This is a genomic window from Paenibacillus sp. FSL H8-0259 (assembly GCF_037963255.1).
In the GTDB taxonomy this organism is placed as follows: domain Bacteria; phylum Bacillota; class Bacilli; order Paenibacillales; family Paenibacillaceae; genus Paenibacillus_AQ; species Paenibacillus_AQ phytohabitans.
This window is the reverse complement of record NZ_CP150147.1, coordinates 1614802-2537547: the sequence shown is the minus strand read 5'-3', so window position 1 is coordinate 2537547 and position 922746 is coordinate 1614802. Positions and strand designations below refer to the sequence as shown.

The following is a 922746-nucleotide window of genomic DNA, read 5'->3' as shown; positions in this document are numbered from 1 at the left end:
CGCTCTCAGCTTCTTCAAGACGTAGGCAAAATTGGCGGACTGCAGCCGGTTCCATTCCTCACGCCGTTCCTGGCCGCTCAGACGCACCTGCTGGATCACTCCTACAATCTCTTCCCAGCTTTTGATTGGAACCAGGTCATTCCTGTACTCCGGATCACGGGTGTGCATGAATAGCTGCTTGTTCAGCCGGTTCAGATAACGGTAGGCCGTGTACGGATTCACCTCCCGCTGCTTCATCGCAGTCAGGGTGTACTCTCTTTGCCACTTGAGCGAAGTAACACCCAGCATCCGCTCCATTTCCTCTGCAGCTTCATTTTTCTTCAGCATGCGGATTCTTGAGGTGTAGGTGCTGATCAAGTGGCTCAGGGCCATTCTCGAATGATCCGTAGCCTGATCGTTTAGACCGGAAACTACGTTGCGCAGAATTTCGATTTTGGCCTCAACCTCTTCGGCATTATGCTCTGCTTCATTTTCTTTGCCGAGCAACAGCGGCAGCAGATAGTTGGAGGCCAGCAGGGTCCAGAGAATCACACCCGCCGCAAGGAAAATAATCAGATCCCTGGCCGGAAACCGGGTACCGTCATCCAGGAAAAACGGCAGTGACATCGTACTCGCGAGTGTGATTGTTCCCCGGACTCCTGACAGCGTGAGAATGAGGGCTTTCTTGAACTCCAGCTTCCAGTGTCCCCGCGGCTCCTCCCCTTCGGGAATATCCATGATCAGCATCCAGATCAGACGCAGGCCAAGAACGGCCGCTGTTAATAATAACGTGTACAGGATTACCTGGAAATTCCCGATATCCGGATTGTTCCAGACAGTCTGTATGATCTCCGGCAGCTGTGTACCCAGCAGCAGGAAGACCAGGCCGTTCAAGACAAAAATAATGACGGACCAGGTGCTTTTGGACACGATGCTCAGCTTAGCCACCTCGGGATTCATCTGCTTATATCCGAAGGAATGGGCAATACCTGCGCTGACAACGGCCAGGATTCCATTAACCCCCAGCTCCTCTGCCGCCATAAAAATCGCAAATGGAGTCAGAATCTCAATCAGCATATGTAACGTAACGTTCTCCATCCCGAGTCTGCGCAGCCATCGGACTATCCCGTATTTAATCAGCGTGAGCAGCAGCCCCAGCACGACACCGCCGAGTGAAATGGTAATGAAGCTAAGGCTGGCTGTTCTGAGGGAGAATGCCCCGGTGACCATAGCGGCCACGGCAAACTGAAAGGATACCAGACCCGAAGCATCGTTGATCAAGGACTCCCCTTCGAGAATCTGCATCGTCTGATGCGGGATTTTGACCTTCTGCTCCAACGCGCCTACAGCGATGGCATCCGTAGGGGCAAGTGCCGCCGCCAGAGCAAACGCCGCAGCTAACGGTAGAATAGGCAGCAGCCAATGCAGGAAGTAACCCAGGACGCCTACCGTCAGGAAGACCAGCCCCAGCGCGAGCAGCAATATGGGCTTCTTCAGCTTCCATAACGCCACTTTATCCGCAAGCCTGCCGTCATTAAACAATAAGGGGGCAATGAAGAGCAGCAGAAACAGCTCCGGATTCAACGTCAGTTCAAAATGCAAAGGCAGCCAGGTCAAAGCCATCCCCAGCACAATTTGAATGATGGGCACGGAAACCGAGGGGATAAACCGGTTCACCAGATTGGACAACGAGACCGCTGCCAGCATCAGCAAAATATATTCAAATAATTCCAAGCGATCAAACCTCCAAGTCTGCACTCACTAGCGCTGCTATTAAAATAAAATTTGTATGTAAACTCAGTATAAACGATCTTTAGGCAAATATCCGCCCCTGCACTATCCGGGCATGCAAGTCAGGCAGCTCAGTTCACAAGCCGGATTGTTGTAAATTTGGCGGTCTGGGGTTGTGATTACGCATTACGTACGCTGTTCCTCAGCAGTCCCTCCGGCAGTAAAGCGGGCTGCCAAAAGCTCAGCTCACAGTGTGCGGACAGCTACAAATTGTTGTATGTAATACAGCTTTGCTCCTGAATAAACCGGGTGCCCGGGAGGATTGTTGTATGAAATACAAGATTATTTCATATATCGGCTTGGTGGAGGAGGAAATCCTGCTTTTTATACAACAATTTTGAATAATAGCCGATTTAACGGGATAATTGTTGCATTTCGTGCAGGATTTTGCATCAAGTCTAAGCAAATTCGCATTCATTCCGTTTCCTGCAGCAGTCGCGTTGCTCAAACCAGTCTCTATCCACGTATGCAAAATAACCCCACAAAGTGGGGCTGTGGCTTCGATGATTACTCAGGCACTTTGCGGGGGCCGAAGGCGGTCTTTAACGTGTACGAAGTCCCCTCTTATTTCATAAGCGGGCCCACCTCAACCTCCATTTGTCCGAGCAGCCCGTCCACGGTAGAGCTTTGCGTGTAGAGCCCGTCCAGCAGCCTCTGGATCTTCGTATCAATCTGCTGCCAGTTCTTATGGCCCGGCGCGATCCGGGCGTCCGCGATCTGGTCGAGCACGGCCAGCTGGATGCTCTCCGGCGAAGGCTTGGAAGCCGCTCTTAGGAAGACATCCGATTCAAGCACGGATTTCCGGGACGGGACGAAATATTGCGCGGTAACGCTCATGGCTTCTGCGCTGGTGATGAACTTCAGGAATTCCGCGGCTTCCGCCGGATGCCTGGTCTCGAATACAGAGACTCCCGCATAGCCGAGTGAAGTTCCAGTCCCCTTCACACCTGCCGGCATTGGAGCGATATCCCAATCAAAGTCAGTAACCGCGCGGGCCTTCGAGGTATAGCTGTAACGGTCCGTATACATCCCGATCCGGCCGCTGTCGAAGGTTAGCTCATCGCCCGGAAGCGGATGCACCTTGTCCTTGAACATCATATCACTGTAGAGCTGCAGCGCCTCTCTCCCTGCCGGAGAATTCAGCGCAAAAGCCGTTGCACTGCTGTCAAACAGCTCGGCGCCATGCGACCAGAACAGCGGCAGCAGCGCATCCGACCAGTTGTTCCAGTCGCGGACCAGCTTCACGCCGTAAATGCCTTGCTGTGAATCAGTGAGGCTGCGCGCTGCCTTGAGAAATTCCTCGTAGTTCCATTTCCCTTCCTTATACAGCTCCGTTGGCGTCTTCAGGCCCTTCTCAAGGAACAGGTCCTTGTTGTAGTAGATCAGCACCGGAGGCGTAGAGAATGGGATTCCGTACAGCCGATCCTCCCGCTTGAAGATGTCGAGTGTAGACGGATAAATATCCGCGTAGTTATATCCGGGATCTTCTTTGACCTCTGCTGCAATGTCCACCAGCTGGCCGGATTCCAGCAGCTGGGGAATCATCCGCTCCGCCAGCCAGCCGGCATCAGGCGCGGTACGGGAGGCCAGCATGATCGACAGCTTCTGCTGATAATCGGCAAACGGAATCGTCATGATCTCTACCTCCATCCCGGGATGGAGCTGTTCATATTCATCCACCAGGCCCTCAACCATTGCCTTCTGCGCATCGTTGCCCCAAATGCTGAACTTCAGCTTCACAGGCTCCTGCACAGCAGCCGCCTCACTTCCTCCTGCTTCTTCACCTTCCACGGCTTTCCCGACAGACGCCCCGCTTCCTGCCCCTGAAGAGCAGCCCGCAGCCATTAATACCGCTATCATAAGGCTTAGCAGCCTTGTCCGCATCATTAATCCTCCTCCTGCCTGTCCCCGGCGGGACCGGCATTGTTCATGGCTTCCCAGTTCATCGGCAGCCGCAGTGAGACCGTTACCCCGCGCTCTGCCGTATGATCAAGAGTTAATCCGTAAGGCTCTCCATAGAGCAGCCGGAGCCGCTGATGGACATTGCGCAACGCAAATCCCTTTTGAATCCGGCCGAAGCCGCCCTGCTCCGTCTCTGTACCGGGCCGGGATTTATTCTGATACAGCTGTTCTTCAAGCTCCTGCATCCGTTCACCGGTTATGCCAAGACCATCATCCGTGACGGACAGCACCAAGTCTTCCTCTTCCACCGAAGCCGTCAGGGCAAGCTGCAGCTTATCCTGGCCCATGGCATGCTCAATAACATTCTCAATCAGCGGCTGCAGAATCAGCTTCGGCACCACGCAGTAATCGAAGGAAGAATCAATATGGATCATAGCCTGCAGCTTGTCTCCAAGACGCATACCCTGGATTCGCAGATACGCTTCTACGAATCTTACCTCATCCAGCACATACACCATCTGCTCCTGATGGCCGACCGTGTAGCGCAGCAGCTTCCCGAGACTGGTCACCACACCCGAGAGTTCCCGGGTATTGCCCTGAAGGGCCAGCATGTTCACCATTTCCAGGGTATTGTACAGAAAATGCGGATGAATCTGGCTCTGCAGCGCAAGCAGCTCGGCTTCCCGCTCCTTCAGCCGGGTCTCATAGACCTCTTTGACCAGACGGTCGATCTCGCCGATCATCGTATTGAAGCCTTCGGTCAGCTGCCCGATTTCATCGCTCGTAGTGACCGTCGCCCGCTCCAGGAACAGCCCCCGCTTCACCTGCCTCATCTTCGACTGCAGATGGGCAATCGGCTTAATCAGGCGGTTCGACAGCAGAATCGCCGCCGCATAAGCAGCCATCAGGGCTACGATGGAGACAATCAAGGTAGAATTCGTTAGCTCGCGTGCGTCTTCCCGGAGCTGCGTCCGCGGAATCAGTGAGGTCACCTTAAGTCCCGTATATGAAGAGTGGGCAGAGGCTGTAATATAGGATTCACTTGAATCGGGAAGCCCGTCTGGCCCTGAGTACAGCATAACCTGATCCTTGCCGGTAATCTGCAGCAGACCGCTCCCGCTCGAACGCACCGTGGATACAATCGAACCGAACCCCCGTGCCGTCAGATCCACCTTGACGATCCCCAGCATGTCATTCGTATAGGGCTCACGGATAACCCGGGCCACCGAGATAATCCCCTGCTTCGCCTCTGTATAGTAGGCCGCAGCATGCGGCGGCAGGATGGCAAGACCACCGTCTTCCTGCTCAACCGCCTCCATCCAGTCTGCCATGCTGCGGTCCCACCGCTTCCTGACGCTCTGGTCCAGATTACTGAAGATTCCTCCGTCATTGGTGAACACCAGAATGCTCTCAATCTCACCCCGGTCAAAAGCCAGCGAAGAAATAAACAGATTCATCTTCAGCGTCTCATCCGTAGTTAAATAAGTGTTCGCCGAGCCGCTGCCGCTGTGCTTGCGGAGAATCTGCATCATATCCTCATCGTACAGCGGCGTAAGTGTAAGCCGGTCCAGTTCCTTAATGTAATGCTCCAGGTTGATATTAATCTGGCTCACAACCTGATTGGATAGCTCCACAGTGCTGCGCTCCACACCGGCAGTATATTTCTTATAGCTGATGGTGCCGATCACGAGAAACGGAATCGTAATCAGCAGGCAGAACAATACGATAAACTTGGTGCGCAACGGCACGTATATTGATTTGTTTGACCCTTTTCTGAATGGCACGCGGACAGCCTCCCCAAACTCTGGTTACCCACTCCAACATAGCATAATTCGAGTCCGAAGTCAGAGACGTTCTCCCTGGCTGGCGCAATAGCTTCCTCTACAAAAATACAGCAGACAGCCCCCCCCTTAAGGTTGCTGTCTGCTTACGTGCACAAGGCTGCTGTCTGAAGAAGTCCGCTCAGCTATTCTCAAGCTCTCCGGACCAAACCTCCGTCTGCCTCCAGAATTCAGCAGCAGTCAGCGTACCGCTGTGAATCATATAAGCGTAATCCAGCAGATTCGGCAGGCAGGGCAGATCCAGAAGATAACGGCTGAACGCATGCGCGGCGATCTCCGAGGTCTTGGTCACGCTGGCCCGGATGCGCAGCGGACCCAGGGAGAGGCTGCTGATGTCGTCAAGCCGCTTGTTGGTGTATCCCAGCTCCGTGAACTCCAGATCGTGGAACAGCTCATGCGCGAGATGGATGTCTGTGATTTCCTTCAGCGTGAAGGAACGGCCGGGAAGCAGCACACCGGCACACTGCCGCAGTTCTTCCATGGACGATTTATACAGCGTAATGGCGCGCTCCTTGGCCGACAGCTCAATCTGGGCGCGGAAGCGGATCTGCCCGATGGTGCCCTGCCGTTCATTGAGATTGACGCTGATTCCGCGGTCCCGGCAGATGGCCCCGACATCCGTGCCGTAGCGGGCTTTGAATGAAGTGGCCTGCTCCCTGCCGATCGCCAGCGGGCGCTCTACATAATAACGCCGTTTGCTGTGCGGTATTCTGTGAAACAGCAGATCATTTGTGAGTTCGGCATATCCCAGCACACTATCGCTTGGTAGCGTCCGTTCAGCTGTCTTCATCATCCTGTACACCTCCTACTGATAGACGACAGCGAGTATTTCGCTGTTGTCCTCTAGCAGCTGGGTTTCCACTTCGAGAATGGAGAACAGCTGCTCCTTGGTCTGCATCCCGGTCAGATCGAGCATTTTTTCCTTATAGAAGACAAAGGTCTTCGGGATCGTCGCATTAGCGTCCGAATAGATTGTATTCTCCTCCAGGAACGAGGCAAACCGGTCGGCCATATTCTTCTTCAAAAAAGCCAGATGATACGCATTCGTCTTCTTAAATCGCACCACGCCCTCGCGGTCCAGCACGCCGACATGGCTGAGCTTCTTCTTCACCAGCCCAAACATGGACTTCTTGATTTCGCTGGACTCGAACAGGAACCATCTGCCGGAGGCCGCCTTCAGCTCCGTCTGGCCGGCCGGCTGGCCCAGTGCTTCCGCCGCCGTCAGCAGCAGCTCGTTCACGGGCACCTCGCGGCTGGCCAGATCCTTCGAGCGCAGCTCGGTCGAGCCGGTGGCGATGGCCCGCAGAATATTGCGCTGCGAATCGATCTCGATCGTCACGTCAACCGTGGCTTCATTCGCTCCGGACTGGACGATTTTCTCCATAATCTCCGCCCGGATCAGCTTGATATCCCGCTCTGTCGCACCGACCACAGTCTTCTCGATCTGCTCGCGGACCATTGCCATCCCAACGCCGATCGTGGAGATATACGGCGCATTATTGGCGATCTGGTGCTTGAAGCCTTCACTCGCCGCCATTGCCGGAACGAGCACTGCTCCGCTTCCGCCGCCGCCCACCAGCGTAACAAACCCGGTGTCCAGCTCATAATCGCTGATCATCTGGTTCACAACCGCCATCACCTTGCGGATGGCAATATCCATTGCTGCCCTTGCTGCGTCTTCCGCAGACATGCCGAGCCGGGAACCCAGCGCCTGCCAGGCTATTCTTGTGCTCTCCATATTCCCGCGGGCATAGTCCGTCTCCGGCACATGATTCAGCAGATTCGCCGCACCTGCCAGGGTCAGCGCATATTCATGTCCTCCCGCACCCCGGACGGTGACGTAATCCGGATCTCCCGGGCGCGGACTGACGAGACCGATGACAGGTTGCTCCAGATTCTCCTTACCGGTGAAGCATTCGTACTCCAGACCGGCGATATGCGCACTGCGCGGGCCGACATCCGTGATCTTGCCTCCGCCGATCTGGATCATGCTGCCCCCGGCAACGGCGAGCGTCCGTACATCCAGCGAACGCAGATAAGTCTTATGTCCGCCTACCTGGGCATTCTCAATCATCACCTTGCCGTTCTTGATCACGGAGATATCTACACTGGTTCCGCCGACTTCGAAGAAAATACCGTCCGATATCTTCTCATACATCAGGGCGCCGGCGACACCGGCCGCCAGCCCTGACAGCATGGTCAGGATCGGACGCTTGCGCACCTCGTCGATGCTCATGACACCGCCATCGCAGCGCATGATCATCAGCTGGGAGGTAATCCCCGCTTCTTTGACGGCCTGCTCAGTCATGTTGGCGGTCTCCATCATCTTCGGAATCAGGCTCGCATTGACGACCGCTGTTCGGGTCCGCGTCTTCAGCCCGTACAGCTGGGAGATTTCATGTCCGCCGGTGGCGTACACTCCCCGGCTGCGCGCCGCTTCCATCACTCTCAGCTCGTTGGCCGGATCATCGACACTGTAGGCTTCCGAGGCCACAATAACCTCTGCACCCTGGGCGAGCAGCTGATCAATCGCCGCATCGATGGTTTCCGGCGTCAGTTCCTTCGAATCAATGAACTTGTGATACGTGGTAAGATATTTGCCCGCAGCCAGCTCAATATTGGCCACATTGGTCTCGGAGCGGGCACTGCGGGCATCGAGGCCCGTGCCCATCCCCACGATGCCGACACGGGCAACATCTCCTTCGAGCAGAGCATTGGTGGCCTGAGTCGTCCCGTGGGCGATGAACTTGATGTCACCGGGAAGAATGCCGTTCTCGCTCATAATCCGCTGAATGATCTGGACAATCCCACTGGCGACTCCGCGTTCATCGTGATGTGTTGTGGGCATTTTGACCTTGGACAACACCTCAAAGGTCTCATTGTCTATCGCAACGGCATCCGTGAAGGTTCCCCCGACATCGATGCCGATCCTGATTTGTTTATTGTTCATAGCAGGTTCTCCTCTCCATGAAGCTTATGTCTCTAATCTGCAATCTGTATTCGCCTAACCAGAGCTTAATCTAGAAAACGGTCAGACCCGCGATAATCATCGAGATCATCACAGCCGCGAACATCCATGGCAGGGTTTTGCGCAGCGTTTCAATAATATCCGTCTTGGTGTAGTCGGCGATCCAGACATTGTGGGAGTTGGTCGGATCGCTGACAGCCTGCAGATTGCTCACGATACGCAGTGCCAGCATAGCCGCAACTGGTGCCATTCCTCCGGCAACAATCAGTGCCGCGATTCCGCTGCCGAGTCCCCAGACGTTAAGCGGTCCACGGTAAATCGCAAGCGGAGACAGCAAAGTGAAGACGAGAATGTACATCAGCGGACTGGTTGGAATAATGCCTTCGATCAGCGGCTGAATCAGCAACGCCACCGGAGGTGCAGTTACCGCGCTGAGCAGCATCCCGATCCCGATCATCAGCCCGAGCGCACCGGCCACATCCTGAATCCCTTCCACCAGCGCACTCGACAGCACATGGATCGGACGCTTCGGTGTGGCGAGCAGCAATGTGACAACCGCCCCCATGAAGACTGCAGAGACAATATCAACCTTCAGGAAAAATACCAGCAGCACCGGAACAAGCGGGCTGATAAGCGCAATGGCTCTTACGTTTTTGGTATCCTGAGCCTGGAATTCCGGCTTGAGCGGCATGGCCCAGGCACGGCGGACCTTGCCGTCTTTGCGGGTATAGTAGACGATCATTATCAAGGCAATGACAATCAGCGGAATAGCGCAGATCAGTGAATACGAAGCAATCGTGTTCGTGGGCACCTTAAGCACATCGGTATAAATCGCCCAGGTGGAGACGTTGAAGACCACGCCGACCGCATTGGCCAGCAGGACAACAAGGCCGCTGACGAACGGCTTCAGACCGGCGGTGAGCATAATGGGAATAGCGATCGTTCCGACGAGAATGACCATGCCCAGCCCGTTGGCAGCCGAGAAGATTACAGACGCGGCGAGGAAAAAGATAAGGGCAATCGCCAGCGGCTTGTCACCGGCCAGCTCCGCAGCCTTGCGGATAATGGTCTTCGTGATGCCGACCTTGCTGAGAATCTGGCCGAACCAGGCACCGAAGATCAGTCCGGCGATGGCGGTAGACAGCTTCATGGCCCCGCCTGCGAGCACACCCTTGGTGATGGTGAAGGTATCCGGGTTATCGGACAGGAGCGGGATACCCGCGATCGCCGCCAGCAGAATCGCCATCATCGGCAGGGCGAGCAGCGTGGTCAGCTTGCGGGTCATCATCAGGCCCACAAACACAATGAATACAAGTAAAATGCCGATAATCTGCACAGTTTCCAAACCAATTCCTCCTAAATTTTTGTGAAATATACGTTGTTATAAGAATTATTGTGCTTAATTACCATCGGAAACCAAGCAAGCTTGGAATCAAATGAACGGTATAGATTAATCTTGAAAATGACAACCTTCCGTATCACGTCCGCGCTTCCCAGTCTTTGAGAGCAACCAGCGTGGGGTGTAAGAAGCTAGTAACAGAGCTATAGCAATAGCAGCAGCAACAACAGAAACAGAAATAGCAACAGCAACAACAGCAGCAACAGCAGCAACAGCAACAGCAACAGTAACAGCAATAGCATTAGCAATAGCAATGGCAACTGCAACTGCAGCAACAGCATTTAATTGTATTTCATACAACTAAAAGCTGGCGAAAAGCCGGTTTTACCGGAATAATTGTATTCTGTACAACTAAAAATAACGATAAGTCCCCTTTTGAGGAATATGGGGATTATAACTGTATCAAATGCAATTAAAACCTTCGTAGCGCCATAAACGCTCACTTTAGTTGCACAAAATACAGTTAGAGCTTAGGCACGGTCCCGTCACAGCCACCAGCCTGCGGCTCTAGCAAGGAGCACGGCGTGCTAATCCGAAAGATTAACAGTTCAAGCTGTACATGACATTATTTTTGCGCACCATGCTCCGTCCGTTACACCTCCAGATAAGCACCATGCGCCACGAGTGTATGCTGCAGTTCCTTATAGTCCACCTGCTGCACGGGGACTCCTTCTTTCACGGCCAATGCCCCCGCAGTACCGCCTGCCTGACCAATTGCCCCCACCGTAGGTGTAGTTCGCACAGCCGCCTGGGCTTCAAAAGTAGCTGAGAGACATCTGCCGACCACAATCAGGTTGTCGATTTCCTTCGTGATCAGGCAGCGGTAAGGGATGCCGTACATCGCCCCCCATTCCAGATGATCCGTTGCGGTTCCCTCGCCGTCCGGGCTGTGAATATCAATCGGATAGCCGGAGTGGGCGATCACATCCGCAAAGGGCTTCACCGACAGAATATCCTGCGCGGTCAGCGTGTACACACCCTTGATCTGGCGGGAGCCGCGGACACCGATGGACGGACCTGTGGAGACTACCACGGACTCTTCAAAGCCGGGAATATACTTTTTCAAAAAGAGCTCCAGCTCCCTACACTGCCTGCGCCCTTCAATCTCCGCCTCGCTGAGGCTCCACGGATCTGTGCTGTCCTTGCCCAGAATACGTGTGGTGTTCATAATAATCTCGCCGGGATTGCTCGTCTCGAAGAACAGCACATCTTCTCTCGGAATACTGATCTCGCCGCGCGATTTGGCTTCCCGGAACTGCTTGTCGAAGCCGGCGACAGATAATCTGGCCGCCGAGTCCATCACGGTGATATCAAGGTTCATGCGCGGGAAGTCCTCGCGGTGCTCGCGGATGTACGCCTTGATCTTCTCCGTGTCCACCCCCCTCATCTTCATCTTCAGGGTCATCGGCTGCGACTGCTCATCGGATTCACGCCCTTTGGTGAACGGCACTCCGGACCAGGCAGCCAAGTCCCCGTCTCCGGTAGCATCAATGAACACATCCGCTGTAATGCGGCTGAGCCCCGCCTTGTTGCACAGGGTAAGCGACTCAATGCGTCTGCCCGATACTTCGGCCCCGGCCAGCATCGTATGATACAGCACCTCGCCTCCGCTCTCCTGCAGCATCAGATCCAGCTCGTATTTCATCGCTTCGGCATCGAATGGTGTCACCGAATAAGTGTAGTTAGTCGCATCCGGGATATGTCCCGGTGATTTGCCGAGCGCCTGAAGCCGCTGAATCAGCTCATCAGTGATCCCCTGGATGGCCTGCTTATGCCCGGCATGAAAAGTCATCATCGGCCCGACACCCGCAGCGGTTAGAGTTCCGCCGAGGAAACCTCCTGCCTCTATGATCAGTGTTACGGCGCCTGCTCTTGCTGCCGCGATGGCCGCGATCGAGCCTGAAACCCCGCCGCCTGCTACAACAACTTCATATTTCCGCATCATTGCTCCTCCTTGTCCCCTTTTAAGTTAACGGTTACATTACAGCTGTTCCCTGTACTGCGTGGGAGTGCTGCCGGTATAGTCCTTGAATACCGCCATGAAATGCTTGGAGCTTAGATAGCCTGATAATTTGGCTACCTCATAGATTTTGAGATTCGTTTCCTTCAGCAGCTGCTTGGCCCGGTTCATCCGGCACTGCGAGACATAATCCGTAAAGTTCTGCCCCGTTTCTGATTTGAACAGTACCGACAGGTACTGGTGATTCAGATGCACCTGCTCCGCCATATATTGCAGTGAAAATTCCTGATCCAGCCGCTGCGCAACCAGTTCTTTCACTTTACGGATCAATTGCCTGCCCTTCAGGTCTGCTCCGCCCTCTTCCGGCAGGTCCGCAAGGCCGCTCCGGGTTCCGTGCTTGCGCCTGAAATCCCCCAGTGCCTGGGCCAGCTCCGTGCGGTCAACCGGCTTCAGCAGATAATCGCTGATGCCGTATTTGATCGCCTGCTTCGCATATTCAAAGTCGGCATACCCGCTTAGAATTAGAATGTACAGGTCAGGGTACTGGTCACGGACCCGCCGGATCATCTCCAGACCGTTCATTTCATTCATCCGTATATCCGTAATCAGAACATCGGGCTTCACACTCTTGAGCGCCTCCAGCGCAAGTCTTCCGTTCTCTGCTTCACCCACCACCTGAAAGCCGCCGATAACCTCCTCAATCAAATGTTTGAGGCCCGAACGGATCAGAGCTTCGTCTTCAACCAGAAACAGCTTGTGCAAGCCTATCCCTCCTCATCCACATTGTCCGGGCCTCTGCGCCCGCCTTCGCCGGGCTCCTGAGGTTCACTTCTGGTGAAACGCTTACACTATCAGTATAAATTTTGCATACCTCCAAAGAAACGGTCCACATTCGAGAAAAGGTATGAAATTTCGAGATTTATCCGTACCCGTCCCCGCTGGATGCCAAAACGGATGTCCTTAACGCCGGTGATCCGGCAGTAAAGACATCCGTGTGTACTTGCTTTTGTACAAACTATTCCGGGATCTGCTTCCTTACAGGTCTTGCGCTGTGCTGTTGTCGTACAGCCCGATTAATTCATCGAAGGAAGAAATAATAACGTCGGAGCCCTTCAGCTCATCCTGCCGTCCGAATCCGGCGTAGCCGCAGCCAATTACCGTCTGCCCGTTGCCCTTGCCCGCTTCCACGTCAGAGGAACGGTCGCCCACCATCCAGGCACTGCTGATATTGTGGTTGTCCAGCAGGAGTCCAAGCAGCTCAGTCTTGGTTGCCGTTCCTTGTCCGCCTGCACTGTATAAGCCCTCGAACAGCTCCTTCAGCTCATGCACCACTACGATGCTGTGAATATAATCCTCCAGCCCGTTGCTGGCGACGAACAATTTCACTCCGCGCGCATGAAGCGCACGCAGCGTTTCCACTACCTTAGGATACAGAAGGGTCCCTCCGGCTTCCAGTCCTTCAATTTCCAGCTGCAGCAGCAGCTCATCCGCCCGGCGGTGCACCGCCGCGTCCGCTTCCGGCATTACATTCTTCCAGATTTGCGCCAGCAGCATGCCAAGGCTGCCCAGAATGCGCTCCTCCGGCGGAGTAGGCCCGGAATACAGCCCTTCCTCGCGCAGGATATCAAACATTTTATGATAGGCCGGCAATAGCAGGCTCTCCGTCTGGAACAGCGTACCATCCATATCGAATACGATAGCTTCCGGTTTGTTCAATTTCGGCAGCTGCCCGTGCTCTGCCTGTGTCTTTTCTTCATAACTCATAAGGTGACCCATCCCTTCCAAATTGTTCTGCCTCTGACTCTCTAGTTCATCTGGAGCTTCCATAACACGCTTTAATGATATAGGAAAGCAGCACGTATTGTCTACGAACCCAAGAATATGCATTGATTTTATTATTTCATAATGATATATTACATATTGCCATATAACACATTGGTATAAGGAGTGTTTACACAATGAAATTAATCATTCAGTTTCTCAAACAACCCGTAACCATCGTCGGGATTATTACTGCGCTGCTGTTCCAGGTCTTTTTCAGCCTCATCTGGATCACCGGCTACGATCATGTCACTGACCGGGTAGATCGGCTGCCGGTCGCTATTGTTAACGGAGACGGCAGTGCAGCCCAGTCCATCGCTGACAATATATCCACGTCCCTTAACTTCGAACAGGTGGAGGGCCTCTCTCTGGCAGAGGCGCAGGACCGGCTCGGGCATCGATCCCTCCGAATGATTATTGAGCTTCCCCAAGGCTTCACCGCTTCACTAAGCGAGCCTTCGTCCGGGGCCAAGATCCGCTATTATCTGAACGAATCCAATCCGCAAATGGTCTCTAATGTCATGCAGGGCGTAGCGGCCAAAGTCACTGCTGCCATGGATGCAAAGAGCAGTGCTGCGGGACTTGGCGACGTGCTCACTGCCATGAAGCTGCCGGAGGCAGAAGCCGCAATGATTCGAAGCAGCGCAGCAAGCCGGATCAGCTCCGATATCCAGATTGTGAATCCGGCTACCAACTTCGCTGAAACCATGGTTCCGCTAATGGTCGTTACAGCTTCCTTCACCGGCGCCATGCTGCTGGCCATGAACCTGAGCAAAGCCTCTGCCAGTCTGGCCGCTGCTGCCAGCAAATGGCAGAGGCTTAGCGCCCGGTATGTGCTGATGGCTGGTACTGCACTTGCCGGCTCACTCATCAGCGCTTCACTGCTGCATGTTCTCGGCATCCACTCTTCGCAAGGCTTCCTCAGCCTGTGGATGTTCGAATTAGTCGTCATCCTCTCCTGCATGACGGTCGCCAATCTCAGTCTTGTGCTGTTCGGCGATGCCGGAGCATGGCTGAACATTGCGCTGCTGTCCATACAGATGCTGAGCTCCGGGGCTACGATTCCCCGGGACGTACTGTCCCCCTTTTACCAGTCGGCCGGTCAATTCTTCCCTGCTTACTATGCTGTGGACGGCATGCTGGATCTCGTCATAGGCGGTGAGGGCATTCTGCACGACGTGACGGCGCTGCTCTATATCGCTGCTGTTGCTACCGCTGCCAGTGTGCTGCTTACCCTGCTCCGCCGGGAGAAACGCGCAGTCCGGACCGGAGCGGCAGCCAATGCCTGAGTACCTGTGAAGCTTCTCTGGCCCTGACACCTTCGCCAGTTCAAATTGAGTCCGGCAGGACAGATGTGATATGGTAGGAAGGAGAGAGAGGAGCGGCAGACGTTAATGAACATTCAAGATGTAATACTCGGGATTCTAAGTGAGAAGCCCCATTCCGGTTATGATATCAAGCGGCATTTCGAGGAGTATTTCTCCTTCTTCTTCGATGCCAGCTTCGGCACGATCTACCCCACCTTAAGCAAGATGGAGAAGCTGGGTCTGATCTCCAGGGAAGCGGTACGCCAGGAGGGCAAACCGGATAAGAACTTGTTTACAATTACACCTGACGGTGAACTGCACTTCCAGAAGTATTTGCGTCAGCCTGCGGAGAAGGATGTGCTCCGTTCCGACTTCCTGATGCATCTGTATTTCGGGGACATGGCAGATGAAGAGACGATGCACACCCTGCTCCGCGAAGCCCTCCGGGCCAAACAGGAGATGTACGAGGATCTGGAGCATAAGCTGCAGGAGCTGGACAAGATCGGCAAGCTGACGCCCTCCCAGAAGCTCTGTATTGAGCTGGGGCTGGTGCAATACGATGCTTTTATCCGAAGAGTGCAGAGTGCGCTGGAGAGCTGAACTATCAGCATAGCCGCGCATAGACCCGCAAACAACACAAGACGGCAGTCCTCCCTAAGCCTAAGCCCGGGAACTGCCGTCTTTGTTCATGCTATTTAAAAGGGACCGGAGTGCAAACACTGTTAAAGTGCCTGCGCTGCGGTCCCTGCTGTCATTATTTATGGTGCGGTTCAGAACAAAACTTATACGTGGTCGAAGCTTGCAATCAGTTCGTCAAGAACATCTTTGCTGACCATTTTGCCTTTGAAGTTGATCAGGTTCTCGGCACTTCCGGAGAAGATACAAGTAGGTTCATATTTTCTGAGAATGATCTTTTCGCCATCCACAAAAATTTCGAGCGGGTCTTTTATGTCAATTCCCATCGTTCTGCGTAGTTCAATCGGAATCACGATACGTCCCAGTTCATCTACTTTTCTTACAATACCTGTTGCTTTCATCATTATGCATCCTCCCTTGAAATAACGCTTGATTCATCATTCAGTGTTAAAAGCTATCAAAGCTTCTAAATAGTAGAAATGATTATGCTATATCTGCATTGTAAAGTGCTATTTCTTTCCTGTCAATTTTATTTCTACATCTTTTGATATATATCGACAAATTATTCGACAAAGTTTAGAGTATATTCGACAAAATAATAGCCTGAATCATATTTTATCCAATTTCCTCTCGGATTGACAGTTTTTTATTTAAATTTTAGAAAAAACCTTAATTTTAGTAGTTTTGAGCTTCAGGTTAGCCTAACCGCTGCGACTCCGTTCCTATGTCTGTTCATGTTCATGAACATGTTCATACTTGTTCCCGCTCCCGTTTCCCATCTGCCTTCTGCCCTTCTGCCTTTCTACTCTTCTGCTCTTCTGCCCCCACCTTTTATTGTTGTCCATGATCCGCTTCGAGAACAGTTGGATAAAAGGCACTTAATACTGGCTCAAGTCCCTCTGCCGGAACAAGAGTTGGAAAAATGACACTTAAATCATGCCGGGCAAAATAAGATACCTTTTTCCACTTCCTATATTTACCGGACCGTTACAACGTCTGCTTCGTCTATACACAAAATCGCGGGAAGTGAATCGAACAACGGGTTCGGCGGAATCAGACGGATGACTCAGACGGTTGATTTCCCTATCAATAAAAATACCCCCTCATATAGCTGGAGTACTATCCTCCAGCCCTTGAGGGGGCGTTTCTTATTACGGGTTAAACCAAAGACCGAAGCTCGAAGAGCCTCGCGGTCTTGCCCGGCGGCAGCGAGACGCTCAGGCTGCCTTCCGCCGGGTTCCAGCTCCATTCGGAGCGATGCGCCTGCGGATAGGCGCAGCGGGCCTCTGCGGCCTGTCCCTTCAGCTCAGGGACGGGCAGCGTAATTCCCGCTGCATCTCCGGCAATCCGCCATACGGCAATATAACGGATGTCGCCATGGCGCAGGCCGAAGCTGACCCATTCCCCGCGGCTGTCCGGCAGACCGAGCGGCCAGAAGGCGAACGCCTGCGGAATATGGGCACGGATGGATTTGTAATAATCCAGCGCCTCCTTCACCAGGGCTCTGCGCTGCGGCGCAAGCTCGGCCAGATGGCCGCTCTGGTGGACGCGGAGCAGCAGCGCATTAACCATGTTGAAGATGACCTCTTCATCATCGCCTTCGCGCAGCGGATACGACCACACGGCCGATTGCTCCGGCGTCAGCGCCGCCGGGGAGCCTGCGGCAATGGCCGCGTACTGCACATAATCCTCCTGGTCGCTGGTCGACTGGATGCTGTGGCGGCTGAGCATGGCATAGTCCATCCGCATACCGCCGCTGGAGCAGTTCTCGATCACCAGCTGCGGGTAACGGACGAAGATACTGTCCAGCCAGGCCAGATAGGCCCGGTTATGCTGCAAGAGGCCGTCCCCGAAGCTGTCGGCATCTGTCTCTGTGCCGATCCCTGCGTTGATGTTGTAGTCCATCTTAATATATCCGACACCGTATTCTTCCACCAGCCGGGCAATGACGCCATTGGCATGCTCTATGACCTTCGGGCTGCGGTAATCCAGCTGATACCGGCTGCGGTCCTTCACCCGTTTGCCGTGGCGCATGAAAAACCAGCTGTCGTCGGTCTCAGCCAGCTTCGGACTGTTGACCCCCATAACCTCCAGCTCCAGCCAGAGTCCGGGAATCATTCCTTTGCTGCGGATATAGTCCAGCACATATTTGATGCCTTCCGGGAAACGCTCGATTGACGGCTCCCACTGGCCGACGCCGTCCCACCACTCGCCTGGGGCATACCAGCCCGCATCAATACAGAAGTATTCACAGCCGACATCGGCGGCGGCATCAATCAGCGGCAGCAGCTTCTCCGTCGTCGGGCTTCCCCACAGGCAGTTCATATAGTCATTAAAAATAATCCGCAGCAGCTCATTGTCCTCATTCGGTCTGCGGATGATCCGCCGGTATGCGGTCAGCTGCTCTGCCGCGCCCTGGAAGCCGCCCTGCACAGCGCCTGCGGCCACCGGCACAGAGGTGAACTCTTCACCCGGGGCCAGCTTCAGCCACCAGTGGTTGTCATGCTCCGTAGGCCCGCTGACCAGCAGCGTGAGCTGGTCGTACTGATCCGTCAGCTCCCAGTGCCAGGAGCCGTTGTGCTCTATCTGCCAGAACAGGCTTGTCCCGCTCTCCTTGTTCTGCAGTACCGCCATCGGCAGCAGCTCAGCCGCCGACCAGGAGCCGGTATTGCTGGCGGCAATCCGCTTCGAGCCGCGGTCGGCCAGATGGGACATGCCCAGCTCCGGCAGGCTGTAGCTCTTCCACTGCAGCTCACTCTGCCAGCCGCTGTGAGCAAGGCTTACTTCGATTTTATCCCCCCGGTCTCCGCTGCCCTCTTTATCCACACCCGTAAGCGCAAACGAAGAAAGGTATTCTACCGCAGCATCCGCGTCCCCTTCATTGCGCAGTACTGTCCAGGAGCGCACAATCTGCACGCCTGTATAGAACTGATAATGCTGTACCGCCTTCACTCCTGTCAGCGGATCAACGAGTGTAATCTCCAGCTTGCGTCCCAGAGGATTTATCGTATCGCTGTGCCCGCCATACACCATACGCAGCCCCGGATACGACGCGCGGTGCGTCCGCCCGTGATACTCCGCCCGGTCTTCCCCTGATAGCTGCAGCTCCAGCAGCCGGAAGCCCTCCTTGCTCTTCTCTTCAATCCTTCCCGCTTCAAGCGGCGCCGCCCCGAAATGCAGCAGCCGCACATCCTGTTCTTCCGTTATTTCAATTGTAAGATAAAGTCCGTTCTCGGCAATATCGATCAGCTTGCTGCTCATGTGTAATTTGGCCTCCTGACAAATGTTGTTGTCTTTGATCTCTTTTGTCTCTTTAGTCTCTTTGGTTTCTTTGGTTTCTCTGCCTCCCTTGATTATGAGGCCTTCTCTTATATTCGTAACTCCTGATTTCTTGCGCTGCTGCATAAGTGGCGAAGTAACGGAGGGAGGTTTGGAATTGGAGGGCGGCAGCGTCCGCCTTTAGGTTTGGATTTCTACTGCGGCCAGCAGTTTAAATCGGGAAATCCAAACCTAACAGCGGCCGGAAATCCAAACATCCCGCAGTTACATATAGCCACTTCTGCCCGCCACCGCCACAAATCCGCGTTACATATAAAGAAGGCCCCCTCAGTAATAATTCTACTTCGGAGGCCCTCCCGGTACTAAAGCTTTTATTGAGCGGACCCGAATTGAATCCAGGCCTTTTGAATTTCATCAATCGCTTGATCCTTAGTCTTGCTGCCGCCGATATAAGCCTGCATCAATTCACCGAATTTCTGGTGGAACGTATCCAGCGAGTAGTTCACCGACAGGTCGCCGGATTTCTCGGTTTTGAGAATTTCTTCCATTTCCTTAGGCATTTGCAGGTCAGGCATCGGTGCATCCTTGATTGGAGGAATAACCTTAGCTACTGTGGAGAACCAGCTCTTACCGTATTCGGAAGTGTACAGCCAGTTGAAGAATTCAATCGTTTCAGCAGCTACAGCAGAATCCTTGTTGATGCGCAGCGCCTGGTCGGCACCGGTGATGATCTGGGACTGCTCAGCTTTGTCGCTGACAGGGTAGCCGGCGATGCCAAGATCAAAGTCAGGGGTGATTTTCTTGATCGCTTCTTCATCCCATGCGCCTTTACCTGTCATGAATGCTGTTTTGCCTAGGGCAAAGTCACTGACTTCAGCATTGCTGTCGCGTTCCAGCGGCTTGTCCGTTCCGTGTTTTACTGTTGTATCAATGAAAGTGAAGAAGTTGTCCTTCAGCACCGGATGATCTGCGAAGGTCGTTTTGCCGGCGATGAAATCAGCTACGAGTGTCTTAGCGTCAGTACCTGCATCAGTTGCTGCAGCGTCAACGAAGTGTTGGAAGATATGCTTCCATACCCACCACTCTTTGTAGGCGTTCGCAAATGGCGTGATGCCCTTAGCTTCGAGCTTGGTGATGGCGTCATCCATTTCAGCGGTAGTCTTGGGAACTTCAGTGATGCCGGCATCTGCCAGCAGCTTCTTGTTGTACATCAGAACGAACAGGTTGCCTTTGACCGGAAGTCCCAGTACTTTGCCGTCTGTGGAGCTCATGTTGGAGCGGACAGCATCTGTCATCGCTGCTGCCAGCGGTTCATTGGTGAGGTCGGCACTGTATTCAGCGAAAGTATCGATATCGCCGCCAGCGGTAGTCTGGAACACGTCAGGCGTGCTGCCTGCGGCAATTTTGGATTTTAACACCGTATTGTAGTCAGCCTGCATAATTTCCAGATTGATCGTTACATTTGGCTTAACCTTCTTGTATTCAGCGATGTAGGCGTTGAAAGCGTCTGTATACTCGGGAGATGCGGTAAACATATTAATCGTGACGGGCTTGGAAGAATCTGTAGCTGTATTCTCTGCTCCATTTGTTCCAGCCGTGTTGTTAGCGGCATTATTAGTGTTGTTCCCGCCGCAACCGGCCAGCAGTCCGCCGACGAGCAGCAGACTCGCAGATAGTGCCATAAATCGTTTTAACATGATGTTGCCCCCTTTTCCTTATGCATCTTGTGGTCTTGCTCATCATTCTAAATAAAAAGAAAAAGGATAAGAATGTACATAAGTGAACTTATGAGGGTAAAAAAGTGTGTTCATGTAACCGTTTCACTTTTCTACCCCAGGCAGCTGCAGCCGGAATTCAGAAGGTGAACAATCATAGTAATTGCGGAACGCCTTGCTGAAATAGTTCTTATCCTTGTACCCCAGCATTTCGGAAATATCCTGAATTTTGAGGCCGGGATCGGACAGCAGTGCTTTGGCTTTGTCCATTCTCACCTTTTGCACATACTCATGAATGCCGTATCCGTACTGCCCCTTGAACAGCTTCATCAAGTATTCTCTGCTCAGGAAATATTTATCCGTGAACATCGATATCTTAATATCCTCAAAATAATGGTTATCAATGTATGCTTTAATATTTTCCAGCACGCTGCTGCGGTCTCCGGATAATGTCCGGCTGATCTCTCCGGCATAAACGTCGAATATCTGGTTAAGTACACGCTCGAACTGTTCAAAGGAGGCAAAATCGCTGCGGATGCCCAGGGCATTCAGCCCCTTATCCTTGCTGCTGCGGATCTGCGGCGGCACTGCATCCAGCTGTGCAGCAATCTCATTGAGGAGAATAATGAATTCCTGCAGTGTTCTGTCCGCTTCACCAAGTGTGAAATGCTCCGCACTCTTCCACTTGGAGACAAACTCGCTGAAAATGTTTCGCGCATGGTTCACGTTCCCGCTCTCCAGGCTGCTGCGGATCTGCGGCATCCGCCCGGTCAGTGAGGGATTGTCCCTGGACGCCGGCTTCTCCATCATGCTGCCGCCGCTCTGCAGGATCATGCTGTCCTTCATGCTCAGCAGGTCAATCCGGTCCAATGCCTCTTTGGCCTGCTCATAAGAACCGGCAATACTCAGGAGATCGCTGTAGGGATCACCTATTCCACCGGCACAGACGATGCCGAACAGCTCCTTCAGCGTAGATGCGGCCTTCTTCATATGATGCAGAGACAGAAAAGCAGCGTCCGCCCCATATCCGCCTTTCATCGTAAAGATAGCGATAAACTCCCGCTCCCCCTTGGGACTGGCAAAGCTGAACGACTCAAACTGTCCGTCACTGTTCTCATTCATTACATTAGTTACGGCAAAATGCAGCAAATCCCGGTCCTCATGGAATCTTTCTTTACGCACCTGCTCCAGATTAAGCATCCGCAGAATACCTACAGCGAAATGGCTGGCCGCCCCGTCCGCACCGATCAGCGGCAGGAAGGCTTCATTGGACTGGGTTTTGAAGCTGCGGTCTATAATGGACAAATACATCTTCTCCTTCAGCTTCGGCAGAGACATATTGAGTGTAATATTGCGGTTGATGAACTCGCTCTCCCGCTTCCGCTTCGCTTCGAGTATATCCACCGCCTTGCGCAGTGCATGGTTAAGATCGGTACGGTTGACCGGCTTCAAAAGATAATCCACCACCTTGGAGCGGATCGCCTGGCGCGTATATTCAAAATCATTGTAGCCGCTGATCACAATCAGCAGCAGATCCGGGAACTCCTCCTCGGCGATCTGCAGCAGCTGGGCACCGCTCAGCTCCGGCATTTTCATATCCACCAGCACCAGATCGAATTTCTCCCGGCGCAGCATCTCCAGCCCCGCCTGGCCATTGGTCGCCTCCAGTACCTGTCCGACACCCAGCCCCTTCCAGTCCCCCAGAATATTGATCGCTTCGCGCAAAGGCTCCTCATCGTCTATAATCAGCACTTTATACATGTTGTCCTACTCCTCCCCGCGGCAGCCGCATATCCATTTGTGTCCCGTGTTCACTGCTGTGAATGGCCAATCCCGCGTCTTCTCCATATAAGAGCTTGAGCCGGGTGTTAAGGTTCTTAAGCCCAATGCTCTCGTTGCCATCCTCTTCCTCCGCATCCGAATCGCGGTCCTCCCACTGGATCTGCAGAGAGCTCATTACTTGCTCCAGCCGCTCCTCATTGATTCCCGGCCCGTCATCCCGTACAGAAATTACGCTGTGGGTAGCGGTAACATGCGCCTCAATACGGATGGTAACCGTAGTGGATACCTTTTCCAGCGCATGCTTGATGCAGTTCTCCACCAGCGTCTGAATCGACAGCTTGGGAATCCTCAGCTCCATCAGGCTTTCATCCCAGTCGTACACGACCTGCATCCGGCTGCCGAACCGCGCTTTCTGCAGCGCCAGATAACGCTCAATATGCCGCAGCTCTTCCCGGGCCTGCACAACATCCCGCCCGCTGATGCAATATCTCAGCGTCATGGCCAGATTGTCGACCATCTCGACGATATCATCATTGTTGTTCTTGAGCGCCTTGGTAGAGATGGCCTGCAGCGCATTGTACAGGAAATGGGGATTAATCTCGGCCTCCAGCGCTTTGAGGACCGCGTTTTTTTCAACGATTTTCATTTTATAGCGTTCATTAATCAGTTCATTGGTCTTCTCGACCATCTTATTGAAGTGGCGTGACAGATAGGCGATCTCATCCTTGCCCTCCACCGTGGCCTCGGCATCGAAGCTCCCCGTACTGAACCGCTTCATCTGCAGCGACAGATTCTTCAGCGGGTGCGTAATTCTGTTCGAAGTGACGCTGACCAGCACCACGGACAATACCAGGAACAGCAGGCCGATGAATACATTCAGCTTACGGGTCGTTGTCGCCGCAGCATAGATTTCTGTATACGGAATCGGCTTGACGAGCTTCCAGCCTTCTTTTTGACTGATGTCGTAGATCACCAGGTACTTCTGTTCTTCATCCGACCACGTCACACGCCCGTTCTTCTCCGGTATCAATTGGTCCAGCAGCCCAGCCTTCCTGCTCCCCTGATAGAATTCCTTATCGTCCACTGTAAAAGGCTCATTATCCGGGCTGATATACATCAGATGCTGGCCGGTGCTGAACGGAATATCCTTCATAATCTCATCGGTCACCGACGAGTTAAGGTATAGGGACAGTACAGCCTGTGGCTCCCTCGACACAATGGAACGCAGCAGCCGGTGATAGCCCATGAAGACCTTGTCCTTGTTAACGGGATAATCCACACTGCTCTCCGCAGCCGGGGCTTCTTCCACAAAAGACTGATAGGAGCGGTTAAACGGACTCGCCAGTGCCCGCTTATACCAGGACAGATTGTCGATCGGCGGATGTTCGGTCACCCGGACCGTAATATTATAGTTCTCCTTGGTGACATAATAATACTTGTGCTCCTTGATCACGTACAGGTATACCGCCTCCAGGTCATTGCGGGAGAAATACAGATTCTTCAGATAATCCTCCACATACATCTTGGAGCCATAGTCCTCTGATTCATGCAGGATGGCATAGGCAAACTCATCATATGAGATCTGCGGCAGGGACAATTGTTCAATTCCGCTCAGGTAACTCTCCAGATTGCGTCCGACCAGCAGCAGATTGTTGCTCGTGCTCGCAATGCTGTTGTTCACCGATTCCTTGCGCAGCATTCCATAGGAAATGTACGTCAATGAGCTTACCACCAGAATGATGATTATAGTGAACAAAAGAATCAGTTTGTTGGCCAGCCTGCGGGAAATGCGCTCCAGTAAAGGCTCAAACAGCTTGTACAGCGTTCGTTTAATCATGTTCTCCGTCTCCCCGCTGGTGTATCAGGCCTCAGTCCCAGACTCATTTTGGTCATCCGGACTCAGTTCACCTTTTTACCCCTAACTGTACTCTTAAATCCATTTTTGAGTATAGGGGTCTGATCTATAATACACAATATAGACTAACCGGAATGGTTATGTGTGGCAAGCCAGGCACAATACTCCCACCCTATAACTCAAGAAGAGGTGCATCCATGTTAAAAACACTCGGCAAAAGATGGCGCGAGAAATTCGAATTCGGAATCTTCACACTCCCGGTTCTGATCTGTATCGCAGTTGCATTCTACATTCCCTTTGCCATGACCATCCGTTATTCGATGACGAAGTGGAACGGGATTTCCAAGCATCCCAAATTCGTCGGACTGGACAACTTCAAACAGATCTTCTCGGGGGATACGAACTTCTCCGATGCGGCCTGGTTCACGATTAAATATGCAATCCTTTACATTGTGATCGTCAACGTGCTGGCGATTCTGCTGGCCGTGCTGCTGGACATGAAGCTGAAGAGCACCTCCTGGCTGAGAGCGGCATTCTTTATCCCTTATATCCTCAGTCTTGTTATTGTCGGCTTCATCTGGAAGTTCATCTTCATGCAGGGCTTCAACTCACTCGGTGAGAGCACCGGCTGGGCCATCTTCGACTTAAGCTGGCTCGGGACACCGGGACTGGCGTTCATCTCCATCTTAGGCGTGTCCATCTGGCAGTCGATCGGTTTCTATCTGGTCATCTACATCGCCGGTCTGCAGTCTGTGCCGGAGGATCTTAAGGAGGCTGCTACCGTAGACGGCGCAGGTCCGATGAGAAGATTCTTCAGCATTACGCTGCCGCTGCTTGCCCCATCGATTACGATATCCGTCTTCATGGCGCTGACCAACTCGATCAAGGTATTCGACGTCATTCTGTCGCTGACCGGCGGCGGTCCTGGCGGAACCACCTACAGCATCGCTTATGATATTTACCGGGATACGTTCCAGAACAATCTGTACGGCTACGGTACGGCGAAAGCTCTTATCCTGTTCCTGGCAGTACTTGTCGTGACGATCATCCAGCTGACAGTCTTCAAACGGAGAGAGGTTGAGGCATAATGAAAACAAACAACAACAAGGCCGGCAAGATCATACTGGAAGTTGTTTTGGTCATATTGTCTCTGCTGTTCCTGTATCCGCTGTTCCTGACGATTATTAACTCTTTGAAAAGCTTCAGCGAGGTCATGACCGACGTTATTGCGCTGCCGAAACACCTGACCTTCAGCAACTATTCCTATGTCTGGAAATTCATCAACTATCCGCGGCTGTTCCTGAACAACTTCGTGATTACCGGCGTCGGCCTGCTCGGCATTGTCTTCATCTCCTCCATCGCTGCCTATAAGCTGGCACGGACCAAAACCAGATGGAGCGGTGTGATCTACTTCCTGTGCATTATGCCGATGCTGATCCCGTTCCAGTCGATCATGCTGACTGTGCTGCAGACGGCCAAGAACCTGCATTTGTCCGAGAGCACCTGGGGACTGGGCCTCTTATACTGGGGCTTCGGCGCACCGCTGGCGGTATTCATCTACCACGGCTTCGTGAAGGGTATCCCGACTGAGATCGATGAAAGTGCGACCATCGACGGCGCATCCGGCTTCCGCCTGTTCTTCAGCGTCATCTTCCCGCTGCTGAAATCGGTAACCACCACCATCGTCATCATCGATGTGATGTGGATCTGGAATGACTTCCTGCTCCCGCTGCTGATGGTTAACGGCTCGCCGGATACGAAGACATTGACACTGGCCGCTTACACCTTCGTCGGTCAATATACCTCGGACTGGCAGTATGCAATGACCGCCATGGTAATGGCCGTATTGCCATCCATCGTTGTCTTCATCTTCCTGCAAAAGTACATCGTCAAAGGCGTAGTTGCCGGAGCTGTTAAGGGCTGATCCCTGATCCTGCTCCTCCCCCTCGCCGGAGACAAATAAGGCACGGCTAAGCGGATTTCGCTTGGGCCGTGCCTTTTGCTGTTGTGCAGGATCTACCTATGCGTTTTGTGAGGACGCTGCGTGAACGGACCGTTGTTCCCATCGCTCTTGTGTCCAGATTTTATTTATTCTTCTTAGTGGTGAAAATCTGGACACTGCTGCTGCTTCCGAAGTGAGCTTTCCTGCGGAAAGCTTACAGGCGGCCGCTGCCGCTTGTACACAATCGTTCCGTCCTCTCCGCTGTTTTCAAGCTGGAAAACATCTAAAAACCTCAAACAAAAAAGTCACCCTGACGGGTGAAACTAGCTGAACTTATGCGGCTTATGGAGCCTGTGCAGCTCATGTAAATTCAAGGGCACTAGTGCCCCTCATTTGCTCCTTTGGCTCTCATTCGGGGAGTTCAAGGGCACTAATGCCCCTCATTTGCTCCTTTGGCTCTCATTCGGGGAATTCAAGGGCACTAATGCCCCTCATTTGCTCCTTTGGCTCTCATTCGGGGAGTTCAAGGGCACTAATGCCCCTCATTCCTCCTTTGGCGCGTATTCAGGGAAATCAGAGGGATTTATCCCTTCGATTTCCCCATTCCGCCCACTTTCGGCGGAATTAGAGGTATTTATCCCTTCGATTTCCCCATTCCGCCCACTTTCGGCGGAATTAGAGGGATTTATCCCTTTAATTTCCCCATTCCGCCCACTTTCGGCGGAATTAGAGGTATTTATCCCTTTAATTTCCCCATTCCGCCTACTTTCGGCGGAATTAGAGGGATTTATCCCTTTAATTTCCCCATTCCGCCCACTTTCGGCGGAAATAGAGGGATTTATCCCTTTGATTTGCCCATGCTGCCGACTTCTGTGCCGGATCAGGCACACACTCGTCCTTCAAACTGTGCTGCTCGAAATTCCAAAGAATCCTATCCACAACAGACGAAGATCATAATTCCCTATACATAAAAAAGCCCGCCCGCCGGCAAGGCGTAACGGACTTTATTCTAGTCGCTCAGATGACTTTACTTTATTTCGCCAATAATGGCCTCTTTTTCTCGTTGCGGCTCAGATGCACTCATACTGCTGTTTCGGGTCCGAAACGGCGGGAATCAGGAACTTAACGGCTCTCTGTCCGCATGGGCGGATAATGCAGCTTTTCGAGTATAATAACGTCCCTACAGTCCGCACGACCTCCGCCACTCCCTCCCCTTTCAAGCACTCCCATCGTTTGCCTTCTAAGTAAGGACGTATAAAAGAATGGTGCGCCCCATCGTTGCTTCCCAATAGAAGCCATAGTTCGTATGTTACTCATAAATCTTTTACCGCCGTCCACATGCTTCGTCCACTCCAGACAACCAGCCGGATATTCCTGCTACTTTACATACCTTTGCTAATCCACCTCATATACAGTCTACAACCAACCGCTCTTTCTACTCCTCTACCTTCCTTACTCCGTCCAGCATTCTCTCTCTGTTGTGCAATACTTCACCGTTCATTTCTCTGTCCTGCTCTTATCCACATTTCTCTATATCGTATATCGGTTTTGGCCTTACCCCTTAGTTCTCCCGTCTGCCGACTACTGCAGCTTCAGCGCAACCCGGTACACCGGTGTAGCCGTAACACTGTGGAACACGGCAATGGCTTCACCCTCGAATACCTTCTCTACCGCCATGGCGGCATCGGCAGCCAAGGTTACAGCTCCTGTGCGGCGCGGTGTGGTTTCCAGGATGATCTCGCCTCTGCGGAGGACATTGCGGAACCGGGACAAGCCGATCTCCCAAGGCCGGCCGTTGTAGAAATGATCATGGAATAATTGCCCGCCAGCAAAGGCATAGCCCACATTCCCTGTATAGTCGATACTCAGCAGCACTTCCCCGGTTCCTTGAAGAACATCCTCCGGCAGCCCGAGCGCAAGCTTATGGTCATGAAGCCGCCGCGTGGTAAGCGCGATCTCCTTCAGAGGAACCTGCACATCATAGATCCGGAACCAGCCTTCCGTCCGTCCGCTGATAGCTGCTTCAGCCTGCACCGTGCTCCACTGCGCGGCTGGCACCACTGCTCCACCGGCATATTCACGGAACGTGAAGGCATTTTGCCCGCTGCTAAGGAATTCAATGCCCTCGGGGGTCTGAACAAGCGGAACCTCCGAGAACACAATCCGGCTCTGACCGCCGTCCTCCAGCTCCCACAGCTTTGCAGCATCCTTGGCACTCATCGCGTAAATCCGGACTTCCCGGGCTACGTCACGCTTGATTACGATCATCGAGGACACTTGATGGGGAATAAGCACGTTGTAGCTGCTCCCGCTTCCTTCAATCGTTCCGGCATCTGTAGATACACTGAGAATACCATCCTGCGCATCCAGCAGGAACTCCCCATCCACACCCTCCGGCATCGCGAAAAAATAGGTGACAGCTTCAGCAGATTCCACTGCGGTGACTGGCTGGGCCGTTGCATACTTAAGATTCAGCCCATCCAGTGCGAAGTTGAATGGCAGCAGGAATGCAGCCTTGGGCTTGATGGTCAGCGAACTCCGCTGCGGGAAGCTGATCATCTCCTCCCCAAGCTTAACTTCAAATACAACCTCCTCATGCCCATCCATCTCAACATGATCCTGATAATTGTTAACAAACAGGAAGCCGGACGTGCCATCCGTGCGGACGGCATAACGCAGCGTATGCGCATCATCAGGAGTAACAGCCTCTGCACCTTCCGGAAGCACGGTTGCCATAGGGGCAAGCCGGTCTGCGAATTGGCGGAGGAAATAATGCAGCGGGCGCAGCAGGCCGTTAGACTCACGGATCTGTCCGAACTCGCCAATCGGTGCCTGGAAATCGTACGTCAGCTTAGGCGTTGTGCTCTCGTTCAGGTAACCTGTTCTGCCCACCGGATTCGTGCCGCCATGGAACATATAATAACCGATGAAGTTGCAGCCGCCGGCAAGCTTCATCAGGGTCATGGCCAGTACACTTTCCGGTTCTACCTGGAACCGGGACAGATACCAGGTCTGCATGCCGCCGCCCATCTCGCAGCAGGCAAAGGGATATTTTGTCCGGGGATACGGCGGATTGAACTCTCCCCCCGGCGCCTGATCATCATGGAAATTCACAAATACATATTCAGGTGTCGGTGTCTGTGTTTGACCCGGGTCACTGATGCTCCATGGGGTATAGGCATATCCGCCATACAGCGGCAGGACTTCATCTTCCAGGAACGGCGCCTCGCCCCAGCCGGTGCTGGTATAGATCGGGGCAATCAGGCCCGAATCCACCGCATACTCCTTGAGCAGGCGCATATGTGCTGCACCTTCCTCGCCGCCTAATCCGCCGCTAAGATATTCGTCCCCCTGCTTCGCCGTCTGTTCCCAGAGCGCAGCGGCTGCATTGAATTCATTCTCCAGCTGAATGCCGATCACCGGCCCGCCATCCTTATACATCAGCGCATCAGCCTCCCGGCCAATCTCTGCAAACAATCGTCTTACATAACTCAGGTACCCTTCATCATTGGAGCGGACATCGAATTCCCGCCCGAACAGCCAGTCCGGGAGTCCCCCGTTACGGACCTCGCCATGACAGAACGGACCGACACGCAGGATAACATAGAGCCCGTTATCGTGGCACAGCTCCACAAACTTCCGGAGATTGCGGTTGCCGCTCCAATCGAATTCCCCTTCTATTTCTTCATGATGATTCCAGAAGATATAGGTGGCGATCACATTGATTCCTGACATCTTCATCTGCCGGAGTTCCGTCTCCCAGTCCGCTTCCGGATATCGCGAATAGTGGAACTCCCCGCAGATAGCGAAATAAGGCTTGCCGTTCAGCGCCATGTAGTAATTAGTGAAGCTGATCTGGTCACCCTCCGGGTTGCTTCCCCCGAGTCGCAGGGTCGACGGATAGATTTCCTTCGGGGCAATATGGGCTTGTATCGTATGCTTCATGTGATCGGCTCCTCTGCAATTAGCTTGTTCTCTTCGTTAATATTTATAAAAAAACCACCCCAAAGCTATGCTCTGGAGTGGCCCGGAAGCCGTTACATTAGCTTCACCTTATTAAGCTATTATTTCTGCGCTGCCAGGAAAGCGTCAATCTGGCTCTGCAGCTCTGTCTGCACCTTATCAATACCAGCGGATTTCAGCTGTTTGATCAGATCTGCCTGACCTTTATCCAGATCATCAATCAAGCCGTATTCCAGCGGAATGGCATAACGCAGCATCACGTTACCGATGTTGGCTACTTCGTTCTTCACCGGTGTGGAGTCGAAGACGAAGGTTTCAAGCGGGAAGTGATAGATGCTGGACTGCCAGCTGTTGAACATGTTGTCTGCTTCTACCGGATACGCCGAATCTTGACGGTTCAGCGGGGAGTTCCAGCCCCAGTTCGAGAAGCCCGTGTAGTTGGCAGCTGCGGGTCCTGCACTGTATTTCTTGTCGCCATCAGGAATATAGTTGGTTCCGGCAATGCCGTACATCGTCAAGTCATGAATTTCCTTGTCATTCTGCAGCAGGTCGATCAGCATCAGGGAACGTTCCACGTTCTTGGAAGTAGCATGGATCGCCATACCGTTCTGAGTCGAAATTGCTGCGATTTTCTTCTTACCCGGAGTAAGGTCGGCAATCGCCAGCTCCACATCCGGTTTGTCACGGCGCATTTCAGATACATTCGCTGCTACAGTACCCAGGTTCTGAGCGTAGGAGGAAACTTTTTCAGCTTTGATATCCTGCCATACGTCATTTTTGTTGCTGACTACGTTTTTGGACCATACGCCGTTGTCTGCAAGATCCTTGTAGTAGGTAAGCAGTTCTCTGAATTCAGGTGTGTCATAGATGTTGAAAATTTTGCCGGTTGCATCATCCAGCTTGTAAGCCAGCGGCAGCAGGTTAGCATCTACAAGGTTCCAGTCATTGTTCTGCTCCAGCGTAGCCTGGTCAAGCTCATGCCATTTCCAGCCGTCGGCAGGTTTGGCACCGTATGCAGTAATTCCAGTTTCTTCCTTGGCAACCGTTTTCAAGTAAGTGGCATAGGATTCAAGGCTGTTGATTTCAGGAAGATTGTATTTCTTGCGCAGATCCTCACGGTACAGAACCACTTTATCGGTAACCTCAACGTTGTTGTTCGGAACCATGAAGAGCTTGCCGTCCACTTTAGCTTGCTCCCAATTCACTTTAGGCATCGCTTCCCAAGTCTGCGGCATGTAAGTCGACAGCAGATCATCCGTCAGCTCCAGGAAACCGCCTTTGAGCGCCTGATCGTTATAGAGTGCCCAGTTGGCAGTATACACAAGGTCAAAATCTTCATTAGCCGCAAATTTCAGCGGGTACTTCTGTGTCCAATCCGACCAGTCGAGGAATTCTGTCTCCACGGTGGCATTGATTTTTTCTTTCAATTTCGTGTTCAGCTCTCCGAACACCTTATCGTAGTCCCCCGGCTGGCCGCCGATCAGCAGCATCTTCAGCTTCACTTCTTTGGAAGTGTCCGGAGCGCCGGGATTCGCAGCTGCCCCTTCTGTAGCCGTTGCCGGAGCCTTCGTAGCCTCCGCACCTGTATTGGCGTTGTTATTGCCGCCGCATGCACTGAGAATGGTACCCAGTGCCATCATTGTTGCCAGCGTAACTGTAAGTTTCTTTGTCTTATTTTTCATCATGACCGATGTTCCCCCTAATTCAAAATAGTATTGGGTTTATATTGATAACCAGGTTGCCCTGTGATCATCCTTTGACTGCACCAATTGTAAGTCCGGTTACAAAATATTTCTGGATGAACGGATAAGCAAGCAGGATCGGTCCTGTAGCCACAATGGTCATGGCCATCTTCAGACTCTCCGTAGGCAGATCCGTATTTACAACGGCGCCGGAGGCCATCATCGCCTTGCGCATGCCATCCATATTGCCGAGCATTTTGTAGAGATAATACTGCAGCGGCATCAGCTCTGATTTGGAGATGAACAAGAGTGCGTTGTACCAGTCATTCCAGTAAGCCAGAGCAATGAACAGGCCGATGGTAGCCAGGGCAGGCTTGGACAAAGGCACAATCAGCTGCATGAAAATCCGGAAATCTCCTGCGCCGTCAATCTTGGCGGATTCTGTAATGGCATCCGGGATGCTGCTCATGAACGATTTCATGACGATAATGTAGAACACGTTCATCAGCAAAGGCAGGATCAGCACCAGCAAGGTATCTTTAAGATGCAGATAGTTGACAATCATCAGGTACCAAGGGACCAGACCGCCGCTGAACAGTGTAGTGAAGAAGAAGAAGAAGGAGAAGCGGCCGCGCCATTTGAAATCTCTCCGGGACAGCACATAGGCCGTCATTGAAGTCAGGAACAGTCCGAACAATGTACCAATGGCGGTTACCGATATGGTTATGCCGTAAGCTCTGAGCATTTCCTCCGGGTACTTGAACAGCAGGCTGTAGGCCTCTGTTGAGAAAGCGGACGGGAAGATCTGGAACCCTTTTTCGATAATCGTGCTCTCCTCACTCAAAGAGGAGGACACGACCAGAATGAAGGGGAAGATACAGAATATAGCGAGCACAGTAAGCGTTACGTAGCCGATAATGGACAATATCATCTTGTCTTTATTGCCGCGCTTCCGGATAACCTCCGGAGTTTTCATGTTTGCAGTAGTTGAACTCATTTCGGTTGACCTCCTTTTCCTAGAATAGAGCACGATCCTTATCGTATTTACGTACGGCATAGTTAGCCAGCATGATGGTTACGAAACCAAGCAGGGACTGATAGAAGCCGGCCGCAGCGGACATTCCGATCTCATTGGAAGTGGTCAGTGAGCGGAACACGAAGGTGTCGATGACGTCGGTTGACGAGAACAGCAGGCCGTTGTTGCCGACCATATTGTAGAACATCCCGAAATCCCCGCGGAAGACGTTACCGATAGCCAGCAGCACCAGAATGATCACTGTAGGCATCAGGTTCGGAACCGTAATCTTCATAATCCGCTGGAAAATATTCGCCCCGTCAATCTCAGCCGCTTCATACATCTCGGTATCAATGCTGGTGATCGCCGCCAGATACATGATTGTACCATAGCCCAGCGTCTTCCACGCGGATACGACCACCAGGATTACCGGCCAGTAGGCAGCGGTATTATAGATGTCCACCGGCTGCATGCCGAGTCCCTTGAGCAATACGTTAATGGTACCAACGTCGAAGTTGAACAGGTTGTAGGCAATGGCACCAACCACAACCCAGGAAATGAAGTAAGGCAGGAACAATACCGTTTGAGTAATTTTCCGGAACCATTTGCCGGCAACCTCGAACAGCAGGATCGCCGCAAAGATCTGAACCACGTTATTCACAACGATAAAAGCAATATTGTACAGCGCCGTGTTTCGTGTTACGCGCCAGGCGTCACCGGAATTGAAGAAGAATTTGAAGTTATCCCATCCGTTCCATGGGCTGCCGAAGACCCCGCCGGTGTAGTCGTATTGCTTAAACGCCAGTATAATGCCTGACATGGGTATATAAGCAAAAAGCAGGAAGAACAATACCGCCGGTACAAGCATGAGGAGCAAGGATCTGTACTTCTTCACATCATCCCAGAATCCATGTTGTTTCTGTTTCATCTTGAATCCCCTTTCCATCAATCCCTTTTCTCTATAGCTTTATTATAAAGAAGCGCTTTCCTGGTGTGGATTAGGCCTAGCAACTAAAAGTAATACTTTTTCAACGATCGGTTAATATATACCATTCCCCAAAAACAAAAAAACGTTGCCCCCGGTTGTAATAACCGGACTGGCAACGTTTGGCAGGCTATATTTTCTGTTTCTTGCGGTATTCTCCCGGCGTCATGCCTGTGATCTGCTTAAACTGCCGGTTGAAATAGATAATGTTCTTGTAGCCCATGCGCTCGGCAATCTCATAGATTTTGAGTGTCGGATCTCCCAGCAGCTCGAAGACCCGGCCGGTCTTGCGCTCATTCACGAATTCACTGAAAGGAAGCCCGTACTCTTCCTTGAACAGATAACCCAGATAGTTCGGTGTGAAGTCGAAATGGGCGGCTACCTCCTTCAGGGTAATCTTCTTCTCCAGATTCTCCTCCACATAGTTCATAATCTCATCGATCAGCTTACGCTTCTGCCGCTGCCGCTTCACGTACAGCAGCTCCGACAGCTCGAAGAATCTGCGCCGCATCCAGGACAGGATATCGTGAATTGTCTCGAACTGGAACAGAATATCCGGCTGATGCGACTCCCACTGCAGCAGCTCATACAGATTCTCGTTCTGCTGCTGCAGATCCGCATGCAGCTTGGAGGTGATGCGGATGATCAGCTCATAGACATCCTTCTTGCCTGCACTCGTGAACAGCTCCAGCAGCTGGTCGTCAATGGCCACCAGATCATATTGAATGATTGCCTCCAGCAGCTTCACCACAGTCTGTTCCATCCGGGCTCCCGGCGTCCCGCGCGGCGAAGATTCCATGTTATCACGGATCAGCCGGTTCTTCCCGAGCAGCCACTTCGCGCTGAGGGCAGCCTGTGCCTGCTGGTAGGATTCGTGGAGTCCCGCTTCGTCCTGGGCATAACGTCCGACACCAACGGTTAGCGTACAGGGTGAAGACTCTGCCATCTTGCGGATTAGCTCGTCCAGCAGGTTCATGAAGCTGTCCTGCGGGAGGCTGCAGAGAATGACAAACCGGTGATGATGAACAGGAATCAGCGTGCCAAGCTTCCCATCCTCTACGAAGGATTTGATCAAGCCCGCCATTTGCCGCGTCTTCACGCGTGCATCCTCCTCGGACAGATCACGCATTTTCCATTCCAGATCATCGATCTCGACAAATGCAGCCGCCGCCCCTTTCACCAGAAGCGGGGTAAGGGCACTGCGCAGATGCGGCTCAGCGGGTTCAGGCGAAGGTTCTTCGAACCAGCGCAGGATAAGCTCCTTGTTCACAAGGGACAAGGCTTCGCTGAAGGAACGGTTCTGCTCCCTCTCCTGCTCCATAGCTGCGCACAAGGAGTCCAGCATGTCGTACAAATCCTTATCTTCAACAGGCTTCAGCAAGTAGCCGGAGGCATTGATCTCAATAGCCTCCTTCGCATAGCTGAAATCCTCATGGCCGCTGATGAAGACGATTTTGACCTTGGGATGGATGACCTTAGCCCTGCGTGCAAATTCCGTTCCGGTCATAATGGGCATCCGTATGTCTGACAGGATAATATCAACCCGTTCCTGCTCCATGATCTTAAGCGCGTTAAAGCCGCTGTTCGCCGTTCCTACTACTGCAATATCGAGCGGGCTTGCCAGCACCCTGCGCCGCAGCCACTCCAGATCGACAGCTTCATCGTCTACCAGCAATACATTGATACTCATCGCAATCATTTCCTCCTGTGTTTGTACAAGATGCTCTGCCCCGTAACCGGTCAGCGAAATTCCTCACAGGTCCTCGTGATCCTGAACCCCGGCAGGGAGAAGCAGCTGGACAGTTGTCCCTCCTCCATAGAAGCTGGCAATCGTCACACCGTATGCGTCACCGTATCTGAGCTTGATCCGCTCATTGACGTTCTTCACCCCGTAACCGCCGGACTGTCCCTTGCCCTGCATCATTTTCTTAACGACCTCCGGACGCATGCCGATTCCATTGTCGATAATCTTCAGCTCAATACTATTACCGACCCTCCGGCCTGTCAGACGGATGGCAATGGACTCGCCAAACCAGGCATGCTTGAATATATTCTCCACAAAAGGCTGCAGCAGCAGCTTAATGACCTGCATCTGCATAATCTCCTCGTCCACATCAACATACAGAGTGAAGGCATCCGCATATTTGACCCGCTGGATTTCCAGATAAGTCGCCACCTGCTCCAGTTCCTTCTCCAGTTCAATGTACACATTGCCCTGGTTCAGCGTCAGCCGGTAGAAACGTGACAGGCCCTGGACCATCTCCGTGACCTTGCCGATTTCGCCCAGATTGGCCAGGCTGCTTATCGTCGAGAGCGTATTGTAGAGAAAATGCGGATTGATCTGCGCCTGCAACGCCTCCAGCTCCGCCTGCTTCTTCTGAATCCCCTGCACATATACACTATTGATCAGCCCCTGAATATTGGCGGCCATATCATTGAAGGAGTCCGCAATCTGCACAAATTCATCATTGCCGGAGAATCGGATCCGCTTCTGGAAGTTACCCTCCTGGAAGGAACGGACCAAACCTACGATCCGGCTCATCTTGCGCCCGGAAATACGCGCCACCACGTAGCCGATCAGGGTCATGACCAGGAAGCTGAGCGAGCAGGCTGCAATAATGACTTTGCGCAGACGGCCGGCATCCTGGGTCAGATACTTTTGCGGGACGAGCGCCTCAATAACGAAATTACTGCCCGGAATCTGCTCATGCAGACTGAGGAAGTTCTGCCGGCCATCGTCATAATTGGCGGTTCCGCGCTGGAACAGAATCGAACCTGTAGTCTGTTCAACCAGCCGCAGGGTAATCCCCTCTTCCACAGGGAAGGTATCGAAGCCGCCGAACAGATCCTCCAGGGAGACTGTAATGCGCACATAGCCGATCACCGTTTTGTAATCACTGAAGTTGACCAGCCTGCGGACGTGGGAGAGATTACCCAGCTTCTGGTCGGTATCAATCTGCAGCCATAGATTATCGCGCTTCGAATCCTTAAGCGACAGGTACCATTCGCTGTCGGTGATATCCTCAAAGGGCAGAATATAATAATCGCTGTCATAGATCGGCTCATCCAGATTATCGCCCGATACAATATTAAGATCACTGTTCGGGGTATAGAGCATGAAGCGGATCTTGTTCCCGAACAGCTGCAGCGGTGCAGTGATCTGGGGAACAATCTCATCGATCATAGTCAGATAGATCTCAAACGGTGTCCCCTTCTGCTCAAGCGCACGCTGAAACGGCTGGCTGCCGAACAGGTTGTCCGACATCCGCTGAATTTCATCCATCTGATAGCGGATATTGTTCCTTGCCTGCTCCATTCCCGTCTTGATGTTGGACTCAGCCATTTCTGTTCTCGAATCAGTCAGCATGGAATAAGAAATGTAGCCGATGAACACATCGGTCAGCAGGACCAGCAGCAGGTAGGGTATCATCATTTTATAAGTGAAGGGCATGTATTTCTTCAGTTTAGGCATCATTCGCGGGACATCCTCTGCATGGAATTCGTTATTTATATATTATCGTTCCACCCGCCGGAAATAAATAGCCGCTCCACAAGTTCACTTCGCGCCTTATGATTATTCCGCAGTCACCTGCAGCACCACTTCCGCAGAGGCCAGTCCCATGGACACTGCCCGTACCTGGATGGAGCCCGCTTCCGGTGACGCCTGAATCAAGGCCAGGCACCAGCCGTTAAAAGCACGCCGCAGTCGAGACTTGTCCGGCTCATGGCTGCTTGGATTGCCGTTGCCGACGCCGAGCAGCCCTCCGGCTCCCGACACTTCAAACCGGATCTCGTTGTCGGCCGCAGGAACTACATAACCCTGCTTGTCCAGGACAGCCACGCGGACCGGGATCGTATCACAGCCATCCGCCCGGCCCTCCAGCCGGTCAGGGAACAACGCGATCTGGTACGGCTGGCCTGCTGTGACTACAGCCTTCTCGGCAATGGCCAGGCCGCCGCGTTTACCGGTAGCTTTTAACTCACCCGGCTCATAGATGACCTCCCACGATAAATACCCGGTTCTGTCTGCCTGCTGTTCGCCCAGACTTCTGCCGTTCAGACTCAGCTCCACCGTCTCGGTGTTGGAGAATACGCGCACCTCAACCGGCTTCCCCTCCGAGCCCGGCCAATTCCAGTGCGGCAGCACATGAACCATCGGCTCTTCCTTCCACACCGCCTGCATATAGTAATAGCTGTCTTTGGGGAACCCGCAGGTGTCCATCAGCCCGAAATGCGAGTTAATGCACGGCCACAGATAAGGGGTCGGCTCCCCCCGGTAATCGAATCCGGTCCACATGAAGACGCCGGTCAGAAAACGGTGATTCACCAGATCGCTCCACGCCTGCTGCGGAGTGCAGCCCCAGGAAGGAATGTTCGTGCCGTATTCGGAACAGTAGCCCTTGACCGGATCATCTTCGTAGATTCCCCGGGTTGCCGTGTAACTGGCACATTCACTGCCGATCATCAGCCGCTCCGGATATAGCCCGTGGTCACGGATGTCGATATTATGGGTGTCCCGGTGTCCATAATTGTAGCCGGTAATCTCTACCACATCGTTATATCCATTCTCGTTCCAGCCATGGTTCATCGCCGCAGAGGTCGGGCGGGTCGGATCGATCCGGCGGGTCCGATCCGCGAGTGTCTTCAGTATCCGCGCACCTGTCACGGTACCTTCCAGAACCTCCTCATTCTCCAGGTTCCAGATGATTACACAGGGGTGATTCCGGTCCCGGTAGAGCATCCGCTCCAGCTGGCTCAGGCCATCCGGGCTGCTGTCGAGCTTGCGGTTCTCATCCATCACCAGTATCCCCATCCGGTCACACATATCCAGCAGCTCGGGAGTCGGCGGATGATGGGCACTGCGGTAGGCGTTGGAGCCCATCTCCTGCAGCAGTCTAAGCTTGTATTCGATCAGGCTGTCCGGCAGCGCTACGCCGACCCCGGCGAAGTCCTGATGGTTGCATGTCCCTTTGATGAGCAGCGGCTCTCCGTTCAGGAAGAAGCCTTCCTCCGCATCGAAGCGGAGGCTGCGGACGCCGAACACCGTATCATACCGGTCTAGCTCTTTCCCTTCATATATAACAGTCGATTCCGCCTTATATAAATACGGCGATTCCGTATCCCAGAGCATGGGCTGCTTCACCTCAAAGCTCTGCTCAATCTCCGTCTCAGCATGCCAGTCCGCAAAGGCATCCGCCGAATGCGCGCAGATCTGCATTCCATCAGCATCATAAATCACCGTGCGCAGCGATACCGGCAGGCACTCAGTATAATCATTGCGGAGGCGTGTGCGGATGTTGACTACGGCCTGCTCTTTGGCCACTTCCGGTGTCGTTATATAGGTTCCATACTCGGCTACATGCAGGCGGTCCGTATTCTCCAGCCAGACATGACGGTAAATGCCGCAGCCCTCATACCACCAGCCTTCACATTCGCTAGCATCTACTTTGACCAGAATGACATTACTGCCTTCCCCGCCATAGCGGAGAACATCCGACAGATCGTAACTGAACCCTATATATCCGCCATGATGCGAGCCGATCAGATGCCCGTTAACCCATACCGTGCTGGTGCCCGATACTCCGTCAAAGCGTACCGTCCATTTACTGCCTGCAGCGTCTGCAGGAAGCTCGAAGGTTTTGCGGTAGAAGCCTGTACCGCCCGGCAGATAACCATGGCTGCCGTCCCTTGCGCCAAGCATCTCATCCGGAACATACTGCTGCTCCACACACCAGTCATGCGGCAGGCTGAGTGCGGTCCATTCCAGCTGCTGCTCACCCATTCCTTTATCATTAAAAGCAATATCCAGCCACTCCCCCTCCCGGAGAGCACCCGTATCTGTAATACCGCCTGTCATTCCACCCTTGACTGCATAAGGAATCTGGAGCTCCCCTTTATAAAAGCCCCAGTTCTCATCAAACTTGACTTTGGTTCTAACGGTTCCCGTTCTCACTTCTGCAAAAACCTCCTTGATGAACTAATATTCATATTGTAGAGTAGATTAGCTTTACGCCGTTAGTACAATGCTAATAATGAATAGCACAAAATGAATATGACTTGGCTCCAATGCAAATAGCCCGAAGAAGAGTCTGCTTCTCCGGGCTTTTGAAGTATATCCTCAGCTCTCCCTGTTGCTTCAGAGCTTCTCGCTGACCGCTCCGCCCGCTGTGATCTTCGCATTGAAGGAGAGCTCATTCAGCAGCTTGTAGGTCTCTTTGTTATAGGCTTCACCCATGAAATTGGGCTGTCCGCCAATGATTTTGACCGGAGTAATACTGCTCGTCACCCCGGAATTGCTGACCGTGAAGTTGACCAGCATCGAATGCAGCGTCTTGTCCCCGCCCCGTGTAGAGCGGTTGAACACGAAATTGCCCAGCGAATAGTAGATCGGCTTATGCTTGTAATATTCGATCCCCATCAGACAATGGCTGTGCGCTCCGAGGATAATATCTGCCCCGCTGTCGATCATCTGTTTCGCCAGAGTCCGGGCATACTGTTCAGGGTAGTCCTTGAACTCCTGATTCCAGTGAATATAGACAATGGTATAATCGTTGTCCTTGGCTGATTGCTTAATCGCACTCAGCAGAGGCTCCGCTGTATAGGCGGAAGCTGCACCCGGACTGTTCTTGCCTGCATACCAGGAAGGGTCAGACAATACCCGGCTTACGCCCAGCATGGCGATCCGCTTGCCTTTGACCGTCTTAATGTAAGGTTTAAAAGCCTCTTGTATATTCGCGCCTGCCCCGGTGTGTCCGATCTTATTTCTGTCCAGATGGATCAGCGTGTCGAGCATGGCGGTTTGTCCATAATCCAGAATATGATTATTCGCCAGCGATACTCCGTCAATTCCGGCGTAGCTCAGTCCGGCCAATGCTGCCGGCTTGGAGCGGAAGGCAAACATTTTCTCGGCGGCGTCTCCCCGCACCGAGACCGGTGTCTCCAGATTGGCAAAAGCCAGATCGGCCTTCTGCAGCACTGGCGCCACTTTGACGAACGGGAAATTGACCCCGTATTTGGCAATCTGCTCGCCGACAAAACCGTCCAGCAGAATATCTCCGGCAAAAGCAAGCTGAATCTTGTCCTGCGGAGCAGCCCCTTCGGCACTGAGACCCGCAGCCGGTACTAATAGGAGCAGAATCATAATTATAATGGCGTATCTGCGCAAGTTGTCTGGCTCCTTTTCCACAAATTCAAATGGGTTATGAGATATAGAATACTACATACGCTTGATCAGCGCTTGCGGTCCGGTAGAACTCTTTCATAGCCGTGAAATACGTATACATATAGTCAAAAAACTCTTCCGGTTCATCATCATCCACCAGCGGATAAACCCCTTCGTCCAGCATCTGCCGGAATTGATACCGTTCCCGCATATACGACTCTTCTATTCCCTCCAGGGCGGCAGCGGTTTCTTTCACCTGTTCCGGCTCCATCACAAATACCTCGGCATCGGAATAGTGGCCGGCATAATGCTGGCCATTCATTGGCACAACTGCTCCAAGGGCTGAATCTTCCTCTGTACCCCCGCCGCTTAGTGTATAGTGCAGCGCCTGCCAGGCCTTATCGATATCCAGCTTAGTTTCGATTCCGTGCAGACTGATCTCTTCATCCCGGATGGCCTGAAGCAGCTCCGCAGTTACAGTGATGTAGTTACCAATCATCCCCATGAAGTTGTCTCCTTCTCTCTTCCGTCTTGTGCCTATTCTACTATACCGGAAGGAAACAACCAAATGATGGGGATTATACCTCTACCGTTCTACGCTGGGACTAACCCTGCGCCTTCTTGAGCACCGCCCGGAAGCAGTTCAGGCCGCCCCACTGATCGGTATGCACCGCATCTGCAGGAAGATTGAAATCTGTCTCGCCCCAATACTGAAATCCGGCCTGGAGCAGAATCTCATTCATCCGCGGCAGGTTCACGGTCGGATAATCAAAGGTCAGCACGAGCAGACCTTCTCCATTAAGAGTCCTGTGAAATTCCCGCACCGCAAGCACAGAATCCTGCACGGACAGATGCTCCAGTACCGAGATGCAAAAAATCGTATCGAAGCTCTCATCCTCATACGGCAGTGCGGTAAGATCCGCCTGGGTCAGATGCAGCCGGTTCGTTCTTCTGGCCTGCACCTGCTGGGCTGCCAATTCTCCGATATCATCGGCAATATCCTGCATAATCGCTTCCCGTGACAGAATCCGGGCATCAATATCACAGGCGAAGACCTCTGCGCTATAGCCGGCAAGGTAGAATTTAAGCGGGTGGGATATTCCGCAGGCGGCATCCAGCACCACATCATGCGGTGAAATAAAGTTGGTGCACCATTCGTATTCATAGGGACGGCTCCACCAGGATTCCGGCAAATCATAAATCAGCTTCTCACGGCGTGCATCGGTATTCACAAAAAAACGGGAGACATATGGATGTGTCGGCATGACCAGGACTCCTTTTATGAGGGGATTTCGGTAGTGAGAGTATATTCACGAATCCGCATTTCATGCTATACCCGGAATAACGGACCCGCCGCTTCTGCACAAAAAAACAGGCACCCTCCCTTTAAGGACGGCACCTGTTTCTACTATTAAATCATAGCTGATACTATTCTTCTCATTAAACGTAATACGTGATCAGCTTCGCATCCACGCCGTGCCTCGCAATCAGTCCGTCCAGCATCTTGGACCAATCCTGATCCACCGTGCAACATTCAGGATGAGCTTCGAACCAGGCGACCGAGCGCTTCACCCCTCCGGCGAAGGGGACGGTTGCTTCGAAATCAGGAACAAGGCGTTTGATCTTGCTGTTGTCGAACACGCTGCTCACTGCCTGATCCCCAATCAGCCCATCCGCCGTCCCCGGCGGTGTGTTCGCGGCGATGAAGTCGGTAGAGATATGCACAACCTTCGGTTCTCTGCCTGCGGCCTCGCCGATAGCAGCATAGATCTGATTCCAGTTCAGCACTTCGTCAGAGGTAATATGAATCGCTTCCCCGATCGCCTCCGGGTGACCCAGCAGCCCGACGAACCCTTTGGCAAAATCGGAATTATGCGTCAGCGTCCATAGGGAGGTGCCGTCGCCGTGAATAACAAGCGGCTGGCCTTTGCGGATGCGTTCCACCAGCGACCATGGATTACTCCAGCTGGTCAGTGCCGCCGGAATGGCCGTGTCTCCATACGTATGGGATGGACGGACAATCGTAACCGGGAAGCCGCTGTTCTGATACGCCTCCAGCAGCAGCTGTTCAGAGGCAATCTTATCCCTGGAGTACTGCCAGTACGGATTCACCAGCGGCGTTTCCTCAGTAATGAGATAATTACGTTGCGGCTTCTGATAAGCGGAAGCGGAGCTGATATAGATGTACTGCTTTGTTTTTCCGGTAAATAAGGCAATATCCGTCTGTACATGCTCCGGTGTGAAGGCAATCCAGTCCACCACCACATCGAATTCGTAATCCTTCAGCGCCTCGGCCGACTTCTCCTTATCGCGGATATCACCCTGAATCACCTGCGCGCCTTGCGGCACGAAGCTGCTCCGCTCCCCTCGGTTGAACAGATAAAGTTCTATTCCCCGTTCCACTGCCAGCCGGGATACGGCCTGGCTGATGAGTCCTGTACCTCCGATAAATAGAACCTTCATCCTGCATCCTTCCTCTCTTAGCCGGTAATTTAGCCGATAATTTCTTCAATCCGTGTTAATACATCCCCGGTGAGCTCGATACCCGAAGCCTTCACGTTCTCTTCCACCTGCTCCGGACGGCTGGCGCCAACCAGGGCACTGGCTACATTAGGCTGACGCAGAATCCAGGCCAGCGCCAGATTACCTACAGAAATATCCAGCTCAGCGGCAATCGTGCCCAGCTCCTGAACCTTGGCGATTTTTTCCTCCGTGATTCCTTTACGCATCCAGTCGAGCTTAGCGGCCCGGCTATCCTCCGGAATATCGGAGACCGAGCTGTATTTGCCGGTCAGCAGCCCCTGGGCCAGCGGCGAGAATACGACTTGTCCGATCCCTTTGCGCAGGCCCAGCGGAATAATCTCTTTCTCGATATAACGTTCGAACATATTGTAGATCGGCTGGTTGACCACGATATGATCCAGCAGATACCGGTCGGCAACCGCAAGGGCCTCGGCCATCTGCGCCGCAGTCCATTCACTTACGCCTACATAGAGCACCTTGCCCTGCCGGACCAGATCATCCAGCGCCCGCAGCGTCTCTTCAATGGGCGTTTCCGGATCATACCGGTGGCAATACAGCAGATCCACATATTCAGCACCCAGCCGTTTCAGGCTGGCATGACATTGCTCGGTAATATGCTTACGGGACAGGCCGCGGTCATTGGGACCGTCACCCATTACGCCGTATACTTTGGTCGCCAGCACATAGGATTCGCGCGGATAGCTGCTCAAGGTAGCACCCAGCACTTTTTCCGCTGCCCCTTTCTCATACACATTAGCCGTATCAAAAAAATTAACACCCAGGGAGTAAGCGGTTTCAATGGCTCTAACGGCATTGTCCTGTTCTACATATCCTCCGTAGGTCAACCAGCTTCCCAGGCTGATCTCACTGACTTTAAGTCCGGTTCCACCTAATCTGCGGTATTTCATGAATCCTTGCTCCTCTCTGAATCCGGCCCTGTTAACCGGTTGCTCCATACACATGTTCATTCTAGAACAGATTGTATATAATAGAAAGAAGTGAAAAATAGTTTATTATATGTCATCCAGTATAGTTGCTATACTCTGGTATAGTGCCTTGGAACAGGAGGAAATCCCTTGAAAGCAGCCAATTCTGCCAGTAATTACATCCCTAAGAATCCCGTCTCTATTGAATGCAACATAGAAAAAACATTGGAGGTACTAGCCGGAAAATGGGCTTTCCTGGTGCTGAGAGAGCTGCAGGGCGGCACGAAACGCTTCGGCGAGCTGCAGCGCAATATCGAAGGCATCAGCCCGCGCGCGCTGACCAGCACCCTGAGACATCTTGAAGATCATGGTGTACTGGAACGCTGCGTCTACCCGACCGTTCCGGTTACTGTGGAATATACTCTGACCCCCAAAGGTGCGGATCTGCATCAGATCCTTCATGAAATGAAGCTGTGGTCCGCCAAATGGACCTGAGCCCAGCCCATAGCTATTGTTTAGAGAGCATTTCACTGTACAGCTGCCTTACCGATTCTTTCGGCTCAAGCCCCAGCTCATAGTTTAGCAGTTCCTTCATCGCATGATAATGCCGGATCAGGCTGATCCGGTCTTTTTGGCGGAAATAAATTCCCATCAGCAGCTCATGCGCCTCTTCATCAAGCGGTGATTTATCCAGCAGCAGATGAACCCGGTGCATAGCCTCCTCCAACCGTCCCTCCGCGATAAAGTATCTGCACAGCCTCTTCGACAGCATCACGTAGAATCCGAGCATCTCCGCTCTCTTCGAGCTGCTCCATAAATAATCATCATCCGCGAACAGCTCACCTTGATACAGCTCCAAGATATATTCATATTTGGGTACCCTAAGCGGGGTCAAGGGAGGATTCGACCTGGCAAAATCCTCAAATTCCCATAAATCCCCGGCAGCACCGGCAATCTCCATCCGGTAGCTCCCGCCCTTGAAATGAATTTCCACATGGATTCCCGCTTTTTTGAGTGCAGTCTTCATTTTGTAGATTGTGGTATGCAGATTGGAGTTAGCCTGCACGTCACTGCACTCCGGCCATAGCGCCTGAATAATCTGGCCTTTGGGAACGTAAGCCGGCCCTTTCAGAAACAGGAAGGACATCAGTTCCTTGGACTTATAGGTTCTCCATTTGACCGTATCCTCCCGGCCGCCCGCATTCAGCACATCGAACCCCCCGAAGCTGACAATCCTTGCCTGCTTAAGCGGCATCATCTGTTCTCCGTACAGCCGCCGTTTCTTCTGATAGCGTGTTACTGCCCGGTCAAGCTGCACAGGTGTCGGCGGCTTAAGCAAATAATCCAGGGCTTCAATCCGAAAGGCTTCCACGGCATACGAATCATGTGCAGTCACAAAAACAACCTCCAGATCCCTGAAGCTCTCCAGCAGTATTCCTGCGAGATCCACACCGTTCATCACCGGCATCTCCATATCCAGGAACACAATATCCGGCTGCAGCACCCGTATTTGCTCCAGTGCCTCCTTAGGCCTTTGAAATGCCCCGACTACATCTACCCGTCCATCCTTTTGCAGCAGGTAATGGAGCACATCCAGTGCCGGTTTTTCATCATCGATAATTACCGCTCTTATCATCCTAATCCTCCAGTGTGCTTCACGAATACGGATAGCCCAATGAAATGAGCTGTGATGTCTGGCAGACAGCTAAGAAATCCAAGAAAAAGGGTGCCCTCAGCAAACGGCACTTAGAGGACACCCGGTTAATGAACAGCCAATCTATATGATGTATTTCATTGCAAATTTGAATAATTTGTGATTTATAAACATTTTATCATGCGCAAATAAGGCTGTAAATCATTGATTTCATATCCTGTCTGAACAGAAAAAAACCGGCATTCCACTAAGAGAATGCCGGCAACAATGAACTGGAAAAAGTGGATTCAAAAACGAACAGCATCAGCAAGCGAAAATACTTAATACTTAAAACTTAATACTTAATACTTAATAGCCTGCACCAGTGCAGCGACTTCTTCAGCAGTACCCAGCTGCAGTGCCTTGGCAGCCAGCTCCTTCATCTCCGCCGCGGACAGCTTGGCAATCTGGCTGCGTGCCGGCAGGATGGAGGTTGCACTCATACTGAATTCATCGAGGCCCAGACCCAGCAGCAGCGGAATAGCTGTGGCATCTCCGGCCATTTCGCCGCACATTCCCGTCCATTTGCCCTCTGCATGAGCAGCATCAATTACATTCTTGATCAGACGCAGGATGGCCGGATTGTACGGCTGGTACAGGTAGGAGACCCGTTCATTCATCCGGTCAGCAGCCATAGTATATTGAATCAGATCGTTCGTCCCAATACTGAAGAAATCCACTTCCTTCGCGAACTGGTCTGCGAGTACCGCAGTAGAAGGAATCTCAACCATGATACCCAGCTGAATCTGATCCGATACTGCCTTGCCTTCTTCACGCAGCTTAGCCTTCTCTTCCAGCAGCAGATCACGGGCTGCACGGAATTCACCCAGAGTGGCAATCATCGGGAACATGATGCGCAGATCGCCATGCACACTGGCTCTCAGCAAAGCACGCAGCTGGGTACGGAAGATATCCTGGCGGTCCAGACAGAGCCGGATCGCGCGGAACCCGAGGAAGGGATTCATTTCCTTCGGAAGCTCCAGGTATGGCAGCTCCTTGTCGCCGCCGATATCCAGTGTACGGACAACAACCGGCTTGCCTTGCATATTCTCAAGCACGGTGCGGTAGGCATTATACTGAATTTCCTCGGAAGGCAGCTTGTCGCGGCCCATGTATAGGAACTCTGTGCGGTATAAGCCTACACCTTCGCCACCATTGTCAATGACGCCTGCAACATCATTCGGCGTACCGATATTGGCTGCCAGCTCTACATGCTTGCCGTCTGCGGATACCGTAGGCTCTTCGCGGAGCTTTTTCCATTCTGCGATCTGCAGGTCGTACTCCTTCTGCTTGGCTATGTACAAGGCTACTTCAGCTTCGCCGGGATTCACCAGCACATCTCCGCTTAACCCGTCTACAATGATAAGGTCTCCGGCTTTCACCTCAGACATTACATGCTTTGTTCCAACGACTGCCGGTATTTCCAAGGAACGGGCCATAATTGCCGAGTGCGAGGTACGTCCGCCGATATTGGTAGTGAAGCCTTTTACATATTTACGGTTAAGCTGTGCTGTATCTGAAGGCGTCAGATCCTCAGCAATTACAATAACCTCTTCGCTGATTTCCGCCGGGCTGACATAGGAAATTCCCAGCAGATGGTTCAGCACACGCTTGGTTACATCACGCATGTCGGCAGCACGTTCCTGCAGATAGGTGCTTTTCATATTCTCGAACATTTCGATGAACTGGTTAGCGACCTCCTGCAGCGCATAATCCGCGTTAACAGCTTCCTCACGGATTTTGTCCATCACCGGGCTGATCAGCTCCGGATCTTCCAGAATCAGCAGATGGGATTCGAAAATCTCTGCTTTCTTCTCTCCCAGCTCTGCCAGTGTACGCGACTTAATCCGCGCCAATTCACCCTTGGATATCTCCAGGGCGCTCTCCAGCCGGACAATCTCAAGCTCCACATCGCTTATGGCGGTCTTCGTGATCGTGTAGTCCGGATGCTTCAGGATAAACGCTTTAGCAACAGCAATACCTGCAGAAGCCGCGATGCCTGAAATCTTAATCATTGAGCTCGCCCAAGCCCTCTTTAATCATTACATCCTGAAGTGCGCCAAGGGCTTCTGCTTCCTGGCCGCCTTCAGTGATCAGGGTCAGGGTATCGCCGCTTTCCAGTCCGAGTGACAATACACCGAGAATGGATTTCAAAGTAACTTTCTTACCCTTTGCTTCAGCAAAGGCTTCAGTGTCCTTAAACTTGGTAGCTGTATTGACCAGCGCCGTGGCCGGACGCGCGTGAATTCCGTCTTCGTCGATAATTCTGAATGTTGTTTGCATGCTTCTCTCCAACTCTCTTTATAGTTTTTGGTTTCAGCTATTACTGCAGAATAAACAAGAAAAGGCAAAACCACACCTTTGATAAGGTAGCGGTTTTGCCTGATTTAACAGTAACAACCCGAAAAATATACACTACTTTTTATAACATAACTCTAGCAATATAGCAAATCACTGTGCCTCTCCGCTGTTACAAATAGAATCCAGATGAACGTTCAGCACCCGGATCATCCGCTGTGAATTCAGCCGTTCAGGCTCCAGCATGGCGTGCAGGGCCAGTCCGTCGACCACGGCATACAGCCGCTCAGCTTCACTGTCCTTATCCAGCTCCTGCCGGAGCAGCTCATGCTGGTCCAGATAATCAATCAGCTGGATGACCAGGGGATAGATAGCGTCATGACGCTCATCGTTATGTTCCCCGGCGGACTTGAGATGGAAGATAAACGCGAACCATACCTCCATTTCCGCCATGCTGCCGTCATCCGTAGGAAGCAGCTCCAGCAGCACCCTGGCAACCTGTTCCCTGGGTGGAAGGTCTGTCTGCATGATGTCCACGATCCGTGCAGTGACCCGTTCCTTCACCAGATTCATGGCAAACACCAGCAATTCATGCTGGGTGGAGAAATAATGGCGCAGCGCTCCCAGAGACACACCCGCCTCAGCAGCAATATTACGCACAGTTGCCCCTTTGATTCCCTGATGAATAATGACACGCCAGGTCGCTTCTGCAATATTAGATTTTCGCTCTGAATGATCTACTATTTTTGGCATGCCCATATTGTAGCATAAGCAGAATACGAAACACAATTTAAACAATACGGTTGTATTGTTTAAATTTCGCTGCTATACTTCCGTTATTACCACAAATAATCCTGACAAGAGGTGCTTTATGAATCTGGTAGCATGGGCAATTGTTACGTGCGAAGTATTATTCTGGGTGGTCATTCTTGCCGGTTTCACGGCACGTTATATTTTCAAGCGCAACACGCTGGGCCTGATTTTTCTGGCGCTGACTCCGGTGCTGGATATTATTCTGTTAATCATCTCCGGTGTTGATCTGGCCGGGGGAGCTTCCGCTACGACAGCGCATGCGCTTGCGGCTGTGTATATCTCAGTATCCATCGTGTTCGGCAAAAGCATGATCGCCTGGGCCGACGAACGCTTCCGCTACTATGTCACCAGGCAAGGGGCACAGCCGGTCAAACGGTACGGTATGGAGCATGCCCGCCATTATTTCAAAGGCTGGGTGAAGCATCTGCTCTCTTTTGCGCTCGCCGCAGGCATTCTATATGGACTCATCGTCTGGATTGACGATCCCGCCCGCACGGAAGCGCTGTTAAGCATTCTGACGGTATGGTCCGTTGTAGTCGGCATTGACTTGATCATCACCGTTACCTATTTCATCTGGCCCAGACAGATAAAGGGCAGCGCACGCTGAAACATTTTCCAGACCTTCGTTACAGCTTATTCACGGCTTATTCACCCGCTCTTATATTTTTGACCGTCCGGTTCTCCAGTGTGAAATTCCGGTAGATTCGCTCTCCGCCTTCGCCTGTAGGGGCTTGTGCCAATAATCCTACTTTGATCGTTTCTCCCACCGGTAGGTTAAAGAAGCGCATCATATCAAACCTTACACCATCTGTCGAATAATGAAAAGCGAAGGCATTACCGGATCTGGCAGCCTGCAGCCATACCTCATTGCCATTGATATTACAGCCATTCGCATCATCCGAGGTCTGGTTCGTCACTACACTGACTACAGCGTGGGTATCGAAATCTGTCAGCTCAAAGCAGGCTTTGGCCCAGACCGTCAGGTCCTGCATCACCATAATGGAAGAGGAATCGTAGGTATCCCGGAAGTCATGACTAACCTTCACCCGCAGCACGAAATCGCCGGACACTTCTGTATAGAAGAAGGGTGCATTCGTCAGACTCTCAGGGGTAAGCCCTTCTTCGGCAATAGCACCGTTGTTGCAGAAAAAGTCGCTGTTAGCAGTGGCTTCTAATATAATAGCATCATCCTCAAACCTGATGTTCCCCTCATTCATCCACTTGTAAGTATTGAAATCCGCTAATGTCATTCATTATTCCTCCCATTTTTGGATAATTCTTATTTATTGCAAACGCATTCTCTTACTATAGCAAAAATGGTAATTCATCTCAAAACTATATTTCGGCAGTATGAAAATAATTGTGTTGACTTAAACCATGGTTTAAGTCGTATCCTATTCCTGTCGACAAGTAAACAACCCCATGGAGGTCTCCAGATGAAATATGTTTCCATTAGCGAAGCTGCAGCCCAGTTAGGGATTCCGGAATCAACGATCCGTTATTATGAGAAAAAGGGTTTATTGCCACAGATGGAGCGTGATGAAGCCGGGAGGCGGATATTCTCGGAGAATCGTATTGCTTTCCTTAAGATCATTATTTATCTGAAAAATACGCATATGCCCATCAGCAGTATCAGGCAATATGTGGACTGGATATTAGAAGGGGAGAGCACGACTGAACTCCGGCTTAAAATGTTTCAGGAGCACAAGCAGGCTGTGCTGGCGGAAATTGCACTCATGACAGAATCCTTGCAGGGCATCGACAAGAAAATTGCCCGTTATACAAATTATTTATCAAAATAATGAGAAGAGGTTCTAAAATGAAACTTACAGGAAACACAATCCTTATTACTGGCGGAGGCTCGGGAATCGGTCTCGCTTTTGCCGAACGCTTCATCAGCGGCGGAAATACAGTCATCATTACTGGACGGCGTGAACAGGTCCTACAGGATGCCAAGGACAAGTTCCCCGGCCTGATTACCCGTGTAAGTGATTTGAATATAGAATCCGAGCGTACCGCCTTGTTCGACTGGGTAACTGCGAACTATCCCGAAGTGAATGTGTTAGTGAACAATGCCGGGACCCAGCAGCGCTTCAATGTACTCAAAGCAGATGCGAGAAACAACTGGGCTTATTTCAATCAAGAAATCACAACTAACCTTGAAGCCCCTCTTCATCTGGCTATGCTATTCGCTCCATTATTCGCAGCACGGGAAGCGGCGGCTATCCTCAACGTCACCTCCGGCCTGGCCTTCACACCGTTTGCCATTGGCCCGATCTATTCAGCGACGAAGGCGGCGCTCCATTCCTTCACGATGAGCCTGAGACTCCAGCTCTCTGATACCTCTGTAGAAGTGATCGAGATTGCACCTCCGGCAGTAAATACGGATCTCGGCGGAAGCGGGCTGCATGTGCACGGCGAACCGTTAGATGCGTTCACGGATGGAATCTTCCAGGGATTAGCGGAGGGACTGCAGGAAATCGGCTATGGCACTTCAGTGGACCGGCTGCGCATGTCGCGGGATAAGATCGATGAATACGCGGTCAATATGTATCAGGCAATGAAGAGTTATATTGAATAACATAATCATCGCGCTCATTACGCTTGGTATACAAACAACCCCGCCGCAAATGGACGGGGTTTATCTTTTTTTATTGAAACCTGCCGGGTACGGAGGCCGTAGTTAAGGGTAACTAACGATTAAAGCCGCACCGCAATGGCTACTACAACCTTAGAGGAGGAAACAAGATGTTTAAGAAAATTCTTGGTAAAGTCCTGCACTCCGTAGAGCAGTCCAAACATAGCGGATACCGCAGGCATTCGAGCAGCAACAAAGGGAGGCCAGTATCCAGAAGGCATTCAAGCAGCAGCCACGGATACAAGCGGCATTCCTCTTCAGATGCCCGCCGCGGAGGAACCGGACATAAATACTATAAGAACCGTTACGGCAGTTCAAGCTGATGTCAGCTTGATTACTTCCTACAGATTCATAAGGCGCCTCCCAGCATTTGGCTGAGGGCGCCTTTTTTTGAACAGATATCAACGCAGCAGACTCTTATACAATTCTCCGGCCTCACGGATAAACACAGCCGTGTCCGGATAGGTCTCCTGCTCTCCAAGCAGGCGGGACAGAATCTGCAGCATTCCAGACGACAGCTCCAGCTCTTCCCGCCAGCTCCGCTCCGCCCCTCCCCGTACAGGCTTATAACCGGAATACAGCATGAACAGCATCAGTTGTCCTACATCGTACAAATCCGAGGTGATCTCTGGTGGCCTATGTTCCGGCAGCCCTTTCTCCCTCGGCTTCAGCCGCCCAGGCACGGTATCCGCCTCTCCAATCTTTGCTGCCAATCCGAAATCAATTAAGTACAGGTCTTCATTCTGGAGAATCACATTGGGAATCCGCAGATCCAGGTGAACGTATCCGCGAGAATGGACATGGGCAACCCGCTCCATCAGCTTCAGTGTCGTGGCCAGACACTCCCGCTCACCGTAGACAATCCGCTCATCAAAGATCAGATCCTCCAGCGTCTTCCCCGCAATGTAATCGGTAACCAGCCAATTCGAGCCTTTATATTCAAAATAATCACGGCAAGCCGGAATGTTAGGATGCTCCATTACCCGTAGAATTGTACTCTCTCTGGCAAGCATCGCCCGGCCAACCGCTTTCTTACTGGGTCTGGACTGTTTGAGTGCCAGAGGCGTCCCGTCTTCAGGACTCCGGGTAAGGTACGTCAGCCCGTAGCTGCCTTCTCCCAGCAATGCCTCTATTGTATAATTCCCGCCAATTACAGCCCCTTCCGGGAAGGGATAATCCCGCCAGGCCCGGATGAACCCGCGCCACCGTTCAAATGCCATAACCATTACGCCCCCTCTCCGCTTCCTGCACCAGATAGATTATCAGTAGCAGTATTATCTCACAGATGACGGTATCTGGCACCGGAGTCGAGGCAAGGCAGCACTTAAGCAGGGAGTTAGCTACAGGAAAAAGAGGCTGTCCAACCAGCCCATTTCATGGCTTTGGGAACAGCCCCTTAGTTATGTATCAACAATGTTGTACGTTTTGCAGCTTTGACTCCAAGATACCTGAGGGTTCGCGAGGATTCATGTATGAAATACAACAATGATCCCGCATAGCCGCGTAGACAAGCAGAAATCCTGCCTTTTGTACAACAATTTCCGGTTAGGCTCGAATTCATGAGCTAAATGTTGTATTTAGGGCAGGATTAAGCTCCTCAGAACACCTTCTTCTTATCCCGTTCCTCAATCAGAATCTGCACAGACTCCTTAAATCTTAGCGCATGCACGATTTCCCGCTCCCGCAGGAACTTGAGGCTGTCCTGCAGATCCACGTCATCCGTCATATCGATCAGCCACTGGTATGTAGCCCGGGCCTTTTCTTCGGCGGCAATGTCCTCGTAGAGGTCAGCCAGCGGATCACCTTTGGCCTGGATATACGCAGCTGTCCAGGGGACCCCTGCTGAATTCTGGTAGAACAGCGCGTGGTCACGCTGTGCATAGTTCGGGCCAAGCCCGGCAGCTTCGAGTTCACTGATCGATGCATCTTTTGTCAATTTATATATCATTGTAGCAATCATTTCCAGGTGCGCGAATTCCTCGGTCGAAATATCGGTCAACACACCGATAACCTTATCCGGTATTGCATAGCGCTGATTCATGTAACGTAGGGCCGCCGCCAGTTCCCCGTCCGCACCGCCGTATTGCTCCATCAGGTAACGCGCCATCCGCACATCGCATTTGCCTACACGCACCGGGTATTGTAGCTTCTTCTCGTAGATCCACATTCGTGTGCTTCCCCCTCCTCAGACTTTTATGTTCTCCGTCCTACGGTTCAGACTTGCCACGGCCAAGGGCTCTGGCTCCATTCCCATGGACACTTTGAGTAGGCGCGCCCGAAATTCTGCAGGGGTCCGTAAAGCTCCTGAAACTGGTTCGCCAGCTTGGTGCGTTCGAAGGTCAACTGATTGAACTGCTCTATGGCCTTCAGATCCTCCGTGTGGGTGTCCAGGTACAGGTTCAGCTCAACAAGTGCGAAATCGAGCACCTGCAGTTGTTCCAGCATTTCATAATAACGGGGTTCGCAAGGATTAGCTTCCATCGCCTACTTCCCTCCTTTGGACTTGGACTCATACGGGCTGAACAGCGCGGGCCACAGCGTTCCGTACTTCAGCGCTTCCGGCAGGGAGAACTGCGGCAGATTCGGGGGCTGAAAATTAATGAATTGGTTCGGCGGTACTACATACGTCTTGAACGGCACCGGCGGACAAGGATCAAACGGTCCCCTGTACGGCGTCCATACACGCTCCTGGGAGTTCAATGATCATTCCTCCTTATAGATTAATGGTATACCTTTATTATTCCAGATCTCACCTTCCTAACTAATTTATGACGGCTCCAGAGAGGAATAGAACCCCTTCGCAAAAAAGGGAACATCAAGCAGCCCTGTTATGGCTTCTTTATGTTCCCGTTAAAATATAGCCGCTATTTCGACGATTCTCTCGCTTATCTTTATTTTCCTCTGCGTCTGTTTTAGTCATGGACAGAGCTCGGTAAAAGAATACGGATAATATGTAGTTATGTGAATCCCTCAACTCAAAGCCCCGTCTGACGGCATAACAAAATTGTCTTGTTCATTTTCGATAAATCTGACCTTACGCTTTCTGCAGCCGCCGACAAGAACTTTTCACTGTCCAGAATTTCCTAAAAGACAAAAAATTTAGGTCCAAATCCTTTTCCCGCACTTTGGGCAGACCGGAGCCCGTGATCGGAAAGGCTGTCTAACACAACAACATTCTCTGGGTATATTTTCCCGAGCAAGGCCCACAGCACAAGCGGATTTCCTCCGGCGGAGATCACATGGATGCCTTCCTTATCCGTGACCAGCCCCGGCAAGCCGAGAATATCTGCTGGACGGTGTCCGGTAATATCCGCATATTCTGCGGGGCTTGCTGGCAGCCCGGGTTCAACCTGACCGTTCGGCCGGTACATAAAGCGATGCCCTCTGAAGATTTGACCCAGGTCCACCCGATAGGTAACCCCATCCAGCTCCAAATCATAGTTAAGGAGTACACGATCTTGAACCGTAACCGGGACGATACGTGCTTCGGTAACATGCTGCAATTGCTGTGGATCAGGCTGAGCCAGATTCCATGCTTCCCCCTCAAGGACCTGGCTTCGCGGTGCCGCAAAATACTCCTCTTCCCCGTAGCGGAAAGCAACAGGCACAGCTGCACCTGCAGCATCCGCCAAAACCGTCCATACGGGATACCACTGAAGAAGATAGCCCGGGGCAGTTCCCGGATGTCCGTTCAGACTCGCCGGAAGAATCGTCCCCAGCCGGTATTGGAACCCGTATCCCACAGCGGATAATTCTGGGCTTAACCAGCCTTGTGCGTATTCAACCAACGCTTTGTGCGTGATTTTCTTGCTCATAATTGCCGTGAGGAACTTGGCACGCGGTTGTTCAATAAATCTTACTCCTCTGTCGCTGCCTGCCCCCTGCCTGATCTCAATCGGAACCTCTTCCCAATTCTCGAAAGGAAGCAGCGCATCTCTTAGGAGAATGAACTGGTGCAAATATTCATTGAACATCTGCATAACAACAGGTCCTCCAGCCGGACCCATCAATAAATCCGCTACTCTGTGCGTCCAAAGATGGTTCTCGCAATGGCTTCGGAAATACACATTTCCCAGCGTTTGAGGGTCATGCTGTCTGGCAGCTGACTTCTCCACATTATATTCGCGGGCCCAAAGGGACAGCTTTTCCCCAATCTGTCTGGCTTGGCGGGTCACTTCAACTCCGGCTTTTCCTGTAAGTTCCAGCTGACCCAGCGGCAAATCCGCTTCTCTGCCCTCAATCGCCAGATTAGCCTGCAGATTATCCAGCAGCAGCCTGTGATCCGCCGCTTCACCAAGTCTAAGCAGCACAGCTTCCAATAAAATATCCAGTTCTCTTACAATATCCTTGGCTACATATACTCCCTCGGCAAGACGCCAATCTACGCTCCCATCCTCCTGCACTGTAAGAATAGAAGGTTTGGCACGGAGTAACGGAGCAATCTCAACAGAAGTTCCCCACGTAATTTTCTTATTGTCTGCTGTTAAGGTATAGCTTGACATATTTGAACACCTCCAAAGTGATATAAGATGAAGCGGACGGTTACTCGGATATCCCTCCTTTAATACATTTAAATATATCGATCTATTGAGCAAAAAAAATTACATTTCAAACTCTGCTGAAATATAATTTTTAAGTGTTGCTTGGTTTAGCTTATAGATATGATAGGTTCCTTCTTTTCTTACCAGTTCAAGCAGGCCGCACTCCTGCAGTTGCTTCAAATGATGGGAAAGAGTTGAACCCGGAAAGTTCAAATGCTCCCCGATCCCGGAACAGCTGAGTTCCTCATGCTTGCTGAGCAGAGCAACTATTTTCAATCGCGTAGGCTCCCCGAGGGCTTTATATATTTTTACCGCATTTTTTAGCGTGTTGTCGTCAAGCTTCATAGCAGGCCCCCCTTTCCATATATTAATACATTTATATATATCGATATATTAACGATGCATGTAACAAATGTCAAGGTCTCTATATTTATCCCCTTCCAGAAACGCCTATAAAACCAATTATTCTGCTGATGGTCCTGTTAATTACATAAGTTATTTATGCGGGATCGATCGAAGGGATTGTCCGCTGCAGCGAATTCCTAGGACCGATTATTATGATCATGGTCCTGCTTGTCCTGCTCGCCAACGCTAACATTATTCACTTAAAACAGATCCTTCCTGTCTATGTGGATAGCGGTGCGTAAGGTGAAGGGCACTCTCTAGAAAATGTAGCCAGCCCTGATGTACTAATTTTTTGAAATTGAAGTTCTTTACCGGTCACGCCAAAAAGCAGCCCGTCCTTAGACTGGCTGCCAAATGTATTCGTTAACGTATGCAATATAATCCAGCTGCTCTATTCGTTCCAAATAAGCACTTGGACCGGCGTAGGATTATAGGCGTTGCATGGATTGTTCAATTGAGGGCAATTGCTGATCAGCACCATGGAATGGCAGCTGGATTGGAGCTCCACATAACATCCTGGTCCCGATACGCCATCCTCAAACGTTAACCCGCCCTCAGGCGTTACAGGTACATTCATGAAAAAGTTAATGTTCGGAGACAGGTCTCTTTTTGCATAACGGTGGCCTTCCGGATGTTTGGCAAGCTCCAGCATTTCGTAATAGCGGGGTTCGCAAGTGTACCCTGTTACATTTTAACTGCTTCATTTCAGCAATTGCCCTGCTTACTCTTTATCTTCTTCCGTATCTTCTGCATCCTCTGCGGACTCCGGCGGATTCGCCCGGTGAATATTAATCCGGGTAATCCGCAGCCGGGTGGACTCCTCTACCTCAAAGGTGACGTCGCCGACCACCACCTGTTTGCCTTTGGACGGATTCCCCTCCAGCTCCTTGAACAGCCAGCCGCCAATCGAATCCACTTCTTCATCCTCGATGATGACGCCAGTAAGATCATTCACGTCTTCGATCAGCATGCGGCCTTCAACGGAAATATATTCTCCGCTATACTCCACACTCGGGCGTTCATCCTCGAATTCGTCATGCAGATCGCCGACGATCTCTTCCAGAATCTCTTCGGCGGTCAGCAGCCCCGCCGTCCCGCCATATTCGTCTACGACCAGGGTCAGCTGGGCTTTGTTCTTCTGCATCAGACGGAGCGCATGGCTGATCTCCATCGATTCCGGAACATTCAGAATCGGCCGGACCAGTGAAGCCAGGTCATTCTGCTGCTCTAGCGGTGCGAAGAGAAGATCTGTAATATGGATGAAGCCGATAATCCGGTCCTTATCCTCGAAGGCTACCGGATACCGGGAATGCTTCGTTTCCGTAATGATCCGCATATTCTCCTCCAGCGGGAGATTGCTGTACAGTACATCCATATCCGTACGCGGGAGCATCACTTCACGGGCCAGCAGATCGGAGAATTCGAAGATGTTGTCCATCAGCTTCATCTCATCCTTGTCGATAACCCCGCTTTTCGCACTCTGATTCATCAGGATACGGATCTCCTCTTCAGAGTGGGCAGCTTCGGCTTCACTGGCCGGTTCAACACCAACCAGCCTCAGCAGCGCATTAGCTGACGCATTCAGCACCCAGATGAAGGGCAGGAACACATTATAGAAGAACATCAGCGGAGCGGACAGCAGCAGCGCTGAGCCTTCAGTTTTTTGAATCGCCAGGGACTTCGGTGCAAGCTCACCCAGCACAATATGTAAGAAGGTAATAATCGAGAACCCGATAATCACAGATACCGTAGAGATCAGGGTCTGATCCGATACGCCAAGCTGATACATCAGCGGTTCCACCAGCAGCTCAGAGATCGCCGGTTCTCCGACCCAGCCGAGTCCCAACGAGGCGAGCGTAATCCCGAACTGGGTGGCAGACAGATACGAATCCAGTCTTTTATTGACCTTCAGCGCATACCCGGCCATTTTGTTGCCTTCGCTGACCAGCTGGGTCAGACGTGACTGTCTGACCTTTACCAGCGAGAACTCCGCCGCAACGAAGATCCCATTCAATAATACGAGCACCAGAACGAGCAAAAGATTAAGCACTAAGCTTCCTATGTCAAATTCCGTATGCACTATAATAACGCCCCATTTCTACAGAGTGATCGCTTTTCTTGTCTTGAAATCAACCTCAGGATAATACATATCGGCTACCAGAAGGTTGGGCCCGCAGCAGCCGGCGGCATCGCAGTAGCAATTCACTTTCTGATTCAGCGGATGCTTAGTCTGCCACTCGGTGAAAATGTCATCCAGCCTGGTGCTGCTGATATTGCCAAATGCGGAAATATCGGCGAAATCTGTTACGAATACATCGCCCGTAAATAAATTTACGTTCACCCGGTTTCTTCCGTCCGGGTCATTGCGCAGAGTAACATTCTTCTCACTGCGCAGTCTGCGCAGCAGCTGCTGGTCTTCCTCGAGGAAGCTGCAGGCGAAGAACGGCAGCGTGCCGAACAGCATCCACATCTCAGGGTCCCGGGCATCCAGCAGGGAATGAATGGCTGCATTCATCTCTTGGAGTGACAATACGGGCAGCTTCGAAGCGAAGCTGGAGGCATACATCGGATGCACCTCATGGCGTCTTGCCCCCATCTCCCCGATCAGCTTGTGGATCTGCGGGAGCTTGGTATGCGTACGGTAATTAATCATCGACTCCGCCGAGATAAGCATACCGTCATTGCTAAGCCGGCGGGAATTCTCCAGCATGGTGTCATACAGACGGTAGGCGGCTTCCTTCGAGACCGGATGCCCGCTGTTCGCGAAGCCCACCTCATGGAAGTCATCCCCGTTAACATAGTTGAAAGAGATATGCATGACATCCAGGTATGGAAGCAGCTGCTCATAACGGGAATACGGCATGGTAAGATTCGAGTTGATCTGAGAACGGATCCCCCGCTCACGTGCATATTTCAGCAGCGGCACGATGGTATTCTCCACCGTTCCGGCACGGAACATCGGCTCCCCGCCGGTGATGCTGATGGTCTGCAGATGCTCAACCTCTTCCAGACGGCGCAGCATATTGGTGAGCGGCAGCAGCTCCCCTTCTTTCATAGTCAGGCTGTCTCCAACTGCGCAGTGCTCACAGCGCATGTTGCACAGATTGGTCACCGTCATCTCTACGCTGGTCAGCACATGCCGCCCGTGCTGGCGAAGAGAGGTAATCGGATCCCAGGGATCGTACTCCGGCGACAGCTCTTGTACAGGTATTGATGATGATGATGGCTCTAATATACTCATTTCTTAATGCTCCTTTAATGCTTATTCCTTATTATTAACCCAAAACAATTGAAAAAGAACGATAACTTACGCTATATCATACCACGACAAGCGAAAAACTGCGCATCTGCCGCCTATTTGCTTTAATTTCAAAAAAACAGCAAGGCTGAGAATACAGCTCCGCAGCCAAGCGGACACCTGTATTCTTTCCTCGCTGCTAACAACGCTAATCAAGTGCTCTTCACTATAAGCTCTCCCCCGTCAGTCACATCAACAATGACCACAGAGAGGGCTTTGCCAAGATCATGCTCATAAGGGGTGACCGGTTCCCCTTCCGGGCCGTTAAGCACACGTACAACGGGTCTGTGCGGTATGCTGGGATCAATCTTGACCACAACACCGCTCTCGCCGGTGCTAAGCTTGACGGTAAGCCCCAGAGGATAGATCGCCACACGGTCTCTGAAAATCTCCAGCTGCTTCTGCTCATACAGCGTGCCGGAGCCGACGTACAGCGCCTCGACCGCCTGATGCGGCAGCATGGCTTTTTTGTATATCCGGTTGGAGGTCATCGCATCATAGGAATCCGCCACACCCAGCCACTTCGCATATTCATGAATCTGCGGACCAGTCAGACCGCGCGGATAGCCGGAACCGTCGATCCGCTCATGATGCTGCAGTGCACAATGGGCCGCGAGCAGCGGGATATTCGGCTCTTCCTTAAGAATCCGGTAACCGATCTCGGTATGCGCCTGCATATGCTTGAATTCATCTTCACTAAGCATCCCGGGCTTCTGAACAATTTTGACCGGAATCTGTGTCTTGCCGATGTCATGCAGCAGCGAACCGAGTCCGATGACCCGCAGTTCTTCCTTGCTGTAGCCATGGGCAATGCCAAGCACCAGTGTGTAGAGGCATACGTTCAGGGAATGCACATACAGATAGTTGTCTGCGGTGTGCATATCCAGCAGCATAATCATCGGATCTTCCTGAGCCGACATATCGTCCAGTATGGAATCCATCACTTTGGAGAATTTCTTATCCAGGTGGTAGAAGCCCTTGGTAATTCCCGAAGCGCCGGACATTTGCTGAAATTGATTTCTGATTACCTTGAGCGCCTGATTTCGCGTCTCATCCTGCAGCATTCCGGGAATCACGACATCTTCCGTGACGGAATCCTCTATATAGATATAGCCGATATCGATCCTAGCGAGCCGCTTGATCAGGGCATCAGTAAGCTCTACTCCATCAGCGAGCAGAACCAGTCCTTCATCATTATAAATTTTTTTACCCAGCTTCATTCCCGCCTGAAGCCGATTCACGGATACTAAACGCACCTTGGCTCACTCCTGCCTTTAACGGTAAATTGCTATTCTGTTTCGGAATCCTTGGGTCAAACGCTGTGCCTATACCGTTACCTTGAGCGACCGGACAAGCGGATGTATGTAAGACTGCCTCTCTTGCCCGGTGATGCTAAGCCGGGTGAGCTTAACGCATAATGAACAGCCAGAAGACAGCCGCAAGTATGAACCGGTAAATCGCGAAATGGGTCGGTCTGATCTTCTGGATCATCCTCATGAACAGAACAACTACCACATAGGACACCACGAAAGAAATCACGAAGCCAATAGCGAAATACCAGATCGTATCATTCGTGAAATTGCGGTAGGAATCCAGCAGTTCATAGCCCGAGGCTGCACACATAATCGGAATCGCGATGAGGAAGGAGAAATCCGCCGAAGCCTTGTAGCTGACCCCGCTGAGCATCCCCCCGGAGATGGTCGAACCGGAACGGGAGAACCCTGGCCAGAGTACGGAAATGATCTGATAGAGCCCGATCGCCAGCGCCTGCCCGTAGGACAGATCATCCAGCTCATGCGCGGTCACGCGAATCTTGCGTTTGTTGACCCATTCCGCGATGATCATCAGAATCCCGCCGGCCACCAGTGCCCAGAGAACCGTAGATGCGCCGAACAGGCTTTTGATGAAATCACGGGCGAAAAAAGCTACGGCGAGCGCAGGCACTATACCCAGCAGCACATGAATCAGGTTCAGGCGTGATGCCGGCATGACTCCGCCTCTGCTTCTGCCGCTGCGGCCGATCCCCAGGAGATTCAGAATCCGCTGGCGGTAGACAATGGCAATGGCCAGAATGGCCCCAAGCTGAATGACAATCTCATACGTCTTCATAATGGAATCCTGCTCGTCAAACCCCAGCAGCTTCGTGGTAAGAATCATGTGTCCCGTTGATGATACCGGAATAAACTCGGTTATTCCTTCTACAATTGCCAGAATTATTGCTGTAATTGTATCCATATAATCCTCCTGATCTAGTCAATGAAACCTGGTGCAGCTATGACTTCTAATGTTTGAATGAATTACGGGATGTATCAGGTGGCCAGGCTCACCCAGCGGGCAACTTCGCTCTCATCGAGACTCCCCGGGCGCTGGAGCTCCATCCGCAGCAGATCGCGCAGAAAATGGGGCAGCAAATATACAGGCTCCCGGCCATTCGCTATACTCTCATACCCTGTGCGGAATGTAAACATATCCAGCGTGCCGACGCTATACTCCCGTTCGTCTTCCAGCTTCTCTCCGCCGACAAAAATCGCAATACCGTTATCATACGGCATGACCCTTGGATCGTACAAGATTTTTAATCCGTCGACAGCCAGACTGCCCAGCATATTCCCCCGGAATCCGTAGCCGTAGATTACCTTGTTGCGGTATTCCTCCATTAGACTCTGTTCCAGCGCAGTGCGGATATCCTTGCCGGTGAGCTGTACAATGCACGGATTAATCGGGGAAGGGCATAGGGCATGCAGCATGCCTGCCGTAATATTGCCCTCCGGCAGGGAGCCGAGCAGCTGCCCGGAATTGACAAGCGAGAAGGAGCTGCCCGTGAAGCGGCGGACAGCCTGTGCCAGCAGGTTGCCAAACGGTGATTCGCCCTGCAGGTCGAGCGGCAGCCCGCGGTCGCTGATGGCAACGGTCTCCAGCAGCACCTCACGGCCGCGCTGCAGGTGAATTGCTGCAGCCGGAGCGATGATCTCTTCAGTCAGCGCGCCATTGACTGCGGTACATTCCCCTTCAGCCAGCCGGAAGGCTCCGTCAGGCTGATCCCGCTCAAATACCAGCCGTCCGAGGTACCGGCCGAATTTGCCGGCGCCGCATACAGCCGTGCCGCCTATCATCTGCGGCTTCTCAAGCATGTGGTGGGTATGTCCGCCCAGAATGGCATGTACACCTTCCAGATTCTCTGCCAGCTTCTGGTCTGCGGGCAGCCCCAGATGAGACAGAATAATTAGGATATCCACTTGCGGTGCCAGCAGTTCACACTGCTCACGCAGCGCTTCTTCAGGGTCCAGCACATCCCAGCCCAGCAGGGAGTAGAAAGAAGTGAACGCTGCCGTGGCACCAGTCAGCCCGATCTTGATCCCGTCCTTCTCCAGGATGGCATGGCGCTGCATCCAATGCGGAGGCTCTCCGGTTGCAGACTCCAGGAAGTTGCAGCACACCACAGGACACTGGATGCCGGTAAATATAGCCGAGAGCATCTCCTGTGAGAAGGTAAGGCCTTCGTTGTTGCCGATAGTTACGGCATCATATCCGGTCAGATTAATAATATCGATGTTAGCCTGCCCCATCGTGCCTTCCGTCTCTACGGCAGCCCTGTCCATATGGTCGCCGATATCCAGCAGCAGCACCGGACCTTCGCCTGCAGCAGCCTTCATTGCAGAAATCTCTGCCGCGACAGGACTCATCATTTCAAAATGGCTATGTATGTCATTGGTATGAAGAATGGTTAATCTTTGCGGCTCAGGCTTCATAAACTTGCTTCCCTCCCACTTGTACAGCCGTTTATAGTGTAAGCGGCAGGCTTGTGCTCTTCTAGAGTTAGCATAACATTTTCAGGCTCATTATGGTATATTGTAATCATTATAAGCTGTCCTAACTTATGTAATTACGAGGTGATTTAATCATGCATGTGTCCATTCGACTGTTTGCGGGTCTGGCCGAAGTCATCGGCTCCTCTACTCTGACATTTCATGCCCATGAGTCGCCTTTGACAGCCGGCAAACTGAAAGAACTGCTCTCCGCTTCGTATCCCGATGCTGCTCCGCAGATCAATGTATCCCTGGTTGCCGTTGACCGGGAATATGCCCCAGATGATACAGAGATTGCCGAAAGCTCCGAGGTGGCATTGATCCCGCCCGTATCCGGCGGAGAACCTGAAGCTGCCGCTGATGAGACAGCAGACGGCCTGTTCAGCATTACGGATCAGCCCTTGAAGGCTGAGCTGCTCCTGGAGAAGGTACAGGATGTTAACCACGGAGCCTCACTCCTCTTTGTCGGCACGACCAGGGAGATGACTGGAGATCAGCAGACAAACGCCCTTCATTATGAAGCTTACGTGCCGATGGCACTGAAGAAGCTGCAGGAGATAGGCCTCGAGATTCAAGAACGCTGGCAGGCTCACTGCGCAATTGCACACCGGATCGGGCTCGTAGGGATCAAAGAAGCCAGTGTTGTCATTGCAGTGTCCGCACCGCATCGCGATACCTGTTATAAGGCCAGCCGTTACGCCATTGAGGCGCTTAAAGCCTCAGTCCCCGTATGGAAAAAGGATATCCGGGATTCAGGCTCACAGTGGCTCGGGAAAGATCCCCAGGCTGAAGAATCCTCCAGCTATAAACAGTACTCCTAAACCATTGAATATTCCCGACTTTGTTGCTATGCTGGAAAAAATCGCTATAGTAAGGTGGCATATTCATTGAGAGTACACGTCATGGATCTAAAACCGGGTGATCATCTGCGGATGGATACCTTCAGCTCACGCGGGCTGCATGTACTCCCCAAAGGATCACGGCTCCAGTTGGAGGAGATCGCCAAGCTGATACAGCATGGCGTAGATTATGTAGATATTGAAACGGTGCAGGAAGAACCCGCACCCTCAAGCAGATCCTCAATCATCCAGGCTGCTTCCGGCAGCTTCGACATCATGATCGATGGTTTTGAATCTCTATATATGGAAGCACTCACTAAGGGAAGCTTCAATCAGTCCGTTGTAGACGATATTCTCCAGCCGACGTTATCCACGCTCGACAAACACAAAGATGTCGTCTCACTCCTTCTGCTGCTTGACCGGGAAGACAATTATACCTACAACCATTCCCTGCAGGTAGGGATGCTATCTTATTATATTGCCTCCTGGCTGGGATATTCCAAGGCGGAGTGTTATGAGATCGGCCGTGCAGGATACCTGATCGATATCGGCAAATGCCGGATCTCCCCTGATATTCTGAACAAACCCGGCAAGCTGACCGCTGCCGAATTCGACGAAATCAAACTACATACAGTTTACGGGCACGAAATCATTCAGAATTCCATGAATGATCCTTTCACAGCTTTAGTCGCCTTGCAGCATCATGAACGTGAAGACGGCTCCGGGTATCCGCACCAGCTTACCAAGAACGATATTCATCCTTATGCCCAGATTGCAGCGGTCGCCGATATATACAGCGCCATGACCTCCCACCGGGTCTACCAGTCCAAGCAGGAGCTGATTTCCGTACTGCGCGAGATCAACTCGCTCAGCTTCGGCAAGCTGAACGGCAAACCGGTACAAGCCTTCATTCAGCATCTAATGCCTAATTTTATCGGCAAACGCGTATTGCTCAGCACCGGAGATATGGGGGTAATTATTATGAACAACCCGCTGGATGTCTTCCGGCCGCTCGTGCAGAGCGAAGGCAAATTCCTTGATCTGTCGCGCGAACGCAAAATTGCGGTCATAGAGATCTATATGGAATAGGCCGGCTACATATACATTCATGCAAAAAGGAGATTCCTGAACCCGGATACGGGTCAGCGAATCTCCTTTTCTTTTAACGCAGGCTATAGCTCTTCACCATTGCTGGCGATGACCTTTTTGTACCAATAGAAAGAGTCTTTCTTCGAACGGTCCAACGTCCCGTTACCGTCATCGTCCAGATCCACGTAGATGAAGCCATAGCGCTTCGACATTTCCGAAGTAGACATACTCACCAGGTCAATCGGTCCCCAGCTTGTATAGCCGATCAGTTCCACACCGTCCATAATGGCTTCCTTCATCTGGGCAATATGCTGTCTTAGATAATCGATGCGGTAGCTGTCATGGATGGAGCCGTCCGGCTCAACCTTGTCATACGCCCCAAGCCCATTTTCAACGATAAACAGCGGTTTCTGGTAACGGTCATACATCGTGTTCAGCATAATCCGCAGCCCGGTCGGGTCGATCTGCCAGCCCCATTCCGAGGCTTTGAGATAAGGATTTCTTATCCCGCCGAACAGATTACCCTGCGCCCGCTCTCCTTCAGGACTAACTGACAGCGTGAGGGTCATATAGTAGCTGAATGCCACATAATCCACCGTGTACTGCTTCAGAAGCTCATCATCGCCCGGCTCTTTGTGAAGTTCAATATTGTGCTCTGCAAAATAACGGTCCATATATTTCGGATATTCGCCGCGTGCATGGACATCGGTAAAGTACAGGTTCAGCTGATTCTCATGCTGGTTCAGCCGCACATCCTCGGGATTACAGGTAGCCGCATAGCTCTCCATCCGCGCCAGCATACAGCCCATCCGGGAACCGGGGATAATCTCATGCACCAGCTTGGTAGCCAGCGAGCTCGCAATGAACTGGTGATGCAGGGCCTGGTATATCGTCTGCAGCTTATTCCCGGCACGGTCAATGACAACACCGCCGCCGGTGAACGGGCTAAGGGTCATCATGTTGATCTCATTGAAGGTGATCCAGTATTTCACTTTATCCTTATAACGCCGGAACACCGTTTCGGCATAGCGGGTGAAGCAGCCCACAAGTTCGCGGGAGGCCCAGCCGTTGTATTTCTGCGTCAGACCGAGCGGGGTTTCGTAATGCGCCAGGGTAACCAGCGGCTCTATCCCGTATTTATGCAGCTCATCGAATACATCGTCGTAGAATTTAAGACCGGCCTCATTCGGCTGGGCATCATCGCCATTCGGATAGATTCGGGCCCAGTTGATCGACAGACGGAACACCTTGAAGCCCATTTCCGCAAATAAAGCGATGTCCTCTTTGTAGCGGTGGTAGAAGTCGACCCCTTCTCGTTTCGGGAAACGTGCGTTGAATTCGCCGGACAGAATTTGCGCGATCCGCTCGGAGCTGATTTCGATGGCATGATCATTGCTACGCTCTGCTTTGGGCACGTAGGCTACCATATCCGCACTGGACAGGCCTTTGCCGCCCTGATCAAAAGCGCCTTCCAGCTGGTTCGCGGCCGTAGCCCCGCCCCACAGGAAGTTATCCGGAAATTTCTGTTTGAAATTAGTCATGTGTATCTCCTTTTTATAAGTCGTAAGTACCTGCTCATTGGAGCACGGGCTCTAGTGTATTAGGGTTAGCAAAGCTTCGCCGTTTGTTACTTCGCTTCCGGTATTCTTCAGAACATCGAGGTATTCTGCCGAGTTGGTGACAATGACCGGAGTCGCTGTTACAAAGCCTGCCGCACGGATAGCTTCCAGGTCAAATTCCAGTAATAGCTGACCCTGCACGACCTTATCTCCCTCTTGTACCTTTTTGTCAAAATGTTTCCCTTTCAACTTCACCGTGTTGACTCCTACATGGATCAACAGCTCTGCGCCGCCATCCGAAGTAATGCCAATCGCATGCCCTGTCGGGAATACCGTGGTTACCGTTCCGTTCACCGGGGAAGTCAGCTTTCCGGAGGACGGCTCGATGACAATGCCTTTACCCATTGCGCCGGAAGCAAAAGCTTCATCGGGCAGACTTTCGAGCGGCTGCAGCGCTCCTGCCAGAGGACTTACCACCATTTCTTTGTCAATCATAGTTGGCGTAGTTGGGTTAACCGGTCCGCTTGAGTTAACAGAAGCTGCTGTATCGGCTGCCGGGTCATCAAACCCAAGCACAAATACCAGAATAGCAGCGAGTACGAAGGCTACAAGTATGCCGATGATTACCCAGATGAATCCGGTTCCGAAATAAGTCGGCAAGGCCAGCAGTCCCGGCAAGGAGAAGGACAGTGCTCTTGCGCCGCCTTGTGCAATAATCGCCCCGCCGATCGCACCGGAGATACAGGCATAGATGAACGGTTTCTTGAGCTTCAGGGTAACCCCGTAGATTGTCGGTTCAGTAATCCCGAAGATGGCTGCCAGTGTGGAAGAACCGGCCAGAGCTTTGAGCTGCGGGTTCCTGGATTTCAGGAATACGCCGAATACTGCACCGGCCTGAGACAGAACTGCTGCGCAGAGTATTGGCAGCATCGTATCATACCCCAGCGTAGCAATGTTGCTGAGCATGATCGGCACAAAGCCCCAATGCACGCCGAAGATCACGAATACCTGCCAGAATGCCCCGGCAATAGCTCCGGCAACCAAAGGACTAAGATTGTACAACCAGGTATAACCGGAAGCCAAACCGTCACTGATCAGTGAGCCTACAGGTCCGAAGGCCAGGAACGTAAGCGGAATTACAATTAGGAGCGCGAACATGGGAACCAGAATATTTCGGACCGATTCATGAATGAACGAACGGAACCATTTCTCCACATAGGATTGTACCCATACCGCCAGAATGATCGGAATTACACTGGAGGAATAGTTAATCAGCACAATCTTGATCCCCAGGAAGTTCAGCGGGTCCGGCGAACCCACAGCAGCAATTACCGAAGGGTATATCAGCGCCCCGGCTACAGCTATGGAGACAAATTGATTGGCTTTGAATTTACGCGCCGCTGTAACTGCCAGGAACACAGGCAGGAAGTAGAACACGCTGTCCGACGCTGCATTGAGAATCAGATACGTACCGCTGGTACCGCTGATCCATTCCAGCGAGAGAATCAGAGCCAGCAGGCCCTTGAGAATCCCTGCGCCGGCGAGCGCCCCGAGAATCGGAGAGAAGATGCTTGAAATAATATCAACCGCTTTGCCGAGTACACTGGTACTTTCGGAGCTGTCGTCATTACCGCTTTTCTCTGCATCCTGCAAAGAGGTTTCCTTCATAATCTGTTCAAACACCTGGCTGACATTATTGCCGATGACGACCTGGAACTGGCCGCTGTTCTCCACCACGGTAATGACTCCCGGCGTTTTTTCAAGCGCTGCTTTATTGGCCTTGCTGTTATCCTTCAATTTGAATCTCAGGCGCGTTGCACAATGGAATACGGAATTCACATTACCTTCTCCGCCAACGAGTGTAATAATCTGTTTGGATAAGTCTTTATTGCTCACTTGGGTATGCTCCTTTATATTTCTCGATTGATTAAACATCGCTGCAGAGGCGGGTTGTGCCAGCAAGTTCTATTATCCCCCCCTGCAAACAAGAAAAACCTGAACTCAGGGCAAAAGGGCGTCAAAAAACGCTAGTTTTGCCATCAGTTCAGGTTTTGCCTGCATTACCAGTTACACCCTGTAAGATGGAAAATATGAAGTTAGAGGGTTCGCTTAGGGAATGTGTTATTCCAGACTGTTACGGTCCGTCACCCGCTGGATGTGAATGGTCAGATAGACATATTCATCCTTGCTTAAGCTCTGGCCATGGGATTTCTCCAGATACTCATTGATCTTGCTTGCACATTCGAAGGCCTTGACATAAGTCTGCCTCACCTGGTTATACAGAAACTCCTCGCCGCTGTTATTGGTCTCCTTCTTCAGGATCCGCATGGAGAAATACTGCAGATGCGTCAGGAACCGCGAGTAATTCAGCGAAGTCTCATCAAGCACCAGCTTGTAGTGATAGGTAACAATATTCAGAATATTCTGCACGATTTCCGTCATCTTGACGGTTGATCTCATCTCATTGCCGCCATCCATTCTGGCATTCACCAGATGCAAGGCAATAAAACCGGCTTCATCTTCACCAAGCGCTAGGCCCGTTGCCTGCTCGATAATCTTAAGGGCATCCAGCCCGATCTCATATTCCTTCTTATAAAAGCGTTTGATTTCGAACAGCATCGCGTTCTTCAGCATGATTCCCTTATCGAAACGCTGCAGCGCAAAATGAATGTGGTCCGTCAGCGTCAGGTACAGGTTATCACTCAGCTCTGTGCCCAGCACCCCGTTCGCATACATCACGATCTCATTGGCCAGCTCCAGATGCACCACTGGAATATCATTCAGCAGCTCCGTCAGCCGTGCCGTGAATTCGTTCTCATTGAGCAGGAAAATCTTGTCCACCTTAGCCGGATCCACATAATCCCCTGCCACCTTGTTGAAGGAAATCCCTCTGCCCATGACAATGACTTCCTTGCCTTTCTGATTCTTGGTCAGAAGTACATTGTTGTTCAGTACCTTCTCGATAATCATCTCTATCTCACCTCCCGCCATATAGTTTGTACAAAAAAAGCCTAAGTTGATCCCAATATCATTAAGAAAATGATACTCGCATCAGCTTAGGCATTGCCCGCGTTACCGGTCACAATCCTGTATTACTGTTATTGTAGCATAAAAAAAAGCGATTTCAAGAACTTTATTTTCCCCGGTTTGAATCCCGGCCTCCAAGGCTAGGCTGATAGCAAAAGATCATTTGGAGGAGATAACCTATGCTTGCAGTTCATCAGCGCCTTGCGGAGCTGTATACTCTTAGTCTGAAGCGGCCGCTGGCCGCAGCGGAACGTGACGAGCAGCAGCACTGCCTTCATGTCAACACGGTGTACTGCTGGGAAATGGCCCGGCTGAATAATGAAGCCATGCTGGCGGCACATACGAAAGACTCTCAGTGGCAGCAGGAGATCAGTGCACAGATGCTGGAGGTCCGGGTAACCGGCAGAGCCGCCAAGCGGCAAGGGTGAATTTCTATAAAAATAACAGCAGCCCTCCCTGCTAATTAAAGTGTGCCGGGGAGGGCTGCTGTCTGTCATTCTGCTATAAGAAGCGGAACTGCGCTTCAATTAAACCGTTATAAATGCCGTCACGCTCGGTAAGCTCGGCGTGATTGCCTTCTTCCTTGATCTCGCCATGATCCAGCACCACAATCTTATCCGCATGGCGGATGGTGGAGAGCCGGTGGGCTACGATGAAGGAGGTCCGGCCCTGAAGCAGCAGCTTCAGCGCTTCCTGGATCTTGATCTCCGTCTCCGTATCGATACTGGCTGTCGCTTCATCCAGAATCAGAATCCGCGGATCGGCGAGCAGCGCCCGGGCGAAGGACAGCAGCTGGCGCTGGCCCATGGACAGTGCGCTGCCGCGCTCTTCAACTTCGGTCTCATAGCCGCCCGGCAGCTTCATAATGAAGTCATGCGCGTCCACTGCCTTGGCAACTTCTTCAATCTCCTCATTTGTAGCATCCAGCCGTCCAAACCGGATATTGTCCCTTATCGTTCCTGAGAAGATGAAGGTATCCTGGAGCACGATCCCGATCTGTTCCCGCAGACTCTGCAGGGTTACATCACGGATATCTCTGCCGTCGATCGTGATGTCGCCACTCTTGATATCATAGAACCGGCCGATGAGGTTGATGATCGTGCTTTTACCGGAGCCGGTATGGCCGACGAGGGCAATCGATTGGCCGGCTTTCACATCGAGATCAATGCCTTTGAGCGCGGCGCGGCCTTTTTCATATTCAAATACGACCTTGTTAAAGTGAATGTCTCCCTGAATCTTGGACAGCGGCGTTGCACCCGGCTTATCCTGAACCGCAGGCTGCTCATCGAGATACTCGAAGATCCGCTCCGAGGAAGCCATGGCTACCAGCAGCTGATTGTACATCTGGCCGAGGCGGTTGATCGGGTCCCAGAAGTTACTGACATACGTACTGAAGGCCACCAGGAAACCAACGGTAAGCTCACCGGACTGGATCAGATAAGCCCCGAACCAGAAGAGGATCATCGTTCCGAAGCCGCCGGTGACTTCAATAATCGGACCGAACGCCTGGTTCATTGCCGAAGCCTTGTTCCAGGATTTCCGGCTGTCCATGTTCATGGCATCGAAATAATGCATATTTTCTTCTTCCTGAGTGTAGGCCTGGGTCACGCGAATCCCCTGAATCGACTCATTCAGATGGGAGTTGATCCGGGAATTCTTCATCCGCACATCCTGCCAGGCGATCCGGATCCGCTGCCGCAGCTTGGTGGAGATCAGGAACATAACCGGTACAGTAATCATTACCGCAAGTCCCAGCTTCCAGTTGATCAGCAGCAGAATGACCATAATGCCGACCAGCTGGACGCAGTCGATCATCAGGTTGACGACCCCGTTCGTGAACAAATCCTGCAGCGAGTTGATATCATTCGTCACCCGAACCAGTACTGATCCGGCCGGTCTTTTGTCGAAGAAGTTGAAGGAGAGCTTCTGAATATGGCGGAACAGATCCGAACGCAGATCATAAATGACCCGTTGCCCGATCACATTCGTATACTTAATCCGGTACACACCGGCGATCCATTGAATCAGATATAGCACAATAACACTGGCTGTCAGCGTGTATAGCAGCGTAAGACTTGAGTTGCCGTCCTCGGGAGCAATCGCCTTATCGATTGCCATACTTGTCAGGAACGGAACCGTCAGCTTCGTCACTGTACCCAGAATCATCATTACCGCGACGAGCGGCAGCATCTGCCTGGCATACGGCTTCATATAGCCGAACAGGCGGGTGAACTGCTTCCAGTCAAAAGCCTTGTCAATCACGTCATCATCCTTGTAGACGAAACGCTCCTCCAAAGTCTGTTCCTCTGCCTTGCTGTTATCCTTCTCTAATGCCGCACTTGCGGTCTGTTTGGATGTCTCAAGATTCATGCCGGATCACCTGCCCCTAGTTCATTATCCCTGGCCAAATAATCGGCATATTGAATCCGGTATACATCCTGGTAAGGTCCCGGAACCTCAATCAGTTCCTTATGCGTACCTTGCTGCACCATCTTCCCTTCATTCATAACTATAATCTGGTCGGCATGGCGCAGAGAGGATATCCGGTGGGCAATGATCAAGGTTGTACGTCCGCGCATAACCTCCTGGAATCCTGCCTGAATCTCATGCTCCGTCTCCATGTCGACCGCGCTGGTCGCATCATCCAGAATGAGAATCCGCGGGTTCTTCAGCAGCGCGCGGGCAATGGCAATCCGCTGCTTTTGTCCGCCGGAGAGGCCCATCCCGCGTTCACCTACCACGGTATCATAGCCCTCCGGCATCTCCATAATGAACTCATGCGCCTTCGCCAGCTCGGCGGCACGGATGATTTCATCCATGCTGACATTTTTGAGTCCATAGGAGATATTATTGCGGATCGAGGAGGAGAACAGGAACGTCTCCTGGAACACCGTCGAGATCTGTGCCCGCAGACTGCGGACCTGGAATTCACGGATATCCACCCCATCGAGCTTGATACTTCCTTGATTCACATCATAAGCGCGCATCATCAATTGGGTAATGGTGGATTTCCCGGAGCCGGTTCCTCCCAGGAATCCGATGACCGCACCTGGCTCAGCATGGAAGTGAATATCCTTGACTGCCGGCATCTTGTTCCCGTAAGCAAAAGTAACATGATCGAAATCCACTTCGCCTTTCACTTCGGACGGTACAAGCTCACTTGCGTTCTCTTTATCCTTCACATCAATCTGCTGATTAAGGACTTGAAGCACGCGTTCTCCCGATGCCTTGGACTGGGTATAGTTGTTGATTTGGAAGCCAAGGCCCCATACCGGGCCGATAATATACCAGATCAGGCTGAAGAAAGCGACGAGTTCTCCGAGCGACATATGCTTGTTAATGACCAGTGTACCGCCAACCCCCAGCAATATCGCTACACTGACCGAAGCGAGCAGCTCCATCACAGGGAAGAATTTACTCCATAGTTCGGCGGCAAAAATCTGATTATCCTTATAACGTTCATTACGGTGTGAGAACTTCTCAACTTCGTAAGCCTCTCTGGCAAACGATTTGACTGTTCTCACCCCGGTGACATTCTCCTGTACAGCCGTTGTCAGGGAGCTTAACGCCAGACGCATCTCCTGAAAGGCCGGGTGAATCTTGGATTCGAATCTGAGTGCAACTACAGCCAGGAACGGCATAGTGATCAGAGTAACCAGCGTAAGCTGCCAGTTGATTGTGAACATCATGATGGAACCGAACAAAACCATGAAAAACACATTCAGCAATTGGGCAAATCCGAAGCCGATGAACATCCGGATCGCTTCCAAATCCCCGGTCAGCCGGGACATCAGGTCACCTGTCTTCGCCGTATCATAGTAACGGAAGGACAGGAATTGCAGCTTCTCATAGCAGGCATTGCGCAGCCGGTAGGCCAGAAAATTCCCCAGCCGTCCACCGAAGAAGCCATGGGCAAATTGCAGGCAGGCCTTAACAATAATTACAGCAAGCACACTAAGAGCGAGTACGGGCACCTCAGTAAACTTTAGGGGAACAATAACATCATCAATCAATCTCCTTAACAAATTGGGGGTAATAAGCCCCACTGCAGTTGCGGCCGCCAAACATATAATCGACAGAATCAAATAGTGCAGTTTCTCCCGATAAAAGCCCCGCAGTTGCCTGAGAACATCCATATCTCTCCTCCTTAAAGCTTTACGAAGTAAAGCTACTTCGTAAGCATGGTCTTAGCTTTACGAAGTATAACCCGCTTCGTAAGCATGGTCTTAGCCCCAAACCTCACATCTTAAGCCACCTTTTTATGCGCTTTCAATTTAGGGACTTTAAGCAGTTTATCACCCATGATTTAATGCGGCAAAGGGGAGAAATGAGCATTTTCCTTGTTTTTTCGGAAAAAACTAGGCTTAAGCAGGTAGTAAAGCCCTCCCATAGCTTTAATTCCTCCTATTTCCTCGTAAATACTGCTCAATTAAGATATAGCAAGATTCAACCCTGCGAAACTGCTTTTTGGCCGTCCGTTAAAAGGAATATTATGTATTAATATTACAAAAGCGTCGCTGTAAGCCTTTAACGGCCCCCTTCCTGCCTGAGGCGGACTGACATTCCGCTAATCGTGCAAATCAGGAGAATTCGCCTGTCACCCGGACTCACATTCCTTTATTTGATCGCGCGCCCCTCCTTTCAGGCGCGAAAATACAATATAACGGAATCTCAGTCCGTTTCAGCGACAATATGGGTCATTTTGAACAAATAAGCGCTTCTCAGTCCACTTCATCGTGACTACACACACAATCATCGTGTCTACACACAAAAAAACACAAGCAGCAGAGCATAACAGCTATGCTCCGGTGCTTGCGCTAATTCGCTAAGTCTATCCGCTAACCCTATTAGTAAAACTTATTCAAAATCTCTTTACGCCATTTGCCTGAACATTAATCCTAATCCTTAACCGGCTTGTAGCTGGCAACAACCACACCCGGGGAGAATCTCAGGGTATCTGTCAAGTGCAGTCCCTGCTCCTTAAGTCCTTCACCGAATAGCCGTTTGCCGCTGCCAAGCAGCACCGGGAATACCATCAGGCGGAATTCATCCACAAGACCCAGGCTGATCAGGCTCTGGACCAGCGTACAGCTGCCGAATACCAGAATATCTCGGCCCGGCTGCTGCTTAAGCTTATTAATCTCCTCCAGCAGGTTGTCCTTAATGAGACTTGAATTGTTCCAGGTGACTTCGGAGAGCGTTGTGGAGACGACATGTTTGGCATAACCGTTCATCATCTCGCCGTATTCCCCGGTCTGCTCCAGCATATTGGGCCAGGCAGCAGCAAATGCCTCATACGTCACACGGCCCAGCAGCAGAGCATCGGCATCCTTCAATTCACCGAACTTGTATTTCTCCTGTTCTTCACTACCATAGGCGAAAGTCCACTGCGGATTCTCCATTACTCCATCCAGCGTCATAAACTCTGATACGACCAATTTTCTCATCGGGGCCTCCTTAAGACCGGAAAGATATAACTTACACGGTTGCTCCTGTGTCCACTACATTATTTCACATTGTATAATTCCCCATACCACATAAAAATGCCCACAGATCTTAGACAATATTGCGTCAAGAATCTGTGGGCACGTACTGGATATTGCGTGTTTATAATCGAAGATCGAAGCTCCTGTTAACCGATGGAGCCTTCCATCTCGAATTTAATCAATCTGTTCATCTCTACCGCGTATTCCATCGGCAGCTCTTTGGTGAACGGTTCGATGAAGCCCATAACGATCATTTGCGTAGCTTCAGCTTCAGTCAGGCCGCGGCTCTGGAGATAGAACAGCTGCTCTTCAGAGACCTTGGATACTGTAGCTTCATGCTCAAGCACAATGTTATCATTCATGATCTCATTGTAAGGAATCGTGTCCGAGGTGGACTCGTTATCCAGAATAAGCGTATCACATTTGATATTGGATTTCGCGCCTTCTGCCTGACGGCCGAAGGAAGCGAGTCCGCGGTAAGTCACCTTGCCGCCGTGCTTGCTGATCGACTTGGAGACGATCGTGGACGTGGTATCAGGTGCCAGATGAATCATCTTGGCGCCGGCATCCTGATGCTGGTTCTTACCCGCAACCGCAATGGACAATACGGAACCTTTGGCTCCACGGCCCTTAAGCACGACTGCCGGATATTTCATCGTCAGCTTGGAACCGATGTTGCCGTCAACCCATTCCATTGTCGCATTCTCTTCAGCAACCGCACGTTTGGTTACCAGGTTGTAGATATTCGGTGCCCAGTTCTGAATGGTTGTGTAACGCACACGCGCATTCTTCATGCACAGGATTTCAACGACTGCACTATGCAGGGAGTTGGTGCTATAGATCGGAGCCGTACAGCCCTCAACATAATGCACGAAGCTGTCTTCATCTGCGAGAATCAGGGTCCGCTCGAATTGTCCCATGTTCTCGGAGTTGATACGGAAGTACGCCTGCAAAGGCACTTCACATTTCACACCCTTCGGAACATAGATGAAGCTGCCGCCGGACCACACTGCACTGTTAAGTGCGGCGAACTTGTTATCTGCCGGAGGAATGATGGTACCGAAGAACTTCTTGAACAGCTCAGGGTGATCACGAAGTGCAGAATCCGTATCTGTGAAGATTACACCTTGATCCTCAAGGTTCTTCTGCATGCTGTGGTATACAACCTCAGATTCATACTGTGCCGAGACACCGGCAAGGAATTTCTGCTCCGCTTCGGGAATACCCAGCTTATCGAAGGTTTCCTTGATCTCGGAAGGCACTTCTTCCCACGTCTTACCCTGCTTCTCCGAAGGTCTTACATAATATTGAATGTCCTCGAAATCCAGATCGTCCAGATTGCCGCCCCACTTAGGCATCGGCATCTTGCGGAACTGCTCCAGGGATTTCAGACGGAAATTAAGCATCCATTCCGGTTCATTCTTAATTGCGGAGATTTCCCGGACAATTTCTTCCGTGAGTCCTTTACCAGACTGAAATATCGATTTGTGCTCATCACGGAATCCATACTGGTACTCTTCCATATCAGGCGCTTTCTTAGCCATGGTGTCAGCCTCCTTGTTTCTAATGTTGTGGGTGATTCTCTTCCGTATCTATGCCTTTGCGTAGCGCGTTCCAGGCCAGTGTGGCACATTTGATCCGCGCCGGAAATTTATTAACACCGGACAGGGCTTCAATATCTTCGTAGTCTCCGAAATCTGCTTCTTCACCCTTCATCAGAGAGGAGAAGCTGTCCGCCAGTTCAAGCGCATGCGCTACAGTCTGACCTTTGACCGCTTCCGTCATCATCGAAGCCGACGACATGCTGATTGAACAGCCTTCGCCGCTATAACGGGCGTCCTTGACGACGCCGTCCTCTACCTTAAGCTGAAGCGTAATGCGGTCGCCGCAGGTAGGGTTGTTCAGCTCAATCTTGAGTGCATCATCTTCGAATGAACCACGGTTCCGGGGATTTTTGTAATGATCCATAATTACGCGTCTATATAAGTCATCCAAGTTCATAGGCGAAATACTCCTTTGCCTTGATTAAGCCTTGAACCAGCGAATCTACATCCTGTTCCGTATTATACAGGTAGAAGCTGGCCCGGGCTGTAGAGCTGACCTCCAGCCAGCGCATCAGCGGCTGGCAGCAATGATGTCCGGCGCGGACAGCAATGCCCTCCGCATCCAGCACCGTAGCTACGTCATGCGGATGGACATCGCCAAGATTGAAGGTTACTACTCCTACCTGGCGGTTCCGTGGGCCGTAGATCGTCAGATCACTGATCTCTGACAGCCGCTCCTCCGCATACGCCGCAAGCTGCATCTCATGGCGGTGAATATTATCCAGTCCAACCTCCTGCAGGAAATCAATTGCTGCTCCCAGTCCAACGGCACCCGCAATAATCGGTGTCCCGCCTTCGAACTTCCAGGGCAGCTCTTTCCAGGTCGATTCGTACAGGCCTACATCATCAATCATCTCGCCGCCGAACTCGACAGGCTCCATGGCCTCCAGCAGTGCCTTCTTACCGTACAAAGCGCCGATTCCGGTAGGGGCGAGCATCTTGTGACCGGACAGTGCATAGAAGTCACAGTCCAGATCCTGCACATCCACCTTCATATGCGGTGTGCTCTGTGCTCCGTCCACCACGATTACAGCACCGTTGCGGTGAGCAATTGCTGCAAGCTCTTTGATAGGATGGGTAATCCCCATAACATTGGATACATACGCGATAGCTACGATCTTGGTCTGAGCCGTAATCGTCTTCTCGGCATCCTCCAGTGTCACTGTACCATCCTTCTGCAAAGGAAGGAATTTCAGGGTTGCCCCTGTCTTCTTGGCCAGCTGCTGCCAGGGAATGAAATTGCTGTGATGCTCCATCTGGGTAATTACGATCTCATCGCCCTCTTGCAGGACGGAAGGTCCATAAGATGAAGCTACAATATTAAGTGCACTTGTAGTACCGCGTGTGAAAATAATTTCCTTGGTGCTGCGGGCATTAATGAACTTAGCCAGCTTCTCGCGGGCGCCTTCGTAAGCATCGGTTGCCCGGCTGCCCAGTGTGTGCACCCCGCGGTGAACATTGGCGTTATCCCATTCATAATAAGACTTGACCGCCTCAATGACCTGGCGCGGCTTCTGTGAAGTTGCCGCGCTGTCCAGATACACCAGCGGGTGTCCGTTAATATTCTGATTTAAGATGGGAAATTGCTCCCGAACTCCGCTGCTAATCATTGGCCTAACTTCCTTTCCACAAGAGATTGGAGCTGATTGCGCAGTCCCTCCAGTGGAATTTGCGACACAACAGGAGCCAGGAAGCCGTATATGATCAGTGTTTCTGCGTCATGCCGCGTAATTCCCCGGGACATCAGGTAATAGACTTGCTCGTAATTGACCTGTCCTACGGAAGCGGCATGGCCTGCAGTTACATCATCTTCATCTATAAGGAGGATCGGGTTGGCGTCGCCGCGTGCTTTGGGACTCAGCATCAGAACCTTCTCAGTCTGCTGTCCGTCCGCTCTTGTCGCACCTTTCTCGATTTTCGTAATTCCGTTAATAATGGAAGTGGCCGAATCCCGCATCACTGCGCGGGTAATCATATCACTCGGAGTGTTTCTGCCAAAATGCTGAGCCTGCGTAGTGTAGCTCAGCTTCTGCGAACCGGTACCTACAGCAATTACTTTGGCATCCGAGCTTGAGCCGTTACCCTTCAGCACAGACTTGGTGTCGCTGGCGGTATCGCCATAGTTCATCTCACCGATGATCCATTCGATCGTTCCGTCATTCTCCACTACCGCACGGCGGTAGGTAACATCCGTGGTGTCTTGCCCAAGCTGATGCACCGTGGCATAGCGTACTGTGGCACCTGCGCCTACAAATACCTCAACGGCCCCATTATGCAGACCCGCTTCGGACTTATCTGATACATAGTTATCCACGTAGGTTAATGAACTATTACTATCGGCAACAATCAGAATATGCGGAACAAATGCAGCCTCGGCATCATCCGTTAACAGCACCGCCTGCAGCGGGGTTTCGATGATGACATTCTTCGGAACATAGAGGAATACCCCGCCGTTCCACAGCGCTGCATGCAGTGCGGCGATGGAATGCTCTTCAGGCAATACTGCCTTATGCAGATAACGCTGCACCAGATCTCCATGCTCTCTGACTGCTGTCTGCAGATCGGTGAATATCACGCCTTGCGCAGCCAGCTCAGGAGCCAGACGGGCATATACGGCTCCCGAATTGCGCTGAATGATCAGGCTGCCTTCCTCCTGATCCTTAATCAGATCGGCAATTGAAGCAGGTGCTTCGCCAAGAGATGTGAAAGTTTGGCTTGCCTTGTACTCTCCGTAGTTGTTAATGTTCCAGCGGTCAATCCGTGTCTTCTCCAGCTTCGGCAGGGCAAGCTCAGCGGCAAGCTCCAGTGCCTTCAAGCGGCTGTCCTTCAGCCAGCCCGGTTCGCCGCTGCTCTGCGATAATTCGCCGAGCTTCAGGGCATCCACGGGAAGAATGGTTTGCGTCGTCATAAGTGGTTTCCTCCTTCCAGCGTTTCTAAGCTTCTTGTCCTACAGTTTCATCTTCAATGCCGAGCTCTTCCTTAACCCATTCATAACCTTCTGCTTCCAGACGTTCTGCAAGCTCAGGGCCGCCGGATTTCACAATCCGTCCCTGCATCATGACATGTACATAATCAGGTTTGATGTAGTTAAGCAAACGCTGATAGTGAGTGATAACCAGGAATCCGCGTTCCGGACTGCGCATGGAGTTCACACCATCGGCAACAATTTTGAGTGCATCAATATCAAGGCCGGAGTCGATTTCGTCAAGAATGACGATCTTAGGGTCCAGCATCATCATTTGGAGAATTTCATTACGTTTCTTCTCACCGCCGGAGAAGCCTTCGTTCAGGTAGCGGTGCAGGAATTCAGGATTCATATCCAGTTCCTTCATCTTAGCTTCCATCAGCCGGATGAAACGGATCAGGGAAATCTCACTGCCCTCTTCACGACGGGAATTAATTGCACTGCGCAGGAAGTCGGAATTGGTTACCCCGCTGATCTCGCTCGGATACTGCATAGCCAGGAACAGGCCGGCACGGGCGCGTTCATCAACCGCCATCTCCAGCAGATCTTCACCTTCAAGCACAGCTGTGCCTTCTGTAACCACATACTTCGGATGACCCATCAGGGCTGAGGCCAAAGTACTTTTACCAGTACCGTTCGGTCCCATGATGGCGTGAATTTCTCCGCCTTTCATTTGAAGGTTGATCCCCTTCAGAATTTCTTTTCCTTCAATCGTCGCTTTCAGTCCCTCAATGACAAAATCTGCTGCCATAATTATTATTCCCTCCATTGATCGATTTGCGAAATCAGAAAGTTGTATTGTCACAGGATTTCCCTGATTACAAGCAATTAGATTTTATATCACATTGTAATTATTATAAATTGAATCAGGTTGATTATCAATGATTCTCACTAATTTTATTACAAAGGTCCGATTTTTACAAATACCGACTTATAATTTTATTACTCTGTCGCCTGTATCTACAGCTAATAATAGTGATTATTGCCCGGGACCGCTCCCCCTGCTGTACTGTTCGACAACCACTGGAGCAGACACGGCATTAGAGACTCTCTTGTCTCCCCCCAGTTCAAGCACAGCAACGATCCGTTCCCGGGGGCGAATTCCAAACGAACTGCACTGCTCCGTGTCATAAATCCATTCCGGAATCAGGCGGCGCAGGTTCCATGGCTCGGACTTGGCCAGCAGCTGAAAGTTCTGGATCAGACAGCACACCGCCGCATAATCCTCTTCCTGCCGGTGAAGATCCGATTCCTCCGTGGCCACGACCATAAGGAATGGTGTTGAAGCTTCCTCTCCAGAGGATCGCAGTTTCCGGGCAGCTTGACCACCCGTTACATAGATAAAACGCCAGGGTTCTCTCATTCCGTCATTAGGCGCCCATACGGCCTCGTTGAGCAGTTTCAGGACGCTTTGCGCAGGAACAGTGTTGAGATCCGGATGTAATCTGTCGTCCTCACCTATTATACTCCAACTCTCCTCTGCAGGCGTTCTTTTCCGGGCCCTCGGCGTCTTCTCAAAGTATCCGATTTCCAGCATCCCGGCGAACCGTTCTCCTTCTTTCAAGCCCATTTTCTCAAAAAATGACCCGCTGCAAAACATGGAATCCGTGTACCACAGCATTCCTAGCCCTTGTTCCCAGCCCAGCAGTTGAACATTCTGCATAATGCTGCAGACGGCGGCGTAATTTTCGTCGCACTGCCGCTGCGTTTCGGCGGATTCAGCGATGAAAATGATGTGGGCGGGAGTAGCAGTGATTTGTTTTTTTAGAAATCCGGTCATCCTGGCAGGAAGGAGTTTTCCCAGATGACTATCCTTCACCTTGGCAATCATGCTCTCAGCCAGCTCTTCACGTGACTCCGGTGTGCCGAAATAAAGACAGCGCCAATGCGGCGTCCCCTCAGCTTCGTACAGGCTTGCCGCCTCATTCAGCAAAGCAACGATCACTTCTTGTTCGACCGGCCTTGCGCTGAATTTCCGGATCGTCCGCCGTTCTCTTATCGCTTGAGACACATTCTCCATCCTTATCCTCCCCGGAAAATTGTTAACATTCAACAATTTTAAATTGTTTACCAGTAAACTATATTTCGCAATATTAGAGCTGTCAATCTAATTATTAGAAAATAGACTGAGCTTTAATAGCTAAACAGTGAAATCGCACGTTAGTTTACAAGTGAATAATTTCGGGGTAGGATAAAGATAATTTTGCATAACAGGGAGATGCCCAGCCTTATGAACTCATCCGAAGGACTTAAGCGGCTGCTGTATGGCCGATTACTCCACTTAACGCATCTAAACGAACAGCTTTTTGCATCCGAGCTCGATGCTTTCGCTGATCTTACCCGCCAGTACGGGCTGACTTTCACTTCAAACTCTTTGACGAGCATTCATGTCATTGATTGCATCGGCAACCACGAGCCCATAAACAGCACCTCGATTGCGGAAAAAATGAAATTGTCCAAGGCAAGCATTACAAAAATCAGCGGCAAGCTTCTACAGGAAGGCTGTATTAAGCGCAGCCGGATGAATGACAACAAGAAAGAAGTCTATTTCAGCCTTACGCCCAAAGGCAGGCAGCTCTTCGTCGTTCATGCCGAGATGCATGAAAGCCTTGAGCAGAGCTTTATTCAGGGTTTGAACACCTTCTCGGAGGCGGAACTGCAGGCTTCACTGAAATTTATCCAAACGGTGATTAGTCATAGTGACACAATGATTAATAATGACGAGAGCTCCTAGTCAGTATAAGGCTTACTTAAGATTTGAACTTGAAGCTTAACCGTCACTGCGGTGAACATTTGGAGCTCCTTAAACAGCATCTGATCTAAACTAATAATAACTAATTTTGTAAATCGCTTGCTGATGGTTTGCTTGCAGTGACCCTATTCCGGTATATGCGTATGCTTAGTTGTACTTTGTACAACTAAAACGTCTGATTTCCAGCCAATTATCCGTTTAGTTGTATTTCGTACAATTAAACTGCCTTTGGACCTTGGTTCTCACCCATTCGGGCAGATTTAGTTGTACAGAATACAGTTATAAGATGCGGGCAGCCCTTTTCGCTGTTTTTAAATGCACAATATACAACTATTACTGAATTTCCACTTGGAACTGAATTGAATACATTCATTGCAGCAATATTAAATGAACTCTCTTCTTTAGTTCGTAGCATAAACAAAGCCTCCCGCATGGTATTATCCCAGGGGAGGCTTTGTTTATACTTTTGTCTCAAACTTACACAGCAAGGATTAACCAGCTATCACTCAGCCCAGGAAAGAGCGCAGCATCCATTGGTTCTTCTCAAGATCAGTGCGGATCTTGATGAACAGGTCGGCAGTCGGCTGATCGCTGACTTCTTCCGCCAGTTCGATGCCTTCAGTCAATTCTTCCGCTACTGTAGCGAAATCTTCGATGAGTGCCTGTACCATTCCCCGTGCATCTTCCTTGCCGGTTGCTTCCTGAATAGTGGCAATTTCCAAATATTCTTTCATCGTCGCTGCAGGACTGCCTTTGATACTCAGAAGGCGCTCGGCAACCTCGTCCATTTTGAGCGTGATATCATCGTACAGTTCTTCAAACTTCACATGCAGGGCAAAGAACTGCTCACCTTTCACATACCAGTGATAGTTATGCACTTTCACATATAGAACGTTGAGGTTAGCTACCTGACGGTTAAGTACTTGTTCCAATGAAGCGGTATTTACTTTGTTTGATGCTTTAGCCATGAGTTGATCCCTTCCTTATCCATATATTTTGCCGGCTGCTTGTCCATCATCCGGCTATGCAGTAGTCTATTCTCCATTTACCCTTCTGCCCGCAGGGCGAAACAAAGGAGGACACGGGACAAGCAGCTTTTTCCCCGCCGCGTCCTGCCGCTTCCGGTCCTAACCCGTAGGATGAGCCAAGAGTCCTTGCCTTATGCTCCGGGACATGTGAAACAACAGGAATTATTATTATTCTTATCCTCAGACAAAAGGAGGGCCGCCGGCCCCCCTGCTGAACACTAATCCAGTCTGCTGTCCTACACCATCAGAAGCAGGGCTTCCGCCCCAGTCATTCCCGGAACGATGCCAAGCTTCTCCGCCTCTATTGTAACGGATTCCAGCGGGGCAGCCAGCAGCTGCGGCAATGTGCGCACCCCTACTGCCCGTGCAGCAATAATCTGCCGGTCACTCAGCGTATTATTGAGCAGTCCTATATCCAGCGCCCCGCACATGATATATCCCCGGCTTGTGCTGATGCTGAGCAGCGTAGTTTTGGGCAGCTTCACTTCAACCCCGACCAGGACATAATCGCCCACCTGTACAGGCTCCAATGTTACCATTTGCAGCACCTCCTATTATCACGTTCCACGATCTAAGTTATGCGTCCTGCTACAACGGCGTGTGGACGATGGTCCTAGTTCCTTTATAAATTAGAGGGGTCATAAGTCCTTAATTCTCTGCCGGAGGGTATATAAATTTTGCTTGTTTAATGGTATAGTTTATATACTTTATAAATACTTAATGAATCGTGTTAAACGATAAAGCTGGGGGATTAATGGACAAGAAACTACAACACACCGACGGCAACTATCTCTTCAATGTTGACATCCTGATTAATGCCCGTACTAACCCGCTTGCACTGCAATACTTACTTGAAATGTTGAACAACAGCGATAAAATCACAGATTTCAACATTAACTCCGGTCTGGAGCTTGGAAGAACTATAGACACTCTGCTGCGCTCGGCAAAGCTGGCTCTAAAAAACGAATCTTACACTCCAACGCCGGTTTCAGTGAAATTGCCAGAGAAGCCTGCGGACAAGCCAGCCGAAAGACCTCCCGTCAAGAAACCGCCTGTTGTGACACCGGCGGAAACGCCGGCAGACGTGTTCGGCAAGATCAGGCAATATATTCAGAATAACCAGCTGGTCCGGCTGAGAGCGAACCGGCACGGGAAGCAGGTATCAATGCCCTGCCGTATTCTGAACTTTGATGAAGGCGCTAACTCGCTAAGCGTGTACCATGTTGACGAGAAGCAGGTGTACACTTTCAATCTCAATGAAATCGACGAATTCCTGTAAGCAACCCAAACAAGCACCCGCCCGGGATTCCGGGAACGGGTGCTTGTTTGTTAGTCCTTACGCGAGAAAGCCTCCACGGCAAAGCATATCCAGCCGGCAAGAAAGCATACGCCGCCGATGGGTGTAATGGCTCCAAGAATTTTGATCCCGGAGGTGCTGAGGATATACAGGCTGCCGGAGAACAGAATAATTCCCGCCCCAATCAGCCGGCCTGCCCAGGCAAGCCGGGCACTCTCTCCCCACTGGCCTGCTGTCAGGCCGATAAGAATCAGAGCCAGTGCGTGAACCATATGATACTGGACACCGGTCTCGTACACTTTCAGGTACTCTTCACTGATCACAGCCTTCAGCATATGTGCGCCGAACGCTCCGATTCCCACGGACAGCATAGCCAGCACAGCTCCCCAGGCTACCAATCTTCGTTGCATGGATATACAGCTCCTTTGTCTCTTGAACTCCTCCTATCTTAACGTATCCGCATGGCTGATTTCCAGCAGCAGGATTTACGGATAATTCTGCCGTAATACTTGCTTTTAGAGCCATCTTATGGAAAAGTGGTACTATCAATCTTTTATCCCAAGGAGTGCAGCCCATGGACCATAATCCTCCACCCAAACCGGAAACCGCACCATCCCGGCCCGCAGAATGGGGCTCATCAGAACAGCCAATACCTGCTGATCCAGCATACGTGTATCAGGAGAACAAACGCGACTTCAAGCACTCAGGTCCCGGCATCGCTTCTTTTGTCATCGCTCTGATTACTCTGATCGGTTATGCAATTGCGTTTGTGTATGTCGGTGCACAGGCTTCCTCCATCATGAATGAGAATAATAAGCTGATTGCCGATTCAGCGGAAGCGATTATGTATTTGGGCTTATCCGTGCTCATCCTGGCTGCTGTTAATGTGATTGGAGCTGTCACCGGCATTGTCGGGCTTACACTCCGCAGACGCCGTAAGGTATTCGCAGTCCTCGGGACCATCATTAACGCCGTTATCCTGCTGGTGTTCATGCTGCTGATTTCCATGGTTCTGGTGAATGCAGGCGCTGCCTAGGCAGGCGTAATGAATTACTCAAAAAACACAGCACCTCCCCATTTACTGGAGACGTGCTGTGTTTGTGTTTTTCAGCTTTATTTACAGCTTAGAACCGGGCAGTTATAGCTCAAATTCCTCGCTTGAATCTGAAAGACCGCCATTCTGCACACCATAATTATTGGCTACGGCAAGAACGTACACCTTGTACTTAATCCCGCTCGCAACTGCATTTCCGTTCACATCTCTGGCTGCAGCTGCAACTGTCGGATTCGATCCGTTTGGAGCCACCGCCTTATACTGTGAAGCCGGCACTCCGAGCGCATCCGCTGCACCAAACCCTTGCTTGGAAGGGACTACATATACCCGGTATTCCAGGATATTAGCCTCGTTCGATGATTTGGTGAAGCCGATCAGAAGGTTACCTTTGTCCACACTATAAGTTACATTCGTAACAGAGGTGAGCGGGGTTTTGCCGGCCAGGGTAATTACTGACGATTCTCCGGACAACACGTTCGGGCCCGCATAATTCGCAATTCCGACGGACAACACATACACTTTATAGCTGATTCCATCTTTGATTGTAGTACCGCGCACATCTCTGGCTGAGGCGTCTAAAATTATGCTGGTGCTATTGCCGGATGTACCCGCTGAAGTGTACGTGGAGACATTATTCGCATCAGACAAGCTGAAGCTGCTGTAATAGGAAGTAGGCACCACCAGAATCCGGTACTCTCTGATGTAGGTTTCATCCGAAGCATGAGTAAAGGACACCTTCAGATCACGGCCGTCACCGAAATCGGTAACATCGCTGACAGCTAGGCCGGAAACTGCGCTCACACTTGAGGAATTCAATAACGTAATTACCGATGAACCTGACGAAAGTACACCAGACCCCGCGTAACTTCCGCTTCCAATAGATAATACATACACCCGGTAACTGATCTCATTCTTAAGCAGATTCCCGCGCACATCTCTGGCGGAGGAAGTTAATACCTGGCTGGTCGTGGAGCCCGATGTACCTACTGAGGAATAATTTGCACTTGATACATTATTCGCGTCAGACAAGCTGAAGCTGCTGTAATAGGATGTAGGCACCACCAGAATCCGGTACTGGCTGACATAAGTCTCATCTGAGGCATGGGTGAATGACACCCTCAGATCGCGGCCATCCCCATTATCGTTAACGTCAGTCACACTCAGGTTAGTCACAGCACTCATGCTGAAATCATTCCATAGCGTAATTTCGGCAGAGGCAGGAGAAAGAATATTGGACCCTGCATTCCCCCCGCTTCTGACAGATAAAATATACACTTTATAATTGATTCCGTTCTTCAGCAGCGTCCCGCGCACATCTCTGGTGGACGAGGTCAGCACTAGACTGGTAGAAGAACCGGAAGTGCTCACAGCAGTATAGTTGGCTCCCGATACATTATTCGCCTCAGACAGGCTGTAGCTGCTGTAGTATGATGTAGGCACCACCAGAATCCGGTACTGGCTGATATACGTTTCATCAGCGGCATGGGTAAAGGACACCTTGAGGTCACGGCCGTCATTATAGTCGTTAACGTCAGTGACATACAGGCTCGAGATCCCGATGCTGGATAGGGTAACCGGAGACGAAGCAGCGGATAACACATTATTGGCGGTATTGCTGCTGTCAACAGCCATGGCGAATACCCGGTAGCTTACCCCTGTCTGAATCAGTGCTCCGTCTGTATCCCTGGCTCCTGAGGAAAGAATCTGGGTAAGATTAGCACCTGTCTTGGTGACTTGTGTGTAATAGGCACTGACGACAGAATTGGCTTTGGCCAGATTAAAGGCTGAATAGTTCGCCGCTTTAACCACAAATATCCGGTAAGAGCTTATCTTGGTCTCATCTGCCAGCTTGTTGAAGCTGACGGACAGATCGCGCCCGTCACCGTAATCGCCATTATCGGTCACTTGTACATTGCTTATTACCGGTGCAATATTATTGGTCAGAGTAATGGTGGAAGAACTGCCGGATAGCGCGCTGAGGTTACTTCCTTTGCCTACCGTAAGGACATAAGCTTTATACCCTTGACTGCTTTTAATTACTTCTCCATCTGCCGTTCTCGAAGCAGCTGTCAGTTTAACCACAGGATTGGCGCCTGTTACCATAACTGAGGAGTAATTAGATGCGGGTATAGCCAGTGCTGACGACAGATCAAGCGAATTTCCCGCTTTGACGATCAGAACGCGGTAATGGTCCACCAGGGACTCATCGGCCACCCGGTTGAAGCTGATCTGCAGGTCGCGTCCGTCACCGAAATCACTGATATCCTGCGTGGTTACGCCGGATACCGGAGCAGTATTAACACCGGCCGGTACCGGAGTGGTTACCGTCACAACCTTGGTGGTCTGATTCCAGCCCACTTCCCGGCCCAGCGCTTCACTTACGAACCGCGTCGGAACCATAGTTCTGCCCTTCAAATTCTGACCGGGCACATCCAGGCTTACAGACCGATTATTAATCGTAGCTGTCTTGGAGCCGATCTTCAATATAACCGTTGTATCCTCCTGCACCGCCGTTACAGTCTGCGTCTTCTGATCCCACTTGATAGCGGCATTGAAGGCTTCGAAGATTGCTCGCAGCGGCACCATCGTCCGTCCGTTCACCATTACCGGAGGCTGATCCGTAGACAACTGGACTCCGTCAATAATGATGCGGATCGGTGTGACTGCGGCCTTGGCCGGGGCTTGAAATAGTAACGGAACTATCAGCAACCCCACTACAATAGAAATCCATAACTTCTTCACAAACTCATCCTCCCAGATAGGAAAAAAATCTCATCTATTTCTATCTCTTTGACGTAAAATCACGGGTAAAAGTTTCTCGCAAACCGGTTACAATAAAATAATCTTTTGGAGGTTGAATCATGCCGCAGGCAAGTGAAAACGGTGGCGCCCCTTTAATAAGGACACTACCGTTTCCATGGTAAAGATTAGGATAATGGTTGGCGCGAAGCCTATGCATTCTTATCTTGTAAGCTGGCGTTGCCGCTTCGCTGCTCCGTGCTTCACTGATTAACCAGTGAATCCAGTGAAGCATACACATGCGGCCCGAAGCCTTCCGAAGCTTCCCGCTGCGGAATGTTCAGCCTGATGAGATAGCCTTGGCCATCAACTTCCTTCACGGCAACCTGGCGGGTCAGGCCAGAGCCCATTGCGGTAAGATACAAGCGGATGCCGGACATCCGCCGGTCCCGCTCTTCCCGGGTAAGCGCCGTAACCTTGCCTGTAGCCGCAAGTTCAGCCTTCCCCTCCTGCTCTATGGCATCCAGATCGAAATCGGCAGGAAGCTTGATAATTTCGGCGTAATACCCCGGGTCTACCTTCATCGCCAGCTTGCCGCTGGCCGCGTCAAAGCTGAAGATATCGAATACATACAGGGAGTACCCTTCTCCTTCGGCAAGTGCCGCCGTCTTCTCTTCCTCCATCCCTTCCAGTGTCAGCCTGAAGGTCTGCGTATCCGGGAGCGCACTGGCCGCCGGTGCGGCCCCTCCGCCCTCTGCCTTGGACAGGCTGGACAACACACGCTGGACCGCGGTCCCATCGCTTCCGACCACTTTTTCCACATACGCAAAAACAACGGCATCATCCATTTCGAGCAGCTCCGGCGCATCCTCCGTGCCGGCACCCAGCTCAAAGGCTGTGGGTCCTTCTTCAGTCTCAATCTCTACGGAATGATTATCAATCTGTCCGATATATACGCCGGATCCCTGAATAACCTGTGCCTCTGCAGCTCCGGTAGGACTTGGCGGGAGAGCAGGGCTGGGGCTCGGCGCAGCTGCGCTATCTAAAGGTGCAGATGACGGGCCTGCTGAGGGTAGCCCCGGCGCTTCAGCCGGATGATTCCCGCCGCAGGCGGTTAAGGCCAGCATTAGTACAGCGACTGCTGCGATAGCAGGCAGCGAACGTTGTGATCTCATAGCCTTACCTCCTCCATATCTCGCGGTAAGCCCTGAGTGTGCTGCTTACCTTATTAACGATTACCCCAAAGGCCGGGGGGCATAAACTTGCCGGACGGGGCTGGGCATCCGCCGTACGCACAGAACCGCAGATTTAATACAATGATGGAGAGCCTTATTCAGCACCTTGAAGGAGTGATTTCCCCTGAGAATCGATATCGGCTGCGGTCCCGGCAAAGAATCCGGTTATCTGGGAATCGACCGCAAGTTATACCCCGGTGTGGATATTGTCTGCGATATTTGCGAGGGCATTCCCCTGCCTGATAATACCGCCGAATTCGTGATGGCCAGCCGGGTAATGCCCTATGTAAACGACTTGTTTGCAGCATTGTCCGAGATTCACAGAATCAGCACGCATAAAGCGGTCATCTGCATTCTCTCACCCTATGCCCATAGTTTTCCGCATATCTCCAACCCTATGTTCAAACAGAAGTTTGACGAATATACACCCCGTTATCTGACCGGCAGCTTTTTTCAGCCTTCTCTCAGCCCAATCTCCCCGGAGATTCCGGACTATCCGGCTCCTGCGCCGCCGTTTGATTTCAGACTGCTGCGGATGGAGCTTTTCTATCAGTATCCTTTTGACGACTCGCTCTATGAGACGGAGGAGCTGGAGGTGCTCAAGACGCTGCAGTCCAATGTCGTCCATGAAATCATGTATCATTTTGCCGTAATTAAGCGGGAGATCAGCCGGGAAGAGCTGGAAGCCATGAGCAGAAAAGTCTATCCGGAACCGCGCGCGCTGTTCGAACGCCGGCTCCGGTCGCAGAACAGACATAATTAATGAAAAAGAATCGCAAATGGACATACAATAATGCCTTGCACCGCACATAGGCTAATACCACACAAGAAAGATGGCACATCGACCTCAAGCAGGAGTCGGTCTGCTTTTTTTCGTTGTCTTCCGATTTGAATTCAGCACTCCCAAAAGGAGGTGAAAATCATTCCTCTAGTCGTTCGGTCTACGGTTAATGCAACAGGTGCCATTACTTTTACAGGCAATACATTGGGGTTAAGCCGGTCCGATACGCTTGGGGTTCCGGGTACCCAGGATAGTATCGGGGCCTTCTCCACGGTGAATACAGCCTCCATATTCGGCACTTATCCTGCTGGCACTACAAATCTGTACCAGAGCAACAGTTCAGCAGCGGTCCTGGTGCTTCCGGCGGGGAGCACGGTCCTGTATGCAGAACTGATCTGGGGCGGTTCCTATGTTAACGGGAACGTCAACCTCACTGCGGCGATCAACAATCCCGTTTCTTTCATAACACCGCTCGGTAACACGGTCAGCGTGTCCCCCGACGCAGCCACTGCCAATTCCGTAGATCTGGGAGGCGGAGCGCTCGCCTATGTCCGTTCCGCCAATGTGACCAGCATTATTCAAGCCTCTGGAGCCGGAACCTATATCACCGGAGGCGTAGTCGGCACCATCGTTATCAACGGTGACGCTACTGCTAATCATGCGGGGTGGACGCTTGCTGTCATCTACCAGAATCCGTCACTCCCTTTCCGCAACATGTCTCTGCGGGCGGGGGCCGTACTTGTCCAGTCCACCTCTGCCCCGGTTGTCACAACGATTACCGGATTTGCCACACCTGTCACAGGAGCACTCGGCGGCCGCATCATGTTCAGTGCCCAGGAAGGAGATGCCAACCGTTCAGGAGATCAGGCGCTCTTCGGGCCCACCTCCGCGACCCAGGTCGCTTTGTCAGGCCCGAACAACTTTGCCAACAACTTCTTCGCTTCACAGATCAATAATGATACCGGCAACCTGAATACCACCGGTACGTTCGGAAACCGCAACCAGACCAACGGCAGTCCCGGCTCCAACATTGTCGGCGGCCGGCAGGGCTGGGATATCACGAACGTGGATGTTGGCGCGCGCCTGGTTAACAATCAGTCCTCGGCTTTGCTGACACTGACTACGTCTGGCGATGCATACGTCGTTAATGCTAACGGGCTGCAGATTGATATCAATGCACCCAGAATCTCATTAACCAAGGCCTCCAATGTCGCCGGTACAATCGTTAGTGATCTGGTCACGTACACCGTTACCGTCAGCAATACCGGCACGGCAAGCGCAGCCAGTGTTGTACTGTCAGACACGCTGCCGCCAGGCCTGACCTTTGTGGCCGGAAGCGTTGTGGTAGCCGGGGTTTCCCGGCCGGCTTTTGACATAACATCCGGCATCCCTCTCGGATCTCTGGCCCTGGGTACTTCAATCACGATTACATATCAAGCCAGGGTTACATCCTTGCCAAGCACACAAATTGTCGCCAACACAGCCAATGCCGCATTTACGTTCCAGAGCGTAGCGGGCGGCCCGATTGTGAGCGGGGTTATTCCCTCCAATACAAGCTCGCTGCCGGTCTATTCTCCGGTTCTTGGCATCGTCAAAAGCGCAAATACGACCAACGCTACCGTCGGTGATCAGATTATCTATACGCTCCAGATTGCAAACACCGGTAATATCGGCGCCACAACTACACTCACTGACAATATTCCTGCGGGCAGCACCTATGTTCCGGGAAGCTTTACGGTCAACGGCACTCCGGTAGCAGGCAATCCCGCCGCCGGCATCCCTATTGGCACCATTGCTGCCGGGGCAACCTCAACTGTACAATTCCGTGTGCTGGTAAACAGTCTGCCATCGCCTCCGCAGCTGGTCGATCAGGCCACGGCAGCCTATAGCTTTATCGTTCCCGACGGCCGGACCGTTCCCGGAACGGCAGCCTCCAACACGCTGACCATACCGGTCAGGCTGCCGAGTGTCGCTATTGTCAAAAGCGCCAGCTTCCCGGATGTGGCCGTAGGTGACACCCTGGTGTATACATCGGTGGTCACTAACAACGGAATTGTCGCAGTCACGAATGCCGTACTCTCTGATCCGATCCCCCCCGGCAGCACCTTTGTGGCGGGAAGTGTCACTGTAGCAGGTAGTGCACGGCCGACTGCTGATCCTGCTTCCGGGATTACCATCGGAACCATCGCTCCCGGAGCCAGTGTAACCGTTACGTTCCAGGTGAATGTCACTTCCGTGCCGGGAAGCGGCCAGCTCTCCAACCAGTCGTCTGCTTCGTACAGCTCAGGAGCATTTAATGCAATCACCCAATCGAATACAACCCTAACCCCTGTATTTCAACCCGTAATCGGTATCGTCAAAAGCGCGAGTCCGGGCAGCGCGACGGTCGGGGGCAATGTGCAGTATACGCTGGTAGTGAGGAACACAGGCAATATCGCCGCAACGGTGAGCTTGACCGACACGATTCCGGCCGGGTCCGTCTTCGTTGCCGGAAGTGTTACGGTGAATGGCGTTGTCCGCCCGGCAGACTCACCCGTTAGCGGAATCCCGCTGGGGTCAGTAGCACCCGGAGCAAGCTTTACGGTGACTTTTCTGACTTCGGTTCAATCTCTGCCGTCTCCGGCAACCTTGACCGACCAGGGAAGCAGCAGCTATACGTACCAGCTGCCCAGCGGACGTGCCCTGTCCGGCGGAAGTGTGTCGAACACGGTTACCATTCCGGTATCTGCACCTAACATCACGCTCCTCAAGAGCGCCAATGTCACCGCTATAGCAGTAGGGGAATATCTCACCTACACCGTATCGGTATCCAACCCCAGCGGTGTGGCGGTTAACAATGTCGTTCTGTCCGATCCCGCCCCTGCCGGGAGCGCCTTTGTAGCGGGAACCGTCACGGTGAACGGGGCTGCTGTACCGTCTGCGAATCCGAATGCCGGGATCGCCCTGGGTACGCTTGCTGCCGGAGCAACGAGTATTGTAGTCTTCCAGGTCAACGCCACTTCTGTTCCAAGCCCGCCTCAGCTGAACAACCGGGCGAGTGCTTCTTTCACAGCGGGTGCATTCAGCGGAACAGCTCTTTCGAACACTATACTTACTCCAGTCTTCACCCCGGTGATTGGGCTAGTCAAAAGCTCCAGCCCTGCACAAGCCTCGGTGGGCAGTCTGCTATCCTTCTCCATATTCGCCAGCAATACCGGCAATATTGCCGCAACCCTGAATCTGACCGACATTCTGCCGCCGCAAACGGTCTTCGAGACCAACAGTGTAAGCGTAGGCGGAACGCCGCTGCCCGGCTTCAGCCCGCTGACCGGAATTCCGGTAGGCCCGCTTGCTCCCGGAGACAGCGTCACCGTCAGTTTTCTGGTTACCGTTACGTCACTGCCGCCGAACCAGCAGGTGGTCAATTCAGCGGCCGCCTCCTATACCTTCACGCTGCCGGACGGACGGCAGCTCGGCGGAAATACCGTATCGAACGCTTTGACTGTTCCCGTCTCTGCCCCCAATGTCAGTGTGGTCAAAAGCGTGAATGCCATCGATGCCGTAACCGGCGACATTCTTACGTTCACCTCCGCGCTGACCAACAACAGTATTACATCTGTCAGCAATATCATTCTCAGCGATCCTCTGCCTGAGAATGCGGCTTTCATTCCCGGAACCGTAATTGTAGGCGGCGTCTCCCAGCCGCTGGCAGTTCCGTCCGCCGGCATTCCAATCGGCAGTCTGGGCCCTGGGGCTTCAATTGCCGTAACATTCGAGGTGAGGATAACAATGCCGATTCCTTCACAGGTCAATAACCAGTCAACCGTCAGCTTCACCTCCGGGGTCTTCTCCGGCTCTTCATCTTCCAACGTCACTACCACACCGGTAACGCAGCCGCAAATTTCTCTGGTCAAAAGCGCCAACGACCTGAACGCCACTGTCGGCGACACGGTCATCTATACCATTCTTGTCAGCAATGCCGGCAACGTTGCAGCCAATGTAACGTTAACCGATAATATTCCAGCCGGCACCGTCTTTGATCCAAACAGTGTCATTGTCGGCGGCTTCCCTCAGCCGGGTGCGGCACCGGATACAGGCATTGCTGTCGGGGTTGTCGCTCCCGGCGCCAGCGTCTCTGTCAGCTTCACCGTCTTCATTGTCTCCCTGCCATCACCGCAGCAGCTGGTGAATCAGGCGGCTTCCACCTACACCTTCACACCGCCGGACGGGCGGCTGCTGAACGGAAGCGCCGTCTCCAACACTGTAACGATCGCTGTCTCCGCTCCTAATCTGGCGGTTGTTAAGAGCACGACTTCAACCTCGGTGGCACTGGGCGATACTATCGCCTATTCGGTAAGCATCACGAACAACGGAATAGACCCGGTTAATAATGTAGTGCTCAGCGATCCAACGCCAGATGGGGCAGCCTTCGTGCCGGGCAGCGTATCTGTAAATGGCGTGCCATTTCCAAATGCCCATCCTTCTACAGGAATTCCCATTGGCACACTGGCATCCGGTGCTTCCGCAATTGTCTCCTACAGTGTTACGGTAACATCGGTACCAGCAGATACTTCGATTGATAATCAGGCGACTGTAACTTACACCTCCGGTGTCTTTACAGGCTCCACCTTCTCGAACCCCGTGGCGGTTCCCGTCTTCCAGCCGAATATCGCCGCTGTCAAAACCGCCAATACCGCGAACGCAACGGTGGGTGATACAGTAACCTACACTATAACTGTCAGCAATACAGGCAACTACGCAGCAAGCCTGACAGTAACGGACAACATCCCAGCCGGGACTACTTTTGAGGAAAACAGTGTTCTGATCAACGGGCTGCCTCTGCCGCAGGCCAATCCCACCACCGGCATCGCTGCCGGAAGCATCGCTCCGGGCGCAACCGTTGCTGTCTCATTCTCGGTGGTGATCACTTCACTGCCTACACCGCAAACACTGGTAAATCAGGGGACGGCAGCCTACAGCTTCACCTTACCTGACGGAAGAACCCTTGGCGGATCGGTGCTCACCAACACACTGACCATCCCTGTCTCGAATCCGAATCTGGCGGTCGTCAAATCGACCACAACCACCGCTACCAATGTTGGCGATACGATTACGTATTCGGTCAGTCTGACCAATAACGGGATCGCTACCGTTAACAATGTCGTATTTACAGATGCCTTACCTGCAGGAACGGCCTTCGTTCCCGGCAGTGTAGTGGTAGACGGCGTCCCTCGTCCGGCTGCTTCACCTTCTACCGGGGTAACCATTGGCAGCGTCGCGCCAGGCGCTTCAGTAACTGTAGTTTTCAGTGTGACTGTAACGTCCCTCCCTGTCTCGGGAGTGCTTAACAATCAGTCATCGGTCAGCTTCACTTCCGGGGCACTGTCCAGTGTTGCCTTCTCGAACATTGTGACCACTCCGGTCTTCCAGCCGATTATTGCGGCAGCCAAAAGCTCTAACTCTGTAAATGCAACCGTTGGAGACACCATTATTTATACTGTCAATGTCAGCAATTCGGGTAACTATGCGGCTGCTGCCACTCTGACCGATACGATTCCTGCAGGTACAACGCTTGTTCCTAACAGCGTGCTGATCAACGGCTTCCCAGCACCGGGTGCAGATCCCGCCACCGGAATCCCTCTGGGTACGGTTGCTGCAGGTGCATCGCTGGCGGTAACATTCTCTGTCGTCATTGCCACACTGCCAGCCAGCCAGCAGCTCAGCAACCAGGCCATCATCGCCTTCAGCTATACGCTTCCTGACGGACGGACCTTCAACCAGTCGGTCAGCTCGAACATCAATCAGATTTCGGTATCATCGCCAAATGTACTCGTTGTCAAAAGCACTACTGTAACCGATGCAGTTCCGGGAGATACCGTTCCATACAGCATCAGCGTTACCAACAGCGGCATAGCGCCGATCAATAATGTTGTACTGAGTGACCCGATTCCGGCCGGCTCTTCCTTTGTTGCCGGAAGCGTAGTTGTGGACGGTACTCCGCTGCCGGGAGCGAATCCGGCTAACGGGATTTCACTGGCAACAGTGGCCCCGGGCGCGACGGTCCTGGTTACATTCAATATTCTGGTCAACTCCTTGCCTAATCCGGCCATCCTGAACAACCAGGCTTCGGTAAGCTTCACTTCCGGTGCATTCTCTGGCGCATCTTATTCCAACAATCTCATTACTCCGGTATTCCAGCCGATCATCGGCATTGTAAAAGCTGCGGATACGGCCAATGCGACGGTTGGGGATACCGTGACCTATTCCTTCAGCGTTACCAATTCAGGCAATCTGCCAGCTGTCGTAACCTTAACAGACTCTATCCCGCCGGGAGCTGTATTCATTCCGAACAGCGTACTGGTCAACGGCCAGCCTGTTCCGGGTGCAGACCCGACTACCGGCATTAATCTCGGCACCGTTGCAGCCGGAGCTACAGTCCTCGTGACAGTCACCCTGCAGGTCACGGTAGCTTCCCTGCCTTCTCCGCAGCAGCTCGTGAACCAGGCCGCCGCCACCTTCACCTTCACACCGCCGGATGGCCGTCTGCTCTCAGGTTCTGCACTGTCGAATACGCTGATTATCCCTGTCTCTTCACCGGACGTAACAGCAGTCAAGAGCACTCCTGCAATCGATGCGGTAGTAGGCGACATTATTACCTATACCATTGTTGTGACCAATAACGGTATCGTTCCCGTCAACAATGTTGTACTGGTTGACCCGATTCCGGCAGGCAGCCAATTTGTCGTTGGCAGTGTTGCCGTAGACGGAGTCTTCCGCCCTGGTGCGAACCCGGCTGCCGGTATAGTCATCGGCACGATTGCCGCCGGGGCGTCCACTACAGTAACCTTCCAGGTTCAGGTCATTGTAATATGACAGAAGGCTCACGGCTTCAACCTGTCGTAAGCAACCAGTCTATGGTCCTATTCAGCTCGGCAGAGGGTATTAACGCCATCACCTATTCCAATACCGTCAATACTCCCGTCGTGGGCCCTGTTCTATCCCTTCTCAAGCTTACGGATCACACGAGCGCCTCCCTGGGGGAGACGCTCGTCTACACCGTATTCGCCAAGAACAGCGGCAATACGTCCGCACTGGTCACCATCGTTGATGTCCTTCCTGCGGGTGTATCCTTTATTGCCAACAGCGTGCTTAGAGACGGAGTCCCCCTTCCGGGGGTCACTCCGTCTTCCGGCATACCGGTAGGCACTCTCTCTCCGCATTCCGGAGTTACGATCGCCTTCCAGGTCATTGTTGTATCGCTCCCGCCTTCTCTGGCCTTGCATAACAGGGCAGTCGGCACCTATTCCTTCTCCACACCCGAAGGACGAACGGTACGCGGGGAAGTCCGCTCCAACCCGGTGATTGTCTCCCTGCTGTCTTATCAGTTGTCCACGCTTCTCTCTGCCAGCACACCCACTACCTTTGTCGGCGATGCCGTGACGTATACACTGCAGCTCAGAAATGAAGGCACCCGGCCGCTGGCCGTGATTATCGCCACCATTCCGGTTCCGGAAGGTGCTATATTCATCCCCGGCAGCGTCATTGCAGGCGGGGTCTACCAGCCCGAGGCCGATCCGGCCCTTGGCATCAGGCTGGGTTCCTTGAGTACAGGCTCGGCTGCCGAGATTTCCTTCCGTGTGCGGGTGGCCGCAATCCCTCCGGACCCGGTATTGCCGGCGAAGGCGTTGGTCACCTATGAGGTCAATGACAACAGGAATACCGCTGAGAGCAATACAGTCCTCATAACGATCGTCCAGCCGGGAGTATCCGCCAGCTTGAAGGTAGATCTCTACAGCGCCGCTCCCGGCGATAATCTGCGGTATGAGTTCACCGTGCGCAACAACGGAAATCTGGCTGTAGAGGCTCTGTTGACCGACTTCATTCCGGCAGGTGTTCTATTCATCTGGGACAGCATTCATATTGACGGTGTTCCCCAGAAGGGAATACGGCCTGCGGACGGCATTCCGCTCGGAACGGTAAGAGCAGGCTCGGCGGTAAGGGTTGATTGTCTCGTATCCATTCCGGGCGCCACCGATATCCGCCAGACTCCGGCCATTCAGAACCAGGGCAGTGTCCAATACACATTCACCCTTCCGGATGGACGCAATGTCCGGCAGATCACCCGGACCAATGCTGTGACTACGCTGCTGTTCTCGCCAATCGTCTCCATTCAAATACAAGGAGAGCCGCCGGTTGTCGAGCCTGGAAGCATTGCCGAATTCCGGATTCTTGTCACCAACAGCGGGAATTATCCCGCAGAGGTCTCTGTGGTCCGGATTGTGCCGCAAGGAGCAGTAATTGATCCGAATATCGTTACCATCAGCGCCATCACTGTACCCGAAACCCCGTACAGCGGAACTGTGGCTCTGGGAACACTACAGCCCGGGCAGACCGTCACCCTCACTTATTTTGTGAAAATCAACCTTGATTATATGGGCACATCGCTTCAGGGATCCTCGACCGCCCTATACTTATTCACGATAGACGGACGAAGATACTCCGGCGAAGCCCGCTCGAACAGCTATAAACTGCTCATTGAGGAAATCAGTGAATAATACAGCTCACATATCCCCCATCCCCATGAATATACTTTAGTTACAACCAGCCGCACCCGTCACAAGCGTAGCCTGTACCAATTTCAGAGAATCATGGGAGGTGGTCATCCTTGCCCCAGCCAACCGGTCCATACGCCTTTGTTGTGTCTAAAGAAGACTGGTCCCTTCACCGCAAAGGCCATCAGGATCAGGAGCGTCACCAGCAAAAGGTCAGAGAAGCCATTAAGGACAATCTGCCGGATCTCGTTACTGAGGAGAACATTATTTTGTCGGGCGGCAAGCAGATTGTGAAGGTGCCGATCCGCAGTCTGGATGAATACCGGATTATCTATAATTTCCGCAAGCAGAAGCATGTCGGCCAGGGGGACGGGGAGAGTCAGGTAGGCGATGTGCTCGGCCGCGATTCGCAGTCCGCCCAGCCGGGCAAAGGTGACAAGGCGGGGGATCAGCCCGGGCAGGATACTGTCGAAGCCGAAGTGGATATTGAGGATCTGGAGGATATTCTGTTCCAGGATATGGAGCTTCCCCACCTGAAGCCGAAGGACAAGGAAGAAATCGAGGTCAAATCCATTGTCTTCAACGATATCCGCAAAAAAGGCATGATGTCCAACATCGACAAAAAACGCACACTGATGGAGAATCTCCGGCGCAACGCCAGCAGCGGGAATCCGGGAATTCACAGCATCAGCCCGGACGATCTGCGCTACAAAACATGGGATGACATTACCGTCCCCCATTCCAATGCCGTAATTATTGCGATGATGGACACCTCAGGCTCCATGGGTACTTTTGAAAAATACTGCGCACGCAGCTTCTTCTTCTGGATGACCCGCTTTCTGCGCCGCCAGTATGAGAAGGTGGATATTGTATTCCTGGCTCATCATACCGAGGCCAAAGAGGTCAGCGAGCATGACTTCTTCACGCGCGGCGAGAGCGGCGGCACCATCTGCTCCTCGGCTTACCAGAAGGCGCTGGAGATTATCGACAGCCGCTATCCGCCGGCCAAATACAACATTTATCCCTTCCATTTCTCGGATGGCGACAACCTGACCTCCGACAATGAACGCTGCGTCAAGCTGATCGGTGAACTACTGAAGCGCAGCAACATGTTCGGCTATGGTGAAGTGAACCAGTACAACCGCAGCAGCACACTGATGTCCGCCTACCGCCACCTGAAGCAGGAGCAGTTCATGCATTATGTCATTAAGGATAAGAAGGAAGTCTATCAGGCGCTGAAGACGTTTTTCGGTAAAAAAACTACCGGGGCATAAGCTAAGATGTTTCCCATGGCTTACAGCAACAAGAAGTTGTCAACGTCATGCAGCACGCTTATTCCGGCATTGTTTCCCCCTTCCATCTGCTATCCAGGCCAAAAAGCATCCCCTTGCGAGCTTTTCATCCATCGCAAGGGGATGCTTTTTGCTTTTTGCTTTTTGCTTTTTGCTTGCTTGTATTTTCCGCAAAATACTCTTGACTGCTATATCGGCGACCGATATAATATGTATATCGGTTGACGATATAGCGTCAGGCGATGTAACGGTGATTGCTATAACGTCAGTTGATGTAACGAATCGTTAATACTAGACTAAGGCAGGTGAGGCATTTGTCAGGAAGCAATGAATACGGGGCGCTGACAGAGGGCGTATATTATATTCTTCTGTCACTGTTCACCCCGATGCACGGCTACGGAATTATGCAGAATGTGAAGCTGCTGAGTAACGGGCGCGTGGAGCTTGGCGCCGGCACGCTGTATGGCGCGCTTGGCACGCTGGTGGAGCGGGGCTGGATTGAGCCGCTGGCGGGCGGGCAGGATTCCCGCAAGAAGGAATACCGGATTACGGAGTCAGGCAGATCTGCACTGCTGAGCGAAATGACCAGGCTCGATGAGCTGTTGTCTAATGGAAGAAAGCTAATAGGAGGCGAACCGGAATGAGTCATGTGGTACGCAAATATTTCGCGGATTTTGAGAAGGAAGAGCAGTGGCTGAATGACATGTCTGCCAAAGGTCTTGCGCTTGTCGAATACTCCTGGGCCCGTTATGTATTTGAAGAGAGCGCCCCGGGGGAATACATCTACAGGCTTGAGCTGCTGGAGGAAGATCCGAAGAAAGCCAAGTCTGCCGAATACCTGCAGTTCATGGAGGAGACCGGAGCCGAGCGTGTGCCAGCCGGCAAAAAGCCGTCGGGCAAGACTGTATATGTCAACCCGCGCTGGGTAATCTTTCGAAGAAAAGCAGCGGAGGGTGCCTTCACCATTTATTCGGATACCGATTCCAAAATTAAGCATTATCAGAGAATATTCCGGTTATGGATTTCGCTCGCGGTGGCGGAGCTGATCATTGGCGTCTTTAATATATCCCTGATGTTTGTGAACAATCCCACCGCCCTCAACAGAATCAACCTTATTATGGGCCTGCTGCTCATCGTTCTGGCCCTGTTCTTCATTTCATTAAGTATGCCTATCCGCCGCAAGATTACCAAGCTGCAAAATGACAAGCTGGTCCGGGAGTGAGCCTTAATGCTCCGCAGAGCGTTCTGCGGTGATGATCCGGGCGTTGGCGGAGTGTTCTGCGGTGACGATTCGACCGTTGCGGGGCGTTCTGCGGTGATGATCCGGGTGTTGGCGGGGCGTTCCAACAGCGCGTTCCCCACTCCGGCTCCATTCAGCTTGTGAAAAGGACTGAGATTCCGTTAATTGACCGATCAGGCTTCATTTGTGGCTCATTTGAACAAGATAACGGAATCTCAGTCCGAATCAGCGGCAATATGAGGCTTTTGACCAAAATAGCGTCTTCTCAGTCCGCTTCATTCCGACTACGCCATCTGCACCAGTAACTCCCCCACTTGCGCCACTACCACCTCTCCCGCCTCTTTCTCTTTTTCCCGCCCTCCCGCCACATCCGCATCTTCTGCTTCTTCCGATTTTTCCCGCCTCTCACGCCTCTCCCTACACTACCGCTTCTTCCGCCTCTCCCCCCAATTTTTTCATTTCCGGCTTCAATCTAAATTGTGTGACCTTCACGTCCCCGAACATCAACAAAAAGCCGGAAGCAAACGCGCTGCTTCCGGCCGAATTAACTTATTTAACGCACCTTCTCTCTATCCTTGCCCTTATCGGACTCCCCGGCGTTTTTGTTCGCGGCCTCACGGTCCTGCATCATTTCATCCACGGTCTTCACCTTCAGCCGGGCAGCGCCTTCGTTGCCGGCATTCGTCGGGATCAGATTACCGGAAGCTAGGCGTTCCTTCGCTTCAGCGATAGCCGCGCTGTACTGCGGCAGCCAAGGCTCCCCGGCAACCAGCATCTCATCCACCATCTGCCAGATCTCCTTCGGATTACAGACCGCACCGACCAGCGGGTCCATCATGAAGGCCTGGCGCAGCAGCTTGTCATCGCCATGCACGGCTGCTTCCACGGCTAGCCGCTGCACGGAGATGCTTACATTGCAGACAGCCGCCGGGCCCAGCGGCAGGTCGCCGACCAGCGGCATCGAGATACCGTTGCGGTCTACATACCCCGGAGCTTCAATAATGGCATCGTCCGGCAAATTGGAGATGACCCCGTTATTCACCATATTGAAATGACCTCTGTACACGCGGCCCGTCTCAAGTCCTTCTATTATATAGGAGCCATGCTCCTCGCCACGGTTCTCCCGGGTATACTCCAGAGCCGGTTCCTTCATCCAGTTCGGGAAGTCCGTTTCGAACCAGTTGCGGCCTTCTGTGCAGACCCGCAGGTATCCGCCTGTCTCTCCGTTGATCCAGCTGCCCAGATCAATCCAGTCCATAATCTCGCCGCTGCGTTTGCGGTACCAGGGAACATATTCGCTCAGATGTCCGTTCGACTCCGTGCTGTAGTAGCCGAAGCGGCGGAGCATATCGATCCGCACCTTCTCGGTCCGGCTGAATTCCGGATGCTGCTCGAAGGCCTCCAGCAGTCCGGCCGTCAGATCCTTGCCCTCATGCTTCGCAGAGATGTACCAGGTCTGGTGATTGATTCCGGCGCAGATAATATCCACCTGCGACTTCTCCAGCCCGTAGACTTCGGCGATCTGATGATGTCCGTGCTGTACGCCATGGCAGAGTCCGATGGTCCGCACACCGCCATATTTATTGCAGGCCCAGGTGAGCATGGCCATGGGATTCGAGTAATTCAGGAGCAGCACATCCGGCGCAGCCGTCTCCCGGATATCCCGGCAGATCTCCAGCATCTCGGCCATACCGCGCTGTCCGTACATGATCCCTCCCGCACACAGCGTATCACCTACGCATTGGTCCACGCCGTATTTCAGCGGAATGTCCACATCGGTGGCGAACGCCTCAAGGCCGCCCATGCGGATAGTGCAAAATACGTACCTGGCATCCTTCAGCGCTTCTCTCCGGTCCGTAGTGGGAGCGATCACAATATCCAGGCCGTTCTCCTTAATATCCCGCTGGCACAGCTCGGTGACCATCTGCAGATTATGGCTGTTTATATCCATGAATGAGACTTCAATATTCCGGAATTCCGGTACTGTAAGCAGGTCGCGCAGCAGCCCGCGTGTAAATCCGATACTGCCCGCCCCGATAAAGGTTACTTTAAAAGACATCGTTATCATCCTCCGGCAAAGAATAGTGGGTTCCTGTCCATTGTAGCAAGGAGGCTGCGGGAAGCGTAACCAATATCATGACCACTTTGCCGTTATTGTGTCAACAATTCTCACCTTTAGATCCAGAAACCCATCTATTCCTCACTCCAGGAATGGCGGTCCAGCGAGTTGCGGTATTCGACCGGAGTACAGCCGGTATACTTTTTGAACAGGAGATGAAAATACTGCCTGCTGCTAATGCCCACATAATCGGCAATCTCCGCGACTGGAATCTCACTCTGCCCAAGCAGCATCCGGGCCTTCTCCATTCGCAGCCTGTTCAAGTAATCGGTTAAGGTCTGGCCGGTATTTGTCCTGAAGATCCGCTGCAGATAACCCGGGTGGACATTCACAGTGAGCGCAACTTCCTTGACTTGAATACTCCGGTCATAGTTCTGGTGCAGGAACTCTACCGCGCGCCGTACATAGAGCTGTGAGGGCTGCTGGCTGGCCGGCAGCGATTCCCGCCGCAGTCTGGACAGACGCAGCAGCAATTCCGAGAACAGCAGCTGAACCATACTGTTTCCGCTCTTGCCCTGCTGATCCAGCTCCAGCACCAATGCCTTTAGTACATGAAACACCTCTTCCTGGTCTGACAGCACCAGACTATCGAAGGGACTCTGCAGCAAATCCGCCAGCGTCTCCTCCTCCCGGGCCAGCCTGCCTACCGAGGGGGCTACACCGACGTACTCTGTGAATGCGAACTCCACATTCAGCATCCGGCAGGAGGACCCGTCTTCGACGATCAGCCTGTGCGGAACGCCCGCATCCAGGAGAATCATTTCTCCCCGCTTCAGCCGGAAGGGGGTATGGCCTCCCGATTCATCCCGCACCTCGACCACACAGCTGCCTGAGATGAGATACATAATTTCGGTGGAATTATGCTGATGGTAGGCCATTGTGTAGTTGCTCCACTGCTTGTAATAGTAGGCCAGGAATCGCGGGCTGTAATCCCCGTCAAGCAAGGCCTGCTGAAAAAGACTTCCGTTCAACTCCGGCATCCCGCATGCCTCCTTCGCCAGTATTCATAGCACAAGTGTATCCCTTGAGCTCCGCCAGGACAAGAAGCTGGCCGAAGTCCAATACTGGAATAAATATCTTTATAAGTTAATCATTCTTGTATGTAAATTAGAATTTCAGGTGAGGATCACATAGATTCAGAGCTCCCGCCTCGCAGATAATCAAATTTTTTTCAGTACTCTCTATTCGCGTTAATGTTGTAAGTATTACAACTTTAGTTCATATAGCCGGGAGTTGTCCGGAGTATTGTTGTATGAAATACAAGAATTGGTTCATTAATTCGATTGGATTAGATAAAATGCTGTATTTAATACAATATTTTTCCATTCAGGCTAATTTGATGAGGAGATTGTTGTATTTCGTGCAGGATTTTCGCTTATTTTTTATGTGCAGCAGAGAGAAGAACGCAGAATAAACAAGAGCAAAGGCACGAAGCGCTCCACTCTTGTTTTCAATAATCCTATCTAAGTGTCTATCCCTACCCTTGTTTTCGATCATCAATGAAGTTTAGTCAGAACATCATTCACCACGCTATACACTCCGCCGCCCTCCGCCATTTCCAGCGCTCCGTTCAACAGGTAGATCCCTGTTTCTTCATCGATCCCGTAATTCGGAAGCTCACCGAACGTACGGACGGCGGTTCTTAAATGATCTTCGTCATCCCACTGGGTAAAATGTACGGACAGCAGCAGCTCAGGGATCAGATTCAAGCCCTTGCGGTGATCAAACAACCTGCTCTCATTATCCTTAGCGGAAATAATACATAGTTCAGGGCTGATTAAAGCTCCCGCCGAGAACCCCGCAACCGGAACGCCAGACTCATACCTCCGTTTAATAGCGCCGCCGATCGCGGTATCTACAATATAATCGGCATACAGGTCCGTATCCCCGCCTCCGATGATAATGCCCGAGCAGGTCTCTATGCTCTGAACAACAACATCCGCAGGTGTAGCGGGCAGCGGCAGATAACGGAACTCTGTTAACCCTGCATCAGCCAGCGGACGCGTATAGACCGGCACGTAATCTTCCCAGCTCTCCCCACGCTCCACGAATAATACAACAACAGGACCTGCGCCTTCACCCACTATATCTTTAAACTTTCTTGCCAGATCCGGCGTAAACGGCGGGCCCCCGCCATTCAGAAATAAGTGCTTATCCATGACATCACCTTCAGTTTTTTACAGACAACTATAACGACAAGTGTAAGTTCTGGCAATAGTACTTCACTTTATCAACTACACACCGGCTTATCCCTGAAAAGAAACCATCGACTGCTTCAGCTTCTCCGCTAACACCTCCAGCTTGCCTGACAGAGCCACCAGCTCCTCGCTCACTATGAATTGCTGTGAAGACATCGAGGCCACCTCCTCCGTTGAGGCACTGGTCTGCTGCACGACCGAGATTACGCTCGCCATGGATTGCCCCAGCTGCTGCCGGTAACCGGTCAGCTCCTTAACCGCCGCCGAAGACTGGCTTAGATAACCGCTGAACACTTCCATCTCCGCCCGCACACTTTCAAAGATAAGCTAAGATTCCCGGACCGAGGTTATCTGCCCGCTGAACAGCGGTGCTGCTTCACTCACTACCTTAACCGTGTTCTCGATATGGCCGCTGATCTCCTCCGTAATTCTGGAGACAGACGCAATTGACTGGCTGGATTGGTTAGCCAGTCCCCTGATCTCATCGGCAATGACATTAAAGCCCCTCCCCGCAGCCCCCGCACGTACAGCTTCAATAGAAGCATTAAGAGCCAGAATATTCGTCTGCTTGTTCATGGCAATCATCGGGGAGAGAATGCTGCGGATCAGCACCATGCTGTCACGCAGCATGGCCGAGTTCTCCTGAATCAGATTCATCATCTTCAGGGCAGATTCGCTTTGATCCACCAGCTTCTTCATCAGCTCCGCTCCCTGATCGCTTACCGCCATGACCTTTCCTGCGGAATCAGCCATGACTGCATTCGTCCCCGCTACTTCGTCCGTCTTGTCTCCCATCAGCTCCACCTTGCGGTTGCTGCTCTCCGCTTCTGCCGCCAGGCTGGCTGCCCCGCCGGCGATCTCGCCGGTTGCGGCAGCCACTTCCCTGGCATGAGTACGGGTCGCACCCGAAGCAAGCACCAATTGCTCGGACGTGGCCAGCACCGCCGCCGCCGAACTGCTGCTCTGGCCGGCCAGCCGGGAGATCTGCTCCATCATCCGGTTGAAGCTGTGTCCCAGCCGCCCGATCTCATCCTGGCCCTTGAAGCTCGTCCGCACCTGCAGATTCCCCTGTTCGCCTTCCTCCATCAGCCGGGCCAGCTTGCCGAGCGGGCGGCCGATCAGCCGCACCAGCACATAACCAATCACCAGCGCAATCACAGCCGCAGCCAGCACAACCAGCAGTGTAATATAGAGCAGCCGGTCTGCCGATTTAGTGAAATCACTCACCGGCGCATAACCCAGCAGTGTCCAGTCAGCTGTCACCAGCGGCTGATAGACCACAAGCTGTGAGCTGCCCTGCTCATCAGCCGCAGTGAAGGATTGCTTCTGCCCTTCAACCCCGGTATCCGCTGCCTGTATGTAAGAAGGCTGTCCGAGCAGCCCGTTATCCGCCCCGTACACAATATTGCCGGCCCTGTCAAGGATGCGGATCTCCCCGGCAAGTCCGATATGCAGATTGGATAATACGTCGGTCAGAGCTTTACCCTTCAGCTCAATCAGCATATAATACTCCGCTGCCGGGTTCTGGATATTCCGCAGCAGACGGCCCATTGTCATAGAGGACTCACTGTAAGCATCGAAGAAGCCTTTGGCCCGTGCGGGGAACCAGACGGGGTTGCCTTTGCCGTTATCGATCGCCTTCATGCGGGCAAGAACGCCTTCATCACTGCGCACACCACTGATGCCTGTTGATTTGTAGGATTCAGCATCCACCATGCTTCTTTCGACCAGCCGGACGCCCAGCAGGCGCTCATCGGAGCCCCGGACGGAATCCAGCTTACGGCGGATCCGGTCTTCAGCTGCCACCTTGGCTACCGTTCCGGCACCGGGATTATGGATGGTCTCCATATCTGATTTTAGTGCAGAGTCTACTGCGAATTGTCTTGAAAGCGCTTCATATTCAGCAAACAGGAAGTCCAGCTTGTCCGCCGCCTGCACAATAGACTGTGAGGATGCCGCTGCTACCTCGTTGGTAATGATTCTTTTAGCAGCATAATAGGAGGTTAAGCCCAGCACAGAGGACAATAGCACAATTGTACAGAACAGAATCACAAATAATTTGACGCCAACCGATCTGAAGTTTAATTTCCGCTGCCGGTTCATTCCGCTCTCCCCTTATTTGTTCGATAAAAAATACAGGTGCAGCCCTTCGTTGACTGCATAAAGGCCGCACCTGTTATTCATAATGAGATCAGCATTTCTTATTATCCTAATTCCATAAAGGCTTACCCCTTGCTCGCCCCTGCGGTCAGACCATCAACAAGCAGGCGCTGCAGGAAGCCGAACAGAATCATTATCGGTACAGAGATCAATACTGCACCCGCTGCGAACAGCGTGAAGTTGGAATTCTGCATCGTATTGACCATATCCCACATTCCGACCGCGACGGTCCAGTTCTCCTTGGTCCGCAGAATCAGCTTGGCGAAGATGAAGTCCACCCATGGGCCGACAAACTGGGTCAGTGCCATATAAGTGATCATCGGGCGGGACAGCGGCAGGATAATCCGTGTGAAAATCCCGAAGTTACTCGCCCCGTCAATCCGCGCGGCTTCATCCAGCGAACGCGGAATCGTATCCAGGAAGCCTTTGGCAATCAAGGTCCCTCCGAGCGGTGCTCCGGCAGCGTACACGATAATCAATGCCAGATGGGTATCCAGCAGATTGAACTCCTTCAGCAGCAGATAGATTGCAATCATACTCATGAAGCCCGGGAACATCCCGAGGATCAGCAGGGTTGACATGGTCGTCTTGCGGCTTTTGAACCGGAACCGGGATAAGGCGTAACTGGTCAAAAGCGTCAGCACCACGCCGATCAGCATGGAGAACACGGCAATCTTGAGCGTATTTGCGTACCAGGTTCCGAACATATAGACCGGTGAAGTGAACAACTCTTTGTAATGAGCCAGTGTAAAATGGTCGGGAATCAGCGTTTTGCTGTATAGGGATTTGCCCGGACGGAAGGATGCCAGAAGAATCCAGAGTGCCGGATAGATCGCAGCAATCGCCAGGATAACCAGAATGATGTAGCTGAGGCCCAAACGAATAAAGCCCGTAAGCTTGCGTCCGATGATCATTGAATCATATCCTCCTCTTTGAATGATTTGGTCCGGCGGTAATTATACAGGGAGAACCCGGCAACAATGATGAAGAGTATAATGCCTATTGCAGAAGCCATATTATTCTTATTCTGATCCAGCGTCAGCTTATACAGCCACGTTACCAGCAGGTCCGTTGACCCGGCATACTGATAGTCACCTTTCACCGGACTGCCTCCGGTCAGCAGGTAGATCGCGTTGAAATTGTTGATATTTCCGGCAAATTGCATAATCAGCGTTGGCGCGGTAGAGAACAGAATCATCGGCAGGGTGACAATCCGGAACTTCTGATAATTCGTAGCCCCGTCCACTTCGGCTGCTTCATACATATCCCGCGGGATTGTGGTCAGCACGCCCATGATGAGCAGCATAGATACCGGAATACCGACCCACATGTTGACGATGATAACCGTGACCTTCGCCCAGAACGGATCAGTCAGCCACGGTAGTCCGCCAAGTCCGAAGTATTTGAGATATTGGTTAATCGGGCCGAACTGCCCGTTGAACAGGTTGCGCATCAGCAGGAGGGAGATCATCTGCGGGACGGCGTAAGGGACGATCAGAATCATTCTCCACAGTCCCTTGAAGCGGATCCCCTTTTGATTGATCAGCAGGGCAACGAGCATCCCGCCGAAGTAAGTAGTTACAGTCGATAGAACCGCCCAGATAATTGTCCAGGTAAGTACTCCATAAAAGGTCTGGCTCCAGGATTTCAGCACCAGCAGGTTACGGAAGGTTTCAAAGCCTACCCAGTCCACCAGCCTGGCCGGCGGGATGTGATCGGGTGCGGCGTAGTTAGTGAAGGCCAGCATGATCATAAAAATAATCGGCATGATGGTAAAGAACAAAATACCGATACCCGGAAGCAGCAAAAAGCTCTGGGCAAATTTGTAATCCAGAATATAGCGTACGGATTGCTTGAATGTATTCGATGGACGACCGGTTTCGCGTTCTGCTCCGATTTTAAGGGCATCCCTAATATTCATGTACCAGACAATCAGGAATAAAACCAAGAACAGCAGGGTAATCAGACTTTCAATCAGAATGACGATGGAATGATCACCGGGAACCATTTTTGCGATGCCCTTAACCTTCTCAAGGCGGCTTGGAGATTCCCCGAGTGTGGTGATGCCCCAGAAGGCCCTGCCCAAATTGGTAATGAAATAGAATAGTGCGGCTGCTTCTACAGCTATGAAAATAAGTCCTTTGATGAATTGGCGGTTATATATTTGTCCCAATCCCATAAAAATGGCCGACAGTACTGCGGCTCTAGCTTTGTATCGCTGCATTTCCCTTCCGTTCTCCTCTCCGCGCGGAATTCAGGAAACTGCCCGCCGCGAGCTATGCGGCGGGCGATTTGATTCCACTGTGTGCTGATGGTTGTTTGTTGCCTCAAGGGCAGCTGATGATTACACTGCCGGAGAGCTGATTTTACTGGGCAGATGCCCCGTTATTCAAATCCTTAATTTGTTCTACTGCTTTGTCCATAGCTGCCTTAGGATCTGCGTTGTTATCCCAAATTTCAGGAAGTGCCGCATTTACCGGGCTCCATACGTTACCCATTTCAGGAATCGAAGGCATTGGCTGGGAGTTCTTGGCCTGTTCAGCAAAAGCGGATATGAACGGGTCGCCGGTGATTTGCGCATCCTGCAGCGCTTCGTTGTTCGTAGGCACGGAACCGACCAATTTGTTCAATGTCAGCTGAGCGTCTTTGCCGGAAGCAAAGCGGGCATACAATTTAGCCGCATTCGGATACTGACTATAAGCGTTGACTCCGAAAATTTTAATCCCGGAGAAAGTAATTGCCGTTTTGCCGTCGATGGTAGGAATCGGAGCAATTCCGAGGTTGTCGCCCAGAGCTTCTTTATAACCGGCAAGCTCCCAAGGTCCAGTGATATCCATGGCCACATCGCCAGTGTTGAACAAGCTGCGCTTGATGTCCGGGTTAATGTCGCCGCTCTTAATCGGCAATATTTCTTTCAGCTTTACAAATTCACTCAGACCTTTGATCGCGCCTTCATTGTTCAGACCGATATCGTCTTTATCCGTACCGTCTTTGCCGAACAGGTAACCGCCGGTTGTAGCGATGAACGGATAGTTGAAGTACATGTTGCCGACTTCCCACATAATTCCGTATCTGTTCTTGGCTTTATCAGTGAACGTTTTACTGAAGGCAATCACGTCATCGAAGGATTTAGGTGCTTCTTTGACCAGGGATTTGTTGTAGAACAGGGCATAGGTTTCTGCCGCTCTCGGATAACCATACAGTTCACCCTCATAGGACGAGCCTACGATGGATGCTTCTGTGTTCTCAGCTTTGGTCTGCTCACCGAAAATATCGTTTGGAAGCAGCAGGCTCGCGCTTGCAGCCTTACCCAGATTATCGTGAGGAATGAGGACAACGTCTGCAGCCAGACCTGACGGGCCATCTTGTGTCAGCTTGCCGACCTGATCGGGCGGTGCTACCTCTTCAATTTTGATGGGAACGTTGTACTGCGCGGTGAACTGCTTGGCGATTTCTTCAGCAAATGCTCTTTCTTCTTTACTCTCCCAGATCACCAGTGATGCGCCGTCTTCAGGTACAATCTCATCTGTTGCCGGAGCATTCCCGCCGTTTGTACCAGCGTTGTCTGTTGCTGCTGCATTATTCGCAGGAGCATTGGTTGCTGCTGCATTTCCCCCGTTATTGTTGTTTGAGCCGCACGCCGTAATCGACATTGCCATAGAGAACGATGCGGTGAGAACCATGAGTTTTTTCAAATTCATTGCTTTTAACCCCTCCCGATTTGTATATCACTTGATTTGAACATGATGCCTCCGACTTTGCGCAAACGATTTCAGAAGACTCAAAAAAAATTCAAGTTTTGCAGATTGACCCTTCCTTATGTGCTCCGCCAAGTTTTAGAAAGCGCTTCATTCCTGAATTCATAATACATCAGCGGGCAAGATTGTTAAAACGTTTGCACAGAGTGTATTTAAGCAAATTCAATGATTTTATGTATATGATTTGTTATTTCCTTCTAATTTCACAGGATTTCTTCAAATATCTCTGTATATCTTATTAATAAAATTTACAAACCGCATTTTTTGCTGTATTTTAGCGAATTATGTAATTTAATTTCCATATAATCTCATTTTCCAGGCTTTGGAAATCGGTTTCCTGCCTGTCGGTATTTGTGCAAATGTTTGTACAAACATATTGAACCTCAATTTATTCCATGCTATAATCCAAAACATTAAGAACGCCCCTGTTCTTCACATAATCCAAAGGCAATGTTACTTCAATTGGGTACAACCTCGGACAAGCTACCCGGCGCCGGTTGTGCCTGTTTGGTATGCGCAGAATCTGAATGATTAGTGCGATTGTGGCACAGCTGCTGTGCTAATCATGCACTTGCCAGATATAGGACTGTGTTTGTAAAATGCTTGCTTCCGGAGCCAGCGCTGGTTTGCCCGGTGTTATTCAGGGGTGTTTGGTTCACTAAACCTTAGGAGGAATTAGTATGTTGTTAGAAGCTGTGTATCATCGTCCGCGCCTCAATTGGTCTTATGCCTACGATCATGAAACGATCCACCTGCGTCTGCGTGCCAAGAAAGGGGATTTAACCGAGGTATTCGCCTGGGCCGGGGACAAGTACGCCTGGGACAACACCAAGGAGTTGATTCCTATGACTCTTTTCACTTCGGATGCGATGTTCGATTACTGGGAGTGCGAGTCCGTCCCCCTTTACCGCCGGTTGAAGTACGGCTTCCTGCTGCAAAAGGGCCATGAGCGCATCTGGATGACCGAAAGCGATTTCCAAACCGAACGTCCCGCCAATCCAAACCGGCTGTTTGAGTTCCCTTATATCAACCGCGGTGACGTGTTCATTCCTCCTGCGTGGGTGAAGGATGCTGTCTTCTATCAGATCTTCCCTGAACGTTTCGCGAACGGCGATTCCAGTCTGAATCCGGACAATGTACAGCCATGGGGCGGCACTCCTAAGCCTGACAACTTCTTCGGCGGTGATCTGCAGGGGGTCATTGACCATCTGGATCATCTTACTGAGCTGGGTATCACGGGCATCTATTTCACACCAATCTTCACAGCTACCACCAACCATAAATATGACACGGAAGACTACATGCAGGTTGATCCGCATTTCGGGGATGTGAAGACGCTGAAAAGGCTGGTCGACGCCTGCCATGAACGCGGTATCCGTGTGCTGCTTGACGCTGTATTCAATCATGCCGGACGTACCTTCGCCCCGTTCGTGGATGTGCTGGAGAAAGGGGAAGCCTCCGCTTATAAAGACTGGTTCCATGTCCGCGAGTTCCCGCTTCAGGTAGTGGATAACATTCCGAATTATGACGCTTTTGCCTTTGAGCCGCTGATGCCGAAGCTGAATACGGAGAATCCTGAGGTTAAGGAATATTTGCTGAAAGTCGCTGAGTATTGGATCCGGGAGGTCGGCATCGACGGCTGGCGCCTGGATGTGGCCAACGAGGTCGATCATGAATTCTGGCGCGACTTCCGCAAGGTGGTGAAGCGTGCGAATCCCGAGGCTTATATTCTAGGTGAGATCTGGCATGAATCCGCGCCATGGCTGGAAGGAGACAAGTTCGATGCAGTGATGAACTACCCGTTCACGGATGCGGTGCTCGACTTCTTCGTGTATGGCAAGCTCGATGCGGAGGGCTTCGCCAACTCCATCGGCAAACAGCTGTCGCGCTACCCGCTGCAGGCCAGCGAGGTTGCCTTCAACCTGCTGGACAGCCACGACACCCCCCGTTTGCTGACGCTCGCGGATGGGGACAAGAATAAGCTGAAGCTGGCTGCGCTGTTCCAGTTCACCTTCATGGGAACTCCCTGCATTTATTACGGGGATGAGATCGGCATGGATGGTGAAGGCGATCCGGACTGCCGCAAGTGCATGGAGTGGAATCCGGCGATGCAGGACCGCAGCCTGTTCAATTATTACCGCAAGCTGATCGAGATCCGCAGCAGCCATCCGGCACTGCGCACAGGAAGCTTCACGTTCCTGGAAGCCGGACCCGGGGGCACCAAGCTGGCTTATGAACGCAGCCTGGGCGATGATCTTATTCTCGTGCTGATCAATACTGAGGAGACCGCGCAGACCTTCCGGGCAGACGTACAGGAACGCTCCTGGAAGAACCTGTTCACCGGCGAACCGCTCCGTGCGGAACGCGGCAAGCTGTCGCTCAAGCTTCCGGCTTACGGTTATGCAGTACTGCAGGCTAATATGGCCTAGCCTCCGTCTCAGGAGCTCCATTCATTGGATTGAGTTATATTCCAGGCAAAGCAAACAGGGTATTCCGCAGCCGTTATGGCTTGCGGAATACCCTGTTTATGTTCTGATCTGATTCGTTGCGCGTGCTATTTGCCGAGCAGCTTGTAAATCACCTGCGCACTCTCTGCACGGGTTAACTGTCCTTGCGGCGCAAAGAGATGATGGTCTCTGCCTTGCACAAGTTTAAGCTCTACGGCAGCATTCACATAAGCATGTGCCCATTCACTGATACTGGAGGCATCCGCGAATAAGACCTGGCCTGTTGAGGATGCCAGAACCTTGCCCTGTTTGAACTCCAGAGCACGGATAATCATCACCGCCATTTCCTCACGGCTGATTGTAGCATCCGGGGCAAAGGCAGTGCTGCTGCGCCCGTTAACAATGCCTGATTTGACGGCAGCGGCTACATAAGAGGAGTACCAGGCATCCGCCCGGACATCAGCGAATAACACTCTCCCTTCCCCTGACAGTCCGAGTGCACGCATCAGCAATGCTGTAAACTCTGCACGCGTCACGTTTCTTGCAGGTTCAAATTCAGCAGCCGATACTCCTGTTGCCACCTGTTTGGCTGCAAGTGATTTAATGGCAGCAGAAGCCCAGTGGGTATCAGGCACATCCTTGAACACTGTATTTATCTGAAGTGCTGCATACTTGCTGAAATGTGTAACTGCAGCAGTAAGTGAACCATCCGCTGGTGCTGCGCCCCCAATATACTTCAGCTCACCGTTATCTCCCAGATAGAACACACCTGTCCAATCCTTAACCGGGTTGCCCTGAAGCTTAAGCGTCAAAGTAACCGGCTGCTTGAACGTTGTAACAGGCAGGCTGGTCCCGTCTTTTTTGATAATCTGCAGTTTAAGGTCGTATACCCCGGATGCAGCAGTAGCAGCCGTGTTCTCCTTACTGAATCTCTTGACTGCATCCTGCGCTGCAGCTTCGCTAAGCGGAGTCAGCTCCAGCAGGATATGTGAACTGTCCGCATCCGCACCTGTAACCATGGCCTGAATATCAGCCAGCACAGCATTCGGGATTGTAACGGACAGCCCCTCCGAGTGAATAACCAGCCCGTTATTCCCCAGCAGCTTAGCTGCCTGGACCGGCAGCAGCACGGAAGTCTTGCCCTGATCCAGACTGAGTTCTACTCTGCCATCCTTGCCATTTCGAAGATCCTGGTCACTTATAATCTGTGTACCTGCCGGAACTGCCGTTGGCCCTGGCGTTGGTGTTGGCTTTACCGTTGGCTTTACAACGGAACTAGTTTCGGATTCTGCCGCTGGTGTTGGCGTTGGTGTTGGTGTTGGTGTTGGTGTTGGTGTTGGCGGTACTACAACTGTCTCCGCCGCCAGAATCACCGTCCCCCCGTCATCTCTGCCCGGCAGATCAATCCTAATCTTCCGGTCAACCGATACCTTATACAGCTTACCGCTGTACTCATCTCTCACAGAAGACAAGGCCGCAAAAGGCACGGGAATCTCTGCACTCAGACCTTCCTTCTTCGTGTTGATTACCGTAACCACGTTATCGTTCCCGTATTGCTTGTTGAAGGCCAGATATCCCAGATCATCGGAGCCCGCAAGCTTGGTGCGGATACCTTTGGCATATAGCTGCGAATATTCCGCCCTAATGTTCAGCAGCTTCTGATAATGATCATGAAGTCCCTGCTCTGCAGTAAGCTGATCCCAAGGCATATCGCCCCGGTTTTCGCTGAACTCGCCGCTTGCCATATCCCCGGCATTTTTACCGGACCGGCCCAGCTCTTCCCCATAGTAAATCACCGGCTGGCCCTTGGCCGTGATCTGCAGCGCGGCAGCGATCTTGAGCTTACCCTTGTCCCCGTCCACGTAGTCTGTAAGGAAACCATCCTCATCGTGGCTGCTGAGGAATTGTGCCATCACCCCGGTATTGCTGATCTTCGCTTCGCGCTCCTGCAGATAAGCATCCACAGCATTAATGGTGCCGTCTGCGAACAGCTTGGCCTGATCATTAAAGCTAAAATCAAGCAAACCGTCCATTTGCCCGCTCTGCAGCATGCCGCCGTCATTATCGGCGGTTCCGCCGAAGTATTCGCCGACCATTTTGAAGCCCGGATCTATAGCCGTCAGCGCATTTTTAAATGCTTTCCAGGTTGCGCTCTCCACATGTTTGACCGTATCAACGCGGAAATAGTCGATTGTATCTCCCCGCTCTGTCCGGGCATTATCCAGCCAGCCTGTCTGCCAGGCAATGATCTGCTTGCGTACCGCAGGATCCTCCGTCTTGAAGTCCGGCAATCCGCTGAGCTCGCCTTTGATGACATCCGTATCGGCTTGAACGCCGTCCGTACGCAGCATTCCCGCAAAACGCGCTTTGTCCTCTGCAGCCACCTGCGGATTGACGTCATCCTCCTTCAACCCGTAGCCTGTATGATTAAGCACTACATCGACCATAATCTTGATGCCCTTGTCATGCGCCTTCTCGATCAGCTCCTTGAAGGTCTCCATGTCCCCAAGATGCTCATCAAGCTTAGTGAAATCCTTGGCCCAATACCCGTGATAAGCATATTGTTTGCCGCCAAAGCTTAACCCCTGGTTGAAATCAATATTGTCTACAACCGGCGTGATCCAGAGCGTGTTGATGCCCAGCTCCTGCAGATAATCAAGCTTGCCGATCATCCCCCTGAAATCGCCGCCATGATAGGCTTCAAGATGTGCCTTGTCCACATTCTCATTGTTGTCAGGGTCACCGTCCTTGAAGCGGTCGGTCAGTGCGAAATAGATCCGCGCCTCATCCCAGTCGAAATCAAGCTTGGAACCGCTGTAGGTTCTGGCTTTCACCTCGATTTCAGCAGACTGTCTGTGCAGATTGCCATACTGGTCTACAAGCACGATTGGAATGCTTTTGATACCCGCCGGCACGTTATCCTTCACTGCTACGGTCTGCTGCATAAGCTCTGTATCGAATTTGACCTTGGCTGGTCCTCCCAGAGCGGTAAGATCCAGATAAGCGTCTTTATAGGACACTTCCTCTGTGGAGACAGCCTTCACCGTTACTACAGCATTCTCATTGGAGGTTACAGCCGTCGGATTCACCGTTGCCGTAATGTTAACCTCCGGTTTGTGATAGTACAGGGAGGATTCTCCGCCCACCGTGTTGTGCGGGTCGCTGAACTCGCGGGTCACTCCGTCCTTAGTTACGATGAAGGTATACTTATAAATGCCTTCCTCCAGACCGCTCAGCCGGTAGCTGAACCATTCCTTGGCCGGATCATACTCCATCGGATATTCTTTGCCGTTCACCTTCACTTTAATGTCTGTTATCGCAGACACATCGCCGCCGCGGAACAGCTCGTCATCACGGTACAGGAAGGTTATGGCTTCATCCTGCATCAGCGGACCGCTGATGCCCGGAGTGATTTCCAGCTCTTTGACCATGCTGGTTACATGGACTTTGGTAAAGGCCTCTCCGGGAGTCAGAGCAATATAGCGGTCATCTGAAATATCCTGCTTATTGTCAGGCCACTCCAGACCTTTTATGAGAACAAAGCCTACCTGGGTTGCGTCTTTGCCTACTTCAATCAGAACCATCGAGCTTGCTGAATCTCCTGCGGGCTCGGGGAGCTTCACCTCACCGTCTGTTGCCCCGGTATACCACAGCCATACACTCCAATCCTTATAAATCCTGTCTTCCCGGGTGTAAGTGAACTGCACATACCGTTTGGTTTCTACTGGCGGGCTGGTTACTTCTACAGTCACATTCGCGGACACGCCGCCATAGGTAATGGTAAGGATCGCTGTTCCAGCCTTAATCCCCTTCACCAGCCCTTTGCTTGTCACTGTGGCTACTTCCGGTTTATCGGATACATACAGCGCTTTGGCGGTCACTTTGCTTGAAGTGCCATCCGCATATTTGGCCGTGACCACAGTCTGATGCGCGGCCCCTTCCTTCAGCGAATAGCTGGCCTGGTCAGTCTCCAGCAGAGACACTACTGCTGCGGCTGCATCCTTGCGGATAATTACAGATGTGAGCGGGTCGAGGGTGATGGAATCCGCCGTCAGGCTGAATCCGCTCTGGTCCGCAGCAGAAATCGCATCGGTCCCGGCTTCGTCATTGTCGGCAAGCACAGTACCGTCACTCAAATTCTCCGGCAAAGAAAGTGTTCTTGTCTTGCTGTCACCGTTCATGAAGACATAATAGATCCCGGTTCCATCCGTTGCCTTGCTTGTATAACCGATCACCAGATCATCCTTCTGCATTTCAGGTGACTCGATAAGCTTGACATTGGAATTCACGAGACTGATGTCGCCCAGCCGGAAAGCGTTGGTAGACTTTCTGAGCTTAATCAGCCCGGCCGTGTATTCTCTGGTCGCATTCTGCACCGGAAAGTTCACTTCATCCGTTGCTGCGGCCCAGTCGAAAGCATTGACCGCATCCGACGAATCGTAGGAATCGTTGATGAAATAACTGACCGATTGATCAGCCGCATCGCGGACTTCGGTATATTTCTGCTCGGGAATCCCCGTAGCCAACCATTGCTTGGTACGCCCGTACTCCTGACCCGCTTGCAGGAATGCGGTACCCTGCGAAGTCAGCAGCAGCATATTCCCGAGCCTGATCCGCTTCTGGATCTCCAGCTCATTCGCCGCGTTCTGCGGATTCTTGTGAAGGGCCAGGGCAATGACATCATGGAGCGTCAGATTATCATGCGCTTCAATGTATTGCACGATATCTCCCGGATCATCTGCCGGAATATTGGAAGGCTGCGCTTTGATATTGTTCAAGATCGTCGTCAAGGGGCGCGCTCCGCCCGTAATGAACCGCGGATCTCCTTCGGAGCCGTACCCGGATTTCAGCTCATTGCGGAATTCATCGGAGAATACGCCGACACTGTCCGTCTTATCCATCCATTTCTGATCAGCAGCCTTGCCTTTGAGGGATGGATCCGAAGCCTCGCCCCCGAAGGTAATCCAGCCCTCCCCGATGAACAGCGCCTTAGGATTAATGGCAGCCGCTGCGTCATAAGCAGCCTGTACCGCATCTGCTGTGGCATCGCCCATCATGTCCCACCGCATCCCGTCGATTTTGTACTCCTGGAACCAGTATTTTACGGAATCGACCATCAGCTTCTCGGCCATCTTATGGCTGGTTGCCAGATTGTTGCCGAAGCCGCCGATGAAGTTGCCCGCCGGGTCCTGGAAGGCATAATAATTAGGCACGATGTCATTCAGTAATTCTTTTTTGGCCATATGGGTGTACACAACATCAAGAATGACGCCCATCCCGGCTTCATGCACCGCATCGATCAAGCCTTTCAGCTCTTTGATCCGCTCTTCCGGATCTGCCGGATTGCGGGAATACGCCCCGTCCGGAGAGAAATAGCTGTGCGGATCATAACCCCAGTTATATTCATTGCCTTGAGCGGAATAGTCCAGCTCCCTGTCTTCCATCCCGGTCTCGTCCCCGTAATACCAGGCCATCACCGGAAGCAGCTGAATGTGGGTGACACCCAGGGATTTGATATAATCCAGCTTTGACTCAAAAGCCGCATAAGACCCCCAGCGTTCCCCGCCGAGACTCGACTGGATAGCCGGATCGGAGGTGAAATCCCTGATATGCGCCTCATAGATAATGGCGTCCTCACGATCCTCATAGCCGGCAATGTCTGCAGCCTGGAAGCCCTCGGGATCCGTAGCGCTTAAATCCACAATGGCTGCCTTGCCCACCGTATCACCGCCTGCACCTGCCTCTCCCGCCGTATTCACGGTGAATACAGCCATGGATTTGGCATAGGGATCAAGCACCTGCTTAGTTACTCCCTCATTGGTCACTTCATACTGGTAATAGAAGTCTCTGACATCCTCTGCGCCGGGTGCACCGGTCAGATCAGCAGGAGTCAGCTCCGCCGTCCAGACTCCTTTGTCACCCAGAGTCAGTCCGGCGCGGCCTACGGTGAGATTAGCGTCAGCTTTATCGTAGACCACCGCAGTTACTGAGCTCGCTTTCGGTGCCCAAAGCTTCAGGGTTGCCGACTTGCCGGCCTTATGGTACGTGGCCCCGAGATCGTCACCTGTGTAATTATATAGCTCATCCATCATTCTCCAGCCGGCGGAAGCGGATACAGTTTTGCCTGCATACGTTACACTCAGCGGGATTTTCTTCAGATCAAATGCACCGGTAGTCACTTCAACCGAAGTTGCGCCAGTAACCGCCACACCTGTAACAGGAACAGAGGCTCCTTCCGAGTCCTTTATAGAAATGGCTGTTTTTAAAGCATCCGCCGTGAGCCCGTCCGTTAACGTAAACTCGAGCCATAGTTTGCTTGCGGACAATATATCTGCGGATAACAGCCCAACCGGTGTCTCGCCAAAAGGTGAAGTATAGACGTTCGGGTCATTCTCCTTCACCCACAGCTGATTGTAACGGTCCAGAAAAGCGAAGCTTTTGTTCTCATTGCCCGCCGGACCGTCTTTGTCTCCGTTTGCAGGCTTCATAACGATGAAACTGATAGCCTTGGCATTCTCCTTCAGCGGAATATCCGCATAGGCTCCGAAGGAATCCCTGTGTTCGGGCGCAAAAGGAGTTGCGTCTTTGGGCCACACATTAGACGGCGTCACAACATCATCCCACAGCCACAGGCCGTATTGGCTCTGATTGTTGTCGGAACGCATGTAATGAATCCGCACTGTATTCGCCGGAAGCTCCACCGGTTCATAAGGGGTTACTTTATTCGAGCCTTCCGTGATCCAGACTTCATTGGTCTGCGGAGTACTGATGATGCTGGTCTTGTCCCCGTCCTCCATTTCCTTAACCCCGGTAGTCCGGTTTACCACGAGGAACGAGATCGTCTTCGCCCCATCCTTCACAGGCAGATCGACATAAGCGCCGTAGGCATCGGTTTGTCCATCAGGGAAAGGAACGGCATCCTTAGGCCAATTCACGGACGGCGATACAACATCGCCCCATGTCCATAAAGCCTGACCGGCATAATCACCGGCAGCACGGTGGTAATGAACTCTTATATGTCCGGCAGGAACAGGCACGGCCGTACCCGGTTCAGAAGGAACCGTGTAATGGGCAGACACACTGTTGTCCTGCGTTTTATACTTGAATGTTACAGGTAATGCGGAGGGAAGCTTAAGCTCCTGCGCCGTATCCGGATAGGAGACTCCACCCGATGGGTCAGCGCCCGGAAGATAAATCTGGTACGTATAACTGCCGGCAGGAAGTAAGGCCATCTGCTCATAGACCCCGTCGAAGTCAGGATCGGTTAGCAGTGTACGGGCATCTGCCGGGGAATCATTGTGCTCATCTCCAAGCGCAGTCTGCAGACTGCCGGTCACCCGGGGTAAACGGTCCGCAGGCACCGGTGAATAATACGTGGAATCTGCAATCGCTTTGGTAATGTCATTATAATAAAAGGTTACACTTGTCTCCTCACTTAATGTAATCTGAATGTTGCCGTCAGCATCTGTCCCGGCGGGATTAGTGTAGCTGCCATATCCGTAGTTTTCCGTCCACGCACCGTTAAGAGCCACTTTATATTGATAGGTCCCCTGCGGCAGCATGCCGGTGAAGGTGTACAGACCCTCCCCCCTGTAAGTCATTTGGGTTACGGTCGATTTCTCGTTCCAGTCCGCCGTTTCAGCAGGGTCCAGCCCTGTGAACTTACTCTGCAGGTCACCAACCAGCACAACCTTTGTCGTTTCTGCGCTGACTCTGGGCAGGTTTATGCCAAAGCCCGAGCATACAAGAGCGATAACCATCAAGATTGCAAAAGCCTTTTTTATCCGTAAAGCAAATTCCATTCCGTCAATCCCCCCATGAATGTTATGAACTTCAACCGCATGAACGGCAGAATCCCAATCTCCGGTTGCAGGATGTCTGCTGTAAAGATGGCTTGTCAGGCCCAACCGACCCCGATCCTCCTTGTCAAATTCCAAAATCGTGCCATCACGCCCTCAATTCGCCCTTCCCATTGTGCAAACGTTTGCAATCATTTGTGCACAAACCTTTATCCATTGACTCAGGGCAGCGACATAAATATTCTGCATAAACCCGGACTTTGTAAACGCTTGCTTCATTTCGATTTCATACTAATCCGCCGGTAAAGTTATTGTCAACTAGTAATTTTCCAGAATATTCTCAAATATTTGCTTATAGTTGCACAATAATTAAGTCATTAATTGCATTAATTTGCACACTTCATATTCATCCACATGCTTTCGTTAATAACAAAAAGGCTGAGAAAGTCTAAATAAATCCTTATTTTATAAAGGAATATTGAAAATAAATTAGATATATCATCATCTGCATCAATCTAACAACGTTTGCACAGTTTTGGTGCAATGTCCGGGATGCCTCCAAACTGCCTCCCCCCACGGAAACCACTCCATTCATAAACATCCAGTGAATCCCTGTGGAAAGCTTGTGGCCTGCGCAGAAAAAATGTTCATTTCATCACTTTCTATGCCAGTATTGTGCAACACACCGGGTTTATCTATTTACAATCATCAGCACTTCGATTAATATTACTGTGTAAAGCAAACGGTTCCATAAGGAGGTTTCTATGACAGTTACCATTAAGGACGTGGCCAAGAAAGCGGGAGTTTCTCCCTCCACGGTCTCCCGGGTGTTGTCAGGCCATCCCAGAATCAGCCTAGAAACTTCCCGTAAGGTTAAAGTGATTATGGAGGAAATGGGCTACACCCCGAACATGATGGCCAAAAGTCTCGTTTCCAAGACAACCAACAGTATTTGCATCATTCTTCCGAAACCGGCTGAAGAGCTGTTCTCCAATTTGTTTTTTATGGAATTAATCCGCGGGATCGTCACCCAGTCCAGCCGTTCCGGCTATGATGTGCTGATCAGCTCCGGGGCAAATGAGAAGGAAGAGCTTGAAGCCGTCTCACGCTTGCTCAAAGGACGCCGCGTGGACGGCGTTATTCTGCTGTATTCCCGTAAAGATGATGCGGTGATCGATTTTCTGGAATCAGGCGGCTATCCCTTCGTGCTGGTTGGACGAAGCGACCGCTATGAGGATATATTGTCAGTCGACAATGATAATATCATGGCTGCTTATGATGCAACGAACCACCTTATTTCCATGGGTCATGAACGCATTGGCTTCGTCAGCGGCCCGCCGAATCTTATCGTTTCGCGCGACCGTCTGGAAGGCTACCGTAAGGCAATGCAGAATAAAGGTCTTGAAATGAAGGCGGAATGGATTGTCGAAGGCGAGTTTCTGCAGGACAGCGGCTACCGGGCGATGTCCTTCTTCATGAATCTCCCGAACCGTCCGACGGCACTTGTTGCGGTGGATGATATGGTCTCTTTCGGGGTATTGCGCGGACTGAATGAGCTGAAATACAAGGTCCCTGAGGATCTGGCGATTGTCAGCTTTAACAATATTCCGCTCTCGGAATTGTCCAGCCCGCCAATCAGCAGTATTGATATCGGAATCTATCATCTGGGCTATACGGCCTCACAGGTGCTGATTCAGAGTATTCAGAAGCCGGATAATCATGACGGATATACTAACCGTTTTGTCATTCCCCACCGTTTAATCGTACGGGAGTCATCGATGTATACTCCGGGTAAGCAGTGATTTCACACGCAGCAATGATGCACAAGCAGCAATGATTTTACATGCAGATAAATGAAGCTAATTACGCTTCATTTATTTTTTGGAGCTTTGTACAAACGTTTGCGCTAAATAGAATCGCACCACATTTGGATAGGATTTTCCGCCCTAGCCAAGCTTTAGCCCACGCCGGGAGCGCTGAGGGTGTTTCGCAGATGGATTGTTGTACGTGGTACAACATTTCCACCTTCCGAGGGCGTTTTGCAGACAAATTGTTGTACTTTATGCAACATTTCCGCCCAACTGGAGCGTTTTGCAGACGGATTGTTGTACTTAGTGCAACATTTCCGTCCAACTAGAGCGTTTCGCTGACGGATTGTTGTACTTTATGCAACATTCCCGCAATTTAACCAACTTTTCTTTTGGGTTGTTGTACGTAGTACAACAATTTTGCCAGCCGGAGGCGCTCAACCGAGGATTGTTGTACTTTATGCAACATTTCCGCCCAACTGGAGCGTTTCGCTGACGAATTGTTGTATCTGGTGCAGCATTTCCGCAATTTAACCAACTTTTCTTTTGGATTGTTGTACGTGGTACAACAATTCTGCCAGCCGTAGGCGCTCAGCCGAGGATTGTTGTACTTTATGCAACACTTCCGCCCAACTGGAGCGTTTCGCTGACGAATTGTTGTATCTGGTGCAGCATTTCCGCAATTTAACCAACTTTTCTTTTGAATTGTTGTACGTGGTACAACAATTCTGCCAGCCGTAGGCGCTCCACCGATGATTGTTGTACGTAGTGCAGCATTCCCACCCATTTATTGTGACGCGCCCATTCGGCGCGATTCTCAAAATAGATTATATCCACTTACATTTTAGGAGGTTCATTATGTCAGAAATCAAAGCTTGCCTGTTCGATCTGGACGGTGTACTCGTCGACACCGCCAGATACCACTATATTGCCTGGAGAGAGCTGGCGGAGGAGCTCGGATTCGTCTTCACCGAACACGATAATGAGCGGCTCAAAGGCGTCAGCCGGGCCGCTTCCCTGAATATCCTGCTGGAGATCGGCGGTATCGAGCCTGGAGAAGATGAGAAAGCAAGACTAGCCGAGCAGAAGAACAACCGCTATGTCGAATACATCGCCAAGATGGACAGCTCAGAGATTCTGCCCGGCGCGCTGGACTTCCTGAAGGAATGCCGGGAACACGGCATCAAGGTAGCCCTGGGCTCCGCCAGCAAGAATGCGATGACCATCCTGAACAATACCGGCCTTACCCCCTACTTCGATGCGATCATTGACGGCACGCACACCAGCGCAGCCAAACCTGATCCGGAGGTCTTCCTGCTGGGAGCACAGGCAGTCAATATCGCTCCTGAACACTGCGTAGTCTTCGAGGATGCTGAAGCCGGCATCCTGGCCGCCACCCGTGCCGGCATGCGCAGCGTCGGCATCGGTTCGCCCGAGACGCTGGGCGCAGCGAATCTGGTGGTCCCTTCGTTGCAGCAGATCAGCGTTGCCGCACTAAGGGAATCTTTTGCCTCTGTTTGACGAATATTAACAGCTGCTGCGTAATATGATTCCTTGTCTTCTGCCCTACTCTTTATAAAAGAACTGAAAATGGTCATTAAAATTATGGGGATGAAGCCGCGGAGCGGAAGTTTGGAACTGTAGGAGCGTTAGCGTCCGCCTTTATAATCAGATTTCATCAGCTGAATATCGCTTACTAATAGAGAAATCTGATTATAACAGCGGCCGGAAGTCCAAACATTCCGCGCAGTGGCGACGGAGGCACCGTAATTTTAGTACAACAGGTTTAGTTCATTTTATATACCTCATTCCCCCATCTAAAAGGAGCCAATAACAATGAAACAATACCTCAAAATTGATGAATGGTCCATCATCGAAGAATCCTTTGATCCGCAGACCCAGGAAATTTCCGAAAGCGTATTTAGCATCGGGAACGGGTACATGGGCGGCAGAGCCAACTTCGAAGAACAATACAGCGGGCACAGCCTGCAAGGCAGCTACATGGCTGGTGTATACTACCCTGACAAGACACGGGTCGGCTGGTGGAAAAACGGCTATCCGGAGTATTTTGCCAAAGTCCTCAACAGCACCAACTGGATCGGCATCAACGTTGAAGTTGACGGCATTCCGCTCGATTTGGCAGCCTGCACAGTCAGCGAATTCCGCCGTGTACTTAATATGAAGGAAGGCACTCTCTCCCGCAGCTTCACAGCCACGACCGCAGACGGCAAAGAAGTGAAAGTGGAGAGCATCCGCATCGTCAGCATGGTCCGCCATGAGATTGGCGCGATCCGCTACTCCATCCAGCCGCTCAATTTCTCCGGTGAGATTACCGTGACTCCTTATCTGGATGGCGATATCAAGAACAAGGATTCCAACTACGACGAGAAGTTCTGGAACGAGGTCGAGAAGAAAGCGGAACCGGCGGGCGGACACCTCACCCTGAAGACCAAAAAGCTTGATTTTCACGTAACCTCAGCCTATGTCTATGACATTCTGGTCAACGGCGAACCAACAGCCGCAGAAGCAGAATCTATCGAGCAGGAGAAATATGTAGGCAGCAAAGTAACGATTCCGGTACAGTCCGGCGATCAGGTGGTTATTTATAAGTATGCCGCCAATGTCACCTCCCGCAATTACGGGCTGGGCCAGCTGGTAGACGCCGCACGGACCGCCTTGCAGAGTGCGCGTGAAGCCGGATTTGTAGCGCTTTTGACCGAACAGGCTGCGGCTTGGGGCGATAAGTGGAAGGAAAGCGACATTATTATTGAGGGTGACGTGTCGGCGCAGCAGGCAATCCGGTTTAATATTTTCCAGCTGAATCAGACCTATACGGGCGAAGATGACCGTCTCAATATCGGACCGAAGGGCTTCACCGGGGAAAAATACGGAGGCAGCACTTACTGGGATACGGAAGCTTATTGTGTGCCTTTCTATCTCAGTACCGCCGACTCCTCGATTGCCCGCAATCTGCTGATCTACCGTTACAAGCATCTGGAGAAAGCCAAAGAAAATGCCCTAAAGCTCGGTTACAAAAAAGGCGCACTCTACCCGATGGTGACGATGAATGGTGAGGAGTGCCATAACGAGTGGGAGATTACGTTTGAAGAAATTCACCGCAACGGCGCGATTGCTTACGCAATTTACAACTATGTGAACTATACCGGCGACAAGGCTTATCTCGGCCAATACGGGCTTGAGGTGCTGGTAGAGATCTCCCGCTTCTGGGAAGAACGCGTGCACTATGTGCCGCATAAGGACAAATATGTAATGCTCGGTGTAACCGGCCCGAATGAATACGAGAACAATGTCAACAATAACTGGTATACGAACCGGATTGCCGCCTGGACCATGGAATATACCCTGGAAGCGTTGGCGTACCTGCAAGAGAATGAAGGCACACGTTATGCAGAGCTGGCCGACAAGCTGGAGCTGCTGGAGAGCGAAACGGCGCAGTGGAACGAGATTATCGCCAAAATGTACTACCCGGCTGATGAAGAACGCGGCATCTTCCTGCAACAGGATGGCTTCCTCGACAAGGAGATTATCCAGGTGAAGGATGTGCTGCCGGAAAACCTGCCGCTGAACCAGAAATGGTCCTGGGACCGCATCCTGCGCTCCTGCTTCATTAAACAGGCGGATGTGCTGCAAGGGCTCTACTTCCTGGGAGACCGCTATGATCTGGATACCAAAAAGCGCAATTTCGACTTCTATGAGCCGATCACCGTGCACGAGTCCTCCCTCTCCCCTTGTATCCATGCCATTCTGGCCTGCGAGCTGGGCTACAAAGAGAAGGCTTATGAGATGTATCTGCGCACTTCGCGGCTGGATCTCGATAATTACAATAATGATACGGAAGACGGCTGCCATACGACCAGCATGGCGGGTACATGGATGTCAATCGTACACGGCTTCGGAGGACTCCGGGTGCTGGGCGACCGGCTGACCCTGAACCCTTCCAACCCGGGACACTGGACCTCTTATTCGTTCAAAATCATGTTCCGCGGTTCCCGTCTGAAGGTCACAGTTACCGATGTACAGGTTACGGTTAGTAATGAAACCGATGTTCCGGCATCCCTCACGATTCATGGCAAGGAGTATACGGTGAACGGACTGAGCAGTGTGACTGCTGACGGCTCTTCGGTAACTGTGTAGTCTCTGTCTCCCCAGCCCCGGAGGCATTAAGCTTCTTCGGGGCTTTTTTTATAAGTTGAACTTGTGAAGACAATAAAAAGATGAAAGTAACGGAGGGGAATTTCGGAACTGTAGGAGCGGTAGCGTCCGCCTGAAAGCTTTCCGTAGGAAAGCTCGCTTCGGAAGCATGTGCTGTCACCGGATTTCTACCGCGATCAGCGGTTTAATCAGGAAATCTGGGGACAACAGCGGCCGGAAGTCCGAAAATCACCGCAGTAACGGCCAACATCAGCATTGGAGTATCTCTAGGTCAAATTCTAAATAAAATCTCAAAGGAGCCCACCCAAATGAATAGAGCCTTTTGGAAAGAAGCCGTAGTCTATCAGATCTATCCCCGCAGCTTCCAGGACAGCAATGGAGACGGAATCGGGGACCTGCAGGGGATCATCTCCCGGCTGGATTATCTCCAGAAGCTGGGCGTCGATGTCGTCTGGCTGTCGCCGGTCTACAAATCACCGAACGATGACAATGGTTATGATATCAGCAACTACGAGGATATTATGGATGAATTCGGTACGCTGCAGGACTGGGAGGAGCTGCTGGCCGGACTGCATGCACGCGGCATCAAGCTGATGATGGATCTTGTGATTAACCACTCCTCGGACGAGCATGCCTGGTTCGCGGAATCCCGCGCCTCCAAGGATAACCCCTGCCGCGATTATTATATCTGGCGTCCCGCCGGACCGGATGGCGCGCTGCCGAACAACTGGAGCTCCATCTTCAGCGGACCGGCCTGGGAGAAGGATGAGGCGACGGGCGAATATTATCTGCATCTGTTCTCGCGCAAGCAGCCGGATCTGAACTGGGAGAATCCGGAGCTGCGGGAAGCGCTCTATAAAATGATTGCTTTTTGGCTGGACAAAGGTGTAGACGGGCTGCGGATGGATGTCATCAACATGATCTCCAAAGTAGAAGGGCTCCCTTCCGCACACCATGAGGGCCTGGCTCCCGGTGAGCTGGCCGGTGGCGGAGAGTATTATATGAATGGACCGCGGGTTCATGAGTATCTCCAGGAAATGAATCGTGAAGTTCTCTCCAAATATAATGTAATGACCGTCGGCGAGACGCCGGGAGCAACTGTAGAAGACGCCATTCTCTATACTGACGAAGATCGGCATGAGCTGCAGATGGTGTTCCAGTTCGAGCATATGGATGTCGACTCCGGCCCGGGCGGCAAGTGGAATGTGGTTCCGTGGACACTGAAGGGGCTGCGCGATATTTTGCACAAATGGCAGGTAGGCTTGGCGGACAAAGGCTGGAACAGCCTCTATCTCAATAACCACGATCAGCCGCGGATGGTCTCCCGGTTCGGGGATGACGGCAAATACCGTGTGATTTCGGCCAAAATGCTCGCTACCCTGCTGCACACGCTCAAAGGTACACCTTATATCTACCAGGGTGAGGAAATCGGCATGACCAACGTGAAATTCCCTGTGCTGGAGGACTACAAGGATATAGAGATTCTCAATATGTACCGGGAAAAGGTTACGGAAGGCGGCGGAGATCATGAGACGGTTCTTCAGTCGATTCACACCAAAGGCCGCGATAATGCCCGTACCCCCATGCAATGGGACGCCTCAACGAATGCCGGTTTCACCGCTGGCACACCTTGGCTCAAGCTCAATCCGCGCTACACAGAGATCAATGTGGAACAGGCGCTGGCCGATCCTGACTCGGTATTCTACTATTATCAGCGGCTGATTAGCCTGCGCAAGCAGCATCTGATCATGGTGTATGGTGAATATGAGCTGCTTTTGCCGGAGCATGAATATATCTACGCGTACACCCGGACACTGGGCGGTGAGAAATGGCTGGTGCTGCTGAACTTCTGTGACACACCGCAGACTGTAGAGCTGCCTGACGAGCTGAACGCCGTAACCGAAACGATTATTGGTAACTATCCGGAGGAGCCGGCGCCCATGGACCGCAGTACGCTGCGTCCGTATGAAGCGAGAGTCTGCCGGTTAGGCTAGTTTTGCCGGAAGCTGACAAACCCCTTGAAATATGACATCATAGGATCATAGACTGTAGGCCGTTGACTGTACCTGTCTCAGATGAGCAGAGAATAACAGGACCAGCCCGTAGGCCGCGTGATAATATGAACTTAAAGGGAGATGGCAAACTTGGAATGGCTGATCCGAATGAAGAATGCGCTGGATTATATGGAGAGCAGAATGACCGGACCGCTGCGGATCGAAGAGATTGCCGCAGTGGCATATGTCTCCCCTTTCCACTTCCAGCGCATGTTCAGCATGCTGACCGGCGTCACCGTAGCAGACTATATCCGCAAACGCAGATTGACTCTGGCCGCTCAAGAGCTGGCCATTTCAAACATCCGGGTGCTGGATGTCGCACTGAAATACGGATATGACTCCCCGGAGTCATTCGCCAAAGCGTTCCGCAAAGCGCATGGGCTTACCCCCTCTGCCGCGCGCGAACCCGGGGTACAGCTCAAAGCCTTCCCGCGCCTCTCTTTCCATCTGTCATTGAAGGGAGATCAGGAAATGGATTACAAAATCGTGAATAAAGAAGCTTTTACCGTTATCGGCAAATCAATGGAGGTTACCTGCAAGGACGGGGAGAATTTCCGCAGAATTCCGCAGTTCTGGAATGAATGCAATGAAGACGGCACATCAGATAAGCTGATTGAGTTCGGCTTACGCGAAGAATGGCTCGGCATCTGTATGAATATGAATATGGAGACGGAAATGCTGTCTTATTGGATCGGAGTTGAAGCAGACGCGTCCACTGACCCGCAGGCGTATGAGACTACAGTGGTTCCGGCTGCGACCTGGGCGGTATTCAAATCCGTAGGAGCTATGCCTGATGCAATTCAAGGGGTCTGGCAGCGCATTTTCCAGGAATGGTTCCCGGGAACGGGCTACGAGCATACAGGCGGACCCGAATTTGAGCTGTATCCGCCAGGCGATACATCAGCAGAGGATTATGTCTGCGAAATATGGATTCCTGTAATGAAGAAATAATTGTTCAGGCTGTACCGGAAACGGCTTCGTTGTCCCTACAAGGACGATGAGGCCGTTTTTGCATGTGCGGAGGCTTAGTTGAGATCGGCTACTGAAGAAGCGGTATCCCCGCAAACCTCACAAGCTAGCATTTTTTATTTTGAGATTCCAGGTAGGCTTGGTATAATAAACAGATTATAGGGTCTTAATATAGTGTATTGTCATCCAAGATTGGTGAAGGAGATATTCATGTCTATCGTAAAAATCTTTTCAGACAGCACTTCCGATTTGCCGCAAGGCTGGAAGGAAACGTATGATATCGGCATTGTCCCGTTATATGTAGTTTTTGAAGACGGCACCTTCAAGGATGGTGTAGAGATTACACCCGAAGAAGTGTACCGCCGTGTCGCCGCAAATGGTGCATTGCCCAAGACGGCAGCCCCTTCCCCGGCTGATTTCATTGCCGCTTTTCAGCCGGTCGTGAGCGCTGGCGGAGATATCGTCTATATCAGTCTTTCTTCTTCTTTATCCTCTACATATCAGAATGCCCTGCTGGCCGCAGGCGAGTTCCCTGAAGGCCGGGTACATGTTGTGGATTCCCGGACGTTATGCGGCGGGATCGCCTTGCTGGTCATGAAAGCCGCCCGCGCCGCAGCCAAAGGCCACAGTGCGGCCGACATCGCCGCTATGATCGAAGCCTCCCGTGAACGGGTGGAATCCGAGTTTGTCGTCGATACGCTGGATTACTTATATATGGGCGGACGCTGCTCAGGCATGCAGAACTTTATCGGCAGCCTGCTGAAGATCCGGCCTGTACTGCGGCTGGTGGACGGGGCGATTGTACCCGTTGCCAGAATCCGCGGCAAGAAGGAAAAGGCTGTAGAACAGATGCTTCAGCACGCACTTGCGAATGCAGCCGGCATGGACAAGGAGCTGCTCATTGTTGCCCATACCCTTGCTGAAGAGGATGCCCGGTATCTGGAGAAGGCACTGCGAGAGCAGACAGGTGTGGATGAAATTGCCGTAATCCATGCCGGCTGCGTGATCGGCAGCCACTGCGGGCCTGCTACAGTGGGTCTCATGTATATGCACTAGAATAATTAAGCTCTACCTTAGACGAATCTTTATCTGCAGCTAATGCAGATAAGGATTCGTTTTTAGTTGTTGCATAGTAAAAAAAGTATAGTAAAATCAGAAAGCAGCAATTTCCATTTTTATCAAGGAGGCATTATATGCAGGAGCAGATGGCACGTGCGAATAAGACGGCTTGGGAAACGAAAGCATATCAGGCCTGGATACAGCACCATGGATCACCTGAGGAGCTTGCCGGGCGGTTGAAGCAGGATCCAAGGCACCCGTTGCGGCATTGGCTGAAGTACATAGGCAACCCGGCAGGATTGAAGGTACTGAACCTGCTCGGTTCTCACGGAATGAAGGCGATTTGTTTCGCTTTGCTGGGTGCTGAGGTGACTGTCGTGGATATATCCGAAGAGAACCGGCTGTATGCCAGAGAAGTAGCGGCAGCGGCGGGTGTTAAGCTGAACTACATCTGTGCAGATGTCTTAAATATCCCCGGTGAGGAAGCTCTGGGAAGCTTCGACGTTGTCCTGATGGAGTTCGGGATTTTGCATTACTTTACGGATTTAAATGCTATTTTTTCTGTGGTCAGCAGAAGGTTAACGGCAAACGGCCGGCTCATGCTGACGGATTTCCACCCGTTCGCCAGGGCATGGATGACAACCCGGAATCTTCAGCATCCTACGGGTAATTATTTTGACGATACACTCAAGGAAGGTGAGGTTGCCTTTGCCAAGCTGCTTCCCGAAGAGGAACGGTCCGGATTAGCACAAGTGGTGACGCGGGGCTGGACTGTGGGCGATATTATCACTTCAGTAGCCTCTCAGGGGCTATATATCCGTACCTTTGAAGAAATCAGGAGTCCAGGGGACCCGAGATTCCCTGAATTCTACACGCTGATTGCGGATCATATTGAGGGGCAGCTGAACCCGCTATATCCTGGAACATCAGGCTAGCAAGCCGGCCGCAAAAACAAACAGCAAGTCTCCTCCCGGAGGCTTGCTGTTTGTTAGGTTAAGCCTGTTCAACTCCCGCTTCCGCTTCAACCTCTTCCTTCACAAAAGGAAGCATGAACCGGAAGATCGATCCCCGGTTCTCTTCGCTCTCCACGAAGATCGTTCCGCCCATCAGCTCTACCAGCTGCTTGCAGATCGCAAGCCCTAGTCCGGTGCCGCCATATTTACGGTTAATGGACGGATGCAGCTGGGAGAAGGACTGGAACAGCAGGTTCAGCTTGCTGTCAGCAATACCTACCCCTGTATCACGGACAGAGAACTCCAGCAGGTATTCCGGCGAGGCCGGCAGCGGAATATTCTTCACCGACAGAGTCACGCTGCCCTGATCGGTGAATTTCAGCGCGTTGCCGACCAGATTGACGATAATCTGCCGCAAGCGGCTGGGATCGGTCGTGACAATATCCGGCACGCTGGTATCCGCCCACCAGCGCAGGGCGAGCTTCTTCTCCTCCGCCTTGGGAGTGAACAGATCAATGATGCCCTCCAGCATCTCACGCAGATCAAATCTCTCCGATTGCAGCGGCATTTTGCCGGCTTCCATCTTGCTGAAATCGAGAATATCATTGAGGATCTGCAGCAGACTGTAGCTGCTGCTGCGCAGAATCTCGGCATAGCTGCGCTGCTCTTCCTCCAGGTTGGTTTCCAGCAGAAGATCAGCCATCCCGATCATGCCGTTCATCGGGGTGCGGATCTCATGGCTCATCATCGCCAGGAAATCAGACTTGGCCTGTGCAGCCTGCTCAGCTGATTCCTTGGCCCGGAGAATCTCCCGTTCGTTCGTAATATCACTGAAGGAGACGACCACACCGCAGATCATGCCTTTATCCAGCAGCGGGGCAATCCGGTAGTTCACGAAGAAGCTGGTCCCGTCCTTGCGCCAGAAGATTTCATCCGCCTTGCTGCGGGTAACGCCATCTTGAATGGTGAGCCGGATGGGACATTCCAGCGGTGAATGCCGGGCTGCACTCCCGCGGATATAGTGAATCATTTCCATCATCGGCAGTCCGGCCAGCTCTGAAGGCTCATAGCCCAGCATTTCGGCCCCTTCACGGTTGATGAAGATCGTCCGGCCCAGCGTGTCCAGTCCGAAGATTCCCGCCGAGACGGAATTGAGAATCAGACTAAGCCGTCTATCCTCCGCCATCTCAAAAATAAACTCTGAAACCGGCAGTTCCTCCTCTGTCAGCAATTCCTCGTCCGTCAGGGGAGGGAAGTCCGCGCACTCAAGTCCAATGCGTTCAGCACCGGCAGATTCCTGTCTGCTCATGCGTTCCCAGCTTTGCAGCAGCAGAGAGAGCGGCCGGTTCCCGGTATCATGAATGATGGCAAATACACCGGCAATGCCTTCATCTGTATGAAGCGGCACATACCTTACAGAAACTGCATTACCCCCGGAATTCCCTGCTTTTACTCCGCTTTCTTCATCCGCTTCCACCATTAACCCGAAGCTGGATGTAATACCGGCCAGAGCAGATGCGAAATAGCCCTCGCCGGGAGGATGCATCCGGCATTCGATCAGCCTGGCTGCATCCTCTGCACTTAAGGTCCGGTTGCTGTCGGCATAACGCCCCTGTCTGTCCAGCACGATAATGAGATCCGGATGATGATCGAACAACGCTCTATAAGCACTTTCTTCAGAAAGTGCCCGGCCCAGGATAGAAGCCCAATCTTTATGCATGGCCCACCTCCTCTGCTGCTTCATTCCTGCTATATTATAGGACCGTAGATTGCGGAGAAACTCTGATTATGTAGAAATCTCTGAATTATTTACTATTATAACAAAAAAACCGCTATAGGTCGCCACAAAAACGCCGGATTGGAGCGCTTGTTCAACTAAACAGAAACAATGCCGCCCCTGAAGGGACGGCATTCATCTCATACAATCACAGCGGCTCAGCCTTGCCCGTCAGGCAACATCCTGATGCTCGATATTCCGGATCGACAGATACGCGATTCCCCCACCGACCAGCGCCAGCGAGAGTGAAATCCAGATCAGATTGCCCATCCGGAAGCTCCCGTTTCCGAAGCCGGATGAGATCAGCATGACAATCAGGACGGCGGAGACAATGGTAGCCGGTACGGATTTGCGGCGCATCCCGAAGTATAACGGAATCAGTGCAATGCCTGCCGCGTAGAGCGCATCCGTTCCGGCCTTCAGCAGGTTTGCGGTGATCAGATCCTGTGATACAGTACCCTGAATCACGTCAGACATGAAATAATCAATGCCGGTGAGGATACTGCTGATTGCAATATCAGACAGGAAAATGCTCAGGAACGTAAACAGAAAGACGATAATCAGCTTCGCAGCCAGCAGCATCTTGCGGGGAACCGGGTACATGAACAGCACAGTGATCGTATTATTCTTGTACTCGTCGATTACCAGCTTGCTTATCAATACGGAGGCGAAGATGATAAATGTTGCTTTTACAAAAACGAACACACCATCAAACAAATCAGGATACGTGCTGAATTCCCCTTCGTTAAGCGATGTAAAGGCGATAAGGACCATGAAGCCCAGAATGGCGAGATCGGCAATCAGCACACTTTTGAGAAAATTGAATTTGTTCTTACGCAGCTCCAAACGAATTAGCTTAAGCATTGTGGGCACCTCCCATCAGTTCTACAAAATGATCTTCCAGCGAATGATGTTTCTTGCTCATACTTTCCAGCTCCACATCTGCTTCGGCCAGCGCCTTGCTCAGCTCCAGCTGCGGAATATCATCATAGATCCGGATGGTGCGCGGGTCGAGCACTTTATAATTGGTTAAGCCCAGCTTATGCTCCAGGATGTAGACGGCCTTGGTGCACTCGCCTGTAATCAGCTCAATGTACTGTGTATTCTGGTTACGGATCGTATCCATCGCCAATTGCTCCACCAGCACGCCTTCGCGGATCACGCCGATCGTGTCGGCAATCTGTTCGATCTCGCCCAGAATATGACTGGAGATCAGCAGGGTCATGCCGTATTCCCGGCTCAGCATCCGGAACACCTCGCGCAGCTCCTTGATGCCGAGCGGGTCCAGCCCGTTGATCGGTTCATCCAGAATGAGCAGCTCCGGCTTGGTCATCACCGCTCTGGCAATGCCCAGCCGCTGCTTCATCCCCAGGGAGAATTGCTTCACCGGTTTCTTGTCCACTGCACTCAGCTTCACCAGCTCCAGCGCTTCCTCCATCGCTTGAACATCATAATATCCCATGTATTCACCATGCAGCGCCAGGTTCTCGCGGGCACTCAGCTTGTCGTAGAAGACCGGATATTCAATGATGCTGCCCATGCGCTTTAGCATTTCATAAGAGCGGGGGGTCATTTTGTCTCCGAAAAATTCAATCTCGCCCGCCGTCGGCTTCACCAGATTCGTAATCATTTTCATCACCGTCGTTTTGCCGGCGCCGTTGGGTCCCAGGAACCCGTAAATTTCACCCTGCTTAATCTCCATATTCACGCTGCGTACAATTTCCTTATCCTCATAGACTTTGGTTAAATCCCATGTCCGGAGTATCGTTGTCATGTCCGTTATCCCCTTTGACTTCTTCTTTGTCTTCCTGGTATTTATTCTACAGGGCGGAGTTTGCTTTTTTATTACTTGAATCTTACGAAATTCTTAAGCTGCGTAAGGATACGCAGACCGCCCCGCCAGAACCGGAATTATTTCAGAAGGTCAGCCGCTGAAAAGAAAGCGTAAATGCCGTCCGGACGTACGGCTTGCTGCTTAAGGAAATACGGCCGTTCATCTGCTCGGTGAGCCGCTTGGTGATGGTCAGCCCCAGGCCGCTGCCCTGGTAGTCGCGGTTGCGTGAATCCTCCAAGGTATAGAGCCGCTCGAACACCTTGTCCTCATGGCCTTCGGCAATGCCCTTGCCCCGGTCCCACACTTCTATACACACCTGACCGGCATCGCTGTACAGCTTCAGCCCCAGCGCCCCTCCGGCATCACCGTAGGCAATAGCATTCGACAACAGATTGGACAACACGCGGTCCAGCGCATCATCGTTGCCCATCATATAGAGCGGCTCATCCGGTATCTCGATCTGCACATCAGCACCTTTGGCACTGAGAATATCGTAGAAAGCAAGAATATTCCTGCGGCAGACCTCACCCAGCTCCACACGTGACAGCGGGATATCCCGGTCCCCTGACTCCAGCTTGGCCAGATCAAAGAAACGGTTCATCAGCGTAATGACTTCCCCCGCTTTGGCATGAATGGTACGCAGAATACGTTCCTGCTCTTCCGCTGGCATGTCTTTATCATGCAGCAGGGTCTCAATATACCCCAGCACCACCGTCAGCGGGGTCTTCAGGTCATGGGAGATGTTAGCCAGCATACTGCGCATAGACTTCTCCAGCCTGGCCCGTTCTACAGCTCCCTTATGATTGACATCCAGCAGCCGGTTCAGATCGGTCAGCAGGATTTGCAGCTCCGGACTGCTGCTCATCAGAAGCAGCCGTTCATGCGAGCCGCGCTCCACAATACTCTCCAGCTTGGTATGAATATATTTCAGCTGGCGTGCGTGCTGCCGCGAATGCATTACTTGCAGGACAAGGACCAGCAGAAGCAGCGCAATGATGATAATGAACAAGGCTGTCATTGCTGCATATCTCCGAGCTTATAGCCGATGCCCCACAGCGTTTTGATATATTCCGGATGAGAGGGATCGTCCTCAATCTTCTCGCGCAGTCTGCGCATATGTACATTAATTACATTCTCATCCCCGAAGTAGTCATCCTCCCAGACCAGACTGTAAATCTGCGCCTTGGTGAATACCCGCCCGGGGCTGCTGACAAACAGCTTCAGGATATGGAATTCCTTGGCGGTCAGCTTCACTTCTTCCCCGTTCTTCTGCGCCGAGAAGTTATCCAGATCGACCGTTAGTCCACGCAGCTTAATCACCTTCGATGCCGGCTGCGGCTCCTCCCCGGCAGACGCCTGACTGCCGGCGGCAGCCTGGCTCCCTTGCGCTGCGTACCCGGCCCGGCGGATCGCCGCCTTCACCCGTGCTGCCAGCTCAATCATCGAGAACGGCTTGGTGATATAATCATCTGCGCCGAAGCCAAGCCCCAGCGCCTTATCTACATCACTGTCCTTCGCTGACATAATCAGCACCGGCACAAGGCTCCCGCTGCGGATCATCTGCAGCACATCCGTACCGCTGCGCTTCGGCAGCATCAGATCCAGCAGTACCAGATCATATGACGGACCGCCCACAAACTTCTTCACCGCCGCCTCCCCGTCAAATGCCGTCTCCACCTCATAGCCCTCTTTAGTCAAATATGAACCTACCATTTCGCTGATTGCCTCATCGTCCTCAATCAGCAGCACCCGCTGCAGCATATTGAACCTCCTGTAATCCTATTTGACGCCGCCTGTAGCAGCAGGCAGCTGTAAGTAACTATCCCCGGCTTCTACAAGCCCGATAATGTAATCTGCGGCCTCCGTCATGGTCTTGCCATCCCTCCCGGTATCACATTCGCTCCAGGCATAATGCCGCTCGGCACTATTGATCAGCACCGTCAGATCATAGCTCTCATACGGCTTGAGGTTGCAGCTTGTACTAAGCTGCTTCTCCCCAAGATAATTGGACAGCACCAGCTTCCGGTAAATGCTCTGTCGGTCTTCAACCGGCAAGCCATAATCGCTGATTTCGATGACAGTACCGTCCAGCATATCTTTTACCAGGTTCTGATTCACCGTATTGATCTCATTCCTGAGATTAAACCCGTATTTGAGGATAAATTCAAATTTATCCTGCCGGCCCAGATCGAAGTCAACAGTGAGTATATCCTGATTCACGGCCTCTCCCTCGCAGCCCTTCAGGGAGTACTTCAACTGATGCTTCTCCTCCGTCCGTACAAGCTCATCACAGCTGTAAGTCTTCACTTCACGGGGTCCGAAGGCATCCTCAGTGGTATCATAACTCAGCTCCAGCCGTCCGCCTTTATACCGCGTTTCAATAAAGATCGGATCGCCTTCAATCGTATACTGCACTATCCGCTGGCTGCCGCTTCCCCGTTCCATGAAACTGTCCAGCTTGTCCAAATTGCTGATTACGCCGCCGTTAGAGGATATGACATCCTCCTGCTGGTCAATCTTGTGACTGATGGCGGATGAGCCGCCACCATCAAATAACGAGCAGCCTGTAACCAGAACCAGCAGAAGTAGCGCCGGAAGAGCTGCCCTGGACAACCTTTTGAACAGTACAACCATTATTCTCAGCTTGCACAGCAGTTTTGAGACAGGCTTTACTTTCACGGCTGATGACCTCCCTGAAATCATGATCGGATGGAGCTTTTGTTAAAGTATACCAATGCTGCGGACGCGATTCTACTACATTACTTTTTTATAAAATCATGCCCGTAATACAACATTTTGCTCATAAAAGCGGCCTTAATCCGGAATTGTTGTATGGAATGCAGCTTTTCCCCTCCTCTAAGCGGTTTATCCTGACAATTGTTGTATTTCCTGCAACAATCCTCCCGAACACCAGCTATTTGCAATGCCAAGTTGTAGTACGTACAACATTAATGCAAATACAGCTCAACAGATTAACACATCATCAACAGATCAACCCTTGGTTACTCGCACATTCCGTTCCCCGCAGATACCGCCAGTTAAGATTCATTTAAGGAATGGCACTTATCATGAGCCTTAAGAACTTAATTGAAGAGGTGGTGCTTCGGTATGAAGTCACGCAACACACGCAATACAGGCAACACTGCAATCCGTACCGGCAAACGAAAATTATTGATTATGATCCTCGTCATCCTCCTGTGCCTTGGCGCAGTGGTATATCGTCTGGCAGACCGTTATCTGATTGAGCATGTTGAGGTCGTCGTCACAGACGATACCGCCGGAACCGCTGGTACCGGCAGCACAGGCACAACAACAGCAGCAGCAACAACAGCTGACGTGAATGCAACATCGGATGACTGGAGCTACAGCAGTGACGATATCCAGGTAAAGATTGATCAGGTCCAGACGGGAAGCGGGTCAGACCAGATCACTTATTTTGTCGCAGATGTGGTCCTGAAGGATGCCGGCAGCCTGCGGTCCGCTTTTGCCGATAACAGCTTCGGTACGAATATTACGGAGGACACCTCGGTGATTGCCTCCGCTAATAATGCGATCTTCGCCATTAACGGAGATTACTACGGCTTCCGTGAAGACGGCGTGATTATCCGCAATGGAACCGTGTACCGGGATGATCCGGTGCGGGATGCGATGGCTCTGTTCGGAGACGGAACGATGCAGACCTATGATGAGGAGGAAGTCTCTTCGTCTGAGCTGCTGGCTGAAGGGGTTACGAACACCTTGTCCTTCGGACCGATTCTGATTCAGGACGGCAAGATCGTCAGTGATTTCAGCAGTGTCAAAATCGATAACAATTTCGGCAACCGTTCGATTCAGGATGCGAATCCCCGGACCGCCATTGGCATGATCGCCCCGAACCACTACGTGTTCGTTGTAGTTGACGGACGCAAGGAAGGCTACAGCCGCGGGATGACCCTTGCCGAGCTTGCTGATGTGATGGAAGGCCTCGGAGCTGCAGAAGCCTACAATCTGGACGGCGGCGGTTCCTCCACCATGTACTTCATGGGCCGGGTCGTGAATAATCCGCTGGGCAAAAACCAGGAACGCGGCGTCAGCGACATACTTTATATTAAGGAGTGAACCCGGATGACTGTACTAATCCCCGCCTATGAACCAGATGAACGGCTGCTGGATTTAATTGTGCAGCTGAACGAATATCCGCTAGGACCCATTATACTGGTCGATGACGGCAGCGGCCCGGCTTACCGGGGAATCTTCGAGCGGGCTGCGGCATTCGGCTGCACCCTCCTGACCCATAGGACCAACCTCGGCAAAGGTGCCGCCCTCAAAACAGGCTTCCGTCATATCCAGGAAACCGGACTGCACGGTAATGTGATCTGCGCTGATAGTGACGGACAGCATCTGCCCCATGACATCAAACGGATTGCCGAAAAGCTGCTGCTCCAGAGCAAACCCGGCATTGTTCTCGGGAGCCGCCGGTTCAGCGGAACCATTCCGCTGCGCAGCCGGTTCGGAAACACCGTGACACGCTCAGTCTTCGCACTAACTACCGGCACCAAAATCTATGATACCCAGACCGGCCTGCGCGGCTTCCCGTTCCAGATGCTGGACTGGCTGTGCCGGATTCCCGGCGAACGGTTCGAATATGAGATGAACATGCTGCTGAGCGCCCACAAAGAGGGTTATACTATTACTGAGGAGTATATCGATACCGTCTATCTGGAGGATAATAAATCCTCCCACTTCCGGCCGCTGATCGACTCCTTCCGGATCTATCTGCCGATTCTGATGTTCAGCACCTCCTCGCTGATCTCAGGCCTGCTGGACTTCGTACTGCTGTTCCTGTTCCAGAGCCTGACCCATAACCTGTTCCTGGCTGTCGCGGCCGCAAGATTATGCAGCTCAGTCTTCAACTACTCGGTAAACCGGAAGTATGTATTCAGCGGCAGCCAACAATCGCGCCTCCAGTCACTGCCCAAGTACTTCTCCCTCGTAGTCCTTGTGCTGCTGTTCAATTACGGGCTGCTCTACTTCTATAATGAGAAGCTGATTATCCCGCTGGTTGCAGCCAAGATTCTGACAGAAATCTCGGTCTTCGTATTCAGCTATTGGGCGCAGCGGAAGTTTGTATACTGAATTAATGCTACACGCAACAGAGCAGCGGCTCTCCTGTGACGGGAAGCGCTGCTCTGTTTTTTCATAGACTGCTGTATTCGTTTATTATTCCTTAGCCAAAGTAACGTCCAGGGGATCAACAAGCAGGCCCTCTTCAACTTTAAATTTACAATTTATTTCGATTCTATTAGGATGCTCGGCATCCCAATAGATGAATACATCGTATTCCCCATCCGGAAAATCAGCACCGAAAACCCCATTTTTCAGCTCAACTGTTTTGAGATAATCCTTTCCGCCAAGACCACTGCCTAATTCAATATAGCCGTCCGGCAGCGGGGTCCCATCATCATATTTCAAAGTGCCGGTAACATTATTAGATGGCAAATGAATTACAAGCTCTTGCGGATCAGACTGCCCGTCCAGCACCGAGAAACTATAATACGGGAATTTGGCATTGTAGATGGAGTACATTTTTTCCGCTAAAATAAGTACCCGGTATGAGCCATCAGGCAAATAGAAATCATACAGGCCATTCTTAATCGTTGCTGCATACAGAAGCGGTGAAGCAGTGCCAACCTCTGTGATCACTAATATACCATTAACATATGGAGTTCCGTCCTCATTATAGATCTTGCCTGATATTGCTAAAGGTACTTTGATATCAATAGGCCCTGAGGCAGGTTCACCATTAACAATCTTTATCTGTGTACGTAAAGGTATACTTTCTGAATCCTTAGTGTTCAGCGTCTGTATGCTATAGTCGCCATCAGGCAAATAAAGATTGAACTTACCAGCAGTAACATCAACCTTATAAAGCCCGGTATTCACTGCACCCATATTACTTATTTCCAGCCAGCCATCGTGCATCGGGGAACCATCCACGAAGCTAATACTTCCTTCAATTTTGGGTGGCAATGTTATATTCAAATTGCTTTTCCCGTCAATGACCTCAAATGAATGATTAATGGTTAATTGTTTGTTAGTTTCGCCATAGATTAAGACTTCTACATTATAATGACCGTCCGGCAAATATAAGTTAAACTTACCTGCTTGGATTTCGGCACTATACCAGGCAAGCGGTCCGCTGTCTAAGCGCTTTACAATAATTTCTCCATTCTCCACCGCGGTCCCGTCCGAATACTGCATCGTGCCCGCCTGCTGCTCAGGAATGAGGATATGCACCTCTCTATCTGCCTTGCCATTCATAACGTAAAACATATAGTAGAGTGAAATAATCTCCTGTGTAGTTGTGGAACGCATGGAGTAAATCTTGTAGGGCCCGTCCGGCAAATCTATAGAGAATTCACCATTCGTTAGTACAGTGCTGTAAATCATATGATCGCTGTCCCGTTCCAAATACAAGGTACCGGAATCGGCAGCCTTCCCGTCTGCACGCTCAATGACCCCTTGTACAACCCCATGATCTACAATGGGCGGTGTGGGTGCCACCGTTGACCACGGTGTGGATATCGGTGTAACTATCGGCCACGGCGATGGTGACGATGACGGCGAAGTCGCTGCTGTTGGTGTAGCTGATGAAACCGGCGTTGCTGCCGCTGTTGCTACCGGCGTTGCTGCCGCTGTTGCTACCGGCGTTGCTGCCGCTGTTGCTACCGGCGTTGCTGCCGCCGTTGCTACCGGCGTTGCTGCCGCTGTCGCTACCGGCGTTGCTGCCGCTGTCGCTATCGGCGTTGGCTTTGCTGTTGGTACCAGCGTTGGCTTCACTGTCGCTATCGGCGTTGGCTTCACCGTTGGTACCGGCGTTGGCTCTTCGGTTGGTTCCGCCGTTGGTTCAGGCGTTGGTGCTGCTGTTGGCGCCGGCATTTCTGCCGCACTGCCTCCGCCTCCGCCTCCACCCCCGCCGCCAACTAATACGGCCGCTGTTGGAGTTACAGAAGACGCAGCAGCCGTTTTATCAGAACCGGCTATATTGATTTTCACATCTGCCGGAACGTCGCTGCCCATGGTAATTTTCTCTGGCGCATTCTCTATTGTAATGCCCGAAGCGTTGACGACTGCATTCCCGATGTTGCCTTTACCTGAAATTTGTATACCGGCGTTCATTATCATAGACTTGATACTGCTGCTATTGCTCAATTTATTACTGCCCGCTGTTTTATCAACATTGACTGCCTCCACAGTGCCCCCGCTGATGTCAATGTTAAGACGTGATGCAAGAATATTCACAGCCTTGAAGTTACCTGTCAAAAGGATACGGGCATCCGCTGGAATTTCACGGGATAACGTGAGGGCGCTGATTGAAGCTCCGCTGAGTGTTTCTACGGCTGCAGCGGACTTGATCTGAAGATCATTGATTTGGGTCTTTCCTTCAGCAACCAGTCTTACACTGCCATCCTTCTTGTCAATACGCACAGAACCCAGTGTCGAATCCGCAAGATGAATACTATTCGCCCCGCCGCCTTCAATCGCGGTGTTACCTCCTACCGTTACATTCAGGAGATGCACATCGCCTTCAGCTATGCCTTCTCCCAGCAGCAGATCTCCAGTAATGTTCATATTACGGAGTGTGATACCTGGCACATTAATTACTACATCACTGTCTACTTCGGACATTCCCGACATCGGACCGTATGTACCCGGCGAATCATAGATGATTACATATTCCCCGGAATCTGCATCGGGCAAGGATAAAGCTCTATCCAGGATGACTACCGTTTCCGCACGGGTTGCATAAGCAAGCGGGCGAAAATTCCCATCGCCGGAGCCTGTCATGATCCCCTGCTCGCTTACAGCCCGGATAGCACTTTTGCTCCAATCAGGACTTCCGGCAATATCCTTAAACTCAGGAGCCGCAGCCGATGCTGTCAGCTTGAGCAATTTACTGATGATAACAGCCATTTCTTGACGGTTAATCTTCTGGTCCGGCTTAAAGGTCCCATCCGCATAGCCCTGAACGTAACCCGCGGCATTGGCCTGCAAAATACTTGAATAATACCACTTACTGCTGGAGATATCGCTGAAATTAACTTTCTTAGTCTCAGTGAACCCAAAAGCCCTATTAATCAAAACCGTTAATTCAGCCCGCGTGACCGGATGATCCGGCTTAAATTCACCATCCGGGTAGCCGGAGATCAGACCTTGATCCATCCACTTACTGATGTGCTCCTTCGCCCAGTTTCCGCTGAGATCCGATACATTACCCGCAAAAGCTGCGCCGGCCGGCAGTATGGATAGACATACAGCTAGTACTCCTGCGATTACTTTGTTCCTTACCCTTTTTTGAATGAACAAGCTAATACCCCCGACTATGTAGTTATAAAAGCGCACAAATTATAAGTTACCTTCCCTCATCTATTACTTAAGACCTATTAATCCGTTAAAATTATAGCATGATTCCGGTCAATGATTGGTAATATTTTCGGATTTTATTTTTTCCATTCCAAGAAGCAAAAAATGGCCCCAACTCTCCATTTCACCGGAAGGCTGGGGCCGTAGCTGTGTATGACTTTCTTTTCGCCGAAACTAAGCTTAATCTTGATTCCTGATTACAATATCGAACTTCTCATGATACGGATGCATGAATAATTCATACTGAATTCTGCGCTGTTCATGGGACTTCATTAAATACTGAATATCCGTCCCCCGCTCAGCCACATCACGGATTCCCCTTCGCCTCAGCTCGGTCTCCCCATCCGTATATAAGTAGACTTTGAGATCATACAGACTTGGGTCCGTAAAAGCCACGCTCATGCCCTCTACAATATTAATCCTGTTGTCAGAAGATAACAGCGCACTCTTGCTATAATGCGTACCGATGGTATACAGATCCAAGCCGTCCCGCAGCATACGGATGTCTCGCTCCAAAGCAGCCACGTTATGGGCGGCAGGGTGACAGGCGGTCATTTTATCACGATATTGTTCATTGTTATATTCGTAGTCAATCCTTGCGTACCGCCTAAGATCAGATCCGATAATGTAGGGGTCAGTATTGAGAACATTCAAGTTCTCCTGCCCCAAAAGAGTGATCAGATGATGGGCAAACGTCGTCTTTCCCGATGCCCCATGACCCGAAATCCCCACGATCACTCTCTCTGCCTGACTGTTAATCCACTCAGCTATTCTGTGCAATTCCTGATTCATAGCTTCCTCCGCATGTCCTCTATTAGAAGTATCCAATATCCTATACTATCACAAAAGGCGGACCGGGATCGGCTGCTATTATAACGATGTTGACGCTCAATTCACCGGTATTCATGTATTCGTCTGCTCCGACAGCAGCAGCCTATTGCCCGTCAAGGTACTTCTCCACCTCAAGGGAAGCCAGCAATAATGGCGCAACACCCATTGGCGCATCAGAGACTATCGCCTCAGAAATGTAGTAATCATAGGAACCGTTCCGGTCCTTGCTGAGTCCTGCCCCGTGGCAGATCTGATGCAGATGAACGCCTTGTTCATCTTCGGTAACCAGATGCGTGAGGATGCCCTCATAGCCTTTCAGCATCGCTTCCTTGAACGAAGGCTCCAGATAACGCAGCCGCAGCGCTTTGGCCATCGCATAGACGAACATGCAGGAGCCGGTGGCCTCGAGGTAATTGCCTTTGCGCCCTGCCTGATCTAGCACCTGATACCACAGGCCGGTCTCCTGGTCCTGAACCTCAAGCAGTGCACCGCACATCCGCTGGAAAATCCCGATGATCGTTCCCCGCTGCGGATGGGTGACCGGGAAATGCTCCAGACAGTCCACGGCGGCCATGGCGTACCAGCCCATCGCGCGGCTCCAGAAGTGGGAAGAGAGGCCGGTGGTCGAGTCCGCCCATTCCTGCTCTTTGGATTCATCCCAGCCGTGATAGAGCAGGCCGGTCCGCGGGTCACGGGTCCGGCGCTCAATCAATAGCAGCTGAAGAGCAGCTTCATCTATCAGCTCGGGACGCTGAAATACGGCCCCGTATTCGGCAAGAAACGGCGAAGCCATATATAGTCCGTCCAGCCACATCTGGAAAGGATACACCTTCTTATGCCAGAATCCCCCTTCTGAAGTTCGGGGTTGCCCAATAAGCTGCGCCGCCAGCAGATGAGCCGCTTCAGCGTAACGCGCTTCCCCGGTCTGCGTGTACAGGTAGAAGAGATTCTTACCCTGGTTGATCTGATCCAGGTTATATTCCTCCAGCGAATAGGAGCGGATCGAGCCGTCCTCCCCGATGAAGCTATCCATATGCCGCTGCATGAAGGAGAGATATTCGAACTCCCCATGCTGCACACCGGCGCGGGCCACTGCCATCAGCAGCATACCGGGCACATAGGCCCAGCGCTCCAGGACATACTCATGTTCCCCGTGTTCATTGCATTGACTGATGAAGGTATCCGCGATTCTGCGGGACAAACCTGACGTTGTTGTTTCTGTGATAGACATCATTATTCCTCCTGTCGCTTATGTTCCAAGCCTAAGTCTGAGCTCAGGCACCGGCAAGCTGCTTCCGCAGCCAGGCATACGCCGGCTCCCCGTGTATTTCATGCCCTCCAACAAAAAAATCCGCCTCCACCTGTCCGCCATGCCCCGCTGCGTTATAGATCGCCTCCAGCCGGTCCAGGGCTTGCTTCGCGCCAGCCGGACCAAACAAAGGGTCGGCATCTCCCGACTCCACGAACAGGCCGCGAGGTGCAATTAACCCAAGCAGATCAGGCATTTCCGCTTCCAGCAAAATGCCCGGAATATAATTATCCAGACAATGATTCCGCGTCAGTATACTGTCCGCAAACGTATTGGCATACCCGCTGACGACCGCACAGGTGAGCCTCTGATCCAGTGCAGCTGTGAAGCCTGCGACCAGCCCGCCGCCGGATATGCCCATAATGCCTACTCGTTCACCGTTAACCTCTTCCCGCGTCAGCAGATAGTCGAGCGCCCGCATACTTTCATAGATCCGGTAGCCTGCCATCGTCTGCCCCGCCATCAGCAGCGCGGAGGATAGGCGGAAGCAGGAATTACGCCCGGGCTCACCGCTCTCCATATCCTCTGCCAGCCGTCGGCCGCCGAATCCTAGCACCTCGGGAGCAGCGACCACGAAGCCCTGCTTCACCAGCGAGACGGCAAAATCCTTATGCAGCCCCGGGTCACCCTGCCGCTGCGAGCCGTCCGGATTGAGGCCGGTAATCTCACGGCTGCCGTAGCCATGCCCATGAATAGCCAGAACAGCCGGGCAGGGAGAGGATAACGGCTGCCCCGGAATCAGAAGATACATAGCCATTCTAAGTCCTTCATAAGTGGTAATCTCCACACGCTCACGTATATATCCGTTACAGGCTACCCGCTCAAGCAGCACAGGTGCAAGCGCTGCCCGTTCCTCCGGAAAGCCGCCAAGCCGTCCGGTAAAGCTTGCAGTAAGCTTTGCCCGCCACTCCCCGTGTGGAATGTCCTCACGGAAGGCAGCGTCCTGCGCTGCGGAAGCGGTCAATTGCTTCATATATTGTTCCAATGATTCCATCAGGGTTCCTCCTGGTTCTTAATAGCCTTCAGGATGCCAGCCGTCCAGAACGGTCAGAACCCGGTACTCCGCAGCTTCCTCTGCAGTTAACTGGCGCGACCATGCAGCGCGGCTCTCGGGACAGGCCCCTGGCCCGCTGCTGCCGTATTCTTCATAACGGCTGGTCTGCTCCCTGTCCGGCTGCCCCCAGTTATGCCAGCCTTCGCCGGTAACCGATTCGTCCATAACCGTACGGATGAAGGCTACATGTGCATAAGGCCGCCAGGGCCGTCCGAGATACACCTCACTGACCCCTTCGCCGCCGGTAATCCGGCAATTCAGGAATACATAGCCGAATGCAGCTCCCTCCGGTGTTGAAGCGGCTGTAATATAACCTCTGGACCGCTTATTGTGCAGATGGCAGCCCTCAAACAACGCCGTGGCGGCACCGAAAATATAATCAACATCGCCTTCAATATAGCAGTCGTTGTAGTATTGCTTGCCCTGCCCTGTATAGAGTGTATCCTGGTCACCCAGCAGACGAACACGCCGGAACACCGCCTGTCCGGCATCAACAAAGGCGGCCACCGCCTGTCCGGTTCCCGGACCGGAAGCGTTCCGGATGGTCAGATTCTCGGCTGTGAAGCCTTCCGCGAACACATTCAGGGTGCCGCTGCGGAAGGTACCGAGCGGTTCACCGTCCGCTCCCAGAGTGTGGGCATTATCATTCCAGGTAATCACGGTGGAATGCGGGTCCTCCCCCAGCAGCAGAATGGGCGGGGCTTCACGGACGATTGTAATCTTTTCCTCATAAATGCCGGGCTTGATCCGGATGGTTACGGCCTGCTTCTGCTGCGGCGGAATGGAATCCAGCGCCTCCTGCAGACTGCTGTATCCTTCCCCCGGACTCTTCGATACTGTAATTAACATGTGCGGCTCCTTTCATGGCGACCTCTATTTATTCTATAATAACCGTAACGGTTCATATGAGAAGAGGAGATTTATGACCAGCGTGACTAGCCCTAATCCGAAATATCATATAGAAGAAGGACGGTTCAGCATTCAGCATATGAAGCGCAAAGGCATCACTGCGATGCCGCGCCCCCACAGCCATGAACTCACCGAGCTGTACTATCTGACAGAGGGTGAGCGCGTATACTTTGTGGATGACCGGGTCGTTACGGTTCACAAGGGCGAGCTGATTCTGATTCCCGGCCGGGAGCTGCATGCTACTGCAAGCTCCGAAATGGCCGAATTCGAACGGATTCTGATCAATTACGACCCTGATCTGCTGCCCCTTGTGCTGCAAGGTGAAGCCTTGTGGTTTCAGAACCACCGCTACCGTCTGTTCAGGCTGACCCTGCGCGAACAGAATGAGGCGGAGACACTGCTGAACCGTATTTTGGAGGAAGCACGTGTTCAGCGGCCATTGTATGAAGCCATCATCGTAACTTTGTTCACCGAGCTGATGATTCTGCTCCAGCGCTCGGAGAGTACGACACAGGCCGGCGGAACGAAGCACCCGCTGCATCATCTGGTAACCGATGTCGCCACTTACATCCGGGGCCATCACCGCGAAGCGCTTACGCTGGAAGAGACTGCCGGACACTTCTTCATCAGCCCGTCTTACCTGAGTCGCGTCTTTCACCGCCTGACCGGGTTTCATTTCCGTGAATACATTGTTCATGTCAGAGTCCGTGAGGCCCAGCACCTGCTGGCCGGAACCTCCGCCAAGATTCAGGAGATCGCCTCCACAGTCGGCTTCGAGCATCTGTCCCACTTCAATAAAACTTTCAAAAGATCAACCGGGCTGACTCCGCTCCAATACCGCAAGGCATCCAGGTCGCGGGCGTCGTCCAAGTCTGAATGAAGGATAGAAGAATAGCGTGCCTCTCCCGGACATTAGCCTGGGCTCTCCGTGATCACGAGTTCTCCGGACCGGATGAGCTCTACATGGCTGCATTTATGCATCTTCACGGGCTGTGCTTCCTCTGTCCTTAGCCGGATCCGGTCCAGCTTCAGATTGCTGGCGTACCGCAGAACCATTCCCCGCTTGCTTATGGCGCTGAAATTCTCCACCGTCAGCTCAGCAAGCGGCATCTCCGGCAATCCGTTCACCAGCAGCGCAGTTGCCGCACCATGGCAGGTGATATTCCGGAGTGTGATATTCCGGAACTGCGGAGTCTCCTCCGTAACGGGGAAGGACTGCTCATCGTAGCCTTCAGAGCCCTCAACTCCCGCATAGAACATATGGAAAGAAACCGCCTCATGGATAATGCCTGTCATCCGGATATTCTCCATCCGGATATCCTCTACTATGCCGCCTCTTCCCCGGGCGCTTTTGAAGCGCAGCCCGATGTCCGTGCCGATGAACAGGCAATCGCTGACTCTGACCGCATGCACTCCGCCCGACATTTCACTGCCGATCACCACTCCGCCATGTCCGTGATATACCGTACAATGCCGGATGGTAATATATTGGCAGGGCATCCCTGCTCTGCGGCCTTCCTCATCTTTGCCCGACTTCAGGCAGATGGCATCATCCCCTACATCGAACCGGCAATGCTCCACAAGGGCATGTGTGCAGGACTCCAGATCCAAGCCGTCCCCATTCTGTGAGTACCATGGATTACGCACCTGGATGTGCCTGACGGTAACCTGCTCACAGCCCATAGGATGAAGGCACCAGGCAGGTGAATTCTGGAAGGTGGCTCCCTCCAGCAGCACCCGCTTGCAGTTCCGCAGGCTTAGCAGTGCAGGACGCAGATAGGCCCGGGCAGGCAGATAAGCTTCCATTTCAGTCTGCCCTTCCTCCAGCAGCCGCCGGTAGTAGGCCTCTCCCACCAATGCTTCTCCAGAAGGCCACCACATCTCATTCTGCTCATCCAGTACTCCCCCGGAGGCAATCAGGCTCTGCCACTGGAGTTCCGTCATCTTGAAGCGTTTCACCGGGCGCCAGGCCTCGCCGCTTCCATCGAATATCCCTTCGCCGGTAATGGCTACATCACTGAGAGCTTCCCCATCCAGCGGAGCCTGACAGCGCCAGCCGGCATTCCCCTCATAATGGGAGAAGAGCAGCGGATACAGCGCGAAGTCCGGTTCGAAACATACGAGTGCCCCGCGCTCGGCATGCAGATTAATCCGGCTGTGCAGCGTCAGCGGTCCCGTACGCCATATTCCCGGCGGGATGATGACCGTTCCGCCTCCTGCAGCAGCGCAGGCATCAAGCGTATCCTGTATGGCAGCAGTGCGCAGCAGCTCTCCGCCTGCTGCGCCATAATCTGTAATCCTGAACGTCCGCTCCGGAATTCGCGGCAGTTCAGGTACAGGATAAGGATTGGAATCCTGCTGGCTGTTCATAGGCCACTTCCCTCCTGTCTATTCAATTTCTTCATAGCTGAACCAGTCGAAATCGGCATAATTGGTGCTTGGCGCCCCTTGGGAACTCGCATACATGCCAATGTACGCTCCTGTGAATCCTCCGGCCAGGTCCGTGCTGAGCACTCTTCCGTCAGCCCGTTCATGCAATGCCGTCCATGAGCCGAATTCGTCGGCTCTATAATAGAAGCTGTAGTCCTGTCCTCTGGCCTCTGCCTTAAGCTGCACCTTGTCCTGCGGATAAGGCGCCGATGCCAGCAGCCGCTCGTCCCCTCTGCTGCGCACAATCAGCTGCAGCACCTGCTTCCCGTCCTCCAGCTTCAATTCATAGCGGAAGTGGTTGTCCGCATTCTGGATCAGGGCAAGTCCGGCGGTTTCACCTGGTGCCCCCGGTTTGAAGACCATTTCAGCTTCTGCTCTGAAGCTTAAGTGCTGCTGGCGTCTTCCAATGAAAGACGGATTGCTGATCTCTGTCAGCTGCTCCGGCTTGAGCTGCAGCCGCAGATGTCCCGGACGTTCAGTGAGGCTCCAGAATTCCCCGCGCGGTGTCCGCAGGAAGTTCCAGATGAGACTGAGTCCGGCTGCATCGAAATCATCACGCGCAGGCAGCTGCGGCCACTTCGTTTCCGGCAGATCAGGCGCTGCCGCTTCCAGCTCCAGCACGCCTTTGCCCGGATTCACTACAGGCCATTCATTCTCCCATTTCACCGGGGTCAGGAACGTTTCACGCCCGAGGTTGCGGTAATAGCCGCCGCAGGTCCGGGAAGCAAGACAGAACATCCACCAGTCTCCATGCTGCGTCTCCACCAGTTCTCCATGGCCGACATTCACGATTGGATATTCTCTGCCGAGATGGCGGTGGGTCAGAATAGGATTCGCTTTATGGCCTTCATAAGGGCCGGTCACGTTCCGGCTTCTGGCAATCGTGATAGCGTGGGTATGGCCGGTGCCGCCTTCGGCAATCAGCACATAATACCAGCCGCCGATTTTGTAGACATGGGGTCCCTCCTGCGCATGCCCCACCTTAAGGGCACCTTGCCAGATGCTGAGCTTCGGACCTGTCAGCTTGCCTTGCTCCAGGTCAATCTCCTGCAGCCAAATGTCCATATGCTTCGGATAATCCTGGCCTTCGGGAGGAACACGGTTGCCGGTGTAATATACCTTGCCGTCTTCATCGAAGAACAGGGAGGAATCGATACCCGGTGCATCCTCCAGCCAGACCGGATCTGACCAGTCTCCGGCCGGATCGGCGGCAGTCACATAGAAATTATGCTGATCCTTATTATTGTCCACGTAGGTTGTAATCATATAGAAGAGACCTTGATGATAACGGATGGTAGGGGCCCAAATGCCCATCGACGGAATCGTGTGGTCCAGATTAAGCTGGGACGGACGGTCAAGCACATGGCCAAGCTGGCGCCAGTTCACCAGGTCCTTGCTGTGGAAGATAGGAACACCGGGGAAAAATTCAAAACTCGACGTGACAAGATAATAGTCCTCACCTACGCGGATAGCGGAAGGGTCAGGGTAAAAGCCCGGCAGCACCGGATTGCGGAAAGTTCTCAATACAGAAATCCTCCTTCAAACGAGCAAAATGTAAGCATAACCAATTATAGTTCGTATAAGTTTAACTTTCTTGCTCTTTCTATGCTCTTTTTCCCGTTTTTTATACTTTCATGCTATTTTGGTCTATCTCCCTTCTTGTCAATGAATAGCTTGTCCCACTAGAATAGGTGTAGTAGGATTTACATAAAGGGGCGATCATCTTGGGAAAGAGAAAGAAACTGTATACCCGCTTTTTTATGAGCCTGACCCTGATCTCTGTCTGCTGTATTCTGGTACTGGCTATGGCGATATTCTACTGGTACCGGAATATTTCGATTGATAATGTCGACAAGGCTAACCAGAATGTGCTGTTAAATACTGAAACCGTATTCACGAACTATAAGGAAATTGTTCAGAACTATACGATGGACTTCTATGCCAACCCGAACATCAGTGCCCTGATGCGGAGCGGAGAGACGGACTGGAGTGACCAGCTCTACAGTGTCTTAAGCCAGATTCGCGGTGCGCTGGTCGTTAACCAGTATCTGGAGAACGCCTATATCTTCGGGGAGAAGGAACCTTCTGTCATCTATGAGAACATGCCGCTAAGCCCGGAAGCCAAGCTGGAGCTGGCCCGGAGGATGCGGAGCAGCCGTATTATTGAATCTCCCTTTGTGTGGCAAACCACCCAGAACAACGGCACGCCTGTCACCCTGCTGACCGTCTTTTATAACGACCGGGCCTTTGCAGACAGCGAATATTACGGCGCAGTTGCGCTGACGGTCAATCTCGCCAAGCTCCAGAACAATCTGTTCACTCAAAAAGAAGGCGGAACTACACGTTATGCCGTCATTGACCGGAATGGCGAAATTCTCATGCACAGCACACTCTCCGGCAGCACCTTACATCCGGAGATGCTGAAGCAGGTCGCTGCCTCCACCTCTGAAAGTGGCTCCTTCGTCTATAAGGGCAACGGAGACAAGCAGCTGATTACTTATGTGTATTCCGCGCAGGATAAGCTGTGGTTTGTATCAGAGATGTACTATAAAGACAGCATCCGTGAGCTTGCAAATGCCCGCAATCTGATGATTGGCCTCTGCCTGGCTCTAATACTGGCTGCTGCTCTAACTGCCAACCTGATTTCCCGGCAGATCTATAAACCGATCGGCAGGCTGTTTGGCAGCATCGCTAATATCTCCGGCAATGAAGAAGCCTTGAAGGCCGGCAGTGACCTGGATACCGTGAATCTGGAGCTGGAATCTATAGGTGTGAAGCTGGCACAGCTCAAGAAGGAGAGCGACGGCAGTGCCCTGATGCGCTGGCTGCTCTCCCCGCGCGGTGCGGCAGACCCCTCCGGCGTCCTCCCGATGATGGGCATCGGCGCAACGGAAGGTGCTTATTGTATCTGTGTACTGGCCGTGCTGGAACCGGGACAGACCGGGAATGCCCCGGAACCTGTACAGGAAGTCATTCACCGGATTCAAACTGCATTCTCGGAGCTGGCCGAGGTTCAAATCTTCCGCCCCCATCAAGGGTCGGCCGTCCTTATTCTGAGTGAGCTCTATAGCGGAAGCTTCGGGGATTATGCCCATTACCGCAGTACATGGGAGGAGCTCGCTGCACTATGCCTTAAGTCCGGCGGCCGCTGCGCGTTCGGCATCAGCGGGCTGGAAAGTGATCTGGGCCTGCTGAAGTCCAAATACGCTGAAGCGGCAGACTGCATGCAGTATCTTAAATTCCATGCACAGCAGAATATCATATTCGCCGACGATACCGTCCATCTGAACAGCAGCCCGGTTCCAGACAGTGCGCTTGAGCCGGTACTGCAGGCGGTAAAACAGCCGGAGCTGGCCAGCCACATCCCGCAGGCTGTGGAAAGACTGCTGGCGGTAGCCTGCAGCTACCGTGCAGAGTCTGCTACCGTTGCTGTATCAAGGCTTGCCTTTGAGCTGAACCGTACGGCAGATCTGAGCAGCGGGGGCAACCGCCATTCCGGCTTTCTGGATGATTATCAGCAGGTCTGGCAGATTCAGAGCTATGACAAGCTGCGCGAGTGGATTGAATACAGCTGCAGCGCAGCCGTGGGCCGGATTGTCAGTATGAGTGCGGTGCAGACCCGGAGCATTGCCGCTGAGGCTGCCGCTTATATTAGGGAGCATTATAACGACCCCGCCCTGTCGCTTAATGCGCTGGCCGAGAAGCTGTCAGTCAGCCCTGCCTACCTCAGCAGGCTGATTGCCGAAGAGGTGGACAGCAGCTTCCCGGATTTCGTCAACCAGCTGCGGCTGGAGCAGGCAGAGCTGCTGCTGGTCACGGATCTTACGCTCGATATCCGCGAGATTGCCGGCCGGGTCGGATATAACAGCAGCACTTATTTTACAACCCAGTTCAAAAAGCGTTATGGCATCACACCGTCCAAGTGGAGAATGAATCATATTCTGCAGTCGCAGGAGTAGTGGGGGCTGGAGAGGGATGGATAGGGGGAATGCAACCAGCGGCAGCCAAGGACGGATGAAGTCCTGGGCTGCCGCTGGTTTGTTAAAAGAAGTTTTTCACTCCTTATGAATAAGGTTTACTTCTCCCAAGGGAATTTAAACCCGCCTAATCCATATGTACTATTAATTTGTTTAATATAATCTTGTTTATCAAAGTGAAACGTTTTTGAGTTATTCATTAACTGTTCTCTGCCATCAATGAAAGTCCAAGTTACAATGTCTTTATTCATTTCAATAAATGAATATACTGCCCCACACCCCAGATCAGCACATGCAGGGCATATATATATTGAATTCTTTCCATTGGGGAAATCTGGCTGACTCAATAATATCAACCTTGAAATGTGTTTTTGCTGAAAATCCTCACTGCCCCACCCTAAACATGATACAAAGTCATAATGCTTAGCATACCTATCATATAAGGAATGTCCGTCAACTATAAAGTCCGCAAAACGTATGGGTCCCGGATAACCATCTCTTAGACGCATTTTAAATTCAATTTCCGATTTTTTAATCATCCTCACCTCTTATAATAAGTGCTCATGGAATCAATCTGATTTTATCAATAGTTTATTGAAAATTTGTGTTACCTCTGCATATCCGACGCTCCTAGTGCCCTCCTGCGTAAGAGTACCCATTAATTATTGCGGACTAGGTCCAGCTTTAAGCCATAACACGTCATACCCCATATTCTCAAGTATTTCTAACCCATCACTGAACTCAATTCTGTTTGATCCATTCCACCCATTTTCCAGACCATACACTATAAACTGCTTCACTACTCCCGGGTAATTTAAGTTAAAATCTTCAATATCATCCGAGGCCGTCTTCTTTAAGTGAGCACCAACTAGCAGAGGACTTCCTGAGATTGGGTCATCCTCTTCATATATTCATCACCTATTGGAAATTCTCCGTTTGCAACATAATCTTCTTATCCAAACTCCAATCATTCTTAGCCAGATCCAAAGCTGCGTTCTTGATCAAATTTTCTATTACAAACACTTCAGTTATGTGAGTCTTCTTCCTACTTCCCTCTTACAGCATCTATAATAGCTCTCTTCACATCATCACGGATTAAATGTATAGATTTAATAGACACATCCAATTTTTCTAGAGTTGTATCATTGTACAGCTGCTTTTCACCAAGTGAATTAAGCTCGCCAACCAGTTCGTCACCTAAGGATGGGAGCCCGCTCCGAACCTCTATTATGGAGAAATCATGGTCTTCAGTCTCTACAGCAAAAATCCCTAAACGCCGATACTCTGTATGCACACGACCTCTCATTATTTTATCTCCCTTCAAATTAAAACAATTGAAATTATTTATCTTTTTCTATGCGTAAAAGGATTATTTCCCTATGAACGATTGTGGATTTTGCCCAAATCTGTCGGCTTATCCTAACTAACTCTCATACCTTTTACACGGTACAGGTCTGTAAAGACTTAAATGTTGTACATATTACAACTCGGCGACCTATATACCCGGGTGTTTGGGCAGATTGTTGTATGAAATACAACAATTGTCCTGCTAAACCGCCCGGAGGAGGAGAAATGCTGCATTTTATACAACAATTTTGATTTACAGCCGAGATTTTGAGGAAAATGTTGTATTTTATGCAGGATTTTCGCGCCAGCCCCATGCTTTCTTCCTCAAGTCTATCATTTAACTTTTCAATCCACCATTTCATTCTCCACAGCTTCGCCTCTAATATAACGTCAGAAATAAATTAATGAAAACCACATTGGCAAATTGCCTAGTGAGGGTTTGTGGTTTGCGGTTTGCGGTTTGCGGTTTGCGGTTTGCGGTTTGCGGTTTGCGGTTTGCGGTTTGCGGTTTGCGGTTTGCGGTTTGCGGTTTGCGGTTTAAAGTAACCAGCTACCTGTATGCATTAGACTTAACTGCACTTTGTACAACTAAATCGTCTGATTCCCCGCCAAATCTCCGTTTAGTTGTATTTCGTACAATTAAAACTGGCACTTGTTGATAGTTTCTCCCGTTCGGGCTGATTTAGTTGTACAGAATACAGTTATACGATGCAAGCCTACCTTTTCGCTGGTTTTAATTGTACAGAATACAACTATCTCCGAATTTTCAGTTGGAACGCTGAATACATAAATTGCTGCATTGAACGAACTCACCTCTTTAGCTCTGATGTTGTATTTATCTCCATACAAGGCACTTCCCCCCTTTCACATCCCTATTCCCCCGCTTTTATCAGGCATTTAACCATCCCAATTCAGAAAACTTCTGCTTTTTCTGTTTTTTTAAGCCCGCTTATTCCGCATTTTTTAACTTTTTCCCGTTTATTATGATAGCGTTTACATTCTGCGGCGGATTATGATTTGCCTTGTAAAGCGTTCTCCTGAATCACGGGATGAAATGATAACGCTAGCATAAAGGAGTGGACTGTATATGACGCAAGAGGCAACACCCGGCACACCGGGACAGCTTGTCCCGGCTACGCGGACTGTCAGCGCCCGGCGCTTCCGCAAATCCCTGAGGAAGGACAGCTCGCTGTATCTGCTCGCCTTGCCGGGCATCATCATTCTTATTTTATTTGCGTACCTGCCGATGAGCGGACTGATTCTCGTCTTCAAAAACTACAACTTTAACGACGGAATTTTCGGCAGCCCGTGGGCGGGCTTCTCCAACTTCGAGTTTTTCTTCTCCAGTATGGAGGATGCCCTGAGGGCGACCCGCAACACAGTTATGCTGAATGCGCTGTACATGCTGACCGGCACTTTTTTCTCGGTGGCTATCGCCATTATATTGAACGAGCTGCGCAGCAAGTGGTTTATCAAAATCACCCAGAGTGTCATGTTCTTCCCGTATTTCATCTCCTGGATCATTATCGGAGCCATCCTGTTCTCCCTGCTCGACTATGACAAAGGGATTCTCAACCAGCTGCTGCAATCGCTTGGCCTGTCGCAAATGGACTGGTATTCTAGCCCGTGGCTGTTCGTAGTGATCCTGGTGCTGGCGAATATCTGGAAAAGTGCCGGCTACGGCGCGATCATCTACTATGCGGTGTTACAGGGAGTGGACACCTCCTATTATGAAGCAGCCCGGATCGACGGTGCCTCCCGCTGGCAGATTATCACCAAAATCACGATACCCATGCTGATTCCTTCAATCATCCTGATGACACTGCTCGGAATCGGAGGCATGCTGAAGGGCGATCTGAGTATGATCATGGGCGTAACGTTCCTTAATCCGCTGCTGCTGCCCACTACCGATATTATCGACGTCTATGTATACCGCACGGCCATCCGTTCCGGTGAATTCGGCTTCGCATCCGCCATTACGCTCTATCAATCCGTCTTTGGATTCATTCTGGTGCTGGTAGCCAACAAGCTGGCCGGCTGGTATGACAAAGACAGCAAACTATTCTAGGAGACCGATACGATGCAAACTACTGAAAACAAAGGGCTGGTTATTTTCTTCTATGTCTGTATTGCGGTATTCTCGGTCATTTGCCTGGTGCCGTTCGTGCTGGCGGTATCCGGTTCTCTATCTACAGAGTCGAGAATTGCTGTGGAGGGCTATTCCTTCTGGCCCCGGGGGTTCACGTTCGAAACCTATGAATTCCTGTTTGGCTCCAAAGCAGAGCAGATTCTGCGGGCCTACTCCATGTCGCTGGTCGTAACAGTACTCGGCACGCTGACCGCTGTACTGGTGACTACCGCTTATGCCTATGTCATTTCCGTCCGGAATTTCCGGCTGAAGAACTTTTTCGCCTTCTTTGCCTACTTCACGATGCTGTTCAGCGGCGGCACACTGCCGTGGTATCTGCTGAGCACCAAATACTATCACCTTGGCGATACGCTGCTCGGCCTGTTCATTCCCTATGTGCTAAGTGTGTTCCTGATGTTCCTGATGGCCAACTACTTCCGCAGCATCCCGCATGAGATTGTCGAGTCGGCACAGATCGACGGGGCAGGCCATCTGCGGATTTTCTTCAGTATTATGATTCCGCTCGGCCGGGTCGGACTGGTGACGATTTCACTCTTTTATGCGCTCCAGTTCTGGAATGACTTCTATCTGCCGCTGATGCTGGTTAACAATCAGGATCTCTATACGATCCAATACCTGATGTACAACATGATGGCGAACATTCAGTTCCTGGCCTCCGGCAATGCCGCACAGGTGGGAGGCGCTATTATTGCCCCGCCGCTGGAGACTGCGAAGATGGCGATGACCTGTCTGACCGTTCTGCCGATCGCTATTTTGTATCCTTTTCTCCAGGGATTCTTCGTTAAAGGTATTATCGTGGGTTCGGTGAAAGGCTGATCCTCCGGACACATTGACCTAATATTGGTTGCATCAGGTGTGTGCTCCCATGCTCCGACATGTTGTACAATAAGCTTACGGGAGCACCGCCTTGGCAATATAAGCCTCACAGATTAATTCTAATTCAGGAGGGTGTTCATCATGACAAAGAAAAAAGGCTGGTTAAGTTTGCTCCTGGCAACTGTATTCCTGGTAAGCGGCTGTTCGCAGGGCAATAATGAAAGCGCTAACCCTAGTAATACGGACAGCAACAGCAATGGAGGCTCAGCACCGGCAACGGCGGCGGGCAGCGGGACTGAAGGCACGGCTCTGGCGCCGGCCAAGCTGAAGATCGTGCTGTACGGGGACGAGTCGAACCGGATGAAGGAGCTGGCCAAGACGGAGTTCTATGATGTGATCAAAAAAGAAATCAATGCCGAGGTTGAATTTCAGTTCCTGCCCTGGACGGAATACGGCGGCGGCAAAACGGACCTGATGCTGTCGACCGGCGAAGATTTCGCGACCTATACGGATGCCAACTATATGGTGAAATCTGTCGCCAAAGGGCTCTACACGGACCTCACTCCCTATATCTCTGCAGCAGCAGCGGATTTGAGTGCGGCAGTGGACGAGGCTTCCTTCCGGGCCTTCCAGCTAGAGGGGAAACAATATGCGGTACCTGTAGGCAACAAACCGAATTCCGCTGAATTTTACAGTGTGCTGGTCCGGCAGGATCTGCTGGAGGAAGCAGGAATGACACAGGTCTCCTCCCTTGCGGAGCTTGAGCAATTTTATGATAAAGTCCATGCGCTACATCCCGAGCTGATCGGATACGCCAACACGGACGCCCGCAGAATGCTGCAATATGACTTCACCGACAAGAATCTGTATTGGCAAAATGATTTCATCGCCCTCGATGAGTCTGCCAAGGATGATCAGATTATCAGCTGGTTCGAATCCCCAGAATTCAAGACCTATGCCGGTCTGATGCACGGGTGGTACGAGAAAGGGATCATTCCGAAATACGCCGCAACCAATGTGCCTCAGCTGCAGTCTGACTGGAACTCCGGCAAAGCAATGTTCTGGGCAGGAACCGCAGCACGTCCGTTCGAAGGCGCAGCTACCATCTCGCAGGCAGTGCCTGAAGCCAAGCTGGTCAATTATTTCCTGGGCACCGGCCGTCCAAAAATCAGCAGAGGCACCTACAGCACCGCCTTCTTCGTCTCTGCCGCGGCCAAGGACCCTGAGCGTTATGTCATGTTCTTCAACCTGCTGCAAAAAAACCAGGAGCTGTACGACCTGTTCGCCTATGGTATTGAGGGAACCGATTATACGCTGGACGCTAACGGCCGTCTGACCAAAATCAATACCGATTCACTGATTCCCGATTGGCTGCTGATGAACAAAAACTTCATGCGCTTTGACAACACCGTACCGGATGATTTCATTGCCGATTACAAAGCATGGGATGATGGAGCAATTATCTCCAAGGGCGCAGGCTTCAACTTCGACAATACTCCGGTCAAGAATGAAGAAACCAAGCTGAACGGCGTATTCACCGAATACCTGGCCCCGATCGGCAGCGGTTTCAGTGATTATGATTCTGCTTTCCCTAAGGCCCTTGAGCGGTTAAAAGCGGCCGGTATCGACAAATACATCGCCGAATACCAGAAGCAGTTCTCTGAATGGTATGCGAAGCAGCAATAGAATATGGCTCGAGTTGTATAGTTGTGCTCTACTGCTGTCTGATTAGGACAACCTTAATATGAACTACCGGCAGCGCGCCCTCCTTATTCGGAGAGGCGCGTTTGTCGCGTTTGTTTGGTGAATTCTTATAGCCGGTGCAGCTTGCGGTACTTCGAGGGGGTTAAACCAAGCTTCGCACTGAACACGCGGCTCAGGTAGAAGCCATTCTCATAACCGCACTGCTGGGCGATGATTTCAATGGACTGTGTGGAATCTTCAAGCAGCAGGCAGGCTTTTTGGAGCCTGATTCCGGTCACAAATTCTGAAGGTGTCGCCTGATAAGCTGCCCGGAACCGCCGTGTTAACTGCACCGGTGTGATACTAAGCGCGGCCGCCAGCTCCTGCATCGTCATAGGGGTGCAGGCATGCTCAAGCAACCATTGCCTTGCCTTCTGCATATCCTGATCGGAACTCTCCCCTTCGGATTGCTCTTCCTCCGCCGCAAAGCTGCGCTCGATATCAAGGAGTCTCCACAAATCCTCCAGCATATGCTTCATTCGTCCAAAGCCCGGCTCCTCCTGAATGCTTCTTCCGATGTTCCTCATATAACGGTAAGTCGACAGCAGACGCTCCACATCCCTGACCGTCCACCTTCCGCCTAGCGTTGCAGCTGCTTCTTCAAGCCCCGGCTTCTCCTCCCATTCGAACTGGATGAAATGAAAGGTTAAAGTTGTCACCGTTCTCCGGTAAAAGGGCGTACCCGGCGGACATACGATGATATCCCCCCATCCGGCTTCTCCCTCATGATCTCCGAACCGGTAGGCGAATTGCCCTTGTTCCACCGCAAATATCGTCCACACAGGATACGTGTCATACTCCAGCAGGAACTGTTCCTTCTTCTCCCAATACGTATAGGCTACTGGATGAACTGACCAATTATTTCGCATGCACAGCTCTCCCTCCAAGCAATAACGAAATGAAATAAAGTATATATCAAAAGAAATTATATGCATGTTATTTGATATACAGGTGATTTATTATGAAATTACGGATATATTATCATAACTCAGGGGAGAGATTCAACCATGCGGAAAGAAACGGTAAAAACGGATGTAACCGTTGTAGGCGGCGGTCTGGCAGGAGTATGTGCGGCGATTGCAGCGGCACGTCTGGGGCAGACGGTCGCACTGGTCAACAACCGTCCAGTGCTTGGCGGCAACTCCAGCAGTGAGGTGCGGGTATGGGTGTGCGGCGCTACCTCACACGGCATTCACCGGTATGCCCGGGAGACGGGGATAATGGGGGAGCTGTTTGTAGAGAACCAGTACCGCAACAAAGACGGCAATCCATATTTATGGGATATGGTTGTGCTTGAGGCCGTGCAGGCTGAACCGAATATCCAGCTGTTTCTGAACACGGATGTGCATGAAGCCGAGGCCGGTGAGGAAGCGGACGGCGGGCGGCAGATCCGGTCGGTTACCGGATGGATGATGGGATCAGAGCGGAGCATCCGTTTTGAGAGCCCGGTCTATCTGGACTGCACCGGAGACGGGCTGGTCGGCTTCCTGGCTGGTGCAGAATTCCGGATGGGCCGCGAAGCGCGCGATGAATTGGGCGAAGAATGGGCACCGCTGGTTGCAGATGATATCACTCTCGGCAGCACCCTGCTCTTCTATACCAAGGATGCCGGTCATCCGGTCAAATATATAGCTCCGGCTATGGCCATCGATATTACACAAACGTCAATCACCGAGAACCGCATCATCCGCAGCGGCGACAATGGCTGCGCATACTGGTGGATTGAGTTCGGCGGCGAACAGGATACCGTTCATGATAACGAGGCCATCCGCGACGAGCTATGGTCCATCATTTACGGGATTTGGGACTATATTAAGAATTCCGGTAAATTCGATGCCGGGAATATGACGCTGGAATGGGTCGGTTCGCTTCCGGGCAAACGGGAATACCGCCGCTTCGTAGGCGATTATATCTTGAACCAGAACGATATCCTTGCGCAGCGTGAATTCGCGGACCGGATTGGCTTCGGCGGCTGGTCGATCGATCTGCACCCGCCGCAGGGTGTGTATGCTACCGAATCAGGCTCGAAGCATATGTATTCCGACGGCAGCTACCACATTCCGTTCCGTTCACTGTATTCAGTGAATGTGAACAATCTGCTGATGGCCGGCCGCGACATCAGCGCATCGCATGTCGCGTTCGGGACGACACGCGTTATGGCTACCTGCGCGGTCATCGGCGAAGCTGCAGGCACCGGCGCTGCACTTTGCGCGGCCAGGGGAATTACGCCGCGTGAACTGCATGCGAACCACCTGCAAGACCTGCAGCAGACCATGCTGCGCCAGGATGCATCCGTTCTCGGCCTGCGCAATGAAGACGAATCCGACCTGGCGCTCCAGGCAGCCGTCAGTGCCTCCAGCGAACGGAGCCGGTTCGCAGTAGAGCATCCGGCATTCAGTGTCCCTCTTACGACTGACATCGGCATCACCCTTCCGGTTGATCCTCTGCTTGACGGAATTGAGCTGCTGATCGATGCGAGCGAAGCAGCGGAGCTGACCGTCCAGCTATGGGAGACCGGCCGGCCCGAGAATTATGTTCCGTATGCGCACCTGCAATCCGCATCGGCTTCTGTCAACTCCGGGACGCAGCAATGGGTGAAGCTTGACCTGCGCTGGCAGCCGGAGACGCCGCGCAATGCTTTTCTGATCATCAAGGCTAATGCGGCAATCACCCTGCATATGGCAGATCAGCCGACTTCAGGGATGCTCGCTTATGGGCATAGCAACACACCTGTAGTATCCTTGGATTTCCAGAATCAGCCCGCACAGCCTGTAGTGCTGTGGGACAAAAAGAAATTCGATCACACCGCACCATGCATCCGCCTGTCTGCGCCATCACAAGCCTTCGCTGCGGTCAAAGCAACGGACGGATACCTCCGTCCTTACGGCGGTCCGCACCTGTGGTCCTCTGACCAAATGAACTCCGGCCGCCCGGAATGGCTTGAGCTTTCTTGGAGCGCACCTGCCTCCATCCGCCAGGTGCAAGTCACCTTCAATGACGATGTGAATGAGGACCTGATCAATCTGCATCATCACATCACGCCTTACGAAATCCTGCCAACGCTCGTCAAGGATTATCGTATTGAAGCTTACATGGACGGCAACTGGACGGCAGTCGCCGCAGGAAGTGACAATCACAAGCGCAAGCATGTGCACACACTTGCCGAAGCTGTAACAACTGATCGCCTGCGCGTTGTGATCGGGGCGACTAACGGAAGCCAGTATGCGGAGATTATTGAGGTGCGGGTTTACGAGTAACTGGGTAAAGAAGATAAAACAGCCTAATCCTTTGGCGTAAATGCTCAAGGATTAGGCTATTTGTATCCAAGAAAAGATGAATAAATGAGCTTACGCAGGGTTTATTTTAAAGCTTCATACAAGGCAATAAGAGCCAAGGACTGTCCGTATGCCATCGGCATGAGGGTAATGTTCTTGTAATGATCCTTATCCATTCCCATCCCGGTTCCGGCCGACACATTCAGTACGGTTCCATCTCCGCTAATATTTTGACATACCGACTGAATGGCCTTGTCTGCCGCAGCCTGATATGAGGAATCCAGAATACCGGCTTTAATGCCTTTTAGGATACCTGCGGCAATTGCGGCCGACCCGGATACCTCTTCATAGCTGGCCCGGTCCTGCAGGACTGTATGCCAAAGACCGGAAGCTTCCTGAAGTGAAACCAAGGCATTGACCTGAGCTTTATACGTATCCACCAGAAATTTCCGGATGCCCGGGCTAATCGTATCCTGGCAAGTTTCCAGGTAATCGACGATGCCATAGGTGAACCAGGAATTGCCGCGGCACCAGAAGATACTGCCGAAATTATCATTGCGTTCGAAGCTCCAGCCGTGGAAGAACAGGCCGGTATGTTTGTCGAACAAATACTTGATATGGAGCAGAATCTGGTGTTCAGCTTCATGCTGCCACTCCGGCCGGTTAAACTTGCGCCCGGCCTGGTTCAGAAACAGAACCGCCATAAAGAGCGTATCAATCCATAACTGTCCATTGTGCAAGTGAATTCCATCCCGATTGCCAATGGCAGTGACCGTATGCTGAAAGCCTCCTTCTTTAGTTTTGGGCAACTCATGAAGGAGCCAATCCGCATGTTCCCGGCATAGCTGTTCCAGTTGGCTGGAAGGCTCAAGTTGATCCAGGAGCAGAACCAGACCCAGATAAGGAGCTGTTGTATTAATGTTTTTTGAAGGCAGTCCAACCTCCAGATTACGGGAATACCAACTCTGAAAAAATTCCTTATAGCGGTGATCGCCGTAATACTTCTGCAGCTTGTAAAGACCATAAAGACCGACGCCCTGCGGCCAGTCCCATTCTTCAATTCCGAAATCCCGTTGTACAATCCCTAATTTTGTATCGGCCTGAACCACGGTTTTATCCTTTTCATAGTCGCTACCGCCCAGATTCATAAGCTTGTCTACTACCAGTCCAATTTTTTGAAGCAATATTTCATTTGTCATGGATTCATAAACTCCTTATCATTAAATTTATTCCGATTAAATTGTCCGTAGATGCCATTGACTATTAATTTCTTTAATTAACGACATATCGCATTTGGGTGTTCGATCATATGCCAATAGACCGTTAATTTCTTGCTCAACATCTGTTAACTGCGTATAACAATAACCATAAATAATCTTAGAAGCGTATACAGCCTTCATAATTCTTTCATATTCTAGAACAAGATCCTCTGAAGATTGTGCACTGGTATATCCCCAACCATCGTCAGCGCCAGCCTTATAGCTTATACCACCAAATTCAGTTAACAAGATTGGCTCTCCCCGATGCTCATAACCATCTGCATATACACTGCGGGCTGATGGCTTTGAAGCAAGCATCGTTTCCTTCGTGGACAGAATCCGCTTAAATTCTTCATACTTATCGGGCTCATCTGCTCTGCCATGCTGATAATTGTGTACCGCACAAATGTCAGTTCGTGTCATTTCCCATCCATCGTTCGATATCACTAATCGGGTATCATCCAATGAATGAATAAGACTATACATGGCTAAGCTGTGGTACTGCTGCTGCTTATTCGATTTCACCATCGGAATTCCCCAGCTTTCGTTAAGCGGAACCCATGCAACAATAGATGGATGATTGAAATCACGGTCAATAATTTCAATCCATTCTTTGGTTAACCGGGCCACAGCATCACTATTAAAAGAGGCGCTCGCAGCACATTCTCCCCACACAAGGAACCCTATTCGATCTGCCCAATATAAAAACCGCGGATCCTCTACCTTTTGATGCTTACGGCAACCGTTGAACCCTAATTCTTTAGCTAATTCAATATCTTTCTTCAGGTGTTCATCCGTTGGCGCAGTAAGTAATCCTTCCTGCCAATAACCTTGGTCGAGTACAAGCTTTTGATAATAAGGTTTGTTATTCAGATAGACCATACCATTCTCTGTATGAACTTTCCGCATGCCGAAATACGATTGTATACAATCCACCTCAACCCCATGATCGTACAGCTTCATTTCAACATCAAACAAATTAGGAGTTTCCGGAGTCCATGTCCAGCCGGCATGATGAAAGTTTGTCCGGAATGTTTTCAAACCAAATAGCTCTACTGTTCTACGTGTTATTGGCTGCAACAATCGTACTTGATCCTGAATAACAGGTACTCCCCGAAAAGAAATACGAATATCCAAATCTAATTCCTCTGATCCATATCCCTCAGATTTAACTTCTATTCCAATGCTCCCTTGATCTAAATCGGGCTCAAACTTCACCTGATGAATATAAACAGGGTTTACCGCCTCCAGCCACACGGTCTGCCAAATCCCTGTCGTGCGGGTATACCAGATGCTTTCTGGCTTCTCTAACCAGAACTGTTTGCCCCGGGGTATAGTTTCATCCTGTGAAGGATCTTCAACATGAACAGTCACCTGTTCCTCCTGCCCGGTTAATGCATGCGTAATATCAAAAGAAAATGGAGTGTGTCCTCCCTCGTGCATGCCGATATAATGACCATTCACATACACCCAAGCTCTATAATCTACCGCTCCAAAATGTAATACAACACGCTTCTTATACCAACCTGGATCAAGTGTAAAATTACGCTTATACCAGACATAGTCATGAAAAGAGGTATCGTGTATTCCACTTGCAGGGGTTTGAAAAGCAAAAGGAACTTGAATGGTCTGACTAAAATTTTCACTTGGATCAAACCATCGCTGTGCAGCTCCAACATTCCTGTCATCAAATTCAAATTGCCATGCTCCATTTAAGTTAAGCCATGCGTCTCTAACTAACTGTGGACGCGGATATTCCATCCTATGTGACACCTATCTTCATCTCCTATCCATTTATATGTTGTTGCATTGGTCAGTTCTTTATCTGTTATCATCCTTTAATTCCGCCTGCTGTAGAACCGCCAATAAAGTGCTTTTGAGCAGAGAAATATACAATAATCGAAGGTATTAACCCTATAATTGACATAGCAATATTTTTATTCCAGCTAAAATCAACAGATGTCGTATCCATCGCCATTCGAAGCGCAATTGAAACAGGATACTTCTCGACTGAAGAAATATAAATTAAAGGACCCTGAAACTCAGTAAATGTCCACATGAACTGGAATAAAGCTACTGTAATAAGGGTAGGTTTTAGAATAGGGAGCAATACTTTAATTAAAATATTAAAAGAGTTACACCCATCTATTGTTGCTGCCTCGTCCAGCTCCCCGGGAATCGTTCTTAAAAATTGAACCAACATATATACAAAAAATGTATCACAAGCAAATGCAGAACTGGCAATTAGAGGGATATAAGTGTCCAAAAGATCTACATTCTTCCAAAAAATATACATCGGTACTCTAGTAACGATTCCTGGAAGAAAAAGAGTAGCGATCATAACCGGAAACAGCACTTTTTTCATAGGAAAGTTAAATCTTGCAAATCCATATGCAGTCAGAATACAAGAAATCAAGGTTAATAACACTTTTGGAATTACAATCAAAAAAGAGTTTAAAAAGTAGGTTCCAAATGTATACTGGCTAGAAGTCTTCCATCCTTCGATATAAGGTGTGAAATCAAAAGACTTAGGCATAAACCATATTGATTTAAAAATCTCTGTATTGCTCTTAAAAGATGCCCCAAATAACCAGAGAATCGGATAAAGCATAATTAAGGTCCCTATAATCAAAAAGAAATATTTGAAATATAAAGCGATTTTTCTTTTATGGTACTCACTTCTGTTATTTTTGTTTCTCATTGCTTGCTCCATGTTATTTCCCTCCGTCAGCATAAAACACCCATTTACTTGACGTTTTGAACAGGATGGCTGTGAATATCATAATCATAATAAATAACACCCAGGACAAAGCACCGGAATATCCCATGTCAAAGTTTTTAAAAGCACTATCGTATATATACATTGGTAATAGGTAGGTGCTCTTCATTGGACCTCCACCCGTAACTAAGAATGGCCCCTCAAATTCCTGGAAGGCTTGCACAAGCTGCAAGATTAAATTAAAGAATATAATTGGGGTTAGCTGGGGTATTGTCACTGAAAAAAACTGTCTAAACTTTGAAGCTCCATCAATGGAAGCTGCTTCATATAAATCTTGCGGGATTTCCGACAACGCATTCAAAAAAATCACCATCGCAGAACCAAACTGCCAAATACGTAATAAAACAATAGTAAACATTGCTCCACTTGTGCTAGAGAACCACCCGATGCTTTCCAGACCGGTCATATTTAACGCCATATTGATTAACCCATCACTTTTAAATAAGAACTGCCATAATACTGCAATAGCTACATTGGCACCTAAAATAGATGGAATATAATAGGCGGTTCTAAAAAATCCGATTCCCTTTAATTTAGCATTCATAATATAGGCAATAAGCAGTGCAAATGCTAATTTAAATGGCACGGTAAAGAATACAAATTTGATCGTGGCTTTCACCGAGGTCCAGAAGGTGGGGTCACTTGTAAACATCCGTGAATAATTATCCAGTCCAATAAAAGCAGGCTTATCCAGCAGGGAGTAGTCTGTAAAACTGTAATACAGTGACATGATAAATGGGTAGATTACAAAGAAACAAATCCCTATTAACCATGGTGTTAAATAGAATAAGCCTGTATACCTATTTTTATTCATGGCTATTCGCATTCCTCTCGTGACATTCAACGCCCAAAATTGGAATAAACTTATGTAAATAATTTTGGGCGTTAAATGATTGTGTTCATTTATGTTTACTTTTTAAAGCTTTGTTTTTGTTCCTTGTAAGCCGCATACAGTTCCTTTGCAGCCTCTTTCGTATCGACCTCACCATAATCCAGCTTAGTGATTACATCCAGTGACACATCATTCAACTTTGCTGTATCCCATTTGAACATAGTAGAAAGCTTGCTATCATTTTTTTCATCGCCTAATTTTGTGATTTCAGCTGTTAACGGAGTAATCAGATTGTTTTTTTCAAGCACCTCTTTTCCCGCTTTGCTGTCGGGAACACCATTTTCAAGCATTTGAATCTTATTTGCTTCTTCACTATTCATTAAAAAGTTAATTAGCTTCGCAGCACTTTCTTTGTGTTTTGTTTTTTCAGGAATGGAATATACCATGGCAGGCTTCGTCCAGACACCCGTAGATTTTTCATCTTTCATTGAAAGAAAGCCAGCCACCTCTAAATCAAAGCCTTGTTCTTTTAGCTGATTTTGTATGGTATTCGTATTCGATGTAAACTCGAATAAGCTAACCCACTTTCCTTCCATTATTTCTGTTGCTGTCGCACCTTCTATTGACCCTGAGTTATCCACTTCTTTTTTGGATGGCATAATTCTTTTCTCTACCAATTCGCGATAGAAAGATAGCATGTTCTCAAAATCAGATTCTTTGTAATTTAAATTTCCATTATCATCAGAAAGCGGAAGTCCGGTTTGCTGTGCTAAAATTGAGAAAAATACGATCGGGGACGCATATTTTGACCCTACCAAATTCGCCATCGGATAATGATCCTCTGGCAACTTATCTCTCATTGCAAAAAGATCATCCCAAGATTGGGGTGCTTCAATTCCATATTTATCAGTCACCGTTTTGTTATATAGTAACGGTCTATAGACAGTTGAAAGGGGAAGCCCTAACAGTTTACCGTCCTTTTCTAAGGGCGCAAGCACATTTTGTGAAAAATTAGAAAGACCCAGTTCTTCGCCCAACTCTTTCAAATCTGATAATTGATTTTCATATTGATCCACCCACATGGAATCTAAACGAATAACATCAGGAGCAGTCCCTCCAGACAATTGGGTAGTCATTTTTTCTTGATAACCAGCATATCCGGCGAATTCCGCCTTAACTTTAATATTAGGATTTTCTTCTTCAAATTTACTTATAGCTTCTTGCACAGCTTTATTACGCGAATCGCCTCCCCACCAACTGATGCGAAGCTCTTCTTTTTTGCCACTTTCTTTTCCACCATTACTAGCTGAATCACTGGTTTTCCCACACCCTGAAAGAAGTGAAACTACTAATAGTCCCGCAACAATAATAGTTAACTTTTTTGTGTGTTTCACAGTAAACCCTCCTCCAAATAACTTATTTTTCTTTGTTTTACTTGTCCAAGCAAGCAAATACTATCATGATGAAAACGTTATTTCAAGCTTGTATCAACGTTATTTCTGATTTTCAACTTTGTGGTATACAAAAAAAAGTCACCGCTTAACTAGACCTTTTATTGTAAACAAAAAAGTTAACAATATGTTATACACTTGATTTTTCAGATACGGAAAGTATTGGCGGGGTACGAAATGTGAGTTATAATGTTCAACAGCCGCGAGAAGCTAGATTTATGAGAATTGATTCCGCTAGTAAATCCGAGTGAGGAGGTACATATGTTCTTAGAACTCGATGAGAATGGTATTTCTGTTTTGAAAGCACTGGCATCTGACACAAGAGCTTCAATTCTCAAATTATTGTTACATACGCCTCTTAATGTTAGTGAGCTCGCCAAAAAACTAAAATTAAGCAAAGCTATCGTTTCACGCCATATCCGATTACTAGAGGACGCCAAGATAATCAAGCTCCAGGAAAACTTAGAGGTTACCGATAGCAGAAAGAAGAATTTTATTCTTGCTGTTGATCATATTTCCATCAACTTACCAGAAAAACTTCATCTTCCTTTTAATGTGATTACTAATGAAATCAAGCTTGGATACTATTCTAATTTTTCAGTCACCCCTACATGTGGATTAGCTAGCCCAACTAAAGTAATCGGAAAGTTAGATGATCAACGGGCATTCGTATCCAATGACAGGATCGATGCTTCATTACTTTGGTTTGCGGAGGGCTTCGTTGAATATATTATTCCGAATGATTTTAACAAAAATTTTACTGCAGAATTATTAGAGTTATCCCTGGAGCTTTCTTCAGAGTTTCCTGAATCCAACAATAATTGGCCAAGTGATATCGCGTTTTATATAAACGATGTTTTTTTAGGCACCTGGACGGCTCCAGGAAATTTTTCAGATGTACGCGGAAAATTAACACCAACCTGGTGGGATAACAAACTTAGCCAGTACGGCCTTTTAAAACATTTAAGAGTCACCAAGAAAGATACCGGAATAGACGGTCAAAAAATATCATCGGTTACACTTGCCAATTTAAAGATCGAAGATTCCCCCTTCATCAAGTTGAAGATTAGTATTGATGATCATTCTAAAAACAAAGGTGGACTTACTATTTTCGGGGAGCACTTTGGAAATTATTCGCAGAATATTCTACTTAAAATATTCTATACCGAAGCAGAATAATGAATGTTTAGGCTATATAAGACGCACTTAAGACTTGAACTTGAAGCTTCATCGTCACTGCGGTGAACATTTGGACTTCCGGCGCTGTTGTCCCCAGATTTCTTGATTAATACCGCTCTTCGCGTCCGGTGACGAAGGCGGTCGCTACCGCTCCTGCAGTTCCAAATTTCCACTCCGCTTCTTTTGCTTTTGTTAGTTTCTTTAGTGCTTCTTATATAGGCTTCGAATCTCTAAGGTGCTTACACAAAAAGGCTCTCCATGAACGATATACATCGTTTTGGAGAACTTTTTTATGGATCATATTCTGATACAATATAAGGACAAACCAAATTGGAGGTGCCAGCCCATGCAATGGGAAGAGGTTCGGAAGATTTATCCCAATCAATACGTTAAGCTGCAAATCCTTGCATCACATACCGAAGGCAACACTAAGTTTGTGAATGAAGTCGCACTGATCCGTGCTATTCAAGACCCCCAAGAAGCGACTAAGGAGCAGCTACAATCTAAGGATGGCGTGATTGTGTCACATACCGGAAATGATGGTTTGAAGGTTGAGATTCGTGCTTTTAGTAGACCAAGAGTGGCTCCAATGACCAGAATACTTACAGATGAACAAAAGAAGCAAATGACCTCGGTTATCTTCAAAGATGAAGGTGTCCTCTCTCAACTTCAACAAGCTCAAAAGGATCGTAGAGATGGAATTTCCACTTACAGTGACAGCGAAGAGGAGTTTGCCCAGTTACTGAACAAGACCCAGAACGAATAAATAGCCTAACCTCTTAGCATATTCGCTGTGGGTTAAAGAAGAAAATATTATTTTTAGCGGACAGAAATGTATTGGTAGACCAAACGATATCAGGTGATTTCAAGCCATTTGGCGGTAAAATGACAAAGGTTGAGAACAGAACCCTAGACAGTTCCTATGAGATTTATCTTGCTCTGTATCAGCAGCTTTCAGGTGATGACGGAGAAGAAGCCTATCTGCAATTTCAACCGAACTTCTTCGATCTGATTGTTATAGACGAGTGTCATAGAGGCAGCGCAAAAGAGGATTCTGCATGGAGAAAAATCTTGGATTACTTTTCATCAGCCACTCATGTAGGATGTACTGCTACACCTATTGAAACGAAGGAAACCTCAAGCCAAGCTTACTTTGGTGAGCCTATTTACGAGTATTCTTTAAAGCAAGGGATTGATGATGGCTATTTAGCCCCATATAAAGTGATAAGAATTGGCCTTGATAAAGACCTTGAAGGGTATCGACCAGAGATTGGGAAAGTCAATAAACATGGCTATGAAATTGAGGATAGAGAATATAATATCAAGGATTATGACAGAACCTTGGTTATTGATGACAGGACGAGGGTGATTGCAGCCAAGATTACTGAGTTTTTAAAGAAGACAGACAGATTTAGCAAAACGATTGTTTTCTGTGTGGATATTGAACATGCAGAGCGAATGAGACAAGCTCTAATTAATGCAAACAAGGATTTGTATGCTGCAAATGATAAATATATTATGCGTATAACAGGGGATAATGACGAAGGGAAAGCACAACTGGAATATTATCCACAGTTCGATTAATAGCTATACGCTGATAATATCTAGGGATCTTGTAATTAGGCACATAATAATAAGGTTCGAGAAGCACCTTTTCTTCTGCATCGGTTACATTCTTATCATTTAAGTATCGTCTATATAAGTCCTCTGGCGAGGGGAATTCTCCAAGGCTTAGTTCACTTACTTCACCCGTGATTAAATTTTGCTCAATAAATCCATCCCCATTGGAAGCATATACATAATAGATGTCGAGTGCTTTTGCATAGGCAATGGCTTGCTGCAAACCTGCACCAACTGAATGATTGTTATCCTTTGCTTCAATGACAGCTAGAGGAAAATTGTTTTTATAGAACAGAACATAATCCGCTCTTTTCCTCTTGCCTCTAGTTGTGACATTACCACGAAGTATGATTCTGCCAGCCGTAAAAGCATATTCCAGACGAATTTGTTTTTTTATATCCCATCCTGCATTAGTGATTGCTGGTGTGATATATCTGGCTTTGATATCTTCCTCAGATAAATTTTTCTTTGCCATAGGCTCAGTCCTTTCCGTCTGATTTTATCTGGATGAATATTATGAAGTTCTTATTAAACGTGGTTATTTATATTAGCTAACTATCGGAATTGGTTTACAATGATCACTACGACTATCCAAATATTATATCTTGAGAGACATCTTCTTTAGTAATTAACATCAACGATTCTTTAGTAATATGCTCCGTCAACCTAGAGAGTCTCTTTGATTGATTCAGCGTTATGTCATCAAACAAATTCCGCACAAGACGACCATTTGAAAAGTGATCATTTTTTTCATTTAATTTCATTTGTAACACATTACGGACTTTTTCAATTGCCTCCTCTTGGGCAACATAATCATTTTGATTGCACGTGTAATTGAATATTTGAACAAGCTCATCGAGTGAGTAATCACTGAATGAAATAAATGTATTGAATCTTGACTTTAATCCTGGATTGGATTCAAAGAACTTCCCCATTAAATTTGTATACCCAGCTACGATCACAACTAGGTCATCGCGATAATCTTCGAGAGCTTTTGTTAACTCAGTAAGGCTTTCTCTCCCATAACTATCGCTATGATCATTCTCTGTTATGCTATACGCCTCATCAATAAATAGGACTCCACCTTTTGCACGATTAATTAATCTTTTCACCTTAATTGCTGTTTGTCCTTGATACTCAGCAATTAAATCAGTCCTGCTCGCTTCAATGAATTGACCTTTACTCAGTAATCCGATAGCTTTGTACATTCTCCCAACAATACGAGCCACTGTAGTTTTAGCTGTACCAGGATTTCCAAGAAACGCCATATGTAAAGTTTTGTTAGACTTCTTTAGTCCGTTTTTCTCCCGTAAATGTTGTACTTGATTAAAATCAATCAAATCACGGACTTGCTGCTTCACATTTTCGAGACCAACCAAATCATCTAATTGGTTAAGTAGCACATCTAGTGAGACATTGGACGACTCTTTTAAGTCCTGGAAAATTCCATCAACTTTTGATGCTCCAAGATATTTATATAACATCTCAACAATTTTTTCTTGCTTTTGTTCCATGTTAGGTAAGGATTGTTTCTTAGTTAAGATACCTAAGTTTTTGATTAACTCTAAAACAGCCCTATCATTTTGTTCATCAGTTATTTCTCGAACTAATCGTTCAAAATCAGATGTTTGTCCCAAGAAAACATCTAACTGCTTTGTTTCTTTAATCAGCTGGTATTTGTAATTCTCTGAAATCATCATAAAACCTCACTTATTATCAAAACTACTAGAATACATATGATAGTGATAGTTGTAAATGAAATAATTTGAGTAATCTTCAACGTTTCTGATAAATTTCTTGTCAACAGATTAAGCTCAACAACCTCATTTTTGGCCATTGATAATTCAGATTCAAAATATGCTGATATACTTTCTGCTTGTTGCTCTATTCCTACATTGAGTTTCTTAATAGCATCTTCAATATCTTTCTTGTTTGTTATGACTTCGTTAGTCATTAAATCCAGTTTAGCATCAAGCTCCGAATTTTTTCGATCGGCTTTTTCAGATAAGATCTGGATATTATCCTGAATCAATCGTTTCATATCATTGAGCTTCTCTTCATGGATATCAATTTCTTTATTTAGAGTTTTGATATATGCAGATATACTTTCTGCTTGTTGCTCGATTCCACTATTGAGTTTCTGAATAGCATCTTCAATATCTTTCTTGTTTGTTGTGAATTCGTTAGTCATTAAATCCAGTTTGGCATCGAACTCAGAATTGTTTTGAACGACTTTTTCAGATAAGATCTGGATATCATCCTGAATTAATCGTTTTATATCAATGAGTTTCTCTTCATGAATATCAATTTCTTGGTTTAGAGTTTCGATGTTAGTCTTATTTTCTGTAATTATTACTTCGATTTTAGATATATTTTCATTTTGATTTGAAACTGCTTGAAATTGTTCAACTTGAAATTCTTTTAAGTAATTGAAATCATCTTGAAAAACTGAAAGTGAAGATAAGAATGATTTCACTTCATCGGTAAGATCGGCTAATGTCAGATCTTGAGCCTCAACCTTGGTTTCAAATGCTTTAAGTTTACTTTGCATTGTTGAAAGATTACCGAAAATTATATCAACATCGGTTAAGTGTTCGATCTTCTCTATTTTTTCTTTGAATTTTTTCAAAACTTGGATGACTTGCTTCTGCTGATTAATTATTTGTGTGATCTCATTTTGATTTGTTTGAACGCCTTCGATTCCTTTTAATGCTTTCGCGTTAGCTTCTTCAGCTGCTTTCAATGAGATCAAAATTCCATGAATATATTCTTTATCTAATGCGGAAAACGTATCGTAGATAGTGTTGAATTCTTTAATTGTTCTAACAAGAACTTGATTCTGTTTAATCATTTTATCCTGAATATTTTGAGTCAGCCTATTCAGGTCATCACCCGTTACTTTATAATCAAACAACCCAAAAGGTCCCCTTGAACCTGGAACACTAGGTAAAATCTCTTCTTTAGGTATTTTTTCACTAAATTCTTTTAATTTATTTTTCTTTTTATTGAAATCATTGGTGCTGTTATTCATAATGGCTATCTGGTTTTTATTTTGATTATGCTTTGTCTCGGTTTTAATTGACATTTCTGATCACCTCAAAGTAAATCTTCTAAATCATTTTGCATTTGAACTAAACTTTTCTGATTATCACTAATGATTTCTTTATTTTTTTTATCATTGGCCTTATCTCCAGCAAATATCTTAGTAAGCGATTGTTGCATTATGTCCTTCGCTAATGTGTGATTCTCTGAAATTTCGCTCATAACATTTTCTTTACTTGCGGCTACATAGCTTTCAGCTGCAAATAGTTGTACCTGCTGAAGATTTATAAGCTTATTTTTCTTATAAATAATTTGCTGATCAATCTCTTCTTTTGCCTTTCTGGAGATAAATTTATCGATAAGATTTAGTACGATTGCGCCAACTAATCCAGACACTAAGCTTGATAAAAACAAACCAATCATATTCGCAAGAGTGCCAATCAGTGGGATCTCAATTTGCATTCCAGGAACTGTAGTAAATAAGAACTTTTCAAAAACCTCTCCTAAGAAAATTGCACTACCACCAACTAATCCAACTGTTATTATTTTTCCAACTTGTGCTACCTTTACGGACAAAGGTTTTTCCTTATTTTTCTTATCTCGAAGAAAATTAACGGCTTCAACAACAGACGATATCCCTTGCTTAATAAAACTTGATAATTTCTTGAATAGACTTACTATAGGTCCGAAAATTTCAGATACTATTGTGCCGATTAAAGTTGATGCTCCCGTCTGAAGAACACTGTATATTTTGGAGAAGAATGATCTTATAGATTCTTTCATATTAGATAAGAATCCATTAAGCGACTTAGATTTCCCCTTGAAAAAACGGACTAAACCATTCATGATTTCTTTCAACAGTGTAAAAAGCGCTGAGATAGCCATTGTCTTTAAGGCATCTTTCCCAGCTTTTTTCCCTACTTCTTTAGCTACATCCAATCGAATATCTTTATTAATTGCTTTTCTTGCTCCGTTATCAGCTTTCATCATAAGATCGTCATCAGCAGCAATTTTATTGTTAAAACGTTTGTTATTTTCTTCTTTTTGCCAACGTTTATCAGCATCGGACATATTTGATTCATCAATCTTTTTATTTGCCTTTTCGTTTTGTTCAACCAGAGATTTTTCCCTAGTCTCACGGGTTTCTGTATACTCTTTGTTACTCTTGGCTCCTTTACTTTTATTTAAAGATTCGTTTGTCGGCTTTAGGTTTTCCCCTTTGTTGGCAAGGCTAGCTACATCTAAATTTGCTTGCTTCCTTCTTTGATTATCGAATAGCTCTTTTCTTGATACGACATGATCTAAATTAGCCTTTTCTCCAAGTTTCAAGTCTTTTCCTGTGTACTCATCCTTCAAATTTCCAGTTTGTTGTTGCTCCTTCATTGCCTTATTGGCATCTTTGTATCGTTTATCTTGCATAACGGAATCGGCAATATCCTTATACTCTTCAGGATGCTCTCTATCATATTTTTGAATTAATGTTTCATTAGTCATGTCGAGACCAATTTGATTCCCAAACTGTTTCCAAACCTCATCCAAGACTATTTTCCCTAAAGAATCAGGATCAGATAATTTTTCTCTATCACCTTCCAGTAGCTCTAAATCAGAAAAGCTTTCTTCCAACTGTTTTGATAAAAAACCTTCAATTTCTTCAAAATCAAAGTCAGTTTCAATATTATTAATTTCAATATTTAAGATTTCATTTTTATTAGCCACAGATTCAAACAGTCCTTCCAAATAAATTTTTATAATTATACTGTTCTACAGAAGGAACGCCTCATCGTCATCCAATGTCGGGAGTTCAAAGATCTCCGTAGACGAATGATAGCTTTCCAGCTTGGGATCTTTGAACGCTGCTTCATCTTGACGGTTTAGGGTGCCTAGCTGTCTGCCTAAATTATAGCTCTTCTGCTTCATACCTGGAGTTAACTCAAATTCACCTATGTATTTCGTTATCGTTTCTCCCCAAACATACCAAGCTTGCTTAATTAGAGAAGTATTCGGGTTAATATAAACGTTCCGCTCAGCCATTTTGGCCAGATCGGATAGAATGTTCCAATGGTTCGACAAGAAAGTTTAAATTGCTATTACTCATACCATTCACCTCTGGATGATTTATTCTTGAAATGTAAAATGATGCATAGGAAAATATTCCTAAGTCCATAATAACATGTCTAAATACAAGGGGAGTATTAAAAAATGAGGACTCAAATTGAGTCCCCTACATTTGTTTCATCTATACGTCTTAGCCATGCATCGAAATAACTTCTACTGAGGTTCTCCACCCAATGATTACATAATAGATAATCATAACCATAGATCAAATACGGATCAGCGTAGAATCTGGGTCGTCCGTTGATATTCCGCTGTTCGGTCAAGGAAAGGTTAGGGTCGACCTTCTTCAATACAGGATAAGTGATGTTAAATGTTTTCTTCGAGTAGTCCAGTCGCTGCAACCGCTCAATCTCTTGCACAGTTAATACATCATTCGCAATCAAGCGTTCAAAACTGGATTTAACAAAAGCACCAATCTTTATTTCCTCAGATCCTTTAAAATCAGCAGGTAATTTCTTTGTTTTCACTGGCGATTTCGGTAGGTTTACTGGCTGTTTATCCTCCGCGAAAAGATTATACATTTGTATACTTCGCATAAACAGCTCCGAAGTATCTGACACAGAATTAGATAAGGCTGTTACAACATTGAAAATTTTCTCCTTGAAGTCCTCATTGCAGAGGAGCTCAAAGCGAAAATCTAAACCTTTTGCATGGAACAGATCCTGGAGTTCGGCTATGTAGAGTTGCAGCGGTTCACGTATTGCTCCATATATTTTTGGAGCAGCAAATATAATATTTCCAGCATTCAAATTGAAATACCCATGAATTGCCATAGCAGTGCGAATCATTTTCTTCAGCACTCTGGAAATTGTTTCTTCCTTGGAGCCGTAATTCAGGCCATACTCATGAAAAGCTACATCTATTCCGTATATACTCTCAACACCATTTAGCCCTCCAACTTCCATACCCAAAGCATCAATCTCCGCCTGTTGGAGTAGTTGAGAGAATGAACTGTTTTGCTTAAACAAATCAAGGCTGTATTTCTCTTTAAAATACAGGTCTGAATCTTTCATCATACTTTCGACGACCGCTTCGTTATGAATCTCCCACGACTTCACCGATGGCTTCCAATTCAACTGAACAAGCTGACAATTCTTTGCATGTCTCAGCCATGAGAGCATCAAGGATTCTCCGATTTCTATTTTCAACAGAGCTACACCTCATCGCCTATTTTTCTGAATGCAGTCTTCTCTCCAAGCGTGACTGAATCCACTTCCCAACCAGCGAGCAGCCAAGATTTAGCTTGTGTATTCGTCAAAGCATTAGCCCACCACGGACGATATTTACTTGCAGATGCAGGCAGTGCGAAACCTAGTACCGTCTCGATTTGGCCTATAGTCATAATCACTTGCTTACCTTCGGTACTCAGTAAATATCGATAGAGTGAAACGTATTTCCCAACGTTATTCTCCATAAGATTCTTCGGCTGATCTCTATGCTTTTTCAAAGTAGGCCGTACATTAACTTCAGACGGTGACTCCAGTGAATCTCCAGATATCTCCTCATGTCCTTCCAGCGCTCGGGTCAACCTTTGCAGCATATAGCCGATCCCCGTACAATCGCTTAGAGGAAAGAACAATTCCTGTCCTTGATTAAATACAGCCTTAGCTCGATCCGCATAATGCTTGCCGCCCAGCACCGTAATCTCCTGATATTTGAATAATCCCTTGCTTTCAGCCTGCTCTTTCAATTGAGCGATAAGAATGGTCTCACTGGAAGGCTTAATGAAGGACACGTTATAGTCCTCTGGAATCATATCCTCAGGAAATAGAAAACCATATTTTGCAGACAGAATCACCCAATGATCGAAGAAGGTTTTAGCATACCTTTGACAGGCCACGGCAAAAACACCTGTATAAACGTTCTGCGCTTCTACAGGTCCAATTGAAGGCTGTTTATCCCATATTTTCGCGGCACCGCAGGGAATAATACAAAGCGATTTATCTCGATTCACTGGCGAGTACCTCGATTCTGTCAAAATCTTGGTTATTCAAGGGTTCTTTATACAACTCGTTCACTTGCCAAAGTCCACTTCTTCTTATTTTTTCATGGGGTGATGACATCCCAAGCCATTGAACAGAAGGAGCGCACTCATCACATAACGATAACGTAGATATGAGCCTGGATTCCAAAGATAAACGCTCTTGTTTATCTTCTATAGCCAGCACACAAAATGAGAAATGCTTCTGTATATAATCACTGACTCTGTTCTCGATATTTGACTGATATGCTGGATCTACCAGATGACCATTATTAAGTTTAGCTTCCCGAGTTGTAAAATCGAGTTCCCATACACTTGCGTATGGATCTTTGTCTCGGTTCAGCAGGCACCTACCTATGTTCTTGCGAAATATACTTCTATCCTTATTCTCCTGAACAAAATGCTGCTTCAAACGCGACCTAAGTTGATTAAGGCCTGTATGGGTACCAACTCGAACGATCCGTTCCGCATCATGCCCGTATTCCCCCGTTTCAAAAAGCAAATAGACCCCATTTCTGGGGATCACGTTGTCCTCGAAGGGAAAATGATGCCGAGTCATTTTATGGACGATCTCATGTAATTCACAACAGTGTTGGCTCATACAGATTGGCCCCCTTTAGATCTAGAAAATCATGATATTCAAGTGTTAATAAATGTAATCTTAACACAATAAGATTGCTATTGGTTTATGATATAATGAGCGAAAGTAAGGTGAGCAGAATGTCCATTTCCAAGGAACAATTAGAACAGAGCTTTCAGGGCAAATCTTACGTAGACCTTAAAGACTTGGTCCCGCTAATTGAAGAAAATTTTGGATTTAACGTTACTCTGCAAAGGAAAGATGAGCGGCCTACATTTACAGATGAACAAAAGAAGCGAATGACTTCAGTTATTTTTAAAGATGAAGGTGTTCTGTCTCAACTACAGCTAGCTCAAAAGGATCGTAAGGAAGGGATTTCCACATACAGTGACAGCGAAGAGGAGTTTGCACAATTACTGAAAGAGGCCCAGAATGAAATCTGACCAATACAAGGTTCTCTGGACTACTTACGCTCGGGTAGCACTTGCCCATATGAAGGAATTAAAAGTAGACCCTATGAACGTCTTTAGGCGTTCTAAGTCTGTTTTGGCTGATGAACCCAAATATAAAGCTGATGGAGTTTCTGACTTCCCTGGTTTTGAGTTTAACGGATACTACTGGGTGTTAATCGGTAATGTGATCATTATAAATAGCCTAACCCATTAGCGTATATCGCATATGAGCTAGGCTTTTTCTATATCCTAATTTTTCCCAGATCATATCTGGCCCGATTCTGAGTACAAAAACAACCGGCCAAGGATATATCCCGCCGGCTGATTGTATTTGTTGTTATAAACTAAATAACGTGTTCATTGGAATTTGTAAATCTTTAAAGACGATGGATTTAACCGATTCCTGCTCCGTATATAAATGACGTACCTGGTAACTGCCATCCTCCAAAGTATATACATGAACCGTTCGATTCCCAGGATCCACAATCCAATATTCCGGAACTCCATGCTTCTGATATAAATTGAACTTCTCATTAAAGTCCTTAAGTGCAGTAGATGGTGACAGCACTTCAATAATTAGGGTTGGGGCACCGTTACAGCCGCTCTTGGATATTTGGTCCTTAGAACAGACAACGGAAATATCCGGCTCAGTGACATGATCAGGTGATTGATACTCTTCACTTTCACTGAAGAACACATCAAATGGGGCCACAAACACATAGCAGCTCCGGTTCTGGAAGAATGTCCTTAGGGCGAAATGAAGTTCTCCTACAATATATTGATGCAATGAGGTCGGAGCTGGAGACATATTATAGGCTTTGCCGTTAATTAACTCCCAGGTTCCTTCCCAGGTTAGCCAATCTTGATAGGTATGAATTTTCTTCTCATCCGGATTTGACACAATGTCTGGCCTCCTTCTGATTATGTGTACGAGCTTTAACTAATTGTACCATGTTCAAACGAATCGTTGCTAATTTCCACCCGGCCGTACAGACAAGTTCAATATCCCGCCATCATACTCCCTCCCCTCCGCCCATATACATAAGAAGAACGGTTCACAAGCTGGAAGGAGAGATGGATGCATGCCCGGTGATGAGATTAAAGCGCTGGAACGGGCGATTGCCGAGATTACGGAGATTGCTACCGGGTTCGGCCTCGATTTTTATCCGATGCGTTATGAGATATGTCCTGCGGATATCATTTATACCTTCGGTGCCTACGGGATGCCCACCCGGTTCGGACACTGGAGCTTCGGTAAGACTTTTCATAAAATGAAGTCGCAATACGATTTCGGCCTGAGCAAAATTTATGAGCTGGTGATCAACTCAAATCCGTGCTACGCCTTCCTTCTCGACGGTAACTCCCTGGTGCAGAATAAGCTGATTGTCGCCCACGTGCTGGCGCACTGCGACTTCTTCAAGAACAATATGCGCTTCTCGATGTCCAACCGGGATATGGTCGAGAGCATGTCGGCCACCGCTGACCGGATCGCCGATTATTCGGTTACCTATGGAACCGATACGGTGGAGAACTTCATCGATTCTGTGCTGGCGATTCAGGAGCATATTGATCCCAGCCTGATCCAGCCGCGCAAGCTGGGCAAGACCCACCTGCTCGAAGCCAAAATGAAAGAGCGCAAGGACTCCCCTCCCGGCGGTCCCGGTCCTGCGAATGCCTACAGTGAGCTGTGGGATCTGGAGAAGAGCGATGTGGCCCCGCCAACGCCGGAAACTGCAGGCAAACGAACCTTCCCTCCGGAGCCGGAAAAGGACATCGTCTGGTTCATCCAGCAATACTCCACCGCCCTCGAGGACTGGCAGCGCGATATCATGACCATGCTTCATGACGAAATGCTCTATTTCTGGCCGCAGATGGAGACCAAGATCATGAACGAGGGCTGGGCTTCCTACTGGCATCAGCGGATCATGCGGGAGCTGGATCTGACGGCCGAGGAAACGGTGGAATACGCCAAGCTCAACTCATCCGTAGTCCAGCCTTCGCGCCAGAGCCTGAACCCTTATTACCTGGGGCTGAAGATCTTCGAGGATATCGAACGCCGCTGGGACCGGGACAAAATGTTCGAGGTGCGCGAGCTGGATTCCGACATTTCTTTTATCCGCAGCTACCTGTCGAAGCAATTGGTTAACGACCTTGACCTCTATGTCTTCGAGAAAAAAGGCCCGGAATGGAAGATCACCGACAAAGCCTGGGAAAATGTGCGTGACCAGCTTGTGCTGGCCCGGGTTAACGGCGGTTCACCGTACCTCGTTGTCCAGGATGCCGACTATGAGCGTAACGGCGAATTGCTGATCGCCCACCGCTACGAGAGCATCGAGCTGGATCTCAAGTACCTGGAACGCACCCTCCCGCATATCTACTCATTGTGGGGCCGCACCGTGCATCTGCAAACTGTTGTGGAAGACAAAAAAGCCCTTTTTACCTATGACGGCAAAAAGGTGCAGCGGAAGTTTATGTAGCGTGTCCTCTTAGCACAGCTCAACCTGAGCCCGGAGAGTACTCTATGAGGTATTACAATACTAGCAATTGTACTTTGTGCAGAAGAATAATGCTAATTCCTCTGAAAAACAGCATCTATTGTACTTTGTACAATTGAATTTAGAGAATAGGCTGTTTTTTACTCTAAACGCAGAAATCTAATGCACGAAATACAACAGAATGCAGTTCAGTAACAAATATAGGGGTTTCTAATGTACAAAGTACAACCAGCTTGTAAAAGTGGAATCCCAGCGGGGAATTTGCTCGCGTGATGACCTGTGCTAACACATAACTGCTGGCATTCAGTCAGTTCCGGCTAATTTCCCATGATAAAGTGGTAAGTGGTTGGTGTTTTGGTTGGTGTTTTGGTTGGTGTTTTGGTTGGTGTTTTGGTTGGTGTTTTGGTTGGTGTTTTGGTTGGTGTTTTGGTTGTAGTTTTGGTTGTAGTTTTGGTTGTGGCTGTGGTCACACCCGCCCTTTACGAAGTGCCAGCGGGTGTAGCCGCGGTTTACCGGTTTACAAAATCCAGGCCCGCCTGCACATTGGAATGTGCGCTGCGGGCCTTCCTTGCGGCCGCCACCACCAAGCGGCCGGAACAACAGGACTAATAAGCAGGCAAAGGCTGGGCGGTGGGAGTAACGGAGGGGATTTTGGAACTGTAGGAGCGATAGCGTTCGCCTGAAAGCTTTCCATAGGAAAGCTCGCTTCGGAAGCATAAGCTAAGATTGGATTTCCACCGCTGCCCAGCGGTTTAAATGAAGAAATCCAATCTTAGCAGCGACCGGAAGTCCAAAATCCCCGCAGTTACGCCCTTCACCGCACAGCCTTTGCCTCCGCCGTATTTAGCTCCTATTTTCCCCGCCGCTCAATCACCGGAACATATATCTCCATCACCGTATCTACCCGCGCATGGCACCGCTCGTCGTAGTACTCAAAGTTCAGCTTGTCCTCGTCATGTACATAACCGCTTTCCGGGAACCATTCCTCGAAGATATATTGCCACGTAGACTTCACCACTTGGGCAAAATTATCCGGGTTCTCCTCATCGCTGAGATCCACCGGCGGTGTCGTGAATACCGCATACTGCGCAGCAGGCACAACAGCGGTTAGCATTTCCTCAGCCACAAGGCTGAAGTCCTCCACTATAACCCCCAGCAGGTAGACGGCGTTGCCGCCATCGTCTGCCGGAATACATAAGCCAACCTCCCCGTGCTTCAGCGGGTTCAGCTTGGCGTACATTTTATCCTCCAGATTGTCTCCATCATAGTAATACCAGAAGGAAGCGACGTCCTGCGTATAGCTTCCGGCCTCCACGTTCGTTTCGATGCCATAACCAGCCACCCTAAACGCCGGTTTGCTCACCATCACGGGCTCCCTGATATAATCCCCGATTTGGTATACCGATCTGTCCCGGAGATACCCGTCCATCCGTGCCGCATACTGCGAGGGACTATAGCCGAAGGCCTTGCGAAAGGCTTTGGCGAAGCCGCCGGGGGTCTCAAAACCATACTCCAGCGCAATATCCGTAATCCGCCGCCCGCCAAACAGCTCTACTGCTGCCAGGGACAGCCTCCTGCTGCGCACATATTCCATAACCGGCATCTCCCGGCACCGGCTGAACATCCGGCAAAAATGATACAGCGAATACCCCGCCTGTGCGGCAATCTCCTCTGCCGTCAGGTTCTCCCGCAGATGCTCCTCAATATAATCAATACTCCGCTCGATCTCCCTGCTGTAATTCAGGTGCTCCACCAGCCTTTCCCTAACACAAAGCTGATTCCATTATAACAACCGGCAGCCAGCGGGTCAGTTCCAGTTTTGCTGCATTACTCTAGCGGATTAAGGAAGCCTTATCTAATAATCCAGCTGCAAACCTGCGGGCAGCCGCGAAATCCTGCTCATTGGGATGCCCTTTTTTGTCCAGATTGAAGCCCAGCGGGCTGAATTCACCGGGACAGTGGAACTCAGCGATGACATTGCAGCCTTTAGCCGCCAGCTTTGCCTCAACCAGCGCTTGATTCTTGAATACCCCAGATCCGGATGTGCAGAAAATAAAGACATTCTTGTCCCGGAGCGGCATCTTTTTGATGAATTTGAACATCCTGCGGTGGATTTTGGAGGCGTAAATGCCTGAACCCAAGCCAATCAGGTCATATCCGGACAGCATCTCCGGCTTAACGTCCTCCACTTTGGCCAAATCTGCACCCAGCACTTCAGCCATAGCGGCTGCAATCTTCTGTGTGTTCATGCTGCGGCCTGATCTGTAAATAATGATAGTCTTCATAATGACGCCTCAATTCGTTATATTTAAAATATGAATGAACATAATTATATTCATTCATTTCAAACCGGAATAAAATGCCCAGTACATCCACTGAACATTTAATAGTGTATTCTGCCGCCGCCAAAAGAAGCCGGAGACCTTTGTCAATGCTGTGTATCCGTCAAGCCTTTCATGATAAACTCGACTAAATAATCCAGAATCTGCGGGAAATAGCTAACCCCGATCTCTTCCTTGTGGATGTCAATATACGGCACGGAGTTGAACAAGGCAAGAATCATGCCGTCCTCCAGATCCTCTCTGATCTTCCCCTTGGTCTTCCAGTGCCGGATTAATTCCAGCGTGCCGCTGTTCATCATTTCATGAATGCCCTCTATACCGCCATGCTCATAGAATTCCTTCTCCAGCTTGCTGAAAAGAGCTTTGTTGTACCATTCCTTCAGGATTGGATTCGTATGGATCCCGCTGTAATTAAGCGCCATGATTTCTTTGAGCACTTTGGCAGGCTCGTCATCCAGATTGACCGAAGACTGCAGGATGCTCCGCTTCAGCTTCTCGTTCTCCTGCAGATAAATATCGATGAACAGCTTCTCCTTCGAGGCGTAATAATTGTAGAACGTGCCTACGGCGAACCCGCACATTTTGGTAATGTCGGAAATATTGGTGTCCTTGAAGCCCTTGGAACTGAACAGCTCTTTGCCGCATCTGAAAATCTCAGCCTTCTTATCTTCCATCTGTAAGCCCTCCGCGCCTGAGTGAATAATATTAAATTCATTCATAATGTAGCACAGCGCTGCTGTCATTACAACACACTTTTAACTCCCCTGAATCGTATCACTTCAAGGGTGAGATGAATAGGCTGTTGTAATTAATTGAATAATGGAGGTACCCTTATGACCTTTGATAACGAATATCCGAACAGTCAAGCTTATCCATCCGCCTATCCTTATTCTCCGCGTAACACTTCCTTCCCTTACTCGCATTACTACCACCATCTGGTCCGCTCAGAACCCGGTCACACCCTTCCGGCAACAGAAAACCAAAGTGTAAAAAATGAATTCGTAAAAGGGCATATGAACGCAGATGTCGGCAGCGGGCAAGGGATTCATGTAGATGCCGGAGGTGAAGTAGGCGGTAAACACGGCATCGGTGTAAATGCCGGCGGCAATGTTAAATACACCGGTGCTGGTATGCATGCAGACGGCCACATCGGCAACACTTCTTATGGAATCCAGGCGCAAGGTAACACCCATCTGGACAGCGGCCAGGGTCTTGGACTTAATGCAGATGCCCAGGCCTTCGGCAAGTACGGGCTGGCTGCCCAGGCAGCTACCCAGCTGGGCGGCGGCCAGGGAGCCAACTTTCATACGGGGGCGCAAGCCGGAGGTGAACATGGTCTGAGTGCAGAGGCCGGCGGCCATCTGGGCTTAAGTCAAGGTGCCGGACTCCAGACCCAATTGCAGCTCGGCGGTGACAATGGGCTCGGTGCCCAGGCCAAGGCGCAGCTCGGCGGCGGTCAGGGCGCAGGCTTAGGCGTTACCGGACAGGTAGGCAAATATAACGGACAATTAGGCTTTACTATTGGCGGCAAGAATCAGGAGGCCAAGGAGCTTCAGGAGTAAGCCGGGCCCAGTCTATCTTTATAAGGGGAATATCCGAGCGAAGTCATGATTATGGCCGGGTATTCCCTTCTATACGAACAGCACATATTTAGCCGTGACAGGAAAAAGGACTACCTTCCGGCAGTCCCCAAGTTCCGTCAAGCTGCGTCCCCGTCAGCGGTTCAGCAGGCTTCCGACATATTTCAGCAGCTCATTGGCGCAGATCGGGCAGTAGTTGTGCTCATCAATCAGGCGGCGGCTGACTTCGTTGATGCGTTTCAGCTGGCTCTCATCCGGCGTTTTGGAGGAGGTGGTGATTTTGACAATATCCTTCAGGTCGGTGAACAGCTTCTTCTCGATCGCTTCCCGCAGCCGGTCATGGTTGTTGTACTCGAACTTCTTGCCTTTGCGGGAATAAGCGGAAATGCGGATCAGGATCTCCTCGCGGAATGCCTTCTTGGCATTCTCGGAAATGCCGATCTGCTCTTCAATGGAGCGCATTAGCCGCTCATCCGGCTCCATCTCCTCATCCGTGAGCGGGTCGCGGATTTTGGACCAGTTGCAGAAGGCTTCAATATTGTCGAGATAGTTCTCGAACAGCGTTTTGGCGGATTCTTCAAAAGAATACACAAATGCCTTCTGCACTTCGCTCTTGGCGAGAATATCGTATTCCTTGCGGGCAATGGAAATGAAGTTCAGGTAACGCTCGCGTTCCTCCTTCGTAATCGAAGGATGCTGGTCCAGGCCGTCCTTGATCGCCCGCAGCACATCCAATGCGTTCATGCACTGCAGGTCGCCTTTGATCAAAGCGCTGGAGATGCGGTTGATAACATAACGTGGGTCGATGCCGGACATGCCTTCGTCCAGGTACTCGGTCTGCATTTCCTTGAGATCGGCTTCCTTGTAGCCCTCTACCTCTTCGCCGTCGTACATGCGCAGCTTCTTGATCAGGTCCATGCCCTGCTTCTTGCTCTCCTTGAGCCGGGTCAGGATTGAGAAGATCGCCGCCGCCCGCAGCGCATGCGGGGCAATATGCACATGCTTCATATCACTCTGGCCGATGAGCTTGGCGTAGATTTTCTCCTCTTCCGAGACCCGCAGATTATAAGGCACCGGCATGACGATCATGCGCGACTGGAGAGCCTCATTCTTTTTATTGGAAATGAAGGATTTATACTCAGTCTCATTGGTATGGGCAATGATCATCTCATCCGCCGAGATTAACGCGAAGCGCCCGGCCTTGAAATTACCCTCCTGGGTCAGCGACAGCAGATTCCACAGGAATTTCTCATCGCATTTCAGCATTTCCTGGAACTCCATTACCCCGCGGTTAGCCTTGTTCAGCTCCCCGTCGAAGCGGTAGGCGCGCGGATCGGATTCCGAGCCGAATTCCGTGATGGTCGAGAAGTCGATACTGCCCGTCAGGTCGGCAATATCCTGCGACTTCGGATCGGACGGGCTGAAGGTCCCGATACCTACCCGTTCTTCCTCCGACAACAGCACCCGGACAACTCCAACCTGTTCGATATCACTATGGTATTCATTCTTCAGCCGCATCTGGCAGGATGGGCAGAGGTTGCCTTCGATGCGTACACCCAGCTCCCGCTCGATCTCCGGACGCAGCTCCAGCGGAATCAGATGCAGTGGATCCTCGTGCATCGGGCAGCCCGCGATGGCATATACCGCACCTGCATCCGTACGCGAATATTGCTCCAGTCCGCGTTTGAGCAGGGTGACGAGTGTTGACTTGCCTCCACTGACCGGTCCCATCAGCAGCAGGATCCGTTTGCGCACATCCAGCCTCCGGGCGGCGGAATGGAAATATTCCTCCACCAGCTTCTCCACCGCACGGTCCAGCCCAAAGATTTCCTGTTCAAAAAACTTATACCGTTTACGTCCGTTGATGTCCTCGACGCCGTGTGACTTGATCATGTCGTATACGCGGGAATGAGCCGTTTTTGCGGGAGAGGGATCTAGTCTCAGCAGTTCTATATAGTCCTTGAAAGTGCCGCTCCACGCCAAACGGTCGTTCTCAGCCCGATACGAAGCTATACGCTCAAAAATATCCATGGCTCGCTGCCTCCTCTTGCGCTCCTACTTGCTCCACCAAGCTTAGAAAGTGTATTACATACCTATGCGGCGAGCCCGGAATAGTTGACCTCTTTTTTGCTGTGCTATAATAGAGAATCATGATTTCCCTTAAATAATTATGCTGCATTAAGAGCGCAGGAGTGAGTACAATGGCGATCAAACAGGAAACGGAGCTGTATGCTCCTTTGAAGAGTTTTTTTGAGCGGCAGGGCTATGACATCAAGGGTGAGGTACGGACCTGCGACCTGGTGGGCATCCGGGAAGACGAGGATCAGCCACTGATCGTGGAGATGAAAAAATCGTTCAACCTCGCCCTGCTGCTGCAGGGGGTGGAACGGCTGCGCCTTAGCCCTAACGTCTATCTCGCCGTGGAACGCGTGCGGGATAAGAAGGGCGCGGTGAACCAGCGCTGGGGCGAGCTCAGCGGGCTGTGCCGCCGGCTCGGACTCGGGCTGATCACCGTCGTCTTCTACAAGACGAAGGCCCCGCTCGTCGAGGTGCTCGCGGAGCCGGGCGAGGCGCCGCCGCGGGCCCGCAGCGCTGTACGCCGCCGCGAGCGCTTGCTCTACGAGTTCCGCGAGCGCAGCGGGGACTACAACACCGGCGGCAGCACGCGCGTCAAGCTCGTGACGGCCTACCGCGAGAAGGCGCTGCGCGTGGCCGCCGCGCTGCAGGCCCTCGAGGCCGAAGCCGCTGCTGGCGCGGCCGGCCTCGCAGACGGGCGCGCCCCGCTGGGCGGCGCGCCTGACCCAGCCGTGCGCGGCGTGACCCCCGCCGCGCTGCGCAAGCGAAGCGGCGTGCCGGGCGCCGCCGCCTACCTGCAGAAGAACTACTATGCGTGGTTCTTCCGGGTCGGGCGCGGCCGCTACACGCTCACGGCCGCCGGCACTGCAGCGCTGATCGAATACGCCGCGATCGCGGAGATCAGCGCAGGCAAGCTGTAGGCGGCTTGCCCCGCTGGAGCGGGGACTATGGATTCGCGGCTACCCCTCGGCTGGGGAGTCGCGAATCCATGATTACCGCTCCACCCTCCGGCCCCGCCGCAGCAGCGATGCCGTCCTTAGCATCTTGAACAATCCCGGACGGAGCGCCAAGCTCGCGCTTGTATGTCTTCGTCCTAACGCTGCGGCTTTATTCCAGCGCTTCTGCGCCTAGAATTCACGCAGGAAGGCTCATTCCTATTCTACAGCCACCCAACAAGTGGAATAATAGCACTTAACTTCATGACTTTATCCCGTCAGAACGGTTTAGTTGGATAAAAAGCATCTAATTGATCTGATTTCGAATCGAATGGCCGATTCCGAATCAATAGATGTATTATTTCCATTTAAATTCCTGAAATCTCCAGTTTCAGAAGAATTAAATGCTCTTTTTCCACCTATTCCGTGAGGAAGGGCAGAGCAGAATTGGGCAGAGCAAAAAGGCACGCATACGCATACAGATACAAAAGGAGTCATCCCGAACGCAGACCCCCTGCGTGGCGAGACAACTCCTTTTTTCCAACCTAGTTCTTTCACTTGTTCTTGTAATCGTTCTTCTAGTCGTTCTTCCAGTCGTTCTTCCAGTCGTTCTTCCATTACTTTCGCGCCAGACTTACAAGTCTCAGCCCTACATCCTCCCACACCTTGCAGTCACACCCGCCTTATGCTTTTGGCTTTTCGGCTATCTAACTTTTCAGCTTTCCAGCTACCGTGCCTAAGCAAGCACCGTATACAGCAGCTCCTTCTCCTTAACGGAGGAGCGGCCGGAAGGCAGGATTTGCTGGATGTTCGTGATAATGACCGGCGTAATTGTGCTGTAGCCTGCCTTCTCGATCTCAACATGATCGAATTCCATCAGCAGATCGCCGACAGACACCTTGGTTCCAGCGGTAACCTTAGGCGAGAAATATAGTCCCTTCAGCTTCACGGTGTCGATCCCGATGTGGGTCAGCATTTCGGCTCCGCTGTCACTGACCAGACCAATCGCATGGCCGCTCTTCGACAGCGAGAACACCGTTCCGTTGACCGGCGATACCACGCGGCCTTCGGAGGGCTGAATGGCAAAACCCTGACCCATAATTTCTTCGGAGAACGCCGGATCATTCACTTCACTCAGCGGCTTCACTTCACCTGCAATCGGACTGAACACTTCTTCATTAACCATCGTCGGTTCCACCCGCGTTACAGCAGACGTAGCCGTCACGCTTGCTGCTGCCCGAGGTGCTGCTTCCACAACCGGCGCTGCAGCAGCTTCAGGCTCATCTTCAAAGCCCAAAATATAAGTGACGACAGCCGCAACCGCAGCACCAATTGCAAAGCTGATGACCGAATAGACGAAGGTCGCTCCAATAACCATCGGAATCCGGGAGAGCCCGGCAAGTCCGCCGATGACATAAGCTTTGACTTTGAACAAGCTGAGGAACGCACCGCCGACAGCTCCGCCGATCAGGGCAGAGATAAACGGTTTCTTAAGACGCCTATTTACGCCATACATAGCAGGCTCTCTAATCCCCATAAAGGCCGTAATACTTGTGGACATGGATAGAACGTCCCCCCAGACCCCAGCAGCGTAGTACCGTTGGATGCAGAATCGCAGCCCCTATTGCTGCAGCAATGTACATATCACTGCCTAGCTTGCGGGCAGCCCGCCCCATCCGGTCCCCACAGCCCTACGATTCTCCCCTTGGGAAGGGCCAGGCTGAGGCCGTCCAGTGCAACCTTCCTTCTGTATCCTTTGGCCAAATTGCTGCACTCCAGTATGTTCTCCATTACATCACTCCTGCTCATCGGAAACTTACAGGTGTGTTATTTCTGCTGGAGCAGAATCATTGATTTCGCTGCATCCTCAAAATCCTTCCGGTCAAACATTCTGGCTGAGAAGATTTCAAAATGGGTGTTATCTATTTCACCATACAAATATTCCACCGTACTTTCCTCCTCGCTAATCCACTTTCCTTCCAATTGCGGGGACAGCTGCACCTTGGTAACCATTCTATTTCCGCCCCCAGGCTCCAGCTCCTCCATAGATTCAGTAATCGCCATCCGGATGAAATGAAGGGTCAACCGGTTTCCGTCCACCTTGGCCTCTTCAAAATAATCATCCGGACCGCCGCCAATCTCAGGAATATATACGTTCGCCAAGCCTGCTTTTTGCGCCGCTTCCCGGATCTCCTGGAGCTGATTCCGGCTGTAGTGCAGCTTGTTGACCGGTTCCTCACATACAGGAGTATCTAAAGCCGTAAGGCCCGTTGCCCCTTTGCCAGCAGCAGGTCCTGCGGCTTCAGCGGTTTCGGTGGGTACAGCCGCATCCGGTGGTTCCGGATTACTGCTGCATCCTCCCATTAGCAATACTGCAATGCAAGCTGCCAACCTATATGTTTTGTTTATTTTCATTCTCTTTCAGCTCCGGTTCCTTGGGTTTGGAATAAATTTGACACTCAGCCCAAGTATAGTTCCTTCTACAACACGATAAGTTTCATATTTTTCCGATTCTAAAGACATCTTTGTAAATTCAGTTCAAAAAAAAAGGACAACCGCCCGCCATTCCATGGCAAGCAGTCATCCTTCTTCTATATCATGCTCCGGTTATTCCCGTCACTCTCAGCTCCGCGCCGTAAACTCCGATACCGCTTCACTCATCAGATTCATGCCCAGCAGCAGCTCATCCCGGCCGGGGTGGCTGAAGTTAAGCCGGATCCGGTCCGAGCCTCCGCTTACACTGCAGAGCGGTCCGGGCAGAAAGGCTACGCCTTTAGCCAATGAGACACGCAGCAGTGCCATGGCATCCAGCCCCTCCGGCAGCGACACCCAGAGGAACATCCCGCCAACCGGCATATCATACACGCTGCTTTTCCAGGCCGGGCGTTTCAGAAGCTCGGCCATCAGCTTCAGGCGGGTATTGTATTCCCGGTTCAGCAGGGTGATATGCTCCCGCAGATCAAAGGCGCTTACACTAAGCAGATGATGCAGCAGCCGCTGGTTCAGCGAGCTGGACTGCCAGTCCGCCATCTGCTTCGCAGCGGTCATCATCCCGATCAGCTCGCGGCTTCCCGCCGCCCAGCCCGTCCGCAGCGCCGGCGCAACCGTTTTGCTGAATGAACCGATATACAGCACATGCCCGCCCTCGCTGACATTCTCCAGCGCGTAGAGGGAAGGGTATCTCAGGGAAGGATGCTCATCATATCGCTGGAAATGCAGATCACCGTAAGAATCATCCTCTATAATCAGCACGTTATGCGAGGTGCACAGCTCAAGAATTTCCTTGCGCCGTGCAAGGCTCCACAGCACACCGCTCGGATTGGTAAAGCTCGGCGTGGCAAACAGCATTTTGGGCCGGTGCTGGCGGATTCCGCTGCGCAGATGATCGGGCAGCAGGCCGTCCTTATCCCCCTGCACCGGAATGATCACGGCACCCTGCATCCGCAGCGCCTGCAGAATGCCCGGAGAGGTCGGATTCTCGACCAGCACCCGGTCACCGGGATCTATATAGACTCTGGCCAGCAAATCGATGGCCTGTTGGCTTCCCGTTGTCAGAAGAACTCCGCCTTCGGCCACATTTACCCCTTTGCCTCCCAGCCAATCTCCGGTAAGCCACTCCCGCAGCGGGCCATAGCCCTCGGGATCACCGTACTGCAGAGCTCCGGCATCTGCCGATATCACCGTCGATGCTGCTTCAGACAACAGCGGCAACGGGAATAACTCCTCCGCCGGCAGCTCTTCCGCCAGCGAGATCAGCGTGCCGCGCCGCGTCTGTTTACGGATGCTCAGCAGTGGTGATGACAACAACGTATGTGCGCGCGCAGAGAATTCATACTTCATACGCTCCCCCCTTTACTCTGGTTTAAGAATATTCCAGCCCGGACGGCATTATGTCGTTATACGGGGATCAGGCGTAGATTTGCTTGTTCTGTCTTGAGAATAGGGCGAACTTCTCGATCGCCTGTGCCCTCGTAGATACTTCCAGCTTAACATAAATCTTGCGCAGATAGTTATCAATCGAGCGGCGGCTGACTTCAATCTCCAGGGCGATCTTATCGTATGTAATTCCTTGCACAATGCGTTCCATAATAAACATCTCTGTCTGTGTCAGCTGCATTACAGCATCCAGTCCTCTGGAAGAGGTCACCGGACGTAACCCCTTCTCAATCCATTCGAGCGGAATGGAGAGGAAGCCTTCACGGATTCCGCTAATCATCTGCAGCAGCTGATTCGGAGTCGCCCCTTTGGACAGCACTCCGCTTGCCCCAAGCTCAATCAGCGGCTGAAACATTTCTTTATCATTCTCTTCGGTCATAATTATAAAATGGGAGCTCTGTGAGCTCTTCTTCATCTCTGGCAGAACATCCTCTACCGTTCCTTCCGGCATTTGATAATCGCTGAGTACCAGGTCCGGCCCGGTATCGCGCACCATGGAAACGCATTCGCTCCAGGTGGAATACATACCTGCAACCTCCAGCTCTCCCCCTTCTTCCAGAATCAATTTTGTTCCCAACATACTTGTGGGATGACATCCCACGATGACCACCCGCCAGACTTTCATCAATGCCCAGACCTCCTGCTATCTATATAATTTACCAGAATGGAAAGCGCGATAAGCGTTTCCGGTTAACACGCAAGCAAGGAACTATGATGTCTTGTCTGTTCTTCCTACTTTTACCTTGAATACGCCCCTCAGATATTCCAATCTATAGAAATTGTATCGCAGTAGTTTAACAGGATGCAATTACTTTTTCTTGTTTTCACAAGCTCTTTCACTTTTGCGAAAATAGTAAAAGTCTGATAGAATGGGGACTTGAAAAAAAATGGCTTGAGGTGATAAAATGCAACCGCTAGCGGAATCAACCCGGGTACACTCGCGCCGGAGCGCAGAGAGAAGCGGACCTTCCGTAAAATGGTTTCTACTGTTCTGGATTTTGATGATTGCACTCGGCGTTTATGCCGTGTACAGCTACACGAACCATCTGAAAGATCAGGTGCTGAGCGAGCTTGGATCACAAAGCCAGCAGCAGCTTACCGTTTTGAAGACCGATTACGAATCCAAGATCGCCGTCCTGACCGAACAGGTGAAGGAACTGCAGAGCACGGTGCAGACCTTTAATGAATTATTGACCTTCACCAAAGATAACGCCAGCAACAAGACGGACAACAGCAACAAACTGTATACACAATTAAGCGAGGTCAAGAAACAGCTGGATGCGCTTAAGAAAGAGATGGATCTGCTCAAATGATGACTCCTGTCAAAAGAGTAAACCGCTTCTTCATGCTCCTGACCGCGCCGCTCTTCGGACTGCTGCTCTGCCTGTGGCTGTATCAGCCGCCGCTCGACCTCAAGCTCGATACCGGACCCTTTACTGCTGTCTCCGGCCCTGTTAGTGAGACCGCTAAGCTTAAGCAGGATCTGGCCGTAGCCAAGAGCTATGCGTCTTACACCATCGATTCGATCAGCGCCAGTGCCCTGCTGTACAAGCAGACCACGAATGCCATGAATGCGCTGGTCAGTACGGCCGCAGCCCAGACCTCCCGCCCGGAGCGGATCTACAATAACCGGATTACCTCCCGGCTGGGCATACCTGCCGATGTAATTACCAGTGACCGGATTACCATTGAATTGTACCGGCTGAACCCCGGAAACTATAAAGCATACGCGTTAAAGATCAGGCTGAAGGATCCTGCCGCCATGAAGATGAGTCTGGCCGGTGACGGCACTGGCGCATCCGAGACCACCATGCAGGCCGTGAACCGCTATGGTGCATCCGCAGGCATCAACGCCGGCGGGTTCGCCGATCAGAACGGCAAGCGTTATCCGCTGTCTACAACCATTGTCGGCGGCCAGTATTTGTATGGCTTCGAACCCAGCTACAAGGATCTCAGCTTCGTCGGCCTGAATAAGTCCGGGCAGCTGATCGGCGGCAAGTTCAGCAGCCGGGCACAGCTGGATCAGCTGGAGCCCGTTTTTGGCGCCACCTTCGTCCCGGTTCTGCTGAAGAATCACACCAAGACTGTGATTCCGCAGAAATGGCAACTCACTCCTAAGCGTGCACCGCGCACCGTGATCGGCAACTTCAAGGATGATCAGCTGCTCATTCTGGTGGCCGACGGTTATGACGAGAACGGCAATTCCGGGGCTACTCTGGCAGAGCTTCAGGACAAGCTGTATAACCTTGGCGTCATTGATGCCTACAATCTCGATGGAGGCGGATCTTCCTCGCTGATCTTCCGGGGGAAGGTCATCAATAACCCTTCTGACGGCAATTTGCGGCGTGTACCGACGAACTTCCTGTTCTTCAAGTAAGTAGCTGGAGTTCGTCAATGCCATAAATCACATTTTCATTTATTTTTGCGGAATGAAAGCGTATAATCAGATTAACGAATAACAGTCACTAACGGAGGTGCACAGCATGTCGTTCTCCCTGACTTTTTGGATCGTGACCCTGGTTTTTCTGCTGTTTCTGGCCGGCATCCTTACTTCTTCCTACAACGACGACAAGACCAAGGGCTTATAAGAGTCCGCTGAGCGTTTACAAAAAAAGGAGCACCGCACTGATGTGCGGCGCTCTTTTTGGTGTGAAGAAAAGCCTTACCCAATCAGCAGCCTGTTACAGGACGCCGTTCAGCGCTTCTCCTATGTAGATAGTAATGCTGTTTTGCACTTACGCGTGTCTTGGCAATTGAGTCATTTCCGAAAGGCAGCTTGCACAAATATAACGGTCTTTATATTCGCTTACGCCTTCCATACCTCCGCAAAAGACACACTTCGGACGATAACGCTCCAGAATGATATGATCGCCCTGAACCAGAATTTCTACAGGGTCGCCTTCATTCATTGAATACCTTTTACGCAGGGACTTAGGCAGAACAATTCTACCCAGCTGATCTACTTTACGTACAACGCCAGCAGGTTTCATATCTAACTTACACTCTCCTGTTCAACTGATAATTAGTAGCTGCTAAGATAAACTTAAGAATGAGAACTCTCATTCTTAAGTTCACTTTCTATACTACTTATTTCGGCACTAATTAACTATTTCGTTACTAAAATGTCGAATCCTGCTGAAAAAAATAAAAATTGATGTCAACTTTTAGAAAAGTTGCGGGAAATCCATCTGCCGGAGTGCTTCATAAACAATAATCGCTGCAGAATTAGATAAATTAAGCGATCTTACTGCTTCGCTCATCGGCATGCGCATTCTGGTTTCCTTGCCGGCTTCCAGAATATCTGCCGGCAGTCCCTTGGTTTCCTTGCCGAACACAAAGAAGTCACCATCCTGAAAGGTGAAATCCGTATAACGCTTCTCCGCCTTTGTGGTGGCGTAGAAGAAACGGCCCTCCTTATACTTCTCAAGTACTTCACTGAAGGAATCATGATACTCAATGGTTACCGCATGCCAATAATCGAGTCCGGCACGTTTCAGTGTTGCATCATCTGTACGGAAACCGAGGGGACGCACGAGATGGAGGTGGGTTCCCGTAGCCGCACAGGTGCGGGCAATGTTGCCTGTGTTCGCCGGAATTTCCGGTTCTACGAGCACAATGTGTAATGCCATAATTCGGATGCTTCCTCTCTGTAGGGTCCTAAAGACGTACTTGGCCCTGTAATGAATTCTTGATGATGGTTCCAGGCACAGGCGCAGCCCGGAAATCCTGAGCTGCGGGCAAGAAGAAGACCCTCCACCGCCAGGCGGAAGGTCAGGAGCGTTCTTTCATTAACCTTGAGTTTGCTGGAAATGCTTCATGAAATCGGCAAGTGCCTTAACACTCTCATGAGGAACCGCATTATAGATGGAGGCACGCAAGCCGCCAACGCTGCGGTGGCCTTTGAGGCCAACGAATCCTTCCGTTTCGGAAGCTTTGATGAACTGCTTCTCCAGCTCCTCCGATTGCATCCGGAACGTTACATTCATAATGGAACGGCTGCCTTCTTCCGCAACTCCGCGGTAGAAGCCGTCACTGCCGTCGATATAGTCATAGAGGAGACCTGCTTTATCACGGTTCTTGGCTTCGGTACCGGCAAGCCCGCCCTGTTCCTCAATCCATTTTAACACTTCATTAACCATATATACAGAGAAGGATGGCGGCGTATTGTAGAGAGAGTTGTTCTTATAATGTGTATCATACCGCAGAATCGTCGGAATATTCGCAGGAGAACTGGAAATCAGCTCTTCCTTGGCGATCACTACAGTGACGCCTGAAGGTCCCAGATTCTTTTGCGCACCTGCATAGATCAGACCGAATTTGTTGATGTCGAAGGAACGGCTCAGAATGTCACTGGACATATCTGCGATTAGCGGAATAGAACCGGCATCCGGATACTCTGCGTATTGTGTCCCTTCAATCGTTTCATTCGAGGTAACATGCAGATATGCGGCATTGTCAGCAGCCTTGATGCTGCTAAGCTCCGGAATCGCCAGGAACTTCTTATCCTCTGAGGATGCGGCAACATGCCCGCCGCCTGTCAGCTTGGCTTCCTTCAGGGCCTTGTCCGCCCAGCTTCCTGTCATAACATAGCTGCCGACCTGGCCTGCAGAGATGAAGTTCATCGGAACCATGGCGAACTGTGTGCTTGCTCCGCCTTGAATGAACAATACCTTATAGCCTTGCGGATTGCCGAGGAGCGAAAGCAGGCGTTCCTGAGCTTCATTATGCACAGATTCGTATATAGCCCCGCGGTGCGACATCTCCATAATGGACATTCCGCTCTCCCGGAATTCAACAAACTCCGCTTGTGCACGTTCCAACACTGTAAGCGGCAGTGCCGCCGGACCGGCATTAAAATTGTATGCTCTCTTGCTCAAAATTGCTCCCACCCTTTCTCTCCTATGAATATGGATATCGCTATGATAGCAGATAACATTAAACAGCAGCAAGTATAATTATTCACATAGGAGGTAAGCTAGACAGGCTTCAGGAGGCAAAAAATTGATAGCTGCGCTTCCAACCCTTGCTGTGACGCGGTAAAATGGTGATGTCAATAAAAACCTCGGGAGAAATTACATGTTTCTCCCCCCATAGAATGATCCGTTCCGCCGTGAAATCCCCGCTCTCCCGGATTCCGGCGCCGCTTGGCTTATGGACGAGCTCCCAATAATGATCAGCCGCCGCGTTCTCCCAGCCCTCCAGCCGGCAATAGAAGGGACGGTCCGGCGCTTCCTTCCATGTAAGACTGTTACCGGACACGCTTAGCAAATTGTCCGTATATGAGGATTCCGGCGCTTCAATCCGGAGTTTGCCCGGCAGCCTCAGCTCATATTCCCCCCCGACAGCCGCGCCGTTGATTCCGACAAAGTTATGAATATATTCCTCTATGCGCAGCGGCTTGTCCCCTACATTCTCAATCCCGTAGGCAATATCCAGCCGGTCCTCATTCAGCGTAATCGTCTTAGTCAGCCGCATACTGTAGCCCCGGCATTCCATCGGCTGGACGGTGTAAGTGACCGAATGCCTGCTGAGCTCTTGATTTATGGTGAAGGGAATAAGCGGATACTTCCCGAAAAAATCGTATGCTTCATCGCTCTGCTTCTGCAGCAGCCCGACCCCGGGCTTCGGGAACCACTCACCGGCAGCGGCATCCTCATAGCCGATTGCCCGGGAAATGGCGAACTCATTGCACAGGCCTATGCCTCCGCTGCCCTGTCCCGGAACCAGACTCTCCGGCACACAAAAGGTATGCCCCCCCTGCTCCAGAGTCACTCCTGTAATAAAACCGCTCCAATCAAACCGGGTGCCGCTATATGCTCCCGGCTCTGCTATCTCCACTGTAAGTATTCCGTTTGATAGAATATGTGCCACTTAATGCCCTTCCTTTCTACTTTCTATGTTTGGCCTATGATCGACCTATGCTTAACCTATGGATTCTAAGCTTACCCGTTACTACGGGGAATACACAAGCTTCCGGCTGCAATTTCCTGCAGGTTTCCTGAAATTACGCTCTTTTCCGCAGCTACTGCACCGTTTATAGGGCATCTCATATGAAAACGCCCGCTCCCGGCGGACCGGCAGAGCAGGCGTCTTAAATTCCTATCGTCCGGCGTTACGCCAGTACAACCTCCAGCAGATGGACTTGGCCTTCAGGCAGGGCGCTCAGCAGGCTACGCGAGATCACAACCCCTTCTGAGACGCGCTGAAGCGTTACCTCAGCCCCGTTCAGCTTCACAGCATGTATTTGGTACTCTCCGTATTCAGCGCTTCCTGAAGCCGTATAGACGACTTTCAGCTCGCGTCCGGCAAAGATAGTTTTGATAGAAGCACGGCCTTCGGCATCAAACTGTTCTTTAACCAGCTTCGGCTGCAGCAGCAGATCGCCCAGCTTGCCTTTGACACCAAATACTTCCGTGACCATCGTCAGCAGCATCCAGCTTGCCGAACCGGTCAGATACGTATACATCCCTCTGCCCTGCTCGTTGATATATTCCGGGATACCGGGGTACATCCGGCTGACTTCAAAGTCCGCGCTCAGGCTGTACAGCGAATCGAGTACTTTACGGCCTTCTTTAACAAATCCGCGTTTATACAGTGCGTTGCCGTACATTACAGTCATATGGCTGAACATGGCTCCATTCTCTTTGTGGCCAAAGGCGAAGCCGAACGCACGGCCCAGATTCTGCTGAATACCGCCGAAGTTGCTGTTCAGCCGGTAGCCGATTTTGTCATCGAACAGATTGCGCTCTACCGCCGAGACAATGCTTGCAATCTGCTCCGGTGCAGCAGCATGACCCAGCAGCGGGAAGACCTGCCCGGTCAGCGTCATACGGGTACCTTCAGCGAACTCACCCTCCACACGTTCCCCGTCATTATTGTAATAGCCGTTGAACCAGCCGTCGCCATGACCGCTTTCTACCCATTCATTGCGGCGCAGGTGATCGAAGATCCATTCCGCTTTGCGGGCCAGATCCGCTGCAACCTGCTCCAGCTTCAGCTGGGCACGGATTCCGCTAACCTTATTCGGTGCTGCGGCATAGTAGCGGTCCAGCAGCCCGTGTTTGGCAGGGATAGATTCATAATCAATAGATTCGCCAAGCGAATCCAGCAGCAGCTTCATTTCTTCCGCGAGTTCCAGGGTGTCTCCCCCGGTACGTTCCTTAAGCGTGATCAGCAGCCGGGAGAGATCCAGCAGATTGCTGGCATAGAAGGCGGTGAAGGTTACACTCTCACCCCGCTGGGCGGCCATATCCAGGCCGTCATTCCAGTCTGCGCCTTCAAGCAGAATATTGTTATGCTCACCCACATTGAAGAATGGAACCAGGTTCTGCAGCAGGATATGCTCCAGAATGGTGCCTGTATACACTTCACCTGCTGCAGTCCGCAGGCTGCTGCCGGCTCCGGGCTCCCAGGACGTATCGCGTTCCTTGCAGCGGCTCATGAAGGAATCCCGGAAATAGGACTGCTCCTGCAGCAGGAAGTCGAGATCACCGCTCTGATCGAGGTACAGCATCGTAGTAAGGAACGGCCATGCGCCGTGATCCATCCAGACGCGGGGAATATTATTACGGTCCGCTATGAATTCACCAGGCTGCTGCCCGATAATCGTTGCATTACTGCCGTCGATTCTGACACCGGCATAATTGTTCAGCAGCAGGCTGCGCACATCAGCAGGCTCCATGATCAGCAGAGCGAGACAGTCCTGCCAGAGATCACGCCAGCCGCGGCCGCCCCTTCCATAGTCATGATAAGGCAGGAAGGAGTTGCCGTACAGTCTGCGCAGCACGGGCTGCAGAGTAACCCATTTCATCCATTCATCAGCAGCATGATCTCCCGTATGGAACTCTACCGTATTCACTTTTTCTGCCCAGAAGGTCTTATTCTCCTCCAGTAGCGCATCAAAAGCAGCGGTTGAGCCATACTTGGCCATCAAAGCCGGCACGCCGATTCTGTCATTCTCAATCGCAAGTACAACTACATAGGAATGGCTCTGTCCTGGAGCTAGTGTAATCTCGGCAAAACGCAGTCCGCCAAGCGCTTCATACCCTTCCTTGTGTATTCCGCCCCCTTCACCAATCTCCGGAGCCAGATTGCGCACCACCGCTTCCGGCCAGTCCAGGCTTCCGCCTTCACCGATGAACTCCTCCTGCACCGGGAAGAAGCCAACCGGCTGTGCTCCGCCTTCCGCAGCACCAAATACCCCGTAAGAGGTATGATTCACCCGGTGTCCGCGTTCGTCGAAGGAAAGTGCCGGCTGTACCTCCACTCCGTAAGCGGAAGTATAAGTCCGGTTCAGCAGCGAAGTAACATGACGGTGATCCCGCAGATCATCTGCAGAACGCGCATACAGCGGAATGGCAGCCGTTGGAGTCAGCGTGAGCTCCTTCGTGCCGCTGTTTGTCAGCACAACCTTCATCAGCTCTACTTTGTCATTGCCGCAGGGTACGAAGCTCGTGATCTGTGCTCCTACCCCCAGCTCCTTATTGCCCCGGGTCACTTTATGCCATAACAGTCCGGCTTCCAGCAGAGATTCATCAGCACCCTCGCCATATACTGCGGCATTCTGCCGGGCGGAGTCTCCCGTAGCTGACCATGCGCCTTGTCCTTCGATATATACCCAGAAATTGCGGGAAGCGCGGGAATTATGCAGATCCTCCACAGAGAGCGGCGGAGTAAGGAATGTATTATGACCTGAAGTCACCTGACCATGCAGCTTCGGGCTGACCGAGGACATCATGCCCCCCTCATTCACCAGCGGAAAATATAAAAAACTGCTCCGGTCCGGCTGCTCCAGTCTGAAATCCCCATTATTGCCGGTGAAGCTCCAGCCTGATTTTATCTTGTGATCGTGATTCACTGTATTCATCCTCTCTCTACTACAAAGATAGATTGCATTTTAATGGAACTTTCCGAAATCGGTTTCGTTTTTCATTATTGCATCGTTATAAATCTTTGTAAAGGTTTTTTTCATGTTCTTTGATGTGCAAAATTGTTACCATAAAAGCTGATATTACAGCCTTTATTTGAATCCCACTATTCACGAAACCACTTTCGTTATCTGTCTTATATTTTATATAAATCTGACTTAAACATAGTACAAACACGCCTGAAATTTTACACATCTAAAATACATACAAAATGTAAGCGCTATATATAATCTAGTTGAGATTTTATAGGATATATTCTATTAAATAACACGAAAAATCACGAAATCACGACCACTCATAAGACCATGCCGGACTGGGATCTCCACGCTCCCTAAGTTAGTGAGCTGGAATGAGAATCCGTTATTTGAACAAATCCGGGGGATTCACGGTCAAACGGACTCAGATTCGCTTAAATTAGCATCTCCTCCTCCTTTCAGTCACGAATGAACAACATAACGGAATCTCTGTCCGTTTGGGCCCCGTTAGGTGGCTTTTTGACGAAATAGCGTCCTCTCAGTCCGCGTTAGTTCATTGATGATCCTCCGCCCCGGCCCGATCAGCAACCCAGTTTTTGCAGCAACCCGCCTTTGCAACCGCCCTGTTTCCGCAATGCCGCTATCCTACAATCATTTGTGGCCATACCAGTTACTTCCCCGTATAGATACAGAATAGCTCGGCACAACTGGTAGGCGGGACAGGTACAGCTTTGGTATCCAGAACACAACAGAAAAAGCCCCCGGAATCCAATGATCCCGGAGGCTTCTTCATCAAGCTCTATTCAAGTTAACTTATCTTATACATCAAAGTACAGGGAGTATTCATGCGGATGAACACGAATCGCAACGGCTTGAGCTTCGGAACGCTTCAGAGCGATGTAGTTATCGATGAAGTCCTTAGTGAATACGCCGCCTTCTGTAAGGAATTCGTAGTCAGCTTCCAGAGCGTCAAGTGCTTCGTCCAGTGTACCTGGTACGCTGCGGATCTTCTCTTTGTCAGCATCAGACAATTCGTAGATGTTCTTGTCCAGTGGACCGTAACCCATTTCTTCAGGGTTGATCTTCTTCTTGATTCCGTCCAGACCCGCCATCAGCATTGCGGAGAATGCCAGGTAAGGGTTAGCCGTGGAGTCAGGTGTACGGAATTCGATACGACAGCCCTTAGGTGTTACAGCAGCTACCGGGATACGGACAGCAGCGGAACGGTTACCCTTGGAGTAAACCAGGTTAACTGGTGCTTCATAACCAGGAACCAGACGTTTGAACGAATTGGTGCTTGGGTTAGTCAGCGCGATCAATGCAGGAGCATGATACAGGATACCGCCGATGTAGTGCAGAGCCAATTCACTCAGGTTAGCATAAGAGCCTTTTTCGTAGAACAATGGCTCGCTGCCGTTGAAGATCGACTGGTGAACGTGCATACCGCTACCGTTATCACCGAACAGCGGTTTTGGCATGAAGGTTGCTACCTTGCCGTATTGGCGTGCAGTGTTCTGCACAATGTATTTGTAAGTCAGGAGATTATCAGCTGTTTTCTTGAGGGTGTCAAAACGGAAGTTGATTTCCGCCTGCCCTGCAGTCGCCACTTCATGGTGATGGCGTTCGATTTCCAGGCCTGCTTCAGCAAGCAAACGGCACATTTCACTGCGGATATCCTGTTGGGAATCCACTGGAGCTACAGGCACGTATCCGCCTTTAACGCCAACTTTGAATGCCAGGTTGCCGCCTTCGTCTTTACGGCCAGTGTTCCAAGCTGCTTCTTCGGAATCAACGAAGTAGGAAGAGCTGTTCATTCCGCTCTCATAACGAACATCGTCGAAGATGAAGAATTCAGACTCAGGTGCGAAGAATGCCGCTGTACCTACACCGCTGGATTGCAGGAACTCTTCAGCCTTCACAGCGATACCGCGCGGGTCACGCTCGTAACGTTCGCCATCCGGTGTGAAAATATCACACATGATGTTAAGCGTTGGGTGAGCTGTAAAAGGATCGATGTATGTAGTGCTTGGATCAGGCATCATTACCATGTCCGACTCTTCAATACCCCGGAACCCTGTAATGGAAGAACCATCAAATGCTACACCATTCTCAAATGTTTCTTCTTCAACTGCGGATGCTGGCAGTGAGATGTGGTGAGCACGTCCACCCAAATCTACAAACCGGAAATCCACCCATTCGATATTGTTCTCCTTGATCGTCTGCAATACTTTTTCAACCGACATGCTTTATTCCTCCCCAAGTTCCGAACATTAGGCCGCTCACAGTATCAAATGTTCTTGTTTTTATTTTTTTGCTGTCGTCATTATAAATCTCAAACCTAACATCGTCAATGCTTATGTCAGGTATTTCTTACGACAATGTAAGATATTCTGACGCTTTGGTGAAAAAACTCCCTTCATCCGATTCCCATGTCACCTTTGTCCTATATTCAATAAAAATAGCCCCCTTCCTCCGCCCAAAGCGGGAGAAGAGAGCCTGTAAGAAGCTAATTCGCACTCTGAAATTTAAACTACCGGGGCTGCTTCCAGTGAAGGAGAGAACTTGCGTCCAACAAGCGGCGCCAGCTTCTCAAGATCTCTAAGCAGGCTGTCGAACTGTTCCGGGAACAGAGACTGTACTCCGTCACCTGTCATGGAATTATCAGGGTCGGTATGCATCTCGATGATCAGACCATTGGCTCCCGCAGCAACCGAAGCCTTGGCCATAGGCGCAACCAGCTCACGGCGTCCGGTGCCATGGCTTGGATCGGAAATCACCGGCAGATGGCTGAGGTTCTGCAGCACAGGAATAGCTGAGAGATCCAGCGTATTGCGTGTGTAGGTTTCAAAAGTCCGGATTCCGCGCTCACATAACATAACATCACGGTTGCCCCCGGCGAGAATGTATTCCGCTGCGTTCAGCAGCTCATCGTAAGTCGCACTGAAACCGCGTTTCAGCAGGACGGGACGCCCGCAGGTTCCCAGCTTGCGCAGCAGGTCAAAGTTCTGCATGTTACGTGTGCCTACCTGCAGAATATCCGCATGCTCTGCACAGATATCCACATACTCCGGCGTCATCACTTCCGTGATGGTCAGCAGGCCGTGGCGCTTGCCGGCTTCGGCCATCATCGTAAGACCTTCCACGCCTACACCCTGGAAGCTGTAAGGTCCGGTACGCGGCTTGAAAGCACCGCCGCGCAGCACCTGGCCGCCGGAAGCTTTAACCAGCCGTGCGATTTCATCAATCTGCTCCGGGGATTCCACGGCACAAGGGCCGCCCATAATGACGAGATTCTCTCCGCCGATCTTCACCCCGCGGATATCGATAACCGTATCCTCCGGATGGAAATCACGGCTTGCCAGCTTATAAGACTTGGTAATCTTCACGACGTTCTCGACGCCCTTCATCTGGCGCAGATGCTCGGCCAGCTTCGGGGTCACGCCGCCGACAAGACCGATTACGGTATGATCTGCTCCCCTTGAGAGATGTACCTGCAAGCCTTCTTTTTCAATTACGGCAATAATATCATTTACCTGATCCTGCGGTGTTTGGTTGGATGTAATAACGATCATATTATAGCTCCCCTTTTTGGACACTTATTCTTATAAACGGGTATAATCAATCAAATTTAATACTATCTCGCTACGACGCGTGTACGCTTTTAAGCACTAAAGTGATTTTACCGCAAGTTTCTGTTCCAGTCAACCCCAATAGGCTATATATAACAAAACCGCTTTGGGACGAAAAAAACGGCAGCACACCTGAATACAGGCCGCACTGCCGCTATACCTATTCTATAAGTTCATTTTTGCTATCAAGTCAGGTAGCACTCGCACTCTTGTTCTTCACAGGCGGTAGAAGCTTCGCCATATTCACGGTGCGTATGATCTCCCAGGTCGCAGGATTTGCTTCGTCATACTGCTCCAGATAATTGATAACTTCCTTGGTAATCGGTGTTGGCGTAGACGCACCTGAGGTTACTCCCACCTTGGTAATCCCCTTCAGCCAATCCCTATTCAGCTCAGATACATCTGAGATCCGGTGAGCCGGTACGCCGGCAATTTCCTCCGACACCTGTGCCAGACGGTTAGAGTTATTACTGCGCGGATCACCGACAACAATGACCAGCTCACACTGGCCTGCCTGCTCCGCTACCGCTTCCTGGCGGACCTGGGTCGCCATACAGATCTCATTATGGACCTCGGCTCCCGGGAAGGTCTCCAGCAGTTTTTTCATAATATGCTTAATATCCCACTGGCTCATGGTGGTCTGATTCGTAATTACAATACGCGAGGAAGGGACCGAGAGACCGGCAATTTCATCTTCCTTCTCAATCAGATGGACATGTTCAGGGGCAATCCCCACCGCACCTTCCGGCTCAGGATGACCTTTCTTGCCGATGTAGATAACCTCGTAGCCCTCTTCAACCTTTTCCTTGATGAGGTCATGAGTCTTTGTTACATCGGGACAAGTGGCATCGACTGTGGTTAACCCTTTGGCCCGTGCTATCTTGCGTACCTCGGGCGACACACCATGAGCAGTGAAAATAACCGTCCCGCTTTCTATTTTATCCAAAATATCCAGACGGTTATGCCCGTCCAGCGTAATGATTCCGTCATCCTCAAAGGAGTTCGTGACATGGCTGTTATGCACAATCATGCCCAATATATAAATCGGCCGTGGCAAATCAAGATTTTGTGCGGCCTGCCGTGCCATTACCATAGCATCGACGACGCCGTAGCAATAGCCCCGGGGAGAAATTTTGATGACTTCCATGATTCACCGCTTTCTGCTGTCAATGACTGCTGTAATAGGAACCGTTTAATTATACCCTATTCCAGCGGCGGGGCAAAGAGAAGCGGCATCCAGATCACAAAAGTCGTCCCTTCCCCCTGCCGTGTGACCACCTCTACAGAACCGCCGTGCTCATCAATTATCCATTTGGCGATGGACAGTCCCAGACCGATCCCTTCGGTAATTCCTCTGGATTCATCCGCACGGTAGAAACGGTCAAAGATATGCGGCACTTCGTCTTTGTCCATCCCGATTCCGGTATCCGAGATACGGATTCCCACCTGGTTCTGATAAAAGACGGCATCCAGCGTAACCTCACCCGCAGGCGTGTATTTAAAAGCATTATCAATGAAGATGAACAGCATCTGCTGCAGATAGTCCTTGTTGCCAAGAATATATTTGCCGTTCAACTGGCCCATTTCGCCCACAGACCACTCCGCCTGACGCGGCAGGAAGGAAGCACGGCGTGCTACTTCGGTCATCATCGGCTCCAGCGCTACCGGCTCTATATCAAAGGTCCGGCCTGTATCCGCTCTGGCCAGAGAGAGCATATCCGCCACCAGCCGGCTCATACGCTTGGATTCATCGGCAATATCCTTCACCGATTCAATGGAGAGCTGGCGGATTTCCGCCTCGGTCATCCGGCTGTCATCCGGTTCCATCTCCCATATCTTCTCCAGCAGATCAATATTTCCGCGAATCGTTGTAAGCGGTGTCCGCAGCTCATGCGAAGCATCCGAGACGAAGCGGCGCTGCGTGGCATAGGCCTCCTCCAGCCCCGTATAGAAGCCTTCCATCCGCCCGAGCATACTGTTCACCGTCTCAATCAGCCGCCCGATCTCATCCTGCGGACCGTCATATACGATCCGCGAGCTGAGGTCAGTTCCCGTCTGTATCCCGTTCGCAGCTTCAATGACCTTGCCGATCGGACTCATTGCTTTGCGGGCCAGGAATAAGCCGAACGTAAAGGCTGCAAACAATGTGGCAAAGGAGCCTACCAGCAGGATATTCTTAAGTGTCAGCAGCAGCCGGTCCTGTTCTCCCGTATATACAGCAACTTGAAGTACAGCAGGAAGCATTCCATCGGTCGTACTCACATCAGTTGATATCTGATAGATCAGAAAGGGATTGCCCTCATAGCTCGCTTTTATAAACCCTTGCTGATTCTTAACTGCAGTCTGGTCGGGGATTTTAAACTTAAGCTCGATATTCTCCATATTGTCATTGGTAAATAATCGTTCCAAGTCGTATATATACATTTGTGCGAACAGATTCTGCCCTTCCGGACCGCCAATCACAAGCTTCAGCTTTCCGTCGCTCCACGCCTGTCCCAGAACAACTTTGTTTGACTGCTCTTTAAGCCGGTCTTTGATGTCACCATAGCTGTAAAAATATACAAACCCGTAAATTGCAGCAGACAAAGCCAGCAGCATAATGGCCAGAATCCCTGAATACCAGGCAGTCAGCCGCAAACGTATAGACATATTAGTCACCTCTTAGGATGTAGCCGGCTCCCCGGATCGTTTGAATCAGCCTTTTGCCGCCATGCTCTTCCGTCTTCTGGCGCAGCATTGCGATGTATACCTCCAGCACGTTGGATTCACCGCTGTAATCGTAACCCCAGATCTTGTCCATAATCAGATCACGGGACAGCACCCGCTTCGGATTCTGCATGAAAAGATGCAGCAGTTCAAATTCCTTCGCCGTCAGCTCCAGACGTTTGCCTGCACGCGTCACTTCACGCGAATCTACATCCAGTGTGATATCCTCATAGGAAACCGCCTGGTCCGAGCCTCCGCCCTGCTCACTTTTGCGCCGGAGCAGTGCCCGTACCCGGGCAAGCAGCTCCTCCAGAGCAAACGGCTTCACCAGGTAATCGTCCGCACCCAGATCGAGCCCTTTGACCCGGTGTTCAATCTCATCCTTGGCCGTCAGCATAAGTACCGGAACACTGCTTCCGCCCTCACGCAGACGGCGGCAGACCTCGAACCCGTCCACTTGCGGCATCATTACATCCAGGATAACCACATCCGGATCACTGTTCAGAACAGCACGCAGCCCATCTGCCCCGTTAGCGGCTGTTTTGACATCATACCCTTCAAAGGCAAGCCCGCGGCGCAGCATGGATATAATTTTCTCATCGTCATCAATAATTAAAATATTCGGTCGCATCAAGCAGCCCCCATTGTTCAGTTCATATATCTATATTGTATCATGAATCCGTTTATCCGCAGCCTATGCAGCAAAAACGGAAGGGTCTCCCCTTCCGCTGCGCTGCTCACCGTCCGGTGTGTTTATTGCTTCTGAGTTTGAGTCGTATCAAAATCATTTTTGTTGCCGATTGTTACCGGAAGATCCAGCTTCTTACCGTCACGAACCACATTCAGTGTCACCTGATCGCCAACTTTGAGCGTCTGGATGTAAGTAATCAGATCCTGGCTGGTGGCATAGTTCGTACCGTTCACACCTGTGATGATATCGTAAGGGCGGAGATCGGCGGTATACGCTGGAGATTTGAAGACAATCTCGGCGACTACGGAGCCTTCTTTAAGGTCAGTGCCCATTTGCTTAGCGACTTCATCGGTAATGGTCATCAGCGAAGCGCCGATGAATGGTACCGGTTCTTTCGGAATTTCCTGATTGGCTTCCAGTTTCTCTACAACTTCTTTAATGGTATTGACCGCGATAGCAAAACCGATACCCTGGGAGTCTGTGCTAACCGCCACATTCATCCCGATGACCTGACCGTTCATGTTAAGCAGCGGCCCGCCCGAGTTCCCGGGATTAATCGAAGCATCCGTCTGCAGCAGGTTCTTGTAATTGCGTGTGCCGCTTCCGTCTTCTTCATTAATATCAATGCTGCGGCCCTTAGCACTCAGTACACCTGCTGTAACGGTGTGATCAAAGCCCTGCGGGTTACCAATCGCTACGACTTCTGAACCTACCTTAATGCTGTAGGAATCACCGAGCGCCACTGTAGGGAAGTCCGTTCCTTCAATTTTGAGCACTGCCAAGTCCAGATCTTTGCTGGAGCCGAGCAATTTCGCTTCATAAGGTTTGGTATTGCCGTCAACCGTAACCTGAATGACATCTGCATTATCCACCACATGCTGGTTGGTCAGAATATAACCGTCTGAATTATAAATGAAGCCTGTGCCGATTCCATAAGGAGTAAGCTGGGATGAATCCGAATTGTTTGATTCCGGCTGGGATTCTGAATTGGAGCCGGAAGATCCGCTGCCGCCGAACTGATCACCGAAGAAGAACTGGGAGAACGGATCGCTCATATTCGGATTACTGCTGCTTCTGCTGCTTGATTTAACCAGCGTCTCAATTTTGACAACTGCCGGTCCCACCCCATCCACTACGCTGGATACATCACCCGATCCGGTAACCAGTGCTGCTGTGGAAGTGGAAGGCGTAATGGTAGCACTTCCGTTCGCTGTCTTAGCTGCTGTATTCGTAACGGCTGCTGTAACTGCCTGATCGCCTGTGAACCAGTTGCCCCGGTCCGCCATGAACATCGAACCCGATAATACAATCATTCCGGCAAGAAAAGAGATAAGTACCGCCTTGACCGGCTTCTTCGGCTTACGGTTATACTGCCAGCCATTACTTCCCTCAGGAGGGTTACCGCCGCGTCCGCCATTTCCGTCATATCCGGTTGTGCGGAGCGAAGTGCTGTATGGTAAAGGCTTGACCGGCTGCGGAGGTGAAATCTCTACACGTTCCGGCTCCCGGCGGTTGTAATGCTGCGGATCTTCACCATTCATCTCATCATTGTTCAAGGATTTGAACGGCCCATAGGAATAGTAGTATGAAGATCCTGCTTCGGTTGATGAGTTACTGTTACTGTTGTTACTGCCATTGTTGTTAAAGTTACTGCTATCATTACTGTCCCATTCCCGCTGCGGTCCCGGTTCATTATCACGATTAAAGTTGTTCTCACGATTGTAGTTGTTTTTGTTATCGTCCATGTTTTCTTTCCTCCCGCGCCTTGCCGCATCCGGCAAAGTGTTATTTGTTTTCTTGTTCTTATTTTGTACTTTAAACCTTAAGGTCACATTAAAAACAATTTAAGCGGAGATAAAAGATATGAACAATTAAAAGAGAATATGAGGGAGAACCGCAGGAAATCCGGTTGTTGAGGCCGTTGAGGCAATTGGTGAACGTAGAGGACAAATAAATACCCCGGCGCTATAGCGCCGGGGTATTGCAGGTTACCGCTTCACGCATACGTACAATAGGCATGAATGTTGTACATATTGCAACTTTGCTCCTAGATAACAGGGGTGTTAGGGAGAATTGTTGTACGAAATACAAGAATTGCCCCGTTTAGCCGCTCGAAAGAGGTGGAATGCTGCCTTTCGTACAACAATTTTCGATTATAGATGATATATAGAGGAAAATGTTGTATTTTGAGCAGGATTCACTGAACTGAAGGAGCTAACTCTGCGCCCAGCCCTTACGGTGGGCGTAGATAGCCAGCTGGGTGCGGTCATCCAGCTCACACTTCATCAGCAGGTTGCTGACATGCGTCTTCACCGTCTTGATGCTGATATGCAGCTCCTCGCCGATATCTTTATTGGTTTTGCCCTCAGCGATCAGCAGCAGCACTTCCTTCTCCCGCTCGGTCAAGCCGGAAGAGTCGCCCTGTACGGTACGCTGGCGGATGCCCCGGGTCAGTGCCTGCGAGACATCGCCGGTCATCACCGGCATGCCGCGGTACGCGCCTTGCAGCGCGTAGATCAGCTCTTCTGCCGAGACGGTTTTGAGCACATAGCTGACTGCCCCCGCCTCGATCGCGTCTACAACAAGATCATCCTCCAGGAAGCTGGTGAGGATGACAATTTTGAGACCCGGGAATTCGGCCAGCACTGCGCGCGTTGTCTCCGCCCCGTTCATGACCGGCATCATCAAATCCATCAGCACCAGATCCGGCAGGGCCTCATGCCCCAGTTCACGCAGCATGCCAAGCGCCTTATGCCCGTTCTCTGCCTCACCTATAACTTCAAACATCGGATCAAGCATCAGATAGGTTTTGAGACCCATCCGCACCATATCATGATCATCCACCAGCAGCACTTTAATGAGACTCATTCTGTACTCCCCCTATCAGGCTCAGATTCGGCATCAACCGGCTCCGGGATGCCCTGCACAAACTTTGGTATATGTACGCGGATCGTAGTTCCCGCCCCCTTGCGGCTGATAATCTCTACCTGGCCGCCGAGCTTCTCGGCACGCTCGCGCATGGTGGTAAGTCCATAGGAGCCCTGTTTATGCTGCACCTGCTCGAAGCCCTGACCGTCATCGCTGATGCTCAGCACAACCTGGCGCGGCACCTCGCGCAGTGACAGGCTGACTACCCGTGCTCCGGCATGCTTCACGATGTTCGCCATCGACTCCTGAATAATCAGGAACAGCTGATGTTCAATCGCCTCGGACAGCTCACCCTGCAGTTCAAGCTCCTTTACTCCCTTGAGCCCGTTCTGGCGACAGTAATCCGGGAACCATTTCTCCAGCGCCTCGAACAGATTGCGCCCCTCCAGCTCCACCGGACGCAGCTGCGCGATCAATGCCCTCATTTGCTTCTGCGCCATCTGGGACATGCTGATCAGCTGGTCCATGACCGTCTGCCCATGCTCTGCGCTCCGTTCAAGCACTTTAGGCAGCGAAGAAGCGGACATGTGAATCGCAAAAAGCTGCTGGCTCACCGTATCATGCAGATCCCGGGCCATACGCCTCCGCTCTTCCAGTACCGCGCTCTCCGCCGCCTTTTCCTTCTCGATGACTTCCTGTTCACCCAGCTGTTGCAGAAGTTTCATCTTCTTCTCCACAGTATCCATCATGATATTGAATTCGTGATATACCCGGGCAAAAGACTGGTCTTCGCTCTCCGGCATCCGTACGGACAGATTGCCTTTGGCTACCTGCAGCATATTCAGGTCCAGATGGTCGATCCGCCGCTGAATCCGCTGTCCGGCAATATAGCCGATAGTCACGGTGAAGAGCACAATGCCCAGACACAGGTACAGCCACATGCTGGTATCCACCACCCGGATATAGCCCAGGCATGTCCCGGCATACATCAGTCCGGCAGTTACTCCGCCGCTAAGCAGGAAATACACCAGCAGCATCCACTTGGTATTGCTGAAGATCGTCCCCATTTAGCCCACCGTTTTGACTTTAATGTCACCGATGAAGCAGCTGACGTTAATACGGACTTTTTTACCTGCTTCCTTATAATAAGGCGTCTTGCACTGTACATTGCTCATGAACCCGCTGCGCGATTGCTCAAGCACCTGCATATCACCAATGAACGAGCTGCCGATAACCGATACACCAAGATTCATATCATCCGGAATATAAACCTTAATATCACCGACAAAAGCGGAAATGTTGATCTTGGTCTCACCGTAAGGAATTTGCGCATTGGTCAGATCCAGCACTGTATCCCCGATAAACTGCGAAATATTGGTTTGCTTTAGCTGGAAATGCTCACGTCCCATATGGACATCTCCGATAAAAGCCGAGCGGTTCGTCGTTTCTTTGTCCTGCCCGGAATCCTGAAACTCCTCATGCCATTCGCCGTGGCGGCGGGCATGGCGTTCCTGGCGCTCCTGGCGTCTGCGTTCATGGCGTTCCTGCTTCTCCTGCCACCGGGCATCCGCAGAAGAGGAGGGTACTCCCTGTTCTCCGTCTTCATCCTCAGTGTCTTTGTGCAGATAATCATTCCAGTCCCGCCCGCCGGCACCGGCAGATTTGCCGAACTTCTGCTCAAACTGCTCATCGAGCGTCGATTCCAGCGGTGCGGGAGGCTTCGTATCCAGCGGGCTTTTGCCCGGTCCGGGCGGATAGAAATTCGGTGGTACAGGCGGTGCAGGAGGAACTGGCGGCGTTGTACCCCGCGGCTTGAAAATAACAGCTAAACCGCCGCCGATCAGCATAACCGGGATCAGCATTTTGAAGAAATCGCCTGCCGAGAAGTCAAACCATTCTAAATTCCGTCCCAGGAAAAACACGCCGATGGCCAGAAAGAAAAATCCGCCAAGTGTTGCAGAGAATCTCGAATGCTCATCGTCCGGGGACAAAAAGCGTTTAACCCCTAATATAATCAGAATAACCGGCCAATACGTAGATATCAGTGAACCCAGGCTGAAATCAGTGTAGCCCATCTGTCTTAGCAGGAACAGGCCTCCGAGACCGATAAGGATCAGTCCGCCGAGAACCTGGCTGGTGAACCGTCGTTTCATATGTCATTCCCCCCAGTAGTTAGTGTAACTCTTGCTTCTTCACGCTTATAGTCCTAGTCTACAGGAAGAAAGCTGCGGGGAACAGCGGCGTGAGAAGGAAACAGGCCTCAGTCTCCAGACCGAGACGGCTGGAATATTCCGTTAATTGTATGATGCCCATAAAAAAGCTGCCCTTCCAGCCCATAATCCGGACTTGAGAGGACAGCCTTGACGCTTCAAATGCTCATACCGGCAACCCCAGCATTACTGCTGCGGTTTTTGTACCGGTTTGGAGAACGTGTTGCTCTTAGTAGTTGCACCGTCGTTCTCAACGGCAAACTCAGCATTGTATTTTTCATTCGGTGTTTTGTAGTTCTCTTGTACCTTTGGTTTCTTGGAATTAGCCACGGAAATCACCTCCCTTTTCCTTCAGTACAGCCCGTCAGAGCTGACGAAAAAGATTATATCGGAAGAGGCAAGTCGCTTTGCCCCAGTCGATATTATGGGAAATGTGACGCCGTATTATGCATGCTTACGTGAAAAATAATTCAAACTCAGTGAGGCCGGTCCGGCCCTTAAATAACCTCTTCCAGCAAATATTGCGGCACTGCATTATAGGTCTGGATTGCATGTCCAAGGCTTTTCAGCATACTCTCCGTGCATTTTCCGTTGCCTCGTTTGATGAGCTGGACAACAACGGTCTTCTTGCCCCATTCCTTATACACCTGCTTGGTGGTGCTGAAATACAGGTCAATCTTCCGCCCTTTAATCGCCGAACCGGTGTCGGCCACAATAGCATATCCGTAACCCGGTATATATAAAATACTTCCCAAAGGCAGAACTTTCGGGTCTGCAGCAATGGTGGATACGGCATTCTTGTCCCGGCGTACCTTGACACCCGAATACGTAATTCCGTACTGCGGATGCTTCGCGGTCTTGCCTGTGGATTCGTATCCGGCCGTATAGCCGGTCGCTGTTACTTTCATTGAAGTGATGATCTGCTCCGGCGCAGGTGCAGCTACCGGTACCGAATCCGGCTGCTTGGCGGCTGCCTTCGCCTTCGGCTTACTTTCCGGCACCTGTGCTGGCTTAGGAGCCTGGACGGTAACCGGCTGTCTTAACCGCGAAGAGCCTCCCAGACGGGATGCCGAACCTGCTTCTTGACGCTGAACCTGAGAATTCGTGGTGACTGCACTCAGTTGTCCTGCAGTGTCTTCCGTCCCTCTTGCCTGTGCCGATTTGCGCGAATCATCCGGGTAGATCCCGGCTGCTGTCAGCAGAAGCACGATGGTGACGAAAAGACACCAAAACCTCTGGTATAAGCCCATTTTGTTCATTAGTTAAACCTCCCCATATAGCGAAGGTTTCCCGTTTCACAAAATTTTATACCTGAAACCGGATAATAGCGGTCCCATGCGGCTTATAACAGAGGTTATTTATTGGTAATTATACGTACTATTAACAGCTTGTGTATGCTTTAGATTACGCGTCCCGCAATTTCCTGTCCAAGCGAATCGATGACTTCCTGCAGCGGTTTGGCGCCGATGTCGCCTTCTCCGCGTTTGCGGATCGATACGCTGCCGGCATTCATTTCATTCTCGCCTACCACGAACATATATGGAAGTTTCTCCAGCTGTGCTTCACGGATTTTGTAACCCATTTTCTCATTGCGCAAGTCGACTTCGGCGCGGATGCCGCTGCGCAGCAGCTTGGCAGCCACTTCCTTCGCATATTCATCAAAGGCCGAGGATACCGGAATAATCTTCACCTGCTGCGGCGACAGCCACAGCGGCAGTGATCCGGCAAAGTTCTCCAGCAGGAACGCTACGAAACGTTCCATTGTTCCTAGAATCCCGCGGTGCAGGACAACCGGACGGTGCTTCTGTCCGTCATCACCGACATATTCCAGCTCAAAGCGTTCAGGCAGCAGGAAGTCGATCTGTACAGTCGACAGTGTTTCTTCCTTGCCCAATACTGTTTTGATCTGAACATCCAGCTTCGGACCATAGAAGGCAGCTTCGCCTTCGGCTTCGTAGAACGGCAGGCCGGCTTCTTCGACAACCTCTCGCAGCATGCGCTGTGCAGTCTCCCACATTTCATCATTGGCATAATACTTCTCTGTATCCTTAGGATCCCGGTAAGAGAGGCGGAAGCGGTAATCTTCAATCCCAAAGTCGCTGTATACCTGCTTGATCAGCTCCAGCACGCGGATGAACTCGCCTTTGATCTGGTCCAGACGGCAGAAGATATGGGAATCATTCAGTGTCATCGAACGGACACGGTGCAGGCCTGTCAGGGCTCCCGACATTTCATAACGGTGCTGGATACCCAGCTCGGCAATACGGATCGGCAGATCGCGGTAGCTGTGCATCGAGCTCTTATAGATCATCATGTGATGCGGGCAGTTCATTGGACGGAGCACGAACTCCTCATTATCGATCGTCATCTTAGGGAACATGTCTTCCTGGTAGTGTTCCCAGTGTCCAGAAGTCTTGTACAGCTCTACATTACCCAGTACAGGAGTGTAGACATGCTGGTAACCAAGGCTGGCTTCCAGATCTACAATATAACGCTCCAGAATGCTGCGCAGCTTGGCGCCCTTAGGCAGCCAGATCGGCAGGCCTTGTCCAACCAGCTGGTTGAAGGTGAAGATTTCCAGTTCCTTGCCCAGTTTACGGTGATCGCGTTTCTTCGCTTCCTCCAGCAGGCGCAGATGCTCGTCAAGCTGAGCCTTCTTGATCCAGGCTGTTCCGTATACGCGCTGCAGCATCTTGTTCTTGCTGTCTCCGCGCCAGTAGGCACCGGCTACGTTCATCAGCTTGAACACTTTGATCTTCGCAGTGGACGGCAAATGCGGACCACGGCAGAGGTCGAAGAATTCGCCCTGTTCATAGATTGTAATCACACTGTCTTCCGGCAGCGCCTGGATCAGCTCCAGCTTGTAAGGATCAGCCAGCTCGCCGAATCTGTCCAGTGCTTCCTGGCGGCTCACCTCGTGGCGGACAATCGGCAGGTTCTCTGAAACGATACGCTCCATTTCCTTCTCAATCTTCAGCAGATCCTCCGGATTAAGCGGATGCTCCAGATCCATATCATAATAGAAGCCGTCTTCAATGACCGGACCTACTCCGAGCTTAACTTCCATAGTCCCGAACAGGCGTCTTACCGCCTGGGCCATAAGGTGAGCTGTACTGTGACGCATCACTTCCAGGCCTTCCGGGGAATCCAGGGTAACGATCTCTACAAGATCGCCTTCCTGCAGCTGAGTGGACAGATCCACGACGATTCCGTTGATTTTACCTGCTGCGGCATTCTTGCGCAGTCCGCTGCTGATCGAGGCTGCTACATCATCAATGCTGCTGCCATCCGCATATTCCCGGACCGAACCGTCCGGAAGCTTGATATTTACTGACATTTTTCTTCCTCCTAAAAGTTAGCTTCTGCACACAAAAAACACCCGTCCCGCAAAGGGACGAGTGATTGCACCCGTGGTTCCACCCAAATTCGATGCCATTATGCAAAAGCTGCTGCAGAGCAGCGGCATTGCAGAATAGAATCCTTCGTCAGCATGGAGATAACGGCCATGAACCGGCGGTTCTTACTATCCTGCGTAATGATGTCCGTAAACGGACATCCCAGGAATTCATAACCGCAGCTACAAAGGGGTAAATCAAAAGCCGGTACCGGAGGAAATTGCAGCCTGGGGTTTCCTCTCTCTGAAGCGGTCCTGAACATCGATTCATATCTTTGTCGAAGCTGATAACGTGAATTACGGTAATTATAAATCTCAGCTTATCTTCCGTCAAGTGGAACCGGCATGTCATACAAGTCTGAAGCGCCGCCGCCCAAGGCTGTTCATTCTTCTTCCCGGCGTTTCTTACCCGGCAAGCGGCCTGCGCGCTTCAAAGACTCACGCAGCAAGTATTCGATATGTCCGTTTACGCTGCGAAATTCTTCTCCCGCCCAACGTTCCAGCGCTTCGTGCAGTTCGGGATCGATCCGCAGCGGAAAGCTTTTTTTGGCCGCCATAATATTACCGCCTTAGTACAACGAGCCGGCGTTAATGACCGGGCTCGCTCCGCGCTCCGACACAATCGCCACCATCAGATTGTTGATCATCGCCGCTTTGCGTTCTTCGTCCAGTTCAACTACACCGCTCTCTTTGAGTTGGCGGATCGCCAGATCCACCATGCCGACAGCACCTTCCACGATGATCTGGCGTGCAGACAGAATGGCCGAAGCCTGCTGGCGCTGCAGCATCGTACTGGCAATCTCTGTGGAGTAGGCCAGATGGGTCAGGCGGGCTTCGATCACTTCTACGCCGGATAAGGACAGACGCTCCTGCAGCTCCACCGCCAGTTCTTTGGCAATCTCATCGGCATTGGCCCGCAGGGACATGCCAGTCTCATTGAAGTTATCGTAGGGGTATTTGCTTGCCACATGACGCAGCGCCGTTTCACTCTGGATTTCCACGAACGCCATATACTTATCTACATCAAACAGCGCTTTGGCCGAATTAATGACCTTGAATACAATCACCGCAGCAATCTCAATCGGATTACCTTCCACATCATTGACCTTCAGCTTCACGCTGTTGAAGTTGCGGACCCGCAGTGATACGGTCTTGCGGATGCTGAACGGAATGACAGCGAACAACCCGCTGGTTGCAATCGTACCGACATATTGGCCAAAGAAGGTCACGACCACTGACTTGTTCGGCTGAACGACGGTAATACTCGTACATAGAATACCGGCTGCAACAAACAGGATGACAGTCAATGCCACGTATTCCTGAACGGCACCGTAAATCCCGCCCCCGATACAAATGGCAATTAGAGCCACAACCCAGAATCCGCTGACAGGATGCAATGTTTTCTCTTTCATAAAGATGCCTCCATTAGATATGTATTTGATATAATTATGATATCACTTTTGGATACAACTGTAAACTACTATTGTAAAAAAATCACTGCCTCTTTGCCGTTTTTCTTTTATAATTTGTCTGACATTACGGATGTTACGAAGCATCAGGATAGACCCATTCATAACTAACAAAGGAAGTGTAACTCATGAGTGTTAAGGATCAAGTACTGGAAATCATTAAAGCTTCACCGGCTCCTGTAACGGCTGGAGAAGTCGAAAAGCTCTCGGGACTGGAACGCAAAGCGGTCGACAAGGCCTTCACCGAGCTCAAAAAAGAAAATGCGATTGTCTCCCCCATCCGCTGCAAATGGGAAGCTGCAGTGAAATAACGGGACGTATTATGGTCTGGGCTGGACAAGCCTGAGCATCCTCGTAAACGGAAAGGCCCGCGCACAATGTGCACGGGCCTTTTGCCTGATTCAATGGTATTCATATAGAAATCAGGAAGCTTTGTTCTCCAGCATCCGGTAGATAATGACCGCCGCCTGGGCGCGGTTCGCGATACTCTTCGGCGCAAATTTCTGCGCGTCTACACCGTTGACGATCCCCAGCTGGGTCAGCTGTGCCACAGGCTGCTGTGCGTAAGCCGCAATCTTGGCCTTGTCGGAAAATTTATTCAGAGCAGCAGGATCAACCGGCTGCAGCTGATCCTTGAGGGCATTAGCAATCATAATCGCCATTTCCTCACGGGTGATCTCGCGGCCCGGTTCAAATTTACCGTTGCCTGAACCTCTCACCAAACCGGCGTTTACGGCAGCAGCGATCGTATCTGTATACCAGACACCTTGTTTCACATCGCTGAAAGTAGTTGTTGCTGCAGTATTGCTCAAGTTAAGCGAACGAACGAGCATAGTTACGAATTCAGCACGGGTTACACTCTTCACGGGTGCGAAGTTCGTGCCGTCGATGCCTTTTACAATACCTTTAGCCGCCAGGGCATTAATAGCTTCCGCTGCCCACGCGACCTTAACCAAATCCTTGAATGCAGTAACAGGAACGGCCGGGCTCTGCGTTGGAGCTGTAGTTGCAGCCGGAGCCGGAGTAGCTGATGCGGCTGGACTAGGAGAAGCTGATGGTGAAGCAGTCGGTTTAGGTGTCGCCGTTGCTACAGGCCCTGTGCCAGTACCAGGATTAGTACCCGGGTTAGTGCCTGGATCTGTTTCTGGAGCAGCTTTGTTGGTAATCCGTCCTTCAATTGCAGCAGTAATAGCTCCGCCATTGAATTTCTTCACAATATAATCATAGAATACATCCAGATCGATTGGTCCGGCCAGCGATTTACTTGCCTGGGTCAATACCTTATAGTTGTCTCCGCCTGCAGCCATGAAGTTATTGACGACAGCTGTGTAGCTCTTGGACATTTCAATCGGTGTTCCATCACTTTTGGTCAGGTTAGCCACACGGCTGGCAACCGGCAGATACATATTGGCCGTATATTTCAGGCCGGAAATTTGCAGTGTCTTGATGTCTGCTGTTCCATCAGCCTTAACTGCCCATTGCTGCTGCAGCAAGGTTTTGATCTGTTCACCGGTAAGCGTCAGCTTCACCAGCGTATTGCCGAAGGGCTGGATTTTGGCCAGATCACCGAAGAGAACATTCCCCTTAGGAAGATCGGCACGGATACCGCCCGGATTCATAAATGCAAAGTCAGCAGGACCAGCAGCACCGTCTTTGAAATCAGCCTGACGCATAGCATCCGCAATCAGGTTGCCTAGGGGAGCTTCCTTCAGATATACATCTGTACGGGTAACTGTGCCATCTGTAGTCCCTACAGGCTTAGCCAGCTCAGGATGCAGAGCCAGATAATGATCAACCAGTGCTTTGGTTTCAGCATCCGGCGTCACATTCTCCTGGAAGGTAGTAATTACTTCAGCAGATTTGCTCTTAACCTCTCCGGTCTCCGGATCGATAGCCAGGCGGATGTCTTCATAGGCAGTACCGTAAGAGTAGGCCTGAACAACCAGTTTGCCGTTCACCATATCATTAGCGTAGGCATGATTGTCACCAGCCACAATAACATCGACCGGAGAATTAGCCGGGAGTGCATTCGCCAAATCTACAGCCTCACCTGTGGATACATTTTTCTTCGTTGCAGCATCAACCTTCGTGGTTGCCGGATCATGTGCAAGCACGACGATCGTGTTGACCCCTTTACCTTTGAGCTCTGCAGCATACTTTTCGATGGCAGCTACTTCTTCCTCAGCACTCAGGAATTTCACACCCGCTGTACCGGCAGGGGATACCTTACTTGGTGTTGCCTTGGTTACTACGCCGATAAACCCGATTTTTACACCGCCGATTTCTTTAATCGTGTAAGACTTGATCAGCGGCTCTCCAGTCTTCATGTCAATCGCATTGGCATTAATGTAATCGAAATTCACAGGTGCATGGACAATGCTCGGGTTAACCGGGTCCGCACCGCCGAAAATTTGTGCCTTCAACGCTTCAACACCCTGGTCGAATTCATGATTACCCAAGGTTCCCACATCGAACTTCATCATGTTCATCCATTCCAGGGTCGGCTTATCACGCTCCATGGAAGATACCGGAGCCGAAGCACCGACGGAGTCCCCGTTGTGGACTAGCAGGGTGTTATCGTATTTGGCACGGGCATTCTTCAGGTAGGTTGCCAGAATCGCCGCAGTTCCTACAGGCTTGCTCTCCGTACCCACAGTTACAAAAGATGTCGTATCCAATTGTCCGTGAAGGTCATTGATGCCGAGCAGATGGACTTTGACGCTTCCGCTCAGGTCGAGATTGTAAATCTCGTCACCCCGGAGATTCTGGGTTCCGGTGTCGGTAATATTATCATGTTTAGGAAGTGCATTCTTAGCCTTAGGTGAAGAAGTAAAGGTAACCTTAACATCGCCTTTGACCGGAGCGATCGACCAGTTATTATCGGCCGGCTGGTTAACGTTTCCTGCTTCCTTGATGTAATCCATCAGAATCTGACGATTCTCTTCCAGGGTATCCAGCACCATCGTAAGACCGGCAGCACCGGTTTTGACACCCGGGAAATTCCCGCCGCCGCTTGCCCGGTAATTGTTAGTCACTACGATGAAGTCCTGATTCATATCCAGCGGCTTGTCATCGTAGGTAATGGAGGTAACCCGCTCAGAAGTGAGGTCATTCACCGTGCCGTCAGGCTTGTATCTTGCATTTTTGGTGACATCAATCGTGTATTTAATCCCGTCGATAACATCGAAATTAAATACGGAGAATGCGGAGTTCAGCAGCGGCTGCTCCGTAGTCACTGCTGGGTCAATACGGTTATAGGCACCCGCGCTCATTTCAACCCATTCTTTCACAGTCTCACCCTTGACCTTAATGGCCTTGAGCGTGTTGTCATAGAGATACAGGTCGCTTGCGCTGCGGATCGTCAGATCTCCCGCTTCGATTTCTGTATACTCATCCGGGTTATTGCGTCCGGCCTTGAAGGGTGCGCCAACGCTCAGGATGGGCATTCCCTGGTAAGCTGCCAGGTAAGGATCACTGTTGATCAGCTTCTCGACATAGTTTTTCTGGGCATAGGTTACGATCTGAACCGTCGGATCATCCTGCACCATAGCGAAAAAGCTGTTCATCGGTACATCCGTACGTCCGAGGGGTTGATTGACATAAGCAATCGTAGCCTGGTGATTAGCGGCAACCACTGCATCCAGTTCAGCATCCGGCTCTACGTTAGCAATATTAACTTTGTTCTCCGTTCTGTAGATCGAACGGGTGGAGGAAACCGAAGCGCCCTTGTCCACCATAAAGTGTCCGCTCCGCTGTGGGTCCGGAACGATTGCCAGGTCGATGAGACCCAAATTGGCGCCGCCGAATCCCGCCTGAACGGCTGGAACATTGTTGATCTGGCCTTTGACATTATCGATGCCGGGCAGCACTGCTTTGCCAGTAGAATCCTTGAAGGATGCGTCCAGCGCTTCCACAGTCGCAGCCGGGAATACCTTATGGGTATGCGAGAACGTAATGGCATCAATCCCCGGCACGAGACTTAGTGATTTGATGTCATTTTCAGATTTGGTTCCGGGTACTGCATTGTTATCATATCCGGTATGCGCCATCGCAACGATAATATCCGCACCGTCTTCCTTCATCTGAGGAATGAATTTAGCAGCCGTTTCGGCGATGTCCTTAGTAATGACTTTACCATCGAGGTTGACCTTGTCCCAATCCATAATCTGCGGAGTAACGAGACCAATCAGGCCCACCTTAACATGTTGTGTAGCTCCGTTGCTGTCGGTAACTGCCTTGTCGATTATTTTATAAGGAGTGAAATAGTTCGGGTTATTGGAATCATCCTCGTCCCCGTCTACGGCATACACATTCGCATTAATAAAAGGAATATCTGTATACTCATATGTGGCTGAAGTCGCAGATGTAATGCTCTCCAGATAAGGAAGCCCATAATTGAATTCGTGGTTGCCGAGTGTCGCAGCATCATAGTTCATGGTATTCAAAGCTGCAATCATCGGATTGATCTGTGTAGTCCTGCCGTCTGCATCAACCTGCTTCGAAGCGTACGTACCCAGCGGTGTACCCTGAATCAAATCTCCGTTGTCGAGCAAAAGGTTATTAACACCCTTCTCCTCGGCTCTGGCCTGCTTCACCAGCGTAGCCGTCCGGTCCAGTCCAACCGTCAGAGACGGTTGGTTCTTAAAGTAATCCCAGCCCATCACATTGGTATGCACATCTGTAGTACTCATCAGCCGCAGGTTGATTGCGCCTGACGCAGGTTCAGCTGCTGCCTTCCCGGCTCCCAGTACTGAACCGGCAACGACTCCGCCCAGCACCTGCGCTGTAATCACAGCGGTAGCCAATATTGAAGCAATAGGCTTATTCCAACGTTTTTGTACCATAGAATCTTATACCCTCCCAGTTAATCTCTTTAAATTGACCGTCAAAGCGTAACATATCAACTTATTCCTATCTATCAAACTGGGTTAACTAGAATTGCGAATTGTGTAAAATGTAAAAAAGGATATGTTGCATTCATATTTTTATAAGGAGAGGGTTGACTATGGACGAGGGAAAGAACACACATGAAGAATTATTCTGGATCAAAGACGAGAACCGGAGCACAAACCGGAAAGATATCCGCTGGTTTGAGGAAATGCTCACCTTTGATACTTTACGGGAAGCGGAAGAATGGGTTATGAGTGATGCCTATAATAAAATTGGCGGAGACCAGTTTGACGGCTATTGGACTGGTGATCCTAAGCTGGCGTTTGCGCTGGTCTATAACCTGACACGCCTGAAGACTCTGGGCCACGCTTCTTTTAATGATATCTATGCTGATGAAGAGAACCGGGAAGGTCAAACTATATTTAAGGTCTGGGTGAGTTGATGGGGGCTGGTGCTACTACCGGAAAAGCTGAGCGAAGGCTCGCACGTGGCTCAATGAGCATAATGTATGCGAAATTTCGAACACAATTGGCTTCCACGTAGCTAAATGAGCCTGATGTATGCGAAAAACCGAATACAATGGGCTCTCACGTAGCTCAATGAGCATAATGTATGCGAAATTTCGAACACAATTGACTTCCACGGCTCAATGAGCATAATGTATTCGAAATTTCGAATACAATTGGCTCGCGTAGCTGATGCTAGCGGTGCCGGTGGAATAGATGGAAAAAAGACATTGATAAACAGCCCTCTTACACATCTAATATGTGCTGAAGGGCTATCTTTCGCTTTTACTAAATCTCAAATACTATCTCGTCGCCTGTCTCGCTCTTCTTGAAAGGGTTGATGTATTGTGTGAACCTCAATTGCAATCCTGAAGCATCGTCAGGTAATGGCGGGGAGACAACGTATTTATAGGCAGCATGATCAGATCTGCTCCCCCCACTAATCATCCGGGAGTCATATTGTTCGCTAATGTATAGCTCATAGTGGCTATGTTGATGAGATTTGGATTCAATCTCCGGCTCATTGTCCCAATCTATACTAAGTGTTAGTACACTTGCATTTGTGTATTGCCGTATAGAAGTTAGAGTATAGAACCGCTCCCCTATCACGACTGACTTCAGGATTGCAATGTGTTGTCTAAATCCCGCTGGTTCAATTAATGGTTTATATTGTTTTTCATTCATCATACTTCCAAATAACGACTTTAAGAAATCCTCATAGAGTCCATAAGTCTCTGACCATTTAGAAATATACTCAAACGGAGGATAACCTGGATTATTACCAGAGATTTCCTTCCTTCGCTTTATCAAAGAACAAATTTCTTTATCGATATCGGTAATTCCTTCATCATAGTGATCTGTTGGGCGTTCAAATGATATCCGTTTCATCTTCAGCCTCCCATGAGCTTATTTAAGTGATTTCACATTCAAATATTAACATATAATTGATTGTATGGATAATCGAACCTTTTCCAGACGACAAAGAACGCATATTCAATTGAACAAATGTTGTAGTTAAAATAATAAAAATAAACGGGTAAAAACTACATAAAGTGTAGTTTTTACCCGTTTTCTCACCTTAGTAGGGTAACAACACATCAGGTGTTGTTCTACCCTCTAGTTTTGCATGATGAAGTCATTGTCAATCTTAGCATTGGCGTCCTCGAACGTCCGCAGGATGTCATAACGCGTGTTGCGCTGCGCCGGAATCTTGCCTGCTTCGCGGATCAGCTGGGTAATGGACTCGATGTTGACCTTGTAGGTTGCGCCCGCCGAGGAAACTACGTTCTCCTCGATCATCGTACTGCCGAAGTCATTACAGCCGTATTGCAGGGAAAGCTTACCGACCTCAGGGCCCATCGTGACCCAGGAGGACTGGAAGTTCTTGATATTATCCAACACCAGACGGCTGATTGCCACGGTCTTGAGGTATTCTTCCGGTGTCTGCCGGTCCAGCTTGAGGTTCGTATTATCCGGCTGGAAGGTCCAGGAGATGAAGGCCAGGAATCCTTCGGAGTCATATTTGTTCGCTATGCACTCGTCCTGGGCTTCACGGACACGCAGCAGATGCAGCGCCCGCTCTTCCATACTCTCACCCAGACCGATCACCATCGTGGCTGTCGTGTTCATGCCGATCCGGTGCGCGGTCTGCATGACATCCATCCACTCCCGCCAGGAGCCTTTGAGCCGGCTGATCTTGCGGCGCGTGCGGTCATCGAGAATCTCCGCTCCCCCGCCGGGCAGGGAATCCAGGCCTGCGGCATGAATCTCACGCATGACCTGCTCCAGCGGCAGTCCGGAGACCTCGACCATCTTCATGATCTCTGCCGGTGAGAAGGAATGCATGGTGATCTCCGGGAACCGCTGCTTAATTCCGCGCAGGATGTCCGTGTAATAGCTGAACGGCAGATTCGGGTTCGTTCCGCCCTGCATCAGAATTTCAGTCCCGTTCACGCTGATCGTCTCGGCAATCTTCTGATAGATAGTTTCATCGGGAAGCACATAACCTTCCTCCGAACCCGGTCTGCGGTAGAAGGCGCAGAAGCGGCAATAGACATCACATACATTGGTGTAGTTAATATTACGGCCGATTACAAATGTAGCCAGCGGGTCCGGGTGCCAGCGCTTCATAATAATATCCGCAGCCGCGCCCATTTTCTCAATTTCATTGCTTTCGAACAGCGTGATTGTGTCTTCTAATTGAAGACGTTCACCTTTAAGTGTCTTATCCAGAATAAGATCAATTGCACTCAACGTTCGCAGCCTCCTCTTAATCCTATGAAGTATAGTAGATGAATTTAATTTAAAAAATAAACAAACTCGTTCCCCCATCGTATCACAATCGGATGAGCTTGAAAAATCTTTCGCCAAATAAAACAGCAGCACCCGTTGGCGCTGCTGTTCAATGTATACAGTGATTCTATCTGGCTGCTAAGGTTCCAAGATGCCTATTCCAGCTCGGTGCGCGCGGCCTCCAGTGCCTGCGTAAGATCAGCGATCAGATCGTCCACATGCTCGATGCCGACCGAGAAACGCAGCAGCCGGTCATCTACGCCAACCGCATCCCGGATTTCCGCCGGAATATCGGCGTGAGTCTGTACCGCCGGATAGGTCATGAGCGATTCCACACCGCCAAGACTCTCAGCGAATGCAATCAGGCGGATATGGCGGAGCAGCGGCTCCACGTATCTGGCATCCTTCACCTTGAAGGAGAAAATCCCGGTGTTGCCGGAGGACTGGCGCTTCTGGATTTCGTATCCCGGATGATCCGGCAGACCCGGATGGAAGACTTCGGCTATGGCCGGATGCTCCAGCAGATAACGGGCGATAGCCAGCGCATTACTCTCATGCCTCTCCATGCGCAAGGCAAGTGTTTTCATCCCCTTCATCAGCTGGTAGCTGTCGTTTGGTGCAAGGACAGCGCCCAGTGAATTATGCAGAATCGCCATTTCTGCAGACAATTCAGCGCCTTTGGTCACAATAAGTCCGGCAAGGACATCGTTATGTCCGCCCAGATATTTGGTCGCGCTGTGAACGATGATATCTGCTCCAAGCTCAATAGGGCGCTGGAAGAACGGGGTCAGCAGCGTATTGTCGACAATCGTGAGCAGCCCGTGGCGGCGGGCCCATGTACATACCACTTCGATATCCGTAATCATCATCAGCGGATTGGTTGGTGTCTCAATGAATACACCCTTGGTGCCCGGCTGGCGCGCAGCTTCCAGAGCATCCAGATCATTCGTATCCACATAGGAGGCGCTGATGCCGTATTTGGACAGAATCCGTTCCAGCAGACGGTACGTTCCGCCGTACAGGTCGAGCGAGACAACGAGATGATCACCTTGTCCAAACAAAGCAAACACAGTAGTCAGTGCAGCCATACCCGAGGCGCAGGCGAAGCCGGCATCTCCAGACTCCAGTACCGCTGCCGCATCTTCGAGCACAGAGCGGGTAGGATTTTTGGTGCGGATGTAATCAAAGCCCGTGCTCTGTCCGAGTCTCGGGTGACGGAATGCCGTCGCGTTGTACACCGGATAATTAATCGCCCCTGTCGCGGGGTCCTCCATCGAACCAATCTGTGCCAGTCTGCTCTCAATTTTCAGTTTCTCGTCCATTTCCATTGCCTCCTAAAAGTTTTGTGCGTGTAACCATTGCTTCTATATATAAATAATTTTTTTAAATAAACGCTCCGATATCGTAGGGTGTCTCCTGGTATACATAGTAATTGAGCCAATTAGCGAATAATAAGTTAGCATGGGCGCGCCAGACGGCCGGCGGTGTACGGGTGGGATCATCTTTTGGATAATAGTGCTTCGGAATCTCAATATCCATGCCCTTGGCGATATCGCGGTCATACTCCCATTTCAGGGAGAACGGATCATATTCTGAATGTCCGGTTACAAAAATCTGCTTGCCGTCATGCGCAGAAACCAGGTACACACCGGCTTCCTCTGATTCCGCCAGAATCTGCAGATCCGGATTATTCTCTATATCTTCACGGGAGACGTCGGTGTGACGGGAATGCGGCACATGGAATACTTCGTCGAAGCCCCGCAGCAGTTTCACATTATTATGGCTCAGCGTATGCGGAAACACTCCAAAGCATTTATCCGGCAGACTCACCTTACGCACGCCGAAGTGGTGGTACAGTCCTGCCTGCGCGGCCCAACAGATATGCATGGTCGAGGTTACGTTCTGCTTGCTCCATTCAAAAATCACTTTCAGCTCTTCCCAGTAGTTGACATCCTCGAACTCCATTTGTTCCACCGGAGCCCCGGTGATGATCAAGCCGTCAAAGCGGCGGTCACTGATTTCATCAAAGGTTTTGTAAAAGCTCTTTAAGTGCTCTGCCGAAGTATTCTTCGAGGTATGGGAGCTGGGATGCAGCAGAACAACGTCCACCTGAAGCGGTGAGTTCCCGATAAGGCGCAGCAGCTGCGTTTCCGTGGTTTCTTTGGTCGGCATCAGATTCAGGATGGCGATCCGCAAAGGACGGATATCCTGATGAAAGGCATGGCTTTCATCCATTACAAAAATATTCTCACCGGATAATACTTCTTTGGCCGGAAGACTGTCGGGAATTTTAATAGGCATTGCTGTTTCCACTCCTTAACTGAAATTAGGTTCCGCTTGGCGGTTAAATCTGATGTAAAACAACGAAAAAAGACCTTTCTCGGGCGAGAAAGGTCATATATCTGCAGTCATATGCGCCTCTCTCATCTGCCAGAGAACTTCCGCCGGACGAATAACGTCCTGCAAAGCTTCCGCAAGAATTAGCACCGTGCGTTCACACGCCGGTTGCCGGGTTTCATCGGGCTAGTCCCTCCACCTGCTCTTGATAAGATTTAGCTGTATTCAGTTGGGGTTATTCCAAAGCATCCGCGGATACTTTTCTTAAAATTCACTTTAAATCATGAACCTCCTTTTCGTCAAGTCCATACAATGCTTAAGGGGCCTGGAGAATGAAAAGAATTTCTCTTGAAAGAGCCATACCCCGGCGTTATACTAGACAAGTGTTTCAACCATAAACGGCGAAAAGAAGAGGTGAGAGAAGAATGGAAGGCGACCCGGGCTCGCGAATAAGCGTGCAGAAAGAACAACCACACAGGATTAACATCAGCTTGCCGGCGGCGGGGGCAGTTCTTCTTCATGCTCTCGGACCGTCTTTTGGCCTTCATCCATGATTGTACCACCGGCCAAGCTGATTTTTTCTCTGTGCTTTAATTAGCATATCCCTGGAGAAGACCAGGGACAGAAGGAGTGAATCAGATGAAAATCCGGCTGGTGAACGCAGGGGTTTTTACGACTATTGACAATATTGAGGATACACTTACCGCACCCGCTGAGGGTTTCTACTGGATTGATGCAGATGCCCAGGATCTTGTTGAGCTTCAGCCTTTGTACAATCTGCATGATCTGGCTGTCGAGGACTGTCTCAGTGAAGAGGATCAGCGCCCGAAGCTGGAGATCTATGAGAGCCATTATTTCATCGTAGTCAACAGCATCCGGTTTGATGACGAGGAAATCTTCCTCCGCGCGCTCAACGTATTCCTGGGCAGACACTTCATCATTACCGTTACGAAGCAGAAGATCCATGAGCTGCGCGTCCTGAAGCCCGTCCTGTGGGAGCAGGAGGTCAGTGAACCGGACCGTTTCCTGTACCTGTTAATCGACCTTGTGGTTGACAACTTCTTCTCGGTCGGTGACCGGATTGAAGCGCGGATCGAGAAGCTGGAAGAGGATATCCTCATGCACACCAAGAAATCACATCTCAGCGAGATCATCGGTCTGCGCAGTGAGATTCTCTGGCTGAAGAAGATGCTCGGCCCGCAGAAGGAAGTTATCAACACGCTCAACAAAAAAGACCTCCGCCTGATCGACGATCAGCTGCAGAAGTATTTCAGCGATATTTATGAAAATGCGGTCAAGATCTCTGAAACCTTTGAAACGTACCGCGATCTCATGGGCAACTTACGTGAAGCTTATCAGTCCAGTATTGCTAACCGCGCCAATGAAATCATGAGAGTATTTACGGCAATTACTACGATATTCATGCCGCTGACCGTTATTACCGGTATCTACGGTATGAACTTTGACAATATTCCCGAGACCCATTCCCAGTACGGCTATTATGGAGTCATCGCCGTCATGGTGACGCTCGGCTGCGGAATGCTGGTGATCTTCCGCAAGAAGGATTGGCTATGAAACTAAACGGACGAATACGCAGGACGAAGGCACCGGATACCTCTTGGTATAGGGAAGCCTTCGTCTTTTTGGTATATGGCGGCCACAAAACTACATGTGTCCGGCTGCGCCGGTATCCATGCCGGCAAACAACCGCTCCGTATCCTCGCGCTTGCAGAGCTGACGCTCCGGATTCATGACAGCTGCAGCTCCGGAGGCGATGCCGAACTGAACGGCTCTGCGCAGCGGCCAGCCCCGTTCCAGACTGTACACGAGTCCCGCAACCAGACTGTCGCCAGCGCCTACTACACTGAGTACAGGAACTTCAGGTGCCAGCAGATGCTCGCAGCCGTCTTTGGTAATCAGCAGCGCCCCGTCCCCGCCCAGTGAGACTACCACTACTTCCGTCCGGCCTTCTTCAATCAGCTGCAGTGCGGCTGCCTTCACTTCCTCATCACCGGTTATTGCATGCCCTACCAATTCTTCCAGCTCACGCGCGTTCGGCTTCAGCAGATATACACCGGCATCAGCCGCAAGCTGCAGCGCTTCGCCGGAAGTATCGATAATAACCCTGGCCTTCCAGGGCTTCGCAGCTTCAATGACACGCGCATAGAAATCAGCGGGACAGCCCGGGGGCAGACTGCCGCTGGCTACAAGATAAGCAGGTTTATCCGGCAGCGCCGTTAATTGCTCAAGACACTCCTTCCAGTCGCCTTCGATGAACCGCGGGCCCGGCATGTCGAACCGGAACTGCTGCCCGGTGGATTCCTCCACGACAATCAGATTCTCCCGGGTCTGCCCGCTGATCGGAATCTCCTGATGCCTTACGCCCTCCTGTTCCAGCATATGGTGCAGCAGTTGACCATGAAGTCCGCCTGAGGCATACAGTGCCAGCGAATCCCCTCCCAATCTATGGATCGCCCGCGATACATTCACACCGCCGCCTCCCGGTTTATACGAGGCTTCACGGCAGCGCAGCTTATGATCGGGAACAACCTTACTTATACCCGTACTGGCATCAACGCTAGGATTAACCGTCAACGTTACTATCATATGTCCCACTCCTTTTTAACTGCATACAAGTATAGTACCGCTAATCGCCCCTTTCTCCTAATAATTTGCAGGCACTGCCGGCCGCAGATAAAACCCTAAAGCGCACTTCCTCACGGGAAGGGGGGAAGCGCGCTTCAGGGTAAGCTCCGGGAAGAAGGCTGCTTCCTACAGGTTCGTCGCCAGCCCCAGACCGGCCGGCTGCTCCCGGCGGAAGCGGATACGGATCAGCCGCAGACGCTCATAGTACATATCGAGGCCTTCTGCGGGGGAGAAATCCTCGCCATAGGCCTTATAGAGGACGGGCTTCAGGAAGGTATCACCGATCAGCTCATAGGCTGTCCATATATTGTTCTGTTCCTGGGAAGTAACTTCACTGAGTTCAAGAGCAATGAGCTTCTCGACGGAATAACCGTCCTTCTCCAGTTCCTCCACAGCTTCAAGAACTTCACGGCGGGAGACCCCGCTGAGCCCCTTAAGCTGCTCCATTCCCTGCCCTTCTTCAATCCCCTGAAGCAGTACACGCCGCAGTCTCAGCCGCTCCAGCTGCTTCTTGTATTTCAGTTCCTTCTGTTTGTACAGCCAGGAAACAAAGCTCTCTTCGTCGATCGAATCACTTACCCAGCCCAGCGGATATTGATGCTCACGCTGCACACCGGAGGTAATACTGAGCCAGTCGGCGCCATATTGCGAGGCTTTACCTTCACCTACGCCGGGAATCTGCAGCAGCTCTTCCGCCGTATGGGGCAGAAATGCACTGATCATCCGCAGCAGACGGTTGCTGGCCAGGATGTAAGGTGCCTTGCGTTCGCTGGAAGCCTTCCCCCTGCGCCAGGAGCACAGCTCCTCATATACGGTTTCATTGGCGTACTGCTCACTGTAATACTGCAGCTTAAGCTGCTCCTGACCTCGGCTGTTAAGATGCTCATCTTCATGAAATACACCATCAATCAGGGGGCGGTAACCGTCTCCCATCTTCATTGCAAGCTCATGCCGGTACACACTCAGCATTTCATTCCATGAACCGCCTTCATACCATAAGCTGTCACCCATTTCCTGTTCTCCTGAGAAGTCGCGCCAGCCCAGGCGCCACACCCCCTCCTCCTCTCCAATCCACAATTGGGCAAATACCTCCTGATCCACACCTGACATTCTGGACAAACGGTTCATAAATACGATCTGCATATGAATCCCTACCTTCATCGTCTTACAGTATGCATGAGCTTTGTGCGGACCGGATTACCTGCCCCCGCCGATACCGTTTCAGCGGGAAAGATAAGGAACATTTATTGCACGGAGCCTATAAATTCTTATCTTTGCACAAAAAAAAGCACCTCTCCCACGAAAATCCGTGAAAGAGGTGCTTCCTCTTAAATGCTATACTGTTAAAACCTAGGATACCACATATTGCGAAACAGTCAATGCCTTTTTATAGGATATTCTACTGTCCGTCAAGCGCCAGCTTCGCAAGGCCAAGCGCACCGGAGAGTCCAGCATTATCCCCGAGCTGAGGAGGGACAATATAGCTGCCGATGGCTTCATTCAGCGCCGGATGCTGCACATATCCGCCAAGCAATTCCTGCAGCTTGGTATGGATCAGCGGGAAGAGCTGGCTCTGCTTCATCACGCCGCCGCCCATCACGATTCTCTGCGGCGATAGGATCAGCACATAGTTCATCAGGGCGTGGGCCAGATAGTGGGCCTCCATCGCCCAGGCCGGATGATCCGATAGCAGCTCGCCCGCAGGCTTGCCCCAGCGCTTGCCGATAGCCGGACCGGCCGCCAGACCTTCCAGGCAATCGCCATGATAAGGGCAGAAGCCTTCATAGTGATCTTCCGGATGGCGGCGGACCAGAATATGTCCCATCTCAGGGTGGGACAGCCCGTGGATCAGCTTCCCGCCGACCACTGCACCGGCGCCGATGCCGGTGCCTACTGTGATATAGAGGCAGCTATCCAGCCCTTGGGCTGCTCCCCAAGTGTACTCGCCCAGGGCGGCTCCGTTCACATCTGTATCGAAACCGACCGGAACATCAAGCTGCTCCGTCACGGCTCCAACGAGATTATATCCGCCCCAGTGGGGTTTCGGTGTGGTTGTAATATATCCGTAAGTAGGGCTGCCGATCACCGGGTCAATCGGTCCGAATGAACCGATGCCAATGGACTCCACCTCTTTAGCGGAGAAGTAATCTAATACCAGCCCCATCGTTTCTTGAGGGGTTGTGGTCGGAAAGCTCACCCGGTCGATAATCGTCCCGTCCTCATTCCCGATTCCGCATACAAACTTTGTTCCTCCTGCTTCAATCGCTCCCAACAATTTCACTGCAGCGTGCTCCCTTCTCCATTACCATCATTAAGTGATTGCTTCCAGACTTTGAAATTCAGCAGCATATAATCCAATCTATCCCCTGATAAAAAATAAGCCGGTAACCTGCCAGCAGGGTAATAAAGCGCTCTCTTGATCCTATTATACGAGGCTTACAGATGTATGACAAGCGGTTGACACACTGTATGCCGTTAAAAAAGATTATACAATTTGAGCCCTTTGTGGTCACTGCATAACCAATCAAAGACGGCTGTGGCCAGAATTTATTCTGATCCATCCCCCGATTAGTGGATTGAAGGGAAACAATAGACAGAGGAGCCGAATGTATGCGAAAAACCGAATACATTGCGTCATCGTCAAGCCAAACGGGAGAAATGTATGCGAAAAACCGAGTACATTGCGCCATCGTAAAGCCAAACGGATGGAATGTATGCGAAAAACCGAGTACATTGCGTCATCGTCAAGCCAAACGGGGGAAATGTATGCGAAAAACCGAGTACATTGTGCCATCGTAAGCCAAACGGGGGGAATGTATGTGAAAAACCGAGTACATTGCGCCATCGTAAAGCCAAACGGATAAAATGTATGCGAAAAACCGAGTACATTGTGCCATCGTAAGCCAAACGGGAGGAATGTATGCGAAAAAACTAAGTACATTGCGCCATCGTAAAGCCAACCGGGTGGAATGTATGCCTTGCTTATACTGGTTTTTTAGCATATAAAAAGAAGAACTTCCCAAAATCCCCAAAGATATAGCTTAAAAAACCAACATCCGAGAAAGAAAAGAGGTAATCCCCAGCCATCTATATCTATTAGAGTAGAAGAGATGGGGCTAAAGTTTGAGCCGCTGCTCCGCTTGCTTCTTCTGTTCCCGATAAGTGCGGCAGGCTTCCACCAGCCGCCCGGCGGCCGGGAAATGGGACGCCAAATGAATATGCGCATAAGCAGCCATAATGTTGCCGCTGATATACCCTTCCGGCTGACTCCCTCCTCTGCCTTTGCTCTCATAGGCATAAGTCCTGGCTTCGCCGGGAATGTAGCTCATGCCGGAATAATGGAATTCATGGCCGCGCAGTCGCCCGCCCTGCTTCAGCAGCAGGCAATCGTGAAGGGCTGTCACCTCACGGTACCCGAGCGCGGCGCGGCGTTCCTGCATTACGGTGTGCGCCGGAATGATCCCGGCCATCTCATGCACAGCGCCGGAGCGGTCGGTCAGGCTGCGGGCCAGCACCATGTAGCCGCCGCATTCCGCATACAGCGGCATTCCGTCTGCAGCTGCAGCTCTTACGCCGTCCAGGAAGAGCGAATTCGCTGCAATCACAGCAGCGAATTCTTCCGGAAACCCGCCGCCGATATAGATTCCATCGGCTTCCGGCGGGATTCCCTCTCCGCTCATCGGGCTGAACATAACCAGCCGCGCACCTGCGCGCTCGAGCAGCTCCAGATTGTCGGCGTAATAGAAATTGAACGCCGCATCCCGGGCTATGGCTATAACCGGCTGGACAGGACGGTGTGCCGGCCTGTTCGTATCCGCCGGCATTATCCGTGCTGCCGGTGAAGACAAGGTTGGCCCTGCTGACACAGGCCGCTCCTGTGATGCAGGCTCCATTGCCGGCGTGCTGCCCAAACCCGGAGTCTCAGTCGCCGTAAACCCCGGCATTCCCGGCTCCAGTATACCCGGGCAGCCCTGCGAGGGCCCTTGCGCCTGCAGCGCCGCAACCGGTTCCGGCGGATACTGCAATGCAGGCGCAGCAGCGGCAAGCTCCAGCAGCCGCTCCAGATCGGTGCCTTCCGCCAGCAGGTCGGCGGCATGCTCGAACAAAGGCTCCAGCTCTCCGCGCTCCACAGCGGGAAGCAGACCCAGATGCCGCTCCGGGATATCGAGACCACCGTCGCGCGGCAGCCAGCCGATGACCGGAATGCCGCAGGCCGCTTCAATCGCTGCCCGGACCATCCGGTAATGGCCCTCACTGCCGCAGCGGTTCACTATAACCGCAGCAATCCGCAGCTCCGGCTCCAGCTGCTGAAAGCCGAGCACAATGGCCGCAGCACTGCGTCCCATGCTGCGGACATCGACTACAAGCAGCACCGGACTGTCCGTCAGGATGGCGATTTCTGCCGTTGATCCGGTGAGTGCTGTGTCCTCTTTGCCGTCATACAGCCCCATCACACCTTCGATGACTGACAGATCCACATCCTCCGATACGCGCAGGAAATATTCCTGCAGATAGCTGCTTGAAGTCATCCAGGAGTCCAGGTTGCGGGAAGAACGGCCAGTGACTGCAGTATGATACGCAGGATCGATATAGTCTGGCCCGCATTTGAAGCCCTGTACCCTCAGGCCGCGCCGGGCAAACGCCCTCATCAGTCCCAGTGTGACCGTTGTTTTGCCGGAGCCGCTGCCCGTGCCTGCTACTACAAAACGCGGGCGTGTCTGCAAGAACGGCTCCCGGTCCTTCATTTCATTCCATGTCTCTCTCACCGCTTCTCCCCCGCTCTAACCGGCATAGACAACCCGCGCTACGGCGATTGTCACATTTCCGCTTTTATGTTTGCGCTGCAGGAGCACCTGCGCACCTGAAGATAACAGTGCGGCAGGCTCACAGACTCCGTACGCTCCGGTCGCTCTGAACACTACCTCCGAAGGATTGTCCAGGGTGACCGTGTTCAACTGGTCCGGTGAATACAACGCCAGCTCCCAGCCGTATTTGGCACAGAGAGCCAGCAATCCGGCCTCATCGCCCTTAATCCCGGCAGTAGCCACATTCCGCACACTGTAGAGCGATAGCCTGAGTTCTGCCAGCGTATGCAGCACTACAGCTTCAAGCTCTTCCGCAGTGGTTCCACGGTTACAGCCCAAACCGAGCACCAGGCTGCGCGGACGATAGACTACAGCGCATTCAGCAAGCACGGCCTCCTCCGGCTCATCTTGATCCGGCAGCCGGTCACTCACCACGATCGCTGCGCTGAAGCGGAAGCCGCTGCTTCGCAGCTCATCCCTGCTGGCGAATACGCGTACATGCTCCGGCAGCACTGCCTCCGGCGGCAGCCAGCCCGGCTCTCCGCTCTCCTGGACAAAAGCTACCGCTTCCCCGTTGACGAGCGCAGCACTGACACTTTTCATACCGGTAAAGCTGTCTGCGTGCCAGCCGTATTCCCGGCCAAGCAGATCCACAGCGAAGGTGCCTTGCACATCGGAAGCCGTTGTAATTACCGGATGACTGCCGAGCAGCCCGGCGATCTGCAGCGTCAGTCTGTTGGCCCCCCCGAGGTGGCCGGACAGCATGCTGATGACATGCTCCCCGCGCTCATCAATGACGATGACGGCAGGATCGGTTCTTTTGTCCTGCAGCAGCGGAGCAATCAGCCGGACCGCGGCGCCCAGTGAGAAGAACAGAATAACCCCCTCATAATCCCGGAAGAGCCGGGGGAGTAAATCTTTTACCGGCCCCTCAAAAAGCGATATCTCCCCAGCCCGCATCTCCAGCCCGCCGCTATACTTGGCATAACAAAAGACCTCCGTCTCCCCGAGCATCGCTCCCAGCTTCAGCGCCAGCCCGATGCCGTTTCGCGTGATCGCGACCGCTGCATACCGCCGCTTACTCACCAGAGCCAATTCCTTCCCGGCAGCCATGGGTAAATGCCTTGTCATAGAGCTTGGAGCGGTGCTGATCGCGGTCTGTCAGCCCGGGGTCCAGCGCCCAGCCGGCCAGGATCATGGCATGCATGGTGATGCCCGCTCCACGCAGATCTGCTTCCAGATTCTGCACCGTTGTCCGCAGAATCTGCTGATCCGGCCAAGTCGCCCGCTTCACTACAGCTACCGGTGTATCCGGGCTCCAGCCAGCAGCCAGGAATTCCCCGGTCACATGCCCGGCCAGGGAGGCACTAAGAAACAGCGCCACTGTACAGTGATGCTCAGCCAGCTTGCGCAGCTGCTCGCGCTCCGGCACCGGTGTGCGTCCTTCCGCACGGGTCAGAATTACCGTCTGTGTCAGATCAGGCACGGTCAGCTCTGCACCAAGCGCCGCAGCGGATGCAAAGACCGAGCTTACACCCGGCACGATTTCATAGCGGACGCCGCATAGCTTCAGCAGTGACATCTGCTCCAGAATCGCGCCGTACATGGACGGGTCGCCCGTGTGGACGCGGGCTACGCTTTTACCAGACTGTACTGCTGCCGCCATCAGCTCCACCTGCTGCTCCAGATCCAGCCCCGAGCTTCGCAGTACCTCTGCACCGGGCTTCACACTGTGGATCAGCTCCTCACTGACCAGAGAATCGGCATAGAGCACCAGGTCCGCTGAGCGCAGAATCCGGCTGCCTTTTACCGTAATCAGCTCAGGATCGCCGGGTCCGGCACCCACAATGTATACTTTAGGTTCGAGCACGATATCTGTCATTTGCTCACCACCATCAGACTTAAGTACTCCAGCTCCTTGCCCCGCAGATCCCGCGCATCGCGCCATACCGTTTCGTAAGGCGAGGTTACCTTGGTAACGACGGATGCTTTGCCGGACAGTCCCAGCTCATCCAGCACATCCAGCACCAGATCCAGCACCTTGGCCACCTTGAGGAATACCACCGTCTCGTGATGCAGCAGCGCTTCCTTCAGTGCCTCACGGTCATCTGTCGCCGGGATGATTCCCACCCGCTGATCTCCGTCCGCCAAGGGCTGCTCCAGGGCAGCAGCCGCACCCAGCACCGAGGAAATCCCCGGTATGGAGACGATCGGTACACCGGGATGCAGCTCCTGCATTAACCGGGCCAGGTGAATAAAGGTGCTGAACAGATTAGGGTCACCCTCCGTCACAAAAGCCACATCCCGGCCCTGCTTCAGCTCACTCCAGCACAGCTCCACAGTGCGGTTCCAGCCGCCTGCCAGCAGCACCGGATCTTTCGTCATCGGGAAGATCAGTCCGAGCATGATTTTCTCATCCGGCTTCACATGCATCTCGATGATTTCGTGGGCGTAGGATTTGCCGCCTTTTTTGGTTGCCGGGTAGGCAATCACCGGACATTCCCGCAGCAGCCGGCAGGCCTTGAGTGTAATCAGCTCCGGATCACCGGGGCCGACACCGACACCGTACAACGTCCCGATCGCCCGGGGAGTCAGCCTTTCCTCCAGCTTCAGCTCTTCCTCATCCATAGCATCATAGAGCGCACTTGCGGCCTGCATTGCCGCTTCTGCCAGCTGCGTTTCAGCGGCAATTCCTTCTCCCTCAGGTGCTTCCTGCCCGTCCACAGCCTGTACTGCCTGCTGACTCGCCTCCGTTACATGGGTCTTCATCGCGTATTCCTCCTTTGTTTCTGCTCGCTTCTTGCTTCCTTATATCTGAATATCTAATCTAATCTAATCTGATCTAATCTGATCTAATCTGTTCTGTTCTGATCAGCCTCAACTCTTCCGTCCACTAACCACATACACGGGATTCATACCCTCGAACCGGGTCATGCCGAGAATCGGCTTACCGCGTGATGCCTGAAGCATAGTTACCCCGCAATCCAGGCCTGCCTGCTTCAACGCCTCCATGCTTCCATATAGCGTCTCAATGGTGATCGCTCCAACGACAATCCGCCCTTCCGGCCGGAGTCTCGCGGCGCAGAGCGCGATAATATCCGCCAGCTCCCCGCCGCTGCCGCCGATGAACACTCCATCCGGATCCGGCAGACTCTCCAGGCCCTGCGGCGCTTTTTGATGTATGATCTGGAAATCGGCGCGGAACCTCCGGCGGTTCGCTTCCATGTTCGGCAGATTTTCCGCTCCCTTTTCCAGGGCATAGACCTTGCCGAGCCGGGCAATCCGCGCACATTCCGCCGCAACCGCACCGGAGCCGGAGCCGATATCCCATACCACCGCATCCTCGGACAGATTCAGCTCGGACAGGACGAGAGCCCGGACCTCACGTTTCGTGATGAGGCCTTTCTCCGGCTTCCGCTGCTGGAACTGCTCATCCGGATAAGCGAAGCCGCGCCGCAAAGTTGAGCCGGTTCCCGGCTTTCTGCGCAGGATAACTACATTCAGCGCCGCAAATTCACTGGTCTCCATCTCATCCAGCGTCCAGAAGCGGCAGATTTCTTCCGCTCCCCCCAGCCGTTCGCACACAAACGCTTCATATTCCATCATCCCGAACTCACGCAAATAAGCGGCAATTACCGCAGGCGTATTACTCTCGTCCGTTAGCAGAGCCACCTTGTGCTTGCCGTCTATGCGCTGGGCCAGTCCCTGGATGGGGCGCCCGTGCAGACTGATCAGCTCGGCATCCTGCCAGCTGTCCCCCAGCCGGGCAAACGCGAGCTGCACACTGCTATAGTGCGGAATAACCTCAACATGCTCCGGCCCGAACTTGCGGACAAGATACCCCGCGATGCCAAAAAAGAGCGGGTCCCCCGAGGCCAGAACCACGGTCCGCCGCTCCCTCCACAATCCCTCCAGCTTATCTGTAAAGGGCTTCAGCCCGCCTTGCAGAATGATTTTCTCACCGGTATATCCGCCAAAAAAATTCAATTGCCGTTCTCCGCCGAGCAGCACCTCACTGTTATTCACTTTGCTTAAGCTATCCGGTGTCAGGCCGCCGGCGCCATCCTCACCGATACCGATAACATAGATCAGGTTACCCACAGATCTCCGCCCTTCCCAGCACTCGGCCCTTCATCGTCATCAATACCATTTCCACAACCATGCCCCCGTTCATATGCTTCAGACTTTGTTCACAGGCATGCCGGCACAGGCTCTCAAAAAAAGCGGAATTCCCAGCCTCGGTCATCATATCCACCACCTGCGAGGCAGTATTGGCGGCGGCAATCTCCTTCACCTGCTTGTCATCTGCCCCGGCCTCCGCCGCCACGGCTGCCAGAAATCCGAAGTCAACAGGTGCGTTCTTCGAGTGGATCAGCATGGCACCTTGAGCGACCTTGGAGAATTTACCGGCCATGCCCACAAAGGTAACTTTCTTGATCCCATAGGCCTTGGCATGCTCCAAAGAGAAGCCTACATACTCCCCCATTTGGATAAAAGCTTCCTCCGGAAGCCCGGCAAACATCGCCATCGCATATTTCTCACTGCTGCCGCCGGTGGTCAGAATAATCTGCCCGTTCCCCGTCGCGGCCGCAACCGAAATCGCCTGGACCACACTCGCCTTGTAGGCTTCGGTGGAGAACGGGGTAACCACGCCCCGCGTGCCGAGGATAGAAATGCCGCCGATGATGCCGAGCCGCGGGTTCAGCGTTCTTAGGGCAATCGCTTCGCCTTCCGGCACGCTGATGACCACCCGCATCCCCCGCGCCGCGCCATGCTCCTCCAGCACACCGGACACCGCCTCCAGTATCATCCGCCGCGGCACCGGATTAATCGCCGCTGCTCCGACGGGCACCGGCAGCCCAGGCTTCGTCACCCGGCCGACGCCACGGCCGCCGTCGATCTCCACACCGGGGTGATCCAGCCAGCTCACCGCTGCTTCAATCCAGGCCTGATGCGTCGCATCCGGATCATCTCCGGCATCCTTGACCGTGGCACAGATTGCCGAGTCCGCTCCTTCGCACTGCCAGCCTGTAAGTTCAAAGGAATGCCGGAAGCCCGCCGGGAGATCAATATCCACAGCGGGAAGCCTGTCGCCTGTAATCAGCAGCAGTGCCGCACCCTTGGCTGCGGCGGCGGCACAAGCACCTGTGGTGTAGCCCCTGCGCAGAGGGGCAGCAGGAGTTGAGGAGGCAGGAGCAGCGGAAGGTGACGATGACAGACCGCCTGGTTCCGCACCTCCTGAGTCACCGCCGGACTCCGCAGCTGTGTCCGTCCCTGCCAGCCGGGATAGGGCAGGAGATGTTGGCTGTGCTTGCGGTCGCTGCTGAGGTTGCGGTTGCAATTGCGGTTGCAGTTGCAGTTGCGATTGCAGCTGAGGTTGCGATTGCAGCTGGGGTTGCGGTTCAGCTCCTGCAAGGGTACGGCAGTATTCTTCAATATTTTCCGATTCTCGTTTTGCTGCATACTTTGCATCATGCTCATGCCCGCGATTCGCTGCGGACTCTGCATCATGCTCATGCCCGCGATTCGCTGCGTACTCCGCATCATGCTCAGGCTCGCGATTCGCTGCGTACTCCGCATTCTTCTCAGACGCCCGCTTTGCAGTGTACTCTGCCGCGGACTCATTATCATGCTTCACCTCCGTTTCCTCCTATTCTGATCTGCCCGGTTGTCTGCTGTTTCCTCGCTCATGGCAATCCCTCTTTGTGATGATATGCAACCTATTTGGAGCATCGTAGATATATTTAGACACGCCAACAATTAAATAAGCGAGTTCAATCAACAATGCAGTCATTGATGTATTCAGTTCCAAGTGAAAATTCCATAATAGTTGTATAATGTGCAATTAAAATCAGCGAAAAGGTAGGCTAGCATCTTATAACTGTACTCTGTACAACTAAATCTGCCCAAATGGGTGAGAACAAGCAAAAAACAGTAGTTTAATTGTACGAAATACAGCTAAACGGATAATTGGTTGTAAATCAGACGTTTTAGTTGTACAAAGTGCAGTTAAGCATACCTCATAAGCCTAGACATATGGATTAGAACTTGTTCATATCCTGTTCAAAACCCGCTCAGACCCAACCTTATAGAGTTTTGGCCCAGCGCTAACGCAGATCCCGCTTATACCTGACGCAGACCTAATTTAATTCGCCCGCAGCCCGGCGGACCGCCAGCAGACTCAGTGCGTTGACCGCTGCAACGACGATTGTGCTTCCGCCTTTGCGGCCGATATTCGTGATGTAAGGAATGTCGAGCTTGCGCAGCTCATCCTTGGATTCCGCTGCCGAGACGAATCCGACCGGCATGCCGATGACAAGACCCGGCTGCGCTGTGCCTTCTTTTACCAGACGAATCAGTTCCAGCAGGGCAGTCGGCGCGTTGCCGATCACATAGATCCCTCCCGGAGCCTGTGCACAAGCTTTGCGCGTAGCCATAATGGCCCGTGTAGTCCCGAGCGCCTTCGCTTCTTCCATCACATCCGGATCAGAAATATGAACCCTGACTTCCCCGCCGTACCGCTGAATCCGCTCCTTGGCAATGCCCGCCTCCACCATCCGCACATCGGCAATAATCGGCTTGCCCTGCAGAATGGCGCTGATCCCCGCCTCAATCGCCCGCGGGTGAAAAACAAGACTGCGCCCCAGCTCAAAATCGGCAGAAGCATGAATGATCCGCTGTACTATTTTGTACTCCAGCCTGCTAAAGGAATGTTCACCAATCTCTTCAGTAATCATCTGAAAACTCAGACCTTCTATTTCCTGCGGCTGTACTGTCACCGGCTTGAAATCCGTACCAAAATCCACAGTTACCCCTCCTTGTTCATTTGCAGCGCAGTTCTCACGGCCTCCGTAATCTCGTCAAAAGAGTCAAACACCTTCCCGCTCTCTCCAAAGCTCAGCTCCGGCCGCATAATTAAAATGACGTAAAGCCCCATATCCAGCGCGGCATGCAGCTTCTCATCCACCGAGCCTTCCGCCCCGCTCTCTTTGGTAATCATCACCTGTGTGCCATATTGCCGGTAAAGTGCCTCGTTCATCTCTCTGCTAAAAGGGCCCTGAAGCGCAATAATATTCCGCTGCTCAATGCCAAGGGACAGGCATTTCTCCATATTCTCCAGGCAGGGCAGCAGTCTGACCGTCAGCCGGATATCCGGATCTCCCAGCAGCGCTTCCGCAAACACCTCAAGTGTCTTGCCGCCGGTCGTCAGCATAACGGAACCCTTGAGTTCCCTGGCCTTGCGCGCAGCCTCTTCATAGGAATGCACAACGATCAGCCGGGGGTGGCTGTCATAGATAAGACTTTGCCGCTCGTAGCGAAAATAGGGCAGGCCCAGCGCTGCAGCCGCGCCCATAGCATTGGCGTGTGCCTCCAGCGCAAAAGGATGGCTGCCGTCCACTACTGCACGATAGCCGCCCTCCTGCAGCAGCGAGATCATGGCCGGCTTATCCAGCCTGCCGACCCGGGAGCGGATTGCTGCGGCTTCCAGCCGTTCAGCCGCACTGGGCGTTACGACAGAGGCCTGCAGCGGCAGGCCTTGTCGCGACAGGTTCAGGGCCAGCTCCCGGGCATCGCTGGTGCCGCACAGCATGAAGATCATCGCGGCTGGCGCAGATCCCGGTTGTCTGCCGGAGCCGCTGTTCCGGTTACATCATGCCGGTCTTGATGCCCATGGTCATGATCCGCGCGATCGTGATGCCCATGCCTATGATGCCCATGACCGTGATGCCCGTGTCCGTGATGCTCATGCCCATGTCCTCCATGTGCGTGATCCCCGTGATCGTGTTCCTGATGATCGTGGTGTCCATGATCATGTTCCCCGTGCTCATGCCCATGATGTTCATGCCCGTGATGCCCGTGCCCATGATCCCCATGTCCATGCCCCTCCTCACCATGGTGATGATGATGGTGGTGGTGCAATGCCGCTTCATCACGGTACTTGCAGTTATCGCAATTGCTGAAAGACTGTCCCTCCATCGTCTCCTCAATGCGCTCTGTAAGCATATCCACAAGCAGCGGGTGCGTGCCGAGCTGGCGGCCGAGCTGCACTTCAATTTCCGGATGCTCTGCGGCGAAATGAGAAACCATTTCTGCGAACTGCTTCATCAGCACTCCGGTGAACAGCAGATACGGCACAACTATAATCTTACGCGCACCCAGTGCCAGGCAGCGTTCAAGCCCATCCGGAAGCGACGGCTTCGTGATGGCGATGAAGCAGCTTTCAACGCTTTGGTAAGACGTTCTTTCCCATAGCAGCCGGCCCAGCTTATAGAAATCACTGTTGGCATCCGGATCACTGCCCCCGCGCCCCATAAGCAGCACGATGGTATCCTTATCCTCTGCTGCAGATGTTGTACAGGCTTGGGCTTCCTGCAAACTCAAGTCTGCAGCTCCGGCTTCATTACTGTCTTTCACAGAAGCAGAAAGCGGTTCAGCTTCCCGTATCCGGTCCAGCACAATATCGACAGCCCGCTCCTGAACACCCAGCGGACGCCCGTATACAAACTCCACCCCCGGATATTTCAGCTTGGCTTCATCGATCGCCATAGGAATATCCAGCTTGGAATGGCCCGCCGCGAACAATATAATCGGCACAATATAAATTTGCGTCGCACCGCCCTCCACGCATTTGGCAATTCCGCCCGCGATTGAAGGTGAGGCTAGCTCTATGAAGCAGGTCTCAAACTTAAGCTCCGGCTTGCGGGCGGCTAGCTGGCTGGTGAATTGCAGCAGCTCATCATTTCCCGCTTGAATCCGGCTGCCGTGTCCAACCAGTAATACGGTTCTCATCATGCGTACTCCCTCTATGCTGTCATTATTATCTATACTTCCTGCAGTGCTGTTCACCTGTTCTTCAATACTGCCCATCCGTTCATAAAAAGCATGAAACCGCTCCTTCTCCCGGCCTTGCGCAGTATAATGCTCTACTGCCGCTGCTACAGCAGCCACGGCTTCATCTTCATCCATACCTTCCCGGACCAGAGTGCCGGCATGCGCTCCCCGGCCCGACTTCTTGCCGCCCAGATAGAGCTCATAGCTGCCCCGCGAAAGGACCAGCCCGATGTCATCCAGAACAGCCGAGCTGCAGGCCATTCCGCAGCCCGCCACGCTGATATGCAGCTCTTTGGGTACAGCGAGCCCGTGCAGCAGGGTATGCAGGCGGACCGCCGCGCTTAAAGCGCCGCTTCTCCGCAATTCACAGAACCCGCAGGTTTTTACTTTCACATAATCACCGGGTATACTAACGCTCAGTCCTGCCTCTGTAAGCTTCGCCGCCACCTCAGCACGGTGACCCGGATGGCTCCGCAGCAGAAAATGTCCGTCCTTCGTATAGATCAGCTGCCCCTCATCGCCTGCCAGCTCCGCCAGCAGTTTCATCTGGATACCGCTGAATCTGCGGCTGCCGATGACAGGAGAAACCTCCAGCTCGAAGGTTTCATCAGCGTGTTCCGCCAGCTGAACTGCAGGAATACGTGGACGCTCCACGCGCGCAGACGCTGCCAGGCTTAGCACCGCAGCCTCCTCCGTCCGTCCCCCGTCAGTTGGAGCCATTCTCTCTGACACCAATCGCTCTACCTGTCCGGTTTCACCGGCAGCTGCACCCGGTGCCACTGCTCCATCTATCCGCTCCGCCTCAGCAGCCACACTCTCCACCGCTGTCCCTTCAGACCGTCCCGCCTCAGCCGCCACACTCTCCGCCGCAGCCAGCGACCAAGGTTCGGCCGCAGTGCGCAGCCGCTCATGCGGCTTCAGCGCCTGCGTCTGTGCACCTAGATTGTACTTGCGCTCGTATCCGCGCGGCGTAACCATTAGACCCTCGTAGACCACCGTCGCGGAGTTGCCGACGACAACCGTAGAGAGCATGCCGATCTCATGCTCCAGCATCTCCTGCAGCGTAGTGACGATCGTCTGCTGACGGTCACGGTAGGCGCTTTTGACAATGCCGACCGGCGTGGAAGGATCACGGTAACGCAGCAGGATATTGCGTGCTTCTTCAATCTGGCGCGTCCGCTTGCCGCTGCGAGGGTTATAGAAGGCGATCACGAAATCCGCAGCGCCCGCCGCTTCTACACGCGCGGCAATGCTCTCCCACGGGGTAAGATGATCGCTGAGGCTGATTGTGCAGGAATCATGCATGATCGGCGCTCCCAGCAGGGAAGAACAGGACTGGATCGCCGATATTCCGGGGATCACCTCGACCTCTACTCCGTCAGCCCGGTTCCAGCCCCGTTCAATCAGCACCTCGTAGACGAGACCCGCCATGCCGTATACACCGGCATCGCCGCTGGATATTACGGCAATGGTCTGGCCGTCCTCGGCTCGGCGGACGGCCTCCTGCGCCCGGCTGACCTCTTCGGTCATGCCGGTGCCGACAATCTCCTGATGCCGCAGCAGCGGTTTGATCAGATCCACATAAGTGTTATAGCCGATTACAGCCTCACTCTCTTCGAGAGCAGACAGCGCCCGGCCGGTAATATGCTCCAGCGCTCCGGGACCGAAGCCGATAATCAGCAGCTTGCCTTGTTTCTTCATCCTTCTTCCCCCGTTCATGAATACCTGTATTAACTATTCAGCAGCCTGTTTAGTACAGCTTTGAAATCTCCCGCCGTGCGGGGGGCTGGCTGGCCGGCGGTGTGCCGTGCAGGCAGGCTGTACCACAAGTCGGCCAGCAGCGGCAGACCGAGGCCGATGGCCTGCAATTCTTCCGCCCCGGCAAAAATCTCCTCCGGCGTCCCCTCAGCCCGGCACCTCCCCTGATCCAGTACGATAATCCAGTCCGCCCAGCGGTACGCCAAGTTCATATCATGCGTAGCCATAACTACGGTTGTGCCTTTTTCATGTATAAGATCAAGACCCTGGAGCATCTGTGTCTCGGATAACGGGTCCAGATACGAGGTCGGCTCATCCAGCAGGATCAGCTCCGGCTCCATCGCCATTACTCCGGCGAGTGCGGTGCGTTTTTTCTGCCCCAGGCTAAGCTGGTGAACCGGTTTGTCACTCAGCTCCGTCAGGTTCAGCAGTTCCATGACACTGCGGCAGCGCTCAGCTATTGCGGCTTCGTCCATCCCCGTTCCCCGCAGCCCGAAGGACACATCCTCCAGAGGTGTGCTCAATATGAGCTGCTGCTCCGGGTCCTGAAAAACAAGACCCACACTGCGCCGCAGCGCGGCCAGCTCTTTTTTGGCATAGGACAATGTCCTGCCTCCCTGCTGAACCGTACCCTTCTGTGGACGCAGAATGCCGACAGCATGCAGGAACAGGGTCGATTTGCCCGAACCATTGTGGCCGAGCACCGCCGTTTTGCGGCCTTTGGGAATGGAGATGGTTAGTTCACGCAGCGCGGCTTCCTTCGTATCCGGGTAATGAAACACCACCCCGTCAAAAGCCAGACTATATTCCATGTCCATGACGTACTCCTCTAATGTGATTTGGCAAAGCGGTATCGGATAAATGTTGTACGTTTTACAGCTTTGAATCCTGGATACTCCGGCCTTCTGGGGGATTGTTGTATGGAATACAACAATCTTCCCTCAGAGCCAACTAAATGAAGTGAAATGCTGCCTTTTGTACAACAATCTTGGAATACATCCGATATTCCGGGGAAATTGTTGTACTTTGGGCATGATTTCAACAAAGCCAGCAGATTTCCTGCACTAAAATCTTAAATTCAACCCCGCAGCCACAGCCAAAGCTGCGCCAGCGCCAGCACAGCGATCCCGGCATACGCCCGGACCGCATAACGCCGCGGCACAGGCCGCGCGGTATACGGCGGCAGAATGATCTCCCCCGTGAACCCGCGGGTCAGCAGCCCCTGCGACAATCCGTAATAACGGTGCATCGTATTGCCGAAGAGGGCCGCGGTCATGGCCGCAGTCTCCCGCAGCCTGGCCTTATACCCTCTGCGGCCGCCGCGCAGCCTCCGGGCCAGCATCAGCCCGTGCGCCGCATCATTCAGCAGGAACAGGAAGCGGTACATGATCAGCATCAGCTCCAGCACAATCTGCGGCATACGCAGCTTGCGCAGCACCTGCAGAAGCTCGCTGAACGGGGTGGTGAACATCAGGAAGAAGAAGCAGCTCATGCAGGCCGAGATTCTGGCCAGCAGTTCACCGGCCCGCTCCAGCCCTGCTGCCGTGATATACACCGGAAGAGGCGGCCCCGAAATCCGGAATATGCCAGCTTCCCCGGCAGCCGGGTGGCCGAATTCCACGAGCAGCGCCGGTACACTAAGGCAATAGAACAGCAGCGCCGTGCCAAACAACAGCCCGTAGGCGCGATAGGGAATTTTGGCATGCAGGATGCACCAGGACATCATCCACAGCGTAATCACAAGCTGCAGCACCGGATGCACGGTATAGGAGAGCAGGAACATCAGTGCCGCGAACGAGCTTTTCCACATGGGAGACAGCTGCCTCAAGGCATTATTATAAGAAAGGACATCAATTCGTCTGATCACTTGCTGATGCTGTTCTGCTTCGCCTGGCCTTGTTTCCCTTTCAGCAGCCCCAGTGAATATCCGATCACCCCGGCGCCAATCGCCGCCTGCAATGCGAACAGCATACTCTCCGTCTCACCCGGAAGCTCGGTCAGCGGCTTGAACCAGGGTTCATATTCGGGGTTAATCTCTGTGATCACACCCTCGGCAGCATCATCGGCCCCGCCGAAATCACCACTCACGAACAGCAGCGGCAAGACACACAGCAGGACAACAGCCAGCAGCATCAATCCATTTTTCCATTTATTGCTCATTATGCATTTCCCCCTTTGACCTTACGTTTCAGGAGCGACATTTCATTCGGACTGTACGATTTCAGCCAGTTCCACAATAATACGGTCAGCAGCCCTTCGCTGATGGCCAGCGGAATCTGCGTCACGGCAAAGATCCCCCCGAATTTGAGAAAAGACGCCAGGACTCCGCCATCCGCAGCCGGAAAAGCCACCGCAAGCTGGAAGGAAGTCACTACATAAGTCATCAGATCGGCAACCGCCGCTGCACAGAATAAGGCCAGCTTCTCGCGGTCCGGCAGCTTCATCATCAGCTTATAGACTGCATATCCGGCAAAAGGCCCCGCGACCGCCATCGAGAACGCATTCGCCCCCAGCGTAGTGATCCCCCCGTGCGCCAGAAGCAGCGCCTGAAACAACAGCACGATCGAGCCGATCACGCCCATCGGCAACGGTCCCAGCATAACTGCGCCAAGTCCGGTACCTGTAGGATGCGAGCTGCTTCCGGTAACGGAAGGCATTTTGAGCGCCGATAAGACGAAGGTGAACGCCCCTGCCAGACCGAGCAGCAGCTTCAGCTCCGGATTCTCCCTGGTCATCGATCTAAGCCTGATAATCCCGAGTATGAAGAACGGTAAGAACGCCACCCACCAGAACACGGCCCAGCCTACCGGCAGAAACCCTTCCATAATGTGCATAGCCTGGGCCGTTCCCGGTTCATTCAGCATAAAGTACACTGTAAATCCGGCAATCAGCGCCGCAAAACTCCAAAATCCGCGTTTCTTCATTTGTCAGCCTCCAAGTTTCTTTAATATAGCAAACCCAAAAAACTCCCGCCCTTCAGGGTGGGAGTGTATGTACGCAGGTATGATTCGATAGAGAGCACTGCCGTGCGCCAACAAGGGGTTCTGCACCCGGTCGCTCCGCATGGGCCGCTCAACGCTGTGTCTGCATAACATTGAACCGGCTCTGATCTTGATCTTCAAGATTCCCTCCGGTCCTGCAGGCACATCGCTTCATCTCATTAACCTATCCGTACACCGCTCCTATCCGCGTAGAGTCGTGGTGTGCGTAATCAAGGTAGGTCTCCTGGCTTGGAATACGGGCGCTATATCCTTCGTCTTCCCCGGGGTTCTCCCCGAGTGACATCATGAAGTTCAGCTCTTCCTTACAGTGGCGGGACCGCTCGGGACTTGCACCCGATTCCCTGTTATCCCTTGCCTGATCCGGCAAGAGCACCTTGTTACATCGCTAATCCATCCTACATCATAGCGGAACAGGCTCTGCATGTCTGTGATAAAATTGGAGCGGCTGCGAGGCGCAGTATTCATTTGCTTGTAAGGCAGCGTTCATTTGCTTGTAAGAATGTCATTTGAGTAATATAATTATTAACTATATAACCTGAACGTGGAGGCAGCGCATGAAACTTGATCTAACCGACCAATCTTTACCCGTGTACGAAGCGTTATCCAGTGCTGTGCGCCTGCAGATGCTGCGGCTCCTGTCCGAACAGCCTATGAACGTCAAGGAACTGGCCGGGGCGCTGAAGCTCAGCAGTGCCATTATGACGATGCATGTGCGCAAGCTGGAAGCTGCCGGACTGATCCGCAGCCACATGGCTCCCGGGCGCAGCGGACTACAGAAGATTTGTACACTGGCCGCCGAGAGTGCTGAGATTATTTTCCCTGGACAAGCCAGAACACAGCGCAGAGGCTACCGTAAGGAAATACCCGTGGGCCACTACTCTGATTTCCAGATTGAACCGACCTGCGGATTATCTACAACCGAGCGGGTAATCGGCAACTTTGACGATCCGCGGTATTTCTGGGATCAGGAGCGGGTGAATGCAGGCATCCTGTGGTTCGGCAAAGGATTCGTGGAATATAAAATCCCGAACTTCCTGCTGTCCAGCCAGAAGCCTGAGGAGCTGGTCATCACGATGGAGATTGCCTCCGAAGCCCCGTCCATCAATAATAACTGGCCTTCCGACATCACCTTCACACTGAACGGACAGCGGCTCGGTTTCTGGACCAGCCCCGGCGACTACGGGGACAGCCCGGGCAAATACACTCCTGCCTGGTGGCCTGCGCTCACCAACCAATATGGACTGCTTAAGCAGCTGAGGATTACTCCGGCGGGCACGTTCATGGACGGTCAGAAGCTGTCAGAGGTTACACTGGAGCAGGTCGGTATCCGTGATAAGCAGTGGACGTTCAAGGTCTCTGTGGAAGAGGATGCGGAGCATATCGGCGGCCTTACCTTATTCGGCAAGGGGTTCGGCAACTATAACGAGGATCTTGTGTTTGAGCTCTTTTATACAGATGCAGTTGATGCTTCGGCAAGTGCCAGTCTGGCGGAATGACCCAAACAGGATGGTGCAGCAAACAGCGGCAGCGGGAGACCTTAAGCTCAGGTCCCCCGCTGCCGCTGTTGTGGTTACGGGTGTATTGCAGGACAGCTTTGCAGTTTAACCAGTCACCGGCTGCCACAGGCCGCCGCCCGGCAGCGGACAGCCGCGTGCCTTCAGCCGGGCTACAACCGGTATAATACAGCCGCAGGCAATGCAGGTTACGCCATCCTGCAGCTTGGGACAAGCTCCGCATAGGGCAACCCGCTCGGCGTATACTTCGTCCGGGGCTGTATTCTCCGGATTGAACATGGAGGAGGCGAGAATCCGGGCAATCTGCGCTTCCGTCACCTTGTACTCTTCCCGGCATCCCTTGCATGCTGAGGTTGTAGTCATGCTGCGCTCCCTCCCGTTAAGCTCCCGGAGTAATTGCCAGTACTGTCACCGACATTGGCGGCAGTTCAACCGTAAGCGTGTCGCCTTCAAGCTGGAAGGCGGTGAACGGCTGCGGTACTACCGCTTCCGGCTGCCCGAAGGTATTGTGGGCATCGATGGAAGACCCTGCAAGTGTAGTGCCGCTTACGGCTGCTGACTGTCCAGCCAGTCCGCGCAGCTCCAGCGGCAATACTGCCGGTGCAGCGTGATTCAGGTTGCACAGGCTGACGTGAATGACGCCCTCTGCTGTTACGGAAGCTGAAGCAGATACTTCAGGAATCTCCACGCCCTCATAGCTGTAAACCGGGCTGTCGATCGTCAGATCCAGCAGCTCCGCATCCTGATGTACTTTATACATATTGAATACATGGTAGGTTGGAGTCAGAAGCATTTTCTCGCCTTCGGTCAGAATTACAGCCTGCAGCACGTTTACAGTCTGGGCAATGTTCGCCATCCGTACACGGTCGCTGTGCTTGTGGAAGATATTCAGGGTCAGACCGGCAACCAGCGCATCACGGATCGTGTTCTGCTGGTAGAGGAATCCAGGGTTCGTACCGGGTTCCACATCATACCAGGTGCCCCATTCATCAACGATCAGGCCCACTCTTTTGTCCGGATCGTATTTGTCCATAATGACACTGTGGCGGGTAACCAGCTCATCCATGAACAGCGCCTTCTTCAATGTGTTGAAATATTCATCCGTTCCATAGCCGGTAGCCGCACCTTTATTAGCCCAATCCGAAGTCGGCAGGGTGTAGTAATGCAGGGTAAGCGAATCCATGAAGCGGGTGGCTTCGCGCATCAGTACTTCGGTCCAGTTATAGTCATCCGAGTTCGCACCGCAGGCGATCCGGTGAATCTTGTTATCCCCATAGTTGCGCACATAAGTCTGATATTGGCGGTACAGGTCAGCATAATACTCAGGACGCATATTGCCGCCGCAGCCCCAGTTCTCATTGCCCACGCCGAAGTAAGCTACACTCCAGGCCTCTTCCTGTCCATTCTTCTGGCGCAGCTCAGCCATCGGCGATACACCGTTAAAGGTCAGATACTCAACCCACTCGGACATCTCCTGTACCGTTCCGCTCCCTACATTGCCGTTGATGTACGGCTCACATTCCAGCATGGCGCAGAGCCGCATGAATTCATGTGTACCAAAATGATTGTTCTCAACCGCACCGCCCCAATGGGTATTGATCATGCGCTTGCGTTCTTCACTTGGGCCAATGCCGTCCTTCCAGTGATATTCATCGGCGAAGCAGCCGCCCGGCCAACGCAATACGGGAATCTTCATTTCCTTAAGCGCTTCCACCACATCGTTACGGATACCGTTCGTGTTCGGAATCGGTGAATCCTCGCCAACCCAGATACCTTCATAAATACAGCGGCCCAGATGCTCAGCGAAATGTCCGTAGATGTTGCGGTTAATTGTGCCTTTGCGGATGTCAGTGTTCAGTAAAATGCGTTCTGCCATTTCAGTTAACGCTCCTCTTTAAGTTAATATATTTGTTAATCATTTAACACTTATATTAATATTATAGTCAGGCTTCCGCTGGTTCGTCAATCTTTAAATTAAGTGGCTCGTGCACCGTTTCTTAAGAATCCTTCCATCCATCGCTGCAGTGGCGCATAGGATAAAGTACTGCTTTGGGTGGTCAGACCCGTTTTCCCTCCAAAAAAATCCCTTGACACCGAGCTGTCAAAGGATAAGGGTAAGCCGAAAGATCTTCATGTTGTGGGGGAACGGACTTCAGCGATCAGGTCTGCGACGAGAATATAACGGTCGGGAGCCGCGCCGATAAAGTGAAAGGGATAGCAGGTACTTACGGTTAGGACAGCGTGGTCTGTAGGTACAATAATCGTTTTATCATCTTTATCAACAATCCGTATAGTACTTATCTTATAGGTGAAAGAACCCGCTGATGTATCAACGACAAGCTCGTTCCCTATTTCCAGTTCGCCTAATTTAGCAAAGACAGTATCCCGGTGTCCGGATAGAACCGAATTGTTATTCTCACCCGGCAGGACGCTTTCCGAGAAATGTCCAATTCCCTCCTCCAGCTCATCCTCGTCTGTCCCGTGTATAATCGGAAGAATTTGCTGTAAAGCCGGAATTTTCAGCTTTCCGATAACATCGCCTTCAAGCGGCCTTATGGGATAAAGGATATCCTCCTGCGGCGGTATGCTGCTGGAATCGCTTCCTTCTACCGGAACGGCGATGCTGCTCTTTACACTATTGCGCAGATCAGCCTGAATTGGGATTCGATCAGTATTCTCATTATAATCAACGGGAACGGTTTGCGCCTGGATATGAATCAGGGCCCAAGAGATAGACAAGATCCCCAGAATCATTGATCCCAGGGAGATAATGTATATCTGTTTTCCGGCTTTTACTTTATGCTCAGTGTGCCGTTTATTCACGAAGCTTTCTCCTCCATAAGATTACTCCTCCCATTATGGTTAATAGAGATCCGGAGAGAAGCAAGTTGTACCACGGCGTCGCGGTAGCCGGAAGCTGGCCTCCGGTGACTGTAGGTACAGATACGGGAACCGCCTCAAACTTAAACACTGTTCCGTTATGGGAAGTGAATCTCACCAGAATATTATAAGTCCCTACCGGTGCTTTAGCGATCCTATAATTGACACTTTCAGTTCCTTCTATATTGTATAACTTCCCCCCCAGATCGAAATTCCACACTCCTGTTTCTTCTTGATTATCAGGGAGCTTTGCATCAATAATCATATCCCCGTCCGGAAGTAAGCCTACTTTAACCCATTCCGTTTCAACAATCCAAGCAGGCACTGCCGGCAGCTCCGCAGGAGATGAAGCAGCAGGAGTGTTGACAGGTGAAGCAGCGGGGCCTGGCATTGCTGTAGCCGGTATTGGTGTGGCCGTAGCTGGTATTGGCATTGCTGTAGCTGGTACTGGCGTTGCCGTGGCCGGTATTGGTATTGCCGTAGCTGGTACTGGTGTTGCCGTGGCCGGTACTGGCGTTACCGGAGCTGGTACTGGCGTTGCCGTGGCCGGTACTGGCTTTGCCGTGGCCGGTATTGGTATTGCCGTAGCTGGTACTGGCGTTGCCGGAGCCGGTACTGGCGTTGCTGTAGCCGGTACTGGCGTTGCCGTAGCCGGTACTGGCGTTGCCGTAGCTGGTACTGGCGTTGCCGTAGCTGGTATTGGCGTTGCCGTAGCTGGTACTGGCGGTTGTACCGGTGGTTCCACAGGCGGCTCCTGTACACAAGCCGGAACAGTAATGTTAGACGGGCCCGGGCCAGTGAATGTAACTGCATCTTGTGACAGAATTCTGCCATTTATAATAGTATTAATACCAACCGTTGTTGCTGAAGATTGACTCAATAAACTGCCATTGAACTCCGTATTTGCCGCGAGTGTCGCGGCCCCGTTTACCACCCAATAGATATTACAGGCTTGTGCCCCGTCTGTTAATAGAATCTTCGTACCGGCCGTTGTATCCAATGTCCCAGCAATTTGGAAGATAAAAATATCATCACCGCTAAGCGTTACATCAGCACTGATATTAACTGCACCCGGATAATTATATATACCGGGCAGCAGGATTTCGCCTCCCAGATCTGCTCCAGCCGTTCCATTAACAGTAGGCACCTGTGAATTCGCATACACAATGGCATTACCCAAATCAATGTCAGCAGCATGATAAACACTATCATCTAAATAATTATTCCCATTTGTTATATGTGGAATTACGGTCTGAGTAATAGCTCCCGTATTTCCGGAAACGGAAGTCTCAACCGTTGTCATCGTCTTTGCAAGTAGTCCGAAAGTGGCTGCTGAACCCAAATTCATTTCTATTACCGCAGCTGAAGCGGGCAGCAAAATCCTTGAAAAAGACAGCGTGAAAACCAGCACAATTGCGGTGAGTCCTAGATATTTTAGTTTCATACGCATGCTCCCTCTTTTTTTGTTTCCAATTTTTACCATTATATCTTATTAATTCTACAGTAGTCTTGTCAAATAAGCAAAGTAAATCTGTAATTCCGTACCATACACGATATACCGCCCCTGCTGAACCGAACCCAATACACTGCAAAAAACCACCAAATACCCGAAAGTGTCTGACGGCTTTACATTATTGTTCCGGCAAGATTCATTTCACTGTCCATACAAAAGATGATATTATGGCAGTGGCAACCAAATAAAACACATGGAGAATACTATGATCAGACCCATATGTAAAGATATGACGATTCTAAGCCAGAAGTCCACACCGGCAACTAAAGAGGATCTGCCGGTGTTAGATGACCTTCTGGATACATTGCGCGCGAATGCAGACCGGTGTGTCGGCATGGCGGCTGATATGATCGGTGTCAATAAGCGCATCATCGCGTTCAGTATCGGACCAGTGAATGTCCCCATGATTAATCCGGTCATCACGGGGCGTAACAGTCCTTATGAGGCTGAGGAGGGCTGTCTCTCACATGATGGCGTACGCAGAACTATGCGCTATGATTCCATTGAGGTAGAGTTCCTCGACCGTAATTTCAAACCGCAGAAGCAGACCTTCACCGGATTTGCGGCGCAGATCATTCAGCATGAGATCGATCACTGCGACGGAATTGTAATCTGAGCCCGGCATATGGTATTCAGTTGTCAGGGATAACACAAAAAGACCCCTATCGCGAGACTTTCGCGAGGGGTCTTCTGCTTATTCAGGAGGCTCTGGCCTGCCTAAGCCTATAACTAAGCTCTTCTCAGCCCAAATCTCCGAGTTCAATCTGTACGATTCCCCGGTCATCCCGGACCTCGGCGATCCCGCCGATCAGATGCATCAGGCTGCCGAACTCCAGCTCATTGAACTTGCGTGCCGCAGTATCCCGCTGCAGTGCCCACAGACAGTCCGCCAGTTCGCAGACCACCGGCACATCGCAGCGGATTTCCGCCAGCTCCCGCGAGAGATGCAGCATATCGAGGTCAGCCTCGATTTTGGCCCGCACGCCTTTGGGCAGCAGATGCAGGTTCTCAATGACACCTTCCACGGTGCCGTATTCGGTCAGCAGCTTGGTGGCTGTTTTCTCACCGATGCCCTTAACGCCGGGATAATTGTCGCTGGTGTCTCCCATGAAGCCCTTCAGGTCAATCACCTGTGCAGGGGTGAGGCCACGTTCAGCAAGGAGCTCCGCCGGATCATACACTTTATAGTTGGAGCGGCCTTTTTTCATAATCACGACCTTGACGCTGTCATTCACCAGCTGCAGCATATCGTGGTCACCTGTGAGAATATAGACCTCTGACTCCCCGCTGTAGCACGAAGCCAGTGTACCGATGCAGTCATCTGCCTCATAACCAACCAGACCGATATTCGGCACGCCCAGCTCGGCCACTACCTCTTTCACGAGGTCAAACTGCGGAATCAGCTCCAGCGGCGCATCAATGCGGTTCGATTTGTAACCGTCATACTTCTCCGTACGGAACGTACCCTTGCCCATATCCCAGCAGCAGACCACATGTGAAGGCTCAAACGTACTCACCGCGTCGAAAAAATACTGCAAAAATCCATACACCGCATTCGTCGGAAGCCCGGCGCTGGTCTTGCGGATATATCCTCCATAAGAGGTAGCATAAAAAGCCCGGAACAGCAGAGCCATTCCATCAACGATCATTACCCGGCCCTTAGTTTCTGTTACTGTGCTCATGTGTAACCTCTCCTTGTGCATACAATTTGCATTGCGCCTCTAGGAGTATTCTATCAGAAAACTAGTAATCTTATAAGAGTGCATCCAGATTCCCACAGCTCCAATCATTGGGAGGCCCGGCCGGAATTAACTACTGTAGCACCAAATCATAGTTAAAAATCCCTTCGGACGCCAGTAAATCTTCAAAGTCTCTCACCGCTAAGGGCTTACTGTACAGGAATCCTTGAATCTCATCGCATTTATAATCAGACAGAAGCTCTAGTTCTTCCATTCGTTCCACCCCTTCAGCTATGACCTTCATACCCAGATTGTGTGCCAGGAAGATTAAAGATGATACAATCGCCTGATCACAATTGCTGCTTATCATTTCACGAATGAAGATCCGGTCAACTTTGAGTGTATCTATTGGAAAATACTTAAAATAACTTAAAGAAGATTGTCCGCTTCCAAAATCATCTATCGCGATATTCACACCGGTTGCTTTGATACTTTCTACGGTTGCTATCATGCTCTCCGTATGTGTCAGAAATCCGCTTTCTGTAATTTCAAGTTCCAGCCTGCGAGGATCTACGTTGGTTTCACGTATAATTCCAGAGAGGATACTTGGAATATCATCCATCATCAGTTGCCTGACGGACAGGTTTACTGAAATACGAATTGCTGACGTTAAATGCTCCTCCCATTTGTTCAACTGTCTGCAGGCAGAGAGGAGCACCCATTCACCAATCGGACAAATGAGCCCCGTCTCTTCAAGGATAGGAATGAAAATCTCGGGGGAGATCATTCCGAATGTGGGATGCTCCCAACGTAGCAATGCTTCAGCGCCCACAATTTTCTGTCTGGGAACATCGACCTGTGGTTGATATACGAGAAAAAATTCTTCATTTTCGAGCGCATGGTGTAGATCTTTCTCAAGCTGCTGCCGATAAAGAGGCTCCTCTGCTTTTGGGACATTGCTGATAAGTTTCCGAGATGACTTCCTGTAAGCAGTTACTCGTAAAAAAAGATAAATACAAATACCGGCGGATACAATGAATTTCAGAATTATTATCAGCATATTCTTTACCTTAATTCCTATAAATCTTGAAACCGTTTAAATTGTCGTACAAATCCTCGGCCATTTGGGCTAAGGAAGCTGAGGATGCTGATATTTCTTCCATTGATGCTAGCTGTTCTTCTGTTGCTGCTGCAATATTCTGCGTGCCGGAGGCAGAAGTTTTGGCAGAAGTATTGATCTCTTCCACCGAACGAAACACTATTTCTGTTCCTGCTGCCAGATCCTGAACTTCATTTGTGACTTCCCTGATCTGGGCGGCGACGTTATCCACAGACTCTTCAATCTGTGCAAATGCTTGCCCTGCCGAATTCACAATCTCGATCCCGCTCTCAACCTCTTTAGACGTGCGTTCCATGGATCGGACAGCTTTGCCTGTTTCCGACTGAATCGTACTGATCAGGACAGATATTTTTTGGGCCGATCCTGCTGATTGCTCAGCCAGCTTGCGGACCTCATTCGCGACAACCGCAAATCCCCGGCCATGTTCTCCAGCCCTGGCCGCTTCGATTGTTGCGTTCAGCGCGAGCAAATTGGTTTGTGCTGAAATCCCTGATATAGTGTCTACAATCTGACCTATCTCTTCTGACTGCTGTTCTAAACCATGAATAATGCTGTTCAGCTCTTCAATCGCCGCATAGATTGAACTCATTTGACTCACAGCTGTATGGACCGCTTCATTTCCCTCCAATGATAGATCTGAAGTCTGTGAGGCTGTTTCAGACATGTTCTGAGCATTCCGTTCAATAAGCTGAATACTGTCCTTCATATGTTCCATTGTTCTGGCCGTTACTTCAACCGCATGAACCTGTTGATCTGCACCTCCCGCTACTTCTTGAACGTTTGCCGCAATATTTTCACTGGCTGTGCTGGTCTGTTCCGCATTTGCCGTAAGCTGCACAGAGAACGCCGCAACCTGCTGCGAAGTCTCTGTAATCTGCCCGAACAGGTTTCTTAATACCTCGAGCATAGTATTGAGAGAATGCGTCAGTTGCCCGAGTTCATCTCTGGAACGATAACTTGCTTCTCCGGTGAAATCTCTGTTCTCCGCTTCTTTCATAAGCTTCTGTACAGCCTGCACCGGTTTTACAATCATCCTTATGATGATAATTGCGACAACAGTGCAGAGCAGACAAAAAGCGATGGACAGGATGTTTGATAACAGAATGCTTTGCTCCCCTTGTTCGCGGACCAAAGTGTTAATGGCAGCGGCACTATCCTTAAGTTTGTTTTCCAATGTGTCACCTAAAGTTAGCATTACATTCATTGTGGGTACAACATTATTTTTGTAATATTCATAGGCTTCCACATTGCGATTAACAGCCCCCAAAGCAAAGGCTTCCTGCATGGAACGGATGTATACAATAAATTCAGTTTTAATATCTTTTACAAGCTTTTTCTCCTCTTCGGTGATCCCATTCACAAGCATTCTATCCAGAATATTTGAATTCGCATTCACTAGGCTATCGAATTTTATTTTTAATTCCTTCGCCTCTTGATTTGTACTAGTCTGCATGGATTGGAACAGAATGCTTTCCATCGCCCGGTTGCCGGTACGGTAATTTAGAAAATCTGCTTCCGGCACCATCTGATCGAAATACATCGCGTTAGAATTATCAACCATTTTTGTCAACGATACATATCCAAGAGCAGATTGTGCAACCATGGCTACAATAAAGACTCCGATCAACAGAAACAGTTTTGTTGCTACTTTTAGATTACGCACAGTTCTATCCCCTTCCTATCACTTACATCTCCCTTTCATGATAGAGCAGAGGTATTAAAACATTTCTTGTAAAAGTATTAGGAATCTATGTCTTTTCTTCATATTTATTGAATTTATTCAGCGAAAATTTATAGCCTATTCCCCAAACTGTTTTAATATATTTCGGATTTTTTGGATCTAGTTCAATTTTATTTCTGAGCTTCATAACATGCACATCAATTGAGCGTTCATTCACTAATGTATGGATTCCACGCAGATAAATGATCAGTTCCTCCCGCGAGAACACCCGCTCCGGATGGTTATAAAGGAGTTTCATAATTTCAAATTCGGTAAAGGTTGTCTCTACTATTTTCCCTTGAACTTTAATGGACCGGTATTCATGTTCAATAACAATGCTTTTATCTTCCGGTCTGGAAATTGAATGACTTCCATCAGCCTCTTTATAATTTGATCTCTGATACGCTCTCCGTAAAATGGCATTCATTCTGGCTAACAGCTCCTTCATGCTGAAGGGCTTGCATAAATAATCATCCGCCCCGGCGTTTAAGGCTTCGACACGGCTCATGACTTCGGTATTCATAGAAATAATTACGATGGGCACCACAGATTCTTTACGAATCTCTCTGCAAACCTCAATGCCGTTTAAGTCAGGCAGCACTAAATCAATGATCACAAGATCGGGTTGCTTTTCCTCAATAAGAGCAAGTCCTCCGGTTCCTGTATCTACTCTGTAAACAATATTGCCTTCTTCTGCAAGATACATCTTTATCATGTCACCGATAATCATGTCATCCTCAATAAGTATTACTTTCATAATAAAACCCTCTCATGATCAAGTACATCCTTGCTGTCACCAGGATATGCATTATCTAAATAGTGCTGTATAGAAGAGATGATCCCCAGAAGCTCATCCTCCAAATTGTCCAATCCATTCTGGAGATCAGCATCCTGCTCTAGTTCTAATTCAAGCCTCATTGCAGCTATCAGCAGCCGGTCGGCACACAGATTCCCTGCCACACCCTTAAAGGTATGAAGCATCCGATGATATCCAGTTAAATCGTCATTGTTCAGGGCATCCCGCAGTTGTTCAACAAAAAGCTTATAGTCACGAATAAACACAGTGAACATATAACGTACAATATATTCTTTTCCGCTAACTCTTTGCAAAAGCAATTGATAATCTATTCCTTTGACACGTCTGTTCAGTAACGCAATTAGTGCATCGACCTGAAGCGGCTTGGTCAATACACCGTTCATCCCAATGCGGTAATACATTTCATGCTCTTCCTTTACAGTATTTGCGGTCAGGGCTATGACGGGCAGGTGGTCATACTCGCGGTTCTGCCGTATCTTCTTCGTCACCTCAATTCCACTAAGTTCAGGCATATGAATGTCCAGTAAAAGCAAGTCCCATCCCCCATGTTCCAGTAAAGCCAGAGCCTCCTTACCATCATTTGCTGCGGTTACCTCAAAGCCGTATGAAGTCAGAAGCTCTGTGACAACAAGCTGATTAATTTCGTTATCTTCTGCTAACAGAATTTTCCGCTGAATCCCGGGTAAGGAAAGCTTCCCGCTACCCTTAATCTCATGCGGTGAATCCGGTTCATTCTTGAACAAGGTGTACATGGCCTGGTACAGGCCGTTACGGCTAACGGGCATTAGAATTAGAGCATCCGGCTGCAGACTCGCAGGCAATTTCGAAATCCCATCACGTACCTCTGCCGTTGAAATTGCAACATAGCGAACGGGATGTGTATGATGTATTTTCTGAAGCTGCAGCCAGTCGTTCAACCCTTCCCGCTCATTCATACTTAAATCAACCACAATCACTTCAACAGGCAGATGAGAATAAACAAGATCCGATTGTTCACATGCCGCAACATCAAAGTTCATTGATTCCAGCATAGAGCATAACCCGTTTCTAACCGCAGCATTGTTCTCAATGACAAGAACTTTGGTTTGTGAAAATTCCATCCGCTCCTCCAGCTGAAGCAATTCATCCGGTCGTGCATATTCAAAGGGAATGGTAAAGGAAAACTTACTGCCCTGTCCCGGCTCGCTGCTGATTTCAATATCTCCTCCCATCAGTTCAACAAAGTATTTGCAGATCGGAAGTCCCAGGCCGGTTCCTCCACCCATCTGTCTGGAATAATGTCTGACCTGCATGAAGGGTTCAAACAGATGATCGATCTGATCGCTCGTAAGCCCGATGCCCGTATCTTCTACCGAGAATTCCAAATGAATAATATCTTCTTCATATCTTACGGGTTCAACCTTGACGTATATATGCCCCCTATCCGTAAATTTAATGGCATTGTTTATCATATTGATAAGAATTTGTTCAACGCGCAGAGAATCACCATAGAGCATCTCCGGAATATCCGCCGATGTATCAATAATGAACTTTAGCTGTTTCGATCCGAGAAGCACGGCAAGAATATCCGATAATTCCTGCATCAGCTGATGCAGATTAAAATTAACCTTTTGCAGTTCAATTTTACCGGCCTCAATCTTCGAGAGATCAAGAACATCATTAATAATACCAAGCAAGGTATGGGACGAGGAGAGAATTTTGTTCAAATAATCTTTTTGCACCGGAGACATTTCCTGTCTAGTCAAAAGCTCCGTGAGACCTATGATTCCGCTAAGCGGGGTACGTATTTCATGGCTCATGCGGGCAAGAAACTCGCTTTTTGCCTTATTAGCTTCGTCAGCCGCCCTGCTTTTCTTCACATGGGTAATATCATGCCCAGTGGTTATAACCCCTATTACTTCCTCTTTCATGTTAAAGAACGGAGACAAAGTGACATCATATTGATGTTCTCTCCTGGCTGATCTAAAGCTGTATTCAAATCTCTCCATCGTTCCATTTGAGATGACCTGTCTGAAGTAATAGAGCCATTGCTCAACATGCTCACCCGCTGGCATCTGTTCTGTTATCATTGTCCCAATCAGGCTCTCAGGCGATATTCGAAGCGTCTCGGCCACTTTATTATTTACAGATGTAATTCGTCCCTGCACATCAAACCACACTATGAAATCCTGGGTGCTCTCCACAAGCGAACGGTATAACTCCTCACTCTCTTTAAGCTTCTTCTCTGATTCCATGCGCTGGGAAATATCTATAACAGAGCCGATGATAGCGCCAACGATGTTGTCATAGAAAACTGGATTCAGATTGATAAGCAGCGTATGCTCCTTAAATAATATTTCAAATGTCTGCGGTTCTCCGGCCCAGGCCTTTTCCTTTTGAATCTTCATAAAAATACTTAGATCCTCAGGGAATAAATCCAGTCTATCAAGTGTCTTGCCGACGAGTTCACTGGAGGAAATCCCCAGTTCAACACACAAGGCACCTCCGGCGATTTTATATTTGAATTCTTCATTTTCTCTGGTCAATTTATAGATAAATCCAGGTTGCAGATGAAGAATCTCTAACAGATCGCTTTGCATCTCATCGAACCGTTGCTTCAGCCTCTGGGCATTGCACATATAGAATAACTTTGCCGCGATAAATAACCCGGATGCCTCATACACGGCCAAAAATTGCAGACTGGCGGATAAAGAATGTGAGTTGTCAATATAATTATAAAATAATATCAACAGAAGATTGGTCACGGTGACTAAGATGATCCACTGCTTCCAGAAGGAGTGAATATAGCGGATGGTTATATTGCAAACAATAAAAATGATGGACACATCAATAATCCCCACTATCATCATCTTTATGGATGGCTCATAAATAAGACGGGGAAGGATAATTAACAAAGCCGCCAATGCTGATGCGAATGGGCCGCCAATGGAAGCAGCAATGAGTATGGGGATGGTACTCAGGTCCGCAATCAGGCAATTATTAAAGGGATGACTAACAGCATATATTAGAATGACGCCCACAAGGCCCTGGTATATCCCCACTTTCCAAGTGTAGCCTGTTAAAACCCTCAGATTAATGTTTACCCTCATCATAAAGTGCTCGAAAAAAAACGTAAAAATCGTCAACAGGCAAAAACTGAGAATCAAATCACGAATCAACTCACTACCACCTTATAAATACATTATTGGTTTGTATTTGGCAATTTTAAGATCAACATGATTATATACAAAAAATGTCGAACAATATACACCGTTCGACAAAATGCCACACATTTCAACATTTGTTTGATATTTTACAAACACTTAGTCAGCAGATATAGTCTCTATCACTTTTTCAAAGTCCAGAAGAACAAGCAGCTTCCCCTCGACTTGCACAATCCTCTGACTAAACCCGCGCTGCACTTGTACGGCCTCAATAGTCTGATTCATCTTCGCCGGATTAAACTGATTGATTCTCAATGCCTCATGGACATGAAACGCGGCAGCCTTATTATTCTTCATCTCAGCAATAATATATTTGCCCTGTATCTGTCCAGTTCTCCTTGCAGAAGGATACCCGAAACATTTAGCCAGGTCTATGACTGCAATGGCTTCTCCACGGAACTGAATCAGCCCCTCCATGTAAGGATGTGCTAATGGAACTGGAGTAACCGGAATAGTATTAATAACCTCCCTTACTTGCTGCACATACGTACAATACAGATCATTGCCTAGCAGAAACTCAACAATTCCGACTTCTTCTGTATCCGTTACTGGTAATAATCGCCGTACTGTCATTTCCTCGCCCCATTCATTCAATATCATTGACACTATGTATAGATTGAACTTGGAAACTTGAGGAGGAGGAAGGAGTGACGAAGGGGGATTTTGGAACTGAAGGAGCGATAGCAATCGCCTTAGTCTGCGGATTTCCACCGCGAACAGCAGTATAATCATGAAATCTGCAGACAACAGCGGCCGGAAGTCCAAATATTCACCGCAGTGGCGACTGATTCTTCACTCTAAAATCTCAAGTACAATCTATATTGTTTTAACTATAAATCCAAATTGTTATATAACATGTTTATATGCTATTTAATTTCTGTTTGATAAATTAATACAAAATACATATTACCCTTGCAATAAATTCAGGATTGCTCATATGCAGACAAACAATTTGCATCAAAATTTATATATAAGTCTTTGAGGGCATGGATCTGAATCCATAAACAAGGAATGGGATTTCTTTGGGCTGGAGGAAGATATCCAATATAAGCGCGGCAAAGTGTGGAAAGAATTTCAAAAATGTATATGGCTTCGAACAGGGGGACTGGAGACTATTACAATAGCAATCCTGCAACTTTCCGAATGGAATTAGGACTGGTTCTAAGGGATATTCTGGAGGTTTCGTACGTATGCCGTTATCTTCCCCTTGCTGCTTTTTGATGCTCCGGTGATCATACGAAGCAAGGGGACAAGAAAGGGCAGCCAAACATAAACATGATATGGGATCCAGTATTGCTGCAATGCTTAAACAAGAAATAAAAAAGGAAATCTTATGGAACGCTGCATTAATCGCCTGGATCGCACCGAATTTTAGGTGTTGCTCCAGGCTTCAGCGTACTGCTCATCTTTGTAGCCGACTGTAACCTTCTTGCCGTCAGTGACAACCGGACGCTTGATAAGCATCCCGTGGCTGGCGAGCAGCTCAAGCTGCTTATCTTCACTGAGACCGGCCAGCTTGTCCTTCAGATTAAGTTCCTTGTAGACCTCACCGCTCGTATTAAAAAACTTCTTCAGCGGCAGTCCGCTGTTCTTCAGCAGGACGCGCAGCTCCTCCACTGTGGGCGGCTGCTCGGCAATATGCTGCAAGTCCAGCTCATGCCCCTGCTCCTTCAGCCATTTCACTGCGGCGCGGCAGGTGCTGCATTTCGGATATTGATACACCTTCAATTGACTCATATGGTTCTCCTTTTATTATAAGCGCAGCGGCAATGTTGCAGTACGCTGATTATTAGGGCTGCCGGCGCAGCCGCGTTCACGGGCCGGATGGGCCGGAAGTCAAACATTCTCTGCAGCCACGGCTAATCCCCACAGTGGAATTTTCCCGGTTCAATCTAAATAGATGGAAATTGTACATTTATTTAGCGTGAATTAGCAGCTTAATAGGAATTAGTTGGATTTTCAACACTTAATTTGAGCGCATTCGATACTTTTCGGCCAAACCTCTTAGATTAGTTGTACTTTTTCCACTTGTTGGATTTAGAGTGGCGAAACAGCCAAGAATAAGTGCAGCCTCGCACTTATTTCACAATCTCACGCTGGCGCCTGGCTGTACCCGCCAGCGAAATCTTCAGCATCCCCTTATATCACGGCCAGGCTGCTGAGACAGTTATTGCCCTGCACCAGTCTCACGCAGCTTCGCCTGCAGCTGCGCCATATCCGGCGGCAGCGGAGCCTCGAAGACCAGATCGGCATGCGTGACCGGATGCCGGAAGGACAGGCGCACCGCATGCAGCGCCTGGCGCGGAATGGACGCGTCCAGCTCCGCGATCTCCGCCAGCTGCGCCGCTTCCACGGGCGACAGCTCCGCCTCTTTGCTCTCTCCGCCCGGCAGCGTCAGTCTGGCTTCTTGCGTCTCGCCGCCGGGCAGCACCAGCCCGGCCTCCCGCTCTCCGCTGCCCGGCGGAACGAGCCCGCTTGCCGCCTGCCCGCGGGCATACAAAGGGTGACGGTACATGCCGTCACCGATCAGCGGGCAGCCGATCGAGCTCATATGCACCCGGATTTGATGGGTGCGCCCGCTCTCCAGCTTCAGCTCCACGCGCGAAGCCGCGCGCGGATAGACCTCCTTGACCTCGTACCGGGTCAAGGAAGGATAACCATCCGGCGTCACAATCCGCCGGTGCGGCTCCAGCGGGTCGCGGTCGATCGGACCGGCGATGTCGCCGCTCTGCAGAGCGGGAACCCCGTGCACAAAAGCAGCATACCGCTTGTCCACCGTCCCGGCGATCATCTGCTCGGAGATATGCTGATGGCTGTACGGGTTCTTGGCAATGACCAGTACACCGGAGGTCTCCTGGTCCAGCCGGTGGACAGGGCGGAAGCGGACCCGCTCCCCCTTCTCCGCCCAGTAATGCACCACTCCGTTCGCGAGCGTCTCCGTGTAATGGCCATGGGTCGGATGGACAATGATCCCCGCGGCTTTGTTCACGACTAGCAGATGGCCGTCTTCATATAGAATCTCAAAAGGAATCGGCTGCGGCAGGATATCCTCTGACGTTTCTTCCTCCATCCGGATCTCTACACGGTCACCGCTGCTTACCTTGACGCTGATATAGACACGCTCTCCGTTCAGCGTAATCCCGAGGTCTGTCATCTTCAGACGGGACAACAGCTTACGGGAGACATCCATCCGCTTCTGCAGGATGGTTTTGAGCAGCCAGCCGTCTTCATCCGGCGGCACAATATAGGTAATCGGCGGATAGTAGCTGGTCATTTGTTCCGGAACACCTTTTTGCTGCGCACATACTCTACCTCAGCAACCTCCAGCCGTGTATTGGCGGCACGGGCCAGCGCGAAGAAATAATCAGAGAGTCTGTTCAGATAGACAACAGCCTCCGGGTTAATATCTGCACTGCGTCCCAGGGTCACAGCCCGGCGCTCCGCACGGCGGCAGACCGTCCGGCAGACATGCAGAACCGAGGACAGCTGGCTTCCGCCGGGCAGAATGAAGCGCTCCAGTACCGGATTCTCCGCCTGCAGCACATCGATCCAGCCTTCCAGACGCGCGGCCATCTCGCTTTTCACCTTATATTTGTTCTCGCTCAGCTTCACGAACGCCAGGTCCGAACCGCAGTCAAACAGCTCATGCTGAATCTCCAGCAGCTGCTCCCTAACATCCGCGAACCGTTCATCCTCCATCAGACTCCGTGCCTGGCCGACAAAACAGTTCAGCTCGTCTATGGTGCCATAAGCCTCGACGCGGACATCGTCCTTGCCCACACGGCCGCCGATGACTGAGGTTTCCCCTTTATCCCCCGTACGCGTATAGATCGCCATAGTATTTCCCTCCTAAGTTGCAAATCACATAGTAATAGTGTAATCGTTCTTATGTATGTAGGCAAACAAAGATCAGCATTTCTGACATGTAAATAACTCCCTAATGAGCTAATATGGAATGTACCCGATCCCCACCCCGCCTACGGCTTCCGGAAAGTAATACAGTACATCAGGCCTTTGCATACCTCCTTATACTCGATCTCCAGCATATCCTGCGGAATGAGTCCAAGCACCCCTGGCAACTCCTCCCCCTGCTGAAAATACCCCTTAACCACCGGCACCTTCCCGTACGTTCCCTTTACCAGCTTCTCTGTCTCATCGGCAATCATCAGTCTGGTGCCCGGCTTCGCCACCCGGATCATCTCCAGTACCGCAGCTCCCGGATCACTGAAATAATTGATACCGCCGACATGATAGACACAATCGAAGACGTTGTCCTTAAAAGGCAGCTTCTCCGCCTGTCCCTGGAACAGATGTCCCTGAAGCTTCCAGCGCCGCAGATTGCGCACCGCCTGCTTCAGCATTCCGCTGGAGATATCCAGTCCGTACAGCTCTGCCTGTACACCCAGATAGGGGAAATTATCGCCGCTGCCCACCGAGGTCTCCAGCACACGGTCACCTTCCCGCAGTTCAAGCGAAGACAGAAACTGTCCTCTGTAGCTTCGTTCCCCGCCGAATTTCAGGGCGAAATAAGCTTTGTTGGACAGCCGGTAGAAACGGGCTATCCGGTTGTACAGCTCAAGGTACTTTTTGTTGCTGCCCTCGGCATCCGCTTCTCCCAAAAAGGCGAGAAAGCCCTGCTTCAACGGGTACTTACGCCCGCTCTCCGGATTAACGGCTCCCGTTCCTTCGAGCTTCAGCTCATCATACGTATAGGGGTCCCGCAGTATATCGGCTTGTAACATGAATATCATCCTCTTTTTCCGGTACGCTGCAGAAGAGCCCGTACCTTTAGAATCATCGTGAGTATTCATTATATCCCTGCCGCAGGAGTCCTCCATCGGGCCCCGGGTCCACCTCCTCCTCCGCCCCGGGACGTACAAGCATTACAGCAGCCTGAACCCCAGGCAAGGTTCCCCGGCTTCGATCGTCCGCCTCATTCGGGCAAGATATGCCTTCTGGCCTTCCGTAAGCGCGCCCGGATCTGTGTGCACCATATGATAGGTATACGAATAAAGATGCCGGTAATCTATAAAGTAGCCGATCTGAGCCATGAACCCGGTATCTGTGTTACCCCTGCGGTAGCCTTTCATAAAAGAGTGATAAAATGCCAGCACAGCGTCCTTCTTGCCCGCATCTTCCGGCACAGTCTGGGCCATATGATAGACGGCAATGGCAATATCATACGCAAACCAGTGATATTCCGCATCCCCGAAATCTATCACTGTCAGCGAGCTATCATGCACCAGGAAGTTATGCGGATGAAGGTCGCCATGAATCAGGCCGAATTCATTCCCGGAGGTGCCAAGGCGGCTGAATTCTTCCTGGTATACCTTCCACTTTTGCGACAAAAGAGCGTCTGTTTCTATCCTCTCCGCCAGCAGAATTATATTCTCCTGCCAATGTGGATGCGGATGGACTGCCTGGTAGCTCCGGGCACAGGAATGCAGCCTTCCCATCGCCTCTCCCCAGTGCTCGAATAACAGCGGATTCCAAACCGTCTTATCTTCCCGATTCACATGTGTACCTTTAACCTTATGGAACAGAATATAATAAAAAGGCTCTGACACCGGGTAAATATACTTCCCGGACTCCAGGCACAGCGGGCGGATCGCACTCACTTCACTCTCCTGCAAGTAGTTCAGCCATTCCATTTCCGGCAAAATGTGTTCCTTGGGGACCACGCTGTGATCCAGTATTTTGACGACGATATTCTCGGCTCCTGCCCGTTCAAGATCAAATACATTGTCATTATACCCTCCAAGATGCTTGACCGCTTCAGGAGGACAGCCGAGCTCTGTGAACACCTGCTGCCGGATACTCTCTGGAATCATCGCACTCCCCCCTGTCCCTGCAAAAACTGTATCAGCTCCCGGTTGACCCGCTCCGGCTGTTCCATATTGATGCCATGGCCTGAGCCCCCGATCACCTTATAGCGGAAATCCCCGTCCTGAAGTATGCCGATAAAATCCTTCTTATGCTGCAGCTTGTAATCCCCGATCAGAAAATACAGCTTATCCCTGACTATAGCCGCGCGGGCCTTGTCATAGAGCTCAGTTCTCTGGACAAACATCGCCTGTTGGTTATGATTCTTCATGAGCAGCACCACATGCTCGGCCAGTTTAGGATGTTTTTCCGCAAGCCGTGATTCCGGCGAACTGAGCTTATTAAATACCTTAAGCAGATTTTTGCGCGTAGGTACTATTATTTCCGGGAACATCATCAGCAGCGTCTGGATCATGCTTTTTAAAGGAGCCGTGACCATCCCGCCTTCCATACAGACTGCCTTCAACACCCTTCCTGGCTCGTTAATCGCATAATTGAAGGACATGTAGGCTCCATTCGACACACCTGCCACATAGAATTGTTCCAGTTTCAATCCTTCAGCTACGCCGTTAATCCAATCTACCTGATTAAAATCCTGCTTATTGAACCTGGCATCCGGCAGGCTCTTCCCCGGCCCTCCCAGCGTATCCACCGCAATGCAGCAGAAATGCCGGGACAGCTCCCGTATATTCAGCAGCCACATCACCGCCGAATTATCGCCTACCCCATGGAACAGGAGCAGGGGCGGCAAACCGGCCTCTCCCGCCGTTATACAATGTGTTGTCCCGTAAGGAGTCTCGATATCCAGCTCCCGAACCTCCGTCCCCCAGTCCCCGAGCAGCTCATCATAGGAACGGAGAACCTGTTCCTTGCCGGCATCACTTTTAAATACCTTGACCATGGCTAATTCCACCTTTTCGGATATGGGATGGGCTAATGATCTCTTTTCATGAAGCGCAGAACCAGTTCGGTTGAGGGAAAAGGAGCGGCAGCTGTGGTCTGTATCCTCGCTATACCAAGCCCCTGGATGAAGGAGAAATAGGCGACGGCGATTTCCACCGGATCACCCTGGATAATCTCCCCTGCCTCCTGCCCGGCGATGATCAAGGGAACGAGATGCTCGAATGGCTTCATAATCTTCTCCTTCGCAACAAGCTTAGCCGCCTCCGGAATAGCTTCCGAGGTTGCCGTCTGCAGAAGAATGAGCCGGAAGTGCTGCAAGGCAATACTGCCTTGCGACAGGAATGCCTCGGTCAGCCAGGTAATCCGCTCCAGCGGGGTTCCGTCCAGCTCTGCTGCATATTGCACCGACATTCCTGCTCCGTCCGAAGCCAGCTCAACAATTCTGGTGAAGATATCGTCTTTGGATTTGAAATACATATAGACATACCCCTGGCTGAAGCCTGCACTGGCGGCGATATCCTTGATTTTGGTCCCGGCATAGCCTTTCCTGGAGAAGACCTCGACAGCATGATAAATGATCTGCCGGATCGCCTTGTCCGGAGCCAATAGCTCAAAACCCTCAATGAATTTACGTTCCAGCAATTTGCCGTTGTCGCTCTTGCTGTTACCACTCTTGCTGTTATCACTCTTGCTGTTATCACTCTTGCTGTTATCACTCACGATTCCCATCTCCCTTATAATGAATGACTGTTCATTCATTATACTGTGAAAGGATATTTATGTAAATTAAAAGAGTAGACCTGCTTTGCCGCAGAAAAGTTATAGCATCCAGCAAATAAGTTCATTCATATATTCAGTACAAACTCACCCTAACTGGTGAATCAATCTGAAGCTTATGCGGCCAATGTAGCCAGTGCAGCTTATGTAGATATTAAGGCCACATCGCGATGCTTCACTCAGACTATTTACTGGGCAGTCTTCGGCGAAATCACACGCCAGAGCTTCTCATTTCCTCCTTTTGCGTGCAAACTGTGAAGTGCTCCTCTTTCCCGCATGCCGTCCGCTTTCGGCGGATTCAGGGGCACTTTTGCTCCTCTTTCCCGCATCCCGCCCACTTTCGGCGGATTCAGGGGCACTTCTACCCCTCATTTCCTCCTGCCGCCCGCTTTCGGCGGATTCAGGGGCACTTTTGCTCCTCTTTCCCGCATCCCGCCCACTTTCGGCGGATCCAAAGGGATTTATCCCTTTATTTTCCCCATCCCGCCCACTTTCGGCGGATCCAAAGGGATTTATCCCTTTATTTTCCCCATCCCGCCCACTTTCGGCGGATTCAAAGGGATTTATCCCTTTATTTTCCCCATCCCGCCCACTTTCGGCGGATTCAGAGGGATTTTTCCCTTTATTTTCAGCATCCCGCCCACTTTCGGCGGATTCAGAGGGATTTATCCCTTTATTTTCAGCATCCCGCCCGCATTCGGCGGAACCAGAGGGATTTTTCCCTTTAATTTCCCCATCCCGCCCACTTTCGGCGGATTCAGAGGGATTTATCCCTTTTATTTTCCCCATCCCGCCCACTTTCGGCGGATTCAAAGGGATTCCTGATACAAGAATAGTTCTGTCCTTCGGATGGATAGCTTCCAATTACGAAAATCATAATCACCTACACGGTGCGACTGTGAGGCGCAATAAAAAACGGACACCTCCCGCAATGGGATATGTCCGTTTCAATATAAATCAGCCGGTTAATCGTTCTTACGGTGGCGGCCTCTCATATACTCATTAATCTTCAGGTCCAGCAAGCTGCTGATGGCAATTACATTATCCGAGGTAAAGGATTTCTCCTGTATAAAGAGCTGTTCCATTCTGCTGCGGAGGACCTGTATTTCATTTTCCAGCGAGAGCCTGCGTGCATTTGCATCACCCCTGGGAGGATGTATCCCGCTTCCGGAACTACATTCCCCGCCATAGGAAGGTAAGTAATAATCTGCGCTCAGCACAATCATCCCTCCTAATGTATTATTGCGTGATATCCGGATACCTGATACTGAACTCTTCCTATCCGGACTCTGCGCCCTATTCTAGAATAAGACCTCCATGTAAGTGTATTACAGGTGTTTCTTGTCCTTAGAGTAAAATAATACCATATAGAAGAGTTATCGGCTATAGTTCAATTTACTTCATTCTGTTTGCATTACTCTGCCCGCTCGCGGGCCAGCTGTGAGACAAATGCCCCAATCCGTTCAACCGCTTCGTTCAGCTGGGATACCGAGGTTGCATAAGAGCAGCGGAGGTATCCTTCACCGCCCAGACCGAATACACTGCCCGGAACCGCAGCTACCTTATATTCCAGAAGCAGGCGCTGGGCGAATTGATCGGAGGTCAGCCCGGTGCGCTGAATACTCGGAAAAGCATAGAACGCGCCTTGCGGCTCATGACAGTCCAGCCCGGCATCGCGCAGCCCTTTGACGATCAGCCGGCGCCGCTGATTATAGGAATCCGCCATCCGGTCCTTCTCTTCCATTCCATTGGTCAATGCCTCCAGAGCAGCCACCTGGCCCATCGAAGGCGCGCACATGACTGTGTACTGGTGAATCTTCAGCATCGCGGAGATCAGGTCCGGGTGACCGCAGGCATATCCCATCCGCCAGCCGGTCATGGCGAAGGCTTTGGAGAAGCCGCTGACCAGAATGGTCCGGTCAATCATGCCCGGAAGGGAGGCAAAGCTTACATGATTGCTTCCATAGGTCAATTCAGCATAAATTTCATCGGAAATTACTATGAGATCATGTTTCTCTACCACTTTGGCAATCGGTTCCCAATCCTCACGGCTCATAATCGCACCCGTCGGATTGCTCGGATAGCAGAGAATAAGAATCTTGGAGCGCGGGGTGATCTTGGCTTCCAGATCAGCCGCCGTAAGCTTGAAGTTATTCTCTCCGAAGGTCTCAATACCGACCGGAATCCCGCCGCCGATTGCTGTTATCGGTGAATAAGAGATATAGCAAGGCTCGGGAATCAGAATCTCGTCTCCCGGTGAGATCAAGGCCCGGAGCGCCAGATCTATCGCTTCACTGCCGCCGACGGTGGCGATAATCTGGTTCGCAGGATCATATTGCACCGCGAAGCGGGTCTGCAGATATTCGGCAATGCCTTCTCGAAGCTCCGGCATGCCGGCATTGGAGGTATAACCGGTGAAGCCGCGCTCCAGCGAGTAGACGCAGGCTTCCCTGACATGCCAGGGAGTCTTGAAATCCGGTTCCCCGACACCCAGTGAAATAATATCCTTGCTGCCTGCCGCCAGATCAAAAAACTTACGGATGCCCGAGGGCTGTATCTGCTGGACCAGCGGGGCCAAATAGGAATTCATCGACTTCGTAATCATGGCATTACATCCTTCACGGAGATATCATCAGACGGTTGTCTTCTTCATGCTCTTCAAAAATGATACCGTCCTGTTTGTATTTTTTGAGCGTAAAGTTAGTTTTGGTAGAGAGTACCGCATCAATCGGCGACAGCTTCTCGGAGACGAAATTGGCGACCTCCCGCAAATTGCGGCCTTCCACTTCGACCAGCAAATCGTATGCGCCGGACATCAGATAGACGGATTTGACCTGCGGATACAGATAGATCCGCTCGGCAATGCCTTCGAAGCCGCGGCCGCGTTCCGGTGTAATCTGAACCTCGATCAGCGCAGTCACGCGTTCATCGTCCACTTTATCCCAATTAACCACAGTCGCATATTTCACGATGACATGATCCTGTTCCATTTGTGCAATTACGGTTTTGACATCTTCTTCTTCCGCACCAAGCAGGGTTGCCATTAAAGCTGTAGAGCTTCGCGCGTCCTCCTTGAGCAGTTCCAGCACTTTCCTCTTCAAATCATTCATTTCCTTCATGCCTTCCCTCCGGATAGTTCGCCAGTCCGGTACCCCTGCATCAGGGCAGAGCGCCTGCGAAAAGAGTTTAGTATTAATATGACACGAAAATGACAGTTCTGCAAACAAAATAACCCCGCCTGGGCGGGGTTACAATGGATCTTTTTATTTGTGTTTCTCTACACCAGCGGACGGCAGTCCTATGCTTCATCCGCCCCGCGTGAGGGTTACATATAGTAAGAACCGTTATTGTGCTGGACATTGGCCTGATGCAGCGGAACATTGGAGGCCTGATTGTAGGCACCGGCTCCGCCTGTTTTCTCTCGCACGAACTGCTGGCATTTCTGCTGGGTCTGCTGGGCAGTCTGAATCTGCTTGTCTACATCCTGACGCAGCGCTTTCCCCGGAGCAGTATACATGTTCATTTGTGACATTTGGTTATACAGCTCTCCCTGAAGTCTGAGCGTATCCATCGTCAAATCATTGAATACCCGGCGTACTGTAGGACAATTCGATTCTGTAGCTGCTGTTGTATATTCACGGACTGTCCGCTTCAAATCAGCTAAAACCGTGTTCAGTAAATCCTCATCTGCCATGAATGGCGTTCCGTTTTGTGCGTACACAGTAAAACCTCCTTAAAGTTTGTGGGATATGCTTCCCGGCATCAAATTTGTGTGCGGCCAGTAATAATTATTGCGGCTGGGTTGGTGCATATTGCTGATGCTGATGCAGCAGCTGTACAAGCATATCCATATGGTGGGTATGACTTTGAATTTGCTGTACACAGATTCCTTGCACCGTGGAGTTTTGAGTGGTTCCGGCTGTAGCGGCCAGCTGCTTAATCAGCAAATCTTCGTTGGAAATGGAATCTGCGATATATTCCAGTTCTTTTCCGCTAAGCGCCTGCATTTGGTTAGATTGCATGTTCAGTATTCCCTCCTTCTGGATGTTCAAGCGTTCCTTAGTATGCCGCAGAGCAGAACACTTTATGTGCCAAAAAGCGCAAAGCTGCTTCTGCAAAAATCGGATTAACACCTTATATACCGCGCATGAGCGGCTGCCAAACTGCAAACAATACCTTACCTGGATTATATAAAGGAGCGACCATACCATGAAACTCATCAGCGGGCAGCTGCCCTGGGAGAATACACTGCTTCAACCGCCGGTGTATCCGGTACTAAATGAAGATATTACCTGTGACTGTCTTATTGTAGGCGGCGGCATGGGCGGGGCGACGATGTCCTACCGTATGTCCCTCAGCGGAGCGGATACCGTTCTCATCGATAAAAGAGCAGTGGGCAGCGGAAGCTCCCACGCCAATACGGGACTGCTGCAGATCGCGAACGACAAGTCGCTGACCGCCTGCATGAATACCTTCGGGGAAGAGAACGGCGTGCTGTTCTATAAGCTGTGCCAGCAGGGCGTCCGCGCGATTCTCGACCTGCCGGGCAAGCTGGATATTGATCCGCAGATCATAGAACGCAGCAGTCTGCTGTATGCCAGCGTCCCTGAAGATGTACCCGCCCTGAAGCTGGAAAATGAAAACCTGATCCGGCATGGATTTGATTCTGAATTCTGGGATGAGGATAAAGTACGGTCGCATTATTCCTTCTCCAAACCGGCTGCGCTCTTCTCCCGAGGGGATGCCGAGACCAATCCGCTGCGGACTGTGCACAGCCTGATTGACAAGGCCCACTCCCGCGGAGTCCGCGTCTACGAGCATACCGAAGCCCTTAATTACGAATATAGTGCTGACGGCGTGGTCTGCCATACAGCGAATGGCCGGATTTTTGCGAAAAATGTTGTGTTTGCCATGGGGTATGAAACGCAGGATATGAAAAAGGACCGGGGCGCGGAGCTGATCAATACATATGCCATCATGACGAGGCCTCTTACGGACTTGCCCAAATGGCATGAGCAAAGTCTGCTCTGGGAAACGGCCCGGCCTTATCTGTACTTCCGGACCACACCGGACGGACGGATCATTGCCGGCGGCAAGGATGAACAGCTCACCAGTCCCGAGCGCCGCGATGTCCGTGTGCTCTCCCAATGCCAGCGGCTGCTGGAGGAGCTTGTGGCCCTGTTCCCGGAGCTTCAGGGAATAGAGGCTGAATACTCCTGGGGAGCGGTCTTCGGCTCTACCCGTGACGGCTTGCCTTATATTGGGCCGCATCCGGAGTACCCGCACTGCTATTTCATTGAAGGCTACGGGGGCAACGGAACCGTCTACAGCATGATCGCGGCCGAGCTGCTCGCAGATACCCTTGCCGGCAAGGTGCGCCCCGAGCTGGAGCTGTTCTCGCTGACCCGTACAGCGAAGCCTGCGCCGTCTCCGGCAATTCAGGCGTAAGCAGCTGAGCCTGCGGGAGCCTGAATTGCCGGAGACGGCAGGAGCAGCAGCAAGTACACGCAGGAAAGGGATGCTCCGCAAGCCTGATGGCTGCGGAGCATCCCTTTTATAATAAAGCTGACAATATGGAATAATAGCTTATTGTGCTTTTACAAACTCAGCAGATTTGATCCCTGCCTGCCGTCCAAAGATAATAATCTCGGCTACAGAATTCCCGCCGATCCGGTTCTGGCCGTGTAATCCGCCGACTACCTCACCTGCTGCAAAAAGTCCTGTGATCGCTTTGCCGTCTTTGTTCAAGACCTCTGTATTGGTGTTAATCACCACACCGCCCATGGTGTAGTGAATTCCCGGGCCGATTTGGATCGCGTAATACGGTGCGCCGGACAGATCATTATCCATGCCTGTTGTTCTGCCGAATTCCGCATCCGACTTATTCTTCACTGCGCTGTTCCAGGTATCTACGGTCTTCTTCAGCTGATCTGCCGGAACGTTCATTTGTTCTGCCAGCAATTCGATGGTATCCGCTGTTTTGACTACACCCATCTTGATGTACTGGTCCACCGCTTTGACGCGGGATTTCACGCCGGAATCAAACACCAGATACGCTGATTTCTCCGGAAGTGTATTGATGGAAGCTGTCACTTTATCACGGGTATCCATTTCGTTGCCGAAACGTTTGCCCTCGCTGGACACCAGAATTGCACCTTCGCCCCGGACCGCTTCACCGATCAGGTAGGATTTCTCCTGTTGTACAGTCGGGTGAACCTGAATCTGATCCAGATCTACCGTTGTGCCGCCAGCCTGTTCAATCATCCGGATGCCGTCGCCGGTGCTGCCGATCTGGTTCGTAGTCACATAACCCTCGAGGTCAGGTCTGACTTCGGTAATCATCTCCATATTGGCGCCGAAGCCGCCGGTTGTTACGATCACTGCTGATCCGGTAATTGTTTTCTCATCGGCCTGGTTGAACAACACCTTGACGCCGTTCACCTTGCCATCCTGCACTGTAAGTTCCTTCACGTCCGCATTAACGAACAAGGGAATCCCTTGCTCTTGTACATTTCTTACGAGTCCGGCAACCAGATATTGACCGACTGCTGAGCCGTCTTCCGGACGGTGGGTGCGCTTCTCTTTCATTCCGCCGGTAATCGTAATATTGTTCAAACGGATTCCGATCGAATCCAGCCAGTCAATGGCACTTGCGGAATTGTCCACGAAAAAGCGGAGCAGCTCCTTGTTGTTCGTATCATGGCCGCCTGCCAGTGTCTCTTCATAGAACAGATCATTGGTATCCTCGATGCCCTGCTCCTTCTGGAACTTCGTCTGCGAAGCGTTCATACCCGAGGAGGATTTGGTAGTATTACCGCCGGCAACCGGCATTTTCTCGAGAATAACCGGGTTCATGCCGTTAGCCTTGGCTTCCAGCGCCGCCGACATTCCGGCACCGCCTGCGCCGACAATGATGATATCATATTTATCTTTTAACTGATCGTACGGTGTATAGCTCGCTTCGGATGCTCCCGATACGGCTTCGGCTGTCTCTTTAGGTGCAGTGGTTGCTGCAGGCTCTGTGGTTGCGCTATTCTTACCCTTGCTCTCATTGACACTGCCGTTAGCATTGTTGTTACCGCAGCCTGCGATAACCAGCATAACGGAAAGAACGAGTATAAGAGTCGCTGCATATCTCTTTTTCATAGTAACGCTTGCCCCCTTGTGCATATTTTCACAATTATCATATCCGCAAAAGGGCTGTCCTTGGAAGCTTACGTAATTAAAGAAATCATTAAGTAATTAAAGTAAGTGAATTTGCGTGCGGATGTTTATAGTTTTATAATTGGGACTTACACAATCGTATGACTGGGAGGAACTGAACCATGGACAAAAGCAAAAAATATATGCTTGCCGGCGCCATCCTGACCGCAGCTGGTGTTTCTCTAATGACCTATACAGCAAACCGTTACACTTCCTTCAAAAAAGTGGTGGCCAGAACCATCCGGCTGGAGGATATCGCCTCCCTTGAAATCACCCGTCTGTCCTCTGTTCCCGGTGAACAGAAGGATATTGTGGTTACGGAGCCGGAGGCCATCAAACAAATATGTGATGATTTCGCCGACGTCCGGTTAATGAAATCAGCGCGGAATGTAAGCACAGACAACAAATACAGCTATTATATTACCATCGTACAGGCTGACCGGAAGCAGCGGTTTGATATCATTCTCAAGGGCAGGCAGCATATGATTATTTACGATAATGATATGAACAATCCGCATTTAAAAGCTTATAAAATTATGGGTTCCTTCCATCCGCAGGCATTGAATCTGGCTTTTGCTTAAAACCGCAAGACGTAGCGTAAATCATCCCCGGAAGCATAGAAGACATTACCTATGAAGTCATGGCCGGAGGAGTCCGGACATGACTTCATAGTATTTTAGGGCCGCTTTAAGCCAGATAGCCAATCTCCGCTTCATCTCTTGAAGGCGCTTCGCCGGCAAGCTGCTTCAGCAGCTTCTTCATCATGACCGAAGCCTTCACCTTGGTATGGAGACACGGTGAAAGCTCCATCTCATAGTCCCCCTGCTTAATAGCCTCCTTCAATTCCTCAACTGTAGAGCAGGATACATGTAGCCGGTTCATTACGCTGCCATACTGCAGGCATTGATGACTGTCACTGCCGGCAACCACAGGAACGCCAAGCTTCTCTGCAAATGGCGTAATCAGGTTCTTGTAGGCTTCAGCCCCCTGCACGTAAATGTCTTTAGCATTGAAATCAAACGCATCCAGCCGCTTAAGCAGCTGAGGGTCCAATTGATGAAGTGGAGTAGAGGTGCGGAACGGATGGGCCCCTATTTTCCACAGATTGAATTCATCCGCCAGATCCAGCAGTCTTTTGAAAGGAATAAAGCTACACTGAGCAGTGTAATCTTCCAGCAAAGAACGGACAGCAAGAACATTCTCCTTAAGCCCGATCAGCAGGATGTGGCCTGTCTCGGCAATATCCACTTCCATTCCCGGAAACAGCTTCAGCCCGTCCACATCATAGTAATGTCCGTTATAGGGATACATCTGATCCAGTGCCTCGTACATTGCGAAGAAATTAGAAGTATTAAAATGCTCTGTCAAAGCGGCTGCCTGCAGTCCGTTCACTTTAGCTTCCGACATCATTTCTGCGAAATACGCCGGGGAAAATGCTGATTTCTTGGACAATTTTCCGTGTGTGTGCAGATCAATATTCATATAGGTTAGGCTCCTTTTAAGTTTGCAGATTAGGTTAATACACCAGCTCAGGGTACAGGGTTCCAAACCAGAACAGCAGTATAATGTAAATCGTTGAACCGGATAAAAAAGCCCAGTCCGGCCTCTTCATCCGCAAATAGGACAGCTTGATCTTCTTCACCTTCGGATTGCTGAGACCGTAGCTGAATCCGCGTGTCTCCAGTGCTTCAATCGTGGTTCGCGACCGTTTGGCTGTATTGAGCATGAGCGGGTAGAAGACCAGCACCACAATCCGCAAGTAATACGCAGCTGTTCTCCAGTAGAACACCCCGTGACGATGCGGTCTTTGCCCCCTGAGTCTGAAGGACAACAATATCTGGTGGAATTCTTCCAGCAAAGTAGGCAGAATACGATAACCGTAAGATAAACTAAATGCAAAGGCATCAGGTATGCCTAAGGATAAAAGTCCGTCACTAAGCCGTTCGGGGTCCAGACTGGAGAATACAGTGATGCTCGCCAGTGAAATGACAGAAAGCTTCAGCGTCAACGTTAACATTGGCAGCAGGGATTCACTCCCCCCTCCGAAAAAAAGCGTCAGCACGAACATCCAGCCGATCTGGCCGGTCAGGCCAAGGCACAGGATACAGATGATTAGCGGACTAACCCGTGACAGGACAGTTGTTATGACCATGAACACGAACATTCCTAATAAGATTGTCCGGTTATGCACAAACCAGGGCACGATGGCAAAAAACAAATACCATAACAGCAGTGTCCGGGGGTCAAGCCTGCCCAGAAAGGTAGCGCTGTTGTTATACGCGGTTCCCAGTAATTCCAGCTTGATCTGTTCTACAGAGATCCGGTCCAGCGCTTTTTTAACAGCCTCCATAGATTCCGGCCACCTCCTTCTGTAGCTCCACTTGGCTCACAAACTCGTCCAGGCTGCAGCAAATGCGCGGCAGGCCGAGTATGCGGCTTAGCTTCATTAATTGTGTCTCTGCCAATCCGGCACGCCTCAAGAGCATTCCGTCAGCAAATATTTCATCCTTCGTTCCGTCAGCAATGATCTGTCCCTGATGCATAACAATAATTCTACTGGCCCATTCAGACACAAGCTGCATATCATGAGTGGCGATTACCACCGTCTCCACATGGCTCCGCAATGTCTCAAGGACGCTAACCATTTCCTGCTTGGTCGAAATATCCAGATTCGCGGTGGGCTCGTCAAGCAGCATAACTGCAGGGCGGACAGCGGCACCGATTGCCAGGGATACCCGCCGCTGCTGGCCGCCGCTCAGCAGACGGGCATCCCGCTCAGCGAGCTCACTAAGCCGGAACGCCTGGAGCATCTCTTCTACTCTCCGGTCTGTATCCGCTAACTTCCGGGCCTTCAGATAATAGGAGATTTCTTTGCGTACAGAATCCTCGATAAACATATCCTCCGGATTCTGAAATACATAAGCAACCGTACCGGACAGGCGCTCGGGCGGCACACCATTGACTTCTATGCCTTTCACATTAACCGTTCCTGAGGAGGGTCTGGCAATACCTGAAATCAGTTTCATTAAGGATGATTTCCCTGCACCGTTGTTACCGATAAGGGCTACCGATTCCCCGTGTTTGAGCTCCAGCTTTACCCCGTTCAAAACAGGATGAAGTGTCTTGTGAATCGTGCGGTACGACAGGTGAACATCCTTCATTTTAACGATAGAATCCACATCTCCTACGCCTGTGCGGATCTGCCCGCAGACTGGATAGGCGGACCCGGCCTGCCCAGCCGGCCCTTTACGGCGGATCATCCGGTCAAGCCCCTCTTCAGGGGTCAAAGGGAACTGTCCTGCATTCCGGTCATTCTCCTCCAGCATCCAGACAGCTCTGGTCACATCCGGCGGATAAATGCCAAGCTCCAGCAATTCTTGTACAGAGGACAAAGCATCACGTACCGGCTTCTGCCAGCGTATGGATCCTTTATCCATTAGGATAACGTTCCTGCAGTATTCTGCTATAAATTCGGCATGGTGCTCAATGACTACGATGGTCTTCCCGTGCAGCTCATTCAATTGCCGCAGGATATCATAGATATGACGTGCATGCTGCGGATCAAGCTGGGCTACCGGCTCATCTATGACCAGTATTTCCGGATCCATTGCCAGTGCTCCCGCAAGAGCCAGCAAGTGCTTTTGCCCACCGCTAAGCTGCCAGATAAATTCATTTCTCAGTTCGCTAAGTCCGGTCAACGCCAGCGCCCGTTCTCCCCGTTCCTTGTAGTCCGCAAAACCATAGTTCAGCGGGGTAAAAGAAACATCATCAAGCACGGTTGGACGCACCAGCTGGTTCTCGAAGTCCTGATAGACATAACCGATATGCCTGGATAGTTCAGCGACACTCCGCCCTTCCGCCGGTTGACCGCAAATCACCGCTTCTCCGGTGAAATCTCCTGTGTAATAATGCGGGATTAATCCATTGAAGCATTTACAGAGTGTGGATTTGCCGGATCCGTTGCTGCCGATCACGGCAACAAAATCCCCTTTCTCCAGTTGCAGGGATACATCCCGCAGTACAGATTGTTCCGCCCCCGGGTAAGTAAAGGACACTCCTCTAAGCTCCAGGACCAGTTCATGCATCTGCCTGTCCTCCTTCCTGACGCCTGCGTGCAGCACGCCGGATTAGCGATAGAATGGTCACAACCGCAATGATGACGGCAACCAGCATGCTCAGCCAGATCAGCTTTTCCTCACCTGATTCAGCCCAGGCAAATTCAAAATCACCGAAGTTCCAGCCTGATTCCGACAACAATTCAGAACCTAGCGCAACCATGATCAGAATCGTACCTGAAATGACAAGCTTTGGCGACAGCCAGACCCCGGATGCATATTTCATATTCCGCTCACGCGGCTTCATGCCGAGCAGCGGCTCAATCTTGCCGTACAAGCGGGGAACCAGATACATCGTAGGCAGAAGGGCGAACAGAATGCCCGAGAACAGCACATCATTCAGAAATCCGACACCTTCGATGATGACGATACTTTCCGCCAGACCCTTAACCGCTTCCAGTTCCTCCACACCGACCCATACCTTCAAGATATCTACCGCTGAGCTAAAAAACTGGTGAATCGCCACTCCGGTAATTGCGGCTGCGCCTACCTGTCTACGGTTCTTCGGATCGGATACCATAAGGCCTGCTGTATACATCGCAAGAGAGAAGGTAATGAATTTCTCCAGTTCGCCCAGTCCGCCGAATTGACCCAGCATCAGCTCACCAAAGATCACTTCGCCGACAGCCGCTCCAACAGCTGCATACAACGGGTGAAACAGCATACATAAGGTCAGAGGAATGAAAGCGAAATATTCAATCGACAATTCAACCGGACCCAACTGGATGCTAGGTACCAGCTCCGTAAACATATTAGACAAACCATACAGCGACATCGACAGCACAAAAATCATCATTTTTTGAGATTGGGTCAGCGTGTAGCGGGTCTTTAACGTGCTCATAAACAGTTGGCCTCCCTACAGGAATTTATCTTTATTATAAAAAGGCCATGTCAGCACAGGTTTTTCCATTTGTTAAGCCGGAGTAATATTTTTTTCAGAATTTTTAACGCTGTAAAAATATTTACAACATCTTCAAGCGTTATATTGTGTAAAAAGAGTACATCCGGAGGAAACGCATATGTATAAAGACTGGAATCACCGCCCGTTCTCACCCAACCAGCGGATCATCGCCGATTTTATCCAGAAGAATGAGCAGCGGGTTGTCTATATGACAGAGCAGGAAGTTGCTGACGAGCTCCATTTGAGCATCGCCTCCGTCTCACGTTTCTGGAAAGCAGCCGGCTACAAGCATGCCAAGGATTTCAAAAACCGGCTACGGTTCCGGTTCGAATCTACGCCCTCGGTTAAAATGCGTGACGCAATGGAGCGATCCGATGATAGTTCACTCCCCCAGCTGCTGCTGAATAATTCCCTTCACCATCTGCAGGAGACACACCGTTATTTGAATGAGACGTCGCTGCAGTCCGCGGTAAACAGTCTGTCTGCTGCACGGATTGTATATGTTTATTGTCCCGGCCCCTGCGGCGGACTGGCTGAACTGATGATCTACCGGATGGCGCGCTTTGGTCTTCAGATGAAGCGGATGGCTCCGAGCGGCCATGAGCTGCTGGAGACCCTAATGCATGCTGACAAACAGGATGTGGTACTGGTTTTTGGATTTGTGCAGCTGTTACCTGAAATCGAGGTGATTCTGGACCATTCACGGGAGGCAGCTTATCAGGTCATTCTGATCACTGACAGACTTGTATATCCCCGTTCACAGGATGCAGATATCGTGTTGTATGCCGGAAGAGGCGAGGTTTGGGAGTTTCATTCAATGGTCGGCCCTATTTATATCATTGAGAATCTGATTCTCGGTGTAGGACTGGTCAACCGGGATCATAACCTGAGCAATCTTGACAAGCTCCAGCAGCTGCGGGCGCAGTATGGAGGGAAGCTTCCGCGTACCTGAACCCGCAATAATAAAAAAAGGACCCGAAGGTCCCCGCTAACACGCTTGCCGCTTATAAATATTTACTTATATAGTCCTTCCCCTCCGGCTTCACCTTGTACATATATACCGGTCTGCCTACCGCGCCGTAGCTGAGCTCCATCTCCAGAATGCCTGCATCGGTCAGAAAAGCCAGATATTTGCGGACGGAAATCCGCGAAATCGGCGCATGGCTGCTGATATCTTCAGTGGAGAATACCGGGTTCTGCAGCTGCTTAATTGTATCCCAGATGCTCTCCAGTGTGCCTTCGGTAAGACCTTTGGGCAGGCTCCGCGCCGCAGTCTTGTCTTCTTCAGCCTCCGGAGCGGAATGGCGCAGCAGCTTATCCAGCTGTTCCTGGCTCAGATGCTCCTTGTGCATTAACCGAAAGTCTTCGCGGTATGCCGACAAAGCCGCCTGAAAACGGGCAAACTCAAATGGCTTGATCAGGTAATCCACAGCCCCGTTCTGCAGCGCCTTGCGGATGCTTGCATTATCGCTGGCGGCGGAGATCACAATGATATCCGCCTTGCTTCCCTGCTCCCGGAGCGTGGACAACAGCTGAAGCCCGCTGGTACCGGGCATATAGATATCCAGCAGCAGGAGATCGATCTCCTGTTCCGCCAGCATCTTCAAGGCCTCATCTCCTGAAGCCGCCCAGCCCGCGAACTCGAAGCCCTGGACCTGTTCGAGATAATGGCGGTTGAATTTCGCTACCATCGGGTCATCTTCTACAATCAGCACTTTAATGTTCATTGGCTCTCCTCACCCTTTGCAGCATATGGCACATCAACGATGAACGTGGTTCCCTGCCCGCCGCCGCAGGCGGCAATCTGAAGATGTCCCTGCAGTTTATCTACACTCTTCCTGACCAAATACAGTCCGATTCCCCGGTGTTCCCCCTTGGAGGAGAAGCCCTGGACGAAGATCTGCTCCCGGAGTGCCTCCGGAATCCCCGGGCCGTTGTCGCTAACCTCACACAGCAGCCTTCCCTCTTCATAGTGAAAAGCAAGCCCGATCCGCTTATTACTGTGTACATCTCTGCCGTGTACATCTCTGCTGTATACATCGCTGCTGTGTTCATCAGGCCCCGGGCCGCCCAGCGCTTCCATCGCATTGTCCAGCAAATTCCCGGCAATCGTAATCAGCTCATGAATAACCTGCGAATCTGCCGATTCCGGCAGATAACTGTCCGCAGTCAGCAGCAGTTCAATTCCCATCTCGCGCGCCCGGCTCAGCTTACCCAGCAGAAAACCCGCCATAGCCGGATCTTTAATCTGTCTCGTGATGGCCCCGATCTCCTGCTGGTAGTTATTTGCCGTTCCCAGAATATACTGCTGCAGCTCGTCATATAAGCCCATATGCGTCATGCCCATAATCACATGCAGCTTGTTCATGAATTCATGGGCACCTGCCCGCAAGGCGTCTGCATAGACAGAAATACCCGACAGCCGTTCGGCCAGAACTGCCAGCTCAGTCTTGTCACGAAATGTAGCGATGGCTCCGGCAATCTCGCCGCCTACGCGGACCGGCAGGCTGCTTACGAGCAGGGAGATACCGCCCAGCTCCAGCTCCTGGTCCTGCCTGCCTTCCCCGCTGGCCAGCACATGCTCCAGACGCAGCTCTGGCCAATAATCGGCAATCTGCCGGTTTACAACGGCGCCGTTGATCCCTGCCGCCTTGAGAAGCCGGTGCGCCTCCATATTGATAAGCGTAATGCGCGCTTCCTGGTCAATCGCAATAATCCCCTCGCGAATGGATTCCAGCATGGCGCTGCGTTCCTGCAGGAGTCTGGAAATATCGGCAGGCTCCATGCCGAACATCATTTGCTTGATCCTCCTCGCCAGAACAAAGGCGCCTCCTGCTCCAAACAGCGCGCCTGAGACCAGAATGGCAATAATCGTCCATTCATTCTGCCTGACCAGACGCTGCACCCTGTCCATTGACAGTCCAGCTACTACGACCCCGAGCTGATGCCCTCTGCCGTCATAGACCGGCACGAATGCCCGCAACGAATTCCCGAGCGTCCCTGTTCCTTCGGAGATGCTCTCTTGTCCGCGCAGCGCAGCCTCCTGCCCGCCTCCCACGAAGGGCAGTCCTACCTTGGAGGCATCCGGATGCGAATACCGGATGCTGTTCATATCCATCACCACTACAAACAATATATCATTACGGCGTGTAATCTTGGAGGTGTAGGCTTGAATCCCCTTGCTGTTCCCTTCGCTTAAGCCCTCTGAGAGCAGCGGCATCAGGGCAATCGTGCGGGCAATCGTAATGGCCTTATCCTCCAGCGCATGCCGGGTCTGGGGAATAATCTGATTGCGGAATATAATATATAAGACCAGCAGCACCAGGACTACAACAGCAGATACCATCACCGCTACCGTTGTCCTTAGGCTATAGCTTTTTTTCTTGGCCAAGGATGCCCATGCCTCCTCATCTTCAATGAACTGCTACAAAGACTAGAATTATTTAAGGTAAGCTAGAAAACTGGATCACGCTATTCTGAATTTACCGATCTAATAACAGTACATGAAGGGAATTTATCTTTCAATCTTTTAGATGACTTACAGAAGTTTCAATTAGTTATTTATATCCTCTCACTGCTTCGCTAGGAAAAAGGATTGGATATACGATAACAAAAAAAGGCCATCATGGTGACTGACCTTACGACAAATAGGCAAAAAGAAACCTTGATAGACCGGAAGCCATTTAAGGTTTCAGTTTTATTAAAAATCATATGGGTCAGCTATTTCAAAATCATCTTCATGCACACTTTCGTATCGATACAATACCTGGTATTTTTATATTTCTCCAATCATCCACAGATTTCACCTTACCTTCCTCAAACGATACTATTGAACCATCTGGTGCTAAGTCTATATATTTTACATATCTTTTCAATCCATCATTCGGTAATCGATAGACTCCACCAAAGAAGTACCTTGAAAGGCTGTGAGCCAATCAAGATTAAACAGACATTTATTAGCACTTATTATTCATACACCCTCCCGACATAAAATAAATTCGCAAGAAAGTTCCAATCTATAACTTGAGGTATTTGTAAATTGTTATTTTCATAATAACCTTCCATATCCTCTACCCAAGACTTTATTCCTTCGAGAAAACTCTCAATGTCTCTATTTTCCCAAACATCAGGGTTTAATTTAAAATCCTTAATTAACATACCAATAAATTCTGTAAAAAGATCTTTATCACTAACTTTTTTTATTTCATTATATAATTCCATGTTCCCCTCCTACTGTATCGCAAGATTAATTCCATCGTCCATTTCCATTCAATTTAATTTACACCTTTTTTTGTTATATTATTCCATTTTTACTTTCAACCATTTTTTTAGTAACCCATTGTACTGGTATTTTTCAGTACCGGCAATTCTAAATGCGGATAATCTTCGATAATCCAACGTTCATATATTTCCTGCATCATCTTTCCAAACACAATGGTTTTTAAATCACTTGATGAAAATCCCCTTGATTTAAGTGCGTCAGCAAATCAGTTAACATTGTTCTTTTTGTGAACATTTAAATCAAGCAACCGCCGCAGCACCAGCCAGCCCCCCAGCGGAGCCGTTCCCAGCAGCAGCATAAGCCAAGTGACAGCCTGCGGGGACTGATTGACCGACAGCACAGCAATGAACACAAGCAGCCCCATCAGCCGCCCGGTCATCAGACTCAGCTCTCTAAGCACAACCAGCTCCACCCGTTTGCCGGCACTCTCTTCAGAGACACCCATCAGGTCGAAGCTGGTAGACGTCATCGGCAGCATGTAGAGCGGGATGCACAGCGAGGTTCCAATACCCATAATTAACAGCGTGGCGTAATTCACCTTCCACAGAAGCGGCAGAATGAAAACGGCCAGCAGCAGACTGCCTGCCAGCATCCCCCTGAAGCGGGTTCCAGGCTTGAACCATTTGCCGGCCGCATAGTAGCTGATCAAAGAAACTGCCGAGGTAATCAGCGCGAACTGCCCAAGCTTACTCTCCTCACGGGCGGCAATATAGACCAGCAGTCCGATCAGGAACGAGAATACGCCCTCCCGTACTCCCTGGAACAGCAGCGCCGCCGCAGCAGGCCGCCAGGGACTCTCCTTGCGGCTAAGCTCGCGCCAGGGCTCCAGCCACAGGTAAGTTCCGCCGCGCGGCCGCTTCTCCAGCCCAAAGCTGAGTACAGCAGCCACTCCATAGATGCACAGGGACAGGATAAACACAATACGGTAGCCCTTGTCCCCATGCCACAAGGAGATCAGACTACCCGACACCCACGGACCTACAATGCCCGTCAGCGAACCCAGCAGTCCCATCCAGCCGTTGAAGAAATCGCGGTTGTCCGCCTCGGTAATCTCAAAGAAAACAATATTAAAAGCCAGCCAGTAGAACCCGATGGAAAGACCGAGAATGAGTCCCAGCGGCCAGATATAATGCACCGCTTCTCCGCGCAGCCAGAGCACCAGCAAATAAAAAAAGCCCGAAACGGCAATTCCCAGCCGCAGGGCATTCATTTTGTTATGCTCCTTCACCCATTTGCCGCCCAGCCAGAAGCTTAGTCCGACTGCGAGCTGCTGGGCAACCGTAAACCAGCCGATCATGGCGAAGTTCTGCCGGCTTTTCCACAAATATACGTTCAAAAAAGTACCTGCCAGCACCGTAGCCAGCAGGTAAAGCCCGCCCACGGCGAGCAGCAGCGCCGCCTGGTTCCGTAATAACCTCCTCATGCTATACCTCCCTGCTATTCTGGACATCTCATGTAAACATAACATGTCCAAATTACAGGGAAAGCATGAATCGGAAGCTTACTCCGATGCAGTGCTGAGATTGCGCACAAGCTGAATGCGGTCTTCCTGTGCCAGACTGTGCTGCACATGGAAGCAGGAAGGACATACGAACAGATTCAGCGAGAACGGCGGCTTCAGTACCGGTCCGCCGCCCAGCGCTTCCGGCGTTGCCGGGGTAAATCCGCTTACCTGCTGAGTGCCGGAGTGAAGCATCAGCTCATGGCATTGCGGACATTCCGGTGCTTCCAGCTGCGCGGCCAGCAAGCTGGCGACACTCTGCTCATAACGCGTCAGATCATAGTCATCACCGAACTGGACCAGCGTATTAAATATGGGAACCACACTATCCTTGTCACCGTCGTCATCCCACAGATCCTCGTCGCTGACCTCTTCCTGTACGGAAGCGTCCTCAGTGTCCAGCTCTTCATCTTCAAGATCGTCAGCGCCTATTGTAATTGTGCGGTAACCGCTAAGCTCATTATTGCAATGAGGACAAGTGTCCTCCGGGCCAAACTCCTCATCCCATACAATCTCGGTATGGCACCAAGGACATATTGTCGTTTCCATCTGTATAATCTCCTTCGTTCCTCACATTAGGTTCACTTTCAATGCAACATTAAATAAATAATCCCGGCCGCTATAAACGCCAGAGCGGAAATGAACAGAACCCGAACCAGAATCTTCATAATTTCCTGCTCCCTAAATCAAAATATAGCGGCGCCGATGACATAGGACAATGAAACGGAGATCAGCAGTGCTGTCAGTCCCACGGCCCGGTTATCCGCAGCAATCTCGTCATCAATCGAAAAGACGGGGGTTAGAAATTCAAACAGGAAGTACGCCAGCAGCAGCAGGAGGAAACCCACAACCGACCATTTCATCGTCTCATAGATCGATGCTCCCGCTTCAATGCTGAAGCGCAGAATATTGCAGATGCCGAAGATCTTGCCTCCGGTTGCCATCGCTACGGCCACATTCCCCTTGCGGATTTCTTCCCAGCAGTTATATTTAGTCACCATTTCAAAGAAGGACAGGAATACCACCAGACCCAATATGGCCACAGTGAAGTAGCCGAGCAGCGCTCCCAGCGGATGATCCAGCAAAAGATCAATATTATCTTGCATACTTCTCCCTCTTTCTGCCGGACGCTACTGCAGTTCAGCCACGGTTACGCCCGCGCCGCCTTCGTTGTAATTCCCGAGCCGGTAGCTTTTGATATGCTTATGCTTGCGCAGATATTCCTGTATCCCCGTCCGCAATATCCCCGTGCCTTTGCCGTGGATAATCGAAATCTGCCCAAGGTTGCCGAGGAACGCTTCGTCGATGAAGCGGTCGGTCTCCATGATGGCCTCTTCCAGATTGGCCCCGCGCAGATCGAGCTCGGTGCGGACATTCTCATCCCGCGTACGCTTGACTGTCGTAGCCCGGCGCAGAGCCGGCGGAGGCGCATCCGGTGCAGAGGCCAGGAACTCCAGATCAGCAAGGTTGACCTTCATCTTCATAATGCCGAACTGCACCACGGCTTCCTTGGCACCGCTAAGCTCTACAACAAGGCCCTTCTGATTCACATTAGCCACCTTGACTTCATCCCCGGGCTGAATCTTCCGCGGCGCCTTGGTGCTGCTGCGGGCAATAACCTTCTTACGCGGTGCAGGCTCCGCTTCATCCAGTCTCCGGCGCGCTTCAATCAGCTTGTGCTCCTTGACGGACGCCCCTTCCTCCATTGCCAGGCGGCGGAGGTCACTGATGATCTCCTCGGCTTCCTTACGCGCCTTGGCGAGGATATCGCTGGCATCCTTCTCTGCCTTCTCCAGGCGTTTGTCGCGCTGGCCTTCCAGCTTCTCCAGCTCCAGCTGCTGCCGCTTGCGGAATTCTTCCGCTTCGCGGCGCAGGCCCTCGGCCCGTTCACGCTCATTCTCTGCGGTGAGGCGGTTCTCTTCCAGGGAAGCGATCATGTGCTCGACGCGCATGTCTTCTTCCTTGACTTCGCCGCGCGCATGCTCAAGAATGGCATTCGGCAGGCCGAGGCGCTCGGCAATAGCGAACGCATTGCTTCGTCCCGGCACACCGATCAGCAGCCGGTAGGTAGGACTCAGACTGGCCACATCAAACTCCATACTGGCATTGATGACGCCTTTGCGCTCATACGCATAAGCCTTCAGCTCACTGTAATGCGTAGTTGCCACCATCCGGCATTCTGTACGGTGGATATTCTCCAGAATGGCAATCGCCAGGGCCGATCCCTCCGCCGGATCCGTTCCTGCTCCAACTTCATCGAGCAGAATCAGACTCTTCGGCGTCATTCTCTTCAGAATGGAGATGATATTGGTCATATGGCTGGAGAACGTACTTAGGCTCTGCTCAATACTCTGCTCATCGCCAATGTCGGCATAGATCGCATCGAAGACGCACATCTGGCTGCCTTCCTCTGCCGGAATGAACAGTCCCGACATCGACATCAGGCTGAGCAGACCGATGGTCTTCAGGGTAACTGTCTTACCGCCGGTGTTCGGGCCGGTCACGATAATCGAGGTGTACTGGTTGCCCAGCTCCACATCCAGCGGCACAACCTGCTCTGCGGGAATGAGCGGATGGCGCCCTTTGCGCAGACGCAGGTAGCCGCGGTCATTCATACGCGGCTGGGTAGCCTTCATATCGCGTGCCAGGCGCGCTTTGGCGAAGATGAAATCGAGTTCGCCGAGAATATCGATATCATAAGCCATCTCTTCGGCAATATCGCCGACAAGTGCCGTCAGGCGGTGCAGGATAATCTCGATCTCCCGCTCCTCGCGCAGCCGTGTCTCGCGCAGCTTGTTGTTCATCGCCACAATCGATTCCGGCTCAATGAACAGCGTCGCCCCGGAGCCGGACTGATCATGAACAATGCCGCCGAAATGGGCACGGTACTCCGCTTTGACCGGAATGACAAACCGGTCACCACGGATCGTCACAAGCTGATCCTGCAGCATCTTCGATACCGAAGACGAGCGGATCATGGAATCCAGCTTCTCGCGGATGCGGGTCTCGCCGCCGCGCAGCTCCCGGCGGATGGAGGCCAGCTCTGTACTGGCCGAATCCATGACATCCGCATTCTCGTCGATACACAGGCGGATGGCATCCTCCACATGCTTCTGCTCCGAGAGCAGATCACTCTGGGCGAAGAGGGTAGGGATCTTCTCATCCTCGTGCATCGCCCCGAGGAACCGCTTCACTCTGCGGGCTCCGCCGATCGTGTTGCCGACAGAGAGCAGTTCAGTGGTGCCCAGCATTCCCCCGATCGAAGCGCGTTTCAGGGCGGGCTTGATGTCAGTCACACCGCGGAAGGAAGGAATTCCCTTCAGCCGGTCAACATTAGCAGCCTCATCCGTAGCCTGCAGAAGCAGCTTCACTCCTTCGAAATCCCCGGAGGGCTTCAGCAATTCGGCAGTCAGCCGTCCCATCGGTGTCTGCGTATACTGCATCAATTTATTTAAAATCTTGCGATATTCAAGCGTATGCAAAATTTTGTCGTCCAATTACTGTCACAGCTCCCTTCATAGATGGTTACATTATACCTAATTTAGCCCATTTTCGCTATTTGGGTATGATTTCTGGGCATAGAAAAGCGGCTGCGGGCCACAATAACAACGCACATATCCTTACGCGAACGCCAAAGGAGGTTAGTTAGGTGAGATTCTTAGGTCATGTGGTACGTTTCGTGGTCGCGGCAATCGTTCTGATGGTGGTCGGCTGGATTGTCCCGCAATTCACGGTCGGGGGGTTCTGGAGCGCGCTTGTGCTTGCGCTGGTTATCGCTCTGCTCGGCTGGGTGGTTGAGGGCATTTTCGGCAAAAAAACAACACCCTTCGGCCGCGGTATCGTCGGCTTCCTGGTCAGTGCCCTGGTGATCTGGATTGCCCAGTTCATTGTGAGCGGAGTCAGTGTCACCATTCTCGGAGCGCTGCTCGCAGCCCTGGTCATTGGTATTATCGACCTCTTCCTGCCGGTATCCACTCCGTTTGAAGCGGCCAAGTAGAAACGGCTGAACCACCCTTAGGGGACGGTATCCGTTTCAGCGCACAACGAAACCCCCAATCCCCGGATTATACCGGATACTGGGGGTTTTTTGTAATTAAAAAATTTTTATAACTAAAAATTACGCATAGGACACAACCGGATCATCGCCATGGGTGACAGCAGCCGTGACGACAGCATTTTTACCGCCCCGCTTGGCGCTGTACAGCGCTTCGTCCGTCTTGCGGAACAGCATTTCCTTGCCGTCCCCCAGCTGATAATCGCAGAATCCGATACTGACCGTAATTGGCTTGCCTCCGGCATACGGATGCTCCATAGCGGCTATACCTACCCGCATCTCCTCGACGGCAGCATAGGCTTCCTGAAAGCTTTTATCCGTAAAAATCACCGCGAACTCTTCCCCGCCGTATCTCGCCGCGAAATCATTCAGCCCGATCAGACCATTCACCTTTGCTGCCACCTCCTTAAGCACGAGATCGCCGACCCAGTGTCCGTACGTATCATTAACACGCTTGAAGTTGTCGATATCAAACAGCGCCAGCTGCAGCCTCAGCCCGTTGCTCTCGCACTGCTCCAGCAGGGAGTCCAGATATTCATGAAAGGTTTTGTGATTGTACAGGCCCGTAAGCGCATCGATCTTCAGCAGCTTGTCGGAAATCGCCCGTTCCACCATCAGTCCCTGCTCCGACTTGGTCAACTGCTCCAGATATTCGCGGGTCTCACGGGCCCTGACAATGACAGCCTGCGCCATCACGGCGAACACAATAAACACACATTCCACCATCAGAAACTCCAGCAGCGGTTTGTCCAGCAGCGGCCGCTCCAGCCCGAAATAAATCCCGCTATAGAATAGCGTGCTGAATACCCCGAGATAGTATAGCAGCCGCTGGTCGAAATAGATCAGGGCAATCATAATCGGCATCATAAGTGTCATCTGGGCACCATCTACAAAAGGCTCCAGCACAAAATACATCAGATAAGAAACGATGAATCCGCAGATCACAACGGCCTGCTTATGATAATGCTGCATCTTACGCAGCCAAATCTCGGCGGAAGCCATAGCTATAATGATCAACAGATTACAGGCGATGAACAAGTGGCCCTTACTGAGGATGAGGATGGTCTTAGTCTCAGTGGAATGGGAGGACAGCATAAAAATAAATTGGGCTGCCAGCATACAGAGCACAATAATCCAGTATCCGGTTAATATTCTGCGGTGCCATTTCTCCGAACTTTGCGATTCGTGGGCTAAAATAATGTGGATCCCCTACTTCTAACCAAATAATATAAAAGTTAAAATTATAATAGCTTTAATTATAATAAATTTTAATTGTTTTTGCATCATATTTTTGCATTTTTCGACAAAGTTTGGAGTCAGCTTCCGGTCAAACAATTTCTCACAGATTATCCAAGACAACTATCAGGATTTGAGCTATGCTAATGTCATCTGTTATCACAATTCATCACGAACCTTTTAGGAGGATGCTTATGATCAGGAAGGCGGCTATTCTTTGTTCCATTGTATTTGCACTACTGCTTACGGCTTGCGGAGCCGGCGGGGGCAGCAGCAATTCTGACAGCGCTAACAGCCCGGCTGCTGACACCAATCTTACGGCGGAAGAAGAAATCGTCATTACAGCAACCAACTACAGCTTTGACCAGAAAGAATACCACTTGAAGAAGGGCGTACCTGTCAAAATCATCTTCAAAAACGAGAGCGGCAACCACGGCATTCTTGTGCCTGAGATGAAGCTGCGGCTGGATGCCAATGATTCCTCCAAGGTGATTCTCCCCGAGGAGGCAGGAACCTTCGAGGTCACCTGCGCGATCATGTGCGGCTCCGGCCACAGCGGAATGAGCGCCAAGATTATCGTTGAATAGGCAGCTCTATACGCATAGCAAAAAAGCCGGCCAAGGACAACTGTGGGACTGACCCCATTGTCCTTGACCGGCTTTTTGGTTGTTCTGCTGAAAGTTGTTAACCGGCTGAAGCTGCCGTTACTTCACACCCTTGCTGCGATTGGAAATATCCAGCCAGACGGCAATGACCAGGATTGAGCCTTTGACGACATACTGCCAGAAGGATTCCAGTCCCATCAGCGACATTCCGTTATCCAGCGAGGTCATCACCAGCGCTCCGATAATGGCACCGATGACTGTGCCGGCTCCGCCCATCAGGGAAGTGCCGCCAATGACGCAAGCGGCGATAGCATCCATCTCAGCCATATTACCTGCAGTGATGGTGGCCGAGGCCAGGCGTGAGGTGAGCACGATGGCGGCGATCGAGCCCAGCAATCCGCTCAACACGAAGATCAGCATGGATTTGCGCTTGATGTTAATGCCGGAGAGGCGTGCCGCCTCAATATTGCCCCCTATTGCATAGATATGACGGCCGAAGGTGGTCTTAGTCGACAGGAAATAGAAGATGACTGCCAGGACAATTACGAAAATAATCGGGAATGGAATCCCCTTGTAATTATTCATCACGGCTACAAAGGCCACCACCAGCAGGGCAAGTCCGGCCACCTTGGCGATGTCCAGGCCCAGCGGGGCGATTTCGAAGCCGTATTTCCTGCGGGAACGGCGTTTATTGAACGCACTCCAGAGCAGCAGTCCTACTGCGATCACACCAAGGATGATACCGAAGCCCGGAGCAAAATAAGCATTGCCGAGCAAGGCCAGCACCGGATCGGATACCGGAATGGTCATCGACTCCGTCACACCCATCAGCACGCCGCGGAACACCATCATTCCCCCGAGGGTGACAATGAAGGCGGGGATCATTTTATACGCCACCAGCCAGCCCTGAATCAGGCCCAGCACGGCACCTGCGGCCAGTGTGCCAAGAATGACTACAATAGCCGGCAGCTCCAGCCAGTTGCTGAGAATAGCTGCCATGCCGCCGGTCAGACCGACGATGGAGCCGACAGACAGATCGATATGCCCTGCCACAATGACCAGCACCATGCCGATGGCCAGAATGGAGGTCACCGACATCTGCGTGAACAGATTGGACAGATTCCGCGAAGTCAGGAAGGTCGGATTCAGTACTCCGAACAGCACCCAGATCAGTATTAATGCACCCACCATCGTATAGGCACGCATATCCATTTTGCCGAACAAGCCGCGTAAGCGCGATCCTCCGGCTGCCGGAACCGCTTCAGGTTCCCTAAGCTCTTTTTGCAGCTGCATCTCTATCTACCTCCCGTAGCGGCCAGCATAATATTCTCCTGCGTCGCTTCCCGCCAATCATATTCCCGTACGAACTGTCCTTCACACATCACCAGAATCCGGTCGCTCATGCCCAGTACCTCCGGAAGCTCCGAGGAGATCATAATAATGGCCACTCCCTGCTCTACCAGCTGATTCATCAAATTATATATTTCGTACTTCGCCCCGACGTCGATGCCCCGGGTAGGTTCGTCCATAATCAGGATTTTGGGGTCTGACATCAGCCATTTGCCGATAACCACCTTCTGCTGGTTCCCCCCGGACAGTGTGCCTACCAGCGTCTCCAGCGAAGCTGTTTTCGTCTTCAGATCGTGCACATACCGGTCTGCCCACTTAATTTCCTCATTCTCATTGATGACCCCCAGCCTTGCGACTTTGCCCAGTGTGGCTAAAGTGGTGTTACGTTTGACATCCATCCCCATGACCAGCCCCTGGCGCTTACGGTCTTCCGTGACCAGGGCAATGCCCGCCTTGATCGCCTCGGCTATGGAACGGATCTTAATGGCCTTGCTTTCAATCAGCACCGTTCCTTCGGCCCGGCCCCCATAGGCACCGAAGAGGCTGCTGACAAGCTCCGTACGTCCGGCGCCCATCAGCCCGGCGATACCCAGTATCTCACCTTGACGAAGGCTGAATTCAATATCGCGGAGCACCTTCTGCCGGCGCTTCTCCGGATGCCATACATTATAATCTCTGACCTCAAGCACCTTCTCCCCAGGCGAATGCTCCACGCGCGGATAACGCTCCGTGAGCTCACGTCCAACCATGAGGGATACAATCTGGTCGTCATCTGTCTCACTGCGGTCAAGTGTAGCTACTGTCCGCCCGTCCCGCAGCACAGTGATCGAATCAGCCAGTGCGAACACTTCAGGCATTTTGTGTGAAATATAGACACAAGTTACCCCTTCGCGCCGCAGCTGGTTCAGAATGCCCATCAGGATAGACACCTCGCTCTCGGTCAGAGCTGCCGTCGGTTCATCCAGAATGAGAATCTTGGTATGCTTGGAGAGTGCCTTGGCGATCTCGACCAGCTGCTGCTGGCCAATGCCGAGATTGCCGATCTTCGTGTCCGGAGACAGATTCAGCCCGACCTTCTTCAGCCATAGCGAAGCCTGATGATAGAGCTCATTCCACTGGATGGCCCCGCGTCTGACCGGTTCAGCTCCCAGGAAAATATTCTCTCCGACTGTCATTTCCTTCACGAGTGCCAGCTCCTGGTGAATAATCGCGATACCGGCCTTCTCCGCATCCGTTATTCTATGAAACGACTTTTTCTCCCCATTGATCAGGATTTCCCCGCCGTATGTCCCTGCAGGGTATAGTCCGCTTAATACCTTCATCAGCGTGGATTTACCAGCGCCGTTCTCGCCGCATAAGGCGTGAATCTCCCCTTGCCTGACCTTGAAGTTCACATGGTCCAGCGCCTTAACACCGGGGAATGTCTTGCTGATCTCTACCATTTCAAGTACATTCATGCCTTCCGCTCCTCCTTCCGGCCCTTAAACCTGCAAGCAGATGCGGTAACGCCACAGGCGCCGCATCTGCTTGACGGACAGGCCGCCCTTATTGTTTCGGCCACTGGTCCTTCGGAACGTTCTTGTAGACATCCTCAAGCTTGTGGAAGCCGTCCTTGATCAGTACGTCCAGGTTATCCTTATTGACCGCTAGCGGATCGAGCAGCACAGAAGGAACATCAATTTTACCGTTGTTAACTGATTTTTCAGTCGAAATACTTTCGCCTTTGGCAGCTGCTATTGCCATTTCCGCAGCTTTGGTTGCAATCGCGTTGATCGGCTTGTAGACCGTCATCAGCTGCGTGCCTTCAGCGATACGCTGTACCGCAGCAAGGTCAGCATCCTGGCCGGATACCGGTATTTTACCGGCCATGCCCTGAGCCGTGAGCGCCTGGATCGAACCGCCTGCAGTCCCGTCATTGGCTGCTACCACACCTTGAACATCATTATTGTTCGCGGTCAGCGCATTCTCCATATTTTTCAGCGCTTCTTCCGGCTTCCAGTCCTTGGAGAACTGGTCGTAGACAATCTTAATGTCGCCTTTCTCTTCAAGCGGCTTCAGAATATTCATCGCCCCTTCTTTGAACATATGGGCGTTGTTATCCGTATCGGCACCGCCGATATAGACGATATTGCCTTTAGGAGCCTTATCAATGACCGCCTGCGCCTGGAACTCTCCGACACGCACGTTATCAAACGAAATATAATAGTCTACCTCGGCATTATTGATCAGGCGGTCATAGGCAATGACCTTGATGCCTTCCTTATGAGCCTTCTCTACGATTGGAGCCGTTGCTTCCGCGTTATGGGCAATAACCACAAGCACATCCACACCCTGGGAGATCAGCTGTTCCGCCTGGCTTAACTGGGTAGCATCATCGCCGTTTGCAGCCAGCACCTTCACTTCACCGCCAAGCTCCTCCACTTTTGCCGTAAAGATATCCCGGTCCTTCTGCCAACGCTCCTCCTTCAAGGTATCCATCGACATGCCGATGACAATTTTGTCCCCGTCCTTCGCTGCGCCCAATGTCTCCTTCTTCTGATTATCACCATTTGAGACCACCCCACAGCCCGCCATTGACGCTGCCAGCACTAACGCTGCCATCCCCAGTGAAATTGCTCTTCCGTATTTTCTCACTCTGCCCTTCGCCCCTTTTCATTAGCCGCATATTTGATTGCGCTTACAAAAAAAGTGTAGCATGGATCATCCGCCGCAGGAGCCGCTATTCCCAGCACTTTCTTGCTCTCCGCCTGCATTCCGTCCTCCTCTCCTGTAATGTAATTCTTCCCGGCCGCTTTCATAGGATTATCCGGGGCCGGAGCACAAAAAAGTCCTTGCTCTGTCAGCAAGGACCCTGCTTCTCATGCTGCTGCCGGAATTCGCTTGGCGTCATGCCGGCCGCTTTTTTGAAGACCCTGCTGAAGTAATTCGGGTCCTTGTAGCCTACCTCGTAACAAATCTCCTTGAGGTTCAGCTGATCTCCGGTGATCAGGCGCTTCGCTTCGTTGATTCTTAGCCGTGTGACGTAATCAATGAAGGTTTCACCCGCATGCTGCCGGAACAATTTGCTGAAATAATGCGGGCTTAAATTCACATATTCAGCCGTCTGCTCCATAGATATGTCTTCTTTATATTTCTGGCTGATGTAGAGCAGCGCCCGCTGATGGACATGGGAACGGTTATGCTCCTGTTCCTGCTCCAGACTGTGGATCAGCCGCTCCAGCCAGGATTCTGCGCTCAGTCTGAGCGATATGGGATCCTCTGCTGTATGCAAGGAGGCCAGGATCTCCGCTCCGGCTGCGGAGTGAACGCCTCTGGCGAGGAACAGCAGGAGCCCGGTCACCTCTCCCCGCACTTCGGGCAGCGGCCGCCCGCCGCCTTGCTCGAAAGCAGCATACAGAATTCCGAAGCGTTCTATGGCTTCCTGCTTGCTCCGCTGCAACAGTGCATCCAGCAGCCGCTTCTCCTCATCCAGGGATACGGCCGTCTGCCCGGAGCTTTGGAGGATATCATCATAGTGGTGCACGCTGAAGGAATCATGGTGATCCGCACAGACACGGACCGCTTCCCGGTAGGATCGGCTAAGCCCGTCCCAGCCCTCGCGGATCGAGCCGATGCCTATGCTGACCGGCAGACCGAACCGCTGCTCTATCAGACTGCGGAGCCGCTCCCCCCAATCCATGGAGCTGACGCGCTGTGAGTAACCGGTCCGCCCCGGCGGCAAGGGAATAAACAACGCCAGCTGATGCCCGATCAGCGGTCCGGACAGGCAGCCGAGCCCTGCTCTGGCAACCTGCTTGACCGCCTCATAGATCTCCCGCTTGCCCTGCTGGAATTCTTCCCAAGCTGCGCTAGAATGCCTCGGGAATGACAGCACCATCGCATAGCCTTTGGCCCACTGCAGCTCCAGCAGACCGGCCACTTGTTCCAGCTCCAGGTCCTGCACATGCTCCAGCATGAGCATCATTGTCAGCTCGTTCTCCGCCAGCGGAAGCAGGTGGGCCAGCTTCTCCTGCAGCTCCAGCTGCTCATTCCTGCGCCGCTTCTCCTCCTGGATCACCGCCATCAGCTGCTTCAGTACATCCGCCACTTCGTCCCGTCTGGCCGGCTTCAGCAGATAATCCCGCACGCCCAGCAGCAGCCCCTCCTTGGCGTAGGAGAAGTAATCATGAGCGGTAATCATCACGATCTGCGCGGAAGGGAGCTTGGTGAGAATCTGCCGTACGGCCTCCAGTCCCTGAATGCCCGGCATCTTAATGTCCATGAAGATAATATCAGGCCGGTGCTCCTCCGCGAGCTGAATAGCCTTCCGTCCGTTCTCGGCATGCAGAAATTCAAAACCATCCGGGAAAATATGGCGGATCATCAGCTCCAGCCCTTCCCGTTCCAGCGCCTCATCATCGGCGATCAGCAGTCTGTACATAGTAAATCTATCTCCTTTCTCACCTGCGGCTCAGGCAGACGTGCGGAAGGGTACTTTGAACAGCACCGCCGTCCCCTGCCCTTCACTGCTGTCAATCTCGATCAGCTGCTGCCCGTCAAAGAACAGATGCAGACGTTTGAATACATTATGTGTCCCAAGTCCGGTGGACTGGCCTTTACCGCTGAAATACGGGGCCTCTTCCTCGATCGATCCCATCAGCCTCGCTACAGTCTCCCGGTTCATGCCCACACCGTTATCACTGATCTCAATCTCTACAAGTCCGCTCCGGTAGCGGATCGACAGTGACAGCACCGCCCCCTCCTCCATTTGCTCCAGCCCGTGGACAAAAGCATTCTCGAAGATCGGCTGAAGGGTCAGGCAGGGAATCATTCCGCCGAGCGCCTGCTCATCAATATCCATCTCAAAAGCGATCCGGTCACGGAAGCGGGCCCGCTGAATGTTAATATACTCGTTCACATGCTCTACTTCCTCGCGCAGCGGTACAGCCTGGTCAAGCTTCTGCAGGTTATACCGGAGCAGGCGGGATACCGATACCGTCAGATCGCTGGTCCTTGCCGCTCCTTCCAGATACGCCAGCTTGGCGATGGAATTCAGTGTGTTGAACAGAAAATGCGGATTGATCTGGCTCTGCAGCATTTTCAGCTCCAGCTCCTTGACCAGCCGGTCCTTCTCCACGTTCTTGATATTCTCCTTCATCAGCTCCTGGATATTATCGATCATTCCGTTAAAAGCCCGGCACAGGATGCTGATCTCATCGTTGTTAACACTCTCCGGCGCTTTCGTATCCATCCTCCCCTTGGAGATCTGCTTGGCGGTGGCCACGAGGCGGCGGATAGGTCCTGTGATGCTCCCGGACAGCCAGATCGCCATACAGATACTAAGCAGCGCAGCGGTAATTACCAGCAGGCTCCCCAGCCGGTTCAGCTTGGCCGTCGTGGACATGATCTCCGCATAGATCGGCTTGTACTGGTCCAGTTCCAGGTCAACCAGCTCCTGTGCTTCCTCGCGGATGAACCGCTGCGTCTGCTCCGCCTCGATATAGGCACCGGCCAGTGTGTTGGAGTCCTGACCATCAATCTCTGTAATCATCTGCCCGGCCTGCTCCAGAAACGTATCAATGATATGGCTGTAGTTCATCAGCGGAAGGCCGCTTCCCCCGATGGTCGCCATTCCGTCCAGCTTCGCCCGCAGCTCCTGCACAGCGCTCAGATGCTTCTGCACCTCCGGGAAGCTGTCCGCGTCCACCTGCATAATGAAGCGGTTCAGAGAGCGCATATTCTCCCCTACCTCATAGGATACTTCCTTGTACAGCATGATCCGGTTCATCATCAGATGGTAGCTCTCCTGCACATTCTTTCCGCTCTCAAAAAGCACAAAAGAGACAGAGCTCATCAGCAGCACAAGCAGCGGAATGCAGATGAGCAGCTTATGGCGGATACTCATAGGCTCTCTCCCTCCTGCACATTAGACTTGTCCAGCACCTTCACGCCGGTGAAGTATTTGGACTCCAGCTGCAATCCCTGAAAATGATCATGGAGCAGCCGCACGGCCGTAGCCCCCATAAGATAAGGCTGCTGTGCCACTGTGGCCGTGATATCCCCGCGGCTGATGGCAGCAAGGGTCTCTGCCTGGTTATCGAAGCCAATAATCGTCATCGGGACACGCTTCAGGCTCTTGGAGGCCTGCAGTACTCCCAGCGCATCCGTTGAGCTGGTGCCGACCATCACATCAATCTCCGGATGAAGCCGCAGCATATCGGCTGCCTGCTGGATTGCCTCCATATGCGAGATATTGGAGCTGCGGACATCCACAATTGCAAGGCCGCTGTAATTTTTCACAATATTACTGAGGCCGTTCAGACGCTGAACCTGATTCTTGGCCAGCTCGCTGCCGATGATCACGCCGATCTTCCCTTTACCGCCGGTCGTCTGCACCACCATCCGGCCCAGCGCCTCGCCGGCTGCAACATTGTCGGTCCCAACATAAGCCAGCCGCCTGCTCGCCGGAGCGTCTGTATCAATGGTGATTACCGGAATCCCCCGGTTCACGGCTTTATCAATTACGGGGGTGAACTTCTCGTCGTTCAGCCCCTGCACGATGATCGCATCCGCCTGTGCGGCAATCGCTTTTTCCAGCAGGCTGATCTGCTCCTCCATGTTATTGCGCACCGGGCCGGTGAACTCGATATCAATCCCGTATTTTGCAGCAGCCTCTTTGGCACCCTTCTCGACCATTTCCCAGTACGGATGGTACCGCTCCTGCTCGATCAGCACAATATGATAGCCGGAATTATCCCCGCCGGGATGCCCGCTTAATTCATTGACAATATTGCCCACCCGGCTTGAATGATTGGCAAAGTCTATAAACAGATATGCCAGCAGCAGAAAAAGCACAATAACCCCCGCGCCGCTGACCCATTTTTTATCCATCATGCTCACCTCAATCAACATCCTACCCCGAGTTGTAAACGGTTGCAATATTTAATTTATGAATAGCTTATTATGTGAAACCTATACATTCATAATCATTAATTGCGGGAGTTGCCTAATCGCGGCCAAACCCGCCCGATGACGGAATAAGCGGCACACCAGTGTTTGGCTTATCTCCACTTGCCCATTACGAGAGTCAAAAGGGATTTATGATTTCCTCAGTCCCCTCCACCGTCTACCTCCGGCGGATCCAGGGGCACTTCTGCTCCTCATTCCCGCCTGATGCCCGCTTTCGGCGGATCCAGGGGCACTTCTGCTCCTCTTTTCCTCCTGTCGACCGCTTTCGGCGGATTCAGGGGCACTTCTGCTCCTCTTTTCCTCCTGCCGACCGCTTTCGGCGGATTCAGGGGCACTCCTGCTCCTCTTTTCCTCCTGTCGACCGCCTTCGGCGGATTCAGGGGCACTTCTGCTCCTCATTCCCGCCTGATGCCCGCTTTCGGCGGATTCAGGGGCACTTCTGCTCCTCTCGGAGGCTCAATGTATTCGGTTTTTCGCATACATTCGGCTCGTTTACCCTCTCGGAGGCGCATTGTATTCGGTTTTTCGCATACATTCGCCCCATCTACTCTCTCAGACGCACATTGTACTCGGTTTTTCACACACATTCGGCTCATCTAATCTATCGGAGGCGCATTGTATTCGGTTTTTCGCATACATTCGGCTCATCTACTCTCTCGGACGCACATTGTATTCGGTTTTTCGCATACATTCGGCTCATCTACTTAGCCTGCCGCCTATCTACTTGCGGATTCCGGTGCCCTTTGGCTCTTCATTCCCGCCCTTTGGTCCGCTTCTGAAGAAATCAAGGTTGTTTTGATTCTCCTTACCATTCACTTCAGGTGGACTCGGTGGGACTCCCCCTAAACAGCAAAAGAGCTGTTCCAAGCAGCACCCTGCTTAAAACAGCTCTTTCGTTAATGCATCCGCCATTCAACTGTCCTGTTCGATCAATTGAATCCATTCATTATATTCACTCTGCAGCTTGGCATATTCCGCCTGCAGGCTGCGGTGCTCCTGGGAGAGCTTGTCCAGCTCACCCTGCTGCAGCTCGAACTGGGCCTGAACCAGACGCAACTGGCCCTGGACGAGCTCGTAGCTCTCGCCGATCTCCCCAAGCTGCTGCGCGGTCTCGCTGCGCGAGCGGCTCACGGATTCCGCCTGGGCTTCAGCGTCCCCGGCTTCCTGCTGCCAGATCTCAATCTCCTCACGCAGCTTCGCCTCCTGCTCGCTCCACTGCTGCTCGCGCTGCTGTAGCTCTTCGTACTTCTGCTTCCATGAAGCTTCGTACTCCCTGGTCTCGCGGAGCGCTTCCTGCTGCTCCGCCGCCGCTGCGGCAGCTTCGCGGCCCGCCTCGTACAGCTCTTCCAGACGCCGCGCAGCTTCCTCGCCTTCAGCTTCCAGGAGCTCATAACGTTCCTTCAGCTGTTCGCCATCCTGCAGAATTTCATCATACTGGGCGATCAGCTCTTCGTAGCGGCCGCGCAGCGCCGCCAGTTCCTTACGGGCTGCCTCTGCCGCTTCCTGATGAAGGGCAGCTTCCTGCTCTGCCTCAGCACGAAGCTGGGCTTCCAGGTCAAGCTGCTGCACCATTCCATCCGCCTGTCCGCGGAGGGTCTCGACTTCACGCTGCAGCGCTGCCGATTTCTCCCCGGCTTCCAGAAGGTTCATCTCCAGCTCGCCGATATCCTCCATATGCTTGTTCGCCAGCTCCTGCCAGGAGCTGGCTTCGAGCGCGGTACGGTCAAATTCCGCCTGTGTCCGGCTCAGATTATCCGTCGTCTCCCGCAGAGATTTGCGGAGAGACGACGCTTCTTCCTGCGACAGCTCATAACGCTGGCGCAGCCCCTCCAGCTCATCATTCAGCAGACCGCTGAGCTCATTGGCAGTCTGCAGTTCTTCCAGTGCTGCACTTAGCTTGTCCGCTGTTTCCTGCAGCGCACTGTTAAGTCCCGCTGCTTCATCCTGCGCCTGCACGTAACGCTGGCGCACTTCCTCCAGCTCTGCGCTATGCTGCTGCCCTTGCTCTGCCGCAAGGCGCAGCTCTTCGCCAAGCTGCTCTTCCCGCTTCAGCACAGCTTCGTACTGCGCGAGCAGCGTCAGGCGCGCATCGCGCTCGCCCTTGAGCCCGGCTTCCGCCGCGCGCAGCCGGGACTGCAGTTGCCCGGTTCCGCCGCGCAGCTCACCAAGCTGCTTCTCCAGCTCCTGAAGCTGCTGCTTGTGCCTGTGCTCCTGCGTCCCCTGGGATTGCCGCAGCTCCTTATTCTTGGCCAGCTCCTTCTCAAGCGCTTCGCGCTCTCCGCTGAGCTCACTGGTGAGTGCTGCCTTGGTATCGGCAAGCTCCTTGCTCAAGGTGGTACGGATCTCAACAATCTCACTGCCCATAGACTCCCGGGTCTGGATCAGCTCCTGCTCCAGACCTGCCAACGTCTCCGCTTTCTCACGGGTCAGTGTCTCCCGAAGCTGCTCCAGCTCCTGCAGATGAGCGTCCTTCAGCTCTTCAAGCTGCTGCAGCCGTAACGCTTCAGCCGCTTCCAGCTCCTGTCTTGAAGCTTCGCGGCTTGCAGCCTGCTCTGCTTCGTAAGTCTCCCGCAGCGCTTTCAGCTCCGCTTCGCGCGCCTGCAGTTCATCTGTCAGCTGCCCGCGGCTGGAAGCAGCAGCCTGCTTCTCTTCCTCCAGCAGCTGTGCGTGCATCTGGCGTTCCTGCTCCTGCAGCTCCAGATGCCTCGCGCGTTCTTCTTCCACGGCGGCAATCAGCCGCGCCGCTTCTTCCTTGGCAGCCGCTTCAAGCTTCTCGTATTCTTCCTGCCGTTCGCGCTGCGCCTCCTGAAGGCGTGATACCTCCACGCGCAGCTCGGTACGTTCACCGGTCAGCATATTCAATTCATTCTTGAAATCCTGAACCTGGATAGCCTGCTCTGCCATATGTACAGCTGCAAGCACCGCGATCCGCGGGGTATCCAGTCTGGAATGTGATTTGGATATTGCACGCATATGCTCATCGACATAACGGGCAACCTGCTTCATATATTCAGTGCTGCTTCCGACAAGTTTATAGGAAGTTCCGTATATCTCCACGGCGACACGAGTCCGGTCCATAGCCACAGTTGTGCCCTCCTTTGTATGTGTGCGGATTCTAAGCTGATTTCCTTACTGCTATTGTAGCGTTATTCCTTAACCTTTGGCAAAAAAAACGTGTTCATTTCATAGATTTAAACCGGACTCCGTACTTCACAAGGGTACAGCAAAGCCGCAGCGAATCGGTTTCTAAATGGATTCGCTGCGGCTTTGCACAATTCCTGCTATTTTCTTAATTCTGCGCCAAAAGTTTGCTCCAGAGCAGAAACGACTCTGTCATGCACTTCCACAACCTCTTCATCGGTAAGTGTACGGTCCGTATGACGGTACAGCAGCGAGAGGGCTACGCTCTTCTTTCCAGCTTCCATTTTGCCGCCGGTGTAGACATCGAACACTTGCACATTCTGCAGCAGTGTTCCGCCATGTTCACGGATGGAAGCTATCAGGTGCCCTGCAGGAACTTCTGCGTCTACAACTACCGCAATATCCCGTTCCATCCCAGGGAAGCGGTGAAGCTCACTGTACTGTAGTTGGGCACGCGCCGCATCATATAGCGGCTGTAGCAGCACTTCAGCTACATAAGTATCCTCCAGATCCATCTGGCGCTGAAGTTCCGGATGCAGCTGTCCGATGGTACCGATCTTATCGCGGCCTTCAGCCTGCAGCAGGTAGGCCGAAGCAGAGCGTCCCGGATGGTAGCCTTCAGGAGCATCCCCTTCATAGATTATGCGGTCCGTAAGGCCAAGGTGGGCAAATACAGTTTCAAGCGCCCCCTTAAGATCGAAGAAATCTACAGGCTCAGCCGCTACGTTCCACTGCTTGGCAGCACGGGTGCCGCTCAGCAGCAGTCCAAGTACCGGCAGTTCACCGGGCTGGCGGGTGAGCACTTCTTCATCGGTGAAGAAAACATTGCCGATTTCGAACAGCGCCAGATCGCCTTGACGGCGGTTGGTGTTATAGAGGGCAATGTCCAGCAGCTGCGGCAGCAGGCTGGTACGCAGCACGCTGCGTTCCTCGCTCATCGGCATCGCCAGCTTCACGGAGAGCTTGCCGTCCGCAAGTGCCGGGAAGAGCTTGCTCTGTTCCGGCTGGATGAAGGAATAGCCCATAACCTCCTGATACCCGCCAAGAGCCAGCAGGCGGCGGAGCTCACGGCGCAGGAACTGCTCTCTGGTGAGTGCCCCCGGTGTAGTAGTCCCTTCAATTAGGGTTGTCGGGATGTTGTCATATCCGTACAGGCGGGCAATCTCTTCTATGAGATCCACATCATAGCTGATGTCGCCTCGCCGCGTGGGAACCTGAACTTCAACGATTCCCTGGGCAGCATCACCGCACTTGAAGTGCAGACGGCCGAACAGGGTCTTCACTTCCAGCAAAGACAGCTCGGTACCCAGATATTGATTCAGCTTCTCCAGCGACAGGGTCAGTACTTTCTCCCCGGCAGAGGCACTGCCTGCCTGAACAATACCTTCATGCACAGAGCCGCCGGCATAGCGGGCGATTAGAGCAGCTGCACGGTTAAGTGCAGGAATGACGGCATTCGGATCGACTTCCTTCTCGAAGCGCTGGGAAGCTTCAGAACGCAGACCCAGCTGACGCGAGGTCTTGCGTACAGTCCCGCCGTCGAATTTGGCGGATTCCAATACGATATTGACGGTATTTGCTGTAACCTCAGTCGATAATCCGCCCATAACGCCAGCCAGGCCGATAGCTCCTGACCCGTCAGCGATGACAAGCATCTGCGGCTCCAGCTTGCGCTCCTGGCCGTCAAGTGTTGTCAGCAGCTCGCCTTCATGAGCGAACCGTACACCAATCGTTCCGCCTGCCAGCTGATCGCCGTCAAACGCATGCAGCGGCTGTCCGTATTCCAGCATCACATAGTTGGTAATATCGACGATGTTGTTGATTGGGCGTACCCCGGCCGCCATCAGGCGGTTCTGAATCCACAGCGGGGATGGAGCTGTCTTCACTCCGGCAATATAACGCACTGCATAATGGCTGCAGTATTCTTCATTTTCAATATTGACAGTGATGGAATCCGCTGCCCGTCCGCCTGCTTCCACAAGCTCTGCCGCCGGATCTGCCAGCTGCAGGTCACGGCCCAGAATTGCGCTCACTTCATAAGCAGCACCGATCATGCTCAGACAGTCGGAGCGGTTAGGGGTCAGATCGAAGTCCAGGATCTCATCGTTCAGGCCAAGCACCTTCAGAATATCCTGGCCGACTTCCGTATTCTCAGGCAATACGAGAATGCCTTCCTGAAGCTCTTTGGGCAGCAGCTTGTCGTTCAGCCCCAGCTCTTTGGCCGAGCAGATCATCCCCTGCGACAGCACGCCGCGAAGCTTAGCTTTCTTGATTTCCAGTCCGGGCAGCTTAGCGCCAACCAGTGCGACCGGAACCTTCTGTCCCGCTGCGACATTCTTGGCACCGCAGACAATCTGCAGATCCTCGCCCTGTCCGGCATCCACGATGCAGATGTTCAGCTTGTCGGCGTCCGGATGTTTTTCTTTGGTTTTCACATAGCCGGTTACGATTCCGGAAATCCCTTTGTTACGGCGTTCAACTCCGTCAATCTCAATGCCGGCGGTAGTGATTTTGTCCGCGAGTTCATCAGCGGTCACCCCGTCCAGCGATATATAATCAGCCAGCCAGGCGGTTGATACTTTCATTTTCGCACACTTCCTTTTGTTTCAGATGTATTTATCTCCATGCCGCCCTATGCTTGGCTTGCGGAAACGGATAAGGAACAAGCCACGATGCCAACTTCGTTCTATTAAAATTTCTGTAAAGCAGTGTTCCTACAGAGAATATTTGGACTTCCAGCCGCTGTTGTCCCCAGATTTCTTCATTTATACCGCTTTTCACGGTTGAAATCCGGTGACAAAGGCGGACGCTATCGCTCCTACAGTTCCAAAATTCCCCTCCGGTCCTTCTATTACAGTCAATTCTATAGAACAGCCGTCATCCATCCGGCTTGCCAATATCCAATCCCGCACCACGCACACCCGCCAAATCTCTAAATCCCCTTGAACTGCTTCACAAAACCCATATCATTCGTGTAGAAGTAGCGGATGTCATCGATGCCATACTTCAGCATCGCGATCCGTTCTGCGCCTACGCCGAAAGCGAAGCCACTGTAAATCTCAGGGTCGTAGCCGCCCATCCGCAGCACATTCGGATGTACCATGCCGGCACCGAGGATTTCCAGCCAGCCGCTCTGCTTGCAGAGACGGCAGCCTTCGCCGCCGCATTTGAAGCAGCTCACGTCTACCTCAACACTCGGCTCGGTGAACGGGAAGAAGCTCGGACGCAGGCGGATGCCTGCTGTAGGACCGAACATCTCCTTCATGAACTGCAGCAGAGTGCCCTTCAGGTCGCTCATGCGGATATTGCGGCCAATAACCAGGCCTTCAATCTGATGGAACTGGAAGGAGTGGGTCGCATCGTCGTCATCGCGGCGGAATACTTTGCCCGGACAGATGATTTTGACCGGAGTTTCGCCCTTCATAGCCTGCATGGTGCGGACCTGCACCGGAGAAGTCTGTGTGCGCATCAGAAGATCTTCTGTTAAATAGAAGGAATCCTGCATATCGCGGGCCGGATGGTTCTTCGGCAGATTCAGAGCCTCGAAGTTATAGTAGTCTGACTCTACTTCCGGACCTTCTTCAATCCGGTAGCCCATGCCGATGAAAATATCCTCAATCTCCTGAATTACGCGGTTCAGCGGATGAATACCGCCTTGCGGCAGGCCGCGGCCCGGCAGCGACACATCGACCTTCTCCGCATTCAGGCGGTTCTGTGTCTCCTGCTGCTGGAAGATTTCCTGCTTAGAGCCGATTACCTCTTCAATGGCACTGCGCACCAGATTGGCCACCTGGCCGATCACCGGGCGTTCTTCCGCGCTGAGTCCGCCCATACCGCGCAGAACCTCCGTAAGCTCACCTTTTTTGCCAAGGTATTTGACGCGCAAATCATTCAGAATCTGCGGATCGGTTACCTCCTGCAGCTTAGCCAATGCCTCGGCCTTCAATGCTTCCAATTTCTCTTTCATGCTTTGTACTGCCCCCTTAAATCTCGTATTGTCAACAAAAAAAGGCCTTTCCTCCCGGTAAAGGGACGAAAAGACCGTGGTACCACCCTTGTTAGACGGCTGCGACGCTTCCCTTAAGAGCAATATTCCCTCTTTCGGACCGGCGGAGACCTGTCTCACTTTAACAGAAATAACGGTCTGCGGCCGGTATCCCCTACTGTGTCCCTCAAGGAAGCCTTGAATGGAATTCAGGGAACTGCTCCGGAGTGAACTTCGGCAGCTCTGCTCTCTTAGAAACGCTCTCAATCTGCGGCGCTTCCTCCCTGTAAGCCAGGCACTACGTACTCTTCTCCATCAATGCATTTATGCGGATTGTGTCAAATACATTCGATCTTCCAGTTCGGAAGATATGTCTATTTATTATATGCAATAACGGCGCTTTTGACAAGTTGCACAATTTTAGGTTAATTTTTATCTTCCTTTAAGCTTCCTTTAAGCTTCAGCGCGGTTTTGGGGGCTTTTTTTCAGCGAACGTTCAGCCGAATTTGATATTTTCCCTTTTGAGATAAGCCTGGCTGTCCTCATTAGAACAGGGCGGCTTTTGAATAGTATCGGCTTTTATACAGGGAGGGAAATTCATGCTTAAACGAAGAAAAGCATTTGTTCTGCTGTTACTCAGTACATTTGCTGCAAGTCAACTCGCGGGGAGCGCGGGAACCACGGCGTTTGCTGCCTCGGCCAGTACAACCACTGCCAAAACAGCTGCCACAGTAACGGAAGTCTCCAGTCTTACAGGCCTCAGCGCAATCAAGCTCAGCACCACGCTTAGTGTGAAGCTGGGCAATGTAGGCATTCAGAGCCAAACCGGCGGAAATATTCTTACTTATACACTCACCTATACTAACAATGCAAGCAGCAGCGTCAATATGGTCAATTATTTCTCCAAAATCGTGACTGCCGGCGGCAGCATCATTAAGGGAATCCCGGTCAGCGCAGACAGTGCTGTCAAAAAGATCGCTGCGAAGCAGAGCACCAGCATTACATATTATGCGAATATTGGAACAGCCGCCTCGGCCAAAGGGCTTAAAGTCAACATGTACGGCTGGAACTTCAGTGCCGCCAATTATGAACAGCGCATAGGCACTTTTACCGTTCCTTCTAACTACTCGCTGTCCGCCCTTACAGGTGAGACCCGCAAAGTTGAACTTGGCAGCATACCGGTCAACACCAAAGCTGAGTCTGCACAAATCTACAAATATAACGGCAAGGTCTATGCCAAGGTTGGACTCAGTATAACGAATCTGGGCACCAAAGTACTCACAGACCCGGGCTACAGCCTGTACCTGAAATCCTCGGGCGGCTCTACCTTCACGCTCACGCTGGATGACAGCAGCTCCGAATACAAGATTCAGCCCCAGGAGAAGAAGACGCTCTACTATATGACTGAGATTCCCTCCTACATGAACGTCACCAAGATGACGCTGCAGATCGCCAAGCTGGATGAAGGGCTGAAGCTCTATCTTCCGGTCTCCTCCTATTCCCTTCCTGCTGCGGGTACAGCTGATTTCACCGTGGCGGCCGGCTATACCAAGAAGATCTCCATCGACAGCAATATTGTAGACATGAAGCTCGCGGACGCAAGTGTGCATGCAGACAATGGCAATGCCGTATGGAGTTATCAGCTCACCCTTAAAAATGCCGGCACCAAAGCAGTGACTTTGCCTGCGTATGAGCTTGCTGTCAAATCCGCTGAAGGCTATACCTTCCCGGTAACAACAACTGCATTCAGCTCCCTTACCTTAAAGCCGCTGGAAGAGAAGCTGATTGAACTAACCGCCAGCGTTCCGCTTGAGCTGGCTCAGGATACGCTCGAACTGCAAATGGTTGCCCCTGCGGGCAGCAGCACCAGTAACACCAGTAGCACCAGTAGCACCGGCAGCAACAGCAGCAATGGCAGCAGTGAGACCAGCACCAGTTCAAGTAAAGTAACACTGCCTGTAGCCTATTTCAAAATCCCTTATTCCCTGGCAGGCAATACTCACATCGCTACAGAGAACAGCATTACCAACAGCTACGGCACCTTTGGCGTCACACTGAATTCCCTGCAGCGTCTGCCGTGGGGCAGCGAAGATATCGTACAGGCTAAGGTCACCATCAGCAATCATTCCTCCAAAACAATTACTCTGCCTGCACTTACCGGTGTGCTGAAAGTGGACCTGACGGATTTGAGCTCGTCCTCACAGCTATATACGGAGAGTACCAGCACGGTTCTTGCTCCTGGAGCCAGCACGCAAGTCTCGGTTCTTACCCGCGTGCCTTATACGCTCGATTTCAGCCAGGCCCAGATCATTCTTCAAGAAACTTCCGGCACCAGCACTACCCAGTTCCTCTCTCTTGGCACAACGGATGGGCTTAGCAGCGGTATTACGCCTCTGGCTGTGGGTGAATCGTTCAAGATTACATCGACCGGTAAAAAAGCCAGCGTGAAGGAACGTTCAACCCTTGTATACAGCGGAACCAGCAATAACCTCATATACAGTGAAGTAGAAATGAACAGTGAAGAAACCCGGCAGACTGACCTCTCCCGGCTGTATGGACAATTCAAAACCGCAGACGGACAGTATTTCGAGGCAACTGCGATCCAGTCGGAGAGTTCCACAAGTCCGGCAGGCAAGACTCTGGTTACATTCTGGGCTAATATACCGGCTGCCGTGGACACAAACGGCCTCCAGCTGTATGTCAGCCAGGAGATTGCAGACGGTAAGCTGACTTCAGCCGGAACCGCGGCTACAGCTTATGTGAATACATCAGCACTGACACTGGCTCCTGTGGTGCCTACGCCTGCTGGTAACCTGACTTCTGTGTCCCTGTATCCTTACACGCTGGCCATATCAAATTCTACAGGCACCATTACATCAGGCACCACCAGTCTTGCATTGGCATTTAACTACAATCTCTCGCGGGATACAACTTACCAGATGGGACCATTCGACCATAAGCTGATTCTGCACATTACTGACCCGTATGGACAATATTTCGAGAAAACGCTGTCCCTTGGAACGGATTTGGCAGTAGGAACTTATGGCTCCTACACAACGACCATTACCAACTCACTGTTCAAGAACTTAAGCGGAGGCACTTACAAGCTCACTCTGTACGACGAATTCCAAGGCCAGCGGACAGAGCTTGGCGGACAGGTCTACTCCGTCGATGTTGTGACCAAAGCAGCTTCAACTACGGATACCGGCACTACAGCGGCCGCAGGCAATGGCAGCACCGAAGCAAGCGGTTCGTAAGATTCTCAGGTACACCTGGCCCCTTATATTATTTGAGTAAGATGGAGGATCGGAATGAAAAAGAAGAAGAAAATGATTATCGCCTCAGCCGTTGTTGTTATTGCTATTGCAGGTATTCTGGGCTATGTATTATGGCCGGATCAGAACCCGCAGGTCAATGCCGCTCCCATGAACACCTCAATGGTGACCAAGGGAAATATCCTCGTTGGTGTCTCCGGCTCTGGTTCCGTTTCGGCAATCAACAGTGAGAGCATCCGCACCAAAGAAGCCGGTGAAGTGGATACAGTCATGGTTAAAAAAGGCGATGTCGTCAAAAAAGGCGATGTGCTGATTACCTTTGTGGCGGGCGATTTCAACGACAAGCTGAAGGAAGCCAACAAATCGCTGGAGAACCTCAAAACCGAGCTTACGAACAAGCAGGAAAACTACAAAACGATCGCGATGAATAATGCTACAGATGAAGAGCTGGAATCGGCAAAAACAGCTATTGATAAAGCCAAAAGCGATATTGCCGATCAACAGGATTCCATTGCTGCCATCTATGAGGATATGGTTCCGCCAGATCCGTTAACGGCTCCTATCGACGGAACGATTACAGCTGTAAATATTACGGACGGCGAACAGGCTCAGAATGGTACAGAGCTGTTCACCATGACTGACTACGTTAATTTGAGCGTAACTGTACAGGTGGATGAACTGGATATTCCTCAGATCAAGCTGGATCAGGTGTCAACGATTACGCTGGATGCGCTTGAGGATAAAGAGTTTGCCGGCAAGGTTATTGATATCGCCAAGGAAGGAACCTCCTCAAACGGCGTCTCCCTGTTCAATGTCACTGTAGGCTTGAATAACTCTGAGGGAGTACTGGTCGGCATGTCCGCAGAAGTGGCGATTACCATTGAAGAGAAAAATGATATTCTGACCGTGCCGATCGAGGCGGTATCCGAAGTGAACGGCAAATACTACGTGAATGTACCTGTGACCGAAGGCGGAGAATCTGCGGCAACGGACAGCGGTGCCGCAGGCGGTCAGGCTCCGAGCGGCGATTTGGTGGGCGGTCAGGCTCCGAGCGGCGATGCGGCGGGCGGTCAGGCTCCGGGCGGTGATGTGGCAGGCGGGCAAGCTCCGAGCGGTGATGCGGCGGGCGGTCAGGCTCCGAGCGGTGATGTGGCAGGCGGCCCTCCTAGCGGTGAATGGCAAGGCGGAGAAGGCCAGACCGGCGGCCGGGGCATGCGCAGCGGCGGTTACGGCGGCGGTGGTGGTGGCGGCTACGGCGGAGGCGAGTTCCCGGGCGGCGCATCCGGCGGCAGAACCGCAGCAAGCTTAGCATCCGGCCAGAAACGGGTTGCCGTAGAGGTAGGCATCCACAATGAGAGCAGCATCGAAATCGTGAGCGGCTTAAATGAAGGTGATGAAGTGATCATTCCTACTGTGATCTCTACAGGCAACACTTCCACCCAGCAGACACAGATGCAAGGCGGTATGGGCGGCGGCTTCGGCGGTGGCGGAATGACCGGCGGCTTCACTGGCGGCGGTGCTGGGGGCGGAATGACGGGCGGCGGAGGCGGCTTCTCCGGAGGCGGTGGCGGACGATGAGCACCTCCGAACCGTTAATCCGGGTTCAGAACATGCAGCACAGCTATACCATGGCCGGAGAATCAATGGCGATACTCAAGGGCCTGACCTTCAACATCGATTACGGTGAGTTTGTTGCGATCATCGGACCCTCAGGCTCGGGCAAGTCGACCCTAATGAACATGCTGGGATGCCTGGATGTTGCTAATGAAGGTGATTATTTCCTGGACGGCCAGGAAATCCGCAAGCTGTCAGACAACAAGCTGGCCCAGATCCGCAACGAGAAAATCGGCTTTATCTTTCAAAACTTCAATCTGCTGCCGAAATTATCGGCAGTAGAGAATGTGGAGCTGCCCCTTATCTACCGGGGAATGTCTCACCGGGAACGCCGAGAGGTTGCCCGCAATGCTCTGGTCAGGGTAGGCCTGGAGAGCAGAATTGATCATCGTCCGTCCGAGCTGTCCGGGGGTCAGCAGCAGCGTGTGGCAATCGCCCGCGCCCTTGCCGGCACTCCTCCTATCCTGCTTGCCGATGAACCGACTGGTGCGCTTGATTCCAAGACAGGTAAGGAAGTTCTGGAGATGATCAAGGCGCTTAATGAACAGGGACATACTATTATTCTAATCACGCATGACCTTGAAATCGCCGAGCAGGCCAAACGGATTATCCGGATTCAGGACGGGGATCTCGTTGAGGATCGGAAGGTGTCCCACTCATGATGTTGTATCAAAGCATGAAAATGGCTTTTAAAAGTATTCTCAGCAGTAAAATCAGAGCCTTCCTCACAATGCTGGGCATCATTATCGGTGTATCCTCAGTAATCGCCCTCGTCTCGGTAGGACAGGGTACGACTTCGCAGATTACGGAATCCTTAAGCTCTCTTGGAACCAACCAGCTGACGGTTAACATTATGGGACGCGGGGCAACGACTTCCTTAACCTACGAGGAAGCTCTGGCACTTGGAGAGATTGAAGGGGTGGAGAATGTATCTCCCGTAATCACGGGGAATGTTACCGCCAAGAATGGGACCGAGAACGTTTCAGTATCCGTTGAAGGGATAACACCTGCCTATGAGGAAGTCCAGGATTTCCATGTGCAATCCGGACGGTTTCTGCTGGAGATTGATACAGATTACCGTCAAAAGGTAGCCTTGATCGGAACAGATACGGCTGAGGATCTGTTCGGCACGGATGACCCTGTGGGCAAAAAGGTACAGCTCAACGGAAGCAGCTTCAAAATCGTCGGTCTGCTGGAGAGCAAAGGCTCAACCAGCGGCGGCTCCAGCGACGAGAAGATTCTGATTCCTATTTCAACCGCTGAACGGTTCCTGCAGAGTAAGGGGGTCCGCTCGATTACCATCACAACTACTTCCAACGATAATGTGGAGGATGTAAAAACCGAGCTGGAGTCTACGCTCGATGCCAAATTCAGCGGTGCGGAGAACTCCTACTCTGTCTTCGATTCTCAGGAAATGCTGGAAACGGTAAACGAGACCAGTGATACGCTCTCTATGGCACTTGGCGGCATTGCCGGCATTTCCCTGTTCGTCGGCGGCATAGGAATCATGAATATCATGATTGTCTCCGTTAACGAGCGGACGCGGGAGATCGGAATCCGCAAGGCAATCGGGGCCAAAAAAATCAACATCATGATGCAATTCATGATTGAGTCTGTAGTCTTAAGCGGAACAGGGGGCCTGATCGGAGTCGGGCTGGGGCTTGGTGCCAGCTGGGCCGTGGGGAAATATACAACCATGAATGTGGCGACATCCTGGAACATGGTCCTGATCTCCTTCACATTCTCCCTGATCATCGGAGTTGTCTTCGGAATGATCCCTGCTAACAAGGCAGCCAGGATGCGGCCTATCTACGCGCTGCGAAACGATTAGCATTCCTGTATTAACGAGCCTTATATCTTATTTACTCCATCCGTCCGTCTCACATTTGGTTGAGGCTGGCGGATTTTCCTGTTCCATCCAACCCCTCCGGGTAAACTGGAGCTGTTTCAGCAAAATTAACTTTTAATTGATCCCGGGAGGGTATCGTTTGCAATAAATGTGGGTAATAGGTCTCAAGGGTAGAATACTTATAGTAGTCAGTTATACATAAATCTTCGTATAAGTAGCACGTTATATGTCTCAAGCAATTTCCTTCCCGGTTTCCCGGTTCGCTTGACGACCCGTAAACCCGGCAGCAGGAGATGATGAGGCTTATTATTTTTTTCAGCAATTGCTCTGCATGAAGGTAGTCCTATATACTGGTGAAAAGAAACCGCGGTTAAACCGGGATTTTTTCTTTCATTTCCCTCCTTCTTCCCCTGCTTTTAGGACTCGCTAACATAAACTCTCTTTATCATGCCAGCAAACAGCCATTTGCCGCATAAGGATAAATTCCGCATGCACCCAAGGTACACCAATGAGATTCGCAAAGTTCTATGCGGGGAGAGGATGACAGTGGCAGTTTTTTCCGAAATCACAAGTACACGCAGATTAATCCTATTATTCACATCCATCTCCGTTCTTTTGGTTGGCGTCAGCGTTGCCTCCCTGTTATATCTGAATTATACGATGAATAAACTATCGGATTCCTTATACAGTGATGTATACCAGAACTCCGAGCTCGTGCTGAATGCCGACCGTGATCTGCATCAGTCTGCCATCGCGCTTCAGACTTCGCTCAGCGGCAATATAACCGATGCGCAGCGCAGTGTGCTCTCGCAGGAGTTCGAGGACAATAATGCCCAGGCGCAGCAGCGGGTCAGTACTGCCCGTTATAATCTGGATTCTGTAGAGAGTCCATACAATGGAATGAAGCAGAGTGAGTTGCTGCTGGGTGAGCTGAGAAGTGAGCTGGAGCAGTTCGAGACCTCACTAGAGCTCTGGAAGGATAGCGGAAGGGAACTGATCTCGCAGCGGGTCCAGAGTGATTGGAACCCCGCGGCCTACTCCCCGCTGGCCGTTCATACCCAGCTCACCCAGGTAAGGGGGACGCTGGATACCGCCGAGGGTCTGATTGACAGCTATGCCCGGCAGGTTATTCTCGAGTTCAAGAATCTGAAAAGCTCGCTGTTTGCCGTCTATTCAGTATTCCTGTTCCTGCTGGTCCTGGTTATTATTTATCTCTGCCGCAGACTCATCTCATTGCAGAATGAAATGCTGGAAGAGAAATCACTATACCAGCTGATCGGCGAAACCATGTCCGATTTCATTATTTTGACCGATCACAATGGCCTGATCCTGTACGCATCCCCATCACATTCAAGTGTACTTGGGTATGTTCCAAGCAAGGGCGCCCCTCTCTCCAATTATATCCGCGAAGCCGAGATCTCCTGGGCCAAGCTGAAGAGTGTAGTTCAGGCTTCACCGCGGATTTCCGAGCTGCGTATGCGTTCGGCAGAAGGGCACTGGGTATGGCTGGAGACCAAAGTCACACCTATTCCGGGAAGCCGGGCTTTCCCTGCACAATTCATGCTGGTATCGCGTGAGATTACCCAGCGCAAGCAATATGAGGAACGGCTGCACAAGCTGGCCTTCTATGATCATTTGACTGCCATTCCCAACCGGGCACATTTCAAAATGTACATGGAGAATCTGATTAACCAGCCGGAGGAGCGCCGGCAGGAGATTGCCGTAGCCCTGCTGGATTGCGACCGGTTCAAGCAGCTGAATGATACGCTGGGCCATCTGGCAGGCGATGAATTCCTGCAGTTGCTCTCACGGGAGCTGCAGCAGACCGTTAAGGGCTCAGGCCAGGCGTTCCGCATCGGCGGTGATGAATTCGCGGTGGTGCTGCACCGGTTCACAAGTCCGGAAATGCTAGATGAAATGCTGGCGCGTCTGCTCCAGCTGTTCAATAAATCCTGGTCGGTCAACAAAGGCTCCAGCTTCCATACCTCTGCCAGCATTGGTGTAGCCCTCTATCCACAGCATGGCAGCAGCATCAATGATCTGCTCCGCGCCGCCGATCTGGCCATGTACCGCTCCAAGAATCATGGCGGCAATGAGGCCAATCTGTACAGCGAGAATGTGGATGAAAAATACACCCGCCAGCCGAAATAGCCTAAGCCCTTAGATAGAGGGGGCGCATTCCATAGCGAATGCGCCCCCTCTATCTGTTATGCTGAAGAAATCAGCTGTTTATTTGTATAAGGCATGCTTCAGAGCCGTGTAATATTCTTGCACAACTCTCTGGCTGATCTCCGCAGAAGGAAAGTATTCTTCGAACCCATGAAAACATCCGGGGTACAAATGAAATTCAGTCGGCACACCCGCCTGCGTGAGCCTTAACACATACTGAATCGTTTCATCGCGAAACGGATCTAAGTCACCGACGCAGGTGTATGTGGGCGGAAGTCCTGACAAATCGTCTGCCCGTGCCGGAGCGGCATACGGGGATTCTTGGCCTTGTTCTCCTAAGTACATTTCCCAAGCCAATTGGCTTTTGGCTCTGTTCCATACTCTGTCATCTGTTATTTCGTTACTGGACCTTGTAAGGAGCTGATCGTCAAGCATCGGATAGAGGGGCATTTGAAACATAATCGGAGGGCCGTTTCTATCTCTTGCCAGCAGGGAGAGAGCAGCCGTCAATCCGCCGCCGGCGCTTGGGCCGAATACTGCGATTCTGGATGAATCGCTTCCCAGTGATTCTGCGTTTTCGGAGAACCAGGTGAGTGCAGCATAGCAATCTTCGAGAGGAGCCGGAAACGGATGCTCCGGAGCCAGCCGGTAATCCACAGAAACAATGACACAGTCGAGCTCTGATACCAGCTGCTGCAGGGTAAAGTCCATCATATCGGCGGACCCCAGAATATATCCTCCGCCGTGAATATATAAGACACCCGGGAGAGATTGATTTTTCACTCTGGGCTCGTATATTTTGATGCGGACATCCGGCGCTCCTTCTGCACCTGGAACCTTTCTTTCTGAGATCAGCACTTCATCATTAAAGGGCAGAGATGCCGCCATTCCGGCAGTAAACTCCTGCATCTCTTTCCTCTGGGCTGCCAAATTCTCTCGCGTATATACAACTTTTGGTAGAGCAGCAAACATATTTTGAAGTTCCGGATGTACTTTATCCTCCATTGTCCAACCATCCTTTGTGAAGCAGAATTAGTATTCTTTATTGAATACCGGCTTGTCCATTTCGCCACGCTGTTTGCCCCAACAGCTCCCGCATGGTCTTCATGTACTTCTCTTCCGACTGGGACCATCTCAGCCCGGCTGTTTCTTCAGCGTCCGGACCTGCCAGATAGCGCAGCCGCTCAGACGGATCGCATGCAGCGGCATACACCTGATCTGCAGCCTGATTCTCATCTGAACTCTCAAACGGATAGTCCAGCATACAGTTCATCATATGTTCGTAATAAGGCTGGTACGCTTGCGGAACGGACAGGTTTTGAGTTGCGGCCATGGTGTTCGATGAGAAATTCGTAGTGATCATGGCTCCGGGTTCCACAAGCTTGACGGAGATATTCTGTGATTCCAGCTCGTACGAGAGTGATTCGGACAGCCCCTCAATGGCATGCTTGGTTGAGACATATACGGCCAGAAGCGGGTTGGAGGCAAAACCTACGTTTGAAGTGATATTGATGATTGTGCCGCCGCCTTCTTCGCGGAAATAAGGGGTGATTGCCTGAATGACGTTCATGACACCGAAGACATTCGTCTCGAAAATCCCGCGGGTAATGTCCATGGGGGTTGCCTCAAATATCGAGAGGATACTGACTCCGGCGTTGTTCACGACGGCGTCGATCCGGCCGAACCTGTTGATCCCTGCCGCAATGGCCGCCTCGATGGAAGCGGGCTTAGTAACATCAAGCCCGGTGACGAAAATCCGTTCGGGATTCTCCTCAGTCAAGCGCTGGTCCGGTTTGCGCATCGTCGCAATCACATTCCATCCTTCCTTCGCAAACTTCTTCGCTGTTGTATTTCCCAGTCCGGTCGAACTCCCGGTGATCAACACTGTTTTGGGCATTGAACATCCTCCTCATTAGTTTGTTGCTGCTCTCTCAGCTTAGCGGATTGAAGCGGCTCTAAGTCAAATCTATCAATTCAAGCCTTTTATATAGGGATAATATGGACTGGAGGCAAGTCCGGATTGTAGAATATACTAGAGTCACTCTAACATTCAATAGGCGGTGAAACATCTTATGGCGTATACGATTAGGGATATCGTTGAGAAAACGGGCATTACTGCATATACATTGCGTTATTATGAGAAGGAAGGCGTATTGCCGGCTGTTGACCGGGATACAAACGGGGTCCGCCAATTCAACGATCACTACATCGAGTGCGTTGAGACGGTTCAGGCTCTTCGTTCGACAGGGCTGCCGCTGTCAGAAATAAAACAATACGTTGAGCTGTACAAGCGCGGAGATCGTACACTGCACCTGAGAAAAACGATGCTGTTCACCCAAAAGAGCAAAGTGGAGGAACAATTAACACGGATGATAAAAATGCTGGAAAAGATCAATTACAAGCTCGCTTTAATCGATGCCCAAGAAAACAAGTTTGACAGACTTCCCTGATAAGTGAATTTTCATGGTGTGCCTTATAAAAAAAGCTGATCTGCCGTCCCCCGCGGGACGATACAGATCAGCTCTTATTCTATTTAACTGGTTCGCTGCAGCGGATCAGCCGCCTCACCGTCGTGCTCCAGCTTACGTTCCCGTATGGTTACTTTCAACACCTGCTCCTCGCTGCCGGAGCAGTCGATGAAGCGGTCTCCGGTACCGTCCTTCTCCTCCCAGTCATTCAGCCGGAGGATGTACCCGATAGACGCTGTGCCTGTCAGCACCTCGATCCGCGCTACTGCGTGACCGTCCTCCATGTGCTGGAAGTCCCGTTGTCCATCCTGAATGCCTGTACCCCATACCCAGAGATTCCAGCCCCGGTAATCGCCGTCCGGCCGTTCATAATGAACTTCGACTACCTTGGATCTCGGTTCAGGCTCGCCGTATTTATCGTAGAGCACCATCATAGACAGCCCGGCCACTTCAATACTGCCGTTCTCCGTCTGCCGGAAGGCCTCCGCTCCTGCATGGGTATGATCGACAACGATATTCCAGCAGCCGGAGGATTCAGGCAGACACTGGGTTACCGGTCCCATATTTGCATTGTAAATCACGACAATATTTTTCCAACCATCGCCGCCGGCATGATTCTTCAGCACATAGGCAATGACTCCGCTGTCACAGCGCAGGAACTCAAGGCTGCGCTCTATCTCCTGACGTCCATGCAGACGGAAAGCCGGATGTCCCCGCCGCAGCTCAATCAGTCCTTTGTAATATTGAAAGACGGGAATGAACTTCTTCTTGTTCTCCCAGCGGATGGCATTGATGCAGTCAGGACTGCGGTAGCTGTTATGGTCCCCGTATTTGCTGCGCAGAAGCTCATCACCGGCGTGCAGGAACGGTATTCCCTGCGAGGTCAGGATAATCCCGTTAGCCAGCAGAGAGCGCCGTACAGTCTCATTCTCCAGTACATCAAGGGTATCAATCGCGAAATACGGGTCAGCCTGCTCCACAGCGGTTTCCAGATCCCCGCCGCTCCGCAGCCTGCCATTCTCAAGCTCCAGTAAACGCGCTTCCTGGCGTAATCCCTGGGTAGCGAGAATTTTGTCCCACAGATTGAGATTATCATGTGCCGTTACATAGTTCACTGTCTCTACAGGCGAATCGGTGAACTCATGTATGGCCCCCTTGATCCCGGAAGCAACCGCACCTTCTTTACCGTATTCTCCGGTAGCGAAGCCCTTACCCCAGCCGTCACTGTCTCCCTTGATAGCAGACCGGAAGTTATCATTGAAGACGGCATAACCTTTGCCGCGCTGCACACCCTTCAGGGTCTTGGTGGCAAGCGGAGAGTCTCCGCCTGTCCAGGGCTCACCGTAGAGCAGCAGATTCGGATTAATCTCCAGCCGCAGCTCTTCCGTGATCTCGCGCATGGTCACACTGTCCATCAATCCCATCAGATCGAAGCGGAAACCGTCGATATGATACTCTGATGCCCAGTAGGACAAGGAGTCTTTAATGTATTTGCGGACCATCGGCTGCTCGGTAGCCAGCTCATTGCCGACACCCGAGCCGTTGGAGAGCCGTCCGCTATAGTCATGGCGGTAGTAATAATCCGGCACCAGCGGCTGGAAGGGCCCTTTTTCTATAGAATACGTATGGTTGTAGACCACATCCATAATGACAGAGATACCACGGCTGTGCAGGGCCTGCACCATCTCCTTGAACTCACGGATACGGGTAGGCGGACTGGCCGGGTCTGTGCTATATGAGCCTTCAGGTACATTATAGTGCTGAGGGTCATAGCCCCAATTGTAGTCTGTGAATAGCGGAGATCTCGGTGCTTCACCGGGAGCCTTCAGCTCATCCACCGTCTGGAAGTCGAATACCGGCAGCAGATGCACATGCGTAATCCCCAGCTCAGCCAGATGGTCTATGCCCAGTGCATGACCCGCAGCATCCCTCAGTCCCAACTCAGTGAACGCCTTGAATTTCCCCTTATGGGTAAGACCCGAGCTCTCATGAGCCGAGAAATCACGTACATGCAGCTCATAAATTACAGCATCAGCCGGATGCGGCAGAGCAGGAGAAGTGTCCTGATCCCAGCCAGCCGGATTCGTATCCTGCAAATCGATGACCGCCGTCCGCACACCATTAGCCGATACAGCCGTTGCATAAGGGTCTGCAGCTTCGTTGATGCTTCCGTCCGCAAATACAGCCCGGTACATATAATACCTGCCCTTAAGATCACCGGAAACCCTGACTTCCCAGATTCCACCGTCTGAGCGCTGCATGTTGATAATCCGGCCGCTGTCCTTGTAATCTCCGGTATGACCGGCTGAGATGCCATTCCCGCCGGTAGCATACAGCACCAGCGATACTGCAAACGCGGTCGGCGCCCAGACTTTAAACATACTGTACTCCGCAGAATACGTTAAGCCGAGGTCTTTGCCTTCATAGGTCTCCATTACTGATTCTGCATTTATATAATTGCTGCTCATTCATATTCACCATCCTAATGCTCTCTGCCATCCGGCCGAAAACTGATCACTCTATTACAACCAAGCTATTTCCACATATCACCAATCTAATACTTGCACGGCTCTGCAAGCGGGTATTGCTGAGAATTCTTACTTACGGTTCATCTTATAATATGTAACATTATGTTCACAGGTTTGGGTTACAGGGTAGAATTGCATCTGCTTGCTATATCCTATATCGGCATGAAGTCCCGGGTATTTAAGCTCATGAGGTGACCGCTGCGAATCTACCCGGAAGTATACTTGTCCTGCTGCCAAATAACAACTGGTGAACTACACACCACCTAAGAGGTGGGTGCTTCTTGGTCAATAGAGCTACTGCTCCAAGTTTACCCAAGCTTATAGGCTAGTTCCTAACCCGCTAAGGGCCATTTACATGGCTAGTTGTAGAAGATTCAGTGCCGCATTCCGGTCTCTGTCATGCTCCGTATGACAGGCAGGGCAGGACCACTCCCGTACGGCTAGGTTCTTTACTTCTGCATTTTTGTAGCCACAGCAGGAACACAATTGACTGCTTGCAAAGTGTTTGGGAGCAATGATTAATTCTCTGCCGTACCATTTCGCTTTGTAGGTCAGCATGTCTCTGAACAGGCTCCAAGACACTTCGGATATGGCTTTGGCTAACTTATGATTCTGCATCATGTTCTTTTCACGCAAGTCCTCCATCACGATCACTTGGTTTTCGTTTATCATTTGGGTGGACGTTTTGTGTAAAAAGTCTTTCCGTTGATTCGCTATTTTTTCATGCAGTCTGGCGACCTTCAGCCTTGCTTTATACCGGTTACGGCTCCCTTTCTTCTTTCGTGACAAGTCCTTTTGCAGCTTGGCTAATCGTTGTTCAGACTTCCGCAAGTACTTCGGATTCGGTATGATTTCGCCATGTGAAGGAATCGCAAAGTCTTTCAACCCCAGATCCACACCGATCTTCGTCTCGAGTGGGGGCAATGGGATGATATCCGTTTCCACCAATACGGAAGTGTAATATTTTCCCGTGGGTGTTTTGGAAATGGTGCATGATTTAATACGTCCCTCGAATGGACGGTGCAGCTCGATTTTGATTTTCGTTTTTAGTTTGGGAATTTTGATCCTTCCCTCTGTAATGGCAATGGTTCCCTTCTGGTTATTGGTTGTGAAGCTATGGCTATTCTTCTTCTTGCTCTTGAATTTTGGAAATCCCGCGTTCGGTTCACGGAAAAAATTCTGATAAGCCTTCTCTAAGTGAAGCTGGGCATTGGCTAAGGCTAGACTATCCACTTCTTTCAGCCAGGCAAAATCCTTTTTGTATGGCGCAGGTGTCGTTTTGAGCATCGTTTCCGTTTGCTTGTAATGTTCAATCTTATCTGCAAGCATTCGATTGTAGATGAAGCGAACAGCGCCGAATACTTTAGTGAAGTACTGCTCTTGTTCATAGGTGGGATGGATTCGATACTTATAAGCCTTTAACACCTGCCCACCTCATTTCTGACCTTGAGATTCGATGTACTTCCGGATGACTTCAATCGGCGCACCGCCAGTCGTCAGTAGACAATAACTTCTGGACCAGAAATATTCCTTCCACAGCTGTTGACGAATTACAGGAAATTCTTTCTTAATTAGACGGGAGGATGCACTCTTATAAGCGTTCAGAAATTTAGAAATATCGCTATTGGGGTGAGCTTTCATTAGAATGTGAACATGATCCTTGTCATGCTTCCATTCCTGCAGGGTGATATTGTAATTAGGCTGAATAGACTCAAATATCTCTTGTAACCGATTCGAAATGTCATCGTCTATTACTTTTCTGCGGTACTTCACGACTAGAACAAGATGATAATGAAGAGAGAATACTGAATGATTATTTGTGTCTAATTCCACGGATATCACAACCCATTTCATAATACTACTGAATAGTTTTATTGTAATATTTTAGGTTGTATTTGTCTATGAGAAAGACCGCTGACATTCATCCCGCCACTTAGAGAAGTGGGGGAATTCTGACAGCTAACTGTTAAATGTTGTTTTGCTTCCTTTAGCGCTTACGCATGACCTTTCCGAACAGCGCCAGAATTGGAAGCAGCAGGAAGCCAGCAGCCAGAATGGAGGCCCTGATCGAAAAACGGCTGCCTATATAACCAACAACCGGACCGCCTGCGGACTGGCCGAGTGCATCCGATTGGCTAATCATCGACAGGACTGTTGCCCGGTTCCGGCTTGAAAGCTTCGAGTTCAGCCAGGTAGTGTAGATAGGATCGCTCACGGAGCCGGCCGCCCCCAGGAGAAGCACCGCAAAGATCGCGGCCGAGAAATTCGGCGCAAGCGCAAGCAGCAGGATGCAGCCCATGCGGATACAGGTCAGTATGAACAAAGCGGCAGAGACCTTTCGTTCCAGGAGCAGGTCCATTCTTTTCCCGGCAAAACGCACGGCCAGCATCCCCAACATTGTAGCCGCTGCACTGATCAGGCCGAACCATACCGCCATTGACACGGAGGCATCCGGGAAGCCGATTTCATCGATCAGGTGGATTTGCCACAGGCGGTCATACCCTTCAGACGCAGCCCCGTTAAATAATGTTACAACGGTCAGCAGCAGAAGCAGCGGGTGATGTCTGAGTACGGATACGCCGCTTACCCAGGTCTTGCCCAGTTCACGGATTGGTGAGGTGTGCGGCTCCCGCTCACGCCGGATAAAGCCCGTTTCCTTCATATAACGGATCAATACCAGCCCAAGTATGAAATAGACAGCCCCCCCTGCCAGAAACGGCATATTAGGCGCAAGCAGTGATAACCCTACACTGACAGCAATGCCCAGCAGAGATGCACTTAGCGCAAATACTTTGGAACGCATAAAAATTGCCCCCGTCTGCTCCTCATCCAGCTCGTCTACAATCCAGGCCGTGTCCGCCCCGCTGACAAACGTCCAGCCGATGCCATACAGCATCTGGGACATAAGCAGCCAGGCAAATGCAGGCAGCATGGAGGCCGGATGCATCATCCAGACAATACATCCTTCCAGTACAAAAGCACTTCCCAGCACGAACATTCCGATAATAACCGACAGCTTACGGCTGTATGTATCTGCTACAACACCTGTAATGCCTTCGAACACTAACACTGTTATCTCCAGAACCGTTCCAACCAGCACCAGCTGAAATGGATTTAACCCTAGCTCAGTGACGTAATAAATGCTGTAGGTTGTAAATATGGTGCTGCCCGCTAATGACATCATAAAAACCATGAACATATACAGCTGCGAGGCATTGAATTTCTGCAAAAATGGTTCCACCCTTCGGAAGTAATGGACTCATTATATATAATGCTGCCGGAATGGGCGGTTCCGTTCTTGCTGAAGTGGATGCATGCTCACAATTCAAAAAAAACCGGCCTCCTGTAACGGAGACCGGCTAAAGTAGTTGGAAAAGTGGAATTGCCTCAAACAGAAAACCAAAAACGAATTAATTCACACGGCTTTGCACAAGTGCGGCTACTTCCTCGGCAGTGCCGAGCTGCAGCGCCTGGGCAGCCATTTCCTTCATGTCAGCAGCAGACAGCTTGGCAATCTGGCTGCGTGCCGGAAGGATGGAGGTTGCACTCATGCTGAATTCATCCAGGCCAAGGCCGAGCAGCAGCGGAATCGCTGTAGCGTCGCCGGCCATTTCACCGCACATGCCGGTCCATTTGCCTTCGGCGTGTGCTGCATCAATGACGATTTTGACCAGACGCAGAATCGCCGGGTTATATGGCTGATACAGGTAGGATACCCGCTCATTCATACGGTCCGCAGCCATTGTATATTGAATAAGGTCATTGGTACCGATACTGAAGAAATCTACTTCTTTGGCGAACTGGTCAGCCAGTACAGCTGTCGAAGGAATCTCAACCATGATGCCCAGCTGGATGTTATCGGATACTTCCTTGCCTTCTTCACGCAGCTTGGCCTTCTCTTCCAGCAGCAGATCACGGGCTGCACGGAATTCGCCAAGAGTCGCGATCATCGGGAACATAATACGCAGATCGCCGTGGGCACTGGCTCTGAGCAGGGCACGCAGCTGGGTGCGGAAGATATCCTGACGGTCCAGACACAGACGGATGGCACGGAAACCTAGGAACGGATTCATTTCCTTCGGCAGATCCAGATAAGGCAGCTCCTTGTCGCCGCCGATATCCAGCGTGCGCACAACTACCGGCTTGCCTTGCATGTTCTCAAGCACGCTGCGGTAGGCATTGTATTGAATCTCTTCGGAAGGCAGCTTGTCGCGGCCCATATACAGGAACTCTGTACGGTACAAGCCTACGCCCTCGCCGCCATTCTCGATTACACCCGTTACATCATTCGGTGTACCGATATTGGCAGCCAGCTCTACATGCTTGCCGTCAGCCGACACGGTTGGTTCGTCGCGGAGCTTCTTCCACTCGGCAATCTGCAGATTGTAAGCTTCCTGCTTGGCGGTATATTCAGCGACTTCCGCTTCCGTAGGGTTGATTAGCACGTCCCCGTTCAGACCGTCGACAATAATCAGATCGCCGGCTTTGACGAGAGACAATACGTTCTTAGTTCCTACAACAGCCGGAATTTCCAGGGAACGGGCCATAATTGCGGAGTGGGAAGTACGTCCGCCGATATTGGTCGTGAAGCCCTTTACGAAATTACGGTTAAGCTGTGCTGTATCCGAAGGCGTCAGATCGAGTGCAATAACGATAACCTCTTCACTGATTTCAGCCGGGCTCACATAGTGAATGCCAAGCAGATGGTTCAGTACGCGTTTGGTTACGTCACGCATATCGGCTGCGCGCTCCTGAAGGTACGCGCTCTTCATGTTCTGGAACATTTCCACGAATTGATTAGCTACTTCATTCAAGGCATAGTCCGCATTAACCGATTCCTCGCGGATTTTATCCATTACAGGCGTGATCAGCTCGGGATCATCAAGAATCAGCAGATGGGATTCGAAGATCTCTGCTTTCTTCTCGCCGAGCTCTGCCAGTGTCCGCTCTTTGATGCTCTGCAGTTCGCCTCTGGATTTGTCCAGGGCGTCAGTCAGCTTCGCAAGCTCAGCGTCCACATCAGTGACCGCTGTTTTGGTAATGGTATAGTCCGGATGTTCCAGGATAAAGGCACGGGCTACTGCAATACCTGCGGAAGCCGCGATTCCTGAAATTTTACTCATGAACTTCTCCCAGCCCTTCTTTAACCATGATCTCCTGCAGTGCGCTGAGGGCTTCAGCTTCTTCACTGCCTTCAGTAATAAGGGTCAGGGTATCTCCTGCTTCAAGGCCAAGGGACAGAACGCCCAAGATGGATTTAAGGGTTACTTTTTTACCTTTGGCTTCCGCAAAAGCCTCAGTGCCTTTGAATTTTGTAGCTGTATTTACCAGCGCTGTTGCCGGGCGTGCGTGAATTCCATCTTCGTCAATGATTCTGAAAGTTGTTTGCATAATAATATCCAACTCGCTTTCTATTAATTAGGATAGTTGCTTATGGTGAAGGCCGCGCTCCCTTTAATTATAATGGAAGCGCTTCGCCTTTGCACATTTTACTGAATGGTGATGATATCCTTATCACCGATGGATACTTTGCCCGGTTTCTTCAGGGTGACAGAAGAGCCTTCAGGCAGGTTGGAGAAGATGACCGGAGAAATGACGGAAGGTGCATTGGCCTTCACATACTCCAGATCCACTTCCATAATCGGCTGTCCGGCAGCTACCAGATCGCCTTCTTCTACAAGAACCGTGAAGCCCTGGCCTTTAAGCTTAACGGTATTGACACCGATATGCACGAGTACTTCCTTGCCGCCGTCGGACATAATGCCGATTGCATGCTTGCTCGGGAAGACATTGAACACCTTGCCGTATACCGGCGAGGCAATCTTGCCGTCATCGGACAGGAAGGCGAAGCCGTCACCGGTCATTTTTTGCGAGAAGACCGCATCAGGAACCAGTGTAATATCCATCAGCTCGCCGTTTACAGGGGATACGATATCCTCAGGGATAATAGCCTCACCCTGCTCGCCGGCCTGCTTCTCAAGCTCCGGCTTCGGCGCTACAGGAGCAGCAGCCGGTGTTCTTCCGTTCATGACATCCTGAATCTGCGATTTGATGGTGTCCGAACGGGTACCGAAGATCGCCTGTACGTTGTTACCCACTTCCAGAACTCCAGAAGCACCCAGCTTCTTCAGCCGGTTCTTATCAACGCCCGCTTTATCCTTGACTTCAACACGAAGACGGGTGATGCAGGCATCCAGATGCGTAATATTCTCTTTGCCGCCCAGAGCGGACAGAATGTTGCGCGGCAGATCGTCGCCCGACTTCGATACACTCTCTGTGCTTATTTCTTCCTCGTCGTCAGATGCATCTTCGCGGCCCGGAGTCTTGAGGTTGAACTTGCGGATCACGAAGCGGAATCCAAAGTAGTAAATCACCGCGAGCACCAGACCTACCGGAATAACCAGCCACCAGGCTGTACGGTTCGGAATGACGCCGAACAGCACATAGTCGATGAAACCGCCGGAGAAGGTCATACCGATTTTGACATTAAGGATGTGCATGGTCATGAAGGAAAGACCTGCAAATACCGCATGTACAGCGAACAGCAGCGGAGCCACGAACAGGAATGAGAATTCCAGCGGCTCGGTAATACCTGTCAGGAACGAAGTCAGCGCTGCGGAAATCATCAAGCTTCCGACAACCCGTCTGTTCTCAGGTTTGGACTCATGATAGATCGCAAGGGCGGCTGCCGGAAGTCCGAACATCATGAACGGATATTTACCAGTGGTAAATGTACCGGCTGTGAAATCCACACCGTCACGAAGCTGCTGCATGAAGATCCGCTGGTCACCGCGGACCAGATCTCCTGCCTTGTCCACATAACTTCCGAATTCATACCAGAACGGCGAATAGAAGATATGGTGCAGGCCGAAAGGAATCAGGGAACGCTCGATGACCCCGAAGATAAAGGCCGACAGCGTCAGGTTGGTGTTGATCATACTCTGCGATACATAGTTCAGGCCGTGTTGGATCGGCGGCCATACCAGTGTGAGCGCAAGACCGAGAATCAGGGAAGTTACCGCAGTCATGATCGGTACGAAACGTTTACCCGCGAAGAAGCCGAGATAAGACGGCAGCTCTATACGGAAGAACCTTTTGTACATGGATGCGGCCAATATCCCCACCAGGATACCACCGAACACCCCTGTCTGCAACGTAGGAATCCCCAGCACGCTGGAGTAGGCGAAATCTTTCCAGGTCAGGACGTAGGCGTTGACGCCAACAACCGTACCCATGGTTACGTTCATAACCAGGAATCCGATGATAGCTGCCAGACCCGCTACACCTTCACCTCCGGCCAGCCCGATGGCTACGCCGACTGCGAACAGCAAGGAGAGATTATCAAATACAATTTGCCCCGAGTTCATCAATACGGTAGCAATAGCTTGAACTACATGATTTTCCAGTGCCGGCACATACTGCAGGAAATCCGGATTAACGAGCATGTTCCCGATCCCGAGCAGCAGCCCTGCTGCAGGCAGAATGGCAACGGGCAGCATAAGCGCTTTACCAACTCTCTGCAAAACGCCAAATAACTTTTTGAACATTGAGGTCACTTCCTAATCCTAAATTTCATTCAAAACAGAAGCCAAAAAAGGCATGAGCAATACAGCACACAGATTGTCGTCTAACGCTAACGTTAGAGTACCCCGAGTTGGGGCAAGACAACCATAATACTGTAAATCACTCATGCCTGATCGTATCAGTTACACGTTTGTATTCTGTTTTGTTAATAACAGGGATCATTGTAGCACTGATAATTTGAAGTTGCAAGCATTAATTAACAGGCTAAATGCTGTCCTGCTGTTCCATACCGGATTCATCTTCCTTCTTCTGGGCAAGACGCTGCAGATGAATCGTCAGATAACTCACCTCGGCAGGATATACCGGGATATGCACGCGCTGTTCGATAACCTTGGTCAGCTTCCAGGCAAGCATATACATCTCGGGATATTCACGTTTCATCAGCCCGTCAAGGGAGGAAGTCTCACGTACAGTCTCCCCCCGGCGCAGCCTCTCCAGCACAAAACGCAAATGAGTCACCAGACGTGAATAGTCCAGGGAGTCACGCGGAATGCGGTATTCGAGGTTATCCTCCACCAGTCCCACCATGTCCCCGATCAGCTGCGAATGCTGCTTAACCTCCGAGATATGCCGGTTGCTGAGTGCACTGACAATGTGAAGCGCCACAAAACCGATCTCATCCGGCGGCAGTGAAACCTTCATGGCTTCGTTAATCCGGTCCACTGCATATTCGGCCAGCCTGTATTCCTCCGGATAGATCTCCCGGGTCTCGTACAGAAAAGGATTATGTATGGCTATATGCTGTTCACTCCTGCGGATGGCAAAGGAAATATGGTCAGTGAGCGCGATATGGATATGCTCGTTAAGTGCCTGCCGGCTGCTCTGCATAATATGCAGGACGATCTCCTGGACCACCTCAATCAGCTTCTCGTCCACCTGGGGCACAAGCTGCTTATACTGCTCCTGCTCCTCCTGGCTCCGCAGGATGAACATTTTTTCCACAGAAGAGAGGTTGATCCGGTCCCGTGTCTTACGGTTGAAGCCGATACCCTTGCCAATGACCACTACCTCGGCATACTGGGGATGCTCGGCAATGATAACGTTGTTATTCAGTACCTTGGCCACTGTTATGCTGCTGCTCACTTGCGACACCTCTTTTAATTCTGAATACCCGATCTATTAAGGCAGCACGATACACGTATCAGCATGTGAAAATTAACCTTGAGCTACTATCATAACATCAAGAATCTCAAATTAGAAGTGTGCGGCAAAGAGCCGGGAGGCTCATTTCACCCGAAACGTCCGCCCTGAGAATTTGTAGACCAATATCAGGGCCGCCAGCATATAGACAACAGCAGAGAGTACTACGATAAAAGCAAAAATCCCTGGCTCGCTCTTGAACTGTATGGCTATAAAACCGGCTGCCAGCACGATACTGTTCACAATCGTAAAGAACGGATTCTTCACATTCAGCTCGGTACTGTACGGCTGGAAGATGTAATACATGAACAGATGATGCACCGAGAAGAACAGGGACAGTGCCACAATCGTCACGCAAAAGATAACCGCATCCGCTGCGCCCCAGTTCTCACCCGACAGCAGGATCAGCAGATTCACCCCCAGGCAGATCGCTGCCGCCGGAATCAGATTAAGCAGGCTGATGCGCAGCAGCCGGATCCGGAAGTTGCTCAGGATCGCCGACTGTTCACGGTAGAACCCGTAACGCAGCAGACTGAGATCACAGTTGTAGAACATAGCCTTGCAGACACGTTCACCGATGGAGGTGTAATTCATAAGGATCAGAAAGGTCGGCAAGGCACTGATCAGATAATGGGCCATTCTGTTAAAAGCTGCTTGTGAGAACAGCAGCGTCAGCAAAGCAGCTGCGAAGAGTGCGCCAATAATTACCAGACGCCGCTGCACTGGATGAATGAGTAACCGCCGGTGGCGCGAGAAAAAAATCGCATTAAGATAAGCATACCCGCTTTTACCTGCGAATTGTCCGGGGTTCAGTTGCTCCGCCGTGTACTGCTGCTCCCGGGTTGCGACATCCTTCACCCGCGCCTCCTTCATCATGCGTCCCATATCCAGCAGCGGATCATCAATTTTGGTAACGGCATCCACTGCATTGCGGTAATCCGGATAACGGGCGATGTAGACCGCACATAAGGCTCCCAGCACAGTGACACCAAGCACCAGAGGCAGACTGAACAACATGTGACTGTCCACCAACGCAAAGCCCGGGAGCAGAGGCACATAAGCCAGCAGGTAACCAGCACCAATGGCGGTCCAGACCCAGCTTGTTTTTTTGACTACGACAATGCCGTATTTATCAAAAATCCACAAATGCAGGGCCTCGCAGGCAATACGCCAGAAGGTCAGCAGCAGAGCAAGAACACCTCCCTGCCACAGCGGAGCCCCCAGAAGATTCCCGAAGACCATCAACGCCGGGATAAATGTTACCGCAAAGCTGATCCCGCGCAGCGTCAGCGTAACACGCATATATCTCTCCGCGGGGAGCCTCATCAGCTTCACGAAGATATACTTGTCCCGTTTGGGCTCTAGAATAACCGCGCTGGAAACTGCAGCGACCAGAAAGCTTAAACAGAGCAGGACCTGCAGGTACAGCTGATATTGTGCTGAAAGCGTTAAGGTTAATTCACTGCCTGCAAGCTTGACGGGCATATAAACCATAAGCCCCAAATAGGCAAACTTGGACAAGAAAGCCCAGATGGCTTTGAGGATATAGACAATTACCGATAAAGTCCGCTTAAGCGCCGTCTCAGCATAGGCCGAGGCCGGTAACAGCTTGCCGATAACGGGAATTTTTCTGAAATAGAATATCAGCCGGTTAGCGCCGGACATCCCGCGAATCTCCATGATCGCCTTCAGCGTGCTAATCATGGTCTCCATCCTTCAGCAGCGCGATAATCTGCTCCTCGAATTCCGGACTGCGCAGCGTTTCCGCGGGAATCTCACGGAGTGAGCCATTATTCAGAATCACCAGCTCATCACAGAGATCGGCAGCCAGCTGCAGAATATGGGTGGAGAAAATAATAATATGCTTCTGCTTCATCTCACGCAGCAGCTTCTTGATCTCCAGCGCGACCACTACATCAAAGGAGGTCAGCGGCTCATCAAGCAGAATCAGCGGCGGCCGGGAAATGATGAAGCAGAGCATCTGGATCTTGTTCTTCATCCCGTGGGAGTAGCCTTTGATCAGGCGGTGACGGTCCTCCTCCTCAAAACGGATGATATCAAAATACTCTTCGATACTTCTGCCCGGTTCAATTTTATCCTTATTGATATCCATGTAGAACTTCACAAACTCATACCCCGTTAAGAAATCCGGCAGAATCGGCAGGGAAAAGACATAGCCGATCTCCTCTTCGCGAAGCGGAAGACTCACTTCCTCCCGCCGCAGGAAAGCCCCGCCGCTGTCCATGCGTATCTCACCGCTGAGGCAGTTGAACAGTGAGGTTTTGCCGGCACCGTTGCGTCCCAGGAGCCCGTAAATCTTGCCTTGCTCGAAGGTGAAGTCAATTCCCTTCAGCACTTCCTTACCGTCAAAGCTCTTCCGTATATTATCCAAAATGAGCTCCATGCCTGCACCTCCGTTTCCTATTGCCCTAATTCTATAAAAAAGGTATGACAGGCGGTTAAACCTGCCGGCCATACCTCGGTGATACGCTATTATTCCTCTGGTTGTTCAACCGGGGCGGCCGGTGGTATTACGGCCGGTTTCGGTTTGCTTGGGAGGGCGGTTACTGGCGCTCCGGTATACTCGGCAGCTGCCGCCAGCTCCGGCTTGCCCTTAGTCTGGGTCAGCCCTTTAATCAGAGCCTCAACATCAATGCCGGACACACTTTTCAGCATCTCGGGGGCTGTCGCCATCAGCTGGGTCACATAATTGCTGACCCGGGCCGCACCTTCACCGTTGCCGGTATCCACAACAGTCAGCTTATCGATAGAAGCCAGCGGCTCGGCGATCTTTCCGGCCAGCTCCGGCAGCATTTTGACGATAATATCGAGTACCGCCGCTTCGCCGAACTTCTGGAAGGCTTCCGCCAGCTTCTCTTTGGCTTCCGCTTCGGCCAGACCGCGCAGGCGGATAACTTCCGCTTCCGCTTTACCTTTGGCCAGCTCGGCATCGGCCACCGCCTGCCCTTCCAGACGTTTCTGCTCGGAGGTAGCCTGAGCCTGCTTCTCAATACTATACTGAAGCGCATCGGCTTCACGCATCCGCTTGGCCTTGTCGGCTTCCGCCGCCTGCTCCACCGCGTAACGGTCCGCTTCCGCTTTCTTCTTCACTTCCGCATCATACTGCTTCTCGCGAACCTGGATTTCCTTGGTCTGCAGATCAATTTCGCGTTCCTTGCGGACCAGCTCGACCTTCATCTGCTCTTCAACCACCGTCTGCTTGGCCCGCGCCTCCTGAATATGGTACGCCTGGTCTGCTTCCGCTTTGGCGGTATCCTGATCACGTTTGAACGCCGCTACCTTCAGCTGGTTCTCCTTCGAGGCTTCGGCGATGTTGGTATCACGCAGCAGTTCTGCCTTCTGCCCCTGCTCTTCGGCATTGGCCTTCTGAATCCGCGCGTCACGCACTGCTTCGGCTTCGGCAATCTCTGCATCCCGCTTCACTGCAGCAATCCGCGGTTTACCCAGCGCTTCCAGATAGCCGTGCTTGTCACGCACATCCTTAATGGTGAACGAGACGATCTGCAGCCCCATTTTCTTCAAATCACGGGCCGCAACGCCTTGAACCTCCTGGGCGAAACGGTCCCGGTTGCGGTAGACCTCTTCAACGGTCATCGAGCCGAGAATCGCCCGCAGATGGCCTTCGAGCACTTCCTGGGCTTCGCTCTTCAGCGCCTCAATCGGCTTGCCCATGAACTGCTCGGCTGCCGTCGCCACATCCTCGGTCGAGCTGCCCACCTTGATGATCGCCACTCCATCGGCAATGACCGGAACGCCCTGCTCCGTGTAGACCTCAGGGGTCGTCACGTCTAGCTTGTGGGAGAGCAGTGACATGAACTCTGCCTTCTGGAAGACCGGCAGGATGAACGCGCCGCCGCCGCGGACGATTTTGATTTTGCGGCCGGAGCCGTCATCTGAGATATGATTGCTGCCCAGGAAGGAACCGGTGACGATCATACCTTCATCAGGTCCTACCGTTTTGTAACGGGCCCAGAATGCAATCCCCAGTACAAATAATACAGCCACAACGACTGCGGGAATAAACAAAAAATCAGGAATACCGAACATTAAGAATCCACTCCTCTTCTGTCTTCGAATTCTGACACAAGGGCTACGCCCTCCCGGACCTCTACCACCACAACTTTAATGCCGGCCGGCAGCGGATGCTGTTCGAAGCTGGCTGCGGTATGCAGACTGTTGCCTGCACCGAATTTCACCATAATCTCACCATAGCCTGATGCAGGAACCGGAACCATAACCTCACCGATTCTTCCCGGCAGATCATTCATGGAGAACCCGTTCGACATTTCGCTGTTCCTCATTGGCTTCACTACAACAAGATGCAGCACCACTCCCATAAAAGCCGCAATCAGCAGGGACAAGGCAAGAATTGCGCCATCTTCCAGTCCGCTGTAGCGGCTAAGCAGCACCCCCGCTCCGCCGAACACCGTTACTCCGCCTGCCAAGATGGCAGGATTGACGAAATCAAAGGATACGAAGTCAAAAACCCCGTGCAGAGCGCCTCCGATCAGGTCGCCTACAAGTACACTGACTACGGCAAAAATAATGCCCAGCGCCAAACAGCCCAAATACAGCGTTTGCATGTTTGTCTCCTCCCGTCTTTACTTCCGGACTGTCATACTAGATTAAACGCAGAAACCATGTCCTTGGTTTCACAAAGTTGGGTATTAATCTCATTATTGTATCTCTGGAGAGAGATCATTAAGGGATTTCCATGTTAAAAAGCCGCTCCCGGCGAACGGGAACGGCTGATCTTTGGGTGCAGCATTTAGGGTTAACCACTGCAGGCATGTCTATCCAGCTGCCTTACAGGGCTAGCTTACATGGTCAACTGCTTGTAAATGCAGCTTACAGAGCCAGCTTGTAAATCTCTACAACATCCTCACGCTGCAGCTTGCGGAAGTTGCCAAACGGGCCGAAACGGACAGCCTTGTCCGCCATATTGCCGATTTCGCTGTCATCGATGTCATAATCACCAAGCGTCTTCGGAGCTCCGATGGAATCCCAGAAGCTGCGAAGCGCCTCGATGCCTTCCAGACCGACTTCCTCATCGCTTCTGCCAGCCGGATCAATCCCGAATACGTTCACTGCCAATTGGCGGAAACGGGCAGGATTCGTACTGAGGTTGTATTTCATCCATTGCGGGAACAGAATCGCCAATCCTCCGCCATGCGGAATATCGTAAACGGCGGATACGGCATGCTCAATATTGTGCGTAGCCCAGTCTCCGGCAAAGCCCATGCTGACCATCCCGTTCAGTGCCATGGTACCGCAGTACATGATGGTCTCACGCAGTTCATAGTTGTTCAGATCTTCGATCAGCTTCGGTGCAGTTTCGATTACTGTACGAAGCAGGGTTTCACAGAAGCCGTCCTGTACCGGCGTGTTGCCGTCTGTGTGGAAATAATGCTCCAGTGTATGGGACATGATGTCCACCATACCGTAGACCGTCTGGTCACGCGGCAGGGAGAAGGTGTTCTCAGGATCAAGAATCGAGAATGCCGGATAGGCATGCACGCTGCCCCAGCCCATTTTCTCCTTGGTCACTTCATTCGTAATTACCGAGCCGTTGTTCATTTCCGAACCGGTAGCCGCCATAGTCAGCACAGTCCCCAGCGGAAGAGCTCCCTGAGGCGCCGCTTTGCGCTCCACGAAGTCCCACATATCCCCATCGTATTTCGCACCGACAGCTACAGCCTTGGCACAATCCAGCACACTGCCGCCGCCGACGGCGAGGATCAGTTCGATCCCGTTCTCGCGGCATAAATCCACGCCTTTATGTACGGTAGACAGGCGCGGGTTAGGCTCCACTCCGGCCAATTCCGTAACTACAGCTCCGATGGCATTCAGCTCAGCAATTACATTGTCGTACAGGCCACTGCGCTTAATGCTGCCGCCGCCGTACATCAGCAGTACATTCTTGCCGTATTTCGGCACTTCGGTGCGGAGTGCTTGCAATGTCCCTTGTCCAAAAATCAGCTTGGTAGGGTTATAGAACTCAAACTTACGCATATGGGTAAACCTCCATGAGTATATGAATGTGACGCACTTGTATATTATAGACCTCCGGCTTGCCGCATTCAAATGACTACAGAGGAGCGGCAAAAGGTCGGTGTCGTGTTTAAAAGACACGGCGTTCCCTTAACGCCTGCCTAGCACAAATTCAAAGGGATTTATCCCTTTATTTTCCGCTTGCCGCCCACTTTTGGCGGAATCAGAGGGATTTATCCCTTTAATTTCCTCATGCCGCCCACTTTCGGCGAAATCAGAGGGATTTATCCCTTTAATTTCCCCATGCCGCCCGCTTTCGGCGGACTCAGAGGGATTTATCCCTTTAATTTCCGCTTGCCGCCCGCTTTCAGCGAAATCAGAGGGATTTATCCCTATAATTTCCCCATGCCGCCCGCTTTCGGCGGAATCAGAGGGATTTTTCCCTTTAATTTCCGCTTGCCGGCCACTTTCGGCGGAATCAGAGGGACTTCTGCCCTTCATTTCCTCCCATCGCCCGATTTCAGCGAAATCAGGGGCACTTCTGCCCCTCATTTCCTCCTGCCGTCCACTTCCGGCGGACACATCATTGCATCGTAGTTTCCCGCGCAACAAAAAATGCCCCCGCCGACACTCCGGCAGGGACATCTCATTTACAATACACAGCGGTCTTAGTTAAACCCGCTGCTGTTCACGAACCGGCGGAATGCCGCCTGGCCTTCCGGTGTGCGTTTGTAGACTCCCGCATGCTCCAGAATATGCGTGAACTTGGTGCCTACCTCGTTCTGCACTGTCTTCACCGCTTCCTCGCGGCTCAGGGAAGTGCCGAAACGGCCGGCCAGCTCCGCGATCCAGGAAGCATGCAGCGCAAGTGGATGATCAGCGCCCTGGCTCTGGACTGCTTCCAGCAGTGCGGTGTCTCCGGCCAGAACGCCAGCGACAGCATCGAGCTCTTCCTTGAGGCGCCCCGGCAGAATCGCCAGGCCCATAACCTCGATCAGGCCGATGTTCTCCTTCTTGATGTGGTGCATTTCCCGGTGCGGGTGGAAAATCCCTTCGGGATATTCTTCGCTGGTCCGGTTGTTGCGCAGCACCAGATCCATCTCATAGCCGCCGTCTTCTGCCCGGCGGACGATAGGTGTAACCGTGTTATGCGGCACGCTCTCCCCGGCTTCTTCACTGAAGGCCAGGACATCAGCTGCCGGATCGCTGTAAGTCTTCCAGGCCTCATAGATACTGTTGCCGGCTTCCAGCAGCACGGCAGGATCTGCCCCGTGCATCCGCAGCACAGACATCGGCCATTTCACAATGCTTAGGCTAACGCCTGGATATGCAGCATGGGTGAAGCTATCCTCTTTGGGCGCCTTCTGGATGGGGAAGGTGTGGCGTCCGCCCTGGAAGTGATCATGGGTCAGAATGGAGCCGCCGACAATCGGCAGATCGGCATTCGAGCCGATGAAATAATGCGGGAAGGATTCAACAAAGCTAAGCAGACGCTTCAGCGTATCCTTCGTCAGCTTCATCGGCACATGATCATGGTGGAACACGATACAATGCTCGTTATAATACACATACGGCGAGTACTGGAAGAACCACTTTTCATTATTCATTGCAAGCGGAATCACGCGCAGGTTCTGGCGCGGCGGATGATTGACCCGTCCGGCATAGCCGACATTCTCGCGGCAGAGCTGGCATTTCGGATAGACCGGCGGCGGGAGCAGCCGGGCCATGGCGATTTCCTTCGGACTTTTCTCCGGTTTGGAGAGATTGATCGTCATCTCGATATCCCCGTAAGGCGACTCCTGAAGCCAATATACATTCTTGGCCACCCTGTCCATACGGATATAGTTGGAATCAATGCTCAGCTTATAAAAGCGGTCAGTGGCCGCCTGAATGCCCTGCTCCGCCTGGATCGCGGCAAACTCCGCATTTACCTCAGACGGCCGGGCCATCAGAAGGCCCATGATCTTGGCGTCCAGCAGATCGCGGTATGTGTCCGTATTCTCCGGAATCAGCCCGGACTCAAACCCGTAGTCGATCAATTGATCCAGCGGGGCCTGCGGACTCTCAAGCGGACCTTCAGTGAATTCACCGGCATACGGCTCACTGAAGCCGAACTGGTCCAGCAGCTCATTGCGGCTGTAATCAACGTCAGCCGGCTGAATCAGCCCCTTGTGCTGCGCGAACAGGACCAGCTGTTCAATTGCATACAATGCCTTCTCAGAGGCTGCAGCCGTAATATTATCGTTCTGCATTTCAATTCTCCTTATTTGCTGCAACCTGTATAGCTGAACTTAAGATATTAACTTAAGCCATAGACGTCACTACGGTGAATATTTGGACCTCCGGCCGCTGTTGTCCCCAGATTTCTTGATTGACCCGCTGATTGCGGTAGAAATCCGGTGACTGCTGATGCTTCCGAAGCGAGCTTTCCTGCGGAAAGCTTTCAGGCGGTCGCTAACGCTCCTACAGTTCCAAAATCCCCCTTCTATCCTTCTGGCTTTTTATTTTTCTTTTGTTCATCTTAGGATTGCTTATTCTTCAAGCCAGGCTTCCGTACTATTCACAACAAAGTACATTGGCAGGCTTAGCCGCCATACCCTTCCGGATTCGCGGAGTGCCAGTTCCAGGCGCTTTGAATGATGCCTTCCAGATCGGCATGCTGCGGGTCCCAGCCCAGGATCGTCCGGGCTTTGGCCGAAGAAGCGACAAGTACCGCCGGATCACCGGCGCGGCGCTCCTGGATTACAACCGGAATGTCCAGGCCGGTGACCTTCTTCGCAGTTTCAATCACCTGCTTGACGGAGAAGCCCAGGCCGTTGCCCAGGTTGAAGATATTGCTTGCACTGCCGCTGCGCAGGTAGGTTACCGCACGGACATGCGCATCCGCCAGATCGCTGACATGGATATAGTCGCGTACGCAGGTTCCGTCTTCTGTCGGGTAGTCTTCGCCGAAGACCGCGATGTTCTCCCGCTGCTTAAGTGCAGCCTGGAGCACCAGCGGAATCAGGTGGCTCTCCGGACGGTGGTCTTCGCCGATTTTGCCGCTGGCATGTGCACCTGCAGCATTGAAGTAGCGCAGCGCTACGTATTTGATGCCGAGTACCTTGTCGAACCAGGCCATCATGCGTTCCATGGTCAGCTTGGTCTCCCCGTACACATTCGCAGGTTCAGTGCGGTCCGTTTCTTCAATCGGCACCTTTTCCGGTTCGCCGTAGGTTGCGGCTGTGGAGGAGAAGACGATTTTGTCCACTCCGGCATGCTGCATCGCTTCGAGAAGACACTGTGTACCATACACGTTGTTGTCGTAATATTTTACCGGATCCTTCATGCTCTCGCCCACCAGGGAACTCGCTGCGAAATGGATTACCGCTTCAATCTTGTTCTCGGAGAAAAGCTTGGCCAGCAGTGCCTTGTCGCGCAGGTCTCCCTCATACAGCTTGCCGCCCAGCAGCGCCTCGCGGTGCCCTGTCAGCAGATTGTCGATAACTACAACCTCTTCGCCCCGGTCCAGCAGCTCCGCCACTGTGTGGGAACCGATATATCCTGCTCCGCCCGTTACCAGAATCGCCATCTTACTTCACTCCTTTCAGTTCTTCAACGCCGTTGCCGATCGTGCATACATAGAACTCGCCCGTCAGACCGGATCTCTTCTTGTAAGCTTCGCCGACTTCGGCAATGAAACGTTCCACATCATCCTCATGCACCAGAGATACTGTACATCCGCCGAATCCGGCACCTGTCATACGCGAGCCGAGTGTTCCCGGAATACGCTGTGCTTCTTCAACCATGATGTCCAGCTCTTCGCAGCTGACTTCATACAGGTCACGCAGGGAGACATGGGAGTCGTTCATATAGAGTCCGAATTGCTTCAGGTCATTGTTCTTGAGCACTTCAACCGAATCGAGCACACGCTGATTCTCTTCCACCACATGGCGGGCGCGGCGTCTGACGGTTTCGTCGGTGATTTTATGCTGATGAAGCTCGAATTGTTCAGGTTTAAGCTCGGCCAGGTAAGACAGGGTTGGCACCTCTTGCTTCAAAATAGCCAGAGCCTCCTCGCATTGGCTGCGGCGCTCATTGTACTTGGAGTCCACAAGGCCGCGCTTCTTGTTCGTATTGCCGATAACCAGCTTATAAGAGCCGGTCACAAACGGTACCAGGCTGTATTCCAGGGTGTCGCACATCAGCAGGATGGCCTGGTCGCGTTTGCCGTTGGCGACAGCGAACTGGTCCATGATGCCGGAGTTTACACCCACATACTGGTTCTCCGCACGCTGGGACAGCAGGGCGATCTCTACAGTATCCGTGTCTCCGCCAAGCAGCGTCAGGAAGGCATAACCTGTTACTACCTCGATGGAAGCGGAAGAGGACAAGCCCGAGCCGTTCGGAATCTCTCCGTGGAACAAGAGGTCATACCCTCCGGATACCGGAAGATCCTTCTTGGCCAGCTCGACCATAACACCAACCGGATAGTCAACCCACTCGCCGGTTTTGGCTTTGCCGATTTCGCTGTAGTCGATAGAGGCTTCATAAGGGAAATTCGTTGATGCGAATTGAACCTTGCCGTCCGAACGCGGACGTACGATAAGGGTAGTTCCGAAGTCCAGTGCTGCCGGGAACACATACCCGCCGTTGTAGTCCAGATGCTCTCCGATGAGATTCACACGGCCCGGTGCGTAGAATACCCGCGCCTCTTCGCTGCTCTCCCCGTATTTCTCGATAAATTTACTGTTAAGTTCCTGTACGCTCATTATTGCCACTCCATCCTTTCGCTGCTTGTGCTTGGGCTTTCAACTTGTTTCCAACTTGCTTCCTTCTACTTACATTATAATAAAATCAGACTTGCCCTGATAATGCAATCATGTGTGCAATACATGGACAAATGTGACTTCCGGCAGCCGGGAGGATATACTGGAGATAAAGATTCATTTCTGCGCTTCCCCTCATGCTAAGCTATGATAGCGTTATATTCAAGAAAGGCGGATGGCCGTTGGAACATACCTATTCCGTAGGATCAAATCCCGTGTATTTCGATCAGCAGTCTCTGCATGTGCTGTTCGCCGGGGAGAGCCAGACGCTGCCGCTGCATCAGGCCGGCCCCAAGATCTACGATTATTATCTGCTTCACTACATTGAGTCCGGCTCCGGTGTCTTCCGGACCGAGCAGCGCAAATATGAACTGGGGGCGGGAGACTGCTTCCTGATCCACCCGGCCCAGCTGGTGAGCTACATCTCGGATCAGCAGCAGCCCTGGCGGTACCGCTGGGCTGCCTTCACCGGAACGGAGGCGGAGCAGCTCGCCTTGCAGGCCGGCTTCTCCCCGGAGAAGCCGGTCCTGACCACGGCTGAAGGCAGTCTGATCCCGGGTGCACTCGCCGGGATGATGTCCGCCTTCTATGCGGGCAAGGAGAGCGCGCATCTGACCTCGCTCGGCTATCTTTACCTGATCATCGGCGAAGCATCCGGTCTGCTGATCTCCTCCTTAAGGTCGCCCGGGGCGGAGTCGCAGGTCAAACGCACAGTGAAGCAAATGATTAACTATATGACATCCCAATATGCCCATCCGGTCTCCATTGAACAGATGTGCGGCAGCCTGGGCTATAACCGCGCTTATTTGTCACGCATCTTCAAGCAGGAGACCGGCCTCTCGCCGGTGACCTATCTGCTGAAGCTGCGCATTGAGAAGTCCCGCCAGCTGCTGCGCGAACGCCCTGAGCTGTCGGTAGAGCAGGTCGCAGCGTCTGTCGGCCTGACCGATGCCCTGTACTTCTCCCGGCAGTTCAAACGATTTTGTGCCCAGTCTCCCAGCACTTACCGGCAGGCAACTGCCAATCCCGGGGAGAAATAGGCTCAGGAGAGCATCCGGCGTTCTACCAGAACTCCGCTTAAGCCAACAGCCCGTTTCCTGTTCCGGAAGCGGGCTGTTGCTTGTCAATTCTATAGATTACTCAGGCTTCATCCTCTGTTCCAAGGATCGTCTCAATCCGTTCCAGCTCTTCCTGCGAGAAATCACCATGCGCCAGAGCGGCAATATTCTCCTCGATCTGGCTTACCCGGCTGGCGCCGATCAGCGCCGAGGTCACCTTGCCGCCGCGCAGCGTCCAGAGGAGCGCGAACTGGGCCAGGCTCTGGCCGCGCGCTACCGCCATCTGGTTGAGCGCGTGGATTTTGCGCAGCACCTCCGGCGTAATCCGGCTCTCGTTCAGGAAGGCGGATGGCCCGGCGGCCCGGGAATCGCCCGGAATGCCGTTCAGGTATTTGCTGGTCAGCAGGCCCTGAGCCAGCGGGGTAAAGGCGATACTGCCGACGCCATGCTCCTCCAGCACATCCTGCAGCCCGCCTTCGATCCAGCGGTCGAGCATGGAATACCGCGGCTGATGAATCAGAAGCGGTGTTCCGAGCTTCTTCAGGATGCCAATTGCCTGCTCCGTCTGCTCAGCCGTGTAGTTGGACAGGCCGATGTAGAGCGCTTTGCCTGAACGCACGGCATGATCCAGTGCTCCCATCGTTTCTTCCATTGGTGTTTCCGGGTCCGGACGGTGGGAATAGAAAATATCCACATAGTCCAGTCCCAGCCGTTTCAGGCTCTGGTCCAGGCTGGATAGTATATATTTGCGTGAACCCCAGTCTCCGTAAGGGCCGGGCCACATGTAATATCCCGCCTTGGTGGAGATTACCAGCTCGTCACGGTACGGAGCCAGATCCCGGGCGAGAACCTTGCCGAACATTTCCTCTGCCGAGCCTGCCGGAGGACCATAGTTGTTAGCCAGATCGAAATGGGTAATTCCGAGATCGAAAGAGCGGGTGATCATCTCACGGCCATTCTCATAGGTATCGATACCGCCGAAATTATGCCAGAGGCCCAGTGAAATAGCCGGAAGCTTGAGGCCTGACCTGCCAGTGCGGTTGTAACGCATGACTTCATACCGTTCATCGTTAGCCACATATACCATTGCTTATCCCTGCCTCTCGGTTCATCAGTTATTGCATTACCCTAATTTAAACTCCGGACAGACTTTGTAATCTTCTCACGGGAAAAAGCTTGAAATCCTCATCCGAGCAGCCCTTGTATTCTGCCCATCACATCGCCGATCCGGTCCGTAATGATCAGATCTGCCTGATGGTCGTACGGTGTCGGATCACCGTTGAGCAACACCGTATGCCTTCCCCGGAAGTAGGTGATCAGACTTGCCGCCGGTTGGACGGTGAGCGAGGTGCCGCCAATCAGCAGCAGATCTGCTGCCGCAATCGCCGCCACTGCGTCGACCAGTACATCATGATCAAGCGCTTCCTCATAGAGCACCACATCCGGCTTAATGATGCCGCCGCACTCCGGGCACAGCGGTACAGCAGCCGTCTGCTCCAGAATCTGCTCCAGACCGTAATAGGTATTGCAGTCCATGCAGTGATTGCGGTGAATTGAGCCGTGCAGCTCCAGCACCCTGCGGCTTCCCGCCAGTTGGTGGAGACCATCGATATTCTGTGTTATGACCGCCTTCAGCTTGCCTTTCGCTTCAAGGTCAGCCAGCAGCTTATGTGCCCCGTTCGGCTTCGCCTCCGGATGAATCATCTTGCTGCGGTAGAAATCAAAAAAAATGTCCGGCGAGGACATGAAAAAGCTGCGGCTCAGCATGACTTCAGGCGGATAAGGAGAGTTGTGCTGAGTCTGGTAAAGACCGGCCGCCGAACGGAAATCCGGTATGCCGCTCTCCGTTGAGGTTCCGGCGCCGCCGAAAAAAACAATATTCCCGCTGTCTTTGATCCAGGAAGCCAGTAGCTGCAATTGATCCATAGAGTCCACACGTTTCCTCTCTGTACAGAAATAAAATCAGAATGTTAACCGGAGCTGCGGATAGCCGGAAACAACAATATCCGCATCCAGCAGGTGGGCTGCGGCCCCGTCTGGAGACAGACCCACAGCAAGACGCAGTCCGGCTCCCTTACCAAGCTGCATATCCGCATTACTGTCACCGATAATGACCGTCTCCCCGGGCAGCAGGCCCAGCTCCCGGCAGGCCGTCTCGGCCATCTCCGGTGCAGGCTTGCCGTGCTTCACTCTGTCTCTGGTGACGACAGAATGAAAATAACCGGATATCCCAAGCCACTCCAGCTGCTCACGGGTAGTGGCCATATTGTCTGAGGTCACTACACCGAGTTTCAGCGAAGCGGCCGCACACTGCTCCAGGAAATCCGGCAGCCCCGGCATTGCCACCGCCCCCCTCCGCCGGCGCAGCTCGTTCATAGCTTCCTTGGAGATCGCATTCACCCGCGTTACCGCTTCATTCCAGGGAACGCCGGCAGCATACAGCTGCCAGGCCAGAATCCCGGTCGTTTCTTCGGCGGTCGCCATGGAGAGCGGCCCGGCGGGATCATAGCCGGTCACCTTGCCGTTGGCATCATGAACCGTACCCAGCACAGAAGCAAGCTCCGGCCCGGCTCGCGGCAGGCCGCCGATGAATGCCAGCTGGCTGCCCAGCCCCTCCAGAATCAGATCAGCCCAGCTTCCCCAGGTGGCAAGCAGATCCAGCAGCGTTCCATCCTTGTCGAACAAGATGCCCCTGCACGGAACGGATATCTCATTAATATGCAATTCAGGCATTCAGACTGACACTCCTCTCCCAGGCGGAGTTACTTCCGTCATTCGGTGCTCACTTGCTCTGACGCAGATTCCCTATCCAATCCAGCAAGGCCCGCGCAGTGCGTGCCTGCTGCTCTTCCTCTGTGATCGTGGCTATGCCGTCACCCTTCTGGGGGCCGTAGCTCCCGAACTGGGCATGATTGCCGCCGTTGACCGGCGTGTATACAGTGTTGCCCGGAAGATAAGCCCTGCCTTCGTTATAGCTCTCCTGATCAACCACCTTGTCCTCCGTACCCAGCACCGACAATACGGACAGCGTAGTATCCTTCAGACTGCCCTTCTCATCCGGGTAGGAAGCCAGAAAAAAAACGCCTTCCAGCTGGTCGGCATGATCTGCGGCGAAGCGCGAGGCCATTACCCCGCCAAGCGAGTGTCCGCCAAGCACAAAGGACTGCTTCGGATGCACGCGGATGATCTCTTCGGCAGCATTCCCCTTGATCACGGCCAGATTGAGCGGCATTCTTGCGATATAGAACGGGTGGCCGGCTGCTGCGATTTTCCTGGCAAGCGGAGCATAAGCTTCCGCCTCGACCAGTGCGCCGGGATAAAAGATCACGGCGGTGCCGAGTGCAACCGATGGCTCGAACGAGATCCAGTTGTCATTCTGCTCTACTGTAACTCCCCCGGCAGAGACAAGTGCGGATTCGGCTCTTTCAGCAGGCTGATACGGAGTCAGGTACTTCCATATAAACACCCCTGCCACCAGCAGAATCAATACAATTCCTATAAGCACATTACGTTTGGTACTGCTTTTTCTCAATAGAATTCACTCCCGGATACTGCATACAGAAAATTATAGTGTAATCAATGAAATCAAACAACCTTCAACACTTCGCCACATCTGGCGGCCATGAGAGCGCTTACCATTGTGATGTATTTCACAATTTATTTACCGGAAATCATGTATTTTAAAATTAAAGTATTAAGCATCGCGCAAACCGCATTTATTGGAGGTAACGTCATGACCCGGGAAAGCTCGCTCGACACGCGTGGAGAAACGTTTTTTCTTAATTTGCGCTTCATGCTTATTGTAACTGTCTTTGTGGCCAATGCGATCGAACCCCTGATTCTTGAAATGAGCGGACTCCACACCCTGTACCAATGGATCTTCAGCTTTCATATGCCGCTGTTTGTGCTTGTGACCGGTTACTTTGCCCGTAAAAGCTTAAATGGCGCGGCCGGCCGTAAGGTGCTGCTGCAGATCGGACTGCAATATATTATTTTTCAGAGCCTCTACTCCGCACTCGACATTTCCTTATTCCATGTAAATAACATACAGCATTCCTTCTTCGCTCCTTACCTGCTGCTGTGGTTCCTGGCCAGCCACGCCTTCTGGCGTCTGCTCATGCTGGGGATGAGCCGCTGGAGCAAGAGCGCCCAGTTTGCCTTCGCCATCGCCGCAGGTGTGGCTGTAGGTTATCTGCAGTTGGATGGAATCTGGTTCAGCATCAGCCGCACCTTTGTCTATCTTCCCTTTTTCGTCATCGGATTTCATTTCTCATTCGGAGCTTTCGTTAAGCTGTATCAGCAATATGTCAAAACCGCTGCCGCTGCCGCTTCCCTCCTGCTGCTTATAGTGATGGGCGTAGCGGGACGCGGTCTCCCGATGGGCTGGCTGTTCGGCAGTATGACCTATATGCAGCTCGGTGCCCATGAATGGTATGCGGGGGTGTTCCGGCTCGCTGTGTATGGTCTGCAATTTGCCGCTTCCCTGGCGTTTCTGGGCCTGGTCCCTTACGGGTTAAGCCGCATGACAGACTTGGGACGCCGCACCCTCTACGTCTTCCTGCTTCACGGATTCATTGTCCGGGCGGCTGCCGTTTCCGGCCTGTATGCCTATATCGGAAATGCTGCCGGAGCCGCTCTTCTGATTGCAGGCGCAGTATCCTGCACGGTGCTGCTGGCCCAGCCCGCTGTCAGACGTATGCTGAACCCGCTGGTTGAGCCGTCTGTGGACTGGATGATCTCGCTCCAGCGCGCCGCAATCCGGCGTTCACTTTAGTAATTATTCACAGAAACCTCTTCCCTTATTAATATGTAGAAGCCTGTCCCGCCGCGGATAGGCTTTTTGTGTATGAATTCCTGTGGAGGACAGTGTAGCCGTTTCCATTGGTCTGCCGGGAGATTACCGCGACAAACTTCACATTGCCCGGTAGAAAAATGAGGTTTTTTGTGATAGACTCTCTATTAACGTTCGTATCCAATCCGCTTGTTTTATAGAAACGGCTCCGCCCTACTTCTGTTTACTGCAGGAAGCTGGACCTTGTACCTTCTATAAACCGCAGACACGCAGCTTTTGGGATTGCAATGCGTTAATGCGGCACTATATTTGTTCTCACCGTTCCAAGAGGTTAGGCTCACAATACTTTTAGGGGGAAATTTCATCATGGCAAACAAGAAAATGCGTTCAGACATGATCAAAAAGGGCTTTGACCGTGCTCCACACCGCAGCCTTCTGCGGGCCGCAGGCGTTAAGGAAGAGGATTTCGGCAAGCCGTTTATCGCAGTCTGCAATTCCTATCTCGACATTGTACCGGGTCATGTGCATCTGCAGGAATTCGGCAAAATCGTTAAGGAAGCTATCCGTGAAGCCGGCGGGGTTCCGTTCGAATTCAATACCATCGGCGTTGATGACGGTATTGCCATGGGACATATCGGAATGCGCTATTCGCTCCCAAGCCGCGAGATTATTGCCGATTCTGTGGAAACGATGGTTTCCGCTCACTGGTTCGATGGAATGGTGTGCATTCCCAACTGTGATAAAATCACCCCGGGCATGATGATGGGCGCACTGCGCGTCAACATCCCGACGATCTTCGTCAGCGGCGGACCGATGAAGGCCGGCGTAGACAGCAAAGGCAAGAAGCTATCCCTGACATCCGTGTTCGAAGGCGTTGGCGCCCATCAGGTCGGCAAGATCAATGACGCTGAACTGCTTGAACTGGAACAATTCGGCTGTCCAACCTGCGGATCATGTTCGGGTATGTTCACAGCCAATTCCATGAACTGTCTGGCTGAAGCTATGGGCCTTGCTCTCCCGGGCAACGGCACCATTCTGGCTGTTGCCGAAGAACGCAGAGATTTCGTCCGCAAATCAGCTACCCAGCTAATGGAGCTGATCAAGCTGGATCTGAAGCCGCGTGATATCGTAACCCATGAATCATTGGACAATGCCTTTGCGCTGGATATGGCTATGGGTGGTTCCACCAACACTGTGCTGCATACCCTGGCACTAGCTCAGGAAGCTGAAATTGACTATCCGCTGGAGCGCATCAATGAAGTAGCCAACCGCGTGCCTTACCTGGCCAAGCTGGCTCCGGCATCCGATATCTTCATCGAGGATGTGGACCGGGCGGGCGGCGTCAGCGCTGTGCTGAACGAGCTGCTGAAGAAGCCGGGCGCCATCTTCGGCGACTGCATGACCGTAACCGGCAAGACTCTGGCCGAGAATGTCACGGGTCATGAGATTCAGGATACGTCGGTTATTCATACAATAGACAACCCTTATTCCCCGGTAGGCGGATTGGCTGTACTCTACGGCAACCTGGCTCCGGAAGGCTCCATCATCAAGGTTGGTGCCGTAGATGCTTCCGTTGGCGGCTACCACAAGGGCCCTGCCATCTGCTTCGACTCCCAGGAGCAGGCGCTGGAAGGGATCGCGAACGGCAAGGTCAAAGAAGGCCATGTCGTTGTTATCCGGTATGAAGGTCCGAAGGGCGGACCGGGTATGCCGGAAATGCTGGCACCGACTTCGCAGATCGTCGGTATGGGTCTTGGCGCCAAGGTCGGCCTGATCACCGACGGCCGGTTCTCCGGAGCGTCCCGCGGTATCAGTATCGGCCACATCTCGCCGGAAGCGGCTGAGGGCGGACCGATTGCTTTTGTCGAGGATGGCGACATCATCGAACTGGACCTGATCAACCGCAAGATCGAGCTGCTGGTTGAAGAAGAAGTCCTGGCTGTCCGCCGCAGCGGCTGGAAAGGCTTCGAACCGAAGGTGAAGACCGGTTACCTGGCCCGTTACTCCAAGCTGGTTACCAATGCAAGCAAAGGCGGCGTGCTGAAGATCTAATCGGCCGCAGCCTGAGATAGAAAGAACGAACTGAAAGAGCAGTCTCCTCCGTTAATGCGGCGGGACTGCTCTTTTTGACATGTAAGGACCGATTTGCGACTAGAATTGCACAGTTCCAGCAGATGTAGGGACCACCCAAATTGTCTCTATCGCTGTTCGCTAGGGAAATGTTGTACGCTCTGCAACTTTGATTCATCGATAAAGGGTTGTTCCGGAAGATTGTTGTATGAAATACAATAATCTTCCCGCTAAGCCGCCTGGAGTAGGTGAAATCCTGCATTTCATACAACATTTTCCGGTAATCTCCGATTTAACTCGGGAAATGTTGTATTTCGTGCAGGATTTCGACTTAGGATGGAGGTCTCGGGATCTCCGTCCGACACAGGCAGCAAACATATCGGCAATAGCTCCAGATATATAAAAAGCCCCGCCAGCCCATTCAGGCCAGCGGAGCATAAGAAGCAGCTTCAGTTGCGGTATAGATAAATATCAAAATTTATAAGTGCTGTCTGCCTGCTGCATTCAATGAACAACCGTTGCTCCGGGTAGTTCAAGTTCAGCTTCAAGGGAATGCTCCTCTTCCCGCATCCGCTCCCGCTGCTTCACCGGCTTCTGCGGCCGCTGCTGGTTCATCTGGTCGAGCAGCTGCGACACGGGCATCAGCATCATTTTTGGTACCAGCAGCTCACTGCGGACTTTAAGTCTCGCTCCGCCTGACGGATGAATGACGCTGAGCAGAATACTGAGATAGAATTTGGTGGAACTTGCGAACAGGCCGCTTGGCAGATCCAGAACCATGAATCCGAATTTCTCCGGCCCGCGGTTCAGCATGCTCACACCGTAGAGTGCCTTGGCTTCCGCCAGATCCACATCACCGGCAATCCGCTCCGCAAGCACCGGGAGATCCTTCTCCATGCGGCGGATCATGCGGATGGCAAGCTGTGCCGAGGAACGCGAATGCACCCCCAGCTCGAACAGCTGCCTGTTGTCGATATGCAGCTCAATCACCTTGTCACCTTTGCTTAAGGTCTCGCCGTTATCCATCTGCACGGGATTCCCCTGATACTTACGCAGCCGGTAATGCAGGAACGGATCTGCCGGAGAGATCGTCTTGATCTGGAACAACAGCTGGAATACCTGTTCCCAGGCCAGCCATAAGCCGACAACCAGCCGTTTGCCGAAAGACAGACGCGTGATAGGTGATTCCTGCACCGCCTTGATCATCTTGTCAATCCGGATACTTCGCAGCCCCCGCCTATCCGCTTCTTGAAGCATCCGCTCCAGGGCAATAAGCATATGCTCCGGTGCATGCGGATCGGCACCGAGCGTAGTACCGCAGTCATGAAGCAGCATGACTTCACCGGGGCCCAGCTTGGAGATCAGCTTGTCGGTCAGACGTTCCGCCCCCAGCTTCTCCTTCCAGTCGCCGAACATGGCCGACCAGAGTACAATCTGCACCTGCCGCCGCTTCGAGAAGTCAAACAGGTTCACAATTCCCCACGGCGGACGGTAATAGGTACTGCGCTCGCCGGTTATTTTGAAGATAATATCATCGGTCCGCTGAATTTGCTTCCTCACCGTTGCCGGACGCATCAGCCAGTTCGTCTTGTGCACATAATTGTGAATCCCGATGAGATGCCCTTCATCATGCATACGCTTAATAATCTCCGGATGCGCTTCAGCATGAGCACCTACCACGAAGAAAGTCGCCTTAGCTCCATAGCGCTTAAGCAAATCCAGCAATAACGGTGTATAATGCGGGTCAGGTCCGTCATCAAAGGTCAGGCCATAATCCGTGCGCCCGATTCCCTTCCGAAAGACACGATAACCAAATATACGGCTGATCATTCCAGGAATGAAAGCATAAAAGGTAGAAATGTAAAATAGCCAGAGCAGCAAAGTCTGCATGTAAATTCCCCGCTTTTCCAGAGTTGACTTTGGCTCGTCTTACGTGTGATACGGCCAAGTAGAGTAAGTAGAAGCGTCTGCTGTCCTGCAAGAGGACAATACCGTTGTGGCGACAAGTAGTACATTTAAAAAAAACGTTACCCCCTATTTTAACACAGCTGCCAAAGAAATAGACGCTTTTTTATTAAAATCGTGTACAATGAATTGAAGTGATTATTGTAAATTTATCTAAAAAAGGAGTCGTTTATCTCTATGCTGCCGCTGTACAAAAAATATTGGCGCACTTTTTTCGACATCGGATTGGTTATTCTGACGCTATATCTCGTGATGCTGGGATTCAGTAAGCTGTATCAGCTGGCCGCTCCTGTGTTCCTGTCCTTTTTTGTCTTCCTGCTGATTGAGCCGCTGGCCCGGTTCCTGAACCGCAAGGGAATGGCTAAGCCTTTCGCCTCCGCTATCTCCGTGGTACTCTTCTTAGTGATCCTGCTTGGCGCATTATTTGCTGCCGGACTGCTGATTACGACTCAGGTCATTCAATTCCAGGACAATCTGCCCAGATATACATACATAGTCCAGCAGCATTTTACTGAGGCTACCACCTATCTCCAGCAAAAAATTGATGCGCTCCCGCCCGATCTCACAGATAAGCTGAACGGTTATTTCACCGATGCGACCAATGTCCTCTCGACGTGGATGGTCACCTTCTTTAAATATATGATCGGTGTGCTTGGCTCCTTCTCTTCCTTTATGGCTAATTTCGGCATTGCGATTATTCTGGCCTTTTTCCTCAGTATGGAGATTAAGGACTGGCGCCGGATCGCCCATGACAAGCTGCCCAAGACCTTTAAGACGGCTTACGCTTTCCTGCAGGGGAATGTGTTCAAGGCTATCGGTTCTTATCTAAAAGCCCAGTTGATTCTGATCAGCATCACCTTCGTGATCGTTCTCGCCGGACTGCTGATTCTGCAGACTGGAAATGTTCTTACTCTGGCTCTGATCTGCGCCTTGTTCGACCTGCTGCCACTACTCGGAGTACCGGCGATTCTGATCCCCTGGATTATCTATTTGTTCATTGTCGGCAATACCTCACTTGCCATCGGTCTGATCATTCTGCTGGCAGTGGTGATGGTTATACGGCAGCTGCTGGAGCCCAAAATCACCGGAAATTCGATCGGCGTCTCCTCGGCTTTCCTGATGTTATCTTTCGTAATTCTGTCTTCCTCTGTATTTGGCATCGCTGGCCTTATTCTGTCGCCGATCCTGCTGATCCTGCTCAAGGAGCTGATTCAGCAGGGGTATCTGCAGCGCTGGATCTATCTGCCGCAGGAGGAATTCATCGTGTCTCCGTTTGCCGCTTCTGAACCCTCCACAGCCGGCGGCCCTGTACCGGGTAATACGGCTGGTACAGCTTCGGCTGGTACAGCAGGCACAGTCGGTACTCAGGCCCCCGTTGACCCGGACAGCAGCTCAAATACTTGACCGAATAATTTGACAGCTGCCTGCGGACTGCTTGGAGCCACGTTCTCGACAGCAACGGATACAGCATATCTCGGATGGTCTACCGGGCCATAGCCGATGAACCATTGATTATTGCGGGCCACGCCTTTGACCAGGGTCTGCGCTGTGCCTGATTTGCCGGCGACCGGCCATTCAAGGCCCTGCAGCGTCCGGCCTGTTCCTTCTGTCACCACTTTACGCATCATGGACAGCAGCACGCGGGCGGTTGCCCCGGATATTCTGCCCTGCGGCGCAGGGGCCAGATGTCCCGGAAGCTCCTTCAGCATCTGGCCGTTGGCAAAAGCAACCCGCTGCAGAATACGCGGCGCTCTAACCTCCCCGCCATGCAGCAGCGTGACTACGAGATTCGCCGCCTGCAGCGGTGTAATCCGCACATCGCGCTGGCCGATTGCAGTCTGCACCCTGACCCCGCCGTCATCCGGCAGCAGCGTGGTGAAGATCGTCCCCGCCTGCTCCCCGGAGAGCGGCCGGAGCAGCGGCAGGCCCAGCGTATTCTCCGCCTGCCAGCCGATGTCCCGGCCAAGGCCCAGAGCCAGAGCAGCAGCATTAAGCTGTGCTCCACTAAGCCGCTCGGCAAGCGTGGCGAACACGGTATTACAGGACACGGCGAACCCTTGCGCCATCGTAAGGGCGCCGTGTCCTTTGCCGTTCAGGCAGGTTAATCCGTATTTCCCGTATTCTCCTTTACAATAGAACGGTTCCTCCGGTGAAGTTAATCCGGCCTCCAGGGCAGCAGCGGCAGTGACTATCTTGAAGATGGACCCGGGTACCGCTGCCTGCAGCGCCCGGTTGTTCCATTCGCCCCCTTGCGGCGAGATCTGCTCCGGGTTGTAGAACGGCAAGGAGACCATCGCGGCAATATCGCCGTTCTGGCTATCCAGGACTACAACGGCTCCCTCCTTCACGCCTGCTTCTGCGGCCAGCTGCTCAATACTCTCCTGTAGTTTCTTATCAATCGTGGTATATAAAGACAGCGGGTAATAAGGATTCCCCGGTGCTTTGACTACAATCGGACTGCCTGGAACACGGTTGCCCCTGGCATCCACCTGGGCAACCGCCTCTGTATGCCCCACTCCCTGCAGCAGCGGCTCCAGTGTTTTCTCCAGCCCGTCCGTACCTGTACGCGGAATCCGCAGACCTGTCGGTGATTGCCGGAGGGCTTCACCCGAAGCTTCAGACAAATAACCAAGCCATTGCCGCCCTGAAGCGGCTCCATCATATCTGCGGGCAAAGGGCAGCGCCTTAACCCCCTCAATTCCCAGCTCTTCCACTTCGCGGGCCTCTGACAACGACAATGCCAGCGGAGTGTCCCCCTTGCCGGAGGGCCAGAGCAGCGGCTCCTTAAGTCCTGTGCGTCTGGATTGCAGCTGGTTGTAGCTGACCCCAAGAATTTCTGCCAGGCGGTGCAATTGGTTATCCCCGGCAGGCTCCCCGGTAACCGTATGCAGCGGAAGTGACTCTTCCTGCGGAAACAGCGCCGCTGTCCACACAGTCTCTCCGGCCAGCGGTTCTCCGTTCCTGTCATAGAGCCGGCCCCGTCCGCTGTCCAGCACTGTCTCCCGCTCGCTCTGAATTTCAGCCATCTGTGCCATCGTGTACCCGCTGCTGCTTACCTGCTGATTCTTCAGCAGCAGCTGGACCCAGGCCAGTCTGATGATCAAGCCTGCAACGAGCACAGACAGGATCAGCAGACTCCAAAATATACGTTTGTGAACCAGCTTCTGCAAGTGTTATTCCTCCATCAAGTGGGCTGCGGAACTATGGGTTCTATTATGCCCACCCCAAACCGCAAAAAAACCGCTTCCCCAGAAGGAAAAGCGGTTAATACTCGCAGCTTACACGCTAAATTTAGACAATCGTTCATTGAGCTTGGACGAGGCATTCTCCAGTTTGGCGGAGAGATTGACCAGATATTCGCTTACGCTCTCCTGCTCGCCGGTGAGGGATGCAACCTCCTCGGAGGCGGCAGAGGATTCTTCCGCAAACGAGCTGACATTGCCAATCGTCTCGGACAGCACTCTCTGCGAGTGGTTCAGTCCGTCAATGGATGTTGACACGGAATCCAGCCGGGTGATCAGATGATTCATTTGCCCCTGTACACTGACGAAGATCTCGCTGGTGCTCTGAACATAGGTCATCTGTTCTCCAAACAACGGTGCCACCTCGGATAATGCGGCTACAGTCTCATGCATGTCATTCATGATTCTGTCGGTAATCTCAGCCACTACTGCAATGGAACGCTTGGACTGTTCAGCCAGCTGACGGATTTCATCGGCGACCACGGTGAAGCCTTTGCCTGCTTCGCCTGCCCGGGCTGCTTCAATAGTAGCATTAAGCGATAAAATATTGGTCTGCTGGGTAATGTTCTGCATGACCTCAAGCACCCGGATGACTGACGAGGTGGTATCCTTGAGTTCATTGACCTTAATGACGAGCTTCCCTGTCCTATCGCCGGTCTCATGCGTTCTGCCCAGCAGCTCCTGCAGCTTGACGACACCTTCCCTGCTGGACGCCTGTACGTTATGTGCGGTCCCGCCAATCTCCTGGGCCGCAGCAATCACCGCATCCATCCGCTCGGAGATCCGGGCGGTCATCTCATTTCCGCGGTCTGCTTCCAGCGCCAGATTTCCTGCACCGCCGGCAATCTGTTCAGTTGCTGCGGCAATATCCTGTGTGGCCACTGCGGTCTCACGGGATGCATTGCCCAGGGCATCTGCGGTCTCCAGTACTTCACGTGCAGTCTCATTGGTGTGCACGACCAGCTCTGTGATCCGTTCCATCATCATATTGAAGGAGCCTGACAGCTGGCCGATTTCATCATGCGAGACTACCTTTGTACGCACACGCAGGTCACCTTCTGCCCCTTGGAACATGAGGTCCCGCAGACGCGACAGCGGCCGTGAGACCATCCTTACCATCCAGAGGCCAATGAGAATAGCGATGACGGCAGCGGCAGCCACTGCTATGTAAGTGGTGTTAAGGATACGGCCCGCATCTTTAATCAGATTCTCGGAAGGGACAACGCCAAGCAGTCTCCAGCCCGAGCTCTGCAGTGTACCATACACGGCAAGAATGGATTTGCCCTTCTCATCCTTGGTCGGCAGGGAGCCTGAGCTCTCGCTGAGTCCCTTGAACAGGGTCCCTCCCAGACGCAAGTAAGTGTCTGTCTCCTGATGCTGGGAAGAGGCAATCATCTCATCTTTGGTAGTCAGCAGCTGGATATAAGAATCCATCCCCAGATCGACTTTGCTGAGGTGGCTGGCCAGCTCCGTAGTCTTGATGTCACAGACCGCTATGTATCCTAAGCTTCCCTCTTCCCCCGCTACGGACTTGGCGAAATGGACCACGCCTTCTGCTTCCCCTTGCTTCAGGGCCTCGGTAATCCACAAGCCCTGCGGCTTATCCTGCAGCTGCTTGTACCACGAAGCTTCGCGGACACCCGCCAGGAATTCATTGTCCACAGCCCCCGCTGACGCGGCAGGCAGCGCTTCATTAAGAGGAATCAGATAAACCGCTTGCACATTAGTAACTGCAGAGAGCCAATGGTTCAATTGGCCGCTGATCACAGCGGCCTGTTCCGTCCCCCCGCCTGCAGCAGCAGTACTTTCTTCCGAGACTGCCTGCCGGATATCCTTATTGTAGAACAGCTGGCCCAGATTATCTTCAAAGCGCAGCAGAGTTACATCAAGCTTCTCTGCCGTTTGCTCGACTGTCTGCTGATTAGCGGACAGTGCATTGTTCTCGATTGTTTGTTTGGCAACAGAGTAGGATGTATAGCCCAAAGACAGGACGATTCCCATCGTCGCAACGAAAAACACGAGAAAGAGCCGCACCCCCAGCGACTTGGAGGGATGCAGCCGAGTAAGAATACTTTTACCGCGAACTGTTGACTTGCTCAAAAAATCACCGCCGGATCTGCTGTATTCTTGTAGGGAATGATTCCGCACAAGGCCAGTATTAATAATATACCATCAGATCTTGTAACGCTGTGATTTTGTTGTATGAGATGAGTACCATAGAATGCGGACCAACGGTGTCAGGTGAAAAAGGCCTTTGCCGCCTTATCCGATCTAGATTTCGCCTAGATTTTCCCTAAATCCGCATCATCGCCAACCTCTTCATGGGTGTCGATCACGTAGTTGACGATTTCCTGCACTGTCGTATATGCAACACCTACATAAGTATCAGCCGCCCCGTAGTAGATGGCAATGCGGCCCGTTTCGGCATCATTCAAGGTCGCGCACGGGAAGAGCACATTGTTCACGAAGCCTCTCTCCTCATACCATTCTTCCGGTGTAAGCACGAAGTTCCTTGAGCGGTATTTGACTCTTGACGGCTCGTCTTTATCCAGAATAACCGCACCCATGCTATACACCAGCCCGTTGCAGGTTCCAGTTACACCATGGTAGAACATGAGCCAGCCTTCGGAGGTTTCAATCGGGGCGGGACCGCCGCCAATCTTGGTGCTCTGCCACCAGCCCTGTCCGCCTCTGCTCATCACATGACGGTGTTTGCCCCAGTAGACGAAGTCAGGACTCTCACTCAGGAAGACATCGCCAAACGGGGTATGACCGCTGTCGCTTGGACGGGAGAGCATCACGAAGTTGCCGTTAAGTTTCTTAGGGAACAGCACGCCGTTGCGGTTGAACGGCAGGAATGGATTTTCCAGGCTGACGAAGGTCTTGAAGTCCTGCGTTCTGGCTACACCGATGGCGGCGCCGTAGAAATCCGTACACCAGATAATATAGTACGTATCTTCAACCTTAACCAGACGCGGATCGTAGGCATATCTCGGCATGTAGGGGTTGCCTTGTTCATCAATGAACGGAATGGGAGCGTCTTCAATTTTCCAGTCCAGTCCGTCATGGCTATGGCCCATACGCAGATGAGGGCGGGTCGTATTATCCTCTACCCGGAATACGCCGAGGAAGCTTCCTTCATAGGCAATTACCGCACTATTGAAAATACGTGCAACCCCTTTGGCCGGATTGCGTTTGATGACCGGGTTGTCACTGTGTCTCCATACCGGATTCTCATTTCCTTCCGGTCTGTCCTGCCAAGGCATATTCGGAATGTTACTTCCGGTCAGTTGAACTTCTCTCATAGCAATAGTCTCCTTTCAGATTGGCGCAGCCGCGGCTGCAGTTGACTGATGATTCCGTCCACTCCGCAGAATGGACATACATAGAGGCCGGTTTCAGGCTTCCCGCACAATTCCCCCTTGAAAACATTCATAAAAAGCGTTATAACTTAATTGTATTCTTGTTATCGTTAAATAACAATAACATAATAACAAAATACAAAAAAATTATTATTTTTGTTTTATACACTATATTTTTTGTTCATTCTACAGCAAAGCGAGGTTACCACATGTCACTGCTTAGCGAGTATATCGGAGGCGTAACCTGGGGGTTCATGGGCAGACGGGGAACCTGGGCCAATGATGCAGCGGAGTCTTCCATGGAGCTGATGAAAAGGTCTACCGGTGCGAACTGGACCGCCATCGCATTCAGCGCACTTCAAGCTACCCCGCAATCTACAGAGATCCCCTATTGGTCAGAACCCACGGTCAGTGATGAAGAGGTACGCTGGGCCATCCGCCAGGCAAAATCACTTGAACTGAAGGTCTGCCTGAAGCCCATTGTGAATTGTGCAGACGGCACATGGCGGGCTCATATCAACTTCTTCGACAAGGATGTTCCCTGCGAGCCGAAATGGTCAGAGTGGTTCCGTTCCTATACAGCCTTTATCCTTCATTATGCTGTGCTTGCCGAAGAGAGCGGCTGCGAGATGTTCTGTGTCGGCTGTGAGCTGGTCCAGACGGACCGGCGGGCCGCAGAATGGCGTGCCCTGATTGCCGAAGTCCGCAAGGTATACAGCGGTGTAATCACCTACAACTGCGATAAGTATCAGGAGGATAACGTGAGCTGGTGGGATGCGCTTGATGTAATCTCTTCGAGCGGCTATTATCCCGAGCAGGACTGGGAAGTACAGCTTGACCGGATTGAGGCGGTGGTCATGAAACACGGCAAGCCTTTCTTCTTCATGGAAGCGGGATGCCCCAGCCGGACCGGCAGTGCCGCCATCCCGAATGACTGGAGTCTTAAGGGCGGACCGGATCTTGAAGAGCAGAGCCGGTTCTACCTTGCCATGTTCGGCGCCTGCGGGAAGCGGGACTGGGTACAGGGCTTCATGCTGTGGGATTGGCCGGCACAGCTCTATCCGCTGGACGAAGCAACAGGCAACGATGATTACTGCATGTACGGCAAGCCGGCGGCAGGCATTATTGAAGAGTATTACAGTTCCAAGACGAAATCCCCGCCTACCTTATAGCCTTGATTTCAATATCTACCATTACTGTTTAGGAGTGAACAACCATATGACGAAATCGCCACAGATTTGGCGGAATGAAATGGAAGCAGAGCTGAAAGACAATATCCTCAGCTTTTGGATGAAGCATACCCTGGATGATAAGCATGGCGGATTCGTAGGTGAAATAGATAACCAGATGAATATCAATCCGGAGGCCGGAAAAAGCCTGGTGCTGAACGCGCGGATTCTGTGGACCTTTGCGAGCGCTTACCGCATGTATGGCAACGCTGAATACCTGACTATGGCTGAACGGGCCCACGCCTATTTGCTTCAATATTTCACCGACGCCGAATACGGCGGCTATTACTGGATGGTAGATGCGCTGGGCGCCCCTTCCGAACGCAAAAAACAAATTTACGGCCAGGCCTTCGCCATCTACGCCCTGGCTGAGTTCCATCATGCTACCGGACGCCAGGATGCACTCGATCAGGCTGTTGCACTGTTCCGTCTGGTCGAGCAATACGGCTATGATCCGCTTAATAAAGGTTATATCGAAGCCCTCTCTGAGCAGTGGCAGATGACAGAGAATTTGAGTCTCAGCAGCAAGGACATGAATGAGAAGAAATCGATGAACACCCATCTGCATGTGCTGGAAGGCTACACCGGCCTGTACCGTGTGTGGAAATCCGAAGAGCTGCGGACCCGGCTGGCTGAGCTGATTGAGGTCATGCTCCTCCACATCATTGATAAGGAGGGCAAGCATTTCCATCTGTTCCTGGATGAAGAGTGGAATATCAAGTCCGACCATATCTCCTACGGTCATGATATCGAAGGCAGCTGGCTCCTGGTCGAAGCGGCTGAAGTGCTTGGGGATGAGGAGCTGCTGCACCGGGTGCGCAGTGTGGCTTTGTCCATGGCCGAAGCAACATTGGCTGAAGGCATTGACGCTGACGGCGGAATCTGGAATGAGGCGGATTCGAACGGGCTGCTGGATAAGAATAAAGACTGGTGGCCGCAGGCCGAAGCGATCGTCGGCTTCTATAATGCCTACCAGCTATCCGGAGATCCGAGGTTCCGCGATGCTGCTGAGGCAGCCTGGACGTTCACTAACAGCTACATGGTCGATCATACATTAGGCGAGTGGTTCTGGGCCGTTGATGAATCCCTGCAGCCGCTGGCGCATGCATCCAAGGTCAGTGCCTGGAAATGCCCTTATCATAACAGCAGAGCCTGCTTTGAAATGATCGGAAGACTGACAACAACCTCAAAGGAGACTAAATAATGAGCACATTATTCACAGAACGCAAGGCGCAGTTAACAGAACGATATGAATCACTGATTGGCCGCAAAAATGAGAAGGTTCCCTTTGGCAACGGTACCTATGACCGTTATCAATACCCGCTGCTCACAGCGGAACATGCGCCGCTGATCTGGCGTTATGACTTTAACCCGGCAACCAATCCTTATTTCGCTGAACGGATCGGCGTGAACGGCATCTTCAACCCGGGAGCCATTGAGCTGGACGGCAAGTTCTACATTGTGGCCCGTGTCGAGGGGAATGACCGCAAATCCTTCTTCGCTGTAGCCGAGAGCGACAGCGGTGTAGACGGCTTCCGCTTCTGGGATCATCCGGTTGTCCTGCCGGAAACTGAAGAACCGGATATCAACGTCTACGATATGCGTCTGGTGAAACATGCCGACGGCTGGATCTACGGCCTGTTCTGCACCGAGCGCAAAGATCCCGCTGCCCCGCACGGCGATCTGTCCAGTGCAGTTGCCCAGTGCGGAATCACCCGCACTAAGGACCTGAAGACCTGGGAACGTCTGGCTGACCTCAAGACCGGCTCTGCCCAGCAGCGTAATGTAGTGCTGCATCCTGAATTCGTAGACGGCAAATATGCCTTCTACACCCGCCCGCAGGATGGGTTCATTGATGCAGGCTCCGGCGGCGGCATCGGCTGGGGACTGTCCGATACCATTGAGAATGCTGTAATTACCAGCGAATCCATTATGGATCAGCGTTATTATCATACGATCAAGGAAGTGAAAAACGGCCAGGGCCCGGCGCCGGTCAAAACCCCTCAAGGCTGGCTGCACATCGCCCACGGTGTCCGCAACACTGCTGCGGGACTACGTTATGTACTGTACGCATTCCTGTCCGATCTGGATGAGCCGAACAGGGTAACCCATACTCCCGGCGGACATTTCATCGCTCCGGACGGTGAAGAACGCGTCGGCGATGTATCCAACGTTGTATTCTGCAACGGCATAATCGCCCGGGACAACGGGGACATCTATATCTACTACGCTTCCTCCGACACCCGGATTCATGTGGCTACCACTACGGTAGATCAAATGCTTGATTATGTGCTGAATACTCCTGAAGATCCGCTCCGCTCTTATGCCTGTGTCCAGCAGCGCATTGCCCTGATTGACCGGAATCTCCAGCTGTAATTACAGCTGTAATATCCGTCTGAGGGCAGATTGCACGAAGCGCTTATACCAGTAAAAAGGCAGTACCTGCAGAATGCTCTGCCGGTACTGCCTTTTATTCGTTTGAGCCGCTGGCTATAAGGTATTCAATAATTCGGTGACGTATTTAACGACCGTCTCCGGTCTGTGAATGGGAATGGAATGCCGGGGATCTTCTTCGGTAATATGCTGTACATTTGGGGTCAGCCTGGCTAAGCGCTGCTGGCCCTGCTTCCATTCTTCATCCGGACTGCCTGCGCTAAGCACCGTAATGGGCAGCTTGCTGCTTAGCGGCTCTGCCGCCTTCAGCTGCAGGGCACTCTCTTCCGCGCAGAGCAGTTCTGCATATGCGGCCCGGTAAGCACTCTTGCGGTATCCCAGACTTGAGGCGTTTTTTTGGATAGCTGCCGGGAGTCTCCGCCCTCCTACAGGCCTTCTAAGCAAGCGGGGAATCCCCGCAGGCGCCAACAGATAACCCAGCTTATATTGCCGTCTGTTCGCCTCCCGCTGCTGTTTCCGGCGGTTGCTCATTTCATCCGTAAGATAACGGCTCTCATGTACAGCATCAACCAGCAGCAGCCCCTCCACTTCATCCGGATATTCCCCCGCAAAACATCTCACAATCATGCCTCCATAGGAATGTCCCACCAGAATATAGGGAGGCTTGCAGTCCATTGCCTTCAGCAGTTCCCTGAGCTCCCGGACGTATTTCCTGCAGGTTGCACTTTCCGGCTGGCTGCCGCTCCCGCTCCAGCCCAGGCCTGCCCGGTCATACGAGACTACCTTGGCATACAGCGACAGCTCCGGCTGCACCATTGACCAGTCCAGGGATGATCCGCCCATACCCGCTTCCAGAATTACGGTGTGTTCTCCCTTTCCCATAACATGGGCATGAAGGCAGGCATCCTGCACAGGAATCATTTCTCCAGGAGGCTTGTAGGTTAGAGCATCACGCTTCGTAAGGACATATTGAACGATGGACAGCGGTGAACAGATTATTGAAATGAACCGGTGCAGAGCCTGCTCGTTCTGCGGAATCGCGGCCATGTGTAACGTCACACCCTTCTCTTAACTGATGTCCAAATTATATAGGCGTGTGCTCAGGCCAAAAAGAGAAACTATAACCGGGACATTTCCTATTTTACCTTCGATTATCCTGCACGAAATACAATATAACTCCAACTATGCTCTTGGTCCAGCCACCGAATCCCGGTGGACAATGTCGGCAGCAATCAGGATCTTCTCCAGCGGTGCGGCAGGGTTATGGATACGGTTCAGCAGCTTCTCTACAGCCGCCCGGCCCATTGCCTCTTTCGGAACATGAACAGTAGTGAGCGGGGGAACCCCCCGTGTGGCGTCCTCAATATTGTCAAAGCCGGTTACCGAAACTTCACCCGGGATGACAAAGCCTTCTGCTTTGAGCACATCACTAATGGTGAGCGCAATGAAATCATTGGCACACACTAGTGCGGTTGGCAGACTTTTGGTTTTCTTGCGTCTCTGCAGCCATTGCTTAAAGCTCTCATCAAAAGTTCCATCATCCATTCCCTCCAGCTGCAGCATTTCATCATCGCCGGCAGGCGTCTTCATTCCATTCTCTTCCAGGGCGCTGCGGAAGCCGATCCAGCGGTCACGGAAGCTGCGGGAATAGCGGATATTCCCGATAAAATGCAGCTCTGTATGCCCCGTGCCCATCAGGTGATTGCTGAGCCGGGTCATGGAATCCGTATTATTGGCGAATACGGTATCGCTTGGAATAAGCGGATCTTCATGGTCAATCAGCACCATCGGCAGGCCGATGCGGTGCACCTCCAGCAGCAGTGAGGTCGAGATCTGGCCCACGCCAATCAGCCCGAGCAGTCCGTTAGGGTTGAGAATATTGACGAAGTTATCCGTCCGGTGCTCAGAGACTATGACCATACCCAGACCTTCCTGGTCCAGCGCCAGTGCAATGCCGTCTACAATCTTCCCCCAATACAGGGAATCCTGGGTTTGCGAACGGATATTAGGCATCAGCACCAGCACAGACTGTTTGTTCCGGTCACTGTCCGCAGACTGCGGAGGACGTTTGATGCTTTGAACATAGGCATTCTTTTGAGTGAAATAGCCTAATTGCGAAGCCGCCTGAATGACCCGCTCCCGGGTAGTTTCGTTGACGCCGCCTTTGCCGGACAGGGATTTGGACACGACAAACTTGGAAACGCCGAGATGGTCGGCGATTTTTTGCATAGTGACTTTCTTAGCCATATATAAGACCTCCAGATACTATTCACGGTTTCGCATAACGAGCTTTATTCAGTGTTGCTAACTTTTTCGGAAATCATAACATTTAGCTAACAAAATAATTATACGGGGTCGCGAACCGATGCACAAGCATAAAGAAACCGCTCCTTCCCGGATGGAAAGAAGCGGCGGAATGCAGTAATTTATATGCCCGGATATATGCCCGGAACGATTTAATTTGTTATTGTACGTTGCCGCCTGACTATATCTTAAACAGTGACAGCTTGCTCTCCAGCTGTGTCGATGCACTCTGCAGCTTACCGGACAGCGATACGAGCTGATCACTAACATTCTGCTGCTCATTGCTGAGGGAAGCAACTTCTTCAGAAGTAGCAGAAGACTGCTGTGCAACCGCACTTACATTGCTCATGGCATCGGACAATACGCCTTGGGAATGATTCAGGCTGTCGATGGCACCGGTGACCGATTCCAGGCTGGTAATGAAGTCTTCCATTTGTCCCTTCACCGATACGAAGATATCACTGGTACTCTTGACTGAACTCATCTGTTCCTTGAACAGCGGGGCCACTTCTGACAATACGGCTACTGTCTCATCCATTTCAGCCATAATCTTGTCTGTAATGCCGGCAACCAGGGCGATAGACTGCTTGGATTGGTCAGCGAGCTGCCGGACTTCACCAGCAACCACCATGAAGCCTCTGCCTGCTTCACCCGCTCTTGCCGCTTCAATCGTTGCATTTAGAGACAGGATATTCGTCTGCTGGGTAATATTCTTCATGACATCCAGTACCTTAATCACCGAATATACCGTGTCCTTCAGGTTGTTGACCCGGTCCACCAGTGCGCTGGTCATCTCACCGGTGCGGCCAGTCTGTTCCAGCAGCTCTTCGAGCTGGCTGGCACCGTGTCCGCTGGCTTCCCCTACTCCGCGGGCGGCCTGGTCCATCTCGGCATTAGCAGCAATAACACTCTGCATCTGCGTAGCAATCAGATCCGTCAGCTCATTGCCGCGTTCCGCTTCCTGCGCCAGGCTTCCGGCACCGCCGGCAATCTCTTCCGTAGCAGCAGCAATCTCCTTGGCAGAAATCGCCGTCTTGCGGGAAGCGTCGCCCAGATCATTGGCTGTTTCAAGCACCTCGCGCGCAGTTTCCGTTGTCTGGGCAACCAGCTCGGTGATCCGTCCCATCATCAGATTGAAGGAGGCGGACAGATCTCCAATCTCATCCTTCGAGACATACTCTGTACGGACGCTAAGGTCACCCTGAGCCCCCTGAACCATAAGATCCTTCAGACGTGCCAACGGCTTGGCAATCATCTGTACCATCCAGAAGCCGACCAGAATGGCAAGCAGAGCTGCAGCTCCAGCCGCTATGAATGTTGTGAACAGAATCGGAGTGGCAGCCTTAACCAGCTGGCCGGTAGGAACAACTCCTGCAAGCTTCCAGTCCGCCTTCTCCATCGGGTTGTAGACAGCCAGGACATCTTTGCCATTCGCATCCTTAGCTTCCTGACTCTCGCTGTTCTTCTTGCTCTCCATAATAAAGTTAAGCTCTGAGACTCTGCCGTCCTCTGCCGGTACGGAAGAAGCAACTACCATTCCTTCCGGTGATACCAGCTGAATCCGCGAACCGTCCCCAAGCTTCACGCTCTCGAAGGCTTCTTCAAGCAGAGTGCTCTTAAGCTCAAGCAAAACAACATAACCTGCATTGGAGCCCAGGTTCTTGAGCGATCTGACCATTGCGATATTCTTGCCGCCATCGCCTTCAACGGAAGTCGGGAACCAGTAGTTCTGTGCGGACTTCGCTTCCGAGGTATAGTATGGCTCATATGAGGTTGAATTTTTGACAGCAGTCTTGTACCATTCCTGATCTCTTAAGCCGTCCACGGTAAGACCGGAGCTCCCGCTCGATATGATCGTCATCGCAGGATCCTCTGGAATCAGTGAGATCGCTACGATATTGGAATCTGTTGTAGTCTGGCTCGAGAGCTTCTTGCTGATGGCATCTGTAGCCACAAATTTATCATAACTGCTCGCAGCAGCGGCAAGCTCAGTCAGATTCGATTGCATTTGCGTATCGAAATACAGCTGGAGTGCCAAATTTTCATACTGCTTCAAGGTAATATCAAGCTTCTCGGAAGTCTGGATAATCGTCTGCCGGTTGGCTTCGGAAACATTATCCTTAATGGTATTCTTGGCTTTGTTGTAAGACAGAATCCCCAGGAACAGTACAACAATCACAATAGAAGATAAGAATATCAGGAAAAGCTTAACACCAACTGATTTCAGCGGGTTAACTCTCTTAACCTGGCGTACTGAACCATTCAGTACGTTCTTTAAAGTTAGTTTTTGAACTGCCGCTTTACTTGTTGACTGGGTATCACCTGCTTGGCCTGTCTCAGCCTTTTGTATAACCTTAGGCTTTTTACTGTTCTTTCCCACTTTAATCCTTCTCTCTTTCGGTTTGTCTCTGTCGCTCTCCGGATTTGGAGCCCCCATTACAATCACCTGCCAATTAGATTAGAAGACGTATGTAAGCGTTACCTGTGATATATATCGGCACAAAGGCTCATTTTTCTTAGTATTTGATAGAAATTACTTCAGAATTTTTATGTTTTTGTCGAACTGCATAAGTATTTTGGTCTAGAACTAAAATCCCCCTACGGGTTAATCGAACCGGAGCGTATGAAGCTCCCCGGCTGCATGATTTTCCAGCCGGAACCTGGCAGACGCTCCATGGACGTATCGGCTTGTGAGGAGGACTGAGATTCCGTTAATTGCTCTGAATCAGCTCATTTGAAGCTTAGAAGAACAAGATAAAGAATTCTCAGTCCGCTTCATCCAGATTAGGCAGGCTTTCAGCAAAATAACGGCATCTCAGTCCGGGTTCAGGAAGAGGAAGCATTCTACTCCCGGGAGAGCAGCCGGAAAAGTTCATTCCACATTCATCCTTATTCAGAACCAGCCTGCTTTCCGGCGGATTCCAAGGAATATACGCAAAAAGGGACGCCCTTCCAGAAGAAGGGCATCCCTTTAAATCATTCCTATGACTTTATTTTCTTTTACGCATCATGTCAAAGTAAGCTACCGGCTGGTCGACCTTCATTCGCACCCGCTGTAGCGGATGACGGGCAACGTCCAGCGGATTCCCCGCCTCGTCCCACAGCTCGCCGACAGTCTGCTTGAAGAAGGTGTCATCCGGTCCGAAGAATTCCACTTCCTGGCCCGGCTTGAAGTTATTGCGCTGCTGGACAAGTGCCATGCCGCTCTCCGCATCATATTCCAGCACCAGGCCGGCGAAATCATAAGGTGCCGCTTTTTCCTCCGGCTCATAAATATGATCCTCATGATCCGGCGTATCGTAGAAGAAGCCTGTATTGAGCGGTCGGTTAGCCGCCTTCTGCAGCTCCTCCAGCCATTCCGGCTTCAGCACATAACCTTCCGGGTCCGCCATATAGGCATCAATCGCTTTGCGGTAGGCATTGACCACCGTTGCCACGTAATGGATCGACTTCATCCGGCCTTCGATCTTAAAGCTGTCAATCCCGGCTTCGATCAGCTCAGGAATACTCTCCAGCATGCACAAATCCTTCGAACCCATCGAGAACGGATTATCCTCCGGCTGATGCAGCGGCAGTTGGGTTACGCCAGGCTGCAATGCCTGAGGCGCCACTGCCTGGTCCTCTTCCGATACCCAGGTTCCTTCCGGACGGCCATCTTCGAACAGGTCGTATTTCCAGCGGCAGGACTGGCAGCAGCCCCCGCGGTTGGAATCGCGGTCTGTAAAGTGATTGGACAATACACAACGTCCGGAATACGAGGAGCACATTGCACCGTGGATGAAGCTCTCGATCTCGATGTCCACATGCTGCTTGATCTCGGCAATCTCCTCCAGGCTGGTCTCCCGGCCAAGCACGACCCGCGGCAGTCCTTCCTGCTTCCAGAAAGATACTGCCTGCCAGTTGAGCGTGGACTGCTGGGTGCTGAGGTGTACCTCAAGACCCGGTACCAGGCGAAGCGCGGTATCCACAATCACCGGATCCGCTACAATAATGGCAGCAATGCCGGCTTCATATAAGTTACGCAGGTATTCTTCAATTCCGGCGATGTCTTCATTGTGAGCATAGATATTCGTCGCTACGAATACTTTGGCGCCATATTTCTTGGCAAATTCAACGCCCTCGCGCATTTCCTCAAAAGTGAAATTATCCGCTCCCGAGCGCAGGCCGTATTTCTGTCCTCCAATATATACTGCATCCGCACCATAATGCACGGCGAATTTCAATTTTTCTAAGTTTCCTGCCGGAGCCAGGAGCTCCGGTTTGTCCAGACGGTAACGTTTGCCCTTGAATTGGGGCTTGGTCATAGTTCCCATTCCTGTTCTCCCTCCTAATTGTCTCAGCTGCTGCAAGATTGAACGGCCGGCATTTGGTGTGAGGGCGCAACTGCGGGGAATGTTTGGACTTCCGGTCGCTGTTGTCTGCAGATTTCTTCATTTATACCGCTTAGCGGTTGAAATCCGCAGACAAAGGCGAACGCTGGCGCTCCTCCAGTTCAAACTTCCCCTCCGCTGCTTACACCATAATGTAGCCTAGACAATCCATTGCAAAAGCTGAGACAATGCTTTTTATATATTTTAATATACCTGTTCTTTGTAGAAGAAGCCGAACGACAGTTCACGCTCAGGGTCCTGCAGCGCCCGGATGTCATCCATCCAGGCCTCATCGTAAGCATATTCAGCCGGATCAGCGGAATACAAGTCAATGGCATGGCGGTAAGCCTTAACCACAGCTACATTATAAGCCACCGGCTTCAGCAGCCCTTCAATCTTCAGGCTGTGCACACCAGCCTTCAGCAGGAAATGCAGATCCTCAAGAATACAAATATCGTCCGAGCTCATAATATGCGTTCCATTCTCATCCTCATATATCGGGAACTTCTCATTCGGCCGTTCCGCTTCGATCAGGAAAAGCCCGCGCTCCTTGCCAAGACTGCCGCCATCACCCGGCCGCCCCTGATGAGACATATAGCTGGCTACCAGCTTACGCTTGGAATGATAAATATTCGTCATGCCATGCACCTGGACCTGAGCCTCGACTTGCAGATGAGGTACCATTTCGGTCATTTCATCCATATTCAGCTCACGTGCCAAGACAACCCGCGAAGCTCCCTTACTGCCCCAATAGTTGGCTGTGGCGTAATTGGTGGAGGTCATTTCCGCATTCCAGTGCAGCTTCAGCCCTGGCGCTTCAGCCTTCACAGTTGCCAGGACAGCAGGGTCTCCAAATTCGACCCCGTCTACACCCAATTCGCCGATTGCTTTGATGTAAGCCGGCAGCTCTTCCAGCATTTTATTGGAGATCAGCCCGTTTATGCTTACGTACACCTTACCGCCTGCATCATGTGCAAGCTTTACAGCTGCTGCAGTATCTTCCAGCGAGAAATGCCCGGCGAGCCGCATGCCGAAACGGTCATCTCCGATCAGCAGCGCAGTTGCGCCTGCCGCAAGCAAAGCTGCCGCTTCTTCCAGCGAGGCTGCTGTCGCCAGCAGCTCCGGTTTGTTATTCATTGTGTTACCTCCTGTGCCTATCGCATCAATACTATTGTAGCTCTTTTCCTACTGATTTTGTTTGCTTTTTTCGATATTGGCTAAATGTTCCTTGTAGGTCTTGGCGAATAAATGCGCCTGGGAACCATCCTTCTTGGTGACATAGAAGAAATACTCCGATACCTCCGGAGTCATTGCGGCTTCAATAGAAGCAAGCCCCGGGCTGCTGATCGGTCCAGGCGGCAATCCTTCCTGCTTGTACGTATTATAAGGGCTGTCCACCTTCAGGTCCTTCTCGTAGAGCCGCTCCTTCTGCTTGTCCAGCAAATACTGGACCGTAGCATCAATCTCCAGCTTCTGCCCCTTGTCCAGTCTGTTATAAATAATACCGGCGACCAGCGGACGTTCCTCGTTCACTACCACCTCACGTTCTACGAGCGAAGCAACCGTCATCAGCTCATGCAATGTAAGTCCACGGTTCGCCAGCTTCGCCTTCCACTCAGGGATCGTGTCAAGCTTCTTCACCAGCTGCTCCAGCATGGCTTCAATGACCTCCTGCGGAGTACTGTCCTTGGCCAGCTCATAGGTTTCCGGGAACAGATACCCTTCAAGACGGTGCCGCAGCTCCTTATTCTCCGGGATTCCTAAAGTCCCTACTGCCTCAAGGCCCGCACCTGAGTCAATCAACTGCAGGAAAACCTCTGCCTTCTGGTTCCACGCTTCAGCCAGCTTATCTGCAACCTGAGTCGCCGTATACCCTTCGGGTATCGTGAATACAACGGTATCTTCCTTCACGACATCCCCTGCATTCATCCGGCTGATCAAGGTATCATAAGTGTCGCCCGGACTCACGTTATAGGTTCCTGCCTTGAAGCTGGAGCCTTCCTGGACCCACTTTAAATACCCTTTAAAAAATAATCCTTTCTTGATAATTCCCTTCTCTTCGAGCAGGTCGGCAATTTGCGAGCTTCCCATACCCTTCTCTATCGTAACCGTCACGGCCGGCCCTGCGGGCTCCACCGGCTGCATTCCATTCCAGATATACCATGCTCCTCCCCCTGCAGCAGCTGCCAGGACAAGGATTATAATAAGCACAGTGCGGATCACGGCTTTCAAATGTTACGCCTCACTTTCCGACTATAAAGTATAAAATTGTATTGTCTTAAATTCAACACTTTTTTTATTTCCTGCATTCCAAGCAAAAAGAGCGCGGAAAAAAATCCGCCCTCTTCCGTGCTAATGCTATGACTTTATTCGGTATCTTCAGCCGGGAAGGTAAGCTCATCGTACAGCTCGGAAACATCCTCCCACTCTTCATCGTCCATAATGCTCTCCAGCTCAGGAAGCCCGTCAGGGGAAACCACGATCCGCAGAATTTCCTGCTCCGCAGCTCTTCCTGAACCGGCCAAAACAGCATAAGCACGGTCACCGACAGCAAATTCAGCAATAATATCGTAAACGGAAGACTTGCCCTGCTCATCTTCCAGTTCTACTGTTTCTCCGTATACTTCTTTAAGCTTCGAAGTCCATACCGCTTGATCAGCGGAAAAATCAGTCATTCTCCGCTCCTCCATCCAGCTCGTCTACCAAAGTATTGAAGGTTTCTTCTACAATAGCCCATTCCTCGTCATTCTCAATCATGAACAGCTGCAAGTCGTCGCCGTCTTCTTCGTAACGGAACGCATAGACTTCATCAGTCTCTTCATCCTCAGAATCCAGTGGAACCACCATCATATACTTCGCGTCCGATCCGTCGACTTCAAACTTCATGATGACCTCAAATTCCTCTTCATTACCTTCCTCATCAGGAATATAGATAATTTCCGGTTCTTCTTCTTGGCCGATCTGCTCGTTTGTCATATCCGCACACCCCTCACCTTTTACTGTTAGCATCCAAAAAATTTTGCAATATCAGGGCTGCGGCCATTTTGTCCACAATCCCCTTGCGTTTCTTCCGACTGACGTCCCCTTCAATCAGCACCCGCTCAGCAGATACCGTCGTCAGACGCTCATCCCAAAGGTGTACGGGTAAATCAAGTTGCTCCCGCAGCTGGTCTGCGAATTCGATGCAAATTTCACCACGGGGTCCTACTGAGCCGTTCATATTCTTCGGCAGCCCAACGACAATCTCACCGATTTCGTACTCCTTGACCAGTTCACGGATACGGTCGAATTCGTTGCCGTTTCCGCGCCGCTCAATAGTCTCCAAAGCCTGCGCTGTCCACCCGAAAATATCGCTTGTGGCGACACCGATTCTGCGGTCGCCGTAATCCAGTCCCAGCTTCTTCATCATTTCGGCTGGTCCACCCGATGATTGGCCAGATAGAACCGGACCAGTTCCTCAATCAGCTCATCACGTTCTTTTCTCCGGACCAAACTTCTCGCATTGTTGTGGCGCGGAATGTAAGCCGGATCTCCGGAAAGTAGATACCCTACGATCTGGTTGATCGGATGATATTCCTTCTCCACCAGCGCGTCGTACACGGCGAGTAAAATTTCCTGGGGAGAAGCTTCCTTTTCGTCGCCCTTCACATTGAATTTGACCGTTTTGTCCATGGAGTCCATTTGTGACACCTTCCTTCTGCAAAATCACCCCTATTCGGGCGGCTTCGCAAAGTTGCTGCTGTACAGCTTACTTGCTGCCTTCATCATAACATATTCATGGCCCAACGAGGAAATCCTGCCACTGTAAAAGCGCTTTTTTTGGTATTTTATCTACAAAAATAGATGTTTTTTTGGGTTTTAAGCTATTGCAAGCCCCGGGTCAATAATGAATAACCCCAAAAATTATACATTTTGTGAATAAAGCAGCGGTACTGATATGTTGCCCTCAGTACCGCTGTATCTTTATCCGGGGAATTTCTCAGCTATTTCAGGCAATCCGTTAAGCCAATGCAGCTACAAGCTCTTCGGCCTTCTTCAGGGCTTCGCCCAGCTTGGAGGCATCCTTGCCGCCAGCCTGTGCCATGTCCGGACGTCCGCCGCCGCCGCCGCCGCAGACCGCAGCGATTTCTTTGACCAGCTTGCCGGCGTGGAAGCCTTTCTTCACCAGGTCCTGCGGCACAGCAACCACAAAGTTCACCTTGTCATCCATTACTGCGCCGAGCACCAGTACGGCATCCGGAAGCTTGGATTTCAGTTCATCGGCAGTCGAGCGCAGAGCATCAATATTGCCGGCTTGCACGGATACTGCCAACAGCTGTGTGCCGCCGCCAACTGTAATTACACTGCTGGTCAGCTCAGCTGCAAAGGTTGCGCTCAGCTTGGACTGCAGCGATTCGTTCTCGCGGCCCAGCTCACGAACCTGGGCATGCAGGGCTTCGATCCGCTTAGGCACATCGCCCAGCGAGGACTTCAGCAGTGCTGCCGATTGCTTCAGCAGATCCAGCTGGCTCTCCGTGAACTGGTAGGCGTAGCGGCCAGTCACCGCTTCAATCCGGCGCACACCGGAACCGATGCCGCTCTCGCTGAGCAGCTTGAAGATTCCGATCTGCGATGTATTGGCTACGTGGCATCCGCCGCACAGCTCCAGGCTGTAGTCGCCGACCTGCACGACACGGACGATATTGCCGTATTTCTCACCGAAGAGCGCCATCGCTCCCATAGCTTTGGCTTCATCAATCGGCTTATTCTCAATGACAACATCGAGGCCGCGCCAGATCTGGGCGTTCACGCGTTGTTCGATATCGCTGAGCTCCTCCGGAGTGATGGCTCCGAAATGCGAGAAGTCAAAGCGCAGGCGTGAACCTTCTACTAAAGAACCTGCCTGGTTGACATGGCCGCCAAGCACTTCCTTCAGCGCTTTGTGCAGCAGGTGGGTTGCCGTATGGTTCTTCACGATATCCTCACGCTCGGCACGGTTCACTTCCGCACGGACCGTATCTCCAACCTTCAGGTCTCCGGCTTCGACAGTAACCAGATGCACATGCTGGCCATGCGGAGCTTTGAAGAGTCCGGTAACCTTGGCAGTCACAGAGCCGCCGGTCAAAAGTCCGGTGTCGCTGACCTGGCCGCCGCTTTCCGCATAGAACGGAGTCTTTTCAAGGATAACCTGGCACTGGGCGCCTTCACTGACGACATCAGCAAGTGCGCCGTCAACTACAATCGCCAGCACTTTTGACTCGGTTACCGTGTCATTATATCCAACAAATTCACTTTTAACCGTCAGCTCGGCAAGTGCTCCGCCCTGAATCTTCATGCTGGCGCTGTCCTGGCGGGCTGCTCTGGCGCGGTCACGCTGCTCCTGCATCGCAGCATCGAAGCCTTCACGGTCTACCGTAAGCCCCTGCTCGGAAGCGAAGTCCTCTGTCAGGTCAAACGGGAATCCGTAAGTGTCATAGAGCTTGAACGCATCAGCGCCGGCAATGGTACTCAGTCCGTCCCCTTTGGCTTTGGCGCTGATCTCGCCCAGGATAGCCAGACCGTCGGACAGTGTCTCGTGGAAGCGTTCCTCTTCCAACCGGATGATTTTGGCAATATATTCACGGTTCTCCACTACGGAAGGATAATACACTCCCATGATGTCGCCCACTGTCTCTGTCAGCTCATGCAGGAACGGGCGGTCCAGTCCCAGAGTCTTGCCGTAGCGCACGGCACGGCGGAGCAGACGGCGGATAATGTAGCCGCGTCCTTCATTAGAAGGAAGCACTCCGTCACCTACTGCAAAAGTAACGGTACGCACATGGTCGGCAATGACTTTGAGCGCGATATCCTGTTCAACATTATCCTTGTAGGTTACACCGGCAAGTCCGGCAGTCTTCTGGATAATCGGCTGGAACAGGTCAGTGTCGAAGTTGGAGTCCACATCCTGCAGAATGGAAGCGAAGCGTTCCAGACCTGCGCCGGTATCAATATTCTTGTTAGGAAGCGGTGTGTAGCTGCCGTCCTTGTTATGGTTGAACTGCGAGAACACGAGGTTCCACACTTCCAGCCAGCGTTCATTCTCGCCGCCCGGATACATCTCAGGATCACTCATATCACTGCCGTAAGCCTCGCCGCGGTCATAGAAGATCTCCGAGCAAGGGCCGCAAGGTCCTTCACCGATGTCCCAGAAGTTCTCGTCGCCCAGCTTGATGATGCGTTCTGCAGGCAGACCGACTTTTTCATTCCACAGCTTGAACGCTTCTTCGTCCTCTGCATACACGGTAACGGAAATCCGGTCGCCGTCAAAGCCGATCCATTCCTTGCCGGTCAGGAATTCCCAAGCCCAGGTAATCGCTTCTTCCTTGAAGTAATCGCCGATGGAGAAGTTACCCAGCATCTCGAAGAACGTGTGGTGACGGCGCGTCTTGCCTACGTTCTCAATATCATTGGTACGGATACATTTCTGTGAGTTGGTCAGGCGGGGATTCTCAGGAATCTCCCGGCCGTCGAAGTAGGCCTTCAGCGGCGCCATACCTGCGTTAATCCACAGCAGCGATGGGTCATTGTGCGGCACGAGCGAGGCGCTCGGCTCAATGCGGTGACCTTTACTCTCAAAAAACTGCAGCCATTTGGAACGGATTTCACTTGCTTTCATCATGTACAGCTCCCGTCTCATCATTTAATGCGGCACTTTGGCCGGAAATCTCATTGTTGCCCCAAAAGTTACCCGAAAAATCAAAAACAAAAAACGCCCCTGAATTAGATTCAGGGACGATGATTATCGCGGTACCACCCTGGTTATCGCCTTGTTCCGTGAGAAAGCGGACTATTGCAGACGATCGCCTTGTGCGGCTGTTAACGGGTGCCCCCCGGCGGGATTGTCCCCGCACTCCGAAACTAGCTTTCTGCCGGCCTGTCTTCAAGGTTCTCACAGCCAATTGCGGGGAATCCGCAAAGGAACCTGTTCTCTGATGGAGCCATTCTCCGGCGTACTTGTTTTCATCAACGTTTTGTCCGATTTGCATTTTAACATTTTCAGTATAGCCAGCGGCTTTGGTTCTGTCAATCTTCATCAAGAGATTTACAGCTCTTCCATGTCCGAATATAATCAAATTATTATTTAGCAATTCATTCCATTTGTCACTGGGGGAGCTTTCTTGGAAATCAGTAAAAAAGAACTGTCAACGGTCAATGAGATTATTTATAAGAATATGGACCTATGGCTCAAGAAGCTGAACAAACGCATTCACCTCAAGCTATATGCGCTGGTGTATGACAACAATGACAAGCTCACCAAAATCGTTCGTGTCAAAAAAACAGTACCCGCTTCCAATGGTGAGCCTGGCGTTGCCCAGGATATATTCCCGGAGGTGGACTTGCAGACGGTATTTGATGAGCTGCGTATTCTTCCAGCCGATGAAGGCAAACTGCCCGCTACAATTGAGGTCTTAAAGTGCTTTCTGGATAAACAATGCTACAAGTCCCTGGCGGATTACAAACAGAAGAGCGCCGAGGACAAAACAGAGGAAAGCGAGGTCAAGGCGCAGCCAGAGAGTGAAGATACAAGGCTACTCTATGCTAATCATTTTCAATACCTTGGGGCCAAGAATACACAAGTTACGCTTTCTTACCTATTGGAAATAAGGAATGTGGATGCGGTGTCGCGGGAGCTATTCTTCTCCAGGCCTCAGTTCTCGTTCCTCCGGATGTCGCTGGACTATTTCTTCGGTAACTATTTCTCGGTGAATCCCAAAGGAGAAATTACACTGCAAGACAACAAGATCCAGAGCCGCTTCGATGAGGACCCCCTGCTGTTCAACCGAAGAATGTCACGTTTATTTTTTGGCAAAATGCAGGAGTACATCCTTAGCAATAAATCTGCTGACGTTCCTGAATTCAACAATGACTTAAAGTTTGATTATTCTATACATAGCCTAATGGAACAGATGGACGAAATCTCCAGCCTCCCCTATGAGAATGCAAGCCCGTTCGGCTCCATCCTGTTTCTGAACAGCCAGGCCATCGACTTGCCGGGATTGATCCGCTTCAGCATCCAGTTCAAGGAGACGGGCCGAATTCTGCTGGACGATGCCAAACGTATCCGTAAGCTGCTGGAGCTGACCAATGAAGATAAGGATCTGTATCTCATTGCGGACCATAGGCATATTTACGGACTGGGCGAAGTGAACTGGAACCTGCAGCATAGCACCCTTGCCGTTCGTCTCGATTTCAACGGCTTATCCAAATTAAAGCTGGTTCTGGTTCACACCGAAGCTGAATTGTCCAAAGGCGGGGAACTCATTGTAGAGAATGACAAGCGTTACTACCGTTCAGATCTTGCCATGGTAGAGCAACCGCTGATTTCATTAAGCTCCAAGAATCCCAGACTGGGCGAAGAAGGCTACAGCTCTGAACGGTTCATGAAGCTGCTGGAGAATACGTTCTGGAAGGGGCAGTCCACTGCTGCCCACCAATCCAGCATTAAAGCTCTGGACCTGATTGTCCGAAAGGCCAGGGAACAGAAGCACGGAACTATGGTCGTTATTACAAATCCCGATACGGCCGAGCAGGAGCTTACCACCTTAAGCAAACAATCCACGCCCATTGAGGAAAAAGCAATTCATCCGGATCATGTTAAATTTCTGACAGCGATTGACGGCGCGATCTATTTCGACACCCAAGCCCGGTGCCACGCGCTTGGAGTGATTCTGGACGGCAATGCCAAACCGGACATCGGCGATCCCAGCCGCGGCGCCCGCTTCAACTCGGCCCATCGCTATCTGCATAAGCTTAAGGATAACGGTGACCAGAAATGTGTCATTGCGATCATTTCCGAAGACGGCATGGTTAATCTGATTCCCGAGAATGAGAACGAAGACCTGCTGCTGGCCACTGCCGAAGAGATGATTGACCTCATTAATGTGGATGAGCCGGATCTGAACAAGCTGGAGGCCAAGGGGAAACTGCTGCTGGAATCCAGCATAGTCGATAGTGAGTGGTTGTTTAAGGTGGGGAGAGCCTGCTGGAATGCGGAAATGTATGATAAAGCTTTTGAATTTGCAAATCACGCCGAGGACCAGGCGAAATCGGAATTTATATCCGCATCCAATTATAATCTGATCGGGATTTGCTATTATGCTAAAGCCCATAATCAAGACGATGATCAAGCGAATATGAAGTATTACGAAAAAGTTATTGAGATGTGTGAGAAGGCTGTTGAAAATTCACTTCATGGTGAGAATCGGTACCACATCTATAAGCAAAATATAGGTTTTTCTTGCTATAAATTATTCCAAATATTAAAAAATAACTCGGATGATTATTATGCAATACTGGAAAAAGCCATCTATTCATTAAGTGAGGCGATCGAGGAACGGAAACGCAGATCTCTTGAAAACAGTAAGCAACTATATTTTAGAAGAGCCTATTGTCTTCAGGAACAAGCTGAATCGGAAGAGAGTGAAGTTACTAAAGAAGCCCTATATAGAAAGTCGATTGATGATTACAATCTTTCATTGGAGCTTGAACCCAAAGATCCGGATTCACTCTGGAATAAATTCCTCATCCATGAGTATTTAGTTGAGCTGAATGATGCCGTAGAATGTCTCGCTAGAGTCTTAGTACTTAAAAATGAAGAAATATATATGGAACAATTAGTTGAAATCATAAACAAACAGCCCGATCTGATTCTTGTGGCAAGAGCTGCTTATACCGCGCAAACCGGCAGCGCTTCACTCCCATCGGAATTGGACAAGCTCTACGAAGCCTATCTGGGTAAATTGGAGGCCTTCGATCTAGAAGGTGTGGCAGCTGCCAAGGAGGTGACCTCTCATCCGAAGCCGGATCCGGACGGGGATGAAGAGTTGGATTCAAACTAACGTGCTGCGAGTGCGAAAGGGGCGTTACACCAGAACGGGACTCTTGTCCATTCTGGTGTAACGCCCCTTTGTAGCGCCTATTGTTACAACCTTCTGAATTCTACGCCAGCAGCCGCAGCAGCACGATCCCGCTCAGGGCGAGTACAAGGTCCCGAACCACCCGGCCTTCGAAGTTAGCCTTCAGCGGTGCCATGCCTGCGTTAATCCACAGCAGCGACGGATCGTTGTGCGGCACGAGCGAGGCGCTTGGCTCAATGCGGTGCCCTTTACTCTTGAAAAACTGCAGCCATTTGGAACAGATTTCACTTGCTTTCTTCTTGTACAGCTCCCGTCTCATCATTAGTGCGGCCCTCCGGCCGTAATTCTTGACGTTACCCAAAATCAAAAACAAAAAACGCCCCTGAATGAAATTCAGGGACGATGATTATTGCGGTACAACCCTGGTTTTCGCCTTGTTCCGCAGAATCACGGACTGTAGCAGACGATCGCCTTGCGCGGCTGTTAACGGGTGCCCCCGGCGGGATTGTTCCCCGCACTCCGAAATTAGCTTTCTGCGTTGATTTTTAACATTTCCAGTATATCCAGCGGCTTTGGCACTATCAATCTCGGGCAGGAAAATTGCAGGAAGGGGAGCTGAAACTTATGTAAAATGATATTTACAGCGCTTACATACGAGCGTATTATTTAATAATATAGCTAGAACATTGCTGAACTGGATACCTAGGGTTTATTGGTGATATGAGAATGCTCAAAGAATTGGAGCAATTGTATTTTATGCATCAGATTCTACTAATTTCAAATGTCGAGACGTAGCTCAGCTTGGTAGAGCGCTTGCTTCGGGAGTAAGAGGCCGCAGGTTCGAATCCTGTCGTCTCGACCATACAGTTAGTGCCGGAACCCTTGATTTATAAGGGTTTTTTGTTTGGACTCTTTATGATCATCCTTTGTATGTTTATGCATGAGTCTTAACCAATTAAGGCAATTACATCTTTTTCTCCACATAAAGGAGTACCTTCAATTCAGGCTGCCAGTTAATCCAGCCAGCCACAAACGAGCAAGTTGAGGCTTTATTGGAGAGAAGGATTATGATAAACAATGCTGTTCATCCTCCATCTGGAAAGCTGAACGGCGTTGTTTATTTTTGATTATTCCGGCAATTGCGAAGCATAACCATAGCATAAATCACGAGGAGCTTGTAAAGGCGCTAAGACGCCACGAAATCAAAGACCAGAACTGGGAACGGAATAATTAGATATGCATATGATGTCACTCTTTATCCAGCGGATTGCGGATATCATCCTTGTAGAAATCGAAAATGAGCTGCTGCTGCGTTCCTCTCACTGCATAGAACACGTCGGAGATATGTTTTCCTTTGCGTCTTAGCTCGTTCTCCAGCCATTGTGCCGTAAGTCCGTAATTCTTCAGATTATCCTCCATTACGATGCCATCCATAATTAATTCCACCGGGAAGGCTTGCGGATGGGACGGCAGCTTCATATCCTTCTTCTGTACTCCCTGAAAGGCCTCCTTTTTCAGGACGGACAACCTTCCGTTATCTTCAAGAATGGCATACTCCACCTCTTCTATATCGAAAATATCTTTCTCCCGCAACGACTGATCCAGTGAATCCATCGTATATTTAAGCTTGCGCATGTTGCCCTCCAGGATCTTTCCTCCTTCAATCAGTACCGTGGGCGAACCGGAGATCCAAGCTCTCCACTTATGGCTTTTCAGCGCGATCAGCGACAGCAGAAAAGAAAGGGCGGCAACAGCGACAAGGGCCAGAATCAAATAGACCGATTTCAGGCTCTCATTGAACGCCAGGTTGGCGGCTATCGACCCCAGCATGATGCTGGTGACGAAGTTATGAGAAGTCATGTTCGATATCATCTGCTTGCCCAGCAGCTTAGGGATAAACAAAAGCAGAATGACGGAAATTATCGTGCGGACCAGAATATCCATATAAGCATGCATAGCGCAATCCCTCCTCCCTCCATTATTTCCAATACGAACCGAAACAAACGATTTGTACGGGAGGAGACAATGAATTGACCGTAATTATATTGTGACTTAGCCCGGATTTATCTTTTTATTCTCGGCAGAAATGCCGCCGGAATCAGCGCCAGTGTAGCGAAGGCAATCGACCAGATAAACGTATGATCGAACGCAACAGCCATAGCTGCCGGGTCATGGGACAGGACTGAATTAAGCTCGTTCTGCAAAATAATAGCGATAACCGATACGCCAAAGGCGCCGCCGATCTGCTGCATAATACGAGTGGTGCTGCTGGCATGCGGAATTTGCTTCGAAGACAGGCCGATATAGGCCGAAGCCATGACCGGCAGAAAAACAGCCCCTAATCCTGCCCCACGCACGATCAATGCTGCGCTCAAATAGTAATAGCTCGTATCTCCGCTAAGCTGCGTAAGCGGCCATGTTCCAAGTATGGTAAGGAGGGTTCCGGCAAGAACGACGGGTCTCGAACCGATCTGATCGGTTAGTTTGCCGGCAAGTGATCTTGTCAGCAGCATCCCGATTCCTTGCGGAACGAGCAGCAGACCGGATATTAGCACGGATTCGCCGCGGACTTGCTGGAAGTACAGCGGCAGCAGCAGCATCGCCCCGTAAGTAGTCAGACCGGACAGGAATAGCAGTGTCGAGGATACCGTAAAGGGACGCACCCGAAACAGCTTAACATCAAGCAAGGCTTCGTCACCTTTGCGGTATGCATAAATGACAAACACTGCTAAAAGCACTAACCCGGCTATAACGGGAACGAGAACAGCGGCATGACCGTAACCGTGGCTCGAGCTTACCTCTCCTAGACCATAAATAATGAGAATGATAGCTGGGGACAACAGCATCAGTCCCGGCAGATCCAGCCGCAGTGTCCGGGTTCCGCGCTCTTCATTGGGCAATCCCTTCCACGCCATGAGGATGGCAACGATGCAGAGCGGAATATTCACAAAGAAAATCCATCTCCAGCTCAGATGATTGATGATAAGGCCTCCCAGCACTGGCCCGAGTATCGGCCCAAGCAGCGCCGGTAGAGCCACCGTGGCCATTCTTTTGCCCATATTCTGTCCTCCGGAGGCGCGTACGGCCAAGGTCTGCATAATGGGCATCAGCAATCCCCCGCCGATCCCTTGAATGGTACGGAAAAAAATCAGGCTCTCCACATTCCACGCCATGCTGCACAGCACAGAACCAAGCAAGAACATGCCTAGCGAAAATAGCCACATCGGCTTGCCCCCGAACCGCTCCACCGCCCAGCCGCTAATAGGAATGACCATTGCAAGCGCAAGCAGATAACCGGTCATCACCCATTGAATGGTTGACACCGAGGTGTTAAATTCCCGCACCAGTGTATCAATAGCCACATTCGTGATCGTCGTGTCGAATAACGGGGCCAGAATGCCCAGCATGAGAATCCACAATAATTTCTTCGCGGCTGCCTGCTGTTCAGCCGATTCTAGCACTGCGGTATCTTGTTTTTGCAAAATAGATTACCTCCCTGAGATTGAGAAATAAGAAACAAAAAGTTTCTTATTTGCGCTTATGATATACTATCCCCATATGAAACGCAACGAAAATTTCTAAAGGAGTATGAGACCCATATGTCTACTTCTCAACATCAGGATAAATTGAAAAACAGACGCAGAGGCAAAGAGCTGGAAGCGGCTATACTGCAGGCGGTACGGGAAGAATTGCATGAACAAGGCTATTCTAATCTAACGATGGATGGAGTAGCGGAGCGGTCAGGAACAAGCAAAGCCGTGCTGTACCGCCGATGGGCCAACCGTGCTGAGATTGTACTGGCGGCGGTCCGGGAACGCGTGCCTCTGCCGCTGGAGGAGGTACCCGATAATGGGAATTTGAGGGACGATGTGTGCGGTGTGCTCCGGTCCATGAATCAGAACAATATCGAAGTGATGATGAAGGCTTTCTACGGGCTTGTAACGGAAATCGGCGCCATGCCGCTTGCCTCCTTGATATTCCCAGACGGGCGTCAAAACAGGACAATGACGATTGTACTGCAGCGGGCCGTTGAACGGGGAGAGGTATCGGCCGAGTCCGTTACGCCCCGGATGCTTACTTTGCCGGCAGATCTGGCACGCCATGAGCTAATGCTGTATAACAAACCAATGTCCGAGGAGACCATTGCCAATATTGTGGACGAAGTGTTCCTGCCGCTCGTATTAAAGCGTTGATTACCCTATCTAAATAGAAAAACGAGAGGAGATACGCCGCCAATAATTCGCCGTAAATCTCACTCTCGCCTGATTTCAACATACAATTTGATGTCTCCGCCGCTCAATCAGATGAGCCCGCCTGCCAGCTTTTCATCATCTCCTGCGCCTGCTGCGGATCTGTCATGAGCAACGTCCGGTACTCCAGCATCCAGTTCAGGGTATTCAGCATTTGGTCGTATTCTTCCTTCTTGCGTTCGATCTCCCTCTTCTTGCTGCGAATCCAATCTATGATCTGCTGGTTCGTATGCGCATTGGAATCGTGGTCCTGCAGAGCTTCCTTCAGTTCCGCCAGTGAACAGCCGATGGATTGGAACTTCTTGACGAGCTTGAGCCGCTGGACAGCCTCTTCCGAATAGTTGCGGTAATTGTTGCTTTCCCGCCGGACATGCCGTTCATCCAGCAGGCCTTCCTTTTCATAAAAACGGATCGTATGGATCGTGAGTCCCATCTTGTCTGCCAGTTCCTGAATTTTCATCATTATTTCTCCTTTGGACCGCTTGCCCTAGAGTTCACTTCATAGTTTATGCTTAACATGATCAGGCAGTCAACTTATGAAGGAGGATATCATTATGCATGTTTTTGTTACTGGAGCAACGGGGTATATCGGTTCCGCGGTTGTCAAGGAATTGATCAGTGCGGGACATACTGTGACGGGTCTTTGCCGTTCTGAAGAGAAAGCAGCGGGACTAACGGCGGCGGGAGCCACAGCGCTGTACGGTACTCTGGATGATCTAGAGACTCTGAGCAGCGGCGCTGCTGCTGCGGACGGCGTGATTCATCTGGCGTTCACCAATGATTTCTCCGACTTTGAAGGTGCGCTGGCCCTGGATTTGGGGGCCGTTGAAGCTATGGGAGCGGCGCTGGAAGGCTCCGGGAAGCCGTTTATTACCACGGCTCACGCAAATGGACATGCCGTAGATGCTGCAGTGCTCGCAATGGCAGAGCGGGGCATCCGGGCATCCATCGTCTCGCTTGCACCGTCTGTGCACGGCGAAGGCGACCGGGGTTTTGTGCCGATGATGATCGACATCGCCCGGGAGAAGGGCTTCGCCGCCTACATCGGCGACGGAAGTAACCGCTGGCCGGCAGTCCACCGCCTGGATGCGGCGGTGCTGTACCGCCTGGCGCTGGAAGCCGCCCCGGCGGGCTCGCGGCTGCTGGGCGCCGGCGATGAAGGCATTCCGCTCTGCGAGATCGCCGCAGTCATCGGGCGGCAATTGAGTGTGCCGGCGGCCAGCATAACCCCTGAAGAAGCCGCCGCCCACTTCGGCTTCCTTGGTGCTATCGCGGCAATCGACATCACAAGCTTATACAACACTGCGCAGGCAAGCCTGGCAACGCGGGAGCTTCTGGGCTGGCAGCCGGTACAGCCCGGACTGATCGCCGATCTGGAAGAAGGGCATTATTTCGCCTAGCTCTGTAACCCGGATTCATAGATACCAGGGTGTCCGGGAGAATTGTTGCAGAAACTGCAAGATTTCTCCTGCCAAGCCGCTCGGAGGCGCAAAAATGCTGTCTTTCGTACAACATTTCAGGAATATGGTTGATATAATGAAGAGAATGTTGTATTTAATGCAGGATTTCAAAGCAAAACCCAAAAGCAGGACTAGATGCGGAGGAGGATACTGAGTTGAGCAAAATCATTCACTGGGGCATTATCGGCTGCGGGGATGTAACCGAGGTTAAGAGCGGTCCGGCCTTGCAAAAGGCCGGAGGATCGCAGCTCGCGGCCGTCATGAGGCGCAGCGGAGAACTTGCAGCCGACTATGCGCGGCGGCATGGGGTACCCCGCTGGTACGACGGGGCAGCCGGTCTGATAGCCGACCCTGGCGTGGATGCCGTGTATATCGCTACACCGCCGTCCACCCATATGGAATACACCTTAGCGGCAGCGCAGGCCGGAAAGCCAGTCTATGTGGAGAAGCCCATGGGTCTTAATACGGCGGAATGCGAAGCCATGATTGCTGCCTGCGGGCAGGCGGGGGTTCCGCTGTACGTCGCTTATTACCGCAGAGGGCTTCCGCGCTTCCGCAAGGTTAAGGAGTGGCTGGACACAGGAGCGATCGGTGAACCCCGGTTTGTGCGCACCCTGCATATGACTAAGCCGCTCGCAGCGGTAAGTGTGGAGAATTGGCGGGTGGACCCGGAAATTTCCGGCGGCGGGTTATTGCTGGATGTGGGCAGCCATACGCTGGACCTGCTCGATTTCCTGCTTGGCCCGATTGAAGATGTCAACGGACATGCGTCCAACTTTGGAAGCCCCTACAAACCTGAGGATACCGTATCCGGCAGATACCGCTTTGAGACAGGCGTTCATGGGACGGGCATCTGGTGCTTCAATGCCTTTACTAACGAAGACGTTACTGAAATTATCGGCAGCCGTGGCAGTATCACCTTCTCCACCTTTGCGGAGCAGCCGGTTATTCTCCGGACCAAAAACGGGGAGTACCCTGAATTTATCGCCCACCCGCCCCATATCCAGCAGCCGCTGATCCAGTCCATTGTAGATGAGCTTCTGGGATGCGGCACCGCTCTAAGCACCGGCGATACCGCTATCCGTACCAGCCGCGTGATGGATGAACTTGTACGGAATTACAATGGACGCTGATTGCCGGCATACTAAAAACTAAAATAAACCTGCAGCATAAACAGCCAGCCTCCGGGAATCCGCCCGGCGGCTGGCTGTTGCTGCGCTCAATCAGAAGAAAATTCTAAGTCCTAATTACAGCTTCCAGATCCGGTACAGAATGACCGCTGCTTCCGCCCGGGTAAGAGTATCGTCCGGGGCAAGCCTGCCGTTCTTACCGTTCACAACTCCATATTTCAGCAGAGCTTCCAGACTGCCCTTGGCGTAAGCGGAGATCCGCTCTGCATCCGCGTAAGCATCCAGAGTTCCGCTGCCTTGTGCCGCTATCCCTGCTGACTTCAGCGCGCGGGCGGCGATCACCATCATCTCCTGACGTGAAATCGTGCTGTCCGGCTTAAAGGTGTTATCTGCATAGCCGGTGACGATGCCGAGCTGCTTCGCGGCGGCAAGCTCCTTGAAATGCTCCGCATTATTCCCGACATCGCTGAATCCAGCACCTGCTTCAGCAGCAGCTTTGAGTTCAAGCACCTTCAGAAGGGATGCGGTGAAATCTGCTCTGCTCACTGGAACAGCCGGTGAGAAATTGCCGCTGGAGGTTCCCAGGACAAGATCACGCGCTGCCATAGCAGCGACAGCCTGCTTAGCCCAAGACAGATTCCCCAGATCCGTGAATGTCAATGGAGCATACGCCGCTGCAAAAGTGCCGAACTCTGATGTCTGGAACACAAGTGATCCGTTCGCCGCATTATAACGGCTGTTCACGACAGCAATCATCTGGCCATCCTCACGGAGCTGGCGCACCAGCAGTGAATCGGGGTAACCCAGCTCTTCCATTGCCGGCTTGTAAGGAATTGAAACAGTTATAGGCATATCCGGGCTGCTCCAGGCCATCTCCCGGCCTCCGGCCGACAACTTCAGCTCCACTACCGGACGACTGCCGGTCAGACTGCGGGCTGCCGCATCCGGACTGGCCGCCGGGGACTCTTTTACATGAATGGAGATGTATTCACTGTTTGCTGTAATGCCAGCCAGTTGCCCGCCTGGGATTGCGAGCGTTGCAGGGCCTGTCTTGATCACAAGCACGAAGTTCGCCTGCCCCTTCAGGCTTTGCAGCGGCAGTTCAACTTCGTATGAGGCTGCACCCGTCTGCTTCGGCAGGTCGATCACGATTTGTTTCATGCCGTCTGCTGCCGGGACTGCCTGCTCCAGCGCTTTGCGCAGAATATCGCCCGTAACCGTGGCCTTTGCCTCTCCTCCCTGATTCTTGATTTCCGGTCTGATCGTAACCACGCCGTCCTTACTCTCAAGATTCACAGGCTTCGGTGTAGGTGTGCTATTGACATAGTTTGTTCCGCCAGATACCGGTGCCGGGGTTGGTGTAGCTGTTGGTGTTGGTTCTGCTGTTGGTTCCGCAGTTGGTTGTGTCGTTGCTGCTGGTGTCGGCGTTGGTGCCGTTGTCTGTTCCGGCTCTTCATCCCTGCTCTTGAGAGTCAATATGCCGTACACAGACGTGTCCTGATAACCGTTCCCGGTGGTATCATTCCAGGCGGCAACACTTTGCCGGACGCCGCTCTTGGCATCGTTAATCTGAGTGTCGAAGCCGACCTTGGTGCCGCCGGCCGGGGTGATTTTTTTGAACGGAATCTTCATTTCAAGGGTATAGCTTGTTCCGGCTACCTTGGTTGCCGACTCGAAGCCTGCACTGATGGCTGCCGGACTGAAGGAGGCTTCATTGTCATAATTGACCCGGAACTGTCCGTCATCGTCCTGATAGAAGGTGGTACGGCCCAGATTCTCATCCAGGAAGACCTCAACCGAGTCTTGCTCCCACGCATTCGCGTTACTCTTGTCCAGCTGGGCATCGCTGACCTGGACCAGTACATATAGATTCTGTTCATCCCACAGAGTACGCGCGGTTCCGCTTGCACCCTGCCAGGCCAGCTGATACCGGTTCACTGCCATCTCAGGCGCTGAGGACCAGATTTCATCCGCTGTTCCGTCAATGACCGGTGTGCCGTAAACGGCCTCAGACACATTAGCCTCTGTCGTGTTCGGTTGATGCTCTGACATATATTTTGCCGGATCAATGACGCCGTAATATGCCGGTTTGGCCTGCAAATCCCTGTCAAACAACAGCGGACTTGAGACAGCTCTCCAGCTGGTACGGTCATCCATTCCCCAGAAGGTAACGCGCTCGATATTGGCGGCATGTGCCTTGTAGAGATCCATCAATTTCGCATACAGATAGCCCTGGTCGACCAATTCCTTCTCCGTTTGCTTATTGTCGCTTCCGGCTTGAATATCGAGCTCGGTAATGCTGACCTCTACCCCAAGCGAGATGAATTTCTCCAGCGACAGCTTGACGTTATCGGGATTCGTGTTGATATTGTAATGTGCCTGCATCCCCACACCGTCAATCAGCAGCTTCCCGGGGTTAGTAAGCGCGTACCTGTCGTTGATTTCCTTGACCATACTGTAGATGGCCTGGGCTTTGTTCTGGTTATCATCGTTGTAATCATTGTAATACAGCTTGATATCCCACTCTGGATGATCGTCCAGCACCTCTCTGGCCGCCAGGAAAGCCTGCTCTACATAGTCCGCACCGATGGCATCATACCAGTGGGATTGACGCAGAGCCCCTTGCCAGTTGGACGGGTTGGACGGGTTATCATTCATTGCTTCATTAACTACATCCCAGGAGATCACCCTGCCCTCAAAATGCTCCATAACCTCCCGGATATGAGTTCTAAGATTGGTGAGTGCTTCGGCACGTCCCAGAGGAACGGTATTGCCTGCCGCATCCGTGGTCAGGTTCATCCAGTCAGGCGACTGCTGGTACCATACCAGCACATGCCCGTGCATCTTCATCCCTTCCGCCAGCACCTTGTTCACCATCGCATCTGCCGCTGTAAAAGTGAAATTCCCCTTAGTCGGCTGCAGCGCATCCGGCTTCATGGCATTGCCTGCGGTAGCAACGTTGTGATGCAGCTTCAGCAGATCCAGCCGGACACCTTCCAGATCCTCGGCTGAAATCGCGTTACCGATCAGGAAGTCATTCTGATAGGCTGCTTTTAGAGGAACCAGATCCCTTTGAATATCCACCGGGCCGGTGCCTGTATGCTCAAAAGTGATATCGTCGATATAAAAGGAGGCTGCTGTGTTGTTGGAGCTTTCAATATAAAGGGTCAGATATTCGCCGCCCACACTGTTATAGCGGTAGCTGCCCTCAAATTTCACCCAGCCGTCAGCAGTGCTGATCGTCTTGGGGGACAGGGCCACATAACTCGCACCACTGTCATTGCCCACCTGCGTAGACAACTGGAGCTGCGAGCTGGCAGGATCGATCAGCTTGACCCAGGCAGAGATGTTGTATTCGCTGCCCTTATCCACGTATTTCTCCACACGCAGGGAAGGCCCGTGCCAGGTAGAGGTTCTGCCTTCCACCTTCAGCGCGTAGGAACCATCAGCCGTATGATTCTCTTCACCGGTTACAGTAAGCAGCTCGGTTCCCGCTCTGCCGGTGAAGCCGCCTGCCGTCTGGTCTTCAAAGGTGATCGTATTGAATGGTAAAGCCGGGTCCCGGACAGGTTCTTCCCCGCCGCCTGGAGTGCCCTCTTCAGTGAACAGAATATCTCCAAGATAAAATGGCACTGCGGCCCCGGCCTCGTTAGAATTGATGCGCAAGCCATAATCCTTCTTGTCGGGGTCCACGGCACTGGTATCCACAGTGAATGTTTTCTTCAGTGTGACTGATTGGCCTGCCACATAGGGTACTGCCGTATAATTCCCATAGCTTTTCACCGTCTGGAGCGCCGCCGCCGCATCGTCCGGGACCGCTACATTAGCGTCAACGTAGACGACAGCAGTGACGGTGTATGTGTGCCCGTTCTTGAGGCCGACATCCGAGAATTTGAAATCAACCGCATCCCAGTTATTTACCCGGTTGTTTACGTATAACGCTGCTCCATCGGCATTTCCGTCAAAAGGAACTCCCGTGACTGCACTGAGGCTGGCGCCTCCGGATTGGACTGCCTTGCCTGTGCCGCCCGCAAAGCTTTCGTGGTATACCTTGGCCGGGGCCTCTGCTGCCTGAGCAGCCGGAATATACCCGCCTGCCGGAAGAAGCAGGACGGCTGCAAGTAATACGAGAGAGACTTGCTTGATTATTCGCTTCATGCATTGCACTCCTCTGTATGAATTTGGGTTTCTTTTGAGTTAAGCGCTTACAGTTATGTGAAAGCTGCCCCCCTTCTCAACCCAAATCGTAGCATAATGCAAAAAAAGCGTCTTACCCGAAACTAAAGATTGTACCGTGCTTTTTATAGTTCATTTCACTGGAGTGTCAGAACTAAGAAGCACCTGTCTGCCACTTTATAAGCCGGATGCTATAGAGGCCGGATTAATAGCAGTTGGATTTACTACACTTGCTGATGAGCGAATGTCCCCCTGCTTAATCAGCAGTTGAATAAACAGCACTTAAATCACTCCATTTCATCCAAAGTAGTGAAAACTACCCCTATTAGATGTTGTTTTTCCACTTGCTTCCGCACATCGCTCAGAAATTGACGAATTAAGATACGTTTTTCCACTTGCTGGCCTGAAGAAGCCACTCCTCACTCCTACCGGAGAACACTTGGACAGCCCGACGCGGCTCGACATCATATCGCGCCAGCCTTCACTTCATTACACCACGTGCAGGGAATCTGCACGCGATACAAAAAACGCAGAGCAGCGCCACTTAATAACGGGCAACGCTGCTCTGTTGTCTTACATTTATGGGAAAACTACTTACGGGACAGCCTTTAGATCAGCAGCCACAGCGTTCATATCAGCTTATGCGCAAACCATTTGTCGCCTCTGAAGCGCCATAGAAACACAAATCCCCGGACGGCCCACTCGCAGTTCATCGCCAGCCAGACCCCCAGCACACCGTAGCCTAGGACGATCCCGAGAATGTAACCGAATACGACCCGGAACAGCCACATCGACAGCATGGAGGTGATAGAGGTGAAGCGGGAATCCCCCGCTGCCCGCAGCGCGGACGGCAGAATGAAGCTGACCGCCCACAGCGGAATCTGGGCAATAGCATTCACCAGCAGGACTACAAACAAGTCGTCAATGATCTCAGGAGGCGGAGAGAAGATTGACACCAGCGGATGGAACAGCGGCATCAGGAGCAGGGCGACCAAGGCATACGAGGCTGAACCGATCCAGAGGAAGGACTTGATGAATTTTCTGGCATCCGCCACATCCCCCCGCCCGATGCATTGGCCGACCACCGTTACGATCGTCAGCGACAATGCACTGGCCGGAATCTGAAACACCATCGCCAGCGAGCCGGCAATAGCATTGGTCGCAATCGCATAGGTGCCCATACTAACAATAAAAATCTGGGTCAGCAGCTTGCCGCCATTGAAGAACATCTGCTCAGCTGCAAATGGAATGCCGATGAACATAATTCTGCGCAGCATGGAGACCGGAACATGGAACAGGTCGCGGACCCGCACACGCAGTACCGTGTCAATCTTGAACAGGTACACCAGGGCAAAGATCATGCCCGCATACCGCGCGATATTGACCGCCAGCGTCATCCCCAGCACACCCATGTGCAGCAGGTTAATGAAGACTACGTTCAGTAGTACGTATAACAGATTCATGATCAGCGACAGCATCAGCGAAGCCCGCGTCCTGCCGACGCCGCGCAGCGCACCGCACACCGCCTGAACCACGGCGATCCCCAGATAAGAAATACTGCTGCCGATCATGTAGATCCGGGCATTATCCAGCACATCGGCGGAAGCTGTTCCGAACAGCAGGTTCAGTATCGGCGTGTGGAAGCCCATGAGCAGAAGTCCGATTCCCACGGCGATCAGCGATACCGAGGTAACCGAACCCGCCGTAGCCTGGGATACCATCCGGTCGTTGCCGCTGCCTTTGTACTGCGCAACGACCACTGTCCCGCCGGTAGCAATGGCAACGAATACGTTGATCAGGAATATATTCAGTGAATCTACCATATTCACCGCACTGACCGCCGCCATGCCGGATGAGCTGATCATCGCAGTGTTTACCAGATTAAGCCCGATGATGAAAGCCTGGTCAATCAGGATCGGAATAAATAAAGCTACAATTTGCCGGTAATCCATCCCTTCCCCGGAAAGGTACTTCTCCAGCCATTTTTTGGCCGGCAGTCGAGCCTGAAGCTGCATAAATATATCACATTCTTTTCTGTAGAATAATTGCGAGCAGACAGTACATTCCTTCCAGTTTACTACAAATCTAGCTTCACGTCTGTGACCAGTGAGAAAAACCGGCACACAAAAAAGCAATAAATCCGCAATTCTCCATTAACGAAAGAACGGCGGCTTTATTGCTGCTGTATATGAATTACTGCTCTTTATCCCGGCCAAGCAGTCCGCTGAGCGCTTCGGTCACATTCATACCGGTAAGCGTCTGAGTCAACTCAGGAACCTGGGCCATTATTTTGGCGATATCACCGGTAATTTTGTTCACGCCTGAGGTGGCTCCATCCTGGGAAATCACTGTAATCTTATCCACCTTGGCGAGCGGGGAAGCAATTTTCTCAGCCAGCTCCGGCAGTATTTTCAGGAATTCCACGGTAAGCGCAGCTTGTGTGAACTGTTTGTACGCTTCGGCTTTCTTCTCCAGGGCTCCCGCTTCCGCCGCTCCGGCCAGCTGGACAATCTCCGCATTCGCTCTCCCTTTCGCCAGCTCAGCTTCCGCCGTGGCCAGTCCGCGCTTGGTCGTTGTCGCTGCCTCGGCTTCCGCCTCAAGAATCTGCCGCTGCTTGGCGGCTTCCGCTCTCATGACCGTAGCCTGGTTCTCCGCCTGGGCAGGCTTGATCACCGTTGCCTCCAGCTCCCGCTGTCTCAGCTCGACTTCAATTTCCCGGACTGTGCGGTTGGCCTCCGCTTCCATCTGCGTGATTTTGACCTGTTCGGTAACGAGCGATTGCTTAATTTTGTTCTGCTGCAATTCATACGCAAGATCCGCCTGTGCCTTCTTCACTTCTGTCTCCAGCTTGAAATCCGCCTGCTTGATGTTCAGTTCCTTCTCAAACAGGGATTCCTTCGCGCGGGCGGCGGTTCCCGCTTCAATGGTGGCCTGATGCGCATTGGCTTTGGCAATGGAGGATTCCTTCTCCGCCTCGGCCTGCTTGATCTGAATGTCGCGTTCCGCTTCCGCCTTGGCAATGCTGGCATCGCGGCGGATGCGCTCAATTTCCGGAACCCCCATATTGTCGATATACCCTTTGTCATCCGTAATTTTCTTGATGGTGAAGCTGACGACCTCAAGCCCCATCTTGTCGAGGTCCTCCGAGCAGGTCTCCCTCATCTTGCTGTTGATTTCATCAGGCGTCTTGAGGATGGATTCCACCGTCAATTGCCCGATCAAGCCGCGCAGGTGGCCCTCCACCGAATGCAGGATAATCGTCTCGCGGTCTTCTTCCGGCCGGTCGATGAACTGCTCACTGGCCGTCAGAATAGCGGTGGGATCGCTTTTGATTTTTATCTGGGCGACCGCCTCCAGGTTGAGCTTGATGCCCTGCCGGGAGAACATCGCCTGCGCCGGAATGACATCGAAGCTCATCAGCATCATCGAGATGGTCTTATTGTTCTGGAAGCCGGGGATGACGAACGTACCGCCGCCCTGCACCACTCTTTTACCGCCGAGACCGTATACAATCATCGCCTGATTGGGCGGGACTTTTTTATAAGCGGTCACTATACTGAACAAAGCCAGCAGAATAACAACAACAATGCCCGAGATTAAATAAAGAATAACCATTTGGTCCGACACTCCCCGTCATTTATAATTCTCCGAATTCCCTCTCGAAGAGGGTTACTTCCGCCATTCCCTTATCCACCTTCAAAATAATCACCCTGTCGCCCCTCACAAGCTGCTGGCCGCTTGCTGCCCGCACTCCAATGGAGCGCATCGTTCCGTGCAGCACATATTTCATTTCCCCGGCTGCCCCATCCGCTGCAGGTACACTGATGTATCCAAGCTGCCCTGCCTGCTCATAATCCAATTCATTCATGCTGCTGTCATACCGGGTCATCACCCGGGCCAGCACTGCATACATCAGACAACCTGTCAGCAAGGCAATCATGGTGCAGATCAGCACTACTGCAAGCACGCCCATTCCGCTGAAGCGGATAAGCACATAACCGGAGCCGCCCCAGACTGTGACAAACACCATCAGCGGGAGTATAGGCACAAAGCCCGGCCCCCCGGCGTCACCGCCCCCCGCATGCAGATGACCCGTCAGGCCATGTCCGTGAAGTCCGCCGCTGAGGAGCAGGAGCAGTCCGACCCAGAAGCACACGATAAATATAGTTAAGATAACGATCACCTCCTTAGGCAGTTCAGATCACATTATAAATACACTTTCCCGTTGTTATATGAATTGTTATTTTTGATTCAGACCGTCTTCCCTGCTGCTGCACAGCAAAAAGACCACAGCAGCAACAGGGCTCTCCGTGGTCGGTTAATCGATCATGGCGCTCATCCTCTCTCTTCGAGGCTTACGGGGTTAGCTGACGGATTCGGGCAGCGAGATTGCCCTACCTTGCCGGAGCACCGTTACAGCATGCAGCAAGGATTCACCCCAGGTGAGCGGCCGCTATCTGAGCAAAAGCCGTAATCACCGTTGGTTCCCCCGTTCCCATTACTGGAATTCAGCCATTTGAGAACAGTTAAATTTCATTCGGTTGTTGATTTGAATCTTACGCCTGCAGCCATTTAATGTAAAACGCTGCGGTTGACAAAAGAAGCCAAAAATGCCGTCCCTGCATGAATGAAGGCGTATTCTTTGCTTTCGTTCTTAAGCGGCCGATGATTTACTCCTTTTTGCTCCGTTTCTCTGGAGCAGTGCTGTTACATAGCAAAGAGGCTGTCTAGTAAGCAGTGAATCTGCTTACTAGACAGCCCCGGCCGGCAAATATTATCAATACAGTATAATTTCTTTATCGTTTCTGTGCTTCCAGCTCCCGCGTAAGCTCCAGCGCTTCAATACCGGCCAGCAGTACTATGCCAATTCCGTGAGTATCGTTGAGCTGCCAGGTGAGCTGCTCCTTGTAATAGAGCTTATTGAAGGAGTAGCCTGATCCCCGGCAGACGCCGTAGACATTCCCCTGCTTGTCGATGCAGTATTCGGCAAGGGCGTGCCAGCCGCGTATTGCCGCAGCGGCGTAGGGGTGCGGCTTGAGCAGCCAGCCTCTGCGCACCCCTCTAGCGAAGGCATACACGAACATTGAAGAGCAGGATGCCTCCGCATAGGATTCAGCATCCGTCAGAACTTGATGCCATAGCCCTGCAGCATCCTGTAGCCGCAGATACCCTTCACACAGCTCCCGGAAATAATCCAGCAGCTCCGGCTGCTGCGGGTGCTGCTCCGGCAGAATCTCCAGCAGCTCGGTCAGTGAGAACAGCACCCAGCCGTTGCCTCTGCCCCAAGGCACACCGTTCGGCTTGCCGAATTTATAGTCATAGACATGGTGCATAATGCCAAGCTCCGGCTGGAACAGCCGCGCGCGGTAATGCAGAAACTGGGCCACGGCGTCATCCAGATAGGCAGCATTGCCGGTCAGCTGATAGTACCGGACCAGAAAAGGGGTGCTCATATACAAATCATCACACCACATTGTTCCCTGCATGAAATCGGTCGTGCCCCGGGTGCGGTAGAGCGCACCCGCCTCGTCACGGGACTGTGTCCCTTGAATGTAACGGGCAATGTATTCTGCCGCCCCGGCTGCTCCAGGCAGCGGCTGCACGCTGTGCGCTGCCAGCATCGCCGCACCGAATGAGCCGCAATCATCCAGGGAGTCGATTAGCGCCAGCTGCTGATTAATTCCCGGAGCGCCGTAACGGCCCGTGTCCCAGAGTGAATATTCATGAAGCCGTGTGCACTGCTCAATATGGCCTCTGGTATAAGCGGTGTAATGGGAATCATCCAGCACTGTCCCTGTGCACAGCAGCCCGTATAACGTCACGCCCAGCGGATAATTCCAGCGTCCGTACAGCGTGCTCTCCAGATACGGCCTGACCGCTCCGCCGGGGCGGTCTACCCGCCAGAAGCAGCTCTCCGCCCCTTCCCCAAAGGGAGTATCCATCATAGCCGCCGCAGCAGCCTCCGGTGCAGCCGATGCAAGGAAGGTCCCCAGATACAGCCAGGGTCCTGCCTGCCCTTCCACAGGATGCGGCAAGACCAGGTTCACGGTGTCCGCTTCCGCTTCTCCCCCTGCGTCCGCCGCTTCCAGCCGGAAGCCCCAGTCCGGGCCATCGCAGACGGCCTCGACCAGCAGATCATGGCTGCCGAAGCCCAGCGGCAGCACACATTCAAGCCCGGCACTCCCCCCGGGCTGGATGGCGGCAAGCCTGCCATCCACATAGACCCGGAGTGCCGCCACGTCCCGGCTGCGGAGGCTCAGCCGGGTGTCAGTGAAGCCCGGCGCTGTCACCGCCAGCCGGCTCCAGGCCAGCGCCTTCGCGCCGGGAACCTCGCCGAAGATACGCGCGAGATTCCCGGCGCAAGCCACGGTATCCGGCCATCCGGCCTGCGGATACCAGGCACAGCGGGACGCGAGCGCCGCTTCGGCCGCGCCGCTGCGGAATGCGCTTTGCAGCGGCTCCGCCTGGAGTGCTGCTGTTCCTCCTTGAGGAACGCCGGCGCGCTCGCACTCCGGCTGCAGCATCCATCTGCTCTGCTGCGGCGCGCTGTAAATCCAGCCCTCACAGCCGCTGCGCCCGGCTGTCGGGGCCAGGAAATGCAGCGGTGCGCCTTTCACGCTGCCCGTGCCGAAGATGCCGCCGCAGCCCGTGCCGACTGCGGTAAATTCCAGCAGCACATGGTTCCAGCCCTGGCTTAGCCCGGTCCGGAAGTAGGCCCTGCGGTCCGGAAATACATCGTCGTTCAGATTGGACTGGAACACGGCGGAGCCATTGACATAGACCGTTACCGGACCGAAGCAGCTGACAGCCAGCGGGATATCGCTCTCTGCTTCGCTCCACAGCTTGCCCCAGACATAGACAAATTCCCCGTCCTGCAGCTCCGGCAGCCGTTCCTTCAGATTCATCTCATACCGGCAGTCGGATAGCCGCGGAAAGCTGTCCTCCAGATGCACCCGGTACACCGGAGGCTGCGGCGGATTGGCACCGATATAGCGATTGGCTACGATCGCAAGCACGGATTCGGTATGCTCTCCAGCCGTACGCACGATAGAATTCTGCGGATCAAAATATGCCGGAACACCAGCCTCCACAGTCTTGCTGTTCTTCACAGTCCCGCCAGCCTCCACAGTATGCCCGCTCTTCGCTGCCTCACCACTCTTCACCGTCACCCTTCCATTGCCTGCCTCACCGCCTATCACAACGCCACCTCACCGCCGGGATAGAGGGTGGAGCTGTACAGCCGCTTGGGCTGCGGCAGCTGCCGCCCGGGATGCACCGCCTGCAGCGGGAGCGGTTCGCCGGCATAGACGGCCGCAAGCTCATCCGTATAAATAATGACCTGCTCGGTCCCGCTGCCCAGCAGGTCCCCATGCACGGCGTATCCCTGCTCGGCAAACCGGGCAACGATATTCATATAGCCGTCATAGAGCGCGGGAAGCACAGCTTCGCCCCGGCGGTAAGCCAGAATATAATCCGGCGCATCCTTCCAGAAATGACTTACGGCTTCAACGATCGTCAGCCAGCCGTCCGTGGTGCGCTCTTCCTTCCACAGCTCCTGACCGGACTGGTCCAGCAGAAACATCGCATCTTTACCGCGCAGGCCCTTGCCGTCATCTTCACGGACCATACGGTCGAGACCGGCAATCTGCAGACCCGGCAGGTCGGGACGGAACCGTCCGAGCGCCAGATGCTGCGATTCAATGGAGCCTTCATACCGCCACAGCTCATGCCCGTCACGGTCATACATCACCGTCACACTGCCGCCGATCACCAGCTCCGGCACTCCGTCTCCATTCACATCGCCGACCCACAGACAATCCGCATGATCCTCCAGATCATGGCAGCTCCACAGCCGGTTTCCGTCCGCATCCAGCAGATCATATCCGGCCATGATCTCATCACGCCCGTCTCCGTCAAGATCGAACACCCACGGATAATGCCCCACATTGCCCTGATGGGTCCAGAGCAATTCGAAGCTGGAGTTCAGTGCCCACAGCTGATGATAGCGGTCTTTGAGGATAATGTCGGAAGGATGTCCGCTGCCCTTCAGGTCGGCAATAATGATACAGTCATGGGCTTCCTTGGCCGGTAGCGGATGGACCGACTTGACCTTGCCCGTCGCCCCCTCCAGAATCTGCAGCCGGTCATCCATCACACACAGCACCTCAAGCGCGCCGTCTCCGTCAATATCGAAGATTTGGGCCGGATAATCCGACCCTGAGCTGCCTGCACCATTATCCGGCTTCCCGGTCTGCCACAACAGACGGCCCTCCAGATCATAGGCAGTCAGGCACTGCACCTGATGCGGAATATAACGGACATCCTGGCGGTTATCCGGCTGAACCAGCAGCAGCTCTGCCCTGCCGTCCCCGTCCAGATCACCGAGCAGCATTTTACATCTTGGACCGGCGGCTGAAATATCGATTCCGGCCAGCCGGTGCAGCGATTGATTCGTTTTTTTCACAGTAATTCCTCCTTATCTCTATCCCAGTCCTGTAATCAGCCTAACTCCACAGTCTGTCCTCCAGGCACCCCGACCACAGTTCCGGCAACCTCCAGCCAGACGGCAGCAGCTCCCGGATTGTATACAAAATCCCGTGCGGCAGAAAAAATCAGCCCCCGGCAGGCCTTCATATAATGAACCAGCTCCAGGTTGCTCACATACCAGATGTCGTCCCGGCCGCCGGCCATGGCACAGAAGCGCTCCATCAGCTCCCAGTTGTTATCATTGTCGAATTCGTAGCTATGGCCCCACACATACATCAGATAGAGATACTGGCGCTTATGCAGTCCTATAAAAGTCTCCCCGTGGGCAAGCAAATCCCGGTTATGGTGACAGGTGGCCTGCCACTCCAGCCAGTCCTCCGGGAGGGCGAAACCGCCGCTGCTCTGGACAGTACGGGCATATTCGATGCCCAGATGGGGCAGCAGCCCCTTGATCTCTGCCGTATAGGACCCGTTCGGATAAGACATTCCGCGGACCGGCTGGCGGATTAGCCCTTCCAGTACTTTGCGGTCCTCCATAATATCCTCAACGATATACTCCTGCGGGCAGCGTGCCAGGGTCGGATGGCTCCGCGTATGCGCGCTGACTTCATGACCGCGGTACAAGGCGGCGACTTCCTCTGCCCGAATGCGGTCCCCTTCTCCAAGCAGTCCCGAATTCAGGTGAAAGCTACCCTTGATTCCGTGCATGTTGAACAGGCCGACCAGCCGTTCATCTGCCCGTCTGCCGTCGTCATAGCTCATCGTCAGCGCCTTATGCCGGCCTTGCGGATAGCAGTAATACACTCCAGACATTACGGTTAAGCCTCCTTTACATATGAAAATGAAGATCTATATAAGACACACTTAGGATCTGAACTATATGGCTTGAACTTGTAAAAGACTTCCTCTGCAGAACCTTGCGCTAGCAGGTCTGTTGAGTGTAATAATGAGGAGCAGATAGCAGTTATAGAATGATGGCCAGTTGATGGACGCCCCCCCTTGCGGAGCAAGGATTTCGTCCATGCAGCAAGTCAGATTCTTAAGCTCACTCTATATAGTTGTATTTCCTGCACTTAAAAGACGGCAAAACACGGGTTTTGCCGGGTTAACTGTATTCTGTACAATTAAAAATGGCGAAACGTCTTCTTTTCCAAATATGAGTACTTTTAACTGCATGAAATACAATTAAAGCTCTCGCAGTGCAATAATCGATCGCTTTAGTTGCACAAAATACAGTTAAAGCTTAGGCCCTAAGGGAGCGTCACAGAAAGCCAGCATTTCAAGCAAGGAACCCGGTGCTAATACGAAAGATTACCGGTTCAATCCTCCTGCAGTGCGAAATTTCCCCTATCGCCTCTTTTTTTCTTTTCGTTCCGCCGGGCAATCAAGGAGCATAGACAACCAGATCACTATACTCTGCAATCAGCGGTGCCATTTGCCGGAAGCCGATTCTGCCGCCTGCCAGCAGCGGGCCGAAGGACGAACCGTCATCCACCCAGTGCAGCAGCGGCAATCCGTCCACGGCAAAGGTCACCGCAGGACCCTGCTTCACGACCAGCATGCGGTAGGCTCCGGTCATATCGGCAACATCCGGCAACGGATCAGCGCCTTGCGCGACAAGGTGGAAGCCGTAGCTTTTGCGCAGATTGCAGGTGTGAAAGGACCGCTCCTCTTCCCACATCCGGCGGAAATATGAGATGTGGAAAGCATTCATCTCCCCATGATGGTACTGGTCATACTCCCCCGTGCGGACCGGCAGGGACGGATCAAACAGATCCTTGCCCCCGGCGCCGACAGCAGCGAAGAACAAAATAGCCAGTCCGGGTTCCCGCAGCGGGCGGAACTTCCACGATACCGCAAGCTCCGCCGGACAAACCTCCGGGCACCAGAAGACCACATTCGCCTGCTGCCCTTCTTTTGCATCCCGTTTACTCTCCAGCCTTAAACGTCCCTGCGGAAAGGTAACTATGCCGTCGCCTTCCATCCGGAAACCTTCCACATGCCCGGGTCCTTCCAAAGTATTGCGGTAGATCTCCCGCCAGCCTTCCGGAATCAGCGTCAAGTCCTGCTGCGCAGTCACTCAGCCGCCACCGCCTTTCCGGCATCCGCCTCTGCTCCTGCTCCCCGCTCCGGAAGAGCTTCAGCAATCAGCTCCAGGGCAATGATCGTGTTCAGCGACCACTGCGAAGCTTCATTCGTATTCATCCAGCCGATCTCATGGAGCGGTTCCAGGTAAGTAACCAGCGTCTGCTCTGCCTGAAGGTCAACGGCTCCGAACGGATTCTCCAGCAGGATGTTCCAGCAGCGTTCAGCAGTAGCCCGGTCATCCTTGTACCATGCGCCATAGGCAGCAATAGCCACACTCAGCACCGGATGCTCAAACCGCAGCCTGCCTGTAATCGCTCCTCTGGTAATGACATCCTTCTCTTCCTGAGGCAGGTTGTAGAACACGCCGAATTCCGCGAGCATATCCTCCCACTCCGGGTCCTCCAGCATCATCGCCAGCTCGAACCATACCTGCGGCCCGCCCATGCTGATCGCCAGATGCCGTCCCCAGTTGTCATCACCCATAGCGCTCAGAATTCCCGTCTTAGGGTCGTAGCCATAGGTTGGACCGGAGATCAGCCGCAGATTGGCCGCTTTGATACAGTTGATTCCCATTATGATTTTGTCGCGGTACGCCGTATCTTCATACCGTTCCCAGCGGGTCATCCAGTTGGAGCTGAACGCCGCCCAATCCGGACCTACCCGCACATGGGTCGGAAATTCATCCTTCGGAAAATAAGCCCGCATCGGGTCCAGCGTCACCGTGGAATAATCCGCATCCTTCACACTGTCCATGATGTCGCCGGTCCGCTCATCGCCGGTCAGATAATAGTAGTAGCGGTGCAGTCCGGCCATAGCTATCCGTGCTTCCTTGCAGCCGCAGCCCCAGTGCACGACATTATGCCGTGAGCCAAGGCCCGCATATTCCCCGAAATGATAAACATCCACCTCGCTGGTATGCCGGGTCATCGCTTCCGCCATACGGAATAGATCTGCGCGCCCGGTCCGCAGGAAGCTGAGCCACAGCCACATATTCGGCACCAGCTCGGCATTCTGCCAGGCGCAGCCGCCCAGATCGTAATTCCAGACATGGCGGACCGGATCATAGCTGTGCATGAAGTCGCCATAATCCCAGAAGCCGTACCATTTCCGCTGCCCGATCTCCGACTGGTAAAAGGAGAGGATGCCGTCCAGCCGGTCCTCCAGGCAGGCCTTGGCCGGTGTGCTCCGGTCCGGCAGGCTCCACAGGCCGAACGCCCGGCTGCGGTGATAATACTCCGGAGCGCAGACCAGCAGCGCCGGTTCATCCGCTTCCTGCTGCATCTGCAGCAGCTGTGCAGTTCCCGGCGTTTCCGCGGTGCACCACAAGGTCAGCTCGTTGGTGCCCGCAATACCGTACGGTGTAGCACGCAGTTCATCTGCGCCTTCGTAGGAGGACTCCACATGCGTCTTCGTATCGTAGTGGCGCAGGTCCATGGCCGGAACCTCCGGCGACCAGAACCAGACCGTTAACGCTGCTTCACTGCCGGAGGTGCCGGTAATCTCCAGCCCTGACGGGTGCTTACGCCAGAAGTTCTTCACTCCGGCGGCCAGACCGCCGCATTCCGAGCCGACATAGCTTAGCCCTCCTGCCCGCCGGCCTTCTGCCCCCTTAATCCAGGTGCAGCCCGCCCCTGTCCGCTTATGGATTACATAATGCTCGGACGAATCCTGAACGAGCTTGAAGCTGTCCCATACTGCAGAATCCTGAAGCAGTCCCGTGAAATAAGCATCCTCCCCCGGGTCAAACTGCTGGAGCTTTCCTTCCAGCTGCCCGGCGAACATGACGGCGTATTTGCCTTTGGTCCTGCGGGTATGAAGCGTCTTGGGCGACTCGCTGAAGATTCCTTCACTGCCACCCAGCCGGACATGGCGGTTGTACAACGGACCGCTTAGCGGCACCTTGAACACGATGCCCAGCCCCTTAATGAAATCCTGCTGCGGATTGCCGTCATAATGAAAGGTATGCACCAGCCGGATGGAATCCAGCCCGGCATAGAAGTATAGCCGCAAAGTATAAGGAAGCCATTCTCTGGCTCCCCTCACACTTCTATGCCTGCCTTCCAGCCGAACCACAGCACGCAGCGGTCCGGCTTCTTCCAGGCTTGCCCTGCGGGTCACGCCTGTAAAGCGTTCCTGCCGCAGTGTTAGCTCACCGCTGAGCGTATCGCGCTGCTCGCGGAGGCAGACCAGCTCACTTCCGCTGCACAGGAGCTGCTCTGAGCGGCAACCCTGCTGCTCCAAGCCAGCATCCGCGCCCATACCTGCACCTGCAATCGCACCTGTATCTGCGCCCACATCTGCACCTGCACCCGCACCTGCATCCGCCCCAACATCTGCACCTGCACCCGCACCTGTATCCGCGCCAACATCTGCACCTGCACCCGCAGACAACGCCGCACTTTCAACAGCCTCCGCAGCTCCGGAATATCCATGATCGCTGCCGGAACCTCCGGATTCCTCCGGAGCCCGGCGGATAATCCGGGAGATTGGTCCCGCCCCCCGCTTGCCCACGGTACACAGGATGGTGCCGGTATCGACAATATAGGCTTCTTCTGTTTCTTGAACGGACACCTGCAGGGCTGCCGGCATATCCCCCGGCACTGCAGACCGCTCCAGCGTATAACCCTCCGTACTCCCGTCGGGGCATACGGCCGAATGAAACGACCACTTGATGCTGCCGTCCGGCCAATAGGCGGCAGGGCGGCTCTGCAGCGGCAGACTGGAACCTTCCCCCGTCCCGTTAAGACATAGGGCGGACAGGTCCCCGCGCTTCAGTTCTCCCTTGGACCAGGGTACGCCCCAGGTAACCCCCGCAGCAGCAGCTGGCTGATTCAACCAGCGTAATTGTATTGGCATGGCTGAGGACAAAACGGTCATCTCCTTATGTGACATCACCGATCACAGAGACTAATGATCCGAGCCGGAGAAAGCTGCTTATTCGTGTACGGCAAATGAGAAGCCCTTTGGTACCTGTCTCACCTGATTCCGTTCTCCTTCTCCCCTTCATGCCGGCTCAGTTCACGGTAGCGTGTCGGAGTGATGTCCTCCTGTTTTTTGAATATCCGGTTAAAATAGCTCTGCTGATAGCCGACCTGCTGGGCGACATCGTTCATTTTCAGATCCGTATCGCGCAGCAGCTCCTTAGCTTTGTCCAGCCGCAGCTCTGTTAAATAATCAATAAAATTAATTCCGGTTACCCGTTTAAAGGACTTGCTGAGCAGAAAAGGGCTGGTTCCCGTATAATCCGCACAGCTGTCCAGCGAAATATTGTCCATATAATGCTGCTGAATGTACAGCATGGCCTGTTCAACCGTCCGCCGGATGCCGGCGTCAGAACGTTCGCACAGCTCCTTCAGGAAGGGGGCCACCACATGCCCGCGGAACCACGAGAGGATCAGGCCCGGCTCATGAATCTGTGACAGGCTTGCATACAGGTTCTTGCCCTTGAACAGCTGATTCGGGGCAATCCCTGCCTCAAGCACCGCATGCAGGATCGCGCCGAGCAGATGCAGCATTCCCTGCTGCACGTCAATGACCTTCGCGCCGCCCTCGGACAGCGTCTTCAGGAACTCCTCCAGCAGCCGGTCCGCCTCTTCCGCTTCGCCGGTACGCAGCGCCTGAATCAGGCCGCGCTCCAGCGCGAACGAATACTGCGGCAGCTGCGTGCCTTGCCCTTCCCGTTCCAGCTGCTCCAGGCTGATCACCTGGTTCCCGCCTCCATATCTGCGGTGACTGGCTGCCTGCTTCGCCGCTTCGAACGAGCGCGGAATGCCGGAGATGCTGTTCACCTCTGCACTGTACGCTACAGTTGCCTGCAGCTTAAGCATCCGGTTGATCGTGGCTGCCAGTTCTTCACCGAAAGCCTGAACCCGCTCCGGCTCCGGGCCGCTTCCCTGCTCAATCAGCAGAATGCCCGACGTAAGGTCATGCAGATTAACGGTCTCAGCCCGCCCGAAATGCTCAGCAGCCAGTTCGCCGATAATGTTTACCGCCGCGAAGGACACCAGGCTCTCGTCACCGCTGCGGAACTTGGCCTCCAGGCTGGAGATTCCTGTAAGCTGAATATACAGCACTACAAAAACGCAATTGTCCACTTCCCACTTGTATTGCTTCATCCGGCTAAGCAGATCCTGTTCGGAATAGGCATACAGATAACCCTGGAACAATTGATGCAGAAAGCTCTGCTGCACATGCGGAAGCTGCTCCGAAAGCGTGTATTGGAGGGCATGCCGCTGCCCGTGAAGATTCTGCCAGTGCCGCTCAATCAGCGTCATCTCGTCCACCCGGCCCCCGGAGGCCGCATGCTCGGGAAGCAGCGTCTGCAGCAGGCGGCGGACAGGCGAGTAGATTTTGCGGGAAGCAATCCAGGAGAGGACTGCCGCAAGCAGCAGCGCGCACAAGCTGACCAGGATGATCATCCGGGATAACCCCACCACCGGTGAAGTCACACTGGATATCGGAGAAGCCGACACATACATCCATTCATTCGCAATCCGGGAGAAATCGCCGTAGGTCACCGCGAAAGTAACTCCGTCCCAGTCATACAGGAACGATGTGCTGTCTTTAATGCCTCTGTCTGCTATCGCCTTCTGCAGCGCAGTAACAAACGGTGTGGCTGCATCGATCCCGTTCCCGGAGATGAACAGGCCCCCGGACTTTTGCTGCATGAATACTTCCCCCGTGTTGTACGGGGTCATGGTCCGCAGCATGGCGGATACCTTCTCTGTGTCCATCCGCAGCAGCAGTGCCCCGAAGGGCTCCAGGCTTCCGCCGGGAATATGATGCACCAGTGTCAGCTCCTTCTGCTCCGGCTTGGCCGGATCAAACGCCCATTCCGTCCAATAGGTGCTGCGCTCCTGCTCCAGCAGCTTCCCGTACACTGCATCTTCTTCGGGCGCCAGTGTCCCGTATTCCGTGCCGAACAGCACCGGCTGATCGCCCGCCAGGTACAGCTCCACCTGCCGCGCCATCGAATTCGAGCCCTGCATGACCACCAGGGTTTTGGTAATATCCCAGGCCCGTTCATGATTCAGGGTGAAATCCATGTTGCTCAGGCTGTAGTCGAACTTCGGCTCGAACGCCCAGTGGGCCAGCATCAGCTCCAGATTGGACAGCTGGTCATTAATGTTGTCCGCACGCTGCTCGATCTGGCGGTTATGCATACCCAGCAGCTCCTTCTCCAGATTGCCCCCTGCCATAAAGTACACCAGAGACCCGATGATCAGGCCGGGGATAGACGAAACGATCAGCACAATAATGAGATTATTGCGGTAATACCGGCCCTTCCGGCCGGTACGCCCCCCTGTATATCCCTTTCGTTCCCCTGCCGTTCCATTCTCCATATCATTCACCAGCCGAATCCATAGTTTAGAGTTGCAGCCTTACGGCTATAACGGGTATAAACCGGCTGGTGCCTGGAGCAGTGCCGGACTTACTTGCCCGTCTTCGAGTACAGTTCGTTCATTTCATTCACAAGCTCGTCCCCGCCTGTCTTCCGCCATACCTCAAAAGCTGACTTCAAGCCTGCTTCGTCAATCTGGCCGACAATGAACTTAATGCGCGCATCATTGATTACATTATCCAGCTGCGAGCCTTTTTGCGTATATACTGCAGAGATCAGCGCTTCGGCAGGATTGGTCACAATCGTCGCTTCATTAGCCTTCTGTACCTCTGTCTGCTTCAACCGCAGGGCAGTCTGCTTCACCAGCTTCGCCTTGTCCTCCGGAATGAACGGCAGCATCTGGTTGAGACCTTCCACTTCCGATTCCAGCAGAACCGTATCGCCTGAGCGTTCAATATATCCGTCCACCAGATTATAATGGACACCTTCAATTCCGTAGTTCAGCATCGTCTGCAGATCCTCTTCGTTGAGCCGGTCCAGGAAGGTCAGCACCTGCTTCAGCTCTGCTTCAGTCTTGACCGACGACTTCGGTATAGCCAGCATGCCGGAGAAACCGGAAGTCGGAAGGGTATGCAGTGCTCCGTCCGTTCCTGTCACACCGCCGATGACATCCATATAATGACGGTCAGGCTCATCCGTGCCTTCCTTCTGGAGTGCAGCATGAATCTTGTCATCGAGCCGTGCCCCGTTGTCCACCACATCGACAATGACACCGGCCTTGTTGTTGACCACCGGATCATTCCACTTCGAGCTGTCCATCACCGCGAAGTCGGAGTTGATCAGCTGCTCATCATACAGCTTTTTCATAAACTTAAGCGCTTCCAAGTACTGCGGATATTCATGCTCAGGAACCAGCTTGCCATCCTGTACGCCCCATTTGTTCGGGGAACCGAACCACAGCTTGATTGTATCGAAGCCGCTGGCCCATCCGCCGGTCCACTTCACCAGCACCATGCCGTAGGTATCCGCCTGACCGTTGCCGTCAGGGTCCTGTTCTTTGAACGCTTTTAGCATATTGTAGAAATCATCCACGGTCTGCGGAGCTTCAAGCCCCAGCTTCTCCAGCCAGTCCTTGCGGAAAACCACGCCGTTGCGGCCCAGCGCCCGTCCTCTGTAGATTCCATAGTTCTTGCCGTCGATGGCTGAGTTGCTCAGAATAACTTCCTTCGCTCCGCTCAGATTCGGATAATCCTTCAGGTACGGACCTACCTCCCAGAAAGCGCCCGATCTTGCCGCATTCACGAAACTTGAGGCTTTGACATCGCCCACATAGATAATGTCAGGCAGCTTGCCGGAAGCCAGCGTGATATTAAATTTGTCGGTATAGGAAGCGTTCGGCACCCATTCGAAATGGATCTTGGTGTTCGTCAGCTCCTCGAGCTTAGCGGCAACCGGACTGCCGTCCTTCGGATAATTCGTTTTGAAAATCGGCAGCATCAGCGTCAGATCCAGCGGTTCTGCAGCTTCAGCTCCGCCAGGCGCATTTCCTTCACTTGAGGCAGATTCCTTCTGCCCTGCAGCATTATTCTCCTTATTGCCGGCACAGCCGGTGAATACACTTAAAATCATAATAGCAGCTAGTAACATAAACAACCATCGTTTCAAATGTATGGAACCTTCTTTACGCGCAATCTTCATTACTTAGCCTCCCTTTGTATGTTGGCATACCCTTTTACCCTTTAACCGAACCGAGCATCACCCCTTTGGCAAAGTGTTTTTGCAGAAACGGATAGACGCACATAATCGGCAGTGTGCCGACCACGATAACTGCCATTTTGATCGACTGCTCAGGCGGCTGTACGAAATTCGGGTCCATCGAGCTGAGATCACCAGCTGCCGACTGGGACAGCATAACGATCTGGCGCAGCATCACCTGCAGCGGCCACTTGGACGGATCATTAATGTAGAGCAGCGCCGAGAAGAAGTTATTCCAATGCCCGACCGCATAAAAGAGAGTGAACGTCGCCAGCACGGGCTTGGAGAGCGGCAGTACGATTTTCCACAGCAGCCCCAGCTCGGTACAGCCGTCGATGCGGGCTGCCTCCTCAATCTCGACCGGAAGCTCCTGGAAGAAGTTTTTGACGATAATCAGATTGAAGGCGCTGATCGCACCCGGAAGAATTAACGCATTCAGCGTATCCAGCAGCTGCAGCTCGCGGATCACCAGATAGGTGGGAATCATCCCGCCCCCGAACAGCATGGTGAAAATAACCAGATTGAGGATTACATTGCGGCCCATCAGATAACGTTTGGCCATCGGATACGCCATGGTTACTGTGAAAAACAGATTGACCGCCGTACCGATCACCGTCACATACAGCGATACCCCGATACTTCTTACAATGGTATCCGTGGAGAAAATGAACCGGTAGGCATCAAACGAGATCGTAGTCGGAATCAGAAAGACAGCGCGTTTCGTAATTTCCGCCTCGGTTGCGAATGAACCGGAGACCACGAACAGAAACGGCAGGATTGCGGCAATTCCGATAACTCCCAATACAAAATAATTAAATACGTCAAACGTAATCTCTCCGGGGCTCTTATAATGTTTAGCCACGCACACAGCCTCCCTCTCAATAAAGTCCCGATTCGCCCGATTTCTTGGCGAGCCAGTTGGTGCCGAGCACCAGTACAACCCCTATCACCGATTTGAACAGTCCGACTGCGGTGCTGTAGCTGAACGCCCCCTGTGTGATCCCTAGTGCATATACGTAGGTATCAAACACCTCGGCCACCTCACGGTTCAGCGCATTCATCATCAGATAAATCTGCTCAAACCCATTATCCAGAATGGTTCCCATCCGCAGAATCAGCAGAATGACAATGGTGCTGCGGATCGCCGGCAGCGTAATATGCCAGGTCTGGCGCCAGCGGCTGGCCCCGTCTACTACGGCTGCTTCATATTGCTCAACATCAACACCGGCCAGCGCCGCCAGGAAGATAATCGTCCCCCAGCCGCATTCCTTCCAGATGGTCTGCAGGATGATCAGCGGGCGGAACCAGTCGGGGCTGGCCAGGAAATCGATCTTGCTCCCGGTCACGGAGTACAGGAATTCGTTGACAGCACCGCCCTGTGTAGTCAGGAATACATACGATATACTGGCGACGATGACCATGGATATGAAATGCGGTACATAAATCATCGTCTGAATCGTCCTTTTATAGAAGGACAGCCGGACTTCATTCAGCAGCAGGGCAAGTATGATCGGGGCCGGAAAAAAGAACACCAGATTATACAGCGACAACACGAGTGTATTGCGCAGCAGCATGAAGAAGTCAGGATTCTGGAAAAACGTGCGGAAATGCTCAAGACCGACCCAATCGCTTTTCCAGAAGCCCAGAAAGGGCTGATAATCTTTAAACGCGAGCAGCACTCCCCACATGGGTACATATTTAAATACGAGAAAATACAGGAGTCCCGGGGTCAGCAGGATGTAGAGCCATTTGTCCCGCTTCAGACGTCTGAAGCGCAGCTCCCGCCTGCTGCGGTAGGTTGCAGCAGCATGTATATCTGCTGTCCCTATTGCCGCTCCTTGCTTCATTACATTCACCTCCACATAGATAAGCAGCCTTGCGTTGCCGTGCCTTGGCTGCGCTTCCTATTATGGTTTCAGCAGATTTTTCCGGCAATCGGACTTTTTGGACAGGGGCCTGTCCTGCCCTGATCCGCTCCGCTACAATAAAGTGCAAAGCCGGCAAAACTTTACTATTGCCTGCTGCACGGGGGGCAACTATGATGCCGGGAGACCAAAACGCTCATAATGGGCTCCCCGGGAGGTAAAGCAAGTGAATCATAAGCTATATTACGGCGCTGCATGGTACCCCGAGCTCTGGGGGGAAGCTGAACGGAAGCATGACCTTCAGCTTATGAAGGAAACCGGCATCAATCTCGTCCGGATGGGTGAGTTCATCTGGTCGGAGCTGGAGCCGGAGGAAGGCTCCATTGATATCCGGCCCTTCGCTGAGCATATCCGGCAGCTGCATGCCTACGGCATCGACACCATAATGTGCACCCCGACGGCCACTCCGCCGGTCTGGCTGACACACGGGCACCCGGAACGCCTGGTCATCAGGGCGGACGGGGCGGTTATGGGCCATGGGTCCAGGCAGCATGTCTGCACGAATCACCCTTATTTCCGGCAGCGGGCTGCGATAATCACCGAACAGCTGGCAAAAGAGCTGGGGCAGCTGCCGGGTCTGGTCGCCTGGCAGCTCGATAATGAACTCAAGGCACATGTGTCAGAATGCATGTGCGGGACCTGCAAGTCACTATGGCATGAGTGGCTGAAGAGCCGCTACGGCAATATCGGGAAGCTGAATGAAGCCTGGGGAACGGGAGTCTGGAGCCAGACCTATCAGCAATTTGATCAGGTGCCGCAGCCGGTGGCTACTCCCTTCCTGCATAACTCATCTCTTGTAACCCTGTACCGCCTGTTTCAGATGGAGACAACCGCCGGATTCGCGGCTGAGCAGGCAGCGGTTCTCCGCCGCTATTCGCCAGCTCCCATAACCCATAACAGCAGCGTCGCTTTCCACGTGGACAATGAACAGCTGTTCCGGGAGCTCGATTTCGCCTCGTACGACACCTATGCCTCCCAGACCAATAAGCACGCCTATCTGCTGAACTGTGATCTCTGGCGTAATATCAAGCCCGGACGGGATTTCTGGCTGCTGGAGACCAGCCCGGCCTATGCCGGTTCGCTCATGAGCTACGGCGAACCCCATCCGGACGGCTATCTCACCGCTGAGGCTGTGTCTGCCTATGCGTTGGGGGCAGGAGCCTTCTGCTATTGGCTGTGGCGGCAGCAGCGCACCGGCAGCGAGCAGACGCACAGCTCCATCATCAGCGCCTGGGGGCAGCCTGCGCTCGGCTATGACAATGTGCGGGAAGCCTCCGCAGCGCGTCTGCTGATCGAGCCGCACCTGCTGGCTACCCGGCCGGTGCAGGCCGAGGTCGCAATTACCTACTCGGACCGGACCAAGGCGTACCTGGCGACGGAGCCGCACCGGAAGCTAAGCTACCGCTCCCTGCTGGGGGACTACTACAAGCGGGTACTCGATATGGGCATACACCGTGACCTGCTGCCCGAAGGCGGAGAGCTTAGCGGCTACAAGCTGCTGTTCACCCCTTTTGTGCATTATCTGTCACCGGAATATATGCAGAAGGCTCTCAGCTTTGCAGAGGCTGGCGGCATCTGGATCGCCGGTCCGCTGAGCGGAGGCCGCACAGCCGACCATACCCTGCATACCGATGCTGCACTGGGCGGGTTGGAGCGCATCGCCGGGGTAAACACCAGATATGTCTACCCGATGGAGGGAACGGGCAGCATTGGCGAGGCCTTCGGCCTCTCCGCACCGCTGTCCCTGTGGAGCGCGGTCTTCGAGCCGCTGCCGGGCGGTGCAACCGTGACCGGCAGGATCACGGCAGGCCGGACGCCGGGCCTGGCCTTCCTGACCGAGCAGCCCTATGGCCGAGGAGCCATCGTAATGCTCGGCTCCCTGCCCTCCGGAGAAGCGGGGGACAAGCTGCTGTGCGCGCTGATCGATCATTATGCAGCCCGGGCCGGTGTGACTCTGCGGAGCGATGTCACCGCGGGGACGGTCGTCTGTCCAAGACACGGAGCGTCCGGTGAACTATGGACGATCGTGAACATGGACGGACTCGGAGGCAGTGTAACCCTGCCGCGGGGCGGACAGGATGTGCTGAGCGGTGAGCACGTGCCAGCCGGTCCGCTGACGGTCGGTGCTTACGGGTACAGACTTATTGCGTTGTAGGCAAGAGGTGCCAAATGGGAGGGGGAGAATTCATCCGGGCTGGAGCTGCTCCTATCTGAAACCGGCAGTAAGCAGCAGAGTTTACTGCCACTCCTCAGCCTCCTCAGCCTCCTCAGGCCCAGGCCCTAATCGCACATCAGCTGCTCTGGCGGACTCACAATCCGCTAATCGGGCCCATCAGGCTGAATTGCGGGATAAGCGGACTCAGATTCCGTTAATGGGCCAGCTGGCCATCATTTTGGGCACGAATGAACAGGATAGGTGATTCTCAGTCCGCTTCGGCCTCAATATTAGGGTTTTCCGGGAAATAAGCGCTTTTCAGTCCACTTCACTCTGCTGACGACCACTTGCTCCAGCACACTGTACCTTATCTTCGCAATCCTCTGCCTGATAACCAAAAAGGCCAGCCAGAAGGTTCTGGCTGACCTAATCATACGAAAGACTACACCACAGCATTCCCTCTGCAGGTTGTAGTCTTTTTTATCGGATACCTGCTTCTGCTTATACGCCCATCTTCTGTGCTTCATCAAGCTGCTGCAGCTGCTCTATCTGGTGCAGATGATTAAGCAGCTGCTGATAGTGATCGGCTTTTTTCTGGACGGTAAGCACCATCTTCTGGAACTGCCCTGCATCCTGTCCCGATTTCTCCAGAATGCGCAGGAGATCGCCATTGATCTGCTCCACATCCTCCATGCTGCTCTCCTGCGACTCCTGAATCTTCTCCAGATGCTGGAACACCTCTTCCTCCGCCTCCACGATCTCGTTCATATATACCGTGGACTGGCTGATCTTCGCATTCGTCTCTGTCATCGCTGTTGTCCCGTCACCGGACTTGCTGTGTAGCTGCTCCATCACCTGGGTCATCCCCGAAAGGGAGCCCATGATCTCCTTCACATGACTGCGCGTGCTGTCGGCCAGCTTGCGGATTTCTGTGGCAACCACCGAGAAGCCCCGTCCGTGCTCTCCGGCCCGCGCCGCCTCGATCGCTGCATTCAGCGACAACAGATTCGTCTGCTCAGCAATATCCGTAATGATCTTCGCCAGCTGCTCGATGCTCCGGAAATGCCCCCGCAGGTCCTCATTCAAGGTGACAAATTCAGTAAATACCGCCGAAGCCTTCTGCATTTCAGCCGAGATCTGGATATTGGACTCTTTGGCGAATTCAATTTTATTGGAGGAAAAAGAGAGGCTGCCATACATTTCATTGATGAGATCTTCGGTCTGCCCGCTGTTGGTCTTCAGATGCTCCAGCAGCTGCTGGGTCCCGCCGATCTGGCTGATCAGCTCACCGCTGCCCGCCCGTAAAGCCGCAAACTCCTCTACCAGCTGTGCCTCTTCCTTGAGAATCTCGTCAGTTTCGCGGCGGATCTGTCCTGCCAGGGTATAGGCGTGCATCCCATAGGATTCAGTGGCCGAAGCGGGGGCAGCGTCAGCTATCCCGCCAGTATTCTCTGGAGGCTCAGGAGCATTTGCCGCTGTTCCAGCTGTCTTTAGCGTCCCGGCTGATGGTCCGGAGCTGTCCGTTTTTTCAAGAACGGCTAGTGTATTATGACTTTGAACACCTCCGGCAGAGGTGCTTTTGCCCCATGAAGTGCGTAATCTGGTTATCCACTGCATAATCAATCTACTCTCCCTTATTCAACCAGCAGCAGAATCATGGTCTGGTTGGCATGCTTTTTATAATATTGCTCTCCGTAGCTGATGAAACCTGTAGTGTTGCCGCAGAATCCGAGCATCGTCCTGTCAAAATCCGCCCACAGACCGTCCCGGATGAAGAGCTGATCCCGCAGCGTACAGTTAATGTTGAGCACAAAGGATGGCTTGTACGGGCTCCCGCCCAGCGTCTCCTCCAGCACAGCAAGCGGATCCGCCGCGCTCAGCACCTCCACATAAGTACTAGACATAACCTGGCTGTAAAATGTGACAGAGCCATCCGGGTTAATTGTCATCGGTGAGGCGATGATCAGATCGTCTTCGTATCTTTTGCCCAGCGGGCTGCTCAGGAAATGCTCTGCCAGGTCCGCCTCCGGGACACCAAGCACGCGCGCATATTCTTCCGCAGCAGGACGTCCGTTGAAGGAATACACCGTTCTGCCGAACACATCGGCTTCTGTCACCAGCAGCGTTGTCCCGGTGGGAACATAAATATTTTCTTTAACCAGTGCGGTACGGCCCGGCATATTGAAAAAAATTCCCAGGTTCCGCACCCGGCGGCTTCCTATGTAAATATAAGTCTCTCCATGCTCATCATCCGCTGCACTTCCCCCGATAATCTTGAATTCCGGGGCAATGAAAAACAGCGAGGAGAGGAGCGTCTCCTCCATCGCGCCTGTACCGTCACATAGCAGCAGCAGAAAGGCATTTGCGTTGCCTTGGACTTTGTGATATGAGGCACGTAGTATATTGCCGCTAAGCACGGGCGGATGCAGGATCTCCACAATATCGGCTATCCCTGATTCGTATTCGAACCCTGTGACTACGCCGCTGCGGTAGCCCTGCGGGGTATATTCGCCTTTGGTCGAGCACAATACCGCCCGGGAGGGTGCATACCGGTACAATTCGCTGACTGCCGCAGCGGAAGCGAACAGCACCAAGCCTCTGCTGCTATCGAGTTGTTCCAGATGCCGCCTGGCTTCGCCCGGTGTGTTAAAAGATAAAGCTTTCATTATGTATATCAACCTTCCTTCGCGGGATCTCTCCCTGCAAACGTTACTGAAAAATTAAGCTTTAATTTTCAATACTTCTTATGGTAAAACCAGAACCGGGCCTACTGTCTGTGAATAATGTCGCAATTCCATCGGCAAAGCCTTATTTCCGGCGCAAAAATACTGCTTTCACGGATGACTAAGGTTGAGCCGCTCACAGAAAGGCTGTATCATGAACATACTGTAGATACGATTGAACGATGGATACGATGCCCAGAGCCGGGCATCACATTAGTAATAGAAAGGAAGTGTGAGACCATGACTTATTCACAGCGTTCCAGTCACCCTGCTGCCGCATCGGACTACACCTATCTGGAATACCAGATCGAATTAGCTGCAGAAGAATTGGCGGTGGTATTAAAGGCGCAAGACGAAGCCCGGGCAGAGGCTATCCGCGAGAAAATTGCCAAACTCGAAGACGAGCTGGCGCTGCTTGAGGATTAAACCTGATTACATCTGATTACGCCGATTACACCTGATTACACCTGACTAAGCCTGACTAAGCCGATTATTTTAGTACCGTCACTTCTCGATTCTATCTCTAACAATAGATCATGTGATAATGATTATCAATGACAAAAAGATGTAGATTCCAGCAGCGCCGCAGTAGGCACCTGATTTCTCAAGCAAACCGATAGTCATTCGGTGCCGGGCTTCCGGCTGCTGCGGGGAATATGGGGTTGTTCTGGGTGTGCTAGGGTGTGATGGGTAGGTGCTGGGTACGCTGAGTGAGTGCTGGGTGGGTGCTGGGTGAGTGCTGGGTAGGTGCTGGGTGGGTGCTGGGCGTTGTGTGTGTTGGGCGTTGTGTGTGTTGGGCGTTTTGTGTGTTGGGCGTTTTGTGTCTGCTGAGTGCTGGGTGCGTGCTGAACGTTGTGTGTGCTGGGCGTTTTGTGTGTGCTGAGTGCTGGGTGCGTGCTGAACGTTGTGTGTGCTGGGCGTTTTGTGTGTTGGGCGTTTTGTGTGTGCTGAGTGCTGGGTGCGTGCTGAGCGTTGTGTGTGCTGGGCGTTGTGTGTGTTGGGCGTTTTGTGTGTGCTGAGTGCTGGGGGCGTGCTGAGCGTTATTCCGAGCGTTCTGCCCGGCAGCGAATGAGTTTTTGAGCAAAGATTACACTTTACAGCCTTGTCCAGGCAGAAATGTTGTACGTATTACAACTCTGCCCCCTAGTTTCCAAGGAGTTTGAGGAGATTGTTGTATGAAATACAACAATTGTCAGGCTAAGCCGCCGGAAAGAAAGGAAATGTTGCATTTCATACAACAATTCTCAATTTGAGGCAGACATAGGAAGAAAATGTTGTATTTTGTGCAGGATTCTCGTCCAGCAGGCACTGTCCGCCCGGCGAGTCCAACCAATTATCCCCACAAGAGCGGGGCTTTTGCTCGCTGACTACCTCGCTCCCTACCACGCTGATAATTGATCACCTCACTCACTACCACCCTGACTACTGGTTACCTCCTCCTTACCACGCTGACAACTCAGATACTTTGCAGACACCCTAAAACAAATTAATCACCTTATAAAAAAGAGGCTATCCCCGTCATTGCTGACACAGCGGGATAGCCTCTTATGATTTACCTTTTTACCTATTTACCTATTTACCTGTTTACCTAAGGACTTCCCAGCCAGCAGCTAGGGCTTAGCCCAATTTCACCAGGCTGTAGTTTTTCTTGCCTTTGCGGACGATGATGAATTTGCCGCCGATGGCAAGCTCAGCGGTAATCTCTGTCTCCAGCTCGTTGACACGTTCGCCGTTAATGGAGATTGCACCTTTGGTAATATCCTCACGCGCCTGGCGTTTGGATGGCTCAATGCCCAGGTCGACCAGCCAGTCGACAATGTTCTTCGACTCCTTAGTGGCGGTGAAGGTCGGCATTTCCTTGAAGCCTTCTTCGATTTCATCGGCAGTCAGGGAGCTGATATCCCCGCTAAACAGCGCTGCGCTGATGCGTTTAGCCTGCTCCAGCAGCTCTTCGCTGTGGACGAAGCGGGTCATTTCCTCGGCAAGTGTTTTTTGGGCCTCGCGTTTATGCGGCTCCGTCGCCACCTTCTCGGCAAGCGCCTCAATTTCCTCCTTGCTCAGGAAGGTGAAGTATTTCAGGTATTTCACCACGTCGCGGTCATCGGTGTTCGCCCAGAACTGGTAGAACTCGTAAGGTGTGGTCTGCTTCGGATCCAGCCAGATGGCGCCGCCGGCGGATTTGCCGAACTTGGTACCGTCTGCCTTGAGCATCAGCGGGATGGTCAGGCCGAAGGCTTTGGCTTCGTTGCCTTCTTTTTTACGGATCAGATCCAGGCCGCTGGTGATATTGCCCCACTGGTCCGAACCGCCGATCTGCAGCTGCACATCCTCATGCTGGTACAGATGCAGGTAATCCATGGACTGCAGGATCTGGTAGGAGAACTCGGTGAACGAGATTCCGCTGTCCAGGCGGCTGGAGACTACGTCCTTAGCCAGCATCGTATTGATGCTGAAGTTCTTGCCGATGTCGCGCAGGAATTCGATGACGTTCATGTCCTTGGTCCAGTCGTAGTTGTTAACCATCCGCACCTGATTGTCGCCTTCAGTAATGAACAGCTTCTTCATCTGGGCCGTCAGCGCATCCACATTCTCCTGTACCTGCTCCAGCGTCTGCAGGGAGCGCTCGCTCTGGCGTCCGCTCGGATCACCAATCGTTCCGGTAGCCCCGCCGATCAGAATGACCGGACGGTGTCCGGCAAGCTGGAAGCGTCTAAGCATCATAAAAGGAATCAGGTGGCCGATATGCATAGTGTTGCCTGTAGGGTCCACGCCGCAGTACAGCGATACAGCCTTACTATTCGTTAATTCACGCAGCCCGTCCGCATCTGTCTGCTGGTTAATGGCGTCGCGCCACAGCAACTCGTCGATAATGTTCAACATGTACAGCCCCTTTGGTTTGTTTTGTGTGTAATTGGTATGCATTGAAAAGCAGCCAGCTTAACGGGTGACTCCGCAATCTCTGAATTTGGGCAACAAAAAATCGCCCCTTGTCTATTCAGACACAGGGACGATTATCATTAACCGTGTTACCACCCAAATTGCACAGACATCACATTCAAACATGTCCGTACCACTCTTCCGCGAGTTATCGTTCGCTTAGCTCCGCTTGGCATTACCCAAGATACTCCCGAGGTGTAATTCGCAGTCCATTGTATATACCGGGTTCCATCAACCCCCGGCTTTCTGGGAACAGGGACAAGTCTGCTACTGGCTCGTTCAACGTATACCAACTATAAGATTACAGAAAGTATAGCCGCTTCTAAAATTGTTGTCAATGCAGAGGCAGCGCCAGCCAGGAACGGCCTACTCCAAATCCGCTCCATTGCTGGCAATTGCCTTCTGGTACCAGTAGAAGCTCTTCTTCTGCTTCCGGTCAAGCGTTCCGTTTCCGTCATCGTCCTGGTCCACATAGATCACGCCGTAACGCTTGGACATCTCCGAAGTCGACGCGCTGATAATATCAATCGCCCCCCAGGCGGTGTAGCCCATGACTTCGACTCCGTCCAGAACCGCTTCCTTGACCTGGGTAATATGCTTGCGCAAATAATCGATCCGGTAATCATCTTGGATGGAACCATCCTCTTCGACCTTATCCTTTGCACCCAGCCCGTTCTCCACCACAAACAGCGGAAGCTGGTAACGGTCGTACAGCTCTTTGAGCACAATCCGCAGGCCAATCGGGTCCAGCTGCCAGCCCCATTCGGTAATCTTCAGATTCGGATTCTTCACGGTGCTGAACAGATTGCCGCCGGTAACACCATATTTCTCAGGAGTAACTGTGGAAATAAGCGACGTATAGTAGCTGAAGGAAATGAAGTCCACCGTGTTCTCACGCAGCAGCTGCTCATCGCCATGTTCAGTCACAAGCTGAATATGATTGTCGGCAAAATAACGCTTCATGAACGGAGGATAGCTTCCCCGCGCCTGCACATCGGAATGCATCAGGTTGAGCTGATTATCGATCTGGGCCTGCAGCACATCCTCCGGATCACTGGTCGCCGGATAATGGATCATACGCGCGAGCATGCAGCCGATGCGGAATTCCGGATTAATCTCCCGCCCTTTGCGGGTCGCGAGGCTGCTGGCGACGAATTGATGATGCAGCGCCTGATAGGACGCCTCGCGGATGTTATCCACCGTATCCTCTACTACCCCGCCGCCGGTAAACGGCTCGATGATGGTCGTATTGATCTCATTGAACGTCAGCCAATATTTCACTTTGTCGCGGTATCTGGTCATGACAGTCTCAGCATATTTCTCATAAAACGCAATCACCGCGCGGTTCCTCCAGCCCCCGTAATTCAGCACCAGCGACATCGGCATCTCATAGTGGGAGAGGGTAACCAGCGGCTCAATGCCATATTTACGCATCTCGTCAAACATATCATCGTAGAATTGCAGGCCCTTCTCGTTAGGCTCGGCATCATCCCCATTCGGGAAAATCCGTGACCAGTTGATCGACATGCGGAACACTTTGAAGCCCAGCTCGCCGAACAAGGCGATATCCTCTTTGAACCGGTGATAGAAATCAATCCCGTACCGTTTCGGGTAGCCTTCCGCTGAAGTATGCTGCATCCCGCGCTCGATCGTTTCACTGGTGACATGCATCAGCTCTTTGAGGTTGGTGTAATCTTTTTTCTTATAGTATGGCACCATATCTGCCGTGGACAATCCCTTACCGTCTGCGTCAAAAGCACCCTCTGCCTGGTTTGCGGCGATTGCTCCGCCCCATAGGAAGCCGTCTGGAAAAGTGGTCATTTTGTCATCTCCTCATTTTTTGAAAATCGAATGCTAAAAGGCGGGCCGTAACTGCGGGAAAGTTTGGACTTTCGGCCGCTGTTATGTTTGGATTTCCTGAATTATTCCGCTGTCAGCGGTAGAAATCCAAACATAGCTTATGCTTCCGATGCGAGCTTTCCTGCGGAAAGCTTTCAGGCGGACGCTATCGCTCCTACAGTTCAAACTTCCCTCCGTTACTAATACCTTTTGTTAGGATGAAGCGGATTCGGAGGTGACAAAATTCTAAGCCAACCCGATCGCTTCGTTCCGAAATCACTAAGCTCAAACTCAGGCTAAGACCGGAGCTGGCGCCTAGCAAATAACTTAGGCTAAGCTCCAAATCGAAGGTCAAAACTAAGATCCAAAGCAAAGATCAAAATTGAAGACCAAAAACTAAACCCAAAAACTAAGACCAAAAAACTAAGACAAAAACCAAAGACCGAAAACTAAAACCAAAATCGAAAGTCCAAATCGAAGATCCCAGCTAAAGCTCCAAGCTAAAAACCCAAGCTCGACCAAAGCTAAACCGGCAACCTTACAGCTCCGCCTTCAACACCGGCTCACCGAAAGCAACTTCGCCCAGCTTAAGCGGCAGAATCTGCTTGTAATCGGCCGTATTAGTCACGACCATAGCGGTCGTAATATCATAATTCTGGGCAATTTGCGCCAGATCGAAGGTAAGCAGCTTGTCGCCGGCCTGAATCGGATCACCGGCCTGCACATGCGCTTCGAAGAATTGGCCGCGCAGCTTCACGGTGTTAATCCCAACGTGGATCAGGAGTTCCATGCCGTCAGTATTGCGGATAACCATAGCATGCTTGGTTTTGAAGACATTCATTACGGTACCGCTGACTGGAGATACGAGCTCGCCGACCGTAGGGACGAAGGCTATGCCTTTACCCATCAGCTCATCGCCGAAGGTAGGGTCATTGACCTCTTTTAACGGAATCGCCTTACCGGTCATTGGTGCATAAGCTGTGCTGTCTGCGGTAGCGGATGCCGGTTCTACCTCAACCTCTACCGGTGCGGGAGCTGCCGGGGTCACATCTGCCGGTTTAGCGGCGATACTGCCGGAAATCTGCTCCGCATCATCAGCCTCTTCCTGGAAGCCAAGCAACACTGTAACAACCGCTGCAACTACAAAGGCAATGACCATCCCGCCGAAAGCGTACCAGAAGGTCTGTCCAACCAATCCCGGCAGACCCGGGATACCGCCGTTACCAGCCAGGGCGTATGCCTTGGCGCCGAACGCCAGCGCGAAGCCGCCGCCTGCCGCACTACCAATCATCGCCGCGATGAACGGCTTTTTGTATTTCATATTGACACCGTACATGGCCGGCTCAGTAACACCCATAAGTGCGGTGAAGCTGGTGGACAGGGCAACGGATTTCAGTTTCTTGTCTTTAGCCCGGAAGAATACGCCCAGAGTAGCGCCCGCCTGACCCATATTGGAAATGAAGGTCAGCGGCAGGAACTTATCGAAGCCGAGTGTAGCCAGATTGCTGATAATAACCGGAACCAGTGCGTAGTGCATACCCGTCATAACAATCAGGGACATCGCCCCGCCAAGCACGATCCCGGAGATCAGGCCGCCTTCATTCAGCAGCCAGTTAATGCCGCCGGACAATCCGTCTCCGACGAAGGTTCCCAGAGGTCCAATCGCAATCAGCGTGACCGGAACCATCACCAGGAGGGAGATCAGCGGAACGAGTAGCAGCTTGAGAGAGGGTATGATGAAGCGGTCCACTGTTTTTTCCACGTAAGAAAGAATCCAGATTGCGAGCAGAATCGGAATTACGGAAGATCCGTAGGAGACCGCTGTTACCGGAATACTGAGGAAGGATACGGGGTTACCGCTGGACAATAGTGCGCCCATATCCGGATACATCAGCGCCGCGCCGACACCAACTGCTATATACGGGTTACTGCCGAATTTACGCGCTGCGCTGAAGGAGATCAGCATCGGCAGGAAGTAGAATACGCCATCGCCAATCGCAGACAGGATACGGTACGTGTCTGTTCCCGCTGACAGCCATTCCAGGGTCACGAATAGAGCGAGCAGCCCCTTCAGGATACCGGCAGCCGTGATTGCGGGCAGCATCGGTGCGAATACACCGGCGATTGTCTCAAAAATCTTCAGAATCACATTCTGTTTCTTCCCGTCCGCCTGCTTATTTCCTTCCGCTGTCTGCTTGAGCGCCGGGTACTCTTTAACCATTTCGTCGTATACCTTAGGCACATCATTGCCGATAATGACCTGGAATTGCTCGCCCGAGATGTTGGTGCCCATTACCATATCCAGCTTTTTGAGCGCGGCCTGATCCGCTTTATTGTTGTCCTTCAGCTCGAAGCGCAGACGCGTTACACAGTGGTACACCGACTTCACATTGGATACTCCGCCCACCGACTTGACGATTTGCTGTGCTGTTTCCTGATGTTTCATTCGTCTTTCCCCCTAAATTGTAGGTCATAAAATCTAATAAAAAAACCCGAATGAACACGTGCATACGTAAAGAAGTGCATGCCGGTTTTCATTCGGGTTTTGCCTGATTGAACAGTAACAAGCCCCTTGTTATTTGGTTTTCATCAGCCTCTCCAGATGCAGTGTCAGATAGAGCTGCTCGGAATGGGTCATGACGTACTCGTAGTTCTTCAGGATAAAAGATTCAATCTTACGGATGCATTTGAAGGTGTCCGGATAATTCTTCTTAACCACCTTGTACAAATACTCCTCGGTATCGTCATGGCTGGTATGGGTGATGACCCGCTGGCAAAAATATTTGAGATGCGTAATGAATCTGAAATAGTTGACGCTGTCCTCGTCCAAATCCACGCCAAAATGATATTTGATAATGTTCATAATCTCCTGCAGCAGCTGCATCAGATGCGTCACATCGTTCATCGAATCATTGACTTCGGCATTGATGAAATGCAGCGCGATATTGCAGATCTCATCCTTGGGAAAATCAATCCCCAGCCGCTCCCGCAGAATCGTCAGCGCTTCCTTCGCAACATCGTACTCGGCTTTGTAGAAATGCTGTACCTCCCAGGATAACGGGTTGCGGACAATCTGCTCCCGCTCCATCCGCTGCACAGCGAAATGGATATGATCCGACAGCGATACATAAATCCCGTCACTGATCTGCTTATTCAGCTGCATGCGCGCCAGACTTACAATATCATCTGTCACCTGCAGGATTTCAACCGGCATTTCCGTAACAATCGCCTTGAAGCGCTCATAGATGGAGGAATCCTGAAGGCGGAAGACCTTCTCAATCCGCGCCTCGTCAATGGGGTCCCCTGCCCGGAACTGGAAACCGATACCCCGGCCGAGGATAAGCAGCTCCTGATCCTTGTCATCTACGGTGCTGACGATATTATTGTTGAAAATCTGTTTGATTATCACTTTCAGCCCACCTGATTTTGAGGAATAAAAAAGGGCAAAACAACAACGGAAACGAATCAATCATTCCCATTGTGGTTTTGCCCGCATTACCGGTAACAAGCCTCGGAAACAATTTAACATAAGCTGAAAACGGTGTCAACCGTCAGTATCAGAAATCAGCTTTGCTAATTATGCCCATAGCAGCGCTCTTTTTATGACTGGCAGGATTATGGCAGTGCAGCGGTGTGACTTCAATACTTCTGTGACTGTTGTGACTTCTGTGACAGTGAATCCTTTTCATAGCCAATATAGTAATAGTGAGGGATTTACTGGTAAATATTTCTTCATCCAAAGGAGTGTAACTTAGGTGCAGCTTAAGACAGGGGAACATGCAGGGATTTTTACAGGAAAACGTATTTCAGCCAGGTTTATCTTTGGCCTTATTATTCTGGAGATTATTTTCGCGATGACAGTGAACCTCCTTTTCTTTGAAAAGGGGACCTTCGATGACATTAACCGGCTGACCCACGGGTGGATAAATGCCACGTTATGCGCGGGGCTGCTCGGTCTCATGGTAATTGTCATTATTTATTTATGGGCAATGGTCCGGATTCCGCTGCGGGATCTGGGACTGAGACGGGAGAAGCTGCTGGCCGGATGCCTATGGACATTTGTGTTCTGGATGGCTGTCAATGTAATGAGCGCCTGCATCAATCTCATTGCCGGTACAGCACTTACATGGAATCATGACCTTGCCGACTTTCCAAATCTGTTTCTGGGCGCTTTGCTCGGGCAATTGTTCGGCAATGCCTTGCTGGAAGAGATCATCTTCCGCGGCTTCCTTTTTGTGCAGATCCATCATTGGTTGTCTGGAACGGGTAAGCCTTCTTCCCGCATAGTTAAGGCGCTGCTCATCTCGCAAACGGTCTTCGCCCTCATGCATATCCCGAACCGGATTTACGGCGGACTTAGCGGAATGGAATTTGTGTATGATTTTATCCAGCTGGTTATTCTCGGGATGCTGTTTGCACTCCTCTATGTCCTGACCCGGAATCTGTTCATCGTAGTGGGCGTCCACTCGCTGCTGAATGTGAATCTGGTGATCTGGACTAACAGCTACGCCACAACGGCTTCGCTTACCTGTATGGGCTTTGCTATCGGAATTCTTCTGCTGCTGCGGAGAAAGAAGATACATAACCGGAAATCCGTGATACATTATTGACGGTTTAACTGTAAAAAAAAGCAAGACCCTGTTTGCGGACTGAAGCCGCAGGGTCTTGCTTAATGGGTTCTAATTACCCGGACGAACAGGCTCTAGTGCATTTATCTGGGATACCGCGTAAGTCAGCTCCGTCAACGCAGAACTTAAATCAGCAATGATAAGCTGCATCTCCTCATAAGGAGGGACAAACGTGGGACCGAATTCAAAGGTGTAGCTGTAAATCTTAGGCTTGGAAGGGTCGCTTAAATGACGGCTGTAGGCATAATCCTGTGTCGTCCCGCTGGTATAATACAACTGGGCTGACTCTTCAACCTTGTAGGATTTGCCCCGTACGGCTTGTAAAGCTCCGTTCATCCGGTTCCCTAGATCACGCTCCAGCTTCTCATCCTGCGGCGCAATGTATTCTTTGTAGCGGTCCCTCATAAACTCAGTAGTTCCACGCATTCCGTCATACTGATGATTCAAGAAATTCTGGCCGGGGTCAGTGGTTTGGTTATTATCATCCCCCCAGTTGTACATAATTTTCTCTCCAAAGCTGTGAATATCCACATAAAAACGGATTTGTTGGTACGTATCCAGAAGATACTTGATATTCTGCGATTCCGGCTCGGAGAATGGGGCTGGACCAAGGTAAATCAGACTGTTTTTATCTGCTGAGGTACCGATTGTACTCCCCCACAAGAAATCAAAATTCCGGTTCAAATCAACGCCCATCGGTCTCCCGTTCTCATCAGGCCGGCGGTTCTTCCGCCACCAGAAGCCATTACCCGCCAGCTGATCATTCAATGAATCCTGCTCATGGTTTTCCTGACAATACACCTTGCCATCCGGATTAACCTCCGGAAAGATAATCAGGTCTACAGATTCCAGCGCCTGCTTAATTTGCTCATAGGCAAAGCTTTTGTTGCCATACTGGATGGGCTGTCTGCTTGTATAGGCTTGGGTGAGCTTGGTTAACAAGTTAATGCAAATGTCCGCCCCCCCCCACTCGCGCGCATGCACATTGCCAGTAATCAGAATGGCCGGTTTCATTCTGGCTTGTTGTGGAGCGGCACTGAGCTTAACCGCACGGCATGTCCGGCCCTCCCAGGTCCGGTTAGGAAGAGTGATCAGCGAGACCAGCCCCGGGTTTTGCCGGCTGAGCAGCAGCAATGTATTATCGATTTCATCCACAGTCATATAACCGCCCCGCACCGACTCAGCTGTGAAATTCGCGGCATTTATCTCTGACCAGGTATAACAGCTCTGAAGGCTGCTCTCTGGATTGAACGTTGATGGCTAATTTGTATTCTCTGCCGTCAGCCTTGACTACTGCATGATAATGCGGGGTGCTGTCACCTGTGGGTGGTGCAGGTATTCCTCTGATGATCTTTCCTTTTAACACTCCGTATGGATTCAGCGGCATAATAATCGCTCCTTTTTAGTGTGTAGTTTGTGTTGTATGTGCTTGCTTCAACCGCTCAAGTGCCCATTTGGTTATGGACATATCCTGCTCAAGCAGCAGCTTAGCCTCTTTGAACAGAGTAATGAATTGTTGATGCTTACTGTTTATATTTTCTCTGGTACCTCCAAAAAGGAATGGAGCTGTTATGTGAAAACGTTCACTCAATGATACTTACTTTTATTTACATATTTGTTTGTTTGTCATTATCTACTTATGTATTTAATCAGAATGACCGTGTATAAAGGGCCATAATTTTCATGCTGTACTCATCACACCCCTTATGACGTCTCTGCTTGAATATAATGGATTTTATAAAAATTCAAATTTGTGAAAGTATATGGACGTTGTATTTTCCAGCACACTAGCCAGCTAAAGGAGACATGACATGAAACTCAAAGAAACCACGAATGAAATCCCCGCTAACCTTGATCCAAGACTGCAGCGGGTCATTGCTTTCAATCAAAGTGAACACAAAGAGGCTCATCCGCATTTGTTCAACGCAGAATCAGCGGAGACAGCGGATGCCCGTGAAATCGCGGTTATCGCCAAGGTAAAGGATATTGAGGCGTGGAAAAATCTGTCCGGAGTCCGGCAAATTGCCGACCTGGGCAGCGTGCCTGAGGAGCAGGAGAATGTACGGCTCGTCACCGCCCGGATTGCCGCAGACCAAATTGAGCAGATCCGCAAATCACCGGCCGTAATGAGCTTGAAGGCATCACAATTGTTAAAGCCCCAGCTCTTTAAGACCATTGAAGAAACTAAAGCCCGGGCGGATTTGCTGAATCAAAATACTAAAAGCAACGGCGGGAAAGGTGTCGTCATCGGGATTGTGGATTATGGATGTGACTTTACCCATAAGAACTTCATCCATTCAGACGGGACAAGCCGTATTCTTAGCTACTGGGATCAGACGCTTCCTGATTCCAGTAATAGCGAGTTTGGATACGGCAAAGTCTTTTCTCAAGCGCAATTAAGCCGTGCTCTGCAAACAGATGCTCCGTTCGCGGCGTTACACCTTCCTGACCCTAAAGATGATATTGAAGATTGGCACGGAACCCACGTTATGGATACTGCTGCGGGCAACGGTAACGGAACCAATACACCCGGTCCTGCCCCTCAGGCAGATATCGTATTTGTGCAATTGAATGCCGAGGATGTTCCATGGTCGGGACCGGACGCGGTAAAAGGAGATTTCGGGAGTTCGGCGCATCTGCTGGAGGCTCTGCAATACATCTATAAGCTCGCCGGAAACCGGCCGTGTGTCACCAATATAAGCCTGGGCACCAATGGCGGACCGCATGACGGCACTTCTCTGGTTGAGGTAGGATTCGATACACTCCTTACTGCTGCTAACAATCGGGCCATCGTATTGGCCGCCAGCAACTCTTATACCCATGGTATACACGCCAGTGGCATAATCCGCCAGAATGAGGTGAAGGATCTCCGCTGGATCGTGGAACAGTCAGACCGTACCTCTAATGAAATCGAGCTTTGGTACGATGCAGCAGATGAATTCTCCTGCCAGTTAATTACTCCGGATGGGGAGAACCTCGGTGAGGTTAAGCTCGGCACGACTCACCAGGCGGTCGGGAACCGGAATGAAATCCTGATCTTCATCTCCCACCGGAAACAAGATCCGAACAACGGTGACAACGTCATCAATATCTTCATGGAGAGAGGTTTACCGGCCGGTGCATGGACACTTAGACTGCGCGGAGAGAATATCCGGTCGGGGAAATATCATGCCTGGATTGAACGGGATGATTTTGGCCAGTCCCATTTTGAAAAACCACTGGATAATACCCATACCCTCGGTTCAATCTGCTGCGGCAAAAAAACAATCGTTGTCGGTTCATACAGCGCCAAAGAAGCAGGCACACCACTTTCCTTCTTCTCCAGCGCCGGCCCGACACGGGACGGAAGACAAAAGCCCGAGATCAGCGCACCTGGAGGAAATGAAACCCAAGATGAACCTGTGAAATTCAAAGTTATGGCCGCTAAATCGGGATCAATAGATGGTGTTACTCCTATGATGGGCACCAGCATGGCGGCCCCGGCAGTAACCGGCATTATTGCCCTGATGCTCGCAGAAGCGTTGGCACACGGCATTTCCTTATCCAGTGAAGACATTCACGAGATTCTCCGCAAATCCGCAAGACCTATGTCGGGCAGCTGGCATGACCGTTATGGCTTTGGACGCATCGATGCTGCTAAAGCCGTACAATTAGTCGCCGAATTAACGCCCGTCCATTAAGCTCATCCGCAAAGGGGCCAACAACTTCTGTTGGCTCCTGTTGTACATAAGACTCTTATGTAAATTGAATGTAATCCAGAGTTTAAACATTAAGTATATCCTTCTACCACACGACATCGTGTGGTATCTTTGATGTAGATACAGGTGCAATATCATACATGAAGCTATTTCTAGATACTTAGGCAAAGGAGAGTCAGCATAATATGAAGAGTATCGCTGTTTTTTGCGGTTCGAATGACGGCGCTTCGCCCGTATACAAAGAGTATGCTGTTGCTCTGGGCAAAGAGCTGGCTGCACGGGGCATCACGCTGATCTATGGCGGAGCTACTGTCGGCTTAATGGGCGCTATTGCAGATAGCGTCATGCAGGCGGGGGGACGCGTGATCGGGGTTCTGCCCCATTTTCTCAAGAAAAGAGAAATCGAGCATACCCGTCTAACCGAACTGATTATGGTGGACTCCATGCACGAACGGAAGCTGAAGATGTCTGAGCTTGCCGACGGATTCATTGCCATGCCGGGCGGGCCGGGCACGATGGAGGAGTATTTCGAGATCTTCACGTGGGCGCAGCTCGGTCTGCACCAGAAGCCCTGCGGGCTGCTGAACGTCAACGGTTATTACGATCCGCTGATTGCCCTGTTCGGCAACATGGTCCAGGAGAAGTTCATGCAGGAGAAACAGCATTCCATTATGCTGAACGATACGACTGCGGAGGGAATTCTGCAGCAACTCGCTGATTATACCCCGCCTCCGGTGAAGAAATATCTTACGGATGAGCGGACTTGATGGACACATAGTGTTATTGAGCATAGTAAACCCCCTGCGCGAGCCTCTCTGCAGGGGGTTTGTTCTACCGTTCCATATACCGAGATACCGGGTAAGCGCCGCTGTCTGAATCTCAAGCGCCCGGTCAATACCCCGCTGTCATTATTGCTCTCCCTTAATTGTGAAATCCACATTCGTCAGCTGCTCACTCAGACTCCAGAGGCGGTCCGCCGCTTCAGGGTCGACTGCGTGCGGCATCACGCCAAGTGCCAATGAGCCTATACGGCGGGCAGCCTCGTTACGGGTGACAGCTTCGGTATTCTCCACCAGCGGGGCAATATCGCAGTTCTCACAGTAGACGCCGCCCATCCCTTCCAGCTGCGGGCTTACCGCGCACCAGACACTGCTCGCTGCCCCCTGCTGTGCTGTTTTGAGATTCCGCGAAGGATCTAGAATAGGGTTGCCAGCTCCGTCAATCACACCGGCGGCTTGAAGTTCCTGGAAGGACAGATGCTCCCCGAGGCCCGTACCGGCGATGCTGCCCGGATGAACGGAGAAGGCGCGCACACCTTCGTCCCTGCCGCGCTTGTCCAGCGCCAGCGCGAACAGAATATTGGCCGTCTTCGACTGGCCGTAGGCGGACATGCGGTCATAGCTGCGGTGTACGAAGTTCGGATCTTCAAATATGACCGGGGATTGCCGGTGTCCCCATGAAGATACCGAGACGACTCTAGCCCCCTCGGCCTGACGCAGAGCGGGCCATAGACGGGCCGTCAGCTGAAAGTGTCCCAGATGATTGGTAGAGAAGTGAGACTCGTATCCCCTCTTATCGCGCACCAGGGGAGCAGCCATAGTACCCGCACTGTTAATCAGTATATGCAGCGGATGGCCTGTGGCAAGAAACCGTGCTGCGAAATCATCAATGGAGTACGGGTCCATCAGATCCATCCGCTCAATTCTGACATTGTCTATTCCGGCAAGTGCAGCTCCCGCTCTGGCGGTATCCCGCGCCGGGACAAGGACCTCTGCACCGGCGGAAGCCAGTGCGCGCACCGTTTCGAGCCCAATCCCGGAGTACCCGCCGGTAATAATGGCAGTGACGCCGCTGAGGTTTGTGCCGTGCAGAATCTCCTCGGCAGTTGTGGAGGCTCCAAAACCGGAGCCGATAGGTTGTTGCTGGTTAACTGTCATGATCCATGACCTCCTTGAATAACATCTCAAGGCTATTATCGCTTGCCCGCCATGGACATAATAGACCGTTTCTGCCTAAAACTTGCCTAAAGCTGCAATCGATCTTTTACCACCCCATTCTGCCTATTGCTTCCGTACAAGTTACGGCTATACTGTACACTAACAGTACAGGCTAGAGAGAACTGAACCTATATAAACAGGAAGGCGGGATGTACAATGACAGAGCAACAGCTCGAGACCCGCGCCGCTTCTGGACAGAGTACCGGTAATCATCAGGAGCAGATCGCCGGGATCATCGCGCAGACTGAGAAAATCACCCTTGCGGACGGACGCCATCCCACTGTGATCCCGTATCTTTCGATTTCCCGCAACTGCCGGATAACCCCGCTGATTCCAAGTGTCTTAACGCCTTCCTTTTGTCTGATCCTACAAGGCATGAAGAAGCTGCACTACGGCTCAACCAGTCTTGAATATCTGCCGGGAGACTACATGGTGTCCATGATCCATCTCCCTGCCTTCGCGCAAATTGCCGGGGTCTCCAGGGAAATGCCTTATATCGGTCTTCGCATTGACATCACTACACAGGAAATCGCCTCTGTAATGACGCAGGCTGGAATCAGCATAAAGCCCAGAAACAAGAAGGTGAATAATGCCGCCTTTATTGGCAAAGCCGACTCCAGCCTTCTGGAGGTGTTCAGCCGGCTGCTGAAGCTCACAGGCAACGGCAGTCCCCGGGAAGCCGTCTATCTGTCCGGACTCATCAAGCATGAGCTGATCTTCAATTTGCTGAACGGCGATTACGGGCATTTGTTCCTGCAGGAGGTGCTCTTTGACCAGAAAGCCGGAGGTATCGGCCAGGCCATCGAATGGATTCACCAGAATTACAGCCGCTCCTTCACCGTCCATGAGCTTGCTGATGCCAATAATATGAGCGTGTCCGGCATGCACCATAAGTTCAAAGCCATTACGGCAATGGGACCGTTGCAGTATCAGAAGCAGCTGCGCCTCCAGGAAGCCAGACGGCTCATGCTGAGCGGTTCCATGGGTGCCACGGCTGCTGCCATGGAAGTAGGCTATGAGAGTGCCTCGCAGTTCAGCCGCGAATACCGCAGACTGTTCGGCCTCCCGCCGCTCAAGGATATCCAGGCTGTGCGAAGAAGCATCGACCCAGGTGAATTCTAGCAGCCGATTGGGAAGTCTGACGCTCCCGAAGTATACTAGAGATGCTGGTCCCAACTATTACTATTCGCAGACGCATCTATAGCGATTATAGCCTGCACACCCTGCCAGAAAGAGGTTGTTCACATGTCGTTGTCTTCTTATTCCGCTCATGATGCTCTGGGGCTTGCCGCCCTTGTCAAGGCACGTGAAGTCTCACCCCGCGAGCTCGTGGAAACCGCCTTTGCCCGGCTCGATGAAATGAATCCGCTGCTGAATGCAGTAGTCCGCACCCGGCGGGAGGCAGCGCTGAAGGAAGCGGATGAGATGCCGGTTCTTGATGATGACACTTCCCGGCCGTTTGCCGGCGTGCCCTACCTGCTGAAGGATATCTCCCAGGCGATCGGCGGAGAACCGCTGACTTCGGGTGCACTGCTCATGAAGGACAATATTGCCAAGCGGGACTCCAATTACGTAGCCCGTATCCGCCGCGGCGGCTTCATACCGCTGGGACACACGAATACCCCGGAATTCGGCCTCAAAAATATTACCGAGCCCCTGCTCCACGGCCCGGCGCGTAATCCGTGGAACCCCGCCTATTCCCCCGGCGGTTCCAGCGGTGGTGCTGCTGCGGCCGTTGCCGCAGGGATCGTTCCGGCCGCCGGAGCCAGTGACGGCGGCGGCTCCATCCGCATACCGGCCTCGTTCACCGGCCTGTTCGGACTGAAGCCGACGCGCGGGCGCACGCCGGTCGGCCCTGGCGTCGGCCGCCAGTGGCAGGGCGCGTCGATCGACTTCGCCCTGACGCGGACTGTGCGCGACAGTGCCGCGATGCTTGATCTGCTGCAGGTGGTGCAGCCGGAAGCTGCTTTTCAGACCCCGCTGTATCCGGGGGTCTATCTGGATGATCTGCTGAAGCCTGCGCAGCGGAAGCTGCGAATTGCGTACACTACAGCTTCGCCGGTGGGTACACCGGTATCGGAAGAAGCTGTACAAGCTGTGATGAACACTGTAAAGTGGCTGGAATCGGAAGGCTATGCAGTCGAGGAAAAGCTGAGTCCGGTTAACGGGGTCAGACTGATGGATAACTACTATACAATGAATGCCGGAGAGGTATCGGCAATGTTCCTGTCGCTCGAGAGCGGTATGGGCCGTACGATTGCGGCAAGCGAAGTGGATATTGTTACCTGGGTGCTGGCCGAAGCTGGTAAACAGGTCTCAGCTGCAGAATTCGTACACAGTCTGCATGAATGGGATGTGGCCGCCGCGCAGATGGCGGCGCTGATGGACCGGTTCGACCTGTACATCACGCCTGCGAATGCGGATTCCGCACCGAAGATCGGAGAGCTGACCCAGACGCCTGAGGAGATTCAGCAGCTGCTGGAAGTCAGCAGTCTGTCCAAAGACGCTCAGCGGCGGATGATCTACGAGATGTTCGAGCCCAGCCTAGCCTATACGCCTTTCACCCAGCTGGCGAATCTGACCGGTCAGCCGGCGATGAGTGTTCCTGTGCATCTCACACCAGAGGGGCTGCCGATCGGAGTTCAGGTCATGGCCTCCAAAGGCCGCGAGGACCTGCTGCTTCAGCTGGCCGCTTGTCTGGAACAATCACCGCTGTGGGTGGGAATGAAGGGGAACCCGTTGTTTGCCTGATATGTATTTGCTGAGGCTGTGTGTGTAAAGCTGGACGAGATGCAGACTGACTGCGGCTGCGTGCGATGTACGCTGGCGGAACGAGGGCTATACGACTAATAAGTGGAATAACAACACTTAATTCCCTCGAAATTTGCGAATATGAGATTTTAGTTGGATAAACGACACTTAATTCCATGCATATTGGCTGATATGAGCATATTGGGCACAATTAAGTGTCATAAATCCACCTAATTCCGATTCAGCAGATGGCGCGAAAAATTAAGTGTCATAAATCCACTTATTACAGCTTCCGGCTGTAATTTATCATAGTTCTGTCTATGAACGGATTAGCTGAGTATTATGAATATGCAGATTAGCCTAGACGCAGCTTCAGGTTGCTCACTGTGCATATGAATTGAAAGGTTACTCTTAATAGCAAAGGGTGTCCCGGCAGGAATACTTTACATTTCATAATTCACATCATCATGTAGGCTTGCCTGCCGGAACAACCTTATAATTGAAGCACTTAGCGGGGCCGCAGCCTGCGCAGGGGTTACGCCAAAAAGCACATAAGAATAACAAGGAATCCAGCAGGCCATCCCGCTGCTCCCGGACCGCGAAATATGCTTTTTAACATCTGCTTCATTACATATACTTCCTCTCACGCTCATTGTCTTGGTGCCAGCAACGCTCATTCAAAAGAATGACCGGGCAGGCTTCCCTGTTCTCCATCACTTCACCGCCAGCCGCAGACATCTCATATTAGAGTACTCATAGCCCGCCGCTTCATAAAAATGCAGCGCCCGCGCATTCTCCGCATCGGCCAGCAGGGTGATCCGCAGAAATCCGTGCTCTTTGGCGTAAGCCACTATGCCGTCCATGAAGAAGCGGCCGCTGCCCTGCCTCCGCTCTTCAGCTGCTACAATGAAATCCTCCAGCATAATTACCGGCCCGCCTTCAAACGTGCTGAACGCAAACACCAGATTCACCATACCGGTCACCTTATCTCCCTGTTTGAGCAGCAGTAATTGACCGCGTTCCGGATGCGCCAGAATCAGCCGCAGTCCCGCCCTCTGCTTGTCCAGGTTAGCCGCACCGGCGAAGTCCTGCTCCATTTCAAACAGCTCCTGCAGCAGCAGGCACATTTCTTCCAGATGCTCTGTCCCGGCTTTGGCTATTGTCAGCATAGTCCCGTTTCATCTCCATTTCCATTTTATTGGGATTGGCTTAAGGCTCTGATGATGCTGAAAATAGCGTGATGATTAATCTCTTGCCCTATCATAAATGATTCCTGCCATAATCAACTGTGACTTTTCCCCTGTGAACAAGAAGGCCGCTAAACGATACTGTATGTGAGATTCTTGCAAGAAGCAGCCTACTACGAATAAAAGGACTGAGATCATGACCAGAAGTATTATTGTTACAGGCGGAGCCATTATTAAAGATAAATACGGCCGGATATTATTACAACAACGGTCTGATTACGGGGATTGGGGATTGCCCGGCGGGGGAATGGAGGCCGGAGAAACGATTGAAGAGACCATGATTAGAGAAGTTAAAGAAGAAACCGGACTTGAGGTCAATCACTATAATCTACTCTCCATTTATACAGGAGCAAGAATGATGTACACCTATCCTGATGGAAATGAAGTTGTGTTTGTCATGATCTGAAAGAAAAGGCCATAGGAATTCTAAGAACCTGATCATGTTCTATAAAATAACAGCAGGCGCCATGGACTTTGTTGTGTCCATGGCGCCTGCTGTTTCCTACGGCGCATCCATCCGCGACACCAGATACTCGCGCAGGCTGCTGTACTCCCCGCCGCTGCGGATGTCAGCGAAGGAGCGGCTGACGCTGCCTTCAGTGAGCGGATTGGCGAAGTCCTCGACAATTCTGCCCGGTCCGGGATGCATGACAATCAGGCGGCTGGACAGCAGCAGTGCCTCATCCACATCATGGGTAATGAAGAACATGCATTTCCCGGTCTTGCGCCAGATCTCCCGCAGGTGAATCTGCATATTCTCGCGGGTCAGGGCGTCCAGCGCGCTGAACGGCTCGTCGAGCAGGACGATCTCTGGCTCGGCAGCCAGAGTGCGGGCGATGGCCGCCCGCTGCTTCATGCCTCCGGAGAGCTGGTGGGGATACAGTCTGGCTGAAGCCGTAAGGCCCATCAGCTCCAGGAAATAAGCGACACGCTCCCTCCGCTCAGCCTTGGGCTGGTTCTTCATCCGCAGCCCGAACTCAATGTTACGGGCTAGCGTCAGCCAGGGAAAAAGGTTCGCCTGCTGGAACACCACGCCGACCTCGGAATCCGGCCGGGTATGGCGTTTGCCGTTAATGGCGATGCTGCCCTGCGAAGGCTTCAGGTACCCGGCGATAATGTTCAGCAAGGAGGTTTTGCCGCAGCCCGAAGGTCCAAGGACTACAACGAATTCGCCCGGTGTCAGCTGCAGATTAACCTCCTGCAGCACCTGCCTTGCTGTGGCCCCTCTGCCATAGGTGAGGCCGATGCTCTCCAGCAGGATACCCTGTCCGCTGCCGTTGGAGGTTACCGGTACTGCAGCAGCTCCGGCCATACCGGAAGCCGCCCCCCTGCGTCCGCTCTCCCCGTAATTCCCGGCACTCAGTACACCTGTACCACCGGGACCGTCCAGTTTTTCTTCCAAGATCATCGCGCCATCGCCTCCTTGTCATTGCTGGTCTAATTACCGGTATACAAATCGCTCCGCAAAGCCTGCTGGTAGACCGAGAGGTCCGGTGAATCGGTGATCGACTTCTGCTCTACAAGGAAATCACCCGTGTCCTTCAGCAGCTGTCCGAATGCGCCCGGCTGATCCGGCGTGCCCATATATTCAGGGGCTGATTGCTGCGAGGCATCCAGCACGATAATTTCATTCATCGCCTTAAGGGTGGCTTCGGCGCTAAGTCCAAGCTCAGCAGACATCGCTTCCGCCGACTCCTGCGGGTGATCCCGGTAATATTTCACCGCTTCATCCAGCACAGCGATATAGCCCTTAACGGCATTCGGATACTTCCCGATGAAATCCTTGTGCACCACGCCGAACTCTCCGGTAATGCCGCCTTTGGCCGCCACATCGGCTGAGGTGATGATGACCTTGCCGCCATCCTCCACCAGCTTCGACTGGCTCGGCTGCCAGGTATAAGCACCGTCGATATCGCCTCTCTGCCAGGCGGCAACGATGTCGGGAGCCTGCATATCAAGTATGGTAATGGATGCAGGATCAATGTTCTCCTGCTTCAGTGCCGACAGCAGGCTGAAATGCGAGGTGGAGCCGAAGGTGGTAGCGATCTTGTGGCCTTTGAGCTCGGCGAGGGAGCTGATTCCGGCAGCACTCTTGACTACCAGCGCCTCACTCTCGCCGATGACATCATGAATATAATAGATTTGATCCGGCAGACCTTGGGCTACACCGGAAGCTCCCGGAGGGGTACCCAGCAGACCGAAGTCGATTCCGCCGCTGGCAATCGCCACGTTCACGTCGCGGCCGGAATCGAACTTGAGCCAGGATATTTTGATATCGGGATATTTCTTCTCCAGCAGGCCGAGGGACTTGGCCAGCAGCTCTCCGTTCGGTGAGACCTGATAGCCTATGCGGATTTCCGTCGGCAACTCTTCCGCCGCGGCAGGTGCGGGCGTAGCTTCCTCAGCCACCGCCGCAGCTGCCTCCGTAGCGTTGGCGTTCTCTGTGGCAGCCGCCGTTTTCGCTGTATTGCCGCTGTTCCCGCTATTGCTGGCAGAATTGCCGCAGCCGGATATCACCACCAGCAAAGCGAATATTGCCAGAAGGGTCCCTAAGCGAAACTTTGAATGAAGCTGTTTCATATATTTTCTGCTCTCCTTTTATGAAAACCATAGTTATTCATTGCTCCGTCCAAGGCGATACACGCCGGATTAAACTGCGGATAATCAGATCAATCACGATGGCGATCAGTGCCATGATGATAATGCCCAGATACATAATATCGCTGCGCAGGAACTTGCTCGCATCCAGCACCAGCCAGCCGACTCCCGATACTGCAGCCACCATCTCCGCAGCTACCAGCGTGGAATAGCTTACCCCGACTGCGGTCCGCAGTCCGGTTAACAGCTCCGGCAGCACCGAGGGAAAGATCACGAAGGCATACAGCTTCCAGCCCCGTGCGCCCAGCGATCTGGCCCCGTTGATCCGGTCCGGACTCAGCCGCTGCACACTGAACACAGCCGTAATGAAGAGCGGAGCGAAAGCCCCGAGAAACAGCAGCAGCACCTTCGACACATCTGTAATGCCAAACCAGAGAATGAGCAAAGTGTAGTAGGCAAGCGGCGGCAGCGGCCGGTAGAATTCGATAAAAGGATCAATAACCGCACGCAGCACCCGGTAACGGCCGCATAGAATCCCCAGCGGCACAGCCGTAACAAAGGCTGCGGCGAGCGCCAGAAACAGCCTGCGCATGCTGGTGCCGATATGGTTCAGCAGCGTTTGGCCTTTGTACCCTTCATGCAGAACATCGGTGAAGGCTGCCCATACGGTCTGCGGCTCCGGCAGGAACAGCGGATTCACCCACTCTCTGGCACTGACCAGCCACCACAGCAGCAGTGCGGCAAGCAGGGAAGCCACCGAAATTCCCCGGTACAGCCATTCTTTGGACCAGCCTGCTGCTGCAGGCGGTAACGCGGATGCCGTTGATTCAGCCGGATTCCGGCCGTTGCCCTTTGGTTCGCTAACGCTGATACTCTGCCCTTCCTCAGGACGCGCTGCCTTCGGTGTATTGCTCTGCATGTTGCGGGTCTCCTCTCTCTTGCCGGCATACAAAAAGGCCTGACTCCGGCAAGCAGGGCAGTTTCCGCCCTTGCTCCGGCTAATCAGGCCTCCGGCTGTCCGGTAGGCTTGTACCTGAATTTATGAATTTATTATTCTGAACCCGTTACGATGTCAGCCTTAAGCCGATCATGCCGATAATAATGATGGCCAGGCATATCAGTTTGGACGGTCTAAGCGATTCTCTATACACCATGGCCCCCAGCACGACCGCTCCGCAGGAGCCGATGCCCGTCCACACGGCATAGGCCGTCCCGACAGGTATCGTCATTACCGAGCGCGACAGGCAATAGAAGCTAAGTGCAAGGGCGGCAACTGCGGCAACAGAGGGCCAGAGATGCCGGAATCCCCGGGAATATTTTAATAGAGGAACACTGGCGACCTCCGACAATCCGGCAATGATCAGCAGCAGCCAGCCCACTAGCGCAGGCCTCCTTGTTCACGGTCTGCCGGGGACGTCGTTGACAATGGCAGGAAGTGCCCTTTCTTCAGTGCCCGGCCAGGCTCACCGCCCCGAAGCGCTGCATCTGCTTCACCGCCGCCTTCCTGCGCCTCACTCTCATCCCCAGCCGTCAGCTTCAGGCCGATCATGCCACAGAGCAGCAGCAGAATGAAGAAGATCCGCCAGAACCCGGCGGGCTCGTTCAGCAGCAGCATTCCGGCAGCGGCAGTGCCTGCCGCCCCGATGCCGGTAAATACGGTATATGCGGTTCCGACAGGCAGCCGCATCATGGCTTTTACATATAAGGTATAGCTTATTCCAATGCAGCACAGGACAAGCAGGCTCGGCCAGAACAAGCGGAAGCCTTGACTGTATTTCAGCCCGGTGGCCCAGAAGATATCCACCAGTCCTCCGGCAACAACATAGAACCAGGCCGACATGCTGCGGTCCTGCAATGCAGAAGTCTGTTTCAGTGCATTCATATCTGTGCTTCTCCTTATCCGTCTAGCCGATGAACTGGAGCATGGAGCTGAAGGATTTGATCGTTTCCATCATTTCTTTCTCCATTAAGGAGAGATGGTGCCGCTTCGTCCAGGCCAGGACAATCGACACATCCAGCTCCGTATCGGCAATATCGAGCGGCACAATGCTGCCCTTGTTCAGGAAATAATCACTCATGAATTTCGGGGCAAAAGCGGCGCACAGGTTCTGGCCGATCACATTCTCCAGCATCGGAAAGCTGTCCAGCCGGTAGGCTACGTTGTAGTCTCCGTGCTTCTGCAGCAGCTCGGACACCCAGCAGTCGGTAGCGAACTCCGTATTATACAGAACCAGCGGCTGGGCCAGCGCTTCCTGCAAGGGAACTGCCCCCCGGCCTGCCAATTCTGAATCCTTGCTGACAAGCAGCACCAGCCGGTCGCGGAACAGCTCTTTGATGCAGAGATCCTTCTCCTCCGGTTGTCCGCAGGTCTTCATGACGACACCGAAGTCCGCCTTGCCGGCCGCAATGTCGCGCAGATTATTGTTCGATTCCCCGACCTTCATCAGCACATTGACACCCGGATGCCTATATTTGAACGTAGTTAGCGCATTGACCATGATCGTGTTGCTGATGAACGGCTCCACCGCAAGATGGATACTCCCGGTCATGGCCTGCGTATTCTCCTCAGCCAGTGCCTTGATGTCTTCCAGCAGGTCGATAGCTTCCATCGCCTTCTGGATTACAGCCCGACCGACATCGGTCGGCTGAACCCCCTGGTTAGTCCGCTTAAACAGCAGAATGCCGAGTTCAACCTCAAGCTTGGACACCGATGAGCTCAGCGCAGGCTGGGAAATGTAGGAGCGCTCGGCAGCCGTCGATATGGAGCCCGTTTGGGCTATCGCCACAATATGATAGAGCTGTTCCAGACGCATGGCTTCTCCCTCTTGATTCTTAATAGCCTCATTATATAACTATAAAACCAATGTGACTACTAGGAAAAAAGTCTGCTTCATCTCCTGATGCGTCCTGCTGCGCCGGTGTTCAAGGCACCCATTGCTCCAGCTGCTCCACCAGTACCGGAAGCGGGTGATACCCGCCGAGACGCAGCTTGACCTCGCCGTCCAGGAACAGCACCAGCTGCGGGATGCCCCGCAGGCGCAGACTCTGAAACAACAGCCGGTATTTGCCGGCATCTACGCCATACACATTCATCCGGCCCTGGAAATCATGGGCTATGGCCTCGGCTACCGGGAACAGCTGCCTGCAGATTTTGCAGCGCCGGGAACCGAAGAAGACAAGTACAGGACCTTCACTGCCGAAAGCGAGCGCTTCGAATTCACTGTCCGTAATATGGGAGACCGGCCTGCGCGGAATTTCCGGGCGCATGCTTACACTCCGCCCCCCGCACCTGCTGTCACTGGCTCTCCCGCCTCTGCGGGTTTTCCTGCCGCCGGGATCTCTTCCTCCGCAGAACCGGCCAGAATCTGATAGATGATCCCGCCCTCAGCATTCTCCGGTACCGGGGACCCGGTAAGATGGCAGATGGTCGGCACGATATCAACGACTTTGACTTTGCGGCCGATGACTTCCCCGCTCTTCACCCCGGCTCCCAGGGCAATAAACAAAGCTCTCATGGAGTACCCCAGCAGAGTGTGGTTGCTGAGGCCGTTGCCGTGGCAGCGGGTGAAGTCAGCCTCAAGGATGTAGAAAATATCGCCGGAGTTCTCTCCGCCAAGACCCACTACTTCCATGTCATTGCGGTTCAGCGCGAAGCTGATGACTCTTCTGCCTGTCTTGGGATCACGGTAACTGTACAGATCATCGATGATCTTCGCTACCGTGCTGTCATAGTCTGCCGGATCAACAATTCCCTGTGGATCACGGCCTTTTACATTGAGATAAATGAAGGTAGCGCGCTGAGCAACAGCTGTCGTCCGGCTCCAGTCAATCTCATAGCTGCCTCCGTTTTCCTTAAGCTGCGTGTACCCGAGGTCACCGAGAATGCCGACGTTGATGCCCCACATGTCGCCGATCAGCGGGTGATCAGTCTCGGGGTTCTTCGCGACTCCCGCATGGTCGGAGACAATAAAGGCCGCCGTCCCGCCGTCCAGCCGGTCCAAGAGAGCGCTGATGAAGCGGTCGCTGATCTCATAGATTTTATAGATAATCTCCTGATAACGTTCATACTCCGCAGACGCAGCGGGCAGCGTATGGTCCAGGTAGAAATGATTGAACATATCAATACCGTGCATGTGAGTGTAGAACAAATCCCACTCATTGTTATCCAGCAGATGATTGATCGCATCCACATGCCAGCTGTACATTTCCTCAATCGATTCCAGCAGCACCTGATCCGCCTGCGGATTCAGACGGCTGTAATTGGAGGGCTGTAGCATCGGGCCGACTTTGCTGTATAGCTCCTCCCCGATATTTTGCGGATAAAAGTATTTGCCCGTCTTCAAATCGAGCACATATGAGGCGTAGAACTTAAAGCTGTTACCGGCGGGGTCCAGCTCCAGCACACGGATTTTGTAGGCGACTGGAATGTCCGCGCCCTCAATGCTGTAGGTGTCATAGATCCAGCCGCTCCATTCTCCGGGTCCGGCTTCACCGAGAGGCACCGCTGCCGTTTTGGAGGCATAAATCTGAACCCGGCTGTAATCCCCTTGATCATCGGCAACCAGCAGACCGTACCGTCTGGCCTGCCCGTTATTTACCGGAACCGCGAACTCACGCGCTCCTGCCGGAGCAGAAGTCCAGCCTTCAGCCGGTCTCAGCGGCGTATAAATCTGATCCGCAGTCGGCACATCTGCAGACAACTCTCCATCCTGGGTCGTTGTGACCAGCCCCGGCTGGGTATAGCCATAGCCTTCGTAAGTATCCTTGCTGATCTCGGCCTTCTGCGACGTTTCTTCTCCTTCAAACCGGCAGTTGGCCCCGGTATTATCCACGACATGGGGGATTTCAATTAGCTCGGCATATTCCGCGCGGCCTTCATATACTTTCTCATAGTCAATGTAACCGCGCAGATTGGTGTAGATGCTCGTTCCGTCCACATAGATTGCATCCTCCACCTGCGGCGGCCAGGACGTTGGATAGTTGAAAATAATACTCTTTTTGCCCGCCCGTGCATAAGCCTGCCAGATCGTCTCCGCCTTCAGCAGCCCCGAGTCAAAGCCATAATCCAGCACATCCAGCTCATTGCCGAGCGTATGGTTCCAGAAGCAGGTAATGCCGTGGGTCGCCGGATACGCGCCCGTAGCAATGGATGCCCAGTTCGGCGGCGTTATCGCCGGAAGCACGCTCTGCATACCCAGATCGCTGGTGGTTACACCGGCATCGAGCGCTCTTTTGAAGCCCGGAAGCTTGCCTTCTGCCACATATTTGCGGATGACTGCCGGATCTGCACCGTCCAGACCCAGCAGCATTACCTTCTTCGCTTTGCTGTTGTTGTTGTTGTTATTGTTGTTGCTGTTGTTGCTGCTGCTGTGAGCACCGTCTTTGCCGTTTGCCATAACCTCACTCCGTCCAGGGATTTTTAGATATTCCTATGAGATAACTAGGAATTAATCTCTGTGGTCATTATAGACGGCAGCCCGTGCGCTTGTTAAATAGACGTTGCTTATACGGGTATAAGCGGCGCTTATCCCCGCAGGACAAGTGGAAACGGCTTTGCCGACCTTATAAAGCGGGATCGTTCAGCGGGATCGTTTCAAAGCGAAATATCCCGCCCCATTACAGGTGCAGGATATCCTCTGGACTCGATATTCCGCTTCAGTCCGGAAGCTTAGCTCCACGCGTGCGGAACTCCCGCGGAGTCTGGCCGGTCTGGCGGTGGAAGAGGCGGGAGAAGTAATGGAGTGAGCTGAAGTGGTATTTCTCGGCAATCTCGGTAATACTCAGCGGGCTATGCAGCAGGTCTTCCTTGGCCCGGTTGACCCGGAAGCGGTTCATATACTCCACAGGTGAGGCCCCGGTAGATTTGCGGAACAGCTCGAAGAAATGCCCCCGGCTCAGCTGAAGACTGCTGTAATATGCCTCCAGCGGCTTCGGTACATCATGCAGCAGATCCTGCTCCATCTGTTCCAGCAGCGAGCTGATCCGCCGGTCCGGGATGGGCTGGCCGCTCAGCAGCAGATGCAGCAGATCATCAATGAACTCCTGGAAATGGCGCTGAATCGTCAGATTACGGATGAAGGTCTGCTCATTGTCGAACTCGCCTGCCTTATAGAACTTCTGAAACCGCTCTGTCCACCCGCGCAGCAGCCCCGCGTCCATGAACTGCGGAAGCGGATACGGGAAAAGCGGACCCAGCAGCTCCTTCTGCAGCTGCTCTGGCTTATAGCAGATCGGACAGGCCCATTCAAAGACGCCCTCCCGGTCCACATGATGCCAATCGAAATAGCAGCACAGATGAACCATGGGTTCGGCAGCGTCCGCACGCCATTCATGAAGCTGCCCGGGCGGGAGATGGATCAGCATTCCCGGACTGACCCGGTGGGCATGTCCCCCTGTTAACAGTGTCCCGTAACCTTCGCTGATCAGGTAAACCGAGCTCATATAGCAGATTCGCGGGGAGCTGGATTGCCCTTTGGCAAAGGGATAGCGGGTAGCCAGATAGACGTAAGGATGTATCGCGGAAAAGTTCATACGCTCCTCCTCCCCTCCTTCCTCCCTTTCGTTGGTGGTTACTCTGTAACGTTCGAAGCCTGCGCGGCTTCAATGGCGGCTGCCAGCTCTTCGTAAGATGAACCCGGCAGCAATTGGCCGTTCACCATAAACTTCGGTGTCCCGTTTACCCCGTAATTCCCTGCGGTTTTGAAATCCTCTTTGACCGGAAGCATGTACGTATGCGCCTGCAGATCCTTCGCGAACCGGTCATAATCAATGCCGCTGATGTTGTCCTTCACGAAATCAAGCATAAACTGCGGGGTAGCCCAAATCTTCGTCTCATCCCCCTGATGGTCGTACAGCTTGCTCATGAATTCCCAGAATTTATCGTTGTCCAGGGCAAATACCGCTTCACCCGCGCTAGCTGCCATAATCGAATCCCGGTCGATGAAGGCGAAGTTAATGAAGAACAGCTCTGCCTTGCCGGTATCTATGAATTCCTGTTTGAACTGTTCAAAATAGGTCTCCTTCCACTTCTTGCAGGCAGGACACTTGAAATCGGCGAATTCAATCACCTTGGCTTTGGCTGTGGTGCTGCCGAGATGCGGCTGCTTCTCATATTTCAGGCCATTCGCATCGAAGTCTCCGCGGATTTCCGTATAATTGGGCAGTCCGTCCAGCCCGCCCGCCGCCCTGGTCCGGTTAAGGAACGCTACGGATACAGCCAGCACCATCACACAGATTACGATGACCGGAACTGCGAAACCGGAACTTTTCTTTGTTTGTTTTACCTTCGATTTAGCCATTGCTGTTTATCCCCCTAGATAAAATTAACACCGCTTATTGATAGCGCTTTCTATGCTGAATATAAGCTGGAGGATATTTCAGCGTAAAGGTACACTTGCGGCAGCAGGGTACCTTTCCCCCGTTCAGACTGGGCGTGACAGTCCAGCGTCAATTCACCCGCCGATCGTGCAACAACCGGACCCTACGCTAAATACTTTCCGGCGGGATTCGCCTACGATTTATGTCAGGTAAACCCTATAGACGGTTTAGTACATTTAGAAAAACAGGTCAATACAGCTTGGAGGAGGCATAACTAAGATGAAAAAAACTAAGGTATCATCGGTGACGGAGGGTGCGGAGGTGGCGAAGGCGGAGGTGGCGACGATTGAGGCGGAAGTGATGGTGGAGCTCGAGATGGCTGGGGCGGTAGCTGCGGTGACGGAGATGGTGGAGGCGGTATCGTCGGTGATGGAGGCAGACCCTATGGTGGTGGAGGAAACTGTGGAGGTGATTGGAGCGGTGACTGAGATGGCAGAGGCGGTAGCGGCGACGGAACCGGGACCAGCAGCAGGTTATGCAGCGGCAGGTAGTCTGCTTCATGCCCAAGAGCAGGCGGGGCGGCATAATATTACCTTCAGCGGTCCGGCGGCGGATTTCTTCGAAGGGGCGCTGCTGGGCAACGGCGGGCTTGGTGTGGTGGTGACCACCCGGCCGGATGCGGTTATACTGCACTTCGGACACAACAATGTCTGGGATATCCGGATTGCCGAGCATCATGCGGAGGAGATTCTGACCTTCCAGGAAGTGTACGACCGCTTCGCTTCGCTTCCCGCTAATCTCGGCCAGCTTACGGACAACCCGTGGTACCGCGAATACTGCGAAATGGCCGGAGACAACTACAGCAAGCCCTACCCGCGCCCGATGCCCTGCGGCTCGCTGCTGCTCCGGTATGACCGGCGCCGCGCGGAGGTACTCGGCCACACGGTGCATATTGGCGACGGACGCTGCACGGTTGATTTCCTGATCAGCGGCAAGCCGGCGGTGTTCGAGCTATTTGTGGAGGCGGAGCAGGACCGGATGTGGATGTCGGTAACAGATACGGCGACCGGTTCGCAGGTTCCGCTGTTCCATGAGGCCAGGCTCATTCCCGATCCCAAGACACCGCAGGAGTTCCCTCCGGCGTCTTGGGAAAACGATGCTGGTGCTGGCCTGATGTCTTTTACACAAATTCTGCCGCACATGGAGTTCCCCGCTTCGCCTTACCTTCCGCATGAGCGGGACAAGGCGTTCCGGCTGGCGGTCCGGCTGCCTGGAGCAGAATTCATTGGCAGCGGCAGCATTGCCCGTCTGGATAGCTCAGGGAAATCCGGCGGATTTCTGGCCTGCGCAGAATTGCGGGAGGGACCGGCAGCGGAGATAGCGACTTTAGCTGACACAGGAACTGTAATCTGTGCTCAACCTGGACCTAGCGCATCTGCCAGGATGAACGCGCCGACACGCGCCGGTTACGACCACGCGCTGGCGCAGACCCGGGAAGCATGGCGGGAATACTGGGGGCATTCCTTCATCACCTTGGAGGATGAATTCCTGGAGCAGATCTGGTACCGCAATCTCTACTTCCTGAACTGCTCCGTCAAAGCGGGAATAACCTGCCCCGGCCTGTTCGCCAACTGGAGCTACGGCTCCATCGGAGCGGATTGGCACGGAGATTATCATATGAACTACAACACCCAGCAGCCATTCTGGGTGACGTTCTCCAGCAACCATCTGGAGAAGCATCTGCCCTACGCAGACATGGTGGATCATGTACTGCCGGTCAGCCGCAAATGGGCACGCGAATATTACAGACTGCCCGGCGCCTATTTTCCGCATTCTGCCTACCCTGTAGAAATGAGCATGATGCCTTACCCTGTTCCGCATTGGGGCTGGGAAATATGCGAGACTCCATGGACTGTACAGAGTTTATGGTGGCATTATCAATATTCAATGGATGAGGAATTCCTGCGCAGCCGCGCCTTCATGCCTATGAAGGAAGCCGTCCTGTTCATGACGGCTTATATGAAACGTCCCGAAGCTTATGGTCAGCCCTGGAAGGACGGCTGCTATCATATTTTCCCGACGGTGGTGCCTGAGTTGTATGAGATCACGCCGGGATTCGCCCGCAACAGCGATTGCCTGATCGATCTGACGCTGACCAAATTTATCTTCCGGGCATTCATCAGTGCCTGTACCGTTCTGGGTGAGATTGAAGCAGAAGGAGCCCTGCTGACTGAAGTACAGGATATCCTGAATCACTTTCCGGAGTATCCGGAAGCCGAATCCGCTTCGGGCCGTGTATTTGTATCCGTAGCTGGCGAAAATCCGGACACCGTCTACAATGTTCCGGTTCCGCTGACCACTGTCTTCCCCGGCGAAGAACACGGTCTGCATTCTCCTCCGGCAGAGTATCAGACGGCGGTGAATACTTACCGCAATCATCTCAATGAAGGCGGGAATGAGCTGGTGTTCCAGCCCCTGGCCGGGGCGCGGCTAGGTATTCTTGATCTGGAGCGGTTCAAGCGGCAGATCCGGTACTGCCTGCTGCCTAACGGCACCTGCACAGATAAAGTGCTGATGAGCGGCGGACGCTACTCCGATACGGACGACTTCAGCTTCATGGCGCGCATGGGTATCTGGTTTGAGAATTTCGCACTGCCCGCCGTTATCAACGAATGCCTGCTCCAGAGTTATAACGGCGTGCTGCGCTTTTTCCCCAACTGGCCGGAGCATGACAGCGCAGAATTCCGCAGCCTGCGCGCGGTAGGCGGCTTCCTCGTCAGTGCGTCCATCCGGGCAGGTGAAGTGCAGCAAATCGAGGTGTTCAGTGAAGCAGGAGCTCCGTTATCCTTCTATATTCCTTGGGAGCAAGGGGCCGAATGTACCCGTTCCTCCGGGGAGATGCAGACCTTCACAGGTATGGACGCGGATATGCAGACTTCTGCCGGGGAAATTATCCGCATCGTTAAAGCGGGGGGATAGCTCCTAAACAAATCAATCGCCAGAGAACAAACTAGGAAAAGCCACTTTGGCAACTTGCTTGCTGAGGATTTGCAATGACTGGATTACGGTATATGCGGCAGGCTTAATCTTAGTTGCACTTTGTACAACTATATTATCTGATTTAGCACGGATTATCCGTTTAGTTGTATTCCGTACAATTAAACTGCCGTACTTAGATGGTTTTTACCGATTCGGACAAATTTAGTTGTACAGACTACAGTTATAAGAGGCGAGCAGCCCTTTTCGCCTTTTTTAGTTGTACATTATACAACTATCACGGAATTCCCCGTTGGAACTGAATACTCAAATTGCTGCATGTATGAAATGTTTGAATGAACTCACTACTCTAGCTCTGATGTAGTACGATTCAGTCGACAGTTCCATAGCGCCATAGTCCCCTAAGGCTTCATTCCCGCCAAGAACACACGGTTATCGTGCAAAAGCAGCAAATAAGCGGGGGCGAAATTCGCCCCCGCTTCTCTTACGCCAACAGCTCCAGCCGGCTGCCCAATTTGTAGCTTCCGCCCGCTTCCGCCTGGAAGACTGTTCGTACCTCACCCCATCGTACCGTCACCATTCCCGGAGAAAAGGTACGGACCTCGGCTGCAGTCAGCTGGCCGTTATCCCAGGCAACATCCACTTCCGCATTCCCCTTGGCCCGCAGGCCGGATACCGCTCCAGTGCTCCATGCCGCAGGAAGGGCAGGCAGCAGATGAATCTCTCCCGCGTGGCTCTGCAGCAGCATCTCAGCAATCAGCGCTGTACCGCCGAAATTCCCGTCGATGACGAAAATATTGCTCTCCGCTCCGGCAATACCCGATTTGGAGTAGGTGAACAGATTATCGAAGCACAGGCCGCCGATCAGGTGAGAAATATGCTTATAGGCATCCTCCCCGTCATGCAGCCGGGCAAACCCGAGTCCGAACAATGCCGCCGTGAACTCCACATCCTCCAGCTCGTTCTGTTGCATCCGGTTCTCCAGCGTAACTCTGGCTGCCCTGCTGAGTTCCGGTGTCCGGCCGGGAGTAATCCGATTGCCGGGATACAGTGCGAACAGATGGGACAGATGGCGGTGCTCCGGCTGGGCTTCCTCATAATCCTCCAGCCACTCCTGCAGCTGCCCCTTCCTGCCGATCTGAAGCGGCGGCAGCTTAGCTGCAGCCGCCTGGAGCATCTGCCGGAACGCTTCATCCCGGTCCAGAAGCGCTGCCGCCATCAGGCAGAATTCAAACAGCTCCCGGACCAGAATCTGGTCCATCGCCGGACCCATAGACAGCTGCTGCGCGCCATCGCCAGGATCACCGGGATAGAAGCTGTTCTCCGGTGAATTCGCCGGTCCGGTAACCAGCCAGCCATGCTTGGGGTGGATACACATGTAATCGAGGAAGAATACGGCCGCCTCTTTGAGCACCGGATAGGCTTGGCGCGCCAGGAACTCACGGTCCAGACTATATTCATAATGCTGTATCAGATGTGTGGCAAGCCATAGTCCGCCTGTAACATTAAGTCCCCATGAAGTCTCCCAGCCGGGAAGCGTAAATCCCCAGACGTTCGAAAATACATGCGCAACCCAGCCCTTGCTGCCGTACAGATTGCCTGCCGTTGATTTTCCCGCCTGTGCCAGCTCTTCAACATAGCGCATCAGCGGAAGATGGCTGTCCCCCAGATTCGTAATCTCCGTAGGGTAATAGTTCATCTGGGTGTTGACGTCCAGGTGATAATCACAGCTCCAGCCCATCCGGCAGGCTTCCCCGTCATTCCAGATCCCCTGCAGATGCATAGGCAGCGGCGAATCGGCCCGTGAACCGGCGATCGTCAGGTAACGCCCGTACTGCAGGAACAGTGCGAACAGCTGGGGATCATCCCCGCCGCCCCGGGCCAGGGATTGAATACGCTGACCGGTGGGGAGATCCGCCTTATCTGAGCGCCCCAGGTGAATATTCACCTTGTCATACTGGCTGCGGTAATCGGCAATATGCTCTTCTCGCAGCAGTTCATAGCCCTTGCCTGCCGCCTGATCAATGGTGCTGCGGCTTTCTGATTCCCAGTCCGCATCTGTACGGCGGTAATTCGTGCTGACGGCGAAGTAAATCCAGGCTTCATCCGCTCCGCTGACAGTCAATAGGCCGTCACCGCTATGAATCGAACCGCCGGATATCACCACCTTGACCCATCCTTTGGCATAGACTCCGCAAGTGCCGTTGCTGTGTATATTTTCTGTTGCCTGGCTCTTGAATTCCAGCATATCGCCTTCCACGGCTGTCGCTCTAAACTGCCCCGTCCCGTTCACCAGACTGAGCGAAAAGGACACTGTACCCGGCAGTCCGCCCCAGATCCTTGACGCTACCAGATCACCCGCATGCGAGGCAAAAACCTCACGGTGCAGCGTTGAACTCTTACCCTGATGCACCGCTCCGGCCACCGCATTCGTCAGATCAAGCTCCCGCCGGAATTGTCCGCCATCTCCTGATTCCTGCTCCCGGTTCTGCATCTGCTCCGCAAAATCAATCACCACCTCGCATAGTCCGAGGTTCGTGCCGAAATTCTGCTTCTTAGGCTGCAGATGCCGCTTAGCCAGACGGTCGCCCCCTTCGTAATCCCCGCTGAAGAAATGCTGGCGCATTTCTTCCAGCGCAGCCTTACCCCCTCCGGAGGAAGGTACCGGGTCGCTCTGCCCCGACCAGTAGGTGACCTCGCTCATACTCCATACTTCGCGGTGCGGAGCAGCCATCACGACTGCCCCTAATCTGCCGTTCCCCAGAGGCAATCCCTGGGCCCAGCTCACTGCCGGCTCAGAATACCATAATTTGAAATCATTCATACCGCATTCTCCTGTCTGTCATAATCTGCCCGCCTCCAGCAGGTTCAAGGCACGCTTACATTCACTGTTCCTCTATGCAAAAAGAATTCGCTGTCACGTCTACCCCGCTACAGGCTGTAAGCCGGACAGCATTCTCAAGGCTTGAGAACCTTTCCTCGTCCATGCTCTTGTCCTTGTCCTTGTCCATTTTCCTGTTTCGATCTCCCGCATCTGCCGCCGCAACAACCACACGGTTATGTCTGAACGTTAAGCCCTGCGTGCTTCTGGCACCGAGAACGGGGGCATCCCCAGTCTCAAAGTGGTTGTGCTCTATGCATATATTCCGGTGCACAGGTGCCCTGCTGTCCGCTTCCTTATTCTCCGGGGCTATGTGGATGACCGGAGCTTCACTGCTGCCGCAGGCAATAAACTGGTTCCCGGCAATGGTCATGTCCCTGGCCACACCGGACTCATACCAGGACTCTACATCGGCAGCAACCAGTATGGCGCTCATCTGCATCCGTTCGAATACGTTATCCCGGATTACTGTTCTGCGCCGCGTAGCCGCCAGAATCCCTCTGGTCGGAATCCGCGAGAAAACATTCCCCCTGATCTCCACCTCAGGAGTCCAGGTGACATTCTCAATGACATCATTTCCGCCGATGCCCGGCGGAACCGGCCCTTCCAGCGTTAACTCCAGTTCGCGCGGATTCAGCTGCCGGACACCGGCAACCCGGCTGGCTGCATAAGCTGTCAGGGATTCCGCACGGACGAACTCAATCTCATCGCCCGGGTGAAAGGCCATGAACCCATACGTTTGCGGATGCATAAAGCGGACCCTCAACGTGTTTCCGGCAGACTGCCCGGCAATCCGCAGATAGGTGCCGTGCACATTGATTGCATCATCATGTGCCCCGCTAAAGCGGCTGTCTTCGATCAGAAGCTGTCCCCTGCAGCCGGACAGATGAATGAAATCGGCGAATCCGGCCACAGTCCGCCCGGTTTCAGGGCGCGGCGACAGATCCAGCTGCCGGAAGAGAAGATCCCGGCTGAACTGGCCCACGATCCCCAGCCCATGCATGAAATGCACACCTGCGTTCTGAAACGTCACGCCGGAGCACTCCGTGATGAAGATTCCGGCCTGATCCCGGATGCCGTCCCGTACCTGCAGGACATTCCCCGGGGTAGCCTCCGGCCGGAAACCGAAACAGAATCGCAGCCTGTGAGGGCCGATCTCTTCGACCTGCCGGGCCTCTGCCAGCCAGTTCTCCGTCCGCCAGGTTATGTTCTGCACGGGATCATAAACCTGCATCGGGCCTTCACGGAACCGCCAACCCTCGCCTGTCCAGTCCAGCCTGCCGCCGATCAGCTCATACCGAGAATCCGGGTGCACGGTGACTTCGCAGAAGTCTGCACCGCATTGCTCCACGGTCATCTCGGCTACTGTAGGCTGGACATAATCCAGATGCAGGTTGCGGATCTCCATGTCCGTGCAGCCGTCCAGAATCAGCATCGTCTGCTTCCCGTGGAAGAGGAACAGCGAGCCGTTCCCGTCCAGTGTCAGCTGACGCCGCCCCTTCAGCAGCAGCCCTGCGGTTTTGGTCACATCGGGAAGCTCTTCCTCGCTGGCCGTGTTGGTAATGTAATAAGGAACCCGGAGCGCGGCGTCCGGGTAGAAATGATAGCAGCCCTGCGGGCAGTCCAGCAGCACCGGTCCTTCCAGCCTGCCTGCGGCTTCTATTGCCCGCCGCATCGCAGGCTGGGCATCCCCGTCCGAATCCGGAACGGCGCCGAAATCAGTCAGCCGTAGCACAGTCCGGTGAACCGGCTGATCATCGTCTACGGGATGAACTTCGTGATGAATATCAAACACCTCCCGGATGAATAGTTATGAAGCAGACGGCTCATGAGTTGCCGGACTGCTCAGTTGCGGTGCTGCATCAGTTGTGCAGTAGCTTAAGTACCCGCAGACCGGTCCCGGTACTCCGGCTGTCCTTGTGCCCTGTATTGCGGACAGTAATCTGAAGAATACCGCGCTCCGCTTGAATCGGGAACAACGCCAGGATTGGACGGTAAGCATTCAGGCACCAGTCATCGAACAGATTGACTTCAGCGTAAGGCCCGCCGTTCAGCGAATATTCCACAATACCCGAGTCCGGCCCGTACAGCAGCACCAGTCCGGCACCTTGTCCCGTCACCGTGAAGCTGAATTCTGCCTGCGGATCATCAGTATAGGCATGCTCTGTAGAGAACCGCCAATTCATCAGCGGCTCCCCGGGCTCCAGCTCCTGGGTGCGGAAGCCTGCGGAATAGGCGGCGGCACTGTAATCCAGCAATCCGCCGTACTCATAATTCCGGCTATCCAGCGGAATGGGCAGCAGCGCTTCCTCTCCTGCTTCCTGTATCAGCTGTACCGTCTCTTGCGCTTCTGCTTCCTCTCCAGGTACTGCTGCTTCCCGCCCCGTTTCCTTTTTCAGCACCGCCGTCACTTGTGCTTCTGCTTCCTCTCCAGGCACCCCCGCTTCCGGCCCTGCTTCCTCCAGCCATCCCGGCTGAACGCCGCATGGCACAATCGCCTGCTGCAAGTACTCCTGCACCAGCCCTGCATACAGCGCATGCCCCGCATCAAGCGGATGGTATCCGTCCGGAGCGAACCTCTTCCAATTCAGCTCACCTGTGTGGATCATGGTATACACCTTCGCCGCACAGTCAATCGACGGGATGCCATAATGATCGGCCACCTCCTCATGCACGGCGATATTAAAAGGCTTGTAGCCGGTCAGGTTCTTGTCGGCTGCCGTGTACACGAAGATCAGCTCCGTCTCCGGTGACAGACGCCGGCACTGGCGGACAATTCCCTCCATACCGCGGATGGACTCCCCGCGGTCTTCCCCGTCATTCACGCTGAATTCAACAAACAGCAGGTCTATTTCCCCGTGGCGCAGCACATGCTCCTGCAACCGGTGTGCACCGAAGGTGGAGGTGGTCCCGCCGACCCCGGCATTGATGCAGTTCACGGGATGGCCGGCGTAGAGCCTTTGCAGATATGCTCCGGTCAGTGCACGCCAACTGGTGGCCTCCGCATCCGAAGCACCTGCCCCTTCTGTAATCGAGCCGCCCAGAAACGCGGCTGTAAGCGGGGCAGCCCCCGCAAGCTTGCTTCTCATCCCGGGCAGTCCCCGGCGCGGTTCAATACCCGGAATGCCTCCGCTGTTCTGGTATTGCATAATTCCACCTCTTTACCAAATGAATAGGCCTTAGCCTTACTTGCGGTGAATACTTGAACGTGTTTGAACGTCCCTACAAACAGCAATGCCGGCCAAGGAGGCCGGCATCCGTTTTGCAGCGGTTAGGCCGCCCGCGTTTCCGCGCTATCCGGCTTTATTTCGCTGACACATCATAAGCCTTCTGCAGAATCTCCAGATAGCGGTCCAGCTTCAGGTCTTTAAGACCTTTTACATAAGCATCCCAGTCCTTGTTCAGATCCTTGTTGCCCGTAATGAACTGCAGCTCGTTCTGCTCAATGTAGTTTCTGAGGTTCGTCTGCAGCATGCTGGCTTCGTCGATGTCACTCGGGTCAATCCAGATCGACCAGAGCGGGAACAGGTCCTTCGGTTCATGGCCCTCATACAGCAGCGTAGCATCATAGAGTCTGCGTTCATATCCGTTGGAAGCATAGATATCTGTTCCCTGGACAAAAGTATCGCGGTACTCCTTCGGCATATAGAAGTGACCCATTCCGCTCCAGCCCGCATTGCGCGGCGCTTCGCCTTCTGCCATCGGAATCTGCTTGATCACCGGCTTCGAATCCTTGCCGAGTGCCACATCGCCTTCACCCGGATCGGTCCAGTCAATGCCTTTCATTCCGCTGGCCGAGTTGGTCTGGCCTTCCGGGGTGAACATATAATCGACCATTTTGATCAAAGCAATCTGTGCTTCTTCACTCGCTTTGTTGGTAATGACAAACTTGGCTCCCGGCGATACACCGCCTGCATCATGGGTGGCGAACGATACGCCGGAAGGACCGGTAAGCGGAGCAAGCGGGTTGTAATGCGCTGAACGCGTGTTGCCCGGGTCAATATTGATGAAGATGGCAGGGTGCATGCCCGCACCGGCGCCAAGAATTTCCGCATCGGCGTTCTCGCCGATTTTTTTGAACGCTTCAGCATTCTGGGTAAAAGCCCCCGGATCAATCAACCCGGCATCGAACAGGGATTTGATATAGGTCAGGCCCTCTTTCCATTCCGGCTTGATGGCTGCCGATTCGACCTTGCCGTCCGGTGTCAGGTTGAGGTAATTGCGGTCATCGTCATAGACGAAGCTGTTCATCAGATAAGGAATAATCCGTACACCGAAATCTTCAGTGGAACCGCTCAGTGGCACTTCATCGGCCTTGCCGTTGCCGTTCGGGTCCTGTGTCTTGAAGGCTTCCAGCATCTGCTTGAACTCTTCGGTAGTTTTCGGTTCTTCCAGATTCAGCTTTTTAAGCCATTCGGTGTTGATCCACATTTTATTCGGATAAGAGCAGTGGAAGCATTCCGTGTAAGCACCCAGCCCGTAAATATTGCCGTCCGGCGCTGTGTTCAGCGTCTTCAGTGCAGGTGTTTTTTCCATTGCTGCCTTAATGTTCGGTGCATACTTGTCAATCAGATCATTCAGCGGCACAAGAACGCCCTGCTGGCCGTATTTCAGCACATCGCCCTGCGAGAATTCATCAATATAAGCGGTGAGCAGATAAGCATCAGGATAGTCGCCACTGGCCAGCGAGATCTGTCGTTTCTCTTTGGCCCCGTCGGACGGGTTGATCTGCCAGTCGAACTTAATATTGAATTTGTCCTGAAGGAAGGTGGTGAATTTATTGGTTGGAATATCAATGCCCGATTCCTGGACAGCAAAGACGCTGACTTCAACAGGTGCTGCCGCAGCCGGTGTATTTCCGCTTGCATTCCCGCTGGTGGCCTGGGCGCCCGAAGGGCTGTCTGTATTTTTGCCCGAGCATCCGCTGATCACAACTGTAAGTACCGTTACCAGCATTAACAAACTAATAAGGCTTTTCTTCAAAATCAATCACTCCCTTTTTTTGAGTTGAACAGGGTGGATATTTCTTGCTGCCGGCTGATGAACTCACCCCCTTTGCAGGTGTACATGCCAGGCCTCAGCCCTTAACGGACCCGACCAGCATCCCTTGAACGAAATAACGCTGCACAAAAGGATAAATCACCAGCACAGGCAGCGTAGCCACAACAATCAGCGCATATTTCAGAAGCTCCGCCATCTGCTGCCGTTCCACCATCGCCATTGCATCCATCGCTCCGGAGCTGTTGTTCTGGATAATAATACTGCGCAGCACCAGCTGAAGCGGGAACAGATCCGCCGTCTTCAGATAGATTAGTGCGTCGAAATAGGAGTTCCACTGCCCTACGGCATACATCAGCACCAGCACCGCAAGGATCGGCTTGGATAACGGAAGCACTACACTGCGGATGAACCGCATGTCACTGCAGCCGTCAATCTCGCTGGCTTCAAGGAGCTCCTCTGGAATTGAGGCCTGGAAGAAAGAACGGGCGATGATCACCTGCCACACCCAGATGGCATTCGGAATCAGGAGCGCCCAGCGGGTATCGATCAGGTGCATCTGCCGGACCACCATATAGGTGGGGATCAGCCCGCCGCTGAAGATCATCGTGAACGTAATTACCATCATTAACGCATTCCGTCCAAAAAACGCTTTGCGCGACAAAGGGTAAGCAATCATTACCGTCAGCGTTACGCTGATCAGTGTGCCAGCCGCCGTATAAAAAATTGAATTGGCATAGCCGGAAACAATCTCATGCGTGCTGAACAGCACCTTGAACGCCTTGAAGGAAATATCGACGGGCCAGAGCCACACACGGCCGGAGGTTACAGCCGCCGGGCTGCTGATGGAGCTGCTGATAATGAAGATAAGCGGGTACAGGACGGCTATCACCACAAGGATGAGCACCGCATAGACCACAGTGAGGAAGATCCGGTCACCGGTGGATTCTTTGATTTTTTGGGAAACTGCTGCCGAAGCGGCCATACGAGCACTCCTTTCCTACCAGATGCTGTTGTTCGTGATTCGTTTGGCCAAGCCGTTAACCGTAAGCAGCAGGACCAGATTAATTAAGGAATTGAATAAGCCGACAGCGGTGGCGAAGCTGTAATTGGCATTCAGCAGACCGATCCGGTACACATACGTAGCGATGATCTCGGAATTGACGATATTCAGCGGATTCTGCAGCAGATATACCTTTTCGAAACCGATCGCCATCACATTGCCTACATTTAGAATAAGGATAATCACAATTGTCGGCACGATGCCCGGAAGGTCGATGTGGCGGATTTTCTGGAACCGTGAAGCTCCGTCCACCTTGGCTGCCTCGTACAGCGTAGGGTCGATGCCGGCCAGGGCGGCCAGATAGATGACGGCGCTATAGCCTGCGGTCTGCCAAATATCGGACCAGACATAAATCGAGCGGAACATGCCGGGCTCCCCGAGGAAATTCACCGACTCCAGCCCGAAGAAATTCAGGGCAATATTGGCGAAGCCGAGGCGCGGAGCGAGAAACAGCATAATAATCGATACCATGACCACCGTCGAGATAAAATAAGGTGCGAAGGAGACCAGCTGGACAAACCGTTTGAACCGTCCGCCGCGGATTTCGTTGATCATCAGTGCCAGCAGGATGGGAATCGGGAACCCCGCCAGCAGCAGGAAGCCGCTCAGCAGAATGGTATTCTTCACCAGCGTCCAGAACATCGGATTCTCGAAAAAGAGTTCAAAGTTCCTGAATCCTACCCATGGACTGCCCCATATTCCTTTGATGACGTTATAATCCTTGAACGCCAGAACCGCATTCGCCATCGGATAATACTTGAAGATCAGAAAAAACAGCAGAGGTGGAATGACCAGCAGATGGAGCTGCCAGTGCTTCAGCATGCTTTTTCCGGCGTTAGAGAGCCAGCTCTGGCCTTTCCTCCGGGGCGCCGGCTTGTTGTTTAATATCAGATTTTTCTCCAGATTAATCCCCCCTAAAGTCGTGCCAGCGTGTACTGCGTTGGTTTGTGCCCATGATTGTACTTCGTGCAAAAATCGCTGCGGAAGCGTGTGATTGGTTTCTGTGTGGCTTCGTTAGTTCATTTTGCGTAAAACTTGCTGCGGAAGCAGGTACTTGGTTGTGCTAAGTTGCTTCACTTGGATTGCTTCAAGCAGAACTTGCTGCGGAAGCAGGTGTTTAAGTTTGACTGGCTAAATTGTGTGATAGCGCTTTCTCCACGACTCGATCATAAGGTCCTGCGGCGGGTCTTGAACAGGTACATTTCCGTATTTTGCGTACAGTTCACCCGGATTCCGGGGTCCATTGCATACGCTTACATCCCGCATTCCGCTTATACCTTGTCCAAACCAGGGGCACTTCTGCCCCTCATTTCCTCGGCTCGCCCACTTTTGGCGGATTCAGGGGCACTTCTGCCCCTCAATTCCTCGTCTCGCCCACTTTCCGGCGCATTTAAGGGGATTTATCCGTCTCATTCTCCCGTCCCGCCCACTTTCCGGTGCATTTAAGGGGATTTATCCCTCTCTTTCTGCCTTCCCGCCCACTTTCCGGCGCATTTAAGGGGATTTATCCCTCTGATTCTCCCGTCCCGCCTACTTCCGGCGCATTCAAAGGGATTATCCCTCTTACCCTCCCGTCCCGCCCACTTTCCGGCGCATTTAAAGGCAGCTGCTATTTCCGGCTAACTCAACTTGGTACTAATTTAAAATGAGAAAATTTGTTTTATCAACATTTATCTGAATGGTGTTCTTTTCCTAATGGTGTTCTTTTCTAAACGATGTACTTTACCAGACAAGAAAAAACGGCCGCGCGTCCGGACCATGGACAGCTGCAGCCGCTTAAGCATGTGAAATCAATACTATTCGCCATGCGATTGTCGGTAGGTGCTCGGCGAAATGCCCGTCAGCCGCTTGAACGCCCGCCGGAAAGAATGTGAGCTGTTGTAGCCGACTCTGGCCGCGATCTCATCCACCGTGTACCGGCTCTCTCTCAGCAGGATTGCCGCCTCATCCATCCGCACCTTAATCAGGTGATCCGAATAATTCACCCCCGTCACTTCTTTGAACAGCTGCGAGATATATTTCTCGGGCCGCTCCACATGCTCGGCGACGCGGTACAGGGTGAGCTCGGTATCGGCGTACATTTCTGCAGTATACTGGTACATCTGCTTGATGGTCTGGGTGTGCGCATCCTTCTTTTTGTTGGTGATGAATCCGCACAGCTCTCCGGTCAGCTCAAGGAATTCCGTCTGGATTCTCTCCAGCGGCGCCGAGGTGTCAATGTCGATAATCTGCCGTTTGACGCTCTCCCCCAGCGGGGACTCCATGAATATTTTTTGATCCAGCAGCTTGAGGAAGGTGCCCTTCATCTCCCCGATCAGCTGATGCTTCATTTCCATAGACAGCTCGCGGGGCCCCAGATTCTGTGCAAAAGTAGCCTCCATAATCCGCTCCGCCTCGGCCAGCTCGCCGGCGCGGATCGTACTGATCAGACGCTGCTCCGTCTCCAGAGGATAATAATAGGTCGTATTCTCAATCTGCACCTCCTGATGGCGCAAGACTCCTTTACGGTTCGTATATACTGCATATTCCAGCGCCTGTCTGGCCTGCTCGAAGGACTGGCTAACCTCAGTAACCGACGAGAAATACTCCCCGAAGCCGCCCTGCACCGAAATGCGGTATTCCTCAAACACCCGCTGAACCCCCTGATCCATCAGGCGTTCCATCCCATCTTCATTGCCCGCCGGGCCACCGTCAGCCGGGCTGGAGAAGAACAGGATGACTATTTTGTCCGAGCCCATATCCGTCATCGGGAGCGGACCCGCCAGCTCGGCAAATGTCTGCTTCAGCAGGAGCCGGGCCGCATTCAGCTCATTGAGAATTTCAACGCTGTCCATACCGGTATACCCTTTAATCTGCAGAATTCCCGCATACCCGGTTCCTTCACCCAGTCCGATATCCGCCTGCTCGGCTGCCGAGACAATCTCTTCCCTGGATTCGAATTCCCCGGCGATCAGCCGTTTGAGAAAAGCATCCCGGACCAGCGGCAGCTGGCGGTTCAGCTCGGTCTCCAGCAGCTTGTTCTTCGTAATCATATCGGCGATATTCCCGCTCAGGAAATCGAATTCATTACGCTCCGGACTGTCCTCCTTGCCGAACTGCTCCTTCATCACGGCCAGCAGACGGTTAATCGGCATACTGTTTCTGTAGGCAAGCACCAGCCCGGCCAGCAGACCGAGGAATAGGGCGCCAGCCGTAATCAGCCAGGTCATATGCTTAATTTTATTGGCGTTCTCCATCAGCACACTGCGGGGAATCCCCGCCTGGTACACCCAGCCATTCGTGCCGGAGCGGGTCGTTATGACGAGATCATCCCTGTAGAACTGGCTTACCTTATCCGCGTCAAAAAAGGGATCAGCAGCCAGCTTATCCACGTAAGCATTATTTTGCCCCTGCAGCACTATGGTATTGCCGTCCGCATCGCTGATATGCACCCAGCCGCCGTCACGCTCGGTCAGCCCGGACAGCAGACTGGCGATAATCTTCTCGTCAATATTAACCACCACGACAGCCGGCGAAGAATTATTGAAGCTATCCAGCGGCAGGGACTGCATATAGGTGATTACCGAGGTAGGTGTACCCTTACTCACAAAAGCGCTCAGCGGCTTAATCTCACTCCGGTGCGTACGGTCCAGAATCTCCTTTTTCCACTCCTCCAGCGGGAGATCCTTGTAGTGATAGATCTCGTAATAATGATCCGGGCGGTAGGAGGAGCCGGCAGTCAGCACCAGATCATAATTGGCCAGATAAATATAATAGTCCTGCAAAAAATCATTCGTCTGTCCGAAGGTCAGGACATTGCGCATCGCTCTCCAGATCCCGAACACATTCGTTTCACGGCCTTGTTCATTCATCAGAACATTCAGTTCCTGATTAATGGCCAGCTGCCGGGTAAGCCCTTCAACCTCAGCCATGCGGCGCTCCAGAATCTCCTGGCTTTTCTCCAGCTGGGTCACGCTGTTCTCAATCGAAATGGACTGGGTTACAGAGATTGAGGTGTGGTACGACATATAGCCCCCAATGCTGGGAATAATTAAGATGACCAGATAGGAGATCAGAAATCTGCGGAACACCTTGGAGTACTTGGGCATGGTAAGATTCTCTCCTCTATTGGTAGCGCTATCATAATATTAGCTTAAAACAATTTGCCGTCCAGTCAAGCTTTTGTCCTGCGCCTCCGCACGGTGGCAATCGGGAATTTAATAAAAAGCAGCGATGCAGGCCGGCATCACTGCTTTTTATTAGTAATTCCGATCTCGCTGCAGACAACTGCCGCCCGGCGCGAGATTCGCGCGAGCGGCAGTGCAAGCGGATGATTAACATTAGTCAGATGTTAGAAATCCAGGAATCAGGAGCCGCTGAACTGCTCACCGCCTCCGTCTGCAGGCTTCCAGGCATGATTCACCGAAGCCTCCATGATATCGGCATAAGCCCAGTGGGTAAGCGGAACATCCCGCCACGGGGTAACTGCCATCCCGCGCAATGGTCCTCTGCCGGTAAGTCTGTTAATCACCGTAACCGCCTCTGCCCGCGTTAACGGATTGCCGGGCTTGAAGCTGCCGTCGCTGTAGCCGCTCAGTATTCCGGCACCCTGCGCCTTCAGGATGGCTGCCTCTGCCCAGTGCCCGGCAATATCCGGGAATCCGCGGCCTGCCGCCGTGTCTGCCGGGTCTGCCGGTATCAGTACGGCTGCAAGACTCGCCATCTCGGCACGGGTAATCAGCTGCCCGGGCCTGAAGCTGCCGTCACTATAGCCGGTCATCACCCCGGCTTCGGCCACAGCAGATATCGCCGCTGCTGCCCAGTAATCTGCGCTTACATCGCTATACGATGCCGCTGATCCGCCGGCCTCCGGTGTGATGGCTGCGAAGAGCAGCGATGCCATCTCGGCGCGGGTAATCTTCTGGTTCGGCTTAAATAAGCCGTCCGGATACCCTTTGGCATATGCAGCATGCTGCCCCTCCACCATGCCCGGCGTAGAATAAGGAGCCACTGCTGGAGACGGTGTAGGCGTCCCGGTCACTGCAGGCGAAGCGGTTGCAGCCGGAGCCGGATTACCTCCGGTTTGCGCAGTGGCTCCAGGCTGTGGTGTGGCTGTAGCTTCCGGCGTTGCAGCAGGTTCCGGTGTTGCACTTGGAGCCGGTGTTGCCGTCGGCTCTTCCCCCGGACCCTCGTCAGCAGCCGGCAAGGTGATTCTTACCTGATCGGCCAGCATAAGACTGCCTGATTTCATCACAGCCTTCAGCACATGCGGTCCTGCCTCCAGTCCCGTAATCACGGCAATACTCTGCAGGATCTGCCGGTTCGCGCTATAGGCGCTGGCAGTCTGCTGCAGTTCACCGTCCACGTACAGCTCAATGTCGCCCAGTTCCGGGCCTGTTGGCCCTACAAGCGAAATCCCGCTACCCGTGAAGGCATATTCGAAATAGTCTCCATCCTTCTCCGTGTAGTGCACATCATTCTGATAATCACCGCTGAATTCAAAGATCAGCGTAAGTGTTCCAGCCGGCTGAGCGGCCAGATAGGACTTCGCAAGCGTGACTGTACTGCCGGAGAGCGTATAATCCGTATCCTCTACCAACGTGTAAGACCCTTGGCGGATGCCGCCGAACAGTCCCGGCTGCCGGAGCAGCGTCACGTCTATATCCGCCTGAGCCGCAGCTGCCTTGTCGAAGACAGCTTCCACAGGATTAACGAGGTCGGGAATTTCCACCTTCAGCATATCCAATAGCATGAACCGGCCTGACTTCTTCACTGCCCGCAATGTATGAATGCCTTCCGGAAGACCGGAAATACTGTACAGATTCTGCTGGGCCAGCCGCCCGTTCCGGTACGCGCTTACGGTTTCTTTGAATTCTCCATCGACATAGATATCCATATCCCCCTGCGAGCTGTCTACTTCGGTATACAGACTGATCCCTGTCCCGTTGAAGGCGTACTCAAAGGAATCACCATTAAGCTCGGTGTACTGCACATCATCCTTGTAGTCTCCCATGTTTCTTCCTGTGCTGCGCGACCAGGAGCCATTATAGGTGATTCCCGGATCATCATTGTTGATCTGTTCGTAGCGCACTGTAGAGGAGCCTGTTATCTGGACAGTGAACAGCTCGCTGCTTCCACCGTCGAAGCTAAGCGCCAGCTCCGTAAGGCCGGATGGCTGGTTGAACAGATACTCCTTTTTCAGGATGACTGTGCTGCCGTCAGCAGTGTAATCGGCGCCCGGCAGCAGGGCAACGCCATTATTCGTGATTGCCAGCAGCGAGTCGCTGCCGGCTGCCAGTGCAAGCTCCAGATCCGCCTGGCTGCCAGGGGCCTTGTCGAAGCTGCCTGCCTGCGGATTAATCAGCTGGCCTGCCGTAATCCGCAGCGCATCAAGCAGCATATATTGGCCGGAGTCCTTGACCACCTTCAGAGTATGCTCACCTTCCGCCAGCCCCGAAGCGCTATATACGATCTGCTGGGCTTCCTTATCCCCGGACGTATACGTGCTCACCCGGTCCGGACTTGTGGCATCGTCCAGATACACCAGTATATCGCCTTGTGCGGGGTCCTTCTCCGTCAGCAGCTCAATTCTCGTACCGCTGAAGGTATACTGGAAATAGTCACCGTTCTGCTCCGTATAGTGCACATCTGCCCTGTGGTCCCCGGCAGATCTGCCGGTCGAGGAAGACCAGGAGCCGCTGTAGGCAATCGCCGGATTGCTGTCATTGACATAGACCGAGCGAGTAACCGATGCTCCGCTGCCTGTTCCCGGATCAATCGGATCTGCTCCAGCACCGCCCCCCTGTTGCCCGCCGTCCCCCGGATCTCCCTCACCCGGAGCCGGAGATGTATCAGTGATGCTGATATTCATATCCTGGCTGCCGGGAACCTGCTCTTTCCCGCCATTACGCTGCCAGGAGCCAGTGTAGCGCAGCCCGGTATCATCATCATTAACAATCGAGGTGCCCTCCTTGGCTGTCACCTTGAACATCCGCGAAGCATGCGGTTCAAGCGCACCTGCACTGTAACCGTCCTCGAAGGTTCCAAGCTCAGTGTGGCTCCAGAGATCGCGGACAGAAGCGGGGCCTTCGAGTCCGATATCGCTCCACTTCACATCCACTGCTGCACTGCGGCTGCCGAGATTAAAAAGGGCCACATTATAGGTACCGTCGCCGTTATTCGCGTACCAGACCTGCTGCTTCGTATCCATCGACACCGGATGAGCAGGACGCCCGGACTGGTTGACGGCAATGACCTCGTCATTCGTCAGCAGCTGCAGGCCATAGTCGTCAAGCCGGGTCATGTCGTTGCCGATATAGAGCTGCGCCGCAGATACGGCCCAGAAGGTCATGGCTGTCTGCCGTTCATCCTTGGTCAGACCGTCCATTGCCCCGTTTCCGACATTGAGCGAATCGAAGTCATTCCATCCGCCGGGACCGGCATCCCGCCACCATACGGCAGCATCCGGGAACAGCCGGGCGATATTGGCCCACTGGGTTAATCCCACATTGCTGTCGTAGGCTTCAACATCCCACTGGATCCGCCAGCCGTTGGCGTATTTCTTCCAGAAGTCCACATAATTATGATCGAGCGCCCAGGAGAGCTCAAACCATATGTCATGCCGGGCCAAAGCCTTGGACCAGGCTTCCACATCACCGCGTGCATCAAGACTCAGATTGTTGATTCCCGACCCCGGAGTCACGCTGTCAAATTTGACGAAGTCGATCCCCCATTCGCCAAGCATATCGGCGATGGAATCAATATACTTTTGCGCGCAGGGGTTGCTGAAATCGATCTTGTAGCTGTAGGCATTCCAGGCATCCACAATCTTGAGCGGCTGCACGGCAATGTCCTGCATCCGGCATTCACCGGCAGTTCCGTAGATTTCCAGATTCTGATTATAGGCATCGATAGACAAGCCGGGGATCAGGTAGATTCCGATTTTCTGCCCGTTGTTGTGGACATAGTCGATGACCTCCTGGAACCCGTTCGGGTAACGCTCAGTACTTGGAATAGGCCTGCCGTATTCATCCATACTTCCGTTCCAGCCAGCGTCAATATTAATATACTCATAGCCGTGCGACTGCAGCTTCTCATGCATGGCATCCGACTGCTTCTTGATGCTGTCCGCCGATATCCAGTTCCCTGAAGGCTCATACACCTGCATACTGAAGCTGCTCCAGCCCATATAAGGCTTCTGTGCCAGCTCCTTGTCAGCTGCCTCCGCCACATTCTGCCTGGTTCCCGCAAGTCCGGTTTGCGCTGCTGTCATGATCAGCATCAGCAGGCACAAGCCGATTTTCTTACCCAAAGACTTCAAATATCCCAGCTCCCCTCGGCAATTTATAAAGCGTTTTCTATTTCTGCCGCAACTTGCCCACTGCATGCTCATTGCATGCTCGTTGCTTACCCATGGTGGAACGGCCAATAATGGCAGCGCTTTCCATACGAGTTGATCATAGAGGGGTTCTGCCCTCCTTGGATAGGTACATCTGCGGTGTTCGGCGTACAGCTTCCCCTGTTCGCGGGGGACAAAACTCAGGCGCGCATCCAGTTTTCCTGCAGTTATTGCTCCTTGTGATGGTAAATGGCGCCCCAGGATTAATTGGATTTCCTCCACTTCCTAAGGCCTCACGGGTAGCCTTACCGATTTTAGCTGGATTTTCTCCACCTAATTTTCCCTCTTCCCTCGTTTTTCTCCGATCCGTGTGGCAGCAAGTGCTATTTTTCCAACTAATCTACCGTATACAGAGGTTTCTGCGTTATTAGATGTCGTTTTTCCACTTAGCATGCTTTCTCTTCTTCTCTTCTTCTCTTCTTCTCTTTGCGTTGGCCAAAACAAAGATTGCCTGCTGTGGAGAGGACATTGGCACAATCTGCGGGACATCAAGCAACAGAAAAACCGCCTGAAATCAGACGGTTAGCAAAAGTGGAATTTATGGTTTAAAGTCTTCATCACTTACAGGTTTACAGGTTTACATCTTCCATGTTTACAGTTTACAGGTTTATAGTTACCCGGATTACGGCTCATTCGGACGCATTCCCCATTACCCGCGGCCGTACCTCGTTCACGGCTTCCATCAGCCGGCCGCAGGTTGAGATCAGCTGATCAATCTCCTCCCGGCCCACCTTATCGATAATCTCGGCCAGCACATCTGAATAACGGTCCATTCTGCTGCCGAATACCTCCTGGCCTTTGGCCGTCAGGCAGATATAGATAACCCTGCGGTCGGTTTCGGACATTACACGTTCAATGTAGCCCTTCTCTTCCAGCGTACTGACCATTTGTGAAGCCGTCGGCCGGCTGACCTGCATCAGCTCACTTAATCTGGAGACCATCAGGCCGCGGCACGGGCCTCCCCGTTCCTGTTCATCCGCCTCCTGTTGCTTCATAGCTGCATGTATGACAAACATCGTTACAAATTCTCCATGCGGGATAGAGTCCATGCTCTGCTGACGGGGGGTTAGGCGTTTTATATTTTCCAGTGTGATAAGCAGCTGCCTTTCCTGACTGTCCTGGATACTCATGAGACACCTCCGTTCTATATCATTAGATTACCTACCTAACATGTGAAAATCAATACAAACCGCTATTATCTTCCGATAAAAAATAAAATTATTGTGATGTTTAAAATAGTTGTGTATTATACATAAAAGGTAGTTTGGCTACCTAATTAGAATATCATAAAAGGCCAAACTATAATACGTACAGGATCAAAGGAGAGTACCCTGCCATGGAGCATCTCACGCAAAAAAAGAAAGTAACCATTATGATCGCCTTAATGGCGGCTATGTTCTTCGCGGCAATCAACCAGACAATTGTCGGCACCGCAATGCCCCGGATTATTGCCATCCTGGGCGGAATTGAGCATTACACCTGGGTCATCACCATCTATATGCTGACCTCCACCATTGCCACGGTGCTGGTCGGTAAGTTATCCGACATTTACGGCCGCAAGCCCTTCCTGCTCGCCGGGATTGTTATTTTTATCATCGGGGCCTTCCTGTCGGGCTTGTCTGACAACATCTATCAGATGATCACCTACCGCGGCATACAGGGTGTCGGCGGCGGAATTCTGATGTCGGCCACCGTCACTGCCGTAGGCGACCTGTTCGCTCCCCGGGAAAGGGCAAAGTGGACGGGAATTATGATGGCCATGTTCGGCTTCTCCAGCGTAATCGGCCCTACCCTCGGCGGATTCATGGTCGATCATATGGATTGGCGCTGGATCTTCTGGATCTTCCTGCCGCTCGGGATTGTAGCGTTCATCATGATCTGGAGAATGTTCCCCAAAGGAACACGCGCCACTTCCGAAACGATTGACTATCCGGGCTCCATCTTCCTGTCCCTCAGCATCGTCGCACTGCTGCTCGGCTTCTCCTGGGCAGGCACCAAATATGCCTGGAGTTCACCTGAGATTCTCGGACTGTTCGCGGCAGCCATTGCCGGTGCAGTCATTCTGATTCTGATTGAGCGCAAGGCCAAGAGCCCAGTGCTGCCGCTCTCCCTGTTCAAGAATTCGATTGTCACCATCTCGATGATTATCGGCTTCCTGATGAATGCGGGCATGATGGGCGCCATGATCTATCTGCCGTTCTTCGTGCAGGGGGTAGAAGGCGTGTCCCCGACCAATTCCGGCTTCATCAACATGCCGATGTCGCTGATGATGATTGTGCTCAGCACACTGGCCGGCCGCTGGATATCCAAGTCCGGTAAATACAAGCGCTACGCCATGATCGGCATGCCGTTTATGGTCGCCGCAATGATAATGATGGCCTTCATGAACAGCATCGTCATGGCTGTGGCCAGCATGATTGTCTTCGGGATCGGCCTCGGGCTGGCGATGCCGGTATTCACGCTGACCGTGCAGAACGCCGTGGCTCCGCAGATGCTGGGCGTAGCTACAGCTACCACAACTCTTTTCCGTAACCTTGGCGGTACTATCGGGATTGCCGTTATGGGTACCGTGATGAACACAACTCTTACGCATAAGCTGGAATCTGCAGTGGCCTCCGGCAAAGGTCCCGACCTGTCCAAGCTTGATCCGGAAGCCGCGGGGCAGCTTACAGCCTTCATGAATCCGCAGCTGCTGCTCGACCAGCCCAAGCTGAAGGAGCTGCATACCACGCTGCCGGAGCAGATCCGGCCGCTTTTCAATCAATTGATTGAGATGCTGCGCGGGGCGCTTAGCGACTCCCTGACGGTAGTGTTCCTGAGCGGTACTGCGCTGCTCGTAATTGCAGCCGTGCTTGTTCTGTTCCTGAAGGAGATTCCGCTGCGTTCCAGCGAATCCAAGACAGAGGCTGCCGCAGAGGAAGCCGGTGCGGGGAGCAAGCTGCGGAAGGAAACTGCGCCAACAGGGCATTAACAGATCCGCAAGTTAATCCTTATAAACAGCAAAGAGATGTCCCGGAACAGCTACAGCTGCGGGACATCTCTTTTTGTATACAATGCCCAATATTACTGTTCAGAAATCATTCTGCTGGCTATTCAGCTGCTCGAAATATTCGTATACCCCGTTCAGCAATTCGCTTAAGGTCTCACTTCGTTCTTTGCCGAGATGGTCAATCATCCCCTGGAAGGTCTCCCGGGATTTCGCCACCGCCATATCGGCAAGATGCGCACCCTTGTCCGTTAGTGTAATGTCGCTGATTCTGCGGTCCTGGCTATCCGGCGTGCGCACAGCGTACCCTTGGGCAATCAGGCTGTTCACCATCTGCGTGACCGTCGGAGAAGTCACCTTGAGGAGCTTGCTGATATCGGAAACCGTCCGCCCCTTGTTGCCTTCCTGCTCCATGCCCTTCTTGATCGAGACCAGCACACGGATTTCACTCGGCTTCAGTCCCCAGAGCGTCGTCTTGCGCCAATTCATCCGGGCAAACTGCTGAAAAGCCTCTATTAAATCATCAATATGTTCATATTTATCTTCGTTCATCGGTACACCCCATAAGCTTTATTAACTTAAGTATAGCCCAAAATAGCCCAAACCCTCCACTCAGGAAACGGCGTTGCCCTGGTTAATCCTCTTCCAGAAAGGTCGCATTGAATTTCCGCAGCAGCTCCCCGAAGGAATCTCCCTCTTCATCCGACCAGTTCGCCAGCAGCTTGCCCATAATTTCCTGCCGCATCTGCCGGTTCTCATCCAGAATTTCTCCGCCCAGCTCCGTAATCTGCAATGTATAGGCCCGTCCATCCACAGGGTCCGGTACACGGATGATATATCCCTTGTTCTCCAGTGCAGCTGCCTGCCTGCTGACGGTGGAGATATCCAGCTGGAATTCATCGGAGAGCATCTTCACTCCGGCAGTTCCGTTATTGAAAGCAATCTGATGCAGCAGCAGGTAGGCCGCCCGGTCGAGATTGCCGATTTTTTTGTACGTGGTAAGTGAGGTCAGACGGCGGACAAGAACCGCCATTTCCAGCTCTATCGTCTCTATTGAACGTTTCTCCATGCAGTCCCATCCTCTTCTCTTTCTTCATTGACATCGTTCTTTCCACTTGTATAATACAAGTATATACTTTCATTATGCAACTTATTTGTGCATGAGATACTTTTCAGGGGGAACCTATATGAAAGCCCATGAGTTCATGATCCGCCAGGTCTACAAGGTCAAGCAGGAAGACACTGTACGGACTTTTATTGAGAAATGCATCACCCACCGGATCAGCGGCATGCCTGTAGTCAATGACCGGAATGAGATTGTCGCTTATCTGAGCGACGGAGATATTATGCGCTATATCGGCAGGCATGAGGATCTGATTGTGGATTCTTTTTTCCAGATCAATGTATTCGTCGGGGATAATGATGAGTTTGAAGAACGGACGCGCAAGCTGCTCAATCTGAACGTCATGGCCATCGCCAAGAAGAAGGTGGTCACTGTGCACTACGAAGAGGACATTGAACAGATCGCCACCATTCTCGGTAAAAAGCAGATCAAAAAGGTCCCCGTTGAGCGTAACCGTGTGCTGGTCGGCATCATCAGCCGCGGCGATGTGATCCGCCATTCCTTCAAGGCTCTGCTCTAGCCAGCTGCTGTGTTCTGCTGTGTTCTGCTATGCAAGCTGCCTTACGGGACTGTTGCCGGCGCCGCGTCTATTGCGGCTCCCGGCCGCATAAGCCATAGAAGAAGATGTGAATAAGCTCCTCCAGAAACGCATCCTTATCCTCATGCCCTGCCAGGCTGCCCAGCATCTCTCCCGAGCTCTTAATATATAACTGTATGGTCAGCAGAACCGCCTTCACTGACACTTTATCCGAAATTTCTCCCCGGGCTTTGCCTTCTTCCACCATCTGTACCATCAGCGGTACAATTTGCTCTTCATATTGCCGCTGAATATATACGTACATCTCCTGATCATCAACCATAATCTCCTTGATTGACGCCGGAGGCAGACTGGAATAGGTCTCCTTCTCCTTAAAAAGGCTATAGGCAATCAGTTCCTTGAGCGATTGCTGCCGCCTCATTTCCTCCCTGAACTCATCAATAGCCTGCTGGATAAAATCCTTGAAAGATTCGCTAATCAGCGCCTCTTTGCTCCCGAAATAATTATAAATCGTTACCTGTGACACGCCGGCTTCCCGGGCAATGTCCGCAATTCTCAGCCGCTTCGGCTCCCAGGTGTTTAGCATGGAGATCGTTGTCTTCATGATTTTGTCCTTGATTAGAGCCGTCCGCTTCTCAAAACCGTTCATTTCCTTCACCCTAACTTGACGTTGTAGCCGGGCTGTTTCCCTACCCGAAAAAATAATGAAATATATGAATGTTTTCATTTCATAATTATATTGACTTAGGCGTAGCCTGGGACTATTATAACATCTGAAATATCCATTCAATACTATTTCATTATTTTCTGTCGGGGGTGGCAGCATGCTGCAAGTGGAAGGTTTAACGAAACAATTTTCAAACGGCAAGGGGATTCGCAATGTCTCATTTACCGTGAATAAAGGTGAGGTATTCGGGTTCCTCGGCCCCAACGGCGCCGGCAAATCCACAACGATCCGGCATATTATGGGCTTCATGCGTCCAGACCGCGGCTCGGTAACTATCAATGGCCTCGATGCCTGGAAGGGTCAGGGCCAGGTGCAGCGCCATACCGGTTATCTGCCGGGCGAGATCAGCTTCATCGACGGCATGACCGGAGCAAGCTTCCTGCAGTTCATGGCCTCCATGCAGGGCGTGAAGGACACAGCCAAACGGGAGATGCTAATCCGGCGCCTGCAGTTTGATGCGGCCACCCCGATCCGCAAAATGTCCAAGGGCATGAAGCAGAAGGTCGGCATTGTCGCCGCCTTCATGCACAGCCCCGAAGTAATCATTCTCGATGAGCCTACCTCCGGCCTGGACCCGCTAATGCAGAAGATCTTCACCCAGCTGGTGCTGGAGGAAAAAGCAGCCGGAACCACCTTCCTGATGTCCTCACACAGCTTTCAGGAGATTGAACGGACCTGCGACCGCGCAGCGATTATCAAAGACGGCAGCATCGTCGCTGTGAAGAATATTCATGAGCTGCAATCCATGCAGCGCAAGCTGTTTGAAATCCTATTCGAGACCCCGGAAGACGCACAGCGGTTCGCCGCCTCCGGCCTGATAATAGATTCTATCGCAGGCAACCGGGTGAGGATTGCCGTGCAAGGCAATTATAATCCGTTCACCGCTGAGCTTGCGAAATATCCGGTCCGCAGCATGGATATCTTTACCCAGAACCTGGAGGACATCTTCATGGACTATTATGACCGGGAGGCGAAGGTGCAATGAATCTGGCCCTATATAAGGAAATGATGCGTGTCAACCTGCGGGGGATTATGAATTACGCCGGGGGCTCGGCTTTTTATATTCTGTTCATGATCTGGCTCTACCCCGGCCTGGCAGATAACACGAAGGCGCTGAACGATCTGGTGCAGGCGATGCCGGAAGGCGTAGGCAAGGCCTTCGGGCTGAATAACGGCTTCTCAAGCGCGGAGGGCTTCATCTCGGGCGAATATTACGGGCTGATTCTCGTCCTGATTCTGGCTATAGTCTGCGTACAGATGTCCACACAGCTGGTAGCCAAACTTGTGGACCGCGGCTCGATGGCCTACCTGCTGGCTACACCGACAACACGGAGCAAGGTGGCCATCACCCAGGCGATGGTGCTGGTTACCTCCCTGTTCATCATAATGGCTGTGACCACACTATCCGGCTTCGCAGGCAAAGCCTGGTTCCTCGGCAGCGGCTACGAGTTCGGAATTGCCCGGTTCAGCCAGCTTAACCTGGTGGCATTTCTGCTGTTCTTCGCCATCGGCGGATTCTGCTTCCTGGTCTCCTGTGCCTGCAATGACGAGAAGAAGGCGCTCGGAATCTCCGGGGCGGTCACTTTCGGGTTCTTCACCCTCGATATTCTCGGCAAAATCAGTGATAAGCTGGATGTGCTGCGCTTCTTCACCCTATTCAGCTTCTACCGTCCCGGCGAGATTGTCCAGGGAACAGCAGCCTGGGCAGAGGTCTCCATCTGGCTGCTGATGATCGGGCTGGCCTGTTTCACGATCGGCATACAGCTGTTCAGACGGCGGGATTTACCGCTATAACCGGATGGAACCCTGCAAGTCTATTCTCTCCTTGGGGTAGTTGCGGCACCTTGCTTTTTGTGTCATTGTAAAAGCAGGTCTTGTCTATTCATCAGGTTTAGTATATTCATAAGGAGAGAACCGTCTTTGCTGCTTATTCATGAACTTATCGCCAATCCCAAAGCCAGGGAAATCTATTTCACTGTAAGAAAACACGGCACCGTCTCCAAACAAAGTCTGCTGGACGAAAGCGGACTGACCATAAGCACGTTAACACGCATACTGGATGAATTGCTGTCCCTGGAGCTGCTGGTTGAAGTCGGCTTCGGCGAATCTACCGGAGGCCGCCGCCCCACCCTGTATGAGACTAATCCGGCCTATGCCTATCTGCTGGGACTGGAGATCTCCCGTACCCATGCCAAGCTCGTATTGATGGACTTTCATCTGCAGCTGCTGGGCGAATATACCTGGAACATGGATACCGCCCTTACCCCGGAGCATCTGATGGAATCCTTACATAGTCAGGCACTGCAGATGCTAGCTGCAGCCTCCATTGATCTTGGCCGGGTCGCGGGACTTGGCATCGGCGCAGTCGGCCCGCTGGACCGCCAGGCCGGAGTTATCCTGAATCCGGCACGATTCACTGCGCCGGGCTGGTCTCAGGTACATATTAAGGAGCTGCTGGAACAGCGGCTGGCTGTGCCGGTATATCTGGACAATGGAGCCAATACGGCTCTGCTGGGCGAATACTGGGCCAGCAGTAACCGGATGCAGCATCATCTGCTCTACCTCCATGCCGGAATCGGCCTGCGCTCCGCCATCATGAATGATGGACGGCTGCTCTATGGCATGATTGATACCGAGGGGGCTGTCGGACAGATGATCATCGAAGGCTCCGGGCTGCCGCCGCATATTCCCGGCGGCAACGCCGGTGCGTGGGAGAGCTATGTGTCCATCCACACCCTGGAGAGACAGGCGCGTGAAGTCTGGCGGCTGGGCAGCAGCGAGCTGCTCCGCAGCCTGGCCGAGAGTGCAGAACAGCTGGAATTCGCCCATCTAATAGAAGCGCTCCATGCCCGTGATCCCGAGGTTGTCCGGTTGTTCCACGAGATGGCTGTCTACTGCGGCATCGGGCTGGCCAATCTGATCAATATCCTCCATCCCGAGGAAGTCATCCTCGGCGGCCCGCTATTCCTCGCGGCCGATGATTTCTATCAGGAGGCGACCCGGATCGCCCTTGAGCGGACCTATTACCGCGAGCAGTATAACGTCCGCTTCACCCGCAGCAGACTGGGTGAACGCTCGGTCGCAGCAGGCGCTTGCGCTATGGTGCTGCACCAGTTGACGAACTAGGGAACAGTGCCGGTATCACTCTAATGCCCCAGTAATCACTCTTACGCATCGATAGTCAACGTACCGGTTGTTCGGTGAAAATAAAGTCTTAGACTGATCCATTAATAAAAGCAGCGGCAGTCTAAGACTTGATAAATAAAGTCTTAGACTGCCGCTGTTGTCGTTCGACTAACGTTTCCGGTTAGCTTAATCGTCTTATGTTTTAATTAGAGTCGCTGCTTATAGCTGTGAGGCTTGCCGAACACCTAACGCAGTGACGTCCCGACGGGCTTAGGGGGCTGGATGTGGTCACTCGCTTCTCAGAGTGACCCGGAGCGTCAATATGGTTTTAGCCGAAGGAAGTTCTGGAAGCAGCCATTGCATTTAAGGCGTTCTCAAAATAGCTATATACTTCATCTGCAACTCCCAGAAACTCTTCAACAAGTACATTACTATCCAAGTAACAAGCATACAGATAATCAACTAAAGCGGAGTCAATCTCACAATAGTTTAATATGGCATTCTTCATCTTAAAAATGTCATCTTGCCATACACCTGTATCTTCTATAACCAAAGAGTATAATGCACGAATTAATCTCTTAGAGTAACCTTTAATATATCTAGCTTTCATTGTGTTATCACTAGCATTAGAAAGTGAACTATGTATACGAGCTACTTCCTCCTTGGTCTCTGTATTTAAGTCTAAAATGAACTCTGGAGAAATAATTATCGGTGGCACTTTTTCACCAACGTCATGACCATATATGCAAACACAAATTATCTTTACCCAAAAACCCCACTCATTTGGTTTACTTAATACATCGTCAATCGGGCAAATTGTCGTATCAATCTTAGTTACTACTGGATATTCTTCCAAAAGCCTGTCTTTAATATTTGACAATCTTTCGTAATCAATATCTTTGGGATTTACACATACAATAGTAAAGTCTGCATCTGACTTAAAAGGTTTAGCAGTTCCTTTTGGAATCGAACCACACATATAAATGCTATGAATCTTATCTTTATATTCGGTAAGTATATTATCTATATACTTATCAACAAAATCCTTATATTCACTTTGTATTACAATTCTATTTATAACTTTTTCTAATATCATATAGACTCCTCCTAAACTAAGAACTTCTTTCGGCTAACATCTTTTTGCTAACTTCGTAAATTCGTCATGACTTAAGTTATTCGCGTAATCATTCAACTATCCTGCCCGTTCGCTTAATGAAGTATTGCCAGTCTAATACTTTACTTTCTCAGTCTAGAACTTTAGCTTCAGCCTCATAAAGTGGCTTTTGGGAGATATAGCGTCCTCTCAGTCCGCTTCATTGGCAGGTGTGAGTGATCAGCAATTGTTCAAGCGACAAATGATGCAATTGCCTTAACAAGGATAAAATCTATTCGACTTTTCGCATACATTTGGTCCAGTTACCTTCGCGATAGCTCATTGCGTTCGGTTTTTCGCATACATTTGGTCCGGTTACCTTCGCGATAGCTCATTGCGATTGTGTTCGGTTTTTCGCATACATTAGGCCTGATTACCTTCGCGATAGCACATTGTGTTCGGTTTTTCGCATACATTGGACCCGGTTACCTTCACAGTAGCTCATTGTATTCGATTTTCCGCATACATTAGGCCTGATTACCTTCGCGATAGCACATTGTGTTCGGTTTTTCGCATACATTTGCTCCGGTTACCTTCACAGTAGCACATTGTGTTCGATTTTTCGCGTACATTAGCCAACCTTTGGCCCGCTTACCAGGAGATTCAATGGGATTACGGATCTGCTCCTAATTCCAAGGGACTTATTTGTCCACAACTGACATATATCAGAATTTCCTATACAACAGGAAAGGCAGCAGCCATCCCTTAACCGGGAAGGCTGCTGCCTTTTATAGTTGTCTTTCACCTGCTGTTATACTCGCCCAATGAATCCGCTCAGGCGCTCCATCGCCTGGCTACACCCGCCCCACCTGAAGCGCTGCCGCCAGCCTGCTGCCGAAACGGCTTCCCAGCAGCTCGTAGCCTTCGGCTCCCGGATGCAGGCCATCCGTGAGCAGCTCCCCATCTTCCGGGCCGAACCATTCCAGGCCATCCAGGTAATGCAGATGGCGGTCTCCCCGCTCCTGCAGCCGCTTCACTGTCTCTACGATCTGCCGCCGCATGAGCGGCAGGGTGAAGCCGAGCTTGTTCTCCTCCGTCTCCCGCTCCGTCCCGTAGATCGGAGAGATGACGGCCAGTGGCGTCTCCTTGTGCTTCTCACGGATCGTCTCGAGCATGCCGATCAGCAGCGGCTTGAACATCCGCGGGCTGGAGGCTACTGCACCATATATATTGACTCCTACGCACAAGGTAATCAGTTCAGCCGGCAAATCCCGGATCAGCCGGCCCGCCATCGGCTCCATCAGGCAGTTGCCGGAGAAGCCGAGATTGGTCAGATGATAGCCGCACTCCCCGGCGGCAATGACCGGCCAGGTGCGCGAAGGGCTGGATGCTGCCACACACTGGGTGATGGAGCTTCCATAGGTGATCCACCTTGGCCGGTGATCCGGCAGCGGTTCAGCAGCCGCCTCATCTTCGATCCGCAAGCCGCTCAGTGTAATGCCGGTATTCTGCGGCAGATAGACTTCCAGCTCCTTCATACCGGGCGGAAGCCCGGTGAATAAGGCTTCCGTGCCGCCCGCAGCAAGTCGGAGCTTCTGGAACAGCACGCCGCCAATAAGACAGTCCAGTGCGGCAGCCTCCGCAAGCGGACTGAACGACAAGGCCAGTGCCTTGGAGCCGGTGGCCAGCCGCAGCCGGATACCGGAGCAGATTTCCGCCTTGCCATCGATCCCGTCCGGCGGATACAACTCATAATCCCGGTAAGGAATACGCCAGGGCTTGATCCCCTCCTCCCGGTGCTCCAGTGAAACTGCGCCGTGGAACCACTCATCCGTCAGAGGAAGGTTCTTCAATGCCCTTCCCCCGCTTCCCTGCTGTCCGCCGCCCCGGTGCCCGGAACGAAACCCTCCCCGAGCCATACATCCTGATCCAGCAGACGCTGCTGAAGCTCAGGGATCGAGATGCTGCGGGAATCCGCGCCATCCCGGAGCGCCAGCGATGCTGCCGTTCCGCAGGCCTGGCCCATCGAGAAGCAGTTCGGCATCACCCGCAGGGAGCCTTGAACCGCCCGGTCCGAGGACACGGAGCGTCCGGCCACCCACAGATTGCGGATGCCTACGGGAAGCATGACCCTGTAAGGCACGCCGTGGGAGACGCCCGGCGGCAGATGATTGAAGGTCATATCACTCTTGCTGGTAGCCAGGTGGATATCAATGTAATAGGCATTGCGGGCGATATCATCCGGGAAGGAACGCGCCGCAATGAAGTCGTCTACGGTCAGCATGTAATCGCCCTGAATCCGCCGCGTCTCCCGGATGCCAAGCTGCTCACCGCTCGCCACCAGATGTGCCGCCCCGAAGCCCGGCACATACTTGCGGAAGAATTCCAGTTGCCGCAGCACGGTCCGGCGGCCTTCGATGGCTCCGCGCGTAAGCTCCTCGGCCTTCGTTCCGTCTACCCCGAACACATGGCCGAAGTTGACCCCGACCAGATAATCACTCACCCAGGCCAGGCCGGAAATGGACTTGCGGCCTTCCGGCAGTGCCCCTTCAGCCATAGCCTGCTCAACCGTCCGGTGCAGCTGCCCCGTATCCCCCGTTTCTTCCAGGAACCGGCTGAACTCCTTGCGGTCCACATTCGCCAGCAGATAACACATGCTGCCCGGCTGAAGCTCCCCTTCCCCGCCGCCTTTCTGGAACGGAACGCCCGACAGGGCAGCGATATCCCCGTCACCCGTGCAGTCGATAATATACCGGCAGCGGATGAAAGACCGACCCGATTTATTGACAATAATCACGCCCTCGATACTCTGTCCATCCGGGGACAGCACAACATCGTAGACAAAGGTATGGAACAGCGGCGTCACACCGCTCTCAAGAATGGCATCGTCATAGACGCGCTTAAGTACCTCAGGATCAATCGGCACCCAGTCCAGCATTTCGCGGTATTCCTCCTGATAGCCAGGCGCGCAGGCCTGCTTCATCCGCTCCATCAGCTTCAGGCCGAGGCCGCGGATAATCGGCTTGACCTTGTCCGTGTAGGGACAGAAGGCAGGTACAAGCGCTACAGTCCCCATGCCGCCAAAATAACCCCGCTGCTCCACGATCATGGTGCTTGCACCGCCTTCGGCAGCGGAGATAGCGGCAGCAATGCCCGCCGCCCCGCCGCCGATCACCAGCACATCTACCTCGCGGGAGACCGGCACAGCTGCAGATGGCAGGGTAATCTGTCCGTAATTCATATCTCCGTAATTCATATGTTCCTGATTCATAATCGTCCTCCTTGTAAGGCCGGTTTAGTTATTCAGTCCCCTTCTCCAGACACAGCCGGAGCAGGTCATCTACATGCGCAGTCGCCAGGCATTCCACCGTATCCGCAGCACCGTAATAAATTTTGACCTCCCCGGAATCCTCCAGGATCATCCCGCCGGGAAAAATCACATCGTTGCGGAACCCGCCCGAGGTCTCATACAGCGCCTCCGGTGCCAGCAGCGGCGCTGCCGCCCGGCCGATGATCCGGCCCGGATCTTCAAGATCAAGCAGCATAATCCCGGCGGTATAGCGCTTCTTCCAGCTGTCTTCCCAGCCGTTCTTGCCCCGGCTGCGGTCAAGATCCACGGCATGGAATGTCGTCAGCCAGCCCTTGTCCGTCTTAAGGGGAGGGGCGCCGGGACCCACCTTGTCATTGGCATACGCCACATTCTCGACAGCCAGCAGCAGCTTGTGACTCCCCCAATACTTCAGGTCCGGGGAATCACTCATCCACATGTCAAAGCGGTCCAGTCCTCCCCTGCTGTAGACCGGCAGCGGACGCTCAAGCCTGACATATTTGCCGCCGATCTTCTCCGGGAACAGCACCATATTGCGGTTATCCGGCAGCGACAGGCTCAGCACCTCGAAGGAGCGGAAATCGTCCGTCACGGCGATCCCGCCGCGCAGGCCGTGAAGCGTATCGACCGCGAAGCACAGATAGCAGCGTTCGCCAATCACGGTCAGGCGCGGATCATACACCCGGACCACTTCCTCATCATGCCAGGACCAGCACGGCTCCGGCTGCACCTCCCAGCTTACTCCGTCGTCGCTGAAGGCGAGTCCCAGATTCGTTGTATGGTGGGGAGCGACGATCCCCTTACTCTGATCCCCGTAGTCATTGCGGAATACCATAACATATCTGCCCTTGAATTTCGTCACTCCGGCGTTGAAGACCATGGCCGGCCCGTACGGGACATCCGCAGGCTTCAGAATGGGGTTAAGCGGATGCCGGACCATCACCGGACTTGAGGTAAGTGTTCCTATCGTCAGATCGTTCATTATGGAAGATTCTCCTTTGCACATACAAGATTATAGCTACCCTTTCACCGAACCGGCCGTAACCTGGATGAAGGTTTTATTGGCCAGAATATACGCCAGCAGCATCGGCAGGATGGACAGGCAGGCCCCGGCCATCATCAGATGGATCTGCATCGCGGCCGAGGAGCCGTAGCGGAGATTCGCCAGCCCGACAGTCAGCGTCTGCAGCTTCGGATTGGTCATCGTGAATACCAGCGGCAGGATGTATTCGTTCCAGGAATGGCGGAAAGCGAATAATCCGGCTACACCAAGGCCGGGAGTCAGCAGCGGCAGAATGATGCGGAAGAAGGTGCGGATGAAGCCGGAGCCGTCGACCATGGCAGCCTCATCCAGCTCTCTCGGAATCGCTTTGAAGAAGCCCTGTAGCATGAAGAAGGTACTGGAATGGGCACTGACCAGAATCAGTATGACTCCCCACAGCGTCGTATTCAAATGCAGCGCAACCATCAGATCGAACTGCGGGCGCAGCACAATCGCACCAACCGAGATGAACATCATGGACGCCTGCACCGTGACATATATCCGTTTGCCGGGGAACTCACGCCGGTCCACCACATAGGCGGCCATTGAGGCTACCAGCAGCGTCCCCACCGTAACCATTACACTCATAAAAGCACTGTTCCAGGTATAGCGGGCGAAGTTGGCCTGTTTCCAGGCTTCCGCATAGTTGGCGAATTGCAGCTTCGCCGGAAGCAGGCTGCCGCCGGTCATCATTTCTGCCCCTGTCTTCAGCGAGCCTGCCAGCGTCATCAGCAGCGGAAACAGGGTCAGGAGCGCTGTTGCCAGCAGGAACAGCCACATCACCGTCCGGACCGCTATTCTTCCGGCATGGCCGCCGGGCTCCCGGGGGACGGACTGCTTCAGCCCGGCCGGCTGCTTGGATATCACATGTTCGTTCATTTGAATCAACCTCCTAATACACCTTGTTCATTTTGCGGCTGAAGAAGAAATACAGTCCGGTAACCGCTCCGACAATCACGGCGGAGGCGAAGCCCACGGCACTGCCGTAGCCCAGCTGCTGCGCTACCGGCGAACCGGTGGATACAGGGAACAACAGCTTGTAGAGATAGAGATACATGACCTCGGTTTTGCCGATCGGTCCGCCTTCTGTAATGACCATGATGCTCTCATAGCCCTTCAGGGAAGCGATAATCGCCAGCATAATGACCATCTGGGCAACCGGAGCCAGCATCGGAAGCGTAATATTCCAGAAGCGTCTTCCGGCGTTCGCCCCGTCAATGGCCGCGCTCTCGTACAGATCCTGCGGAATACTCTGCAGCCCGGCGAGAAAGAGCAGCATATAGTTGCCGACCGCGCCCCAGACCGCCACGATAATTACCGTCAGCATCGCATGCTTCGGACCAAGCCAGTCAATCGGCTGTGAGACCAGGTGCAGCTTCATCAGAACCGTGTTAACCATCCCGTTATATGAATTGAAGATGTTATAAAAAACAACGGAGATCACTGCCGTACTGATCACGGTCGGCATGAAATAGATGCCCCTGAGCAGATTAGACCCGCGCAGTTTGCCATTCAAAATAACCGCCAGCAGCAGGGACAGCGGCAGGGTCAGCAGCAGCTTGCCTCCGGCAAAGACAAAGGTATTGCGGACCGATTCCCAGAACAGGGCGTCCCGCAGCAGCCGGCGGAAATTGTCCAGCCCGATGAACAGTGCCTCGCCATATCCGGCATAATCATAGAACATATAGCGCAGCATCCAGAACAGCGGATAGATGCCAAGGGTAATCGTCAGAATAATGCTTGGCGCAAGGAACAGGGAATTCTCCCCGAGCCTTCTCCATTTGTAAATCATATGTTGTCCTCCTTCGGGGAAAGCAAAGGGGCTGCGCCGGGAATCCCGTACAAGCCCCTTCCTAACCTGTTATTCTCCCTGCGGTTTCAGCGGATCAAAGGCAGGGTCCGGCGTAACGGTAACCTCGCCCTTTTCTACAGCTTTGGTCAAGGCGGCATTGTATCTTGTGTTCAAATCTTCAGTAATGGCCTTGGCGTCTCCGCCTGCAAGGATATATTTGAAGAAAGCATCCGCATAGGTAGAGCCCTCAGGAGTAACACTTGGCACTGCAGGCCAGAGCGAGTCATGCTCGCCGACCAGGAACCCTTCCATGCCGTTAATTTCGGGATTGTTGGCCTGTTCTACAATGGTTGGCACTACGGCAATCCCGAAGCCCTTCTCATGATACGTCTTCAGAATATCGTCACCGTACATGTATTGCATGAATTTCCAGGCCGCCTCCTGATGCGCTGATTTGGCACTGATGCCGAGCCAGGTACCGGCGGATACGATTTCAGAGGTTCCTTTAATCTGTCCATCCAGTGTTGGAGCCAGGGCACCCGCCCAGTTGATTTCAGTCGGGAACTGGTCCTGATACACGCCCGGCTCTGTCGAGAAGGAGAGGTACATCCCGATTTTGCCTGCCGCAAACTGGGCGCGCAGCGGGTCGATGTCCAGTGTCTCTGCACCTGGCAGAATGCTGCCGTCTTCATACATCTGCTTGAAGTACTCGATGGTCTGCGAGTAAGGTGCGAAATCAAACTGCCCTGTCTTCAGGTCAAAGCCGAGTCCCTGATAGCCGCTCAAGGACAGAATCTCCCGGATCGAACGGTCAAAAGCCGATTTCGGACTTTTGAAATTCAGCGCGAAGCCATAGACACCTTCGGATTTGCCGGCTTCGGTAATTTTGCGGGCATCATCGACCATTTCCTGCAGCGATACCGGAGGATTGTCAATACCCGCTTTAGCAAAAAGGTCCTTGTTGTAGATCAGGCGCAAGGTGAGGCCGGTATTAGCTAATGAGTACACCTTGCCGTCAAAACGGTTAACATTGTCGATGATTACGCTGCTGAATTTCGTTTTGATGTCATCGGTAAGATAACCGTCAATCGGTGCCAGATATCCTTTTTTGACAAATTCGGCTGTATTGCCGCTCTTCAGACGGAGCAGATCCGGTGCCTGATTGCTGGTAAAAGCGATATCGACGCTCTGCGCGTAGTTCTCGGACATCACCGTCAGCTCCACCTGGATATTCTCGCCGTTCGTCTCATTGAACTTGTTGATCAGCTCTTTGATATATTCCTGGTCATGACGGTCGTCCGTCCAGTATTTAAGCTGTACAGGCTCGCTTGTGGCAGTATTGCCGCCAGCAGCAGCCGTTGCTGCTGGAGCTGCCGTACCCGCTTCAGGTGCTTCAGTTGCCGCACCCTTGTTGCTGTTCCCGCCGCCGCAGCCTGCGATTCCTGCCGCCAGCATAAGGCTCAAGCTGAGACCCAACCATTTTTTCTGCATACATTCTACCCCTTTGATTAACATTTGTATTGTGAGCTCGTTTTTTATTATAAGCCCCCTCCCCCGCAAAAGGAGTACGGCAGACTCACTCTCTAGGGACAGAAATCAATGGTTCTTATCTACTGGATGTTCCTTGTCCGGCCAGATTTCCAGCCTCATCGTATTTCCGGATATACGCCAGCAATTCTTCAAAATTAACCCACGATATCCCCGCCTTCTGATCTGCCGCGCCATAAGACATGATTAAATCATCGCCCAAGACAATGCCTCCGGTCGTAAACAGGCAAGGTGTCGGGTAATCCTCCGGCATTTCCCAATCCCGCTCGGCATACATCAGACGGTCGGAGCACCGGTGAATAACAGCCGGGAAATCATTATCCTGCTCCCTGAGGATCATGAAGGATTGCGTGTACCCGAACTGTACATTTTTCTTCGCGTGATAGGGTACCAGCCACTCTCTATTCCCCAAGGCTATCGGCGGCCAGCTGGCGCCTACCCGGTTCTCCTCCCAATCAAAGACCGGATAAGTCAGCAGTCTGTGCACCGCTTTGGGCGAGGCCAAATCCGCTATGGATTCCGCTGCTGCCATATAAATCGATGGCTTACCCGCCTTCTCTCCCCCTTCAAAGGGGAGGACATTCATCGGCCGGTGCAGCATAAGATATTGCATTTTACCGGCAATCTTCATTTTCCGGGGAAACAAAAACACGTCGCGGTTGTCGCTGACCTGTCCCTCAGTGAGCGGACCTACATACTGAAAAGCGCTTTCATATTCACCCTGCTTCAGCTTATCCAGATTAAGCTTGTAGAGCACACTGACGGTGTCATTGGCCCGGGCCGATTGAATGAACGGGTCTGCCTCATCTCCGGCAAAAATCCAATCGGGAACATATTCAAACCGCGTCTGCACCGGAGGCTGCTGGCTGCTGAGCCAATAGGGGCCAGGGGGAAACGGCCGGCAGGCCACCGTGACGTATAACTCCTCTTCGACATAAAAGATACGCGGGTCCTCCACACAGCCATTGGCATAATTCCGCACTTCATTTCCGTAAATATCCGTGATGTACAGCTCGTGCTCCTCATACCCCAGTGCGGGCGCCAGAGCGGGTCTAGAGAAGTCCGCCTCCCAGGTTTCTCCCGCATCCCTGCTGCACGCATAACCCAGAAAAATCGGATACGGATCATGACAGCCCTCTCTTCTTTTGTGCGTCCATGGTCCGGTGGCCCGGAATAGCATATGGATTTCATCAGAATCAGGGTCTTTAATAATAGCCGGATTCAACACCATTTTATCCGCCCAATCACAGCCTGGTACAGGCTCAAGAGCCGGTTTGTCCAAATAGCGGAATTTCGGTTTCTTCGGTTTCATAGTTTCATAGTTCCTCCTGTTATACATCATACGATAAGGGCGTTTCCCGTTTTTCAGGAATCACCTTATCATACGAAACCCCTGATTTCAAAAGCCTTTTGCTCTAAAAACAGCTTCCGGATGAAAACAGTAAGATCCGTCAAATCAAAAAGGAAGATCCATCATTCCCGCCTGGCCGGCCAGCGGTTATGATAATTTCTGCAGGTGAAATCAGGCATTAGGAGGCATACTATGAACCGGGAACAAGTGTATGATATTGTCATTTACGGCGGAACCGCTGCAGGGATTACAGCTGCTGTCCAAGCCGCAAAAATGGGCAAAACCGTGGTGGTAATCGAGCAGGGACAGCGTATTGGGGGCTTGACCAGCGGAGGTCTGGGAGATACGGATGTGGGAATGAAGCAGGCGGTCGGCGGCCTGGCCCTGGAATTCTACCGGCGGATAGCCCGGAAATATAATCAGGACGGGGCACGCTGGCTGTTCGAACCCAAGGTGGCGCTCGAAGTATTGCAGGACCTGGTAGCCGAACACCAAATCGAAGTTGTCTGCGGTGATAGGCTTGAGCTTCAGGAGGGGGTGACCAGACAAGGCACGACAATCACTTCTATACGCATGGAATCGGGGAACATCTATAGGGGCAGGATGTTTATTGACGCTACGTATGAAGGCGATCTGATGGGCAAATCGGGTGTATCCTATACTGTCGGCCGGGAGCCGAATTCAGCTTACGGAGAGACGCTAAACGGTATTCAGCCCGGCGACGAGCTGAATGAGCTTCCAGCCGGTATTGATCCCTATATCATTAAAGGAGTACCTTCAAGCGGCTTGCTTCCGCGTGTCAATGCTACCCGCGGCGGCGGCATCGGTGACGGTGACAACAAGCTTCAGGCATATAACTTCCGCATGTGCCTGACGGACAAGCCCGGCAACCGCCTGGAGATTGGAAAGCCTGAGGGGTATAACGAGGCCGATTATGAAATTCTGTTCCGGGCCATTGAGCAGGGACAGCGCTCCCGTTTCTTCAAATTAAACCGGGTTACTGCAGAGAAGACGGACTCCAATAACAATAGCGGCATTTCAACGGATTACAATGGAATGAACCATAGCTATGCGGAGGCGGATTATCCGGCAAGAGAAGCAATATGGGAGGCCCACCGCATCTATCAGCAAGGTTATGTCTGGACTCTGCAGAATCATCCGCGGGTGCCGGAGGACATCCGGGCGGTCTACAAGCCGTGGGGGCTGCCGCTTGATGAATTCACGGACAGCGGCCACTGGACGCCCCAATTATATATCAGGGAATCCCGCAGAATGATCGGCGATTATGTGGTTACTGAGCATGATGTCAGACTGGACAACCCGGTGCCCGATTCCATCGGAATGGGCTCCTTCGCCATGGACTCGCACCACACCCAATACTATGTGAACGAAGACGGTCATGTAAGCACAGAGGGCGGATTCTATGTGAGGCTGGCTGCGCCTTACCCGATCAGCTACCGGGCGGTTGTGCCGAAACGGACGGAATGCACCAATCTGATCGTACCGGTATGTGTATCTGCTACCCATGCAGCCTACGGCTCGATCCGTATGGAGCCAGTCTTCATGATCCTGGGGCAATCGGCTGCTGCGGCTGCCGCGCTGGCGCTTGATGCGGACGGGATTGTTCAGAATGTAGAGGTGGAGAAGCTGCATTCCATCCTGCTTCAAGAAAATCAGGTTTTGTATACAGACGTCTAATCTGTGCATCCATCCGGATGGAACCGGAACCCGAATTTGCGCCGGTATTCTCCCGGAGAATGTTCAAAGTGTCCCCGAAACATCCGGCAGAAATGGGCATAGCTCTGGAAGCCCGTTTTGTCGGCAATCTGTTCAAGCGTCAGACCACTGTACAGCACCTGCTGCTGCGCAAGCTTCAGTCTGACGCTGATACAGTAGGCGAACATGGATTGGCCAAATGCAGCCTTGAACAGATAGGAGCAGCGGGACACACTTAACCCGGCCGAGGCCGATATCTGCTCCAGGCTAAGCGGTTCATGGGCATGGTTGTCTATGAATAACTTAAGCTTGTACGCGGTATCCACTCCCTTGGTGCGCGGATTGACCCCAATCACATGCTCCAGGGTCAGGCAAAACGTTCTCAGAAGATAGTCCATGATCTCGTCCAGGTTTTGCATCATTTTTTTCTTCTCGCTGATGATATGCTTCCATAGCGTAAGCACCGTATCGTCAAAACCGATATTCGTTTTTACGGGCAGGCTTGTGTTAGCCCACCACGAGTCCAGCCACTCCCCCTTGCCGGCCAGGAAATAGTCCGAAGCAGGCTGAGTCTCACCCGATGCCGTTACGCTTCGGGGCTGAACGTTTAGTCCGTAGGGCTGACCGGGAGGATAAATGAGCAGGTCTCCGGGGATGATGGTCTCGTAATTGCCCGCCACCAGCGCCCGGCAGGTACCTTCCGCCTGAAACCGGAACAGATAGTAGGTCAGCCCCTCTTCGTACTTAACGGAGTGGGGCTTCGTGTGTGCGAAATAATTAGCATAAATGACGCCGGAACGTTGCGGATCTGGCTTCGTCATCGGTAAGGTTTCTCCTCCGGACGGTCAGGATGATAGCCTGCCCTGAATTCCGAAGGTGTCTGCCCGGTGATCTTCTTGAACATTTCGCTGAAATACCGCCGCTCCTCGTAACCTGCTGCAAGGGCGACCTCCTGCACCGGCATCCCTTCTACCAGCAGCGCTTTGGCCTTCTGGATCTTCTCCATGGTCACATACTGGGTGACCGTCATACCGGTCACCTTCTTAAAAAGACTGGAGTAGTAGCTCGCGCTGAGATGGACGTGAGCGGCGCAATCCCCTACCGTTATATCCTCAGAGAGATGGCTCTGAATATAATCGAGTGAGGCATAGATGACCTTCTGCCCCTCGGACAGGCTGTTCTTGCGCACCAGTGCGGCCCCTTCCACGCATAACTCCAGCAGCTGCCGCTGGAGAGAAGCCAGCGGCAGTCCGGCTGTTCCCTGAACAGCCCTGAACCTCTGGATCAGCGGCTGGATATCCGCATAAGGAATCAGCTCATAGAAGCTCCGGATCGCCGAGGCAGCCAGCTCATCGTACAGGCTGAGCAGATAGTCCGGATTCTGCCGGGAGACCAGACTCTGGAGGCTTGTCGAGATATCCTCCAGAATAGCCTCTGCCTTGCCGGCATTGCCGGAGCGCAGCGCCAGCAGCAGCTCGTCCTTGTATTCCAGGGACAGCGGCTCCTGGCTGCCGGCCGGGAGAATATCGTCATAGCGGATGGCTGCATTGCCTTCTGTGAACAGATGATAGGCCAGCGCCCGATTGGCCTGCAGATAGGAATCAGGCAACTCACTCGTCTCCTCCACCCTGCCTCCGACCCCGACCGATACGGTGAACTTGGTGTAGCGTTCAATATTCCGGCAGCAGCGTTCCGCAATCTCCACTGCACTGACCGCGCTGCAATCATTCATAACCGCCAGATAGCGGTTATGTCTGGCGCGGAAGACTACGCAGCGCGCATATTCGGCAATCGTCTCCTGCGTGATATTGAGCAGCGAGAAGCGGATCAGCTCCACCTCGCGGATGGACAGCTCGGCTGCCCGCTCCTGAAAGTGATCGATCTCAAGCAGCATTACCACAAACCCCTGCGGGTTCAGATCGATATTCAGGAATTCCCAGCGGGCCGCCGCCTGCTCCCAAGCTGTACGGTGGCTGACCAGCAGGGCGAAATATTCCTGCCGCAGCACCGGCAGACTCTCCCGCAATCTTTTTTCCATCTCCCGCAGGGTAAGCAGCTTCGACCGTTCTTCCATAATCTCCGCCTTCGCCCGCAGCACCGCCGTCATAATATCCTCTTCCGTAAACGGCTTGACGACGAAGTCAAAAGCACCAAGCTGGACAGCCTGCTGCGCATATTCAAAATCGGCATAGCCGCTGATCAGAATCACCTTACAGTCCCGGTGGCGTTCCAGCACGGCCCGCAGCATGGACAGTCCATCCATCCTCGGCATCCGTATATCCGTAATGACAAGATCCGGGCGCAGCTCCGAGATCATGTCCAGCCCATCCTCCCCGTTGGCTGCCGTACCCGTCACCCGGATACCCTGCTGCGCCCAATTCATGCAGGTGAGTCCTGCGACTACGCTTTTGATATCGTCTATAATGCACAAGCTGATCACACCATTATCGTCCATCCTGATGCTCCTCTCTCTTGGGTAAAGAAATGATGACCGCCGTTCCCTTGCCTGGCCCGCTGTCCACCCGGAACACCGCACCGTCCCCGTAATACAGCTGCAGCCTGCAGATCAGATTGGACACGGCATACCCCTTATCGGATTCCCGCCAGAACAGCGCACGGACCTGATCCTCCTCCATGCCTGCTCCATTGTCGCGGACAGTAAGGCACCAGCGTTCTCCCTCATCCAATATCTCTATATCAATCACTCCGCCGCTCTCCAGATCGCAGAAACCATGCAGGATGCTGTTCTCCACCAGCGGCTGCAGCAGAATGCGCGGAATAGGGAGTGTATTCAGCGCTTCATCCTCTACGTGGATTTCATAACGGAACAACCCTTCATAGCAGCTGCACTGCAGCTCCAGATACTGGCGGACATGCTCCAGCTCCTTGGACAGCGTGGTGATTTCCTGCCCCTTATTCAGCCCCAGCTGAAACAGCCGGGACAGTGACACTACCATTCGCTGCGACTGCTCCACCTGCTTCAGATTCAGCTTCCAGTAGATCGTATTCAGCGTGTTGTACAGGAAGTGGGGGTCCATCTGCGCCGACAGCGCCTTGATCTCCGCCGAGCGTTTATTCGTCTCTGCCTCGGTGACTTCACCGATCAGCACCACAATCTGCTCAAGCATCCGGTTGAACCGGATACCGACCTGAGCCAGCTCATCCCCGCTGCTGCTCTCGAACCGGGCGGTCAGATCGTTGCTTTCCACCTTTTTCATCACCTTCATCAGCCCCTGCAGCGGCCTCAGCAGATAACGGGTAAATGCGCCGGATACCATCATTGTGACTGTAAAGGCGGCGAGGGCCACCACCACAAGCATCCACTTGACATAGATCATATCCTTCAGCACGCTGGCTTTGGACTGGATTGTGGTCATCGTCCAATCTGCGATGCCCAGATGGGCATAGTTCAGCAGATAGGATTCACCGCCCAGCCTGAACGTATTGCTGAGATCCCGGCTGCTGCTGATCCTACCGGTCAGATGACTGCCCTCCACCGCCTGCCGGACCAGCGGGTCCTTCACAGAATACACAGGCTCACCTGAAGCGTTCAGCAGGAAGCTGCGCGCCCCGCCCCCGGTACCTCCGCTTACCAGCTTGCGGAAGCCGTCTTCGCGGATATTGACTACGATATAGACACCGCTGACCGGAGTATCGAATATGGGATCCAGAATCAGTGAGATCACCCGGTCCTTGCCGGAGAACAGCATATCCTCATGGCCCTCGACCCACAGGTTCTTCTTCTCCTGTTCAATGCGCTCATATAGAAACGTATCCTTGAATTCCGTCAGCCGGTTGCGGTTCATCGACGACGGGTAGAACTCCCCGATCGGCGTGGACACATAGATGGACTGAATCAGCGGCTCGGCAATCCGCGCCTGCGAGAAAACGTTATCAAGATCATTCAGATGGGTATAATATCTGCCTGTGTCCCCGGAGACGACATCCCTCATCATATCGTGAAAAGGCTGGCTGATCATAAAGGTCATCATAATCAGTGTCAGCTTGTTCAGCTTCTCGTCGATGATCTGTGCCGATTTGACGACGGTATCCTGGGTGAGCTTCAGCGCATTCTTCTCCAGGATCGCCGCCGAGATGGAATAGGACAGTCCACCGGTCATCAGCACAGAGAGGAGAATCACAGCCAGGAATGCGGTTTTTAATTTACTGCGGAACGATTGCTTCCGGAAATAGTCCAAGTTCTTCACGCCTTCCTCTGTACATGCCTGCTCTTCGATTATGTCACCCGGACCCGGGGCCGGGCAATAAGCGGCTTAAGATACAGTGAAATCACCGTATGCGGAGCATGGATTTACCGTATGTACAAGGGGAGGGGAACCAATTTCCCCGCTCCAATCTGATTCGAGGGGATTTCCTCCGCTCCAACCCGATTCGAGGGAATTGTTCCCGCCCATTCCACCAGTTCCCCGTCCCAGCCGGATTCAGAGGGATTTCTCCCTCTCCTTTCGGCAGGCAGCCTCTTTCTGAAAAATAAAGTCGAGTTGGCACCCTAATGTATGAGGTTTTATGGCTGAAGCGGATTTGCATGTTAGCACTTCCGCATGTTCTCTGCAAGTGCTTGGCGGAGCTTATCAAAGCCCATCTGCCCGGACAACCAACTAATCAAACGGACTGAAAATCCGCTATTTGCCCAAATCTGGCAGATTTGCTGGCTAAGCGGACTCAGATTCCATTAATGGGCCCGCCGCCCAATTCATGCCCAAATGAACAAAATAGCTGATTCTCAGTCCGCTTAAACCTCAGAAAAGGGGTTTTCCGGAAAATAGGGTCTTTTCAGTCCGCTTCATCTGCTGACGGTACGCTTACCTGCTCCAGCAACCAACAACCAACAGCCAACAACCAGCAAGCAACAGCCAGCAAATAGCAAACAGCAAACAGCAGCCAGCCAGCAACCAGCAGCCAATAACCAGCAAGCAACAAGCAACGGCCAACAATCAGCAGCCAACTATCAGCAACCAACAGCCAACAACCAGCAAGCAACAGCCAGCACCCAGTAGCCAATAACCAGCAAGCAACAAGTAACTAGTAACTAGTAACTAGCTTATTTCGCCAGCTTCTGCCCGGCAAAGAAAAAAAATCACCCGCAAGGCAAATTGAGCTGGAGCTTATAAAATTATGGAGTTGATGGAGTTGATGGAGCCTGTGCAGCTTAAGTAGATTAAGGCCACCCACGCCACGCCACGCCACTCCAGACAGACTACTTCCGGGCAGCCGCCGGTGAAATCAAGTGTACTTTTGCCCCTCATTTCCTCCTGCTGCCCACTTTCGGCAGATTCAGGGGCACTTTTTCCCTTCATTCCCGCCTGCCGCCCGCTCTCGGCGGATTCAGGGGCACTTTTGCCCCTCATTCCCGCCTGCTGCCCGCTTTCGGCGGATTCAGGGGCACTTTTGCCCCTCATTCCCGCCTGCCGCCCGCTTTCGGCAGGTTCAGGGGCACTAATGCCCCTCATTCCCGCCTGCTGCCCACTTTCGGCAGATTCAGGGGCACTTTTGCCCCTCATTCCCGCCTGCCACCCGCTTTCGGCGAATTCAGGGGCACTAATGCCCCTCATTCCCGTCTGCCTCCCGCTTTCGGCGGCTTCAGAAGGATTTATCCCTTTGACTGGCAGATCCGCTCCACATCCCAATGAAACTTATCCGCAACAGGCGAAACTCATGATTCCCTACAGTAACCTAACCAAAAAGCCCGCTTGAATTCCGGTAACATCCCGGCTTCAAACAGGCTCTAGTGCTGCGGTATTTGTATACTTTGCTGCAAATACCCTACAATTGCTTTTACTTTACTTTACTTTTGCTTTTACTGTTACTTTACTTTTACTCTTACTCTTGCCTTTACTGGTGTTACTCTTATTTCTGTTGTCACTGTAATCCGAATTTATCTAAGAGGAGCTGAGAATGGGCTGGCTTACCCTTGCAGAATCCCGCTCTGCCCCACAATTCTCAGCCACTCTGCAGCGATCAGATCATGCCCGGCCGCCGTTGGATGCACACCGTCCCAGACCCAGTATACGGCATCCGTTCTTGCTGCGGCCGCCTCAAAAACGTCCTGAAGCGGTACATGCACAGCCTCGAACTCCTCCGCAAGGCTGCGGACAACCTCCTGATAATGAGTCAGGATCTTCAGCCATTCCGGCCAATTCTCTGCCGGTGCCCCTACCTTCAGGAGAAAGGGCTCGCAGAGTACAAGCCGGGTCTGCGGCAGCACTTCGCGTGTCTCTTCCAGTACATGGCGGTAAGCGCGTTCGAAGCGGTCCGTGATGCCGCCCGGGTCGCCCATCATCGTTCTCCAGATATCATTAACCCCGACCAGGATACTGAGCACATCCGGCTGCAGATAGATCGCATCCTCATTCCAGCGCGCATACAGATCGGAGATCCGGTCTCCGCTCACCCCGCGGTTATGGAATACCGGCCGCTGCTCCGCCAGCTCATTGCCTAATTTGCTGCCAACTATGTATGCATAGCCGTGCCCGAGGATATGGTTAAGATCATTGCCCCGGTCACGGTTGCCATCTGTAATGGAATCCCCTTGAAACAGAAATACCTTGTTAGCTCCGGAAATGGATATAGACATGTATACTCACCTTTCGCCTTATAATTTGATTCAATTATATCAGGAGAAAGCGCAATTAGGATTCCGGCTTACTGTGCTTCAGCAAAGCCAATATGTTATTGAGCAGATGCACCTTGCGGATGGGCTTGATAATGATGGAGGCGAACTGCGCTTTGGTCTCCTCGTCCAGATTCGTTCCCAGGGGAGCAAGCAGAATTATGGGCAGCTTCCTGTCCGGAGCAAGCTGACGCATTTGCTTGGCAATCTCTGTAGCCTCTGTGCCCGCAATATCCTTGTCCATAAGGATCAGATCATAATCGTTGTTAGCTGCCAAAAAGTCCATTGCCTGCTTGGCAGTCTCGGCGGAAGTAACTGCCACACTCCAGTCCTCTAGTACCGAAGAGATGACATGCAGGCTGGTCTGATTATCATCAACAACCAGGATTTTAATTGCGTCAAGCACATCTTTCTCGAAGGGAATCGAGGGCAGGCTTGTATATTTTTCGAGATACAGAGTGACTTCCAGCTTCGTCCCTACCCCTTCCCGGCTCTCAACGGAGATCTCTCCCCCCATCAGCTCCACCAGTTGTCTGCAGATTGCCAGTCCCAGTCCGGTGCCTCCGTAATGATGAAGCTCGCTGCTCTGGTGAACCTGGGTATATTTGTTGAACAGCAGCTTCAGTTTGTCTTCCGCAATACCTATTCCAGAATCCTGCACCGTAATCCTTATCCCTATTTCTTCACCGCGGACAGGCAACGATTTCAGCTCGATAAGGATTTCCCCGGCGTGGGTGAACTTCAGGGCGTTGCTTACTATATTCATGATGATCTGGCGTACCTTGGGGGCATCACCCAGAACATACAGGGGAATTTCCGAATCCACATTCAGAATGACTTCCAGATTTTTCTCAAAAGCCTTGGTGGAGAACAAATAGACGCTCTCCTCCAGTGCGGTAATAATATCAAACGGTTCCTTTTCAATGACCAGCTTGCCCGCTTCCATCTTGCTGAAATCCAGAACATCATTCAAAAATTGCAGCAGCTTGGCATTACTCGACTCAATGATCTCCATGTAATACTGCTGCTGCTCGTCCATTTCAGTCGTCATCATCAGATCGGTCATGCCGATAATGCCGTTCATCGGGGTGCGGATTTCATGACTGAGCATGGCAAACAGGTCCAGCTTGGATTGGCTCTGCCGTTCTATGAATTCAACTTTTCGTTCCAAATTCATAATATAGGTGAAAAAATAGGCCATGGCGCTTATTATATCCAGGTCTTCCTTCGTATGCAGGCCGGCTGCAGGGTCCATCAGACAGATCGTCCCCACAGACTCCCCTTGCTCCGTGATCAGAGGAACGCCAATGAACGAGTGTATGCCCCGTGCATGTATAAATTCAAGGGCAGTGGACCCGGGATGATTATGCGTGTCAGCGACCAGTGTCGGCTTATTGTCATTAAGAATAACCAGACTGCGAATAGGATCAAGAAGGGCGAAATTGTCCTCCTCCTTCATGATAGGCGCTTCCCGGTTGAAGGTCCGCAGCAGGGGAACCAAGCCTAAACCGTGAATCGTAATCATAATCGTATTTGACGTAAAAATCTGGCTTAGCAGTTCAATCATCCGGTCTGCAGCATCCTCTAAATTGCAAATGACCGGACTCCGGGTATTCATCTTCTCCATCATCTTTCTAGAACTCCATTCCAAAATCCATATTTACTATTTTACTTATTTTTAATTTCCACAGTGTATGAACTTTGCCCGTTATTCCTATTTGTCACCGTTCATCTTGCACTGCCCGATTGTCCAGTCAGAGCCGGCATTATAAGCCATTGGGATAAGTTAGATAGGAAACTCTCTATGTTCTTACTCTTAATTAAGAGGATATGTTACGATCAACTGGACTGGTCCTCATCATAACAGAAAAAACACAGAGACAACCTAAAAAAGTGCACAAAAAAACTATGAAAGGAATGGGAAGAAGATGAAATACAGAAAACTGGGCAATACAGGACTTAAAGTCAGTGAAATCGGCCTGGGCAGCTGGCTTACTTATGGCACGGCGGCGGAACAGAAGGCGGCAGAATGCCTGTGTTGCCAAAGCTTTTGAATGCGGTATCAATTTCTTTGATACAGCTAATGCCTATAACTGCGGTGAAGGTGAAAAAGCAGTCGGCGCCGCCCTGCGCTCCTATACACGGTCGGATTATGTGCTTAGCACCAAGGTGTTTTTCCCGATGGGCGATGGTGTGAATGACCGCAGGTGGCTGATTTTGCACCTGCAAGATAAGCACCTGCGGGAGGAGAAGATGTCATATTGTGTTCTTATACGACATAGCCCGCCCTGCAATTCAATTTGCAGCAAATACCTGCACTTAAAAGCACCGTCCGGAAATGGGACGGTGCTTTTAAGTAGTTGCAAGCCTATAGCGATAATATTCCTCTTACAATTTGCCTGCCGGCGCGAGGTGTCTGCTGGCATGGGCTGTCTGTACTTTATTGATCAGCTGCTTATAATCCTCTTGCTGCGCAGCCGAAGCCTGCGGCCGATATTGCTCAAACAATCGCACACAGCGGATCACACAGGTCTCGCTGCCCAGTTCCGCCGAAGCCTCCAGGCTTAGGAATAAGTAGCGGAATCCTTGCTCCTGTTCTCCGGCACGCAGGTAATATCCCGCCAGTTCATAGAGCAATTCCGCGTATTTATCCCGCAGGTCCGCTCCCGGCTTGCCATGCCCCGGGGCAGACCACTCCTGCTCTACCTGCGGCAGGAACCGCCCGATCAGCTCATCCACATTCCAGTGAAACCGGTTGGCTGCCTGAACGGCCTTCAGCATTCCGGGGAGCAGGCCGGTGCCGCCCGTGCCGATATACTCCACATAGTTATGAAGCACTTCCAAATCTCCGCACATTAAACGGAACAGATAAGTATTAACTATTGCCTGACTGCTGAAATACTCTTTAATTTGCCGGACTTCCTCTGAATCTTCCACAATCCAGTCCATTTCTGAATATAAAGTTACATAATGCAAAGCACGCTCATATTCGCCCCGCCCGTCACATACCACGGACTGCAACCAGTAGGCGTATAAAATATAGAAGCATAACGGCTTCGGAGGTTCCTTCAGCTCTTTCTGCTTTCTGACTTTGTGATGCTTAATCTCATATTGAATCGCTGTCTTACGGTACAGCTCTTCGGCCAGCAGCCATACCTTATCCCAGTACTGCAATGACAGATAGACATCGGCCAGCTGCTGCAAAGCGCCTAATTGATCGCTCTCATCCAGCCGCTCCACGAAATATTCGAACCGCGTGGCTGCACGGAAATCCGCCTCCCGGTCCTGGCCGACCCTAATGGTGAACAGCCGGTACTGGCATAAGGCCAGACGCTCCGAATGCTGGTATTTCTCACTATCGGCAACGCCCTCATAGAGCAGAGCCGCCGCCTGATAGTTGCCTTGCCCGTAGAATTGCTCCGCTGTATCAAACAGCACAGGGGCATATGTAATATTGTCCATTATAATAAGGACGACCTGCCGGATACACTCCAGTTTGTTCAGCTCCGCGCAGCGGTGGAGGAATGGGCCCAGACGCCGCCAGTCGGGTGTGGAATGAATGACACATTCATCTATATAGAGTTCGTAGAACGCCCCTTCAGCCAGCCCCATCCCGGAGGTAATCCGGTCCAGCTGCTGCATGGCAATGGGACGGTTGCCGTTAATAATACTGCTCAGTGTTCCGGAGTTAACGCCGGATACCCCTGCGAATTGATTAATCGTCATTCCTTCATTTCTTAGGAAAGCGGCCAGCTCCGCTTGAATTGTAGTCTTATGATGCAAACCAATACCGCCCCTCAAAAAACCATATATTCGAATATTAATCCAGATATTCCTATATAATAAGTCCCCCAATTATACAGGTCAATCCGGTTTGAACGGTTCAAAATAGGTTGACAAAGACGGAATAAATGTTATATATCCCCATTTTATCTACGAAATCAGCTTCGACTCTTCTGCCTGCGCGGCCGCTTTGCGGATGAAGCCCTGTAGCGGCTTTTGCAGCGTAAGACCCAGCAGCAGCGCAAGCACGCCGAACAAGACCAGCAGCAGCGCATCACGGATCGCTACCTCCGGCAGCAGACCGCCTACAGCTTCACGCAGCAGGCTGATCGCATAGGTAAAGGGCATAAACGGATTCAGTACCTGAAAGAAGTGTCCGGTGGTACTAATAGGAAAGGTGCCGCCGGAGCTGGAGAACTGCAGCACCATAAATACGATGGCAATCCCTTTGCCGATACTGCCGAACACCGAGACCAGCGTGAAGACAATCGTCACGAATACCACGCTGATCAGTACGGCAAACAGGACAAACCATACCGGATCAGCAACATAACAGCCTAGCAGGAAGATATTGCCCAGCACTGCCACCAGCGCCTGAAGAATACCGACTGTAAGAAAGGTCAGCAGGCGTCCGAAATAGAGCTGATACCCAAGGTAGCGGATTCCGCCGGTATCTACAGCCGTGCGCAGCAGCGAGATCAGCAGGGTACCGCCTACCCATAGGGACAGCACGACATAAAAAGGCGTCATGGCCGATCCATAGTTGGGAATCGGATATAACGTCTGCTGCTTCAGTACAACCGGATTCGCCAGGAAATCACTCTGGCTCTGGATATCGCCGCCCAGCAGCTGGGCAATCTCCTCCAGATCAACCTCCTCCTTGATATCGCGGAGTGTTGCTGCCGCTTTGCGGACCGATGCCATCAGCGCAGGCAAGTCGCTGCGCACCAGCTCCGCCGCACGTTCCACTCCCTGGTCTGCCCGCGGCAATCCGGCAGTAATGAAATCCGCTGCCTTGCGGAACCTCACCTCCGCCGCAGGCAGTCCGGTTCTGGCAAATTCGGCCGCTTCGTGAATCTGCGCCCCGGCCCCCGGCAGTCCTTCCTTAATACGCGGAAGTACGTTAGTGACCAGATTGCTGAATGCCGCCATCTTCTCTGTCATGCCCCCCGCTGCGTTATGCACCTCTTCGCGGATGGCCGGCAAATCCTGCCGCAGGGCTGCCAGGCCGGATTGTCCATACTGGATGGCGGTCCCCGCCTCCTCCAGTATGGTGTCCAGCGCGGCCAGCCGCTGCGGAATATGCTGCAGCGCTGCCGCAGCATTCCCCGCATCCGCAGTCAGCTGCTGCAGCACCTGCTCCGCTGCGGGCAGAATTCCCGCGTTGTACCGCGGGATGACCCCCTCCAGGGCAGCTCCCGCCTGCCCTGCCGCTAGGCTGAGCTGGTCCAGCTCAGCCTCCGTGGGCTGCGCGCCTGCCTGCGCAGCCTGTGCCAGTGCCGCCGCCTGCGCAGCTGCGGCGGCATAGGGCTTCCGCGCCGCTTCGACGGCGCGGAGATCACTTGCGCCCGCGGTCCCGGGCGCAAGTGTGTTCAGGGCGCCCAGCAGCTGCGCTGTGTGGGCGAGCCCTTCGCTTGCCGCGGCCAGCCGGGCCGAGGCAAGCTGCAGCTGCCGCGCAGCAGAGCGCTGCGCGGGCTCCTGCTGCACCGCACTCTGGTGCAGCGCCTCGCTTGGCTGCGCGGCACCTTGCCGCAGCGCTTCGTTTGGCTGCGCGGCGTCTTGCCGCAGCTGCGCGGTCAACTGCACGGCCGCTTCCCCGGCCTGCTGCAGCAGATACAAGTTCTGCTGCAGGGCCCCGGGGACAGCCGCAAAGGCTGTGCCGTTCCCGGCCAGGAACTGCTGCAGCGCAAGCCCGAAGCTGCTGCCGGCAGCGGTGATCCGGTCAGCCTGCGGCAGAACCTTGGCCGCAGTGTCCACTGCGGCTGCGGCCTCTTCCAACCGGGCCTCTGCCCGGTCCAGCACACCATCCACCTTGCTGAAGTTCGAATCCAGCTCGGATACCAGCAGGGCAGCACGCTCAATCCGGGGCAGCTTCTCCTGCAGCTCCTCCAGATGTCCGGCGGCAGCCGTAATCTGCGGCCAATATTCGTCGATCTGCTCCACGGCTTTTCCCGCCTGCTCTATCTCGGGGAGCCTGGAGGCCAGTCCGGCAATCCGCTCCGCAGAAGAGGAGATCTCCGGCCAATCCTGCTGCAGCTTCAGTACCAGCCTGCCGGCTTGCTCAATCTCCGGCAGCTCCGCCTCCAGCTTGAACAGCCCGGCCTCCACTCTGCGGATAGCGGGCAGCTCGGACTGGAATTCCTCATCTACCCCGCGCAGGGCGGTCAGAACCGTACTGCTGATCGTTTCCGTGAAGTGCTCGGTGATCTGCGTGGTGATCGTGGAAGCACCCTTGGCTGTAATTTTTGGAGCAATCGCATTAATTTTTTCATTAACGGTATATTCAATCTCCGGCTTCTCCAGCTTACCTTCAAGAATTCCGGTCATCCGCTCAGAGAAGTCCGCCGGAATCACAATGCTCGCATAGTAATCCCCCCGCCGCACCCCGTCCACCGCAGCCTCCGCATCTGTAAACCTCCAGCCGAGTGACTTATTGCTCCGCAGGCTTTCCAGTACCTCCGCACCGATATTGAAGCTTGTACCCTGCACGGCCGCACCTTCATCCAGACTGGCTACGGCGATTTTGATCCCGGAGGTGTTGCTGTACGGGTCCCATACGGCCGCCACATTCACCCAGTCATAGACTGAGGGCAGCACAACAAGCGCTGCAATCAGCAGCATGGCCACAGGTATCCTGAACAGCCTCAGCCAATCCCTCTTGTATATTTGCCAGATCTCCTTCAATCCCAGTCACCTCTCAGCCGATAGTTGGATAACTTAATATGCCCCGGATTAAGGCTTTATACGACGATAACTGGCAACGCGATGATGCTGGAGGTAAGCAACCCAATAATTGGATCGGCTCCTGCAGGGAGATCTGAAAATATATTTGCAACATTTTTTGAAAATCAACGTTATTAGGGTATGAACACGTTTGAGAACTATACCGAAGGGTAATTAGGTATATAGACTTACACCGTGTCATATTATGCCAAGGGGGAAATTCCACAATGTTAAAAAACAAAAATGTCTATCTGTTTCCTGTATTGGTCCTGTTGTTCCTCTCCCTCGTGACTACGGCCAGCACGACCATGAAGACCGCAGAAGCCCAGAGTAGCGATCATATCCAGCACTTGACGGTTTACATACACGCACTCGACACCAATAAGGGTCAAACCACCCTTACCGGAGACGAAATCACATGGTACGAAGGCGCAGCGGCCGATGCTATCTTCGCTGAACGTGAGCCTGAAGCCGCAGCCGAAATCGGCGGTGTACCCGACGGTTACTATATCGTGAATGACAGCGATTCGCTGACTTCCTACCCGGTAGCCCCTAATGCTAAAGTAACTATGCAGATCTACGACCACACTGGTAATATTGAGGAACTGGACATTAACTGGAACGAGGCGCTCAGCCTGCAGCAGTTCACTCAGGAATTTGCCAAAACTGATGTTTTCGATCTAAGCCAATCTCCTTACCACATCACCATCCAGAACGGACAGATCGTCTCCATCGTGCAGCAGTATACACCTTAAGTAAGACATATGGGTTCAATAAGCTTTATTGTCTATCACACGCAAGCCGCAGTCTGTTGCCCTAAGCAGCAGCTGCGGTTTTTTTGTGTGCTTTTTAGCCGGCTAGATCAATCAGCGGCCCTAACGATTCTGCGGAAGGGCTGAACAGAAAGCCTGACCTCCAAAAAGCTTCCGCCCCACGGATTCACGAATCGGCTCCGAAGAGTTGAATCGGCAGGGAAGCGGACTGAGAATCCCTTATTCAGCTGATTTTCGCTGTTTTCACCTCCACGCGGACTGGAGATCGCTTATTTTCTCTGGAAACAGAGATTTGGACGATGATTTGGAGCATAACGGAACTGGAGTCCGCTTCAGGCTGAAAATAGCTAGTTTCAAGAAAATAACGGCTCTGGAGTCCGCATAGGGTTTTGGATGCCCATATTCCAACGATTGATGACAACGCAGTAGCAAACATCAGGGGTTTGGGATTCGGGGGTACTTTTCTCTTGTCCCACTCCCCCTTGAAAATCTAACCTTTTCACACATATTCGAACCTATCACTATTTACCGACAAGCCCTTTAAATATAAGCTTATTCATAGGATACCAGCCTTGCTTTAACATTATAGAATCCATAGGAATGGTGATAAAAAGTGACAATTACACCCCAAACGCAGTCTGCGGCCCAGACTCAGGGCAAACCCATGTATCAGGAGTACCGCATGCATCAGGTTTCCATCGCCGATCCGTATATCGTCAACGCCTTTGCCAAAGAAGTAGCGTACCTCACCAGCTTGGAACCTGACCGTCTGCTGGCCGGCTTCCGTGAGAACCGGGGACTCCCGAAGAAGAGCGAGAAGTATCCGGGCTGGGAGAATACCGAAATCCGCGGGCATACGCTGGGCCATTATCTCTCTGCCTTGTCCCAGGCTTATGCCACCACCCAGGATGATGCGCTTGCGCTCAGACTGGAATACTTGCTCAGTGAGCTTGCGTTGTGCCAGCATGAGAGCGGTTACCTGTCAGCGTTCGATGAGCAGTTGTTCGATAATATCGAGAATAAACAGCCTGCCTGGGTGCCTTGGTACACAATGCACAAGATTATCGCCGGACTCACCGCCGCCTACTCTGCCACCGGCAGCGCAACAGCGTATAGCGTAGTGAACAAGCTGGGGGATTGGGTGTACAACCGTACGGCTTCCTGGTCTGACGAAATACAGCAGCGCGTATTATCCGTCGAATATGGCGGGATGAACGACTGCCTTTATGAGCTGTACAAAGTCAGCGGCAACTTTAACCACTTAAGCGCCGCTCATAGCTTTGATGAGCTGACTTTGTTCACTCCAGTCCATGAAGGCAAAGATATCCTCAAAGGCAAACATGCCAATACAACCATTCCGAAGTTCCTCGGGGCGCTGAACCGTTACCGGACCCTTGGGGAGAGTGAGGTCTTTTATCTGGAGGCCACCGGGCAGTTCTGGGATATGGTTGTGCATCATCACAGCTACATTACCGGCGGCAACAGCGAGTGGGAGCATTTCGGCGATCCGGATATGCTGGACCGGGAACGCTCCAATTTCACAGCGGAGACCTGCAACACCTATAATATGCTGAAGCTGACACGAGAGCTGTTCAAAATCACCGGAGACTCCAAATACGCTGAGTTTTACGAGAATACCTACCTGAATGCGATCGTGTCCTCACAGCATCCGCATACCGGGATGACGATGTATTTTCAGCCTATGGCAACGGGTTACTTCAAAGTATACTGCTCACCGTTTGAGCATTTCTGGTGCTGCACCGGAACCGGCATGGAGAGCTTCACCAAGCTGAATGACAGCCTGTATTTCTATGATGCCGCAAGCATTGTGGTCAATCAGTACCTAAGCTCCACCCTCCACTCCAGTGAACACGGGCTGAAGCTGACACAATCGGCCAATTTGCCTTATAGCGATGCTGTACAATTCACAATAAATACCCTGCAGCCTCAGGCCAGCCCCCTTGCGCTCAAGCTGCGCCTGCCGTACTGGCTGGCCGGGGAAGCGGAGCTCCTATTGAACGGGGAACCGGTCAATGTTGTATTCAATGAGAGCGGAACATATGCTGTAGTGGGCAGAGTATGGGAAGACGGCGATACTCTGCAGCTCCGGCTGCCGATGAAGCTTGCTTACTTCAATCTCCCGGATGCCCGGCATGTTGCAGCCTTCAAATACGGGCCGGCAGTGCTCAGCGCCGCACTGGGCCGGAGTGATCTGGCTGTGTCTGCCACAGGTGTGGATGTCAGTGTGCCGACCCGCAATATGCTGGTGAAGGATTTCATCACCACGGTGAACGAGAGTCCGGAGATGTGGCTGGAGAAGTTGGCAGACCGCTGTGTCCGCCTGGAGCAGAATGAACTGGCGTTTGCGCTTCAGGGAACGGATGAAGACAACCGGCTGGTATTTACGCCCCATTATAAGCAGCATAATGAGCGTTACGGCATCTATTGGCGGCTGGTGGAAGCCGATTCGGCGGAGCTGCAGCAGCATATTCTGCAGGGCAAAATCCTGCAGCGTGTGCAGGATGCCACCCTTGACAGTCTGCCTGTCGGCAATGACCAATACGAGCTGGAGCACGGAATTCAAGGGGAGAATACCTCTGTGGCTACATGGGACGGATACAATATCCGCAAGGCGGAGAATGCCGGCTGGTTCAGCTACAGGCTGAAGGTGGCACCACAGAGTGACAACTACCTCTCGGTTACCTATTTCTCCGGCAGCAACGGCAAGGAGCTCGCTATTTATGCGGACGGTGAACTGATCAGCCGCGAAATTCTGCACACCGATCAGGCGCGCAGCTTCTACAACCGGAGTTATCTTATCCCGGCTGAAGTCATCAGCGGCAAGACCGAAGTGGAGGTCAAATTCGTCATTCCGGGGCAGGAAAATGGTATATTCGATCTGCTGCGCATGATGACCGGCTACAGCCGTAGCGCAGGGCTGCGCCAGCTTGCTTTTAGCGAAGGCACGCTCTCGGCTCCCTTCACCAGCGGCGTAACCGCTTATACCCTAACCGTTCCGCAAGCGGCCGGCAGTGTACAGCTGAATGTCACACCAGAGCATAAGAATGCCCTGGTCTATGCGGGCGGAATCCTGATCGAGGATTCGCTCCCTCGCCAGGTTAACCTGACTGAGGAACGCACGACGCTGAACCTCACGGTTAAGGCAGAGGATCATACGACGGAGCAGGAATATGTGATTACAATCGTGAAGGAATAAGTACGCTATATAAGCTGCACTTTAGACAACACACCTGCAGGTTACCGGTCAGTCACAGCGAGGCTGGCGGAATACGTCAATGCCCTGTACTTAATTCGTGACCTGCAGAAGAATAGAGACCTCTTCGGAGGGACTGTAGACATAAATGTTGTACGTTGTGCAACTTGGATTGATGGATAGCCGGGTATCCGGGAGGATTGTTGTAGGAAATACAACAATAATCCTCCTAAACCACCGGGAAAAGCTGAAATCCTGCATTTGATACAACAATTTTGGATTTCGGCCGATAAGACGAGGGAAATGTTGTATTATGTGCAGGATTTTATATAAGTCGGTGCAAGTCAGCTGATCTCTGCCACAGAAAGCGGATGAATCAAGGGCTTCCTGCAACAACAGGCGAACCCGTACCCTCACACATACCCATACACATACCCATACCCATACTCATACTCATACTCATACTCATACTCATACTCATACTCATACTCATACTCATACTCATACTCATACTCATACTCATACCCCTACCCATCCCCATACTCGTACTCATACCCCTACCCATCCCCATACTCCTACCCATACTCGTACCCATACTCGTACCCATACCCAGGGAGGTACTTCTACTCTTTCACACAAACTTCTTGACGCTACGCCGGAGGTTCAAATATTCACAAGGTGAAGGTTAGTTTTATGTTAAAATTTCATGTTCAAGTTTTATGTTAAAGTTTTATGTTAAAGTTTTTTCAGGTTTCATGTTAAAGTTTTATGTTCAGCTTATCTAGCAACGCTCGTATTACGATTCATAACCACAACAAAGAATCCAGCCGCTAACGCGGCTGGATTTCGTTATACATATAATACCACTGCATTTCTCCGATTTTGTAATACGGCTGGAAGCTGCGGGTCAGGTGAGTGTATCCTGCCACATGGCCTTTGTCCGTCTCGAAGGTATACGGCTGCCCTTCTACCGGGTGTATCCAGCCGGACGGGTCGGCGGTGTCACCGATGAACCGGGTCATCTTATCGGCTACCAGCACCAGCGGGCCGTAGTTCAAGGCGGCAATGCCGGGATTCGCGGCATCCGCAGCTCTGAAATAGAGCGGGAACGGCAAGTCGATCTCTACGATGTCTCCATCATTCCACTCCCTGCGGACTGAAGCCCACTCACCGGGCACAACCGCCGTCTCCACCTCTTCCCCGTTGATCTTCAAGCTGTTCAGTCCTGTGGCCCAGGCCGGAACGCGCAGCTTCAGCCCGAACTCCGCCCTTCCCTCCAGACTGATCCGCAGCTTGACCGGCCCCTCCACTTCCGGATACTGCGAATAGTTTTCCACCGTAATATCCATGCCGTCTTTGGCCCACTTCACCCGGGAGGGCAGATACTGCGTTACATACAGGCTATCCTCGCTGTGATAATAGAGCATATTGCTATACTCCGCTACATCCTGCGGGAAGGTGCCTGTGCAGCATTGCCACTCGAAGTTATGTCCGCCCTCCTGCAGTCTCCGGTCCTCTACCGTCTTCACCGCACCATCCAGAAAGTAGTTGGCATAATACATCACTCTTCCGTCCGGCTTCACCGGGAGCTGCGCACCCGTTCCGTTATACAACAGCTTCTCCACCCATTCGCCGTACTTGGCTTCCCCGGTATATTGCAGCAGGTAGCTGCTGAATTTGAACACGGCCCAGGCACAGCAGGAGACCTCGCAGCTGCCCCAGGTGTCATTGCGGGTGACTTCCGTCCCGGCGAAATTGGTATAGGTCAGGCTCGACAACGTAGAGTCCCAGGTGGATTTCAGTGAATCCCCCAGGTAGCCCTCCTTCTCCGTGAACAGGCATTCCGCAGGCCCATAGCCGCCGGTGGCAAAAATATGATGGGCCGTAAGCTCATCGTAAGCGATCTTCATCGCCGACATATAACGTTCATCCCCGGTCACTTCATAGGCGCGCGCTGCACTGGATAGACTATTCACCTGGCTGTAGGCATGACGCGGGCCGATCGCGAAATCCCTGCTGTTCAGCTTATCCCACAAGTAATCATAGTCCCATACCTTGGCGAAGTCCTTGTACTTCTCTTCTCCGGTCAGCTGATACGCACGGTACAGATTCTCCGGCAGCGTGTACCATTCGATCATATGACTGGACCACAGCCCGTGGTCCTGCAGACCGTCCCTGGCAATATCCTGCTTGAAGCGGTTCATCGCAGCTTCCGTCAGCTTCAGCACATAAGGGAGAATCCGCTCATAGCCCAGGTACTCATACAGATCGAGGAAGCCACCAAGCAGCTTCTCATAGACATAAGTATCATTGTCGAATAATTCAGCGGACTGCTCGGCGCAGGCGATCCACTCATCTGCGAGCAGCTCTGCTTTTTCCTGCAGTCTGAAATCCCCGGTCACCCGGTACAGCTTCGCATACGCCCCCAGCTTCTGGCCGAAGGTGCTTGCCCCCGCCCCGTACCAGCCGGCTAAACCGTCAGCCTCCGAGGGCACACCCGCCTTGACCCGGAAAATATGCAGCAGATCCTCATCCGGAATGCCCAGATACATCTCGATGGTCTCATCCTGCTGCTGTTTCCAGTGGCCGGGCTTAAGCGCGACATGGCTGTAGCCGAAGGCCTGCATAGCAGGGGTTATTTTTACCGTACCCGGCTGGTACAGCATGCCTGAGTTTACTGCCGCATTATTATTCGTATCTGTGTTCATCACTCATCCTCCTCTTTAACCTTTGACCGAGCCGATCATGACCCCTTTATCGAAGTACTTCTGGATGAACGGGTACACAATCAGAATCGGCAGGGTAGATACGATGATGACTCCATACTTCACCTGATCCGCATACTGCTGGGCATAACCTCCGGCAGAACCGCCCGCTCCCGCCCCTTGCGAGAATACCTGGTTGGATAGCAGAATATCTCTCAGCACTATCTGCAGCGGCTGCAGGTTATTGCTGCGGATATAGATCAGTCCGGTGAAGAAGTCATTCCAGTGGGCGACCAGATAATACAGTCCGATAACGGACACCACCGCTTTGGAGAGCGGCAGGGCGACCTTCAGGAAGAATTTGAAATGCGTACACCCGTCCATCGAAGCCGCCTCAAACAGCTCCCGCGGGATCGAATTCTCGAAGAACGAGCGGGCAATAATCAGATTATAGACATTCACGCAGAACGGGATAATGAACACCCACATCGTATTCGTCATGTGCATATCCTTCATCAGCAGGTAGGTTGGAATCAGTCCGCCGTTGAAGAACAGTGTGATTACGAACGTCAGCATCAGAAACCGCCGGGCCCGGAACTCCTGTCTGGACAGCACATACGCCGCAGGCAGGGTGAATAGCAGGTTCACGGCCGTCCCGAGCACCGTATAGAGCAGCGTGTTGCTATACCCTGTCCAGATCCGCGAATCCTTGAAGATTTCACTATAGCCGAAGAAGCTTATATTCTTGGGGAAAATCGTCACCTGACCTGTCGACACCAGCGTGGAGTCACTGACAGAGGCGATAATGACGAAATACAGCGGGTACACAATGCTCAAAAAGATGAGCAGGCAGACCAGATATACGACAGCATCGAAGAGGATGTCGGTTTTATTTTTACCTTTACTGTTAGTGATTAGCTGCATGCTGCTCCACTCCTTCCGTAAGCTCTGCTACCACAGGCTGATATCCGAGGACTTGCGGGCAATCATATTCATCGCGTACAGGAACACAAAGTTGATCACGGTATTAAACAACCCGATGGCGGCGGAATAGCTGAACTGGTTGCTGATAATCCCGATTTTGTAGACATAGGTTGCGATGACCTCGGACACCGGAAGGTTCAGGGCATTCTGCATCAGGAACACCTTCTCGAAGCCTGTACTGAGCACATTCCCCATACTGAGCACGAACAGAATAATAATGGTTGGAATCAGCGCCGGAATATCGACATGCTTGATCGTCTGCCAGCGGCTGGCCCCGTCGATTTTGGAGGAATCATAGAGCTGCGGGTCCACAGTAGACAGTGCGGCCAGATAGATGATGCTGTTCCACCCGCAATGCTGCCAGATCTCCGAGAGCACATAGACCGGAACGAACGTCCCCGTCGAGCCCAGCAGGTTGACATCGCCCAATCCGACCGAGCTGAGGATATGTCCGATTACCCCCGAATTCGGGGAGAGCAGTACGTTCAGCAGACCCACCATAACGACGATGGAGATAAAATGCGGCAGATACACGGTCGTCTGAAGTGTTTTTTTGGCGCGCTTCCAGCGCACCTGGTTGATCAGCAGCGCCAGAATGATGGGCGCGGGGAAGCTTAGAATTACAGTGGCGAGACTGATCGCTACCGTGTTTTTCATCAGATCGGCAAACATATAGCTGTCAAAAAACTGCCGGAAATAGAACAGTCCTCTCCACGCGCCCCCGGTGAGCCCTTTGCTGAAATCATAATCGCGGAACGCCAGCTGAATGCCGTACATCGGGATATAGTTGAAGATAAAAATCACGACAATGGCCGGAAAAATCATAATCCACAGCTGATGATCCCGCTTGAAGGTATTCAGTACGGTGGGCTTCTTATGCGCCCTTGGCTGAGCCGGATGCTCATACAGATTCTTCGATATCATCAGAACCACCCCTTCCATCAAGGAGCCGGAACAAGCAGTCTCAGCCAGATTGTCCGCTGACGCTTCTTCCGGTCCCGGATTCTCTTATAGCACTTACGGTGCTTATCTGCGCTTACTGATTCTTTTTGTAATCGTCATAATATTTCTGGATGATCTCAATATTCTTGTCCACACCGGTCTTCCCGATATTCTTCACATAGTCATCCCACTCGGCATCAATGCCGCCCTTGGTAATCCATTGCGACCATTTCGACAGGGCGAGTGACATCATACCGGTGTTATTCAAGCTCATCGTGTTGTTATCCGCCGCGCTGTACTTGATGAACATGCTCGGCAGCACATCCGTATCCTTATTGATCCCGTCCAGCGCTGCTTTGAGCGGCTCTGTCTGGCTGCCGACAGACTGCATATCCGTACCCAGCGTCAGCTTAAGGGAATCGGCAATATACATAGCTCCGTTATCCGCCCAGGAGGAGGTCCATTTCCAGGTACCAGGGTCCATCGCGGCATCCGCAGGAGGCAGAATACTGTAGCTGCCGTCTCCGTTGTCACCGATATTCGTTCCGAGGGAGCCGAATAGCACCTGCATACTTACAGTAGGATCATACAATTCATTGATGAACTTCATGGCCGCTTCCTTGTGTTTGGATTGGGCGGACATCTGTACTGCATTCACCCCATAGTTCAGGGAGTTGTAATCATAGCTCCAGGAAATCTTGCTGGTTGAATCAGCCGATACTTTGAGCGGGGACATCGAGGCATACTGCGGAGCCAGCGTATTACCGACTCTGTCCGTGACCTCCCAGCCCCAGGTGAAGCCGACGGCTGCTGTCTCACCGTTGCCGCGGGCAACGGACTGGTATTTGGTATAGTCCTGGGTGAACACTTCAGGATTGATCAGTCCGGCGCTGAAGCATTTGTTCAGGAACGCGACCAGTGTTTTGTAGCGCTCATCCGTGAAGAAGTTCTTCACCTTGCCGTCTTCGACGAAATAACCCAGTCCGCTGTTATCCGTCAGCGTGATCCCTTCGCTGCCCATCAGCACGGTCGGCATAAAGGCTCCGAACGCCACAGTTCCTGTAGGGGCAAAATCCATCGGAATTTCGTCATTCTTATCGCCGTTTCCGTTGGCATCCTCATCCTTGAATGCTTTCAGCACATCGAACAGCTCATCCCAGTTCGTAGGCATCTGCAGGCCGAGATTGTCGAGCCACTTCTGGTTAATGAACTGGCGTGTTGTGGTTTCCGGCCAGAATCTCTGGTATTTGGGCAGGCCGTAGATTTTGCCGTCCAGCTGTGTGGCAATCACCTTGGTCTCCGGTTTGGCATCGAACATCGCCTGCACGTTAGGGCCGTAATCCTTGATCAGTCCGGTCATATCCTCGAAGAGGCCCGGGAACTGCGAGAAGTCGGCATCCGTAATGGAATTCACGCCTACAATCAGGTCAGGAATATCGCCGCTGGCAAGCAGTGTGCCCTTCTTCTGATCCCAGTCCGCCGTTACCTCCTGCCACTCAATTTCAACGCCGGCGCGTTCCTCGGCCTCCTGCAGCCATTGCATTTTGGAGAATTCCTGGGTCAGCGGATGTTTGGTCATAATTGCTGTAAGCTTCACCTTCTTGCCCGTATCTCCGCCACCGGCAGCATCTGTATTTGTATTTGTATTTGTATTGTTGCCGCCGGAGCATCCCGATAACGCCGCCGCACCGAGCATAAGCGCGAGCATACCCGTTAGTAACTTCTTCATTTTGTATCCTCCCTTTTTCTGTCCGCCTCTATGGTCAAGCAAGATATATTTCAACATTTGTTAAAATTAACCGAAACCGCTTCTGTTTTTCCGGATTTTTCCTCACACATTTCTGATCCAATTTGTTTCCGGCTTTTTGCCCGCACAAAAATGTATACGCTTACATAAGACTCTAAAAAAATATGCCCTCGCCATTTGTAGCGCAAATGCCATATTTCACAAGCTTTTTGCCTCATCTCCTTTATTTGAATATGGGTTAAGTTTGTCTGTTTGTCTTATCTACAGCTTACCCTTATTTCAAATTCGGATAAATAGTTTAATGTTCGAATATGTGTAAAAAGGTTAGTCATTACCTAAACTTTTTATTTGGGAAGCGCTTTACTTCATGCCGGGATTAAGGAATAATAAAGGTTAGAAGAAGTGTACTAAAGTCAGAAAAAAGGGGACATGCAAATGACTGCCTTCGAGCTGATTGTGGATAAACCAGTGAATCTGGAGATTACCGGCAAGTTTGTCGCCCCCTCTGCAGAATGGGTCCATCTGAGCAGAATTTTGCAGGATTATGAGCTTATCGTTATGACCGAAGGGGTGCTCTACCTGGCCGGTGACAACCAGCAATTCGTGGTCTCCAAAGGAGAGTATCTGCTCCTCCCCCCGCTCACCAAGCAATACGGGTACAAGTCCTCTGAATGCAGTTTCTACTGGCTGCACTTTCATTCCACAAGCGGGATTCAGGTTACCGATCTCTCCCCGCGCACCTATGACAAGGAAGATAACCGGATTCTATTGCCCCAGTACGGAACCCTCCGGAGCCTGGAGAAAATCATCGTAATGATGAAGCAGCTGCAGGATTCGGTGCGGGGCTACAATCAGACTACACTCAACAACTACATGGCTACTGTGATTCTATGCGAGCTGTACAACCAGACCTGCAATGCCGATGCTGACCCGCTCAAGAAGACGAAGCAGGAGCAGCTCTATAACGATATTGTGGACTACATCAAGTGGAGCCGCAGTGAACACATCAAGGTATCGCAAATCGCCGCCTACTTCGGCTACAATGAGAAATATCTCTCCCATCTGTTCACCGTGATCTCCGGGATCTCCCTGAAGCAATATATTCTGCAGCAGAAGATGGAGCTGGCGAAATTCCTGCTGGCCGACACCAACCAGAATGTCAGTGAAGTCTCGCTGCAGCTCGGCTATAAGGATTGCCATAATTTCATGAAATCGTTCAAAAAGATCGTCGGCCTCACCCCCACCGACTTCCGCAACGCTTATGCCAAACGTCTGCTGTTCTACGAATGAATTAAGAAAGCTCATCATACTAATTCCTCCGCGGCTTCCCAGGGGCTACTCATTCCCCCGAGAACAGGCTGTGGAGATTTTTTTTGTGCATGATGAACTTTTAGAACCTCTGCGGACTCTTATCTATGAAAGAGGTGAGAACATGAATGTAAGCCGTCTTGTGAGACAAGCCCAGCGGGGTAACAAAGAAGCCTTATTACAATTAATTTTAGCTGAACAGGACGCTTATTACAGGCTTGCCTACAGCTATATGGGCAATGAGCACGATGCCATGGATGTCATGGAAGATATGATTGTTACGCTTTACGAGAAGCTGGAGCAGTTGAACAATAGGGAGGCCTTCTACAGCTGGAGCAAAACGATACTCGTGAACCGCTGCAAGACCGTCCTCCGCAAGCAGGAGCGTTATCTTCCTCTGGACGGTGAAGACGACCTGGAGCCTTCACTTGCCGCATGGACTGCAGATAACCCCTACCGCTATACGGAGTCTGAGCTGGACATGTCGGCGCTGCTTGCTCACCTGAACCCGCGGCAGCGGGAAGCGATTGAACTCCGCTATGTTCATGATCTTCCCTATCAGACAATTGCCGAGATGACCGATTCACCGGTCGGTACAATCAAGTCAAGAATCTCGCAGGGCATACAGAAACTAAAAGCCATGATCGGAGGTGACCGTTATGAGAACGATCGAGGAGAGATTACAGGAGCATCAGCAGACCATGACCCCATCAGAACTTGAGGGCAGACTTCGAACAGCGCTTGAGCGTGTTCCTGTGAAGACAAGAACCCGGAGTAGAGTGAGAACCTGGGTTGCCTCAGCAGCTGCAGCCTTTATTCTGACGGTGGGCATCTATCAATATCCTGCATTTGCTTATTACGGCGGGAAGCTGTTTAGTAAAAGCGAACTGGATACCATGGCCTTCACTGAATTGGCGGATCACGGATACGGTCAAAGCGTCCATAAAAGCAAAACGTTAGATGACGGAACGGTTATTACCATTAACGGGGTAATTGCGGACGACAACGCCCTGACGATGTATTACAGCATTGATCCGGCTTCAGGCAGTGTATATACTGGCAACTTCCCTGCCGGCAACTATTCTCTCCGTTACGGAGTAGATAAACTGGAAGGGTTCCTGACGGATTCAGATCCCCTGGGGGGGAGCGGCGGCAGCAGCAAAGACGGTACCCGTTTCGAGGGAGTATACAAATTTGAGCCGGCCAGCCCCTTCTCCAGAACATTGACCGTTACATTCAGCGAGTGGCTGGAGAATGGAACAGTGGCACACTATCCTGTCTCCTTCAAATTTGAAGCGAACCAAGCCATGAAAAGCCTGCTCACAGCGGATATATCCCAAGCTGTTCCGGTTGATCAGGGAACTGTCCACTATGATTCTATTACAGCTTCTCCGACCTCAACCCTTGTGAAGGGGCATTATGAACTGGAAGATGGGGAGACTCCGAGATTCTCGGCTGTAACCAAGCTCTATGTGAATGGGATTGAAGTGAATTACTGGTCCATGCGTTCGGCACGTTCCGGCAAAACGGGACTCACGGATTTTGAAATCGAATACGATGTGCTCCCGACAGACAAGCTGCAAAGCGTTGAACTGGTACTCGATAATTTCACCGGATATGAGCAAATAGAACAGCCTGTCTCCCTGGCCGCACCCTCTGACCGCTCCATTCTGCTTGGCGAGGAGAAGCTCTGGATCCGCAGTGTTACCCGGACCGGTACCGGCTATGATATCGTGATCGCCGGGAAGCAGTTCACCTTCCTCGACACAGAGACTTTAGCTGTTCAAGCCGGAGGAACCACAGTTCCCGTTGCTTCTATATCCCAGTCCCGTCCGTGGGACTTGAAGAACGGCAACATCCTGTGGGAACGGACCTATTCGTTCAATACGGAGGATGCGCCGCAGTTCCTGCTGCTGGATGGATACCACTACATTAAGACTTATAACAAGACCATTACAGTTCCTATAGATGGCAAGAAACATTAGAAATACACTATTGTCTCCGAAGTGCCGCGCCGGGCAGCAGGAGTGGAGTGAGCTTCCTATGTTCGGTGTTCGGTGTTCGGTGTTCAATCCACAATTCGCGGCACAGAGCTTCACCTAGGCATAAATGTTGTACGTTTTACAACTTGGCCCCCTGTATATCCGGATGTTTGGGAGGAATGTTGTACGAAATACAAGAATTATCCGGCTAAACCGTCTGGCGGAGAAGAAATGCTGTATTTCATACAACAATCTTGGATTAGGGCCAATATCCTGAGGAAAATGTTGTATTTTGTGCAGGATCTCGCATGAATTCAATAGACCACTCAGAGCACTCACACAAACGTCAGGTTATCAAGAATATCTTAAGAGTAGCTACTCTCACCGATAGTTGTATTCCGTACACTTAAAAGACGGCCCCTAAGCAAATTCGGCCTCTTAATTGTATTCTGTACAACTAAAAGTATAGAAAAGTGCTCCTATGCGGCACAAAGGTCAATATAGTTGCAGAGAATACAACTATAATACTTACCGCGCAATAACTGGTGACTTTAGTTGTACTAAATACAGTTATAACCCATCAACTAAAAGCAAGACGCAAAAAATCCCGCTCCCCTATCAGGGTTGCGGGATTTTTTTGTCTACATAAGCTGAATTTAAGTTCACTCTATATAGCAGAAACTTTCTGCATCCGCAGGCCAGTCATCTGCCATTGCGGCTCCGGGACGGGAACCGGTCCGTTACTTCCCGCCGTCCTTCACCGGCACGCCGAAATCCGGCGTGCCGTCTTCATTCCAATGCAGGCGCTGGGCCCGGGTGTGGCGGTTCGGATCGTACAGCGGGTCTCCGGTAATCTCCTTATAGTTGCGGGCATGGTAGATCAGCACATCCTCACCGTTCTCATCCACTGTGAAGCTGTTATGCCCTGGGCCGTATTGCCCATTCTCCTCACTGGTCTTGAAGACCGGCTCAGGATGTTTGGTCCAGGAGGCCGCGTCCAGCAGATCGCTGTCCTCATCCGCCGTGAGCAGGCCCATGCAGTAATTGTAGTCAGTGGCGCTCGCGGAGAAGCTCATGAAGATCTTGCCGTTGCGCTTCAGCACTGCTGCGCCTTCATTCACCCGGAAGCCAATAATCTCCCACGGATACTCCGGCGTGGCGATCATGGTCTGCGGACCTGTTAACGTCCAGCCGTTCGCCATGGCCGAGATATACAGGTTGGAATTCCCCTCGATATCGGGGTCTTTTTGCGCCCATACATAGTACCGCACTCCCTTGTGCTCGAACGATGTGGCATCCAGGGCGAAGGATTCCCAGGCAGTCTTCATCTGGCCTTTCTCTACCCATTCCCCTTCCAGCGGGTTCGCCGAAGCATTCTCCAGCACGAACATGCGGTGGTCGAACAGCCCTTCCTTCGTTTCGGTGGTCCGGGCGGCAGCGAAATAAATATACCATTTGCCGTCAATGTAATGAATTTCGGGAGCCCAGATATTGGCACTGAGCGGACCACTCTCATATTTGCGCCAGGCTACGACTGGTACCGCTTCTCTCAGCCCTTCAATTGTTGCAGCTCTGCGTACTTCAATCCGGTCATACTCCGGTACGGAAGCCGTGAAATAGTAATAGCCGTCTGTATGTTTGTACACCCAAGGGTCCGCCCTCTGCTCTACAAGCGGATTACTGTACTCTCTATTTGTGCTCATCATGGTTTCTCCTTTAATCTGATCTTTTTATCTAAGAATTCATCTAAGAACATTACAGGCAAGCCTTACCCTTTCACCGCTCCTGCGGTCATCCCGTCGATGAAATACTTTTGGAAGGCCAGGAATAAGGCCAGAATGGGAAGAATGGAGAAAAAAGAGCCGACAATAAGTAAATCATAATTGTTGCCATATGGAGTCAGGAGTGTCTTGAGTCCGATAGGCAGGGTATATTTGTGCTCACTGCTAAGCACCATGAACGGCCAGAGGAAGTTGTTCCAGCTGTTCATACCGTTCAGGATCGCCATTGCGGCGAATGAAGGCTTCATAATAGGCAGAATCAGGCGCAAATAAATCCCGTATTCACTGGCCCCGTCCACTCTGCCGGCAGCAATGATTTCCTTCGGAATTCCGCTTAAATATTGTCTGAAGAAGAAGATCGTCGCTGCACCGGCTATCCCCGGCAGAATAATTGCAGAGTAGCTGTTCATCAGCCCCATATTATTGGTCAAGGTATACAGAGGCAGCAGCAGAATCTCAAATGGAACCATCATGATAAGAAGCACACATATAAAAAGGAAGTTCTTCCCTCTGAATTCATATGCCGAGAAACCATAAGCCACTGTGGCACTTACCAGCAAGGTCAACGTTACCTGCACCAGCGTAAGCACCACCGAATTGAAGAACCATGTAAAGTAGGCATGATCGCCTGTAAACAGGTACACGAAGTTATCGAAATTCATTACCGAAAGGTCGAACTTCAGATTCAGCCCATATCGGATCAAATCTTCACCAGGCTTAAAGGAGGCAATCGTTACTGCATAGAACGGTATCAGGATCAGGATGCATACTACCGTAAAGAAGGCAAAGAGGACGATTTTGATTGCAGTTTCTTTTTTCATCTTAATCCTCCTTCTTAAACATGCCGCTAAAGGCCAGTTGTGTCAGGTTGATCACCATGGTAATCAAGAGCAGCACAATACCCACCGCAGCCGCATATCCAAGATTGTTCTTTTCAATTCCCTGGCGGTACAGATACCCGACAATGGTAAGGCCTATATTCTTCGGGGAATTATTGCCGTTCCATAACATCATGCTCTCAATAAACATGGCCAGACCGGCGTAAATACTGATCGTCAGTACATATATGGTTGTAGGCTTCAATAAAGGCATGGTGATTCTTGTGAATTTCTGAAAAGCTGACGCTCCGTCAATCGATGCCGCTTCATAATAATCATCCGGAATGTTCTTCAGGCCGGACAGAAAATACAGCATATTGACCCCCATCCATCTCCAGCTGGCCAAGGCGACCAGGGCGATAAATCCCGTGACCTGCCCCTTCAGAAATTTAACCGGCTCTACACCGAATACGCCCAGAAGGCTGTTGATCAATGAGCCCTCCATTTCACCGAACATTAATCTGAAGATCGTACCGGCTACAACCACCGAGGTCAGTGCCGGAAAGAAGAAGGAGGATTTGAAGAATTCCCGTCCCCACATAAATTTATTGTTGATCAGGACCGCGAACAGCATTGGAAAAGGAATGAGAATAAGCAGTGTCAGGATCATATATACGCCGCTGTTGCGGACGGCCTTGAAGAAGATCGTGTCGCTCATCAGCTTAGTATAATTATCGATTCCTACCCACTGCGCCTCCTGGCCTAGTGTTACCTTTTGAAAACTCATACCGAACGAGCTAAGCAGGGGATATACCCAAAAAATGAGGAACACCAGCACAAAGGGCAGCACGAACACGTAAGGAGCGACCTTTTGCGAGTACAGAAAGTTTTTAAACATTGCTCTACTCCTTTCATGGTGGAACTTGGATAGTGCTTTAGTTCAAGTGGAAACGGCTTTGCTGTCCTCATAAGGACGGTATCGTTTCAGCGAGAAATAGAAGGATAAATTAAGGTGTGAAACATATAAATTCTTATATTTTTAAATAGAGCTACTCTGCCCGCAGAGTAGCTCTCCCAGTTTAACTATCCGGTTATTTCAACTCTTGTTCAATTTGTGCCTGTGCGTCATCGAGCGCCTTCTGTACATCCTTGCCGTCCTCGAAGATTTCATTTAGGGTAACTGTGCAAAGAACATTATTGATGGTCGGTGAAGCCGATGTGGATTTGATCAGCTGGATTTCGTCTTTAATTTCATTTAATACATCGAACGGGTTGTTGACAAAATACTTCACAAACTGATTCTCAGGATTATGAGTCACGTCTTTCATATCCCATACGCTCATGTTGATCGGGTCAAAGCCGAGAGTGTTCCAGATTTCGATATTGGCATCCAGGGAAAGCTTCGCATAAGCAATGAAGTCTTTAGCCAGCTGCACATCTTTGGCTGTTTTGGTTACGACAGTACCGGTTCCGCCGCCGCCATACGATCTTGGCATTCCTTTCTCAAACACCGGAAGCGGAGCAATGGCAATCTTGCCCTGCAAGTCCGCCATGTAGTTCGTGTATCTCGACATTTGCCATAGCGGCATGAAGGCTGCTGCATAGTTACCGGAGTTGTATTCACCATAAGCTTCTTCTGTATCCGGCTGCCCTCCGGCGATGGTGGAGATTACATTGTTGTCCTGCAGATCCTTGAGCATAGTAAGGGCTTTCACCAGCTCCGGTGAATTCACCTTTGGATTGCCGGCTTCATCAGTGAGGTCAGAGCCTTGCTGTGCCAAAAGGAGCGATTCTTGCCAGATAGCGCTTGTGTCAGCGGTACCCATGTATTTGCCGGTTTTTTCGTACACTTGCATGCCGGCTTTCTTGAAATCATCCCAGGTTACGATCGTCTTGTAATCGACTCCTGCCTGTTCGAGAATTTCTGTGTTATAAAAGGCAACGGTTGCCCCTACGTGAGTAGACAGGCCGTAGATATTACCTTCTTTGCTGTACAAATCCAGCTGGGATTGCACAACTGTACCCTTGAAAGGCTCAGCTACATCATTAAGCGGTTCCAGCTGTGGTGTTCCGGCCAGGAAGTCAGGAAATTTACCCAATTCAATATCGGCAATATCCGGTGCGCCTACGCCCGTCTGCACGGCAATCGATAACTTGTTGTGCATATCGTCATAAGGCATTACTGTAACATTCAGCTTGATCTGACGATCAGGATTGGCCGCATTCCATTTCTCTAGCATTTTCTCAAAATGCTGGCCGTGTAATTCAACGAATGTCCAGTAGGAGAGTTCAGTCGCACTCTCGCCGGCACCGGCATTAAGTACCGAACTTTCTCCGCCCTCTTCCTTCGATGACCCTCCACAACCCGCCAGGAATACTACCATAGCCACTACCATTAATGCGAGAAACCCCTTCTTCTTCATCCTTAAACCTCCCTTATTTGTGTACAAAATATCAGTTATATAAGAACTGCTCTTACAGTCCGGCTCACAAGCCTGCGCTTTTCTTCAGCCGGATTACGTTCCACGAAGCTTTGGAGAGAAGTGTGTCTACGTAACCATCCTTGCATACGGTACCGGCAGCCTGCACCGGCTGTACCTTCTGTTCTGCGGGCGTATTCACAGCTTTCAGGTCATCATGCTTCAGAACGATATGCTCAAGCAGGGTATACCCCTCGAAGCCCCGGATATCGGCCTTCAGGTGCAGGCCTTCCTCCAAATGACGGTTCACCGCAAAAATAGTCAGCTCCCCCTGCTCCGCATTATGTACAATCGCGCTGTCCAGGTAAGGAACATCAGTGTAATCCTGTGCATCGTACTTCGGTGAATTCACAATCGGCTGAAGCGAAACACCGCGTCCATATTTGGAAGCATGCAGATAAGGATAGAAGATGGTCTGCTTCCAGGCAGCACCGCCTGCTTCCGTCATTATTGGTGCAATTACATTGACAAGCTGGGCCAGACAAGCCATCTTCACCCGGTCTGCATGTCTCAGGAACGTAATCAGCATGCTGCCGACCAGCAGGGCATCCTCGAAGTTGTAGTGATCTTCAAGCTGCGGCGGACCGATGGTCCAGGGATCAATCTTCGTATCTGATTCGTTCGAGTGGTACCATACATTCCATTCATCGAAGCTGAGATACATCGTCTTCTTGCTGCGTTTCTTCGCCTTGATATAGTCACAGGTGGCTGTGACCGTCTTGATGAAATGCTCCAGGTCCATGCTGCGTGCCAGGAAGTTCGCCGAATCGTTATCACGGTTTCCGTAATATTGATGCAGTGAAACATAATCGGCTACGTCGTAGGTATGATCCAGAGTAACCGCTTCCCATTCAGGGAAGGTCGGCATCGCCGAGCTTGAGCTTCCGCAGGAGACAAGCTCAATGTCCGGGTCTACCAGGCGCATCGCCTTTCCTGTCTCATAAGCCAGCCGCCCATATTCCACAGCCGTCTTCTGACCGATCTGCCAGGGTCCGTCCATTTCATTGCCCAGACACCAGGTCTTGATCTTATGGGCCTGCTCTACTCCGTGGCTTCTCCGCAGATCACTCCAGTACGTTCCTCCGGGATGATTGCAATATTCCAGCAGGTTACGTGCTGCATCTACTCCGCGTGTTCCGAGATTGACTGCCATCATGACCTCTGAACCCGCTTCTCTGGCCCAGTTCATGAATTCATTGGTACCTACCTCATTAGGCTCAACCGTCCTCCAGGCCAGTTCAAGACGTCTGGGACGCTGTTCTACCGGACCTACACCATCCTCCCAATTGTAACCGGATACAAAATTTCCTCCGGGATATCGGATAATTGGCACATCCAGTTCCTTCACCAGTGATTTCACATCGGCTCTGAAGCCGGAAGCGCCTGAAGTGGGATGTCCGGGCTCGTATATTCCGCCGTAGACCGCCCGCCCCAGATGTTCTATGAATGAGCCGTAGATCCGCTTATCCACTTCAGCAATTACAAAGGATTTATCTACAATCAGCGTTGCCTTTAATGCACCAGAAGTCATATCATCACCAACCGTTTCATATAATAGTGAAATAATTAGAAAACATTTGAATGTATTCGCTTACAGGTATAAAATAACATATGTAAAGGTCTCTGTAAACAGAAAAATATAAATCTATTCATACATATTCAAACTAAAATCAATAAATGGCTTGTTTTCTGAAATACAACCTCGTTTTTCGCAATATAACAGCTTAATTCATTTGTATAAGTATAAAGTAAACGTATACTTTAAATCGTATTTAGCTGAGTTTTTAATTATAAACTACAAATAAAGGAAGAAATCTTTCCTTTTTAACTCAAATGGTTTATAATTTTATAAAATAGTTTGTTCTAAACGACCTCACTGGAAGAAGGTATCCTAAATATGATTTACATTAAAGATCTGATGAGCGGGATTGATATTTTCAAGGCGCTCAGCTCCGAGATCCGGATTCAGATTCTCGAGCTGCTGGCCACCAACCAGGCGCTGAACCTGAATGAAATTGCCAAGAAGCTTAAACTAAGCAATGGTGCAATTACGATGCATATCAAGAAGCTGGAGGAGAGCGGCCTGATCGAGATCAACACCTCGGTAGGCAAGCATGGCATCCAGAAGGTCTGCTATCTGAATAAAGATAAGCTGATGGTGGATCTGCGCAGCAAGGATGTCGACAATCTGTACGAGGTCGAAATCCAGGTTGGCCATTACAGCAATTATCAGGCGGTCCCTACCTGCGGACTGGCCACCAAAGACAGCATTATCGGTGACTTCGACGAGCCGCGTTATTTCGCCGATCCCCAGCGGATTGATTCCGAGATTATCTGGATGGCCGAAGGGTTCCTGGAATACCGGATTCCGAACTATCTCAAAGCCAACCAGACCTTCCGTGAGATTCAATTCTCCATGGAGATTGGCTCTGAGGCTCCCGGATTCAACGACAACTATCCTTCAGACCTGTACTTCTATGTGAATGGAATCGAAATCGGTTTCTGGACCAGCCCCGGCGACTTCGGAGATGCCCGCGGTACCTTCAATCCCGACTGGTGGCCGCCTCATCTTAACCAGTACGGCATGCTGAAGCTGATCCGGATCAACAATGAAGGAAGCTTCATTGACGGCTGCCGCATCTCGGACATCACCCTTGACGATATCAAGCTGGATTACAAAAGCGAGCTGACCTTCCGCATTGCCGTCACCGACAAGCCGGTCAACAAACGCGGCTTGACCATTTACGGCAAGCATTTCGGCAATTACAGCCAGGATCTGCTGGCGCGAGTGCTCTATAATGTGCATGAGGTGGACGATCCCTCCCGCCCTGTGACAACGGCGGGGGCCATAGACTGACTGGCTTTGCAATCAGCAAGACTATCCTCCCGGGCGGAGGATGGTCTTTTATTTATGCGGACCGCCGGGTAAAGAACTCCCTGCATAATTGTTCCCTCCTTAACCCACACTAACGAATGTCTTTCAAACTACCGTGAGGGAGTGTTTCGAATGCGTGAAGGTATAATACCCGCCGTTCTTGGAACCGTAGTAACTGCTTCCAGCGCAGCTTTTCTAGGCAGCAGATATAAGATGGCTGCAACAGGCATTCTTGGATTTGGTCTGGCGCATATTGTACTCGGCACCATCGATTTGTTCGAACACAGGTAAGCACATTGGAAGATGCCGGCCCGCACGATGCTGCGGGCCGGTTCCTTTTATCACAATATACGGAAACAACAAAAAAAGGCCCCCACCCTCCTACGGGTAAGGACCACAGTACATAAAGTTTATTTCACAGCTACATAGAACAGCCGCTGGGCGGAATCATCCGCTTCGATCCACTCGAAGTCCGCATAGATCTTAACGTCCTTGAATCCGGCCTTCAGCAGCTCCTGCTTCATCCAGTCCGGATCATAGGCGCGCTGGGTATGCGTCTCTTCAAAACGCCGGTACACATCCTGGCGGCCCTCTTCACGGGCGAAGATGGACAGGTGATGCTCAATCTCACGGCGCGGCACATCGAGCTCACAGGTCCAGATGTAGGATACGTTCGGCTCATCCTGCACGAAGGGCTGTTCTTCCTCGTAGCGCGTCAGCGTATTCGGATGATGTACATCGAACAGGAAGGTTCCGCCCGGCTTAAGTCCGGCATAGGTACAGGCAAATACATCCTTGACATCCTGTTCCTCCAGTACGTAATTGAGGCAATCGCAGAAGGAAATAACCGAATCCACAGGCTCCGGCATCTCCCATTCCTTCATATTCTGTCTAACCCAGCGTACACTGCCTTCCCGCAAAAAGCGCCGTCCCTGCGGCTGCTGCTCCAGCTTGCGCTGAGCCACAGCCAGCATATCCGAAGAGAGATCAATCCCCGTCATATGATAACCTGCCGCGGCCAGCGGAATGGTCAGGCTGCCGGTACCGCAGCCGAGTTCGGCTACTGTACGCGGCTTGCCGTATTTACTCCATGCTGTCTCTGCGAAGGTCAGCCAATCCGGATACGGCATATCCGCCATCAGCTCATCGTATACATAAGCAAATTTCCCATAGGAGGACACTGCGTACACCGCTTTCTATAAACTATTGGTTGTCAGATTCAGGCTCCGAATCGGCCTCTTCCTTGCCGGCCAGATAGGTCCAGTTCTCTTTCTGGGTAACCAGCCCTTCCTTCATCAGCTTGCCCAGCGCACGCTTGAAGGCTGACTTGCTGATGCCGAAGCGCTGCTTGATAATATCCGGAGGCGTTGCATCCGAATACGGCATGCCGCCGCCCGGACGGGTAGCCAGGAAATCCAGCAGTGCCGCTGAATCCACATCACGGCCCACTTCCTTGCGGTGGCCCATGCTGAGGTTGACCCGGCCATCCTCGCGGATATGCGCTACCCGTGCTTCAATCACTTCACCCAGACGCAAGAGCCGGCTGCGCTCAGAGGAATGAACCATACCAATGATGCCGAAGCCGAGTACACCAGCATCTACAAGTACAAAGGTACCCATCTGCAGAGGTTTGTATACCCGCGCAGTTACAGTCTGCCCCTGCCATGATTCAGGTGCGGGCAGCGCCAGCGGCGCCAGCTCCTGCTCTCCGGCCAGCTTGGCCCGAAGACGCCCCTGCTTGTCATGCTCCATAATGGCGAATACCTTGTCACCAATCTGCGGACGCAGCTCCACCAGCTCCGGAAGCTCGCCGATAGGCAGGAGCAGCTGGCGTCCAAGCCCCATCTCCAGGAAGCAGCCCAGACGCGGATGAATATCGGCCACTTCAAGCAGCGCCATTTCACCCAGCGTCAGGTAAGGCTTCTTCATTGTAGCTGCAGGACGGTCCTCGGTATCGAAGAAGATGAACACTTCAACCTTGTCACCGATCTTCGGCTTGCTGCCGACCAGCTCGGTGTAGTGAAGCATGATATCCTGGTCACCGGCGCTCAGGAAGTACCCGTAAGGGGATACCTCCCGCATCACTTCAAGCGTAACCGTAGTTCCAGCTATCAGACTCATACCGTTTCCACAACCTTGGCATCAGACCACAGACGCTCGATGTTGTAATATTCGCGTTCATCGCGGTGGAAGACATGGACGATAACATCCCCAAGATCCATCAGTACCCAGCGGGCTGCGTCCATACCTTCGATGCCTTTGATCATTCCTCCGGCTTCATGAACTACCTTGCGAACCTCAGTAGCAATCGCTTGCACCTGGGTATCCGAATTACCGTGGCAGATAATGAAATAATCACTGATCGGTGACACGCTGCGCAGGTCCAGTGCCACCACGTTCATTGCTTTTTTGTCCTGAACGGCGTTTAGCGCCAGCTCCAGAAGTTTGTTTGATTGTACACTCATATTTTATCCTCCAGTATTCTTACTAAATCGTTGCGCGCCAGCACCGTAAGCGGGAACACGATCCGGCGCTTCTCCAGCAGCAGGCTGATGGTAGAATCCAGTCCCGCTACCAGCCCTTCCTCCAGGCTGACCTTAGCCAGCCTGCGTATCTCATCCACACCGGGGAAATCCCGTCCAGGCTCAATATAATCGGCCAGACATACAATTTTTTCCAGCAGACTCATGTTCTCCCGTCCCGAGGTGTGGTAGCGGATGGCATCCAGTACCTCAATATCCGTAATTCCATAATCATGCTCAGCGGCAAAAGCGCCCACCTCAGCATGCCATAGCTGCTTGTCGTATTTCAAAAGCTCGGTGGATAACCCGTTCTGTTCAATGATCTCCCGCATCCGCTCTACAGGCCAGTACTTGGCGACATCATGCAGAATTGCCGCTGTCTCAGCCCGTTCAGGATCAGCGCCATAACGCTGCGCCAGCTTCACAGAGGATTCCATTACGCCGAGTGTATGCTTCCAGCGTTTGTCCGGCATCTGGTCAGAAACCGCTTCAATCAGCGCTTCGCGGCTGTACCCCATATAATCCACTCCTTTGAACATAATCAAACACAGCGTCCGGCACCATATAGCGGATGGATTTCCCTTCGGCAGCCCGGGCTCTGAGCATTGTGGAGGAGAGGTCCACCAGCGGCATATCCGCCAGCACTACCCGCTCCGCAATGAAACCGGGCAGCAGCCCAAGATCAAGCGGAGTCCCGGGACGCCCGACACCGATGAAGGTCAACCTCTGCACCAGTTCCTCAATCCCCTGCCATTTGGGCAAATACTGAACCATATCCGCTCCGACAATGAAAAAGAACTCATGCTGCGGATACTCCTCCTGCAGGCTGATCACCGTTTCCAGGGTATAGGACACTCCGCCTCTGACCACTTCCCAGTCGAGAATGCCAAAAGCAGGATGGTCCTTAACCGCTTCCTGCACCATGGACAGCCTGTCCTCGCCGCTCGCTCCGGCCTCGTGCTTATGAGGCGGAATATGCGAAGGCATAAACCAGACCTCCTGCAGACCGTAGCTCTCCCGCGCGGTTTCCGCGGCCATCATATGGCCGATATGCAGAGGATCGAAGGTTCCTCCCATTATTCCTACTTTCAAGAGGTTACCTCCCCCTATTATCCGATGAACTTCATCCGGCTGCAACTCTCGCACAGGTGCGGGAGCTGCGGCATCAATCCTTAGCGGGGAAGCTCAATCGTTTTGTTATCACGTGATTCCTTGTACAGAACGATCGTCTTGCCGATTACCTGAACAAGCTCCGAACCGGACTGCTCGGCAAGCGCGGCACCAATTTCCTTAGGATCATCGGCATTGTTGTTCAGCACACTGATCTTCATCAGCTCGCGTTTCTCAATAGCTTCTTCAATGTGACGGATCAGATGATCGTTGACGCCGCCTTTGCCGACCTGGAATACAGCATCCAGATGATGGGCCAAAGAGCGGAGATAGCGTTTTTGTTTACCAGTTAACATAAATGAACAAACTCCTTAATTAACATATATTATTACCTTACTTCGCCGAAATCATTTCCCCGGCACTCCCGCCGAGGCAATCCACAATAGTCTGCCGCATGATATCTACGGGTGCTGCGAGTCCTGTCCAGTACTCCAGCGCATAGGCACCCTGGTAGACGAACATTCCCAGCCCTCCGTGAATGATGCAGCCCCGCTGCAGGCTCCCCGTAAGCAGCCGGGTGTGCAGCGGATTGTATATCAGATCGCTTACGATCATTCCTTCATGAAGCCAAGCCGGATCTATCGGCATCTCCCCTATGTGGGGGAACATGCCTACCGAGGTCGTATTGATCACAATATCCATGCTGCCAATGACGGAAGAAACGGCTTCCATACCCGTTCCGGCTACGTTCCCTCTATTCCGGAAGCCGTCTGCCAGCTGATGGGCCCGCTCCTCATTACGGTTGGCGATGAGGATAGACGCCGGACGCTCCTGCAGCAGTGCCGAGACAATGCCTCTGGCTGCCCCGCCGGCTCCAATCACCAGAATACGGGTGCCTGCGAGTTCGGGCGCAGCCTCCGCCTTGAGCGAACGGACATATCCGATTCCATCCGTATTGAAGCCGGTCAGCACACCGTTGTCGTTAACAATCGTATTGACCGCACCGACATCCACCGCGCTGGCATCCAGCTTATCCAGATAGTCCATCACCGCAACCTTGTGCGGAATGGTTACATTCACCCCGCGGAAGCCGAGGGTCTTGACCGCCTGCACGGCATCCCCCAGCTTGTCCGGAGTGATATGCAGCGGCACATAAGCGCCGGAGAGTCCAAGCGCCTTCAGCGCCGCACCGTGCATCAGCGGAGATTTGGACTGGGCAATCGGGTCGCCCATTACGCCCAGCAGAAGCTCCGGGTGTCCATCCTTACCATTCAGGCCTGTCTCAGCCATAGTATCGCCCTCCTGCAGGTTCTGTCAGCATCCGCTTAAGTTAGATCAGCGAAGGACGGGTAAGCACCTTAATGCCGCGCGGCACATGTATGGCCACAACCGCACCTGCCGTACCGTTCACCTTGATCCAGCCCAGGCCGGAGATGAACAGGTCCGTCTCACTATTCCTGGCGATGCGGAATTCATGACGCTGCCATTGCGGCAGCTTATCCATATCCGCCGTTCCCGGAGGCGACAAAAGCTCGCCGCGGTGGTCCTGATACAGCGAATCGGCGCGCTCCAGCTTCGTGCGGTGAATCTTCAGCGTACTGCTGATATAGCAGGTGAAGGATTGGCGTTCGCCCTGAACGAAGTCGAAACGTCCCAGTCCGCCGAAGAACAGCGATTGGCCCTCATTCAGCTGATACACTGCAGGCTTGAGCGGATTCTCCGGCATTACAGCGCCCAGATCCTTACGTTCAACCAGTTCACTGTACCGCCAAGGATAGACAATCCCCGGAGTATCAATAATGTAATGGCCGTCATCCAGCGGAATCTTGACCATATCCAGCGTTGTGCCCGGATAACGAGAGGTAGTCAGCTCCTCTTCCAGGTCGCTGTAATCGGAGATCAGCCGGTTGATCAGCGTAGATTTGCCTACATTGGTCGCTCCGACGACATAGACATCACGCTGTCCGCGCAGCTCGGTTACTGCCTCCAGCAGGCGGTCGAAGCCCTGGTTACGCTTCGCGCTGACAAGCACAATCTCCGCCGTGCGCAGTCCCTCTTCCTTGCAGCGCTGCTGCATCCAGTTGCGCATTCTGTTCCAATTGGTCACCTTAGGGAGCAAGTCGCTTTTGTTGACCGCCAGAATAACCTGGTTATTGCCGACAAACCGCTGCAGCCCGGAGATCAGACTGCCTTCGAAATCAAAAATATCCACAATGTGGATTACCAGTGCGTTCTTCTCGCCCACTCCGCTGAGCAGCTTCAGGAATTCGTCCTGGTTCACCGATACGGAAGAAGCTTCGTTGTAATTCTTAATCCGGAAACAGCGCTGGCAAATTACGGGTTCCCGTTCAAAAGCAGTCTCCGGAATATACCCGGGAAGCTCCTTGTTTACAGTCTGAAGCTTGATACCGCAGCCGCTGCATTTCTCAGGCCGTTTCTTGTCGTCGTTCACTACATTCATTAAGATTTATCCTCCTCTTGCCACAATCCTTGCTTGCGCAGACGTGTCAGAGCAATCTGCTCCACCCTGCGGTTGATTCTTGTGCCCACGCCTTCATCTTTGACGGAGATCGGCAGCACGAGCACCGTATACAGGCCGAGCCGGTTGCCGCCGTATACATCTGTAAGCATCTGGTCGCCGACCACCACCGTCTGCTCCGGCTTCAGATCCATCAGCTTCATCGCCTTCAGAAACGGGGCATTGCTCGGCTTACGGGCCTGATGTACAAATTCAATATTTAGCGGCGTTGCAAAGCGCGACACCCGGTCCATATTGTTATTTGAAACAATGATCAGCTTGAAGCCAAGCTCCTTCACCTTCGTGAACCAGAGCAGCAGCTCAGGCGTAGCCAGAGGCGCCTTGGCGCCGACCAGCGTATTATCCAGATCCGTAATAATCCCGCGGTATCCTTGACGGAACAGCTCTTCCAGATCAATATCAAATACCGTATTTACCCGGAGTTTGGGAACTAACCTTTCAAACAATACTTTCACCTCATTTTCATACGGAAAACTTGTATCCAGCGCTATATCCAACTGTCAAAATCCACCTGTTAGCGGTACTTTATGATACTGGAGCATTACTTGCCGGATTTCATGCTTTTTCGCAGCCGCAAAGCTTCAGTATACACGCTGTGCCAGTCTTTGTCTTCAATAACCTCAGGGCTGTAATTCGCCCGCTCGAACATGCCCAGGAGTGTGGACAGATTTGCCGCCGCCGCAGGCCGTTCAAGGCTCCAGCGTTCCACAGATTCGCGCAAAGTTTCATGCTCTTTCTTCAGCATACCCTTACTTCGGACATACCTTACCCAGCGCTGCGTTTCTGCCACAACTTTTTGTACCGGAGTCAGCTGATGGCCGATGCGCAGACGCGTGATCAGGAACCGCAGACTCATGCGCCGCTGCCAGAGCAGGAAGCCGCTCCAGAGCAGAAGAACAACCGCCGCTCCTGTTACTACCCAAACACCAGGATGGAATCCTTCACTTCCGGCGGCCGTATTTGCCGCTTCCTGTTCAGGCTCCGCTTGCTCTTCCTCCTGCACTTCTGGTTCTGCTACGCTGTCTTCCTCCGTCTGGGTCAGCACCGGAACATTGAAGCCGGGCGTGGCTTCCACCGGAACCCAACCATAGTCACCGAAATAAATCTCTGCCCAGGAGTGGGCATCTGCGTTCGTGATCGTATAGTTATTATTCACCAGACCGCCTTGCTGAAGCGCCAGATTATCCGGGATTTCTGCCTGTTCCCCGGGCGCATAGCCCTTGACCCAGCGGGCCGGGATATCCAGGGAACGCACCATTGTGACGAGTGCAGTGGAATAATAATCGCAGTAGCCTTCCATAATCTCAAACAGGAAGCTCTCAACCATATCCTTGCTTCTTGCGCGTGAGACATCCGGCTGATTCGTGTACGGGAAGGTTTGCTGCAGATATTGCTGCAGCAGCATGACCTTCTCGTACGGCGTCTGTGCTCCGGCAGTAATCTCCTCCGCGAGCGCACGGACCCGCTCCGGGAAGTTACCCGGCAGCTGGAGATACGGGTCAAGAACAAGATCTCCGTACAGCTGTTCATAAGTCTGTGTGCTCAGCTCCTGAAACGGTACCACTGGCACCTCCGAGGTCACCACATAGGTCTGCGGGTAAGAGCGTGCACTGCCCGCCGCGTTCCACAGCAGCTCGCTGTCTTCACCCCGCCATGACAGCCCGTTGCTCTCCGCCACTCCATCCACAGAATTCACTTTTACAATCGAGTAGCCGCCGAAGAGCACAGGATAGTTGTTGCCGCCCAGCAGCTTAACCGTCTGCGTCAGTGTCCGGGTCTCTGTCTTAGGGGCCGCAACAGGCTCCAGCGGCTCTCCTACCTGGACTGTCCTGAAGGTTCCCCGGCTGAATGTATCATCGTCACTCCAGCCTTTTCCGGAATACGTACTCCGGATCTCTCCGCGCATATAGGTGCGCAAATCGGAGGTCACAGTCATTACGGGCGAATAATCAAAGTTAAAGCCGCCGCCAAGATTATCATCATTCAGACTGTAGCCGGAGGTGGTTGCTCCTCCCGTTCCTTCACCGCTTGAACTTTCACCGCTGCCGCCGGCGGAAGTTCCGGAGGAAGGTGTATTTCCGCTCCACTCCTGCCAGACCGTATAAGGGTCAGTCAGTGTAGGGCGTACATCCGGCATATTTACTCCGGCAATAATGACAAGTGAGAAGATGATCGCTATATTAAGGGCTACTTTGAAAGGATATTGGAGCAGATAGGTCCAGCCCCGCGGATAATGCAGTTGGAAGCTTCTTAAATGCCTGGTGACCAGCCAGCCCATTCCGGCAAACACGGTCCAGGCTACTTCCTGCCATAATACAGATGTTGTAAAAGAGTCCAGCGCGGCGAACGCCGTAATATTCATCCCGATGAACATGAGAATCCGCGCCTTGCCATTCACCCACCAGGATGAGAGCAGCATCAGCGCCCAGGCACCCAGCGCAAACCAGATGTACGGATTCATATGTGTGATGATATCCGGCAGCCGTTCACGAAGTGTGGGCAGCCAGGGATTCGGAACATATTCCCCGTAATGCAGAAGAATACGATACACGAGATACACTATCGCCGCACCTTCAAGCATGAGGCGGTAAATCCATTTAACAGGTATAATAATTTCAATTAAGGCTACTGCAACAAGAGTCAGCAATACAGCGGCTGTGGTCTCCTCCAGCCAGAAGGGCTCAGTGTAGGAAATCCACTGTAAGGCGATGATCATCAGCCAGAGCAGTGTCAAAGCGTGATGCCATGAGGATTTGACTCCGTTCATCCAATGCTTCATCGTATAGGATCACCTCCAAGTACCGCAGGGAGCTCATGAAGCGAGCTGACATTATAGCTGGTGATCCCGCGTGATTTGAGAACCTCCGCCCATTCTTCCCCCCGGTTCTTCGCGGCAGGATTGCGGACATGAATATGCGAAGGGGTCAGCCCCCGGCTGTCTGCCCAGCGCAGGGTATCCAGCACCGGCTTGCCGCTCTGCGGGCTGATCAGCACAAAGTATGCGCCTTTGGGGAACATCCGCTGAGCCTTGTCCAGCCTTGTAATCAGCGGCCCCCGGCCCTCCGCATTGATATCAATCAGATACTGGATCATCTTCTGCCGCTCGGCACTGCCTTCTGCCGGACTGAACACCTTCGTATCCTTATCCAGGCAGCACAGGCCGATCCCGATTCGCTCGCGTATGCCGAACCCGAGCAGTGACGCCGCAATCGAAACCGCCAGCTCGAACTGTCCTGAGCTGTAATATGCACCTGCACTGCCATCGAGCACCAGAATGGTCCGGGGGACCGATTCATGCTCGAATTCCTTCGACTTCCAGGCCCCTGTCTTCGCGGTAGCATTCCAGTGTATCCGTGTCAGCCGGTCTCCGTAGACATAATCACGGACACCGTTGATTTGCGTGGTCTCGCGCCGGGACTGGAGCAGCGAGGCTTGAGGCCCGGACAGGCGCGCTCTCCGCTCATACAGCTGCCAGCGCGGCACTACGACTGCCCGGGGCAGCACGCGGAACCGTCCTTCGGCCTTGAATGTGCCTTTGTGCTCCATCAGTCCGAAGATATCCTCACTGAGGATATCCGTGCTCTCGAAGGTGTAGCAGCCCCGCTCCAGCACCGGTGTCTGGAACAGCAGCTCTCCCCGCCCTCTCAGGCTGGGGACCAGACTCTCCTCGAACACCCAGGATTCCCCGTTATGGCGCTTCAGAATTTCCCGCACCACCACATAAGGCAAAGGCAGAAAACCCGGAATGTTAACATTCAGCTTCACCCGCAGATAACCGCCTGCGTAGAGCAGATCAGGCTTGTCCTGCTCCGAGTAGAGGCTGCGGGTGCCTTTGGCCCGCCGGACGCCGCCCAGTCCCCCAATGATTAGATACAGGATTAGAACCGATACCATAATGAACAGCATGAACGAGGTTTTGCCGCCCTGAAACAGCACATAGAGCAGTGTGATGACCCAGATCGCAAGCACGCCCATGAACTTCCTTGGCTGAATGACAGCGGCCGCTCCCGCTAGGATGCTCCTCATCTTATTGCCTCATGGTTACAGGCACATGAATGCTCTGCAGCAGCTTCTGCAGCAGGGAATCCACGCTGACATTATCAAGGCGTGATTCCGGCCGCAGCAGAATGCGGTGTCCCAGCGCATAAGGTGAAAGGGTCTTCACATCGTCAGGCAGAACATAATCGCGGCCTTGCAGGAAAGCATAAGCCTTGCATGCCATCATGAACGACAAGGATGCCCGGGGGCTTGCGCCAAGGAGTACAAGCGGGTGCTCCCGCGTCTGCCGGACTACATCCAGCAGATAGTTCAGGACCGGATCGCTGATATAAATATCGCGGATCTCCTCCTGGATGGCGGCAATGGTGTCCATTCCGGTGACCGGAATCAGCTTGTCCACCGGTTGGCCCTGCTGATGGGTAATCAGCAGATTCTTCTCCGTCTCGGCATCGGGATAACCCAGGCTGATCCGCAGCATGAAGCGGTCCAGCTGGGCCTCGGGAAGGGTATAGGTGCCTTCGAAGTCTATCGGATTCTGTGTTGCGCAGAGCATGAACGGATGCGGCAGAGGATAGGTCTCCCCGTCGACCGTCACATTGCGCTCCTCCATGACCTCAAGCAGTGCGGACTGGGTCTTGGTGGTCGCCCGGTTAATCTCATCGGCAAGCAGAATATTGGTCATGACCGGCCCCGGGCGGAAGTGAAACATCTCATCGCGCGGATGATAGACAGATACACCGGTAATATCACTCGGAAGAATATCGGGATTGCACTGAATCCGGCGGTATTCACCAGACATGGAACGGGATAGCGCCCGGATTAGCTGCGTTTTGCCAGTCCCCGGAACATCTTCAATCAGGACATGTCCGCCGGCAAGGAGTGCCGTGAGCAGCAGTTCGATTTCGAAGCTTTTACCGAGTATACAGGATTCCAGATTAGTGCGGACAGCGTTCATAATTTGCGTAGATTCTTGACGTACGGGCATATATGGTAAACCTCCTATGTCAGAATAAGCAGTAATATATACATTTTACATGATTCGAGTAGTGAAAGTACATGTTAGGGGCCGTGAAATTATAGAGCGGCTTACGAGATTTGTCAAAAAGAAACACTTATGGGGCGCAGCAAAACACAGCATCTTCCGTCTGCGGCATTTCCCGTGCTGAGTGTCTGCTATTGATGACAGTCCCGCCGGCAGGGCGGCTGCTGACAAATAGCCCGGAGGAGAGCCCGCCGGGAAGCCACTGGCAAGGTGAGCGTCACAGCTATCTCTCATTTAGTTGCGGTTGCCCGCTTTTACCGAGTTCGAAGAAATACTGACTTCATGGCGGAATTAGCAGGCGGGGCTGGGGTGTTAGGTAGGGCTGGGGTGTTGGTAGAGTTGGGGGTGTTCGGGAAGGCTGGTACGTGCGTTAGCGCTGGTGCGTTCGGGGCTGAGGTGTTGGGTAGGGCTGGTTTGGTTCGTTCGAGGGTGATCTGTTTGGAGCGCTGGTGCGTTGGGTAGAGCTAGGGTGTTCGGGAGCTGGTGTGTTCGTAGGCAAATAGATAATGTTGTACTTTTTGCAGGATTTCTCGCGTTTAGAGGGGGCAAATCCGGTATTGTTGTACTTTTTACAACATTTCCGGCGACTTGGCGGCTTAGAGCGCTGTATTGTTGTATATCCTGCAAGATTTTTGCGTTTCGGCAGATTTGATCTCTGAATTGTTGTAATTTGTGAAAGATTTCTGTCGGTTCTTCTTAGCGCTCCGCTAACCTGCCGGTCCAGAGTTACTGCTATATCCACTTTTGCACGCTAAGCTCACTTCATACCCTTTCATTAGCACTTCTCATTCTCGCACTCAGCTAACTTCCAGCCCTTTCATTAGCACTTCTCATTCTCGCACTCAGCCAACTTCCAGCCCTTTCAGCGGCACCTCATTTTCTCTAATAGCCTATTGAATCCAATTCAAAGTTACCTCTACCTCACATTCCAGCATCTAGCCTATACCTCAAGCTCACAGTCAGACGTACTTACACCTCACATACCAACACTTAGCCTATCTCAATTTCTCTCAAAGGTACCTCTACTTCCCGGAATATCAAAGCGACTCTCTCCCTTCCCTTATTCCACCCACTCTCCACCGCAATCGCATACCGCAAATTTATAGTTACTATCTTTAAAATCAGTTGACTTTGTTCAGGTTTACAGGCTAATGCCAAAGTAAAAAGACCGCCAAAGGCGGCCTTCCTATTCTCACTTATCCTCATCCCAAAACCATTTCCGTTCACCCTAGCCCTTCGGCCGGACAACAAGCGCCGCCAGGAATGAGAAAACAATCGCGGAGGATATCCCCGCACTGGTTACGTCGAAGATCCCGGTGACTACCCCGACCCATCCGTCCCGCTCCAGCTCTGTCAGCGCGCCATGGACCAGGGAATTCCCGAAGCTGGTAATGGGGACGCTCGCCCCCGCACCGGCGAACTTCACCAGCGGATCATAAATCCCGAACGCATCGGCCACCGCACCGAGTACGACCAGCGTACTCATGGTATGGGCGGGCGTCAGCTTGAGCACATCGAACATCAGCTGCCCGATAACGCAAATGGCTCCCCCGACCAGAAAAGCCCACAAATAAATCATGCTCCTTCACCTCCGCTCTCCAGGGCTACCGCATGGGCTACGCACGGAATACTCTCCCCTTGCTGATAAGACAAAGGTGATAGCAGTGCTCCGGTCGCCACAATCAGTACCCGTTTCAATTCACCTTTTTTCAACCGGCTCAGAATGTGCCCGTAGGTCACTACCGCAGAACAGCCGCAGCCGCTTCCTCCGGCAATGACATATTTCTGCTTGTCCAGGTCATAGATCATAAGACCACAGTCGTTAAAGACTGTCTGCTCCATGGGAATGCCCTCTTTGGCCAGCAGATCTTTGGCAATCGGCAGACCAACGGAAGCAAGGTCCCCCGTCACGATAAGATCGTAATGGCCGGGCGACAATCCCGTATCCCTGAAATGTGCTGTAATGGTATCAGCAGCAGCCGGTGCCATGGCGGTTCCCATATTGAACGGGTCCTTCAGGCCAAGGTCCATAATACGCCCAAGCGTCGCTGATACCACAAGAGGGCCCTTTACAGTACCATCATTAACACCAATTACTGCACAACCTGAGCCTGTAACGGTATATTGGGCGGTTGGGGGCTTCTGGGAGCCGTATTCTGTAGGATAACGGAATTGTTTCTCCACCGTACAGTTATGGCTTGATGTGCCTGCCAGTGCGTACTTGCCGCCGCCGGAGTCGACAATCATGGAGGCGATAGCCAGACTCTCCATGGAAGTGGAGCAGGCGCCGAAGACGCCAAGATAAGGCACGCCAAGCTTCCGCGCGGCGAAGGAGCTGCTGATGATCTGGTTCATTAGATCACCGCCGACAAAAAACTCCAGCTTCTCCTGCTCCAGATTCGCGTTCATGAGCGCGAGCTTGGAAGCTTTTTCGAACAATGCGCGCTCTGCCTTCTCCCATGTCTTCTCGCCCATTTCCAGTGAGTCGTAGATAAAATCAAAGCTTGAAGCAAGCGGGCCCTCTCCCTCCTCCGGACCTACTACTGCGGAAGAGCCTAGAATGACCGGACGGTTGGTAAATTCCCAGGTCTGACTGCCGAGCTGCTTCATCGTTTAATGTGCACCTCCCCAGCCCATAACGGCATACACTACACCTACAACAAATGCGGCAACCACACCGAACACAATGACTGATCCGGCCAGCTTGAACATATTGCCGCCAACGCCGAGTACGAGCCCTTCAGCCCGGTGTTCAAGAGCAGCGGAGCACATACTGTTGGCGAAACCTGTGACGGGCACCGCTGAACCCGCACCGCACCACTGGGCAAGCTTGTCATACACACCGAAGCTGGTGAGAATGACCGAGAGCAGAATCAGAATAGCAACTGTTGGACTGGCTGCTTCGCGGGAAGTCATATCGAATATTGCCATGAATGCTTCCTGGATGCCTTGTCCAAGCACACAGATCAAGCCGCCGGATAGGAAGGCTCGCATACAATTCTTGAATACAGGACGGGATGGCACATAAGGCTTGGCCAATTCCTGATAATCCTGCGGGGTCAAAGTATCAAGCCGCAGCTTGACGCCTGATTTCTTTGTTTTCGCCGGCAATACAGACACCTCCTGTAGGATACGAAAGGGAGCGGGCAGCGGGATACGCATTTCCCGTCCCTCCGGGTTGTGCTTCAATACAATGTTTTTCCTTATTGTTCACTATAGGCGGCCCCGTTATGTCCCCTTAAGCTCAGGAAAAATAAAGCAGCACAACAATCAGCAGCATAAACAGCACCAGTATCAGCACAGCTTCATTGTCCCGCCGGTACCGGCGGGGGTACCGCTTGTGCAGCCCGCGGGCCTGCACCTTCCTGGGCACTCCCCGATTGCCTGCTGCGGCTACGCTTCCTGATAGCCACATTCTCCTCGCTTCCTTTCCCGGCTCCTGCCTGCAGAGCCCTTACAACATAGTATTCGCTTCCCGGGTCACTGTGTTCATATGCCCTCCTGCCATGGACAATCGGCGTAACAATGTTCATACTGGGTAAGATGAACAAAAGAAAATAACCAAAAGCGAGAAGGAACTGCAATAACACCTGATCCTGACAAGTGGAAACGGCCTTGCCGTCCTTTTTAGGAAGGTACCGTTTCAGCGAGAAAGATAAGGATAATTTATGCGCGGAGCATATAAATTTTTATCTTTTATCGATAACTTAAGTTCATCCTATATAAGTGTAAAAAGGAGCGATATGTGTATGAATCCAGAAACACTCGACTTGTTCAAAACATTGACTGAATTTCCTTCAGCCCCCGGCTTCGAGCGTGAATTACGCGCTTACGTCAAAGAGGCGATGATGCCTTACACCGATGAATTCGTGCAGGACCGCCTGGGCAGCCTGTTCGGCGTACTGCGCGGTGAGGCGAACGGCCCCAAGATCATGGTCGCCGGACATTTGGATGAAGTGGGATTCATGGTTACCGGCATCACGGACAACGGAATGATCCGGTTCACGCCGCTGGGCGGATGGCTTGCTTCGGCTGTGGCTTCGCAGCGGCTGCAGATTATTACCCCGAAAGGAACGCTGAATGGCGTTGTCGGCAGCACACCGATCCACTTGCTTAGCGCGGAGGAGCGGGGCAAGACCGGCGATATCGGCAAAATGTACATAGATATCGGTGCGGACAGCCGCGAGGAAGCGCAGAGCTTCGGCGTTGCTCCGGGGCAGCAGGTTGTGCCGGTCTGTCCGTTCACCCCGCTGGCCAATCCGAAGAAGATTATGGCCAAAGCCTGGGACAACCGCTATGGCGTAGGTCTGGCGATTGAATTAATGAAGGAATTACATGGCAAAAAATTACCGAATACCGTCTATTCCGGCGCCACCGTCCAGGAAGAAGTCGGACTGCGCGGTGCGCGGACCGCGGCCAATCTGCTTCAGCCGGATATTTTCTTCGGCCTGGATGCCAGTGCTGCTGCCGATATGACCGGCGACCGTCAGGCCTTCGGCCACCTGGGACAAGGCGCGCTGCTGCGCATCTTCGATCCTACGATGATTACCCACCGCGGGCTGATTGAATACGTTCAGGATACGGCGGACACTCACCGGATTAAATACCAGTATTTCGTCTCCCAGGGGGGAACGGACGCCGGTCAGGTGCATGTCAGCGGGATCGGCATTCCTTCGGCGGTTATCGGAATCTGTTCACGCTATATCCATACGGCTACTTCCATTATTCATAGCGATGATTATGCAGCAGCCAAGGAGCTGCTGGTCAAGCTGGTTGAAGGCCTGGACCGCACTACACTGCAGACGATTCTTGAAAACAGCTAAGCAGTGCTTTAATTCGGCGGGTATGGTTATGCCAGCCTTACTTACTACGGTGCCTCTCTTACAAAGGGGGCGCCGTATTTGTTATGCCGTGATTATACGCACCGGAAGCGCAAAAAGCCGCAGGGATAGGTTGCCCCTGCGGCTGTACTTCTATTGATTTATTTCAGCTTCGCATATTGCTCCATCGCGGACTTATGAACCGGATGGTCAGCAGCAATGCCGGTATACTTCGCCAGAGCAGCTTCTGCGCCTAGCTCGGCAATCGCTGCCTGCAGTTCCACTGCTTCCGGGTCATCGCTGACATTGAACAGCAATGCGCCGGCCATAGAGCGGGTCAGGGCAGCATAATTTAGCCCTCTGTCATAAGCCTGGAGAGCCGGTGACACCAGACGGTCATTCGGCGACAGCTTGCGCAGCGGCGAACGGCCTACACGGGACACTTCATCGGTCAGCGCCGGGTTGCGGAAGCGCTCAAGGATTTTGTCGATATACTTGCTGTGTTCTGCCTGATCGAAGCCATGCTTCTGGATCAGCACTGCGCCGGTTTCTTCCAGCACTTCACGGACCTGTGCAGTCAAAGCTTCATCTGCCATAGCCTGCTGGATGGTTTCGTACCCGCGCAGGAAGCCAAGATACGCTGCGGAGCAGTGTCCGGTATTCACGGTGAACAATTTACGCTCGATATAAGGCTCCAGGTTATCCACGTAATGCACACCTTCAACCGGTGTATAGCCCGGAATCATCTGGGAGGAATCTACGACCCACTCATAGAATGGCTCTACGACTACCTTCAGAATATCCTCATGCTGCTGCAATGGAACAATCCGGTCCACAGCTGCGTTCGGGAAGGCAACAGAAGCGTCCGCTTTGGCGCGGGCTGCTTCATCAAGCTTGGCATACACCAGCTCTTTGAGCTGGGCACTGCCGCCAATCGCGTTCTCGCAGGCAATCACATGCAGCGGTGCGGAAGAGACCGCTACCCGTCTGCTGATGCCATCAGCCAGAACCCCCGCAATATGCTTCAGAATCGACACGCCGACAGCTGTGGTAACCAGATCGGCTTCAGCAATGGCTGCGGCAACTTCTTCACCGTGAGTTACGCTGCTGAGTGCAGTTACATTTTTGACGACTACCGTTTCCTGACCATCGCTGGCCAGCGTTACCGGATACTCGCCGCGCTCCTGAAGCTGGGATACAAACGCCTCATTTACATCCACGAAAGTTACTTCATACCCTGCCTGCGACAGCAGCAGTCCGATGAAACCTCTGCCGATATTGCCCGCTCCGAAATGGACAGCCTTCATTATTCCATGCCTCCTTCGAAGATCGCGATCACATCAGCAGCCGTTGGAGCATTCATTACGCGCTCAATGGCATCATCTTCTGTGAAAATCATCGCCACGTTGGTCAGGACCTCCATATGCCCGTCGCCTGCGGCAGCAATACCGATCACTATGAATGCCGGCTCATCCCCGCCGAAATCCACACCGTCCGGAAAACGGATTACAGACAGTCCTGTGGATTTGATGAACGGCCGTGCTTCCTTGGTACCGTGGGGAATCGCCAGCCCTCCGCCCATGTAGGTGGACACCACTTCCTCGCGCTCCAGCATCTTGGGAATATATTCTTCCGTTACGTGTCCTGCATCGACAAGCAGCTTACCCGCCATAGTGATCGCTTCGTATTTATCTTTAGCGGCACCGTGCATAATTACTTTATTTTCTGACAGTATACTCATATGGTTTCTCTCACTTTCAAATTAAATTTTATTTTGGAAAAAATGAAGCAGCTCCGAGGACAAATATCCCCGGATCTCAGGCTCCGTACGCTCCTCCAGCAATTGTACCAGTTCGGAATTAAGCAGCAAAGCGCTGATCTCGCTGAGCACCTCCAGACTCTCCTTGGACAGTCTGCGCGGAGCCAGCATAAGCAGAATCACTCTAACCTCAGTGTCTCCCTCCAGAATCACAGGCTGGCGCAGCCGGTACAACGTAAGCGATGACAGATGAATATGGCTGCTCCGGGTGTGGAAAAGCGCCAGCCCCGTGTCCGGTATTACCTGACTGGTCATCCGCTCCCGCTCCAGCAGGCGCTCCAGCACAATGTCCGCATCCCCAATTACGCCGCTTCCATTCAGCAGTGCCAGCATTTCCACCAGTGTTGCAGACAAATCCATATCCTTGTTGTCAATGGGATGGAACCGGAACCGCTCCAGCAGGCTGACCATTTCATCAAGAATCCCCTTGTAGCTCTTCAGCCGCTCCAGTGAAGCCTCATCCCGCATAGTCCGGTCCTGCTCACCTAATGGGCCTGATTCCCGCTCACGCAGCGTTGTATTCTGAATATAATTCAGCAGTTTCTCTATCTCTTCCCCTGTGAGCAGGGGGCTGATTTTGATATAACGTTCCTTATCAATCGGCAGATCAATGGTAGATATAATCAGGTCGTAGTCCACATCCGGCAGCCGTGCGGCTTCATACCAGGAAATATTGCCGAGAATCTCAATCTGCGGCATTTCTTTGGTCAGCCGGGTAGCCAGCAGACGGGAGGAGCTGAGTCCGCTGGCACAGACCAGAATGGCTCTGACATTACGCCTTAGCTGATTAAGCCGCTCGACGGAAGCCCCGAAATGCATCACCAGAAATCCGATTTCTTCATCCGGAATTTCAAGCTCAAGCTGCATATCCTCTACGGAGGCACGGACGATGTTGAACAGATACTCATAATCCCGGCGGATCGGCCCAAGCAGCGGATTGCGGATGCGTGTGCCTTCCCGAATCCGCTTCAGGGCGGGATCGATATGCTCCAGCAATCCTTCGCGCAGGGAACGGTCACTCTGGAAAGGAAGCCCTGTCCGTTTGACCACACTCTCCGTCAGCTTGTAGACGATCTCCATTAACTCAATATCGCCGTAGGCAAAGCCGGCAGAAGAGAATGAATCCTGCACCCGGTCGAATAATCCAGCGATATACAAGACCTCTGCCCGGGGAATTTCCATCCCAAGCGCCGCTCCGAGCTGCTGGACAAAGTTCTCGGACCCGGCAATGTTGCGGTGATCAGACATTCTGGAATACCCCGCTTCTTCACCGCTGTCAATGCTCCGGCCAATTTCAATCCGCCTGGTCGTCACGGCTAGACCCAGCAGCATTTCCATGTAGACAATTTCCGGAAGCTCAGCGGTCCATTTCCATTCCATATCCCACAGGGTATTCTCTACCTCCATGAGATTGGATTTCCCTACCGTAGACAACAGAACACGGAAGACCGGGTTGCTCTCGGTCTGGGAGCCATGGCCAACCAGATCAGACAGATCCAGATGCTCGGCGGCCAGCCGGCCAATCGCCCGGCGCTTATCGATCTCACTGCCGGTGATTTCAACGCCGTAGCCTCTTCTGCGGACCAGCTCCAGGCCGAATTTACGGACCCATTGCTCCAGTTCATCCAGATCGTAACTTACAGAAGCGACTGTTACCTTAAGTGAATGCGCGAGCGTGAACAGCTTCACCGGCTCTTCCGCCTCCAGCAGGGCGCAGAGCTCATACACCTTGCGGTCTTCTCCAGAATATTCCGCCGGCTTCTCTTCCCGCAAAAACAGGCGCAGCTCCGCAAGACCGGCCTCCGGGCCGTTCAATTGTATGCCTTTTCCCGATTTTTTGATCAGATTCACACCAAAATTCTTCAGCGCAGACTCTATGTCCTCCATCTCCCGGTGAACGGTTCTTACACTCACACCGGTAGCCTCAGCGATTTCAGCAGCCGTAATTTCTCCGCTGACTCCGAGCAGAAGCCATATAATCTGGCGCTGTCTGGCGGTAATTTTCCTCATATTCCGCGAACACCCTCCGCCCTACACCAAGTAGAAACGGCTATGCCGTCCTCTAAGGGACGGCATCCGTTTCAGCAAGAAATATAAGGTAAAGTATAGTGGAACATATACTTTCTTATATTTGGGGACAAACGCTGGCTTTGGCGGCCAGCGTCTCCTTATTTGACATTATGCTTATTAATTTATCTTACACTTCTGCGTCTTACTTCAAACGTTCCACGAGCTCATCATATTTCGGGCTCTTCAGGAAGTTGTCGATCGAGATGTGCTCAGCGTTTGGATTCACGGCAATGGCACGGTCAGTAAGTGTCTTCTGCGTAACTACGATGTCGGCATCCGCAGGAATTTCACTGACAGCAGAGTTCACAACCGTAATGTTAACCCCTGCGCTTTGCAGTTTCTTGCGCAGGACGGAAGCGCCCATCGCACTGGAACCCATCCCTGCGTCACAAGCGAAGACGATTTTGTTCACATTGGCTTTAGTGCGTACATTAGCAGCTACAGTAGTTGCAGTTGCCGCAGTTTGAGCTGCAGTTCCGGCAGATTTCATGTCTTTCACCTTGGCTGCTGCTTCCTCAATATCCATTTCTTCTTCGTCGTTCTTCTTAACAGTCTTCAACAACAGGGCTGCAAGAGCGAAGGACACGACGGTTGCAACGATAACCCCGGCCAGCATTGGAAGATATCCGCCCTTAGGTGTCATCGCGAAGTATGCAAAGATACTGCCTGGAGAAGGAGAAGCTACAAGACCTGCACCCAGCATCTGGAAGGTGAATGTACCGGATACACCGCCACCGATAACGGCAAGGATCAGACGCGGGTTCATCAGGATGTAAGGGAAGTAGATTTCATGAATACCGCCCAGGAAGTGAATGATGATTGCGCCCGGTGCGGAAGATTTAGCAGAGCCTTTACCAACCAGCCAGTAAGCAAGCAGGATACCAAGACCTGGACCAGGGTTCGATTCAAGCATGAATAGAATAGATTTACCTACCCGTTGTGATTGTTCAAGCGCGATTGGTCCAAGTACACCATGGTTGATCGCATTGTTCAGGAACAATACTTTGGCTGGCTCAATGATAATATTGATGAGCGGCAGCAGATTATGATTTACCAGGAACTCAACACCATTGGACAATATGTTGGTCAAGCCTTCAACCAGAGGTCCAATACCTTTAAGTGCTCCAACGGATAGTAGGCCACCGATAATACCGAGTGAGAAGTTATTAACGAGCATTTCGAAGCCGGCTTTGATTTTGCCGTCAACCGCTTTGTCAAATTGCTTCAATACCCAGCCAGCCAGCGGACCGACCAGCATAGCTCCAAGGAACATCGGAATAGAGGATCCGACAATAACCCCCATTGTAACTACTGCCCCGATAACACCGCCGCGTTTGCCGTGAACCATCTGACCGCCGGTATATCCGATCAGCAGCGGAAGCAAATATTTGATCATTGGATCAACCAGAGCTGCTAGGCTTTCATTTGGATACCAGCCGGTTGGAATAAATAATGCTGTAATTAACCCCCATGCGATGAATGCGCCGATATTCGGCATAACCATACCGCTGAGCATGCGTCCGAATTGCTGGACTTTTACCCGCGCACCACCGGATGAAGTTTGCTGAGTTGCCGTTGTGGCCATTTAAAATGCCCCCCTAATTAATTGAATGAGACCCCTTCGTTTACTTCTTTGTGAAAGGTTATCTCCTATGAACACATCGTAAATCAAAGCGCTTTCTTTGTCACCAAATTGAAAACACGGTTTCGTCATGAATGTTGTTGACATCATTTAAGAGTTCCTGCCAAGGGGCTTAAGTATGGTGTTTTCACTACTCCGAATGACCTATTGCTGGCCTGTTAATAAGGATACTCCGCTCTGTTGACAAAACCTTCTGTCCGCCGCATTCCCCTTTTAGGATGCACCCGAATACCGTTATTTATCATATCCGCCAGCCTCGCCGCACAAAATAACCGCACAAAGTTGCTGGATTGCCAGTTGCTACTTATGCTCCTCATTTCTTCTAGGGATGCAAATTGTATTCGATTTTTCGCATACATTTGGCCTAGTAACCCTCGCAGTAGCTCATTGTATTCGATTTTTCGCATACATTCGGCCCGGTTACCCTCGCAGCGGCTCATTGTGTTCGGTTTTTCGCATACATTTGACCCGGTTACCCTCGCAGCGGCTCATTGTATTCGATTTTTCGCATACATTCGGCCCGGCTACCCTCGCAGTAGCTCATTTTGTTCGGTTTTTCACATACATTTGGTCCGGTTACGCTTGCAGTAGCGCATTGTATTCGGTTTTTCGCATACATTTGGCCCGTTTACCCTCGCAGAATATCATGATTTCCAAACAACAAAAAAACTGCCCCCTTTATGAGGACAGCCTTGTCTTGTGATGTTTGTCATGCGTATCATACTTAGTTCTCGTTCTCAAATCATATCCAACGGAACCTTCCATGACGGCTGCGGAAAAGCATCGTCCAGCTGCCAAAGCTCATCCGACGTAAGCACAAGCTTGCCGGCGGCTGCATTCTCTTCCACATGCTGGCGGGTGCCCGCCTTGGGAATCGCCATCACCTCTGCTTCACGGATGCTCCAGGCGAGCAGAATCTGCAGCGGAGTCGCTTCATGATTCCGGGCAATCCTCTGCACGGTCTCATTCTCCGTCAATCCTTTTCTCAGGGTTCCTGCCTGGGCCAGCGGAGAATACGCCATTACAGGAATTTTGTGTCCGCTCAGCCATGGCAGCAGCTCATGCTCGATGCCTCTGGAGCCGAGATGGTAGAGCACCTGGTTCACTGCGCAGTGATTGCCGCCGGGAATACGCAGCAGCTCCTGCATGTCGGGCGTATCGAAATTGGAGACGCCCCAGCGCGCGATTTTGCCGGAAGCGACCAGAGCCTCCATTCCCTCTACAGTCTCCTCAAGCGGAAGAGTCCCCCGCCAGTGAAGCAGGTACAGATCCAGATGATCGGTGCCCAGCCGCTTCAGGCTTGCTTCACAGCTGCGGATTAGTGCGGCTCCTGCAGCATTATGCGGATAGACCTTGGAGACCAGGAACACCTTGTCACGGATTCCCCGCACCGCTTCACCGACAAGCTCCTCGGAACGGCCGTCTCCATACATTTCAGCAGTATCAATCAGATTCATTCCCAGCTCAACACCGTGGCGCAATGCAGCAATTTCTTCAGCGCGGTTTGCTGCATGCTCGCCCATGGTCCAGGTTCCCTGGCCCAGTCTGGGCAGCACAGCTCCGTCCGGCATAAGGATAGTATCAGATACAGGTTTGCTCATAATAATGGAAGTCTCCTTATAGGATGAATGGTGTGGCTTGCTACTTACTATACTTACCATATTAACCTTCCCGAAACATCCGGCAAGTGTCCAAATCATAAACTTTCAGCAGAGGCAGCAAAATCAGCCGATCAGCTTTAGCCCGGCTACAGCTCCAAGAATCAGCACAATGCAGAAAATGCGCCGCGGATCGCGGGCCTCACCATAGAACACCATACCCATAATCGCCGCTCCAGACGCGCCAATCCCTGTCCAGATTGCGTAAGCTATCCCCATCGGCAGGCTCTCCATCGCCAGTGAAAGCAGCAGGAAGCTTGCACCAAAACCGAGCACAAGCAGGCCTGCAGACTGCCAGTTGCGGTTCTTATGCAGCTTACCAATCATGGCCACCCCGAACATTTCACATAACCCGGCAGCAATCAACATTACCCATGCCATATTAATTCAGCTCCTTTGCTTGCTTATCCGGCCCATCCGCAGGCGTGGCCAGCTTCAGACCGACGACTCCGGCCAGCAGCACCAGTATCAATATCAGCTTCAGCGGACGCAGCGGCTCACCGAACAGGATTCCTCCGGCCAGAACGGTTCCCGCAGTCCCGAGCCCGACAAATACAGCGTAGACTGTACCGACCGGCAGCCTGCCGCTGGCCCATATGAGGGCGTAGAAGCTGACCAATATTGCTACTATCGTTATCGCCCATTCCCAGGGGGCCACAGCGTGCTTCAGCCCGATTACCCATACCACTTCAAAGCAGGCGGCACCTGCAATCATTGCCCATGACTTGCTGTTGTTATTTTTGCTCATTTCTCTTCTGCCTCCTGAAAATAAAATAAGCCCGGAAGGTTATCGTCGTATGACGATACCTCCCGGGCTTTTATCCCTCCGTGTATACACGGCCATGGTACACTCCGTGCGTTCTCCCTCGGACCAGACCAGCATCGCACAACAGCTGCGGAACCCTAGAGAACAAATAAAGCATTATTAAGTTACATCGTATGTTAGCAAATTGCGCTGCGAAAAGCAACCCCTATATTCTTCCGGCACCGCTGCTGCGTCTTACTCCTGTCCGGCCAACACGTTCAATTCACGCAAATCCTCAGCCAGATCGGCTTCGGTATATTTTCCCTGGCCGAAGCCGATCAGCGCGCGCAGCGGCATGTATTTCATCATGGCCAGGAACATTTCGGGATTATCTCCCATCGTTTCTTCCATCCCGAAGATACTGCCGTAATTCTTGGCTTTGCCCTCAGTGAGCGGATTCGCCAGCAGATCACCAACCGTAGAGTTACGGTGGAACCTTACGGCCAGCTTCGTCGTCGATACTACCTCCAGCTCTGCGGTGAGGCGGATATCCCGTGAGGATGAGCCTACGGCGATAGTGAACACTCCGCTCTCCACATGCCAGTCGGCCAGCTTCACATTGTAATAGGCAAAGGAGCGCTTATCCAGTGTAAAGGTTACCTCGCGCTCTTCCCCCGGCTGCAGTTCAATCTTGTCGAAGCCCTTCAGCTCCTGCAGCGGACGGATTACGCTGCTCTCTACATCGCTGACATAGAGCTGCACGGTTTCTTTACCTGTTCTGCTGCCGGTGTTCTTAACAGTGACCGAAACCTGTACGGTGTCCGTATCCCTGATGCTGGTCTGATCCAGCGACAAATTGCTGTACTCGAATTCTGTATAGCTGAGTCCGAAGCCGAACGGGAACAGCGGCTCAATTTCTTTTTTATCATAATAGCGGTAGCCTACAAACAAACCTTCCTTATACTCCACAGTATCGCCTTCCCCGGGGAAGTTCAGGAATGAAGGATTGTCGCTCAGCTTCTGCGGGAACGTCTCCGCCAGCTTGCCGCTTGGGCTTACTTCACCAAAGAGCAGATCGGCCACCGCGCCGCCAAAAGCCTGCCCCCCGAGATATCCTTCCAGCACGGCCTTCGTCTGCGGCAGCCAAGGCATTTCTACAGGAGATCCGTTGCTAAGCACCACGATAATGTTACTCTGAACCTCAGCCACAGCATGGATCAGCGCCAGATGGCTCGCCGGAAGCGACAGATGGCTGCGGTCATATCCTTCCGATTCATAGCGGTCAGGCAATCCGAGGAACAGCACGGCAGCATCCGTCTTCCTTGCTGTATCCCGGGCTTCCTGCAGCAGCTCCTCATTAACCTCATCGCTGGCCAGCTCATACCCCTGTGCGTAGAGGAAGCTTGCCGCATCACCAGCAACCTCCTGCATCTCGATGAAAGCATCATCCAGCTTCGTCGGATTCACATGCGAGCTGCCGCCGCCCTGATACCGCGGTGTCTTGGCGAATTCGCCGATAATTGCAAGTGTGCCGCTCTTCGCGAGGGGCAGAATGCCATCCTCATTCTTCAGCAGCACCATGCTCTCCCGGGCCACTTCACGTGCGAGCGCATGATGTTTGTCCTGATCGAAGACGGCCTCTTCGTCCCGGCTGCCCGCACTCTTGAAGATAAAGGCCAGCATCCGCTCTACCGCAAGATCCAGAGTCTCCACGGACAGCTCCCCGTTGTTCACTGCAGCTACGATCTTGGCGTCGCCGATGCCTCCGCTTGACGGCATTTCCAGCTCCAGACCCGCCTGCAGCGCCTTCACCCGCTCATTGACAGCGCCCCAGTCGGACACGACAAAGCCATCAAAGCCCCACTCATCGCGGAGCACTTGCGTCAGCAGCTTGTGGCTCTCTGAAGCATACTCACCGTTCACTTGATTATAGGAACACATAACGCTCCAAGGCCGGCTCTGCTTCACCGTGCCTTCGAAGCTGGCCAGATAAATCTCGCGCAGGGTCCGCTCATCAATCACGGCATCCACGGACATCCGGCGGTGTTCCTGGTTATTGGCGGCAAAATGCTTCAGTGAAGTGCCGACCCCCTGGCTCTGCACTCCCTTCACATGATGCGCGGCCATCTCCGAAGCCAAATAAGGATCTTCCGAGAAATATTCAAAGTTCCGGCCATTCAGCGGTGAACGTTTGATATTATTGCCCGGCCCGAGCAGAACGGCGACATTCTCGACCTGACACTCAACCCCCAATGCCTCGCCTACCCGGGCAATCAGCTTACGGTCCCAGGAAGAAGCCAGACCCGCTGCTGACGGAAAACAAGTCGCCGGTACGCTGTTATGCAGGCCCAGATGGTCCGCACTTCCCTGCTGCTTGCGGAGACCATGAGGCCCGTCCGTTACCATCAGTGAAGGAATGCCCAGGCGTTCAATGCCTTTGGTATTCCAGAAATCAAGTCCGGAGCAAAGTCCGGCTTTCTCTTCAAGTGTCATCTGTGAAATAAGCTGCCGGATATCCGCTGCTGTTGCCGTTGCCATAGTGTAGCCCTCCTAAGAATGCGTTTTCTTTTCTTTATTTTATACGACTTGTTCTGGCATTTATGGCATTTTAATTGGATTTTTGGTAATTTGGTTATATAAGAAAAGGAAGTGTTGATTATGCCCGGAGAAATGGAAGAACGCGAAGGAATAGAATATATCTGCAAGCTGATATATGAGGCTTACCGGGTTCCGGTCATGTGGCTGGATGCCGCAGACACTCCCCGGGCGACCCTGCCTCCGGCATTCGAATGCCGCCAGGCCGTTCAGGGGGCTCAATCCCTGCTTCAAGAGGTCATGGATATTGCCCGCAGGAGCAGTCCTGCGGCAACAGCTGCCGGGAAGGCCGCCCGCACGACTGCTCCGCCGTATCTGCATACCACCGGCTTCCTGGAGAATCTCATCATTCTCCAGCTGCCTGAAGCAGATCGCGCCGGTGGGGCCATCGTCATCGGTCCGGTGCTAAGCGCACCGGTCACCGGAGATAACGCGGCAAGCCTGATGCGCGATTACAGCATTCCGCCGGCGCAGCAGGATGGCTGGCTGCAGTATTACCGCAGCTTGCCTGTGCTCAGCCGGATGCGCTGGTATCATGCCGCGCTGCTGCTCTACACCCTCGCCACCGGTGAGGCATTGTCCATTACGGAGCTGCTGCTGGCTGCGGGCAAGTCGGAGCAGTCTGTCCCGCAGCCGGATGACAGCCCGGATCTGAACCTGTCCTACCGCCGCGAGAACACCTGGCTGCACCATGATCCGATGCTGGAGCGGGAGATGTTCCGCCATATTAGGAACGGGGACAAGGCAGGGCTGCTGCGGACCCAGGCTTCTTTCTCGGAAGAGAGCTACGGACGGTTGTCGAAGAAAAGCCAGCTGCGCAGCAAAAAAAATCTGGCCGTCTCCTCTATTACACTGGCGACACGCGCAGCGATTGAAGGCGGGCTGTTCTGGGAGATTGCCTATACCCTCAGCGACTTTCACATCCAGCATATTGAAGAGCTTCACGATATCCCGGCTGTGGACCGCGCCCAGCTTGCCGCTCTCTGTGACTTCGCCGACCAGGTGCTGGGCAGCCGCAGTTCGAAGCTCTCCCGTATCTCCGCGCTGTGCCAGAATTATATTTACAATCATTTATATGAAGAGATTCCGCTCAGCAGGCTGGCCGAATTCACCGGACTGAACGCCAGTTATCTATCCCAGCTGTTCAAAAAGGAGACCGGAACCGCCATCAGCGATTATATCCGGCAGGAGCGGATCGAAGAAGCCAAACGGCTGATGGGGCTGCCCGGCATTACGCTGTCGGACATCGCCTCCCGTCTGCATTTCAACGACCAGAGTTATTTCACCAAAGTGTTCAAGAAATACACGGGCCTCACTCCCGGACAATACAAGCAGGATTCAGAGCGGTTCTCCCGCTTCACCTAAGCAGACAGCTGAAATAAGCTTCTGATTATTCCGAGTTATTCCGCGCCTGCGCTCTGCCTTGCCGTACAATCACAGCATAGATTTGCAAAATTATGGTATGATCCGGTTAAGGACGCTTTTATACTTTCTTACAAAGGAGCGATTCAGCATGATCGGTAGCATTGTATTTGTTGGAGTAGTTGTATATGTCGCTGTGCTGGGGATTAATCACAGTAATCGTCTTCAACGCAAGAACAGGCATTACGGGCACAGAAATAACTCTGCAGACAGTTACTTCTTCACGGGAGCTGATCCGAACAGCTCTGCCGGGGACAGCCGCAGCGATGATCACCGTCACAATGAAGGGCACAGCGGAGCCAGCCACCATCACGGGCATCATAACCACAGCCATGGCGGCAGTAACTGGGATAGCGGCAGCCATCACGGCGGCCACGGCGGCTGGGACAGCGGCGGTCATGGAGGACATGGCGGCGGCGATTTCGGTGGTGGTGGTGGCGATTCCGGCGGCGGCGGGGATTCCGGCGGCGGCGGTGGCGGCGATTGACCGAATAACAGAGCCTCCTATAGGCCATGAATGGGCTGCTTGGGAGGCTTTTTGTGTTGAGCATCGGCGTGCATTACGCAGCAAAGGACGTTCCGCGTGCTACTCCTTAATTAGGCCGCCATGAAACATACATTCATAGACCATTGTATCTCCGGCCCAAATCACCTCTAACCCGTTGAACCAGGAGAAGTCCCCGTCTACTGAGCATTTATAGATGAAACGGCCATCCGTATAATGCTCCGGCCCGCGAAAGGGCTTATCCTCACGCACCAGGAACAGAGCGGCTTTCAGGAAGTCACCGCTGAAGCCTTCCGCGGTCACACGCCCGGCGTAATTCATCGCCCACAGCGGCTGGTCATCCTCCCACAAGGCTTCCTCTCCGGCAAACTTCTCCGAACCGAGGTAGGTGTCTATGTATTTCAAGTTCCCGCGCACAAATTCCAGATCATGAGACGCCGGCCGGGACGGGATTAACTCCGGACCCTTACCTGCATAGGTTGCTTGCTTGGCCTCTATCAGAAATTTAATCTTGTCCATCATAACTATCATCCTCCCGGAAAGTTAATCCAACCACTCCATAATAGAACATACGTTCCGTACAGACAGTGACTTATCTCCTAATATATATATCTAAATTGGGGGGACTTAAAAATGTACCGGGCATGAGTGACAGGCCACTGGGAAGCAAGGTGTACTTGAGCTGGCACTGCGGAGTGCATAGCGGATAGTTGTATTTCGTACAGCTAAAAACCGGCGAATAACCGCATGAGCAGGGATAACTGTATTCTGTACAGCTAAAAAACGGAAAAGTGTCCTTTTATGGCACAGGAGAGTTATATAGGTGTACAGAGTGCAATTAAACCTCCCCCGAAGCAATAATAGCTCGATTTAGTTGTACAAATTACAGTTATCCCATGAACAGGGGTACCCTAAGGAAGGAATTACTATCCAATTAAAAAGCCCCCGAACTGCACGAAGGCAATTCAGAAGCTTTTTGGACATCACATATAATAGTTAGCTTAAGCTGTAATAATCTGCCAACCGCTGCCTTTTACAAAGTAAACTGAAAGCGGCTGAGCAATACCTCACCAGTAAATACCAGATACACATCGTCGGTTCCGGCATCTACACCCGCAATCGCGGACTGGCTATGCCATTTCTGGGCTTCGCCTGCCGGGATCTCCAGCGTTGCTGCCAGCTTGCCTGAAGGGCTTCCGGTTCTGACTTCAATGCTGCCGCCCTTCACGGAGGACACGAGCACTTCGACGCCAGCTGCGCCTTTGGCAAACTGTACATTATTGAAGGCAATCCAGGCCCCATCCTTCACCGGATGTACTGAAGCTCCGCCTGCCTTGCATTCATCCAGGAATACCGCTTCATAGTCATCGTAGTTCTCGGCTTTGACGGCTGTGTACAGGTTACGCGCCGGTACGGTGTCACCGTGTACTCTAATCTTGGCCGACAGCTTGATATCGCCGGAGGAACGGCCCACGAGAATGTTATATTCTCCATCTTCCACACAGTATTGCTCACGGCTTACATCCCAGAAGGAGAGATCAGACACCGGCAGAGTAAAGGCTACGGTCTGCGATTGTCCTGCGGCCAGATAGACTTTGTCAAAACCCTTCAGCTGCTTGAGCGGACGTCTGATCCGGGTCGACAAGGACTGCACATACACCTGAACCACTTCAGCGCCGTCTACGCTTCCGCTGTTCTCCAGCTCTACCGTCAGGCTGATCGTGCCGTCCTCCTGCACTTCTTCTGCTTCCAGCTTCAGCTTGTTGTAAGACACCTGTGCATAGCTCAGACCATGGCCGAACGGATACAATGGCTCCCCGTCGAAGTACAAGTACGTTCTTTTGCCTTTGATGATGTCGTAGTCCATGAATTCCGGAAGCTGATCCACAGAGCGGTACCAGGTCATATTCAGTCTGCCGGACGGGCTGTAATCGCCGAACAGGACATCTGCCACCGCATTGCCGAGCTCTTGCCCGCTATGGGAGGTGTACAGCACCGCCGGGATATGTTCATCGATCCAGGTGGAAGAGATCGGGTAGCTGCCGACAATCACAACTACTGTATTCGGATTGGCGGCATAGACGGCCTTAACCAGGTTCTCCTGTTCTACGGGCAGCACGATATCCGGCCGGTCGATCTCTTCCTTCCCGTTCAGCAGCGGGTGGTTGCCGACGAATACGACTGCAACCTCGGCGGCTTTGGCCGCTTCTACCGCAGCTTCTACGCCGTTCACTACAACTTTCTTATGGAATAACTCAGCTGCGGCAGATGTTTCTTCTTCAGCTGCGCGAATGGTTCCGTCCTCACCACTAATAAACAGCGGCTTGTTATTCCAGGTCCGCAGCGATACCAAATCTCCCGCTTCCGCCACCAGATTCAGCGATTCCTTCACATACCAGCCGTAGATCTCATCAGCGGAAGCTGTCAGTATACCGGCATCCGTCAGAGTGACATATTGGCCCCGGCTTGTGGCCTCCAGGGTATTAGCGCTCCAGCCCCAAGCGGTATGGCGGAACAATTCTCCGCGCTCCGGCTTGTCATGCAGCACAGCCAATCGTCCATCTTCGCCGGTGATGCCCACCGTCCGGCCGCTGGCCGCAGAGGTTAAGAGGATCCGGTCATCGCCGCTCTCGAAGGAGACCTGCTTGCCTGCCAGCTTCTTGGTCACTCCCTGCAGAGGTGTCACCGCATAAGGCAGTGTGCCGGAATACCAGTCTCTGAAGGCTTCGTCCCCCAGCGGGCCGATTACGGCTACCTTGGACAGGGCGGATGCATTCAGCGGGAGGGCTGCATTGTCATTCTTCAGCAGGACAACGGATTCCTTGGCCGCTTCAAGAGACAAGTCGCTATGCGCTTTACTGAGAATAACGGAATCATCAATCGCCGCATAAGGATTACCTTCCTCTGGATCGAACTCACCGAGCCGGAAGCGGATGCGGAAGGTGTTCGTGAGCGCGCGGTCCAGATCTTCCTCGGTCAGCAGGCCTTCACGGAGCGCCTCATGGATGACTTTAATGGTCTCCTCCGTCTCTTCGGTTACACTGTCAATCCCGTTCTTGATCGACTCGGCCATCGACTGGGCGAATGAATCGTAATACTTATGGTCCTTCACAATCCCGAATAGATCTCCGGCATCGCTTACAATGAACCCGTCCATTTCCCATTCACCCTTCACAATCTCCATCACGGCCGGGTGCAGGATAACCGGCACGCCATTCACGGAGTTGTAGGCGGTCATCATGGATTGTGCTCTGCCTTCCTTGAAGGCCGGCTTGAAGGCTTCCAGATAATATTCACGCATATTCCGCGGATCAATGCTGGATGAAGCCACACCGCGGTCAATTTCATTGTTGTTGCCGAGGAAATGCTTAAGGGTTGCTACCGCTTTCAAATACACCGGATGATCGCCCTGGATGCCTTTGACAAGCGCGGTGCTCAGCTGTCCCGTCAGCTCAGGATCTTCCCCGTAGGCTTCCTCTGTTCTGCCCCAGCGCGGGTCCCGCTCCATGTCCACGGTCGGTGCCCATAGGGTCAGGCCGTTAACGGTTGGATTCTTCCGGTAGAACGCCCGGGCCTCATCACCGATCGCTGAACCGATCCGCTGCAGCAGCTCCGGGTTCCAGGTACAGGCCAGTCCGCTTGGCTGCGGGAATGAGGTTGCTTTGCCCAGCCACGAAATCCCGTGCGCCCCTTCCGTGCCATGCTTGTAACCGCCTACACCAAGACGGTCAATCGCCGCCTGATATTGCGGCATCAGACTTACCTTCTCCTCCAGCGTCAGCCGGGAGAGCAGATCCTGAACACGTTCATTCAGCTGTACTTCAATTTGTCTAAACGGATATGTAGCTGTTTCCATTAATAATCGCTCCTTCAATCTTTATGATAACGGTTTCATCTCATCCAAAGCCAGGCGTTCACAATCCTCCGCACAGCCCGGTTGTTCTATCCTTCCCCATCATAAAAGATTAGCGCTTACAGCAACACCTGAACAATTGACATAAAAATCAGTTCATAATTAGAGAATCACCAGCTGAAATCAGGAGTTGCCGGGCTGCGGGGGATCTCCGTGCGGATAATGAAACTTCAGCGCATCGGCCGACAATCCGGTAAATTTAAGGTCCCCGCTCGTAATTACATAATCCCCTTCCGGCTTGTTCTCCAGCGGCCGCTTGCGGATCTCTTTGGGGGAGATGCCGTACCTGGCCTTGAATACTTTGTGGAAATAGGAATAGGTCGCGAAGCCGCAGGCATTCGCAATATTCTCCAGACTGAAGTCGGTATAACGGATACGCTCCAGGGCGTTCGACAGCCGGATTTCCTGCGTGTATTGAATGATGGTATACCCCGACAGCTCTTTGAAAAGATGCACCGCACGCGACACGCTGAGCCCGGCATGATCCGCAACATCCTCTACCCGCAGCGGACTGAGCGCATGCTCGTTAATGTAGCGGCGCATTCTCATCACCATTTCATTGGACCGCTTCGGCGCATCCTCAACATTGGCGGCTTCCACCGACAAGCGGTCAAGCGACAGGCAGAGCGCGCAGAGCAGATGGCGGATCAGCTCGGGGCTGTCCTGGACGATCCGGTGCTGCTCCATGCTGAGCTGCTGCCACAGGGACAGCATGCCGGCATCCAGATGGATCCGCTGATGCAGCAGACGGGGCCGCGATTCCCACCACTGCTGAATCCACGAGCCTTCACAGAGCAGGTAATAATCGCCGCTCTCAATCCTGCCGTCCATTTCCTCCACCACCAGATGATAAGGCTCTCCGGGCTGATAGATGAGCAAATCGCCGGGTTGAATGGTTGTCATTCTCCCGTTGACCAGCGCCTTGCAGCTGCCTACCACCTGCAGCCGGAAGAGGAAGAACGGCGGGGGAGTGAATGAGGTTTTGAAGGGCAGCGTATGAAAAGAATACGCGCAGGCATGCAGTCTCACGTCCACAATCGTCACCATCCCAGCCAAATAGTATATTTTTATGATCAGATAAAACATTCAATATTCCCAAATAATTAACTATACTATAACCAAATCAAAGATAAGTCCGCAAGCTTATGCCGAAAGGAACTCCACTGCCTCCATGTTGAAAAGAACCTATGCTCTGCTTCTGATTCCAACCTATCCGATATTCATGCTCTGCATGCTGCTTCAGGGAATGGCCATCTCAATCAGTGCCCCATTCCTGGCTGTCTACTTCACGGAAGAGCTTGGCGTATCCGCCGGAACCTTCGGAATCTTCACTGCCGTGACGCTCATCAGCGGTGTCGTTATAAGTATGTTAATTGCCAAACGCTCGGATACCGGCCTGAGCCGCCGCAAGCTTATGGTCATCTGCATGACGTTTAATGCCATCGCTTTTGCCGGATATATATTTATTCATGACTTCTACCCGCTGCTGATCTATATGACTGTGTTCACCGCAGCCGGTGCCCCGGCGATGCCGCAATTATTCGCTAGTAGCAGGGAAGCTGTGAACGCCAGCGCGTCCGCTGACCATGCCTTTGCTAATTCTACCTTACGCTCTATGTTCTCACTCGGATTCATCAGCGGTCCGCTGGCAGGAGCCGTTCTGCTGGGCCATTTCGGTTATCAGGGTGTGTTTCTGTCTACCACCATAATTTTCTTACTCAATGCGCTGCTTGTATTTAGTTTCGTACGTTTATCCGCAGCCGCAGCCGTCAGACAGGCCAGCAAAAGTGTACATAAGCCGGTACGGCTGCACCGGAATACCCGGGTGCTGGTGCCTTTTCTCGTCCTGACCCTGCTCTATGCCGGACACTGGGCCAACAACCTGAACATTTCACTCTTCATCATCAATACGCTTGGAGGCAATACGCAGAATGTGGCTTCGGTTGCAAGTATATGCGCACTGCTGGAAATTCCGTTCATGTTCATGCTTGGCTTGTTATCCGCCAAATATTCTAACAAGCTGCTGATGGGCTGGGGAATCGCGCTCGGTGCAGTCTATTACCTGCTGGTGCTTGGAGCCGGAGAGCTGTGGCAGCTCATTGCCGGACAGGTGCTGCTGGCTTTCTTCGTAGCCGTAATCTCAGCGATTGGAATCAGCTATATCCAGGACCTGCTGCCGGACCTCCCGGGCTACGCATCAACGCTGTATACCAATGCTACAACGATTGGCAGACTGACCGGAAGCCTGGCAGGCGGAGCAGCCGCACAGTGGGTCGGCTACCGGCATTCTTACTGGCTGTGCCTGATCCTTATTGTATGTTCACTGGGACTGCTGCTATGGCCGCAGCGTTCCCCGGAAGAGAAGATTACCCATCAGATGGCATCCTGACAGGAGGAATTCCTATGCAAATACTACTCATTGACGATAACCCTCATGTACGTGATCGCCTGAAGCACATGCTGGAGCTGCTCTTCCCCGAAGCGGCGGATATTCTGGAATCCGGCTGCGAGCCTTCAGCCCTGCGGCTTATTCAGAAGCATAGGCCTGAACTCATTATTACAGATGCCAGGCTGCTGCTGCTTAGCGAAGATATGCCGCTCGACCAGTGGTATGATCAGCATACTCACGGCAGAATCATCGTCACCAGCAGCCATGAATTTGTCCTGAAGGCCTTCTGCCAGGGGGGCATCGATTCTCTGCTAAAGCCCATTGAACTTGGTGCGCTGGAAGAAGTACTGCTTGGATCAGCAGGGATGAGCAGCAGTTATGATCATCCCTATCTCGAACAAGCGGAGCTCCAGCGCTCAGACCAGATGATATGACCTATAATTACGGCAGGACACAAAAAGAGACCGGCGGTGAACGATCCGCTGATCTCTTTTTCAATATATATATAAGTCTAAATCTCCATATCCTTGCCTGTATAATCCACGAACATGAAGTGTCCCTCCGGCGCGGTGCGCTGCTCAATCAGGCTGAGAATACCTTCCGCACTGGTGCGCGGGCTCGTTGGCGCTTTCGCTCCGCCCATATCGGTGGGCATCCAGCCGGGATGCACGCTGAGTACATGTACACCACGCTCTTTCAGGGTAACATGCAGCTTCTGCGAGAACATATTAAGTGCTGTCTTGGAGATGGTGTACGGGTAGCTGCCCGGGTAAGCATTCGTAATGCTGCCCGCCTCGGACGAGATGTTGATGATCGACGCATCCGGCTCTGTAAGCAGCGGCAGGAAGTGCTTGACCACCCGCATCGGTCCATACAGGTTAATATCGAGCGCAAGCTGCATCTCGGCAATATCCAGCTCTTCAAGCGGAGTATCCGAGGCATTCAGCACGGCAGCATTATTAACAATGGAGCCCAGCGTCCGCCCCTCTTCCTTGAGGCTGGCAGCAAGCGCCGCGATCCCCTCTTCGTCCGTAACATCGAGCGCCGCCACCGTCAGCTTGTCTCCATAATCTGCGGCAAGCCCGGACAATGCCTCTTGTCCCCGGCTCAGATCACGCACACCGGCAATGACTGAATGTCCGCGTTCCAGCGCTATTGCAACAAGATCAATCCCCAGTCCGCGTCCGGCTCCTGTAATCAGTATATTCATAAGATCATCCCTCCTCTATGACACTCTTACTTATTTATCGTTCTCCAGCAGCTCCAGGATCACCTTCAACTCTTTGAACGTATCCATATAAGCATAACGTCCTCCGGTGTACTCCCCCTTCTGTTGAAGCGGGAAGCCCTTGCCTTCGAGCAGCATAATCTTCTCCTTCATTCCCTCCACTGCAAAAGCAATGTGGTGAAGCCCTTCCCCGTGCTCATTCAGATAGTCGCGCCAAGTGCTCGGTTGATGATCCGGTTCAATCAGTTCCAACTGCAGGGAGCCCATATCGAAAAAAGCGAGCTTCGCCCGAGCCTCTGTCGCCCCGCCATTATAGTTAGTCTGAGCAATATCTGCCGTATCCGTAATGCCGATCTCCGGTTTCTCGATACCAAAGAAGTCCGCATATGCCGCGCTTACCTTCTCGATATCATTCACCAGAATTCCAATCTGCGTAATGAAGTGATTCCCAAGCAATCCTGACATCAGGCTATACCTCCTTCTATTCTGACCAGACTACCATACCCAAACCATGAAAGGGCTGTCAAGCCTGGCACAGAGAAGTTTCACGGTAAATGACAACAGACAAGAATCACCGACTTAACCCTCCGGATGTGCCGGAGACCCCGTGACTGCCGACAAAAGTAATGAGCCAATCTGAATTCCTGCATAGAATACAACATTCTGCCCGTCAATACGGCCGTAAGCGGGAATTGTTGTACGAAATGCAGCAATTCTCGCTATCCAAGCTGATTAATGAAACAATTCTTGTATTTCGTACAACAATCAGCTCAAATACTCCGACATCTGCGGACTAGAGTTGCAAAATATACAACAATTCTCCAGTCGTCAACTTGAGAGGATCTCATTATCAGCAAATTATATAAGGCGCACGACTTCTCCCATCACCTATGGATTGGTACTCTTGCTGGTTATAGTCTTACGTGCGATGCACCGGACACCCTTATCCTTTGTCTTAATCCTCCGCTCCCGGCTTCATCCGGTGCTTGCGGTAGTCGCCCGGTGTAACCCCGACGACCCGCTTGAAGACCCAGCCGAACGTAATCGAACTGGTATAGCCCAGCTTCAGGGCGATGTCCTGCAGATTATCGCTGGTTGTCGCGAGCAGATATTCCGCGCGCTGCATCCGCAGCTGGGTCAGGAAATCGACGAATTTCATATCGAATTCCTCTTTGAACAAATGGCTGGCATATTTGCCCGAGATCTGGAACCGGTCGCTTAGATGCTTAAGCGAAAGATCGGGATTATCGAAATTCTCTTCTATATATACCTCCATATACCTTCACATACCTTCATGTCGCTGATCATCGCCCGGTAGCTCTTCGATCTAAATATAACCTGGAGCCGGAACAGACTCAGTGTGCAATATAAGCGTCGACTTTATATCCCGAGCCGCTGCTGGTTAATTTGGCATTATAGTAACCCATGTTTCCATCCGGCTTGCATTTATAATCCCCGGAGCAGCCGCAGACGAAGAATTTCGTCCGTGGGTATCCCGGATTAATATTGCTAAGCTTCCGGTAGAATTTATGTCCATGATGTGTGAAGATAGCCAGGACCCTGTCTCTGGCTTTTACCGGAATCGCCGAGAAGAACCTGGATGTCTCCGCAGCGCTGAGCACATGACTGGATTCAACCGTAATTCCCTGCACTCTTAGCGGCCAGTGGAAATCAATAATATAGAAATAGCGGTCATCCAGATTGCGCAGCAGAGTGATACTTGCCGGAGTGAATTGTCCCAGAGCACAATCAAGCCATACATATTTCACCTTCCCCTGTGTGCCCGGGAAATTCATCTGTCCGGTAACCGCCCCCAAGTATTGCGTAAATAGGGACCGGGTGCTTGCCTCCCAATTTCCTATAGAGGCCTTATACGGGATGCTTCCAAGTGTGCTTGTTACTGAATCTTTGAAGTCTTTGTAATACGCGTTCGCATTGTTCCCGTGATCCGCTCCTGCCTGTGCATTATCTCCGCCAAAGATGAAAAAGCGCTTATTGCCGCTACTCACTGCTTTGGGCAAAAGACTTTTAAAAATACTCAAGCTGTTTCCGTATCCTACATGGCTGTCGCCAAACACCGCAAATTCGACGGTCTGAGCCTTTATTCTGCGTTTCACTCCGGGCACAGCCTGGCGCTTTGCAGGAAGCACCCTTTTCCGTTTTGGACCTGTCTGCCTCTTCACTTGGAACCACCTCATATCAATAGATTCGCGATGCACAGTGATATCTACTATATATATGCGGAATGAATTGGCGGTTCTTGGACCGATGGACCTTCCTTAACTCGAACGCAGCGAAGTGATCTGTTTGGCCAGATACTGCGGCGAATACGGCATATCCTCCCGGAGCCAGGCGATGATCGTACCGATAAGGGCTGCTGAGCCGTACCATACGGCAATATCCTTCTGAACCGTTACTTCCGAAGCGTTGCGGGTAGCCAATCTTCTCTCCACCCGGGTGGAAATGATATCCGCCATCAGCCTGAACAGACGATCGGTGAATATCGTACTCTTCCGCGACGTTAGCACAATTTTATAGAATTTGGCATTCTCCGCAATATGCGTCAGCAGGCGCTCCAGCATCGGCCATTGTTCTCCTTCTGCCGCTTCCGGATTCTCCATATAACCGCTTACCACTTGAAGCACGTCCTCGGCCATATCATCCGCCATCTTCTCCATCATATCGGGGATATCCCGGTAATGCAGATAGAAGGTCACACGGTTAATTTTGGCCCGTTCCGCGATACGGTTGACCGTAATTTTCTCAATGCTCATTTCTTCCATCAGATCAATTACAGCATCTCTCAGCAATTGGCGTGTACGCAGGACACGAGGGTCCGTGTGCGGGGGAGCTTTCGTCATTTTAACCACTCCATTCTTCAACGTTCAAATCGCAGACTACACTTTTTAATAAAATGTCGTTTATCACCTATATAAACTACATTAATGTCTTAATCGTAAACTAATATACAGTTTTTCAGAAATCGTTGCTTGATTACATGAAAATTTCATCTATAATCTACTTTATACATTGTAAACTATACAACACACTGTAAATTTAGTCCATGATTCGGCGATTTGAAAGGATGGAGAATAGTGAGTAACAAGACAGACATTAAAGACAGTTCCATCAAAAAGGGACCTATTCTTTTCGTAATGATTCTCGGTGCCTTTCTGGCCACACTGAATCAGACGATAATGAGCGTTGCCACACCGGAGTTAATGCATGACTTCAACATCACGGCTGCAACGGCCCAGTGGCTGACCACCGGGTATATGCTGGTTAACGGTGTACTGATTCCAATCACAGCTTATCTGATGCAGCGTTTCACTACACGTGAGCTGTTCCAGGCATCTATGTTTATCTTCTTCGCAGGAACGGTCGTTTCCGCTATGGCGACAAGCTTCCCGATTCTGCTTACCGGACGTATGATTCAGGCAGCCGGTGCCGGTATTATTATGCCGCTGCTGACCAATGTCATCTTAACCCTGTTCCCGCGTGAGAAAAGAGGCGCCGCCATGGGTATGGTCGGGCTCGCCATTATCTTCGCCCCGGCGATCGGCCCAACTCTGGCCGGATATATTATGGAACACTATTCTTGGGAGACTATGTTCTACGGCATGCTTCCACTCACAGTCATCGTTATCGTATGCGGATTTATTTATCTGAGAAATGTAGCAGAGCGTTCTTATCCAAAGGTCGACTTAACCAGCGTGGCCTTGTCCACCATCGGATTCGGAACCTTGCTGTACGGCTTCAGCCGGGCGGCCAGCGCAGGCTGGTCGAGCGCAGAGGTGCTGTTGTCGCTTGCTGCAGGTGTGATTTCCCTCGGCTTGTTCGTATGGAGACAGCTGGCTTCGGATAGCCCGCTGCTGGATCTGCGGGCCTTCAAATATAATATGTTCTCCCTGACCACTGTTATCAGTGTCATGGTCACGATTGTGATGTATGCAGATATGATGCTGCTGCCGCTCTACCTGCAGAACGCACGCGGCTTCACGGCGATGGAATCCGGCCTGCTGCTTCTTCCCGGCGCAGTTATTATGGGCTTGCTCATGCCGGTTACCGGCAAGCTGTTTGACCGCTTCGGTGCGAAATGGCTGGCCATTATCGGCCTGCTGATCACGATCCTCGCTACCCTGAGCTTCGTGAATCTGACCGACTCGACAAGCTATGCCTATCTGATGCTCATGTCCACCGGACGCCGGATCGGAATGGCGCTGCTGCTCATGCCGATTCAGACCCTGGGCCTGAACCAGCTGCCATCCAAGCTTAATTCGCATGGTACAGCCATCTCGAATACTGTAAGACAAGTGGCTGGCGCTGTGGGTACTTCCCTGCTGGTTACCGTAATGACCAGCCGTACCACTACCCACATGAAGGATATGATGGTCAGTGGCGTGCAAGACACCAAGGAACACATGATTACAGCAGCTACCATCCAGGGGATCAATGATGCGTATCTGGTCATCGTGGGTATCGGCATCATCGGCCTGCTGCTCTCCTTCTTCATCAAGAAGGTAGGCCAGGCCTCGGAGAAAGAACCCGAAATGAAGCTGAAGACGGTTGTTGCCAAGGAAGTCTAGGTTATGCAAAAGGGGCTATCCCAAAAGCCATGAAATGGCTGCTTGGGATAGCCCCTTTTTTGTTGACGTCACAGTAGGTACTGCCTGCCTCCTCGCATAAACCAAACGCTTGTAGTACAATAATATCTTGGCTGTACAATATAGAAGAAGAGTAAGAGGTGCCCGGATGGCTATTAGCTTCACGAAATCTATGCTTAACCGCTTAAATCAGGAAATTACAGAGATGGAATCGGGTATAGCAGAGCTACAGAAGAAGACCCACAAGACCCGGCTCAAAATTAACCAGATCGAAAAAGACTGCAAATTAAGCACTTCCCCCAGCGCACTTAGCAGCAAAATGAGCCGGATCACCAAATTACAGGCAGAACTCAAAAAAATCTCCCAGCAGCATTTAGAGCTGTCCAAGGAGATTAACAAAAAGAAGTCCACGCGCGCCCAGCTGCCGCCTGCGGAATAGCCCGTTTCCTGGCTGATCGGTTTAACCAGAGCCCGGCAGTTACCCCTTCTGGTCTTGCCGGACACGCAGCCAGGCCAGCAAATAGATCACGCATAAGAAACCCCAAAAGTAATTAGCGAATATACTCTGCCCTAATGCTGCGGAGAGTAGGATATGATACAGACAAGTAAATACAAAAAATGACGCTAATACCACGGTCATGGTTCTGGCGGATACCTGCTTCGGAATGGCGCTTCTTGAAATGAGGTAGGCAGCGGCAACAGCGATGGCTAAAGACAACACTATCCTCAGATTCTGATTCTTGAACATATCATGCATTGTAATCACAGCCGCCAGTCCAACAAAACACGCAATGATTTGGATGATATTTCTCGTTTTCATTCGATCCCTCCTGTGCACTTGAATAACTCTCATTTATGTTATTTTATCCCATACACTTCTTACTTGTCTGTGATTAATGGCAATTAACGCACAAAGAACCAAAGGAACGGATTTCCTTGGTTCTTCATCATTTCATTCAGATGATCAGGACTAAGCGCGGTTATTCACTGCGCAGTGCAGCAACCGGGTCCTTCTTCGCTGCCATCTTGGCCGGAATCGCACCGCCGAGCATAGTCAGCAGGACGCTAATCACGCCTAGAATGAGCGCATGCAGCGGGTTAAGCTGAGCCACATTCTTCAGCTCGGTCAGGTTATACAGAATCGCGTTAACCGGAATGGTCAGCAGGTAGGTAATGCCGATCCCCAGAATCCCCGAGCAAGCCCCGATAATGAAGGTCTCGGCATTGAAGACCCGTGTAATGTCCTTCTTGCGGGCACCCAGCGCACGCAGTACGCCGATCTCCTTCGTCCGCTCCATAACGGAAATGTAAGTGATAATCGCAATCATAATCAGTGAGACCACGAGGGAAATCGCTGCAAAGGCAATCAGCACCATCGTGATTCCGTCCATAATCCCGCCGGAAATGTTGGTGACAATAGCCGCCAGATCGGTATACTGCACCTGATCCTCCGTTGCCTTCCCTTCATTCCATTTGTCCAGATAGGCTGTAACGGATTCTTTGGCACTGAAATCAATCGGGTACAGCGAGACTGCGCTTGGAATTTCAGTTGCCCCCAGAGCGGCAAGTGCATCGTCTTTAGTCAAGGAAGCCATACTGCCTGCTGCTGCCATACCAGCGTTCATGAGGGGGGAACCGCCCATTGCGCCACTCGAACCCATGCCGGCTACCCCTTCTGACAAGGCCTGCCCTGTCAACACATTGATATCTGCGGCTTCCTGTGCAAGCACAATCTCAGATTTCTGTGCATCGGCAATGAACGTTGCGGCCAGCTCATCGGAATAGACAATGCCGGGAGACAGCGTAGAAATGCTGGAACCTTCCTGCCCGCGCAGAACACCAACAATGTTCAGCGTCACGGCATCTGGACTGTTGTAGAGAGCGGTCAGATCAGCAGCTGTTCCATTGACAACAAACTGCTCGCCATTTTTCTTATAATAATCATTGTTCATTACCAGCTTCAATTGAGTTCCGACAAGATCGCTCAGATTGATGCTCTTAGCTTTATAATCCAGACCCAGAGCATCCACTGCTGCATCGGTCAGACGGTTGTATTCATCCACGATGAGCACAAGATCGGTCTTCTCTGTAGGGAATGATCCTTCCAGCAGATCGTAGTACTGCTCCAGATAGCTTCCCGAGGCACTGCCCTGTTTGCTTGGATATGGGGCTACAGTGATATTGCTTTTATCCAGCGTGGTTGCCTTGTCCCCATCCATAACCAGCCAGTTCATATTCACGGTACGGGTATAAGAGACGCCGTCAATCAGCTTCGGATCGATTCCATCCAGATACTCGATATACTCCTTGGTCAATACATTCGTATGCATGGCTGAGTTTACGGTCGGGTCATACGGATAGAGCTTTTTATCTGCCGGATATGAGGTAAGTTCCGTTGACTCTTGACCCGGAGGGCCTGCGTTCTGCAAATTAATCGCCGTCTGGTTAATAGAGATCGGGAAGTTGGACAAGGCCCCGGTTTCATACGAGCTGATCTGTTTATCGAAGCCGTTGGACAAGGACAGGATCAGCGCGATGCCAATAATTCCGATACTTGAGGCAAAAGCGGTCAACCCCGTACGCCATTTCTTGGTGGCGATATTTTTACCGGATAATTTCAGTGCTGTGAAAAAGCTCATGCTCGTTTGTTTCAGCTTATAAGCACTTGAGGTCTTCTGCGTGGCCAGCGGATTGCTGTCCGAGATCGCATGACCGTCCGAGAAGCGGATGACGCGGTCTGCATAGCTCTCTGCCAGCTCCGGATTATGGGTAACCATGATCACCAGCTTATCCTCCGCAATGGTCTTGATCAGCTCCATGATCTGCTCACTGGTCTCTGAATCCAAGGCGCCTGTAGGCTCATCCGCCAGGATAATGTCCGGATTGTTCGCCAGCGCACGGGCAATCGCTACACGCTGCATCTGTCCGCCTGACAGCTGATTCGGCTTTTTGTGCACATGATCCTTCAGTCCAACCTTCTCCAGTACTTCAAGCGCCTTGCGGTGCTTCTCGGCTGAAGCTATCCCGCTGAGCGTCATCCCCATCTCCACGTTGTCTGTAATGCTCAGATGTGAGATCAGATTATAGCTTTGAAAAATAAAGCCGACACTATTATTACGGTACGCATCCCACTCGCTGTCTTTGAAGCGCTCTGTCGATTGGCCGTTGATGATCAGCTCTCCGCTGTCATACTGATCCAGCCCGCCGACGATATTCAGCAGCGTGGTCTTGCCCGAGCCGCTTTGGCCCAGAATCGCAACGAATTCACTTTCCCTGAAATTGAGATTCACTTTATCCAGTGCAACCTGTGTAAATTCGCCGGTCTTGTAGCTCTTGGTGATGTTTTTTAATTGCAGCATTGTCCGATCTCCCTTTCCATCCCTGTAATCATTAGTCTCTCTGAAATCTTCTAGTCTTACTGTACCCCAGTATAGCCGCCCAATATAAACTAAACCTAAACTCCCAGTTGAGACTGGCTTGATCTTGATGAGGTATACTAAAACAAGTACTTTGGCTTCGAGGGTTACTCCGGTACTTTGCGGGGAACCCATAACCATATAAACAAGCTATACGTTGAATAACATGGAACCGTTCCAGGAGGAGACCTTATGTTTAATATTCTTGTGGTTGAGGATGATGCCAAGTTACGCCAGCTCTTCTGTACCGTGCTCACCAGAAATGGATACCAGGCCTTGCCGGCCGTGAATGGCGAGGATGCGCTGGACGTGCTGGATAAGGAATATATTGATCTGATTATCTGCGATATTATGATGCCCCGGATGGATGGCTTCGAGCTGACGCGGACGCTTAGGGACAACAACCAGCAGCTTCCCATTCTTATGGTGACCGCACGGGAGAATTTTGCCGATAAGCAGCAGGGCTTCCTCGTCGGGATCGATGATTATATGGTCAAGCCGATCAATGTGAATGAGATGATCCTGCGTGTCGGGGCGCTGCTGCGCCGGGCCAAAATCATCAGCGAGCGCAAAATCGAATGGGGAGAAACCGTGCTGGATTATGATACGTTAACTGTAATTCAGGGGCCTGAGAGTATCCTGCTTCCGCAGAAGGAATTCTATCTTCTCTACAAAATGATCTCTTATCCGAATAAAATCTTCACCAAGCAGCAGCTGATGGATGAAATATGGGGGATGGATTCCGAATCCGATGAGCATACGGTGGTGGTTCATATTAACCGCCTGCGTGAGCGATTCAGGGATAGCGATGATTTTGAAATCGTCACCGTCCGGGGGCTTGGCTATAAGGCGGTGAAACGGGGATGAGGAGCGGCAAAAACAGCGGCCTGTGGTGGTATTTTGTATCCATGGTATTTATCATCATTCTGTCGTTTGTCTTTATTATGGCTGTGCTGGCCTTCCTGTATTTCCGGGTAGAAAATAACACCTGGGAGCACGGGAACCCCTTTCCGCCTATTCTGACTATGGTGTTATTCAGTCTGGTCATCGGGACCACCATCAGCATTATGGTAGGCCGCAAAATATTGTCCCCGATTACGGACTTCAGCAAAGCGGCCAAGGAGATCGCAGGCGGCAACTTCGACATCTATTTGAATGAGTCGCACCGCGTCAATGAGATCAGTGAGGTGGCACATCACTTCAATCTCATGGTCCAGGAGCTGCGCAGCATCGAGACCCTGCGGAATGATTTCGTTGTCAATGTGTCTCATGAGTTCAAGACCCCTATTGCAGCTATCGAAGGCTACGCCATGCTTCTGCAGGAAGAGAACCTGAGCAAAGAGGAGCATGACGAATACACCGGGATGATCATCGAGAGCTCACGTCAGCTGTCCAATCTGTCCGGCAATATCCTCAAAATATCCAAGCTCGAAAATCAGGAAATGCTTACCGAGCTGGCTGAATACCCTCTGGATGAGCAGCTCCGCCAGGCGCTGTTGCTGCTGGAGTCCCTCTGGTCTGCCAAGCAGCTTAATCTTAATCTCGACCTGGAGGAGCAGCGCTATTATGGAAATGAAGAGCTGATGATGCAGGTGTGGCTCAATGTGCTTGGCAATGCGATCAAATTCACGCCGGAAGGCGGTGAAATTTCGGTCTCCATTCAAGCGGACAGCTCCTGGATCTCCGTAATGATCTCCGACACCGGGATCGGCATGACTCCGAAGGTGCGTAAGCATATCTTCGAGAAATTCTACCAGGGCGACCCCGCCCGCGCCGCCGGAGGCAACGGCCTCGGCCTGCCGCTGACCGCGCGCATCATCAGCTTAAGCAAGGGAACCATTGAGGTGCGCAGCGAGCCGGGGCAAGGCTCGGCGTTTACGATCAAGCTGCCGGTTGCGGGAGAGTGAGCGGGGAGAGCGGGGGAAGAGGAGGGCAGCGGCGGAGCAGTTGCTCCTCAGTGTCACCTGACCGCCGCTCTCGGCGGACTCTGGGGCACTTCTGCCCCTCTTTTACGCTATACCGCCCACTTGGAGCGACATTAGTGGGATTTATCCCTCTAATTCCAGCATTCCGCCCGTTTGGAGCGGCATTTAGTGGGATTTATCCCTCTAATTCCAGCATTCCGCCCGCTTGGAGCAGCATTAGTGGGATTTATCCCTCTAATTCCAGCATTCCGCCCGTTTGGAGCGGCATTTAGTGGGATTTATCCCTCTAATTTCAGCATTCCGCCCGCTTGGAGCAGCATTAGTGGGATTTATCCCTCTAATTCCAGCATTCCGCCCGTTTGGGGCAGCATTAGTGGGATTTATCCCTCTAATTCCAGCATTCCGCCCAGTCGGGACGGCATTAGTGGGATTTATCCCTCTAATTCCAGCATTCCGCCCGCTTGGAGCAGCATTAGTGGGATTTATCCCTCTAATTCCAGCATTCCGCCCGTTTGGGGCAGCATTAGTGGGATTTATCCCTCTAATTCCAGCATTCCGCCCGTTTGGGGCAGCATTAGTGGGATTTATCCCTCTAATTTCAGCGCTCCAACCGAATGTGGCGGCATTAGCGGGATTTATCCCTCTGATTTCAGCATTTCGCCCACTTGGAGCGGCATTAGTGGGATTTATCCCTCTAGCGTTAGTACTCTACCATAACTCTATGTCCATAAAAGATGGAATAAGCTCATACCGGCACACTCTGTTACCCCCCTGCACCAACACAGGTTTAAACTTACCTTTTCCACATAGAGAATTCATATATTTCTTTACTGTACGTTGATCAATCGCAAGTTCGTTCACCACCTCCACTGGCCGGAGGAACCCGTTCTTACGGCTGGCAATCCGCAGAATATCCAACTCTATCCTCGTATATTGCCGGCTTCCTTCATCCGTATTTTTCAACAAACATGGAGTAAGTAAGGCTTTCAGCAGAGAGATTGTCAGCTCCGGTGCAGACTCCAAATCATCGTAAGGGATCGCAACCACACGGTACCCGGCAATTTGCAGATATGTTTCCCTATTAAGTTCCTGGCGGTATCTGGTCCGGTCTGTGTTCTGAACATGCGGCCCGTATCCTTTCACCTCAATAGCTACCTTAACCTGACCCGGCTTCCATACAAAGTCAACAAAATAAGATCTTCCCCGCCAATCCGCAACCTCATACTCCGGGTGAAGATCATCCATATTACCAAAGATCGGCCACCACACCCGCTCTACAAACATTTGCTCGCCATGCCGGTGCCCCCGTTCCAGCCGGTCCAGACGTTCCCCGGTTCTCCGTTTCTTGTGATACTCCAGCCATTGGTGATGCTCTTCAGCGAACCCCATTCCTCTATTCCTCCTCTGCAAAATCCCCCGCCCCCCCCCGCAAAGAGGAGCCTTGTCTTCTTTGATTGCCCGGTTGCTCGGCGTAGACTCCAGAACCTATAGTTTCTGGCGGAGTAATGCACACAAAAAATCCCGCACCCAAAAATCCATGGGTACGGGATGTGCTTCATCCGTTTTATAGATTATAGTTCTTGCTGCTTCCCCGCGTCAATGAACTCGTTGGCCTCCGGTAACAGCCGGAATCGCTGATCAGTTATCGTCAGGGTATATGGCCCGCTGGAGCGTAGATAATTTCATATGTGTTACTTTTAACGTCTCCTCATCGAAGCTAAACGCCATGACATATCCTCTATCGGAATTGACCTTATCGCCTGGAAGCAGGCGCGGGATCAACACCCCGTCCATATTCTCAAATGTGTAGCTTAGAATAACTCCATATGTGTTGCTTACTTCTGCATATGTACCATACGCCTTCAGTACATCCTCCAGCGTACTTACTCCGGGCCGGATATGCTGCAAGGTAGCGGTCAAAGCCGGTTCCCCAGCGTCTTCGTCTGCTTTTACCGACCATGAATCCATCTTGCCTGACGAATCATAATGGACAAATACACCCTTATACATCTCATTGTTAAACACATCTTGTCCGGTGGAGGCTCCATAATATTGTTCAACCAGAGACCTCGGGCTGCTCCATTCCATAATGAGCTTCCCGCCCGGATCACCTATCCCGAAATCCGCCTCAGTAACAGGTACCGCTGTGAAATCCTTTATTCCCGTACCCTTGTCCGGTAATGGGGGTAGCCCCCCTCGGTCTGACAGCTCCTGCGGCCGGGGATTCAATATATTTCCTTTCAGCTTCAACATCCTGATCCACTCCAACGCCTCTGCCCGGGTTAACGTTGCATTCCCATTGAATCCCTCCACAGTAGGCTCTTCCGGAAGCGGAAGCAGCTGATTTCCAAGCAGAAAAATAATGGAATCCCTATCACTATAGTTCTTGCCCAGAGCAGAGGCTATGAACTGCGCAGCTGTCTGTCTGGTTATAGGCGCAGCTTGTGCCTGTGGGTCCTGAAGACCCGGGATGGGATGCTTCCAATTTTTCGCCATTCGATAAGGTCCAGCGGTCCACTCTTCCCCAAAGATCGTTGCCTTCGGATATCCGAAGGAGAGATAGTACACCTTCAGAAATTCAGCTTCCGTAATCGGCTGGTCCGGCCGGAAAGTCAGGTCTGAATAACCGGTTATATACTGATTCCCCAGCGCCCAGCGTACCCACCGCTCCGACCAATGACCTTGAATATCCGGGAAAATAGGAGAGGTGACTCCCGTGTCATTGTCATCCGCTGTTTCCTCATAGCTCACTGAATCCGCTCTAACCGGATAATCCGGTGTGACGGCACCCGCAATCGTACCCGCAATCAGTCCGGCAACCACCAGTTTGATTGTTCTCAATCTGATCTATCCTTTCGTGAATACATTTTAATTTATCCTCTGCTTCCACATTATAGCAACCGCTGCGGATTAGGGATATGGTGCTTGAGGCAGTAATTTCTAAGGCTAAATCCTTGCTTACTCCGCAAAAAAAGAGATCAGCAGATAAAGCCGGGGCCACTGAAAAAGTCTTTTTTATAAAAACGTCAAAAAAACGAGCCTCTAGAATCGCTTCTGAGGTTCGTTTCGCGTTCCGGGAATCATATTTGATCCCCTAAAGTTTTGGTGTTTTCGAAAAAAAGGTAGTTTTTCAGTGGCCTCGATAAAGCCTGCCAATCTCTTTGGGTAGAGCATTATCACCTTATGGCTCCGGTATCGCAGAAATCTGTTCCAATGAGCGTCGAACTTGAGGGTCTCACGTTGAACTAGATGGGGAGCTGATATTAATCCGGCGTAAAGGTCAGCGTTGTGATGAACCCTGCCGGAATGTAATTCACGCTGTCTCCCGCTATCCGCACCAGCACCTTTACCGCACCGTAGAAGACCGGCGGGTTGACTGGATCATAGGCAGTCCAATTCAAGCCCTCATCGGTGGAATACTCCATCTTCTCGTTCGCACCTGTAATGGTGTTCGCAACATCATCCGCAGTTACATTGGGCGGCCATGGCGGCTGAGCGAACAGAGTCACGGACAAGGCAGAGCTATTCCCTGCTGCCAGGGTGAAGTTATCCGCTGCATAATCCGCCGCATAGGCCTTCGTAGTACTTACACCCAGACTGGCTGCACCCGCAATAAGGATTCCGATTAAAGAGAGACGGATGCATTTATCGACAGTTCTCCTCATCATTTCAACCTCCACATCTTATTAAATGAGAAATACAACACAGATCATATTATATCTTATTCTGGATAATTATTCCTTTAAAATTGTAAATTTAATATAAAATTTTGGATTAACCGCAGATTCACTCTTTAGTCTTAATCACTTTGCTAAGAAAGAGGCATCTTACCAGTGTCAAAAGTACAATAAAATAGGCCAACCAGAAGTCTCTGGCAGACCTAAAAATACGAAGAGATTCCCGCAGGGCGGAAATTGCTACAACACCCGCGCAAGGAAATCTCTTATTGAATAGGTTAGCTGATACAGACTTTGTGGAATCAAGTTAACTCGTGTTATCTCTCAACCGCCCAGCACTGCCGCTCAGTTCTCACGGTATCACCGGTCTGTATTGCCTGCTCAATCATCAGCCCGAGGTACACGTCCTGTGAAGCCTCGTCCAGTCCATAGAATCCGGAACCTCCGGTGGCATAGGCGGACATCTTGTCCAGGCAAGCCGCAATCGCGATCTCATCATCGTACAGTCTTGCAGGGGTGAACGGATTGTTGTAGAGCCATTGTTCCCCGCAGATTATCCCTTGAAGATAATAGCCTTCGGCATTCTCCTGTTCCCCCTTGTTAATGCGCTTCAGCTCCAGCTGAAGCGGAACCAGGTTATCCTGCTGGATCAGCACACGGTTATCGAAGATTTCTCCCCGTTCTCCGCGCACGGAGAGGTGATTCGAACGCGTCCAGGAGCGGTGCTGATCCTTGGTGAAGTCGTAAATCCCCAGCCGGTCTCCGAAATCCAGCCAGGCCAGATCCCTTTGCAGAGGAATCAGCTTGTCTTCAACCGGAGGGCCGCTGCGGGTAGGGCCGTTAACCCAGCGGGACCCGAACCGCATGGCTCTAATGTTAGCTTCCTCGAAACCGAGCCCAAGCATCCTGCGGATCAGGCTTGCTCCATGATACATATGCGAAACAGACACCGTCGTTTCCGTGATCCGTCCGAGTCTGCCCGAACGGATCAGCGACAGCCGCGCCTCTTGCACCGGATGATAAGGATACTGCTCGGCTACTTGAACCCGCGCTCCGTGCATAGTCAGTTCCTTGTGCAGCTGCACAAGCTCCTCCAGACTTGCGGCAGGCGGCGTCTCCGTCAACGCCGGGATGCCTCTCTCTGCCAGGCGGTACAAATAATCCAGAGAGGCCCGGCCGCTGACCGAGACAAGCACGAAATCCGGGGTTTCGCTCATAAGCAACTCTTCAAGAGAACGGTAAGTCTGAACCCCCCATGCTTCTTCCATGGCTCTGCCTTTGGCAGCATCCCTTACCACAAGCCCGCTAATCTGAAAGCGTTCCGGCAAGGAACGGGCGATTCTGAGGAAATATTGTGCGCGGAAGCCCGCTCCGCCGATAATGCTGAATTTCACTGTCATAATCTTACCTCCCTTATCAGCTGCCGAGAGGGAACCGCAGGGCATTGGCGAGAATACCGTCCCTCGTATACAGCATACTGTCCTTAGTTATTGGAAGAGTTACCGGCCGCCCGGTTATCGAGGCTTCATAGATGGCGGTGACCAGCTCAAGCGTCTTCCTTCCTTCATGCCCGTCAATCAGAACACGCCGCGCCGGGTCCCCGATCGCCTTTAGCATATCGTCCATTTGTCCGGCATGTCCCGTATATTGCAGGGGGGCTATGCTGCTGCAATACCGCCCGATCTCTTCCTCCAGCCCGGTATTCCGTTCCGGGAATCCATCTTCACGCGAAGTAGAGGCATACACCTTCCAGGGTGCTGAGATACGCGCCTTCTCCCCCTGAAATACCAGCTGCTGTTCTTCTCCGTGATGAACGATGGAGCTGGTAACCTGGGCCAAACCGCCTCCCGGATAAGACAGAATGGCGATTGACAGATCCTCCAGCTGCGACTTGTCATGCGAAGTATTCCGGATGACTGCCTGAACCGTCTCCGGCATGCCGATCATCCACAGCAGCAGATCCATTTGATGTACTCCATGGCCCAGCGTAGAGCCTCCCCCTTCTGCCTCCCAGGTTCCCCTCCACCATACATCATAGTAGCTCTGCCCTCTCCACCAGAAGGAATCCGCCTGGGCATGCACAATCCTGCCCAATATTCCGGAGTCCAGTGTAGCCTTCAATCTCCTATTGGAATCCAGGAAACGGTTCTGTCCGACGACGGACAGGATACGGTCCGATTCAGCTGCCGCCGCCAGCATGCAGTCGCACTCTTCAAGCGACAGTGCCATAGGCTTCTCCACCAGCACATGCTTGCCAGCCCGCAGGAAGTCGGCAGCAATCTGCGCATGGGAATGAGGGGGTGTGCAGATGGACACCATATCCACTTCCTCATCGTTAAGCAATTCGCGGTAATCCTGTACAAACCTGCTCTCCAGCCGGAATCGGTCCCGGAGCACATTAGCCCGCTCTTCCTTGTTGTCCGCCAGCGCAACTACTGTGCAGCGGTCTGCAAACATGGTGAAGGCCTGCAGATGAACAGCCGCTATTGAACCCGTACCGATTATAGCTATGCGAATCATAATCTCTCACGCTCCCGAATTTCCAAATGTTACATTTACTCTTTACTTAGTTGATCAGCTCTGTAGGGTTCATGCCGGTAATTTTCTTGAACAGCGTGCTGAAGTAAGGGATGTTTTTGTAGCCTACCCGTTCCGCCACTTCGTAGACCAGCATCTTCCGTTCCATTAACAGCTCTCTTGCTTTCTCAATCCGCACCCGGGTCAGGTAATTGTTGAAGGTTTCACCCGTAATATTCTTGAATATAATGGACAGATGATTCCGCGAGATGTATACCTTATCTGACAGATCGGCCAGCGTAAGTTCTTCCGCATAGTGCTCATGAATGTAACTGGTCATGAAATCAACAACCTGCCTGTGTTTGCTGCTGCCTTTCCATTGCCGGCTGGCGCAGATCACGGTTATTTTGGCGGACAACCAGCCTGCCAGCTGGTCGGGCACTGCCAGATTGCCGATCTCTTTGGCAATCTGGTCATTGGTGAACAGATCATCCAGCACCAGTCCCGATTCATACAGCGAGTAGGTTATGATCCCCCACAGTTCACTGCCAAGCATCTGCACGTAGCCGGCTGAGACCCCTTGCTGTTTCTGCAGCTCGGTGACATATTCGCTTACAAGCTGCTGCGCTTCGGCTTCCTGTGTAGCCTTCATCGCAGCAGCCAGCTTATAGGAGAACTTGACCGGAAACAACGCCCCCCTCTCCTGCCCGCCGCTGCTGCTCTCCCGGTACTGATACACTTCATAAGCCGGATTCATCCGCAAGGCTCCCTGATCCATCGCACGGAAGGCCTCTTCCGTCGATTCGGGGATCTTCATCCACGTTTCCTTCAGTCCTCCGATTCCGATACGTATTACCAGTCTCAGATACGAGCTGATGCTATCGATCAGCCGGGTTCCAAGCTCTTCCAGCTGCTCCGCACATTCTTCCCCGGGATGAATAATTAATAATGCCCTATAGCTGTTCAGCTCTGTATATTCCATGTCCGTGAAAAACCTGCGCGCAACCTCACAGGCAATATTGCTGACGGCAAAGCGAAACAGATTCCAGTCGGAGACAGAGAAGGAGCTGGCCCGCTCATCGCGGATCAGCTCAATACCGATGGTGGCATGCTTGCGTTCCAGCCAATACTGATAAGAAGGCGGCAGGTGGGTATTGTTCCGGTAAGAGGGGTCCAAGGTGCCGACTGCTGCGGAACGAACCCATTCTTTCTCGACAAAGGGCTCATACAGCAGCATCTTCAGCTCAAGCTCCCCCTGTCTGATCCGCTCCTCCTCCTCCTTGATCAGCTCCTCAATGATCTTGCCCAGTATCGACTTAAGCGTCGGCAGACTGATCGGCTTGGAGACATAGTCACTTACTTGAAGCCTGAGTGCTTGCCTGGCATGCTCAAAGTCTGAATATCCGCTCAAAATAATAATCTTGCCCTTGAAGCCTTCCTTCCTCAGATGCTCCATCATCGTAAGGCCGCTCATCACCGGCATATAGATATCGGTGATCACAATATCCGGACAGGCTGCGCGGATCATCTCCAGGCCATCCTCCCCGTTAAGTGCTTCCCCGGCCCATTCTGCATCCAGCTCATCCCATGGGATCGCCCGCTTCATCCCCTGGAGGACCTGGCGCTCATCATCAATAATGGCGATTTTCCACATCGTCTATGCCTCCTTAAGTTTCCTTGCTATCACTATCCGCTGCAACGTTATCTGCCCTGCACAGCAAGGGAAGCGCTGCCACTTCTGCCTTCCACTTAGCTCTTTCTATGCTCGCTTATCCGCTGCCCCGGGGCCTCTGCAAGCAGAGGCAGACTCACCTCTACTCTGGTTCCGCCTTCTTCACGTTCCTTCAATGTAACCCCATAGTCATTGCCGAAATATCCGGCAATTCTCTCCCGCACATTGCGAATGCCATAGCCGCCGGTATGGCGGTTACGCGGCCGCTCCTCCGGCTGCTTCAAGCCTGCTCCGTTATCATCAATAATAATCTGCAGCGCCTCCTCCGCTCTGCCTATATAGACAGATACAACACCGCTGCTCTGCTTATTAAAGCCGTGTACGATTGAATTCTCCACGAACGGCTGCAGGGTAAGCTTCGGGATGTACACATCCTGCAGCTCCGGGGCTGCCTCTATCTTGTATTCCAGCCCTTCCCCCCAGCGGAGCTGCTGGATTTCGAGATAACACCGGATGTGCAGCAGCTCTTCAGAGATCTTAATGAAGCTCGCCCCGTTGGATAAGCCGATCCGGAACATCTGTCCCATCAGCTCCAGAATCCGGCTGAGCTCCTCCTGCCCGGCATCGATTGCCATCCAGTTCAGCTGATCCAGCATATTATAGAGGAAATGGGGATTGATATTGGCCTGCAGCGCCTCAATCTCGGCTTTCCGCTGCTGCTCATAACGCAGTTCCAGCGAGAGATACAGCTCCTCAATCCGCTCATTCTGCTTGCGGTAGCCGGAGAATAAATAACCGAATTCATTCTCATAATCTGTGGGCAGCTCCTCTTTATGCCCTCCAACAGAGTACATCTTCATAGCGCTTACAAGCTGCTTGATCGGCTTGGTAAATCGCTTACTCAGATAGTGAGTCAGCAGCAGCACCAGCAGGATCGCTGCGATACCGATCAGGCCAATCCACTCTGCGAGCTTCAGACTGCTTGCCGTAATCTGCTTCCATGACGTGAACTCGATCAGCGTCCAGATGGAGTTATCCATTCGGGAATAGACCAGCAGAGTGTTGCCGGAACCTGCTTTGCCCGGAATATGCACATAGCCCGACTTCTTACTCTTGAGATCGATCCACTTAGACCACTCGTTCTGTTCGAGCGTCTCCCCGATCCTCAGAATCTGCTTCCCTTCGCTGTCGGCCATGATGCGGTTTGACCCGGAGGAATTGCCGGTCAGCAGCTGCCGGATTTCCTTGGCCTTAATATGGACGACCAGCACGCCCAGATAGTCATTCTCATACATGATTTTCCGGGCGAAGCTAAGCACCGGGACGTCCCCCTGAAAGCTGGGAATGGTATATTCCCCGGACCAGGCGAAATCGCTTTTCACCAGACGCTTGGACCATTCCTGCTTATCCAGATCAATAATATTCCGGAACTGGATGTAGCTTTGGCTCTCACTCGGCATAGGTTCATCCATATACAGATCAATTCCCTGAATTAAAGGAATGGCATAGGTCAGATTGGCGAGCGCACTTTCTACGCCTACACGCCTGCGGTAGCGCTCGAAATCATCCTGCCTGTTCCGGAGAAAAGTGGTCAGTTCGTTGTCCCGTGAGCTGGACAGTGAAATCTGCTCAATCATATCCAGCCGCGTTGTGATTTCATTATTCAGTTCGTCCAGCAGCCGCTGCTGGTAATGGGAGGTCGTCTGCACGAGGGCTTTGGATGAATTGCTGTAGCTTGTCCAAGCTGTAACTGCGATTACTAGAATGAGCACAATAGCAAAGCTGTGGAAAAATAGGCGGTCGATCCTGAATTTTTTAAAAGGATTGGTCAAGTCCTTACCTTCCTTCACTTCCGGTTCACACGAAAGAAACGGTAAAGCTGCGAATGAGGCTCGGGCGCTTTACCGTTATGTGACGGATGTTTTTTTACATCTTATCCCTTTATTCCTGTTGTCGCAATCCCGTCTACGAAATACTTCTGCAGGAACATGAAGACAATAGTAGCCGGTAGAATGGATACAAGCGACATAGCAAGCAGCTGGCCCCACTCCGCCGCGGATTGGGAATCGTTGATCATGCGCAGCGCAAGGCCTACTGTATACTTATCCACCGTGTTGATGTAGAGGAGATGGCCCAGGAAATCATCCCAGTTCCACAGGAAGCAGAAGATGGTCACCGTAACAATCGCCGGGAAAGCCAGCGGCATAACGACTCTCCAGAAGATGCCGAACCAGGAGCATCCGTCGATTTTGGCTGATTCATCAAGCTCTCTTGGAACCCCGCGGATGAACTGGATCAGCAGGAAGACGAAGAAGCTCCCGCCCGCCCCGCCCGCCAGCAGATGGGGAATGATAAACGGTAAATACGTATTGACCCAGCCCAGCTGATAAAACAAGGCATATTGCGGGATGATCAGCACCTGTCCGGGCATCATCAGGGTCAGCATCAGAATGGAGAACCAGAAATTCTTCAGCGGAAAATCCAGTCTCGCGAAACCGAAGGCAACCAGCGTGCAGGATAACAGGGTTGCGATAATCACAGCAATTTCAAGCCCGAAGGTGTTGAGATAAAAGTCCGTAAAGGTATGGCCGGGAACCGAATTCCAGCCCTTGGTGAAGTTGTCCCAATGCGGGACCGCCGGGAAGATCCCCGGTGAGCCAAGCTCGGTGCTGTCTTTCAGCGATGCTCCAATCCACCAGACAATCGGATAGACCATGACGAAGCTGAAGAGAATCATGAACAGATGACGGATTGCCGGCTTCCATTTCAATGTTGTCATTTACGTTGTTTCCCTCCAGTGTCTGTTTCATAGAATACCCAATACTTCGAGGTGTAGGAGATCAGGACGGTTGCAGCAACGATGGCGACCAGCATGATCCAGGCCAGTGCGGAAGCGTAACCCAGCTCGTAACGGCTGAAGGCCCTCTCATACAGATACATTGCATAGACATAGGTGGAGTTCATCGGCCCTCCGTTCGTAATCACAAAAGCGGAAGTGAACATCTGGAAGGCGCCAATAACAGCCATGATAAGATTGAAGTAGAGGATCGGTGACAGCATCGGCAGGGTGATTCTGAAGAATTGCGTTCTCTTGCTGGCCCCGTCAACCGAGGACGCCTCGTAAAGATCATTCGGGATCTGCTTCAGTCCTGCCAGAAAGATTACCATGGTGGAGCCGAATTGCCAGACGGTCAGTAGAATCAATGTGCCAAGAGCTGTGTCGGGATTGGTAATCCAGCTTTTACCCTCTATTCCAAACACAGCAATCAGCTTGTTAAAAATCCCTTCTACCCCGAAAATGTTACGCCAGAGCAGGGAAACTCCGATGCTGCCGCCGATAAGCGACGGAAAATAGATAGCCGTACGGTAAGCACTAATTCCTCTCACTGCTTTGCTGAGAATCATGGCAACGAATAGAGCGGCTGCCAGCTTCAGGGGCACAGATGCAAGCACATACATGACGGTTACTTTGGCAGATTGTATAAATTTCGGGTCCGCTGTAAATATCCGCTCATAATTGCGGGACCCGATCCATTGCATCGGCTGCATCAAAGTGTAGTCGGTAAACGAATAGTACAGCGATAAGAATAACGGATACGCCGTCAGCGCCAGAAACCCGATCAGCCAGGGCGCAATAAACAAATAGCCCGCAAGCGGAGCGTTCCATCTGCTGCGAAAGTAGGAGCTTTTTTTCGGCAATGGAGCCGCTTCGGCTAAAGTCGTTGTGGAACGGTTCATCTGTGATCACCTCTCGTGGTCAATTTGGATAACTCAAGTATATAATTGGCCCACACCCGGCTAAATGAGGGGAATGCTCGAATTCTTTCAAAATATAACGGTAATTCCAGGGAACAAAATAGTCCGGAATAAAGCCCGGGACAGGGCTGTCCCGGGCTTTTCGTTCAACTATAGAATTTATATGCCTTATGCTATCAATAATCCTTCTATTTCTCGTAGGATTGCGCTGCTTCCTTAAGCTGCTTATAAGCTTCCTCCGGCGTGGATTTCCCGAAGCTGAGCTGGTCACGGACAAGCACCCAGTCTTTATCCACGAAGTTGGTCCAGCCTCCGGCTCCGGCCGACCAGGTCTGGCCATCCGGCTCGGTAGCACGAAGGAGTCCTAACCCTACTTTATCCAGTTCACTCATGTTCGCTTCCAGAAGGGCGGCATTGTCCTTATTGGCCGGCAGGCCGCGGAAGGTTTGGGTGACTTGGGCTGCCTCCGGATCATTCACGAACCAGTTGATGAATTTCTTGGCTTCTTCTGCATGCTTAGAATTCTTCGAAACGGCCAGGAACATGGACGGCTTCAGCCAGCCTCCGGCTTCTTCGGCACGCGGCATCGTTACAAGGGCGTAAGCCCCCGGTTTAATACTGTCCCAGGTTCCCAGGTTGTTAGAGAAGCTGTACCGGAACAGGACTTTCCCTGCTGCCAGCAGGTCCATTTGCGGATCATTCTCCTTATCGGATGCATTCACATCCGCCGGAGGAACCAGGCCTTCTTTACGCAGCTCCTCAAATTTCCGGGTCCATTCCAGGTACGTGGCTTCATCCACATTGAAATGACCTTCATCCGTGATAACCTGCCCTTTCCCCCTGGCGTATTGGTAAGCCGAATACATGAAGTAGTTCCCAGCATAGTCCAGGGTGAAATACTGGCCGTCCGGCAGCTTTGCTTGGGATTCCTTGGCTAAGGCAAAGAAATCATCCCAGGTCCAGCCGTTGGCCGGATTGGCAATCCCCAGCTTATCCATAGCGGCTTTATCATAAACCATACCGAAGGCTACCGAGCCCAGCGGAACGGCATACTGTTTGCCGTCCAGCTGGCCGCCGGCCAGCAGCTTCTCATCGAATTTGCTGACATCCACCTCTGGCGCCAATTCAGTGAGTTGCTTGCGGGCCATCCAGTCCGGCATCCAGCCCGGATCGAGCTGCACGATATCCGGAGCGTTATTGGCCGCAGCCTGGGTAGATAATTTGTCCAGATATCCGTCCATCCCGGAATACTCCGGCTCAAACGTTACATTCGGATGATTCTTCGTGTACAAGTCCAGCGCAGCCAAGGTTGCCTCGTGGCGCGGCTGGGAGCCCCACCACATAATCCGGAGTTTGACAGGTTCACCACTACCGCTGCTAGGAGCTGTAGTTGCCGCAGCATCAGTACTGGCAGGTGCCGCAGTAGAAGCTCCTGCATTGTTTGCTCCATTCCCTCCGCCGCCGCAGGCAGCCAGTGTACCCAATATAGCTGTCATGGCCAACACCGAAAGAGAACGCTTCCATTTCAACATCTTTAACCCTCCTGTATAAATCTGTATTCTCTTACTACATTGTTATAGTAACAATTAGGATTTGAAGTTCATATAAGAGCAATGCACGAATTATTATAAAATCTCCCGGAAATGAAGTCTGCGTGCACACAAAAAAACCTCCAAGGCTGTCCCCCATCCTAGAGATAGGGGGCAATTTTGAAGGTGCTATCCGGCAGGTCTTCACGTAGCGGAGCGGGTGATTGTCAAGCAAGCAGAGCCTGCGGCTATTTCGATGCCTCCATAACCTGTCCCGCCAAAGCCAGCAGTTCCTCCTTGTTCAGATGCCCGCGGTCTTCCCGGAGAATATAATTGACATGTGTTTTTGCATTCATCCATACCACCGACTTGTGCTCCTGCTTATCGTTAGCGGTATATATCACCTCTTGCCCATCGACTTTCAGCTTCTCCGACTGCGGCTGTACCGGCTCCGATTCAACCGCCTTCCCTGCAGCCCCTGCGGGCTCGGCTCTGATAGCGAGGACCCCTGTTATTCCATTGACCGGAGCGGTCATCGTATAGATTAGCTCTATGGAAATACGCTTCTCCTGCAGCTTCTTAACATATATTTTCTTGCCGGATGCCTTCCCTTCAGCAATCACCTGGTTGAACATCTTCTTCTGTTCGGAAGATGTTTGATAGGGGGCAATTCTTGCCAGAGTAAAGTTGTAGCCATGCGGGAGCTCTTTCAGCTCTAGTGGCATTGCGGTCTTGCCGGCTGCATTCTTCTTGGTGTATTCATCATAATTTCTGAATATAAGCGAATAAGAGTTACTCGCATAGGGCGAGCTGCTGGGACTGGCTTGGTATTCCTTGTCATTAATGTACACATACCTGATCTCTCCAGGCTGATAAGTACCACTTAACGCTTTCTTCTGCTGGTCCAGGAGACTCTTGAATTTCCTCAGCTCCTGCTCCGCTTTCGCCTTGGCTTCCTCCTGACTGACTTGCGCCATATATTTAGTGTCCGCCTGGATGGCAGGCAAAGCTGCTGCAGATTGAAGCCTGGAAGGGTCAGCAAATGCCTGTCCGGAAGCCCCGTACCCTATACCCAGCAACAGCGCTGCACTCGTCATAGCCATGATTGTTTTTCTGTAATTCATTAAGATTCCACCTTTCTCTATTTGCAAATACTTAATTCATCATACCGGCAGCAATATGGATAATGTCATCTTTGGTTAATGTGGTATTCTCCGGTGGGGCAGTCACATCATAGATCATCCGCGTTTCCGGATCAGCCCAGATAAGTCTATACTTATAGCCTATTTTGAAATCTTCGTTATTGGAGGGTTCAAGATAAATCAGCTGCTTTCCGTTGACATGAATGGTCTCTACGTTTGTAGTTTTGGTCCACATCAGAGTTTCTACAGGTCCGGTATTCTGCTTCATACGTTTGGCGCTAATTCTTACCTTACTTTCACCATTCTTATACTCCAATGCAGCGGAATCAAAAGTAATGTTATCCGCAGGCTCCCGTCTCCAGGTCACCCGGAAGCCGCCTTCAAGCTCAATTCCGCCGGACAGGGCAAGCAGTTCTTCCTCATTCATCTGTTTGAACGAGGGGGAAACATAGGCCTGGTCAAAAGTATACCCGTCCGCCATATATCCAGGCTGCTTCAAAATCGGAGCTGTGTGCTTCTCTGCACTGGTCACATAACTGGAATAGTCAGTAAATATCATCAGCGGGCTAAATATGCCAATCTGAGAACGTCCGTCCCCGCCTTCATGTCTTAATACGAATGTAGCGTATTCTCCGGGAAGCAATAATTTCCCGATCGCCTCGTAGCCTTCCTTATATTTGGCACTCATCAGCTCATCTTCTTTACTAGGCTCCGCCTGGGGAAGATCAGGCCCGGGGGTTAAAGGCATTTTCATTATTTCTATCGTTCCGCCTTCCTCCGTCGCCTGAAGCGGCTCATAGGGCTGCACTTCATATTGGAATTTGGCTGCCTGCCGGGGAACGGAGGAATACAGGGAATAGCCGCCTCCCAGTAAGACAATCAGGATTAGCGCTGCTGCCCAGCCTCTAACCGGAATCCGTAATATCCGTTTACGGCTGCGCTTTATCCCGGTTACCGTCTCTATCCTCTGCATAATCTCAGGAGCGTCCCCATCATGCAGCGATGCCTGCAGATCGGCAGTAAGGCGTACCTTACCGAACCCGATGGCTTCCATCACAGGGTCATGGACATCAACGGGCGGAAATTCAGCAGAACGATCTCCATCTTTTACAAATTGCTCTTCTGAGGTCAATTCGCCCTTGCCCATAGTTGTTTCTCCCTCCGCTCGATAGCTTTTTTAAGCTTGCCTCTGGTCCGTTCATATCTTTTGCGTACCGTAGCTGTGCTGACACCCAGAATCTCTCCGATTTCCGCAAAGGATTTATCTTCAAAAATACGCAGAATCAATAAATTCCGGTCTTCCATATTAAGCTGCTCCAAAGCGGCTGAGACCGGCTCACTGAACAGGCGGTTCTCTAGTGTTTGTTCGGCGCTTGTCACCGTAACCTCCTGCCTGAGTAATTTCCGCAGCTGATGCTGAAATTTCTGCCGGCGCAGCTGGTTTAAGCAATGATGATAAGCGACCTTGTAGAGCCATGAGACGAAATCCGCCTGCGGCCTGAACTGCCCGATGTTCTGATAAGCCTTGATGAGGACATCCTGCACTGCATCCTCGGCCTCTTCCTTGTTGTTCAGCAAGCGGAAGCAGTATAGGTAAATGCGCTGCTGGTACAGCCTGATAATATCCGAAAAAAGGGAAGCTTCCCCAGCCTGTATCCGCCTGATCTTCTCTTCTATAGAGTCCACGTTTGTCTCCTTTCTGCTATCAATATAGATATAACACTTGAGCAGGGGATTGCGTGACATTTTTTTCCGTTTCAGGCGTTAAAAAAGAGACCAACAGATAAGACTCTGTTGATCTCGTTATGTAAAAACCATGCGTTACAACTAGCGGTCCAGCCATAGCACTACACGGGCGGCTCCCCGGTTCCCGGGGCGAGCAGCCGCAGGCATAATCCGTCCATCCTTTCGGACAATGGCTGCGGCCGCCGAAGCTTAGCACGGAAATGTTGTACGTTCTACAACTCAGACGCCCAAAAACCGGGGAGTTCGGGAGAATTGTTGTACGAAATACAAGAATTTTCCTGAAAAGCCGCTTGGAGGAGGAGCATTATTGTATTCTATACAACAATTCGCGATTATGGCCGGGATTAAGAGGATAATGTTGTATTCTGTGCAAGATTATTAAGGCAACCGGATTCCAGCTGCGCAAAAAACAGGTTAAACGTGGGTTGAGCATGTGCTGAACAGGGTTGACGTGGGTGGAAAAGGGTTAACGTGGTGGAACGTTAGTTAAACTTTAGTGGAATGTATTTTGCAGACGGCATACAATCGTGAGCTTCGCGCCAACAAAAAAAACACCTGCCCACATCAGGAGGCAGATGTTAATTAAAATACCAGAATCAGCGGATACCCGCCTAGCACCGCACATGCTTGCGTTTAAATCCGACGCGGCCTTTTTCGACCGCCTTTTGAATATTGTCGTAGGCATTAATGGATTTGCCTGCAGGCTTGTCCTTGCCCACCTCTACCGGACCTACTTTCTTCGCTGTCTCACTCGCCAAGTCATGCAGCGGCGAATAGGATACGGCTACGGTGTACAGGAAGTTGTTCATTGAATATTTGGTACGCTCCGGCGCCTTATGAATACTCTTGCTCACCAGCTCCAGCATACCCGCCAGCTTGCTCTCAGAGAATTCCTTATCCGGGCGGCTTCCCAGCAGCCAGCAGTAACAGCTCCAGCCCGCCGACATTCTCAGGTCCTCGCCGCTCGCGATCCATTTATCGGCAACCTGCTGGGCAATATCCGCCTCCGCCAGAGTTACGGCCACCACGAAATCAGACAGCATATAGAAATAAGCCCCGTCCATCCACCGGTCATAATCGGCTTCCGTCATCCCGTTAGGGTCGGCAATGATTCCGGCAAAATACATCGCGTCATAATTTCCCGTCGCATATAGCTTTTCAGCCAGCGGCTGATTAATTTTAGTTTTCTTGAAGATCGGCTTCATCGCCCCGGTAGCTACACCAAACAGCGGTTCCTGCGCGCCATTCGAGCTGTATATTTTCTTGGTTCGTTCCTTGCCGAGCTCTTCCAGCTCCTGCATGACCATTTCTGCATTCATTATATAACACTCCCTTTATCCGAAGTATTCTCTTCAAAGTAATCCCTTAAGCCTGACCGGCATAACCGGCTACTGAAATTGTACTGTACTGCCCGTTCTGCCGCAACCTACCGGAGATACACCCGAACCACAATATCCTGATCATGATTGCCGAAGCCCGCTCCATACAGCGTCAATCCGCCTACATGTTCTGCCTGCTCGTCCACAGTGAACCGAAGCGTCCAGAACGGCTCCTGCAGCTTCACCTCCTGAATGGTCACCTCCGACATCTGCACTCCATCTATAAAAGTACCCGAAGCGTCAATGCGGATCGTCTTGAGCAGCCCGTACTGATTCACATTCCGGTGCCACCATTCGGGCGTGTATCTGCCGCGTGCCGCTCTGCCGAAATCCGCCGGACTCGTCCAGGCTCCAAGGAACACACCGTTAAACGTGAAGCCGATATCCGACGGCCATTCGTCCCTTAAGCCGGGCGCTTCCGAAGCCAGCTCCATGGAAATTTCAAGGAAGTCCGCCGTCTGTCCGGCGGCCAGATAGTTGGGCATTTTATACTCCACGTATCCTCTGCCAAACCATAGAATAGCGGCGTTAACCCGCTCGGGATCCAAAAAATAACGCGGATCATCCCACACCCCGATCTCCATCTCATGTGTACCCAGCCCGCAGGTTGGATGAACTTCAAACGCCGTATAATGACCCACAGAAATACTCTGCTCGAGCATCTTCGCGTCCTTGCGGGCAGACGGCAGCTGGATATCAATGCTTGCTGCTTTGAGGAAGCACAGCTTATGCGTTCCCCCGTTCAGCCGGACCCTGCGGCTCCCCGTCAGCCCGGCGGCTTCGAGCTTCCGGATGTGCAGGGTGACGATGGACGGGCTGAGCGCAAGCTTATCCGCGATATCCTTCACATTCATTTCACGCTCGGCAATAAGGCTCATAATTCTCCACCTGACTTCACTGGCCAGCGCCTCGTATAAAGGCATGTACTCCGGTTTCCCGTCCGCTTTTATCATCATGATTATCTCCTGATCACTGAATTCATATTTCTATTAATTTAACCGATTTAAATCCCGCAGACAAGCTTAATCTATTGCTATGAATCTCAAGTTGGTGTTTAATTTCCTTAGAAGTGATCATATTGAATTTATATATATATGAATTTATAGAAGAGGTGTATGTATGAAATACAACAATCCCGTAATCAAAGGCTTCTACCCTGACCCCAGCGTATGCAAAGTAGACGGCATCTATTATATGGTCTGCAGCTCCTTTCAGTATTTCCCTGGAGTGCCTATCTTCGAGAGCACAGACCTGCTTAACTGGAAGCAAATCGGCCATTGCCTGACCCGCGAGAGCCAGATCCAGCTGGGTACGGTGAGCAGCTCCGGCGGCGTGTTCGCCCCTACCATCCGCCACAATAACGGCTGCTTCTACATGGTGACTACCAATGACACGACCCGCCAGAACTTCTATGTCTGGACGGACGATATTTACGGCGAATGGTCGGAACCGGTCTATGTCGATCAGGGCGGAATCGATCCGGATTTGTATTTTGAAGACGGCAAGACTTTGTTTATGAGCAACGGGTTGGACGATAACGGCACTCCAGGTGTGATTCAGTGTGAAATTAACATTGAGACAGGCAGCAAGCTATCGCCGAGCCAGTCTATCTGGCAGGGAACGGGCGGACGTTATCTGGAAAGCCCTCATCTCTATAAAATCAACGGGTACTACTACCTGCTCGCAGCCGAAGGCGGAACCGAATACGGACATATGGCGACTTATGCGCGGGGGACTTCCCCTTCCGGCCCATTCGAGGCCTATGCGGAGAATCCTGTCCTGACCAACCGCAATCTGGGCGGTTACGAGCTGCAGGGTGTCGGGCACAGCGATCTGATCCAGGATGACGCAGGGAACTGGTGGCTCTTGCATCTGGGATTCCGGCAAACCGGACGCTGGCTCACTTACCACCATCTGGGCCGGGAAGTGTTCCTGACTCCGGTGACCTTCGGCGAAGACGGCTGGTTCACAGCCGGGCATAACGGAACGGTGCTTCTGAGCTTCGAGACTGACCGCATTCCGGACACGGTGGTTCAGCAGGAGAAGAAGAGCTATACTTTTGAGAATACCGGCTGGAATCTGGACTGGGCTTATCTCCGCCATCCGGCCACAGAGAATTATCTACTGGGACAAGACAAGCTGACGTTACGAGGTACAGAGGTAACGCTGGATGTTCCGGCATCCCCGACCTTTATAGGCCTCCGCCAACGGGATTTCGACGCGGTGATTACCTGCAACATAACGCTGACAGGCGGAGAAGCCGGCATCACGCTCTATATGGACGAGAATCATCATTATGATCTGGCAATCCGCCAAGACGAAGCGCAGTACCGGGTGATCGAGCGCCTCAATATTGGAGATGTAAAATCCATCCAGCATGAAGTGGCTCTGGGCAGTAGCAATCAGGCCACGCTGTTGATCAAATCCGGTAAGGAGCGCTACAGCTTCTTCATTAGTAATGAACACGGGGAAATCCCCCTCGGGTCGGCCCAGACCAGATACCTCTCTTCCGAGGTTGCCGGAGGATTCACGGGTGTCCTGATCGGACTGTATGCATGCGGGGAAGGTTCATCGGCGGAGTTCACGGAGTTTAAGTGCGAGTATGTGTAACAAGCAGAAGCAGAGCCTGCGGGTATCCGCGCTCTATCTCTGCACCGCTTTGTGTATATCCGGAATACCCAAAAACAGGGAGCCCCGTTACGGGAGCTCCCTTAATGCATTCAGATCAGCGATCCGATAGTTCATCAGATAGTGAATTGCGGCTTCTTTACTTCCTGTCTTCCACAGGAATATCCGGCAAGAGGGGCCGCCCTTCCGGATAAGCACATTGATTCAGCTGGTCGCCAATCCATGCTTTGCCGTCTTCGCCCGTTTCTTTTTTCCAGATCGGTACAATCTGTTTAATCCGGTCTATCACATATTCATTCGCTTCGTAAGCAGCCTTACGGTGCGGAGAAGATACAGCGATCACCACAGCGATATCCATAATTTCAAGCTTTCCTACCCGATGTGTCACAGCAACCCTGGTATCCGGCCAGCGTTCTCTGACCTCCTGCCCGATGCGTTCCAATTGCGTGAGCGCCATAAGCGGATACGCTTCATATTCAAGATATAATGTCCGCTTACCCTGCGTGAGCTCCCTTACCGTACCTATGAATAAAGTGACCGCTCCCGCTTCTCTCCGCAGAACTTTATCAGAGACCGCCTGCGGCTGAATCGGGTTGTCTGTAATTTCGAATAATGCACTGCCCAAGTGATCACTCCCTTTCCATATCTGCGTGCAGCAAGTCCTTATATTGCTCAGGTGTATCAATATCTGCAGTGAAATCCTCATGTATACCCGCACCAGCAAGATCGTCCTTGTCTACCCCTAACCAGTGCATCGAATCTAATAATCCGGATAGCCGGTACTGCCGTGTATCCAGTCTTTCAATAATATCTGCCAGGATCCGGTGCGGCCGGTATACTCCATGGAGCATCTGATGTTTGCCATTCATCAGGGGAAGAACAGCCTCATAGTCCTCTTCCATGAGCCGGGTAAGCATCCACGAAGCGGCGGGAGCGGAAATCTTAGGGAGATCACAGCCCACAACCCAGGCATATTCCGTCTCCACCCCGGCAAAAGCAGCATGAAACCCGCTCAGCGGTCCAAGCCCCGCACAGATGTCCGGAATATACCGGATATCTCCTTGGGGAGGGTAGTCCATGTACGGAGAAGCATCGTTCGTAACAACAATTATTTTAGAGCAGACGGTTCGCATTTCCTTCAGCTGTCTATCCACGAAACGCTCCCCTTGATAGGTCAGGAGCGCTTTATTCCGGCCCTTCATCCGGGAATTCTGTCCGCCTGCCAGTATGATTCCAGTCAGCAAATCAAGCACCTCCCGTAAGTATTCCGGCTCCATTTGATTAGAGAAGTGAATAAGCCAGAGAAAGAACTTCTTCATCAACAAGCACTTGATCCTGCAGCGGCAGTACAGGGATAGTATTCGGGCTGACCGGAGAGGCTGCACGATGCTCAACCGCGTTCTCCTCCCAGCTCAGCCATAGGCATATATTCGCAGTCTGGTTTCGCAGCAGGCTCATCTCGTCTGCATTGCGGATCAATGCGATTTTGGGATAATCCGCAGACTTGAAGCCTTCTGCAACCAGCAGATCAACCTTACCGTACATAGACGCTGCGATATCTTCCAATGAGGTTTCGGATTTCCGCATGATTCTTGTAGCTTCTGACGAGGTCAGTACAGCTTCAACTGCACCGTGCAGCAGATGCTTGCTGCTGTCTGTGCCCGGATCATCCAATTCAAAGTGGTGGGCATCATGTTTGGCCGACCCGACACGCAGCCCACGGGCGGATAAGGCGCGGATTAAACGGCAGGCCAGGGTTGTTTTTCCGCTATTCTTATAACCGACAATTTGCAGTACAGGAACCGGTCCGCGTACTGCTGCATGATGAGATTCCATAGTCACGTTGCAGCCTCTCCTTCGTCATAATAACGTTCAGTGATAACCCTGGGGAGCAGCGCATATCTTGTGCTTCAAATCACCCGCGTCCCCCATCAAAAAAAGTATAGTTAAGGAGTCTGGCATCCTCACATGCCATGATAGTTCAGGGTAGGAGGTCATGTTTAGTATGAAGAAATATATCCCTAACCAACACGGCGCCTGGGCGATGCTCGTTCTGCCCTTTCTGTTCGGGGTAGCCGCATCCCGGGGGCAGCTTATACATATTCCGCTGTTTGTCTGCTGGCTGCTGATCTATTTGTTCAGCTTTCCTTTGCTGCAGGGGGTGAAGACAAGGAAATTCAAGCGTTATGCCCAGCCCTTGAAGCTGTATGGCATTCTGCTGCTCCCTTTGATCATCTATCTGGTGGCAGCTGAACCTGTGCTGTTATGGTTTGTTCTGCCGCTCGTGCCTTTGTTCGCTGTGAATCTCTATTATGCCAGAACCAAAAATGAACGGGCCCTGCTCAATGACATCTCGGCCATAGTGGCCTTCTGCCTGATCATCTATCCGGTCTTCTATGTCGGTCAGGGCGGGAGCTGGCAGACTGCGACCGAGCTGTTCGTGCTGGCCGTGCTGTACTTCACAGGAACCGCATTATATGTCAAAACCGTCATCCGTGAACGGAACAATAACCGCTTCTATTACGGATCGGTGCTCTATCATCTGCTGGTTGCAGCAGCCGGACTCTTCCTGTTTCCGTCTTTGCTGGTTCCGCTGCTGATCCTGCTCCTGCGGGCGGCCATCCTGCCTAAGACGGGCATCACTGCCAAACGTACCGGAATCATCGAGATCGGCTTCTCCGTTATGTTATATGTGTCTGTGCTTGTGCTCTACTTCTAGCGTATAAAATAACCCCAAACGTATAAAATCAGGAAGCTCTTCTGCCGGTAATCACGGTAGAGGAGCTTCCTTATTGCTGCGTAATGCTATTCCACAATCATATCCTGATTGCTCGATCCCGGCGGCACAATGGGGTATACATTGCTCTCCTCGGTAATATCGAACTCCATAACAACAAGCCCCTCCGTATGCAGCGCAAGTTCAATAATCTGCTCCGCTTCAGCAAGCGTGTGTGCCCGGAACCCGTGGGCGCCGAAGGACTCCGCCAAAGCGACAAAATCCGGCGAGCTGATCCGCACCGAGGAATACCGCCGGCCCAGAAACAGCTGCTGCCACTGTCTTACCATCCCCAGATACCCGTTCTTAAAGATCGCAACCTTGACGTTCAGCCCATGATCAACAGCCGTCATAATCTCCTGCATATTCATCTGAAAGCTTCCGTCGCCTGTAATACAAACCACATGGCGGTCAGGAAAAGCAACAGCGGCGCCGATTGCAGCAGGCAAGCCGTACCCCATGGTGCCCAGTCCGCCGGAGGTCAGGAACGACCGTGCTTCCGAGAACTCGTAATGCGTAGCCGTCCATATCTGATGCTGGCCGACATCTGTGGCTATAATCGCATCGCCCGCTGTAGCCTTTTGAATGCATCTGATAACCTCCTGGGGAGTCATCTTGGCATCCTGGCCCTTGCCTGATTTCACCGGACGCTTCAGCCAGGCCATGATCTGCTGATCCCAGGCGGAATGCTCCGCTGCCTGTACTTGTCCCCGTAATCCGCTAAGGAAATCTGCACAAGAACCGGTGACCGCAAGATCTATGGGAATGTTCTTGTTCAGCTCGGAGGTATCCAGATCTACTTGAATTTTATAGGAACCCGGCGAGAACGCCTTACGGTTGCCCGTTACCCGGTCACTGAACCGCACACCGAGACACAGCACAACGTCAGCACCCTGGAGTGCACGGTTGGCAGCCACTGTTCCATGCATCCCGACCATGCCCAGATGCAGGGAGTGTCCGGACGGGAAAGCTCCGAGGCCCATCAGCGTGCTGGCTACAGGAAGTCCCAGCTGCTCGGCGAATTCCTTCAGGAGTGCCGGGGTCTCCCCTTGAATACAGCCTCCGCCAATAAGCACAAGCGGCCGCTGCGCACGGTTCAGCCGCTCTGCCGCCAGCTGAATATCCGCAGGATCTATGAAATAATCGGTCTGGTACCCCCGGATAACCGGCGGGGAGGACTGAACGGAGAAGTCACCTGCTGCAGTGAATTCCGCATTCATGACATTTTTCGGCAGATCGATCAGAACCGGACCGGGCCGTCCTGTTGTCGCCACATGGAACGCCTCATGTATAATTCTTGGAAGCTCCTTGATCTCCCTAACGATATAATTGTGTTTCGTAACCGGCATCGTCATTCCGTAAATATCCACTTCCTGAAAGCTGTCCAGACCAATAAGCTCGGTGGATACCTGGCCGGTAAGGACAATTAACGGAACCGAATCCATGAAGGCGGTAGCAATTCCGGTGACGGCATTGGTTGCTCCAGGACCGCTGGTAACAAGGGCTACCCCCGGGCGTCCCGTCGCTCTTGCGTATCCGTCCGCAGCATGGACCGCAGCCTGTTCATGTCTGACCAGCACATGCTGAATCCGGTCACAATCATACAGCGCGTCGTATAAAGGCAATACGGCACCGCCGGGGTAGCCGAACAGGGTCTCAATCTTTTTCTCGATCAGCATCTCAATCAGCAGCTGTGCTCCGTTCATAAGTTCAGTTCGTCTCCCGTCATATATAATGTAGTTACAGGCTGCATTCCTGCCCGCTCAACCGCTGAATAATGCGTTCTGTGCTTAACCTCCAATATAGGACATGCCGATCTTGGTTCTGCTCCCCGCGCTCTGTTCTGTCCGCTCATCGGAATAGCGGTCAGCGCGCTTCTCCCAGACGTCCCTGATGGCAGCCAGCAGATGTTGATCATCCGCACCGCTGCGGAGCATTGCCCTGAGATCAAAGCCGTCCGATGCGAACAGGCAGGTATACAGCTTGCCGTCGGAAGACAGCCGGGCCCGCGTGCAGGAGGAGCAGAAGGATTCGGATACGGAAGTGATAAAGCCGATCTGCGCCTGACTTCCTTTGTAGCCATAACGCTGCGCAACCTCGCCGAAATAATGGTGCTCCAGGGCTTCCAGCACAAATGTACCCTGGAGGCGCTCCAGAATTTCTTGTTTGGTAACGACCTTCTCATAGCTCCAGCCGTTGTCGTTGCCGGCATCCATGAATTCGATGAAGCGCAGCGTTATATTTCTATCCTTGAAGTAGGCCGCCATCGGCACAATCTCCGATTCGTTCACCCCTCTTTGTACCACCATGTTTACTTTGACCTCAAAGCCGGCTGCTATGGCATAATCAATATGCCTTAAAATCGCTCCAGGCTTGTAACCCCGCCCGTTCATTCTGCCGAACAGCTCAGGCTCCAGAGCATCCAGGCTGACATTCAGCCTGCGGAGTCCCGCAGCATAGAGCGGCATTGCCTGCCCCCCCAGCAGTACCCCGTTGGTCGTCAGCCCCATATCTTCGACACCACTTATAGCGCGGATTCCGGCAACAAGCTCGGGCAGGCTCCGCCGCATGAGCGGCTCGCCTCCGGTAAGCCTGATTTTGCTTACGCCAAGGGAGACGAAGAGCTTCGTCAGCCGGAGAATTTCAGCAAAGGTAAGCAGCCCGCTTGCCGGGAGGAAGGCATAATCCTCTCCGAACACTTCCTTCGGCATGCAGTAGGAACAGCGGAAATTACACCGGTCTGTTACCGAAATCCGCAAATCATGAATCGGCCGCCGCAGCTGGTCCTGCAATGGATGAGCAGTCATATGTCTATCCCCCTTCCGGTAAGCTTACAGCACCCATTCGTCCGTACCTTCTTCAACGCCGAGGAGCAGTACATCCACAGGATCCCCTGCAGCATAACCTCTTGTCCCGCCCGGCAGCACAATCAGCGAATTCCCGCGTGCGATGGAGGATACCGCATTTGATTTATTGAAGCCGGCAGGACGCACCGAGGTCCGGTCATGAACAGCCCGGATAAACCGGGTGAACGGATTGGCCTTCGGGAAATCCTCTGCCAGTATTGCTGTCGTACGCGGCAGATAGACTTTATCTGCCCCCATCATCGTTAGCAGGGCGGGTCTGACAAACAGCTCGAAGCCTGTGAAGCACGCAGACGGATTGCCGGACAATCCGAACAGGCACTTCTCCCCGGCAACTGCGACTGTAGTCACGCTGCCCGGACGCATCGCCACCTTGTTGAACAGTACATCGGCCCCGAGGCGCTTGTATATTTCCGGCAAGTAGTCATAGTCGCCGACGGATACGCCGCCTGTGGTGATCAGGCAGTCTGTTTCTGTCATCGCCTGCCGGACCGTCAGCAGGCATTCTTCCAACTTGTCCGCTGCCGTATCGTACATCCGGTAAGGGATCCCCATCCGGGCGAGCTGGGCAGCGATCATCGGCCCGTTGCTGTTGCGGATTCTACCGGGTACGAGCGGAGCCGTCACCTCCAGCAGCTCGGTTCCCGTTGACAATATGCCTACAACCGGCCGCTTGCCGACCCGCACCTCCCCGTACCCGAAGGTAGCCAGCAGCGCCACAGTTCCGGGATGAATGAAGCTGCCTGCCGGAACGATCCTTTCTCCTGACCGCATATCTTCACCCTGCAGGGACAGATTCTCCTGCGGGGCAAAGGCTTTGCGGATGGTAAACGTCCGGCCCGCTTCCGAGGCCTGTTCGAACATGACTACCGCATCTGCACCCGCCGGCAGCGCGGCTCCCGTCATCAGACGGACGGCTTCGAATGCCCCAAGCGTAACCTGAGATATCTCCCCTGCGCCGATATGATCTACAACCGTGAAGCTGATCCGGCTGTTGCCGGAAGCACCAACTGAATCTGCCGAAGCAATTGCATACCCGTCATAGGGGGACCGCGTAAAATGCGGAACATCATGGGTTGCCGTCAACGGCTCCGCCAGGATGCGTCCATAGCTTGCGGCAAGCGGCACTCTTTCTGTACCTGTGCAGCACACTCTTTCGGTTACCCGGAATACAGCCTCCGCCACGGTAACCGGATTTCTGGTCTTTTCCACCTTCATCTGCTCCTAACTTGATGCCGGACCCAGTAGAATCGGCTATGCCGTCCTGTATGGAAAGGGATTGGCTGCAGCGGTTCAACGCCACTTCCTCCGGTTATTTCTGCGTAATATCGCTGAATGTGCCTACATACCGGACATCCTCGCCGGTGTCATCCTTCACAGCGCTGATGTTCAGCCACTGCAGATACTCTTCCCCGTTCTTGCGCCTGTTCCAGATTTCACCCTGCCACATTCCCGTCTCCCTGACCTCCCCCCACATGACGCGGTAGAATTCTTTGGATTGGCGGCCTGACTTGAGAATGCTGGGCTGTCTGCCGAGAACCTCGTCTTCCGTATAGCCGGTGAGCTTCGTGAAGGCCGGATTGACGGTCTTAATCAAACCGGAAACATCGGTAACCAGAATCCCCTGTCCGGTAGAATTGAACACTTCAGAGGTAAGCGCAAGCCGGTCCTGGAAATAGAGCCACACGACCAGCACCAGACTGGCCAGCGCCACCTGGGAGAGCAGCATGAACCCGATGGAATATTGCCCGGTCGCCGAATAAATCACCGACAGCATGATCGGAGGGAAAAAGCCGCCCAGGCCGCCCATCATCGATACAATTCCGTTCGCGACACCCGCCTGCTTATTGAAGTACAGCGGAACTAATTTGAAAATGACTCCGTTACCGATTCCTGCACTGAACGCAATCGCAAGGCATCCGGCTGTATATAATCCCATATCTGGCATAAAGGCCAGGATAATAGCTGCAATTGTATAGATACTGAATGTGCCGGTAAGCAGGAACAACGGCTGGAACTTGTCGGCAAACCAGCCGCCTACCGGACGGAAGAAGGTCGCAACGGCGATGAAGCCGGCTGTGCGCATCCCGGCATCCACCTTGTCCAGACCGAAATTCGATACCAGAAAGTTAGGCAGATAAATCGTGAAGGCCACAAAGGAGCCAAAGGTAATGAAATAGAACAAGGAGAACAGCCAGAGCTTCTCATTTTTGGATACGCCTTTGATTTGCTCGATAATCGGTGTTTTGAGCTTAGGCTCATGACGGTCCCCGAAGAAGAAATTCAAGGCGATGAACACCAGCAGCAGAATCAGATACATTTTCACCGCAGGGGCCCAGCCTATCTGTGCTGCCACCATCGGAGCCGAGAAGGTTGTGACCGCCGTGCCGATATTCCCGATCCCGTAGATTCCGTTGATCAGACCATGCTTATCTTTGGGGAAATATTTCGGCAGAGAGGTCACCCCCACCGAGAATACGGCCCCGCCGATTCCAAGGAACAGGCCTCCGATAATCAAGTGAGTAACCGTGGACGCTTCACTGATGAAGTAGACCGGAAACAACAGCAGGATAAAGCTGGACATAAAAATAATGCGTGCTCCCAGAATGTTCGCATAATAGCCCAAAGGAATTCTTAGAATCGAGCCAAGCACCACCGGAATCGCTGTGACCATCGCAAGTCTTCCCGGAGGGATGCTGATGTCCTCGGAAATAAAGGGCATCAGGGAAGAGATGATCACCCACACCATGAATCCGGTAATCAAGTTTAAGGTTTGTAGCGGCAATTGCACTTTTTTAATCATTCGACTCACCTTTTCGCCGTTTATTCTCTTGATTATTCGTATGAATACTTCCTGTACTCATTGTATCCGCCGGTCCCCCGGCTCAGATATAGGGGAGTCCCCTTTCCCTGACAGGGGAAACCCTAAAAAAAATAACCCCGCACAGCGGGGCATTGCTCCAGACCTTATTCACTCCTGCAACTCCTGCCACAAACGAAACATCTTACATATTCTCTTTCGCCTTCTTCGGACTTCGGCCTCTGTTACATTAGTTGGAAAAACGTATCTTAATTTTATTATTCCGGATCATGTAAAGGAATTAGTTGGATAAACGTCACTTAATTTTATTTATTTCCTCTAATCTGACTGTTTGCAGCATATTAAGTGCTGTTTTTCCAACTGCTGTTTGACAGGGTAGGCTTTGTTCACTAACAAGTGGAGAAAATCCAATTATTTTCGGAAGAAGCTGCATTTAAACCTAACCCATGCTGTTACAAGTGACTTAATCTGCCTCCCCCGATTTATCCACATTTCTTGTTGTCTAATTTCCTGTGCACTAAAAAAGCCGCCCCACATAGGAGCAGCCTATTCATGCATTCTCACGTAATAAGCGTATTCAGCTGTTGGCTTAACCGCTCTTTGTCCTTCGTGCTAAGCTGGTGCTCGGCCATCGGAAAGATAACCGCCTCTTCTTTGACAAAGTGTACCGTCAGCACCTCAAAGGCTTCCCCTGCATCCTTCACCGCAGCACGGATATCCTCAAACGTCATCAGTTCGGCATTGCCCTCTGTGTGATGCAGGAAATGTCCAATATACCATTCAATCTCGCGGTGCTCCTCCTGGAGGCCGACCAGCGGCCCTTGTTCAAAACCGATGTAACGGCCCAGCAGCGGAAAAAAATGCGTTTCTTCCTTCACGGTATGCTTCTTCAGCGGGCCCGTAAACTCCAGAACCGCCTTACGCAGCTTATGAAGCTGAGCCCTGGCTTCTTCCGGAGCGGGCTGCTCCCTCTCAAACCAAAGTACGATCTCATGCCATTCTTCCATCAGAAAGGATAAATAGCGGTGTTCATTCTCAAGAATGCGCATGGCGGGCACCGTAAACTTGAGCCCTGCATGTTCCGGCATCAAGGCTTACCTCCATTCGCCGGTCAGAAATCCAGCATTTTTTTCCTCAAAGCATACTCGACCAGCTCGGGCCGGCTCTTAAGGTTTAATTTCTCCATAATTTTCGCCTTGTGGGCTTCCACTGTTTTCACTGAAATGAACAGCTTCTCGGCGATTTCCTTGTTCCCGTATCCCTTGGCGATGAGCGGCAGGATCTCCAGCTCCCGCTTGGATAACAGCTCGAACAGATCCTCTGTGCCTGCCGTTTTATCCTGCTTAATGAACTCACGGACCAGCGAGGTTGCCATCTTGGGATGAATATAGGTGCCGCCTTCATAAATGGTCCGGATGGCCAGCAGCAGCTCCTCGTCCGGCGCACTCTTGAGCACATAACCGGAGGCCCCGTTCTTCAGCACATGGAAGAGATATTCATCATCATCATGCATCGTCAGAATCAGGATTTTGGTATCGGGGTAATCCTCTTTAATCTTGCCGGTAGCGGTCAGCCCGCTCTCACCCGGGGGCATGCTTAAATCCATAATCAGAATGTCCGGCCGGAATTTGGCTACCATGGTGTAAGCTTCCCTGCCGTCTGCCGCCGCCCCGATCACTTCAATGTCATTCTGAAAATTGAGAATCATGGAGAATCCGCTGCGTACGATCGCATGGTCGTCTGCAATGACGATCTTCATCAGAAGCTCATTCCTTTCCTCGCGCAAATCATACAGGCACCTGTAAAATAATCACCGTACCCCTGCCTATCTCTGAATCTACGCTGAAGGTGCCGCCCACCAGCTCCGCCCGCTCCTGCATGCCAAACAGGCCAAGTCCGGTTCCATCCGGCTCGTCACCCTGATTAAAGCCGGTTCCCTTATCCTCTACCCGAAGCAGCAGTACGCCGTCCTTTTCGGTAAGGGAAACTTTAACACTGTCAACCTGCGCATACTTCAGGGCGTTCAGCACCGCCTCCTGGCACACACGGTACATGACGGTTTCGATCTCACTCCCATACCGTTTCTCGGAGAGCCGGGACTCATAATCAATCACCAGGCCATAGGTTTGCTCCACCCGCTTGAAGTGTGACCGGAATGCGGCCTCCAGACCGAAATCATCCAGGGCCGCCGGCCTAAGCTCTACCGAAAGGTTGCGGATATCATTCAGAAGCCGGGTCATGGAGACCTCGGTCTGCTTCATCTTCTTCAGCAGCTGCTCATCCGCTGTCATATATTTCAGCACACGCAGATCAATCACGGCACTCATCAGCTCCTGGGCTACGCTGTCATGCAGTTCCCGGGAGATCCGCTTGCGTTCATTCTCCTGCGCCTCAATGATATGCTTCATCATTTTGTTCTGGTAGAACTTCTCTTGCGTCTTGAACTGTCTGGTCAGATCCCTAAGCATAAATACTCTGATACCCTTCTCGTCATCTATGGTGTGAAAGGTGGCGGCATAAGGGACAATCCCCTTATCCTTCGTCTCCAGATATACCTGGTATGAGGTGAACTCCTCGGAGTCCGGTGTATGAAAATAACAATTGAGGCAGGTACGGAGCTCCGTCTCACTCGTGTATCCCCGGCAGGTCCCGCAAAGCGCCTCAGGATTCCCCTGATACAGCTGCTTCAGAATATCCTTGTCCACGATGTTCTCGGCAGCCGGATTCATGGCCAGGGCTTTCCCTTGCCGGTCAAAAAAGAACATCGCCTCCGAGCTGTTCTCAAACAGCTTTGTCATGAGCAGACTCTGCAGATCCGTTCCGGGTGTCATCAACTGAGCAACAATTCCTTTCCGTTCAAGTCTCCAATCCCCTTACGCGCTGCCCTGTCCAGGTCCCCCAGCATGTCAGGGCTTACCTGCCGTTCGCCCCTGAAACCGCCAAGAAGCACGCCTGCAACACGGGCATCATTCCACACCGGCACAGCCCCTATGCTGCTCAGATTCTCCATCTTGGTAATGGGATAGTTAAACAAGGTGTCCGGCTGCACATCTGTCTGCACAGACGGGATTAAGAAAGGCTTGCCGGTCTTGAACACGATGCCGGCAATCCCTCTGCCGGATTGAAGGACAATCCGTTTGTAACGGTCCGTTGTGTTCCCTGAGGCGTATTTCCACCGGATGACATAGTCATATTCCGCCGGTTCAGCAAAAGCCAGCGACATGAAGTCATATCCCAAAGCTAAGCGCATCCGGTCAAGCTCGATTTGGTAATCCACCTTATTGTTCATCGTTTCTCTCCTCATTTGAACAGGGAAAGAAATTCACCCGGCTCTTTCCGTTAATTCGATTTATTTCTTCTGTATAGGATATAACTTCTGCCTACATAATTCAACGGAACACTCCATACATGGACGAGCCGGGTGAACGGCCAAAAGGCAAAGATCGCAAACCCTGACAGAATGTGAAGCTTGAAGGAAAACGGCACCTCACCCATCAGCGACGGGTCCGGCCGGAACATGAATAAACCGCGGAACCAGACAGAAATCGTATCACGGTAATCAAACTCAGGCTGTACGGCATTCGTTACAATCGTGGAGTACATCCCCATAAACACGATGAACAGGAGGAGGGAGTTGACGATCAGGTCCGATGCGCTGCTGAGCCGGCGGACGTTCTTCAGCGTAAAGCGCCGCGAGGTCAGGATCAGCATCCCGAGCAGGGTAGCTGCGCCGAAGATTCCCCCGATATATACCGCGCCGATGTGGTAGAGATGATCACTCACACCGACGGCCTCCAGCCAAGATTTCGGGACAGCGAGCCCGCCGATATGGCCCAAAATAACCGGCATAATGCCGAGATGAAACAGAATGCTGCCGAATTTCAGCTGTTTCTTTTCAATAAATTCACTTGATTTAGCTGTCCAGTTGAATTGATCCTTACGGTAACGGAAGATATGGCCGCCGATAAAGACCACCAGACACATATAGGGGAAAATGACCCATAAAAACTGACCTGACATATTCATTGACTCAGGGCCTCCTGTTCAACACAAGCTTTGAAGGTTTCGCGCAATCCCTTAACCAGATGGTAATAGGGACTTTCATTCCGCTCCAGCGCCTTGAGCAGATGGTAGGTGCCGTCCTCAAGAATCGCCATCAGCATCCTGAAATTCTCCGGCGCTCCCGGGACCTCCAGCCACTGCGCGGCATATATAAATTCACACATCAGCGGTAAATAATCAGGCAGCTCCCCCTCCGGCATGGCAAGGCCGAACATTTCGTACAGAAGCTTCAGCTTGGCGAGCATCTGCCCCCGTTCCTTGGCCTCCTCGAATTTGAAATAGGTCATATACAGCGCGCAGTCCTTCTGAAAATCAAAGGTGGCCGCATAGCTCTCCTGAATCTCATCCAGGCTGAAGCTCTGCATTTGCTTCCAATAGGCATGCACGTGGGCATAACCCGGATGAGTGCTGTCAAACGCCTCTTCCAGAAAAGCCGGATGAAAGTCCAGCTTCTCCGGATACATCAGCTGCAGGGCGAAATAACCGAAGGATTCCTTGTAATCATGCAGTTTGATCAGATCAATCACGCCAAATCCCCCCGTAGAAATTCTCTTCATACATTTCCTTGCCGGTCTTCATGGTGTCGCCGGAAGGGCTGGCCGGTCCGCACCCGTCACAGCCGGAGCCGGAGCCGGAGCCGGAGCCCATGTCTCCCATCCCGCTGCCGTAACCCGCCGAGCCTTGGGCACGGTAAGGATTCATGTGCTGCTCCTTGTGGGAGGTCGGGATGACGAAACGGTCTTCATATTTGGCAATCGCAAGCAGCCGGTACATTTCCTCTGTCTGCTGTGCGGTCATGCCAACACGATCCAGACGGGTAAGATCGAATTCCCGGCCGGTGGACTGGGCGCGCATATAGGAGCGCATCATCGCCATCCGCTGCAGGGCTTCTTTGACCGTTTCCGTGTCGCCGGCCGTCAGCATGTTCGCCAGATACTGGATCGGTGTGCGCATCTCCTCGATGGCCGGGAAGATCATATCGGGATTCTTCAGCGAATCCTTGCCTTCGAAATAATTCATAATCGGGCTAAGCGGCGGTACATACCACACCATAGGCAGTGTGCGGTATTCCGGGTGAAGCGGGAAGGCCAGCTTGTGCTCAATCGCCAGCTTATAGACCGGCGAGTTCTGGGCGGCTTCCAGCCAATCCTCGGAGATGCCGTCTTTTCTCGCCTGCGCCATAATCTCCGGATCATGCGGGTTCAGGAACAGATCACATTGCGCCTTGTATAAATCCTTCTCGTCCGGCGTGGATGCCGCCTCAAGAACCTTGTCGGCGTCATACAGCAGTACCCCGAGATAGCGGATCCGGCCGGTACAGGTCTCGGAGCATACTGTAGGCAGCCCGGCTTCCACGCGCGGGAAGCAGAAGGTGCACTTCTCTGCTTTGTTGGTCTGCCAGTTGAAATATACTTTTTTGTACGGACAGCCGGTCATGCAGTATCTCCAGCCGCGGCAGGCTTCCTGATCCACGAGGACAATGCCGTCCTCATCCCGCTTGTACATCGCACCGGAAGGACAGGAGGCGACACAGCTTGGATTCAGGCAGTGCTCACAGAGGCGCGGCAGATAGATCATGAACGATTTCTCGAAGTTGAATTTGATTTCTTCTTCGATCTTCTGGATATTCGGGTCCAGCGGGCCGGTTACATGGGCTCCCGCCAGATCATCCTCCCAGTTCGGTCCCCATTCCAGATCCATCTTCTCGCCGGTTACAGCGGAATGGGCCCGCGCCACCGGGGAATGCTTTTGTTCCCCCGCATTCGTCAGATGCTCGTAGTTGTACGTCCACGGCTCATAATAATCCTTCATCTCCGGCATGTCGGGGTTGTAGAAGATTTTGCCGAGTGCGATCTTGGACAGCTTATTGCCGGATTTCAGCTCCAGCTTCCCCTTGCGCAGCTGCCAGCCGCCCTTGTAGAGCTCCTGGTCCTCCCAGCGTTTCGGATAACCGATACCGGGCTTCGTTTCCACGTTATTGAACCACATATATTCCGCACCCTTGCGGTTCGTCCAGGTCGTCTTGCAGGTCACGCTGCAGGTGTGGCAGCCGATGCATTTATCCAGGTTCATTACCATTGCCACTTGCGCTTTAATTTTCAAGCCAGTTGACCTCCTTCATTTTGCGGACGGCTACGTAGACATCACGCTGGTTGCCGATCGGACCATAGTAGTTGAAGCCGTAGCTGAGCTGTGCATATCCGCCGACCATCTGGGTAGGCTTCAGATGAATCCGGGTAGGCGCATTGTGGCTTCCGCCGCGCGTATCCGTAATTTCAGAACCCGGCACCTGAATGTGCTTGTCCTGGGCGTGGTACATGAACATGGTACCTCTCGGCATCCGGTGGCTGACTACCGCGCGTGCCGTTACGACACCGTTGCGGTTATAGACCTCGAGCCAGTCATTATCAGCAATCTGATGGGCCGCAGCATCCTCATTATTAATCCACACCGTTGGACCGCCCCGGAACAATGTCAGCATGTGCTGGTTATCCTGATAGGTTGAATGGATGTTCCATTTCCCGTGCGGTGTCAGATATCTCAGAACCAGGGCATCGGTTCCGCCCTTCACTGCCTTGTCACGCGGGCCGAAGACCATCGGAGGCAGCGTCGGCTTGTAGACCGGCAGCGCTTCGCCGAACTGCTGGAAGATCTCATGGTCAATGTAGAAATGCTGTCTTCCCGTCAGGGTCCGGAACGGAACGAGACGTTCAATATTCGTGGTGAACGGGGAATAACGCCGTCCCTGCTTGTTCGAGCCGCTGAATACCGGGGTCGGAATCACTTCGCGCGGCTGTGCGGTAATGCTCTGGAACGTAATTTTCTCGGCCGCCCGGTCTGCCGAGATATCCCTCAGCTCTACACCTGAATCCTTCTCCGCTGCAGCATAAGCCTTCTGGGAGACGCGGCCGTTGGTGGCTGAAGACAGATGAAGAATGGTATCTGCGGCCTGACGGGCGGTTAGCAGCTTCGGCAGTCCGTTCTTAATCGATTCATCGTAATGCACGCCGCTGATCTTCTTGAGTTCCTCATATTCTTCAGCGACAGAGAAGCTGATGCCGTGCGCGCCTGCCTTGCCGGTTTCCAGATTCGGTCCAAGTGAAGTGTATTTGTCATGAATCTGGGTGTAATCCCGCTCCACAATGGTGAAGTTCGGCATAGTTTTACCCGGAATGGCCGGCACTTCGCCCTTGGCCCAGTCTTTGACCAGACCCATCGGCTGCGAAATTTCGCTGATGGAGTCATGGCCCAACGGTGACATCACAACATCCTTATAGACGCCGGGCAGCTGCGACTTCGCCATCTCGGAGAATACCTCTGACAATTGGCGGTAGATATCCCAGTCGGAACGGGATTCCCATAGCGGATTCACGGCCGGATTGAACGGATGCACAAACGGATGCATGTCGGTGGACGACAGGTCAGTCTTCTCATACCACGTTGCGGCCGGCAGCACGACATCCGCATAGAGCGGTGTGGTGGTCATCCGGAAATCCAGGGCAACCATCAGGTCGAGCTTGCCCTCCACATCCCCGCGCCAGACAATCTCCTCCGGCTTCTGCTCTTCATTCGGCTCGGCCAGGAGACCATCGGAGGCTCCAAGCAGATGCTTCATGAAGTATTCCTGCCCTTTGGCAGAGCTGGAGATCAGGTTTGAGCGCCAGATGAACAGGGAGCGTGGGAAGTTCTCCGGTGCGCCGGGATCTTCCACGGCAAACCGTGTTTTCCGCGAGGTGATCTCTTCCACGGTGTGGCTGATAATCTCTGCATTCGTCTTCTTCCCCTGCTGCGCAGCCTCCTCGGCGAACAGCAGGCTGTTCTTGTTAAATTGCGGGAAGGAAGGCAGCCAGCCGAGACGTGCAGCCAGCACGTTATAGTCCGCCGGATGCTGGTAAGCTACATCCCCGCCCGTCGGTGATTTCAGCGAATCAGTGCCGCTCTCCTCATAACGCCATTGCTCTGTGGCAAAGTAGAAGAAGGATGTCGCGTTCTGCTGGCGTGCCGGACCCTGCCAGTCCTTGGCAAAGGCAACCGTTGACCAGCCTTCAATCGGGCGGCATTTCTCCTGGCCGACATAATGCGCCCAGCCGCCGCCGTTAACACCCTGGGAAGCGGTCAGCACCACCAGATTCAGAATGGAACGGTAGATGGTATCACTGTTGAACCAGTGGTTGATCCCTGCGCCCATGATGATCATGGAGCGCCCGCCCGTATCCAGCGAATTCTGGGCGAATTCGCGGGCAATCTGCACGACGACACTCGCCTTCACCGTCGTAATCTTCTCTTGCCAGGCCGGGGTGTACGGAGAGGATTCATCCTCATACCCCTTGGCATTAAGCGGGCTGTCTGTACGCGCCACGCCATACTGGCTCATCATCAGATCATAGACTGTGGCGGCATAACGTTCTGTGCCGTCGGCGAGCCGTATGGTCCGGGCCGGAATCATCCGTCTGAACGTGCCGTTGCCCGCATTATCAAAGAACGGGAACACGATTTCCGTCCACTCTTCCCCATGGCCCTCAATGGTCAGGGCCGGCTCGACCCTGCTGCCGTCCTCCCGCTCGAGAATCAGGTTCCACTTCTTGCCCTCTTCCCAGCGCTGCCCCATCGTACCGTTCGGAACCATCATCTCACCCGCTGCTTCGTCGAAGATGACCGGCTTCCAGTCCGAGTGCGGGGAGGTATCTCCTAGATCACTCGCCCGCAGGAAACGTCCGCCCTTCAGGGCATCCTCATGAGGGTCAAGCAGAATCAGGAACGGCATATCTGTATATTGCTTCGCATAATTCAGGAACATCGGCTCCTGTCGTTCCTGGTAGAACTCCTGCAGGATGACATGCGTCATGGCCTGGGCAAGCGCAGCGTCCGAGCCTGGATTCGGAGCCAGCCAGTTGTCGGCGAATTTGACGTTCTCGGCGAGATCCGGCGCGACCGACACGACTTTGGTTCCCTTATAGCGTACTTCCGTCATAAAGTGGGCATCCGGCGTGCGGGTTAGCGGTACATTAGAGCCCCACATCATCAGGTAACCGGCGTTGTACCAGTCCGAAGATTCCGGCACATCCGTCTGCTCCCCCCAGATCTGCGGCGAAGCCGGAGGAAGATCGGCATACCAGTCATAGAAGCTCAGCATTTGACCGCCGAGGAGGGAGATGAACCGCGCCCCCGAGGCGTAGCTGACCATCGACATAGCCGGAATCGGGGTGAAGCCCGCGATCCGGTCGGGGCCGTATTTACGGATTGTATAGATCAGCTGTGCGGAGATAAGCCGCAGCGCGTCGTCCCAGGCCACACGGATATGGCCGCCTTTCCCGCGCGCTTTCTTGTACTGGCTTGCCTTCTCAGGGTCTTCAACAATGCTGGCCCAGGCATCGACATAATTGTCATGCTCCTGGAGCGCCGTCTGCCACAGCCGCCACAGCTTCCCTCTGATATACGGGTATTTCACGCGCAGCGGGCTGTATTCGTACCAGGAGAAGGTAGCTCCGCGGGGACAGCCGCGCGGCTCAAATTCCGGCATGTCCGGCCCGCAGGAAGGATAGTCAATCTGCTGGTTCTCCCAGGTAATGATTCCGTTCTTCACGAACACCTTCCAGCTGCAAGAGCCTGTACAGTTGACTCCGTGAGTGGTGCGCACTACTTTATCGTGAGACCAGCGCTGGCGGTACATATTCTCCCAATCTCTGTTTTTCTCTTCAAGAATGGACCAGTTCCCGGAATAGCTCTCCACCGGTTTAAAAAAGTTAAGGCCGAATTTCTTCTTCATCGCTCAGGAACACTCCCTTCAAAATCTATTCAGTTAAGTCCATTATGGATCTCCCCGGCCCGGCTTCCCATTAGGGAAACACCTATTGAACCTCGGGAATTCCCTCGATCTGAATCCAATGCAAACAAGCCTTTCCCGCTGAGGAGAAAAGCTTGGTTCTGGCCGTTTATTGTACCCGGCAGGGGGCCTGTTAGGGACTTCCCTCTTTCTTGTCCGGGGAATGCCTTAGCGGGAATTACATTACAAATCTCTGTGTTATACTGACACAAAAACGGGAGGATGAAGCAACATGCCAGGACCCTCACTGCGCCAATTGCACGCTCACCATGCCATTCATCAGGGCGGGCTCTCCGGCGCTATAGCCAAGACGGAAGAAATGGAGGAACTGCTGGAAGCGAAGGAATTCGAAGTGGCGCACCAGGCCGCCGAGCATTTAATCGAGTACTGGGAGACGCGGATTATCAGCCACGCCGATGCGGAAGAAGACGGATTCTATCAGGAGATGGCCGGGAAGCATCCCGGCCTGCAAGACGCAGTTCTGCAGCTTGCACGTGATCATGATTTACTGCGGATTATAGTTCAGGATGTCAAAGTAATGCTGGCAGAAGAAGGTCTCACTCCTGAGGTGGTTCACCAGTTCCACGCACTGCTGGTAGTGAACGCGGTTCATAGCCGGGATGAGGAACGTCTTCTGTTCGCGGAGTAGCACGGCTGCTGCTCTCCTGCAGAATGGCACGCAGATCATCTCTATTCATCAACAGGTCCTCAAGCGTATACTCGCCCAGTACCTGCAGATAAGCTTGCAGGGCTCTGCCCAGCACGCCTTTGAGTCCGCACACCGGGGAGATCGGACAACTGCCGCCTGAAGGATGGAAGCATTCGACTAGATAGAAATCATCCTCCATCCGGCGCACGACCTCCCCGATATTGATCTTCTCCGGCGCCAGCGCAAGCCTGATCCCTCCCCCGCGCCCTCTGACCGTTTCAATATAGCCCGCCTTGCCGAGTTCATGCGAGACCTTCATCAGATGATTCTTGGAGATGCCATATGCGCTGGAGATATCCTGTATAGTTGTCAGCTCTTCCCGCTGCTTCGCTCCGAGATACATGAGGATTCGCAAGGAGTAGTCGGTATATAACGTCAGCCTCATCTCTTCTCTCCATTCTGTTTACAAATGCAATGCAGTCAACGGATTGCTGCCGCGAACAGCGGCTTCCATCAAGCAGAACAGGCTTTGCCGGCCTTTTACAAGGAAATTCGATGTCACACGGACAGATACAACGTCCAAGCAAGAGGGAAGTTTAGCAAGTCCCCTCGGCAACAAAACAAGCAAGTGGAAAAACAGCATCTATATAACGCCGGTTTGGCCTCTTTTGAAGAATTGTGATTATTTAAGTGCTGTTTATCCATAAGCGAAGAAAGAGAACGCGGATTCCGCCTTATGTAAGTGATATTATTTACAGATGATATCATATTTTTTGTCTATTTTGTTAAAGTGGTATTTTAAATATATCTTTTATCTTAAAAAGCGTATATATTAATTTTGTACTATATGGAGAGGGGATGACCGTTATTTTATCACAACAAACCCGTGACATTGTCAAATCCACAGCGCCAGTCCTGGCGGAACACGGCACCACTATTACAACGGTGTTTTACCGGAATCTGTTCGAAGCCCACCCGGAACTGCTGAATGTATTTAACCATGCCAACCAGGCGCAAGGCCGCCAGCAGGCGGCACTGGCCAATGCGGTCTACGCAGCGGCAGTCCACATAGATAATCTTGAGAATATTCTGCCCGCGGTAGTGCAGATTGCACACAAGCATGTCAGCCTCGGCATCAAGCCGGAGCATTATCCGATTGTCGGGGAATTTCTGCTGAAGGCGATCAAGGAAGTGCTGGGCGAGGCAGCAACGGATGAGATTCTTACAGCCTGGGAAGAAGCATACGGAGTTATTGCAGGCGCTTTTATCGGCGTCGAAGACAGCATGTATAAGGAAGCGCGCGAACAGGACAATGGCTGGAATTTCTTCAAGCCTTTTACCGTTGTGCGTAAAGTTCAGGAAAGCGGCAGTATTACATCGTTCTATCTGAAGCCGGCGGACGGCTTAGGCGTACCGGATTACAAGCCGGGCCAGTACATCTCTATCCGTGTGCTGATTCCCGGAGAGCAATACACCATGATCCGCCAATACAGCCTGTCGCAGGCTCCCCGGGCAGATGAATTCCGTATTTCCGTGAAACGTGAAGAGACGAATGATCCGAATGGTGTGGTATCCGTCTATCTTCATAACCAGGTGAACGAAGGAGACATTGTTGAAGTCAGCGCTCCGGCAGGCGAATTTCTGCTCGATGTTACCAAAACCACACCTGTAGCGTTCATCTCCGGCGGCGTAGGTATTACCCCCATGATGAGCATGTTCGAGGCAGTTGCCGCAGTAACACCGGACCGGCCGGCGGTATTCCTCCATTCCGCGCGGAACGAGGCGCTTGCCGCCTTCCGCCGGGATATCGACAGACATGCGGCTGCCATGAGCAGCGTCAAGACCAGATTCTTCTACTCCGGCGGTCCGGACGGCGTCATTACAGGTGAGATTCTGAAGAGTTATGTGGACATTACCGGCGATGCGTATGTTTGCGGACCTGTACCTTTTATGGAAGCGATGATCGGAGAATTACTCAAGCTCGGAATGGAAGAATCACAGATTCATTACGAGTTCTTCGGACCGGCACTTCAATTGAGCAGCAGATAGATTGCGGGCTAAGTACGCAGCCCATGAACCCGGTATACCAAAAAGCACACGGACCGCCTTCCAAATCATTACGATTCGGGGCGGTCCGTGTGCTTATTGACGGGAAAGCAGCCATTTATATAGTACCTGCGCATGATTGTGTATAGGGTCCTTCGCGGCATATATCAGTGTAACGTCCTGCGCCAGCGCCAATTCTGCGATCTCCGCAGCAAGTCTTCCCCGCGCCGGATCTTCCTCCAGCTCCCGGATATAGCTGTTACTGAATGCCGCAAACCGCTCTGGTATATGGCCGAACCATTGGCGCAGCCCGGGGCTTGGAGCAAGCTCCTTCATCCACTCGTCTATGGCAGCCTGCTGCTTCGTAATTCCCCGCGGCCATAGCCTGTCCACCAGTATCCGGTACCCGTCCCCCGGAGCAGCCGGCTCATAAACGCGCTTAAGATATATAGAGTAAGGAAGGTCAGCTGACCTCCGGCAGGAATGCTCCAACATCTAGTCTCCCTCCTGTTACCCATACTGGAACGAACCGTTGTTTAGTACACTCAATATACCATGGGGCAAATTGCCCTGCCAGTGACAGGCTGTCCGTAAGATTGCAATACCGTAGCAAGCAAGGCAGGGCTGCCCATATGCAGCAGCTATTCCGCCTCAAGAATGAAACGGTTCCACTTCTGCTGCCAGGCGATGTCGTTCCAGAATGGATGATGCGGTGCACAGTTGGAGCATAACGTCATTCCCCAGAAGCCCAGCGCCATACCTTTGCGCAGCGAATACTCGGCAATGAATTTGCCGACCGGTCCTTCCTCGAAACCTGCATGCAGCGGGGTATAACCGACATAACCTTCACCTATAACGACTGGTATGCCGGAATGCGAGGCCCACTCATGGGCTTCTTCCAGGCGCATATCCGCTTTTTGCAGCATAGCCAGCTTATGGGCACCGTAACGGTCATATAAATAGAGGTCCCACCGGTCCGGATCGGCCCAATCATGCAGGTAGATGAGCTTCATCCCGACCGGATTGCCCTCCATCCGCCATTCCTGCCCTGCCGGCAGTGTCCACTTCTCAAAGGGAGGTGCATCCTCTCTTAATAAAGACCGGACAAAGGCGTTCGGAAATGACATTTGTTCATCATTTAATCCGGCTGCATCCATGAGTTCATTTAATACGCCTTTAATATAGAGATGATAATGGGCGACCTGCATATTGCGGGCCACATAAGCCTTCGGATAGGCTTCATTCAGCGTATAGCTGGCCGTTATCAGGATGTCGGGATGCTGTGCCCGGAGATAATCCACCGCTTCTTCTATGTAAGGCTGCATCGCTTCTACCAGCTTAGGCGTATCCGTTTCTCCGATTCCCTGCTCCACGCCGACAGCGGTAAGCTGTCCGAATTCCACCTCGTTATGCAGCTCTGCATAGACGATTTGACTGGCGAAGCCTTCTTCTTTAACCAACCGGATGAGCTGATCCATGGAGCTGGCGATTGCCATAAATCGTTCCTTAGGAGCGATAGCGGCCAGTTCGTCGCGCAGCGCGGGATACGCCAGGAAGCTCGGACTCTGCTGATATTCCCAGGAAGACAGCATGATGTAGACGCCATGTGCCTTGGCCTGCCTGAACAGCTCCAGCAGGTGGGCATGCCCGTCCAGCTCGGCACCGCCCCGGCAATTATACCAGCGTGTCCGCTGCCCTACTTCTCCTAGGCTGCCGAAATGCAGCGGTCCCGGCCGTTTACCTTCCGCCGTGAACAATAAGAACGGCATCGCACAGATCCGGACCGTATTGTAGCCTCTATCCACCGCTTCCTGGAAGCGTGCGGCCAAATCGTGATAAGGCTCGCCGGGCAGGGTCATCGTGTACCAGGAGAAATCCCACATGGTGATGGTCAGTTTGCGCGGTAACTTTTGAATGACTGAATTCATTATTATCACTCCTAATTTGGGGATTCGCGTCTTATTCCGTTCTAATCACAAGCTCATACACAGGAACTGCACGAATGGAAGCAATATAGGCAATCAGCTCAGCAGCGGTCTCATTCCAGCCTGCCATTGTCGTATTACTGTTCACGACAGTCCCTTTGCGGATCGGTGATACATAGAGATACATTCCCTTGTCAACCAGCCGCTCTTCAAACCGCTTGAGTCCGATTTCCCAAGTCGTGTTGTTGCAGAAGTTATCATTAATGAGATCACCGTCAATGAAGGCATAGCCGATATCGCCGGTATAATCTATTTGGAGCAAGGCTTCTTTGACACCGTCCAGAGAGCCGGATGCGAATTCAAGAACCGCCCGTTCTTCCTTGACCTTCGTCCATGTAAAAGCAATATCTTTCTTCGGTGCGAGCAGTTTGTAGGTTGTGAATAAACCGTCCTTTGATGCTTCCACCAGCTCTCCGCCCGATACCGAACCTAAACCAGCTTCAAAATCAGGGAACACACTTAGCGTGACTTCCTCCCGATCCGTGGATTCCAGCTTAATCTCATCCCCCGATACGAGCAGATTCGAGTCCGTGAACAGGACACGCTGCTTGCCGCGGACTTCGGTTTTCCAGAACCCGAGGCTCTGCTTATCCGTCATAGTGTAGATGACAACTTTCTTGCCTGCAGCAGACACAAGACGCACGATGCCCGAAGTCTGCTCTTCCACTTCAATGATCGTCAGATCATCAAGCTGCCTGGTATGACCGACTTCGGTCTCAATACCCGCCACATCGTCCGATTGCAGCGCATAACTGCCCTTCATTCCTTCCGGCACAAAGAAGAAATAATACACTTCTTCTTCCACATCCAGCTTCGTAATCAGCTGCGCGGTTGCATATTTCAGCGTAATACCGGCCAGATCGAAGTTATACGGCAGAATCGCAAAGCTCTCGCTGCCCAGCGTCAGCTCACCTTGAGCGGGAATCGTTATCGTCTCACCGGGAAGCTCAATGCTGACGTTCATATCCTGCAGATCATGATTCTCCACATGATCCTGGAAATTATTCAGGAACAGGAAGCCGGAGCCTTCATGTGAACGGATGGCATAGCGTAATTCACTCACATCGTACGGATCTTGCCCGGAGGTGTCCCCCGGCAGAATCGTCTTGGTCAAAGCGAACTGATTCTGGAACCCGGTGAACAAATAATGCTGCAGCTTCGTCCGCTTGTACGATTCGCGCACTTGTCCGAATTCGCCAATCATCGCATTGAAATCATAGGAAATCTTCGGTGTCGCCAGATCGTTCGTGAACGGATTCACCTTTCCCTTAGGATTGCTACCCCCGTGGTACATATAGTATCCGAGCATATTGCAGCCCTCCGCTGTCTTCATGACAGACATGGCCGGAACACTGTTATACGGAAACTCGAACCGGTATTTATAGAACTGAACCATCCCGCCGCCCATCTCACAACAGGCATACGGATAGTCTTCCGGCTGGTAGAAGGGCTCGAAATTATAGCTCTTTGGAAGTTCGTTATTATGTTTGTCGCGGAAAATATACTCCGGTGTCGCCGGATGCTCCTTAATCCCGTCGAAGCGGTCTGTTTCATAATAAATCCACGGCCAGTACGCATATCCGCCCCATAATGGGAGCATATCCGGTACTGGTGTCGTAGCGCCGCCCCAGCCAGTACATGTATAAATAGGCGTATCGATTCCCGACTCAATCGCCAGATCTCTTAGCAGCAGCATGTGCTCATTCCCGCCGCTGCCGCCATTCAGCCACATATTGTTAATGCCGGTGGTAAGGCCCCACTGTGCCGAGGAATGGTTATGCTCATTCTCGATCTGTGTGCCGATAATCGGCCCTCCCTCTTTGTACAACAAGGCCTGCACCTGCAAACCGATTTCCGCATACAGCCTCCTTACATAGGCCAGATACCCTTCATCATTGGAGCGGACCTCAAACGGGCGTCCGAACAGCCAATCCGGCATGCCGCCGCTTCTCATTTCCCCGTGACAGAAGGGGCCGATGCGGATCATGACATAAAGTCCATGCTGATCACACAGCTGAATGAACCGGCGCAAGTCTTTATTGCCTGCCCATTCATATATGCCTTCGATTTCTTCATGCAAATTCCAGAAAATATAAGTCGTGACGATGTTAACGCCACCCATCTTCATCTTAATAATCTCATCTTCCCAGTAGGCTTCATCATACCGGGAGAAATGGAATTCACCGCACACACCAAAAAACGGCTCCCCGTTCTTCTCCATATAATAGTTCGTAAAGCTGATCCGTTCGCCCGAAGGGTTCACGCCGCCAAGCTTAATATGACCTGAGAATATATTCTTTTTATCATCATTTACTTTGATCGGGTAGTTCTTCATAAAGGTCTGACTCTCCTTAGTTCAATTCCCGTTCAACTACACTAAACCCGTTCGGCCGATACACGGTAAGCACTTGCTGCTGTCCGGGCGCTGGTTGCACAGGGAGGTTCAAGGTCAGGAGATCTCCCGGCTGCATATCTGGAATGACTAATCTGGTTCCTTCCTCGCCTGCTGAGGACACCGTTAAATAATAATCCCGCACGGCATAGCTGGGAATATCCTTCCGGCATGTCAGGGTTACCTCAAGCGCTCCGTCGTGCCAGACTGGTAGCTCTACCAGCAAGAGCGGTGAAGAGATCTCACGCAAGGCAGCAAACGACGGCTTCACCCGGTTGTAAATGTCTACAGAACCATGGATCCGCTGCTTCAGCTTCCCTTCACCCTCTTCGCCCATTTGCGTACGGTAATCATTTAGGCTGAAGAAGATTAACGCCGCGAACTGGGGATACTGGCGGTAGATTTCTGTTTTTTCGATAAGCAACCCGGTTCTTCTGGCGTCCCCGCCTTCAAACACCGGCTCACAAAGCCCATATTCAGCCACAACAATGGGCTTATCTGGGTAATCGGCAATAATCTGCCGGATGACCTTATGCTCATCCAAATCGCCATGCCACGTTCCGATATATTCGTTCCACATCAGCAGATCACCCGCACCAGTGGCATCCCTGTCAGGCTGATAAAGAACACTGTTGCTTACATAATTGATCAGCCGGCTCGGGTCCAGCTGCAGAAGTTCCGCCTTCAGCTGCTCCATATAATGCAGGGTCACGGCAGACTGGCCATCCAGCTCATTCCCCATCCCCCAGGCAAAGATACACGGATGATGCGCATGACTGCCAATCATCTCCCTGGCTTGAGACAGGGCAAGCGCGAAGGTCTCCTTCCCCGGCTCTGCCGGCTGCTGCCAATGAGGAATTTCCTCCTGAACCAGCAGGCCATTGCGGTCACACCAGTCCAGCAAATCATTTCCCTGCTGCCAGTGGAATCGTGTAATGACACAATTCGCTTCCTTCAACCGCTCAAGCATCGCAATCAGATCCGCCTGCTTCTCAGCCATTCCAGCCGCCGGATTCGAACCAGGCATCCACTCCACACCCATCAGCCGGACCGGTTCGCGGTTCAGCCACAGCTCATGTCCCTTCACGACAATCTCCCGGAAGCCAAACGGGCGGACTACCCGGTCCTGGACCTGATCCCCAGTGCGCAGTACAATCTCAAGCTCATACAAGTCCGGATGGTCAAAATGCCACAAATCAACCTCCTTGAGCTGCTGAATGGACGCCAATCCTGTGACGACAAGCGTTACCGGCCGGATCAGCCCGCCGTCATCGGCCCAGTCAAAGCTGTTGCCCTGGGGCAACGCCACGTCACTGTTGCTGTTGTCCACTCGAATCACAAGCCGGTTCCCGCCTCCCGCATGAATATATGGGGTCAGATCCGCTTCAAATGGGGTATAGCCGGAATTGTAGTGGCTGCCTGCCTCTACACCATTAACCCAGATATCCGTATCGCGGTAAGCCCCTTCAAAGGAAAGCCGTATCCGGCAGTCCTTCCACTCGTCAGGGACTGTTAACATTTGTTCATACCAGCCTGCCCCGCGGTATTCCTCCAGACCCTCCTGTACATTCCAGGTATGCGGAACGGAGACCGTAACCGGGGACGGCAAGCCTGAAGCCTGCCATCCTTCCTGCTCGCCTCGGGTTACAGGACCGGGCTGGAACTTCCAGCCCTCTTCCAGTCTTGCAGTGTAACGCCCTTCATTAATCAGGATACCCACGTCCTTTCACCTGTGTATTCTAACCCGATCTGACCCTTCACTTCTGTACACATAAGCGGCGGTGAATCATCGCACCTTGATGATTAGGCTCCATGGATAGAGCCGTTTCCAGCTCCTCAGCAGCTTCTAGGGTACGTCCGAGTCCAAGCAATCCCAGTCCGCGCATATACCGGCAGTGAATCACATTGCGGCGGTCCAGGTTATCCTCAAATACCAGGAAGTCCGGCAGCGACACCGCAAAGTAGTCCATTTTGATCTCATCAAAAATATGCTTCTCCGCATAATCAATCAGTTTATTGAAGCGGCGTTTGGCTTCCTTCTCATTATGCAGCTTCAGCCACGCCAGCCCCTGGTAGAAAATCATTTCCGGCGGCTGATCGTTGTAGAACATCGCGCTTGCCGGTTCATCCAGTCCCTGTGAAGCTATGGCATAACTGGCGACGGCTTCTTGTTTCTGCTGCAGAGCTTCGTAGGCCATACCGAGGTAATAGTAGATATTGTTCTCCCGGGCACCCTCCAGCTTGCCTTCACCCAGATTCAGCGGATAGACGAGAGCCTGCTTGAAGCGGGCAACCGCTTCCCCGTAAAGTCCAGCCTGCAGATGCTGTTTGCCAAGCTCCGTATGGGCGAACTTGTATTGTCCGGTTACTTTGCCTTCCCCGCCTTCCCAAGGGTGGAAATTCCGTGAGCTTAAGGCTGCGAGAGCTTCATCATACCGTTCAAGATTGTTAAGCAGCGTAACATATTCGACGAAAAGATCATCACGCCGCTCCACCTGGCCGCGCTTCGTTTCAAGAATGGCGAGGCGCTCTGCTGAGGTCCAGGCCAGCTTCTTGCGGAGCTGGTCCAGTTCAAACAGTATCCGCACATCTTCCGGTGAGCAGGCGTACGCTTGCTCAAGCGAAGCCATGGCCGCCTGCCGGTTATCCTGCTTGTTGAAATAGGCGAGTCCCAGGTTACGGTGAACTGTAGCGTAATCCCCCCGAAGCTCCCGTGAACGCTCCCAGCTTGCGATAGCCTCCTCCGGGCGTTTTTTATCATAAAAGAAGTTGCCCAGATAGTAATGCGCCTTGTCATCTTCCGGACTGGCCTCAACGGTGCTCTCCAGCAGTGCCAGCTCAAACAAAGTGTTAGGGAAGCAATAGGCTGGATCTGCGGACTGGCCGGCACGGCGCTGCTCTTCCGCCTTCTGAAGCTGCCCAGTACGTGCATACAGCTCTCCAAGAGCGTAATGCAGCACCGGATACACGGAGCTTCCGGCAGGAACAGCTCTTTCGCCAATCTCAATGGCTTCTGGCAGCAGGCCGCTGTCCATATAGTCTGAGATCAGATTAAGATAGTTGTGTGCGTCCCTGCGCATAAGCAGATGCAGTTCGGACAGAACCTTTTCAGCACCAGCAGTGTTTTCCAGTGCACGCAGTGCCAGCGCCAGCTCGTTATAGGCACCGAAATCAGCGATATCCAGACCCATAGTTTCCATAGCGAATGCCTTGGCCTGCTCCAATAATCCAAGCTTGCGGAGCATAGCTGCCTTCAGATTACGGGCTTTGTAATTGCGTGAATTGCGGATCAGCGAACGTTCCGCCTGGTCAAGCGCTTCCGCATACTCTCCCTTGTGACTTGAAATTTGCGCCAGAGAGAAGTAACCTGCATCCTGCCAGGCTGCCGACCAGACTGATTTGTGAAAAGCAGTATAGGCCTCGTCCAAACGGTTCTGGCCGCGAAGTGCGGCACCCAGCTGATAGTAAGCCTCGCTGTCATAAGGGTTAGGGTTCCGCCAGGTCAACCGCTCGATCGCTTTGCGGAAATGCTGCTCACCGTCCTTGTAAAGTCCGCGGCGCAGCAGCAGGATTCCATATGCCACATTCAGCCGGATATCTCCGCTGTCCCGCTTCAAGCCCTCCAGATAGTAGGCTTCCGGCTCGAACGTAGCGTGCCGGTATTGCTCCAGATGCTGGCCTGCCAGATACAGCTCCTCTGCTGAACGCAGCTCTTCCGGCGCCGCGAGCGGCTTGGCAGCATCGGGAATACGCTCAATATCCGGACGTTTCGGCTGATAGGAGATCAGCAGTCGGCCTTCCGCATTCCGGACGGACAGCTTCAAGTCATGCTCCTGCTCACCGTTCTCCAGTGTTATAACTGTCTGATACACATCCACCGGGGACACATCCACCGTCTCACGCAGGTAGCAGTTGGCTGCCCCGCTAAGTTCTACGACTGCCTGCTCCAGCTTTGAGGTCGCATACACCTTAACCAATGCCTGACCGGATTCAGCATCAATCTCCAAGTTGACAGCTGCGTCAATTGAAGCATTTTTCACGACCCCAATTTGCTTGTAAGGCATGAAATATTGCGCGAAGGTCTTCTCCTCATAAGGCTGCAGCCAGGTAAAGTCAGGCTGGTTGTCCGTGTATACGCCAGTCATAAGCTCAATGTACGGGCCATCCTCATCGGTCAACTGACGGTCCCACGCCTGGCCGAACTCTCCATTGCCCCAGGTCCATTGCTTCTTGCCGGGCGAAACATGATGATTCGCCACATGCAGCAGCCCAGCTTCTACGCCGTGATCATAGCCGCCGACGAAATTATAATCGGATTTATAAGCCATATAAGAAGTCGGAACCGGGATATTCTTGTAGCGGGAAATATCTACACCTTCCGAATAATCCTGTTTGTAATAGGTGCCGGTCGCGATCGGGAACCGGGATACATCGCGCTTGCCATGGTCGAATACGGCAGTTACATCCGGAGGAAACACCGATTGCGTATGATCATTGACCGCCACCGCCGGATTCGCCCACCACAGGAAGGTCTGCGGCTGAGGTGTCCGGTTGTAAACTTGAGCATTAATCTCCAGGTAAGCTTTGCCCGGATATAGCTTGAAGGCGGCGGTAACCTTGGTGCCGTACATCCGGTCAATTTCACTGACCCATACTGTAGCGCTTCCATCTTCGGTTTGCTCATACCGGTATTCTACCGGACCGAAGGTATTCGGGCGGTGATGCTGCGGCCAGTTGAATTCAATCCCCCCGGAAATCCACGGCCCGGCCAGGCCAACGAGTGCCGGCTTGATGACCCGGTTATAGTAGACGAAGTCGTAATTATTGGTCTTGTCGAGAGCCCGGTAGATTCTGCCGCCAATTTCCGGCATAATTTCAATCCGGACGTATTCATTCTCCAGGATCACCAGCTTGTAGTTTTTATCGGCCTTCACATCCGAGATGGACTCGATTACCGGGTGAGGATACACGCGGCCTGAGCTTCCCTGATAGACTCTTTTCTCCAGAAACATAGGATTGGGGTCAGCTTCTCCCGCCTCATACGTAGGAATCAACACACTTGTCTCCCATACCTGAACTTGGATTCCGCCAGACCCGGCTGGAGCCGCCTCCAATGTATGCTCTACAGCTTCTTGCTTCATGCTTGAACTGCCTCCCTAGTCTTGATAGTTATACTTTAGCGTCTGCCGGGGAAGGTTCCAATTGACGAAATGCGGGAAGTGATGGATTATATTCTTATTCGAAAATATATGAGAAGCCCAAAAGCATTAAACTTAAAGCGTGTTCGTCACTACGGTGAACATTTGGACTTCCGGCCGCTGTTGTCACCAGATTTCTTGATTATTGCCGCTGTCCGCGGTTTGAAATCCGGTGACAAAGGCGGTCGCTACCGCTCCTACAGTTCCAAATTTCCCCTCCGTTCCTATTCGCTTTTCGTTTATTGCTTAGTGATTCTATATATTCCCTTAACAGGGGGAGGGCAGCAGAAATGAGTCATGACCATATTCGCAAGCCTGAAGGGTTTGTCGAGGAGAAGCTATATGTGCTTCCGGAATACTGGATGAAGGAGCTGGAGCAGGAGGAGCTGACTGCTTCCTTATTTATTACGGACATCGGTTATTTCCCTAACGCCCAGTATCATTTCAGGGAACGCCTGGAAGGCAGCCCGTCGCATATCTTTATCTTTTGCGAAGCCGGAGCGGGCTGGATCGAGCTGAATCATGGAGAACGCATGCACCTGCAGCAGGGAGACATGATGATTATTCCTCCCGAAACCGCACACAGGTATGGGGCAATGCAGGAGAACCCCTGGAGTATCTACTGGTTTCATTTCAAAGGAAGCCACGCGAATAGACTGGTGCAGCTGTTCGGTTTATCTAATGCTCCCCTCTCATTATCACCAAGCGGTAAAGCCCGTTTAATTGAATGGTTCGTCCCTGCCTTTGAGATGCTGGCCGAACGGACTTATGCCCTGACTACACATATACATGTTGCGCAGACCGTAAGGCAGCTGCTCTCCGGAATTGGCCTGAGCGCCGGGAAATCCGCACAAGAGAAGAAACGCGAAACTTATCTGGAGCAGGCGGTTCAATACATGAATGGACACATGGGCGGCTCCATTTCACTCATTGAGCTGGCTAACCATGTAGGAGTATCGAAACAGCATCTGATCTATTTGTTTAATTCCGAAACCGGAGTCTCTCCGATTGAATATTTCCTGCGGCTCAAGATCCAGCGGGCAGGTCATCTTCTGGATCTTACTGAACTGAGCATTAAAGAGGTCAGCTCGGCCGTGGGTATTCATGATCCTTATTATTTCTCCCGGCTCTTTAAGAAGATTTCGGGCTTCTCTCCTTCAAGCTACCGGAAAATACCAAAGGGCTAACATTCCTTCACAACGATTAATGTACCTTTTAAATTCCGGTTCGACCCAAAGAAATCTCATTAGGAGGGCACCATGAACATATCAGTTCAAAAATTCAGGATCGGCAGGAAAACCGGAATCACATTAAGTATTATAGCTATCCTGATCATCGCAATTGTCGTTGTAAACCAGCTAACACCGCGTCCTTTTGTGGCTATTTTTAGAGCATTAATTAGTACCCAGGAGAATGCTGTAAATGTGGGTCCGTACGCTGAACAAATCATAGATGTTGAAGTTAGTGACGTAATCAGTATTCCTGTCGAGGGTTTACCCGATGCGCAGATAACCATGTATACCTTTGGCGTTGAATCAGACAAGCCTAAGCCCCTGATTTTATTCATACATGGCGGCGGCTGGACCGTAGGTACTGCGAAACAAGTGGGTTCCTTCTCGAAACTCTTAACGTCGGAAGGATATGTTGTGGCTTCCCTGGATTATTCGCTCGCTCCTGAGTACAGATATCCGGCTCCCATACAGCAGGCCGCAGCAGCAATCCATTATCTGCAGACTCATGCTGAGGAATACAATGCAGATCCTGCAAAGCTCTTCATCGGCGGTAACTCAGCGGGTGCGCAAATATCAAGTCAGCTGGGAGCGATGATTACTAATCCCACTCTTGAACAGCAAGTCGGGGTAAATTTGGATATACCGGCTGCAAACGTGAAAGGCTTACTGTTATTGAATGGTGTATATGACTTTGATACTGTAGCACGGGATAACTTCCCCGGGTTTAGAAAATATGCCTGGAGTTACACTGGACAGAAAGATTACGAAAACTACTCCAGATTAGACGAGCTTTCAACTGTAAAAAATATCACCTCCGAATATCCGGCAACATTTATAACCGCAGGTGATGCTGATCCTCTGGAACCTCAAACCTACGAAATGGACGCCGTTCTCAGAGCTAAGGGTGTTGACGTTACAAGTGTTTATTGGACAGGCAGCGGAAATAAATTGCCTCATGATTATATCTACCAACTACAGACGGAGCCTGCGCAAATCGCCTATGAAGAGGTTGTCAAATTTCTAAACGATAAATCGCAGCCATAGAAATTGAGCGCGGCAGCTAAATCAAACAGCGGCAATCCGTGACCTTATTTCCCCGTCCCGGATTGCCGCTGTTTCTTCATATGCTCCTACTCAACATCCTTCCCGGTAAACAGCTCCACTCTCGCTTTTACCAGCTCCGTATATTCCTTCTCCATCTTCTCAGCACCGGCTTTGTTCAGCTCTGCAATGAAATCATCGTAGATTGTATCGAACTCGGCTGTGCTGGCGAGGATGGCTTCCGGTATGCGCTTGTGGACGATATCCTGTGTTTTTTGATAGATGACCTGATAGTCCCCATCGGTTGGCACCGGCATGTTGTACAGCGCGCCCCACTCTTTGACCGGGAATTCATCCTCCGCAGGGAAGAGATCCTTCCAGGTTGTCGCTTTATAAGCGGCCAGGCTTTCCTTCTCTGCATCCGAATATTCGGCAAGGATCTGTTCGGGGAAGTTCGTGGTATAGTAATTATCCGTGGAATCCTTCACCCCGTCACCGTAGCGGACACCCAGGATGGAATATAAGCCAATCCCTGTATTCTTGGTGAAATTTGCGGCATCGTTAACCTTCTGGTCGAGAATGTCAGCAGGAATGACACGTTGTCCATTGTCCACATTGTATTGTTTGCCTTCGATGCCCCAGTTTCTCAGCACCTGGCCTTCTTCCGAGGACAGCCAGTCCAGGAATTTAATTGCGCGGACCGGATCCTTGCAGGCAGTGGTGATGCTGATGCCATAGCCGTCCACTCCTACTGACTGCATCGCATGATCCTTATACTCCTCACTCAGCGTCACCGGGAAATGCGCATACGTATACTCATCTTTGCCGGCCGCTTTGAGGGCATTCTCCGCATCCTGATACTCCCATTCTACAGAAGTGAGACCCAGCACCCGGCCGCTGGCGATTTTGGCTTTGTATTGATCATCCTTTTGGACAAAAGAGTCCTTATCGAGCAGCCCTTCATTATACATATGGTTCAGCCAGCGGAAGTACTCCTTCTCCTCCGGTTTCTTATAATGCAGCATCGTCTCATACGTCTCCGGATTCACATAATATTCGCCGTCATTGGTTCCGCCTGTAGTGACATCCCCCTGATTGGTGACGGTTATCATAACCTTCCAGCCGTCCGCGTTCACCGTCATCGGGATGGTCGGCTGCCCGTCCGTGGTCGGATGCTTGGCCGCATATTCCTTAAGCACATTCTCATAATCCTGCACCGTTCTGACCTCCGGATAGCCAAGCTCCTTCAATACGCGGTGCTGAATCTGAAAGCCGTTGGTTGCATCAAAATTCTGGTTATCCACACCAACATTGGTAGGGATCGAGTAAATGGCCTGGTTGTCGTTACTGTATTTCATCCGGTTCATGTTATCGCCCATTACTTTTTTGATATTAGGCGCGTATTTGTCGATCAGATCGGTCAGATCAAGGACGGCTTCCGCATCCACCAGCTTGCCCAGCTCGCCTTTGGCATAGATGAGTTCGGGATAATCCCCGCTGGCTGCCATCATGGAGATTTTGTCCTGACCGCCGCCGCTGCCGACATCGAATTCCGCATTCAGAGTAACCCCTGTCTTGGCGGTAATCTCTTTGCCGATATCATCCTGCATCTTGTTCCAGTTCGGACTGGCATCGGCACCAAAAAAAGTAAAGGTGACCGGAGCTGTATCATTTCCGCTAGTATTCCCGTTCGCAGCATTCCCGGCGTTATTGCCCGCATTGCTGCTGCAGCCTGCCGAAATGAGCAGCGTGCCTGCCAGAAGCGCCGTGCCTAGTTTTCTTGAAAGTATTGCCTTCATCTCTCTCATCCCCTTTTGCTGAATGCGTTTACAGTCTCATTTTAGCGCCGATGTTGGCGGATAACCTTGATTTTCAAGTCGCAGACTAGCATTATATAGACAAACACGTATTTCAGAGGTGGGACTTTATGAGCAATGTATATTTGAACTGGTTCACGACCGATGAGCATTTCCCGTTCTTTATTCAATACGGCGGGCACGAGGAAGATATGGATCTGCATATGCATGCGGATTTCTCGGAGCTTGTGATTGTGCTGAAGGGGCATGCTTCGCATATCGTCAATGATGAGGAAGCCTTTATCAAGAAAGGCAATGTATTCGTCATTAACGGCGGTACTCCGCATGCGTATAAGGACCCGTATGATTTCAAGATCTGCAACATTATGTACAAAGCCGATATGCTCAAGCTGGCCGGACCGGACTTAAGAACGCTGAACGGCTATCAGGCGCTGTTTGTCTTAGAACCCTTTTACCGCAGCATTAACACCTATAAAAGCAAAATGAACCTCCCCATCGTCAGCCTGGAATATGTGTCATCGCTTGTGGCCGGCATGATTACCGAATATGAGCAGAAGCACCACGGCTATCAGACCATGCTCGCCTCCAGATTCATGGAGCTTGTCGTTTATCTGTCCAGACATTATGACACTCAGGAGAAGGGCGTGGACAACAGCCTGATGCACCTCGCCAGTGCGATCTCCTATATCGAGGATCACTATCATGAACCGGTTACCCTTGATTCCATTGCCGCCAAATCCGATATCTCTGTCCGGCATTTGAACCGGATCTTCCAGGCGTATTATCAGACTACACCGATTGCTTATATTCAGCGCCTCCGGCTGGAACAGGCCTGCTCTCTGCTCAGGCAAACCAGACACCCCATTACCGAAATCTCCTATAGGTGCGGATTTAATGACAGCAACTACTTCACCCGCCTCTTCAAAAAAACGTACGGCAGGTCCCCGAAGGCTTACCGCAATCAGCAGTAGTATTTGTGTTTTACAAAATTATTCAGTATGTTTAAAAATATGAAAGGTGGTTAAGTAATGAAGATTCTCATCGTTGGCTATTTTAACGAGACCGCAAAATCAAATATTGTAAGGTATTTTCCGCAAGACTGGAACGTGGTTATTGTACCGCCCGGAGAAGAAATGCTGCATCATATTGAAGACTGCCAGGTACTCATCCCTGAACATATTAAAGTGGATTACAGCCTGCTTGCTAACGCCAAAAAACTAAAATTGGTACAGACGGGTGCAGGATTTGATAATGTAGATATCCCTGCCTGTACACAGCTTGGTATTTGGGTGGCCAATGCTGCAGGAGTGAATGCACAGGCAGTGGCCGAGCACGTAATGGCACTGATATTGTCTTATTATAAAAACATACCGTTTCTTGATCATTTCATGAAAAACAAGCTGGATGAACATCAATTGGACTATATAGGGAGTGAATTAAACGGTAAAACGATTGGGATTATCGGTTTGGGCGCTATCGGCAAAAAAGTAGCTGCGTTTTGCGGGGCTTTTGATATGAATGTGCTGGCTTATGCGAGACATGCTGCTCCTCAATCTGACGGTTTGGTGAAAATGACAGATTTCGATACTCTTCTAAGCACATCGGACATAGTCAGTGTACATGTACCCTTGACTCCGCAAACCAAACAGCTGATCAACAAAGCGGCATTGAGCAAAATGAAGAATACCAGTCTTTTCATCAATACAGCCCGGGGCGGGATTGTCAATCAAAGAGATTTGATAGATGCCTTAAAAAACGGGGATATTTCAGGCGCATGCCTGGATGTGTTTGAATCGGAACCGCTTCCCATTGACAGTGAGCTCCGGAATCTGGGTAATGTGATCCTTACTCCTCATACAGCAGGAATGCCTGATGGCCGAAAATTCCATAAAAAAAGATATGATTTCTTCATAAATAATATAAAACGTGTAGGAAATGATGAAGAGCCTGAAAGCAAGCTCAATCAGTTATAGTTTAAACTCCAGCGGGGACGGGTGACCCCGCCGCCAAGGCAGCAGTTGCAGCGGTCCATACAGCAGATATGCATGAACCGCTGCTCCATACTCTATACCGCGGGCTGATCCAGCGGCTCATAATCGAACCAGTCATACGCCGCCGGAGTAGCCAGCCCAGACCCTGACGTTGCATACATCGCAACGAATACGCCTGTGAATCCTCCGGAGATTTCTGTGCTGAGATGATGTGTCTCTCCGCTGCCAAGTTCCGTCACCCCGGACTCCGGGCTTTGAACCGAGGCTTCTATGCTGCCGGGCAGCGCCTTAATCCTCAGAATAACCGGTCCGGCCGGACATTCTTCTACATGCTCCACCCGAAGCGAACCGACCGTCCGCCGGAACACGGCGACTCTCCGGCCGTTCGCAGTGCGGAGGACCAGCTCATAATGATGCCTCTCATTCTTATACACCGTAAGCCCGGCTTCTTCTCCTTCATGCTGCGGCTCATAATCCAGCGCTGCTGCTATATTGGCCGTGAAGTGACTAAGCCGGCGGCCAACAAAAGCAGGCGCAGCCGCTTCATTCAGCGTGGCCTCGTGGCCATGCAGCACCAGATGGCCCGGCCGTTCCTCCAGCGACCAGCTTCCCTCTGCGGGATTGCGCAGAAAAGTCCAGTCCAGGCCAAGCCCGGTGCCGTCAAAGTGGTCCCGCACAGGCTTCTCCGGCCAGCGAACTTCCGGCAGCAGCGGCGAGTCCATAACCGGCTCGATGTGGCCGCCGTTCCCAATCACCGGCCAGCCTTCAGCCGTCCAGGTCACCGGAGCCAGAAAAGTTTCCCTGCCCAAATGATGCCCCATCGGATAAGAGACCGGTCTGATCCCCAGGCAAACCGCCCACCAGCTGCCGTCCTGCGCTTCAATCAGGTCCGCATGACCCGTAGCGTGTATGCTGCTGTGCATACTGCGGTTGGACAGAATCGGGTTATGCGGACAAGCTTCATAAGGCCCGTAAGGCTGGCGGCTTCTTGCGATAGTCTCCATATGCCCGTATTCCGTTCCGCCCTCGGCGATCATCAAATAGTACCAGCCGTTATTCCGGTAGACATGCGGAGCCTCGGGATGAGCGCCGCCGGTTCCCTTCCAGATCAGCATACTCTCTGTCAGCATACACCCGGTTTCGATATCAATCTCACACTGGTAGATCCCGTTCCCCTGCTCACCGTCCCGGGCGGACTGAAAGTAGACGCGTCCGTCCTCATCGAATAACAGGGAAGGATCGATGCCGCTCTGCGCAACCGGGTACGGCTGTGACCAGGGACCTTCCGGGTTCTGTGTCTTGACGAAGAAATTGCCCATTCCGCTAACGTTGGTGGTCACCATATAGAACCAGCCGTTATGATAGCGGAGCGTCGGGGCGAATATTCCGCCGGAGCTCCCTGCATTCTCCAGAGGCAGCTGTCCGGCCGTTGTAAGGCAGTGTCCAATCTGACGCCAATGAACAAGATCCCTGCTGTGAAAAATGGGTACTCCCGGATAATATTCAAATGTGCTGGTCACCAGATAATAATCGTCACCTGCCCGGCAGATGCTGGGATCGGGATGAAATCCGGGTATTACGGGGTTGGTATACTGCATTGGCCGCGCTCCTGTCCATTTTCAATTAGCTGTAACTATCCCTACCATTGTAAATGGAGCCGGCTATATCAAACCTTAATTTTCAAGTCACCCGATTAGGAGAATATAGACATTGCCCGCTTCGAGAGCCTCACCCATTTCGGCAAGGTGTTCAAGATGATCTCCGGCCTCCCGCCCCGGGATTAAGAACTTATAAGACTATTCTGCCATCAGTTAAGATCCCGTTAAGAAGGCAACAAACTAACGTATACGGAAGAAAAACCATGGTGACACCAAGAATAAGCAGGATTATTCTCACTTTCTGCCGGGATATGTGCTATGGCTGACCTTTAAGGCCGGTTACGCTTTTTACATGGAATAGAACTGCGTGTATGATTCCCATTAACACCTGTGCTGAGTTCCTGTGAGCAACTGGAGGGAGTCTTGAAGAGTGGCAGAGATACAGACAGCGAAAACCTATTATTTGGGGATTCATCCGCATATGCTGGATCCGGTAAGTCTGGAGTATACGAGCTTTGGGGTACTGTGGTACGAAGAGGGCAAGCAACGGTATGTTGTAGGTTACGGATTTGGGGCAGACCAGATCGAAACGCTGTTTCACTTTTGCAGAGCCTCAGCCTCCTTCACTTGTTCGAATGAACAGGTGCTGTACAATATTTACACTAGCATCCGAGACAAGCAGCAGGAACGTGACTGGCAGACGCGCAAGCGGCTGGCTTTGTGGACAGCCTTCAAGGAACCCTGGAAAAGTATGCCTGACGGCTGGTATGTCCTCCGGTCCCGTGACAAATTCCCCTTGCATCTGTCTGTTGTCCGTAAAACTAAATATAGTATCTGGCTGGAGCATGCGGCCGTTTGCGAGAATGAAGCCCAGCTTACGGGGTATCTGGACCGGGCGAAACAAACCCATCATTTAACATCAATAGTGCCTATGGAACTTCAGGAGGGCAGTATCCATGAATAGTAACAAGCTATCGCAGATTGAACTCTTTGCATTTGATACCACTCCTTCGTTCGCCGACAGACCGGTCCGGGCCGGTTCATTATATCTGCTGCTGCGGCTCACCTGGGGAGAACAAATTCATTACGGGGCATGCGAGATCGAGATTACACGAAGTGGACAATCCTTTGATTTGACGAAATGGGGGGCTCCTCTGAGATGTATTCACCATTCAACAGTGGAGGAGATAGTGGTAACCTTGCGCCGCAAGGAGCAGGAGTGGGCAACAGGTCAGCTTGGATTGCTGCAATCCGCCTTATCCGGCATTCTTCAGGCCAGGGTTCCTGTTACCGCGGAGCACGGAAGACATGCGCATCAGGTAAACTCTCATGCCGCCTTTACTCCATACCCGGTAAACAGCCGCTTCCGTGAGTTGACGTTATCCCGCTTGATCGACGAATCGGTCGCCTACTACTCCATCCTCCGGTAATAGAAATAATTGACCGCCCAGCTTATTCCTTCAACCGCCGCCACAACCGGTAGCCCTTGCGGACGATCTCCAGAATGGGCCGGGGAACCGGAAACATCCAGCGGGAGGCAACAGGCCGGTACAGGTGATAATACGCCTTCTTGAAATCCTCCCACATGCTGCAGTCCTCATCCTTCAGGAAATCGGATATATCTACGATCAGGCCGCGGCCGTCCTGAACCATCACATTCTTGGCGTGGACATCATGCGGGTGGAGTCCGCGGGACCGGGCATAACCCAGCGCGCTGTCAATATCTTCTATGGCCTGCGCGGTGATGAGAATTCCCCGTTTCATCGAGTCATAGAAGGTAACTCCTTGCAGCCGTTTCAGGATCAGAAAGTCCGGTCCGCTGTAATAGCATTCGGAGAATGCCGGATGACGGCCGAGGCGGCGGTACACCTCTGCTTCTTCCGTAAGGCCCGGCCTGCCCGGGGCGTACACCTTCACTGCATAACCGGGAGCTTCCGGATGATAGAATACGGCAGCGTAATTCCCGGTTCCCAGCACCTTCCAGGGCTTCGGCACGCTGCGGACCTTCACGGGTTCCAGTGGATCAACACTCTCTATCGTTGCTTGTGCCAATAACTCACCCTTGATCCGTTCTATCAGCTTCTCCATTCCACTCACCCCGCAGCTCAGTTCGATAATTGCTCTATCCTTCCAGTGTACGTGAAAACATACTAATGAGCTATCTTCTCCCCAAAGCAGCAAGAATCCGATACCCGTCAGATGGGCGACCGGCATAAGGCCCTGCAGAATAGATCACCGGTACTAACGTTACAGCAAGGTTAATGACGTTGAATATACCGGCTGCAAAAACTAGATTGTCTATAAATGCACTCTTTGGAACAGTTAGATATACAACGAGCATAGAAACGGCTAACAATAGCGAAACGATGGGGCCGCCTAATGCGATGCCAATAATTTGCCTTTTTGAAAGAGCTGCTCCCTCATCCTTTGTCGAAACGCTACCGGTTAAACCCCAGGTGAAGTGAATTTTCAAACGGCCTAATCTCAATGATGCCTGTTGGCTGGGATTATCTGACCCCATACAGACCAGCACTTCCTTCTTCGTTAAACCTATTGCAGCAGCGGCATGGCCCATCTCATGAAGGAACACAGATAAAGGGACTACGAAGATATAAAAAATAATCATACTGAGTATAGAAAACATCTTCCACTCCCTAACCTACTCGAATTATGCCCTTGGGGACCACAGCCAACACACCAAAGCTCCCTACTGGGCATTCAACAGACCACCCTCCACACGCTCATTGGATTCGCACACCCACGGCAAAGTTACCCTCACGCTGGTTCCTGCCTGAAGTTCCGAATCCACCCTAATCTGGCCGCCGTACATTTCAATTAATTGTTTACAGATGGACAAGCCGATGCCTGTCCCTTTTTGCTTGGTGGTAAAGAACGGATCGAAGATCTGCTTTAATTTATCCGGCGGTATCCCTTCGCCATTGTCTTTGAAGATCAGCATGATTTCATGGGTCTCATTCGCCGTGGTCACTGTAATATCTATCCTGCCTTGGCATGCGGTGAAGGAATCAATGCTATTCTTCAAAATATTCAGGAAGACCTGCTCCAGCTGTGAGGCATTTCCGAAAGTCAGAATAGTTTCATCCGAATAATCCACTGCCAGAATAATATCGCCGCTAAGTATGAGCTGATTCACAATGTTGTTCACTCTATGTATAACCTCGATTACATTAAACACTACGCCGCTATTCTTCGCATGATCCCCTTTCCGCGACAGCATCAGGAAGTCCGTAACTAAGCCGTTCAGCGTATCGATCTCTTTAATTGTAATATCCATATAGGCACGCAGTTCATTAGCTTTGATCTCAGGCTCATTAAGCCTATTATTCACAAGCTGGGCGAAGCCCTTGATTGAAGCCAGCGGATTACGGATTTCATGTGCCATACCTGCGGCCATCTGCCCCATAACCGCAATTTTTTGTTCATGCAGATTGTCGATCTGCTGGTTTTTATTAGACAAATAACCTTGAGCGAAGCCGGTAAACCGGGTCCAGTTGGATTCCATCAGCCGATTATAGAAAAACAGCCGGTTCGCCGAATCATCCACAAGCGCTTCAATGGTCCGAAACATCATATTCTGGGCGGTTAAGTTCAAATCTTTGCTCATTTCAAGCAGAATATCAAAATGGTCGCCAAATATCTCTGCAGTATAAGCCCCTTGCGTAAACCCCTCTTGCTCCTGTGTATGCAGGTACTGCTCATAATCAGAAGGCCCCAGGAACAATGCTTCTATTATAGACATTAAGGTCATAGTGAAGGTTGCATCCAGCAATTCCTTATGCGTCTCTATGAACCAGGCGGATTGGGGGTTTTTCATGATTACAGAGTGATAATGAGTGTTCAGAATCATTGAAACTGCCGGTGTTAATGACGAGCGCAACTGATTTTCACTGTATCCCATTTCCATCCTCCCTCTTTGCATGATGTATTCAATATATGTTTATATTTTCCTGCTTAAAAATAAAGCAAATCTATATTTATTTCAATTTTAAAATATATATTTGTATAAATATAGAACACCCCAAGCCTTCCGCTTAGGCGGAGTAGTTTGGGGTGTTGGTAATCATCCATAATGAACACATCAAGGCGCTAAAGCTGCTCAAAAATGTATAACCCTATGTTCCTCAGCGCTTCTGTACGTTTCGAATACAAGCTCCAGCGTCTTCAAATTGTCTTCTCCGCTCGTCTGGAATTCCCCGCCCGTGTTCAGGCAGTGAATGAAATGTGACTGCAGGCGGTAGTGGCTCTCTTCGAAATCAAGGCCGTTGTTCTCCGAAACTATAGTCTCGACACCATTGTTATCAATCACGCTGATGGTGCCGCTGCTGTATAGCTTCACTGTTGCCTTATCGCCCTCGATGATCAGCTGCTCCAGATGATTAGGCTGCACAGGTGCCGATAGCTTGCCCTGCAGATTCTGCCGGGTCGCCCAGCTCATATCCATTAAGCCCATATAATTCTCGTATCCGAGAGTAATCAGTCCTGCATCCTCACCTGTAATGTACGGGCTGATCCGTCTCATCTCCGCATACAACCGCTTGGGGTCTCCAAACAGGAACCGCCATGTATCATACCAGTGAACACCCATCTCATAGAACAGCAGCTTCGGCATCTCCCGGAAGAACGGCTGCGGAAGCTCATTCTCCGGTGCAAACCGCGGCGAATAATAATCGGTATGGATGTAGCGGATCATATTTAAATCTCCGGCTGCACCATCAGCAAGTAATTGCTTGAGGGTCTGGACCGGCTGCAGCCAGCGCCAGTTCTCTGTGACCATCAGCCGCACCTTCGCAGCCTTGGCGGTTTCAACCATGCCACGGGCTTCTTCTATGGAACGGGCAAACGGCTTCTGGCACATGATATGTTTGCCTGCCCGGGCAGCTGAACCTACTAACTCCGGATGGGTACCGGGCGCAGTAATTATATCGATCACATCTACATCAGCAGCAGCCAGCATCTCATCCAGCGTAGCGTACAGCTTATCGGCGTGAATACCGTATTCCTGTGCTTTTCTATGCAGCCTTTCCGTATCTGTATCGCATAAGCCTTGAATCTGAACCCCGGGGATGCGCTGCCATGCCTTCAGATGCTTATCGGACCAATACCCCGCACCCACAACACCTATCTTCCACATATGCTTCACCTCTAACAAGATTCCCCCAGTTGCTGATTGTCCCCATAGTGACGTGTCATTCTCACCGCCATGTAAGTCCGCCCGGGCAGGCCGATCCGGAAATTGCCTTCATAACTGCCCTCAAGTGTCTCCACGGTCATGTTCCAGGTATCGAGCAGCTCAACCTTATAGCGGATATTCGGGTTCAGCTTGAAATCACGGAACATAGGCTGATTGAACCCGAAATAGAACAGATAATATTCATCTTCAACCCCGGCACAAGGCAGATCCCACTGGGAAGGCAAGGGGTTCAAGCCCCCGGCAGGCCCTTCTTCCAATACACGCCGCAAAAACGCAATACGCTCAGGACTGGTACCATAGAGCTGGCCGCCTTTGGCCCACCAAAGCTTCTCCTCCGGATGCAGATAGGTTTCACCGTGCCCCACATATCCTCCGCGGACGAACCCTTCCCAGAACCGGCGGGTCATTTCTTCTCCGGTAATGTTTCCCCAGCCGTGTTCGATGTTGCCTTCATAAGCACATTCGTCGATCACTACCGGCTTGTTCCATTGTTGTCTCCATTCGTCTGTACTCTCAGATGTCTTGTATACGTCAACACGCTGAATACTGCAATGGGTAACCCAGGGTTTGCCAAAGTCGTAGAATATCGAGCCATTGTGGTTGGAGATCAGGTGCTGATAAGGATCATTATCTGTCACGATTCGGGCGTATCGCTCCCAGTCCTCAAGCGTTTTGTTTCCCATGAAATCATATTCATTCGCAAGAGACCACCAGATGTGACGGTAAGCCGAGAGTCTTGCCACAAGGTAACGAAGGTAGCGGTCATCCGCTTCCCTGCCCATATCAGCGTATCCCCAGCGGTCGTAAGGATGGAATAGAATGAGATCTGCCTCAATGCCAAGCTCACCGAGGTCGGCAATCCGCTCCTCCAAATGCCGGAAAAATGCCGGGTTAAATCTGCTGTAATCCCAGCCATCCTCAGGCGAGCCTTCGAACGGATAATACACCGGCTCATTAGAGTTGTAGGAATATGACTTAGGGAAGACGCACATTCTTAATTTGTTGAATGGAGCCGCTTTCAAAGTTTCCAGAGTCTGCTGTTCCATCTCTTCTTCCTGGTGCGTCCATGCGTAGCACGTGGTTCCAACTGGAAGATACGGCGTCCCGTCTTCATAGGCAAAATGAAAGGTATTCCTGACACGGACCGGCCCATGATTCCCTGTACTTGCCGCTGCACATTCGAAGGCTCCTTCAATCCCGTGAAGAGCGGGTTCTGAGCTGCTTGTCCGGAACCCCCACTTCCCTGCGCTGCCTGGCATGAACCGGATGCGGTACACTCCCTCCCCGTCATAGAACCCGGAAGTTTGAATAGAGCGTTCTCCGAGTGTGAATTCTGCATGCAATGAAACATCCGTATACGGATTCCCCTGTACAAGCCCTCCATGCAGTACAATTTCACATACTCCCCATTGGAAGACCGGGTCCGGGACCGAAATAGAGACACTCCCTTGAATAGTCATAATACCTGCTCCCTTCTGTATGAAACATAAGATAAATAACAAGCAAATAACTTACCAACACCAACTAAATATTAACTAAACAATATGTATATAAATCAATATTGTTTATATAAACAAATCCTACACTACGCAAGTAAACTTCGTCAACAACCTTATTCCCCACTGCAAATTAATGCTAAATCAGGAGTAACCTTAACTAAACATAACTAAACAAAACGCATAACCCGTCGAAACCCCTAACACCTCACCTTGTCGTTCCCATAAGAAATCTGTCCAATTGCTATATTTAATATCTTCCCTTACACTAAACGTACTGAACATGTTGGGAATGGAGGAATATCCATTGAATATGGAGGAGCTTGCTAAATTGGCCGGGGTCTCCAAAGGAGCCGTCTCTCTGGCACTGAACGGGAAACCGGGGGTTTCACAGGATACACGTGAGCGTATTCTCCGCCTGGCCAAAGAATTAGGATATACAGGTAAAGGACGGGCGGCGCACGCAGATCCGAACGGCAGATCCTTGAGGTTCCTGGTGTTCACCAATGCCGGGCTTGTCCATGAGCAATATTATCAGCAGCCTTTTTTCCGGGAACTCATTCATTATATTGAAGAGCGCTGCCGTATGGGCGGTTACAGCCTGATCTTCTCAGCGATCGAAGAGAAGCACTATGCGGAGGGAATCCGGACGATTATGGAGGAACGGACCAGCGGAGTTATTCTTCTGGGCACCAATTTAGGGGCCTCCAGAATTGCCGATATTGCGGACAAGCTGCCACACCTGGTCGTTCTGGACACTTGCTTCGATGCGCTCCCTGTCCATTTTGTGGAGATCAACAATTACATGGGGGCTTATCAGGCGGGGACCTATCTGGCAGAGCGGGGCCATCAGAGAATAGGTTATATCGCTTCCGAGGAACGGATCCATAACTTTGATGAGCGGCAACGGGGATTCATGTCTGCAATGGCTGAATATCATGTGGAGATATCCCGGAGCAACATTCTGGCGGTGCCCCCAACCATGTTCTCCTCCCAGGAGCCGTTACGGGACAAGCTGCAGCACTTAAAGGAGAGCGGACAGCCCTTCCCCACAGCCTTCTTCTGTGAATGTGATTATATTGCCATCAGCGCCATGAAGGCGCTCAGCGAACTGGGCTTCTCGATTCCGGATGATGTGTCTGTCATCGGATTTGATAATATCAACGAAGCTCTTATCGTGACACCTGAGCTGACTACTGTTCATGTAGAGAAAGAACGGATGGCTGCATGGGCTGTTGATTTGTTAACCGCTGCCATTCAAAGGCCGTCTGCAGTCACCACCAAGGTCAAGGTCGATACGCTATTTATCGAAAGATCATCCTGCCTGCGGCTTGAACCTTCCCATGAATCATTTTAATAAAACAGGAGCCTGACCCCAGCAGCCTTTTCACGGCTTTGGGGTCGGCTCCTGTTTTTATAAGTCTTAGTTACCGTTATCCAGCCATGTACGCATCATAGATAACAGCTGTGCACTGTTGACTGGTTTGGTAATGTAATCCGAGCAGCCTGCTTCGAGGCACAGCTCCCGGTCTCCCTTCATCGCTTTCGCCGTCAGCGCAAGAATGGGGAGGTCCTTGAATTCCGGCTTGAGCCGGATGGCACGGGTCGTTTCATAGCCGTCCATCCCCGGCATCATGATATCCATCAGGACAATTTCGATGTCCGGTGTCTGTTCCAGAAGAGTGATGGCATCCTGGCCGTTCTCCGCAGGGATGACCTTCATCTGATGACGTTCCAGAATGGAAGTGAGTGCGAAGATGTTCCGGATATCATCATCCACTACAAGCACTTTCTTAGACTCAATCATTTCATCCGAGTGATGCAGCTTAACCAGCTTATCCTTTGAACCGGACGGCAGGTTCTCCGCCTTGCGGTGCAGGAAGAGGGTCGTTTCATCGATCAGCTGGAGATTCGATTTCACCTCTTTGAGCACCGCCATTTTGACCAGCTCATCCCAATCGCTTTCTTCCGCCGGTGTCAGCTTCCTGCTCATGTGGACCAGGACGGGAACCTTTTTGTTCTTCGCGTTCTTGTACATATCCCGGATAAACCGGATGAGATTCATCTCCGGCAGGCTGCTGTCCAGTACCACACAATCGAATTCTTTGGTATTGATCTGGTTCAACGCTTTGCGTGCCGTGTCCACTGCCGTAAGACTGATATCAGGGTTGCTTAACAGCTCAATGATTTGCTTGCGCTCTTCCTCATTCTGGACCGCCACCAGCAGATTCCTGGTCTTCTTATCCGCAAACTGGTTCAGACGGTCGAGCGCATTCTCCAACTCTTCATTGGTCACCGGTTTGCGGAAGTAATCATGAGCGCCCCGCTGTAACAGCAGTACCTCATCCTCATCGACCGTCATCACACAAACCGGAATATGCCGCACCTCAATATCGTTCTTCAGCTGCTCGAGTACCAGCCAGCCGTCGGCGTCTCCGCCAAGATGCAGATCGAGTGTTATAGCAATCGGCTGGTACTTATGAACAAGCTCCAGCACATCATAGCCGCTGGATGTAATCACGGCTTTGATACCTTTTTTGTGGAGCATATCCAGCATAATTTCATTGAACTTCTGGTCATCCTCAATAATCAGGAAGACACGGTCTCCCGGCACGATCTGATCCCGGTCATCAAGGAACGTATCATCTGCCGGCTTAGCCAGATTACTTCTGCGTTTGGATGGGGTGATATCGATCACCTCCGGAACATGTGCCTTGGGGATCTCCGGTTCGGTGAATTCCGCTTCAGTAGGCAGGTACAGATTAAAGACGCTCCCTTTGCCCGCTTCACTGTACAGGGTGATTTCTCCGCCTAACATCTCGGCAATCTCGCGGGATATGGCAAGACCCAGGCCTGTCCCGCCGTATTCCCGGTTCGTGCTGCCATCCGCCTGCTGGAAGGCTTCGAAGATAATCTGCTGCTTTTCAGGCGGGATACCGATTCCCGTGTCGCTTACAGAGAAGCAGATCACCGTTTTGGCCCGCGTCAGCGATTCATTCTCCGGATGCCAGCCCTCGCCTGCTTTGCGGATCTGCAGCATGATCTGCCCTTGCTCCGTGAACTTGAAGGCGTTGGACAGCAGGTTCTTCAGAATTTGCTGCAGCCGCTTGAAATCCGTTGCTATTCTGGCCGGTACGCCGGAATCAATGATGATCCGGTAGTCCAGCTTCTTGGCATCCACCATATGGCGGAAGGTACGGTCCAGCCCGTCTGTCAGCTCTGCCAGAGAAACCTCGCTGTAATCCGGCGTAATCGTGCCCGATTCGATTTTGGACAGATCCAGAATATCGTTGATAAGGTTAAGCAATTCAAGTCCGGAGTCCTGAATGGTCTTCGCGAACTTCACCTGAATCTCATGAAGATTCTCATCCGGGTTCTCGGCCAGCTGTTCTGCCAGGAGCAGCAGGGAATTCAGCGGGGTTCGCAGCTCATGCGACATGTTGGCCAGAAACTCGGATTTGTACTTGGACGTGAGCGCAAGCTGTTCCGCTTTCTCCTCCAGATAACGCTTGGCTACCTCTACCTCATGATTCTTGCTCTCCACTTCCGCCTTCTGCAGCACCAGCAGCTTCGCTTTATCCTCAAGCTCGTCATTCGTACTCCGCAGCTCCATCTGCTGCTTCTGGAGCTCCTCGGTGAGCGACTGTGATTGGATCAGCAATTCCTCCGTACGCTGGTTCGCCTGCATGGTGTTGATCACAATGCCGATGGATTCTGTAAGCTGATCCAGGAAGGCGATGTCGATATCACTATAAGGGCGGAAGGTGGCCAGCTCCAGTATCGCCAGCACCTGATCTTCGAAAATAATCGGCAGCAAAATAATATTAAGCGGGGTAGCTTCTCCCAATGCGGACGAAATTACAACATAGTCGCCCGGCACATTGGTAAGCAGGATCCGCTGCTTCTCAATCAGACACTGGCCGACCAGCCCTTGCCCGGCCCGGAATTCATTGGCCAGATGCTTGCGGCTCTGGTAAGCATAGCTGGCGAACAGCTTCAGAACCGCTTCACCGTTAGAAGGCTCATTGATGTAGAAGACCCCATGCTGCATAGATACAAGCGGAGCCAGCTCGGACAGGATCATACGGCTCACCGCATACAGATCTCTTTGCCCTTGCAGCATCCGTGAGAATTTGGCCAGGTTGGTTTTGAGCCAATCCTGCTCTGTATTGATCCGGGTCGTCTCCTTCAGGTTCCGGATCATTTCGTTAATATTATCTTTGAGTGTCGCGACTTCCCCGGAGGCGGATACGTCGATGGCCCGTGACAGATCGCCATTCGTTACCGCCGTGGCAACATTCGTAATGGCCCGCACCTGCGTGGTAAGCGTACTCGCCATGTAGTTAACGTTGTCGGTCAGGTCACGCCACGTTCCAGCTGCTCCAGGCACACTGGCTTGTCCGCCCAGTTTCCCTTCGGCGCCTACCTCCCGCGCCACCGTGGTCACCTGGTCGGCGAAGGTCGCCAGCGTCTCGATCATATTATTGATGGTATCGGTCAGCTCGGCGATTTCACCTTTGGCTTCCACGGTCAGCTTCTGCTTCAGATTACCGTTCGCAACGGCAGTCACAACCTTGGCAATCCCGCGCACCTGATCCGTCAGATTGGTCGCCATAATGTTAACGTTGTCGGTCAGATCCTTCCAGATCCCCCCGACACCGCGCACCTGGGCTTGTCCGCCCAGCTTACCGTCTGTACCGACCTCGCGCGCCACACGCGTAACCTCGGAAGCGAACGAATTCAGCTGGTCCACCATCGTATTAATCGTGTTCTTCAGCTCAAGCAGTTCGCCTTTAACGTCTACCGTAATCTTCTTGGACAGATCGCCGTTCGCTACCGCTGTCGTAACACCGGCAATGTTGCGCATCTGAATGGTCAGATTGCTGGCCATGTAGTTGACCGTATCGGTCAGATCCTTCCAGGTACCGGAAACATCCTTAACTTCCGCCTGCGCCCCGAGTTTGCCGTCCGTACCGACCTCGCGCGCCACACGCGTAACCTCGGAGGCGAAGATCGAGAGCTGGTCCACCATGGTGTTGATCGTATTCTTCAGCTCCAGAATTTCACCTTTGACATCTACGGTAATCTTCTTGGACAGATCCCCTTTGGCTACCGCCGTCGTAACGTCCGCAATATTCCGCACCTGGTCCGTCAAATTCCGGGCCATATTATTTACGCCCTCGGTCAAGTCTTTCCAGGTTCCGCCGACGCCCTTCACCTGCGCCTGTCCGCCCAGTTTGCCGTCTGTACCTACCTCGCGGGCCACACGCGTCACCTCGGAGGAGAACATCGAGAGCTGGTCCACCATCGTATTGATGGTATTTTTGAGCTCCAGGATTTCGCCCTGGACATCGGCAGTGATTTTCTTGGACAGATCTCCGTTCGCTACTGCCGTCGTTACAACAGCAATGTTACGCACCTGATTGGTCAGGTTTGAGGCCATATAGTTTACACTCTCGGTCAAATCCCGCCAGGTCCCGGCAACGCCCTTAACCTGGGCCTGTCCGCCCAGCATGCCCTCGGTACCCACCTCACGCGCCACACGGGTAACCTCGGAAGCGAAGGTAGAGAGCTGCTCCACCATCGTGTTAATGGTGTTCTTGAGCTCAAGGATTTCTCCGGTCGCATTTACCGTGATCTGCTTGGACAGGTCGCCCTTGGCCACCGCCGTCGTCACTTCAGCGATATTACGCACCTGATCGGTCAGGGTACCCGCCATAAAGTTAACGCTGTCCGTTAAATCCTTCCAGGTGCCGGATACGCCCTTCACATCCGCCTGACCGCCGAGAATTCCTTCCGTGGAGACCTCCCGCGCCACCCGTGTCACCTCAGAGGCGAAGTTGCTGAGCTGATCCACCATAATATTGATGGTGCTCTTCAACTGGAGAATTTCGCCTTTCGCATCGACAGTTATCGTCTTGGATAAGTCGCCCTTAGCGACAGCGGTTGTTACTTCGGCAATGTTACGCACCTGATTGGTTAAGTTCGAGGCCATGTAATTTACGCTTTCCGTCAAATCCCGCCAGGTGCCGGATACGCCTTTGACATCTGCCTGTCCGCCAAGGATCCCTTCCGTACCGACCTCACGCGCCATCCGGGTAACCTCGGAAGCGAAGGTCGACAGCTGATCCACCATCGTGTTGATGGTGTTCTTGAGCTCAAGGATTTCGCCCTGGACATCGGCAGTAATCTTCTTCGACAGATCGCCGTTTGCGACCGCAGTGGTCACAACCGCGATGTTACGCACCTGGTTGGTCAGGTTGGAGGCCATGTAGTTTACACTTTCGGTTAGATCGCGCCATGTACCCGATACATCCTTCACGTCTGCCTGCCCGCCAAGCTTACCCTCCGTGCCAACCTCTCGCGCTACACGAGTAACCTCGGAAGAGAACATGGAGAGCTGATCCACCATGGTGTTGATCGTATTTTTGAGCTCAAGGATTTCTCCCCGTGCATTTACTGTAATTTGCTTTGACAGATCACCGTTCGCCACAGCAGTCGTTACCGCCGCAATATTACGCACCTGATCCGTAAGGTTAGTCGCCATGTAATTCACGCTGTCTGTTAAGTCTTTCCAGGTTCCCGATACTCCTTTGACATCTGCCTGCCCGCCCAGAATGCCCTCCGTGCCGACCTCGCGTGCTACCCGGGTAACCTCGGAGGCAAATGTACTAAGCTGATTCACCATCATGTTAATATTGCTTGCCGTCCGCTGGAATTCACCAGTGAGCGGCCGCCCTTCGATCTCCAGCTCCACCTTCTGGGACAGATCGCCTTTGGCTACGGCGTTAATCACCCGGACCATCTCGCTGGTCGGTTGAATCAAGTCAATAACCATCCCGTTCAGCGAATCGGTAATGGTCTCCCAGGAGCCGCCCAGATTCTTCTGCACGAATCTGCGCGACAGATTACCTTCTTTACCGACCACTCTGGCTACTGTCTGGACTTCATTCACCAGACTCTCCTGAATATCCATGATCTCGTTGAAGGTATCTGCTACCTTACCGGCTATTCCCGTGCGGTCATAGGGCATTCTGTGGGAGAAGTTTCCTTTCTTCATCGCCATTAAGGCGTTGAGCAATTCGCCGGCATCAATCTGATCTCCGCTTATCTCTTTGCTTTGGTTCTGATCGCTCATAGTATCAACCCTGCCCCTTATGCATTATTTACTTGGAATTGTTTGACTGCAATTGTAAAAACAAAGGTGGCGCCTGGTTCATTCGACGGCTCTACCCGGATGCTGCCGCCCATTAATTCAACTAAAGATTTGCTGATCGATAATCCAAGCCCTGTGCCTCCGAACCTGCGTGTTGTAGAGGCATCCAGCTGGGAGAAGGGCTGGAACAGCTCGTTTATCTTATCCGGGGGAATTCCGATCCCCGTATCTTTAATTGTAAATTCAAGCGTAAGCGTATTCGCCTCTTCGGACAGCTTGTTAACCATTATGTATATACTGCCTTCATGGGTGAATTTCACTGCATTGCCCACCAGATTATTCAATACCTGGCGGAGGCGGGTCATATCGCCCGTTATATAAGGCGGAACCGAAGGATCTACGGTCACAGCCATCTCCAGATTCCGTTCCCTGGTTTTGGCTGTGAACAAATCAATCGTTTCAGCCAGGCAGTCCTGAAGGGAGAACGGCGCCTCTTCCACTTCCATCTTCCCGGATTCAATTTTGGAATAATCGAGAATAGGATTGATGACCGAAAGCAGTGCATTGCTGCTCGTGTGGATAATTCCTGCCATCTCAGCGTATTCTTCCGGCAGATCGGAGGTGAGCAGCAGATCGGACATGCCTATGATCCCATTCAGCGGAGTCCGGATTTCATGGCTCATCATGGCCAGAAATTCCGATTTCACACGGGAGGCGATTTCCGCCGCTTCCTTAGCCTCTCTGAGCTCCTGATTCGTTTTCTCCATCTGCTTCGCTTGTTTCTTGAGCATGTCGCTTTGGATCTGCAGGGTTTTGTTAGCTTCATACATGCTGACGTACCCCTCGATTTTGGATTTAAACAGCTGCGGGACGAAGGGCTTCGTCATATAATCCATAGCGCCGACCGAATAGCCTGCGAAGATATCCTCCATTGTATTACTGGTCGCTGTCATAAAGATGATAGGCACGTAATTGTTTTTCTCCCGGGTCCGGATGAGGCGTGCCGTCTCCAGCCCGTCCATTCCCGGCATTAGCACATCCATTACGATGACAGCAAATTCTTCTTCCAATAAACAGCGCAAAGCCTCTACCCCGGAATATGCCCGGAACAGATGGTAGGGTTCTCCGCTTAGAACGGCCTCAATGGCAAGCAAGTTTTCGGGGTGATCGTCTACGAGAAGGATGTTGACTGGGAAATCCATGAGGACCCTCACTTTCCGACTTGTGGCTTGCTGACGTTTATATTTCGAAAATATAGCTTATATACCCATAATTTCAAATAACGAAACTCGCTTTACCCATATAGCTTTCCCATTGTTCTCTATGTATTCACCAGTGTAGGAAAAACAAAAAAGCGATCGTCCGGAGACGGGCCGCTTTCTTCCTTTAGGCAATATTCAGAGCAGATATTATTCTGCCCAATCAAGCTTCCCTGTATCACCACTCCATAAGCCCCCTGATATGAGCCGTCAGCTTCCGGGCAGCTTTACTGTGCGTAGCTTGGGAAGGGTGGGAGTCGGAGGCGTATCCATCCGCTGCCTCCTGCACGTCAAATTTCATGGCAGAAATATTGCTGTCTCCTGTTTCTTGCATATATCCCTTCACTGCCTGTTCGACATAAGGATACAATCTGTCTCCCATGATGCCCAGCGTACACAGAATGGGTGTGCGGGGGTTATTGCGTCTGACCATTTTGAGGAATTCAGCATACTCCCTGGCATATTCCGTCTGCTTGCCGGTATCGTCTCTGGTGTAGGAATCATCATTCGTTCCGAGATTGATGACAATCAGATCGGGCACAAACCTGTTGAAATCCCAACGAATATCCTGGGGCAGCAGAACGCCGTCAAATTTACCCTCGGACTTGCCTACCCGTTCATAATAATCCGGGAGGAGATGTGTCAGCAGCCGTTGATCGGTTTCTGTGTATCCTGTAATAATGCCATAGCCGCTATACGAAACCATACTATAGTCCGCATCAAGATGGCGGGCCGTCAGATAAGCATAGCTTTTGGTGACATCTTCTGTAGCTGTGGAGAAGGAATGCAGCCCGTCCTCATCATCCACGCCGTAGCCGCAGGTAATGGAATCGCCGATGAATTCGATCTTATGTACTTTTGCCGGAGCGGGTTTGATTCCATCGGCTGCATGGACAGCAATCTCCTGAATCCCTGCCGTGGACATTGCCGCCTCAGACAGCTTGGTGACCTTTACCCTGACCTCCTGCTCCGTCTCGCTCTCAAATATCGTATACGTTCTAAGCAGCGTGTCCAGCTGGTCGTCAATGACCCGTACTCCGTTTACACAGATGCCAATCCTGGCCAGATTATTACCGGTTAAGGCAATAGTATCAGCTTTCAATGTAATCTCCGCTTTGGTGCCATAGAATGAAAATTCGATACCGCTGCCGGAGAGTGCCAGCCACAGCACATCATTGCTGTAATGCGTCCGGCCGGTCAATTTCACATGTGTCTCCGCAGGTTTGAATACTTGCGCGTGTTCTGTCATCTTTAAACCTTCCTTCCCGCTCTATAACAGTAACAGTAGCAGGCGCGCCTTTTGTTTTCAAGAACTGTCTGACAAAGAGACTGGAGCATTCCGCGAATCTGTTACATTCTAACCCTTGACTGTTAGCGCTTCATCTATGATAATAACAACCTCACCCAAATAGATTCGGGACAGGCACATCATTGATTATAGAAAAGGGGCGGTCGTTATCAGCTGGTTAAATGATCTCTATAAATTACAGAAGCGGGAGCTGAAAAAGGACATCGAACCCGCTCTGGTCAATGCCATCTTCCGGATGTATGACCGGTTTCCGAGGATCGGCCTCACAGAGAGGCTCGGCCAGCAGGATATGTCTCTGGATATCGCGGATGCTTATGTACATAGCCACAATGCGATGATTGAAGCCGGAGTCGGAATCGGCAAGTCTTTTGCCTACCTTATCCCCGGCCTGCTCATTAACCAGATCTCCCGGCAGCCGGTCATTATTGCCACCTCCTCCATCCAGCTCTCCGAACAGATCCATAAAGATCTGCGGTTCATCGGCAGCCGGCTCGGGTTCACTTCAGTCCGCTCCGTAGTCGGGAAAGGTATGGGGCAATATGCCTGCCGGTACAGGGCAGCTGAACTAATCAAGCCGGATGCTGCTGCTTCCCCCCTGTCTGCGCTTGCCGAACGTATTGTGAATTACGGGATCGATGAGCGGGCAGATATTGAGGGCGGTGTTAGTGACGCGGTATGGTCCGGCGTTTGTGTGAATGATTGCAAATTTGAGCAATGCCATTACCGGAGCACCTGCTCGTTCTACGAGATGAGGGCCAAAATTAATGCCGGCCCCGGCGACATGGATTTCATCATCGTTAATCAAGACCTGCTTATCCGTGACCTGATTAAGAAGAAGGAAGGAACCAAGGGCTTAATTGCGGAACGGCCGGCGCTGATCGTAATAGATGAAGCGCATAATCTCGAAGCAAAGGTCAGAGATGCAAGAACGCTCGAATTCACCTTCCGGGGAACCTGCCGCATACTGGAGGACGCCTTACAGATTCTTTTCAGGCAATCCGCAGATAAGGAGCTAATGGCACAATATAAATTCATAAAAAGATGCGCCGGGGATATTTTCAGACAGGTAGAGGCGGATCTGCTGCACACAGCCAAGCAGGACAATGACCGGATCAAAGTATCGGTGATTACAGGAGTCCCGCTGCAGCGGGGAATTCAGGTATTGAGAGAGTTCAGTCTCAGCCTGTCCGTCCTCACTTCCCGGCGTGAGCGGGAGATTGACAATGCTTTTGAAGCCATGAACGGACTTATCGGCCTCTTTGCTGTACTCGCCGGAGCGGAGGACAACTATCTGATCTGGGCAAGCCATACGCGGGGGGAGAGCACGGTCAGCATCTGTCCCAAAGGCATAAGCCAGTTCCTGAAACACAGCTTGTTTAACGGAAAGACCTCTGTCATCTTAACGTCAGCAACCCTGTGCCAGACCGGAGATACGCTGGAGGAACAATATGCTTATCTGACAGAGTCGCTCGGATACCGGGGAGATTATATGGAGCGCCAGGCTTCACCGTTTGATTACGATAACCACACCCTGATGTACATTGCCAGGAACGTTCCCTACTATAACCATAACAACCGGGAAGCTTATCTGGAAGCAGCGTACAAGGAGATGCTGAGACTCTGCAATTTGACGGACGGGCGGACACTGGTGCTTTTCTCGGCCAAAGAGGATATGAAGTACATTCATCAGAAGCTAAGCGCCGAGAAGCTTAACTGGGCGCTGCATGTGCAGAGGGAAGGCTCGTCCCAGGATGGGGTAATCGCTGAATTCCGGGCCAGTAAAGGCGTTCTGCTGAGTACGGGGGTATTCTGGGAGGGCGTAAATATCGCAGGCTCCGATTTATCGCAGTTAATTGTGGTCCGGCTCCCTTTCCCGGTCCCTGCCGATCCGGTCTATGAATATAAGGCCTCTTTGGCTGAGAACCCCTTGAAAGACGTATTCGTCCCGGACATGCTACTCCGGTTGAGGCAGGGCACGGGACGTCTGATCCGCAGTGAAACGGACCTGGGTGTGCTCAGTATCCTCGATTCCCGCCTGTCCGCCGGAGCCCGTAAGGACTACCGGGATAAGGTGCTGGGAGCTTTGCCCTTCAAGCGGGTTACCGAGGATTTCAGGGTGCTGGAGAAGTTTGTACAGGAGAAATTTGATAAGATTTGATATCAACCGCTCTAACGGACACGCTGGCGCATCGGATTTGCTTTTTTATGCTTCATGCTGGTTTGCTTCAGATTGTTCTCGCCTCCAGCCTCTCCTTTGCTTGGAGTAACGGCGAAAAAGGACAGAAGCCCGCCAGCCGCCCCTACGGCTGCCATAGTACCGAATAAAACCCAATGTCCCCGGTTCATTAGAAGTGACACGACCGGCGGGCCCAGTGCAACCCCGATAAATCTCATGCTGCTGTATAAGGAGGTGATTGTACCACGGTTCTCTTTTTCAATCCCCTCCGTGATCAGCGCATCCATGCAGGGCAGAACCACACCAATCCCGACACCGCTTAAACTTAAGAAGCCTACCATGAAGTATATATTCTGGCTAAAGCCTGTTATCAGCATAGCTGCTGTAAGCACCGCCATACCTCCGAAACCGAGCCATTTCATTAACAGCTTGTTTTTGCCGATGATTTTGCCGCTTCCGTAAGAGGCCAGACACAGAAGTGCAAGGGGAATGGCCAGTACAAATCCCTTGGAGGCCCCATGCAGGTTATACTCCGCCTCCAGCGTCTCCGATAAATAGAACAGCACGCCGAAGGTTGCGAACATACAGATTCCGCCTATCGCAAATATGGCATACAGCCAGCGGCCCCTTTCATGCAGGATTTCTTTAATGCCGGTTAAGAATTGCCCGATGCTTTTCTTTTCGGCCTTCTCCTCTGACTTTGGTTTCTTGACGAGAAACACAACAAGCACAAAGGAAATCAGACACAAGGCCGGAATCGCGATGAAGGGTGCATACCATAGCAATGTACCGAGATACGCGCCAAGGATCGGACTTAATACTTTGCCGAAGGTGTTGGAGGTTTCAATGATTCCCAATCCTTTACTAACCTCTTTCTCATCCTTGAACAGATCTCCTACGAAGGGAAGGACGATCGGAAAGGCTCCTGCGGCTCCAATCCCCTGGACTAGACGCCCTCCGAGGATGACCCAGTAGGCAGTTACTCCGGTTAAGAACCAGGCAGCGGCAACACAAATAGCTCCGCCTATGGCCGCAAGGATGAGACTGGGCAGGATAACGATTTTACGTCCAAAGCGGTCTGACAGATAACCGGCAACCGGAATCATCAAGATGGCGATCAGGCCATACACCGTGATGATCATACTGACCTGAAAAGCATTGATACCAAGCTTTTTGGAGATCTGCGGCAGAATAGGCAACAGCATGGAATTGCCAAGTGTCATGATTAACGGGATGGAAGCAAGTGCAATTAATGCTCCTTTTGAACCTTTCATGGCGAACCACCTTCTTTGTAATCACATCCTGCTTATTGTGGTTCATACAGCATTATTTATACACCCTGCAGGGAGATATTGATGCTGTTCATTGAACAAAAAAGGGAGGTCCGGCTGAGATTATGTAGCAATATTATGAATTTAGATTGTATCGGTGAAAATGCTGCAACATCCATGTTCTTTGCGGGCATGCTAGTTCTTGTTCAAATCCAACAATAAAGGAGTTTATTTATGACAGGAATTTTAGGCGGTAACCCCAAAGAAGAACCGATGCACTATGGAGAAATCTTCACGGTCTGGCAAGCCTCGATGGTAGCCAAGGGAGCATTGTCGTGTTACAGAGCTTATATGTATCACGCTGGCGATAACGATCTCAAAAAAATATTAGGAACATTAATTGATCAGGCAGAGCTGGAAATCAGTGAGTGCGACACTCTGCTCACCGAGCAGGGTCTTGCCTCTGCACCGGTAATGCCAGACCGGCCGGATGCCAAGCTTGAGGATATCCCTGTTGGGGCACGGTTCACAGATCCTGAAATAGCTGCCAAACTTGCTGCTGATACCGCTACAGGACTGGTAGCATGCAGTCAGGCTATGGGGCAATCCATCCGCGAAGATATCGGGGCCTTATTTGCCAAATACCACCTTACCAAAGCAGCCATAGGCGTTAAAATTCTGCATTTGAATAAGAAGAAGGGCTGGCTGATTCCACCGCCTCTTCTAACTAAAAGACCTGAAACCGTTAGAGTGTAAACTGTTTACACTCAACATCCCATAAAGAGGGCCCGCGATCTTTCGCGGGCCTTCTTTTGGTTGTCCTATATCCGCCTTTACCAGAATATGCTATCTGTATAAAGGGGGAGGACAACATTAACGTATTTATAGGTTATATCTTTCTGGGATTATCTCTTTCCGCACCCTTGGGGCCCATTAATGCTGCACAGCTGGACAAGGGACTCCGCGGAGGATTCATGCCTGCCTGGGCTGTTGGCCTGGGGGCGGTCAGCGCAGATATTATCTATATGCTGCTTGTCTATTTCGGCCTAATTCACCTGCTGGACGATCCGTTTGTGAAAGTATTCTTGTGGCTGTTCGGGTTCTTTGTCCTCGTCTATACAGGGGTGGACAGCATCAAGAATACAGGAGACATTTCAGTGGCCGGCCTAAGGGGAAGCGATGCCTCACTGTCCAGGTCTTATGTGTCGGGATTTCTGATGTCCTTATTCAATCCCCTGTCCATCCTGTTCTGGCTGGGGATATACGGCTCGATATTGGCTGAGGCTGCCAGTAATTATCCGATGCAGCAGCTGCTGATCTACAGCGGGGCAATCGTCCTCGGGATTCTGCTCTGGGACGTAACCATGGCGGCCGCCTCCAGTCTCTTCCGTAAGTTTCTGACGGTCAGGGTATTACAGGTGATCTCCGTACTGTCCGGCCTGTCGCTGATTGGCTTTGGTTTTTATTTTGGTGTACAGGTTGCACGGCTGCTCTTTTTTCATTAAACCTTGTTTTTGCGCAGCCTGATCCCTGTGATCCGGAACTCAGGACCGCCCTGCAGGGAATGGGATTCATGGGTACCGCCTTTTTTGCCGCGATAGTGTTGAACAATCCAGTCACTCAGCGCAATCAGTGAAACAATCAGCAGACTGATGTAGAAGCCCGGACGGCTGAGCGCATGAAACAGTGTCCCTGCTACAGCAGCCGCAATCAGCACCAGGCCCGTCCAGCGTTTCACTCCGCTGAGAAGACTGGGCTTAAGCAGCCGGCCGGCTGAGAGTAAGATAAAGGACCAGTTATACAGGATCATGAGGCCCGCAGCCGTGGTAATGTATTCATATACTTTTCCCGGCAGCCACAAGGACATCATGATAGCACCTATTAGACCGGCAGCAATCAGACATAGTGCGTAGAACGGATATTTATCCTTCCATTTCTTCGAGAATAACTTGGGCGCATCGCCTTCCTGCGCAAGAGTGATCATCATTGAGGTAATGGCATACAGCGAGGCTGTCATCGTGGAGAATCCGGCAATGATCAGCACCCCGTTAAACAAATGCGGCACAAAGGCCAGATGATCGCTGCTCAGTGCGAGAACAAAAGGACTTTCCTTCGGGTTGAAGGCGCTTAACGGCACCATGATCACCGCAAGTCCGATCGACAGGACATACACCCCAGCCAGTCCGAGCAGCATGACCTTCCCCGCCTTTGGAGCCTCCTCAGGTTTCTTGAGCCTGTAAGACATAATCCCCAGCACCTCAATGCCGCCGTAAGCATAAAAAGCAAAAATAAAGGCCGACCATAGTCCGATACCTCCTGACGGAAACAATGCCTTATACCCAAGGGGTACCTTCGGTGTGAACTTCCCCCCACCGATCCAGCCTGCCAGAAGCGCAGCAGCAATCACAAGAAACATCAGGATCGCCGCCACTTTGATGACAGCCAGTATATTTTCAACCCGGTCAAATCCCTTATTCCCGAAAAACACAATCAACAGGCTCACTGCGGCAAACCCGGCAGCAAAAACCCACATCGGTACGGCCGGAAACCAAAAACGCGAGAAGATGGATAACGCTGTAAGTTGGCTTCCCATAATCAGCAGCTCCGAGAACCAATATACCCAGCCGCTTCCGAACCCTGCCCAGCTGCCGAACGCTTTCTTGGCATAGGACCGGAAGGAGCCCTGCTCCGGATGTTCTGCCGTCATCCTTGCCAGCGCATCAAATACAACATAGGTTCCGCCAGCCGCCAAAATGTAGGCCAGCAGCACAGCAGGACCGCCCATGGAGATGGCCAGTCCCGAGCCCAAAAAGTATCCGGTTCCTATAGTCCCTGCTATGCCCAATAAACTGAGCTGCCACCATTTAAGCTTCTTGTCTTCTTCGGTTTTACTGGAGGTTTGCTTCATGAATTCCGTCCTCATCCTGATTCGAATTTGAGAGTTCTCATCTCTACAATTCCCCTCGGGCGGACAAATTAGTACTCTCTTTTATTCCCCTTCTTCACATACTCCCATTCAACCTCAATATTTTTCCGGACTCTCTGCAGAAGCTGAAATAATAGTTCTGATTCTTGTCCGGAGAACCCTGCTAAGGCAACCCTGTCCGTATGATCCCCTTCTCTTTTCAGAAAAGAATAAGCCTGATCACCCTTTTCAGTTGTAAACAGCCTGTTGATTTTTTTGTTTGTTTCATCATCCTTCTTCTCAATGAAGCCTTGGACTTCAAGCTTCTGCACTGCACGTGCGGCGGTTGTCCGGTCTACCTTGATCATTTCGGACAGCTTCTCCTGAATAATTCCCGGATTCTCATAGATGCGGACGAGATATAAATATTGCCCCTTAGTCAGATCTAATTCCTTGAACTCTATATTACTTATAGAATCCAGTGCCCTCGCAATCATTCCAACCTCACGCAGTATCTCTTTCACTTGATCACCTGCCCGTCCAATAATGTTGTATTTACAACAATAATAAATCTATATATACTAATGAATATCGTTATTTCATTATGGCGTTTCTGGCACAAAAAACAAATGTAGAATGGCCCTGGATCGTCATCTTACACTCAGGAGTGAATAACATGGAGATTAGAATCGATAATTTGACTGGAACTGAAATCATAGCATTGATCAGCGAGCATTTACAGAGCATGTTTGAGCAATCCCCGCCGGAGAGTGTACATGCACTGGATTTGGACAAATTACGGTCACCGGAAATCACCTTCTGGAGTGCCTGGGAACACGGCGAGCTATTAGGTTGCGGGGCGCTTAAAGACCTTGGGGACCATCATGGTGAAATCAAATCCATGCGGACTTCTGGCAGGCACCTCAGAAAAGGCGTCGCTTCTGCAATGCTTGCCCACATCCTTAAGGAAGCTATGCAGCAAGGCTATGTGCGGCTGAGTCTGGAAACCGGATCGACGGAAGGCTTCGAGGCGGCCCGGAAATTATACGAACGATTCGGGTTTGAGACCTGCAGCCCGTTTGCGGATTACATTGAAGATCCTTACAGTGTGTTTATGACGAAGGCATTGTGAAATTACAGACACGCTTCCCGCTTAAACAGCGGAGAGGACGGACTGATTGTGGAAAAGCGAATGCGTTCGCCTTGGTCTCCGGATTTTCACCGCTAAGGGGAATGAAAAAAATCTGGAGAGCACAGCGATTGGAACAACAGTCCGTTCGCGGAGCGTCCACCCAAGTGCTCACGTTGATCCTACTCCAAAACAAAGAGCTGTCCCAAGCAGCCATTTCATGGCTTTTGGAACAGCCTCTTTTTGTCGTTATAACTTCAAATCAACGGAACTGGCCCGCATCGATAGCTGCCTGCTTCTCATCAAGGATTTCCTGATATCCAGCATCAAGGAAGCTCTTCTTGGCATCTGCATAGGCTGCATCGAATTCAGCTTCCGGAGCCAGAACGGTCTTCACATACAGATCCTGGAACAGCGAGTTCAGATCCGCTTTGTATTCATTAACCTTTTCGAGCACTACACTGAACATGGCATCAGGTGTACGGAATTCCGCAACCTCGTTGTAGTATTTCACCATATCCTCGGCGAGATATTCATAGCCGGCCGGTGACCAGTTACGCAGATTCGACTGGAGGGTCTTCTCTGCATCCGGATATTGTGCAATTTCAGTCACTAGTCCCCAGTAGTCTTTATTGTTGTTCGTGGAGAGGACAGATTCGCCTTTGTAATCCGGGTTCTTCACAGCAATGCCTTCAGCATCAAGTGTATAGTTCTCGCCTTCAATACCGTTCTGGAATTTGAACAGGTTCTCCGGCTGGCTCAGCCACTCGAGGTACATCCAGACGGCAGCACGCTCTTCATCCGTAGTCTCATAGTTGATGCCCATGATGAAGCCGAACGGCCAGTAAGCGCGTCCTTGAGGCTTGTAACCTTCCGGCACCATTGCATTCGGAGGAATTACCGCAAATTCGGCATCCGGGTTGTTGGCCAGCGTAGCTGCGAAGACATCGGCATTGTTGGTCAGATAGAATGCGTAGTTACCCGTTTTGCCGGCAACGAATTCAGATTTGATCTTGTTATCATCACTGCGCAGATAGAACTCTTTATCCACGAGACCGTTATTGTACTGATAGTTCAGATTGCGCAGGAAACGTTCGGTATCAGCGCTGGTGAAGTCAGCAACACTTACATCCGAATACAGGGCACGATATGCCTGATCCACCGGCCATTCACGAAAAGCATAGTTATAGCTGTAGAAGTCCTTAATCAGATTCCCCGCAGTCACACCAAGTCCGGCTTCTTTCCATTTCGCCAGCATCTCATTATACTTCTCCAGGGAGGTCAAATCCTCCACCTTCATGCCAACCTGCTCCACCCAGTCTTTACGGATGATACTGACGAAGTTATCGGCTTCAGGACGTGCAGCGAAGAAGAAGGTATTCTTATCGTCCACTTTGCCGTACTGCTGGATCGTTTCACCCAGATTTGCCCAGTAAGTTGGAGCATAATTTTCTATTTCTGAATAGTCAAGCTCCTGCATCACATCTTCGCCGTAATAAGTAAGCGCTTGAGGCATATCGTAGTGGAAAATAATATCCGGCGCCTTATGCGATGCGAGCAGCTGCTCGTAATCAGTTACTTCACTGCTGCGGGAGATAGGTACAAAGTTAACATCGATATTGTATTTGTCACCGAACTCCGCCTGAACCCAGCGGGTGTAATAGTTATCACTTACATTCCAGCCCTCGAAAGCGCGTTCATAGACCGGAATATCAATCGCAACCTTCTCTTTAAAGCCTTGTGAATAATCTGCAAAGCCCTCACTCTGGTTGCTGGAAGCTGCAGGCGTGTCCGTTCCGGCACTCTGTTTATTATTTCCGCCGGAGCATCCGGCAAGCATGCCGGCTGTCATGACAGATGCCATCATTAATGAAGCAAAACCTTTTTTGTTCATCGTAATTCCCCCATTTTTAATTTTCGGGTGCTATTTACTGCTGCTTGCGGAACATACGGCTACTCCTTAACGGCTCCTAGCATAACTCCTTGCACGAAGTATTTCTGAACGAAAGGATACACGCAGAGAATCGGCAGGGTAGCAAACACCACGACGGATGCTTTAAGCACTTCCGGGTTGCTGAGTGATACTGTGGTGGCTTCCAGCTGGAAGCTTTCACTCGCCTGAATGACCAGATAATACAGCTTCAGCTGTAGCGGCCGGAGCGAAGTCTCATGCTTGATGTAGAACAGTGCATCCTGGTAAGCATTCCAGCGCCCAACTGCGTAGAAGAGGGCAAGTGTCGCCATAATCGGCTTGGACAACGGCAGGACGATGCTGAACAGAATCCGGAAATGACCGGCACCGTCGATGCGCGCCGATTCTTCCAGACTCACCGGAATCCCGTGCGTTAGCGATGTCTTCATAATCAGCAAATTGAAGGCACTGAATGACAAGGGCAGAATCAGTGACCAGATCGTATCCATCAGTCCCAGATTATTAATGTTCATGTAATCCGGGATGATCCCCCCGCTAAAGTACATCGTGAACAGGAAAATGAAGGTGATAACCCGGCGGCCCTTGAACTGGGCTCTCGACAACGGATACGCAGCGCATATCGTCAGAATCATTCCCAGAATCGTGAACAGTACGGTTACAATTACCGAGATGTACAGGGAACGGAGGATGCTGGCATCCGCGAAGATTTTCTTATACGCTTCGATGGTGAAGCCCTGCGGCCACAAGAAGACCTTATTGGCAATGACGAAGGAGTCAGAGCTCAGGGATTTCGACACGACATGCAGGAACGGCAGCAAACAAATTAGTGAAACAACAATTAAGACGATGCGGATCAGCACATCCCAGATGTCCAAACGTCCTTTACTTAGTGAGGCCGAACGGACTGTTGATGCTCTCATGGTTTCCCTCCTTTCTATAATATTCCATCTTCACCGAGCTTTTTAGCGACGCGATCTGCCGTTATTACAAGAATAATTCCGATAACAGATTGGAATAATCCAAGCGCGGTCGCCCGGCTGAAATTACCGGATTCAATCCCCCAGCGGTATACCAGAACCGGTATGGTTGTTGTGTACTCTGTGGTAGCCTTGTTCTGCAGAGCGAAGATGCGCTCGAACGAGCCCTCCATTACTTTCCCCAGATTCATGATCAGCAGGGTTACGATGGTTGCACGGATAGAAGGTACCGTAATATTCCATACCTTTCTCCAGCGTCCTGCTCCATCGACCGTAGCCGCTTCATACATCTCCGGGTTGATCCCGCTCATCGCCGCCAGATAGATAATCGTGCCCCAGCCCATGCTCTGCCACACACCGATAGCCAGATAGCTGATCAGCCAGTTCGTGTCTTCCTGCAGGAACGGAACGCGGGTACCGCCCATCAGTTCAATCAGATTGTTAATCACACCGCCGCCTTCACTAAGAAGCTGATATGCGATGGCCCCGATAATGACCCAGGACAGGAAATGCGGCAGGTACAGCAGCGTCTGATTGATGCGTTTGAACCGGATACTTTTGACCTCATTCAGCAGCAGCGCCAGCAGAATCGGCATCGTGAAGCTGAAACACAGATCCAGAATATTCAGCAGCAGCGTATTGCGGACAGCAGGAGCAAAGTCAGGCTTGGCGAAAATATCCTGGAAGATTTGGAGGCCCACCCATTCACTGCCCCAGAAGCCTTTTGCAATTTTGTAGTCTTTAAAAGCGATTACAAGTCCGGTCATCGGCAGATACTTGAATACGATTACAAAAGACAGTGGAATCAATACCAGGAAATAGAGCTGCCAGTCACGCTTTAAAAAATACCCGGGCCCCTGTTTCTTTCTTAATAGAGCATTTTGATTTGTCTTTGAAGCGTTTGCAACTTTCAAAGTCTCACCTCCTACATCATTTTATCTCTGTGCCAGTTGCATCCACCGGCCTGAGCTCTATGCTATCTCCATTAGCCGGTTTTGAATACGATGAGTAATGCTGCTGGCCATTAAAACTGACAACCACGCGGTTTATAAGGCCTCCGCAGCAGCAATATGATCAAATATGATAGGCTAAAACGTTTTCATTAAGAGTCATGAATGGAATAATTACGGCCAGAAGCAGGCCTTTAAGAGCTTTTGGTCTTGGCTGTTTTGTAGCTGCTCGGCGGCATGCCCTCGTATTTGCGGAAAAACCGGTTGAAGCTCTGTACATTAAAGTAGCCCACCTCTGCCGCAATCTGTTTGATCGTCAGGTCGGTATCCAGCAGCAATTCCTTGGCCTTCTCGATACGCAGCTGGTTCAGATAATCAATCATACTCTTGCCGGTTAAGTCATACACAATCTTGCGCATATAGGAATAGCTGATGCCAAAATCATGGCTCATATCCTTCAATACAATTTCTTCACGGTAATGATCCTGCAAATATTGAATGATCCGTTCCCCATGATTGGCTTCACGGGTACCCCGGTCCAGGTCCTGCACGATTTCTTGGAAGAACCCGTGCAAATATTCCTCAAGCTCATCCAGCGTATCCATCGATGCCAGAAGAGTGTAGATGTTGCCTTTCCCCATAATCATTCTTCCGGTACTGATATGATTCTCACGGAGATGCTTGATCGTCGCACCCAGCAGCTGGTGATAAATGAACATAATGTTATCGTAGGAAATATTCTCTGCTGAACCGATCTGGCAGCGGATGACCTGGAGCTCCTTAAGTATCCCGTTCAGATCGCCGGCATCCAGGAAGTTGAGAATCCGCCGCTCACTGCTCTCGGAATCCATATATTTACGGCTGTTCTCCTCTTCGTCCTGCCAGTACATCACGCTTCCGGCTCCCTTAATCATCCGCTGCTTAATCAATTCCATCGCCTCGAACAACCGCTGGGCTACCCTTTCGGGTGCATCTGCCAAGCCGCTTACCCCTATGGTGACAGAATGCCCCAACAGCTCTAGCGACTCCTCCCGGATTCTGTCCAGCGCCTGATGGATGCGGTCACAACTCTGCTCATCCCCGCCCGGAGCAAAGTTGATTACAATCACAATACATCCGTCACTATGATAGACAGAACGGGCCAGAACCCCCTCCGGGAACAGGCTCTCGTACTTCGCGTTCAGCAGGTATCCGTGGTAGCTGCGTGTCTCGAGATTCGTATTGCCAACGTACACTCTATACTGGTCGATGGAGACCACAGCTATTCTGTAATACAGCTCAGGGAAGATCTCCGTAATCCGGGGCGGAATCTCTCCGCGCAACAGGCGGTGAACGGCGAAGCTGCGGGTGTCCTGTTCGCGCTCCTGCAGCAGCTGGAACAGGCCTTCCTCCTCCTCCTGCATCCGCTTAAACGCCACATTCAGAAAGGCAAGCTCATTCTTATTGACTACCTCCAGATTACTTTTCGAGCGTATCATCCGGACTAATTGCCGGAGTGGTCTGGACATCCAGGTAGCGAGAAAGACCGCCAGTACCGTTCCCAGCACAATAATAGCTCCGGTAAGCAAAATAATATTCCCCTGCATATCCCGTGATTTGGTCATCAGCTTATCCATCGAGCTCCAGCTTACATTCCACCATCCGGACAATGCCGAGCGGCTCCATGCGTAAACCATCCGGTTGCCGTCCAGCTCGCGGAATGTATAGCCCTCGCTTGAACCCTCATCCAGGATTTCCTGTAGGAAGGGCTGCTCAAAGCCGTCGGTGAGCAGCAGCGACTTGTCACTGTGTGATATTACTTTTCCGTCAGATCCAAGGAGCAGGGAATGGCCGTCCCCGGCCTCTGCCGTATTCAGATATTTGCCGATCTGACTCTCCCGCATATTGACGACAATCAATCCGTCCGTCGTGGAGGAGAGACGATTGAGAGGGTACACATAGGACACCACATGATCGCCCGTGCCCAGCACGCGGGGTACCCACACACCGCTGATTCCTCTCTGGCCTGCCAGAGCTTCGGATGTCCAGCCTACCTGCTCATACCGCTCCAGCTTCGTAACCGCATTGTCTGTAGAAATAACATAATCGGAGTTATTCAGATAAAAGTATGAGGAATAAACACCGTCTACACGGCGGTTCAGGTTCAGCAGTTCATTCATCACAGACAAGGCCTTGGTCACGTTAGTGTAGCTTGCGTTCACCTCGTCATACGTCTCGAAGCTGCGGATGCGTTCAAATACATTGGTTGCAGCCAGACGCGCCGTATCCTGGGCGAGATTGGCCAGTGCATTCTCATTTAACTTGCGGTTGGCATTGAGACCGGCAAGTGCAGATTCACCGATGGCTGTCTCTGAGTTTTCTATGATCTGTGCCCCGCTATACCACGTCAAGATCGCTGCCGGAATGGCCATGATACAGAATAGAATCAATGCCAGCTGTAGCATCATCGGTGTTTTTTTCATGGTGTGCCCCCTGTTCCTACGGTAAATTTATCTAAAATAAAGAAGCCCAGCATACACTGGGCTTCTCTGCTTATACCTTTAGATTGATGAAGAGTAGCTTACCTGCGTAAATACTGTTCTATGATAATACCATAAAATAGGGTTCTCGGTCTGGTCATTTGCTCATAGATTGTCGAACATTGTATGTGTACACATGTACTATCTCCCAAGCTTAGCGTGTACTGGCTTTGTTAAACTTCTTTTCAATATTTTCAGCAAATTTCACGCCCTCACCGGCCAAATGTTGTCTCATAAAGAACCCCCCAAGGCCGTTTATCCAAGCTGCCATAGCCAGCAACCGTGAGGGGAAGTCTGCACCAATCGTACAGCTGAATTCACAAGAGTTACGGTCAATAGGCGTAATCTTCATTTCCCATGGCACTCCGACAATGGCGGGTATCCACCGCATGATATAGGCTTCTGTCCGGTCAGAGTAGAACCGCAAATGATCCTCTGCATGCTCTTTTAACTGATAATGCTGAACAATCATCTCATTCCCCATATTCTCCACATTAACCATATAGAACTCACCTTCTTCAAAATAACTGCCCATTGCCTTGTGGCCCTTAGAGAATGATTCATATTCACCTGGAGTCATCTCCGTCACCCATTTGTACAAATCCACCTTGTCCGCTGCAATCTGCAATTTAAATTTCTTCGTCATTCTCATTGTTATCTTCCTTCTTTCCTGTAATTTCGCTAATGAGTTCCTCGTGCCAATTCATAATCATCTGATAATATTCTTTGCCAAACCTCAACGTCGCGTGTTCGTATACACCCATCTCTTGAATGTGCTTCTCTTCTATTAAAGTAAGCTTGTTGTATTCACTGGCGACAGTGGTGCGGAAGCTGGCAATCAGCCGGGCAACCTCATGCTCGTCAAGATATTTATAGAAGAACAGCTTATTTAAATACTCATAATTGAACGGGGAAAATGTACAGGGTGTCTGTAGCCATTCCATAAACTCACCCTTCCCCTTTTCCGTGATCCCATAGGCTTTCTTGAATCTGCCCTCCTCTACCCCTTCTTCAGCCTTGACCAGTTCCCCCTTCTCCATTTTCTTGAGCATAGGATAGATGCTGCCGAAGCTGGCATCAATAAAGTTGGAGGTGCTGCGCATCATCTTCTGCTTGATTTCATAGCCTGTCATATCCTTTTCACACAGAAATCCGAGTATTAAATATATAAGCATTCATTCCCTCCTTCCTCAGTACGACATATAGCGGGTTTATATATAATATATTGATATATATCGTTTCGATATATTGAATATATGACTTCATGGCCGGTTTGTCAATAGCATTTGCTGTGCATACAAAAAAAGCCCCTTAAAGTTCCATCAGATAACTCAAAGAGTTTTCCAATATCACTATAAGAGGGGCTTTTAATACTGCAGTTGGTTCATCATTCCGTTATTTGGATTCAGTTGATAAATAAAGTGTTATCAAATAAATAATAAAGGTTTCCCTTATCATCATAGAAGATGTTGGTCGCACCAGCTAAATTAATGGATTTGACCTTTTGGAAGGTTGTAAGGTCATAGATTCCGTTTCTCCCCAGTGCCGTATTACTCGCTTCATCCACTGCATAAATTGGTTCCGGGAATGTCCCCTTAATTTCCTGCAAGTTATCCTTATTAAAAGCCTTGTTCTTCACAATGATCATTCCCAGACTTTCCACTAATAAGGCCGGCGCATCCATCGGTTCTCTGGTTAGGCCCGGATATTCCAGAATGGACTCATCAACCTTGATGATACTGCCATCTTCATTAATGGAGTAGGCGTACACATCTGAACCGGCATATCCGGCATCCCATCCATACTGACTCCAATAATAGAATTTGCTGTTATCACTGGAGAATACCATATCTCCGATACCATCATCAGTTATTATGTTATCTCTGCTTAGCTGGAAAGTCGCTTCATCAAAAACCAACAGCGTTGGAGACCAGTCACCTAATACGATATACAGATGGCCTGACTTGTTATAAATATGGCGATCTGAGAAGTCCCGGGAATCCGGAGGATTCGGATACACCAAAGTCCGGGTGACTGAATAATCACTTAAGCTCACCTCAGTAACCAGATTATCAGCGTCCTTATTCACGATATACAATTTTGTTCCATCTTCTGATACAGTCAGCCCTGCCGGCTTATAAGGTAGAGATACTTTTTCTATAACGGTTTGGCTTGCAGTATCTACTACAATTAATTTTCTGAACGCTTGATCAATAGCATAAACCTTAGTGTCAGCAGAGTCGTATACAGCGTCTACAACCGTTCCGCCCAAATAAATCCCCGGTGTACCTACCGGCGGTACTTCCTCCGTAGTTGGTTTATCAGCAAATTCAAGAATCGTCTTACCTTCTAAGGTAGTCAATGCGAGCAATTGATTGTTTCCGTCAAAAATCCGCTGGCCGGCTCCATCTACTGGAATAGTCTCAACTTTGCTGAAATTACTGTAGTCATAAGAGTTGATTAGATGATCTTGAACAGTATAGAACCTGTCATGCTTCAAATCGAACACCATATCCTCATAATTCCCATCCAGTTTATACACAAAGTTCATATCACCAAATCTGTCATACGTGGTTGAGAATATAGTTCCTGCACCATTGAAAAGATACTTTCCGTCCGGCGATAAATGAATCTTCGTCGTCAGCGGGTAATCTCCGTGATAAGGAGAATCATAACTGCCTATGAATTCGCCATATTTGGCAGTAAATGTTCCAATATCTCTTGGAAACGAATTTGTATTAACGGTGTACAGCTTATTCATTGTCGGGTGCATAAGAATGTGAGTTGCATGACTAATGGTAGAAGATCCGATGGGTGTAAAAGAATCTCCAGAATAAGACCGGATTTTCGTCCACTGGCCTGAGCCGGATGAAATATACACGTAGCCTTCACGGTCCACTGCAATGCTATAAGGGTCCAAATTGATATCGTAGATATGGCTTAAGCTGAGAGTTGCCGTATCCACAACAGCGACAGCACCTTTTTGCTGTTCATCAAAAATGTACGGAGAATGCTCCGCTTTCAACAGACCCACATACAATTTGCCATTCGCATACGCTATACTTTCGGGAGGCAATTCAAACGGAATAACAGTTGTCTCCCGGGTCTCATAGTTAATGGCAACTAGTTTCTTATTTTGTTTGTCTGTTGCATATATAATTGGTTTGCTCGGGTCTTGAACGCTATCAGTAACATTGAAATCTAATTGCATATGCTCATTCATAAACGTTGTAGCTGAAACGGAACTGCTGAGTGCCGATGCAGTATCATTTGCCATTGCCATTACTTTATAGTAAACCGTTGTGTTCGGTGCATACCCGCTATCTGTATAAGAGGTTCCGGTTACCTGAACATTGGCTCCTGAATTATCCCTAATAGGACTATAAGTTCCATCTACTGAACTGCTTGTGAAAATATGGTAGTACTCAGCTCCAGACACTGCATCCCACTTAATTTTGATATCTGTTTTGGAGGAAGCAGTTGCGGAAACAAGCGCCGGGGCCGGTAAACTATTCACAATCCCCTGATAAACCCATTTTTTGCCCAAACCATCCCATTTTGCTTTTATAACCAGATAATCCCCGTAGAATACTTTAATTACATCACCATCCACCAAAGGAGTGTTGTCCGCAGAAGCCTGAGCTGAATGCAGGACAATACCATTCTGATTTACTTGGAAGTGGACATCGAGCACCCCTGTGTAATAAACAGCAGGATAATAGGACCCATTCATAAGTGATTTGCTAATCAATAGAGTAGGTAAAAAGTCAACGTATTCATCATTGGAAATGGCAGCAATATATTCAGCCGGAGGGAGAGTGCCTCCCTTTACCGTATAGACCCCAACTTGTTCTGCCGTATTCTTGTAGGTTGTCTCATAACCTGTTTCAGCAGTATCATCAAACAACTCCCATTGCAGTTTACTATAGTTACCAGTTTCCTCAAACCTGGCATACAATTGATCTTCAACCAAGAACACTCCCAGCACTTCTGGAAGTTCAACGGGCTGCGGCTGAGGAGTAGGACTCGGGCTTGTTCCGCCACCGCCACCGCCACCGCCTCCACCGCCACCGCCTACTGCTGGGGCAGCTGGCAGTTGTACGCTTGAGGCAAGCTGCTGTGCGGCAGCTTGCTCCGCGCCTACTTCTTTGCCGTTAATAACAACCGAAAAGCCTTTGGCCACAACATAATCCTTAATTTCCTGTTCGAATTTAGAACCACTGGCATTAATGAATGTCTTTGCAATCGTGCCTTTTCCCTTTACTAGGGCAGAAGCATTCAAGGTTAATTGTTTCAGCACACTGCTTTCAGCTAAATTCAACGTACTCGCCGCCGCCTCTTTGGCTACCTCGAGCGCACCAATCTCAGACTTCTCAAGAACATTAACTATTGAAGGTTTCTTTATTGCTATAGTTTTGAAGCTGCCGCTTAAATCAACAAATTCATCTGCCTTTGAAAGATCCAGTTCAATGGATTCAAAGCCGGATTCTTTATTGGTCCCCTCCAGCTTGGCTCCTGTTTTTACAATTGTTGTACCAATCCGGGTATTGCCTTGAGCTACTATGCGGACTCTCCCCGGCTGCCTATTCACAAGCATTTGGTTTAGTTGGGAGTCCAGCAGATGAATACTATCCTCCCCGCCGCCTGCTACAACTGTTCTTCCCGATACAGTCACCTGATCGAGGTTCACTTCACCAGCACCAATACCCGCTGTTAACAGTAAATCCCCTTCAATTTTGGTATTCTTCAAGGTAACCCCTGGCGTGTTAATAGTTAAATTTCCCGATATTGTTGTTAATTCTGTTCCGCCAACGGTCCCTTTGTCCATAACAAGAGTACCCATTACTTTATCCAGTATGGCAACAGCCTCTGCCCTCGTAATCGTCTGGATAGGTCTTAATGTGCCATCCGGGTAACCATTTATGTATCCTTTACTCACAATTTCATTCAAATAGGTTTTGCTCCATGCCGGTACTACGCCGTAATCATTAAACGCCTTTATTGCTGAATCATCATTAGAACCCTTAAGCTGCAGCAGCATGTACAGCATTTTTGCGGCTTCCTGCCTGCTAATTGCTGCCTCAGGCCGGAATGTATTGTCTTCAAATCCGGAAATATACCCGGCTGACTTCGCTTTTCCAATTTCGGAATAATACCATTTATCTGAACTTACATCTTTAAAAGCTTCCTGCGACTCGTTCTTAAAACCAAACGCTTTATTGACAACCGAAGCAAACTCAGCCCTTGAAATGCTTGCATTCGGTTTGAACGTATGATCTACGTATCCCGAAATCAAACCCTTATCCAACCATCTAGAAATTTGGCTGCTTGCCCAACTGCCATGAATATCAGTCATGTTGTCAGTTGACTGTGGTGCAGCAGCAAGTGCAATTCCTTGACTTCCAAAAACTAAATTCACTAGAACGATCATCCCTAACACAACACTCAAAATTCTTTTCCTCATAATTCCCCCCTGTGATTCCGACAGACTAGATAATCTTAAATTAGGTCCATCGATCCAATAGAATCATATAATAAACAAATATCCAAGTCTATACAATAAACCCATAACTCTAGGTAAATATTATGACAGTTAGCATGAACGAATACGGCTGCTTAAACGTACAAAAAAAGCGGCCGCCCCCTTGCCCAGCAAGGATGCAGCCGCTATATTAACTGAAGCAGAAAAGATACATATTATTAAACAATACGCCCCTTATTCCTTACCCATCGTGCTGATATCAATGACAAACCGGTAACGGACATCGGAGGCGAGTACACGTTCCCACGCTTCATCAATCTGGTCGGCAGAGATAACCTCGATCTCAGAGGCAATGTTATGTTCGGCGCAGAAATCAAGCATCTCCTGCGTCTCACGGATTCCGCCAATCATCGATCCGGCAAATGAACGGCGGTGGCCGATCAGCGAGAATACGTTAACGGCCAGCGGGTCAGCAGGCGCACCGACATTGACCAAGGTACCATCCAGCGCCAGGAGCGATAGATAAGCATCGATATTAATCTGCGCGCTTACCGTATTTATGATCAGGTCGAACGAACCGGCAAGCTGCTTGAATGTCTCCGCATCGCTAGTCGCATAATAATGATCCGCCCCTAGTTGCAAACCGTCTTCCTTCTTCTTCAGTGACTGTGACAGAACCGTAACCTCAGCCCCCATAGCATGAGCGATCTTCACAGCCATGTGTCCAAGTCCGCCAAGACCTACTACAGCTACATTTTTGCCTGGAGCGGCTCCCCAATGGCGAAGCGGTGAATAGGTTGTGATTCCGGCACATAACAGCGGGGCAGCAGCGTCTAGCGGAATAGCGTCTGGAATCCGGACCACGAAGTCCTCTGTCACCACAATATGGGTGGAATACCCGCCCTGTGTATAGTGACCGTACCGGTCGGTAGCTCCATAGGTACCCGTATTTCCATGCAGGCAATACTGCTCCTCGCCTTTATGGCAATTACTGCACTCTCCACAGGAGTCGACCATACAGCCCACCCCTACCCTGTCACCAACGGAATACTTTGTAACTCCGGAACCGACCTGGCTGACAATCCCGGCAATCTCATGGCCTGGAACGAGCGGATACTTGACTGGCCCCCACTCCCCGCGGGCGGTATGAATGTCCGAGTGGCAGATCCCGGCGAATTTAATCTCAATCAGAACATCCTGCGGCTGAAGCTCCCGGCGCTCAATGGTCGTTAGCTTGAACGGGCCTTCCTGGCTGAATGTAGCGCGTGCATTAACTTGTATCATGGTGTAACCTCTCTTCTTGTTCATAGTAGAATCCGTAAGGACGACTTTACAAACCATATGATATTACTTAAAGTTAACTCTAAGTCAAGCACAAAATACAATTGAGACTGGAGATTCGTGATGAAGACATACTCTATAACTGAGGCTGCAGAACATTTCAATATGACACCGCATACTCTGCGTTACTATGACAAGGAAGGTCTGATGCCCTTTATCGAAAGGACCTCCAGCGGAAGACGCGTGTTCAAGGAAGCGGATATGGAAGCTCTAAAAATAATTGAATGTCTGAAATCATCCGGGATGCCGATTAAGGAAATCAAACATTTCATTGAGTGGTGCTCTGAGGGAGATTCCACATTGCAGCAGAGATATGACATGTTCCTGGAGCGGAAAGCCTCAGTTGAAGCACAGATGGAGGAGCTGAAGAAAACGATGGAAGTCATCGAACATAAATGCTCTTATTATAAGACTGCCTTAGACAGCGGTACGGAAGATATTCATAAAACCAAGAAGGTGACAAGCTTTTAACGGGAGGATGTGAATCGGGAAAAGCGAATTTGGTGGTTCACCCGGCCGGGCGTTCACCCTATACCTGAAGCCGATTCAAGCCTGAACGATGAAAAAGGGGCCGCTGGCAAGCTGGACGAAATTGTGGGTGCTCTGATGGGTGATGATCCGGAGGTGTCGGCTCCCGGTATTGCACCGGATCACAAGGATAAACGGGAACCCAAGGACTGAGTATACGACAAAAGGGTAGCCGGGCTTGCAATATTTTGCAGAGTCCGGGCTACCCTTGTTTAATGTTAACTCAGCGAAATAGAATCTTCATTTGCTGGCGGACCTTTTTTTGCCAGAAGCTTGTTCGTAAAACTCACATTAAAGAAATGAATGATCGGGCCAAGGCCCAGTGCGGACACCAGCGTCCCCAAACCGATGATGCCTCCGAACAGGAAGCAGATCAAAGCACAAAAAGCGTCTGTAAACATCCGGTGCCAGAAATAAGAGATTGCCGGAAACTTATTTCTCATAATCAGGGACAGGCTGTCATAGGGAGCGATTCCCACATCCGACGTCTGATACATGGATACCCCGAAGCTGCAGATCACCACACCAATCGCCACTGTAACCACCCGCTGCCACAATAGCTGAGGTTCGCCGAGCAGCTCCAGCCAGGTACTATGAAAGAAGGTAGCGATGTAACCCAGCAAAATGGCGTTTACGAAAGTTCCGGCTCCAATATACTTCCTTCCCGTGATAAACTCGATTACAAACAACACCAGGTTCAGTAAGATTAGAAAATTCGCATAGGCGAACCCGCTGGAGTCTGCAAGTGCCATCACCATTCCGCTGAAGGGATCATTCCCCATTCCGGACAGCTTAAAAATGCTGATGCCCATCCCTAAGAAAACATTCCCGATAAGCATAATGATCAATCGTTTGGGGTCTACTGAATTCATATATCTTTTCATATAGTTCATCCTACAACCTTAATGCTGACATTCATCTTGACTGGGATTATCCCGTCATCAGCAATAAAAGTGGCAGTGTAAGGTTCATCACGAACCGCAGCAGCAGCAGGAGTCCAGCTAAACATACAAGCCAGGCCTGGTATAAAAGAGGCAGTGTCAAAAGTTGTCCCCTCAGGCAGATTGCCCGTTGTTAAAGTCATCGGCTCAGCAATCCCCTTTACTGCCGGGTCCTTATCCGGGCTGGTTTCATTATAAATCCTGCCATCCGTCTCCCGGGACGAAGTCTCGAATGCAGGCTGTCTGGCTACAACAGCAAAGGATAGCGTCTCACCTACCTTTACGCTCTGTGCCGGAACAACTGTGAAGAAGGGCCGGAATACCGTTTGAGGCAAAGGATAATCTTCGGTTGCAGACGGATATGTATAGCCGTTTCCGGGAATTGCAACAGTTTCATACGGATACAAGCTGTCCTTCGGCGTGCCTGGAGCAGGCGCCTCCACTTCTATCCTTTTGACGGACAGATTGCTGTCCATTGTCACATTCTCAACTGCAGTCTGCTGATACGGATAATCCGGCACATATTCCAGGCCTGCGGGCCGTTTGAAGCTGCTGCTTACCAGTACGACTTCTTCTACCCCCTGCGCATGGCTGGCATGAATATGTTCAAGAGTGCCACTTACAACATCATCGAGCACAATGGGATACCGGGTATCTTCCGTCATATAGCGCAGCTGAATCTCCTTCAGATACAGATTGTCCACATGTCTGGCATACAGACCGTAAGCCGGCAGGATCCCCCAGTTGCTGGGCTCAGGATATACCTCCGGCAGCTCTGGTACGTTGAACGGCGCATCCTTCCACGTTCCTGCTCCTGGATTCCATTCCACCCGGGGCAATAACCCTTCATTTTTCAGGAAAAAGGTGTTCACCAGCCACGGCAGCAACTGAATGCTGCGCTTCGGACTGCCGTACCGGGTATATTCCCAGTTCGTATTCAGCTGGCGCTGTTCCACCGCATGCTCCAGACTTAGACCACCGCGGTACTCCACTTGAATATTGGAGATCGAGACATTCTTAATCCGGTTGCCTACCAGCCCCATCAGTTCAATGGGATAGCGGGGGTCGACATTCTTAGCAGTAATATTGCGGATGATAATATCGTGAACATTGGCTATACGGCCGCTACCATTGGCATTGCCATACAGCTGCAGCTCGCTTTCCTGTAATTCCTTAGTGTAGTCAGGCACATACTTCTTCGAGTGCTCATCGTAGCGGACAGCAAACCATTTGCCGCCCTCTTCATGATAGTTAGCAGGGTTCAACCGGCAAGGCTGCTCAGGGTCTACAACATTAAAAGCAGACACACCGTCCGCAGAAACCTTGCGCGCCCTGTTAAAGGCTGGCAGATAGCGCCTTGCCGGATACACCTGATACGATTCCTTGGCCGGCAGCACCCAGTTAGGCTGGTCCAATCTTACATTTGGTGCTGCATCCCGTGCCGCTATCAACTCTTCCCCGGTGCTATTCCCCGTGACCGGGAAACGTCCCCGGTCTCCTATTTTGATGAAAATAGGCGAGCTGCTGATATCCTCCATCGTGGAATCCTCAAAAATAATATGGCTTAAGTCCGCCCCGTCGACGGCCTCAAGGGCAAAACCTCTCGACCGTTTAAACGCTACGCGGCGGACCGTGACACAATCATAACCACAGGTAGATTCCGTACCCAGCTTGACGCGGGCGGTAGGACCGCAGCGGTCTGTTGCAATCAGCTTGTCCTGTGTATACGTTCCCGCATATACGGAGCCTGTGTCGTAGCCGCTAACCACACAGTCTTCAATCAATACATTGCGGAGCGGCATAAAGATTCCGCCGCCATAGGAGGCCTTCAGCACAATAGCATCGTCGGTTAATGAATTGAAGGTGGAATGAACAATGGTCACATTCTCGCAGCAGTCCACATCTAACGCATCCCGGTTCGTATCCACAAGAATATGCCCGACATGCAGATTCTTCACACAGGTTGCTATAATGGCAAAATGGCCGCCGGCCAGGATAGAAAAGTCGCAGAATGCGACATTCTCGCACCGCACCATCGCAATCGCCTTATTGCCGAACCATTCACCGCGGTGACCGGGCTCGTCCCGGCGCAATGGCTCATGCGGGTCCCCGCCCATCAGAACCTGCTCCAGTTCTCCCTCATCATTCAAAGAACGTCCATCCAGCAGCCCGGGCCCATAAATCATCACATTCTGGATATCCGCGCCATAAATCAGGCTGTTGGCAAAGTACGTATGACCGTGATCCTGCAGACCAGCATATAAATTAACCTCAGGCTCTTCATAATTGCCGCCTTCCCCGTTCTGCTGCTCATAGGAATGACGGATATCCGTTCTTGCTGCAGAAAGTACGCTGCCTGCCGACAAGTACAGATTGACGCCGCTTAAGAGACGAATCGTGTATACCCTGAAGCTGCCTTCAGGAATTATCACAGTGCCGCCTTCTGCAGATGCTGCCTGAATAGCGCGGTTAATCGCCTTGGTATTCTCCACAGGCGCATTCTCCGGACCCGCCCCATAATTGCGGATATCAAATGTATGCGTTTCCTTCATTAAATAGCCTTTGTCAAAAGGACACCCTGTTGCTTCCGTTACTTGAAACATAATAGCCTCCAATGGATTAGGAACCATCCGAACCGGATCATCCTGGCAGTTTTCTCTTATTATATCTTTTTGCTGTTTGATCTGCAGTTTCATAATTTATAAACCTGAGTCCAAGTCAATTGATTTTCCTGCTGCGACCGATGGAAAATCTTTTGTAATATAATTGTTGAGCCGTTGAAGGGTACGTGCCAAAGCATCCTCGTCAACCGGCTTGAGCAGGTAATCGGCAGCATTTACGCGGAAGGCCTCCAGTGCATATTGGTCATAAGCCGTAATAAATACAATTTCCAGGTGCTCGTCTAGCTCAATTAAGGAAGCGGCCAATTCGAGACCGTTCATTCCCGGCATATCAATATCCAGAAAGACCGCATCAGGTCTTAGCCGGGTGAATTCATGCAGCAGATCTGTATATTTGGTATATGCCCCAACCACTTCGACATCGTCACGGCACTCCAGGATTTGTACAAGCCGCTGGACCGCCAGCCGTTCATCGTCAACAATTGCAACTCTCATGAATGACCCTTCCCTCTTCTAAGGCTTACGCGTAATGCTGAATTTTGAACTGAAACCGCACGCTTGTCCATTCCCCTTCTTCACTGGATACCTGTAATGCTTCTCCATAGAAATGCTTCAGTCTCCGCTGAATATTTACGAGTCCAACTCCCCTTCTTTCGGAAGAAGCCCTTTCGCTTGTCCATAAGGCTTGGATTCCCGTCTCACTGATACCGCCCCCGTTATCCCACACCTCCACATAAACCGTATCCTTGTCCAGGGAGATGGAGATTCTGACCGTTCCTCCCTCCATTTTCTTCGTTACCCCATGCCGGATAGCGTTCTCTACCAAAGGCTGTATCGTCAGCGGCAAAATCTTTCGCTTCAGTACCTGCGGGTCCACATCATATACAACCGTAAGCCTCTCCTCAAACCGGGCTTCCTCAATTTGCACGTAAGCATCAACCAGCTGTAATTCGTCCTCAATCCGGACAAAGCTGTCAGGCTTCGGGTCAAAGCTTCTTCTTAAGTAATAGCTTAAATGCATAATCAGCTTCTCTGCACGCGCGCCGTCTGTCCGGCATAAGGCAATAATCGAGTTCAAGGAATTGAACAAGAAATGCGGTTTAATCTGCGACTGGAGAAAATCCACCTCTGCCTTCAGAGCTTCTTCCACTGACTTCTTAAGCTTCAGGAGCGTTTCCGTTCTGGCCCTGACCTCTGCAGCATCAAACGGCTTGATGATATAATCATTCGCCCCTGCCTTGAAGCCGGCAGCAATATCGCTATTGCCGTAACGCGCCGTCAGCAATACAACAGGCAGCTCAAATAGGGAATATTGCCCGCGGATCTCTCTGCAGACTTCAACCCCCGACATTTTGGGCATCATTACATCGAGCAGAACCAGGTCGATATCAGAGCGTTTCTTCAACATTTCCAAGGCCTCCAGCCCGTTGGTCGCCCAGATAACCTGATAAGGCTCATTGGCAAAAACCCGGGACAGGACCTGGAGATTGGATGGTTCATCGTCAACGGCCAGCAGCGTGAAGGTGCTCTTGCTCCGGCCTGGTAATTCCGCCATGCCCCATTCTTCGCTTATGGAGGCAGATTCCTTGGCTGCTTCGTAATCCGGGAGTGAATTCCGGGCTGCTTCGGCAACCGGAAGTGTAAAAGCGATGCCCGTCCCCTGCTCCGGCTCTGACCATTCTACCTTGATGGTACCGTCCATCAAATGCAGCAGCTTCCTGCAGATAAACAACCCCAGTCCTGTTCCCCCGTACTCCTCTGGAGAGTGTGCTTGCTCAAAGGGCTGGAATATAGCCTCCCAGTCAGATAAGCTCATCCCCACTCCGGTATCCTCCACCACAACTTTGACCTGACCCTCTATCACCTGAGCATGAATCGTAATCATACCCTCATGAGTAAATTTCACCGCATTGCCGACCAGATTGTGGAGGATTTGCCTGAGCCGGTTCTCATCCGCATAGACGAGGGGCAGATGCTCCGGTACGGCATTGACAAATCTGATTTTTTTACCAGTAATCAAACCCTGGAATAAATCGAATACGAGGGAGACAGACACACGGACATCCACACCGGTTAGTTGAACCTTTAGCTCGTTACGTTTGATTTTCTCCATATCCAGAATGTCATGAACCAGTCCCGAGAGCCTTCTGGAGGTATCTCTGATCAGGGACAGATTCTGGATATGGCTTGCGCTGAGTTCTCCGGCTTCTGCTTCTGCTCCGGCTCCTGTCTCCAGCATGGATTGGGATAAATTAATGATTCCGTGAAGCGGAGTCTGGAATTCGTGAGAGGTATGCAGCAGGAACTCGTCTTTCTGCTTATCCGCCTGCTGTAGCATTACAGCCATTCCTTCTATCGTCTTATACGCTTCCGAATACCGGTAAGACAGGAGGAAGGAGGCCAGAAAACAAAAAATCAATATGGAGCAGTATCCTATGGTGTAAGTGGGTGTCAGGCTGCTCAGATACAACCCGTAATCAAACAGCCCTATTACATATCCGCCTAAGGCCAATATAAAGAGGAGCAGTGTCCGTTTGCTGAATTCTCCATACCTGCCCTTCAGGTATGAATGAAGCATCAATCCCAGAATGATGACATAGATGAATAGCTGCAGATAGCTGAATACCGCATTGAAACGCGAATACCATTGAAACGGCGTGAGCAGCACAAAGCCGATGTACAATGCCGTCACACCGACAACACTATTAATTAACCACTCAGGAATCATGCTTTTACACATAGTCTTAATAAACATGACCATCGTGATCAGGGAGAGATACAGCGATACGGCTTGAATCTTATAATAAATCTCATGCGGCAGATTCACATACTCAACCAGAATCCGGTCACCGTTGCTGGCAAAAGACCAGGCGATAATAATGCAGCTGAGTCCGAAATAAAGAAGTCCTCTTTCCTCTCTCCGTATAATAAACACACTAAGCTGATAACACCCGAGCATAAGGAGAGATACAATCAGAATTAAATTGAGAATGGTGGTATGGGTATTCAGCTTAAGAATTCCCCCGGCGCTCCCGAAATAAAGGCTATAAGGAATCCCGCCCTGCGAATTCTCATAATTCGCTGCATGGATAATGATCTCCGCCGTATCTCCCTGTACCGTAAAAAAGGCATTGTACGGTTTATTCTCATACCTATACAGGCTTTCGGATTCCGCGGGCTTACCGCTGCCGGCAACCCTGTCCCCGTTCACGTAGATCTCGCTGGCCATGCGGATGTTGGATATTCTAAGCCCATACATCGTTGCCGAAGGCTCAAGCTTAACCTTCAGACGGTAGGTAACGGCTCCTTGGCTATTTAGACCCCCGTCTTCATTCGCATGCTTCCAAAAACCGGGTACCTGCATATATCCAGGAGAAACAGAAGGTGCTCCCCCCGGCCTGAGCAGCTGATCCCAATAAAATTCCCATTGTCCATCCAGCGAAACGACCTGTTCTCCCTGAAAATTCCATGCGCTCAAATCCAGTACACCATGCCGGGCGGGAGCGGGGTTCTGGGCTTTATGATCAGAGGCTTTCACTAGGCCGAATAATATAGCAAAACATCCGAGGCCCACTATAATCAGGCCCATCAGCATTTTTCTCATCTTGAGGATCTACTCCGTTTCTCAGCCTTATCTTTATTCATTTCAATACAGCTTTAGTTCCATCATATCATCTGTACCATTTAGCGGCATGTCCTTTTCTTGTGCATGCTCTATTACGATTCTCCTAGAAACAATTCGTAGAGATTGTGAAGATTATGTAGAACCATGTAAAATAATTTCTATAAAATACCAAATAATATTGACCGTCCAAAACTTCTTGATGTAGAATTCTGTTGGAATATCAAACCATTTAAATATTCAGAGGAGACCGCGAGTAGCCAGGTAATACGACTCGGCTTGGCAATAGGTAATGGTGAAGACAGCCGCGCTGAATTTGCCACGATTCTCTGGAGAATTCTCGGCGAACCAGCCCCAACGGCTCCCGCAGCCTTCCCTGATGTACAAGCTGACTGGTCTGCTCAAGCGATTGCCCGGCTCACACAACTTGGAATCATCATTGGCTACGGAGACGGGACCTTCCGTCCTGATGCATCCATCTCGCGAGTAGACATGGTTACATTGCCGTTGACAATGCTTTTAGCCCGATTCATAATGCATACAAATAACCAGCAGGATTGAGACTTCAATCTCTCATTCCTGCTGGTTATCTTTATCCTTCACACATAACTCCCCTGATCCTTCGTAATCTCCCGCTGTGTCTGCTCCTCACCGCCGGTGTCCAAGCCGGCTCTTACGCACCAGGAAACTGCATAGTAACAGGCTTAAAGCCACATAAGCTGCTATCATACTGATGATGCCTCCCCAGCCGAAATTTCCGTACAGCACTCCGCCACCCGTACCGCTGAAGCTGGAGCCCACGTAATAGAAAAAGAGATAAAGTGCGTTGGCCTGCGACTTATGCTCATCGGCCACCAGGCCTACCCAGCTGCTGGCAATGGAGTGTCCACCAAAGAAACCAAAGGCAAACAGCGCCAGACCGATGATTTTGACCCACAGGAAGGGATGCAGGGTGCAAAGTGCCCCCGTTAAGATAATGGCCAGCGCGAGCATGACCACACCGCTGCGGCCATATCGGTCAGCCAGCTGTCCCATCCAAGTGGAACTGAAGGTTCCCATCAGATAAACGACAAAAATGCTGCCGACCAGTGACTGGCTAAGGTTGTACGGTTCACCTGTCAGTTCGAAGCCAATATAATTGAATAAGGTGACAAAGCTGCCCATCAGCAGAAAACCCAGCCCATACAAGCATAAGAGCCGGGGATTGCGGCATTGTGACCAGAGCAGTGGAATAACCTTGCTAAGCTTGCCTGTCTGCTTCACGAAATGGCGCGAAGGCGGAATCACCAGCCAGAATATCATCGCTGCGGCCAGGCCCAGCAAGCCAATCGCACCGACTGCCGCCCGCCAACCGAACCAGTCGGTGAGTAAACCGCTGATGATCCGGCCGGCCATCCCTCCGATGGAATTGCCGCTGATATATAATCCCATCGCATAACCCAGACTGGCAGGATCAATCTCTTCCACCAGATAGGTCATTGCAATAGCCGGCAATCCGGCCAGTGCAATCCCCTGCAGGATGCGCAGCAGCAGTAGCACAGGGAAATACGGGCTGAAAGCGGAGATAATGGCGATCACGGAAGCGGCGACAAGCGATACTGTCATAATAGCTCTGCGGCCAACGGCATCGGATAGAGAACCTATGAACAGCATGGTCAGTGCCATGGATATGGTGGTGACGGACAGTGTTAAACTGGCTTCTGTCGGTGTGATTCCAAACGCACCGGTGATTTCCGGCATCAACGGCTGCAGGGTGTACAGAAGCGCGAAGGTGACGAACCCTCCGGCAAACAGTGCAAGGCTAACGTTGCGGAACGATTTTGAACCCTGCAGAATCTTCATTGCTTCCAACCTTCTTCACTGGAGAAGCTCCGGTTGTCGGAACAGGACCGGTTGACCGGAACCTTCCCTTGTTATTTGCGGAACAGCTTGCGTTCCATATGTGTCAGAAATTCATAACCGTCCGCTGTCACTACAATGGTGTCTTCAATCTGAAACCCTCCAGCACCCAATTCATAATAAGGAACTTCCACACACAGTACCATTCCAGGCTCCAGAACGCGGTGATCCCCGGGTGACAGGGTGATATCATCGTACAATTCCAGGCCGATGGCATGTCCCACATGCTGGCGCCGGTAATGAGGAATCCCTTCCTTCTGAACTCTGGCTACGGCTGCCTGGAAGACATCGGATGCTTTCACACCGGGACGGATCGTTTCAAGTGCCTGCTCCCAGCCGCTGCGTACTGCCTGAAAGTGATGTTCCATCCATTGGGTGGCTTCACCAAGCACAACCGTTCTGCCGGTATCTCCCCAGTAACCTTCCAATTGGAGACACAGATCAAAACGGATCTGATCCCCTGGCTCGATGACGCGGAAATAATTCTCAATCAGGGGAAGAGCACTGCGCGGCCCTGCACCGACCGCCGTCATTGCGGGGGTGCCGCCTGCTCTCATCACGGCAAGCCGGTAATGGTCGGCCAACTCTTTCTCGTGCACACCTGCGGCGATCAGATCGATTAATTGCTGCTCAATGGCCTCATTCAGAACCGCAGACTGCCGCAGACGTTCGATTTCAAACGGTGTTTTGATCTGGCGGATTTGACGGAACAGTTTATACGCAGGCATAGCTTGTCCGCCGGGAAGTCCACCGGCAAATTTGGCAAGCAGATCCGGAGCAATTCTCATCTCATCCACGCCGACCGCTTGTCCTTTGAGGCCAAGATGCTCAAGTGCCGCCTCCAAGGCTTCAATCGGTCCCGCATGGGTTGTCGTATTCTGCAGCAAGGAGTAAAAGAGATCAATATCCGGCGTGGATGGCTTGCCTTCGATAGATCCCTCCACAAAAAAGTCGCTATACACATATAAATCCGCGCCGGTAATCCCCATCTGTGCGATTACACCCAGCCGGTTGGTCGGAATAATGACACAGGGACGGGCTTCCGGTTCCTGTGGCAGTACCGCATAGATTTGCATGGTCCAGTTGCTGGCCCGCAGCTGAGAGCCTAGAATATAGTTAATATTCTCCGGTGTGGTTGCTACAAGAGCAGCCAAGCTGCTGGCAGCCATCAATTCAGCAGCACGTGTCCGGTTCACTCCGGAAACAGGTATCGAAATAGGCTTGTCCATCAGGTTCAAGACCTCCTTTTATTCGTTCTGCTGCCGAGCATGTTTTCCACGCCCGGTGCGGAACGGATGACCAGTTTGATTGCAAAGAACAAAGCGAGCGCAAAGGCAATCAGTACGACGGAAACAACGGCAACCGTAGGATCCTGCCATTTTTCCATATACAGAAAGAGCTGAATAGGCAAGGTGTAATTTCCCTGACGCAGAATAAGCAATGCTGTCTCAACCTGATCGAAGGTGAAGACAAAGGAAATGGAGCCTGCCAGAAGAAGTGAAAGCCGCAGCTGCGGCAACGTAACCGTGAAAAAAATACGAAATGGACCCGCACCCAGATCCGCAGCAGCTTCGCGGTGTGCCGGATTCAGGTTGGCCAGAGCGCTGCCCACAATAGACAGTACAAACGGCAGTACGATGACCGCCTCCCCCAGAATCAGGGCAAACAATCCTCCGGCGATATGCATCTTTGAGAACAGAATCAGATACGCCACGCCCAGTGTAATTTTGGGCATTACCATTGGTGACATAAAAAAGGCCCGCAAAAGCCCTCTGCCCGGAAAAGGATAATGAACAATGGCCAGTGCAGCCAGCGTACCTGTAATGAGAGCCAACAAAACCGCACCCGCTGAAGCGAGAATGCTGTTCCGGAAGGCTTCCATGAACTGCTTCTGATCTCCCAGACGGCTATACCATTCCAGCGTCAGCCCTTCGGGCGGAAACTTGCTGGAGGTTCCGCTGCTTAAGGAAGTCAGCAGGATCATCAACAGCGGAAGCAGCAGATATAGCCCGACCGCGCCGACACCTACATAGAGAACCCACTTGTAATTCCGTGTTTTTTTAGACATGGCTTTGTCCCCCTGCCCGTGTACGCCGGAACATCAGCCAGTCGGCTCCCTTGTTCACAATCATTGAGACGACGATCGACGAAACAAATAAAAAGAGGCTCGCCACGGCTGCCATAGGCCAGTTCGTATCCAATGTACGCTGATAAATCAATACCGGAAGCGTCATGACGCGCCCGCCTCCGATCAGCTGCGGGGTTGTAAATGCGGTCAGGCAAAGTGTGAAGACAATTTGCACTCCGCTGGCAATCCCCCGCGCGGACAAGGGCAGTGTAATGGTGAGAAACGTGCGCCATTTGCCTGCACCCAGATCATGGGCCGCCGCCTTCAGCGTACCGTCAGACTGGGTCAGCACATTCAAGAGCGGGAATACCATAAACGGCAAAAAGATATGTACCAGTGCAACAACCACACCGGTCTCATTGTACATCATCTCAAAACCGTTATCCGTTAGGCCGAGCTCAACAAACAGCCAGTTTATGAAACCCTGTTTGGACAACAGCAGCTGCCATCCGTATGATCTGACAACAGCACTGACCAGAAGCGGAAGAAATGTGAGCAGCAAGAGGGTCTGCTTGAGTACCGCCCGCTTCAGTCCGGCAATACAGTAGGCCAGCGGATAGGCAAGCAGCAGGCTCCATAAGGTAACCTTGGCGGCAACTCTAAAGGTGGTGGCTATCAAGGTCCAATAATAGGGATCTCCAAGGAAAGCACGGTAGGATGCCAAATTCCAATCCCTGATCAGCCGCCCGTTCTCGTAGAGATCAAAACTGTACCGGCCGAAGATCAGCAGACCACCCAGATAGACGACACCCATTAGGACAAGTGCAGGCAGAAGCAACAGCAGTTGTGCAGCCCAGGTACGGTTCCTATGGGAGAACAGCCCTATAAGCTTGCCAGTTGCACGCATCATAAGGAACTCTCCTCGTAGGCAGGTGCCTCTATAGGCAAAAGCAGTCCATCTTCGGGATTGAATCCGATTTGCAGCGAATCTCCTGGTGCATACCGGGCATCTCCCCGCTGATACAGACTGCTGGCCTGCAGTTGGATATGACCGCCCATATCCAGCGTGTACCGGATGCTTGCACCGCCATACACACTCTCGGTGACGGTTCCTTCCAGACGGTTGACGCAGCTATTTGCCTCTGCACCTATCCTTAGATACTCGTACCGGATAGACAGCGAAGCCCCGCTACCGGCAGAAATCGCCGAAAGTCCTTCCTGCGGCCGCACGGCAAGCTTCAAACCGCCTGCTTGAACCCATACCAGGCCTTCTTCAGTACCCACTATCTTAACCTGCAGCAGGTTCGTATCGCCGATGAATTTGGCTACAAAGCTGTCAACCGGCCGTTCGTAAATTTCATCAGGCGTCCCGTATTGAAGCAGCTTGCCGCCACGCATGACACCAATGCGGTCCGACATGTTCATCGCCTCATTCTGATCATGGGTAACGAAAATGAACGTGCCTCCGAATTCGCGCTGTATCCGTTTCAGTTCCCGCTGCATATCCAGACGCAGCTGCATATCCAGTGCTGATAACGGCTCGTCCAGCAGGAGAACTTCCGGCTTGTTAATCAAAGCGCGGGCAATGGCAACACGCTGCGCCTGACCGCCGGACAGCTGGGAAATGGCACGCCGGCTGTAATCACCGAGCTGCACCAGTTCCAGCATCTCCTGAACACGCCGTTTGATTTCGCTTTTCGGCGTTTTTCTGACCTTCAAGCCATAAGCGATATTGTTGAAAACATCCATATGGGGAAACAATGCCAGCTGCTGAAAAATCATATTCGTATTGCGGCCATAAGCCGGAATACCTGAGACATCCTGTCCCGACAGCAGTACTGCACCCTCATCTGGCTGCTCCAAACCGCCGAGAAGCCGGAGCAGCGTGGTTTTCCCGCAGCCGCTGGGCCCGAGGAGAGAGACGAACTCTCCCCGTTTCACCTGTAGCGATACCTGATTAACGGCAGTACTTCCCGCATAACGCTTGACCACGTCCCGCGTCTCGATTGCAATCGGCCCCACTCCGCCGCTCATTGTGCTCATCTCCTATCTATTCGGTTGATGACAGCTGCCGGATTATAGCTCTGTTTTGACCAGACGGTCCCATAGATCCTTCCAGGCAGAGCTGTTCTTGGCCAACGTATCCCAGTCCGGATTAATCCCCTTGCCCTGTTCTTCAACGGAGAAGGATGGATCATCCTTGTATTTATCCGGAATCGCTGCAGCTGTACTTGTAACTGGAGTTCCTGTTACCTCGGCATACCGGGACAGCGCTTCTGCACTAAGAAGCTCATTAATGATCTCGTTGGCCACTTTTTCCTGCTCTGGTGTGGAGCCTTTGACAACCTGCAGGGAATACGGGAAGGAAATCGCACCTTCCTTAGGATAGGCTACAGCCAGCGGGGAGCCGCCTTCGATCCATGTTTGTGCTACCTGTGCACTGAATGGAGCAATCAGCGCGTCGCCTGAGTCAAGCAGACCCTTAAGCTGATCGTTCGAGGTAACCAGCGTTCCGATTTGATCGCTGTTGTCTGCCCAGAATTGGAAGGCTGGTTCAGGATTGTCATAGGATGCGCCGAGTTCTTCCCCTTTTACAGCCAGAAGCGGGGAGAGATAAGAATAGAACATGTAATCCCACAATGCAGTTTTGCCTTTGAACTCTTCGCTTCCCCACAGATCGTTCCAGCTTGTGGGCGGTGTCTTCACCAGATCCTTGTTGTAGACCAGCGCAAAGCTGGATACTCCCCAGACGATACCCTTGTTGTCTGTTGTATGGAAGGATTCGGGAATATCCTTCATATTCGTCACAATGGCCGGATCCAGCGGCTCCCACATATCGTCATTGAGGCCCTTCGCCGAAGCATCCGCATTGAAATACCCGAAGTTTACAATCGGATTGTCAGCATCGGCCTGCTTGCCTGCCAGCATTTTCGGATACATTACAGAATTGGAGGATTCCTCGAAGGTCACCTCAACATTCGGATGGTTTTTTACATATTCGGCTACGACTTCCTTAGGAACCACATCCTGATTGGAGCCGGCCCAGATAAACATGGTCAGCTTTACTTTTTCTCCGCTACCGGCTGCCGGGGAATTGTCCGGGCTTCCTGCAGCATTGTTTCCGGCAGCGTTATCCACATTGGTCCCCCCTCCGCAAGCCGAGAGTGCCAGCATCAGGGCAAGCGACACGGCAGGTAAGATATAAGAACGCTTAGGTTTTTGAATACTCATTGGTTTCTCTCCTCCAGGTTGTTTACTATTTGGTGTAATTTAGTTTTCTTACGATCATCAGCGGTTGTAGTCATCAGCGCAGTCCTATTCCCCCGCGCAATTCTTCCATTATTCCTGGAACTGCTGAAGGTGAGACCGGATGGCCTGAGGCCACCCTACGCTCGGCTTCAGCCATTGTCTGTCGCTTCAAATAATCCCGAAGCGCCAGTGGATAGCTGCTCAGGGCAGCGTTCACGGCGAGCTGCATCTCATCCGTCCACAGGATTTCAAATTCGTTCCGGGCTTCCCCGAAGCTGAAGGCCTCCCCATTATTATGAAGCCCGCCACGCAGCAATCTTGTGAACACTTCATCTATGGTATTGGCATTTATCACTACACCGTAGCATTCACGAGCCTGCTCCACCGACAAAAGCCCTTTCTGCACATCGTTCAGTACGAGTGCCGGGTCCCGTTCATACGGACTTCCATATCCGCCGCCGCCCTGGGAGAGGAAAGTCACGGTATCCCCCGGCTGGAGCAAAAGCTCGTCAATCCGGCCAAGGTTACGTTCATCTGCCCGGCCTTCATTCAAAATCGCTTCTCCATGCTCTCCTACACCGCCTCCCAGACGGCCCCAGGGCTGGAATTCCATCCGTTCCATATTTCTTGCGGTCATTACGGTATCCGGACTGAGGATTCTAACGCGCAAGTCAATGCCGCTGCCGCCTCTGAATTTGCCGGCTCCGGCTGAATCCGCCCGCAGGCCGTAACGTTCAATCAGTACCGGCATCTCCGCCTCAACGGTTTCAGCCGGGATGTTCCGCAAATGGCCTACGGCAAAATCCATCCCGTCAATTCCGTCCTTCATCGGTCTGGCCCCCGATCCGCCACAGACCGGCTGGATCACACCGACTTTGCGCTTGCCGTCGGAAGCATCGGTCATCGCCATCATGACAATACAGGCTTGGCCCGCTCCCGCAGCCGGCACTTTACTGCTCTGCGCCTGGCTCAGCGCACCGGTAATGACATCCATCACCCGGATAAAGGTCGCTGCTCTCGCACCTACCGCCGCCAGCGGTTCCGGATTAAGCACCGATGCCGGGGGCGCGTAGTTGCGCACCATCCTTACCATCCCGGAATTCCAGGGAATCGTCGGATCCAGGGTCCGGAAGTAGCGGATCAGCGCAGGCACAAGCATATAGTGACCCTGCTGGTTATGCGTCGGAATATTAAATGAGGCTCTAACCTGCGGGTCGGTTCCGCTAAAGTCCAGATGGATATCCGTTCCGGTAATTGTCATCCGGCAACGCAGCCGGATCGGATAGCCGCCAGGACCCTTTTCCAGGTAGTCCCAGAAGTCATAGGAGCCGTCGGGTATGTCCTGAATGATCGTCCGAGCTTTAAGCTCAGCATATTCAAGCAGATTCTCGATGCCTTGTTCCACTTGCTGTGCACCATATCTGACGATCAGCTCCTTCAAACGCTGCTCCCCTCTATTCAGCGCAGCCATAAGCGCCTTGAGATCTCCAAGGTTCTGCTCAGGAATCCGGCTGTTGTCCAGCAGCAGCCGGAGCACCTGCTCATTAAGCTGGCCGGCTTCATACAGTTTGACCGGTGCTATCCGGATGCCTTCCATATGAATGTCATACGCGCTTGGCGACACACTTCCCGGAACCTTGCCGCCGACATCCGAGGAATGCACGAAGCAGAGGCCGAAGGCAATAATCCTGCCGTCATGGAAATAGGGTTTAATCAAGTGGATATCCGGAAGATGGGTAACCATCCCCCCCGTGGTATAAGGATCGTTGCAGATGACCATATCACCATCCTGCCAATGGTCGATTGCCCGGATGGTGGTAGCCGCAGGAATTCCCAGCGACAGGTTGTATCCCGTATCCAGCGGGGAACCGAACGTCTCACCTTCCGGGGATAACAGATAAGTACCGAAATCTCCTGTTTCTTTGACAAAGGCGGTAAAGCCGGTTCGCAGCACGACGTTAGCCATTTCCTCTACGGCAGCCTGAATCCGGTTGTTGAAGATCTCCAGGAAGACTTTATCCGTAATCATTAATCTGCCTCCCCGATAATATTTCCGTAAAGATCACCGTGTATCGTGTAACCGGAAGGAATAAAGACCGTCGTATCATATTCCTCAAGGATAGCCGGACCGGAAACCCGGCTATCTGCTGTCAGATGCTCCCGGCTCAGCACCTTGGCCTGATATTCCTGTCCATCAAATGAGATTCTCCGGGCTTCAATAGGTTTCCCACTCGCTTCTGCCTGTGGAAGAATTGCCATGGTCTTGCCCGGCAGAAGCCCGACGATGCTTGCCCGCAAATTGACGAACATGACTTCCGCTTCTGGCTGGCTGATGCCAAAGACAGACTCATACTGTCCGTGGAACTTATTCTTGGCTTCTTCAGGTTTGGAAATCTCAGATTCGGAAAGCATGACCTCCAGATCAAATGCCTGTCCTTCATACCGCATATCGGCACTGTAAATGACATAGGTACCTTCCAGCTTCACTCCGCCCCGGGCCTCTTCTTCGATCCAGCGGCGGCCTTGCTGCTCCAGCGAGGAGAAACGGGTCTTGAGTTCATCCTCAGCCAGTCCACGGCTGCTCTTGTGGAGCGTGAAAACAAAGTCATTACGCAGGTTCGCAACCGTACAGCCCATTGCACAAAGTGTTCCGGGAGATGGTGGAATCAGCACCCGGCGGATGCCAACCTCACGCGCCATCAGAAAAGCGTGCATCGGGCCCGCTCCGCCATAAGCTAGCAAAGTGAAGTCGCGGGGATCGACTCCCTTTCGCGCCATCAGCGGTGAGAATTGGGCATACATATTGGCGGTAGCCACATCCAGAATAGCTTGCGCAGTCTGGGTGGCATTCAGCCCAAGCTGGTTGCCCAAATGTGTAAGCGCCCGTTCAGCCAGTTCCGGGAAGAGGCGCATCTGACCGCCAAGAAAGCGGTCTGCCTGCAAAATGCCCAGATGGAGATAGGCATCAGTGGTTGTTGCCTGCTCACCGCCCCGGTTGTAGCAGGCCGGTCCCGGCTTGGCGCCTGCACTGCGCGGCCCTACCTTCAGTACCCCTACCGAATCAACCCAGGCTATGGAACCTCCGCCCGCACCGATAGCGGTCACGTCTATTGCCGGAATAATGACCGGGAAATCACCCACTTGATTCTCCGTAGAGTAGGCAGGTTCTCCGTCAATCAAGGCGACATCTACGCTTGTCCCACCCATATCGAAGGTAACGACCTGACTGATCCCTGCCTGTTCCGCAATATAGGTTGCACCGATTACACCGGAGGCGGGTCCAGACAGGAGTGTCCTTACCGGTTCAGCTGCAGCACGGGCGGCAGTCATCATTCCTCCGTTCGACATCGTGGACAGCAGCGTAGCCGATACTCCGTATTGTCCAATTCCGGCTTGCAGACGGTTGAAATAAGAACCCATTCGTTCGCCTACATAAGCATTCATCACCGTGGCGAGTGTACGCTCGTATTCACGCTGCTGCGGCCAGATTGCGCTGCTTCTGCAGATGAACAGCTGCGGATGACGCTCACGGATCAGCTGTTCAGCCTGTTGCTCATGTCCAGAATTGGCATAAGAGTGCAGGAAACTGATTGCCAGAGCTGTAACGCCGTCCTTCACCAATTCGTCCGCCGCCCGAAGCAGTTCCTCCGGGTCCAGCTCCGTCAGCACTCTGCCGTCTGCAAGCTGCCGTTCATTAATTTCTTTTACAAGCTGGCGGGGGACAAGCGGCTGCGTTTTATCCCCATAAAGGTTAGTGGTATTCTCAAGCCGCAAGCGGCGTATTTCGAGCACATCCCGGAAGCCTTTGGTCACCAGCAGCCCGGTTACAGCACCACTGCGTTCGATCAGCGTGTTTACCCCGAGTGTTGTACCGTGCACGAAAAGTTTGATGCTGCGGGTATCTACTCCCTTGGACTGCAGTTGCTCTAATGTATGAAAAATCGCCTGTTCGGGAGCATCGGCTACGGAGGGTGTTTTTAGCGCAGCGACAACCTCTCCATGTCCGTCTGTTACGATGGCATCCGTAAAGGTTCCGCCGATATCGATGCCTAAGCGGTAATTAATTTCCACGAATTCCACTCCTTCATTTAGGGCATTTACAAGCTATGCTGTTCCTGATTTTGTATAGCGTAATAACGTTTGACATCCTCAATCATTTGATTAATATGCATCACCATAGCTGCCTCCGCCTGTTCAGCAGAACCTGCAGCAACGGCATCCAGAATTTTACGGTGATCCACGACAAGCTCGCTGCCCACCTTGCGGCGGATATATGCAGTTTCCAGGAAATCCCTCCCCGTCTGCCACACCAGCTGAGCCGCATGGAGCAGTACCTCATTGCGTGCTGCAAGCGCAAGTAAAGTATGAAATTCACGGTCTTCTTCATACGGAATGATATTCTGAGACAACAGTTCGTGCTGGGTGGCAATAGAAGCTTCAAGCAGCTTTATTTCTTCTTTTGTCGCCCGCTGTGCAGCCAGTGAAGCAATTTCCCGCTCCAGCGCCCTTCTGGCCACAAGCACATCCAGCAGCGCGGATTCTCCCGAATTATTCAATAGCTGCAGGAGCTGAGAATTCACATTTTTCTGCTGCAGCAGCTTTTCCAGATAGGATACGCGACCGTTTCCCTTGTCCGTCAGAATACGCCCTTTTCGCCCTTCAAGGGCCGTGTAGCCCTCGATATCGAATTCCATCAGCTTGCGTCCGATGGTAGCTTGGCTGAGATTATATTTTTTTCCTAGCGTATGTACCAGGGTACTGGCACCAAGTGGAGCTTCGGCATTCCCCAGAGCCTTTAAGAATTCATACTCAAGCTGTAGAAGCTGCGATTCCAATGCCACTCTATTCATCCTTTCAGTGATACTTGTATTTTCGTTGTTACTCATTGATGATTAATAGGATTATAACTGCAAGAAAGCAAATTATCAACTATTCACACCATTTTAGTATGAATAAATTTTAATATAATAAAAGCAACTCATCCGCAGACAAGTCGCTTTTTGAACTCTTTTTTGGACCTCACTGAGAACTATTCAATCCAAAGTGTTCAGTATGGTATGAATAACACTTGTTAATTTCCTTTGCTCTGTTGCTGTTTTTACCATCGTCCGTAGTCCTAACCAGGCCTTCATCAGATAATGAGAAATGGCCTCCGGCTCCAGTGAGGCTTCTTGCCTTTCAACTAATAATCTCAATTTCTTGTTTTGAGTAGACTCATACCGCTTAAGTGCCTTCATATACAAAGCGTGCTTATCGCCAAAAGTATCATAGATACTTCTTCTGTGGATTCCCATAAAATCTACTAGATCCTGCATGGAGGTTTTCTCATAACCTTGCTTCATATTCACCCTTTAAAAGAAATTAATGGCGCACAAATTTAAGTTGTACGCCATTTTTCTTCCATATAATATTAGCCCTTCTGCAATTCCAATTCTTTCAACGTAGGATAGTCCGTATAACCCTTGCTTCCACTACCATAAAATGTTGCAGGATCTGCTTCATTTAATGGAGCGCCTGCTTTAAGTCGCTGCACAAAATCCGGATTAGCCAATGACCATACCCCAACAGGTGCCAGATCAGCAAGACCACTCTCGATATCAACACCAATATTCTCCAGTCCCCGTCCAGCCCGATTGACTAACAACGGATTCTTCCACAAGGAACGTATATCCTGAAGCAATTCTTCATTGCCGAGGTGCATCACATGAAGATACGCTAAATTCAGTTTCGCTAATTCTTGCGTTAAGTAACGGTAAAGATCAGGACCTTGTTCGCCATCTTGAATCCCGCCAAGAGGGGTCCCTGGCGAAATGCGGAAGCCGGTTCTCTCTGCCCCGATCTCGTCAATGATGGCTTTGGCTACTTCAATCGCGAAGCGAGCTCGATTTTCTATTGATCCACCATATTCATCCGTACGTTTATTGGAATTTTCACCGATAAATTGGTTGATTAGATAACCATTTGCTCCATGAATTTCAACGCCGTCAGCGCCTGCTTCAATAGCAGCGGCCGCAGCTTTACGATAATCTGCAATGGTTATTTGAATCTCTTCTTTACTTAACTCACGTGGTACGGGGATATCCTGCATGCCTGTAGCCGTAAACGTTTCTACTCCTGGTGCAATTGCAGAGGGTGCAACGGGCTGCCGGTGATGAGGCGTATTGTCAGGGTGCGACACACGACCGACATGCATTAATTGAATATAAATATACCCGCCTGCTTCATGCACTGCATCCGTAACTTTCTTCCACCCTTCAATATGCTTCTCCGTATAGATCCCAGGTGTTCTTAAGTAACCTTGACCATCATCGGATGGTTGTGCACCTTCTGTAATAAGAAGTCCCATCGATGCTCTTTGAGCATAATACAGGGAGTTTAATTCTCCCGGTGTACCATCTTCCTCTGCTCTGCTGCGTGTCATTGGTGCCATCGCCAAGCGATGCGGTAATTCCAGATTGCCAACTTTTGTTTTAGTCCACAGTTTTTCCATTATTAACACTCCTCTTTAAATTTGTTTAACAAGAAATTATGATTAAGTAAGATGTGGGTATATTGCAGCAACACCACCTGCAAGTCCACCTTGTATCATTCGGCTGTTATCATCAGCAAGAATTTCAAAGCTGCCAGATTCGATGCCATCAATAGCTATTTTTGCGATATCTGAAGGGTTGGATTTGGGAGCATCTATACCGGTTGTCATATCTGTCTCCATAAAGCCTACATGTAATCCAGCTACTCTAATATTACGAGGATACAAGTTTAAACGTAAATCGTTCGTCAATGCCCAGGCTGCAGCCTTCGCAGCTGTATACGCACCGGAAGCTCCCATACTAAACCAAGATAGTACGGACAGAATATTCAAAATCGATCCTCCCCCGTTTTTTTCAATGATTGGTGCAAAAGCACGAACCATGGACAGCGTACCGAAGAAATGCGTATCAAATTCCAATTGTATTTTCCCCACATCTCCTTCCAGCAAAGAAGCGCCTGTAGATGATCCTGCATTGTTGATTAAAAGCGTAACATCTTTAGCAAGGATTGCTGCTGCTGCAACCTCATCCGGTTTTGTAACATCAAGCTTTACAGGTGTAACTCCAGGAATATCAATGGTCTCCGGATTTCTTGCACCAGCGTATACTTTAGCCCCTCTGGATAGAAGTTCAAGAGTAAGCTGACGGCCCAGACCCCGGTTTGCTCCAGTGACAAATGCTACTTGTTCAGAAATGTTCATTGTATTAGCTCCTTTTTGTTTTGATTACAATTCTTCATTCAAGGGATAGAACGGCGTTCTCATTCTAGAACGATCATACTAGAATAAACACAGGCAATTATACTAATATCTTTCTAGGCTGAATCTTCAAATTAGCTTAAGTATAAATAATTACTTAGATAAAAGTTTAATCGATAAATTGGCTAGACGGTGTAATTTTTCTTTACGTATGGAGGTCCTTGTCATTACCCTTAACCCTACATAAACTGCATGCAGATGTTCCGCTAGATCGTTGGCATTATAATCTGAGCGAAACTCTCCATCCTGCTGTCCCCACAGAATAATATCTTTGAACAGCTGTTCTGATAATGTAAACAATTCTGTGGTCTTTACATCCACCTCAGCATCACGCATTGCCAATTCCACCGCTGAATTCACCATCAAACAACCTGAAGGTGAATCTTCTTCACCACATATCACGAAACTAAAAATAAGCTGAAGTGCCTCAGTTGCAGTCTTAGAGCGTTTAACTTCTCCTACAAGCTCAGCACTTACTTTATCGCGAAATCGGTCCATTGCTTTTAGAAACAGCGTATGCTTGTCGCCAAAAGTGTCATATAAACTTCTCCGATGGATTCCCATCTGCTTGACCAGATCCGTCATAGATGTCTTCTCGTAACCCTGTTCCCAAAAAAGCTTCATCGCCTTTTCTAATACCACGTTCTCTTCGAATTCTTTGCTTCTTGCCATTCTATTCCCTCCCTGTTAATCAATATAACATATTGAGAACGATCGGTAAAGAATTTTATGAATGGTAAAAACCATTAAGAATCCCTACTAAATTCACACTATTCTCGTTTAATTTGATTTAAGAAGCATTTGACCCCAAGTATGCGTAATGAAATCCGGAGCGAACTTCATGGAAAAGCGCATAACCTTAGTAAAACCTGCATTTACGCGTATTTTGTTTTTTTCCATCCCTTTAATACCGACTTTAACAAGCTTCGCTAATGGCAAAGAGATCACCTTATTCATGAAACCTTCGTCAAAAGTGTCCGTGAGATTAGTTTCAGAAATAACAGGTGGACAAAGTTCCATCACATGAATGTTTTTTCCTTTGGCCCGGATTTGCTCACGTAATGCATCACTGAACATGTGGATGCCAGCCTTCGTTGCAGAATAAGTCGGTGCGTTGGCAACTGTAATATTAGCAAGTAGTGAACTAACGTTAACAACCATTGCCTCCTGTTGTTTGGCTAACAGTGGCAACAGAGCCTTGGTGATATAGATTGTCCCATTCAAGTTTGTGGCGATTTCTGCGGTTATGTGCTCGTAGGTAATAGTTTCATCAAACAAGTCAAATTCGTGTATAATACCAGCGTTATTGAAAATAATATCCAGTTTCGGATAGTGAATCGTCAGGTCTTTAGCAAGCTGCTCAACGCTTTTGGGATTACTAACATCTGCCGTCATCCCGATAAGTCCGGGATTGTTCTTTACTATCTGGTCGATGCGTTGTTGTGAACGCCCCGTGATAATCACAGTATTTCCCATGCCGAGAAAACTTTTAGCAAAAGCAAAACCAATCCCGGAGGTCCCACCTGTCACCAATATCGTTCTATTTTTTAATTTCATTCTGCATCATCTACTTTCAATATGACTTTCCCTTGGCTATGCCCTGTCGCAATCTTAGCAATCGCGGCATTCACTTGTTCAAAGGGGTACTCGGAATCAATCACCGGCTTAATGTTTGTTTTTTCAAGATACTGTGTGAAAGCTGCTAATTGCTGACCATTCGACTGCACGTATAAGAAGTCATACCTTTTCTTTTGCCATTTGGCAATTCCATCAAAAGGTGCTCCCAGTAAACTGAAGAGAATCTTCTTCGCCGTTGCCAAGTCTGTGCTTTGATTCGCGAATCGGGCATTGGGACCAGCATTTAACGACAGTAATTTGCCGCCAGGCTTCAGTATCTTAATTTGTTTACTAAATTCGCCGGCGCCCCGCGTATCAATAACATAATCATAGCCTGTCAGTATGTCAGTATAGTCCTGCGTTGCATAGTCGATAAACTCATCTGCCCCGAGTCGCTCCGCCAAGGCACGTGCTGATCCACTACCACTAACGGTCACAAACAGCCCTTGTGACTTCGCGTAAGGAACGGCCATCTGACCAAAGCCTCCCGTACCGCCGGGGATAAATAATTTGCCGCCTTGACGAGTATCTAAAATAGCTAGCGCCTGAACGATCGTCAAAGCAGACAATGGCACGGCCGCTGCTTCTTTAAAAGAAAGATTAGCTGGCATCTTAGCCACAATCGCCGCATCTACTGCGACATATTCGGCAAACGCCCCCATCTTATCTAACGATGGCATGGTGTACACATGATCCCCTACCTTAAAATCCATGACACCGGCTCCGACTTCGATCACTACTCCGGCTAGCTCGTTGCCCAGAGTCAATGGAAAGTCGTAATGATCAAACAACTTAACTTTGCCTGTAATCGCCAAGACAAGGTGTGGATCAACACCTGCTGCCTTAGTCTTGATTAAAACCTGTGTTGGTGTGATGGATGGAACAGCGACTGTGTTAATTTGTGCTTCCAGTATCTTGGAATACCGCGAAATTTGTGCAGCCTTCATAAGGTAACACCCCTTAAAATCGGATAATGACTTTTCCTTTAGGATGACCTGTAGCAACAAGCTTTAGTGCTTCATTGATATCATCAATGTGGAATTCTGTGGGGTCCACCGCTGGAACAATCCCGTTATCTTCAATAATCTTCGTAATTTTCTTTAATTGATCGCCATCGCTGCGAACAAAAATGAAATGATATTGAATCTTCTTTTTCTTCGCTTTGTGATCATACTTGGCCCCGGCAATGGTGAAGAGCTTTTGTTTCCAGCCTGGCAAGCCCATATGCTCGGCGAAACGTTTGTTAGGGCCGGTCCGCAGGGAAAGAAGGCGACCGCCTGCTTTTATAATCGAAAGTTCATGATCAAATTCGCTTGGTCCCAAGGTATCCATCACATAATCAACATCACGAAGTTGTTCCCAATAGTTCTCCATCGTGTAATCCATATATTGGTCTGCTCCAGCCGCCATTGTCCGTTCACGTGCTTGCGGATTTCCACTAACGATGACCTTCAGCCCCATGCTTTTGGCGATAGGAATGGCCATTTGGCCAAATGAACCAGAACCCCCGGGAATAAACACGCTTTCTCCAGTTTTGGCAGCCAATTCTTCATGCAAACCTTGATAAGCAGTCAATCCTGTTAATGGAGCAGCAGCACCGGTCACAAAATCCAGATTAGCGGGCAAGTGCCCGATGGCATCCGCATGAATCGCCGCGTATTCTGCAATGGCACCGATTTTTTGTAGTGGCAGGCGTGAATAAATGGCCTCACCAACTTCAAATCCCCGGACGTTTTTACCGACCTTTTCAATAACACCCGTCAGCTCATTACCGAGTACTAATGGAAACTCATAATCCTGAATCAGCTTGACGCTTCCGGTCCCGATGAGCAATTCCAAATGATTAACCGCCGCTGCTTTCACCTTGACCAAAACCTCGTTTTCACTTATTTCCGGGACTGGAATATCATTGACTTCTACCGTGAACTTTTTTGAATACTTGGTAATCTGCGCCGCTTTCATAATTAATAGCCTCCTATGTGCTGAGTAATAAGTAACATTTTATTGTTTTTGTAACTTATGCATCAAGCATAATATCAAAGGTTACAAAAGTCAACAATTGTTACCTAACATTTTATATGATAAAATAGAGACAGGTGTATAAACGATTGATAAGGAATTTATCGAAGAAAGAAGGGTTGGAAGCGCGGTGGCTAAAATCACACAAGAGCTCATTATTGAAACAGCGGAGGCATTAATTGAACGCACGGAAAAATCCGAAGTGACCCTTTCACAAATTGCGGATGAATTAAGTATCACCCATGCCGCGCTTTATAAACACTTTAAGAATAAGCAAGAGCTCTGGGCAGCCGTGTCTAAAAACTGGTTCAACCGGATGATTTCAGAACAAATAAAACTAGATAATACAAATTTGATGAATGCACAGGACCTGCTCCATGATTGGCTCTGGGCATTTGCTAACGCCAAAAAACGCGCCTATAACGAAAACCCCAAAATGTTCGCCTTGAATACACAATACGTGGATAGCAATCCCCTGGTGTTACGCGATGTTCTATGGGATTCCTATCAAATTATTGACGGCTTCATGGACTATCACGATCCCCGCTTCGAACGGGCAGAGGCAATTCTCTCCGCATTTGCGGTGTTTAGCCTCCCGTCCTTCAAAGAATCCTGGAATCTTCCAGACTACCAAGACAGATTTGAACGCATCTGGAGTTTAATCAAAAAGGGTCTTTGAATCCTCTAGTTGGATTCAAAGACCCTTTTCACCGTGAATCCCTGGCTTTAATTTTTCACAGCTATAACAACTACTAATCCGCTTTCATCTGGTTCACCTAAAAAACCTTCTGCAGACAAATCGCTTTCAGGCTGTAATCTCCCGCTGCGTCCACTCTTCCCCACCGGTATCCAGTCCAAGCCGCCCTACCACGACTTCTTTCTCCCGTTCATCGAGAATAGCGAGATTGCAGTAGATCTTACTATTCTCAATCTTCAGATCCCCTTCCTTTATCACATCGTCTGCCTCTGAGCCGAGAGTATCAATCAGCGTAATCTCGTTGCCCTCTTTATCGGTCCCAATCGAATCGTGCAGTGACACGTCCTTTCGGGTCTTTTTCAGCGAACGGAGGTACATCGGTATCCAGAACCATACATATCACACTATGTTAGTTAATATATCTGATAGTTACCATATATATTATAAATTTTAATAAATATAGTATTTAATCTATATCAGAACTCTAAAAATATATTAAATTTTTAATAGTTATTGACTGATAGAAATAACGATGTTATATTTCCTAACATAAATTAATAAATATACATACAGGAAGAGGAGATTACTGAAATGAATAAGCTGAAACGTCTAAGTAAAACTAAAAGAAATCATTCTGGTTCCCCCCGCTCCGAATATTCACCAGCAAAAAATAATTGGAGTAAAAAGCAATTTATAGCTACGTCCATTGCATTATCTGTTATCGCTTCGAGTGTCATTCCGTTTCAGACCGCTGATGCTTTAACTCGGGTTACTTCAGCAAGCGGCACAGTATGGGAGATTCATGATGTCTTTGCGCCTAGCTTAGACACAGGAAGTTTACGTACCGTTGGTACTACACAAGTACAAGGCTTCGGTAATATCTTCGTTAAAGTGTCGTCGCCTACAGCTTCACTGATGAATGGTCAAATGATGCGCGGGTTTGACTTGAAATACGATGGTGTGAATAGATTCACTTCGACTCAATCTGTAAATCTGGGAAATGTAACGGTTACACGTGATGTGTATGTCGATACTATAAATAATCGTACGAGATTCTTTGATACTTTTACTAATAAAAATGATATGAACGTAAAGGTTGATGTCTCTTTCGGCGGCTCTCTGGGGTATGGTACAGCAGCAAATGCTTCAGTAGTCAAGGCAACCTACTCCAATGATCTGGAGGTGACTACGGATGATTCATGGATTGTTGTAGACAGCAGTGCCAAAGACAATAAGCCGCTGGGCGTTGCAGTCGGGTCTCCACATCCATTTGAGAATGGATTAACTAGCCTAGGCAATCAGCAGCAGAATCCATTTACCACACCCCTGGCTAAGTCCGGAAATGATGCGAATTTCTACGGGTTCATTAATACATTAAATATTGAGCCGGGTCAGTCGAAATCCCTGGTGCATTATGTACAAGTGGGCGAAGCCGGTGAAGAAGGCCTGAAGAATCTGGTGACGATGCTAAACGGGCTTAATAGCCAGCTGGATATATCCGGATTAACCAACGCACAAATCCGTTCAATCAGTAACTGGGATATCTCTGCTATAGAGGGACTGGATACTGGAGATCCCCTGGTGATTCCTGAGGCTCCTGCTGCTAAAGCATTCATCACTTCTTCCCCCTATGATGTTACGAATAAATCCATTGCACAAATGCAGCAGGATATGATTAGCGGTAAAACTACTTCCGTGCAAATTACTCAGGCTTATTTGGATAGAATCAAGGTATACGATGAAGGCCAGCTTGGCTTCCATGCCTTCCTGCATGTCTCTGAAACTGCGCTTACCCAGGCACAAGCTGCTGACAACGCCCGCGCACAAGGTGCAAAGGGGGATTTGCTCGGTATTCCCATTGCGATAAAAGATATCTATGATACCAAGGATATGCCTACTACCGGCGGCAGCAAAGCGCTTGAAGGCTGGCGGCCTGATTCAGATGCATTCCAGGTCAATAAGCTGCGGGAAGCTGGAGCTGTCATTATTGGTAAAGTAAATACTTCCGAGTTCGCCAACAGCGGAAGCTTTAGCGAGAGCGGCTGGCAGCAGACATGGAATGCCCTGTATCCATCGAAAACCTCCTTTGGCTCAAGCGGCGGCTCGGCAGTATCTGTTGCAGCTGATTTTGCAGCAGCAGCCATGGGATCACAGACAGGGGTATCTCTCTATGCACCAACTACAGGCGCCAGCTTAAAAAGCTTCCGTGGTACAGACGGCATGGCAAGTACTACAGGTGTATTGCCGCTCACTTGGGGACAGGATTATGCAGGTCCCATTGCTAAGACAGTAACTGACCTGGCCATCATGTTGAATGCTACAACGGGTACAGATCCACAGGATATCTTCACAGTGACTGCCGATGCAGACCATAAGCGTCCGGCTGACTGGAAGGAATCTCTGGATACTAATGCATTGAAAGGAAAGAAAATCGGATATATCCCTGCTTCCTTTGTCTCTAGTTATGCCGATGATGATACCGGACAAGCCGTAATGAATAAGTTCTCCGAGCTTCAGGCAGCGGGTGCGACAATGGTTGAAATGTCAAAAATACCGTCAGCGCCTAGCCGTCCTTCAGGCATTAATGGATCTACTGAAGGTTGGGCGCGCTATATTGAGCTTCATAAGAACTTCCCTTACATTGATGGAGCAAGTGTACTGGCTTCAGATAAGGTGCTTATCTATAATCAAAGAGGATATACAGAGCCTACCCGCATGACTGAACAAGCTGTACAAGATTACATCAAATATAGAACGGACTATAAGGAAGTTATTAAAGGCTGGATGGACGAGAATGGCGTGGATGCTGTGGTTTACGCAGGTTTTATCAGTGACGTATATAACAATGACGCAGCAGCCTCTCAATTAAGCTCTGACCGCAACACGGGCGTATTAACGTCTAATGTCGGCCTCCCTACGGTAGTTGTTCCTGTAGGAACGAACGACAGCGGATATTCCATCTCCATGCAGCTTGTTGGCAGAGCATGGGACGATGCCAAAGTTCTAGGTATGGGCTATGCTCTTGAGCAACAAAGTCAAGCCAGACTGCTTACAGCCTATGCTCCAGCACTTCAATACGTCTCTAACCCTACTAATCCTGATCCAGTAGATAATGAACCAAGCAATCCAAGTCCTGGAGGAGGTACCGTAACTCCCCCGGTAACAGCAACGCCCACACCAACACCGGCTCCTACAGCAACACCAGCACCTGCAGAACCAGCAGCACCAACACCTACGCCGGAGGTTGTCAGTTTCGCAGATACCATTAATCACTGGGCAAAAGCAAGCATTGATGTGCTTATAGCCAAGGGATTACTTACGGGTTATTCTGATGGAACCTTCCGTCCGGATTCAGGGTTGACCCGTGCCGAATCCATCAAGGTCATTGCAACGTACATGGGGCTGGAAGGACAGGCTAGCAGCTTTACAGATGTATCTCCAACACACTGGGCTAATACGTATATCGGCGCAGCAGCCGGAGCAGGCCTGATGAATGGATATAGCGATGGAACCTTCCGTCCGAACGGCAAGATAAGCCGCAGTGAATTAGCGGCACTGATCACTAGAGCCTTTAAGCTTACAGGTACTGGAAACACATCCTTCAAAGATGTTAATAGAAATGCATGGTATTATGATTCCATTGATGCACTCGCATCCAATAATATTATTACTGGCTACGAGGATAGTACCTTTAAGCCTGGAAAAGATATTACCAGAGCAGAGTTTGCAACAATGGTCTCCAGATTACTGGAGACTGCGAATTAAGAAGCTCAAGGAATAAAAGACAAGAGGCTGTCCCAAAAGCAGATATTCTACTGACAAGTCAGATTCTCAAATTTCTCAAAAGCTTCAAACGTTAAAAAAGCAGCGATTCTCCCGTTATTGGAGAATCGCTGCTTTCTGTTTTTGGTCCCATTGCTCAAAGAAAACGCTCCTTTTGAAGTGATTGGGTGGTACCTCCATTTTACCAAAGGACAGTTTCTTTTTGTGATTTTAGAAAGATTTGAAGAACCTTTTCCCGCTTAAACAGCGGAGAGGACGGAACGACCCGCGGAAAAGCGGCAACGGTCGCCTTGGTCTCCGGATTTTGACCGCTAAGGGAACTAATTGACGGAGTGCACAAAAGGTTTGGCGATTATACCCTATTTCCCTTGGACCATCCCGTCGGTATTTCAAAGCACCGGTTCCTTACAGCTCAGCAGTATATTGATACTTGCGTATACAGGGATCATCGGAATAGCCGGAACCTTTGCCTGGTGGAGATATGCGGAGCAGCCGTAAACAAGTGAAGAAACATCTGCTGAAGAGCAGATGTTTTTTATATCACTCCTCATCACTCATAGTGCTCTTCATCGCCTCCTGTTCCCGGAACGCCGAAGGTGTCAGCCCGTACTTTTTCTTGAACAAGGTGGAGAAGTAAGTGATGTTGTATATCCCTACCGATTCACTGATCCTGGCCGCTGTCTCAGAGGTAGAAGCAAGCAGATCCTTTGCCTTTTCCAGCCGGGTGTTGTTCAAGTACTCACTGAAGGATTGCCGGGTCGCTCCTTTGAACAATTTCCCCAGATAGCTGGGTGACAGTCCGGCGATGCTCGACACCAGATCGAGGGAGATGTTAGGCTCGGCATAATGTTCATGAATGTAATTCTGTGCTTTTTCGATGAGAATATTATGCTTTTGAGCATTCAGCCAGTGATTCTTGTCTTCAATTAATGTGCAGATGGTACTGCAATAGCGGTTGAATAGGTTACGGATCTCCGTCAGATCTTCAGCCCGTTCAATATCGGTTATTGCTTGCAGGTAATCATTGAAATTAGAATCCGGCACATGCTGTAAATAGTCAAAATGTTTAAGCAAAGACAACATGAGTTGAGTGCTAAAGGTGATGACCTGATGAACGGAACCGCTGGATATTTTATCTATAAATTCTTCGATTGCGCTAACCATTGGTTCCGGCTTGCCGTCCTGTACAGCATCAATCAGCTTCTTCTCGTAGGCGCTGGGGTAACTCAAGGCTGTCAACACATGGCGGCGTGTCGCTATAGCATCCAGAATCGCTTCCTTCCCATAGATGAGCCGGTATTTCACATACTGCTGTGCAGAAGTGTACGAGGACGGAATATTCCCCTTTCCACAGGATATATCTCCTATCCCTATAGATACCGTCACCTTGAAGTAGCGATTCAGGAAGCTTTGAATATTGCGCAAGGCAGGCCCCAGTTCTTCCGGGAGCTGATTGTCCGTGTATTGAAGGATGGCAACAGCTTCACTTCCTCCCATAATGAGAACATCACATGGGCCGATATGCTCCAGCATCTCTTTTGCGATATTCCCAAGTGCGAACCGCAGCAAGGACTGCTGTTTCCCCTCTATCCCCTCCCCTAGTGGTTCAAGCTCATTGATTTTGAATACCAGAACGCCAAAATAAGGCCCTGCTACCTCCTCGCCGATATCCTTAATAATTTCGTTCGAAACCGAGTGCTCCAGTGAATGACCACGCAGCAAGGCATGCAGGTAATGCTCCCGGACGGTCCGGGACGAGTGGGTAATTACAAACTGCATCGACTTCTCACGTTCATGATAGGACTGGAACACCTCAGTCATCAGCTTGTATTCATCAATAGGCGCCAAACCGGATGCCGGATTGGCCGGGTTAGGCATGACTTTTTCGAGCAGTGCCGATAAGGGTCTATTCATGTTGGAGGTCAAAAGGACAGAGAGCAATAGACCTGCGAGTACAATTCCGGCTGTAACCAGCAGCGTAATCCCCCGGAGCTGGTCAATGTTAGAGATGAGCTCGGAATACGGTGAAACGCTTACAAAATACCAGTCCAGTTCCTCTGACTTTACATAAGTGACCAGATTCCTTTGGTCTGAAATCGTTGTGGTGAAGCTGCTCTCCTTATGGTTCTCGATTAATATCTTCCGCACATACTCCTCTTCGGATAAATCCTCCAGAAACAGGTTGGAATCGGTATGAGACAGCACCTTACCTTCATTATTGATTACAAAAACATTATTAGCGGCGTCCGCGTTGCTGATCTTGCGGATGGTCGTCAAAATCGACTGCTCCTCCACATTGATATAGATCAGCGGATTGCCTGTGGTCCGGGGTGAGAAATTCGGGTACAGCAAGAAGGTCAGGAACTGTAATGACTTCCCGTTGTTGCGGCCCGGGGCCTTCAGACTGCGCGGATTGAACTCCATATACTGCTTCGCGCTAAGGGTGGTAAGAGAAGAATCAAACGGAAGCCCGGCTGTATCAATGGTAGTTCCTGTAGAAGGCCGATGTATTCCGATACTGTGTATATATGGGTTCACATTTGTAATTTGTTCGATCTGCTGAAAAATATGATAATTGCTTACCTTGTCCTCCACCGTCTCATTCAGAAATGACAGGATTTCCGGTTGAATAAGCAGTGTATTTCCTATAGTGATGACCTGATTATAGACTACATCGGAGGCGTAGGTAACCTGGGATAACATCGCCCGGGAATTACGTTCTATCTCCTTTATGGCACTTCTGGAGAACAGGGAGAAAAGTACACCGGATAGCAGGCTTACGGTCAGAAGAACGAGAAGGAAATATGAGATGGTGAGCTTTTGAAATGCCTTGTATCGAACAAGCCGGTTGATGGTTGTCCGCATGCTGAATTCCTCCCAACACTGCTCGTTATCATTTCTAAACTATAGTACATTTTGGGCCGAAAAGGTACTGAATCAGGCCAAAATGAAAGCCATTCCGTTTTTTTGAAAGCCTTGAATTTGAATTTGAAAGCGTTATCCTGGTTTTGAAATAGACACTTTGTGATGCGATGGCTAATCTGGAATCAAGGCAATCGTCATTTATAACAAATGGGGGGAACAGGAATTGAGAAAAAAACGGCGTCCGGGATTAGGCATTCTTTCTGACATCCGCAGGAATGGTACATCCTATTTGTTGGTTTTGCCGGCAATGGCCTACACGTTTATTTTCGGCTATATGACGTATCCTTATATGGTCATTGCTTTCCAGCGTTTCAATTATACCAAGGGAATATTTCATAGCGAATGGGTGGGATTCAAAAACTTTGAGTTTTTCTTCCGGTCCAACAAAGCGCTTACGGTCACCTTTAACACCATTTACCTCAATTTACTCTTTATTATTTTTGGTACGCTGATGGCACTGGCCATTTCACTGGTTCTAAACGAACTGCGCAAGAAGCTGTTTGTGAAGATCAGTCAATCCCTGATGTTATTCCCGAATTTCATCTCATGGATCGTCATTAGCTATGTGCTGTATGCGCTCTTCTCAATGGATATGGGAATTGTGAACAAAACGCTGAACCAGCTCGGCATGTCCTCAGTGAACTGGTATACCGAGGCACAGTCCTGGCCGGCGATTCTTACCGTCATGCATGTGTGGAAGGGGGCCGGAATGAGTGCCATTATCTACTTGGCGACCATTACCGGTATCGACGAGACGTTGTATGAAGCAGCCGAGATTGACGGGGCTAACCGCCTGCAGATGTGTTTTCGGATTACGCTTCCGCTGATGATGCCCACGGTTATTATCCTGACGATGCTCTCTGTCGGCAAAATTATGTACGGCGATTTCGGGATGATCTATGCGCTCATTGGTGACAACGGCACCCTATATTCGACCACGGATATCATTGATACGTATGTATTCCGGTCCCTGCGGCAGATTGGCGACCCCTCCGAAGCCATGGCTGTTGGACTTTTCCAGTCGGTCATCGGATTCATCCTTGTCTTTGGGACAAATGCCATTACCCGCAGGTTCTTCAAAGATGGCGCATTATACTAAATCCGGAGGAGTAACTATGAAAAAATTGTCAATCAGCAAGACGGTCATGTACACGCTGACTGCGGTGTATTCGGCGCTTTGCCTGCTTCCGATGCTGCTCGTGCTGATGATCTCCATCACGGATGAGGATGCTATTCTTAAGAACGGCTACAGCCTCTTTCCGGAGAAATTCTCTCTCTATGCCTATAAGCTGATCTTCACGGGCGGCTCCCAAGTCATTCAGAGCTACGGAATTTCTATCTTTGTCACGATCGTCGGTACCACGCTGGCTATTCTGATTACTTCTATGGCAGGCTATACTCTAGCGAACAAAAATGTGAAGAACCGCAATCTGCTGGCTCTTTACTTCTTTATCACCATGATTTTCACAGCCGGGATTGTGCCCTGGTATCTGATGAACCGGTCACTCGGATTAACCAATAATATCTTGGCTCTGATTATTCCATCGCTCCTGTTCAGCCCGTTCAACCTCTTCCTTGTACGTAACTTCATGAACGGAATTCCCGACTCGCTGCGGGAATCAGCCACCATAGACGGAGCGAGTGATATTGTGATTGCTTTTAGGATTTACCTTCCGTTATGTAAGCCGGTACTCGCGACGATTGCCCTCTTCTATGGACTGGATTATTGGAACAACTGGTGGAATGCGATCATGCTGATTGACACCAAAGATTTGTATCCGCTGCAATTTATGCTTCTGCAGATGCAATCGGAGATCAGTATGCTGAACGAGATGGCCATGCTGGCCGGAACAAGCGACGTTACGCTTCCTTCGGAGTCGGTCAAGATGGCGACAGCCATCGTGACGATCGGACCGATCATCTTCCTCTACCCGTATCTGCAAAAGTACTTCGTGAAAGGTCTGGTTATAGGTTCAGTTAAAGGCTGATGTCATCCCTTAGGGGTTAACATAAATAAGGCATAAAAAGAGGAGGTCTATATTATTCATGAAAAAACATTACGCCATTCTATGTGCTGTGGTGCTTGCCCTTTCTACACTGATCGGGTGCGGCAAGGCGTCCGACAGCCCTGCCGCAAACGGGGAGAATAATGCTTCATCCCCGAAGTCGGACAATAATAATACTTCTGAGGTCGTCCGGATCAAATACGTGGTTCCCGGCACCGAGCCCAAAGATTACCAAAAGGTGTTCGAAAAAGTCAATGAGAAGCTGGCTGCAGATGGTGTCGGCGTTGAAGTGGAGAAAATCTTCATCCCCTGGGATGCGTGGGACCAGAAGCTGAACCTGATGCTGTCCACCGGTGAAGATTTTGATTTGTTTCATGTCATGCAGGACCGCACTCCGTTCTCTAACTACTATACCCGGGGTGCGCTGGCAGATATCTCAGAGGAAATTGAAAAGGTTGGAGCAAACCTCAAAAAGCATATTCCAGAGGATATATTCAACGGGGCAACCATCGGCGGAAAATATTATATCGTCCCCTCCTACTGGGTTGAAATGGCTAGCGAGGGGCAATTCAATATCCGCCGCGACATTCTCCGCGAGAACAATCTGAAAGAGCCGACAACTCCGGCTGAATTGATTAGCACCTGGGAGATTGTGATGAAGAACTGGAAGGGCAAAAACAAGCCTTATCTCGGCACCCGGGCCGATTTTGACCCGATATCCCTGCATACCTCTATCTTACACCGGAGTTATGACAGCTTCCCGTTCACCGTTAAGGATAAGTTTTTTTATGTCAATCAGAACGGTGAGGTCAAATCCTGGATTGAGACGGAAGAATTCAAGAAGGATGCCGCCTTCATGCGCGAGCTGTACACCAAGGAAATTACGAATCCTGATATCTTAGTTATGAAGCAGGAGCAGGTAGATGCTCAGCTCGACAGCGGGGAGTGGTTCGTACGCCTGGGAACCGGCGGAAGCTTGAACGGGCTCCAGAAATACAATCCCAAAGCTACAGTAGACGATATCGGAGTGGTATGGTTTAACCCGGAGAAAGAATATCTGCGTCCCCTCTCCTTCAAGAACGGAAATGCCGTACCGGCGAACAGCAAACATCCGGAGGCAGCCGTTAAATTCATGGATTGGATGCTGGCCAGTCAGGACAATTATGATCTGGTTCAATATGGCATAGAGGGTGAGCACTACACCAAAGATGGCGAAAAGGGCCTCAAGCCGATCAAAGATCCGAATAACAATAACAATCCAAGGTACAGGGGCTCCGATTCGCAGAACGGGAATGTGAACTTTATGCGCTTTGACCTGGAAAATAGTATTCCTGACAATAACAAAGTCTTATTTGAGCCAAATCCCAAAGCGGTCAATAGTATTGCGGCCAACTTTATTTTTGATCCAACGAATGTGAGAACCGAATATACTAATATTCTCTCGGAGGCTTCAGCCAGCATTACTCCGATCTATATGGGGGTTCTGGACTACGACACAGCCTTCACCGAAGCACTGGACAAAATGAAGAAAGCGGGTCTGGACAAGGTAGTTGCGGAATACCAAAAACAGTTTCAGGAGTATCAATCTTCTCTTCAATAAAAAGAGCTGATACAATAAAGGAGTGGGGAAATGTTGAGCCTGCATCAGCAAAAAAAAGAATTTGAAGCGTCAAAAACCATTTATGAAAGCGCAACCTTATCATTTAAAAACGTGGAAGGGTTTGATGTCTATAATATTTCGATTCCTTTTGAACGGGATGGCAAACGTTACTTGTTCGGCCGGGTAGAACGCCGCGAAGAATGGGCCCGCTCCTGGGTCCGCCTCTTCGAGGAGACCGGTCACGATGAGTGGACCGTGGTAGATAATAGCATGATTTATACGCTGGAGGACCCGTTTATCAGTGAAATCGGTGATGAGCTTGTCCTGGGCGGAACGCATGTGCAGTATCAAAGCGGCAAATACAGCACGTTTTTCGGGTATTTTTACCGGGGGACTGACCTCCACGATTTGTACTACTTCACTACCGGTCCTAACAAAATGAAAGATATTCGCCTTGTTGCTCTGGCGGACGGCAGGATTGGTGTCTTCTCGCGCCCGCGGGGCAGCGAGATGAGAGGCCAATACGGCAGCGAATCCATGATAGGCTTCACCGTTATTGACAAGCTGGAAGAGTTGACTGCAGACGTCATTGAGAATGCACCTTACATTCATGGTATTTTTGGTGCAGGCGAATGGGGAGGCGTCAATCAGGCTTATCTGCTGGACAGCGGCAAGATCGGGATTATCGGCCATATTTGTTATCAGCATAAGGATGAGGATGGCAAGCTTCTAAAGGTATATTTGAATATGGCTTTTATCTTCGATCCCATCACCCGGGAATCCCATGACCTGCATTTGATTGGAAGCCGTTCCTGCTACCCGCCGGGGCCCGCCAAGTTCCCATATTTGACGGACTGCGTCTTTTCTTCGGGGATCGTGATGCGGGGGGACGGCAAGGCTGATCTGTACAGCGGTGTTGGTGATTGCCAGGCCGGGCGTATTACGATCGACTATCCGTTCGCACCCTATGGAAGCATTGTCTAGCACGCAGTTCATAATCCAAGGAGGATATTCTACGATGACTAATACAAATACATCCATCATAGGAGCTTTGGCATCCAGTCCGCTCATTCACCGTCATCCGGCCAACCCTGTGCTGGATGCGGCCCGGGTCCCTTATCCCACCGCACTTGTGTTCAATGCAGGAGTGGTTAAGTTCGGCGGCCGGTATGTGATGGTATTCCGCAATGACTATGGCTCACTCGACAAGCAGACCCTTGAACCGACTAATACAACGGATCTGGGTATCGCCTTCAGTGAAGACGGCATTCACTGGACGGCAGGGCCCAAGCCGGTATTCAAGCTGCATGACGAAGAGGTTGTGCGCGCTTACGATCCGCGTCTGACGGTAATCGACGGCCGTTGCTACATGTGCTTCGCTGTAGATACACGTCATGGTATCCGGGGAGGGGTCGCAGTCACGGATGACTTCGAATCCTTTGAAATATTGAGCTTGTCTACGCCGGACCTGCGGAATATGGTACTGTTCCCGGAGAAGATCAACGGTAACTATGTGCGGCTGGAACGGCCGTTCACCGTATACAGCCGCGGAGGCAAGGACCGGTTCGACACCTGGATCTCGGAGTCGCCGGATCTGATCTATTGGGGACGTTCGGATCTGCTGCTGTCGGTGGAGCAGGTACCGTTCGCCAATGACAAGATCGGTCCGGCAGCGCCGCCAGTGAAGACGGATCGAGGCTGGCTCACCACCTTCCATGCGGTGGATATCGATCCCGCCAGAGGGAAGCACGGCTGGGAGCCGTCCTGGAAGAAACGGTATACCGCAGGTATTATGCTGCTTGACCTGGACAATCCGAAGAAGATTCTCGGTATGAGTGCCTCGCCGCTGCTTGCACCTGAAGCCCCCTACGAAATAGACGGAGGCTTCCGCAATAATGTCATCTTCCCCGGCGGCATGATCCTGGAGGACGATGGCGAAGTCAAAATCTATTACGGCGCCGCCGACACCGTAGAATGTCTGGCTACCGCCCATGTCGATGATCTGATCCGGCTTTGTTTGGGACAGTGAGACTGGCATCCTAACTAACAGAAGCGGGTAGCATCCTGAATGAGGATGATACCCGTTTTTTCAAACTATGCTTCAACAGCTTGCGGTAACGTTCGTTCGTATTCCTTATGTAACACATAACGTTGGACGCCTCTCGAAGCGCTTACTGCTTCCCTGGCATGAGTGATAGCAGTTTCGCTATTACCTGCTTGGAGTTCAATTTCTGCGAGCAGCCGAAATAAACTGCAATGCTCCAGCGAAAGCGTTTCATTCTAAATCTCCTTTGAATATCATCATTAACAAGCAATACTTCAATTTAAAATATTGTATCACAAGTGGAAAGACATGATATTTAACATAGTTTGAGCATGTTTACAGTCACATCCAGGAAAGACTTAACTGTGTTACGATATATCGTATTCCTTCAACTTGCGAAAGAGGTGTGTAATTGAAACTTCCAACAATCCAATTCGGACATATTAAATCGAGAGTTCCTGTTATTCAAGGTGGAATGGGTGTAGGCATATCCTTAAGTGGACTAGCCGCTGCTGTAGCCAATGCGGGTGGGATCGGCACCATCTCTGGTACAGGGATCACTGCTGAAGAGCTGAGAATGCATATTCGCAAAACAAGAGAACTCTCTAAAGGAATTGGCTATATCGGTGTGAATGTACTATTCGCAGTGAAGGACTTTGCCGAGAAAATGAAGGTTGCTTTAGAAGAAAAGGTTGACTTTATTATTTCCGGAGCCGGAATTTCTAGAGATATTTATGCTTGGGGTAGAGAATATGGTACTCCTGTCGTAACTATTGTTTCATCCGCCAAATTAGCCCGAATTTCCGAAAGACTTGGTGCCTCCGCAGTCGTTGTGGAAGGGTTCGAAGCTGGGGGACATTTAGGTACAGACAGACCCATGTTTGATATCCTTCCTGAAGTCTTAGAGGCCGTTTCGATTCCGGTTATTGCTGCGGGTGGAATTCTGACAGGGGATGATATCGCAAAAGCCCTTCGGATGGGCGCATCTGGTGTTCAAATGGGTACCCGTTTTGTGGCAAGCCATGAGTGTGATGCTCCCTTAGCCTTCAAGCAAAGGTATGTAGATGCTCAGCAAGGAGATACTGTCCTAATCAAGTCTACTGTGGGTCTGGAAGGAAGAGCGATTCGAAATGAATTTACGGACCGGATCAGTAATGATGCCAAATTAAAGATAGCCAAATGCTATGATTGTCTAAAGGTTTGTTCACATCGCTTCTGTACAATGGAATCCCTGCTTACTTCCCTTAGAGGAGATGTTAAGAACGGATTGGTTTTTGCCGGGTCCAGAGTTCATGAGATTAAAGAGATTTTGTCCGTACAGCAGATTATCGACAATTTAATGAATGAGTATCAAAGAGCATAAATATTACCTCTATCTTATAAGTCCTTATATTTATCTCATTTTCCTCTAAGCTATGTCGTTTTGAGAAATTCCACGTTGCTCCCTTAAGCTTAAGTAAAAGCACAGAAACCGGAATTCGGCTTCTGCGCTTTTTTTGCCTACATAGTTAGAATACCGGTTATTTGAGATAAGCCTGTGGATCTTTCATTCTAGTCTGGTTTATACAATGGTTTCAGCGGATGCTTCTATTTCGATTTTTAAGAAATGATTTCTATAGTTACCGTATAAACATAGATACCTTTCTTAATTTTATATGGATCGTGAATATTTTTGGTCCAGCCGGTATCTCCACCAAGACCTGCATGTTTGTAATCAATATTAAGATAAACAGAATCTGAATTTCCCAGCTCGTCTTCATAGGCGGCGTTGTCATATTGCTCAATACTGTGCCCATGAATATCAAAATGGAAATGTCCCGCTGCCGATACTTTTACTGCTTGTTCTTGGGATGACAAATATAAATACCGGACATCCTCCTTACCACCGCATTCTACCGGTAAGATATAGGGTACGTGCTGCTGTTCTACAGTGCTTTCATATACTCCAACGAATGCGGCAGATTTACGATCCGCGTAGTTTTCCCATGGCCCGCGGCCGTACCATTTCATATTCTTCCAAGCATCAGAGAACTTAAAGCTAAGCCCAATTCTCGGGAGGGTGTCGACCTTGGCATTGTTCACAACTGTATTTGTGATTTCTATACCTTTGCCGCCGACGGTATAATTGGTTTTGGTTTCAATGCATCCATGATATACACCATGAACTTGAATGATAACAGCAGCCGGTGCTGCAAATACCCGAATCTTTTTGATTTCTTTCTCATTGGAATGGAGCCCGAGAGCTTTCCATTCATCTGCATAATTGGACGATTCAAGATGAATACCTCCATCAATTCCTGTTGGAGGGCGATAGAAGTTATTGGTTCCTCCCGTGAAATAATTCTTGTGATTGTATTTTACAGAAATGAACTCTGCCGTTTCTTTCGAGAAAAGAACCGTTGTATTTTCATTATATATACGAATTTCATTTGTTGTTTCATCATACTTCAAGCTATCCTTTTCAATATCTCCGGTATGCACTTTATTAACAGAATCTTTAATCTCTATCTGGCAGGCATAAATACAGGTTCCCTTCTTAGAATAAAAGGTGTCCTCGTCCAAATAAGCATAGAAATTAAGAAAAGCTTCCCCGGAGACTTTAGACGAATCGTATGGCGCTTGAAGCTTATCAACGGATCCGGGTGCTGTGTGATATCTAGGCAAACTACCGCTTTCCATCACATTGCCATCGCAAACCAGCTCCCAAGTCATATTCAAATGGCTTAAATCCCGATGCGTGTAATGATTATAAATTCGATAGCCATCATTCCCAGGCATGTAATCCATTTGGATAGGTGATTGTACATTTTTTATTTCATTCGCAGCCGGCTTGAGAGTGAGATCAGGGAAAACAATACCATTCAGGCACATATCAGGAGCAGGATCAGTGACTTCTTCCTGGAATGCCCCGCCATAGACATACTTTTTATTTCCGTCTTTATCATGCTTAACCAGCGCTTTATCCTGAAAATCCCAAATGAATCCTCCTTGAAACCGCGGGAATTTATGAATGAGATCCCAAAATTCCTTAAAGTTTCCGTTACTGTTACTTTTCGCGTACGCATATTCACACATAATAAAAGGACGCAAATCTTCGCTTTCAGCCATGACATCCAGGATCCAATCTTTCTGAGGATACATAGGCGCCATAATATCGGAGATGTTTGCCGGAGGATTCAGAGACTCATACTGAACGTACCTTGTTTTGTCATACTCCTTAATCCAGCCGTACATCGCAGCATGATTCGCTCCATAACCGGATTCATTACCCAGAGACCAGAGAATAATGGATGGATGATTCTTATCTCTCAGAACCATCCGTGTAGCCCGTTCCATATACGCATGTGTCCATTCGGGGGATGCGCTTAACTGGCCGCCAAGACCGTGTGTTTCAATATTGGCTTCATCCACCAGGTAAATGCCCAGTTCATCACACAGGTCATACCATTCGATTGCGTGCGGATAGTGACTTGTTCTTACCGCATTGATATTCAGCGATTTCATGACCTTGATTTGCTCGCGCATATATTCTGTTGTTACGACTCGTCCTGATTCAGGACAAAAGGCGTGAAGATTGGTTCCCCGTATAATGAGACGCTTCCCGTTAATTCTCAGGATCCCTTTTCGATCGATATTCACTTCACGGAAGCCGACATTCGCACTCTCAATATCAACTACATTTCCAGACAAATCAATCATTTCTAATACTAATTTATAGAGATAAGGGCTCTCATCGCTCCACAATTGAGGATTTGAAATGGTTTTCGTAACCTTTGCTACATATTTTTCTCGCAGGTAGAAATCACAATCCGCAAACTTTGGCGTTTCAAACTCAGTAACCAATTTCTGTTCGCTATCATACAGGGACAACCGCACATGGGCTTCACCATAACCATTCGCTTGATTATTAGGTGCAACCGTCACTTTTAATTCGGCATTGTTGTAATTCCCTGAAAAGAGGGTTTCGATCTTATAATCATGAATGCGCATACGTGGTTTTGCATAAATGAGAACATCTCGGTAGATCCCCGAGAGATGCCAGTAATCCTGATCCTCCAGATAAGTACCAGCTCCAAACCGCATAACCTGAACAGCTATACGGTTTTGTCCCTTTTGAATGTAATCCGTGATATCAAAAGAAGCGTTAAGCTTACTGTCCTGAGAATAACCAACCATTTTTCCGTTTAACCAAAGATAAAAACATGATTCTACACCTCCAAAATCGATAAATATATCCCTTTCGTTAAACTGTTCGTCAACTTCAAACGTAAGGACGTAACAACCGGTAAGGTTACTCTCTGGCACATGAGGCGGATTCAAAATGTATTCATTATTCTTGAGTTGAATTTCGTGACGTGAGCCCTCCCCTTTTTGAACAAAGGGATACAACATATTGGTGTATACAGGTTTTCCATACCCCGAAAGCTCCCAATTGGAAGGAACTGGAATATTATCCCAATGGGACACATCATGTTCAGGACTATAGAATTCATCCGTTACTTCATCGGGAGATCCGAACAATTTAAACTTCCACATTCCATTCAGGCTTTTTACGTATTTAGACTTTCTCCGGTCTCCGCTTAAAGCCTGTTCAACGGTTTCGTATACTCCGTAGGGCTCATGCATGGGATAACGGTTTTTTTGAGTAACATATTGATTTTCCCAATCTCTGCTTAGCTTCATCGGCTTAAATAACACTCCCGTCCATTGTTCTAATTGGTTGATCTTTCAATGTAGACACCCCTATAATATAAGGAAAATCCCTTATATTAAATGTTGATTCTGGTATTACATTTATCCATTTTGGTAGGAGTGTGAATACATGAATTTTGAAGACATTAATGAAAATGATGTAATCTACCGATGTATCGGCAAAGATTTTAATCAGGGTATTGTATCTTGCGGCTTTATGCGGAAAAGATCAGCAGAGCGTTCTCAATATGATTTTAAGATAGGATATTACAGCTGTTTTGTAGTATTGCAAGGCAGTGGAACGTTTATTTCTACGGACGGTACCGTTACTCCTATGCAAGCAGGTGATCTTGTTCAACGTTTACCTGAACGTTTGCACTCTACTGCAATTGAACCAGATGGTAATTGGATCGAGTTTTATATCAGTGTCGGGTATCCTGTCTATTCATACTTAAAGACACTTGGAATTATTAATTCCGATAAGGAAGTCCAATCGACACTGTATACGAATGATTTTTTCTTTGATTTTGTTTCCTTGCTGAAAGCCTTGAAAAGTGCAACAGATGAAAGTCTTCCCTCCCTGCTAATGAAGTCTCAGGATTTGATTATCAGATTACACAGTAGCATTCATAATGCTCATAGCAATGAAAATGATAGTAAAATAACAAAAGCCTGCGAGCTGATTAGTGTCTCCAATGATATTCACTTTGATATTCAGGAAGTGGCATCTGCCGTGAATATGGGCTACGAGAACTTTCGGAAATTTTTCAAAGAGACTACGGGGATTTCCCCTAAGCGATATCACACTGAACATTTAATGAGACAGGCAAAAATGATGCTGCTATCCGGACTTCCCATCAAACACGTAGCCGTTAGTCTTGGTTACGGGGATATATATTCATTCACCAAACAATTTACGAAGTCAGAAGGGGTATCTCCAGGACGATATATCCGTAAAACAAAACCTGTTCAAAATTAAGTTTGAAAAACAAAAAGCAACTCATCCGCAGACAAGTTGCTTTATAAATGCTCTATTGTTAACGGATATTACCTTGTGATTAGAGTTTACCGCTTCGCCTTATAAAACTCATGATACAGCTTCATCAGCGCCCTCTTCTCAATCCGCGACACATAACTCCGCGAGATCCCCAGATCCTTCGCAATCTCCCGCTGCGTCCGCTCTTCACCGCCGGTGTCTAGCCCAAACCGCCCCACCACGACTTCCTTCTCCCGTTCATCCAATATATCCAGGTTCCGATATATCTTGCTCTTCTCGATCTTAAGATCCACCTCTTTAATCACATCATCAGCCTCAGATCCGAGGATATCAATCAGCGTAATCTCGTTCCCTTCCTTGTCTGTCCCAATCGGATCGTGCAGGGACACGTCTTTGCGGGTTTTTTTCAGCGAGCGAAGATGCATCAGGATTTCGTTTTCAATACAGCGGGCAGCAAAAGTAGCCAGCTTCGTGCCTTTGTTCGGACGGTAGCTTTCAATTGCTTTAATCAATCCAATCGTACCGATGGAGATAAGATCCTCCATGTCTTCGCCTGTGTTGTCGAATTTTTTGACTATATGGGCAACGAGCCGCAGATTATGCTCAATTAGCAAATTTCGTGCTTTGGCGTCCCCCTCGGCCATCATCCCTAAGTATTTGCTCTCATCCTGCTCCGATAGAGGCTGGGGAAAAGCATTGTTCCTTACGTAAGATACCAGCAGCGTCAGTTCTTTGATCAGCAGCGCAATCGTGCTTATGATTCCAGGCAACTTGGCGACACCTCCCGCACATGTACAATGAAACCGATCTGCAAGCGAGAACTACGGGTTCATGGTCCTTTTATTGTATGTGGGTAGATGCCTAGAAGTGCATGTACGGGTAAAATAGGTACGGGCTTCCTTACATTCTGAGCAGCTCACGGATATCCTCTTCCGACAGCCGGGTGGTCTTGTTCTCTCCAGCTTCGATGACTTCTTCGATGAGATCCTTTTTGCGCTGCTGCAGCTCTAGAATCTTCTCCTCGATGGAGCCTTCTGTGATAAGCCTGATCACCTGAACGACATTTCGCTGCCCCATGCGGTGCGCTCTGCCAATCGCTTGCTCTTCTACTGCCGGATTCCACCACAGGTCATATAAAATAACAGTATCTGCGCCGGTCAGATTAAGGCCCGTTCCGCCTGCTTTGAGCGAGATTAGGAACACTTCTCCTTCTCCTTCATTGAAACGCCGGCATAGCTCCACCCGTTCCCTGGCCGGAGTCGAGCCGTCAAGATAAAAGGGCTCCACACCCGCATCCACCAGGCTCTGCCGGATTAGCTCCAGCATGCTGGAGAACTGCGAGAACACCAGCATGCTTCGGCCCGAATCGCGGCATTCCTGCACAGTTTCCAGCAATTGCGCAAGCTTGCCTGAGCCGCCTGTATAATTCTCGATGAACAATGAAGGATGGCAGCAGATCTGCCGCAGACGGGTGATCCCCGCCAGAATCTTCATCCGGCTCTTTTGGTAGCCTTCAGTTAGCAAATCCTGTTCGGTATCGTCACGGAGCCTGGATAAGTATGCGAGATACACTTGCTTCTGCTCATCCAGCAGTTCTGTGCGCTGCACGGTATCGATGCGGTCCGGCAGCTCCTCCAGCACATCTTTTTTGAGCCGCCGCAAAATAAAGGGAGATACGATACTGGCGATGCGTCCGGCAGGCAGCTCCTTAAAGGTCGAACGTCCAGCAAACAACGACGGGAATACTGTACTGAAGATAGCTTCCAGCTCATCCACCGAATTCTCAATCGGTGTTCCAGTCAGGGCGAATTTCCGGCCAGCCATAATAGATTTAACGGCCTGCGCCGTTTGGGACGCTGAATTTTTGATCGCCTGGGCTTCATCCAGAATTAACGCATGAAAGTTGGTGCCGGAATACAGGTCAATATCTCTCCGGAGCAGCGGGTACGAAGTAATAATCACATCCGCTTCCTCCATGGCTGTACTCTCCAGCAGTCCGCTGCGCTCCTCCTTCTGCCCTGCCGCTACCAGCACTTTAACCTCTGGAGCAAACTTGGCAAATTCATTCCCCCAGTTATAGGTCAAGGAGGCCGGACAGAGAATCAGCACCGGTGCTTTCACCTGCACCTCAGTCTCCAGCTCAGCCAGCTCGGAGCAGATATAAGCGATACTCTGAATGGTTTTACCCAGTCCCATATCATCCGCCAGAATCCCGCCGAATCTGAACTTCGACAACGTCTTCATCCACTGGAAGCCTCTGGCCTGATAGTCACGGAGCACAGGCTTAAGCGCTGCCGGCAGCTCGAACTCCATACTGTCCGGTTCCCGCAGCTGCTCCAGGAATACCCGGAGAGACTTGCCCCACTTCGTATGCTTGAACCCCTGCCCCCGCTCCGGAAGCTGCAGCGCCTGAACGGAAGGCAAGCGTATCACGGATTGCTTCAGCTCTTTCCGCTTTAGATTCAGCCGCTCGGCCACATTACCGAATTCGCTGAAGCTTTCATCTGCAAGGGACAGAAAGGCCCCGCTGCTAAGCCGGACATATTTCTTTTTCTCCACAATAGCCTGCATGACGCGAACCGTCTCCTGTTCATCCAATCCCTCCAGCTCAAACGAGATATCCAGCCAGTCCAGGCCCTCATTTAAATTCGCTTTGACTTTGGGATAAGATTTACGCGCCAGCACAAGTCCCTGAACAGCCGGGGTAACCAATAGTTCTGCATAGTCTTCCAGCACTGGAATAACCTCATATAGCGCCTCATAAAGAACCGGTTCACTTATTGAAACCCAGTGCTGCCGCTCCCGCCTGAGTGGAGAATTATCCAGAACCGCAATGATCTTATTTTCCTGCTGAACATTCCTGATCAGGATCTTCTGCTCGCGGACTGCGTCATCAGGTTTCTCTTCCAGCGGGTTGATAATAATCTCCTCATAATGGAATTCCAGCCGAAACGTCAATATGCCATCCGCATAATCCAGATACAGCTTTGCCTGCATGTCCGGTTCCACAATCCGCTCGCTTACTGCCTGCTCCACCCTTACTTTCCCTAGCTTTCTTAAGGCTGGCAGTACCTGCTGAACGACCAATTCGATTTGTCCGGGAGCGATCTCAATATTCTGCGATGCCGTGAACTGCTGTTTCAATAGTGAAAGCATGCTTATAACATCACTGTTCATTGAATATATCTTCCCGTTAATGATCACAGTGGAGTAGTCCGGAAACAGCATCAGATGATCCAGTGCTGAAGCTGACAGAACATAGTCCTGTCTCTTCCCTGGTCCAATCGTAAATTCAAGCGGAGGCGCCTCTTCTGCAAGCTCAGCCCGAATTCCCGGGTTCACCGATCCCCCCATAATGACATTCACCTCCGGAAAAAGCAGTTTAAGCTTGTCCCAGGCCAGCGGGGTAACGACAATTGTTTTCCCGTCCTTTAAGGAGTTATTATAATAGCTGGGGAGATCATTTCTATAAATTTTCTCAGTGTTTTTCATTAGAATCAGCAGTTCAAGGAATTTCATATCCGCAGGATTAATGTGCTGGTTTTCAGCATCAAAGGTAAATATACTCTTGAAGTATAACGGCTTACGCTGCTCGAGATGCTCTAGAAACTCGTTTATTTTGGACACTACATACAGGCGTTTGATTCCCACACGCATTTCAACGGAGAATCGCGGACTGCTGCTGTAACCACCATTAACGTTAAGCGTGAACTCAAACTGCAGCGCCTCTGCAAGACCGAATAGCACAGGCTCACTCTCACGGTTAAGAACCGATTTCTGAAAAGAAGAAATAAGCTGCTCCGTCTGGTTGTATTTGGACTTGTTTACGCGTCTGGATGGAGCAGCTTGTGCATCGGCAGGCTTCTTAATCTGCTGCATGTGTATAGCAATAAGTGTTGCCGCTACATGTTTACAGCAGCTATAGTTCTCATAGGCAGGACAAGAACAGTCTGCTTTGAAGGTGTCGGTACGATCATGAATATCAATATTCACCTCGTATACTTTCCTTCCCTTCACCTGTGCTTCATAGCTGCTATCGTCCGGGTAAAAGGTAAGGCTGCGGACACACCCCTGTTCATAATAAGACTTCCCCCGGTTATAAAAATCAGTCCCGCAGAAGTCTCTAATTGCTCTCATAGTAATCTTCATAATAATCACCTTCTCAGTATAAAATTCACCTTCATCATTTATAGCTAATCACTAGGCATCGCACCCTTCCTGCCATTATCATAACTCCAGGCAACAACTGTGGCGCTGTCCCGGCCTAACTGCTGATGCACATCTGCCAATACATCTTGTACACACTTCTCCAGCTCCTCTTCCCCTGCAAAAGCAACATAAAGCCTGCGCGGGTCCTCAAGTACTCTTGCTCCCAACTCCAACAGACCGTCCGTAGTCATCACGATTACGTTGTGGCCCTGCCGCAGCTCACGGATTCCTGAAGAGTAGCAGGCAACCGGCTGGTCGAAGGTATTCACGAATCCGATCCATTCATAGTAATTGCGCTGGTTCAAAGCATATTGCCCGCGGGCGGCCAGATCCGGATGAAGCAGGAATAGCGAATTATCTCCTACAGAGAACCACCAGATGTAATTCTCCATACGCACGCTAATCAGACACGCGGTCTCCCCTGTAACCTGCCTGCACTTCCTTATGAAATCCTCCGACTTAAAAATAGACAATAGAAATTCCTCCAGCGCATGAAACGCCTGATGAACCGGCAGCGAGAGCAGCCTTATGATTTCACCAGCTCCACTGTCGATTGTGCGGATCAGTAGTTCCGCGCTTTCTGCAGTGTTATGGGCATCCAGGAGCATGACAAATTCCCAGCCGCCGCCTGGTTCATTTAATACGTAAGCACCATCCTCATTCTTATCAGCGCCTGCTGCCGTGTTCCCGCCGTAACGGCCGATCACCGTACTCTTATATGTAACTGTTACCGGATTATCAAGATGCATCTCATTACTGCCGACCCAGCTGAAATTAAATATCTCTTGTTCCATCGTGACCTTCCCGCCCTTCCTAGCAGATTCTATGTTTATATGATTATACACTTTCTCTATCTAACCCGGTCACGCAAAAAAGAGACCAGCATCCTGCTGCGTCTCTTCGTAATGTGAAACCTTTTGCTATATACGCTTACTCTGCGGCAACACGGAACAACGCTGCTCCATGGGGCGGAATGGCTGCACTCAGTGTATCTGCAAGCAGGCCGGTTTGCTTCCCGGTCCACAGCTCCTTGGCCTTAACCCCGCTGCCCACTCCCAGATCGGCAATAGCTACAGACACTTCCGCCAGTAGCTCGCCTGTGTTGAACAAAGCTACAAACCGCTCGCCTTCAGGACCTTCGGCTAGCCACACAACCTGATCCCCGCGACGGCTGATCTGCCGGGCGCCATAACTGTGACGGTGCATGTTCAGCACATCCTGGTTCGTCAGAAGAGACAGCGTCCATTCATCGTTATCGCGCATCTCACCGCCGAACATGAGCGGGGAACGGAAGAGGGTCCATAAGGTCATCATCGTTACTTGCTCGTCCTTCGTAAAGTTCGTCCAGCGGTCATGCTGCACACCGCGTATTCCGATACGCCCAAGCGGCAGCATATCGCAATCCGGCCAGCAGCCGGGTTTAGGCCGGCCTTCCCAAGTGGAACAGCGGTCGAACATATCCAGGAGGAGCGGCCAGCGGTCCCAGAAATCATCCGTCATTCTCCATACATTCGCATGGTTCTCCAAGAAGTCAGCATGCTTCACAGGTGCAGGTCCCGGCGACAGGCTCAGCACAATGCTGCGGCCGGTATGGTCAATGGCTTTGCGGATCAGCTCGATCTCGGCCAGATGGGGGCCGCCATGCAACCAGGAATCTGCGATATCATCCACCTTGATGTAATCGACATCCCATGACGCGTACAGCTCGAACAAAGAATTGTAATATTCCTGGGCACCTTCCTTGGAAGCATCTACACCATACATATCCGTATTCCAGCCGCAGAAGGAACAGGTATGTGCGATATCGCGTGCAGTCACCGCCGTTCCCTTGATGGGTGTATTGTCGTGAACCGCCTGACGGGGAATACCGCGCATAATATGAATTCCGAACTTCAGGCCAAGACTATGTACATAATCAGCAAGCGGTTTAAACCCAAGACCGCCTTCTGCCGAGGGGAAACGGTTCACCGCAGGAATCAGCCGGGAATATGCGTCTGTCTCCAGCCGGACAAAAGGACGATACTGGTCCGACACAGCCCCGGGCTCATACCACTGAATATCAACCACTATATATTCCCAGCCATGCTCCTTCAGGTTGCGGGCCATGTATTCAGCATTCCCCCGTACCTCTGCCTCCGTCACCGAAGCACCATAGCAATCCCAGCTGTTCCAGCCCATTGGCGGTGTAGGGGCGAATTCCCAATGATTCATAAGTTATGTGACCTCCATTTGTGAATGAATTGTATTTTATTGTGGATACAGAATCATTGTATCGGCTATTCCTGTCTGTTTCCACCGTAAAATTGATTCACAAATAGCACAAAATTGCTGTCCGAGGTTCAATCCACCTTCGCCCCGTAGGAACGCATAAACAGAGCAGCCTGCTCCAGATCCATCCGCGCGCCTTTCACATCCAGTGCCTTCAGGTCAACACCCTGTAGATTCGCTCCCCGCAGGTCGGCCCCTGCAAGCTTGGCCCGGCTCAGTGATACCCGCTCCAGATTGCAGTCCCTTAGATCCGCCTTCGTCAGATCGGTATCGGTAAAGTCAGCCTCGAAGAAGCGCACTCCGCGCAGGTCCTGCTTGCTCAGATTGGCATGCCGCAGATTCGTGTACGACCAGTCTCCCCCGTCAATGGTAATGCCGTCCACCTGGGCGCCGGAGAAGTCCGAGCCGGTCATTTTGCAGGAGATAAATTTGGAGACAAAGAGATTCGCGCCGTTAAACTTGCAATTCTCAAAAGCGGATTCGTTATGAATCGAGGAGTTCAGGCTGACACCCTTGAAGTCGCATTCAATGAACCGGCAGTAGCTGGTATCAATTTCTTCCATAGAAGTGTTCATAAACGTGCATTTCTCAAAAGTGCAGCTGATCAGCTCGCCATAACGCAAATCCTGCCCGTCAAAATGGACACGGGTAAATTCGCGGTCTTTATATTGATACATGGGTTAACCCTCCAGTATATAGTATTTATTGTGTACAAAAAACTTGGCGGCCCTCACCAGAGAACTCCCCGGAAAAGACCGCCGACACTTATTAAAATTATGTTCCGTCTCTATTATAGAACGCTTTTAGCCTTCCGCCGCGATTTGCTCTTGTCATTTTTTATTCGGAGCTTCTCTTCAGCAAGTCTTGCATGCTCTGCCTCCCGCTGCTGTTCCCTCACGAGCTGATCTGCTGCCCGCTGCGCAGCTTTTAACTGCACTTCCTTGCCGATCTGAGCCTGCAGCACCGGATCAAGAAGGCGCAGATGCTGCTCAAAAGCCTCCGGGTACAAGAAGCTTTTCTCGCCCGTATCTCCGGAGAAATCAATGATAATCCGCTCTTCCACATGACCTACGACAGTTCCCGCTCCATATTTGCTATGCTCAACCTGCATCTGGATTAAGTTCATCTTCTCCCCATCTCTTGGTTCAGATATTTGCCCGTATAGCTCTTCTCATGCACCGCAACCTCTTCAGGAGTTCCTGTACAGACGATCTCTCCCCCATCCGCACCGCCCTCCGGGCCGAGATCAATAATGTAATCAGCATTCTTGATCAGCTCCAGATTATGTTCAATGACCAATACGGTGTTGCCGGCATCGGTCAGGGAATGCAGTACATCAATTAACTGGTGAACATCGGCAAAATGCAGTCCGGTCGTTGGCTCATCCATCACATATAGCGTGGAGCCGGTAGCGGGCTTAAGAAGCTCTGCCGCCAGCTTCACCCGCTGCGCCTCGCCGCCTGACAAGGTCGTGGAGGATTGACCCAGCTTGATATAACCGAGGCCAACGATGCAAAGAGCCTCAAGCTTTTTACGGATCTTCGGAATATTGCCAAAGAACTGGACGGCTTCCTGAGCGGTCAAGTCCAGCACATCCGCGATGCTTTTACCTTTATAATGCACCTCAAGCGTCTCCCGGCTGTATCTCCGTCCTTTGCAAATGCTGCACTGCACATACACGTCCGGCAGAAAATGCATCTCCACCTTGATCAGTCCGTCTCCCGCACAGGCTTCACACCGGCCGCCCTTGATATTGAAGGAGAACCGCCCCGGGCCGTAGGCACGAACCTTGGCCTCATTCGTCAGCGAGAACAAGGTGCGGATATTATCGAATACCCCGGTATAGGTGGCAGGATTAGAACGCGGAGTACGCCCGATCGGCTTCTGATCGATATTAATAACTTTGTCGAGATGCTCTATCCCGTCGATGCTCTGATGTTCCCCGGGAATCGTATGAGCCCGATTAAGTGTAGAAGCCAGCTTCTTGTACAGGATTTCGTTGACCAGACTGGATTTGCCTGAGCCGGAAACCCCGGTCACACAGGTTAACGTGCCTAACGGAATAGATACCGTAATCCCCTTCAGATTGTTGGCGGCAGCTCCGGTAATCGTCAGCTGTTTGCCGTTCCCGCTCCGCCGCTCTTCCGGGACGGATATTTGTCTGCTCCGGGACAGGTACTGGCCGGTGATCGAGCGGGATTCGGCCAGTATATCTTCAAGGGTACCCTGCGCCACAACCTCTCCGCCGTGTATTCCGGCATTTGGACCTATATCGACAATCCAGTCCGCCTGGCGGATCGTATCTTCATCATGCTCCACTACAATTAACGTATTGCCGAGGTCGCGCATCTTCTTCAGAGCCAGCAGCAGTCGGTCATTATCCCGTTGATGCAGGCCGATCGACGGCTCGTCAAGAATATAGAGGACGCCCATAAGACCGGAACCCAGCTGTGTGGCCAGACGAATGCGCTGGCTTTCACCGCCTGATAACGTTCCGGCAGCTCTCGAGAGCGTCAGATAATTTAGTCCGACATTATTCAGGAACTGGAACCGGGCATCAATCTCCTGCAGGATGGTACCGGCAATCTCCGCATTCGCAGCAGTCAGGCTAAGCCCGGCAATAAAGTCTACTGCAGCCTCCACCGGTAAATGGCAGAACTCTGCAATGCTTTTACCGCCGACCTTCACACCAAGCACAACAGGCGACAGACGGTCACCGTGACAATGGGGGCAAGGCAGAACGGACATGTATTCCTCCAGTTCCTTCTTCATCGCTTCGGATGGAGTTTCCCGGTAACGCCGCTCCAGATTATTGACGATTCCTTCGAAGGCTTCTTTGACATAGTTCCGGAGGGCATCACCGGGATGGTGCACTTCAAGCTTCTCGCCGTTAGTCCCGTACAGCAGCACGTTCATGGCCTCTGATGATAGCTCCTGCAGTGGTGTGCTGAAGTCGAAGCCGTACTTTTCACCCAAGGCCTCATAGTACATTTTGCAAAAAGAGTTGGTCTTCACATTACTCCAGCCGTTCGCGATAATCCCGCCGGATTGGATGGAGCGGCTGGTGTCCGGCATGATTTTATCCGGATCAACCTTCAGATGTGAACCCAGACCTGTACAGGCCGGGCAAGCCCCTTCATGGTTATTGAAAGAGAACATGCGGGGGGATAGCTCCGGCAAAGACACTTCACAATGCGGGCAGGCGTAGCTCTGCGAATACGTTACCTCTTCACCGCTGGCACTCTGGTGAATGATCACCAAATCCCCGGACAGGGCAAACGCATGCTCCAGAGAATCGGCCAGCCGCTGAACATCCATGTCTTTCACGATCAGCCGGTCGATAACAATTTCGATGGAGTGCTTTTTATTCTTGTCCAGGGAAATGGGGTCTGTTACATGATGGACCACGCCGTTCACCCGGACACGGACATATCCGCCCAGCTTAGCCTGCTCGAATATATGCTGATGCGCACCTTTTTTGTTCCGGACCATGGGCGCCAGCACCTCATATTTGGTTCCTTCCGGCAGCCCCGCAATCTGTTCTACAATCTGGTCCACGGATTGCCGCTGTATGATCCGCCCGCAGGACGGACAATGCGGGGTTCCGATCTTAGACCATAACAACCGCAAATAGTCATAAATCTCAGTTACCGTTCCTACGGTGGAACGCGGATTGCTCGAGGTAGTTTTCTGTTCAATGGCGATGGCAGGTGACAGCCCGTCAATGGCATCCACATCCGGCTTGCCCATCAGTCCCAGGAATTGCCGGGCGTAGGATGATAAAGATTCCACATAACGCATCTGTCCTTCGGCGTAGAGCGTATCAAAAGCCAGGCTTGATTTACCCGAGCCGCTCACTCCGGTGAACACTACTAACTGATTACGCGGAATGTTAAGGCTGATATTCTTCAGGTTATTTTCTCTTGCTCCGCTTACCGTTATATATTGATGCAATAGTAGTCCTCCAGTATTGACCGGAAACCCGGCCATTTCAGTTCATCTGCGGCTCCCAGGCCATTTGATTATAATCACCTATAAATAAATTGTAGCATATGACTGTCAAGTCTTTTTACCATATAATGTTATAAAATCAAAAATTATTTTCTCCCTTTTTTTCTCCATGCTCTGTAATTCCATTGTAATCCAGCACTCGCTTATAAACAGATATGACCACAGCATAATGGCCCCCGGCCGTCATTACGGTCCAGGGGCCACTTTATGTTAGTAGATTGAGTCAACGTTCACTGCCGTCTCTCTCCATGTACTCTATTTTCTCCCGGCTGATTCTGTAGAGCTTATCGTCCGGGCCCGGATTCAGGCTGTCACTCGCTGCCACGAACCTTCTATCCGTATCCCGCAGCATATACACTCCGGTTAGAATCTCTCCCCCGCTTAGCTTAATATTCATTCTGGAGGCCTGGAAATAATTCGCGGTATACCAGCTGTACAGCGGCCGCATCAGCAGTTTGCCGATCACGAAATAGAGTGTAACCATGATCAGCAGCAGGGCATACACTACTGCCCGGTCCTGCCCGTAGACGAAATAGAGGATATCGAACTGATCCGTCATATTCAGGTTGTAGGTAACAATGAGCTTACCCATCAGCAGCATGCCGAACAGCAGATAGAAGCTTATGCCAAGCAGCACATGTATCATCAGAATCCAAGGCCGGTAAGGCGAACTCTGCTTGCGCATACCGGATGTCAGACAATACGTAACGAGCAGTCCTGCGGCAGCCAGTGAAATAAGCAGAGGATTCCTCAGCGGATGAAGAACGTACAGAAGCAAGCCGTTAATTCCGGCAAAGATAAGAATATCCGCCAGTATGGATTTGGTACGCTCTCTGAGGCTGCCCGCCGGAAGCTGAACCGGGGAGCCGCCCTGCAGGAAGTCTACCGTCCACACGATCAGGAGCAGCAAGCTAAACCAGGTTAGTGTAATTGAAAATGGTATCAGATTGAAATACTGCAAGAACGAAACACCATCCTTATTTTTCCTTAACCATAGCATTCCGGCCGTTCTCCCTGCCGTAACATTCGTCTCCTTCATTATTGTTCTGAACACACTTTCACTACTACCGGAGGGTAACCACTTATGCTGTTGCTGGAATCATGCGTTATTGCGTTATTGCTGTCTTTTTCATATAAAATGCAAAAAAAGAGTACAACCGCATCTCGCGCAGCTGACTCTTTTTTGAAGTAACAATTATTTAAGATCCTGCATGAGCGTTCTTATCTTGGAATAATGACCGCTTACCCGATCGGCCAGGTAATTGTACATTAGCTGATTTTCCGCAAGATTCGCCATCTCCATATCCATGTCCACATTATTGCCGTTATTATTCATCGCCGTATGGTTGTTCGTAATCATGCGGTAAGGGATTAAGGGGGCATCCGCATCCTTGATCTGCAGATGTTTGTGATGGGTCTGCTTTATTTCCAGGTCCTCCTGAGTGTCATTCTGGATAGCGCGTCTGAGTTCCTCCTGGAACTCAACGGTTTTCTTCTTGTAGTTGGGGGTGTCTGCATTGGCTATATTCTCGGCTATCGCTCTGTGCCTTACATTGAGTACATTTAATAGGGATTCGTTAATTTTTGAAGAGCTGCTCTGAATCAAAGTTGAACCTCCTTCTCCGTCCATCAAGCTGTATAGTTTAAATTTTAAATAATACCCTTTTATCTTACAATACCATGACCCAAATATAAAGCAGCATCCAGCCTGGCACATATTCATTTATGTATAAGAAAAAAAGAGCCACAGCTCATCTACAGAGCCAGCGCCTCTTCCGTAATTCTTTTAATATCAATGGATGACAATGTTTCTTCATTCACCATATCCGGCAGGATTTCTGCCAGGAAGTAATCCACACATCTCAGCTCAATGTTCTTGATCTTGATCAGGGCATTACGGTACATCACCACAAATTCCTTCTCCGTGTTCCCTCTTTGCAGCTCGGCAAAAGCTTCATATACCTGATCCATCTTGTCGGCAACCTCCAGAATCAAGCCTTCAATCGACTCGTCCTTGCCCTCGCGCAGCTGATGGTAGAAGATGCTTTTGAACTCATCCGGGATATGCTCCTTGATGAAGTTGTCGATCATGCCCTCCTCGACCTGCTGAATCAGCGACCTTAGCTGGAGTGAGGAGTGCTTCACCGGCGTTTTGATGTCCCCGATAAAAATCTCTCCGTAATCATGGCTGCTCGTAATCTCGTACAGCTTCTTCCAGTCGATCACCGCACCGTGTTTCTCTTCAATATCTGCCAGTGTTTTGGCGTATTGTACGACCTTCCAGGAATGGGCCGCTACGCTGTGCTCCTCGAATTTGAATTTGCCCGGACAGCGGATAATGCGTTCCAGTTCATTCAGTGAGCGAAAATACTTGTGAATTCCCATGAGGCCAGTCCTCCCGTATGTTTATGATAGGCTCCGCTAGAGTACAGTTTAATCCTCTAGTATTAACCCCGAATGAACAACAAGACCTCTTTGTGTAAAAAGTCCGTGTATTCCACGATTCATCCGTGATTTCCCGGTCCCTCCCCGTCCTATTGCGGTCAGCATCCCCGACTAAGGTCGGGAACAAAGAACAGTCTGCAGGCTGTTTTGCTGCGCAGGATAAATTCGTACAATACATACATAGACAACGCAGTGAACACGCCGCGAACCGGCGCTCACCATAGAAGAGAGGAAGATATCACTATGACAAATAAATTAACCCGCTCCGTAACAGACAAGAAGCTCACAGGTTTATGCGGAGGACTGGCACGCTATTTCAACGTTGATACGACCCTTGTAAGATTGCTTGTTGTTGCCGCTACGTTTTTCAGCTTCGGTACTGTTATTTTTCTCTATATCATCGGCAGTCTCATTATCCCTCAGGAATCCTACGGCGGCTTCACTGACGGTTTCGACTACTAATCACTCGTTCCAGAATACCCAACCCTAACTAAAAAGGAGATTATAACCATGAGTATATTCCAAAGAATCACAACGTTAACCAAAGCAGCTATCCACGAGGGACTGAACAAACTGGAAGATCCGATGCTGCTTACCGGACAATATCTGCGGGATCTGGAGGATAAAATCACCGATGCCGAGAGCAAACAGCGTGAATTCAAAGCCGCTGCCAGTGTGCTGGAGCGCCGCATCTATGAATATCAGGTGCTTGCGGAGCGCAGCGAAGCGGAAGCTGTTCAAGCCATGAGCGAAGGCAATGAGCCGGCAGCCCGCGCTGCAGTAATGGCTAAACTGCGCTATACGGAGAGCGGACAGGAATGCACAGCCGGACTGCAGGAGACTCAGGCCACACTCGCCTCGCTTGAGGTTCAACTGGCGAATGTGAAGGAAGAACATAAACGCCTCAAGGCCAAAAGAGCAGAGCTGGCGGAACGTGCCCGCAAAGCGGCAGAGATTAAGCAGGCGGCTCAAGCAAGCGCCTCTGGTTCCCCGGCCGGATGCCGCGGCCAGGTCTTGAACGCCGGCAGCGCATCCCGCGGCTTCGAACGGATGGAGGACAAGATTGCTATGCAGGAAGCCCTTGCTGAGCAATCCGGACTGGCAGCAGCTGCTGCTGCCGCTCCTGAATCTCCGCTGAATAGCGCGGTTGAGGCTGAGCTTGAGCGCCTGCGTAACCACAAATAAGCTGACGGTGTGAGGTCAGCAAGACAACAAAGACAACAAGGATGCCTCCCTTTTCATAAGGGCGCATCCTTGTTTGGTGTCTATGCGAGTATGACAGCAAAAGCTTCGTAAGGCTGTAATTGCAATTGTTTAAAGTCCACATCATCTCTGGGATAGTTGCCGATGATGAACCCGGCCTGACCCAGCTCCTGCAATTCCAGCGTGATTGGCTCCCCGCTGAAGTTGGCCGTCACCAGCCAGGTCTGTCCTTCATAGCGGCGGAAGTACATGAACACTTGATCCGGCACGCCGGTCACCAGTTCGAAATCACCCCATACCACAATCGGGTTGTTCTTCCGCAGTTCAATCAGCTTACGGTAGCAATGGAACACAGAATCCGGGTCCTTCAGATTTGCCTCCATATTAATTTCCTTATAATTCGGATGTACAGGCAGCCATGGCTCTCCGGCTGTAAATCCTGCATTACGGGTAACATCCCATTGCATCGGGGTCCGGGCATTATCTCTTCCCTTCACATTAATGGAATGAATGATAGCTTCCTTGGCATAGCCTTGACCGATCCGTTCATGATACATATTGATAGCCTCAATATCCTGCGCTTCGCTGATATCCTGAATCGGATAATTAGTCATTCCGAGCTCCTCGCCCTGATAAATGTAAGGCGTGCCCTTCATCAAATGCAGAAGAATGGCGAACATTTTGGCGCTCTGCACACGGTACTGTTTATCATTGCCCCAGCGCGATACAATTCTCGGCAAATCATGATTGTTCCAGAATAGACTGTTCCAGCCCTCGTTCCCCAGCTCGGTCTGCCATTTCGCCAGCACCTGCTTCAATTCGCTTACATCCAGGGGCTTCAGATCCCACTTCTCTCCCCCGTCCTGCTGATCCAGACCGATGTGCTCGAACTGGAACACCATCGACAGCTCCTTGCGGTCCGGATTGGAATAGAGCTTGGCTACTTCCGGAGTCGCCCCCCAGGTCTCTCCCACCGTCAGAACATCATGCGCTCCGAAGGTCTCCCGGTTCATCGCCTGCAGATATTCATGAAGCTTAGGACCATTTCCAGTGATCTCCTGATCGGGAATTTTGCCGACCAGATCAATCACATCCATGCGGAATCCGCCGACGCCCCTATCCAGCCAGAAATTCATCATGTCCCATACCTCTTGACGGACCTTGCTGTTCTCCCAGTTCAGATCCGGCTGCCTGCGGCTGAATAAGTGCAGAAAGTACTGGCCGCTGACTTCGTCAAGCTCCCAGGCCGATCCGCTGAAGGTTGAACGCAGGGAATTGGGAACGCCGCCGTTGACCGGGTCACGCCAGATATAATAGTCACGGTACGGGTTATCCCTTCCTTTACGGGCTTCAATGAACCATGGGTGCTCATCCGAGGTATGGTTGACGACCAGGTCCATAATAATCCGGATATTGCGCTGCCTGGCCTTCTCGATTAATTCATCCATGTCATCCATGGTTCCGAATTCGGTCATAATATTCTGGTAATCGCTGATATCATAGCCGTTATCGTCATTGGGTGATTTGTATACGGGACTAAGCCAGATTGCGGTAATGCCAAGCTGCTCCAGATAGTCCAGCCTGCTCATAATCCCCCGGAGATCGCCGATTCCATCCCCGTCGCTGTCTTGAAAGCTTCGGGGATATATCTGATAAATTACAGCGGTCTGCCACCATTTCGTATTGTTCAACCCATTCACTCCTGTATGCTAAATTTAACTACAACCATGGACCAGATGCGCAGGGACGGCAAAGTGAATCTGGCCGCAAGTCCTTGCCCGTGCGGAACCACCTCGTAATCCAGGACAATCACTTCCTGGGCCTGATCATCCGGGCTGGCCGTGTAAATGCATTCAATCGGCTGTTCGATTAATAGTGTGCACACTACACCATTTTGAGCTTCAGGCCGCTGTTTCTTGCCATGCTCCCAATAATCATCTTCAAGCCCGGCAAGATTAATCAGCTGCAGGATTTGATAACCCGGCTTGCGCTTAATGATCGTCCAGACAGAATCAATATCTCCGTTCGGTGCAAAAGGCACATTGCCTTCGAAGGTAATCTCGGTGTTAACCCCGGCTGTATAGGTATAAGACACATCTTCCAATTGCGCATCATGTATCAGCACTCCAAAACGCACGATGAAATCATAGTAACGTCTGACCTCAATGGCAAATTCAGGCCGCATCACTGCATAATCGGGATAGTAGGGCATGGTCAGCATTCCATGATCCTCACCCAGCAAGAGGTGATATCCCCCGCTGGCGAATATGGAGGCCATCGTCAGCAGTGCCCCGTTCTCAGCCCATTCCTTGTCATGTCCGGCTTCCGGGTAGAAGGAGGGCAGATAGGCGGAGAGGATCACCGGCTTGTGCGGGTCCAGTGAGCGCGCATTATCTATCAGTCCTTTGAGCTCACGCAACCGGACTACAGGCGGCCATACTTCAATATAAAGCGCCTCCTGATCCGCCGAAGCCGTCTTGTTGATAGGGTAATTGCCCACATTATTGAAAATAACCCCGGCCTCTACCTTGATTTCCTTTACGGCCGCATGGGTCCGGTTGATCAGTGCCGGATAACATTCCGCCAAATCGACCTGTTCTTCTTTCCCCCCGATCCGGCGCACAGCTTTCTTCGGAAAACCATATTGATCCATATGAATTCCGTCGAATCCAGCCTGTACGGCCTGACGGAACTGTTCAACAATATGATCGGTCCAAGGCGAATCCGGTGTAATATCCATAATATAGAACAGATCTATTAATTGAAACGGTTCTCCCTGGCGGTTATACAGTCCCCATTCCGGACGCTCCTGCAAGAAGTCCTTAAGACTTGCATATACCGTTCCATAGGCCAGGGCCGCCATCCCTTTATCGTGTACGGCTGTGACCTTTTCACGGACCACCTTATAGGACATCGTCCGGCCCATCGGATCAATAAATTCATCCTCTTTTGGAACCAGATCATCATGCCGGTACATCCAGTCATAGAACTGTATGACATTCAAGTGGAATTTGTTCATGCTGTCGACGTCACGGGTGTTTCCGGATTCTTCACTCCGGAAATCGCTTAGAAATCCATACCGCGGCGCCCGGCCCCAATGATCGGCAATATCGTATGAGGTATATGCGGTTGAGACTACAGCTTCATTGCAGAGAACTGCAGCCTTGACCCCATAACCCGCCCACTCTGTAGCTTCAGTGAACAAGGGAACGGACACTTTTTGTCTCAAGCCTGGTTCCGTAAGGATGCTAAGTCTTTCTTCAGCAACCTGCTGCTCCAGCTTGTAGAAGCCGACAACCAGCTGCAGAACCGCTTTCTCCCGGGTCTCCACTTCAATGATAGTGCTGCCTGATTGACCGGTCTTGTACTGGGCCTGATCTGGATATATATCTATATGCGTCAATACGCCATTGTCCATATGAATACTCCATTCCATGTAGATTGAGCTTAGCCATTCCGCTTATTTCTTGCCGTTTTCAGCCAGCCAGGCATCCAGCTGCTTTTGCACTTCCGCGAGTACTTTGTCTGCTCCAGCCGCTTTTTGTTTTTCCAGCATTTTAGGAAGAGACTCTTCCGGATCGAGCTGACCGGACTTCAGACCGTCAACAAAGGTTTTGTTGGCGTTGTCGATCGAGATCAATTCATTTTTTACCGGCTCCGGATCGAAGACAAATCCAAATATCCGTGAAGGATTAGAAGAAACCTGTTCGTTGAACTTCTCGTAGTTCTGGTATTTATTCGGATCCTCGCCTACACGGGTATAGTTGAGCATTTGATTGCCGAGCTGCCACATAATATCGTGATAGTAGCCGACATTATCTGTAGTTTTGCCTTCCGGCAGCGCAATTTGTCCGTCTTTGAGCACATAATGGGTTCCCTCAATCCCGAAGTTGAAGAGGGTCAGCAATTCCTTGTCCTTATAGAAAAGGTTAAGCAGCATCATGGCACGTTCCGGATCTTCAGAGCTTTTTGCAATCGAATACATGGTTGCTGTCATTTTCCCTGTCTGCAAACGGTCAATATTGAGCGGAATTTGCAGCATCTCACGGCCCGCTTTAATCGAACCATTCGGTGATACGGCTGCTTTGCCGATCTCCATATCCGCGATAATATCCATATCAGAGACAAAGGCGAAGCCTTTACCCGCTTGAATCTTCTTCCAGGCATCCAGACCAGGTGTCAGTGCATCCTTGTTAATGTATCCTGCCTTGTACCATTTGTTGGTAAGCTTGGCAAGCTCCAGATACCGCGGAGTCGTGTAGGAATTGATGACTGTATAATCATCTGCCACTGTTCCCACGGTGTTAATCGCTGCAATACTCACTATAGAATCCAAATTCGTGGATGAATAGTAAGCTTCGAGAGGAAAGCTCGGTGCCACTAAAGGCGTAATCCCCGGTTCGTTCTCCTTGATGGTTTGAAGCATGGGCTCCAGATCCTCGACTTTACCAGACTTCAGTGCAGTCAGATCAAAGTTGTACTTGTCCACAAGCTCTTTGTTCAAGTAGACCCCTTGTGCACCGCCCAGCTCCTGGTGGGTATGAATACCGTACAGCTTGCCGCCGCGTTTAGCCGGCCCGTGATAGTCCTTCTCTACAGCTTCGATGTCCGGGCCGTATTTAGCGAGCAGCTCATCCAGCGGCAGCAAGCCCCCTTTGGTCACCTGTTGCTGGAACCCGAGCCAATCCGCCGTAAACAGCAGGTCCATTTTGTCGCCGGAGGCCATCATCAGGTTCGTTTTATCACTCCAGGCACCCCAGTCGATAGGATTCAGCTTTACCTTCATGTTCATTTCCGGATAAGTCTTCTTCAGATAATCATTCATCGCATCCTGTACCCGCTGATTATCATTTTGCGGCGCATCGGGGAATACCATTACCACTTCGTAAGGCTTCAATCCGGAGCTGGCCGCACCTCCCGGCTGGACTGTGCCCTCCGGTGAATTTGCAGCATTATTCCCGCCGCAGCCGGTTACTACAACTGAAGTCAGCACAAGCGATGTCAATACAACAGAACTCTTTTTCAACCACTTCATAAATAGTAGACCTCCCTGGAATCCTTCTGTATTCTGCCTCATCATTCTGAACTTGCTTATACTAATCCGGTCATATACCGGGATCAGCCTTTCACAGCGCCTACGGTAAGTCCTTTGACGAAATACTTTTGCAGGAAAGGGAATACCAGCACCAGCGGTCCGATTGCAATCATCGCCATCGCCATCCGGATGGATTCAAGCGGCGTTGTGACCTGTGCGGTTGAGCTGTAAGCCTTATTGGCAATCGTCTGCAGGAACGAAGCGTTCATTAAGGTTTTGGTCAAAAGATATTGCAGCGAGAACAGCTTCTCATTCTGGATGAAGACCAGGCTTGTAAACCAGTCATTCCAGTAGGATACGGTGGTGAATAACCCGATTGTAGCCATTACAGGCAAGGACAGCGGCAGAATAATGCTGAAGTATGTCCGGAATTCACCTGCCCCGTCGATCTGAGAGGAATCAATCAGGGAAGGCGGGATGCTGTTCGTGAAGAAGGTCCGCATGATGATCACATTGAAGCCGCCGATCAGACCCGGAATGATAAGCGCCATCAGCGTATCCTGAACATGCAGGAACCGGGTGTAGACAAGATACCAGGGCAGCAAGCCGCCCGAGAACAGCATCGTGATCAGGATGTAGAAGCTCAGGGCACCTCTAAGCGGGAACTCTTTCCGCGACAATGCATAAGCCATGGCCGAAGTCACAAACAGACTGATGACAACTCCAATGAGCGTTACCGAGGCAGACACACCGTAAGCCCGCAATATTTTCCCGGCATCTTCAAACAAATACTGATAAGCGACAAGACTGAATTTGCCGGGCCAGAAGCTGTATCCATTCGCAGTCACCCAGTCTTCATCAGCAACCGAGATCATAAATACAAGCCAGAACGGGATCAGGCAGGCAAGACTGAACAATGACAGGACGATAAGGATAAAGGGATTAGTTCGTTTTTTCTCCATGGTGTCCTCCTTCTAGAACAAAGCATTTTCTTTGCTGAATTTACGGACGGCCAGGTTGACAGTAATGACAAGTGTAAAGCCAACCACCGATTGCAGCAGCCCTGCCGAGGAGGCGAGTCCCGTATCACCGGTAACCATTAACGCCCTGTATACATAGGTATCGATAACATCCGTTGTCTCTTTGATCATGCCGGAGGCCATGGTTGCCTGATAGAACAGACCGAAGTCAGCGTTAAATATCCGGCCGATCGCCAGCAGTGTCATGATGATAATGATCGGTGCAATCAGCGGAATTGTAATTTTCGTCATTTGCTTCAAGCGTGTGGCCCCGTCAATGACGGCTGCTTCATAATATTCAGAATCTATTCCGACAATGGCTGCCAGATAGACGACGGCCGAGTAACCCACACCCTTCCAGGTGTTAACAAGGGTCAGGATATAAGGCCAATGCTCTGCTTCCGCATACCAGTTTCTAGGATCTATCCCGAAGGGCTCCAGAATGAATCTGTTGATGAATCCCAGCTCCGGATTCAGAAATCCATAGACGATATAGCCGACAATGACCATGGAAATGAAATTGGGCAGGATTACTGTGCTCTGAAAGAACTTGGAGGCGAACTTATTTTTGACCTCGTTAAGGAGAAGTGCCAGCATCACAGCGAGTATCGTATTGATGATCAGGAAGCTAAGGTTGTACAGCAAGGTATTCCTGATGATCAGCCAAGCGTCGTTCGAAGCAAACAGAAACTTAAAGTTGTCCAGTCCGATCCATTTGCTGCCCCATATTCCTGCCGTATAATTCAGGTCCTTGAAGGCCAGGAAAATACCGAACATGGGCAGGTAGTTATTGATCAGCATCAGCAGCACACCAGGCAGAGCCAGCACGACCAAGGCCCTGTACTTCCATATGCTTTTCCATTTTGAGTTGCTTTCCGAAGCCATAGTTCCACACCTTCTTATTGGGTTATGGCTTCATTATAAGGAGTTGCCTGCAGCTGCTCTGCCGTTTTTATAACCTTAGTCTATTCGTTTTGTGACCTTGCGGTATTCCTGTGGATTGACGTTGAACTGCTTGCGGAACATTTTGGTAAAATGAGAGAAATTGCTGTAGCCTACCTGCTGCGCGATTGCGCTGACCGGCATATCCGTGGTGTCCAGAAGCTCGCGGGTGCGGTCCAGCTTCACTGAAATCAGGAAATCGATAAGGATCTGGCCGGTCTCTTTCTTGAACAGCCTGGAGAGGTAAGCCGGGTTCAAGCCCACATAATCAGCGACACTGGCCCTGGAGATCTCTTCCTCCACATGCTGCTGAATGTAGCGGATGGACCGCTCAATCACACCGCCCTTCTCCTGCCGCTCGAATTCCGCCTCCATGACCGCCGATACGATCCCTTCCGCCCAATGCCTGTATTGAAGCAGTCCCCGTATCCTAGCGGTTGTCCAGTCTGTAAACAGGACTATGCTTCCCGCATTGATTCCTCTTACCTGCAGGAAGTGGTAGATAATCTGCAGGGTATCCTGATGCAGGGCGTCCAGATGTCTTCCCTGAAAGCAAGGATTGGCTTCCAGCTTCTCTGCCAGATTATGAATGAACTGCACAGCGGACTCACGTTTGCCGTTCAGCATATAAGAGATCAGATCATCCAGCAGGATATCCTCCGAATTAGAATCAGGTGATAATAATATCTGGTCCTGCGGTAAGTATAAGAGTACGGATTGGGTCCGGGAGATATTGTCACGCTCCATGATCTTTAGACTTTCGCACATTCCCGGCAGCTCCTGCAGGGGTTTGAACGAGCCGACATAGCAGGTTACGATGCTGTAGAACAACTCCTGGCAAGCTTTGATAAAACGTTTACCTATGGCCGTGAGCTGCTGAATGCTAACCTTCTTAGCTGCATGCTCTCCCTCCACACCTCCGGCATACAGCAGAATGAACAAAACTCCGCTTTTATCGGTGACGGCCTCCCCCGGATGCTCTTCTGTGAAACATTCCTCCGCTGCTTTCTTCACCGCATATTCCATGATTTCCTGATCACGCGGGCTGAGCGGTTTGGACCACTCCTCAATGCTGATCAGAATCGGAAGTACCTGATCCTCAGGATTCAACCCTATCCCCGCACCCGCCAGCTCCCTATCAAAGAAATCCCCGAACGACAGGATGCTGCGGGACAACAAATCCTGCCAGAAACGTTCCACACGCTTCGGCTTTTCTTGTTGCCACAGATTCAGATACTTATGATACATTTGGTTATAGGACTCATACTCTTCCTTCTCGCGGATAGCAGCCATCATTCCCGATACGGCAGACAACAGCTCATCCGTGTCAACAGGCTTCAGCAAGTAATCAAAGCTCCCGAGGTTAACAGCTTTCTTGGCATAGGAGAATTCGGAATGGCAGGTCAGAAAAATCGATTCCGTCCAGGGAGAGTGCTCCCTCACCCAGCCAACCAGGGAAAGTCCGTCTTCATCCGGCATTTCAATATCGCAAACCAGCAATTCTATTCTGTGATTATTCAGCAGCTCCCTTGCCTTGTCGGCCCTGTTCGCCGTCAAGACCTCTTCAATCCCATACGCCTTCCAGTCGCAGCAGTAGAGCAGCCCCTCCACAGCGAATTGTTCATCATCTACAATCAATAATCGCATCTCTCAATGTTCTCCTTCTGTATATTCAATAGGCAGGCTAAGCCGCACACGGAATCCGGCCGGCTGATTGTTGCTGAAGTGAATTTCGGCTCTCCCCTGATAGATCATCGCCAGCCTTTGTTTCACATTCCAGATCCCGATATGCCCTTCATCTGTGGCCGGGTTGTAATCCGGCGAATTCAGCACCCGCAGCTTCTCTGCACTGCTGCCTTTTCCGTTATCCGCGATTTCAATGATCATGGTACCGGCTGCTTCTGCTGAGAGACCAGCCGAAATCTCCAGATGAAAGATCCCGGCTTTCAGACTTATGCCGTGAAGCATGGCATTTTCTACAAAGGGCTGTACCATCAAGGAGGGTATGGAGGCACGGCTAAGCTCTTCGGCTATGGTGATCTGAAACTCAAACGACTGCTGGTAGCGCAACTTTTGAATTTCAAGGTAATTGCGGAGATGTTCAAGCTCTTGACCCAAAGTAATGCGGTTATCCTTGACCTGAAGCATAAAGCGGAAATACTGCACCAGATGCCGTACTGTCTTTTTGACCAATTCGAAACGTTTCAGATCGGCAAGCTGAAAAATAATATTGAGCGTGTTCAAGAAGAAGTGCGGATTAATTTGCATTTGCAAATGCTTCATTTCAGCTTTTTGCGCATTGATCCGTTCCTCATAGATATCAATTCTCAGATCTTGAATTTCTACAACCATATTATTAAAGGCCTGATTCAGCGCCTGGAACTCCACCAGGTTAGAATCGGGAAGCTTGGTTTCCATGGCGCCGTTGCGAATCCGGTGAATGCCGCTCAGCAGATCCAGAATCGGGCGGATGACCATACGGCGGAAATAATATAAGTAAACCAGTAAAATGAGCAAAATAATAAAGGGCAGTACATTAATAATCGTCTGGAAGGTATTGAGTCCCTGGAGCAGCTCGGAAGCGGGGATGACCACAGACAGATTGATTCCCAGGGCGGATGACTGGCTGGACACCACAAACCACTTCAGGCCATCATGTGTAAAAGAAAAGGAAGAATTCAGATTCATCTTCTCACCCGGCAGCTTGAAGTCGTAGCCCATGGATGCCGAAGGACGGGTTAAGATATTCCCTGCATTATCCACAATAAGCACATCACCGCCCGATTGCAGGTTCAGATTGCCCAGCGGTGAACGCATAGAGTCGATTCGGATCAGAGCGCCAATGCAGGCGGTATTGCCCAGATTATTGCTGACGGTCCGGTTTAAATAGTAATCTCCGGCAATTTTAACGATCGTCCATTTGTACTGAAGCGGCTCCAGATGATCTTCATTTTGAACGTTTCTCGTAATCCAATCTCTTATCCGGTCCATATCATCCTCTGTCGTTCCTAATACATTGGATAGTGTCAAGGTATCATTAACGCCGGAGTACAGATAAAACATGTCCACACTATGGTAATAGGCCTGGTAGGCCTGATTTCTCTGCATAATCCCCATACGGGCAAAATAATATTCGGATTCTGTCAGCCCCGGCTGGTTCAATTGAAGAAAATTCACATCATGATCGACAATATCGACCAGATTAATTGTTATGTCCTCCAGACTGCTCTCCATCATCTTAAGATTGGAGTTGACCAGATTCTGATAGGATCTGGATACCTGGTCGAGCACAATTCCCTTGGCATAATATCCCCCGGCAAAAAGAACGGCGAGGAGCGGAATCGTTATTGCAGCAGACAGCTGAATCAGTTTTACACCCAGTGAGTTTTTCCTGTTTTTCATAATGCTCCTTTCTATAACTTAATATAAGAAAGAGTCACCTCAGTGACCCTTATCCCATGAATTTTTTTCACAAGAATTGTTTTTCTTTTAACGTAAACGTTTACTCAAATATGCAAAAAACATACCTTTATAAGATCTTCCCCACCTCCTCCAAAAAAATCTATGGTGTGAATTTATACGTTCACTTGAATGTAAGTTATGTATTTTTGTACCTACAATCCTAAATCCCCATTACGTAAACGCTTACTATAAAAGTTATCTCGTTTATTTTTCCTTGTCAATGCTTATTTTACATAATGTTTAATTCCGGTTGACAAAGAAAAAGCAAGAACTTATATTTTCAGTAAGCGTTTACTGCTAAACGACAGGTAGGAGAGTCTATGAATCCCACAATTAAAGATGTTGCCCAAAAGGCGAACGTATCCATTGCCACCGTCTCAAGGGTTCTGCATAACTTAGGCGGATATTCAGATAAAACGAAGCAAAAGGTAGATCAGACCATCAAAGAGCTTAAATATCAGCCGAACGCTATCGCCCGCGGACTGATTAACAAGCGTACCCAAACCATCGGCGTGTTATTTCCTGATGTGTCGAGCGCCTTCTCCTCCGATCTGCTCCACGGAATCGACGAATTCGTCCATGACCGCAATTACAGTGTGATGGTCTGTAACACCGATCAGGACGGCAAACGTACGCTGAAGTATTTGCAGCTGCTGCGCGAGAAGCAGGTTGACGGGATTATTTTTTCCAGTGAAGTGCTCAAGAAAGAGTATTATGACATGCTGGAGAGCATGAAAGTTCCAGTGGTGCTGGTCTCTTCCCAAACGGATTTTGCCAACGTACCTTATGTGAAGGTCGATGATTATCAGGCGGCCTATGACGCTGTCCATTATCTGATCACCAAAGGCCACCGCAGAATCGGCATGATCAGCGGAACCAAGGGCGATCCCATCGCCGGAACTCCACGGATCGAAGGATACCGCAAAGCGCTGGAAGCACAAGGTATCGCCTTTGATAGCCGTTACCTCGTATATGGAGACTTTTCATACGAAAGCGGCTGTAGAGCCATGGAAGCCATATTACGGAGAACACCGGAGGTTACTGCTGTCTTCGCGGCCAGTGACGAAATGGCGATTGGTGCCCTTTCCACCGTTACGAAGCATGGAATGAATGTGCCTGAAGATATCTCCATCATGGGATACGACGATCTCCGGTTAGCCCGGATGGTCAATCCGCCATTGACTACCGTGCGCCAGCCGCTATATGACATTGGAATGATCGCTTCCGAGAAGCTGATCGGCATGATTGAAACAGGGGAGCCTGCGAAGAGTCAAATCTGTACCCACTCCATTGTGGAAAGGCAATCCGTTCGGGCAATTACCTGACCAAGGACATGTAACCCGTTCTTTCGGAAAAATAAAAAGGCTGCCCCTAACGCCGTATTGGCGAAAGGAGCAGCCTTTTTCCTGTATATACCTGATTTAATCTCTCTCGACAGCAAGCCTCACCAATACTCTGGCGCCCTGTACCAGCACAGCCTCATCAATGTTGAACCGGGGCTGGTGTAGCGCATGGGTTATCCCCCGTTCCGCATTGCCGCAGCCGATAAAGGCAAACGCCCCGGGCACCTGATCGAGATACCAGCCGAAATCTTCCCCGGCCAGGCTCGGCTGCTCCAGCAGATACGCCTGCTCATCTCCCAGCACCTTGCGCGCTGCGCCGAGCATCTGCTGAACGGCCAAGCCGTCGTTCACCACGGCAATGCCTTCGCGCAGCTCCAGGCTGCTGCTGCCGCCATAAGCCGAGGCTATCGCTGCAGCGTGGCGCTTCAGTCCTTCCGTAATCCGGCTGACGGTTGATTTCGTGAAGGCTCTGAAGGTGCCGGTCAGCTCACTGTGCTCAGCAATGACATTGATTGCTGTTCCAGCACGCAGTGTGCCGAAGGCCAGCACCGCCGCTTCCGACGGATTGATCCCACTCGCCATCAGCCCGTTCACCTCGGTAACAAACCGTGCCGCCATCTGTATAGCATCTACCGCTTCATGCGGCGCACTGTGATGTCCGGCGGTGCCCCGGAATTTCACGGTGAAATGGCTGGAGGCCGCCATGGCATACCGGGGATGAATGCCCAGCGTACCAACGGCAAGCTCCGGCATCACATGCAGCGCATAACACTGGTCCACACCTTCCAGAATGCCGTCTTCGATCATATCCCTGCCGCCGGAGAGCAGGCGCCCGTCCAGCGAACTGCGGCTTGCGCCTTCCTCCGCCGGCTGAAAGACAAAGACCACCGTGCCGCTCAGCTGATGGCGGAATGCCGCCAGGGTCTGCGCGGCCCCGAGCAGCATCGCCGTATGGGCGTCATGCCCGCAGGCATGCATAACACCAGGATTCCTGGACTTATAGTCCACCTCATTCAGCTCAGCAACCGGCAGCGCGTCCATATCCGCCCGCAGCAGAATTACCGGTCCGCTCCCTGCCGTTCCCCGCAGCGTCCCGGTGACTCCCATCCCGAAATGCCGGCCCACATTCCGCCGCACCTCAATGCCCCATGATTCGAGGAGTTCGGCAACCTTGCCGGAAGTGCGGGCCACATCGTAGAGCAGCTCCGGATGGCTGTGCAGATCACGGCGGATCGCGATCAGCTCCGCCTCCAGCCCGCCGGCATACTTCATCATGGCTTCAAGATCCGGTTTCAGACGGTCTGCACCGGACTGCATTTGCGTCACACCTGCCCTGCCGGTTCAGAAGCCTTAGAATAACGGTTCGCCGGAACTGGCAGTCCGAGATTACCCCGCAGCGTATCGCTTTCGTATTCGGTGCGGAACAGTCCGCGTTCCTGCAGAATCGGAACGACCTGATCCACAAATTCCTCCAGTCCGTTCGGCACGGCGGCTGCCAGCATGAAGCCGTCGGCTGCTCCGGCCTCGAACCAGGTCTGAATCTGATCAGCCACCTGCTCCGGCGTGCCGATGAAGCTGCTGCGAGGCGTAGCAGACTGCAAGGCTACCTGCCGCAGAGTTAAGCCCTGTTCTTTGGCATCCTTTTTGATTTTGTCCGTACCGCTCTGGAAGCTGTTCCGGCCCAGATCACCGACATCCGGGAAGGGCTCATCCAGCGGATACTGCGAGAAATCATGATGCTCGAAGAATCTGCCCAGATAGTTCAGCGCATTCTCGATCGTCACCAGACCGGCAACCTCCTGGTATTTGCGTTCCGCTTCCTCAGGGGTAGCTCCCAGAATCGGTGCTATTCCAGGGAAGATCAGCACTTCTTCGGGATTGCGCCCAAACGAAGCTACGCGGGTTTTCACATCCTTATAGAATTCCTGGGCAGACTCCAGCGTGTCATGACCCGTGAAGACGGCATCCGCTACGCTCGAGGCATAATCTTTGCCGACCTCTGAGGACCCTGCCTGGAAAATAACCGGCTGCCCCTGCTTCGAGCGGGCGATATTCAGTGGCCCCTTCACTGAGAAGAATTCACCCTGGTGATCAAGCGTGTGCACTTTCTCCGGATCGAAGAAGACGCCCGTCTCCTTATTGCGGACAAACGCATCATCCTCCCAGGAATCCCACAGCCCGCGCGCTACCTCCAGATATTCGGCGGCAATGCGGTACCGCTTGCCATGATCGGGATGCTCCTTCTTGCTGTAGTTAAGAGCTGAGCCTTCAAGCGGTGAGGTCACCACATTCCAGCCGGCCCGTCCGCCGCTGATGACATCCAGCGAGCCAAATTGCCGGGCCACAGTAAACGGTTCGCTGTAGGAGGTAGACAAGGTACCTACCAGACCAATGCGGCTGCTGACCGCCGCCAGTGCACTAAGAATCGTTAGCGGCTCGAAGCGGTTGAGGAAATGAGGGATCGACTTCTCATTGATGAACAGACCATCTGCAATGAAGATCAGATCCAGCTTGCCTTCCTCTGCTTTGCGCACCCATTCCTTGTATAACTCAAAGTTCACACTGGCATCAGGCTTCGCATCGGGATGACGCCACATGGAGGTGCTTCCTCCAACCCCGTGCAGCAGTGCCCCCAGCTTCAATTGTCTCGGTTTAGTCATGTTCATTCCTCCTCAAGGTTGTGTATTCATTACAAAGTGGCTTGCTGTGCAGAGAGACCGGCTTCCGCTCCCTGCCTGATCCGTTGGATCTGGGCCAGATGGGTCTGCACATGGGCGGTGAAGCTGCGGACAATATCAGCAATCCGGATGGTGTCTCCCTTGACATTAATCCCGCTTTTCTCCCATTCTGCGGCACTCAGTCTTCCGAGCAGGAGACTATTGTAATGCAGCAGGCTGCGGAACAGCTCCAGGCTGTCTGTCGCCTTACCCTGATTGCTGTGCTGCCCGCTGACCCAGGCATCCTGATTGAATGCCGGAAGCTGCACCTTCGTATCCGCCAGAATATCACGGATACGGAAGGAGACCACGATGCTGTGATCAGCCAGATGTGACAGCACCTCGGTTACGCTCCAGCTGGCCGGCTCCGCCTTCCACTTCAGCTGCTCATCTGATAAGCCTTCCAGTGCCTGCACCAATTGCCCGTGCGTATTCAAGTACTCTGTTAGCTCCACACTGCTCATTCGATCTCCTCCAATATAAGTTTCGGTTGCGGCTGGTCAGGCCCGGCAGGGAAGCGTGACAGCGCAAATGGCGCAATATTCAGCTTCGTATGTCCTTGCACGGCCAAATCCGCGAGGATCTCCCCGACCACGCTGGAGAATTTGAAGCCATGTCCCGAGAAGCCTCCGGCCAGCAGCACATTGCTGTAGGCCGGGTGGCGGTCAATAATGAAATCCTCATCCGGTGTATGCTCATATTTACAGACGGACCCTCTAAGGAGCTTCCCTGCTGCGCCGGGCATGTAAGCCTCCAGCACACGGCGAAGGTCGCCTTCATCGCTCTCCAGACTGCCGAACGGTGCCAGCGGTTCGCCAGGCCTCCATTCCTCGCCTGTATCATGGCGGCCGATCTTCAGTCCCGCCCCGCCGATGCCGGGGAAGCCGTAGAACCCGCCTTCCTCAGCACCCAGCGTGAAGCCGGGGAACCTCCCGGCCTCGAAGTCCGGCGTACTCCCAAACCAGCCCACTACCTTGCGGATGGCTTTAATCGGCAGGCTGACAAAGGGTGATAATGACTTAAACCAGGCACCGGCGCTGAGAACAGCAGCCGCTCCATGGTAATCACCGTTCTTCGTATGAACCGTGACACTCCCTTCGCGGGCGGTCACATTCAGCACGTTTGTATTCGTCAACAGCTCCGCACCGTGAGCCAGCGCCAGCTGCCGGTAAGCTGTTATGCACCGCTCGCTATAGAGGTAACCCGCATCCGGCTCATACATCGCCTCGAAGGATTCTGGAACGTTCAGCGCCGGCCAGCGGCGGCGGATTTCGTCCGCATCCAGCTGCTCGGCCCGCACCTTACGCTTATGCGCTTCCTCCAGGCGGCCGGCGAAGGAATACACGCCTCTGTCAGCCAGATTGAGCACGCCTGAAGGGACAAGCAGCTCCGTCCCGCTCTCCGCTTCGGCTTCTTCCCATAGCACCTGGGCACGTAGTGCCAGGTCAATATAGGCCGGATCTCCGCTATAGGCATGCCGGATCAGCCGGGTCTCCCCGTGATGGCTGCCTTCGGTATGCGGCGGATCAAAAGCATCGATCAGCAGCGTCCTCACGCCGCGCCGGGCCAGATGATAACCCGCGCTCATGCCCATCGAGCCTGCACCGACAATAATCACATCATATACGGGATGGTCAGCTATGATCCGCACCCCCTTCAGCCGCGAAATGCTCCAGCACCCGTACCGCCAGGCTGCTGAAGAATCCGGCACCTACAGGCAGAGCCGCTTCGTCCAGATCGAACGCCGGGTGATGCCATTCCCGGCTTCCGGCCGTGCCGGTGAAGACAAATAAACCGGGAACCGCCTGCTGGTAGAAGGCGAAATCCTCCCCGGCCGGTGAGGGCACCGGCTTCACGGAGGTGTAGCCCAGGTTCGCAGCCGTTTCTTCTCCCAGCCGGGCCAGCAGCACATCATTGATAACCGGCGGCGGTCCGCCGATCCAGCGCACGCTGGCTTCCGCCCCCAGTGCGGCCGCAACACCTGCCACCACCTCTTCGAACCGTTTCAGCACTCTGCTGCGCACCGCTTCATCGAAAGAACGGATCGTCCCTTCCAGCACCGCCGTCTCCGGGATGATATTCCACGAGTTCCCGCTGTGAATCTGCGTAACGCTGATGACAGCACTGTTCAGGCTGCTCACATTCCGGCTGACGATGGATTGCAGCGCCGTTACGATATGCGAGGCCGCCACGATGGGATCTATACCGGCCTCCGGCACTGCCGCATGGGTTCCGAACCCGCGGACCTCCGCGATGAAACCGTCAGCGGCTGCCATCAGCGGACCTTCCTTAATACCGATGGTCCCTACCGGCAGATCCGGCTTATTATGCATCCCGATGACCGCGCGGACATTATCCAGCGCTCCGGCAGCGATAATCTGCTGCGCGCCTTTGGCTTTCTCCTCGGCAGGCTGGAACAAGAAGCGGACCGTTCCCTTGAGGCTGTCTTCCTGCGCCTTCAACTGATATACCGCCCCCAGCAGCGCAGCCGTATGAAAGTCATGCCCGCAGGCATGCATTTTGCCCGGAACCTGTGAGGCATAAGGCAGCCCGGTTTCTTCCTGAATCGGCAATGCATCAATGTCGGCCCGCAGGGCAATCACCGGACCGCCCTGCAAGCCATCGATCTCGGCAATCACTCCGGTCTTCAGCCCGTAATCCACTATTCTCACTCCTGCCTGCTTGAGCAAGGAGGTGATATATTTCGTAGTTTCATATTCTTCATTAGAGAGTTCAGGATGCCGGTGCAGATGACGGCGGATCTGGGCCAGCCGCTCATTGAACGGTAATGTATTTATTGCCTGTGCAGCGGATTCTGCAGCTGTGCTTGTCATGATGAGGCCTCCGCCGGAACCCCGGCGAGCGCTTCAGCCAGCAGTTCGAAAGAACGCAGCCGCTTATCGAAGGGCTGCACGTTGGTCGTTACAATGAACTCCTCTACCCCGGACGCCTCAGCCAACGCCTGCAGCTGTCCGCGGACCGATTCCTTCGTTCCTTTGGTAACCTCAGGCTCCCGCTCTTCCAGGGTGTAGGGCTCCGTGCTCTGGCGGGTGAACTCCTCCGCCTGCTCGCGGGTAGCCACCGTCAGCTTCTTCCCGCTGGCGAGGTGAATGCGGATCAGCTTATGCGCTCCGCCCAGCTCTTTGGCCTCCTCTTCCGTATCGGCCACGATTACAGCCAGCGCGATGATCACTTGCGGCTCCTTCCCGCTGCTGATATTGAAGCCGCTGCGGTAAGCACGCACCGCTTCCAGGGCAACGGCCTGATCGCCGCCGATGAACAAAGAGAATACATACGGCAGCCCCAATTCCGCAGCGATTTCGGCGCTGGCGACACTTGCACCCAGTACATACAGCTGCGGCGGAGTTCCCGGCAGCGGGCCAGCCTTCAGCCCGGTGAGCGGATGATCCTCCTCCAGCCGGTTATGTACATATTTCTCCAGCTCTATGATTTTATCGGTCAATGAAGGAGCCTCGCCGCCCCCCTGCTGCAGCGCCTGCGTACTGCGCGGCAGCCCGCCGGGAGCGCGCCCGACGCCCAGGTCTACACGGCCCGGGGCCAGCGCAGCCAGCACGTTGAAGTTCTCCGCCACCTTGTACGGGCTATAATGTTGCAACATAATCCCTCCGGAGCCTATGCGGATGCTCTCCGTCTTGGCCAGCAGATGCGAGATCAGCACCTCCGGTGAAGATCCGGCCACCTGCTCGGAATCATGATGCTCGGATACCCAGAACCGGCGGAAGCCGAGACGCTCCGACAGCTGCGCCAGCTGGACTGTATGCTGGAAGGCCTCCTCCGGCGTCTCTCCCGGATAAATCGGGCTTTGATCCAAAACGCTGATTGTAATCGCCATAGTTATGCCTCCTAGATGGAATAGTTCAGCTCCGGCGTAATCCGCTTCAGGAACTGCTTGGTTCTTTCTTCACGCGGATGGTTGAACACCTCGGTGGGTGTGCCTTCTTCGACAATCACGCCGCCGTCCATGAACACCACATGGTTCGCCACATCGCGGGCAAAACCCATCTCATGCGTCACCACAATCATCGTTATCCCTTCCTTGGCAATCTTGCGGATCACCGCAAGCACTTCGCCTACCAGCTCCGGGTCGAGTGCAGAGGTCGGCTCGTCGAACAGAATCACTTCCGGCTCCAGCGCCAGTGCCCGGGCTATGCCGACCCGCTGCTGCTGCCCGCCGGACAGCTGGCTTGGATAGGCATCCAGCTTGCTTCCTAAGCCGACCTTTTCCAGCAGTGCGATGCTTCTCTTCCGTGCTTCCTCCTTCGGAAGCTTCTTGACGATCAGCAGCCCTTCCATCACATTCTCCAGCGCCGTTTTGTGGCGGAACAGATTGTACTGCTGGAAGACCATGGCCGTTTTTTGCCGCAGCTGGTGAATATCCTTTTTGCGGGCATGCCGGCAGTCCAGCTTGAACTCACCGATCGAAATTTCGCCGCCGCTTGGCTTCTCCAGATAATTCACACAGCGCAGCAGGGTTGTTTTGCCGGAGCCGCTGGGGCCGAGAATGACGACAACTTCCCCTTTGGACACCTTCAGATCAATATTGTTCAGCACCTGATGGCGCCCGAAAGACTTCGATATACGTTCCAGCTTAATCATGCGACTCCACCCCGGTTATACAGATTTATCCGTTTTTCGATCAAGGCGGTGGCCCGCTCAATGAGGAAGGTCAGCCCCCAGAAGATCAGCGCCGCCGCCAGATACGCCTCGAAGAATTTCCAGTTTGTCGAAGCTACGATTTGCGCCTGGGCATTGATATCCACGACCGATACGGTAAAAGCAAGCGTAGACCCGTGCAGCATTCCGATCACGGAATTCGACAGATTGGGCAGGCTCGCCGCCAGCGCCTGGGGGAATACGATCCGCCGGAGCGCCTGGGGAGTACTCATCCCTATGGAATGGGCAGCTTCGATCTGACCGCGGTCCACCGCCAGCAGGCCGGAACGGACCACCTCGGACATATAGGCTCCTGCTGTAATGGAGAAGGAAATGTAGGCGAAGCCGATCATCGGAATCGATACCGAGCGGAAGCTCCATCCGAACTGTACAGCAAGCCCGTCGATAATCATCGGTAGCCCGAAATAGATCAGCAGCAGATGCGTCAGCATCGGGGTACCGCGGATGAAGGTGACATACCCCACCGCCAGCGGATACAGGACAGGTACTTTATAAATCCGGACCAGTGCCACCACAATTCCAATCGCGAAACCGGCCAATACCGAGACCACCGTGATATACAGCGTTGTAGGAATGGCTCCCAGAATCTGCAGGAACGCCGTCCAGATAAACGATGGGTCCAGCTTCATTACGCGCCGCCTCCTTTACCCGGTCCCATGTCCGCAATGATATGGCGGTAGGACGCTTTTTTCTGCAGGCTGAATTTCCGCTTCACCGGACTGCCCTGGTCTTCATGCCGGAGTAACCGGCGTTCCGCCACCAGCAGCAGCTTCTCGATCGTAAAGCTGATCACGAGATAGATGAGTGCAAGTGCAATATAAGTTTCAATAAAATGCTGGGTCACGCTGCCCAAAGTCTGCGCCTTACCCGTCATCTCCATCACGCCCAGCGTGAACGCAAGCGAAGTATCCTTCAGCAGCGCAATGACCAGGTTCGAGAACACCGGAATGGCAATCCCCAGCGCCTGGGGTAATACGATCCGGGTAAAAGCCTGATAAGAGGTCATTCCCGTGGCGTAAGCCGCTTCCACCTGGCCTTTATCGACAGCCGTTACCGAAGCGCGGATCATCTCCGACATGAAAGCTCCCGTATGCAGGCCGTAGGTCAGAATTACGAATACCAGCACCGGCGTCCGCGTCATATCGAGATTGACCAGCTTCAGCACCTCGGGCAGACCGTAATAGAACAGGAACAATTGGATCAGAATCGGCGTCCCCCGGAAGAATGAGATGTACACCTCTGCGCAGGTCTTCAGGACCGGCACCTTATACAGGCGGGGAAGGGCAATGATAAATCCGACAATCACACCTGCCAGCAGCGAGCAGGCTACGATCAGCAGTGTTGTGCTCAGCGTAGTCAGCAGCTTAGGCAGAAAAGAGAATACAAAACTAAGATCAAACGGTGCTCCCATCCTGCCCCTCCTTCTCCGCTATAACGGCAGCCTCATCATTGAACCGCGGATGTGGTGACGTCAGCTCCCAGCCACTGCGTACTTATTTTGCCCAGCGTGCCGTCTGCCTTCAGCTCTGCGACCACTCCGTCGATGGCATCCGACAGCTTCTGCGACGGGGCATCATCCTTGCGGAACACATACAGAATGTCAGCGGAGGACAGCTCAGCACCTACTGCCTGCAGCTTGCTCTGCGGATCAATAATCGGCAGTACGAAATCCGCAGCGAGCGTGGCATCCACACGGCCCGAGTCGATCTGGCTCACCGTATCGTTGGCTGCACCGTTCTGATAGACAATTTTGATCGAATCCGCGCCGTGCTCCTTGTTGTAATTCTCGAGAATTTGCGCTTGTGCGCTGGTTGCGCCTGTCAGCACCTTTTTACCTTGCAGATCGTCCAGCGTCTGGATCGAATCATTGCCTTTGGCTACAATAATGCGGTTTCTCCAGTGGGCATAAGCTTCTTTGTTAAAAGAATACTTCTGCTCCCGCTCCGGGTTCTTCTCCATAACATGGGCTACCAGATCAATCTTCTTGGTCTCCAGGCTCAGCAGCAGATTGCTGAAGTCCATCGTCTGGAATTCGAACTCATACTCCGGCAGACGGCTGTCAATTTCCTTGAGCAGCTCTACATCGAACCCGGTCAGCTTGCCGTTCTCGTCAATGAAGCAGACATTCGGAAAAGCGGTGCCTGTGCCCACCACGATCTTGGTCACCTCTGCCGGTTCTGCGGCTGCAGTCGTTGCCTCCGCACTGGTCTGCGGTGCTGCTTCCGCCACATTCCCGCTGCTACTGCTGTTTGCAGCGTTATTGTTGCCGCAGCCGGCGATCACCAGCGTCAATGCCAATGCAGTTGTGAGCGAAATGGTCTTCTTCATCTCTCTATCCCCTTTAGGTTGTAGTATGGTTGAGCGGTAAGTGTCTTTCTCATCAAATACATAATGCCGTCGCCATTCTGCGCATCCAGCTCCAGAATCCGTTCATACCCCCGGCGTTCATACATGGGAACCAGCCAGGGATGCTTCTGTGCCGTAGCCAGGGTTACAGCGGGAGCACCCAGCTTGCCGTGAATAATATGCTCCTCCACCCAGTCGAGCAGCTTGCCGCCGTAACCTTTGCCGCTGCGCTCGGGATTCACTGCGAACCATTTCACAAAAGGCAGATCAGTTACCGCCTTGACCTCTCCGCTCTTCGAGAGGGTGATCGTCGCCTCCACGTTGCCGTCGATCTCCAGCACATAACACTCATTGGTGGCGATGTTATCCTGAATTAGAGCCAAATCGGCGTTTGCCGCCGGCCAGTGCAGTCCAAGCTCGCGGATCAGCTGATAGGCACGATAGGTCACATCCAGCAGCTGTTGGGCGTCCTTCTCTACGGCCTGCCGGTATACCTCGCTCATTTCATGCCCCCGTTTCTCAATTTAGATAATCCCTATCTGTTTAGTGGTGATTATATGCAATTAACTTTATCACTGCATGTAGCTATGCGCTAATAGAGTTTTTTAATACTGTTATACAAGAAGTCGATCCGGCTTACTGCGGCCCACCGCCAGTTCTAGCAGCGACTCAATGAATTCCGCATTCTCCCCGTTCAGCGAGATCAGGCTGGTCCGCAGGGAAATCCCTTCCGTCTCAGCGATATCCACCCTGATCAGCGTTCCCGCCTCCACTTCCTCCTGTACACTGAGGGCCGGAAGGAAGCAAATCCCCGCTTGCCTCAGCACGAGCTTCTTGGCTGTCTCCAGATTATCCACCTGATACACAATGTCCGGCGGCTGCTCCATGCTCTCGAATACCCGGTGCAGGCGCATCCAGTCCAGCGAGCCGCACTCGAAGAATACAAGAGTCTCCTCCCGGATCTCCTGGATAGAGGCACGGCCCTGGCGGGCCAGCGGATGACCGGCATATACATACAGCGAGATTGGATCCTCACAGAAGGGGAACGACTGAATGGCCGGATTGACCACTTTGCGGATAAAAGCGAGATCAATCTCCTTCGCCTTCAGCTTCTCAATTAATGAATCGGTGGATGAGGTCGTCAGTTTAAAGCGGATATGCGGATATTTCCGCTTCAGGTGCTGCAGGAGCTGCGGCATCAGATAATTAGAGACCGATACCGTACTGCCGATTCTTAATTCATCCGGGATCTGGCCCTTCGACTGGATCTGATGTTTGCCGTTCTGGTAGACCTGCAGAATCTGCTGCGCGTAAGGAAGGAACTGGCGGCCTTTATCCGTAAGGTTAATCTGCTTGCCCAGCCGGTCGAACACTCTGCAGTCCAGCTCCCGTTCAAGCGACTGGATGCGGGCCGTCACGGTCGGCTGGGAGATGTAGAGTACATCTGCCGCTTTGTTGAAGCTTCCGTAGTGGTTGATGTAGACAAAGGCTTCAATATTCTCGATGTTCAAGCGTAGTCCTCCTCCACAACTCTATTTAAATTAACTATTCCAATTGATTAACAAGGAATTAATGCCGTACGGGTGTATAGATTTTGTTTATATCTTAGTCACCGGCCCTTTTTTTGTCAACTGACTTATCGTGTAATATACAGCAAAAACCATTACATAGATCACAAAAACAGATAGAACTTTTCTATCTGTTAATCGGTTTTGTTAAATTCCTCTTATATTCATCGGAATTATGGATTATAATAAGCGTCACATCCCATTTCTGAACAGGAGGTACCCGATGAATCATTCAGCACAAATTGTAATCCGTGAAGCCGCAGAGGCTGACCGCGAGGCTATCGCAGGAGTTCTGCTTGAGGCTTACAGCGAATATTCAGCCGTGCTGCCCGAACCTTTTTGGGTGGAGTACCGCGACTCCATTCTTGATTCCGTCCATGGCAAGGCTCCGGTCTCGCGGATTGTAGCGGAGCTGGATGGGCAGATCATAGGCAGTGTGCTGCTGTTCACCTCTTCAGAGGCCGCTTACGGCAGACCGGAGCTCGGTATCCACACGCCGATCATCCGTCTGCTCGCTGTTTCTCCGGCTGTCCGTGGACGCGGGGTTGCCAGGCTGCTGATCAGCGAGGCCGCCAGACAATCGGTGCTGCTTGGAGCAGCCAGCCTGAATCTCCACACTTCGGACATGATGGCATCCGCAATCAGGCTGTACGAGAAGCTCGGCTTCCGGCGGGCCTATGAAACGGATATTAAGAACGGGGACACGCTGGTCAAAGGATACCGCCTGGAGCTTCCCGTCTCCGCCGGCCTGCAGACGCAACAAACCTCCACCTCCACAGCCTGAGCGGAAACGTCCCGCCGTCCTTTAGGGGACGGTAACCGTTCCAGCGGGAATATAAGGATAAAGTATGTGGGGATTGTGCTGAAAGAAACCCGCCTGCAAGATAAAACCCGAGCAGGAGTACTTAGCTGCGCTGATTGGCGGCGAGGCTGATTGGCGGCGGGGCTGATAGGCGGCGGGGCTAATAGGCGGCCGAGTTGATAGACAGCGGCGCTGACAGCCGACGGGGCTGATAGGCGACGGGGCTGATTGCGGCAGCGCTGATAGGCGGCGGCGCTGATTGGCCGCAGCGCTGATGGGCGGCCTAACTGACGGGCGGCGGCGCTGACAGGCGCGGCGCTGATAGGTCGTAGCGCTGACAGGCAGACTTTTATTTTGGGCAGGAGCCTATAGCTCCGCCCAGGCGGGGAGGTTTAGTTTATTTTAGCCGCAGATATGTAATCGCTGATAGTAGTGGAGTCCGGTGATGATGGTGGGGATCTGTTAATTATGATGCAAGTCCGCTAATTATGATGGAAATCCGGGGTATTAAAAAATCCTGCACAAAATACAACATTATCCTCATAATCTCGGCCCTAATCCAAAATTGTTGTATAAAATACAGCATTCCTCCTCCTCTAAGCCGCTTAGCGGGAAGATTGTTGTATTTCATACAACAATCTTCCCAAACGCCCACCTATCTGCGAGATAAAGTTGTAAAAAGTATAGGCGTGTTGATTTCCCAAAAAAAGGGACAAAAAAGGCCGCCATTTCGGGTAATGGTAAGTACGACCAAACCAAACCGAAATGAGGCGACCTCATGAATAAATATACCCCATTCTTAGCTGTTTTCAAACAAGTGTTAACATCGGATGAAGTCGAAATGGTGACCGGACAAACCAAGGACTACGTGGATAGAGGAACCAAAATGACCGTCGGGTTGCTACTCGATTACTTTGTCCAAGCCTGCTACCACAAATGGGACGGCTTCCGGCAAAGTGCCCGCTTAGGCCCAAACTTTGACTTGCCTGAGATTCATTACTCCACCCTTTCCGGCAAGGCCGGTGAAGTCCCTTACGAAATCTTCAAACGTATCTTTCAAATGCTCGTCACGAAATGTAACCGTCAAACCCGGCGGCATCTGAATCTGCCTAAAGATCTTCTGCTGATTGACTCGACTACGGTCACGGCGGCGAACTCCCGAATGCCTTGGGCCTCGTACAAAAAATTCAGAGGGGGCATTAAGCTGCATGTTGCTCTTTCGCAGGGTCAGCGTTCACCCGTGAACGTGGAGGAATCGATCGCGAAGCGCAATGACGCTCCGTTTGGAGAAGTCTTGGCAGATACGGACTACATTTTGGTACAGGATCGGGCGTACGGAAAAATCAGCAGATTGGATCAATATGTGCTTCAGGGCCAGTCGTTTGTGATTCGACTCAAAGACAATCTCCATTTGGTGAAGCCGAGAAACCTCCAGCGACCCGCAGAGGGAGAAACGAACATTGTTCGTGATATTACTTGTTATATCGGTCAAGGGAAGTGCCAATCCGCTAAGCGCCACCGGGTCGTAGAATTTGAGAATGACCGGGGGGAAGTCGTACGGGTCGTGACCGATTTGAGAAAAGAGTCTGCTTATGTGATCGCTGAAATCTATAAGGCACGCTGGGAAATTGAAGTCTTTTTCCGCTGGATTAAACAGCATCTGAACGTGCCATGTCTATTTGGAACCACTGAAAATGCAGTATACAGCCAATTGTTTGTGGCCCTTGCGGTCTATGTACTTCTGAGACGTGTTTATGATGAAATCCACCCCAACGTGCCTGCCTTTGCTCAACTGACCCTTTGGGAATTTATGCAGCATTGGCGTATATTTAGTCTTCCGCTGGAGTGGCAGGTTCAACTTAGTCTGCTCAGGAACAAGGTTGTTTTGGGAATTATATCCATACCATAATATGGGGAATCAACAGGCTTGTAAAAAGTACAACAATAATGCCTATACAGTGTGAAGGTAATATTGGTGAGCGCTAAGTGGTATATACGGCTAAAATAAACGCTATCCAGCGTAAGCGCCATACGGGTGAATAGCTATGAATGAACGCTATCCAGCGTGAGCGCCATACGGGTAAATAGCTATGAATAAACGCTATCCACTGTGAGCTCCATACAGGTGAGGACGGCTATAGATAAACACTATACTGTGTAAACCGACAGGCGTACGTCGTACTGGTATTCGCTGCTAGAGAATCCGCTTCGCCTTCGCCGCCTTCAGCCACTGCGGGAATTCATTCAACAGCTGATCGTAGAGCTGCTCATCGTTCACTTCTTCTATGCGGTCCAGATGGATGAAGTTTGCGTTATCCACCAGCCTTCCGCCCATCGTGTCGAGCTGCTTCAGTACCTCGAAATCAGAATCACCGATCCCCACAAACTGCCAGAAGATCGGCAGCGAGGAAGACGCCATAATTACTTTTTTGGTTGGCTTTACTACGCCCCCGTCATTAATAAAGATAATGAAAACCGGGGTTGTATCCTTCTCCTCGCGGGTGTATTTCCGAATCACATCCTCCATCACCGGCGGCTCATTGTTGCGTCCGAACTTATGGATTGAATCGTTGTTCATAATATGAGTGAAGACATAGCTCCCGAGATCCCGTTCCGTTACCGGCGGCAGCCTGCTGAATTCCGTATCATACACCCACACATCCAGCGAACCGTTGTCATCCAATTGGCAGGCTACGGCCAGAATACGTTCCACTACTTCCTGCACGACACCGCTGGAATAGAGGTTTCTCATGGAGCCGGTGATGTCCAGCACAATTCCCACTCTGGCTTTTACATCGGTCAGCTGTTTTTTGACCAGGGTGAACCCGACAATTTTCTTGCGCAAATCTATGGATGACAGGACGTTGACATCGGCGGCCGGTGCAGTCTTCGGAAGGACGGTCTCCGACTTTTCTACATTCTCTACTTCATCTACCTTCTCCGCCTTCCCCACATTCTCTACTTCCTCTACCTCCCCCTCCTCCGCAGCCTCCAATACCTCCTCGATCTTCTCCGTCTTCTCCACCAGTTCGGCTGTCGCTGCCGCTTCGTTGCCTGCCTCCGGTTCAACCTCAAGCCCATAGCTCTTGCAGAGCGCAGCCAATCCTCCGTTAAAACCGCTGCCGACCGCGCTGAATTTCCACTCACCCTGATGGCGGTACATCTCCCCGGCCACTACAGCTGTCTCGTCGGACAGATCTGTTCCATAATCGAAGCGGTATAATTCCTCACCGTTCTTGCGGTCCATCAGTGACAGCTGCAGTCCGGACAGCTCCTTCATCCGCAGATTCTGCTGCTCCCCCTCGTAGATCGTCAACGTCACCGCAATCCGGGCATATTGCTCCGGAATTCCGGATAATGAAATCAAGAGGCTCTCCTCGTTCTCCCCCTCTGCCGTATGACTTACCGTTCCATCCCTTGATACCGGATTACCGTAAAATATAAAATCCTCGTCCCGTTCACACCGGTTCTGCCCCGACAACAAAAAAGCTGCTGCATCCACACTGATTCCGGCATGCTCCGTATTCCAGCGCAACCGGATGGTTAGATCACGGACGCCCTTTCCCTTGGTGATATCTACTTTTTGGCCTTTTAACAGCTGCAAGTCTCTCATCTCCCCGTTATAGCAGCATATTCCAGCAGTTCATAGATAAGGCATACCATATCCGCTGCGTTTTGTACATTCTGCTGGATTGTAATTCTCTCTGCGCTCCTTTAATATGAACCTTATACATGATAGATAAGGGGCTTTACCTATGGATTTTACAGCAATAGACTTTGAAACAGCCAATTCCAGCCGCTCCAGCGCTTGCGCATTGGGGCTTGTTCAGGTTAGAAATGGTGTGGTCACCGCAGAATATGACTGGCTGATTGACCCGCGGCAGAGGTTCGACGGAATGAATATCGCGATACACGGAATTACGCCCTCAATGGTTAAAGGCAAACCTACCTTCGCAGAGCTGTGGCCCACGATTGAACCGCTGCTGCAAGGCGAGATTGTGATTGCGCATAATGCTTCCTTCGATATGAGCGTTCTGCGTTATTGCCTGGATGATTCGTTATTCAGCTATCCGGATTTCAAATATATGTGTACCTACCTGCTGGGCAAAAAAATGCTTCAGGAGCTGCCCTCCCATAAACTGAATGTAGTCTCCGAGCATTTCGGCATTAGGCTGAAGCACCATGATGCGCTGGATGATGCCAGAGCTTCGGCACTCATTCTATTGAAATTGATGGAGCAATGGCAGCAGTTCGATCCCCTCCTCTTAGCCGGCAGCCAGGGCTACCAGGCAGGCACGATGTATGCGGGCGGTTATACTGCCTTCAAGGCATCCCCCAAGAAAGCCGCCAAGAAACCGGCGGCCCCGAAGACTGCTGCAAAGACGGAAATTCCCGTAAGCCCGGCTGTACCGGATCGCGGAGCTCCCCTCGTATCCACTCAGCGTCTGACTTCTTCTGCAAGTCTCCCGGCTGCAACACCGCCTGCCCCTGAAGTTCAAGCTGTACCCGTGCTAGTGAGAGGCCAGCGGGTGGATATCGGCGGCAAGCTCAGTGCTTCGAGAATTCTCGTGTCTGCGGAGTGGGATCCAACGCTTTCCGCCATGGAGCCGGACACCTCTGCTTTCCTGCTCCGGGAGTCAGGACGCTGCGAACAGGATCAGGATTTTGTCTTCTATGGAAACATGGAAGACCCCAGCGGTTCTGTATTCTACTCGAAGCCTGCTCCAAACGCGGGACATCTGCATCTTCAACTGGCGAAGCTGCCTGCGTCCATTACGCGGATCGCTTTGACCTTCACACTCTATGGGGAGGCTTCCGGCCAGAACCCGGGCCAGATCAATAACGCCTCCGCTTCACTAATTGATTCCCAGACGGGAACCAGGCTGGCCTCTTTTCCCTTTGGCCTGGGCTTAAACCTTGAGACGGCAGTAGTCATAGGCGAGTTCTACAGGCACAAGGACAAATGGAGATTTGTTGCCATTGGAGAGGGATTCCCGGGCGGACTCCGTGCCCTGTGTAATCATTATGGTCTTGAGGTGGAACCTCCTGAAGCTGCGGCTGAGTCTGCTGCTGAATCAGCCGCAACAATAGAAACAGCAGAAATAGTACGAACAGCCGGCAGCATTCCTCCGTCTGCCCGCAAATCATAGAATTCATGCCCCTTATGGCATGAACAAACACCCCCAAGCCGCAATGGTGGCTTGGGGGTGTTTGTTATTCTCTTATGCGTTACAGCACAGCCTCAAATTTTCATCCGGTATACTGCCTTATTCTCCAGCCCGCGGATGAACGGTGTCCATTCCTCAGTTTCCGGAGTGGTATCAAGAGCATCCTCCACCATCTGTAGCTTGGCGTCCATGGCATCTATATGATGCAAAGCGACTGCTTCTGCGGTCTGCGGCTGCACCGGACTTCCCCATTCACCCAGATTATGATGTGATAGGACCAGATGCTGCAGGGCCAATACCTTCTCCGACTCCAGATCAATGCCGGTGCGGATTGCTGCCTCTGTAATCCAGCTTGACGCCATCGATATATGCCCGATCAGCTTGCCCTGCACACTATAATCCGACACTATGCCGAATTGTGAGATCATTTCCTCCGGTTTGGCAATATCGTGGAGGATAATTCCCGCTCTCATAAGATCAGGATTCAGGAACGGGCGCTGCTTGCACAGGAAATCCCCGATCTCCAGCATCCGCACCATATGATAAGCCAGTCCGGCGAAATAAGCATGATGATGCGTTTTGGCCGCAGGATAGTGCATCAGCTTCTCTTCAACCTTGCCTACACAGAAGGATACGATCGATGCGACCTCCTGGTCGGTTATACTGGCCATTGCATTCTTAATCGTGTGGATCAGATCCACAGGACGCACAGGGGCTGAACGGATGAACTCGGTAAGCGACACGCCATCGGACTCATCCGCCAGTCTGATTTTGGTTATTTTGACCTGCAGCTTCTCCCGGTAAGTATGGGCAATCCCGCGGACCTTCACCAGGGCCATCGGGAAAAAAGTTTCTTTATCCGTTACACTTACATCCCAATATTTAGCCGACAGCTGGCCGCTGGAATCACCAAGTACAATATCAAAATAATCCTTTGGAGGAGTACCGTTTGTCTGTTTGAGCACCAGTTCCCTAAGCAGATAGAAGCCGGTGAATTCATCCTGTGGGGATAGCTGTTTAATTAATGTCATGAAGAGCCTCCTATTACTTACAGGCTTTGAACCTGCGGTGTATATTAAAGTTTAGACATTCACATCCGAAATCCCTTTAAATTACTATACGATATCCATTCTTAATTATGTCCATCCCCCCTTGCAGCCCGTTCGTGCAAAAATAAAAAAGGGATGCCCCCAACCATTTGCATGGTCGAGGACGCCCCTTTGTGGTTAGATTCAATTATTTGCCAGCTGCTTCAAGTGCTGCTTTGATAGCTTCAATAGCTTTGGCAGAGATTGCTTTCTGAGCAGCATTCGTTCCGAATGCTGCAGCACGGTATCCGTACTTGTGCAGTCCTTTGCCGTTAGAAGTATTCTCGATTTCGTATTTCACGAGCAATTCGTCTTCCGTCAGGTTGTATCTTACTTTACCTTTATCATCAAGGTAGTAAACAACCATAGTTACTGGAACATTGAACTTAGTAGTAACCATTACATTTACGGATTTGTCAGCACTGGCACCGATGAAGATCCCGTCGAAATATGCGGCCTTTTCGGTTTCAACAACTTCAGCTTTACCGTAAGCTCTGTCAACGGCAGCTTTAAGTGCATTGCTGCTGCTGGTAGCGCCGGATACAGCATCTACTTGTGCTACACCTTCTCTTGTGCCTGCAGCCAGGAAGTTAGCTGTCAGCACCGGAATTGCTTTTTGAACTTCAGCGTAAGCGGCTTTACCCAGGTCTACCATGTTCATTCCTACACGGGAAAGAGCAACATTTACGATCTTGCCGTTACGCAGGGTAACGTCAGCTTTGTTTGTACCCTTGTCATAAGCGTCACCGTAAGCGGTGAACGTGCCGTCTTTATAAGTGCCTTGTACTTTGGAAGCATTGGTCAGGGCATCAGTCAGGGCTGCCTTTGCTGCAGCAGATACAGCTTCCTGGCCAGCGATATCAGCAGTGTCCACGCCGTTTGCAAGCAATCCGGCTGTCAGTTGATCCACAAGGGATTTCTGTGCATCCGTACGCTTATCGTCAGCAATAATCTTGCCGTCTGTACCGAACATGCTCAGTTTGATAGCAGTTACTTGATCGTCAGCAACATCTACCAGCAGAAGAACTTTAGACTGGTTATCCACTCCGGCAAATTTTCCGTCGAAGTATTTACCTTCTGGCGAAACCTTCAGAGCCTTCTCGAAAGCTCTTTCTACTGCCTGGTTCCAGCCGTGGCTGCTCTCAGTAGCGCCGGAAATTCCGTCTACCTTCTCATCATAATTAGCGATATAAGAACCGTTAGCAAGCAATTTAGCAGTCATAGGAGCATTAGCTTTCACTACTTCAGCATAAGCAGTTGCGCCTCTGTCAATCAGGTTAGTGCCAAGTCTGAACAATTTCACATCAACCAGCTTGCCGTTACGGATTACAACATCAGCTCTCTCAACGCCTACGCTTCTTGCTGTACCGTAGGAAGAGTAGAATCCGTCCACATAAGCGGAAGTGTTGTTGATGCTGGCATTTTGTTCAGCATCCCAGAATGCGTTGATGGCAGCTTTGGATTCAGCTTCGAAGCCGGCTACAGGCTTAGCCGCAGAACCATTGGCCAACAGCACTGGTGTAATTGCTGCAATCGCTGCAGTTTGTTCAGCAGTATAAGTCTTCTCATCTGCGAAATCTCCAGTTGCAGTCAGCGGATACAGCTTAACTGCAGTCAGCTTGTTCGCATCATAGCTTGCGAATACAGCGTATTTGGCTTCAGGGTCTACACCCATGTGGTCGCCGGCGAAATAATTAGCATCAGCCGGTTTATCCTGCAGCGATCTTTCGAACGCTCTGTCAACCGACAATTTCCAGCCGTTGCTGGAGCGGGTTGCTCCGGATACAGCATCAACAGCTGCTGCGCCGTCTCTTGTTTTGCCGATCAGTCTGTCTTTCATCAGACCGTATGCCACCCATACGCCGCTGTAATTATCACGGGCGTTGCGGTCGATAATTTTCGGGCTGGTTCTCAGCAGCTCGATGTCGGCAATTTTGCCGTCTTTGATTGTAACTTTAGCGCCTTCAGTACCTTTGGAGTAAGCATCGCCATAGGCTACATAGACTCCGTCTTGATACACGGCTTCTTTAACAGTAACCGGTGCTGCTGTTGCAACAGGCTTAGCTGTAGCAGCTGGCTTAACTGTTGCTGCTGGTTTAGCAGATGCTTTGGCGGATGCTGCAGGTGCAGCGGTTGCTGCCGGTTTAGCAGTTGCTTTAGGTGTTGCTGCCGGCTTTGCGGTTGCTTTAGGTGTTGCTGCCGGTTTAGCAGTAGCTTTAGGTGTTGCTGCCGGCTTTGCAGTCGGTTTAGGAGCTGGTTTGGCAGTCGGTTTAGGAGCTGGTTTAGCAGTAGCTGCCGGAGCTTCTTCCGAAGCTGCTGAAACCGCATCCACCTTCAGGTTCAAGGCCGGTGCGTTAATCGTGTAGGCGATTGGCGCGAGCAGCAAGGCTGCGCTTACAGTCAAAGCAATTAGTTTTTTCAAATGCGTATTCTCCTTTATTATATCCCCAGTAGTATGTAGCTCTTGTAAACCGTTTCTCCCGTTCATTCCATTCCTTCTTACAAAGAGTACCCTGACTCTTCATAAGAGGTCATCCCCCCTTTCCCGTTCCTGCGCGACCCATCCCGTGTGCAAAAAAGATGCATCCATTTATACAATCTTTTAAAAGGTGAAACAATTCACATAAAAAGGTGAATAAATTCACATAAGATGATTTCAGGCTGCTATCGGTAATTTCTGGCTTGATGGTATCAAAATTGAAACACTTTTCTCTGTATATAAAATCACACACCCTATAAGAAACATCACTATTTCGCAATTAACTTCAAAACTACAATTCTTCTAACTCTCAAATTCCCCCATTTACACCGTCATATGATAATAATGTGATACAACACATAGTAACTCTGCCTCTATATGTGATATTTTTAAACGATGTCATGTTCACGGAAAGGAGCCGCTGCTGCTCATGAATCAGCCTCCCGTAGGAGTTATTCTTGCTCAGATCGGAACACCTGACGCGCCAAGCGCCAAGGCGGTTCGTCCATATCTTAAGCGCTTTTTGTCTGACCGCAGAATCATTGATTATCATCCGCTGCTCTGGCAGCCTCTGCTGCGCGGCATCATCCTTCGCACCCGGCCGCGCCGGTCTGCGAAGCTGTATCAGGAGATCTGGATGAAGGAAGGTTCCCCGCTGCTCGTCCACTCCAGGGCTCAGCAGACTGCGCTGCAGTCACTGCTTGGCAGCCGCTACCAAGTGGAATTAGGTCTTGCCTATAGTGAGCCAAACATGCAGCAAGCCTTCCGCAAGCTGGAGGCTGCAGGTATTACACGGATCATTGTACTGCCGCTGTTCCCGCAGTATTCCTCGACCACAACTGCGTCGGTCTATGAAGCTGCAAGCTATGCCGCACTGGGGCGGCATAGCCGCTCAGGGCAGGTCTCCAAACGTTTCGTGCCGGCTCTGCGCTTCATAGAAGCCTATCATGATGCGCCGGACTATATCTTGGCGATGAAGTCGCTGCTGCTCCGGAAGCTTGGCGAGCTGGACGAAGAACCGGATTACTATATTCTGTCCTTCCATGGAATTCCCCGCCGTTATGCCGAGACTGGGGATCCGTATCCGCAGCAATGCCATGAGACCGGCCGCCTGCTTGCAGAGGCTATGAATTGGGCACCGGAACGCTGGCAGATTTCCTTCCAATCCCGCTTCGGACCCGAGAAATGGGTCGGCCCTTCTACTGCTGATACGCTCAAAGAGCTCAGCGGACGCGGAATCCGGAGGCCTATGATTTTCTCCCCGGGGCTTGTAACCGACTGCCTGGAAACGCTGCATGAGCTGGCTGTAGAAGGCCGGGAACTCTTCGCTTCAGGCGGTGGAACAGCTGAGAATTTAACTGTCGCCCCCTGCTTGAATGACCACCCGGAATGGATAGACTTCCTCGCCCGGATGGTGAACCGCACAGCGTTAGGCTGGTTCCCAGCTGCAGAAGCTGCGGAATCATCCACTCCGGAGACGTTCATTACCTAAGAGGAAGCGGCTATGCCGTCCTTTGAGGGAAGGCTTCCGTTCCAGCGGGAAATATAAGGATAAAGTATGGCGTAAACATACTTCCTTCTATATTTAAAGAAAAAACCACCCTAACGTGTAAAAGCCGGGCTTATGCGGCCTGTGCAAGTTTATACGGCTAGAGCAGCTTATGCAGATTAAGCGCCGCTTCGCATTGCTCCATTCAGACTACCTCTTGGACAGCATCCGGCGGATTCAGAGGCACTTATGCTCCTCATTTCCTCCTTTGAGCAGCATCCGGCGGAATCAGGGGCACTAGTGCTCCTCATTTCCTCCTTTGGGCAGCATACAGTGGAATTAGAGGGATTTATCCCTTTAATTTCACCCTACCGCCCACTTCCGGCGGAATTAGAGGGATTTATCCCTTTAATTTCACCCTACCGCCTACTTCCGGCGGAATTAGAGGGATTTATCCCTTTAATTTCACCCCACCGCCCACTTTCGGCGGAATCAGAGGGATTTATCCCTTTAAGTTTCCCCCAACGCCTTCTTTCGGCGGATTCAGAGGGATTTATCCCTTTAAGTCCCCCCAACAGACGAATATCATCATTTCCTATACAACAGAAAAGCCGCCTGGTCCGCAGGCTGACTTCCCCTGCGGCCCGGACGGCTTCATCATATGAATTGTATTCAGGCAGCTTATCCTTCCGCATAATATTTAAGCGGTCAGCTGTTTATATTTGGCAGTCAGTTCCTCGAACCACTGTTTATCCTGCAATGTCAACGCAAAATCAATCAATTCGGCAATCTCTCCCGGCTGCAGCTCCGGCGAATCATTGAAGCTGATTTCAGCAGTAGCAACCGCTGACCCATCTGCCCCATCCGCAAAGTCATATGAAAACTTCAGCTTGATATCACTCTCCAGAAACTCATTCCGCAGGAAGTAGAGCACCTCGCACATTAATACAGGTCTGACATGACTGTCGAAGACACAATCCATTACTTTGGCCCAATAATGCTGGTTGCTGAGATGCAGCTTATCATTGGTCAAGAGATACTGCTCACCCTGAAAGTCGTTGACAAATCTTAGTTCCACCGGCTCCATCTTAAAAATACCGGTAATTTGCTTCTTGGTGATATTCACGATGTCTTGTGTTTCTAATCTCATCATCTCATACACCCCGTTCCTTATATTTGGACTTTCAGTATTTTTCCGCAAATACACGATTCGACAATAATTTTAACTAATTTAAAAGTATTATCGACTATTTCTCACAATTTGTTAATGTTTTTCATTAAAATTTTAAAAAAATATGTTTCTAATTGTGATGAAATGGTTAATTATATGCCCCGCACCGGATTAATGTCATTATTTTAGCAGTAAAGGCTATTCTGACAAGAGAAATCATACGCAAAAAAAGAGATGCTGCCCAGGCTCTGTAATGAGCGGGCAGCATCCCTTTTCGGTGATGTCTGTATGATCCGGCAAGACTTTTGCCGGCTTCTGATCGCAGGATTTAGCTCACAAACAATGGAACCAGCTGAATCCCCTCTTCCGGCGAAATCCGCACCAGCCCTTTATCCGAGATCCGCAACGTCGGAATGACAGCCAGTGCAAGCAGCGACAAGGTCATAAAAGCATAATTCAATGTGCAGCCTGCATCATACAGCGCTTTGCTGATGGCCGCAGACTGGGCTGCCGCAATCTCGAACGGCTCTGCCGACATCAGTCCGGCAATTGCCAGCGGGAACAGAGTTGTTCCGGAAGCGGTAATAACCGCAACACCGCCCTGAGCTTCAGCTACTGCACCCGCAGCTTTAGCCATGAGGTTATCATCATTGCCGATGACCAGCACATTATGGCTGTCATGGGCTACCGTCATGGCAATCGCAGCAGGCTCATGGAAGCCGATCCCCTCAACCACACCAACCGATTTGTTGCCGGTTCCCTTATGCCGCTCCAGGACGGCGATTTTGCACAAGCCCTCCTGAACCAGCAGCCTGGACTCAGCCACCGGCAGATTGATGATCAATTCCCCGGTCTCCACATGATTCTCGATCACTTTGATGACCCGTGTGGCCAGAGTACCTTCAGCAATTGGCGCATGGATCACGAAGTCCTCCGGAGCCGGAGGCTGCAGCAGATGCACGGAAGCCAGCACTTCCTCCGGGTAGGTGTACGGACTCAGCTCAGCGGTCATGATCCCGTTCTCCGCTACGACCACTCCGGCCGCAATCGTCATGACAACATGAACATCAGCCAGATTTCCGTCCAGCAGAATGATATCTGCACAGGAGCCCGGAGTAATTGAGCCGATATCACGGGCTACCCCGAACCGTTCGGCGGTATTGATCGTTGCCATTTGAAAAGCCGTGACCGGCTTAAGGCCCTGGGAGATGGCGTGCCGCACCACAAAATCCATATGACCTTCATCCCGCAGCGATTCTGAGCTGCGGTCGTCGGTCACCAGCATCATCCGGCGCGGGTCGAGCCCATGCTCGGTGTGCGCGGTGATGGTCTTCGCCACATCATGCCAGGCGGAGCCGCGGCGCATTTTGGCATACATCCCAAGACGTACGCGTTCGATTACATCCTCCGCCGTCACACACTCATGATCGCCGGTTACTCCTGCGGCGGCATAGACCGGGAGTCTCCAGTCATCCGCCGGCCAGGTGAAATGACCGTCCACATAGCGCCCCGCACGCAGGGTCGCCTGAATTTCCCCGAGCATTTTCTCATCGCCGTACACCACGCCTGGGAAATTCATCACTTCGCCCAGCGCAATGACATCCTCACCCCAGGTAAAAGCCTCGGCTACTTCCTCCGGTCCGATCGATGCTCCGGTCGTTTCGAATTCCGCTCCTGCTGAAGGCACGCAGGAGGCAACCTGCATATAAGCCGCCAGCGGAGTTTCACGCATCTCATCCAGCATCAGCTTAATGCCCTTCAGCCCGAATACATTGGCGATCTCATGGGCATCAAAGAATCCGCCGGTCGTGCCCATAGGCAGCACTGCACGGGCAAACTCAGTCGCCGTCAGCTGTGTACTCTCGATGTGACAGTGCCCGTCAAGCAGACCCGGGGCAATGTATTTGCCCGCCGCATCAATGATCTGTGTCCCCTCACCGATCGTATGCGAGACATTTTTGCCAACGTAGGCAATACGTCCGCCCTGTACTGCTACAGACATACCCTCCAGAATCTCTCCGGAGCATACATTGACCAGTTTGCCGCCAGTAATCACCAGTGTCGCCGGCTGGTCGCCGCGGGCTGTAGCCACAAGCCCGGGCACGCAGTCCGCGAGTGGTTTTCTTGTATAAGTCATAATACACACTCCCTTCCGGTTATTGGTTTCCTATATTTATATTCTATTTAGCAAAAACGGCCCTGACGCCCCTCACGGGTCGCAAGCCGTTGTTTGAACTATCGCCAGGAGGATAGACCTGACTGCTAATCTAAGCGGAGCTTAACGATGCTTATACAGAGGTACTTAGCTAAAATACAAGCCGTCCGGCTGCTCCGGATCGCAACTTGTGCTGCTTACCTTTCACCACTTAGCGCATTTTTATGATTATCTTACTTTTGACTCGTATACGTCAAGTGCCGCCTGGACACCCTGGCCGGCTGAAACGGCGAATCCGTGGCGTACAAGCGCCGCCTCCAGAGCTCCAAGCAGACGCAGCACATTATTCTCCCGGCAGCTGAAGCCCATCGTACCGATGCGCCAGATCTGGCCTTTTAACGGACCGAACGAGCTGGCAATCTCTATCCCGAAATGGTTCAGCAGCATGGAACGCACCGCTTCCCCGTCCACTCCCTCCGGAATCAGCACACAGGTGACTACCGTCAGCTTGCTCTCCGGATCACCGTACAGCTCCAGACCCATTGCGGTCAGGCCGGCCACAAGGGCTCGCTCATGATGCTTATGACGGGCATGACGGGCCTCCAGCCCTTCTTCCAGCACCAGCCGCAGCCCCTCACGCAATGCGTACAGCATGGAGGTCATCTCCGTGTGGTGATTCAACCGCTGGGGACTCCAGTAGTCCTGCAGCATGCCGAGGTCAAGGTAGTTGCTGCGGACAACCGGCAGCTCGCTTGCCTCATCGCCGCCGGTTCTAAGTCCCCTCTCTACCTGTTTGCGCTTCAGCAGCTTGGCTTCGGCACGCTCGTTATAGGTGACCGGGGACATGCCCGAAGGGACAGACAGACATTTCTGCGTTCCGCCGACCACGGCATCGAGCATCCAGGCATCCGTCTCCACAGGCACCCCGCCAATGGTCGCCACTGCGTCCACAATCAGCAGGGCATCCTGCTCACGGCACGCCCGCCCGATCTCGGCCAGCGGCTGCACGCGTCCCGTAGAGGTCTCCCCGTGGACAATCGCCACCACATCCGGCTTGAAGCTGCGGATGGCCGCGATCACATCCTCGGGCGGAAACACGCTGCCCCAGGTCTGCTCTATAGTGAACACCTCAGCACCACAGCGCTCGGCAATCTCATGCAGCAGATGTCCAAACCGTCCGAAGACCGGAATCAGCACCCGGTCTCCCGGAGCAATCAGACTGACCATTACCGCTTCAATCCCGGAGCGTGATGTGCCATCCACCGGATAGGCCCACTTATTGCCTGTGGCAAACAGCTCCCGGAGCATCTCCATCGTCTCGTTCATAATATCTGTAAACTCGGGATCGAATTGACCCAGTACCGGATAAGACATGGCCCGCAGCACACGCGGATCAACCTCCACCGGTCCCGGAGTCATAATACACCGCAAGGACGGCGACAAATCTTCGTAGCGCTTCATCACTCTCTCCCCCTCTCGTCTCTCTGAATCTCCTGAATCTTTAAAATCTCTTGAATTCCTTGAATTTATGGAAGCTCTTTAAGCTCAAGAACCCCTGAGCTTCAGTTCTCTGTATAAGCCAATTTATATAAGATTGCCGTCAGTACTTCGAGTCCCGCAGCCAGCTCTTCCGGTGAAGTATATTCATCAGGAGAATGGCTGACCCCTCCCCGGCTGGGCACGAATATCATTGCCGACGGGCAGCGCGGTGCGAACAGCTGGGCATCATGCCCCGCCCCGCTGACCATTCTCCGGTACGACCGCCCCTGCTCCACACAAATTTGTTCCAGCGACAGGCATAGCTCCGTATCCATAGGTGCAGGAGTTGTAGCCAGCAGAGGCAGCACCTCCAGAATCAGACCGCGCCTGCCGGCAATCGCTGTGAACTTATCAAGCATCCCTAAGCAAAAACGCTCCAGTGTCGCAGCTTCGCTATGCCGGATATCCAGCGTGAACTGCACTTCGCCCGGAATGACATTCGGTGTCCCCGGATAGACTTCCAGCCTGCCCGTTGTTGCCACCAGCGGGTCCCCTTCTGCCACAGCGGAACGCTCCAGTGCCAGCAGCATTTCTGCGCTGCCTGCCAGCGCATCCTTCCTCAGTCCCATCGGCGTTGTTCCGGCATGATTGGCTGTGCCGCACACCTTGACCTTGTATCTCCGCTGACCGGCGATCGCCTGCACCACCCCGATCTCCTGGAACGACCGTTCCAGAATAATCCCCTGTTCAATATGCAGTTCAACGTAGGCGGCAATATCACTGCGGACCGGACTGTGCCCGAAGGCAGTGCCGCCACTCTCTGAAGTATTATAATGGCTAGCTCCGGAGGCTTCAATGCTGCCGCCAAGACCGCAGGCAGCCATAGCCGCCCCAAGCGTTACCCCTTCGCCGTCTGCACAATTCTCGCGCTCACTCCCGTCGTAGAGCCCTGTAACATTGCCGGAACCCCAGAACGTCAGCGGAAAGCGGCTGCCCTCCTCTTCACAAAAGGACACCACCTCCAGCGTCCGCAGCGGCTGGCCAAAGGTCATCTGCAGATAATGCAGTGCAGTTACAGCAGCAGCTACTCCGTAAGCACCGTCATAACGTCCGCCGTTCACCACCGTATCGATATGTGAGCCGGTTAGAATTACTTTATCCGTTACCACTGATCCGGCCAGCTTGCCGTATACATTTCCGACCTCATCCGTTCTGACCTCAAGTCCGAATCCAGACATTCTCTCCTGCAAAAAATGCTGGACCCGGTACCACTCCGGCGTGTACAGTAGCCGGGTAACCCCCGGGCCGGGAGCACTGAAGGCTGCGAGTTCATCCAGCAGCTTCAGCATCTCTCCGGCCGGGACATGCCGGACCGGCAGCTTCACCGGGCCGGCTGGCGGCTGGAGATCCGCAGCCATTCACCGCCATCCGCTGCAACAATGCCTTCTCCGGCGGTATAAACCACATTGCCGCGGGAGAGGGTTGCCGTTACCTTGCAGGATAAGGTCATACCGGCATAAGGACTATGCTTGTGGCGGTAATATAAATCCTCCGCCTGCAGGGTATAATTCGCATTCGGGTCAAGCAGCACCAGATCGGCATCCAGCCCCGGAGTGATGGAGCCTTTGCGCTGCTCCAGCCCGAAACGCCGGGCTGGCAGCTCCGACAATAGCGCAGAGATCTGAGTGACCGGCAGGCCGCGCACCCGCACACCCTCATGGAACATCAGCTCCAGACTGCTCTGCGCCCCCGATATTCCGCCCCAGGCTTCAAAAAAAGACAAGCCGGGCGCCAGCTTCAATTCTGCCGGACAAGGGGAATGATCCGAAGCAATCAGATCCACCAGGCCCGCTGCCACCGCATGCCACAGCCGTTCCCGCTCCCCGCTGCTGCGCAGCGGAGGAGCACATTTCGCCAGCGGCCCCAGCTCCTCCATGCTGTCCTCGTTCAGAATCAGATAATGAGGGCAGGTCTCCGCTGTCACATCCAGCCCCCGCTGCTTGGCCTCGTGAATCAGCTCCAAGGCTGCGGAGGTGCTGATGTGCACGAAATGCAGCCGGCAGCCGGTCCGTTCACTATATAGGAGTGCCCGGGCAACAGCCTCAAGCTCCGCTTCGGGCGGGCGGGAGGCGGCAAAATCACGCGCAGTGCTCCGCCCCTCGCGGAGTGCAGCTGCTCCGAGCGCCGAGGTCATCTCTTCACTCTCCGCATGCAGGGCGAGAATGCCGCCGATTGCGGCGATGCGGACCATTCCCTGATACAGGGTATTGTCATCCACCTCGCGGAACCGGCCTTCGCCTTCACCGCCGGGATTCGAGATAAACGCCTTGAAGCCGGTAACACCTGCCGCCGCCAGCTCCTCCAGGTCCTCCAGATTGCCGGGCACGAGTCCGCCCCACAGCACATAATCCACCGCCGAATTCCCGGCTGCAGCTTCTGTCTTCAAGCGGAGTGCTTCTATATTTACAGTCGGCGGATTACCATTCAGCGGCATATCCGAATAACAGGTACAGCCTCCAGCGGCAAGGGAAGCCGATCCGCTGCGGAAGCCTTCCCAATGGCCGAACGCCGGCTCATTGAAATGAACATGCATATCAATCATGCCGGGGAGCACATATTGTCCTGCTGCATCAATAATTGTAGTGGCAGGTGAGCCGTGCAGCGCTTCGCCCAGGGCAGCGATTCTGCCGTCCTTCACACCGATATCCAGCTTACGGACTTCTCCGGGGAGTACAACATCCCCATTCCTGATAATAAGCTCATAGGATTCCTCCATGAAACGGCCACCTCCAGTCTAGTGGTATTCGTAATGGTATTCGTATTTGTATCGTTACATTTAACTGCCGCGGTATGTGCTGTATCCTCCCGGTGCAACCAGCAGCGGCACATGATAATGCTCTGCCGGGTCCGGAATGTTGAAGCGGATCGGGATATGCTCAAGGAACATGCTGCCACTCCCTACCGGTTCACCGCCAGCACCCGCCTGAGCACTCCTGAAGTAGTCGCCGGCCATGAAGACCAGCTCGTAGCTTCCGGCCAGCAGCTCTTCCCCTGCCAGCAGGGGAGCGTCCAATCTGCCGTCACTGTTCGTGACAGCCTCACATATCAGCGCGGGCATTACCTCACCGAATCTCCATAGCTGAAGCGACATGCCCGCTGCAGGCTTCCCTAGCGACAGGTCCAGCACATGAGTCGTTAACCGCCCGCTCATGACAGGTATCCTCCAAGCCTGCATCTATTGAAGCAGCGGATTTCCGATTCCGGCAGAAGCATTTCTGCGTTTTTTCCCGCATACTGACTGCTGTGCCTTTTGCTTATTTTTTTGTTCATTCTTCTCTCCATACTAAGGATTAAGCCGCTGGTTCCGGTCATGAACGACACCTCCTGCTGATTTGTTAGAAGCAAGTATGCTGTAGAGTGCGGATCGGATATGAGGCCTCTTGCACTATGTCCTATGCCTCCGCCAGCAGATCCTCCAGCCGGAAACGGGTAATCTTGCCGATCTCCTGCAGCGCCTGATCCCATTCTTCCTGCAGGCTGCGGTCCACCCGATCACGGATGGCGTTAATGATGTCATCTTTATTTTTGCCGCGCACAGCCAGAATGAACGGGAACTGGAATTTCTCGGTATAGGCGGCATTCAGCTCCGTAAGCTGCTTGAATTCCTCCGGTGTCAGCCGGTCCAGACCGGCCCCCTGCTGCTCTGCCGCCGATAGCGGAGTGACCTGCAGCCTTGTTGCCAGATCAGGGTGGGCTCTAAGCAGCGCAAGTACCTGGCTACGATCCGCCTTACGCACCGTTTCAACCATAGTGTCATGCAGCTGCTGCACGGATTCAAACGGACGCTCACTATAGGCGCCTTCCGCAACCCAGGGCGAATGTTCGAATATACCTCCAAGGCTCTCTACAAATTCCGGTTGTCCCATGCTGTTGATCTGTTCCAGTGTCACAATATCCGCAGGTGTATTCAATGGCTCATCCTCCATCCATCTAATTTGCATAGTTTAAATTCAAACATTCTTTAGGGTAAAAAAAGCCCATTTCCGCATTCAAGCCATCTACTTTGCCATCAGCACCTGAAGTACCGATCTCTCAGTGATTTAAGATGTTCGAACTGCATGAAATGGACCATACCTGTGTTACTCCATAAATCCGCGTGATAGTTATAGTACTTCCTGCTCGCGTAAACTTACTATCTTATATTGTACCTTCTATGCAGCATTCAGCAACTCAGAACCGCTGTTCACGGACATAAGGTGTTCCCAGCGATTCCGGCGTGCCGGAAGGCTTGTTGCGGTTGCGGTATCCCAGATACATCAGAACCAGAATCGTAACGACATAAGGAATCATTTTGAGGAAATAAGACGGCACCACACTGCCCAGCAGCTGTATCCGGAAGCCCAGGGAATCGAGTGCCCCGAAGAAATATGCGCAGAAGAGCGCACGCAGCGGATTCCATCTGGCAAAAATCACCAGCCCGACGGCGATCCAGCCCCGGCCGGCCGTAAGGCCTTCATTCCAGGTCGGTGCATAGGCCAGCACCATGTCTGCCCCGGCAAGACCAATCAGTGCAGCTCCGGCTGTAACGTAGCCATAGCGGATCAGCTGTACACGGATGCCCATGACATCCGCTGTAGCCGGATTGTCTCCGACTGCCCGCAGATGCAGCCCCCATGAGGTATGGTGGATCAGCAGATGCAGCACCAGCACAAGCAGCAGGCTGAACCAGGTCAGATAATCCATCCGGCCGAAAATATCCCCGATCACCGGAACCGACTTCAACGCCCCCAGATCCAGCTTGGGTGAAGTGCCCGGAAGCGGAATACCGCTGATAGACTTGCCGAGATAGGCGCTGAGTCCGCTGCCGAACAGCGTCATGGCAAGACCTGACATTGTCTGGTTCGCCCGGAGGGTAACTGTAAGGAAGGAATGTACCATACCCAGAAGCGCAGTAATGGCCACAGCTGCGAGCAGGGCAAGGATCAGATTCCCGCTGCGTATGTAGACGATACAGGTCGTCACCGCCCCCATCAGCATCAGCCCTTCCGCACCGAGCTGAATGATTCCGGCCCGTTCGGTCAGAATGCCTCCCAGTGTAGCCAGCAGCAGCGGTGTTCCGGCGGATATGGCGGCTATTAATAACTGTGTAGTGAAATCCATGGGTAAACTCCCTTCTCTAAGCGAATGCTGTTATGCGCTCCGGCGGATGCGGAAACGGTGAATCATGTCGCCGGCAATCAGGAAGAACAGGATCGCACCCTGCAGCATTTCCGATATGGACGAAGGCAGTCCGATGGTCTGTACACTATACCCGCCGACGATCAGGCCGCCGAACAGAACGGAGGTGACAATCAGACCCAGCGGGTTCAGCTTGGCAAGCCAAGCCACGATGATTGCCGTATAGCCATAACCGGGTGATATCCCCTGCATCAGCTTATGTGTAACCCCCGAGACCTCAGCCATGCCGGCAATACCGGCCAGGCCGCCGCTGATCAGCATGACGATAATGATATGCTTCTTGATATGAATCCCCGCGTAGCGGGCAGCTGTTGGGTTGGCACCGATCAGGCGCAGCTCATAACCCCAGCGGGTGAATTTGATCATCAGATAATAGATAAGGACGGCCACCAGCCCGAAGATCAGCCCGATATGCAGCCGCGTGCTTCCCAGAACCGGCAGCGACTGTGCAGCGGTGAACATAGGTGAACCCGGGAAGTTGAAGCCCTTCGGGTCCTTCCACGGTCCGAAGACCACATAGTCCAGAGCCAGCAGAGCCACATAGTTCAGCATCAGCGACGTAATCAGCTCGTTGACACCGAAATGCGTCCGCGGAACGGCGGTCATCAGACCCCACAATGCCCCGGCCGCCGTACCGAAGACCAGCATTAGTGTGATTGACCAGAACGAAGACAGATCAGGGAAATAAATCGTTACCGCTGTAGCCGCCATAGCACCTACAGTCAGCTGGCCTTCCGCCCCGATATTCCAGACGGAAATCCGGTAGGCCACCGCGATACCAAGTCCGCATAGCAATAGCGGAATAGCTTTTACCATGGTTTCTGTGAAGCCGTAGGAGGTTCCGAAGGCTCCGCGGAACATTTTTTCGTATACCACAAGCGGGCTCATGCCATTGGCGGCAATGAACACCGCACAGAGCAGCAGCGCCAGAATAACTGACAGAACAGGCGTCCACCACGGTGAACGGGTACGGCTTGAATCGTATTCCAGCCTGAGGGAGTACCATTTCCCGCTTTTCCCCGGTGAGGGCTCCAGCACTGCAGTATTGCTTCCAGTATCCGGACTCATACGGCGCTCCCCTCCATGTTCCGGATTCCGGCCATCATCAGTCCGATTTGTTCCCGGTCCGCATGCTCATGATCGCTTTCACCTATAATTGAACCGTTGTATATGACCAGAATGCGGTCAGACAATTGCAGCAGCTCATCGAGATCCTCAGAGATCAGCAGCACGCCGCTGCCGGAGCTCCGCAGCTCCATCAGCAGCTCGTGGACACCGGCTGTAGCGCCGACATCCAGCCCCTGAGTCGGATGAACGGCAACCATCAGCTTCGGCTGGTGGCTGACCTCGCGGGCGAACAGCAGCTTCTGCTGGTTTCCGCCCGACATCTGCTGCACCGGGGTATCCAGCTCCGGTGTCTTCACGTTGAAGCGGCGGACTAGCTCCTGCGACCAGGAACGGTTCTTCGCAGCCTTCAGGAAGCCGAATTTCGAATGCTCATTACTGCGGTAGGACTTGAACAGCAGATTATCGACGGAGCCCAGGCGTCCGGCCAGACCGCTCTTCATCCGGTTCTCCGGCACATGCGAGATTCCCGAATCGATGGCGCCTCTTACCGAGGCTGTTTTTACAGGACTGCCGTCAAAAATAATCTCGCCCGTCTTCCACGTTCTAAGCCCGGTCAGCACCTCGGCCAGCTCCTTCTGCCCGTTGCCGGCGACACCGGCCACCCCTACGATCTCGCCTTCACGTACGGTGAGCGACAGAGCATCCAGCGCTTTGCGCCCGTGATCGGCAGCAACATCCAGGTCCTTAACAACCAGCAACGGTTCCCCTGCTGTAGCCTCGCGCTCCTGACGGCTGATCGTCACTTCTCTGCCCACCATCAGCCGGGCCAGCTCCAGCTCATCCGTCTTGGCCGTCTCCAGAGTAGCAATCATTTTCCCTTTGCGCATCACCGAGATCCGGTCGGAGGAAGCCATGACTTCCTTCATTTTATGGGTCGTCATGATTACCGTCTTCCCCGTCTGCTTCATCACCTTGAGGGTTTCAAACAGCTGCTCCGCCTCTCCCGGTGTCAGCACCGAGGTCGGCTCATCAAGAATAATAATATCTGCACCCCGGTACAGGGTTTTGACGATTTCAACACGCTGCTGTTCACCGACAGACAACTGCCAGATCGGCCGGTCAACCGGAAATTTGAGGCCAAACCGTTCTCCAAGCGCCTCAATCTCTTCATGTTTATGCTTGATCCACTTGCTGCCACGCCAGAAAGACGACTTTTCGCCAAGCACGATGTTCTCCGCTGCCGTGAGACTTTGCACCAGTCTGAAGTTCTGAAATACCATGCCTACCCCGAGGAGTGCCGCATCTTTCGGAGAACGGATTTTGGCTGGTTTGCCGTGAATGAGGATCTCCCCCGCATCCGCCCTGTACACACCTGACAGCATACTCATGACTGTGCTTTTTCCTGCTCCGTTCTCACCAAGCAGCGCGTGAATCTCACCCGCATTTGCCGAAAAATCGACTTGATCGCTGGCCGTTACAGAACCGAACTTCTTCACTATCCCGCGCATTTCAACCGAATGGTCCTGCATTGTGGGAAGCTCCTTTCCTTTATAGTTGTAGTACGGGTGGGGAAGATTCCGACATACGGAACCCGCCCCACCCATAAGGCCGTGCTGTATTCAATTCAAAGCTGCTGTTATTGCGGGATGGTACCTTCTACACCCTTAACCAGCCAGTTCATGGAAAGCACTTCTTCAAGCGTCAGCTTTTGGCCGTCTTGAACCACTACATTTCCTTTGTTGTCCGAGATCGGGCCGGTGAATACATCCAGCTCTCCGCTGATGATTTTGGCTTTGGCATCTTCCACCAGTTGCTTCACATCATCCGGAACCTTGCTGCCGAACGGCGCAAGCTCAACCATACCATCGGCCATATCGCCGGAGTACTGCTCGCTCTTCCAGGTTCCATCCATAACGGATTGAACGGCTTTTACGTAATAAGGGCCCCAGTTCCATACAGGGTTGGTCAAATAGTTGTCCGGTGCATATTTGCTCATGTCAGAGTCATTTCCTCCGGCAAAAGCTCCGCGTTCTGCAGCAGCCTGCAGCGTAGCCGGTGAATCCTGGTAAGCCAGCAGAACATCTGCGCCTTTATCCAGCAGGCTGATTGCCGCCTGACGTTCAGTAGCAGGGTCATACCAAGTGTTGGTCCATACTACATCCACTTTGACATCAGGGTTTACACTTTGTGCTCCCAGGGTAAAAGCATTTAGGTTATAAATAACTTCGCTGATCGGGAAGGCTCCAACATAACCAAGATGATTTTTTGTCGTCATTTTGCCTGCCGCGATACCGGACAGATAACTAGCCTGATAGTTTTTGCCGAAGTAAGTACCCATGTTATCGGCTGTTTTGTAACCGGAGGCATGAAGGAACTTCACGTTAGGGAATTTACCGGCTACGTTCAAGGTGAAATCCATATATCCGAAGCTTGTGGTGAAGACAATGTCATGATTCTGGGCGAGTTCAGTGATGATGCGTTCCGCATCGGCGCTTTCCGGTACATTTTCCACGAAATCGGCTTTGATGCCCAGTTCCTTCTCCATGTATAGGCGGCCTTGATCATGCTGATACGTATACCCGCCGTCACCCGGAGGCCCGATGTATACAAAAGCAACCGTCGGCTTCTCTGCTGCCGGCTCTGTTGTTGCTGCTGCCTCGGTGGCTGCTGCCGCATTCGTTACCGCAGGCGCCTCTGTGGCCGCCCCATTCGTATTCGACGCCGTATTGTTGTTGCCGCACCCCGTCAGAACCACCGCTAACAGGAACATGGTTACCAGGCTGAATTTAAATCCCTGACCCCTTCTTTTCATAATTCTCCTCCTCCAGGATATCTCTCCTAATGGCTCCAGCCATTAATGTATCTCTACTATACTGAGACACAGCAGTTACGTAAATTTATATAACATAGCTTTGTGTCATTTTATAAGAATCGCTGTCGTTTTTGTGTTTTGTGCACTAGGATACCTTGAATTATGCTTAAAATATGTGATATTCCCTAACATAATTTTGGAAAATGGCGATTTTGCTGTCAGTTGTCCCTTGGCACACTCCATTCTCTGCGAATCTCCCCAAAGCTGACCGGCAGCTCCGCATCCGTGAAATCCCGTTCGGAATCACTCTGCAGCATCATTCCCTTGTAGCCGGGAGAATGAAAAATAGCCGATAACCCCCTATCGCTGTCCAGTGCCTGAAGCTCCGGAAACACAGATTGTGCGAACAACACAGGGGGATTCACCACACCTTCATTTATGCTTGCCACATAGTCGAGTCCGGGATTCTGCTCAAAGGCATCCGTCAGCCGGTTCACCAGCGCCGCAGGAATAAACGGCTGATCCGCGTGAGCGATGACAACGGCATCAGGCTGCAGCGATGAAATGGCATTCAGGCCGCAACGGAGAGAGAAGGACAGCCCTAAATGAGCCGTCAGGCAGGTCTCCGTACGTCTGCTGCTCCGGGAACTGGCGGGAGGCATCCATTTCAGAGGATCATCTGCCCGGACCACCACAATCAGCGGATCAAGACCGCACCGCTCCAGCTCACTTAGCGTGGCTGCTCCAAGCGTTATTCCACCCGGCTGCTTCAGAGAACCACTCCCGGCAACTGCTTCCTTGCTCCGGCTTGCCGCCAGATAGATTCCGGCTACTTTCAAGTGCACTCCACTCCTTCCGTTAATTTGTAGGCATACTACAGCTATTCACGTTCCAGCATTCTGCGGAACAGGAATACCAGCTTCAGCCTCATGAGATCATTGATTTTTTTGAAATCGACATCCAGCAGCTCACTAAGCTTCTCAATCCGGTAAGTGGCGGTATTGCGGTGGATAAACAGCTTCTTCGCAGTTTCATTCACATGGCCGTCATTATCCAGATAGACCTCCAGCGTATGGAGCATTTCCTTGACGTATTCCGGTTCACGGCTGAGCAGACCGCGCAGACTGCCGCTGCAGTATCTCTCCATCGTCTCCGCCGGGATCTGGTTCAGCAACAGATGGAGCTCAAGCTGCCGGTAATGCACCACATTTCCGTGTGCCCCCCATTGCTGGACCATCCCCATACATTCCTTAATCTCGGCAAAGGCTTCCTTCAGCCCTTCCGGCTTCACCTTCACTCCGCTGACGGCGGCCCGCGGATAATAGCCTTTATCAAACTTCAGATTGTGAAAACATTCATTAATCAGCTCCCGGAACTGCTCCGGGGCTAGCGGGCCTGCCGGATAGAGGGAGAGCAATCCCTCTTCCATTATCAAATGAACCGCCTGCAGCCCATGCAGCACCGGATGCTCCAGATATTCCTCTTTCAGCCGCAACAGCTCAGCCTGCCTTGCTTCCCCAGCAGCGGCTACGTCGGTCAGCAGAAGCTGGAACGGGGCTTGCAGCAGCTGCACATCCAGCTTAAGCGCCGCCTGGGACAGCTCCGCACACGACAGCCCGCCGTTCAGACAACGCCGCAGCAGCCCGCTGAATTCCCGGTGCTCGGCATGCTCGAAATAATCCTCAAACCCGGCATGGATATGATATGAGATAAGTTCAGCACCCTGGATGAACAGGCTTTCCTCGACCGGCAGCAGCAATGGATCAATCCTGCAGTACAGAAGATAACCCGAGCATTTCTCGCCTTGCATCAGAGGAATCCGGTATCCCGAGCATTCGCCGATGCGGAAGCGCTGATTACGGTTCTGCCAGGGCCAGCCCTCCAGCAGCTGGCTGTCGGAATAACCGGAGTTATTGAAGACTGTAGCACCCCGGACGCTGACCACCGCCAGCGGATAGCCGATAACCTCAGAGACCGATTCGAGCAGCGGACGGCTGCGCCCGGAACGCAGGGCGAAGCGCATAAGCTTGCGCTGCTTCTCCATAATGCCCTGCAGCACACTTGTGCTGCGCGAGAGTTCGGCGCGGAACAAGCCGTTCATCTGATCGGAGAAGGTGAACTGGAACGGCAGCTCAATCAGCGGGAAATTCAGCGTTTCCGCTTCGGCAATCAGCTTCTCCGGCACCGCATCCCAGAAACGGCCCAGCTTGATGCCAAGACCCGCCGATCCGCGGCGGTTCAGCGTCTGCAGCAGTGCCGAGGCATCCTCGAGACTGTCTTTGATCAGATAGGCGGTAGTCAGCAGCATTTCCCCTTCTTTGATCCAATCCGAGATATCCGGGGCATCCATCACGTTGATGGATTTGACAATCCTGTGTTTCCCTTTGGAGCCTGCAATGAGTTTAGCTTCAGATAAAGGATAAATGGACAACGCTTCTTCAACCGTAAGATGCATGCCATCCCTCCTTCTATAGGTTCATCTTCTTTAGTTCTTCTTTATGTTACTTTATGTAACATTATAGATAAAATGACCCTTCATGGAAAGAGGAAAGTGAAAATATAAACCATGAATGTCAGGTAATATCACGTAAGTCACAGAATTTTAACGATTGGGTTGCTGGAGGAAAATTAAATCATTACTTATTTTCAATCCAGTAAATCCTCAAGCACAGGTTTTAATCTGACGTACAAATAGAAAAAGCCCTGTTTCTCCTCGTCTGGAGAACTAAGGCTTGCTGTATGCAAGTGTGATGTTAAGATGGATAATTAGCTGCTGTGCGCAGCAGCTGGCGTCCTTCAGGACGCTACCGGCGGCAATAAGCGCCGGTTTGGCAGTCCGCTGAGGGGGATGAACCGGTAGCCGTAAAGCGTTCCGGACTGGGGCCTTTATTGGGGCGAATTATAGCCATCAAGCCATCCACAGGGTATGCGGACTCAGTTACCGTTAATAAGCTCATTTCCCCTCATTTCGGGCTTCAATGAACAAGATAACGGCTCCTGAGTCCGCAACCGGCAGAATAATAGGTTTTCGGGCAAAATAGGGTCTTCAGAGTCCGATTCACTCTGCGGCTGTCCGTTTGCTTAAGTATCGTCCACATGGTCAGCACATTCTTCTTATTCCTCGTTTACTCTCTTACTCTCTTACTCTCTTCCCAGTACTCAGCGTATCACCGCTTCCATACCTCCTGCACCCATGACAGGAGTTCGAGATCCTGCCCATACCCGCCGATAATGGACAGTCCAAGCGGCAGGCCGCCGGGCCCCGCCACCGGCAGCGTAACCTGCGGCAGCCCGGCCAGTCCGGCAATGCAGCTGAGCATCATGGCGCCGCTGCGGTTCAGCTCCAGCTGCGCGGGATCTCCGCCGCGCAGCGGCGCCGGGCCGGGCACGGTCGGGATGACGATGCAGCCGTCATTCCCGAGCAGCCCCCGCAGCCGCTCCGTGAACTCCCTGCGCAAGGAGCGGGCCCCGCTGTGGTCCGCTCCGGCCAGCCCCGCCGCCCAAGTGAACCGGGCGGCAATATCCGGTCCGAAGACCGGCCGCTCCCGCTCAATCCACGCGCCATGCGTTGCCCATATCTCGGCGCCCTGAAGTTCACGGAAGACATCCATCCATGTCTTCAAGCCTTCCGGGGCAATCTCCATCACGGCAGTCTGCAATGCGGAACCTGTCTGAAGCCTATTCAGTCCCAGCTTCAGATAGCCGCCGCACTCCTGACCGGCTAATGACCAGCATTCCGGCGGGATGAACATCCGGGACAGCCTGTGCGTATTGGTTTGCTTGTCGGTTTGCTTGCCGGTTTGCTTGCCGGTTTGCGTACCGCTTGGCTTAATGTTGTGCGGCTCGGCTTGCCTACCGTTCCTCATATCGTTCCTCATACCGTTCCTCATATCGGCTGGCTCACCGGTTTGAGCATCCGTCTGCTTGCCCATTTGGATCTCACCAGGCTGATCCTCCACGCTCACGGGCTGTCCCAAGAGCACCTCACCAGCCTTCAGCAGCAACTCCGCGCTGCCTGCAATCCAGCCTACCGTATCAAACCCCGGGGCCAGCGGGATTACACCCTCTATATCAACCGCTCCATGCGTTGGCCGAAAGCCGTATACACCGCAATAGGCAGAAGGGACACGGACAGAGCCTCCGGTATCTGTGCCTAAAGCAAAATCCACACTGCCGGAGGCCACCGCCACCGCTGAACCGCTAGACGAGCCGCCGGGTATCCGGCCCTCCCCGTGCGGATTCACCGGGGTGCCGTAGTGATAATTCTCCCCGCCCAAGCTGTACATCAGCTCATCCGTATGGGCCGCCCCGCGCAGCGCAGCTCCGGCTTGCAGCAGCCTGCTCACAGCCGGAGCATGGGCAGCCGCCGGTTCATGGGTGCGCAGCCAGTCCGGGTTGCCGGCGGATGAACGGTGTCCGGCTACCGCGAATACATCTTTAACGGTGAAGCTTAAGCCATACAGAGTTCCGTGTCCGCTGCCGGGAACCGCAAGCTCCGGAACTCTGAACGCACCGTGATGATTATGTAGAGCCATGCTGTTCCCACCTTTCTTCCCGGACGGACCGGGTGCCTCTGTTTCCTTACAGCTACCGTTAATCCGCTACCAGCCGATGGCTGAACCGTCACAACGCGGGTCCGTACCGCCGCTGCGGTAGCCGTTGCCGTCAATCGAGATGGCGTGGGCATGGCCCATAACACCATCATAGCTTCCGACCGCACGGACCAGATGCCCCGCTTCTGCCAATTCGGCCTGCACGCCTGCTGCCACCCGGCTCTCTATCTTCAGCTCCTGGGTGGGCTCTCCCCAGGTTCTGCCCCAGACGAAGCGGGGTTCATTCACTGCCGTCTGCGGGTCCATACCGTAATGAAGCATCCGGGTCAGCAGCAGCGTCTGGGTCTGTGGCTGACCCTCGCCGCCCTGCGTGCCATAGAGATAGGCAGGCTTGCCGTCCCGGCAGGCCATCGCCGGCATCAGTGTATGGAACGTGCGCTTATGCGGCTCCAGCGTATTAATATGACCGGGATCAAGCGAGAAGAAAGAGCCTCTGTTCTGCAGCAGAATCCCCGTATCTCCGGCCACAACCCCGGAGCCGAATTCGAAGTACAGGCTCTGGATGAACGAAACCGCGTTGCCTTCCCCGTCCACGACTGCTGCGTAGGCCGTATCCCGGCCGACCGGCTCACTGCCGATAGCCAGCGCCTGCTGCGGGGAGATGGATGCCGCCAGCTGTGCTGCATACCCCTTATCCAGCAGCTGATCCAGCGGAATCCTGCTGAAGGCCGGATCGGTCAGCACCCGGTCCCGGTCACGGAAGCTCAGCTTCAGCGCCTCCGCCAGCAGATGATAATACTCATACGAGCCGTGCCCGATGTCGGCAAAGTTATAACGCTCCAGTATATTGAGTGCCATAAGTGCTGTGAAGCCCTGCGAGTTGGGCGGAACCTGATAGACCTTGTGCCCGTGGTAGTCCGTAGACAGCGGCTCTTCCCAGTTCCCCCGGTGATCGGCGAAATCATCCCGGGTGAGATATCCGCCCGACGCCTGCATATACTCACTTATCTCTTCCGCGATCTTTCCCTTATAAAAAGCATCCCGGCCTCCGGCGGCCAAGGCCCGCAGCGTCCCGGCCAGCTGCCGCTGCACAAACCTCCCGCCCGCCGCCGGAATCCGGCCGCCGGGAAGATAGATCGCCGCTGCCTCAGGAGACAGCGCGGCTCCGGCCAGAACGCTGCCACCGTGCTGATCCGGTGACAGCGGAAATCCATCGGTGCAGTAGCCGATTGCCGGCTCCAGCACCTCAGCCAGGGTCAGCCGTCCATACTCACGCTGGACGGCCTCCCAGCTGTCCGCCATTCCGGGTACCGTAATGGCGCTGCGTACACCCCGCCGCGGGATGGCCATCTCCCCCGCGTAACAGTCCCTGCGGACGGCGTAGCCGGATCGTCCGCTGCCGTTGTAGGCCCGGACGCGCCCTTCACCGGCGCTGTAGCCCAGCCAGAAGGCGTCGCCGCCGAGCCCGGTCATATGCGGATAGACTACAGCCAGCGCAGCGCTGACTGCAACCGCCGCATCATAGGCGTTGCCGCCTTTGACCAGCATGCGCGCTCCGGCGGCGGATGCCAGATAATGGGGACTGACCACCATCGTTTTCGTGCCGATTACAGGTCCTGTCGTCAAGCTGACCATCTCCCATTCCGGTGTCGTTCAAGTTAGTGTCATTTAACAGTACGCCCGAAACCTTTGTCAATCGGTTCCGGGAAACCGTAAATTCACGCTGTTATTTTTGTGAGCCATGCACAAACTTTACGTCCATAAGAGCCTGTAATATAGAACCGTGCATATGAATTGTATAGAATAAGCTGATCAAGCGGCCAAGCACCATTCCGCGCTGCGGAATCCACTTACGAAATGGGGCCTATCCTCTAATGAAAACCACCGGTAACGAATACATCCAGATTGCTATGGCTATGTCCAGAACAGGCATCCTCGGCTATGGCGGCGGACCGTCCGTCATCCCGCTGATCCGGCATGATGCCGTAACCCGCTATGGCTGGCTGAGCGATGAAGAGTTCGGCGAGACGCTTGCCATTGCCAATGCGCTGCCGGGTCCGATCGCTACCAAAATGGCCGCTTACCTTGGCTATAAGCTAAAAGGCGTCCGGGGAGCCATCCTCTCCGTGCTGGCACATATTTTCCCCAGCGGAATTGCGATGATCGCGTTGTTATCCGCCGTAAATTACTTAAGCGGTTCCAAGGTTGTAGCCGGAATGATCGCTGCGGTTTCCCCTGTGATTGCGGTTATGCTGGGAATGATGGCTTATGAGTTTGCCCGGAAGGCTTTTAAGGGCCTTGGTGTAATGATCGGGGCTGGCTTCCTGCTGCTTGCCCTGGGGCTGCTTGAAGTGCTGCATCTGCATCCGGCCATAGTCATCGTGCTATACCTCGGCTATGGAACGGTCCATTACCGGATACTCGCGAAACAGAACAAAGGGGGAACCGCCTAATGGAATGGCTCAAGCTGATCTACGGCTTTTTCATGGCTAATCTGCTCGGCTATGGCGGCGGCCCCTCCTCCATTCCGCTAATGTACGAAGAGATCGTGCCGCATTACGGCTGGCTGACTGATGTAGAATTCTCCAATATGCTGGCGCTCGGCAATGCGCTGCCCGGACCGATTGCCACCAAAATCGCTGCTTATGTAGGCTACGATGTCTACGGCTGGCCCGGACTGGCCGCTGCACTGCTGGCGACGATTGTCCCCTCCGCTGCTGCGCTGATCATCCTGCTGAACGTGATGCAGAAATACAAGCAGTCGCCTGTCGTCAAAGGCATGACGCTGCTTGTCCAGCCGGTTATCGCCATTATGATGGTTGTGCTTACCTTCAAAATGGCCAAAGGCCCGGCAGACTCCATCGGCATCTGGCAGACCCTGATCATTGCCGCAATAGCCTTCTGGGCACTGAAGCACTTAAAGCTCCACCCCGCGCTGGTTATTCTCGCTGCTTTTGCCTATGGAGGGCTGGTTCTTCAGTACACGGTCTAGCCGGCCCTCACGTTCCCTTAGCTGATAACCTTCTCCGGGACCACGCTCACTTCAGAATATATTGCGACAGCACCGCCTGCACCTCATAGATATTGACGGACTTGTTGAAGGTTTTCTTCAGCGGCACCGCCGCACCGGACACATAGAGGCACAGCTCCGCATCGAGATCGAAATGCCCGGCCGTTTCCACCGAGTAATGGGTGATGCTCTTGTAGGGAATCGAATGATATTCCGTTTTCTTGCCGGTCACCCCCTGCTTATCTACGAGGATCAGGCGTTTGTCCGTAAAAATAAACATATCCCGGATCAGCTTGTAGGCGCGTTCGATCGTTTCCTGCGGGGCCAGAATCTGCGCATATTCCCGCTTCACATCTTCCAGCGGGACCTGGGAAGCATTGCCCAGCAATCCGTTAAAAATCGCCATCATAATCCCCTTTTCCTATAATAGATTGGCAGCAATTCCTCCTCCGCCATAGTCCATACTACTTGCGGATTTATGGATTTATACCAAAGTAAGGGGATTTCCCCCTTGCTTATTCCCGGCTTATTGGTTAAAATGACTTTAAATTTAGAAAAGGAGGTGTAGGAGAATGGATCACAATCGGACCAATAGTGTTAGCAGCCGGCTGATTAATATTATGGCTGGCATCGTTCATGTAAATGCCCACAACGGGAGAACTCTGTCCATTTACACGAACTTAATAACACTACAACATTGTGAAATGCCTTTCTCGCCTACACTTCAACGGATCTCATAAACCGGAGAATACTCAGGCCGCGGGGAAATTTCCCTGCGGCCTTTTTATGTTGTTTTGTAGTAGTCAGGGCGTTCCTATAAAAGGAGAATATCTATGATCATCTCATGCCAAAATGTCCAAAAATACCACGGTGCCCAGCTTGTTCTGGAGAACATCACCTTCGATATCCGCCAAGGCGAAAAAATCGGCCTGATCGGCCGCAACGGCTGCGGTAAGACCACCCTTTTCCATCTGCTGAGCGGGGAAGAACGTCCCGATCAGGGACAGATCTCCATCCGCCGGAACAGCGTCATCGGACTGCTCGCGCAGATCCAGGAGGCGAGTGACGATGAAACCGTATATGCGGTTCTGCAGCGCAGCTTCGCGGAGCCCTTGCAGTGGCAGCGCCGCCTGCGGGAGCTGGAGCAGACAATGTCCGCTTCCGGTGCAAGTGAAGATGAACAGGCCTGGAACCGGCTGCTTAAGGAATACGGCAACCTGCAGGAGAAATTCGAAGCCGCTGGCGGATATGAAATTGAATCCTCCATCAGCCGTATTGCCACCGGCCTTGGCATTGGAAGCGGCCAGTATGACCGCCGGTTCTCTTCCCTCTCCGGCGGGGAGAAAACCAAGGTTGGCCTCGCCGAGCTGCTGCTGCGCCGTCCAGATATTCTGCTGCTCGATGAGCCGACCAACCACCTCGATATGGATGCTATCGAATGGCTGGAGCAGTTCCTGCAGAGCTATGACGGCACTGTGCTGGCCATTTCCCATGACCGCTATTTCCTCGATGCCGTCGTTAAAAAGGTCATTGAGATCGAAGACGGGGAAGCTTTCACCTTCCATACGAATTACAGCGGCTATCAGGTCGAGAAGGAGGCCAGACTCCTGCAGCAGTTCGCTGACTATCAGGAGCAGCAGAAGAAGATTAAGCAGATGCAGGAGAGCATCAAGCGGCTGATTGAATGGGGAAAGCTGAATCCGCAGAACGTTTCGTTCCCCCGCCGCGCAGCCTCCATGCAGAAGGCGCTGGACCGGATGGTCAGAGTCAAACGTCCGGTTCTGGAGCGCAAGTCCATGGATCTGCAGCTGGAGCAGGATGACCGGACCGGCAATCAGGTCGTAATCCTTGACCAGATTAGCAAAGCCTTCGGAGAGCGCAAGCTCTTCTCGGCAGCCAGTGACATTCTCAGATATGGAGAGACTACGGCACTGATCGGCGGCAACGGCGCAGGCAAAAGCACGCTGCTGCGGATTATTCTCGGGCAGGAAGCCCCGGACAGCGGCAGCTGTACGCTGGCTTCCAGAGCCGTTGTCGGCTACCTGGCCCAGGAAGCTGTACCGGAGGAGAACGGCCAATCCGTGCTCCGTTATTTCCGCGAGGAAGCAGGACTTGAAGAAGGCGAGGCCCGCGGGCAGCTGGCCCGGTTTCTCTTCTACGGCAGTGATGTATTCAAGAACATCACCAATCTCTCCGGCGGAGAATGGACACGGCTGCGCTTCGCGGTGCTGATGCACCGCCGTCCGAATCTGCTCATTCTGGATGAGCCGACCAACCATCTCGATATCGATTCCCGCGAAGCGCTGGAAGAGGCGCTGGAGGAGTTCCCCGGGACCGTGCTGGCTGTATCGCATGACCGTTATTTCATTAACCGCTGCTTCGGAAAGCTATGGAATATTGATGGCGGACAATTCTCATCCTTCTCAGGGAATTATGAATATTACAAGGAGAAGCAGGCTGAGAAAGTCGCGGCTGCCGAACGGCAGGCTGCAGCTGCAGCAGGTAGTATGGCTGCTGCCGTCATTAAGCCCCGCCCATCCGGTGGTGCCGCATCCGCCGCTCCTTCCCGCAAGCCCCGTCCAGCCATCTCCTGGGAACAGGACATTGCTGCTGCAGAGGCTCAGCTCAGTGTTATCGACGGCGAGATGCTGAACCCGCAGTTTGCCAGCGATTCCGGGAAGCTGGCTGAGCTTATGACGGCACGGGATGCCGCGCAGCAGAAGCTGGATGACTTGTACAGCAGCTGGTTAAGCGAAGCGGATAACTCTTAATTCGTTTATGTTAATTCTTTTGCATTTATTCTTTAGACTGATTTCTAATCCCATAACAGAGGTGAGCAAGGTGACATTAACCCCGGCGATAGCAAAGTACTGGGAGTCTTATCTGCAAGACCATCCTGAGGCAGCGGAGAATTTCGACAGCGCCTGGGCTTTTGGCGACAACCCCCGGCTGGCCGATGAACTGCTTGAGCTGGTCCTGGCTGGAATCAAGACCGGAACGGCACAAAATTATGAGTTAAATGAAGCACGCGGTACGCCTCTGCCCTTTGCGGGCGGGCTATCCGTGCTGCTGGACAGTACGGGGCAGCCGCGCGGAATCATCGAGACTACGAAGGTTGAGATTGTTCCGTTTGCGGATGTAACGGCTGAGTTCGCGTATTCAGAAGGGGAAGATGACCGCAGCCTCGAATCGTGGCGCTATAACCATGAAGTATTCTTCACCAGAGAGCTTGAGGGTGAAGGTAAGCCATTCGACCCGGGTATGCGGGTCATCTGCGAGACCTTTAAGCTGGTGCACATTAACCAAGAGCAATAAATCTCAGCACTTAAAAAGGCTGCTTCTTCATAACCGAAGAGGCAGCCTTCATTGTATAGTTGCACGTTAGTATAAGGTTAGAGCTTTAGCGTTGAATCTTAAAATTTCCAGATGCCCGTAATCCAGCCGATAACCGAGATCCATAATGGAATACTGATTAGGATGCCCCATACCAGGCCTGTGGCAATATTACCTTCTGCAGGACGTGTTACACCTTCCTGCGTCAGCGGAAGTCTTAACTCTTCTTGTTCCATGCGATCCCCTCCTAAAATTGTTATCGACACAGCAGAGGAAAAAATGTAGACCGCCTGGCCCAAAAAGTTGTGTTTCTGAAAAATTTTTAGATATAAAGGCTCAGCGGATTGTTAATGCAAAGGCTTACATAAATAATATTAACCAATTTTTGTCTACTTTAAAACTTATAAATTCCTGGTCATCTATTATATGCAGTACTTTAGTCCAATAGTACTGCCTTTTCAGGATTATGTAGATATTGGAACAGTGTGTGCAGCTGCTCCGCCGTATTGCGCTCCTCAGACAGTTCAGGCAAGGCATCCTCGGCAAAAAAGCCTACCCCGCTTGTCTCCACACCCGCTTCCGCTTCCCCGCCGGTAATCCGGCACAGGATGAACATTTTGTAGACATGATAAGGCTCCGGGGGATGCTGGTGAAACTTCTTGTCCAGCACAGCGAGCAGACGTACGGCTTCCGCCTGATAGCCGGATTCCTCGGCAATCTCTTTCACAACCACCTCGCTCGGAGACAAGCCGATGTCCGCCCAGCCTCCGGGCAATGCCCATTTCCCGTCCAGCTTCTCGTGTACCAGCAGAATTTTGTTATCCTGAAAAATGACTCCGCGGATATCCACTTTCGGTGTGCTGTATCCGCCCTCTCCCGCGAAGGAGAGCCGGATGCGTTCCTTGCTCTCATACGTATAGTTAGCCAGAATATCTACACTCAGCTCCCGCAGCGCCTGATAACGTTCGATATCATATACATCCTTGGCATAGGTCAGACCGGTCTGGGCAATCCCCTGTATTTCTTTGGCCCAGGTTAACCATTTCTGTTCCATAAGTACACCGCCTCTAATCAGATATGGGATAGAACATACTTTTACTGAACTCCAGCAGCTCCATTCATCCTATAAGCACTACTCACAGAGCATCAGATGACGGGAGAACGCACCTTTCTTCGCAATACAGCGGTCAATGATCGTAAAGCCGGCGGAATGAATCATCTCATCCATCGCTTCAATCGCCACAATCACAACCCGGTCAGCAATCCGGCGGGTATTGGCGAGAATGGCAAACTGCTCCTCAGGGGTAATCCGCGAATACAAATTATAAGGCATATCCACAATAGCAACGTCGTAATGCTCTGTAATGTCGGCGATATCCCCGAGCGTGACTTCACTTTCAAAGCCGAAATGGGCGATATTCGTCCGCGCTCCGGCAGCAATAAGCGGGTTAATATCACGTCCTACAATATCAATCCCCATAGACAGTGCCTCAACCATTACTGTACCAATCCCGCAGCAGGGATCTATCATCTTCACTCCGGCTATGCGGGGAACCGCCATATTGACCGCCGCCCGGGCCACCCGTGTGCTGAGTGCTATGGAGTAGCTGCGCGGCTTTTTCATCTGCCGGAACCAGGTTGCCTTATTCTTATGATAAGCGCCGAAGTACCAGCGTCCGCCCACCGTAACAATTCCATACACCAGCTCCGGATGATTCACATCCGCCTCGCCTTCAATCCGCAGGCCGATTTCCCGTTCAATCACTCTGCGCTCATCGTATTCAATTTTATGCTCAGGTGCCAGATCATTCGTCTTCACAAAAATAACCTTAAAGGTCTTCCCCTCCAGCTCCACCTGCTCCGTCTGCCGGTAGATTTCCGGGAGCGTGTCCCCTTCATACATCACATCAATCCGCTCTTTGATAAAAGGGCTGCGGCTGACGTCCACCCGGGTCCCGCTTGAGAATATAGCCGGCGGGATCTCCCGTCCAAACAGGCAGCGCAGCTCCATACCGCATAGGGATGTCTCATCCTCAGAATGGGCGTACGTATAGATATAAGACCTGTTTCCGGACTGGGGCATTTGTGCTTCATATTCAAGACTTGCTGGTACATTCGCTGACACTGTTATTCCGCTCCTATCGCTTCCGCCGCTGGCGGCGCTTCTGTTTCTGATTCTATACTCAACTTTTCCGGGCTATCGGCCGGTTCAACATCCTCATGCCCGCTATCATAGTTGATCCTTGCCTTGGCGATTTCGCCACGGTTTCCATTCACCCATTCTACCAGTAAAGTCAGCGGGCCAAGAAGAGATTCACCTAGCGCTGTAAGACCGTACTCTACAGTTAAAGGGACTGTGGGGGTGGCCTTGCGCCAGACCAGCCCATCACGTTCCAGATGGCGGAGCGTCTGGGTCAGCATACGCTGAGAGATACCGCTCGAACGGCGCTGCAGTTCCTTGAAACGCAAAGACTGCACACCAAGGTTCACAATAATCAGCATACTCCATTTATCGCCAACACGGTCTAGGATCTGCCGGGTAACCGTGCAATCCTCCAGCATAGTCAGTTGAGAGACTGCTTGTAATCCATCATTCGATTGATTGTTCAAGGTAGTTACCTCCATGTAACCTAAGCAGCTAATAGTGCCTTCTTGCCGCTTAAGCTAACTAAGTCTATCATGGTTACTGTTAGTAATCAACAACCTGAAAGGAACTGGTGAACCATGAAAACAATCGCTATCGTAGGCGCAGGACCGGGTCTGGGGTTATCCATTGCCAAGAAGTTTGGCGCACACGGCTTCCGTGCCACTTTGATCGCCCGCAACGCGGACAAATTAAATAATTTAGTAGAGAAACTCGCAGCACTGGGCATTGAAGCTGCTGCCTTTCCGGCGGACATCTACAATAAAGAGCAGCTGACCGCTGCCTTCCAGGACATCAAAGACAACTACGGCTTCATTGATGTCCTGGAGTTCAGTCCAACCAGCGGCAGCTATCCGCCGACTCCGGCAACGCAGGTTACGGAACAAATTGCCCTTGACGCGTTCCAGTCACAAGTCATCGGCGCGATCCGCAGTGTGGAGCAGGTACTGCCGGAGATGCTGGAGAAGAAAACCGGCGCTCTTTTATTCACAACCGGCCTGTCTTCCCTGTACCCGATCCCTATGATGGGCAATATGGGAATCGCACTCAGCGGGCTGCGCAACTACGCGATGAATTTGCACTCGGATCTGGCCCCGCAGGGCATTTATGTAGCCCATCTGGCTATCGGCGCATTTATCAGGCCGGGAACTGCGGCCGATCCGGATCTGATTGCCGATGCATGGTACAATCTGTACGCTGCCGGAACCGAGGCCGAAGGTACATTCCCCCAAGGTGTTACACCGGCCACCATCCTCTGGTAAGGGGCTTGAACAATCCTTTTTGATCCCATTTGATATCTCCAGTATAATGGATGCATTACACTGCCGAACCTAAGCCGTCCGGACCTGTTATCTTGCCCTGGCATGATACGGGTCTTGGCGGCATTATGCAGCGATTCCAAGGAGGTACATAATTACTATGTCTTACGAAACTTATTTTCAGACTGAGCGCGAGGCTCAGCTAACCGAACTCAAGCAATGGCTGGCAATTCCCAGCATCTCGGCTATCTCTACCCACAAGGAAGATGTGAACGCCGCCGCAGGCTGGCTGGTAGAGACCCTGAAGCGTGCCGGACTGGACAATATTGAGCTGCATCCCACTGCAGGCCATCCTGTTATATATGCAGACTATCTTCATGCCCCGGGCAAGCCGACGATTCTGGTGTACGGACATTACGATGTACAGCCGGTTGATCCGCTGAATCTGTGGACTACCCCTCCGTTTGAACCGGAGATCCGTGACGGCAAGCTGTACGCGCGCGGAGCCACTGATGACAAAGGCCAGGTGTTTATGCACATCAAAGCCATCGAAGCCATTCTCAAGCAGGAAGGCACACTTCCGGTCAACATCAAGCTGTGCATCGAAGGCGAGGAAGAGATAGGCAGCGTGAACCTGCCTCCATTCCTGGAAGCCAACCAGGACAAACTTGCGGCAGATGCCGTACTTGTCTCGGATACCTCCCTGCTGGAACGCGGACGCCCTGCAATCTGCACCGGACTGCGCGGACTGTGCTCACTTGAAGTCACTGTGAATACCGCACTGACAGATCTTCACTCCGGCTCTTACGGCGGCGGCGTTCCCAATGCGCTGCATGCCCTGGTGTCGCTGCTCAGCTCGCTTCATGATGACAAGGGCCGTGTGTCCGTTGAAGGCTTCTATGAAGGCGTGCCTACGCTCTCCCCGCTGCTGCGTGAGGAATTCGCCAAGCAGGGCGTAGATGAAGACAAAATCAGAGCAGGCCTTGGCCTGGAGCAATTATACGGCGAGGAAGGCTACAGCTTCGTAGAACGGGTTGGCGCACGTCCGACGCTTGAATTGAACGGCGTGTACGGCGGCTTCCAGGGCGAAGGCAGCAAGACCGTTATTCCGAAGGAAGCCCATGCCAAAATTACCTGCCGTCTTGTCGGCGACCAGGATCCGCAGCATATCCTGGATGCTGTAGAAGCGCATCTGCAGGCTAATATCCAGAGCGGCGCGAAAGTGCATGTGAAGCAGATGGAGAAAGCCCGCGCCTTCAACATCGATCCTTCTCATCCAATTCTGCAGACTGCTGCAGATGCTTACGGCAAAGTGTACGGCACCCGCGCCCTCTTCACCAAAGACGGCGGCTCGATCCCGATCATGGAGAGCTTCTCCCGCATCCTTAAGGCTCCAGTGGTTCTGATGGGCTTTGGCCTCGACGACGAGAACCTGCATGCTCCGGATGAGCATTTCAATCTGGAGAATTTCGATAAAGGCCTGCTGACGATTGTGGAGTTCCTGAAGACCGTATAATCCGGCACAGCAATTTCCAAGCTGATCCACAATAGCTGCAACAGCAAAGCCAGGCTCCCGGAGAATCGGGACCCTGGCTTTTTGAGGATCATAATACGTGATACGTATGACTGCCCTATAATCCTATTCTCGCCTGTTGTATAACGAAAACAAACAACAAAAAAACCCTTGCGGACAAGGATTTGAAATATAAATATGGAGCGGGTGATGGGAATCGAACCCACGCTATCAGCTTGGAAGGCTGAAGTTCTACCATTGAACTACACCCGCAACTCAAATTGAGTACAAGAAACATTGTAGCATTACTACGAATAAATTGCAACCCTAGCAGGATCTCCAAGATCACATTACGATGGCATTTCCAGCAGCGGCTTCAGAAAAGACAGTTCGAAATCCTCTGCCTTGACCGGCTTGCTGAACAGAAACCCCTGGGCTTCATGGCAATGCTGCTGGCGCAGGAATTGCAGCTGTTCCTTATTCTCAACGCCTTCCGCAGTTACCTTAAGCTTCAGGTGGTGAGCCATGGACGTTATCGTGGAGACAATCGCCGCATTGTTGCTGTCCTCCATCACTTCCGAGACAAAGGAGCGGTCAATCTTGAGCCGGTCAATCGGCATGTTCTTGAGATAATGCAATGAGCTGTAGCCTGTACCGAAATCATCAATACTGATACATACGCCAAGTCTCTTCAGGCGGTTCAACTGGTCAAAGGCAGTCTCCTTATCCAGTGTCATGCTCTCTGTAATCTCCAGATCAACATAGCTGGGATCGAGACCGATCTCCTGCAGAATTGCCCCAATCTTACCAGCCAGATTCGGCTGCAGGAACTGACGCATCGATAGATTAATAGAGACACAAATGGGCCGATAACCGGCATTTTGCCATGTTTTATTCTGCTGGCAGGCCGTTCTGAGCACCCATTCCCCGATTGGAACAATCAGCCCGCTCTCTTCTGCGATTGGAATGAAATCAACGGGAGAGACGAGTCCGCGTTTGGGATGATTCCAGCGCAGCAGCGCCTCCATGCCGACAATCTCTTCAGTCTCGAGCAGTACTTGAGGCTGATAGACGAGATAGAATTCGTTACGCTCCAGGGCTCTGCGCAGATCATTCTCCAGCTTGAGGCGTTCCTTCGCCTTCATCTGCATAGCCGGAATATAGCGGCGGATATCCACCCCTTGCTCCTTGGCATTGTGCACAGCAGTATCCGCGTTCTGAATTAGCTGCTCTGCCGTATCACCGTCTCCGGGGAAGATGCTCATCCCCAGACTAAGCGAAATGTGATATTCTCCGGACTCGAGGCTTACGGGTGTCTCGAACAGCCGCAGCAGCTCATTCGCCCGGACCAGACAGTTCTCAAGACCGGTCCGTTCTGTCATCAGAAAAGCAAACTCATCCGCTCCCATACTATAGAGCTCTTCATTCACTCTAACCTGATTCCCGATCCGCTGGGCGACCAGCTGCAGCAGCAAATCTCCTGCATAATGTCCGAGGGAGTCATTAATATTCTTGAAATGATTGATGTTCATGATGACCAGGCCCGAGAATCCGCGGCTTTTGTCCTTCTCACTCTGGATCACGATCTCTTCCATACGCTGCATCAGGCGGCGTCTGTTCGGAAGACCTGTAAGATCATCGTGGAAGGCCAGATAATTAATCCGGGCCTCTGCCTGCTGGTTCTCCTCAAAGGGCTCCTCTATCGTCAACCTGTAGACACCTGTGAGCAGAAGATAATAAGCCACTCCGCTGCTGAGCATCCCGAACAGATAATCCATATCTCCGACACTGAACAGATTCATGAAGAAGACCTGGCCCAGTGCAAAGAATACAAGGGAGCGGATAATAATCAGCAACGAAGCCGACTTCTCAATTTTGCCCGGATATACAATAATTCCCACTCCAAGCAGATAAACGAAAAGCACGGCCATATTCACCAGATCTCTTACGGTCTCCACCCACGGATAACCCGCCAGTCCAGGGATACTCAGGTTGCCGGCGCCAAACGCTGCCGCAGATAGCAGAATTAACATAAATGAATTCCGGAATACCTTGTGCTTGCTGTCAACCGACACCGGCCGATCTGCCCTGCAGAAGATAAGTACGATCCCCAGCGCACTGGCAAGCCGCGAGAAGGTCAGCAGCCATAGGGACTGTCCGGGACTAATATAAGAGGCAACTCCGGGAATGCCTACAAAACTGAGAACATGCAGGAAATCAAAGATGCTTACACCCAAAAACAGCGCGGATGTATAAAGTCTTGCTTTGGATAATTTATTGGAGAATAACAACCTGCCCTGGGCAAAAATCGCAAAGCCGAAAGCCACAGTGCAGCAGCCCGAAATAAGATAGAATGCCAGCAGTAAATCTTTATCCTCTATATGGCCCAGCGGTGTACGAAAAATCTGGATCAGAAGGAACAGCGCAGCCCCTATAACCGCCGCATGAATGGTCTTTCTCTCTTCTTGTCTCATAAGTCCCTCGCGTCTAAAAATGATATCTATAATAACTAGTCGATGTGTATTATGTCCTATGTATAAATATCGGTTGAATACCCCCGTAAAGTTACATCGTTCATCCTACAATATTATAAAGAAGCCATCTCTGGCAGAAAAAAAGCACCTTCCTCTAAATAGAGGTCAGTGCTTTCTTCTTCCGGACGTTTATTTATCCCCGAAATTAACCTCAGGTGTAGTCAGCTTGTCATAGAAGTCAACCGCCTTGTCTTTATCGGCTGAAGAACGCAGCGCCATCGCCGAGCGCGGATGCTCGTCCAGTGTTCCCGTAATCATGTATGGGATGATATATCCCCACTCTTCCTTCTCGCGCAACGGAATCATCAGGTTCTCAACGATATCCAGAACGGGACGGAGGGTGTATCTGGTGTTCTTCAAATGGGTAACCAGCAGCTCTGTAGGACAATTGCCGGCAGCACGGCCCATGCCGTAGCAGGAAGCGTCCAGCAGTTCGACACCTTTTTCCGCTGCAATCAGTGTGTTGGAGAAGGCCAGCTGCAAATTGTTATGCGTATGTACACCCAGGCGCTTATCCGGCAAATGTGTTCTGAACTTCTCTACCAGGTAATGGATGTCATTGTGATCCAGACTGCCGTAGGAATCTACGATATATACAACATCAACAACGCTTTCGCGGATTTGTTCGAACGCTTCCAGCAGTTCATTCTCCATGACATTGGATAGAGCCATAATATTAATCGTAGTCTCATACCCCAGATCGTGGAAGGTCTGCACCAGCTCAAGCGCCTTGTCCACATCTTTGCTGTAGCAGGCTACACGAATCAGATCCAGCATACTCTCACTGCGGGGCAGGATATCATTCACGTCTACACGGCCGATATCGACCAGTGCCGACAGCTTGGTGTGGCCTTTTTGCGGAATAACCTTGCGCAGGAAATCATCATTCAGAAAACGCCACGGACCGGCACCCTCCGATCCTTTCAGCAGCTTCGGTGAGTTTTTATATCCGATTTCCATATAATCAACACCGGCTTCATTCAAACCAGCGTATAATTTCTGAACAAATTCAATACTGAAATCCCAGTTATTCACCAATCCCCCGTCACGGATGGTACAATCGACAATTTTGCTATGATTAGTCTTCACAATCTGTTCTCCCTTCGGGCTTAGCTTCATATTATATCCTCATAATAAACAAGGCCACAAACTTACTATGCTTACATTATCGTTCAATCATACTTTAATGAAGAATAAATTGTAAAGAAAATTTCAGTAATTTCCATATAGATTTCAGGAGATCAATACAATGATATTAGTCACAGTAAAGTTCCTAACAAAATGCTACATTACAAGAAATAATTGAGATTGATTATCAATCTCTCTCGGAGGGATTACAATGGCTTCTGCATCCTGCTCCTTGCTGCGTTTACAACCGGGCACTACCGGCTCTATTTATAGAATCGAAGGCATGAACCCCATCTTGCGCCGCCGCCTTGCCGATCTGGGAGTATCCGAAGGTGTAATGATCCGCCTGAAGGGTAAAGGTCCTTTTATGGGCCCCATTACGCTGGAATGCAACGGTCAATTATTCGCTATCCGCCGGAAGGAAGCTTCGATGATTGAGGTGAAAGTTTCATGAGCTCCATCGCCCTTGTAGGGAACCCAAACACCGGAAAGACCTCGCTTTTCAATACACTCACATCTTCGTATGAATATGTCGGGAACTGGGCAGGCGTTACTGTTGAGAAGAAGGTCGGCAGCCTGAAGAACGGAGCCGGCAAGCTGATCGATTTGCCCGGAATCTATTCACTTCATCCGCTCTCCCGCGATGAGGGCGTAGCCGCCCAATATCTGATCGAAGAATCACCCGAAGCACTCATCAATATTGTCGATGCATCACAATTGGAACGAAATCTGCTGCTTACCCTGCAGCTGCTCGAATACGGCAAGCCGATTGTACTCGGATTGAACATGATCGATGTTGCCAATGCCCGCGGAATTCAGGTCAACCCTGAAGTACTGCAGGCACAGCTTGGGATAACCGTGTTACCGCTGATTGCCAGAACAGGCAAAGGCAGCAGCCAGGTGCTCAGCGTTCTGGAGAAGCCGGCTAATATTCCGCCTGTGAGCTTCCATCTGAATTATGGTGAACTCGTTGAAGCGACGATAGCTTCTATTTCAAATCAACTGCAGCAGATCTCCGGGCTGCCTAACCTGCGCTGGGTTTCCCTGCAGCTGATGGAGCAGAATCCGGTAGTACTGGAGCTGCTCAAGAAACGTATGGATACTTCTGAGCTGATGCTCCTCTGCGATGCCTGCCAGACCCAGCTGCAAAAGCAGAAGCTGGCGCTTACCCTCCCGCAATGGATCCGCTCCATCCGCATGGACTACATCCGCAGTGTATGCGCGGCGGCCATCGATGCGACGAAGCAGAAGCCGCATAATCTGACGGAGCGGCTGGATTCCATCCTGACTCACCGTTTTCTGGGATTGCCTCTGTTTATCGTCTTTATGTATGCTATGTTCAAAACGACCTTTGACTGGGCAGGCGGACCTTTATCGGATCTTCTGGACGGCTTCATTGGGGGCCCTCTCAGTGACGGAGCCAACTCATTGCTGCAGGCGATCGGTGCATCAGGCTTTACTCATGCTTTGATTGTCGATGGTATTATCGGCGGTGTCGGCGGCGTGCTTGTCTTCGTTCCCCAGATTTTCATTCTGTTCCTGATGATCTCCTTCCTGGAGGATTCCGGTTACATGGCACGCGTCTGCCTGCTGATGGACAGCACGATGGAACGGATGGGCCTGAACGGCAAAGCCTTTATCCCTTTCATTATCGGCTTCGGCTGTAACGTGCCGGCGATTATGGCTGCGCGCAGTATCGAACAGCCCAAAGACCGGATGCTGACAACACTGCTTATGCCGCTGATGTCCTGTTCAGCCCGGCTGCCGGTGTACCTGCTGTTTGCAGCGGTCTTCTTCCCGGCCCGGCAAGCAACTGCGGTGCTGGCGATGTATGTGATGGGAGTAGTCTTCGCCCTGATTCTGTGTAAATTATTCTCCAAACATCTGTTCAAGAATGAATCCTCCATCTTCATCATCGAGCTGCCGCCTTACCGGATGCCGCAGTTCAAGACACTAGGCCGCAGCACCTGGGAGAAGGGCAAAGGCTTCCTGCGTAAAGCAGGAACCATCATTCTTGCCGGTTCGGTCATTATCTGGCTAATGTCCTACGCGGGTCCTGCCGGATTCAATGTGGAGATGGACCACTCGTTCCTGGCCAAATTCGGAGGGTTGATCGCACCGCTGCTGCAGCCGCTCGGCTTCGGCACCTGGCAGGCCGGTTCCACACTGGTTCCCGGCTTCCTCGCCAAAGAGGTTGTGGTCTCCACCATGAATATCATCTACCATGCGCCGGATAGCGCAGGGCTGGAAGGACAAATTGCTTCAGTCTTCACACCGCTTAGTTCGATCAGCTTCATGGCCTTCATCCTGCTCTATATTCCTTGCCTGGCCACGGTCGGAGTAATCAGGAAAGAGACGGCATCCTGGAAATGGACCTTTTTCTCCATGGGATATTCACTGGTACTGGCGTATGCCGTGTCACTGGTTATTTTCCAGGGCGGCCGGCTGTTGGGATGGTCGTAGAGGCAGCAAGTCCAAGATTTACTGAGAGGAAGCGAGAGCAGCAATGATAGTCAATATTCTGATTGTAGCGCTTATCTTCGGGTACTCCGGCTGGATGCTGTACCGTCATGTTCAAAAGGGCAAAGAAGGCGCCTGTGCCGGCTGTGACAAAAGCAAAACCTGTTCGGCCGCATCGCTGGATTCACCTTTGTCCTGCTGCGGAACTACAGCCGATCCCAAACACTAGATCCGTCTGCGTCTCTAGAGAAAAGAATACAATTCGTTTAGAATCCTTGGCATGCGGGTATGTTAGTTATAAGCAATTACAGCCAGACCATACCAAGGAGGAATTACCATGAACACCAAAAAGACATTGTTTACTACGGTAGCATTGGGAGCAGCCTACTTGCTGAAGAATAAGAATACGCGGGACAAGATCATGAATGGGGTCCAGTCCTTTACTGCACAGATGAAAGCCAGAAAATAGGATGTAACTCAAACTAAACTCGCTTCTTTCAATAATAGTCCAAGCTTAAACAGCCGCAGTCCCGGGAATCCGGAGACTGCGGCTGTTTAGCTACATACGGGTCATAACAAGTTTATGAAGAGAACTGTGCAGTATCTGCCTCGAATCCAGAGCCAGGAGCTAAGCGGAGCAGATATTCCAGCAGCGTACGCACCATCACACCCGTTGCCCCCTTGGGGTTCACTCCCCGCTCTTTCGACAAAAATGCCGTTCCGGCAATGTCCAGATGAATCCATGGCAGACCTTCGGCAAATTCGCCGATGAATAATCCGGCTGTAGTAGCTCCGCCGTATCTTCCGGCAGCATTGCGGATATCGGCGACCTCGCTTTTTAGCATCTCGCGGAATTCCGGATAGACGGGCAGGGCCCATATCTGCTCGCCTGACAGCCTGGAGGCCTCCAGAAGCTCCGCCAGGAACTCTTCATCATTCGTTACAGCGCCCGTAGCCACATCGCCCAGAATGGACAAGACGGCCCCGGTTAGCGTGGCGACATCAATAATCCGTTCCGCTCCCCACTCCCGCGCGTACGTGATTGCATCTCCCAGAACCACTCTGCCTTCCGCATCGGTATTCAGCACTTCAATCGTTCTTCCGCTGAGGGAGGTTATAATATCACCAGGTTTAAAAGCATTGCCTGCCGGCATATTCTCCGCCGACGGAATAAGCATGACCACGTTGATCCGGGGGCGCAAACGCCCCAAGGCCTCCATGACTCCGAGTACTGCGGCTGCACCGCCCATGTCACTGATCATATCCTCCATCCCAGGAGCTCTTTTGAGCGAAATACCTCCAGTGTCGAAGGTGATGCCCTTGCCGACAATCCCCACCACATTCTCCCACTGATTGGTTCCCTGATAGCGAATGGCTATCATACGCGGCGGATTCACACTGCCTTTGCCTACGGCCTGTAATCCGCCCATTCCCTTAAGCTCAATCTCACGTTCATCCAGCACCTCAGCAGGAAGGCCGTGGCGTTCGGCTACTTCTATGGCTGCTGCCGCAAGCTCTGAAGGGGTCAGCAGATTACCCGGGAGATTGGTTAAGTCCCTGGCCAGATTCGTCGCTTCCCCAAAAGCCTGCCCCCGCAACACGCCTGATTTCCAGCGCTCATCCTCTGACTCTTCGGTCTGACGCTCCATATGCAGCCTTACGGCGCTTAAGCCGGCGTAGCCCGGCTGCTCCAGCTTGTATTGTCTGCGGCGGTAGGCCCCAAGGACCAGGCCTTCTGCAAGGACCTGGCCTGCTGTCTCTGCCTTCAGGGTCTCAGGCAGCTGGTTCAGCTGATCGGGGATCTGCACGATCAGGGTAGCAGCCTTCAGTCTGTGAGCCGCCCTGGCGGCCTGTGCCATCAGCAGCCGCAGGTCATGGGCTGATGCGCTGCCATTGCCGCTTCCGGCCAGAATGACAACCGGCAGCTCCGGACGGCCAGTCACCGGCAGCAGGTAAATTTGCCCCAGCTTGCCGCTAAACAGCCCTGCCCTGGACAACAGGCTGATCCTCTCCGCCCATTCCGCCGAAAGTCCTTCTCCCTGCGCCTGTGCCTCCGAGACTATGAAACATAAGGCATCGCCTTGCAGCGAAGCTGCCTCTGAACCGCTGCTCCATTCAATATTCATGCTGCACCCCTCCACTGACTCACTGTATTATTCCAAATAACGCAGACAGGGCTGATCTCCCGCACATGACCGTGCACTGCAGGAATCAGCCCTTAATATATTGATTATAACCCGGAAGCCTGAAAATACCGAGTCTATTGTGAGATTAATGAATGAGCGGAAGCGAAATCACGAACCGGGTTCCCTCATTCAGCCGGCTGCTGACAGAGATGCAGCCTCCATGATTCTTGATGATACGGTCACTGACCGAGAGTCCTAATCCCGTACCATTCTCCTTCGTGGTAAAGAAAGGATTGAACAGCCTATCCAGTGTGCAGATATCCATGCCCTTGCCATTGTCAGAGATAAAAATCCGCACCTCTGTTCCTTCTTTGCGCGCTCCGACCTCTATTCTGCCCATGGAATCATCCGCTCTCTCCGAGATCGCTTCCATAGCATTCCGAATCATGTTTAAGACGACCTGCTTCATTTGTTTCGTGTCTCCGGAGATGAACAGATCTTCCTGAAGCACCTGCAGATTAATCTGGCAGCCCTTCATCAGAGCTTCACTCTCCGTAAGCAGAACGACTTCCTTAAGGAGCGCCGAGACAGGAATCATACTGACCTGTGGCACCGAAGGCTTGGAGGAAGTCAGAAATTCATGAATAATGTCATTGGCACGATCAATCTCAGCCAATATAATCTTCGCATACTCCTCCTTGCCGAGCAGGTGAAGATGGGGATGCAGCAATTGAATAAAACCCCGGATCGCAGTCAGCGGGTTGCGGATCTCATGAGCAATTGAAGCCGATAATCTGCCGAGCATCGCCAGACTGTCGTTCTGGTATGCTGTCTGTTCAATCAGCTTGAAGTCTGAGATCTCTTTGAGCGTGAACAGGTAGCAGCCCTTCATCTGCTCACCGCTGCAGAGAGAGGCGCGCCAGTAACGGCCATATTCATCTACAAATTCATAGCTTGGCTTACCTTTGACCACCATTTCACGGTAGCTCCGCAAAACGAGCTTCTTCTTAAAACGGCTTAGTTGAATATGGCTTATCAAATGAGTCAGGGTGCAGCCAAGCAGAGAATGACGGCCCAGCTCCAATATGCCGTACATCTGCTTGTTTACAAACGTCAGAACTCCCTCTTCATCAAAAAGCAGAATCCCGCTGTCGATATGCTCCAGTACATCCTCATATGTAGTATCCATCGGTCCGGATTGAAACGTTCTTGCCGGTAAAAGCAAGCTTTCCTGATATTGGCTTATCACGATACGAAGTTCCCCCTTTTACTGCAATTGACGAAGACGCTTAAGCGACATCAAATTACTATGTATATGAGTATATGACGAAGCCGCCAGAACATTCGGAAATCGTATTATATTATCCAACCGTTTCAACTATATTCCAATCATATCCAAGAGAAGAAGACAACGCAATCGGAGAAACTGTCGAATGATAAAAATATTCTTAAAATGATTCTTAAGACACATTAAATATCGTTAGAATGTTTCGTTTCCTGCAAATACAATGAAAAGAGCCTCCGCATTTCGCGAAGACTCTCCTCTTTTATGACATTCCGTGGAAGCATTAAGCTTGGTATTCAGGCTTTCTGCTGCAGCCGGTGACGCCGCTGACTCATAACCGCCAGACGCTTCTTCAGTTCACGTTCCCATTTGGTATCGCCAATTTGTTTGGCTACGGCCAGCAGGTCAAGCGACATGTCGATTTGGCTGCGCACAATAGCGAGCGGATCCTCGCTCTCCATATTTATCACATTCTCGAAGATTGCTTCCTCATCTTCCATTACATAATCCTGGAAATCAACATCCGTAACTCCGTCGCCATGGGCATATTCTGCCAGGATTTCATATTCATTTTCGACTTTATAATGTACCTCTACCCGGTGGCATACCGGACAAAAAAGCAGGGGAACATTATGGACTTGCGTGCGATAATGCTTTAGGGTCCCCTTAGTTCCAACCATACTCGCTCCACAGCAAAAGCTCATTTTTGTTCACCCTCCTTGATTTTTTCCGTTGAATTCCTATTATTATATTACACAATGGCAGGAGAGATTCCTCTCCTTGAAGCTATATATTAACCTTTACGCCCATTTTCAAACGGCTTGTCCGCTAAGGATGGGCCGTTTTGGTGCAAAAAACCCCCTTGACGGGAAATACTCCCGCAAGGAGGTTCTCTTCGTATATCAAAGATCGCAGCTGATGAGGACCGGCAGCTTACAGATTCTTGTCGCCCGGTTTCCAGTTCATAGCGCACAGCCCGCCGGATTGCAGGGCCTGCAGTACACGCAGAGTTTCTTCCACACTGCGGCCTACATCATTGTGGTTAACCACTTGATATTTCAGTTCGCCGTCAGGATCGATAATGAACAATCCGCGGAGTGCGATACCTTCTTCTTCGATCAGGACGCCGTAATCGCTGGCAACCTTCTTCGTGATATCAGACGCCAGCGGGAAGTTAACCGGACCAAGGCCATTCATATCCTTAGGGGTTGTCAACCAGGCTTTGTGGCTGTGGATGGAGTCGATGCTCACACCAAGAATTTCTGTATCGAGTTCTGCGAAATCAGCCGCAGCATCACTCAGTGCTGTAATTTCGGTCGGACATACAAATGTGAAATCAAGCGGATAAAAGAAGAATACAAGCCATTTGCCGCGATAGTCGGACAAGCTAACCTTACCGAAATCCTTACCGTCGCCCGTTACTGTCTCCATGAAGAAATCAGGGGCTGGTTTACCTACCAAACGTTCTGCCATTGCTTAAATCCTCCTTTGATTATGTAAGAAAAACAACTACGGTGCCGTTAGCCGGTGCAATATGCTTTTCTTGATTTTGATGGGATGGTTACATTGTTGCTGCTACAGAACAAATGTTATCATCGTACAAAATCAAAGTCAATATTACATTGATTACTTTTTTATAATTATTATAAATAAGCAACATTTTGTGAAGTTTTTCTTCTTTCTGCGTCAAAGGAGGGCATATGTGGTAGAACTAGGCTTTGCGGATAGCGGCAACAATCAGATCGCCCATCTCTGTAGTACTGATTGCCTTGCTCTTGTCTACAGCGATATCGCTGGTCCGGTGGCCGGCATCGAGCACCTCAGCGACAGCTGCTTCTATGGCAGCCGCTGCCTCTTCGTAGCCGAAGGTCATGCGGAACATCAGCGCAAGCGACAGAATCGTCGCGATCGGATTCGCGAGCCCCTGGCCGGCAATATCAGGCGCAGAGCCGTGTACCGGCTCGTAGAGGCCGTAGCTGCCTTCTCCCAGTGAAGCCGAAGCCAGCATACCGATGGAACCGGTCAGCATCGCTGCTTCATCACTCAGGATATCTCCGAACATATTCTCAGTAACGATGACATCGAAGCTTGAAGGACGGCGCAGCAGCTGCATTGCACAGTTATCCACCAGTACATGCTCCAGCTCTACCTGCGGATATTCCGGCGCCAGTCTGTTCACTACCTCACGCCAGAGGCGCGAGGTCTCCAGGACATTGGCTTTATCGACACTGGCCAGCTTATTGCGGCGTTTGCCGGCTATCTCGAACGCCTGGCGTACAATGCGCTCTACTTCTGTTACATTGTATACGCAGGTATCCACAGCTTCTTCCCCGTGTTCACCCTGACGGCGCAGCTTCTCACCGAAATAAATACCGCCTGTCAGCTCACGCACCACCATCAGGTCCGTGCCTTCCAGTACTTCCGGTTTCAGCGTTGAAGCATCCTTCAGGCAGTCGAAGACAACTGCAGGACGCAGATTGGAGAACAGACCCAGTGCTTTGCGGATACCCAGCAGTCCGGTTTCCGGACGCAGCTCCTTCGGATTGTTGTCCCACTTCGGTCCGCCAACGGCTCCCAGGAGTACGGCATCTGCACTGCGGCAGATTTCCAGCGTATCCTCCGGCAGCGGTGTTCCTCTCTCATCAATGGCAATCCCGCCGAAGAGGGCATGCTCCGTTTCAAATGCTAGGCCGAACACTTCTTCCGTTCTTTTCAATACTTTTTCCGCTTCTGCCACAACTTCAGGTCCGATACCGTCCCCGGCAATTACGGCGATTTTCTTAACCTCGCTCATTCCTGTCACTCCTTAGGTAGTCCTGCTGCTCGCAGACATAGTTCTTCTGTATATTGTTGTATCATAACAACAGACAAAGGACAAAGATATAGATTCTATTGAACTGATAGGCGAAGCCTATAGGAGTACGGTTACCGTATCTTGCACAGATAAAAACTGCACCGCAGTTTGCTCTTGATTCTTAAGTTGTTTACAATTAGTATGCAATTGTTGTATATAACCGTTAGTCCATCTTAATGAGGGAGTGATACTAAGGTGCAATATACTAAGCTTGGCAAGTCCGGTATGAAGGTTAGCCGCCTCTGTCTGGGAACGATGAATTTCGGGCCGATTACCGACGAGAAGGAAGCCTTCCGCATCATGGATGCTGCGCTGGACGCCGGAGTCAACTTTTTTGATACTGCTAACGTGTATGGTTGGGGTGAGAATTCCGGCCTGACCGAGACCATTATCGGGCGTTGGTTCAAGCAGGGCGGCGGACGCCGTGAAAAGGTTGTGCTCGCCACTAAGGTCTATGGCGCAATGAGTGACAAGCTGGATGGTCCAAACGATGAGGCCGGCCTCTCTTCCTATATTATCCGCAGGCACCTGGAAGCCTCTCTGCAGCGTCTGCAGACCGATCATGTTGAACTCTACCAGATGCACCATATCGACCGAAACGTGTCGTGGGACGAGCTGTGGGGCGCCTTTGAGCTTGCTGTCAGCCAGGGCAAGATCGGTTATGTCGGCTCCAGTAACTTTGCCGGCTGGGATATTGCCGTAGCCCAGCAGGAAGCGAAGGCCCGCGGGTTCCTGGGTCTGGTATCGGAGCAGCATAAATACAGCCTCACCTGCCGTCTGCCGGAGCTGGAGGTTCTGCCTGCTGCCCAGCATCTCGGTCTTGGAATTATCCCGTGGAGCCCGCTTGACGGGGGACTCCTCGGCCGCAATGCCTTGAAGAAGATCGAGGGGAGCCGCAGCGGGGGCAATTCAGAACGTGTAGAGCAGCATAAGAGCCAGCTGGAAGCCTTTGCGGAGCTGAGTCTGGAGCTGGGCGAACCGCAGGATAATATCGCACTGGCCTGGCTGCTGGCCAATCCTGCGGTGACGGCTCCGATTATAGGACCGCGTACACTGGAACAATTCGAAAGCGCGCTGCGCAGCCTGGAGATCACTCTGGACGAGTCCGTGCTGAAACGTCTGGACGAGATTTTCCCGGGACCCGGCGGTGCTGCTCCGAAGGCTTATGCCTGGTAAGCAGGGTTTAAGAACCCCGATCTGACTCGTATTCTTGTTCTATAGCAGGTCATAAAAAGAGCTGTTCACCGGCAATTATTCCGGTAAACAGCTCTTTGTGCGATTTATTGTGCAGTGTCCACCGTCACAGAACCATTGCTGGTGGACAATGTAACTTCATGGGTTCCGCTGCCAAGCACAGCTGTTCCATTGTTATCATCGCCATCCCAGGTAACATTCCCTTTAAGCGAACCATTGCTCGTATCCGCATGAATTGTCGCATCCGTAACAGCCGGCAGGCCCACTATAATCTTGCCATTGCTGGATTTCAGCTCCCAGTCGCCTGTCACCGCAGAATTGACCGTAATCTTGCCGTTGCTGCTCTTGGCAGATAAGGAGCCGTCGATATTGCCTAGTGTAATCGCCCCGTTCGAGCTGACCAGCTCCACTTTACCCTGTATATTCTGCACGGTTACTGTACCATTGCTGGTGTGAGCCTCCACGCCTCCGGTAATATCATGGATATCCATTGTCCCGTTGCTGGTGTCCACATCCATGCCTGCTGTCAGACCGGCAGCTTCGATGGATCCGTCGCTGGTCTCTACCTGGGCGGCTAAATTCCGCGGGATGCTAACATTCAGGTAAGGAGCTTTGACATTAATTCCGAACTGGATGTTCGCGAGCCAGCCGGAATCTCCTTCCAGCTCCATGACAAGCGTGTCGCCTTCGGTCGTCACTTTCCATTTACGCTCTAGTGCGCTTGCTGCTTCACTGTCCGTATTGCCCGGCAGCTCCAGCTTTCCTTCATATTCCAGGGTGTTTCCTTGTACGCCTTCAATCTTAACCTTGCCGTCAGGCAATTCAATCCGTACATTCTTAATTTCCTGATTCACTTCTACCGTCCCGCTTACCGGGACAAGCGTTGTATTGCCCAAGATACTGCTCAGCGAGCCGCCGGCCAGCACCGTCTGTGCCCCGCTTGCCGCGACAAGCACGATAATCAGCACAATCGCCCAGCCGCTCACACGGCTCTTGACATCCGATTTAATGAAGAGCCTAAGCAGCATCTCCAGCCCGAACAGAATAAGCAGTGCCGGCCAGATATAGCCCAGCGCCTCGTAAGTGATTACATCGTACTGGGCAAGTACTACAATGACCCCAATCACAATGCAGCCTATTGCGGCGGTAAAGCTGCCGATTTTCCATCTCCCCATAATTCATTTCCCCATTTCACTATACTTTAGAATTGTTCTTCAGCATTCTCAGTCCATATCCGATCAAGGCAAGAGACAGCACGATCGCCCCGATGTTCATGTCATTGAGTATTCTCCAGAGGGTTGGAAATACCGTAATGAGCATTAGCATAATACCCGCTATGACACAGCCTATGCCTACCCATACCGGATTAACATCATCATGCGGATACACCGGAGGTGCCGGCATTCCCATAGTCCAAGGTGCCCCGAAGCTGTCCGGATGGAACATCATCCGCTCATGCTCAGCCGCAGAGAGCTTCATCCAGGCCGCTTTTTGCAGCGCATCGAATAGTTGATAGAACCAGAGTGCTGCCAGCGCGAACGGAAATACGGTGGGCATCGACGGAATGAACATAATACACAGCGATGCTCCAAGCATATACTCAAGACCCAGTTTTTTAAAGCCTAAATACATATGGCCCAGTCCCGGAACCATCGCCAGGAGAAAAGTGAGCCAGCGTCTTTTCTTAATCATATAATAACCTCCTAAAAGTTTTGCGGAACATCCGCTTCTCAGAACTCTCTTTACAGCAAAGCTGCTTCGAAAGCATATGCTGAGTTTTGCGGAACATCCGCTTCTTCGAAATCTTCTTTGCAGCAAAGCTGCTTCTATCGTACGCAGGTTTTAATTAGTATGAATTAGCCGGAATAGCCCCTGCGGATTGTTGGATTATTTGCCTTGAGGGCCGAACCAGGCGCTGACTGAAGTGGACATTTGCCCATTAATTTCGGTAATGCCGTAGGCAAGGTGTTCGAACACACCGAACTGCAGCAGGAGAAAAGTCAGCCCCACGGCAACGCCATAATGCATCCAGGAGGTTCCCGGGGCGGTACGCCGTCTGGACATCGTTGCTTTAATCACCCGTTCCCTGCGGCCATTCTCCATACGGTCAATCTTAGCCATCACATCCGCTGTAAGATCAGGGAAGTCCATAGGCTGCATTGCTTCCTGGCCAAGGCCGTCCAGCCCGGCTTCCATCTCATTCCACAGCGCCGCGAGACCGCGTGCCTCTTCCAGCCATTGCGCGCAGTCGGGACAGGACTCGGCATGCAGGCGGATTGTCTGCTGCGCCTCAGGCGGCAGCTGGCCATCGATATAATGCGGCATCCATTCTTTTACTGTTGCACAATTCATCGCCATTCCTCCCCGCTTTTGCGCATCATCTGTCTGGCCCGATACAGCTGCGATTCAACCGTTTTGACCGAAATCCCTTTCTGATCGGCAATCTCCTGATACGAGTGTCGCTGAAAATAGTACAGCTGCACAACCGACCGGTACGGCTCTGTCAGACTGTTCAAATTCTCATCGAGCTCCTGGGAGGCTTCCTTGCGGAGCGCCGCCTGCTCAGGCGTTTGCGAAGTCACCCAATCATTCTCCGTGTAGTCCGCAGTGCTCCGGTGCCGCCATTCCCGGTCATTGGCCCGTTTCCAGTCCAGACAGGTCCGGTAAGCAATCCGGTACAGCCATGTGGAGAATGAAGACTGTCCTCTGAAGGAGGGAAGAGCCTTATAGGCCTTGATGAAGACTTCCTGGGCCATATCCTTGGCCGACTCGGCTTCTCCTGTGATTTTGATGCATACACTGTATACCATGCCCTGATAGCGTGTCACCAGGTGCCCGAAGGCCTGATGCTCTCCGCTGAGCACAGCAGTAATCCACTCCGTCTCTTCCAAGTAATTCTTCCCTCCTTCAGTTACATAACGTTAGACGCCGGGCAGGCTGATCCCCCTGCAGGACATGCGAAATTTTTAAAAAATAATTTTTGCAGTCTATTTTACTTTACTATATCCTACATGGGGCTTATCCTCTACAGAAAGGGAATTCCTTTTTCTTGTCGAATTCATTTATCATCATGGCTAGGCAGCATACAAATAGAAACGGCTGCTCCTCCTTAAGAGGATGGTATGCGTTTCAGTGATAAAGATAAGGAAAGCGGTGGACAGAAATGATTCGAGCTATGCTAGTGGATGATGAACGTCTTGCACTTATAAAACTTCAGCTCATGCTTGAAGAATTAACGTCAGTACAGATCCTTGCCGCCTTTACAGACCCTTATGAAGCGGTAAAAGCAGCACCGGAGCTGGACCCGGAAGTTATTTTCCTGGATATTGATATGCCCGAGATGAATGGAGTTCAAGCTGGTGAAATCCTGCAGAATCTTTGCCCCCGTGCCAAAATCATATTTGTGACTGCATACAATAACTACGCTGTAGATGCTTTTGAGCTAAACGCACTTGATTATGTATTGAAGCCGGTAAGCAGAAGCAGGCTGGTGAAGACTATTCAGCGTCTGGAGGAACGGATCGAGCTGGAGCCCGACAATAAAATTACAGATCATCAAATCATGATCCGCAGCCTCCAGTCCCTGCGTTTCGAGCGCGGCGGACAGCCGCTAAGCAATATTCGCTGGCGTACCTCGAAAGCCCAGGAGCTGTTTGCTTATCTTTTTCATAACCGTAACCGGTTTGTCAGCAAGGACAGCCTGATCGATCTCCTGTGGCCTGATTTCAATCTCAAAAAAGCCTCAACCCACCTGTACACTACCATTTATCAGGTAAGGCAGTGCTTGAAGCAGGGAGAAATCGATCTCCCCATCAATAATGTCAGCGGCGGAGAAGGCTATACCCTGGAGACCGGGGGCGCTTTAATTGACAGCTACGAATGGGAGAAAGGCCTTCTTACTCTGGAGCCGGTCAGCGCAGGCAATATTCAAGAGCATCAGCGTCTGCTGGATTTCTACACTGGTGATTATTTGGCCGACTACGATTATTTGTGGGCTGAGAGTGAACGTCAGCGGCTCCGGACGATCTGGCTGCATCATGCGCTGAGTCTGGCAGCGTTCTATATAGAGACCAGCAAACTCCCGGAGGCTGTTACGATATATCAGCGTATTGTCCGTCTTCAGCCTTACTTCGAACAGGGATATTTCGGGCTTATGAAAACGTATGATATCATCGGTGAACGCTCAGGGGTCGAGGAGCAATATAACACGATGACAGCTCTTTGGAACGGGGAACTGGGGATTGGCCTGCCGGCAAATATAACCCGCTGGTACGAGGAATGGAAGCAGCATAATTTCAGAAGTCTGTGAATTAATCTTATTCTTCTGCTGAATATAAGAACAAGACAACCCGCCCGTAGCATTTGCTTCGGGCGGGTTGTCTGTATACCAGTATAACCTTATTTATGCTATCTCTGATTACTCCGGTTTATTGCGTGTCTTGAATCTGCGTGCCAGGATAATCCCCAGAACGATCAGTCCCCCACCCATCAGATACAATGGGAGCGGGCTTTCTTCCCCTGTCTTAGGGAGATCTCCAGGCAGGCCATCTTCACCGGAGGTTGTATCAGTTACCGTACCTGTCGGCACCTCGTCAACACCCACCTCAATAATGATATCCTGATCATTGCCGTCTTCATCCGTTACAGTAATGGTGAACTTATCCTTTCCGGTATATCCCGGATCAGGAGTATAAGTCCATTTGCCGTCTGGTGTAATGACTACTGTACCATGTGACGGTTCCACACTAATGCTTGGAATGCCGCCCAGCGGAATCTCCCCATCGATTGGAATATCCTCAACAGTCGTTGCTGACGTAGCCTGTGGCGTCGGTGCGCTGCTTACTGCAGGTGCAGTAGGACTTAAGGTCGCTATTGGTGTAGGTCCCGGTGTAAACGTCACGCCAGGTACTCCTGTTGCGGAAGGACCTGGTGTACTAGTTACACCTGGCGTTACCGTACTAACCGGAGTAGGTGTTGGTGTAACCACCGGGTTCGTTCCGGGTGCTCCTGTCGGTGCCGGTATGTCTTTATTCGTAATTGGGGCCAGCACCTTTTGTACCTTCGAATCAATGATGATGCTGCGCTCCGTTGAATCCAAATAATAGCCGGTTGGAGCCACGGTTTCCTGCAATGTGTATACTCCAAGCTTCAAATCATCGAATACAATTTCACCGTTCGCATTGGTAGTTTTCGTTGCTACAACAATCTTGCTGGAATTCGTGAGCTTGAACTCTGCTCCGGCAAGCTTTTTCGTCGCGTCAGCAGCGTCTACCTTGATGAGCTTAAGTGAACCCAGGGTTTCCACGTTCTTAATAGGAGCCAGCACCTGCTGGGCCTTCCCGCTGATTGTGATGTTACGCACTGTCCCATCCAGATCATATCCCGCTGGAGCCTTTGTTTCCTCCAGCGTGTACGTACCCAGCTTCAAATCATCGAATACAATTTCACCGTTCGCATTGGTTGTCTTCGCTACCACAATCTTGCTGGAATTTGTGAGCTTGAACTCTGCTCCGGCAAGTTTTTTCGTCGCGTCTGCGGCGTCTACCTTAACGAGCTTGAGTGAACCTAAGGTCTCCTGGTTCGTGATTGGTGCCAGCACCTGCTGGGCTTTCACAGTGATTGTGACGTCCTTCGGCGTTGAATCTAATTCATACCCGGATGGAGCCTTGGTTTCTTCCAGCGTGTACGTACCCAGCTTCAAATCATCGAACACAATTTCACCGTTCGCATTGGTAGTTTTCGTTGCTACAACAATCTTGCTGGAATTCGTGAGCTTGAACTCTGCTCCGGCAAGCTTTTTCGTGTCATCAGCAGCGTCTACCTTGATGAGCTTAAGTGAACCCAGTGTTTCCACGTTCTTAATCGGTGCCAGCACCTGCTGGGCCTTCCCGCTGATTGTGATGTTATGCACTGTCCCATCAAGATCATATCCGGCCGGAGCTTTGGTTTCCTCCAGTGTGTACGTACCCAGCTTCAAATCATCGAACACAATTTCACCATTCGCATTGGTAGTTTTCGTTGCTACAACAATCTTGCTGGAATTTGTGAGCTTGAACTCTGCTCCGGCAAGCTTTTTCGTCGCGTCAGCAGCGTCTACCTTGATGAGCTTAAGTGAACCCAGGGTTTCCACGTTCTTAATCGGTGCCAGCACCTGCTGGGCCTTCACAGTGATTGTGACGTCCTTCGGCGTTGAATCCAATTCATACCCGGCCGGAGCCTTTGTTTCTTCCAGCGTGTACGTGCCCAGCTTCAAATCATCGAACACAATTTCACCGTTCGCATTGGTAGTTTTCGTTGCTACAACAATCTTGCTGGAATTCGTGAGCTTGAACTCTGCTCCGGCAAGCTTTTTCGTCGCGTCAGTTGCATCGACCTTAACAAACTTAATCGAGCCGATGGTTTCTATATTCGTAATCGGGGTCAGAACAAGCTGATCCTTCGAAGTAATTTTGACATTGCGTACCCTTGCATCCAAATCATATCCGTAGGGGGCCTTGGTTTCCACCAGGGTATAGTCCCCAAGATTCAGATCTGTGAATTCAATTTCACCATCGTTATTCGTAACACGCGTTACCGCCACATTTGTGCTGGTACTCGTGAGTCTGAACTCTGCTCCGGCAAGCCTCTTATTCACATTATTATAATCTACCTTACTTATCTTGAGTGAGCCCAAGGTTTTGGTGTTCTTGATTGGGTCCAGCACCAGCTGATCCTTTGAATCAATCTTGATAGTACGCACCGCTCCATCCAGATCATATCCGGCCGGAGCCTTGACTTCCTCCAGTGTGTACGTTCCAAGCTTCAAATCATCGAATACAATTTCACCATTGGCATTGGTAGTCCCTGCCGCAACCACAGCATTGCTGGAATTGTATAATTCGAACTTTGCTCCTGAGAGCTTCTTCGTTCCGTCCGCTGCATCCACCTTTATAAGCTTAAGTGAGCCTGTGGTTGCTTTATTGGGGATTGACGGCAGAATCTGCTGTACTTTCGAATCAATCTTGACATTACGCACCGTTTCATCCAATTCATACCCGGTTGGAGCTCCGGTCTCCTTCAGTGTATAGTCTCCGAGCTTCAAATCATTGAATACTATTTCACCATTGGCATTGGTAGTCGCCGTTGCCACCATAGCATCGCTGGAATTGTAAAGCTCGAACTTCGCTCCGGCCAGCTTCTTCGTTCCGTCCGCCGCATCTACCTTAACAAGCTTGAGCGAACCCAAGGTTTCTTTATTCGTAATTGGAGCCAGCACCTGTTGTACTTTCGAACTAATTGTGATGTTGCGCACCGTGGAATCCAAATCATATCCGGCCGGAGCCTTGGTTTCCTCCAGTGTATATGCTCCAACCTTCAGATTATCGAATATAATTTCACCACTGGCGTTAGTAGTTGCCGCTGCCACCATTGCATTGCTGGAATTGTATAGCTCGAACTTCGCTCCGGCAAGCTTCTTCGTACTGTCAGCTGCATCTACCTTAACCAGCTTGAGCGAGCCCAGAGTTGCTGTGTTCTTGATCGGTTCCAGAACCTTCTGCACATCCGAGTCGATCGTAACGCTCTGCTTTGTTGAATCCAGTTCATATCCGGCCGGAGCAGCAGTTTCCTGATAGGAGTAGGTTCCGAACTTCAAATTACTGAATACAATTTCCCCGCTGGCATTGGTAGTAGATGTTGCCACTAGAGTATTGCTGGAATTGTATAACTCAAACTTTGCTCCTGCAAGCTTCTTCGTTGCATCATCTTTATCTACCTTTATTAGTTTAAGCGAACCTTGAAGTGCTTCATTAGTAACCGTCACAGCATTTTGTTGAGCCGGATCAATAGTTACGGGAACACTATTACCATTAAGCTTATATCCAGCCGGTGCTTTAGTTTCTTTGTATGTGTAGCTTCCTCCCATTAATTTCGTAAAAATCACTACGCCGTTTGCATCGGTAGTTCCCGTTCCTACCAATTTATTTGCTGCATCATACAGTTCAAACTCTGCACCTGCAAGTTTTTTGGACGAATCATCCTGGGCAACCTTAGTCAGCTTGAGCGAGCCGTTATAATCATTCGTAACGGTCAGCAGAACAGGTGTAGAAGAATTAATGGTTACTGTCCGCGCTGTAGTATCCAGTGCATATCCGGTGGGTGCCTTTGTTTCCTTTAGAACATATTTACCGGCCCGCAAATTAGTGAACTCCAGATTGCCAGCTGAATCACTGGTTGCTCTCACTGTATCCTTCAGTTCTGTACCTACAATACGACCCAGGGAGAACTCAGCACCCTGAAGATTTTTAGTTTGGTCTGCATTTGTTTTCAGCACCTTAAGCGAGCCTTTCACACCGCTGCCCGTACCTCCGGTATCAACAATGGTGAAGCTTTGGGTGAATGGAAAAGGTTTACTTACCTGCTTGGCACCCATTCCGCTAAATGCAACATTATTGGTTACAGCTACAGTTCCTACTGCTGTAATAACAGACTGATACTTGAGAATATAGGGTTTGGTAATGGGGTTCGTAAACGCCAGCTTAAAGATGTCTACCCCGCTTGGGTTTGTGGTGAATTGGAGCGTATAATCTGTACCCTGAACTAATTTCGTGCCAGTCTCAGCAACTGTTCCAGCCGCGTTAACTGTAGTATTAAAGACCTGAAAACTTGCAGGCAATAACACCTGATTGGTACTCGGAGTATCTACAATCTCTGCATTGCTCACTGCGGATTGGTTAGCGTTAATGGTCATCGTCCAATTTATTAACGTTTGATCTGAACTATCAACCACACCTGTTTTAGTTACATATTGTCCACCATTCGGTATAGTGAGGGGGGAATTCTGGAGCACTCCCGAGACTGCCGTGCCCTGCGCATTATACAAGGTGGCTTTATTGGTGAGAGTCCCCTCGCTAACATCTCCTGCTATAAATTCTGTTTTGAAAACTACATAAAAGGCATAATTAATAGCTTTCTTAAATTTAACCTTCAGCTGAAGTCCATCGGCAGTTACACTTGCATCATAATCAGCAGGACTCACAGGATCTCCCTGTTCAGGATTTCCACTTACATTGTAATTTAACTCATATACCTCTACAGTCCCAGTATCTCCTCCAGCCATCTGTTGGCTTGCCGGAAACGTGTCAACTAGTTCTGCACCTGCAGCCAGTTCTCTTTTGTTATAATTGGCTCCAACTTTCCAGGTGGTTCTCTTGCTGGCTGTATCGTACGAGCCTTCCTTGAATCCATTATTCTTGACTTTAACGTTCGGATCAAAAGTAGCTGAGGACGTCTGTGCTGGTGTGCCAACAGCCTTCTCTTGCCATACAACCGAGGCAGTGTTAGTGAAAGTAGTTGCGTTAGTTTTCAGCTTGTAATAATCGAAATTGGTACTGTAAGTGATCGTATACGCCTGAGTGATGGGTTTTAAAAATTTAATTTCGAAACCATCATTTGTTTTGAAGTCACTATTTCCCAGATTGGTAATCTCATAATCGGTACCCTCAACCAGCGCAGGAGAAATAACCGGCTTCCCGATCAGCTGCAATCCGGCATTTCCGAATTTATCAGTCAATACCAGATTGGTCATTGTTTTTTTGTCTTCATTAATTTTAATCGTCCATTTAACGGTTTTGTTCCAATAATCTATGTTTGACGGTGATTGTTTAGTTAAAACACGTTGGGTAAGCGAAGTCGTAGCTGTTACGGGCACCCCGTTATAGGTGACTGTATTCGTAACATTCCCGGTAGTATAGACGCGGTCTGCTACCTTTGTTTTGTATACAATCCGGTAGGCAGACTGTATGTCGTTAATGAATTTAAGCTCAAACCCAGCTTTGGAAGTAGTGTCAGCCAGTTGGGTTACGGTATAGTCCGTACCTAATATCAACTTTGCGCCATCATCCGTACCGTTTCCGTTTTGATCCAGCTTTACTTTATAAATTTCCATTGATCCGGCAACATAATCCTGAGTGATGTCGAAAGTATCGGTTAGAACAGCTTTATCCGCTGTTATTACCTTTTCATTATAGTTATATTTGATTTGCCAAGTAATTTCCTCTGAAGTTGAATTATAACCCAAAGATGATTTTTCCAGCGTTTTGCCCAAGTTAATATTAACCTCTGCAGAGGCAGTTTGAGGTGAGCCATTAGCAGTCAGTGTAGCTGTATTATTAAACTTTGTTTGCTCTGTAGTACTTATGTTCTTGGTAGTAAACTTTATCCGGTAGGCTTCATTTATTGAATTATTGAATCTCAGATCCAATTTGGTCAGATCGCTTGCGGTCGTGTCATAGAGTGCAGAACTGACCTGCCCGCCAAGGGTTAAGTTTCCTTTAACATCCACCGTCAAGGCATATACAGCAATAGAAGCCGGGTCCAGCTCCAAGCCTGTCTGCATGGGGTCCGTAATTACAGCATTATCAAGTTTGTTCAAAAGCGTATTTACATCAACCGTCCAGTCAATACTGCTGGCATTATATTTTTGCGGCATGGGTGTTCCGGTTTTGGTGATAGCTTTGCCGTTACTGGGTTGAACCTGGAGTGTAATTGAGTTATTGGCATTTCCCGCTATCGGAAAATGGAGCACCTGCGTTGTGCTGCCGGTAACTGTAGTTGAGCTTAGGGTGGATTCAACCCAAAAAGTTCCTTTTATATCCAATAGCCCTTCAATATTTTCATTAAAAACAAATACGACTTTATTATCTGCACCTACAGTATAAGTACCAATTCCATTAGCGAATTCACTATTAACCAGCGTACCGGAGTACGTTTGATTAATTTTTAATTGGGAAGGAAGGGTGTACGTGTACGTAGCGCCTTCGTCATACTTTGCATCCGGAAGCTCATAAGTCAAATTCAGCTTAACCATAGAATCCAGCTTGTACACACTATCCGTAACCTGCGTCCCATTTTCGTATACCGAGAGTGTTACAGTTTTAACAATATCTTCGGTAATTTCTGTGTTCATTGCATCCGCATTGACATTGGTGAAGAAACCCATTGCATTAGCGAATGATGTTATAAACAGTATTATTCCAAGCCCCAGTGCCCATTTTTTCTTTTTCATTAATCTCAAGACCTCTCCCTCTTTCATATGTATAATTTGTTCTTACATCAGTCGTGGAATGATCAGATAAGACATTAGAGCAGTGACATGAACAATTTCTGAACAGCTAAGTAATTTCTCCATTTCTCACTCCAATTTCCTATAAACCGCTTAGTATTGACAAAGAAAGTGCCAAAAGGTGTGATTATGACAAGATAAATTGTAACTAAAGTCACTGATAAATCACTGACAAACGGCTGATAAACTCATAAATCCCCCTAAGAAAAACAAAAAAGCCATTGGGCCAGCAGAATGTTCTGCTGGCCCAATGGCTTAAACTCAGGTTTTACTTTAGTGGAAAGCTTCTATATATACCGTTTTAAAGGCTGGCTTGGTCGGCCGGGAGCAGCGTCTTACGCTTCTCAATCAGCTTGTTAAGTGCATCCAGATAGGCTCTGGCACTCGCTTCCAGGATATCGGTACTGAGTCCGCGGCCCTGCGCTGCGATCTCGCCTTGGGACAGCACAACATGAACCTCACCCTGTGCGTCTTTACCTCTGCTGACTGCCTTAATCGAATAGTCGCCCAAGGTGACTTCCTCACCAGTAGCCTGATCAATGGCGTTATAGATCGCGTCTACGGAACCATTACCCTCGGCAACTGCCACAATCGGCTGCGGCTCCTGCCCGTTAATAATAACTTTGGCCGTTGGCGTAGCTTCATTACCATAAGTCACATATATTGTCTGCAGGCTGAAGGTCTCCGGTGTATCGATCAGCTTCTCTTCCAGAAGAGCCAGAATATCCTCATCCGAGACTTCCTTCTTCTTGTCCGCCAGATCCTTGAACTTGGCAAAAGCGGCATTCAGCTCTTCCTCCGGGACGTCATAGCCCAGATCACTGAGCTTGTCGCGGAAGGCATGGCGTCCGGAGTGCTTGCCCAGCACCAGCTTACTTTCTTTGAGGCCGATCGTTTCAGGTGTCATGATCTCGTAGGTGGTCTTCTCCTTCAGCATGCCATCCTGATGAATACCAGATTCATGCGCGAAGGCGTTGGCCCCGACGATGGCCTTATTCCCGGGCACTACCATCCCGGTCAGCTTGCTGACCAAGCGGCTGGTACGGGATATTTCCGACAGGACCAGTGAAGTTTTGGCGTCAAAAAATTCGCTGCGGGTCTCCAGCGCCAGCGCTACCTCTTCAATAGCCGTATTTCCTGCCCGCTCACCAATGCCGTTAATGGTCCCTTCGATCTGATCCGCGCCATTCTGAATGGCAGCAAGCGTATTGGCGGTAGCCATCCCCAGATCATTATGACAATGTGCACTGAGCTGTACCCGTTCGATATCCGGCACCGTATCCTTCAGGAATTTGAAAATCGCTCCGTATTCCGAAGGATTCAGATAGCCCACAGTATCAGGGATGTTCACCACATTGGCTCCTTCACGGATCGCCATCGACACCATTTCAGCCATGAAATCACGTTCTGTCCGGCCGGCATCCTCCAAAGAGAACTCCAGCTTGGGGAAATATTTCTTGGCATAACGGATAGCCGACTGCGCAGTTTCCAGTACCTGTGCTTTATCCATACGGAGCTTGTGCTGGCGGTGAATCGGTGATGTAGCAAGGAAAATATGAATACAAGGATCCTGTGCTCCCTGCAGCGCTTCCTTAACCGCATCGATATCACTCTCTCTGGAACGGGAGAGGCCAATCAAAGTGACGTTCTTTACGGCTCTGGCCACTGCGTTAACCGCAGCCAGATCTCCGGGCGATGCCGCAGGGAATCCGGCTTCCATCCGGTCAATTCCCAGCTTCTCCAGCTGATAGGCGATTTCCACCTTCTCGCGCGTGTTGAGGTTCACACCCGGTGACTGCTCTCCGTCACGCAGCGTCGTGTCGAACACATATATTTTCCGCATGCTGAGCACCTCCTGCAAATTGTCCATAAATCCCCAAATGCGGCTCGCAAAATTACGGCCGCATCTGAGAATCACCTATGGTTCATGTAGTCTTAAGTATATGTCCTATTTCTTAATCCAGTGCATCATTTCACGCAGCTGGCTTCCTACCACTTCTACCGGATGAGCGGCTTCGTTGCGGCGGGTAGCTGTCAGGAAGGCACGGCCGGATTGGTTCTCAAGGATAAAGTCGCGGGCGAATTTACCTTGTTGAATATCGGACAGCACTTCTTTCATTGCTTTTTTGGTTTCATCCGTGATGATGCGTGGTCCGGTTACATAATCACCGTATTCAGCTGTGTTACTGATGGAATCGCGCATAGTGGCAAGTCCGCCTTCATACACCAGGTCCACGATCAATTTCATTTCATGCAGACACTCGAAGTAAGCCATCTCAGGAGCATAACCGGCTTCTGTCAGTGTTTCGAATCCGGCTTTGATCAGTGCAGATACACCGCCGCAGAGGACAGCTTGTTCACCGAACAAATCTGTTTCTGTTTCTTCGCGGAAGGAAGTTTCGATAACTCCTGCACGGGTACAGCCGATACCTTTGGCATATGCAAGTCCGATCGCCTTGGCATTACCGGTTGCATCCTGTTCGATGGCGATCAGGCCGGGAACTCCGAAGCCTTCAACATAAGTACGGCGAACCATGTGGCCCGGGGACTTAGGTGCTACCAGCAGCACGTCTGCATCCTTAGGAGCAACGATTTGACCAAAATGTACGTTAAAGCCATGGGAGAACATCAGAGCCGCGCCGTTCTTCAGGTTCGGTTCAATTTCATTCTTATATACGGATGCCTGTGTTTCGTCCGGCATGAGAATCTGCACTACATCTGCACGGGATACTGCTTCTGCTACAGACAATACTTCAAAACCGTCATTCTTGGCAGTTTCAAAAGATTTGCCTTCACGCAGGCCGATGACAACCTGAAGTCCACTGTCACGCAAGTTCTGTGCCTGAGCATGCCCTTGGCTTCCGTACCCGATTACTGCAATTGTCTTTCCTTTTAATACGCTAAGCTCTGCATCCTGTTCATAGTACGTTGTAACTGCCATTGTCAATATCCTCCTTTAATTTGGACCCATCGTAAAGAGCGGGTGCTTCAAGAGCGCGGTGTTTCCTTACCTATGCATTGCCGTGCTCCTCAAGCCCCCGCTCTTTCGCGGGAAAGCCTAACCATATCTTAATAAATTAATGCAAGCAAGCAGTAATCCGTTAAAGCTGTAAATTGTGACGATCACGCATTACCGCGGATCATCGCCGTTACACCTGTTCGTGACAGTTCCTTAATGCCATAAGGCTTCAGCAGCTCAATCATAGCATCAATTTTCTGGGTCTCTCCAACCACCTGTACTAGTAAGCTTGTTGTTCCGATATCCACTACCGAGGCCCGGAAGGTTTCGACAACACCCATAATCTCAGGCCGTTCAGCCGGATCAGCCTTGACCTTAATCAACGCCAGCTCACGGGCAACCATGGGCTTGGAGCCAAGATCAATAACCTTGATGACATCGATCAGCTTGTAGAGCTGCTTCTCAATCTGCTCAAGCGTATGCTGGTCTCCAAGAGTAACGATAACCATCCGGGACAGCCCAATCTCTTCAGACTGGCCTACAGTTATACTCTCAATATTGAACCCCCGGCGGCCGAACAGTCCGGATACCCGCTGCAGCACACCTGGCTGGTCATTTACAAGCACGGAAATCGTATGTCTCATCACCGCTATTCATCCCCCATCAGCATTTGATCAATGGTTGACCCTTGGGTTACCATCGGGTAGACATTCTCGTCTTTAGGGACAACGAATTCTACCAGGACGGGTCCAGGTGTTTCCAGGGCTTCTTTCCACGCAGCTCCGGCTTCCTCTTTATTCGTAGCCCGCAGACCCTTAACTCCGTAAGCTTCAGCCAATTTCACAAAATCCGGACTGCCGGCAAGATCGGTATAGCTGTAACGCTTCTCATAGATGAGATTCTGCCATTGCCGGACCATTCCCAGTACCTGATTGTTGATTACAACGATTTTGACCGGAATCTTATTAATCGCACAAATCGCAAGTTCCTGTGAACACATCTGCATGCCGCCGTCACCATTAATGGAGACTACCAGCCGCTCCGGATGTGCCATTTGCGCTCCGATTGCCGCAGGGAAGCCGAAGCCCATTGTACCAAGACCACCTGAAGTAATCCATGCGCGCGGGTGATTGAATTTGTAATATTGTGCAGCCCACATCTGGTGCTGTCCTACGTCAGTAGTGACAATTGCCTCGCCTTTAGTGGTGTCATTAATCATTTGAATTACCCATTGCGGTTTCAGCTCTGACTCTGAATCTTTATAACGCAGCGGCTGATCCAGCTTCCACTGGGCGATTTGCGTTCTCCAGGCATCCGCATTCGCGGCCCGCTTTACATCAGGAATCAGCATTTCCAGCACGGTTTTGACATCGCCAACGATTGGAATATCAGGCGATACATTCTTGCCGATCTCCGCCGGATCGATGTCGATATGAACAATCTTGGCTTTGGGAGCGAAACCATCCAGCTTACCGGTCACACGGTCATCAAACCGGGCACCAATATTAATCAGCAGATCGCATTGTTGAATCGCATTGTTCGCTGTATAGGTACCGTGCATGCCCGGCATTCCCATCCACAGATCCTCCGCACTCGGATAACAGCCCAGACCCAGAAGTGTTGTAGTAATAGGAATTTCTGTACGCTTCACGAATTCATACATCGCTTCATGCGCCCCGGAGTAAATGACCCCGCCGCCTGCAATAATGATCGGACGCTCTGCAGCAGCAATGGCCTTCACCAGCTTATCAAGCTGAAGCTTGTTAGGCACAGTGCGCGGGTTGTAGCCGCGAAGGTTAACGCCTTGCTGCTGAACCGGCGTGAACAATGTCTTAGCAGCAGATACATCCTTCGGAATATCAATCAGTACCGGACCCTTGCGTCCCGTATTCGCGATATGGAAGGCCTCATGAATAATTCGCGGCAGGTCTTCAACATCCCGTACCAGATAGCTGTGCTTCGTAATCGGCATCGTTATACCGGTAATATCCGCTTCCTGAAAAGCATCTGTGCCGATCAGGCTGGAGAATACGTTCCCGGTGATTACCACCAGCGGAACAGAGTCCATGAATGCAGTAGCAATTCCTGTTACCAGATTAGTTGCCCCCGGGCCTGAAGTGGCGATACATACGCCTGCTTTGCCGCTCGCTCTGGCATATCCGTCAGCTGCATGAATCGCTCCCTGCTCATGGCGTGTCAGAATATGTTTGAAATCATCGAATCCATAAAGAGCATCATAGATATAGAGTACAGCCCCGCCCGGATATCCGAATACAGTATCCACACCTTCCAGTACTAGACTGCGCAGCAGGACTTCGGAACCTGTAATCACCTCAGGATTTTTCCATTTCTCACGTAACTGCTCTATAGACCGCACTTCTTCCGGTAATTGCGCGCTCATCAGTATTCCTCCCTTCGATTGTTCACATTCATTATTCAAATGACAGGACGTCTTTTATACAACATTTAATATTGACGAACAGGCTGTAAATCCTCCCTATTCAACAAAAAAACCTCTCGCCTCCCACGCGCAGAATAAGCGCGTGAGGGACGAAAGGTTTAGCTTCCGTGGTACCACCCATGTTTGCATTACATCTCACGATGAAATGCCTTATCAGGATACAAAAATCCATCGATGTAGGCAGGGCCCAAATCTCTGTAACCTGAAGTCCCTAACGCGGACTAAACGATTCCCCCTAATAATTCCACCGCTCTTGCTGATGGACCTTTCAGGGAAACAGCTCCGAGGTGAGCTCGTATATAAGGGATTTTGGTGGAGGTTGCAGCAGTTCCTCTCACTCTCTGAACAAAAGAGCCCTTAAAACTTCGTCCTCTTCATCGCCGATACATGTATGTTCGTTAAAATGTTTAGACACATTATATGATTTCCTCACACGGTAAGTCAATACCCATCTTGCGGATATATATTAAATTCTTCACAAAATGTTGTTCTACCCTTTCCGGAACGCCCACACCAGGCAGGGCATATGATGTACGACAATGCGTGGAAAGGGGGCATTTTATGATTCGTTACCGCAGACCCAAGCAGGATGACACCGTCATTTTTGACTTGATTGAAAAGCAGCTTGTCCCGCTATCCCATCTTCCACAGACGATTATCAATCAGGTCAGAAAAGATCTGCCCCGCCGTCTGGGGCAAGGCGTTACTCTCGTGGCTTGTCCTGACTATGAGAGTGATCCGCTGGGGTTCGTACACTTTATGCTGCATGGAGATTTGTTATATATCGATATGCTCGCCATTGCGCCTAATGCAAGGCGTAGGCGTTACGGGAATATGCTGATGGACAGAGCGGAGCGGTTTGCACTATCACGTGCATGCCGGCGGGCAAAGGTTTCTGTGGATACCGGGAATACAGCCGGTCTTGCCTTTTATGAAAAACTGGGCTACAGCGTAGCCCGTTATCAACCGCAAAACTACTGTTATGAGCTTGAAAAACAGTTCATCTGATGAACTCAGGCTGTTCTACAGCTTAAAAGAATCCAATAGGTGGGACACCATAACCGGGACCTGGACCATAACCGCCGTAAGGACCGGGAACAGGCCCTGGGCCATAGCCATAACCGCCTCCATATGGGGCACCGCCATAGCCATAGCCTCCACCGCCATAGCCATATGGAGCCGTACCTATAGCCAGCAAATCAAACAATACAAGCGGAATCAATGCTTTGGTTTGTACTTTTTTACCACTGATACGCTGTAGAACAAGACGGTTGCCCGAAACACGGAGTAACTTGCCCATCACCTTGGAGCCGTCTTTTTTTACTGCAACGATATTTTTACCCACCAGCTTCATGACTTGTTTTTTCGTAACCGGCTGTGCCATAATATCCCTCCTAATGAGTTTCTTAAGCAGTCTATTCGCCTCGGCCGGTATTTGCCTGTACATCTGTCCTGCCCGAATCATGAAGGAGCAGCATCACCGCTAACAAAAAAACGTATTTCCGGATAACCGGAAATGCGCTCTGCAACGAAAAAGAATTAAACAGGAGATACCGACCCTAGCGTTTGCCCGGATCGTATGGTTCCCCCAAAGCCTTAGGTGCCGAAGAACGTCCGACTGCACTGACCAGGACGATGATGGTTAGTACATAAGGAATCATGAAAATGAATTCCTGCGGGATACTCTTGGACCATTCAAACAATTGCACATAGTTACGGATGGCCTGGGACAGACCGAAGAATACGGCTGCTCCGAAAGCACCGAGCGGATTCCATTTACCGAAGATCATCGCCGCAATGGCAATGAAGCCTTGTCCGGAGATGGTATTGTGTGCAAACGTACCGGTAGTTGTCAAAGTAATCGTAGCTCCGCCGATACCAGCCAGCAGGCCGCTAAGCATTACACCAATATATCTCATCTTGTTTACATTTACACCAAGTGTATCTGCTGCACTCGGATGTTCACCGACTGCACGCAGACGGAGTCCAAACGGAGTTTTGAACAGGACGAAATAAATAACAACTACCAATATAATCGCTAAGTAGGTCGTTGGATAGGAATTAAAAATCCCTTCTCCGATCACTGGTATCTTGGAAAGTCCGGGAATGGCTACTTTGCTAAAACCGTCGATCAGCGGAGTTTCACCGGATCCGTCGAAGATTAGCTTAACCATGTACAGTGTACTGCCTGCGGCAAGGAAGTTGATGACCGTACCACTTATCGTCTGATCGGCCTTGAAGGTTATCGAAGCCACCGCATGAATCAGTGAACCAATCACACCCACAGCCATGGCACTAAGCACACCAACCCATGGCGCCCATTCACCCATTCCTGCTTCCTGAGCATAGTACCCGCCTACTGCTGCAGCAAATGCACCAAACATCATCAAGCCTTCAAGTCCGATGTTGACGACACCGGATCGTTCAGAGAAGATGCCGCCAAGGGCGGCAAATATAAGCGCCGTGGAAAAAACAAGCGTTGTATTGAGCAGTTGGCCTAAGACTTCCATCTATAACACCTTCTCTTTCTTGCGCTTGAAGTAAAACGGTTTGAGCACCCAGCGTACAATGCCTTGCGCAGCAATGAAGAAAATAATTGAACCGATGACAATACGGATCAACTCCGGAGGTACATCAGCACCAAAGCTCATCCCTGCAGAACCATACGTAAGCGTACCGTATAGAATAGCAGCGAGAATGACGCCGAGCGGATGAGTCAGCCCGAGCAGAGCCACAGCGATACCATCGAATCCATAACCAGGTGATGCCGCGAATACCGATTGATAATGGAACACACCCAGTACCTCACCAGCTCCCGCCAATCCGGCGAACACACCACTGATGAACATCGCTTTGATCACATTGCGTCCTACATTCATACCTGCATATTCTGCAGCATGCGGGTTTAAACCTACCGCACGCATTTCGTAACCTTGCTTGGTTTTCCACAAATAGACGTAGAAGAATGTAGCTGCTGCAAGGGCAATAACCGTTCCCCAGTGCAGACGGGCATTGTCGAATGTGGAGAACAGAAAGGTCATCGACAGCGATGCCGGGTTATCTTCCGAACGGTTCTGTCCCTGTAAGAGCAGGAAGGTCCGGACAATATAGTTCGACAGGAAGAGCGCAATCCAGTTCAACATGATCGTAGTAATAACTTCGTTGATTCCGCGTTTGGCCTTCAGGTAACCGGCAATCCCCGCCCAAAGTCCGCCGCATACACCCGCTGCAATCACCGCAAGAGGTACAAGCAGGAATGCAGGCAATACGCCGCCAAGCTTGATGCCGACTACTGAGGCAGCCGTCATGCCGATCATCACCTGGCCATCCGCGCCAATGTTGAACATCCCTGAACGGAAAGCAAAGGCTACCGCGAGACCTGTGAACATTAGCGGAGTCATCTCGCGCACAGCTTCACCGAAATCGTATGGACTGCCGAATACACGTTTGAATAACGCTGAGTAGGCTGCAACCGGATCGTATCCGCCAATCAGCATAACGATAGCGCCGACCAGGAAACCCAACAGAATCGCAATAAGCGGAATAATGTAGGTGTCTGTAGCGAATATTTTTTTGATTCTAGACATCCGCGTGGCCTCCCCGCTTCAAGCTGCCCGCCATCATCAGACCCAGTTCCTGGTCATTCGTATCCTGCGGGAATACTTCTCCGACAATCTGCCCTTCATAAATAACGGCAATTCTGTCGGATACATTCATAATTTCGTCCAGTTCAAAAGAGATCAGCAATACGGCTTTGCCCTGGTCACGCTGGGCAATCAGCTGCTTCTGAACAAATTCAATGGCTCCGACATCAAGGCCGCGTGTAGGCTGTGCTGCAATCAGGAGCGTCGGATTTTTGTCTATTTCCCGCGCAATAATCGCTTTCTGTTGATTACCGCCGGATAATGACCGGGCTTTGTTCTCAATTGAAGGCGTACGCACATCGAATTGCTTCACCAGATCTTCTGCATGCTTGTTGATAACATCCTTATTCAAGAATCCGTTCTGATTGTACGGGCTCTTATAATACGTTTCCAGCACCATATTCTCACTCACGGTGAAATCAAGTACCAGTCCATGCTTGTGTCGGTCTTCCGGGATATGGGAGACATTCATTTCAGACACCTTACGCGGAGAGAGGTTGGTAATTTCCTTGCCCGAAACTGTAATTGAACCGGAATCGATCTTGCGCAAACCGGTAATCGCCTGAATAAGCTCACTTTGTCCGTTGCCGTCGACGCCAGCAATCCCCAGAATCTCGCCCGCTTTCACTTCAAAGCTGAGGCCATTCAGCACAGGGATCCCATCCTTGCTTTTACTTCTGACATCAGACAGCTTCAGGATGCCTTCACCAATATGTGCCGGCTGCTTGTCTACTTTGAAGGTAACACCGCGTCCGACCATTTTTTCGGCCAGCTCGTTCGGATTTGTGCCGGAGGTCTTAACGGTATCAATTACCTTGCCCCGCCGGATAATGGTTACACGGTCGGAAATCTGCATAATTTCTTTCAGCTTATGGGTAATAAGTATAATGGACTTGCCTTCGGCAACGAGCCGCTTCATAATCGCCATCAGTTCAGTAATTTCCTGGGGCGTAAGTACAGCGGTAGGCTCGTCGAATATAAGTATATCCGCTCCGCGGTACAGGGTTTTCATAATCTCTACCCGTTGCTGCATGCCTACCGAAATGTCATGAATTTTGGCATTTGGATTGACTTGAAGACCGTACTGCTCCGATAGCTTACGAACCTGCTCCGCAGCGGATTTATAGTCGATTTTAAGACCTTTTTTCGGTTCCATGCCAAGAACAATGTTCTCGGTTACCGTAAAAGGCTCTACTAGCTTGAAATGTTGGTGAACCATACCAATGCCAAGCTCAATAGCCTTATTGGGGTTATCGATAATAACCGGTTTCCCGTCGATTTCGATGCTGCCTTCATCGGGCTGGTACAGTCCGAATACGATATTCATCAAGGTTGATTTGCCTGCCCCATTCTCACCAAGCAGTGCATGTATCTCGCCTTTTTCCAGCGTCAGACTGATAGAGTCATTCGCGACAATACCGGGAAAGCGTTTTGTGATTTGCTTCAACTCTACGACAGGAGCCGCAGCACTCATGGTATCACCCTCATCACAGAATATATAATACTGCCTTATAGACACGGCTGTACCGCCCTATGCAGGACGGTACCGCTGTGTATACCTATAACAAATGTTGTAACAGAGAACAAGGCCAGCTCAAGTAACCGGCCTTGTTTCTTGATATGGTTAAATCCAGTAAAGGTGATGCAAAGAATTACTCGGAAGGAACAGTGATTGTTCCATCGATGATTTGTTTGCTGTACTCGTCAACTTTAGCCAGGATTTCTGCAGAAACGTTAGCCTTGGATGTTTCAGGAAGGCCTACGCCGTTGTCTTTCAGACTAAGAACAGTTGTAGTGCCGCCTTTGAATGTTCCGTCAACCACTTGTTGGGAAACCTTCTTAACCGCTTCATCAACACGTTTGATCATGGAAGTCAAAGTTACGTCGTCGCCAAATTCCAGGGATTGGTCTTTGTCTACGCCGATAACCCATACTTTAGTACCGCCAGCTTTGTTGCGGGATTTAGCTTCATTGAATACGCCGTTACCTGTAGCGCCGGCAGCCGGGAAGATGATGTCATTGCCTGCATCATACAGGGTTGCAGCCAGGGATTTACCAGTATCAGGCTTGTCATAAGCACCTGCATAAGTAATCTTCACTTCTGCCTTAGGGTTTACAGCTTCTACGCCGGCTTTGAAGCCAACTTCGAAACGCTTGATAACCGGGCTTTCCATACCGCCGATGAAGCCTACTTTGTTAGTTTTGGTTGTCAGACCTGCAACAACACCTACCAGGAAGGATCCTTCGTTCTCAGCAAACGTAACAGATTCAACGTTAGGAGCTTCCACTACGCTGTCAATGATTGCCAGGTTAGCAGTCGGGTTCTCATTAGCAACCTTCAACACTGCATCGCCAAGGTCAAAACCGATACCCCAAGTCAGATCATAGCCGCCTTTAACGAATTGGTTAAGGTTTGGCTCATAGTCTGCATTGGATTTACTTTGCAGGTATTTGATTTCAGCGCCAGATTCTGTTTCCAGAGCCTGCAGGGCTTCCCAAGCGGATTGGTTAAAGGATTTGTCATTAACGCCGCCCACGTCAGTTACGAGACCGAGTTTGACAGCCTTAGGAGCCTCAGTTGCTGCTGGTGCTTCTGTTGCTGCTGCATCTGTGGTTGGTGCAGTAGTTGCTGCTCCAGCATTGGTGTTTGCGTTGTTATTGTTTCCGCATCCTGCCAAAATAACAGTGAATGCCATAACCATAACTAAAGATAGTTGGTAAAACTTCTTCATCGAATGTGATCCCCCTTAGAAAATTGGATGTCTTCTGTGTTCTGCTTGGACATACCATTAGAACAAATTATACCTGCAAAAAAAGCTAAAATCCAGTCTATTAATGACCTCAGGTCAATAATAATTTGCATTTTTCAACAAGAAACCGCTTACCATGACATGGCATGTAACCGCTATGTATGGTAGGTGTCAGGAAACCTCGAAATTCATCTTGTGATACCCGCGCATTAACGTTATTATTGCACAGTGATGGCTTTTCTATTATCATGAATGTTTACATATTGTTCGCAAAGGGAGTTACTGAAATGGATCAAGAAAACAAACCTCAAGTTGTACCGGCCTCTAAATACTGCCACGAATCCCGCGTATTCAAAACTGGCCGTGTCTTCCCGAATGATGTTAACAACCACAAAACATTGTTCGGCGGCAAACTGATGAGCACAATTGATGAAGTTGCCTCTATCTCGGCCATGCGCCACTGCCGTACGAATGTGGTAACCGCCTCCGCTGATTCTGTAGACTTCCTTCTGCCGATCAGGCCAACTGATTCTGTCTGCTTCGAATCCTTCGTCTCCTGGACGGGACGCACCAGCATCGAGGTATTCGTCAAAATCATCTCGGAGAACCTCTATACAGGTGAACGTGCTGTTGCAGCTACATCGTTCCTTACCTTCGTTGCAGTCCATGAAGATGGCACTCCATCCCCCGTTCCGGCCATCATTGCCGAGACTGAGGAAGAGAAGCTGATCTGCCAATCGGCCAACGAGCGTTCGGAGCTGCGCAAGATCAGACGCGCCAGCAGCAAGAAGCTGGCTTCACAGCTTAGCACAACAAAGTACTGGGAATAGCACTCTCCGGAATTCTGTTCCTTCAATATAGCAGGGAGCAGCAGCTCAGCCTTACGGCACAAAAAAGCACCGTCACGCGGGACATCCCGCAGGCGGTGCTTTTCGGTTTATATCATTCTTACGCGTTGATCTTCTCTTTGGCAACTACAGCCAGGGAGTTGAATGCGTTCAGATCATTCACTGCCAGATCAGCCAGCATCTTACGGTTCACTTCTACGCCAGCCAATTTCAGGCCGTATACAAGCTTGCTATAGGAAAGACCGTTCAAACGCGCTGCAGCGTTGATACGAACGATCCACAGTCTGCGGAAGTTACGTTTAGTCTGACGACGGTCACGGTAAGCATAAACCATCGATTTCATTACTTGCTCTTTAGCTGTTTTGAAAATGCGGTGCTTGGAACCGAAGTAACCTTTTGCCAGTTTCAATACTTTTTTATGTCTACGACGAACTACAAATCCGCCTTTAACTCTTGCCATATTAATAAACCTCCCAAAAATGTGTAATTAACTATTTCAAGTTAGCAAGTCCTTGTTTCAAACGTCTTACATCCCCAGGGGCCATTACTGGATTGCCGTTCAATACGCGTTTTGCGCGTTTCGATTTGTGGGACAGCAAGTGGTTCTTGTGAGCTTTGTAACGCAATACTTTACCAGTTCCAGTGATCTTAAAGCGGCCTTTCAGGCTGCTATGTGTTTTCATTTTAGGCATGGTGTTTCCTCCTTGAATATTATGCGGCGCCAAATTGCTGTGCAAGTGACTCCAGGATTATTGGGCTTTAGGAGCCAAAATCATAATCATGCTGCGGCCTTCCAGCTTAGGCTGGCGCTCAACAACAGAAATATCTTCCACTTCGTTCTTCACACGCTCCAGGATCTTCTGGCCGATACTCGCATGGGTAATCTCACGTCCGCGGAAACGAACGGAGCACTTCACTTTATCGCCTTCGCCCAGGAACTTGATAACATTGCGGAACTTGGTCTGATAATCATGTTCTTCAATGTTAGCACGGAACCAGACTTCCTTGATATCCACGATCTTCTGGTTCTTGCGCGCTTCCTTCTCTTTCTTCTGCGTTTCATAACGGAACTTGCCGTAATCCATGATGCGGCATACCGGCGGTTTCGCCTGCGGTGCTACATTGACTAAATCAAGATTAAGATCGATCGCCATCTGCAACGCCTCGCGGATCGGTTTGATCCCGATTTGTTCACCTTCTGCTCCAACCAGCCGGACCTCTTTGGCCCGAATTTCATCATTGATCATATGTTCCTTACTGATAATACTCCACCTCCGGATCTTCTTGTAATGCGGTTCTCCATAAAAAAGGGATGCCGGTAACTCCCCGACACCCCGTTTGATCAACGTTCATGAATTATAACCATTCATAAAGCATTGAGATCAAAACCAGTCGGCAATTTAGCCGTTCAGGTGAGAAGCCGGTGCTTCTGCTTGCAATCCCTATGTTTTGCACACTTGAATACTATACAACACTGAGCGAACGGTGTCAATATCTTCCCCAAAAAATACTTAGATAACAATCAGGCATTATACTACACTTGCTTGCTCTGCACTTCCTCAAGCCGCACCACACGCGTGTGCTTGGTATGGCTCCATTGCTTGTTGTTCTGCGTGAAGAACGCGTAGAACGTAATGGGGTACCACGAGAGCAGATAAACCGGGAAGGCCAGGAGGTACAGATATACCTTCTTGAACTTCACCTTCTCCAGCGCCATGGCCAGCAGGAAGGTCAGAATATTGGCGCCAATGGCAAAGTAGCTCAGCCAGAGCGGCAAATGACCGTAAATATTAGCAATGTGCGGACCATCGAACATGGAGTTGTCGATCCACATTACCGCCGTCATCAGGAACGTCAGCAGCACAATGTAGACGTTCGCTCCATAGAGCGCCAAGTCAAACTTCGTCAGGCTGCGTTCTTTGATGCTCTGCCACAGCAAAGGGAAGAAATAACGGCGGGCGACTGTGAAATGCCCCTGCATCCACCGCAGACGCTGTCTGGAGGAAGCCTTGAACGTAAGCGGCTTCTCATCGAAGACTTTGGCATCATAGTTGAATCTTGGATACACACCCTTAGAAGCGCTGCGCATGGTGAATTCCAAATCCTCCACCAGACTTGTGGCCCCCCAGCCCATCTCTTTGAGCAGGTTCGTCTCGAAGCACATGCCTGTTCCGCCGAGGAAGTTGGCCATGTTCAGATTATGGCGCGACAGCTGCCAGAGCCGGTTGATGTACCAGTAGGATACGCCGTAAGCAGCGGTAATCCATGAATCCTCCGGATTCTTGGTATCGATATAACCTTGAATTACACGGCCGCCTGAGCATAGATCATTATTCATTTCGGTCAGGAATTCGGTATGCGCGAGGTTGTCGGCATCAAACATCACGACAGCATCATACTGGCGGGGCAGCGCCCACAGCTCCTTGAGCATCCACTCGATAGCATAACCTTTTCCGCGAAGATTCGTGTTGGTACGTACACAGGCATTCATGCCGTGCTCCCGTACGATGGCTGCTGTATTATCCGTACAGTTATCGCAGATGACAAATACATCGTACAGTTCCTGGGGATAATTAAGCTGCTTCAGATTTTCCATTAACGCGCCGACTACTTCTTCCTCGTTGTGCGCGGCAACCAGTACGGCAAATGACTTTTGCGGCGCATACTTAACCTTGTTCTTTTTCTTGTGCAGCCCAAACAGTGAGAATGCAAACTGATAAACTGCAATTGCCGCCAAGATCACTTGGAGCGTAACAAACAATGCGTCTGTCATGATCTTTTGATGCCCCCTTTTCCAAGTCTAGATGTTCTCTTTCTCTCTCAGGCTTGTTAACGTTCTTTCTGACCCTTTTGTTGCATCCCTTACAGCAGACAAGAATTATCCCTTTTTCTCGGGCAGGCTTCCGAATTGTATATAGCCCCGTTCCTAAGATATGAACATGGTATCCGGATCATGGCCGAATCCTTATTTCTCTGTTACCTTATAAACGGGATCTTCCTGCTTGAATCATTGTAGACGCATTGGGGTACACAAGTCAAAACTGGCATTTTTCGAGTGATTCCGAGCTTTTTCTTGAAATGGACTGCCTTAAAAAAGTATGATAAAGACAGCTTCAGGTCTTGGAACCTGCTGCTTAAGCTGCGCCAAATATCTTTAGCCGGACTAACGGAGGGACAAGATATGAGACCTTTTTTCAAGAAACTGCATCTCTTGGAGCGGCTTCTCTTTCAATGGATTAACGGACGGCTGCACAACCGTTTTCTGAACTTCTGGCTCTGGTACCTCACTCATCTCGGAGGAGCTACGAGCTCCATCGGTATCAATATTCTGATCTGGGCACTGTGTCCACAGCCATGGAGAACTACAGGACTGCAGGCACTGACAGCACTGGCTGTAAGCCATCTGCCCGTTGCCGTTGCCAAAAAGCTCTATCCGCGCATGCGGCCTTATCTGGCGCTGCCGGGCACCAATACGTTTCATAATCCGCTTAAGGATCATTCTTTTCCTTCAGGCCATACTACAGCTATCTTCGCCTCTACGGTTCCTTATATGATGGCCTACCCTGCCCTGACCTATATCTTGCTTCCGCTCGCCTGCACGGTCGGCTTCTCCCGGATCTATCTCGGGCTGCATTATCCGTCCGATGTCATCGCTGGTGCGGTAATCGGCTCCGGCGTTGCCGCAGGCACGCTTGCGCTATGGGTCTGACGCCCTCCCGGCTGCGGACCCCTGAATACCACTAAAGAACAGGTGAACTATACATTGCGCAAAAAAAGAGTATTATTGCTGTCCGAAGGTTTCGGCGCAGGGCATACCCAGGCAGCATACGCGCTGTCGAGCAGCCTGCGCAAATTGTCGCCTGATGTGCAGACGAAGGTGCTGGAGCTCGGAAGCTTCCTCAATCCCAAGATGGCGCCGATCATTGTCTCTGCCTACCGCAAAACGGTGATCTCCCAGCCCCGGCTGATGGGCTATGTCTACCGGCACCAGAAATCATTCAATCGTCTTACCACACTTGCCCTGCACCGCATATTTTATACGCATACGCAAAATATTGTGAAGCAGCTGAAGCCGGACATCATCGTCTGCACTCATTTCATTCCCGGCGCTGTGGTTTCCCGGCTGAAACGGCTGGACCCGTCGCTGAAAGCGCCGCTGATCACAGTCATCACGGATTACGACGCCCATGCCAGCTGGATCAGTCCTGAAGTAGACCGTTATCTGGTCTCTACACCGGAGGTCAAGGCCAAGCTCCGCCGCCGCAGTGTTGCTGCCGCCAAAATCCGGGTAACCGGTATGCCGGTACATCCCGATTTCTGGGAACATCCCGGCCGGGAAGAGATCCAGAAGCAGTTCAGCCTCCGGAACATGCCTACGGTCATGGTCATGGGCGGCGGCTGGGGCATGATGAACGATGAGGTGGTGAACGAAGCCCTCGCCGGCTGGCGGGAGAAGGTGCAGCTTGTGTTCTGCCTCGGACAGAATGACAAGCTGCTGCGCGGAATGCAGGAAGACCCGCGCTACAGCCACCCCAACATCAAGCTGCTGGGCTTCACCCGTGAAGTCGATAAGCTCATGGAGGTCTCGGACCTGCTGGTCACCAAGCCCGGCGGAATGACCTGCAGCGAAGGATTGGCCAAGGGCATCCCTATGCTCTTCCATTCACCGCTGCCGGGGCAGGAAGAAGAAAACTGCCGTTATTTCACGGCCGCCGGCTTCGGGGAACCGATAAGCTCCCTCGATGTGGTCGACCGTTGGATGGAACGGCTGCTGGGCGACTACGGGGATGTGCGGGCCAAACGCCAAGCCCATCTGGAGGAGATTTCCCGGTTCAACCCGCTGCAAAGCGCCCAGAGCATCATTGACATGCTGGAATAGCCCCGCATTCTTATAGAACAATGGGACCTAAGGCATACACCTCCTTATATTGGATGATAAACGGCAAATGGCAGCCCAGGGAGAATTCCCCGGACTGCCATTTGCACTATACAGCTAATAATGTCGAAAGGACTACAGGCGGTATTTGTCCAGCCGGGAGGCCTGATACTGCTTCAGCGCCTCTTCCCCGACAATGGCCTCGCAGCGCTGAATGTTCACACCGCGTCCGTAAAACTTGGTTTCATATTCCGTCATGACATGCTCTTCATTGATCACGCCGCCTTCATGCAGATCAAGGGAAATGTTCTTCATCTGAAGACCATAGTCGGCAAAAGCATTCAGGGAGAATTCAAACAGGCTGCGGGAATCCGTCTTCAGGTGGATTTCGCCAAGCGGACTAAGCAGCCCGCGGTATTTGTCGAGAAAACGCGGATGCGTCAGACGCCGGCGGGCATGCTTACTCTTCGGCCACGGATCGCTGAAATTCAGGTAGATCCGCTCCAGTTCACCCGGAGCAAATACTTCCTCCGCATAATCGATATTGGCCAGTGCCACTCTGACGTTCGGCGGCGTCTCTTCCCCTGCCGGCTCCCACACATTTCTGGCCTTCTCGGCTGCACGCCGGACCAGTTCATCGTACATATCAACGCCGATAAAATTGATACCGGGATATTTGAAGCTCATCTGGCTGATGAACTGCCCCTTGCCCATTCCGAACTCCACATGAATCGGATGATCATTGCCGAAAAGCTCCGACCAACGGCCCTTCAGGCTGCGTGGATCAAGGATGACCAGGTCAGTCTGCTCCTCAAGGCTTTCACGTATTCCTTTTCTTCCGCGTAAACGCATTAGGTATTCCTCCGCTTATCTCTTATTGCATTATCTGTGAATAGGGAGCTGCGAGGAAATTAGTACCCGCTTTTGTTGACAAAATCTCCACGGTTTTGGGAGTTTTGTCAACAAATTAGCGGTACTTTATTTCGTCGCAGTCTCTAGGATAACTGCCACTTGCAATATTGTGCCGAACTTGCCGTCAAAAGTAAAGGGATTTAAGCAGGAAGCTGAAAATATCCCTGCAAAAATTCAAAAAAAAGGATTCCCCGTCCAGCCTTAAAAAGGCCGGTTGGAAAATCCCTTTTTGTTGTATTTGGAATTGGGGTCCACTTTTCAACAGTACATAGTCTACCTTGCCGGAGCGTTAAAATCAAATGTCTTCTCGAAGGCACTGCGGATCTTGCGCTGCGCTTCGGTCTTAATCTTGTGGTTGCCGTTAAATTCCACGCCTGTCAGGGCAAGGGCCTCATCGGGAGTCAGCTGCACATCAATCGAACCTTTATTATCGGGAAACACCGTTGGAGAATTCATCGTTATCACCTCTATGGTTTATTATGGACCGGACGACACGAAATTATGAATTCAAAAATGTGATTGTGGTTGCTGCAGCGGCTTTTTTACACTTTAAATATAACATATTGTGTAAGCATTTACAAGCGAAATCCCGGCTGTTTCCTGCCTATTTCTAGCTCTTTTCCGCCGGATTTCCGGGAGTAATTGTTACGCTCTTCTTTGATTTTTGATACAATGGGAAGGTTAATGAAAGGAGCTGCACATGTCTAATCTTCTACAGACCTCCTCTCCGCTTCTGTGGGGGGATAAACGGTTCCATACCTGGAACTATGAAATGCGTGATCAGATGGATACCAAGGTGTTCAAGGTCATGCTGGATGCCGGCTTCACCTGTCCAAACCGTGACGGTTCCATCGCCAAAGGAGGCTGCACTTTCTGCAGCGCCAGAGGGTCTGGTGATTTCGCCGGAAGCCGCCGCGATGATCTGGTTACCCAGTTCAACAATGTACGTGACCGCCAGCACTTGAAATGGCCAAACGCCAAATATATCGGCTATTTCCAGGCCTACACTAATACGTACGCTCCCGTTGAGGAGCTAAGGGAATATTATGAGGTTATCCTGCAGCAGCCGGGTGTGGTCGGTCTCGCCATTGCTACCCGGCCGGACTGCCTGCCCGATGATGTGGTCGAATACCTTGCCGATCTGAACAAGCGCACCTATCTGTGGGTGGAGATGGGTCTTCAGACCATCCACCAGTCCACCTCCGATCTGATTAACCGGGCGCATGATACAGCCTGTTATACCGAAGCCGTTGCGAAGCTCCGCCGTCACGGTATCCGGGTCTGCACCCATATCATTCACGGGCTTCCGCAGGAAACGCATGAGATGATGCTGGAGACTGTATCTGCTGTTGCCAACATGGGCGTGCAGGGGATCAAAATCCACCTGCTTCACCTCATGCGCAAAACGCCGATGGTGAAGCAGTACGAAGCCGGCCTGCTGCGATTCCTGGAGCAGGATGAGTATGTGAAGCTGATTGCCGACTCGCTGGAGATTCTGCCGCCGGACATGATTGTCCACCGCCTGACCGGCGATGCTCCGCGTGATTCCCTGGTTGGCCCGATGTGGAGCCTGAAGAAGTGGGAAGTTCTGAATGCCATTGACCACGAGCTGATTGCCCGTGATACCTGGCAGGGTAAGTACTGGAGGAAGGGCTAATGGGCTTCATGTCCGTCCTTAGCTTTGCTCATAAATTAACCGCCGAGCGGCTCGCCCCCGGCGGACGGGCCATTGACGCCACCGTGGGCGCAGGTAGCGACACCCTGTTCCTCGCCAAGGCGGCGGGGCCGCGCGGCGGGGTCTACGGCTTCGACATCCAGCACGCGGCGCTGGCTCTTGCCGGAGAGCGCCTGCGGCTGGCCCGGGAGGAAGCGCCTGCTGCGCTGTCTCCCGTAACGCTGCTGCAGCGGAGCCATGCAGCAATGGCTGAAGCCGTTCCGCCCGATTGGCGCGGAACGGTCTCGACGGTGATGTTCAACCTCGGCTATCTGCCTGCAGGCGATGCCGACAAGACCATCATCACCGAGCCGGAGAGCACGCTGGCCGCGCTGGAGGCCGCGCTGCTGCTGCTGCGCCCGGGCGGGATCATCACGGCCGTGCTGTATCCCGGCCACGAAGGCGGCGGCCGTGAAGCTGCCGCCGTGGAAGCCTGGGCCGCCGGACTGGCCCAGCCGGACGCGCAATCCATCGTGTACCGCCAGCTGCAGCGCGATTCCGCCCCGTATGTAGTAGCTGTAGAGAAGAAAAAAGGAGCTGATCACTAAATGGCAGTAACCAAAATGGAGCATGTCGGCATTAAAGTGGACATTCTTGAGCGTTCACTGCAATTTTACCAGGAGGTCATCGGCTTGACGCTTCAGGGTATTCTGGGCCAGCCTGGAGATGAAGTGCGTCTCGCCTTTCTCAGCTTCCCCGGACAAGCCAGTGTTGAGATTGAACTGATTGAACGGGCATTCGAGGGTCTGCCGCAGGAAGGACGGGTAAGCCATACCGCCTTCACAGTCGATGACATTGAGAAAGAGCACAGAAGACTTGCCGGACTCGGCATCCCGGCACTGACCGGTATTTCAGAGCTCGCGAACGGCAGCCGCTATTTCTTCTTCGAGGGACCGGACAGCGAGAAGCTTGAGTTCTTCCAGCCGGCGCATAGTCCTACAAATCCTGCACGAAATACAACATTTACTTCATAAATAACGATTCCCATTCAAATTGTTGTATAAAAAAGGCAGCATTTCTCCTCCTGCAAGTATTTCAGCGGAAAAAATCTTGTATTTTGTATAGGCGTGTTGATTTCCCAAAAAAAGGGACAAAAAAGGCCGCCATTTCGGGTAATGGTAAGTACGACCAAACCAAACCGAAATGAGGCGACCTCATGAATAAATATACCCCATTCTTAGCTGTTTTCAAACAAGTGTTAACATCGGATGAAGTCGAAATGGTGACCGGACAAACCAAGGACTACGTGGATAGAGGAACCAAAATGACCGTCGGGTTGCTACTCGATTACTTTGTCCAAGCCTGCTACCACAAATGGGACGGCTTCCGGCAAAGTGCCCGCTTAGGCCCAAACTTTGACTTGCCTGAGATTCATTACTCCACCCTTTCCGGCAAGGCCGGTGAAGTCCCTTACGAAATCTTCAAACGTATCTTTCAAATGCTCGTCACGAAATGTAACCGTCAAACCCGGCGGCATCTGAATCTGCCTAAAGATCTTCTGCTGATTGACTCGACTACGGTCACGGCGGCGAACTCCCGAATGCCTTGGGCCTCGTACAAAAAATTCAGAGGGGGCATTAAGCTGCATGTTGCTCTTTCGCAGGGTCAGCGTTCACCCGTGAACGTGGAGGAATCGATCGCGAAGCGCAATGACGCTCCGTTTGGAGAAGTCTTGGCAGATACGGACTACATTTTGGTACAGGATCGGGCGTACGGAAAAATCAGCAGATTGGATCAATATGTGCTTCAGGGCCAGTCGTTTGTGATTCGACTCAAAGACAATCTCCATTTGGTGAAGCCGAGAAACCTCCAGCGACCCGCAGAGGGAGAAACGAACATTGTTCGTGATATTACTTGTTATATCGGTCAAGGGAAGTGCCAATCCGCTAAGCGCCACCGGGTCGTAGAATTTGAGAATGACCGGGGGGAAGTCGTACGGGTCGTGACCGATTTGAGAAAAGAGTCTGCTTATGTGATCGCTGAAATCTATAAGGCACGCTGGGAAATTGAAGTCTTTTTCCGCTGGATTAAACAGCATCTGAACGTGCCATGTCTATTTGGAACCACTGAAAATGCAGTATACAGCCAATTGTTTGTGGCCCTTGCGGTCTATGTACTTCTGAGACGTGTTTATGATGAAATCCACCCCAACGTGCCTGCCTTTGCTCAACTGACCCTTTGGGAATTTATGCAGCATTGGCGTATATTTAGTCTTCCGCTGGAGTGGCAGGTTCAACTTAGTCTGCTCAGGAACAAGGTTGTTTTGGGAATTATATCCATACCATAATATGGGGAATCAACAGGCTTGTATTTTGTACAACAATGCTGCCAATCACCCTGGTATCGTTCAATCAATGTTGTAATAAGTACAACATAACTATGATGCTGCCAATAATGTGTGAGCTTAAGCGTGTCACATATGATCCGGCTTGGCTGACCAGCGTCTGACCAGCGTTTGACCGGTTACTTATTGGGTTATAGTCCGATGTACCGTTTAAATATTAAGTCTTAAACATTCTATAATCAGGAAGGAAGATGTTGTAATGACAAAACCATATCCTCTAAAATTTCAGCCGGAGTTCAAAGAACGTGTCTGGGGAGGCCGTGCGCTGGAGAAATTCGGCCTGGAGCTGCCGGAAGGCCATATCGGCGAAGGCTGGATGATCGCTGACCACCCGAACGGAACCTCTTCTGTTGTGAACGGCGAGCTCGCCGGACTAGGTCTGGATGCCATCCGTGAGCAGTTCGGACATGAATGGTTCGGCAGCAAGGGCATTACGGAAGACGGCGGAAGATTCCCGCTGCTGATCAAGCTGCTCGATTGCAATGACAATCTTTCCGTACAGGTACACCCTACTGATGATTATGCCGGATTACCCAAGGGCGAACTGGGCAAAACAGAAATGTGGTACGTGCTGGATGCCAAGCCGGGCGCCAAAATCATCTACGGTCTGAAAGAAGGCGTAACCCGCGAAGTTCTGCAGGATGCACTTGAGAACGGGACCGTTATGGACAGCCTGCAGGAAGTGACTGTAGCGGCAGGAGATTCTTTCTATATTCCCGCAGGCACCGTTCACGCCTTGTGTGCAGGTGTCGTTGTAGCCGAAATCCAGCAGAACTCCGACACTACATACCGGATTTACGATTACGACCGTCCCGGCCTGGACGGCAAACCGCGCGAGCTGCATATTGAGGATTCCCTGAATGTTACTGCCTATGAAGGTGCAGGCGCGACCTCGATGAAGACAGACGGTGCAGTGGCCGGTGAATGGCTGCAAATCGCCTCCTCCCCTTATTTCATCGTTGAAAAAGGTGTGGTTTCCGGTGAATGGCAGCTTGCCACCACGGACGACAGCTTCACTATTCTGGTGATCTGTGAAGGCAGCGGCCACCTGATCTGGGAAGGCGGCTCCCAGCCTTATGCAGCAGGCGAATGCTACCTGCTCCCGTCCAGCCTCGGCGCCTACAGCATCGAAGGCATGTCCACGGTTCTCCGCTCTTATCTGCCGTAAGCAACCATAACTGGTATACCGGGCAGATTTAGTTTAACGAAGTACTCTTACGCTAGGATTGCTGAATTTAACTTTCAGGAGGACGGCGATGACAGAGAACACTTTTACGATGACCGATCCACTAGGTGTCAAAATCCATGTCTATGAATGGTTGCCGGAAGCTGGAGCTGACGTCAGAGGGATCGTGCAGATCTCTCACGGCATGTGTGAAACGGCTGCGCGTTATGCCCGTTTTGCGTCCGCGCTCACCGCAGCCGGTTATGCGGTGTATGCCAATGACCACCGGGGCCATGGCCTCACCGCCGGCCAAGTCAATCTGCTAGGCGATACCGGGGAGAACGGTTTCTACTGGATGCGCCGCAATCTGCTGCAGCTTGCGGGAATCGCCTGCTCCCGGCATCAGCATGTGCCGATTTACCTGTTCGCCCATAGCATGGGCTCCTTCCTGGCCCAGAAGCTGATGTGCGAAGAAGGTAATGAAATTTACAGCGGCTTCATTCTCAGCGGTACCAACGGTCCGCGGAGCATGCTGCGGCTGGCAGAATCGCTGTCGGCAATGCAGCTAAGGCTGCAGGGAGACCACCATCGCAGCGTATTGTTGAACGGCATTGTCTTTGGCGCTTATAACCGTGCCTTCTCTCCTGTCAGGACCGCCTTTGACTGGCTTAGCAGAGACCCGGTGGAGGTGGACCACTTCATCTCCGACCCGTTCTGCGGGGCGATCTGCACTACCCGCTTCTTCCGGGATTTCTTCCATATGCTGCGGGAGCTTCATACCAGGGCCACCCTGCGAACCTTGTGCAGAGATAAACCTGTCTATCTGTTCGCCGGGGAGAAAGACCCCGTGGGGATGAACGGTCAAGGGGTGAAGCGTCTGGCCGAACTGTACCGCAGGCAGGGAATACAGGACGTAGAGTGCAAGCTGTACCCTGAAGGCAGGCATGAGATGCTGAACGAGGTCAACCGGGATGAGGTCACCGCCGATGTGCTGGACTGGCTTGCCCGCCACCTCCCTGCCGGCTCCATGCGGCTTCAGCCTACGGCGAATTAGCTTCAATGGAGCTTTGACTCTGGCGCCCGGGCTGACCATTCGTGTAATCTGCAGGGGGAAATGCTGAGAAATGTCAGTAGCTTAAATCGAATGTATCCAAAATAAAACGAGGCACCCCGTACCTGACGGAGTGCCTCGTTTTCGGTTATGCTGCCAAAGTTCTGCTGCTGCCCAGGGTGTCTCCACCTGATTGACATTGCAGCAGCAACTATTGCTGTATTTTCTGCAGGATCCCCGCGGAATTGCGCATCCCGGTATGAGACTCCCCCTCAAGCTTTAACTGTAAAATGTACAACTAAAACGATCTTTTTCTGCGCAGAAGGAGTTTTAATTGCACTCTATACACTTATAAAATGCTCCTATGCCATAAAAGCGCATTATTCTCTAATTTAATTGTACAGAATACAGTTATCCCTGCTCATCCGGCTTTTCGCCGTATTTTAACTGCACGAAATACAATTATTTGCCAGGCTCTCTGCTTGAGAACGGTATCGGTCATCCCTGATTGGACTTTCTGCAATAGATTCACGAGTCTGATGGCTCTTAAGTTAAGCCGTACTAAACAGATTCTTTTTCCAGGCCAAAATGTTCTGATAATATCTTCACTAAAACCTCTCTGTACACATCTAAATCATATGAAGAATTGTTCACTTTTGTCTTAGCTATATTTACGCCGTTAAAGATCCTTTCTTCCAGTCCCCTTCTTGCCTTAAGCACCTTCAGAGTTCCTTCAAACCCGATATACCCCTGTTTTTTGCCAAACCCTTGTTTGGTGTAATAGTCAATAAACCCTTCTGACCATTCCCGGGGTCTTTCTTCAACAGCCTTGCCGAAGGAGTAATCAAGATCGTTCTGGTCAACGTATATCAGAAGCGGATTCAGCACTTCTACAATGGCTGCCAGTTCGATAACATAACTTGTGACGTCTTCCTTGGCGGCATCATGTTTGATCATTCCCATGGTTACAGGATTCTGTATGAAGCAACAATCGAAAATATAAAGGTCTGCGTCATTTAAGGTACTCTCCGCAAACTGCTTCCATTTTGCCGTAATCAGTCCCCTGTTTCGGTCTAGCGGCAATTCATACACATCATGCTTCACCAAAGTATCCAGCATTTCATTTGGAATACTTGAACCGTGTGCATTGATTAGTTTCCGGTATTCCACGAAATAACTATTCCCTTGATTCCATGTATATGGGCTTAATAAATCCCTAAACTCCTCATAGGCGCTCAATAGATCATCGTATTCAACTTCATCTAGACAAGCGACTCCATCATAATCAGCAGGATGATCCAAATTTCCTTCAAGGAATAGCCTGGCCTTAAGATTTCTCTCTGTAAGAATTTCATGTACCAGCTGAGCCGCGGTTGATTTCCCGGAGCCTGGTAAGCCCTCGATTAAGATCAATTTAGTTTGCATATAGTAGTTCCTCCATTCATTTTTAGGAGGATAGGCAGGTAAGAATCAAGGGAGATGCGTTATTCCCGTAAAAATAAAGCGGATACCCAAAGGTATCCGCAGAAGTGGCTTTATGACACACCTTATCCTGCATACCCTGTAAGATTAAAAAAAGACATGCCTAATACAATAGTGCGTTCGCTATTAAAGGCATTCTTTAGACTTGTTAATCTTTACAGAGTCATCCACATGATACGGTTTATGCTCCTTTATAGGCATCTCATTCCTGATATTAACACCGGATACCACCAATTACAATTGCGTTGTTTCTATTACAGCCTGCGTTTTATTATATCCGGTAATCGAAGCATGCGGAATTTCTCCCACCTCTCCTACCAGGGTACGAAAAGCCATGCCATGTCCGGTAATGATCACTTTTTTAAATCCGAGATATTGATCGATCACCTTCTCCACGCGGTTCTTCAGCAGTTCTTTGGACTCCCAAAGCTTGGTTACCCCGGGAGGATACACTCCATGATTAGTATCATAATCGTTCCCCAGCTCTGCAAGCCGCTCCAGGGAATCATATTCGAAGGTTAAGTCAGGCTGCCATTCCCTTAAATCCAATTCAACCTTTATGTCTAAACCGAGTTCCTTGGATAAAATAGCGGCCGTTTGAAGTGCTCTCGTGTAGGGAGAAGAGACAATCACTTCTGCTTCTTTTAAACGCTCATCCTTTGCTGTCCGATATACCTGGTTCACTCCCGCTTCCGTAAGAGGCACCAGATCCCGGCCATGGCCCTTTAATTTGTACTGCTCATTGATGTTCCACTCGGGTTCACCATGGCGAATGAGATAAAACTGTGTCATTGAAATCCCCCTGCCTCTTTTTGGTACTAAATCTATTCGCTCCTCCTACTACACAATCCTACCCGGTCGAATTTCTTAATGGAAGCCTGCCACGCTCTTCATATCGCATCTGCTGAAGTAGTAGATCGTCATGAACACAGCAAAAAGCCGAAGCTTCACTGCCCCCATGGGACAACCGTAAGCTCCGGCCATTTCGACTTCCATTTCCGCGTCTTATTCAAGTAGACATCCTCGCTGATCAGCGCCTTGTTCGGCCTCAGGACTAATTGAAACAGATCTTCCAGACCGAACGGTGCGTATACCTGCCACTCCCCCTCGCTGCTGAGTCTCGCCCCCAGCGATGTGACCGTTGTCGGCCAGCTGTTAATTGCATCTTCCAGGGAAGCGTAGGGTGCCAGCTCTACACCGAACTTATCACGGTACCACAGATGAACCCGGGCCTGGTTCTTGAGATCCACCGGAATAGAAATACCTGCAAACAGCTCACGTCCGTTGGCGATCATCCGGTCCTCCGCAGCATAGCTCAAATCATGCCCATCGTAGTAGATTATATCAATATCACCAATTCCGTAATCCGGATCCCGCCCGGTAAGCTCGTTCCACACCGACTGAACCAGACACCCTGCTCCAATATAATAAGGAAAAGGTGCCAGCCCTTGCGCACGCTTGAAAATATCCATCAGCAGCGCACTGCGGGAGAACAGCTCCGTCAGACGATTGTGAAGGATCTCCCCCTCATCCATGGGCAGCCGGAGCCACGGGCTCAGTAGCCAGCTCATATTGTAAAATCAGCTGCGTTCCCTTGCTCCCGCTGCGCCGCAGCCCGTAATCCTGAAACCCTGCGCGGGCGTACAGCTGTCCGGCAGGAATGTTGCGCTCATTAACGGCCAGCACAATCTGCTGTGCTTCCGGGTAATGGCGGCGGACGAAATCAGGCAGCAGGGCCATCGCTGCTTTGGCAAAGCCCTGTCCCTGGCAGGCATAATCCATCAGAAAGGCGCGCAGAAGCACTGCGCCGGAGTAGTCTTGGAAGAAGTCTGCGATACCTTCGCCTGTATGAAGAACGAAGAAGCCTACCGCCCGGTCTCCCTGGGCAATGACGACTCCCATTTTGCCGGCATCCGTGCAGGCATCCTGCAGCGTCTGCTCCGGCAGTCCGGTAAATTCCGCCTGCTCCGGAGGAAGCTGAAAGCTCAGCAACTGGTCCTTGAATGTCTCCTCATGCTTCTCTTCATACCTGAACAATGTAATGCGCTGATCCAGCCTCATCCTTACATCTCTCCCCCAAACAGCATCTTTCCCATGAGCCAAACTTAAGCTGTTTACTATTACTTTTCTTGAAATGCTGCCCAAAATACAACATTTCTCTGATAATACTGGCCTCAATCCAGAATTGTTGTATAGAATGCAGCATTTCTCCTCTTCCAGAGCACTTACGGGGAAAATTCTTGTATTTCATACAACAATCCGCCTGAACACCCTGGTATTTAGGAATCCGAGTTGCAAAACGTACAACATTTATGCCGATACAAGCGCGAACTTAAAAAGTTTAATTCTGCCAGCAACGAATCTGGGAATCAGTATGAGGAGTCGGGCAATTCCGGCTTGTCCCATAGCCGAAGCGATTGATCAGTTACTTGTTTGATTGGGTTGTACTCCCCAGTGCGGGTTATATAGCCGCAAGTTTATGCTGATTCAGCATCTGGCTTCCCGCTATATAGGCAGCGTGTAATACTGCGCCCGCTGGCTCTCGTCCTGCTGATAGAGCACGATCAGCAGCGTATTGCCGCCACTGGAACCGGGATGCGCATCCGTCACAGCCGGCACTATGTCCCCGGCCTCAGCTACCGCCGCATTCTCTGCCGCTTCTGCTACGGCCGTACTGCCCGCCCCTTTATCCGCATGGCTGCCTGCTATGTCCGTTGCAGCTCCCGCCCGTTTATCCGCGTGGCCACCTGCTGTTTCTGTTGCAGCTCCCGCTCCCGGCTTGCTATCCGCGCTGTCCGCTGAACTCTCAAGCGTGCCAGCGTTTTCGCCTTCAGCACCAGCCAAGCCGTCAAATCGCAGCCCGCTGATCGAATCCAGCACCGGCTCCAGCCGGAACGGCAGGACATCCAGTACGATGTACTTCTGCAGCTCACGCTCACTTAAGCCCGCCTCGGCCAGCTTGGCCGATATCAGCTCCGGCTGCCCGGCAATCTGCTTCAGGTATTTGGCCCACTCTGACTTGCCCATCACCTCATCCCACCAGATTTTGCGCGGCTTGTACTTGTGGCCGAGGAAATAATCCAGCTTCATCAGTCCGGTGATGATGTCCATGGACGCCGTCCCCCGGTCCGTGAGGAAATTATGCAGCCGGGTGAACAGATCCTCGAGCTGATGCCCGATCTTCTGCCAGCCCCTCGCTTCCCAGTAGTCGCCGAATTCCTGGAAGAAATCGAATGGTGACGGGAAGACATGGCGGATCAGATATTTGACCGAATGATCCAGGCGCTGGCTGTTCCAGTACTTCTCCAGCACGTCCTCCAGCCGCTTCAGCCGGATAATGTCAGAGAACGGCATGACATGGCTGCTGAGAATTTCGTACGGCGCATGCTCCATGTACGTATAGTCGTATTTGGCTGCCTGGGCGCGCAGCCCGGTGCCTCGGAGCATTTTGAGGAAACCCAGCTGCAGCTCCTCCGGCTCCATGGCGAATACATCATTGAAGGTCTTGCGGAAGGTCGAGTAATCCTCCATCGGCAGTCCGGCAATCAAATCGAGATGCTGGTCAATATTGCCGCTGGCCTTGATCTTCATTACCGTCCGGGACAGCTTCGTGAAGTTCTGGCGGCGTTTGACCAGTTCGTTGGTCTCGTCATTGGTCGACTGCACACCGATCTCGAAGCGGAAAACTCCGGGCGGCGCATTCTGCGCCAGGAAATCCAGCACCTCCGGACGCATAATATCCGCTGTAATCTCGAATTGGAACACACAGCCCTGATGATTGTCGATCAGGAACTGGAACATTTCCATCGCATAATTGCGGTTGATATTGAAGGTGCGGTCGAGGAATTTGATCACCTTGGCCCCGCCTTCAATCAGATAGAGCAGATCGGATTTCACCCGTTCAATATCGTAATAACGCACGCCTACCTCGATGCTGGACAGGCAGAACTGGCAATTGAAGGGACAACCCCGGCTTGTCTCAAAATACACAATCCGCTTGCTGAGCTCCGGCAGATCCTCCGCGAACCGGTGGGGCGTCGGCAGGGTATTAAGGTCACTTTTGGGACGCGGCGGGTTGACAATCAGTTCCTCCCCCTTGCGGTAGGCAGCGCCGTATACGAAATGATACTTGTGTTCATCCCGGATCTCCTGCAGCAGATGATGGAAGGTCTCTTCCCCGTCCCCATTGACTACGAAGTCGATTCCGGCTTCCCGCTTCATCCAGTACAGCGGCTCATAAGACACCTCCGGCCCGCCAAGTACGATCTTCACCTCCGGCATCACCTGCTTGAGGATCGCGACCAGCTTGACCGTTTCTTCGATGTTCCAGATATAACAGGAGAAGCCGATCACATCCGGCTGCTTCTGGAAAAGGTCCGACACGATATTCATCAAGGGATCTTTGATGGTGTATTCCGCCAAAAGGATATCTTCGAATTCATGCTCGCTGTACGCCTTCAGAAGCCGGATCGCCAGCGACGTATGAATATATTTGGCATTTAATGTGGCCAGGATGATTCTCATGCCTTATAACCTTCTTTACATTTCATTTTGAAAAAACTCCAGGAATGCCTTGCCGTATTTACGGTACTTCACTTCGCCGACACCCTTCACCCTCAGCATCTCCGCTTCCGTCTGCGGGCAAACCACGCTCATCTCGCGCAGCGTCGCATCATTGAAAATGATGTAGGACGGCACATGCTCGCGCCCCGCCAGCTCGCGGCGGATCAGGCGCAGCTGCTCGAAGACCGTCTCGTTGACGGCCGACGGCGAATGGTCGCGCGTACGGCTGCGGTCCCGCGTGCCGGAGGTGACAAGCGTGCGGGCCACGCGCTGGTGGACCTCACGCTGGCCGCGCAGCACCTCGGCTGCCAGCGGCTGCAGCCGCACGACCGGATACTGGCCTTCGGACAAGGCCAGATAACCCTCCGAGATCAGCACATTGATGCTCTCGGTAATTTCCTTCTCGCTGCGGCCGGACATCGCCCCGTGGGTCGGCAGCTTCTCGAAGCCGTACTGCAGCACCTTCTGATTGCGTGAGCCCTTCAGCACTGAGGATACCAGCGCCACCCCGTAGCGTTCACGCATGCGGTGGATGCAGGAGAAGATCTTCTGCGCATCCACCGTCATGTCTACCAGCTGCCGTTCATCGGTGCAGGAGCTGCAGATGCCGCACGGATCATCGTCATGATTCTCGCCGAAATAATCCAGCTGTGCACTGCGCAGGCAACGGGTGGTGTAGCAGTAATCAATCATCTGCTGCAGCTTGCGGTATTCGTTGGCTTTGCGCTCCGTATCCTGCGGATTCTGCTCAATCAGGAACTTCTGCGTCATAATATCCTGCGCACTGAAGAGCAGAATGCAATCACTCGGCTCCCCGTCGCGGCCGGCACGTCCGGCCTCCTGGACATAAGCCTCCATATTCTTCGGCATATTGTAGTGAATGACATAACGAACGTTAGATTTGTCGATCCCCATCCCAAAAGCATTCGTGGCAACCATGACGCGGATATCGTCATACAGGAACCCTTCCTGGCTCTCGGCCCGTTCCTGGTCGCTCATTCCGGCATGGTAGCGGCCCGCGGCGACTCCCGTCGCCTGCAGCCGCTGAAAGAGATCATCCACCTCTTTGCGGGTGGCGGCATAGACGATACCCGGCTGATGCGAATGCTGCGCCGTGTAGTCCAGTACGAATTCACGCTTATTCTCTCCGCGCAGCACTTGCATGGCCAGATTATCACGGCCAAGTCCGGTCATGAAGACGCCCGGATCGCGCAGACGCAGCAGCCGGACCATATCCTCCATAACCTCAGGTGTAGCGGTAGCGGTAAAAGCAGCCAGAATCGGCCGCTGCGGCAGCTCCTCTACAAACGGCGACACCGCCAGATAGCTGGTACGGAAATCATGGCCCCACTGCGATACGCAGTGCGCTTCATCGACAGCCACGCAGGAGATCGACAGCCCTGCCATCTCCAGGCGGAACCAGTCCAGCTCCAGACGTTCCGGCGCCACATAGAGCAGCTTCAGCTCGCCCCGGCGGGCGGCGCGGATCCGGTCATTCACTTCCTTGCCGCTTAAGGTGCTGTTGATATAGGCAGCCGGAATCCCGGCAGTAGTAAGGGCGTCCACCTGATCCTTCATCAGCGAGATCAGCGGGGATACAACAAGTGTAAGTCCCGGCAGCAGCAGTGCCGGAACCTGATAGCAGATCGATTTACCGCCTCCGGTAGGCAGGATGCCCAGCGTATCGCGGCCTTCGAGCAGATTGTTCACAATTTTCTTCTGGCCTTCCCGGAAATCGGGATACCCGTAATATTTTTGCAGTTCAGCCTGCGCTTGCTCCATTAGTGATCCTTGCATCTTCATATCTCTTCTGACTCCTTAAGACTTTCTACCTTTAGTTTACCGGGCAACAGGGTACTTAGGCAACCGCTTGAAGCAGATATCCTAGCACTCCTTTTGGGCCTGTTACATAAAATTTACATAAAAATCACGCGATCAAGCAACACTTTATAGAAATACATTCGAATTGTACTGCTGAGGAGGCCGCCATTTGCAAGCCTGGAAAGATAAATATACCGCTTATGTGCATAAGCAGCAGCAAGCTTCTCCTCCGGAGCCTGACAAAAGTCCGCTTACAGGAAATCTGCAGGCCGATTTACAAGCGCTGCAGGCACGGCTTGGTGACAACGGCGACCTCGTAGTCCGCGACTTCCAGCTCTTCGGAGCCCACCAGGCCGTAATGCTCTTCTTCTCTTCACTGGTTAATACGGAGCAGGTGCGCGAGCATGTCCTTAAACCTTTAATGGCCGGGCCCACCGGGCATAAGGAAATTCCGGAGCATATGGCCGGTATGATCCATTATATCTGGAGCACAGCCGTCCAGGTAACTCAGGGAACAACCACTACAGACATTTCTGTGCTGCCGGACGCTGCCGTGAAGGGTGAGCTGATTCTGCTGATAGAGGGAGTGCCCGAAGCCCTTGTGCTCGATATGCGCCAGATTGATATGCGCGGTGTGGAGCAGCCGCAGACCGAGCAGGTCATCCGCGGACCCCGTGAAGGGTACGTAGAGAAGCTGGAGAACAACCTGTCCCTGCTGCGCTACCGGCTTCAGAGCACAGATTTCCGGATTGAAATCAGCCCGATCGGAACCCGTACCCAGTCGAGGGTGGCCTTATGCTATATCGAGAGCATTGCCGACAGCGGGCTCGTTGCTGAAGCGATGCGCAGAATCTCAATGATTGATACCGACGGAATTCTTGATGCCGGATACATTGAGCAGTTCATTGAAGACCAGCCGCTGTCCCCGTTCCCTCAGGTGCAATGCACAGAGCGGCCCGACAAGACGGTTGCCGCTCTGCTGGAAGGGCGGGTTGCCATGCTTGTCGACGGTTCTCCCTTTGCTGTAATCGTCCCTGCTCTATTCAACCAGTTCTTTCAGACGGTAGATGATTACACAGAGCGTTTCATTATGGGCAGCCTGATCCGTATAATCCGTCTCATCGCGCTGTCTTTCTCACTTTTTTTCCCTGCGTTATATGTTTCTGTGATCTCGTTTAATCCCGAATTAATGCCGACGGATTTCGCTGTGGCTATCTCGGGCGGAAGAGCAGGTGTGCCGTTTCCTGCCGTTCTGGAGGTGCTGATCATGGAGGTCTCCATGGAGGTGCTGCGTGAAGCTACGATCCGTCTGCCGCAGATGATCGGCGGCGCCTTATCCATCGTGGGCGTTCTCGTGATTGGACAGGCAGCAGTAGGTGCCGGACTCGCCAGTCCGATTACCGTGGTGATTGTGGCGCTGACGACCATCGGTTCTTTTGCCACTCCAGCCTATAATGCCGCTATTGCCTTGCGGATGCTAAGATTTCCGCTGATTATACTGGCCGGAATGTTCGGCCTCTACGGTGTGATGATCGGTACGATTCTCATTCTGAACCATCTTCTGTTCCTGGAATCCTTCGGCGTCCCGTATATGTCCCCTTTCATTCCCGGCAAATGGCGTGACCTGAAGGATACGCTGGTACGTGTGCCGCTGTGGTGGATGCGCCGCCGTCCGAGCTTCCTGCATGCCCAGAATAATGACAGGCTGTCCCGCAATGTTCCCGCAGTACATGTAGATCAGATCCTCAGGCAGGAAGGTGAACCCAGTGAACAGTCTCCGGCAGATCACAACGCTACGCGCAGCCGCCGTCATCAGTAGCACCATTATCGGTGTCGGGATTCTCAGTTTCCCCCGTTACATGGCTTTAGCCGGGAACAGCAGCGCGCCCTTCATCGCATTCAGCGGCGTCATCCTGTCTTTCCTCAGCTATTGGCTGCTCGCCTCCCTGTGCCAGCGTTTCCCCAAAGAGTCCCTCTTTGTGTTCAGCCGCAGGCTGATCGGACGTCCGCTAGCCACCGTCTTCACCGCCGTAATTCTGATATTGTTTATTACGCTGACAGGGATCACTACACGCCAGTTCGGAGATGTCGCCACAACCGTGCTGTATAAAAAAACACCAATTGAAGCCACCATTTTTCTGATGCTGCTCGTTAGCCTGCTCTCCTCCAGACGCAATGTTGTGAAGTTCTCGTATATCCATTTTTTCTACCTGCCGCTGATTGTCGGCTCCATCGTACTCACGATCCTCATCTCCCTGAAAAGCGTTGATCTGCTTAATCTGCAGCCCATTCTAATGTCACCTACCCTCGAATTCTGGAATGGTGCACGGGAGGCAAGCTATCTGTTCCAGAGCTCCTTCGTGATTACACTGCTGATTCCTTTCATGGAAAAGCCGAAGCACGCATTCCGTGCTGGCGCGCTGGCCATAATCATGTCGGGTGCCATCTATGTACTGATCGTGATTGCCTCTGTGGGAATGTTTGGTGCGGAGGAGACCAAGCTGCTGATCTATCCCACGCTGGAAATGGCGCGTTCCGCAGCATTTGGTGAGGGTTTTCTTGAACGGCTGGATGCCATCTTCATCATTATCTGGGTCATTTCGGTCTATACAACGGTGTACACTACGTATTACATATCCGCTTACCTGATGCAGAACCTGTTCGCTCTCCGTGATCAGAGTATGGCCGCAAGTATACTGCTGCCGCTGATCTTTGCTCTGGCGATGCTGCCCCCCAATGTCTTCGAGGCCTATGAATGGATTCTTCACCTGGGCAATGCCGGAATGGTACTGATGATTGGATATCCGCTGCTGCTATGGATGGCCTACTTCATCCGGCGCGCCGGGAAGGAGGCCTCCTCATGATCAGAAGGCTTCCGCGCTCATTCGCCCTAATCCTAATGCTGGCTATGGCTGCCCCTGTTCTAAGCGGTTGCTGGGATCAGGTAGAAATTGAAGACCGGGCGCTTGTACTCGGGTTGTCCATCGATAAGATCTCGGCCGAAGAGGCAGAGAAAGGAGACGAAGTCACCCATATTAACCATGATAATCTGCCTGCAGAAATGATCAGTGTGACCGCACAGATTGCGGTTCCCGGCAGAGTTCCCCTGGGTCCCGGAAGCGGAGGAGGCAACCCGGGTGACGCCAAGACCAGCCCGGTCTGGGTAGTTAGCGTGCGCGGCATTTCACTCGACGATGCCATGAACAATCTGCAGCAGCAGATTGCCGACCCGCGTTATCTGGTTCACCTGCGGATCATTATCATCAGCGAGGATATCGCCCGGGGCAATCTCGAAGAACTCAACGACTATCTCCGGCGCAATCCGGAAATCCGGCGCAGGACCTGGCTGCTGGTATCCGAAGGCAAAGCTTCTGATTTCATGGATGTGAATCCGCCGCTTCAGCGTGTGCCCACACTTTATATTTTGTCCATGATGGAGAAGTCGGTGTCCTCCGGGAAGTTCCCCCGGGATTATATCGGCACATTCTGGTCGGCGGATACCAAGTGGGGCCAGAGCGCGTACTTGCCTTATGTCGCACTGCGCAATAGAGATAATATCCTGATCAAAGGACTGGCCTATTTCAGCGGCGGAAGAATGGTCAACAAGACCTCTCCGATTGAAATCGGCGGCTTCATGGCACTCCAGGGAATCGACCCGGGAGGTTATTCTACCCTCTTTCATACCAATAGGATGGGTATCGTCATGACCAAAATCAATGAGCGTTTCACCCGGACGCGGAGCTACATCAAGGACGGCAAACCGGTTCTGTCGTATCAGGTCTTCCTGGAGGCCGATCTCGATGAGCAATATGGCAGCAATATCCCTGTCGACTCATCCACCAAGCTGCAGGAAATTGAACGGGATTTCGAGGAACAGGTCCGAAGCATACTGACCGGACTGGTTAAGCAGACCCAGAAGGATCACTCCGATATTTTTGGCATGGGCGAAATGATCCGGAGTCACCATCCTGCCTACTGGAAAGAGCATATCCATGACAAAGATGACTGGGAAAACCTGTATGGCAGCATTGAGGTAGACATTCAAATGAAGCTTCATATCCGGAGAGTGGGACTGAAAGACCAATAACCAGTAATTAAGTTCATGTATCTATATTTATAAGGGAGCGATCCGCATGGTCCGCCTGTTCGGAAGTCTGGTTATCATAATGTTAATCTCCACACTGATGCTGCTGGCGGTAGATGCCCGGATTTACAACAGCAAAGGCTGGCTCCGGGAGAAAAAATACGCTATGGTTCTGGGATGGGCCTACGGCGTCATCTCCCTGGCTATCCTTATCGGGCTGATCATTTATGTCTAGCTGTCCCGGCACCCTCCGTAGTATTTCTTCACGGCCCATGGTATATTGAGGAGTACAATATTACAGGACGGAGAATGCAGGCATGAATACAAGAAGAAATCCCAAAGAGGGTTCCAAGCGGGGCGTGAAGCCCGCAGCAGCCTCCAAGGCTCAGCCTAAATCAGGAACCAGAAATCAGGGGAACAAGACCTCTAACCATAAACCGGGGGCAAGACCGGGAGCACCTGCCACAACAACAACTAAAACACCTGCACAGATAAAATCCTATACGGTGTCCGAGCCCGCAGAGCTGCTGCCTTACCTGCTTAAGACGATTACGAATAAGGGACGGAATGCGGTCAAGTCGATGCTGTCCCGGGGACAGATATCGGTAAACGGCAAGCCGGTAACCCAGCATAACCATCAGCTCCATCCCGGTCAGACCGTGACCATTGATCAGGAGAAGCATGCAGAAGCCAAAGAAATGCTCGGGCTGACCATTGTCCATGAGGATGATGATATCATCGTCATTCAGAAGGATGCCGGACTGCTGTCGATTGCTACCGGAGAAGACAATGAACTGACAGCTTACCGCCAATTGATGGAGCATGTGCGCCTGACGAATCCTAAGAACCGCGTCTTTGTGGTACACCGCCTGGACCGTGATACCTCAGGAGTCATGATGTTTGCCAAAAGCGAGGCGATTCAGCAGTCCCTGCAGAACAGCTGGAAAGAGACCGTCAAGGAACGCTCCTACGTGGCGCTGGTGGAAGGCGCAGTCAAGAAATCCGAAGGCACCATCAGCTCCTGGCTGAAGGAGACGTCTACGCTGAAGATGTACTCCAGTCCGCATGAAGGGGACGGGCTGCATGCCGTAACCCGTTATAAGCTGATCCAGGCCAACCGGCATTTCTCCCTGCTGGAAGTCCACCTGGAGACCGGACGGAAGAACCAGATCCGTGTCCACATGTCAGACATCGGGCATCCAATTGCCGGCGACAAGAAATACGGCGCCGAGACCAAAGCTGTCGGCCGTCTCGGACTGCATGCCCGCGTACTTTCGTTCGTTCATCCGACTACCGGAGAAGTCCTCACCTTTGAGAGTCCTATTCCAAAGACATTCCTGAAGTATACCGCACCTGCGCCGACGAACTAAACAAGCTGGGTAATTTCTTTGTCAATTACTAGAGTTTGATTCCACTCCAGACACCTTTATTTGCGTAATTAAAGGAAAATGAGAGGCATTTATGCCTCTCATTTGTCGCTTTCGGGAATTCCCTGATTCATCCGCTTTCTGTGGCAAAGATCCGGCACCATTCTATGAAATCCTGCACATAATACAACATTTCCCTCCTCATACCGGCCCAAATCCACAATTGTTGTACAAACTGCAGCATTTCATCTCTTTCAAACGGCTCAGCAGAATTATTCTTGTATTTCATACAACAATCCTCCCGATCACCCGGCTATCCATCAATCAAAGTTGCAAAACGTACAACATTTATGTCTACAGTGTTTCTTGCACACTCTTTCGATTCACTATCATCCAATTTTAAACTTAGTATATAGGATTAGTTCGCTTAGCTCTATCCCGCGCCTGAGAAATTCCACGAAAAAGACACCCGCAAGGGTGCCTTTTCATGCTCACTATCTGATCTCGTACCAGTTCCTCAGACCTGACGCCATAGCGCGGCTAAATTACTCTACCTTACCGCCTTCAACTACCAGCTCGTCAGTATAGCCTTCTCCATAGACCTCATTCAATGTATCGCTATAGGCCTGATGAATGAATTGCTCTTTGCCGATGGTTTCAAGCTCTGTATTGATCCAGTTCAGCAGCTCCGTGTTGCCTTTGGCTACCGCCGGGGCAATCGTGTCCTGTCCCCCAAACGCCGGGATGCTTACCGTGAAGCCGGGATTGGACTTCGCCCAGGCGATCAGCTCGGTGTTATCGTTGGCAATCGCTGCACCGCGTCCGTCTTTGAGTGCTGCAAAGATCTCTGTGTACTGGTCAAATTTCAGCAGCTCAATGTCCGGGTACTCTTTGGTGAAGTAAGTTTCTGCTGTAGTTCCTTTGGCAACGATAAGCTTCTGGCCTTTCTCCTTCAGCTGGTCAATCGAAGTAACCGGTGCACTGTCAGGGGATACGATCCCGAAGGACAGCTTCATATACGGATTGGCAAAATCCACTTTTTCTTTTCTTTCATCCGTTACGGTGAAGTTAGCCATAATGATATCTACTTTATTGGATTCCAGGTAAGCGACGCGGCTGGCCGCATCTACCAGAACGAATTCCGCCTTGGATTCATCCCCGAGCAGGTCCTTGGCGAATCTTTTGGCGATATAGACGTCGAAGCCCTGATTCTTGCCGTCAGCATCCACATATCCAAATGGCGGTTTATCCGCAAAAACACCAATCCGGACCTTGCCGTCCTTCTTCAGCTGTTCAATAGAAGCAAACTTGGATGATGCCGACCCTGCACTATTGTCCTTGTTATCCGAATTACCGCAAGCGGTTAAGCCCACCAGCAATAAACCCGCTGCTATAAGTGATCCTGCCAACTTCAATCCTTTTCTCATTCCTCTTCATCCCCTGTTTTCTATGATTTTTAATACTGAAATATATCCAGAAAGTGCTGTGCACGCTCTGTCGCTGGTTTGGTGAAAAATTGCTGCGGCTCCGCGATCTCACAAATGCTGCCCTGATCCATAAATACGATCCGGTCACCTACAGACTTGGCAAAGCCCATTTCATGGGTCACGATAATCATCGTCATGCCCTGTTCGGCAAGCCCCAGAATAACATCCAGCACTTCGCGCACCATTTCAGGATCAAGCGAAGCCGTTACTTCATCGAATAACATGATCTCGGGGTTCATACATAACGCCCGTACAATCGCAATCCGCTGCTTCTGTCCTCCGGATAGCTGCCGGGGATAAGCATCCTTGCGGTCCAGCAGCCCGACCCGGCCCAGCAGCTGCTCTGCCTGCTGCCGCGCTTCTTTCGGTTCTCTCTTTTGCACCTTGAGAGGTCCGAGCAGAATGTTGTCCAGCACTGTCATATGCGGGAACAGCTCATAATTCTGAAACACCATCCCGATGCGCTGCCTGACTTCACGCCAATTCACCTGCGGCCCGGCCAGATCCTGGCCCTGGTAGCTGATTCTTCCGCCCTGCACAGGCTCCAGTCCGTTAAGACATCGCAGGAGCGTGCTTTTTCCGCAGCCGGACGGCCCGAGAATAACAGTCACTTCCCCTTTAACCACCTGCAGATTAATACCGCTTAGAACCAGCCGTTCTCCGAAGCTTTTCTGCAATCCTTCTACCTCCAGCAACAGTTCGCCGGTATTTATCATGATTATCGTTCCTTCCTAACGGCTAATTCTGCCATCTGCGTTCCACTCTCCGGGAAATACGGGATAACGGGAAACATACGGCAAAGTACAGGATAAAGATGAAGCCATACACCCAAAACGAAGCGTTTGGCGCTTTGATGACCCCAAGCTCAATGATCTGCTGACCGATCTTCACAACCTCTATCACTCCAATCAGCACAACGAGCGAGGTGGTCTTGATCATCCGTGTCGCCAGGTTAATTGCGCCAGGCACCATTCTGCGGATAGCCTGAGGGATAAGAACATACCTGTACAGCTGCCCCCGGCTGAGTCCCAGCGCTGCACCCGATTCCTCCTGATGCTTCGGCATGGACTGCAGCGCCCCCCGCACAATGTCGCCAATCTCGGCCGCTCCCCACAGGCTGAACACCAGAATGGAAGTAGTCTCACCGCTAATGTCGATATTTAATAGAGGTGTGAAGCTGAAATGCACAACGTAGAGCCAGACCAGAATCGGTATGATCCGGAAGGCCTCCAGATACAAACGTAGCAATGCCTGCAGCGGCTTCACGTTCAGCGTCCGGAGCAGCCCCATCACTATGCCCAGCACCGTCCCGATCACAATGGAAACAAACGAAATTTCAATGGTGACCAGCAGACCGCCGAGCAGACGCTCGAAGTTCGAGCCTTCAAACAGTACCTCAATCCCCGAATTCTGCATATCTTACCTTCCTTTCCAGCCAGCTCAGCACAACCGACAGAGGAAGCACCAGAATGAGATAAGCGGCCACCAGCAGCAGCAGGGATTCCGCTGTTTTGTAATGCATGCCGATCAGATCCTTCGCCACATTCATCAGATCCATTAAGGCGATTGCTCCGACAATGGAGGTCTCCTTGAGCAGAAAAATCACATTCGCTCCCAGTGAAGGAATGCTGATGGCAAAGGCCTGCGGAAGAATAACATATCTGGCGAGCTGGGTCCGGGATAATCCGATACTAAGTCCCGACTCCACCTGTGTCCTGCTTACAGCTTCCATTCCGCCGCGGAAGGCCTCGGTCATATAACTGCCTCCCAGGAAGGTCAGCCCGACAATGGCACATGTGACCTCACTCATCCGAAGGCCGACCTTAGGCAAGCCATAGTATAGGAAGAACAGCTGTACCAGCAGCGGGGTATTCCTCGACAGCTCGATATAAGCTTGAATAATGAAGCTGATGCCCTTCACTTTGTAATACAGGATAACGCTGAATATCAGTCCCAGCACCAGCGAGAACAGAATGGCCCAGAAGGCCAGCTTCAAGGTCAGCCACATCGCGTCACCATACAGCGGCAGGCTCTCGGCGATAAACTCCCAATCCAAATTCATAACCATTCACAACCCTTTGTCTGTAAATAAAATCCCCCATGAATGCAGCTAAAACTAACTATTCAAATGTGAAAACCCCACTTTATAGGCGGCTTAAGACGCCTTTGGATTTTTGTGAGCAACTATGATTGCCCTATGTACAATTCTGCCAAACTATTTAAAATTCTTACAAAAACCTCACATACTGTGGTAATCATCTTATTCACATAATGCCTACTTGTCAACTATGTTTTCTTAATTTTCACTCTTTTCCGCGTCATGGTACAATACAGAGAAACGTTAGAAGGTGCCGCTCTTGTTCCATCCTACTGTATTTGACAATATTAAAATCGCTTTTGAGAACCAGATCTACGACTACGATAATCTGGATGGAATCCTTGTCGTGACGGACCGGTCGGATTTGCTGAACCTCGCGCTGATGTCACGGGAGTTCAGTCTCTCTTTCAAATTGACTGAAGGCAATAATGTAACCTCCGAAATTATGCTGCAATCTTCGGTGAAGGATCTGAGCGACGAAATTATGGAAACACCGGGGAGTGATCCCGGTTGCACTCTTCTATTACGCTTTTATATGGAGATTGACGATGTGAATGTGCAGTGTCCAGCGGCGGAGAAGATTCTGTCTACGATCTGGGGGCCGGATTTCCAGCCTGTCCAGTCCCTCAGCTTCCGCTACGGCCAGGAAGGCGATACGTACAATAACTGCATAGAACTGCAGTTCAAGCGACAAATCACTGAAGAACAGATGGAAGATATTCCGAACCTTCTGAAGTTCCTGCTGCAAAGCGCCGGGGAACTGGAGGAGGTATAATTCTTAAGGCGGGGTGAACTGCATATGAATTTTCTGCCTCCTGCAAGGACGGGCCGCTGGCTCTGGTGGTATGTCAGTTATGCGCTGATTGTATGGCTGCTGCTGATTCTGCACCGGTTCGTGCTGCTCGGCGAGAGTTTCGATCTTCTGATCTTACTTCGCTGGGCTGCTCTTTCTATCGTGCTCTCCGGTATTATTAACAGCTTCGGCTGGTATGGCGCCCGGCTGGTGTGGATATTCTCGACCGCAGGCGTTGTGCTCGGGATCAGCCTGATGTTCATTTACACTTCCCGCGATATGTCAGGCTGGGAGGATCTTGCGGGCTTTCTGTCTTTTCTCCTGTTCACGGCGGGTGGTTTCGTCCTGGGTTTGCTTGTGGAAGGCAGCCGACTGCTTGTTCAATATTTGCGCAAACGCTGATGCCTTCTGCTGGCCGGACTCTACCCTTATACAGGATTACAAGAGGAGCTGATGACCCTGATGTCCAATTCCTTGCTGACCAAAAATGCGCTCGCCCGCTCCCTGAAAGAGCTAATGGCACATATTCCGCTGAACAAAATCTCCGTCAGGCATCTGGTCGACGACTGCGGAGTGAACCGGCAGACCTTTTATTATCATTTTCAGGATATCTTCGACCTCCTGGGCTGGATCTATAAGACTGAGGCGGTTGAGAGCATTGCCCAGTACCGCAGTTACAGCACGTGGACGGACGGATTTCACCGGATTTTCTGCTATATTGAGAGCAATAAAGCCTTCTGCTGCAACACGCTGGACTCGCTGGGACGGACACACCTCGACGCCTACTTGTATGAGGTAACTAATGATCTGATCATGGGAGTCATTAACGAGCTGGCCGCCGGGATGGATATCAGGCTGGAGGATAAGCAATTTATCGCTAACTTCTACACGCTGGCCTTCACCGGGCTTGTGATTCAGTGGATGCGCGACGGTATGAAGGATCAGCCGAAGCATATGATTGAGAAGCTCAGCGTGCTGATCGAAGGGAACTTCCTCAAGGCGCTGCATAAATATGAACAGGCGATGCCGTAACCCTCCGGGTTGCGGCTTTTTTAATGAAATAATATGTTTTGGGGTTATTTTCCTGTCCAAAAACTATACACTTTGCTCCATATGACCAAATTTCATACACTCGCGGACTTTTGATGATACCTTCCACAGCGGCGCTATATTACACTCGGTTCAGGTACAGCAATCAAGCAAACCTATGGAGGCGACAATCAGTGAAAAAAGAGTACGGTAACGAGCAGGTGTATTTTGTCGGCGGCGGAATTGCATCACTTGCGGGTGCGGCATACCTCGTCAGAGACTGTGGTTTTCCCGGACAGAACATTCACATTATTGAAGAGATGAAGATCCTCGGCGGCAGCAATGACGGCTCAGGCAATGAGGAGCACGGCTATGTGATCCGGGGCGGCCGGATGCTGAACGACGAAACCTATGAGAACCTATGGGAACTTCTAAATACGATTCCATCGATTGACCAGCCGGGGCTGACGCTGCGGGAAGAAATCACCCAGTTCGATGATGCCAATCCAACCCGCTCCAAGGCGCGCCTGGTCGACAGCAAGGGTGAGATTCAGGATGTCAATTCGATGGGCTTCGATATGGCTGACCGCCTGGCCCTCGGCAAGCTGATCATTACTCCGGAGGCCAAAATGGGTAAAGCACGGATCAATGACTGGTTCGGCCCGCATTTCTTCACCACCAACTTCTGGTATATGTGGGCGACTACCTTCGCCTTCCAGCCTTGGCATAGTGCGGTTGAACTGAAACGCTATATGATCCGCTTCATTCATGAATTCCCGAGAATTCAGACGCTCGAAGGCGTAACCCGCACCCCTTACAATCAATATGATTCGATTATTCTGCCGCTGCACCAGTATCTGGAACCGCTTGGCGTAGATTTCACGTTAAAATGTACGGTAACTGATCTGGAATTCAAAGAAGGCGACGGCATTACCGTTACGAAAATGAAGGTCTCCCGCCAAGGCGTGGAAGACGTGATCGAGATTAACGAAGGCGACCGTGTGATTATCACCAACGGTTCGATGACCGAAGGCTCCAGCCTCGGCTCGATGACCTCGGCGCCGCGCCTGAACGGCAAAGGCAGCTCGTGGAAGCTGTGGGAGAATATCGCCGCCAAGAAGCCGGGTCTCGGCAATCCTTCGTCTTTCGACGATCATGTGGACGAGTCCAAGTGGGAATCCTTCACGGTTACCTTCCAGGACTCGAAGTTCTTCGACCTGATGGAAGACTTCACGCGCAACCGGGCCGGCACCGGAGCACTCGTGACCTTCAAGGATTCCAGCTGGCTGATGTCCGTTGTATTGGCCTTCCAGCCGCATTTCCGCAACCAGCCGGAGCATGTCAAGGTATTCTGGGGTTACGGACTGTATCCGGACAAGGTCGGCGATTATGTTCACAAGAAAATGTGCGACTGTACCGGCGAAGAGATCATGCAGGAGCTGATTGGCCATCTCCATTTCGAGGCGCATAAGGAAGAGATTATGGCTACTGCCAATTGCATTCCTTGCATGATGCCGTACATTACGTCCCAGTTCATGCCAAGACTGAACAGCGACCGGCCGCAGGTTGTGCCTGAAGGCTCCACCAACTTGGCCTTTGTCGGCCAATATTGCGAAATCCCAGACGATGTGGTTTTCACGGAAGAATATTCCGTCCGTGCAGCCCGAATCGCTGTCTACACCCTGTTCGGCATTAACCGTCCGGTGGAGCCGATCAAGGAATACCAGCATGATGTGCGCACGCTGTTATCGAGCCTTGTGACTTCGTTCAGATAGTACGGTTATATGGCCCGGAATAGGCAAACGAAATACCCCGCTGCATGGAGAGAATCCATACAGCGGGGTATTTGTGTGCAGTCTGCCTAAGCGGAATCAGATGCTGCAGGAGCCATCATCACAGCCGTCAGCATCTTCTGCCTTGGACTGCGGCTTGCCGACTACCTGGAGCACAGGAGCATTCTGTTCTTCGGCCCATACGGTGTCCAGGACTTCGGTGAATACCGGACCCGGCTGCGCGCCGGACACCGCGTATTTGTTGTTGAAGACGAAGAACGGCACGCCGGTGATATTCAGCAGCCGGGCCGCATCAATATCTGCATTCACCTGATCAGCATAAGCGTCGCTCTCCAGCACCGCAGCCGTCTCAGCCTGATCGAGTCCGATCTCTGCGGCCAGCTCAGCCAGTACCTTGCGGTCACCGAGATTCAGCGAGTCGGTGAAATACGCGCGCAGCAGCCGTTCGGTCATTTGCGGGGCTTTACCCTTTGTAGCCGCGTAATGGCTTAAGCGGTGACCGTCGAACGTATTGGTCGACTGGACCGTATCGAAGTTGAACTCAAGACCCACACCCTGCGCCTGTTCGGCGAGCTGTGCGTTCGTAGCTTTAGCCTTGTCACGGGTCATGCCGTATTTGGCAGCCAGAATATCGTGAATATCTCTCGTTTCGTCGGTGCGCGCATTCGGATCCAGCTGGAAGCTGCGGAATACGACCTCCACCTTGTCACGGTCCGGGAACTGGCTCAGGGCGTGCTCCAGCCGTCTTTTGCCGATATAGCAGAACGGGCAGGCATAATCGGACCATATATCTATTCTCATGGGAATTCCTCCTGAAATGTATTGGATGCAACGCTGTACTACAATCGACGAGTCTTACATGTCACTTACTATTATATAGTTAAAAACCGAAAATTACAAACAAACTTTCTGCCGGGATACAGATGGCGTTGTTCCGGTGCTTATGGATCATTACATTGACTAATTGGTGATTAGACGGCAGGTGAATTCCATATCAAGTCCGCAGATGTATTTAGGGAGGCGTTCCATTGTTCAGAGAGGATTCCGGGGTGATCATCCGCAGATTGGATGCTTGCTTATAGCGGGTCTGTTTATATATGCGGCAGCTATCCCAAAATAATCGCCCCGTTCCGCAACAAGCTGCAGTATGCCTGTATAGCCTCTATCGGCCTCTATCCAGGTATACAGCAGCTATAGGCTTCTATGTAGTCGCAGAGCATCGGATCTGCAACGGGTTCGCCAATTAGAGGAGTGACCATCCGCCGTATTTCGGCAGCCGCGGCCTCAGTCACAACGGCACAACAATAAGACAGCGGTCTACAAGGGAGACGTTAACTCCGAAGCATACCCCTCACCGAAGAGCGGTACGGACGGATCAAGCCCCAAGCTCTCCTGAAGCAGATTGTAGAGTCTGGCTCCGATAATCTCTTCCGAATATTCGGAACGGACGATCTGTAGCGCTGCTGCCCCCATCTCCCGACACATATCAGGATTGCCGAGCAGCTGATCCAGGGATGCAGCTAGTTTAGCCGGGTCAAGCCCTTCAGCAAGCAGTCCGCTCTCCCCGTGGCGTACCAGACCTCTGACCCCCATCACATTAAAAGCAACGGTTGGAAGACCGCAGGCTCCCGCTTCCAGGATAACCAGCGGCAATCCTTCATAACGCGAAGGCAGCACAAACAGCTCAGAGACGCTGTAATAGCTGGCCAACATATCCTTGTTGCGAATTGTACCGAGCATGATGAAGCGGTCCTCCAGCCCCTTGGCCCGGATCAGATCCTTCAGACTCTGTTCATCCGGACCGCCGCCGGCAACCAATATTCTAAGGTCAGGGTGCTGCTTCAGCTGCTCCATGGCCTGCACCAGCAGCGAATGGCCCTTTTGATGTTCAAACAGCCGTCCAACGGTAATGATATATCTGCAGCCGGGGTCCAGCCCCAATGCGGCTATCGCCTCATCCTTATCCCGCCGGTAAAAGATCGCCGAATTCACGAAATTCGGCAGCAGCCGGATCCGCCCCTCCAGATGCGGAAAGTGGCGCACCATGCTGTTCTGCTCATCTTCGTTAAGCGTAGTCATGAATGCTGCCTTATGAAGCGTATGCTTCTTGATCGGCAGAATCCACTTATGGATGCTGCCCCCGTGGTAAGCGGCAATGATCGGGATGCTCAGCTTCTTCGCAGCGGCAGCCAGCCGCTCAAACCGTCCGGAAGCATATTCCTGGGCATAAATCAGGCTGACTCCGTCTCCCCGTAGAATATCACACAGGTCTCTCTGAATCGTGGATATATATTGTGATACGAATTTGCCGATCGGTGTCCGGTGGGACAAGGGAATGACGGAATACCATTTATACAGCATGCCCACCGGGATAAACTTAATCGTACAATCCACGATTCCGTGCTGATAGGTGCGGACCTCACTCCCAATCCTGGTGAAATTGTAGATGGTCGTGCGGATCCCCTTGGTTTGCAGAAGACGCGCATAGTCGAAAGAAAAATCGTTATGATACGAATGTACATATTCCTCTTCACTGAGACCCAGACCCTTTACGAAGAAATCTTCAAAGTAATTGGTATGCATAAAGATCCCGACATGCATAACGTCCCCTCCTAAAAGTTTTGTTAGCTTTGCTTCTTCAGATGATACTTCGTACAAAACCTGCTTCGGAAGCATCCGCTTAGGTTTTGAAAGCATATACATTCTGAAATTAATTCTATTATAAGCGCAACTGTACTAAATAAAAGTAAACCAAAGTGGTATATACGGCCTACAAAAGGGGGAGTAAAATTAGATCAACACGTACTTTCGGTGCATTGTAATCTAAAATTAATGCGGACAGTCTAGGACGTCCCGGGAGGAGTCAGCGGTATGCATGATCTGTCTATAGTAATTCCTACACGCAACCGGATCAGCGATCTGACCCTGTGCATTGAATCCATCGGCAGGCAGACAGAGCTGGAGGATGTTTCAATTGAACTGCTGATTGTGGATGACGGCGAGATTGAGGAGAAAGTGCTGGAGTATTTCCGCAAGGTACTGGGGCGTATGCCTCAAGCCGAGCTGCGCTATTACCGCAAAACCAAACCCGGCGTCTGGCTCTCCCGCTATGAAGCCCTGGGGCTTATCGACGGTGAGATTCTGCTCAGCTTCGATGACGATGCCGAGCTGGATGATCCGCTCTACATCCGCCGGATGCTGGACACCTACGCTTCGGACCCGTCCATTGCCGGAGTTGGCGGCATCGCCAAGGGCCTCTCCAGCAGCAGGTCCGGCAAACTGCTCGGCAGGCTGACCTGCCAGATGTCGGCTTCACCCGGCAGGCTGTCGGCAAGCACACTGGCAGGCTCCCTGCTGCTGTGGGGGGAGACCGAGAATATTTTCGAGACGGATTTCTTCCATGGCTGCAATATGTCCTTCCGGACGTCTGCGCTGCAGGACATGAAGCCTTACCCCTGGATGACCAGCTACGCGGTGGCTGACGATATCTATATGTGCCATCTGGCCAGCAGATACGGCAAGCTTGTCATCAACCCGGAGATGAAGATTATGCATCATGAATCTCCCAGCTCCCGCGACAAGGCAGGCCGGGTGGCCCGGGCTACTGCAGTGAATCATTATTATTTGCTTAATCTGCGCAAGGCACCGGTGAAGAATTATGCCGCATTGCTGTGGACACTGACCTATTTAACCGGCAAAGCTACCCTCAAGCGGAATTTCAATGCCGTCTCGGGCTATGCCAGCGGAATTCTCTTCGTACTGAACCCCCGCAAGGATAAATACAGGGAATTTATGCTGGACTAGCAGCGCCAGATTCAACCTATATAGATTGAACTTGTATTTTTTCTATTATGGGATTGCCGTGACTCCAGAGAATGTTTAACCCTCCGGCCGCTGCCCGTCTGCCGATTTCTTGAATTTAACCCGCTGTTCGCGGTGGAAATCCGCAGACAAAGGCGGACGCTGTCGTCCTACAGTTCCAAAATTCTCCTACGCCACTACTGAAGGTTTGCGGTGACCGGATTACAGTGATCGGATTACGGTATCCGATATGCTTAATTGTACTTTGTACAACTAAATCATCTGTTTACCAACCCATTATCCGTTTAGTTGTATTTCGTGCAATTAAAATGCCGGTTGTAGAGGGTTCTGTCCGATTCGGGCGGATTTAGTTGTACAGACTGCAGTTATAAGACGGAAACAACCCTTTTCGCAGGTTTTAATTGTACATAATACAACTATCACTGAATTTCCACTTGGACTGAATACATAAGTTGCTGCATTGTTTGAATGAACTCACTTCTTCAGTCCTGTTGTGTGCCAGTTCTTAAACCATCACACTGTATAACCGAAGCCCAGTATCGTAAAGCATTTGTCCTTATCTTCCTTCGCCATGCGGATCTCAATGACATGCTGCTGACTCTGCTCATTCTGGTACAGAATGACCGGATTGCAGTGCGTCCAGCTGTTCACATGCGGATCAGCAGTCAGCACAAGGCTGCCATCGACGAAGATATCTGCTCTGCCAAACTCAGGGCTGCCCGAATCCTTGTATACGAGGATCAGAATGCTGCTGGTGAGGGTCATCCTGAAGCTATCCTCACCGTATGCTGCCGTATGCAGCCAGTTATGCGGAAATTCCGGGGTGCCGAAGGGATCGGCATCCAGCTCTACCCGCTGCAAATCCGTGTCGGTCGCCCCGAAACCGCCAGCTTCCACTCCGATATCACTGAGACCAGTCAGGCTCTTGCGGTCAAGCAGCCGTATATTCGCGTAATCATTTCCGAGAACCGGCCGTTTAGCGGTTGTAATATCCTCTTCGTCCCGGAGCGACCGGCAGGTCTCGGAGAATAAATAACCCAGACAGTCTGCCATTACCCGGTGTCCGTCATTAGCAGGATGATAAATATCGTAGAAAAATTGCCGTTTCGATATGACGTTCCCCTCAGTCTTGCTCAGACGGAATTGTCCGGTTACCGCATCTTTGATGCTGACCATCGGGAGGTTATAGTGCCTGCCCACAGGAGCGAGCCGTTCCTGAAGGTTCCAGTCATTCACAAACACACTGAACAGCAGAATCACGGCGGGCCGGGCCGGGTCAGACAGGATTTTTAGACAAAGGCTCTCGAAGCAATTGCCCTTCGTTTCATCACCCTCGTCATTCACTGCAAATTCCACCACCACGATATCCGGCGTTACCGCACCCTCCCGCAGAATATCTCTTTCATAACGGATTACTCCAAGCTCAGAAGGCGTCCCGCCTACTCCGGCTTTCACATAATGGATATTCTCTCCACCGTCCTTACCGAACAGCTCCTTGAACTGCAAATAAGACTGGTAGGCATAACATCCGGTGTGGGTCGGCTTAGCCCCTGCACCCTGGGTGATGGATCCTCCAATATAAGCAATGGTGACATCCTCACCCTTAATTGCCTTGTCTATTGCTGTTCTGAGCCGGTAATTATTGCCCGAATGCAGCAGAGACTTAGCAATCATTGCGCGGTATTCCAGTGAACCGAAGTCAACCGGAGCTTCCATTGTAGCTTCTGGCGCAGTATAGCCATCATTCAAATAGAAAATAATACTCGCCGTTGCCAGCTCTCCTTCACGGCCAAATTCAAAAGCGAATTTGCCGGGACTTACATCGTCCCCGGACCACATGACCTCCTCCAGCTTCAGCAATACCTCCGTCCCGTCCCCCGGACAGGGGACTCGCAGCTGCGTTCCTGTCTCATACTTGCTGCTTCTGCCCCAGTTCTGCATAAGAAAGGAGACCGTTCCCCCTTCACTGCCGGTACCGGTCTTCACGGACACCCCGATGCTATGCACCAGTTCACGGAACCCCGCCCAGGTTGTCAGAAGCGCCAGCATCCCCTCATCCGTAATCCCGCCTATGTATCTTGCCTTATCCGTCAGATAATTGCCTTCCAGATACACTTCCTGGGATGGACTGCCCTCCGCTCTGGCTGTCGCCTCGATCGCTGTTTCGAACATGACGAAGAAGCCGCTTCTTCTCTCCTCCGGATCTTTGGGGGCCGCCGGACCTTCCAATCTGCCGCCGGTAAAATCAATGTTATTGCCCTCCACTTGGATCAGCTCGCTTTCCGGTATATATGAAGACGCTCTCATTATAGACGGGAGGCGGACTACGCTCAACCGGGAAAGACGGACTTTGTTAAGTTATTACAATAATTCTCTAGTTTGTCCACCATACTATAGTAAAATCCCTGTAGAAATGAATAGGATCATATGCTCTTTAATCCGGTTTTTGTCCAGCGGCTCATGGGATTTGTTCCATTCCGTGGTGAGCGCCAGGTACATTCGCAGAATCATAAATGCCGCAACACTGGAATCACAGGGCTTCACTTCACCGCTGCCGATGGCTTCCTCAATCTGCTGTCTCAAGAAATCCAGCGCGTATGCCTCCATCCGCTTAACACCTTCCAGCGCCTGGGCTGTTCCGATGTCCCGCACCTCCTGGGCGAGCTTCACAAATAGCTCATGATCAGACCGGAATTCCAGAATGGAATCCAGCAGATTAAGCAAATTATGCACAAAGGTCGTTTGTTCCGCCGCTACACGGTTCATCACCGACATTAATTCCTGCGAAGCCTTGTCCAGAATTTCCTCAAACAGCTCTTCTTTGGTTTTGAAAAAAGTATAGATCGTGCCTTTGCCCACATTGGCGATTCTGGATACCTGATCCATAGTCGTAGCTTTATAGCCAAATTGTACAAAGGACAGGGTCGCTGCCTGCAGGATCAAAGCCTTGCGGTCAATGGACATAGTAAAACTCCTTTCTTTCTGTACGACCATAAATTGACTGAATTTAATTTTTGGTCACTAAGTCACAAATCAATTTACCATGTCCCCGGGAAGAAGACAACTTTTTGATAAAAGTTTCAATCCGCTTCCGTTCTGCAAGCTGCTCTTCTGCACAAAATGTCATGAAATTAGTATCCCTTGCCATTCTTTCTGGGGTATGATAATAAAGATGTGATCAAGAAACTAACTTTATGGATGGTGGAATATGTTTAAGAACAAGAAATCCGGCGTTATTCTGGCCGCTCTCGTCATTGTTATCGTCGCAGCTGTGGGCATCTGGCTCTTGGTGGGAAACAATGGAAAAGACAGCACAACTACTGAAACCCCCGGCGGTGCAACGGTCACAAAAGATGGCGATACGAAGTCCCTGGAACAGACGTTTTATATTTATGATACGGTCGTGAATATCAAGGTCTTCGGTGATACTGTAGAGCAGAAGAATATGGATGATATTCAGGCGATGCTGGAACGGATGGACATCGAGTTCAGCCGCACCAAGGAGAACGGGGAATTATACGCTGTGAATCAGGCAGCCGGTAAAGAAGCCGTAGCCGTATCCGACGAAACGCTAGATATCGTGAAGCTTTCCCTCAAATATGCCGAAGAAATGGACGGGCTATATGATCCGACTGTTGGACCGCTCGTTGACCTCTGGGCAATCGGTGAAGGCGGAGAGCATGTTCCCGATCAGGCAGCGATTGATAAAGCCCGCAGCCTGACCAATTACAAGGATGTTATTGTGGATGATGCCGCGAAGACGGTGAAGCTGGCCAAAGAAGGCATGGTGCTGGATATGGGCGGGATCGGCAAAGGGTATGCCGCTGACCGGATCGCCGACTATCTCAAGGCGCAAGGTCTGGACAGTGCGATGATCAATCTCGGCGGCAGCAGTATTATTGCGCTTGGCAACAAGCCGAACGGCTCGCCGTGGAATATCGGCCTGCAGGACCCCGATCAGAGCCGCGGTACCCAGCTGGGTACAATCAAAATCTCTGACGAGGTTATTGATGCATCCGGGGTATACGAACGTTTCTTCATGCAGGACGGTGTGCGTTACCATCATATTCTGGACCCGCGGACGGGCTTCCCGTCCCAGAACGGGCTGAAGAGCATTACCATTATGAGTCCGAACGCAACAGATGCGGATGCCCTGTCAACCGGTGTATTCCTGATGGGTCTCGAAGACGGCATGAAGTATCTAGAAGCGCTCCCGGAGAAGGTCGATGCCTTCTTCATCACAGACGACAACAAGATTTATGCCACCTCTTCGCTGAGAGAACGGCTGAATCTGACCGATCCTACGTACAGCTTCGCTGATTGATACCGCGCAGTGATGGATGTGCAGCATCGTATGCAAGCAGAAAAGGTGCCTTCCTTTGGGGGAGGGCACCTTTTTTGTCATACCAGCGGCAGCTCACTGAACTCCTTATAATTGGTGAAAATATAGCTTGGCGTGTGATCTCCACCCGGCTGCCGGCCGCGCGGGTTGTACCAGCATACCTTCCAGCCTGCCGCAAGCGCACCGACCACATCATTAGCCCATGTATCACCTACATAGAGGCTGTTCTCAGGTGCAGTTCCCGTCATCTTATTGACATGGGCGAAGATGGCCGGGTCGGGCTTAGCCAGACCGACAGCATCCGAGATGAAGATCATCTCCTGCGGAATGAGCTTATCTATACCCAGCCCGCGCAGCTTGCCCATCTGGTGCTCCAGCGGGCCGTTGGTGATAATGCCTACCGGATGCCCCAGGCCAATAAAGCGCTGAAGCTGCTCCGCCACGCCTTCGATCATCCCGATCGTATACTGGCGGGCAATATAGGAGGCCTGAACTCTGGTTGCCTGCTCCCGGTTCAAGGGCAGGCCATATTCGGCAAAAGCCAGCTCCAGCCGCATCACCCGGGTCTCCTCCAGCTCAAGCTCCCCGCGCAGATATTTCGGCCATAGTAAATCACTGTGATGCCTGACGGTGTAGAACAGCTCCGCATAATCCAGCTTGTCTTCGTCTGGCGCCAGCACCTCGCGCACCGCTTCCCGGAAAGGCACCAAATGGTCGTACAACGTATCATCCAGATCAAAAAACACGGCTAGCTTATTGCTTGTCTCCACGTAAACTCCCCTAACTATATCTTTAGAAATATAAATGATAAGTGAAAAAGCTCTCGTCCCGGATGTAGCCTTGGGCTTCATACAGACGCTGTGCGCCGGTATTATGCGTCAGCGTTGAAAGCGTCAGTCCCTTCGCACCAGTACCCTGCGCAAATCCGCGCACGCCTTCAAGCAGCAGTGAGCCAAGTCCCTGTCCGCGCTGCTCCTTCGTTACGAACAGATCGTTCAGAATCCATACCGGCTGGACCGAGATGGAAGAGAAGGAGGGGTATAGCTGGGCCAGGCCATACGTGCGGCGTTCTGCACCCTCACCGGCAACGGCCATAAAAATAACGGATTCCTCATTCTGCAGCCTCGCCGCCAGGAACTCCCGGGCAGCCTCCGGGTCCGGAGCCTGCCCATAAAAGCTGCGGTATTCGTCAAAGAGTGGAGCAAGCTCCTCTACATCTGCAAGCTCCGCCCGTTCAAAACGGTAATTCAACATAGCTGCTCCCCTGCTTTCCCTTAGTCTCTCGAATCGTAAAAGACATGACGGGCTGTGATCTTCCCGTCTTCAATGTCCATCAGGCCGAAGGAATACTGCTTCTCCCGGCGTTTGTCCGTAGGAGAGCCGGGGTTGAACAGCAGAATACCATTCTCCCGGCGCATCAGCGGCTGATGGGAATGGCCGAAGAGAATACAGTCCACCTCCTGGCCTTCAAAGGCCAGCAGCGCATTTCCATCCGTCCCCTTACGGGAATACGGCGCATGTCCGTGAATCATCCCGATACGCATGCCCTCCAGCGTAACGATCTTGCTCTCTCCGAAGCGCTGAATAATCTCATATCCGTCGTTATTGCCGGCAATCCCCTCTACCGGAGCAAGCCCGGCCAGCAGATCGTAGATCTCCAGCGATACCCAATCGCCCAGATGCAGAATCATATCCACCTTGCTGAATTCTTCCATAAGCACGGAGGGCAGCCCCTTGGCCCTGCTTGAGAGATGTGTATCCGATACCACGCCTACCTTCATCTGCATCCACTCCCCATTCCTATTGTCATCCTACCCGGCATTTCAAAAAACACAATGGCCGAGAAGCGCTGTAAACTGCGACTCTCAGCCATTTCATGTTCAGATCCCAAGTTTACGTCCTATAATTGTACGATGTGCAGGGGGGAGAAGCAAGCGGGCAGGGGATGCGTCAGGTCATCCTTGCATCAATCCAGCACAACCCATTCCCCTTGAGTATCTGCCGATTGTACTTCCGCTTCAACAATTTCAAGCGATTCTGCCGCACTCTCCGGGGTGCATACCACAATCGGCTTATCGTGAATAACCGCATCCAGAAAATAAACCAGCTCCCGGTAGTAGCCGGTATCCGGTGAGAGCTCAGCAATAAAGCCCGGTCCATCGTTCGGGTTCACTTTAAGCTGATTCCCGTCAAATACAAGATTCCCCTTCTCAAAGTTAACCCGATAACCCATATAGAAACCGAAATCTCCTTCCAGCGTCCAATCGACCTGGGCATTGACTACTTTTCCGTCCTTATAATAGTAATGGGTGGAGCAAAGATCATAACCGCTGCCAGGTAAGACATTGCGGGCAAGAGTAGAGACTTTATCCGGCTTGCCGAACAGGTAGCTGATCATATCCGTATCGTGAATATGCATATCCAGAATACTGCCGCCGCTGAGCTGCTCATCCAGGAACCAATCCTTGGGGGCGCCGGAGCCGCGGTAGAAATATCCCTCGGTCACCTCACCGAATTGGCCTGACTCCACGGCCTCCTTCAAGTACTCATATCCCGGCCAGAAACGGAGACATTGTCCAATCATAAGCTTCCTGCCGCTGCGGTCTGCCGTTTCCGCCATCTTCCGTGCTTCCGCCGAAGTTCTGCCCATCGGTTTCTCGCAGAAAACGTGATATCCGCGTTCCAGCAGCGAACAAGCCATCCCGGCATGCAGATAAGTGGGCACGCAGATATCAATAACATCCAGTTCTTCCTGTTCAAGCATTGTTTCCAGGTCATCATAAAGATTGTAAGAAGACAAATCATAGACTTCACGGGCCGTGCTCATATTCCCGTCTGCTTTGCCGCCCTTGAGTTCCTCGATCCGCAGATCACATATCGCACTTAATTCAACCGGATAGCCCTCCTCCGTCAACCGGACATAATTGTCAAAATGCATCCGGCCCATAAATCCGAATCCGATCAAGCCTACTTTCAGCATAGGAATGTCCTCCGATTATTCTGAATTATATTTCTTCATATCCGCTCCATGCAGGGATACCCAGGCTCCCTGCCGCCCTGCGGACTCCATCTCAGCCTCAATGATCTCAAGCGATTGTGCAGTGCTCCCGGGCAGACATACTGTGACCGGATTGTCCTGCAGTATGGCATCCAGGAAATAGACCAGCTCTCTGTAATAGCCGGTATGCGTGGAGAGTGAGGCAGTATAACCCGGTTGCCCGACAGGATTGACTGCAAGCACATTGCCGTCAAACACCGCATTCCCCTGTTCAAAATTGACCCGGAAGCCCATGCTGAACCCGAAGTCCCCTTCCAGCGTCCAGTCGGCCTGGGCATTGATTACCTTGCCGTCCTTGTAATAATAATGGGAAGACACAATGTCGTAGCCGCTGCCCGGCAGGACATTCCTTCCGAGCGCCGAGACCTTGTCCGGCTTCCCGAACAAATAATGAATCATATCGGTATCGTGGATGTGCATATCCAGCATGCAGCCGCCGCTCAATTCATCGTTTACCAGCCAGCCTTTCGGTGCACCGGACCCCCGGTAGAAGCAGCCTTCGGTAACCTGGCCGAATTCCCCGTCCTCCACAAGCCTTTTCAAATATTCATATGCCGGCCAGAACCGCAGACAATGACCAATCATCAGCTTCTTGCCGCTGCCTCGCGCCGTTTCCGCCATCTTCCACGCTTCATGGGAATGCCTGGCCATTGGCTTCTCGCAGAACACATGGTAGCCCCGTTCCAACAGAGAGCAGGCCATCTCAGCATGAAGAAAGGTAGGGACCGCGAGACTGACCACATCTAGCTCCTCATTGGCCAGCATATCCTCCAAATCTTCATACAGGTTATAGGAGGATAAATCGTATATCTCCTGGTCTGTGTTCATATTCCCGCCGGACTTCACCAGCTTCAGCTTCTCAATCTGCGGGTCGCAAATCGCAGTCAACGTAACCTCGTACCCGTCTTCGCCAAGCCGGACGTATTGATCAAAGTTCATCCGGCCCATGAATCCAAACCCTACCAGACCCACCCTGAGCATTTCTCTCACCCCGCTTATGCCTTATGGCTGGTACGTCCCAGAATGGCGTCCATGGCCGCAGAAGTATTGAAAATAATCTGTTCCGGATGATGGGTGTAAGCCGGGATCATTTCACCTGTAACATAGTTGTCGTATCCAATCTCCCGGAGCGCATCCATCACAGCCGGATAGTTCACATTCCCGGCAAGCAGATCAACAAATCCGTGCAGTCCTCCCGCTTCCCGGCGGTAATCCTTGAAGTGAACCTTCTTGATCCGGTGGCCCAGTATTCTTATCCACTGCTCCGGATAGCCGGAATGTACAATATTTCCCACATCCAAATAAGAACCTACATAGCTGGAGCCGACCGAATCAATGAACGAACGCATTTCAAGCGGGGACAGCAGAAATTTATTCCACACATTCTCGATCCCTATGGAAACCCCAGTCTTCGCTGCCTCCAGCGCCAGACCGCCAATCGCCTCTAACGCCCTGTCATAAGCTTTGTCGTAATCCACTACCTCACTGCCGGGAATGAAATCCACCCCGACTGCACCGGGTATCACAAGAATCGTATCCACGCCAAGCACAGCAGCAAGCTCCAGTTGTTTTTTGCATACGTCGATTGCCTTGGTCCGATTGGCCCCGGATTCGCTGGTCATCGCGTAAGACCAGTACAGTCCCGTTGCCAGTCCGGCAATTTCCAGGCCGGTCTCGTTAATGGATTCCTTGAGCTTCAATGCTTCCTTCTCACCGGTTTCAAGACTGAGTTCACCCGTTTCATTCAAAGCCAGTTCAAGCCCGTCGAACCCTGCAGTTTTAGCTAAGCGCACACATTCCGCGATCTTCATACCTTCGGGAAAAGACCAGATATTAATTCCTTTTCTCATCATTACCATCCTCATTTTTGTTATTTTCCGTTTTTCAGGAATCCTGCGATAATGTTCTTTTTTCCTTGATATATTTAAATTATAATGGTTTTACACTTCTATTTATTTAGGGGATATAGATAACTTTTGGATGATTCCGGTCATATTTCTAGTCAGGAGGATTGATCATGTCCGAGACAGAAACATCCTATCCTTTGAGCAAACAGGTACCCTCCCGCGAATGGTCACCTGGAATCCATTATGCACAGTTGCAGACCCTTGCCCCCTGCACTTTTCCAAGAAGAAGGCTGTATGATTTCGAGCTGCTGTACATCCGTCAAGGGAGTTTGTTGACCCGAATGGACAACAAGGAATTCCTCCTCAGCTCTGGACAACTCATTTTTCTATCCCCTGGTGTTTACCATCAGAACATAATCGTTTCGGCTTCCGACACCAAGCTGCTGGGCATCCACTTCGACTTTTTTGGCGAATCCGTCATTACGCGGGAAGAAGACATGCTGGTCAACGAGGATGAGGTGCTTCCCCATAAATTCGCTCTGGAGGCCGTAACCGCCCCTTTTTTACCGTTGTCAGAAGAACCTGTGTATACGCCCTCTCCCGAATGTGTCCATGCGATGGAGCAGCTTGTTCATGAGTTCACCATGCGGCAGGCCGGTTATGAATGGGTCTGCCGGGGCTTGATGCTGGGCATTCTGACTTCACTTCTGCGGTCCCAAAGCTCACGGCGGCTGGCTAAGTCTTCCGTTCACGGGGAGCGGATCAGGGGGCTGATTGACGGAATGGAGCTTCAGCCGGCAGGCCGCTGGACTAACAGGTCTATGGCTGCAACGATGAATATGCATGAGGACCATTTCTCCAAGCTGTTCCGGGAGATTGCCGGGATGCCTCCCGGCGAATTCCTCCGGTCCATTCGCCACCGGGAAGCACGCAAGCTGCTCCGCGAGACGGATGAGTCGATTGAAGCTGTGGGAGAGCGGGTCGGCTATCCCGATATCCACTACTTCAGCAGGGTATTCACAGCCAATGAAGGGATTTCTCCACGTGCCTACCGCAAGCTTTCGCGCATTCTGTGAGGCATCCTAGATGCCCAGGCCCGCTCACAGCAAAGAGACGAGCCACCGGCCCGCCTCCTGATCGAGTTGCTAGTTTACTTATTCGCGGATGCTGTTTGCAGCGTTATCAGCATCGTTCGCCCGAGTGTGCCTGCCGTATGGATCTTCAGCTTCACCTTCGGCGACAGTTGCGTGACCTCGATCCGGTCATCTTTGCTGAGTATGCCTGCTGCCTCCGCCTCCAGCTCCAGCTCAATAACCCCCTGGTTCTCCAGTGTAGGATCGGACACGGCAAGCTTAGTGGTGCCAGCGTCGGCATTGTTCCTGATCAGGACAGAGGCTGGCTTGTTCGAGGTCACACCTCCTGCTGAAGTCAGAGCATCCGTCCAGAAATTATACCCGGTCACGTTAAGCGTGTTCTCCCGCACAGCTTGAACCGCTGGTGAATTGGCGAGAATAGTGACATCCGGCGAATCGGCATAGGCTTCCGTGGCCTGCCTGCTGGCATTCGGCAAAATCATATATTCATACCGGCTGTCAACAGGATTACTCCCATGATCCATCCACATCGTCAGAAAGTAATTCTGCAGCAGTCCGGTTGGCGTTGTGGAGGAAGGCGGATTGCTGAGATTGATGTCGGACCATCTTCCCTCTTGAACCTGTCTGGTGAGCTTGATCGATGAATTATCCGGAAAAACATAACCAATATTTGAATCTGCCGCATTCCCTTCGAGATAAGCCCATGACGGGTTCTCTATCTCCTGACCCGGAATGTTCCCATTCAAGGTGTCACCATCCAGCACGAAGCTATTGGAGTTATCTTCCTTCAGCTTCCGCTGCTCAATGACAGTCTCTACCGGAAGATTATCCGTGCTTGTAATCCCTGCACCCAGCGCAACAATCTCATTGTCAAAAGCAAACCAGGATTTCCGCGCCTGCATCTGCGTGCCGTTCTGAATCAGATTCATGCCGGTTGCCCCAAAAGTATCCAGTGTTGTTCCGCCCGCCCAGGAGTTAAGCGGCGCCGTCTCGCCGTCACCGTATTGATAATCGCCGGCATTCCTTGGACGGGAGACAACCGTTGTGCCGGGCAGCCGGCTCCAGTTCACCGTGGCCCAGAAGCTGCCTGTATACTGGGACAGATCGCGGTTGTAGAGATATGTCATTCCATCACCGGTGTACCAGCCCTTGGGATTTTCTCCGTTAGTCAGCTCATAGGTCGCAATACGCTTTGAGCTTTTGCTGACTCCGAACAGAAAGTCCTCACCCCGGTGCACACTGCGGGCCATGCCGTTCAACTCGTAGTGCGCCTGAATATCGGCGGCAGGAACAATCGCAGGATCGTCCACCCACTGCCGGATCGTATCCGCCAGATCCAGCGGGAATTGATAGTAGGATGCGCCCTGGCTCAGCTGATACCCGGCATGATATTTAACCAGGCCCTTTAATTTCAGCGAAAGCTCCGGGGGCGAGGTCTGCGCAATTCGGGCGATGCCGGCCAGAATATTTCTGCCGGAGTAATAGGCATCTGCAGCCGGTCTCACAATTGCGCGTCCTCTCGTCATATCAATGGCCTGGCCTTTGTATAAAATGGGGGCAAAACCTTCATTGATCCACCGGTAGACATTGTTCACCCCGGGAACAACCGGCTCCCAGGTGCTTCCGTTCAGCAGGAACAGCAGGTTCCCCATCCCCTGGATCAGAACCTCCCCGTAACTTCCCGTGTAGGCTATCGTGCTGTGTTGCACATACGAGCCGTCCTCATAGAACCCGTCGCCTGCCGCCGTGTATTGAAACAGCTCGCTCATCCCGTCCCTGGCCTGAATCAGCCGGTCATAGCTATGTTCGACAAGTCCCATACGGATCTGAATCAGCATAATGTCGGAGCGGTTGGCACCTGTCTGTGTAAAAGAAGGGGCGGTGATATCTCCGATATAATGATCGATGCTTGCCGTATTCTGCAGGATTTGCTCTGGCGTCAGCTCGTCATACATCAGGATCAGAATATCAGCCAGCCGGTTGGGAACACCGATATCCCAGTTCCACCAGTTGCCGAATTCGCTGCCCGAATCTGTATATAATTCATCCAGCATCCAGTCCATGGCCTGCAGCAGATCATCCTTCAGACCGGAATTATGGTAAAGCGGGGTGCCTTGGGTCTGATAAGCTAAGGCCATTGTCTTCAAACGGGTATAATGGCTGTTTACAAAAGCGGAGTCGCTGGTGGAAGCAGGCAGATCCGTCCAGAGTGTTGTTCCGCCGGGTATGAGCTGCATGCTCTCCCAATACCCCTGAGCAGCAGCTGCATTGGCCTGAAGAATGGCTTGGACCGCCGGATCATTTACATCCAAAGAATCTTTACCGGTCAGCGTCTCCTTCCAGCGCAGCCTGATCTCGTCGTATTCCTGGGGATTATCCGGCTGGGCGGCTACGACCACGAGGGTAACCGAGTCCGCCACTCCGTTCACTGCACTTGCAGACACCGTAGCCGTACCGACGGAAATCCCCTGCAATGTGCCATCCGCAGCCACACGTACGATATCCGGGCGATTGGAGACCCAGGTTAGCTGTGAGTCTGTCGCATCCGCCGGTTCTATATCCGCGATAAGCTGCAAGCTGTCGTATTTGGAGAGCTGCGGGGGCGAATAGGTAATGGTAACGGCGGTAACAGGGATATATGGAGTAACAACAACGGTGACGGCTGCGGAGACTGCCGGATCAGCTTGTGACACTGCTGTAATCTCCGCAGACCCCACCGACCTGCCGGTGATTTCTCCGCTGGCATCTACAGTTGCAACGGCAGGATCGGCAGAGCTCCAGGTCACAGCCTGATTCGTTGTATTTGCGGGCTGGAACCCCGGCTTCAAGGTTTGTTGGCCTGTTACCGTCAAGTTGACTTCATTCGGAAGCGAGATGCCTTGCGGCAGCACGGGCTTGGTTACCGTTAACGGGACGGCGAGCGAATAATCGCCCTCATAAGTACTTACCATCACTGTAGTGCTGCCTTCGCTGAGTGCGTGGACGGTGCCATAAGTAACTGTGGCTACAGAAGGATCAGCCGTGGTCCAGAGCAAGCGCTGGTCGGAAGCATTCTGCGGCAATACCTCAACCGCAATATTGGCGCTGGTACTCTCCGCCAGCTCAAGTGTTCCCACTGAAGTGCTGATTCCCGTAAGCGGCACGTAATCCGCAAGCTTCAGATCGTCGACCAGCCATTCCCCCTGCTGGCCGCTCTGAAAGTACTGATTGAGGTAGATATGTCTGATATTCAGCCAGCCGGAAGGCAGCGAAGCTTCCCCTAAATACTGGTCATTCATGAAATAGGAGACGGTGCGGGCCGTACTGTCCACAAACATTTTCAATTTGTACCATGAATTCTTCTCGTAGCGGGCCAGGAGCTGATTGCCGGCACCCCGGACTTCTCCTGCGGCGTTGAAGGTAAGGGCGGCTATATTGGTAGTGAGTGTAGCGGGAGAAGGGGCATTCAAGCTTCTGAACTGAATCTCCCGGCGGTGGGTTGTGCTGTTCATATAAACCGAGGCTTCCAGCACCAGCTTCCCGGCGATGCCGGTATTGCCGGTCGCCGTTCCGCCCAGATTGTTCCTGCCTGTATTTACATTTTTGGTATTGGAGACGATTTTGAGACTGTAATCCTCACGCTGGGGAGCGTTCGCTATAGTCACATAATCTGTTTCCAGCGCAGAATTATAGATGCCCCAGCCTCCCCCGGCCGAGCCGCTGTAGGTAGAGCCGTTATAGAGCTTCGTATTCTTGGTATTTCCGCTCTCATCATAGTTCACATTGACATATACGGTACCCGCCGCTTCCGCCGGCGGCAATGCCGCAGCGGGAAGGATGAGAGACAGGACAGTTACCATTAGGATCAGACGGACCAAAAACGGCTTGACGAATGGCCTAGTGAACAATTGCATGGCTACCCCTCCATGATTCATAGTTTTCAGGCCTGTTCCCGCTCATACCAATATCCGGGAATCTGCTTCTCCAGACGCAGAAGGGCTTCCAGATAATAATAGTCGCCCCAGATCATATAACCATCCAGCCCATAGTCGCCCCTGACATGATAAGAGCCATGGTCGATGAGGCCTTCGTCTTCCTCAGCCATGCCCAGCGAGGACTCCGCCAAGGCCGTCATGGTCAGCATGACCGCAGCCTCCAGACGCGGACGGAGCGGATCGGCGGGCGCCAGATGCTCAAGCAGTTCAAGCATGCCGCAAGCGGCAATGGCGGAAGCAGAGCTGTCCCGGCTGGTAGAGCTGTTCACAGGAACATCGAAATCCCAATAGACAATCCCATCCGCCGGTATCCGCTCGATGAAATAGACGGCAAGGCGTTTCGATGTCTCCAGGAAATCCATGTCTCCCGTATAGCGGTAAGATAAAGCAAATCCATAGATCCCCCACGCCTGTCCGCGTGTCCAGGTAGAGCCGTCGCGGTAGCCCTGATGCGTCCCCCCTCTGAGCGAATTTCCACTTCCGTCAAAATAAAAGGTGTGATAGGACGAGTCGTCTCCCCGCACAAGGAACTTCCGCGACAGCTTCGCGTGCCGGGCGGCAATCTCCGCATAGCGGGGATCGCCAGTTGTCCCGGAGGCCCAATACAGCAAGGGAAGATTCATCAGACAGTCGATGATAATACGCCCGCCATTCTCCGGATCACCCTCCGGTCCCCAGGCCTGGATGAGCCCGGCAGCCTCCCGCCAGCGGCCCAGCAGATGGTCGGCGGCGCGCAGCGCCAGCGCCCTGTGCCGCTCGTCCTCTTGGACAATCCAGCCCGCCATTGCAGACAAGCCATACAGAAAACCGATGTCATGGTGTTCCAGAGCGTGCTTGGCCTGAAGCCTGCGGTCAAAGCTGTTCATCTGGGCTTCGGCCTGCAAGCGCAGATATTCGTCCCCGCTGTACTCGTAGCATAACCAGACCATCCCGGTCCAGAAGCCTTCGATCCAGTCGTCGTTCTCTCCCCATTCATAACGCTTGTCATTGGAGATATGCGGGAATTGCAGGTTATGGCGGGTCAGATTGCGTTTTGTTTTGAGCACGGCGAAGTCGATGGCCTCTCGCCACTTCACGCCCGGTGCAATTATTTCCTTCACAGGTATCATCCTTTCACAGAACCGGCTGTAATGCCCGAGATAAAGTACCGCTGGAAGAACAAAAAGACGGTGACTACCGGAATAAGCGACAATACGGTGCCTGCCATAACAAGCTGGGTCTGCGAGGTGAACTCCCCGTTCAGACTTGCGAGGCCAAGCGGCAAGGTCTTGAGGCTGTCGCTGGTAAGATAAATAAGCGGAGCCTGAAAGTCATTCCACACCCAGGAGAAGGCGAAGATGCCAAGTGTCGCCAGCGCCGGCTTGGCCAGCGGCAGGATAATCCGGGCGAAGATGCCGAATTCGTTGCAGCCGTCGATCCGGGCCGCTTCCGAAAGCTCCTTCGAGATGCCGGAGAGGAACTGCCGCATCAGGAACACGCCGTAGGGGCTGAAGATTTCCAGCAGAATCAATGCCCAGTGGCTGTCCACCAGGCCCAGCTTCTTGATCACAAAATACTGCGGGATCATAATGACCTGATAAGGGATCATGAAGGCCGCGAAATACATGATAAACAGCCGGTTTTTCCCGGGGAAGTCCAGTCTGGCGAAGGCATATCCAGCCAGAGAGCAAGTAATAAGCTGGCCCAAAGTAACCAGAACAGAAACCTTCAGTGAGTTGAAATAGTATAGCGGAAAGGGAATACTGGTCCAGACCTCGGTATAATTCTCGAAGTGAAATACCTGCGGAATCCACTGGATCGGATACTGGAATACTTCCTCCTGCAGCTTGAAGGAGGTGGAGAGCATCCACAAGAAGGGCACGATCATGATCAGCGAGATCAGGATCATGAACAGATGCGACAGTGATTTTGGCACGGCACGGCCTAGTAGTTGACCCATCGTTTCTCCCCCTTGAATTGAACGTAAGTAATCGCCAGAACGATCAGGAACAGCACGATGGCTTCGGCCGAAGCGTAACCAAATGCGGAATTGCGGAACGACTGGACGAAGATGTCATAGACGAGCAGCTTCGTGGAACGGCCCGGCCCGCCGCCGGTCATGACATATACCAGATCAAAGGACTTGAACAGATTAATAATGCAGGTGATGATGACAAAGAAAGTGACCGGAGACAGCATCGGCAGCGTGATGTTGCGGAAGCGCTGCAGTATATTGGCGCCGTCGATGTTGGCAGCTTCGTATAACTCTTTGGAAATTCCCTGCAAGCCGGCCAGGAACAGCAGCATATAGTAGCCGGCCATCTTCCAGGCGGAGACAAGGATGATGCTGAACAGAGCCCAGTCTGAGCTGATCAGCCACCCGGGCGGATGATCCATGAACTTGCCAAGGAACATATTCAGCGGCCCGAGCGTCGGATTGAAGATGGCCTGCCAGACCACTGCCACCGCGATAAATGATGCGATATGAGGAAAGAAGAAGGCTGCTCTGTAGAGCGACATCCCTTTCATTTTCTGGTTAACAAGCAAGGCCAGGGACAGGGAGGCAATGATAACGAGCAGACAAGAGCCGAAGGTGTAGAGCAGGGTATTCTGGAGAGCAATCCGGAAGTTCTCGTCCTGCACCAGCCGGACATAATTGCTCAGTCCGGTCCATTTCACCGGATTATAGCCGTCCCATTCCGTGAAGCCGAGCCCGAGCGCCATCACGCTCGGAACGGCAATGAACAACAGGAAACCCAGCAGATTAGGCAGGAGGAAAAGATAGGCTGTTCTCGCTTGCGGATGCATCATCCGCTGCCACAAGGACGGTTCCCTGCCTTTTGCCAGGCCGGCTTCTTGCGCAGCCGGTACGCTTTTATTCAAAGAAGACATGTCATCACTTCCCCGTTCTTGATCTATTGAATCTCCTGGTCTCTTCTCTTCTTAATGTTCTCAATCGCCTTCTCTGGTGTGGACTCGCCCAGGAGCGCCAATTCCCCTTCTTCTGTAACAATCGTATTCATTTGGGTAATCCCTTTGCGCAATTCCCGTTCTGGAACAGACGTAATATTGAAGATGGCATCCAGATTCACCGCATCATTGGTAAAGGCTGCTTTGTACTGGTCCTTGACACTGTCGGCTGCGGAAGCCGGCGTCTGGTATTTAGCCACAATCTGCTGTCCCTCTTCACTGGAGATGAAGCCGATCCACTTCTTGGCCTCCTCCGGATGTTTGGAATCCGAGCTAACGGCATGGACAACCACCGCGGTCATTGTGGTGCCCTTCTGTACTCCCGGCGGATGCGGGACATAGGTCATTCCCCAATCGAAGTTCAGCTTGCTGTCCTTCTTATCCTGCTCCAGCATCCCCGGGAACCAGGTTCCCGTCACAACCATTGCATATTTACCGGTCAGGAAGGCCGTTCTGTAATGCGCATTGGTGGCCTTGTTCTCGGCTATGGAAGGCTGTGCGCCGCTGTCCGATAGTTCTTTACGCAGCTTGAGCCCTTCAATATAAGGCGTTAGATCCTCACTGTAGAGCGAGGCGCCAAGCTGCTGTCCGTATGAATACCAAGTCTGCGCCCAATCTGGCATGAAGGAGCCGTAAATCTTGTCCTGTCCGCTTCCGCTGGTCATCTGCTTAGCCAGTTCTAAATATTGTTCCCAGGTCAGATCATCACCCGGATAGGCAACCCCTGCCTGATCAAAAAGATTCTTATTATAGTAGAGCGCCCAGCCGTCTGAGCGGAAAGGCAAGCCATACAGCTTATCGTTAATCTTGAGGTTGTCCAAGGAAGACTCCACGCCCGCCAGCCCGGCGCTGTTGGCAGCCGCATAATCATCGAGCGCCAATGCGCGTCCCGACGAGGCCAGCTTGTAGTACTCGTCCAGACTTTTAAAGGCAAAAGCGTCAACTTCTCCGCCGCCTGTCAATGTTACCGTCAACCGTTCACTGTAGGTATTGGCATCGCTTTTGGTGAAATCAACGGTGAGACCCGGGTTCTTCGCTTCGAACGCCTGGGCCAGTTCATCATACATCCGCTCTGAGGCGCTATCATTCCACAGCATGAACTTAATGGCCACCTCTTGCTCCGAAGCCGGGGTCCCCTTCGCTGCCTGATCTGTTGTGTCCGGGCCGCAGCCTGCCAGAAGTACCGCACTTGCCGAAATTCCAATCAAAGGCTTCATCCAATTTTTCATGTATTCCCCTCCAAGGTCGATTGTGTAAGTGTTCCTCACTTGATGTAAATATAAAGCAGTTTAAGGCGGTTGTCTTTGCACACAACTCAGTACAATTGTTGATTCCTTCATAATAATAAAGTTTTGTTTGCGCTTTCAGTAACTTTCATGTACGTTTTCATAACATTGATGTGACATGATCGCACAAAAAAAGGGATGTTATCCCTTGACTAGTCCGATATTCAGTTTTGTATTCTATAATACAGATTATCCGCGATATTCGGAGGGAGTCTGTCCGGTCATTTTTTTGAATACCCGCGAGAAGTGGCTTAGATTATGCAGACCTACCTGCTCCGCAATCTCCTGGACACTCCCCTCGCGGCGCTTGAGCAGCTCCTTGGCCTTCTCTACACGCAGACGGGCCACGAAGGCCATTGGCGTCTCGCCTGTCTGCTCCTTGAATAACGTGGCGAAATAATTCGGATTCAGGTGCGCCGCACCGGCCAGGCGGCCAAGCGTCAGCTTCTCTGCATAATGCTCCTGCGCATAGCGGAGTGCAGCTTCCACATCCATGGTTACCGGACGGTCCTTGTCCTGCATCACCGTCCTCAGAGCAGATGACATACGCTCCATGAATTCACCGGCGGTTGTACAGGAATGAATGCGGCCGATGGCTTCCCCCCACACGGCGGTATGCTCGCGCTGAAGATATTTACCGGGGATATTCCGCGTCAACAGCATCGTAAGCGCCTGGATCAACCGCTTCGGATGAACGCTGCGCCGCTGCGCATCCAGCAGCAGCTCATCCAGGCACTCCAGGATCGCATTGGCATTGCCGACCGCAAGCAAAGCTATCAGCTTATCCTCCTGATCGCCCGACAGCGCCGGACCAGAGACTTGATAGATACGCTTGTGTTCATACTCCACCGCATGGTTCCAGCCCGTATAGAACAAATCTGCCTGCAATTCTTCAGCTTCACGGTAAGCCTTCTCCCACTCCTCCGGTCCAGCCACCCTGGAGCTGATCAGGATGCCGGTATCTTCATAACGTTCCAGCAGCAGGCGCGGCACTTCGATCTCGTCCTCCATAATAAGATGCAGCCGCTGCTCCGCATCCACGAACAATCGCCGCTCCTTAATGACCTCCGGATACGGGAATTCCTCCAGCCAGGCATGAATATCCGTCTGCTCCCACATCTCCCGGTTGATCAGCATAATGACCCATCTCCAGCCTGCACACTCCCGCACATGTATCCTGAACTGCTTCAGCCAGGCAGAGGGAGATTGCAGCTCAAGACTCCGCACTTCTAGCTGCGGCTCTCCCGGAAGCGTGGAAACGCCACGCTCGCGGGGTTGCCCCTGAAAGGTCATATACAACCTTTCCAGACAGTGTTCGATCTCGCCGGATGACAGATTCAGCTTGTCCAAATATTCGAATACACCGTAGCGGATGCCCTGCCGGGCGAGCTGAAAGTCAGTATGACTGCTTAAGATACAAATCTGCACCGTCGGCGATATCTCGCGGATACAGGCAATCAGCTCCAGCCCGTCCATGCCCGGCATGCGAATATCTGTAATCACCACATCCGGCTGCAGCCGGATAAACATGTCGAGCGCTTCACTTCCATTGCCCGCCTCACCTGCAATTTCAAAGCCGTACCGCTCCCAGGGGATGGTCTTCAGCAGTGCCTCCCGGATCAGCCACTCATCCTCCACCAGCATCGTTCGAATGGTCATGTTGCCCCTCCTTATGTAGAGTTCTTCTGCTTATTGCCGCTTGGGCAGTGTGATCTCCACCTGTGCCCCGGCTCCCGGGCGGCTCTCGAAACGCAGGGTCCCAGCTCCGCCGAAATACAGGGCAATACGTTGCCGGATATTGGATAACCCAATGCCGGAGTATGCGGTCACCCGCTGCGTATCCTCCCCTTCTGCGCCAGCTTCAAACGGCTGCTTGGCTGTGCCTGCCCCGTTGTCGGCTACGGAAATGGTGAAGGTGGCGGATATATCATAAGCCTGAATCCAGATATGAATGGCTTCATCGTTCTTCATTCCGTGATAGATACTATTCTCCACCAGAGGCTGCAAAGTAAAACGGGGAATATGCTGTCCAAGCAGCGCATCCGGCACATCAATCAGGACATGAATCCGGTCCGGGTAGCGAATCCGCATAATGGTCAGGTAGTGCTGCAGCGCATCCAGATCTTCTTCAATGGTGACAAGCGGATTCTCCGGGTAGATCTTGGAGGATAGAAAATACCCCAGCGCATGGACGACCTCGCGGATCTGCTCCGTCTGGCCGCGCAGTGCCAGCCCGCTGACCACTGCCAGCGTATTCTTGATCATATGCGGCTGAATTTGCGCCAGCAGCGATTCCAGCTCCAGCTCCAGCTTCTGCTGCTGCTCCACCTCCATGCGTTCCTGCAGCTCCTTCAAATCGGAGGTCATGCTCAGAAATGAACGCTGAAGCAGGTCAAGCTCCGGATCAGTGCGGATCAGCGGAAGGTGCGCCCACTCCCCTGACCCAATCCTTCTCATGACCCGGACCATCTGCTTAATCGGCCGCAGCATCCGGCCGGTGAACAAATGCCCAAGCAGAATAGACAGTAGTACACAGAGTCCGATGACCAGCAGCATGATATTGCGGACCTCCCCAAGCTCTGACAGTAGACTGCGGTAGGGAATCTCCTTGACGACAACCCAATCGTTCAGCAGCTTCGCGGATATATAAAGTGACTTGTTCATGCTCTCTCCCCGGTTCAGCACAGCAGCGCCCTTGCTGTAAGAGGTTGCAGCCGCTTCCCCAAGAATGGCTTCAGGCACGGCGGTGCCCGGAGCTGAGTACACCAGTGAACCCTCCGGCTTCGCGATGATAAACCGGTTATTGGAAGCCAGATCCTCTACCAGGGCGGTTAAGGAACCCGAGATTAATATTTTGCCCCACTCTGTACCGTTATCTGCATCCGTATATCCGGCCACATAGGAGAACATCGGCTCGGCCGCACTTGACAAATCGAATACGGAATGCGGAGCGGCCCATACAAACCGCCCGGCGCTGCCGGCCTTCAGCACTTTCCTGAATTCCGCATTGCTGTCCAGATAATCGGCCAGCCTGGTGCCGTCGCCCCCCCAGCTCGTGAACACTTTACGGTTATAACCGTAAATCACAATCGATGGCGTCTCTTCAAATTTGGAGAAGACCAGCTTGCTCAGCAACTGGTTGAACATATCCCATTCCTTGACATACCGCTTCAGATCATCCGGCGACGATTCCGGATCAAGCATTTGGTGCACATTGTCCTCCTGCACGAACGATCCGGCAAGCATTTGGTACATGGACAGCTCACTGTCCACGGAGGCAACCGTCTGCTCCAGTAAGCGGGACTGGATCTCCACAGCCTGATGAATAATCGAACGCTTGGAGGCATCATAACCGGCCCAACCGATAACAAGCATGGGAAGCACACCGAAGAGCAGCAACATCACAATGAATTTGGAACGCAGGGTCCACCTGGTGATTCCCATACCCGCAACCTCCCCCTGTAAGGCCGAAAAAGTTCGCCCGCCATGCCTCATAAACTACAGTAAATAAACTTAAGTATCTTTCATATGACCCCAGACTTCAAGAAAAAACGACAGGAAACGAGTCATTGATGAATGAACACATTACAGCGCAAACATTAGCTTCTTAAAGATAATTATACTAAAACCCTGATCATGGATATTTAGCCGATCAAGAGATTAATTGCATAATCCCGCTTTTTTCGACTCATTCTGCAATAAATCCACAAAAAAACAACCCCCATCTGTAATCAGATGAGGGTATAGCCAAGCGGCTGCGATTAAGCTTTACTATTGAAACTTCAATTCACCGAAGCAGGAGCTCAAATGAAAGTTCGGCGAAGCTGAATCTACCCGGTTCCAGCATCCGTAATGGGGCATATCCGTCTCATCCCCGCATTTATAGAAGTTACCGCGCAGAATCTGCCCGGATGCTACCGTGAAGTCAGGAAACAGGCTCTGCAGCCAGGCAAAGGGAATCGAAAATTCCAGTGTCCAGCAGGTGTTCTCCCCGGTTGTTTGCCCAGCATTCACATGGAGGTCCCCCTTGATCTGAAAAAGTTCAGTTGAATCCTGTGCAAGCGGAATCCGCTGCTCTCTTCCCTCACCCAGCTGCAACAGAAGGACGCCTGCCGCATTCAGTTCAAAATTCAGGTAGCGGGCATCCGAATCGGGAAGCGGCTGGATAAAAAATTCGACGCAGCTGTCCTTATATACGGGATCGCCGGGACTATTGCAGCGAATGAGCGGGTTCTCCTCATAGACTTGAAATCTTATATGCAATCGCTCATCTGTGAAACAAAGCTTGACCTCGACCTTCGGCTGGTATCCATTGTGAAGCCACAGATAATAATCTACTCCTAGGGGGCCAATCTCATTCCAGTTAACCGGAAGTTTACTCTCTTGGACCAGATAAGAACGCAATTTCTTTTCCATGGGAAATCTCCTATTCTCGTAGTCGTTAGCTCCACTTTGGCAGCAGGTGTATTCATCAAATCATTCCCGCCAATTCCAGAGCCGGACTTCACCCACCCGCATATAGCTGACCCAGGAAGCCTCGCGCAGCTTCAGCAGTTCCTTGACCGGCCCTGTAGCAACGGCTCCATAGATCTGAACTCCGTGCTCCTGAAGATAGGAGAGCGAAGTATCCAGTTCAATAAACGGCGCTGCCTTCCTGGCCAGTGACCGATGCTTTTGCAGCAGCTTAAGCGTTTTGATGAAGTTGGCATCACGCAGTGCCCCATCCCCATAGGGTTCAACAGAAGGCGATACGCTGCTGTAGGAGGAGACCGAGCTGAACCAGCCTGTTTTTTGGGTGGTGACCTCTGATTTCAACATATCATCGTCATGCCAGATCGGATCATAGGGAAATCCCAGCGGAGAAGTAACCACCTCATCGTGGGTAGACGGACCCGTATCTGCTCCGAACCACACAGGCAGGATATTCAGCGGCTCAAACTCCTTGAGCAGCTCCTCCGTGGTGTATAAGTGGTCGAACGACAGATAAGCTTCGGCAACCGTACCCTCGGGAAGCTTATCCAGCTTGTTCCACTCATCGCTGTTATCCCCGCTGCTGACGGAACCATCTGCTGACGGATAGTAGAAAATGTAATTACTCGCATTCCGGTCATCCATCCAGTTGAACACTCCGGGATAGGATAGCCCCAGGAGAAAGGTCTGGTTGTAATTACCCATCTGAACCTTCTCCCCGCCTACCTGCTTCAGCAGTTTACCGGTCAGATTCATCCGGAGGACCGATTTCGCATTGCTGGAAAGATATGTGGTTGTGTTGGGCCGGGTCACGGCAATCGCCGAGGATACAACATCACTATAGGTCTCACCACGGTTCCCGGTGCTGTAGAATACTATAGTAATAATATTACTGATGATCATGAAGACAATGAAGGCCGCAAATACAGTAAGGGTGTTCACGAGCCGCGCCTTCCATTTGCCGCGGCGGATAATGGACTTCTCTCTTCGCTTCGCCTTCCTCTTCGCCTTCTTGAGCCCTGTAGCTGCCCCTCCTTCCGGGTCCGCCTTGGTCCACCGTCCGCTGGTCTGCTCTTCCCGCTCCATTTGCTCCTCCAGATACAGCTGATAAGCCTCCAGCTTCTCCAGTTCACTCTCCAGCGCCTCCCGTTCTTCCTCCGGAAGTGTTCCCTCACTGTATTTCCTCAGTTGTTCTTTGAACTCCTCACTCATGCTCATTCCTCCTCCGGTCCGCCTCACGCAGCTTCTGCCTGGCGCGGAATACCAATATCTTGTATTGGGACAAACCTACGTTCATGATGCCAGCAGCTTCCTTGTAGGTCAGCCCGTGATAATCATGCAGCAGCAGCGCATGGCGCTGCCCCTCCGGCAGACGGCTGAGTGCCAGCGCTGTCTCTTCCCAGCGTTCCTGACGCAGCAAAGTCCCCTCCGTGGTCTCGGGATGGGGCAGCCTGCTGAAAAACCCGTCTTCCTTGGACACACTCCGCTTTTCCTTGCGTTTGAAGTCCACGAAGGCATTGTAAGCCACGCGGAACAGCCACGGCTTAATCCGCTCTTCCCGGCAATCCTCCAGATACAGATATGCCCGGTAAAAGGTCTCCTGCATCAGATCTTCGGCCGCATGGTGGTCATGGCAGAGGGAGCACAGATAGCGGTAGATGTCCGCCACATAATTCTCATATAGATCATCCAGCGTATTCGGCTCCATCTCCTCCCCCCTTAATCCATCCACGTATGAGAATGCCAAAAGTTACAGCTTCCAGCCAGAAATTTCAGGAATCATCCATCTTACTATAGCAGATTTATCTGCATCCCCACGCAAAAAGGGAGCCTCACGGCTCCCCAAACCTTCCCTTTACAGTTGCTTCTCTTACTTAATAAAATCCGATACTGGACGAAGCATCCTTCATCCATTCACGCTTGCGACCTTTGTCCAGTTCGCCGCGCATGCCGCGCACCAGCGACTCGACATCAGCCGTGCCATTCTCATGCCATTCCAGTGCCGCACTGACATACAGCTCGCCAAGCTGGGTCAGGGAGAAATCTCCTGTCAGGCGCGCAGCGGTGGCCGTACCCTCTTCACCTGCGAAGGCGGAGAACCCGCGCAGCTGCAGATATTCGAGGCGCAGCGCCTCATTTGGCATCTTGATCTCATAAGCCCGGTCGAAGCGTCCGGCGCGGTTCATGAGGCCCGGGTCGATTTTCTCCGGATAATTGGTGGTGCCGATCAGGAAGATGCCTTCCTTCGAAGTAGCCCCGTCCAGCGTGTTCAGGAAAAAGGACCGGACCTCCTGCGGCATGGAATCGATGTCCTCAATCACCAGTACCATCGGCGCCAGCCGGGCCGCAGCCTCGAACACCTCATTCACTGACTCGCTGCTCGTATATTCGGTAATCTGCCAGTAGATCACAGGTCCCGGTACACTTCCGGCGATCGATTTGACGAGCGTAGTCTTGCCGTTGCCCGGATGCCCGTAGAGCAGAATGCCCCGCTTGTACGGGATATCGTAAGTGACGTAGAAGCTGCGGTCCGAATCAAAAAACTGGTCGAGCGAACGGTAGATTTCTTTCTTGATCCCCGCGTCCAGCACGACCTCCTCACGCCCGACAGAGCGGGTGATGGGTTCATCCTCACGGAAGATTCCGTTACGCCGGTCAGTGAACACCGTCACCTTATTGATGTTCTGCTCCCGCTGCCGGGTACGCACATTGGCCAGGAAGAATTGCAGCTGCGCGTCAGATGCCGCGAACACATAGTCCTGGAAGTTGATGCCGTTCTCCTGGAACACAGGCACCCGCGCCAGAGCAATGCCCATGGCAGGATACGCCAGCACATTATTGCGGATCGAGAGATGGATATTGTACTCCGGCTGCTCTTTATCATCGTCATACACAAACGTCCGGTCCTCCAGGCGGTCAAAAATCCGCGCCACATGCTCCACCCCGGCATTCCCGCTCTGCACATCGTTCTCCAGCAGCTTCCAGTATTCACTGTTGGGATCATCGCTCGCATACAGCTCATAACGTACGCCGTAGCGGCTGTAGAGCGCTTCAAGTATACCGTCAACCAGGCGTGCGTACACATCATAACCTTTGATGATTCCGGCTCTGTCTTCATCGTATTCGTAGATCACAGTAGGTTTCTTAATCTCCTGCTCCATCCTATTTCGTCCCCTTTATCGCTGCGAGCGGCTTGCATTTGGCTACAACAGCAGCCAGGCCGGCGCCCGTAACGCTTTCTATAATCTCATCTACATTCTTATAGGCCTGGGGAGATTCGTCAATGATAGATTCCAGGGAATGCTGATTCACTACAATCTCGTCTGCCGTCCCCACCTTCATCGACCGGGAGAATTCATGGACAGACACCAGACGCTTCGTTGCCGAGCGCGAGCGGATGCGTCCGGCACCATGGCAGATCGAATAATAATTCTCTTCTCCTCCGGGCTGGCCGACCATGATGTAGGAAGCGGTGCCCATCGAGCCGGGGATCAGCGCCGGATGCCCCGTCGCCGCGTAAGCCCGCGGATTATCCGCATGGTCTGCAGGCAGGGCGCGTGTCGCCCCTTTGCGGTGAACAAACTTGGTGCCTGAGGAGGTCTCCTCTTCCCACGCATAATTGTGCATCAGATCGTAGAGGGTGCGCAGCTCGCATTTCGTGCCGAAGACGTCACGGAAGCCCTCACGTACACCATAAGCGATCAGATGGCGGTTCACCACCGCATAGTTCAGCGCCGAGTACATCAGATTAACATAGCGCTGAGCCTGCGGATGTGACAGGGGCGCATAGATCAGGCGCGGGTCAGCGCTGCCCAGTCCAAGCTGGCCCATGACCTTGGCGAAGGCCGGGGTACAGAACTGATTGACCATGCCTCCCCAGGCCCGGGAGCCGGAGTGGATCATCACGGCAATCTGCCCGTCTCTCAGGCCCCACGCTTCAGCCACCTCCCGCTGCTCCTCGGCGATTTCAATCGCCTGGATCTCAACGAAATGGTTGCCGCCGCCAAGGGTGCCGAGCTGGCGGTGACCCCGGTGCCAGGCCATATCCGGCAGCTCGTTCAGAATCTCGTCATCGAAGGCAAGCTTGCTGATCTCCACATGGGACAGTGCGCTTGATTTCTTCGGAGTGTAGCTGTCCGGAACATATTTGCTGGGCAGGCCGTGCAGTCCCTTGCGCACGATATTCTCCAGCCGGATATCGCTGTAATGGCCGCGCTGCTGAGCCTCCATGGGCAGATACTTCTCAATTGCACGGACCAGCTTCCGGCGCAGCTTCACTTCACGCAGATCATCCATATGCAGATTGGTCAGATGTACACGCATGCCGCAGCCGATATCGCTGCCTACAATGGACGGCGATACATAACCTGACGCGGCATCCCAGACCGCGGTAGTCCCGATACACGTTCCGACGCCTACATGTACATCAGGAGTGTAGCTCATATATTCAATATTTGGAATCTGCAGATTGTTGTTAGCCATTTCCAGGACCTTATAATCAAGTGAGCCAAACAATTGCTCACTTGCATATACTTTGAGGTCGCCGCCCGGAAGGGCTACCTCATGTTTGTAGCGGGATATCTCCCCCGCTTGCTGCTGCTTCATGCTATTCATAAATGTTTTCATTTCCTTTCAGGTTGGTAAGATAAATTCCAGTTTTGTGGTACGCAAAAAGAGCCGCAGATCAGTTCTGATCATGCGGCTCCCGGAGCGCTGGGTGCAGCTTCGAATTCAAGCCGGGACACCCGTATGCAGTTGTGACATAATAAGCACGCTGCGTATTATGTCTTCCGGACGAAGGCGATGAGATCAGATTGTTCATATGCGGTTGTAATGTGACTGTGCGGCGTTCTCAAACCATTTGTTCCAATCATGACCCATCGGCCTCCCTTCTATAAATGATAAACCCAATAATATATGGCGCTGCTGCAGATTGTCAACCCTGATACTGGTAAAGTTTGTTTTATTTAAATTTCGACCAGTCCTGATTGCTGTTCTCCAGCAGGTGGCCGAAATCATTCTCCAGACGTTTCTGCTCTGCCTTGCGTTTGTCCTCCGCTTCCTTGAGGGCGGCGTCTTTCTTGCCTTGCTCTTCGGCTTTGAGCGCATCGGACTGCGCCTTCAGCTTGTCCAGCACCTCGCGGCTGAGCAGGTCTTTGAGCGTTGCCGGAGCATCGGCCGCAGCAGGGCGCGGAGCCGGAGTTATCTTCTTCTTTTTAGCCAAGGGAATCATCCTTTCAAGTAGTGCAAATAGTTCAAATTTGTTTTAGTTATAGGTCTTTTCGTTTATAATGTACAGTAAGAGGTGAGCCTAATGAAATCCACAGAGTTATGTCCAAGGTTACAAAAAAGCATGGATATTATCGGCAGACGTTGGACGGGCTTAATCATCTATCAGCTTCTGCAAGGTCCCCAGCGCTTCGGCGCCATTGAAGCTTCGCTGCCCGTCAGCGGCAGGCTTTTGTCCGAGCGGCTGAAGGAACTGGAGCAGGAGGGTATCGTCCTGCGCGAGGTTTTTCCCGAAACACCTGTAAGAATCCAGTATTCGTTAACTGACAAGGGCCGGGCCCTGGAATCCGTCATCCGTGATTTGCAGGTATGGTCGGAAGACTGGATTACGGAAGAAGAATGCCGGTCTGCTTCAGCAGCTCCTCCGCAATAAGTTTCACACACTGTTTCTGCGAAAGCCTTATATAAATTTACAGCTTGCGGCCTACGATAACAAGGTCACGCGGAATGCCGTCCAGCACGGCGACACCCGGCAGCAGGCCCCATTGTCCGAAACCAAACTTCCGCAGCAGTGCAAGGCTTGGCTCATTATGGCCAAACACAAAGCCGACCAGGTTCTGCAGACCAAGACGCGGACATTCCTCAAGCGCCTTGGTCAGCAGGATACTTCCGGCGCCGCTGCCGCGGAATTTTTCACTTACATAGACGCTGATCTCTGCCGTCCCATTATAGGCCGGACGCCCGTAGAATGACTGGAAGCTGAACCAGGCCGCAATTTCGCCGCCAAGCCGCAGAACCCAGAGCGGACGGTGATGGCTGTTATGCTCATGGAACCACTTCACTCTATCCTCCACGGCTACCGGCGTAAGATCCGCTGTTACCATTCTTCCGGCAACCGTCGTGTTATAAATCTCCACAATCGCTCCCAAATCCTCAATTGCTGCATCCTCTATGCTGTTCACTTGCCAATCCATCTGTTATTCCTCCTAAAAGTTGTATGTGATATGTGAACAACATTTCCCTCATCCTACGGCTCAAATCCAAAGTTGTTGTACAAAAGGCAGGATTTCAGCTTTTTCAAGCAGCTTAGGCTAGTTCAGCCCTGTCTGTTCCAGACTCCACTTCCACAGCCGTGCGGCTTCTTCTGTATTCTTCGCCCTTGGCGATAATTCCTTGATCTCGCGGCGGTAATAATACTGCCCGCTAACTTCGCTCAGCTCCGGCGCAGCCGCCAGATAAATGGCCGTGTCCGCACCTTTCTCAGGCGTCAGGAAGAAGTAGGACAGCAGCTTCAGCAGCGAGCGCCCAAAGCCTGTCTCCCGGTTCACTCCGATGCTCGTCCCCACCGCTCCCGGATGCACACAGTTCGCAGTAACCCTGGTGCCCTTCAGTTGAGCAGCCAGCTCGCGGGTAAACAGGATGTTGGCCAGTTTGGAACGGGCGTAAGCCTTAGCCGGGTTGAAGCCGCGTGACAGCGTATGATCCTCCAGATGCAGCTTGCCAATCTTGTAAGCACCTGAAGCCACTACCACAATCCTGCCCTGTTCAGCATGCTTCAGATTATCCAATACCAACATGGTGAGCAGAAAATGACCCAGATGATTCACGCCCAAATCCTGCTCGTAGCCGTCTGAAGTAAGCTCACGTCTGATGGCGACTACGCCAGCATTATTGATCAGAACATCAAGCACCGGATAGCCGGCCGTGAATTCCTCTGCAAAAGCGCGAATGCTTGCGAACGATCCCAGATCGCACAGCATCAGCCGGATTTGATCAGAGCCGCTCTGGCGCACTGCTTCCGCAAGAGCTTCCTCCCCGCGTTTGCGGCTGCGGCAGGCCATGATTACATGGGCTCCTCTGCGGGCCATTTCCACTGTCGTAGCCAGTCCCATGCCGGAATTCGCACCGGTGACAAGCACGGTCTTTCCCTTCATGGACATCTTCCCCTCTCTTGCGGGCCAGCCAGGCCGGGGCATGGCGTAGCCTTTTCAGAGTATATGTTTTATGATAATGTTACATCATTTCTGAGGGTTAAAATAGCCCCTGGGCATGGAATAACTTCTCAAGAAGTTTATTCCCGTTAGAAGCAACTTATCAATTACAGGGGGCGAGTACATGGCTACTATTGAAGATTTCTTGAAGCTGGATATACGCATTGGAACCATTCTGTCCGCTGAGCCTTTTCCTGAAGCACGCAAACCGGCGATTAAGCTGCAGATCGATTTCGGTGAACTCGGCATTAAGGCCTCCAGTGCGCAGATCACCAAACGTTACACTCCGGAAGAGCTGATCGGCCGGCAGATAGCCGCTGTCGTCAACTTCCCGCCCAGACGGATTGCCGGCTTCCTCTCGGAAGTGCTCGTCCTCGGCGGCGTGCCGGAGGAAGGCGATGTGATCCTGCTGGCTCCGGAGCAGCAGGTTCCGAACGGAACGCCGATCGCGTAACGGACCCGCTGAACCGGCCACCCCGGGTAAGCCGCTTGCACTGCGTAGTCTCGTAAGCTCGCAGACCTGACGGTACAGAATATCGTCTGCTACCCATGGTGCACGGTATGTAAGCAGCACGCAGGTCCTGATCGGTTGCTTGCGGGCGGGCTGTAGGCGGGGTTTACACGCTGCAAGCCCATAACAGGAAAGGCTGTCCTCTATGCAGATGATCTGCAAGGAGGACAGCCTTTGTTTGTTACATAGTTACATAGTTACAGAGTTATAGAGTGAAACGGACTCAGATGACGCTATTTTGCGGAAAAGGTTACTTTTGACGTTTATCCGGACTCAGAAGCCCTTATTCGGAATATTATAGACCCGAACACGGTAAAACTGAGCCATTAAGGTCATCTGAGTCCGCAACGGACAGAAACCGGGCTATTATCCGAAAATAACGGCTTCTCAGTCCGCATCAGCGGCGGATGGCCGAGAAATCCCTTCTCCATTAGCATAGCCTGGTAAAGTGCCGGAGGAAGTACACGGAAAATTCAGCTAACAGCCCTTATTTCCAATTCGGCCGCAGCGCAAGCAGCTTATCATCCTGTGCGCGCGGGTTGCCTCTGCCATCCCGGTTATTGGTCATAATATACAGGGTGCCGTCAGGCCCTTCCGCCACATTGCGGATTCGGCCATACTTCTCTTTGAATAAAGCCGTAATCTTAGGCTTGCCGCCCGAAGGAGACAAAGATACCCGCAGCAGCTGCTGCCCCGCCAGACCGGCAACCAACAGTTCGCCGCTCCATGGCCCCTGCGTAATAAAGGTCATGCCCGACGGCGCCCAGGTCACCTCACCGCTGTGTGCCAGCGGAGCCTTCAGCTTCAGCTTAGCGGCTCCGGTCTCATCGCCTTCAATCAGCGGCCAGCCGTAATTGGTCCCGGCCTGAATACGATTGATCTCATCATGGCTCGACTGGCCATGCTCCGAGCTGTATAAGACTCCGCTCTCCGGCTGCCAGGCCAGACCCTGCGGATTGCGGTGGCCCATGCTATAGACCGGAGACCCCGGCCACGGGTTATCTTCAGGGATGCCGCCGCTGGTGGTAATCCGCAGTATTTTTCCGCCCAGACTGGTCTTATCCTGCGCGAGCTCAGGCTCATAGCGTTCACCTGTGGTGATGTACAAGTAGCCGTCCGGTCCCAGCTTGACCCGTCCGCCGTTATGATTGGTGTCCCCTGGTATATTATCCAGCAGAACCTGCTTGATCTCCGCTTTGCTGCTGCCAATCTTAATCCGCAGGACCCGGTTTGCCACTCCGCCCTCCGCATTGCGGTAAGAATGATATACATACGCCAATCCGTTGCTCTCAAACTCCCGATCAAGCGCAAGTCCCAGCAACCCGCCCTCTCCCTTACTGATAAAGGGGGCTTCAAGCTCCAGCAGCGGGGCCTCACGAAGCTTGCCATTCTCTATGACCCGCAGGCTGCCCGGCCGTTCGGTGAAAAAGATCCGCCCGTCCGGAGCGAACGCCATCTCCCAAGGCACATTCAATCCGTCTGCCAGCGTATGCGCGGTATAAGGGAAGGCTGACGAAACTGGCGGCTTCGGCGCGGCAGCCGTTACTTCCGGTGCCTGTGTGCTTCCAGAAGCACCAGGTGATGCTGCGCCAACCGGCGCACCCGTTCCTGCACTCGCAGACGCTCCCGGTGTTCTTGTCACCGGCGTTTCGGTCATCGTAGTCATCGAAGATGGAAGAGCAGTGCCGGCAGGCTGTGCGTCAAGACGCGGATTCTCTCCTGTCAGCTGCCCCTGCATATTATCTTGTTCAGAAGAGGTGCAGGCTGACAGCAGGCCCATCAGCAGGACCAAAGTTCCGCGCAGCAGAAATGTACGGAAGAGGACCGATGTACCGGACATATTCATAACCTCCTGTTAAGTGAAGCGGGAATAGAAACCAGAAATGATTGTGGCAACTATTACCCGGTGCTTAACTTCACTAAACCCCCTTTAGCATCCGCTCGAGGGACGTGCAGCCTCCCGGATTATGAATTATAATGAGAATAATGCTGTTTCACGCGTGTATATGAAAGGGGAATTATTACAATGAATGAAGCTCTGCTTAAACTGGAGCAAGGACTTACAGAAGGGGGCTTGGATGCTCTCCTCGTAACCGATCCCAAGCATGTATACTATCTGACCGGCTTCGCCAGCAACCCGCATGAACGCTTTCTGGGCCTGCTGCTAATCCGCGGCGGGGAGCCTGTGCTGATCGTTCCGGCGCTGGACGCCGAAGCGGCGCATGCCGCCTCCTCGGTGAAGACTATTCTGACGCACAGCGATACGGACAACCCGTACGAGCTGCTCAAATCCCGCTTCGGCGGCGCTGCTCCGGCCAGCTTCGGCATAGAGAAGGAGCACTTCTCCGTCAGCCGCTATGAGTTGCTGGCAGACGCCATCCCAGCGGGGGCATTCAGCGACATCGGCCATCTGCTCCGCGCTATGCGCGCCATGAAGACGCCTGAAGAAATCCGCATTATGAAGCATGCCGCCGAGCTTGTGGAGGAAGTTCTCCGCCGGGGCCTGTCGCATGTCAAAGCCGGTGTCAGCGAGAATGAGCTGGTAGCGGAGCTTGAATACCTGATGAAAAAAGCCGGAGCCTCCGGCCCCTCCTTCGACACCATGGTGCTCTCCGGCCCGAATACAGCCCTGCCGCATGGCGTACCGGGTGAACGCAAGATTCAGCCGGGTGATCTGCTGATGTTCGATCTTGGCGTATACGCCGCAGGCTATGCCTCCGATATCACCCGCACCTTCGCTGTAGGCGAAATAGACAGCAAGCTGATAGATATCTACAATACTGTGCTTGCTGCCAATGAAGCTGGTATTGCCGCTTCTGTTGCCGGAGCCACCTTCGGTTATGTTGACAAGGCTGCCCGGGATGTTATTGAAGCCGCCGGCTACGGCGAATACTTCATGCACCGCGTTGGACATGGTCTCGGCATGGATACCCATGAATATCCATCACTGCATGGACTCAATACGGATATTATCGCAAACGGCAACGTTTTCACCGTAGAGCCGGGGATTTATGTGCCGAATCTTGGCGGCGTGCGCATTGAGGATGATGTGCTCGTTACGGCAGAGGGCCCGCAGACGCTGACCAGCTTCCCCAAAACATTGACTGTGCTGAGCCTGTAATTCAGAAATCCAAAAAAGCCCCAATCTCCAGATCACTGGAGGTTAGGGCCTTTTTATATAAAACTATTCTATGAAATATTGCGCTTGGTCTCCTGGGAGGGGACGGTCTGCTCTTCTTCAGCGAACTTAAAGGAACGGGCAAGGTATAGCACCGGTGTTCCTGCACCTGTAAGCAGGAATTTGGCCAGATAGGTAGTCAGCAGAATCTCTGTCCATACCTTCAGGTCATAGGTTCCGGCAAAAGCAATCGTACAGAAGATTAAAGTGTCAACAAAAGAGCTGATCATAGTGCTGCCGTTAGAGCGGATCCAGAGCTGCCGTGAGCTGCCGTAGTACTTGCGGATCCATGCGTATAAGCGCACATCCAGAAACTGGCTGATAAAATATGCGGTAAGACTGCCCAGTGCAAGTCTCGGCATCAGGCCGAAGATCGTCTGGAGTGAGGATTGGGCAATATCCGTCTCCTGCGGCTCAAATACAAGCACCATCTGCATAATGACGGTAGTCATCAGCAGAGTGAAGAATCCGAACCAGACGGCGTTCCGCGCTTCTGCCCGCCCGTATCTCTCATTCAGCAGGTCACTGGTCATATATAACGTGACATACATCGTATTTCCCAGCGTCATTACAATATCGAAAGGCATCGCAATCGTCTTGGCGACTTGTATATTGGCGACCACGGTTGCCATGCCTACCCAGGCATAGAGCCCTTTTTTACCGAACAACCGGTAGCAGAGCAGAAAAAACACAAAATTAACAACAACAAACAAAATCCCCCACAACAAATTAAACATATTTCGGTTAACTCCTCCTAGTTTTGGTTACGCGGGATGGTTACGAACCGCGGCTATCCACTCTTATAGAAACAAAACATTAATACTCTACCACAGAAAAAGCTAACATGCTATGAAATTTAAAATTTTCATGAAAACAGCGTATAATTCATTTTTTTCGGTAAATTGGTGATAGACTCGTTAAATATTCAATTTTTTCTGAAAAATAATGCAGTATAGAGCAAACTTTCACTATTCAACCTGAGGTTAATTCTATAGAATAGTTATCAATCACAATTCCCGTTCACAGATAGCTTCATATATGACCTACACCAATGGAATATATTGCTGCTTGCCTGGCTCTTTGTCTGGCTTGGGATATTCAGATGCAATTGACAGAAAAGGAGAGAAAGAAATGTTCCGTTTCAAAAAATCAATTAGCCGCAAGTTTACGCTTCTGCTGTTTGTCGTTCTGTTACTCACTTCTCTTTTGCTAAGCATCAGCTTCTACTTCATATCCATTAATATCATCGACAGCTATGTGATGCCGCAGATCAACAAGTCTCTGACTGCCTCAGCCCAGGATGTATATAAGAATCTGAATGCTACAAGCGCGCAGCAGGCTCTTAACAAGAATGAACAGGCGGGGACCAATGTAGAATTCTATTTCGAGGAAAAGCGGAAGCAGCACGATGTTGAAACCATTTTCCTCATTGACCTGAAGGAAGGCAAAGCTACTGTTCTGGTCGCGGATCATAGCGCCAAGCTTCAGCGTGAAGAGTCCATTGAGGTATTGCCTGCCATGGAGCAAGCCTCCAAAGGAAAATCCGGACTTAGTGAAATCTATAGTGATAGTCATGGTATACATAAGACTGCATTTGTTGGCGTTCCCGGCACCACCATGCTCGTTGGCGTAAGCTCGGATGTCGGCTTTATTCAAGAAAAGATGAGCAGCATTCTGTGGACCAGTGCGGGAATCACCCTGCTGGCACTTATTATCGGGCTCTCCGGCGCCACACTGATGAGCCGCAGAATCATCCGTCCGATCAAACTGCTGGCGGCCTACAGCAACAAGCTGGCCGGAGGCGATTTCACCGAAGCACTTACGATCAAAGGCAACGATGAAGTAGGCCAGCTCTCCGAGAGCTTCCGGATCATGAGCGAGCGGCTCAAGGAGATGATCGGACATGTGCTGGATACATCGGGCGCAGTAGTTGCCGATTCCAATGATCTGAAGGAACGTGTTCAGATTCTGAACAATATGGCTGAGCAATCCGCTGTCTCTGTAGAGGAAATCGGTAAAGGCAGCACCACGATTGCGAGCAGCGCACTCGATAATTCCCGGGCCATGGATGAGATTAACATCGGCATCCAGCATATCGCTTCCGCCGCCGGTGAGGTCACGGAGCAGATCAGTGAAGCCTCCGCCGAAGCGATGGGCGGTAATGACATTGCCCAGAGTGCTGTGCAGCAGATGCGCCAGGTGGAACAGGCCTCAGTACAGTCGCTGGAGCAATTCCGTATCATGAATGAACGCTCGCTGATGATCGGGGAAGTGGTGCAGGGCATTACCGAAATCACGAAGCAGATTCAGATGCTGTCGCTTAACGCATCTATTGAAGCAGCGCGCGCCGGAGAGCATGGCCGGGGATTCGCTGTCGTGGCCGGTGAAGTGCGCAAGCTGTCTGAGCAGTCCAAGGAATCCAATGAGCAGATCCGCGAATTCCTGCTCGGACTTCAGGAAGATATGAACCACTCGGTATCCGAGATGAACCACGTAAATACAGAAGTAGCTTCAGGTATGAACAAAGTGGTGGAAGCAGGCAATGCCTTCAATCATCTGCTGATTCTTATCCAGAGCATCAACCACAGCATCCAGTCCGTATCTGCCGCTACCCAGCAGATTTCGGCAGGCACCGAAGAAGTCAGCGCCTCGGTGGAAGAAACGGCACAGATTACAGCCAAGTCGCAGCAGAGCGCCGATACGCTGGCCGGCAACTCTGCCCGCCAGCACCAGGAGCTGGAAGGCCACGCGCTGACCGTAGAGCATCTGCATGAGCAGGCCGTGAAGCTGCAGAAGGCTGTCGAGCAGTTTAAGATTTAGCTAGTTTCTGTTCAATCAAATCTATAAAGCTGTTTAATAGTAAAATATAAAAAGCAGCTCCAAAGGCCTCGTGGCTGTTGGAGCTGCTTTTTTGCATAGGGACAAGCACAATCCTTCAATTCCTCAAATTTGATTCGTAACCGGCAAATTGGGTTTGTTAGGTACACGCCGTTTCAGTATAAATGTTGTACGAGATAAATGTTGTACGATTTACAACTCCGATTCATAGATACCAGGTTTTTTAGAAGGATTGTTGTATGTAATACAATAATTTTCCTGATTCCCTGTTTAGAAAGGGAGAAATCCTGCCTTCCGTACAACATTTTTGAATATAAAAGCGATGTAATCCGCAAAATGTTGTATTTTGGGCAGGATTCATAGAATAACAAGGTTCCATCACAATCCGTGGATGAGAATAAAGGGATTCGTGCGATAACTGATTAGGACCATGCTCAGTGTCTCGGTGCCCACAAGATGACAGAGACCCCAATCACGCAGATGCCGGCGCCGATCCAGTCGTAGAGATCCGGTGTTTTCCGGTCCACCAGCCAGCCCCACAGCACAGCAAGCACGACGAATACTCCGCCATAGGCGGCATATACCCGGCCAAAGGAAGGAAACTTCTGCAGCGTCGGGATAATACCATACGCGATCAGGATGGCAGAGCCTGCCAATCCGTACCACAGCGGCCGCGATTCCCGCAGCCAGAGCCAGACCAGATACCCTCCCCCGATCTCGGCCAGTCCGGCAACAATAAACAGCAGAACCGCAATAAACATCCCTATTCCTCATTTCTTGGCAAGCCCATAATATTGTACACGGCATTCATGTCCAGATGTGACCTTACAGCATCCGCCAGCCGGTCAAATTCCTGCTCACGGAGCGCAGCAGCCGAGAAGGTTACGGCTAGCGGTGTGAGTCCTTTGGCAATACGCAATCCGTCCAGCCAGCTGCGGCGCAGCCCGTCGTTGTGGAACAAGCCGTGCAGATAGCTGCCCCAGATTCTGCCGTCCTGGGTTCCCCAGCCTTCCGGCACAGCCTGCCCTTCCGGTCCGTCCAGACTGAACAGACTGCGTACTGAAGCAGCATCATGATTCGTCGTCGTTCCCATATGTATCTCGTACCCGGTAATGGGCATCTCTCCGATTGAGGCGGGCGCCTGTGTGCTTAGTTGCAGCGGATGAGCCGCAGCCAGTGTTCCGCTCACGCGTACCGTGGTCTTCTGCTGCAGGAACGCCGTTGACAGCGGCAGATACCCGAGGCCCTCACTCTCACCCGGTTCAGCACTCTCAACCGCATGAGGATCAAGCAGCTGCACCCCCAGCATCTGATACCCGCCGCAGATTCCGGCAAGCTGCTGCGTCCCCTGTCCCAGTGCACGCTCTATGGCCTCCGGGAACCCCTGCTCCCGCAAATACTGCAGGTCGGCAGCTGTATTCTTCGTGCCCGGCAATATAATGACATCCGGCGTTCCAAGCTCGTCTGCCGACAGGACATAGCGTACGGCAGCATCCGGCTCATCCTCCAGCGGAGCGAAGTCGGTGAAATTGGAGATGCGCGGATAGCGGATGACCGCAATATCAAGTTCTTTCATAGAACCTTCACGCACGCGGCCTGAGGTTCCTTCCAGAACTACGGAGTCCTCCGCCTCAATCCGCAGCTGCGGCAGGAACGGCAGCACCCCCAGCACCGGAATGCCTGTACGCTCCTCCAGCCAGTCCAGCCCGGGCTGCAGCAGCGAGACATCCCCGCGGAATTTATTGATAATGAAGCCTTTGACCCGGGCCCGTTCATGCGGCTCCAGCAGCTCCAGCGTACCCACAATGAAAGCAAACACGCCGCCCCGGTCAATATCGGCAACCAGCAGCACCGGCGCATCCGCCCAGCCGGCCAGATTCATATTGACGATATCCCGCGCCTTGAGGTTGATCTCCGCGGGGCTGCCTGCGCCTTCCATCAGCACAATATCATAGGCCTCCCGCAGACGGCCAAGCGCATCCATCACCGTCCCTTTGGCTTCGGGGAGAAATTTCTCACGGTATTCTCTCGCACTGAGCGCGGCATGCGGCACACCATGCACCACAATCTGCGCGCTCATCTCACCGGATGGCTTCAGCAGGATCGGATTCATGTCGCTGGTAGCCGTAATACCGAAGGCTTCCGCCTGCATCCCCTGGGCGCGGCCGATTTCTTTGCCGTCTGCTGTAACATAAGAATTCAGCGCCATATTCTGCGACTTGAACGGTGCCGTACGGTAGCCGTCCCGGGTCATAATCCGTCCGATGGCGGCGGTGACGAGGCTTTTGCCGACATCGGAGGCGGTTCCCTGCACCATCAGCACGGCGGCTGGCTGCTGCTTGCCGCGTCCATCTGCAACCCCCGGCGCTGCCTGGACGGTAGCTGGCTGCTGCTTATCCGCTCCCCGAGCAGCTCCCGTCGCTGCCTGAAGCGCGGCCTTACCTGAGGCTGTATCTTCCATGTTCATCTTCTTCGCTTCCTCGCTTTCTGGCTGCTGCCGGTGTCAGGGCGGTGCAGCCCTATGGCCTATTGGAGCGCTGTGCGGCGCTGCCCTAAGTGCATGGCGGACGCTGTCCGCTACAGGTTGTGCTGCAGCAGCACCAGCACCAGCAGAACCACCGTCTCCAGCAGCTCACCCAGCGCGCCGTAGACGTCGCCGGTGAGCCCGCCGAGCCGGCTGGCGATCCGCCGCGCTGCGAGCATGCCGCAGGCCGCCGCAGCCGCCGGCGCCAGGATGGCCGCCGCCGCCAGCTGCGGCCAGGCCCCGCTGCCCGCGCCGAGCGCCAGAGGCGCCGCGGCAGCGGCCAGCGTAAGCAGCGCGGCGGTTAGACGCGCGCGCCGCTCCAGCCGGGCAGGCAGCCCGCCGAAGCTGGCGGCCAGCCCTTCATTGCCGCGGGCCAGCGGATAGCGGGCCATGGCCCGCACCATGTACCAGCGGCTCCAGACCGGCGGCAGCAGGAGCAGCGGCAGCATGCTGTAGCTGCCGCCTTCAATCAATGCCGCCAGCAGCGAGGCCTTCAGCAGCAGGAGCAGCACGCAGGCCAGCACACCCATAGCGCCTACGCGGCTGTCCTTCATAATCTCCAGCATCCGCTCCCGCGAGCGGTAGCTGAGCAGCGCATCGGCGCTGTCCATCCAGCCGTCCAGATGCAGCCCGCCAGTCAGCCCCACCCAGAGGATGAGGGTGATGACAGCGGCAGGCCAGGCCGGCAGCAGCCAGGCGGCGGCAGCTGCGCCAAGCGCAGCGCTGAGGCCGATCGCTGCACCGACCAGCGGATAATAGACTACGCTGCGGCGCAGCAGCTCCGGCGAGAAATCCGGGCTGTATTTGACCGGAAACCGCGACAGGAACTGAAACGCGGCAGCGGCATCCCCCCGCGCGCTCACAGGATGTACTCCCGGCTCTTTAGCTCAACAGGTATTCCGGCCGTAACCAGGAATACCTGCTCACACTGCCGGGCAAGCCGCGCATTCATTCGTCCGGCCAGGTCACGGTACAGCCGGCCGAGTGAATACTCCGGCACAATGCCGTCTCCTACTTCATTGGTAACCAAAATTAGCGTTCCCTGGAAGCTGGAGACACTCTGCTCCAGTCCGGCAATTGCAGCTTCCACCAGCTGCTGCCGGTCACTGCGTTCCTCCACAGCCAGCAGCTGGTTGGACAGCCAGAGCGTCAGGCAGTCCACCAAGACTGTCTGACCGCTGCCGCTGCCGGACAGCCGCCGGAGCAGCGCCGACAGTTCAAGCGGCTCCTCCAGAGTCTCCCAGCGGAAGCCGCCCTCCTCCCGCTGCTGCCGGTGCAGGGCAATCCGGGCCTTCATCTCTTCATCGAACGCTTGCCCGGTCGCCACATAGACCGCCTGCTGCGGGTCTGCCAGCTTCTTGGTTAAGCGCTCGGCGAAGCCGCTTTTCCCGCTGCGTGCCCCTCCGGTTACAAGGATGCTCATACGCTCTCCGACCCGGAGACCCCCGCACTCTCGAAGGTCGCCATCTCCCGCATAATCCGGCAGACCGCTTCAATGAAATGCAGGCACAGCGCGCCGCCGGTGCCTTCACCGAGGCGCAGTCCGAGATCCAGCAGGGCCTCCAGTCCGAGGCGGTCCAGCATCAGCTTATGCCCCTGCTCGCCTGAGACATGGGAAGCAATCATATAAGCCGTGGATTCCGGCGCTAATGCCTTTGCTACCAGAGCTGCCGCTCCGGAAATAAAACCGTCCAGAATGACCGGAATCCGCAGCGCAGCCGCTCCCAGAATCAGACCGGCCAGGCCGGCAATCTCAAGTCCGCCTACCTTCGAGAGTACATCGATCGGGTCAGCCGGATTCGGCGCATTAACCTTCAGGGCGCGTTCGATCACCGATATTTTGTGGCGCAGCCGCTCGTCGTCGATGCCTGTTCCACGTCCGGCGGCCGTCTCTGGCGGAATACCTTCCAGTGCGCACAGCACCGCAGCACTGGCCGTAGTGTTACCGATTCCCATCTCACCGGTAATAAAAATCTCCGTTCCGTTCTTCACCGCTTCCTGGGCCACCTGAACCCCGGCCAGAATCGCACGCAGCGCATCATCGCGGCTCATGGCCGGACCTGCCGCCATATTGTCCGTGCCGCGGCGCACTTTGCGGTCGATCAGCTGCGGATGGCTGATGTCACCGTTAATGCCGATATCCACGAACTGCACCTCTGCACCGCCTTGGCGGGCCAGCACATTCACTGCGGCGCCGCCGCTCAGGAAGTTATAGGCCATCTGCATTGTAACCTCCTGTGGAAAAGCACTGACCCCTTCACAACAGACCCCATGATCCGCTGCCATAACTACTACCGTACGTTTGCTGTAACAGGGCTGTTCTACTTTGGAGATCCCGGCCAGCCGGACGGCCAGCGCCTCCAGCCGCCCGAGGCTTCCCGGCGGCTTGGTCAGGCTGTTCAGGCGGAGCACCGCGCGTAAGGTCGCTTTTTCATCAGGCGGAGCGATCCGTCCGGTTACTTCTTGTATGGCTGTGATCATGATATTACCTCCTGTTATCTATTGTATATTCTATTGAAAACAATCTACTGAAAACAATCCACTTCTATCTGCTCTGCATACTGTCATCAGAACACAAAAAAGCTCCCCTGCCCTGAAGAAGGGAGCTTCCGCTGACTTGGCTGCAAGCCAATTGAATTCTAACATATCCCTATTTCTTCCTTAAAGGATTATAGGTGATATAGATTGATCTTACAATTAGATTTTTACCTTCATGAAGCCTTCCAGCCGCTCCAGCGCCTCGGTCAGCTTCGCTGTAGAAGCCGCATAGGAGCAGCGGATATACCCTTCTCCGCCAGCCCCGAACACATGGCCCGGAACAACTGCGACTCCCGCCTCCTTCAGCAGCCTTAAGGCGAATTCCTCCGAGCTCATGCCGGTGTGGGCAATGGACGGGAAGGCGTAGAATGCCCCTGCAGGCATATGGCAGTGCAGTCCGGCATCGCGCAGCCCCTCCACAAACAGCGTCCGGCGGTCCTTGAAGCAGGCCTTCATCCGTTCTTTATCCGGCAGAGCACTGCGCAGGGATTCGGCAGCGGCGATCTGTCCCAGCACAGGCGCACACATGGCTGTGTATTGGTGAATTTTGAGCATAGCCGCCAGCAGTTCGCGGTTCCCGCAGGCATATCCAACCCGCCAGCCGGTCATGGCAAAAGCCTTCGAGAACCCGCTGATCACCACCGTCCGCTCCTTCATGCCCGGGAGTGAGGCAATACTTACATGTGTGCTGTCGTAGGTCAGCTCGGCATAGATCTCATCCGAAATCACGATCAGCCCATGCTCCTTCACCACCTCAGCTACCGGCAGCCAGTCCTCATAGGTCATTACCGCCCCCGTAGGGTTGCTTGGAAAATTCACCATCAGCAGCTTGGATCGCGGAGTGATTGCCCGCTTCAGTGCTTCGGCCGTGAGCTTAAAGCCCTGCTCCACAGTCGTCTCCACCGTGGCCAGCGTTCCGCCATTCAGATAGGCGATAGGCGCATAGGCGACATAACCCGGGGAAGGAATCAGAATCTCATCGCCCGGTGCGATGAAGGCGCGCAGCGCCAGATCCACGGCTTCACTGCTCCCTACAGTAACCAATATTTCGTCCGCAGGATCGTACTGCAGGTCGAAGCCCTTCTGCAAATACCCGGCAATCTCCTCCCGCAGCTCCATCCTCCCGCTGTTAGGCGTATACATCGTCTCCCCGCGGTCCAGGGCGCGGATACAGGCCGCTCTGACCTGTTCAGGAGTAGCGAAGTCGGGCTCACCAACCCCGAGTGAAATAATATCGTTGTTACCCGCAGCCAGATCAAAAAAAGCGCGGATGCCCGAAGGCGGGATCTCCCTTAAGCGCGGAGTAATGGGGTCGCTGTGCAGGGAGATGCCAGTGAGGCTCGGGATGCGGGGGTGGCGGTCCACAGGCAAAGCAGATTGTTTTCTGTTCATAACCTGCCACCCCCTTGCTGTGCCAGTTGTGCTTCCGGTACTTCCGGTGCTTCTGGTGCTTCCGCTGCTCCACCCATACCTCCGCGCTCCCGCAGCGATCCGGTGATAATCTCATCCAGCAGCCGGGTGAAGGAGATGCCAGACGCCCTTGCACTTTGCGGCAGCAGGCTGGTTGCGGTCATGCCGGGCAGCGTGTTCACTTCCAGCACATATGGAATGCCGTCCTTCAGCAGCATATCCACCCGTGCATACACCGCGCATTTCAGCGCCCGGTAGCAGGCAAGTGCCGCCGTACGCACCCGTTCCTCGACCTCCGCAGGCAACTGGATGATCTGTTCCTCCGCCCCGCCCTGCTCATATTTGGCGCTGTAATCGAACCAGTCGGCACCGAGCGACTGAATCCCGATTACCGGCAGCAGCTCTCCACCGAGAATGGAGCAGGTAATCTCCTGCCCTGTTGTATAACGCTCAATCAGCACCGAGCAGTCCGCGGCAAAAGCCTTCTCCACCGCCCCGCGCAGCTCCTGCGGATGGTTCACCTTGGTCATGCCGATGCTGGAGCCGCCGGAATTCGGCTTGACCATCACCGGATAACCCAGCCGGTCCACGGCTTCCGGTGCATATTCATTGATATGGTCCCAGCACAGCCAGTCGGGTGTGGGGATGCTTTTGCTGCGGATAACCGTCTTGGCCAGCCCTTTATCCATGCAGAGACTGCTGGACAGCACGCCGCTCCCGGAATAAGGAATGCCTAGCGTTTCAAGCGCACCTTGTACGGTGCCATCCTCGCCGTAAGTCCCATGCAGGGCGAGCAGAGCGAAGTCCAGCCCCACGACTCCCTCCAGCAGCTCTTTACGCGAGGTGATGGGAACCGGAATCCCGGTGTATTTTGCCGGATCCAGCGCCTTCAGCATCTCCCTGCCGGTATTCATGGATACCTCATATTCAGACGATACGCCGCCCATAATAACTCCCACTCTAATCATATCCGTACACCCCTTCATCCCATAAGTTGCCGTGCTGTCCTGCCGATAATTTCGATCCCTCTGCGTATATCCTCATCCGCCACTCTGGAGAAGCCCAGCCGCAGCGTGTTCTGCCCTGTACCGTCTGTGAAGAAGATGTCCCCCGCCGTAAAAATAACCCCCTGCCTGTGGCACGCCGCCAGCAATTCCCTTGTGCTGAAGCCTTCAGCGAACGTTACAAACAGATGTAGCCCCCCGTCCCCCGATAATGAGGCATACGGAATATGCTCCTTGCAGCAGGCCAGCGTCAGCTCGTATTTGCGTTTATACTCCAGCCGGGCCTTCTTCAGATACTTCTCCAGATTGCCGCCCAGGAGATATTGGTACAAAATAGACTGGTCGAGCGTTGAGGTATGGATGCTGCGTGCCCTTTTGACACTTTCGAGATAATAGATCAGCTCCTGATCCGCCAGCACCCAGCCCACCCGCAGTCCGGGGAATAGCACTTTGGAGAAGCTGCCGAGGTAGATGACACTGTTCCCGCTGCCCGCCGCCGCCATTAACGGAGCCACATGGGCACCCGAATAACGCAGCTCCTCGTTGAAACCATCCTCGATAACCGGCACCTTGTAATCAGACATGAGCTTCATTAGGCCTTGTCTTTTCTCGGGAGACATGACAATTCCGGTAGGATTGTGGTAGGAGGGGACCAGATACGCACAGTCGTATTCCCGCTCTTCGAGCGCGCGCTTGAGTTCGCCGAGGTGGATGCCATCCCGCTCCATCGTTACCCCGTGTATCCCGAAGCCGTGCAGCTTCAGATTCTTGATCGCCGTATGATGCGTCGGGTTCTCACAGATCACAGCGCCATGCCGCTTACCCAGAGCAGACAACACTATGTCGAAGCCCTCCGTGAACCCGTTCGTAATCAGCAGATCCTTCCCGCGCATATCCACGCCCTTGTGCTCCATATATTGCCGCAAATAATCTATTAAAGGTTTATATCCCTTGGCATATCCATAATTCAGCAGAACGTTGCCCTCCACGGACATGCGTTCCAGAAAAGCTCTTCGGACATGATCCAGATCGAAGAGGCTCTCATCCGGCGCGATACTGGTAAAAGAAATCGTTCCTTTCCCCGCGCGGATTCCCCGCTTCATAATGTCCAGCTCTTCCGCGAGCAGCGCCTGGCCGCTGAGCCGCTCTTTCCAGTCCACGCTCCAGGATGCCGCTTCCGGATCTCCGTGCCCCGCTGCTGCGCCATGTGAGACATAACTCCCCTGGCCCTGCACCGTATACGCGAAGCCGTCATCCTCCAGACTCTCATAAGCCGAGATAATCGAGTTGCGGCTGACCTTGAGGAGTGTGCTGAGTTCCCGTGTTGAGGGGAGCTTCTGCCCGCCCTGGAGCGCGCTTTTGATAATAAGATGCTTCATGTAATCCTTCACCTGGATATATACCGGACGTCCGGCAATGAGCTTGAAATCCTTAAACATACCGCTATCGCCCCCATAGCTATCATGGCACAGACGCCGCCGTAAAAAAAGAACCACAGCCCCGGGATTTTCTTCCGGCTGTGGTTCTAAGGGGGATAATGTATTCGGTTTTTCGAATACATTTAGCTCGTTACCCCTGTCGGCGGCGCATTGTATTCGGTTTTTCGCATACATTTGGCTCGTTAACCGTATCGGCGGCGCATTGTATTCGGTTTTTCGCATACACTTGGCTAATTAACCCTATCGGCGGTGCATTGTATTCGGTTTTCGCATACATTTGGCTCGTTAACCGTATCGGCGGCGCATTGTATTCGGTTTTTCGCATACATTTGGTTCGTTAACCCTATCGGCGGTGCATTGTATTCGGTTTTTCGCATACACTTGGCTTGTTAACCCGAACAGCGGTACATTGTATTCGGTTTTTCGCATACATTTGGCTCGTTAACCGTATCGGCGGCGCATTGTATTCGGTTTTTCGCATAAATTTGGCTAATTAACCCTATCGGCGGCGCATTGTATTCGGTTTTTCGCACCCGAGTTGTAGCGGTCCCTAGTCCAGCTGCGGTAGCTACACTTCGCGTGGCATCATGCGCCAGGCTCCTTCATCCTTCCGAAGATTCAGTACAGTGACTTCACCCGGAGCGGGTGCAGCTACTGTATAGAAGGTTACTCCTTCGGTCAGACGCGCCAGCAGCAGCCGGATGATGCCGCCATGAGTCACAATCAGCACGCGCGGAGGCGGGGGATTGGGTGATGAGTCTGGCACTAGTGAAACTGCCGAAGATGAAATTGGTACTGGTGAATCTGCCGCTGGTGGAACTGCCGCAAATGGAATCGGCACTCGTGAATCTGGTACTGGTGGAACTATCACAGATGAAATGGGCACTGGTGAATCTGCCACTGGTGGAACTACCGCTGGTGGAACCACCCTTGGTTCGCTGGTTTCAATCCAGGGCATCCCCCTGTTAATGCTTGTATGCTCCAGTTCCTGCTCCAGCTGAGTCCAGAAATCATCCACCCGGGCTTCAAATTGTTCCCACGCTTCCCCTTCCGGCGGTGTTACTAATTCGGGGTGGTCAATCCAGCTGCGGTAATGCCCGTTATCCTTCAGCTGCTCATAATCGCCGCCTTCCCAAGCACCAAAATCCAGCTCGCGCAGCTGCGAATCATAGATGGCCTGCCGCTCCAGGTGTGGAGCCACAGCTGCCAGCGTCTCCCTGCACCTGAGCAGGTCACTGCAATAGACACGCCAGAATTCCCCGCCGAGCGCCGACTGGTCGCTTAGTGCGGACAATTGCTGACGCGCCTCCGGCAGCAGCGGCAGATCGGTGCTGCCCAAATAACGGCGCTCCTTGTTCCACTGCGTATGCCCATGGCGGATAAGCACCAGCTCTAATTCCAGTTGAGGTTCCTGCTCCTGCTCCAACTCCAGTTCTAACTCCTGCTCCAGTTCCTGCTCATGTTGAGGCTCCCGCGCCAGCTCCTGCTCCAACTTCTGCCCTAGCCCCAGCTCTTGCTCCAACTCCCGCCCTAGCCCCAGCCCCAACTCCTGCTGCGGTGCCGGGTTACTTAGAACGCTGCGAGCTACCAGAGCCGAATCCTTCAAGTGGCTTATCTTGTCATTGTCCGCATCCTTGTCCTTGTCCTTGTCCTTGTCCTTGTCCTTGTCCTTGTCCTTGCCCTTGCCCTTGCCCTTGCCCTTGCCCTTGCCCTTGCCCTTGCCCTTGCCCTTGCCCTTGCCCTTGCCCTTGTCATTGTCCTTGTCATTGTCCTTGTCCGTATCCTTACCCTCGTCCTTGTCCATCTGCACTCCGCTCAGCCCCCCATCCCCTGCCATAACAAGGCAACCGCTGCACACAGGCAGACAAATATGGCTGAAGACAGCATCATCATCCGCGAAGTCACGATAATATCCTCCGGCTCCATTGTCCGCAGGGGATCCCCCATGTAAGCGCGGAAGGAGGTTACGCCGTGGTATACATTTTCTCCGCCCAGGCGGATGCCCAGTGCTCCGGCAACTGCCGATTCCGGGTAGCCGCTGTTCGGGCTGGGATGAAGACGTGCATCCCTCCGCACGGAACGCCAGCATCTCCGCCAGTCCAGCCGCAGCAGAGCTGCACACAAGGTTAGCAATAGCGCTGTAATCCGCGCCGGTATGTAATTGACCACGTCATCCAGACGGGCAGATGCCCAGCCGAGGTCGCGGTACTTGTCGTTCTTGTAGCCGACCATGGAATCCAGCGTGTTCACCGCACGGTAAGCCATAGCCAGCGGAGCCCCGCCCAGCAGGGCGAAGAACAGCGGCGAGATGATCGCGTCGACGATGTTCTCCGCCACTGTTTCCACTGTGCCGCGGACGATCTCCGGGCTCTCCAGATGCGCCGTATCCCGGCCGACGATCATTCCCAGCGCTCTGCGGGCAGCGGGAATATCTCCTTGGCGGAGTTCTGCGAATACCGCCAACCCTGCATCCTTCAACCCTTTGGAGGCAATCGTTGTGGAGATCAGCCATACTTCGGCAGCCCCGGACAGCCAGGGGGATATCTTATAGAGTAGCATGACAAGCAGCGCTGTCAGCACCCATGCGCCTCCTGCTACCAGGAGCGGAAGCAGCAGCCCCGCCCGCTTCAGGGCGCGGGGCGCCGATGCGAAGCGGCGGATAAGCTGCTCTATCGCGCTGATGGCCTTCCCCATATAGACAACGGGATGGGGAAGATTACGCGGATCGCCGACAATCCGGTCCACAACATAAGCGGCCAACAGTATGATGGCAAGCTTCACCTTGGTTCACCCCGCTGCGGTTCCTGGCGGTCCTTCTTCATCATTCCAGACATTATTCCCGGCCGCCCTTCATCAGATGGCCGGGCTGCCCATTTAGTGCTTCTTGAGGCGGTAACAGTTCAGCTGCCACTACTGCTTCGACTGCAACTGCTTCTTCTCCACCCGCAGCTTGCCCAGTTTCCGCAGAAGCTGCAAGTTGCTCTGCCTGCGCCAAGTTAGCTAGTTCCGCTCTCCGCGCAGCCTCTGCCGCCTTCACCGAACTCAGACTTTCCGTCACCGCACTGTACACCAGCCTGCCGATGGCTCCGCCCAAGTCAGTCGCAGTTCCGGCGTAGACATGCTCCGCTGCGTAGCGGCGGCTTCCGCTCACCGCGAGCACGATCGCATCCGTGGTGGTTCCGGTTGCGGTTAGCCCATTCTCGGAATCCGTGATTCCGAGATCCGCCAGTGCGGCAGCCTTCGCTTCCGTGGCCGTCATCACGGCGTTGACCATGGCAGACGGCGACAGCCAGCCGTCAATGCCAAGCATGATGTTGATCGTGCCCGGGCGGTAAGCCGCCAGCACGCTGCGCTGCGATCCGGCGCGGGCGGCATTGCCCGCAGCCGCTGTCACGCAGCACATTATCCCCGCAGAGCCGGTATCCTCCTCGGCAACAGCGGCATGTTCAAGCGGAACTGCCGTCATCAGTCCGGCACAGCCTTCCAGCGGATAACCCCACTCCTGCAGCTTATTTTCCATATCCCGTACCGGATTGCTGCATTCGTAGTCCCGGGTGACATATTGGTTCACCGCCCGCTTCAGGCGGCCTGTTCCTCCGCCATACACTGCGCTTGATATACTGTCTACCTCAGCCGGAAATTCCAGCAGCAGATGGCCTTCCCGCCACTCCAGCGTTAGTCCCTGCCAGACCCTGCTCTGGTACACTGCCAATCCACCGTCAAGATTAAAGGGTAGATTCACATTCACTTCTTTCACGTTACATCCGCTCCTCTCACGCAGTAAACTATTCCTAAACCGACTATATCATTATATAGTATCTCGTTTTCTCTGTATCAATGTTTGTAGCCTGCAAACAAAAAGCTGACGCCGGAAATCCGGACGCCAGCTTGCTCTGCCGTATGCTACTGCTGTTCAGTTATGTCTAACAGTCTTAGAATCAGGGTTACTGCCTCTGCCCGCGTTGCCTGATCATTCGGAGCCAGCCGGTTATTGCCTTGGCCTTCAACCAGACCCGCTTCATAGGCGGCTGCCGCATACGGCTGACCCCATGAAGGAATAAGCTCCGCATCTACAAAAGCTGCCTTAGCCTTGGAGTCTGTCTTCCATTCCAGCGCCCGGACAATCATGGCAATCATCTCCAGGCGGGTAATCTTTCCGCCGGGCCGGAAGGACTGATCCGTATAGCCTGTAATCCAGCCGGATTTAACCGCAGCGGCAACATACGGCTCCGCCCATGGCTGAATGCTGCCTTCATCCGTGAAGGAAAGTCCGGATAGCGCAAGGTCCACCTGTAAGGCGCGACCCAGGATCACCGCGAATTCACTGCGCGTAACGGCTCCGTCCGGACGGAAGGTTCCGTCTGCATAACCGTTCACCAGCTTGCGCTGCGCCGCAGTTATAATGCTCTCTTTTGCCCAGTGCTTCTCTACATCCTTGAACGCAGGCTGAGTAGCCATACCGCCATCGCCTGTATTTCCTGCGCCGCCTATGCTGCCCGTATTGCCGGTGGTTACGATAGTGCCGATAGTACCGGTATTCCCTGTGTTGTTACCCGCATTCCCATTATTGCCGTTGTTGCCGTTATTACCGTTGTTACCGTTGTTGCCATTGTTCCCTGTATCCGTGCCTCCGTCAGGCTTGGTGTCTGCCTTTAGCACCGTCAATACGAAGCTTTTCTGGGCCTCTGCCCCGTCTTTCTTCAGAGTGGCCGTCAAAGTCACCCCGGTTGTGCTCGCCGAACGTTTAACCTCCCCTTTACTGGAGATGATATCGGGATTACTTGAGGTCCAGGTAATTTCACTTCCATGTTCGCCTGCTGCCGGCAAAATAACGTCTTTCGTAACCGAGGTCTGGAGGTCTCCATCAGCATAAACAATTTCAAGCTTATCCTTATCTAAGTTAACAGCCAGCGGTTTCGGTAAATCCCCTAAAGTTATCGTTACTGAGGCTGTATTTAACGGGACCGTAACGATACCTTTGCTGTTATCCATTATGCCTGCAGATACATCCGTAATATTGTTCACCATGCTTGGCAATTGGACACTGAAGCTGGCCCCTCCGGCCTCTACCTTCGCCTGACTCAAATCGCTGCTGAAGGTCACCACGAGCTGATTGTCTTGTCTTACAATGCTGTACCCGACTCTGCCGCCCTGCAGAGCGGGGTAATTCTGCACACTGGCCACCACATTATTGTTCTTGGCAGCGTCCTTGACCCACTCCTTAGGGATCCCGCGGCCTACAATAATCTCAGCCTTCTGATTCTGATCATAAATCCGCTCGGCAATCAGGGAATCAATGAGCACCTTGGAGTTCACGGATTGTCCCCACATATGCTGGGCTGATCCGCCGCCGCCCGGTGTATTCTGAAGGTTCAGCTGATCATTCGTCTGTGCCCAAGGGCTTCCTGCGACAGGATAATTGATCCCTTCCCACCAGCTGAACGGCCCGCTCATCGAATTTTCAATCATGAATTCATACGCTTTGATGCCCATATCCCGGTATTCTTCTCCGCGCAGTGCAGCGCTTCCGTAACCGGCATTATATGCGCTTGAGTAGAAGCCATGCGGATAACCCCCGAAATTGTAAGGAGAATCTGTCGTATCCTCCTGGATACGCCGGTTGATTCCATAGGAATACGTATCATCCAGCAGCTTCAGGTTGATATTATCCTCGGGCTGCTCTGCCCCATACAGATACCCGTCCCAGTGCCATCTGCCGAACAGGAACATGGAGGCCCAGTTCGCATCTCTGGAGTCTCTCATCCGGTTCTCATCATTGGTCTCAACGACCGATGCCGGAATATAATCAAGCCCTTCTTCGGTTATCGTCTGCTGCAGCTTGGCTGTGAATTTGGCCAATAAGTCGTCATACCTTGCTTTTGCCCACTCCGCTTCCTGCAAATAGGTTTCATCATTTTTTAAACGGTAGAGTTCGCGGGTTACATATTCATAAGCGGTCAGACCGGTCAGGGCAGAGTAATTGTCGATCGTCCAGTTGCCCTCGGAATCAATCGCATACGTTTTTTTCATAATTCCGTCAGCGTTGCGGTCACTCTCAATGGTTCGCGCTCCGAATTTAACCCGCTTCTCAAATACGGTGCCGGTAGAGCCGTCATCGGCGGTCATCTGCTCATCGAAGATAGAGGCGTCACCGGTTTTACTTAAGTAAACAGCGTAGGCCCATGGAATTTTCCAGTTGGTATCCCAATACAGATTGCTGTCCACCTGACCCGTCTCAATGTTGATTCCGCCTGTCAGCGGGATACTCTTCAGATAATCCTGCGCATGAGCGAAATCCCCGCTCTGAATCAGATTTACCAGAATGCCCAGCGTATCATGGGAGAATAACCGGGCATAGCCGTTTTCACCCACATGCAGATACGTATCATCTTTAATAATCAGCGTATCGATATAGCCGGATTTGAACGCATTCTCAAGCTCCCGGTTCGGCAAGCCGATATCCACTACTGCGGAGAGTCTATTCAGCCAATAAGCTTTCATCTCACTGTAGTTGGCTTCGAAGGTTCCCAGACCCGCCACCTGCTCTTTGGTCAAGGAAGTAAACCGGGTCACGTTCTTGTCAAAATATTCATATTTATCAGCTTCAATTGCATATTCCCTGACAACGCTCCCGCCCGGCTGAACGGTGTACATATTTACAGCGTCCGCATTGATTGGAACCAGATTGCCCGAGACGACCGGCAGCAGCATGAGCTCGCCTGAATGATTCGTAGCCGTGACTCTGGAATAGTTGACGACATAATCCTTCTGGTCCACCGTGTGCTTGGTGGCGAAGGTCTCAATCTTGTAGTCTACTTTATTCTTCGTATATTCACTGATCATTACAGGTAAATAACCTTCCCCCTTGGTCCACTGGATGTTGCTTGTATCTGCAACTCCGAACGTGACCATTTGCTTAGGGGCTACCGGACCATGCTGCTCCGGACGGCTTCCGCCGATCTGATATGATCCGTCCAGAAAAGCAAGCGAAGCATTCTTGTCGCCTTCGAAGCCGAAGGCTGCTGTCATTTGCGCATGCGTATCGTACTGGTATTTGCCTGCGGTCTTCAAATTATGAACCGCTTCCAAAACAGCGGAGAAGGCGGTCAGCTTCTCGTTATCCGGAGCGTTAGCATCCAGCGCCTTGGCGGCTTGCACAGCTGCATTCAAGGTGTTCAGGGAACTGAGGGTGTAGCCTTTGATGACGGCCCGGCTAATAAGATCGATCTGCCCGGCAATCGCCGCCATATCCATATTAATCTCCAGCTGGCCCCTTGCCGCCTGTAAATGGCTGAGCGCTGCATTGATCTCCTCCGGGTCAGCGTCAAAATCGTTCAAAACCAGGCCGGCATTAGCCAACGCAGCTTCGAGTGCAGACCACGACTGCACGGTGTACAGCCTGCTGTTGTAGTTAGATTTGGCAATATCATCGATTAAGGCCTGTAAGGCGGTTCTGTCCACATCCGTATTCTTAATAATTCTTAAGATGCCTGTGCCCAGATGTGCTTCGGATTGGAAGGCACCGGAGACACTTTTGCCGAAAAATTCACTTGCCGTTTCCCCGTTCTTCTTCATGACCATCCAGCGGTATTTGCCGGCGGACAGATTCTTCTGCGATAAAACCAGAGCGTACCGTGTATTTCCGGCGAGACTATAACGGAGTGGAATCGTAGTCATTTCACCGTCCGCAACACGGTCACGGCTGACCACTGTTTCTGCAAGAAGAGTACCTGCCGGGAAGCCGGAAGGGTCTGTCCCATATAGCTTCACGGTCAAGTCGCTTACGCTATTGGATATTTTTCTCACATTTACTTGTGCGTACTGCATCTCGAAGCTCTCCTGAGCCGTAAAGGTCTGATATCTGTCCTGCTGATCCCCGCTGCTGCCGAATTCGTATTCATTCTCCGCAGCACCTGTGTAATCGATCATCAGATTGGTTTCTCTTCTTACCAGAGCCGCTTGCTTCTGCTCCAGAAGCGACAGGGCACGGTCGATTTCCTCCTGTAGGGCATCCTGCTTGTCCAGAACCTCCTTGGCTTGAATCCTTGCTTTGGCAAATTCCTGCCAGGATTCATCCGTGTATACGCCTTGGAGCTTGTCCTTCACTCGATTATAGGCAAGCTGGAGCATGCTTTTATCGGCTACCTCCTTGCTGCTTACCGCAAGTCCCGAGAAGGACATGTTACCGTACCGTGAAAGGGTTTCTGCCTGCAGACCCTCAACCTTTAATTGCACATTGGCAGGTACCTTAATTTGATACTTATATACTTCCGAAGTCCCACCCGCACTGATCTCCTTCGTCTCCATGAGGTTCATATCTGCATAGATCTTCACAGCAGCTTTCGCCTGCCATAACCCGATGCCGAAGACGACCGTTGACTCCTGCGGCTGCGGGGCAACTTGGAAGGTCCAGCCTACATCCCCGTATATCCCCGAATCTCTGTTCTTGGGGAAAAACACGCCGAATCCGGTATCCTTAACAGCCCTTTCATAACCTGCCATGCCGTCATTCCAGGAATAGGACAAATAATTCCCGTCATTTCCCCTATCTGGCTTCCCTTCGGTACCTGTCGTACCGTTCCCGTACACGCTGAAGGTTACAGAGCTGGGAACGGCCTTTTTAATCTGAATGATGTCATCCGGGCCGTTACCTTTCAGATGCAGCCAGTCTACATTCCCAACCTCCGACAGATCCAGCACATACTCACCTTCTACTTTACTTTGGGTAATATCAAGTGCGGGGGAGCTTACTGCGGCATCTGCACCGTCTGCTCCATAGGCGGTCCGGGGCTGGCCAAGCGGGGTTGAGGATAGGACCAGTGAAGCCAGCAATATCAAGACGGGGATTTTTCGTAAGGGTATTCTGAGCATTCTTTAACCTCCTTGTGTATTTGATTTAAGCATATAAAAACCCGGCAAATTTAAACATACGAATATCTTTACATCCAGCCGACTTTTTTTACCTCTTTACGGCCCGGCCATCCGGGTAAACGTAATGCTTGGGTTCAAGCACGCTTCGTAACAAGTCTGCGGGTGAACGCGTGGCGAATTAACTTTCCGGTAACATACATACTTCACAACAACACAAAAAAACCGTTCCTGTAATTAATGGAGGTACTACCCGCCATTTCAAAAGGAGCGATTTCTTTGTACATTAATAGATGATGAACCCTTCTGGTAAGAGACGGGTTCCGTTCCGTGCTAAAGCCGGCTAAATAAGTGGATTTATGACATTTAATTATATGATTTAACCGTATATGCATTTATTAAGTGGAAAAATGGCATCTAATTCTCTTGATTCCGCCTCCAAACGGGGATGCGGGACGAATAGATGTACTTTTTCCAACTGCTGTCCCGAAATTGTCTGGTTCAGGCTAAATAAATGCTCTTTTTCCACTTATTTCTTGAGGAGAGACAACGTGCACACCGGCAGCGAAGTGAGTCGGAGAACCTTTGACGGCTGGCTCGCTAACTGTTGGCTTCTGGCCCCCTGCGGCTAGCTTCTGGCTGGCTTCTGGCACGCTGACGGCTGGTGGCTGGGCACGCTAACTGCTGGTGGCTGGCACGCTCTCAACTACTGCAGCTCTCAGATCCCCGCCCGCAGCAGCGCCCCCAGCTCCCGCAGCAGCCGGGCATTGTCCGCCCGGCCCTTCACCGCGACGCGCATATGCCCCGGCTCAAGGCCGGGGTACATCGCGCAGCTGCGGACGAGAATGCCGCCCGCGCCCAGCCGCTGCTGCAGCTCCTGCGCGCTCCACGGAGCGGGCAGCCGCAGCAGCAGGAAGTTCGCTTCGCCCGGCGGCACTTCGCAGCCGAGCTCAAGCAGACCTTGGCGCAGCAGCTGCCGCTCTGCTGCGATCAGCGCGCGCGTCTCCTGCACATAGCCGTCGCCGCTCTGCAGACAAGCTTCCCCGGCCCGCAGGGCCAGGCCGTTCACGCTCCAGGTCACCTGCTTGCCGGTCATCGCCGCGGCAAGCTCCGGATGTGCGGCAGTGAAGCCCAGCCGCAGCCCGGGAATGGCAAAGAACTTCGTCATCGAGCGCACCAGCACCGTATGACGGTAAGCCCCCAGCTCCGGCAGCAGGGATTGCCGGTCCGCCTCCGGGATGAAGTCAATGAACGCTTCATCCACGGCAAGAATCGTCCCGCAGGCTTCCGCCCTGCGGGCCAGCACCCGCAGCTCGTCCAGCGGATACTGGACGCCGTTCGGATTATTCGGCTGGCCGAGGAACAGCAGATCCGTCTGCTCCAGCAGGCCGGAGATCTCGTCCACGGAGGCCCGGTAATCGCTGCCGCGGGTCCCTTGAACGGACAAAACCTCTGCACCGAACTGCTCCGCCAGCTGGCGGTATTCGGAGAAGCACGGCTCGACGATGCCTACGCGGCGCGGGGCCGCCGCCAGCAGGAGCAGGGCCATCGACTCGGCGGCTCCATTAGCAACGGTAATCCAGTCCGTGCCCACTCCCAGATTTTCCGCGAGCAGCGCTTTCAGCCTCCGGTGTCCCGGATCAGGATAAGCTGTAATCGCGGAGACTGCATCCCGCAGCAGCGCCAGCACCCCCGGCGGCGGGCCCAGCGGGTTAATATTGGCGCTGAAATCCAGGAAGCCGCCGCTATTCTCCCCGTATAGCTCGGCCGCTGTCAACAGATCGCCGCCGTGTCCGTATTTTTCAAGCATGAGTACACTCCCTTTACGCTCAATCATTACTTCATTAATTTAATTGAACTACACTTATTTGAGTAGCAGATCTGCCGCTGCAAAAACCCTGCCCATAATACAACATTCTCCGCATAATCCCGGCAATAATCCAGAACTGTTGTATAAAAGGCAGCATTTCGTCCCCTCCAAGCGGTTTAGCAGGACAATTCTTGTATCGCATACAACAATCTGTGTGAAACTTAGCAATCCTTCACCCAATTATCGGCCTATTGCCGGAAGTACGTCAATGCCCTCACAGCAGCACACAGGTGCCCCCGGCATGATGATCCCAGGCACTTATCAAGCGGAGAAATACCGGGCGAAGCTTATTCTGCCGGGCAGAAGTCCGCTTACAGCCTCAGTGGTGGATAAACTGGCAGCCCTTGCGTAACGCCGGCCGGATAAGTTAAACTTTCGATTTTGTGGAAATCTCTCTTTTAGTTTAGAATAAGTACAGCAGTTTACTATGGCCAAGCGGAGGAATCACTATGCTTTTTATCGATAACACCGGTATTACAGACGCATCGGTTAATCTGGCAATTGAGGAATTTGCACTCAAAAACCTGCCGATGGACGAGAGCTACCTGCTCTTTTATATCAACAGCCCGTCGATAATTATCGGCAAGCATCAGAACACCATCGAAGAGATTAACCAGGAATATGTGAAGGACAACAATATCCAGGTCGTACGGCGGTTATCCGGCGGCGGCGCAGTCTATCATGATCTGGGCAATCTGAACTTCAGCTTCATTACCAAGGATGACGGACAGTCTTTCCATAACTTCCTCAAATTCACCCAGCCTGTGATTGATTATCTGCAGTCGATGGGAGTGAATGCCGAGCTGAGCGGACGCAACGATCTTCAGGTCGGGGAGCAGAAAATCTCCGGCAATGCCCAGTTCTCCACACGCGGACGCATGTTCAGCCACGGCACATTGATGTTTGACCTTAATCTGGATGATGTGCAGGCTTCACTCAACGTAAATCCCGAGAAGTTCAAGTCGAAGAGCACCAAGTCCGTACGCAGCCGTGTAGCCAATATCAAGGAGCTGCTGGGCAACCCCGATATGACGATTGAGGAGTTCCGCGAAGGTCTGCTGCGTTCCATCTTCGGTATGGAGGCGTCCGAGGTTCCCCAGTACAAGCTGACAATGGATGACTGGGTACGGATCAATGAAATCTCCAAGGAACACTACCAGAACTGGGACTGGAACTACGGCCTGTCGCCGAAGAGCAATGTGAAGCACACCCGCAAATTCCCGGCCGGTCTAGTGGATATCCGCATGGACATTGAGGATTCCATCATCCGCGAGATCAAAATCTACGGGGACTTCTTCGGTGTCGGCGATGTGGCGGATGTGGAGAACGCGCTGCGCGGCAAACGTTATGCGGAAGCTGAGGTCAGAGAGGCACTGGCTGATCTCGATCTGAAGCATTACTTCGGCCGCATTGAGCCGGAGGACTTCATCGGTCTGGTATTTCTTGAGGAGTAGGGCTCTGCACCGCAGACACCACTCCGGCAAGCAGGTACTTATACAGTAAAAAGAACCCCGCTATCCTGCCGCATCCTGCGCAGCTGATCGTGGGGTTCTTGTCTTGCCGTCCATCTCTTATCTCGTTGTTCATCTCTTAAGTTGCTGCCCAGCTCTTGCTTGCCCTTTACACCAAAGAAGGCGTAAGCACAAAAACATAGACAACCAGCGCCAGCGTAAGCATTACGCACACCTTCTCCACTGCATTACCTTTCTTCGTGCCGGTGCTCATCAGCTTCAGCCGCAGCTTGACCGGCAGCGGGGGCAGCGGCGTAATTCCGCGCTGGGTCAGGGAATCGGCCAGCAGATGCAGGCCGTAGGACATACTCCCGGCAATCCAGAGACTGCCGCCGTCATCCATGCCCTTTGATACAAAATACAGCAGCGCCCCCCAGCCGGCCACGGCATACAGCGTATGCGTGATTCCCCGGTGCGGGACAACGGAAGCTACGACCAGCACACAGGCGGCAATATAGTTCCATGGATCATAGGCATCGGCAAAAGCAAACAGCGCCAGCGCAATCAGCAGCATCACCAGATGCCTCAGCCTGCGGCTCGGCAGGAAAGACACACTGCCGACCAGCAGAGCCAGGGCAATATTCCACGGCGGAGCAGCGATTCCGGCAAAATAAAGATAAATAGCTGCCCCGATCAGGGATACCTGAAGGATACGCAGCAGAAACTCGGGAACTGCCTTGCGTACCAGCAGTGAATTCGGCTCGTCGATATCGGGCAGCAGCGAGCTGACCACCGCAACGGCGACGGCCGGAAGAGTGATTTCAAGCCCAAGCAAACTCATGGCGGACAAGGTAACCCCGGTGCTGATAACTAAATGGGATTTGCCCATCATGGTGAATCCGCTCCTTCATATGAGAGTATAATGATTCTGGATGTCCGAAATAAGAACAAGTGTGCGGTTATCGAAGTATACCAAGGCTTTCCTTTTTTGTCCAGCGTATAACGGGTTACAGGCCTCCTTCATCCCGTGCGGACACGGCCGCTACGCAGTTTCGGCTTGTCCTGCCCCCTGATTTAGGATACAATTTGGACAACTCATACGGCCCTGAAAGGATGACACCCTGTGAACCGCTCCCGAATCGCCGATCTAAGTCTGCTGCTGGTGGCGATGATGTGGGGATGTACGTTTCTTATTGTGCAATCTGCCGTCCGGGTACTGCCGCCACTTGCCTTCAACAGCATCCGGTTTACAGGCGCCGCCCTGCTGCTTGCACTAATTACCGCCGTCTTCTACCGTCAGGAATGGAAGAAGCTAAGCTTACGTATGGTTCTGCATGCTCTGCTGCTGGGCCTGCTGCTCTTCCTGGGCTATGGCTTCCAGACCATGGGACTGCTGTATACCACCACCTCCAATACAGGGTTCATTACCGGACTGTCGGTGGTACTTGTACCTTTCCTGTCTCTGGCGCTGCTGAAGCATGCCATATCCCGTTACACCTGGTTCAGTGCCGGCCTCGCAGCGGTTGGCCTGTATCTGCTGACCTTCACCGGCTCTGCGTTCTCCCTTAATAAGGGCGATGGCCTGATCCTGCTCTGCGCTGCCTTCTTTGCGCTGCAGATCGTGTATACCGGCATATATGCGCCGCGTTATCCGGCCTTGCCGCTGGCCGCGCTGCAGCTTGCCTTTGTGGGCCTGTTCAGCGTTCTGGCCACCCTTCTGGCGGATGGCCCCGCACCGCTTATGCACAGCGGGGAGCTGCTCGCGAAGCCGGAAGTGCTCTGGGCCATGCTAATCTCCATCGGCCCGACCAGCGCCTTCGCCTTCTGGATTCAGACCGCCTGCCAGAAATACACCACCCCGTCCCGGGTGGCGATTATTTATGCCACAGAGCCGGTATTCGCTGCAGTAACAGGCCTGCTCTTCGGCGGAGAGACACTCGGCCTGTCTGCTGCGCTAGGCTGTGGATGCATTCTTGCCGCCATGCTGATGGCGGAGCTGAGTCCTGATCCGGCGCGGACGCAGGCGGAGGGCTAGCAGCATTTTATAGTTACATGCTTCAGACAAAAAGTCGTGCTTCCGTTCCCCTTCTTATAGAAGATTCCCCGGAAAGCCGGACTAAACCAACCTTTTAGGAGAGAACCCAAATGTACAAATTGATTGCTATCGATATTGA

Annotated in this window: 733 protein-coding genes, 2 tRNA genes, 5 pseudogenes and 4 riboswitches (2 of these 744 cut by a window edge); of the genes and pseudogenes, 183 read left to right on the top strand and 557 right to left on the bottom strand. The window is 51.8% G+C overall.

The window, feature by feature from the left end; translation table 11 throughout:
• From NSU01_RS10690 to NSU01_RS10645, 10 genes are all read right to left on the bottom strand, one after another.
• A protein-coding gene (locus NSU01_RS10690; protein WP_076242730.1) for a Na+/H+ antiporter crosses the window boundary here: on the bottom strand, positions 1–1713 show its 5' portion. The gene continues 276 nt to the left of window position 1, outside the view; the window shows 1713 of its 1989 coding nt (coding positions 1–1713); its start codon is at positions 1711–1713; its stop codon lies off the left edge, out of view.
• Positions 1714–2334: 621 nt separating this feature from the next.
• Positions 2335–3657, bottom strand: a complete 1323-nt coding sequence (locus NSU01_RS10685) for a sugar ABC transporter substrate-binding protein (protein ID WP_083705154.1) — start codon at positions 3655–3657, stop codon at positions 2335–2337.
• Positions 3657–5456: a histidine kinase gene (locus NSU01_RS10680; RefSeq protein ID WP_076242729.1), complete on the bottom strand. Its 1800-nt coding sequence runs from the start codon at positions 5454–5456 to the stop codon at positions 3657–3659. Before NSU01_RS10680 ends, NSU01_RS10685 begins: the two co-directional genes overlap by 1 nt.
• Positions 5457–5634: 178 nt before the next feature.
• On the bottom strand, positions 5635–6306 hold the full coding sequence (locus NSU01_RS10675; RefSeq protein ID WP_076242728.1) for a hypothetical protein: 672 nt from the start codon (positions 6304–6306) through the stop codon (positions 5635–5637).
• Between the two features lie 12 nt (positions 6307–6318).
• The gene (locus tag NSU01_RS10670; protein WP_042135369.1) at positions 6319–8463 is read right to left on the bottom strand and encodes a hydantoinase/oxoprolinase family protein; all 2145 of its coding nucleotides are present in this window, start codon (positions 8461–8463) and stop codon (positions 6319–6321) included.
• 70 nt (positions 8464–8533) lie between these two features.
• Complete coding sequence (locus NSU01_RS10665) at positions 8534–9817, bottom strand: citrate transporter (protein ID WP_256703768.1); 1284 nt, start codon at positions 9815–9817, stop codon at positions 8534–8536.
• 114 nt (positions 9818–9931) lie between these two features.
• Positions 9932–10180 carry a hypothetical protein gene (locus NSU01_RS10660; protein ID WP_179093426.1) on the bottom strand — a complete coding sequence of 83 codons (249 nt, stop codon included), beginning with the start codon at positions 10178–10180 and terminating at the stop codon, positions 9932–9934.
• A gap of 292 nt (positions 10181–10472) precedes the next feature.
• A complete protein-coding gene (locus NSU01_RS10655; protein ID WP_339303060.1) occupies positions 10473–11825 on the bottom strand; it encodes an FAD-dependent oxidoreductase in 1353 nt (450 codons plus the stop codon).
• Between the two features lie 36 nt (positions 11826–11861).
• On the bottom strand, positions 11862–12602 hold the full coding sequence (locus NSU01_RS10650; RefSeq protein ID WP_076242726.1) for a response regulator: 741 nt from the start codon (positions 12600–12602) through the stop codon (positions 11862–11864).
• A gap of 273 nt (positions 12603–12875) precedes the next feature.
• Entirely contained in the window at positions 12876–13604 is a 729-nt protein-coding gene (locus NSU01_RS10645) for an HAD family hydrolase (protein ID WP_042135362.1), read from the bottom strand.
• Positions 13605–13798: 194 nt separating this feature from the next.
• Here NSU01_RS10645 and NSU01_RS10640 point away from each other — a divergent pair, with 194 nt between their 5' ends.
• Positions 13799–14950, top strand: coding sequence for an ABC transporter permease (locus tag NSU01_RS10640; protein WP_076242725.1), 1152 nt, complete (start codon positions 13799–13801; stop codon positions 14948–14950).
• A gap of 105 nt (positions 14951–15055) precedes the next feature.
• Positions 15056–15568 (top strand): PadR family transcriptional regulator, encoded by a 513-nt coding sequence (locus tag NSU01_RS10635; protein ID WP_042135359.1) that lies wholly within the window; start codon positions 15056–15058, stop codon positions 15566–15568.
• A 182-nt stretch (positions 15569–15750) separates the two neighbouring features.
• On the opposite strand, the gene NSU01_RS10630 is transcribed toward NSU01_RS10635, so the two are convergent.
• The 5 genes from NSU01_RS10630 to NSU01_RS10610 form a co-directional block, all read right to left on the bottom strand.
• The gene (locus NSU01_RS10630; RefSeq protein ID WP_025708535.1) at positions 15751–16008 is read right to left on the bottom strand and encodes an AbrB/MazE/SpoVT family DNA-binding domain-containing protein; all 258 of its coding nucleotides are present in this window, start codon (positions 16006–16008) and stop codon (positions 15751–15753) included.
• A 754-nt stretch (positions 16009–16762) separates the two neighbouring features.
• Entirely contained in the window at positions 16763–18865 is a 2103-nt protein-coding gene (locus tag NSU01_RS10625) for a glycoside hydrolase family 36 protein (protein WP_076242724.1), read from the bottom strand.
• Between the two features lie 389 nt (positions 18866–19254).
• Positions 19255–20580, bottom strand: a complete 1326-nt coding sequence (locus tag NSU01_RS10620) for an extracellular solute-binding protein (RefSeq protein WP_039310299.1) — start codon at positions 20578–20580, stop codon at positions 19255–19257.
• Positions 20581–20703: 123 nt separating this feature from the next.
• The gene (locus NSU01_RS10615) at positions 20704–22359 is read right to left on the bottom strand and encodes a response regulator (protein ID WP_076242723.1); all 1656 of its coding nucleotides are present in this window, start codon (positions 22357–22359) and stop codon (positions 20704–20706) included.
• Positions 22352–24217, bottom strand: coding sequence for a sensor histidine kinase (locus tag NSU01_RS10610; RefSeq protein ID WP_076242722.1), 1866 nt, complete (start codon positions 24215–24217; stop codon positions 22352–22354). Before NSU01_RS10610 ends, NSU01_RS10615 begins: the two co-directional genes overlap by 8 nt.
• 215 nt (positions 24218–24432) lie before the next feature.
• Here NSU01_RS10610 and NSU01_RS10605 point away from each other — a divergent pair, with 215 nt between their 5' ends.
• The gene (locus NSU01_RS10605; protein WP_042135351.1) at positions 24433–25323 is read left to right on the top strand and encodes a sugar ABC transporter permease; all 891 of its coding nucleotides are present in this window, start codon (positions 24433–24435) and stop codon (positions 25321–25323) included.
• A complete protein-coding gene (locus NSU01_RS10600; RefSeq protein ID WP_042135350.1) occupies positions 25323–26159 on the top strand; it encodes a carbohydrate ABC transporter permease in 837 nt (278 codons plus the stop codon). The genes NSU01_RS10605 and NSU01_RS10600 overlap by 1 nt, the downstream gene beginning before the upstream one ends.
• 1599 nt (positions 26160–27758) lie before the next feature.
• On the opposite strand, the gene NSU01_RS10595 is transcribed toward NSU01_RS10600, so the two are convergent.
• The 12 genes from NSU01_RS10595 to NSU01_RS10540 all read right to left on the bottom strand — a co-directional run bounded on the left by NSU01_RS10595 (position 27759) and on the right by NSU01_RS10540 (position 44415).
• Entirely contained in the window at positions 27759–30122 is a 2364-nt protein-coding gene (locus NSU01_RS10595) for a beta-galactosidase (RefSeq protein WP_076242721.1), read from the bottom strand.
• 119 nt (positions 30123–30241) lie between these two features.
• Entirely contained in the window at positions 30242–31825 is a 1584-nt protein-coding gene (locus tag NSU01_RS10590; protein WP_305954182.1) for an ABC transporter substrate-binding protein, read from the bottom strand.
• A gap of 64 nt (positions 31826–31889) precedes the next feature.
• Positions 31890–32819: a carbohydrate ABC transporter permease gene (locus NSU01_RS10585; RefSeq protein WP_081969909.1), complete on the bottom strand. Its 930-nt coding sequence runs from the start codon at positions 32817–32819 to the stop codon at positions 31890–31892.
• Positions 32820–32838: 19 nt separating this feature from the next.
• A complete protein-coding gene (locus NSU01_RS10580; RefSeq protein WP_042135342.1) occupies positions 32839–33765 on the bottom strand; it encodes an ABC transporter permease subunit in 927 nt (308 codons plus the stop codon).
• A gap of 187 nt (positions 33766–33952) precedes the next feature.
• Entirely contained in the window at positions 33953–35512 is a 1560-nt protein-coding gene (locus NSU01_RS10575) for a response regulator (RefSeq protein ID WP_076242720.1), read from the bottom strand.
• Positions 35513–35575: 63 nt separating this feature from the next.
• Positions 35576–37297, bottom strand: coding sequence for a sensor histidine kinase (locus NSU01_RS10570; protein ID WP_042135338.1), 1722 nt, complete (start codon positions 37295–37297; stop codon positions 35576–35578).
• 99 nt (positions 37298–37396) lie between these two features.
• On the bottom strand, positions 37397–39775 hold the full coding sequence (galA, locus tag NSU01_RS10565) for a beta-galactosidase GalA (RefSeq protein ID WP_076242719.1): 2379 nt from the start codon (positions 39773–39775) through the stop codon (positions 37397–37399).
• Positions 39776–39958: 183 nt separating this feature from the next.
• On the bottom strand, positions 39959–40987 hold the full coding sequence (locus tag NSU01_RS10560) for a CapA family protein (RefSeq protein WP_339303050.1): 1029 nt from the start codon (positions 40985–40987) through the stop codon (positions 39959–39961).
• A 34-nt stretch (positions 40988–41021) separates the two neighbouring features.
• The gene (locus tag NSU01_RS10555; protein ID WP_076242718.1) at positions 41022–41489 is read right to left on the bottom strand and encodes a YfbM family protein; all 468 of its coding nucleotides are present in this window, start codon (positions 41487–41489) and stop codon (positions 41022–41024) included.
• Positions 41490–41589: 100 nt separating this feature from the next.
• Positions 41590–42249 (bottom strand): class I SAM-dependent methyltransferase, encoded by a 660-nt coding sequence (locus NSU01_RS10550; protein ID WP_039307858.1) that lies wholly within the window; start codon positions 42247–42249, stop codon positions 41590–41592.
• Positions 42250–42424: 175 nt separating this feature from the next.
• Positions 42425–43447, bottom strand: coding sequence for an SDR family oxidoreductase (locus tag NSU01_RS10545; protein ID WP_042135331.1), 1023 nt, complete (start codon positions 43445–43447; stop codon positions 42425–42427).
• A 29-nt stretch (positions 43448–43476) separates the two neighbouring features.
• Entirely contained in the window at positions 43477–44415 is a 939-nt protein-coding gene (locus NSU01_RS10540) for an aldo/keto reductase family protein (RefSeq protein ID WP_042140941.1), read from the bottom strand.
• Between the two features lie 168 nt (positions 44416–44583).
• On the opposite strand from NSU01_RS10540, the gene NSU01_RS10535 reads away from it, so the two are divergent.
• Entirely contained in the window at positions 44584–44928 is a 345-nt protein-coding gene (locus NSU01_RS10535) for a helix-turn-helix domain-containing protein (protein ID WP_042135329.1), read from the top strand.
• A gap of 13 nt (positions 44929–44941) precedes the next feature.
• On the opposite strand, the gene NSU01_RS10530 is transcribed toward NSU01_RS10535, so the two are convergent.
• From NSU01_RS10530 to NSU01_RS10515, 4 genes are all read right to left on the bottom strand, one after another.
• Positions 44942–46069, bottom strand: coding sequence for a response regulator (locus NSU01_RS10530; RefSeq protein ID WP_076242717.1), 1128 nt, complete (start codon positions 46067–46069; stop codon positions 44942–44944).
• A gap of 359 nt (positions 46070–46428) precedes the next feature.
• The gene (ptsP, locus tag NSU01_RS10525; protein WP_076242716.1) at positions 46429–48141 is read right to left on the bottom strand and encodes a phosphoenolpyruvate--protein phosphotransferase; all 1713 of its coding nucleotides are present in this window, start codon (positions 48139–48141) and stop codon (positions 46429–46431) included.
• Entirely contained in the window at positions 48134–48409 is a 276-nt protein-coding gene (locus tag NSU01_RS10520; RefSeq protein ID WP_039307843.1) for an HPr family phosphocarrier protein, read from the bottom strand. Before NSU01_RS10520 ends, ptsP (NSU01_RS10525) begins: the two co-directional genes overlap by 8 nt.
• 168 nt (positions 48410–48577) lie before the next feature.
• Positions 48578–49177 (bottom strand): TetR family transcriptional regulator C-terminal domain-containing protein, encoded by a 600-nt coding sequence (locus tag NSU01_RS10515; RefSeq protein ID WP_076242854.1) that lies wholly within the window; start codon positions 49175–49177, stop codon positions 48578–48580.
• 118 nt (positions 49178–49295) lie between these two features.
• Between NSU01_RS10515 and NSU01_RS10510 the strand changes: the two genes are divergently transcribed.
• Positions 49296–49844, top strand: a complete 549-nt coding sequence (locus tag NSU01_RS10510) for a hypothetical protein (protein ID WP_042135321.1) — start codon at positions 49296–49298, stop codon at positions 49842–49844.
• Positions 49845–49881: 37 nt separating this feature from the next.
• Here the strand turns inward: NSU01_RS10510 and NSU01_RS10505 are convergent, their stop codons facing one another.
• On the bottom strand, positions 49882–50487 hold the full coding sequence (locus tag NSU01_RS10505; protein WP_042135319.1) for a DUF1349 domain-containing protein: 606 nt from the start codon (positions 50485–50487) through the stop codon (positions 49882–49884).
• A 186-nt stretch (positions 50488–50673) separates the two neighbouring features.
• Here NSU01_RS10505 and NSU01_RS10500 point away from each other — a divergent pair, with 186 nt between their 5' ends.
• The 3 genes from NSU01_RS10500 (at position 50674) to NSU01_RS10490 (ending at position 52198) form a co-directional block, all read left to right on the top strand.
• Positions 50674–51039: a MerR family transcriptional regulator gene (locus NSU01_RS10500; protein WP_076242715.1), complete on the top strand. Its 366-nt coding sequence runs from the start codon at positions 50674–50676 to the stop codon at positions 51037–51039.
• 17 nt (positions 51040–51056) lie between these two features.
• Positions 51057–51818, top strand: a complete 762-nt coding sequence (locus NSU01_RS10495) for an SDR family NAD(P)-dependent oxidoreductase (RefSeq protein WP_076242714.1) — start codon at positions 51057–51059, stop codon at positions 51816–51818.
• 167 nt (positions 51819–51985) lie between these two features.
• Positions 51986–52198: a hypothetical protein gene (locus NSU01_RS10490; protein ID WP_076242713.1), complete on the top strand. Its 213-nt coding sequence runs from the start codon at positions 51986–51988 to the stop codon at positions 52196–52198.
• A gap of 78 nt (positions 52199–52276) precedes the next feature.
• Here NSU01_RS10490 and NSU01_RS10485 read toward each other — a convergent pair whose 3' ends face one another.
• The 12 genes and pseudogenes from NSU01_RS10485 to NSU01_RS10430 form a co-directional block, all read right to left on the bottom strand.
• Positions 52277–53095: a protein kinase gene (locus tag NSU01_RS10485; RefSeq protein ID WP_076242712.1), complete on the bottom strand. Its 819-nt coding sequence runs from the start codon at positions 53093–53095 to the stop codon at positions 52277–52279.
• A gap of 377 nt (positions 53096–53472) precedes the next feature.
• Entirely contained in the window at positions 53473–54042 is a 570-nt protein-coding gene (locus NSU01_RS10480) for a manganese catalase family protein (protein ID WP_039306375.1), read from the bottom strand.
• A 47-nt stretch (positions 54043–54089) separates the two neighbouring features.
• Positions 54090–54356, bottom strand: coding sequence for a spore coat protein CotJB (locus NSU01_RS10475; RefSeq protein WP_076242711.1), 267 nt, complete (start codon positions 54354–54356; stop codon positions 54090–54092).
• A 3-nt stretch (positions 54357–54359) separates the two neighbouring features.
• On the bottom strand, positions 54360–54575 hold the full coding sequence (locus tag NSU01_RS10470; protein WP_042135306.1) for a spore coat associated protein CotJA: 216 nt from the start codon (positions 54573–54575) through the stop codon (positions 54360–54362).
• Between the two features lie 383 nt (positions 54576–54958).
• A complete protein-coding gene (locus NSU01_RS10465) occupies positions 54959–56377 on the bottom strand; it encodes a hypothetical protein (protein ID WP_076242710.1) in 1419 nt (472 codons plus the stop codon).
• A 99-nt stretch (positions 56378–56476) separates the two neighbouring features.
• The gene (locus NSU01_RS10460; protein ID WP_042135303.1) at positions 56477–56761 is read right to left on the bottom strand and encodes a metalloregulator ArsR/SmtB family transcription factor; all 285 of its coding nucleotides are present in this window, start codon (positions 56759–56761) and stop codon (positions 56477–56479) included.
• 451 nt (positions 56762–57212) lie between these two features.
• Positions 57213–57473, bottom strand: a pseudogene (locus NSU01_RS10455) (DUF1989 domain-containing protein); the annotation flags it as partial.
• A gap of 69 nt (positions 57474–57542) precedes the next feature.
• Positions 57543–58907, bottom strand: a complete 1365-nt coding sequence (locus NSU01_RS10450) for a hemolysin family protein (RefSeq protein ID WP_144025973.1) — start codon at positions 58905–58907, stop codon at positions 57543–57545.
• A 12-nt stretch (positions 58908–58919) separates the two neighbouring features.
• Positions 58920–60062, bottom strand: coding sequence for a radical SAM/CxCxxxxC motif protein YfkAB (gene yfkAB / locus NSU01_RS10445; protein ID WP_076242709.1), 1143 nt, complete (start codon positions 60060–60062; stop codon positions 58920–58922).
• Between the two features lie 209 nt (positions 60063–60271).
• Positions 60272–61375: an HD-GYP domain-containing protein gene (locus NSU01_RS10440; protein ID WP_042135295.1), complete on the bottom strand. Its 1104-nt coding sequence runs from the start codon at positions 61373–61375 to the stop codon at positions 60272–60274.
• A gap of 151 nt (positions 61376–61526) precedes the next feature.
• Positions 61527–62354: an undecaprenyl-diphosphate phosphatase gene (locus tag NSU01_RS10435; RefSeq protein WP_042135294.1), complete on the bottom strand. Its 828-nt coding sequence runs from the start codon at positions 62352–62354 to the stop codon at positions 61527–61529.
• A gap of 74 nt (positions 62355–62428) precedes the next feature.
• Complete coding sequence (locus NSU01_RS10430) at positions 62429–63868, bottom strand: bifunctional UDP-sugar hydrolase/5'-nucleotidase (protein WP_076242708.1); 1440 nt, start codon at positions 63866–63868, stop codon at positions 62429–62431.
• A 152-nt stretch (positions 63869–64020) separates the two neighbouring features.
• Here NSU01_RS10430 and NSU01_RS10425 point away from each other — a divergent pair, with 152 nt between their 5' ends.
• Entirely contained in the window at positions 64021–64746 is a 726-nt protein-coding gene (locus NSU01_RS10425) for a molybdenum cofactor biosynthesis protein MoaE (protein ID WP_076242707.1), read from the top strand.
• Between the two features lie 66 nt (positions 64747–64812).
• On the top strand, positions 64813–65853 hold the full coding sequence (locus tag NSU01_RS10420; RefSeq protein ID WP_042135288.1) for an HD-GYP domain-containing protein: 1041 nt from the start codon (positions 64813–64815) through the stop codon (positions 65851–65853).
• An 83-nt stretch (positions 65854–65936) separates the two neighbouring features.
• Here the strand turns inward: NSU01_RS10420 and NSU01_RS10415 are convergent, their stop codons facing one another.
• The 3 genes from NSU01_RS10415 to NSU01_RS10405 form a co-directional block, all read right to left on the bottom strand.
• Entirely contained in the window at positions 65937–67394 is a 1458-nt protein-coding gene (locus NSU01_RS10415) for a 6-phospho-beta-glucosidase (RefSeq protein ID WP_039300205.1), read from the bottom strand.
• 51 nt (positions 67395–67445) lie between these two features.
• On the bottom strand, positions 67446–69308 hold the full coding sequence (locus tag NSU01_RS10410) for a beta-glucoside-specific PTS transporter subunit IIABC (RefSeq protein WP_076242706.1): 1863 nt from the start codon (positions 69306–69308) through the stop codon (positions 67446–67448).
• A 225-nt stretch (positions 69309–69533) separates the two neighbouring features.
• Positions 69534–70382, bottom strand: a complete 849-nt coding sequence (locus NSU01_RS10405) for a PRD domain-containing protein (RefSeq protein ID WP_042135285.1) — start codon at positions 70380–70382, stop codon at positions 69534–69536.
• A gap of 236 nt (positions 70383–70618) precedes the next feature.
• Between NSU01_RS10405 and NSU01_RS10400 the strand changes: the two genes are divergently transcribed.
• Positions 70619–70867 (top strand): hypothetical protein, encoded by a 249-nt coding sequence (locus NSU01_RS10400; protein ID WP_039300213.1) that lies wholly within the window; start codon positions 70619–70621, stop codon positions 70865–70867.
• Positions 70868–70940: 73 nt separating this feature from the next.
• Here NSU01_RS10400 and NSU01_RS10395 read toward each other — a convergent pair whose 3' ends face one another.
• The 9 genes from NSU01_RS10395 to NSU01_RS10355 form a co-directional block, all read right to left on the bottom strand.
• On the bottom strand, positions 70941–72809 hold the full coding sequence (locus NSU01_RS10395; RefSeq protein ID WP_081969908.1) for an ABC transporter ATP-binding protein: 1869 nt from the start codon (positions 72807–72809) through the stop codon (positions 70941–70943).
• Positions 72806–74575, bottom strand: a complete 1770-nt coding sequence (locus NSU01_RS10390; protein WP_039300219.1) for an ABC transporter ATP-binding protein — start codon at positions 74573–74575, stop codon at positions 72806–72808. The genes NSU01_RS10395 and NSU01_RS10390 overlap by 4 nt, the downstream gene beginning before the upstream one ends.
• Before the next feature lie 762 nt (positions 74576–75337).
• Positions 75338–75886 (bottom strand): dihydrofolate reductase family protein, encoded by a 549-nt coding sequence (locus NSU01_RS10385; RefSeq protein WP_076242705.1) that lies wholly within the window; start codon positions 75884–75886, stop codon positions 75338–75340.
• A 185-nt stretch (positions 75887–76071) separates the two neighbouring features.
• Entirely contained in the window at positions 76072–77469 is a 1398-nt protein-coding gene (gene sufB, locus NSU01_RS10380) for a Fe-S cluster assembly protein SufB (protein ID WP_042135281.1), read from the bottom strand.
• Between the two features lie 19 nt (positions 77470–77488).
• Positions 77489–77926, bottom strand: a complete 438-nt coding sequence (gene sufU, locus NSU01_RS10375) for a Fe-S cluster assembly sulfur transfer protein SufU (protein WP_042135279.1) — start codon at positions 77924–77926, stop codon at positions 77489–77491.
• Positions 77913–79139, bottom strand: a complete 1227-nt coding sequence (locus NSU01_RS10370) for a cysteine desulfurase (RefSeq protein WP_076242704.1) — start codon at positions 79137–79139, stop codon at positions 77913–77915. The genes sufU and NSU01_RS10370 overlap by 14 nt, the downstream gene beginning before the upstream one ends.
• Positions 79136–80437: a Fe-S cluster assembly protein SufD gene (gene sufD / locus NSU01_RS10365; protein ID WP_076242703.1), complete on the bottom strand. Its 1302-nt coding sequence runs from the start codon at positions 80435–80437 to the stop codon at positions 79136–79138. The genes NSU01_RS10370 and sufD overlap by 4 nt, the downstream gene beginning before the upstream one ends.
• Positions 80438–80462: 25 nt before the next feature.
• A complete protein-coding gene (sufC, locus tag NSU01_RS10360) occupies positions 80463–81245 on the bottom strand; it encodes a Fe-S cluster assembly ATPase SufC (protein WP_042135273.1) in 783 nt (260 codons plus the stop codon).
• Between the two features lie 228 nt (positions 81246–81473).
• Positions 81474–82514 (bottom strand): nitroreductase family protein, encoded by a 1041-nt coding sequence (locus NSU01_RS10355; RefSeq protein ID WP_076242702.1) that lies wholly within the window; start codon positions 82512–82514, stop codon positions 81474–81476.
• Positions 82515–82724: 210 nt separating this feature from the next.
• Here NSU01_RS10355 and NSU01_RS10350 point away from each other — a divergent pair, with 210 nt between their 5' ends.
• Positions 82725–83228: a MarR family transcriptional regulator gene (locus NSU01_RS10350; protein ID WP_076242701.1), complete on the top strand. Its 504-nt coding sequence runs from the start codon at positions 82725–82727 to the stop codon at positions 83226–83228.
• Positions 83229–83463: 235 nt separating this feature from the next.
• Here NSU01_RS10350 and NSU01_RS10345 read toward each other — a convergent pair whose 3' ends face one another.
• The 3 genes from NSU01_RS10345 to NSU01_RS10335 all read right to left on the bottom strand — a co-directional run bounded on the left by NSU01_RS10345 (position 83464) and on the right by NSU01_RS10335 (position 84813).
• Positions 83464–83661, bottom strand: a complete 198-nt coding sequence (locus NSU01_RS10345) for a hypothetical protein (RefSeq protein WP_144025972.1) — start codon at positions 83659–83661, stop codon at positions 83464–83466.
• A 91-nt stretch (positions 83662–83752) separates the two neighbouring features.
• On the bottom strand, positions 83753–84214 hold the full coding sequence (locus tag NSU01_RS10340) for a Dps family protein (RefSeq protein WP_039307503.1): 462 nt from the start codon (positions 84212–84214) through the stop codon (positions 83753–83755).
• A 296-nt stretch (positions 84215–84510) separates the two neighbouring features.
• On the bottom strand, positions 84511–84813 hold the full coding sequence (locus NSU01_RS10335) for a DUF1805 domain-containing protein (RefSeq protein WP_039307501.1): 303 nt from the start codon (positions 84811–84813) through the stop codon (positions 84511–84513).
• Between the two features lie 215 nt (positions 84814–85028).
• On the opposite strand from NSU01_RS10335, the gene NSU01_RS10330 reads away from it, so the two are divergent.
• Positions 85029–85553 carry a hypothetical protein gene (locus tag NSU01_RS10330; RefSeq protein ID WP_042135266.1) on the top strand — a complete coding sequence of 175 codons (525 nt, stop codon included), beginning with the start codon at positions 85029–85031 and terminating at the stop codon, positions 85551–85553.
• A gap of 50 nt (positions 85554–85603) precedes the next feature.
• Here NSU01_RS10330 and NSU01_RS10325 read toward each other — a convergent pair whose 3' ends face one another.
• Positions 85604–85981 carry a DUF423 domain-containing protein gene (locus tag NSU01_RS10325; protein ID WP_076242700.1) on the bottom strand — a complete coding sequence of 126 codons (378 nt, stop codon included), beginning with the start codon at positions 85979–85981 and terminating at the stop codon, positions 85604–85606.
• Between the two features lie 164 nt (positions 85982–86145).
• Here NSU01_RS10325 and NSU01_RS10320 point away from each other — a divergent pair, with 164 nt between their 5' ends.
• A complete protein-coding gene (locus tag NSU01_RS10320; RefSeq protein WP_076242699.1) occupies positions 86146–86607 on the top strand; it encodes a hypothetical protein in 462 nt (153 codons plus the stop codon).
• A gap of 102 nt (positions 86608–86709) precedes the next feature.
• On the opposite strand, the gene NSU01_RS10315 is transcribed toward NSU01_RS10320, so the two are convergent.
• Both NSU01_RS10315 and NSU01_RS10310 read right to left on the bottom strand, forming a co-directional pair.
• Complete coding sequence (locus NSU01_RS10315; RefSeq protein WP_076242698.1) at positions 86710–89367, bottom strand: copper amine oxidase N-terminal domain-containing protein; 2658 nt, start codon at positions 89365–89367, stop codon at positions 86710–86712.
• A 260-nt stretch (positions 89368–89627) separates the two neighbouring features.
• Positions 89628–90539, bottom strand: coding sequence for a hypothetical protein (locus NSU01_RS10310; RefSeq protein ID WP_076242697.1), 912 nt, complete (start codon positions 90537–90539; stop codon positions 89628–89630).
• A gap of 259 nt (positions 90540–90798) precedes the next feature.
• On the opposite strand from NSU01_RS10310, the gene NSU01_RS10305 reads away from it, so the two are divergent.
• The 7 genes from NSU01_RS10305 to NSU01_RS10275 all read left to right on the top strand — a co-directional run bounded on the left by NSU01_RS10305 (position 90799) and on the right by NSU01_RS10275 (position 102587).
• Complete coding sequence (locus NSU01_RS10305) at positions 90799–91362, top strand: class I SAM-dependent methyltransferase (protein WP_256703750.1); 564 nt, start codon at positions 90799–90801, stop codon at positions 91360–91362.
• 150 nt (positions 91363–91512) lie between these two features.
• A complete protein-coding gene (locus tag NSU01_RS10300; protein ID WP_083705148.1) occupies positions 91513–98232 on the top strand; it encodes a DUF11 domain-containing protein in 6720 nt (2239 codons plus the stop codon).
• Entirely contained in the window at positions 98229–99914 is a 1686-nt protein-coding gene (locus NSU01_RS10295; RefSeq protein ID WP_081969906.1) for a DUF11 domain-containing protein, read from the top strand. Before NSU01_RS10300 ends, NSU01_RS10295 begins: the two co-directional genes overlap by 4 nt.
• A 110-nt stretch (positions 99915–100024) precedes the next feature.
• Entirely contained in the window at positions 100025–101185 is a 1161-nt protein-coding gene (yhbH, locus tag NSU01_RS10290; RefSeq protein ID WP_042135257.1) for a sporulation protein YhbH, read from the top strand.
• A 332-nt stretch (positions 101186–101517) separates the two neighbouring features.
• Positions 101518–101847, top strand: a complete 330-nt coding sequence (locus NSU01_RS10285) for a PadR family transcriptional regulator (RefSeq protein ID WP_039307488.1) — start codon at positions 101518–101520, stop codon at positions 101845–101847.
• On the top strand, positions 101844–102425 hold the full coding sequence (locus NSU01_RS10280; protein WP_076242695.1) for a DUF2812 domain-containing protein: 582 nt from the start codon (positions 101844–101846) through the stop codon (positions 102423–102425). Before NSU01_RS10285 ends, NSU01_RS10280 begins: the two co-directional genes overlap by 4 nt.
• A gap of 6 nt (positions 102426–102431) precedes the next feature.
• Positions 102432–102587: a hypothetical protein gene (locus NSU01_RS10275; RefSeq protein WP_179093425.1), complete on the top strand. Its 156-nt coding sequence runs from the start codon at positions 102432–102434 to the stop codon at positions 102585–102587.
• A 409-nt stretch (positions 102588–102996) separates the two neighbouring features.
• Here the strand turns inward: NSU01_RS10275 and NSU01_RS10270 are convergent, their stop codons facing one another.
• From NSU01_RS10270 to NSU01_RS10235, 8 genes are all read right to left on the bottom strand, one after another.
• Entirely contained in the window at positions 102997–104502 is a 1506-nt protein-coding gene (locus tag NSU01_RS10270) for an alpha-glucosidase/alpha-galactosidase (protein WP_042135253.1), read from the bottom strand.
• 134 nt (positions 104503–104636) lie between these two features.
• Entirely contained in the window at positions 104637–105533 is an 897-nt protein-coding gene (locus tag NSU01_RS10265; protein WP_042140934.1) for an AraC family transcriptional regulator, read from the bottom strand.
• A 525-nt stretch (positions 105534–106058) separates the two neighbouring features.
• Positions 106059–106721 (bottom strand): Type 1 glutamine amidotransferase-like domain-containing protein, encoded by a 663-nt coding sequence (locus NSU01_RS10260; protein WP_042135252.1) that lies wholly within the window; start codon positions 106719–106721, stop codon positions 106059–106061.
• A gap of 87 nt (positions 106722–106808) precedes the next feature.
• Positions 106809–107054, bottom strand: a complete 246-nt coding sequence (locus NSU01_RS10255) for a hypothetical protein (protein ID WP_144025971.1) — start codon at positions 107052–107054, stop codon at positions 106809–106811.
• Between the two features lie 33 nt (positions 107055–107087).
• Complete coding sequence (locus tag NSU01_RS10250; protein ID WP_144025970.1) at positions 107088–108863, bottom strand: methyl-accepting chemotaxis protein; 1776 nt, start codon at positions 108861–108863, stop codon at positions 107088–107090.
• A gap of 122 nt (positions 108864–108985) precedes the next feature.
• Positions 108986–109834, bottom strand: a complete 849-nt coding sequence (locus NSU01_RS10245) for a sugar ABC transporter permease (protein ID WP_042135249.1) — start codon at positions 109832–109834, stop codon at positions 108986–108988.
• A complete protein-coding gene (locus tag NSU01_RS10240) occupies positions 109831–111144 on the bottom strand; it encodes a sugar ABC transporter permease (RefSeq protein WP_042135247.1) in 1314 nt (437 codons plus the stop codon). The genes NSU01_RS10245 and NSU01_RS10240 overlap by 4 nt, the downstream gene beginning before the upstream one ends.
• Before the next feature lie 142 nt (positions 111145–111286).
• On the bottom strand, positions 111287–112621 hold the full coding sequence (locus NSU01_RS10235) for a maltose ABC transporter substrate-binding protein (RefSeq protein ID WP_042135245.1): 1335 nt from the start codon (positions 112619–112621) through the stop codon (positions 111287–111289).
• A 737-nt stretch (positions 112622–113358) separates the two neighbouring features.
• Between NSU01_RS10235 and NSU01_RS10230 the strand changes: the two genes are divergently transcribed.
• Positions 113359–115107, top strand: a complete 1749-nt coding sequence (locus NSU01_RS10230; RefSeq protein ID WP_042135243.1) for an alpha-glycosidase — start codon at positions 113359–113361, stop codon at positions 115105–115107.
• A 125-nt stretch (positions 115108–115232) separates the two neighbouring features.
• On the opposite strand, the gene NSU01_RS10225 is transcribed toward NSU01_RS10230, so the two are convergent.
• Complete coding sequence (locus tag NSU01_RS10225) at positions 115233–122927, bottom strand: pullulanase (RefSeq protein ID WP_076242852.1); 7695 nt, start codon at positions 122925–122927, stop codon at positions 115233–115235.
• 761 nt (positions 122928–123688) lie between these two features.
• On the opposite strand from NSU01_RS10225, the gene NSU01_RS10220 reads away from it, so the two are divergent.
• The 7 genes from NSU01_RS10220 to NSU01_RS10190 all read left to right on the top strand — a co-directional run bounded on the left by NSU01_RS10220 (position 123689) and on the right by NSU01_RS10190 (position 133922).
• The gene (locus NSU01_RS10220) at positions 123689–124726 is read left to right on the top strand and encodes a LacI family DNA-binding transcriptional regulator (RefSeq protein WP_039307469.1); all 1038 of its coding nucleotides are present in this window, start codon (positions 123689–123691) and stop codon (positions 124724–124726) included.
• 864 nt (positions 124727–125590) lie between these two features.
• Positions 125591–126253: a beta-phosphoglucomutase gene (gene pgmB, locus NSU01_RS10215; protein WP_042135240.1), complete on the top strand. Its 663-nt coding sequence runs from the start codon at positions 125591–125593 to the stop codon at positions 126251–126253.
• A 315-nt stretch (positions 126254–126568) separates the two neighbouring features.
• Positions 126569–128887, top strand: coding sequence for a glycoside hydrolase family 65 protein (locus tag NSU01_RS10210; RefSeq protein ID WP_042135238.1), 2319 nt, complete (start codon positions 126569–126571; stop codon positions 128885–128887).
• A 326-nt stretch (positions 128888–129213) separates the two neighbouring features.
• On the top strand, positions 129214–130899 hold the full coding sequence (locus NSU01_RS10205; protein ID WP_042135236.1) for an alpha-glucosidase: 1686 nt from the start codon (positions 129214–129216) through the stop codon (positions 130897–130899).
• A gap of 150 nt (positions 130900–131049) precedes the next feature.
• Positions 131050–131910 (top strand): AraC family transcriptional regulator, encoded by an 861-nt coding sequence (locus tag NSU01_RS10200; RefSeq protein ID WP_179093424.1) that lies wholly within the window; start codon positions 131050–131052, stop codon positions 131908–131910.
• Between the two features lie 228 nt (positions 131911–132138).
• Positions 132139–132984 carry a DegV family protein gene (locus NSU01_RS10195; RefSeq protein WP_042135233.1) on the top strand — a complete coding sequence of 282 codons (846 nt, stop codon included), beginning with the start codon at positions 132139–132141 and terminating at the stop codon, positions 132982–132984.
• 137 nt (positions 132985–133121) lie between these two features.
• The gene (locus tag NSU01_RS10190; RefSeq protein WP_042135231.1) at positions 133122–133922 is read left to right on the top strand and encodes a class I SAM-dependent methyltransferase; all 801 of its coding nucleotides are present in this window, start codon (positions 133122–133124) and stop codon (positions 133920–133922) included.
• 58 nt (positions 133923–133980) lie between these two features.
• Here NSU01_RS10190 and NSU01_RS10185 read toward each other — a convergent pair whose 3' ends face one another.
• The 6 genes from NSU01_RS10185 to NSU01_RS10160 form a co-directional block, all read right to left on the bottom strand.
• Complete coding sequence (locus NSU01_RS10185) at positions 133981–135660, bottom strand: ATP-binding protein (RefSeq protein WP_052421756.1); 1680 nt, start codon at positions 135658–135660, stop codon at positions 133981–133983.
• A gap of 228 nt (positions 135661–135888) precedes the next feature.
• Positions 135889–136581 carry an ABC transporter permease gene (locus tag NSU01_RS10180; RefSeq protein ID WP_042135230.1) on the bottom strand — a complete coding sequence of 231 codons (693 nt, stop codon included), beginning with the start codon at positions 136579–136581 and terminating at the stop codon, positions 135889–135891.
• Positions 136574–137491 carry an ABC transporter ATP-binding protein gene (locus NSU01_RS10175; protein WP_042135228.1) on the bottom strand — a complete coding sequence of 306 codons (918 nt, stop codon included), beginning with the start codon at positions 137489–137491 and terminating at the stop codon, positions 136574–136576. The genes NSU01_RS10180 and NSU01_RS10175 overlap by 8 nt, the downstream gene beginning before the upstream one ends.
• A gap of 142 nt (positions 137492–137633) precedes the next feature.
• Complete coding sequence (locus NSU01_RS10170; protein WP_042135226.1) at positions 137634–138569, bottom strand: sensor histidine kinase; 936 nt, start codon at positions 138567–138569, stop codon at positions 137634–137636.
• Complete coding sequence (locus tag NSU01_RS10165; RefSeq protein ID WP_076242851.1) at positions 138566–139309, bottom strand: response regulator transcription factor; 744 nt, start codon at positions 139307–139309, stop codon at positions 138566–138568. Before NSU01_RS10165 ends, NSU01_RS10170 begins: the two co-directional genes overlap by 4 nt.
• A 21-nt stretch (positions 139310–139330) precedes the next feature.
• Complete coding sequence (locus tag NSU01_RS10160; protein WP_076242694.1) at positions 139331–140230, bottom strand: DUF4362 domain-containing protein; 900 nt, start codon at positions 140228–140230, stop codon at positions 139331–139333.
• A 429-nt stretch (positions 140231–140659) separates the two neighbouring features.
• Here NSU01_RS10160 and NSU01_RS10155 point away from each other — a divergent pair, with 429 nt between their 5' ends.
• Positions 140660–141649, top strand: coding sequence for a phosphodiester glycosidase family protein (locus NSU01_RS10155; RefSeq protein ID WP_076242693.1), 990 nt, complete (start codon positions 140660–140662; stop codon positions 141647–141649).
• Positions 141650–141655: 6 nt separating this feature from the next.
• Positions 141656–142666, top strand: a complete 1011-nt coding sequence (locus tag NSU01_RS10150; RefSeq protein WP_042135223.1) for a bifunctional glycosyltransferase family 2/GtrA family protein — start codon at positions 141656–141658, stop codon at positions 142664–142666.
• A gap of 84 nt (positions 142667–142750) precedes the next feature.
• On the opposite strand, the gene NSU01_RS10145 is transcribed toward NSU01_RS10150, so the two are convergent.
• From NSU01_RS10145 to NSU01_RS10125, 5 genes are all read right to left on the bottom strand, one after another.
• A complete protein-coding gene (locus tag NSU01_RS10145) occupies positions 142751–145897 on the bottom strand; it encodes an S-layer homology domain-containing protein (RefSeq protein WP_076242692.1) in 3147 nt (1048 codons plus the stop codon).
• Positions 145898–146134: 237 nt separating this feature from the next.
• Positions 146135–146746, bottom strand: a complete 612-nt coding sequence (locus NSU01_RS10140) for a phosphoribulokinase (protein ID WP_076242691.1) — start codon at positions 146744–146746, stop codon at positions 146135–146137.
• A gap of 142 nt (positions 146747–146888) precedes the next feature.
• Complete coding sequence (locus NSU01_RS10135; protein ID WP_336101518.1) at positions 146889–148019, bottom strand: glycoside hydrolase family 88 protein; 1131 nt, start codon at positions 148017–148019, stop codon at positions 146889–146891.
• 40 nt (positions 148020–148059) lie between these two features.
• Positions 148060–149088: an alpha/beta hydrolase family protein gene (locus NSU01_RS10130; protein WP_076242689.1), complete on the bottom strand. Its 1029-nt coding sequence runs from the start codon at positions 149086–149088 to the stop codon at positions 148060–148062.
• An 18-nt stretch (positions 149089–149106) separates the two neighbouring features.
• Entirely contained in the window at positions 149107–149997 is an 891-nt protein-coding gene (locus NSU01_RS10125) for a pectinesterase family protein (protein WP_042135216.1), read from the bottom strand.
• A 73-nt stretch (positions 149998–150070) separates the two neighbouring features.
• Between NSU01_RS10125 and NSU01_RS10120 the strand changes: the two genes are divergently transcribed.
• Positions 150071–150937: an AraC family transcriptional regulator gene (locus NSU01_RS10120; protein WP_042135215.1), complete on the top strand. Its 867-nt coding sequence runs from the start codon at positions 150071–150073 to the stop codon at positions 150935–150937.
• Positions 150938–150969: 32 nt separating this feature from the next.
• Here NSU01_RS10120 and NSU01_RS10115 read toward each other — a convergent pair whose 3' ends face one another.
• On the bottom strand, positions 150970–152427 hold the full coding sequence (locus tag NSU01_RS10115; protein WP_076242688.1) for a glycoside hydrolase family 28 protein: 1458 nt from the start codon (positions 152425–152427) through the stop codon (positions 150970–150972).
• 18 nt (positions 152428–152445) lie between these two features.
• Positions 152446–154011, bottom strand: a complete 1566-nt coding sequence (locus NSU01_RS10110; RefSeq protein WP_042135210.1) for a glycoside hydrolase family 43 protein — start codon at positions 154009–154011, stop codon at positions 152446–152448.
• Positions 154012–154211: 200 nt separating this feature from the next.
• On the opposite strand from NSU01_RS10110, the gene NSU01_RS10105 reads away from it, so the two are divergent.
• Positions 154212–156446 (top strand): AraC family transcriptional regulator, encoded by a 2235-nt coding sequence (locus NSU01_RS10105; RefSeq protein ID WP_076242687.1) that lies wholly within the window; start codon positions 154212–154214, stop codon positions 156444–156446.
• A 116-nt stretch (positions 156447–156562) separates the two neighbouring features.
• On the opposite strand, the gene NSU01_RS10100 is transcribed toward NSU01_RS10105, so the two are convergent.
• Both NSU01_RS10100 and NSU01_RS10095 read right to left on the bottom strand, forming a co-directional pair.
• Positions 156563–157003 carry a hypothetical protein gene (locus tag NSU01_RS10100; RefSeq protein WP_076242686.1) on the bottom strand — a complete coding sequence of 147 codons (441 nt, stop codon included), beginning with the start codon at positions 157001–157003 and terminating at the stop codon, positions 156563–156565.
• A gap of 506 nt (positions 157004–157509) precedes the next feature.
• Positions 157510–157770: a hypothetical protein gene (locus tag NSU01_RS10095; RefSeq protein WP_042135206.1), complete on the bottom strand. Its 261-nt coding sequence runs from the start codon at positions 157768–157770 to the stop codon at positions 157510–157512.
• A gap of 1128 nt (positions 157771–158898) precedes the next feature.
• Here NSU01_RS10095 and NSU01_RS10090 point away from each other — a divergent pair.
• The 3 genes from NSU01_RS10090 (at position 158899) to NSU01_RS10080 (ending at position 162462) form a co-directional block, all read left to right on the top strand.
• Positions 158899–159879, top strand: a complete 981-nt coding sequence (locus tag NSU01_RS10090) for an ABC transporter permease subunit (protein WP_052421752.1) — start codon at positions 158899–158901, stop codon at positions 159877–159879.
• A 12-nt stretch (positions 159880–159891) separates the two neighbouring features.
• Positions 159892–160776 (top strand): carbohydrate ABC transporter permease, encoded by an 885-nt coding sequence (locus NSU01_RS10085; RefSeq protein WP_076242685.1) that lies wholly within the window; start codon positions 159892–159894, stop codon positions 160774–160776.
• A 141-nt stretch (positions 160777–160917) separates the two neighbouring features.
• The gene (locus NSU01_RS10080) at positions 160918–162462 is read left to right on the top strand and encodes an ABC transporter substrate-binding protein (protein WP_076242684.1); all 1545 of its coding nucleotides are present in this window, start codon (positions 160918–160920) and stop codon (positions 162460–162462) included.
• Positions 162463–162587: 125 nt separating this feature from the next.
• Here NSU01_RS10080 and NSU01_RS10075 read toward each other — a convergent pair whose 3' ends face one another.
• On the bottom strand, positions 162588–163388 hold the full coding sequence (locus NSU01_RS10075; protein ID WP_076242683.1) for an AraC family transcriptional regulator: 801 nt from the start codon (positions 163386–163388) through the stop codon (positions 162588–162590).
• 138 nt (positions 163389–163526) lie between these two features.
• Here NSU01_RS10075 and NSU01_RS10070 point away from each other — a divergent pair, with 138 nt between their 5' ends.
• Entirely contained in the window at positions 163527–165776 is a 2250-nt protein-coding gene (locus NSU01_RS10070; protein ID WP_042135203.1) for an FAD-dependent oxidoreductase, read from the top strand.
• 101 nt (positions 165777–165877) lie between these two features.
• Here the strand turns inward: NSU01_RS10070 and NSU01_RS10065 are convergent, their stop codons facing one another.
• From NSU01_RS10065 to NSU01_RS10045, 5 genes are all read right to left on the bottom strand, one after another.
• Positions 165878–166993, bottom strand: coding sequence for a glycoside hydrolase family 88 protein (locus NSU01_RS10065; protein ID WP_076242682.1), 1116 nt, complete (start codon positions 166991–166993; stop codon positions 165878–165880).
• A 36-nt stretch (positions 166994–167029) separates the two neighbouring features.
• Positions 167030–168814: a glycoside hydrolase family 2 gene (locus NSU01_RS10060; RefSeq protein ID WP_076242850.1), complete on the bottom strand. Its 1785-nt coding sequence runs from the start codon at positions 168812–168814 to the stop codon at positions 167030–167032.
• 70 nt (positions 168815–168884) lie between these two features.
• The gene (locus NSU01_RS10055; RefSeq protein ID WP_076242681.1) at positions 168885–169766 is read right to left on the bottom strand and encodes a carbohydrate ABC transporter permease; all 882 of its coding nucleotides are present in this window, start codon (positions 169764–169766) and stop codon (positions 168885–168887) included.
• 1 nt (position 169767) lies between these two features.
• On the bottom strand, positions 169768–170646 hold the full coding sequence (locus NSU01_RS10050) for a sugar ABC transporter permease (RefSeq protein WP_042135197.1): 879 nt from the start codon (positions 170644–170646) through the stop codon (positions 169768–169770).
• Positions 170647–170741: 95 nt separating this feature from the next.
• Entirely contained in the window at positions 170742–172058 is a 1317-nt protein-coding gene (locus NSU01_RS10045; RefSeq protein WP_076242680.1) for an ABC transporter substrate-binding protein, read from the bottom strand.
• Between the two features lie 318 nt (positions 172059–172376).
• On the opposite strand from NSU01_RS10045, the gene NSU01_RS10040 reads away from it, so the two are divergent.
• The 3 genes from NSU01_RS10040 (at position 172377) to NSU01_RS10030 (ending at position 174878) form a co-directional block, all read left to right on the top strand.
• Entirely contained in the window at positions 172377–173294 is a 918-nt protein-coding gene (locus NSU01_RS10040; RefSeq protein WP_039304509.1) for an ArsR family transcriptional regulator, read from the top strand.
• 346 nt (positions 173295–173640) lie between these two features.
• Complete coding sequence (locus tag NSU01_RS10035) at positions 173641–174060, top strand: hypothetical protein (RefSeq protein WP_179093423.1); 420 nt, start codon at positions 173641–173643, stop codon at positions 174058–174060.
• 20 nt (positions 174061–174080) lie between these two features.
• Positions 174081–174878: a DEAD/DEAH box helicase family protein gene (locus tag NSU01_RS10030; RefSeq protein ID WP_218639432.1), complete on the top strand. Its 798-nt coding sequence runs from the start codon at positions 174081–174083 to the stop codon at positions 174876–174878.
• Here NSU01_RS10030 and NSU01_RS10025 read toward each other — a convergent pair.
• The 8 genes from NSU01_RS10025 to NSU01_RS09990 form a co-directional block, all read right to left on the bottom strand.
• Complete coding sequence (locus tag NSU01_RS10025; protein WP_083705140.1) at positions 174811–175389, bottom strand: type I restriction endonuclease; 579 nt, start codon at positions 175387–175389, stop codon at positions 174811–174813. The genes NSU01_RS10030 and NSU01_RS10025 overlap by 68 nt on opposite strands.
• Positions 175390–175501: 112 nt before the next feature.
• Positions 175502–176614 (bottom strand): AAA family ATPase, encoded by a 1113-nt coding sequence (locus tag NSU01_RS10020; RefSeq protein ID WP_218639429.1) that lies wholly within the window; start codon positions 176612–176614, stop codon positions 175502–175504.
• Positions 176611–177999, bottom strand: a complete 1389-nt coding sequence (locus NSU01_RS10015) for a hypothetical protein (RefSeq protein ID WP_076242677.1) — start codon at positions 177997–177999, stop codon at positions 176611–176613. Before NSU01_RS10015 ends, NSU01_RS10020 begins: the two co-directional genes overlap by 4 nt.
• Positions 178000–178010: 11 nt before the next feature.
• On the bottom strand, positions 178011–179672 hold the full coding sequence (locus tag NSU01_RS10010) for a hypothetical protein (protein WP_076242676.1): 1662 nt from the start codon (positions 179670–179672) through the stop codon (positions 178011–178013).
• Positions 179673–179717: 45 nt separating this feature from the next.
• Entirely contained in the window at positions 179718–180026 is a 309-nt protein-coding gene (locus NSU01_RS10005) for a hypothetical protein (protein ID WP_076242675.1), read from the bottom strand.
• Between the two features lie 137 nt (positions 180027–180163).
• Positions 180164–181219, bottom strand: coding sequence for a hypothetical protein (locus tag NSU01_RS10000; protein WP_076242674.1), 1056 nt, complete (start codon positions 181217–181219; stop codon positions 180164–180166).
• A 5-nt stretch (positions 181220–181224) separates the two neighbouring features.
• Positions 181225–182025 carry a DUF6884 domain-containing protein gene (locus NSU01_RS09995; protein WP_076242673.1) on the bottom strand — a complete coding sequence of 267 codons (801 nt, stop codon included), beginning with the start codon at positions 182023–182025 and terminating at the stop codon, positions 181225–181227.
• Positions 182012–182653 (bottom strand): hypothetical protein, encoded by a 642-nt coding sequence (locus NSU01_RS09990; protein ID WP_076242672.1) that lies wholly within the window; start codon positions 182651–182653, stop codon positions 182012–182014. The genes NSU01_RS09995 and NSU01_RS09990 overlap by 14 nt, the downstream gene beginning before the upstream one ends.
• Before the next feature lie 119 nt (positions 182654–182772).
• Here NSU01_RS09990 and NSU01_RS09985 point away from each other — a divergent pair, with 119 nt between their 5' ends.
• Entirely contained in the window at positions 182773–183075 is a 303-nt protein-coding gene (locus NSU01_RS09985; RefSeq protein WP_076242671.1) for a hypothetical protein, read from the top strand.
• Positions 183065–183298, top strand: coding sequence for a hypothetical protein (locus NSU01_RS09980; RefSeq protein WP_076242670.1), 234 nt, complete (start codon positions 183065–183067; stop codon positions 183296–183298). Before NSU01_RS09985 ends, NSU01_RS09980 begins: the two co-directional genes overlap by 11 nt.
• A 123-nt stretch (positions 183299–183421) precedes the next feature.
• On the opposite strand, the gene NSU01_RS09975 is transcribed toward NSU01_RS09980, so the two are convergent.
• On the bottom strand, positions 183422–183985 hold the full coding sequence (locus NSU01_RS09975) for a Uma2 family endonuclease (protein WP_179093422.1): 564 nt from the start codon (positions 183983–183985) through the stop codon (positions 183422–183424).
• A gap of 181 nt (positions 183986–184166) precedes the next feature.
• Here NSU01_RS09975 and NSU01_RS09970 point away from each other — a divergent pair, with 181 nt between their 5' ends.
• Positions 184167–185561, top strand: a complete 1395-nt coding sequence (locus NSU01_RS09970) for a SpoVR family protein (protein ID WP_042135191.1) — start codon at positions 184167–184169, stop codon at positions 185559–185561.
• Between the two features lie 335 nt (positions 185562–185896).
• Here NSU01_RS09970 and NSU01_RS09965 read toward each other — a convergent pair whose 3' ends face one another.
• The 4 genes from NSU01_RS09965 to NSU01_RS09950 all read right to left on the bottom strand — a co-directional run bounded on the left by NSU01_RS09965 (position 185897) and on the right by NSU01_RS09950 (position 188595).
• The gene (locus NSU01_RS09965) at positions 185897–186049 is read right to left on the bottom strand and encodes a hypothetical protein (protein ID WP_179093421.1); all 153 of its coding nucleotides are present in this window, start codon (positions 186047–186049) and stop codon (positions 185897–185899) included.
• A 380-nt stretch (positions 186050–186429) separates the two neighbouring features.
• Positions 186430–187332: an AraC family transcriptional regulator gene (locus NSU01_RS09960; RefSeq protein WP_256703747.1), complete on the bottom strand. Its 903-nt coding sequence runs from the start codon at positions 187330–187332 to the stop codon at positions 186430–186432.
• A gap of 79 nt (positions 187333–187411) precedes the next feature.
• The gene (locus tag NSU01_RS09955; RefSeq protein ID WP_076242668.1) at positions 187412–187864 is read right to left on the bottom strand and encodes a flavodoxin domain-containing protein; all 453 of its coding nucleotides are present in this window, start codon (positions 187862–187864) and stop codon (positions 187412–187414) included.
• A gap of 143 nt (positions 187865–188007) precedes the next feature.
• Complete coding sequence (locus NSU01_RS09950; RefSeq protein ID WP_042140920.1) at positions 188008–188595, bottom strand: TetR/AcrR family transcriptional regulator; 588 nt, start codon at positions 188593–188595, stop codon at positions 188008–188010.
• A 159-nt stretch (positions 188596–188754) separates the two neighbouring features.
• Between NSU01_RS09950 and NSU01_RS09945 the strand changes: the two genes are divergently transcribed.
• Positions 188755–189483: a hypothetical protein gene (locus tag NSU01_RS09945; protein ID WP_052421748.1), complete on the top strand. Its 729-nt coding sequence runs from the start codon at positions 188755–188757 to the stop codon at positions 189481–189483.
• A gap of 153 nt (positions 189484–189636) precedes the next feature.
• On the opposite strand, the gene NSU01_RS09940 is transcribed toward NSU01_RS09945, so the two are convergent.
• Positions 189637–191532, bottom strand: coding sequence for a PrkA family serine protein kinase (locus NSU01_RS09940; RefSeq protein WP_076242667.1), 1896 nt, complete (start codon positions 191530–191532; stop codon positions 189637–189639).
• 170 nt (positions 191533–191702) lie between these two features.
• Here NSU01_RS09940 and NSU01_RS09935 point away from each other — a divergent pair, with 170 nt between their 5' ends.
• A complete protein-coding gene (locus NSU01_RS09935) occupies positions 191703–192497 on the top strand; it encodes a DUF2161 family putative PD-(D/E)XK-type phosphodiesterase (protein ID WP_076242666.1) in 795 nt (264 codons plus the stop codon).
• Between the two features lie 751 nt (positions 192498–193248).
• Here NSU01_RS09935 and NSU01_RS09930 read toward each other — a convergent pair.
• From NSU01_RS09930 to NSU01_RS09910, 5 genes are all read right to left on the bottom strand, one after another.
• Positions 193249–194073 (bottom strand): glucose PTS transporter subunit IIA, encoded by an 825-nt coding sequence (locus NSU01_RS09930; protein ID WP_256703746.1) that lies wholly within the window; start codon positions 194071–194073, stop codon positions 193249–193251.
• 83 nt (positions 194074–194156) lie between these two features.
• Positions 194157–194303 (bottom strand): hypothetical protein, encoded by a 147-nt coding sequence (locus NSU01_RS09925; protein WP_156118576.1) that lies wholly within the window; start codon positions 194301–194303, stop codon positions 194157–194159.
• Positions 194304–194339: 36 nt separating this feature from the next.
• Positions 194340–194876 carry a hypothetical protein gene (locus NSU01_RS09920; protein ID WP_042135182.1) on the bottom strand — a complete coding sequence of 179 codons (537 nt, stop codon included), beginning with the start codon at positions 194874–194876 and terminating at the stop codon, positions 194340–194342.
• A gap of 258 nt (positions 194877–195134) precedes the next feature.
• A complete protein-coding gene (locus tag NSU01_RS09915; protein ID WP_076242664.1) occupies positions 195135–196352 on the bottom strand; it encodes a PLP-dependent aminotransferase family protein in 1218 nt (405 codons plus the stop codon).
• A 67-nt stretch (positions 196353–196419) separates the two neighbouring features.
• Positions 196420–197076, bottom strand: a complete 657-nt coding sequence (locus tag NSU01_RS09910) for a response regulator transcription factor (RefSeq protein WP_076242663.1) — start codon at positions 197074–197076, stop codon at positions 196420–196422.
• Between the two features lie 277 nt (positions 197077–197353).
• Between NSU01_RS09910 and NSU01_RS09905 the strand changes: the two genes are divergently transcribed.
• Together NSU01_RS09905 and NSU01_RS09900 are read left to right on the top strand one after the other, a co-directional pair.
• Entirely contained in the window at positions 197354–197761 is a 408-nt protein-coding gene (locus tag NSU01_RS09905; protein WP_039303387.1) for a hypothetical protein, read from the top strand.
• Positions 197758–198825 carry a phosphodiester glycosidase family protein gene (locus NSU01_RS09900; protein ID WP_076242662.1) on the top strand — a complete coding sequence of 356 codons (1068 nt, stop codon included), beginning with the start codon at positions 197758–197760 and terminating at the stop codon, positions 198823–198825. The genes NSU01_RS09905 and NSU01_RS09900 overlap by 4 nt, the downstream gene beginning before the upstream one ends.
• 358 nt (positions 198826–199183) lie before the next feature.
• On the opposite strand, the gene NSU01_RS09895 is transcribed toward NSU01_RS09900, so the two are convergent.
• From NSU01_RS09895 to NSU01_RS09805, 19 genes are all read right to left on the bottom strand, one after another.
• Positions 199184–199438, bottom strand: a complete 255-nt coding sequence (locus NSU01_RS09895; RefSeq protein ID WP_039303382.1) for an AbrB/MazE/SpoVT family DNA-binding domain-containing protein — start codon at positions 199436–199438, stop codon at positions 199184–199186.
• 174 nt (positions 199439–199612) lie between these two features.
• Positions 199613–200077, bottom strand: a complete 465-nt coding sequence (gene trmL, locus NSU01_RS09890; RefSeq protein WP_039303379.1) for a tRNA (uridine(34)/cytosine(34)/5-carboxymethylaminomethyluridine(34)-2'-O)-methyltransferase TrmL — start codon at positions 200075–200077, stop codon at positions 199613–199615.
• A 159-nt stretch (positions 200078–200236) separates the two neighbouring features.
• Complete coding sequence (gene serC, locus NSU01_RS09885; RefSeq protein WP_076242848.1) at positions 200237–201328, bottom strand: 3-phosphoserine/phosphohydroxythreonine transaminase; 1092 nt, start codon at positions 201326–201328, stop codon at positions 200237–200239.
• A gap of 106 nt (positions 201329–201434) precedes the next feature.
• On the bottom strand, positions 201435–202319 hold the full coding sequence (locus NSU01_RS09880; RefSeq protein ID WP_076242661.1) for a hypothetical protein: 885 nt from the start codon (positions 202317–202319) through the stop codon (positions 201435–201437).
• A 241-nt stretch (positions 202320–202560) separates the two neighbouring features.
• On the bottom strand, positions 202561–205305 hold the full coding sequence (locus tag NSU01_RS09875; protein WP_076242660.1) for a cellobiose phosphorylase: 2745 nt from the start codon (positions 205303–205305) through the stop codon (positions 202561–202563).
• A gap of 863 nt (positions 205306–206168) precedes the next feature.
• Positions 206169–207593: a type I glutamate--ammonia ligase gene (gene glnA / locus NSU01_RS09870; protein WP_042135170.1), complete on the bottom strand. Its 1425-nt coding sequence runs from the start codon at positions 207591–207593 to the stop codon at positions 206169–206171.
• A 282-nt stretch (positions 207594–207875) separates the two neighbouring features.
• Positions 207876–208922: a 3-deoxy-7-phosphoheptulonate synthase gene (gene aroF / locus NSU01_RS09865; RefSeq protein WP_039303367.1), complete on the bottom strand. Its 1047-nt coding sequence runs from the start codon at positions 208920–208922 to the stop codon at positions 207876–207878.
• Positions 208923–209169: 247 nt separating this feature from the next.
• Positions 209170–210126: a 4-hydroxy-3-methylbut-2-enyl diphosphate reductase gene (locus NSU01_RS09860; RefSeq protein WP_042135168.1), complete on the bottom strand. Its 957-nt coding sequence runs from the start codon at positions 210124–210126 to the stop codon at positions 209170–209172.
• A 56-nt stretch (positions 210127–210182) separates the two neighbouring features.
• Positions 210183–211628, bottom strand: coding sequence for a HAMP domain-containing sensor histidine kinase (locus tag NSU01_RS09855; protein ID WP_042135166.1), 1446 nt, complete (start codon positions 211626–211628; stop codon positions 210183–210185).
• 1 nt (position 211629) lies between these two features.
• The gene (locus NSU01_RS09850) at positions 211630–212316 is read right to left on the bottom strand and encodes a response regulator transcription factor (RefSeq protein WP_042135165.1); all 687 of its coding nucleotides are present in this window, start codon (positions 212314–212316) and stop codon (positions 211630–211632) included.
• Positions 212317–212438: 122 nt separating this feature from the next.
• On the bottom strand, positions 212439–214121 hold the full coding sequence (locus NSU01_RS09845) for a trypsin-like peptidase domain-containing protein (RefSeq protein ID WP_076242659.1): 1683 nt from the start codon (positions 214119–214121) through the stop codon (positions 212439–212441).
• Positions 214122–214590: 469 nt separating this feature from the next.
• On the bottom strand, positions 214591–215244 hold the full coding sequence (locus NSU01_RS09840) for a response regulator transcription factor (RefSeq protein ID WP_039303350.1): 654 nt from the start codon (positions 215242–215244) through the stop codon (positions 214591–214593).
• Positions 215241–216311 carry a sensor histidine kinase gene (locus tag NSU01_RS09835; RefSeq protein WP_039303347.1) on the bottom strand — a complete coding sequence of 357 codons (1071 nt, stop codon included), beginning with the start codon at positions 216309–216311 and terminating at the stop codon, positions 215241–215243. Before NSU01_RS09835 ends, NSU01_RS09840 begins: the two co-directional genes overlap by 4 nt.
• Positions 216312–217397 carry a cell wall-active antibiotics response protein LiaF gene (liaF, locus tag NSU01_RS09830; protein WP_076242658.1) on the bottom strand — a complete coding sequence of 362 codons (1086 nt, stop codon included), beginning with the start codon at positions 217395–217397 and terminating at the stop codon, positions 216312–216314.
• Between the two features lie 243 nt (positions 217398–217640).
• Entirely contained in the window at positions 217641–217784 is a 144-nt protein-coding gene (locus NSU01_RS09825; RefSeq protein ID WP_156118574.1) for a hypothetical protein, read from the bottom strand.
• Between the two features lie 167 nt (positions 217785–217951).
• Positions 217952–218713, bottom strand: coding sequence for a 3D domain-containing protein (locus NSU01_RS09820; protein ID WP_305954181.1), 762 nt, complete (start codon positions 218711–218713; stop codon positions 217952–217954).
• A gap of 140 nt (positions 218714–218853) precedes the next feature.
• Positions 218854–220791: a threonine--tRNA ligase gene (gene thrS / locus NSU01_RS09815; RefSeq protein WP_042135157.1), complete on the bottom strand. Its 1938-nt coding sequence runs from the start codon at positions 220789–220791 to the stop codon at positions 218854–218856.
• A 440-nt stretch (positions 220792–221231) separates the two neighbouring features.
• Positions 221232–221405 carry a toxin-antitoxin system HicB family antitoxin gene (locus NSU01_RS09810; RefSeq protein WP_039303331.1) on the bottom strand — a complete coding sequence of 58 codons (174 nt, stop codon included), beginning with the start codon at positions 221403–221405 and terminating at the stop codon, positions 221232–221234.
• 12 nt (positions 221406–221417) lie between these two features.
• Positions 221418–222260 carry an SPFH domain-containing protein gene (locus NSU01_RS09805; RefSeq protein WP_076242656.1) on the bottom strand — a complete coding sequence of 281 codons (843 nt, stop codon included), beginning with the start codon at positions 222258–222260 and terminating at the stop codon, positions 221418–221420.
• 185 nt (positions 222261–222445) lie between these two features.
• Between NSU01_RS09805 and NSU01_RS09800 the strand changes: the two genes are divergently transcribed.
• Positions 222446–222628, top strand: coding sequence for a hypothetical protein (locus tag NSU01_RS09800; protein ID WP_042211579.1), 183 nt, complete (start codon positions 222446–222448; stop codon positions 222626–222628).
• A 111-nt stretch (positions 222629–222739) separates the two neighbouring features.
• Here NSU01_RS09800 and NSU01_RS09795 read toward each other — a convergent pair whose 3' ends face one another.
• Complete coding sequence (locus NSU01_RS09795) at positions 222740–227161, bottom strand: bifunctional 2',3'-cyclic-nucleotide 2'-phosphodiesterase/3'-nucleotidase (RefSeq protein WP_076242655.1); 4422 nt, start codon at positions 227159–227161, stop codon at positions 222740–222742.
• A 161-nt stretch (positions 227162–227322) separates the two neighbouring features.
• Here NSU01_RS09795 and NSU01_RS09790 point away from each other — a divergent pair, with 161 nt between their 5' ends.
• Complete coding sequence (locus tag NSU01_RS09790; RefSeq protein ID WP_081969898.1) at positions 227323–227649, top strand: hypothetical protein; 327 nt, start codon at positions 227323–227325, stop codon at positions 227647–227649.
• 352 nt (positions 227650–228001) lie between these two features.
• Here the strand turns inward: NSU01_RS09790 and NSU01_RS09785 are convergent, their stop codons facing one another.
• From NSU01_RS09785 to metA, 4 genes are all read right to left on the bottom strand, one after another.
• Positions 228002–228601: a hypothetical protein gene (locus NSU01_RS09785; RefSeq protein WP_042135146.1), complete on the bottom strand. Its 600-nt coding sequence runs from the start codon at positions 228599–228601 to the stop codon at positions 228002–228004.
• A 228-nt stretch (positions 228602–228829) separates the two neighbouring features.
• Positions 228830–229966: a cyclic dehypoxanthinyl futalosine synthase gene (gene mqnC / locus NSU01_RS09780; RefSeq protein WP_042135145.1), complete on the bottom strand. Its 1137-nt coding sequence runs from the start codon at positions 229964–229966 to the stop codon at positions 228830–228832.
• Between the two features lie 194 nt (positions 229967–230160).
• Positions 230161–231327 carry an aminotransferase class I/II-fold pyridoxal phosphate-dependent enzyme gene (locus NSU01_RS09775; protein ID WP_076242654.1) on the bottom strand — a complete coding sequence of 389 codons (1167 nt, stop codon included), beginning with the start codon at positions 231325–231327 and terminating at the stop codon, positions 230161–230163.
• 61 nt (positions 231328–231388) lie between these two features.
• The gene (gene metA, locus NSU01_RS09770; RefSeq protein ID WP_042135138.1) at positions 231389–232306 is read right to left on the bottom strand and encodes a homoserine O-succinyltransferase; all 918 of its coding nucleotides are present in this window, start codon (positions 232304–232306) and stop codon (positions 231389–231391) included.
• Positions 232307–232425: 119 nt separating this feature from the next.
• A riboswitch (SAM riboswitch) is annotated at positions 232426–232557 on the bottom strand.
• Between the two features lie 424 nt (positions 232558–232981).
• On the opposite strand from metA, the gene corA reads away from it, so the two are divergent.
• Entirely contained in the window at positions 232982–233917 is a 936-nt protein-coding gene (corA, locus tag NSU01_RS09765) for a magnesium/cobalt transporter CorA (RefSeq protein ID WP_042135136.1), read from the top strand.
• A gap of 90 nt (positions 233918–234007) precedes the next feature.
• On the opposite strand, the gene NSU01_RS09760 is transcribed toward corA, so the two are convergent.
• The 16 genes from NSU01_RS09760 to NSU01_RS09685 all read right to left on the bottom strand — a co-directional run bounded on the left by NSU01_RS09760 (position 234008) and on the right by NSU01_RS09685 (position 253307).
• Positions 234008–234949, bottom strand: a complete 942-nt coding sequence (locus NSU01_RS09760; protein WP_042135134.1) for a 1-phosphofructokinase family hexose kinase — start codon at positions 234947–234949, stop codon at positions 234008–234010.
• Between the two features lie 165 nt (positions 234950–235114).
• Positions 235115–236131 (bottom strand): HRDC domain-containing protein, encoded by a 1017-nt coding sequence (locus NSU01_RS09755; protein WP_076242653.1) that lies wholly within the window; start codon positions 236129–236131, stop codon positions 235115–235117.
• Positions 236132–236387: 256 nt separating this feature from the next.
• On the bottom strand, positions 236388–237269 hold the full coding sequence (locus tag NSU01_RS09750) for an ROK family protein (protein WP_076242652.1): 882 nt from the start codon (positions 237267–237269) through the stop codon (positions 236388–236390).
• A gap of 835 nt (positions 237270–238104) precedes the next feature.
• Positions 238105–239733 (bottom strand): cobyrinate a,c-diamide synthase, encoded by a 1629-nt coding sequence (locus NSU01_RS09745; RefSeq protein WP_076242847.1) that lies wholly within the window; start codon positions 239731–239733, stop codon positions 238105–238107.
• A gap of 36 nt (positions 239734–239769) precedes the next feature.
• On the bottom strand, positions 239770–240807 hold the full coding sequence (locus NSU01_RS09740; RefSeq protein ID WP_336102661.1) for a cobalamin biosynthesis protein: 1038 nt from the start codon (positions 240805–240807) through the stop codon (positions 239770–239772).
• Between the two features lie 64 nt (positions 240808–240871).
• Positions 240872–241666: a precorrin-4 C(11)-methyltransferase gene (gene cobM / locus NSU01_RS09735; protein ID WP_076242846.1), complete on the bottom strand. Its 795-nt coding sequence runs from the start codon at positions 241664–241666 to the stop codon at positions 240872–240874.
• A 5-nt stretch (positions 241667–241671) separates the two neighbouring features.
• Positions 241672–242421, bottom strand: coding sequence for a precorrin-2 C(20)-methyltransferase (cobI, locus tag NSU01_RS09730; protein ID WP_042140913.1), 750 nt, complete (start codon positions 242419–242421; stop codon positions 241672–241674).
• Between the two features lie 249 nt (positions 242422–242670).
• Positions 242671–243894 (bottom strand): bifunctional cobalt-precorrin-7 (C(5))-methyltransferase/cobalt-precorrin-6B (C(15))-methyltransferase, encoded by a 1224-nt coding sequence (locus NSU01_RS09725; RefSeq protein WP_042135125.1) that lies wholly within the window; start codon positions 243892–243894, stop codon positions 242671–242673.
• Positions 243887–245011 (bottom strand): cobalt-precorrin-5B (C(1))-methyltransferase, encoded by a 1125-nt coding sequence (locus tag NSU01_RS09720; RefSeq protein WP_076242845.1) that lies wholly within the window; start codon positions 245009–245011, stop codon positions 243887–243889. Before NSU01_RS09720 ends, NSU01_RS09725 begins: the two co-directional genes overlap by 8 nt.
• 922 nt (positions 245012–245933) lie before the next feature.
• Positions 245934–246599, bottom strand: coding sequence for a precorrin-8X methylmutase (locus NSU01_RS09715; protein WP_042135123.1), 666 nt, complete (start codon positions 246597–246599; stop codon positions 245934–245936).
• 2 nt (positions 246600–246601) lie between these two features.
• On the bottom strand, positions 246602–247393 hold the full coding sequence (gene cobK / locus NSU01_RS09710) for a precorrin-6A reductase (protein ID WP_042135121.1): 792 nt from the start codon (positions 247391–247393) through the stop codon (positions 246602–246604).
• On the bottom strand, positions 247390–250326 hold the full coding sequence (gene cobJ / locus NSU01_RS09705) for a precorrin-3B C(17)-methyltransferase (protein WP_076242650.1): 2937 nt from the start codon (positions 250324–250326) through the stop codon (positions 247390–247392). The genes cobK and cobJ overlap by 4 nt, the downstream gene beginning before the upstream one ends.
• Positions 250327–250355: 29 nt before the next feature.
• Entirely contained in the window at positions 250356–251201 is an 846-nt protein-coding gene (locus NSU01_RS09700) for an ABC transporter ATP-binding protein (protein ID WP_144025968.1), read from the bottom strand.
• A gap of 260 nt (positions 251202–251461) precedes the next feature.
• The gene (cbiQ, locus tag NSU01_RS09695; protein WP_076242649.1) at positions 251462–252250 is read right to left on the bottom strand and encodes a cobalt ECF transporter T component CbiQ; all 789 of its coding nucleotides are present in this window, start codon (positions 252248–252250) and stop codon (positions 251462–251464) included.
• Positions 252247–252543, bottom strand: a complete 297-nt coding sequence (locus tag NSU01_RS09690) for an energy-coupling factor ABC transporter substrate-binding protein (protein WP_042135118.1) — start codon at positions 252541–252543, stop codon at positions 252247–252249. The genes cbiQ and NSU01_RS09690 overlap by 4 nt, the downstream gene beginning before the upstream one ends.
• Positions 252543–253307 (bottom strand): energy-coupling factor ABC transporter permease, encoded by a 765-nt coding sequence (locus NSU01_RS09685; RefSeq protein ID WP_042135116.1) that lies wholly within the window; start codon positions 253305–253307, stop codon positions 252543–252545. Before NSU01_RS09685 ends, NSU01_RS09690 begins: the two co-directional genes overlap by 1 nt.
• Positions 253308–253580: 273 nt before the next feature.
• Positions 253581–253777, bottom strand: a riboswitch (cobalamin riboswitch).
• Between the two features lie 162 nt (positions 253778–253939).
• Here NSU01_RS09685 and NSU01_RS09680 point away from each other — a divergent pair.
• Positions 253940–254881 (top strand): ArsR family transcriptional regulator, encoded by a 942-nt coding sequence (locus NSU01_RS09680; RefSeq protein WP_042135114.1) that lies wholly within the window; start codon positions 253940–253942, stop codon positions 254879–254881.
• 105 nt (positions 254882–254986) lie between these two features.
• Here the strand turns inward: NSU01_RS09680 and NSU01_RS09675 are convergent, their stop codons facing one another.
• The 4 genes from NSU01_RS09675 to NSU01_RS09660 form a co-directional block, all read right to left on the bottom strand.
• A complete protein-coding gene (locus NSU01_RS09675; protein ID WP_042135112.1) occupies positions 254987–255262 on the bottom strand; it encodes a DUF6171 family protein in 276 nt (91 codons plus the stop codon).
• Positions 255263–255278: 16 nt separating this feature from the next.
• Positions 255279–256775 (bottom strand): alpha-N-arabinofuranosidase, encoded by a 1497-nt coding sequence (locus NSU01_RS09670; RefSeq protein WP_076242648.1) that lies wholly within the window; start codon positions 256773–256775, stop codon positions 255279–255281.
• A 254-nt stretch (positions 256776–257029) separates the two neighbouring features.
• On the bottom strand, positions 257030–257722 hold the full coding sequence (locus tag NSU01_RS09665; protein WP_076242647.1) for a class D sortase: 693 nt from the start codon (positions 257720–257722) through the stop codon (positions 257030–257032).
• Positions 257715–258104 carry an LPXTG cell wall anchor domain-containing protein gene (locus NSU01_RS09660; RefSeq protein ID WP_039303263.1) on the bottom strand — a complete coding sequence of 130 codons (390 nt, stop codon included), beginning with the start codon at positions 258102–258104 and terminating at the stop codon, positions 257715–257717. Before NSU01_RS09660 ends, NSU01_RS09665 begins: the two co-directional genes overlap by 8 nt.
• 34 nt (positions 258105–258138) lie before the next feature.
• Between NSU01_RS09660 and NSU01_RS09655 the strand changes: the two genes are divergently transcribed.
• Together NSU01_RS09655 and NSU01_RS09650 are read left to right on the top strand one after the other, a co-directional pair.
• Positions 258139–258654 carry a hypothetical protein gene (locus NSU01_RS09655; protein ID WP_339302999.1) on the top strand — a complete coding sequence of 172 codons (516 nt, stop codon included), beginning with the start codon at positions 258139–258141 and terminating at the stop codon, positions 258652–258654.
• Between the two features lie 843 nt (positions 258655–259497).
• Positions 259498–259908 carry a peptide deformylase gene (locus tag NSU01_RS09650; RefSeq protein WP_076242645.1) on the top strand — a complete coding sequence of 137 codons (411 nt, stop codon included), beginning with the start codon at positions 259498–259500 and terminating at the stop codon, positions 259906–259908.
• Between the two features lie 124 nt (positions 259909–260032).
• On the opposite strand, the gene NSU01_RS09645 is transcribed toward NSU01_RS09650, so the two are convergent.
• From NSU01_RS09645 to NSU01_RS09555, 19 genes are all read right to left on the bottom strand, one after another.
• Positions 260033–260974 (bottom strand): 5'-3' exonuclease H3TH domain-containing protein, encoded by a 942-nt coding sequence (locus tag NSU01_RS09645; RefSeq protein WP_042135106.1) that lies wholly within the window; start codon positions 260972–260974, stop codon positions 260033–260035.
• A gap of 130 nt (positions 260975–261104) precedes the next feature.
• Positions 261105–262031 (bottom strand): EAL domain-containing protein, encoded by a 927-nt coding sequence (locus NSU01_RS09640; RefSeq protein ID WP_052421746.1) that lies wholly within the window; start codon positions 262029–262031, stop codon positions 261105–261107.
• Positions 262032–262041: 10 nt separating this feature from the next.
• Complete coding sequence (locus tag NSU01_RS09635; RefSeq protein WP_076242644.1) at positions 262042–263754, bottom strand: HAMP domain-containing methyl-accepting chemotaxis protein; 1713 nt, start codon at positions 263752–263754, stop codon at positions 262042–262044.
• A gap of 85 nt (positions 263755–263839) precedes the next feature.
• On the bottom strand, positions 263840–264568 hold the full coding sequence (locus NSU01_RS09630) for a response regulator transcription factor (RefSeq protein ID WP_076242643.1): 729 nt from the start codon (positions 264566–264568) through the stop codon (positions 263840–263842).
• On the bottom strand, positions 264565–267786 hold the full coding sequence (locus NSU01_RS09625) for a response regulator (RefSeq protein ID WP_083705138.1): 3222 nt from the start codon (positions 267784–267786) through the stop codon (positions 264565–264567). The genes NSU01_RS09630 and NSU01_RS09625 overlap by 4 nt, the downstream gene beginning before the upstream one ends.
• 144 nt (positions 267787–267930) lie before the next feature.
• Positions 267931–268425: a chemotaxis protein CheW gene (locus NSU01_RS09620; protein WP_339302995.1), complete on the bottom strand. Its 495-nt coding sequence runs from the start codon at positions 268423–268425 to the stop codon at positions 267931–267933.
• A 777-nt stretch (positions 268426–269202) separates the two neighbouring features.
• The gene (locus NSU01_RS09615; RefSeq protein ID WP_042135100.1) at positions 269203–269568 is read right to left on the bottom strand and encodes an arsenate reductase family protein; all 366 of its coding nucleotides are present in this window, start codon (positions 269566–269568) and stop codon (positions 269203–269205) included.
• Between the two features lie 430 nt (positions 269569–269998).
• Entirely contained in the window at positions 269999–271105 is a 1107-nt protein-coding gene (locus tag NSU01_RS09610; protein WP_076242640.1) for an RluA family pseudouridine synthase, read from the bottom strand.
• Positions 271102–271668, bottom strand: coding sequence for a cob(I)yrinic acid a,c-diamide adenosyltransferase (locus NSU01_RS09605; protein WP_042135096.1), 567 nt, complete (start codon positions 271666–271668; stop codon positions 271102–271104). Before NSU01_RS09605 ends, NSU01_RS09610 begins: the two co-directional genes overlap by 4 nt.
• 140 nt (positions 271669–271808) lie before the next feature.
• Positions 271809–272573 carry a methyltransferase domain-containing protein gene (locus NSU01_RS09600; RefSeq protein WP_063779827.1) on the bottom strand — a complete coding sequence of 255 codons (765 nt, stop codon included), beginning with the start codon at positions 272571–272573 and terminating at the stop codon, positions 271809–271811.
• Between the two features lie 141 nt (positions 272574–272714).
• Positions 272715–273662: a phosphotransferase gene (locus NSU01_RS09595; protein ID WP_076242639.1), complete on the bottom strand. Its 948-nt coding sequence runs from the start codon at positions 273660–273662 to the stop codon at positions 272715–272717.
• The gene (locus NSU01_RS09590) at positions 273659–274555 is read right to left on the bottom strand and encodes an alpha/beta hydrolase (RefSeq protein WP_076242638.1); all 897 of its coding nucleotides are present in this window, start codon (positions 274553–274555) and stop codon (positions 273659–273661) included. The genes NSU01_RS09595 and NSU01_RS09590 overlap by 4 nt, the downstream gene beginning before the upstream one ends.
• A 32-nt stretch (positions 274556–274587) precedes the next feature.
• Complete coding sequence (locus NSU01_RS09585) at positions 274588–275277, bottom strand: TetR/AcrR family transcriptional regulator (protein WP_179093418.1); 690 nt, start codon at positions 275275–275277, stop codon at positions 274588–274590.
• A 285-nt stretch (positions 275278–275562) separates the two neighbouring features.
• Positions 275563–276123, bottom strand: a complete 561-nt coding sequence (locus tag NSU01_RS09580) for a hypothetical protein (protein ID WP_076242637.1) — start codon at positions 276121–276123, stop codon at positions 275563–275565.
• Positions 276124–276299: 176 nt separating this feature from the next.
• Positions 276300–276494: an aspartyl-phosphate phosphatase Spo0E family protein gene (locus tag NSU01_RS09575; protein ID WP_336102499.1), complete on the bottom strand. Its 195-nt coding sequence runs from the start codon at positions 276492–276494 to the stop codon at positions 276300–276302.
• Between the two features lie 254 nt (positions 276495–276748).
• Complete coding sequence (locus NSU01_RS09570) at positions 276749–277939, bottom strand: aminotransferase class I/II-fold pyridoxal phosphate-dependent enzyme (protein ID WP_042135087.1); 1191 nt, start codon at positions 277937–277939, stop codon at positions 276749–276751.
• Positions 277940–277952: 13 nt separating this feature from the next.
• Complete coding sequence (locus NSU01_RS09565) at positions 277953–278453, bottom strand: Lrp/AsnC family transcriptional regulator (RefSeq protein ID WP_039308379.1); 501 nt, start codon at positions 278451–278453, stop codon at positions 277953–277955.
• Positions 278454–278659: 206 nt separating this feature from the next.
• Entirely contained in the window at positions 278660–279055 is a 396-nt protein-coding gene (locus NSU01_RS09560) for a spore coat protein (protein WP_042135086.1), read from the bottom strand.
• Positions 279056–279122: 67 nt separating this feature from the next.
• Complete coding sequence (locus tag NSU01_RS09555; RefSeq protein WP_039308384.1) at positions 279123–279356, bottom strand: hypothetical protein; 234 nt, start codon at positions 279354–279356, stop codon at positions 279123–279125.
• A gap of 187 nt (positions 279357–279543) precedes the next feature.
• On the opposite strand from NSU01_RS09555, the gene NSU01_RS09550 reads away from it, so the two are divergent.
• Positions 279544–280782: an FAD-dependent oxidoreductase gene (locus NSU01_RS09550; RefSeq protein WP_076242635.1), complete on the top strand. Its 1239-nt coding sequence runs from the start codon at positions 279544–279546 to the stop codon at positions 280780–280782.
• Between the two features lie 138 nt (positions 280783–280920).
• Here NSU01_RS09550 and NSU01_RS09545 read toward each other — a convergent pair whose 3' ends face one another.
• Positions 280921–282480: a flavocytochrome c gene (locus tag NSU01_RS09545; RefSeq protein ID WP_042135081.1), complete on the bottom strand. Its 1560-nt coding sequence runs from the start codon at positions 282478–282480 to the stop codon at positions 280921–280923.
• A gap of 179 nt (positions 282481–282659) precedes the next feature.
• On the opposite strand from NSU01_RS09545, the gene NSU01_RS09540 reads away from it, so the two are divergent.
• Positions 282660–283118: a hypothetical protein gene (locus tag NSU01_RS09540; RefSeq protein ID WP_042135079.1), complete on the top strand. Its 459-nt coding sequence runs from the start codon at positions 282660–282662 to the stop codon at positions 283116–283118.
• A 106-nt stretch (positions 283119–283224) separates the two neighbouring features.
• Here NSU01_RS09540 and NSU01_RS09535 read toward each other — a convergent pair whose 3' ends face one another.
• From NSU01_RS09535 to NSU01_RS09520, 4 genes are read right to left on the bottom strand one after another with little or no spacing between them, the layout of a single operon-like run.
• Positions 283225–284019, bottom strand: a complete 795-nt coding sequence (locus NSU01_RS09535; RefSeq protein WP_042234140.1) for a PHP domain-containing protein — start codon at positions 284017–284019, stop codon at positions 283225–283227.
• Positions 284020–284053: 34 nt separating this feature from the next.
• Positions 284054–284887 carry an energy-coupling factor transporter transmembrane component T gene (locus NSU01_RS09530; RefSeq protein ID WP_042135075.1) on the bottom strand — a complete coding sequence of 278 codons (834 nt, stop codon included), beginning with the start codon at positions 284885–284887 and terminating at the stop codon, positions 284054–284056.
• Positions 284874–286622 carry an energy-coupling factor transporter ATPase gene (locus NSU01_RS09525; RefSeq protein ID WP_042234138.1) on the bottom strand — a complete coding sequence of 583 codons (1749 nt, stop codon included), beginning with the start codon at positions 286620–286622 and terminating at the stop codon, positions 284874–284876. Before NSU01_RS09525 ends, NSU01_RS09530 begins: the two co-directional genes overlap by 14 nt.
• The gene (locus tag NSU01_RS09520) at positions 286615–287493 is read right to left on the bottom strand and encodes a hypothetical protein (RefSeq protein WP_042234137.1); all 879 of its coding nucleotides are present in this window, start codon (positions 287491–287493) and stop codon (positions 286615–286617) included. Before NSU01_RS09520 ends, NSU01_RS09525 begins: the two co-directional genes overlap by 8 nt.
• A gap of 178 nt (positions 287494–287671) precedes the next feature.
• On the opposite strand from NSU01_RS09520, the gene NSU01_RS09515 reads away from it, so the two are divergent.
• Positions 287672–288505: a MurR/RpiR family transcriptional regulator gene (locus NSU01_RS09515; RefSeq protein ID WP_042234135.1), complete on the top strand. Its 834-nt coding sequence runs from the start codon at positions 287672–287674 to the stop codon at positions 288503–288505.
• A 52-nt stretch (positions 288506–288557) separates the two neighbouring features.
• Here NSU01_RS09515 and NSU01_RS09510 read toward each other — a convergent pair whose 3' ends face one another.
• The 7 genes from NSU01_RS09510 to NSU01_RS09480 all read right to left on the bottom strand — a co-directional run bounded on the left by NSU01_RS09510 (position 288558) and on the right by NSU01_RS09480 (position 296833).
• Entirely contained in the window at positions 288558–289280 is a 723-nt protein-coding gene (locus NSU01_RS09510; protein WP_076242634.1) for a response regulator, read from the bottom strand.
• Positions 289277–290944 carry a DcuS/MalK family sensor histidine kinase gene (gene dcuS / locus NSU01_RS09505; protein ID WP_076242633.1) on the bottom strand — a complete coding sequence of 556 codons (1668 nt, stop codon included), beginning with the start codon at positions 290942–290944 and terminating at the stop codon, positions 289277–289279. The genes NSU01_RS09510 and dcuS overlap by 4 nt, the downstream gene beginning before the upstream one ends.
• 575 nt (positions 290945–291519) lie before the next feature.
• On the bottom strand, positions 291520–291774 hold the full coding sequence (locus NSU01_RS09500; RefSeq protein ID WP_042135067.1) for a hypothetical protein: 255 nt from the start codon (positions 291772–291774) through the stop codon (positions 291520–291522).
• A gap of 266 nt (positions 291775–292040) precedes the next feature.
• Positions 292041–293258, bottom strand: a complete 1218-nt coding sequence (locus NSU01_RS09495) for an MFS transporter (RefSeq protein WP_042135065.1) — start codon at positions 293256–293258, stop codon at positions 292041–292043.
• Between the two features lie 78 nt (positions 293259–293336).
• Entirely contained in the window at positions 293337–293885 is a 549-nt protein-coding gene (locus NSU01_RS09490; protein WP_076242632.1) for a hypothetical protein, read from the bottom strand.
• Between the two features lie 137 nt (positions 293886–294022).
• The gene (locus NSU01_RS09485) at positions 294023–294442 is read right to left on the bottom strand and encodes a DUF350 domain-containing protein (protein ID WP_039308413.1); all 420 of its coding nucleotides are present in this window, start codon (positions 294440–294442) and stop codon (positions 294023–294025) included.
• Between the two features lie 24 nt (positions 294443–294466).
• Complete coding sequence (locus NSU01_RS09480; RefSeq protein WP_076242631.1) at positions 294467–296833, bottom strand: endonuclease MutS2; 2367 nt, start codon at positions 296831–296833, stop codon at positions 294467–294469.
• Between the two features lie 152 nt (positions 296834–296985).
• Here NSU01_RS09480 and NSU01_RS09475 point away from each other — a divergent pair, with 152 nt between their 5' ends.
• Entirely contained in the window at positions 296986–297333 is a 348-nt protein-coding gene (locus tag NSU01_RS09475) for a phage holin family protein (RefSeq protein WP_039308415.1), read from the top strand.
• Positions 297334–297453: 120 nt separating this feature from the next.
• Here the strand turns inward: NSU01_RS09475 and NSU01_RS09470 are convergent, their stop codons facing one another.
• Positions 297454–298509 (bottom strand): GGDEF domain-containing protein, encoded by a 1056-nt coding sequence (locus tag NSU01_RS09470; protein ID WP_076242630.1) that lies wholly within the window; start codon positions 298507–298509, stop codon positions 297454–297456.
• A gap of 311 nt (positions 298510–298820) precedes the next feature.
• Here NSU01_RS09470 and NSU01_RS09465 point away from each other — a divergent pair, with 311 nt between their 5' ends.
• The gene (locus tag NSU01_RS09465) at positions 298821–299213 is read left to right on the top strand and encodes a cupredoxin domain-containing protein (RefSeq protein ID WP_076242629.1); all 393 of its coding nucleotides are present in this window, start codon (positions 298821–298823) and stop codon (positions 299211–299213) included.
• Between the two features lie 117 nt (positions 299214–299330).
• On the opposite strand, the gene NSU01_RS09460 is transcribed toward NSU01_RS09465, so the two are convergent.
• From NSU01_RS09460 to pheS, 10 genes are all read right to left on the bottom strand, one after another.
• Positions 299331–300524 carry a sugar ABC transporter permease gene (locus tag NSU01_RS09460; protein WP_076242628.1) on the bottom strand — a complete coding sequence of 398 codons (1194 nt, stop codon included), beginning with the start codon at positions 300522–300524 and terminating at the stop codon, positions 299331–299333.
• Positions 300525–300526: 2 nt separating this feature from the next.
• On the bottom strand, positions 300527–302038 hold the full coding sequence (locus NSU01_RS09455; protein WP_076242627.1) for a xylose ABC transporter ATP-binding protein: 1512 nt from the start codon (positions 302036–302038) through the stop codon (positions 300527–300529).
• 88 nt (positions 302039–302126) lie between these two features.
• Positions 302127–303155, bottom strand: a complete 1029-nt coding sequence (gene xylF / locus NSU01_RS09450; RefSeq protein WP_256703766.1) for a D-xylose ABC transporter substrate-binding protein — start codon at positions 303153–303155, stop codon at positions 302127–302129.
• Positions 303156–303211: 56 nt separating this feature from the next.
• Positions 303212–303379 (bottom strand): hypothetical protein, encoded by a 168-nt coding sequence (locus tag NSU01_RS09445; RefSeq protein ID WP_156118572.1) that lies wholly within the window; start codon positions 303377–303379, stop codon positions 303212–303214.
• Positions 303380–303420: 41 nt separating this feature from the next.
• Positions 303421–305001 (bottom strand): helix-turn-helix domain-containing protein, encoded by a 1581-nt coding sequence (locus tag NSU01_RS09440; RefSeq protein ID WP_042135050.1) that lies wholly within the window; start codon positions 304999–305001, stop codon positions 303421–303423.
• A 30-nt stretch (positions 305002–305031) separates the two neighbouring features.
• Positions 305032–306465, bottom strand: a complete 1434-nt coding sequence (locus NSU01_RS09435) for a sensor histidine kinase (RefSeq protein WP_076242626.1) — start codon at positions 306463–306465, stop codon at positions 305032–305034.
• Entirely contained in the window at positions 306462–307454 is a 993-nt protein-coding gene (locus tag NSU01_RS09430) for a sugar-binding protein (protein ID WP_076242842.1), read from the bottom strand. The genes NSU01_RS09435 and NSU01_RS09430 overlap by 4 nt, the downstream gene beginning before the upstream one ends.
• A gap of 987 nt (positions 307455–308441) precedes the next feature.
• On the bottom strand, positions 308442–310613 hold the full coding sequence (locus tag NSU01_RS09425; protein WP_076242625.1) for a cell division protein ZapA: 2172 nt from the start codon (positions 310611–310613) through the stop codon (positions 308442–308444).
• Positions 310614–310810: 197 nt separating this feature from the next.
• Entirely contained in the window at positions 310811–313255 is a 2445-nt protein-coding gene (pheT, locus tag NSU01_RS09420; RefSeq protein ID WP_076242624.1) for a phenylalanine--tRNA ligase subunit beta, read from the bottom strand.
• A 347-nt stretch (positions 313256–313602) separates the two neighbouring features.
• The gene (gene pheS, locus NSU01_RS09415) at positions 313603–314637 is read right to left on the bottom strand and encodes a phenylalanine--tRNA ligase subunit alpha (RefSeq protein WP_076242623.1); all 1035 of its coding nucleotides are present in this window, start codon (positions 314635–314637) and stop codon (positions 313603–313605) included.
• A gap of 617 nt (positions 314638–315254) precedes the next feature.
• On the opposite strand from pheS, the gene NSU01_RS09410 reads away from it, so the two are divergent.
• The 5 genes from NSU01_RS09410 (at position 315255) to NSU01_RS09390 (ending at position 323544) form a co-directional block, all read left to right on the top strand.
• Complete coding sequence (locus tag NSU01_RS09410; protein WP_076242622.1) at positions 315255–317912, top strand: hypothetical protein; 2658 nt, start codon at positions 315255–315257, stop codon at positions 317910–317912.
• A gap of 54 nt (positions 317913–317966) precedes the next feature.
• Entirely contained in the window at positions 317967–319508 is a 1542-nt protein-coding gene (locus NSU01_RS09405; protein WP_076242621.1) for an efflux RND transporter periplasmic adaptor subunit, read from the top strand.
• Positions 319505–320206, top strand: a complete 702-nt coding sequence (locus NSU01_RS09400; protein ID WP_076242620.1) for an ABC transporter ATP-binding protein — start codon at positions 319505–319507, stop codon at positions 320204–320206. The genes NSU01_RS09405 and NSU01_RS09400 overlap by 4 nt, the downstream gene beginning before the upstream one ends.
• Positions 320203–321375 carry an ABC transporter permease gene (locus NSU01_RS09395; protein WP_076242619.1) on the top strand — a complete coding sequence of 391 codons (1173 nt, stop codon included), beginning with the start codon at positions 320203–320205 and terminating at the stop codon, positions 321373–321375. The genes NSU01_RS09400 and NSU01_RS09395 overlap by 4 nt, the downstream gene beginning before the upstream one ends.
• 564 nt (positions 321376–321939) lie before the next feature.
• Positions 321940–323544: a diguanylate cyclase gene (locus NSU01_RS09390; RefSeq protein ID WP_052421739.1), complete on the top strand. Its 1605-nt coding sequence runs from the start codon at positions 321940–321942 to the stop codon at positions 323542–323544.
• 78 nt (positions 323545–323622) lie between these two features.
• On the opposite strand, the gene NSU01_RS09385 is transcribed toward NSU01_RS09390, so the two are convergent.
• Positions 323623–324567, bottom strand: coding sequence for an alpha/beta hydrolase (locus tag NSU01_RS09385; RefSeq protein ID WP_076242618.1), 945 nt, complete (start codon positions 324565–324567; stop codon positions 323623–323625).
• 37 nt (positions 324568–324604) lie between these two features.
• Entirely contained in the window at positions 324605–325459 is an 855-nt protein-coding gene (locus NSU01_RS09380) for an SDR family oxidoreductase (protein WP_076242617.1), read from the bottom strand.
• Positions 325460–325634: 175 nt separating this feature from the next.
• On the opposite strand from NSU01_RS09380, the gene NSU01_RS09375 reads away from it, so the two are divergent.
• On the top strand, positions 325635–326012 hold the full coding sequence (locus NSU01_RS09375; RefSeq protein WP_039310237.1) for a MerR family transcriptional regulator: 378 nt from the start codon (positions 325635–325637) through the stop codon (positions 326010–326012).
• Between the two features lie 83 nt (positions 326013–326095).
• On the opposite strand, the gene pulA is transcribed toward NSU01_RS09375, so the two are convergent.
• From pulA to NSU01_RS09290, 17 genes are all read right to left on the bottom strand, one after another.
• Entirely contained in the window at positions 326096–328498 is a 2403-nt protein-coding gene (gene pulA / locus NSU01_RS09370; protein WP_076242616.1) for a type I pullulanase, read from the bottom strand.
• 411 nt (positions 328499–328909) lie between these two features.
• Complete coding sequence (gene tnpB / locus NSU01_RS09365; RefSeq protein WP_076242615.1) at positions 328910–329983, bottom strand: IS200/IS605 family element RNA-guided endonuclease TnpB; 1074 nt, start codon at positions 329981–329983, stop codon at positions 328910–328912.
• A gap of 9 nt (positions 329984–329992) precedes the next feature.
• The gene (tnpA, locus tag NSU01_RS09360) at positions 329993–330391 is read right to left on the bottom strand and encodes an IS200/IS605 family transposase (protein WP_156123092.1); all 399 of its coding nucleotides are present in this window, start codon (positions 330389–330391) and stop codon (positions 329993–329995) included.
• A gap of 154 nt (positions 330392–330545) precedes the next feature.
• Positions 330546–331787, bottom strand: coding sequence for an MFS transporter (locus NSU01_RS09355; protein WP_256703743.1), 1242 nt, complete (start codon positions 331785–331787; stop codon positions 330546–330548).
• Positions 331788–331968: 181 nt separating this feature from the next.
• Positions 331969–333681: a phosphoenolpyruvate--protein phosphotransferase gene (gene ptsP, locus NSU01_RS09350; protein ID WP_042135030.1), complete on the bottom strand. Its 1713-nt coding sequence runs from the start codon at positions 333679–333681 to the stop codon at positions 331969–331971.
• Positions 333674–333949: an HPr family phosphocarrier protein gene (locus NSU01_RS09345; RefSeq protein WP_039309348.1), complete on the bottom strand. Its 276-nt coding sequence runs from the start codon at positions 333947–333949 to the stop codon at positions 333674–333676. The genes ptsP (NSU01_RS09350) and NSU01_RS09345 overlap by 8 nt, the downstream gene beginning before the upstream one ends.
• A 98-nt stretch (positions 333950–334047) precedes the next feature.
• Positions 334048–336105 (bottom strand): glucose-specific PTS transporter subunit IIBC, encoded by a 2058-nt coding sequence (gene ptsG / locus NSU01_RS09340; protein ID WP_042135028.1) that lies wholly within the window; start codon positions 336103–336105, stop codon positions 334048–334050.
• 241 nt (positions 336106–336346) lie between these two features.
• Positions 336347–337225, bottom strand: coding sequence for a PRD domain-containing protein (locus NSU01_RS09335; protein WP_076242614.1), 879 nt, complete (start codon positions 337223–337225; stop codon positions 336347–336349).
• Between the two features lie 141 nt (positions 337226–337366).
• On the bottom strand, positions 337367–338986 hold the full coding sequence (locus NSU01_RS09330; protein ID WP_076242613.1) for a hypothetical protein: 1620 nt from the start codon (positions 338984–338986) through the stop codon (positions 337367–337369).
• Positions 338979–339686, bottom strand: a complete 708-nt coding sequence (locus NSU01_RS09325) for an ABC transporter ATP-binding protein (RefSeq protein ID WP_042234087.1) — start codon at positions 339684–339686, stop codon at positions 338979–338981. The genes NSU01_RS09330 and NSU01_RS09325 overlap by 8 nt, the downstream gene beginning before the upstream one ends.
• An 89-nt stretch (positions 339687–339775) precedes the next feature.
• Complete coding sequence (locus NSU01_RS09320; RefSeq protein ID WP_042135020.1) at positions 339776–341350, bottom strand: flotillin family protein; 1575 nt, start codon at positions 341348–341350, stop codon at positions 339776–339778.
• Positions 341350–341886 carry a hypothetical protein gene (locus NSU01_RS09315; RefSeq protein WP_042135018.1) on the bottom strand — a complete coding sequence of 179 codons (537 nt, stop codon included), beginning with the start codon at positions 341884–341886 and terminating at the stop codon, positions 341350–341352. The genes NSU01_RS09320 and NSU01_RS09315 overlap by 1 nt, the downstream gene beginning before the upstream one ends.
• Positions 341887–342151: 265 nt before the next feature.
• Complete coding sequence (locus tag NSU01_RS09310; protein ID WP_076242612.1) at positions 342152–343315, bottom strand: iron-containing alcohol dehydrogenase; 1164 nt, start codon at positions 343313–343315, stop codon at positions 342152–342154.
• Between the two features lie 129 nt (positions 343316–343444).
• On the bottom strand, positions 343445–343795 hold the full coding sequence (locus NSU01_RS09305; RefSeq protein ID WP_144025966.1) for a hypothetical protein: 351 nt from the start codon (positions 343793–343795) through the stop codon (positions 343445–343447).
• A gap of 167 nt (positions 343796–343962) precedes the next feature.
• Positions 343963–345546 (bottom strand): UDP-glucose--hexose-1-phosphate uridylyltransferase, encoded by a 1584-nt coding sequence (locus NSU01_RS09300; protein ID WP_076242610.1) that lies wholly within the window; start codon positions 345544–345546, stop codon positions 343963–343965.
• Between the two features lie 332 nt (positions 345547–345878).
• Positions 345879–346865, bottom strand: a complete 987-nt coding sequence (galE, locus tag NSU01_RS09295; RefSeq protein WP_042135011.1) for a UDP-glucose 4-epimerase GalE — start codon at positions 346863–346865, stop codon at positions 345879–345881.
• 1 nt (position 346866) lies between these two features.
• On the bottom strand, positions 346867–348045 hold the full coding sequence (locus tag NSU01_RS09290) for a galactokinase (protein WP_042135009.1): 1179 nt from the start codon (positions 348043–348045) through the stop codon (positions 346867–346869).
• Positions 348046–348284: 239 nt separating this feature from the next.
• Here NSU01_RS09290 and NSU01_RS09285 point away from each other — a divergent pair, with 239 nt between their 5' ends.
• Positions 348285–349142 (top strand): AraC family transcriptional regulator, encoded by an 858-nt coding sequence (locus NSU01_RS09285; RefSeq protein ID WP_231575315.1) that lies wholly within the window; start codon positions 348285–348287, stop codon positions 349140–349142.
• Positions 349143–349242: 100 nt separating this feature from the next.
• Here NSU01_RS09285 and mgrA read toward each other — a convergent pair whose 3' ends face one another.
• From mgrA to NSU01_RS09265, 4 genes are all read right to left on the bottom strand, one after another.
• Entirely contained in the window at positions 349243–350247 is a 1005-nt protein-coding gene (gene mgrA / locus NSU01_RS09280; protein ID WP_076242609.1) for an L-glyceraldehyde 3-phosphate reductase, read from the bottom strand.
• 98 nt (positions 350248–350345) lie between these two features.
• On the bottom strand, positions 350346–351086 hold the full coding sequence (locus NSU01_RS09275) for an NAD-dependent protein deacylase (RefSeq protein WP_076242608.1): 741 nt from the start codon (positions 351084–351086) through the stop codon (positions 350346–350348).
• 36 nt (positions 351087–351122) lie between these two features.
• Complete coding sequence (locus tag NSU01_RS09270; protein ID WP_076242607.1) at positions 351123–351893, bottom strand: HAD-IA family hydrolase; 771 nt, start codon at positions 351891–351893, stop codon at positions 351123–351125.
• A gap of 49 nt (positions 351894–351942) precedes the next feature.
• Complete coding sequence (locus NSU01_RS09265; RefSeq protein ID WP_042134998.1) at positions 351943–352692, bottom strand: alpha/beta hydrolase; 750 nt, start codon at positions 352690–352692, stop codon at positions 351943–351945.
• Positions 352693–352893: 201 nt separating this feature from the next.
• On the opposite strand from NSU01_RS09265, the gene NSU01_RS09260 reads away from it, so the two are divergent.
• Both NSU01_RS09260 and ilvD read left to right on the top strand, forming a co-directional pair.
• Complete coding sequence (locus NSU01_RS09260) at positions 352894–353934, top strand: fucose 4-O-acetylase (RefSeq protein WP_076242606.1); 1041 nt, start codon at positions 352894–352896, stop codon at positions 353932–353934.
• Positions 353935–354318: 384 nt separating this feature from the next.
• A complete protein-coding gene (gene ilvD, locus NSU01_RS09255) occupies positions 354319–356004 on the top strand; it encodes a dihydroxy-acid dehydratase (protein WP_039295667.1) in 1686 nt (561 codons plus the stop codon).
• Positions 356005–356526: 522 nt separating this feature from the next.
• On the opposite strand, the gene NSU01_RS09250 is transcribed toward ilvD, so the two are convergent.
• A complete protein-coding gene (locus NSU01_RS09250) occupies positions 356527–357912 on the bottom strand; it encodes a polysaccharide deacetylase family protein (RefSeq protein WP_042134994.1) in 1386 nt (461 codons plus the stop codon).
• 252 nt (positions 357913–358164) lie between these two features.
• On the opposite strand from NSU01_RS09250, the gene NSU01_RS09245 reads away from it, so the two are divergent.
• On the top strand, positions 358165–359391 hold the full coding sequence (locus NSU01_RS09245; RefSeq protein WP_076242605.1) for an AI-2E family transporter: 1227 nt from the start codon (positions 358165–358167) through the stop codon (positions 359389–359391).
• Here the strand turns inward: NSU01_RS09245 and NSU01_RS09240 are convergent.
• The 3 genes from NSU01_RS09240 to NSU01_RS09230 form a co-directional block, all read right to left on the bottom strand.
• Complete coding sequence (locus NSU01_RS09240) at positions 359352–361157, bottom strand: penicillin-binding transpeptidase domain-containing protein (protein ID WP_076242604.1); 1806 nt, start codon at positions 361155–361157, stop codon at positions 359352–359354. The genes NSU01_RS09245 and NSU01_RS09240 overlap by 40 nt on opposite strands.
• A gap of 108 nt (positions 361158–361265) precedes the next feature.
• On the bottom strand, positions 361266–363329 hold the full coding sequence (locus tag NSU01_RS09235) for a methyl-accepting chemotaxis protein (protein WP_144025965.1): 2064 nt from the start codon (positions 363327–363329) through the stop codon (positions 361266–361268).
• Between the two features lie 182 nt (positions 363330–363511).
• Entirely contained in the window at positions 363512–364534 is a 1023-nt protein-coding gene (locus tag NSU01_RS09230) for a glycoside hydrolase family 130 protein (RefSeq protein ID WP_042134986.1), read from the bottom strand.
• Between the two features lie 266 nt (positions 364535–364800).
• Here NSU01_RS09230 and NSU01_RS09225 point away from each other — a divergent pair, with 266 nt between their 5' ends.
• The 3 genes from NSU01_RS09225 to NSU01_RS09215 are packed head-to-tail and all read left to right on the top strand — an operon-like array spanning position 364801 to position 368196.
• Positions 364801–365763 carry a 1,4-beta-xylanase gene (locus tag NSU01_RS09225; RefSeq protein ID WP_076242602.1) on the top strand — a complete coding sequence of 321 codons (963 nt, stop codon included), beginning with the start codon at positions 364801–364803 and terminating at the stop codon, positions 365761–365763.
• A 46-nt stretch (positions 365764–365809) separates the two neighbouring features.
• Positions 365810–367024, top strand: a complete 1215-nt coding sequence (locus NSU01_RS09220; RefSeq protein ID WP_076242601.1) for an AGE family epimerase/isomerase — start codon at positions 365810–365812, stop codon at positions 367022–367024.
• A complete protein-coding gene (locus NSU01_RS09215) occupies positions 367024–368196 on the top strand; it encodes a glycosidase (protein WP_076242600.1) in 1173 nt (390 codons plus the stop codon). Before NSU01_RS09220 ends, NSU01_RS09215 begins: the two co-directional genes overlap by 1 nt.
• A 114-nt stretch (positions 368197–368310) precedes the next feature.
• On the opposite strand, the gene NSU01_RS09210 is transcribed toward NSU01_RS09215, so the two are convergent.
• The 12 genes from NSU01_RS09210 to NSU01_RS09155 form a co-directional block, all read right to left on the bottom strand.
• Positions 368311–369273: an alpha/beta hydrolase gene (locus tag NSU01_RS09210; protein WP_231575314.1), complete on the bottom strand. Its 963-nt coding sequence runs from the start codon at positions 369271–369273 to the stop codon at positions 368311–368313.
• A gap of 123 nt (positions 369274–369396) precedes the next feature.
• Entirely contained in the window at positions 369397–370461 is a 1065-nt protein-coding gene (locus tag NSU01_RS09205) for a LacI family DNA-binding transcriptional regulator (protein WP_076242599.1), read from the bottom strand.
• Positions 370462–370699: 238 nt separating this feature from the next.
• Positions 370700–372898, bottom strand: coding sequence for a methyl-accepting chemotaxis protein (locus NSU01_RS09200; protein ID WP_336101555.1), 2199 nt, complete (start codon positions 372896–372898; stop codon positions 370700–370702).
• Between the two features lie 610 nt (positions 372899–373508).
• A complete protein-coding gene (locus NSU01_RS09195; RefSeq protein ID WP_042134976.1) occupies positions 373509–374831 on the bottom strand; it encodes a U32 family peptidase in 1323 nt (440 codons plus the stop codon).
• A gap of 261 nt (positions 374832–375092) precedes the next feature.
• The gene (locus NSU01_RS09190) at positions 375093–376025 is read right to left on the bottom strand and encodes a peptidase U32 family protein (RefSeq protein ID WP_076242597.1); all 933 of its coding nucleotides are present in this window, start codon (positions 376023–376025) and stop codon (positions 375093–375095) included.
• A 48-nt stretch (positions 376026–376073) separates the two neighbouring features.
• Entirely contained in the window at positions 376074–377120 is a 1047-nt protein-coding gene (mltG, locus tag NSU01_RS09185; protein WP_081969892.1) for an endolytic transglycosylase MltG, read from the bottom strand.
• A 134-nt stretch (positions 377121–377254) separates the two neighbouring features.
• Positions 377255–377563: a DUF1292 domain-containing protein gene (locus NSU01_RS09180; RefSeq protein WP_039295631.1), complete on the bottom strand. Its 309-nt coding sequence runs from the start codon at positions 377561–377563 to the stop codon at positions 377255–377257.
• A complete protein-coding gene (locus tag NSU01_RS09175; RefSeq protein WP_036696606.1) occupies positions 377556–377864 on the bottom strand; it encodes a DUF1292 domain-containing protein in 309 nt (102 codons plus the stop codon). The genes NSU01_RS09180 and NSU01_RS09175 overlap by 8 nt, the downstream gene beginning before the upstream one ends.
• 13 nt (positions 377865–377877) lie before the next feature.
• The gene (ruvX, locus tag NSU01_RS09170) at positions 377878–378294 is read right to left on the bottom strand and encodes a Holliday junction resolvase RuvX (RefSeq protein WP_042140895.1); all 417 of its coding nucleotides are present in this window, start codon (positions 378292–378294) and stop codon (positions 377878–377880) included.
• The gene (locus NSU01_RS09165; protein WP_036696603.1) at positions 378294–378569 is read right to left on the bottom strand and encodes an IreB family regulatory phosphoprotein; all 276 of its coding nucleotides are present in this window, start codon (positions 378567–378569) and stop codon (positions 378294–378296) included. Before NSU01_RS09165 ends, ruvX begins: the two co-directional genes overlap by 1 nt.
• Before the next feature lie 319 nt (positions 378570–378888).
• The gene (gene alaS, locus NSU01_RS09160) at positions 378889–381522 is read right to left on the bottom strand and encodes an alanine--tRNA ligase (RefSeq protein ID WP_076242596.1); all 2634 of its coding nucleotides are present in this window, start codon (positions 381520–381522) and stop codon (positions 378889–378891) included.
• A complete protein-coding gene (locus NSU01_RS09155) occupies positions 381509–381943 on the bottom strand; it encodes a hypothetical protein (protein ID WP_042134969.1) in 435 nt (144 codons plus the stop codon). The genes alaS and NSU01_RS09155 overlap by 14 nt, the downstream gene beginning before the upstream one ends.
• 81 nt (positions 381944–382024) lie before the next feature.
• Here NSU01_RS09155 and NSU01_RS09150 point away from each other — a divergent pair, with 81 nt between their 5' ends.
• Positions 382025–384745 carry a diadenylate cyclase gene (locus NSU01_RS09150; protein ID WP_076242595.1) on the top strand — a complete coding sequence of 907 codons (2721 nt, stop codon included), beginning with the start codon at positions 382025–382027 and terminating at the stop codon, positions 384743–384745.
• 154 nt (positions 384746–384899) lie between these two features.
• Here the strand turns inward: NSU01_RS09150 and NSU01_RS09145 are convergent.
• A pseudogene (locus NSU01_RS09145) lies at positions 384900–385082 on the bottom strand (alanine--tRNA ligase-related protein); the annotation flags it as partial.
• 466 nt (positions 385083–385548) lie between these two features.
• Between NSU01_RS09145 and NSU01_RS09140 the strand changes: the two are divergent.
• A tRNA-Pro gene (locus NSU01_RS09140) sits at positions 385549–385625 on the top strand.
• A gap of 386 nt (positions 385626–386011) precedes the next feature.
• Here NSU01_RS09140 and NSU01_RS09135 read toward each other — a convergent pair.
• Positions 386012–386719: a DUF421 domain-containing protein gene (locus NSU01_RS09135; protein ID WP_042134964.1), complete on the bottom strand. Its 708-nt coding sequence runs from the start codon at positions 386717–386719 to the stop codon at positions 386012–386014.
• Positions 386720–386826: 107 nt separating this feature from the next.
• Entirely contained in the window at positions 386827–388245 is a 1419-nt protein-coding gene (locus NSU01_RS09130; RefSeq protein WP_076242594.1) for an MDR family MFS transporter, read from the bottom strand.
• Positions 388246–388362: 117 nt separating this feature from the next.
• Between NSU01_RS09130 and NSU01_RS09125 the strand changes: the two genes are divergently transcribed.
• Positions 388363–388956: a TetR/AcrR family transcriptional regulator gene (locus NSU01_RS09125; RefSeq protein ID WP_076242593.1), complete on the top strand. Its 594-nt coding sequence runs from the start codon at positions 388363–388365 to the stop codon at positions 388954–388956.
• Positions 388957–389059: 103 nt separating this feature from the next.
• Here NSU01_RS09125 and NSU01_RS09120 read toward each other — a convergent pair whose 3' ends face one another.
• Positions 389060–389476 (bottom strand): MerR family transcriptional regulator, encoded by a 417-nt coding sequence (locus tag NSU01_RS09120; protein WP_076242592.1) that lies wholly within the window; start codon positions 389474–389476, stop codon positions 389060–389062.
• 91 nt (positions 389477–389567) lie between these two features.
• Here NSU01_RS09120 and NSU01_RS09115 point away from each other — a divergent pair, with 91 nt between their 5' ends.
• Together NSU01_RS09115 and NSU01_RS09110 are read left to right on the top strand one after the other, a co-directional pair.
• Positions 389568–390413, top strand: coding sequence for an SDR family oxidoreductase (locus NSU01_RS09115; protein WP_076242591.1), 846 nt, complete (start codon positions 389568–389570; stop codon positions 390411–390413).
• Between the two features lie 215 nt (positions 390414–390628).
• A complete protein-coding gene (locus tag NSU01_RS09110) occupies positions 390629–391606 on the top strand; it encodes a Gfo/Idh/MocA family oxidoreductase (RefSeq protein WP_076242590.1) in 978 nt (325 codons plus the stop codon).
• Positions 391607–391720: 114 nt separating this feature from the next.
• Here NSU01_RS09110 and NSU01_RS09105 read toward each other — a convergent pair whose 3' ends face one another.
• From NSU01_RS09105 to NSU01_RS09045, 13 genes are all read right to left on the bottom strand, one after another.
• Entirely contained in the window at positions 391721–395761 is a 4041-nt protein-coding gene (locus NSU01_RS09105; RefSeq protein ID WP_076242589.1) for an endo-1,4-beta-xylanase, read from the bottom strand.
• Positions 395762–396408: 647 nt separating this feature from the next.
• Complete coding sequence (locus tag NSU01_RS09100; RefSeq protein ID WP_076242588.1) at positions 396409–397794, bottom strand: MATE family efflux transporter; 1386 nt, start codon at positions 397792–397794, stop codon at positions 396409–396411.
• A 178-nt stretch (positions 397795–397972) separates the two neighbouring features.
• Entirely contained in the window at positions 397973–399394 is a 1422-nt protein-coding gene (locus NSU01_RS09095) for an SPFH domain-containing protein (RefSeq protein WP_039295561.1), read from the bottom strand.
• A gap of 22 nt (positions 399395–399416) precedes the next feature.
• Positions 399417–399962 carry a hypothetical protein gene (locus NSU01_RS09090; protein WP_144025964.1) on the bottom strand — a complete coding sequence of 182 codons (546 nt, stop codon included), beginning with the start codon at positions 399960–399962 and terminating at the stop codon, positions 399417–399419.
• Positions 399963–400116: 154 nt separating this feature from the next.
• A riboswitch (cyclic di-AMP (ydaO/yuaA leader) is annotated at positions 400117–400303 on the bottom strand.
• A gap of 272 nt (positions 400304–400575) precedes the next feature.
• The gene (locus tag NSU01_RS09085; RefSeq protein WP_339302961.1) at positions 400576–402978 is read right to left on the bottom strand and encodes a glycoside hydrolase family 88 protein; all 2403 of its coding nucleotides are present in this window, start codon (positions 402976–402978) and stop codon (positions 400576–400578) included.
• Positions 402975–404171, bottom strand: a complete 1197-nt coding sequence (locus NSU01_RS09080) for a hypothetical protein (RefSeq protein WP_256703765.1) — start codon at positions 404169–404171, stop codon at positions 402975–402977. The genes NSU01_RS09085 and NSU01_RS09080 overlap by 4 nt, the downstream gene beginning before the upstream one ends.
• A 107-nt stretch (positions 404172–404278) precedes the next feature.
• Positions 404279–405079 carry a polysaccharide deacetylase family protein gene (locus NSU01_RS09075; protein WP_076242585.1) on the bottom strand — a complete coding sequence of 267 codons (801 nt, stop codon included), beginning with the start codon at positions 405077–405079 and terminating at the stop codon, positions 404279–404281.
• Positions 405080–405650: 571 nt separating this feature from the next.
• Positions 405651–406346, bottom strand: a complete 696-nt coding sequence (locus tag NSU01_RS09070; RefSeq protein WP_179093413.1) for a DUF1961 family protein — start codon at positions 406344–406346, stop codon at positions 405651–405653.
• Positions 406343–409222, bottom strand: a complete 2880-nt coding sequence (locus NSU01_RS09065; RefSeq protein WP_339302958.1) for a hypothetical protein — start codon at positions 409220–409222, stop codon at positions 406343–406345. Before NSU01_RS09065 ends, NSU01_RS09070 begins: the two co-directional genes overlap by 4 nt.
• A 107-nt stretch (positions 409223–409329) precedes the next feature.
• On the bottom strand, positions 409330–411696 hold the full coding sequence (locus NSU01_RS09060; protein ID WP_076242584.1) for a helix-turn-helix domain-containing protein: 2367 nt from the start codon (positions 411694–411696) through the stop codon (positions 409330–409332).
• Between the two features lie 89 nt (positions 411697–411785).
• Positions 411786–413393: an extracellular solute-binding protein gene (locus tag NSU01_RS09055; protein ID WP_042134944.1), complete on the bottom strand. Its 1608-nt coding sequence runs from the start codon at positions 413391–413393 to the stop codon at positions 411786–411788.
• Positions 413394–413427: 34 nt separating this feature from the next.
• Entirely contained in the window at positions 413428–414312 is an 885-nt protein-coding gene (locus NSU01_RS09050) for a carbohydrate ABC transporter permease (protein ID WP_039306771.1), read from the bottom strand.
• Positions 414313–414328: 16 nt separating this feature from the next.
• Complete coding sequence (locus NSU01_RS09045) at positions 414329–415297, bottom strand: sugar ABC transporter permease (RefSeq protein WP_039306775.1); 969 nt, start codon at positions 415295–415297, stop codon at positions 414329–414331.
• A 244-nt stretch (positions 415298–415541) separates the two neighbouring features.
• On the opposite strand from NSU01_RS09045, the gene NSU01_RS09040 reads away from it, so the two are divergent.
• On the top strand, positions 415542–417530 hold the full coding sequence (locus tag NSU01_RS09040; protein WP_076242583.1) for a beta-galactosidase: 1989 nt from the start codon (positions 415542–415544) through the stop codon (positions 417528–417530).
• 501 nt (positions 417531–418031) lie between these two features.
• Here the strand turns inward: NSU01_RS09040 and NSU01_RS09035 are convergent.
• Positions 418032–419147 carry a methyl-accepting chemotaxis protein gene (locus NSU01_RS09035; protein ID WP_083705136.1) on the bottom strand — a complete coding sequence of 372 codons (1116 nt, stop codon included), beginning with the start codon at positions 419145–419147 and terminating at the stop codon, positions 418032–418034.
• Positions 419148–419164: 17 nt separating this feature from the next.
• Complete coding sequence (locus NSU01_RS09030; RefSeq protein WP_076242581.1) at positions 419165–420196, bottom strand: FIST N-terminal domain-containing protein; 1032 nt, start codon at positions 420194–420196, stop codon at positions 419165–419167.
• 297 nt (positions 420197–420493) lie between these two features.
• On the opposite strand from NSU01_RS09030, the gene NSU01_RS09025 reads away from it, so the two are divergent.
• On the top strand, positions 420494–420679 hold the full coding sequence (locus NSU01_RS09025) for a hypothetical protein (protein WP_076242580.1): 186 nt from the start codon (positions 420494–420496) through the stop codon (positions 420677–420679).
• 1191 nt (positions 420680–421870) lie between these two features.
• On the opposite strand, the gene tyrS is transcribed toward NSU01_RS09025, so the two are convergent.
• The 4 genes from tyrS to NSU01_RS09005 all read right to left on the bottom strand — a co-directional run bounded on the left by tyrS (position 421871) and on the right by NSU01_RS09005 (position 428438).
• Positions 421871–423130, bottom strand: a complete 1260-nt coding sequence (gene tyrS / locus NSU01_RS09020) for a tyrosine--tRNA ligase (RefSeq protein WP_039306839.1) — start codon at positions 423128–423130, stop codon at positions 421871–421873.
• A 426-nt stretch (positions 423131–423556) separates the two neighbouring features.
• The gene (gene ascB, locus NSU01_RS09015; protein WP_076242579.1) at positions 423557–425011 is read right to left on the bottom strand and encodes a 6-phospho-beta-glucosidase; all 1455 of its coding nucleotides are present in this window, start codon (positions 425009–425011) and stop codon (positions 423557–423559) included.
• A gap of 556 nt (positions 425012–425567) precedes the next feature.
• Positions 425568–427475 carry a beta-glucoside-specific PTS transporter subunit IIABC gene (locus tag NSU01_RS09010; RefSeq protein ID WP_042134934.1) on the bottom strand — a complete coding sequence of 636 codons (1908 nt, stop codon included), beginning with the start codon at positions 427473–427475 and terminating at the stop codon, positions 425568–425570.
• Positions 427476–427604: 129 nt separating this feature from the next.
• Positions 427605–428438: a PRD domain-containing protein gene (locus NSU01_RS09005; RefSeq protein WP_042134932.1), complete on the bottom strand. Its 834-nt coding sequence runs from the start codon at positions 428436–428438 to the stop codon at positions 427605–427607.
• Positions 428439–428784: 346 nt separating this feature from the next.
• Here NSU01_RS09005 and NSU01_RS09000 point away from each other — a divergent pair, with 346 nt between their 5' ends.
• Positions 428785–429639 (top strand): CPBP family intramembrane glutamic endopeptidase, encoded by an 855-nt coding sequence (locus NSU01_RS09000; RefSeq protein ID WP_076242578.1) that lies wholly within the window; start codon positions 428785–428787, stop codon positions 429637–429639.
• A 69-nt stretch (positions 429640–429708) separates the two neighbouring features.
• On the opposite strand, the gene NSU01_RS08995 is transcribed toward NSU01_RS09000, so the two are convergent.
• The gene (locus NSU01_RS08995) at positions 429709–430818 is read right to left on the bottom strand and encodes a M14 family zinc carboxypeptidase (RefSeq protein WP_076242577.1); all 1110 of its coding nucleotides are present in this window, start codon (positions 430816–430818) and stop codon (positions 429709–429711) included.
• 19 nt (positions 430819–430837) lie between these two features.
• Positions 430838–431044: a DUF2278 family protein gene (locus NSU01_RS08990; protein ID WP_076242576.1), complete on the bottom strand. Its 207-nt coding sequence runs from the start codon at positions 431042–431044 to the stop codon at positions 430838–430840.
• Positions 431045–431468: 424 nt separating this feature from the next.
• On the opposite strand from NSU01_RS08990, the gene NSU01_RS08985 reads away from it, so the two are divergent.
• Positions 431469–433337 carry a S8 family peptidase gene (locus NSU01_RS08985; RefSeq protein ID WP_076242575.1) on the top strand — a complete coding sequence of 623 codons (1869 nt, stop codon included), beginning with the start codon at positions 431469–431471 and terminating at the stop codon, positions 433335–433337.
• A 203-nt stretch (positions 433338–433540) separates the two neighbouring features.
• Entirely contained in the window at positions 433541–434122 is a 582-nt protein-coding gene (locus tag NSU01_RS08980; RefSeq protein WP_042134926.1) for a TIGR00730 family Rossman fold protein, read from the top strand.
• A gap of 141 nt (positions 434123–434263) precedes the next feature.
• Here the strand turns inward: NSU01_RS08980 and NSU01_RS08975 are convergent, their stop codons facing one another.
• On the bottom strand, positions 434264–435292 hold the full coding sequence (locus tag NSU01_RS08975; RefSeq protein WP_076242574.1) for an oxidoreductase: 1029 nt from the start codon (positions 435290–435292) through the stop codon (positions 434264–434266).
• Between the two features lie 216 nt (positions 435293–435508).
• Here NSU01_RS08975 and NSU01_RS08970 point away from each other — a divergent pair, with 216 nt between their 5' ends.
• Positions 435509–436474, top strand: a complete 966-nt coding sequence (locus NSU01_RS08970) for an AraC family transcriptional regulator (RefSeq protein WP_076242573.1) — start codon at positions 435509–435511, stop codon at positions 436472–436474.
• 123 nt (positions 436475–436597) lie between these two features.
• Positions 436598–438103 carry an amidase gene (locus NSU01_RS08965; RefSeq protein WP_042134919.1) on the top strand — a complete coding sequence of 502 codons (1506 nt, stop codon included), beginning with the start codon at positions 436598–436600 and terminating at the stop codon, positions 438101–438103.
• Positions 438104–438816: 713 nt separating this feature from the next.
• On the opposite strand, the gene NSU01_RS08960 is transcribed toward NSU01_RS08965, so the two are convergent.
• Positions 438817–439272: a GNAT family N-acetyltransferase gene (locus tag NSU01_RS08960; protein WP_042134916.1), complete on the bottom strand. Its 456-nt coding sequence runs from the start codon at positions 439270–439272 to the stop codon at positions 438817–438819.
• A 214-nt stretch (positions 439273–439486) separates the two neighbouring features.
• On the opposite strand from NSU01_RS08960, the gene NSU01_RS08955 reads away from it, so the two are divergent.
• Positions 439487–439756, top strand: coding sequence for an NUDIX domain-containing protein (locus NSU01_RS08955; RefSeq protein ID WP_081969890.1), 270 nt, complete (start codon positions 439487–439489; stop codon positions 439754–439756).
• A gap of 96 nt (positions 439757–439852) precedes the next feature.
• Here the strand turns inward: NSU01_RS08955 and NSU01_RS08950 are convergent, their stop codons facing one another.
• From NSU01_RS08950 to NSU01_RS08905, 10 genes are all read right to left on the bottom strand, one after another.
• The gene (locus tag NSU01_RS08950) at positions 439853–440758 is read right to left on the bottom strand and encodes an ABC transporter ATP-binding protein (protein WP_256703738.1); all 906 of its coding nucleotides are present in this window, start codon (positions 440756–440758) and stop codon (positions 439853–439855) included.
• Positions 440759–440787: 29 nt separating this feature from the next.
• Positions 440788–441930, bottom strand: coding sequence for an aliphatic sulfonate ABC transporter substrate-binding protein (locus NSU01_RS08945; RefSeq protein ID WP_076242571.1), 1143 nt, complete (start codon positions 441928–441930; stop codon positions 440788–440790).
• Positions 441931–441967: 37 nt separating this feature from the next.
• Complete coding sequence (locus tag NSU01_RS08940; RefSeq protein ID WP_083705135.1) at positions 441968–442867, bottom strand: ABC transporter permease subunit; 900 nt, start codon at positions 442865–442867, stop codon at positions 441968–441970.
• Between the two features lie 145 nt (positions 442868–443012).
• The gene (locus NSU01_RS08935) at positions 443013–443327 is read right to left on the bottom strand and encodes a multidrug efflux SMR transporter (protein ID WP_076242570.1); all 315 of its coding nucleotides are present in this window, start codon (positions 443325–443327) and stop codon (positions 443013–443015) included.
• Positions 443327–443830: a multidrug efflux SMR transporter gene (locus NSU01_RS08930; protein WP_076242569.1), complete on the bottom strand. Its 504-nt coding sequence runs from the start codon at positions 443828–443830 to the stop codon at positions 443327–443329. The genes NSU01_RS08935 and NSU01_RS08930 overlap by 1 nt, the downstream gene beginning before the upstream one ends.
• Positions 443831–443852: 22 nt before the next feature.
• The gene (locus NSU01_RS08925) at positions 443853–444761 is read right to left on the bottom strand and encodes a LysR family transcriptional regulator (protein ID WP_042134910.1); all 909 of its coding nucleotides are present in this window, start codon (positions 444759–444761) and stop codon (positions 443853–443855) included.
• 109 nt (positions 444762–444870) lie between these two features.
• Positions 444871–445215: a thioredoxin family protein gene (locus tag NSU01_RS08920; protein WP_052421732.1), complete on the bottom strand. Its 345-nt coding sequence runs from the start codon at positions 445213–445215 to the stop codon at positions 444871–444873.
• A 2-nt stretch (positions 445216–445217) separates the two neighbouring features.
• Positions 445218–447344, bottom strand: coding sequence for an alkaline phosphatase family protein (locus NSU01_RS08915; RefSeq protein ID WP_076242568.1), 2127 nt, complete (start codon positions 447342–447344; stop codon positions 445218–445220).
• Between the two features lie 259 nt (positions 447345–447603).
• Positions 447604–448479 carry a helix-turn-helix domain-containing protein gene (locus tag NSU01_RS08910; protein WP_076242567.1) on the bottom strand — a complete coding sequence of 292 codons (876 nt, stop codon included), beginning with the start codon at positions 448477–448479 and terminating at the stop codon, positions 447604–447606.
• Positions 448480–448517: 38 nt separating this feature from the next.
• Complete coding sequence (locus NSU01_RS08905; protein ID WP_076242566.1) at positions 448518–449246, bottom strand: thioredoxin domain-containing protein; 729 nt, start codon at positions 449244–449246, stop codon at positions 448518–448520.
• Positions 449247–449544: 298 nt separating this feature from the next.
• Between NSU01_RS08905 and NSU01_RS08900 the strand changes: the two genes are divergently transcribed.
• A complete protein-coding gene (locus NSU01_RS08900; RefSeq protein WP_076242565.1) occupies positions 449545–452244 on the top strand; it encodes a hypothetical protein in 2700 nt (899 codons plus the stop codon).
• A gap of 502 nt (positions 452245–452746) precedes the next feature.
• Here NSU01_RS08900 and NSU01_RS08895 read toward each other — a convergent pair.
• The 9 genes from NSU01_RS08895 to NSU01_RS08855 form a co-directional block, all read right to left on the bottom strand.
• Positions 452747–455086: a glycoside hydrolase family 95 protein gene (locus tag NSU01_RS08895; RefSeq protein ID WP_042134905.1), complete on the bottom strand. Its 2340-nt coding sequence runs from the start codon at positions 455084–455086 to the stop codon at positions 452747–452749.
• A 61-nt stretch (positions 455087–455147) separates the two neighbouring features.
• On the bottom strand, positions 455148–456938 hold the full coding sequence (locus tag NSU01_RS08890; protein WP_144025963.1) for a right-handed parallel beta-helix repeat-containing protein: 1791 nt from the start codon (positions 456936–456938) through the stop codon (positions 455148–455150).
• A 67-nt stretch (positions 456939–457005) separates the two neighbouring features.
• Positions 457006–458292 carry an SGNH/GDSL hydrolase family protein gene (locus NSU01_RS08885; RefSeq protein WP_076242564.1) on the bottom strand — a complete coding sequence of 429 codons (1287 nt, stop codon included), beginning with the start codon at positions 458290–458292 and terminating at the stop codon, positions 457006–457008.
• Positions 458293–458446: 154 nt separating this feature from the next.
• Positions 458447–460126, bottom strand: coding sequence for an extracellular solute-binding protein (locus NSU01_RS08880; protein WP_042134903.1), 1680 nt, complete (start codon positions 460124–460126; stop codon positions 458447–458449).
• Between the two features lie 94 nt (positions 460127–460220).
• Complete coding sequence (locus NSU01_RS08875; RefSeq protein WP_042134901.1) at positions 460221–461126, bottom strand: carbohydrate ABC transporter permease; 906 nt, start codon at positions 461124–461126, stop codon at positions 460221–460223.
• Positions 461127–461141: 15 nt separating this feature from the next.
• Positions 461142–462026 carry an ABC transporter permease subunit gene (locus NSU01_RS08870; protein ID WP_039307795.1) on the bottom strand — a complete coding sequence of 295 codons (885 nt, stop codon included), beginning with the start codon at positions 462024–462026 and terminating at the stop codon, positions 461142–461144.
• A gap of 974 nt (positions 462027–463000) precedes the next feature.
• Complete coding sequence (locus NSU01_RS08865) at positions 463001–465292, bottom strand: helix-turn-helix domain-containing protein (RefSeq protein ID WP_076242563.1); 2292 nt, start codon at positions 465290–465292, stop codon at positions 463001–463003.
• Between the two features lie 257 nt (positions 465293–465549).
• A complete protein-coding gene (locus NSU01_RS08860; RefSeq protein ID WP_083705134.1) occupies positions 465550–469503 on the bottom strand; it encodes a X2-like carbohydrate binding domain-containing protein in 3954 nt (1317 codons plus the stop codon).
• A 707-nt stretch (positions 469504–470210) separates the two neighbouring features.
• The gene (locus NSU01_RS08855; protein ID WP_076242562.1) at positions 470211–470711 is read right to left on the bottom strand and encodes a MarR family transcriptional regulator; all 501 of its coding nucleotides are present in this window, start codon (positions 470709–470711) and stop codon (positions 470211–470213) included.
• Positions 470712–470917: 206 nt separating this feature from the next.
• Between NSU01_RS08855 and NSU01_RS08850 the strand changes: the two genes are divergently transcribed.
• Positions 470918–472552, top strand: a complete 1635-nt coding sequence (locus tag NSU01_RS08850) for an MDR family MFS transporter (protein ID WP_076242561.1) — start codon at positions 470918–470920, stop codon at positions 472550–472552.
• A gap of 99 nt (positions 472553–472651) precedes the next feature.
• On the opposite strand, the gene NSU01_RS08845 is transcribed toward NSU01_RS08850, so the two are convergent.
• Together NSU01_RS08845 and NSU01_RS08840 are read right to left on the bottom strand one after the other, a co-directional pair.
• Positions 472652–473119, bottom strand: coding sequence for a MarR family winged helix-turn-helix transcriptional regulator (locus tag NSU01_RS08845; protein WP_042134894.1), 468 nt, complete (start codon positions 473117–473119; stop codon positions 472652–472654).
• An 82-nt stretch (positions 473120–473201) separates the two neighbouring features.
• Positions 473202–473636 carry a MarR family transcriptional regulator gene (locus tag NSU01_RS08840; RefSeq protein ID WP_042134892.1) on the bottom strand — a complete coding sequence of 145 codons (435 nt, stop codon included), beginning with the start codon at positions 473634–473636 and terminating at the stop codon, positions 473202–473204.
• A 118-nt stretch (positions 473637–473754) separates the two neighbouring features.
• Between NSU01_RS08840 and NSU01_RS08835 the strand changes: the two genes are divergently transcribed.
• Positions 473755–474210 carry a CBS domain-containing protein gene (locus tag NSU01_RS08835; RefSeq protein WP_039309990.1) on the top strand — a complete coding sequence of 152 codons (456 nt, stop codon included), beginning with the start codon at positions 473755–473757 and terminating at the stop codon, positions 474208–474210.
• 67 nt (positions 474211–474277) lie between these two features.
• Here the strand turns inward: NSU01_RS08835 and NSU01_RS08830 are convergent, their stop codons facing one another.
• Positions 474278–474877: a TetR/AcrR family transcriptional regulator gene (locus NSU01_RS08830; protein ID WP_076242560.1), complete on the bottom strand. Its 600-nt coding sequence runs from the start codon at positions 474875–474877 to the stop codon at positions 474278–474280.
• A gap of 175 nt (positions 474878–475052) precedes the next feature.
• On the opposite strand from NSU01_RS08830, the gene NSU01_RS08825 reads away from it, so the two are divergent.
• The 3 genes from NSU01_RS08825 to NSU01_RS08815 all read left to right on the top strand — a co-directional run bounded on the left by NSU01_RS08825 (position 475053) and on the right by NSU01_RS08815 (position 478081).
• Positions 475053–475940: an ABC transporter ATP-binding protein gene (locus NSU01_RS08825; protein WP_076242559.1), complete on the top strand. Its 888-nt coding sequence runs from the start codon at positions 475053–475055 to the stop codon at positions 475938–475940.
• Positions 475937–476749, top strand: a complete 813-nt coding sequence (locus NSU01_RS08820; protein ID WP_042134885.1) for an ABC transporter permease subunit — start codon at positions 475937–475939, stop codon at positions 476747–476749. The genes NSU01_RS08825 and NSU01_RS08820 overlap by 4 nt, the downstream gene beginning before the upstream one ends.
• A 126-nt stretch (positions 476750–476875) precedes the next feature.
• Positions 476876–478081 carry an ROK family protein gene (locus NSU01_RS08815; protein WP_076242558.1) on the top strand — a complete coding sequence of 402 codons (1206 nt, stop codon included), beginning with the start codon at positions 476876–476878 and terminating at the stop codon, positions 478079–478081.
• A gap of 328 nt (positions 478082–478409) precedes the next feature.
• Here the strand turns inward: NSU01_RS08815 and NSU01_RS08810 are convergent, their stop codons facing one another.
• From NSU01_RS08810 to NSU01_RS08775, 8 genes are all read right to left on the bottom strand, one after another.
• Complete coding sequence (locus tag NSU01_RS08810; protein WP_076242557.1) at positions 478410–479177, bottom strand: nucleotidyltransferase domain-containing protein; 768 nt, start codon at positions 479175–479177, stop codon at positions 478410–478412.
• Between the two features lie 851 nt (positions 479178–480028).
• A complete protein-coding gene (locus NSU01_RS08805; protein WP_076242556.1) occupies positions 480029–481027 on the bottom strand; it encodes an SGNH/GDSL hydrolase family protein in 999 nt (332 codons plus the stop codon).
• A complete protein-coding gene (locus NSU01_RS08800; RefSeq protein ID WP_042140878.1) occupies positions 481024–482415 on the bottom strand; it encodes an FAD-dependent oxidoreductase in 1392 nt (463 codons plus the stop codon). Before NSU01_RS08800 ends, NSU01_RS08805 begins: the two co-directional genes overlap by 4 nt.
• Before the next feature lie 58 nt (positions 482416–482473).
• The gene (locus NSU01_RS08795) at positions 482474–483484 is read right to left on the bottom strand and encodes a glycoside hydrolase family 130 protein (RefSeq protein ID WP_081969888.1); all 1011 of its coding nucleotides are present in this window, start codon (positions 483482–483484) and stop codon (positions 482474–482476) included.
• Positions 483485–483520: 36 nt separating this feature from the next.
• A complete protein-coding gene (locus NSU01_RS08790; protein WP_042134873.1) occupies positions 483521–484423 on the bottom strand; it encodes a carbohydrate ABC transporter permease in 903 nt (300 codons plus the stop codon).
• A gap of 13 nt (positions 484424–484436) precedes the next feature.
• Positions 484437–485336: a sugar ABC transporter permease gene (locus tag NSU01_RS08785; RefSeq protein ID WP_042134871.1), complete on the bottom strand. Its 900-nt coding sequence runs from the start codon at positions 485334–485336 to the stop codon at positions 484437–484439.
• A 69-nt stretch (positions 485337–485405) separates the two neighbouring features.
• Entirely contained in the window at positions 485406–486827 is a 1422-nt protein-coding gene (locus tag NSU01_RS08780; protein WP_076242836.1) for an extracellular solute-binding protein, read from the bottom strand.
• A 115-nt stretch (positions 486828–486942) separates the two neighbouring features.
• Positions 486943–488196 carry a hypothetical protein gene (locus NSU01_RS08775; protein ID WP_076242555.1) on the bottom strand — a complete coding sequence of 418 codons (1254 nt, stop codon included), beginning with the start codon at positions 488194–488196 and terminating at the stop codon, positions 486943–486945.
• Between the two features lie 231 nt (positions 488197–488427).
• Between NSU01_RS08775 and NSU01_RS08770 the strand changes: the two genes are divergently transcribed.
• Positions 488428–489933 (top strand): FAD-dependent oxidoreductase, encoded by a 1506-nt coding sequence (locus NSU01_RS08770; protein WP_076242554.1) that lies wholly within the window; start codon positions 488428–488430, stop codon positions 489931–489933.
• Here the strand turns inward: NSU01_RS08770 and NSU01_RS08765 are convergent.
• From NSU01_RS08765 to NSU01_RS08735, 7 genes are all read right to left on the bottom strand, one after another.
• On the bottom strand, positions 489930–490772 hold the full coding sequence (locus NSU01_RS08765; protein ID WP_076242553.1) for an AraC family transcriptional regulator: 843 nt from the start codon (positions 490770–490772) through the stop codon (positions 489930–489932). The genes NSU01_RS08770 and NSU01_RS08765 overlap by 4 nt on opposite strands.
• The gene (locus NSU01_RS08760) at positions 490769–492406 is read right to left on the bottom strand and encodes a response regulator (RefSeq protein ID WP_042134864.1); all 1638 of its coding nucleotides are present in this window, start codon (positions 492404–492406) and stop codon (positions 490769–490771) included. The genes NSU01_RS08765 and NSU01_RS08760 overlap by 4 nt, the downstream gene beginning before the upstream one ends.
• Positions 492396–494150, bottom strand: a complete 1755-nt coding sequence (locus tag NSU01_RS08755) for a sensor histidine kinase (protein WP_076242552.1) — start codon at positions 494148–494150, stop codon at positions 492396–492398. The genes NSU01_RS08760 and NSU01_RS08755 overlap by 11 nt, the downstream gene beginning before the upstream one ends.
• A gap of 595 nt (positions 494151–494745) precedes the next feature.
• Entirely contained in the window at positions 494746–494931 is a 186-nt protein-coding gene (locus tag NSU01_RS08750; RefSeq protein WP_218639428.1) for a hypothetical protein, read from the bottom strand.
• Between the two features lie 146 nt (positions 494932–495077).
• A complete protein-coding gene (locus tag NSU01_RS08745; protein ID WP_076242550.1) occupies positions 495078–495524 on the bottom strand; it encodes a hypothetical protein in 447 nt (148 codons plus the stop codon).
• A gap of 353 nt (positions 495525–495877) precedes the next feature.
• Positions 495878–496546: an SGNH/GDSL hydrolase family protein gene (locus NSU01_RS08740; RefSeq protein WP_076242549.1), complete on the bottom strand. Its 669-nt coding sequence runs from the start codon at positions 496544–496546 to the stop codon at positions 495878–495880.
• Between the two features lie 55 nt (positions 496547–496601).
• A complete protein-coding gene (locus NSU01_RS08735; RefSeq protein WP_076242548.1) occupies positions 496602–498212 on the bottom strand; it encodes a GAF domain-containing hybrid sensor histidine kinase/response regulator in 1611 nt (536 codons plus the stop codon).
• Between the two features lie 298 nt (positions 498213–498510).
• Between NSU01_RS08735 and NSU01_RS08730 the strand changes: the two are divergent.
• Positions 498511–498787 (top strand): annotated as a pseudogene (locus tag NSU01_RS08730) (aldo/keto reductase); the annotation flags it as partial.
• A 183-nt stretch (positions 498788–498970) separates the two neighbouring features.
• Here NSU01_RS08730 and NSU01_RS08725 read toward each other — a convergent pair.
• Positions 498971–500365, bottom strand: a complete 1395-nt coding sequence (locus NSU01_RS08725; protein WP_179093412.1) for a helix-turn-helix transcriptional regulator — start codon at positions 500363–500365, stop codon at positions 498971–498973.
• Between the two features lie 150 nt (positions 500366–500515).
• Positions 500516–503269, bottom strand: coding sequence for a YhgE/Pip domain-containing protein (locus NSU01_RS08720; RefSeq protein WP_076242547.1), 2754 nt, complete (start codon positions 503267–503269; stop codon positions 500516–500518).
• 266 nt (positions 503270–503535) lie between these two features.
• Between NSU01_RS08720 and NSU01_RS08715 the strand changes: the two genes are divergently transcribed.
• Positions 503536–504063, top strand: coding sequence for a hypothetical protein (locus NSU01_RS08715; RefSeq protein ID WP_042134849.1), 528 nt, complete (start codon positions 503536–503538; stop codon positions 504061–504063).
• A gap of 631 nt (positions 504064–504694) precedes the next feature.
• Entirely contained in the window at positions 504695–507298 is a 2604-nt protein-coding gene (locus NSU01_RS08710) for a beta-L-arabinofuranosidase domain-containing protein (protein WP_305954180.1), read from the top strand.
• Between the two features lie 827 nt (positions 507299–508125).
• Here NSU01_RS08710 and NSU01_RS08705 read toward each other — a convergent pair.
• From NSU01_RS08705 to NSU01_RS08690, 4 genes are all read right to left on the bottom strand, one after another.
• Positions 508126–510003 (bottom strand): beta-L-arabinofuranosidase domain-containing protein, encoded by a 1878-nt coding sequence (locus tag NSU01_RS08705; protein ID WP_076242546.1) that lies wholly within the window; start codon positions 510001–510003, stop codon positions 508126–508128.
• Positions 510004–510018: 15 nt separating this feature from the next.
• The gene (locus NSU01_RS08700; RefSeq protein WP_042134844.1) at positions 510019–510924 is read right to left on the bottom strand and encodes a carbohydrate ABC transporter permease; all 906 of its coding nucleotides are present in this window, start codon (positions 510922–510924) and stop codon (positions 510019–510021) included.
• Between the two features lie 27 nt (positions 510925–510951).
• A complete protein-coding gene (locus tag NSU01_RS08695; protein ID WP_042134843.1) occupies positions 510952–511908 on the bottom strand; it encodes an ABC transporter permease subunit in 957 nt (318 codons plus the stop codon).
• Between the two features lie 112 nt (positions 511909–512020).
• Positions 512021–513655 (bottom strand): extracellular solute-binding protein, encoded by a 1635-nt coding sequence (locus NSU01_RS08690; protein ID WP_076242545.1) that lies wholly within the window; start codon positions 513653–513655, stop codon positions 512021–512023.
• A gap of 453 nt (positions 513656–514108) precedes the next feature.
• Here NSU01_RS08690 and NSU01_RS08685 point away from each other — a divergent pair, with 453 nt between their 5' ends.
• The 3 genes from NSU01_RS08685 to NSU01_RS08675 all read left to right on the top strand — a co-directional run bounded on the left by NSU01_RS08685 (position 514109) and on the right by NSU01_RS08675 (position 516966).
• Positions 514109–514963 (top strand): helix-turn-helix domain-containing protein, encoded by an 855-nt coding sequence (locus NSU01_RS08685; RefSeq protein ID WP_076242544.1) that lies wholly within the window; start codon positions 514109–514111, stop codon positions 514961–514963.
• Between the two features lie 142 nt (positions 514964–515105).
• Entirely contained in the window at positions 515106–515702 is a 597-nt protein-coding gene (locus NSU01_RS08680) for a sigma-70 family RNA polymerase sigma factor (RefSeq protein WP_076242543.1), read from the top strand.
• The gene (locus NSU01_RS08675) at positions 515641–516966 is read left to right on the top strand and encodes a DUF4179 domain-containing protein (protein WP_076242542.1); all 1326 of its coding nucleotides are present in this window, start codon (positions 515641–515643) and stop codon (positions 516964–516966) included. The genes NSU01_RS08680 and NSU01_RS08675 overlap by 62 nt, the downstream gene beginning before the upstream one ends.
• Positions 516967–517703: 737 nt before the next feature.
• On the opposite strand, the gene NSU01_RS08670 is transcribed toward NSU01_RS08675, so the two are convergent.
• From NSU01_RS08670 to NSU01_RS08650, 5 genes are all read right to left on the bottom strand, one after another.
• Positions 517704–518666, bottom strand: a complete 963-nt coding sequence (locus NSU01_RS08670; RefSeq protein ID WP_042134833.1) for a family 43 glycosylhydrolase — start codon at positions 518664–518666, stop codon at positions 517704–517706.
• Positions 518667–518731: 65 nt separating this feature from the next.
• The gene (locus NSU01_RS08665) at positions 518732–519565 is read right to left on the bottom strand and encodes a carbohydrate ABC transporter permease (RefSeq protein ID WP_042134832.1); all 834 of its coding nucleotides are present in this window, start codon (positions 519563–519565) and stop codon (positions 518732–518734) included.
• Between the two features lies 1 nt (position 519566).
• Entirely contained in the window at positions 519567–520460 is an 894-nt protein-coding gene (locus NSU01_RS08660) for a sugar ABC transporter permease (RefSeq protein WP_039310521.1), read from the bottom strand.
• A gap of 193 nt (positions 520461–520653) precedes the next feature.
• On the bottom strand, positions 520654–521985 hold the full coding sequence (locus NSU01_RS08655; protein WP_042134829.1) for an extracellular solute-binding protein: 1332 nt from the start codon (positions 521983–521985) through the stop codon (positions 520654–520656).
• A gap of 64 nt (positions 521986–522049) precedes the next feature.
• Positions 522050–523573, bottom strand: a complete 1524-nt coding sequence (locus NSU01_RS08650; protein WP_042134827.1) for an alpha-N-arabinofuranosidase — start codon at positions 523571–523573, stop codon at positions 522050–522052.
• 366 nt (positions 523574–523939) lie between these two features.
• Between NSU01_RS08650 and NSU01_RS08645 the strand changes: the two genes are divergently transcribed.
• A complete protein-coding gene (locus NSU01_RS08645; protein WP_042134824.1) occupies positions 523940–524899 on the top strand; it encodes a winged helix-turn-helix transcriptional regulator in 960 nt (319 codons plus the stop codon).
• 150 nt (positions 524900–525049) lie between these two features.
• Positions 525050–525208, top strand: coding sequence for a hypothetical protein (locus NSU01_RS08640; RefSeq protein ID WP_042211365.1), 159 nt, complete (start codon positions 525050–525052; stop codon positions 525206–525208).
• A 119-nt stretch (positions 525209–525327) separates the two neighbouring features.
• On the opposite strand, the gene NSU01_RS08635 is transcribed toward NSU01_RS08640, so the two are convergent.
• The 16 genes from NSU01_RS08635 to NSU01_RS08560 form a co-directional block, all read right to left on the bottom strand.
• Positions 525328–526098, bottom strand: a complete 771-nt coding sequence (locus NSU01_RS08635) for a class I SAM-dependent methyltransferase (RefSeq protein WP_042134823.1) — start codon at positions 526096–526098, stop codon at positions 525328–525330.
• A 22-nt stretch (positions 526099–526120) separates the two neighbouring features.
• Positions 526121–527038 carry a S1-like domain-containing RNA-binding protein gene (locus NSU01_RS08630; RefSeq protein ID WP_039308300.1) on the bottom strand — a complete coding sequence of 306 codons (918 nt, stop codon included), beginning with the start codon at positions 527036–527038 and terminating at the stop codon, positions 526121–526123.
• On the bottom strand, positions 527035–527382 hold the full coding sequence (rsfS, locus tag NSU01_RS08625; protein WP_039308297.1) for a ribosome silencing factor: 348 nt from the start codon (positions 527380–527382) through the stop codon (positions 527035–527037). Before rsfS ends, NSU01_RS08630 begins: the two co-directional genes overlap by 4 nt.
• A complete protein-coding gene (gene yqeK, locus NSU01_RS08620; RefSeq protein ID WP_042134819.1) occupies positions 527379–527957 on the bottom strand; it encodes a bis(5'-nucleosyl)-tetraphosphatase (symmetrical) YqeK in 579 nt (192 codons plus the stop codon). Before yqeK ends, rsfS begins: the two co-directional genes overlap by 4 nt.
• Positions 527929–528531 (bottom strand): nicotinate-nucleotide adenylyltransferase, encoded by a 603-nt coding sequence (locus tag NSU01_RS08615; RefSeq protein WP_042134817.1) that lies wholly within the window; start codon positions 528529–528531, stop codon positions 527929–527931. Before NSU01_RS08615 ends, yqeK begins: the two co-directional genes overlap by 29 nt.
• An 80-nt stretch (positions 528532–528611) precedes the next feature.
• Positions 528612–528905, bottom strand: a complete 294-nt coding sequence (gene yhbY, locus NSU01_RS08610) for a ribosome assembly RNA-binding protein YhbY (protein ID WP_036697934.1) — start codon at positions 528903–528905, stop codon at positions 528612–528614.
• A 37-nt stretch (positions 528906–528942) separates the two neighbouring features.
• Positions 528943–529839, bottom strand: a complete 897-nt coding sequence (gene aroE / locus NSU01_RS08605; protein WP_076242541.1) for a shikimate dehydrogenase — start codon at positions 529837–529839, stop codon at positions 528943–528945.
• 40 nt (positions 529840–529879) lie between these two features.
• Positions 529880–531010 carry a ribosome biogenesis GTPase YqeH gene (gene yqeH, locus NSU01_RS08600; RefSeq protein WP_076242540.1) on the bottom strand — a complete coding sequence of 377 codons (1131 nt, stop codon included), beginning with the start codon at positions 531008–531010 and terminating at the stop codon, positions 529880–529882.
• Entirely contained in the window at positions 531010–531534 is a 525-nt protein-coding gene (locus NSU01_RS08595) for a YqeG family HAD IIIA-type phosphatase (protein ID WP_042140875.1), read from the bottom strand. The genes yqeH and NSU01_RS08595 overlap by 1 nt, the downstream gene beginning before the upstream one ends.
• Before the next feature lie 95 nt (positions 531535–531629).
• Positions 531630–533867, bottom strand: a complete 2238-nt coding sequence (locus NSU01_RS08590) for a transglutaminase-like domain-containing protein (RefSeq protein ID WP_076242539.1) — start codon at positions 533865–533867, stop codon at positions 531630–531632.
• Positions 533864–535114: a DUF58 domain-containing protein gene (locus NSU01_RS08585; RefSeq protein ID WP_076242538.1), complete on the bottom strand. Its 1251-nt coding sequence runs from the start codon at positions 535112–535114 to the stop codon at positions 533864–533866. The genes NSU01_RS08590 and NSU01_RS08585 overlap by 4 nt, the downstream gene beginning before the upstream one ends.
• Position 535115: 1 nt before the next feature.
• Positions 535116–536072 carry a MoxR family ATPase gene (locus NSU01_RS08580; RefSeq protein WP_076242537.1) on the bottom strand — a complete coding sequence of 319 codons (957 nt, stop codon included), beginning with the start codon at positions 536070–536072 and terminating at the stop codon, positions 535116–535118.
• Positions 536073–537357: 1285 nt separating this feature from the next.
• A complete protein-coding gene (gene spoVAE / locus NSU01_RS08575) occupies positions 537358–537708 on the bottom strand; it encodes a stage V sporulation protein AE (RefSeq protein WP_042134802.1) in 351 nt (116 codons plus the stop codon).
• Entirely contained in the window at positions 537705–538739 is a 1035-nt protein-coding gene (gene spoVAD, locus NSU01_RS08570) for a stage V sporulation protein AD (RefSeq protein ID WP_042134800.1), read from the bottom strand. Before spoVAD ends, spoVAE begins: the two co-directional genes overlap by 4 nt.
• Before the next feature lie 3 nt (positions 538740–538742).
• Positions 538743–539240, bottom strand: coding sequence for a stage V sporulation protein AC (gene spoVAC, locus NSU01_RS08565; protein ID WP_042134798.1), 498 nt, complete (start codon positions 539238–539240; stop codon positions 538743–538745).
• Between the two features lie 133 nt (positions 539241–539373).
• On the bottom strand, positions 539374–539544 hold the full coding sequence (locus tag NSU01_RS08560) for a hypothetical protein (protein ID WP_156118565.1): 171 nt from the start codon (positions 539542–539544) through the stop codon (positions 539374–539376).
• Between the two features lie 334 nt (positions 539545–539878).
• Here NSU01_RS08560 and NSU01_RS08555 point away from each other — a divergent pair, with 334 nt between their 5' ends.
• Positions 539879–540952: a M42 family metallopeptidase gene (locus NSU01_RS08555; protein WP_076242536.1), complete on the top strand. Its 1074-nt coding sequence runs from the start codon at positions 539879–539881 to the stop codon at positions 540950–540952.
• A 158-nt stretch (positions 540953–541110) separates the two neighbouring features.
• On the opposite strand, the gene NSU01_RS08550 is transcribed toward NSU01_RS08555, so the two are convergent.
• From NSU01_RS08550 to NSU01_RS08515, 8 genes are all read right to left on the bottom strand, one after another.
• Positions 541111–542256 (bottom strand): mannitol-1-phosphate 5-dehydrogenase, encoded by a 1146-nt coding sequence (locus NSU01_RS08550; protein WP_042134794.1) that lies wholly within the window; start codon positions 542254–542256, stop codon positions 541111–541113.
• Positions 542256–542690 (bottom strand): PTS sugar transporter subunit IIA, encoded by a 435-nt coding sequence (locus NSU01_RS08545; RefSeq protein WP_039308269.1) that lies wholly within the window; start codon positions 542688–542690, stop codon positions 542256–542258. Before NSU01_RS08545 ends, NSU01_RS08550 begins: the two co-directional genes overlap by 1 nt.
• 21 nt (positions 542691–542711) lie before the next feature.
• Positions 542712–544778 carry a BglG family transcription antiterminator gene (locus NSU01_RS08540; protein ID WP_042134792.1) on the bottom strand — a complete coding sequence of 689 codons (2067 nt, stop codon included), beginning with the start codon at positions 544776–544778 and terminating at the stop codon, positions 542712–542714.
• Positions 544779–544980: 202 nt separating this feature from the next.
• Positions 544981–546423, bottom strand: coding sequence for a PTS mannitol transporter subunit IICBA (locus NSU01_RS08535; protein WP_042134790.1), 1443 nt, complete (start codon positions 546421–546423; stop codon positions 544981–544983).
• A 794-nt stretch (positions 546424–547217) separates the two neighbouring features.
• Positions 547218–548081: an aldo/keto reductase gene (locus NSU01_RS08530; protein WP_076242535.1), complete on the bottom strand. Its 864-nt coding sequence runs from the start codon at positions 548079–548081 to the stop codon at positions 547218–547220.
• 123 nt (positions 548082–548204) lie between these two features.
• On the bottom strand, positions 548205–548519 hold the full coding sequence (locus NSU01_RS08525; RefSeq protein WP_042134787.1) for a multidrug efflux SMR transporter: 315 nt from the start codon (positions 548517–548519) through the stop codon (positions 548205–548207).
• 1 nt (position 548520) lies between these two features.
• Positions 548521–548886 carry a multidrug efflux SMR transporter gene (locus NSU01_RS08520; protein ID WP_076242534.1) on the bottom strand — a complete coding sequence of 122 codons (366 nt, stop codon included), beginning with the start codon at positions 548884–548886 and terminating at the stop codon, positions 548521–548523.
• 57 nt (positions 548887–548943) lie between these two features.
• Positions 548944–549056: riboswitch (guanidine-I (ykkC/yxkD leader) on the bottom strand.
• Positions 549057–549138: 82 nt separating this feature from the next.
• On the bottom strand, positions 549139–551421 hold the full coding sequence (locus tag NSU01_RS08515) for a glycoside hydrolase family 3 C-terminal domain-containing protein (protein WP_076242533.1): 2283 nt from the start codon (positions 551419–551421) through the stop codon (positions 549139–549141).
• Between the two features lie 120 nt (positions 551422–551541).
• Here NSU01_RS08515 and NSU01_RS08510 point away from each other — a divergent pair, with 120 nt between their 5' ends.
• Together NSU01_RS08510 and NSU01_RS08505 are read left to right on the top strand one after the other, a co-directional pair.
• A complete protein-coding gene (locus tag NSU01_RS08510; protein WP_076242532.1) occupies positions 551542–552843 on the top strand; it encodes a helix-turn-helix domain-containing protein in 1302 nt (433 codons plus the stop codon).
• A gap of 148 nt (positions 552844–552991) precedes the next feature.
• Complete coding sequence (locus NSU01_RS08505; RefSeq protein ID WP_083705131.1) at positions 552992–553387, top strand: hypothetical protein; 396 nt, start codon at positions 552992–552994, stop codon at positions 553385–553387.
• Between the two features lie 99 nt (positions 553388–553486).
• Here the strand turns inward: NSU01_RS08505 and NSU01_RS08500 are convergent, their stop codons facing one another.
• The 3 genes from NSU01_RS08500 to NSU01_RS08490 all read right to left on the bottom strand — a co-directional run bounded on the left by NSU01_RS08500 (position 553487) and on the right by NSU01_RS08490 (position 558353).
• On the bottom strand, positions 553487–553927 hold the full coding sequence (locus NSU01_RS08500; protein WP_218639427.1) for a DUF5680 domain-containing protein: 441 nt from the start codon (positions 553925–553927) through the stop codon (positions 553487–553489).
• A gap of 511 nt (positions 553928–554438) precedes the next feature.
• Complete coding sequence (locus NSU01_RS08495; RefSeq protein WP_076242531.1) at positions 554439–557261, bottom strand: glycoside hydrolase family 3 protein; 2823 nt, start codon at positions 557259–557261, stop codon at positions 554439–554441.
• 180 nt (positions 557262–557441) lie between these two features.
• Positions 557442–558353 (bottom strand): AraC family transcriptional regulator, encoded by a 912-nt coding sequence (locus tag NSU01_RS08490; RefSeq protein WP_179093411.1) that lies wholly within the window; start codon positions 558351–558353, stop codon positions 557442–557444.
• 136 nt (positions 558354–558489) lie between these two features.
• Between NSU01_RS08490 and NSU01_RS08485 the strand changes: the two genes are divergently transcribed.
• Both NSU01_RS08485 and NSU01_RS08480 read left to right on the top strand, forming a co-directional pair.
• Entirely contained in the window at positions 558490–559707 is a 1218-nt protein-coding gene (locus NSU01_RS08485; RefSeq protein WP_076242529.1) for a sugar efflux transporter, read from the top strand.
• A gap of 14 nt (positions 559708–559721) precedes the next feature.
• Positions 559722–560141 carry a response regulator gene (locus NSU01_RS08480; protein ID WP_076242528.1) on the top strand — a complete coding sequence of 140 codons (420 nt, stop codon included), beginning with the start codon at positions 559722–559724 and terminating at the stop codon, positions 560139–560141.
• A 77-nt stretch (positions 560142–560218) separates the two neighbouring features.
• Here NSU01_RS08480 and NSU01_RS08475 read toward each other — a convergent pair whose 3' ends face one another.
• The 5 genes and pseudogenes from NSU01_RS08475 to NSU01_RS08455 form a co-directional block, all read right to left on the bottom strand.
• A complete protein-coding gene (locus tag NSU01_RS08475) occupies positions 560219–560917 on the bottom strand; it encodes an SDR family oxidoreductase (protein ID WP_076242527.1) in 699 nt (232 codons plus the stop codon).
• Positions 560918–560947: 30 nt separating this feature from the next.
• The gene (locus tag NSU01_RS08470; protein WP_042140871.1) at positions 560948–561403 is read right to left on the bottom strand and encodes a VOC family protein; all 456 of its coding nucleotides are present in this window, start codon (positions 561401–561403) and stop codon (positions 560948–560950) included.
• Between the two features lie 487 nt (positions 561404–561890).
• Positions 561891–562288, bottom strand: a pseudogene (locus tag NSU01_RS08465) (AraC family transcriptional regulator); the annotation flags it as partial.
• 2 nt (positions 562289–562290) lie between these two features.
• Positions 562291–563052 (bottom strand): metallophosphoesterase, encoded by a 762-nt coding sequence (locus NSU01_RS08460; protein WP_231575309.1) that lies wholly within the window; start codon positions 563050–563052, stop codon positions 562291–562293.
• Positions 563053–563214: 162 nt separating this feature from the next.
• A complete protein-coding gene (locus NSU01_RS08455) occupies positions 563215–563796 on the bottom strand; it encodes a TetR-like C-terminal domain-containing protein (RefSeq protein WP_076242526.1) in 582 nt (193 codons plus the stop codon).
• Between the two features lie 294 nt (positions 563797–564090).
• Between NSU01_RS08455 and NSU01_RS08450 the strand changes: the two genes are divergently transcribed.
• Together NSU01_RS08450 and NSU01_RS08445 are read left to right on the top strand one after the other, a co-directional pair.
• A complete protein-coding gene (locus NSU01_RS08450; protein ID WP_144025988.1) occupies positions 564091–565521 on the top strand; it encodes a DHA2 family efflux MFS transporter permease subunit in 1431 nt (476 codons plus the stop codon).
• 166 nt (positions 565522–565687) lie between these two features.
• A complete protein-coding gene (locus NSU01_RS08445) occupies positions 565688–565978 on the top strand; it encodes a hypothetical protein (RefSeq protein WP_039308497.1) in 291 nt (96 codons plus the stop codon).
• Between the two features lie 39 nt (positions 565979–566017).
• On the opposite strand, the gene NSU01_RS08440 is transcribed toward NSU01_RS08445, so the two are convergent.
• Both NSU01_RS08440 and NSU01_RS08435 read right to left on the bottom strand, forming a co-directional pair.
• Positions 566018–566359 carry a hypothetical protein gene (locus NSU01_RS08440; RefSeq protein ID WP_039308499.1) on the bottom strand — a complete coding sequence of 114 codons (342 nt, stop codon included), beginning with the start codon at positions 566357–566359 and terminating at the stop codon, positions 566018–566020.
• A gap of 160 nt (positions 566360–566519) precedes the next feature.
• Positions 566520–568898 (bottom strand): ABC transporter ATP-binding protein/permease, encoded by a 2379-nt coding sequence (locus NSU01_RS08435; protein WP_076242525.1) that lies wholly within the window; start codon positions 568896–568898, stop codon positions 566520–566522.
• Positions 568899–569147: 249 nt separating this feature from the next.
• Between NSU01_RS08435 and NSU01_RS08430 the strand changes: the two genes are divergently transcribed.
• Complete coding sequence (locus NSU01_RS08430; RefSeq protein ID WP_076242524.1) at positions 569148–569822, top strand: response regulator transcription factor; 675 nt, start codon at positions 569148–569150, stop codon at positions 569820–569822.
• Positions 569819–570862: a HAMP domain-containing sensor histidine kinase gene (locus NSU01_RS08425; protein WP_042134756.1), complete on the top strand. Its 1044-nt coding sequence runs from the start codon at positions 569819–569821 to the stop codon at positions 570860–570862. Before NSU01_RS08430 ends, NSU01_RS08425 begins: the two co-directional genes overlap by 4 nt.
• Positions 570863–571588: 726 nt before the next feature.
• On the opposite strand, the gene NSU01_RS08420 is transcribed toward NSU01_RS08425, so the two are convergent.
• From NSU01_RS08420 to NSU01_RS08350, 15 genes are all read right to left on the bottom strand, one after another.
• Complete coding sequence (locus NSU01_RS08420; RefSeq protein WP_076242523.1) at positions 571589–572269, bottom strand: hypothetical protein; 681 nt, start codon at positions 572267–572269, stop codon at positions 571589–571591.
• A 249-nt stretch (positions 572270–572518) separates the two neighbouring features.
• Positions 572519–573721: an S-layer homology domain-containing protein gene (locus tag NSU01_RS08415; protein WP_076242522.1), complete on the bottom strand. Its 1203-nt coding sequence runs from the start codon at positions 573719–573721 to the stop codon at positions 572519–572521.
• Positions 573722–574143: 422 nt separating this feature from the next.
• Positions 574144–574548: a DUF4073 domain-containing protein gene (locus NSU01_RS08410; protein ID WP_081969883.1), complete on the bottom strand. Its 405-nt coding sequence runs from the start codon at positions 574546–574548 to the stop codon at positions 574144–574146.
• Between the two features lie 326 nt (positions 574549–574874).
• Complete coding sequence (locus NSU01_RS08405; protein ID WP_076242521.1) at positions 574875–575957, bottom strand: Gfo/Idh/MocA family oxidoreductase; 1083 nt, start codon at positions 575955–575957, stop codon at positions 574875–574877.
• Positions 575958–575973: 16 nt separating this feature from the next.
• Entirely contained in the window at positions 575974–577077 is a 1104-nt protein-coding gene (locus tag NSU01_RS08400) for a Gfo/Idh/MocA family oxidoreductase (protein ID WP_076242520.1), read from the bottom strand.
• Positions 577078–577123: 46 nt separating this feature from the next.
• Positions 577124–578728 (bottom strand): response regulator, encoded by a 1605-nt coding sequence (locus NSU01_RS08395; protein ID WP_076242519.1) that lies wholly within the window; start codon positions 578726–578728, stop codon positions 577124–577126.
• A 95-nt stretch (positions 578729–578823) separates the two neighbouring features.
• Positions 578824–580578, bottom strand: a complete 1755-nt coding sequence (locus tag NSU01_RS08390) for a sensor histidine kinase (RefSeq protein ID WP_076242518.1) — start codon at positions 580576–580578, stop codon at positions 578824–578826.
• A 101-nt stretch (positions 580579–580679) separates the two neighbouring features.
• Complete coding sequence (locus tag NSU01_RS08385) at positions 580680–581525, bottom strand: carbohydrate ABC transporter permease (RefSeq protein ID WP_042134741.1); 846 nt, start codon at positions 581523–581525, stop codon at positions 580680–580682.
• Positions 581522–582484 carry a sugar ABC transporter permease gene (locus NSU01_RS08380; RefSeq protein ID WP_042134739.1) on the bottom strand — a complete coding sequence of 321 codons (963 nt, stop codon included), beginning with the start codon at positions 582482–582484 and terminating at the stop codon, positions 581522–581524. The genes NSU01_RS08385 and NSU01_RS08380 overlap by 4 nt, the downstream gene beginning before the upstream one ends.
• A 206-nt stretch (positions 582485–582690) precedes the next feature.
• On the bottom strand, positions 582691–584034 hold the full coding sequence (locus tag NSU01_RS08375) for an extracellular solute-binding protein (RefSeq protein WP_076242517.1): 1344 nt from the start codon (positions 584032–584034) through the stop codon (positions 582691–582693).
• Between the two features lie 245 nt (positions 584035–584279).
• A complete protein-coding gene (locus NSU01_RS08370; RefSeq protein WP_076242516.1) occupies positions 584280–585155 on the bottom strand; it encodes a hypothetical protein in 876 nt (291 codons plus the stop codon).
• Positions 585156–585186: 31 nt separating this feature from the next.
• Positions 585187–586320 (bottom strand): DUF4367 domain-containing protein, encoded by a 1134-nt coding sequence (locus NSU01_RS08365; RefSeq protein ID WP_042134734.1) that lies wholly within the window; start codon positions 586318–586320, stop codon positions 585187–585189.
• Complete coding sequence (locus tag NSU01_RS08360; protein ID WP_231575308.1) at positions 586302–586859, bottom strand: sigma-70 family RNA polymerase sigma factor; 558 nt, start codon at positions 586857–586859, stop codon at positions 586302–586304. The genes NSU01_RS08365 and NSU01_RS08360 overlap by 19 nt, the downstream gene beginning before the upstream one ends.
• Positions 586860–587530: 671 nt before the next feature.
• Entirely contained in the window at positions 587531–588238 is a 708-nt protein-coding gene (locus NSU01_RS08355) for a DNA alkylation repair protein (RefSeq protein ID WP_076242515.1), read from the bottom strand.
• Between the two features lie 107 nt (positions 588239–588345).
• Entirely contained in the window at positions 588346–589251 is a 906-nt protein-coding gene (locus tag NSU01_RS08350; RefSeq protein WP_042134728.1) for an ArsR family transcriptional regulator, read from the bottom strand.
• Between the two features lie 166 nt (positions 589252–589417).
• On the opposite strand from NSU01_RS08350, the gene NSU01_RS08345 reads away from it, so the two are divergent.
• Positions 589418–590908, top strand: coding sequence for a glycoside hydrolase family 43 protein (locus NSU01_RS08345; protein WP_042134726.1), 1491 nt, complete (start codon positions 589418–589420; stop codon positions 590906–590908).
• Positions 590909–591065: 157 nt separating this feature from the next.
• Here NSU01_RS08345 and NSU01_RS08340 read toward each other — a convergent pair whose 3' ends face one another.
• The 3 genes from NSU01_RS08340 to mobB are packed head-to-tail and all read right to left on the bottom strand — an operon-like array spanning position 591066 to position 592762.
• Positions 591066–591551: a molybdenum cofactor biosynthesis protein MoaE gene (locus NSU01_RS08340; protein ID WP_042134724.1), complete on the bottom strand. Its 486-nt coding sequence runs from the start codon at positions 591549–591551 to the stop codon at positions 591066–591068.
• 4 nt (positions 591552–591555) lie between these two features.
• On the bottom strand, positions 591556–592170 hold the full coding sequence (locus NSU01_RS08335; protein ID WP_179093410.1) for a molybdenum cofactor guanylyltransferase: 615 nt from the start codon (positions 592168–592170) through the stop codon (positions 591556–591558).
• 37 nt (positions 592171–592207) lie between these two features.
• The gene (gene mobB, locus NSU01_RS08330; RefSeq protein ID WP_231575403.1) at positions 592208–592762 is read right to left on the bottom strand and encodes a molybdopterin-guanine dinucleotide biosynthesis protein B; all 555 of its coding nucleotides are present in this window, start codon (positions 592760–592762) and stop codon (positions 592208–592210) included.
• A gap of 169 nt (positions 592763–592931) precedes the next feature.
• Between mobB and NSU01_RS08325 the strand changes: the two genes are divergently transcribed.
• Complete coding sequence (locus NSU01_RS08325; RefSeq protein WP_076242513.1) at positions 592932–593645, top strand: YwiC-like family protein; 714 nt, start codon at positions 592932–592934, stop codon at positions 593643–593645.
• A gap of 86 nt (positions 593646–593731) precedes the next feature.
• On the opposite strand, the gene ilvB (NSU01_RS08320) is transcribed toward NSU01_RS08325, so the two are convergent.
• The 12 genes from ilvB (NSU01_RS08320) to NSU01_RS08265 form a co-directional block, all read right to left on the bottom strand.
• Entirely contained in the window at positions 593732–595408 is a 1677-nt protein-coding gene (ilvB, locus tag NSU01_RS08320; RefSeq protein WP_076242512.1) for a biosynthetic-type acetolactate synthase large subunit, read from the bottom strand.
• Positions 595409–595492: 84 nt separating this feature from the next.
• On the bottom strand, positions 595493–596509 hold the full coding sequence (gene moaA, locus NSU01_RS08315; protein WP_076242511.1) for a GTP 3',8-cyclase MoaA: 1017 nt from the start codon (positions 596507–596509) through the stop codon (positions 595493–595495).
• A gap of 24 nt (positions 596510–596533) precedes the next feature.
• Entirely contained in the window at positions 596534–597784 is a 1251-nt protein-coding gene (gene glp, locus NSU01_RS08310; RefSeq protein ID WP_076242510.1) for a gephyrin-like molybdotransferase Glp, read from the bottom strand.
• Positions 597785–597878: 94 nt separating this feature from the next.
• A complete protein-coding gene (locus NSU01_RS08305; RefSeq protein ID WP_076242509.1) occupies positions 597879–599369 on the bottom strand; it encodes a nitrate/nitrite transporter in 1491 nt (496 codons plus the stop codon).
• Positions 599370–599947: 578 nt separating this feature from the next.
• Entirely contained in the window at positions 599948–600475 is a 528-nt protein-coding gene (locus NSU01_RS08300; protein WP_076242508.1) for a hemerythrin domain-containing protein, read from the bottom strand.
• Positions 600476–600498: 23 nt separating this feature from the next.
• Positions 600499–601146 (bottom strand): response regulator transcription factor, encoded by a 648-nt coding sequence (locus NSU01_RS08295; protein ID WP_039308190.1) that lies wholly within the window; start codon positions 601144–601146, stop codon positions 600499–600501.
• A 28-nt stretch (positions 601147–601174) separates the two neighbouring features.
• Positions 601175–602218, bottom strand: a complete 1044-nt coding sequence (locus NSU01_RS08290; RefSeq protein ID WP_042134710.1) for a sensor histidine kinase — start codon at positions 602216–602218, stop codon at positions 601175–601177.
• Positions 602218–602676 (bottom strand): GAF domain-containing protein, encoded by a 459-nt coding sequence (locus NSU01_RS08285; RefSeq protein ID WP_076242507.1) that lies wholly within the window; start codon positions 602674–602676, stop codon positions 602218–602220. Before NSU01_RS08285 ends, NSU01_RS08290 begins: the two co-directional genes overlap by 1 nt.
• Before the next feature lie 50 nt (positions 602677–602726).
• Entirely contained in the window at positions 602727–603413 is a 687-nt protein-coding gene (gene narI / locus NSU01_RS08280; RefSeq protein ID WP_042134707.1) for a respiratory nitrate reductase subunit gamma, read from the bottom strand.
• Positions 603410–603976 carry a nitrate reductase molybdenum cofactor assembly chaperone gene (gene narJ, locus NSU01_RS08275; protein WP_039308160.1) on the bottom strand — a complete coding sequence of 189 codons (567 nt, stop codon included), beginning with the start codon at positions 603974–603976 and terminating at the stop codon, positions 603410–603412. The genes narI and narJ overlap by 4 nt, the downstream gene beginning before the upstream one ends.
• The gene (narH, locus tag NSU01_RS08270) at positions 603969–605552 is read right to left on the bottom strand and encodes a nitrate reductase subunit beta (protein WP_076242506.1); all 1584 of its coding nucleotides are present in this window, start codon (positions 605550–605552) and stop codon (positions 603969–603971) included. Before narH ends, narJ begins: the two co-directional genes overlap by 8 nt.
• Positions 605542–609216, bottom strand: coding sequence for a nitrate reductase subunit alpha (locus tag NSU01_RS08265; RefSeq protein WP_076242505.1), 3675 nt, complete (start codon positions 609214–609216; stop codon positions 605542–605544). The genes narH and NSU01_RS08265 overlap by 11 nt, the downstream gene beginning before the upstream one ends.
• Before the next feature lie 289 nt (positions 609217–609505).
• Between NSU01_RS08265 and NSU01_RS08260 the strand changes: the two genes are divergently transcribed.
• Positions 609506–609922: a hypothetical protein gene (locus NSU01_RS08260; protein ID WP_076242504.1), complete on the top strand. Its 417-nt coding sequence runs from the start codon at positions 609506–609508 to the stop codon at positions 609920–609922.
• Here the strand turns inward: NSU01_RS08260 and NSU01_RS08255 are convergent.
• Positions 609831–610367, bottom strand: a complete 537-nt coding sequence (locus tag NSU01_RS08255) for an Rrf2 family transcriptional regulator (RefSeq protein ID WP_042233669.1) — start codon at positions 610365–610367, stop codon at positions 609831–609833. The genes NSU01_RS08260 and NSU01_RS08255 overlap by 92 nt on opposite strands.
• 422 nt (positions 610368–610789) lie before the next feature.
• Between NSU01_RS08255 and hmpA the strand changes: the two genes are divergently transcribed.
• Positions 610790–611971, top strand: a complete 1182-nt coding sequence (hmpA, locus tag NSU01_RS08250; protein ID WP_076242833.1) for an NO-inducible flavohemoprotein — start codon at positions 610790–610792, stop codon at positions 611969–611971.
• 93 nt (positions 611972–612064) lie between these two features.
• On the opposite strand, the gene NSU01_RS08245 is transcribed toward hmpA, so the two are convergent.
• From NSU01_RS08245 to NSU01_RS08225, 5 genes are all read right to left on the bottom strand, one after another.
• Entirely contained in the window at positions 612065–612463 is a 399-nt protein-coding gene (locus NSU01_RS08245) for a DUF488 family protein (protein WP_042134697.1), read from the bottom strand.
• A 146-nt stretch (positions 612464–612609) separates the two neighbouring features.
• On the bottom strand, positions 612610–613896 hold the full coding sequence (locus NSU01_RS08240; protein WP_076242503.1) for a cellulase-like family protein: 1287 nt from the start codon (positions 613894–613896) through the stop codon (positions 612610–612612).
• 31 nt (positions 613897–613927) lie between these two features.
• Complete coding sequence (locus tag NSU01_RS08235; RefSeq protein WP_076242502.1) at positions 613928–616288, bottom strand: beta-galactosidase; 2361 nt, start codon at positions 616286–616288, stop codon at positions 613928–613930.
• Positions 616289–616304: 16 nt separating this feature from the next.
• Positions 616305–618065: a glycoside hydrolase family 2 gene (locus NSU01_RS08230; protein ID WP_076242501.1), complete on the bottom strand. Its 1761-nt coding sequence runs from the start codon at positions 618063–618065 to the stop codon at positions 616305–616307.
• 37 nt (positions 618066–618102) lie between these two features.
• Positions 618103–621486: a DUF5107 domain-containing protein gene (locus NSU01_RS08225; protein ID WP_076242500.1), complete on the bottom strand. Its 3384-nt coding sequence runs from the start codon at positions 621484–621486 to the stop codon at positions 618103–618105.
• A gap of 347 nt (positions 621487–621833) precedes the next feature.
• On the opposite strand from NSU01_RS08225, the gene NSU01_RS08220 reads away from it, so the two are divergent.
• Together NSU01_RS08220 and NSU01_RS08215 are read left to right on the top strand one after the other, a co-directional pair.
• Positions 621834–622730 (top strand): AraC family transcriptional regulator, encoded by an 897-nt coding sequence (locus tag NSU01_RS08220; protein WP_042134687.1) that lies wholly within the window; start codon positions 621834–621836, stop codon positions 622728–622730.
• Positions 622731–622802: 72 nt separating this feature from the next.
• A complete protein-coding gene (locus NSU01_RS08215) occupies positions 622803–623819 on the top strand; it encodes an alpha/beta hydrolase (RefSeq protein WP_076242499.1) in 1017 nt (338 codons plus the stop codon).
• Between the two features lie 86 nt (positions 623820–623905).
• On the opposite strand, the gene NSU01_RS08210 is transcribed toward NSU01_RS08215, so the two are convergent.
• Entirely contained in the window at positions 623906–625615 is a 1710-nt protein-coding gene (locus tag NSU01_RS08210; protein WP_076242498.1) for an ABC transporter substrate-binding protein, read from the bottom strand.
• Between the two features lie 128 nt (positions 625616–625743).
• Here NSU01_RS08210 and NSU01_RS08205 point away from each other — a divergent pair, with 128 nt between their 5' ends.
• Positions 625744–626604: a helix-turn-helix domain-containing protein gene (locus NSU01_RS08205; protein WP_042134682.1), complete on the top strand. Its 861-nt coding sequence runs from the start codon at positions 625744–625746 to the stop codon at positions 626602–626604.
• A gap of 57 nt (positions 626605–626661) precedes the next feature.
• Positions 626662–627606, top strand: a complete 945-nt coding sequence (locus tag NSU01_RS08200; RefSeq protein ID WP_076242497.1) for an NAD(P)-dependent oxidoreductase — start codon at positions 626662–626664, stop codon at positions 627604–627606.
• Positions 627607–627698: 92 nt separating this feature from the next.
• Here NSU01_RS08200 and NSU01_RS08195 read toward each other — a convergent pair whose 3' ends face one another.
• Positions 627699–629222: a glycoside hydrolase family 43 protein gene (locus tag NSU01_RS08195; protein WP_076242496.1), complete on the bottom strand. Its 1524-nt coding sequence runs from the start codon at positions 629220–629222 to the stop codon at positions 627699–627701.
• Positions 629223–629652: 430 nt separating this feature from the next.
• On the opposite strand from NSU01_RS08195, the gene NSU01_RS08190 reads away from it, so the two are divergent.
• On the top strand, positions 629653–630186 hold the full coding sequence (locus tag NSU01_RS08190) for a hypothetical protein (RefSeq protein ID WP_076242495.1): 534 nt from the start codon (positions 629653–629655) through the stop codon (positions 630184–630186).
• Positions 630179–630652: a hypothetical protein gene (locus NSU01_RS08185; protein ID WP_076242494.1), complete on the top strand. Its 474-nt coding sequence runs from the start codon at positions 630179–630181 to the stop codon at positions 630650–630652. Before NSU01_RS08190 ends, NSU01_RS08185 begins: the two co-directional genes overlap by 8 nt.
• A gap of 22 nt (positions 630653–630674) precedes the next feature.
• On the opposite strand, the gene NSU01_RS08180 is transcribed toward NSU01_RS08185, so the two are convergent.
• The 5 genes from NSU01_RS08180 to NSU01_RS08160 all read right to left on the bottom strand — a co-directional run bounded on the left by NSU01_RS08180 (position 630675) and on the right by NSU01_RS08160 (position 635894).
• A complete protein-coding gene (locus NSU01_RS08180) occupies positions 630675–631310 on the bottom strand; it encodes a serine/threonine-protein kinase (RefSeq protein WP_042134675.1) in 636 nt (211 codons plus the stop codon).
• Positions 631311–631380: 70 nt separating this feature from the next.
• Entirely contained in the window at positions 631381–631866 is a 486-nt protein-coding gene (locus NSU01_RS08175; RefSeq protein WP_076242493.1) for a hypothetical protein, read from the bottom strand.
• A gap of 63 nt (positions 631867–631929) precedes the next feature.
• Entirely contained in the window at positions 631930–633141 is a 1212-nt protein-coding gene (locus tag NSU01_RS08170) for an ATP-binding protein (protein WP_076242492.1), read from the bottom strand.
• 198 nt (positions 633142–633339) lie between these two features.
• Entirely contained in the window at positions 633340–634374 is a 1035-nt protein-coding gene (locus NSU01_RS08165) for a Gfo/Idh/MocA family oxidoreductase (protein WP_076242491.1), read from the bottom strand.
• 11 nt (positions 634375–634385) lie between these two features.
• Entirely contained in the window at positions 634386–635894 is a 1509-nt protein-coding gene (locus NSU01_RS08160; protein WP_076242490.1) for a DUF5605 domain-containing protein, read from the bottom strand.
• Between the two features lie 343 nt (positions 635895–636237).
• Here NSU01_RS08160 and NSU01_RS08155 point away from each other — a divergent pair, with 343 nt between their 5' ends.
• The gene (locus tag NSU01_RS08155; protein WP_179093409.1) at positions 636238–637287 is read left to right on the top strand and encodes a LacI family DNA-binding transcriptional regulator; all 1050 of its coding nucleotides are present in this window, start codon (positions 636238–636240) and stop codon (positions 637285–637287) included.
• Positions 637288–637353: 66 nt separating this feature from the next.
• Here the strand turns inward: NSU01_RS08155 and NSU01_RS08150 are convergent, their stop codons facing one another.
• The 3 genes from NSU01_RS08150 to NSU01_RS08140 all read right to left on the bottom strand — a co-directional run bounded on the left by NSU01_RS08150 (position 637354) and on the right by NSU01_RS08140 (position 645594).
• Positions 637354–643068, bottom strand: coding sequence for a HAMP domain-containing protein (locus NSU01_RS08150; protein ID WP_076242488.1), 5715 nt, complete (start codon positions 643066–643068; stop codon positions 637354–637356).
• A 17-nt stretch (positions 643069–643085) separates the two neighbouring features.
• Positions 643086–644288, bottom strand: coding sequence for an ATP-binding protein (locus tag NSU01_RS08145; protein ID WP_076242487.1), 1203 nt, complete (start codon positions 644286–644288; stop codon positions 643086–643088).
• Positions 644289–644523: 235 nt separating this feature from the next.
• Positions 644524–645594: an SGNH/GDSL hydrolase family protein gene (locus NSU01_RS08140; protein WP_042134651.1), complete on the bottom strand. Its 1071-nt coding sequence runs from the start codon at positions 645592–645594 to the stop codon at positions 644524–644526.
• A gap of 349 nt (positions 645595–645943) precedes the next feature.
• Between NSU01_RS08140 and NSU01_RS08135 the strand changes: the two genes are divergently transcribed.
• The gene (locus NSU01_RS08135) at positions 645944–647812 is read left to right on the top strand and encodes an ATP-dependent DNA helicase (protein WP_339302897.1); all 1869 of its coding nucleotides are present in this window, start codon (positions 645944–645946) and stop codon (positions 647810–647812) included.
• 11 nt (positions 647813–647823) lie between these two features.
• On the opposite strand, the gene NSU01_RS08130 is transcribed toward NSU01_RS08135, so the two are convergent.
• Positions 647824–649104 carry an MFS transporter gene (locus tag NSU01_RS08130; RefSeq protein WP_076242485.1) on the bottom strand — a complete coding sequence of 427 codons (1281 nt, stop codon included), beginning with the start codon at positions 649102–649104 and terminating at the stop codon, positions 647824–647826.
• Positions 649105–649335: 231 nt separating this feature from the next.
• Here NSU01_RS08130 and NSU01_RS08125 point away from each other — a divergent pair, with 231 nt between their 5' ends.
• Both NSU01_RS08125 and NSU01_RS08120 read left to right on the top strand, forming a co-directional pair.
• On the top strand, positions 649336–649857 hold the full coding sequence (locus NSU01_RS08125) for a DUF3231 family protein (RefSeq protein ID WP_042134645.1): 522 nt from the start codon (positions 649336–649338) through the stop codon (positions 649855–649857).
• 116 nt (positions 649858–649973) lie between these two features.
• Complete coding sequence (locus tag NSU01_RS08120) at positions 649974–650606, top strand: LysE family transporter (protein ID WP_076242832.1); 633 nt, start codon at positions 649974–649976, stop codon at positions 650604–650606.
• Here NSU01_RS08120 and NSU01_RS08115 read toward each other — a convergent pair.
• Together NSU01_RS08115 and NSU01_RS08110 are read right to left on the bottom strand one after the other, a co-directional pair.
• On the bottom strand, positions 650603–652009 hold the full coding sequence (locus NSU01_RS08115) for an amino acid permease (RefSeq protein WP_076242484.1): 1407 nt from the start codon (positions 652007–652009) through the stop codon (positions 650603–650605). The genes NSU01_RS08120 and NSU01_RS08115 overlap by 4 nt on opposite strands.
• A gap of 68 nt (positions 652010–652077) precedes the next feature.
• Complete coding sequence (locus NSU01_RS08110; protein WP_042134644.1) at positions 652078–652530, bottom strand: MarR family transcriptional regulator; 453 nt, start codon at positions 652528–652530, stop codon at positions 652078–652080.
• Positions 652531–652682: 152 nt separating this feature from the next.
• Between NSU01_RS08110 and NSU01_RS08105 the strand changes: the two genes are divergently transcribed.
• Positions 652683–653138, top strand: a complete 456-nt coding sequence (locus tag NSU01_RS08105) for a GNAT family N-acetyltransferase (RefSeq protein ID WP_042134642.1) — start codon at positions 652683–652685, stop codon at positions 653136–653138.
• Between the two features lie 259 nt (positions 653139–653397).
• Here the strand turns inward: NSU01_RS08105 and NSU01_RS08100 are convergent, their stop codons facing one another.
• From NSU01_RS08100 to NSU01_RS08065, 8 genes are all read right to left on the bottom strand, one after another.
• Complete coding sequence (locus tag NSU01_RS08100; protein ID WP_042134641.1) at positions 653398–655029, bottom strand: ABC transporter substrate-binding protein; 1632 nt, start codon at positions 655027–655029, stop codon at positions 653398–653400.
• Positions 655030–655088: 59 nt separating this feature from the next.
• Positions 655089–655988, bottom strand: a complete 900-nt coding sequence (locus NSU01_RS08095; RefSeq protein ID WP_042134639.1) for a carbohydrate ABC transporter permease — start codon at positions 655986–655988, stop codon at positions 655089–655091.
• A gap of 14 nt (positions 655989–656002) precedes the next feature.
• On the bottom strand, positions 656003–656959 hold the full coding sequence (locus NSU01_RS08090; RefSeq protein ID WP_042134638.1) for an ABC transporter permease subunit: 957 nt from the start codon (positions 656957–656959) through the stop codon (positions 656003–656005).
• A gap of 230 nt (positions 656960–657189) precedes the next feature.
• Positions 657190–659457, bottom strand: coding sequence for a helix-turn-helix domain-containing protein (locus NSU01_RS08085; RefSeq protein ID WP_076242483.1), 2268 nt, complete (start codon positions 659455–659457; stop codon positions 657190–657192).
• A gap of 211 nt (positions 659458–659668) precedes the next feature.
• Positions 659669–660160, bottom strand: coding sequence for a hypothetical protein (locus NSU01_RS08080; RefSeq protein ID WP_231575306.1), 492 nt, complete (start codon positions 660158–660160; stop codon positions 659669–659671).
• Positions 660144–660689 carry a PadR family transcriptional regulator gene (locus NSU01_RS08075; protein ID WP_076242482.1) on the bottom strand — a complete coding sequence of 182 codons (546 nt, stop codon included), beginning with the start codon at positions 660687–660689 and terminating at the stop codon, positions 660144–660146. The genes NSU01_RS08080 and NSU01_RS08075 overlap by 17 nt, the downstream gene beginning before the upstream one ends.
• A 230-nt stretch (positions 660690–660919) precedes the next feature.
• Positions 660920–664978: an S-layer homology domain-containing protein gene (locus NSU01_RS08070; protein WP_083705125.1), complete on the bottom strand. Its 4059-nt coding sequence runs from the start codon at positions 664976–664978 to the stop codon at positions 660920–660922.
• Positions 664979–665230: 252 nt separating this feature from the next.
• Positions 665231–666280, bottom strand: a complete 1050-nt coding sequence (locus NSU01_RS08065; protein ID WP_039301254.1) for an NAD(P)-dependent alcohol dehydrogenase — start codon at positions 666278–666280, stop codon at positions 665231–665233.
• Between the two features lie 120 nt (positions 666281–666400).
• Between NSU01_RS08065 and NSU01_RS08060 the strand changes: the two genes are divergently transcribed.
• Together NSU01_RS08060 and NSU01_RS08055 are read left to right on the top strand one after the other, a co-directional pair.
• Positions 666401–666808, top strand: coding sequence for a MerR family transcriptional regulator (locus tag NSU01_RS08060; RefSeq protein WP_042134627.1), 408 nt, complete (start codon positions 666401–666403; stop codon positions 666806–666808).
• A 9-nt stretch (positions 666809–666817) separates the two neighbouring features.
• Positions 666818–667018 (top strand): hypothetical protein, encoded by a 201-nt coding sequence (locus NSU01_RS08055; RefSeq protein ID WP_076242480.1) that lies wholly within the window; start codon positions 666818–666820, stop codon positions 667016–667018.
• A gap of 65 nt (positions 667019–667083) precedes the next feature.
• Here the strand turns inward: NSU01_RS08055 and NSU01_RS08050 are convergent, their stop codons facing one another.
• From NSU01_RS08050 to NSU01_RS07955, 20 genes are all read right to left on the bottom strand, one after another.
• On the bottom strand, positions 667084–667749 hold the full coding sequence (locus NSU01_RS08050; protein ID WP_076242479.1) for a hypothetical protein: 666 nt from the start codon (positions 667747–667749) through the stop codon (positions 667084–667086).
• A 5-nt stretch (positions 667750–667754) separates the two neighbouring features.
• Positions 667755–670409, bottom strand: a complete 2655-nt coding sequence (locus NSU01_RS08045; RefSeq protein ID WP_076242478.1) for a hypothetical protein — start codon at positions 670407–670409, stop codon at positions 667755–667757.
• 96 nt (positions 670410–670505) lie between these two features.
• Positions 670506–670922, bottom strand: a complete 417-nt coding sequence (locus NSU01_RS08040) for a response regulator (RefSeq protein WP_076242477.1) — start codon at positions 670920–670922, stop codon at positions 670506–670508.
• A gap of 25 nt (positions 670923–670947) precedes the next feature.
• Positions 670948–674031, bottom strand: coding sequence for an ATP-binding protein (locus tag NSU01_RS08035; RefSeq protein WP_076242476.1), 3084 nt, complete (start codon positions 674029–674031; stop codon positions 670948–670950).
• A 666-nt stretch (positions 674032–674697) separates the two neighbouring features.
• On the bottom strand, positions 674698–675891 hold the full coding sequence (locus NSU01_RS08030) for an MFS transporter (protein ID WP_076242474.1): 1194 nt from the start codon (positions 675889–675891) through the stop codon (positions 674698–674700).
• Positions 675892–675962: 71 nt separating this feature from the next.
• The gene (locus NSU01_RS08025) at positions 675963–677177 is read right to left on the bottom strand and encodes a Xaa-Pro peptidase family protein (RefSeq protein ID WP_076242473.1); all 1215 of its coding nucleotides are present in this window, start codon (positions 677175–677177) and stop codon (positions 675963–675965) included.
• Positions 677178–677182: 5 nt separating this feature from the next.
• A complete protein-coding gene (locus NSU01_RS08020; protein ID WP_076242472.1) occupies positions 677183–678016 on the bottom strand; it encodes an ABC transporter permease in 834 nt (277 codons plus the stop codon).
• The gene (locus NSU01_RS08015) at positions 678009–678926 is read right to left on the bottom strand and encodes an ABC transporter permease (protein WP_076242471.1); all 918 of its coding nucleotides are present in this window, start codon (positions 678924–678926) and stop codon (positions 678009–678011) included. Before NSU01_RS08015 ends, NSU01_RS08020 begins: the two co-directional genes overlap by 8 nt.
• Complete coding sequence (locus NSU01_RS08010) at positions 678923–680050, bottom strand: ABC transporter ATP-binding protein (protein ID WP_076242470.1); 1128 nt, start codon at positions 680048–680050, stop codon at positions 678923–678925. Before NSU01_RS08010 ends, NSU01_RS08015 begins: the two co-directional genes overlap by 4 nt.
• A gap of 42 nt (positions 680051–680092) precedes the next feature.
• Entirely contained in the window at positions 680093–681247 is a 1155-nt protein-coding gene (locus tag NSU01_RS08005) for an extracellular solute-binding protein (protein WP_076242469.1), read from the bottom strand.
• 73 nt (positions 681248–681320) lie between these two features.
• Complete coding sequence (locus tag NSU01_RS08000; protein ID WP_076242468.1) at positions 681321–683294, bottom strand: hydantoinase B/oxoprolinase family protein; 1974 nt, start codon at positions 683292–683294, stop codon at positions 681321–681323.
• The gene (locus NSU01_RS07995; RefSeq protein WP_076242467.1) at positions 683294–685336 is read right to left on the bottom strand and encodes a hydantoinase/oxoprolinase family protein; all 2043 of its coding nucleotides are present in this window, start codon (positions 685334–685336) and stop codon (positions 683294–683296) included. The genes NSU01_RS08000 and NSU01_RS07995 overlap by 1 nt, the downstream gene beginning before the upstream one ends.
• Before the next feature lie 26 nt (positions 685337–685362).
• Positions 685363–686106, bottom strand: a complete 744-nt coding sequence (locus NSU01_RS07990; protein WP_256703736.1) for an FCD domain-containing protein — start codon at positions 686104–686106, stop codon at positions 685363–685365.
• A gap of 192 nt (positions 686107–686298) precedes the next feature.
• Positions 686299–686607: a TetR/AcrR family transcriptional regulator gene (locus tag NSU01_RS07985; protein ID WP_083705123.1), complete on the bottom strand. Its 309-nt coding sequence runs from the start codon at positions 686605–686607 to the stop codon at positions 686299–686301.
• Positions 686608–686675: 68 nt separating this feature from the next.
• Complete coding sequence (locus NSU01_RS07980; RefSeq protein ID WP_076242465.1) at positions 686676–687755, bottom strand: alkene reductase; 1080 nt, start codon at positions 687753–687755, stop codon at positions 686676–686678.
• A gap of 42 nt (positions 687756–687797) precedes the next feature.
• Entirely contained in the window at positions 687798–688496 is a 699-nt protein-coding gene (locus tag NSU01_RS07975; protein ID WP_042134616.1) for an SDR family oxidoreductase, read from the bottom strand.
• Positions 688497–688646: 150 nt separating this feature from the next.
• On the bottom strand, positions 688647–689225 hold the full coding sequence (locus NSU01_RS07970) for a TetR/AcrR family transcriptional regulator (RefSeq protein WP_042134614.1): 579 nt from the start codon (positions 689223–689225) through the stop codon (positions 688647–688649).
• 108 nt (positions 689226–689333) lie between these two features.
• Positions 689334–690110 (bottom strand): SDR family NAD(P)-dependent oxidoreductase, encoded by a 777-nt coding sequence (locus tag NSU01_RS07965; protein WP_042134612.1) that lies wholly within the window; start codon positions 690108–690110, stop codon positions 689334–689336.
• Positions 690107–691117, bottom strand: coding sequence for an NADP-dependent oxidoreductase (locus NSU01_RS07960; RefSeq protein WP_076242464.1), 1011 nt, complete (start codon positions 691115–691117; stop codon positions 690107–690109). The genes NSU01_RS07965 and NSU01_RS07960 overlap by 4 nt, the downstream gene beginning before the upstream one ends.
• 13 nt (positions 691118–691130) lie before the next feature.
• Positions 691131–692132 carry an NADP-dependent oxidoreductase gene (locus tag NSU01_RS07955; protein WP_076242463.1) on the bottom strand — a complete coding sequence of 334 codons (1002 nt, stop codon included), beginning with the start codon at positions 692130–692132 and terminating at the stop codon, positions 691131–691133.
• Positions 692133–692319: 187 nt separating this feature from the next.
• Here NSU01_RS07955 and NSU01_RS07950 point away from each other — a divergent pair, with 187 nt between their 5' ends.
• A complete protein-coding gene (locus NSU01_RS07950) occupies positions 692320–692868 on the top strand; it encodes a TetR/AcrR family transcriptional regulator (RefSeq protein WP_076242462.1) in 549 nt (182 codons plus the stop codon).
• Between the two features lie 135 nt (positions 692869–693003).
• Here NSU01_RS07950 and NSU01_RS07945 read toward each other — a convergent pair.
• A pseudogene (locus NSU01_RS07945) lies at positions 693004–693264 on the bottom strand (RNA polymerase subunit sigma-70); the annotation flags it as partial.
• Between the two features lie 213 nt (positions 693265–693477).
• Between NSU01_RS07945 and NSU01_RS07940 the strand changes: the two are divergent.
• Positions 693478–696651 carry an amidase family protein gene (locus NSU01_RS07940; protein ID WP_081969874.1) on the top strand — a complete coding sequence of 1058 codons (3174 nt, stop codon included), beginning with the start codon at positions 693478–693480 and terminating at the stop codon, positions 696649–696651.
• A 558-nt stretch (positions 696652–697209) separates the two neighbouring features.
• Here the strand turns inward: NSU01_RS07940 and NSU01_RS07935 are convergent.
• The gene (locus NSU01_RS07935; protein ID WP_076242461.1) at positions 697210–699534 is read right to left on the bottom strand and encodes a helix-turn-helix domain-containing protein; all 2325 of its coding nucleotides are present in this window, start codon (positions 699532–699534) and stop codon (positions 697210–697212) included.
• A 223-nt stretch (positions 699535–699757) separates the two neighbouring features.
• Here NSU01_RS07935 and NSU01_RS07930 point away from each other — a divergent pair, with 223 nt between their 5' ends.
• The 6 genes from NSU01_RS07930 (at position 699758) to NSU01_RS07905 (ending at position 706607) form a co-directional block, all read left to right on the top strand.
• Positions 699758–700693 (top strand): ABC transporter permease subunit, encoded by a 936-nt coding sequence (locus NSU01_RS07930; protein ID WP_042134593.1) that lies wholly within the window; start codon positions 699758–699760, stop codon positions 700691–700693.
• A gap of 16 nt (positions 700694–700709) precedes the next feature.
• Positions 700710–701582: a carbohydrate ABC transporter permease gene (locus NSU01_RS07925; protein ID WP_076242460.1), complete on the top strand. Its 873-nt coding sequence runs from the start codon at positions 700710–700712 to the stop codon at positions 701580–701582.
• Positions 701583–701640: 58 nt separating this feature from the next.
• On the top strand, positions 701641–703200 hold the full coding sequence (locus tag NSU01_RS07920; RefSeq protein WP_083705122.1) for an extracellular solute-binding protein: 1560 nt from the start codon (positions 701641–701643) through the stop codon (positions 703198–703200).
• 30 nt (positions 703201–703230) lie between these two features.
• The gene (locus NSU01_RS07915) at positions 703231–704184 is read left to right on the top strand and encodes a DUF1861 family protein (protein ID WP_256703734.1); all 954 of its coding nucleotides are present in this window, start codon (positions 703231–703233) and stop codon (positions 704182–704184) included.
• Positions 704185–704218: 34 nt separating this feature from the next.
• On the top strand, positions 704219–705229 hold the full coding sequence (locus NSU01_RS07910; protein ID WP_076242459.1) for a glycoside hydrolase family 130 protein: 1011 nt from the start codon (positions 704219–704221) through the stop codon (positions 705227–705229).
• 427 nt (positions 705230–705656) lie between these two features.
• A complete protein-coding gene (locus NSU01_RS07905; RefSeq protein ID WP_042134586.1) occupies positions 705657–706607 on the top strand; it encodes a nitronate monooxygenase in 951 nt (316 codons plus the stop codon).
• 236 nt (positions 706608–706843) lie between these two features.
• Here the strand turns inward: NSU01_RS07905 and NSU01_RS07900 are convergent, their stop codons facing one another.
• On the bottom strand, positions 706844–709927 hold the full coding sequence (locus tag NSU01_RS07900) for a glycoside hydrolase family 2 (RefSeq protein WP_076242458.1): 3084 nt from the start codon (positions 709925–709927) through the stop codon (positions 706844–706846).
• 139 nt (positions 709928–710066) lie between these two features.
• Between NSU01_RS07900 and NSU01_RS07895 the strand changes: the two genes are divergently transcribed.
• Positions 710067–710915: an AraC family transcriptional regulator gene (locus NSU01_RS07895; RefSeq protein ID WP_076242457.1), complete on the top strand. Its 849-nt coding sequence runs from the start codon at positions 710067–710069 to the stop codon at positions 710913–710915.
• Positions 710916–711001: 86 nt separating this feature from the next.
• Here the strand turns inward: NSU01_RS07895 and sigK are convergent, their stop codons facing one another.
• The 10 genes from sigK to NSU01_RS07845 form a co-directional block, all read right to left on the bottom strand.
• Positions 711002–711703 (bottom strand): RNA polymerase sporulation sigma factor SigK, encoded by a 702-nt coding sequence (sigK, locus tag NSU01_RS07890; RefSeq protein ID WP_038587424.1) that lies wholly within the window; start codon positions 711701–711703, stop codon positions 711002–711004.
• 130 nt (positions 711704–711833) lie between these two features.
• On the bottom strand, positions 711834–715082 hold the full coding sequence (locus NSU01_RS07885; protein WP_076242456.1) for a DEAD/DEAH box helicase: 3249 nt from the start codon (positions 715080–715082) through the stop codon (positions 711834–711836).
• A gap of 44 nt (positions 715083–715126) precedes the next feature.
• Positions 715127–715936 (bottom strand): protein phosphatase 2C domain-containing protein, encoded by an 810-nt coding sequence (locus NSU01_RS07880; protein ID WP_083705121.1) that lies wholly within the window; start codon positions 715934–715936, stop codon positions 715127–715129.
• A 136-nt stretch (positions 715937–716072) separates the two neighbouring features.
• The gene (locus NSU01_RS07875) at positions 716073–717353 is read right to left on the bottom strand and encodes a glycoside hydrolase family 27 protein (RefSeq protein WP_042134567.1); all 1281 of its coding nucleotides are present in this window, start codon (positions 717351–717353) and stop codon (positions 716073–716075) included.
• 128 nt (positions 717354–717481) lie between these two features.
• On the bottom strand, positions 717482–718087 hold the full coding sequence (locus tag NSU01_RS07870) for a pentapeptide repeat-containing protein (RefSeq protein WP_076242455.1): 606 nt from the start codon (positions 718085–718087) through the stop codon (positions 717482–717484).
• A gap of 113 nt (positions 718088–718200) precedes the next feature.
• Positions 718201–718536, bottom strand: coding sequence for a hypothetical protein (locus tag NSU01_RS07865; protein WP_076242454.1), 336 nt, complete (start codon positions 718534–718536; stop codon positions 718201–718203).
• Positions 718533–721400 carry an excinuclease ABC subunit UvrA gene (uvrA, locus tag NSU01_RS07860; protein WP_076242453.1) on the bottom strand — a complete coding sequence of 956 codons (2868 nt, stop codon included), beginning with the start codon at positions 721398–721400 and terminating at the stop codon, positions 718533–718535. The genes NSU01_RS07865 and uvrA overlap by 4 nt, the downstream gene beginning before the upstream one ends.
• A gap of 244 nt (positions 721401–721644) precedes the next feature.
• A complete protein-coding gene (locus tag NSU01_RS07855; RefSeq protein WP_144025959.1) occupies positions 721645–722421 on the bottom strand; it encodes a hypothetical protein in 777 nt (258 codons plus the stop codon).
• 195 nt (positions 722422–722616) lie between these two features.
• A complete protein-coding gene (flgB, locus tag NSU01_RS07850; RefSeq protein ID WP_042134558.1) occupies positions 722617–723027 on the bottom strand; it encodes a flagellar basal body rod protein FlgB in 411 nt (136 codons plus the stop codon).
• 149 nt (positions 723028–723176) lie between these two features.
• Entirely contained in the window at positions 723177–723806 is a 630-nt protein-coding gene (locus tag NSU01_RS07845; protein WP_039301156.1) for a YfbR-like 5'-deoxynucleotidase, read from the bottom strand.
• Positions 723807–724109: 303 nt separating this feature from the next.
• Here NSU01_RS07845 and NSU01_RS07840 point away from each other — a divergent pair, with 303 nt between their 5' ends.
• Positions 724110–724328 carry a PspC domain-containing protein gene (locus NSU01_RS07840; RefSeq protein ID WP_076242451.1) on the top strand — a complete coding sequence of 73 codons (219 nt, stop codon included), beginning with the start codon at positions 724110–724112 and terminating at the stop codon, positions 724326–724328.
• Positions 724329–724376: 48 nt separating this feature from the next.
• On the top strand, positions 724377–725051 hold the full coding sequence (locus NSU01_RS07835) for a PspA/IM30 family protein (RefSeq protein WP_042134553.1): 675 nt from the start codon (positions 724377–724379) through the stop codon (positions 725049–725051).
• 80 nt (positions 725052–725131) lie between these two features.
• Here the strand turns inward: NSU01_RS07835 and NSU01_RS07830 are convergent, their stop codons facing one another.
• The 7 genes from NSU01_RS07830 to NSU01_RS07800 form a co-directional block, all read right to left on the bottom strand.
• Positions 725132–726760 carry an alpha-glucosidase gene (locus tag NSU01_RS07830; RefSeq protein WP_076242450.1) on the bottom strand — a complete coding sequence of 543 codons (1629 nt, stop codon included), beginning with the start codon at positions 726758–726760 and terminating at the stop codon, positions 725132–725134.
• 5 nt (positions 726761–726765) lie between these two features.
• Positions 726766–728487: a glycoside hydrolase family 66 protein gene (locus NSU01_RS07825; RefSeq protein WP_076242449.1), complete on the bottom strand. Its 1722-nt coding sequence runs from the start codon at positions 728485–728487 to the stop codon at positions 726766–726768.
• A gap of 42 nt (positions 728488–728529) precedes the next feature.
• Positions 728530–730104, bottom strand: a complete 1575-nt coding sequence (locus tag NSU01_RS07820; RefSeq protein ID WP_076242448.1) for an ABC transporter substrate-binding protein — start codon at positions 730102–730104, stop codon at positions 728530–728532.
• An 83-nt stretch (positions 730105–730187) separates the two neighbouring features.
• Positions 730188–731066 carry a carbohydrate ABC transporter permease gene (locus tag NSU01_RS07815; protein ID WP_076242447.1) on the bottom strand — a complete coding sequence of 293 codons (879 nt, stop codon included), beginning with the start codon at positions 731064–731066 and terminating at the stop codon, positions 730188–730190.
• A gap of 12 nt (positions 731067–731078) precedes the next feature.
• Entirely contained in the window at positions 731079–732008 is a 930-nt protein-coding gene (locus tag NSU01_RS07810) for an ABC transporter permease subunit (RefSeq protein WP_042134547.1), read from the bottom strand.
• Positions 732009–732083: 75 nt separating this feature from the next.
• A complete protein-coding gene (locus NSU01_RS07805) occupies positions 732084–733712 on the bottom strand; it encodes a helix-turn-helix domain-containing protein (protein WP_042134545.1) in 1629 nt (542 codons plus the stop codon).
• Between the two features lie 3 nt (positions 733713–733715).
• Entirely contained in the window at positions 733716–735467 is a 1752-nt protein-coding gene (locus NSU01_RS07800; RefSeq protein WP_076242446.1) for a histidine kinase, read from the bottom strand.
• A gap of 380 nt (positions 735468–735847) precedes the next feature.
• Between NSU01_RS07800 and NSU01_RS07795 the strand changes: the two genes are divergently transcribed.
• On the top strand, positions 735848–736852 hold the full coding sequence (locus NSU01_RS07795) for a substrate-binding domain-containing protein (RefSeq protein WP_076242445.1): 1005 nt from the start codon (positions 735848–735850) through the stop codon (positions 736850–736852).
• A gap of 96 nt (positions 736853–736948) precedes the next feature.
• Here the strand turns inward: NSU01_RS07795 and NSU01_RS07790 are convergent, their stop codons facing one another.
• The 12 genes from NSU01_RS07790 to NSU01_RS07735 all read right to left on the bottom strand — a co-directional run bounded on the left by NSU01_RS07790 (position 736949) and on the right by NSU01_RS07735 (position 748139).
• Positions 736949–738187, bottom strand: coding sequence for an amidohydrolase (locus NSU01_RS07790; protein WP_083705119.1), 1239 nt, complete (start codon positions 738185–738187; stop codon positions 736949–736951).
• Between the two features lie 5 nt (positions 738188–738192).
• Positions 738193–739530 carry an LLM class flavin-dependent oxidoreductase gene (locus NSU01_RS07785; protein WP_042134539.1) on the bottom strand — a complete coding sequence of 446 codons (1338 nt, stop codon included), beginning with the start codon at positions 739528–739530 and terminating at the stop codon, positions 738193–738195.
• Between the two features lie 29 nt (positions 739531–739559).
• Positions 739560–740051: a DinB family protein gene (locus NSU01_RS07780; RefSeq protein WP_039301132.1), complete on the bottom strand. Its 492-nt coding sequence runs from the start codon at positions 740049–740051 to the stop codon at positions 739560–739562.
• Entirely contained in the window at positions 740048–741229 is a 1182-nt protein-coding gene (gene solA, locus NSU01_RS07775) for an N-methyl-L-tryptophan oxidase (protein ID WP_076242827.1), read from the bottom strand. Before solA ends, NSU01_RS07780 begins: the two co-directional genes overlap by 4 nt.
• Positions 741222–742421, bottom strand: a complete 1200-nt coding sequence (locus NSU01_RS07770; protein WP_076242444.1) for an amidohydrolase — start codon at positions 742419–742421, stop codon at positions 741222–741224. The genes solA and NSU01_RS07770 overlap by 8 nt, the downstream gene beginning before the upstream one ends.
• A complete protein-coding gene (locus tag NSU01_RS07765) occupies positions 742418–743440 on the bottom strand; it encodes an LLM class flavin-dependent oxidoreductase (RefSeq protein ID WP_076242443.1) in 1023 nt (340 codons plus the stop codon). The genes NSU01_RS07770 and NSU01_RS07765 overlap by 4 nt, the downstream gene beginning before the upstream one ends.
• Positions 743441–743451: 11 nt before the next feature.
• Positions 743452–744204: an amino acid ABC transporter ATP-binding protein gene (locus NSU01_RS07760; protein WP_039301123.1), complete on the bottom strand. Its 753-nt coding sequence runs from the start codon at positions 744202–744204 to the stop codon at positions 743452–743454.
• Entirely contained in the window at positions 744201–744911 is a 711-nt protein-coding gene (locus NSU01_RS07755) for an amino acid ABC transporter permease (protein ID WP_039301120.1), read from the bottom strand. The genes NSU01_RS07760 and NSU01_RS07755 overlap by 4 nt, the downstream gene beginning before the upstream one ends.
• Positions 744911–745693: an amino acid ABC transporter permease gene (locus NSU01_RS07750; protein ID WP_042233466.1), complete on the bottom strand. Its 783-nt coding sequence runs from the start codon at positions 745691–745693 to the stop codon at positions 744911–744913. The genes NSU01_RS07755 and NSU01_RS07750 overlap by 1 nt, the downstream gene beginning before the upstream one ends.
• A 35-nt stretch (positions 745694–745728) precedes the next feature.
• Positions 745729–746610 carry a transporter substrate-binding domain-containing protein gene (locus tag NSU01_RS07745; RefSeq protein ID WP_076242442.1) on the bottom strand — a complete coding sequence of 294 codons (882 nt, stop codon included), beginning with the start codon at positions 746608–746610 and terminating at the stop codon, positions 745729–745731.
• On the bottom strand, positions 746607–747131 hold the full coding sequence (locus NSU01_RS07740) for a GNAT family N-acetyltransferase (protein ID WP_042134532.1): 525 nt from the start codon (positions 747129–747131) through the stop codon (positions 746607–746609). The genes NSU01_RS07745 and NSU01_RS07740 overlap by 4 nt, the downstream gene beginning before the upstream one ends.
• 111 nt (positions 747132–747242) lie before the next feature.
• A complete protein-coding gene (locus NSU01_RS07735; protein WP_042134531.1) occupies positions 747243–748139 on the bottom strand; it encodes a LysR family transcriptional regulator in 897 nt (298 codons plus the stop codon).
• A 280-nt stretch (positions 748140–748419) separates the two neighbouring features.
• On the opposite strand from NSU01_RS07735, the gene NSU01_RS07730 reads away from it, so the two are divergent.
• Together NSU01_RS07730 and NSU01_RS07725 are read left to right on the top strand one after the other, a co-directional pair.
• Positions 748420–748980 (top strand): GNAT family N-acetyltransferase, encoded by a 561-nt coding sequence (locus NSU01_RS07730; RefSeq protein WP_042134530.1) that lies wholly within the window; start codon positions 748420–748422, stop codon positions 748978–748980.
• Positions 748981–749776: 796 nt separating this feature from the next.
• Positions 749777–750907, top strand: a complete 1131-nt coding sequence (locus tag NSU01_RS07725; protein ID WP_042135621.1) for an IS4 family transposase — start codon at positions 749777–749779, stop codon at positions 750905–750907.
• Between the two features lie 285 nt (positions 750908–751192).
• Here NSU01_RS07725 and NSU01_RS07720 read toward each other — a convergent pair whose 3' ends face one another.
• Complete coding sequence (locus tag NSU01_RS07720) at positions 751193–752602, bottom strand: VWA domain-containing protein (protein ID WP_339302868.1); 1410 nt, start codon at positions 752600–752602, stop codon at positions 751193–751195.
• Between the two features lie 151 nt (positions 752603–752753).
• On the opposite strand from NSU01_RS07720, the gene NSU01_RS07715 reads away from it, so the two are divergent.
• On the top strand, positions 752754–754148 hold the full coding sequence (locus NSU01_RS07715; RefSeq protein ID WP_179093650.1) for a TerD family protein: 1395 nt from the start codon (positions 752754–752756) through the stop codon (positions 754146–754148).
• 92 nt (positions 754149–754240) lie between these two features.
• Here the strand turns inward: NSU01_RS07715 and NSU01_RS07710 are convergent, their stop codons facing one another.
• Both NSU01_RS07710 and NSU01_RS07705 read right to left on the bottom strand, forming a co-directional pair.
• The gene (locus NSU01_RS07710) at positions 754241–755197 is read right to left on the bottom strand and encodes an HD domain-containing protein (protein ID WP_039301406.1); all 957 of its coding nucleotides are present in this window, start codon (positions 755195–755197) and stop codon (positions 754241–754243) included.
• A 205-nt stretch (positions 755198–755402) separates the two neighbouring features.
• Entirely contained in the window at positions 755403–757676 is a 2274-nt protein-coding gene (locus NSU01_RS07705; protein WP_076248653.1) for an FMN-binding protein, read from the bottom strand.
• Positions 757677–758163: 487 nt separating this feature from the next.
• On the opposite strand from NSU01_RS07705, the gene hemH reads away from it, so the two are divergent.
• On the top strand, positions 758164–759225 hold the full coding sequence (gene hemH, locus NSU01_RS07700) for a ferrochelatase (protein WP_076248656.1): 1062 nt from the start codon (positions 758164–758166) through the stop codon (positions 759223–759225).
• 697 nt (positions 759226–759922) lie between these two features.
• Here hemH and NSU01_RS07695 read toward each other — a convergent pair.
• From NSU01_RS07695 to ggt, 15 genes are all read right to left on the bottom strand, one after another.
• Complete coding sequence (locus tag NSU01_RS07695; RefSeq protein ID WP_042134526.1) at positions 759923–760375, bottom strand: IDEAL domain-containing protein; 453 nt, start codon at positions 760373–760375, stop codon at positions 759923–759925.
• A 346-nt stretch (positions 760376–760721) separates the two neighbouring features.
• Entirely contained in the window at positions 760722–762530 is a 1809-nt protein-coding gene (locus NSU01_RS07690) for an adenine deaminase C-terminal domain-containing protein (protein ID WP_076248658.1), read from the bottom strand.
• Between the two features lie 246 nt (positions 762531–762776).
• Positions 762777–764009, bottom strand: coding sequence for an alanine--glyoxylate aminotransferase family protein (locus NSU01_RS07685; RefSeq protein ID WP_076248660.1), 1233 nt, complete (start codon positions 764007–764009; stop codon positions 762777–762779).
• Between the two features lie 101 nt (positions 764010–764110).
• Positions 764111–765445, bottom strand: coding sequence for a Zn-dependent hydrolase (locus NSU01_RS07680; RefSeq protein ID WP_179093651.1), 1335 nt, complete (start codon positions 765443–765445; stop codon positions 764111–764113).
• Positions 765409–766803 (bottom strand): allantoinase, encoded by a 1395-nt coding sequence (locus NSU01_RS07675; RefSeq protein WP_076248662.1) that lies wholly within the window; start codon positions 766801–766803, stop codon positions 765409–765411. The genes NSU01_RS07680 and NSU01_RS07675 overlap by 37 nt, the downstream gene beginning before the upstream one ends.
• Before the next feature lie 60 nt (positions 766804–766863).
• Complete coding sequence (uraH, locus tag NSU01_RS07670; RefSeq protein ID WP_042134519.1) at positions 766864–767238, bottom strand: hydroxyisourate hydrolase; 375 nt, start codon at positions 767236–767238, stop codon at positions 766864–766866.
• A gap of 241 nt (positions 767239–767479) precedes the next feature.
• On the bottom strand, positions 767480–767998 hold the full coding sequence (gene uraD, locus NSU01_RS07665) for a 2-oxo-4-hydroxy-4-carboxy-5-ureidoimidazoline decarboxylase (RefSeq protein WP_231575304.1): 519 nt from the start codon (positions 767996–767998) through the stop codon (positions 767480–767482).
• 259 nt (positions 767999–768257) lie between these two features.
• A complete protein-coding gene (locus tag NSU01_RS07660) occupies positions 768258–769187 on the bottom strand; it encodes an ABC transporter permease (RefSeq protein WP_042134515.1) in 930 nt (309 codons plus the stop codon).
• Between the two features lie 30 nt (positions 769188–769217).
• Positions 769218–770333 carry an ABC transporter permease gene (locus NSU01_RS07655; RefSeq protein WP_144026223.1) on the bottom strand — a complete coding sequence of 372 codons (1116 nt, stop codon included), beginning with the start codon at positions 770331–770333 and terminating at the stop codon, positions 769218–769220.
• On the bottom strand, positions 770330–771862 hold the full coding sequence (locus NSU01_RS07650) for an ABC transporter ATP-binding protein (RefSeq protein ID WP_042134514.1): 1533 nt from the start codon (positions 771860–771862) through the stop codon (positions 770330–770332). The genes NSU01_RS07655 and NSU01_RS07650 overlap by 4 nt, the downstream gene beginning before the upstream one ends.
• Positions 771863–771969: 107 nt before the next feature.
• Positions 771970–773145: a BMP family ABC transporter substrate-binding protein gene (locus tag NSU01_RS07645; RefSeq protein ID WP_076248665.1), complete on the bottom strand. Its 1176-nt coding sequence runs from the start codon at positions 773143–773145 to the stop codon at positions 771970–771972.
• A gap of 218 nt (positions 773146–773363) precedes the next feature.
• Complete coding sequence (locus NSU01_RS07640) at positions 773364–773984, bottom strand: NTP transferase domain-containing protein (RefSeq protein ID WP_076248667.1); 621 nt, start codon at positions 773982–773984, stop codon at positions 773364–773366.
• A gap of 41 nt (positions 773985–774025) precedes the next feature.
• Entirely contained in the window at positions 774026–775600 is a 1575-nt protein-coding gene (locus NSU01_RS07635) for a PucR family transcriptional regulator (protein ID WP_076248669.1), read from the bottom strand.
• A 712-nt stretch (positions 775601–776312) separates the two neighbouring features.
• Positions 776313–777680, bottom strand: coding sequence for an amidase family protein (locus NSU01_RS07630; RefSeq protein WP_256704055.1), 1368 nt, complete (start codon positions 777678–777680; stop codon positions 776313–776315).
• Between the two features lie 66 nt (positions 777681–777746).
• Positions 777747–779333: a gamma-glutamyltransferase gene (gene ggt / locus NSU01_RS07625; protein ID WP_076248671.1), complete on the bottom strand. Its 1587-nt coding sequence runs from the start codon at positions 779331–779333 to the stop codon at positions 777747–777749.
• Positions 779334–779572: 239 nt separating this feature from the next.
• Here ggt and NSU01_RS07620 point away from each other — a divergent pair, with 239 nt between their 5' ends.
• On the top strand, positions 779573–780151 hold the full coding sequence (locus tag NSU01_RS07620; RefSeq protein WP_076248673.1) for a chromate transporter: 579 nt from the start codon (positions 779573–779575) through the stop codon (positions 780149–780151).
• On the top strand, positions 780151–780690 hold the full coding sequence (locus tag NSU01_RS07615; RefSeq protein ID WP_076248675.1) for a chromate transporter: 540 nt from the start codon (positions 780151–780153) through the stop codon (positions 780688–780690). The genes NSU01_RS07620 and NSU01_RS07615 overlap by 1 nt, the downstream gene beginning before the upstream one ends.
• A 46-nt stretch (positions 780691–780736) precedes the next feature.
• Here NSU01_RS07615 and NSU01_RS07610 read toward each other — a convergent pair whose 3' ends face one another.
• Complete coding sequence (locus NSU01_RS07610) at positions 780737–781114, bottom strand: PH domain-containing protein (RefSeq protein ID WP_039301572.1); 378 nt, start codon at positions 781112–781114, stop codon at positions 780737–780739.
• 427 nt (positions 781115–781541) lie between these two features.
• On the opposite strand from NSU01_RS07610, the gene abc-f reads away from it, so the two are divergent.
• The gene (gene abc-f, locus NSU01_RS07605) at positions 781542–783479 is read left to right on the top strand and encodes an ABC-F type ribosomal protection protein (RefSeq protein WP_076248677.1); all 1938 of its coding nucleotides are present in this window, start codon (positions 781542–781544) and stop codon (positions 783477–783479) included.
• Between the two features lie 70 nt (positions 783480–783549).
• Entirely contained in the window at positions 783550–784023 is a 474-nt protein-coding gene (locus NSU01_RS07600; protein WP_339302859.1) for an ASCH domain-containing protein, read from the top strand.
• Positions 784024–784121: 98 nt separating this feature from the next.
• Here NSU01_RS07600 and NSU01_RS07595 read toward each other — a convergent pair whose 3' ends face one another.
• From NSU01_RS07595 to NSU01_RS07580, 4 genes are all read right to left on the bottom strand, one after another.
• On the bottom strand, positions 784122–784277 hold the full coding sequence (locus tag NSU01_RS07595; protein WP_179093652.1) for a hypothetical protein: 156 nt from the start codon (positions 784275–784277) through the stop codon (positions 784122–784124).
• A 200-nt stretch (positions 784278–784477) separates the two neighbouring features.
• A complete protein-coding gene (locus NSU01_RS07590; protein WP_076248679.1) occupies positions 784478–785095 on the bottom strand; it encodes an NUDIX hydrolase in 618 nt (205 codons plus the stop codon).
• Positions 785096–785173: 78 nt separating this feature from the next.
• Complete coding sequence (locus NSU01_RS07585) at positions 785174–786124, bottom strand: RsmD family RNA methyltransferase (protein ID WP_076248698.1); 951 nt, start codon at positions 786122–786124, stop codon at positions 785174–785176.
• Between the two features lie 44 nt (positions 786125–786168).
• Positions 786169–786651, bottom strand: a complete 483-nt coding sequence (locus tag NSU01_RS07580; protein WP_076248681.1) for a helix-turn-helix domain-containing protein — start codon at positions 786649–786651, stop codon at positions 786169–786171.
• Between the two features lie 114 nt (positions 786652–786765).
• On the opposite strand from NSU01_RS07580, the gene NSU01_RS07575 reads away from it, so the two are divergent.
• Together NSU01_RS07575 and NSU01_RS07570 are read left to right on the top strand one after the other, a co-directional pair.
• Positions 786766–787446, top strand: a complete 681-nt coding sequence (locus tag NSU01_RS07575) for an SDR family NAD(P)-dependent oxidoreductase (RefSeq protein ID WP_076248683.1) — start codon at positions 786766–786768, stop codon at positions 787444–787446.
• A gap of 157 nt (positions 787447–787603) precedes the next feature.
• A complete protein-coding gene (locus tag NSU01_RS07570; protein WP_042134502.1) occupies positions 787604–788959 on the top strand; it encodes a dipeptidase in 1356 nt (451 codons plus the stop codon).
• Between the two features lie 196 nt (positions 788960–789155).
• Here NSU01_RS07570 and NSU01_RS07565 read toward each other — a convergent pair.
• The 3 genes from NSU01_RS07565 to NSU01_RS07555 form a co-directional block, all read right to left on the bottom strand.
• Positions 789156–789229, bottom strand: a tRNA-Gly gene (locus tag NSU01_RS07565).
• Positions 789230–789306: 77 nt separating this feature from the next.
• Entirely contained in the window at positions 789307–791430 is a 2124-nt protein-coding gene (locus tag NSU01_RS07560) for an EAL domain-containing protein (RefSeq protein ID WP_076248685.1), read from the bottom strand.
• A gap of 189 nt (positions 791431–791619) precedes the next feature.
• Complete coding sequence (locus NSU01_RS07555) at positions 791620–792579, bottom strand: aldolase catalytic domain-containing protein (RefSeq protein ID WP_179093653.1); 960 nt, start codon at positions 792577–792579, stop codon at positions 791620–791622.
• A 250-nt stretch (positions 792580–792829) separates the two neighbouring features.
• Between NSU01_RS07555 and NSU01_RS07550 the strand changes: the two genes are divergently transcribed.
• The 4 genes from NSU01_RS07550 to NSU01_RS07535 all read left to right on the top strand — a co-directional run bounded on the left by NSU01_RS07550 (position 792830) and on the right by NSU01_RS07535 (position 795547).
• Positions 792830–793072, top strand: coding sequence for a FeoA family protein (locus NSU01_RS07550; protein ID WP_042134498.1), 243 nt, complete (start codon positions 792830–792832; stop codon positions 793070–793072).
• Complete coding sequence (feoB, locus tag NSU01_RS07545) at positions 793069–795081, top strand: ferrous iron transport protein B (RefSeq protein ID WP_042134496.1); 2013 nt, start codon at positions 793069–793071, stop codon at positions 795079–795081. Before NSU01_RS07550 ends, feoB begins: the two co-directional genes overlap by 4 nt.
• 43 nt (positions 795082–795124) lie before the next feature.
• On the top strand, positions 795125–795307 hold the full coding sequence (locus NSU01_RS07540; protein ID WP_039301473.1) for a FeoB-associated Cys-rich membrane protein: 183 nt from the start codon (positions 795125–795127) through the stop codon (positions 795305–795307).
• Positions 795308–795415: 108 nt separating this feature from the next.
• Positions 795416–795547: a hypothetical protein gene (locus NSU01_RS07535; RefSeq protein WP_256704057.1), complete on the top strand. Its 132-nt coding sequence runs from the start codon at positions 795416–795418 to the stop codon at positions 795545–795547.
• 112 nt (positions 795548–795659) lie between these two features.
• Here NSU01_RS07535 and NSU01_RS07530 read toward each other — a convergent pair whose 3' ends face one another.
• The 5 genes from NSU01_RS07530 to leuB form a co-directional block, all read right to left on the bottom strand.
• Complete coding sequence (locus NSU01_RS07530) at positions 795660–797204, bottom strand: leucyl aminopeptidase (protein ID WP_076248687.1); 1545 nt, start codon at positions 797202–797204, stop codon at positions 795660–795662.
• Between the two features lie 145 nt (positions 797205–797349).
• Positions 797350–798453 carry an ATP-binding protein gene (locus NSU01_RS07525; RefSeq protein ID WP_042134493.1) on the bottom strand — a complete coding sequence of 368 codons (1104 nt, stop codon included), beginning with the start codon at positions 798451–798453 and terminating at the stop codon, positions 797350–797352.
• Positions 798454–798785: 332 nt separating this feature from the next.
• Positions 798786–799193 carry a hypothetical protein gene (locus NSU01_RS07520; protein ID WP_039301477.1) on the bottom strand — a complete coding sequence of 136 codons (408 nt, stop codon included), beginning with the start codon at positions 799191–799193 and terminating at the stop codon, positions 798786–798788.
• A 229-nt stretch (positions 799194–799422) separates the two neighbouring features.
• The gene (locus NSU01_RS07515; protein WP_039301479.1) at positions 799423–799962 is read right to left on the bottom strand and encodes a peroxiredoxin; all 540 of its coding nucleotides are present in this window, start codon (positions 799960–799962) and stop codon (positions 799423–799425) included.
• Positions 799963–800200: 238 nt separating this feature from the next.
• Positions 800201–801283, bottom strand: a complete 1083-nt coding sequence (leuB, locus tag NSU01_RS07510; protein ID WP_042134492.1) for a 3-isopropylmalate dehydrogenase — start codon at positions 801281–801283, stop codon at positions 800201–800203.
• 255 nt (positions 801284–801538) lie between these two features.
• Between leuB and NSU01_RS07505 the strand changes: the two genes are divergently transcribed.
• The gene (locus tag NSU01_RS07505; RefSeq protein ID WP_076248689.1) at positions 801539–802519 is read left to right on the top strand and encodes an aldo/keto reductase; all 981 of its coding nucleotides are present in this window, start codon (positions 801539–801541) and stop codon (positions 802517–802519) included.
• A 104-nt stretch (positions 802520–802623) separates the two neighbouring features.
• Here the strand turns inward: NSU01_RS07505 and NSU01_RS07500 are convergent, their stop codons facing one another.
• The 4 genes from NSU01_RS07500 to NSU01_RS07485 all read right to left on the bottom strand — a co-directional run bounded on the left by NSU01_RS07500 (position 802624) and on the right by NSU01_RS07485 (position 805428).
• Entirely contained in the window at positions 802624–803712 is a 1089-nt protein-coding gene (locus NSU01_RS07500) for a DUF4097 family beta strand repeat-containing protein (protein ID WP_076248691.1), read from the bottom strand.
• A 19-nt stretch (positions 803713–803731) separates the two neighbouring features.
• On the bottom strand, positions 803732–804229 hold the full coding sequence (locus NSU01_RS07495; RefSeq protein WP_039301491.1) for a hypothetical protein: 498 nt from the start codon (positions 804227–804229) through the stop codon (positions 803732–803734).
• 195 nt (positions 804230–804424) lie between these two features.
• Positions 804425–804889: a zf-HC2 domain-containing protein gene (locus NSU01_RS07490; RefSeq protein ID WP_042134489.1), complete on the bottom strand. Its 465-nt coding sequence runs from the start codon at positions 804887–804889 to the stop codon at positions 804425–804427.
• Complete coding sequence (locus NSU01_RS07485; protein ID WP_076248693.1) at positions 804886–805428, bottom strand: RNA polymerase sigma factor; 543 nt, start codon at positions 805426–805428, stop codon at positions 804886–804888. The genes NSU01_RS07490 and NSU01_RS07485 overlap by 4 nt, the downstream gene beginning before the upstream one ends.
• Positions 805429–805700: 272 nt before the next feature.
• Here NSU01_RS07485 and NSU01_RS07480 point away from each other — a divergent pair, with 272 nt between their 5' ends.
• A complete protein-coding gene (locus NSU01_RS07480; RefSeq protein ID WP_081969863.1) occupies positions 805701–806846 on the top strand; it encodes a response regulator in 1146 nt (381 codons plus the stop codon).
• 108 nt (positions 806847–806954) lie between these two features.
• Here the strand turns inward: NSU01_RS07480 and NSU01_RS07475 are convergent, their stop codons facing one another.
• The 5 genes from NSU01_RS07475 to ilvB (NSU01_RS07455) form a co-directional block, all read right to left on the bottom strand.
• Positions 806955–813581 (bottom strand): SpaA isopeptide-forming pilin-related protein, encoded by a 6627-nt coding sequence (locus tag NSU01_RS07475; protein WP_339302850.1) that lies wholly within the window; start codon positions 813579–813581, stop codon positions 806955–806957.
• 358 nt (positions 813582–813939) lie between these two features.
• Positions 813940–815481: a 2-isopropylmalate synthase gene (locus NSU01_RS07470; protein ID WP_039301498.1), complete on the bottom strand. Its 1542-nt coding sequence runs from the start codon at positions 815479–815481 to the stop codon at positions 813940–813942.
• Positions 815482–815586: 105 nt separating this feature from the next.
• Positions 815587–816579, bottom strand: coding sequence for a ketol-acid reductoisomerase (ilvC, locus tag NSU01_RS07465; RefSeq protein WP_039301500.1), 993 nt, complete (start codon positions 816577–816579; stop codon positions 815587–815589).
• Between the two features lie 182 nt (positions 816580–816761).
• On the bottom strand, positions 816762–817241 hold the full coding sequence (ilvN, locus tag NSU01_RS07460; protein ID WP_039301592.1) for an acetolactate synthase small subunit: 480 nt from the start codon (positions 817239–817241) through the stop codon (positions 816762–816764).
• A 5-nt stretch (positions 817242–817246) separates the two neighbouring features.
• A complete protein-coding gene (gene ilvB, locus NSU01_RS07455; RefSeq protein ID WP_039301503.1) occupies positions 817247–818998 on the bottom strand; it encodes a biosynthetic-type acetolactate synthase large subunit in 1752 nt (583 codons plus the stop codon).
• 621 nt (positions 818999–819619) lie between these two features.
• On the opposite strand from ilvB (NSU01_RS07455), the gene NSU01_RS07450 reads away from it, so the two are divergent.
• Positions 819620–820066 carry a GNAT family N-acetyltransferase gene (locus NSU01_RS07450; protein WP_039301506.1) on the top strand — a complete coding sequence of 149 codons (447 nt, stop codon included), beginning with the start codon at positions 819620–819622 and terminating at the stop codon, positions 820064–820066.
• A 22-nt stretch (positions 820067–820088) separates the two neighbouring features.
• Here the strand turns inward: NSU01_RS07450 and NSU01_RS07445 are convergent, their stop codons facing one another.
• The 5 genes from NSU01_RS07445 to NSU01_RS07425 all read right to left on the bottom strand — a co-directional run bounded on the left by NSU01_RS07445 (position 820089) and on the right by NSU01_RS07425 (position 825434).
• On the bottom strand, positions 820089–820442 hold the full coding sequence (locus NSU01_RS07445) for a hypothetical protein (RefSeq protein ID WP_076248941.1): 354 nt from the start codon (positions 820440–820442) through the stop codon (positions 820089–820091).
• Between the two features lie 175 nt (positions 820443–820617).
• Positions 820618–821568: an ABC transporter permease gene (locus NSU01_RS07440; RefSeq protein ID WP_042134484.1), complete on the bottom strand. Its 951-nt coding sequence runs from the start codon at positions 821566–821568 to the stop codon at positions 820618–820620.
• A complete protein-coding gene (locus NSU01_RS07435; RefSeq protein ID WP_039301514.1) occupies positions 821569–822645 on the bottom strand; it encodes an ABC transporter permease in 1077 nt (358 codons plus the stop codon).
• Positions 822638–824176, bottom strand: a complete 1539-nt coding sequence (locus NSU01_RS07430) for an ABC transporter ATP-binding protein (protein WP_076248943.1) — start codon at positions 824174–824176, stop codon at positions 822638–822640. Before NSU01_RS07430 ends, NSU01_RS07435 begins: the two co-directional genes overlap by 8 nt.
• A gap of 178 nt (positions 824177–824354) precedes the next feature.
• Positions 824355–825434: a BMP family ABC transporter substrate-binding protein gene (locus tag NSU01_RS07425; protein WP_042134482.1), complete on the bottom strand. Its 1080-nt coding sequence runs from the start codon at positions 825432–825434 to the stop codon at positions 824355–824357.
• A 305-nt stretch (positions 825435–825739) separates the two neighbouring features.
• Here NSU01_RS07425 and NSU01_RS07420 point away from each other — a divergent pair, with 305 nt between their 5' ends.
• Complete coding sequence (locus tag NSU01_RS07420) at positions 825740–826282, top strand: acyl-CoA thioesterase (RefSeq protein WP_039301523.1); 543 nt, start codon at positions 825740–825742, stop codon at positions 826280–826282.
• A gap of 118 nt (positions 826283–826400) precedes the next feature.
• Here the strand turns inward: NSU01_RS07420 and rplT are convergent, their stop codons facing one another.
• The 4 genes from rplT to NSU01_RS07400 form a co-directional block, all read right to left on the bottom strand.
• Positions 826401–826760 carry a 50S ribosomal protein L20 gene (gene rplT / locus NSU01_RS07415; RefSeq protein ID WP_036649386.1) on the bottom strand — a complete coding sequence of 120 codons (360 nt, stop codon included), beginning with the start codon at positions 826758–826760 and terminating at the stop codon, positions 826401–826403.
• 31 nt (positions 826761–826791) lie between these two features.
• A complete protein-coding gene (gene rpmI / locus NSU01_RS07410; protein ID WP_036696104.1) occupies positions 826792–826992 on the bottom strand; it encodes a 50S ribosomal protein L35 in 201 nt (66 codons plus the stop codon).
• 57 nt (positions 826993–827049) lie between these two features.
• Complete coding sequence (infC, locus tag NSU01_RS07405) at positions 827050–827547, bottom strand: translation initiation factor IF-3 (protein WP_039301536.1); 498 nt, start codon at positions 827545–827547, stop codon at positions 827050–827052.
• A 287-nt stretch (positions 827548–827834) separates the two neighbouring features.
• A complete protein-coding gene (locus NSU01_RS07400; RefSeq protein WP_042134481.1) occupies positions 827835–829073 on the bottom strand; it encodes a glycosyltransferase family 2 protein in 1239 nt (412 codons plus the stop codon).
• A gap of 408 nt (positions 829074–829481) precedes the next feature.
• Here NSU01_RS07400 and NSU01_RS07395 point away from each other — a divergent pair, with 408 nt between their 5' ends.
• Complete coding sequence (locus NSU01_RS07395; protein ID WP_039301542.1) at positions 829482–830009, top strand: phosphatase PAP2 family protein; 528 nt, start codon at positions 829482–829484, stop codon at positions 830007–830009.
• Between the two features lie 54 nt (positions 830010–830063).
• Positions 830064–831179, top strand: coding sequence for a UDP-N-acetylglucosamine--LPS N-acetylglucosamine transferase (locus NSU01_RS07390; RefSeq protein ID WP_042134480.1), 1116 nt, complete (start codon positions 830064–830066; stop codon positions 831177–831179).
• 132 nt (positions 831180–831311) lie between these two features.
• Here the strand turns inward: NSU01_RS07390 and trmB are convergent, their stop codons facing one another.
• Positions 831312–832028 (bottom strand): tRNA (guanosine(46)-N7)-methyltransferase TrmB, encoded by a 717-nt coding sequence (trmB, locus tag NSU01_RS07385; RefSeq protein WP_042134479.1) that lies wholly within the window; start codon positions 832026–832028, stop codon positions 831312–831314.
• Between the two features lie 333 nt (positions 832029–832361).
• Positions 832362–832544 (bottom strand): hypothetical protein, encoded by a 183-nt coding sequence (locus NSU01_RS07380; RefSeq protein ID WP_039301551.1) that lies wholly within the window; start codon positions 832542–832544, stop codon positions 832362–832364.
• Positions 832545–832788: 244 nt separating this feature from the next.
• Here NSU01_RS07380 and NSU01_RS07375 point away from each other — a divergent pair, with 244 nt between their 5' ends.
• The 6 genes from NSU01_RS07375 to NSU01_RS07350 all read left to right on the top strand — a co-directional run bounded on the left by NSU01_RS07375 (position 832789) and on the right by NSU01_RS07350 (position 838365).
• Positions 832789–833745 (top strand): TIGR01212 family radical SAM protein, encoded by a 957-nt coding sequence (locus tag NSU01_RS07375; RefSeq protein WP_039301554.1) that lies wholly within the window; start codon positions 832789–832791, stop codon positions 833743–833745.
• The gene (locus NSU01_RS07370; RefSeq protein ID WP_076248946.1) at positions 833745–834350 is read left to right on the top strand and encodes a class I SAM-dependent methyltransferase; all 606 of its coding nucleotides are present in this window, start codon (positions 833745–833747) and stop codon (positions 834348–834350) included. The genes NSU01_RS07375 and NSU01_RS07370 overlap by 1 nt, the downstream gene beginning before the upstream one ends.
• Complete coding sequence (locus tag NSU01_RS07365; protein WP_076248949.1) at positions 834351–834776, top strand: VOC family protein; 426 nt, start codon at positions 834351–834353, stop codon at positions 834774–834776.
• Positions 834777–834958: 182 nt separating this feature from the next.
• A complete protein-coding gene (locus NSU01_RS07360) occupies positions 834959–836089 on the top strand; it encodes an IS4 family transposase (RefSeq protein ID WP_042135621.1) in 1131 nt (376 codons plus the stop codon).
• Positions 836090–836345: 256 nt separating this feature from the next.
• Positions 836346–837314 (top strand): type I phosphomannose isomerase catalytic subunit, encoded by a 969-nt coding sequence (locus NSU01_RS07355; protein ID WP_076242441.1) that lies wholly within the window; start codon positions 836346–836348, stop codon positions 837312–837314.
• A gap of 88 nt (positions 837315–837402) precedes the next feature.
• Entirely contained in the window at positions 837403–838365 is a 963-nt protein-coding gene (locus tag NSU01_RS07350; protein ID WP_076242440.1) for an alpha/beta hydrolase, read from the top strand.
• 558 nt (positions 838366–838923) lie between these two features.
• Here NSU01_RS07350 and NSU01_RS07345 read toward each other — a convergent pair.
• From NSU01_RS07345 to recQ, 6 genes are all read right to left on the bottom strand, one after another.
• Entirely contained in the window at positions 838924–839787 is an 864-nt protein-coding gene (locus NSU01_RS07345; RefSeq protein WP_076242439.1) for a hypothetical protein, read from the bottom strand.
• A gap of 291 nt (positions 839788–840078) precedes the next feature.
• Positions 840079–840636: a histidine phosphatase family protein gene (locus tag NSU01_RS07340; RefSeq protein ID WP_076242438.1), complete on the bottom strand. Its 558-nt coding sequence runs from the start codon at positions 840634–840636 to the stop codon at positions 840079–840081.
• Between the two features lie 155 nt (positions 840637–840791).
• Positions 840792–841415, bottom strand: coding sequence for a nucleotidyltransferase family protein (locus NSU01_RS07335; protein ID WP_256703733.1), 624 nt, complete (start codon positions 841413–841415; stop codon positions 840792–840794).
• Complete coding sequence (locus NSU01_RS07330; protein ID WP_076242436.1) at positions 841372–841905, bottom strand: GNAT family protein; 534 nt, start codon at positions 841903–841905, stop codon at positions 841372–841374. The genes NSU01_RS07335 and NSU01_RS07330 overlap by 44 nt, the downstream gene beginning before the upstream one ends.
• A 444-nt stretch (positions 841906–842349) precedes the next feature.
• On the bottom strand, positions 842350–844368 hold the full coding sequence (locus NSU01_RS07325) for a B12-binding domain-containing radical SAM protein (protein ID WP_076242435.1): 2019 nt from the start codon (positions 844366–844368) through the stop codon (positions 842350–842352).
• Positions 844369–844383: 15 nt separating this feature from the next.
• Positions 844384–846210 (bottom strand): DNA helicase RecQ, encoded by a 1827-nt coding sequence (gene recQ / locus NSU01_RS07320; RefSeq protein ID WP_076242434.1) that lies wholly within the window; start codon positions 846208–846210, stop codon positions 844384–844386.
• A 187-nt stretch (positions 846211–846397) separates the two neighbouring features.
• On the opposite strand from recQ, the gene NSU01_RS07315 reads away from it, so the two are divergent.
• From NSU01_RS07315 to NSU01_RS07295, 5 genes are all read left to right on the top strand, one after another.
• Positions 846398–848047, top strand: coding sequence for a spore germination protein (locus NSU01_RS07315; protein WP_083705118.1), 1650 nt, complete (start codon positions 846398–846400; stop codon positions 848045–848047).
• Positions 847995–849092, top strand: a complete 1098-nt coding sequence (locus tag NSU01_RS07310; protein ID WP_042134469.1) for an endospore germination permease — start codon at positions 847995–847997, stop codon at positions 849090–849092. The genes NSU01_RS07315 and NSU01_RS07310 overlap by 53 nt, the downstream gene beginning before the upstream one ends.
• The gene (locus tag NSU01_RS07305) at positions 849089–850315 is read left to right on the top strand and encodes a Ger(x)C family spore germination protein (protein ID WP_076242433.1); all 1227 of its coding nucleotides are present in this window, start codon (positions 849089–849091) and stop codon (positions 850313–850315) included. The genes NSU01_RS07310 and NSU01_RS07305 overlap by 4 nt, the downstream gene beginning before the upstream one ends.
• 46 nt (positions 850316–850361) lie before the next feature.
• Positions 850362–850547 (top strand): CLC_0170 family protein, encoded by a 186-nt coding sequence (locus NSU01_RS07300; RefSeq protein ID WP_042134467.1) that lies wholly within the window; start codon positions 850362–850364, stop codon positions 850545–850547.
• Positions 850548–850629: 82 nt separating this feature from the next.
• Positions 850630–851682 (top strand): RluA family pseudouridine synthase, encoded by a 1053-nt coding sequence (locus tag NSU01_RS07295; protein ID WP_083705116.1) that lies wholly within the window; start codon positions 850630–850632, stop codon positions 851680–851682.
• Between the two features lie 127 nt (positions 851683–851809).
• Here the strand turns inward: NSU01_RS07295 and NSU01_RS07290 are convergent, their stop codons facing one another.
• The 5 genes from NSU01_RS07290 to NSU01_RS07270 form a co-directional block, all read right to left on the bottom strand.
• The gene (locus tag NSU01_RS07290; RefSeq protein WP_179093407.1) at positions 851810–851968 is read right to left on the bottom strand and encodes a hypothetical protein; all 159 of its coding nucleotides are present in this window, start codon (positions 851966–851968) and stop codon (positions 851810–851812) included.
• Positions 851969–852224: 256 nt separating this feature from the next.
• Positions 852225–853106, bottom strand: a complete 882-nt coding sequence (locus NSU01_RS07285; RefSeq protein ID WP_042134465.1) for a transporter substrate-binding domain-containing protein — start codon at positions 853104–853106, stop codon at positions 852225–852227.
• 29 nt (positions 853107–853135) lie between these two features.
• Entirely contained in the window at positions 853136–853882 is a 747-nt protein-coding gene (locus tag NSU01_RS07280) for an amino acid ABC transporter ATP-binding protein (RefSeq protein ID WP_076242432.1), read from the bottom strand.
• Positions 853883–853904: 22 nt separating this feature from the next.
• Positions 853905–854582 (bottom strand): amino acid ABC transporter permease, encoded by a 678-nt coding sequence (locus NSU01_RS07275; RefSeq protein WP_042134461.1) that lies wholly within the window; start codon positions 854580–854582, stop codon positions 853905–853907.
• On the bottom strand, positions 854563–855228 hold the full coding sequence (locus tag NSU01_RS07270) for an amino acid ABC transporter permease (RefSeq protein WP_042219065.1): 666 nt from the start codon (positions 855226–855228) through the stop codon (positions 854563–854565). The genes NSU01_RS07275 and NSU01_RS07270 overlap by 20 nt, the downstream gene beginning before the upstream one ends.
• A 286-nt stretch (positions 855229–855514) precedes the next feature.
• Between NSU01_RS07270 and NSU01_RS07265 the strand changes: the two genes are divergently transcribed.
• From NSU01_RS07265 to NSU01_RS07250, 4 genes are all read left to right on the top strand, one after another.
• Positions 855515–856039 (top strand): hypothetical protein, encoded by a 525-nt coding sequence (locus NSU01_RS07265; protein ID WP_305954179.1) that lies wholly within the window; start codon positions 855515–855517, stop codon positions 856037–856039.
• Positions 856040–856063: 24 nt separating this feature from the next.
• Positions 856064–856459, top strand: a complete 396-nt coding sequence (locus NSU01_RS07260; protein ID WP_076242431.1) for a hypothetical protein — start codon at positions 856064–856066, stop codon at positions 856457–856459.
• A 60-nt stretch (positions 856460–856519) separates the two neighbouring features.
• Positions 856520–857089: a TetR-like C-terminal domain-containing protein gene (locus NSU01_RS07255; RefSeq protein WP_042140838.1), complete on the top strand. Its 570-nt coding sequence runs from the start codon at positions 856520–856522 to the stop codon at positions 857087–857089.
• Between the two features lie 113 nt (positions 857090–857202).
• Positions 857203–858861 (top strand): oleate hydratase, encoded by a 1659-nt coding sequence (locus tag NSU01_RS07250; RefSeq protein ID WP_083442564.1) that lies wholly within the window; start codon positions 857203–857205, stop codon positions 858859–858861.
• A 96-nt stretch (positions 858862–858957) separates the two neighbouring features.
• On the opposite strand, the gene NSU01_RS07245 is transcribed toward NSU01_RS07250, so the two are convergent.
• Together NSU01_RS07245 and NSU01_RS07240 are read right to left on the bottom strand one after the other, a co-directional pair.
• The gene (locus tag NSU01_RS07245; protein ID WP_042134452.1) at positions 858958–859680 is read right to left on the bottom strand and encodes a DsbA family oxidoreductase; all 723 of its coding nucleotides are present in this window, start codon (positions 859678–859680) and stop codon (positions 858958–858960) included.
• 516 nt (positions 859681–860196) lie between these two features.
• Complete coding sequence (locus NSU01_RS07240) at positions 860197–861480, bottom strand: glycosyltransferase family 4 protein (protein WP_042134451.1); 1284 nt, start codon at positions 861478–861480, stop codon at positions 860197–860199.
• A gap of 270 nt (positions 861481–861750) precedes the next feature.
• On the opposite strand from NSU01_RS07240, the gene NSU01_RS07235 reads away from it, so the two are divergent.
• Complete coding sequence (locus NSU01_RS07235; protein ID WP_076242430.1) at positions 861751–862683, top strand: glycosyltransferase family 2 protein; 933 nt, start codon at positions 861751–861753, stop codon at positions 862681–862683.
• Positions 862684–863214: 531 nt separating this feature from the next.
• On the opposite strand, the gene NSU01_RS07230 is transcribed toward NSU01_RS07235, so the two are convergent.
• Both NSU01_RS07230 and NSU01_RS07225 read right to left on the bottom strand, forming a co-directional pair.
• The gene (locus tag NSU01_RS07230) at positions 863215–864873 is read right to left on the bottom strand and encodes an SGNH/GDSL hydrolase family protein (RefSeq protein ID WP_339303470.1); all 1659 of its coding nucleotides are present in this window, start codon (positions 864871–864873) and stop codon (positions 863215–863217) included.
• 219 nt (positions 864874–865092) lie between these two features.
• Positions 865093–865665, bottom strand: coding sequence for a TetR/AcrR family transcriptional regulator (locus NSU01_RS07225; RefSeq protein ID WP_039299874.1), 573 nt, complete (start codon positions 865663–865665; stop codon positions 865093–865095).
• Positions 865666–865909: 244 nt separating this feature from the next.
• Here NSU01_RS07225 and NSU01_RS07220 point away from each other — a divergent pair, with 244 nt between their 5' ends.
• Entirely contained in the window at positions 865910–867025 is a 1116-nt protein-coding gene (locus NSU01_RS07220; protein ID WP_042134446.1) for an FAD:protein FMN transferase, read from the top strand.
• A gap of 77 nt (positions 867026–867102) precedes the next feature.
• On the opposite strand, the gene NSU01_RS07215 is transcribed toward NSU01_RS07220, so the two are convergent.
• The 6 genes from NSU01_RS07215 to NSU01_RS07190 form a co-directional block, all read right to left on the bottom strand.
• Positions 867103–867813, bottom strand: coding sequence for an HAD family hydrolase (locus tag NSU01_RS07215; RefSeq protein ID WP_076242429.1), 711 nt, complete (start codon positions 867811–867813; stop codon positions 867103–867105).
• Between the two features lie 22 nt (positions 867814–867835).
• Positions 867836–868297, bottom strand: a complete 462-nt coding sequence (locus NSU01_RS07210) for a GNAT family N-acetyltransferase (RefSeq protein WP_076242428.1) — start codon at positions 868295–868297, stop codon at positions 867836–867838.
• A gap of 20 nt (positions 868298–868317) precedes the next feature.
• On the bottom strand, positions 868318–868824 hold the full coding sequence (locus NSU01_RS07205) for a metallophosphoesterase (protein WP_076242427.1): 507 nt from the start codon (positions 868822–868824) through the stop codon (positions 868318–868320).
• A 185-nt stretch (positions 868825–869009) separates the two neighbouring features.
• The gene (locus NSU01_RS07200; RefSeq protein WP_076242426.1) at positions 869010–870023 is read right to left on the bottom strand and encodes a Gfo/Idh/MocA family oxidoreductase; all 1014 of its coding nucleotides are present in this window, start codon (positions 870021–870023) and stop codon (positions 869010–869012) included.
• Between the two features lie 15 nt (positions 870024–870038).
• Complete coding sequence (locus tag NSU01_RS07195) at positions 870039–871082, bottom strand: Gfo/Idh/MocA family oxidoreductase (RefSeq protein ID WP_076242425.1); 1044 nt, start codon at positions 871080–871082, stop codon at positions 870039–870041.
• 14 nt (positions 871083–871096) lie between these two features.
• Positions 871097–871951, bottom strand: a complete 855-nt coding sequence (locus NSU01_RS07190; protein WP_076242424.1) for a sugar phosphate isomerase/epimerase family protein — start codon at positions 871949–871951, stop codon at positions 871097–871099.
• Between the two features lie 167 nt (positions 871952–872118).
• Between NSU01_RS07190 and NSU01_RS07185 the strand changes: the two genes are divergently transcribed.
• A complete protein-coding gene (locus NSU01_RS07185) occupies positions 872119–873024 on the top strand; it encodes a helix-turn-helix domain-containing protein (RefSeq protein ID WP_076242423.1) in 906 nt (301 codons plus the stop codon).
• 74 nt (positions 873025–873098) lie between these two features.
• On the opposite strand, the gene NSU01_RS07180 is transcribed toward NSU01_RS07185, so the two are convergent.
• From NSU01_RS07180 to NSU01_RS07120, 13 genes are all read right to left on the bottom strand, one after another.
• Positions 873099–876935 (bottom strand): polysaccharide lyase family 8 super-sandwich domain-containing protein, encoded by a 3837-nt coding sequence (locus NSU01_RS07180; protein ID WP_076242422.1) that lies wholly within the window; start codon positions 876933–876935, stop codon positions 873099–873101.
• A gap of 26 nt (positions 876936–876961) precedes the next feature.
• Positions 876962–878116 carry a glycoside hydrolase family 88 protein gene (locus NSU01_RS07175; protein WP_256703732.1) on the bottom strand — a complete coding sequence of 385 codons (1155 nt, stop codon included), beginning with the start codon at positions 878114–878116 and terminating at the stop codon, positions 876962–876964.
• A gap of 5 nt (positions 878117–878121) precedes the next feature.
• The gene (locus NSU01_RS07170; RefSeq protein WP_076242420.1) at positions 878122–878955 is read right to left on the bottom strand and encodes a carbohydrate ABC transporter permease; all 834 of its coding nucleotides are present in this window, start codon (positions 878953–878955) and stop codon (positions 878122–878124) included.
• Positions 878940–879887: a sugar ABC transporter permease gene (locus tag NSU01_RS07165; protein WP_256703731.1), complete on the bottom strand. Its 948-nt coding sequence runs from the start codon at positions 879885–879887 to the stop codon at positions 878940–878942. The genes NSU01_RS07170 and NSU01_RS07165 overlap by 16 nt, the downstream gene beginning before the upstream one ends.
• Positions 879888–879910: 23 nt before the next feature.
• Positions 879911–881194: a sugar ABC transporter substrate-binding protein gene (locus NSU01_RS07160; protein WP_076242419.1), complete on the bottom strand. Its 1284-nt coding sequence runs from the start codon at positions 881192–881194 to the stop codon at positions 879911–879913.
• Between the two features lie 246 nt (positions 881195–881440).
• On the bottom strand, positions 881441–882910 hold the full coding sequence (locus NSU01_RS07155) for a helix-turn-helix domain-containing protein (RefSeq protein WP_076242418.1): 1470 nt from the start codon (positions 882908–882910) through the stop codon (positions 881441–881443).
• Positions 882911–882940: 30 nt separating this feature from the next.
• The gene (locus NSU01_RS07150) at positions 882941–884695 is read right to left on the bottom strand and encodes a histidine kinase (protein WP_076242417.1); all 1755 of its coding nucleotides are present in this window, start codon (positions 884693–884695) and stop codon (positions 882941–882943) included.
• A 327-nt stretch (positions 884696–885022) separates the two neighbouring features.
• Complete coding sequence (locus NSU01_RS07145) at positions 885023–885667, bottom strand: carbohydrate-binding family 9-like protein (RefSeq protein ID WP_076242416.1); 645 nt, start codon at positions 885665–885667, stop codon at positions 885023–885025.
• 60 nt (positions 885668–885727) lie between these two features.
• Positions 885728–886933 carry an anti-sigma factor gene (locus tag NSU01_RS07140; RefSeq protein WP_076242415.1) on the bottom strand — a complete coding sequence of 402 codons (1206 nt, stop codon included), beginning with the start codon at positions 886931–886933 and terminating at the stop codon, positions 885728–885730.
• Positions 886926–887429 carry a sigma-70 family RNA polymerase sigma factor gene (locus NSU01_RS07135; protein WP_042134435.1) on the bottom strand — a complete coding sequence of 168 codons (504 nt, stop codon included), beginning with the start codon at positions 887427–887429 and terminating at the stop codon, positions 886926–886928. Before NSU01_RS07135 ends, NSU01_RS07140 begins: the two co-directional genes overlap by 8 nt.
• A gap of 166 nt (positions 887430–887595) precedes the next feature.
• Entirely contained in the window at positions 887596–888882 is a 1287-nt protein-coding gene (locus NSU01_RS07130; protein ID WP_042134433.1) for an AAA family ATPase, read from the bottom strand.
• 1 nt (position 888883) lies between these two features.
• Positions 888884–890335, bottom strand: a complete 1452-nt coding sequence (locus NSU01_RS07125; protein WP_144025957.1) for an RtcB family protein — start codon at positions 890333–890335, stop codon at positions 888884–888886.
• Between the two features lie 349 nt (positions 890336–890684).
• Positions 890685–890945 carry a YqkE family protein gene (locus NSU01_RS07120; RefSeq protein ID WP_076242414.1) on the bottom strand — a complete coding sequence of 87 codons (261 nt, stop codon included), beginning with the start codon at positions 890943–890945 and terminating at the stop codon, positions 890685–890687.
• 90 nt (positions 890946–891035) lie between these two features.
• Between NSU01_RS07120 and NSU01_RS07115 the strand changes: the two genes are divergently transcribed.
• Positions 891036–891383: a helix-turn-helix domain-containing protein gene (locus NSU01_RS07115; protein ID WP_039299846.1), complete on the top strand. Its 348-nt coding sequence runs from the start codon at positions 891036–891038 to the stop codon at positions 891381–891383.
• Between the two features lie 37 nt (positions 891384–891420).
• Here NSU01_RS07115 and NSU01_RS07110 read toward each other — a convergent pair whose 3' ends face one another.
• Both NSU01_RS07110 and NSU01_RS07105 read right to left on the bottom strand, forming a co-directional pair.
• Positions 891421–891924, bottom strand: a complete 504-nt coding sequence (locus tag NSU01_RS07110) for a GNAT family N-acetyltransferase (protein WP_076242413.1) — start codon at positions 891922–891924, stop codon at positions 891421–891423.
• A 117-nt stretch (positions 891925–892041) separates the two neighbouring features.
• Positions 892042–892884, bottom strand: coding sequence for an SDR family oxidoreductase (locus NSU01_RS07105; protein WP_042140836.1), 843 nt, complete (start codon positions 892882–892884; stop codon positions 892042–892044).
• 181 nt (positions 892885–893065) lie between these two features.
• Here NSU01_RS07105 and csaA point away from each other — a divergent pair, with 181 nt between their 5' ends.
• On the top strand, positions 893066–893395 hold the full coding sequence (csaA, locus tag NSU01_RS07100; protein WP_076242412.1) for a chaperone CsaA: 330 nt from the start codon (positions 893066–893068) through the stop codon (positions 893393–893395).
• 544 nt (positions 893396–893939) lie between these two features.
• On the opposite strand, the gene NSU01_RS07095 is transcribed toward csaA, so the two are convergent.
• Entirely contained in the window at positions 893940–895292 is a 1353-nt protein-coding gene (locus NSU01_RS07095; RefSeq protein ID WP_256703730.1) for a PQQ-dependent sugar dehydrogenase, read from the bottom strand.
• Between the two features lie 186 nt (positions 895293–895478).
• Here NSU01_RS07095 and NSU01_RS07090 point away from each other — a divergent pair, with 186 nt between their 5' ends.
• The gene (locus NSU01_RS07090; protein ID WP_076242411.1) at positions 895479–896573 is read left to right on the top strand and encodes a Xaa-Pro peptidase family protein; all 1095 of its coding nucleotides are present in this window, start codon (positions 895479–895481) and stop codon (positions 896571–896573) included.
• 68 nt (positions 896574–896641) lie between these two features.
• Here NSU01_RS07090 and NSU01_RS07085 read toward each other — a convergent pair whose 3' ends face one another.
• Positions 896642–897367, bottom strand: a complete 726-nt coding sequence (locus NSU01_RS07085; protein ID WP_042134420.1) for a queuosine precursor transporter — start codon at positions 897365–897367, stop codon at positions 896642–896644.
• 394 nt (positions 897368–897761) lie between these two features.
• On the opposite strand from NSU01_RS07085, the gene NSU01_RS07080 reads away from it, so the two are divergent.
• Positions 897762–899450 (top strand): methyl-accepting chemotaxis protein, encoded by a 1689-nt coding sequence (locus NSU01_RS07080; protein WP_076242410.1) that lies wholly within the window; start codon positions 897762–897764, stop codon positions 899448–899450.
• 452 nt (positions 899451–899902) lie between these two features.
• On the opposite strand, the gene NSU01_RS07075 is transcribed toward NSU01_RS07080, so the two are convergent.
• The 13 genes from NSU01_RS07075 to cobD all read right to left on the bottom strand — a co-directional run bounded on the left by NSU01_RS07075 (position 899903) and on the right by cobD (position 919061).
• Positions 899903–900229, bottom strand: coding sequence for a YnfA family protein (locus NSU01_RS07075; protein WP_042134414.1), 327 nt, complete (start codon positions 900227–900229; stop codon positions 899903–899905).
• A gap of 2 nt (positions 900230–900231) precedes the next feature.
• Positions 900232–901785 carry a cobyric acid synthase gene (locus tag NSU01_RS07070; protein ID WP_076242820.1) on the bottom strand — a complete coding sequence of 518 codons (1554 nt, stop codon included), beginning with the start codon at positions 901783–901785 and terminating at the stop codon, positions 900232–900234.
• A gap of 260 nt (positions 901786–902045) precedes the next feature.
• Positions 902046–902855, bottom strand: a complete 810-nt coding sequence (gene cobS / locus NSU01_RS07065) for an adenosylcobinamide-GDP ribazoletransferase (RefSeq protein WP_076242409.1) — start codon at positions 902853–902855, stop codon at positions 902046–902048.
• Positions 902852–903415 (bottom strand): bifunctional adenosylcobinamide kinase/adenosylcobinamide-phosphate guanylyltransferase, encoded by a 564-nt coding sequence (gene cobU, locus NSU01_RS07060; RefSeq protein WP_076242408.1) that lies wholly within the window; start codon positions 903413–903415, stop codon positions 902852–902854. The genes cobS and cobU overlap by 4 nt, the downstream gene beginning before the upstream one ends.
• On the bottom strand, positions 903412–904473 hold the full coding sequence (gene cobT / locus NSU01_RS07055; RefSeq protein ID WP_042134408.1) for a nicotinate-nucleotide--dimethylbenzimidazole phosphoribosyltransferase: 1062 nt from the start codon (positions 904471–904473) through the stop codon (positions 903412–903414). The genes cobU and cobT overlap by 4 nt, the downstream gene beginning before the upstream one ends.
• A 216-nt stretch (positions 904474–904689) precedes the next feature.
• On the bottom strand, positions 904690–905877 hold the full coding sequence (locus NSU01_RS07050) for an aminotransferase class I/II-fold pyridoxal phosphate-dependent enzyme (RefSeq protein WP_076242819.1): 1188 nt from the start codon (positions 905875–905877) through the stop codon (positions 904690–904692).
• Positions 905878–905918: 41 nt separating this feature from the next.
• The gene (locus tag NSU01_RS07045) at positions 905919–906908 is read right to left on the bottom strand and encodes a D-alanine--D-alanine ligase (RefSeq protein ID WP_305954177.1); all 990 of its coding nucleotides are present in this window, start codon (positions 906906–906908) and stop codon (positions 905919–905921) included.
• A gap of 14 nt (positions 906909–906922) precedes the next feature.
• Positions 906923–908383, bottom strand: coding sequence for a PLP-dependent aminotransferase family protein (locus NSU01_RS07040; RefSeq protein ID WP_076242407.1), 1461 nt, complete (start codon positions 908381–908383; stop codon positions 906923–906925).
• 568 nt (positions 908384–908951) lie between these two features.
• Positions 908952–910220, bottom strand: coding sequence for a histidine phosphatase family protein (locus NSU01_RS07035; protein WP_076242406.1), 1269 nt, complete (start codon positions 910218–910220; stop codon positions 908952–908954).
• Positions 910199–911164 (bottom strand): adenosylcobinamide-phosphate synthase CbiB, encoded by a 966-nt coding sequence (cbiB, locus tag NSU01_RS07030; protein ID WP_042134404.1) that lies wholly within the window; start codon positions 911162–911164, stop codon positions 910199–910201. Before cbiB ends, NSU01_RS07035 begins: the two co-directional genes overlap by 22 nt.
• A gap of 52 nt (positions 911165–911216) precedes the next feature.
• Positions 911217–912140 (bottom strand): adenosylcobinamide amidohydrolase, encoded by a 924-nt coding sequence (locus NSU01_RS07025; RefSeq protein WP_256703729.1) that lies wholly within the window; start codon positions 912138–912140, stop codon positions 911217–911219.
• A 146-nt stretch (positions 912141–912286) separates the two neighbouring features.
• Positions 912287–917254, bottom strand: a complete 4968-nt coding sequence (locus tag NSU01_RS07020) for an S-layer homology domain-containing protein (protein WP_076242405.1) — start codon at positions 917252–917254, stop codon at positions 912287–912289.
• 715 nt (positions 917255–917969) lie between these two features.
• Complete coding sequence (cobD, locus tag NSU01_RS07015; protein WP_076242404.1) at positions 917970–919061, bottom strand: threonine-phosphate decarboxylase CobD; 1092 nt, start codon at positions 919059–919061, stop codon at positions 917970–917972.
• A 509-nt stretch (positions 919062–919570) separates the two neighbouring features.
• Between cobD and NSU01_RS07010 the strand changes: the two genes are divergently transcribed.
• Complete coding sequence (locus NSU01_RS07010) at positions 919571–920575, top strand: lipoate--protein ligase (protein ID WP_042134400.1); 1005 nt, start codon at positions 919571–919573, stop codon at positions 920573–920575.
• Between the two features lie 166 nt (positions 920576–920741).
• Here NSU01_RS07010 and NSU01_RS07005 read toward each other — a convergent pair whose 3' ends face one another.
• Complete coding sequence (locus NSU01_RS07005; protein WP_076242403.1) at positions 920742–921464, bottom strand: metal-dependent hydrolase; 723 nt, start codon at positions 921462–921464, stop codon at positions 920742–920744.
• A 231-nt stretch (positions 921465–921695) separates the two neighbouring features.
• Between NSU01_RS07005 and NSU01_RS07000 the strand changes: the two genes are divergently transcribed.
• Together NSU01_RS07000 and NSU01_RS06995 are read left to right on the top strand one after the other, a co-directional pair.
• Positions 921696–922607 (top strand): DMT family transporter, encoded by a 912-nt coding sequence (locus NSU01_RS07000; RefSeq protein WP_076242402.1) that lies wholly within the window; start codon positions 921696–921698, stop codon positions 922605–922607.
• Positions 922608–922717: 110 nt separating this feature from the next.
• Positions 922718–922746, top strand: the 5' portion of a protein-coding gene (locus NSU01_RS06995; RefSeq protein WP_076242401.1) for a Cof-type HAD-IIB family hydrolase. It continues 775 nt past the right edge of the window; 29 of the gene's 804 nt are visible here — the first part of the coding sequence; the start codon lies at positions 922718–922720; its stop codon lies beyond the right edge, outside the window.

Excerpts from the sequence above, each read along its gene's own strand:
- NSU01_RS07105 (WP_042140836.1), bottom strand. The coding sequence starts at position 892,884 with ATGAAGGGAAAGACCGTGCTTGTCACCGGTGCGAATTCCGGCATGGGA.
- NSU01_RS07900 (WP_076242458.1), bottom strand. The coding sequence starts at position 709,927 with ATGAAGCTAAGCAGAGATTGGGAAAATCAATATGTTACTCAAAAAAAC.
- NSU01_RS07435 (WP_039301514.1), bottom strand. The coding sequence starts at position 822,645 with ATGTCTAGAATCAAAAAAATATTCGCTACAGACACCTACATTATTCCG.
- NSU01_RS08430 (WP_076242524.1), top strand. The coding sequence starts at position 569,148 with ATGTTTAATATTCTTGTGGTTGAGGATGATGCCAAGTTACGCCAGCTC.
- NSU01_RS07440 (WP_042134484.1), bottom strand. The coding sequence starts at position 821,568 with ATGGAAGTCTTAGGCCAACTGCTCAATACAACGCTTGTTTTTTCCACG.
- NSU01_RS09345 (WP_039309348.1), bottom strand. The coding sequence starts at position 333,949 with ATGCAAACAACTTTCAGAATCATTGACGAAGATGGAATTCACGCACGC.
- NSU01_RS09405 (WP_076242621.1), top strand. The coding sequence starts at position 317,967 with ATGAAAAAGAAGAAGAAAATGATTATCGCCTCAGCCGTTGTTGTTATT.
- NSU01_RS08165 (WP_076242491.1), bottom strand. The coding sequence starts at position 634,374 with ATGTGGAAGATAGGTGTTGTGGGTGCGGGGTATTGGTCCGATAAGCAT.
- NSU01_RS09970 (WP_042135191.1), top strand. The coding sequence starts at position 184,167 with ATGCCCGGTGATGAGATTAAAGCGCTGGAACGGGCGATTGCCGAGATT.
- NSU01_RS09515 (WP_042234135.1), top strand. The coding sequence starts at position 287,672 with ATGTATAAAGACTGGAATCACCGCCCGTTCTCACCCAACCAGCGGATC.
- NSU01_RS07655 (WP_144026223.1), bottom strand. The coding sequence starts at position 770,333 with ATGAGTCCGGATACTGGAAGCAATACTGCAGTGCTGGAGCCCTCACCG.
- NSU01_RS07750 (WP_042233466.1), bottom strand. The coding sequence starts at position 745,693 with ATGGGAGCACCGTTTGATCTTAGTTTTGTATTCTCTTTTCTGCCTAAG.
- NSU01_RS10185 (WP_052421756.1), bottom strand. The coding sequence starts at position 135,660 with ATGCATAAAGATTGGGCTTCTATCCTGGGCCGGGCACTTTCTGAAGAA.
- rsfS (WP_039308297.1), bottom strand. The coding sequence starts at position 527,382 with ATGAGTGTACAATCAAACAAACTTCTGGAGCTGGCGCTAAACGCCGTT.
- NSU01_RS08045 (WP_076242478.1), bottom strand. The coding sequence starts at position 670,409 with ATGTTTCAAGTAACGGAAGCAACAGGGTGTCCTTTTGACAAAGGCTAT.
- NSU01_RS09500 (WP_042135067.1), bottom strand. The coding sequence starts at position 291,774 with ATGGAATTATATAATGAAATAAAAAAAGTTAGTGATAAAGATCTTTTT.
- NSU01_RS07210 (WP_076242428.1), bottom strand. The coding sequence starts at position 868,297 with ATGTTGAATTACCGTTTTGAACGGGCGGAGCTTGCAGATGTAGAGGAG.
- NSU01_RS09325 (WP_042234087.1), bottom strand. The coding sequence starts at position 339,686 with ATGGAGCTCATTTTGGATAATATACGGAAGAGCTTTGACGGTAAGGAA.
- NSU01_RS10170 (WP_042135226.1), bottom strand. The coding sequence starts at position 138,569 with ATGACAGCCTTGTTCATTATCATCATTGCGCTGCTTCTGCTGGTCCTT.
- NSU01_RS09100 (WP_076242588.1), bottom strand. The coding sequence starts at position 397,794 with ATGCAGCTTCAGGCTCGACTGCCGGCCAAAAAATGGCTGGAGAAGTAC.
- sufD (WP_076242703.1), bottom strand. The coding sequence starts at position 80,437 with ATGACGACGCAAACCATTCTTCCCGTGGATGCCCTGAAGCTCGGCGAA.
- NSU01_RS07965 (WP_042134612.1), bottom strand. The coding sequence starts at position 690,110 with ATGAAATTAAAAAATAGAACGATATTGGTGACAGGTGGGACCTCCGGG.
- NSU01_RS08405 (WP_076242521.1), bottom strand. The coding sequence starts at position 575,957 with ATGACAGTGAAATTCAGCATTATCGGCGGAGCGGGCTTCCGCGCACAA.
- NSU01_RS09225 (WP_076242602.1), top strand. The coding sequence starts at position 364,801 with ATGTCACTGCTTAGCGAGTATATCGGAGGCGTAACCTGGGGGTTCATG.
- NSU01_RS07160 (WP_076242419.1), bottom strand. The coding sequence starts at position 881,194 with ATGAAAAATTGGATGAAGCCTTTGATTGGAATTTCGGCAAGTGCGGTA.
- NSU01_RS10395 (WP_081969908.1), bottom strand. The coding sequence starts at position 72,809 with ATGAATCTTGAGACATCCAAACAGACCGCAAGTGCGGCATTAGAGAAG.
- NSU01_RS09785 (WP_042135146.1), bottom strand. The coding sequence starts at position 228,601 with ATGAAACGGATATCATTTGAACGCCCAACAGATCACTATGATGAAGGA.
- NSU01_RS10330 (WP_042135266.1), top strand. The coding sequence starts at position 85,029 with ATGGACAAGAAACTACAACACACCGACGGCAACTATCTCTTCAATGTT.
- NSU01_RS08850 (WP_076242561.1), top strand. The coding sequence starts at position 470,918 with ATGGAGCATCTCACGCAAAAAAAGAAAGTAACCATTATGATCGCCTTA.
- ilvB (WP_076242512.1), bottom strand. The coding sequence starts at position 595,408 with ATGAACGGAGCACAGCTGCTGATTGAGATGCTGATCGAGAAAAAGATT.
- NSU01_RS07280 (WP_076242432.1), bottom strand. The coding sequence starts at position 853,882 with ATGATAAATACCGGCGAACTGTTGCTGGAGGTAGAAGGATTGCAGAAA.
- NSU01_RS07745 (WP_076242442.1), bottom strand. The coding sequence starts at position 746,610 with ATGAAGAAGACCATTTCGCTCACAACTGCATTGGCATTGACGCTGGTG.
- NSU01_RS07800 (WP_076242446.1), bottom strand. The coding sequence starts at position 735,467 with ATGAAAAACAGGAAAAACTCACTGGGTGTAAAACTGATTCAGCTGTCT.
- NSU01_RS08590 (WP_076242539.1), bottom strand. The coding sequence starts at position 533,867 with ATGAAGCATTGGATGAACGGAGTCAAATCCTCATGGCATCACGCTTTG.
- NSU01_RS08210 (WP_076242498.1), bottom strand. The coding sequence starts at position 625,615 with ATGAAGGCAATACTTTCAAGAAAACTAGGCACGGCGCTTCTGGCAGGC.
- NSU01_RS07135 (WP_042134435.1), bottom strand. The coding sequence starts at position 887,429 with ATGGAGCCGAATACGCTGGATGATCTATATGAGAATTATGTGGCGGAC.
- NSU01_RS10070 (WP_042135203.1), top strand. The coding sequence starts at position 163,527 with ATGCGGAAAGAAACGGTAAAAACGGATGTAACCGTTGTAGGCGGCGGT.
- NSU01_RS08010 (WP_076242470.1), bottom strand. The coding sequence starts at position 680,050 with ATGAGCGGCGGAGTGGGGCCGATTGCAATCGAGACGCGGGACGTGGTC.
- NSU01_RS08670 (WP_042134833.1), bottom strand. The coding sequence starts at position 518,666 with ATGAGCACAAATAGAGAGTACAGTAATCCGCTTGTAGAGCAGAGGGCG.
- NSU01_RS08100 (WP_042134641.1), bottom strand. The coding sequence starts at position 655,029 with ATGAACAAAAAAGGTTTTGCTTCATTAATGATGGCATCTGTCATGACA.
- cobJ (WP_076242650.1), bottom strand. The coding sequence starts at position 250,326 with ATGAAGAAACAAGGCAAGCTGCTGATTATCGGCTTCGGTCCCGGAGCG.
- NSU01_RS10115 (WP_076242688.1), bottom strand. The coding sequence starts at position 152,427 with ATGAACAGCCAGCAGGATTCCAATCCTTATCCTGTACCTGAACTGCCG.
- NSU01_RS09925 (WP_156118576.1), bottom strand. The coding sequence starts at position 194,303 with ATGGAGAACATACTGGAGTGCAGCAATTTGGCCAAAGGATACAGAAGG.
- NSU01_RS09600 (WP_063779827.1), bottom strand. The coding sequence starts at position 272,573 with ATGTTACAAGCCGATATACTGCGGGACCCCTATACGTATGATGAGCTG.
- NSU01_RS09615 (WP_042135100.1), bottom strand. The coding sequence starts at position 269,568 with ATGAGTCAATTGAAGGTGTATCAATATCCGAAATGCAGCACCTGCCGC.
- NSU01_RS10675 (WP_076242728.1), bottom strand. The coding sequence starts at position 6,306 with ATGATGAAGACAGCTGAACGGACGCTACCAAGCGATAGTGTGCTGGGA.
- NSU01_RS09120 (WP_076242592.1), bottom strand. The coding sequence starts at position 389,476 with ATGATGAAAATTCAGGAACTGGCAGACAAGATGGGACTCACGATCCAT.
- NSU01_RS09580 (WP_076242637.1), bottom strand. The coding sequence starts at position 276,123 with ATGGGGAAAATAAAAGGGATAAATCCCTCTGAATCCGCCGAAAGTGGG.
- NSU01_RS09850 (WP_042135165.1), bottom strand. The coding sequence starts at position 212,316 with ATGCGACCGAATATTTTAATTATTGATGACGATGAGAAAATTATATCC.
- NSU01_RS07425 (WP_042134482.1), bottom strand. The coding sequence starts at position 825,434 with ATGAAGAAGTTTTACCAACTATCTTTAGTTATGGTTATGGCATTCACT.
- NSU01_RS09550 (WP_076242635.1), top strand. The coding sequence starts at position 279,544 with ATGAAACTCATCAGCGGGCAGCTGCCCTGGGAGAATACACTGCTTCAA.
- NSU01_RS07910 (WP_076242459.1), top strand. The coding sequence starts at position 704,219 with ATGACTAATACAAATACATCCATCATAGGAGCTTTGGCATCCAGTCCG.
- NSU01_RS10015 (WP_076242677.1), bottom strand. The coding sequence starts at position 177,999 with ATGTCAATTAAAACCGAGACAAAGCATAATCAAAATAAAAACCAGATA.
- rplT (WP_036649386.1), bottom strand. The coding sequence starts at position 826,760 with ATGGCAAGAGTTAAAGGCGGATTTGTAGTTCGTCGTAGACATAAAAAA.
- NSU01_RS10505 (WP_042135319.1), bottom strand. The coding sequence starts at position 50,487 with ATGACATTAGCGGATTTCAATACTTACAAGTGGATGAATGAGGGGAAC.
- NSU01_RS08345 (WP_042134726.1), top strand. The coding sequence starts at position 589,418 with ATGAAATACAACAATCCCGTAATCAAAGGCTTCTACCCTGACCCCAGC.
- NSU01_RS10295 (WP_081969906.1), top strand. The coding sequence starts at position 98,229 with ATGACAGAAGGCTCACGGCTTCAACCTGTCGTAAGCAACCAGTCTATG.
- NSU01_RS09215 (WP_076242600.1), top strand. The coding sequence starts at position 367,024 with ATGAGCACATTATTCACAGAACGCAAGGCGCAGTTAACAGAACGATAT.
- NSU01_RS09740 (WP_336102661.1), bottom strand. The coding sequence starts at position 240,807 with ATGCTCGGGGAGACGGAGGTCTTTTGTTATGCCAAGTATAGCGGCGGG.
- NSU01_RS09165 (WP_036696603.1), bottom strand. The coding sequence starts at position 378,569 with ATGGACTCCATGGACAAAACGGTCAAATTCAATGTGAAGGGCGACGAA.
- NSU01_RS09795 (WP_076242655.1), bottom strand. The coding sequence starts at position 227,161 with ATGGTACAAAAACGTTGGAATAAGCCTATTGCTTCAATATTGGCTACC.
- NSU01_RS10050 (WP_042135197.1), bottom strand. The coding sequence starts at position 170,646 with ATGAATAAAAATAGGTATACAGGCTTATTCTATTTAACACCATGGTTA.
- NSU01_RS07180 (WP_076242422.1), bottom strand. The coding sequence starts at position 876,935 with ATGCAATTGTTCACTAGGCCATTCGTCAAGCCGTTTTTGGTCCGTCTG.
- NSU01_RS07645 (WP_076248665.1), bottom strand. The coding sequence starts at position 773,145 with ATGAAAAGAAGGGGTCAGGGATTTAAATTCAGCCTGGTAACCATGTTC.
- NSU01_RS10275 (WP_179093425.1), top strand. The coding sequence starts at position 102,432 with ATGCTCCGCAGAGCGTTCTGCGGTGATGATCCGGGCGTTGGCGGAGTG.
- NSU01_RS10605 (WP_042135351.1), top strand. The coding sequence starts at position 24,433 with ATGTTAAAAACACTCGGCAAAAGATGGCGCGAGAAATTCGAATTCGGA.
- NSU01_RS07255 (WP_042140838.1), top strand. The coding sequence starts at position 856,520 with ATGTCCAATTCCTTGCTGACCAAAAATGCGCTCGCCCGCTCCCTGAAA.
- NSU01_RS09935 (WP_076242666.1), top strand. The coding sequence starts at position 191,703 with ATGGCGATCAAACAGGAAACGGAGCTGTATGCTCCTTTGAAGAGTTTT.
- NSU01_RS09605 (WP_042135096.1), bottom strand. The coding sequence starts at position 271,668 with ATGGCGATCTATACGCGTACGGGGGATAAAGGGGAAACCTCAGTCATC.
- NSU01_RS10120 (WP_042135215.1), top strand. The coding sequence starts at position 150,071 with ATGACCAGCGTGACTAGCCCTAATCCGAAATATCATATAGAAGAAGGA.
- NSU01_RS09330 (WP_076242613.1), bottom strand. The coding sequence starts at position 338,986 with ATGATTAGCACGCTGAAGGCGATCATGGAGATTCGCGGGATGTCCGGC.
- NSU01_RS08125 (WP_042134645.1), top strand. The coding sequence starts at position 649,336 with ATGACAGGAATTTTAGGCGGTAACCCCAAAGAAGAACCGATGCACTAT.
- NSU01_RS07970 (WP_042134614.1), bottom strand. The coding sequence starts at position 689,225 with ATGGCAAGAAGCAAAGAATTCGAAGAGAACGTGGTATTAGAAAAGGCG.
- NSU01_RS08980 (WP_042134926.1), top strand. The coding sequence starts at position 433,541 with ATGAAGAGTATCGCTGTTTTTTGCGGTTCGAATGACGGCGCTTCGCCC.
- NSU01_RS09590 (WP_076242638.1), bottom strand. The coding sequence starts at position 274,555 with ATGGTCAAGGTATTTAAAAGTGATGCCGGCAAGGAACAGGTTCTCCGT.
- NSU01_RS10600 (WP_042135350.1), top strand. The coding sequence starts at position 25,323 with ATGAAAACAAACAACAACAAGGCCGGCAAGATCATACTGGAAGTTGTT.
- cobT (WP_042134408.1), bottom strand. The coding sequence starts at position 904,473 with ATGATCACAGCCATACAAGAAGTAACCGGACGGATCGCTCCGCCTGAT.
- NSU01_RS08950 (WP_256703738.1), bottom strand. The coding sequence starts at position 440,758 with ATGATCTTGGAAGAAAAACTGGACGGTCCCGGTGGTACAGGTGTACTG.
- NSU01_RS08920 (WP_052421732.1), bottom strand. The coding sequence starts at position 445,215 with ATGCGCCCGGAAATTCCGCGCAGGCCGGTCTCCCATATTACGGACAGT.
- NSU01_RS07540 (WP_039301473.1), top strand. The coding sequence starts at position 795,125 with ATGATAGTCAATATTCTGATTGTAGCGCTTATCTTCGGGTACTCCGGC.
- NSU01_RS08385 (WP_042134741.1), bottom strand. The coding sequence starts at position 581,525 with ATGACAACATTGAAATGGAAGCCGGCAATCCGTCATCTGTTCATGATT.
- NSU01_RS10465 (WP_076242710.1), bottom strand. The coding sequence starts at position 56,377 with ATGTCAAGCTATACCTTAACAGCAGACAATAAGAAAATTACGTGGGGA.
- NSU01_RS09630 (WP_076242643.1), bottom strand. The coding sequence starts at position 264,568 with ATGAAAGTAATACTTATTGAGGATGACATGATTATCGGTGACATGATA.
- ilvN (WP_039301592.1), bottom strand. The coding sequence starts at position 817,241 with ATGAGACATACGATTTCCGTGCTTGTAAATGACCAGCCAGGTGTGCTG.
- NSU01_RS08205 (WP_042134682.1), top strand. The coding sequence starts at position 625,744 with ATGAGCAATGTATATTTGAACTGGTTCACGACCGATGAGCATTTCCCG.
- NSU01_RS10540 (WP_042140941.1), bottom strand. The coding sequence starts at position 44,415 with ATGAAATACCGCAGATTAGGTGGAACCGGACTTAAAGTCAGTGAGATC.
- NSU01_RS09915 (WP_076242664.1), bottom strand. The coding sequence starts at position 196,352 with ATGAAGTATGAATTCTCTGCGCGCGCACATACGTTGTTGTCATCACCA.
- NSU01_RS07165 (WP_256703731.1), bottom strand. The coding sequence starts at position 879,887 with ATGTCTTCTTTGAATAAAAGCGTACCGGCTGCGCAAGAAGCCGGCCTG.
- leuB (WP_042134492.1), bottom strand. The coding sequence starts at position 801,283 with ATGAGCGAGGTTAAGAAAATCGCCGTAATTGCCGGGGACGGTATCGGA.
- NSU01_RS08665 (WP_042134832.1), bottom strand. The coding sequence starts at position 519,565 with ATGAAAAAAGAAACTGCAATCAAAATCGTCCTCTTTGCCTTCTTTACG.
- NSU01_RS10270 (WP_042135253.1), bottom strand. The coding sequence starts at position 104,502 with ATGTCTTTTAAAGTAACCTTTATCGGGGCGGGCAGTATCGGATTTACA.
- NSU01_RS07560 (WP_076248685.1), bottom strand. The coding sequence starts at position 791,430 with ATGAGACAAGAAGAGAGAAAGACCATTCATGCGGCGGTTATAGGGGCT.
- NSU01_RS07295 (WP_083705116.1), top strand. The coding sequence starts at position 850,630 with ATGAATACAAGAAGAAATCCCAAAGAGGGTTCCAAGCGGGGCGTGAAG.
- NSU01_RS07620 (WP_076248673.1), top strand. The coding sequence starts at position 779,573 with ATGAAAACCACCGGTAACGAATACATCCAGATTGCTATGGCTATGTCC.
- NSU01_RS07500 (WP_076248691.1), bottom strand. The coding sequence starts at position 803,712 with ATGGGGAGATGGAAAATCGGCAGCTTTACCGCCGCAATAGGCTGCATT.
- NSU01_RS08240 (WP_076242503.1), bottom strand. The coding sequence starts at position 613,896 with ATGAATTCAGTCATTCAAAAGTTACCGCGCAAACTGACCATCACCATG.
- NSU01_RS10150 (WP_042135223.1), top strand. The coding sequence starts at position 141,656 with ATGACTGTACTAATCCCCGCCTATGAACCAGATGAACGGCTGCTGGAT.
- NSU01_RS08995 (WP_076242577.1), bottom strand. The coding sequence starts at position 430,818 with ATGACTGTGGATGAAATCGATAATACATTGCTGCTGCTCAGCCGGCAA.
- NSU01_RS10545 (WP_042135331.1), bottom strand. The coding sequence starts at position 43,447 with ATGAAGGTTCTATTTATCGGAGGTACAGGACTCATCAGCCAGGCCGTA.
- NSU01_RS08115 (WP_076242484.1), bottom strand. The coding sequence starts at position 652,009 with ATGAAGCAAACCTCCAGTAAAACCGAAGAAGACAAGAAGCTTAAATGG.
- NSU01_RS07195 (WP_076242425.1), bottom strand. The coding sequence starts at position 871,082 with ATGCTCAGGGTGGGTCTGGTAGGGTTTGGATTCATGGGCCGGATGAAC.
- NSU01_RS07290 (WP_179093407.1), bottom strand. The coding sequence starts at position 851,968 with ATGAAATACAAGAATAATTCTGCTGAGCCGTTTGAAAGAGATGAAATG.
- NSU01_RS08150 (WP_076242488.1), bottom strand. The coding sequence starts at position 643,068 with ATGAGCGATCAGAACCAAAGCAAAGAGATAAGCGGAGATCAGATTGAT.
- NSU01_RS10580 (WP_042135342.1), bottom strand. The coding sequence starts at position 33,765 with ATGAAACAGAAACAACATGGATTCTGGGATGATGTGAAGAAGTACAGA.
- NSU01_RS10080 (WP_076242684.1), top strand. The coding sequence starts at position 160,918 with ATGACAAAGAAAAAAGGCTGGTTAAGTTTGCTCCTGGCAACTGTATTC.
- uraH (WP_042134519.1), bottom strand. The coding sequence starts at position 767,238 with ATGAGCGGGCGGTTAACGACTCATGTGCTGGACCTGTCGCTAGGGAAG.
- NSU01_RS09845 (WP_076242659.1), bottom strand. The coding sequence starts at position 214,121 with ATGGACGATAACAAAAACAACTACAATCGTGAGAACAACTTTAATCGT.
- NSU01_RS08255 (WP_042233669.1), bottom strand. The coding sequence starts at position 610,367 with ATGAGGCTGACGTTATATACCGACTACTCCTTGCGAATCCTCATGTAT.
- NSU01_RS09435 (WP_076242626.1), bottom strand. The coding sequence starts at position 306,465 with ATGAGTATCCGCCATAAGCTGCTCATCTGCATTCCGCTGCTTGTGCTG.
- NSU01_RS08005 (WP_076242469.1), bottom strand. The coding sequence starts at position 681,247 with ATGAGTATTCAAAAACCTAAGCGTTCTTATATCTTACCTGCCGTGTCG.
- NSU01_RS10485 (WP_076242712.1), bottom strand. The coding sequence starts at position 53,095 with ATGGCATTTGAACGGTGGCGCGGGTTCATCCGGGCCTGGCGGGATTAT.
- NSU01_RS07350 (WP_076242440.1), top strand. The coding sequence starts at position 837,403 with ATGACAGAGAACACTTTTACGATGACCGATCCACTAGGTGTCAAAATC.
- NSU01_RS07575 (WP_076248683.1), top strand. The coding sequence starts at position 786,766 with ATGAAAACAATCGCTATCGTAGGCGCAGGACCGGGTCTGGGGTTATCC.
- NSU01_RS08175 (WP_076242493.1), bottom strand. The coding sequence starts at position 631,866 with ATGTTTTCTATACTCAGTATGATTATTTTTTATATCTTCGTAGTCCCT.
- NSU01_RS10235 (WP_042135245.1), bottom strand. The coding sequence starts at position 112,621 with ATGAATTTGAAAAAACTCATGGTTCTCACCGCATCGTTCTCTATGGCA.
- pgmB (WP_042135240.1), top strand. The coding sequence starts at position 125,591 with ATGTCAGAAATCAAAGCTTGCCTGTTCGATCTGGACGGTGTACTCGTC.
- NSU01_RS07835 (WP_042134553.1), top strand. The coding sequence starts at position 724,377 with ATGAGTATATTCCAAAGAATCACAACGTTAACCAAAGCAGCTATCCAC.
- NSU01_RS10570 (WP_042135338.1), bottom strand. The coding sequence starts at position 37,297 with ATGATGCCTAAACTGAAGAAATACATGCCCTTCACTTATAAAATGATG.
- NSU01_RS09510 (WP_076242634.1), bottom strand. The coding sequence starts at position 289,280 with ATGAACATTAAAGTGCTGATTGTAGAAGATGACCCGATGGTAGCGAAA.
- NSU01_RS09495 (WP_042135065.1), bottom strand. The coding sequence starts at position 293,258 with ATGAGGAGGTTATTACGGAACCAGGCGGCGCTGCTGCTCGCCGTGGGC.
- NSU01_RS07875 (WP_042134567.1), bottom strand. The coding sequence starts at position 717,353 with ATGAATCATTGGGAATTCGCCCCTACACCGCCAATGGGCTGGAACAGC.
- NSU01_RS10100 (WP_076242686.1), bottom strand. The coding sequence starts at position 157,003 with ATGATTAAAAAATCGGAAATTGAATTTAAAATGCGTCTAAGAGATGGT.
- NSU01_RS08180 (WP_042134675.1), bottom strand. The coding sequence starts at position 631,310 with ATGGAGAAGCTGATAGAACGGATCAAGGGTGAGTTATTGGCACAAGCA.
- aroE (WP_076242541.1), bottom strand. The coding sequence starts at position 529,839 with ATGGCTGAGACAGGCCTGAATGGTAAGGATGGACACCCGGAGCTTCTG.
- NSU01_RS07855 (WP_144025959.1), bottom strand. The coding sequence starts at position 722,421 with ATGCTATGGTTAAGGAAAAATAAGGATGGTGTTTCGTTCTTGCAGTAT.
- NSU01_RS10415 (WP_039300205.1), bottom strand. The coding sequence starts at position 67,394 with ATGACTAATTTCAAACAGAAATTTCCGGATAACTTCCTGTGGGGCGGG.
- NSU01_RS08495 (WP_076242531.1), bottom strand. The coding sequence starts at position 557,261 with ATGGAAACAGCTACATATCCGTTTAGACAAATTGAAGTACAGCTGAAT.
- NSU01_RS08440 (WP_039308499.1), bottom strand. The coding sequence starts at position 566,359 with ATGAAAACGAGAAATATCATCCAAATCATTGCGTGTTTTGTTGGACTG.
- NSU01_RS10490 (WP_076242713.1), top strand. The coding sequence starts at position 51,986 with ATGTTTAAGAAAATTCTTGGTAAAGTCCTGCACTCCGTAGAGCAGTCC.
- NSU01_RS10495 (WP_076242714.1), top strand. The coding sequence starts at position 51,057 with ATGAAACTTACAGGAAACACAATCCTTATTACTGGCGGAGGCTCGGGA.
- NSU01_RS08870 (WP_039307795.1), bottom strand. The coding sequence starts at position 462,026 with ATGCTGAAGCACTGGCAGCTCCATCTGCTGGTCATTCCACCTCTGCTG.
- NSU01_RS08840 (WP_042134892.1), bottom strand. The coding sequence starts at position 473,636 with ATGGAGAAACGTTCAATAGAGACGATAGAGCTGGAAATGGCGGTTCTT.
- NSU01_RS07915 (WP_256703734.1), top strand. The coding sequence starts at position 703,231 with ATGTTGAGCCTGCATCAGCAAAAAAAAGAATTTGAAGCGTCAAAAACC.
- NSU01_RS07275 (WP_042134461.1), bottom strand. The coding sequence starts at position 854,582 with ATGCAGAATTCGGGGATTGAGGTACTGTTTGAAGGCTCGAACTTCGAG.
- NSU01_RS08080 (WP_231575306.1), bottom strand. The coding sequence starts at position 660,160 with ATGACGAAGAAATTTAAATTGCAGATTGCAGCGGACAAGGTGGATTTG.
- NSU01_RS10060 (WP_076242850.1), bottom strand. The coding sequence starts at position 168,814 with ATGGAATATCCGCGTCCACAGTTAGTTAGAGACGCATGGCTTAACTTA.
- NSU01_RS07765 (WP_076242443.1), bottom strand. The coding sequence starts at position 743,440 with ATGGCGATTACAATCAGCGTTTTGGATCAAAGCCCGATTTATCCGGGA.
- NSU01_RS07205 (WP_076242427.1), bottom strand. The coding sequence starts at position 868,824 with ATGAAGGTAGGCGTGGTATCGGATACACATCTCTCAAGCAGGGCCAAG.
- NSU01_RS09275 (WP_076242608.1), bottom strand. The coding sequence starts at position 351,086 with ATGGATCAATTGCAGCTACTGGCTTCCTGGATCAAAGACAGCGGGAAT.
- NSU01_RS07330 (WP_076242436.1), bottom strand. The coding sequence starts at position 841,905 with ATGAGGCTGGATCAGCGCATTACATTGTTCAGGTATGAAGAGAAGCAT.
- NSU01_RS10195 (WP_042135233.1), top strand. The coding sequence starts at position 132,139 with ATGTCTATCGTAAAAATCTTTTCAGACAGCACTTCCGATTTGCCGCAA.
- NSU01_RS08900 (WP_076242565.1), top strand. The coding sequence starts at position 449,545 with ATGAAAAAAACTAAGGTATCATCGGTGACGGAGGGTGCGGAGGTGGCG.
- NSU01_RS07400 (WP_042134481.1), bottom strand. The coding sequence starts at position 829,073 with ATGACAGACGCATTGTTTGTTACGCTCCAAGTGATCTTGGCGGCAATT.
- NSU01_RS10140 (WP_076242691.1), bottom strand. The coding sequence starts at position 146,746 with ATGAATCAGGAATTGCACAGAATAGCTGAGTGGATTAACAGTCAGGCA.
- yqeH (WP_076242540.1), bottom strand. The coding sequence starts at position 531,010 with ATGAATGTAGTGAACGACGACAAGAAACGGCCTGAGAAATGCAGCGGC.
- NSU01_RS07395 (WP_039301542.1), top strand. The coding sequence starts at position 829,482 with ATGAGACCTTTTTTCAAGAAACTGCATCTCTTGGAGCGGCTTCTCTTT.
- NSU01_RS08885 (WP_076242564.1), bottom strand. The coding sequence starts at position 458,292 with ATGCAATACCAGAACAGCGGAGGCATTCCGGGTATTGAACCGCGCCGG.
- NSU01_RS08105 (WP_042134642.1), top strand. The coding sequence starts at position 652,683 with ATGGAGATTAGAATCGATAATTTGACTGGAACTGAAATCATAGCATTG.
- infC (WP_039301536.1), bottom strand. The coding sequence starts at position 827,547 with ATGATCAATGATGAAATTCGGGCCAAAGAGGTCCGGCTGGTTGGAGCA.
- NSU01_RS07960 (WP_076242464.1), bottom strand. The coding sequence starts at position 691,117 with ATGAAGGCTGCACAAATTTCGCGGTATTCCAAGATACTGGAAGCACAA.
- ptsP (WP_076242716.1), bottom strand. The coding sequence starts at position 48,141 with ATGATTAAGATTTCAGGCATCGCGGCTTCTGCAGGTATTGCTGTTGCT.
- NSU01_RS09645 (WP_042135106.1), bottom strand. The coding sequence starts at position 260,974 with ATGAGCACAGTAACAGAAACTAAGGGCCGGGTAATGATCGTTGATGGA.
- yhbY (WP_036697934.1), bottom strand. The coding sequence starts at position 528,905 with ATGTTAACTGGTAAACAAAAACGCTATCTCCGCTCTTTGGCCCATCAT.
- NSU01_RS10530 (WP_076242717.1), bottom strand. The coding sequence starts at position 46,069 with ATGATAAGAGCGGTAATTATCGATGATGAAAAACCGGCACTGGATGTG.
- NSU01_RS07845 (WP_039301156.1), bottom strand. The coding sequence starts at position 723,806 with ATGGGAATTCACAAGTATTTTCGCTCACTGAATGAACTGGAACGCATT.
- NSU01_RS09250 (WP_042134994.1), bottom strand. The coding sequence starts at position 357,912 with ATGCAGACTTTGCTGCTCTGGCTATTTTACATTTCTACCTTTTATGCT.
- NSU01_RS08025 (WP_076242473.1), bottom strand. The coding sequence starts at position 677,177 with ATGGACAAGCCTATTTCGATACCTGTTTCCGGAGTGAACCGGACACGT.
- NSU01_RS07005 (WP_076242403.1), bottom strand. The coding sequence starts at position 921,464 with ATGATGGGCAAATCCCATTTAGTTATCAGCACCGGGGTTACCTTGTCC.
- NSU01_RS08545 (WP_039308269.1), bottom strand. The coding sequence starts at position 542,690 with ATGAGTATACTGTCAGAAAATAAAGTAATTATGCACGGTGCCGCTAAA.
- NSU01_RS09760 (WP_042135134.1), bottom strand. The coding sequence starts at position 234,949 with ATGATAGTAACGTTGACGGTTAATCCTAGCGTTGATGCCAGTACGGGT.
- pheS (WP_076242623.1), bottom strand. The coding sequence starts at position 314,637 with ATGAAAGAGAAATTGGAAGCATTGAAGGCCGAGGCATTGGCTAAGCTG.
- NSU01_RS09565 (WP_039308379.1), bottom strand. The coding sequence starts at position 278,453 with ATGAAGGAAATGAATGATTTGAAGAGGAAAGTGCTGGAACTGCTCAAG.
- ascB (WP_076242579.1), bottom strand. The coding sequence starts at position 425,011 with ATGACCACTTTTCCAGACGGCTTCCTATGGGGCGGAGCAATCGCCGCA.
- NSU01_RS07975 (WP_042134616.1), bottom strand. The coding sequence starts at position 688,496 with ATGAACATTTCTGAACAAGTAGCATTTGTCACTGGAGCAAACCGGGGT.
- NSU01_RS10635 (WP_042135359.1), top strand. The coding sequence starts at position 15,056 with ATGAACATTCAAGATGTAATACTCGGGATTCTAAGTGAGAAGCCCCAT.
- NSU01_RS08650 (WP_042134827.1), bottom strand. The coding sequence starts at position 523,573 with ATGACTTCTGGTGCATTAAAGGCAACGCTGATTGTAGATAAATCCTTT.
- galE (WP_042135011.1), bottom strand. The coding sequence starts at position 346,865 with ATGGCGATTCTGGTAACGGGCGGAGCAGGATATATCGGTTCCCACACA.
- NSU01_RS07590 (WP_076248679.1), bottom strand. The coding sequence starts at position 785,095 with ATGGAACAGAAATGGTTAACCTGGGCCAAAGAAATACAGGGGATTGCC.
- NSU01_RS09310 (WP_076242612.1), bottom strand. The coding sequence starts at position 343,315 with ATGCGTAAGTTTGAGTTCTATAACCCTACCAAGCTGATTTTTGGACAA.
- NSU01_RS10370 (WP_076242704.1), bottom strand. The coding sequence starts at position 79,139 with ATGATTAGCAGCGGAGTTCGGGAGCAATTTCCCATCTTAAATCAGAAT.
- NSU01_RS07940 (WP_081969874.1), top strand. The coding sequence starts at position 693,478 with ATGAATAAGCTGAAACGTCTAAGTAAAACTAAAAGAAATCATTCTGGT.
- NSU01_RS10480 (WP_039306375.1), bottom strand. The coding sequence starts at position 54,042 with ATGTGGATCTACGAGAAGAAGCTACAATACCCGGTGCGTGTAGGCAAA.
- recQ (WP_076242434.1), bottom strand. The coding sequence starts at position 846,210 with ATGAAGATGCAAGGATCACTAATGGAGCAAGCGCAGGCTGAACTGCAA.
- NSU01_RS08135 (WP_339302897.1), top strand. The coding sequence starts at position 645,944 with ATGTCTCTGGATATCGCGGATGCTTATGTACATAGCCACAATGCGATG.
- NSU01_RS08630 (WP_039308300.1), bottom strand. The coding sequence starts at position 527,038 with ATGAGTCTGATAGCTGGAACTACGGTTACGCTTGAAGTGATGCGGGAG.
- NSU01_RS10475 (WP_076242711.1), bottom strand. The coding sequence starts at position 54,356 with ATGGAAGCTAATCCTTGCGAACCCCGTTATTATGAAATGCTGGAACAA.
- NSU01_RS09115 (WP_076242591.1), top strand. The coding sequence starts at position 389,568 with ATGCATGTTTTTGTTACTGGAGCAACGGGGTATATCGGTTCCGCGGTT.
- NSU01_RS09175 (WP_036696606.1), bottom strand. The coding sequence starts at position 377,864 with ATGACAAACGAGCAGATCGGCCAAGAAGAAGAACCGGAAATTATCTAT.
- NSU01_RS09525 (WP_042234138.1), bottom strand. The coding sequence starts at position 286,622 with ATGCATGAACTGGTCCTGGAGCTTAGAGGAGTGTCCTTTACTTACCCG.
- NSU01_RS07675 (WP_076248662.1), bottom strand. The coding sequence starts at position 766,803 with ATGGAGGAATCCTATGAGCTTATTATCAGGAATGGGGATGTTGTACTC.
- NSU01_RS10320 (WP_076242699.1), top strand. The coding sequence starts at position 86,146 with ATGGACCATAATCCTCCACCCAAACCGGAAACCGCACCATCCCGGCCC.
- NSU01_RS07685 (WP_076248660.1), bottom strand. The coding sequence starts at position 764,009 with ATGAAGCGCTACGAAGATTTGTCGCCGTCCTTGCGGTGTATTATGACT.
- NSU01_RS07360 (WP_042135621.1), top strand. The coding sequence starts at position 834,959 with ATGAATAAATATACCCCATTCTTAGCTGTTTTCAAACAAGTGTTAACA.
- NSU01_RS08655 (WP_042134829.1), bottom strand. The coding sequence starts at position 521,985 with ATGAAGAAGAAGGGGTTTCTCGCATTAATGGTAGTGGCTATGGTAGTA.
- cobD (WP_076242404.1), bottom strand. The coding sequence starts at position 919,061 with ATGCTTGAAAAATACGGACACGGCGGCGATCTGTTGACAGCGGCCGAG.
- NSU01_RS08480 (WP_076242528.1), top strand. The coding sequence starts at position 559,722 with ATGCAAATACTACTCATTGACGATAACCCTCATGTACGTGATCGCCTG.
- NSU01_RS10460 (WP_042135303.1), bottom strand. The coding sequence starts at position 56,761 with ATGAAGCTTGACGACAACACGCTAAAAAATGCGGTAAAAATATATAAA.
- NSU01_RS09905 (WP_039303387.1), top strand. The coding sequence starts at position 197,354 with ATGCAACCGCTAGCGGAATCAACCCGGGTACACTCGCGCCGGAGCGCA.
- NSU01_RS09810 (WP_039303331.1), bottom strand. The coding sequence starts at position 221,405 with ATGGCGGCCAAAAAAAGCTTTCCGCTGCGGATCGATCCCGAACTGCAC.
- NSU01_RS10220 (WP_039307469.1), top strand. The coding sequence starts at position 123,689 with ATGACAGTTACCATTAAGGACGTGGCCAAGAAAGCGGGAGTTTCTCCC.
- NSU01_RS10065 (WP_076242682.1), bottom strand. The coding sequence starts at position 166,993 with ATGACAAATGAAATATTGCTTCAAAAAATTGGACTGGTAGTAGACAAG.
- NSU01_RS08740 (WP_076242549.1), bottom strand. The coding sequence starts at position 496,546 with ATGTCTATATCCATTTCCGGAGCTAACAAGGTATTTCTGTTTCAAGGG.
- NSU01_RS07170 (WP_076242420.1), bottom strand. The coding sequence starts at position 878,955 with ATGGGTCAACTACTAGGCCGTGCCGTGCCAAAATCACTGTCGCATCTG.
- NSU01_RS09320 (WP_042135020.1), bottom strand. The coding sequence starts at position 341,350 with ATGTTCGGTATTCCTGATTTTTTGTTTATTCCCGCAGTCGTTGTGGCT.
- NSU01_RS07795 (WP_076242445.1), top strand. The coding sequence starts at position 735,848 with ATGAATCCCACAATTAAAGATGTTGCCCAAAAGGCGAACGTATCCATT.
- NSU01_RS10125 (WP_042135216.1), bottom strand. The coding sequence starts at position 149,997 with ATGTTAATTACAGTATCGAAGAGTCCGGGGGAAGGATACAGCAGTCTG.
- NSU01_RS10245 (WP_042135249.1), bottom strand. The coding sequence starts at position 109,834 with ATGATCATCGGACGCAAGCTTACGGGCTTTATTCGTTTGGGCCTCAGC.
- NSU01_RS08375 (WP_076242517.1), bottom strand. The coding sequence starts at position 584,034 with ATGTTGAAATGGAAGCGTTCTCTTTCGGTGTTGGCCATGACAGCTATA.
- NSU01_RS10250 (WP_144025970.1), bottom strand. The coding sequence starts at position 108,863 with ATGAACCGGCAGCGGAAATTAAACTTCAGATCGGTTGGCGTCAAATTA.
- NSU01_RS08915 (WP_076242568.1), bottom strand. The coding sequence starts at position 447,344 with ATGGCAAACGGCAAAGACGGTGCTCACAGCAGCAGCAACAACAGCAAC.
- NSU01_RS09230 (WP_042134986.1), bottom strand. The coding sequence starts at position 364,534 with ATGAGAGAAGTTCAACTGACCGGAAGTAACATTCCGAATATGCCTTGG.
- NSU01_RS09260 (WP_076242606.1), top strand. The coding sequence starts at position 352,894 with ATGACCCGGGAAAGCTCGCTCGACACGCGTGGAGAAACGTTTTTTCTT.
- NSU01_RS07880 (WP_083705121.1), bottom strand. The coding sequence starts at position 715,936 with ATGGAACAAGAGATATTTAATTTCAGCTGGGTCGGCAGTAATGAGATG.
- NSU01_RS10620 (WP_039310299.1), bottom strand. The coding sequence starts at position 20,580 with ATGTTAAAACGATTTATGGCACTATCTGCGAGTCTGCTGCTCGTCGGC.
- NSU01_RS09805 (WP_076242656.1), bottom strand. The coding sequence starts at position 222,260 with ATGAAAGAGAAAACATTGCATCCTGTCAGCGGATTCTGGGTTGTGGCT.
- NSU01_RS07375 (WP_039301554.1), top strand. The coding sequence starts at position 832,789 with ATGTCTAATCTTCTACAGACCTCCTCTCCGCTTCTGTGGGGGGATAAA.
- NSU01_RS08070 (WP_083705125.1), bottom strand. The coding sequence starts at position 664,978 with ATGAGGAAAAGAATTTTGAGTGTTGTGTTAGGGATGATCGTTCTAGTG.
- NSU01_RS09680 (WP_042135114.1), top strand. The coding sequence starts at position 253,940 with ATGAAACTTGATCTAACCGACCAATCTTTACCCGTGTACGAAGCGTTA.
- NSU01_RS08895 (WP_042134905.1), bottom strand. The coding sequence starts at position 455,086 with ATGAATGATTTCAAATTATGGTATTCTGAGCCGGCAGTGAGCTGGGCC.
- NSU01_RS07380 (WP_039301551.1), bottom strand. The coding sequence starts at position 832,544 with ATGAATTCTCCAACGGTGTTTCCCGATAATAAAGGTTCGATTGATGTG.
- ilvB (WP_039301503.1), bottom strand. The coding sequence starts at position 818,998 with ATGAGCGCGCAATTACCGGAAGAAGTGCGGTCTATAGAGCAGTTACGT.
- NSU01_RS09220 (WP_076242601.1), top strand. The coding sequence starts at position 365,810 with ATGACGAAATCGCCACAGATTTGGCGGAATGAAATGGAAGCAGAGCTG.
- NSU01_RS07870 (WP_076242455.1), bottom strand. The coding sequence starts at position 718,087 with ATGTATCAATATAAAGACCGCGAATTTACCCGTGTCCATTTTGACGGG.
- NSU01_RS09690 (WP_042135118.1), bottom strand. The coding sequence starts at position 252,543 with ATGAGCAATAAATGGAAAAATGGATTGATGCTGCTGGCTGTTGTCCTG.
- NSU01_RS08865 (WP_076242563.1), bottom strand. The coding sequence starts at position 465,292 with ATGCCCAAGTACTCCAAGGTGTTCCGCAGATTTCTGATCTCCTATCTG.
- NSU01_RS07475 (WP_339302850.1), bottom strand. The coding sequence starts at position 813,581 with ATGAAAAAGAAAAAATGGGCACTGGGGCTTGGAATAATACTGTTTATA.
- NSU01_RS09190 (WP_076242597.1), bottom strand. The coding sequence starts at position 376,025 with ATGAATAACAAACCGGAGCTGCTGGCGACAGCAGCCTCGCTGGAAGAA.
- NSU01_RS10085 (WP_076242685.1), top strand. The coding sequence starts at position 159,892 with ATGCAAACTACTGAAAACAAAGGGCTGGTTATTTTCTTCTATGTCTGT.
- NSU01_RS07325 (WP_076242435.1), bottom strand. The coding sequence starts at position 844,368 with ATGAGAATCATCCTGGCCACATTAAATGCCAAATATATTCATACGTCG.
- NSU01_RS10345 (WP_144025972.1), bottom strand. The coding sequence starts at position 83,661 with ATGCTACGAACTAAAGAAGAGAGTTCATTTAATATTGCTGCAATGAAT.
- NSU01_RS10630 (WP_025708535.1), bottom strand. The coding sequence starts at position 16,008 with ATGATGAAAGCAACAGGTATTGTAAGAAAAGTAGATGAACTGGGACGT.
- NSU01_RS07825 (WP_076242449.1), bottom strand. The coding sequence starts at position 728,487 with ATGGACAATGGCGTATTGACGCATATAGATATATATCCAGATCAGGCC.
- NSU01_RS09670 (WP_076242648.1), bottom strand. The coding sequence starts at position 256,775 with ATGGCAGAACGCATTTTACTGAACACTGACATCCGCAAAGGCACAATT.
- NSU01_RS08475 (WP_076242527.1), bottom strand. The coding sequence starts at position 560,917 with ATGAATATACTGATTACAGGAGCCGGACGCGGACTGGGGATTGATCTT.
- NSU01_RS08350 (WP_042134728.1), bottom strand. The coding sequence starts at position 589,251 with ATGATAAAAGCGGACGGGAAACCGGAGTACATGCCTTTATACGAGGCG.
- NSU01_RS08300 (WP_076242508.1), bottom strand. The coding sequence starts at position 600,475 with ATGCCGGAACATGCAGGGCTCAAGTTTACGGTGCCCGCCATGCGCATT.
- xylF (WP_256703766.1), bottom strand. The coding sequence starts at position 303,155 with ATGGCGGGCTGTGGGGTGGTCTCAAATGGTGATAATCAGAAGAAGGAG.
- NSU01_RS09940 (WP_076242667.1), bottom strand. The coding sequence starts at position 191,532 with ATGGATATTTTTGAGCGTATAGCTTCGTATCGGGCTGAGAACGACCGT.
- NSU01_RS10640 (WP_076242725.1), top strand. The coding sequence starts at position 13,799 with ATGAAATTAATCATTCAGTTTCTCAAACAACCCGTAACCATCGTCGGG.
- NSU01_RS07070 (WP_076242820.1), bottom strand. The coding sequence starts at position 901,785 with ATGGTGCAGGGAACCGCCTCCGATGTCGGCAAAAGCCTCGTCACCGCC.
- NSU01_RS10280 (WP_076242695.1), top strand. The coding sequence starts at position 101,844 with ATGAGTCATGTGGTACGCAAATATTTCGCGGATTTTGAGAAGGAAGAG.
- spoVAE (WP_042134802.1), bottom strand. The coding sequence starts at position 537,708 with ATGATTTATTTGTGGGCTTTTCTGGTCGGGGGAGCCATTTGCGTTATC.
- NSU01_RS07935 (WP_076242461.1), bottom strand. The coding sequence starts at position 699,534 with ATGCGGACAACCATCAACCGGCTTGTTCGATACAAGGCATTTCAAAAG.
- NSU01_RS08020 (WP_076242472.1), bottom strand. The coding sequence starts at position 678,016 with ATGTCTAAAAAAACACGGAATTACAAGTGGGTTCTCTATGTAGGTGTC.
- ptsP (WP_042135030.1), bottom strand. The coding sequence starts at position 333,681 with ATGAGTAAAATTTCAGGAATCGCGGCTTCCGCAGGTATTGCAGTAGCC.
- NSU01_RS09380 (WP_076242617.1), bottom strand. The coding sequence starts at position 325,459 with ATGCCCAAAACAGTGTTGATCACCGGGAGTTCGACCGGACTGGGAAAT.
- NSU01_RS07345 (WP_076242439.1), bottom strand. The coding sequence starts at position 839,787 with ATGCAAACTAAATTGATCTTAATCGAGGGCTTACCAGGCTCCGGGAAA.
- NSU01_RS08040 (WP_076242477.1), bottom strand. The coding sequence starts at position 670,922 with ATGAGAGTTGCAATTGTTGACGATGAACGGCTGGCGGTCCAGCGGCTT.
- NSU01_RS09465 (WP_076242629.1), top strand. The coding sequence starts at position 298,821 with ATGATCAGGAAGGCGGCTATTCTTTGTTCCATTGTATTTGCACTACTG.
- NSU01_RS09270 (WP_076242607.1), bottom strand. The coding sequence starts at position 351,893 with ATGCCTGAATTGCATATTAATGAGATATCCGTTCCGTGCAGGGGCATC.
- NSU01_RS08785 (WP_042134871.1), bottom strand. The coding sequence starts at position 485,336 with ATGATTTACAAATGGAGAAGGCTCGGGGAGAATTCCCTGTTCCTTGCG.
- NSU01_RS07820 (WP_076242448.1), bottom strand. The coding sequence starts at position 730,104 with ATGAAGTGGTTGAAAAAGAGTTCTGTTGTATTGACATCGCTTGTGCTG.
- NSU01_RS10355 (WP_076242702.1), bottom strand. The coding sequence starts at position 82,514 with ATGGAGAATGTGTCTCAAGCGATAAGAGAACGGCGGACGATCCGGAAA.
- NSU01_RS09535 (WP_042234140.1), bottom strand. The coding sequence starts at position 284,019 with ATGAATATTGATCTGCACACACACGGAAAATTGTCCAAGAAATCAGCA.
- NSU01_RS10510 (WP_042135321.1), top strand. The coding sequence starts at position 49,296 with ATGAATCTGGTAGCATGGGCAATTGTTACGTGCGAAGTATTATTCTGG.
- NSU01_RS07585 (WP_076248698.1), bottom strand. The coding sequence starts at position 786,124 with ATGCCCCAGTCCGGAAACAGGTCTTATATCTATACGTACGCCCATTCT.
- NSU01_RS07785 (WP_042134539.1), bottom strand. The coding sequence starts at position 739,530 with ATGACTAAACCGAGACAATTGAAGCTGGGGGCACTGCTGCACGGGGTT.
- NSU01_RS09105 (WP_076242589.1), bottom strand. The coding sequence starts at position 395,761 with ATGAAGCGAATAATCAAGCAAGTCTCTCTCGTATTACTTGCAGCCGTC.
- csaA (WP_076242412.1), top strand. The coding sequence starts at position 893,066 with ATGGCTACTATTGAAGATTTCTTGAAGCTGGATATACGCATTGGAACC.
- NSU01_RS07270 (WP_042219065.1), bottom strand. The coding sequence starts at position 855,228 with ATGAATTTGGATTGGGAGTTTATCGCCGAGAGCCTGCCGCTGTATGGT.
- NSU01_RS08540 (WP_042134792.1), bottom strand. The coding sequence starts at position 544,778 with ATGAGGAAAATTACCGCCAGACAGCGCCAGATTATATGGCTTCTGCTC.
- NSU01_RS08965 (WP_042134919.1), top strand. The coding sequence starts at position 436,598 with ATGTCGTTGTCTTCTTATTCCGCTCATGATGCTCTGGGGCTTGCCGCC.
- NSU01_RS09305 (WP_144025966.1), bottom strand. The coding sequence starts at position 343,795 with ATGAAGGGCAGAAGTCCCTCTGATTCCGCCGAAAGTGGCCGGCAAGCG.
- NSU01_RS09900 (WP_076242662.1), top strand. The coding sequence starts at position 197,758 with ATGATGACTCCTGTCAAAAGAGTAAACCGCTTCTTCATGCTCCTGACC.
- NSU01_RS09135 (WP_042134964.1), bottom strand. The coding sequence starts at position 386,719 with ATGCATGCTTATATGGATATTCTGGTCCGCACGATAATTTCCGTCATT.
- NSU01_RS08295 (WP_039308190.1), bottom strand. The coding sequence starts at position 601,146 with ATGAAGATCGTCATTGCAGACGACCATGCGATCGTACGCAGCGGATTC.
- NSU01_RS09675 (WP_042135112.1), bottom strand. The coding sequence starts at position 255,262 with ATGACTACAACCTCAGCATGCAAGGGATGCCGGGAAGAGTACAAGGTG.
- NSU01_RS10335 (WP_039307501.1), bottom strand. The coding sequence starts at position 84,813 with ATGGTAACATTGGAGCCTGTACAGGTGGGCGATTATGTCCTGGTCGGG.
- spoVAD (WP_042134800.1), bottom strand. The coding sequence starts at position 538,739 with ATGAAGCAGCTCGGCAGTCAGACCTGGGAATTTACCAACCGTCCGGTC.
- NSU01_RS08735 (WP_076242548.1), bottom strand. The coding sequence starts at position 498,212 with ATGATGGAGAAGATGAATACCCGGAGTCCGGTCATTTGCAATTTAGAG.
- NSU01_RS07260 (WP_076242431.1), top strand. The coding sequence starts at position 856,064 with ATGAATTTTCTGCCTCCTGCAAGGACGGGCCGCTGGCTCTGGTGGTAT.
- NSU01_RS09800 (WP_042211579.1), top strand. The coding sequence starts at position 222,446 with ATGAGTGTTAAGGATCAAGTACTGGAAATCATTAAAGCTTCACCGGCT.
- NSU01_RS08515 (WP_076242533.1), bottom strand. The coding sequence starts at position 551,421 with ATGGCAACGGCAACAGCAGCGGATATCCGGCAGCTTATTTCACAGATG.
- NSU01_RS07885 (WP_076242456.1), bottom strand. The coding sequence starts at position 715,082 with ATGAAGATTACTATGAGAGCAATTAGAGACTTCTGCGGGACTGATTTT.
- NSU01_RS08800 (WP_042140878.1), bottom strand. The coding sequence starts at position 482,415 with ATGAATTACGGACAGATTACCCTGCCATCTGCAGCTGTGCCGGTCTCC.
- NSU01_RS10400 (WP_039300213.1), top strand. The coding sequence starts at position 70,619 with ATGCTTGCAGTTCATCAGCGCCTTGCGGAGCTGTATACTCTTAGTCTG.
- NSU01_RS07690 (WP_076248658.1), bottom strand. The coding sequence starts at position 762,530 with ATGACTTATACAAGAAAACCACTCGCGGACTGCGTGCCCGGGCTTGTG.
- NSU01_RS10020 (WP_218639429.1), bottom strand. The coding sequence starts at position 176,614 with ATGATGATTTCAGAGAATTACAAATACCAGCTGATTAAAGAAACAAAG.
- NSU01_RS09555 (WP_039308384.1), bottom strand. The coding sequence starts at position 279,356 with ATGCAATCTAACCAAATGCAGGCGCTTAGCGGAAAAGAACTGGAATAT.
- NSU01_RS10090 (WP_052421752.1), top strand. The coding sequence starts at position 158,899 with ATGACGCAAGAGGCAACACCCGGCACACCGGGACAGCTTGTCCCGGCT.
- NSU01_RS07130 (WP_042134433.1), bottom strand. The coding sequence starts at position 888,882 with ATGGAGCAGGAGATTAAGAAACCTACTGTGATCTACGAATACGATGAA.
- NSU01_RS07490 (WP_042134489.1), bottom strand. The coding sequence starts at position 804,889 with ATGAATTGTGCAACAGTAAAAGAATGGATGCCGCATTATATCGATGGC.
- NSU01_RS08820 (WP_042134885.1), top strand. The coding sequence starts at position 475,937 with ATGAATCTGGCCCTATATAAGGAAATGATGCGTGTCAACCTGCGGGGG.
- NSU01_RS09755 (WP_076242653.1), bottom strand. The coding sequence starts at position 236,131 with ATGCAGATCGTATTTATGAACCGTTTGTCCAGAATGTCAGGTGTGGAT.
- NSU01_RS08970 (WP_076242573.1), top strand. The coding sequence starts at position 435,509 with ATGACAGAGCAACAGCTCGAGACCCGCGCCGCTTCTGGACAGAGTACC.
- aroF (WP_039303367.1), bottom strand. The coding sequence starts at position 208,922 with ATGATCGTTATTACATCCAACCAAACACCGCAGGATCAGGTAAATGAT.
- NSU01_RS10340 (WP_039307503.1), bottom strand. The coding sequence starts at position 84,214 with ATGGCTAAAGCATCAAACAAAGTAAATACCGCTTCATTGGAACAAGTA.
- NSU01_RS09685 (WP_042135116.1), bottom strand. The coding sequence starts at position 253,307 with ATGAAGAAACGCGGATTTTGGAGTTTTGCGGCGCTGATTGCCGGATTT.
- NSU01_RS09125 (WP_076242593.1), top strand. The coding sequence starts at position 388,363 with ATGTCTACTTCTCAACATCAGGATAAATTGAAAAACAGACGCAGAGGC.
- NSU01_RS10035 (WP_179093423.1), top strand. The coding sequence starts at position 173,641 with ATGCAATGGGAAGAGGTTCGGAAGATTTATCCCAATCAATACGTTAAG.
- NSU01_RS08905 (WP_076242566.1), bottom strand. The coding sequence starts at position 449,246 with ATGGCTAAATCGAAGGTAAAACAAACAAAGAAAAGTTCCGGTTTCGCA.
- NSU01_RS09640 (WP_052421746.1), bottom strand. The coding sequence starts at position 262,031 with ATGCTGATAATAATTCTGAAATTCATTGTATCCGCCGGTATTTGTATT.
- NSU01_RS09520 (WP_042234137.1), bottom strand. The coding sequence starts at position 287,493 with ATGAGCACGTTAAAGACCCGCTACACGCTGACCCAATCTCAAAAAATG.
- NSU01_RS07570 (WP_042134502.1), top strand. The coding sequence starts at position 787,604 with ATGTCTTACGAAACTTATTTTCAGACTGAGCGCGAGGCTCAGCTAACC.
- NSU01_RS07725 (WP_042135621.1), top strand. The coding sequence starts at position 749,777 with ATGAATAAATATACCCCATTCTTAGCTGTTTTCAAACAAGTGTTAACA.
- NSU01_RS09445 (WP_156118572.1), bottom strand. The coding sequence starts at position 303,379 with ATGAAAGCGGCCGGGAAGAATTACATTACAGGAGAGGAGGACGGAATG.
- NSU01_RS07925 (WP_076242460.1), top strand. The coding sequence starts at position 700,710 with ATGAAAAAATTGTCAATCAGCAAGACGGTCATGTACACGCTGACTGCG.
- NSU01_RS08325 (WP_076242513.1), top strand. The coding sequence starts at position 592,932 with ATGAAGAAATATATCCCTAACCAACACGGCGCCTGGGCGATGCTCGTT.
- NSU01_RS07865 (WP_076242454.1), bottom strand. The coding sequence starts at position 718,536 with ATGAACTTAATCCAGATGCAGGTTGAGCATAGCAAATATGGAGCGGGA.
- NSU01_RS07185 (WP_076242423.1), top strand. The coding sequence starts at position 872,119 with ATGTCCGAGACAGAAACATCCTATCCTTTGAGCAAACAGGTACCCTCC.
- NSU01_RS09950 (WP_042140920.1), bottom strand. The coding sequence starts at position 188,595 with ATGGAAGATAAGAAGGCTGAGATTTTCAGATGCGGCAAAGAGCTGTTC.
- glnA (WP_042135170.1), bottom strand. The coding sequence starts at position 207,593 with ATGTCGGTTGAAAAAGTATTGCAGACGATCAAGGAGAACAATATCGAA.
- NSU01_RS08910 (WP_076242567.1), bottom strand. The coding sequence starts at position 448,479 with ATGAACTTTTCCGCGATACATCCTTACGTCTATCTGGCTACCCGCTAT.
- NSU01_RS08685 (WP_076242544.1), top strand. The coding sequence starts at position 514,109 with ATGACTGCCTTCGAGCTGATTGTGGATAAACCAGTGAATCTGGAGATT.
- NSU01_RS09820 (WP_305954181.1), bottom strand. The coding sequence starts at position 218,713 with ATGAACAAAATGGGCTTATACCAGAGGTTTTGGTGTCTTTTCGTCACC.
- NSU01_RS07240 (WP_042134451.1), bottom strand. The coding sequence starts at position 861,480 with ATGCATGTCGGGATCTTTATGCATACCAATTACTTTGAAGATTTCTTC.
- NSU01_RS09545 (WP_042135081.1), bottom strand. The coding sequence starts at position 282,480 with ATGAAAAAGAGATATGCAGCGACTCTTATACTCGTTCTTTCCGTTATG.
- NSU01_RS08700 (WP_042134844.1), bottom strand. The coding sequence starts at position 510,924 with ATGCAGCTAATCACTAACAGTAAAGGTAAAAATAAAACCGACATCCTC.
- NSU01_RS10040 (WP_039304509.1), top strand. The coding sequence starts at position 172,377 with ATGTTCTTAGAACTCGATGAGAATGGTATTTCTGTTTTGAAAGCACTG.
- NSU01_RS09060 (WP_076242584.1), bottom strand. The coding sequence starts at position 411,696 with ATGGAGAATGGAACGGCAGGGGAACGAAAGGGATATACAGGGGGGCGT.
- NSU01_RS10555 (WP_076242718.1), bottom strand. The coding sequence starts at position 41,489 with ATGGGGATGATTGGTAACTACATCACTGTAACTGCGGAGCTGCTTCAG.
- NSU01_RS07365 (WP_076248949.1), top strand. The coding sequence starts at position 834,351 with ATGGCAGTAACCAAAATGGAGCATGTCGGCATTAAAGTGGACATTCTT.
- NSU01_RS08395 (WP_076242519.1), bottom strand. The coding sequence starts at position 578,728 with ATGTGGAAAATCGCCATTATTGATGATGAGCGCCAGGTCCTCCAGGGG.
- NSU01_RS09860 (WP_042135168.1), bottom strand. The coding sequence starts at position 210,126 with ATGGAAGTCATCAAAATTTCTCCCCGGGGCTATTGCTACGGCGTCGTC.
- NSU01_RS07495 (WP_039301491.1), bottom strand. The coding sequence starts at position 804,229 with ATGATTAAGAAAAGACGCTGGCTCACTTTTCTCCTGGCGATGGTTCCG.
- NSU01_RS07155 (WP_076242418.1), bottom strand. The coding sequence starts at position 882,910 with ATGACCATTCGAACGATGCTGGTGGAGGATGAGTGGCTGATCCGGGAG.
- yqeK (WP_042134819.1), bottom strand. The coding sequence starts at position 527,957 with ATGGGGTACAGCCGCGAAGCGCTGATTGAAGCGGTTTCTGACCAGATG.
- NSU01_RS07285 (WP_042134465.1), bottom strand. The coding sequence starts at position 853,106 with ATGAGAAAAGGATTGAAGTTGGCAGGATCACTTATAGCAGCGGGTTTA.
- NSU01_RS10430 (WP_076242708.1), bottom strand. The coding sequence starts at position 63,868 with ATGAAGCCTGAGCCGCAAAGATTAACCATTCTTCATACCAATGACATA.
- moaA (WP_076242511.1), bottom strand. The coding sequence starts at position 596,509 with ATGACTGCTCATCCATTGCAGGACCAGCTGCGGCGGCCGATTCATGAT.
- NSU01_RS10260 (WP_042135252.1), bottom strand. The coding sequence starts at position 106,721 with ATGGATAAGCACTTATTTCTGAATGGCGGGGGCCCGCCGTTTACGCCG.
- NSU01_RS07370 (WP_076248946.1), top strand. The coding sequence starts at position 833,745 with ATGGGCTTCATGTCCGTCCTTAGCTTTGCTCATAAATTAACCGCCGAG.
- NSU01_RS08945 (WP_076242571.1), bottom strand. The coding sequence starts at position 441,930 with ATGAAACAGCTTCATTCAAAGTTTCGCTTAGGGACCCTTCTGGCAATA.
- NSU01_RS08425 (WP_042134756.1), top strand. The coding sequence starts at position 569,819 with ATGAGGAGCGGCAAAAACAGCGGCCTGTGGTGGTATTTTGTATCCATG.
- NSU01_RS08445 (WP_039308497.1), top strand. The coding sequence starts at position 565,688 with ATGGCTATTAGCTTCACGAAATCTATGCTTAACCGCTTAAATCAGGAA.
- NSU01_RS10575 (WP_076242720.1), bottom strand. The coding sequence starts at position 35,512 with ATGAGTATCAATGTATTGCTGGTAGACGATGAAGCTGTCGATCTGGAG.
- NSU01_RS08505 (WP_083705131.1), top strand. The coding sequence starts at position 552,992 with ATGATCGGTAGCATTGTATTTGTTGGAGTAGTTGTATATGTCGCTGTG.
- NSU01_RS08680 (WP_076242543.1), top strand. The coding sequence starts at position 515,106 with ATGAATGTAAGCCGTCTTGTGAGACAAGCCCAGCGGGGTAACAAAGAA.
- NSU01_RS08765 (WP_076242553.1), bottom strand. The coding sequence starts at position 490,772 with ATGACGAAGCCAGATCCGCAACGTTCCGGCGTCATTTATGCTAATTAT.
- NSU01_RS08705 (WP_076242546.1), bottom strand. The coding sequence starts at position 510,003 with ATGAACACAGATACGAATAATAATGCGGCAGTAAACTCAGGCATGCTG.
- NSU01_RS07085 (WP_042134420.1), bottom strand. The coding sequence starts at position 897,367 with ATGTTTAATTTGTTGTGGGGGATTTTGTTTGTTGTTGTTAATTTTGTG.
- NSU01_RS08745 (WP_076242550.1), bottom strand. The coding sequence starts at position 495,524 with ATGAGGGGCATTAGTGCCCCTGAATTCGCCGAAAGCGGGTGGCAGGCG.
- ilvC (WP_039301500.1), bottom strand. The coding sequence starts at position 816,579 with ATGGCAGTTACAACGTACTATGAACAGGATGCAGAGCTTAGCGTATTA.
- NSU01_RS10670 (WP_042135369.1), bottom strand. The coding sequence starts at position 8,463 with ATGAACAATAAACAAATCAGGATCGGCATCGATGTCGGGGGAACCTTC.
- mobB (WP_231575403.1), bottom strand. The coding sequence starts at position 592,762 with ATGGAATCTCATCATGCAGCAGTACGCGGACCGGTTCCTGTACTGCAA.
- NSU01_RS10595 (WP_076242721.1), bottom strand. The coding sequence starts at position 30,122 with ATGAAGCATACGATACAAGCCCATATTGCCCCGAAGGAAATCTATCCG.
- NSU01_RS07040 (WP_076242407.1), bottom strand. The coding sequence starts at position 908,383 with ATGTTTAAGGATTTCAAGCTCATTGCCGGACGTCCGGTATATATCCAG.
- NSU01_RS10130 (WP_076242689.1), bottom strand. The coding sequence starts at position 149,088 with ATGGAATCATTGGAACAATATATGAAGCAATTGACCGCTTCCGCAGCG.
- NSU01_RS07300 (WP_042134467.1), top strand. The coding sequence starts at position 850,362 with ATGGTCCGCCTGTTCGGAAGTCTGGTTATCATAATGTTAATCTCCACA.
- NSU01_RS07445 (WP_076248941.1), bottom strand. The coding sequence starts at position 820,442 with ATGGCACAGCCGGTTACGAAAAAACAAGTCATGAAGCTGGTGGGTAAA.
- NSU01_RS07535 (WP_256704057.1), top strand. The coding sequence starts at position 795,416 with ATGAACACCAAAAAGACATTGTTTACTACGGTAGCATTGGGAGCAGCC.
- NSU01_RS09610 (WP_076242640.1), bottom strand. The coding sequence starts at position 271,105 with ATGACCAGCTACTATCCGCCGATTACCTATATTGTGCCGCCGGATGAA.
- thrS (WP_042135157.1), bottom strand. The coding sequence starts at position 220,791 with ATGTCAGTAAATATCAAGCTTCCGGACGGTTCGGTCCGGGAATATGCG.
- NSU01_RS10180 (WP_042135230.1), bottom strand. The coding sequence starts at position 136,581 with ATGCTTAAGCTAATTCGTTTGGAGCTGCGTAAGAACAAATTCAATTTT.
- NSU01_RS08060 (WP_042134627.1), top strand. The coding sequence starts at position 666,401 with ATGAAGACATACTCTATAACTGAGGCTGCAGAACATTTCAATATGACA.
- NSU01_RS09775 (WP_076242654.1), bottom strand. The coding sequence starts at position 231,327 with ATGGACGAGAAACTGAAAATTGAGAGCAGACTGGCACAGATTGGTTCG.
- NSU01_RS08065 (WP_039301254.1), bottom strand. The coding sequence starts at position 666,280 with ATGATACAAGTTAATGCACGCGCTACATTCAGCCAGGAAGGCCCGTTC.
- NSU01_RS08265 (WP_076242505.1), bottom strand. The coding sequence starts at position 609,216 with ATGAAGAAGAAATTCGGCCTTAACTTTTTTAAACCGGTGGAGAGCTAT.
- NSU01_RS10550 (WP_039307858.1), bottom strand. The coding sequence starts at position 42,249 with ATGCCGACACATCCATATGTCTCCCGTTTTTTTGTGAATACCGATGCA.
- NSU01_RS10155 (WP_076242693.1), top strand. The coding sequence starts at position 140,660 with ATGAAGTCACGCAACACACGCAATACAGGCAACACTGCAATCCGTACC.
- NSU01_RS08795 (WP_081969888.1), bottom strand. The coding sequence starts at position 483,484 with ATGAACGATCTGACGATAGGAACACTTACCTCAAGTCCGGTGATGGTC.
- NSU01_RS08140 (WP_042134651.1), bottom strand. The coding sequence starts at position 645,594 with ATGACAGAACACGCGCAAGTATTCAAACCTGCGGAGACACATGTGAAA.
- NSU01_RS08305 (WP_076242509.1), bottom strand. The coding sequence starts at position 599,369 with ATGATTAAAAAAGTGCAATTGCCGCTACAAACCTTAAACTTGATTACC.
- NSU01_RS08955 (WP_081969890.1), top strand. The coding sequence starts at position 439,487 with ATGACCAGAAGTATTATTGTTACAGGCGGAGCCATTATTAAAGATAAA.
- NSU01_RS08990 (WP_076242576.1), bottom strand. The coding sequence starts at position 431,044 with ATGCCGCTGAATCCATACGGAGTGTTAAAAGGAAAGATCATCAGAGGA.
- NSU01_RS08520 (WP_076242534.1), bottom strand. The coding sequence starts at position 548,886 with ATGAGCAAAAATAACAACAGCAAGTCATGGGCAATGATTGCAGGTGCC.
- NSU01_RS07780 (WP_039301132.1), bottom strand. The coding sequence starts at position 740,051 with ATGAGCAGTGTGGAGCTAACAGAGTACTTGAATACGCACGGGCAATTG.
- NSU01_RS09570 (WP_042135087.1), bottom strand. The coding sequence starts at position 277,939 with ATGATTACGAAGTCGATGAATTCCTATTTGGCCCCGCTGGTCCAGCAG.
- NSU01_RS07450 (WP_039301506.1), top strand. The coding sequence starts at position 819,620 with ATGATTCGTTACCGCAGACCCAAGCAGGATGACACCGTCATTTTTGAC.
- NSU01_RS09955 (WP_076242668.1), bottom strand. The coding sequence starts at position 187,864 with ATGAAGACTATCATTATTTACAGATCAGGCCGCAGCATGAACACACAG.
- NSU01_RS07630 (WP_256704055.1), bottom strand. The coding sequence starts at position 777,680 with ATGGCTCTACATAATCATCACGGTGCGTTCAGAGTTCCGGAGCTTGCG.
- NSU01_RS07815 (WP_076242447.1), bottom strand. The coding sequence starts at position 731,066 with ATGGAGAAAAAACGAACTAATCCCTTTATCCTTATCGTCCTGTCATTG.
- NSU01_RS10625 (WP_076242724.1), bottom strand. The coding sequence starts at position 18,865 with ATGAGCAGCAAGCTGATCGATATTGCCGAGAACGGACTTTATCTTACA.
- liaF (WP_076242658.1), bottom strand. The coding sequence starts at position 217,397 with ATGAAACGACGGTTCACCAGCCAGGTTCTCGGCGGACTGATCCTTATC.
- pheT (WP_076242624.1), bottom strand. The coding sequence starts at position 313,255 with ATGAAAGTATCAACCGCCTGGCTGGCTGATTATATATCGCTGGACGGG.
- NSU01_RS10055 (WP_076242681.1), bottom strand. The coding sequence starts at position 169,766 with ATGGAGCAAGCAATGAGAAACAAAAATAACAGAAGTGAGTACCATAAA.
- NSU01_RS08035 (WP_076242476.1), bottom strand. The coding sequence starts at position 674,031 with ATGAGAAAAATGCTGATGGGCCTGATTATAGTGGGCCTCGGATGTTTT.
- NSU01_RS08075 (WP_076242482.1), bottom strand. The coding sequence starts at position 660,689 with ATGCTTATATATTTAATACTCGGATTTCTGTGTGAAAAGGATATGACA.
- ilvD (WP_039295667.1), top strand. The coding sequence starts at position 354,319 with ATGGCAAACAAGAAAATGCGTTCAGACATGATCAAAAAGGGCTTTGAC.
- NSU01_RS07810 (WP_042134547.1), bottom strand. The coding sequence starts at position 732,008 with ATGGCTTCGGAAAGCAACTCAAAATGGAAAAGCATATGGAAGTACAGG.
- NSU01_RS08450 (WP_144025988.1), top strand. The coding sequence starts at position 564,091 with ATGATTCTCGGTGCCTTTCTGGCCACACTGAATCAGACGATAATGAGC.
- NSU01_RS07080 (WP_076242410.1), top strand. The coding sequence starts at position 897,762 with ATGTTCCGTTTCAAAAAATCAATTAGCCGCAAGTTTACGCTTCTGCTG.
- NSU01_RS07470 (WP_039301498.1), bottom strand. The coding sequence starts at position 815,481 with ATGCGGAAAATATATGTGTTCGACACGACGCTGCGTGACGGAGAGCAG.
- NSU01_RS08000 (WP_076242468.1), bottom strand. The coding sequence starts at position 683,294 with ATGATTACGGATAAAGTCTTCCTGGAGATCTTCAACAACCGGATTCAG.
- NSU01_RS09490 (WP_076242632.1), bottom strand. The coding sequence starts at position 293,885 with ATGGAAACGACAATATGTCCTTGGTGCCATACCGAGATTGTATGGGAT.
- NSU01_RS10385 (WP_076242705.1), bottom strand. The coding sequence starts at position 75,886 with ATGAGAAAATTGGTCGTATCAGAGTTTATGACGCTGGATGGAGTAATG.
- alaS (WP_076242596.1), bottom strand. The coding sequence starts at position 381,522 with ATGAAAGCAAGTGAAATCCGTTCCAAATGGCTGCAGTTTTTTGAGAGT.
- NSU01_RS10325 (WP_076242700.1), bottom strand. The coding sequence starts at position 85,981 with ATGCAACGAAGATTGGTAGCCTGGGGAGCTGTGCTGGCTATGCTGTCC.
- NSU01_RS10520 (WP_039307843.1), bottom strand. The coding sequence starts at position 48,409 with ATGCAAACAACATTCAGAATTATCGACGAAGACGGAATTCACGCGCGT.
- NSU01_RS10425 (WP_076242707.1), top strand. The coding sequence starts at position 64,021 with ATGCATGTGTCCATTCGACTGTTTGCGGGTCTGGCCGAAGTCATCGGC.
- NSU01_RS10190 (WP_042135231.1), top strand. The coding sequence starts at position 133,122 with ATGCAGGAGCAGATGGCACGTGCGAATAAGACGGCTTGGGAAACGAAA.
- NSU01_RS07035 (WP_076242406.1), bottom strand. The coding sequence starts at position 910,220 with ATGGCAGGGGATGGGGGGCTGAGCGGAGTGCAGATGGACAAGGACGAG.
- NSU01_RS08355 (WP_076242515.1), bottom strand. The coding sequence starts at position 588,238 with ATGAATGCAGAAATGGTCATGCAGGAGCTGGAAGAGCTCGGCAAGGAA.
- NSU01_RS09395 (WP_076242619.1), top strand. The coding sequence starts at position 320,203 with ATGATGTTGTATCAAAGCATGAAAATGGCTTTTAAAAGTATTCTCAGC.
- NSU01_RS10205 (WP_042135236.1), top strand. The coding sequence starts at position 129,214 with ATGAATAGAGCCTTTTGGAAAGAAGCCGTAGTCTATCAGATCTATCCC.
- NSU01_RS08370 (WP_076242516.1), bottom strand. The coding sequence starts at position 585,155 with ATGAATTACAGAAAAACAATCATGGCTATGACGAGTGCAGCGCTGTTG.
- NSU01_RS09385 (WP_076242618.1), bottom strand. The coding sequence starts at position 324,567 with ATGGAGGATAAAGTACATCCGGAACTTCAAAATATGTTTGCTGCTCTA.
- NSU01_RS07635 (WP_076248669.1), bottom strand. The coding sequence starts at position 775,600 with ATGCATCTTACGGTTGAAGAAGCGTTGTCCATTTATCCTTTATCTGAA.
- NSU01_RS08530 (WP_076242535.1), bottom strand. The coding sequence starts at position 548,081 with ATGAGCAAACCTGTATCTGATACTATCCTTATGCCGGACGGAGCTGTG.
- NSU01_RS08380 (WP_042134739.1), bottom strand. The coding sequence starts at position 582,484 with ATGAACCGTTCCACAACGACTTTAGCCGAAGCGGCTCCATTGCCGAAA.
- NSU01_RS07985 (WP_083705123.1), bottom strand. The coding sequence starts at position 686,607 with ATGAAGCAAGGTTATGAGAAAACCTCCATGCAGGATCTAGTAGATTTT.
- NSU01_RS07045 (WP_305954177.1), bottom strand. The coding sequence starts at position 906,908 with ATGATTAGAGTGGGAGTTATTATGGGCGGCGTATCGTCTGAATATGAG.
- sufC (WP_042135273.1), bottom strand. The coding sequence starts at position 81,245 with ATGGCAGCAGATTTTGTCATTGAGGGACTGAAAGCGACGATTGAAGGA.
- NSU01_RS08760 (WP_042134864.1), bottom strand. The coding sequence starts at position 492,406 with ATGGACGATAATGGTGTGATCAGCTTGTGCATTATAGACGATATCAAA.
- NSU01_RS08145 (WP_076242487.1), bottom strand. The coding sequence starts at position 644,288 with ATGGATTTCCCAGTCAACATCCTTCTCGTAGACGATCACCCCGAAAAC.
- NSU01_RS08170 (WP_076242492.1), bottom strand. The coding sequence starts at position 633,141 with ATGGGATACAGTGAAAATCAGTTGCGCTCGTCATTAACACCGGCAGTT.
- NSU01_RS08195 (WP_076242496.1), bottom strand. The coding sequence starts at position 629,222 with ATGCAGTATACCAACCCCGTAATACCCGGATTTCATCCCGATCCCAGC.
- NSU01_RS10500 (WP_076242715.1), top strand. The coding sequence starts at position 50,674 with ATGAAATATGTTTCCATTAGCGAAGCTGCAGCCCAGTTAGGGATTCCG.
- NSU01_RS08095 (WP_042134639.1), bottom strand. The coding sequence starts at position 655,988 with ATGAGAGCATCAACAGTCCGTTCGGCCTCACTAAGTAAAGGACGTTTG.
- NSU01_RS09245 (WP_076242605.1), top strand. The coding sequence starts at position 358,165 with ATGCTGCCGCTGTACAAAAAATATTGGCGCACTTTTTTCGACATCGGA.
- NSU01_RS09205 (WP_076242599.1), bottom strand. The coding sequence starts at position 370,461 with ATGGCTAAGAAAGTCACTATGCAAAAAATCGCCGACCATCTCGGCGTT.
- NSU01_RS08160 (WP_076242490.1), bottom strand. The coding sequence starts at position 635,894 with ATGACTATTCAAGGGAGTGTCTCTATTTCGGTCCCGGACCCGGTCTTC.
- NSU01_RS09400 (WP_076242620.1), top strand. The coding sequence starts at position 319,505 with ATGAGCACCTCCGAACCGTTAATCCGGGTTCAGAACATGCAGCACAGC.
- NSU01_RS07710 (WP_039301406.1), bottom strand. The coding sequence starts at position 755,197 with ATGACATTAATTAAACAGCTATCCCCACAGGATGAATTCACCGGCTTC.
- NSU01_RS08365 (WP_042134734.1), bottom strand. The coding sequence starts at position 586,320 with ATGGGCAAGGGCGAATTGACCTCAGAAGAGCAATTTGTAAAAGATGGA.
- NSU01_RS07225 (WP_039299874.1), bottom strand. The coding sequence starts at position 865,665 with ATGTCCATTGACCGCAAGGCTTTGATCCTGCAGGCAGCGACCCTGTCC.
- NSU01_RS09075 (WP_076242585.1), bottom strand. The coding sequence starts at position 405,079 with ATGTCTGGAGTGTATTACTGCTATCCGCAAGGCCGGCATAAGGCGCTG.
- NSU01_RS09990 (WP_076242672.1), bottom strand. The coding sequence starts at position 182,653 with ATGAGCCAACACTGTTGTGAATTACATGAGATCGTCCATAAAATGACT.
- uvrA (WP_076242453.1), bottom strand. The coding sequence starts at position 721,400 with ATGGCCGGGTTTCCGGTCAATACTGGAGGACTACTATTGCATCAATAT.
- abc-f (WP_076248677.1), top strand. The coding sequence starts at position 781,542 with ATGATCATCTCATGCCAAAATGTCCAAAAATACCACGGTGCCCAGCTT.
- NSU01_RS09025 (WP_076242580.1), top strand. The coding sequence starts at position 420,494 with ATGACTTATTCACAGCGTTCCAGTCACCCTGCTGCCGCATCGGACTAC.
- glp (WP_076242510.1), bottom strand. The coding sequence starts at position 597,784 with ATGAAGGTGGAAAAGACCAGAAATCCGGTTACCGTGGCGGAGGCTGTA.
- NSU01_RS09745 (WP_076242847.1), bottom strand. The coding sequence starts at position 239,733 with ATGAAGGACCGGGAGCCGTTCTTGCAGACACGCCCGCGTTTTGTAGTA.
- NSU01_RS08050 (WP_076242479.1), bottom strand. The coding sequence starts at position 667,749 with ATGAAAAGATATATGAATTCAGTAGACCCCAAACGATTGATCATTATG.
- NSU01_RS07650 (WP_042134514.1), bottom strand. The coding sequence starts at position 771,862 with ATGCAGGACCATTCGGTTGAAATGCGCGGGATAGTGAAGAAGTTCGGT.
- trmL (WP_039303379.1), bottom strand. The coding sequence starts at position 200,077 with ATGGCATTACACATTGTGCTCGTAGAACCGGAAATTCCGGCGAACACA.
- NSU01_RS09595 (WP_076242639.1), bottom strand. The coding sequence starts at position 273,662 with ATGATTCCAGAGAGTATCCGGCAGCAGGTGTTCACAGAGCTCGGCTGT.
- rpmI (WP_036696104.1), bottom strand. The coding sequence starts at position 826,992 with ATGCCTAAAATGAAAACACATAGCAGCCTGAAAGGCCGCTTTAAGATC.
- ptsG (WP_042135028.1), bottom strand. The coding sequence starts at position 336,105 with ATGTTCAAAAAGTTATTTGGCGTTTTGCAGAGAGTTGGTAAAGCGCTT.
- NSU01_RS08810 (WP_076242557.1), bottom strand. The coding sequence starts at position 479,177 with ATGATATTAGAAAAAGTTATAAATAGAATTGTAATACAAAGTGAATAT.
- NSU01_RS08585 (WP_076242538.1), bottom strand. The coding sequence starts at position 535,114 with ATGAGGAGCATCCTAGCGGGAGCGGCCGCTGTCATTCAGCCAAGGAAG.
- NSU01_RS09030 (WP_076242581.1), bottom strand. The coding sequence starts at position 420,196 with ATGAAAGCTTTATCTTTTAACACACCGGGCGAAGCCAGGCGGCATCTG.
- mgrA (WP_076242609.1), bottom strand. The coding sequence starts at position 350,247 with ATGGTATATGTGGCTAACGATGAACGGTATGAAGTCATGCGTTACAAC.
- metA (WP_042135138.1), bottom strand. The coding sequence starts at position 232,306 with ATGCCTATTAAAATTCCCGACAGTCTTCCGGCCAAAGAAGTATTATCC.
- NSU01_RS08580 (WP_076242537.1), bottom strand. The coding sequence starts at position 536,072 with ATGCCCGTACGTCAAGAATCTACGCAAATTATGAACGCTGTCCGCACT.
- NSU01_RS09855 (WP_042135166.1), bottom strand. The coding sequence starts at position 211,628 with ATGTCTATACGTTTGCGGCTGACTGCCTGGTATTCAGGGATTCTGGCC.
- NSU01_RS10610 (WP_076242722.1), bottom strand. The coding sequence starts at position 24,217 with ATGATTAAACGAACGCTGTACAAGCTGTTTGAGCCTTTACTGGAGCGC.
- NSU01_RS09195 (WP_042134976.1), bottom strand. The coding sequence starts at position 374,831 with ATGGGAACTATGACCAAGCCCCAATTCAAGGGCAAACGTTACCGTCTG.
- NSU01_RS09080 (WP_256703765.1), bottom strand. The coding sequence starts at position 404,171 with ATGCTGCTCGGTGATCTGGACGGGGACGGCAGGGCAGAGCTGCTGCTG.
- NSU01_RS10655 (WP_339303060.1), bottom strand. The coding sequence starts at position 11,825 with ATGATGCGGAAATATGAAGTTGTTGTAGCAGGCGGCGGGGTTTCAGGC.
- NSU01_RS09410 (WP_076242622.1), top strand. The coding sequence starts at position 315,255 with ATGCTTAAACGAAGAAAAGCATTTGTTCTGCTGTTACTCAGTACATTT.
- cobI (WP_042140913.1), bottom strand. The coding sequence starts at position 242,421 with ATGGATGAGGAAGAGCTGAAGCTGGAGGAAAGGCTGACTCCCCGGGCG.
- NSU01_RS08290 (WP_042134710.1), bottom strand. The coding sequence starts at position 602,218 with ATGACACCCGGAACGGATCTGCAGAGTCTGCTCATGACAAAGCTGTTT.
- NSU01_RS07075 (WP_042134414.1), bottom strand. The coding sequence starts at position 900,229 with ATGTTTATTGCGGTTCTGCTGTTTATTGTTGCCGGACTGGCCGAGATC.
- NSU01_RS08535 (WP_042134790.1), bottom strand. The coding sequence starts at position 546,423 with ATGGCCACAACGGCAACTCAGCAAACTTCATCCGGTGGTGCGCGGGTA.
- NSU01_RS08925 (WP_042134910.1), bottom strand. The coding sequence starts at position 444,761 with ATGCGTCTGGAACAGCTCTATCATATTGTGGCGATAGCCCAAACGGGC.
- NSU01_RS07730 (WP_042134530.1), top strand. The coding sequence starts at position 748,420 with ATGAATCATTCAGCACAAATTGTAATCCGTGAAGCCGCAGAGGCTGAC.
- NSU01_RS08285 (WP_076242507.1), bottom strand. The coding sequence starts at position 602,676 with ATGAACAATAAGGTGGATTACCAAATCGAGCTTGACCGGATGCGCTTA.
- NSU01_RS08485 (WP_076242529.1), top strand. The coding sequence starts at position 558,490 with ATGTTGAAAAGAACCTATGCTCTGCTTCTGATTCCAACCTATCCGATA.
- NSU01_RS08835 (WP_039309990.1), top strand. The coding sequence starts at position 473,755 with ATGAAAGCCCATGAGTTCATGATCCGCCAGGTCTACAAGGTCAAGCAG.
- NSU01_RS08775 (WP_076242555.1), bottom strand. The coding sequence starts at position 488,196 with ATGAAACCGAAGAAACCGAAATTCCGCTATTTGGACAAACCGGCTCTT.
- NSU01_RS07520 (WP_039301477.1), bottom strand. The coding sequence starts at position 799,193 with ATGAGCTTTTGCTGTGGAGCGAGTATGGTTGGAACTAAGGGGACCCTA.
- NSU01_RS07680 (WP_179093651.1), bottom strand. The coding sequence starts at position 765,445 with ATGGCTGCGGATCTCCAGCCGCCAGCCGGCCCGGTGAAGCTGCCGGTC.
- yfkAB (WP_076242709.1), bottom strand. The coding sequence starts at position 60,062 with ATGAGTATATTAGAGCCATCATCATCATCAATACCTGTACAAGAGCTG.
- NSU01_RS09095 (WP_039295561.1), bottom strand. The coding sequence starts at position 399,394 with ATGGTTATTCTTTATTTAATCTCGGGCATTGTTGTTGTTATTCTGCTG.
- NSU01_RS08260 (WP_076242504.1), top strand. The coding sequence starts at position 609,506 with ATGCCAGGACCCTCACTGCGCCAATTGCACGCTCACCATGCCATTCAT.
- ggt (WP_076248671.1), bottom strand. The coding sequence starts at position 779,333 with ATGGTCAGCTTGACGACAGGACCTGTAATCGGCACGAAAACGATGGTG.
- NSU01_RS08985 (WP_076242575.1), top strand. The coding sequence starts at position 431,469 with ATGAAACTCAAAGAAACCACGAATGAAATCCCCGCTAACCTTGATCCA.
- NSU01_RS09650 (WP_076242645.1), top strand. The coding sequence starts at position 259,498 with ATGATCAGACCCATATGTAAAGATATGACGATTCTAAGCCAGAAGTCC.
- NSU01_RS08855 (WP_076242562.1), bottom strand. The coding sequence starts at position 470,711 with ATGAGTATCCAGGACAGTCAGGAAAGGCAGCTGCTTATCACACTGGAA.
- NSU01_RS10405 (WP_042135285.1), bottom strand. The coding sequence starts at position 70,382 with ATGATTATCGAGAAGGTACTGAACAACAATGTACTTCTGACCAAGAAT.
- hemH (WP_076248656.1), top strand. The coding sequence starts at position 758,164 with ATGAATCAGCCTCCCGTAGGAGTTATTCTTGCTCAGATCGGAACACCT.
- NSU01_RS08875 (WP_042134901.1), bottom strand. The coding sequence starts at position 461,126 with ATGGCCGCTTCGGCAGCAGTTTCCCAAAAAATCAAAGAATCCACCGGT.
- sufB (WP_042135281.1), bottom strand. The coding sequence starts at position 77,469 with ATGGCTAAGAAAGCGCCTGATATGGAAGAGTACCAGTATGGATTCCGT.
- NSU01_RS08200 (WP_076242497.1), top strand. The coding sequence starts at position 626,662 with ATGAAGATTCTCATCGTTGGCTATTTTAACGAGACCGCAAAATCAAAT.
- NSU01_RS07430 (WP_076248943.1), bottom strand. The coding sequence starts at position 824,176 with ATGAGTGCTGCGGCTCCTGTCGTAGAGTTGAAGCAAATCACAAAACGC.
- NSU01_RS10230 (WP_042135243.1), top strand. The coding sequence starts at position 113,359 with ATGTTGTTAGAAGCTGTGTATCATCGTCCGCGCCTCAATTGGTCTTAT.
- NSU01_RS09790 (WP_081969898.1), top strand. The coding sequence starts at position 227,323 with ATGGACGAGGGAAAGAACACACATGAAGAATTATTCTGGATCAAAGAC.
- cobK (WP_042135121.1), bottom strand. The coding sequence starts at position 247,393 with ATGATCTTCATGCTGTGCGGCACCAGCGATGCCCGGGAGCTGGCCCTG.
- NSU01_RS07305 (WP_076242433.1), top strand. The coding sequence starts at position 849,089 with ATGATCAGAAGGCTTCCGCGCTCATTCGCCCTAATCCTAATGCTGGCT.
- NSU01_RS08715 (WP_042134849.1), top strand. The coding sequence starts at position 503,536 with ATGTTAAAAAACAAAAATGTCTATCTGTTTCCTGTATTGGTCCTGTTG.
- trmB (WP_042134479.1), bottom strand. The coding sequence starts at position 832,028 with ATGCGTTTACGCGGAAGAAAAGGAATACGTGAAAGCCTTGAGGAGCAG.
- NSU01_RS07125 (WP_144025957.1), bottom strand. The coding sequence starts at position 890,335 with ATGAATAGCATGAAGCAGCAGCAAGCGGGGGAGATATCCCGCTACAAA.
- NSU01_RS08400 (WP_076242520.1), bottom strand. The coding sequence starts at position 577,077 with ATGATTCGCATAGCTATAATCGGTACGGGTTCAATAGCGGCTGTTCAT.
- NSU01_RS09530 (WP_042135075.1), bottom strand. The coding sequence starts at position 284,887 with ATGGAGGCTGTTAAAAAAGCGCTGGACCGGATCTCTGTAGAACAGATC.
- NSU01_RS07235 (WP_076242430.1), top strand. The coding sequence starts at position 861,751 with ATGCATGATCTGTCTATAGTAATTCCTACACGCAACCGGATCAGCGAT.
- NSU01_RS10095 (WP_042135206.1), bottom strand. The coding sequence starts at position 157,770 with ATGAGAGGTCGTGTGCATACAGAGTATCGGCGTTTAGGGATTTTTGCT.
- NSU01_RS09300 (WP_076242610.1), bottom strand. The coding sequence starts at position 345,546 with ATGCAGAACGATAATATTACGGCTGCAGCCTCTGAGAAGGCATTGTAT.
- NSU01_RS08660 (WP_039310521.1), bottom strand. The coding sequence starts at position 520,460 with ATGTTTAAAAACTTTCTGTACTCGCAAAAGGTCGCTCCTTACGTGTTC.
- NSU01_RS07420 (WP_039301523.1), top strand. The coding sequence starts at position 825,740 with ATGGATCAAGAAAACAAACCTCAAGTTGTACCGGCCTCTAAATACTGC.
- NSU01_RS09840 (WP_039303350.1), bottom strand. The coding sequence starts at position 215,244 with ATGAGTCTCATTAAAGTGCTGCTGGTGGATGATCATGATATGGTGCGG.
- NSU01_RS08930 (WP_076242569.1), bottom strand. The coding sequence starts at position 443,830 with ATGAATGCACTGAAACAGACTTCTGCATTGCAGGACCGCAGCATGTCG.
- NSU01_RS07190 (WP_076242424.1), bottom strand. The coding sequence starts at position 871,951 with ATGAGAAAAGGAATTAATATCTGGTCTTTTCCCGAAGGTATGAAGATC.
- NSU01_RS07740 (WP_042134532.1), bottom strand. The coding sequence starts at position 747,131 with ATGAGCGAGGTATACCGGCAGGCCGTAGAGAAGGACGCCCAACAGCTG.
- NSU01_RS08500 (WP_218639427.1), bottom strand. The coding sequence starts at position 553,927 with ATGATGGACAAGATTAAATTTCTGATAGAGGCCAAGCAAGCAACCTAT.
- NSU01_RS09540 (WP_042135079.1), top strand. The coding sequence starts at position 282,660 with ATGGACAAAAGCAAAAAATATATGCTTGCCGGCGCCATCCTGACCGCA.
- NSU01_RS09945 (WP_052421748.1), top strand. The coding sequence starts at position 188,755 with ATGACCTTTGATAACGAATATCCGAACAGTCAAGCTTATCCATCCGCC.
- NSU01_RS09930 (WP_256703746.1), bottom strand. The coding sequence starts at position 194,073 with ATGTCCACAAGTATTACGGCCTTTATGGGGATTAGAGAGCCTGCTATG.
- NSU01_RS07790 (WP_083705119.1), bottom strand. The coding sequence starts at position 738,187 with ATGCAGTCCGGTGCAGACCGTCTGAAACCGGATCTTGAAGCCATGATG.
- NSU01_RS07140 (WP_076242415.1), bottom strand. The coding sequence starts at position 886,933 with ATGAGTGAGGAGTTCAAAGAACAACTGAGGAAATACAGTGAGGGAACA.
- NSU01_RS09055 (WP_042134944.1), bottom strand. The coding sequence starts at position 413,393 with ATGAAGATTGCGCGTAAAGAAGGTTCCATACATTTGAAACGATGGTTG.
- NSU01_RS08560 (WP_156118565.1), bottom strand. The coding sequence starts at position 539,544 with ATGTGGCTATCAGGAAGCGTAGCCGCAGCAGGCAATCGGGGAGTGCCC.
- NSU01_RS07530 (WP_076248687.1), bottom strand. The coding sequence starts at position 797,204 with ATGAATATTGAATGGAGCAGCGGTTCAGAGGCAGCTTCGCTGCAAGGC.
- NSU01_RS07615 (WP_076248675.1), top strand. The coding sequence starts at position 780,151 with ATGGAATGGCTCAAGCTGATCTACGGCTTTTTCATGGCTAATCTGCTC.
- NSU01_RS07245 (WP_042134452.1), bottom strand. The coding sequence starts at position 859,680 with ATGAGAATAGATATATGGTCCGATTATGCCTGCCCGTTCTGCTATATC.
- NSU01_RS07755 (WP_039301120.1), bottom strand. The coding sequence starts at position 744,911 with ATGAAGCTGGACCCATCGTTTATCTGGACGGCGTTCCTGCAGATTCTG.
- NSU01_RS09375 (WP_039310237.1), top strand. The coding sequence starts at position 325,635 with ATGGCGTATACGATTAGGGATATCGTTGAGAAAACGGGCATTACTGCA.
- NSU01_RS08525 (WP_042134787.1), bottom strand. The coding sequence starts at position 548,519 with ATGGCATGGGTAATGTTGATTGCTGCCGGGTTATGTGAAATGTTCGGG.
- NSU01_RS07250 (WP_083442564.1), top strand. The coding sequence starts at position 857,203 with ATGATACCTTCCACAGCGGCGCTATATTACACTCGGTTCAGGTACAGC.
- NSU01_RS10390 (WP_039300219.1), bottom strand. The coding sequence starts at position 74,575 with ATGGATGTTCTCAGGCAACTGCGGGGCTTTTATCGGGAGAAACTGCAC.
- NSU01_RS09290 (WP_042135009.1), bottom strand. The coding sequence starts at position 348,045 with ATGAGCGTACAGGAACTTAACAGTAAATTTATCGAGAAATACGGGGAG.
- NSU01_RS08675 (WP_076242542.1), top strand. The coding sequence starts at position 515,641 with ATGAGAACGATCGAGGAGAGATTACAGGAGCATCAGCAGACCATGACC.
- NSU01_RS09485 (WP_039308413.1), bottom strand. The coding sequence starts at position 294,442 with ATGCAAGATAATATTGATCTTTTGCTGGATCATCCGCTGGGAGCGCTG.
- NSU01_RS08220 (WP_042134687.1), top strand. The coding sequence starts at position 621,834 with ATGAGTCATGACCATATTCGCAAGCCTGAAGGGTTTGTCGAGGAGAAG.
- sufU (WP_042135279.1), bottom strand. The coding sequence starts at position 77,926 with ATGAACTTGGATGACTTATATAGACGCGTAATTATGGATCATTACAAA.
- NSU01_RS07145 (WP_076242416.1), bottom strand. The coding sequence starts at position 885,667 with ATGGAAAAGAAATTGCGTTCTTATCTGGTCCAAGAGAGTAAACTTCCG.
- NSU01_RS09430 (WP_076242842.1), bottom strand. The coding sequence starts at position 307,454 with ATGATGGATAAAAAATGGGTCAGCGGCGCGGGGGTTATTGTGCTTTTT.
- corA (WP_042135136.1), top strand. The coding sequence starts at position 232,982 with ATGAAAATCCGGCTGGTGAACGCAGGGGTTTTTACGACTATTGACAAT.
- NSU01_RS08845 (WP_042134894.1), bottom strand. The coding sequence starts at position 473,119 with ATGAACGAAGATAAATATGAACATATTGATGATTTAATAGAGGCTTTT.
- NSU01_RS07515 (WP_039301479.1), bottom strand. The coding sequence starts at position 799,962 with ATGGCAGAACGTTTGGTAGGTAAACCAGCCCCTGATTTCTTCATGGAG.
- NSU01_RS08410 (WP_081969883.1), bottom strand. The coding sequence starts at position 574,548 with ATGATGAGGAGAACTGTCGATAAATGCATCCGTCTCTCTTTAATCGGA.
- NSU01_RS10590 (WP_305954182.1), bottom strand. The coding sequence starts at position 31,825 with ATGATGAAAAATAAGACAAAGAAACTTACAGTTACGCTGGCAACAATG.
- NSU01_RS07355 (WP_076242441.1), top strand. The coding sequence starts at position 836,346 with ATGACAAAACCATATCCTCTAAAATTTCAGCCGGAGTTCAAAGAACGT.
- NSU01_RS09460 (WP_076242628.1), bottom strand. The coding sequence starts at position 300,524 with ATGCAGCTGCAAAAAGAGCTTAGGGAACCTGAAGCGGTTCCGGCAGCC.
- NSU01_RS07230 (WP_339303470.1), bottom strand. The coding sequence starts at position 864,873 with ATGTTCGAAACAGCGATCGAGGCGACAGCCAGAGCGGAGGGCAGTCCA.
- NSU01_RS09895 (WP_039303382.1), bottom strand. The coding sequence starts at position 199,438 with ATGAAACCTGCTGGCGTTGTACGTAAAGTAGATCAGCTGGGTAGAATT.
- NSU01_RS07550 (WP_042134498.1), top strand. The coding sequence starts at position 792,830 with ATGGCTTCTGCATCCTGCTCCTTGCTGCGTTTACAACCGGGCACTACC.
- NSU01_RS08960 (WP_042134916.1), bottom strand. The coding sequence starts at position 439,272 with ATGCTGACAATAGCCAAAGCCGGGACAGAGCATCTGGAAGAAATGTGC.
- NSU01_RS10135 (WP_336101518.1), bottom strand. The coding sequence starts at position 148,019 with ATGATGTCTATCACAGAAACAACAACGTCAGGTTTGTCCCGCAGAATC.
- NSU01_RS07220 (WP_042134446.1), top strand. The coding sequence starts at position 865,910 with ATGTTTAAGAACAAGAAATCCGGCGTTATTCTGGCCGCTCTCGTCATT.
- cobU (WP_076242408.1), bottom strand. The coding sequence starts at position 903,415 with ATGAGCATCCTTGTAACCGGAGGGGCACGCAGCGGGAAAAGCGGCTTC.
- NSU01_RS07695 (WP_042134526.1), bottom strand. The coding sequence starts at position 760,375 with ATGATGAGATTAGAAACACAAGACATCGTGAATATCACCAAGAAGCAA.
- NSU01_RS10515 (WP_076242854.1), bottom strand. The coding sequence starts at position 49,177 with ATGCCAAAAATAGTAGATCATTCAGAGCGAAAATCTAATATTGCAGAA.
- NSU01_RS10240 (WP_042135247.1), bottom strand. The coding sequence starts at position 111,144 with ATGCAGCGATACAAAGCTAGAGCCGCAGTACTGTCGGCCATTTTTATG.
- NSU01_RS09920 (WP_042135182.1), bottom strand. The coding sequence starts at position 194,876 with ATGGGAGGATGCAGCAGTAATCCGGAACCACCGGATGCGGCTGTACCC.
- NSU01_RS08690 (WP_076242545.1), bottom strand. The coding sequence starts at position 513,655 with ATGAAGAAGTTACTAACGGGTATGCTCGCGCTTATGCTCGGTGCGGCG.
- NSU01_RS10645 (WP_042135362.1), bottom strand. The coding sequence starts at position 13,604 with ATGAGTTATGAAGAAAAGACACAGGCAGAGCACGGGCAGCTGCCGAAA.
- NSU01_RS07715 (WP_179093650.1), top strand. The coding sequence starts at position 752,754 with ATGGATTTTACAGCAATAGACTTTGAAACAGCCAATTCCAGCCGCTCC.
- NSU01_RS07095 (WP_256703730.1), bottom strand. The coding sequence starts at position 895,292 with ATGTCCGGTACATCGGTCCTCTTCCGTACATTTCTGCTGCGCGGAACT.
- NSU01_RS07920 (WP_083705122.1), top strand. The coding sequence starts at position 701,641 with ATGAAAAAACATTACGCCATTCTATGTGCTGTGGTGCTTGCCCTTTCT.
- NSU01_RS08645 (WP_042134824.1), top strand. The coding sequence starts at position 523,940 with ATGATTTACATTAAAGATCTGATGAGCGGGATTGATATTTTCAAGGCG.
- NSU01_RS09440 (WP_042135050.1), bottom strand. The coding sequence starts at position 305,001 with ATGTACAGACTGCTGATCGCCGATGATGAGGCGCTGGAACGGGAAGGG.
- NSU01_RS08130 (WP_076242485.1), bottom strand. The coding sequence starts at position 649,104 with ATGAAAGGTTCAAAAGGAGCATTAATTGCACTTGCTTCCATCCCGTTA.
- NSU01_RS07595 (WP_179093652.1), bottom strand. The coding sequence starts at position 784,277 with ATGGAACAAGAAGAGTTAAGACTTCCGCTGACGCAGGAAGGTGTAACA.
- NSU01_RS09010 (WP_042134934.1), bottom strand. The coding sequence starts at position 427,475 with ATGAAACATCAGGAAACAGCACAGCAAATCGTCAAGTCGGTGGGCGGA.
- NSU01_RS09315 (WP_042135018.1), bottom strand. The coding sequence starts at position 341,886 with ATGCAAACGCTGTATTTGGGCTGTTTGGCGCTGGGCATTATTTTTGCC.
- NSU01_RS08550 (WP_042134794.1), bottom strand. The coding sequence starts at position 542,256 with ATGAAGGCTGTCCATTTCGGAGCGGGCAATATCGGCAGAGGTTTCATC.
- NSU01_RS08435 (WP_076242525.1), bottom strand. The coding sequence starts at position 568,898 with ATGCTGCAATTAAAAAACATCACCAAGAGCTACAAGACCGGCGAATTT.
- NSU01_RS08455 (WP_076242526.1), bottom strand. The coding sequence starts at position 563,796 with ATGACGAAAGCTCCCCCGCACACGGACCCTCGTGTCCTGCGTACACGC.
- NSU01_RS07805 (WP_042134545.1), bottom strand. The coding sequence starts at position 733,712 with ATGCGATTATTGATTGTAGATGATGAACAATTCGCTGTGGAGGGGCTG.
- NSU01_RS09045 (WP_039306775.1), bottom strand. The coding sequence starts at position 415,297 with ATGAAGCAAGGAGCGGCAATAGGGACAGCAGATATACATGCTGCTGCA.
- NSU01_RS10435 (WP_042135294.1), bottom strand. The coding sequence starts at position 62,354 with ATGGATACAATTACAGCAATAATTCTGGCAATTGTAGAAGGAATAACC.
- NSU01_RS08245 (WP_042134697.1), bottom strand. The coding sequence starts at position 612,463 with ATGTTGGAGCATTCCTGCCGGAGGTCAGCTGACCTTCCTTACTCTATA.
- NSU01_RS07150 (WP_076242417.1), bottom strand. The coding sequence starts at position 884,695 with ATGGGAATCACCAGGTGGACCCTGCGTTCCAAATTCATTGTGATGTTG.
- NSU01_RS07010 (WP_042134400.1), top strand. The coding sequence starts at position 919,571 with ATGCTTTTTATCGATAACACCGGTATTACAGACGCATCGGTTAATCTG.
- NSU01_RS09980 (WP_076242670.1), top strand. The coding sequence starts at position 183,065 with ATGAAATCTGACCAATACAAGGTTCTCTGGACTACTTACGCTCGGGTA.
- NSU01_RS07335 (WP_256703733.1), bottom strand. The coding sequence starts at position 841,415 with ATGAGCTGGCTACTGAGCCCGTGGCTCCGGCTGCCCATGGATGAGGGG.
- NSU01_RS08185 (WP_076242494.1), top strand. The coding sequence starts at position 630,179 with ATGAATAGTAACAAGCTATCGCAGATTGAACTCTTTGCATTTGATACC.
- NSU01_RS08510 (WP_076242532.1), top strand. The coding sequence starts at position 551,542 with ATGCCCGGAGAAATGGAAGAACGCGAAGGAATAGAATATATCTGCAAG.
- NSU01_RS09455 (WP_076242627.1), bottom strand. The coding sequence starts at position 302,038 with ATGAATGTACTTGAAATGGTAGAGATCAGCAAGACATTCCCCGGTGTT.
- NSU01_RS08555 (WP_076242536.1), top strand. The coding sequence starts at position 539,879 with ATGAATCCAGAAACACTCGACTTGTTCAAAACATTGACTGAATTTCCT.
- NSU01_RS07770 (WP_076242444.1), bottom strand. The coding sequence starts at position 742,421 with ATGACAAGCACAGCTGCAGAATCCGCTGCACAGGCAATAAATACATTA.
- narI (WP_042134707.1), bottom strand. The coding sequence starts at position 603,413 with ATGAATATGTCAGGTCAGTTTTTATGGGTCATTTTCCCCTATATGTGT.
- NSU01_RS10175 (WP_042135228.1), bottom strand. The coding sequence starts at position 137,491 with ATGACAACGATACTCCGGACATGGGATTTAACCAAAGTCTATGAGGAT.
- NSU01_RS08640 (WP_042211365.1), top strand. The coding sequence starts at position 525,050 with ATGCGTGAAGGTATAATACCCGCCGTTCTTGGAACCGTAGTAACTGCT.
- NSU01_RS09180 (WP_039295631.1), bottom strand. The coding sequence starts at position 377,563 with ATGACTGATTTTTCCGCTGATCAAGCGGTATGGACTTCGAAGCTTAAA.
- NSU01_RS07840 (WP_076242451.1), top strand. The coding sequence starts at position 724,110 with ATGACAAATAAATTAACCCGCTCCGTAACAGACAAGAAGCTCACAGGT.
- pulA (WP_076242616.1), bottom strand. The coding sequence starts at position 328,498 with ATGAGCAGCAATTATATAAATGCAGAATCAGTAATGGAGACCTATGAA.
- NSU01_RS09835 (WP_039303347.1), bottom strand. The coding sequence starts at position 216,311 with ATGGGGACGATCTTCAGCAATACCAAGTGGATGCTGCTGGTGTATTTC.
- NSU01_RS08420 (WP_076242523.1), bottom strand. The coding sequence starts at position 572,269 with ATGGGGTTCGCTGAAGAGCATCACCAATGGCTGGAGTATCACAAGAAA.
- NSU01_RS07090 (WP_076242411.1), top strand. The coding sequence starts at position 895,479 with ATGAATGAAGCTCTGCTTAAACTGGAGCAAGGACTTACAGAAGGGGGC.
- NSU01_RS08770 (WP_076242554.1), top strand. The coding sequence starts at position 488,428 with ATGAACCGGGAACAAGTGTATGATATTGTCATTTACGGCGGAACCGCT.
- NSU01_RS10225 (WP_076242852.1), bottom strand. The coding sequence starts at position 122,927 with ATGGAATTTGCTTTACGGATAAAAAAGGCTTTTGCAATCTTGATGGTT.
- NSU01_RS08695 (WP_042134843.1), bottom strand. The coding sequence starts at position 511,908 with ATGATATCGAAGAATCTGTATGAGCATCCGGCTCAGCCAAGGGCGCAT.
- NSU01_RS07980 (WP_076242465.1), bottom strand. The coding sequence starts at position 687,755 with ATGGAAAAACTGTGGACTAAAACAAAAGTTGGCAATCTGGAATTACCG.
- NSU01_RS10075 (WP_076242683.1), bottom strand. The coding sequence starts at position 163,388 with ATGCGAAATAATTGGTCAGTTCATCCAGTAGCCTATACGTATTGGGAG.
- NSU01_RS09985 (WP_076242671.1), top strand. The coding sequence starts at position 182,773 with ATGTCCATTTCCAAGGAACAATTAGAACAGAGCTTTCAGGGCAAATCT.
- NSU01_RS08215 (WP_076242499.1), top strand. The coding sequence starts at position 622,803 with ATGAACATATCAGTTCAAAAATTCAGGATCGGCAGGAAAACCGGAATC.
- NSU01_RS10685 (WP_083705154.1), bottom strand. The coding sequence starts at position 3,657 with ATGATGCGGACAAGGCTGCTAAGCCTTATGATAGCGGTATTAATGGCT.
- NSU01_RS08940 (WP_083705135.1), bottom strand. The coding sequence starts at position 442,867 with ATGCAGAGCAATACACCGAAGGCAGCGCGTCCTGAGGAAGGGCAGAGT.
- NSU01_RS08225 (WP_076242500.1), bottom strand. The coding sequence starts at position 621,486 with ATGAAGCAAGAAGCTGTAGAGCATACATTGGAGGCGGCTCCAGCCGGG.
- feoB (WP_042134496.1), top strand. The coding sequence starts at position 793,069 with ATGAGCTCCATCGCCCTTGTAGGGAACCCAAACACCGGAAAGACCTCG.
- NSU01_RS10210 (WP_042135238.1), top strand. The coding sequence starts at position 126,569 with ATGAAACAATACCTCAAAATTGATGAATGGTCCATCATCGAAGAATCC.
- NSU01_RS07660 (WP_042134515.1), bottom strand. The coding sequence starts at position 769,187 with ATGGATTTCACTACACAGTTATTAATAGCCGCCATATCCGCCGGAACA.
- NSU01_RS07110 (WP_076242413.1), bottom strand. The coding sequence starts at position 891,924 with ATGGATTGGCAAGTGAACAGCATAGAGGATGCAGCAATTGAGGATTTG.
- NSU01_RS10585 (WP_081969909.1), bottom strand. The coding sequence starts at position 32,819 with ATGAGTTCAACTACTGCAAACATGAAAACTCCGGAGGTTATCCGGAAG.
- NSU01_RS08015 (WP_076242471.1), bottom strand. The coding sequence starts at position 678,926 with ATGATGCGTGCAACTGGCAAGCTTATAGGGCTGTTCTCCCATAGGAAC.
- NSU01_RS09035 (WP_083705136.1), bottom strand. The coding sequence starts at position 419,147 with ATGCAGTGGATAACCAGATTACGCACTTCATGGGGCAAAAGCACCTCT.
- NSU01_RS07610 (WP_039301572.1), bottom strand. The coding sequence starts at position 781,114 with ATGGCGATTTTTAACGGATTGCTGGGCAATGCTTCCCAGGTCCCGCTG.
- NSU01_RS07200 (WP_076242426.1), bottom strand. The coding sequence starts at position 870,023 with ATGCTGAAAGTAGGCTTGATCGGATTCGGATTTATGGGCCGGATGCAT.
- NSU01_RS08780 (WP_076242836.1), bottom strand. The coding sequence starts at position 486,827 with ATGCAGAAAAAATGGTTGGGTCTCAGCTTGAGCCTTATGCTGGCGGCA.
- NSU01_RS10025 (WP_083705140.1), bottom strand. The coding sequence starts at position 175,389 with ATGGCAAAGAAAAATTTATCTGAGGAAGATATCAAAGCCAGATATATC.
- NSU01_RS10310 (WP_076242697.1), bottom strand. The coding sequence starts at position 90,539 with ATGAGATCACAACGTTCGCTGCCTGCTATCGCAGCAGTCGCTGTACTA.
- NSU01_RS07480 (WP_081969863.1), top strand. The coding sequence starts at position 805,701 with ATGATTCGAGCTATGCTAGTGGATGATGAACGTCTTGCACTTATAAAA.
- NSU01_RS07115 (WP_039299846.1), top strand. The coding sequence starts at position 891,036 with ATGAAATCCACAGAGTTATGTCCAAGGTTACAAAAAAGCATGGATATT.
- NSU01_RS07955 (WP_076242463.1), bottom strand. The coding sequence starts at position 692,132 with ATGAAAGCGGCGCAGATTACCAAGTATTCAAAAAAGTTCACGGTAGAA.
- NSU01_RS08235 (WP_076242502.1), bottom strand. The coding sequence starts at position 616,288 with ATGAAGAACTACCCGATCAAAGTAAATGATGATAAAAAGAATATATTC.
- NSU01_RS07340 (WP_076242438.1), bottom strand. The coding sequence starts at position 840,636 with ATGACACAGTTTTATCTCATTCGCCATGGTGAACCCGAGTGGAACATC.
- NSU01_RS07760 (WP_039301123.1), bottom strand. The coding sequence starts at position 744,204 with ATGATTAAGCTGGAACGTATATCGAAGTCTTTCGGGCGCCATCAGGTG.
- NSU01_RS07895 (WP_076242457.1), top strand. The coding sequence starts at position 710,067 with ATGAATTTTGAAGACATTAATGAAAATGATGTAATCTACCGATGTATC.
- NSU01_RS09700 (WP_144025968.1), bottom strand. The coding sequence starts at position 251,201 with ATGGACATGGAATATAGTCTGGCTTTTGACGGGGTGGTGTTTCATTAC.
- NSU01_RS08830 (WP_076242560.1), bottom strand. The coding sequence starts at position 474,877 with ATGAACGGTTTTGAGAAGCGGACGGCTCTAATCAAGGACAAAATCATG.
- NSU01_RS08085 (WP_076242483.1), bottom strand. The coding sequence starts at position 659,457 with ATGAAAAAAACACCGATGATGCTACAGCTGGCATTGATTCTATTCTGT.
- ruvX (WP_042140895.1), bottom strand. The coding sequence starts at position 378,294 with ATGAAGAAGCTGGGACTGGATTACGGCGACCGCAGAATCGGTGTCGCC.
- NSU01_RS10615 (WP_076242723.1), bottom strand. The coding sequence starts at position 22,359 with ATGTATAAAGTGCTGATTATAGACGATGAGGAGCCTTTGCGCGAAGCG.
- NSU01_RS08825 (WP_076242559.1), top strand. The coding sequence starts at position 475,053 with ATGCTGCAAGTGGAAGGTTTAACGAAACAATTTTCAAACGGCAAGGGG.
- NSU01_RS08975 (WP_076242574.1), bottom strand. The coding sequence starts at position 435,292 with ATGACAGTTAACCAGCAACAACCTATCGGCTCCGGTTTTGGAGCCTCC.
- NSU01_RS07020 (WP_076242405.1), bottom strand. The coding sequence starts at position 917,254 with ATGCTCAGAATACCCTTACGAAAAATCCCCGTCTTGATATTGCTGGCT.
- NSU01_RS09470 (WP_076242630.1), bottom strand. The coding sequence starts at position 298,509 with ATGCTGGCAGCCCAATTTATTTTTATGCTGTCCTCCCATTCCACTGAG.
- NSU01_RS10350 (WP_076242701.1), top strand. The coding sequence starts at position 82,725 with ATGAACTCATCCGAAGGACTTAAGCGGCTGCTGTATGGCCGATTACTC.
- NSU01_RS08790 (WP_042134873.1), bottom strand. The coding sequence starts at position 484,423 with ATGAACGAACATGTGATATCCAAGCAGCCGGCCGGGCTGAAGCAGTCC.
- NSU01_RS08030 (WP_076242474.1), bottom strand. The coding sequence starts at position 675,891 with ATGAAGATTCTGCAGGGTTCAAAATCGTTCCGCAACGTTAGCCTTGCA.